Consider the following 904862-nt stretch of genomic DNA (forward strand, 5'->3'; position numbering starts at 1 on the left):
ACCACCACCTGGAAGATGCTCAGCCCGGACCACGGCGACTTCGTCGAGTCTTTGCGGATGCGTACGGCGGGTGACTGGGACAACGGCGCCCGCAAGGCCGCGTGCCCCGACGGGCTTCGGCTGGTCGGCCTCAGCCACACCGGCAACCGCGGCCTCTGCCGCTCGGGCGGACCCATCTGGTCTGGTGCATATGAGGTCGTTCACGATGAGAGCCATGTCTCGCCCGATTGGGCTTCGGGCTACACGAAGTACCAGTGCGCGCCGAGCTTCTACCTGATCGGCTACAGCGTGCGCGGCGCTCGCGTCTCGTCCGCTCTGTGTGCCGGTACGTCGCAGTCGTTGAGCTCGACCGGCCGCACAGTCTGGTTCGACCGCGGCGACAACCGGGGCGGCGGTGGCGGCGACTTCGCAAGCGGGAACTACAAGGGCCAATGCGCCGACGACGAGTACGCCGCCGGCATCGCCTTCACGACTCGCGTCGGTTCCAGTGGTACCCCGGACGCCCTGTATTGCCGCAGACTCGTCCCATGATCCCTGCACCCGCGCAGCTCACGTCCACCGACGGAACCTTCACTCTCACCGCGTCCTCCGGAGTCGCCGCACCTCCTGAACTCGCCGGCCCCGTTGCCCGCTTCGTCGAGGATCTGCAACTCGACTGCGGTCTCGCGCTGGCCGGCGACTCGGGTATCACCGTGGAGCTCGGCGCCGTGGACGACGTACCGCCGGCTGCTGGTGTGCGCGCTGACGGCTCACCTGTCGACGAGCGCCATGGCGTGGAGGTGACTGCCGAGGGCGTCCGCATCTGGGGTCCGACGCCGGAGGCGGTCCATCGAGGCCTGACGTCGCTTCGCCAGCTCATTTCCGCCCATCTCCAGGACGGTACGGCGGTCTTGCCTGCGACGAGGATCGTCGATGGGCCGCGGTTCGCGTGGCGTGGGTTGTCGCTGGACGTGGTTCGGACGTTCCACGCGCCTGCCGAGGTACGGCGGATCATCGACATGCTCGCGCTGTACAAGCTCAATGTGCTGCATCTTCATCTCACGGACGACCAGGGCTGGCGGGTCGAAGTACCGTCGCGGCCCGCGTTGACCGAGGTGGGTGCGATTGGTGCGATCGGGGATCGTCCCGGCGGGTTCTACAGCCTGGCGGAGCTGGCCGAGCTCGTCGCGTATGCGGCCGACCGGTACGTGACCGTCGTACCCGAGATCGACATGCCCGGGCACACCGCCGCGGTGTTCAAGGCGTACCCGGAGCTCGGGCCCGCGGAGGTTCAGACGATCGAGGTCGGGAACGGCGACAAGCTTCACCTCGGCACGCTCGATCCCGGCCGGGACGAGACGTGGGTGTTCGTCGAGGACGTGCTGGATGCGGTCATCCCGCAGTTCCCGCGGAGTGCGTACGTGCACATCGGCGGTGACGAGACCTGGGGCATGGCCGACGAAGACCACGCGGCGTTCGTCGAGAAGGCGGCTGCGCTCGTCCGGGAGCGCGGGAAGAAGGTCGTCGGCTGGCAGGAGATCGCCCGCGCGAAGCTCGACTCCGAGGACGTCGTGCAGTACTGGCTGGATCTCGACATCGACAAGATGGGCGAGAACCCAAACGCGCCGACGCCGCCCGAGGAGCTGCTGCCGGTGCTGGTCGAGGCGCTGCGTAAAGCGAAGTACGACGCCCCGAAGGCCCTCGAGCAGGGCACCAAGCTGATCGTCTCGCCGGTGACCTGGCTGTACTTCGACCGCCCGCACGCCGACATGTCCGCGGACCCCGAACAGGAGAAGGCCCGCGAACGCCTGGGCCTCGAGTTCTACGGCGCCGTCTCCATCGAACACGGCATCTCCTGGGACCCAGCCGACATCGTCGACCCCGACCAGATCGCCGGTGTCGAAGCCGCGATCTGGTGCGAGACGATCACCAGTTCCGACGACCTGGAACTCCTGCTGCTCCCCCGCATCCCCGGCCTCGCGGAGAAGGCCTGGTCCCACCAGACCGCCACCAACTGGCCGGAGTACGCCGCCCGCCTGGGCCAACAATCCCCCACCTGGCGCAACCGCCAGTGGACCTGGCTGCAGTCAACCGAGGTGGATTGGAACTGACCACCCACTTTGAGCACGCACCAACCAAAATCCAGCTCGGGAAACGGTTGAGTGGTGCTCAAAGTGGGGTTGGCGATCAGCAGGTTGCGGTGGGGGCTGCCCAGTCGGCGCGGTCGTTGTAGCCGCCGTCGCCGGCGTCGCCGACGAGGAGGTCGAGGACGCGTACGCCGGTCAGGTCGACGTCGAACTGCTTCGGCGTGAAGCGGTCGACGGTGCCGCTGTCGAACAGGACCTTGCCGTCGCCGACGACCTGGAACGTCGACGTACCGCCGTCCGGACCGACATTGCCGACCACGTCATCGATGCCGACGGTGCCGGTCAGCCGCGAGCACGACTTGCCGAGGTAGTACCGGATCAGTGACGGGGACGCGACACCGATCCCGGTGGAGTACGTCGTACCGGTGAGCTTGATCGGGTTGCCGCCGCCGACGCTCTCGTCGATCGTCGGCGACATCCAGCCGCTGGTCGCCGTGATCCACTGGTGATGCGACAACGGCACGGTCCCGCTCGGCGGCACCGGCGCGACCACTACCGGCGCCACGGTCGTCTGCCGCTGCCCGCCGTACCAAACAACTTGGTACGTCGTCGTAGCGGTCAGGCTCGCCGATCCGGGTGGGGCCGTCGGCGGGAGCGTGAGCGTGAAGGTGAACGTCGCCTGCTTACCGCCATCGATCAGAGCAGGTGCCTTGGACAACGGCGTCACCGTCCATCCGGTACCACCGGCTATCGTGACTGCCGGCTGGAACACCGGCTGCAGACCGTCGTTCCGCACGGTCACCTGGACCGTCAGCTCGTCGCCACCGGCGGCAACCGGAGCAGTTCCCTCCGGCTGGGCGTCCGTACCGACCTTCGTCACCTGAGGGATGCCCGCCGTCACATGCGGAATCCCCGGAACACCACTGGCCCGTTCGACGCGGAACAGCGCCGTACCGTGGGCCGGCACCGCCGCGCTGATCACGCCGGCGCTTTCGGTCACCTTGTTCGTCCAGGCGTTCTTCAGCGTGAACCGCGAGCCGCTCAGACCCACCGCATTGGCCGTCGTCGTCAGAGTCTTCGCACTGTCGCCCCGGTTAAGCAGTACGACGGCTCGGCTGCCGTCGGCGAGCCGCTTGACCCACGTCTCCGTCGTACCGGCCGCGCCGACCCGGACTGCCTGTACGGCGGCCTTGTCCTGGTTGATCGCGAGCACGTCCGGATCGGTCAGCATCCCGATCGTGGTCGCGCTGAGCTTACGGACGTCGCTGCCGACGACGAGCGGCGCCGCGGCCACGGCCCACAGCGTGAGCTGCGTGCGGAACTCCTCGTCGCTCATCCCGAGCTCCGGCGCCAGGTAGTCCGGGTCGCTGAACGCGCCCGGCTTCACGACCTCCGGGTGCCGCGCGTTCGCGTCGTAGTTCCGCAGTACGTCCTTGAACTTGATGTCGCCCTGGAACCCGACGTCGGTGTACGTACGCCACGACTGCGCGATCCCCGGCGCGTACGACCACGAGTTGATCGACTGCTGGGACTCCGGGTAGTTGCCCCAGTCCGGCGACGTCACCGGGTTGCACAGGTTGAAGATCATCGGCCGGTGGCTGGCGTTGTTGCGCAGCGCCTGCGCGAACTCGGTGAAGACCGTCTTCGGGTCCAGGTTCGCCGCGATCCCGCACAAGTAGTCGACCTTGACCGCGTCGAAGCCCCAGGCGGCGAACTGGTCCGCGTCGCGCTGGTAGTACCCGCCGCTGCCGAGACCGCACTTGCCCGGGATGTACGGACCGGCGTCGGTGTAGATGCCCGCCTTCAGGCCCTTGCCGTGGATGTAGTCGACCAGCGGCTTGAGTCCGTTCGGGAACTTGGCCGGGTTCGGCACCAGGTCGCCGGCGTCGCTGCGGGACTGATCGGCCTGCCAGCCGCCGTCCAGCCAGACGATGTCGTAGCCGGCCTTCGCGAGGCCGCGGCTCACCAGAGAGTCCGCGACCGACTTGATCGTGTCCTCGGTGAAGTCGCCACCGAGTCCGTAGTACGTGTTCCAGCCCTGGTACGGCGTCGGGCTGAGGACCGGAGCTGTGGCCTGAGCCGCCACAGCTCCGGTCGTGGTGGTCACCAACCCGACGGCTACGAGAGCCGCCGCGATCACCCCACCAAGTAGTCGCGAATACACCCCACCAAAACTTCTTTTCATCTTTGTCTTCCCTTGCTGCCGATTGAGCGGAACGGTCAGTCGAGATGCTCGACGACCAGGCAGTGCGAGTCGGCGGGCCCCTCGAACGGGATCCCGACCTGCAGCAGGTAGCTGCCCGGGTAGGTCTCGTTGCCCACCCGGTAGTTCTTCGCCGGATCCAGCCCGGCCAGCGGCACCCGCCGCGGCCGGGTCGGCAGCGTGCCGCGCACGTTGCCGTCGCCGGTCTCCCACAGGAACACCACGGACCGCGGCGCGCCGACGTACTGCACGCCGGTCGTCAGCCGATAGACCAAGCTAGAGGCAATCAGTTCTCGAAAGCCCTTGTACTGCTCGATATGACGGGCTGCTGTCTTCAGCTGGTCGTCTGTCCAGCGCGAGAGGTCCGCGCCGATCCCGAGTACGCCGGCCATCGCGACGTGGAACCGGAAGTCGAGCGACCGCTCGCGACCGTCATGCGTACCCTCGGCATCGGTCACCCAGGAGCTCATCAGATGCGGCGCGAACCCGGTGCGGAACCCTTCCTGAATCCTGAGCCGATCCAGCGGAGCCGTGTTGTCACTCGGCCACAACGTGTCGACCAGCGAGGCCATCGCCAGATCGACGCGAGCCCCGCCACCCGCACAGCCTTCGACGGAGACCTTCGGGTGCCGGTCCCTGAGCTTCTCGAGGATCTGGTAGAGGTTGGCGACCACGCGACCATCGAGGTCCCGGCGTTGGTCGCCACTGTCCAACCGCGGCCGATTGGCATCCCACTTCAGGTACGTGATGTCGTACGTCGACAGCAGCCGATCCAGCGTGCTCCAGATGAACTCCGCTACGTCGTCCCGGCTCAGATCGAGCAGGAGCTGATTGCGGATCAGGATCGGATCGCGCCCCGGCGTACGCAGGATCCACTCCGGATGATCCTTGGCCAGCTGCGATGTCGGGCTGACCGACTCCGGCTCGACCCACAACCCGAAGTCGAGCCCGAGGTCCTTCAACTGCCCGATGAATGCGTCCAGCCCGCCGGGGAACTTGGCCGGATCGACCTCCCAGTCCCCCAGCCCGCCGGTGTCGTCCGATCGCCCGACGAACCACCCGTCGTCCACGACGAACGTCTCGACTCCGATCCCCGCCGCCCGCCGCGCCAGTTCGAGCTGATGCTCGGCGCGGATGTCGAACTCGGTCGCGAACCAGGAGTTGTACAACACCTTCGGAATACGTTTTCGCGACGCGGCCCGCTCGTACTCGTGGAACACTCGCGCCAACCCGTCGGTGCCCTCAGCACTGCACGCACCGACGGCCTTCGGCGATACCCAGGTCTCGCCCGGCTTCAGGGTGATCCCGAGACTCGACGACGTCCGGCCCGCCTGGATCCGCACCAGGCCTGTCGTGTCCACGTCCGCCGACATCTCCCACGACCCGGACCACGCAAGCTGTACGCCGTACGCCACATCGCCATCGACGACCAGGTACGGCGAGTACGAATGCCCGGTGATCCCCTGCGCACTCCCGATTGTGAACCGCCCGCGCGGCAACGTCACCGAGGCCTGCTGGAACTCGCTGTTCCACTCGCCCCACAAGTACTTGACGGTGTTCCCACCCGGTACGACGAACCCCGCCGAGTCGTGCCGATGCAACACAACCTCATTAGGCCCGTCGTTCCGCAGGGACACCCACCGCTCCACCGCATCCCCGACCATCCGGTAATGCAGGACGATCCGGACAACGTCCGCGAACTCGAGCTCCAGCCCGTCAGCCTCACGCGCCTCGACGAACACCGGCCGGAACTCGTCGGAGCCATCCGATCCGCTGACCACCAGGTCGACCGGAGACGTGTAGCGGACCCCGCGAACGGCGTACTCCATCGGCTCCACGTCCGCGCGCGGGACGAAGTGCTCCGTGCCGACAACAGCAACTGGTGCAAGACCGTCATGCGGGCCCCAGGCAACCAACTCGGCCCACCGCCCGTGATCCGGTACGCCGACGACGTACGAGGTCGTCGTACCGCGCAAGGTCCACGTCCTCACTTGACCGCTCCGATCGCCAGCCCGCCGACAAAGTGCTTCTGGAACCTGAGGAACACCGCGACCGTCGGAACCGCCGCGATCACCGTGCCGGCCGCGATCACGTTCCACGACGACACGAACAGGCCTTGGAGACCGAGCAGCGCCGGCGTGACCGGCATCTTCTCGCCGGAGCGGATCACCGTGATCGACCACAGCAAGTCGTTGAAGATCCAGGTGAACGACAGCGCCCCTAGCGCTGCTAGCGCCGGACGGGTCAGCGGCAGGATCACCGCCGAGTAGATCTTCCCCGGCCCGGCCCCGTCGATCGTCGCGGCCTCCTGGATCTCCCGCGGCAGATCCCGCATGAACCCGTGCAGCACGAACGTGTAGAACCCCAGCCCGAAGCCGACATGGACCGCGATGAGCGCGATCAGCGTGTCGTAGTACCCGATCAACTCCACGAACCGGGAGATCGGGATCAGCAGGATCTGCGGCGGCAGCAGGTTCCCCATCAACATCAGCAACAGGATCGTCCGCCGGAACGGGATCGAGTACCGCGCCAGCCCGTACGCCGCCACCGACGCGAGCCCGAGACTCAGCAGGACGGCCGGGATCGTCACCAGCAGGCTGTTGATCAGCGCCCGGAACTCGTCCGCGTCCTCCCACGCCGACTTGTACGTCGAGAACGTGAAGGAATGCGGCAGCGAGCCCAACCCGTTCGCGGCGACGTCGTCGAAGCTGCGGAACGAGATCACGATCACCCACAGGATCGGCGCCACCCACAGGAACGAAACCAGTCCCATCGCGACGTGGTACCCCACACGTCTGATCATGTTTCCTCCCGGAACGCGCGGATCAGGTAGCCGAGGATGACGGCCAGGGCGAGCACGAAGATCACCACGGCCAGCGCGGACGCGTACCCGAGCTGGGTGGACTGGAACGCGGTCGAGTACATGTACGTGCTGAGCAGCTCGGACGAGTGGTACGGCCCGCCCTTCGTCATCGACCAGACGATGTCGAAGGACCGCAGCGAGTCGATCACGATCACCGACAGTACGACGGAGTTGACGCCCTTGAGCTGCGGGATGGTGACGTACCGCGTGCGCTGCCAGGCGGACGCGCCGTCGACCTTCGCGGCCTCGTAAAGCGCGGGGTCGACCGCCTTCAGGCCGGCCAGGTACAGCACCATCACGTACCCGATCTGGCGCCACAGGGCCGGCACGATCACGGCGTACAGCGCGGTGTCCGGGTCGGCCAGCCACGGCCGGATGAAGTTGCCCAGGCCCACGGTTCGGAACACCGTGTCGACAAGTCCATCTGGCTGGTAGAACACGCGCCAGATCAGCGCGGTGACGACCAGCGAGAACACGACCGGGGTGAACAGGGCCGCTCGGTAGATCCCGACGCCGCGGCGCTCCCGCTGCAACAGGAGCGCCATCCCGAACCCGCCGATCACGCTAAGCCCGCCGAACAGCACGAGCCAGATCGCGGTGTTCTTCAACGCGGTCCGGAAGATCGGATCCGACACCATGTCGGAGAAGTTCCCGAACCCGACGAACCGAGGCGCCGACAACCCGTCCCAGCTGGTCAACGCCAACCAGAACCCCTGCAGAGCAGGCCAGAACACCCAAACAGCCTCGACAACAAACGGCACCAACACGAACGCGAGGATCAAGGGTGAGACCCGCCTCGGGCCGTTCCGCTTCGTCCGGCGCGGACCGGCCGCGGGATCACGGCCGGTCGCGCTCTGCGGTTCCACAGCTGTAGCGGTCACGCCTTGAAGACCTTCTCGGCGGCGGCCTGCCAGTCCTTCAGGATCTTGTCGATCTGGTCGGGCTTGTCGAGAAACTTGGTGAGGGCGGCGTCGGCGGTCGGCTGGAGGGCGTCGCTTGAGTCGCGGTTGAAGAACTGGGTGATCTCGGCGGCCCCCTCGATCATCGCCTTGCCCTTCTGCACCAGCGGGGTATCGGCCGACTTCCCGTCCGGGTTCGCCGGAATCGCCGTACCGGACGAGTTCTGCACATAGATCTCCTGCGCCTCGGCCGTCGCCAGCCAGCTCAGGAACTTCTTCACCCCGTCGACGTCCTGCACCTTCTTCGAGGCGAAGTACCCGTCCGTCGGCGCCTCCTCCGCCACCGGTACGGCGGGATCGATGATCGGGAACTGGAAGAAGTCGATGTCGTCCAGCGCGTCCTTCGGCGCCGAATCCGCGAAGAACGTCCCGATCAGGAACATCCCGGTCTTGCCCGCGAGCAGCGCCGACGTCGCCTCCTGGAACGGGAACGACTTCCCCTTCGGGTCGAAGTACGGCAGCACCTCACGCCACTTGGTGAAGACCGCCTTCACCTTCGGATCGGTGAAGTTCCCCTGGCCGGCCAGCAGCTGCCGGTGGAACGGAGCGCCGTTGATCCGGATGTTCAGGTAGTCGAACCACGCCGACGCGACCCACGGGGTGTCGCCGAGCCCGATCCCGATCGGCGGGATGCCCTTGCCCTGAATGGTCTTGCACACGGCGACGAACTCGTCCCAGGTCTTCGGCGGGGTCACGCCCCACTTGGCGAAGTTCGACTTCCGGTAGAACATGCCCCACCAGTAGTAGCTGGTCGGCACGAAGATCTTCTGCCCGGCGCTGCTCGTGGACAGCGTCTGCATCGCCTTCGAGTAGTTGCCCATCGAGTCCCAGACGCTCGAGACGTCGAGCAGCAGGTCCTTCTTCGCGTACGAGTCCGCGACCGAGCCGGCGTACCAGGTGTAGACGTCCGGCGGGTTCGCCGAGGTCAGGTACGTCGGGAGCTGGGTCCGGAAGATCTCCGACGCGACCGTGTTCAGCTTGACCTGCGAGCCGCCGGTCTTGTTGTACGCGGCAACGAGTTTCTCCATCGCGGCCTTCGCCTGCTCGCTGGAGAGGTTCGACTGCAGCGCCACCTGACCGGTGGGCGCGCTGCCGCTGCCGGGACTCTTCGACGACGTCGCGCACCCGGGCACCAGGGTCGCCGCCCCGAGCACTCCGAGTCCCTTGAGGAAAGTCCGCCGATCCGAAAGTGGCATTGCCAGACCCGTCATGCACAACTCCTGAGATCTACCCGCCGGCGATGCCAGTCGGGTGGGTGGTGTGTTCCGGACGATCTTGCGGCGGCCCGTCGCAAGTGTCAATATTAATTCGTAAATTACGAGCAAATCGCTTGACCGGACAACACCTGTCACGGTCAACTGGTGCCTCGTTCATCGTTGGAAGCGGCCTGCCTCCGTGCTTGGGTAGGAGCAGATCGAAGGAGGCGCGGGTGCGGCTGGCTGGACGGGTGATCGTGGTGACCGGGGCTGCGTCGGGGATCGGTGCGGCCTGCGCCGAACGGGCGCTGACCGAGGGCGCGCAGGTCGTGCAGGTCGACGTACATCCCTGCAAGGACGTGCCGGGCAGGGCGATCAGCGTCGTCGGCGACGTGTCGTCGCAGGACACCTGGGCGGAGGTCCGGTCCCGCGGCCGTGACGAGCTCGGCCCGATCGATGGCCTGGTCAGCAACGCGGTCGTCGTCGACGTGAAGCCGGCTCACGAGCTGTCGCCGCCGTCCTGGCAACGCCAGCTCGACGTCAACCTGACCGCAGCCTTCCTCGGTTTCCAGGCCGTGTACGACGACCTCGTCGCGAACGCCGGCTCCGTCGTACTCGTCTCCTCGGTCCACGCGATCGCAGGCCTCCCGGGACATCCGGCGTACGCCGCGACGAAGGGCGCACTGATCTCGCTCGGGCGCCAACTGGCCGTCGAGTACGGTCGCTCGATCCGGGTGAACACCGTCCTTCCAGGGCCGATCGTGACCGCGATGTGGGACCGCGTCGACGCCGAAGGTCGCGAGCGCAGCGCACAGGCGACCGCGCTCGGGCGGCTCGGGCAGCCGGACGAGGTGGCGCAGGCGGTCGCATTCCTGTTGTCCCACGAGGCGTCGTACGTGACTGCCACCAGCCTGGTGGTCGATGGTGGATGGTCCGCAACGAAGGACTCGGCGTGAGGGAGAGCGGTGTGACGGGGATTCAGCGCGGGGTGTCGCGGGGGCTGCACGGGCAGATCGTGGAGGTGATGGCGGAGCGCATCCTGTCCGGTCAGATCCCGGAGGGGGCGACCATCAACGTGACCGAACTGCAGGCAGACCTCGGGGTCAGCCTGACCGCGGTCCGGGAGGCGTTGAAGGTACTGACCGCGAAGGGCCTCGTCGACGCGCGGCAGAAGCGCGGCACGTTCGTCAGGCCGCGCTCCGACTGGAACCTGCTCGACGCGGACATGATCCGCTGGCATTTCAAGGACGCCGACGCCCGGCCCGAACTGCTCGAGGAACTGCACGAGGTACGCGGGATCGTCGAGCCGGCCGCGGCTCGGCTGGCTGCGCTGCGATCCGACGATGCGGACCTCGCGGCACTCGACGAGGCGCTCGCGGCGATGGAGTCTGCGGGTGACAACGTCGCAGCGGCGGCCGCGGACCTCGCGTTCCACCGTGCGTTGCTCGCGGCCACGGGCAACGAACTGCTGACCAAGATGGAAGTGATCATGGAAACCGGGCTCGCCGACCGCGACCGGCTGGTGCATACGGTGAAGCCGTCGGACGATCCGATCCCGAGCCACCGCCTGGTCGTGGACGCGGTCCGCGGGCACGACCCCGAGGGCGCCGAGCTCGCGATGCGGGAACTACTCGCGAAGGCCGCCGAAGACCTCACCGAGGTGCGCGGATCGACCCGGCGGCGGCGCCGGTGAAGATCGAGAGGATCGAGACGTTCCTGGTTCCGCCGCGCTGGTTGTTCTGCCGCATCGAGACGAGCGACGGTGTGGTCGGGTGGGGCGAGCCGGTCGTCGAAGGGCGCGCCGAGGTCGTCCGGGCCGCGATCGACGTACTGTCGGAGTACCTGATCGGCCAGGATCCGCTGCAGATCGAGCGGCACTGGCAGGTGCTCACCAAGGGCGGGTTCTACCGCGGCGGGCCGGTGCTCAGCAGCGCGGTCGCCGGACTCGACCATGCCTTGTGGGACATCGCCGGCAAGGTGTACGGCGCTCCGGTCGCCGCGCTGCTCGGCGGGCGGGTCCGGGATCGGGTCCGCGTCTACGCCTGGGTCGGCGGGGACGAACCGTCCGCGATTGGTGAGTCCGTCGCAGAGCAGGTCGCGGCCGGGATGACGGCCGTGAAGATGAACGCCAGCGGGCAGATCCAGGCCTCACCGTCCGTTGCTGAGGTCAACGACATCGTCAACCGGCTCGCGGCCGCCCGTGCAATCCTGGGGGATTCCAGGGACGTCGCGATCGACCTGCACGGACGGGTCGGCGTGGCCGCGGCGCGGCGGATCCTGCACGCGGTCGAGGACCTGCAGCCGATGTTCGTCGAGGAGCCGGTGTTGCCGGAGCAGATGGCCCACCTGTCCGAGGTGGTCACGACGTCGACTGTGCCGGTTGCGCTCGGCGAGCGGCTGTACCACCGGTCCGACTTCATGGCGCCGTTGAACGCCGGGGTCGCGGTCGTGCAGCCCGACGTCTCGCACGCCGGCGGGATCTCCGAGCTACGACGCATCGCCGTACTCGCGGATGCTCATGGTGCAATGCTCGCGCCGCACTGCCCCCTCGGGCCGATCTCGTTGGCGGCTTCGTTGCAGGTGTCGTTCGCGACGCCGAACTTCCTGATCCAGGAGCAGAGCCGAGGCATCCACTACAACGTGACGAGCGACCTCACGTCGTACGTCGTGGATCCGGCGCCGTTCGCGTGGGTCAACGGTCACGCGGAGTGGAATCCCCTGCCCGGCTTGGGAATCACGGTCGACGAGGAGGCCGTCCGCGCCGCGGACCGAACCGGCCACGCCTGGCGCAATCCGCTGTGGACCCACGAAGACGGATCGTTCGCCGAATGGTGATCATCGACCCTGCCGACGGTGGCCGCTGGTCCTCTCTGCAGCTCGGCGGCCGCGAATGGCTCTGGGCCGGGCCTGGCCTGGTCACCGGTCCCCGCACCGGCCTCGCCACTTTCATCGACGCGGGCGGCCTCGACGAATGCTTCCCCACCGTCCGCGGGTTCCCTGACCACGGTGGTCTGTGGAATCAGCAGTGGGACGGGACGGTCGCGTACGACGGCGCGATCCTGACGCGGGCGTTCACCGCCGGCACGGACACCGTCAGCGTCGACTACCACCTGGAGGCTCCGGTCGGCTACCGCTTCATCTGGGCTGCCCACGCGCTCCTCGACTGCGTGCCCGGCGCGACCATTTCCGCCCAACCTGGAACCGAGTGCCGCCTGTATCCCGAGGCCGCTCCATGGTTGCCGTGGACCTGGCCGGGCGACGCCCATTGGGTGACCGCCGTCTGGCCGACCCCTCTCGAACTCGGAACCTTCGGTCCCACGGACGGCACTGCTGCAGGTGCGGTGCTGGTGGACTGCCCGTCGGTCTCGGTCCGCGACCGCGGCGCCGAGCTGACCATGACCTTGAGTTGCCCGGGGCAACCAGTGTCGACCGCGCTGTGGCGTAACCAGGGCGGCTTCCCGGACGATGCGCCGTACCGGAGTCTTGGGGTCGAGCCGATGCTGGGCCGTGTCTTCGACCTGGCGACCGCCGGTTCGGGCGACGCCGCAGTGGTGCCGGAGAGCGGTGAACTGACCTGGCGGTTGACGCTGTCCGCCAGGCCAGTGTGATGTCACCCGAGCGGCAGATCGAGTACGGCGTTGGGCACCGACGTGCTGTTCGCGGTGCGGATGCTGTTGAGCTCGGTCGCGGTCAGGGCACGTTTGTAGATCCGGACCTCGTCCATCGAGCCGTCGAAGTGATGCGCGCCGTCCAGGCGTTGCCCGACGTACATCTTGAAGGGTCGGCCGGGGCTGACCGAACCGGCCGGGGCCGTGACGCTCGCGGCCTGGGCGCCGTCGACCCAGATCGAGAGCGTGCCGGCCTTGCGTTGCAGGGCGACGTGGTGCCAGGCGTTGTCGTTATAGGCCTTCGTCGTCTGGACGGCCGCCGTGTTGCCGCCGGTGGTGATCAGGCCGCGGATACGACTGTCCGCGGGCTCGGCGCGGAGCCAGAACTGCGAGAACTCGTTGATGTTGTAGCCCCAGAAGATCGCCTGGGGTGCGGTGCTGGCGCCGTACTTGATCCAAGCCATCGCGGTGAAGTCACCGGCGCCGACCGCGAGCGATTCGGCGAACGGGAGCTGGATCGCGTCATCGACGCCGTCGAGGTCTCTCGCTTGGCCGAACTTGCCAGTCACAGCCGTGGTGCCGCCGCGCAGGTAGCTGTCGTTGTCGAGGCCGGAGACGTCTGGGGTCATGGGGCCGCCGAGTGGCGCGTCCGGGTGGCCGATGTCGTTCTCGGTGAACCGGGCGAAGCGGATCTGGTCGCGGGCGTCGACCGTGCCGCCTTCGTACAGCAGGCCGATCTCGCCGGTGTCGAGGATCGCCAGGTCGGAGTACCCGGACCAGTCGCCGGTGATTCTGGTGCCCTCGGCAACGGTCTGCCACGTCTTGCCCTCGTCGAAGCTGGACCGGATAGTCATATAGCGCCGCCGATCGGGATCCGCCGGCGCCGCGAACAGGAGGCGGTTGTACTTGTCGCCCTGATCGACCGCCCTGAGGCGTTGCAGCGAACCTTGGACGACGGGCGTTGTCAGTCCGGCGATGGTCGCGAACGGCGCGGAAAACGTTTGACCGCCGTCGTTGCTCACCGCCGCCATCCGGCTCGCGCCCGACGTACCGGCGTTGTTGCGCGCACCGGCGTACACGCCGCCGTCGACCTTCTCGACGACGCTGATCTCCTGCGGGGTGGCGTCCGAGCGCAGGTCGGCCGCGCCCTTGTGCCACGTCTCGCCGTGGTCGTCGCTGTAGACGAGCTGGCCCGCGTTCTGGCCGGCGCCGTTGTCGTAGTTGGTGCCCGCGACCAGGCGGCCGGCGTGGGCGCCGCGCGTGAGCTGGATGCCGTGCACGGGCCCGGTCGCGTACCAGCCCCAGGCCGGGTCGTCGATCTGGTCGCCGATGTTCTTCGCCTTGCTCCACGTCTTCCCGTCGTCATCACTGACCTGGACGTACGGCGTGCGCGGTCGGCTCGTCGTACCGGGGTCCATCGTGCTCAGCAGCACGATCCGGCCGGTCTCGTAGTCGACGATCGGCGCCGGGTTGCCGCGGGTGGCGACCGCGTTCGGGTCGGTGTCGGTGCCGGAGAGGACTGTTTGGGTCGGCGCCCAGGTGCGGCCGTCGTCCTCGGAACGGCGCATCACGAGGTCGATTTCCTGGGAGTCCGCGCACCACGCGCGGCGGGCCTCGGCGAACGCGAGCAGCGTGCCGGCCTTGGTCTTCACGATCGCGGGGATGCGGTAGCAGCCGAAACCGGCGTCCCCTTTGTTGAACAGCACGGTCTGGGTGACGGCGGCTTGGGCCGACGGCACTGGGATGGTCGTCGCGGCCAGCGCCAGCGCTATCAGCAGGGCTTTGAGCTTAGGCATGAGCGGATGCCTCCTGAAAGTAAACAACGGGGCGGTTGTTCATTTCGAAATTTAGCCACACATTCGGCGTCCACGCCAGATCTCATCGGACGTCCTATGTCTTCGTTCATCACATAGGTTGGGGATTATGGATCTGCTTGCCGAACTCCGGAGCCGGAAACTGCTCGCGATCATCCGCGCCGACGGGGCGGACACCGCCTTCGCCTGCGTGCAGACCCTCGTCGAGGCCGGCATCACGGCGCTCGAGGTCTCGCTCACCACGCCGGGCGGCGTCGAGGCGATCGCCAAGGCGCGTGCGCAGTACGACCCGAACATCCTGATCGGTGCCGGCACTGTCGTCACCGCCCTCCAGGCCGACGAGGTCGCCGCCGCCAACGCCGACTTCGCCGTCACGCCTGCGATCACGCGCGGTGCCTACCGCTCCGTCGAGCTCGGCCTGCCGCTGCTATGCGGCGCCCTCACGCCCACCGAGGTCGTGGCCGCTCTGGATCTCGGCGCCACCGCCGTCAAGATCTTCCCCGCCAAGCTTCACGGCCCCGGCTACCTCTCCGAACTCCGCGCGCCGCTCCCCGACGCCCCGCTGATCGCCGTCGGCGGCATCGACGCGGTGTCCGCCCCGAAGTACCTCGCCGCCGGAGCTCTCGCGGTCGGCGTCGGCTCTCCCCTCCTAGGCGACGCCGGCACCGGCGGCTCCCTATCCGAACTCGCCATCCGCGCCAGCACCTTCCGCACAGCCCTCGACATCTAACGACAACCTTGACCGGCATCCGCAGCAGAAGCCCGCTCCCGCCGAATTTGCCTGGCTCACCCACCAAATTGGCTGGTCCACCAGTCAAATCTGGGGTTCCGGACCCTCCATAACGGTCAGGAACCCCGCATTTGGTGGGTGGACCAGGCAAATGAGGGCTCGGCAAGGGCCGGAGGAAGGCCTAGGTGAGAGGACGATCCGATGGGTCGGCCTCGTTCTCGGAGTACTGAATGGAGTACTGACATGACGGATCTGCTGACGCTGGGCGAGACGATGGTCTCGGTGCGGACCGCCCGCCCGATGCGGCTCGGCGGGGACGCGCATCTCTCGATCGCCGGCTCCGAGAGCAACGTGGCGATCGGGGTCGCGCGACTCGGGCACGACGTCACCTGGCTGAGTGCCGTCGGCAACGACGAACCGGGCCGGCTGATCGAGCGAACCCTCCGCGCCGAGAACGTCGGCACCCGGATCCGGTTCTCCGACGACGCGTTCACCGGGTTCATCGCGTTCGACCAGCCGTCGCACGACATCACCCGCGTGAGCTACCACCGCCGCGGATCGGCCGCCTCCACCCTCACGCCAGACGAGACCACGGCTGCTGTCATCGCCACAGGTCCGACACTGCTCCACGTCACCGGCATCACCCCGGCGCTCTCCGACACGGCACGTGCCGCGACGCTGGCCGCCGTACGCACGGCCTTCGCAGCAGGCACCCAGGTCTCGCTCGATGTGAACTACCGCGCCCGCCTCTGGACCCGCCCCGAAGCAGCCGCCGCGCTACGCGAGCTCCTCCCCCACGTCCACACCGTTTTCGCGTCCGACGACGAACTCGACCTCCTCACCGAAGCCGAAGACCCGGTCGCCGACCTGCTGAGTACCGTCGACACCGTCGTCGTGACGGCCGGCGGCAAAGGCGCATGGGCACACTCGGCCGACGGAACCATCCACAGCGCCGCGCTCCCCGTCACCGTCGTCGACAGCATCGGCGCCGGCGACGCCTTCGTCTCCGGCTACCTCTCCGCCACCCTCGACAACCTCGCCCCCGACGCCCGCCTGACCCGCGCCACCACCTCAGGCGCCTTCTGCGTAACGGCGTACGGCGACTGGGAGTCCCTCCCCACCCGCCAGGACCTGACCCTCCTGACCCACACCCAAGGCACCGCCCTCCGCTAGCGCTGCCGGACCGAGTAGGTCAGGTGCGTCACCTTTGGGGAATGTTCTGCGTGGATCTGCTCCAGGGCGACGCGGCTCGCGTCGATGCCCTCGAAGAGGCGGACTCCGGTGCCGAACAGGACGGGAGACAGGGCGATCGTGAACTCGTCGATCAGGCCGGCGTTCACGTACTCCAGGATCGTTTCGCCGCCGCCCGCGATGCGTACGTCGCGTTCGCCGGCAGCCTCGCGGGCCTGGTCGAGCGCGGCCTCGATGCCGTCGTTGACGAAGTGGAACGTGGTCCCGCCCGGGCGTTCCCAGGGGTCGCGCTTCTCGTGGGTCACGACGAAGACCGGCGTATGGAACGGCGCCTCCTCGGGCCACGCCAGCTCGCCGCCGTCGAACATGCGCTTGCCCATCACGCTCGCGCCGGTGCGCTCGTACGTCGCCCGGACGATGTCGTTGTCGAGTCCTTCCTCGCCGCCCTCGCCGAGCTTCAGATTCTCCCGGAAGAATCGCAGCGGGAACACCCACGCCTGCAGCTCCGACCACTTCGCCATCCAGCGCTGGACCCTCGGGTCGCTCTGACCCTCGGGCGAGAAGACGTCCTCGACGGGCACGGCCTCCGGCGCCACGAAACCGTCCAGCGACATGGACACGCTGAAGAACACCTTTCCAGCCATCAGTCCTCCACTCCCTTCCGAACGATCTCGGTGACGTAGACGGCCAGGTTGTTCAGGGTCTGTTGGCCGCCCTCGATTGCGTGGTACTTCTCGACCGCCTCGTCGCGCAGTTCCTTGGTGGGGAACACCGTGTACATCTCGATCCGGGTCGCCGCACCGTCGGGCTCGAACGTCAGGACCGACTCGAAGGCGTTCGGATCGCCGCGGGATTCACCGTGCAGCAACGCGATCCGCTCAGGTACGGCGATCTCGGTCCAGGTGATCCACTCGGCGTAATCCGTCCCGTCCGGTCCGTGCATCACGAAGTCCCACTCCCCGCCGACGCGGAACTCGAACGACTGCGTGGTCGTGCTGAACCCCTCCGGTCCCCACCACCGCGACAGGTGCCGGACCTTGGTGAACACCTCGAACACCAGCTCTCGTGGGGCGTCGATGATCCGGGAGATCACGATCTCCCGATCGGCCGTCTCCGCCTGCGTTCCTTGCCTTGCCCCTGGCATCGGTCATTCCTCCAGCCGTGTCTGCTTCAGGTCCTGTACGTACGCATCCAGTCGGTCGAAGCTCTCGTTCCAGAACTGCTCGAACCCGCCGGCCCACTCGTGGACCGGTCGCAGCCCGCGGGCATCCAGTCCGTACAGCCGCTGCTTGCCCGCCTTTCGGTCCCGCACCAGCCCCACCTCCCGCAGCACCCGCAGGTGTTTGGACGCCCCCGGCTGAGTCATCCCGAGCTCCTGAGCCAACTCGGTCACCGGCCGCTCACCCGCCCGCAGCAACACCAGGATCTCCCGGCGCTGCGGCTCGGCGATCGCGTTGAAGACGTCCGACGTCGTCGCTGCTCGTGCCATACTCGCCATCATATGCCCATATCGGAATGCGTCAAGCGGGTGTCACGCCGGCGTTCCCACGATCCAGACCTGACTACATCCATGCTGTCCCACTTTGTGCACCAGACCCGCAGGCTCAGCGCCCGTCGACACGGATCCGGTGCACAAAGTGACTCGGGTGGAGGGTCAGCCGCCTTCGGTTGGGAAGAGGATCGGGCTGAGGAGGTAGCGGGAGCGGTCCGGGGGTTGCCTCGTTCGACAGGACCGGCGTGATCGACGCTTGCTCCTGCCGCAACCGGAAGCGTCGCGGCAGTCGTCGCCGCTATCGTCGACTGGTTGCCTTAAGCAAGTAGCGCCGGGTCGGACTCCAGCTCGCGTTCCGGATTCAGGGGCAGGACGATCTTGAAGACGGTGCGGCCCGGCTCGGACTCGACGCGCAGGTCGCCGTGGTGCTTCTTCACCACGATGCGCCAGGAGATGTCGAGGCCCAGGCCGGTGCCTTCGCCGATCGGCTTGGTGGTGAAGAACGGCTCGAAGATGCGGCGCCGGATCTCGTCGGGGATGCCCGGTCCGGTGTCGCCGATCTCGACGACCGCGTAGGCGCCGTCGCGGCGGGTGCGGATCGTCAGTGTCCCGGATCCGCCCATCGCGCTCACCGCGTTGTCGATGATGTTCGTCCACACCTGGTTGAGTTCCGCGGCGTACGCCGGGATCGCGGGCAGCTCGGGATCGAAGTCCTTGACGATCTCGTACCCCTGCAGCTTCCCCGACATCATCACCAGCGTCGACTTCAGCAGCTCCCGCAGATCAACGGTCTGGTACGGCGCCCGGTCGATCTGCGAGTACTGCTTCGCGGCGCCGACGAGGGTCGAGATCCGGGTCACGGAGTCGTCGATCTCGTTCATCAGCGACTCGGTGTCGATGGTGTACATCAACCACCGCACGGCGCCCTCGAGGTACGTCGGGCCGACCGCCGCCAGCACGTTCTCCATCCACGGCACGTCCAGGCCCGCGGCGGCGAGCACCGGCGCCACGTCCCAGCTCGCCTGGACGTCGTGGTCGTCGAGCCAGTCCGTCAGCGTGTCCTCGCGATCGGACAACTCCATCGGCGGGAGGTCCTTGTCCTTGTTCTTCTCCAGCCGCTCGACCGCGTCGTCCTGTAACGCGACGATCTGGTGCAGCTTGGTCGCGTCGAGGGTGCCGTCGGCGAGCATCGCGAGCTTCGACCGCATCCCGGACACGCGCTGCCGCAGGGTCGCCGCCGCCCGGACCGCGGCGGCGGCCGGGTTGTTCAACTCGTGGGTCAGACCCGCGGACAAGGAGCCGAGGGCAAGCAACCGCTCACGCTCGCCGAGCGTCTCGTTGGTCCGCCGCATGCCCATCACGAAGCCCTCGATCAGGTGCACTGCCATCGGGAACCAGGTGTTCATCATCGTCGCCATCGTCTCGGCGCTGATCACGAAGAACTCCGACGGCCCGGTCACCTGCATCGTCGCGGTGTAGGACTTGTGGTCGTTGGCGCCGAAGAACGCGTTGAACGCACCGGAGTACACCCCGCGCTGGCCGGTCCGGTTGATCTCCACGAGCTCGCCGTGCGACAGCTTGCAGAGCCGGATCTCACCCGAGAGCAGGACGTAGCAGCAGGTCGCCTCGTCGCCTTCGTTGAATACGGTCCCGTCGTGCACGTCCTCGACGTGCCCGACTTGGGACAGCCACTGGAGCTGCTCGTCGGTGAGGCTCTCGAAGAGGAACAGCGTGCGCAGCTCGTCGGGCGTCAGCCGCTTCACAGCTTGGTCAGTCATCAGAGCATCTCCAGGTATCGGTGCACCAGTGTCACGGCCATCGCTCCGTCGCCGACCGCGGAGGCGACCCGCTTCACCGACTCGGCCCGTACGTCGCCGGCGGCGAACACGCCCGGCATGCTCGTCTCCAGGTGGTACGGCTCCCGCTCCAGCGGCCAGCCCGGCGGTCTGCCGTGCAGGTCGGGTCCGGTGAGCACGAAGCCTCGGTCGTCGCGGAGCAGGTCACCGGGCAGCCAGTCCGTCCGCGGGGCCGCGCCGATGAACACGAACATCCATTCCGTGTCCACCTCACGCTTCTCCCCGGTCTCGCTGTTCAGCAAGGTGAGGTGTTCCAGGTGCTCCGAGCCGATACAGGAAACGACCTGCGTGCAGGTGTGCACCTCGATGTTGTCGATCCCGTCGATCTGGTCGATGAGGTACGACGACATCGTCGCGGTGAGCGATGGTCCTCTCACCAGCATATGCACGCGTTTCGCATGCCTCGAGAAATAGACCGCCGCCTGACCGGCCGAGTTGGCCCCGCCGATGATGTACACCTCGGCGCCGGCGCACGCCGGACCCTCGGTGGTCGCCGAGCCGTAGTAGATGCCACGGCCGCACAGATCGTCGACACCGGGCGCCTGAAGCGTCCGGTACGAGACGCCGGTCGCCAGGATCACCGAATGCGCCGAGATCTCGCTCCCGTCCGCGAACCGCAACTGGCGCGCGTTGCCGAGCGTCTCGAGCCCGACGACCTGCCTGGTCGTCAGCAGCTCGGCCCCGAACCGGACCGCCTGTCGCCGGGCCCGGTCCGTCAACTGCGCGCCGGACACCCCGTCCGGGAAGCCCAGGTAGTTCTCGATCCGGCTCGACTGCCCGGCCTGACCACCGGTCGCCACCTGCTCGACCAGCACGGTCCGCAGGCCCTCGCTGGCGCCGTACACCGCTGCGCCGAGCCCTGCCGGGCCGCCGCCGACCACGACCAGGTCGTAGAAGTCCTTCGCCGGCGCCGTGGACAGACCGACCTTCTGCGCCAGTTCGGCCTCGGACGGAGCGATCATCACCGTGGCGTCGGGCGTGATCACGACCGGCAGCGTCGTACCGTCCACGTCGGCGGCGTCGAGTAGCCGCCTGGCCTCGTCGTCGTCGACGTTCAGCCAGCGGTACGGCACCGCGTTGCGGGCGAGGAAGTCGCGGGCCGCGAACGACGGCGCCGACCAGCGGTGACCGATCACCCGGGTCTCGTCGCCGGACGGCTCCGGGGTCGACCGCCACAGGTCGAGCATCGCGTCGACCACCGGATACAGCTTCTCCTCCGGCGGATTCCACGGCTTCAGCAGGTAGTGGTCGAGGTCGACCACGTTGATCGCCTGGATCGCGGCATCGGTGTCGGCGTACGCCGTCAGCAGCACCCGGCGGGCCAGCGGGAACAGATCCATCGCGGCCTCGAGGAACTCGATCCCGGACATCTGGGGCATCCGGTAGTCGGCCAGCAGCAGCGCGACCGGCTCACCACGGAGCTTCAGCTCCTTCAGCGCGTCCAGCGCCTGCACCGGGTTCTCCGCCCGGACGATGCGGTTCTCCTCGCCGTACCGACGGCGGAGGTCACGGGCGATCGACCGGGAAACGCCGGGATCGTCGTCGACGGTGAGGATCACCGAGCGGGTCGTTGACGCTGTCATGCCTCCTTCATACCAGCGCCGACCCACAAACAGGGATCGGTAATCCACAGGCCCTCGTCCGGTTCGCGACGGGCTGATCGCGAACCGGACGAGAGGGGCGGCCTACGGGAGGGCGTCGAGGTACGGCGCGTGGCTGTTCTGGAACTCCCAGTCGTAGTAGTGGTCCCAGTTGATCGACCACGTCATCAGCCCGCGGAAGCCCGGCGAAGTACCGCCGCGGAGGCTGTAGCCGCCGCAGTTCTGGCCCTTCACCAAGCAGTCGAGCGCTTCGTGCACGGCTGCCGGGGCGGTGTAGCCGTTGCCTGCGCTGACCGCTGCCGGGAGCCCGAAACCGATCTGGTCGTCGCGCAGTCCCGGAAACGTCTGACCGGTGTTCGCCACCGGGAAGCCGGCCTTGACCATGTCGGTCATCGCGATGTGGAAATCCGCGCCGCCCATGGTGTGGTACTGGTTGTCCAGGCCCATCACCGGACCGGAGTTGTAGTCCTGGACGTGCAGCACTGTCAGCGAGTCCCGCATCGCGTGGATGACCGGCAGGTACGAACCGGTCCGGTTGTCGCCGCCGCTTGAGCCGCCGTAGAACTGGTAGCCGACCTGCACGAAGAACGTCTCCGGCGCCATCGACAGCACGAAGTTCTCGCCGTACTTCGCCTTCAGGGTCTTCAGCGCCGAGATCAGATTGACGATCACGGCCGTCGTCGGGTTGCGGAAGTCGGTGTCGCCCGCGTCCAGATAGAGCGAATGCCCCTCGAAGTCGATGTCGAGCCCGTCCAGGCCGTAGCGGTGGATGATCGCGCTCACCGAACTGACGAACGCGTCCCGGGCCGCGGTGGTGGTCAGCTGCACCTGCCCATTCGCGCCGCCGATGGAGATCAGCACCTTCTTACCCGCAGCCTGCTTGGCCTTGATGGCCGCTGCGAAGTCCGCGTCACTCTCCACGTTCGGACACTCGCTGGCCGGACACCTGTTGAACCTGATGTCACCGGACGTCACCGACGTCGGCTCACCGAACGCCAGGTTGATGATGTCCCATTCCGCCGGTACGTCGGCCATCCGCACGTAACCGGACCCATTGGCGAAGCTGGCATGCAGGTACCCGATCAACGCATGCTTCGCCAGCTCGGCAGACGTCGCCTGAGCCGGAACCGTCACACCGGTCAGCAGAACCCCGAGAACCCCGAGAACCACAGCAAGCCATCGCATGGTTATTTAGTAGAGACGTTCCATAACTCATGGTCAATGCATCGGAACGGCGGGTACCCGACGCTGTCGGGAACCGGCCTAGGGTGGATGCCGTGAGTGACATCGACTGGGGCAAGGGCAGCTACGAACCGACCGCGGCGGACCTACTGCCCGCAGCTCGGGAGCTGGTGACGGCGGCGAACGTCCGACCCGGTGAGCACGTGGTCGACGTCGGCGCGGGCACCGGCAACGTCGCCCTCCTCGCCGCCGACCTCGGCGCCCGCGTCACCGCGGTCGAGCCGGCCGCCCGGCTCCGCGAGGTGATCGCCGAGACCGCCCTGGACCGCGACCTGACAGTCGTCGACGGCAGGGCCGCGTCGATCCCCCTGCCGGACTCGTCCGCCGACGTGATCCTGTCCAACTTCGCCGTCATCTTCGCCCCCGACCCCGCCGCGGCCTTCACCGAACTCGCCCGCGTCGCAAAGCCGACCGGCCGCATCCTGCTGACCACGTGGCAACCGGGCGTCCTCAGCAAGCTCGTCGGCGTCCTCATCGCCGCGCTCCGCGAAGTCACCGGCGGCGACATGGGCACCCCGTTCAACTGGCACGACCCGAACGCCCTGTCCGAGCTGCTCGCTCCCCACGGCTTCGCCGTCTCCGGCAGAACCCTCGACCTCGACATCGTGACAGCCTCCGCCGCCGAGTACTGGGACACCCGCATCGCCACCCACCCCCTAGGCATAGAAACGCTGCCCATCCTTAAGAAGGCAGGTCGCCTCGAAGAGGTCCGCAACCGCGTCCTGGGCATGATCGACGAGGACTGGACCACCTCAACCGGCCAGGTGCGCCTGAAGGCGCAGTACCTCCTGGCAACGGCGGTGCGCTGACTGGCAGGTTTTCGCCAGCGGCTAGTTGAAGCCAAAACCGTGTGGTCGGAGCGGTGGATTGGCAGGCTCTTCGGCGTCCGAGCTCGGGGGCGGGCGGCCGGGGCTACAGCCACGGCCAGGACAACATGCCGTGGAGGCATCACGTGAACCATCCGAACCTGCGTCGGCGCGTCGCACTGCTTGCAGGCGCCGCGCTGATCACCACCGCCTTGGTGGCTCCACCAGGCTCCGCTGCACCAGGAATAGATGCGCCGTCCAGCAGCCGTTTCACCTTCGCACCCGGGCGGTACGTCGTAACGCTGGCCGACAAGCCGCTCGCGACGTACCAGGGTGGCGTGACTGGGCTCAAGGCCACCAAGCCGGCAGCTGGTCGCAAGGTCGAGGTCAACAGCACCAGCGGGAAGGCGTACCGCGCCTACCTGACCGGCAAGCACGCACAGGTCGCTGCGAAGGTCGGAGCCCACGTCGACCACGACTACTCGACCACACTGAACGGCTTCGCCGCTTCGCTCACCTCGAAGCAGGTCAACGAGCTCACCAAGACCCCTGGTGTGATGGCCGTCGTACCCGACCAACTGCACGTCCTCCTGGACGACCGCAACCCGACCGACTTCCTGAAGCTGTCCGGCCAGACCGGCGTGTGGAACAAGCTCGGCGGTACGGCGACCGCGGGCCAGGGTGTCGTCGTAGGTGTGGTCGACACCGGCATCTGGCCCGAGAGCGCATCGCTGTCCGGTCCCAAGCTCGGCACCGAGCCGCCGACGGATGCGGACCCCTACCGTCCGTACCTGTCCGGCTCGACGACTGTGATGCAGAAGGCCGACGGCAGCACGTTCACCGGCAGCTGCGAGGCCGGTCAGGACTTCACCGCCGACCTGTGCAACACCAAGCTGATCAGTGCGAAGTACTTCGGCGACGGGTGGCTCAGCCTGGTCCCGCCGGACCGGCGTGCCGACTACGAGTCGCCGCGCGACGGCGAGGGCCACGGGACGCACACCGCGACCACCGCGGCCGGCCGAGCTGACGTGGACGTCGTACTGGGTGGCCGTGACCTCGGTACCGTCACTGGCGTCGCACCGGCCGCCAAGATCGCCGTCTACAAGGCGCTCTGGTCCGGCAAGGCGACCCAAGACTCAGGTGGTCTCACGTCCGACATCGTCGCTGCTATCGACCAGGCAGTCGCAGACGGCGTCGATGTCATCAACTACTCGGTCGGCTCGATCTTCGAGTCCCCAGCCACGGACCCGATCCAGCTGGCGTTCCTGTCCGCTGCGTCAGCAGGTGTCTTCGTCTCCGCAGCCGGTGGCAACTCCGGCCCGGACGCGTCGACGCTCGACAACACCTCTCCCTGGGTGACCACGGTCGGCGCCACCACGGTCGCGCCGTGGTCCGGGACTGTTGTGCTGGGCAACGGCCAGAAGTACTCCGGTGTGAGCACGACGGTGACGTCGCCGACGGGCAGCAAGCCGCTCGTCAACGGAGCTGCAGTCAAGAAGGAGGGCGTGAGCGACGCAGACGCGCTCATCTGCCTGGCGAACACCCTCGACCCGGGCAAGACGGCCGGCAAGATCGTCGCGTGCGACCGCGGTATCAGTGCCCGTGTCGACAAGTCCGCCGAGGTACAGCGCGCCGGTGGCGTCGGAATGGTGCTGCTGAACCTCTTCGACCAGGACGTGGTCGGCGACTCCCACGTCGTACCGACTGTGCACCTGAACGCCCCGGGCTCGCTGTCGGTGAAGTCCTACGCGTCGCAGGCAGATGCAACGGCTGAACTCGTACCGGGCAACCAGACCAGCTCCACTACGCCGTACCCGCAGATGGCCGACTTCTCGTCGCGTGGCCCGTCCCTGTCGAGCAACGGCAACCTGTTGAAGCCTGACCTCGCTGCACCAGGTGTGAACGTGCTGGCCGCTGTCGCGCCGCCTACCAACGGCGGACAGAACTACGCGTTCCTGTCGGGTACGTCGATGGCTGCACCGCACGTGGCGGGTCTGGCAGCGCTCTACCTGTCGAAGCACCCGGACTGGTCGCCGATGGCAGTCAAGTCAGCGCTGATGACCACTGCCGGCAACGTGCTGACCTCTACTGGAGCGGTCAACACCAACCCGTTCGACGCCGGCGCCGGTGAGGTGCAGCCGTCGAAGATGCTGGACCCGGGCCTCGTCTACGACTCGAGTGACACGGACTGGCTGGGCTACTTGGAGGGCACTGGCGTCAAGACCGGTACCGGCGTACCCGCCATCAACCCGAGTGACTACAACGCTCCGTCGATCGCCGTCGGCCAGTTGCTGGGCACGCAGACGATCACCCGGCGAGTGACCGCTGTGACTCCGGGCCTGTACCGGGCGACGGCTTCGGTGCCAGGCATGAAGGCCGTGGTCACGCCGTCGATCCTGTCCTTTAGCAAGGCCGGTCAGACCAAGACGTTCACAGTGAAGCTCACTCTGGACACGGCTGACTCCGGTACCACCACCAACGGCTGGCTGACGTGGCAGGGCGCCGACAAGACGGTCCGCAGCCCGATTGTCGTCGTACCGACGTCTGTGCTCGCTCCGACCGCGGTAACCGGCACCGGCGCTTCCGGCTCCACGTCGTTCACCGCAACCGTCGGCAAGGCCGGCGTACCGATCCGGTCGTACGGCGTCGTGTCCGCTCCTCTGGTGCCCGGTGCAGTACCGGCGGGTGCTGCGGACGCGGACCTGCCCGCGTACCCGGTGACGGTGACTGCCCAGACCAAGGCGGTGCAGTGGAACATCAAGACCGTCGACCCGGCCGGCAGCATCTGGCTGGTGCTCTACAAGGTCGTGAACGGTCAGATGCAGTTCCTGTCGTTCGTCGGTGACGGCTCGAACCAGGCGTCAGCCAGCCTGGCTGGACCGACTCCTGGCGTCTGGGGCGTACTCGCGATCACCCTGTCGAACCCGCCGGGCGCGAGCACAACGGAATACACGATGCAGACGAATGTCGTGACCTCCTCGACCGGCAGCTCGCTCAAGGTCACGCCGTCGGTGGCACCCGCCGCGTTCAAGCCGTTCCCGGTGACGGCCTCGTGGTCCGGGCTGGCGACCGGTCAGCGCTCGACCGGCTTCGTCGAGTTCCCGAACCGGGCCGGGACGGTGGTAACGATCAACTAGATCCAGCGGCGGCGGGCGGCCTGAACGCCCGCCTGGAACCGGGTCTGCGCGCCGAGGGCATCCATCAGCGCGCGGACCCGGCGCTGGGTCGTCCGGGGACTGATCCGCAGCCGTCGGCTGATCATGTCGTCCGTGGCTCCACCGGCCAGCAGCATCAGGATGTCGCGGTCCGGCGCCCGCAACTCCGCCACGTCGCCGTTGGCCTCCAGTTCCGGCATCGGTACGGCCAGTCCCCACAACATCTCGAACATCGCGATCAGCCCGTCGAGCAGACCGGACGACCTGATCAGCAGGTTGGACTCGGCGGGCGCCCGCTTCGTCAGCGCAACCAGCGCCGTGCTGTCGTCTCCGAGCACCATCTTCATCGGCATCTGCGGCAGCACCCGGCTCACCTCACCCGCCGCCCGCAGCTCCGGCAGCACCGCCATGACCTCCGCGGACTCGAACACCTCGAACCCGTAGATCGCCCGGTACACCAGCCCGTCGGCCAGCCGGTCCAGCTCGAGCTTCTGCTGCGACGCGGGCGGCGTCGAGTACGGCGGCCGATCCAGCGCCCGGACCTGCACCTTGCAACTGCGCTGCATCTCCTCGTACGTCCGCAGCAGCGTCGGCCCGTCCTCGATCAGCTCGACCTGGTTGCCCTCCAGAACCGGCTTCCCCCGAGCCTCCCGCAACTCGTCCGCCACCACTCGCAGCCGAGCCACCTGAGCATCCAGTTCGTCCAGCGGATCCACCACCGCACCGTCCGCCACCAGCATCACCCCTCACCAACCCGACCCAAACCCCCTCACACTAAACCGCGTCAAGTAATTCCTGACACCGATGTCTCACGCACAGCTAGGGACCGCAGTCGAGGCAGGGCCACGGGCGGCCGCAGCGTGAGCAGAGGCCGTCAGGAGCCGGCGCCGGCAGCCAGACCGTCTTCTCCTGCGTCTCGGGAGGTGGTGCGGCCGGCCGGACCGGCGGCGGGTCGAGCCAGTGCAGCCGGGTGTCGCCGTCGGCGGCGTGAACCGCCAGCAGCGACTCGATACCGTCCCAGGTCGAGGTGCTCGACCAGCGGCCGAGCCACCTGAGCGCGACGGCACCATCGGACCACTCCGCGCCTTCCGCGAGCATCCGGGAACCAGGGGCGGTGATGGGCCGGACCAGACGGAAGAGGCGAGCCTGTCGCTTCAGCGTGTTCACCTGCTCAGGGTGGCCCAGAACGCAGTGCGCACAACAGGTGTGGGCTGTGGGCTGTGGGAACAGCCCACAGCCCACATGCCCTTGTTTTCCACGGTTTTTGTCGGCGAGGGCTTGTAGCTTGGCCGGCACGCACCACATGAGCTCGAAGCGCGAACGGGGTGGTCCTGTGACCGAGACATCGATTGGGACAGCGTTTGGTCCGTTGCTGCGGCAGTGCAGGCAGGCGGTCGGGCTGAGCCTGCGCCAGCTCGCAGCACGGGTCGGGTACGACCACAGCTATCTGTCGCAGGTGGAGCGCGGGCAGCGGCCCGGCTCTGCGGACTTGGCCCGGCTCTGCGACCGGGAGCTCGGCACTGACGGGCAACTGGCTGCCACCTTCGAGCGAAGGCCCGCCCGTGCAGGTCAGCTCCGGCCGGAGGCCGACCCGCTGGAGACAGCGTGGCGAGGGCTGGTCGCGACACTCGATGCCGGCGGACCGCTGCCTGACGACTTCCGCAGTGTTCCACCGGCCCCGCTGCTACCGGAGCTGGTGAGGCAGCTGCACGGCGCTGACGGAGTGGAAGCAGCCGAGCTGAGCATGCTGATCGCCGAGACCCTCGCCAGGCTGGGTGAGCGAAGCACTGCAAGACGCTGGTGGTGGGCCGCACGCGCGGCCGCGGACGGCGTCGGCGAGGGCCCGCTGCCGGCGCTGGTGCGGGCCAGGGAAGCAATCACCGGTTTGGCCGAGCGACGTCCGTTGGCAGAGCTGCTGGAGCTCGCGAACGCATCGGTCGCGCTGGACCTGCAGGTGCCGGGCGCAGCAGGCTGCGTGCCGCGGACAGCGCAGGCACTCGTCCTTGCCGAGCTCGGCCGCACTCAGGACGCGCACCGTGCATTGCAGGAGCTGATCGGTATCGGCGACGAGCTCCTGCGCTCCACCCCACAGGCACAGCCGTATCAGTTGCACTGGGCCGAGGGACGGGTCTGCACCCTGCTGGGGTACGGCGTGGCGGGCTGCGTCCTGCTAGAGCGTGCCAGGGAGCTCTGCCCGGAGAGCTGGATCGGAGAGCGCGCACGACTCGACCTGTCCCTGGCCGAGTGCCTGGTGGTCGCGGGCGAGGTCGCAGCCGGCGTGGCCACGGCACTCCGGGTCCTGGTCGAGCTGCCGGACGAGTGGCACGACTCCTTGGTGTACGACGCTGCCGATCGGGTGCTGCACGTCGTACAGGGAGAGCCCGGTGCAGCCGAGCTACGGCAGCTGCTGGCGCGGTCGGCGTACCGGAGTGGTCGGAGTGTGGGCGGCGGGTCGAGCTGGAGGTGAGAGCAGGGGTAGCGTGCGGCGAGTGACAGGTGAACAGCGGGCAACGGTAGTGACAGACGCGTGGGACTTCGCGGTCGAGCTGCGCAGCGATCCGGCCAGCACGGAGGCCCGGGCGGCCGTCCTTGCGGATCCGGCGTTCGGACAGTCGTTCACAGACCACATGGTCGTTGCGAACTGGTCGGTGGACCGCGGCTGGCACGACTCGAAGGTCACGGCGTACGCGCCGCTCTCACTCAGCCCGGCGGCAGCTGTCTTCCACTACTCGCAGGAGATCTTCGAAGGCCTGAAGGCGTACCGGCACGCCGACGGGTCGGTGTGGGCCTTCCGGCCGGACCGGAACGCTGCCCGCTTCACTGCCAGTGCGGAGCGACTCGCGCTGCCGCAGGTCCCGGAGGACGAGTTCGTCGCGGCCCTGCGCGCGCTGGTGACCGTTGACGAAGCCTGGGTGCCGTCAGCCGAGGACGGCGAGACCAGCCTGTACCTGAGGCCGTACATGATCGCCACCGAGGCCGCACTGAGCGTCCGGCCCGCGCATGAGGTGCTGTTCGGCGTCATCGCCTCCCCCGCCGGCCCGTACTTCGACACCGGCCCTAAGCCGGTGTCCATCTGGCTGACGACCTCGACCATCCGGGCGACGCCGGGCGGGACCGGCGCAGCCAAGTGCGGCGGCAACTACGCGTCCAGCCTCGCCGGCCTGGCCGAGGCGGTCGCGAACGGCTGCGAGCAGGTCGCGTTCGTCGATGCGGTCGAGCACAAGTGGCTCGAGGAAATCGGCAGCATGAACATGTTCTTCGTGTTTGCCGACGGTCGGATCGCGACGCCCGAGCTGAACGGCTCGATCCTCGAAGGCGTCACGCGCGCGTCCGTGCTCGAGCTTGCCGCCGACCTCGGCTACCCGGTCGAAGAGCGCCGCATCTCGGCCGACGAATGGCGCGACGGCGTCCGCTCCGGCGAGATCACCGAGGTCTTCGCCTCCGGCACCGCCGCCGTCATCACCCCGATCGGCCGCCTCGCCTGGCCCGACGGCGACCTCACCATCGGCGACCACTCCGTCAAGCACGGCGTCGGCCCGGTCACCACCAAGATCCGCAGCACCCTCCTCGACCTCCAGTACGGCCGCACCCCCGACACCCGCGGCTGGCTCACCCGCCTGGCCTGATGCCGTTTGTCCCCAGCGCCGGTTAGGTTGGCGTCATGGCCCAGTCCAAGTCGAAGTCTCCGGCGATCGAGCTGGAGGTGGGTGAGCGGACCGTTCGGATCTCCAATCCGGATCGGGTGTACTTTCCCGCGCGCGGGGAGACCAAGCTGGATCTGGTGAAGTACTACCTGTCCGTCGGGGACGGGATCGTCAACGCGCTGCGGGAGCGGCCGTGCATGTTGCACCGGTTCCCCGAGGGTGTCGCGGGCGAGAAGGTGCATCAGAAGCGGCTGCCGCACGGAGCGCCGCCGTGGATGGAGACGGTCCGGGTCAAGTTCCCGCGGTACAACCGGACCGCCGACGAGCTGTGCGTCACCGAGATCGCCCACGTCGCCTGGGCGGTGCAGATGTCGACGGTCGAGTTCCACCCGTGGAACTCCCGTCGCGCCGACACCGAGACACCGGACGAGTGGCGCATCGACCTCGACCCGATGCCCGACTGCCCGTTCGATCGGGTACGGCGGGTCGCGCACACCGTTCACGATGTACTCGACGAGCTCGGCGCGGTCGGCTACCCGAAGACCTCCGGCGGCTCGGGCATCCACATCTACGTCCGCGTGGAGCCGGCGTACGGCTTCTCCGACGTACGGCGGGCCGCACTCGCGTTCGCGCGTGAGGTGGAGCGGCGGGCTCCGGACGACGTGACAACCACGTGGTGGCGCAAGGATCGCGACCCACGACTGGTCTTCGTGGACTTCAATCAGAATGCCCGCGACCACACGATCGCGGCCGCGTACTCCGTCCGCGGCAACCCCGAAGGCACCGTGTCGACCCCGATCCACTGGGACGAGATCGACGACGTGAACCCAAAGGACTTCACGATCGCCACCGTGCCGCAACGCTTCGCCGAGCTAGGCGACCTCCACGCCACGATCGACGAGAACGTCTACTCACTCGACACCCTGATGGAGTGGGCCGAACGCGACGAACGCGAAGGCGCCGAAGCCCCACCCGAGGACTGAGCGCGGACCTGCGCCACTCATCAACTGCTCCTCCCGAGCCTCGGCGAGGCATGCCCCAGCGTGACCGCAGCCACCTGACCCGGCTTGGTGAGTGGCTCAGGTCCGCATCTCCAGGCCATCACAATTGCATCGGGCGGCCCGCTCCACGCCGCACGAGGGTCTCGACGGCTCGATTGTGATGGCCTGGGCGTCGGCCTCTACCCCGCCAGCCCGTGGTGCAGGAGGTTGGTGAGGGTGTCGATGGCGTTCTCGTCGGAGATTGTCTGGCCGTTGGACGGGTTGACGACGAGCCAGGTGTAGGCGAAGCCCTCCATCAGCGCGTTCATCGCGGAGATCGTTACCAGCGGATCGGCAGGCGGGTTCGGCAGGTATGCGAAGTGCTCGACCATGTGCTGGTCGTCGTCGGCCATGATCTGCTGCAGCCGCCGCCCCAGCTCCGGGTCCACCATCGCGGCCTGTTTCACCGCGATCATCTCCGGCAGATGCGCATGGTAGAACCGCCAGAACACCGCCACATGCCAACGGATCGCTGACCGTTGACTGAAGTCGGCATCGTGCCCGGCGTCGTCGACGACCGCCTCGTCCGCTGCCGCGAGCATGTCGCGAAGCAGCGCCTCGAGCAGCTCTTCCTTGCTCGCGAAGTGGTTGTAGAACGACCCCGTCGCTCGGCCCGCGGCCGCGGTGATGTCGGTGATCTTCGTGTTCAGGTACCCGCGCTCGGCGAAGACGTCGCGCGCGGCCTGCTTCAGCGCCACCTCGGTCCCGGCCGCCCGCTGCCGGCGGCTCACCGTGTCTGTCACGAAGTACCTCCTTGACAGCGAACCCTAGTCGCGTACAAACTGAATCCGAATTCAGTGAATCATAATTCATCCAAGGAGACCACCGTGAACGTCCTGATCGCAGGTGCCGGACCGACCGGCTTGACCCTCGCTATCGAGCTGGCCCGGCGCGGCATCGCGGTCCGGGTGATCGACAAGGCGACCGAGTTCTTCAACGGATCGCGCGGCGACGGCCTGCAGCCGCGGACCCTGGAGGTGTTCGAGGACCTCGAGGTCCTGGACGAGGTCCTCCGGCAGAGCCGCACGATGCCGCCGATCAAGGTCCACGTCGGCGGCCGGTTCGTCGACGAGCGGCGGATGGCCGAGCCGGTCGAACCGACGCCGGACGTCCCATACCCGAACGGAGCGATGCTCAGCCAGTCCCGCACCGAGCAACTCCTTCGCGACAAGCTCTCGCAGTACGGCGTGAGCGTCGAACTCCGCACCGCGATCACCGGATTCACGCAGACCGCGGATGTGGTGACCGCGGAACTGTCCACCGGTGAGACGCTGACCGCCGACTACCTGGTCGGAGCGGACGGCGGCAAGAGTTTCGTCCGCAAGCACCTCGGGATCGCCTTCGAAGGGACGACCGACGACTCGATCCGGATGCTCCTCGGCGACGTCGCGGCCGATGGGCTCGACCACGAGTTCGGCCACTGGTTCGGCGCCGCGGACAACCCGATGTCCGGGATCGTCCTGACCCCGCTGTCCGGAGGCGACCAGTTCCAGTTCGGCGCGCCGCTCGACGGCGACGACGCCGACACCTCGCTCGAAGGTCTGCAGGAACTGGTCGACAAGTTCGCCGGCACGGGTACGGCGAAGCTTCGCGACCTCACCTGGTCGACAGTGTGGCGCCCGAACGTGCGGCTCGCCGCGAAGTTCCGCGTCGGTCGCGTTTTCATCGCGGGCGATGCCGCCCACGTGCACCCGCCGACCGGAGGTCAGGGTCTGAACACCGGCATCCAGGACGCGTACAACCTCGGCTGGAAGCTGGCCGACGGACGTGAAGAGGTGCTGGCGACGTACGAGACCGAACGCCGGACGAACGCCGAGCGGGTACTCGGTATCAGTCAGGACCTGATGCAGAGGCACGTCGACGGCGACGAGTCGGCAATGGAGCGCGGCGAGAACACCCGCCAGCTGGACATCTCGTACCGCGACCGGTCGGACACCCGCCCTCTGGTCTCCGGCGACCGTGCGCCCGATGCACCGGTGACAGATGCCGAGGGCAACAAGACGCGCCTGTTCGAGCTGTTCCGCGGCCCGCACGAAACCCTGCTGCAGTTCGCCCCGACGACCCCGTCGACCCACCCGCACGCGGTCGACATCACCTCACCCGAGGCGTTCGCGATCTACCACGCCCAGCCGGGCGACGAGATCCTGATCCGCCCGGACGGCTACCTCGCTTAGGATCCTCGAGTGCAGACCCTGGATTCAGCCGCCGCCTACGAGCGTGCAGTCGCGCTGGCGACACAAGGGCGGCGGCAGATCCTGGGGATCACCGGGGCGCCGGCGGCGGGCAAGTCGACGTACGCCGAGCAACTCGCCGCGAAGCTGACCGCCGACGGACATCAGGTCGCGCTCGTGCCGATGGACGGCTACCACCTCGCACAGTTGGTGCTGGAGGCCGAAGGACTCGCGGACGTGAAAGGTGCGCCGCACACCTTCGACGGCTACGGCTTCGTCGCGCTCCTCAAGCGGTTGAAGGAATCACCCGACGAGCAGATCTGGGCGCCGCGCTTCGACCGCAGCATCGAGGACTCGATCGCCGCGAGCATCGGAATCGCCCCCGAGGTCACGCTGGTACTGACCGAGGGCAACTACCTGCTGCTCGACGAGACGCCTTGGTCGACCGTCCGCAGCCTGCTCGATCAGTGCTGGTACGTCGAGGTGCCCGAAGAGCTCCGTCACGCGCGCCTCGAAGCCAGGCACCGGGCGTTCGGTAGATCACCCGAGGAAGCACACGAACGCACGTACGGATCCGACGAACGCAACGCCCACCTGATCGCGGCGACAGCACCGGCGGCCGACGCGATCATCCAACCCGGTCAATGAACGCAGCGACCCCGTCCAGGTAGAGCTGCAGGCCGAAGTCGAAGTCGGCCTCGTTGTCCTCCTCGAAGCTCCCCACCTCGTCGAACACCCCGGCCTCGACCGTGCGCGCCACCGCCGGGTAGACCCGCGGATCCGCGACCTGGCGGAGCGTCGAGCCGAACCGCTGGAAGGCATCCGGGTTCTCCGCGTAGCCGGCCGCCAGGTCGAACGCCATCCGGATCTCTCCCTGCACGTACGTGATGAGGCCCATCACCACGCCGACCTTCGCCTCCTCGGGCAGGCCGGTGTCCTTCAGCGCGCCGAGCGCGGAATCGAACCAGGCGAGGTTGTTCGGACCGGCCGGCGGACCGGAGATCGGCACCTTGGAGTACCACGGGTGCCGACGGATCGCGGTCAGCACGCCGTCCGCCCAGAACGTCAGCCCGGTCCGCCAGTCGACACCCTCGGGCATCGGCTCCGGACGCTCGATCGCGGCGTCGGACATGATCACCAGCAGGTCGTCTTTGCTCTTCAGGTGCCGGTACAGCGCCATCGTCGAGTTGCCGAGCCGCTCGGCGACCCGAGCCATCGAAACGGCGGCGAGGCCTTCGGCATCGGCGATCGCGATCGCCGCCGCGACGATGTCGTCGAGCGTCAGCGACGGTTTCGGCCCACGCCGCGGCTTCTCCCGCAACCGCCACATCAGCGCGACGTCGGCCGGCAGCTCGTTGTTCTCCACCGGCTCAGTTTAGGGCTTGCCGACCCATATTGCGTACCTGCTACGCTATTTAGCGTATTCGATACGCAGTAAGGAGGGGACGATGATCGTCGAGGCGACCGGCTTGAGGAAGTCGTACGGCGCGACCGACGTACTGAACGGGGTCGACCTGAGCGTCGCGGAGGGATCGGTGCTCGCGTTGCTGGGCCCGAACGGCGCCGGCAAGACCACCACGGTGCGGATCCTGACCACGCTGACCCGCCCGGATTCCGGTACGGCGACCATCGCGGGGTACGACGTACTCCGCGAACCGGCCCGGGTCCGTGGCGTGATCAGCCTGACCGGGCAGTACGCCGCGGTCGACGAGAACCAGACCGGGCGGGAGAACCTGGTGATGGTCGGCCGGCTGATGCACCTCGGCCGGCGTACTGCACAACGGCGTACGACGGAGCTGCTGGAACAGTTCGGGCTCACCGACGCGATGGACCGGCGCGTGAGGACGTACTCCGGGGGCATGCGGCGGAAGCTCGACCTGGCGATGAGTCTGATCGCGCGCCCGCAGGTGATCTTCCTGGACGAGCCGACGACCGGCCTCGATCCGGCCAGCCGGTTCGCGATGTGGGACGCGATCGCGGAGCTGGTCCGCGACGGTACGACGATCCTGCTCACCACGCAGTACCTGGAGGAAGCGGACCGGCTCGCCGACCGGATCGTGCTGCTCGACGAGGGGCGCATCGTTGCCAGTGGTACTGCGGACGCCCTGAAGACCCAGATCGGTGGTGAGCGGATCGAGCTGCGGTTCTCCGACGAGGTGCAGCTACTGAAAGCTGCCGGCGTACTGAGCGGTGTGGTCGACCAGCTGGTGCTGAACGTGCCGTCGGACGGTACGGCGGCACACCTGCACCAGGTCCTCGACGTACTGCGTGACAACGGGCTGACGCCGGAGCGGGTGTCGTCGCACCGTCCCACGCTCGATGACGTGTTCCTCGCACTGACCGCTTGAGAGGTTGCTGATGTCACACCAGGGAGTCCTCGCCGCCTGCTCGGACGCGGTGACCATGATCGACCGCAGTGTGCGGCTGGCGCGGCGCAACGTCGACACGTTGTTCGTGTCGCTCCTGCTGCCGTTGCTGATGATGGCGTTGTTCGTCTACGTGTTCGGCGGCGCGATCAATACGGGGACGGAGTACGTGAACTACGTCGTACCGGGGATCCTGTTGCTCACCACCGGGTACGGCGCCTCGTCGACGGCGATGGTGGTCGCCGACGACATGCACGGCGGGATGATCGACCGCCTACGCTCGCTGCCCATCCACAGCTTCGCCGTACTGACCGGACACGTGGTCGCAAGCGTCGCGCGCAACGCGACGTCGACGGCGATCGTCATCCTGGCCTCACTCGCCATGGGGTTCCGTCCCGAGGGAGGGGTGTTGGACTGGCTGGCGGCGATCAGTCTGCTCTTGCTGTACGTCGTGGCGCTGTCCTGGCTCGCGGCGGGACTCGGTGTGATCGCCAAGTCGGTGGAGTCGGCCAGCACGCTCAGCTTCTTCATGCTGTTCCTGCCGTACCTGAGCAGCGCGTTCGTGCAGCCGGAGTCGATGCCGTCGTGGTTGCGGCCGATCAGCGAGCACCAACCGATCACGCCGGTGATCGAGACCGTCCGCAGCCTGCTGATCGGAACGCCGATGCAGAACAACGGCCGGGTCGCACTTGCGTGGTGTTGTGGTCTACTCCTGTTCTCTGTCCTACTGGCGACTTCGCTGTATCGGAGACGCTCGAACCGCTGAACGCGCTTCTGATGCCGCTCGGCGAAAACTGCTGAGCGTGACCCCTTCGTCGGGTTAACGTCAAGGTCCCCCCCAACGTGTGGTGGTCCCACTCCCCCCGGGACCCACACGGACGAGCGCCCCGATCATCGATCGGGGCGCTTTGTTTTCCCGATTTTTCTTTTCGAGGACGTGTCGAATCCGGCCCCTCTGGTCCGACGTATCAGTAAGAGCGACCAAAGGAGAGGGTCAGAATGAACATCACCACCGACATCCGGAACATGATCGTCACCATGCTGGCCGAGGGGAGCCCGGTCTGGTACGTGGCAGGCATGGTCAACATGCGCAGCCACGACGTGTACGTGATCGGCTGCGAAGCCGGTTACCCCGACAAGGCCAAACTGCGCCGAGCCGTCTGGGCCGCGCGCAACCGCGTACCCCAAGCCGCCTGACCCACCCGGTTCCAGGCCGCTCCAGCCGCCGCCTTGCCCCGTCATCGGGGCAGACGGCGGCTTTCGCTTGCTTAAGGTACTTCTTGTGGACGACGTCAGCGTTGTGGACTATCACACGGCCGGAGAGCCCTTCCGGATCGTGACCTCGGTCGAGATCCCCGGAGCATCCGTGGCCGACCGCCGGGTCGTGGCGCAGTCGTCCGAGGCGATCGACGCCGTACGGCGGTTGCTGGTGAACGAGCCGCGTGGTCATGCGGACATGTACGGCGGGTTCGTCGTACCGGGCGATGACGACGGCGCCGACTTCGGCGTGGTGTTCTGGCACAAGGACGGGTACTCGACCGCGTGCGGGCACGGGACGATCGCACTTGCGACGTGGGCAGTCGAGACCGGTCTGGTCCAGGTGGCTGCTGATGGCGAGACCGACGTCGTCATCGACGTACCTTCGGGGCGGGTGGCCGCGCGGGTCAGTTGCGCTGGTGGTTCGGTGTTGAGCGTTGCCTTCCGCAACGTTCCGTCGTACGTGCTGAGCCGTGGCGTACAGGTGCCGACGTCACGCGGGGAGGTGCTGGCGGACATCAGCTATGGCGGCGCGTTCTACGCGTCGGTCCTCGCCTCGTCGGTCGGTTTGTCGGTGACGCCGGCGTGCTACGCGGACCTGATCGCGATCGGTCGCGAGATCAAGTGGGCCTTGGACGCGGTCGCCGTACATCCGACTGATCCGCGACTGAGCGGTCTCTACGGCACGATCCTGTACGACGACCTCGGGACCGCGCACCAGCGAAACCTTGCGGTGTTCGCCGACGGGGAGGCCGACCGCTCCCCTTGCGGCTCCGGTACGTCGGCACGCCTGGCTCTCCTGCACGACGAAGGTCGTCTGCGCACGGGAGAAGTGCTGCGCCACGACTCGATCGTCGGTACGACGTTCCTCGGTCGTGTCGTCGAGGAGACCCCGGACGGCGTCATCACCGAAGTCACCGGGACTGCCTACCGCACCGGAACCGCGACGTTCAGCCTGGACCCACGCGACGCCCTGGGTACCGGGTTCACCCTTCGCTGATCTCAGATTGCGACCGCCACCGCTGCGGTGGCCGCTAGGTTTGTCCTCATGATCTTCATCACCGCGAAGTTCCGCGTGAAGCCCGAGCACGCCGACGACTGGCCGACCATCACCGCCGACTTCACCACCGCAACCCGCGCCGAACCCGGCTGCCTGTGGTTCGACTGGTCCCGCTCCGTCGACGATGCGAACGAGTACGTGCTCGTAGAAGCCTTCGCCGACGACGACGCCGCCACCCACCACGTCACCTCCGACCACTTCAAGGCCGCCCAACAACACCTCCCACCCCACCTGGTCGAAACGCCCCGCATCGTCAACTTCAAACTCCCCCAAGACAACTGGTCCGAACTCGGCGAACTAGCCGTCAATTGACCCGCCTGACAGTCGCCTCCCTCAACACCCGGGGAGTCCCGCTCTTCAGCTCCAACCTGCGCTCCCGTTACATCGCGATCGCCGAGGCGTTCGAGACGTCCGACGCAGACGTGGTCAACCTGCAGGAGGTGCTCACCTACTACCACCTGCAGCTGCTGCGCCGGTCCATGCCGTCGTACCGCGCCAGCTTCCGCCCCTCGGCGGCCGGCCCAGCCGGCGGCCTGGTGACGTTCTCTCGCCACCCGGTCACGGCCGCCACCTACAGACGTTTCCCGAGCCCCTCTGTCAGTGCATTGCCACGCATTACCCGCCTCACCGCATCACTCAAGGGCGTACTGACCACCACCCTCCCGGGCCTCGCAATCCTCAACGCCCACCTGTCCGCCAACCACGACGGCGACTGGTCCCTCACCAGCCGCTACCACCGGCTCCACCAGGCCCAGCTGACGACGCTGGCGCAGTACGTCGGAACTGTTGAAGAGCCGGCCGTCCTCACCGGCGACTTCAACATCGCCCGCGACAGCTCCCTGTACCGCGACTTCCTCGGCAACTCCCGCCTGGCCGACGCATTCGGCGACGACTGCCCACCGACGTTCCACCAGGCCTATCTCCCTCCGGACAGGTCCCCGCACTGCATCGACTTCGTCCTACTCTCCGGCCCGACGTTGACGGTCGAATCCACGCACCTCGAGGACAGCTACCCCAGTGACCACCTCGGCCTAATCGTTCGTCTGCTGGTCTAAGAGGCACGGCAAAGACTCGGGGACGTCCTCGCCGGCCGCTGAGACTGCCTTCTCTGGTTCGCACCGTCTCAGGATGAGACCGGCACCGTCGGCCTGCGGTGTGAGCATTCGAGGTGTGCCGGTGCGCACGCTTGGTACCGACTGGCCAACGAGATGGGGAGTACCGATGAAGGCGCTCGTTTACCACGGACCTGGCAAGAAGGCTTGGGAAGACGTCCCGAATCCAGCGATCAAGGACCCGACCGACGCGATCGTGAAGGTCGAGGTCACCACCATCTGCGGCACCGACCTGCACATCCTCAAAGGCGACGTACCTGCCGTCACCGACGGCCGGATCCTCGGCCACGAAGGCGTCGGTGTAGTCACCGAGGTCGGCTCCGACTGCAAGAGCGTGAAGGTCGGAGACCGGGTCATCATCTCCTGCATCAGCAAGTGCGGGACGTGTGACTACTGCAAGGCCGGCCTGCCCTCGCACTGCAAGACCCTCGGCGGCATCGGCTGGATCTTCGGGCACCTCATCGACGGAACCCAGGCGGAGTACGTGCGCGTCCCGTACGCCGACAACGGCCTGATCCCGCTCCCCGAAGGAGTCTCCGCCGAACAGGGCACCATGCTGAGCGACATCCTCCCCACCGGCTACGAGATCGGCGTACTCAACGGCGCCGTCAAGAACGGGGACGTCGTCGCCGTCATCGGTGCCGGACCCGTCGGACTCGCCGCGATCATGACCGCCCGCACAGCCGGCGCCGCGAAGATCATCGCCGTTGACGGCAACAAGTTCCGGCTCGACCAGTCCCGCGATTTCGGGGCGACCGAGACGATCGAGGCCGGCGAGAACGTCGTACAGGCCCTGCGAGAACTCAGTCACGACGGCCTGGGCGTCGACGTCGCCATCGAAGCGGTGGGCCTCCCCGCAACCTTCGGCACCGCCCTCGAGTCCGTCCGGCCCGGCGGCCACGTCGCCAACATCGGCGTACACGGCGAGAGTGTCGAGTTCCCGATCGAGCGGCACTGGATCAACAACCTCACCATCACCACCGGTCTGGTCAACGCCATCACCGCACCAGAACTCCTCGAAGACATCAAGGAGGGCGCCATCGCCCCCGAGAAGTTCGTGACACACCAGTTCCCCTTCGGACAGTTCGAAGAGGCCTACGACACCTTCGCCAACGCCGCCGAACAAGAAGCCCTCAAGGTAGTCATCACAAACCTCCAGTAGAGGTCCGACGCCGGAGAGGGTTTGACACGGCGGGTAGCAGCTGCCACCTTGTTGCGGTGCGGGAAGGGTAACTATTCAGAGCAGTGGCTGTTCCGCTCGCCGCGGGTGCTCGCGGTCGTCGAGCTGGCTCGGGCGTTTCCAGCCTGGTTTGCCTTGCTGCTCGGGTGCATCGTCCTCACCGCCATCTGGCCGGCGATCTTCGCAGCACTGGTCGCACACCTGATCACAATCCTCCCGGTTGCGGCCCGGTCATCTGCCGCAGTCCTTTCGACCCTCGCCGGGATCGCTCTTGTACTGGCGGCGCAAGAGGTGACGCGCGCCGCCTACGAGGTGGTGCGCTGGTCGCTGTACCGGCGGTACGAGGAACACTTGATCGGTCGCGTGATCCGCGCCGCTCTCGGCGCAAGCACCTTGGATATCTTCGAGCGACCCAACCTGGCCGCCAAGACTGACCGTGCCGTGCGCATCGCGGGTCTCGAGCCCGGGGACCTGGTCGACGGCTTGAGCATGAAGTGGCCCCTGCAAGCCCAGGGTGTCGCGGCCGCTGTGCTGGTGGCCACCGTCTCCGCTCCGGCCGCCGCAATCCTGTTCCTGGTCTGGATCCTGGTCGGCAACAGGCTGCAGGCGAGCATGCGCCGCTCAGACCAGTTCACCTGGGAAGACGCCGTACATGCCGCGAGCTACACGCACCGGATCGGCTTGCGCCAGGAGTGGGCCAAAGAGGTTCGTATCTTTGGCCTCAGCGACTGGTTGTCGGATCGCTACGGGCGCCAAACGGCTCGCATACTCGCGGAGTTGGCCAAGTCCCGCAAGGTCGGACAACGCCCGCTGGCCGTGCTCCTCGCCCTCGTCGTCGTGGCCAACGCGTCCGTTGTCGCGCTGGCGACACGGTCAGACCTCAGCGTCGGCGCTGTCGTCTTGCTGCTCCAAGGCATGCTCGGCATGAGCCTTCTCGCCGATCAGGCCGGTGACGATCTCATCGAGTACGGCGCCAGTCGTGTCCCGGTCGTTCTTGAGCTGGAACACCTCGTTTCCCACCACGCCACCACACACTCCGGCACTGCCAGTGCGTCAGGACGTCCGACGGAATCGATCGTGTTCGAGGAGGTGACCTTCGGATATCCCGGATCCGGCAAAGTCATCTTCGATCGGCTGAGCCTCGAGATCCGGGCGGGTACGTCGCTTGGCATCGTCGGCCTGAACGGCGCAGGCAAGACCACGTTGATCAAGCTGCTCACCGGGCTCGAAGTACCGCAGAGTGGCCGCATCCTCATCGACGGAACCGATCTTCGCGAGATCGATCAGGAATCGTGGCGAAAGTCCGTGGCGGCGATCTTCCAGGACTTCATTCACTACGGGATGTCCGCGCGGGACAACATCGGTCTCGGAGCAGTTGAGCAGTTGAGCCAGCCAGTTATCGACCAGGAGATCGAGCGCTCCGCCGTACGAGCCGGCGCGGACGCCATCCTCGGCAGGCTCCCGCATGGCCTTGATACGACGCTCTCTCCGCGGCTCGAGAGTGGAGTCGACCTGTCGGGTGGACAGTGGCAGCGGATAGCCCTCGCCAGATCACTCATGGCGGTTCAAGGCGGCGCGCGCGTTCTCGTTCTCGACGAACCAACCGCGCAACTCGACGTACGCGCCGAGGCAGACATCTACAACAGGTTCCTCGATCTCACGTCCGGCTTGACCAGCGTCCTGATCAGCCATCGGTTCTCCACGATCCGTCGCTCCAGCCGGATCATCGTGCTCGACGGCGGACAGGTCACCGAAGACGGCAGTCATGAACAGCTCCTCGCGGCCGAGGGAATCTACGCCCGCATGTTCCGCAAGCAAGCGATGCGGTTCAGCGCCAACGCCGAGGAGGACATCGATGGCTGAGAACGCCCGCTTGCGCGTCATCAGAACGATGCTGCGCCTAGCCTGGCAGGCGGATCGCACAGCAGCAGTGCTTGCGTTCGTACTGGCCGGCCTGCTGGCGATCACGCAGTCCTCCTACGGTCTGTGGCTGAAGTTCATCGTTGACGGCATCCACACCGGCAACCCATCTCGCCTAGGCGTCGGCGCTGTCGGAGGCGTCATCTCAATCGCCGCCACTCTCGCGATCGCCTACGGCGGACAACGTGCCCAGTCTCGGCTTCGCGATCACACCCGGTACCTGATGAACGCGCAGATTCTCAACCTGGTCAGCGCCGCGCCAACACTGGAACTCCACGAGAGCCCCCAACATCTGAACGAACTGTCTGCGTTCCAGCGAGAGGGCTATCAGCTCAGTCAGGTTCTGCCGAGGATGGTCGAACTCTGCGCCGTCGCCGTGCAGATCGTCACGACTGCGGTCCTCATGGTTCTTGTCGATCCGCTCCTCCTCGCTTTGCCGTTGTTCGCGGCGCCGTCGCTGCTCGTCAGCTTCAAGACAAGCCGCATCTTCCGCGACAGTGGCCGGCGCGCAGCCGAACCCGCCCGGCTTGCTGAGCATCTCGTAGAGCTGACGGCCACCCCGGGTGGCGCGAAGGAGGTGCGCCTCTTCAGGTTGCAAGCGGAGATGCTGCGCAGGTTTCAGCAGGCGCACCACCAGATCCGACGCTTCAACGGACAAGCCCAACTTCAGGCCGCCGGCTGGAGTCTCGCCGGACGACTGGTCTTCATCGCCGGATACGTAGCTTCCATCGCCTTTGTGGTGCGGCAAGTCACCATCGGCGAGGCAACCATCGGCGAAGCCGCGCTGATCGCGGTCCTCGCCGGTCAAGTGCTCGGGCTAGTCAGCGGCTCCAGTGAGGTCCTACAGCTCACGATCCGAAGTCTGGTAGCGGCCGACCGTTTCGTCCGCCTGCAAGACCTCTTCGGCCACGCGACTCAACGGGGCCACCGCCCTGTGCCGCAGCGGCTTGAGCACGGCATCTCGCTGCGCAACGTTTCCTACCAGTACGACGGCGCAGCACGGCCTGCCCTCGCGAACATCGACGTGGACCTGCCCGCCGGCTTGACGATCGCCATCGTTGGCGAGAACGGCGCCGGCAAGTCGACTCTGGTCAAACTCCTTGCCGGCCTCTACAGCCCGACCAACGGCACCATCACCATCGACGGGGTGGATCTCGCCTCGGTCGACCTCACACGATGGCAAGACAGGGTCTCTGCCGCGTTCCAGGATCACGCCCGGTTCGAGCTGCTGGTGCGCGAGACCGTGGCGCTCGGAGACCTCGAAAACGCTGATACCGATCTGAAGGTTCTTGGCGCGCTCGAGCGCGCCGCCGCCACCGACGTACTGTCCGCCCTGCCCCGCGGGCTCGATACGCAACTCGGCTCGGGCCGGCCGGCCGGTGTGGACCTGTCCGGAGGCCAGTGGCAGAAGCTTGCGATCGCCAGAGCAATGATGCGCCCCGGTCCTGCCTTGCTACTTCTCGACGAACCCTCAGCAGCCCTGGACCCTGAAACCGAGCATCGCCTCTTCGAAGCCTGGACCCAGGTCGCACACGATCTTCGAGAACGTGTCGGCTCCATCACAGTCCTGGTCTCGCACAGATTCTCCACAGTGCGCATGGCCAACAGCATCATCGTGCTCCAGCACGGGACGATCGCAGAACACGGCTCACACGAAGACCTACTCCACAAGAACGGCCTGTACGCCGAACTCTTCAACCTCCAAGCCTCTGCCTACCGCTGAGGCAACCAAACCCGCAGGCCAGGCACAACAAAACGAAGGCCCGGACCTGTTGGTCCGGGCCTTCTTCCGTAGCGGGGGCAGGATTTGAACCTGCGACCTCTGGGTTATGAGCCCAGCGAGCTACCGAGCTGCTCCACCCCGCGTCGTTGTGTCTTTAGTTTAGAGGATCTGGGCCGAGCAACCAAATCGGTTCCCGGCGCGGCCCCGGACCAGCGAAAACCCGTGTCTGCCGGGGGCGCGGCGGCGTACCGTCCGAGTATGTCCCGACACGTCATTCGCCCGTTCGAGGAGGCGGATCTGCCGGCCGCGGCGGGCCTGCTCGCCGAGCGGCATCAGGTGCACCGCAAGCGTCACCCGCTGCTTCCCGCCGACTACGAGGACGAGCAGCTCGCGCTGGTCGAGGTGACGGCTGCCTGGGAGACCGAGGGCGCGTCCGGCGCGGTGCTGGTCGAAGGCGGCGAGATCACCGGTTATCTGCTGGCCGCTCCGAAGCAGTCCCCGGTCTGGGGTCCGAACATCTGGGTCGAGGCCGCCGGTCACGCCGTACGTGAGCCAGAACACATCCGCGACCTGTACGGCGCTGCCGCCGCGAAGTGGGTCGATGACGGCCGCATCGCGCACTACGTCCTGGTGCCTGACGACCCCGCGCTGATCGACGCCTGGTTCCGGCTGGCGTTCGGTTCGCAGCATGCGCACGCCGTGCGTCCTGTCCCTGACTCTCCTCCCCAGCCACCGGCGGACCTCGTCGTACGCCGTGCCGTGCGTGCGGACATCCCTGTACTCGCGGAGCTCGACCTCGAACTGCCCCGGCATCAGGGGTTGTCGCCGGTGTTCTCGTCTGGGGACCTGCCGACTCTCGAGGAAGCGGTGGCGGACTGGGAGGAATCGATCGACGATCAGGACTACGCGACCTTCGTTGCCTCGTACAACGGGGAGGTCATCGGCTCGTCGGTCGGCTGTTCGCTGGACAAGTCGAGTGCGCACAGTGGGCTCGCGAAACCGGACAACGCGGGGTTCCTCGGGTTCGCGGCCGTCCTGCCGTCGGCTCGTGGACTCGGCGCCGGGCGCGCGCTGGGCGAGGCCGTGCTGCAGTGGTCGGCGGAGACCGGGTACACGTCGGTCGTGACCGACTGGCGGGTGACGAACCTGTTGTCGTCGCGGGCGTGGCCGCGGCTCGGGTTCCGGCAGACGTTCCACCGGTTGCATCGGCTGATCGGGCACTGATCGCGAGGTTGTCCACAGATCCGAACTCGTCGGTTCACGCGAGGGACGATCACTGCACCTTCTTGGTCACGAAGGGCGTCCCGCAGCAGGCGGGCGCCGCCGTTTCCAGGAGGCAGCCATGTCGCGTTCATCGCTTCGTCCCCGAGCCGTGCCGTCCGTCCGCCGTATCGTGACCGGAGGCGCGGTCGTCCTGGCCGCGCTCGGGCTCTCGACGACAGTCCCTGCCTCAGCAACAGAGTTCACACCGTCGTCGACGTACTCCGCGGATCATCCATCGACCGAGCAAAGGGCTGGCACCTTGGACGGCTTCGTGATCGAGAACCTTCCCGACGGCCTCGGCACGCCGAGCGACTTCGAGTACGAGTGGGAGGACGTGTCCTTCCACAGCCGGGTCTGGGAGACCGGGCCCGATCCGGAGGGTGCGTTCAAGGTCGACCTGACCGTGAAGACCCTCCGCGGCGAGAAGCTCACCGATCTCGAAGCCGTGAAGGACTTCCTGGTCGAGTACGAGGAGAAGGAGCCAGGCGACTGGCAGCTCGAACCGGTCAAGGTCGGCGGGTACGACGCTCTGTTCGCCGGCAACGAGGTGTTCTACTTCATCGAACCTGGCGTCGCGGCCGAGGTGACGATCGACCACGAGCGGTTCACCGACGAGGACGTGCTCGATACGGCGGCCGGGTTCCACCCGGAGCCGACGACCTGATGCCGTAGGCAACCACCCCGGCGCGCCAACGGGCAAACGAACGGGGCGGCGACGCCGACTGGTGTCGGTGTCGCCGCCCCGGGGCCACCGTGCGGCTCAGCCTGTTGGTGAGGGCGTCGGTGTTGTTGCCTCCGGTGGGTTCGACGGATTCGGGGACGGCGTCGCCGATGGCGACGGAGTTGGAGTCGCTGCCGCGCCAGCCGCGGCCCTGTCGAGCGCAGCCTTCATCTGGTTGAGGTTGGTCTGGTAGCCGGCCAGGTCGCCGTTCTTGAGGGCTGCTTGTGCCCGGGTCCACGCGGCCTGCGCGTCGGCGATGGCCTGCTTGACCGTCTGGTTCGGCTCCTGCGTAGTCGGCGGTTTCTGGGTTCCTGGAGGCAGCTCACCGGTGTCGACGCTGGTCTTGAAGACCTTGGTGAGGGCTTCCTGCAACGTCGAGCCGTAGGCGACACCGTCGCCGAAGGAGACCAGGACGTATCGCAGGACGGGATAACTACCCTGCCCGCTGGTCCGCACCGAGTACACCGGCTGCACGTAGAGGAGACCGCCGCCGAGCGGCAGCGTCAGCAGGTTACCGTACTGCGCTCTTGCTCCGCTGTTCGGTTGGTTGATCGGCAGCAACGCCTGTCTGATGCCTTCATCCGTCTGGAACTTGTTGTAGACCTGCCCCGGACCAGGTATCTGCAGGTTCCCCGGCAATCGCAGGACCCGGAACTTGCCGTAGTCCGGCGAGGTGGCCTCGGCATCGACAGCCACGAACGCAGTCAGGTTCTCCCGTTCACCGTTCGGCACGTACACCGACGTCAGCGAGAACTTCGGCTCGGACTGATCGGGCATCCGCAACGAGAGATAGAAGGGAGGCTGGCTGATATGCGTCGCCGAGTCACCACCGGAGGAGACCGCGGTCGGGTCGTCCGGCACTCGCCACAGGTCGCTGTTCTGGTACCAGGTGCCGGCGTCCTGGACGTGGTACTTCGCGAGCAGGTCGCGCTGCACCTTGAACATGTCTTCCGGGTAGCGCAGATGCGACATCAGGTCCGGCGAAATGTCCGAGCGCGGCTTGACCGTGCCCGGGAACGCCTTCATCCAGGTCTTCAGCACCGGGTCCTTGTCGTCCCAGGCGTACAGCTCGACCGAGCCGTCGTAGGCGTTGACGACAGCCTTGACCGAGTTGCGGATGTAGTTGATCTTCTCGCTCGGTTGCTGAGCGATCGTCCCGCGGCCGGTCGTGGTGTCCCGGGTGCTGACGTCGAGGTCGACCTTCTCGGAATACGGGTAGTTGTCCGAGGTGGTGTAGCCGTCGACGATCCAGACCACCTGGCCGTCGACGATCGCCGGGTACGGGTCACCGTCCGGCGTCAGCCACGGGGCCGCCTTCTCGACCCGCTCGCGCGGAGTGCGGTCGTAGAGGATCTTCGAGGCGGAGTTCACGCGGCTGGACAGCAGGATGTTCGCATCCCGGAATTTTGTTGCGTAGAGCAACCGGTTGGCGAACGAGCCGACCGGGACGCCGCCCTTGCCCTCGTAGGTGTTCAGCGTCGGGTCACCGCCCTTCTGTCCTTCGGGCGTGTCGAGCTCGACCTTCTGGCCGCCCTCGGGGGCACCGACGATCGAGTAGTCCGGCGACTGCTCGCCGAAGTAGATCCGCGGTTCGTAGTCACCGAGATCGCCGGTCGGCGGCAGGTCCTTCTCGGTGAACACCGGAGTACCGCCCTGCGACTGGTTCCCGTTGGCGGCGACGACCCCGTAGCCATGGGTGTAGACGGTGTGGTCGTTGTTCCAGTTGCGCTGACCGGCCGGCAACCGGTCGACCTGGACTTCGCGGACCGCGATGACCGTGTCGTTGACCTTGCCCTTGATCTTGTACCGGTCGACGTCGAGATCCGTCGGGAACGAGTAGAAGCCACGGACCTGCTGGAGCTGCTCGAAGGTCGGTCCGATCACCGTCGGGTCGATCAGCCGGATACCCGGCAGAACTTCGGCATCCGCCGTCAGGTCCTCCGGCTTCGCCGTACTCTTCGCCTTGTATTCGGTGACGGCGGTGTCCTCGAGTCCGTACGCCTGGCGCGTGGCCTCGATGTTCTTGGTGATGTACGGCGCCTCCTTCACCGGCTCGCTCGGTCGCACCCGCAACTGCTGCAGCGCGGCCGGCCAGAGCGCACCGAGGAGGATCGCCGACAGGATCAGCACGACCGTGCCCACGCCGGGAAGCAGCCAGGTCCGTCGGACCACATTGGCGAAGAACAAGATCGCACACAGAACCGCGATGACGGCCAGGATCTCCTTGCTCGGCAGGACGGCGTGGTCGCCGGTGTAGGAGACACCGGTGAAGAGCTTGGCGTCCGAGGTCGTGAGGCCGAACCGGTCCAGCCAGTAGCTGAAGGCCTTGAGGAGGACAAGCAGACCGAGCAACACCGAGAACTGCACCTGCGCCGCGCCGGAGGCCTTCTGGCCCTTGGCGGACGGACGGAAGCCGCCGTACAGGTAGTGCGTGATGATCGCGGCGACCAGCGACAGCAGGACGATCGAGTAGCCGAAGCCGAGCAGCACACGCAGCCACGGGTAGTCGAAGACGAAGAACGCGATGTCCTTGTTGAAGTGCTTGTCGGTGACACCGAACGGCGTCCGGTTCCGCCAGGCCAGGAAGACCTTCCACTCCCCCGACGCTGCCGAGCCGCCGAAGACCAGCATCAGGGTCGCGACGACGCCGATCGCGACCTTCCCGTGCTGTTGCAGCAGATCGCCGTACCGCTCGAAACCGGGGCTGGGCGACGGGGCGAGCGCTACCCGGGGACGGGCGCGGAAGGCGACGATGACGTTCGCGACGACCGCGGCCGCCATCAGCAGACCGACGATCACGAACAGCAGCACGCGGGTGCCGAGCACAGTGCTGAACACCGAACCGAGGTCGACCGATCGGTACCAGAGACGCTGGGTCCAGACGTCGGTGAAGACGCTGAAGAGGATCAGCAGGACGATCAGCGTGGCGATCGTCGGCAGCAGAGCGCGCGGGCGTCCGCCTGTTCGCCGGGTCCTGCGGGCCGGCGGCTCTTCCGGCATGTCATAGACGCCGTCGCTCATGGTCGCTTCTCCTCGTCGTCGCTCATGCCGTCGACCCCAGGACCCTCGCCCGACCGGATGCCGGCCGAAGGTTCGAATGTCAAAGACAGTACTTCGCACAGCGTGGGGACCAAGTCGACACCGGTGAGCACTGCGCTGTCCTGGTCGTGGGCGCGCAACCGGACGGCTCCGAACCGGGTTCCTTCCCGGAGCACTGCCGCGACCATCCGGACCTCGTGGCGGCGCGGATCGCTACCGGCCAGCCGGGCCAGTTCGGCGTCCGACTCGACGCTGGACAGGCCGGACTCGGCGGCCGGCGGCAGCACGATCCGCTCGATCGCCAGTGCGCATCCCGCGACGCCGTCCGGCCATTCGATCCGGCCCAGCGTGTCGGCGAGGCGGTCGTCCTCGACACCGCCGGGAAGTTCGCCCTGGGCAACCGGGGTCAGCGGCTGCGATGCGTCCTCGGCGCCGAGTTCGGCGGCGAGATTCGGTTCGGCGCGGAGCAGGTCCGCCGTCGGAACCAGCGCGAACAACTGCGCGGGCTGGTCCCAGCCCGCGCTGCTCACGTGCTTCTCGATCTCGACCACGGCGCGGCTGAGCGCGTCCGGTGGCAGCGTGCCTACGGAATCCATGCCGGCAGATCTCCCCTTGGGCTCACCAGTACGTATCTGTCGCTCATTGACTGCACGACGGGACATCTCCCTTACCGTCGGCGATCGCCTGCAGGCCGCTGATGGCGTCGGTCAGCGTGCTGATCTTCACCAGCTGGATGCCCTTCACGCCCGCGTGCAGTGCAGCCGCGCAGTTCGGCGCCGGGACCAGGAACACCGTCGCGCCGTCGTTCCTGGCGCCGGCGATCTTCTGCTGGATACCGCCGATCGCGCCGACCTGGCCAAGCGCGTCGATCGTCCCGGTTCCCGCGACGTGCTTCCCGTTCAGCAGCGCGCCCGGGGTCAGCTTGTCGTAGATGGCCAGCGCGAACGCGGTGCCCGCACTGGGCCCACCGATGTCCTGCCCGAGGTTGACCGTCACCTTCACCTGCGAGTCGACGCCGATCGTGATCCCGACCATCGGCCGGGTCTCCTCACCGGGCGTCGCGGCGGTCTTCAGTTGGACGGTCTGCTCGGCGGTGCCGCGGCGGATCAGGAACACGACGTTCTCGCCGACCTTGTGCTTTCGGACGAACTCGCCGACCTGCGGGACCTGCGTCACCGTCTGACCGTCGACGGCGAGCACGATGTCGCCCGGCTTCAGCTTGCCCTGCGCCGGCGACTTGTCCGCGACCGTCGACACCTTCGTGTGGAACGGAACCTTCGCCGCCTGCAGCGCGGCCGCGACCGCGCTGTCCTGCGAGCCGGTCATCTCCGCGGTGTTCTGCTGCTCGACCTCGTCGGCGCTCTGGTCCGGCGGATAGATGATTTCGCGCGGGAACAGGTCGTGGTGCGGGTCGAGCCAGTTCCGCATCGCCTGCGGCAGGGTCAGCTGCCGGTCCGGCGAGGTCACGGACACGGTGGTCAGGTCGAGCTGGCCCGTGGTCGGGAACGTCTCGTGGCCGGTGATCTCGACGACCGGCTTGTTCTTCGCCGATCCCAGGGTGTCCTTGACCGGCCCGGGGCTGAACGAGACGAACGGCACCGGGAACGCGGTGACAAGCCCCAGCGAAACGACAAGCACAACGATCGAGGTGACCAATGTGGCGGTACGACGTGTCACGAACCCTGCCCTGCGATCTTGGAGCCGGAGCTACGGATCTCGGAAGAGACCGGCTGATGGTTACGACGACCCAGGCCGCGGCGACGTTCCGGAGTGGCCCGTGGGCCTGGCGCGGCGAGCGCGGCGCTGAAGCGGCGGAAGTCCTCGACCGAGGCGAAGGCTCCGCCGGACCGGCGGCGCTCACGGCTGCGCCACCCGCGCCATGCCGCCCAGCACATTGCCAGCAGCGTGGCGACCAGCGGGAACGCCAGCCACGCCAAAACCTTCATCCGGCCACCTTCATGCGCCCAGCGTACGTGTCAGTGAGCGCCGACCCACTCGCTGCCACCGTCGGTGAAGCGCTGGTTTTTCCAAATCGGAACCTCGGCCTTGAGGTCGTCGATCAGCTGCCGACAGGCGATGAACGCCACTTCGCGGTGCGATGCCGCCACCGCCACGATCACCGCGGCGTCGCCGATCACCAGATCCCCGGTCCGGTGCACGGCGGCCAGCGCGGTCACGCCGGGATCGTCACAAATACGCTGCGCAACCTTTCGCAGGTGCTCCAGCGCGTCCGGGTGCGCCTCGTAGCTCAGGCGGTCGACCGGCTTCTCCTGGTCGTGGTTGCGCACAGTGCCGATAAAAAGCGCAGTTCCGCCCGCCGTCGGGTCCGCGACAGCGGCCAGCACCTCGTCGCTGGACAACGCACTGTCGCGAATGTCCAGCAGTCTGATCGCGTCGCTCATCCGTTCCTCATTCCGGCCAGGTCCCCACGCTCACACCACACCATTCCATCCCCCGCATCGCAATTCTCCCTCCCACTGTCTATTTCCAGGACATCCCCTCCCGTTCCGCCTCCCGGCGTACGGCGCTGCGGTGCGTGGTGCGGCGTACACGGGAGAGACTGTTGCCTTCCTCACCTACCTGCCGGACCGGGGTTCAGGCTCTGCCTGCGGCGAACAGGGACGGTTGTGCGTTCACCGGGCGAGGAACTGATGGACCGAACCAGTACGTTGGAGTTGTACGCCCCACCCGCACAGGAAGGCCCTCCGATGAGCGACGAACCGGACAACCCGGACAACCCGTTCAAGGGAACGCCGTTCGAGGCCATGTTCCAGCAGTTCTCCGGTGCGGCCGGCGCGGGCGGCACCCCGGACCTGAACGCGATCTTCGCCCAGGTCCAGCAGATGCTGAGCGGGTCGACCGACGGCAAGCCCGTGAACTGGGACCTGGCCAAGGACATTGCCCGCAAGACCGTCTCCACCGCCGGCGACCGGTCGATGACGTCCACCGACAGCGATCGGGTCGCGGACGCGGTCCGCCTCGCCGAGCACTGGCTGGACGACGCGACCACCCTGCCCGAGGTGTCCGCGACCTCCGCGGCCTGGAGCCGTGCCGAGTGGGTCGAGAACACGCTCCCGGTCTGGCAGACGATCGTCGATCCGGTCGCGGAGCACGTCGCGGGCGCGATGGGCAACGCGCTGCCGGCCGAGGCACAGCAGTTCGCCGGTCCGATGGCGGGGATGCTGCGGCAGTTGGGCGGTTCCGTCTTCGGTGCGCAGGTCGGCCAGGGTCTCGGCGAGCTCGCCGGCGAGGTCGTCAGCTCGTCCGACATCGGGCTTCCGCTGGGGCCGACCGGCCAGGCGATCCTGCTGCCGGACAACGTGGCGAAGTTCGCCGATGGCCTCGGGTTGACCGACGAGGACGTCAGGTTGTACCTCGCGCTGCGTGAAGTCGCGCACCAGCGGCTGTACGCCGGAGTGCCGTGGCTGCGCCAGCATCTGCTGGCCGCGGTCGCCGACTACGCGGCCGGGATCGAGGTCGACACCGGCAAGATCGAGCGGGCGATGGCCGACATCGACCCGCAGAACCCGGAAGCTATGCAGGAAGCGCTCGCCGGCGGCTTGTTCGAGCCTGAGGACTCGGCGCAGCAGAAGGCGGCGCTCGTCCGGCTCGAGACCACGCTGGCCTTGGTCGAGGGCTGGGTCGACGACGTCGTACGGCAGGCGACCAAGGAGCGGATGCCCGCTGCGGTACAGCTGGCCGAGACGGTACGGCGTCGCCGCGCCGCCGGTGGTCCGGCCGAGCAGACGTTCGCGACCCTCGTCGGTCTCCAGTTGCGGCCGCGCCGCCTGCGTGACGCCGCGAACCTGTGGGCGGCCGTCCGCGACGCGCGCGGTGTCGACGGCCGGGACAACCTCTGGTCCCACCCGGATCTGATGCCGAGCACCAGCGACCTGGACGACCCGATCGGCTTCGCTCAGCACGCCGGCGAACTCTCGGACATCGACATCAGCGACTTCCTCAACGAAGAGACGTCCGAGAAGCCCCAGGACGACGACGGCGACAACCCCACCAAGTAGCGGTCGCCGGACCCCGCCTGAGAATGTTCGGGCGGGGATGGGGAGACTTGCGGAATGCTTCATGGGGATGCGGTTGAGGTCTTGAAGCGGTGGCGTGCGCCCGATGCGGAGCAGGAGGAGCTGCGGGCGCACTACCTGCGGCACCTGGCGATGCATCCGGACGGAATGTGGCGCAGCTGCCGACCGGAGCATGTAACGGCCAGCGCGCTGGTGGTCGACGGCACGGGTCAGAACACGCTGCTGACCCTGCACAAGACAGTCGGCCGATGGCTCCAACTCGGCGGCCACTGCGAGCCCGGCGACACCACGCTCAGCGGCGCGGCCCTACGGGAAGCAACTGAGGAGTCCGGGCTCCCGGGTCTGACTGTGAGCCACGAACCGCTCCAGCTCTCCCGCCACCTCCTGCGCGCCGGCGGTTGCGCGGGCGCGTACCACCTCGATGTGCAGTTCCTGGTTACCGCGACAACGACGGAGTACGTCGTCAGCGACGAGTCGGACGACCTGGCATGGTTCCCACTGAACGAACTCCCGGCCGACACCGACACCAGCGTCCAAGCCCTCGCAACCCGAGCCCACCACCAAATCCCCCAGCGCTGACCCACCCCGCTGAGCCGAGGGAACACAGGCGTGTGGGCCGACTCAAATCAGCCGGCCCACCTCCCCACAGCAGGGCACTCCCCACCTCAGCCCCGCAACAACCACCCTCGTACATCCCCGTCGTACTGTCCCCGTGCTGTGATCACCTGCTGGTACAGCGGTTCCAGGTGCCCCCGTGTCTTTCCCTGGTTGTGCTGCGGTCCCCGTTGCGGAGCGTCGTGTGGCGCTCCGTGTGGTGCGTCCCCGTGATCCCCGTTGATACAGCGTTCCCCGTGTCCCCGTGATACAGCGTCCCCGTGGTGCTGCCGATGTGCGCAGTCCCCCGACTGCGGCACGCCGTTGTGGTGCGATCCCCGTTGTATGGCAGGCCCGAGCCGCATCCCCCCGGTGCGGTCGGGTTGTCGTCGGGTGCCGCCCCTGAACGGCATCGGCGATCAGTTGGGGCTTCCCCATGTTCCCCGTTGCATGGTGAACGAGCGGGTGGGGAGAAGGTGACGGGTCAGGAGTGACGAAGTATGGATCTTGTGGCGTCCCAGCCTTCGAGGCCGGGATCCAGTCGCGCTAGGTCAGCGTTCGATCGCAGACGGTGCCATCCGGGCCCGATCGCGACCGCGTGGCGGCGGGGTTTGCGGGCCTCGAGGAGGTCGAGTGGGGTGTCGAAGGTCGGGGCGAGTTCGACGAGCCAGTCGGCGACGGGGAGCTTCACACCGACGGCCGCCAGTGAGCCGTCCTCGGCGGGCGTGACGGCGACGTCGGCGTTGCTCAGCGCACGGAACAGTTTGCCGATGAGCAGCCCGGGAAGGTCGGGTACGTCGTGCGACACCGCGACCACCGCTGCGGCGGGGCCGGCGAGTTCCACCGCATGCAGGACGGGCCGATCGGGATCGACGGCGTACGTCGGGGTGCCGGGCCAGGTCAGTGCTCGCATCTCGGCCACAGCGTTCTCGTCGCCGGCGACCGCGACCGCGACATCGACGCGGTCGAGCGCGGCGATCACTTCGTACGTGTCCTCGGCCATCGCCAACCGCCACGCCTCCGAGTCCCTCCCCGGCGGAGCCCAGGTCCCAGCGTCCGGCACAACAACCACCACAACCCGACGGTCGGAGTTGTTCGAGGTGGTCATGCTGGGGTGCTCGCGGTGTCGTAGGTGGTGCGGGCGGCGGCTACCTCGGGCATGTGAGATTCGGCCCAGGACTTGATGGCGGAGATGAGTGGCATCAGGGTGCGACCCAGTGGCGTGAGGTCGTAGTCGACGCGGACGGGGACGGACGGGGTGACCGAGCGGGTCAGGAGGCCGTCGCGTTCGAGGGAGCGGAGAGTCTGGGTCAGCATCTTCTGGCTGACGCCGGCGATGCGGCGGGACAGATCCGAGTAGCGCTGCGGGCCGTCCGCGAGCGCGGTCAGTACCAGTGTCACCCACTTGTCGCTGATGCGGTCGAGGAGTTGCCGCGCAGGACAGGTCGCCAGGAACGCGTCGTACTCGCGCGCTGCCTCTTCGCGGAGCTGGGCTGCGGTGCGGGTTGGCATGGCTCTCCTCGACGTACGGAACGCACTCCGAAGTGCGTACTTCCCAATAGAGAGTAGCTCTCCGAGAGTGGTGCAGATTCCAGACACCACGAGGAGAGAACGATATGCGCGCACTGGTAGCCCGCCGTCTCGACGGGCCGGAGGCGATCGAGCTGATCGAGACCGACGTACCTGAGCCGGCGGCGGGGCAGGTCCGCATCAAGGTGGCAGCCGCCGCGGTCAACCCGGTGGATGTGGCGGTGAGTACCGGCGTGCTGGTCGAGTTCGGCCTGACGGCGCCGCGGGAGCAGTTCGGTCTCGGCTGGGACGTGGCGGGCACCGTTGACGCGGTCGGGCCCGGCACCCAGGCACGGACCAAAGACGCCGTGATTGGGGTCGCGGACCTCCTCGCCCAGACGCTCAAGACGCACGCGGAGTACGTCGTACTGGACGCCGACGCAGTCGTGCGCGCGCCGGAAGGCCTGGACCTGACCAGAGCGTCCACCTTCGGGCTCAACGGGCTGACTGCTCTGCAGGCCGTCAAGGCACTGCCAGGAGAGACCGTGCTCGTGACCGGGGCTGCTGGCGGTGTCGGCGGGTACGCCGTGGAGCTCGCCAAGCACGCCGGTCAGACGGTGATCGCCAGCGCAGCGGCACGTGACGAGGAGCTGGTACGACGGCTCGGCGCGGACCACTTCATCGACCGGAACGAGGACCTGGCCGCAGCGGTACGACGGATCACGCCGGCCGGTGTGGATGGCGTCGTGGACGCCGCTGTGGTGGGAATCGCTGCCCAGGAGGCAGTGCGCAACGGCGGCCGTCACGTCCACCTGCAGGGAGGTCCACGCCCACCGCAGCTCCGTGGCATCACTGTGGAGCAGCTGTTCGTCCACACCAACCGCGACGACCTGGAAGAGCTCAAGAGACTGGTCGAAGCCGGCGTTATCTCAACGCGAGTTGCCGAGACCTACCACCTGGACGAAGCCGCGAACGCCTACAAGCGCCTTGCCGCGGGAGGGGTCCGTGGCCGCCTCGTTCTGGTGCCGTAAAAGATCAGCCGACGGCGGAGTGGAGCCGGAGAGCCACCTGGACGTCCAGGGCGCGGTCTGGGGACTGCCAGCCGTCGCCTAGCAAGGCGGTGATGCGGTCGAGGCGCTGTTGCACCGTGTTGGGGTGGATGTGGAGTGAGGTGGCGGCCCGGGTCGGGCTCTGGCCGGCGGCGAAGTACGCCTGCAGTGTGCCAATCAGGTCGGTGCCTCGCTGGGTGTCGTAGTCGAGGACCTTGCCGAGCACATGGTGCACGTGGGTGCGTACGTCGACCTCCGAGGCACCGACCAGGCCTGCCACGCCCAGGTCGTCAGGCGTCGCGGATTCGCTGGTGCGACCCAGGCGGAGCATGGTGGTGACCAGGCGAGACGCCTGTCGGTGTGCCTCGACCAAGGGCTCTCCCCAGGTCGCGGGGCCGGTGACAGCGACTGTCACGCCGGTGCGCTTAGCCAGCTCGGACAGGTCGCGTGCGGTAGCGGCAGCGCTGGTACGTGCAAACAGCAACACCAGGTCCCCGCCGTACGGACCAGACAGCACCATTCTGTCTTCCAGTGGTGCGGACAGCCGAGCACGTACGGCGGTGTGGTCGCCACGGCACACTGCGACGACCAGGCGATCGTGCCGATGGTTGGGAGCGAGCAACCGAAGTCGATCGGTCAGAGCGCGCGGATCGGCGCTGCCACTCAGTACGTCGGCCAACAGGTCTGCCTGTGCTCGTTGGGATTGCTCAGCGGCCTGTCGACGGAACAGAAGGACCAGTGCCGTGACAACGGCTGCTCGCTCGACGATGCGCTGGTCAGCACCGGACAGGTCGTCAGCACCGCCAATGACCAGTGCGCCGAGCCGTTCGCGCTTCGCGGTCGCGGCTACGACCCAGCAGTCACCGATGCGAGTCAATCGACCGGACTCGGACTCCTGCCACGGCACCGGCGTACCAGGGACGCTTCCGGCCACTGCCAGCTCGTTGCCGCTGGCATCGACCAGTACGACCCACATGTCGAGCAGCTCGGCCAATGCCGCAGCGATGGCGTCCACATCCCCACCGGACAACACGATCTCTGCAAAGCGGTCATGCGCAGCGGCTGCATGCTCGACGCCGGCGTGTGCAGCAGACAGCTGGTCTAACGCCGCAGCGGTCTCCGCCGCCGCACGTACTTGGACCAGGGTCACCGCAGCCAGTGTGGCCAGTGAACCGAGCAGGGACACCTCATCACGACTGAACGGACGTCGTGTCCGGTTGGACGCGAACAACACACCGACGAACGCTCCGTCGACCACCAACGGCGTACCGCAGATCGCTACCAGCCCTTCCTCGCCGACCGCGTCGTCGATCGGAGTGGTGTGTCGAAATCGCCGGTCCGACGGGTAGTCCGCGGTCCAGTACGGCTTGTACGTCTCCGCGACCAGCCCGCCGAGTCCTGCACCGAGCGGGAGCCGCAACTGCTGGAACGCGGCAGAGACGGAGCCGTCGGTGGCCCGCATGTACGTGTCGCCACGTGTCTCGTCGTACAGAGTCAGGTAAGCGACGTCCGTGCCTACGAGTGTGCGGGCGCGGTGGACGATGGTCTGCAGTACGCCGCCAGGATCGCGGGCGGATGCCAGCTCGCGCGCCACGTCGACCAGTGCGGACAGCTCGGCCTCACGCTTCTTGCTGGCGTCCATGCCCGCCCGGATCCGCAGGGCGAGGTCGCGTGCCACCGCGTCCTCGCCCGCCGCCCGGGCCAGCTCGCTCCCGGGCGCATCCTCGGCCAGCAGCCGCAGAAGCTCTTCCATGGTTCTACAGCGTAGTGAGGTCCCGACGACGTGTTTCGGAGTACGACGTCACCGCGACGATAGAGATGACCGCGCAGGCCGCGACGTACACAGCGATCGCGTAGCCGGAGTCGTACGCCTTCAGCAGCGCCACCGCGATGAACGGCGCCAAACCGCCCGCGATGATCGATGCGAGCTGATAGCCGACCGAGACGCCGGAGTACCGCACCCGCGTCCCGAACAGCTCGGTGAAGAACGACGCCTGCGGTCCGTACATCGCACCGTGCAGCACCAGACCGACCGTCACAGCCAGCGTCGCGAGGGCGAAGTTGCGAGTATCCACCAGTGCGATGAACAGGAACGCCCAGATGCCGACACCGACCGCGCCGATGAGGTACACGGGCTTCCGGCCGATGCGATCCGACAGCGCGCCCCAGAGCGGAATGGCGAAGAAGTGCACGGCCGCGGCGATCAGTACGGCGTTCAGCGCGAACGACTTGCCCATGCCGAGGTGTTCCTTCGCGTACGTCGCGATCACGATGGTGAAGATGTAGTAGCTGACGTTCTCCGCCATCCGTGCACCCATCGCGGTCAGCACCTCACGTGGGTACCGCGTGATCACCTCGAGGATCGGCAGCCTCTCCGCCGGCTCGTCCTGCGCCTTAGCACGCGCCTCCTGGAACACAGGTGACTCCTCGACGCGCAGCCGCACCCACAGCCCCACCAGCACGAGTACTGCAGACAAGAGGAACGGAATGCGCCAACCCCACGAGTCGAAGGCCGCATCCGTCTGGAACGCAGCCAGACCTGCCAGTACGCCGTTTGCGATCAGCTGGCCCGCCGGCGCGCCAGCCTGCGGCCAGGACGCCCAGAAACCACGCCGTGCCGGATCACCATGCTCCGACACGATCAGCACCGCACCTCCCCATTCACCACCCAGCGCGAACCCCTGGATGAGTCGCAGCACTGTCAGCAGGATGGGAGCGAGCGCACCGACCTGTGCGTACGTCGGCAGCAGACCGATCGCAAACGTGGCAACACCCATCATGAGCAGCGACAGCACCAGCAACTGCTTGCGGCCCAGCCGGTCACCGAAGTGCCCGAACACCACGCCACCGATCGGACGTGCGAAGAAGCCGACTGCGAACGTCGCGAAGCTCAGCAGCGTTCCGGTGAGCTCCTCACCTTTCGGGAAGAACAGGTCGCCGAACACCACCGATGCGGCGACCCCGTACAGGAAGAAGTCGTACCACTCGACCGTCGTACCGACGAGACTCGCGCCGACCACCCGGACGATCGACGAACGGGTGCGCACTGGTTCTGTTGCTGTCATGGGCGGACTCCTCAGTTAGTGGGCGGTCCAGCCGCCGTCGAGTACGAACGAGCTCCCCGTGATGGAGGCGGACGCGGGGCCGCACAGCATGGCCACCAGCTCCGCCACTTCGGCCGGCTCGATCAGCCGCTTCACCGCGACCGGCTCGAGCAGGACCTTGTCCAGCACCTCTGACTCGGACAGGCCGTGTGTCGCGGCCTGGTCGGCCAGCTGCGCAGTGACCAGCGGCGTCCGGACGTACGCCGGGTTCACGCAGTTGCTGGTCACCCCGTGCGCAGCACCTTCCAGAGCGACGACCTTGCTGAGTCCTTCCAGTCCGTGCTTCGCAGAGACGTACGCCGCCTTGAACGGGCTGGCGCGGAGCCCGTGGACCGAGCTGATGTTCACCACCCGGCCCCAGCCGGCGCCGTACATGTGTGGAAGCGTCTGCCGGATCAGCCGGAACGGCGCCTCCAGCATCAGCCGCAGGATGTAGCTGAACCGCTCCGGCGGGAACTGCTCGACCGGTGCGACCTGCTGGACCCCGGCGTTGTTCACCAGGATGTCCACGTCCGTCGGGAGGTCGGACAGCCGCTCGAGGTCGGACAGGTCGGCCACGACCGTCTCAACACCGTCCAGCGTGTCCAGACCGGCTTGGTCGAAGTCGACGGCCACCACGTGGACGCCGTCCGCTGCCAGGCGCTGGGCGCACGCGGCGCCGATACCGGACGCGGCGCCGGTGACGAGGGCTCGACGGGTCTCCATGGCCGATGACTGTAGAAATCCTGCCCCCGGCACACTATGGGATGCGGCCACACAACCCGACGCGGAGGCATGGCCCGACGAGCCACTGATCCACAACTGCGGCTATCAAAGCAGCGCGTCACGATAGCTGGACCTATTGTTGAAACATGGTCGATATCGAACAGCCGAAGCAGAAGGCCGCCGGCGTGCCCGCCGTGCTGTCGTCGTTCAAGTTCGGTCTCCGCGAGATGGGGCCGGTGCGTACCGGCCGCGCCTTCCTGAAGATGAACCAGGATCGCGGGTTCGACTGCCCCTCCTGCGCGTGGCCGGACCCGGAGCACAAGCACGCCGCCGAGTTCTGTGAGAACGGCGCGAAGGCGGTGGCCTGGGAGGCGACCCGCAAGCGGGTGCCGCGGGCGTTCTTCGCCGAGAACTCGGTCGCGGACATCGACCGGATCTCCGAGTTCGATCTCGGCAAGCTCGGCCGGATCACCGAGCCGATGCTGCTGCGGGCCGGCGCCACGCACTACGAACCGATCGGCTGGGACGAGGCGTTCCAGGTCGTCGCCCGGCACCTGAAGGCCCTCGTCGACCCCAACGACGCCGTCTTCTACACTTCCGGCCGGACCAGCAACGAGGCCGCGTTCCTCTACCAGCTGTTCGTCCGCGCCTACGGCACCAACAACCTCCCCGACTGCTCGAACATGTGCCACGAGTCGTCCGGTACGGCGCTGCTCCGGGTGGTCGGCAGCGGCAAGGGCGCGGTCACGCTGAAGATGCTCGAGGAGTCCGAGCTGATCGTGGTCGTCGGGCAGAACCCGGGCACGAACGCGCCGCGGATGCTCAGCCACCTCGAGGTCGCCAAGCGCAACGGCGCCTCGATCGTCGCGGTGAACCCGCTGCCCGAGCCCGGCCTGATGCGGTTCATGAACCCGCAGAAGCCGCGCGGCCTGGTGGGCAAGGGCACGCAGCTCGCCGACCAGCACCTGCGGATCCGGATCGGCGGCGACCAGGCCCTGTTCCTTGCCCTCGGCCACCTTCTGCTCGAGGCCGAGGCCGCGAACCCGGGCGCCGTGCTGGACAAGTCGTTCGTCGAGTCACACACCAGCGGGTTCGAGCTGTACGCCAAACACAACGCCGAGCTCGATTGGCCCGCAGTCGAGCAGGCCACCGGGCTGCGGCGGGCCGAGATCGAGGAGCTGGCGCAGCGTTTCATCCGATCCAAGGCGACCGTGGTGTGCTGGGCGATGGGGCTGACACAGCACCGCGAGGCGGTCGCGACGATCACCGAGATCGTCAACGTGCTTCTCCTGCAGGGCAACATCGGCAAGCCGGGCGCGGGCCCGTGCCCGGTGCGCGGGCACTCGAACGTCCAGGGCGACCGCAGCATGGGGATCTGGGAGAGGATGCCGGACGCCTTCCTGGACCGGCTCGATCACGAGTTCGCGTTCACCTCTCCGCGCGCGCACGGTATCGACGCCGCGGAGACCGTGAAGCGGCTGCGCGACGGCGACGTACGGGTGTTCTTCGCGATGGGTGGCAACTTCGCGTCCGCGACTCCGGACACCGAGGTCGTGCATCGCGGGCTGCGCCAGTGCGACCTGACCGTGCACGTGTCCACCAAGCTGAACCGGTCGCACACCATCACGGGCCGCGAGGCGCTGATCCTGCCGACGCTCGGCCGGACCGATCACGACCACACCGCAGCGGGTCCGCAATCGGTGTCGGTCGAGGACTCGCAGGGCGCCGTACACCTGTCGAAGGGCAACCTCATCCCGCCGGCGCCGGAGCTGAAGTCCGAGATCGGGATCGTGTGCGGGCTGGCGCAGGCCGTCGTACCGGACGTCGGGCAGATTCCGTGGGCCGACTTCGCCGACGACTACAGCCTGATCCGGCAGCGGATCGGGCGGGTCGCGGACGGTTACGAGAACTACGAGGAGCGGCTGCGGGACGGTGACGGCGGCTTCCTGCTGGCGCACGCGGCGCGGGACAAGCGGGAGTTCAAGACGTCCGACGCGCGAGCGCAGTTCACGGCCAACGAGCTGACCTGGTTGCCGACGGAGACTGGCCGGCTGCTGCTGCAGACGATGCGCAGCCACGACCAGTTCAACACCACGATCTACGGCCTCGAGGACCGGTACCGCGGCATCCACGGGACCCGCGAGGTCGTCTTCGTGCACCCGGACGACCTGGCCGAGCTCGGCCTGCAGGACGGCGGGTACGTCGACATTGTGAGCGAGTTCCAGGGCGTCGAAAGGCGGGCCTCGCGCTTCCGGCTCGTCTCATACCCGACGGCCCGCGGCTGCGTGGCGGCGTACTACCCCGAGACCAACGTCCTGATGTCGGCCGACGACCTCGCAAAGGGCAGCAACACCCCAGTAGCCAAGGGCCTCACAGTCAGGCTGGAGCCAGTCGCTTCCTGAACCACGGCTGGAGTGCAGCGAGCACGAGGGCAGCTCCGGCGGTCGTGAGCCAGAGGCCCGCTGGGCCTGCGGTCTTGAGGAGTTGGGTGACGGTGATCGGCGCGATCGTGGTCGCGATGCCCCAGCTCAGGCCGAAGACCGCGAGGTAGCGGCCGCGGGCCTCGTCGGGCGCGAGGCCGGAGGCCTGGGTGAGGTAGCGGGTCAGCAGGAACAGTTCGCCGAGGCTCCACAGGACCGACGCGAGCAGGAACACGCTGAGGTTGTGGGCGACCGCGGCGACCACCAGACCGGCAGCGACGAGTAGGTAGCCGATCGCGATCGCCCGGAAGTCGTCGAGATGCTGCACGCGGAGCACGCGTTGAGCGACGATCAGGGTGATCGCGGACACCGCGAGGATGATGCCGGTGCCCGACTTCGGGAGTCCTTGTTCGAGCAGCGTGAGCGGTACGCCGATGATCAGCTGCATGTAGATCGTGGCGAAGACCGTGCCGCCCGCGAGGAGCAGTAGGAGTCGCTTATCTCGCCAGACTGCTGCGGGGCGATCGGTCGGGCGTTCCCGGCGTACGTCGGCCGGCAGCGCAACCGCGACCAGTGCGGCGCAGGACAGACAGGTGATCGCGTCGGCGACGAAGAGCCAGCGGAGGTCCCAGTGGCTGATCGCGGCCGCGAGCAGACCCGCCAGGACGCCGGCCGCCGCAAGGGCCGCGCTGTACAAGCCGTAGGCAGCGGGGCGATCCTCGGGTTCCGTGACGTCGGCGATCATCGCCTGGCTGGGCGGCTCGTAGATCTCGAACGCGAGGCCGAGCAGGATCGTCGCGAGTACGGCGGACCAGAGGTCGCGGCTGAGCGCGATCCACAACTGGGCGACCGCACACCCGGCCAGACCGAGAACGATCGTACGGCGGCGACCGAGACGATCGGCCAGCTGACCGCCGAGCAGCCGGGACGGGATCGTCGCGGCACCGAACACCGCGAGGATCAGACCGACCTGGCTGAGCGAAGCCTTGAACTCGACCGCGAGCACCACACCCAGGAACGGAAGTGTGAACGCGCCAATCCGGTTCACCGCCCGGGCGATGACCAGGATCCAGACGGTTCGCGAGAGCCCGCGCGCCGTCCGTGCGGAAACAGCACTCATCCTGACACTCCATGACTGTCTAATTGGCTATGATCGGTCACGCAGCCCTGAGCCTACGGAGGTATCGCGTGACTGGTCAAGTGTCTTTTGATAGTCATGCCCGCAATGTGCTGGCCGCGTCGGTCGAGTACGTGAACCGGCTGACCCCTGGGTACGCCGGTGGCGTCGAGCACACCGCGCCGTCCGACGAACCCGAGGCTGTCGCGGAGGCGCTGACCGCGATCGGCCATCCGCCGAAGTCGGTCCCGCTGGACGATGCCCGGCGACTCGTACGCCTGGCGGGGCGGATGCGGATCGTGTTCGAGGCTGCGAACACCGGCGACCTCGACACCGCCGCAGCAGAGATCAACGCGTTGCTGGTCGATACCAACGCGCGTCCACAGCTCGACCGCGGCAAGGATCGCCCGTGGAGCCTGCACTTCCACGGCCCCGACGAGCAGCTCGCGAACGGCTGGGCCGCCGGATGCGCCGCCGGCCTGGCACTCGCCGTCGGCAGCGACCTGGCCGGCCGGCTAGGCGTCTGCGCAGCGCCGCAGTGCGACCGGGTCTTCGTCGACGTGTCGAAGAACGGTCAACGCCGCTTCTGCTCCCCCCAATGCCAAAGCCGCGTCAAGGCCGCGGCGCATCGAGCGCGCCAAGCTGCCACCTGACCCGAACTGGGGATAGGAAATGGTTACCCGGGACACCCCATTACCTGTCCCCGGTCCCCGGCGGCTATCCCGAGTCCGAGGCGAGTCCGCGGCGGGTGACGGTCGGGTTGGACGGGTCCTCGTTGTTCACGACCAGTTGCGCGCGTTCGGCGGGGCGGACCTGGTCGACGTACATCTGCTCTCCAGGGATGTACCTGGTGCGGTAGCGCTCCTCGGCGGCCGCCAGCGAGTCCATCCAGGCCGCATCACGGGCGGCACCGCGGCGGAGCACCGTCTCGAAGCTGACGTCGACGTAGATGCGCAGATCCCAATAACCATCCAGCTCCGGGCGCTGCAGAAACGCACCGTCAGCCACCAGGATCGCGTCCGGCGCGGCAGTTCGAACAGGTAAGTCGAGAGCGATCCGGGCGTTGGACTCACGAAGACCGGCCGTGTACCGCAGGTCCCCACCCGGACCAAGCGGACCCAAGAGCCGCTCGCAGATCGCGTCGTAGTCGTACATCTCGAAGTAGTAGCTCTCCGCCGAACCAATCGGATACCCCGTCCGCAACTCAGGCGCCCGCTTGAAGTAATCGAGCCCGGCCCGAACAACCTCCCGCCCACTCCGCCCCCGCAACACCTCCGCCAACTCATCAGCCAGCGACGTCTTCCCAGCCGCCGAACACCCATCCACCCCCACCCGCAAGGGATGAGCCCGCCCGACCGCCAACACAACGTCGGCCAACTCCCCCAGAACCGCCGCCCGCTCTCCCATGGCAGTCATTCTCCACAACTCCGCAGCGCGCCGGCGAAAGGTTTCCGCCGAGCGTTTGCGTCAAGTTTGTTGACCCTCCGCGATTACTGGACCCGGTCAGAGGATCGCCGTACCGTTCACTCACAGTAGGGGGGAAACACAAATGCACAGATGTTCTTCTTGTGGTGCCGGAAATCTGACCGGCGCCACGTACTGCGGCACGTGCGGACAGCAACTGCCGCCGATCGAAGCAGATACCGAACCGTCCGGGGACGCACCGCCGTCGGATGCCACTCGTTATCTGTGCGCGGCCGTTCAGTTGAACAGCCGGCTCGCCGACGAGGTCGTTCGCGACATTCTGGACGAAGAATTCAAGGCACCGCCGGCGTCTCCGGACGTCGATCTGGTCCCGGTGATCCTGCACGCGATCGCGGCCAGGAAACGACATCTCGTCCGCGATGTCCTGCTGACGTTCCTGCTCATCAGCGCATTCTGGGGTGCCTACAGCGCACGGTACGTCGTCGTGCTGCTGGCGCTCGCACTGTGCTGGGTGGTGGTCGTCGGCGAGACCTTGGTGGCGACGTACGGCGTCGTGGCCCACGACCTGCGCCCGGAACGGTTCAAGCCGGACGCCTTGTCATCGGACGATCCCGCAATCAGGGATCGGCTCAGGCAAGTCGCCACAGCCGCTCGGGGCAATGTCAGCGTCTACAGCGGCTACCGGCCGTTCGTCGGATGCGGAGTGCCCTTCGACGCCTGGTCCTTCGCGCTCGACATCGACCGGGCGGCGGAGGGGAAGGTGGCCGAGTCCTTCACCGCGCTGTCGATCCACGACTTCGTGAAACAGCGCTTGGGTGACCTGCGGACCGGCGAGGTGGCGCTGGCCGACCGCGTCTTCGTCGACGGTCGCGACATCCGCGAGGACCGCCGGTTCCTTCCGGATCGGTTCGCGGTGCCGAGGCCGAAGGTGGATCGCTCGATGGTGCGGAGCCTGACGGTCGAGCCCGAAGACCGGGCACGCCCGTACCTGACCGTCCAGATCAGTGGCTGGCGCGGGCAGTTGGTCGTCTCGACCTTCCTGCGGTTCGTCGTCACGCCGCACGAACTGGTCGTCGAGGTCACGCACTGCCTGCTCGGGCCGGTGCGGGACGAGTTCCAGGAGGTGGACAGCCTGTTGCCGGAGCCGACCGCGCGCCAGGCGATCCGGATCGGCGGGCGAGCTCTGCGGAGGACGCCGGGGCATCTGCTCCGGGCCCCGATCGCGATCGCGAAGCACCTTCTCGGACCGGTGACGACGGCCCATCACCGGGCCAGGCAACGGCGGGAGATCGTCCGCTCGCTCCGGTTCGACTACGGCGCCGCCAGAAGCCCGCGCGAGACGGTCAGCGACGACCGGTACCAACGGTACTTCCAGAAGCTCGACAGCGCCTTGTACACCAAGGTGATCGAGAAGCGGATGCTCCAAGCGGTGGAGCAGTTCCTCGAATCCAAGGGGATCGACACCCTCGAGCTGACGCAACGACAGGCAATGATGCAGAACAACGGCGTGTACGTCGCCCCGGGTGCGACCGTCACCGCCGGCAGCATCGCTGCCGGGACCGGAGCCCGCGCGAGGTCCGTGATTCGGAGGGCCGCCAACGTGGCCAGGCAAAGCGTCACCGATGCAGCCGGAAGGAACTGACACCCATGGAGAAGAACGACGGAATCCGGATCTCGGGCGGACACGTCTCGGTCGGCGCGATGGCAGCCGGCCAAGGCGCCACGGCCACGAACACGAACATCTCGGCAGTTTCGGCAGGTTCGCTCGCCGACGCGCGAGCCGGGATGGCGCAGCTCCTCGAACTGCTGCACACGCACTCGGAGCGGTTGGAGCGGCCGGACGAAGCCATCGCGGTGGCCGAGCTGGCCGATCGCGAACTGTCCAAGGAGGAACCCGACAAAACGTCGGTACTGCGGCTGCTGGAGCTGGTCGCATCCGGAGCCAAGTCGATCGCCTCGATCGGCGGCGCGGTGACGGCTGTCCAGCAGGCGGTCTCTGCGATCTTCTGAGCGTCTGGGGGGACGAACTCGATGTCTGTCTATTGCACGATCTGTGGCACTCGCCGGCCGGAGGGGGCCAAGTACTGCTCGCATTGCGAGGCCGCGTTCAAGGACGAGGCTGCCGACTCGCGGACCACTCAAGGCCCGCCCGGATACGGAACGGGCTGGTTCGTCGGAGCCACCGTGGTTCTCGCCGCGATCGTCACCGGCGTGATCCTCGGCGGCGACGCGCTGATCGCGCGCTCCGTGGCTGCCCCTGACCTGACCGCTTACAACCAGCGCATCACGCCTGACGGCAGGATCACGTACGGCCCGGTCGAGCCAGTGGAGACACCCGCTGAAGAATGGACACCGTCGCCGACGGAGGACGAGACCAGCGACATCCCGCCGGTGTCGACCGAGCCGGCTGAGTCGGTCGCGCCGTCGGTGCCCGCAGTGGGCAACGAACTGATCACCGTTACCCCGGAGGCGGCGCAAGACCCTGCCGCGGCCGACGTCGTACAGCTGCTGACCGCTTACTTCACAGCCATCAACAACCACGACTACGACGCCCATCAAGCACAGCTGACCCGCGCGGCGCGGGCAGCCATGACCCGCAAGGAGTTCACATCCGGCTTTCGCTCCACCGTGGACTCCGAGATCACGCTGGCCGGGCTCAGCATTGCGCGCGACGGGCGGATGGTGGCTGAAGTGTCTTTCGTCAGCCGGCAGAACGCGGAGGACGGACCCGAACGCCAGACCTGCACCCGCTGGACCGTCGGCAAGTTCTTCGAGGGCCAGGGCACGAGCCTTCGGATCGGCAAGGCGCTTTCGGGCAGCGCCAGATACGAAGCCTGCTGATTCCAGTACGACGCCCCACCCGGACAGGCCGGGTGGGGCGTCGTGCCAGCCAACTGTCAGCCGACCGGGGTTAGTTCGCGTTCTTCTTCCGGTGCCGGCGGGGTTGGGGTGGCGTGTTTGGCGGTGTTGCCGCGGAGCCACTTGGGGGCCCACCAGTTGGCGTCGCCCAGGAGGGTCATGATGCTGGGGAGTACGACGGCGCGGATGATCGTTGCGTCGATCAGGATTGCGACCGCGAGGCCGACGCCCAGCTGCTTCATGTCCAGCGTGCTCAGGGTTGCGAAGACCGCGAACACGCCGATCATCACCGCCGCCGCGCTGGTCACCACGCCGGCCGAGCCGGTGATGCCTTCGGCGACTGCCTGCTTCGTCGGTACGCCGCGCAGTACTGCCTCGCGGATCCGGCTGACCACGAACACGTGGTAGTCCATCGACAGCCCGAACAGCACCACGAAGAGGAACAGCGGCAGCCAGCTGACCACGGCGCCGTTCGACCGGAAGTCCAGCAATCCTTCGGCCCAGGTGTTCTGGAAGACCGCGGTGACGACGCCGTACGCCGCACCCGCGCTCAGCAGGTTGAGCCCGATCGCCGTGATCGCGACCACCACCGATCGGAACGTCACCATCATCACGATCATGGTCAGCAGCAGCACGAACCCGATGACCAGCGGCAGCTTGTCCCGCGTGTGCGCCGCGTAGTCGACGTCCGCGGCCACGAACCCACCAACCGCGTACTCGACTCCCGGCACCTTGCCGACCGTCTCCGGCATCAGTTCCTTGCGCAGCTTGGTCAGCGAGTCCCGTGCCTGGTCGCTACCGCCCTCGTACGGCGTGGCAACCTCGAGCGTCGCGACCGTACCGTCCTTGGAGAACCGCGGCTCCTCGAGACCGTCCGACGCGAACAGGCTGTCGCCCTTGGTCTTCTGCATCAGTTCGGCCAGCGCGGCCTTCACCGCAGGCTGCTGGTTCGCAGGCGCCCGTACGGCGACCTCGTGGCTGGTACCCGTACTCGGGAAGGCCGCGGTCAGCCGGTCATACGCCTTCATCACCGCGGTGTCACGCGGCAGATCCTCGGTGCCCGGGAACTTCAGCGTCATCCCCAGCGCCGGCGATGCGACCGCGAGCAAAGCGGTGACGGAGACCAGCAGAGTGGCGGTCGGGTGCTTCAGGGCCGGCTTGAGCATCGTCGGCCAGAACCGCGGCTGCTTGTTGCCGGCCGTCAGCCGCCAGACGAGCGGGATCCGCGGCTTGTCCACCCAGCGCCCGAGCTTCGCCAGTACGGCCGGCAGAACGGTCAGCGAACCAACGACGGCCACCGCGACGACCAGGATCGAACCGACCGCGAAGGACGAGAACACTGCGTCGCGGGCCAGGAACAGGCCGGCCATCGAGATGATGACCGCCGTACCCGAGACGACGACCGCGTGGCCCGAGGTCGCGGCGGCGATCTCGACCGCGTCGACGTGACCGCGGCCCTTGGCGCGTTCCTCACGTTCGCGGCGCAGGTAGAAGAGCGAGTAGTCGACGCCGACCGCCATACCGATCAGCAGGATCACGCTGTTGACCGCATCCACAGCCGGCACCAGCTGCGAAGCCGCAGCCGACAGGCCGATCGCGGCGGCCACCGCGGACAGCGCGAGCACCAGCGGGACGGACGCGGCGATGAGCGCACCGAAGGCGATCAAGAGGATCGCGAGCGTCACCGGCAGGCTGAACATCTCCGCCCGCTTGAAGTCCTTGCCCAGCGTCTCGTTGAGCGCCTTGCCGATCGACAGTCCACCGACCTCTTCGATCCGCAGGTCCGGGTACTGCTGCTGGACCTTGGCGGTTGTGTCGAGCAGCGGTTGAACCCGTGCGTCGTCATCCGAACCCTCCGGTACGTCCTTCATCGTCACCCGGACGATCACCGCGTCGTTCTTCGGCGACGGCATCGGCTGACCGACCTCCGCGACCCCACCGAGGGCGCGCATCTGCTGGATCACCACCGCTGCGGCCTTGTTCGCCGCGGTGTGGTCGAGCTGTCCTGACGGAGCCGTGATCAGCACGCTCTCGACGTCCGGGTCGTCGAAGTTGCCGGACTTGACGATGTTGTCCGCCCGGGTCACCTCACCGATGTCACCCTCGTTCTTCGACTCCTTGGTCCCGGTCACCTGCCCGAGCGCGAAACAGGCGATCACGACGACAATCCACATCGCGATCGCCCGCCACGGATGGGTCGCGCTCCAGCGCGCTGCCCGGACCGTGATCTGTCCCCTGGCCATACGTTCCCTGCCCCTCTGCGCACCCACCGGCGCCCCACCCAGCGCTCCCTGGCGTTGCGCTGGCTACGGGTAGAAGCCTGGCTGCCGCACCCCGGTCACGACCATGCAGGAAGCCCCCCAGGTCACCCTGAGGGAAACCCCACCCCACCCTTTTCCGTACGCCGTACGCACCCCGGGACATCGCCCCTCACCCGCCCGCGCCACCCCCCTCGACCTTGGGCCCGCATCAACCGTTTCCGGCGCGCTCAAACGGTTGGTGGGGGCCCAAAGTTGCGCGGCAGACGTCGGCGCGGCGCGGGGCGGGTGGCGGAGGTTAGAAGTCTTCGAGGTCGAGGGAGGATGCGGCGGAGACGCCCTCTAGGTAGCCCTCGGCGCGTTCGGCTTTTGGGTAGCGGTGGACCAGGGCCCAGAAGGTGGCGTTGTGGGTCGGCTCGATCAGGTGGGCGAGTTCGTGGACCAGGACGTAGTCGACGACCCAGGCCGGCATCGACTGCAAACGGGTCGACAACCGGATCGATCTGTCCGCCGGAGTGCACGATCCCCACCGTCTGTTTTGGTTCGAAACCCACCTCACCGACGCAAGTTCGGGCACTTCCGGGAGGTGGCGACACGCGAGTTCGTGTGCTCTGGCCAACAATTTTTCGTCCGACACGCGCGATCGGCTGCGCTGCTTCTCGAGTCGCGCCAGCATGGTCTCGACCCAGCGCGCCTCCTCGGCGGCGGACAGCCGGTCGGGCATCAGCACGATCACCCGGTCGCCGTCCCGGTAGGCGCTGACCGTGCGCTTGCGGCGCTTGCTGCGGCGGATGTCCACGTGAGGCGGGATCGGGCGCAGCGGAGAGTCGGCCATGGCTCAAAAATGTACCCCCCGAATCCGACAACTTTCTTCGGTCCACATCCTGTGCATCGACGTTTCCGCAGGTCAGACGCCAGATCTTGAACCTGCCGACCCAGGTTGTTCACACCCTGTTCCCCCGCCCGTCCACAGTGTCCGGCGGCGCGTCCCACAGGTTGCTCACAGAGTTATCCACAGGGGTGGACAACGCGGGCTTGCCACCGCCGCCGGTACCTCCTAGCGTCATCGGCAACAGGCTCCCGGACCGCTACCGGGGCCGCTCGGAGGGGAAGCCGAGTGGTCGCGGAGGCGGATCACCGGGAGCCTGTTCCGCGTCGGCGAAAGTTTCGGTAAGGGCTTTCCTCGGGGGAATCACGCGGCACGCGGACCAGCAGGTGCGCTTGAGCCTGCGCCAGGAGGCCGTAGGGTGAATCCCGACTGGGCCGAACGGCCTACGGCAGGACGGTCTGCCGTTAGCATCCAACGACTGCCCGGGCGAGACCCCGGGCTGGAATTCAGAGCAAGGAGAGGGCCCTCATGGCAGAGACCTGGAGCGGCGAGTTTTACTGCGTCAAGTGCAAGGCCAAGCGCACCGCCGACGGCGAGGTCAAGGTCAACGACAAGGGCACGCGCATGGCGAAGGCCAAGTGCCCCGAGTGCGGTACGAACCTGAACCGGATCCTCGGCAAGGCCTGACGCACCAGCACCACGTCGTAGAGGCGGTGTCCGGCACGTTGCGCGTGCCGGACACCGCCTCTCGTCGTACCCGGACCCGCGACACACAGCCCCCACCGCCGCCGGGGCTTGGGTGACCGGACAGAATGGGAACGTGTCGGACCTTCCTCGTAAGGCGCTGAGCCGGACCGCGAGACTTGCCAGCCTGCCGCTCGGTGCCGCCGGGCGGGCGACGGTCGGCCTGGGCAAGCGCATCGGCGGCGCGCCCGCGGAGGCCGTGTACGCCGAGTTCCAACGCCGTACTGCGGACCAGTTGTTCGCCGTCCTGGGTGAGCTCAAGGGCGGCGCGATGAAGTTCGGGCAGATGCTCAGCATGATGGAGTCCGCGATGCCGGAGGAGCTCGCGGCGCCGTACCGGGCGACCCTGACCAAGCTGCAGGACTCCGCCCCGCCGATGCCGGCCACGACCGTGGACACGATCCTCAGCCGTGAGCTCGGCAAGCGCTGGCGGGACCGGTTCGAGGAGTTCGGCGACGTGCCCGCGGCTGCGGCGTCGATCGGCCAGGTGCACCGCGGACGACTGAAGGACGGCCGTGAGGTCGCGGTCAAGCTGCAGTACCCGGGGGCCGCGGAGGCCCTGCGTGCCGATCTGCGTCAGCTCGGCCGGTTCGGCCGGACGATCGGCTCCCTGATCCCCGGGCTGGACGTGAAGCCGCTCATCGCCGAGCTCCAGGAGCGGATCGGCGAGGAGCTCGACTACGACCGCGAGGCGCAGGCCCAGCAGCAGTACGCCGACGCGTTCAAGGATCATCCGGAGTTCGTGGTCCCGCGGGTCGTCAAGCACTCCCCCGCGGTGATCGTGTCCGAGTGGATCGAGGGCCGGCCGCTGTCGTCGTACATCACCGACGGCACCCGGGAGGAGCGGGACGCGATCGGGCTGAAGTACGTCCGGTTCATGTTCAGCGGGCCGAAGTACGCCGGTCTGCTGCACTCCGACCCGCACCCGGGCAACTTCCGGGTGATGCCGGACGGGCGGCTCGGCGTGGTCGACTTCGGCCTCTGCGCGCGGCTCCCGGACGGCCTGCCGCCGGCGATCGGGCGGCTGCTGCGGATCTCGCTGAAGGGCGACGGCGTGGCGGTCCGGGACGGGCTCAAGGCCGAGGGCTTCATCAAGCCGCGGATGGAGATCGACCCGGATCAGCTGATGGACTACCTCGCGCCGTTCGCGGAGCCGGCCCGCGAGGAGAGCTTCCAGTTCAGCCGGGAGTGGATGCGCGCGCAGGCGAACCGGACCGGCGACTTCCGGTCCCCCAACGCGTCCCTCGCCCTCCGCCTCAACATGCCCCCGTCGTACCTGCTGATCCACCGCGTCTGGATCGGCGGCATGGCCGTCCTCTCGCAGCTCGAGGCCCAGGCCCCGTTCCGCTCGGTCCTGGAGGAGCTCCTGCCCGGGTTCAGCGACGACTGAGCACGGGCAGCGCGCGCAGGGTGACCGCCAGCAGGATTGCCATCGCGGTCAGGGCGACCGCGGTGATCCCGGCAGCCACGTGGAGTCCGGACGTGAAGGCGTCGCGGGCCTGATCGAGTACGTCGGCTGACGCGCCCTGACTGACCGCCTCACCCAGCGAGTTGCCGCTACGACCGTCCGTCCGGCTGCGGTAGACCGCCGTGACCACGCTGCCGAGGACGGCGATGCCGAGGGAGTACCCGAACTCGTTGCCGGTCTGGGTCAGCGCACCGGCCGAGCCGGCCTTCTCCGGCGGGACCGAGCCGATGACCAGATTCGTCCCGAGAATGACCAGCGCGCCAGGCCCGAGGCACTGCACCGCGAAGGCGATTACCAGCACCGTGGTCGAGGTCGTCAGGCTGACCACGGCCATACCGACCACAGCGCAGGCGACACCGGCCGGGATCAGGATGCCCGGGCGGATCCGCTGCGCCAGCCGCGGCGCGAGCTGGAAGCCGATCGTCGACGTGATCATGCCCGGGACCAGCGCCAGACCGGCGTCGAGCGGGCTCATCCCCTTGACCAGCTGGAAGTACTGCGCGACGAAGACCATCACGCCGCCGGACAGCATCGAGTACGCCGTCATGCTGCCGAGCGTCACGCTGAAGGTCCGCCGCGCGAACAGCCGCACGTCCACCAGCGGGTCGTCCAGCCGCCGCTGACGCCGTACGAAGATCCAGCCGAACGTGCCGCCGATCAGCAAGGCCCCGATGGACTGGACGCCGGCGCCGTGCGAGGCGAGGTGCTTCAGGCCGTGGATCGCCGGCAGGATCGCGGCCAACGACAGTAGAACACTCGGTACGTCGATCCGCCCGGCCTTCTCGTTCCGGTACTCCGGGAGGATGAACGGCCCGACCGCCAGCAGAACCACCATCGCCGGGACGCCGATCAGGAAGGCGGAGCCCCACCAGAAGTGGTTGAGCAGCACGCCGCCCGCGATCGGTCCGACGATTGCACCGACGGTGAAGCAGCCGCCCCAGACTCCGAGCGCGGTGGCCCGCTGCCGCTCGTTCGGGAACAGCGTCGAGATCAGCGACAAGGTGCACGGCGCGATCGCTGCTCCGGCGATGCCCAGCACCGCGCGGGCGCCGATCAGCATGCCGGGGTTGACCGAGTACGCCGCCACGATCGAGGCGACTCCGAACACGGCAGCGGCGATCAGCAGCAGCCGGCGGCGGCCGAGGCGGTCGCCCAGGCTGCCCATCGTGATCATCAGGCCGGCCACCATGAACCCGTACACGTCCAGGATCCACAGCTGCTGGCTGCTGGTGGCTCCGAGCGCGTCGGTGACCGCCGGCACGGCCAGCAGCATCACGAACAGGTCCAGGGACACGAGTAGCGAGGCGAGGCACAGCACGCTCAGCGCAATCCACTGCCGCTTACCGGTGGCCACGGGGTCCGCCACGAGGCTGAGGGTCATGATTCGGTCCTTCCGCAGGAGTCTTGTCACTCACTGCGTCGGACGGCACATTGCAAGATCGACAGTGGGTACAGAACTTTCCAGGAGGTCGTGATGACAACGATGGACAATCTGCCCGAGGTCGTGTCGCCGGAAGAGTGGCTCACGGCGCGTCTGGAGCTGCTGAGGCTGGAGAAGGAGGTGACGCGAGCGCGCGACCGCCTGAACGCGGAGCGCCGGCGGCTGCCGATGGTCCGGATGGACAAGCCCTATGTGTTCGAAAGCCCAGACGGTGAGGTCGGGCTGCTGGACCTGTTCGACGGGCGGGACCAGCTGGTCATGCACCACTTCATGTTCGGCCCGGACTGGGACGAGGGGTGTCCGAGTTGCTCGTCTGCCGCCGACGAGATCGGCAACCTCCGCCAGTTGTACGTGCGCAACACGTCACTGGTCGCCGTGTCGCGGGCGCCGTACTCGAAGATCGCCGCGTTCAAGGAGCGGCTGGGGTGGACGTTTCCCTGGTACTCGTCGTACGGGAGCGACTTCAACTACGACTTCCACGCGACGCTGGACGACCGGGTCGCGCCGGTGCTGTTGCATTTCCGCACGCAGGAGCAATTGGCGAACGAGAAGGGGACGCCGTGGTCGGACGGACCGTGGACCGCTGAGATGAACGGCGAGGAACTGCCTGGTATCAGCGCGTTCGTCCGGGTCGGCGACGACGTGTTCCACACGTACTCGACCTTCGGCCGGGGCATCGAGGACTTCCACAACTGCTACCGGTACCTCGACCTCACCGTCCTCGGCCGGCAGGAGGTGTGGGAGGAGCCGAAGGGGCGCGCCGAGCCGCTCGGGCTGCACGTCGGCGGTCCCGCGATGCGCGTCCCGGACAGGTACGACGTATGACTCACCAGTAGACCGAGTCGAGCTTTCCCTCGATACTGCGGACGTTCTCCCGGGCACACCGGTCGCAGTACAGCAGCTTGCGGCCGTCCTCGATCGAGGTCATCCAGGTCAGCGGCACGTCCTCAGACGCCGCCTGCTGACCACACAACGCACAGGTAGCCCTAGTCACGCGCATCAGTGTTGCACCACTGGTCCCCAGGAAGCGCCGCACCTCCGTGTTGAACGCTTCAGGTGCCTCAAGGTTCGCTTCATGGCCCACTCCGCCGAGCACCACGAGTTCGGCAGTGGGGATTGCCGACCGCAGCGCCTCCCCGACCGTCCGGAGCGGGGAGCGCTGGTCGTGTTCACCCCAAAGCAGCAGCGTGGGGACCCCGATCGTGGGCAAGACCGCGTTCAGATCTGCCTCGGCGAACGCGGTCAGCATCGGCAGCATCCCGGTCGGACGGCTCTCCGCCATCATCGTCCGGACCAGTTCCAACGACCCGGCCGGCGCCGAGCCGGCGAAAAAGCCGGGTAGGTAGTCTTCCATCCACTCCGCCGGCGGTCGCTCGACCTCGGACCGGACCCGCCGTACCCGGGCCTCGACCTCCTCGGGCGGCAAGGATCCCTTCCAGCCGGCGTACGCCCCCACAAGGATCAGCGAGCGGACCAACTCGGGGTGGCGTTGCCACACAGCGAGAGCGAGGCCGCCGCCCCAGGACAGGCCGCACAGATGGGCTTCCCCGATGCCCAGTTCGGTCACCAGAGCGGCCAGGTCATCGGCGTAGTCGGACATCGTCATCTCACCGGCAGGATCATCGGAGCCTCCACAGCCGGGCGCGTCCCAGGCGATCACGTCGAAACGATCGGCCAGGCCGTCCAGCTGGGGGCGCCAGGCACGGCCGTCGCTCCACCCGCCGTGCAGCAACACCAGCGCGGGTCCGGCACCGGCGCGGTGGTAAGCCATCGTCCGGCCGCCGACGTCGACCAGCTTCATCACCCGAGCCCCCTCCGGCCTATGCTCACCAGCATGCGCTGGGTGATCCACGGTGAGGAAGAGGCCTGGTCCAATCCGTGGCTGAGCGTACGGCGGTTGGACGTCGAGCAGCCTGATGGTGAGCGGTTCGACTATCACGCGGTGCGGCTGAAGGACATCGCCGCCGCGGTCGTCACCCGGGACGAGTGCGTGCTGCTGATGTGGCGGCACCGGTTCCTCACCGACACTTGGGCGTGGGAGATCCCGATGGGGATCATCGAGGCCGGCGAGAGTCCGGAGGCTGCCGCGGCGCGGGAGCTCGAGGAGGAGACCGGGTGGCGGGCCGACGGGCTCACCGAGCTCATCCGCTCGGAGCCGGCGGCCGGGATCATGGACTCGCGGCATTTCGTGTACCGGGCGACGAGTGTGCAGTACGCCGGACCGCCGACCGAGCGGAACGAGTCGGACCGGATCGAGTGGATCCCGCTCGCCGACATCCCCGGAATGATCGCCCGGCACGAGATCGTCAGCGGCATCACGCTGGTCGGTCTGCAGCAGTTCCTGCTGTCCGAACGTGGCTGAAGGGCGGCACCCCCTTTGGGTGCCGCCCCTCAGTGATTCAGCTGGTCAGGCTGTGATTCTGGTGGATCAGACGAGGCGGGCGAGTGCGAGGCGCGCGCGTGCGCTGGCCCTCTCAGCTCGCCGGCCGGCCCGCTCGGCCTGCTTCTGCGCCTTCTCGATCTGGTGAGCGAGGCGGAAGCGCCGGTTCTGCTCTGCGTCCTTCAGCAAGCTACGACAATGAGCACGGGCGAGATCTTCATGAAGTAAATGCATTTCGGTGCTCCTGGTGAAAGTCTGAGTGGTCACGTTGGACTCGTTTCGGATGGGTTGAAGGTCGTCAGGCGGCGGTTACGGTGTCACTCTTGCGGGGACGCCCACGGGGCCGCTTGCGCGGAACCACCACACCTTGGACGAACAGCTGGCCACCCCACACTCCCCACGGCTCGGAACGCTCGAGCGCTCCGGCCAGGCACTCGGCCTGTAGTGGGCAGGTCGTGCAGAGAGACTTCGCGTACTCGACGTCCGCCGGCGATTCGGCGAAGAAGAGTTCTGGCGCGTAGGACCGACAGGGCAGGTCCTGCGACGTTGCGACCTCGGTGAAGACATCGAGGAAGCTCACGCTCATTCCGGTCACCTCCCAGTGACTTTGGTTCTGATCTCTTGTCGTCGGTGACGGCTGCCGGATGACGGCCGCCAAATCTTGGGGACAAACAAAAGGGCCGCGGGACCCTTGGTGGGTTCCGCGGCCTGGAGGTGCCGGCTCTGACGTCTGTCAGACCGGTGGACTCCATGCTCGAGAACCCGAACCGCCGTACTTCACATCGCCGACAGCTCCGCCCGTGATCGGGGCAGCGCCAGAGGCCATGAGCACAACGGTCGCGACGTGCAGGCGCGGCGAGGCACCCTGAATCGGGGCGCACGGCAGCGCGGCTGCGTCGCTGAACGGCTTCTTGACCGTGTTGGTGATCATTTCCAGGGCACCTCCTCTCGTTGTGGCGAAGCGGGCGGTTAGCTCGATCGCTATGGTGGTTTGAAGTTTTCGGCCAGGCTTCGACCGCAGAAAGAACAGTACGCCGTCCGCGCCGGAGCCCGCAAACTATTTATCGCCAGTTCGCGAAGTTGGCCGGAAGTTGCCGCTCCGGCGGCAAGATCTCACTGCCGGCGCAGGCTTCGTACATACTTCCGGCACGCTCCGGGACGCCATCCGCACGCTCCGGGATCGTTGCCTCTGTCACCTAACTGCCACGTCTGCCAGGAGCAGAACGCGGCACGTCCTCCAGGATGCGCCGCGGATCTCGTGCCTGGCAACAGGTTTGCCCGAAAGGGCAGCCGTCAGCGCGTGCAGAGGTTGAGGATGTGCTCGCCGTACTTGGTCAGCTTGGTGTGACCGATGCCCGGGATCTGCCGGAGCGCCTGGGCGTCGCCGGGCTTGGTCTCGGCGATCGCGGTGAGGGTCGCGTCGGTGAGGATCACGAACGCCGGCATTTTCTCGGACTCCGCCTGCTCGGTGCGCCACTCGATCAATGCGTCGTACAGCTTCTGGTCGATCGAGGACGGGCAGTCCTCGCAGCGGCCGAGCTTACGGGCGCCCGGTTCGGTCAGGCCGCGGCCGCAGACCCGGCACTTGGGGATCGGCCGGCCGGACTTCTCGGAGCGTTCGGAGCGGGACGGGCGCTCCCAGCCGACGGCCGACGACGGGGTCCACTCGGAACGCGCCGTACGGACACCGATCGGGTCCAGGAAGCGGGTCGGCCCCCGCGTACCGCGGCCGCCCGGTGAGCGGGAGGTGGACCAGCTGATGAACAGCTGCTGCTTGGCCCGCGTCACGCCGACATAGAACAGCCGCCGCTCCTCCTCCACCTGCGCCGGCGTCTGGGCGTAGGTGATCGGCAGCGTCCCCTCGTGCGCCCCGACGATGAAGACAGACTCCCACTCCAGGCCCTTGGCCGCGTGCAGCGTCGCCAGCGTGACGCCCTCCGCGAGCGGCGCATGCTGGATCGTCGCCCGACGGTCCAGCTCTGCCATCAGCTCAGGCAGCCGCGCGTCGGGATTCGCCGCGGCGAAGTCGGACGTCATCGTCACCAGCGCGCTCAGCGACTCCCAGCGGTCCCGCACCGCACCGGTCCCGGTCGGCGGGTCCTGCGTCCAGCCAGCCCCGCCCAGCACCCCGGTCACCGTGGTCACCAGGTCGTCCCCGGCTTGCCCGGCCTTGGCCTGTCCGCGCAGCAGTACGGCGGCCTGCCGGATCTCCGCACGCTCGAAGAACCGCTCCGCGCCCTTCAGCACGGTCGGGATCTTCCGCTCGGCCAGCGCCTGCTCGAAGTTCTCCGACTGCGCGTTGGTCCGGAACAGTACGGCGATGTCCCGCAGCGCCACGCCCTCGTCCTTGAGCCGTACGACGGCCCGCGCCACCGCGTCCGCCTCCGCGACCTCGTCGGAGTACTCGCGGTAGACCGGAACCGGACCGGCCTCCTTCTGCGACCGCAGCGTGACCCGCCCCGGCAGCCCGGTCGGACCGGCCGCGTCCAGGATCTTGTTCGCCACGTCGACGATCTGCGGCGTCGACCGGTAGTCGCGGACCAGCTTGATCACGGTCGCCGACGGGTGCCGGGACGCGAAACGCACCAGGTTCTCCGGGTCGGCGCCTGCCCACGAGTAGATCGTCTGCGCCGGGTCGCCGACCACACAGACGTCCTCGCGGCCGCCGAGCCACAGGTCGAGCAGGCTCTGCTGCAGCGGCGAGACGTCCTGGTACTCGTCCACGACGAACGTGCGGTACTGCCGCCGGATCTCCGCCGCCACCCGCTCGTCCTCCGCGAGCAGCGCGACCGTGCAGAGCAGCACGTCCTCCAGGTCGATCCGCCCGCGCTCCAGCTTCACATCCTCGTACGCCGCGAAGATCCGGGCGATCGTCGCCGGGTCGAAGGCCGCCAGCGCCCGCGCCGACTTGGGCGCCAGCCGCGCGTAGTCGTCCGGCCGGACGTTGCTCACCTTGGCCCACTCGACCTCACCTGCCAGGTCGCGCAGCGCGGGCGTGTCCACCCGGACCCGGCAGCGGGACGCAGCCTCGGTCAGCAGCGGGAACTTGCGGTCCGCGATCGGCGGCAGCTCCCCGCCGTACACCTTCGGCCAGAAGAACCGGGCCTGCCGGAGGGCGGCGGAGTGGAAGGTGCGGGCCTGAACGCCCTGGACGCCGAGCTGCGCGAGCCGGCCGCGCATCTCCCCCGCGGCCCGCTGGGTGAACGTCACCGCGAGCACGCGGACCGGGTCGAACGTCCCGGTGCGCACGCCGTACGCGATCCGGTGGGTGATTGCCCGCGTCTTCCCGGTCCCCGCCCCGGCCATCACCGCGACGGCGCCGTGCAACGTGGTCGCGACTGCCCGCTGCTCCGGGTCGAGAGCCTCCAAGAGGTCGTCGGCGGATGCAGATCGTGTGAAGTCGCTCACGGGCTGGGACATGCGGGAACAGCACCACCTGCATCATGGTTCGGATACGTCGAAGGCAACCCTAGACGGGCGGCCCGACAGAAACCCCTCCCACTCCCTCAGGAGTCTGCCGATGTCCAAGTTCACGATGTACTCGACCCCGTGGTGCGGCTACTGCCACCGCCTCAAGGGCCAGCTCAAGCGGGCCGGTATCGAGTTCACCGAGATCGACATCGAGCAGGTCCCGGAGGCCGCCAAGATCGTCGAGAAGGTCAACAACGGCAACCAGACGGTGCCGACCGTGGTCTTCCCCGACGGCACCGCGATGACGAACCCGTCGCTCGCCCAGGTCGCGGAGAAGCTCGTCGCGTAACACCGGCTCAGGTCATATCGCCTGAGTTATGGACTTTACGGTCATGACCGTTATACCTTGCGGTGAACTACGCCGCAGGGAGTCCGCCCATGTTCTCGCGCCGTCAATTCCGCCATGCCGTCATCACGTTCGCCGCAGCGCTCGGTCTGCTGGCGACGGGTGGTCTGCACGCCACCGCCGCCCCGCCAGGCGACCTGCCTGACCCGTTCCCGTCGGAGAACTGGCCGCTCGGCACGCCGACGCGGCCGATCGCGCCGTCGGCCGACGTCGTCAAGGACCTCGGCTCACCGGTTAGCTCACTCACGATCATGGAAGGCGCGATCGGCCATACCCCGGACGGCCGCGACGTCGTGTACGCCGTACCAGCAGGCGAAAACGCACGTTTGAACGTCGTCGATCTGCACAGCCGGCAGCTGATCAGAACCGTGCCGCTGCCCGGAGCTGCCGGCGGCTGGGCGATCGTCGTGACGCCGAACGGTGACGTGTACCTCGGCACCTACGCGAACGCGCACCTGTACCGCTACAGCCCGGCCACGGGTGAGGTGACCGACCTGGGGCAGCCCATCCCCGGCGAGTCCCAGATCTACGGCCTCACCTCCGACCAGGCCGGCAATGTGTACGCCGGGACGTACCCGACCGCCCACGCGTTCAAGTACGACGCGACGACGGGAGAGGTCACCGACTACGGCTCACTCGACCCGGTGCAGCAGTACGCGCGGTCCACGGTCTACGACCCCGACCACAACAAGCTGTTCGTGGGCGTCTCCACTCCGAACGCCAGGCTGCTCCGCATCGACGTGGACACCAAGGCGGTCGAGGACATCACTCCCCCGGGTACGACGGCGAAGGACTTCATCGACCTGGACTACGCCGGCGGCAAGGTGTTCGCGAACGCCAGCAGCCGCCTGGTAGTGGTCGACGCAGTGACCGGCGAGCAGGTCAAGTACACCGACAGCACCACAGGCCAGCTGGTGATGGACTACCCGATCGCTGCGCGCGGTGTCTCCGCAGCCGGGCCAGGTGGCGTCTACTTCACCAACAACACCCTGTCCCTCACGCACTACGACCTGGACACCAACACGGTCGGTCCGGTCTCACCGCCGCGCACACTGACCCGTGGCGCGTCCATCGGCTACGGCTGGGTGACTGAGAACGGCGTACCGGTGCTGTACGGCCTGGCCGGTAACTACTCCGGTGGAACGTTCCGCTACAACCCGGCGGACGGGACGCTCGCGCAGTGGAGCTCACCGTTCCAGTACGTGCCGTCGCCGCTCATGCACACACTGGCCGATCCCAGCACCGGCAAGGTGTTCGTCAACGTCTACCTGAACGGCGCGACGTCTATCTACGACCCAGCGACCGGCAAGTCCACGGTCACCACCCGGCAGGGACAGGTAGAGGGCTGGGCCTGGGACGGCACGGGCAAGATGTACGTCGGCATCTACCCGTACGGCCGCCTCTCGCTCTGGGACCCGACCGCACCGGAGAGCCCGACCAACCCGAAGGAACTGTTCAGCCTCGTCGACAGCGACCACCAGAACAGGCCCGTCGCAGTGGTCCCCGCCGGCAACCGCGTGTACGTCGGCACCACACCGGCGTACGGCGAGTACGGCGGCGCGCTGACCGTGTACGAGGTACCGACCGGAAGCCACACGGTCTACCGCAACCTGGTGACCGACCAGACGATCTCCTCCATCGTGCAGTCCGGTGCTGACGTCTGGGTCGGCTCAAGCATCGAGGGCGGTCAGGGCACCGACCCGAGGGCCAGCGAGGCGCACCTGGTCAAGGTGAACCCGGCCACGGGGCAGGTGCTCACCGACATCGTTCCGGTGTCCGGTGCGGCCAGCATCAACGAACTGACCACCGGACCGGACGGCAACATCTGGGGTCTGGCCGACGGCATCGTGTTCGCCGTCAACCCGTCAACCGGTGAGGTGCAGCGCCTGCTGCCCGTGTTCAGCGGAGCCACCGGCTCACAGGACGGCGCACTGTCCTGGCGCGACGGCTACCTGTACGGCGTGACCGGTGGCCGCCTGTTCGTTCTGGACATCCTGAGCGGCAACACGACCGTACTGCGCGACCACGGCCTCAACCGGCTCACCCAGACGCCGGACGGCACCTACTACACGCTGCTGCGTCCGGACGGCTACATCAACCCGACCAACCTGGCCTCGTACACGCCACCGGTCGACCCGTGTCCGCAGTCCGACGTGCGGTCGACGGTCTGGACCGGGAACATCGACAGCCACGTCCAGAACCGCTTCCTGACCTACGGCTGCACGTTGACCGACGTACTACCGGACGCGGAAGCGGACTGGCCGAGCCACACCGCCTACGTGAGTGCAGTGCAGCAGAAGGTCAGGCAGCTCGAGTCCGACGGCTCCGTCGAGCGCTGGGAAGGTGTACTGATCCGGATCGCCGCTGCCCAGTCCGACGTGGGCCGGTGATCACCAGCTCCCGGTGAGGCTCTCGCCGTACCAGCCTTCGATCAGGCGGCGGGAGATCGAGATCGCCCCCGGGAGGGCCATCGTGCCGGCTTCGACCAGCGCGCGGAGGTCCTCCCGGGTGAACCACTTCGCCTCGGCGATCTCGTCCTGGTCCACGTCGATGTCGAAGTTCGTCGCCTTCGCGTAGAACCCCAGCATCAGGCTCGCGGGCAGCGGCCACGGCTGGCTGCCCGCGTACTCGACCTCCGGCCCGACGATCACACCGGTCTCCTCGAGGACCTCCCGCCGTACGGCGGCCTCCAGCGACTCACCGGGCTCCACGAAGCCGGCCAGCGTGGAGTACCGGCCGGCGGGCCAGGCCTCGTTGCGGCCGAGCAGTGCGCGGTCCTGGTCGTCGGTGACCAGCACGATGATGGCCGGGTCGCTGCGCGGGAAGTGGGACAGCCCGCACGCCGGGCAGCGCCGTACGTGTCCGGCCTCCACCACCTCGGTGTGCTCGCCGCAGTTCGCGCAGTGCGTGTGGACGCGGTGCCAGTTGGACAGCCCGATCAAGTGCACGGCAAGGCCGGCCTCGCGGTCGTTCAGCAGCGCACCGAGCTCGCGTAGTCCGCCGTACGACTCGTCGCCCTCATCGCCGACCAGTACGCCGAACACCGCGCGGCCCTCCGCGGTCATCCCGGCCCCGGACTCGCGGTCGATGCCGAGGAAGACCCGGATGCCTTCCGGCGCCTCGGACGGCGGCACGAACCGCAGTGCGGAGCGGTCGTCGACCACCTGGATCTTGTCACCGGCCACGACGGCCACCTGCGTTTCGGGCGCGGCCCAGGCCTTCTCCAGCCAGTCGTCGTCACGGCGGCGGTCGGCGGCGCGGTCCAGTACGGACCGGGACAGGGCTAGCGAACCAGGTGCGATGGAGTAGGCCACATGCCTCAACATATCCCGCGCCCGTGAGAGCATCCCCGCATGAGTATTCACATCGCCGCCGAGAAGGGGCAGATCGCACCCCGGGTGCTGTTTCCGGGCGACCCGCTGCGGGCCAAGTGGATCGCGGAGACCTACCTGTCCGACGTGATCTGCTACACCGAGATCCGCAACATGTTCGGGTTCACCGGCACCTACAAAGGTGAGCGCATCTCCGTGCAGGGCTCCGGTATGGGCCAGGCGTCCGCCTCCATCTACGCGAACGAGCTGTTCGAGGAGTACGACGTACAGACCCTGATCCGGGTCGGCACCTGTGGCGCGCTCACCGAGGCGGTCCGGGTCCGCGACGTGATCGTGGCGATGTCCGCGAGCACCGACTCGCAGATGAACCGGCTGCGCTTCCACGGCATCGACTACGCGCCGACCGCGGACTACAAGCTGCTCCGCGCGGCAGTGGACTCCGCCGAGGCGGCCGGGCTGAACGTGCACGTCGGCCAGGTGTTCTCCGGCGACCTGTTCTACAACGACCGCCCGGACCTGGTCTCGCGGACCGCGGAGTACGGCGTGCTCGGCATCGAGATGGAGGCCGCTGCGCTCTACACGCTGGCAGCGAAGTTCGGCCGCCGCGCGCTCGGCATCATGACCGTGTCGGACCACCTGATCACGCATGAGGTGACGTCCGCCGAGGAGCGTCAGACGACGTTCTCCGAGATGATCACGATCGCCCTCGACGCGGCGATCGAGGTGCCGGTCTGAACCGCCGGTACGGCGCTGCCGTCCTGGCGTGCGCCGCACTCGTCGTAGGGACTACGTCCTGCTCCGGCGACAAGAGCGACAAGCCGGAGTCGGACGGGAGCCCGAGCACGACTACGAGCACCTCTAGCACGCCGGCCGCCAGCAACAGCTCGGCAGGACCTGAGGAGACGCTGCCGGATCTCACGACCGCACAGGTCGTGGCTGCGTTCACCGGTAAGCAGTACAAGTGCAGCACCGACGAGGCGTACGACACCTGCAGCAGCGGCCTGCGGTCGATCCAGGTGCTGATCGGCACACACCCACGCCCGCCGGTGATCTCGCTGCAGGCGGCCGGGCCGGCGACCGAGTCGACGACGAGGCTGGTCGAGTTCGCACCGGAGGCGCTGGAGCTGGCGCACGTGAACCCACGGGGTCAGATCGTCGACTGGCTGAAGCAGCAGTCAGGCAAGGCGTCCGCGCAGACGACGTTCGGCGACTGGAACGTCGAGCTCTCGACCGAGTCCGACTCCGAAGCACCGGGCGCGATCCTCACGCTCACCGACAAGCTCTGCAAAGCGAACTGCGGGGCCGAGTAGTACTGGCTACGCCGCGACCAGCTTGGGCAGGACTTGCAGGAGCCGGCCGGTCAGCAGGTCCGGGGCCTTTTCCGGGTTCGCGGCGTAGCCCACCACGGCCTGCTCGAACAGGCCGTCGACGAGCGCGTATGCCGTCGGCGCGTCCACGGCCGGTGTGGTGCCGGTGAGATCGGCGTACCGGGACAGGATCCGCCAGATCATCTCTTCGAGCAGCTGGTCGATCGCCTCGACGTCCGGGCGCAGCTGCTCCTCGAACATGCTCTGCGCCCGCAGGTCGTACCAGAGCTTGTGCATCGGGGTCTCCTCGACCAGCGTCTGGGTCATCTTGCCCAGGAAGCCGGTCGCGAGCTCGTCCGCGGACGTCGCGGTCTCGATCACTTCGTCGTACCGCCGGGCGCACTTGGTCTTGTAGTAGCGCACGCAGTAGCTGATCAGGTCGATCTTGTCGCGGAAGTAGTAGTGCACGACGCCGTGCGTGAACTCGGAGTTGTTCGCGATCTCACGCAGGCTGGTGCGCGCGTACCCGAGCTCTCCGAGCGTCTTCAGCGCCGACTCCGCCAGCGCGACCCGGCGGCGTTCGATCTTGTCGATCCCGGAGACACGGGCAGGCCGCTCCTCAGCAGCGGACGCCACGGCAATCACCCACTCTCCAGCTCGGCCCTGGTCGAGCCTGGCGGACTCGATGCGTCAGAGTACCCCGCCCCGGGCCAGGCGCGTCCCGGAGCGGGGAGATTTCTTGACAAGTGTCAAACAAAGTCTTGACGACTGTCAAAAGCCTGGCCAGAGTGTGAAACACCCGAGCGAGCAGAAGGAGCTTCAGATGGGTTCACTCGATCTCTCCGGCCGCAAGGCCCTGGTCACCGGCGGCGCGCAGGGACTCGGCGAGGGGATGGCGAAAGCCCTCGCGGCAGCCGGCGCCAAGGTCGTGATCAGCGATATCCAGAAGGACCTGGGCGAAGCGGTCGCCGACGCGCTCGACCAGGAGTACGGCGCGGGCAACGGGTTCGTCGCCCACGACATCACCGACGACGGCGACTGGGAGAACGCGGTGGTTGCCGCCAACGACATCCTCGGCGGCCTGGACATCCTGGTGAACAACGCGGGAGTGGAGATCACCAGCCTGCTCACCGAGGTCACCGCGGACCAGATCCGCAAGATGCTCGAGGTCAACGTCCTCGGCACCACGCTCGGTATCAAGTGGGGCCTGAGGACGATGCGTCCCGAAGGCCTGGCCGGCCAGGGCGGCGCGATCATCAACGTCGCGTCGGTCGCCGCCACCATCGCGTTCCCCGGCATCGCCGTGTACTCCGCGACCAAGTCCGCCGTCGACCGGCTCACCCGGGTCGCCGCGATGGAGTCCGGCAAGCTCGGGTACGGCGTCCGCGTCAACTGCATCTACCCGGGCCTGGTCCCGACCGCGATGGGCGCCGGTCTGGCGAACGACGTGGCCCAGCTCGGACTGTTCGAGTCGCCGGACGCCGCGGTCGCCGCGGTGATCGGACTGACACCGGCCGGCCGGCTCGGCGAGGTCGCGGACATGGCCGACGCGGTCGTGTTCCTCGCGTCCGACGAGTCCCGGTTCATCACCGGCATCGGCCTGCCGGTCGACGGCGGAATGGGGATGTGATGGCGAAGCCTGTTGTTGTCTACGGTGCCTCCGGCTACACCGGCCGGCTGGTCTGCGAGTACCTGCGCCAGTACCACGTCCCCTTTGTCGCGGCGGGACGTGACGAGGCGAAGCTCAAGGCTTCTATGGACGCACATGTCCCTGGCATCGAGACAGCGGACTACGAGGTCGCAGCAGTCGACCACGACGTCGCTGCACTCACCGATCTGTTCAAAGGCGCTTCCGTCGTACTGAACACGGTGGGACCGTTCAGTGAGCTCGGTCCGGCGGCTGTGGAAGCAGCACTCGCCGCAGGTGCGCACTACACCGACACGACCGGTGAGCAGGACTGGCTGATGACCTGCGACGAGCAGTACGGTCCGCAGTTCGCTGAGGCCAACCTGGTGCTGGCCCCGGGTATCGCGCAGATGTACACCACCAGCGAGATCGCTGCGCAGCTGTGCCTCGAGCAACCCGGTCTGGACACGTTGGACGTCGCCGTGTTCTGGGGCGGCAGCCCGACCATCGCCTCGACCCGCACGATTCTGGTGAACGCTGCGACGTCGAAGGCGCACTACCTGGAGAACAACCAGTACGCCGAGTTCCCCGAGCAGGGTCTGGTGCCGTTGGTGGTTCCCGGACAGCACGAGCTCGCGCTGTCGCTGCCCTGGGGTGGCATGTCGCACCCGGTGTGGTTCAAGCGCGATCCGCGGGTGGCGAACTGCAAGGCGCAGGGCGGTGTGTTCAACGCCGCGCTGATGAACGGGGTCCCGCAGATCGTTGCCGCGGCTCTTGAAGCGACGAAGGACATGTCGCCCGAGGACCGCAACACCGCACTGACCGAGACTGCTCGCCAGGTGATGAACGAGATGCCGCCCAGAGAGAACCCACGCGTCAACAAGACGCTGGACTCGGTGCACGCCTCCGGACCGCTCGGACGGGCGCACTGTGTCATCCACGGCAACAGCAACTACCAGCAGACCGGTCTGCTCCAGGCGTTCGCGGCGTACTCGCTGCTGCAGACGCCGCCGAAGCGGGTCGGTTTCGCGAGTGGCTGCCAGGCATTCGGTCACCGTGAGCTGCTCGGCGTACTGCGGAGCTTCGGGCTGGTGTCCGAGCCGCAGCTGACGGTGCACTAGAGGAGTTGCTGTGCGGCTGGTCGACTACCTGGACAAGGGCGCATCGCTGGCGCCGGACGCCTCCTGCCTGACCACGGACGGCGAGACGCTGACGTACGCCGACGTACAGCAGCTCTCGTACCGGATCGCGGGCGCGCTGGCGGCAACCGGCGTACGGCCGGGCGGCAAGGTGGCGATCCTGTCCGCGAACGACCCGGTGGCCTTCAGTTGCGTGTTCGGGATCAGCCGGGCCGGTGCGGTCTGGTGCCCGATCAACCCGCGCAACGAGGCCGCCGAGAACCGTGAACTGCTCGACCAGTTCGACTGCGAAGTACTGATCTACCAGTCGGCGTTCGCGCCGCTGGTCGACCGCATTCGGGACTCACTGCCGAAGGTGCACACGTTCGTCTGCCTCGACGGGGAGCCCTCCAACTCCGGCCCAACCCCCCACCCCAGCGGCCGGAGAACTGTCGGCTGGGACGCGTTCTGCGGGGGCGCGTCCCAGCCGGCACCCGATCTGACCGACCCCGGCGATCTGGCGATGATCGTCGGGACAGGCGGCACGACCGGGCGCCCGAAAGGAGTCATGCTCGGTAACAGCAACCTGGAGACGATGACCGCGCTCACGCTGATCGGGTACCCGTTCGGCGAGCGACCGGTCTACCTGGCGTTGGCACCGCTGACACACGCAGCAGGTGTGCTGTGCTTCCCCGTGCTCGCGTCCGGCGGCGAGATCGTGATCATGCGAGCTCCCGACGTACATGCGTTCCTGGAGCTGATACCGCGACACGGGGTGACGCACACGTTCTTGCCGCCGACGCTGATCTACATGGTGCTGGCAGCACCGGAGCTCGACTCCACGGACCTCTCGTCGCTGCGGTGCTTCTGGTACGGCGCTGCGCCGATGTCGGTCGCCCGGCTCGAGGAGGCACTGCAGCGGATCGGTCCGGTGATGGCCCAGCTGTTCGGGCAGACCGAGGCTCCGATGATGATCTCGATGCTGCCACCCGCTGAACATTTCGACGCCGCAGGCCATATTGCGCGGGGACGGCTGTCATCCGCGGGACGGCCGTCCCCGCTGGTCACGGTGGCGATCATGGGCGCCGACGGCACGCTGCTCCCGCACGGTGAGCGCGGTGAGATCGTGGTGCGTGGGTCGCTGGTGATGCAGGGGTACTACCGGAACGCCGAGGCCACCGCAGCGGCTTCGGCGTACGGCTGGCACCACACCGGCGACATCGGGTACCTGGACGACGACAACTACCTCTACATCGTCGACCGCGCGAAGGACATGATCATCACCGGCGGCTTCAATGTGTACTCCACCGAGGTCGAGCAGGTGCTGATGACGCACGCCGACGTACAGGACTGCGCGGTGATCGGCCTACCGGACGAGAAGTGGGGCGAGCGGGTGGTGGCCGTCGTACAGCTCCAGCCGGGCAGTGCGGTCGAGCCGGACGAGCTGATCGCGTTCGCGAAGGCACGGATCGGCAGTGTGAAGGCACCGAAGGAGGTGCTCGTCTGGCCCGACCTGCCACGCTCCAAGGTCGGCAAGGTGGTCAAGCCGGACATCAAGGCGCGACTAGCTGCTACCTGATGCTCCTGCGGTGGACGCCACCACGATGGCTGCTGTGACGGCGGCCTGCATCTCGGTGACTGCCTTCTTCACCGCGTCGGCTGCCCAGTCCGAGTCGGCGATCTCTTTCGCCCGCTGCTTCAGCGCCTTCTTGTCGACCGCATCCGTGACGACCTTCGGTACGACGTTCAGCGCGCTGAGGAGGGCGATCAACGCAGCGGTGCGCTGGTCCGGCGCCGTACCGACCTTCAGCACGCTCTCCAGCCGGGCGCGAACGTCCTGCTCGTGCCGCGCGTCCTTGGCGGGCCAACGCGTCACCGGGAACAGTCCGAGCACCCTGCCCTGGTCCTCCTCCAGCACACCCCGCTCCGCGAGCCGCGCCAGCAACTGGTTGCGCAGCCGCTTCGAGAGCGCACCGATCTGGTCCTTCGGCTTCTTCCCCGGCTTGTTGACCACGTACGCCAGACGCTCGTCCAGGATCGGGTCCCCGGTCGGCGCGCCGTCCAGCACCTGCAGACGGCCCGCCTTGCCGTCGATGGTGATGTCGAGCTTCCGGTTCAGCGTCAGCTCGATCAGCACCGCGCCGGCCAGCGCGTAGTCGAGGCCTGGCGACCCGGCGACAGGCTTGCCGGTCTCGTCGTCGTACAGCAGCAACAAGAGGTCTTCGGCGATCAACATGCCTCCAAGGTAGGCCTGCCCGCAGTTGCGGCACATCAGCCGCGCGGCGGACTTGCCGCATCCACCTACTCGCCGATCTTCTTGGAGCGCAAGATGATCTTGGTGTCGGTCGCGGCGCGGGTGCCGCCCTGGGGCTCCTGGGTGACTACGACCCAGTTGCGGTCGTTGATCAGCAGCCGGCCTTGCCCGGTGGCGTCCTCCTCGGTCAGATAGTAGAAGCCCGCCGCCTGCATCGTGTCCTGGGCCAGCTGGTGGTTCAGGCCGACCACATTCGGCACCACCCCTGCTTGAGCAGGCGAGGTCGGAGCAGGCGGCGTACTGCTCGGAGGGGCGCTCACGGAAGGACTCGGCGTTCCAGAGCTGCCACAGGCCGCCAGGAGAAACAGCAGCCCGCCGAGCGAACCGACTGCGAACCATCTTCGAGCTGCCATCTGCTCCCCCGTCCGAGGTCGTCCTACCAGTGTGGACGACTGAGGGCGCCGCCGGGATACAGCCCGGTTTCGATGCGTGATCAGCAATCAAGTAAGGTAAGCCTTAGCTAATCAGGTACGCCCACCTCGAAAGCAGACCGCCATGACCAGAGCACTGCCCGAGCCGACGTACCGGCGCTTCGTCGCCGGCCTCGGCACCTTCAGCCTCCGGCCGTTCGACCTCGCCGAGGACGTGACCACGCTGCACAGTTGGGTCACCCAGCCGTACGCGCGGTACTGGGGCCTGCTGACCGCGTCGGTCGCCGACGTGCACGCGGAGTACCTCCGGATCGCGGAGAGCGAGCACCACCAGGCGTTCCTCGGCGAGCACGACGGGCGGCCGGCGTTCCTGATGGAGCGCTACGAACCGGCGTACGACGCGGTCGGCCGGACGTACGACGTGGCACCGGGCGACATCGGCATGCATGTCCTGGTCGGTCCGCCGACTGCGCCGATTCCAGGGTTCACCGGGGCCGTGTTCGAGACGATCATGGACAGCCTGTTCAGCGATCCGCTGGTCGATCGGGTCGTGGTCGAACCCGACGTACGGAACGTGAAGATCCAGGCGCTGAACGCGCGGATGGGGTTCCGCAAGCACAGCGTCGTACGGCTTCCCGACAAGCAGGCGTGGTTGAGCTTCTGCACGCGCGACCAGTACGCCGATGCGCATCGAATGAACGAGGCAGGCTGATGGATCACTGGACTGTAGTCAACGAGGCGTTGGTCCGGAAGGCCTTGTCCGAGTTCACGCATGAGCGCATTCTCGAACCTGTTGCTGTAGGCAATGAGTACGCCGTCGGCCGGTACCGCTTCACGGCGCGGCATTATCCTTTGAATCATTGGGATATCTCTTCAGTTGTCCGCGACGACGGTTCGGCGGTCGACGCCTTGGAGTTCATCACCGAGTTCCACGAGCAGCTCGGGATCGGGCGCGAGATGCTGCCGGTGTACCTGGAGGAGATCAGCAGCACGCTGGCGTCGGCGGCGTACAAGCTGTCGAAGCCGGACCTGACGGCGGCGGACCTGGTTACCGCGGACTTCCAGACCATCGAGGCCGCGATGACCGAGGGGCATCCGTGTTTCGTCGCGAACAACGGGCGGCTCGGGTTCGGCCTCACGGACTATCTGGCCTATGCGCCGGAGACCGGCGCGGGCGTGCAGCTGACCTGGATCGCGACCCGGCGCGACCGGACCACGGTTTCTTGTAGTTCTTCCTTGGCGTTCGACGAGTTGATGCGGTCCGAATTGGGGGACGACGTACTCGCGCGGTTCGCCGTTGTCGCTGATCCGGCGGAGTACGTGTATCTGCCGGTGCATCCTTGGCAGTGGGACAACAAAACCTCGATCACGTTCGCCGCCGACATCGCTCAGCGGCACATCGTCCACCTCGGGTCGACGGACGACGTGTACCAGCCGCAGCAGTCGATCCGGACGTTCTTCAACCGGTCCGAACCATCCCGGTGCTACGTGAAGACGGCGTTGTCGGTGCTCAACATGGGGTTCATGCGCGGGCTGTCGCCGTCGTACATGGCCGCGACGCCGGCGATCAACGACTGGGTACACTCGGTCGTCTCGAACGACGTTGTCCTGAAACGCTACGGCTTCACCGTGTTGCGCGAGATCGCGGCGGCCGGGTACCACAACCGGTACTACGAGAACGCGACCGACAAGACCTCGCCGTACCGGAAGATGTTGTCGGCGCTCTGGCGGGAGAGCCCGGAGCCGTCACTGGAGCCCGGTGAGCGGCTGGCGACGATGGCGTCGCTGCTGCACGTCGACCGGCACGGCGCATCGGTGGCCGCGGCGCTCGTACGGGCGTCCGGGCTGGCGCCGGCGGACTGGCTGCGCGCATACGTCGATGCTTATCTGATCCCGTTGCTGCACAGCTTCTACGCGTACGAGCTGGTGTTCATGCCGCACGGCGAGAACCTGATCCTCGTACTGCGGGACGCGATTCCGATCCGGGTGATCATGAAGGACATCGCGGAGGAGATCGCCGTACTGCATCCCTCGACTCCGCTGCCGGCCGAGGCGGAGCGGGTGCGGGCCGACGTACCGGACGACGAGAAGCTGCTGTCGATCTTCACAGATGTGTTCGACTGCATCTTCCGGTTCCTGTCCCCGCTGCTGGATCGGGAAGGCCTGCTGACGCCGTCCGAGTTCTGGTCGGTGGTGGCCTCGTCCATCCGCGACTACCAGGCATCGACGCCGGAGCTGGCGGAAGCGTTCGCGAAGTACGACATCTTCGCACCGGAGTTCGCCCTCTCCTGCCTGAACCGCCTCCAACTCCGCAACAACCAGCAAATGGTCGACCTCACGGATGTGGCGGGCTCGTTGCAGTTCGCCGGCACCCTGGAGAACCCACTGCCCTGTGGATAACTTCGGCGCGGGTACGGCGGAATTTGTCACGCTGGTGTGGTGCGTACAGCAGAAGCCACCCGGGACGGCCGCCTCTACTGGCAGTTGAGGTCCTCTCCCCCACCACCCGAACCACCGACGTAGTCCTCAAACGAGCCCTGTACGAGCAGCACGGCGTCCCGTCCTACTGGCTCCTGGACCCCACCAACCAAGAACTAACAATCCTCGAACTAACCCCAACCGGCTACCAGTGCCAGGCCGTAGTCCAAGCCGAGGAAACCTTCGACGCGACCCACCCTTTCCCCCTCACCCTCACCCCCACCTCCCTCACGAGCTGATCTGGGGAGGTTTGCCCTCCCTCGTTGGGCAGTAGAACGCCCCAATCTGGTCGCGGCTAGCTGGCCGGCGCGTTTGAGGACGTCCGATCTGTTCAAGAAATCGGGTGGGGGTGATGCCTACCGTCGCTCTTGGAGCGATGGGAGGAATGGATCATGAGGGTCGGGATCGGGCTGCCGGCGGCGGTGCCTGGGGTGGATGCGCGGCGGTTGGGCGAGTGGGCCGCTGCGGCCGAAGACGCAGGGTTTGATGCGGTCGGCGTGATCGACCGGTTGGTCTACGACAATCTGGAGCCGTTGACCGCGTTGGCTGCTGCGGCGGCGCGGACTTCGCGGGTGGAGCTCCTCACGACCGTGCTCAACATCGGCTGGCGGAACAACGCCGTACTGCTGGCCAAACAGCTCGCGTCGGTCGATCAACTGTCCGGCGGCAGGCTCACCGCCGGTGTCGGTCTGGGTGGTTGGCCGGACGACTTCACGGCCAGTGGAGCCGCGCAGCATGGATTCGGCGAGCTGTGGGAAACGTCGTTGGAGACCTGGCGGCAGATGTGGGCGGGGAAGCTTGAAGGCATGTCCCATCTCCCCGACGGCCGCCCCGAGCTTCTGTTCGGCGGATTGGTTCCAGCCGCCTACCGTCGCGCCGCTGTTCACGGGCAGGGTTGGGTGGCTCCGCTGTTCGGTACGGCGACGCTCGAGCAAGGTGCGAGCGCCGTACGGACGGCTTGGAAAGACGCCGGTCGAAGTGGCGAGCCTCGCGTCGTCACCGGGCGGTATTTCGCTCTCGGGCCTGAGGCTGACGCGGTCGCCGACGAGTACATCCGTCACTACTACGGTGATGCGTACTTCGAGTTCGCGCGAGCCGATACCCTGACGACTCCAGCGGCACTACGCGATCACTTGGCCGGCCTTCGTGCGGCCGGCGCGACCGACGTCATCTTCTACCCGGCTTCCCCTGACCACGACCAGGTCTCCCTGCTCGCCGAGGCGCTGATGCGCTAGAGGTCAGCCGTTCAGAAGTTGGATGAGTTGTTGTTTGCCGGGGAGGTTGTCCGGGCGGATTATGTCGGCGGTGCGGACGTAGTAGAAGGCCGCTGTTACCTGGTTGAGGGGGATGTTCATGAGTTCGGACCAGGCGACTCGGTAGATGGCCAGTTGGAGGGGGTCGGCGGTTTCGCCTCGGGTGGTTTTCCAGTCGATGACGTCGTATCCGCGGGAGCCGTCCGGGCGGACGACCTGGTAGACGGCGTCGATGCGCCCGCGGACAACCCGGCCGTCCAGGGCTAGGGCGAACGGGGCCTCGATCTCGTACGGCGTGGTGTCGCCGAACGGGCCGTCGCGGAACGCGTCCATCAGGTCGGTGAGGTCGGTGTCGTCGACGATGTGCTCGTCCGCGGCGCCGGGGAGATCGTCCGGGTCGAGCAGCAGTTGCTGGCCGAAGTAGCTCTCCACCCACGCGTGGAACCGGGTCCCGAAACGCGCGGCCCGGTTGGGTTTGCGCGGCATCGGGCGGGCCAGTTCGGCGGCCAGGCCGTCCGGGTCCTTCGCCAGCCGCATCATCTGCGTCGCGGACAGCGCGGCCGGCAGCGCCACGTCGTACGCCTTCCGGCTCCGGCTTTCCCTTGCCTCGGACAACAATCGCTCGAGCTCCGAGTCCCAGCGCGCGACCGTTGCCTGCTCGTCGAGCAGCAGCGACTCCTCGGCCTCGATCGACGGACCTTCCGTGCGCGACAACTGCACCAGAGCAGCCGACTCCAGCCGTCGCTGGAACGAGTCCACGTCGTACGGCGTCGGCCACGGCGCCTGCGTCTGCTCGGCCAACTCGGGGTTCTCCGCGGTCAGCTCCGGCTGCTCGGCCCACTCGATCACGCGCTCTCCGGCGTGCTTCTTCAGCACCGAGAGGTACGACGACGGGCCGCGCGGACGCTTCTGCGTCGGACCCCACCAATGCCCGGTCGCCACCAGCAGTTCCTTCGCTCGCGTGAACGCGACGTACCCGAGACGCCGTTCCTCCAGTGCGTTCACGTCCTTGCACTCATCCGCGAACGCCTTCAGCCCGGCGTTCGACAAGTCATGGATGTCAGGCAGCGTGTCGGCGTCACCGCGCAACGGCCACGGAAGCACCTTCGCGTTCGTCGTCCACTTGTCGCGCCCGCGGTCCGACGGAAACACCTTCGACACCAGCGTCGGCACGAACACGACCGGCCACTCCAGCCCCTTCGACCGGTGCGTGGTGAGCAGCTTCACCGAGTCGGCTTCACTCGGTACGGCGAGGTCGAGGCCGGCGGCGTACTCCTCCTCGGCCGCGAGGTACGCGAGCAGACCGTCCAGCGATCCGTCCGACTCGGTCGACACGAAGTTGCCCACGGCATCCAGGAACGCGGCGAGGTGATCGCGGCGCCCGGCGTCGACGTGATCGGGGGTCGCGGTCAGCTCGACGTCCAGGCCGATCGTGCTGATCACCCGGCGGACCAGATCGAGCAGCGGCTCGCCCGCATGCGCGCGCAGCTCGCGAAGCTCGACCGACAACTCCTTGAAACGGATCAGGGCCTCCGGCGCGTACGCCGACAGACCCGGATCGTCGACCGCCTCGGCGAGCGAGATGACCTCGGTCGAATCCATCCCGGCGACAGCCGCGTCGAGCGCGGCGACCAGGTCGTCCGCGGCCGGGCGTTCACCTGCGTCAGCCAAAGCGCGGGCGCGGTTGGCCAGTAGCGCGAGGTCGCGGTGACCGATCCGGTAGCGCGGGCCGGTGAGGATCCGGAGCATCGCCGCGTTCGCGGTCAGGTCGTTGACGGCCTGCAGTGTCGCGACCACGTCGACGACCTCGGGGAGCGCGAGCAGACCGCCGAGGCCGACGACCTCGACCGGGACCTTGCGCGCGATCAGCGCCTCGTGCACCGCGCTGAGGTCGACGTTCGTCCGCATCAGGATGCCGATGTCCTTCCAGCGGCGGTTCCGGGTGCGGTGCGCGGCGACGATCGCGTCGGCGACCCACTCGATCTCCTGCGAGCGAGTCTCGAACAACCCGACTGTGATCGCGCCTTCCGGCGCGTTCTCCGGAGCCTCGAGCGGGATGACGCCGGGGTGCTGCTCGTAGAGCTCGGCCGCATGCTGGTTCGCGGCCGCGAGAATGCGACTGCCGCAGCGGCGGTTGACGCTCAGCACATACCGCTGAGCCGGCGACCCATCGGCCTGGGGGAAGTGCGCGGGGAACTCGTCCAGGTTCGCGACGGAAGCACCGCGCCAGCCGTAGATCGCCTGGCACGGGTCGCCGACCGCGGTGACCGGATGGCCGCGCCCGTCGCCCGCGGCGAACAGCGCGGTCAGCATCCGGCGCTGCGAAACGGACGTGTCCTGGTACTCGTCGAGCAGCACGACCTTGTACCGCGACCGCTCGACGGCGGCCACCTCCGGACACTCCTCGGCAAGCCGCGCGCCGAGCGCCATCTGATCGGCGAAGTCGACGACGCCGCGTTCCCCCTTGTACGCCTGGTACTCCTCGACGAGCTGCAGAATCTCCCCACGCTTCAACGCGGTCTCGGCGAGCTTGCGAACCTCCACCGTCTGCTTGCGGGCCGCCGCGACCTCCTGCCGTACGGCGTCGTCGTGGTCGCGGATGTCGTCGGGACGCAGCAGGTGATCCGCGAGTTCGCCGTCGAGCGCGAGCAGGCTGTTGACGAGGGTCGGCACGTGATGCGAGGCGAAGCGGATCGGCCCCGCGGACCGCCGTACGACGCGACCTGCCAACTGGAATCGGGTGGCGTCGGCGAGCACGCGGGAGTCCGGCTCGAGGCCGATTCGGAGGCCGTGCTCCGCGATCAACGTGCCGGCGAACGCGTGGTACGTCGAGACGACAGGCTCGCCCGGCTCCTCGGGCTCCCAGTTGGGGATGTTGCTGCGCAGGTGCGCGGCCAGAATCGGGTGCTGGTCCTTCGGCAAGGTCGATCCGAGGACGCCGGCCTTCGTCAGGTCGTCGCGGATTCGGACGTCGAGCTCGTTCGCCGCCTTCTTGGTGAACGTCAACCCGAGCACTTCCTCCGGTTTCACCTGCCCCGTGCAGATCAACCACACCACCCGGGCCGCCATCGCCGTCGTCTTCCCCGACCCGGCCCCCGCCACAATCACCCCCGGCGCCAAGGGAGCAGTAATAGCCGCCAACTGCTGCTCCGAAAACGGAATCCCCAACAAATCGCACAACTCGGCCGTCGACCGCAGCTGAACCATCAGACGATCTCCCGGCCTTCGGGCTGGATGGGGCAGAGGGCGCGGGCTTCGCAGCGGTTGCAGCCGTCGTTGCGTTGGGCCGTGAACTCCTCCGAGCGGATCATCGACTCGGCGCCGTCGACCGCTTCGTCGAGCCACGTCCGGCCGTCGTCGTCGGTTTCCAACGGAGCCTGCGGCTGGATCTTCGGGAAGCCGCCGTTGTCGTCGTGGCGGAGCTGGACGAGCTCGGCTCCACCGGCGACCGGCTCCTCGCCGAGCTTCTTCATCTGCCGCGAGTTGATCGCGCGCTGGTAGATCGCCAGCTGCACGTGCCGCTCCAGCGCCGGCTTGGTCGGAACGTTCCGTCCGGTCTTCAGGTCGACCACCCGGACCGTACCTTCAGAGTCCGTTTCGACGCGGTCCATCCGGCCCTTCACCCGAACCGCCGGGTGCTCCTCGTCCGGCAGCAGTACGTCGAAGTCCACCTCCGTCCCCACCAACGTCCGGTCCGGCCGCCCCTGGTGCCATGCGACGAACCGCCGCAACGCCTGCTCCGCCTCGACCCGCTCCCGGTCCGAGATCCACGCGGACTCGAACTCGAGCTGCGTCCACACCTTGTCCAGCCACCCGTTCAGCTCGTCGACCGACGGCGGCAGTGTCCCGGTCGCGACCGCATCGGCCAGCGTGTGCAACACCATCCCGAACCCGATCGCCGACGTACTCGGCGTCTCCCCACCGGCCCGCCTGGTCAGGAACCATCGCAACGGACAGTCCACGATCGTCGTCAGCGCACTCCCCGACAACGGGACTGGTTGCGCGGGGTCCGCGATCGGCCGCACCGACTCAGTCCGCTCCCGCACACCCCACCACCGCGACGGGTCAGCCGTCGGAACCAGAGCCTGCTCGCGGTCGTCGATCGCATCGGCCAACTGGGCCAACCGGTCCGCCGCCACCCGCTTCAACGCCGGCGACGACGCCGGATCCGCCAATACGCAACGCAAGTCCGCCACCAGACCCGGCAACGACAACGGCCGTCGCGGTCGCCCGGCGACCAGTTTCAAAGGAATGTCCAGCTCGGCAAGGAATCGGGACGGTTGATCACCGTCGGCCTCAGGCGCCTGTACGGCGGTTACGATCAACCGCTCCCGCGCACGCGTGATCGCGACGTAGAACAACCGTCTTTCCTCAGCCAGCAACGCGCCCGCCGACAACGGATCGATCAACCCGTCCGTCCCCAACCGGTCCGGTTCCAGCAACGACCCGCGCCGCCGCAGATCCGGCCACTGCCCTTCCTGCACGGAAGCGACCACGACAAACCGCCACTGCAGACCCTTCGACCGGTGCGCCGTCATCAGCTGTACGCCGGCTTCGCGGTACGTCCCGTCGAACCGGTTGTCGCCCGCGATGTCCAGCGACTCCAACTCCGACAGGAACGCCGAAACACCCTTGAACCCGACCTGCTCCTCCGCCCGGCCGGCCGCATCGAACAACGCGCACAACGAATCCAGATCCCGGTTCGCGGTCCGCGCGGTCTCGCCACCCGACGTCGCCTGCCCGCGCAGCCGGCGCAACCACGGCGACTCCGCCCACAGCGACCACATCACCTCGTCCGGCGCTGCGCCCGCGGTCACGATGTTCCTTGCCTTGAGCAACCGCTCGCCGAGCGCCCCGAACCGCGCCTCGGCCGGTGACGCCTCCTCGTCGAGCAGCAACGGGTTCAGCATCGCTTCCCTCAACAGCTCGTCGGACGACCGTGGCAACCGCAGCCCGCCCGCCGCGTCCCGATCGCGTCGCCGCAGCACCCGTGCCAACCGCCGCAGCTGCCCCGCGTCCATAGCGCCCAGCGGCGACAGTGCCAACGCCCGTACGACATCGACGGTCAACGTCTCCGGGTCAGCCACCGCGCGCAACGCCAGCAACATCGGCCGTACGGCGGGCTCACGCGACAGCGGCAGCTCGTCGCCCGCAACGTCCACCGGAATGCCGGCCGCCGCCAACGCCCGTCGCAACGGTGGAATCGAACGGCTCCCGGACCGAACGAGCACCGCCATCTCGCTCCACCCGATCCCGTCCTGGACGTGCGCGCGCCGCAGCAGGTCCGCGATGTGCTCGAGCTCCGCGCCGCTCGTCGAGTACAGGTTCGCCTCGACCTTTCCCGGGCCGAAGACACACGACGAGGCATCCGGGTTCCGGAACCGCTCGAACGTGTCCCGGTCCAGCGATCCCGGTACGCCGAGCCGGTTGACGACGTTGCGCGACACGCGTTGCAGGGTCGTCCCGAAGCGTCGCGTCGTACCCAAAGCGATCTGGGCTGCTTCCGCGCCGTCGCGCGACCGGAACTCGTCGGTGAACCGCAGCAGTCCGCGCACGTCCGCGCCGCGGAACGTGTAGATCGACTGGTCCGGATCGCCCACCACGACCAGGTCGCGGCCGTCGCCCGCGATCGCCTGCAGCAGCTTCGTCTGACCAGGATCCGTGTCCTGGTACTCGTCCACGAACACCGCTTTGAACTCGGTCCGCAGCTTCGCCTGAACCTGCGGCTGCTGCGCCAGGATCACCGCGCGGTGGATGAGCTCGGAGTAGTCCAGGACCTGTTCGTGGTCAAGGATCTGCAGGTACTCCTCGAAGAAGTCGCCGACCGCGACCCACTCGGACCGCTCCGCCGATCGCCCGATCGCGGACAGGTCCTCCGGGTCGAGACCCAGCTGCCGTGCCTTGCCGATCACCGCCTGCACCTCGTCGGTGAATCCGCGCGTCTTCAGCGCCGGATGCAGACTGCCCGGCCAGTGCACCGCACCGACCTCACGACTTCCCGACAACGCCTCGCTCAACCGCAGCGACTGCTCCGGCCCGGACGGAAGTCGCAGCGGTACGTCGAACGCGTCGGCCGGCGTGAACCGGCGCAGCAACGCGTAGCAGAAGGAATGGAACGTCATCGACGGCATCACTCGTGTCGTCCGCCCGAGGCGACCGGTGATGCGATCCCGCAGCTCGGTCGCCGCCTTCCGGCCGAACGTCAGCACGAGCACCTCGTCCGGGCTCAGCCCGCGATTTCGAACGCGGTCGACGACGGCCTCGACCAACGTCGTCGTCTTCCCGGTGCCAGGCCCCGCAAGCACCAGCAGAGGTCCGCCCGGGTGATCCACCACGGCTTGCTGGTCGGGATCGAGGACAGGGGCCTCCGCGCTCCGGCGCTCCTCCCGGACCAACCGGTACCGGGACCTCTGTCTGCTGACCACCGCCCTATCTCAACAGACCCCACCGACAAGTTCTGACGGGCACCCCGCACTGCCTACAGATCGTCGAAAACCGGACAGAAACACGCCGCGTCGCCGGTGTCAGTCCTCGGGGTCCCAGCGGGCTTCGCGCAGGTTGACGCGGCCGTTGCTGACCCGGACGCCGTCCGAGCGCAGCAGGTGCAGTTGCTCGTCGCCGACCTCGTCGGCCGGTACGCCGGACGCGCGGATCACCCGCCACCACGGCACACTCGCGCCGTACTCGCGCATGATCGCCCCGACCTGCCGCGGTCCGCCCTGCCCGACGTACTCCGCGATGTCGCCGTACGTCGCGACGCTGCCCTCCGGGATCGACTCCACGGCCCGCAGCACGGCCTCGACGTACTCCTCCCTGTCCACGGGCCCCAATCTAGGCGAGTGGAGCGAGCGCCTTCGCGAGCGGCTCCAGGACGGACGGCGGCGCGTCCAGCGGGAGGTTCATGATCACCAGGTCGACGCCTGCCTCGCCGTACGCCGCGGCCTCGGCAACCGCCTTGTCGAGCGGGCTGTCGGGGTCGATGCGGACGTTCACCGAGCAGGTGATCTCGTTGACGTCGCGACCGACTTCCTCGCACCGCTGGACGAGGACGTCCTTGAGCGGCTTCCACTCCTGCGGGTTCGGGACGATGACGTTCCACTGCTGCGCCCACTTGGCGACCGCGCGGAGCGTCCGTTTCGGGCCTCTGCCGCCGATGGTGATCGGCGGGTGCGGCGTCTGCACCGGCTTCGGGTTGCAGTACGCGTCGGTGAGCTTGATGTACTTGCCGTCGAAGTTCGCGACCTTCTCGGTGAGCAGCGCGATCATCGCCTGCGTGCCCTCGTCGAACCGGTCGAAGCGCTCCTTCAGCCCGTACAGCTCGATGCCGTACGCCGCGGTCTCCATCTCGTTCCACCCGGCGCCGATGCCGAGCTCGAGGCGGCCGTTGCTGATGATGTCCGTGGTCGCCGCCATGTTCGCGAGCACGGCGGGATGCCGGTAGATCATCCCGGTCACCTGGCAGCCGAGCCGGATCCGGGACGTCGCCTGCGCGAGCGCGGCCAGCGTCGTCCAGGCCTCCAGGTTCGGGCCCTGCATGTCCCCGCTGAGCGGGTAGAAGTGATCCCAGTGCCACGCGGACTCGAAGATCTCGAACTGATCCGCCGCGACCCACACGTCCCGCATCTGCTGCCAGGTGGTGTGCTCCGGCCTGGTCTTGATCGCGAACCGCATCCGCGCCTCCCTCAAGGCAACAACAAGGGCAACCGTTTCCCGAAGGGAGACATTACTCCGCGCGAACGGTGAGAGGTCCTCAGACGCCCTCTCAGTCGAGGCCGAGGCGGGCGCGGACTTCGGGACGGCGGAGGGGTGGGACCGTTTGGGGTGGGTTGCGGCGGGCCGGCATCTCCTCGAGGAGTTGCTCGGTGATGCGGGCGACCTCGGTGGCCGCGCGCTCGATCGGGGCGCGGGTGGTGGCGCTCAGCGAGCCGACTCCCGTCACCTTTCGGACGTACTGCAACGCAGCCGCGTAGATCTCCTCGGAGGTCGCGGACGGCTCGAGTCCCCGGAGCACTGTGATGTTTCTGCACATGCCCAAAACAGTACGCGGGACCGGGGACAACCTACGAGGTATTGACATCCCTAACGCCATTAGGTTTTCCTCATGACATGAGCACTACTGCGCCGGACCGCCGTACCCGCCGTCGTCAGCAGACGATCGGGGAGATCCTCGATGTCGCCATCGAACTGATGGAGGCCGAGGGGGTCGCGGCCCTGAGCCTGTCCGCGGTGGCCCGGCGGCTCGGCATGCAGCCGCCGTCGCTGTACCAGTACTTCCCGTCGAAAATGGCGATCTACGACGCCCTGTTCCAGCGGGGCGCCGAGCTGTTCCTGGCCGCCCAGCGGGACGCGATCGCGGCCGCGACGACGGAAGACGTGGTCGAGCTGCACCTGATCGGGGCCACGGCGTTCAGTCGGTGGGCGATGCAGAACCCGATCTATTCACAGCTGCTGTTCTGGCGGACGATCCCCGGGTTCGAGCCGAGCGCGGAGGCGTTCGCGCCGGCTCAGGAAGCGCTCGCCGACATCCGCCGGCATCTGCAGGCAGGGGTGGACGCGGGCCGCCTGCATCCGGACGCGGCGACCGAGGAGGGGCTCGCGGTGTTCACGTCGGTGACCGCCGGCGTGCTGTCGCAGCAAATGGCGAACGAGCCGGACGTGTCGTTCGACGAAGGACGGTTCAGCCGGCTGCTGCCCGTCGTACTCGAGATGTTCTATCAGCACTACGCACCTGGCAGGGGGAAGAAATGACCGCAGTACTCGCGGAGCAGATCGGGCGGGCCGACCGTCCGCAGTGCCGGATCCACCGGGACTCCGAGCTCCAGACATGGCATGAGCTGCTCGCGTCGATCGAGGGGGACGAGTGGCAGCGCCGTACGGTCTGCGACGCATGGGACGTCGCGGACATCGCCGGCCACCTGATCGGGCAGGCGGAGGACGTGATCAAGCCGACCTCGTTCCCGCGGCGGTGGCTCAAGAACAAGCGGGTGTACCCCGGCGTGCCCCGGTTCGACGCGCACATGATGGTGCAGGCCGACGAACACCGTGGTACGTCGCCGGCTGAGCTCCGGGAGCTGTTCGACCAGGTGTGGGCGAAGGCGACCCGAAAGATCTCGAGCGCTCCGGAGTTGTTCCGGCGGGTATCGATGCAGGTGGATCCGGCGCCCCGGATGTCATTCGGCTATGTACAGGACATCCTGCTGGCTCGGGACCTGTGGATGCACCGCGACGACGTGTGCCAGGCGCTCGGACGGCCGTTCGACCCGGGGCCGTACGCCGAGGAGCTGATCGCCCAGGTCGTCTACGACCTGCAGGCCAGCGGGCCGTTCTGGGGCGACCGGCCGGCCGTCGTGCTCGAACTCACCGGGCCGGGAGGTGGGGCCTACTTGCTCGGGAGGGGTGAGCCGGTGGGTCGCGCCGCCGTGGACGCGGTCGGCTACATGCGGACGGTGTCCGGGCGTGACGACGCCCCGGCGGTTTCGGGTGATCCCGTCGCCGCCGAGGCGATCACGTCCTGCCGAATGCCGTTCTAGTAGGAGGGCTGACTCGGGTCGATCTGGTCGACCCAGGCGACCACGCCTCCGCCGACGTGCACCGCGTCGGAGAAGCCCGCGCCCTTGGCGATCGCGAGCACCTCGGCGGAGCGGACGCCGGACTTGCAGTGGAAGACCAGCTGCTTGTCCTGCGGCAGCTTCTCCAGCGCGACACCGGTCTGGAAGTCCGCCTTCGGGATCAGCACCGAGCCCGGGATCTTGTTGATCTCGTACTCGTTCGGCTCCCGGACGTCGATCAGCACGAAGTCCTTCTCGCCGTTGTCCTTGAGCTTGATCCACTCGCTGAGCTGCTTCACCGAGATGGTCGAGCCGACGGCCGCGTCGGCCGCCTCCTCGGTGATCGCGCCGCAGAAGCTCTCGTAGTCGATCAGCTCGGTGACGGTCGGGTTCTCGCCGCAGATCGCGCAGTTCGGGTCCTTGCGGACCTTCAGCGCACGCCAGTTCAGGTCGAGCGCCTCGTAGATGTTCAGCCGGCCGAGCGACGGGTCGCCGATACCGGTGAGCAGCTTGATCGCCTCGGTGACCTGCGCAGCGCCGACCGACGCACAGAGCACGCCGAGGACACCACCCTCGGCGCAGGACGGGACCATGCCGGGCGGCGGGGGCTCCGGGTACAGGCAGCGGTAGCACGGCCCGTGCTCGGCCCAGAACACGCTGACCTGGCCGTCGAAGCGGAAGATCGAGCCCCAGACGTACGGCTTGCCGAGCAGCACCGCGGCATCGTTGACCAGGTAGCGGGTGGCGAAGTTGTCGGTGCCGTCGACGATCAGGTCGTACTGCTCGAAGATCTCGAACACGTTGTCGTTGTCGAGGCGCACCTCGTGCAGGACGACGTTGGTGTTCGGGTTGGTCTCCAGGATCGACTCGCGGGCCGACTGCGCCTTCGACTTCCCCACGTCGGACTGGCCGTGGATGATCTGGCGCTGCAGGTTGGACTCGTCGACGGTGTCGAACTCGACGATGCCGAGCGTGCCGACCCCGGCGGCGGCCAGGTAGAGCAGTGCGGGGCTGCCGAGACCGCCGGCGCCGATCACCAGCACCTTGGCGTTCTTCAGCCGCTTCTGCCCGGCCATCCCGACCTCGGGGATGATCAGGTGCCGCGAATACCGCCGCACCTCGTCAATCGTCAGCTCGTCGGCCGGTTCGACCAGCGGTGGCAGTGACACGTGTCGGCTCCTCAGGAAGACGTCGGACGGGATCTCCGGTTTTCAACCATCTGTCCCTCCCCCATGTTCCCGCACTATCCCAACTGCCCCCGCCGGAGTCCACATCCCGGTCCTCGCGTCTCACCCCCCACTTCTTTGAGCACCCACCAACCATTTCGACGGGTGAGTTTTGGTTGGTGGGTGCTCAAAGACGCTTCGGAGGGGTCAGTCGTTGTCGGTGATGGTGGCGGTGAGGGTCGTGGGGATCTTGAGGGTGGCGCCGTCGATCTGGTTGATCACCGCGGTAAAGGTCTCGGTCGGCTCCTTGACCTTGTCGTCGAGGATCTTGACCTGGAGCTCACCGGTGGTCTTGCCGGGTTCGACGGACCCCTCGACGGTCCGGTCGGCCGTGCCGGTGCCGTCGTCGCTGACGCTGCGGTAGTCCTTGCGGATCACCGCCGTACCGTCCTTCAGGACGCCGGAGAAGCTGATGTACTTGTCGCTCGGCGCGGACAGCTTGACCGGGAAGCTCACGACGCCGGCCTTCTCCGTCGCCTTCAGGTTTCCGAGCGTCAGCGTCGGAGTCGGGTCGTCGTCGACGACGAGACCGTGGCCGAACGACTCGTTCAGCAGCCCGTCATGCGGTGCCGAGAGCACCAGGCTGAACGGCAGGTCATAGCTGTCCCGGGTGTTCGCCGTGATCGGCACGGTCACCTTCTGCCGCACCTGGCCCGGTTTGAACACCAGGTGCCGCGCAACGTCCCCGACGGACTCGCCGAGGTCGCCGTTCGTCTCGACGTACACGCTGACCGGGCGAATGCTCGGCCGCGACATGCGCACCCAGAAGTCCACTGTGTGCGTGCCCTTGTCCCCCTCCTTCACGGTGACGCTGGACGCGGACAGCTTCGGCAGCAGGACCGCAGGTGCCGAGAGCCCGAGCCCGGGCGACGAGAAGCCCAGATCACTCACGTACGCCGACCCACTTGCGACCCTGTCCGTCCGCAGCTCCACAGCACGCACGTCGCGCAGGTTCACACCTTTCAGCGACGACACCGCGATGCGGACCGTCCGCAGCAGGTTCTTCGGAAGACCGACCTCGTTGTTGCCGGGCATCCGCACCAGTGCATCGCTGACCGCAGACACCGGTACCGCTGCCGCCCGGCCATGCCCGTCGACGACCCGGACACTCAGGTCGGTCTTGGGCGCGCCAGCCGGATCCGGTGCGGCGCGGAACGTCAGCGCCGCAAACCGCCGTACGTCGCGCTTCCCAGCAGGTACGTCGACGCGCACTATCCCGTTCGTACCCGTCCACCTCAGCTTGGTGACCGCTGTGGTCGGCGTCCTCGCGGCGAACCACGCTGTACCCCAGTGCGGCGCGTTGCCCCAGTCCTCGGTCTCCATGCACGTCGGCGTACCCGTCCGCCTAGTCGGAGCGGCCACGCCCGCGCACACGGTCGCAGACAGCTTGCCGGTGACCGCACCGGTCGACAGCGCCTTGTCGAAGTGGTTCAGGTCGCGCCGCGACCCCAGCGGTGCCTGAGACACCACCCGTACGACGGCCTTCCCAGCGGACGCCGCCCGCGAGTCCGATCCGTCGAACTGCGCCAGGAACTGCGTCTCGTGGCCCAACTGCAGCCGGAAGAACCCAGCGACGTACGCCGTACCGACGGCCTGCTGCTGTTTCGCTGTCAACCGCCCCGCGTACTTCGCTCCGCACGGCGACGCCTTCTCGTCACCGAACCAGTCGTCGTTCGACGGAGCCACCGACTGACCAGGGGTCCATTCGGTGTTGAAGAAGTTGTGGTTGGCGCCCAGCACTGTGACGGTGGACCGCGGCGCGGTGTCACCGCCAACGGAGTACCTGGTGTCGTCGTAGAACTTCTGGCCCTGCAGATCGGACACGTCACCGTCGCAGTACGGCAGTACGACGCTCATCGCCACACCGGGCACCGTGACTCGCGCGAAATCAGTGGGAGCCAGCGGAAGCACCGCGCGGATGCCGTACTGACCACCGCGGTCAGCGTTGAGCACAGCGGCCCGGGCGACGCCCTCGCCGCCACGTGAGTGCCCCATCAGGCCCACGTTCTGCAGGTTGACCTTGCCGACGAAGCGGGTACCGAACGGACCGCCGCCGATCGTCGACCACTTCCGCCACAGTGCGAGGTGGTCAAGGATCAGTTCGGCCCGCGCCTGTGCGCCGGCGTCGTACGCGTCACTGTCCCAGCCGTTGATCGCGTTGGCGCTGATCGAGACGACCTGATACCCGTTGCTGGCCAGTGCGGTCGCCGGTCCGTCGTACCCGCGGTAGCTGGGGATGGGCTTCATGCCCGGCGGACACGGCCACGGCTTCTCGTTGTCGGACGGGTGGGTGGGCTCGCCGTAGCAGACCTCGTGGCGGCCATGCAGGAAGACGACCAGCGGCCGCGGACCTACAGCGCCACGTGGCGAGTACACCTTTCCGCGAAGCTCGGAGCGGTGCGCGAGACCTGGTAGGTTCACGGCCTCGTCACCGAGGTTGTACTCCGCGGTGTCGACCTTGTACTTGCCCAGCGCACCGGGATCCGACGGCAGCAGCGGTCCACGCCGCGCCTTCAGCCAGTCGGCATCGGTCGGTCCGGCGGAGCCGACGCTCCGGCTTTTGCCGGCCTCCTTGCCGAGGTCCCCGGACCAGACCAGGCGGACGTCGCGCGCTTTCAGCACAGCCGGATCGGTACTGATCAGTGTCAGCGTCCTCCGGTCCGGCGACTGCTTCGCAACACCGAGCGGCGTGCCGTCGACCTCCAGCAGCGGCAGCGATGCGCGCATCGGTGCGGGTGCGTCGAGGTGCAGGGTCAGTTGATATCCGCTGGCAACAGGCTGGACGTCCCATTGGTTGCTCTGAGCAACAACCGGTGGCGAGGCGGTCGCAGTCAGCGGCCCCACACCAAGGAGTACGGCGATTCCCAACGACAGATTTCGGGCGGTTCTGCCAATCACGCGCCCAAGTTGACCTGACGCTCCGCTCAGTCGTGTCTCAGCCGGGCGTCGGATTCGACTCGATCAACCGACCAGGTGACGGAACGCCCGCGCCACCTGATCCGGGTGCTCCATCTGCGCGACATGTCCCGACTGCGGCAGGTAGAGGAGGCGGGCGTTCGGGAAGGTGCGCTGAGCCTTGGTGCGGATCCGTGCGTCGACCAACCGGTCCTTGCCGCCGTAGATCAACAGCACCGGGCACTCGACCCTTGCGGCGTCGGCCCAGAGTGATCTGCGCGGTCTGGCCAGCGAAGAACGCAGGATGCTGCGTGCGGCCTCCACGGTGGCCTGCCGGACCCACGGGTCGGTGTCACGCCGGTGCAGCTCCTCCTCGTACGCCGCGCGCACCTCAGGCGCCAGCGACTGCGGGTCCCCGAAGACCATCGCCAACGACGCCTGGAACCGCTGGTCGAACGGCAACCGCTGCGTTCGCTCCAGTACGGCGGGACCGAGCCGAGGCGTCGCCAGCGCGGTGAACCACAGCGCACTCGCCGACACCCGTGGATGCGGCAGTGCGGGCGACACGAGCGTCAGCGACGCCACCAGGTCGGGACGCTGCGCTGCGAGCGCCACTGACGACGCCCCGCCCATCGAGTTCCCGAACACGTGCACCGGCTGGTCGTACTCGCGTTCCAGCAGCTGGATCAGTACGTCGGCCTGCTCCGAGATCCCGGTCACACCAGACAGCGGCGTACGACCGAACCCCGGCAGGTCGGGCGCAATGCCCTGGATCGTGTCGTTGAGCATCAGGCCGAGAGCGGTCCAGTTCAGCGACGACCCGCCCAGGCCATGGACGAACAGAGCAGGCGGCAGGTCCGGTGCCGCATCCGGCACATCTCTGACCAGCAGCTCCACCCCTGCGACCGGCACCCGCCGCTCCGGCCACTTCTTCAGCTCCACGGGTACGGCGTCCCCGGTTACTGGCCCGTAACTATCCACAGGACCATGTTAGGACGCAGGCGAGGTGGAGACTGGGATGCATGGCGGGAGCGCAGCAGCAGCTGACGACCGAGGTGGATGGGCAGACCATGAAGCTCACCAACCTCAGCAAGGTCCTGTATCCACAGACCGGGTTCACCAAGGCCGAGGTCATCGACTACTACCACCAGGTGGCCGCGTTGCTGCTGCCGCACCTGTCCGACCGGCCCTTGACCCGCAAACGGTGGCCGGACGGCACTGCAGCGGCGTTCTTCTTCGAGAAGAACGCTCCGCGCGGTACGCCGGCCTGGGTACGGACCGAGACGCTGCCTACCCCCGGTAGCTCGACGGGCCGCGACGAGATGAGTTTCGTGGTCTGTGACGACGTACAGACCGTGGTGTGGCTGGCCAACCTGGCTGCGCTCGAGCTGCACGTCCCGCAGTGGCGGATCGGGCTGTCCGACCAGGGCCAGGACCCGCAGGCGGACCTGATCGTGTTCGACCTGGACCCGGGGCCGGGAGCGAGCATCGTCGAGTGCTGTGACGTTGCTCTCGCGCTGCGGCAACTGCTTGGCCACTACGGCATGGAGGGCTGGCCGAAGACGTCCGGGAACAAGGGGATGCACCTGTACGTGCCGATCGAACCTGCGTCGTCCAGGCAGACCAGCGCGTTCGCCAAGCAGCTGGCGGAACAACTGGCCGAGGCATTGCCGGAGAACGTGACCGCCAACATGACCAAGGCGCTGCGGCCCGGCAAGGTGTTCATCGACTGGAGCCAGAACGCCAGCGCGAAGACCACGCTGGCGCCGTACTCGCTCCGCGGCTCCGACGAACCCCGGGTGTCCACACCGATCGACTGGGACGAGGTGGCATCCGCCACGTCACCGGAGGACCTCAGGTTCCTGCCGCACGACGTACTCGCCCGGATCGAGGAGTACGGCGACGTACTGGAAGGGCTGTACGACGACCCACAGCCGCTACCTACCAAGGAGGCGACATGACTGAGACCGATTTCGAGGGCCCGGACTACGACCCGGCCTTCGACGCCGAGCACGACACGGACCAGGACACCGACCAGGACGAGTCGGAGGTGGACGTGCCCGCCGAGGCGGACCCGGCGGACGTGGAGGAGCAGCGCCGCGAGGTGGGCGACTCCGACGAGGACGATTACCGCTGACAGCGGCCCCTGACGGCTACCACGATGGAACGCTCTTCGGCGGGGAAGCTACTGGTGAGGAGGACTGCTGGGTAGGATTCGGGGAACGACCTGGCGACGGACGCAGACCGCCGCCGGAGCGCACCCTCGAAGGAGCCCGACCGTGTCGACGACACCGGAGACCGCACCCAAGCGTGGCAGCCGCCTGCCCCGGCTGGCCCGTCGCGCGCAACTGCTCGAGGCTGCCCAGGAAGTCTTCGTCGCGAACGGGTACCACGCCGCCGCGATGGACGACATCGCAGACCGGGCCGGCGTGTCCAAGCCCGTCCTCTACCAGCACTTCCCCGGGAAGCTGGAGCTGTACCTGGCGCTGCTGGACACCTCCTGCGACGCGATCGTCGCCTCCGTGCAGGACGCACTCAAGTCGACCGAGGACAACAAGCTCCGGGTCGCGGCGACGATGCACGCGTTCTACGACTACGTGGCGAACGCCCAAGGCGCCTTCCGCCTGGTGTTCGAGTCGGACCTGACCAACGAGCCCGCCGTCCGGGAGCGCGTCGACCGGGTCACCCACGCCTGCGCCGAGGCCGTTTCCGAGGTGATCAGCGCCGACGCCGGCCTCAGCCGCGAGCAGTCGATGGTGCTGGCCGTCAGCCTGGTCGGCATGGCCCAGGTCAGCGCCCGCTACTGGCTCGGCGCCGGCGACCCGTCGTTCCCGCAGCAGCAGGCCGCCGACCTGGTCGCCTCGCTGGCCTGGCGCGGCATCCGCGGCTTCCCGCGCACCGACAACTGAGGTTCTGCCGATACCTGAGGTTCTGCTTTGGGCGGACGGGTGAGGGCTGGGGTTCGGTAGCGGATAGGCTCGAAGCGTCACCGGCGAGAGTCGCCGGTCGGAGCGTGCCCGGAGGGTTTCGTGGAGGTCAAGATCGGCGTGCAACACGCCAATCGTGAATTGGTTCTGGAGAGCGAGCAGACTCCGGAAGAGGTCCAGGAACTGGTGGCGGCGGCGCTCACCGGCAAGTCCGGTCTGCTGGAGCTGACCGACGAGAAGGGCCGCAAGGTGCTGATCCCGGCCGACCGGCTCGCGTACGTCGAGATCGGCGAGGTGTCCACCCGCAAGGTCGGATTCGGCGCGATCTGATCGCGTTCCGGACACAGTCGCGCGTGTCCCGGTTGCGGAGCGCCACTCACAGGGCACGATTGCGGTGAGACCTGCGCCTAACTGGTCTGGTTGTCACGGGGCACCGGGCCGGCGCAGGTTCACCATCCCTCACAAGGAGGAACCGTGTACTGGGTCTGGATGATTATCGTCAGCCTCATCGCGGGCATCATCTTCGGGCCGTTGGCCCGGGCGGTGCTCCCCGGCAAGCAGAACATCAGCCTCGGCTGGACCATCCTCGGAGGCGGCATCGGCGCCTTCATCGGTGGTCTGATCGCCAAACTCCTCGGTGTCAAGGACACGTCGGGCCCGGACTGGATCCAGTACCTGATCCAGATCATCTGCGCCGCGATCGTCGTCGCGATCATCTCCGCACGCAACAGCAAGACCAAAGCCGCCTGATCCAGGCAGCACCAAACGGCCGCCACCCCCACCCGGGGGCAGGCGGCCGTTGCCCTTTCCCTGGCTGACCCACGAATTTGCCTGGCAGACCCAGGAAGTGCGGGGTTACCCACCCTGGTTCAGGGTCAATAACCCCGTATTTGGTGGGTTAGCCAGGCAAATTGGGCGTCAGGCCTGGAGGCCGAGGGCGGTCATTCGGGCGGTGTGGGCCTCGGTCAGACGGGTGAGCATGCGGCCGATGGCGGCCAGGTCCAGGCCGGGGCGGTCCACGCTGCCGGCCAGCAGAGCGGCCAGGGAGTCGCGGTCGGCGGCGATCCGCTGGGCCTGGCTGAGCGCCTCGCCCACCAGGCGACGACCCCACAGCGCGAGCCGGCCACCGAGCTTCGGGTCATCGTCGATCGCGGCCCGGACCCGGTCGACCACGAACTCGGCCTGTCCGGAGTCGGCGAACACCTCGAGCACCAGGGCCCGGGTCTCCGCGTCCACGAACGACGCGATCTCGCGGTAGAAGTCGTTCGCCAGGCCGTCCCCGACGTACGCCTTGACCAGGCCCTCCAGCCAGTCCGACGGCGCGGTGTGGTCGTGGAAGGCGTCCAGCGGGGTGACGAACGGCGTCATCGCCTCCATCGGGTCCACCCCGAGCGCGACCAGCCGGTCCCGCAGTTGGACGAAGTGCCCGAACTCGGTGGTCGCCAGCGCGGCGAGCTCCGCCTTGTCGTTCAGCGTCGGCGCCAGTTTGGCGTCCTCCGCCATCCGTTCGAACGCGGTCAGCTCGCCGTACGCGAGCACTCCCAGCAGATCCACCGCCGCGGCCCGGTAGGCGGGATCATCAAAGGCCGTCTGCTCCATGCCCGGCACCCTATCGGGCCGCGCCGAACAGTGGCGCATGCCACACGAAGCGGCGTTGACAGCCGCTGCGGTTACACTGGTGAGCGATTCGCCGGTGACGCGCCCAGATGGGCAAGCTGGTGCGAGGTGCTTGCACAGTGTCCCCGCGCCTCACGATCGGGGCTTTCATGCCCCAGGCGCCCGGCCACTGAAGCATCTGTCCGCACAAGCATGTGAGAGGCGATCAGCCTGACCACCTTCCGAGAGCTCGGGGTGCTCCCCGAGATCTGTGACGCGCTCGACCGCGTCAACATCATCGAACCCTTCCCGATCCAGGAGATGACTCTCCCGGTAGCCCTGATGGGCACCGATCTGATCGGGCAGGCCCGCACCGGCACCGGCAAGACGCTCGGTTTCGGTATCCCGCTGCTGCAGCGCACGATCGCGCCGCACGAGGCGGACTACGACGAACTGGTCGCGCCGGGCAAGCCCCAGGCACTGGTCGTCACCCCGACCCGGGAACTGACCATCCAGGTCGCCAAGGACCTCGAGACCGCCTCCACCGTCCGCACCGTGCGGATCCTCAAGGTGTACGGCGGCGTTGCGTACGAACCGCAACTGGACGCGCTGAAGACCGGCGTCGACGTCGTCGTCGGTACACCGGGACGCCTGCTGGACCTGGCGAACCGGGGCGTTCTCGACCTCGGCCACATCAAGGTTCTGGTCCTCGACGAGGCCGACGAGATGCTCGACCTCGGCTTCCTGCCCGACGTCGAGCGGATCCTGCGCAAGACGCCGGAGCTGCGCCAGACCATGTTGTTCTCGGCAACCATGCCGTCGGCCGTGATCGCGCTGGCCCGCACCCACATGCGGCACCCGCTGAACATCCGGGCGGAGTCGCACGAGGCCACCCAGATGGTGCCGACCACGGCACAGTTCGTCTACCGGGCGCACGATCTGGACAAGCCCGAGGTGGTGGCGCGGATCCTGCAGGCCGAGGACCGCGGCCGGGTGATGATCTTCTGCCGCACCAAGCGCGAGGCGTCCCGGCTCACCGACGACCTCGCCGACCGCGGGTTCAAGGCGGCCGCGATCCACGGCGACCTGAACCAGCAGGCCCGCGAGCGGGCGCTGACCCGGTTCCGCGGCGACAAGATCGACGTACTGATCTGCACCGACGTCGCGGCCCGCGGCATCGACGTCGAGGGCGTCACGCACGTCATCAACAACACCTGCCCCGAGGACGAGAAGGCCTACATCCACCGGATCGGCCGGACCGGGCGCGCGGGGGCGAGCGGCATCGCCGTCACCTTCGTCGACTGGCCCGACCTGACGCGGTGGAAGGTGATCAACAAGGCGCTCGACCTGCCGTACGACGAGCCGCAGGAGATCTACTCCACCTCGCCGGAGCTGTTCCATGACCTCGGCATCCCGTCGGACGCGAAGGGCCGGATCCGTGCGGCGCGCGATTCGAAGGAGAGCCGCGAGCCCCGTGAGTCGCGGGATTCGCGGGAGCCTCGTGAGTCGCGGAACTCGCGGAGCTCGAAGGACTCGCGGGACCGTCGCGACGACGGACCGTCCGAGGGCGAGCGGTCGGCCGCCAAGAAGCGCAACCGGACCCGGAAGCGCACGCGGGCCGGTCAGCCGGTCGAGGAACTCGCCGACGTCACCACGAAGACCGAAGTACCGGCCGTGACCGAGGCTCCGGAGGAGGCTGCGGCGCCGAAGGCCCGCAAGCGCACCCGCACCCGGAAGACCGCGGAAGCCGTGGAGACTGCGGCCGTGGAGACTGCGGCGGTCGAGGCTCCGGCCGAGGCAGCTGTCGAGGCTCCGGAGGAGAAGAAGCCGGTCAAGCGCACTCGAACCCGCAAGACCGCCGAGGCGGCACCGCCCGCGACGGAGGCCGCCGAGGCTCCGGTCGAGGCTGCTGAGGAGAAGAAGCCGGTCAAGCGCACTCGAACCCGCAAGACGGCCGAGGCCAAGGCACCGGCCGAGGAAGCTCAGTCGGCTGCGGCGGACGAGAAGCCGGTGAAGCGGGCGCGGAAGGCGGCTGCGACGGCCGAGCCGGGCAAAGCGCCGACGACGACGCCGATCTTCAGCGCGCCGGAGTGAACGTCACCTAATGGTGATCTGAAGCTGCAACACCCAGCCCCACGTGGGCCGTCCTAGGGCGGTAAACCACGAGAGAGGGGCTGGGTGATGAGGCGGATCAGAGCAGTAACAGCCGTGGTGGCTGTCGTGGGGGTCATGGTGCTGGCCGGTTGTGGTGCCAGCGGCAACGACAGCACGAGCGGCGACGCCGCGCAGGCGCCGGCCGCGAAGCAGGGCTCCGGCGAGGCCGAGAGCAACGCGAAACCGCAGGCACCGACAGAGGGCAAGTCGGAGGCGGCCGGGGGCGGCGGCAAGGAAGAGCCGGCGATCACGCGGGCGATCATCAAGAGCGGCTCGCTGGCCGTCGAAGGCGAGGACGTCTCCGCCATGCGGCAGAAGGCCGTCGCCGCGATCGGCAGCCTCGAAGGTCAGGTGGCCTCCGAGGACACCGGCAGCGACTCCGACGGCAAGATCACGCGGTCGAACCTGGTGCTCAAGGTCCCGACCAAGTCGTTCGAGACCGCGATCCAGCGGCTCTCGGACCTCGGCAAGCGTCTGCAGATCAAGCAGGAGTCGACCGACGTCACCGAGCAGGTCGTCGACGTGGCCAGCCGGATCGAGTCCCAGCGCGCCAGCCTGGACCGGATGCGCGCGCTGATGGCGAAGGCGAACACGATCGGCGAGATCGTCTCGGTCGAGAGCGAGCTCACCCGCCGTGAGGCCGACCTGGAATCCCTGCTGGCCAAGCAGAAGAACCTGTCCCTGCAGACCGATCTCGCGACGCTCACGCTGACGCTGACCGAGAAGGGCAAGCCGCCGGTGGTCACCGAACCGAAGGAAGACAAGGGCTTCCTGGCCGGCCTGAAGAGCGGCTGGAACGCGTTCACCGCGGCGTTCACCTCGATCGCGACCGCAGTCGGCGCGCTGCTGCCGTTCCTGGTGCTGCTGGCGATCATCCTCGTACCGCTGTGGCGCTTCCGGAGCAAGCTGCGTCGGCAGCCGGCGGCTCTGCCGCCACCGGCGCCCAACAGCGGTCAGTGAAGCAGCGGTCAGGTAAGTAGGGCGCCGGCCAACGCCCGGTAGGCCTTCGCACCGGGCGAGGCCGGCGCCGTGCTGAGCACGGTCTCGCCGATCGCGGGCGCCTCCGCGAACCGGATCGACTTCGGGATCGCCGGCTGCAGGACGTCCAGCGAGTACGTGTCAGCGATTGTCTCCAGGACGGTACGAGCGTGCGTGGTGCGTCCGTCGTACAGGGTGGGAAGGACGCCGAGCACTCGCAGGCTCGGGTTGGTCAGCCGCTGTACGTCGTGCACGGTGTCGAGTAGTTGCCCTACGCCACGATGCGCCAACGTCTCGCACTGCAGGGGAATCAGGACGTCGGACGCCGCGGACAGCGCGTTCACGGTGAGCAGACCGAGCGTCGGCGGGCAGTCCACGATGATCCAGTCGTACGACGTCCGCAGCGGGCGCAGTGCGGTGCGCAGTACCTGCTCCGGACCGCTTTCCCGGGCCAGCTGTACGTCGGCGGTCGCCAGCGCGATCGTCGCGGGCAGCAGGTCCGGGGCGTCGTCCAGCTCCATCAGCACGTCGCGGGCGCGCACACCGCCGAGCAGGACGTGGTGGATCGACTTGTCCAGGTCCTCGGGGTCGATGCCGACCGAGAACGTCAGGCAGGCCTGCGGATCCAGGTCGACCAGCAGCACCCGTTGGCCGAGCTCGACCAGGGCTGCGCCGAGGGTGGCGACGGTGGTCGTCTTGGCGACGCCGCCCTTCTGATTGGCGACCGCGAGAGTGCGAGGCACCCGGCCATTGTGCCGTACCGCGGAACACCTGTGGTCCAGTGGAGCGGTTACCCTCTTTACTTGTGAGTACGCCGCGTACGTTGACGCTGCCCGACGGGGTGCGCCCCGAGACACTCGAGACCGACCGTGGTGCGTTCGCCACGCTGACCGCCGTACCGGAGATCGGTACGCCGCTCGGCACGGTCCTGCTCGTGCCGGGGTGGACGGGGAGCAAGGAGGACTTCACTCCCCTGGTCGACCACCTGTGCCGGTACGGGTGGCGAGCGGTCGCTGTCGACCAACGCGGTCAGTACGAGACCACAGGTCCGTCCGACAAGTCGGCGTACTCGCTGGCGGAGCTGGGCGCGGACGTGGTGGCGATGAGCAAGGCGCTGGGCGGGTACAGCCAACTGGTCGGGCACTCGTTCGGCGGGCTCGTTGCGCGTGAGGCGGTGCTGACCGACCAGTCGGTGTTCTCCACGATCAGCCTGCTCTGCTCGGGGCCGGCCGCGTTCGTCGACGAGGCGACACTGCAGAGCCTGCAGATGCTCGCGTTCGGGCTGGAGAACCTGCCGATCGAGCAGGTGTACGACATGAAGCTCGACCACGACAGCAAGGCCCCCGGGTACGTCGCTCCGCCGGAGGACGTCGCCGCGTTCCTGCGGAAGCGGTTCACCGGCAACGTGCCGATCAGCCTGGCCGAGATCACTCGCCGGCTGACGGACGCGGAGGACAAGACCGATCAGCTCGCGAAGTCCGGCGTACGCACACAGGTCCTGTACGGAGAGACCGACGACGGCTGGCCGCATTCGGTGCAGCAGGCGATGGCAGCAGCGCTTGGAGTGGAGGCGGCGGTCATTCCCGACGCCGGTCACTCACCAGCCATCGACGAGCCCGCAGCGACCGCCCGCCTCCTCGTGGACTTCTTCCACAACTATCCGAGCCTGACGACTACCTGACCGGTCGCACCTGCGGCGAGAACTGGATCAGGTCCAGACCAACCGGGGTGAACGCGGCCTTCACCTCCGGGGTGTAGGCCACGAGCGAGACGGATGCGCCACCGCCGTAGATCCCGGACCCGCCGGCGCCGTAAATGCCGAGCGCCTTGTTCTTGCTCATCAGGTCGCCGATCGCGTTGCTGATGCGCTCGTTGTCGGACCGGCTGAGCAGGACGGGGACGACGCAGTAGTTCCCCTGGTACACCTTCTCGAAGGCCTCCCGGAACACTGACGCGTCACCGTGCGCGATACCGATCAGGATCACCACGGGCGCGCCGCGGCTGGTGCCGTTCGGGTACCGGAAGATCGGGCCGTCGATCTGGGCGGCGTGCGCGGCGAGGAACTTGGTCACCGCGGTCGAGGAGATGTTGCTCTGCTTCGACGTCCAGCCGCCGGGCGGGACCGGGCACTGCAGCTCATTCTGTGCCGGGTAGGGCAGTTGCTTCTCGGCCGACTGCTCTTCGACGTCGATCGCGCCGCCACGCCAGATGCCGGTGACCGCCGCGGCGCCGACTCGGACGCCCTTGACCGTTTTGATCCCCGGGACCTTGTCCAGGTCCAGGCCGTTGAGCTTGACCGCGAATTCGTCGGGGCAGCTCGGGGCCGGCTCCTTGCCGGGCGGGTAGCCGATGGCGGGGACGGCCAGCGGCGGGCAGAAGACGGGAGTCTTGCCCGGGGCGGCGACGATCTGGCCGCTCACCTGCACCTTGTCGCCGGGCTTCACCAGGAACTCGTCGTTGCCTTGGGCAAAGGTCTGCGGGGTCCCGGCGTTCGGCGTGCCGCCGGCGGGAGCACTGGCGGCGGGACTGGCCGGGGCGTTGGCCGTCGGGGACTGCGGGTTCGGGAGCACGGTGATGACACCGGCCGCGACCACCGCAACACTCGCCGCCGCCAGGGCCGGCACCCAGCGACGGTGCTTGCGGCCGCCGCTCAGCATGTACTCGAGATCAGGCTCTGGCGGCGCCTCCTGATCAGCCCGCCAGCGAGCCCCAGCGCGGGTCAACAGGTCGTCGACTTCATCGGTCTGCTTCATTCGGTCACCTCCAGGAGGGTGCGGAGTCGGTTGCGTGCGTCCGAGAGGGTCGATTTCACGGTGCCTTCGGAGCAACCCATGACGGCGGCGGTATCGGCGATCGACAGGTCGGCGAAGTAGTAGCAGTCGACCGCGAGCCGCTGCCGCGCCGAGAGCGACATGATCGCGTGGTCGACATCCATCCGGGCGTCGAGATCCGGTCGCGACACCGGCCCGCCGGTGACCTCGTCGATCAGCGACAAGGACGCTCCGCCCGGGCGCATCCGGCGTACTGCTTTCCGGGCCTGATCGGCCGTGATCGCGAGCAGCCAGGCAGACGGCGTACCGCGATTGGCGTCGTACTGCGACCGCTTGGCCCAGGCCCGCGCGAGCGCCTCCTGCACGATGTCGTCCCGATCCGCCCCCACCGCAAGCCGGCCCGCCAACCGCGACATGGCCACCAGATGCGGCCGCACCCACGCGACGAACCCAGGCCCGTCCCCCGGCGGCCCCTGCACCCCCACCACCGGCTCACCCGTCATCGTCGGCATACCTTCTCTACCCCCGATCAGCCCACCCGGTTGGGTCCTACCCGCAATTCAACGACCCCACCACCCCAAGGTCACCACCCCCACCCATTCCGTAACCCACCCGAGTTATCCACAGATCCCAAAACCCACCCCACAGCCCCCTCCCAACTCCCTACGGTCGAAGAACAGCCCAACCGAGTGAGGGGAGCCAGACGCGCATGGGTATGAACAACCTGCCAGAACCGGCGGATCTGCACGCCTGGCTGTCCGAGCGGCGTCCGCTCGACTGGGGGGATCCGATCCCGACCAAGGCGGAGATCGCCGCCAAGTACGGCGAAGGTACGGCCGCACGGAGTCTGCAGATGCTGACCAAGGCCGCCGCGGTGGAGCCTCGCATCACCAACTCCATGATCTCGGCGATCGGAGCGGAGGCAACGCCGTACCACCTCGAGAACCGGCTGAAGTCGCCACAGTCGCTCGCCCGCAAGCTGGTCAAGTTCGAGGACTACTACCGTCGATCGAACCAGGTTCCGGAGGACGTACTTCGGTACACGGCAGCCGTCAAGCACCCCGACGAGCTCACTCAGGCCGCGATCAGAACGATCGATCGCCTCAACGACAACGAGTGGCAGACGGAGTCCGCACACCACTCCTACGTCGACGGCAGCCGCTACAAGGGTCTGCATGCCTTCCTGCGCGCTCAGGGAGAGAAGGTCGAACTGCAGGTGCACTCGGGCGAGTCGATCGAGGTCAAGGAACGCACCACGCCCCTCTACCAGATCGAGCGGGATCGCGATCAACCCCCGGCCGCACGGGATGCCGCCCGGAGGGAATGCATCGCCTTGTCGGATCAGATGACCCAACCCGCCGGCATCGAGGACCTCAAGGAACTCGGAGGCGTGTCGGTGGACGCCATTAGCTACGGTAAGAAGCGCCAGCAGCACCGCTCCGAGCCAGGGACGGTCCGCGAGAGCGAGCCGGACCGTACACCGGAGCAGACCCACCAGCAGTTTCGGAATCGACAGAACGGGACTTCACGATGACGCGGTTGTTCTTGGTCAAGGATGGGGCGACGGAGCTGTGGGTGGCGGCGTTGGTCGAGGAGGATGTTTGGACGTACGTCGGGAACACCGGGAAGTTCCACTACAACGAGGGTGCCCGGCATGACTACTACTTCCTCAACGGGCTGCAGTACGTCGATATCGGTATCGCGGAGGCCAAGCGCCTGATCCAGGCCGGCGTCGGCACGGTCGACGAGGACGAACTCCCGGACTCCGTCCGCCGCTGGCGTGAGGACCCCAAGGGCATGGACCCCGAAGTCGTGTTCGCCTCGATGGCCGCGGACCTCGCCTAGCAGAGGCGGTGGGTTGGGGAGGTTTCCTGCCCGATTCGGGTAGGCGATCCTCCCCAAATGGTCGAGCTGTCGGGACCCTTGGGGCTGTAGTTTTGCGGGGTGGAGATGATTTCGGGGCGGTGTTTTCCTACGCCTGATGTTGTGAAGACGGGGAACAATCCGGCTGCTTGGGATCAGTTGGGTGGGTTTGCGGCGGTGCAGGCTGCGGAGGCCAATGCTGCGTTGGGGGTGTTGGCGCAGCGGTTGGAGGGGGCGGGCTCGCAGGCGGAGCGGGTTGCGGCGTTCGAGGCGGCGTACCGGCATGTGGCGGAGTGGCGGTACCAGGTTGCCGTGGAGGGGCAGTGGACCCGGCCGAATGCGGATGCGGACGATGTTCGGGCGACGATCGGCGAGGACGGGTACATGCGGTACCGGTTGTCGCCAGGTACGGGCAATCGGGAGCCGGGGTCGCCTGCGTGGAAGTTGCTGTCCGAGCTGGAACAGGTTGCCCTGGAGCGGATGGGCAGGGATCCTCACTTTCAGAACGTCGTGACGTTGCGCGACGGGACCACGGTGAACGGGAACCAGTTGCACTACGTGCCAGCGCCCCGGAACCCGGCGACGGGTGGTCCCTATCTGGGGAATCCGGACCAGGTGGTGACGCAGACCGCGGCGTACGCGGACCGGGAGGTACTGCGGCGGGCGTCGTTCGAGGCGCTGGCCGAGTTGGAGGGGGCGCGGGCTGCGGGTACGGCGGATGTGCGGGATCCTGCGCAACGGCAGGCGTTCGTGGATGCGGCGTACTTCTTGGTGCAGGGGCCGGAGTTCAAGCGCGGGAGTGATGCGATCATGCGCACTTTCCTGGCGACGGCGCACACCCGGGTGTTCGACGCGGCGCCGGTGTTGCCGCAGGCAATCGATCTGGACGGGATGGTGCGCGGCCAGGAAGGCTTCAACCGGGTGATGCACGAACAACTCCGCCTCGCCCCATCGCCAACCAGCAACGAGCCAACCGCCGCCACGACGACCGAGCGCGCAACGCCCACAAGAACCCGCCCAGGCGGCCTCGCCCGGTGAGTCTGATTAGGCGGAGTTGTAGAGCTGGGTGATGACGGATTCGATGGTGGGTTCGGAGACCGACAGGTCTACGAGCGGGTAGTTGGCGGCGATCTCTGCCAGCAAAGGCGCCGCGCTGGTGCTGGTCGGGAACGTGAGGTGCTGCCGCGGCCCGTTGACCTTCACGACGGTGGCTCCGGTGACCTCGATGGGTGGCAGGGAGGCGGCCAGGTCCACGACCAGCGTGCGCGGCGCCGACTGGCTGGACTTCAATCCGTCGAGGGTGCCGTCGAAGATCTGGTGGCCGTGGTCGATGACCATCACGCGGGTACAGAGCGCCTCGATGTCGTCGAGGTCGTGAGTGGTGAGAATGATCGTCGTACGGCGTTCCGCGTTGACCTGCGCCAGGAACTCGCGGAGCCGCGCCTTGCTGATCACGTCCAGCCCGATCGTCGGCTCGTCGAGGTAGACGATCTCTGGGTCGTGCAGCAGCGCCGCCGCGATGTCGCCGCGCATCCGCTGACCCAGCGACAACTGCCGTACGGGCACGTCCAGCAGATCGCCCAGATCGAGTAGCTCCACAAAGGTCGCCAGGTTCTCCCGGTGACGGGCGAGCGGTACGCCGTACATCTTCTGCAGCACCGCGAACGAGTCTTTCAGCGGAAGGTCCCACCACAAGGTGGTTCGTTGGCCGAAGACGACGCCGATGCGACGAGCGAGCTTCAGCCGATGCCGCGACGGGTCCACACCGGCGACCCTGATCGACCCGCCGGACGGCACCAGGATGCCGGTCAGCATCTTGATCGTGGTGGACTTCCCGGCACCGTTCGGTCCGATGTAGCCCATCACTTCCCCCGGTTCGACGGTGAACGACATCCCGTCGACCGCCCGCACCTCCCGGCGAGTACGGCGCAATCCGGATCGCGACGTGACGGTGAACGCCCGCGACACGTCCTCCAACTCGATAACAGGCATGATTTTCAGCTTCCTGTACTGCGATAGCGACGAAGACCGCCCCGCCACGCCAGCGAGGCCAGCACGACCATCAGCACCGCGACCAGCGGCGACAGCAGCCCGATCCAGGACGGCAACCCGAGCGGCGCCGGCTTCCCCAGTACGTACAGCACCGGGTAGTAGTTGACGAAGGCAATCGGTACGACGAACGTGACGGCCCGCACGATCTGCTGACCGAAGATCGCCAGCGGGTACTGGGTCATCGCCTGGCCGCCGTACGTGAACGAGTTCGACAGCTCCGCCGAGTCCGTGGACACGAACTGGAACGCCGCGCCGAGCACGAAGATCGCGCCGAAGATCACCGCCCCGGCGATCATCGACACCACCAGCATGATGCCGCGGGCAACGGTCCAGTCGACGTGCAGCCGGCCGAGCGCGAAGACCAGCACGATCGCAGCCTGCACCGGCCGGCCGATCCGCCGCAAGGCGAATCCGTCCGCCGCGGCCTGCAGGAACGAGGGCACCGGCCGGATCAGGTACGCGTCGAAGGCGCCGGTCCGGATCCGCTCCCCGACCCGCTCGATCGACCCGGTGAACAGGTCCGCGATCCCGAGCGTCATCGAGGCCGTTGCATAGAGCAACGCCATCTCCGACAGCGAGAACCCGCCGAACGACGAGATGTGGCTGAACATCAGCACGATCGCGAGGAAGTCCATCAAGGTCAGCACCATCGAGCCGAACAGCATCAACACGAACGACAACGGGTACGCCATCGACGACCGGATCCACATTGTGATCAGCATCCAGTACTGCGCCGGCACCCGGAGCAGACGCGACCTAACCACCTTGGATCACCACCTTGCGGGTGGCTACGGACGTGACGAGTTGGGCGCCGAGGAGCAGGACCACGATCCAGCCGAGCTGGAACAGCAGCGCCGAACCGGCACCGCCCGGGTTCCGGCCGAGCCAGATGTCGATCGGCACCTGCATCGTCGCGGCCCACGGCGTCGCGCGGGCGACCTCACCGATCCAGCCCGGGAACACGACCAGCGGCAGGACCATCCCCGAGAAGAACGTCGACAGCACCAGCGCCAACTGCTCCGTGCCCCGGGTGTCGGTGATCCAGAACCCGGACAGCGCGACCAGGTACCGAATGCCGAAGCTGACCAGGATCGCCAGGAAAACACCGGCTGCGACCGCGAGCCAGGCCGGCAGCGACGAAGGGAACTTCAGGTCGAACACCAGCATCCCGGCGAGTAGCGGCACTCCGCCACGCACCAGCAACTGGAACGCCGCCCGCCCGAGGTCGACCGACAGCCACCACAGCAGCAGGTGCGTCGGACGGTACAGGTCCACCGCGATCTCACCGCTCCGGACCCGCTCCCCCAGCTCCCCCGTCGTCGTGGCGCCCCAGATCCCGACGGGCATCAGCAACCCCTGCTGCAACCACACGAACGTCAACGCGTCCGAGGCGTCGTACCCGCCCAGGCCGGGCCGCTCGTGCCACAGCGTCAGGTAGATGCCGCACATGATGAACCCGAACACCGAGTTCGTGAACGCACCGGACGCCGTCGCGATCCGGTACGTCGAGAACCGCCGGAACGACCGTACGGCGATCGCCCAGTAGACCCCCACCTGCAACCTCCTCTCGAACCGGGTGATGTCCAAGAGCCACAGCGGCACGCAGAACCGCCCCGAATCTGGAAGACCCGGGGGTTCGGACACCACTGTGACGGCATGGCTGAACCACGCCGATTGTCAAAGGCAGAAGAGGGAGGCTACGCCGGGCCGCCGAGCGCGTCAATACAAATAACCGGTCCGGACGTGGGACCCCTCAGACCCACGCCCGGACCGGTGCCCGGAAGGTACAGGAACCTACAGGGTGTCGCTCTTCAGCAGATGAGCGAGGTGGGTGGCGAACGGACCCGGGTGGCTGGCGTACCCGCCGTGCCCGCCCGGGAACATCACCACCGGCCAGCCGAGGTGGTCCGCGATGACCTCGATCGGCCGCCCCGGAAGGTGCATGTACGACTCCAGTCCCGCCGCCGGTACGACGCGATCGGCGACCCGCTTCAACGCGTCCAGATCCGGCTCGTACCGGGTGAACGGCAACAACTTGTGCTCGTAGAAGTTGGCTGCGTTCGCCTGCATCCGCTCCGCGAGCTCGCGGTACTCCGGCAGCAGATCCTCCATCGGCGGCATCGCGTCGTCGTCCATGCCGGTGCCCATCATGAACACCACGTCGGCCGCGGTCAGCCCGTCCTCGCGGTACGTGTCGTACACGTCGGCGAAGAACGCCCGCGCGTCGTCCGCGTCGGAGTCCGGGAGCAGCTCGGTGCACGGCGGCTCGTGCGCGACCAGCATCCGCACCCGCTCGGGGTGGCGGGTGATCAGCTCGAGACCGGTGATCGCACCGGAGCTGCTGCCGAAGACGTACGCCGGTTCGCTGCCGGCGACCGCGTCGATCAGGGCCAGTGCGTCCGCGGCCGATTGCACCAGGGTCTCGTCGGTCGCCTCCCCGACGTACTCGCTGCGCGAGTTGCCGCGCGGATCGTAGGTCACCACCGTGTACTCGGCGGCGAGCTGCCCGACCATCCCGCAGAACACCCCGGCGTCGGTCCCGCCGCCCGCGATCAGCAACAACACCGGCCCCGAGCCGGCGACCTCGTAGTGCAGCGTCGCCCCCGGCACCGCCAATTTGTTCACAGTCTTCGCACCCATCAGGCGAGCCCCTTTCTTTCCCCCTCAGGCTCCACCCACCCGCTGGCACCCCACGCACACGGCGCTGGCACCGACGTCAGCCGGCGTCTTCCAGCGGGACCGATGCCGGCTCGTCGAGACCTGCCCACGGGTCGCGGGTCGGGGCTTCGCGGCGGCCTTGGGGGCAGATTTTGGCGAAGTCGCACCAGCCGCACAGCGGGGACGGCTCCGGTGGGAAGGCCTCGTCGGCCTCCGCGGGGGTCAGGCCCTCCGCCCACTTCGCTTCGGCGGCGGCTGCGTCGTCGGCCATCGACTCGGCGCGTTTCTGGTGCCGTCCGAGCGACGCCTCGTCGTGATCCGCCGCGGCGACGGTGTTGGTCGGCAGGTGGTGGAGCTCGACGCGAGTGCACGGCTTGTGCAGGACGCGGCGCGCGCCGAGGACGTACAAGGCCATCGCCAACGAGGACCGGGCGTCGACAGCGGTCAGCGGGCGGCGACCGGTCTTGTAGTCGACGATCGCGAGCTCGGTCCCGCCGCTCCCATCACGCGCCGGGCGCTCGTCGATCCGGTCGACGCGTCCGCGCAGCGAGGCCCGCTCGGTGGTGAACGCAACGGTGCGCTCCACTCCGCGAGGTTCGTAGTACGGATCGGAATCCCGCAGGTACCCGAGCACCATCTCGGTCGACCGGTCCCGCCAGTCCAGCGACTGCTGCTCGTCGCGGAACCCCTCGCTACGCCAGCTCGACCGCATCTTCGCGACGACCTCGTCCGGCGTACGGCGGGACGCAGGCCAGCGCCCGAAGAAGTCGGCGAGCACCTCGTGGACGATCGCGCCGACCGTGTTGTGCGCCCACGGCGGACCCTTGGGCGGCCGCGGCGTCTCGAGGTACGTGTACCGGTACTTCCGCTTGCAGTCCGCGAACGTCAGCAGCTTCGTCGGCGTCGCGACGAACAACCGCTTCGGCATTCCAGGAAGCACGTCACCCCGCCTTGATGAAGTCGGTGACCGCGTCAGCGACCAGCTGTACGGCGATGGCGCTCAGCAGCAGACCGGCGATCCGGGTGACGAGCAGTACGCCGTTCTCCCCGAGGATCCGCATGATGATGCCGGAGAACCGCAGCGTCAGCCACATCACCAGATGGATCGCGATGATGCCGACCGAGATCGCGACCACGTCCGGCAGCGAGCCGTTCGCCCGCTGCACGAACACCATCGTGGCCACGATCGCACCCGGCCCGGCGAGCAACGGCGTACCGAGCGGAACGAACGCGATGTTCACGTTCTTGGTCTGCACCGGGTCCTCGGCGGTGTCGGTCAGCAGCTGCAGCGCGATCAGCAGGAGCAGCAGACCGCCGGCGCACTGCAGCGCGGGCAGCGTGATACCGAGGCGGTGCAGGATCTGTTGCCCGAACGCCGCAAACACCACGATCACGCCGAACGCGACCAGCACGGCCTGCCACGCCGCCTTCTTCCGGACCGCGCGGGACTGGCCGGCGGTCAGTGAGATGAACAACGGCACAGTGCCCGGCGGGTCCATGATCACGAACAGCGTGACGAAGACCGAGCTGAACAGGCCGAGGTTGATGACGCTGTTCACGGCAGGTAGGCCTCGGGAACAACGGAGTCGGAGGCGGCGGCGTTGGTCTTGGCAACGTCCAGCAGGCGCTCGAACTGATCGGGCTCGGTGGAGTTCACGCCCAGGTCGTGGTCGATCTTGCCCACACCGTGGTGGTCGCTGGAACCGGTGTAGATGATGCCGAGGTTCGTTGCGATGGCCCGCAGCGCCTCCCGCGACTCCGGCGAATGGTCCTGGTGATCCACCTCGATACCGGCGAGGCCGTGGTCTGCGACCAAGCCGGCCAGGTTCTCCTCGGTCATCACCTTGTAGCTCGACCGGCCCCACGGGTGCGCGATCACCGGCACACCGCCGGCCTCACGAACCAGGTCGATCGCATGGCCCGGCTCGAGCGCGTAGTGCGGGACGTGCCCGGCGCGGCCGTCGGCGAGGAACCGGTCGAATGCCTCGCTGCGGTTGGCGACCGTCCCGTTCGCGACCAGCGCGTCAGCAACGTGCGGCCGGCCGACCGACGGCGTACCCGTCGCCTGCGCCAGCACCTCGTCGACGGTGAGCGGTACGCCGATGCTGTTCAGCCGGGCCACGATCGTCGGAATCCGGTCGGTGCGGCCGTCGCGAATCACCTGCAGGTCCTTGGCGAGCGGTGCGTACGTCGGGTCCGGGAGGTAGCCGAGCAGGTGAACGCTGATCCCGTTGAGCTTGCAGGAGATCTCCAGCCCCGGGATGAACCCGATGCCGAGCTCCTCGGCGGCCCGCCGGCCGTCCACCCAGCCGTCGGCGGTGTCATGGTCGGTGAGCGCGATCACATCGAGCCCGGCCTGCTGCGCGTGCCTCATCAGGACGTCCACCGTGTCGGTGCCGTCCGAACGGTTCGAGTGGGTGTGCAGGTCGATGCGCACGATGCGGTCCGCGTCCCTTCGCCGGGGGTCAACTGTCACCGCTGATGCTAGCCGCGTTCACCGCCGCGCCCTGGCACTTGTGCACAGAAGCCCTATCCTCGGGGTGCATGGAGCGCGTGGACTGCGTAGGTGCCCTGGTGTACGACGAGCAGCGCCGGCTGCTCGTGGTGCGGAGGGCGAACGAGCCCGGCCGGGGACTGTGGTCTATTCCGGGCGGCCGGGTCGAGTCCGGTGAGGACGATCCGACCGCGGTCGCACGGGAGGTCGTGGAGGAGACTGGGCTGACTGTGGAGGTCGGCGATCTCGTGGGCGAGGTCGAACGGCCCGGTCCGCGCGGGCAGCTGTACGTGATCCGCGACTACGCGGCGACTGCCGTGGGCGGCACGCTCACAGCAGGTGACGACGCGACGGACGCGCGCTTCGTGACGCGCTCCGAGTTCGCGGCACTCCCCACGACGACACTGCTCATTTCCACGTTGGAGCAGTGGAACGCCCTGCCTGGCTAGGAGCTGCGGCCAAAAACATCAAGACGCACCGCACCCTGTTCAGCAAGACTCAGCAGATGGACGACGCTGATGTGGTGCGGGCGATCGAGGGCAATGCAGCTGAGTTGCTGATGGCGATGGGCGCTGCGGGCGGTGGGTCGCAGCGGGTCGACGACCGCGCGGAGTGGACGATCGGTGGTTCGCCGATCGACTATCACAACGCGGTGGTACGGGCGGCTTCGGTGGAGGTGGCTGCTGAATCCCTGGTGGAGTTGAGGAAACACGGCGTACCAGGGACCTGGCATGTCGGGCCGTCCATGCAGATCGACAGCGCGGCCCTGACCGCGGCAGGGTTCGTCTCGGGCGGCAGCGAGCCCGGGATGGCGGTGCGGATCTCGGAGTTGGTCGCGCCTCGCGTCGTACCAGGGTTGTCGTTGACGCGGGTGCAGGACGACGAGGCGTTGGCGGTGTGGGAGGCGACGCTCGGTCAGGGTTTCGGCGAGGGTGAGCGCGAGGCGCGGTGGGTCGCGTCGGTGTACCGGAAGCTCGGGTACGACGACCCGTGGCAGCACTACCTCGGGTGGCTCGACGGCGCCCCGGTCGCGACGGCGACGGTGTACCTCGGGGCGGGCGTCGCCGGGCTGTACTTCGTGATGACAGTGCCGGAAGCGCGCCGGCGCGGGATCGGGGCAGCAATCACGTACGGCGCACTGCGTGCAGCAAGCACGGAGTACGCCGTACTGGAATCCTCTTCCGCCGGCCGGCCCGTGTACGAGGCCCTCGGCTTCCGCGAGTACTGCACGATTGAGCTCTACGAGTGGGCCGGCTGAACGGTCTCACCGGTCTGTGCGGTGTCGTCGGCGGTGCGGCGTTCGCGGAGCAGTAGGACCGCGTCGAAGAGGACGACGACTGCTGTGAGCCCGTGAATCCCGAGCGCCGTGGCTGCGGAGCCGTCGTGCGTGAAGACGGTGATCATGTCAATGATCGGGACGAGCGTGGTGATCGCCAGTACGACGCCCGTCGCGCGCCGCTGGCCGAGCGCGAACAGGGCCAGAATGCTGAGCCCGAGGGCGATGTCGCGGACGCCCTTCACCGCGAAGTACCCGGCGGCGGTGCCGGTCGGCCACGGATCGATCCCGAAGTTCGCGGCGGCGCCGTGGCCGTCGAACAGCCCGTTGAACAGGAACTGGGATCCGAACGTCAGCGGAAAGATGCCGAGCAGGATCGTCAGGACAGTGGTGAAGCGGCGCATCGCAGTTCTCCCTCACATCGCAGAATGGTCGAATCTAGCAGCGCTAGATTTCCTAGCGATGCTAACTCTGTCATTGCTAGATTGTCTAGCAGTGCTAGAATTCAGGACATGCCGACTCAGTCACGCCGTGAACGGGCCCGCGCCGAGCGTCACGAGCTGATCCTCCGCACCGCCCGCGAGCTCGCCGAGTCCATCGGCTGGGGCGCTGTCACCACTCGCCGCCTGGCCGAGGCCATCGACTACAGCCAACCGGTCCTCTACGGCCACTTCGAGAACATGAACGCGATCGCCGACGCCGTCGCGATCCAGGGCATCGAAGAGCTGATCGCCGTACTGCGCTTCGCCCGCACGAGCGCACCGGACCCCGCGGACGGACTGCACGCACTGGCCAAGGCCTACCTCGAGTACGCGTCCAACCATCCGGCCGTCTACGAGGCGATCTTCGTCCGCCCGACCGACCTGGAATTCGCTAGCGCTGATAGCCCGCTGCTCCTGAAGACCGCCTTCGCCGAGTTCCAGGCCGCGATCGAACCCTTCGCCGCCGGCGACGACCCCGAGACCCTCACCGAGGTCCTCTGGAGCGCCCTCCACGGCCAAGCCACCCTCGCCCACGCCTCCCGCCTCCGCCCGGAGCACTCCCGCGCCCGCGCAGACCTGCTCGTCAAAGTAATCACGTCCTGACATCCACAGGAGACGGATTCGCCGGCTCCTGACCCATCCGCGGGTGCTCCACCCCCGGTCTGCGCGGGGCTGGCGGGTTGTTGTGCGGCTGGCGGGTTGTAGCGGGTCAGCGGTGAAACAAGCCGCTAGCGGGCAGCACCGCGCGGGCGCGTCGAGTCGTGGCGTTTGGTTGGTGAGCGAAAGCGCGAGTCGTGGATTGAGGCTGTGTTCGGCCGCCGGAATCCACGACTCGAAGGAAACGCTGCCGCGGTCAGGCACGGCAGGTCGCAGGAGGAGGTCAGCTGTTCCAGCGCAGCACCGCGGGGGAGCCGCGTTCCCAGCCGAGGGTGGAGAGGGTGGCGGTATTGAGGACGAAGTGGCGGCCTTCGGTGACGTCCAGTTCCAGCCAGCGGGCGGTGAGGCCGCGGAGGGCGTGGGAGTGGCCGAAGACGAGGACGTCTCCGGGTACGGCGGCCAGGCGGGCGTTGACGCGGTCGAGGCGGGCGGCGACCTCGGCGGCTGTTTCGCCGTGGGGTACCGGGTCGTCCCAGACTGTCCAGCCGGGGACGGCCTCGCGGATCTGGGCGGTGGTGATGCCCTCGTAGTCGCCGTAGTTCCACTCGACCAGGTCGTCGTCGACCTCCGCGTCGGGGAAGCCCGCGAGTTCCGCCGTACGCCGGGCGCGCTGCCGCGGTGACGTCAGCACCAGGTCGAAGGACTCCTCCGCCAGCCGCTCCCGCAAACTCGCGGCGACGCGCTCGCCCTCGGGTGTCAGCGGGAGGTCGGTGACGGACGTGTGTTTGCCCGACCTGCTCCACTCGGTTTCCCCGTGCCGGACCAGGAAGACCCGGTCCTTTCGCTCCTGTGTGGTCACGCCTGCATCCTCGCAGACCGCAGATCCACCGGCGCCGAACCCTTGACCGGTCGATCGATACAAGGCAGGGTAACGAAACTGTAAGCGCTTCCACTTTGCCCCGAGGAGCGGACCCAGTGCCTTCCGGACCCACCGGCCGGCCGGCGACGATCTACGACGTCGCGGCCCGCGCGAAGCTGTCGATCGCGACGGTTTCGCGTGTCCTGCAAGGGACCGGGCCGGTGTCGGCGAAGGCGCGGGAGCGGGTGGACCAGGCGGCGCAGGAGCTGAACTACGTACCGCTGCGGGCCGCGCGGAGTCTCGCCGTACAGCGCCACGAGGCGCACGGGCTGGTGCTACCGGATCTCGCCGGTCCGTTCTACGGCGACCTGCTGATGGGGTACGAGCGCTGGGCCGGGGAACAAGGTCAGAGCGTCGTCATCACCGTCACGCACGGCAACCCGGATCCGCGGCGCACCGTGATGGACCTGGCCGGGCGGGTCGACGGGATCGTTGTCCACGGCAACGCTCTCGATCTGCCGACGGTGCAGGGGTTGCGCAAGGCCGGCGTACCGGTCGTGCTGATCGCGCATCCGCCTGTCACCGGATGCGACTCGGTCCGGAGCGAGAGCGCGGCGAGTGCCGAACAGCTCACCACCCGACTGCTCGATCACGGACGCGACAGTCTTCTCTTCGTCGGAGACCCGGCCAGCTCGTACGACGTTTCCGAGCGGTACGCCGGGTATGCGAAGGCGCACGAGCTTCGCGGGTTGCAGGTGCCCAAGCCGGTCCGGGTCCCGCTGACCGAGGACGCCGGGCGGACGGTCGCCGAGAAGATGCTCCAGGCAACCACCCGTTCGCCCCGCGGTGCGCGCGGGGCGAGCGGGCGGCCGGACGGGTTGGTTTGCGCCAACGATGAGCTTGCGTTGGCCGCGTTGACTGCGTTCGCCGCGGGTGGCGTCGGAGTGCCTGGGGAGATTGTCGTGACTGGGTGGGACGACGTGATGGCTGCTCGGTATGTGTCGCCGGGGTTGACGACCGTGCGGCAGCCGATGGCCGAGTTGGGGCGGGTGGCCGCGGAACGGCTGCACGAGCGGGTGACCGGGGTTCGGACCCGGGCGCGCAACGACGTACTGGCAACAGAACTGGTGCTGCGGGACAGCTGCGGCACGAGCCCGGGGGATGCACAGCAGTAACTCCGCAGTAATACGTGAGGAGACAACACATGTTCACCCACAGCATCCGCCGCCGGCTGGTGATCGGCAGCGCTGCACTGACCGCGACAGCGCTCGCCTTGGCCGGGTGTGGACGGTCCGAGGACACGCCGAGCGGCGGATCGCAACCGACCACCACCGTCAGCGAGGGACCCGCGACCGGCAACCTGACCGTCTGGGCGATGGGCACCGAGGGCGAGAACCTGCCCAAGCTGATGGAGCAGTTCAAGCAGGCCAACCCGGGCGTCAACGTGACCGTCACCCCGATCCCGTGGGACGCGGCGCACAACAAGTTCACCACCGCGATCACCGCGAACACGCTGCCCGACGCGGCCATGGTCGGCACCACGTGGATGGGTGAGTTCGCCGACCTCGGCGCGCTCGACCCGACACCGCAGGGCTTCGACAACTCCGGCTTCTACGAGGGTGCGCTCGACACCACGAAGGTCGGCGGAACGCAGTACGGCGTTCCCTGGTACGTCGAGACGCGGCTGGTGTTCTACCGCAAGGATCTCGCCGCGAAGGCCGGCTTCAGCACTCCCCCGACGGACTGGGACGGGCTGAAGGCGATGGCCAAGGCGATGAAGGAGAAGGCCGGCGCGAAGTACGGGATCAACCTGCAGCCGGGCGGCGACGGCTCCTGGCAGACGGTGATGCCGTTCGCCTGGTCGGCCGGCGCGAACATCACCGGGGACGACCAGAAGGAGTTCACCTTCGACTCCCCGGAGATGCAGGAAGGGCTGAAGTACTACCAGAGCTTCTTCACCGAGAAGCTGGCCGGCACCGACCTGCCGCCGAACCAGACCGAGGCCCAGTTCGTGAACGGTCAGGTGCCGATGTTCATCTCCGGTCCGTGGATGGCGGGCTCGGTGGCGAAGGCCGGCGGCGACGCGATCAAGCCGAACATCGGCGTGTTCCAGATCCCGAAGAACAAGTCGGCGACCTCGTTCGTCGGCGGCTCGGACTTCGTCGTGTTCAAGGCGTCGAAGAACAAGGACAGCGCCTGGAAGCTGGTCAAGTTCCTGTCCGACGCGAAGACGCAGGCGTCGTGGTTCAAGATGTCGTCCGACCTGCCCGCGGTGAAGAGCGCGTGGGAGGACCCGAGTATCGCGTCCGACCCGCTGCTGCCGGTGTTCGGCAAGCAGCTCGAGGACGCCAAGGCGCCGCCGGCGATCGTGAACTGGGAGCAGGTCGCGAAGGCGTTCGACACCGAGGTCGAGAAGATGGCCAAGTCCGGCCAGTCCCCCGCCGACACCGCCAAGGCGATCCAGACCAAAGCGTCCGCCATCGGCCCGGGCGGTAGCTGAGCACGATGACAGTCGTCACCGATAAGCAGTCCCACGCGGTACGGCGTAAGTCGCCGCCTGGGCGCCCGCGGCGACGGGTCACTCGCGAGGCCGCGGCGGCCTGGATTCTCGTGCTGCCGTTCGTGGTGTTGTTCCTGGCGTTTACCGCGGGGCCGGTGCTCGGGTCCTTCGGGATGAGTTTCACCGACATCAAGCAGCGGGATCTGCGGACGCCGTTCTCGGTGAACGGGGTCGGGTTCGGCAACTACGTGAAGGCGTTGTCGGACGAGACGTTCCGCAAGGCGGCTTTCAACACGGCGTACTTCGTGATTGTCGGCGTCCCGCTGACGCTGGTGGTGGCGCTGGGCGCGGCGGTGTTGCTGGATCGTGGGATCAAGCGGTTCCAGGCGCTGTTCAAGGTCGCCTACTACCTGCCCGTGGTGACGTCGATCGTCGCGATCGCGGTGATCTGGCGGTTCGTGCTGTCACCGGACAACGGTCTGCTGAACACCGCGCTCGGCTGGGTCGGCATCGACGGCCCGAACTGGCTGGCGTCCAAGACCTGGGCGATGCCGTCGCTGATCGCGATGGCGGTCTGGCGGAACTTCGGCTCCGCGATGATCATCTTCCTGGCCGGTCTGCAGGGCATTCCGCAGTCCGTCGAGGAGGCCGGCCAGATTGACGGTGCGGGCCCCTGGCAACGATTCCGGTACCTGATCCTGCCGTTGCTGCGGCTGACGATCCTGTTCAACTGCGTGACCATGGGCATCGGCTACCTGCAGTTCTTCGAGGAGCCGTTCGTGATGACGAAGGGCGGTCCGCTGGACAGCACGCTGTCGGTGTCGATGTACACCTACAACCAGTTCGGCTTCGGCAACTACGGGCTCGCGACGTCGATGGCGTACATCCTGTTCGTCGTCATCGCGGTCGTCACGTTCATCCAGTTCCGGCTGCTGAGGGAGAAGTGATGCGCCGTACCTGGTGGATCTACCTGATCGGAGTGCTCGGTCTGGTCGCCGTCGCGGCGCCGTTCCTGTGGATGGTGCTCGGCAGCTTCAAGACCCAGGGCGAGCTGCTCCGGGTCCCGCCGACGTGGTGGCCGGACCAGCCGACGTCGCAGAACTACGACGACCTGTTCAACAAGGCGAACTTCCCGCGCTACTTCCTCAACTCGATGCTGGTCGCGCTGGCCGTCACGGCCGGCAACCTGACCTTCTGCTCGATGATCGGGTACGCGCTGGCGAAGCTGCGGTTCAAGGGCCGCAACGCGTTGTTCGTGCTGGTGATGGCCACGCTGATGATCCCGGGCATGGTCACGTTCGTCCCGCTGTTCGTCCTCGTCACCAACGCCGGGCTCGCGAACTCGTACCCCGGCCTGATCCTGCCGTTCCTGGTCTCGCCGTTCGGCGTGTTCCTGATGCGGCAGTTCTTCCTGGGGCTGCCCGACGACCTGATCGACGCCGGCCGCGTCGACGGCACCACCGAGCTGGGCATCTTCGCCCGGATCATGCTGCCGCTGACGCGGCCCGCGCTGGCCACGCTCGGCATCCTCACCTTCCTCGGATCCTGGAACAACTTCCTCTGGCCGCTGGTGATCGCCCAGACCGAGGACAAGTACACGCTTCCCGTCGCCCTGGCGCTGTACTCGACCGGACAGAACGCGCAGAACTACGGCCTGTTGATGGCCGGCGCGGTCGTGGTCGTCGTACCGGTGCTGGTGATGTTCCTGGCCTTCCAGCGTCACGTCACCCGCGGCATAGCGATTACCGGACTCAAATAGGAGACATCAGATGACCGCCATCATCAGTCGCCGCACAGTATTGGCCGCGGGCACCGCGGCAACCCTGATCGGAACCGCACCTCCCGCCTTCGGAGGAACGCCTTCACCGGCGGAGCTCTTGAAGGGCAGCTGGACACCGAGCCGCGAAGACAAAGCCACCGTAGGCCGGTGGGCTCGTGACACCTGGCGCAGCATCGTCGCGATGACCGACGAGCACACCGGGTTGCCCGCCGACAACATCGGCGAGTCGGTCACGAACCCGGTGCGCAGCAGCTACACCTCCCCCACCAACATCGGCGGCTACCTCTGGAGCACGGTCGTCGCCAAGCACCTCGGCATCATCTCGCCGCACGAGTCGCTGCGCCGCATCACGCAAACGCTGACGACGATGAAGAACGTCGTACACCACGAGCCGAGCGGCATGTACTTCAACTGGTACGACGAGGCCACCGGCGAAGTACTGCGTGTCGACCCGGACGGCACCAAGGCGATCACGCCGTTCGTCTCGAGCGTCGACAACGGCTGGTTCGCGTGCGCGTTGATGGTCGTCCGCAACGCCGAGCCGGGCGCCCGTGCCCTCGCGGATTCCCTGCTGAACAAGATGAACTTCGCGTTCTACTACAACCCCGCGGCTCGCCCGGGCGGTCTGATGCGGGGCGGATTCTTCGAGACCCCGCCGCCGGACGAGGAGACGGACAAGGGCAACCACGCCGGCGTCGGCCCGGACGTGTACTACCGCAAGTTCCACTACGACACCTGCAACACCGAGGCCCGGATCGCCGGGTACGTCGGGTTCGCCCTCAACCAGGTCCCGCACACGCAGTACTTCGCGACGTACCGCACCTTCCCGGACAGCTGCGACTGGTCGTGGGTGGAGCAGAAGCCGAAGGGCGTGCACCGGACCTACCTCGGCCTCGACGTCTTCGAAGGCACCTACTCGTACCGCGGCATGCGGCTCGTCCCGTCCTGGGGCGGCGACATGTTCGAGTCCCTGATGCCCGACCTGTTCGTCCCCGAGTCGACCTGGGCGCCGCGCAGCTGGGGCCTCAACCACCCGCTGACGGTCCGCGCGCATATCGAGCACGGCCTGGACGACGCGAAGTACGGCTACTGGGGTTTCTCGCCGGCCTCGAATCCCAAGGGCGGGTACTCCGTCTACGGCGTCGACGCGATCGGGATGGACCCCGGTGGTTACCCGTCCGACCTGGAGGCGACGAACTACGACGCCGGCTTCGAGGGTTGCCGCGAAGGCACCAACCCGAACCCGACGTACGGCGACGGCGTCGTCACCCCGCATGCGGCGTTCCTGGCGATGGCGTACGCGCCGCGGCAGGCGATCGACAACCTGAGCAAGATCGAGAAGACCCTGCACGCGTACGGCGGTGGCGGGTTCTACGACTCGGTCGCCGTCAAGTCCGGGCTGATCGCCCGCCGGTACCTGTCGCTCGACCAGGCGATGGTGATGGGTGCCATCGGCAACGTGTTCGGCGAGAACCTGATCCGGCGCAGCTTCGCGAGCCGGACGGTGGAGAGCCGGATCCGGCCGCTGATCGCGATGGAGCAGTTCGGCTCCGGCCTCGAGTAACGGGAGACAGTCCAGATGCAGCATGACGCCAAGACCGACTGGGACGAGCGGATCGCGGTCCGCAGCGACGAGGACCGCGCGTTCGCCTTTCCCGAGCTCGATCCGCCGAAGGAGGTCACGGCGGTCGGCGGCGTCGGCCAGGTGACGATCGACTGGTCGCCGGTGGACGGTGCGGTCGGCTACCTGATCTTCAGGGGAACCGGCGAGCGCGGTCCGCTGGAGCCGGTCGATCATCACAGCGGCGACGTGCTGTCGGTCCCGGCGCCGCCGTACGTGGACACCACCTGCACCCCGGGTACGCCGTACCGCTACGCCGTTGCGAGCGTGCCCGAGGTGACGGCCCACGGGCGTCCGAGTCATACCATCGGCGCCGTACCGCTGGTTGCCGACGACACGGTTCCGAACGTGTCGGTGACCGTCGATACGGTTGCTGAGGGCACCGAGCTGCAGCGGCCGTGGGAGCCGATGGTCGGCAGCGAGCGGCTGAGTCAGCTGCTCTGCAAGGACCTGACCGGCGGGCACGAGATCGGCAGCGAACTCGAGGAAGCGTTGCGCAAGATGCATGACGAGATCGGCGTACGCACGGTCCGCGCGCACGCGATCTTCCACGACGACACCCACGTGATCGACGGTGATTCGTACGACTTCTCCGTGGTGGACGCGATCTACGACAAGCTGCTCGCGCTCGGGCTGCGTCCGGTGGTCGAGCTCGGGTTCATGCCGCGGGAGCTGGCGAGCGACCCGACGAAGACGGTCTTCGAGTACGGCGCGATCATCTCGCCGCCGGCGTCGTACCAGCGCTGGCACGACCTGGTCCGCGCGCTCGTGCAGCACCTGATCGACCGGTACGGCCTCGACGAGGTGCTGACCTGGGACTTCGAGGTCTGGAACGAGGCCAACCTCGAGGTCTTCTGGTCCGGCACCAAGGCCGAATGGCTCCAGCTGTACGACGTGTCCGCTGCCGCCGTGAAATCCGTCGACCCACGCCTCGCGGTCGGCGGCCCGTCCTCCGCCGCGGCCGGCTGGGTGGACGACCTCCTCGTCCACGCCAAACGGTTCGGTACGCCGGTCGACTTCGTGTCCACGCACACGTACGGGTCGCCGCCGCTCGACGTACGGGCGTCGCTGGAGCGGCACGGGTACGGCGATGCGCGCATCCTCTGGACCGAGTGGGGCGTGACGCCGACGCACTTCAATCCGATCAACGACTCGGTGTTCTCCGGGGTGTTCCTGCTCCGCGGCATGCGGTCCGCGGCCGGGCGGATCGACGCGCTCTCGTACTGGGTCGCGTCCGACCACTTCGAGGAGCTCGGCCGGCCGCCGCGGTTCCTGCACGGGGGCTTCGGGCTGCAAACCGTTGGTGGGCTGGCGAAACCGCGCTACCACGCGATGACGCTGCTCAGCCGCCTCGGGCCGGTCGAGCTGCCGGTGACGTACGACGGTGACGGTGGCGGGAGCCTGGTGGAGGCCTGGGCCTCCCGGGACCGCGACCGGATCGCCGTACTGCTGTGGAATCTGACCCTCGATCAGACCAAGTCGTCGGGGGCGCCGGAGCTGACCAGGACCGTCCAGGTCCAGCTGCCCGGCGTGGACCCGTCCTGGGAAGCGAAGGCCACCACGCTGGCCATTGGTGCAGGTGACATCGCCACAGCCGCAGCGGGCCTCGGCGACTGGCCGACCGACGAGGAGCTGGCCGACCTGGCCGAGCGCAGCCGGATGGTCAGTACCCCACTCGAGTGGAACGGTTCAGCCGTGGAGGTGACGCTGCCGATGCCGGCCGCGGTGCTGCTGGAGCTCCGTCCACGTCGAGCTTGACCGCCTCGTTGAGCCAGCGTTCGACGCCCGCGATGTGCACGGTCGCCCAGGCCTGGGCGACCTCGGGCTCGCGGGCGGCGATCGCCTCCAGGATCGAGCGGTGCTCCGCGACCGAGCGGCTCACCGCGCCGGTCTGGGTGAGGCCGCGCCAGATCCGGGCCCGGTAGGTCGGCTGCCGCAGGCTCTCGATGATCGAGGCCAGCGTCCGGTTCCCGCTGCCGATCGCGAGCAGCCGGTGGAACTCGACGTCGCAGGCAAGCTGGTCGTCGGCCGACGGGTCGGCCCCGAGGTCGTCCAGCAGCGCGCGCATCGCGGTGATCTCGGCGTCCGGCATCCGCAACGCGGCCCGGGCCGCGGCGGCCGGCTCGAGAATCCGCCGTACCTCGAAGAACTCCAGGACCGAGGCGTCCTGGTGCAGGTCCAGGACGAAGCCCATCGTCTCCATCAGCAGTGCCGGATCGAGGCTGGTCACGTAGGTGCCGTCGCCCTGCCGCACCTCGAGCACCCGGATCAGCGCCAGCGCCTTGACCGCCTCGCGCAGGGAGTTCCGGGACAGCCCGAGCCGCGCGGCCAGGTCGGCCTCGCGCGGCAGCCGGTCGCCGGGCTGCAGCTCGCCGGCCACGATCATCTGCTTGATCCGGTCGATCGCCACATCCGTCACCGCCATGCAAGCCCTCCCTTCGGCCCCCAAACCTCCGATGTCTTCGGACCATACATCGGAGGTCTAGGCCTTGCGCTAGGCGTGGGAAGTTCATCTTTCTCCTGAAATAAGCCCACGAGCTGTTGACTCTCCTCAAGATCCCGACATATTGATCGGATGACTCACAGTTCTCCTTGGAGGTCAGGATGAGAGGAACACCAGCTCGGGCACGCCGCTGGCTCACCGCCACGTGTGCGGTGCTGGCCCTGACCGCCGTTTCCGCGTGTGGGGGCGGCAACGACGGCAGCAGCGGTAGCTCCGGCTCAGCAGACAAGGCCGATCTGACCTGGTCTTTCTGGATCGCCGGCGCCGAGGACCAGGCCGCCTGGCAGAAGGTCGCCGACCAGGCTCATACCGATCACGCCGGGATCACCGTCAAGCTCCAGGGCGCCCCGTGGGACAGCTACTGGTCGAAGATCGGGACCACGCTGGCCGGCGGCAAGGCGCCCTGCATCATCGGCATGCAGAGTCTGCGGATGGCGTCGTACGCCGGCGCGATGCTGCCGTTGGACGACCTGATGAAGAAGTACGGCCTGAAGGCCGAGGACTTCGACAAGCCGATCATGGAGGGCCTGAAGGCGGACGGGAAGCAGATCGCGATCCCGTACGACTCCGGTCCGATGGTGATCTTCTACAACAAGGACCTGTTCAAGGCCGCCGGCGTACCCGACCCGAAGCCGGGCTGGACGATCGACGAGTTCAAGGCTGCCGCGAAGAAGCTGACCGCCGCTGGGAAGACCGGCCTGGTGACGACCCCCGGCGACCTGGGCACCATGTCCTGGGTGCGGACCATGACCGGCGCCGAGCCGCTGGCCGACGGCAAGCTCAACTTCACCGACTCGAAGTTCGAGCAGGGCTTTTCGCAGTACGCCGACTTCGTCAAGACCGACAAGATCGCACCGCAGGTGCCGGGTGGCAACCCGGACTTCGAGACCCAGCAGTTCACCGGCGGCAAGGCCGCGATGCAGCTGAACGGGCCGTGGTCACTGATCGACACGAAGGGCAAGGTGAAGTTCAACCTCGGCATCGCGCCGATCCCGGCCGGTCCGGACGGCTCGAAGACCTACACCGCCGGCTCGGGCTTCGGCATCTCGCGGTCCTGCAAGACGCCGGACGCCGCCTTCCAGGCGATCATGTCGATGACCAGTGAGAAGCCGCTGACCACGCTGGCCCAGGCCGGCCGCGCGTACCCGGCTCGCACCGTCGCGCACCCGGCGTGGTTCACCGCCGCGAACATCGACGGCGCGAAGGAGACCATCGACTACGCCTCCGAGCACTCGGTACCGCTGGTCACTTCGAAGAACTGGGTCCAGGTCGCCGACCTGCTCAACCGGTTCGGTACGCAGGCGCTGAACGGTGAGATCCCACCGGACCAGGCCCTGAAGACCATCCAGGACCAGGCAGGCGCTGGGTCGTAATGGCAACCGACACGACAACCGTCGCTCCCCCGGGCGCACCTGAGGGTGCGCCCCGGGCGGGGCGTCGGCCCGCGTTGCGCCGGGACGGCCGGTACGCGTCGGTTTTCCTGGCACCGAGCCTCGGCGGACTGGCGCTGTTCACGTTGTTCCCGACCGCGATGGCGCTGGGCATCAGCCTGTTCGACTGGCCGGTGTTCGGCACGCGCTCCTTCCTCGGCTTCGGCAACTACTCGCACCTGCTGCACGACCCGGTGTTCCGCCGGGTGGTGCTGAACACCGTGCTGTTCGTGGTGCTGTACGTCCCGCTGAACGTGGTCGTCTCGCTCGGGCTCGCGGTCTGGCTGGGCCCGCAGATCAGGGGCCGGCAGGTGTTCCGGGTGCTGTTCTTCATCCCGGTGATGACGCCGATGGTGGCCAACGTGATGGTCTGGCGGCTGCTGTTCCAGCCCGGCGGGCTGATCGACGGCGGCCTGCAGAGCTGGTTCGGCATCGACGCGCCGAACTTCCTGGGCTCGTCGAGCTGGGCGATGCCGGCGATCGTGGCGATGTCGATCTGGCAGGGCTTCGGGTACAACTTCCTGGTCTTCTCGGCCGCGATCGACCAGGTTCCGCAGTCGCAACTGGAGTCCGCGCAGATCGACGGCGCCGGGCCGCTGCAGCGGTTCCGCTACATCACCTGGCCGATGATCACCCCGTCGATGTTCTTCGCCACCACGATGACGCTGATCACCTCGTTCCAGGTGTTCGCGCAGCCGTTCATCCTGACCCAGGGCGGCCCGGGCGTGGCCACCCAGACCATCGTCATGTACGTCTACAACCAGGGCTGGCAGTTCCTCACGATGGGGTTGGCGTCGGCGGCCGGATGGGTGCTGTTCGTGATCATCATGGGCATCACCGCGATCCAGTTCCTAGGGCAGAAGCGGTGGGTGAACTATGACGTCTGAGACCAACAGCGCCGCCCGCAAGGTCCGCAGCGGCGTCTCGCACACGCTCCTGGTCCTCGTCGCGATCGCCTTCCTCGGCCCCTTGGTGTACGCCGTTTCGACGTCGCTGAAACCCGCCGACGAGGTGTTCACCCCGACACCGCACCTGTTCGGCTCCGAGATCCGCTGGAAGAACTACGCGGACGCGTTCACGTTCGCTCCGTTCGATCGCTACTTCCTGAACAGCCTGCTGGTCGCGGTGGCGGGCACCCTGGTGGTGGTCGCTGCCTCGAGCATGTCGGCGTACGCCTTCGCCCGGCTGAAGTTCAGGGGCCGGGAGCAACTGTTCGTCCTGTTCCTGGGGACGTTGATGGTGCCGCAGGAAGTGCTGATCGTGCCGATGTACTGGCTGATGCAGGCGCTCGGCTGGGTGGACAGCTACTGGGCACTGATCCTGCCGTGGGCGTTCACCGCGTTCGGCACGTTCCTGCTGCGGCAGTTCTTCCTGACCATCCCGGCCGAACTGGAGGAGGCGGCCCGGGTGGACGGGTGCGGTCCGTTCGGCACGTTCCTGCGGATCATGTTGCCGCTCGCGCGGCCGGCCATCGCCGTACTCACCGTCTTCACCTTCATCAGTTTCTGGGGCAGCTTCCTGTGGCCGTTGATCATCATCAACAGCGTCGAGGACAAGGGCACCGTGCCGCTCGGCCTGGCGCAGTTCGTCGGTCAGCAGGGCACGCAGTGGAACCTGATGATGGCCGCGTCGGTGATGGCGATGATCCCGACCGTGCTGCTCGTCGTCCTCTTGCAGAAACACCTCGTCCGCGGCCTGCTCGTCACAGGTCTTGGCGGCCGCTAATTCCTAAGGAGAATTGACATGACCGACGCGCCTCCCGCGCATTCTGTCGAGAAGTTCCGCGACTGGCGGTTCGGCCTGTTCGTCCACTGGGGCCTGTACGCGCTGCCGGCCCGGCACGAGTGGGTGAAGAACCGCGAACAGCTGACCGACGAGGACTACCAGCCGTACTTCGACCACTTCGAGCCGGACCTGTACGACCCGGCCAAGTGGGCCCGCGCGGCGCGTGAGGCCGGCATGAAGTACGCCGTACTCACGACCAAGCACCACGAGGGTTTCTGCCTGTGGGACTCCGAGGTGTCCGACTACACCGTGGCGAAGACCGCCTGGGGCAAGGACCTGGTCGGGCCGTTCGTCGAGGCGTGCCGGGCCGAGGGACTCGGGGTCGGGTTCTACCACTCGCTGATCGACTGGCACCACCCCGAGTTCCCGATCGACCTCGTGCACCCGCAGCGCGACGACGAGGAGGCGATCGCGAAGGCGGCCGGGCGGGACATCCAGGTGTACGCCGACTACCTGCACGCGCAGACCCGTGAGCTGCTGACCAGCTACGGGCCGATCGACATCATGTGGTTCGATTTCTCCTACCCGGGCCGGAAGTACCCGGACGGGCGGGACGGTCACGGCAAGGGCCGGGACGACTGGCGCTCGGTCGAGTTGATGGCGATGGTCCGGGAGTTGCAGCCGGACATCCTGATCAACGACCGGCTGGACATCCCGGGCGACTTCGTGACACCGGAGCAGTACCAGCCGGACGGGCCGATGCAGCGCGACGGCGTACCGGTGCTGTGGGAGGCATGCCAGACGCTGAACGGCAGCTGGGGCTACGACCGGGACAACCTGGACTGGAAGTCACCCGAGCTGCTGGTGAAGATGCTGATCGACTCGGTCTCCAAGGACGGCAACCTGCTGCTGAACGTGGGGCCGACGGGTCGAGGTGAGTTCGACCCGCGGGCGCTGGCGACGCTGGCCGACATCGGTGAGTGGATGCGACTGCACGAGCGGTCGATCCGCGGCGCGCGCCCGAGTGAGTTGACCCCGCCGGTGGACGCCCGCTACACGCAGAAGGGCAACCGGCTGTATCTGCACCTGTTCTCCTGGCCGATGGGCCACGTGCATCTGGCCGGCCTCGGCGGGAAGGTGAAGTACGCACAGCTCCTGAACGACGCCTCGGAGATCAAGCGCATCGAGAACGACCCGCACCGCACGGCTCAGAACACCACGATGGGTGGCGTATCGGCCGACGTACTCACGCTGAAGCTCCCGATCCAGAAGCCGAACGTCCTAGTCCCAGTGATCGAGCTGTTCCTCAGCTGAACTCATTTGATGGGTTGACCCACCTGGTTCCGGGTTCCTTACCCTGATTCTGGGTGGGGGACCCCTCATCTGGTGGGTCAGCCAGGCAAATTGGTGGGTCAGCCAGGCAAATGCGGAGGGCCGGAGGGCGGCTACTCGGCCGGGGTGGGGCGGCCAGGTTGTTCTCCGCCCCGGCTCTCCAGGTAGTTGTTCTTCGGGACCATGACCTTGCGGCGGAACAGGCAGACGACGGTGCCGTCCTGCTTGTAGCCCTTGGTCTCGACGTAGACGACGCCGCGGTCGTCCTTGGACTTGGACTCCCACTTGTCCAGGACGAGCGTTTCGCCGTACACGGTGTCGCCGTGGAAGGTGGGGGCGACATGCCGCAGGGACTCGATCTCCAGGTTGGCGATCGCCTTGCCGCTCACGTCCGGGACCGACATCCCGAGCAGGATCGAGTAGATGTAGTTGCCGACCACAACGTTCTTCCCGAACTGGGTCGACCCCTCCGCGTAGTGCGTGTCCAGGTGCAGCGGATGGTGGTTCATGGTGAGCAGGCAGAACAGGTGGTCGTCGTACTCCGTCACCGTCTTACCTGGCCAGTGCTTGTAGACCGCACCGACCTCGAACTCCTCGTAGCTGCGCCCGAACTGCATCTCGGTTCCTCCTCGGCTCCTGGATTCCCCATGCTGCCGGTCCGGGCGCATCCGGGCCGTGGTCTGGCTCTCACCGGCAGGAGAGATAGGTCACCTCAGTCGATCGGCCGCTGCGAGGTCTGCTGGGCCTGGTGATCCGGCAGCACCGGGTGCACCTCGCCCTTCAGCGCCAGCTTGGCGAGGTGGTTGCGCGCCTCTTCAGCGAACTTGAAGTCGCAGAGCACGTCGTACGTCGTGGCCACCACAGCGGTCCGCGACGTGAAGTCCCGCCGGCCGGCCGACTGTGCATAGCCGAGGCCGCCGAACACCAGCCCGAAGAAGGCACCCAGCACGACGCCGGTCAGCACCGCCGCGATCCAGTTGTTGGTGGTGAAGAGTCCCAGCAGCAGGCCGACGAACAGCCCGAACCAGGCGCCACTGGCCAGACCGGCGGTCAGCGCCCGGCCCCAGGTGAGCCGGCCGGTGATCTTCTCGACCTGACGGAGGTTGTTGCCGACGATGGTCGTGTGCTCGACCGGGAACTTCTCGTCCGAGAGATAGTCGACAGCTCGCTGTGCCTCCCGGTAGGTGTCGTACGTCCCGATCGTCAGGCCGGTCGGCCTGGGGTCCATCGAGGGCATGCCCTGCGTGGTCATCGTCGTTCCTCTCCACGTGCTTCCACCCCCATCATTGCTGACGGCTGGTTACCGCGTCTTGATAGCCTCGCCGGTGATGACCGGGCGACGATGGGACATGGGCGCGACACGCCGTGTAGGACGGGTCTTCGCCCGGCGCGGCGGCGGTGCCGGACGCCCACCGGACGACGTGGTCACCGGCAAGCTCGAGGGCGCCCTGGTCGACTGGGGGCTGTACCGCGACGGTGTCCGCGACACCCGGGTCAACTCCTACACCGAGGCGCTCGACCGGGCGCAGCGCGGGCAGGGGTTCGTGTGGATCGGCCTGTTCCAGCCGACCGACCACCAGCTCGCCATCATCGGCGCGGAGTTCGGTCTGCACCCGCTGGCGCTGGAGGACGCGTACGAGGCGCACCAGCGCCCCAAACTGGAGCGGTACGGCGAGACGCTGTTCGCAGTGTTCAAAACGGTCACGTATGTCCCGCACGACGACCTGACCGCCACCAGCGAGGTGGTCGCGACCGGTGAGGTCATGGTGTTCTGCGGACCCGGCTTCGTGGTCACGGTCCGGCACGGTGAACACAGTGAGCTGGCCGGGCTACGACAGGAGCTGGAGCGGGAGCCGCAACGGCTCGCCACCGGTCCGGGCGCCGTACTGCATGCCATCGCGGACCACGTCGTCGACCGGTACCTGGAGGTCTCGGACGCCGTACAGGCCGATATCGACCTGATCGAGACGTCCATGTTCACGCCGCGTGGCTGGCGGAACATCGACCGGGTCTACCAGCTGAAGCGTGAGGTGCTGGAGCTCAAGCGGGCCGTGGCGCCGCTGACCGGCCCGATGCGGGCGCTGGCCACGCTGCGGCACCCGCTGATCGCCGACGAGACGAAGAACTACTTCCGCGACGTCGACGACCACCTGCAACGAGTGAAGGAGCAGGTGATCTCGTTCGACGAGCTGCTCAGCTCGATCCTGCAGGCCGGGCTGGCCCAGGTCCAGGTGGCCGAGAACGAGGACATGCGCCGGATCTCGGCGTGGGTGGCGATCCTCGCGGTGCCGACCATGATCGCCGGAATCTACGGCATGAATTTCGATTACATGCCGGAACTGCGGCTGAAGTACGCGTACTTCGTCGTACTCGGAGTGATGGTGACCGCGTGCACCGTGCTTTACCGGTTGTTCAAGCGGAACCACTGGCTCTGAGCCCGGAATTCGCTCCGCGCGGTCGGGTGAGTTGGCAACCTTTTGCCATGGCCAGGACTACTCCCGGATTGGAATGTTCAAATGGTTGTCCCGCGATCTCCTCCCTTGATTGAATTCCGGAATCGCATTCGGTCAGGAATTGATTACTTTCCGCGACCGATGCGGACCGGGGGACGACCAGGGACGGGAGGGGATCGCGGTGCTTCGTATTCATTTCACGCCGCGCGACCTGACCCGGGTCACGGTCGCCACCACGCCGGCGCCGCTCTGGGAGGTGCTGCTGAGCCTGCACATGCTGCAGCACTCGGAAGGCCGGCTGATCTTCGAGGACTGGCGGCGCCATGTGCGGGCCACGGTCGCACCGGACCAGATGCGGCTGCTGCTCGAGCTGACCCCGCCGAAGGGCTACTCCCCCGACTTCCTCACCCCGGCGGAGCCCGCACCGGACTTCGACACCGCCCTGGAGCAGGCGCTGGCGACACCGCGGCAGCAGATCCGCAGCCAGCTCGACCTGCTCGCGCAGTACCGGCCCGCCTCCCCATGGACACGGGAGCTGGCCCAAGGTGGCCGTACGTCGATGCAGAAGCTCGGACGGGCCATCCGGACGTATCACGACGCCGCGATCGCGCCGTACTGGAAATCGATCGGGACGCACGTGTCCGCCGACCATGCCCATCGAGGGGAGGCGTTGGCCCGGCACGGTGTGGACCGATTGCTGTCGTCGCTGCATCCGCGGGTCCGGTGGGTCGCACCGGTGCTGCAGGTGCTGGACATGAACGACCGAGATCTGTATCTCGATGGCAGGGGAATCGAGTTGCAGCCTTCGGCGTTCTGCTGGCAGGTACCGACCAAGCTGCGGGACCCGGACCTCAAACCGATCCTGGTGTACCCGATCCAGCATGCGCCCGGGATCCTGCGGCAGACGCCGATGGAGCACCCGCCGTCGAGTGATCCGCTGGGTTCCCTGCTCGGGTCGACCCGGGCCGCCGCGCTGGAGGCGACCGTCAGCGGCTGTACGACGACGGAGCTGGCGAAACGCTGCGGGATCTCCCCGGCCGCCGCGAGTCACCAGGCGACGGTACTGCGGGAGGCCGGCCTGATCACCACCCGCCGGGCCGGCGCCTCGGTGCGCCACGAGATCACCCAGCTGGGCATCTGGCTGCTCTCCGGCCACGGCTCCGGCAACACCCGACAAGTCCCGACCCGCAGCACGGCCTAGACCCTGCCCCGCCGTGCGCTGGGCCGACCGGCACCGCCCCGCCTGTCGACCCAGCGCACGGTCAGAGTTTGTAGTCCTCGAGCAGGCGGCGGCCGATGATCATCCGCTGGATGTCGGCCGTTCCTTCGCCGATCAGGAGCATCGGGGCCTCGCGGTAGAGGCGTTCGATCTCGTACTCCTTCGAGAAGCCGTAGCCGCCGTGGATGCGGAACGAGTCCTCGACGACCTGTGAGCAGTACTCGCTGGCCAGGTACTTCGCGACGCCGGCCTCGAAGTCGTTGCGGGAGCCGCTGTCCTTCTTGCGGGCCGCCTTCACCATCAGCTCGTGCGCGGCCTCCACCTTGACGGCCATGTCGGCGAGCCGGAACAGCACCGCCTGGTGCTCGGCGATCTTCTTGCCGAACGTCTCGCGCTGCTGCGCGTACGAGATCCCGAGCTCGAACGCCCGCCGCGCCACACCGCAGCCGCGGGCGGCCACGTTCACACGACCGACCTCGACGCCGTCCATCATCTGGTAGAAGCCCTTACCCGGTACGCCACCGAGGATCTGGCCCGCGTCGATCCGGTACCCGTCGAACACCAGCTCCGTGGTGTCGACGCCCTTGTAGCCCATCTTCTCGATCTTGCCGGGGATCGTGAGGCCCTTGTCGACCTCGCCGAACCCGGGCTCCTTCTCGACCAGGAACGTGGTCATGTTCTTGTAGACCGAGTCCTGCCCCTCGTCGGTCTTCACGAGTACGGCGACCAGGTTCGAGGAACCGCCGTTGGTCAGCCACATCTTCTGACCGTTGACGACGTAGCCGTCACCCTCGCGAGTGGCCTTCGTCTTGATCGCGGCGACGTCGGACCCACAGCCCGGCTCGGACATCGAGAACGCGCCGCGGACCTCACCGGTCGCCATGCGCGGCAGGTACCTCTGCTTCTGCTCGTCGGTTCCGTGCTGGAGCAGCATGTACGCGACGATGAAGTGCGTGTTGATGATCCCGGACACGCTCATCCAGCCGCGGGCGATCTCCTCGACGCACAGCGCGTAGGTGAGCAGCGATTCGCCGAGGCCGCCGTACTCCTCGGGGATCATCAGTCCGAACAGTCCGAGTTCCTTGAGGCCCTCGACAATCTCGGTCGGGTACTCGTCGCGGTGCTCGAGCTCGGTCGCGACCGGGAGGATCTCGGCTTCCACGAAGGCCCGGACCGTCTTCAGGATCTCTTCCTGGATGTCGGTCAGCCCGTCGGTCTGCTGCAACCTGCTCATCGCTCGGCTCCTTCGATCGGGTGCTTACCCGCGAGTATCGCGGTTATCAGCATCCCGGCACGAGGGGGACACCCGCTGTGACACCGGCCACCTGTCGGAGGTCGCGTGCCTCACTCGTTGTCGTCGTGCTCCGGACGCGGGAGTGACTGGCTGATGACCCCGAAGAGCGCGGCGATCTGGGGAGTCGCCTGCCAGCGGTGGCGTTGCTCTGCCTCGATCAGTCGCTGCCGCGCCTCGTAGAAGTGCTTCGCGGCGGACTCGGTGTCGCCGTGGTCGACGGCCTGGGCAGCCTGGTCCAGGTCGTTCGCAGCCTCCCGTGGCGCCCTGCTACGGCTGTCCTGCTGCGTCGCGCGTACCTGTGCGGCCAGAGAGCGCAGCCGCTGCACCAGGACCGCCTGCGGGTTCTGCGTCTGCTTCTGCGTCGGCTTCTTCGTCGGAGTCGTCTGGGTCTTGGTGGGAGTGGGGGTCGGCTTGGGCTTCGGTGTGGTCTTGGGGGCCGTTGTGGCCTTCTGCACCGGAGCAGACGGCGTGCCGCCGGCCTGTGCGGGCGGATCGCTCGACACACCTGCCCGCAACAGGAGCGCCGCCACCACACCCGCTACCACCACGGCAGCAGCCACACCCACCTTTGCCAACGGGAAGCCACTGCGGGCCGCCCGATGCGCCGGCTCGTCCGGGTCCTCCTCCCACTTGCCCACACCGATCACATCGGTGTCTGCAGGTGGTGTGAAGGCCAGCACCTGGGTCTGGTTCGCCGGTGCGAGCAGTGCGGCCACCTCTTGCTCGGACGACGGGCGGTCCGCCGGATCCTTGGCCAGGAGGTGCGTCACGAGGTTCGACAGCTCAGCCGGTACGTCGGCACGCGTGACAGGCGGAGGCGGTACGTCGAGATGCTGCCGCATGACCACGTCGACGGTCGGCCCGGTGAACGGCGGCGTACCCGTCAGGAGCTCGTGCAGGACGCAGCCGAACGAGTACCAGTCGCTGGCCGCGGTGGCCGGCTCGCCACGGACCTGCTCCGGCGACACGTACGACGCCGTACCGAGCAGGACGCCCAGTCCGGTCGTCTCGTTGCCCGCACTCTTGGCGATACCGAAGTCGGTCATCTTCAGGGTGCCGTCCGTAGCCAGCATCAGGTTGCCCGGCTTCACGTCACGGTGCACGATCCCGGCCGCGTGCGCCGCGTCCAGCGCGCGGGCGCCCTGCAGTGCGATGTCCTCGACCAGAGTGGCGTCCGGGAGTCCCGACGTACGCATCAGTTGGGCCAGATCGGGGCCTTGCACGAGTTCCATCACCAGGAACACGTGGTCGCCCTCGGTGCCGACGTCGTACGTCGCGACGACGTTGGGATGTGTCAATCGAGCGGCTGATTGAGCCTCGGCGCGAAACCTCTGGACCGCGTCCATGGGGTCGCCTTCGAGGCTGCGCAGCAGCTTCACCGCGACCTGGCGGGCGAGGAGCGTGTCCTCCGCCTGCCACACCTCACCTGCACCGCCCCTGCCCAGCAGGGTCAGCAAGCGGTACCGACCTGCCAGTACCTCGCCGTTCACACAAACACACCTTCCGCAGCGGACCGGATCACCTTAGGCGGGAAGTGCCGGATGTTCGAGTCCGCGGCCAATTCCTTGAACAACCTCTGCAGAGAGCAAGCGAGGTACTACGGTGTGGTGATGAAGCGATCACTCACCGCCCTGATCGCGGCCGTTCTGGTCGCGATGACGCTGACCACGACGACCGCCTCCGCAGCCCCCGTCTCGAAGCCCGTGGCCAAATGCGCGTTCACGCCGACGCCCGAGAACCCGGCCGCCAAGCCCGTCCGGATCCCGTCCCCGGTTGCCCGTGCGAAGGGCACGGTCGACGTGTACTTCGTGACGAACTACGGACCGTTCGTTGTTCGGATGGACCGCGCGAACGCGCCGTGCGGCGTGCACAACTTCGTGCACCTGGTGAAGAGCCGGTTCTACGACGCGACGCAGTGCTTCCGGCTGACGAACTCGACCCGGCTGGGGGTCCTGCAGTGCGGTGACATCTACCGCCAGGAGGAAGGCGGGCCCGGGTACAAGTTCCCCGACGAGGTCACCGGCCAGGAGACGTACCCGCGCGGCACCGTTGCCTACGGCAACCAAGGCCCCGGCACCAACGGCTCGGAGTTCTTCGTCGTGCACTCGTTCGCGAACATCGCCCCGAACTACACGGTCCTCGGCCATGTGATCGCCGGCATGTCCACCTTCGACCGCATGGTCGCGGCAGGCATCGCCGACCCCGACCAGGACGGCCCGCCGGTCAAGCCGATCCGCATCTACAAGGTCTGGACCCGCTGATCACTTCGACCGGCGGATGCTTTTGAACATCCGCATGAAGACGATGTTGACCAGGGTGATCCCCAACCACATGGCGAACACCGCGCCCGATTCGGCATGCGCGCCGGCCGTCAGCCAGACCGAGCCGATGACCCCGAGGAGCAGGGAGAAGACCGGAACGGCCAGATGCGAGTTGTCGGGCTGCGACTGCTTCTGAACCGGCGCATGCTCCGCCAGCCGGGCGTCCACCTGCTGATTGATGGACTGCGTGGCATTGGCGACGAAGGATTCCAGTACTGCGCTCTCGTACTCGGGCCCCAGTTCCTTGCGGACCTCGTACGCCGCGGCGGCGTTATCGCGGAAGTCGGAAGTCACCATGCTCACACTCCAGGCCGACCGGCGGTGTACGGCGTACACCCTGGTACGTTGAAGGTAGGGTGTACGCCGTACACCTGTCAAGAGGTCGCCCGCGTGCGAGAGGAGCCGAAGACATCACCACGCAGACCGAACCTGCCGCGCAGTCGCGGACGCCGTTGAGCAAGGAACGGATCCTGGGCGCCGCCGTCGACCTGGCCGACGAGGGCGGCGTCGACGCCGTCAGCATGCGCAAGATCTCGCAGGCGCTCGGCGTCGTGCCGATGGCGCTCTACAAGCACGTGCGCAACAAGGACGAACTGCTGGACGGCATGGTCGACGCGATCGTCGGTCAGATCGACCCGCCGGCCGAGGACACCGACTGGAAGTCGACCGTCCGGCAGCGGATCCTGTCAGCCCGCCAGGTACTCCTGGCTCATCCCTGGGCGCCCCGGGTCATCGAGGAACGGACCAGGGCGCGGACCGACCCGACCCCAGCGGTGATGGACTACATGGAGTCGATGATCGGGACCTTCCGGGCCGGGGGCCTGTCTATCGACCTGACCCATCACGCGCTGCACGCTCTGGGCAGCCGCCTGCTGGGGTTCTCGCAGGAACTGTTCGAGGACACCGCCGGCACCGGTCCGGATCCGGCGCCACCGCCACCGGAGATGGCCGAGCGGTTTCCCCACATCACCGAACTGGTCACGGCGATCACCCACGAGCAGGACTCCGTCGTCGGTCCGGGTTGCGACGACCAGTTCGAGTTCGAGTTCGCCCTGGACCTCCTACTGAGCGGCCTCGAACGCCTGTCGGGGGAGGGTAATTCGGGCAGTACGCCGCTAGCTTGAGGGTGTGGGCACACGTGGACGGCCCCGGCACCCCGACGTACTGACGCCCGCCGAGTGGCAGGTGGTGCACGCGGTGCGGCACGGGATGTCGAACCGGGAGATCGCGCGGCGACGCGAAGTCAGCGTCGACGCGGTCAAGTTCCACGTCGCCAACGCGCTGATGAAGCTCGGCCTGGACCGCCGGGCCGAGCTCCGCACCTGGCGCGGCGTGCCCGCGGACAGTGCTCTTCGAGGACAAGGAGGCGCGGAGATGGTGCAGCTAGGTGCGATCGGGCAGATCGCCCGCCCGGTGACTGATATCGAGCAGGCCGTCGACTTCTACGGCGGCGTACTAGGGCTCCTCCACCTCTACACGTTCGGCGACCTGGCGTTCTTCGACTGTGGTGGAACACGCCTGTTCCTGAGCGCCAACGAAGGACCCGCGGACCCTTCGGTCCTGTACTTCCGCGTCGACGACATCCAGGCGGCATACGACGAACTCCAGGCCCGCGGCGTCGAGTTCGAACAGGCGCCACACCTGATCCACAAACACGACAACGGCGTCGAGGAATGGATGGCCTTCTTCCCCGACCCCGACGGCCACCTACTCGCGATCATGGCCCAGACCGAACCCTGAACCCGGCATGATCACCCCCCGACCGAGCACGACGAGAGCCCGCATACGAGGGGATATCCGACGGCGTTGTGCCTTCTCCGTTGGTATGCGAAGGGAGAAGCCACAACGCCAGGGGATATCCGGCTGTCCTGCGGGATGTGTGGGTGTTGCGTTGCCCACTGGCAGGTTATCTGCCCGGTAGCGGGAAGTAGCAGGCCAGCGGTGACATAACCCGCCCGTGGTGACCTGCCGACGGGTAGTACACCGGCGAGACGCTGTACGCGCGGACACGTTCACGCTCAGGTGCACTACCCGGCCACCCGACACATCCTGTCGAGCTGCAGATCCAACCACCCGGAACTAGTCGGCCGGCGGAACCCAGACGTCGGTGCGGGTGAGGCCGGCGGCGCGGCCCTTGGCGGAGATGACGAGGGCCATCTTGCGGCTGGCCTCGTCGATCATCTCGTCGCCGAGCATCACCGCGCCGCGGCCGCCGCCGGCTGCGGAGGTGTAGTGGTCGTAGGCGTCGAGGATGTTCTCGGCGTGGTCGTAGTCGTCCTGGCGCGGTGAGTAGACCTCGTTCGCGGCGGCGATCTGGTCCGGGTGCAGGACCCACTTGCCGTCGAAGCCGAGGGCGGCCGAGCGGCCCGCGACGCGGCGGAAACCGTCGACGTCCTTGATCTGCAGGTACGGGCCGTCGATCGCCTGCTTACCGTGCGCCCGCGCGGCCATCAGGATCTGCATCAGGATGTAGTGGTAGGCGTCGCCGACGTCGTACCCGGGCGGCTGCTCGCCGACCACCAGCGACTTCATGTTGATCGACGCCATGAAGTCCGCCGGACCGAAGATGATCGTCTCCACCCGCGGCGACGCGGTCGCGATCGCGTTCACGTTGGTCAGGCCGAGCGCGTTCTCGATCTGCGCCTCGATCCCGATCCGGCCCGGCTCGTACCCGTGCACCTTCTCCAGCTGGGTGAGCAGCAGGTCGAGCGCGACCACCTGCTCGGCGGTCTGCACCTTCGGCAGCATGATGCAGTCGAGGTTCGCGCCGGCGCCGCCGACGACCTCGATCACGTCGGCGTACGTCCACTCGGTGGTCCAGTCGTTCACCCGGACGACGCGCAGCTTGGTGCCCCAGCCGCCCTCGTTGAGCGCGGCGACGATGTTCTTGCGGGCATCAGGCTTGGCGATCGGCGCGACCGAGTCCTCGAGATCCAGGAACACCTGGTCCGCGTCCAGCCCCTTCGCCTTGGTCAGGAACCGCGGGTTCGACCCGGGCGTGGCCAAGCAGGACCGCCTGCTCCGCAAAACCTGTTCCGTCATCGCCGACCTCCACTCGGTTACCCACCGGTCACCGGCAGCGTACGCGTCACCGTCTACCGCTCCGGTGACCCGGCTCACTTCCCTCCGGAGTGTGTCCCGATTCACGACTTTGAGAAGCCACCAACCATTTCGGCGCCGGAAAAATGATCGGTGGCTTCTCAAAGTTGGGGTTCTGGCGGGGTGCGCTCAAGCTGCGATCGAGGGGCGGTGATGTGACACGCTGGGCCTGTGAGCACTGAGGAGATTGCCGGCGTGATGAAGAAGGCCGGACTCGTTTGGCTGGCGTGGGACGGCCGGCGACCGGTGCCGGCGTGGTTCGCGACGGTCGAGGGGCAGTACGTCGTTCTGGCGGACTCAGCTGATGGTGCGGAGCAGCCGCTGCCCGGACTCGCAGCAGCACCCGCGGTCGAGGTCGTCGTACCGGCCAAGCCCGCCACGAACCGCCTGGCGAGCTGGAAGGCGACGGTACGGCGGCTGGAGCCGGGAAGCGACGAATGGACAGCAGCCGCACAGGTACTGCGTAGCGAGCGGCTCAACGCAGCCGAGCTGGACACGCAACTGGAACGGTGGGGCACGGAGGCGGACATTCTCGTGCTGGAGCCCACCGGTGAGATCAGCGAGTCGGCCGGGCGGTACGACGCGACACCGCGGACCGAGGCCCCGATACCGACCCGAGCCACGACCCGCGGCAAGCCGCCGAACACACTGCATCGCCCAGTGCGCCGCCGCCCGAAGCTGAGCTAGCCCAAAGTTCCACCGAGACTCAGGTTGGACGGGTTAGCCTTCGATCATGAGTGGATCACCGTCGCGGGTCTATGTCGCCCGGTTGGCGGGTCTGCCGGTGTACGACCCGAACGGGGACCAGGTCGGCAAGGTGCGGGACGTGGTCGCCATGATGCGTCAGGGCGACCAGCCGCCCCGCGTGCTCGGCCTGGTCGTCGAGGTGTTCACCCGGCGGCGCATCTTCCTGCCGATGACGCGAGTCACGTCGGTCGACGTCGGCCACGTCATCACGACCGGTCTGCTCAACATGCGGCGTTTCGAGCAGCGCACGACCGAGGTGCTTGTCCTGGGCGAGCTGCTCGACCGGACCGTCACCATTGCCGACGGCGCCACCGCGGTGGTGTTCGACATGGCGATGGAGCAGTGGCGGACCCGGGACTGGTTGCTGACCAAGGTGGCGGTCCGGGAGGGCTCCAAACGGTTCCGGAGCCGCGGACAGACCCACGTGCTCGACTGGAGCGACGTCAGTGGGTTCACCCAGGTCGAGGAGGGCCAGGGCGCGACGCACATCCTCGCCGCCTTCGAGTCGATGCGTGCCGCGGACCTGGCCGGCGTACTGCATGACCTGTCGGCCAAGCGGCGCAACGAGATCGCTGTCGCGTTGAACGACGAGCGGCTCGCCGACGTACTCGAGGAGCTGCCTGAGGACATCCAGGTCGAGATCCTCGCCGGTCTGGACACCGAACGGGCTGCAGACGTGCTGGAGGAGATGTCCCCGGATGACGCCGCAGACCTGATCGCTGAGCTGCCCACCGAGACAGCCGAGCGCCTGCTGACGCTGATGGAACCTGAGGAAGCAGAAGACGTACGGCGACTGCTGACCTACGAGGAGCGCACCGCTGGTGGCCTGATGACGTCGGAGCCGGTCATCCTGCCCGTGGACGCCACAGTGGCCGAGGCACTCGCCCGCGTACGCAACGCGGACCTGAGCCCTGCACTGGCCGCGATGATCTACGTGTGCCGGCCGCCGCTGGAAACGCCGACCGGGCGGTTCATCGGGATCGGCCACATCCAGCGGCTGCTGCGCGAGCCGCCGTCCGAGCTGGTGTCCGCCGTACTGGACACCGACCTGGACGGGCTGCGCCCGGACGACAGCCTGCAGACCGTCAGCAAGTACCTGGCGACGTACAACCTGGTCGCCGCGCCGGTGCTCGACGACGAGGGCCGGCTGATCGGAGCGGTGACGGTGGACGACGTCCTCGACCACCTGCTCCCGGACGACTGGCGAGAACACGACCACGCCGAGCAGGAGGGGGACCACGATGCCTCGTGACGACCGCCTGTCCACGGACGAGCGCCGGCTCTTCCGCGGTACGACGACGCGGCTCGACGTACCGCGCGACTGGAGACGGACCTTCGTACCGCGGCCGACGTACGACGCGGACGCGTTCGGCCGGCTGTCCGAACGGATCGCGCGCTTCCTCGGCACCGGGCGGTTCCTGGTCTACATGACCGCGACGATCCTGTTCTGGGTCGCCTGGAACATCTTCGCGCCGGAGAGCGTGCGCTTCGACCAGTACCCGTTCATCTTCCTCACGCTGGCGCTCAGCCTGCAGGCGTCGTACGCCGCTCCGCTCATCCTGCTCGCCCAGAACCGGCAGGAGGCCCGCGACCGGGTGCAGTACGAGCGCGACCGCGACGTCGACACCCGGACCCGGGCCGACATGGAGTTCCTGGCCCGCGAGGTGGCGGCGCTACGGATGGCCGTCGGCGAGGTCGCCACCCGTGACTTCCTGCGTTCCGAGCTCCGTTCCCTGCTCGCCGACCTCGACACTCGCGAGGAAGACCGGGTTTGACTGCGAGCTACTCTCGCTAGCAGGTGAGGAAGGACGTGGGATGAAGACTCGATTCGCGCCTGATCGCGGGCTGTCCAGCCGGATGGTGGTCACGAGTTTCCTGCTCGGGCTGCTGTACGTCGGCTTCGTGGCGCTGCTGATCGCGCTGACCAAGAGCGCGGTGCTGGCCGTGCTGATCGCCGGCGGCATGCTCTTCGTGCAGTACTGGTTCTCCGACCGGATCGCGCTGTTCGCGATGCACGGCAAGATCGTCACGCCCGAGGAGGCGCCGCAGCTGCACGGCGCGATCGACCGCCTGTGCGCGCTGGCCGACATGCCGAAGCCGCGGGTCGCGATCGCGGACGTCGACCTGCCGAACGCGTTCGCCACCGGCCGCAACCCGAAGAACGCCGTCGTCTGCGTGACCACCGGCATCATGCGCCGCCTGGACGCCGACGAACTGGAGGGCGTGCTGGCGCACGAGCTCTCACACGTCGCGCACCGGGACGTCGCGGTGATGACGATCGCGTCGTTCCTCGGCGTACTCGCCGGCCTGATCACCCGCTTCGGCCTGTACGGCGGCCTCGGCCGGGGGAACCGGGATCAGAACGCGGCGGTGATCATGCTGACGATCATCGGGGTCTCCATCGCTGTGTACGCCATCTCGTTCGTGCTCACCCGGGCGCTGTCGCGGTACCGCGAACTGGCCGCGGACCGGGCCGGGGCGATGCTGACCGGCAGACCCTCGACGCTGGCGTCCGCACTGACCAAGATCAGCGGGGACATCGCGCAGATACCGTCGCGCGACCTGCGCCAGGCGCAGGCGTTCAACGCGTTCTTCTTCGCGCCGGCCATCTCCGGCAAGAGCGTCTCGTCGCTGTTCTCGACCCACCCGTCGCTCGAGACACGCCTCGACCGCCTCGGTACGCTCTCCCGCGAGCTGGGCGAGCAAGCTTAGACACATGGGCCTTCTCGATATCTTGCTCGGCCGGAGTAAAGCCGTCCCGCCGAACCTCGACCAGCTGTTCTCGCTTCCGTCGGCCGCGATCACCCTGGAGACCGCGGCCGGCTTCCGTCCGACGGGCAGCGGCTCGGTCTGCTTCAAGGCGGCCGAGGGCGGTGGGTTCACCACGCTCCGCGAGGAGGTCGACAACCTGCTCGCGTTGGACAACGGCAAGTTCACCAGTACGACGGACTCGTACGGCTTCACCTGGCTGGTCCGGCAGACGGCCCCCGACGACCTGGAGACCCTGGTCACCGACCTGCACGCCGTCAACACGTCCCTCGTCGACGCCGGCTTCGGCAACGCGCTGCTCTGCACCCTGGTCGCCTTCACCAACGGCACCCAGTCCGTCGGACTCGTCTACCTCTACAAACGCGGCTCCTGGTACCCGTTCGTCCCCGTCGGCACCGACCGCCGCGACAACGCCCAGGAACTCCAGATCAAGTCCGTCGTCGGCGCAGACCTGAACTTCGAATCGGACCTCTCCCGCTGGTTCCCGATCTACGGCGCACCGGGCCTCTAGAAAGTAAGGCTTGCCTTCCCGGGCCTACGTCACATGGACCGTGGTCGGGTCGATGTGGGTGAGCACGTAGCCTGGGGGCATGGCTCCCACTGCTGATCAGGTGACCACGGCGCTCGGTGGCGTAATGGATCCGGAGATCAAGAAGCCGATCACGGATCTGGGGATGGTCGAGACCGTCGCCGTCCGCGAGGACGGCGTGGTCGCCGTACGCATCCTGCTGACCGTCGCCGGCTGTCCGATGAAGGACACGCTGCGCCGGGACATCACTGCCGCGGTGAACAAACTGGACGGTGTCACCGGGGTCGAGATCGACCTGGGTGTGATGTCGGCCGAGCAGCGGGCGGCCCTGCAGACGCAGCTGCGCGGTGGTGTGGCCGAGAAGGAGATCCCGTTCTCCCGGCCGGACTCGCTGACCAAGGTGTTCGCGATCGCGTCCGGCAAGGGTGGCGTCGGCAAGTCGTCGGTGACCGTGAACCTGGCGGTCGCGATGGCCCGCCAGGGCCTGTCGGTCGGCGTCCTGGACGCGGACATCTATGGACACTCGGTGCCGGCGATGATGGGGGTCGCCGACGAGCGGCCGACCGCGGTGGACGACATGATCATGCCGGTGCCCGCGCACGGCGTGAAGGTGATCTCGATCGGCATGCTGAAGCCGAAGCGCGACCAGGTAGTCGCATGGCGCGGGCCGATCCTCGACCGCGCGCTGGTCCAGATGCTCGCGGACGTGTACTGGGGCGACCTCGACGTACTGCTCCTCGACCTGCCGCCCGGCACCGGTGACATCGCGATCTCCGTCGGCCAGCGGCTGACCAGCGCCGAGGTGATCGTCGTGACGACCCCGCAGGAGGCGGCCGCGGAGGTGGCCGAGCGGGCCGGCACGATGGCGCAGATGGTGCACCAGCGGGTGGCCGGCGTGGTCGAGAACATGTCGTTCCTGCCCTGCCCGCACTGCGGTCCCGAGCACCGCATCGAGATCTTCGGCACCGGCGGCGGTACGCGCGTCGCGGAGACCCTGTCCGCGCGCCTCGGCTACAACATCCCGCTGCTCGGCGAGATCCCGCTCGACGAGCGCCTCCGCGCCGGCGGCGACCTCGGCCAGCCGCTCGTGGCCGCCGACCCCGACACCGCCGCCGCACAGGTCCTCGACAAGATCGCCTCGACGCTGGGCGGCAAGCCCCGCGGCCTCCTCGGCCGCCAACTCGGCCTCTCCCCCGCGGGCCGCTGACAGTGGACCACCCCGTCCTCGACACGGCGCGTCTGCGGTTGCGGAAGTGGCGGGAGGACGAGGCGGTACGGATCTCCGCGGCTCGCACCAACCAGGCGACCGCGCATTTCCTGCCGTTCATCCCGCAGCCGTTCACGGTGGAGGACGCGCGGTTCTGGCTGAAGGACCTGGCCGAGCAGGCAGCGGCCGGCAAACGGTTCAACTGGTGCGTGGCGGACGCCGGGACCGATCAGGGACTGGGCAACATCACGCTGTTCGGAATCCATGCCCGCGGCGCGGTCCGCGACGCCGAGGTGGGCTACTGGATGCATCCCGAGGCGCAGGGCGGCGGGGTGATGACCGAGGCGATCCAGCGGGTCGCCCAGTGGTACTTCGCTCCGCCGAACGCCGGCGGCTTCGGCGGCCGGCGGATCTTCATCCGTACGGCGGCCACCAACACGGCAGCCCGCCGTACCGCGGAGAAGGCCGGCTTCCGCCACGTCGGCACCGAGCGCGCCGCCTTCGAGATCGGCAGCCACGTCGACGACAAGGTCACCTACGACCTACTGATCACCGACTGACCAGATCGGGCCGGATCAGGTCGACTCGGGGTCGTACGGCGGCTTGGCGCCGGCCGGGAGGCGTTGCGGGGTGCTGTCGGCGAAGTCGGCGACGGGCTTGTCGTCGTCGTCCATCGGCTCGAGCAGGTGCTTGCGGACGAAGTTCTTCGGGTTCAGGTCCTGCAGCTCGAGGTCGGCGTACTCCGGGCCGAGCTCGTTGCGCAGGTCGTTCTGCGCGTTGGTCACCATCTGACGGACCTGCCGCAGCAGGCGTCCCGCCGTACGGGCGAACTCCGGCAGCCGGTCCGGTCCGAAAACGAGTACGGCGACGATCGCGATCACGACCAGTTCGAGTGGCCCGATGCCGAACATGTCCCCACCTCACTTCTGTACATCGCCTCAGACGCCGACCAGGGTATCCCGAGTCCGGTCATGCAGTGTCAGCCGATCTGCTGGGCGAGAGTGAGCGTAACCGTTCGGGACCGCCCGCTGCGCTCGAACGCGAGCCGCACGGCCTCCCCCGGCTGGTGGGTGCGGATCGCGACGATCAGCACCTCGGCGCTGTCCACCGGATCGCTGTTGATCGAGGTGATCACGTCACCGACCCGCAGACCGGCCTTCGCGGCCGGCGAGTTGGCGTTCACCATGCTCACCCGGGCACCACCCTCGAACTGCATGTCCACCTGCGCCCCGATCACCGGGTACGACGCCCTGCCGGTGGCGATCAACTGCTGGGCGGTCCGCCGGGCCTGGTCGATCGGGATCGCGAACCCGAGCCCGATGCTCCCGCTCTGGCCCTCCGCGGAACCGCGGACGGTGGCGATCGCGGAGTTCACCCCGATCACCTTCGCGTTCATGTCGACCAGCGGCCCGCCGGAGTTGCCCGGGTTGATCGCCGCGTCGGTCTGCAGCGCGCTGATGTACGACGCGGCCTCCGCGGGATCGTCGCCGGTCGTCACCGGGCGGTTCTTCGCCGAGATGATGCCCGAGGTGACCGTGCCGGCCAGCCCGAGCGGCGAGCCGATCGCGACCACGTCCTGCCCGACGACTGCCTGGTCCGACCGGCCGAACTGCACCGAAGGCGCGGTCAGGCCGGCCACCTGCACGACGGCCAGGTCGTACGCCGGGGAGCGGCCGACGAGCCGTGCGGTTGCGGTCTTGTTGTCGTTCGTGACGACCTGGATCGAGCCACCCTTGGCCGCGGCCGCGACGACGTGGTTGTTGGTCAGGATGTGCCCGGCGTTGTCGATCACGAAGCCGGACCCAGTGGCGTCGGAGTTGTCCGAGCCCTCGACCTTCAGCTGCACAACGCTCGGCAGCAGGGTCGCAGCGACCGCGGACACCGAGCCGGTGCGGATCTTCGGGTCCGCGCCGGTGCCGACCGGCGGCTCCGGCTGCTGCGCGACCGGGGTGTTGTTGCCGCTGAGCGCGACGACGGCCGTGGCCGCACCGGCGCCCGCCAGGACACCGATGACCAGCGCAACCAGAGCGGCGATGGTGACGACCCGGTTGAGCTTCTGCGGCTCCGACGCGTACGAGCGGGCCTGCTGCTGGTGCCAGTCGGCCGGTGGCGGCGGCACGTACGCAGGCCGGTACTGCGGTTGCTCGGTCGGCCAGGCCTGTCCCTGGTACACCGGGCGGAAGGTCTGCTGCTGCGGCTCCGGACGCCCGAAGCTGCGCTGAGAGGTGGACCGGCCACCGTTCGTCTGCCGGTATGCCGCATCCGAGCCGGGGGTCTGCAGCGGCATCGCGCCCGCTCCGGGAGCAGGCGGGGTCAACCCGGTCAGGGCCGCGGTCGGTTCCGCGTTCGCCGGGTTCGGAACTGTCGGCTCGGCGTCGTCGCTCGTCACGGTGCCCGCCTCACGTCGTCGTCGTGGTCGTCGATGGAGCCCTCCGGAGGTAACCGGGAGAGACTTCCATCTTTGATTATCCCAGCTTCGGCGACAGTGCACCCATCGGAGTGAGCCAGGTCGCGATTTTGGCCAGCCCGGTGCCCAGTCGCTGGATCGCGCTCAGCTCGACGGGCAGCTCGTGCGGGAAGGATCTGACCACCTGTCCGAGCTGGTCAGGGGGCAGGTCCCCGATCAGCGTGTAGACGATTCCACCGGACGACCAGACGACGTACGACGGCATGCCGTACCGAACGTACACGCCCGGGCTGTCCGTACTGCTGAAGCCTTCTACCGCGGCTGGGTCCAGCGTGCCGCGTTGCTCGAACAGCGAGACGTTGAACAGCCCGTCGGAGTACGAGAACTGCAGAGAGCCGTTGCTGGTGTCCTGGTGGACGTCGTACAGCTTGAGCGACGCAGGCAGCTCCGGCGCGCAGACCCAACCCTCGGAACGCAGGTTGTCGACCTTGCCCATGCCGAGCGCTTCGACGCCGCTGGGCACCGTCGGCGGCAGGTGGCCGAGGAACTCGGAGCCCTCGATCTCCAGCTCGGTGAATACGGTGGCGCGCACCATCGTCTTGCCGTCCGCACTGAACAGCTGACGCTGCAGCAGCAGTCCGGTCGCCTTGTCGATCCAGAACTTCGCCGCCAGCGTCTGGTCGTCCCGCAACGCCTCCACGAGCACAGCGGTCCGGCCGATCAGGTCGGTGCAGCACTTGTCAACCAGCTGGTACGTCGCCCGCAGCAACGCCAGCGGTCCGCCGTCAATGGCGGCGTCCGTGGTGGTGGCGCGCTGCACGAACGCCTTCGCACCGGGCGCGGACGAACCGAGCACGCTGATCTCAGAGCCCTGTGACGCCGCGTGCAGGATGTCCAGCATCGCGGAACTGGAGCCCTGCGGTCCCCAGGCGGTGATGATCTGCGTGCCGTGGTACGAGATCTGGTTCGGCGCGACGGCCGCCCGCTGAAGCCAGCTGACCGCCGTCGGTGAGTCCGCCTTCGACAGCGCCGGCTCCAGCGTCGGCAACAGGGCCGGGACCGCAGCGGCGGACGTGGGCAGGCCGAAGCCGATCAGGGCGGTGCCGACCAGGACGGCGAGCCGGGAGAGGCTCACCGGTCAGCGTCCTGTCAGGGCCACCGGGCGCAGCGTCGGGTTCAACCCGGCGTACCCCGCACCGTTGTAGGAGTTCAGCAGCGCGACCGGGTCAGCGAACGGCGCTCCGCCGCTGGTGCTCGCGTGGTCGGACGAGAAGCTCGCCACCGGCGGCTGCAGCGTCGGCGGCTGCTCCGAGCGGGACGGGTCGCCGACGACGAACGCCGTACCGAGCAGGGAGGCGACCGCGGCAGCTGAGCCCGCTGCGCCCAGGACACCGCTGCGACGGCGGGAGCGGGTGCCGCGGGCGGCTCCTGGTCGGGTGCCACCTGTGCGCCCGGCCGGGAACGCGGACCGCTGCGGGAACAGGTTGACCGGCGTGACGACCGGGCGGACCTCTTCCCTTGGCTCGGTCGAGAACGACGAGACGCCCATCAGGCGCTGCATCAGGTCGGTCGACGGATCCGGCGACTCCAGCGCGGCGATCCGCGCCTTCAGCCGCCGCTGCGCGTCCACCTCGGACCGGCAGGTGTCGCAGCCGACCAGGTGGCTCAGGACCTTGTCACGGGAGTCGTGGTCGAGCTGGCCGTCGACCACGGCACTCAGCTTGTCCAGCGGGTGCGTCATGCGAGGTCACCTCCGTCGCCGAAGAGGCCGCCGTCGACCGGCGGGCCGCCGACCCGGGTCTGGCCGGACCGCGGGGCCCGGTGCTCCAGGTGCTTACGCAGCATCGACCGGCCGCGGTGGATGCGGCTGCGGACGGTGCCGAGCTTCACGTCCAGGACGTCCGCGATCTCGTCGTACGTCATGCCCTCGATGTCGCACAGCACCACCGCCGCGCGGAAGTCCTCGGGCAGCGCGTCGAGCGCGTCCTGTACGTCGTGGTCGAACAGGTCGGAGTCGAGCTTCTCGGCCGGGCCCTCGCCCTTGGCCGGGAGCCGGTCGTGCGCGTCCTCGGGCAGGCCGTCGAAGCGGATCCGCTGCTTGCGGCGGGCGCCGTCCAGGAACAGGTTCGTGGTGATCCGGTAGAGCCAGCCCTCGAACGTCCCCGGCGTGTAGGACGACAGCGAGCGGAAGACCCGGACGAAAACTTCCTGGGTCAGGTCCTCGGCGTCGTGCTTGTTACCGGTCAGCCGATAGGCCAGCCGGTAGACGCGGGCGGAGTGCGTGCGGACGATCTCGTCCCACGACGGCAGTGCGTCCGGCACCTGCTGGGGTGCGGGGACCGTCGACGTGTCGAACGGCTTCACCGCAACGCCTCCCTGGGTCCTCTCGGCAATAAGCGTGAAGGCCATGGTGCCGCGGTCACCGTCCTCTGCGCACGTCGGGAGAACCCGGGTTCGACCCTGAGTTCCTCGTACGACGGCTCAACGCGGCGCTCCGGCCGGAAGTTCCCGGCCGGTGCCTTCATTACACAAGACGCGTGAGAGGTCATTTCGGTTGAGCTACTTCTCCTCGATGACGGCGATCGGGTCGCCGTCGCGGACGACCTCACCCTCGACGACCTTCAGTTCGGTGATGGTGCCGGCCACCTCGGCCAGCACCGGGATCTCCATCTTCATCGACTCCAGGATGACAAGCGTGTCGTCCGGGCCCACCGTGTCTCCGGCCTTGGCGGTGACCTTCAGCACGTTGGCCACCAGCTCGGCCAGCACGGTGTGACTCAACTCGCGCTCCTCCCATTCCCGGAATCCCCACCCCGATCCTAGGCGTGGCAGGCCAGGACTGAGCTACTGGGCGTCGGCCGGGTGCTGCCGGGCCCGGTACGACGCGACGCGCGTCCGGCTCGAGCACCGCGGTGTGCAGAACCTCCGCGGCCGCTTCTCCGCCGCATTGGCGAACACCCGCTCGCAGTCCACTGCCGCACAGACCCCGAGGGCCTCGAACCCGTGACCGGCCGCGAACGTCGCCAGCCCGAGCGCAGTCGTTGCCGCCAGCCAATCGGCCCAGGTGGCTCCCGGCTTCGCCACATGCAGGTGCCACGGCGACCCGTCGTGGTCGGACAGATACGGGCGTACGGCGTACTCCTCGAGCAACTCGTTGAGCATCCGGGCCGCTGCGCGCGGGTCGGCATGGAAGACCTCACGGACCCGCGCCCGGACCTCACGGACCGCGACCAGGTCGTCCTCGTCCAGCGTGATCGGATCCGACTCACCATGCTCGAGGAGGAACGCGCGTATGTCGGCCGGCGCTGTCAACTGCTCCGGCTCGCGGGTGCGCGTGTTGACGAGGTCGACCGCGAGCCGCACCCGTCGGTCCGGCGTCAGAATATCCACTGGACTCCTTCCGTAACGCCTTTATTATCGTAACGCGTAACAGCTATCTTTGCGTTACAGGAGGTTCGGGCGTGGCGAGCTACTACTTGGCGGCGACACTGGCCCGGCTTGCCGACGAGATGGTCGCGTTCACGCTGGTCTTGCTGGTGCTGGAGCGAACGGACAGTCCAGCGCTCGCGGGGATCACCGGGGCTGCTTATGCGCTCCCGGCGGTCGCAACCGGGCCTCTGCTCGGTGCATGGCTGGACAGGACGCCGTACCGGCGAAGTGCGCTCGCACTCAACCAGGCTGTGCTCGGCGTGGTCATGCTCAGCCTGCTGGCCGTAGTCGGCCACAGCGCGCACTGGATCACACCGGCGCTCGCAGCAGTCGCCGGCGCAACGCTGCCGATGGTCAGCGGCGGATTCACCAGCATGCTGCCGAGCCTGGTCCCATCAGAGCGACTGGCCCGCGCCAACTCGTTCGAGGCCGCGAGCTTCGGTGCCGCAACCATCACCGGCCCCGCGACCGCTGCCACGATCGCAGCCACCCTGTCGGTGGAAGTCGCGGTCGTAGTGATCGCCGTGGCGGCAGCCCTCAGCATCTGCGCCATCAGCCGCCTGCCTGCCCTGCCATCGTTGCAGACCGCTGGAGAACCCTTCCTGCCCGCTGTCCTGGCCGGTCTGACGCACCTGGTCCGCACACCGCGGCTGCGTGCCTCCACTGTGACCACGACCCTGCTGATGGGGGCCACTGGCATCCTGCTGATCGCCCTGCCGCTGCACATGGCTTCACTCGGCATGCCCAAGTCAGCGGCTGGCTATCTGTGGACGGCGATCGAACTCGGCAGCGTCACCACCGCGCTCCTGCTGACTCGCCTCCAAAACCGCTGGCGCCCTGAGCAGGTCGTCATCGTGTCGGTCGCGGTCTACGGCGTCGCCCTGACCACCTGGCCACTGGCGACCAGCTTCGCCGTCCTCCTGGTCGTGGCCTTTGTCAGTGGTCTCCTGGAAGGCCCCACCCTCCCTGCCATGTTCGCCGCCCGCCAGCAGTACAGCCCGGAGTCCTTGCAAGGCCGAGTCAGCACCACAGCGGCCAGCCTCCGAGTCGGCGCCGCCGCGATCGGCCAAGCCACCGGCGGCCTTCTGGTCCCGGCTATCGGCACCCACCAGGCCCTGCTGGTCGTCGCCGTCGCCCTGCTCGCAGCCGCCGGCCTCGGCGCAGCCACCTCGAGAAAGGCACCGCTGCATGTCTCTTGACGCCTGGGTCCACGGCTGGACCATCTCCCGCAGTACTGCGCCACCAGTGAAGCTCGGGAGTGGTTACCGAATCGACGTGGGCCTGCCCGGTCACCAGGTCCGCTACGTCTTACCGAAGTACGACGTTGGTCTGGTCGACGGGCTCGGGGAGCCGGACACCTGGCTCAAGATCTGCGGACAGGTCTCGCTGGGCGCGCCGTGGCAGGTCCAGCCAGCCGAGTACCTGATGACGAGTCGGCTGAGCAGCACAGACTCGAGTTTGGCCGCGTCGTACGAGTTAGAGAGTGTGCGGCGGGGCAGCCTGGTCGACGTTGTCGTGCACGCCGCCGACGGCTCGGTGGCAGCGCGCGGGAAGGCGGCGCTCACGGGAGAGGCTGCTGTCTTCGACCAGATCGAGACGTCTCCGCAGCACCGGCGGCGCGGGCTCGGCCGCAGTGTCATGGCTGCTCTGTCCGCCGCAACACAGTACGCCGGTGCGACCACCGGCGTACTGGTTGCGACTGAAGAGGGGCGAGCGCTCTACACCGCGCTGGGGTGGACGCTCGAGTCCCCGATGACTGCTGCGGTCAGTCGAGGATGACGGAGCGGGAGAGGCTGCGCGGCTGGTCGGGGTTGAGGCCCAGAGCCAGGGACTTGGCGACTGCGACCCGCTGGGCGACGACGAGGGACGCCATCGGGTCGAGGTCGGCGTGGTGGACGATGGTCGCGCCGGTGGCCTTGACGTCGTCCAGCAGGCCCGCCGGCGGCTCGCCGAAGACCCAGACGCCGCGGCCGGGCTGCGCGATCGCGATCGGGCCGTGCCGGTAGTCCATCGCCGGGTACGCCTCGGTCCACGCCGATGCGGCCTCACGCTGCTTGAGTCCGGCCTCGTGCGCCAGGCCAACGGTCCACCGGGTGCCGAGGTACGTGACCTGCTCGAGCTTGGCCAGGTCGTCGACGTCGATGGTCAGTGCGGTCTGAGCGTCCGCAGCGGCCTTCGAGAGGTCCTCACCGAGCGACGCGCGCAGCAGCGCCAGTGTGGTGGTCGCGAACCGGGTCTGCACCACGGACTGCTCGTCGGCGAAGTCGAGCAGGATGGTCTTGTCAGCCAGCTCGACGATCGGCGAGTCCGGGGTCGCGGTGATCGCCACGGTCGGTACGTCGGTCGCGCGGATCAGGTCGAGCACCTCGGTCGTCGTACCGGAGCGGCTGATCACCACGACGGCGTCGTACGAACGACCCGCCGGGAACTCGGATCCGGCGAACGCGTCGGTCTCGCCCTGGCCGAGGTCCTCGCGCAGCGCGGCGTACGCCATCGCCATGAACCAGGAGGTGCCGCAGCCGACCGCCGCGACCCGCTGACCGGCCTGCGGAAGTGCACCGCCGTACTGCGCGAAACCGTCCGAGACCTGCCGCCAAAGGTCCGGCTGAGTGGCGATCTCAGTGCTCACAAATGGCTGCTGCGTCATGTCGTCTCCGCACTTGTCATGGTCGAAACTGCTCGAACGTGATCGAATGGTGCCAACCAGCCGCCACCGGGCTGACCGATTGTGTGAAGGAGGAGCCCCGGGTGAAGCGTTATGAACGCCTCAACACCTTGCTCGAGTCGCTCGCCGAAAAAGGCGCCATCGACGTCGACGAGCTCGCCGAGCAGTTGCATGTGTCCGCGGCCACGATCAGGCGTGACCTGGACCATCTCGGCAAGCAGCAGCTCCTCACCCGGACCCGCGGCGGCGCGGTCGCCAACGCGGTGTCGTACGACCTGCCGCTGCGCTACAAGACTGCGCGTTTCGCGTCCGAGAAGCAGCGAATCGCGCAAGCGGCGGCCACGCTGGTGCGTCGCGGCATGGTGATCGGGATGAACGGCGGGACCACCATCTCCGAGGTGGCGCGGACGCTGGCGACCCGGCCGGAGCTGTCCGCGGAGCACGGTGAGCCGGCGTTCACACTCGTCACCAACGCGCTGAACATCGCCAACGAGCTGATCGTCCGGCCGCACGTGAAGATGGTGCTGACCGGCGGCGTCGCGCGGCCGCAGTCCTACGAGATGATCGGCCCGCTGTCGCACCGGATCCTGTCCGACCTGTCGCTGGACATCGCCTTCATCGGTGTCGACGGGATCGACGAGACCGGCGCCACCGCTCATCACGAGGGCGAGGCGAACATCAACCAGCTGATCGTCAGCCGGGCCGCGAAGGTGGTCGTGGTGGCCGACTCCTCCAAGCTCGGGCAGCGGGCCTTCGCCCGGATCTGCGAGCTGAGCGAGATCGACACGCTCGTCACCGACGCCCAGGCCGACGAGTCGCAGCTCGCCGTCTTCAAAGAAGCCGGCATCGACGTCATCCGCGCCTGATCCCACTCCACACACCTCCCTCAACAGGTGAGTCACGTCTCCAAGCAACGATCATATCTGATCACCGCAAGGTTGTTATGAGCAAGAGTGCGCAACCTCCGCGCGTGCATCACGGAAAGCGGACCTCCAGCCGCTAGGCTTCGGTTCAGCATGGGTACCGCAGCCGCACACCACTCCGCCGACCACTCGGCCGATCATTGGGAGGACGCCATCGCCACCGGCATCGACCCGACGTCCTGGGCGTACGCCGAGGACTACACCGGTGAGGACGAGGTCGTCACCGGTGCGCGGGCGAGCGCCGCGGACAGCGGTGTCGCCCCGATCGGCCCCGGCGCGGCCGCCGCACTGAGCCTGCTCGCCGCCGGCGTGGGCGCGAAGGCGGTCGTCGAGATCGGCACCGGGACCGGCGTCTCCGGGCTCGCGCTGCTGCGCGGCATGCGCGCCGACGGCACGCTCACCACGGTCGACATCGACGCGGAGAACCAGCGGCTCGCGCGCAAGACGTTCCTGGACGCCGGCGTCGCGTCGAACCGGTTCCGCCTGATCGCCGGCGCCGGGCTGGACGTCGTCACCCGGCTCACCGACGGTCACTACGACCTGGTCTTCTGCGACGCGGACCGCCGCGAGAACACGGCGTACCTGCACGAGGCACTCCGCCTGCTCCGCCCCGGCGGCATCGTCGCCTTCGCCGGCATCCTCACCGCCGGCCGAGTAGCCGACCCGGCCCGCCGCGACCCCGACACCATGGCCCTCCGAGACCTGATCCGCGCCGTCCGAGATGACGACAACCTGGTCTCAGCCCTCCTCCCCACCTCCGAAGGCCTCCTAACCGCCGCCAAACGCCTGAAGTAGCCGCTAGCTGGTCAGGCGGGTTAGTTCGGTGGTTACTTCGTGCCAGGGGTCGGTTTGGGGATCGATCAGTTCGTAGTGGCCGCTGTGGGGGACGCGGTGGAAGTGGGCGGTGGGGTGGGCGGTGAAGTAGGACTCGGTGATGGTGATGGGGACGACTGTGTCGTGGGTGCCGTGGATGAGGGTTACCGGGGCTATAGAGGCCGGGAGGTGGGCCGGGTCCAGGTCGTTGCGGACGCCGCCGCCGATGAAGTCCTGTACGGCGCCCTCGCCTATGTGCTCGCGGTCAGCCTTCAGGAGGTCGGCTACGGGGGCCAGGGCGACCACACCGCGCAGCCTGACCGGGTTGAGCGTCGACGCGGCCCACAGCGCGAGCTGGCCACCGGCGGAGTGCCCCATGAGCACGTAGCCCGCGTGCACGTCCACCAGGTCGGGTAGCGCGTCCAGCGCCGTACGGATGTCACTGGTCGTCGCGTCGGGGTTGCCGGGCTCGCGGCGGTACTCCAGGGACAGGACCGGCCAGCCGAGGTCGGACAGCGCTGCGCCGAGCGAGCGGGCGTGCACCCGGTCGTACTGCGGCCGCCAGAACCCGCCGTGCAGGAACACCACGAGCGGCCGGTAGTCCTTCGCGTGCCAGTAGTCGATCACCTGGTCCGCGTGGTCGCCGTACCGCAACTCCTCGTCCGGCTCGGGCGCCTTACGCGACAGTACTGATCGGTCCTCACTCATTCAGACCTCCCGAGGTAGCGCAGGGCATTCAGAGTCAGCAGTTTGTGCTGCTGCTCCGCGGTCAGGAAGCCGGCCTTCCGCACCACCTCCCCGACCGGCCGCTCGCCCAGTGGATAGGGATAGTCACTGCCGACCAGAACGCGGTCTTCCCCCAAGGTATCGACAAGTAGCCGCAAAGGCGCTGATTCGAACACGACCGTGTCGACCAGGATCCGGTCCAGGTACGTCGACGGTGGGTGCTCGGAGCAACCACGGACGATGTCCCCGCGCCGGTGCCACGCGTTCTCCAGCCGCCCGAGCCAGAACGCGAAACTCCCGCCTCCGTGGGCGAAACAGATCCTCAAGGCAGGCGGCAACCGGTCGAACGCCCCGCCCAGGATCATCGCCAGCAACGACAGATGCGTCTCGGCCGGCATCCCGGTCAGCCAGCGCGCCATCCAGCGATCCAGCCGCGGCCCGCCCGGCATGTCCCACGGATGCACCAGCACCGGAGTACCGGTCTCCGCGCAATGGTTGAGGAAGGCAACAATTCCGGCGTCGTCGAGGTCCTTGTCACCGACATGGTTTCCGATCTCGACACCGACATGTCCGGCCGCGCGGCAACGGTCCAGTTCGGCGCAGGCCAGGTCCGGATCCTGCAGCGGCACCTGGCAGAACGGCACGAACCGGTCGTCACCGGCCAGCGTCTCCAAGGTCAGGTCGTTGAAGATCTCCGCCAGCTTGACGGCCTGCGCCGCCGGGCGTTCGTACCCGAAGAACACCGGGGTCGGCGACACCACCTGGAGATCGATGCCGTCGGCATCCATATCGGCACGCCGTACGGCGGGATCCCAAGCCTGCGGTCCGACCGGGCGGAACTCGGTCTCGCCGATCATGATCATCGCGGCTCGTTCGGAGTCGACCCGCAACCACGGCCAGCCGTCGCCGCCGCACGCGGCCGAAAGATCCGGCCACCCGTGCGGGACCAGATGAGTGTGGACGTCTACGGTCATTTACCCGGGTGCACCGTGCCGCATTCCGGGCAGGTCCGGGCGTCCTCGCTCTCGTAGAACGCTTTGAAGACGGGCGGCAGATCGGCGACGATGTCGGTCACCTGCAGCTCGACCTCGTGCACGATCGCGTTGCAGTTGGCGCAGTACCAGCGGAACTTCTCCAGTACGCCGGGTTCCCGGACTCGCTCGATCACCAGGCCGATCGAGTTCGGGCCGCGCTGCGGGGAGTGCGGCATGTTCCGGGGCAGCACCCACATCTCACCGGCGTTGACCGCGACCGTGGCCGGGCCGTCGTCGGTCATGACGTTGACCTTGAGCTCACCGGAGATCTGGTAGAAGAACTCCTCGTACGGGTCGACGTGGAAATCGGTGCGCTGATTCGGGCCGCCGACCACCATCGTGATGAAGTCGTCCCCGGTCGGGAATATCTGCTTGTTGCCGACCGGCGGCTTCAGCAGGTGCTTGTTCTCCTCGATCCACTGCGGAAAGTTGGTCGACTCCAAGTTCGCCATACCTACTCCTCCCTCGAATGTTGCGGGATCGCCGCAACAGCCTGGATTTCGATCAGCAGCTGGGGATGCGGCAGCTGATGTACTGCGACGGTCGTGCGCGAAGGCCCCGACTCGTCGAAGAACTCACCATAGATCTCGTTGTACCCCCCGAAGTCGTTCATCGACACCAGGTACGTCGTCACACTGACGAGGTCCTCCAACCCGGCCCCCACCGCCCCGAGCACATCCCGGATGTTCTCCAGCACCGCCCGCGTCTGCACCCGGATATCCAGCGCGACAGTCCCCATCGAGTCCACCGAGGCACCCGCGATCGAGTTGTCCGGCCGCCGGCTGGACGTCCCCGAAACGAACGCGAACCCACCCGCAACCTTCACATGCGGAAACCGCCCCCGCGGCGTCGCCTTCCCCGGTACGACGGTCATGAAAGCTCCACGCAGACGTTGGTGGTTTCGGTGTAGAAGTCCACCGAGTGCCGTCCACCTTCCCGGCCGACGCCCGACAACTTCACCCCGCCGAAGGGCGTGCGGAGATCGCGGAGGAACCAGGTGTTGACCCAGCACAACCCCACATCAAGCGCTGCACCGGCCCGGTGCGCCCGGCCGACGTCGCGGGTCCAGACGGTTGCCGCCAGCCCGTAGTCGGAGGAGTTGGCGAGGGCGTAGGCCTCTTCCTCGGTGTCGAAGGGCGCGATGTGGCAGATCGGCCCGAAGATCTCCTCGCGGTTGGTGCGAGCGTCGGCGCCAAGTCCGGTGACGACGGTGGGTTGCACGTAGCAACCGCCGTCTCGGGCATCGCCGAACGTCGGTACGCCGCCACCGGCCAGCACCTCGGCGCCTTCGGCCCGCGCGAGATCGTAGTACGACAGCACCTTGTCGCGGTGCTGTTTGGAGATCAGCGGCATGTTCATCGTGGCCTCGTCGGCGGGCCAGCCGTACGTCAAATCGTTCGCCCGCGCGGCGAGGCGCTCAGTGAACTCGTCGTACACGGATCGCTGCACATACAGGCGTTCCGTGCACAAGCAGACCTGCCCGCCGTTCGTGAAGACCGAGCGCACCGATCCCTCGACTGCGTCGTCCAACGAGCAGTCGGCGAAGATCAGGCCCGCGTTCTTCCCGCCGAGCTCGAAGGACACCGCCTTGACCCGATCCGCCGCCACCTTCGCGATCGCCGTACCGGTCGCCGACTCGCCTGTGAACGTGATCGAGTCCACGCCTGGGTGCCGAGTGAGGTACTCCCCCGCCGACGACGGGCCGAACCCGTGCACCAGATTGAAAACACCATCAGGTACGCCGGCCTCCGCCATCACCTCGGCGAGAACGGTCGCCGACGACGGCGTCTCCTCGGACGGTTTCACCACGACCGCGTTGCCGCAGGCAAGCGCCGGCGCGACCTTCCACGTGAGCAGCAACAACGGAAGATTCCACGGTACGACGATCGCGACCACACCGACCGGTTTCCGTACGGCGTAGTTCAACGCCCGCCGCCCGTCCGGGAGCACGGTCGTGTACGACTCGGTCGGCACCGTCGTCGCGAAATCCGCGAACGCACGGAAGTTCGCCGCACCGCGCGGGATGTCCAGCGTGCGCGCCTGGCTGATCGACTTCCCGGTGTCGCCGACCTCCGCCGCCACCAGATCCTCGAACCGCCGCTCCAGTTCGTCCGCGACCCGCCGCAGTACGACGGCCCGCTCCTGCTCACTCATCCGCCCCCACGGGCCACTCAACGCCTGCCGAGCAGCACCGACCGCGGCGTCCACAGTCGCCTCGTCGGCCTCACAGACATCGAAGATCTGCTCCCCTGTCACCGGCGAGATCTTCGCGAACCGCGAAGCGCTCTCCACAAAGGAACCGCCCACGAAATGCCGCAACAACCCCACTGAGCTGGGCTGTCCGGTCAGCAGCGAAGGCGACCACAGGCTCACCGCCGTCGCCTCCGAACAAGGCCGAGCAGGACCCCGGCCGACGCAACCGCTGCGGCGCCGAGCAACTGGTGCTGGCGGTGCACTCGGTGTTGGACCTCGGCGTACGGCGTGGTGGAGAAGGAGACGAGTTCGTAGCGGGAGACGTACGTGCCGGGGAGCAGTCGTTCCAGCAGATGCTCGACACGTTTCTGGAGGCGGAAGACCGGGGAGGCGACCTTGTCGCGCATCTCGACGAAATTGGCCAGCGCCATCTCGGCGATCGCCTCGGTGTTCTCGCGCCGTCGGGTCTCGAACAACGGCAGCGCCCGCGCCCACGAGCCGCCTGTGTCGTCCAGGCAGCGGTCCAGTTCGACCACGTCCTCGAAGGCGCAGTTCGCGCCCTGCCCGTAGAACGGCACGATCGCGTGCGCCGCGTCGCCGAGCAACGCCGTACGTCCGTGGGCCTGCCACGGCAGCGTGTGCACGGTCCCGAGGACGCCGACCGGGTTGTTGAGGTAGTCGTCGACCAGATCCGGTGCCAGCGGCAACAGATCGGGATAGTTCACCCGGAAGTGCTCCTCGATGGCGGTCGTCGACGTGAGCGCGTCGAACGACCCGGCCGGCCAGAAGAGCGTGCAGGTGAACGAGCGGTCCGGGTTCGGCAGGGCGATCATCATCGACGTACCGCGTGGCCAGATGTGCAGCGCGCCGGGATCGAGCGCGAACTCACCAGCAGCCGCCGGGATCGACAATTCCTTGTACCCGTAGTCGAGGAAATCCACGTCCTCCGCGACGACGCCCTCGGCAAGCAGTTGCTCACGCACCGCGGATCCGGCGCCGTCGGCCCCCAGCACCACGTCAGCCGCGACCGAAACCTTCCCGGACGGCGTCGCGAACACCATCTGCCCGGCGGCCGAATCCAGCTCCACGAGCCGGTGCTCGAATTCCACAGACACGCCAGGAGCCGCCGACGCCGCCGACAGCAACGCGTTGTTCAGAGCACCACGGCTGATCGAGTTGATCGCCCGGTCCCCGGAAGCCGAGTACGCCTGGAAGTCCAGCGGCCCCGACACGGGATGGATCATCCGGCCCTTCATCGGCAATGCGTCCGCCATCACCTCGTCGACCAGGCCGATCCGCCGCAGCGCGTCCAGCCCGCGTTCGGAGATCGCCAGGTTGATCGACCGGCCGCGTTCTTCCTGCGCGACCCGAGGATCCGGACGCCGCTCGTACAGCGTCACCGTCAGCCCGCGGCGCGCGAGAAAACATGCGAGCAGTGAACCGGTCAGTCCTGCGCCGACGATCGCGACCTTCATGCGATCACCTCGGCCAACGCCGCCCCGGCCCGCCAGCAGTCGTGGTACGTCGAGTACAACGGCACCGGCGCGAACCGCAGTACGTCGGGCTCCCGCGAGTCCGCGATCACGCCGTACTCGAACCGCAATCGCCGCGACAGCTCCCCGGCCCCGGGCACCCGCACGGACAACTGCGCACCACGTCGCGCCGGATCGGTCGGTGTGATGACCTCGAAACCGTCCAGCAGGTTCGATAGGTACGCCGTCAACCGCACACTCCGCTCCCGTAGTACCTCGATGCCGATCTTGTCGAAGATCTCCAGCGACGTCCGCACCGGGCTCATCGAGAAGATCGGCGGGTTCGACACCTGCCACGCGTCCGCGGTCGCCGGCGGACGGGACTCGGGCGTCATCTCGAACCGCGTCTTCGCGTCGGTGCTCCACCAGCCCTCGAACCGCGGCAGGTCCGCGCCGAGATGCCGTTCGTGCACGAACGCACCGGCGATCGCGCCCGGCCCGGAGTTCAGGTACTTGTACGAGCACCAGGCGGCGAAGTCCACGTCCCAGTCGTGCAACGCGAGCGGCACGTTCCCGGCCGCGTGCGCGAGGTCCCACCCGACGATCGCACCGGCCGTGTGACCGGCCTTCGTGATCGTGGGGATGTCCATCAGCTCACCGGTCAGGTAGTTCACGCCACCCAGCAGTACGAGCGCCACGTCGCCACCGAACTGCTCGACGACATCCGCCGTACGCAGACTGTGCTCCCCCGGTCGCGGCCGCAGCCGGATCACCGCGTCCTCCGCGTCGTACCCGTGGAACTCGACCTGCGACCGTACGGCATAACTGTCCGAGGGGAACGCCGAGTCCTCGATGACGATCCGGTGCCGGGACCGCGTCGGCCGGTAGAACGACACCATCAACAGGTGCAGGTTGACGGTGAGCGTGTTCATCACGACCGTCTCGCTCGGCAACGCGCCGACGAGCCGCGCCGCGGGACCGGTCAGCAGCTCGTGGTACGGCAACCAGGGCCGGCCGGCGTCCAGATGCCCTTCGACCCCGAGCGCCGCCCACGAATCCAGGTCCTCGAGCAGCTCGGACCGGGTCGCCTTCGGGCGCAGGCCGAGCGAGTTCCCGGCGAAGTACGCCACCTCCGGGTAGTCGCCACCCTGTGCCGGCGGTACGTCGAACAGCTCCCGGTGCCCCGGATCGTTGGCATCGAGCTCGCGCGCCGCAGCCTCCGTGATCACGCCTCGGCAACCTCGTCGGCGGCGCCCTTCGGTGCCTCGATCACTTGCCCCTTGCCGAGCACCGTCACGCCGCCCTTGGACACCGTGAACCCGCGTTCCCGGTCGTAGTCCTGGTCGACGCCGATCTCGGTGCCGTCCGGGACCACGATGTTCTTGTCCAGGATCACGTTCTTCAGGACGACGTCCTTGCCGATCTTGCAGTTGTCCATGATCACGGAGTACTGGATGTCGGCGCCGGCGCTGACGATCACGTTCGACCCGAGCACCGAGTGGTCCACGTGCGCGCCGGACACGATCGAGCCCTGGCAGACGATCGACTCGCCGACCGTCGCGTCGTCGGTGAACTTCGCGCCCGGCAGCTGCGGGTGTGAGGTGAAGATCGGCCAGTCGTTGTTGTAGAGGTTGAACACCGGCTGGATCGACACGAGGTCCATGTGCGCCTCGTGGTACGAGTCCAGCGACCCGACGTCCCGCCAGTACGAGTGGTCCCGGTCGAGCGCACCCGGTACGTCGTTGTCCTTGAAGTCGTAGACGCCCGCCTTGCCCTCGGCAACCATCATCGGGACGATGTCGCCGCCCATGTCGTGCCGCGACGCCGGGTTGGCCGCGTCCCTGCGCAGCGCCTCGACCAGAACATCGGCGCTGAACACGTAGTTGCCCATCGAGGCGAAGGTCTCGTCCGGTGAGTCCGGCAGGCCCGGCGGGTCGGCCGGCTTCTCCAGGAACTCCTCGATGGAGTGCCCGTCCGCGCCGGTCTTGATCACGCCGAACTCCGACGCCTCGGCCCGCGGCACCCGGATCCCGGCCACGGTGGCGCCGTTGCCGCGCTCGATGTGCGCGGCGACCATCTGCGAGGCGTCCATCCGGTAGACGTGGTCGGCGCCGAACACCACGATGATGTCGGGCTGGAAGTCGTCGATCAGGTTCATCGACTGGTAGATCGCGTCGGCGCTGCCCTGGTACCACTGCGGTCCGAGCCGTTGCTGAGCCGGGACGCAGCTGACGAAGTTGCCCAGCAGGGTGGACATCCGCCAGGTGACGGTCACATGCCGGTCCAGCGAGTGGGATTTGTACTGCGTCAGCACGAACAGGTTGCGGATCCCCGCATTGACCAAGTTCGACAGCACGAAATCGATGAGGCGATAACTGCCGCCGAACGGCACGGCCGGTTTGGCCCGGTCCGCCGTCAGCGGCATCAACCGCTTCCCCTCACCACCGGCCAGCACGATTCCGAGAACTCTGGGCGCCTTTGCCATGTCCGCACCTTAGCTCCGACGACCCGCGGACATAAGCGTTTGCGCGCGTCGCAACACTGGAAGGATGCCGATCCTCGTCGTACCGACCACTGCCGTTCACCGATCGTTTCTCGCGGCCTGGGACGAGCTCGGTCCGGATCATGAGCGGTGGATGGGTGCGCGGTCGATCGCCGGCGCCGAGGAGGAGTGGACCCGTGGGCAGGCGGCGGATCCCGCCGAGTTCGCCCGTCTGGTGGACGCGATCAGGACGGAGGCCGAGCCGGAGACCGAACTGGCGGCCGGCCTCGTGCACCAGACCGTGCTGTGGTTCGTGGACGGCGTCGAGTTCCTCGGCCGGCTCTCGATCCGCCACGACCTGACGCCGGCGCTCATCGAGGTCGGCGGGCACATCGGGTACTGCGTCCGCCCGTCGGCCCGGCGGCGCGGGTACGCGACCCAGATGCTCACCCAGTCGCTCCCGATCGCCGGTGTTCTCGGCATCGAGCCGGCCCTGGTCACCTGCGACGTCGACAATGCCGGATCGCGCAAGGTGATCGAGGCAGCTGGTGGCGAACTGGAAGACGAACGACACGGAAAGCTGCGCTTCTGGGTGCCGACACACGTCAGTTGATGACCTATCGTCGGGCGGTATGAAGGTCGCCATCCTGACGCGTGAGTTTCCTCCGGACGTGTACGGCGGGGCCGGTGTGCACGTGGACTTCCTGGTCCGCGAACTGCGCCGGCTGATCGACGTCGACGTACAGTGCATGGGCGAGCCCCGGAAGGGCGCGACCGCGCATTCCGAGGACGACCCGCGGATCCCGAACGCGAACGCGGCGCTGCGCATCCTCTCCACCGACCTGACCATGACCGCGGCGGTCGGCGAGGCGGACCTGGTGCACTCGCACACCTGGTACGCGAACATGGCGGGGCATTGGGCCAAGCTGCTGTACGACGTACCGCATGTGGTGACCGCACACTCGCTGGAGCCGCGCCGCCCGTGGAAGGCCGAGCAGCTCGGCGGTGGGTACCGGCTGTCGAGCTGGGCCGAGCGGACCTCGTACGAGGCGGCCGATGCGGTCGTCGCGGTGAGCCGCGGTATGCGGACCGACGTACTCGACTGCTACCCGTCGATCGACCCGGCCAAGGTGCACGTGATCTCGAACGGGATCGACGCGGACTTCTACCGGCCGGATCCGTCGACGCATGTGCTCGAGCGGCTCGGCGTCGACCTGAACCGTCCGTACGTCACGTTCGTCGGCCGGATCACGCGGCAGAAGGGCGTGCCGCACCTGCTCCGCGCGGGGCTGCGTCTGGATCCGTCCGTGCAGCTCGTCCTGCTGGCCGGCGCCGCCGACACAGTGGAGCTGAAGGCCGAGACCGACGCGCTGATCGACGACCTGAAGCTGGCCCGCGACGGCGTGTTCGTGGTCTCCGAGATGCTGCCGCGTGAGGAAGTCCGGCAGGTGCTGACGCACGCGCTGGCGTTCTGCTGCCCGTCGATCTACGAGCCGCTCGGCATCGTCAACCTGGAGGCGATGGCCTGTGAGACCGCGGTCGTCGCCAGCGCGGTCGGCGGCATCCCCGAGGTCGTCGACGACGGCGTGACCGGCACCCTGGTCCCGTACGACGAGAACGACCCGGACACCTTCGAGCGCGGTCTCGCGGACGGGATCAACGCGCTGGTCAACGATCCTTCTCGAGCTGACGCGATGGGGAAGGCAGGACGAGACCGCGCGGTCTCCGAGTTCGGCTGGGACGCCGTCGCGCAACGCACCGTCGAGCTGTACAACAGCCTGCTCGCGTAGCCGACCCGGAGGTTGTCCGACCAGCCGTTGATCAGCTCGACGATGCTCGCCGGCGGCTGCTCGATCCGAGCTCGCGGTCTGGTCGCCGACCGCTCGCGTTCTCCATGACGTCCACGGTAGACCGGGCACGCCGGCGCAGCCTGGGTCCTGTCACTCCCAGGAACAGCGAGGTACTCCCTGTTCCGCGCGCGCCGACGAACAGTGGAGACATGACGAACTCAACCATCACCCTCGCCGAGGACCTGACCATCACCCGGATGGGGTACGGCGCGATGCAACTCGCCGGCCAGGCGTCTTCGGACCGCCCAAGGACCGCGACCAGGCGATCGCCGTACTGCGGGAGGCCGTCGCACTCGGCGTCACCCACATCGACACCAGCGACTTCTACGGGCCGACCGTGGTCAACGAAATCATCAAGGAGGCGCTGCACCCGTACCCGGCGGACCTGGTCCTGGTCACCAAGGTCGGCGCCCGGCGCGGCGACGACGCCAGCTGGATCCCGGACCTCTCACCGAACGCGCTGCGAGCCCAGGTCCACGACAACCTCGAGCACCTCGGCCTCGAGGTCCTCGACGTGGTCAATCTCCGCAGCATGGCGCACGAAGGCCACAGCGAGGAGTCGATCGCGGAGTCGTTCACCGCGCTGGCCGAGCTCCAGCAGCAGGGCCTCATCAAGCACCTCGGCCTGAGCAGCGTGACGATCCCGCAGATCCGTGAGGCGCAGGCGATCGCGCCGATCGTGACCATCCAGAACCTGTACAACCTGGTGAACCGCGATGACGACGACGTGGTCGAGTACGCCGCGGAGAACAACATCGCGTTCGCGTCCTTCTTCCCGCTCGGCGGATTCACCCCGCTCCAGTCCGAAACGCTGGCGAAGGTCGCGGCCCGTCTGGACGCCACCCCGCAGCAGGTCGCCCTCGCCTGGCTCCTCCAGCGCTCCGCGACCAGCGTCGTCATCCCCGGTACGTCGTCACTGGCCCATCTGCGCGAGAACATCGCCGCACGCGACCTCGTCCTCCCCGCCGACGCCGTCACCGAACTCGACTCGATCGGCGCCTAGCCGAGTTCGCGCTGGAGCATGTGGATGAGGGCGTCGACGTCGGACTCGACCATGGGTTCGCCGGTCATGCCCATGCGGTGCAGCAGCGTGCCGATAACGACGTCGATGAAGAACAGGACGCGCTGCTCGGACAGACCGAGCGACTCGGTGAGCACCTGGCGGTACGGGTCCTGGAGCTGCGTGGAAAGGATCTCGCGCAGGCCAGGATCGCCGATCGCGTCGGTGAACACCCCGGCGAACGCCGCCGCGACGCCAGGCTCCGCGATCCGCCGCGCACCGAAGCGGACCGCGGCGGTCACGTCCTCCTCGCGAGCACTGCCGGCCAGCGGGAGCGGGCCGAAGGCGTCCACCAGGCAGGCGGTGACGAGCGCGCCCTTGGACGGCCAGCGCCGGTAGATCGTCGTCTTCGCGATCCCGGCCGCCGCGGCGATCCGATCGACCGTGGCCCGGGTGTACCCGAGCTCGTGAACCGTCCGCAGCGTCGCCGCGAACACCTCGGCGTCGACGCTGGAACGGGGCCGGCCGGGCGGTCGCGTCGTGGAAGCCATCGGCACAGCATAGCGAGTTATGCTACCGTCGGTATCGATACTAATCGTAGCGAAACCCGCAACGTCAGGACGATGCCCGATGCTCAAGACCGCCACCACCGCCACCGCGCACCAGCCTCCGCTCGGCATCCGGCTGGTGTACTCCCTGCGCAAGGAGCCCGACTACCTGGCGATGTCGCCCGCGGACCTCGTGAAGTTCGGCGAGACCCAGAGCCGCATCGTCAACTCCCGCTTCGCCCGCCTCATCACCGGCCGCCCGCACGCAGGCGTCACGATCGACTGGCAACAGGTCCCGCTCGCGGACCGTACGATCCGCGTCCGGGTGCACCGACCGAAGCACGCAGGAGCACGCAAGCTTCCGCTGGTGCTTCACGTCCACGGCGGCGGTTACACCGGGACCGCAGTGCAGTGCGACTGGATCAACAGCCATATCGCCGCGCGTACGTCGGCGGTGGTCGTGTCCGTCGAGCATCGGCTGATGAACCACGAGACCCCACTCGCGGCGATCGTCGACGACGGTTGGGACGTCCTACGGCACGTCTTCCAGCACGCCACCGAATGGGGAATCGACCCGTCCCGGGTGGCTCTCGCCGGCGAGAGCGCAGGCTCGATGGTGGCGACTCTCTCCGCACTGCGAGCCCGGGACACGGGCCTGTCGCTACGGGCCCAGGTGCTCATCAACCCGTGCGTCGACGTGACCTCGACTGCGCTCGACTACGAGTCCGCGACCCAGTACGCCGACACGCCGACGCTCACCCGAGCCGGAATCGGGTTCTTCCGGCATCTCGCCGTACCGAAAGGAACCGATCCGCGGGCGTTGTCACCGCGGTACGCCGACTTGAGCGGGCTGCCACCGACGCTCGTGGTGATCCCGGTCCTCGACCCGGTCGCAGACCACGGCCGGGTGTACGCCGAGGAACTCCGAGCCGCTGGCACCGCGGTCCAGGTGAGCGAGTACTCCAAGGCCGGTCACGCGTTCATCAGCCTGCCCGGCCTCGTACCGCAGGCCAAACCAGCCCGCGACCGCATAGTGGACTTCCTCTGCGCCCAGTTCCGTTAGTGGGTCCACCCACCAGATGCAGGGTTGGCGTCCGAGATCCCGAACGCAAACCCAGCACCTCGGACGCCAACCCACCAAATGCGGGAGAGCGCCGGAGCACGGTCGGTTCGGCGGCCGGCGTCGGGATCAGCTGGCGAGCGGCGTACGGCGCGCGCGGGCGAACGCCTGCCGGATGCGCATCGCCGTACGGGCCGGATGATCGAGGTCTGCCCAGGTGATCCGGACGATCTCCAGCCCCAAGGCGCGGAGGCGGTCTTCGCGCAACTTCTCGCGAATGAGCGCCTCACGTGTCCCCTCGCCGTACTTCGCCAGGCCGTCGAACTCGACAACCGTGTTGTGCTCGGGGAAATAGAAGTCCACGCGTCCGATGAAGCGGTCGGCATCCACGAACTCCGCCTGCAGGACCGGCACCGGCAGACCCTCGTTGTGGAAGAGGACCCGCAGCCGGGTCTCGCCGACGGACTCGGCATGAGGATCGGCGAAGTCGAGCACCGCACGAATCCCGGGGCCGCCCGGCCAGTTATGCGTGACCTCGCGCAGCCGGAGCAGGTCGTCCGCACTCACCTCCGGCCGTCGGAACGCCGCGTCGGCGCTGACAACCGCCGCCTCGAACGACGACGTACCGGCGACCTCGACCACTGCCCGGGTCAGCGCGGTCACGGCGAGCCCGGCGACGACTGTCACGTCCGAACCGCCGAGCCTCGACCGGTGGTGACGCACACCGGTCTTCGGTCCGCTCCGCATGCCGGCTGTACGCGTCAACTGGACCTCGGACAGGTCAGCCCGCCAGACCGGTACGTCGTGCATGACAAGTGCGGAGTGGTGACTCACGACCGCGGACCCCGGACACATGGAGTTCACCGCGGCGTGGACCAGGCGCCGATGACGGAGGAGGTCGCATTCCCAGGGTGGCAGGTCGTGCAGGTCCGTGCGCTCGGCGTACTGCCCGTACCGAATCCGCTCCCAGCGTCCGTCACCCAGCCGTCGATTGATCTGCTCCCGGGTGTAACCGGCGCTCATCGCCTGGGCTCTGCTGACCACACCGCCCTGCCCGGCCGCGATCGTCTTCAGTCGAGGATTCACCCCACCAGCATCGGGCCCCGGCCCACTCCCCCGCTGCCCATCACCGCAACCTGTGGATATCCCTCTCGTGGGTCCACCCATCAGATGCCGGGTTTGCGTCCGAGATCTGGGGCGCAAACCCTGCATCTCGGACGCCAACCCACGAAAGCGCGGAGAGGCCGGCAGTTGGTGCGAGCGCGGTCAGCGGATGCCGGACGTCGGCGTGTCGGACGCCAGCCAGGTGCTCAGTAGACGGGCGCCGGCGCCGGTCGCGCCGACGGAGTACTCGAACCGGTCGGCCGGGGACTCCGCGATCGACGACAGGTCGAGGTGCGCCCACGGAAGGTCGCCCGCGAATGCCTTCAGGAACAGGGCCGCGGTGATCGAGCCCGGGCCCTTCGAGCTGTTCACCGAGTCGGCGATCGGCGTCGAGATCAGGTCCTCGTACTCGGCCGGCAGCGGCATCCGCCACAGCTCCTCGCCGGACATCCGGCCGGCGTCCGCGAGGTTGTCCGCCAGTGCGTCGTCGGTTGCGAACATCCCGCCGTACAGCATCGCGCCGAGCGACACCTTGATCGCGCCGGTCAGCGTGGCGATGTCGACGAGTACGTCGGGCTTCAGCTCCTGCACCGCGTACGCGAGCCCGTCGGCGAGGACCAGACGGCCCTCGGCGTCGGTGTTCTTCACCTCGGTGGTGCGGCCGCCGAAGTGCCGGATCACGTCGTCCGGGCGGTACGCCGTACCGGACGGCATGTTCTCCGCGGCGCAGACCAGGCCGGTCACCCGGACGTTCGCGCCGAGGTCACGCAGCGCCGACAGCGTCGCGATCACCGAGCCGCCGCCGGTCATGTCGCGCTTCATCGACACCATGCCCTCGCGCGGCTTCAGCGACAGGCCGCCGGTGTCGTAGGTGATGCCCTTGCCGACAAGCACGACGTACGGCGTCTTCTTGGTCGCGCCCTTGGGCACGTAGTCGAGGCGGATCAGCCGCGGCGGACGGGTCGAACCCTGGCCGACCGCGAGGATGCCGCCGAACCCGTCGGCGGCGAGCTTCTTCTCGTCCCAGACCGTCACCTCGAGACCGGTCGCGGCGGCCACCTCGGTCGCGCGCGCGGCCAGCCAGGCCGGGTCCTTCTCGTTCGACGGGGTGATCGCGAGCTGCCGGGCCAGCCAGCCGGTGCGCCCGATCACGACACCGCGGTCGATCGCCGGCTGCCGCGTGTCCGCCGATCCGTCGGTCAGCGTGACGGTGCCGACGGCAGGCTTGCCCGCGTCGACCGTCTTCTGCGTGTACGAGAACGAGCCGAGCACGACACCCTCGGCGAACGCCTGCAGCGCCGCGTCATTGATGCCTTCGGCAACGACAGTGGTGAGCTCGTCCTTGCCGCGCCCGAACCGCGCGATCGCCGCACCGGCGTGTCGCAGCTCCTTGGCGGTCCCGGCACCGGCCCCGACCAGCAGGATCTCGGTCACCTCACCGGTGAGCAGCGGGTACGCCGCGGTCGCACCGGCGGTCGGGGTGAACCCGGTCGCGCGCTGCACCTCGAGCAGCCGGTCGAGGTCGACGCCGAGCCGCCCCCCGGCCTCCTTCGCGGCGGCCGGCAAACCGTCCTCGTCACCGACCACGACAACCCACGTCGACGACCCGTGCACCGGCAGACCCGGCTGCCAGGCAACAACCGGAAGACTGGGAAAAGGAGACGAACTGCTGCGGCGAGCCACTGGGTCGAACCTCACTGTTTGATCAGATAGAAGCTGCATAACCGTAACGACCCCGGCCGGTGCCGCAAAGAGGGTGTCTCGGGACTCTGCGCCGTAGCGAGCAGGTGCTCGGCGGAGTGCCTCGGTGCGCTGGAGCGGAGGGTTCGATGTGGTTTCATCGTTCCCTTCGCTCCAGTGCAGCGAGGTGCCCGCCGAGTGCCGCGCAGTAGGCGGAGAGTCCCGAGGCACCCTCTACGGCACCCACCGGGGTCGGAGTGATAGGCAGAGGGCGACCAGACCCTCTGGAGGATGTGATCAGCCGACGACGGCCTTCAGTGCGTTGCCGAGCTCGGTCGCTTCGTCGGCGTTGAGCTCGACGACGAGCCGACCGCCGCCCTCGAGCGGAACCCGCATCACGATCCCGCGGCCCTCCTTGGTGACCTCGAGCGGACCATCGCCCGTCCGCGGCTTCATCGCCGCCATGCGCGCACCCCTTCCCAGTGTCGGTGTTGAGCGACGACACCGCGCGGGGGACCGTCGCCGGCGCCGTTGCGGTGATGCGCCGTCGGCGCGTATCGCAGTGTGTATCGGACCCCATTATTCCCGATCCCAGGCCAGAGCCGTGCACCATACGGCAGACTCGAGTCTTGTGCACGCCCGTTCAGCCCTCTTCGACCTGTACGGCGACCACCTGCGCGCGCGAGGTGCGCAGGCTCCGGTCGCGGCTCTCGTCCGGCTGCTCGCACCGCTCGGGGTCCACCCGCCCGCGGTCCGGACCGCCGTCTCCCGGATGGTCCGGCAGGGCTGGCTGGAGCCGGCCCGGATCGACGGCCAGCCCGGATACGCGCTGACGTCCCGGGCGCGTCGCCGCCTCGACGACGCCGCCGTACGGATCTACCGGACCGCGCCGGACGGCACGCCCGTGGCGACCGGTTCCGAGGGACCGGGCGACTGGGACCGGCACTGGCACCTGGGCATTCTCCGCGAGGTCCCGAACGCCCGGCGCCGCGAGCAGCTGGCGAGCCAACTCTCCTTTCTGGGTTGGGCTCCGCTGTCCGACGGCGCCTGGGTCGGGCTGCGCAACGACGCCGAGGTGGACCAGATCCTCGGCGTGGAGGGCATCGCCGCGGACCGGTTCCGCGCGCCGGTCGACGCCGGCGCGGTCGAGTTCGCCCGGCGGGTCTGGAAACTCGACGAGCTCGGCGCGTCGTACGACGCCTGGCTGATCGAGGCGAAGGCCCTCGTGGACGCTGCCGGCACGGAGACGAGCGACGAACAGGCGTTCGCCGTACGGTCGGAACTGGTGCACGAGTGGCGCAAGTTCCTGTTCCTGGATCCGGGGCTTCCGGACGAGCTGCTACCGGCCGACTGGGCCGGAACGAAGGCGGCCGCGTTCTTCGATTTCCATGCGGAACGATTGGGCCCCGCGGCCGGGCGTTTCGTCGACGACTGCCTGACACAGCACTGAAAATTTCACTGACAGTCAAGGAGCTGACCACGATGAGTGATTCCGTCACGTACGCCGTTTCCGAGGGTGTCGCGACCATCACGCTCAACCGGCCGGAGGCGATGAACGCGCTCGACACGCCGACCAAGGTACTGCTCCGCGACACGGTCCTGGCCGCCGCCGACGATCCGGCCGTGCGGGTCGTCGTACTGACCGGGACCGGCCGGGCGTTCTGCGTCGGGCAGGACCTGAAGGAGCACATCGGGCTGCTGCAGGCGAACGACCAAGCCGCGCTGTGGAGCACGGTGCCGGACCACTTCGCGCCGATCGCCCTCGCGCTCGCCGAGATGCCGAAGCCGGTGATCGCGGCGGTCAACGGCGTGGCGGCCGGGGCCGGCGCGTCGATGGCATTCGCGTGCGACTTCCGGGTCGTCGCCGACACCGCGGGCTTCAACCTCGCCTTCACCGGCATCGCGCTGTCCTGCGACACCGGAATCTCCTGGACCCTCCCCCGCCTGATCGGCCACGCGAAGGCGCTCGAACTGCTCTACTTCCCCCGCACCGTCCCCGCCGCCGAATCCCTCGACCTCGGCCTGGCCACGTCAGTCGTCCCCGCCGCCGACCTGGAAACCGCGGTCGCCGACCTAGCCACCAAACTCGCAGCCGGCCCCACAGTCGCGTACGGCGCCGTCCGCCAGTCCCTCAGCTACTCGGCAAGCCACACCCTCGCCGAGGCCCTGGTCTTCGAGGCGGGGAAAATGCAGCTCACCGGCTCCACCGAAGACCACCACAACGCAGTCACCTCCTTCGTAGCCAAACAAAAACCCACCTTCACCGGCCGCTGACTCGCAGGCTCTTGTAATCGTTTACGTAAGCGATTACAACCTGACGTGTGAGGAAACTGCTGCTGCCTGTCCTGACTGTTGCCACGCTCGTCGGGAGTCTCGTCGTACCTGGATCCGCCGCCGCGCCGACTGCCGAGCCGGGTGTCATCAAGCCCGCCGCCGTGCGGTCGGCGACGCTCGGTGAGGACATCAACTACAACGTCTACCTCCCGGCCGGGTACGACGCGTCGGACCGGCGCTACCCGGTCATCTACCTGCTGCACGGGCGCGGGGACTCGATGAGCGCCTGGACGCAGGTGAAGAGCCGCCTGGACGAGCTGATCGGCAACGGCGAGATCCCACCGACGATCGCGATCATGCCGGATGCGCCGTGGAGCAGCCGCGCCAGCTGGTACGTCGACTCCGCGTACCAAGGCACCGACCCGGGACGACCCGTCGAGACCGCGTTCCTCAAGGATCTCGTGCCGCAGATCGACGCGACGTACCGCACGATCGCGGACCGCACCGGCCGGGCGATCGCGGGCTACTCGATGGGCGGCGCCGGCGCGCTCCGGTACTCCCTCGCACACCCGGACGTGTTCGGTGCGGCGATCGCCCTGAGCCCAGCCGTGTACTTCCCGTTGCCGCCGAGCGATTCGAGCACCCGCGATTTCGGCGCCTTCGGCAAGGGTAAGGATCCGTTCGTCGAGTCGACTTACCTGAAGCTGAACTGGCCCGCCACGCTGAAGTCGTTCGCGGCGACCGGGCTGCAGTCGCATCTGTTCCTCGCGGTCGGCGACGACGAGTACAAGAACCCGAAGGCGATCGACGCCACCCACGACCTCGACTTCGAGACGCACGTGGTGTTCAACCAGGCGGCGCGGGTGCCGACCCTCACCTCGGAGTTCCGGGTCGTCGACGGCGGGCACGACTGGGACGTCTGGGGGCCGACGTTCGCCGAAGGCGCGAAGTACATCTTCCAGTACCTCGGGAAGCCGCCGGCCACGCCGATGCAGGCCGCGATCACGGGTACCGCGGGCGAGGATCGCGCCGGCGGCATCGCAACAGATGCCTCAGGCAACGTGTACCAGGCGGTCGCGGCAGCGGGTGCGCTGGACGGGCAGCCGTACGCCGGCGGCACCGATGTCGCGCTGATCAAGTATCGCGCCGACGGGTCGCGCGACTGGACGCGATCGCTCGGGACCGCTGGGACGGAACGCGCGTACGGCGTTGCTGTCGACGCGGACGGGCGGGTCGTGGTGACCGGTTACACCAACGGGGATCTGGACGGCGCGCATGCGGGGAACGCCACGGACGATGCGTTCGCCGCGCAGTACGACGCCGACGGGAATCGCCGGTGGCTCACGCAGTTCGGCGTACCGGGGGTGGCGGATCGGAGCTACTCGGTGGCGGTCGACGGGACCGCGGTGTACGTCGGTGGCTACACGAAGGGCGCTCTGGGCGGGGCGAACCAGGGCGACAAGGACGTGTTCGTCGGGCGGCTCGATGCGGACGGGCAGCAGGTGTGGTTGCGGCAGACCGGCAGCGCGGGCGAGGACAAGGGCATGTCCGTCGCGGTCTCGGGCGGCGCGGTCTACCTGGCCGGGATGACGGCCGGCGAACTCGGTACGTCGGCCGGCGGCATCGACAGTCTCCTTGCGCGTTACTCGCCCAACGGCGATCCGGTGTGGACGAAACAGTTCGGCACCGCCGCCTCCGACGAGGTGTGGGGCATCGCGCCGGATCCTGCGGGCGGGGTCTATCTGACCGGCTACACCGCGGGCGATTTCGCGGGCACGTTGATCGGCGACAAGGACATCCTGGTCGCTCGCGCCGACGCAGACGGCGTACTGACGTGGCGGGATCAGTTCGGCACGACCGGCAACGACAAGGGCGCCGCGGTGGTTGTAGATGCGGGCGGTGCGCTGTACGTCGGCGGCCTCACGGACGGATCGTTGGAGACCCCACTCGGCAAGTTCGACGGCGTACTGACGAAGTACTCACCCGACCACGCGCGCAACTGGACGCGACAGTTCGGTACGGCGGACGACGACGCGGCAGATGCTTACGCTGAAGCGAATCTGTACCTCACCACGACGTCCGCCGGCACCCAACTGTCCGGTCTGACCGGAACCGATGTCTTCCGGACTGCCTTCTCCACAGACGGTGTAAATAAACGTCCGTAGAACGTTTGGTGGGCTCCACGACCGCGTTCCGGCCGGGCGAGTCACGGCCGGACAACCACCTGACAGTCGGGGAGCCCGCTGAACACCACATCACGTTCAGTGCCCGAAGCACAACTCGTTCAGGCGTTTGTCTTTTGTTTCCGCCAAAGTTCCTTTTGCATCTGCAAAAGGCTTCTGCACGTGCACGCGGATTACCGGGCTATACAGGTCTTCAAGTGGTCGTTCACGATGCCGGTGGCCTGCATCAACGCGTACGCCGTGGTGGGTCCGACGAAGACGAAACCCTTCTTCTTCAAGGCCTTCGACATCGCCACGGACTCCGGTGTCGTGGCCGGTACGTCGGCCGGCGTCTTCGGGGCCGCGTGCTTCGCGGGCCGGAACGACCAGAGCAGGTCGGTGAACTCGCCTTCGGCCAGGTCGAGCAGCGCGCGGGCGTTGGAGATCGTCGCGTTGATCTTCAACCGGTTGCGGACGATCCCCGGATCGGCCATCAGGCGCTCGAAATCCGCGTCGTCGTACTTCGCGATCGTCTCCGGATCGAACTGCGCGAACGCGGCCCGGAAGTTCTCCCGTTTGCGCAGGATCGTGATCCACGACAGGCCCGACTGGAACCCCTCGAGGGTCATCCGCTCGAACAGCGCGACATCGGTGCGGATCTCCTTGCCCCACTCGGTGTCGTGATACTCGACGTACTCCGGTGCGGACGTCGCCCATCCGCAGCGCGGCTGCCCGTCCGGTCCGACGACCGTCATGCGTTGGCCTCCTTGACCAGCCGGCGCAGCGAGATCCGCATCATCGCCTCGAACACCGGGCGCACCATCGGCCAGGCGAACGCACCCAAGCGACCGAGCGGCGGTACGACGTCCTCGGACCAGGTGAACGTGCTGCCGAAGACCGACGTCTCGCGGTCGACGCCGCAGAACACCAGCGGCTCGATGGCGAACGTCCCGGTGCCGCGGACGAGCTTGCCGAGATGCTTCACCGTGCACTCGCGCGGTGGATCCCAGTGTGTGATGACCATGTCGTCAGTGAACCCGATGCCACCGACAGAAGTCCGCGCCGCGACTCCCCCACCGACGCCGACGCCGTCGTTCTCGGTCCCCCAGACGCGGGTGAAGAGCATCCAGCGGGACTGGCGCTCCCAGTCCATCGCCACGTCCCAGGCGACCTCAGGCGCCAGCAGCAACTCGATCGACGCCTCCGCGTGACAGCTCCTCTTCGCGTCCATCAGCTGGGGCGCTGATACGCCCCTTCACCCTGCTGATCCGCAGGCGGCCAGAACCGCCATCCCTCGTTCCCGTCTCCGTCCCCGGCATCCCCATTAGCCTCCGCCTGCGGCGGCTCCGGCGTCTGCTGCTGAGCCTGCTCCTGGGCCTGCTCCTGCCTCTGCGGCTGAGCCTGCTCCTGGGTCTGAGGCTGGGTCTGCTCCTGGGCCTCCTGCGGCGGCTGCTGCGTCCAGTGCGTGGCAGGCGGCTCGACGGGAGGTTCTGCGGGAGCTGCGTCCGGCTGCTCCTGCTGCTCCTGCTGTTGGTCCTGCTGGGGCTGCTGAGCGGGGGCTGGCTGATGCGGAGCCGGCTTGCGGCGTGAGATCACCGGTTGGGACTGAGCTTCCAGTACGGCGCGGGCCTCGGCCTGCAGGCGCTCGTACTCGTCGGCGGCCACCTGGCTCGCCCGCGGCAGCTCAGTCGTCTCCGGCTCGTCGTCCTCCTCCTCGACACCCGCCGAAGAAGCAGCTGAGCCGGCCGGCTCAGCGGACTGGGTGGAGTCGGTGGACTCCTCTGTGCTGGTGGCGTCCGCGGGGGTGGTTCGGGCGACAGGGTCGGGGCCGCCGACCAGGATGGGTGGCTGCGTTCCGGTGTCCTCGAACTCGGCCGGGTCGTACGGACGGGAGCTGAACCCGTGCCCGTCCGGCGCCTCGACGATCGGGGCCACGGCGCGCTCGAGGTCGGCGATCCGGCGGTCGCGTTCGGCGACCTCCTTCGCGACCCGTTCGAGCAGCGTGTCGACCTCGTCCATCCGGTAGCCACGCACCCCGACAGCGAACCGCGCCGACTCGATATCGGTCGACGTGAGCGCCTGCCGCGCCGGCACGGTCATGTCGGGCCGGTCGTCGTACGCCGTGCTCATGGCACCCCAACGACCCGAGGCCACTACCGCGACAGCCCCGATCAACAGCACCACGATCAGCCCGAAGAACCACATCACGGGACCGATCGTGCCATGCCGGGCGAGTCAACCGCGAAAACCCCCAGGATTTCAGCTCCCGTCCGAGCCCAGGCGCTGTGCTCGCCGGGCCGGATCGTTCGCGGCGTCGACCTCGCGTGCGGCCTCCTCGGCGGCTTCCTCAGCTGCCTCGTCGGCGAGTTCGCCGGACTTGACGATGTAGCTGATCGCCTCGTCGACGTCGTCGGTGACGACGAACATCTCCAGGTCGGCGGCCGAGATCTTCCCGTCCTCGAGCATCGTCGTACGCAGCCAGTCGACCAGCCCGCCCCAGTACGACGTACCGAACAGCACGACCGGGAACGACGTGACCTTCCGGGTCTGCGCCAGCGTGAGCGCCTCGAACATCTCGTCCAGCGTGCCGAACCCGCCCGGCATCACCACGAAGCCCTGGGCGTACTTCACGAACATCGTCTTCCGGGTGAAGAAGTACCGGAAGTTCATCCCGATGTCGACCCACTCGTTCAGGCCGTTCTCGAAGGGCAGCTCGATCCCGAGCCCGACCGACACCCCGCCGGCCTCGGACGCGCCCTTGTTCGCAGCCTCCATCACGCCCGGCCCGCCGCCGGTGATCACGGCGTACCCGGCCTCGACCAGCTTCCGCCCGAACTCCTCCGCGGCGGCATACATCGGGTCGTCCACCTTGGTCCGCGCCGACCCGAACACGCTGATCGCCGCGCCCAGCTCCGCCAGCATGCCGAAGCCCTCGATGAACTCCGACTGGATCCGCAGCACCCGCCACGGGTCGGTGTGCACCCAGTCCGACGGCCCGCGACTGTCCAGCAGCCGCTGCTCGGACGTGGACTGCTGCACCTGGTTGCGCCGCATCGTGACCGGCCCGCGCTGCTGCTGGCCGACCGGACGGTCGGGATGGATCGATGGTTCTGACATGCTTCCAGGTTATTGCCTCGCCGGTAACCGGGCGCGTTCAGGCGCGGTCTGTCAACCAACTCCTCAGCCGCTGTTCACACAGCTCGATATCGGCCTCGGGCACGAACTCGTCCTGCTTGTGCGCGTACAGCGGGTCCCCCGGCCCGTAGTTCACCGCCGGTACGCCGAGCAGCGTGAACCGCGCCACGTCGGTCCACCCGAACTTCGGCTGCGACTCCCCGCCCACCACCTGCAGGAACGCCGCCGCGGCCGGTCGCTCGAGCCCCGGGAGTCCACCCGGCGCAGAGTCCGTCACAGTCACGTCGTACCCCTCGAAGACCTCACGCAGGTGCGCCTCGGCCTCCGCTTCGGACCGGTTCGGCGCGAAGCGGTAGTTGATCGTCACAGTGCACAGATCCGGTACGACGTTGCCCGCGACACCGCCCGTGATCGCGACCGCGTTCAGCCCCTCGCGGTACTCGAGCCCGTCGATCGGGACCCGCCGAGGCTCGTACGCCGCCAGTCGCGCGAGCACCCCGCCCGCGGTGTGGATCGCGTTGCTGCCCATCCAGGAGCGGGCCGAGTGCGCCCGCTCGCCGCGGGTGGTGACCTCGATCCGCATCGTGCCCTGGCAGCCGGCCTCGACGACCGCGTTCGACGGCTCCATCACGACCGCGAACACGCCTTCGAGCAGCTCGGGGTTGGAGCGGGTCAGCTTGAACAGACCGTTCCGGTCGGCCTCGATCTCCTCGCAGTCGTAGAACACGTACGTGACGTCCCGGTTCGGCTCGTCGAGGGTCGCGGCGAGGCGCAGCCCGACCGCGACGCCGCCCTTCATGTCACACGCGCCGAGGCCGTGGATCAGGCCGTCGGCGCGGCGGGCCGGAAGGTTGTCGTTGAGCGGCACGGTGTCGAGGTGACCGGCGAGGACGACCCGCTCGGCGCGGCCGAGGTCAGTGCGGGCGACGACGGTGTTGCCGTGCCGGAACACCTTCAGATGCGGGTACGCCGAGAGCGCCGCCTCGACCTTGTCCGCGAGCGTCTCCTCCGTCCCGCTGACCGAGGAGACGTTCACCAACGCCTCGGTCAGATCCGGCCCGGATACGGTCAGGTCGAGCTTGGTCATGGCGAGTCCTCGTTCGGGGGCAGGAAGACGCAGAATTCGTTGCCTTCGGGGTCGGCGCAGACGTGCCAGCCGATCTCGTCGTCCTTGGGCCGCAGCAGTGTCGCACCCGCGTCGAGGACCGGCTGCAGGGCGGGTGCGGTGACGTCCCAATGCACGCGATTCTTGACCGTCTTCGGCTCCGGGACCGGGTTGAAGACCCAGTACCTGAACGGCAGACCGGGCACGTTCTCGAGCCAGTAGTACGGCCGGCCGGGGCGGCTCGAGAACTCGCCGCCGACCACGTCCGCCCACCACCGGGCCTGCGCCTCCGGGTCGGCCGAGTCGACGATCAGTTCCATCAGCCGGTACGCCGGGACCGTCTCGCGGACGAACCCGCAGAACTCACCGCCCTCCGGGTCCGCCATCACCGTCCACTGCTGCGCCGCGGTCTCCGGCGACAGGACGGTCGCTCCGGAGCGTTCGAGGTCCGCGATCTCGCCGGCGATCACGTCGAAGTGCACGCGGTTCTTCACCGTCTTCGGCTCCGGGACCTTGCACATCCAGATGGTCTTCTCCGGGACGTCACCGAGGAGCACGTTCGGGTTGTCGGCCGGCGCGGTCAGCCCGATCGTCCGTCCCCAGAAGGCGGCCATCCCACTCGGGCTCGCCACGTCCACACACAGGTCCTTGAACCGCGCGACGCTCATACCGCACAGATTATCCGGAGGTCCGTTTCCGGTAGTGGCGATTCACCCGCTCCCGATTCCCGCAGGCCGGCGAGCACCACGTCTGCCGCGGGTCGTCCTGCAGGAAGTACTTCACACACCGCGCCGCCGGGCAGGCGCGCAGCCGCGCGCGATCCGGGCTCGCCAGGAAGTCGATCGCCGACCGCCCGACCGCGCCGACCAGCAACGCGATCGGATCCTCGGTCCGGTACGCCCATCGCACGCTCGGCTCGTCCACCCATTCCAAGTGCGTCGTACCCAACCCGTCCGCCGCCTCGTTCACGATCCGCAGCGCATCCTCGACGTTCATCAACCGCCCAACATCCGCCGCGCTGGGTTCCCCAGGCGCAACCGCCCGAGCAAACAACGCCCGCACCGCCCCCCGAATCCGCACCACTTCCTTCCACAGTTTGGGGAGGGTTTCTGGCCGATTCGGGTGCACAAACCTCCCCAAGTCGGACTCGGACCCCAACACCTGCGCGACCAACTGGTCGTGCTCGGTCAGCCAGGCGGCTGCCTCGTCCGGGGTGGAGAGCAGATCCGCGACACCGCCGTGACCGTCGTGCTTGATGGTGGCGGCTAAAGCGAAGGCGAGCGTGGTCATCTGATGATACTAATGGGATGTTCAATTGATGGCATGTGAATGAAGGAGCTGCTGTGGCCCTGAACGAAGTACGTGCGATCGCCGACCAACTGCTCGCCGTGACGGCAGACCTCGACGACGCGACCGCACGCGCCGACTCCGCCCTGCCGGGGTGGTCGCGCGGTCATGTGATCACTCACATCGCGAACTTCTCCGAGGCGATGACGCGTCAGGTCGACCAGGCGCTGCAGGGTCGCCTCGTCGAGGTGTACGACGGTGGGCGCCCGGCACGCGATGCCGCGATCGAGGCCGGCGCCGACCGCCCCGCCGCCGAACTCAGGTCCCACGTGTCGCAGGCCGTCACCACCTTGCTCGCCTCCTGGGACAAGGTCGGCCCCACCGACTGGCCGCTCCCGATCCTGCACCGCAACAGCAACCTCTCCGCGGGCCTGCAGGCGACGTGGCGCGAACTCACCATCCACACCACAGACCTCGACCTCGGCATCACCCCCACCACCTGGTCCGACGACTTCTGCCTGCACCTACTGGACTTTCTCCGAGCCCGCACCCCCGACAACACCCACCTGATCCTCAAGTCCCCCACCCACACCTGGGACAACGGCACCGGCACAGACATCACCCTCGAAGGAACCTTCACCGACCTAACCGCCTGGTACGCCGGCCGCCCAACCCCAGGCCCCATCACAGGCCCAACACCAGACCTCCTTCCTTGGCCGTGACCTTTCCGGAAAGAAATCGGCGGTGGGTGACGGATTCTTTCCGGAAAGGCGGGTTAGTTGACGGTGAAGTCGTCTAGCTGGATCCAGGTGTCTTTGTTGGGGGCGTTGAAGCCGGCGTAGACGGTGAGTTCGTGGACGTTGGATGGGACCTTCACCGTGACCTCGTGGTGGACGTAGCCGGTGCCGGCGCCGAAAGTGGTGCTTGCGAGGTCGGTCGTGCCGGCGCGGACGCCGAAGCGGCCCTGGTCGGCGGGGAGGTTCGCCGATGCGTTGACCCAGGATCCGAACGTGTACGTCGTACCAGGGACAACAGGGACGTTCTGGTAGAGCGCACTCCAACCCGTACACGTGCAGCGGATCCACCCGTTGTTGGCGCCGGAGTGCGCGAAGCCGAGGCCGCGGTCTACGCCGTTGGCCGCTGTACCTTCGAAGAGCCACGCCGGCTTGCCGCTGCCGGTGCCCTCGAATCCGCCGTCGGCGAGCTGCGACACGTAGCGAACAGCCACCTCGGAAGCAGTCGAGTACGAACGCGTCCCACCGGGCAGACCGATCACCCGGACCCAGTCCGTCTCCTGCACCGGGAAGGTGATCGTGTACGTCGTGTTCGCGCCGGCCGACGCATCACCCGGATACGTCGGGGACACGGTCTGCGACCCGACCTCGACCCACTGCCCGCCCTGGCGTACCTGGACCCGCGGGCGCCCGGTGAAGTACCCGCCCTCGGCCGACACCGCTCCGGACGTGAACTCCACGTTGTTCACCTTGTGCCGCGCGGGCCACTCGTACCCCCACCACGACGCGCCCTTCACCTCGTCGTCGAAATCGGACTCGCTGCCCGTCTTCGCGCCGTCGTTCGGCAACGCGAGACTGCCCGACTGCGTCGACTTCGAGATCGCGACCGCACCGGTCGCAGCAGCGAGGTTGTCCGATCCCGGGAGGTTCGATGCCGGAGTGTCAACGGACGGCGTCAGAACGAGCTTGCGCAGGTTGAAGTTGTAGACCGACGTACCGATCCCGCCTCCGCCACACGGGCACACGTTCGCCTGCAGATACATCGTCTTGCCGTCCGGCTGCACGAACTTCGACGGGATCGTCACGCCGTACCCGCCGTACTTCGAGGTCGACCACGGATACCCGCCGAAGTCCTTGGACATGAAGTGTTTCCACGGCCCCCAAGGCGTCGGCGACTCGTAGAACTCGAAGGTGTACTCCGTCCACGACGTGTACACATACCGCTTCTGCTGGGCCAGATAAGTCACGCCGCCCTGACTGATCACGCTCAGGTTGGACGCGTTCGTCCCGTACGTCTGCGCGTATAACCGCCGCTGGTCGTTGAGCACCGGCTTGCGATCGGCGATCCTCGAGGACCACCCGGACCCGGTGTAGAACTTCCACGCACCCCGGTCCTGCACGTCACGCTTGGGCACCCGCGCCAGGAACACGCTCTGCGGATCGGGGACCGTGTCGTCGAACGAGTCCCGCCAGTTCCCGTCCAGCCCGTACGCGTACACATATCCGTCGGGCGCCGCGGCGCCGCCCTTGCCGAAGTCCGCGAACCAGATCGTCGTGAACACGTGGTCCGAGAACATCGGCTTCGACTTGTCCCACGTCCAGGTCCGCCCGTGGTCGGTCGACTTCAGGATCGTCGCCGCCGGTACGTCGTTGAAGTCGAGCGCGAGGTCCTGTACGGCGAGGTACATCGTGTCACCGACGCACACCATCCCGGTCGGCTTCCGGTTGTACCCGGCGCCGCTCCAGACGGACCCGACCTGGTCTCCGCGAGAGATCGTTGCCCCGGACAAGTTTCCCGGCGTACCGGTGATCTCGCTGACCGCGATGTCGGCGAAGTCGCCGTCGACGCTGAACCCCTTGCCGTCGCCGTTGGCGGCGTACAGCTTGTCGTTGCCGGCCCAGCACGACGGCCAAAGGTCACCGTCACTCTTGCTGGGCGTGCCCTTCGATTCCACTTGGGCGGTGCCGATCGCGTTCACGGTCGCGGCCTCCTGCGGGTTCGAGGACTGGGTCAGGAGTGTCGCCGTTCCGAAGACCAGCGGCAGAACAGCGAGCAAGGCCCCACGCTTCATAGCAGTTCCTTCACTTCTCTCGAACGGTCGAGCGGCATGCTTCGAGGGGCAATCGATTTCTCGCAAATCTACGAGTGAGGACCACGACGGTCAAGGGGCGATGGTGTGGCCATCTGACCGACTCGGGCAATTCCCGCGTATACACAAGGGTTTCGACCTGGGCGCAGCCGTTGACACCACCCGACCCCGCTGCCTAATCTGCGGAAATCGATTTCTGAGCTGAGAGGCGCTGGGATGCCAGTTGTGCCGAACCGTGCGTCCGCCCACCGCACGGCCGACGAGCTGTCCAGGGATCTGGTGGCACGGGGACTGCAGGCGGCGCGGGACGCCATCGAGACCGAGGCCGCGGCCGTGTCGGCGCTCGCCGACCGCCTGGACGGGGTCTTCCTGGACGTGCTGGTCGCGGTCGCCCGCTGCGAAGGTCACCTCGTGGTCACCGGCCTCGGCAAGTCCGGCCTGGTCGGACGGAAGATCGCCGCGACGCTCGCGAGCACAGGTACGCCGGCCACCTTCATCCACTCCGGCGACGCGTTGCACGGGGACTCCGGCGCCGTGACATCCCGCGATCTCGTCCTGGCACTGTCCGCATCCGGAGAGACGGCCGAGGTGTGCGCGTTCGCCCGGATGTTGCGGGACCGCCAGATCCCCGTGATCGCGATGACCGGTCGCGAAGAGTCGACGCTGGCCCAACTGGCGACGTACACGCTGGACACGATGGTTCTCCGCGAGGCGGATCCGCTGAACCTGGCGCCGACCGCGTCGACGACCGCCTCACTGGCGATGGGCGACGCGCTGGCCTGCGCACTCGTCGTACTGCGGGAGTTCAGTCATCACGACTTCGCACAGTTCCATCCGTCCGGTGCCCTGGGCAAACGCCTAGCGGAGGACCAGGCATGAACGATGTCTGTGTGCTCGGATCGTTCATGAAGGACCTGGTCGCGTCGGCGGAGCGGCGGCCGTTGCCGGGTGAGACGCTGCACGGCACGGGGTTCGCGGAGTTCCTCGGCGGCAAGGGCGTGAACCAGGCGATCGCAGCGGCCCGGATGGGTGCACGGACGGCGATCATCGGGACGATCGGCGAGGACCGGTACGGCGAGGAGTTCCTGGAACTGTTGTCGGCGAACGGGGTCGACACCTCGTGGGTCGTACGGCACCCGTCGCTCGGCACCGGGGTCGGACTGCCGCTGGTGCTGCCGGACGGCGGGAACTCGATCATCATCGTGTCCCGCGCGAACGCGGCGATCACCGCGCTGGACGTCGAGGCCGCGACCGACGTACTGACCGCGAGCAAGGTGCTGAGCGTGCAACTCGAGCTCCCGGTCGAGGCGAGCCACACCGCCCTCCGGCTCGCCTCGACCGCGGGCGTCACGACGATCCTCACACCGGCCCCGGTCGGGCCGGTCGACCCGACACTGGCGTCGTACGTCGACATTCTGGTGCCGAACGAGGTGGAGGCGGCCGCGCTCACCGGCCTGAACTGCGACGACGAGTCGCAGGTGCCGATGATCGCGCGCAAACTCGCCGAGGACTGGGACCTCCGGGCCTGTGTGGTGACGCTCGGCGCTCGGGGTGCCTATGTCCTGGATCGGGTCGGCGGGTTCGAGGAGCGGATCAGCGCGCACGAGGTGGACACCGTCGACACGGTCGGCGCCGGCGACGCGTTCTGCGGTTCACTGGCCGCGTCACTCGCACACGGGGCCGACCTGGTGGACGCCGTACGACTGGCGAACGCGGCGGGCGCCCTGTCCACCACGGTCAACGGCGCCGCCGACTCCGCCCCTTCACAGGCCGCGGCGCTGGCACTACTGGACGGAGTGCGATCGGCACCATGAGATCCTTTGGCTCGGATCGGAGTTAGAGTGCGATTCAGACGACCATCGGATCTCCAGCGGGGAGCGGGTATGACGACGATCTACGACGTAGCGCGTAGGTCGGGGGTGTCACCGGCCACGGTGTCACGCGTGCTGAGCGGCCGGCGGAACGTCGACCCCGAGCTGTCCGAGAAGGTCCGGGCCGCGGTCGCGGAGCTCGGGTACCGGCCGAACGGGGTCGCGCGGAACCTGCGCAAGTCTTCGACGAACCTTTGGGCGGTCGTCATCTCGGACATCGAGAACCCGTTCTTCACCTCGCTCGTCCGCGGGCTCGAGGACGTCGCGCAGACCGAGGGGTACCACGTCGTCCTCTGCAACTCCGACGAGGACTCCGCGAAGGAAGCGGCGTACGCGTCGGCGGTCCTGACCGACCAGATGGCCGGTGTGGTGATCTCCCCGACGTCGACGGCCGAGGGCGTCCACCTGCTCGCGAATGCGAAGATCCCGCTCGTGATGATCGACCGGAGGGTCGAGGGCGTCGAGGCCGACACCGTACTGGTCGACAACGAGCACGGCGCCTTCGAGGGCGTCAAACACCTGATCGACGGCGGGTACCGGCGGATCGCCTGCATCACCGGCCCGCGCAAGGTGTCGACGGCGATGGACCGCCTGGCCGGGTACCGGTCGGCGCTCCGGGCGGGCGGGATCCGGTACGACAAGGACCTGGTCCGGCACGCCGACTTCCGCGAGGCCGGCGGGTACGCCGCGATGGAAAGCCTGCTCGAACTCCCCGACCCGCCCGAGGCGCTGTTCGCCACCAACAACCTGATGACCGTCGGCGCCCTGGAATGCCTCGCTCGCAAGGGCCTGCGCACACCGGACGACATCGCGATCGTGGGCTTCGACGACATCCCCTGGGCCGACCTCGTCGTACCCAGCCTGACGACCGTCGCCCAGCCGACCTACGAACTAGGCCGCACCGCCGGCCTCCTCCTCAAAGACCGAACCGCCTCCCCCGGCCGCCCACCCTCCACAGTCACCCTCCGCACCGAACTCCACATCCGAGCCACCTCCGCCCCCAAGAAGTAGCCCGCCGCGTCGAGTCGTGGCGCGTCAGTGGAGAAGTTCTAGTTGGGCGAGGGTTGTTGGGGTGGGGGTGGTCAAGCGGTAGTGCTGGTATTCGCCGGGGGTCTTGATGGTGAAGGGGCGGGTTTGGCGGGGCCAGCGGAAGGTTTGGTTGGTGCGTTCGTCGAGGACGGTCCAGGTGGTGCCGTCGGTGGACGCCTCCAGTTGCCACGTGCTGGGGGCGACTGCCGAGCCCGACGTCAGGGTGTAGAGGGTCGGGGTTGCTGGGGCGGGCAGGGACCAGACGGCTCGCTCGACCGTGGTTTCGGTGGTGGAGGTGTCGTCGAAGAGGGGTTTGGTCGGGTCGACCGGGATCAGGTCGACGAGGGGCTTGGCGACGGCGTCGTCGGGCGTGAGCGCCGGTGGGAGTTGCAGGGTCGCCCAGTCGGACGGTTCGGCGCCGAGGGTGAAGTGGAGTTGGTCGGCGGCGGTCAGGTCCGCGTGGGTGATTGATGCTACGGACAACTGTTTGCCGTCTACCTGGAGCTCTTGTACATAAGGATGTTCGGGGTTGGTCGCAGTGATCGTCAGGGGCTTCCCACCGAGCGGCTCGAGTGTGACGCGGGGAAACAGCGGCGAGCCGATCGCGTACTCGGGGGCGCCGACCCGGAGCGGGTAGAGGCCCAGCGCCGCGAACAGGTACCACGCGGACATCTCGCCGTTGTCCTCGTCGCCCGGGTACCCCTGCCCGATCTGCTCACCGACGTACAGGCGGTCGAGGACCTCGCGGGCCATCGCCTGGGTCTTGGCAGGCGTACCGGTGTAGTTGTACATCCAGGCGATGTGGTGCGCGGGCTGGTTCGAGAAGCCGAACTGGCCCATCCGGACGGCCTGGGCCTCGAGCATCTCGTGGATGACGATCGAGTACGTGCCCTTCTTCACCGCGAGTTCGGGGGTCGCGAAGAACGCGTCGAGTTTCGCCTCGAGACCGCGAGGTCCGCCGTACAGGTTGGCCAGGCCGCGCGGGTCGTGGGCGACGTGGAACGCGAAGTTCCACCCGTCGGTCTCGGTGAAGTCGCCGCCCCACTCCTCGGGGTCGAAGTCAGCGGCAGCCTTGGCGAACGACCCGTCCGGACGACGACCCTGGAAGAAGTTGATGTCGTTGTCGAACAGCAGCACGTAGTTCAGCGACCTGCGCCGCAGGTACTCCGCTTCCTCCAGCAGCTGATCACGACGCTCGGGATAGACGTCGGCCAGGCGAGTGGCCATCTCCGCCAGCGCGAAGTCGTTCAGGTACGCCTCGAGCGACCACGACACGCTCTCCTCGGTATCGGTGCTCACGTACCCGGCGAAGAACCCGGTCTCGACGCCCTTCCGCCCGACCTCGGTCGCCTCCGGCGCGACGGTCGCGTTCCGCAGCCCGGCGTCGTACGTCGCCAACGGGTCGGGCAACGCCACGCCCTTGAGGTACGCGTCCGCGAACGATACGTCCGAGCTCGTCCCGGTCATGCAGTCCGCGTACCCGGGCGAGGACCAGCGCGCGATCCAGCCGCCGTCGCGATACTGCTGCACGAACCCGTCGACCAGTTCCGCGGTCAGTGCCGGGTAGAAGAAGGCGTACGCCGGCCACGCGGTCCGGTACGTGTCCCAGAACCCGCTGTTCACATACATCTTGCCGGGCTTCACGACCGCATTGGTCTCGCGCGCGGTCGGCGTACCGTTCGTCGGCAGGACCGGGCTGGCGTAGCGGTACTCCGGTGCGTCCGGCGTACCCGCGTTCTCGAAGTGTGAGTTCGGGTAGAGGTTGAGCCGGTACAGGTTGCCGTATACGGTCCGCAGCTGCGGCGGCGTCGCGCCCTCCGGCCGGATGACCTGCAGGCGCTCGTTCCACACCGCGTTGGCGGCGGCCTGGATCTCCTCGAAGGACCGCCCTTCGAGCTCGAGCTCCAGGTTGTGGCGGGCCTGGTCGACGCCGATGAACGAGGTCGCGATCCGCAGCGTCACTTCAGGTACGTCGAACGTCGCGGCGCGGGCGTTGTCGCGACCACCGTGCGCTTCGCCGAATGCGGTGGGGGCCGTGGAGAACTCGCCGTAGCAGTACATGCGCGTGCGGCCGGTTTCCGAGCCGTTCTCGACCCAGCCGGTGACCGCGTTCCCGTCGTACTCGAAGGCGCCGTTCTCGTCGATCGTGTCGAAGATCAGGTGCCGTCCGGGCGCGTCCTTGGGGAACGTGAAGCGGAAGATCGCGCCGTGGTCGGTCGGGGTGAGCTCCGCGCGGACACCGTTCGCAAGGTCGACCGCGTACAGGTCGGGGCGGGCGGTCTCGTCGTCGTGGCTGAACGCGGCGGCGCGCTCGGCGGGATCGCCCAGCGGCTCGGAGGCGGCGACCGGCATGATCGTCAGCTGATCGCGGTCGCCCATCCATGGGCTCGGCTGGTGGGAGAACGTGAGGCCCTGCAGCTCGGGGCGGTTGTCCGCGTTGTTGGCGCGGTGGTACTCGTACGGCCAACGGTGCGTCGAGGCGTTCGTGACCGGCGTGAGGAAGTTGAACCCGTTGGGCCAGGCGGTGATCGGCAGCGTGTTGCCTCGGGAGAAGTCGTGACTGGCGTTGGTACCGCGGCGTGTGTCGACGTACGCCGCCAGGTCCGACCCATCCGGCTCCGCCGGCGCCGGACCGATCTCGACGTCGTCGATCCAACCCGCAAACTCGTGGCCCACCTCGGGCGCATCCACGACGAGCACGATCTGCGCGACCGTCTTCCCCGCGGCCGCGGTCAGATCGATCTGTACGTCGTTCCACTGGTCGGCGTACAGGATCTTCGCGGCCCCCTGCCCCGCGGCGTCAGCAGCCTTCCCGTACTGATCCCGCGCCCCGTCCAGCCGCGTCCCGTCCGCAAACACCACCTCGACGGCCACGTACGTCGCCGAGTAGCTCAGCTCCGCGTCAAGCTCCGGATAGACCTTGTACCGCAACTGATCCCCCGCCGAGACCAATCCCCCGGCGCCCAGCAGCTCAACCTCCTGCCGTCCACCACTGGTCCCGGAGTACCGCGTCCCGTCCACCGCACTGAACCCCGCCCGCGAGCTCGTCGGTCCACCCGGCCCACCACCTGCCTCGATGATCACGCAGCAATCCTACGAACCGCCACCTCCCGTGATTTCAGGGCGGGCCGAACCGCCACGCAGGCATTAGTGCCCAAAACGACCGCAACACCCCCGAAAAGCCGACTTGTGCCTGCACGCAGGTACAAGTCGGCGTCGGGGTCAGTGCGGCGGGTCGGGCGGGGTGTTGCCGTCGAGGACCCAGCTCACGTAGTCGCGGGCGATCTGCTGGTCGGGTCGCAGGTGCAGGCCGACGGACAGGGCTCGGCTGTTGTCGAGTTGGAAGGTGCCGTCGTTGGTGCCGTTGTGAGGTAGGTGGAAGCGGTCTTCGGGCGGGAACCAGTTGATGGGGTGGGGGTTGGGTACGGCGGTGCGCCAGGCGTCGGCCAGTTGGGACATCGTGTGGGTGGGGCCAACTGCGTTGAACGGGCCGGGGATGTGGTTGGCCGTGAGGTGGAGGAGGAAGGCGGCGAGGTCGCGGGCGTCGATGTACTGGATGGGCTGGTCGGGGCGGGCGGCGCACTCCATCGGGAGGTTGTGGGCCAGGGCCCAGCCCCAGTTGCCGAAGTCGGGGTTGTAGGGGCCGACGACGAAGCCGGAGCGTACGGCGGCGGTGCGGTCACCGAAGGTGGCGGTGAGCAACGATTCGTTGCGGACCTTCGACGGTCCGTAGAGGTCCATCGTGAAGTGGTCCTCGGGGGCATCAGCCGGCCAGGGCAGCAGCGGCGCGGACTCCGTCATACCGGGCGTGGTCTTGCTCGCGTACACGGCGATCGAGGACATGTACGTGTAGTGACCGCAGCGGTCGCGGAGTACGGACGCACTGAGCGAGACGTCCCGGACCAGGAAGCCGGACATGTCGATCACGCCGTCCCATTCGCCGGCGGCGAGGGCGTCGGGCGCGGCGCGGTCGCCGACGATCCGGCGTACGGACGGGAAGAGCCCTGGATTCGTCTGCCCGCGGTTGAACAGCGTCACCTCATGACCGTCCGCCAGCGCCGCCTCGACGACGTGCCGCCCGAGGTTCTTGGTGCCACCGAGCACGAGCAGCCTCATGCCAGCGCTCCGACGACATCCTCAAGTTCGCTCAGCAGCCCGTCGATCCAGCCCGCGGACTCAGGGATCGTCCGCAGTCCTTCCTCGACGATGAATCGCAGCGCCACCAGGTAGAAACAGCCACCACCGACGAGCATCTGCCGCTCGACCAGCGCCGGATTCCCGCCGGCCGCCTCGAGGTAGTGGGCAACGATCGGCGCGCGGTCGTGGCCGAGGGCAACGGCATCGCGAACCAGGGTGTAGAGATCGCTCAGATGCGGCGCCGTATAGGCCCCGGGCCAGTCGATCGCCGTCCACCGCGTTCCGTCGGTGACCAGGTTCTTCGGCACGTAGTCGCCGTGCACGACCGCCGTCGGTGCGTCCCGATGAAGCCCGGCCAGCGCCTCGGTGAGCGGCCCGAGGTCGAACCCGATCCGTCCGATCCGGTCCGCCAGCTCCTTGACCCGCTCCGGCGGGAACTCGCTCGGCCCGTCCACCGGCCGTTCCCGGATCGTCGCGAGCAACTCCGCGGCCGCGAGGAACCCTCCGGCAGTCGGCTCCTGCTCCAAGGTCACCCGCCCGACGTCAGCCAGCACCAGCACTCCAGCCTCGGCCGATCGATACCGATGGATCAATGAAGGTGCCGGCAGCTCCAGCGGTACGACGAACCGCTCGTACGCCGCTGCCTCGTCGGCCTGCCCGTCGGTGCCCCGCTTGACGATCACGCTGTTCAGCCCGAACGACAACCGCCACACCTCGGAGGATCCCCACCGCCGAAGCAACTCCCCGTGCAACTCCGCGACGGCAGGCGCCTTGGTGACTTCCAGAACCGGATCGGACACGACATCGAGCCAGGCGGGAAGCATCCGAAAAGTAGACCATGGTCCGGCCAGCCCGCGCCGCCGAATTAGGGTGGGGGCCATGACCGAGAACGCCACGCACGCCTGGGGCTTCGGCCTCGCCACCGTTACGACCGCTGGGGACGTCCTGGATGTCTGGTACCCGGCGCCCGAGCTCGGCACGCAGCCGGACGACTCGAAGGCCCCGGCCGAGCTGGTCGCGGCTGAGGGCAACGATGCGCTCCGGCAGGTACGGCGTGAGGTCGTGGCGACCGAGATCGCGCTGGACGCGGCCCCGAGCGGTACGGCGGATGCGTACCTCCGGCTGCACCTCCTGAGCCACCGTCTGGTCCGCCCGCACGGCGTGAACCTGGACGGCATCTTCGGCGCCCTCCCGAACAACGCATGGACCTCGCACGGCCCGGTCCCGGTCGAGGAGATCGAGAGCGTGCGGCTCCGGGCGCGCGCGGCGGGTCAGCACCTGAGCGTGACGAGCGTGGACAAGTTCCCGCGGATGACGGACTACGTCGTACCGTCCGGGGTCCGGATCGGCGACGCGGACCGCGTCCGTCTGGGCGCGCATCTCGCGGAAGGTACGACGGTCATGCACGAAGGGTTCGTGAACTTCAACGCCGGCACGCTCGGGACGTCGATGGTCGAGGGACGGATCGTCGCCGGCGTCGTGGTCGACGACGGCAGCGACATCGGCGCGGGCGCGTCGATCATGGGCACGCTGTCCGGCGGCGGCAAGCAGGTCGTCTCGATCGGCAAGCGCTGCCTGCTCGGCGCGAATGGCGGCACCGGGATCTCGCTCGGCGACGACTGCGTGGTCGAGGCGGGGCTGTACGTGACCGCCGGCACCAAGGTCACCCTCCCGGACGGCAGCGTGGTCAAGGCCCGCGACCTGTCCGGACAGCCCGGACTGCTCTTCCTCCGCAACTCGGTCACCGGCGCGGTGGAGGCCCGCCCGCGCAAGGGCGAAGGCATCACGCTCAACGAGGCACTGCACGCCAACGCCTGATCGTCCGAAAGGATGACTTTGCGAACCGACGTGAGGCTCGGCACGTCAACCTGTTCGTGAGGCAGGAACCTGTCGCCCGCCCTCAGACGTTGGGAGCGGTATGCCGATAAAGCGTGGTGCCCTCGTGGCCGTGGGGGGCATCGGCGTGCTCAGCCTGGCGGTCGGGGTCGGCATCGCCTGGCTCGGCGGGAAGCACGTCGGGAACCTCCTGCCGCCGACCGAGCAATGTACGGCGTCGGTCGGCGGGCAGATGGTCGTGCTCGACCTCGAGCAGGCCGAGTCGGCGGCGATCATCGCGGGCGTCGCCGTACGGCGGGGTCTGCCGGCCCGCGCGGCGACGATCGCGCTCGCCACGGCGTACCAGGAATCCGGCCTGCGGAACCTGGCGCACGGTGACCGGGACTCGCTCGGACTGTTCCAGCAGCGGCCATCACAGGGCTGGGGTACGGCGGCTCAGGTGCGGGACCCGCACTACGCGGCCGGGAAGTTCTATGACGCGCTCGTGAAGATCAAGAACTACCAGAAGCTCGCGATCACGGTCGCGGCCGACAGGGTGCAGCGCAGCGCGTTCCCGAACGCGTACGCCGACCACGAGGCGGACGCCCGCGTGCTGGCGTCGGCGCTGACTGGGCAGTCGCAGAGCGTCTTCAGCTGCACCGTGAACACCGACCCCGTGCAGCAGGAGGCGATGGGCAGCAACGGGCTGACGCCGCGCGCGGACGCCGTACGGAAGGACCTGATCCGGACGTTCGGGAAGGTCTCGACCGGCGGGTACGCCGTGGGCGGGGTGAACTCCGGGCACATGGAGGGGTCGGCGCACTACGACGGGCGGGCGGTCGACGTGTTCGTCCGGCCGATCTCGACGGCCAACACCACGAAGGGCTGGGCGATGGCGCAGTACCTGGTCGCCCGGGCGGACCTGCTGAAGATCAAGACGGTCATCTTCAGCGACAAGATCTGGACCGCCGGCGGCCGGTCGGACTCGGGCTGGCGGGACTACACCCCGCCCGAACGGTCCGGAGACCCCAAGATCCTCCGCCACCTCGACCACGTCCACGTGGACGTCCTCGACCAGTAAATGACAATGGGACGCCACTCAGGGCGTCCCATTGTGATCGTCTAGTTACTCGTCGTGTTCCTGCGGCGGGAGTGCCGCGATGAACGGGTGGTCCTTGTCGATCTTGCCGAGCTTGGACGCACCGCCCGGCGAGCCGAGGTCGTTGAAGAAGTCGACGTTCGCGGTGTAGTAGTCCTTCCACTGCTCCGGGGTGTCGTCCTCGTAATAGATCGCCTCTACCGGGCAGACCGGCTCGCAGGCTCCGCAGTCGACGCATTCGTCGGGGTGGATGTACAGCATCCGGTTGCCCTCGTAGATGCAGTCGACGGGGCACTCCTCGACACAGGCGAGGTCCTTCAGGTCAACACACGGCTGCGCGATGACGTAGGTCACTGCTACTCCTCCTATGGCAGGCAAGCGCAGCGGGGATTCCGGGGTGCTGCGATGCGGTGGTGCTCGGTGTCTCTAGTATCACGGTAGTCCTAAGACCACTCTGCCAGGAGTCCGGATCGTGTCAGGCTTGGGTGCCCGTGATATCGGCCACCGTGTCGTCGTCCGCCACCGGATTCCGGGCGGTCTGACCGACATCATCGGCGTTCTGCAGTCCTGGGCCCCTGAGGGTCTTGTCGTGCGCCACGCTGACTCCAGTCTGCACCCAATACGTGTCGGTGACGTGACGGCGGCGAAAACGATCCCCGAGATGCCGCTCCGCCCGGTGGACGTCGACCAGCTCTTCCTCACCACCGCGCTGGGCCGCCCGGCCGTCGAGACGGCGTACGTCGGCCACTGGTTGCTGCGGGCATCGTCCGGCTGGACGGGCCGCGGCAACTCGCTCCTGCCCGCGGGCGACCCGGGGATGCCAGTTGGGGACGCGCTCCAGCAGGCGATCGCGTTCTACGACCAGCACGGTCTTCCCGCACAGGCTCTGGTCCGCGTCGGCAGCCCGTACGACGAGGAGATTCGCGCCTGCGGCTGGGTCGACGCCCGCCCGGAGCAGTCCGACGTACTCGTCATGCACACCACGCTGGACCACGTGAACGGCCTGGCTGAGTACGACGTACAGCTGGCCGAGGCGCCGAACGACGCGTGGTACGGAACTGCCTTCGACGGTCCGGTGCCGGATGTCGCACCGAAAGTCCTCGAAGGCGCCCCGAAGACGGCGTTTGCGTCGATCGTGCTGGACGACGCCGTGGTCGCGGTGGGGCGTGGGTCCATGACTGGCCACTGGCTCGGTGTGGACGCGATCCGCGTGGCGGACGGCTACCGCCGCCGGGGACTCGGTACGGCGATCTTGCAGGGGCTGGCGCGCTGGGCGGGACCGCACGGCGGCCGCCGTACCTATCTGGAGGTGCTCGTCGAGAACACCGCCGCAATGGCGGCGTACACCCGTCTCGGCTACCGCGAGGCCTATCGCTACCGCTACCTGACCAGTCGGTGAGCCGCACGCGCGCCGATGAGCGTCAGCACGATGAATCCCGCTAGTACAAACCCCAACGCACGACTGGGGTCGTCAGCCAGCGCAGCGTAGGTAGAACCGGCTATCGCGACACCCAACGCTCCAGCCAGCTGCACGTTCGTGGCGAGGACTCCGGACAGGTCAGCGACGTACTGCGACGACATGCTGGACGTGACGGCGCCGATGAGGGTGTTGGAGGTGATTCCGAGCCCCAGCCCGCCGATGCCGAGTAGCGCGAACAGGAGCGGCCCAGCGCTGCCGCCAAGCAGCAGGTACAGCAGTACAGACAGGTACCCGACCGCCAGGACCAGGCAGCCGATGAGAGGCATCCACCGCACTCCCCGTCGCAGTCGGGGCAGGATCGGTCCGGCCAGACCGAACGTGGCGACCCAAATGACCATCGCGAAGCCGGAGTACGCCGGGCCCTTGTGCAGACCGCCCTGGAGGTAGAGGGCGAGCACGAAGAGTAGGGCGAAGTACGTGCCCGAAGTACAGCCGTGGGCGAGGAGACCGGCGCGGACAGACGGATTGCGGAGGACCGGACGTGCGATCAGCGGGCGACCACCCCGGCCGGCTGCGCGACGTTCGCCGTACTCGAAGAGGGCCAGTGCTGGGACGCTGAGCAGGAGGCACAGCCAGGACCAGGTCGGCCAGCCGCGTTCGGAGCCGAGCAGGAGCGGGACGATGACGAGCAGAACCGTTGTGGACAAGGCGATTACGCCGCCAAGGTCCAGGCGATCGCGACGTCCGGGCGGGTCGGCGGGCAGCAGGCGACGGCCGGCCATGACGAGGACGATGCCGATCGGCACGTTGACGAGGAAGATCGGGCGCCAGCCGGTGCCGAAGAGATCTGCGGCGATGAGGACGCCGCCGAGCAGTTGGCCGGCCACCGCGCCGCCGGACAGCGCGATCGAGAAGTAGCCGAGCGCCTTGAGACGGTCGCGACCCTCGAAGTGCATCTGGATGCCGCTGAGTACTTGAGGGACCATCAGCGCAGCGCCGGCGCCCTGGATGAAGCGGGCCACGACCAAGGTGGCGGTTCCGGGGGCGAGGCCACAGGCGAGAGAGGCCGCGGTGAAGACGGTCAGGCCGAGCAGAAACGTCCGCCGGTATCCGAACGAGGAGCCGAGGCGGGCGCCGGTGATCAGCAGTACGGCGAACGCGACGACATACCCGGACACGACCAGGCCGACGGCGCCCTCGGAGGCGTGCAGATCGGCACCGATCGACGGACCCGCGATGTTGGCGACCGCGGTATCGATATTGGCCATGAACTGACCGGTGAGCAGGACGGCCAGGATCGCGCCGCGATGGTCGGTTCTTGTCTGCGGGGTGAGCACGCCAGTGGAACGGTGTGAGGTGGCCGAGATGTGAGGGCGTTAGGCTCGGGCGGCATGGCGGATCATGTGGTCGAGCGGCCGGAGTACGCGGGGGACTTCGAGGGCACGGTGCGGGTGGAGTACACGCCGCACCCGGACGACGGGGTCGCGGATCCCGGCGAGATCGTCTGGACCTGGGTGCCGTTCGAGGAGGATTTCAGCCGCGGTAAGGACCGCCCGGTGCTGGTCGTCGGCTGGGACGAGCCGTTCCTGCTGGCGCTGATCCTCACCAGCAAGGACCACGACCGCGACGCCGCCGACGAGGCGCGCTGGGGGCGGGTCTGGCTGGACATCGGCAGCGGGTCCTGGGACAAGGACGCCCGGCCCAGCGAGGTTCGCCTGGACCGCGTCCTCCGCATCGACCCGCACCAGGTCCGCCGCGAGGGCGCCGTGATCGAGGAAGCGATCTTCGATCAGGTGGCAGCCGGCCTGCACAACCTCAACCGCGGCTGAAGGATCAGCTCGGCGGACGGGTCGTCGTGATGACGCCCGGCTTCCGGCCGGGTGGGGTGGTGATCCCGCCCGGCGGCGGCGTCACGGTGGTACCCGGCTTCGGTCCGCAGCGGATGTCGTCGGCCGCGTTGTACTTCGTGGTGAACGACTCGGTCTTCTGCCGTACGCCGTTCTTCGCGAAGTACCGGTAGACGGTGATGTCGAAGCCCGGGGTCGGCGCCTGCGGCTCGCACTTCGCGGCCGTGTTGTAGACGATGCCCGGCTGGCGGACGTTCGTCTTCGCCGACTGCCCGGCGGTGATGTCCACGAACTTGGTGCCCCAGATGATCACCCGGATGCTGCCCTTGCTGCCCGGGGTCGACGGCTTGAAGATCGTCTGCACCAGCAGGCCGTGCCCGGAGTCGTTCAGGAACTTGAGGTCGACCGACCCCCAGGCAACGGTCGCCTCCCGCCCGACCGGGTAGCGGCTGATGTAGACGCTGTGCGCCTTGTGCTCGACGATCTTCAGCCCGGCGAAGAACGCCGCGTTGAAGGTGGTGGTCGCCGACTGCGAGACGCCGCCGCCGAAGTCCTTCTCGAACTTGCCGCCGCTGATGATGTACCCCTCGGCGAACCCGTTCTCCTTGGTCCGCTCACCGACGATCTTGTTCAGGCTGAACTCTTCGTTCGGCTTCAGCAGCGTGCCGTTGATCTTGGCCGCCGCCGTCCCGATGTTGGTGTTGCGGTACGGCGCGTGCGGGAACTCGGTCTTGAAGTCGCCGATGTTCTGCGTGATCCCGAGCGCGGTCGCCTGCGCGGTGGTGAACTTCGCCGGGGTCGGCGTCAGCGGTACGGCGGCCCGCCGCTCACCGGTCGGCTTCGGCAGGATCGCCAGGATCGCCGCACCGACCTTCGCCCGGTCGACGACCATGCCGTTGACCGCCGGGACCACCTTCGGGCCGGCGCCGACGATCTGCACCGTCGCGTCCTTCGGCAGCGTCTCCAGCGACTTGAACCGCTGCAGGAACAGCGGCTCCAGCGCCTTGGTGTTCAGCGCCGGGATGACCTTGCCCTCCTGCACGCTGACCGCCAGCGCCGGTGCGAGCTCGGCCGGCTCCAGCTCGACCGACTTCGTTCCAACCGTCAGCCGGATCGGACCCGACATCGCGGGCTGGGCGAACTCCGTCAGCGCCTTGTCGATCGCCTCGGTCGCGGCCTGCGGCTTGGTCACGCCGGCCGGCAGCTCCTTCGGGGTCCCGTCCGACGGGTACGCCGCGTACACCGCGTCGACCGCCTTCGCGGTGTCCAGCTGCAGGCCGTCGGCCGGGTCGTGCTTCACCGGCTGCGTGCCCTTGAAGGTGATCGTGCCCTCGGTCGCCTTGCGGTTCACCTGGCCGGCCAGCTTGTCGACGGCGGTCTTCAGCTTCGCGTCGTCCTTGGTGACGACCGGCTTGACCGCGTCCCCGCCGGTCAGCGCGTGCCAGATCCGGCCGGGGGCCAGGCTGCGGCCCGCGCCCGCGGAGGCGACGGTCTTGTCCACGTCCACCGAGAGGCCTGCGTCGGCCGGCAGCACCTGGAACTTGGAGTCGCCCGCCTTCAGCGCGATCGGCGCGGCCACGCGGTCCTTGAGGCCCGCGGTCAGCTTGGTCTTCGCGGCGTCCTCGGACAGGCCGCCGATCGGGATGCCGAGCACGGTCGTGTCCGTCGGGATCTTGGCTCCGGCGAACGCGAACGCCGCGCCGTACCCCACGACGACAACACCGAGCCCCGCGGCGGCGATGATCCCCGCGAGCTGCTTTCTCCCCACCGGACAGAGTCCTCCCGCTCGAGCGCTTGGTCAGGGCACAAGCGCACATCTTACGGGACAGGACAGGCCTCACCGACCGTCGGGGCTGCCCCGTCATGCCCCGGCAGTAACGATCAGTTTCCGGGCAGTTCCCGGTAGTGACTGGAATGGTAGATCAATGCGCTCGGGTCGTTCGGATCGCCCGTCCCGAGGCTGAGCACCTCGCCCACCACGATCGTGTGGTCTCCCCCGTCGTACGTCGCCCAGGTCCGGCACTCGAGCCACGACAGGGCGCCGTCGACGGTCGGGCAGCCGGTTTTCGGGCCGGCCGTCGTACCGATGCCGTCGAACTGGCTGTACAGGTCCCGCCCGGACCGCGCGAACCGCTCCGCGATCGCCCGCTGCGCGCCGGACAGCACCGACACGGCCCAGTAGCCGCAGTCCAGTACGGCGGAGTGCATCCGGACGCCCTTGTCGACGCAGACCAGCACCAGCGGCGGATCGAGCGAGACCGACGTGAACGCGTTCGCGGTCATCGCGTGCGCGACGCCGTCCTGCAGCGTGCTCATGATCGTGATCCCCGACGCGAACTGGCCGAGCGCAGCGCGGAACTCCGCAGGTGGGACGCTCCCACTCGACTCGGTTGAGGACACCTCAGCAGGTTATGCCCGCTGACAGGTTGATGCCTCAACCGAGCGTGTGGGAACGGTCACCTCACACGTTGCCCAGCTGATTCGTCTAGAGGCCCGCGAACAGGTCGTGCTCCAAGCCGTCCGGGCCGGGGGCAGGAGTGCCCTTGACCAGGCGATACGGCTCGGAGGCCCAGATCTGGTTGCCGTTGTTGTTGGACAGCGCGAAGAACGGTCCGTCGACGGTGATCTGGGTGGCGTGCGCCTTCATCGCGTTCATCTTCCGGTCGATGAACCCCTCACCGTCGATCACGCAGTCGATCAGCCGGTCGGGCGTGATCATCGGCGGCATCGGGCCGTCCGGGTCCATCCCCTCGAAGGTGGTGGTGTCACCGGAGTCGCGGAGCGCCCGGAGCTGCTCGCGCATCCGGGACTCGGCCATCGCGGTCCAGTAGATCTTCGGGATGTCCCAGGCCGGGCCGAGGTCCTCCCGGTACGACCGGGCGGCGGCCAGCGCAGCGGCGTACGTCGCGACGCGGTGTGCCTTGATGTGATCGGGGTGCCCGTAGTTGCCCCACTCGTCGTAGGTCACCAGGACCTGCGGGCGGAGCTCCCGGATCACCGGGACCAGGTCGTTCGCCGCGACGACCAGGTCGGCCTGCCAGAAGCTGTCCTTACGGGTCTGCGGCGGGACGTCCGCGTTGCCCTCGTCGTTGTAGATCATCCCGGTGTCGCGGTACTTGCCCGCGCCGCCGAGGAACCGGTGATCGGTGACACCGAGCTCGGCCATCGCGTTCGCGAGCTCACCGATCCGGTGCTCGCCGAGGCCGTCGTCCTGGTCGGCGGCCAGATGGGACAGCTCGGGGACAAGGACCTCGCCCTCCTCACCGAGGGTGCAGGTGATCAGGGTGACGTGGGCGCCCTCGGCGACGTAGCGCGCCATCGTCACACCGTTGTTGATGGTTTCGTCGTCCGGGTGGGCGTGCACCAGCAGCAGCCGGCGCTCAGCAAGCTCAACCATGCCGAAAGCCTACGTCGGCCCGCCGACAGTTCGTCTGGCAGTTCTCCCGGCAGCGGGTCAGCCGAAGCGGCGGACCAGCAGGCAGCCGGCCTGGAACCGTGACCTGGCGCCGAGACCGGCGATCAGCGCACTGATCTCGGAGCGCACGGTCCGCAGCGACAGTCCGAGGTCGCGCGCGATCGCGGCGTCCTTCGCACCGGTCGACATCATCCGGCCGATCGTCACCTGGCGGCTGGTCAGCTCCCTGACCGCGGCGGGAGTCCGCCGGTGCGATCCGAGCTCGTAGACCTCACAGACGACCTCTGGCGCGCCATCTTGGTCCTGAATGGCCTCGAGCCGCACCGCCTCAACTGCCGGATACACCGACATGCGCACTCCTCCCCAAGAGTTCAGGAAAGGATTCTCGTCCCCGGGTCGGACCACGTGCCAGGTACAACCCGTACAAACCACCCATACAGTTGCTGTGCGTGAACAGCGAGAAGGGCGGCGCCGTCAGGCACCGCCCTTCTCAGAAGTGTGCTGCGATCAGCTCACTTTCTTCACACCGATCTGGGTCAGGTCGGGGAACCCACCGGTGTTCGGGTCGCCCACCACGTTGTCGAGGTTCGAGCCCACGACGTACACGTTGAGGTCCTGAACGGTCGGCACCAGCGGCGCCGTCTTCATGATCTCGACGTACAGGTCGGACAGACCGGACTCGATCTTCGTCTTGTCGGTCTCCTTCGACAGCTCGGCCATCTTGTCCCAGCCGGCCTGGCTGCGTGCGTAGTTGTTCTGCGCGGCCTTGTTCGGCGCGGTCGTGTCCGGACCGAACACGGACGGCACGATCGTCGTCAGGCTCGCCCAGTCGTAGCACCAGCCGGCGGTGATCAGGTCGGTCGCCGCGGAGTCCTGCTGCTGCGTCGAGTAGTAGTTGTCACCTGGGATCTTCTGGATCTCGACGTTGACCCCGATCGCCTTCCAGGACGCCTGAGCAGCCTCGGCTGCCTTGACGGCCAGACCGGAGTCCGCCGTACCCAGGACGAGCTTCTCGCCCTTGTAGCCGGCCTCGGTCAGCAGCTGCTTGGCCTTCGCCGGGTCGCCCTGATCCGGAACCTTGAAGGTCTCGTCCTTCTTGTAGCCCTCCATGTCCTGCGGAATGATCGAGTCGACCACCTTGGCAAGACGCTCGCCACCACGGCCGTCGCGGTAGCTCGCCCGGTCCAGACCGTAGTACAGCGCCTCGCGCATCTTCTGGTTCTTCAGCAGCGGGTTCTTCTGCTGGTTGAACGCGATGTACCGGCGGCAGATGTCGGTGGACTCGACCACGCGGTCCTTCACGCTCGCCTGGTTCGTCTTGGCGATGTTCTCCGGCTGCACACCGGTGAAGCTCAGCGAGCTCTGGTCGGCCGCGCCGTTCGCGATCAGCCGCTGGTCGACCGTCGCCTCGGCGTCACCGAACTTGAAGATGAACTTGTCCGGCCGGGCGTCACGCAGCGGGTCGGTCTTCTGGTCCCAGTTGGTGTTGCGGACCAGCACCAGTTGCTTCTTCCGGGTGTACGACTCGATCTTGTACGGGCCGCTCGCCACCGGGTGGTTGTCGTACTGCGTCTTGGTGTCCTTCGCCTTCGGAACCGGCGAGAAGACCTTCATGCTCGCCGTACCGTCGAACGAGGCGACCGGGCGATTCAGCTTGAAGACGATCGTCTTCTCGTCCGGGACCTCGATCGCGGTGCAGCCCTTGCCACCGTTGTTGTCCGCGACGTACGGGCCCTTGTAGCCCTTGCAGTCGAGGTACTCGTGCGCGTACGGCGCACCCTCGGCCATGTCCGCGGCGAACGAGCGCTCGGCGTTGTACTTGATGTCGGCGGCGACGATCGGCGTGCCGTCCTCGTACTTCAGCCCGTCCTTCAGCTTGAAGGTCCAGGTCTTGAAGTCCGGGCTGGACTCGTAGCTCTCCGCGAGGTCCTTCTCCAGGACGATCTTCTTCGCCTTGGCGTCATAGCGGTAGTCCGTCAGCGAACGGGTGATCAGCTTGCCGATCATTCCGGAGTCGGTGACGAAGTTCCGCGCCGGGTCGAGGTGCTCGACGTCGGTGACGGAGTAGACGGTGACGGTGCCCCCCTTGGCACCGGCCGAAGCCTGCCCGCTCGGCGTATCGCTGTTTCCCCCGCCGCAGGCAACCGCGGTCAGGCTCAGTCCGAACCCCACGGCGATTGCCACTCCGGTTCGTTTGAGGTGATCCATGGCCAGTGTTTCCTTCCTTGTGTTGACACTTGTCGCCGGGTCGCGGCGGCTTTGAAGAAAGTGATCTACGTCATTTGGCGGTCATCAACTCACGTGTTCACAAACTGCGCAATGCGCTTTTGGCCGCTTGACCGGATCGTGATCCCTTCAATGCCGTCGGTACACCAGACCAACGCTCTGTGTAGTCGTCAGACCACGTCCCGTTCCTCAGGGAAGTGGCAGGCCGATAGATGGCCCGGGGCCCCGATCTGCAGCAGCGGCGGCTCCTCCGCAGCGCAGATCTCCTGTGCCTTCCAGCACCTGGTCCGGAAGCGGCACCCCGAGGGCGGGTTCAATGGGCTCGGCACGTCGCCCGTCAGCCGGATGCGCTCGCGCGCTTCCTCGGCGTCAGGGTCGGCCTCCGGCACCGCGGACAGCAGCGCGTGCGTGTACGGGTGCCGGGCGTGGTTGTAGAGCTCGTCGCGGTCGGCCGTCTCGACCACCTTGCCGAGGTACATCACCGCGACCCGGTCGGAGATGTGCCGGATCACCGACAGGTCGTGCGCGATGAACAGGTAGGCGAGCCCGAACTCCTCCTGCAGGTCCTCGAGCAGGTTCACGATCTGCGCCTGGATCGACACGTCGAGTGCCGACACCGGCTCGTCGCAGACGATCAGCTTCGGCCGCAGCGCCAACGCTCGGGCGACCCCGATCCGCTGCCGCTGGCCGCCGGAGAACTCGTGCGGATACCGGTTGTAGTGCTCGGGATTCAGCCCGACCCGTTCCATCAGGGTCTGGACCGACTTCTTCGTCCCGCTCTCGCTCTTCACCTTCTGGATCTCGAACGGCGCCGCGATGATGGTGCCGACCGTCTGCCGTGGATTCAGCGACGAGAACGGATCCTGGAAGATCATCTGGATCTCCCGCCGGAACGGACGCATCCGGGCGCGGCTCAGATGGCTGATATCCGAACCCATGAACGAGATCGAGCCCGCTGTCGGCTCGTCCAGCCGCGTCACCAGCCGGCCGGTGGTGGTCTTCCCGCAGCCGGACTCACCGACCACGCCGAGCGTCTCGCCGGCGTGCAGGGTGAGGTCGATGCCGTCGACCGCCTTCACCGCACCGGTCTGCCGCTGAAAGATGATCCCCTGCGTCACCGGGAAATAGCGTTGGAGCCCTCGGGTCTCGAGCAGCAGTTCGCCGCCCGCGGCCTGCTTGCCGGTCGTCTGCTCGGCAGATGTCGTCGTACTCACCAGCGTTCCCCCGCCATCAGAGGCTCGGCTTGATCTGCTCGGTGAACAGCTGCCTGCGCTTCTCGGACTGTATGTGGCACCGCACCATGTGCTTCTCCTGACCGATCTGCAGCAGCTCAGGCAGTTCGGTGGCGCAGTTCGCCCCCTCGACGTGTTCCTGGTAGTCGCAACGCGGCTGGAACGGACATCCCTTGGGCAGGTTGATCAGCGACGGCGGCGTACCCCGGATCGACTTGAGCCGCCCGTCACCGGAGCGGTTCACCCGCGGGATCGAGCCGAGCAGACCCCACGTGTACGGCATCTCGGGCCGGTAGAAGATGTCCCGGACGTTGCCTGCCTCGACCACGCGGCCGCCGTACATCACAACCACGTTCTCGGTCATCTTGGCGACCACACCGAGGTCGTGGGTGATCAGGATGATCGCGGAGTTGAACTCCTTCTGCAGGTCCTTCATCAGGTCCAGGATCTGGGCCTGGACGGTGACGTCGAGCGCGGTGGTCGGCTCGTCGGCGATCAGCAGCGCGGGGTCGCACATCAGCGCCATCGCGATCATCGCGCGCTGCCGCATACCGCCGGAGAACTGGTGCGGGTAGTCGAAGAACCGCTTGTCGGGCGACGGGATGCCGACCCGGTCGAGCAGCTCGATCGCGCGCTTCTTGGCGACCGCCTTCGGCGCGTCGTTGTGCACCAGGAAGGCCTCGGTGAGCTGGTCACCGACGCGGAAGAACGGGTGCATCGCCGACAGCGGGTCCTGGAAGATCATCGCGACCTGCTGGCCGCGCAGTGCCCGCATCTCGGGCACGGACATCGCCACCAGCTCGGCGCCGTCCAGCCAGATCTCGCCGGCCACCTTCGCCTTGCTGCCCTTGTGCAGGCCCATGATGGCCAGGCTGGACACGCTCTTCCCGGAGCCGGACTCGCCGACGATGCCGAGCGTCTTGCCGCGCTCGAGGGTGAAGTTCAGGCCGTTGACGGCCTTCACCAGCCCGTCGTCGGTCGGGAAGTGCACCTGCAGGTCCTTGACCTCCAGGAACGGCTTTCCGGCGCGGGTGTCCGCCGGCGGCGCACTGGTCACGGATTCGGTCATCTCACCTCACCTCAAGCCAGCCGCACGCGCGGGTCGATGACGGCGTACAGGACGTCGACGACGATGTTCGCGAGCACCACGAAGATCGCCGCGAACAGCACCACGCCCATGATCGCGGGCAGGTCGTTGCTGAGCACGGAGTCGATGGAGAACTTGCCGAGGCCGGTGATGCTGAAGATCTGTTCGGTGATCACCGCGCCGCCGAGCAGGCCGCCGACATCCAGGCCGAAGATGGTCACGATCGGGGTCAGCGCGGACCTCAGCCCGTGCTTGAAGACCACGGTCCGTTCGTCCAGGCCCTTGGCCCGGGCCGTTCGGATGTAGTCCTCGTTCATGGTGTCGATCATGTTGGCCCTGGTGATCCGGGTGTAGAGCGCCGCGAACACCAGCGCGAGCGTGATCCAGGGCAGGATGTAGAACTGCAGCCACTTCACCGGACCGACCGAGAACAAGGCTGCGTTCGCCGTGTCGGGGAACGGGATCCACTTCAGTTTGACGATGAACAGGAACAGCAGCAGATAGCCGAACACGATCGTCGGGAAGGACACCCCGAACAGAGCCAGGCCGACGCTCAGCTTGTCGACGAACTTGCCCTTGCGGAGCGCGGCTATCAGGCCGAGCAGTACGCCGGACAACAGCCAGAGGACCGCGGCCCCGAGGGCCAGCCACAGTGTCGACGGGAACGCGTCCTTGATCGAGTTCCAGACCGGGATGCCGTTCTGGTACGACTCACCGAAGCACGGCCACGGGCAGTTGCGTTCGTTGCCCTCGGAGCCGATCGTCCGCCCGCCCGGGCTCACCAGGCCCTGCATGTAGTGGCCGTACTGCACGACCAGAGGCTTGTCGAAGCCGTACGTCGCGTTGACCTGTGCGACCGTCTCCGCGTTGCAGTTCTTGCCGCAGATGAGCAACGCGGGGTTCGCCGGCGTGGCCCAGAAGAGGAAGAACGTGATCGCGCTGATCACGATCAGGACGAACACCGCCTGGATCAGGCGGCGGATGAGATAGCGGCCCACCGGGTCAGCTCCTTCCGGCGCGTGGATCGAGGGCGTCCCGGACCGAGTCGCCGAGCAGGTTGAACGCAAGCACGGTGATGAACAGCGCCATCCCCGGGAAGAACAGGTACAACGGGTTGCTCTCGATCCAGGCCGACGCGTCGGAGATCATCCGGCCCCACGAGGCAGTCGGCTCCTTGATGCCGACGCCCAGGAAGGACAGCGCCGCCTCGGCGGTGATGTTGGTCGGGAGCAGCAGCGTCGTGTACACCAGCAGCGTCGGCAGCAGGTTCGGCAGGATCTGCCGGAAGAGCACGTAGTTCGGGCCGGCGCCGAGCGACCTGGCCGCCTCGACGAACTCGCGCTCACGCAGCGAAAGCGTTTGACCACGGACGATCCGGGCCAGGTAGGCCCAGCCGAAGAAGCCGAGCACGAACATCAGCACGCCCATTCGCAGCGTGTTGTTGTCGGGGATGCCGAACAGGTCCTGGGCGCGCGAGGCGACCACCGGTGTCAGCGCCATCACGAACAGCAGCGACGGGAAGCTCAGCATGATGTCCATGAGCCGGCTGAGCAGCGTGTCGACCCAGCCGCCGAAGTACCCGGACACCATCCCGATCACGGTGCCGAGCACGACCGCGATGACAGTGCCGCCGAGCGCCACCAGCAGCGAGACCCGGGTGCCGTAGACCAGCCGCGAGAAGATGTCGCGGCCGTTCTGCGGCTCGATGCCGAGCCAGTGCTCGGAACTCGTGCCGCTGCCCCACAGCCCGCCGATCGGGATGCCGCCGTCGCGCGTGTTCAGCAACGGGTCCCCGTTCGCGTTGAGTTTGTTGAACTGATCGGGCGGGAACCCGTTCAGCTTCACGATCAGCGGCGCGAGCAGCGCCACCGCGATGATCAGCAGGATCACGATCGCGCTGATGATCGCGATCTTGTCCTTCCGCAGCCGTGCCCACGCGATCTCGCCCGGCGAGCGGCCCTCGATCTCCTTCGCTTCGGCAGTCTCGACCAGAGCATCTGTCGGCAGCCCCTCATCGGGAGACTGCGTCTCCGATACCCCCAGCGTCATCGCCCGTCACCCGTCCTTCATGGTGATGCACCCCGCACCTTTTGACCCGAGCTCGCCGGGTTGCCGGGAACCCTACGTATCTCGCAGTGTGGACGCCATGGGAAGCCGACGCTAGTCACCGAATCGTGACCGGTGTGACTTCCGCCACTACCGGTCGGTTCGGAGCGCCCGGACGAACGGCCGATCGGGTACCAGCCAGTCACTCTCGTCGAGGTCGTCCGGCGCGAACCACCGGAGCTCCGAGTGCTCACGCAGTACCGGATCACCCGCGACGATCACCGCCCGGTAGACGTGCAGCCGGTACGCCTCCGAGATGTCCACGCCGGGCCCCAGCGACTCGCCGACCTTGATCTCCAGATCGAGCTCCTCGCGGAGCTCCCGGACCGCGGCCTGCTCGTCGGTCTCCCCCGGCTCGACCTTGCCGCCCGGGAACTCCCAGCCACCGTCCGGCCCCGGCCGGTACGCCGCCAGCACCAAGCCGTCCCGTACCACCGCAACACCCACCACGATCTGCACGTCGCGACTCTGCCAGAAACTGTCCGCCGCGTCCGCCATGATGCCGGTATGCCGTTGCAGAACAGGGTTCTGCCCACCCAGGAGATCGTCGCCGACCCCGGCCGCGGTCTGCTGATGGGCAATCGCGGCAGCCTGCACGGCCCCGACCGGCGCCTCGGCACGACCCGCTGGCGCTCGAAGGCGTGGATCTGCTGTGTCCTCGACTGGAAAGGGATCCGCCGCGATCCGATGCCGCCGGGCCGCTGGACCGCGCTGTTCTTCTTCGACGAAGCGGTCGCGCTCGCCGCCGGCCATCGGCCCTGTCATTACTGCCGGCGCAGGGATTTCCTGCTGTACGCCGGTGCGTGGGCGAGCGGCCGCGGCCTGTCCGAACGCCCCCGGGCCGCCGAGCTGGACGCCGTACTGCACCATGAGCGGGTCGAATCGCGCACCCGGCGGCAACGAACGACCGTCCAGGACTTCTTCGGACTACCGGACGGCGCCATGGTGCGGTTTGACGGCAGACCCGCGCTGGTGCTCGATCAGCAGGTGCTGCCGTGGTCGTGGGAGGGGTACGGCGAAGGGCTGCGGCCACCTGGTCTGCGCGAGGTCGAAGTTCTCACGCCGCCCGCGAATCTCGTTGTCCTACAAGCCGGATTCGCCCCATTACTCCACCCGTCGGCGCACTCGCAACTGAGGTAAGCCTAACTGGAAACACGCCGTACCGAGGGGTCTTCCGTTGGGCGCTCGGCAGGGGCAAAGTGTGCCCATACTGACAGCTACATAACCATCACTGGAGTCGGCATGAGTGCTGAGTTGAACTCGGGGGCAAACAGCGGCCAGCGCAACATCGCCGCAGTCGTCCGCGCGCTCGAAGGGCTGCATGCGGCGGTGGGCAATCTCAGCCAGGAGTACGGTGACACCCTCGGCATCCGCCGCCTGGTGTCCGATGTGGCCCGGCTGAGCGACGATCTCGCAGAGCTCGGCCCGCCCGACCCCAGGCACAGGCCCGGACCCGTTCCGGAGGAACTCGAGGAGATTCCCGACGTGGAGTATGACGCGTCCATGTGGACCGACGCGGAACACGAAGGCTTCGGCGCGCCTGACAGGCACGCTCCCTGATGGCGACGGGAGTAAACGCGCCGGGCCGCGCTCAAGTAGGCCTCAAGACTGCAAGATCGGATCGATGGTGGCTCGCGCCGTTGCGCATCGGCGTGATCCTGGGCTTCTTCATCGTCTACGCGACGATCCGGATCTTCATGAACAAGTGGTACTGGGTCGACGCGTACCACTACCTCACGCCGCTGTACTCGCCGTGTGTGACCAGCAGCTGTGTCGAGGGTTCCAGCCATCTCGGCACCTGGTTCGGGAACTTCCCGCGGTTCCTGCCGTTCAGCCTGATCACGTTCGTGGTCCTGGCCGGCTTCCGCGGCACCTGCTACTACTACCGCAAGGCGGGCTACCGGTCGCTGTTCTTCGCGCCGGCCGCCTGCGCGGTGCCCGAGCCGCACAAGAACTACACCGGTGAGCGGAAGTTCCCGCTGATCGCGCTGAACCTGCACCGCTACTTCTTCTACGGTGCGCTGGTCTTCGGTGTGCTGAACATCTACGACGGCGTCCAGGCCTTCCACGGTGACGGCGGCGGCTTCGGGATCGGTCTCGGCACGGTGATCATCTGGATCAACCTGGTGATGCTGTGGCTGTACACGCTGTCCTGCCACGCCTGCCGGCACATCGTCGGCGGCCGGCTGAAGAACTTCTCCAAGCACCCGATGCGCTACCGGTACTGGACCTTCGTGTCCAAGCTGAACCCGAAGCACGGCACCTTCGCGATGACGTCGCTGTTCACCGTGATCCTGACCGACTTCTACATCATGGCGGTCTCCGCCGGGTGGTTCTCCGACCTGCGCATCATCAATTGAGGATTTCATGACTGAGCTGGAACGACACTCGTACGACGTCGTCGTGATCGGGGCCGGCGGCGCCGGCCTGCGCGCGGCGATCGAGGCCCGCGAGCAGGGCAAGAAGACCGCGATCATCTGCAAGTCCCTGTTCGGCAAGGCGCACACCGTGATGGCCGAGGGTGGCTGCGCGGCCGCGATGGGCAACGCGAACTCCAACGACAACTGGCAGGTCCACTACCGCGACACGATGCGCGGCGGGAAGTTCCTGAACAACTGGCGGATGGCCGAACTGCACGCGCAGGAGGCCCCCGACCGGGTCTGGGAGCTGGAGACGTACGGCGCGCTCTTCGACCGCACGCCCGACGGCCGGATCAGCCAGCGCAACTTCGGCGGTCACACCTACCCGCGGCTCGCGCACGTCGGTGACCGCACCGGCCTGGAGCTGATCCGCACCCTGCAGCAGAAGATCGTCTCGCTGCAGCAGGAGGACTTCGAGGCCACCGGCGACTACGAGGCGAACCTCAAGGTGTACGCCGAGTGCACGGTCACCGAGCTGCTCAAGGACGGCGACGCGATCTCCGGCGCCTTCGGGTACTGGCGTGAGTCCGGCCGGTTCATCCTGTTCGAGGCGCCGGCCGTCGTACTCGCGACCGGTGGCGTCGGCAAGTCCTTCAAGGTCACCTCGAACTCCTGGGAGTACACCGGTGACGGGCACGCGCTGGCGATGCGGGCCGGCGCGACGCTGATCAACATGGAGTTCATCCAGTTCCACCCGACCGGCATGGTCTGGCCGCCGTCGGTGAAGGGGATCCTGGTCACGGAATCGGTCCGCGGCGACGGCGGCGTACTGAAGAACTCCGAGGGCAAGCGGTTCATGTTCGAGTACGTGCCGGACGTGTTCCGGGCGCAGTACGCCGAGTCCGAGGACGAGGCGGACCGCTGGTACAAGGACCCGGACAACAACCGGCGCCCACCGGAGCTCCTGCCGCGCGACGAGGTCGCCCGCGCGATCAACTCCGAGGTGAAGGCCGGCCGCGGTACGCCGCACGGCGGTGTCTTCCTGGACGTGTCGTCGCGACTCCCGGCCGAGGAGATCACCCGGCGGCTGCCGTCGATGCACCACCAGTTCAAGGAGCTGGCGGACGTCGACATCACCGCGGAGCCGATGGAGGTCGGTCCGACCTGCCACTACGTGATGGGTGGCGTCGAGGTCGACCCGGACACCGCGTCGTCCGTCGTACCTGGCCTGTTCGCCGCGGGTGAAGTTGCCGGCGGCATGCACGGCTCGAACCGGCTCGGCGGCAACTCGCTGTCCGACCTGCTCGTCTTCGGGCGGCGCGCCGGTATGGGTGCCGCGATGTACGTCGACGGTCTCGGAGCGGCTCGGCCGAAGATCGACGAGGCCGACGTCGATGCGGCGGCCGAAGACGCGTTGGCGCCGTTCGAGCTCGAGGGCGGCGAGAACCCGTACACGATCCACCAGGAACTGCAGCAGTCGATGAACGACCTGGTCGGCATCATCCGCAAGGAAGAGGAGATGGAGCAGGCGCTCGGTCGCCTGTCCGAGTTCCGCAGCCGGATCGCGAAGATGACGGTGGAGGGTCACCGGCAGTTCAACCCGGGCTGGCACCTCGCGCTCGACCTGCGCAACATGCTGACCGTGTCGGAGTGTGTGGCCGGAGCGGCGCTGATGCGGCAGGAGTCGCGCGGTGGGCACACGCGCGACGACTTCCCGGGGATGAACCCCGAGTGGCGCAAGAAGCTGCTGGTGTGCGCTCTCGACGCCGACGGCGTCGTCAACGTCTCCGAGGAGCAGCAGATCCCGATGCGCGAGGATCTGCTGGAGCTGTTCGAACTCGACGAGCTGAAGAAGTACCTGACGGATGAGGAGCTGCCGGCCAAATGAGTTACAAGGGCAAATTCCGCGTCTGGCGCGGGGACTCCGAGGGCGGAGAGCTCAAGGACTACGAGGTCGAGGTGAACGAGGGCGAGGTCGTCCTCGACGTCATCCACCGGTTGCAGGCCACCCAGACCCCCGACATGGCGGTCCGGTGGAACTGCAAGGCCGGCAAGTGCGGCTCGTGCAGCGCCGAGATCAACGGCATGCCGAAGCTGATGTGCATGTGCCGGATGAACACGTTCGCCGAGGACGAGGTCGTCACGGTCACGCCGATGCGCACCTTCCCGGTGATCCGGGACCTCGTCACCGACGTCTCGTTCAACTACCAGAAGGCGCGCGAGGTGCCGGCCTTCAAGCCGCCGGCGGACCTGAAGCCGGGTGAGTACCGGATGCAGCAGGTCGACGTCGAGCGCTCGCAGGAGTTCCGCAAGTGCATCGAGTGCTTCCTGTGCCAGGACACCTGCCACGTGATCCGTGACCACGAGGAGAACAAGGAGTCGTTCTCCGGTCCGCGGTTCCTGATGCGCGTCGCCGAGCTGGACATGCACCCGCTCGACGCCGCCGACCGGCAGCACGCCGCGCAGGAGCAGCACGGTCTGGGCTTCTGCAACATCACCAAGTGCTGCACCGAGGTGTGCCCCGAGCACATCAAGATCACCGACAACGCGCTGATCCCGATGAAGGAACGCGTCGTCGACCGCAAGTACGACCCGATCGTCTGGCTGGGCAACAAGATCCGCCGCCGCCCCGCCTGACCACCCGCACCACGACGAGCCCCCTGGCCCCACCCGGAGCCAGGGGACTCGCTCTTTCCAACCTTGAGCACCCACCAACCGTTTTCGCCGGCCCGAAACGGTTGGTGGGTGCTCAAGGTTGGGGGCTCAGGGTTGGGTCACTCGCGTGGGTGAGTCGGTGGGGGCGGTTGGGCGCTTAGGGTTCCGGACATGGACGTCGTTGTGCTGCGGCTGGTCAATCTGGTCATTTTCATGATGATCTTCGTGCCGATCTCGCAGCGGTTGCTCGGGGTGCGGTTCGGGCTCGGGCGGCTCGCGGTCGGTGCGTTGATCACGCTGAGCATCTCCGGGCCGCTGGCGATCGCGATGATCGGTACGCCGCCGTGGACCGGATCGAACGGTGCCGCGATCGCGTTCATGGCGCTGATCGTGCTCTGCTCGATGCTCGCGGGCCTGGTGTTCCTGGTGCTGGCGGAGGCGCTGGTGCCGACCGGGTCGTTGCCGCGAGCCCGTGATCTGCGCCGGGACCTGAGTGGACGGATCGCGCGCACCCGGCGGTACCTGCAGATTCTGCGGATCGCGATCAAGCACGGCCTCGGCCCGTACCTGCGCGGCCGCCGCCGTCCCGGCCGCGAGAACGCCGCGGGCCAGGCCGAACTGGCCAGGTCACTGCGGCTCGCGCTCGACGAAGCCGGCGTCACTTTCGTCAAGCTCGGCCAGGTGCTGTCCACGCGCAGCGACATCATCCCCCAGTCGGTCGCCACCGAACTCAGCCGCCTCCAGGACCAGGTCACCCCGGCGCCCTGGCCGCAGATCGAGGAGATCCTCACCGAAGAACTCGGCGCCCCACTGTCCCAGCTGTACGCCGCCTTCGACACCGAGCCGCTCGCAGCCGCCTCCGTCGCCCAGGTCTACACCGCCCGCCTCACGAACGGCACCGACGTGGTGGTGAAGGTTCAGCGACCTGGGATTGCCGGGCTTGTTGACCGGGACCTCGACATCGTCCGGCGGCTCGCCAGGCTGCTCGACCGGAACACCGACTGGGGGCGATCGATGGGGGTGCGGGCGCTCGCCGACGGGTTCGCGGACGCGATGCGTGAGGAACTCGACTTCACCGTCGAGGCCGGCAACATGACCACGGTGGCGGCAGGCCAGTCCGTTGCCGCCAGCAATGACATCGTCGTACCGCGGCTGTATCCGGAGCGCTGCACCCGCCGCGTCCTCACCATGGAACGGCTCGACGGTATCGGTCTCGGCAACGCCGGCGAGGCGATCGCCGACCGCGGCCTCGACCCGGTCCGCCTCGGTCGCGCGTTGTTCGAGTGCTTGCTCGGCCAGGTGGCGATCGACGGGGTCTTCCACGCCGACCCGCACCCGGGCAACTTCCTGCTGCTGACCGACGGCCGGATCGGCATGCTCGACCTCGGCTCAGTCGGCCGCCTCGACTCGGCGACCCGCGAGGCTCTGCAACGCTTCCTGCTCGCCATCGACCACGGCGACCCGGTGTCGGCCACTGATGCCCTGCTCGAGATCGTCTATCGCCCGGACGTCATCGACGAACGCGCACTGGAGCGTTCCGTCGGCCAGTTCATGACCAGACACCTCGCGGCCGGTGTGACGCTCGGCCCGGCGATGTTCAACGACCTGTTCAAGATCATCACGTCGCACGAACTCGGCGTACCACCCGAGGTCGCCGCCGTGTTCCGCGCGCTCGCCACGGTCGAAGGCACAATCTCCCGTATCTCCCCCAGCTTCGACCTGGTCGCGGCGTCCCGCCAGTTCGCCAGTGCGCACGTCACCGACCGCCTCGCGCCCGATGCACTCCGCCGTACGGCGACCGAGGAACTCGCCACGCTCCTTCCGATGTTGCGCCGACTGCCGCGCCGGATCGACCGGATCGCGGCCGCGGCGGAGAGCGGCCGACTCGGCGTGAACGTCCGTCTGTTCGCGGACGAACGCGACCGTCGGCACTTCACCGGACTGCTCCACCAGGCGCTGCTGGCAGTGCTAGGTGCGACCGCGGGCATCATGGCCGTCCTGCTGCTCGGTACGCCGGGCGGCCCGAAGGTCACCGACTCGATGACCTTGTTCCAGCTGTTCGGCTACAACCTGCTGGTGATCTGCGCGGTGCTGGTGCTCCGCGTCCTGGTCCTGATCTTCCGGCTGCCCGGCCACCGCGCGACTTGACTTCAACTTAACTTGAACTTCAACGATAGCGGGCATGACCATTGTTGAGGCCCGCCCCAAGCTGTTCACCGGACAGCACCTGCCACTGGTGCTCGGGGTGATCGGCCTCGTCACGCTCGGCGCGTTCGAGAACCGCGCGGTCGGTACGGCGTTGCCCACGATGGTCCGCGAGTTCGACGCGCTCGGCAGCTTCGGTCTCGCGAACGCGGCGCCGAACGCGAGCTACCTGATCTCGCTCGCGATCGCCGGCCTGTGGTCGGACCGCCGCGGCCCGATCCCGACCCTGCGCGCGGGCGCGATCTCGTTCACCCTCGCACAACTCCTGGTCGGTACGGCGACTGCGATGCCGATGGTGATCGCGGGACGGCTGCTCAGCGGCCTTGCCGAGGGCCTGCTCGACGTGTCGTTGATGGTGCTCGTCGCCCGCGCGCTGCCCGCCGTACTGCGGCCGCGGATGTTCTCGCTGTTCGCCGCGATGTGGATCCTGCCGTCGGTCCTCGGACCGGTGCTGACCGGGGTGGTGACGGAGCAGTTCGGCTGGCGCTGGGTCTTCCTCGGCGCGCTCGTCCTGCTGGTGCCGAGCTGGCTGCTGCTCCGCCCGGCGATGCGTCAATCGGCCGACGCCGCGGCGCGGGAGCGCACCGCCGAGGACGCGGCCGAGCTCGCGGCGTGGCGCGCCGCACTCCCCTGGGCGCTCGCCGCATCCGTCGCCCTGTTCTCGATGACGCTGGCCGGTGACCATCTGGAAGCGCATCCGTTCCTCGGCGGTACGGCGGTTGTCGTGGCGCTAGCAGTGCTAGGACGGGCCGCCGTACGCGTGATGCCGGCCGGCACGTTCAGCGCACGACGCGGCTTCCCCGCGGTGGTCGCCGTCCGCGGACTCGGTGGGGCCGCGTTCGCCGGAGTCGGCGCATACCTCCCGCTGCTGCTCACGCTGCAGCACGACTTCAGCCCGTCGCGGGCAGGCGTGACACTGTCGATCACCGGCGTCTGCTGGGCGTTCGGATCGTGGCTGCAAGGTCGTGAGCACGGGATCGAGCGGGTCACCGTACTGCGGACCGGGCTGGCGTTCATGACGCTCGGACTGGCCGTGACGTCGCTGCTCGCTTGGACGGACGCGACCACCTGGATCGGTCTGATCGGCTGGGGGTTCGCGGGCATCGGCATGGGGCTCAGCTCCTCGAGCCTGTCCGTGCTCACTCTGGACCTTTCCGACCAGAGCAACTCCGGCCGCAACACCAGCGCCGGTCAGATGGCCGCGACGATGAGCATCGCCACGGCGCTGGCGATCAGCGGCACCCTGCTGGCGTTCAACGCCGACGACCCGCAGCCGTGGGTCTTCGGCGCGATCGTCACCGCGGGATCGGTACTGGCGCTTCTCGGATTCCTCGCTGCACCGCGCGCCCGTCGCTCCCAGTAACCCCTGTCCAACGCCTTGACGAGACAATCGACTCGCTTTACGGTGAGGACCGTAATTCCGGCGAGAGGACCACGCTCGTGAGGAAAATCGGCTCGTTGCTGACGGCAATCACCTTGACCATCGGTCTAGTCCAGGTGGGCGCGGCACAGGCTGCCGCACCCGCCGGCGTGTTCCAGGACTTCGAGGCCGACGGCGACCTGCAAGGGGCGACCGTCACCCTCCCGCAGGTCGACAAGATCGAGCGCACCGCCGACCCGACGCACGGCAGCTCCGGCCTGAAGTTCACCATTGGCCCCTCCAACACTCCGGGAGCCAGCGCGTCGTCCGCCATCAACCTGTACGCCGGAACGCCGAGCCTCCCGGTGTCGGACTGGTCCGGCCACACCGTGCTGGGCTTCGACTTCTTCACCGAGCAGGACTACACGACCGTCGGCCGGATCACCGTCCGGGACCAGTCGAACAAGGCGTGGGGCATGGACTACCCGATCCGAGCTCGCGACTGGACCCCGATCACGCTGCGCATGAGCACGATCGCGGCCGCCGGTGTCGACATCACTCGGATCGCCTACCTCAGCTTCTCGATGCCGCGGTCCAAGGCACCCGTCATCGGTCACTACGACGCCTTCCGGCTCGTCGACAGCTACCCGTACGACCAAACGCCGTACGGCGACCTGGCAGCCACCCAACTGCTGCGACTGGTCGACTTCAACGGCGTACTGACGAAGCTTGCGGACCAGATCGAGGGACTCGATCGGTCGCTGGGGCATGAGGCAGCGGACGAGCGGCTGCGGGCTCAGGTGCGGGACGCGGAGGCGCAGTCCGCGGACCTGCGCGGGAAGCTCGCCGGGGGCCCAATGACATATGCGCAGTACCAGCCGTTCAACGCGGGCGTCACCGCGTTGCAGCGGACCGTGCCGCGGTTGTCGAACACCATCCAGGCGCGAGCGCACGACCGCGGCGCCGACTTCGGTGTGGAGTCCGCCGACTCGATGGCGCTGGCGTACCCGAAGGACCTGCCGTTCACCTCGACCGGTGCGGCGCCGACGGTGTCGCTGACCCGTGGCGAGTACGAGAACGTGCAGGCCGTCGTACTGCCATTCGCCGAGCCGCTGACCGGCGTACAGGCCCGAGTGACGTCGGTGTCCGGCAAGGGCGCTCTGCAGGCCACGGTCGCTCCGGTCGGCTCGCTCAACGTGACGCCAACGAACGTGTACCACCGGCCCACGTACGCCGGTTGGACGCCCGACCCGATCCGTGACGACCTGACGTCGGTCGACGTACCCGCCGACACGTTCCAGCCGTACTGGATCCGGCTGAAGGCAGCGGCAACAGCCGCCCCTGGCACGTACCACGTGACGATCGCGTTCTCCGCTGCGGGCAAGCGAACCCGGACGATGACCGTGGCCGCCAAGATCTGGCCCGTAACGGTGCCCGACGCCCCCAAGCTCAACACCTCGTTCCAGTTCACGCCTGCAATCGTGAACGACCTCTACGGGATCACCGACCCGGCGGCGCAGGAGGCGGCCAAGCACCAGTACTGGTCCTTCCTGCACGACTACAAGATCGAGCCGGACCAGCTCTACACCTGCGCCTGCATCCCCTCGAACGCGAACCCGGTGATCGTGCCGACGCCGGTCGAGGACGTGCTCTACATCCGGGACCACTACGGACTGCGTGACTTCAACGCGTTCTACCTGTGGGCCGGCCTGCTCAACCCGTCCAAGCCGGAGACCTGGCAGGCACAGATCGACACGTGGATCGCCCAGTTGCGGACCGCGATGGACAGCTACCGCGCGGCAGGTGTCGACAAATATGCATATGTGTACGGCTTCGACGAGGCGAACGGTCCGCTGCTGCAGGCAGCGAAGCAGACCTTCGCCGCGGTGAAGCAGGCGTTCCCGGACCTGCCGATCCTCACCACGCTGCGCGACAACTCGATGGGCGTCGACACCGGATTGGCCGGCCTTGTCGACATCTGGTCGCCGCAGCAGGACCTGTACGACCAAGCGGTCGCCGAGCGAACCCGTGCCCGCGGCGACCAGGCCTGGTGGTACCCGGACATCGCCACCGGCTCGCCGTTGCCGAACTGGTTCAACGGCTACCCGCCGATCGACGCCCGTACGTTGGTCGGGCCAATGTCCTACAAGGCCGGTGTGGAAGGCGTTCTGTACTACGCGACCAACCGCTGGCTCCGCTCCGACCACGCCAACCAACTGCTGGTGAACGACGGGATCCTGTCCGCGTGGAAGGCGGCAACGTTCAACGGTACGGCGGGTGACGGCTCGATGTTCTACCCGGGACCGAACGGCCCGATGGCGTCGATCCGGCTGGAGAACTTCCGCGACGGGATGGAGGACTACAACCTCCTCTGGCTGCTGCAGAACGACCTGCAGAGCAACCCGAACCTCCCAGCGCCACTGAAGGCCCACGCCGCCAAACTGCTCGCGGCGGACGCCGTGGTGACCAACCAGCGCACGTTCACCGAGGACCCGGCGCGCTACCGCGCCTGGCGCACGGACGTCATCGCCACTCTCACGACCATTGGGGGTCTAGAGTGAGCGCATGAGTGAGCTCTTGACCGACGACCAGATCGACCTTGCATTGCGCGACCACCTCCCGGAGTGGAAGGTCGTGGACAACGAGCTGGTCCGAAGCATCAAGAGGGACACGTTCCTGGACGGCATCCGGCTGGTGGCGACCGTCGGGCAACTGGCGGAGTCGATGAACCACCACCCGGACATGGACATCCGCTACACCACCATCACGTTCCGGGTCAGCAGCCACGAGGCCGGCGGGATCACCGACGACGACCTCGTGCTCGCGCGGCACATCGACACGGCTGCAGGCTAGGCGCCGGCTGACCTGTTCTCGTCATGGCGCTTGTCGGCCACGGCAAGCGCTGGTTCGGCGTACCTGGAATCCCTTACACCTAAGGGATGACCGCCCTCGGAACTGCCCTGACCGTCCTTCTCGCGCTGACTTCTCCGTACGCCGGTGCCGCGGACCCCGGCTGGTTCTGGAACGACCCGCACTGCGACACCGTGTACGGCGACGGCTCGGTGACGATCACCGAGTCCGACGGCGAGACCCTCGCGCCCACGACCGGCAAGCTGCGCGCCGTCACGTACGCGAAGGTCGCCGCGCTGCCGGAACCGAACACGCTCGTCAGCATCGGCCAGCAGACGATCCAGCGCTCGAGTGACGCGGGCTGCAGCTGGCAGTTGCTCGACAAGACACCGGACGACTTGAGCACGTACGACGTACAGCCAGGTCCGGGCGACTCGGCGTACGTCTATAGCGTCAACGACCAGCCCATCCATCGCGTGCACGGCTCGCAGATGACCACGGTCCTCGGGCCGGTCGCCGGCGGCGGACTGGCTGCGCTGCACGCACAGCCCGGACGGCTGCGGGTCGTGGCCGGCGACGGGCAGCTCTACGACTCCTCGAACGACGGCGAGACCTGGCAGCGCGTCGGCGTACCGCCTGCTCGTGATCTCTTCCTGTACGACGCCGTGGTGGATCCGCGGAACCCGGATCACGTGGTGGCCGGCGTGATGTCGGACGGCGTGTACGTGACGTTCGACGGCGGGCGGACCTGGACCCGGTCGCGGCCGGTCGAGCGGGTGAACGCGTTCAGTCTGGCGATGTCGCCGGCCGACCCGTCGAAGGTCTGGATGGAGGGGTACGACCGGGACCGGGCGACCCGGTTCATCTGGGAGTCGACCGACGGCGGGCAGAAGTTCCGCGAGGTGCTGGACCAGAGCCGCGCCGACCTGATCAACGGCAACAAGATGTGGGCGTCACCCGTCGACCCGGACCTGCTCTACTTCAGCTACGGCACGTCCTTCATGAACTTCGGCGCCGATCTCTACCGCTTCGTCCCCTCCACCGGCGCCCTCACCAAACATCACAACAAGAACGACGGCATCCCGTCCCTCGCCTTCAACCCCGCGAACCCGAAGATCCTCTACCTGGGCCTGGCCGAAGAACGCTGACGCAAGCCGACCAGGACTCCCTCGGTGTCGCGGACGTAGCTCAGTCTTCCGACGCCGGGAAGTTCCTGGATCTCGCCGACCGGAGTGCCGCCTGCCGCTCGGGCAGCTGCCAGTGTCGCTTCGAGGTTGTCGACCTCGATCCAGGCGATCGTCGGCTGCGACTGGTACCGGCTGCTCATGATCGCGCCGTCGATCCCCTCCCCCGGCCCGGTCGCCGCGAGCAGGTACCCGTCCGGAACCGGCGCCGGCGTCACCTCCCAGGAGAACACCTCGCGGTAGAACTTCGCGGCCCGATCGTGGTCCTCGGCAACTATCTCGACATGGATGATTCGTCCCATGCGGTCATCCTCATGCGTCGTCCGAGGGTTCGTCTTGGACGGATCTTCCATGCATGAGCGCAGCGATCCCGTTCTGTACGGCGAGGAACTGCGTCGCGCTCACGCCCGTGTATCGCCTGAAGTCCCGCGCCGCGTGCGCCTGGTCGTAGTACCCGTGCAACGCGGACAAGGTCGCGGCGGCGTCGGCCGGGCCACCGAGCAGCCCGCCGACGAAGTGGTAGTACCGGATGATCTCGGCGTGCTGCTTCGGCCCGATCCCGACGCTCCGCCTGAACAACCGATACAAGGTGCTGTACGACGTCCCGCACCGCCGTACCACCTCCGCCACGGCGACCTGCCCCCGCAGTTCGTCGATCGCGTGCACCGCCTCGACCACCACCGGTTGAACGGCCGCCGTCGTCAACCGAGCCGCAAGGAAACCCGCCAGCCGCTCCGCACGTCCCGGTCCGAAGGGTTCCGCCTGCAACTCCGTCGTCAACCCGGCCACGGCATCCGCGCCGACCCAGTCCCCCAACTGCTGCACCTCGTCCACCAACGCGGAGAGACCGAAAGCACCAAGCCCCCACGGCGTGAACTCGACGCCCGCGTAACTCGACGTACCCACCTGCCCGAGCACGTGCGGCCGAGTCATCACCCCGAACACCGAGGCCGCATTCGGCCACTCGACCTGAGTTACCGGATCGTGCCGCGTCCCCGGCTCGCCGAGCGCCACGGCCAGCCCAGGCCGTCCGTTCGGAATCAGGATCTCCTGCCGCAACTGCGGCAACGGCGCGGACTCGACCAGCCAGACATGGTCAACCACGTTCCGCAACCGCTCGGGAGGTGAGAAGCGCTGGTAGGTCACGCCTGAGATCGTAAGTCCCTGGCTCGTTTACATCGGTTACCGTTGATGAGTGACGAGTGTTGAGGAATATCGCCTGCTCGGGTTCGCCGATGTCGACCGGGAGGCGGCCGAGGCGTTCACGCCGGATCAGACGGCGGTGAAGGAGCTCGCGGACCAGATCCGCGGCGCGATCGGGAAGCTCGGCAGTGAGCCGGAGTTCACGATGCCGGAGGACCCGCGGAACTCGGTCCAGGCGTTCCTGGACACCGTGCCGGACATCCGCCGGTTCCACACGGAGCGAGGCATTCCGGACGACATCAGCTGGGCGTCGCTGGCCGATCTGGGACAGCAGCTCAAGGTGAGTCGTCGTACGCACGGCGAGTACAGCCTGGAGACGCACTGGTGGCTGACGATCGCCTGGACCGGGCAGCTCTACGCGCTCGGCCGGCTGCAGTACCTGCTGCACCAGGTCCCCGAGGACAAGCCTGTCCCAGGCACCGAGCCGGGTGAGTGGATCATCGGCGTGCACATCCCGGAGACCGGTCCGCTGACGCCGGAGCTGGTCGACGACAGCATCCAGCAGGCCCGCGAGTTCTTCCCGCGGTACTTCCCGGAGTACCCGGTGCGGACGGCGAATCTGTGGTCCTGGCTGATCGACCCGTACCTGCTCGACAACCTCCCGCAGGACTCGAACATGGTGAAGTTCGGGCGCCGCTTCACGCCGTACGGGACGCCGAACGACAGCCAGGACAGCGCGATCTTCTTCACGTTCCGCACCCACGGCCTGGAGCACCTCGACGAGCTCCCGCAGGACACCCGCCTACAGCGGCTCGTCGTCGGCCGGATCAAGGACGGCGGCACCTGGCAGAGCGCGTACGGCTACACTCGGCTATGACGGGCGATTCTGACCGCTAGGTACGCCGTACCTCCCGAGCCAGCTCGCCAACTCCATGTTGGACACGCACCGTACGTCGGGCTGCTTGCACGTCTCCGTCACGAAGGCGGTCAGCGCGTCGGAGTAGACGCTGTTGTTCCAGCGGTTGAAGTGGTTGCCGAGGAACAGCGGTGGGTTGCCACTCGCGCGCGACGTCGCGAGCGCCTGACGGTAGGTCGCGAGGACCTGTGCCTTCAGAGCGGGCGCCTGGGCGATCGGCGCCTTGCGCGCCTGGGTCTGCGCGAACCACAGGTTGTAGTCCATCGTCAGCGTCTTCTTGGCGGTGCCGGCCAGCGTCACCGATTCCAGCGGGAAGTTCCACAGGCCGTCGGCCTTCTTCGGCCAGGCGATGTACCCGGGCGCGGAGGCGTCGTACAGCATGCCGCGCTGCGCCATCGCGAGCCGGTACGCGGCGCGGTTGCCCTCCAGGCACGGTGTCCGCATGCCCTTCACGGTGGCCGGGTCGAACGGCGGCTCGACGGTCTTGCCGGTTGCCAGTGACGGGCCGGTCCGCACCATCTGGTCGAACGCGCCGAGTTCGGCGGTCCACTGCGCGGTCGTCCAGCGGCCGATGCCGGTCGCGCCGCAGAAGTGCCCGTTCGCGTGGGTGCCGATCTCGTGGCCCTCGGCGATCGCCTCCCGCAGTACCTTCGTGCGGCCGAGGATGTTGGCCGTGTCGCCCCAGCCGATGTCGGAGGCGCCAGGTTTCTTGTACGGCGGTTTGTAGTCGGTGCGGTGGTCGCCCGGGTACAGGTACGGGCCGGAGAGGAAGAACGTCATCCTCGCGTTGACCTGCTTCGCGACAGCACGCCAGCGGGCCCAGAGCGCGAGATCGCCCGCGCCGTCGAAGGAGACGACGACGAACAGCGGCGGTTTGCCGTTGGGCAGGCGTCCTGGGAAGGACCGCAGTACCGGAGCCGCCGCCGGTAGCTTCCCCGACGGAGCTGTAGTTGGCAGAGGTGTCGACGGCTTCGGGGTGCTGGGTTTGGACGTCGGCTTGCCGGTGGGTTTGGGAGCGGTGGATTTGCTGGGGCTGGGAGCGCCTTCCAGCGGTACGTCGGCACATCCGGCCAGCACCGTCGCCATGACGAACGCGACGGCCGCGAGGTTCGCCCCAGGCCTCACCACGGGTCTACTGACGCACGGGAGCCTGCAAAGGTTGGCGCGGGACACGCGTCCGCGCGGATACCGGGGCGGGGATCGTTAAGCGGCCGTGACCTTCGCCGCGCGGCGCTTCACGACGATCCGGCGGGACGTCTCGACAACGAGACCGATCACCGCGGCCAGGCTCAGGCTGAACGCGAGCCCCTTCAACTGGTCGTGCGCGAACGCGTCGCCGCCGAGGTACCCGAGCAGGGCGACGTACGTGTAGGCGACCGTCACACCGGCGAAGGTGAAGACGATGAACTTCTTGAACGAGTACCGCGTCGCGCCCGCCGTCAGCGTCGCGACCATCCGGGCTCCCGGGATGTAGCGAACGGTCATCAGGATGAGTCCGCCGCGGGAGTGCAGCGCGGCGGAGACCTTCTCGTAGAGCCGCTGGCGGCGCTCCTGGCGCTTCATCCAGCGGTGCAGTGCCGGTCCGGAGCCGCGGCCCAGGAAGTAGCAGACGGATTCGCCGATGACGGAGCCGACCATCGCGACCGTGATGACGAGCAGCAGGTTCTGGTGACCGGCGGCCGCGGCCATGCCGGCGGTGATCACCATGCCTTCGCTGGGCACCACCGGGAACACCGCGTCGATCGCCGCGGCAGCGAACAGGATGAGCAGCAGCCAATGCGAGGCCATCGCAATGCCGAGCAGGTGTCGCGCGACCTCCATCAACTCCGTCACCCCGAAAGGATGTCATTCATTGTCAAGCGAGCCGCAATCCCATCGCTGTGATTCAGGCGTGGTTCACCCGATGTTCAGCCGATGCCACTGGCTGAGGTCAGAGCAGCACACGGAGTTCGCGGATCGCGTTCATCAGCAGGCTCGGGTGCCGCGGCGGGTCCTGCTCGGGTATGGCGAGCCGCAGCTGCGGGAACCGCTCGAACAACAGGCCGAGCGCGATCCGGCCCTCCAGCCGCGCGAGCGGGGCGCCGAGGCAGTGGTGGATGCCGTGCCCGAACGCGAGGTGCGCGGTGTCGGTCCGCGTGATGTCCAGCTCGTCCGCACGCTCGACCTTCCGTACGTCGCGGTTCGCCGGGAGCAGCGCGAACACGATCACTTCGCCGGCCTCGATCCGGCTCCCGGCGATGTTGATCGGCGCACGGGCGACGTACGGGATCGCGGCCTGCAGCGGACCGTCGTACCGAAGGATCTCCTCGACGGCCGTGGGCAGGCGCTCCGGCTCGCGCTTCAGCAGCTCGAGCTGGTCGGGATGCCTGAGCAGAGCGTGTACTCCGTTGGTGATCAGGCTGACCGTCGTCTCGTGGCCGGCCGCGAGCAGCAGGAAGACCATCGAGGTGAGCTCGTCCTCGCTGAGGCGATCGCTGCCATCACGCGTCGCGATGAGCGCGGACAGGAGGTCGTCGGTCGGCGCCTGCTGCTTCTGCACGATCAGCTCGTGCACGAAGGCGAGCATCGAGGTCGTCGCTTCGATGTACTCCTCGGCGGTGTACACAGCCGCGTTCACGAACACCGACGACCAACGGCGGAAGTCGTCTCGCCGTACCGCCGGGATGCCGATCAGCTCGCAGATGACCGTGATCGGGAGCGGGTAGCTGTAGGCGTTCACGAGATCGACCGGCTCGTCCGCGGTGGCCATCTCGTCGAGCAGGCCGATGGCGATTTCCCGGATCCGCGGTTCGAGCGCCTCGATCCGGCGTCGGGTGAACGCGGCCGCCACGAGTTTGCGCAGCCGCGTGTGGTCCGGCGGGTTCGCGCCCAGCATGTGCTGCTCGGTGCGCGCGATCAGGTCGTCCATGACGCTGTCGCGGTGCGGCCCGTCCAGCGGCGAGCGCACCACGTCGGGATGGGCGAGCAGCTCGCGCGTCTCGGCGTACCCGGTGACGAGCTGGACGGGTACGCCGGTGAACAGCGTGAGGCGTTGCACCGGGCCGGTGGACGCGAGGTCCTCGAAGCCCCAGTGCCGGGCGATTCCGCTGACTTCAGTGAACGGCTGCCTCATTCAGCCAGCCTACGTTCCGAGGTGCTCAGCCAGTTCGGTCCGTGAATGGATGCCGAGCTTCGCGTAGACCTTGCGCAGGTGGTATTCGACGGTCTTCGGGCTCAGGAACAGTCTGGCCGCGGCCTCACGGATGCTGTTCCCGTCTGCGAGCAGTACGGCGATCTGTCGCTCCTGTGGCGTCAGCTCGTCCGCTGTGCTCGGCACACGACGCCGTGCGGTCTCACCGGTCGCCTTGAGCTCCGCCGCTGCCTGGTCTGCCCACCCAAGTGCACCGAGCGCGTCGAAACCCTCCACAGCGAGCCGCAGCTGCGTACGCGCGTCCACGCGCCGCCGTGCCCGTCGCAACCAAGCGCCGTACGCCAGCCGCGTCCGGGCCAGCTCAAACGCATCTAGCGTCTCCTCGTGCCAGCCAAGCGCCAGGGCGAAGTCCGACTCGCTCTCACCGGCCGCACCCCGCGCGCGTGCTGCCCGCGCCAGCGACCACGGCTGTCCTTTCGCCTCTGCCAAGGAGGAGTGTTCGCGCACTACCCGCTGCGCATCGTCCGACCGCCCCAGCCGCAGGTAGACCTCGACCAGCTCCGGTGCCGGCGACAGATCCGGATCCTTCAGCCCGTACTCAGCCAGTACGTCGACCAACCGCTCGTACTGCGGTAACGCCGCCGCCGGGTCGCCCCGCCCCAGCTCGAGGTCCCCCAGCGCGAACAGGGACCACACTGTGCCGAGGCGGATCTCATGCTCCGCACAGATCCGCAGACACTCGACAGCAAGCTCCTGGCACTCCGGTCTGCCCTGGTGGGACATCAGCCATGCCAGTCCGGCCAGGTTCATCGCCAGTTCAGTCGTTTGACCGGTCTCCCGCGACAGCCGGATCCCCTCGTCGTAAGACGTCTCCGCATCCGGCCACCGATCGGTTGTCGCATCGTCGCGGGCCAGCACGAACAGAAGACCCGGCAGCGTCCCAAGAGCGACCTGCTCACGTCGCTCGAGCATCGCCTGCTGCAGGAGGGCCCGGCCGGTACCTGTCTCCCTGAGGAACAACGCAGCCAGCACCATCCACACCTGGCGACGGCGGTCCCGGTCCAGTTCGTCAGAGGGCGCCAGTGCGATCGCTGCACGGATCTGGTCCGTCCCACCGCTCCCGGCGAGCACCTTGGCGACGCCGCTCGCCAGCATGCCGATGATGCGCGGTCCGGGCCGATCGACCGCCGGCAGCAGGCTGTCGAGGTCGTACGCGACCTTCAGCGCGGCCTCGGCGTCGCACAGCCGGAAACACGCCGCGACCGCATCCGCGAGCAGACCGGTGGCGATGGCCGGGTCCGTGGACTCCGCTGCGGCCGCGACCAGGATGTCGCGGGCGCGGCGCGGCGACCCGCACTTCACCTCGATGTCCCCGCGAATCTCCTGCGCGCGGATCCGCACCGGCAGCGGTGGCTGCAGCATCAGCGCATGACCCAGCAACGCCTCTGCTCGCTCCGCCAGCCCGGCCGACCACGCCGCTTCACCCGCCTGGACCAGTCTGACCGCACGGTCCGGCAGCCCCGGGCTCAGCCGCCCAGCCCGCTCGTACGCCGTTGCTGCGACGGCATGTGCTCCACGAGCCGCAGCATGCTCCGCCGCAAGGACGAGTCCGGCCGCCACCTCGTCGTCAGCTCCGAGGACTGCCTCCGACAGGTGCCACGCCCGCCGGTCCCGGTCCGGTGTGGCAAGAGCCACCGCCCGATGCGCCGTACGACGTGCTGCCGGGTCGGCGCTGGTGTAGATCGCTGAACGGACCAGTGGATGTCGCCACTGCACCTCACCGTCGCGAATGGCGACCAGGCCGGCTGCCTCTGCCTCCTCCAGTGCAGCGACGTTTACCCCGAGCTCTGCACACACCCGGGACACCGTCCCGAGCTCACCGTCTAGAGCCGCGACAAGCAGTGCGGTGCGCGCATCCGGGCTCAGCCGGTTCGCCCTGCTGGCAAAGGCTTCTGCGAGCATCGCGGGGACTGGGAACGGTACGCCCGGCGGCATCCGGTGCAAACGGGCCGGATCATCAGCCAGCTCCAGCAACGCCAGCGGGTTACCTGCCACGGTCTGGTGCAGCTGCTCGACCAGGTCGCTCGGGAGGTGCTGCACGACCTGTCGTGCAGCCTCCAGCGTGATGCCCTCCAACTGGAGCCGTGGCAGGTCGGCCTCGAACGGATGCGGTTCGTCAACACGCGCCGCGATCAGCATGACGATCGGGTCGGCCACCAGGCGCCGGGCTGCGAACAACAGTGCCTCTGCGGACGGGCGGTCCAGCAGGTGTGCATCGTCGATGATCAGTGCGAGTGGCGTGTTCTCGGCGTACCGGCAGATCAGGCTGAGTGTTGCGGCGCCGACGGCGAAGCGGTCCGCCGGGCTGGCCGCCTCGGGTCCCGATCCGAGCGCGAGTGCCGATGCGAGCGCTGTCCGTTGCGGTCCGGGGATGCGGTCGAGGCCAGCGAGCACAGGTCGCAGGAGTTGGAGCAGGGCCGCGAACGGCAGCTCGCGTTCGGCGTCGGTACCGCGTGCTCTCAGGACCTGCATTCCGCCGGCCAGTGCAGCGGCCTCATCCAGCAGGGTGGTCTTGCCGATGCCAGGCTCGCCGGTGATGAGCAGCACGCCTGCGGCTCCGACCCGCGCCCCCGCGATCAGTTGCTCGATCACCTGGCGCTCCGCCTCCCGCCCGATGAGCATGTCTCGCAGTGTGCACCAGGTGACCCACCTGATGCGATGGTCCGGCGCTGCTGCCTAGGTTCGCCGTACCACATCGCAAGGGGGAGAAAGCGAATGACTGTTGCAATCGACAGCGACAAACTGATGGGCTTCGTCTTCAAGGCGGTCGACGAGGTGGGGGCGACGCTGAACGCGGCGCTGGTCGTGATGGGCGACCGGCTCGGGTTCTACCAGGCACTTGCCGACCACGGCCCGACCACACCGGACGAGCTCGCCGAGCGGACCAACACCGATCAGCACTACACGCGGGAGTGGCTGAACGCGCAGGCCGCGGGGGGATTCGTCGAGTACGACGCGAGTACCGGCCGCTACACGTTGCCGCCGGAGCAGACCGTGGCGATGACCGATCCGAACAGCCCGGCGTACCTGCCCGGCTTCTTCCAGATCGCGCTCGGCACGATTCAGCACACGACCGAGACGATCGAAGCCGCGCGGAGCGGTGCCGGGGTCGGGTGGCACGAGCACACGTCCGACGTGCATGTCGGCTGCGAGCGGTTCTTCCGGCCGTCGTACAACGCGAACCTGCTGCCGAGCTGGCTGCCCGCGCTGGACGGCGTCGTCGCCAAACTGGAGCGTGGCGCGAAGGTGGCCGACATCGGCTGCGGGCACGGCGCGTCCACGGTCCTGATGGCCGAGGCGTTCCCGAACTCCCGGTTCACCGGCTCGGACTACCACCAGGCGTCGATCGAGACCGCCCGGCAGCGGGCCGCGGGCCTCGGCGACCGGGTGACCTTCGAGGTCGCGGCGGCCGACAAGTTCAGCGGGTCCGGGTACGACCTCGTGACGACCTTCGACGCGCTGCACGACATGGGTGATCCGGTCGGCGCAGCCCGGCACGTGCGCGAGGCGCTCGCTCCGGACGGCACCTGGATGCTGGTCGAGCCGATGGCCGGCGACCACGTCGAGGACAACCTCAACCCGGTCGGCCGCGCGTACTACGGCTTCTCAACACTGCTGTGCACGCCGGCCTCGCTGTCCCAACCGGTGGGTCTCGCTCTTGGTACCCAGGCCGGCCCGGCCCGGATCCAGGACGTCACCACGGCGGCCGGGTTCAGCAGGTTCCGCACGGTCGCGCAGACGCCGTTCAACCTGGTGTTCGAGGTCCGCCCTTGACACAACAGTTCACCAACTGGTGAAGTATCTCGTGTGCTGACTGGGTTGCCGAAGACCTTCGGAGCGCTCGCAGACCCGACTCGGCTGGCTGTTGTCGGCCGGCTGAGTCGGGGCGACGCGACGATGGGCGAGCTGGCCGAGCCGCACCGGATCACGCCACCGGCGATGACCAAGCACGTCAGGGTGCTGGTCGACGCCGGTCTCGTGAGCCGGCAGCGGGTCGGCCGCACCGTCGTGTGCTCGCTCCGGCCGGAGGCGTTCTCCGAGGTTGAGCAGTGGCTCGGCGACCTCACGGCGTACTGGAACGGCACCGTGGACCGGTTGGAAGAACTCCTGCGAGGGGACGGCGATGGACACTGAGATCCGGATCGAAAGGGTGCTCCCGGCAACGATCGGGCGGGTGTACGACGCCTGGACGCGGGCCGACCTCCTGGTCCAGTGGTACTGCCCGAACCCCAAGCTCGAACTGAAGGTGCAGGCCGACGTCCGCACCGGTGGTTCGTACGTCGTGGAGATGGGGCCGCACGTGGTGCGCGGCACCTACCTGGAAGTGGACCCGCCGAACCGGCTGGTGTTCAGCTGGAAGTGGGACGGCACCGAGGACGAGCCGACGCGGGTCGAGGTCGAGCTGTCCGAGACTCTCGACGGGACCCGGATGCTGCTCAGCCACACCGGCTTCGCGAACGCCGAGGACGCCGCGAACCACCGGATGGGCTGGGATCCCGAGGTACTCCGCCTCGTCGAACTGCTCAACGTTCGCCAGCCCAAAACTGTGATGCCCTAGGGGCGGAGGCTGGCTGTCCCGCGGAGGAAAAGGTCGAGCCCCGGGCGGCAACCCGGGGCTCATGCGGATGGATGGAACAGTTTGGCGGAACTCAGCTGCCGGACTTGCGCCGGAACTGGCGCTTCTGCTTGTCGTTGTGCGCGTCGCCGACGCCCTGCCCCCGCACTCCGGATCCCGGATGCGAGTGCTTCCCGGCGTTCTTCTTCTCGAGCGCTTCCCGAAACTTCTTCTGCAGATCGTCCGCCGGCTCGCTGGACTTGTCGCTCATACCGTCTCCTTCACAAACCGTAGGCGTACGGACCCCACGCTAACCGAGGGTGAGTGCTACCCGCGAGTGGATTCCAGCTCGCGGATATCCCCGGCGGTCGATCGGGCGCCGCTGTTAGGTTCGACGTACGTCGAGGGAGGGACACGGAATGCTGGTCAGCAACGAGGCACTGCTCGGGATCGCGCTGGTCGAGCTGGGCCTGGTGATCGTGCCGGGACCGAACATGATCTACCTGATCTCCCGCTCGATCGCCCAGGGCCGCCGCGCGGGCCTGATCTCGCTGGCAGGCGTCGGGCTCGGCTTCCTCACGTACTTGCTCGCGGCAAGCGCCGGCCTCGCGACCCTCTTCGCGCTGGTCCCTGAGATCTACGTCGCACTGAAACTGGCCGGCGCGGCGTACCTGCTCTGGCTCGCCTGGAACGCATTCCGTCCCGGCGGTACGTCGGTCTTCGCCACCCAGGAACTCGAGCCGGACCGCCCGCGCAAGCTGTTCGGCATGGGCCTGCTCACCTGCCTGCTGAACCCGAAGATCGCGATCCTCTACATCTCGCTGCTCCCCCAGTTCCTCGATCCTTCCCGCGGTCACCTCGGCCTGCAGAGCCTGATCCTCGGCCTCACCCAGCTCGCGGTCGGTGTCGCCATGAACGCCGTCTTCGTGATCACCGCCGGCTCGGTCGCCGTGTTCCTCGCCCGCCGCCCGACCTGGATGCGCATCCACCGCTACCTCACCGGCACCGCCCTGGCGGTCTTCGCGATCCGCCTCGCCACCGACCGCGCCCGCCCCCTCGCAACCCACTGAGAACTGTCCGACCCGCCGACTAGCCTCGTCCGGGATGAACGACTTCGTTGTCGCGTCCGTCCATCGGCTCGTCGCCGCCTGGAGCACCGCGCCGGTCGCCACCCTCGTCCGCGACCGCGGCCTGCCCGCGATCACCCGCGAGTACCTGCTCGACACGTTCGCCTGGCAAGACGCGGAGGATGCCACGCGTGCGCTGACCAAGCACTTCGCCGGCGCCCGCTTCGCCGACGAAGTCGAGTACGGCGTACTCCTCGTCCCGGATCCCTCGAAGCTCGATACCCGCGGCCCGTTGCTGGATGAGGTCCGCCCGACGCCGTCACCCGATGTGTTCGACGAACGTCTGCCCGCCGGGGTCGCGCTGCCGGGCGATCGCCCGTGGCAGCTCGTGGTGACCGTGATCGGGTCGTACGGACCGTCGCTCGGCAGCTACAACGACGTGATCGCCTCGGACGACTTCATCGTCGACGGACAGGACACCCGGCAGTGGATGACCCGTCAGGTCTGGGGTGCGCGAGTGCTGCAATGCGGGGCGACCCCTCCGGACTGCGAGGACAACGAGCGGTGGACGTTCACGCTGTTCCCCGGTGAGGAACTCGTCGACGGGCAGGCCGAGTCCGGGACAGTGCTGAAGGGCAAGGTCCGGTTCCGGCTGGGCAAGCCGGACCGCGGTATCGGGTCGGCGCGGGTCGCCCCTGCAGTGCTCGTCTAAATCGTGTGCGGCGCTATTGGCGCTCCCGGATACTTCTGGGCGTGATGCATGAGGGGCAACTGGATGTGACGGTCGAGCTGGTCGAAGGGCTCGTCAAGGAGCAGTTCCGGGAGTGGAGCGGGCTCGCTGTTCGCGCCGTACCGTCGCACGGAACCGTCAACGCGTTGTTCCGGATCGGCGATGAACTGGTCGCCCGGTTCCCGATCCTGCCGGGTGATGCAGCGACGGTGCAGCAGGAGCTCGAGGACGAGGCGGATGCCGCGCAACAGTTGCACGCGATGTCGCCGTACCCGACTCCGGAGCCGATCGCGATCGGTGCGCCAGGCTCGGGTTATCCGCTGCCGTGGGCGGTGCAGACCTGGGTGAACGGGACGATCGCGTACGACGCCGACGTCGCCGGGTCGACCGGCTTCGCCGAGGATCTCGCGCGGTTCGTGCTGGCGCTGCGGGCGCAGCCGACCGAGGGGCGGGTGTTCACGGGCTCGTGGCGTGGCGGGGTGCTGACCTCGCAGGACGAGTACGTCGCGGACGGGCTGGAGCGCAGCCGCGGGATGATCGACGTGGACGAGCTCGCCCGGTTGTGGGCCGACCTGCGGACGACACCGCGCACCGAACCGGACGCTTGGACGCATCGCGATCTGATGCCGGGCAACCTGCTCGCGAAGGACGGCCGCCTGGCCGGCGTCATCGACGTCGGCACCTTCACGGTCTCGGACCCCGCGATGGACCTACAGCCCGCGTGGAACCTCCTCGATCCCACCGCCCGCTCGGCCTTCCGCGTTGCGCTCGGCAGTGACGAGGCCGAGTGGCGCCGCGGCATGGGCTGGTCGTTCGCCCAGGCCATCGGATGCCTCTGGTACTACGTCGAGACCAACCCGGTCATGTCCCGCACCGCGCACCACACCCTGACCGCACTGCTCAAATCGCCCTAGCGACGAACACCCATTCTTTCCCGGGCCGATCCGGCGCCTCCCGTACGTCGTCGACCACGAACCCGGCCGCGACCAGCGACTCCTCGACCTCGTCCCGCTCGCGGAACCGCAGGGTGGACTGCGATGTGAGTACGGCGCCGTCCGACGAGAACACGTACGTGCCCTGGAAGGAAACGAACGGCAGCTCCACCGAGAGCAGATCGCCCCACGCCTCGACCGTCTCGCCGCCCGCAACCTCCCGCACCTGATGGGTACGCTCGCGCGTCCACTCCTCCCACTGGCGCCGCGCCGGATCCCGCGTCTCGAACACGAACCTCCCCCGTGGTTCCAACGCGGCCCGCACCCCACGCACCGTCGCCGCCCACTCCTCGTCCGTCAGGAACACCTGCGCCACGTTCCCCGTCATCAGCGCAAGGTCCACCTGCAACGGCGGCAACGACGTGGCATCCCCATGGATCCACCGCACCCGGTCCGCAAACTCCTTGCCCCGAGCAACCTCCAGCGAAGCCCCCGCCGGATCCACCCCGACGACATCCACCCCGCTACTGGCGAGCAGACAGGCCAACTCGCCCGTCCCGCACCCCACATCCAGCACCTTTGCCGCGCCGAACTCCCCGACGATCGCCGCGTAGTGCTCCAGATCCCCCCGATCCGGATCCAGCGCGTCATAAACCGCCGCCAACCGAGGCTCCCCGAACAAAGCGTCAACCATGCCCGCGACCGTAACCCGCTGCCCTCGGTCCATCCACTGTTTTTGTACCTAAGAACAGGAAGTACATGTCTACGTATAGCCGCCGCCACGCCTGACCGGACGCCGCGGCGCCCTCGAATCGGGCACACCTCCTGTCCTTAGCGCACACCCTCACGAGGTCGCTCCGGTGTACCGCCGCAACCCCGCGCGCCAAGCTAGCGCCGCTAGCGCGGCTGCGCCGGCTGCCGCCCCGACGGCGGCGAGTAGCACGCCGAGCTGTGGTCCGCGGAGTAGTGCGGTTGACGGGACGCTTGCGATGAGCGCCATCGGGAAGACGTAGGTGAGGAGGATGCGAAGCGGGCGGGCGAAGACGTCCGTCGGGTAGCGGCCGAGTTGCCAGGCCGAGTGGTAGAAGACGTCCAACTGCAGCTTCGGCGCCCAGAACGCCAAGCAGGCCAGCAGCACGCTCAACGCCCAGGTCACCACCGTCCCCGCCATGACCAGCACCAACCAACTCATCACCCCGGCAGCACCCGGCGATCGATCAGCGACCCCGATCCCCCAGGCCAGCACGCCGACCCCAAGGACAACCTGGATCAGTTGCAGCGGCGACGACAACGACAGGCTGGACAGGAACAAACTCGGAGCCGGCTGCAACAAGTAGCCGTCCAGCTTCCCCTCGCGGATCCCGGTCTCGGGGAACCACGACAGGTTCGGGTCGATGAACGTCGTCCGCAGGCCGGTGATCAGCTGATACGTGCCGATCAGGACCAGGAACTCCGCCTTTGACCAGCCCGCCAGCGTGTCGGCCCGGGTGAACACGATCAGCACGGCTGCAATCGCCGTACCCAGACCTGTGAACGCGAGCAGCACGTCGAAGACGAGGTTGACGCGGAAGGCCACGCTCCGGCGCAGGGACATCGAGAAGCCGGCCGCCAGCAAACGAAGAAGCTTCACGAGCCCACCGCCGTGTACCGACGGATGCCAACTCTCCACAGGACCATGACCACGCCAACCAGCCCGACAATCCACATCAGCTGATAGACGAGCAATCCACCGCCCCGCGTCCCGGCGGCGATCTCGGCCGGCAAACCGCTCATCCCGTAGAACGGCAGCACCTCCGCAACCCGCCGCAACCCGTCCGGCAGCAACCCGATCGGCGCCGCCGTACCGCCGAACAGGAACACCAACTGGCTCCCGAACCCCACCACCGCATGCACCCGATCCGTCCAGAACGCCGTCAACGACAGCAGGAACGTCCACAGGAAAACGAGCACCGCGGCCAGCACGAGGTACGGCGTACTCCGCACCACCGCCCACCAGTCGAACCCGACCTGCAACGCGATCCCGGTGAGCAGCACGATCGGTGCCCCGAGCAACGTCAACCAGGCCCGGATCGCGAGATTCATGCCGATCACGCCGACCACCACCGGCTGCGGGCGGAGCAGTTCGTGGCTGAGCGTCCCGTTGTAGATCCGTTCGGAAAACGTGTGCTGCTCGAACGACTCGGTCATCAGCGTCACCAGGATGACCGCGACGTAGTACCGCGCGATCGCCGGATCGTCCGGATAGACCGCGGACCACACGAACAACCCGATCAGCGGTGCGACCACGGCCTGCACCACGAGCGTCAGCAGGAACCACCACGCGCCGGACCACTCCAGCACCTCCTGACGGAGCCGGAATCCCAGCAGTACTGCGGTTCTCATCGCAGCCCCTCGCGGTACGCCTGGTCGATGACCTTCTCCAGCGGCGGCTCCTCCACCGCGAGGTCCACGACCTCCAACGCCTGCAGCAAACGGCCCGTCGTACCTGCGACCTCGTCCCGCGGCACCCGGAGAACCCATCGCCCGTCCGCCTTGTCGACCACCTCACCAAACGACGAAGGGTCGCCTTGCGTCGAGATCCGGATCAGCTTGTACGGCGACAGGCGCGCGGACAGTTCCGCGAGCGGACCGTCGTACTGGACCTTGCCCTTGTCGATCAGGATCAGGCGCGGGCACAGGGACGCGACGTCGGCCATGTAGTGGCTGGTCAGGAGTACGGTCGCGCCGGTCTGCTCGACGTACTCCTGCACGAACTCGCGGATCTGGCTCGCGGCAGTGACGTCGAGGCCGATCGTTGGCTCGTCGAGGAACAGCACCTCGGGGTGGTAGATCAGCGCCATCGCCAGCCCGACCCGCATCCGCTCGCCGAGGCTGAGTGCGCGGAGTTGCCGCTCGAGCAGCGGTTCGAGCTCGAGGAGCGCTTCGAGGTCGGCCAGGGTACGGCGGAATGTGGTGCGCGGGACGTCGTACAGCAGGCGCTGGTACTCAAGGGAGTCCATCACGGTCAGCTCCTGTGAACCGCCGACCGGTTGGCTGCCGCGAACGAACGCGATCCGCTTGAGAAAGGCGGAGCGGCGTTGCCAGGGGACTGTGCCGAGGACCTGGACCGCGCCGCTGGTCGGGTGGAGGATCCCGGAGAGGATCTTCATCGTCGTGGTCTTGCCGGCGCCGTTCGGGCCGATGAACCCCGCGACCTCACCCGGGGCGATCGTGAACGACACCTCGTCGAGGGCCTGGACGGTTTTGTACTCGCGGCGTACCAGCGAACCGAACGCCGCCCGCAGCCCGCCTTTGCGAACCGGAGCCTTGTAGGACATCGAGAGGTTTTCCACCTCGACTGCAGTCATGGTGACGACCGTTGCAGGAAAAGACGCCAGCTTCTGGCTTGTTTTCCTGAGATAGTCGGAGGATGCGTGCCGAACGGCTCCTCCGACTGCTGCTGCACCTGCAGACCCGCGGTCAGTCGACGGTCGCGCAACTGTCTGCCGCCCTCGATGTCTCGCCGCGCACGATCCAGCGCGACCTGGACGCATTGAGCCTTGCCGGCGTCCCGGTGTACTCAATCCGCGGGCGAGCCGGTGGGTGGACGCTGCTGCCGGACTACCGCAGCCGGCTGACCGGGCTGACGCCGTCGGAGGTCATGTCGGTGTTCGTCGGCGCGACCGCCCACGTGCTCGCCGACCTCGGCCTCGACGCCTCCAGCGAACTCGCCGTCACCAAGCTGATCGCATCACTTCCCGAAGGCACGCGCCGCGAGGCCGAGTACGCCCGCCAACGCCTCCTGATCGACCACGCCGGCTGGGACGACCGCCGCGAAACCCCGCGCTGGCTGGACCTCTGCCGCCAAGCCCTCTGGGAAGAACGCCGCCTCGAAATCACGTACGGCGAAGCCACCGACGGAGATCGGCGTGGGACGTTCGCGATCTCGCCTCTCGGGCTGGTCGCCAAGGCGCGCACCTGGTACCTGGTCGCCGCCCGCACCGACGGTCGCCTCCGCACCTACCGCCTGTCCCGCCTGACCTCGGCCGAGCTCACCAACGACATCTTCACCCGACCCGCCGACTTCGACCTGGCCGACTACTGGGCCCAGTCCCAGCGCGAGTTCCAGGCCTCGCGCCCGTCGTACCCGATCGTCCTGAAAGTCCGCGACCACGCCATCCGCCGCTTCCGCCCGACCGCCCCGATGCTCCCCGCCGACGACAACTGGTGGATCATCCACACCGACCTCGAAAACCCCCACGAAGCCCAAGCCGCCGTCCTGGCCCAGGCCGGCGCCGCCCAAGTCATAGCCCCACCCGAACTAATCACCCTCGTCCACAACGCCGCCCACGAAATCGCAAACGCCCACTAATGCACCTTCGGGAGGGTGAGGATTTCAGGGCCGTTGTCGGTGATGGCGATGGTGTGTTCGGTGTGGGCGGTGCGGCAGCCGGTGATGCTGCGGAGGGTCCAGCCGTCGTCGTCGGTGACGAGTTCGGCGGTGTCCTGCATGACCCACGGTTCGAGGGCGAGCAGCAGGCCGGGGCGGAGTTTGTAGCCGCGGCCGGGGCGGCCCGTGTTCGAGACGTGCGGGTCCTGGTGCATCGTCGAGCCGATGCCGTGACCGCCGAACTCGGTGTTGATCGGGTACCCGGCCGCGCCGAGCACGGTCCCGATCGCCCGCGAGATGTCGCCGATTCGGGCCCCGGGAACAGCGGCCGCGATCCCCTCGGCCAGTGCACGTTCGGTCGTGCTGATCATCGCGACGTCCTCGGGGGCCTTGGATTCGCCCACGATGAAGCTGATCGCCGCGTCTGCCGCGATCCCTCCCAGGGAGACGGCGAGATCAAGCGTCAGCAGGTCACCGTCGGCGAGTTGGTAGTCGGACGGCTTTCCGTGCAGTACGGCGTCGTTGACCGCCGTACAGATGTAGTGACCGAACGGCCCACGTCCGAACGACGCCTCGTAATCGACGTAGCAGGACTGCCCTCCGGCCTCGGCGATCAAGCCCTTCGTCCACTGGTTGATGTCCAGCAGGTTCGTGCCGACCGAGGTCCGGCTCTTCAGCGTCTGCAGAATCCCACCGACCAGGGCGCCCGATTCTTTCGCTTGGGCCAGTTGGCGGGGGTCCAGGATCTCGATCATGCGCGGCCTCTCGTGTCCATCCAATAACTATACCGGCCATATTATCCCGGTACTATCATCGGATCATGGTCCGGCTGCCGCTCACCCCCGCGGAGGTCGAGCGCGGCGAGCGCCTCGGCACCCTACTTCGCCGCGCCCGGGGCGATCGCTCGATGCTCCAGACCGCCCTCGACGCCGGCGTCTCCCCCGAGACCCTCCGCAAGATCGAGTCCGGCCGCGTAGCCACCCCGGCCTTCCCCACCATCGCCGCCATAGCCGACGTCCTCGGCCTCTCCCTCGACACCTTGTGGACCGAGGTCAACCAGACCGAACCGAAGAGACTGGTCTCCTAGACCGTCAATCTTCGCGGATCACGACGGCGAAGAAGCCGCTGCACCAGAAAGCGAAGAAGTCCTCTCCCTCCGCCACGCGGTAGCTGATGTTCTCCAACTGGTCCGCAGCGACGTCCCTGACGGAGATCACATCCAAATGCGCGGGAACGAAGGGGGGCCAGGACACCTGGAGGTCGACCACCTCCAAGAACGTCACCTCCAGCCGTGACCAGCCGTCCACCGACTCGGTGGTCAGGCGCACCGTCTGCCCGGACTGCTCGTGGCGGACCACGAAGCTCCGCAGGATCGGTATATCGATCGTCCGTAGGCGCGACCAGCCCACGGCGTCGTTGGTCACCGTCTCCATCATCCGAGGAACCTCCGAACGAACACCACCGGGCCTACCAGGGCTTTCCTTCTGTCACGAGGGCTGGGTTGGGGCGAGTGTCGTAGTACCGGAGCCAGTTTGGGACGACGCGGATGATCGAGAAACCGTCGGCGAGGGCGCGCGATCCCGGGAATTGGGCGAGATAGATCTGCCCGAAGGCATCCCGGTCGGGTCCTGACAGGATCTCTGCCGATCCTTCGACCTGAACGGACACACCGTCGTCCCAGCCGACCACCAGGGCGGCGCGTGCGCTGGCACGGAGGTTGTCGACCTTGCGCGTCGCGGTGTACGAGTCGAACAGCACGTCGCCCTCGTCTGTGACGGCGAGGCCGACCAGCGCGGCTTCCGGGTTGCCGCCGCCGTCGACAGTCGCGACAACACCCTGCCGCGCCATGCGCACGAACGCGACGAACTCTTCACGCCTCATCGGGTCCGTTCCTCCATGCCGTCAGACTCCCACCTGGCGATCAATTCTGCCTCCAGAACCGGATCGTCCGTCCATCGATCTCGACCGAGACCACAACCTGGTCCGTCATACGGTTCTGTCCACGAACGAGGACAGAGCGTCGGACAGCAGGTGGCCGAGCGCTCCTGACTTCGGTCACGTGGGCTAGTTCCTGAGCCAGGCAGCTCCGGCCCGACCGCGGACCGCCAGCACTGACCAAGCCGCTGTCCGGAACGTCCGTCGCGCTGAATCGAGCGTCGGCCGAATGTCCAGAGCCCGGTTGGTCAGTGGCGCAGGTCCGGCGTACCGACCAACGGGTAGTAGTTCCCAACTGTCGGCCAACGACTGCGTCGGCACGCGGCGCGGATCACCGCTGGACGAACCACTACCCGTCCATCGGTACACCCCGGCGCTGCCGGACGCCCAGGCCATCACAATCGGCCGGCATCCGTGGTCCAAGGCGTGCAACACGGTGGAAGGATTCAGCTGTGATGGGCTGGCGGTCCGCCGTGACTGACGGGGTGCGCGAACCAGCCTGCTGCGCCGGAGGCGCCAGATGGCAGTCGTCGCCGGAGGCGGTGTCCTTTAGACGTTGAAGCGGAATTCCACTACGTCGCCGTCTTGCATGGTGTAGTCCTTGCCCTCCATGCGGACCTTGCCGGCGGAGCGGGCGGCGTTCATGGAGCCGGCTTCGATGAGGTCGTCGAAGGAGACGATCTCGGCCTTGATGAAGCCGCGCTGGAAGTCGGTGTGGATGACACCGGCGGCCTCGGGGGCGGTGGCGCCGCGCTTGATGGTCCAGGCGCGGGACTCCTTGGGACCGGCGGTCAGGTACGTCTGCAACCCGAGCGTGTCGAACCCGACGCGCGCCAGTACGTCGAGACCGGGCTGGTCGATGCCCATCTCGGCGAGCATCTCGCGGGCCTCGTCCTCGTCGCCGAGCTCGACCAGTTCGGCCTCGAACTTCGCGTCGAGGAAGATCGCCTCGGCCGGCGCGACCAGGTCCCGCATCTTCTGCTTGAGGTCCTCGTCGGCGAGCTCGTCGGAGTCGCAGTTGAAGACGTACAGGTACGGCTTGGCGGTCATCAGCATCAGCTCGCGGATCGCGTCCCGGTCCACGCCGGTGGCGATGATCGGCGTACCCGCCTCGAGGTGCTTCTGCGCCTCGCGCACCGCCTCCAGGACGACCGCCGACTCCTTCTTCAGCCGGGCTTCCTTCTCCAGCCGCGGGATCGCCTTCTCGACGGTCTGCAGGTCGGCGAGGATCAGCTCGGTCTGGATCGTGGAGATGTCGTCGGCCGGCGAGACCTTGCCGTCGACGTGCGTGACGTCGTCGTCGCGGAACACCCGGGTGACCTGGCAGATCGCGTCCGACTCGCGGATGTGGCTGAGGAACTTGTTGCCCAGGCCCTCACCCTCCGACGCGCCGCGCACGATGCCGGCGATGTCGACGAACTGCACGGTGGCGGGAATCACCTTCTGCGAGCTGAACAGCTCGGCGAGCTTCCCCAGCCGCGGGTCCGGGACACCGACCACTCCGACATTCGGCTCGATGGTCGCGAACGGGTAGTTCGCGGCGAGTACGTCGTTCTTGGTCAGCGCATTGAACAGGGTGGACTTGCCCGCGTTCGGGAGCCCGACGATTCCGATGGTGAGTGCCACGGGAGGCAAGGTTACGCGGGTACCCCCGCCGTACCCCAATCCGTCAGATCAGGAAGGCGTCGAGTTCGGCGCCGTACCAGCGGGCGGTGCGGCCGATCGGGCGCATGCCGAGGCGGTTGCAGACGGCCAGCGACGCGACGTTGTCCGGGCGGACGACCGCGTAGATCTGCCCGATCCCGGCCTTGAACCCGCGCTCGATCGCCCCCCGCGCCGACTCGGTCGCCAGGCCCCGGCCCCACGCGTCGGGATGGAAATGCCAGCCGACCTCGACCTCGCCGCGGCCCGCGGTACCGTCCGTCGGGTCGGGCAGCGGGGCCAGGAGTACGGTGCCCGCGATCGTCCCGGTGGCACGTTCCTCCACGGCCCAGACGCCGTACGGCGCCTCGCGGCTCCGCTCGTTCCACCGCATGATCGCCTTCGACGCCGCACCGCGATCGGTCATCACCCGGGGCTCCGCGCCCAGCCAGCGGGACACCTCCCAGCGCCGGTAGATGTCGAAGACGCGGTCGCCATCCGGGTCCGCCCAGTCACGCACCACGAGCCGGTCGGTCTCGAAAACCACCATGCTCCCCACCTCCCAAGGCTGTTCCTAAATGTCCGAACCAGGCGATCGCAAGCAACGTCTCCATCCTGTGACCACTTGGACGGATCGGATCGGGATTCCCTCACGCTTCGTGTTCGGATGCCTGCAATTCCTGCGTTTCGGGTGGCTGGAGGTGGTGTCGTGCCTGTTCCCGGGGTTCCTGTTCGCGGGTCTGGCGATCTCGAAGTACGTCCACCTGCCGATCGCGCGGTACGACGCCCTGCTGATCTACTGCCTCGGCCTGACGCTGCTGTTCTGGGTGGTGCGGCTGGAGACCTGGCGTGAGGTCGCGGTGATCTTCGGGTTCCACCTGGTCGGGCTCGGGCTGGAACTGTTCAAGGTCCGGGTCGGTTCGTGGCAGTACCCGGGCGACGCGGTGACGAAGTTCGCCGGGGTGCCGCTGTTCGCCGGGTTCATGTACGCCGCGGTCGGCAGCTACCTGTGTCAGGCCTGGCGCCGGTTCGACCTCCGGGTGAGCAACTACCGGCCGATCCTGACCACGGTCTTCGCGATGCTGATCTACGCGAACTTCTTCACCCATCAGTGGATCCCCGACCTGCGGATCCCGATCGCGCTCGGTCTGCTCGTCGTGTTGCGCCGTACCTGGGTCTTCTTCACGGTCGGCGTACGGCGCTACCGGATGCCGCTGACGTTGTCGTTCGCGTTGATCGGATTCTTCCTGTGGATCGCGGAGAACTTCGGCACGTTCCTCGACGCGTGGAACTATCCGGACCAGGTGAGTGTGTGGCGGCTCGTGCATCCGGCGAAGTTCGGCGCGTGGTCGTTGCTGGTGAGCATGAGTTTCGTGCTGGTCGCGAGCGTGAAGTCGCTGGAGGGCCGGCTGTACCACCGCGGCGGAACCGCAACAGTCGAGACATCACCGCAACACGGCAAGGCCAACCAAGCTGAGAGGTAAGGCGTCTTCAGAAGTGTGAGGGCGCCTGAGGGGGCGCTGGGGAACCGCCTTAGCTGCAAGGGGAAAGTCATGTCCCGAAAGTTCGCCGCGTTCGTCGCGACCGGGGTGGCGCTGGCCGTCGTCGTCGGTTCGTTGCTGGTCCTGGCGCTCGGGCACGAACGGCAACCACGACCGGCCGCCGCCACCACGCAGAGCACGACGACACCGGCACCGACGCCCACCGAGACACCGACGCTGAACGCACCGCCGTCGACGCCGCGCAAGCCGGCGCCGAACCCGACCGCAGAATTTGCCTCCGGCAACAAAAAGGTGCTGTTCCTCAGTTTCGACGACGGGCCGGACCCGGTCTGGACACCGAAGGTCCTGCAGATCCTGAAGAAGTACGGTGCGCACGCGACGTTCTTCGAGCTCGGCTCGATGCAGACCGCGCACCCCGGGCTGCGCGAGCAGGTGCTTGCCGCCGGCCACACGATCGGCAGCCACTCGATCACGCACCCGCAGCTGACCGCGGTCTCACCGGCGAAGCGGCACCACGAGATCTTCGACGGACCCGAGTCGACCTGCTTCCGGCCGCCGTACGGCGCCTCGAACCCGAAGGTCCGCGCCGACATCAAGGCAGCCGGCATGGTCCAGGTGCTGTGGGACGTCGACCCGCGCGACTGGGCCCGCCCGGGCACGAACGCGATCGTGCACAACATCCTCACCCACGCGCACAACCACAACATCATCCTGATGCACGACGGCGGCGGCAACCGTGCCCAGACCGTCGCCGCCCTCGACAAGGTCCTCCCGCTCCTGAAGGCCCAGGGCTACACCTTCCCCGCGATGAACTGCTGACGCCAGGCGCTCCAGGCAGCACACTGAGCCATGGATGCTTCCCGGGAGCTGCACCGCCTGACCAGTGGGTACCAGGTTTCTCAAGCGGTGCATGTCGCCGCCAGGCTCGGCATCAGCGACGTACTCGCCGAAGGCCCGAAGAGTCTCGCCCAGCTCGCCGATTCCACCGGAACGGACGCCGGGGCGTTGGCGCGCCTCATGCACGCGCTGGCCGCGCTCGGGCTGTACGCCGCCGACAACGGCGAGTACACCAACACCGAGCTCGGTGCGGCCTTGCGGACCGACGTACCGCGCTCGGTCGCGGGCTGGGCCCGCTTCATCGGCACGGGTTCCCACTGGCAGGCGTACGCCGGTTTGGAGGACAGCATCCGGACAGGTGAGACGGCGTTCCCGGCAGTCCACGGCGAGGCGGTGTGGGAGTACCGCGCCAAGCATCCAGCGGAGCAAGCGGCCTTCGACGCGGCCATGACCTCCATGTCGGAGACGGTGGCCGACGCGGTCGTCGACGCCTACGACTTCAGCCGGTTCGGGACGCTGGTCGACGTCGGGGGCGGGCGTGGCCGCCTGCTGATCGGCATCTTGTCGCGGTATCCATCGGTTCGCGGCGTGCTGTTCGACCAGCCTGACGTGGTCGCGGGCGCACACGACCAACTCTCCGCAGCGGGCCTGTCGGACCGTTGTCTCGTGGTCGGCGGCAACTTCTTCGACGCTGTGCCCGAAGGTGACGCGCACCTGCTGAAGGCGGTGATCCACGACTGGGCGGACGCCGAGTCGATCGAGATCCTGCGCACGTGCCGGAGGTCGATGCCTGACCACGGCCGTCTCCTGCTGGTGGAGCAATTGCTGGACGAGTCGCCGGATCCCGTGCGTACGGCGTTCTCGGACCTCAACATGCTCGTGATGACCGGCGGCCGCGAGCGGACGACGGACGAGTATCGCGCTCTGCTCGCCGCAGCCGATCTCGACCTCGTGGCCACGGTTCCCACCGCCGGCCCGACGTTCGTCCTCGAGGCGGCACCCCGGACCTAGGCGTGGTTCGCAGAAACTGTCGGTGGGGTTCGGCACTATCTGTGACATGACCGGTACGACGGTGTTGCTGATCCTGCTCTTCCTCGTGGTGGGGCTGTTGCTGGGGGCTGTGTTCGGCGTGCTGTGGGTGCGCGGACGGGACGGTGCTGCGTTGGCGCGGATCACGGCCGAGCGGGATGCGGCCGAGGATCGGGTGGTCGAGCTGACGCAGGAGCGGACGAGCGTCGGCCAGCAGATGGGCGGGCAGGCTGTCGTCAAGGAAGCGCTGGATCGCCTGCACGCGCAGCTGAATCAGCTCGAGCAGGGCCGCGCGGCGTGGCAGAGCCAGCTGCATCAGCAGGTGAACGAGGTGCGGATGAGCGGCGAGGCGTTGCGCCGCGAGACTGCCTCGTTGTCGACCGCGTTGCGCAAGCCGCAGGTGCGTGGCCGGTGGGGCGAGCTGCATCTGCGTCGCACCGTCGAGCTCGCCGGAATGGTTGCCCACTGCGACTTCACCGAGCAGACGACGACCGTTGCCGAGGACGGCATCCTGCGGCCGGACCTCGTGGTGAGGCTTGCCGAGGGCAAGAATATCGTCGTCGACTCGAAGGTGCCGCTGGCCGCGTTCCTCGATGCAAGCGAGTCCGACGACGCGGAGGTCCGCGAGGACCGGTTGCGGGCGCACGCGCGGCACCTGCGGACCCATGTGGATCAGTTGGCGGCGAAGGCGTACTGGACGCGGCTGTCGCCGTCGCCCGAGTTCGTCATCCTCTTCGTGCCGGGCGAGTCGTTCCTGTCGGCTGCGCTCGACGTCGAGCCTTCCCTGCTCGAGTACGCCGCTGAACGCCGGGTGATCCTCGCGACGCCGACCACGCTGATCGCTACGTTGCGCGCAGCGGCGTACGCGTGGAATCAGTCGGCGTTGACCGAGTCCGCGCAACAGGTCTTCGAGCTCGGCCGGGAGCTGTACGAGCGACTCGGCACGATGGGCGATCACCTCGGCCGCGTCGGGCGCTCGCTCACGTCGGCGGTCGAGGCCTACAACGGGACGGTCGGGTCGTTCGAGCGCCGGGTCTTCATCACAGCACGCAAGCTCCGCGACCTCCATGTCACCGAGTCCGAACTGACCGCGATGGAGTCGATCGAAGCGTCCGTGCGTCCGCTCACGGCACCCGAGTTCGTCGCCCTGGACGAGTCCCCGACCACGAGGCGCTGGCCCCCGTCACAGGCCGGCTGAATGTTCCGGAAGGTGATCGTCCGGAACCCTCGCTACTGTCCTTGCCATGGACAACGCACCACTCACCGAACCGCCGGTCGCCGGGCCCGAGGCCGACACGTTGCTGGGGGCGCTCGAGCGCAACCGGCGGACCTTCGCCTGGAAGTGCGCCGGCCTGGACTCGGCCGGCCTGAACAAGCAGCACCCGCCGTCGACCGTGACGCTCGGCGGGCTGCTCAAGCACCTGGCGCTGGTCGAGGACGAGTACTTCACCCGCCGGCTCCTTGGCAAGGAGCTCGGCGCGCCCTGGGACGCGGTCGACTGGGACGCGGACCCCGACTGGGAGTGGCACAGCGCGGCGGACGATTCGCCCGAGGAACTGATGCAGCTGTGGCAGGCAGCCGTCGAGCGCTCGCGCGCTACGGTCGCCGAGGTGCTCGCTAACGGCGGCGTGGACCAACTAGCGCAATGGAAGAGCCGTGCCGGCCAGTCCCCCAACCTGCGCCACATCCTCGTCGACCTGATCGAGGAATACGCCCGCCACACCGGCCATGCCGACCTCATCCGCGAATCCATCGACGGTCTCACCGGCGAAGACGCACCGCGGTAGCTGTCGGAAAGCCGACAGTAGTGAGGTGTTGACAGTCGGTGTCCTTCTCGCGAAACGATGAGAGCGCTCTCTCAGGCGTACGTGAGGAGAAATGATGCGATTCAGAACCAGAGTGCTGGGTGTCGTCGCGGCTGCGGTGGCTGTGGCCGGCGTGCTGTCGGCGGCCCCGGAGCGGTCGGCCGACGCAGCCGTACCGGCGACGATTCCGCTGACGATCACGAACAACTCGGGTCGTGGCGACCCGGTCTACATCTACAACCTGGGCACGAACCTGGCCACCGGGCAGCAGGGCTGGGCCGACGCCTCGGGCACGTTCCACGCCTGGCCGGCCGGCGGCAACCCGCCGACCCCGGCGCCTGACGCGTCTATTGCCGGACCCGCCAACGGGCAGTCCGTCACGATCCAGATGCCGAAGTTCTCCGGCCGCGTCTACTTCTCCTACGGCCAGAAGCTCGTCTTCAAGCTCACCACGGGCGGCCTCGTGCAACCCGCCGTACAGAACCCGAGCGATCCGAACCGGAACATCCTGTTCCACTGGTCGGAGTACACGCTCAACGACAGCGGCCTGTGGATCAACAGCACGCAGGTCGACATGGTCTCGGCGCCGTACGCCGTGAGCGTGAAGGCCGGGGACGGTTCCACGAAGACCACCGGCCACCTCAAGCCCGGCGGCTACAACGCCGTGTATGACGGTCTCCGCAACGCTCCCCGGGGTTGGGGCGGCCTGATCCAGACGGCGCCCGACGGCTCGGTCCTGCGCGCGCTCTCCCCGCTGTTCGGCGTCGAGACCGGGGCGATCCCGGCGAGCGTGATGGACGACTACATCAACCGCGTGTGGTCGAAGTACAGCTCGGAGACCCTGACGGTCACGCCGTTCGGCGACCAGCCGGACACCAAGTACTTCGGCCGCGTGTCCGGCGGCGTCATGAACTTCACGAACAGCTCCGGTGCGGTCGTCACGTCGTTCCAGAAGCCCGACTCGGCCAGCGTGTTCGGCTGCTTCAAGTTGCTCGACGCACCGAACGACCAGGTCCGCGGGCCGATCTCCCGCACCCTCTGCGCCGGCTACAACCGCTCCACGCTACTGACGAACCCCAACCAGCCGGACGCGAACGACGCGAACTTCTACCAGGACGCGGTCACCAACCAGTACTCGAAGATCATCCACTCCCAGATGGCCGACGGCCACGCGTACGGGTTCGCCTTCGACGACGTCGGCAACCACGAGGCGCTCGTCCACGACGGGAACCCGCAGCAGGCCGGACTGATCCTCGATCCGTTCAACTGACCCTTGACTCCTGAGTCCGTTAGTGGCAACTTACCGTTCGTGGGAACTTACGGATCACTCGAAGCTGCCGGACCGGTGCTGGACGCGCTCGGCGACCCGACGCGCCGGGTGATCCTCGAGACGCTGCGTACTGGCGGGCCGTGCTCGGTCGGTGTACTGGCCGAGCGCGTGCCCGTCAGCCGGCCCGCGATCTCGCAGCACCTGAAGGTGCTCGGCGCGGTCGGTCTGGTGCAGCACGAGTCGCGCGGGACCCGGAACATCTACCGGGTCCATCAGGCGGGTCTCGGCGAGCTGCGCAGCTGGCTCGACCAGTTCTGGGGCGACGCGTTGCAGGCGTACGCCGACCACGTCCGGCGGACCGAGGAGGAACGGAAATGACTGTGGAACAAGACATCTCGCCGTTGGTGAAGACCGTCGTCGTACCTGTCGGGGTCGACCGGGCGTTCGAGGCGTTCACCGCGGAGACGTCGGCGTGGTGGCCGCTGTTCAGCCACTCGGTCGGCGCGGCGGCGGCGAACGCGGTCCGGCTGGAGGGCGCCGTCGGCGGACGCATTGTCGAGTACGGCGCGGACGGCGAGATCGCCACCTGGGGCACCCTGTCGGACTGGGATCCGCCGAAGTCGCTGAGCTTCAGCTGGCACCCCGGCCAGGATCCGTCGGAAGCCGGGCAGGTCACGGTGACGTTCGACGCCACGGACGGTGGCACACAGGTCCAGCTCGTGCACTCCGGCTGGGAGAACCGCGGCGACGGCGGCCGGGCCCGCCTCAGCTACGACACGGGTTGGGACTACGTGCTGGGCAAGTACGTCGAACACGCCCGATAGTTGGTGAATGGCGAATCCTCCTGTTGACGCGCGTGCCCTGGAAGCATCGCTGCGGCCGCATGGTGAATCGGTCATGCTGCCGCGGGCGGCGTACGTCGATCCGGAGGTGCTCGCCTGGGAGCGCCGGCACTTCTTCGCCGGCACCTGGACGTGCCTCGGCCGCGTCGACGAACTGTCGGACGGTACGACGTACCGCGAGGTGACCGTCGGCGACATCGCGACCGTCATCACGTTCGGCGACGTACCGCGGGCGTTCGCGAACACGTGCCGGCATCGCGGTCACGAGCTGCTCCGGCGGGACGAGACGAGCGACCGGCGAGCCGTGGTGTGCCCGTACCACGGGTGGTCGTACGAGCTCGACGGGTCGGTAAAGGCGGCCCCGCGGATGGGCGAGTCCTTCGACACGTCGCCGTACGGGCTCGTCGAACTGCCGGTCGAGGTGTGGCACGGCTGGCTGTTCGTGAATGCGACCGGTACGGCGGCGTCGTTCGAGGAGCATGTCGGCGGGATCACCGACCTCGTCGCGCCGTACGCGCCGGAGACCCTTGTGCTGAAGGCGCGGCATGCGTACGACGTGGCGGCGAACTGGAAAACGATCGTGGAGAACTACCACGAGTGCTACCACTGCCCGCTGATCCATCCCGAGCTGTGCAAGGTGTCACCGCCGACCTCGGGCGACAACTGGAACCTGCCCGGCGCGTGGGTCGGCGGGCTGATGGACCTGCGACCGGACGCCGAGACGATGTCGCTCGACGGCCGGTCGCTCGGGGTCCCGATCGCTGGCGTCGACCCGCGGCAGGTCAACTACCTCGGCCTGTTTCCGAACCTGCTGATCTCGCTGCACCCCGACTACGTGATGACCCATCGCCTCGAGCCGCGCGCACCGGGCCTGACTGCGATCGAGTGCTCCTGGTACTTCCGGCCCGAGGTGACGGACCCGTCGTACGCCGTGGAGTTCTGGGACATCACGAACCGCGAGGACTGGGCCGCCTGCGAGTCGGTCCAACGCGGCGCCGAGTCCCCGCACTTCCGCCCCGGCCCACTGGCGCCCGCCGAGGACGCCGTCTACCAGTGGGTGACCATGCTCGCCCGCGGCTACCTCGGCAAATCCCTCAGTAGCCCAGCGTGAAGCGGCGGCCGTTGTGGGCGGGGGTTTCCGCCTCGTTGATCAGGGCTACCGCGTAGTCCTCGGCGGAGATGTGGTCGCCGACGGGCTCGTCCTGGCCCAGGCGGAAGACGCCGGTGCGCTCGCCGGGGGCGATCACGAAGGCCGGGGACAGCATCGTCCAGGTCACGTCGCTCGCGCGCAGGTTCTCGAGCGCCTGCGAGACGGTCAGCGACTCGTTCTTGTACTCGGCCGGGAACTCCGGGCCGTCCACCACCCGGTTGCCGTTGACAACCAGGCTGCCGGCGCCGCCGACCACGAACAGCCGGGTCGCCGTCCCCCGCACCGCGGAGATCAGGTTGTCGACCGCGTCCAGGTACTCCTGGTGGTCGCCGCCGGTCCGGCTCGGCCCGATCGCCGCGACCAGCACGTCCGAGTCCGCCGCCAGCTCCTTGGCCGCCGCGACGTCGTTCGCGCTCCCCTGCACCGCGCGGACGCCGTCCGGCAGCTGACCGCCGGAGCGCGTCACGCCGGCCACCTCATGCCCGCGACTCACCGCCTCGGCCACCACCCGGCTGCCGACCATCCCACTCGCGCCGAACACCGCGATCTTCATCTCTGCTCCTTGTCTGTTGACCTGACCTCGACGGTATCCATTGGTAACTGGCTACTTCAACGTGCTATAAGTACCTTGTGGTAACCAAAGGCAACGCCTTCGACCCGAACTGCCCGACCCGCACGATCCTGGACCGGATCGGCGACAAGTGGACGGTGCTCGTCGTGCTGAGCCTGCGCAGCGGCCCGCTCCGCTTCACCGAGCTCCGCGACGGCATCGGCCGGGTCGCACCCAAGGTCCTCACCCAGACCCTGCGCCGGATGGAGCGCGACGGCCTGATCACCCGCGAGATCTTCCCGGAGATCCCACCGCGGGTCGTCTACACCCTGACCCCGATGGGCGGGTCCCTGATCGAGCCGATCAGCGTGATCACCGACTGGGCCGAAACCCACGTGCCCGCAATCACCAAAGCCCAGGCGGCGTACGACGAATTCGCCTGAGATCATCCTGCTCACCGCGCTCAACCTTTCCAGCGGGTCACGCCATCTCAAGGCTGACCGAGGTGAGCGAGATGGGGGTTTGGAATGGATCCAGGACGCGACCACGAATTCGCCGAATTCGTGGACGGGCGGTTCACCGCGCTGCAGAGGTTCGGCTACCTGCTGACCGGTGAATGGCACCTGGCCGAGGACCTGGTGCAAACCGCACTGACGAAGGTGTGGTTCCACCGGAACTCGTTGCGCAGCAGCAGCGCGCTGGAGAGCTATACGCGGACCGTGATGGTGAACACCAGCACGCAGTGGTGGCGCCGGAAGTGGCGTGGGGAAACGCCGACCGAGCAGTTGCCGGAGCCGCCGGCACGCGAGCAGTACGGCTCGGTCGACGACCGTGACCTGTTGCTGCGGGCACTCGCCGGACTCCCCCGCAGGACGCGCGCGACGCTGGTCCTGCGGTACTTCGAGGACCTTCCGGAGGCCGAGATCGCGCAGATCATGGGCTGCTCGGTCGGCACCGTGAAGTCGAACGTCTCACGCGGACTGGCCAAACTCCGCGAGCACCACCTGGTCACGACCGTTTCCGCTCCGGCCCAGAAGGAGGGCTGACCCATGACCGATGATCTCAAGCAGCAGTTCGAGCGCCTCGTCGCGGACCCGCCGCCGCCCAGTGCGGTGCCGAGTGAGTCCGTGTTCGCCCGGGTCAGGACGGCCCGGCGCCGTCGTACCGCCGGCGCACTGACCCTGGCCGCGGCCGCGGTGGTCGCCGTCGCCGTTGCCGCGGGCAACCTCACTGACATCAACAGCAGCCCGCCCGTCACCAACACCCCGAGTGCACCGGTGACGATCGTCACCGGTCCGCCGACCAGTAGTACGTCGACGACGCCACCGACCTCGACCGGCGCGACCAGCACCACGACCGGGACGACGACCGGCACGACGACAACGGGAGGCACCAAGACCACGCCTCCGCCGGTTCGGCCGATTGCGGTCGACGTCGTACTCAAGCCGACCGTCACCGGCCGCACGGTCTCGGTAAAGGTGACGCTCTCCGGCACCGTCATCGTTCCCACGGTCGACGGACGGAACCTGCCCGCCGACACCTCGTTCCTCAACCTCTCCGGAGGAACCAACTACTACTGGGGCGACGGCGCGCAGGGCGGTTCGGACGGCGGTTCGCCAGGGTGTGGAGGCACGACGCGGAAGACCGGTCGCGAGACGTACTCGATCGAGACGCACACCTACGCGCAGCCGGGCACGTACGCACTGCGCTACGAAGTGCGGTACTGCAACGCCAAGAACAGCGCGTTCACGATCACCAAGACCGCGAAGGTGACGGTCAGATAGTCCAGGCGTGGTCGGAGGTGCCGGTGGTGGGGAGGCCGGCGGCCTTCAGGTCGGTGCGGAGGTCGCGGGGGAGGGCGAACGTCAGGCTCTCCTCCGCGGTCGTGACTTCCTGTACGTCGCCGTACCCGCGCTCGGCCAGGAAGCGCAGGACGTCGCGGACCAGCACCTCCGGCACGCTCGCGCCGCTACTGACACCGACCGAGCCGACGCCGTCCAGCCAGGCCTCGTCGATCTCGTCGGCGTAGTCGACCAGGTAACCGGCCTTCGCGCCGTGCTCGACCGCGACCTCGACCAGGCGCACCGAGTTCGACGAGTTCCGGGAACCGACCACGATCATCAGGTCGGCCTCCGGGGCCAGCTTCTTGACCGCGGCCTGGCGGTTCTGGGTGGCGTAGCAGATGTCGTCGCTCGGCGGGTCCTGCAGGTGCGGGAACCGCTCGCGCAGGCGCCGTACCGTCTCCATCGTCTCGTCGACCGACAGCGTGGTCTGGGACAGCCAGACGACCTTCTCGGGATCACGGACAGTGACGTTCGGTACGTCGTCCGGACCGTCGACGAGCGTCACGTGCTCCGGGGCCTCGCCGGAGGTTCCGATGACCTCCTCGTGGCCCTCGTGGCCGATCAGCAGGATGTCGTAGTCGGTCGCGGCGAACCGCTTCGCCTCGTGGTGCACCTTGGTGACCAGCGGGCAGGTCGCGTCGATGGTCTTCAACTGCCGCGCGGCCGCCTCCTCGTGCACCACCGGGGCGACACCGTGCGCGGAGAAGATGACCGTCTCACCCTCGGGCACCTCGTCGGTCTCGTCGACGAAGATCGCACCACGCTTCTGCAGCGTCTGTACGACGTACTTGTTGTGCACGATCTCCTTGCGCACGTAGACCGGCGGCCCGTACAGGTCGAGCGCCTTCTCCACCGCCACCACGGCCCGGTCGACACCCGCGCAGTACCCACGGGGCGCCGCAAGCAGCACCCGCTTCGTCTTCGTCGCGGTCGTCGCACCGGTGTCGTCAGGCTGAGAAGTCACATCACCCATGGTACGGGCCGTGATTTGTGAGCAGGGTCACTGGGGAGCCGTCCGCCCTATCCGGACGGCTCCTCCGCGGGAGGTGTACCTGCTGTTCAAGAATCGCCTGGAAACTCTTTGTGTGCAAAGGGTTTTCGGACCCACTCCCGCAGTACGCCGAAATGCCGATCGGTCAGGCCGACCCGCGCGTCGACCGGAAGGATCAATGCCTCCGGGAAGCGGTCTCGCTCGATCTCCCCCACCTCGTCGTCAACCCACGCGAACGGACGATCGCCGACCCAGTCCGCGACGTACGGCGCCTTCCAGGAACCCCGGCGTACCGGCGTGCGATCGGGCCAGAGGATCGTCGGCAGCTCAGGCAGACCGAGTAATGGCCCGAGCAGGCGATTGGCGCCGTGCTCCCAACTACTGGCCCACACCAGGTCGAAACTGTCCGCGAGCGCGTTGAGCTCCGCCCCGTGCAGCGGATTGAGCAGAACCCGCCAGGTCTTCGCACCTTCAGTGATCTCGCGCCGCTCGTACCCCGGCGGGACCCCCTCGGCCTGATGCGGGTTGAGCGGACCGTCGAAATCCAGCAGCAGGAGTGGGCGCATTACTCAACGTTAGGGAATGTCGGTGTGGGGTCGTAGGGTCTGGGGGTGGCTTTGGAGACCTCGCCGGAAGCGCCTGCGGCCGTGCGGACGATCGCGAACGGGATCGCGAGCTGGATCAATCAGCTCGGTGCCGTGTGGGTCGAGGGGCAGCTGACGGACGTCTCGATCGGGCGCGGTACGACGACGGTCTTCGGCACGCTGCGCGACACCGACGCGGACATCTCGTTGCGGTTCACCTGCAACCGGCGGGTGTTCGAGGCGGTCGAGGTCCGCGACGGCTCGCGGGTGCTGGTGCACGCCAAGCCGAACTTCTTCGCCCGCCGCGGCACGCTCGCGCTCGCAGTCAACGAGATCCGCCACGTCGGGATCGGTGAGCTGCTGGCCCGGATCGAGCGGCTCAAGCAACTGCTCGCGGCCGAGGGCCTGTTCGAGCCGTACCGGAAGAAGAAGCTGCCGTTCCTTCCGCACACGATCGGGCTGATCTGCGGGCGGGACTCGGCGGCCGAGCGCGACGTACTGGAGAACGCGAAGCGGCGCTGGCCGGCGGTCGCGTTCCGGATCGAGTACGCGTCGGTGCAGGGCCCGTCGGCGGCCGGCGAGGTGATGACCGCGCTGCGGAAGTTGGACGCGGACGACTCGGTCGAGGTGATCGTGATCGCACGCGGCGGCGGGTCGCTGGAGGATCTGCTGCCGTTCTCCGACGAGGGCCTGATCCGGGCGGTGTCGAAGACGGGTACGCCGGTGGTGAGCGCGATCGGGCACGAGCCGGACTCGCCGCTGCTCGACCTGGTCGCGGACCTCCGGGCGTCGACACCGACCGACGCGGCGAAGCGGATCGTGCCGGACGTCCGCGAAGAACTCGACGGCGTGCGGCAGTTGCGCGAGCGCGGCCTCCGGGCGATCCGGTCCTGGCTGGATCGCGAGGCGCACGCGCTGGCGGCGATCCGCTCGCGGCCGGCACTCGCGGCGCCGGTGTCAGACTTGCAGCGGCGGTCCGACGAGATCAACGCGCTGGTCGAGCGCAATCGGCGGACGCTCACGCATCGACTCGACCGGGCGAGCGACGACCTCGCGCACCGGTTGGCGAGCGTGCGCGCGTTGTCCCCGAAGGCGACGCTGGAGCGCGGGTACTCCGTGCTGCAGTTGGCCGACGGCACCGCCGTACGGGAAGTGGCGCAGGTGGCGCCGGGTGACCTGCTGCAGGCGCGGGTCAGTGACGGCCGCTTCGCGGTCGAAGTCAAGTCCGAGGAGGACAAGTGAGCGGCGACCGACCGGAGATGACCTACGAGCAGGCCCGCGAGGAGCTCGTCGACGTGGTCCGCAAACTCGAAGCCGGCGGCACCAGCCTCGAGGAATCCCTCGCACTGTGGGAACGCGGCGAAGAACTCGCCGGCACCTGCCAACGCTGGCTGGACGGCGCCCGCGAACGCCTCACCAAGGCCCAGGCTGCCCACGAAGAGAAGACCGACTGACCACCGCCGAACCGATGTCCGTCCCGACTCGGCCGGCGCGCCCGGAGGATCTGCTCGGCGCCGCCGAAGCTCGCGTAGCCAGCTGGCGAGCGGCGTTCACGGGCCTCGTCCCCCAGGACTTCCTGGACGCGATGGATCCGGCCTCGATCGCGACCTCCTGGGCGGACAGCATCGCGGCCGGACGGTCACGGCTGTACGTCGCAGTCGCGGGCGAGCAGGTGATCGGGTACGCCGGTGTCGGGCCGGAGCGTGATGAGGCTGCCCCACCGAACACAGGCGAGCTGTACGCGCTCTTCGTCCACCCCGACCACTGGGGAACCGGCGCCGGCCGCGCCCTGACCGACGCCGCCTGCACCGACCTTCGCGATGCCGGCTGCACCACAGTCTGCCTATGGGTGCTCGAGGCAAACATCCGCGCGCGCCGCTTCTACACCCGCTACGGCTTCACAGAAACGCCCGACCGCACCTACTCCTCGCTCGGCAACCTCCCCGAGATCAGGCTGACCACAGCCCTGGTGTGAAGGTTCCGCAAAGCCGGAACGATTCCTCCGATGGTGACCTGATCCATCACTACGGTGAACCACTTTCCTAGATCTGGTTCATCATGTGGAGGTTTTACCAACAATGATCGCGCTCATCGTGATCGGCGTACTCGTCCTCGGGCTCGCCGGTTTCGTCTTCTGGTTCCTGAAGATCCGCGATCCGCTGAAGGGCGAGGACTTCTACAAGTTCCACGCCGAGCAGAAGTGGGCGTGGGAGCTCACGCTGACGCCGGAGCAGGAGAAGGCGTTCATGGCCGGCCTCGAGGCGTACGACGACGAGCGCGGCTGCTACCCGATGCGCGAGGAGGGCATCCTGCGGGTGTACGGCCCGATGATGCTGATCTCGCTGTTCTGGATGACCGAGCGGTTCGCCGCGATGGGGCCGGCCGCCGTACAGGATCCGGCAGGCGCCGTACAGCAGTTGATGACGGACGCCGCCGACGGCGAGACCGACGGCATCCTCTACTACGACGACGAGTGGATGGGCGAGGGCGTCGAGCAGGTCGACGGCATGGACAAGTACGCCTTCACCGACGCGATCATGTCCGCGACGCACGCGCAGGGTGTGGACCACGAGTTCGCCGGCGGGTACGCGGACGAGGACAAGGGCTTCGTGACGATGGGCGTCCTTGCCAAGAGCCCTGAGCATGTGGCCCAGATGTACGAGGACGCGTACGCCGTCTCCGGCCCGCAGGCCGAGCTGAACAACCGGCTGGACGTCATGCGCGAGGTCATGAAGCCGGAGAACCCGGAGTACGTCGCGGCGCACGACCGGGCCGAGGCGGAGAAGAGCAAGTACATCAACACGTTGATCTTCTGCTTCGACCGCGTCGTGAAGCACTACAACGACGCGCGGCCGGAGATGCAGTACGCCGAACCACGCGACGTACTGTCCGTCGTGATGGCGCAGATGCTGGAGGACGGGCGCTCCGGGTACACGTGGACACGGCCGCCGACGCAGGAGCAGCACGAGCTCGCGCTGGCGATCCTGGGCAACCGGGGCTAGTTGGGTGCACAAAGATCGTGAGGACGCCGCGGCCGCCGTACTGACCGACCTGGCCGAGTTGATCGCCGGCGCCGCCCCGCGGGGGTGGAGGCGCGCCGAACTACACGGGTATGCGCTCGGGGAAGGTTCGTCCGGGCATCGTGGTTTCCGCTTCCTGCCGGACGACCTGAACGAGTACGGCGCGAACGACATCGACGTCCACCCGAGTCTGTGCGCCCTGCATACGTTGCTGGGGGCAACGGAGCACCTCACGATCGATCTTGAACTGGAAGCCCGCGGCCGTTTTCGCGCGATTCTGAGCGAGCGGCTCGATCGCACGGACGGCCGCGGCTTCCGGTATCTCCTAGACCCGCAGTCCGAGCCGCCTGAGGTTGGTGTGCCGGCTTCTACCGCTGGCGAGGTCGGGGATCCCGCCGAAGCGGTTGCCCTGCTCAACGAATACCAACAACGCCTACATGCGGTGCTGGAGCTGCCTGACAAGCCGGATCTTCCACCGCCGCTGGAGGAGTGGGATCTCGACTTCACTCTGCCGAACGACCTCAGTGCGTTGTACGCCGTTGCCGACGGCGGCGGCGGGCATGTGCAGTTCCACGGCTTCGCGTGGTTCGGCCTGGAGATGCTGGAGGAGCTGAGCTCGGACCACTGGTGGGTGACCCGCGGGTGGCGGCGCTTTGTCCACAACTCGTTCGTGACCGAGTTCGGGCCGCCGGCGGCGATCCGACGGGTGGGCGATCATCGGGGCTGGATTCCGTTCGCCACCGACACGTTTGGCGACTACCTCGCCGTTGACATGGCGCCCGGGCCGAACGGGCGGCCCGGTCAGGTGATCCTGATCGGACGCCACCAGGACGCGGGTCCGATCTACGTCGCGGAGTCGGTGACCGAACTGATCCGCTCCCACGCGGACGCGCTGCGCTCCGACCGGATCGAGCACGACGAGGACGGCCAACTGTGGATCAACTCAGGCGATGCCTACCACCACCAGCGCCGGTACGACGACGTTTGCCGACTTACTGTCAGTGGTCGGGATGCGGGACCGGTCCGCGGGCTGACCGCGGAGACGCGTGAGTTGCTGGTGCACGACGCGCCTTGGGTCGATCTCGGAGCGGTACGTGAGGCGCCGGCGCTGGTGAAGTTCTCGATCCACAACTGCGCGGGGCTCGACCTCTCACCGCTGCAGGAGACGTCGGTCGAGGTGTTGTCGCTCGCGACCGACACGATTGACCTGTCCGGTCTGCATGGGCATCCGACCATCGGCCGGGTTGTCCTGCGCAGCGCGAAGCCGGTTGATCTGCGACCGCTCGCGTCCTGTCCGAACCTGCACACCCTCGACCTGACCGACGCGCCTGCCGCCGATGTGTCCGCGTTGGGTCAGCTGACCAACCTGCGCTACCTGCGAATGCTGCGCCCACAGTGGCAAGAGTTCCTGGCCGCCCAGCCGCTGCCCGCGTCACTGGCAGTCGCCGAACTCGCCGAGGAGCCACCGCGAGAACGAAAGTTCTACTGGTCCTTCGACAAGGCCTACGAGAAGACCCGCCGCCCAACGATGGCCGACGCCCTCGAATGGGCAGAGAACCTGACCGGCCAGGCAAGCGACATCCTCACAATCAAAGGCAAATTCAAGCCGTAGGTGTGCATAAGAACAGGAGGTACCAGAGCCTCCCCTAGTGCACCTGAGCGTGGCGGGGTCCACGCGTACGGCGTCTCACCGGTGCACTACCTGTCCTTGTGCACACCGGACAGCAGGCTTGTTGCTGTTGCTTGGAGGCCAGCCTTCATTCGGGTGAGGTTGTAGCCCTGCTCTCGGAGGGCGTTGTGTAGGTCGGCTGCTAGCGGTGCTAGCAACACGTGGGCTGTGTAGTCGGCGTCCAGTTCGGGGCGTGTGGCTTCGATCAGGTGGGACAGGTGGCGGTGCCAGAGGTGGTACGAGCCGATGCGGTAGCGCGCGCCGTCCGAGGCGTTCTCGCTGTCCATGAACAGGGCGACGTGCCGATCGAGTAGGTCGAGGTACGCGTCGAGGAACGCCAGCACCCGTACGACGGGTGGCGCTCCCGGCCCCAGAGGCGGCGGCCCGCTGATGATCTTCGCCTGCAGTTCCTGCTCGCGCTCGTCGAGCAGCGCGACCGCGAGGCCGGCGCGATCACCGAATCGGCGGAACACGGTCCCCTTCCCCACGCCCGCCTCCGCGGCGATCGCATCCAGCGAGACGTTCTTCACGCCCCGCTCGGTGAACAGCCGCTCGGCGGCCTCCAGAACACGTAGCCGATTGCGTCGCGCATCCGCCCGCTCCGGCCGCGGCTCCCCCACGACCGGCAGACTCCGTTGTAAAGCGGACCGCGGTCCGGTACTGTCGTTCATAAGACGGACTGTAGTCCGCTAAAGACTCTGGAGGAAGCAGACATGAGCAACGCTCGGATCGCGATCGCCTACCACTCGGGCTACGGGCACACCGCGAAGCAGGCCGAAGCGGTGGCCGCGGGCGCCGCGTCGGTACCGGGGACCACGACCGATCTGGTGCCGCTGGACGAGCTCACCGAGGACGTGTGGGAGCGGCTGACAGCTGCCGACGCGATCATCTTCGGCGCACCGACGTACATGGGGAGCCCGAGTTGGGTGTTCAAGAAATTCGCTGAGGAGAGCGTGCGGATCTGGGCGGCCGATCTCGGCTGGCGGGACAAGATCGCGGCCGGGTTCACCAACTCGAAGGCGATGTCCGGCGACAAGCTGAACAGCCTGGTCGACCTGGCTGTGTTCGCCGCGCAGCACGGGATGATCTGGGTCGGCCTGGACATCTACCCGGGCTGGGCGGACAGCACCGCGAGCATCGAGGACCTCAACCGGCTCGGCAGCTGGCTCGGCGCGATGGCGCAGTCCGACGCGGACCTGTCCGCGGAGAAGGCGCCGCCGGCCACCGACCTGCGCACCGCGGCCGCGCTCGGCGCGCGGGTCGCGACCGTCACGCACCGGCATCTGAGAGGAGCACTGGCGGCCTGATGGCATGGCTCATCCTGCTCGCCGCGGCGGCGTTCGAGATCGCGTTCGCGCTCAGCCTGAAACCGAGCGAGGGCTTCAGCCGGCTGTGGCCGACGCTCGGCGTCCTCGTGTTCGGCGTGATCTCGGTCGCCCTGCTCGCGAAGACACTCGATCGCCTCCCGGTCGGTACGGCGTACGCGATCTGGACCGGCATCGGCTCGGTCGGCGTGGTCATCCTCGGCATCGTCCTGTTCCACGAGCCGATCACCCCGACCCGCCTCGCCTGCATCGCCCTGATCGTCACCGGCGTAGTAGGCCTCCGCCTGGCCGGCGCCGACTGACCCACTGCATCTCGTCGCGTCCCCCACGTCCCCTCACACACCTCATTTGCTGGGTAAGCCAGCGAAATGCTGGGTTCCACACCCTGATAGCCGGTCACAAACCCCCAATTTGCCTGGCTCACCCACGAAATTGGCTGGTCAACCCAGCAAGTGCGGAAGCTGGAGGGGGTCAGCTGGTGGTGCGGCGTCGGCGGCGGGTGCGGGGGCCGGTGGGGAGGTGGGTGTCCAGGGGGAGGTCGTTGGTGAGGGTGGGTCCGCCGGCCAGGAGTTGGTGGTAGGCGGACCAGGTGGTGGCCCGGGGCGGGATGTTGCCGATGGCATCTACTCGGGTGACGGGGTGGGCGCCTTCGTGGATCGGGTCCCAGAGGTCGGCGTCGCTGCGGAGACCCCGCAGTTCGCCGAAGAGCTCCCGGCCGAACCAGCACGGGTAGCTCTCGCCGTCGTCGTACCGGCTGACGCCGATCGGCGTGGAAGCCTCGGCGACGAGCGACCAGACGGTGGCCGACGTGATCCCGGGCTGATCACCGAGCAGTACGACGATCCCGTCGGCACGCCGGTCGACCGCGTCCAGGGCCGGCACGATCGACGAACTACCGGTGTCGGAATGCGGTGACTCGACCACCCGCACCCCGTCGAGATTGATCCGGTCGTGGACCTGCTCCGACGCGCTGCCGAGCGTCACGACCAACTGGTCGAACGAGCATTCCCGCGCGCTCTCCAGGGCAGCGCCGAGCAATGTGCCGCCCTGATAGGCCAGCAACTGCCAGGGAGATCCGAGATGCGGTGAGCTGTCTGCGCCCAGCAAAAGCCCCGTGATGAACATTTGCGGGTCAACTCCCTGCCCGGGACGGCGCGACCATTCGACGACCCTTCTGCTGGTCCCCGAGCGTACGCAAGCCGAGCCTCGATCGAACCCCTTGCCGAGGGCACGTGTCAACGACCGTCCGGAAAGTGGTCGGAATTGACCGGAAAATGGGCAGTCCGCTGGTTACCGCAGGTCAGCGCAAATATCAGCGCAGTACCGAAGCGAACGCTTCAAGCGCCGGATATCCGGCATTTCCGGCGACGATCGTCGTCACTCCGGAACCCACCAGGAGCAAGGCGTTCTCGTTCTTCCGGTCGAGCAGCACCTTGCGTTGCCAGGTCACGCCGCCGACCGACGCCGTACCGTCGTCGGACGTCCGGCCGAGCTTGTCGGCGACGTATTTTCCGCCGCTGACATTCGACTGCTCGAGGCCGACGTATTTCTTCTCGTTCGTCACGACCCCGAGATGCCAGGTGATCGGCTCCTGCTGCGGAGTGCGGAATTCCACGCTGGTCGCGGTCCACCCGGACGGCATCGGCTCCGGCCCGCGGACCCAGGCGGCGGCCTTCCGGGCGTCCTCCAACTGGGCGGTGTACTCGACCGGGTTGGGCGCCGCCTCCTTCTTCGGCCGCCACGTGACGGTGATCAGGAACGCGACCACGGCGAGACAGATCACCAGCGCGAACACCATGTTCCCGACGGTCTGCGACTTCCGCTTGTCCCGCCGGTACGCCTGGCGGTACTCGTTCGCCTCCGCCTGAACCTGCGCCCGCTCCCGCGCCTTCACGTCAGCCTTCGCATCAGCCTTCACGTCAGCCTTCTCCTGGGCTGCAGCCTCGTCGGAAGCGTCCTGACCTGTCGAACTCATGACGACAGTGTCTCGCGAGGTGCAATCCGCCCGAACAGCGGCCACAGGCGTTGGCTACGATCCGTTGGCATGAGCGAGCGCAGCGAGCGAACAAAAGCAGAGCCGACCTTGTCGCTCATGCTGGAGCCGAGCGCCAGCGAGGCGGAAGCATGAGCGACCCGACCACGCCACCTGCCCACTTGGAGGTCGATGCGCACGCGCCCGACCGGAACCTCGCCCTCGAACTGGTCCGGGTCACCGAGGCCGCGGCGATGGCGGCGGGCCGCTGGGTCGGCCGCGGCGACAAGAACGGTGCCGACGGCGCGGCGGTGAACGCGATGCGTACGCTGATCGGCACTGTCGGTATGGACGGCGTGGTGGTGATCGGGGAGGGCGAGAAGGACAACGCCCCGATGCTGTACAACGGCGAGCAGGTCGGCTCCGGCGAGGGCCCGGAGTGTGACGTCGCGGTCGACCCGGTCGACGGTACGACGCTGGTCGCGAAAGGCATGAACAACGGCATCGCGGTGATGGCCGTCTCCGCGCGGAACTCGATGTACGACCCGTCCGCGGTCTTCTACATGGAGAAGCTCGTCGTCGGCCCGGAGGCAGCCGAGGTGGTCGACATCCGGCTCCCGGTCGCGGAGAACATCCGCCGGGTCGCGAAGGCGAAGGGCAGCTCGGTCGACGACGTCACCGTCGTACTGCTCGACCGGCCGCGGCACGACGAGCTCGCCACCCAGATCCGGGCCACCGGCGCGCGGATCAAGTTCATCTCCGACGGCGACGTGGCGGGCGCGGTCGAGGCGGCCCGCCCGGACACCGGTCTGGACATGTTGCTCGGCATCGGCGGTACGCCGGAAGGCATCATCGCCGCCTGCGCGATGAAGTGCCTGGGCGGGAAGATCCAGGGCAAGCTCTGGCCGCGGGACGAGGCGGAGCGGCAGAAGGCGCTCGACGCCGGGCACGACCTGGGCCAGGTGCTCGACACCGACGACCTGGTGAGCGGCGACGACTGCTTCTTCGTCGCGACCGGCATCACCGACGGCGAACTGCTCCGCGGGGTCCGCTACGGCCGCTCCACGGCCCGCACCCACTCGCTCGTCATGCGCTCCCGCAGCGGCACGATCCGCTCCATCGAGAGCGTCCACCAACTGGAGAAGCTCCGCGCCTACTCCGCCATCGACTTCGAGCACGCCCGATGAGTACACCTGTCCTCGTCATCGGCGAGGCTCTCGTGGACATCGTCGCTCCGGCGGCGAAGACCACCCGCAACGGCAACGGCAAGTCCAAGGCGATCCCGGGCGGGTTCGCCGCCAACGTCGCGGTCGGCCTGGCTCGGATGGGTGTGCCGACCGAGCTGGTAGCCCGCTTCGGCACCGATCCGTACGGCGATCTGCTCGGCTCGCACCTGTTCGGGAACGGCGTCCAGCTCGCGCCCGGCACGGTGGACCCCGGGTCCCGGACCAGCACCGCCACCGCGACCCTGGATTCCGACGGGGTGGCGACGTACAAGTTCGACATGACCTGGGATCCGCCGGAACTGTCCCTGACCCGGGGCTGCCCGGCGATCCACACCGGGTCGATCGCGATGATGCTCGAGCCCGGGGCGACCGCGATCCGCGAGTTCCTGAAGTCGGTAGCCGATCAGCCGGTGACGGTCACGCTCGACCCGAATGCGCGGCCGGCGATCACCCCCGATCCGGTGGTGGCATGGTCCGCCGTTCGGGAGCTCGCCGCCCTGTCGGACCTGGTGAAGTTGAGCGACGAGGACTGCGAGTTCTTCCGGCCCGGAGTGTCGCTCGACGACATCGCGGAGGAGCTGCTGACCGCCGACCGGACGCAGTGCGTGGTGATCACGCGCGGCGGCCACGGCGCGCTCGGCGTCGGCCGGGACGTCCGGGTAGAGGTTCCGGCGCCGGTGATCGAGGTGGTCGACACCGTGGGGGCCGGCGACTCGCTGATGGCGGCGCTGATCACGGGCCTGCTGGCGCGCGGGTTGCTCGGCGAGCGGCGGCTGGCCGGATTGACCTCCGAGGACCTGCGGGACGTCGTGGACTACGCGGTGAAGGCGGCGGCGATCACCTGCACCCGCCACGGCGCCGACCCGCCGACCGCGGCCGAGCACACGGAGAAATGGGGTTCCTGAGGGTGTCTGCCGAAACCTGGACCTCCGAACTGGAGTCCAACGGCAGCGTGGACTTCCGGCCGCGCCGCAGCAGGCTCGCGGTGCGGCTGGCCGGATTCGGCTTGCTGATGGTGCTGTCGGCCTGGACGAACGTCGAGCATCTGCGCGCGGACGGGGTGTCGGGCGCACTCGGCGTACTGCGGCTGACAGCCCTGGCGGCGTTCGTCTACGGCACCGGCTGGACCGCGTGGCAGCTGATCACGAACCGCCCGGTCATCACGGTGGACGCCGAGGGCGTCACCCGGGGCCGCAGCCTGCAGTGGTCGGGCATCACCAGTATCGACGAGCCCGCCGGCTGGCCGCTGGCTCGTGCGGTACAGATCAACCCGGCGGACCGCCGTACGCGGCCGATCTCGATTCCGCAGGATCATGTCGGGGACCTGGAAGCGCTCGCGCCCTGGCTGCGCTCACTCCACGAGCAGCACCGGGGCTAGTTCACCAAGCTGCGTACTGCGCTGAGGTGCTCACGGGAGCGGGCCGCGGCCAGCTCCGGGTCCTTGGCGCGGATGGCGTCCGCGATCGCCTCGTGGGCGGCCTGGTCGTGGCGATGCCGGTGCTCCTCGTCGAGCTTGAGCATGTCCATCATCGCCCGCCGGATCCGCGGCACGAACGTGTCGAACAGTTCCGTGAGTACGGCGTTGTGCGCGGCCGTCACCACCGCGCGATGGAACGCGAGATCGGCCTCGATGTACCAGTCGTCGGGCGCGTTCACGGCAGCCCGTTGACGGTCCGAGAGCGTGTAGCGGAAGTTCTTCAGGTCCGCCGGCGTACGACGGGTCGCCGCGAGCCGCGCGCCCTCGGTCTCGATCGCCAGCCGGCCTTCCAGTACGTCGGTGATGTCCGCCTTCCGCAGCACCTTGTCCCAGTCCTCGGCGGCCTGTAGCGCGATCACGAACACGCCCGCGCCCTGGCGACTCTCCAGCACCCGCCGGCCGGCCAGTTCCCGCACGGCCTCGCGGATCGTGGACCGGCCGACGCCGAGCTGCGCGGCCAGCGTGGTCTCACCGGGGAGCTTGGCGCCGAGGACCCATTCACCGCTCCCGATCCGGCGCAGCAACTCCTCGGCTGCCTGCTCGGCGAGCGGATGACGGCGAATCATGACGGACATTCTAGAGGTGATCAGGTTGTCAGCTTGTCTGAGGAGTTGATACGGTGCTCGGCATGCGCTTGCTCCCGGGTCTCCTCCTTCTTGGCCGCCACGGCGGGAGCTGATTCGACCGGCGCTCCCTCCGTGGAGTGCAGTCGTCCGCCGGTCCTCCCCGCTCCTCGGAAGGACCACCCGTCATGAATCGTCAGCAGCCGTCCCCCATGCCCAGCCATCGCTACCGCGACATCTTCGACAGGGTCCCGGTCGCACCCGTCGACCGCACCTGGCCGGACCGCCGGATCTCGCAGGCGCCGCTCTGGGTGCCGGTCGACCTCCGGGACGGCAACCAGGCGCTGGCCGACCCGATGGACCCCGAACGTAAGCGCCGGTTCTTCGAGCTGATGGTTGCCATCGGCTACAAAGAGATCGAGGTCGGCTACCCGTCCGCGTCCCAGACCGACTTCGACTTCGTGCGACTCCTCGCCACGTCTGATCTGGTCCCGGACGACGTCACGATCGTGGTGTTCACGCCGGCCCGCCCCGACCTGATCGAGCGGACCGTGGAGTCGGTCGCCGGCATGCGGGGCGACGTGGTGATCCACATGTACGCCGCGACCGCGCCGGTATGGCGGGACGTCGTACTGCGTCGTACCCGGGACGAACTCGCGGAGATGATCTACGCCGGCTCCGAGGAGATCCTGCGGCTGGCCGGGGACTCGGTGCGGTTCCAGTTCTCGCCCGAGGTCTACAACCTGACCGAGCCGGACTACGTGCTCGAGCTGGCGGATCGCCTCACCAAGCAGTGGGACGCGACGCCGGAGCGACCGGTGATCCTGAACCTGCCCGCGACGATCGAGGCGGCGACACCGAACGTGTACGCCGACCAGATCGAGTACATGCACCAGAACCTGCCGCGCCGCGACGGCGTCATCCTGTCGGTGCATCCGCACAACGACCGCGGTACAGGGATCGCCTGCGCGGAGCTAGCAGTGCTAGCGGGAGCGCAGCGCGTCGAGGGCTGCGTCTTCGGCAACGGCGAACGCACCGGCAACGTCGACATCGCCACTCTCGCGCTCAACCTGCACGCGCAGGGCGTCGACCCGATGATCGACTTCTCGGACATCGACGGGATCCGCGAAGTGGTCGAGTACTGCACGCGGATGCCGATCCATCCACGGCATCCGTACGTCGGGGAGCTCGTCTACACCGCCTTCTCGGGGACCCATCAGGACGCGATCCGGAAGGGGTTCGCCGTACAGGGTCCTGGTGTCTGGGAAGTGCCTTATCTGCCGATCGATCCGGCGGATGTGGGGCGTGGGTACGAGGCCGTCGTACGGGTGAACAGCCAGTCCGGTAAGGGCGGGATCGCGCATGTGCTGGAGTCTGTGTACGGCATTCGGCTTTCTCCGGAACAGGAGCGGGAGTTCGCGGGGCACGTGCAACGGCGTACCGACGCGACCGGGCGGGAAGCGAGTGCGGAGGAGTTGAAGGCGTTGTACGAGGAGGTTTACGGGTGCTCGAACTGAAGGACGTCGACTTCGTCCGGGACGGCAAGGCGTTGCTGTCCGGGGTGTCGCTGACCGCGGGCGGGGGTGAGCGGTGGGCGCTGCTCGGGCCGAACGGCGCTGGGAAGAGCACGCTGCTCGGGTTGTGCGGCGCGGTCACGCATCCGACCCGCGGTACGGTCGAGATCCTCGGACGCCGGCTCGGTACGGTCGACATTCGCACCCTGCGTGAGTCCATCGGGCACGTGAATCCGCGCCACCCGCTGCGGTCGCCGCTGAGCATCCGGGACGTCGTACTGACCGGTCTCACCGGGACGATCGAGCGCATGCCGCGCTGGGAACCGACAGCCGACCAGGTACGGCGTGCTGCTGAGCTGATCGAGCTGCTCGGGATCGGCGGGCTGGCCGGCGCGCACTGGACCACGCTGTCCCAGGGCGAACGTGGTCGGGCGCTGATCGCGCGGGCGCTGATCTCGGACCCGCAGCTCCTTCTGCTGGACGAGCCGTCGACCGGTCTGGACGTGGCGGCACGCGAGCAATTGTTGGAGACGCTCGACCAGATCCACCTGAGCCACCCGCACCTGGCATGGGTCCTCGTCACCCATCACTTGGAGGAGCTCCCCACCTGCACCACTCACGCCGCCCTCCTCCGCGAGGGACGCGTGCTGTCCGCAGGCCCGGTCGACGACGTGGTCACCACCGAACTGATCTCGGCGACCTTCGACCATCCGATCGAGATCAACCGCCACGCCGGCCGCTGGACCGCAACCGCCCAACGAGGTACCCAGCACCGCTGAGCAGCCCGAGTACGGCGCAGATCCCGGCGAGCCAGAGCCAGAACCCTCGGTCGTCCCGCGCCGACTCGACTGCCCAAACCGCACGACCCTTCGCGGGCTCGGCGATCACGTACTCGACGGGTACGACGTCGCCGAGCCTGAAGAAGTGCTCGCCGGGGTCCCGATCGGTCTCGAACGTGTGGTCGACACCGCCGACGGAGTAGCGGATGTCCACCGTGCCGGAGCTCTTGTCCAGCAACCCGGGCTCATGGATGACGACCACAGTCCCATGGGTGATCGCGGTCGGCTCGTCCGCCGGCCGCGCCACACTCCGTGCGTGCAGACCCAAGGCCCCGAACGGGATCGCGATCAGCAGGAAGAACGCCACCAGGCTGCCCGGCACCAGCGGTGCTCCGCGCCGCCGCCATCCGGAGGCATGGGCAGCGTGCCGCCCGGTCGGCCCCTCACCGGTCGCGGTCTCCACCGGGCTGACGCCCCGGACCCAGAGAACAGCCACGACAACCACCATCAGCACCAGCCACGCCACCACCACACCGAGCCCGATCATCCCGCCGACGAACGCCGAGTCGCCGACCGAACTGTGCGCCACGAGGCCGACCAGAGCGCCGACTCCAGCCCCGAGCGCACCGACAAGGAGCATGACCACGATGGCCCCGATGCCGAACAGGGACGAGCCGGAGTCGGCCAGCTCGTACGCCGCCGCCGGACCACGTACGAACGCCCAGCTGAGCACCCCGCGAAGCCGACCCATGTGCCAAGTGTCGTCTACAGTGAGTCCTGCTCCGGGGGTGGAGTCGTGAGGGCTGGGGGCGACATGACTGTGATGGGCGAGCGACTGCCCGAGGCCTGGATGGTCGAGTGGCATCGCAACGGCCGCGTCGAGTTCCCGCTCCGCCGCTGGTCGTTCATGCAGTTTCCGATGCTGCTCGTGCTACCCGTAGCAGTCATGGGCGCGAGCGGCGTCCCGGACATGCTCGACAGCGGATGGCGCGTCCTCGCCTACCTGCTGATCACGATGTACGCCGCTCTCGTGGTCGGGCTCATCTGGCAGCTCGTCACCCAGCGCCCGATCCTCGTCATCGACCACCGAGGCATCCACCAAGGCCGCCGCCGCCTCATGCCCTGGGACGAGATCGGCTCCATCGGCCCCGTCTCCGGGTCCAAAATGGCCGGCCAGCTCCCCGTCCACCCGAAGAACGTCTGGGCCAAGAACCTCGTCCTCACCCAGCAACACGTCAACGACCTACAAACCCTGCAAGCCTGGCTAACCGAACTCCTGACAACCCACCGCGAAACCACCACCACCTAGGCAGCAGGCGTGGTCTCGTCGAAGCGCACCACGAGCTGGGCATGGAACGCATGGGCGATGCGCTCCAAGAGCGCGAGGGTAGGCACGGTCCCGCCGGCCTCGAAACGCGCCAGCGCGGACTGCGTCATCCCAGCAGCCTCAGCCAACCTCGTCTGCGTCCAGCCACGCTGCTCACGCATCGTCCGAACGGTCGCCCCCAGTTCGAACGCACGGCGTGTGGCGTCGTACGCGTCCAACGCGCCAGGCTCGGCCATCCGGCGCTCCCGCAAACCATCCCATCCAGTCCGGCCAGTCACCTCAGTCCTCCTCCGTCGCTGAGACCACGTGCGCTTCCCGTACACATTTTCGGTACGCCCGCACCGCCCTGTCGATCTCCCGAACCTCCCGCATCCGGCTCTTCCTGAACACGGTCAGCAGAACGATCCGCCGGTCGGTCGCGATCCAGTACGTAACCCGCATCGCATCCTGGTCGAGCCAGAAGCGCAACTCGCGGAGCTTTCCCTCGATCTGTTTGGTGTACGGCTCCCCCAGCAGCGGACCGCGGTCAGCAAGGAGATCCACGTAGAAGGCGACGCGTGCGAACAGATCGGTCGGTAGAGCTTCGAGCCAGGTACGCACCTCGGCTTCGAGTTCAACGGTACCCCAGGACATAGCAAGGATGCTATAACGATCTCGCTACTGTCGGTTACAGCGGTGGGTCAGGTGAGGCCGAGGCGTTTGGAGAGGCGGGGGCCTCGTTTGATTTTGATTTCGCCGAGGATGGCGGTGCCGCGGATGTGGAAGCGTTTGGGGGTGGCGGGCTGGGCGTTCGGGTCGGGGACGGCCTTGAGGCCGGCTTCCTGTTCGGAGACGGAGCCGAGGATGGGGTTGCTGTCGAGGAGGACGATCGCGTTCTGCGGGACCCGAATCTTCACGTCCGCGAGGATCGACTTCACGTCGATCGTGATCTCGTCGAACGGGATCTGCGCCTCGGTGTAGTCGAGCGTGACGTCGCCGAGGACCGCGTTCACCTCCTGGCGCTGCGGGACCAGCCAGCTCCCCATCCGCTTGGACTCGGACATGAACACGTTGATCACCGGGCCGGTCTCCACCAGCGCGCCGCCGTACTGCGGAGTGGTCGACGGCACGCTCTGCGCCCGCGGGCCGGTCGGCAGGTCGGCGGTCAGCTCGACCAGTTCGCCGTACGTCTTGGAGGAGTACAGCGTCTCGAGCCGGTCCTCGAGCTCGGTGTACGACAGCCGGCCCTCGCCCGCGGCGTCGCGGAGGATGTCGGCGACCTCCTCCCGCTCGAGATCGGACACCCGGCGCCGCAGCGCCGGATCGTCACCGCCCTGCGCGGGCACGACATCCTGCGGGCGGTTCTCCTGGGGAACGTCATCCTGAGCCACCCCAAAACCATACGCGCGCCCAGCGGCCACTGCCGCCAGGATTCTCCCCCGATTCACCCCTGACCCAATCCCTGACCACGCCTCATACTGACGACCATGAACTGGGGCAGGGTGCGAAGGGCGAGGGTTGTCGCGGCGGTGTACTTGATCGCGTTCGTGAGTCTGTACGGCGGGGTCGCATGCGTGCTGCTCGCGCAGTTCACCGGGCAGGAGCGCCTGGCACTCGGCGGACTCCCGTTTGTCGTGAGCGTGGTCGCGTTATTCGTTCTGGCCTGGCTGCTCCGTGAGCAGCTCTCCGAGCCGGCGAGTCGATGGACGGCGCGGATGAGCAACCATCAGCGCGCATACCAGCGACTCGCGTCGGGGGTCGAGCTGCGGCGGGCGTGGCAGGTGCTACGGGGGTGAGGGTCGCCTGACCGTCGGGTGAGACGGAGGTCGCGTCGGCGGGCGGGGTGGGGAGAACTAGGCTTTGGGTGTTCAGTCCAGTCTGTGTGGAGGTATGCCCGGTGTCTGCCGACTTCAACTACTCCGATCTGTTGCCGTTGGGTGCCGACGAGACGGAGTACCGGCTGCTGACGACGGAGGGTGTCAGCACGTTCACCGCGGGCGATCGGACGTTCCTGCAGATCCAGCCGGACGTGCTGCAGGCGCTCACCGCGGAGGCGATGCACGACATCTCGCACTACCTGCGGACCGCGCACCTCGAACAGCTGCGGCGGATCATCGACGACCCGGCGGCGTCCGGGAACGACCGGTTCGTCGCGCTCGACCTGCTGAAGAACGCGAACATCTCGGCCGGCGGCGTACTCCCGATGTGCCAGGACACCGGCACCGCGATCGTGATGGGCAAGAAGTCCGAGGGCGTACTCACCGGCGCGGTCGACGAGGAGTGGATCAGCCGTGGCGTGTACGACGCCTACACCAAGCTGAACCTGCGCTACTCGCAGATGGCCCCGCTGAACATGTGGGACGAGAAGAACACCGGCTCCAACCTCCCGGCGCAGATCGAGCTGTACTCGACCCCGGCCGGCTCGGGCGACCCGGCGTACAAGTTCCTGTTCATGGCCAAGGGCGGCGGCTCGGCGAACAAGTCCTTCCTCTACCAGGAGACGAAGGCGGTCCTGAACCCGTCACGGATGATGGAGTTCCTGGACGAGAAGATCAGGTCGTTGGGTACGGCGGCGTGCCCGCCGTACCACCTTGCGGTCGTGGTCGGCGGCACGTCGGCCGAGTTCGCGCTGAAGACCGCGAAGTACGCCTCCGCGCACTACCTCGACACGCTGCCGACCGCGGGATCGCCGGTGGGGCACGGGTTCCGGGACGTGGAGCTGGAGGAAGAGGTCTTCAAGCTCACGCAGGAGTTCGGGATCGGGGCGCAGTTCGGCGGGAAGTACTTCTGCCACGACGTCCGCGTGATCCGGCTGCCGCGGCACGGCGCGTCCTGCCCGGTCGCGATCGCGGTGTCCTGCTCGGCGGACCGGCAGGCGCTGGCGAAGATCACGCCGGAGGGTGTGTTCCTCGAGCAGCTCGAGCGCGACCCGGCGCGGTTCCTGCCGGACACCACCGACGAGCACCTGTCCGACGACACCGAGGTCGTGCGGATCGACCTGAACCGGCCGATGAGCGAGGTCCGCGAGGAGCTGTCCAAGCTGCCGGTGAAGACGCGGCTCTCGCTGAGCGGTCCGCTGGTTGTGGCGCGCGACATCGCGCACGCGAAGATCAAGGAGCGGCTGGACGCCGGCGAGCCGATGCCCTCGTACCTGCGGGACCACGCGGTGTACTACGCGGGTCCGGCGAAGACGCCCGAGGGTTACGCGTCCGGGTCGTTCGGGCCGACGACGGCGGGGCGGATGGATGCGTACGTCGATCAGTTCCAGGCGGCCGGTGGGTCGTTCGTGATGCTTGCCAAGGGCAACCGGTCGGCGAAGGTGACGGCGGCGTGCAAGGAGCACGGCGGGTTCTACCTCGGGTCGATCGGCGGGCCGGCGGCGCGGCTGGCGCAGGACTGCATCAAGTCCGTCGACGTGATCGAGTACCCGGAGCTCGGCATGGAGGCGATCTGGAAGATCCAGGTCGAGGACTTCCCGGCCTTCATCGTCGTCGACGACAAAGGCAACGACTTCTTCACTGACACCCGCAAGCCCGTCCCCCTCACGGTGCGTCCACGCAGTTGACGTGGTGGGGGGATCGTCGGACCCTCGGAGGTGGGGGTGGTGGCGATGGGCCGGCGGATGTTGCGGGCGGGGAACCGGATCGGCGTGTGGATGTACAAGACGCTGGACGGGCGGTGGGCGAGTGGGAGCAAGGACGTTCACGTCCTGATGCTCACCACCCCCGGCCGCCGGACCGGCGTACCGCGGTCGACGTGTGTGCGGTACGTCGATACGCCCGACGGACTGCTCGTCTGGGGCACCGGATCGGGCTCCCGCCGGGACCCGGACTGGTTCCGCAACCTCCGCGCGGCGCAGACCACCGACGTACAGATCGGCGCTGTGCACACGACCATGCGTGCACAGGAACTGACCGATCCCGAGCGGCACACGGTGTGGACCGACGTCATCCTCCGCGAGGACCCGCGGATCGGCCGGTACGCGACGAAGGCGCAGCGGACGATCCCCGTCGCCGTACTGAAACCGGCCTGACTCTCAGCCGGCCTTGGTGTCGGCGACTTCAGGCAGTTTGAGCATGAGTTTCTTCGCGGCCTGGACGAGATCGGCTTCGTTGTGGCCGAAGGCCTGGAGGTAGCTCCTGAGGGCGGATCGCAGTAGCTGGAGCTCCTCTGCTTGCAAATCGATGGTGTACATATCTCCAAGCTAAGTCCAAACCGGGAAGTTGGACCCCCTCGTGACCCACCTGTGTTGTCAGGCGCTGTGGAGCTCCTCCGCGATCAGGTCGGGCTGGTGGGTCGTCGGCGCGACGGGCAGTCGCCAGGCCGGCGGCGCGGACCAGGACTGCCAGTCGTCGGAGAACGGCGACGTCCAGGCCTCGATGTCGCGGATCGCCGCGTGCGCATCGGCGACGATCTGCTCCGCCTCAGCCGCAGTGAAACGCCCGGCGATGACGGCGCCCTCCAACTCGTCCTCGTCCTTCCACTCGATGCTGCGGTCCGGGTTGATCCAGAGATCGAGCACATGATCGACAGTGCTGGTACGGCGGGAAGCCCAGTCGCGCACATGCTCACGCTCGAGGTTCACGTACCACCCGCGGAAGGTCCCGTCCGCGTCCCAGAAGCACCAGACCGACCACGGCTTCCCGAGCGGTGACACCTTCAGGATCCCGGTCCCGCGCCAGACGTCGAGCTTCAGCACCCGGTCCGCGGTGAACATCGCGACCGGTCCGGCGTGCCGCGTCTCGCGTCCGTCGGTCAGGACCGGTTTGAGCAGCGGCGTACCCGGCGCGAGCCAGGCGACCAGCCCGTCCGCGTCGTCACGCACGACCGTCATCGGCCGCACGTTCGGCTTGTCCGCATGCCGTCCGGTGCCTTCGTAAACCCACTCGATCGTCGTACCTGGCTCCCAGTACTGCATCAGTCCATCGGTCACGACTGGGCCGGCCGGGTCATGGACAGTACGTCGAGGGCCGCGTCCAGCTGTTCCTCGGTCAGGTCTCCCTTCTCGACGTGACCGTTCTCGATCACGACCTCGCGGATCGTTTTCCCTTGTTTCAAAGCACTCTTGGCGACGGCAGCGGCGTTCTCGTACCCGATGTAGCGGTTCAGCGGGGTCACGATCGACGGCGACGACTCGGCCAGCGCGCGGGCGTGGTCGACGTTCGCCGTGATGCCGTCGACGCAGCGGTCGGCGAGCAGACGCGAGCTGTTCGCCAGCAGGCTGATGGATTCGAGCAGGTTGCGCGCGATCACCGGCAGCATCACGTTCAGCTCGAAGTTGCCTCCGGCACCGGCCACGGTGATCGTGGTGTCGTTGCCGATCACCTGGGCGGCGACCATCAGCGTCGCTTCGCAGATCACCGGGTTCACCTTGCCCGGCATGATGCTCGACCCGGGTTGCAGGTCCGGCAGCGCGATCTCGCCGAGCCCGGCGCGCGGCCCGGATCCCATCCAGCGCAGGTCGTTGCAGATCTTCGTCAGACTGACCGCGATCGTCTTCAGCTGCCCGGACAGCTCGACCAGCCCGTCGCGAGCGCCCTGCGCCTCGAAGTGGTCCTCGGCCTCGGTCAGCTCCAGCCCGGTGCGGCGGTTCAGCTCGGTGATCACCGCGGCCGCGAAACCGGGTGGCGTGTTGATCCCGGTCCCGACCGCGGTCCCGCCCAGCGGCAGCTCGGCGACCCTCGGGAGCGTCGCCCGTACCCGCGCGGCGCCGCGACTGATCTGCTGCGCGTAGCCGTTGAACTCCTGGCCGAGCGTCACCGGGGTCGCGTCCATCAGGTGCGTCCGCCCGGACTTCACCACCTCGGCGAACTCGGATCCCTTACGGGACAGGGAATCCGCGAGATGCTCGAGCGCGGGCAGCAGCTCCTGCACGACGCCGGCCGTCGCCGCGACGTGGATCGCCGAGGGGAAGGTGTCGTTGCTGGACTGCGACGCGTTGACGTGATCGTTCGGGTGCACGTCCGCGCCGAGCGAGCGGGTGGCGAGGGTGGCCAGGACCTCGTTGGCGTTCATGTTCGTCGACGTACCCGAACCGGTCTGGAAGACGTCGATCGGGAACTCCGCGTCGAACTCCCCCGCGGCTACCTGGTCCGCGGCGGCCACGATCGCGGCCGACCGGTCCGCGTCGAGCACCCCGAGCGAGGCGTTCACGACCGCGGCCGAGGCCTTGATCTGCGCGAGCGCGTGCACGAGCGCCGGTGCCAGCGGCCGCCCGGAGATCGGGAAGTTCTCCACCGCACGCTGCGTCTGCGCCCGCCACAACGCGTCGCGAGGCACCTTGACCTCGCCCATCGTGTCGTGCTCGATCCTGAACTCCGCGTCATCACCCATACCAAAAAGAGTACGTCGCTGAGCGTTGCCGGATCATGCCGATCGTCTACCTGTGGACAACGCCACAGCCCTGATAGACGAAGTACGTCTCGGCCCGGCCCTGGAGCTCGACGGGCACCGGTTTGACGACACAGGCACCGAACACCGAGGTGACGGCGGACTCGAGCGCCTCCGAGGACGACGAGGACCAGACGGTCAGTACGCCGTCGGCGCGGAGCTTGGTGCGGCAGGTGGTGAGGAAGTCGGACGAGTAGATGGCTGAGTTCTCGTTGTAGACAAGGAAGTCCGGGCCGTTGTCGACGTCCAGCAGGATCGCGTCGACCGATCCGTCGGGGAGGTCCGTGACGACAGCCCGCACGTCACCGATCACCACACCGACGCGTGGGTCGTCCAGGATCGACGGGACCAGGCCGGAGCGCATCCAGGACACCACGTCCGGCTCGATCTCCGCGACGATCACCTGCCCGAGGCGGGAATCGGCCAGCAGCGCCCGGACCGTGTACCCGAGCCCGAGTCCACCGACGAGCACCCGATCCGGATGCCGCACCGCCTCCAGCGCAGCCGAAGCCAGCAGTTCCTCGCTCGACGTCTCCTGGTCGTCCATCACGAAGACCCCGTTGACCCGCAACTCCAGCGCCCCGTCGTCGCGTCGCCGCAGTACCAGCTCGCCCCGCGGGCTGAGCGCTCGTGCCAGCTCCACCGTCACACCAGCCCTGCGTCGTGGGCCAGCAGCGCGAGCTGCACGCGGTTGGTGAGTTGCAGCTTCGCGAGCGAGTTCGTCAGATGCGTCTTCACCGTGGCGACCCCGACCTCCAGTGCAGCAGCCGCTTCCGCATTGCTCTTGCCCTGAGCCACGGTCAGTACGACGTCCCGCTCCCGCTCCGTCAACTGCGCCAGCGCCGCGAGAGCCGTCGTACGGCGGCTGTCCTGGTCGACCGCACCCACGTGGTCCATCAGCAGTCGGGTGGACTGTGGTGAGAGCACGGACTCGCCAGCTGCCACCTTCACCACAGCGGCAACGATCTCAGCCGGCGCAGCGTCCTTGAGCAGATAACCTGACGCACCAGCCCGCAGTGCGCGCAGCAGAGCCTGATCCGACCCGAACGTGGTCAGCATGACCACCTCCGGAGCACCAGCTCGCCTGCGGATCGCAGCAGTCGCAGCAACCCCGTCCAGCACCGGCATCCCGATGTCCATCAGTACCACATCCGGCCGCAGATCACGCGCCGCATCGACCGCCTGCTGCCCGTCGGTGGCCTCACCGACCAGCACCAGCTCCGGGGCACCGGCCAGCATGCTGGAAAGCCCTACCCGGACGAGTGGGTCGTCATCGACCAACAGCAGCCGGACCGGTTCACTCACGCCCGTCATCGTAGGCCACCCACGGCAACCAGCACGTCAGCCGGAACTCGCCATCTGCTGTCGGCCCGTGCTCGAACCGCCCGCCAGCCAGGGAGGCCCGCTCTGCCAACCCGATCAGCCCCACGCGCGAACCCGGACCAGCCGCGCCTGGCTCCAGCCGGTTCGACACCTCCACCGACAGGCCGGCACCTGCCGCACCGCTCACCGCCACCCGAACCGCCTGATGAGGTGCGTGTTTCCGCGCATTCGTAAGCCCTTCCTGGATGATCCGGTACGCGTGCCGCCCGATCGAGTCCGGCACCGCACCGAGCTCAGCCGCTACTTCCAGCTCGATCTGCATCCCAGCAGCCCGTGACTCGACCACCAGCTCGTCCAGCTCGGCTATGCCCCGTCGTGGCCCGTCAGCGGTGTGCTGAGACCGCAGTACGCCGACAATCTCGCGTAGGTCGTCCACGCAGTCGCGTGCGCTGGACCGGATCACACCAGCGGCACGTGACAGCTCAGCGGACGGCATGTCCGGTCGGAACTCCAGCGCACCCGCGTGCATGCTCAGCAACGACAAGCGATGCCCGAGCGCGTCATGCATCTCCCGGGCAATCCGCTCCCGCTCCAGCCGCTGCCCCTGCTCAACACGCAACTGCTGCACCGACTCGGCCCGGACCGCACGCTCGGTCAGTGACGCCATCAGCTGCCGCCTGGTCCGGATCACGATCCCCCACGCGACCAGCACCAGACAGGCCAGCGCTGTGAGCGTCACAGCGATCCAGTAGCCATTGGGGACGTCAGCAACCGGATAGAGCCAGAACTGCACCATGCAGGATGCCATCGCCACCGCACCCAGTGAGAGGCTCACAGCGGGGCGACGGTGCACAGCAACGTTGAACAGCGCCAGACCGCCCGCTGCACCCACTGACGGCACCAGGGTGGACGCCAGAATCATCAGCACAGCCAGACCGGTCGGCCAGCGCCGGCGGAGCAATAGCGACAACGCACCGGCGAGGCACAGCGACACGTCCAGCCAGTGCGGCAGCGGACCGACCCGGGGCGGCGGCTCCACATCCCCCACCGCCAGCAGCCCGAGCAGGAACGCGATCAGCACACAGGCGACGTCCACTACCCGGTCCCGCGGGGTCAGCCGTCCGTAGCCCGGCGCAGCACGCGATCCGGGCGCGATCAGCGCTGCGAAGATCCCCGTGTCCACCGGACCGACGGTAGCGCCTGGACAGCCCAGCGCGAGACTTTCGGTGGAGGCGGCGGTCCGCCGGATGATGATCACGACGTACCGCGGACTGATCCGCAGAGTCGCCGTACGACGGCAGGATTGCAGCATGATCCTTGCCAAAAGCATCTTCCGCAGGATCGGCAAGGTCCTCCTGCGGTTCGCCCTGGTGGTCGTCGTCCTGGCGCTGATCTTCGCCGGCGGCTCCGCGGTCTGGACGTGGCAGGACGACCGCAAGGCCGAGATGACCACCGACGGGCCGTACGAGGCCACGGTGGAGTCGCTGAACAAGCATCCGCTGCCGAAGTGGTTCGCCGACGCGAAGTTCGGGATCATGATCCACTGGGGCCTCTACTCGGTGCCGGGCTTCGCACCGAAGGGCACCACGTTCAGCAAGCTGCTCGAGACGCAGTACGGGCACGCGATGACGCACAACCCGTACGGCGAGGACTACGCGAACGCGATGAAGGACCCGAAGTCGCCGACCGCGAGCTATCACCGCGAGCACTACGGCAACGCGCCGTACAGCGACTTCACCAAGCAGTTCGACGCCGGTCTGGCCAACTGGAACCCGGACCGGTGGGCCGCGCAGTTCAAGGCGGCCGGAGCGTCGTACATCGTGGTGACGGCCAAGTACGCCGACGGGTACTCGCTGTGGCCCACAGAGGTCCGGAACCCGCACGCACCGGACTTCCACGCCCAACGGGACCTGATGGGTGAGCTGGCCGCGGCCGTCCGCAAACAGGGCCTGAAGTTCGGCGTCTACTACTCCGGTGGGGTCGACTGGACGTTCCAACGCAAGACCGTGAAGACGCTGGGCGACTACGCCTACCTGCACTACGGCGAGGACTACCGCGAGTACGCCGTGGCGCAGGTGCGCGAGCTGATCACGCGGTACAAGCCGGACATCCTGTGGAACGACATCGCCTGGCCGACCGGCTCCAAGCGGCTCTACTCGGTGCTGGCGGACTACTACAACACCGTCCCGGAGGGGGTCGTGGACGACCGCTGGAGTACGGCGTCGTTCGGCCGGCAGGTGATGAGCCCGAAGCCGATGCGCTGGGGCTTCGACCAGTTCATGAAGGGCCTGTTCAAGCTGCCTGGTGCGGCGGACAGCATCAACACCCAGAAGCCTGCTCCGCACAGTGACTTCCGAACGCCGGAGTACACGGACTTCGACACCGTCCAGGAAAAGTTCTGGCAGCAGGACCGCGGTATCGGCGGCTCCTTCGGCTACAACCGCGAGGAGAACGACCAGGACTACGCCAAGTCGACCGATCTGATCGCTTCACTCGCCAAGGCGGCGGCCAACAACGGTGCGCTGCTGCTGAACGTCGGACCGAGCGGTGGCGAGGGTGCGATCGTCCCCGAGCAGCTGAGCAGGCTCACCGACATCGGAGCCTGGCTGAGGGTCAACCGGGAGGCGCTGGACGGCACCCGACCGTGGACGCGCTCGTCGGCGACCACCACCGCCGGAGACCAGGTGATGTTCACCCAGAAGGGCAAGACGCTGTACGCCGTCGTACTGGGTCGGCCGAAGGGGGAGATCGTCATCAAGGACGTCCACCTGAGCGGTCGGGCAGCACGTCTGGGCGGGAACTCGATCACGCTGACAGCAACCAGTCAGGGCACCCTGCTGAAGGGGGCCGGCGATGGGAGCTACGGTCCGGTGTTCCGCGTCGGGTGAAGCGTCAGTACCAGCCCTTGGCTTGGGAGTGGCCCCAGGCGGAGCAGGGCGAGCCGTAGGTGGCCTCGATGTAGTCCAGGCCCCACTTGATCTGGGTGACCGGGTTGGTCCGCCAGTCCTTGCCGTACGCCGCCATGCGGTTACCGGGGAGCGCCTGCGGGATGCCGTACGCCGTCGACGTCGGGTTGTCGGCGCTGACCTTCCAGCGGGACTCCTTGTTCCAGAGCTTCTCCAGGCAGCTGAACTGGCTCTGGCCCCAGCCGTGGTCGGGGAGGAGGTTCATCGCGACCTCCTTCGGCGTGCCCTCGTACTTCTTCCGCTCGGCGTCCCGGCTGGCCCGCTCCTCGCTCGACGAGCGCTGGGCCTCCCGAAGTGCCTGATAGCGCAGCAAAGCGGCGTTCTTGGCCTTCATCTTCACCGCGGCCGCGTCCTGCAGGGCGGTGCGCTGCTGCTCGATGGCCTCGACCTGGTTCCGCATGCGGACGGCCTCGGCGGCGATCTCGGCGGCCGACTGCGGCTTGGCCGACGGTGTGGTCGCGGAAGGGATCGCCTTCCCACTGTTCAGCACGGCCATCTCGGCCCGCCCGGACACCTTCTCCGACGCACTGCTGCTCCCAGGAGAGCTGAAGAGGTCGATACCGGCGACAACGGAAACCACGGCGATTCCGGTCACTGCGAGAATCGCGACGGAGCGCTTCGCTTTCATCTGTCCTTCCGAGAAAACCCGACCCCCGTCGGCTGCAACGAGAACATACTCTGGCGTAAACCGTCCGTCATCACAAGCAGGTCACGAACGAACGGTGCGGTCGCCGCGTGGCGACCGCACCGTTCTTACCTCTGCTTTACAGACGCTTATTACCTAACTGTCCGAACGCTCCTTACAACTGCAGGTCATCGAGCATCTCGGTGACCAGCGCCGCGATCGGCGACCGCTCCGAGCGGGTCAGCGTGACGTGCGCGAACAGCGGGTGTCCCTTCAACTGCTCGACCACGGCGACCACGCCGTCGTGCCGGCCGACCCGCAGGTTGTCCCGCTGCGCCACGTCGTGGGTGAGCACCACCCGCGAGTTGGCACCGACCCGAGACAGCACCGTGAGCAGTACGTTCCGCTCCAGCGACTGCGCCTCGTCCACGATCACGAAGGCGTCGTGCAGCGACCGCCCGCGGATGTGGGTCAGCGGCAGGACTTCGAGCATGCCCCGGTCGATCACCTCGTCGATCACGTCACTGCTGGTCAGCGCGCCGAGCGTGTCGTAGACGGCCTGCGCCCACGGCCCCATCTTCTCCGCCTCGCTGCCGGGCAGATAGCCCAGCTCCTGCCCGCCGACCGCGAACAGCGGCCGGAAGACGATCACCTTCTTGTGCTGGCGGCGTTCCATGACCGACTCCAGGCCGGCGCACAGCGCGAGCGCGGACTTACCCGTACCGGCCCGGCCGCCGAGCGAGATGATCCCGACGTCAGGGTCCAGCAGCAGATCGAGCGCGACCCGCTGCTCCGCGGAACGACCGCGGATCCCGAACGCCTCCCGGTCGCCGCGGACCAGCCTGATCCGCTTGTCCGGCATCACTCGGCCGAGCGCGCTGCCCCGGTCCGACAGCATCACCAGCCCGGTGTGGGTCGGGAACTCACCGGCCGCCGTCAGCTCGACGGCGCCGTTCTCGTACAGGTCGTCGACGACGTGCGTCTCGACCTCGAGCTCCGCCATACCGGTCCAACCGGACTCGAGCGTCAGCTCGGCGCGGTACTCCTCGGCGACCAGACCGCACGCCGACGCCTTGACCCGCATCGGCAGGTCCTTCGAGACCAGCGTGACGTCCTTGCCCTCGGCCATGAAGTTGCAGGCCACGGCCAGGATCCGGCTGTCGTTGTCACCGAGCCGGAAACCGGCCGGCAAGGTCTCCGGGTCGGTGTGGTTCAGCTCGACCCGAAGAGTTCCACCCTTCTCCCCCACTGGCAGGGGCGCGTCCAGTCGTCCGTGCAGTATCCGGAGCTCGTCGAGCAGGCGAAGCGCCGTACGCGCGAAATAGCCGAGTTCCGGGTGATGCCGTTTGGCCTCCAATTCGGTGACGACGACCACCGGAACGACCACCTCGTGCTCGTCGAACCGCAGTAACGCGTGCGGGTCGGAGAGGAGCACCGAGGTGTCCAGCACGAAGGTGCGCTGGTCCGGTGTTGATGAGGTACTTGACGCCTTGGCGTGGATGGCCATGTCGCACGTCCTCTTCTAGGCCGTGACGTACACCCTCGCCCCGGCCCGCCAGTGGTTAGGTGATGGGTCGGGTGCCGCCCTCAGGGTCCGGTGTTGACCCCGTCCGCGCCGCCGCATGAGCGGCAACGGCGATCAGTGAGCTCGAGACCTGAGGTCTCGGGTACTCCGTTCGGCCCCTCATGGGGCAACCGGCTGGATCGAGATTCTCAAACTGATCGGGCCTCCCGTGACAGCCGGCTTCCCCTCCGACCGTCAATGTCAGGGTAGGAGGCTCCCGCAAACTGCGCAGCCCGACACGCCCGGCCACGGGGTTAACACGGTGTTACGCCTTCCCCCCACCCGAGGGAGCCGGGTCACTCCGCCGGGTGATCCGGTACGCCGGGTGACCGGGCGAGGCTCGATTCATGACGAAGAACTGGCCGACGTGGCTCGGGTACGTCACCGCGCTCTGGTCCCTCGTGTACGGCGTACTCGGCCTCTACTGGACCCTCGGCGGCGCCGGATACCCGTTCGCGCGGGTCGTCGACGATCAGGCCTCGGCATCGATCCTCGAAGGTACGCCGGTGCACGTGGTCGGTCCCGTGATGGCGGCGATCGGGCTCGGCGGCGCCGTACTCGCACTCGTCATGACCCGGATGCGACCGCGCGGAACGATCCTGCAGGCGATCGCCGCCGTACTCGCGGTCGGCCTCGCCCTCGTCATCCCCGACTACACGCTGGTCGCGGTGGTCGCCATGGCCCCGGCGCTGATCGTGTTCACGTTCACCGGCGTACCGGGGCCGCAGGACGGCGTCGGCGACATCCTGTACTGGCACCGCGTGAACCTGATCATCCTGTTCGTCGGCGGCCTGCTCTGGGCGGCCACGGCGCTCGCCTACCACCGGCGCAGCCGCAACGCCTGCGTCTCGTGCGGCCGGGGCTCCCACGATCCGGCCTGGACGCGACCGGAGGCCGCGCTCCGCTGGGGCAGGTGGGCGGTCGCGGTCGCCGTGGTGGCGAACCTGCCGTACGAATTCACCCGGATCGCCTGGTACCTGGGCTGGCCGGTCGGCATCACCGACGAGTTCCACCAGATGATGGCCGACACGCCCGGAATGCTCGAGATGGGTCTCGGCCTGGCCGTGATGGGCCTGGGCGGAGGCGTTCTCACGCATGGCCTGGTGCACCGCTGGGGCGAGGTCTACCCCCGCTGGATCTGGTTCAAGGCCGGCCGGCGCGTGCCACCGCTGCTCGCGATCATCCCGGCCTCGATCGTCGCCGTCGTACTGATCCCAGCCGGCCTGATGAACACCCAGGCCCCACTCGGCGGCGACATGTGGGCAACCAACGGCCCCGGCATCCTCTGGATCCTGTGGGGTACGGCGCTGGGCGTGGCGACGTACGCGTACTACCTCAGGCGCCGCACCACCTGCACACGCTGCGGCCGAGGCGCCCCGTCGGCCGAGCTCACGTACCGAAGCGGCGCTCGCGCTGGGCGTAGCTTCGGATGGCGCGGAGGAAGTCGACGTGGCGGAAGTCCGGCCAGAGCGCCTCGCAGAAGTAGAACTCGCTCAGTGCGCTCTGCCAGAGCAGGAAGCCGCCCAGGCGCTGCTCACCCGACGTCCGGATGACCAGGTCGGGGTCGGGCTGGCCCTTGGTGTAGAGGTGCCGCGCGATGTGCTCCACATCGACACGGTCGGCCAGCTCCTCGATCGAGATGCCTTTCGCGGCCTCCTCGAGGAGCAGCGAGCGGACCGCGTCGGCGAGCTCGCGACGTCCGCCGTACCCGACGGCGACGTTGACCAGCATCCCCTCGACGTCGTGGGTGGCTGTCTCCGCCGCCTTGAGCGCCTCGGCGGTGGTCCCGGGCAGCAGGTCGAGAGCGCCGACCGGATGGATCCGGTAGCGGCCGATCGCGGTCAGCTCCTCGACCGTCTGCTCGATGATCCGCAGCAACGGCTCCAGCTCGTCGGCCGGACGGGTCAGGTTGTCGGTGGACAGCATCCACACCGTGACCACCTTGACGCCGACACCGTCGCACCAGTTCAGGAACTCGGAGATTTTGTTCGCCCCGGCCTCGTGGCCGCGCGACACCGGGTCGCCGACCTGGCGGGCCCAGCGCCGGTTACCGTCGATGATGACCCCGATGTGCCGCGGGATCCGGTCCGGCGACAGCGATCGGGCCAGCCGGCGCTCGTACAGTCCGTAGACCGCGTCGCGCAGCTTCTGCTTGCCAGGTGTCCGCATGGGCAGGGTGCTCTCCTCGAAGACTCTCGGTCACGAGGCTAGCCCAGAAACGCCCGGCACGAGAGGCCCTGGAGTGGCTCACAGAAAGCTGCCGGAAAGGTCGAACTTTCTGCGAAGTTCGTGCATCGTAAACGTTGGGCGTGCTGCATCACCCGGGTGACTTCGCCTACATTTCATTCTTCCGACCGATGCAACCTACGGTTCCGTAGGTTACGGTTGCGTAGGTATGGACCGCCCGGAGAACCCCGAAAGGACGGCGATGACCGTTTCCAGTGCACAGCCCCAGGAACTCGGTCACCGGCTCTCCGGGCGACTCGGCGCAGTCAAGCCCAAACTCCGTGGATGGTTGCACGCCGGCACGTTCCCGTTCGCCACCGCCGCCGGCATCGTGCTGATCTGCCTGGCACCGCACGCGAACGCGCGCTGGGCGGCCGCGGTCTATACCGCCGGGTCGATGCTGCTGTTCGGCATCTCCGCGCTGTACCACCGGTTCTACTGGGGCCCGACCGGCGAGGCGATCCTGCGCCGGCTCGACCACAGCAACATCTTCCTGCTGATCGCCGGCACCTACACCCCGCTCGGCATGGTGCTGCTGCACGGCAACGACCGACTGCTGATGCTCGGCCTGGCCTGGGGCGGCGCGGTGCTCGGCATCCTGTTCCGGATCTTCTGGCTCAGTGCGCCACGCTGGATCTACACCCCGCTCTACCTGGCGCTGGGCTGGGTCGCGATCTTCTGGATGGGTGACATCTACCACGCCGGCGGCGCGGCAGTCGTCACCCTGATCGCCGTCGGCGGCGGCCTGTACTCGATCGGCGCCGTCGTCTACGCCACCAAGCGCCCGAACCCGTCCCCCCGCTGGTTCGGCTTCCACGAAATCTTCCACGCCTTCACCGTCGCCGCCTTCATCTGCCACTACATAGCCGTAAGCATCGCGACCTACCGCGCCGGCTGACCACCACCTACGCGCCACCCACCGGGGACACCCGGCGGCGACCGGGAACAGGCAATTGCTTGTCCCCCGACCCCATCGCCTATCCCCAGTGCGATCCAGTCCGGTACTGCGTCCTACGGGTCGCCGCCTAGTTCGTGGAGGGTTTGGCGGAGGTGGGTGTAGCGGGTGGGGCCTAGTTGGGTGGACCAGGATTGTTCTACTCGGGCTATGGCGGCTCGGCTGAAGGCGACTGCTTCGTCGCCCAGCGGCGTACGGCGGACCAGGCGGACTCGGCGGTCGGTGGGGAGGCGGGCGGACTCGGTGTAGCCGAGTTTCTGCAGGTAGTCGACGTGCTGGCCGAGGCCCTGTTTCGTCATCGTCGCGACCTCCGCCAGGTCGGTGATCCGGGCGCCGTCGGGCGGGATCAGTTCGAGCAGGCGGTAGTGCGAGACCCGGAGCCCGGGGTACTGCTCCTCGGACGTGGCCAGGATCTCCGACCGGATCCGTCGCAGCGCCAGCCCGAGCAGTGCGGCGATGTGATCGGTCCCGACCCGGGGATCGTCGTTGACGGAAGTCATAAAGCAACTTTACTATCACAACAGTAAGGTGACTTTACTTCCGTGGGGGGAACATGATCACCGGACTGGAACCGTTGGGCCGGGACGCGTTGGGGGAGGAGGGCCTGACCGCGCTCGTGCGGACGATCACCGGGGATCCGGCGGCCGTCGCGGGCGCGGTCCGGGTCGAACCTGTCGACTACCCGATCGGTACGCCGAGCACCGAGTCGCTGCACCGCGTCTTCGGTACGACGCTCGACGGCGCCGACTGGTCGTGCTTCGTGAAGAAACTCCAGTCCGTGCGGCACTCTCCGATCATCGAGTTCGTGCCCGTGGAGTACCGGCAGAGCTTCATCGACTACATGCCCTGGCAGTTGGAGATCGCCGTTCACCAGAGCGGCGTCGGCGACCTGATGCCGCCGGGCCTGCGACTGGCGCGGGCCTACCGCATCGACGTGTACGACGACGACCGCGCGACCCTGTGGATGGAGAACGTCATCCAGGAGTGGGGCCCATGGCCGATGGACCGCTTCGAGAGGGCGGCGTACCTGCTCGGCCGCTTGTCCGCTCGCCGGCAACCTCATCTCGTCGCGCCCCTGCTCGACCGGGTCGTCTCCAGCACACCTGGTACGGCGCTGCGGTACTACGCCAACGGCCGGGTCATGACGGCTGCGCTACCGGTGCTGACCGATCCGGAGACCTGGCGGCACCCACTGCTGAGCGCAGCGATCTGTCACCTGGGTGACCACCGTCTACGGGACGACCTGGTCGCACTGGGCGAGCGCGTCCCCGCCGTACTCGATGCGCTCGAGTCGTTGCCGCAGTGCTACCAGCACGGGGATGCGAGCCCGCAGAACCTGCTGGTGCCGCATGACAGCCCGGACGAGTTCGTGGCGATCGACTGGGGTTTCGACTGCCCGCAGGCGGTCGGGTTCGATCTGGGGCAGTTGCTGATCGGACTGGCGCACGCGGGCGAGCTGGCGCCGGAGGCGTTGCCCGCAGTACACAAGGTGATCCTGAAGGGGTTCCGGGAGGGCCTTGCGGAGGACGGCATGCAGGTGGCCGAGGAGGAGGTCCTCTACGGGTACCTGGGGTCGCTGTTGATCCGGGCCGCGTTCACCGCGCTGCCGCTGGAGATGTTCGGCACGGCCAACGCTTCACTGGAGCTGTTCGAGCAGCGGGTCCAGCTGACTCGTGCGCTGGTCGACCTGGTGTCCCCTGTCGTTTGACGCGATCACATTTCAGTCGTGTCACAGCTGCAACGAACGGCGTCCTTACGGGTATCCATGATGCGTGAGGAACCTGAGCAGATACGCAGCGGCAACCGTCATCGCAGGCTTCGTGCTGACCGGATGCGGAAGCGAATCCGGCACCGGAAGCCCAAGCACGCCGTCGCCCAGTGCGCCGACCCTGCCGACAGCGTCGGTGACGCAGTCGACGCCGGTGGGCACCGGCCTACCGCTCACCGTGTCCAGGACCGGTGGGTTCGCCGGCTTCGACGACCAGGTGCAGATCGGCACCGACGGCGTCGCGACCGTGAGCAAGCGCGGCAAGGAGACCATCCGGTGCAAGCTCGACCTGAGCCTGCTGACGACCATCACCACGGCCGCTCAGCAGGTCGACTGGGCGAGCATGGCCGCGACCAAGCCGGCCACGAAGCACCCCGACGACATGATCGTCGCGGTCTCGGCGAACGGCCGGACGGCACGGATCGAGGACCCGAAGGTGAAGCCGCTGGCGGCCCCGGTGACGCAACTGCTCACCGAAGCCGCCATCCCACCGGGCAAGCTCTGCAAGCAGCTTTAGCTCGCGGTCAGGGCTACGTCGTCGATCACGAAGCTGGTCTGCAGGGAGGAATCCTCCTGGCCGACGAACTTCACCGTGACCGTCTTTCCCTTGTACTGCGTGACATCCAGCGTTTTCTGCACGTACGACGTGCTCTTGTTCAGGTTCGAGTACGTCGCCAGCGTGGTCGCGGTCGACCCGTCGACGATCTGCACCTTGACCGTGTCGTACACCGTGGAGCCCGTGGTCTCCGCGGTGTCGATCCGGATCCACAACGACAACGAGGCCGCTGTGGCCGTGGCCGGGATCGCGACCGACTGCCCGAGGTTCTCGGTGCTGCTGCGGCCGTTCCCCTGCAGCCACGCCTTGTACGAACCGGTGTGCGCCGGGCGTGAGGTGCTGTTCGTGATCACGCCGGTGTTCCCGGTCCAGTTCGCCGTACCGGACTCGAAGCCCGGGTTCTGCAGCAGGTTGTCGCCGGCCGGGGGCGGGCCGCCGGTGTAGTCCTTCTGCGCGTACGTCCAGATCATGTGGCCGATGGCATCGATCTGGCGGTCAAGCGAGGTCAGGTCCAGGTTGGTGATGGTGTCGCAGGACCGGTGGTAGCACGGGTCGAACGCCTGGCCCGCCGTACCTCCCCACTTCGACGCCTGGGCGGATGTCTTGGTACCCTCGGCACCGGAGAACGTACCAGCCGTTGGGATCCCCAACGAACGGAACGCCGCATGGTCGGAGCGGCCCTGGACGTCGATGAACTCGGTCTGCACACTCTTGCCGGTGAAGTACGCCACCAGGTCGTCACGGGCGCCGTTGCCGGCCGGGTTGTCGTCGTACACGAAGTACCCCGGGTTCGGCGACGCGATCATGTCGAAGTTCAGGTACAGCTCGACCTTGTCCCGCTCGGCGGCGGGCAGGTTGTTCACGTAATACTTCGAACCGAGCAGCCCCAGCTCCTCGGCACCCCAGAACCCGAACCGCAAGCGATTCTTGGGGGTCTGACCACTGGCAGCGTAAGCGAGGGCGGTTTCGAGTACGCCGGCGCTACCAGAGCCGTTGTCGTTGATCCCCGGACCGGAACTGACGCTGTCCAGGTGTGAGCCGGCCATCACCACGTGGTTCGCGTCGCCGTGCGGCCATTCCGCGATCACGTTGTACGACGTACCCGCCGAGGTGCTGAACGACTGAAGGGTCGTGGTGTACCCGGCCGCGTCCAGCTTGGCCTTCACGTAGTCGGCCGAAGCCTTGTACCCGGCGCGGCCGGTGTACCGGTTACCGCCGTTGCTGGTGGCAATGGACTGCAACTGGTCCAGATGGGCCTTCGCGTTGGTGACTGAGATATCGGGTGAATCAGCAGCGACAGCACTGTTGCCAGTAGCAAGCAGTGCGGCAGCGACGAGCACTACGCCGAGTCCTGGGACAAGAGACTTGCGCATGTGGACCTCCTTCGGGCAAAGGAAATCCGGGGCGTGCGGGCCTGGGCGGAAGGCCTCGCACGCCCCGGACGATTCACCGTGAGCTCAGCTCGCGGTCAGGGAGGTGTCGTCGATGACGAAGCTGGTCTGCAGGGAGGAGTCCTCCTGGCCGACGAACTTCACGGTGACGGTCTTTCCCTTGTACTGCGTCACGTTGAGCGTCTTCTGGACGTACGACGTGTTCTTGTTCAGGTTCGAGTACGTCGCCAGCGTGGTCGTGGTCGACCCGTCGACGACCTGTACCTTCGCCGTGTCGTACACCGTCGAGGCAGTCGTCTCGGCGGTGTCGATCCGGATCCAGAACGACAGGGTGGCGGCGGTCGCCGAGGCCGGGATCGCGACCGACTGGCCGACGTTCTCGGTGGTGGCGCGACCGTTGCCCTGCAGCCACAGCTTCCAGGTGCCGGTCCGCGCCGGGCGACCGGTGTTGTTGGTGATCGGGCCCGAGGTGCCGGTCCAGTTCACCGCGCCGGACTCGAAGCCCGGGTTCAGCAGCAGGTTGTCACCCGTCGGCGGCTCCGGGTCGGTGCCGCCGCCACAGGCAGCCGCGCCGGCCGGGACCGAGATGCCGCTGAACGCGGCCTCGATGCCCTTGCACTGCGCCGAGTCCGCGCCGTACAGCTCCTTCGCGGAGTTGATCGCACCCTCACGGGCGTCCTTGTAGGTGCTGCCCGAGCTCAGCTTGGTGCTCAGCGTGCGGTACCAGACCTTGGCGGCCACGTCGCGGCCGACGCCGGTGATGGTGGCGCCGTTGCAAGCGGTGCTGCTGTGCGTCACGCCGCCGATGACCTTGCTCCCGGTGCCTTCGGAAGCCAGGTAGAACCAGTGGTTCAGCGGGCCGGACGAGTAGTGCGGGTCCAGGCCGCCGGTGCTGGTCGACCAGCAGTCCACGCTGCGGCCGTCCTTCGAGGGCTTGTCCATGTAGCGCAGCGGCGTGCCGTTGCCGTTGATGTTGATCTTTTCGCCGATCAGGTAGTCACCCGGGTCGGACGAGTTGTTGGCGGAGAACTCCACCGCCGTACCGAAGATGTCGGACGTCGCCTCGTTCAGGCCGCCCGCGTCACCGGAGTAGTCCAGGTTCGCGGTCGCCTCGGTGACACCGTGGCTCATCTCGTGACCGGCCACGTCGATCGACGTCAGCGGGTGCGTGTTGCTGCTGCCGTCGCCGTACGTCATCTGGGTGCCGTCCCAGAACGCGTTCACGTAGGCGTTGCCGTAGTGCGTCCGCGAGCGGGCGCCCTGGCCGTTGTTGAAGATGCCGTTCCGGCCGTGGACGTTCTTGTAGTAGTCCCAGGTCAGCTGGGCTCCGTAGTGCGCGTCCACACCGGCGGTCTGGCGGTTCGACGCGGCGCCGGTACCCCAGGTGTCGTCGGCGTCGGTGAACGTCGTGCCGTTACCGGAGGTCGAGCCGTTCAGGTCCGTGGTGTAGTTGCCGCCGCGGGACGGGTCCGTCATCGTGAAGCTGCCCGACGTACCGATGCTGACGGTGCCGGAGTACATCGAGTTGCCGGTACCGGTCTTGACCTCGTCGTCCTGCGCGAGCACCGCACCGGACTTGGCGTCGACGAACGAGTGCAGCACCGACGGGGTCTGGTCGGGCTTCACACCGGTGGTGACCACCTCGTACGCGAGGACGGGCTTGGAAGGCGTCACGAAGACGACCAACGTGCCCTTGTTGCCGGTGGCCTTGAACTTGGCCGCCTGTGCGCCCTTGGTGAGCGCCGCCGACTGGGACAGAGTCGGCTTGGTGGCGACGCGGACCGACTTGGCGCCGCGGTTGTACGAGACCTGTCCGATCGACTCGCCCTTGCGCTTGACGATCAGGTCACCTCCGACGACCTTGAGGCCGTTGAAGGTACGGTCGTAGCGGACGTACTCCGTACCGTCCGAGTCCTTGACCACGTCGCGGACCTTGAGCTGCTCGCCGGTGCCGAGACCGAGAGCGGCGGCCGTCTGCGCGGTCAGCGCCTGTTCGGCCTGGACGGCGGCCGGCTGGTTGAAGCCGGATGCCGGGAGCGGAGCCGTCCGGTCGGCGGCACCCGCGTTCGAAGCGGTGAACGTCGTGGCAAGACCCGCTGCCGCGACGATGGCCACCGCCCCTGCTGATGTCAGTCGTTTCAAGACAACATCTCCTCACGGTGTGGTCGCTGTTTGGGCGCAGCGACCGAATTCAGTTGGGGACGCCGGAGGTGACGCAACAGTGCCACTGCCTCATTTGTGACACTTCGTGTCGGAACATGCGAGTTCTGTTACATCCAGCTGAGGACAGACTGTTGCCTCCAGCTCGCCGCGCGTCAAGGGATTTGGGCGAAACCGCAGGGAAAACCCGCACCCGGAACGGCCTCAGTCCGTGGGGTGCAACTCCCGGCGAAGGTGTTCCGGCAACCTCACGGGCAGCCGGCAGGTGAATTTCTGACACACATATGCCGCGGGCAACCCACCGACGAGGTCCCGTCCCGCCATCAGCGGTACGGCGGAACCGGGCGCGCCGGACGCGATCGGCGTACCCCAGGGGGCGTCGGCGAACGCGACCCGCAGGAGCTCTGGCGCATTGCCGGCGATCGCAATCTCGAGTGGACCGCCGGCGATCGTCTCGGCGACCGCGAGGGCGCGGCCGGCGAAGCGGGGCGCGCGGTGGGCGATGGCGGACGAGGCCTGCAACGCCTGCTGGGCCGCGGTCTCATACCGGTCTGATCCGGTCAGGCTCGCGAGCGTGGCGAAGGCCTCGGCTGCGAGGCTGACTCCCGACGGGGTCGCATTGTCCGTCGCGTCCTGCGGCCGCCACACCAACTGCTCGGCATCCGCGGCCGTGTCGAAGTAGGAGCCATCAGCAACAAACTGCTCCAGAACCCTGTCCAGCAAGGCCTCCGCGACCTGGTACCACTCGACGTTGCCGGTTGCACCCAGCAAGGTCAAGCATCCTTGGGCGACCGCGGCATAGTCCTCGAGTACGCCGTCCGCACTCCCCCGCACGCCGTCCCGCGAGGTCCGGTACAACCGTGCACCGTCGAGATGCACGTCCCGGATCAAGCGGGCTGCTGCCTCCGCGGCCTCGACGTACTGCGGCTTCTCGAGCACGATCCCGGCGCGAGTGAGTGCCGTGATCGCCAGACCGTTCCACGCGGCCACCACCTTGTCGTCGCGCCCCGGGTAGGTACGACTGCTCCGCGCCTGCTTGAGCGTTTCGCGGACCCGGTTCCACCGGTCCACGTCGTCCGGGTCCTGCCGAAGCTGGAGGACCGACGTACCGTGCTCGAAGGTTCCGGTCACGTCGCAGAGGTCGATGACCCAGTCGGCGTCGTCCCCGACGGCTTCGCGGAGTTGCTCCGTCGTCCAGGCGTAGTACTTGCCTTCATCGCCGTCGGTGTCCGCATCGAGGGCGGACGCGAAGCCGCCTTCGGGCGTCCGGAGCTCGGCGAGCAGGAAGCCGGCGGTCTCCTCGGCGATGCGCTTCGCGAGTGGATCGCCGCTGATCGTCCACCAGTGCGTATAGACGTCGAGGAGCAGCGCGTTGTCGTACAGCATCTTCTCGAAGTGCGGGACGATCCACTGGCCGTCGACGGAGTACCGCGCGAAGCCGCCGGCGAGCTGGTCGTACATCCCGCCGCGGGCCATCCGGTCGCAGGTGTGGGCGACCATCGCGAGCGCGTCGTCGTCGCCGGTACGGCGGTGGTGCCGGAGCAGGAAGTCGAGCACCATCGACGGCGGGAACTTCGGGGCCCGCCCGAAGCCGGCGTCGACCGGGTCGAAATCGACCTTCAGCAACTGGACCGCTTGCGCCAGGTCGAACGCCTCCTGGCCCGCGGGTTGCTGCGCGCCGAGCTGCTCGACGACCCGCTTCCCGATCCCGTCGAGCTGCTCACGCCGGTTCTGCCACGCGTCGGTGATTGCCTCCAGCACCTGCCGGAACGACGCCATCCCGCCACGGGCGTCCTTCGGGAAGTACGTCCCGCAGAAGAACGGCTCCCCCGCCGGCGTCAGGAACACCGACATCGGCCAGCCGCCCTGCCCGGTCATCGCCACCGTCGCCGCCATGTAGATGGCGTCGACGTCCGGCCGCTCCTCCCGGTCCACCTTCACGCTCACGAAACGCTCAGCCAGGTACGCCGCCGTCTCGGCGTCCTCGAACGACTCGTGCGCCATCACATGACACCAGTGGCAAGCGGAGTACCCCACCGACAGGAAGATCGGCACGTCCCGCTCACGGGCCTCGGCGAACGCACGCTCGGACCACTCCCGCCACTTCACCGGATTGCCCGCGTGCTGCCGCAGGTACGGACTGGTCGACTGTCCGAGCTCGTTCGCCATGCCCCAACCGTATGCGTCCCGCGGAATGACGCCGCGCGGGTGGCAGTTGAATGGGAGCATGCCCGTCCATCCACTGCTCGCCAGCCGCTTCAGTCCGCTGTTGTTCGACCCGGACTGGACCGTCACGGAGGAGGACGTCGAACTGCTCCTGGATGCGGCTCGCTGGGCGCCGTCCGCGGGCAACTCGCAGCCCTGGGCGTACTTCGTCGCCCGCCGCGACGAGCCCGACCACAAACGCATCGTCCGGCACCTCGCCCGCAGCTCCGCCCGCTGGGCACCGAGCGCCTCACTGCTGATCGTGACGATGGCCCACCGGTACGTCGAGGACACCGACTGGGCCTACTCCGACTTCGCGGACTACGACCTCGGGCAATCGGTCGCGCACCTCACCCTGCAGGCCCACGCCATGGACCTGGCCTGCCGCCAGTTCCGCGCCTTCGACCTCGAAACCCTCACCACCGATCTGAACCCCAGCCCCGGCTGGCACATCGTCTCCATGATCGCCGCAGGCCACCCCGCCGAACCACCCCCACCAGCCCGCAACCGCCGCACCACCACCAACCTCCGAACAGCCCCCTGGGACTAGGTGGTCTGGGAGAGGGCTACTGAGAGGCCGAGGGTTAGGGCCATGATCAGGAGTTCGACGCCTACGACGCGCCAGAACGGGCGGGCTGAGTCGAGTAGGTCGGTGTTGGAGCGGCTGCGGTGGACTGCGGCGAGGACGACCAGGAGCAGGAACGCGGCCACCTTCACGAGCACGAGGACGCCGTACCCGTCCTCGGTGACGGCGTCGACGATCGAGCCCCAGCCGCCGTTCCTGGCGGCCAGTCGGCCGGCGGCGCTGAGCAGGCCGCTGATCAGGACGGCGATCGACGAGATGAACGCGACCTGGCCGTACCGTTCCAGCACGATCGGCAGACCGGTCCGGCTCGCCCGCCCGTAGCGGACCAGGCCCGCGAGCCCGCCGACCCAGGTCGTCGCCGCGATCACGTGGATCACCAGGGCCGCTCCGGCGAGGACGACGTACGACTCGTTCCTCGGGTACGCCGTGACCGCGGTCGGGACCAGTGCGGCGATGGCGACCAGTACGCCGAGTGCTGCCGCTGAGGACGTCTGGACTCGGCGGATGCCGATCGCCAGCGCGAGGACGAGGATGCCGGTGATCAGCAGTGCCTTCACCTCGGGTACGCCGAGCGCGTCGTCGAGCCGTAGCCGCAGCAGCCGCACCGGCGTGTTCAGCAGGAGCGCCGCCGTCACGATCGAGCCCGCGAACGCGCACACCGCCCAGATGATCGCCGAGTTGCTCGCGTCCCGGACTGCGCGCCGGCCCTGCACTCCGAGCGGTCCGCCCTCGATCCGCAGCAGCACGACCGCCGCCAGCAGCGCACCCGCACAGCCGACCGTGGCCAGCGTGGAGATCAGCCGGAGCAGCGGCAGCAGCCAGGATATGAAGGCGCCCGGCCCGCCGATTCCACCGGCATCATGAGGCTCGCTGTCGGCGGCGTACAAGGCCACCACCAGCGCCGCCGACGCGATGAGGACAGCACCGACCCCACCCGCGACCAGGCGTCCGGGCATGCGGTGCCTGGCGGCGCGGGTTGCGGTCACCGGAGGGACAGGTCGTGGGCACCATTCAGCACGCGGCTCACTATAGGGTCAGCCGAAGGTGGGCTGCCCAGTCCGACACCATCTCGTGACCAGGGTGTTTCCGAGTTCCCAGGAATCGGTGACAGCACTGACATGGAGTCAGTGCTCAGAGTGTTCCTTCGGATCATTCGGCGTCTGGGTCGGCGCCGAAGTCGTCGGCGCTGCATCGGTAACCGGGGACGGCGAGTGGTCCTGACTCGCTGGGGCGTCGGACGGTGCTGGGTCGTCCGCACCATCGCGATCGAAGTCGATCCGCTTCAGCTGCTTGCCCATGTTGCGCACCAGCAGCACCGTGGCGGCACCGAGAGCGAGCACGATGAGCAGCGCGACCCATCCCGGCTTCACGACGTTGGGGTCGATCTCGGCCGTCTGAAGGGAGATCATCGCTGTCACGCCACCATTCTCTCATTGTCCGCAGCCCCCGTCAGTGCAGCCCCGCGAACAGATCGTTCTCGGGCAGCTCGGACTCGACCAGACTCCGCGCCAACTCGTAGTCCTCGGTCGGCCAGGCCGCCTGATGCACCTCCAGCGGTACGGCGAACCACGCACCGTCCGGGTCGATCTGCGTGGCGTGCGCGAGCAGCGCCTTGTCCCGCACCTCGAAGTACTGCGCGCACTCGACCCGGGTGGTGATGCGGCGCTCGTTCTCCGGGTCGGGCTTCCAGTCCTTCAGGCGGTCGGCGTACGGCGACTCCAGGCCGCGCGCGAGCATGCCGTCGTGCAGCGCCTTCATCCGCTCGTAGTGGAACGTGTGGTGGTAGTACAGCTTGAGCGGCTGCCACGGCTCGCCGAGCTCCGGATAGGCGTCCTTGTCCCCCGCCGCCTCGAACGCGGCGACGGTGATCGTGTGGCACATGACGTGGTCCGGGTGCGGGTAGCCGCCGTTCTCGTCGTACGTCGTGACGACCTGCGGGCGGAACTCGCGGATCAGCTTCACCAGCGGGGCGGCGGCGTCCTCGACCTTCTGCGCCGCGAAGCAGCCCTCCGGGAGCGGCGGCAGCGGATCGCCCTCCGGGAAACCGGAGTCCACCCAGCCCAGCCACTCCTGCCGGATCCCGAGGATCTCGCGGGCCGCGTCCATCTCCTTGCGGCGGATCTCGGTGATGTTCTCCAGCACCTCCGGGCGGTCCATCTTCGGATTCAGGATCGATCCGCGTTCCCCACCGGTACACGTGGCGACCATCACCTCCACGCCGTCAGCGACGTACCGGGCGGTCGACGCGGCGCCCTTGCTCGACTCGTCGTCCGGGTGGGCGTGCACATGCAACAACCGAAGATCTCCACTCACAAGACACAATGGTCCTCCAACGCCTGCGAAAACCCACGACCGACCCCCTGGACACCCTTGTGACCGAGTCTCCTGCCGAGTCTTCTGCCGCCACTCCGACCTCCGATCTGAACGCCCGCTACGGCCGCGGCGGGCGGTCCCGGCGGCCGCTGCTGATCGGCGTCGTGGGAGTGGTCGTCCTGGCCGGCCTGACCTGGCTGGTCTGGGCGGCCTGGGTGCAGTCGAACCCGCCGGTGACCTCGCAACTCCAGGGCTTCGAGATCGTCTCCGCGACCAGCGCGAAGGCGACTCTCACAGTGGACCGCAGCAAGTCGGTGGAAGCGAACTGCCGCCTGCAGGCGAAGTCCGCGGACTTCTCGATCGTCGGCGAGGTGACGGTCACGGTCCAGGCAGACGCACCCCGTCACCAGGTCCTTCCAGTAACCCTGACAACGCAACGCTCAGCAACCTCAGTCGTCCTGGTCGGCTGTACGACGGCAGACCAGCACCGCCCCCGCTAGGCCGGGCCGTCGTACTTCTTGAGCGCCGCAACCAGAGCGGTCTCACTCAGCTTCAGGTGCTTACGCAGTACCTGCTCCCGAACTGCGGGGGCGTCCGGTCCGCGCGCCAGATCGGCGTACAGCGAGTTGACTGCAGCCTGCCCGTACCTGGTCACCAGGTACTCGACAATGATCCAGCTGACGCCGTAGCTGTCCTCGTCGTAGTCGCCGTGGAAGACGCCGTCGATCGGGAGCACCACCAGCGCCGGGATCTTCTCGCGTAGCAACGTACGGCGCTCATCGGCGAGCTCCCGCTCGTACCCGCTCTGTGCGGCGAGCCGGTTCTCGACGTACCTCGCGAATCCTTCGACGAGCCAGATCGGCGCACGGTTGCCCAGCGGCTCCATCGCCGCATGGGTGAACTCGTGCGCGAGCAGGAGCCGTCCGGCCCGGGTGCGCTGGTCGGGGTTGATCACCACCCGGCTCCCGGTGACCTTGAACTCACTCGCCTCCGGATTCGCCGGAGAGTAGTTCTGCGCGGCGACGGCGGCTGCCGGATGACCACCGGTTCGCCACTCGGGATCCATCGAGCGGCGGTCGGCCATCGCGACCACCAGAATCCCCGCCTGGACCCGCCGGGTGATGGAGCGCACCATCGGGATCGCCGATTGCGACTCTCGCGCCAGCCGTTCACCGTTGCGTCGTTCGCCCGCGGGGACGACGACGAGGACGCCTGGCCGGCGCGCCACCTCGATCGCGCCGAGGTCCCACGGTTCGCGGTACGCCTTGAGGTCCGCCTCGGCCGCGAGATCGTCGTCGTCGACCAGCAGCCAGCGACCGCCGCGCTCGGCAAACGTGTAGCCGAGCGCGGTCGCGCGCGGAGTCGAGTCGATGCCTGCGACCTGCACCAGCATGAGAACGCGGACCGCGCGTGCACTCGGTCCGTGCTGCGCTTGCACCTCCGGGGCCCAGTTGGCATCTACCTGATAGCTCAACCGGGAGAGGCCGAGCTCGCGCAGGTTGGCGAACACCAACTGATCGCGTTGCCGGAGCTTCTGGTTCGCCGGGTCGACGTGCTGGAGGTACTGCGACAACTGCCCGGACAGCACGGCCGACGCTCGGGTCTTCAGGATGGCGCCGGCACCGGCCAGCATCCGCTCCTCGACCGACGGTTCGGACGCTACCTGCGTGGGAGTGGCCGCTGATGGACTGGACGGATCCCCTCGTCCAGCGACAGTCCAGGTCGCGGCAGCCGCTGCGATCGCGAGTACGACGGCGCCCGCGATCCACAGCCGCATGCGCCGGCCGCGAGTCGCACGCTCGCCATCCGTTGTCACATCCACCACGTCCCCCCAAGCCCCCAGGCATCGGTCTCCGGGAGCGTAGGAAAGTCCAGGTCAGCGGTCAATCGGGGACTCGGTGGCAACCGGTTGCCGGGAATCTGCTCAGAGCGGACGAAAAGCCGGACAGCAAACGTTTTCCAAGCGTTTGGGACCGCCGAGAGCCCCTGCGTATTCGGCGGTCTCTTGCTACGCTCGTTTGATTGGTCGCCGTCGACGACGGCGGCCAGCAGTATTTTCCTGCCCATCCCAACCGACACAAGGAGCAGCCCGTGACGCAGAAGATCGACGAGGACAGCGTTGTCTGGCTGACGCAGGACGGTTATGACCAGCTGAAGTCCGAGCTCGAGCACCTCAAGGGCCCTGCCCGTGCCGAGATCACCCAGCGGATCAGCGAGGCCAGGGACGAGGGCGACCTCAAGGAGAACGGCGGCTACCACGCCGCCAAGGACGAGCAGGGCAAGATCGAGGCGCGGATCCGGCAGCTGGAGGACATGCTCCGCCGGGCCCGGGTCGGCGAGACCCCGAAGGCCGGCGGCAAGATCGAGCCCGGCATGAAGGTGTCCATCAAGTTCGCCGGTGACGACGACGTCGAGACGTTCCTGCTCGGCTCCCGCGAACTGCTCGCCCTGGACGCGTCGGTCGACATCGACGTCTACTCGCCGCAGTCTCCGCTGGGCGCCGCGATCCTCGGCAAGAAGAAGGGCGACAAGGCCAAGTACGAGGCCCCGAACGGCAAGGACGTGACCGTCGAGATCGTCGCCGCGGAACCCTTCACCGGCTGACCCACCAAGCTTCCGAAGCGCCCCGGTGGACAGTCCACCGGGGCGCTTCGTCGCTTCAGTGCGCGGCGGGAGCGAAGAGCTCGAGCTGGATGTTGTCCTGGTCGCGGAACACCAGGACCGACGCGTACGGCTCGTCGGCGATCGGCGACTGGGTGAGCGGCTTGTCGGCGGCGTCGGCACGGATCACGCCGTGCGCCTCCAGATGGTCCTGCCACTGTTCGAGGTCGGCACGCGAGCCGACCGCGAAGCCGGCATGGTCGAGCCCGGTGACGGTCTCGTTGGACAAGGCACCGTCGTTGGTCTCGTGGCGGTGCAGCGCGATCATCAGCTGATGGTCCGCGTCGGCGAGGATCCGTCCGACACCGCCAGGATGCGGTACGTCGATCACCGGGTGGACTCCGAAGACTTCGCCGTACCACTGGACGCTCGACTCCAGGTCGGTCACGGTCAGGGCCAGATGGTGAAGCTTGAGCTGGGTGACTGCGGTCATGATTCCCCCTTGCTGTGCGTGGACTCCCCGCCCGCGTACTGGGCGAGGAACATCCGGGTCACGTCCTCGACGAGCTGCGTCCACCGGTCGCCGTCCGGGTCGTTGGAGATCTGCTGGCCGACCAGGCCGACGGTGATGGCGGTCCAGATGTCGAGGTGCCGTGGATCGCGCACGCCGTTGCGTGCGAGGAGCTCACGCGTCACCGCCAGGGCGCTGACCGCGAGCTCGTACGACTCGGGCGACGGCGTGAAGCCGGGCACCGAGTGCTGGAAGAGCAGCTGGTACCGCGGGACGTCGGACACGCAGAACGTGACGAACGCCCGGGCTTCGGTCAGCAGATCCTCTTGTGGGTCGTCCGTCGCCGGCAGTGACGCCTTCAGCTCGACGAACGACTGTGCGGCCTGCGCGAACATCGCGTCCAGGATGGCGTTCTTGGACTCGAAGTACGCGTACAGGGTCGGCGTGGTGATGCCCGCCCGGCGAGCCAGCTCGCGCAAGGACAGGGCGGCCAACCCGTCCTCGCGCACCAGCTCCCACGCGGCGGTGAGCACGTTCGCCCGCGCACTCTCCCGTCGCGCCTCACGCCAGTTGCCGGCCGGTTTCTTTAACACAGTTCGAATTATTTGCACGCCGTATAAATCTTGTCAATGGGCCGTGGCGCTCCGGTACTTGCGGACCGCCAGCGGCGCGAAGACGGCGATGATCGCCACGCACCAGATCAGCGACAGCCAGACCGGGTGCTGGGCCGGGAAGCCGTCGGGACTGGCGAACGGGGACGGGTTGCCGAACAGGTGCCGGCAGGCCGCGACGATCGACGAGATCGGGTTCCACTCGGCGACCGGTTGCAGCGCGCTCGGCAGTTGCGGGGTCGGTACGAACGCGTTCGAGAGGAACGTCAGCGGGAACAGCCAGATCAAGCCCGCCGACGAGGCCACTTCGGGTCCGCCCACGGACAGCCCGATCAGCGCGCCGACCCACAGCATCGCGAACGCGAACAGCAGCAGGATCGCGAATGCCGCCAGCGCCTGACCGAACCCGTTGTGCCATCGCCAGCCGACGAGGAATCCGCAGAGCACCATGATCAGCATCACGAACGCGTTGAACACCAGGTCACCGACCACCCGGCCGGCGATCACCCCCGACCTTGCCATCGGCAACGACCGGAACCGGTCGATGAGGCCCTTCGACATGTCGTCGGCCAGCCCGACGCTCGCCGACGCGACCGCGAACGCCATCGTCTGCGCGAAGATCCCGGACATCAGGAACTCCCGGTACGCCCGCGCCCCGGGGAAGCCCGGGATCGGGATCGCGTTCCCGAACACGTACGCGAACAGCAGCACGAACATGATCGGCTGGATGGTCGCGTAGATCAGCATGTCCGGGGTCCGCGGGATCCGTTTCAGGCTCCGCCACGCGAGCACCCCCGCGTCCGACAACGCCCGGCCGATCGGGTTCACCCGGGCCGGCAGGTCCACACTCACAGCGACTCCTTCTGTTCGGCCTCGTGCCCGGTCAGGGTGAGGAACACGTCGTCCAGCGTCGGGCGCCGCAGCCCGATGTCGGCGATCCGGATCTCGGCGGAGTCGAGCGTCCGGATCACGTCGACCAGCGCACTCGAGCCGCCCGGCGCCGGCACGGTGATTCGCCGGGTGTGCTCCTCGAGCGTCGTCGACTCCGGATCCTTGATCCCGAGCGCGCCGGTCAGCAGCTCCAGCGCCCGCACGGTGTCACCCGGATCGTGGACGACGACCTCGATCCGCTCGCCGCCGACCTTCGCCTTGAGCTCGTCCGCCGTACCGCGAGCGATCACCGAGCCGTGGTCGACGACCGCGATGCTGTCGGCCAGCTCGTCGGCCTCTTCCAGGTACTGCGTGGTGAGCAGGATCGTGACGCCCTCGCGGACCCGGTCGCGGATGATCTGCCACAGGTCGAGCCGCGAGCGCGGGTCGAGACCCGTGGTCGGCTCGTCGAGGAACAGCACCTTCGGGTGCGCGATCAGCGATCCGGCGAGGTCCAGCCGGCGCCGCATGCCACCGGAGTACGTCTTCAGGATCCGGTCCGCCGCCTCGGTCAGGTCGAACGTCGCGAGCAGTTCCTCCGCCCGCTGCTTGGCCTGCTGACTGCTCAGCCGGTACAGCCGGCCGAACATCCACAGGTTCTCCCGTCCGGTGAGCAGTTCGTCGACCGCGGCGTACTGCCCGGAGAGGCCGACGAGCCCGCGGACCGTGTCCGCCTCTTTCACCACGTCGTGGCCGAGCACGCGGGCGGTGCCGGCGTCCGGCTCCATCAGCGTGGTGAGCACCCGGACCGTGGTGGTCTTGCCCGCCCCGTTCGGCCCGAGGAGGCCGAGGACGGTCCCGTCCGGCACGTCGAGATCGATCCCGTCGAGCGCCTTGACCGTGGTTTTCCTGCCCTTGAACGTCTTGACGAGGCCGGTTGCCTCGATTGCAGCCATCCGAACGTCCCCCTTCTGGATGTGACGCGGGCCACCATCCTGCCCGAGAACGCCGACAATTTCACTCCCAAATTATATTGAGTCGGATAGGCTCAACTTTCTTGACAGTTGAGTCGACAGGGCTCAAGTTTGGTTCTACGGTCGCGGAATGGGCATCCTCCGCCACCCCGATTTCCGCCGGCTGTGGGCCGCCGACCTGCTCAGTCAGCTCGGGTCCCGCCTGAGCATGGGCGCGATCCCGCTGCTCGCCGTACTCACCCTCAACGCGTCGACGCTCCAGGTGTCGCTGCTCCGGACCTGCGAGACCGCCGCATGGCTTGTCCTCGGTCTGTTCGCGGGCGCCTGGGCCGACCGGATCCGCTGCCGCCCGGTCCTCGTGTACGCCGACCTGCTCCGGGCGCTCCTCTTCGCGTCGATCCCGATCGCCTGGTGGTTCGACGTACTCACGCTCACGCAGGTGTACGTCGTTCTCGTGCCGGCCGGGATCCTCACGGTCCTGTTCGACGTCGCGCACACGTCGTACCTGCCGAGGCTCCTCGAGCGGGACCGTCTCCTGCCGGGCAACGCCAAACTGGCCGCGAACCACTCGATCGCCGCGGTCATCGGCGCCGGCGCGAGCGGACTGCTCGTCCAATGGCTCGGCGCGGCGCTGACCATCGGCCTGGACGCGCTCAGCTTCCTGTGGTCAGCGCTCTGGCTCCGCTCCATCCGGACACCCGAGGCGGAGCCGGCCAAGCCCGAGTTGCCCAACCTGCGCCGCGAGATCGGCGAGGGCATGCGCTACGTCTTCCAGCATCCGCTGCTGCGGCCGCTCGCGTTCAACACGATGACGACCATGCTCTTCCAGGCCGCTGCCGGCGCGATCATGGTCGTCTACCTGGTGCGCGGCGTGCATCTGCAACCGGCCACCATCGGCGTACTCAGCATGATCGGCCTCCTCGGCGCGATCGTCGCCTCTGCCGTCACCGAGAAGCTCAGCACCCAGTACGGCGATGCGCGCACGCTGCTGCTGTCGTCGACGGGTATCGGCGTCGCGTTCACGGTGCAGGCGCTGACCGCACCGGGCTGGATGGTGAGCTGGTTCGTCGTCGGCACGCTGCTGGCCGGCTTCTGCATCATCGTCAGCTACATCCTGCAGGTCAGCACGCAGCAACGGCTCTGCCCGCCGGACCTGCAGGGCCGGATGAGCGCCACCATGAGCTTCGTCAGCTGGGGCGCCGCACCCGTCGGCAGCCTCTTGGGCGGCGCACTGGGTACGGCGTTCGGCCTGCACACCACCTTGTGGATAGCAGGCCTCGGCACATTGGCCGGAAACGCCTTCCTCTACCTCTCCCCCATCCGCACGCTGCGCACGGTCCCCGCGGAGGAGGTCACTCCGAGGTGATCTGGGCGGTGCCGACGAGGACCTCGACGTCGAGGGCGGCGCGGCCGCGGCCGATCTCGACATCCTTGGACTGGCCGGAGACGGCGCCGCTCCAGGTGACACGGCCGAGCTGGGACTCGGTGTGGACGTGGACGTCGGAGCCGCGGCGGAGCGAGACCTGCGCCGTACCGGACTCGACGCGGACGCGGGAGCGGCCCTTGGTGATCTGGGCGTCGAGGCTGGCGGAACCGGCCTGGACGAGGACGTCGATCGGGCCGTCGACGTCGGCGACCTTCGCCGTACCGGCGGTGACGCGGACCCGGGTCAGGCCGGGCAGCCGCTCGGCGTTCACGCTGCCGCCGGTGACCTCGACCTCGACCTGGAGGTTCGGGTTGACGCGGATCGACAGCTCCTTGGCGAGACCGTTGACGTGAGCCTTCAGGTCGGTCGGGTTGCGCAGCATGCTGAAGCCGTCGATCGAGACGCCCATGTCGCCTTCGCTGCTGATCGCGAGGGTGTCGCCGTCACGCTTGATCACGTGCGGACCGTCGACTGCGACACCGTTCACGGCCGGCTCACCGATCAGCCGGACCCGCCGCCCGATCGCCCGCACGGTCACCCGCTGCACCCCGGACGGAATCGGCACGTTGCTGTGCTCCTCCTCGACCGGCTCCTCCTCCACGTCAGCCTCGACGACATCCGCGGGCACGGTGTCGGGCGCGGTGTCCTGCACAGACTCGGCAGCAGCAGCCGCTGTAGGCGAGTCGACGGCATCCGCCCACACGCTGGTGGACGGTACGTCGTCACCCGACGGCCAGGGCCACGGCGGCTTACCCTCGGACGCCTCGTCAGCACCCGGAGCTTCGGCGGCCGGCTCGGAAGGGTCGGTCTTGAGGGCGGCGATCAGGGTGGTGGCCTCTTCGGTCGAGAGGTGCCCCTTGGCGACGCGGTCCAGGATGTCCTTGACCTTCTCGTCGTAGCTCTGGTTGCTCATGCCACCAGTCCAGCACCCCGCCGGGTCGAAACCAATCGGGGATCGCCCCGAACCCTGCGGGACCGCACCCTGAGCCCGGCGGACGCCGACTGCCCCCAGCGCGACCGCAGCGCCGCCTCCGACACCCGGAATTCTCTCACCAATTGCCCGCGAAATAGCTGTCGCTGTGAGCTTGACGCGGCAACATCCATATCATTCCGTGGTCAAACAATCACAATTGCTTGCACTCCCCGGCGACCAATGAATACATTCACTTCAAGCGAAGCATTGAATGGCCACCATGCTTCGCCGCTACATATTTGCGGCCGGTCAACGGCGACCGGCGGCCGGCTTTCGGGGTCAGAACGACGACGTGTCTGGCATGCCCGCTGCGCGGCCAATTCTTTCCACCGTACCCGTCCCACCCTCCCGGGACGAACACCACACTCCCGCAAGGAGATCGACATGCCCAACCTCAGGTCCCGCCTGATCACCGTCCCACTGGCGAGCGTCGCACTGGCCCTCGGCGGCGCCGCACTGGCGGCCACCACGGCGTCGGCACACGAGCACCCGACCCCGGTCGGGAACGTCGGCGACGCGGTGCAGTACACCACCCACCAGCTCCAGATGCACGTGGACGACGAGGCCCTGGGCCTCTATCCGGCGCTGGAGAACCCGCTCGGCTACACGACCAGCCACGTCGTGCCGGTCGGCGTGAACGTCGTGTCGCTGACCCTCAGCGGGCACACGTCCGTCGACGACGGCACGGGTCACGAGCACTGAGGTACCGAGCCTCGCGGCGGTCCGACTGACCGCCGTACCGGCACTGGCACCACGATCACCCGTGGCCGCGGAGACCGATCCGCGACCACGGGTGATCCGCATCTGGGGCGTTTCGCCCGGCACCCCGCAAATCCTCACAACGTCAATTTACCGGTGTGAGGTTTCGGCAATATTTCCCGCGCCACCGAATTTGTTACGAGCCAATAACCACAACGCATATCCAGGTGCCGCCGATATTCCAGCGGGTTTGCGCGAATCCATTTAACGCCGATATTTCCGACAGGAGGATCCGGATGTTGAAGCCCTCGTCGACGTCCTGGCTCCGCACGCTGCGGCGGAGCTGTCCACCGATCCTGGCCACCCTCGCCATCACCTCCGCCCTCACCGTCGCGCCGGCCGTCCGCGCGAGCGCACACACCAAGCTCACCGCCAGCACGCCGGCCAACGGCGCCCGGCTGTCCGCCAGCCCGGCGCACGTCAGTTTCAGCTTCGACCAGTCCCTTCAACCGGTCCAGGCGTGGGACGCGGTCCTCGTCACGGGCCCGGACGGGTTCCATCACCCGGCGATGTCGCTCCGTGTCACCGGTGACACGGTCCACGCCAACTGCGACCGGCTCGGCAAGGCCGGTACCTACCGGATCAGCTACCGCGTCGTCTCCGGCGACGGTCACCCGATCGTCGGCCACATCACCGTCACGCTCGACCGACAGGACATCGGCGCGCCGGTCGCCGCGACCATGGGCCTGCCCGCCGTCGGCGTACCTGCCTGGGCCTGGATCCTCGAGCTCGCTATCGCTGCCTTCCTCCTGCACGGCTACCGGCGCTGGCGGTCCGAACAGGGCAGCGCACCGGTCCTCGTCCAGAGCGTCACGAGGGACTAGCGATGGACTTCGTCATCCCAGCCGTCAAGGCACGACGTCCGGTCGTCGTCGCGGTCATCGGCACGCTGAGCGTGACCACTCTGGTCTGGGCGATCGTCGTCACCCGCCCAGCACCCGAGCCGGCCTTGAGCACGACCAGCCCCGGCATCCTCTACACCACTCCACTCGCTCGCTTCGTCACCAACGGAGCCGGGATCCTCGCAGCCGGCGCCGTCCTGCTGCTCCTCCTGCTCGGCCGCACCGGCAGGGACAGGTACGACGCCATTGCGGAACGCGCTCGGATCGTCGGGATCGCGACCGGCCTCGCCTGGGTCACCGCCACCACGACGACGTGGTGGCTCCAGGCTGCGGCGATCTCGCGGTCCGGCTCGAAGATGCCGTTCGCCGACCTGGCATCGTACGCGGTCGATGTGTCCTCCGGATCGGCGCTCGCGCTGACCGTTCTCGCCGCGATCGGCTACACAATCGCAGCGGTCAGACGCATGCCGGCGCGGGGTCTTGGGTTCGCGCTGGCCGGACTCGCCGCCGTACCTGCCACCGGTCATGCGTCGCAGAGTGAGGCTCCTTGGCTCACCACGCCCGCGATCACCGCACACATATGCGCGGTGAGCCTGTGGGTCGGTGGTCTCGCACTGATCACAGTGCTTGTCGCTGGCAACCGTTCTGCGTTGGCTCTGGTCCTGCCGCGGTTCTCGACCGTTGCTGGTGGAGCGATCGCCACGGTCGCGGTCACCGGCGTCCTGCTCGCGGGACCACGTCTGACGAAGGACCTCACCCCACACCTGTCCGTACTACTTCACGCGTTACTCGAGACCCCTGCAGGCTGGCTGGTGCTCGGCAAGCTCGCAGCTCTGATGATCCTGGCCGCGACCGGCGGTGCGATCCGTCAGATCCTCTTGCCGGCCGTACGCCGTGAAGAGACGTCCGCTCTCGCCACACTGGCGACTGTCGAGCTCACGGTGATGGCCGTAGCCATCGCACTCGCCACGGTGCTGGCCAGACCGCTGTGAACACAGCAGTGCGGGCCCAGGAGAGTAGACCTGGCCCCGCACTGCGTTCTCTATAACCGCACAGCCTGGGAGGGCTGGTTGTTGTCAGGCGGCCGGCGTCATCTCCTCCGCCGCCAGCTCGTCCTGTACGGCGGCCAACTCGGCAGCCTCTGCTTCTTCGGCGGCCCGACGGGCCCGGAGGCCGCGGAGACCGGTCAGTGCGATGACCAGGCCGAGAGCCGCGATCCCCGTCACGACACCGAGGCCCGACTTGTACGCCGACAGCACGCCGCTGGATGCGGTGACGCCGACGGTCTGGCCGCTGATCACAGCAGTCACGATCGCGAGGACCACCGCGCCGCCCACCTGGTTGGAGGTGTTGAACAGGCCGGAGGCCAGTCCCTGCTCGTGGTCCGGGACCCCGGACACGGCCTGGATGTTCAGCGACGGGAACCCGATCGCGAACCCGAGACCGAGCAGCATGATGGTCGGGAACACGGTCGAGAAGTACGCCGACTCCGGGCCGATCCGCAACGACAGCGCGTACCCGGCGACGAACAGCGCCATCGCGACGATGATCATCTTCTCGGTGCCCACCCGGTCGACGATCTTGCCGACGTTCGGGGACAGCGTGGCGACCAGCAGTCCGGCCGGGAGGAACCCGAGCGCGGTCTCGAACGACGACCAGCCCAGCAGGTTCTGCAGATACATGGTGCCGATCAGCTGGAAGGCGACGTACGAACCGAAGACGGTCAGGATGGCCAGGTTCGCCCGCCGCAGCGACGCGTTGCGCAGGATGCCGAGCCGGACCAGCGGGTGCTTGGTGCGCAGCTCGATCGCGACGAAGCCGGCCAGCAGGACGGCTGCGAGCACGAACAGGCCGATCGTCTGCACCGAGGCCCAGCCGGCGTGCTCGGCGCCGACGACCGCGTAGACCAGGGACAGCATGCCGGCGGTGACGGTGACCGCACCCGGTACGTCGTACCCGCCGGTGGACTCCTCCCGCGGGCTGCTCGGGATCAGCTTGATGGCGAACAGCAGCACGATCAGGGCGACCGGGCCGGGCATCAGGAAGGTCCAGCGCCAGCCGACCTCGGTCAGCGCGCCGCCGAGGATCAGGCCCATCGAGAAGCCGCTGGCGGCGCAGGTGGTGAAGATGCTGAGGGCGCGGTTGCGATCCGGGCCCTCGTGGAAGGTGGTGGTGATGATCGAGAGCGCGGCCGGGGCGGTGAACGCCGCGGCGATGCCCTTCACGAACCGCGCAGCGATGAGCAGTTCGGGGTTGCTCGCCAGTGAGCTCAGCATCGAGACCAGGGCGAAGACGGCGAGGGCGATCAGGAAGACCCGGCGCCGGCCGAGCAGGTCGGCGGTACGTCCGCCGAGCAGCAGCAGGCCGCCGTACCCGAGCACGTAGCCGGTCACAACCCACTGGAGAGAGGCAAGGGAGACGCCGAGGTCGGCGCCGATGGACGGCAGGGACATGCCGACCATGGACACGTCGAGGCCGTCGAGGAAGATCACGCCGCAGACCACCAGGAGCGCTCCCCAGAGGCGCGCGTCCCAAGTCATGCGAGCTGGCGATGTGGTTTGCGTAGTCACGAGGAGAGACTATTGCATGCGTGTGCATCTAATGTCTAGGCATTAAATGCGTTTGCATTGAATGCGCGTGCATGCTATGGTCACCGACATGACCGTGACGAAGGTCAGCGCTGGACCTGGTGAGACCAGCGCCGATGTGCGCGAATGGCGCGAGCTGCTGGCTCGCCACGCGGACCTGACGTGTGCCCTCGACCGGGCGCTGCAGGCCGGTCATGCACTCGGGATGAGTGAGTACGAGGTGCTCGAGCGGCTCGCGGAGCTGCCTGAGCAGTCTGCGAAGGTGGCGACGATCGCCAAGTCCGTGCACCTTAGCCAGAGCGCTCTGTCCCGCGTGATCGGCCGCCTGGAGGTCGCCGGCTTGGTCGAGCGACACATGTGCCCCGAGGACCGTCGCGCCGTGAACGTCCGGCTGACCGACGAAGGCCTGCGCCGCCAGACCGAGGCCCAGCCGACCCAACGCCAGGTGCTGTCCCAGCGCCTGCACGCGCCGCTGGTGAAGACCTGCGAACCGCCTGAGTAATCAGGTTGCACGGGTACATACGCTCAGCAGGTGAAGGTAACGGCTGTTGTAGTGCGTCCGTCCGACCAGGCGGTGCTGATGCTGCCGTCGGGGCTCCCCGAGGTCGAGCGATCGGACGACTCCTGGTTCCCGGATGTCGAATCGGTACTGCGACCGCTGCGGGATCAGCACGGCATCGAGGCCGTCGTACTCGACTGTCTTTCCGAGGATCCGCTCACCTACCTGATGCTCCCTAGCAGCGAGCCGCCGGCCGATGCGCGCTGGGTCCACGACCACCCCGTCAGCTCATCCGACCTGCCCGCGTGGACACGTCCGGAGTGGTACGGCGAAGCGCCGCAGTGGATCGCTGAGCGTCTGAAGGCGACCGGCCCGTGGACGCAGGTGAAGTCGTGGGGCCTGTCGAACGTCCTGCGCATCCCGACCGCCGACGGCGACGTGTACTTCAAGGCAGTCTCACAGGCGTCGCCCGAACCGGACGCGTTGCCCTTCCTGTTTGCAAACGAGCCGCTGTTCCTGCAGCGCGCCTCCACCGACCGTCCTGGCGCGGTGCCGGCGCCGTTGGCGATCGACGAGCAGCGGGCGTGGATGCTGCTGCCCGACCTCGGTACGCCGTTGGCGGGCGAGAGCGACGTCGCGGTGTGGATCGATGCCGTGCGCAACCATGCTCGGTTGCAGCGCAGCTATGTCACGGAACCCGAACGGCTACTGGAGTACAGCTGCGCCGACCGGCGGCTCGCCGTCCTCGACACGGAGCTGGCCCGCCTGCTCGAAGCAAACTCGCTGACGGCACAGCTCGAGCCGACGGAGCAGTCCCGGTTGCCGGAGCGCGCGAAACAGTTGCGCGAGGCAATCGTCGAGCTGGCGGACATCGGCGTACCGGAGACGTTGCTGCACGGCGATCTGCACCCAGGGAACCTGGCAGTGCGCGACGGTCAGGTGCTCGCCTTCGACTGGACCGACGCGGCGCTCGCGCACCCGTTCCTGGACCTGGTGACCTTCGTGCAGAAGAGTTCGCCGCTGTCGAGCGACCCACGCGTGCTGGACGCGTATCTGCACGAGTGGCAGGAGTACGCCGCCCCGTCCGACCTGCGCCGTGCGCTGACGCTCGCCGAAGAACTCGGCACGCTCTACCAGACGATCACCTACCTGCACCTCGTCGATCACCTGACCGGGCCGAGCAAGAACTCAATGTTCCGCGGCGGCACGTTCTGGCTGAAGAAGCTGCTCACACCATAACGATCTGGCGCGATCACGAAGCGGCCCAGGTCCCCGATCACTCCTTGCACAGGGTCATCTTTGTGCACCCACCAACCGTCTCGGCGGCTCGAAGATGGTTGGTGGGTGCACAAAGATGACCAGAGCTGGATCGGCGGGTGGCGAGAGACCACACGACATCACGAACTACGGCTGCAGTACTAGGCGGAGCCCGCCGTGGGATCGGTCAAGTGGTACGAAACCCCGAGAACTCTCCAACAATTCGAGGCGGGCGTTGGATCGGAGCCCAACGGGCCTGCGTAGCACGCGTGGGCTTTCCACAGTCCGTTTCACCACCCATGACCGACTAGCGGTGCAGGATCGCTAGTTGGTTGTGGAGGCCTCGGCGGACGGGTGGGTCGAGGTAGCGGTCCCATTCCGGGTGCCGCTCGCCGCGGAGCTTCGCGTAGTGCGCGAGGGCTTCGGCCAGCGCGCCCTCGCGGAGGTACCCGCGCGCCAGCGGCTGCTTGCCGCGTCCGTTCGGCCGGGGCCGGCGCTCGTACGCCGCATTCGCGGTGAAGATCCCGAGTCCGTAGAAGACCGTGATCAGGTCGGTGAGCGGCTCGTGGTCGGGCCGGCGCGCGAGCGAGATCCGGCCGCTGCCGAGCAGCAGCTCGTGGCCGGCCTCATGGGCGTAGATCGCGATCAGCGCGACCGGATCGGCCGTCAGCGCCGGCGCGAGCTGGATCTGGTTGCCGCCGTTCCCGCGGATCCAGCGCCCGGACTGTTCCTTCACGACCATGCTGTTCACCGAACGTCGTACGCCGTTCAGCTCGAAGCTCAGCCCGCACTGGCCAGGCCGGAGATCCATCCGGTTGTCGACCCGGCCGCACAACTCGGTCGCGGCGGCCAGGCTTCCGTCGTACCCGTCCGGGATCAGGTCGGCCGGCACCGCGATCGGCCGCAGCAGGACGTCTCGGCCGAACTCGGTCACCAGCCAGTCCATCGACGTACGGATCCAGCGCCGGCTGCCGCCCGGCAACCGTTCGCGGGGCGCCTTCAGCTGGGAGCGCAGCTGCTGACTTCGGCGGATCATTCCGATCGGATTCCTCACCCGCCGGATCATGCCTGTCCGACGCCGCGGCAAACCTCACGGTTCCGCAGCGTCACCGGACATTGACATCAGGTCAGCGGTGCGCCTTCCTGGATCGACGCGATCTCGGCGTCCTTCACCAGCGACGCGAGCCGGGCGAAGGTCCGGATCCGGACCGCCCGATCGACCTCGGTCGGCATCACCGGGAGGATCGATTCCGGAAACAGCAGGTGCCGGCGGAAGCAGTACGCCGCCAGCGCGTCGGAGGCACCGCGCTCGCCCAGGTACCCGAGCGTCTGCAGTGCCGAACGCCGTCCGGGGACCCGCTCGACCGCCTGATTGGCGAGGAAGATCCCGAACCCGTGGAACACCGCGAACAGGTCGGTCAGCGCCTCGGCGTCCGGGCGGCTCCGGTCGATCAGGTGATACCCCCAGAGCACCTCGTGCCCGAGTTCATGGGCGGTGGCGGTGACCACAGCGGCCGGGTCGGCCAGAGTGGTTGCCGACAGCATCACCGCGCTCCCCTCGAGGCCGCCGGTCCGCAGGTCCAGCCAGGCCGCCCGTGATCCACTACCGGCCGGCGTCGACCAGATCGCCTGTGCGCGCTGGCACAGCTCAGCCCGGCGGTTCAGGTCGGTCTCCTGGAGGATCGCCGTACAGCGTTTCACCTCGGCCTGCAGCTCGCGCTCGGCGAGCACGCCGATCTCGGGCGCGAACCCGGCAGCGGCCAGCGCGTCCACCTCGGCCGCCGTCATCGTTGCCTGCAGCCCCGAGATCGCGATCAGGTCGCTGCCCTTCTCGGTGTTCAGCCGGTGAACGGCCGCGCTGCGCGCGGCGGCGCGGACCTGTTCCATCCGGAAGCTGAACCGGATCCGGTCGTCGGGTACCTCCATCCACGCACAGACCTGCAGACAGAGTTCGCGTGCCGCGCACTCGGAGCCGTCGTACCCGACGGGCACGAACTCGCTGGGCAGCACCGGCCGCCGGCGAAGCGGCTCGACCCCGAACCGGCCGATCAGCCAGTCCAGCGAGTCCTCGATCCACTGCTCCGGCCCGCCGGGCAGCAGGACCTTCGGTCCGTACAGCAGCTCTCGATGTCGTTGCCGGCGGCGCCAAGCACCGATCAGATTCATACCCGAACTGACGCTGTCGCCCGAACCCCCGTTCCATCAGGAATGTTGCAGCTGGATCACCACCCCAACACGGTCGGCGGACCGCCGGCCAGGTCGTCGAGGCGGGCCACGAAACGGGCCCGCGGCTCCGGATCGAGAGCCTGATGCCACTCCGGCAGAAGCGGCCCATCACGGATGAGGCGGTGCTGCCGGAAGCGGTACACAGCAAGGGCTTCGGCGACGGCTCGTTCGCCGAGGTAGCCGAAGGTTTCCACGGTCGGTGTGCCGAGCGTTGTCTCGTCGAGCGCGGCGTTGGCGTGCGCGATCCCGAATCCGTGCAGTACGGCGTACAGGTCGGTCAGCGGCTCGCGGAGCGGACCGGCGCCGCCGGGCATCTCGGAGGACAGGAGGACCTGGTGGCCGAGTTCGTGCGACGCTGCCGCGATCAGCACGGTCGGGTCGGTGAGGAGGTCGGAGCCGAGCATCACCGCGGTGTATCCGGGGAGCAACTCGACACCCGGCAGGCAGTAGGTCAGGTCCGTCCAGCGCCCGGCCGCCGACGCCTCGCTTCCGGCAGTCCCAGGGTCCGGACGATCCGGCTGTTGCTCGAGCTCGGCCTGCCGCGCGGGGTCCGGCTCGGCCGCGATCTCCCGGCAGCGAACCAGCTCGGTGAGAAAGTCGAGGAAGGCGAACCGCTGGATCTCGGGCAGCAGCCCGTCGTCCTCCAGTAGTTCCTCGATCCGGTCGTCGGACGTTGCGCCGAGCAATCGCGAGTACTTCCGTACGGCGGCGATGTCCTCCGGTGCCGCGCCGCGGAGCGCGGGATGGGTCTGCGCGACGTACGCGTCGACGATCGTGGCGCCGAGCAACTGACCGGCCTCGACGACCTTTTCCAGCTGGAAGCTGAACCGGATCCGCTCGGACGGGATGCCCATCCGCTCGCTCACCTTCAGGCACACGTCGCGGGCAGCCGCCTCCGAACCGTCGTACCCGGCCGGCACGAACTCCCCCGGTACGACGGCCGGCTGCCGCAGCGAGCCGGTTCCGAAATGACCGATGAGCAGCCGCAACGACTCTTCGACCCACCGCGCCGACCCACCGGGCAACTCAACTTTCGGCGCCCGCACGAGATCGCGGAAGGACATGTCCATGCCAGCTCCGACGGGTCCGCAGGGCAGTGTGGTTCCGCCTACTTCAGGAGGAGTTTGCCGAGGCGGCGGGAGGCGACGTACATGCCGAGGGTGCCCATGGCGGCCAGGTAGAGGGCGTGGATCACGAGGAACCAGCTGACGTTGCCGGTGCTGAAGGCACGTTCGAGTACGACGCCCTGGTAGAGCGGCGTGATCTCGACCAGCCAGCGAATCGCGCCGGGATAGGTCTCGACCGGATAGAACGTGGCCGAGAACAGGAACATCGGCATGATCGCCAGTTGTACGAACTCGAAGTCCTGCCAGCTCCGCATGAACGTGGTCAGCGCCATCCCGGCGCCCGCGAACGCGAACCCGATCAGCACCGCGGCCGGCAGCGCGAGCAACGCCCACCACGACGAGATCAGCCCCATGATCAGCATCACCACGATGAACATCGCCGAGTAGATGCCCCCGCGCAGCAGTGCCCAGGTGATCTCGCCGGTGGCAACGTCCCACGGCCGCAGCGGCGTCGCGAGCATCGAGTCGTAGAGCTTGGCGTACTTCATCCGGAAGAAGATGTTGTACGTCGAGTCGAAGATCGCACCGTTCATCGCGGAGCTGGCGAGCATCGCCGGCGCGACGAACGCGGCGTACGCGATCTTCGTGCCGTCGGACAGGGTGAAGTCGCCGACCAGGTGGGCGACGCCGATGCCGATCGAGAGCAGGTAGAACACCGGCTCGAAGAAGCCGGAGAGGAACACCACCCACGACCGCCGGTAGAGCAGGAAGTTCCGCTCGACGATGTGCCGCCCGCCACCGAGCCGCACCGGAACCGGAACGACCCGGGCCGCGATAGTCGCCATCAGCCGATCAGCTTCTTCGTGAAGCCGCGGACGGCGAGGCGGGTGCCGACGAGGAACCAGGCCAGCAGGTAGAGGAGGTTGCCGAGGGCCAGCAACGGGTTCACCGTGCCGAGGCTGAGGTTGCGGGACAGGTCGACCGCGTGCCACAGCGGACTCACGTACGCCAGCCACTCGATCCAGTCCGGCAGCTGCGAGACCGGGAAGAACGCCCCGGAGAACAGGAACGCCGGCACCACACCGAACCGGAACACCATCGCGAAACCGGAGTCGTTGTCCAGGATCGTCGCGTACGCCGCGATCGGGCCGGCGACTGCCATCCCGACGAGCAGCGCGACCGGCAACCCGAGCACGCCGAGCGGTGACTTCAGTCCGCCGAACAACGCGATGATCACCAGGAACACCGCGCACGAGGTGAACACGCGGAATGCGATGAACGCCAGCTGCCCGTAGACCACGTCCGCCGGCCGCAGCGGCGTCGCGATCATCGAGTGGTAGAACTTCTGCCACTTCAGCCCACTCATCACCGGGTACGTCGCCTCGCCGACCGCGATCTGCATCGCGGTGGACGCCAGCAGACCCGGTGCGATGAACTGCAGATAACTGACACCGCCGAGTGCACCGGTCCCGTTGCTGTCCACGAACGACCCGAGCCCGATCCCCATCGCGGCCAGGTAGAGCATCGGCAGCAGGAAGCTGCTGATCATCGTGCCCTTCCAGGTCCGCTTGTAGACGGTCAGCCAGTAGTCGAACATCCGGCGACCGTTCTCGACTGCGAGCGCCATGTCAGTCCACCAACGTCCGGCCGGTCAATCTCAAGAACACGTCTTCGAGAGTGGAGCGGCGTACCAGGACGGCGGCCGGTTCCAGGCCGCGCTCGTGGACGGCGGCGACCGCGCGCTCGCCGTCGTCGGTGTAGAGCAGCAGCCGGTCCGGCAGTACTTCGATGCGCTGGGCGAGGTCCTCGACCTTGCCGGCCAGGGCGTCGTGGTCGGCGAGCATCACGTCCGGCCCGAACCGCAGCTCGGTCACCTCACGTGTCGAGTAGTCGCGGATCAGGTCGGCCGGGGATCCCTCGGCCGCGATCAAGCCGCCGTCCATCACCACGAGCCGGTCGCACAACTGCTCGGCCTCGTCCATGTAGTGCGTGGTGATGATCAGCGTGACGCCGGCCTGTTTGAGCCGGAACAGCTTGTCCCACAACAGATGCCGGGCCTGCGGGTCGAGTCCGGTGGTCGGCTCGTCCAGCAGCAACAGGTCGGGCTTGCTGACCAGCGAGCGCGCGATCGTCAGCCGGCGCTTCATCCCGCCGGACAGCTCGTCGACCTTGACCTTCGCCTTCTCGGTCAGCGCGACGAACTCGAGCAGCTCGTCCGCGCGCTCGCGGCACTCGGCCCGGCTGAGACCGAAGTACCGCCCGTAGATCGTCAGGTTCTCCCGGACGGTGAGCTCGGTGTCGAGGGTGTCGTCCTGCGGGCAGACGCCGAGCCGCGCACGGATCGACGGCCCGTCGGCAGCCGGGTCCAGGCCGAGGATCTTGAGCGTGCCGCCGCTGATCGGTGAGACCGCGCCGATCATCCGCATCGTCGACGACTTGCCCGCACCGTTCGGCCCGAGGAACCCGAAGGCCTCACCCCGCCACACGTCCAGGTCGATGCCGCGAACCGCCTCGAAGTCGCCGTACGACTTACGCAGCCCACGAACATGAACCAAAGACTCCCGCTGCTCACTCACCTGCCCGACACTAGACGCACCGTCAGACACTTTCCTCCGCGTTTCTCGTCAGCCTCTTCCTACGTACGGCATGCCGGCGGCCATGACTGTCAGGGTCGGGACTGCGACGGAGGTCGGTAGTTCCGCGATCTGCACCACGAAGTCGGCCACGATCTTCGGGTCGAATGTCGGCTCGACCGCGATCGAACCGTCCGGCTGGAGGACGCCCTGTTTCATCCGGGCGGTCATCGGGGTCGATGCGTTGCCGATGTCGATCTGGCAGGCGGTGATGCCGTGCGCGCGCCCCTCGAGTTCGAGGCCCTTCGTCAGCCCACTGATCGCGTGCTTCGAAGCGGTGTACGCGATCCCCTGCGGCCGCGGTACGTGCGCCGAGATCGACCCGTTGTTGATGATCCGCCCGCCCTTCGGGTCCTGCCGCAGCATCACGTCGTACGCCGCCTGCGCGCAGAGGAACGACCCGGTCAGGTTGGTGTCCACCACCTGCCGCCAGTCCTCCTCACGCACGTCCTGTACCGCCGCGGCCGGGGACCCGGTGCCCGCGTTGTTCACGAGTACGTCGACCCGCTCGAGCCCCCCGAAGAACCGCCGTACCGCCTCCCCGTCAGCCACATCCAGTACGGCGAGATCGACCCGGCCATCGCCGAGCGCGACCGTCTCGCGCAGCTTGTCCTCCGTCCGCCCGGTCACCCACACCTGGAACCCGGCCCTCGCCAACGCCAGAGCCATCTCCCGCCCCAGCCCTGACCCACCACCGGTAACCACCGCAACCCGCGTCATGCCGCCACCCTTCTATCTCGCCGGACTGCCGTCCAGGATGGCAGCAACGCCGCAGCGACCGCAGTGAGGACCAGGAACTCCAGCCAGACCCCCTGGCCGAGCGGAGGAACCAGCTCCTCCGTGAGGTTCCACGCCGCGTGCAGCAGGATCGCCGCCGGCACGCCTCCCCGCAGGCGTTCGCTAACGAACAGCATCACGAAGGTCAGCGGGAAGAGCTCCAGGAAGAACGTCAGCCCCTCCTGTGTGAACAGCCCGTCGTCGTGCTGACCTGTCGCGTTCAGGAAATACAGGGGCAGATGCCACACGCCCCAGGCCGCTCCCAGCACCACGGTCGTCCCGAGCGGCCCGAAGTACTCACGTAGTCGCGGCTGCACGTACCCACGCCACCCGAACTCCTCCGACACCGGACCAGCCAGGAACGTGTACGCCGCAGCGCCGAGCACTCCCCCAGCACCAGAGATGACCGACGCGGCGTGATCGGGCAACGCCGGCAAGTCCCCCATCAACGCCGACGCCACGAGCGGCGGCAGCGCACCGAGTACGACGGCAGCGACCGGCCACACCAGCGACCACCGGACGACGCGCCGGCGCTCCCGGTACCGCAGCCACATCACCAACGCGGCCAGCGACGGCCCCGACGCCGCCAGCGCGAACACGAGACTGCCTGCGCCCTCATCCGGATTCACACCGAGTACGCCGAGCACTCCCCAGGGCACCCAGGTCAGGACGAGACAGATGACACCGAACTCCAGCAGCCGCCGCTTGATCACCGCCCAGCCTCCTGGCCGGACCAGCGGACCGGCGAGGGTACTGGACCGACCCTTCGGCGTGGTGCCAGCACCACCTCGCACCGATCCGCGTCACAAAACGCCGCCGCCGGCCGTCGAATTACTGTCCGCACCTTCCGTCCACTGCGGACAGTGATCATCCGGCGACCGAGAGCAAATGAGTGGCGACTCACTGGAAGACCTTGGAAAGTCATTTGCGTGTATCACGCAAGCATGTATATGCTTGCAGCATGCAAGTAAACGACGCGTACACCCCACAGACCCCCATCGAGGGCGTCATGCACGCGTTCACCCGGATCGGGCGCCGCCTGAAGGCCAAGCAGCCCGGCGACACACTCGACCACAGCGCGCACGTCGTGCTGTTCGCGCTGCGGTGCAACGGCGCCCTGCGGCTGTCCGACCTGGCCGGAAAGCTCGAGCTCGACGCCTCCACCGCGAGCCGCCACGTGCGGTCCCTGGAGCAGCTCGGACTGATCCGCCGCTCCCCCGACCCGGACGACGGACGCGCGTTCCGCGTCGAGCTCACCGAGCAGGGCATCGAGCAGTGGGAGGCCAGTGCCCGGCACCGGATGGAGCTGCTCAACGCCGCCATGGAGGGCTGGTCCGAGGAGGACGTGCAGACCTTCGAGCGGCTGATGACCCGCTTCGCGGACGGCGTCGCCGCCCGCACCGAGGCCCCCAGCAGCGCCGCCTGGGCCGACAAGGGCTGGGCCGCGGTCGCCCCGCGACTGCAGTCCGCCGCGGCAGAGCGCCGTACCGAACAAGACTCCGCGACCGGCAGCGATCCTGCCGCCCGCGAGAACAACGACAACAACCTGGAGAGCACCAGATGAGCACCACAGAACCCGCCACCGCCGGCGGGGCTGCACCAACCGACGGTGGTCCCAACTACCTGTCCCACAAGCAGATCCTGGTCGTCCTCGGTGGACTGATGGCCGGCATGTTCCTCGCCGCCCTCGACCAGAGCATCGTGGGTACGGCGCTGCCGCGGATCGTCAGTGACTTCAACAGCCTGGACAAGCTGTCCTGGGTGGTCACGGCGTACCTGCTGACGTCGACCGCCTCCACGCCGCTGTGGGGCAAGGTCTCCGACCTCTACGGCCGGCGGCCGCTGTTCATCGCGGCGATCGTCACCTTCCTGGCCGGCTCGGTGCTGGCCGCGCTGTCGCAGAACATCGAGATGCTGATCGGCTTCCGGGCCGTCCAGGGACTGGGTGCCGGCGGCCTGATGTCGCTCGCGTTCGCCACCATCGGCGACGTGATCCCGCCGCGCGAGCGCGGTAAGTACATGGGGTACTTCGGTGCCGTCTTCGGTCTGTCCTCGGTGGCCGGCCCGCTGCTCGGCGGTCTGCTCACCGACGGTCCCGGCTGGCGCTGGATCTTCTGGATCAACCTGCCGATCGGCCTGGTTGCCCTGGGCGTCGTCGGCGCGGTCCTGAAGCTGCCGCACGTGAAGCGCTCGCACAAGATCGACTACCTCGGCGCCTCCACGGTCGCCGCTGCCGTCACCTCGCTGCTGCTGGCCGTCTCCTGGAGCGGCCCGACCAACGGCTGGGGTACCACCACCACGATCGCTCTGCTGGTCGCGTCCGTCGTACTGGCCGTCGCGTTCGTGCTGATCGAGCTGCGGGTGGCCGAGCCGATCATCCCGATGGACCTGTTCAAGGGCCGGATCTTCTCCGGGTACGCCGGATTCGCGTTCCTGCTCGGCTTCGCGATGTTCGGTGCGCTGATCTTCCTGCCGCTGTACCTGCAGGCGGTCAAGGACATGTCCCCGACCCGCTCCGGCCTGGCGCTGCTGCCGATGATCGTCGGTATCTTCTCCGCCTCGATCCCGAGTGGTCAGCTGATGAGCAAGACCGGCCGGTACAAGATCTACCCGATCATCTCCGCGGTCATGGTCGGCGCCGCGATGGTGCTGCTGTCCACGCTGAGCATGAACACGCCGTACTGGCAGCTCGCGATCTACATGTTCGTGATGGGCGCCGGCCTGGGCCTGTCGATGCAGATCACCGTCACCGCGGCGCAGAACAGCGTGCCCCGGCAGCACATGGGCACCGCGACCTCGTCGATGACCTTCTTCCGCTCCATGGGTGGCGCGATCGGTACGGCGGTCTACGGCGCCGTGCTGACCACCCGGCTGAAGGACCACCTGACCGACATCGTCCCGAACGCCGCGCAGGGCATGGTCGACGGACTGGCCAAGGCGGCGAACAGCGTCCAGGCGCTGCACGCCCTGAAGCCGCCGATGAAGGGCTGGGCCCTCCAGGGTCTGGTCGACGCGATGGGCGACGTGTTCCTGGTCTCCCTGCCGTTCCTGGCGATCGCTCTGATCCTCGCGGTCATCACGCCGGAGCAGCGGCTGGCCGGCCGCGACGACGGCCCGAAGGCCGAGGGCGAGGAGTCGCTGGAGTCCTCCGCCGCCGCGGCAATGCACTAGGCGCGTCACCGAACTGAGACCGAACGACGGTTGACCTACCCGACAGCCGCCCTGGGAAGCTTCCCAGGGCGGCTGTTCTTTGTGCCGTCCACGAGCATGACGTCCGCCTGACCCCTCCGGGGACTTAGTTTCGACACGTACCGCAACGACAGGGACTGCCGCACGGATGAAGACACTTGACCGGCCGCTGGACGACGACGACCGCGCGATGGCCGACATCGCCGAGGTCCGCGACTGGCGGCGCCTTGCCGGCCCGCAGGCGGGCGAGACCGGGCCGCTCCCGGTCCGCCGCCTGATTCGTCGCGTGAAGTCGGGGACGAACTGGAAGCCGTGGCCGATCAACCGCCGTACGGTGATCGACGACCAGCTCGACGGCTGGGGCTTCCTGACCCGCCGCAACACCGAGCTCGCGGTGTACGACGACCAGGTGCTGCCGCACAGCCCGTTCAGCGGCTGGGTCGCGTTCGCGATCGAGCCCGCGGACGTCGGCGACGCGGCCGCCGGGCTCGACGAGCACTGGCCCGTGAAATTCGACCTCGCCTGCCGGCACTGGGGACAGCCGTCGTACGTCGGACTTGAGAGCAAGACCGGTTTCGAGGACGACTGGGCCCCCGGCGCCGGTACCGACCGCCGCCATCTGGCGGTCTGGACGCCCCCGGGCGCCGAGATCCACCTGTACAGCAACAAGCCGACGGCGAAACCGCTGTCGGTGTCGGTCGGAATCAACTACACCGTCTACCTCAACGAGGAGGGGACATGAGGACAGCAGAGAACCGGGCCCGCGAAGGCCAGCGCGACGTCATGTTCACGAACGGGTCGGACCCCGCCCCCACCGGCAGTGTCTCGGAGGCGAGGCTCACCGGGCTCAAGCACGAACGCCTCGCAGCCGCGGGCGGGCGAGCGGGCCTGTCCCCGGACCTGACCAGGAGCGTCCAGGCGGCAAGGCTTCCGCCGGTCGGCCCGGGCCAGGCACGCTCCGGCGACACTTCCGGCGTACGCCACGAATCCAGCCGGTTCGAGCGCGGCACCGGCACCGGGACCGGCAAGAACTCCACGCCCGAACGCTAGACCAGAACACCCGAATCAGCAGGTCAGGAGACTGACCTCGTCGCGCCCTACGGTGGCCGACGAAGGCTTGAGCACTGACGGAAGGAACAAGCCCGGAAATGAAAACCATGGACAGGCCACTCGACGAGGACGAGGCGGCGTTCGCCGACTTCGCCGAGGTCCCCGACTGGCGTGCCATCGCGGGCCCGAACAACGACGCCAGCGGACCGGATGTCGTCCGGGCGATCGTGCAGCGGGTCACCGCGGCCACCGACTGGAAGCCCTGGCCGCTCGCGGCGGGCGAGCAGATCGACCCGGTGCTGGCGTCGTGGGGGTTCACCACCAAGCGCGGCAGCACGATCGTCGTGTTCCCCGGCATGGCGTACGCCGATGCGCTCAACAGCGGATGGTGCGCGTACCAGCTCGGCCCGGACGACACGGCGGAGGCCGAGGCCGGGCTCGACGCGCATTGGCCGGACCACGTGGCGCTGGCCCGCAAGTACTTCGGCGAGCCGGACTACGTCAGTGACGACAGCAACCCGAACTTCCTCGACGAGTGGGGCCCGGGAGCCGGCGCGGACAAGCGCCACCTCGCCACCTGGCTCCTCAACGGCGCCCATCTGCGGCTGTTCAGCACCAAGCCGAGCCGGGACCCACTGACCCCCGCGGTCGGTGTCAGCTACGCGATCTACATCGACTAGGAGACGCCATGACGACACCATCGGAAGGCCGCCCCGGCTGGGAGCAGGGCAGCTGGGGCCAGTCCATGGACTGGCTGAGCAATCTGTCCGAACAGCAGCAGGAGAACCTCCGGACATTCGTGGGAATGACGCCGGATCAGCGGCAGGCTGCGACTGCGTTCGTGAACCTCGACGACCGCCAGCAGGCGAACCTGATGCGAGCGGCGAACTCGGACCCGCTGAAGGACCGCGTGTCCAACGCGATCCGCGGCGCGGTCGCACGGGTCCACCTGACGTACGACCGGACCCAGACGAGGCTGAGCGAGATGGCCACGTCCCTGGCCAGTCAGGGCCGGCAGTACCGCGACGCCGCTGTCACCGGCGTCCGTGACGCTCGGGACACCGTCGTACAAGGTGCACGGGATGCGCGGGACACCGTCGTACAGGGTGCACGGGACGCTCGCGACACCGTCGTACAAGGCGCCCGGGACACGCGGGACACGGTTGTGCAGGGCGCGCGCGGCGCCCGGGACCGGGTCGAGGAGCTCGGCCAGCAGGCCGTCGGCGCCTACGAGACCGGCCGGGACCGGGTTGTGGACGCGGCCCAGCGCGGGCAGGTCCGGCTCGACCAGGCCTGGCAGAGTGGCGCCGACCGTGTCGGCGAGATGCGGGACTCGGTTGTCCAGGGTGCCCGGGGCGCGCGGGACACGGTTGTGCAGGGCGCGCGCGACGGCCGCGACGCGGTCGTCGGCGCCGGGCGGGACGCGATGGCCGCCGGCCGGAACGCTGCCGCCAAGGCGGGCCGTTGGTTCGAGGGCAAGTTCAACAACGCCATGGTGAAGGCCGAGAGCTCGCTGGCCAGCTACAACGCCGGCCGGCACGACCCGGAACTCGGCGCGAACACGATCAGCGCGAAGGACCGTACGGAGATGGCGCAGAAGTTCAGCGCCGCCATGTCCGCTCCGACTCTGGAAGAGCGCAACCAGATCATCCAGGGCATGGCCCAGTCGTCGCAGGCCCAGATGGACGCGCAGAACTCCGCGCTCCGCGCCCTGGGTGGCGTGGCCCCGGCCGCAGGCGCCATCCCCCAGGGGGCCACGCAGACGCAGCAGCCGACGGAGCAGGCCGCCACCACCAACCTGCAGAAGAACAACGACAACAAGGGCATCGGCGGTCGCTGACCTCGATCACCCGAAGCACCACGGCAGACGCCGCCGAGCCTGGCTCGGCGGCGTCTGCCGTTGTGTACCCGGGGTAGTCAGTCGGTATGGGCGGCCTGGGCGGTGGTGTCCTCCACTTGCTGATGGCGGCGTCTGGGGAGGGGTCTTGGAGGTTCGGGGTCTACGTCGTGGCCGGCCAGGTGGTTGACGATGGCGTTCAGGACGGCGGCAGTCGGGACCGCTACCAGGGCGCCGACGATGCCGGCGATGACCACGCCGGTGGCGATCGCGAGGATGATCGCCAGCGGGTGGACGCTGACCGCGCGGCCGAGCAGGAACGGCTGCAGGACGTGCGCTTCCAGTTGCTGTACGCCGATCACGACGGCGAGCATGATGATCGCGATGAGGGGGCCCTTGGCAACCAACGCGACGAGGACCGCGACCACGCCGCTGATCAGGGCGCCGACGACCGGGATGAACGCGCCGACGAAGACCAGGATGCCGATCGCGCTCACCAGCGGCAGGCCGAGGATCGCGGCGCCGAGCGAGATCCCGACCGCGTCGACCGCGGCGACGATCACCGTGGCGCGGACGAACGCGGTCAGCGAGACCCACGCCTTCCGGCCCGACGAGTCGGCCTTGTCGCGGGCCCGGCGCGGGAACAGCCGGACCAGCCACGACCAGATCTGCTCGCCCTGGTACAGGAAGAAGAACAGGCAGAACAGCGAGATGAACAGGCCGGCCACCGCGTGCGTCGCCGTCGTACCGACCGCCGCGGCCTGTTGACCGAGCGCGCCGCCAGACGTGATCTGGTCCTGCAACTGCTTGAACAGGTTGGTGATGTCCGCGTCGGTGAGGCCGAAGTTGATCCGGCCCAGGTCGCGCAGCTTCTGCACACCCTCACCGACCTGGTCGGACAGGTCCTCGAACTGTCCGGCGATCTGCGTCCCGACCACGGTCAGCAGTCCGGCGACCACCACGATCGTCGCGAGCACAGTGATGCCGGCCGCGGCGCCGCGCGGCAGGCGGAGCTTCTGCAGGCCGGTGGTGACGGGGATCAGGAGGGCGGTGAGGAGTACGCCGACGGTCACCGGTACGACGACCTCGGACAGGTACCGCATCCCGTAGCCGATCACGCCGACGGCCGCGACGATCACCAGGAACCGCCAGGCCCACGCACTGGCGATCTCCATCGCCGGCGTCACACCGTGATCCACCTTCGCCGTCGACCGCGTTGCCACCGGCACCTCGGCCGCCGACTCGCTGGACGACTCCAGCACGTCGTTGTCCGCAACCGGACTCGGCTGGTCCTGTGCCTCGGTCTCGTCCCGCCCCGACTCGCTCATCCCACCTCCGCAAGCTGATGTGCTGATGAGACTAGTGCCCGGTGCGGCTCGTTCCATGAATGTGGGCGGCCAGGCCTTCGGCGGCCTTCGGGGCGTCGTCCGCGAGCAAGCCGACCGCGGCGAGCACGTAGTCCGCATCGACGCACACCTCGGCGTGCTGCGGAACGAGCCAGCCCTCCTCCTGCGCGTTGGTCCCGATCGAACCGAGGATCCGCGCCGCGACGTCCGGCGGGTTGTGCCGCAGCACTCCCCCGGACCCGACCAGCAGATCGACCTCGCGCAGATCCTTCCCGGAGCGCTCGATCACCCGCCCACCGGGCCCGAACACGATCCGCTGCCGCCCCGCGTGCCGCCGCAGTGCGACCGTCGCGGCAACGCTCGCCAAAGTCTCGTCGTACGACGCCTCACGTCCACTGTCCGGAAGGTACGACGGGTCCGCGCGCCGGCGTTCGGCCGCCGCGTGCACCTCGTCCACGTCCGCGATCAGCCCCGCCTCGGCGCCGGCCGCAACGACAGGTACGGCGCTCCAGCGCATCCCGAGATCGCCCTCGACGGTCCGGGTCACGGGATGGGGCGCGACCACCTCGCGGCCGAGGTTCGCGTCCTCGGGGTCGAGCTCGATCACCGAGTGCACGTCGGTGGTGGCGCCGCCGATGTCCACGACCGCCACGTCACCGTGCAGCGCGGCGAGTACCTCGACACCCCGCAGTACGACGTCCGGTGTCGCGGCGCGGACCATCCGCGTGAAGGACGGGTCCCGCGACAGGTTCTTCCCGCCGATCACGTGCTCCAGGAACATCTCCCGGATCGCGGCCCGGGCACTGTCCGGCGCGAACACGCCGATCTCAGGTACGACGTTTTCCGCCAGCACATGCGGTACGTCCGCTGCGGTCAGTGTTTCCGTGATTTCCGTCCGCGCATCGATGTTGCCCGCGACAACGACCGGTTTCCGCCACTTGTACTTCGCCAGCGTCTCGGCGGCCTTCAGCAGTACAGCCGAGTTGCCACCGTCGGTGCCGCCGAGCAGCAGGACGACATCCGGGCGGTCCTTGCGCAGCTCCTTCTGGCTCGTCGCGCTCAGCCCACCGCTGACGACCGCTACGACGCGCCCGCCGCTGGACAAGGCGACCCGCTTCCCCGCCTCAGCGGTCACGAGCTCTTCGTTGCCAACGACACCGATCCGCAGACCGCCGCCCGCACTCGAACAGGCCAGCACCTCGGCATTCCGCACACCGCGGTCGGCCGCTTCGAGTACGACGCGACAGGCCTGCCACCCGTCCATGACGTCGGTCTCGATCGTCGTACGGTGCTCGGCCCGGGCCACGAGCTCGCCCGAGCCGGAATCCACCGCAACCGCCTTCGTGAAGGTCGACCCGAAGTCGACCGCCACTACAATGCTCATCCACGTCCTCGCTGCGCTCCGGGCGCGGATGAGGCACGGAGGGCGCTGTGCTTGATGGTGAGCTCGCTGCGCTCGCTCACGCCATTGCGCGATCGAGGTCGAGCAAGAGGTCGTCGATCGTCTCGATGCCGACGCTCAACCGGATCAGGTCCGCCGGGACCTCGAGCGGGGTGCCGGCGACCGAAGCGTGCGTCATCTTGCCGGGGTGCTCGATGAGGGACTCGACACCGCCGAGCGACTCCCCGAGCGTGAAGACCTCGGCCTTGTTGCAGATGTCCAGTGCCTGCGCCTCGCCGCCGGTGACGCGGAAGCTGACGATCCCGCCGAACCGCTTCATCTGCTTGGCGGCGGTCTCGTGACCCGGATGCCCGTCGACGCCCGGGTACAGCACCTGGCTGACGGACTGGTGCCGCTGCAGGAACTCGACGACCTTCTCGGCGTTGTCGCTGTGCCGGTCCATCCGGACGCCGAGCGTCTTGATGCCGCGCAGCACCAACCACGAGTCGAACGGCCCGGCGACGGCGCCGATCGCGTTCTGGTGGAAAGCGATCTTCTCGGCCAGCTCGGCGTCCCGCACGATCAGCGCGCCGCCGACCACGTCGGAGTGCCCGCCCATGTACTTCGTCGTCGAGTGCACGACCACGTCCGCGCCGAGCTCCAGCGGCTGCTGCAGGTACGGCGAGGCGAAGGTGTTGTCGACCACCAGCAGGGCGCCGGCGTCGTGCGCGATCTGGGCGACGATGGCGATGTCCGCGACGTTCAGCAGCGGGTTGGTCGGGGTCTCCAGCCAGACGACCTTCGTCTTCCCCGGCTGGATCGCGGCCCGGATCGCGTCCGGGTGCGTGACCGCGGCCGGCGTCATCTCGACACCCCAGGTGCCGAGAACGCGGGCGAACAGGCGGAACGTGCCGCCGTACGCGTCGTCGGGGAACACGACGTGGTCACCCGGCACGCACAGCGAGCGGATCAGGGTGTCCTCGGCGGCGAGACCGCTGGCGAACGCGAAGCCGCGGGTGCCGGCCTCGATCGCGGCCAGACACTCCTCCAGCGCCGTCCGGGTCGGGTTCGCCGAGCGGGAGTACTCGTACCCGTTGCGCAGCCCGCCGACGCCGTCCTGCTTGTAGGTGCTGGTCGCGTAGATCGGCGGCACGACCGAGCCGGTCGTCGGGTCGGGCTCGTTCCCGGCGTGGATCGCGAGCGTTTCGAAGCCGTAATGGTGTTCCGTGTTCACCGGACCAGCGTACGGCCTGGTCTGCTCGGGTCCTGCAGCACGTCCGGTGCTGAGATGATGCGGCGGATCCCAGTTGTCCACAGGTGCGTCGTACTGGCTGGCGAATGACCCATTGGGCCGCCTACGGTTGCGCACAGAGGGTCATCTAGAGGGTTGCGGTCATGGAACCTGGCAAGGAAGGACGACGGCGCCGGATGAAGACGCAGGACAGGCCGCTCGACCAGGACGACCTGGCGATGGCGGATCTCGCCGAGATTCCGGACTGGACCGTGATCGCGGGACCGGACGGGGACGAGGCCGGGCCGGAGGTGGTGCGCGCTCTGGTGAACCGGGTGATGGGTCAGACCTCGTGGCAGCCGTGGCCGCTGCAGGCCGGCGAGGTGATCGGCGCCGACATGGTCTCGTGGGGGTTCACCACGCAGCGCGGCACCACGATGATCGTGTTCGACGGCCTGGCGTTCCCGGACTGCCCGGACAGCGGCTGGTCGGCGTACGAGATCGGTCCGGACGACATCGCCGCCGCCGAGTCCGGGCTGGACACGCACTGGCCCGACCACCTCGCGCTCGCGACAAGGCACTGGGGCCGGCCCGACTACGTCGGTGACGAGAGCAGTCCGACGTTCGCCGACGAGTGGGAGCCCGGCGCCGGGACCGGCCGCCGGCACCTGGCCGTCTGGCTGCGTCCAGGCGCCCAGATCCACCTGTACAGCACGAAGCCGAGCAAGGACCCGCTGACCGCGTCTGTCGGGGTCAACTACGCCGTGTACATCGACTAGGAGACCCGATGAGTGAGCCCTCTCAGGAAGGCACTGGCGTCCGTGCCCGGTACTCCCGCCATCGGGCCAGGGTGCGGGGTCGCAAGACGCTGAAGGCGGCGTACGCGCAGGCGGCCCGCGACGTGAAGCGCATGGACCCTGCGGTCCGCGAGCGGATCGGTCGCGCCAACATCACGCAGGCCGACCTGCAGCAGCTGGCGAGCCTCCACGTCGACGCACAGTTGCGGCCGGATCGGTACGCCGATGTCTCACAGCGGCTCGGCCAGGAGGCGGGCAGCCGGCTGGAGCGGGGAGGCCCCGAGCCCAGGCAGCCCCGGCAGACCAGGAACCCACTGCGCCAGGTCGTCAACCGGTACTCGCGCTGGGGGCGGAACGAACGGCAGGGCACGAAGCTGCTCAAGGCCGCGCTGACGCAGGCGGCGAAGGATGTGAAACGCACAGATCCGTCGGTGCTGCAGGCGATCGGTCGATCGAGGCTGAACAGCTCGGACCTTGCGGCGCTGGCCTCGGGCCGGATGGATCAGGTGTTCCGGCCGGAGGGCCGGTTCCAGGGAGTGCCGGGGCAGCAGAACGGCGCTGGGCGGCAAGGGCAGGGCATCCAGTCCCGGGACGCGGTCCGGCAGGCGCCGTCGCCGCAACAGTCCGAGCAGATGGCCCAGCGGACCGCGGCGCTGCAGCAGTCGATCCTGGAGAGCCAGCAGCAGGCCCTCACGCTGATGCAGGAGAACAACCGCCTCCAGGCGGAGATGCGTCAGCTGCTCGAGGCGCGCGTCCAGCAACTCCAGCAGGAAAACGCCAACCCTGCCCTCGAACCGGGCCAGGACCAGGAACGGGAAGGCGCCAACCAGCTCGAGGCAGGCAACGACCAGGAACCAGGCGAACGCACCGAAGGCGAAGCCGAGGCCCGCACAGACGACGAGCCCCGCACGACGGGCGAAGCCGAGGTCGCCGAGCCCCGCGCTGAGGGTGAGCCCGAGGCCGGGAACGACAACGGGCCGGAGGCCGGCGAGGGTGGAGAACCGCAGACGCCCCAGGCCGGCTCGGAGGTCGAGGGTCCGCAGGCGCCGAATCCCGCCGAGGACTGGACCGTCTCGTCCGAAACCCAGGGCGAGTCCGTCAGGTCCGGCGAGGCCCAAGATGGCCGCCAGCCCACCGGCGAACTGAACGCACCCGCACCCAACGCTCAGGGCCCGCAGGAGCCGGCTGCCGGGGAGAAGTCGCCGGCGGAGCGCGACACCGTGGATGCACTCAGGTTCGTAAGGGAAGGCCACGACCCACTGACGAGCGTGTCGTCTCAGCAGACCGGAGAGGCCGTCAGGGCCGGCGGCGGTGACGACCCCAACAGGCGGCAGCAACGTAACGGCCAGGCGCCGACGACCAAGAAGGGCCCCGGCGGGCGAGAGGGTGGCTGACCCCACAACCTGACGTACCAGGGTTAGAAGTCGACGAGATCCAGTTGGGTATCGACTGGGGTGCCGTCGAGCAGGCCTTCGGCGGTTCGGACCGGCTTCTTGACCGGGAGGACGTACGTGCCGGTCTTGGTCGGGAAGACAGAGGTTTGCCACGTGCTGCCGCCGACCGTGACCGAGACCCGTACCGACCCGAAGCCCTTCCGCCGCCCCTCGGTCAGGTCCGTGATCTCGTCGCTGACATCCTCCGGCACCGTGACGAAATACCAGCTGCCTTCACCCGGGTACTGCCACAGCGGCGCCGTGAATCGGTACCCGGTCACTCGTCCACCGGAGTCCCACGGCGAGCAAGAACCGCGGTAGCAGCGTCCAGCAGCACCGCGCGGATCTCCGCATCGCCGGCCTGGAGATCGAGCTCGATGGACATCGCGGCCCCGACCGCCTCGACCGCGGCCGCGGCCCGCAGCCGGTCGGCGGCCGTCGGGTCGGGGCCGGCCAGCCACAGCTGGAACCGGCGGCTCTGCGCGATCAGCTCGTCTAGGTCGTCCCCGAAGGCCGCGAGTACGGCGGCGATGTCGCGAAGAAGCGTCGGCCCGGTCGCCCGGTGCGCGATGATCACGTCGACGTACGCACCGAGGACCTCGCGCTCCGTCTCCGGCGACCACGGCAGCGTCTCCGAGAGCCGCAGTACCTGGAAGATGTCGTCCAGGAACGTGCCGACGATCGCGCGCAGCAGCTGCTGCTTCGACGAGTAGTGGTAGTACAGCGACGCCTTGGTGATCCCGACCTGCTCGGCGATCTCGCGCAGGCTCGTCTTGTCGTACCCCTGGGTCGAGAACAGGTTGACCGCGGCGCGATGGATCTCCGCCTTGGTGTCCCGGGAACTCGTCGCGTGCTGCACGTCACCACTCTCTCATCTTCACTCGCCTACCGGTCGGCAGGTAGTCTACCTACCGACCGGCAGGTAGACAGTGTTCCAACCCTCAGGGAGGGGTCTCGGGGTGTTCACCAAACTCGGACGTTTCGTCGTCCACAACCCGTGGAAGGTGATCGCCGCGTGGGTGGTCGCGGCGGTCGCCGTGATCGCGTTCGCGCCGACACTCGCGGACGTCACGACCAAGGACCAGGCGGCGCTGCTGCCCGACAAGTACGAGTCGGTGCAGGCGCAGAAACTGGCTGCCGACGCGTTCGGGCAGACCAACGACGCGACCGCCAGCATCGTCGTCAAGCGGAACGCGGGCGGCGAACTGACTGCGGCCGACCAGGCCAAGGTCACCGAAGTGGCCGCCAAGATCACCGCGGCGAAGATCGATCGGGTCACCGCCGCGATCACGGGCCCGCAGGCGGTCTCGCCGAACAAGCAGGTCCAGATCATCAGCGTCGGCCTCAAGGGCGCGCCGGACGAGCAGGCGGTGCTGGACGCCGTACAGAAGATCCGTGACGTGACCGGCTCCACGCTCACCGGCGCCGATCTCGAGTACGGCGTGACCGGCGACGCCGCGCTGATGCTCGACAACCAGGACGCGTTCGACAACGCCTTCATCGTGGTCGGAATCGCGACCGTCGTGCTGATCATCGGCCTGCTGCTGGTGATCTACCGCAGCCCGGTCGCCGCGTTCCTGCCGATCCTGACCGTCGGTCTGGTGTCGGCGATCGCGCCCGGCCTGATCGCGCTCGTCGCGAAGGCGACCGATCTGCAGGTCACGCAGGACCTGCAGACGATCCTGACCGTCGTGCTGTACGGCGTCGGCACCGACTACATCCTGTTCTTGTTGTTCCGGTTCCGCGAACGCCTGCGCGCCGGCGAGGCGCCGAAGGAAGCGCTGGTGAACGCGGTCGCCCGGGTCGCCGAGGTGATCGTGTCGGCGGCGGGCGCGATCGTCGTCGCGTTCAGCGCCCTGCTGCTCGCGGTGTTCGGCGGGTTCAAGAGCCTCGGCCCGGGTCTCGCGATCGCGGTCGCAGTGATGGCGTTTGCGGCCATCACCCTGGTCCCGGCGGTCGTCTCGCTGCTCGGCCCGAAGGTGTTCTGGCCGTCGAAGTCGTGGCAGAAGACGCCGAAGGGCGCGATGTTCAAGCGGCTCGGCATGTTCACCGCGCGGCGTCCGGCGGTGGTCGCGGCGATCTCCGGCGGCGTGATGGTCGTGCTCGCGCTCGGCTCGCTCGGGATGAAGGTCGACTACGACGCGTTCAGCCAGCTGCCGGACGGCACCGAGTCGTCCCGCGCCATCAAGGACCTGCAGGCGGGCTTCCCGGCCGGCGCGTTGAACCCGACCACGGTCTACGTCAAGAGCAATGACGGTACGCCGCTGGACCCGGCCGAGCTCACGGCGTACGCCGGAAAGCTGGCAAAAGTCGACGGTGTCGGCGGAGTGCTTCCGGCCGGCGCGGACGGCAGCATGGCGTTGCTGAACAAGGACAAGACCGTTGCCCAGCTCAACGTCGTACTCAAGGATGCGCCGTACGCCACCGCGTCGCTGGATCTGGTCGACGGGAAGCTCCGGGAGGCCGCGCACGCCGAGGCGCCGGCCGGGACGACCACGCTGCTCGGTGGCGTGACGGCCAGCTACACCGACATCCGGGACGCCAACAGCAGGGACCTCTCGGTGATCTTCCCGGTCGCGGGCGGGCTGATCGCGGTCATCCTCGCGCTGCTGCTGCGGTCGCTGATCGCGCCGCTGGTGCTGATGTTCGCGGTGGTGCTGAGCTTCTTCAGCTCGATCGGTGCGACGGTGTTCGTGTTCCAGGGCGCCGCCGGTCATGCGGGCGTGACGTTCTCGCTGCCGATCATGCTGTACCTGTTCGTCGTTGCCATCGGCACCGACTACAACATCCTGATGATCGCCCGGTTGCGTGAGGAGGCCGAACGCGGGACGGATCCACGCACCGCGGCCGACCGCGCGATCGAGCACGGCGGCCCGTCGGTGGCTGCGGCCGGGCTGATCCTGGCCGGCACGTTCTCGTCACTGATGCTGGCCGGTATGGCGCTGCTCACCGAGATGGGGTTCTCGGTTGCGGCCGGCATCGTGATCTCGGCGTTCGTGATGTCGAGCTTCCTGGTGCCGAGTGTGATCGCCTTGCTCGGCCGCCGCGCCTGGTGGCCGCGCCGGATGAAGGTCAGCTCAGCTGTCCCCGACGAACGTGAGCTCGAACCGGTCGGCTGACTTGACCGGCTGACCACGTTGGTCTGCGAGAAAGGACGGGGTCCCGGACCGCTACCGGTCTGGGACCCCGTCTACGCGCGCTTCAGGCGGACGGGTGAAGATCGGTAGCAGGATGTGGACGAGCGGGCCGATCGAGAGTGCGTAGACGACGGTGCCGACGCCGATCGAGCCGCCGAGCAGGAAGCCGGTGGCGAGGACGGTCAGCTCGAGCGACGTCCGGACGAGGCGGACGCTCAGACCGGTACGGCGTACCAGGCCGGTCATCAGGCCGTCGCGGGGACCGGGGCCGAACTGGGCGCCGATGTAGAGGGCGCCGGCCAGCGCGTTGAGGACGACACCGGACAGCATGAACACGATCCGCAGCCAGAGCGCGTCCGGGCGGTCGACCGTGGCCAGGGTCAGGTCGGTGACCAGGCCGATCACGATCGCGTTGCTGATCGTGCCGAGGCCGGGCCACTGGCGCAGCGGGATCCAGGCGAGCAGTACGACGAAGCTCATCGCGATCACCACGGTCCCGAAGCTGAGCGGGAGGTGCTTGGTGATGCCGGAGTGCAACACGTCCCACGGGTCGAGGCCGAGGTTGCCCTGGATCATCAGGCCCATCGAGGCGCCGTACAGGGTCAGGCCGACGTACAGCTGCACCAGGCGGCGCGGGAGGTGGCCTGCCTTCAGCTGCTCGATCGGGTTGAGGAGCGCGAGCTGACGTGGCGGGGCATCGGAGGTGGCGGTCACGAGATCCAGTGTCCGGGGTAAGTGGCCTGGCATTCGATAGCCAGTTGCGCGATAGTGGACTGCATGCGAGCCCGTTATCTTCCCGCCAGTACGTTAAGCGGCCTGCTCGGCGAGTGGGCCAACGGGACCGGTCCGGCGTACCGGCTCCTGGCCGAGCGGCTCCGGCTGCTGATCGCGGACGGGCGGATCATGCCCGGGTCGCGGCTGCCGAGCGAGCGCGAACTGACCGAGGCGCTCGGGGTCAGTCGTACGACGGTGGCCTCCGCCTATCGCTCGTTGCGTGACAGTGGGTACCTGACGAGCCGGCGTGGTTCGGGGAGCGTCACCGCGCTGCCGTCGAAGGTCGAGCCGGAGCTCGGGCGGCACCACGCGCCTGGTATCGACACCGACGGGCTGTACGACTTCACCTGCGCGGCGCCGGCCGCGGTGCCGGGGATCAGTACGGCGGTGGCGTCGGCGGCCGATGAGCTGCCGATGCACCTCGCCACACCCGGGTACCACCCGCAGGGCCTGCCGGTACTGCGTTCCGAGATCGCGGCGGCGTACTGCGAACGCGGGTTGCCGACGTCGGCGGATCAGATCATCGTCACCGCCGGGGCGCTCGCCGCGACGTCGATTGCGGTACGGGCGATCACGCAGATCGGCGACCGGGTCCTCACCGAGAGCCCGACGCATCCGAACTCGGTGGACGCGATCCGCCGCAGCGGTTGCCGCGTGGTCGCCGTACCGATGTCGCCCGGTGGCTGGGACCTGCCTTTGCTGGAGGCAACGATCCGGCAGACGGCGCCGCGGGCAGCGTGGATGGTGGTGGACTTCCAGAATCCGACCGGTTTCCTGATGTCTGCGGCGGATCGGCAGCGGCTGGCGCGGGCGTTCGCGCGGTCGCGGACAACGGCGATTGTGGACGAGACGCTGTTCGAGCTGTCGCTGGACGGGCAGGAGATGCCGCCGCCGTTCGCGTCGTACGACCCGGACGGGGTGATCACGGTCGGGTCGGTGAGCAAGTCGTTCTGGGGCGGGTTGCGGATCGGGTGGATGCGGGTGCCGGAGGCGATGGTCGCGCGCGTGCTGGATGCGCGGGCGTCGATGGATCTCGGTGCGCCGGTGCTGGAGCAGTTGGTGGTCGCGGACCTTCTACGGAGCCGCGCCAGTCTGCTGCCGGAGCGGCGGGCGTCTCTGGCGCAGCGGCGGGATGCTTTGGCCGCCGCGGTGTCCGCCGAGCTGCCCTCGTGGAGGTTCCGGGTGCCGTCGGGCGGGTTGTCGCTCTGGTGCGAGCTCCCGGAACCGGTCGGCTCCAGCCTCGTCGGTGTCTCCCAGCGCAACGGCGCGCTCCTGGTCGCCGGGTCCCGCTTCTCCCCCGACGGCGGCCTCGAGTCCTTCATCCGCCTCCCGTTCACCCTGGACGTGGACTCGTTACGCGAGGGCGTCACGCGCCTTGCCGCGTCGTACGCCTCCCTGACCACCGGCGCCGCCCCCACCCGCCGCCCCGGCGCGATGATCGCCTAGAGCGGACGCGCAGGCCATCACAATTGGCCCCGTCTGCGGCGCGCACGCGGCGGGCCGCTCGGGTCGCGCGATTGTGATGGCCTGGCGGTCCGCACGTCATCGCGCCGTAAGGGGTACGGGGAAGGTTCGCCTGGTCAGGGGCGTTGAGGGACTATGAGAGTCACACTGCGAGAGGCGTGAGAATGTCGTTCTTCACCCGCAACACCGCCATGGTCGAGCCGCAGGCCGCACTGCCCGGCCGGCCCACCCCCGGCTTCGCCGTACCGGACGAGAACATCGTCCTGCACACGCCGCAGACCGCTGCCGCGCCCGAGGGCTTCGAGGAGGTCTGGTTCGGCACCGGATGCTTCTGGGGCACCGAGGAGATCTTCTGGCAGCAGCCGGGCGTGTACACCACGGCCGTCGGGTACGCGGGCGGTTACAGCCCGAACCCGTCGTACGAGGAAGTCTGCACCGGGCGCACCGGTCACGCCGAGGCCGTCCGGGTCGTGTACGACCCGACCAAGACCACCTTCACCGACCTGCTGAAGGTCTTCTGGGAGACCCATGACCCGACCCAGGGCATGCGGCAGGGCAACGACCTCGGTTCGCAGTACCGCTCGGCGATCTACTACACCACCGACGCCCAGCGCGCCGAGGCCGAACGCACCCGCGACCTCTACGGCCCCGTCATCAAGCCCCTCGGCTACGACGACATCACCACCGAAATAGCCCCCGCCACCACGTTCTACTACGCAGAGGCCCACCACCAGCAGTACCTCCACAAGAACCCCAACGGCTACAGGTGCCACAGCAACACCGGGGCGCCGTTCCCCGGCTGACGTCTGACGGATCCACCGCGATGCCCCTGGACTCTCTGAGTTCAGGGGCATCAGGCATCTATGGCACTCCCGACTCGATCCGGCTGCGCCTCGGTCGGGCCGCGTGCACTGTCCCGGGCTCGCCGACGCGCAACCACCAGGACGACGGCTCCGGGCAGGGTTGCGACCAGCGCGAGTACGCCGTACACGACCGCGACGGTGACGCCCAGCGCCGCGCCCAGCCCGACCGAACTGAACGCCCAGGCGGCCGCGCCCTCGCGCGGGCCCCAGCCTGCGATGTTCGTCGGCATCGCCGAGGCTGTCAGCACGACCAGTGCCAGAGGCAACAGCCGCGCCAGCGACACGTCCGCCCCGGTCGCCCGCACTGCGATCAGGAACACAGCTGCGTGGCCGAGCACGGCGACGGTGGACGCGAGCAGGATGCCTGGCCAAGCCCGCGGTGCGAGGACGGCGTCGCGGAGGTCGCTGGTGAAAGCGCGTCCGATCCGCGAGGAGAGGCGACGTCGGTTCAGGCAGAGGGGTACGGCGATGAGCGCCACGCAGGCGACGACCACGACCGTCACGGCGACCGAGGGAACAAAGGAGCCGGCGGGCCAGGACAGCAGGAACAGCACTCCAACCGTCAGCACGATCTGTACCGCAAATCCCGATGCCCGCTCCCACGCGACGGACCGCAGGCTCCGGCCCAGGTCGCCGACCTCGCGCCCGTGGCGCAGGGCGCGGTGTACGTCGCCCATCACCCCGCCGGGCAGCGTGGCGTTGAGGAACTGGGACCGGTAGTACGCAGCCACCGCGGTCCTCAGCGGCATCTCGACGCCGAGCCCGCCGGCGACGAGCCTCCACCGCCATGCGCAGCACAACGTGGTCAGCGACGTGATTGCGAGGGCGCCGGCGAGCGACCAACCGGTCGTCAGTCGGAGCCCGTCGACAATTGGGCCCGTACCCACCCGCCACACGAGAACGGCGAGGATCGCGGCGCCGCCCGCCACGCGTGCCCAGGTCCAGATGCTTCGGCTGATGGCGATTCCGATCTCCTAGTCAGCGTCAGGCACCTTCTCCCGTCGGGATGAACCGGTGCGACGCTGTTCTCGTATGACTGTCGTACCTGCAGATACGGAGGCATTGTGCGTCTGGTTCAGCGTCGAGTGCGCAGCCGCAACCTGATCGGCCCGCTCGCCGGCTTCGCTTGTCTGCTCGTGCTCCTCGGTGTCCTCGCGGCAACCACTGGCCTCGACGTCGCCGGCTGGGCGACCGGTGTCGCCTGCGGAGCCGGCCTTGCCGCGCTGACCGCCCGCTCTATGGCGCATCACCGTCGTGACGGGCTGGGGCCCGCGGACAGAGTGACACTGGCTCGCGCGGTCCTCGCCTGCGGGGTCGCGGCGCTCACGGCGGACTCGTTCGGCGGCCAGACGCCGGTGGCGATTTTCGTGGCGCTCTCGACGATCGCGCTGATCCTCGACGGGGTGGACGGTCGGATCGCTCGGCGTACCGGCAGTGCTTCGGCGTTCGGGGCGCGCTTCGACATGGAGGTCGACTCGTTCCTCGTTCAGGTCCTGAGCGTGTACGTCGCACAGACGATGGGCTGGTGGGTGCTCGCATTCGGTGCAGCTCGCTACGTGTTCGTGGCTGCCGGCTGGGCGCTGCCGTGGCTGCGCGGCTCGCTCCCGCCCCGCTACTGGGCCAAGGTCGTCGCCGCGATCGTGGGCATCACGCTGACTCTCGCGGCGGCGAGCATCCTGCCCGATGCCGTGACCACGGTGGTGCTGCTGATCGCGCTGGGACTGCTGGCCGAGTCGTTCGGCCGCCACACCTGGGGGCTCTGGCGCCAAGCCGGAAGCCCGCCGGTCACTCGTGCCACCGTGACGTCGGGGCTGGCGGTGCTCCTGGTCTGGGTTGCGCTGCTCATGCCGGACCACACCGGCGACCTGTCACCGGCCGCCTTTGTCCGGATCCCGCTCGAGGGCCTGGTGTTCATCGTCCTCGTCTGCGTACTGCCGTCGAGACTCGCACGGATCCTCGCCCTGATCGGCGGTTTCCTCGCCGGGGTGCTGATGATCACGCGGCTGCTCGACAGAGGCTTCTACTTCGCCTTCGACCGCCCCTTTCACCCGGTCTACGACGCGGCGTACGCGGGCTCTGCGCTGGCCCTGCTCGGCGACTCGATCGGCCGTGTCGGAGCCCTCGCAGTCTTCATCGGAGCAGGAATCCTCTGCGTGGCCATGCTCGCCCTGCTGCCGCTGTCGGCAGTGCGGGTCACCCGGCTCGTGGCGAGACACCGACGGCCAACGATCCGGATCGTTGCCGTCCTGGCCGCGATCTCGATCGTGCCCGCGCTGACCGGCGCCGGGCCAGAGCCCGTACGACAGCTCGCCTCGACCTCCGCAGTTCGCCTCGCCACGCAGGTCCAAGACGACCTCCGTGACCAGCGGGAGTTCGTACGGGCGCTCGAGCAGGATCCCTTCCGCGACACCCCGGGCAACGACTTGCTGACCGGCCTGAGGGGCAAGGACGTGCTCCTGGTCTTCGTCGAGAGCTACGGACGCACGGCACTCGACTCTCCAGTAGTTGGGTCGGCGCTCGAGGCCGGGGACCGGCGGCTGCAGCAGGCCGGCTTCTCCTCGCGCAGCGGCTTCCTCACCTCACCGACCTTCGGCGGCATCAGCTGGCTGGCGCACTCCACCCTGCAGTCCGGGCTGTGGGTGAACAACCAGGCGCGGTACGACCACCTCGTCACCCTCGACCGGCTCACGCTCACCGACGCGTTCGGTCGCGCCGGCTGGCGGACAATCGCCGACGTACCGTCCAACGACAAGGACTGGCCGGTGGCGAAGACGTACTACCACTACGACACGGTCTACGACCGCCGGAACGTCGGGTACGCCGGGCCATCGTTCAGCTATGCCTCGATGCCTGACCAGTACACCCTGGCCGCGCTCCAGCGGCTGGAGTTGGAGAAGCCGAACCGCGCTCCCGTCATGGCCGAGGTCGACCTGGTCTCCAGCCACACGCCCTGGGCACCGCTCCCCCGGCTCGTCGACTGGAGCCGGGTGGGTGACGGCTCAGTCTTCGACCCGATGCCGGCCGAGGGCGACTCGCCGGAAGACGTATGGCGGCAGCCGGACCGTGTGAAGGCCGCCTACGCACAGTCCATCGCCTACTCGCTCGACGCCCTGAGCTCTTTCGTACAGCAGCTCCACGACCCCAACCTGGTGCTCGTCGTCCTCGGCGACCATCAGCCGGCCAGCATCGTCTCGGGCAATGGGGCGAGCCACGACGTGCCGGTGAGTATCATCGCCGCCGACCCAGCCGTGACGGACCGGGTAGCAGACTGGGGCTGGGCGGACGGGCTGCGGCCGAACGCCGACGCACCGGTCTGGCCGATGGACACCTTCCGGGACCGCTTCCTCACCGCCTACGGCCGCTAGCTCCGCCCAACCCCAGCGGGTAAAGGGTTTGCGCGGGAAACTCGCGCGCCGACACGCTAGGACGATGCTGAATGCCGCATCGCTGACAGAGCCCGCCGCCAGGCAAATCGTGGGAGCAGGGCCATCGGACGACCTGCGAGTCACGTTCTTGCGCCCGGAGAACCACACTTGGCGCATCGCGACAGCGGATTCGGTGCGATACCTAAAAGCACATACGAAACCCTGGTACGGCGGTGATCCCGATGCAGCAGGTCGTGTCGTCCAGCACGAGGCCACGGCTCATCGGCTGCTAGCTGAAGCCGGACTGCCGACACCGACTGTCGAGACGGCCTCGCCGACCCGCGACAACCCGCTGGGCTGGCCCTATCTGCTCACGTCTGAGCTCGCTGGTACGTCGCTTGTCGATCTGCTGCCGACGCTGACTCGCTCCGAGGCCGACGAGGCTCTGCGGCAGGTCGGGCGGCACCTGGCTGACATGCATGCGCTGCGCTATGAACATGCCGGCTACCTCGTCGACGGTCCACCGGCCCAAGCTCCAACGGACGGGTTCCAGCATCCGAGCTGGCGCTTCGAGAGCTTCCTCACTGCCGCGATGCGCACCTGGGCGAACGACAGCACCGAAGTCGCCGCGACTGTCATGGATCGCCTGGCCAACCTTCTCGCCGACTCCGTCGACGAGGCCCGCCGTTCATTCGAGCCGCCCCGATTCATCCACGGGGACTGCCACGCCAATGGGTTCTTCCTCGACCGAGCAACGTCGGGTTGGACTGTGACCGGCGTACTGGACTTGGAAGTCTCCTCCGCCGGCTGCCCGCTCTTCGACTTCACAAAGCTCTTCATCGAACTGACGGGCCACCTCACGGGCAGTGGCTACCGCTGGTGGGAACCCTTGTACGACGGCTATGGCCGCGAGCCTGATCTCCAGGTAGTGCGCCTGATCCTGGCCGGCAGCAGCCACATCAACTACACCTGCCTCGGCGACCACGCTTGGCCAGGCGACCGGCAGACCATCCTCAACCACATCGTGACTGCCACGAGGTGGGAAACCTTGTTCAACCCGACCGCCGAAGCATCCGCAGTCTAAGAGCTGGTTGAGCCGCGCACCCTTCTATCGCCCTGCCCAGCGGGTGGTGCCCTCTTCAGTTTGTGCGGCCGGGCGCAGGGTACCTGCGGAGTGGCTGGGGGCCTGGTATGTGGTCGTGAAGTACATGATCAGGATCAGGAGGCAGGGACATGGCGGGAACAGGCGTCGCGGGCAAACTGGTGAAGGCCTGGGGGACCGGGGTCAAGGACTTACCACGAAACACGTCCTGGCTGCTGTCGAAGGCGTTGACGCCGCTGGAGGCTACGAAGGACGCGGCCGGCAGCGCGACGCACGGGGCGGGGAGCGGACTGGTGGACATCGCTCGCCACGCAGGAGCTTCTGTTCTGGATGCGCTGCCCGTCGGCGACTCGATCGAGCTCAGGCTTCAGCGCGCCAGAGCCGCGGCGGACGAGGCCCAGCAGGCGGAGGAGAAGGCAGTACGCGAGGCCGAGGAGGCGAAGGCGCGCAGCGACGAGGCGCGCCAGGTCGCCGAGCGATGCCGGGCGTACGTGCGCGACGTCGAACGGGAGCAGGCGCAGGAGGTCAGCGACAAGGTCTCCGAGGCTCGCCGTGAGGCCGATGCGCGGGTCGAGCGGGCTCGTGCTTCGGCGCAGGCGGACGCCGACCGCGTGGTGGAACGGGCGAAGGCGGAGGCGGACGACCGGGTCGCGAAGGCTCGCGAGGAGGCCGAGGCCGCGCAGTCGAAGGCCAAGCAGACGATGGCCGACGCGACGGCCAGCCTTGCGGAGGCCAGGCGGCTGGCCGACGAGGCCACCGAAGCGACGAAGGCGGCTGCCGAGGAGGCACACCGACAGGCCGCGCAGCTGGCCGCGAACGCCGATCGCGAGGCCAAGAGCGCCGACGAACGGGTCCGCGAGGCCGAGCGGGTCCGGTCTCGCGCCAGTGCACGGCGCAAGCGCAACGGACGAACTGAAAGCGCCGCCGACCTCAACGAGATGACCAAGACGGACCTGCTGAACCTTGCGACGACCGAGGACGTCAAGGGCAGGTCGGCGATGAGCAAGACCGAGCTGGTGACCGCCCTCAAACGCTCGACCGGAACGAAGCGGAACTAGTCAGGAGTGGAGACGACCATGGGACTGTTTCACAGGAAGAGCCGGTGGGAGCGGATTGTCGATCCGATCGCGACCGGCGCGACGAAAGCGATGCGCCGTGGTGCCGTGCGCAACAGCGTGGCCGCCGCCGCTGCCGCGATCGGCATGAGTGCTGCCAGCGCGGTGGTCTCCTCACGGCGGCAGAAGGACAAGCGATGAAGCTGCGCAGTCTCGTGGTGTTCGGCGTGGGGTACGTGCTCGGGGCCAAGGCGGGACGTGAACGCTATGTACAGATGGTCGAAGCGGTCAAGACGGCGTCACAGCGATTCGACGAGGCCCGTCGTCAACGTGAGAAGCCTTCCCGAGCTGGGAGCGACGGGCTCGACAGCTATCTGGACGAGACCAGCCGGAACTAGCACCCTGGCCGGCGGCGCCGTCGTACACACCTCGCTGGTCGCGCGACTGCTCGGACTCCGGCTCCTGACGGTGGAGGGCACGGTTCTGCTGGCACCGGTCTCGTACGGCGACCCACCGCCGGACACCCTGCACAGGCCTGCCCCACTGGACGCCACGATCGTGCCCAAGGGAATAGGAGCAAGGCTCGGCCCGTCGGCGCGATTGCTCGACGAAAGCATCGACGATCTGCGAGCACTGGACCGCTGAACAGGTCGGGTGCTCTTGGTCAGTGGCGGCGGGCGAGGTGGGCGGTGATCTGGGCGTCGATCTCCACGGTTTCGGGGAGGACCTCGAGGGTTCGGCGGAAGACCTCGTCCCGATCGGCGGGCGGCAGCATCACGTACGCCGAGACCGTCGACAGTTGTCCGATGTAGTCGTCGGCGCTCATCGTCAGACGCCGTTCGATCACCGCCTGCCGGACGTCGGTGAACCACTCGGACTGCTCGAGCTCCGTGCCGGGCCATTGCATCGGGCGATCCTCGGGTGTGCCGTCGGGCGACGGGACGCCGTCGTACCCCAGGTACGGCGCACGTGCCGCGCGCACGGCCTCCTTGAGAGCCGGGTCGGAGAGCTGGATCGGTACACCGAACGAGGTGAACACGCCACCCGGTCGGACGAGTGCGGCCATGCGCGCCCAACGGCCTTCAGGGTTGGTCCAATGGAGCGCGGCTGCCGAATACACCAGGTCGTACGACGAATCCAGCGGCAGGTCCTCGAATGCGGCTTGCACGGTTGTGACGTTGGCCGGCAGGTGTTTGCGCAGCTCTGCGAGCATGGCTGCGTCCGGCTCTGTCGCCGTGACGGCGATCCCGCCCTGTGCGAACAGGCGCGTTGCCTTGCCCGTCCCGGCGCCGATCTCGAGGGCGGTCCGGATCGGCCCACCGGCGTACGCCGTCACCAACTCGAGGAGTTCCACGGGATACCCAGGCCGGAACCGTTCGTAGGCCTCCGCCACCGACCCGAAGCTCAACGCGCGCTCAACCATGCCGGCATCCTGGCACCTTCCACGCCCCACTGCCTGGCATTTTCGGGATACCGTCCGCGCGATGTCAGCGGACGCCGGTCCAGATGGTTCGATCGGCGAACGCTCCTCGCTCGCCGGCCTTCGCGGCTCGGATTGTTTCCAGGGCATCCTTGGACGTTCCCAGGTCGGCTGCGAGGGCATGGACCACCTCGAGGATGTCGGCGAGTTCCTCGACGGCGCTCGAGTCGTCGGCCTCGAGAAACTTGTCAACCTCCTCCAGGAGTTTCTCGCGCAACCGGCGACGGTACTCGGCAGGATCGGCCTGGTACGTCACCGGCTCAGCCCCGCTCGCACGGATGATCTCCGGAATCCGATCCCTCACCAACTTGCCATCAGCACTCACACATTCCTCCATCACCCCGAAACCCAACCGCCAAATCCTAGTTCAGACCGTCGGGGAAGCCGGTCCAACGGAGGTCGGCGGGTAGGTGTTGCATGTCGTTGTAGACGAGCATCGAAGCTGGGCGGCCGGGTGCGTAGCGGATGACTGTCAGGGCGGCGTTGCAGTGGTTGAGGCTGAGCCAGCGCCAGTTCGGCGCGCCCATGGCATGTCCGACTAGCCAGCCGATCAGGAAGTTGTGGGTCACCACCAGCTCGCGCTGTTCATCCTCGCCGTCCACCGGGCCGGCAAAGCGCTCAAGAGCCAGGCGGGCGAGCTCAGGTCCGCGCTTGAGCTCCTCAGGTGTGGCCTGCTGGAGGAAGCGGAGCAGGTCGTCAGCCGACTCGGCGGGCAACTCGTCCCTCTCCGGCACATACGGGACGTAGTCTCCCGCCACTTCCGAAACCTCGAGCGGGACTTCCAACTCCAACTGCTCCCGGACCAGACGCGCAGTCTGCTCCGCCCGCGGAAGAGGCCCGTGATGAACGGTGGAGAAGGCAACGTTCCGCATCCGCCGACCGAGAAGAACAGCCTGACGCCGACCCCCTTCGGTCAAGCCGCCCCCATCCCCCAGCGCCTCACCATGCCTGACCAGGTACAGGTAACGGGTACTCCCCAATGACTCGCTCATCCTCTGATGGACGCCGCCGACTCTGCTGCGGTTCGCTGTGTCAGGATCGCGTTTGTGGACGCGTTCGACCTAACCCCTGAACAGGCGAGCCGCGGTCGAGCCGTTCCCGACGCGGACCTGCCCATGCTCGCGGCTCACTGGCTGGTTGAGGGATACGACTCCCCGCTGCTACGCGAGCTGGCCGGACTCACCCGCCGTCAGTCGACCGAGGCGCGGCAGATGTTCGATGCGGTGCTCGCTGAGCTCGGACATCCCGTACGGGTAATCACCAGCCCGTACGACGAACTTCCTTGGCGCGGCCCTGCGAGACATCCAACGTGGTTCGGCGTACGAACCCGTCCTGACGCTGGATATCCGACCGAGGGCGCATCACCGAAGCGCGGCAAAGCGACTCAGGCTCGCACGACCGCATCGATCAGATGCCAGCAAGTCGAGCGGCTTGAGGTTTGTACCTTGCGAACGCCTCAGAGCACGTAGCTCGCAATCATGTGACCGAGTTGCCGGATGTCAGAGGCTCCCTTGAACTCGAGTCGAACTTTGCCGAGGCCGCTGAACCATAGGTCTAGCTCTGCATCGAGGTCGAAGGTACCCGCCGTCTCAACCGAGAAAGCCTGGATCTTGCTGTACGGCAGCGAGGTAAAGTCACGCTTCTTGCCCGTCATCCCCTGCACGTTCACCGCTATCAATCGTTTGTCGGTGAAAACGACGAAATCGCGGACCGCCTTGAAGCAGGCAACAACCTGCTCTCCAGGGATCATTAAGGGAGCCACGAGTGGCCCCAGATCGTTCGAGGCCGCGGGGCTGAGCTTGAAGACGGAGCCGTTGGAGAAGTCGATCACGCAGCCACGTAACCACAGATACCGATCCACCGCACCGGCCGAGCAAGCTCGTGTGCTGTTCACAGCTGAGAGCCGATCGCTTTCCTCGCCGTGCCGGGGAAGAAGTTGTCGGGGACAATAGGCCGGTGTCGATCACCGCAAGCCATGAACTGACTCCCGAAACGGACATCGGCCGCCCAGGTCGGCTGATTCTGCTCAACGGTACGTCGAGTTCCGGGAAGTCGAGTATCGCGACCGAGCTGCTCGGATCGCTGGACGGTACCTGGTTTCATCTGGGGATCGACCAGTTCCATCGGATCCGCGCCAGGCGGGAGATGTCGGACGAGGCTTTCCTGTCCGTGTTCCAGCGAACGGTGCTCGGATTCCACCGGGCCGTTGCCGGGATGGCGTCGGCGGGGAACGACGTGGTGGTGGATCACATCGTTGGTGAGCACTGGCGGCTCGCGGATTGCCTGGCCGTGTTCGACGGGCTGCAGGTCCTGTTCGTCGGCGTTCGTTGCTCGCTGCCCGAACTCGAGCGGCGCGAACGCGAACGCAGCAACCGCACGATCGGCAGGGCGGCGGCGCAGTTCCCGATCGTCCACGAGCACGGTGTGTACGACGTGGAGGTCGAGTCGGATCGGCAAACGCCGGTGGAATGCGCTGCGATAATCCGCGACCGCCTCGAAGCAGGTCCGCCAACGGCCTTCGACCAGCTCCGGGCGATGTGAGAAAGGGCGCCTCCAGAGTATGGAGACGCCCCTTCGGGTCAGCCGGCGCGGTAGAGCGAGCCGCCGGCGGAGATGGCTATGGCGGTGGCTTTGCCGCCGACCTTGAGCGACACGATGAAGGTTGTGCCTGACCAGTACGTCTTGTAGGTCACGGTTCCCGAGGCGCGGACCGGGACGACGAACGACAGGATCGAGGCTGACTTGCCGGAGCGGGCCAGCATCAGGGTCGGGGCGGACTTGCGGACGAAGCTGCTCGGGTACTGCCAGCCCTGGATCGGGTTGGTCTGGGCCTGCTTGACCAGGATCGCGCCGGCCGGCAGAGCTTGTTTGAACGGGACCTGGAACAGGATCGTCTTCGTCGTGTCCCCTGGCGCCATCGCGACCGCGGTGGTCCGCGAGTACACGCTCGCCCGCTGGTCGGCCGGCAGGTGCCACAACGTCTGGAACGCCTGCGCAGTCGTCGCCGAGGCAGTGTCCCAGGTGACCATCATGTCCGGGTCCTTCAGCATCAGGACCCGCCGTACCCGGCTGATCCCCGAGCCCGGTGCGTCGGCGAACACGTACGACTCCGCGTTCGACTTGACCGACAACGCGGTCAGCCGAGTCACCGGATTCAGGTACGTCGACATCGGCGTCGTCATCACACTGTGAGCGCTCGGACCGACGGACCACGTGCGGTACGCGCCGGCGTTGTACGCGGCGTACCCGCCGTCGACGATGATGTCCCGGCCACGTGACGTGTACGTGATGCTGGTGTGGTCGAGATGCCCGTGGAACGCGCGCCCCGTGCCGTACCTGATGCTGTACGCCGACTCGCCCGTGAAGCCCCTGGTGGGATCAGTTCCCCATCCGGTGCGACCGAAGATGTAACCGGCCGAGTAGGCCCCGACCCGCCACAGCGGCGCGGTGCCCGACGTACCCTTCGTACCGGCGTACTCCAACGACGTGCCCGGCCACGGGTACATCCCCCGTATCTCGGTGTCACCGATCTGGTGGAGATTGCCCATCGAGTTCGTTGCCAGGGTCAAGAACTTGGCCAGCAACGCGCGCCGGCCGGCGATCGTCGTACCGGGGTTGACGCCGCAGTTCTGCATCACGGTGATCGCGCGGCCCCAGAGGGTGTAGTTGAAGGATGCGTAGCCGGTGGACTGTTCGTTGGTCCCGCCCTGGGCGTCGATCGAGGTCGTGATACCGGCCGCGAATCGTTGCTGTGCGAGGTTCTTGTAGTCGGTCCGGCCGAGGACGCAGCCGACGCCGAACAGCGCGATGCTCTCATCGGTGCCGTGGTTCCAGGCACCGCTCCAGTTGTATGTCAGGAATCGCGCGTGACTCAGCACCGCTGCGTCCACCCACGCGTACCGGGCCGGCACCGTGGTCACGTGCAACCCGGTCAGGATCGCCTGGCGCAAGCAGATCAGCACGTTGGTCCGGTGCATGGTCGACTCCCACGCGCCGACGTTCGCCTTCCACGAGTACGGGTTGTCGCGGTACCAGTCGTACGCGATCGTGTTGACCCGGGTCATCGCGGTCAGATCGCCATTGCCTGCGGCAACGATCCCCTGGCCGAGCCAGCGCAGTGAGTGGAACCACATGTACCAGCTGGCGTTCTTGTAGGGATTCGACGCCCAGTTGATGTTGCCGGCACCGCTGCCGACCTTGTACGCCGCGTACGGACCCCACTGGAATTTGTCGGCGTACAGGTTCGTCAGCGGGTTCGTCTTCTCGATCCCGCTGAACCCCGGGCACGCGTAGAAAGGTGCCGCGAGCGCTTGGATCTTGTTCGTGGTCGTACCGACGTCCGTCGCCGGCGCGGCCGTCGGCGGTACGACGTTGCTCGCGCCCGGCACGAATTGGGACTCGCCCGGATCCTCCGGCCCCGGGACGATCAAGATGCCCGGTTCCTCCCCCGATGTACGAGTTTCTCCTGCAGCTGTTCCCGTCCCCAGAACCAGAACAGCGATTCCCACGGCCATACAGGCCGTTCCCCTGAACCGCATGAAGTTGTACCTCTCCCCCACCGTCTCCGGACACCGGCGACGGTCTCCTGAGCAGACTGGCGTACCGGCGTGCGGTACGCCGTACCATCGGTCAGCCCAAGTGGAGGCGGTCAACTCACCGAGGTTTAGTTCCCCTTACTACCCATGATGCAGCGACACCCCGAAAAGTTTTCGTGATCTGGAGACAGCAGAGCGCCAGGACCCCGGAAGGAGTCCTGGCGCTCGGTTTATTGGTTCAGCCCATGGTTTTCTGGCCGTCGATCGTTTCCCGGATGATGTCGGCGTGACCGGCGTGCTGGGCGGTCTCGGCTGTGATGTGCAGGAAGACCCGGCGGACGGTCCAGAACACACCCGGCGGCTGCCAGGGCGCGGCCGGGAGCTCGTAGCTGGTGTCCAGGTCGAGGGTGCGGACGAGCTCGTCCGTGGCGGCGGCGACCTTCTCGTACTCCGCGAGGACGCCGGCCAGCGTCTCGCCCTCGGTGAGACGGAACTGGTCCTGCCAGGCGGCGATGACCTCCGGGGTGTACTCCACCTCCGCCGGGCTGCTCTCGCCCTTGCCCTGAGCGAACTCGGCCCAGTGCTGCTCGGTGGCACTCACATGCTTGATCAGGCCGCCGACCGTCAGCTCGCTGATCGTGCTGCGAGTGGCGGCCTGCTCGTCGGTCAGCCCCTCCGCGGTGTGCCGCAGGAAGTACCGGTGCTTGCCGAGGAAGTCCAGGATGTCGGCCCGCTCACCGGTCAAGCTCTGCTCGTTTGTCGTCATGCCAGGAACTCTAGAAGGCATAGCGGTCAGGTACTGACCTCTATCGCCAGGTTCGTGGTCGGTTCGTGGTTCGTGCGTGGTTCAGCCGTAGTTGGCTGAGATAGGGCTTCTTCCGGCAGGTGCCGGCGGCTAGCGTGTCGCGGGGGGCGGCACCAAGGCCGAGCCCCGTTGCGGACCGAGGGGGTTCACATGGGAACGATCACGACCAGCGACGGTACGGAGATCTTCTACAAGGACTGGGGTACGGGCCAGCCGATCGTCTTCAGCCACGGATGGCCGCTGTCGGCCGACGACTGGGACAACCAGCTGCTGTTCTTCCTGTCGAAGGGGTACCGCGTCGTCGCGCACGACCGCCGCGGACACGGCCGGTCGACGCAGACCGGCGACGGACACGACATGGACCACTACGCAGACGACCTGAAGGCAGTCGTCGACCACCTCGATCTGCGCGACTGCATCCACGTCGGCCACTCGACCGGCGGCGGCGAGGTCACGCACTACCTGGCCCGGCACGGCGAGGACCGGGCCGCCAAGGCCGCGCTGCTCTGCGCGGTCCCGCCGCTGATGGTGCAGACCGACGCGAACCCCGAGGGCCTGCCGAAGGCGGTCTTCGACGACCTCCAGGCGCAGCTCGCGGCGAACCGGTCGGCCTTCTACCGCGCACTCCCGGAAGGGCCGTTCTACGGCTTCAACCGTCCGGGCGCCGTGCCCAGCGAAGCGGTCATCGCGAACTGGTGGCGCCAGGGCATGATGGGCGGCGCGAAGGCGCACTACGACGGCATCGTCGCGTTCTCCCAGACCGACTTCACCGAGGACCTGCGGTCGATCACCATCCCGGTCCTGGTCGTGCACAGCGAGGACGACCAGATCGTCCCGTACGCCGATTCCGGCCCGAAGTCGGCCGCGCTGCTCAAGAACGGGGTCCTGAAGACCTACAAGGACCTCCCGCACGGCCTGCCCACGACGCACGCTGACGTGGTCAACGCCGATCTGCTCGAATTCTTCCGGTCGTAGCTCACTGTTCGGCTTCGTCACGCATCAGCGCGCCCTCCCGGCGACAGTCGCCTGACGAAAGGCACCATCGATGCACCACCACAGAACACGTTTTCTGGCGGCCCTCGGCGCCGTCGTCGGCGTCCTGCTCGCGGCCGTGACGCCCGCCGCAGCGTCGTACCAGAACGGACCGCGGCCGACCGTCGTGCTGGTTCACGGCGCGTGGGCCGACGGATCCAGCTGGGCGAAGGTCACCAACCGGCTGCTCGACGACGCGTATCAGGTCCGCGTACCGCCGAACCCGTTGCGCAGCCTCCCCACCGACGCCGCGACCATCCGCAACTTCCTCTCCACCCTGTCCGGGCCGATCGTCCTGGTCGGGCATTCGTACGGCGGCGCGGTGATCACCAACGCCGCCACCGGGAACCCGAACGTCAAGGCCCTCGTGTACGTCGACGCGTTCGCGCCGGCTGAAGGCGAGGCCGTCTTCCCGTTGGCGGGTGCGGAGTCCGCTCTCGCCGTACCGCCGGAAACCGTTTTCGACTTCGTTCCGTATCCCGGAGCGCCCGCCGACGACGTCGACCTCTACCTGAAGCACGACACGTTCGTGCAGTCGTTCGCGTCCGGGGTACCGCCCTCGCAGGCCGAGCGTCTGTACCCGGCGCAGCGTCCGCTCACCCTGGGCGCCGGCTTCAGTCCGTCCGGGCCGCCGGCCTGGGCGACGATCCCGTCCTGGTACGTCCTCGGCACGAAGGATCTGATCATCACCCCGACCGCCCAGGAGTTCATGGCCACCCGGGCCCACTCCACCATCACCCGCATCCCGACCGGCCACCTCGGCCTCATCACCGCACCTGATCCGATCACGTCGGTGATCGAGAAGGCGATCCGCGCCACCAGGTGAGCTCCGTGACGGCTTGCGTACGACGGTACGCAAGCCGTCACGACCTGGTGCGAGGTGTTGTGCGGGCCCGGGCGCAGGTGTAGGTCGGAGACGTCCAGGCGGGCCGGGAAACGGTCCCGGACCGATGGGCGTCCCCTGGGGAGGGATCATGGGCAAACCGCGCCTCATCATCGCTTCCGTCGCTGCGTTCGCAGCTGCCCTCTGTGGAGCCGCCGTCGCCGCCTATGCCGCACCGGCCACGCAGGTGACGGTCGGCAGCCCACCGACGCCGTTCTCGCAGAACAAGCAGAACGAGCCCGCCGTCGCGATCGACGCGCACGATCCGGCGGTGATGGTCGCGGGAGCGAACGAGGAGATCGACATGGAGTCGTGCGCGGCGGGTGACCCGAGTACGTGCCCGTTCACCGACGGCGTCGGCGTCTCCGGCGTGTACTTCTCGTTCAACAGCGGGCAGAGCTGGACCCAGCCGACGTATACCGGCTGGACCGCCAGGCACTGCCTCGGGCCTGCGGTCTGCGTTCCGCGGGTGGGCCCGATCGGCACGCTGCCGAACTACTACGAGGCCGGGCTGGTCTCCGACGGTGACCCGGCCGTCGCGTTCGGACCACGACCGGGTCCGAACGGCACGTTCTCCTGGGCCAACGGCTCCCGGTTGTACTACGCCAACCTGACGTCGAACTTCTCCGCCGACAGGAAGCTCGAGACGTTCCGCGGGTTCGAGGCGATCGCGGTGTCGACCACCGACGACGTTCGTGCGGCGGCGGCCGGGAGCGCTTCGGCCTGGACCGCTCCCGTCATCATCTCGAGGCAGTCGTCGACGACCTTCTCCGACAAGGAGCAGATCTACGCCGACAACGCGTCGAGCAGCCGGTTCTTCGGTCACGTGTACACGTGCTGGGCCAGCTTCCGCAGCAACAGCCGCGGACAGGCCTTCCCAGTACCGCTGACCGTGGCGCGATCGGCCGACGGCGGCCGCACCTGGATCACCAAACAGGTCGGACCGGCCACGAGCAACGGCATCAACCAGCAGCCCGACGGTTGTGTCGTGCGTACTGACAGCACCGGCAACGTCTACGTCTTCGGCGTCGGTGCCCGCGGCGGTGTGAACCTGCAACTGATGTACAAGTCGACCGACGGCGGAGCGCACTGGGTCGGTCCGACAGCCGTCGCGCCCGTGGTCGAGCCCGGTGTGTTCGACCCGGTCGCGGGTCGCCCGGTGATGGACGGCATCGCCGGCGCGCGCGTCGACCTGGCCGGCGGACCGAACGTCGACATCGCGAACGGCCGGCCCACCGGCGCGGGCGCGACCAACGAGATCTTCATGACCTGGTCCGACGGCCGGGCCGGTCTGAACAACGAACAGTTGATGCTGACCTGGTCGCGTGACGGCGGCGCATCCTGGGTCACGCCGGCTCCGCTCGCACTGACGGCCGGCGACCGCCCGGTCTACACCGCGCCCGCGGTGTCCCCGGACGGCACCGATCTCTACATCGTGCACAACTCGTTCACCACGCCGTACCGCAGCAACACGACGGACCCGCGTGGCCTGGTCGGCGAGGTCCGGCACGCGAACGTGGCAGGCGGCGTACCGTCCGGCTGGACCACGCTCGAACGAACTCCGGGCGGTGACCCACGGGGCAGCAGCGCGAACGCGCTGATCTCGGAGTTCCTCGGCGACTACGTGTACGCCGCCGCGACGAACGACCGCGCCGTCGCGGTCTGGAACGACGCCGGCAACGCGGGCGTCTGCCCGGCGATCAACACCTACCGGGCGTCGCTCTACACCGCGACTCCCGGCGCACCGCCCAACGTCCTGGCCGCCTGCCCGGCGACCTTCGGCAACACCGACATCCTCGGAGGCACTTACGCGGATCCGACTCCGTGACGATCCGGCCGTTGGGGGTGCCGTCCTGTGACGGCGCCCCCGCGGCGCTGCTGTTCAGCCAGCAACTGGGGTAGCGTCGATGACGTGCGCGCCATCCAGTACTCCGTGACCGGTGAGCCCGACGTCCTGACCCTCGTGGACAGGCCGCTGACCGAGGTAGGTGCCGGAGAAGTGCGGGTGCGGATCCACCGGTCGGGCGTCAATCCGACCGACTGGAAGTCGCGCCGCGGCAGCGAGGCCGGTACGCCGGTGCACCCGGCGCAGGTGCCGAACCAGGACGGATCCGGTGTCGTGGACGCCGTCGGCCAGGGCGTCGACGCGGCCCTCACCGGTCGCCGGGTCTGGCTCTGGGAGGCCGCGTACCAACGGCCTTCGGGAGGTACGGCGCAGGAGTACGCCGTGGTCCCGGTGCGTCATGTGGTGCCGCTGCCCGACGACGCGTCGTACGACCTCGGCGCCGCGCTCGGCGTACCGTTCCTGACCGCACATCGATGCCTGACGGTGACCGAGGACGGCCCTGATCGCCTCGGACCAGGCAAGCTCGCCGGCCGCACCGTGCTGGTGGCCGGCGGCGCCGGAGCGGTCGGCAACGCGGCGATCCAGCTGGCCCGGTGGTCCGACGCGACCGTGATCACCACCGTGAGCAGCCCGGAGAAGGGCAAGCTGGCTGCGCTGGCCGGCGCCGACCACGTGATCGACTACAAGCAGCAGGACGTGGTCGCGGAGGTACGGGCGATCGCACCGCACGGCGTGCACACGATCGTCGAGGTGTCGCCGGCGGCGAACGCGGCCATCGACGCCGCGGTGATCGCGCCGCACGGCTCGGTGTCGGTGTACGCGACCGACGGAGGCGCGACGATGGAACTCCCGGTGCGCGCCTCGATGGTGCCCAACGCCCGCTGGCAGTTCGTCCTGCTCTACACGGCTCCCGAGTCCTGGCGCCCGCGCGGCCTGGCCGACGTCTCGGCCGCGGTCGAGGCCGGCGCGGTCCGCATCGGCCCCGACGCCGGCCTCCCACTGCACCACTACCCACTCGGCCAGGCCGCGGACGCTCACGCCGCCGTCGAGGAAGCCGTCGTCGGCAAGGTCCTCATCGACGTCATTCCAGACTGAGGACGGCCCTACTCGGCGAGGGCGGCCAAGCGCTGTTGCAGGGCTGCGGCGCAGCGGCAGGTCGGGTCGTCGGTGCAGAGGAGGGCGGCGGGGTCGGCTTCGACGAACTGCCGGGTCGCTGCCAGTACTGCCTGTTTGGGGATTCGGCGGATGCGGGCGTTTCCGATCTGGATTTCCTTGGTCGCAGAGCGCAGTACCGGCTCGATCATGCCGAAGTGGTGGCTTTCGCCGGGGACGTTGGGGAGCTCGGCCCACAGGCCGTCGGCTGACTTCGCGTACCTGTAGAAGCGCGAGCGGCCGAGATACTGCTCGGCGAGGTGGATCGTGGTGTTCGAGGTGTGGGTGACGCCGAGCAGCAGCACGTCGCCGTCGAGGGCCTCGATCGGGCCGAGCGGCCAGTCGGGGCGCTGCGCTTCCAGGAGCCGTTCAGCCGCGGGGCCGGCGGCCTGGTAGGAAAACAGCGGATGCTCGGTGCGGAACGGCGAGCAGGTCAGGCGGAAAGTTTCCGGAATCGTTCCGAGCCAGCGGTCGATCGGGAGCTCGGCACGGAAACTGGTTGCCTGTGACAACCGAGCGTCGAAGTCCGGCCAGTCGTTCGCGTTCCAGTAGGCGTTGTGCGGCCGAACCAGTCCGGGTGGTGCCGGGATCCCGGTGAGATCCCACGTGCCGGCAGGCATCAGCACGGTCCCGCACACCTCGGTCAGCGCCGAGCAAACCGCCTCCGCGCCACCGTCGACGTACCCGAAGGAACTCAGCGACGAGTGCACGATCACCTCGGACGCCCGCCCCAGCCCGAGCTGCCGCAGGCCGTCGACGAGGTCCGCTCCGGTCACGACATCCGTTGCGCGCATCTCGGAAATATCCCATCCGCAGGCTGATTCCGCCTGGCATTTTCACCGGTTCTTGCGCAGAACGGCGGTAAGGGGGACCGTCGGAGCCGGGGGTGGGTCTGATGATTCTGGTCGTTGGTGGGACCGGGGAGTTGGGTGGGCGGGTTGTCCGCCTGCTGCTGGAGCGGGATCTCGGTGTGCGGTGCCTGGTACGGCCCGCAAGTGATGCGACGGGGCTCGAGAGTGCTGGTGCGGAGGTCGTGCGGGGCGACCTGACGGATGCCGCGAGTCTGCGGGCGGCTTGTGATGAGGCGGACACCGTTGTCTCGACCGCGACAGCGATCGCGCGGCGGCTGAGCGGCGCACGCAGGCCCACGATCCACGAGACCGACAAGCTCGGGACAGCGGCGCTCGTCGACGCGGCCGAGGAGGCCGGCGTACGGCGGTTCGTCTACGTCTCGTACGCCGGGATCAGCTCGATGCTCGGGACACCGCTGGAGCACGCCAAGCTGGCGATCGAGGACAAGCTGGGGCAATCGGCGATGCGCAGTGTGATCGTGCGGCCGGACGCGTTCCAGGAGATTCACCTTGCGCCGTTGGGCAGGTTCGATGTTGCCAAGGGCAAGATTTCGCTGATCGGGAGCGGCGACGCGAAGGTTCGCTGGGTGAGCACGGACGACGTCGCGGCCCTGCTCGCCGCCGTCGCGGTGGAGCCCGATCCGCCCGCGATGATCGAGGTCGGCGGCCCGGAGGAGCTCAGCCGGAAGGAGGCGGTCGTGGTCGCCGAGGACCTCACTCGTCGTCAGATGAAGGTGCAGCGGATGCCGGCGCCGGTCGCCCGCCTGGCGATCCGCCTGCTGAAGCGGCGCAACGACGCACTCGCGTCGGTCTTCGGCGCCGGACTGCTCCAGTCCGGACCGGACGCCACCTGGACCGACGAGCCGCTCCGCAGCCGCGGCATCACGCCCCGCTCCGCCACCGACTACCTCCGCGACCAGGTGAACCACCTACCTCGATAGGCGATCGCAGGACCCGGGCACATTCCCGGCCCCGCTACACGAGGTCAAAGGGCCTGGAACAAGCCGGTTTCCCGGAACACGTCGTGCAGTCGCAGGACGACCTCGGTCGGCGGATGCATCGGTCCAGGTGGAGCCGCGAAGAATCCGGCCTCGAGGACTTCGTCCTCGCCAGGTCGCAGCGTGCCGGTCCAGCGGCGCGCCTCGAAGCAGAGCGCGAAGCATTGCACGAGATCGCCGTTCGGGTAGGTCAGCGTGTGTACGTCGGCGCGCGACAGGCTCGCGAACGGGACCAGGTCCTCCTCCGCAACAGTCAGCCCGGTCTCCTCGGAGAACTCGCGGGCCGCCGTACGACGGAAGCTGTCGCCTGGTTCTGCTCCGCCGGCGGGCAGCTCCCACAGACCGGAGTCGCGACTTCTCTGGAACAGGATGCGATCGTCCGCATCGATCGCGAGGACCTGCGCACCGGGCAGCAACAGCAGGCGGGAGCCGACGTCGCGGCGGAGCTGGGCGAGGTAGGGGTCCACGAATGAGAGGGTAGAGCCGTGGACTGGGTGAGGCGGCGGGCGGGATCCCTGCTGGGGTTGGGTTTGATCGGCGGGCTGGTGTGGACGACGGTCGTCACCTTGTCGATGCCCGGCTGGTACGCGCCGGGTGAGGACTGCGCGCGCAAGGTCGGCGCGGTGGACGCGGTCGCGCGCACCAGTTGGTTCCCGCCGTGATCGCCGCCGCGCAATGGTCGCGCGCCGAACGCCCTGCCGACCTGGCTACGGAATGAACAGTCCGACCAGGTCGGCGCTGACCGCCCAGAGGTGTGCCGCGACCGATTCCTCGTAGCTCCGTGGGGATGATCGCGCGGACTTGCTCCTGACGAAGTACTGGCCGGTCGTCCGATCGAGGCCGGGCGCGGACGCCAGGTGGATCGAGGTGGCGGCACCGCCGGCCGGGGACTTCATGAACGGGCGCAGGACGGGCACGAACAGTCGCTGCACACGACCCGGGTCGTCGGCTCCGAACGCGGTACTCACCAAGCCCGGATGTACCGCGTTGGCGGTGACCGCCGTGGCCCGCAGCTTTCTGGCCAGTTCGTAGCTGAACAAAACGTTGGCGAGCTTGGACTGGTTGTACGCGCGGGATCCGGAGTAGGACCGGGTGCCCTGGAGGTCGTCGAAGTCGATGCGCCCGAACGTATGCGCGTTGGACGCGACCGTGACCACGCGAGCCGCAGCGCCCTGCTCAAGGCGCTCGAGGAGCAGATGGGTGAGCAGGTACGGCGCGAGGTGGTTGACGGCAAAGGTGTGCTCGAGGCCGTCCGCGGTGACATGCCTACTGTTCCAGTAGCCGCCGACGTTGTTGATCAGTACGTCGATCCGTGGCTCCTGCCGAAGCACTTCGTCGGCCAGTCGGCGGACCTCCGACTGCACGGACATATCCGCCACGAACACCTCGGCGGTCCCACCGGCCACCCGGATCTCCCGCGCCGTGTCGTCGGTGCGCCTGGTGTCGCGCCCGGTGACCAGCACCCGGGCGCCCATTGCCGCCAGGCCCAGCGCGGTTGCTTTGCCGATACCCGACGTACCCCCTGTGATCAGAACTGTCCTGCCGATCATGTGCCGACCACTGATCGAGTCCATCCGAGCCCCCGGCACGGACGCCACCTTGTCGCGACCCTGTCGGTCGCCCGGTGCAAGACCCGGCCGCACTGCTCTCAGCATCCGCTCCCCGCACGGTTCTGTCCATTGCCGCTCAGTTCAACGTTGACAGGGACGATTCGGCCGGGGACCCTGAGCGACAGGGGGCTGGTATTCATGTCAGGTTCTGTTGCGTACCCGGTGCATGTGAACGCGGTGCTGGATCCGGGGACGTCCAGGTGGTTGTGGCTGGTGAAGTGGATCCTGGCGATCCCACACTGGGTCGTACTGCTGTTCCTCTGGATCGGTTTCCTGGTCTGCTCCGTGATCGCGTTCTTCGCGATCCTCTTCACCGAGCGCTACCCGCGCGCCCTCTTCGACTACAACGTCGGCGTGCTGCGGTGGTCGTGGCGTGTGAACTACTACGCCTACGGTGCGCTCGGCACCGACCAGTACCCGCCGTTCACGCTCGGCGAGGTCGAGAGCTACCCGGCGCAGCTGTCGGTGGACTATCCCGAGCGCCTGTCCCGTGGCCTGGTCCTGGTGAAGTGGTGGCTGTTGGCGATCCCGCACTACATCATCGTCGGCATCTTCACCGGCGGCGGCGCCTGGGCCGCCAACCGGTCCGACGACTGGGAGTGGAGCCTCGGCGGCGGCCTGGTCGGCGTACTCGTCCTCTTCGCCGCGATCGCGCTCGCCTTCACGGGGGCGTACCCGCGATCGCTCTACGACCTGATCCTCGGGCTGAACCGCTGGGCCTTGAGGGTCTCCGGGTACGCCGCCTTGATGACCGATGTCTATCCGCCGTTCCGCCTCGACCTCGGCGGCACCGATCCTGTCGTCGAGGTCCCGACGCCTGACTAACAGGGCCAGCCGGGCTCGATGTTCTGGTTCAGATGGAAGACGTTCTCAGGGTCGTACTGGCACTTCACGCGCGCCAGCCGCTGGTAGTTCTCCTCGCCGAACCCCGCGATCACCCGGTTCTGGCCTTCGTTGCCGATGAAGTTCAGGTACACGTACCCGGTGGCCCACTCGGCCAGGTCCGAGCACACGTCCCGCGCCCACCGGATCCCGCGCGCATCGTCGGCCGGATCGGACCACAGCCCGAACGGGTGCACGACCCACGCCGCCTGGCGATGCGGCTGCGGCCACTTGTCCGCACCCCGTTGTACGGCGCCACCCCACGGCAGGATCGCCTGTTGCGACGGTGACGGCGAGATCATGTCCGCCGACCGGCCGGCGAACGCCTCGACCGCGGGATCGGGGAACGACGCCAGATGTTCCCCGGACCAGTAGTTCCGGAACCCCGGCGGATCGTCGAGCGCCGATTGAATATCGGCGTACGGCATCTCCGCGACCAACTCGGCCTCCGGCTCCAGCGCGAACAGCGGCGCGAACACATCACGCATTTCCGCCTCGCTCCCGGCGTAGACCGCCGCCGCACCCACGATCAGCTGCCCCTGCAGGTGCGCGGGCACGAACTCTTCGGGCGGCCCGGTCAAATAGATCACGCCGCCACCGAGCTCTTCGGGCGCACCCGACTCGATGAGGTCCCGGTACGCACGCAGTACCGTCGGACCGTCCGACGCCGGCCACATCAGCAACGCCAACGTTGTCGAGGGCAACTGCTGGAGATGGAACGTCAGCGACGTCGCGACCCCGAAGTTCCCACCGCCGCCGTGCAGCGCCCAGAACAGCTCGGTGTTCTTCGTCTCGTCCGCGATCAGCAGCCGTCCGTCCGCGGTGACGAGCTCCACCGAGATCAGCGCGTCACACGCGAGCCCGTACTTGCGTTCCAGCCAACCGGACCCGCCGCCGAGCGTCAGGCCCGCGATCCCGGTCGTCGACGCCCGTCCACCGGTCGTCGCCAGCAGGTACTTCTGGCAGGCCCGATCGAGATCACCCCAGGTCGCGCCCCCGCCGACCCGCGCGATCCGGGCGAACGGATCGATCTGAACGCTGTTCATCCGCCGCAGATCGACGACCAGGCCGCCGTCGGTGACCGCGGTCCCCGCCACCCCGTGCCCGCCACCGCGAACCGCGATCTCCAGCTCCTGATCGGCGCCGTACCGCAGTGCCGCCTGGACGTCGCCCACCGATTCGCACTGGGCGATCATCGCGGGCCGCTTGTCGATCATCCCGTTGAAGACCGTGCGTGCGTCGTCGTACGCCGCGTCGGTGTCGCGCAGCAGCACTCCGCCGAAACCCGGTGGCCGCAGCTGTTCGATGAGTTCGGACATGGTGGATCCCCCTTGCTCACTCCCCCAGGCGATCCATCGATCGTCCATCGCGGCACCCGCCGGGTCAACGCCAGGCCGATTACCGCGTCATCACACGATCGGCTGTCCACCAAGGGCTTTCGCGCGATCACGCCCCGAGACGATCTGGGCTCACCCGCCGTACGTCGGTAGTGTTCGAGGTGTGACTGATGCGGCGGTGATCGGTGGTGTGGGTCAGGTCCTGACCGAGGACGAGGTGACGGCGTTCGTCGGCGGTGTCCTGGCCGGCGCGGGCCTGGAGGGACGCAGCGTCTGCGTGATCGTCCCGGACGCGACCCGCAGCTGCCCGCTTCCCTTGCTCATAAAGGCGGTCACCGAGGCCCTGAAGGACAGTCAGGTCACGATCCTGGTTGCCCTGGGCACTCATGCGGAGATGACGCCGGACCAGCTCCGCGAGCACCTGGGCGGCGACTACCCGAACGTGATCAACCACGAGTGGTGGAAACCCGACACGTTCGCCGACCTCGGCACGATCGGCCCCGACCGGATCGGCGAGATCTCGGACGAGATGCTCCGCGACGAGGTTCCGGTCCGCCTGAACCGCGCCGTCGTCGAGCACGACGTGGCCCTGGTCGTCGGGCCGGTGTTCCCGCACGAGGTGGTCGGTTTCTCCGGCGGCAACAAGTACTTCTTCCCGGGGGTCGCGGGGCAGGAGGTCATCGACTTCTCGCACTGGCTCGGCGCCCTGATCACCAGCGCGAACATCATCGGTACGCCGGGACTCACCCCGGTCCGGGCCCTGATCGACGAGGCCGCCGCGCTCATCCCGGCCGAGAAGCTCGCCCTGTCGGTGGTCGCCCAGTCCGGGACGGACGCGCTGCACGCGGTCGCGTTCGGGGACACGATCTCGTCCTGGTGCGCGGCCGCCGAGATCTCCGCGCAGACCCACGTCCGCTACCTGGAGCATCCAGTCCGGCGGGTCGTCTCTGTGATGCCACCGAAGTACGCCGATATCTGGACCGCGGCCAAGGGCTTCTACAAGGTCGAGCCGATCGTCGCGGACGGCGGCGAGGTGATCCTCTACGCGCCGCACGTCACCCAGCTGGCCGCGATGCACCCCGAGATCGAGGAGATCGGCTACCACTGCCGCGACTACTTCGTCGGCCAGTGGGACAAGTTCCGCGACCTGCACTGGGGCGTCCTCGCGCACTCCACGCACCTGCGCGGCGCGGGCACCTGGGACCCGGCCAACGGCGAGCACCTCCGCGTCCGGGTCACGCTCGCCACCGGCATCCCCGAGGACGTCGTACGGCGGGCCAACCTCGGCTACCTCGACCCGGCGACGGTCGACCTGGCCGCGTACGAGTCCGACCCGGAGACCTTCGTCGTACCGAACGCCGGCGAGACCCTCTACCGGCTTCAGTGACTCGCCGGTAACCTCAGGCGGTATGGCTGAGGTCGTCATCATCGGGTCCGGGTTCGCCGGGCTGTGCATGGGCATCAAACTGCAGCAGGCAGGGTGTGAGGACTTCGTCATCCTCGAGAAGGCGGACGACCTCGGCGGCACCTGGCGGGACAACACGTATCCCGGCTGCGCCTGCGACATCCCGTCGTACCTCTACTCGTTCTCGTTCGAGCAGAACCCGCGCTGGACGCGGATGTTCGCGCCCTGGGACGAGATCCTGGCGTACCTGCGGCACTGCGCGGACAAGTACGGCATCGCGGACAAGATCCGGTACGGCGCCGAGGTCACCGAAGCCGTCTTCGACGAGGCGACCGGCCGCTGGACCGTCACGGTCAACGGCGACGAGACGATCGAGACCCAGTCCCTCGTGGCCGGCGTCGGCAGCCTGCACCGGCCGAAGCTCCCGGACCTCCCGGGCCTCGACTCGTTCGCCGGTACGACGTTCCACTCGGCCGTCTGGGATCACTCGGCCGACCTGCGCGGCCGGAACGTGGCGGTGATCGGGACCGGCGCGTCAGCGATCCAATTCGTGCCGCAGATCGCTCCGCAGGTGGCCCAGCTGGACGTGTATCAGCGGACGCCACCGTGGGTGACGCCGAAGCCGGACCGCTCGATCGGCGGCTGGGAGCGCGCGCTGCACAAACGGTTCCCGGCCGGCCAGCGGGCGATCCGCAACGTCATCTACTGGGGTCTCGAGGGTCGCGGCGCGGGCTTCGCCGGGAACCCGAAGTTGATGAAAGGCCTCGAAATACAGGCGAAACGGCACCTGCACAAGCAGGTCACCGATCCTGAGCTACGGGCGAAACTGACCCCGGACTACCAGATCGGCTGCAAGCGGATCCTGATCTCGAACGACTACTACCCCGCGCTCACCCGGCCGAACGTCGACCTCGTCAGCACGCCGATCACCCGGGTCACCCCGACCGGCGTCGTCACCGCCGACGGCACCGAACGGGCCTGCGACACGATCGTGCTCGGCACCGGGTTCGACGTCTCGGCGAACCTGACCCGGATGCCGATCCTCGGCAAGGACGGCGTCGACCTCGCCGACCACTGGAAACGCAACGGCATCGGCGCACACCTCGGCATCACGGTCGCCGGCTACCCGAACCTGTTCCTGCTGGTCGGCCCGAACACGCTCCTCGGCCACTCCTCGATGGTGTTCATGATCGAGGCCCAGGTCCGGTACGTCATGCAGGCCCTCCACCTGCTCCGGCGGCGCAACGCGTCGTACGTCGAGGTCCGCGAGGAGGTCCAGGAACGGTTCGTCGACACCGTCCAGGGCGAGCTCGGCTCCACGGTCTGGCAGTCCGGCTGCACGAGCTGGTACCTGGACGCGGCCGGGCGGAACTCCACGATCTGGCCGGAGTGGACGATGTCGTACTGGCGCCGCACCCGGCGGCTCGATCCGGCGGACTTCGCAGTAGTCCACTAGGGGATGACCCGGACTCCTTCAGTAGGAGTCCGGGTGCCCCGGCGTACGACCTTGGGATGAAGGAAAGACCGATCCGGAGGCCGATGTTTCGCGGGCGCCGTTGAAGGACTCTTGAGACATGGAAATCCTTCAGATCGCCGGAGCGGCAGTCATCGTGATCGGCATCGTGATCACGGCGCTGATCGCCATCATCCCGTCAGTTGTCGACCGATAACGTCAGTCGGCGGACAAGTGGACCAGTAGGTCCTGCCGGGTCAGTACGCCCACCGGCTTGCCGTCGTCCAGAACCATCAGGGCGTCCCCACCCTCGAGCAACTCGACCGCCTTCGTGACCGGTTCGCCGGCGCCCAGGGACGGGAGCGCCGCGTCCATGTGCTGCTCGACCATGTCGGCCAGCCGCGCCTTGCCGGAGTACAGGGCGTCCATCAACGTCCGCTCCGACACCGCGCCGGCCACCTCGGCCGCCATCACCGGCGGCTCCGCACGGACGACGGGCATCTGGGAGACGCCGTACTCACGGAGGATCGCGACCGCCTCGGCGATCGTCTCGTGCGGGTGGGTGTGCACCAGCGGCGGCAGGCTGCCGTCCTTGCCGGCCAGCACGTCACCGAGCGTCGTGCCCTGCTTGGTGTGCGCGAGGAACCCGTACTGCGCCAGCCAGTCGTCGTTGAACACCTTGGTCAGGTAGCCGCGGCCGCCGTCCGGCAGCAGGACCACGATGACGGCTTCGGGGTCGTCGAGCTCCTTCGCCAGCTTGATGGCCGCCGCGGCGGCCATCCCGGCGGAGCCGCCGACCAGCATCGCCTCCTCGCGGGCGAGCCGCCGGGTGAGCGCGAACGAGTCCGCGTCCGACACCTCGATGATCCGGTCGCAGATGTTGCGGTCGTACGTCTCCGGCCAGAAGTCCTCGCCGACACCCTCGACCAGGTACGGCCGGCCGGTACCGCCGGAGTAGACCGAGCCCTCCGGGTCGGCGCCGACGATCTGGACCCGCCCGCCGGAGACCTCCTTCAGGTACCTGCCGGTGCCGGTGACCGTGCCGCCGGTGCCGACGCCCGCAACGAAGTGCGTGATCTTGCCGTCGGTCTGCTCCCAGAGCTCCGGACCGGTGGTCTCGTAGTGCGAGCGGGGGTTGTTCTGGTTCGCGTACTGGTTCGGCTTCCAGGCACCCTCGATCTCGCGGACGAGACGGTCGGAGACGTTGTAGTACGAGTCCGGGTGCTCAGGGGCGACCGCGGTCGGGCAGACCACGACGTCGGCGCCGTACGCCTTGAGCACGTTGCGCTTGTCCTCGCTGACCTTGTCCGGGCAGACGAAGACGCACTTGTAGCCCTTCTGCTGGGCGACCATCGCGAGCCCGACGCCGGTGTTGCCGGACGTCGGCTCGACGATCGTGCCGCCGGGCTTGAGCTCGCCGGAGGCCTCGGCGGCCTCGATCATCCGGACCGCGATCCGGTCCTTCACCGAGCCGCCCGGGTTGAAGTACTCGACCTTGGCGAGCACCAGCGGCTTGGCGCCGTCTGTCGTTTTCGTCAGCCGCACCAGCGGGGTGTTGCCGACCAGGTCCAGGAGTGATTCTGCGTAGCGCACGATCTTTACTGTAGTGATGTGCGCGTCGTTCCCCTATTTTCACTTGCGTCGGCGTAACTGCGTGTAATCCTTGTACTCATGAGTAGAGCCAGGGCAGCCAAGAAGCTGGCCCAGGCCGCAGCCTTCGGGGGCGGGGGACTCGGACTCATCGGTGCCACGTTGTACGGCGTACTGACCGCTGAGGCCGAGTACGCGAAGCGCGTGATCGGACCGATGCGTTACTACCCGACTCCGGGCAACGGTCTGTACGGCCGGTATCCAGGACATCCGATCACGTTCGCCATGCTCGGCGACTCGAGTGCCGCGGGCTACGGCACCGACTCGCCGGACGAGACCCCCGGGGTGCTGCTCGCCTCCGGGCTCGCCGAGCTGGCCGAGCGATCGGTCCGGCTGGTCGACGTCTCCAAGACCGGGGCGAAGTCGACCGATCTCGCAGCGCAGGTGGACGCCGCGCTGCAGGCCGGGCCGCATGTCGCGGTGATCCTGATCGGGGCGAACGATGTGAAGGCGAAGATGCCTCCGTCGACATCGGTCCGCTTGCTGTCCACCGCCGTACGCCGGTTGCGCGCCGCGAACTGTGAGGTGGTGGTGGGTACCTGCCCCGACCTCGGAGTGATCCGGACGATCCAGCCGCCGTTGCGATGGGTCGCCCGGTCCTGGAGCCACCGGCTGGCCGCCGCTCAGACCATCGCAGTCGTCGAAGCAGGCGGCCGCTCCGTGTCACTCGGCACGCTGCTCGGCGAGGTGTTCCGCACCAACCCGTCGATGTGGGGCCGGGACAACTTCCACCCGTCGGCCACCGGGTACGCCGCCGCGTCGGCCGCGCTGCTGCCGTCGATGGCAGCCGCGATGGGCGTCGGGACCGAGTCGTTCGTGCACCCGGAGCAGTTCCGCGGCGAGGCGATCCTGCCGATCGCGGAGGCCGCCGTACTGGCTGCTCGCCAGGCCGGCACTGAGGTCGCCGCCACCGAGGTCGCTGGGCGGGAACGCGGCCCGCGGGGTCGGTGGGCCGCCCTGCGGCACCGGCGCCGGCACCCGAAGGCGGAGGTCGAGAAGGTCGAGGACGGCGTCGACCCGGTACCGGTCGGTCAATAGTTGTTGGACTTGTGCGTCCGCTGAGCGGGGACTTTCATGTCGGGAGTCTTGCCTCCGGGCGGCCACGTGGTGCACAGTCGATAACTACGCGGTACCCCGATAACGGGAGGCGAAGATGGGCTTGAACCACTCCGAGGAGACGCATCAGCGTTTGGTGGAGGCCGTGCCCAGATGCACCGGACGCGCAATGACCGAGTGGTTCCAGCTGATGAACGACGGACCGTCGTTCCTGCGCTTCGACGACAGAGTGAGATGGCTAGCCGGCGAGTACGCACTCGCGCACGGGCACGCTACCGCCATCGTCCATGAGTTTGATCTGGTCAAGGCGCATCGGCGAATGGGCTGAGCCGCAAAGGAGACGACTCGAAGGCCTGCCCTTTCAGGTGGAGGGGCAGGTCTTTCACGTTCTTTCAGGTCCGATGACCACCTCGTTGCCCTCCGGATCGGCAACCAGGTAAGGCTTCTCGTCCAGCAGCCGCCCACCTGCGGCCACCGCGGCCTCGACCCGCTGAGCCGCCTGATCCTCCGGTACGGCGAGCTCGAAGTGGATCCGGTTTCGCTGCGGCCGAGGCTCCTCCAGCTGCTGGAAAAACAGCACCGGGTTCAAGCGCCGCGGGTCGTAGATGTCCGAGAGGTGCGGCCGGTCGTCCTCCGCGTAGCCCAGCAGCGCCACCCAGAACGCCCGGACCGCCGGTACGTCGACCGCGTCGATCCCGAACTGCACGAACCGCAACCCCGCCGGGTCCGCTCGCAACCCGAGGTCCTTCGCCGCGGCCTCGATCTGCGTGGCCAGCGCGACGAACTTCGGGTCCGCGCCGTCGCCGTCCTCCCACTGGTCCTTCCCGCTGTCGATCACGACGCCTTCCGGCCGTACGTCGATCATCAGCGGAATGCCCGCGGCATCGGCGAGCGCGGCCACCTTGCTCGCCAACTGCGCCGGCGCGGAGGTCGGGTAGAACGTCATCGCGGCGAACAACGCCAGCCAGTCGGTCGTCCCCGGCAGCGGGTCCCCTGGCACCAGGTCGACCTCGTTCCCCTCGTCGTCGGGCAGCATCACGCCGTACGCCCCGGACGGCTCCCGACCCGTCACCGCGCGCGCCTCGTCCACCGCCGCCGACGGCCGGACCACGTCGACGTGGATCCGGTTCCGCAACGGTCGCGACTCCGCGAGCCGCCGTACGGTGAACGCCGGGTCCCGCCGCAGCAGATCCGGGCCGAGGACGGCATGCCAGAACGGCTGCACCGCGGCCGGATCTGCGGCCTCGATCACGACGTCGAGGGTCTGGACACCCGCTGGGTTCGCGATCAGGCCGAGCTCCTCGGCTGCGATCTGGGTGTCTTCAGTGGACCGCACACGGACGCCGGTCGAACGGATGTCGACGTCCGGCATCCCGTGCTGCGCGAGGCGTTCGGCGAGTGCGGCGCCGGCGGCATGCGAAGGAGCGTCGTACCAGGTTGTGGTCATGGGACCACCGTAGAGCCGGAACCGGACGACCTGCGTCCGGAAAAGCGGAAGGGCCGGCCCACCTGGACCGGCCCTTCCGTGGTCGTGCGGTTCTAGGTGCTGCTGGGATCAGTCGCCGCCGCGAAGGATGGCGAGGATCCGCAGGATGTTCCAGTACAGCCAGACCAGGGTGACGGTCAGGCCGAACGCGGCCCGCCAGGCCTCGTTCTGCGGGGCGCCCTGGCGGACACCCTGCTCGATCATGTCGAAGTCGAGGATCAGGTTGAACACCGCGAGACCGGCGCCGAGCGCGGCGAACAGCAGACCCATCGGGCCCATACCGCTGATGCCGGTGCTGATCCCGAAGAGGCTCAGGACCAGGTTGACCAGCAGCACGCCGGCGAAGCCCGCCGTACCGATGATCACCATCTTGGTGAACTTGGGCGTCACCTTGATCGCGAAGTACTTGTACGTCGCCAGTGTCAGGCCGGCCGTCACCATCGTGGCCAGCACGGCCTGCACGATGATCGCGGAGTCACCGACCCAGGCGGCGATGAACTTGCTGCCGATCCCGAGGAACACGCCCTCGGCGACGGCGTACAGCATCACCAGGGCCGGGTTCACCTTGCGCGAGAACGACAGCACCATGGCGAGCGCGAACCCGACCAGTGCACCGGCAAGGAACGCCGGCTTGACGAGCTCGACCGGGACCATCCACCAGGCCACGGCGGCAGCCGCCACGACCACGCCCAGGGTGATCGCGGTCTTGACGATCACGTCGTCCAACGTCATGGGGCGGCTCGAGGCCGGAGCCCCCGGGTACTGCTGCTGCGGCGGCATACCCGATCCGCCACCGTATGGGCTCTGCTGACCGTACGGAGCGGCCCCCGGATAGGCCTGGCCGTGGCCAGGCGCGAACGCACTCGACCGGTTCAGCACCGGGTTACTGCTCTGCATCTCTTCCTCCTGATGACCCACATCCGGGGCCGTATCGAGATACTACGGTCCCACCCTTAACAACGTCTGAGAATCCATCAACCATTCCGCACCGAAAACGGGCGAATATCCATCGCTTCCCGATGTATTTGCCTGCAATACAAGGATCAGACGTGCGGGCGGACGGGTTCCTGGGTGGTGAGGGCGGCGCCGACCTGGTCGGCGAGGGCGACGGCTACCAGGCGTTGTTCCAGGTCGGGGCGGGCGATCCGGCTGGCGGCGGTGAGGAGGAAGCGGCCGCGGGGTTCGCCGGCGTGCTGGACGGTCAGTTCGATCTCGGCGTTCGTCGGCAGGCCGTCGCGTTCGACCTTCAGGACGTGCGATCCGCGGGTCACGGAGCCGTCCGGGTTCAGCCGCGGCGCCTGGGTCTGTTTGCTGCTGGCAACGAACTTGGCGCCGTCGATTCCCAGTACGGCGGTGAGTTCGGCGCGCACCTGCTCGATCAGGTCGTCGGTCGACCCGCCGGCCGCGACCGCCTGCGAGGTGGTGATCACGCCGTCCAGGTACCCGGCGCGCCGGGACGCCTTGGCTTGTTGCCCTCGGCCCCAGATCGCGATCTGCGTGACCGCGATCCCGATCACCAGCAGCAGTACGGCCTGTTCGACGTCGTTGGTGCTGTTGATGGTGAAGCTGTCGTACGGCATGGTCAGGAAGAAGTCGAACCACACCGCGCTCGACACCGCCGCGATCACCCCGGCGAGCCGGATCCCGAACACGGCGACCGCCACGATCACGACCACCAGCAGCAACGCCGCGTTCGCGTTGTCGAAGTGCTCCCGGAACGGCGTCAGCAGCGCACACACCGCCGGGGGCGCCAGCACCGAGGCTGTCAGGACCGGGGTCCGATAGTTCTCCACCTCTCTATTGATGCGCACCACCCCCACCGGATCAACAGTTCTCACAAAGGTCTGTCATCCGTACCGCGGTTCGCATGCCCGAGGTGGAGCGGTGTGTGGGTGGCTGAGGTCTGCCGAGGGAACGGGCGACGCGTGCATTTTCGACAGGAGGTGTCGGGTGGCTGGGTAGTGCACCTGAGCGTGATTGTGATCGTGCGTACGGTGTCTCGCTGGTGCTCTACCTGTCGAGCTTGCACACCACCGGCCGGCTGGTGGGATCCGTGCGCCAACTTCCCACCCACATCAGTCAGGCGAGCCGAATAACCAGTGGCTGCTCGGATACTCGCCTGCGTAAGTTGCCTCGCATGTATCGACTCCGACTGGCTACGGACGCGGACATCACGTTCCTGGCCGACGTGACGCTGGCCGCCACCGGCGCGCAGGGCCGCCTGCCTGCCGACTTCGACGAGCCTGCCTGGCGGGCGCGATTCGCTGAGTGGAGTCGCGAGTCGATCGAGGATCCCGCCACCGATCTGTACGTCGTCGAGATCGACGACGTACGCGCCGGTCGCCTGAGGGTCAGCCGCACGCCGGAAGTCGTCGAAGTGAACGGCATCCAACTCCATCCTGACGTCCAGAACCGTGGCGTCGGTACGGCGATCCTCACCGCGTTGCAGTCCGAGGCCGCGGGGTACCGCGTACCGCTGAAGCTGAACGTCGAGCGGGACAATCCGGACGCGCGCCGGCTGTACGAGCGCCTCGGCTTCGCCAAGACCGGCGAGGACGGGGCCGAGGATGTGCTGCAGTGGTCGAAGGCCGCGGAGCAGAACCGGTTGTGGAACGCGGACGTCGCGGAGCGGTACGACACGCCCGGCGACGGGATGTTCTCGGCGGACGTTCTCAGGCCGACCGTGCAACGGCTGGCTGGACTCGCCGACGGTGGGCGGGCGCTCGAGTTCGCGATCGGCACCGGGCGGGTCGCCGTACCACTCTCGGAGTACGGCGTGCCGGTGAGCGGGATCGAACTGTCGGACGCGATGCTCGAACGGCTGCGGACGAAGGCCGACGCGGAGACGATCCCGGTCGTCGCGGGCGACATGGCGACGGCGCGCGTACCGGGCGAGTTCACCCTCGTTTACCTGGTCTACAACACGATCGCGAACCTGCTCACCCAGGAGGAGCAGGTCGAGTGCTTCCGCAACGCCGCCCGCCACCTCTCCCCCGGCGGCCGCTTCGTGATCGAACTCTGGGTCCCCGAACTACGACGTCTCCCACCCGGTGTCCCCGCCACCGTCGGCACCGCCGATCCCGGTTACATCCTGCTGGACACGTACGACGTACTGAAGCAGCACGTCGTCTCACACCACTTCCACTTCGGCGAAGGCACCGAGGCACGCCTGGGCCGCACCCCACACCGCTACATCTGGCCGGCCGAACTCGACCTGATGGCCCAACTAGCCGGCTTCACCCTCGAATCCCGCCACGCCGACTGGACCAACACCGAGTTCACCGCCGACTCCCCCTCCCACGTTTCGGTCTACCGCCTGCCGACCGCATAGAGGCACTCAGGCGTCGGTCCTCGGGTGGCCGCCTAGTTGTTCGAGGACGTCCAGCCAGTCCATCACGACGTCGGATTCGACCATCACGCCGTCTGCGAACCTGTCCAGGGACATGCCTCTGAAGGTGACCCGCTGACCGGTCGCTGGAACTCCGAGCCACTCGCCCCGGTGCGTACCTTGGTAGTCGAAGCGGACCGCCAGCCGGTCGCCTTGGACGACGCGCGCCGCTTCGGTGCACGCGTAGTCCGGGAAGGCCTCGCGGATTTCCCCGATGCCTTTCTTGAAGTCGGCTGCCAGCTCAGGACTCATCAGCGCGTCGAGTGCCCCCAGGTCACCCGCGCCGATCGCATCGGTGATCGCCTCGTCGATGCGCACCATCTCGTCGCGGTCCATGACCGTCCCCTTCCCCTTGCTGCGACGCTAGGACTCCGCCGACGGCCCGGCAAGGGCTGGCTTGCGGTTGTGTGTCAGGGCTGGTGGGTACCGCCCGAGGGACCGACCATGAGGGGATGAGGGCTCCCTCAGATGGGGGATGTTCGGTGGGTGAGATCACTCCCAGAAGGGTTTGTGAAATCTTTCACGAGCGTTTAGCGTTGAAGCGAACATGAAGTCTGAGAACCACTCAGGGAGAGTGAACCGCATGACAACCCAGGTGCCGCACATCCTCGTCGTCGGAGGCGGTTACGTCGGGATGTACACCGCGTACGGCCTGCGCCGCGCCGCCCGTAAGGGCCGGATCCGGGTGACCGTGGTCGACCCGCGGTCGGTAATGACCTACCAGCCGTTCCTGCCGGAAGCCGCGGCCGGTTCGGTGGAGCCGCGGCACGTCGTGGTGCCGCTGCGCAAGACCCTCAAGGGCTGCCGGGTGGTGACCGGCCGCGTGACGGGGATCGATCACGCGCACAAGGTCGCCAAGGTGATGCCCGAGGAGGGCCCGGAGTACGAGCTCGCCTACGACCAGGTCGTGGTCGCGCTCGGCTCGATCGCCCGCACGCTGCCCATCCCCGGCCTGGCCGAGGAAGCGACCGGCTTCAAGAACGTCGAAGAGGCCATCGCACTGCGCAACAAGGTCCTGGACCGGCTCGACGTCGCGTCGTCGCAGCCCGACCCGGTGCTGCGCAAGTCCGCGCTCACGTTCGTCTTCGTCGGCGGCGGGTACGCCGGTGTGGAGGCGTTCGCCGAGCTCGAGGACATGGCCCGCTACGCCACTCGCTACTACGACAACATCAAGCCCGAGGACATGCGCTGGGTCCTGGTCGAGGCCACCAACCGGATCCTTCCCGAGGTCGGCCCTGATCTCGGCCAGTACACCGTGGACCAGCTCCGCAAGCGGAACATGGACATCCGCCTGGAGACCCGGCTGGAGTCCTGCGAGAAGGGCCACGTGATCCTCAGTGACGGCGAGGAGTTCGACGCCGACACGATCGTCTGGACGGCCGGCGTGAAGGCGAACCCGGCGCTCGCCGCGACGGACTTCCCGCTGGACGAGAAGGGCCGGGTCAAGACGCTGCCGAACCTGCGGATCGAGGGTGTCGACGACGCGTGGACCGCCGGCGACAACGCCGCCGTACCGGACCTGACCAGCGAGACCGGTGCGTACTGCGCCCCGAACGCGCAGCACGCCGTACGGCAGGCCAACCGGCTCGCCGCGAACATCCTGCGGGTCGTCGACGGTCAGCCGCCGCAGGACTACAAGCACAAGTACGTCGGCTCGGTCGCGAGCCTCGGCCTGCACAAGGGCGTCGCGCAGCTGTACGGCGTCAAGGTGAAGGGCTGGCTGGCCTGGTTCCTGCACCGGACCTACCACGTGTCCCGCGTGCCTACCCTGAACCGGAAGGCCCGCGTCATCCTGGACTGGACCCTGGCGCTGTTCTTCCGCCGCGAGGTCACCAGCCTCGGCAGCCTGCAGACGCCGAACGAAGAGTTCCGCCGCGCGACCCAGTCGTAACTCGGCACCTGATCGGCCGGGCCTCCAACTCGCCGGGGGCCCGGCCTTCTTTTCGCGGTCCCGCTCTGCGACGCTGTGCGCGAGTGTCTGGAGGGGGACATGAGTAAAGCGATGCTGCCGCCGCGCTGGTTCATCCGCGGGGCTTGGAAGGTCCACCGAGGTCTCTACAACGTCAGCAAGGGCCGCAAAGGTCTCTCACGACCGCGGGGCAAGAAGTACGGCCTGTTGCGGCTCACAGTGACCGGCCGGCGGACCGGGGAACCGCGGAGCGTGATTCTCGGGTACGTCGAGGACGGGCCGAACCTGGTCACCCTCGCGATGAACGGGTGGGGCGCACCGGAACCCGCCTGGTGGCTGAACCTGCTGGCCCACCCGGATGCCGACGCGGTGCTCACCGACGGGGAACGACCGGTCCGCGGACGCGCCGCCGAAGGCTCGGAACGCACACGGCTGTGGGCCCGCTGGCAGGACCTCGACAAGAACCTCGACGAGTACGCCGATCGCCGCCCGAGAACGACCGCGGTAGTGGTGCTCGAACCGCGCTAGTCGTGCAAGAGCCCGGCGTCGTGGACGAGGAGGGCGATCTGGACGCGGTTGTTCAGGTCGAGTTTCGTGAGGATGCGGGAGACGTGCGTCTTCACGGTCGGGACGCTGAGGTAGAGGGTCGCGCTGATCTCGGCGTTCGACTTCCCCTCGCCGACGGCGACGGCGATCTCGCGTTCACGGTCGTTCAGGTCCGCGAGGCGGGCGGCGGCCTTGGTCTTGCGGTCGTTCTGCCCGGAGTCGGCGACGCGGGTGATCAGGCGTTTGGTGACGGCCGGTGAGAGGACGGGATGCCCGGCGGCGATCCGGCGTACCGACTCGACGATCTCGGCGGGCGGGGTGTCCTTCAGGATGAACCCGGCGGCGCCGGCGCGGAGGGCGCGCAGGACGTGCTCGTCGGCGTCGAAGGTGGTGAGGATGACCACCTCAGGTGCGCCCGAACGACGGCGTACCGCTTCCGTCGCGGTGAGGCCGTCGGTGCCGGGCATCCGGATGTCCATCAGGATCACGTCCGGTGCGAGCCGGTCGATCAGACCCTGTACGCCGGACCCGTCCCCGGCCTCCCCGACCACGCGGATGTCCTCGGCTCCGCCGAGCATCAACTTCAACCCGGCCCGCAACAACGGATCATCGTCGACGATCAGCACCCGAATGGTCATGCGGGCCACGGTAGCCAGGCGTACAGGCGGAAGTCGCCTTCGGGGGTGCGGCCGTGTTCGACGCGGCCTTCGACCAGGGCAGCGCGCTCGCTGAGGCCCTTCAAACCTTGGCCGTCTCCGCGCCGGCGGTTCGGTGCTGGGTTGCGCAGTTCGACGGATAGTCCGTTGCCTGGGGCACCGGTCACGCTGATCGTCACGGGCTCGCCCGGCGCATGCTTGACCGCGTTCGTCAGCCCTTCCTGCACGATCCGGTACGCCGTACGCCCGACGTGCTCCGGCAACGCGCCCGGCGCATCGAGCGTGAGATCGACCGGGATGCCCGCCTCCCGCGAGCCCTCCACGAGCGCGGGCAGGTCGGCGAACGCGGGCTGCGGAAGCTCGCCTACTGGAGCCCGCAGTACGCCGATCACCTCGCGGAGATCCTGCAGCGCCTGGTGCGCGCTCGCCCGGATGATCTCGGCGGCGCCGGCGACCTCGGCGGTGGACGCGTCCGGGCGGTACGCCAGCGCGCCGGCATGAACGCTGAGCAACGACAGCCGATGACCGAGCACGTCGTGCATCTCGCGAGCGATCTCCTCGCGCGCCCGGAGCTGGGCCTGCTCGGCCTGCAGCGTCGCCACGGTCTCGGCCCGATCCGCCCGGTCCCGCAGCGTCTGCAGGAGTTGCCGCCGGGACCGGATGTAGAACCCCCAGCCGGCCATGGCCAGGTACAGGGTCATGCCGATGACGAGCTGCGTCTTCCAATCCTCCTTGTGCCGCACCTGGAGGTAGGTGAGCGTGGCAACGAAGTTCACCGCGAAGACCCAGATCGAGGTCCGCCACGGCTTGTGGACGGCGACGGTCATGATCAGGACCAGCGTCGGCCCGGCCGCGGCGTCGGAGTACACCGAGACCGCAGCCGCGAGAACTGCCAACGGGACAGCCCAGCGGCGCCGGAACCACAGGGTCAGGCACAGCACCATCCCCGACCAGAAGTCGACCGCGAGCAGCATCCGCGGCACGGGGTCGCCCTCACCCTCGTTGTAGGCGAGAAGCCCGATCAGAACTGCCAGCACGAACGACACGCTGTCCACGACCCAGTTCACGGCCGTACGTCGACGTACGCGCTCACTCATGTCTTGAATGTAGCGGTGGGTAAGCGATCTCCGGGGCGGGTGCGGGTGTCCGGATACCGAAGTCGGTGCGATCAGGTACTTAGGTCGGCGGTAGGTTGCCGGGCATGAGTCAGCTCGCTGTCACCGTCATCGGCCCGGACCGCCCGGGGATCATCGCCGACGTCACCGAGGCCCTGGTCGGTACCGGGGTCAACCTCGAGGACTCGACCATGACGCTGCTGCGCGGCCATTTCGCGATGATGATCGTCTGCGCCGGGCCGTTCGACGAGGTGAAGTCGGCGCTCGAGCCATTGCGCGGCGAGCTGGTCATCACGGTCCGCAAGATGGGCCCTGAGCACGAGCACGCGCCGATCGGTGCGCCGTACATGCTGAGCGTCCACGGCGCGGACCGGCCGGGGATCGTCGCGGCGGTGACGCGGATGATCGCGGCCGCCGGAGGCACGATCACGGACCTGGCGACGCGGCTCAGCGGCGGGCTGTATGTGCTGACCGCCGAGGTCGAGCTGCCGCCGACGGCGGAGCTGGAGATGCTGGACCGGGCGCTCGAGATCACCGCCGAGGAACTCGGAGTGGGCGTCACGCTGCGCCCGGCCGAGAGCGACGAACTGTGATCACGGACTGGTCCCCTGCACGTCTGGATGTCCAGGGTGCTGTTCTCGAGGTCGTCCGCGCGCCGCACCCGGTGCTCGCGACGGAGAGCGCGGAGGTGGACCCGCTCGACCCGGAGATGATCCAGCTCGCCGCGGACCTCGTGGCGACCATGCGGGTCTCCCCCGGGTGCGTCGGTCTCGCGGCGCCGCAGGTGGGTGTGGCGGCGCAGATGTTCTCGCTCGACGTGACCAATCACCCGAAGACGCGTACCTGCCACGGCGTCTTCGTGCTGTGCAACGCGGTCGTCGTCGAGGCCTCGCGCAACGAGAAGGCTCGCGAAGGGTGCATGTCGGTGCCGGACTTCACCGGCGACGTCAAACGCGCGACCCGGTTGACCGTCACCGGCGTCCTCCCCGGTACGAAGGACGAGGTCACGATCACCACAGACGCGTTCGAGGCCCGCGCCCTCCAGCACGAGATCGACCACTGCAACGGCAAGCTGTTCCTGGACCGGGTAGCCGGCGCCCACGCCGTGTACCCCCGAAAGACCTACCAGTAACGAGTACTCTCATCCCCGAGCCTCCAGCCCGGGTGGCGGAACGGCAGACGCAGCGAGCTTAAACCTCGCGGCCCTAACAGGCATACGGGTTCGAATCCCGTCCCGGGCACACCTGTTGGATCCCACGCGTCCTACGCGACCGCTTCCTTCGTCGCTCCGCTCCTCACCGCCACCACAGGGTGGGACGCCTGCCCGGCACGGCACGCGTCATGGGCGCCTGCGGCGTCCATCCGGGAGGTCTGCCCGCGGCCTTGACACGTAATCGTCACCTCTGGCTGGTGAGGCGCAGTTAAAGGCCTACGGGTCTGCCGGAGTCCTTGGCTAGGCACTAACTCGCCCACCCTTGGGGTCGGTGGCGCAGAGTCTCGCTGGCCACGGGAACTCCAGCGGTTCGGAGCTCGCACCCCACTGTTCACCCAGTTCGCGCAGAACCGTGGTAGCACGCTCGATGTCTTCGTCCAGGTACGGACAGGGATCCTGGGAAATGACTCCCCAACTCTCGCGGACCGCGGCATACGGCGTTGCCTGCCGTTTCTCGACGGCTTCATGGATGACTGCCGCGATCGCCTCACTGATGCCGACGCCCTTGGCAGCCTTCAGAATACGGGCACTGCGGACCTTGGCGTCGTGGCGCTTCTTGCCCTCGATCTGGGTCATGGTGGCGAACACCGCGCCTGCCGCGATCACGCCGAAGATTCCGTCGGCGATGCCGAGCTCGCGTTCGGTGACCGCGTGCGAGAGGTCGTGCGGTACGCGCCACTTGTGTGTGTACGACGACAGCGTGAATACTGCGCCGTCCGCCCTCCGGATCAGCGTGAGACTCTCGCCGCGCGGATCATGCTGGAAGGTGAGATGCATGTCGTCCAGAGTGACCCCTTGCTCACCCGCGCACCACTAGTTTTCCGCCGTTGGCACGCCCTCCACTCCGGCTTTGCCTGCGCTCCAGGCGCGGTCCTTGGCTTGGCGCGCACGTGACAACGGGTGCCTCCGGAGACAACGAGATCTCGTCATCAACGAACGACACCCGCGGTGTCGAGTGGCCGGCTAGCGAGGCCGGTGGTTCGCGCCGTCTGCCGACGGGCCGATGGGTTGGGGCTCCGCATCGCACCGACAGCAATCATGGGAAGTGCGGTCTGGTCCGACACGCGCCAAGGGCGCCTCCGGCGTCGCAAGCGTGGGGCACGCCCGCAAGAGACCCGGTCGTCGTCTGGCCGCCACGCGAGACTGTCCGACGGAGGTCAGTGTTCCTGCGTGAGATTGTTGTCGCCGGCGCGGTAGATGATCGGGACATGGCAGGGCACTCCGCAGATGCGATCCTGTACCGGAGCGGAGACAGGATGGCCACAGGCGAAGCCGTCGGCGTTGGCATCTATGGCGTGCCAGAAATCAGCGTCGTACCCCTGGTCGATGAGGTCACTCACAGACAGCAGCAGGGAGCCCGAGGGGCACCCTGTCTCCATGGGTGTGCCAGCAACCGCTGAAGTAGCGCTGAGCGCCACAAGTCCAGTGGCCATCAGGGTGCCCGCAGCACCAAGCGCTGCGATCCGGTGTAGTCGTCGAAGCATGATGAACCCCCACGGTCATAGCCGCCATACAGGGGCGCAGACTGCGCAAGTGTTGGCGTGTTTCGGGATCGAGGTCTCGCGCCTGGCATCTCTCCCCTCAAAGTGCGCGCCCTCTCCTTAGGCGCTACAGGGGACATGACCGCCTGTCAAGAGAGAGGCCTGAGCAGTTTCCAACGAGGCGACGCCCGGTAACTGACTCGCCCGACAAGGACATGTCAACCAGCGCTGGCGCAACAGCCGATCCTCGGCTGATCCGTGCAACCGCCCGTTGGGTGGGCTGCGCGTAATAATCGTGCGGTGACGCGGACCTCCTTGCCTTCGGTGATCTTTCTCAACGGCGCCTCGTCTTCCGGGAAGACGACGCTGGGTAGGGCGCTGCAGGACTGTTTGGATGAGCCGTATTTGTTGATGGGGTTGGACACGTGCTTCGCGATGGTTCCCGCTCAGTGGGCTGGTGGTGCAATGGGAGCTCATCGGGAGCAGGGATTCCAGTACGTCGACCTGCCGGACGAGAACGGCAAGCCGGTTTCTGGGATCTCGTACGGGCCGGTCGGGCTGCGCATGTTGCAGGGGTTTCATCGGGCTGTTCGCGAGTTCGTTCTGGCGGGGAACCCGGTCATCGTCGACGAGATGATGCTGGGGCCCGAGGTGCGGGATCACTGGTTCGCGACTCTGGCGGGGCTCGACGTCGTCTCGGTGGGGGTTCGCTGTGATCTAGATGAACTCGAGCGTCGAGAGTGTGCGCGAAAGGGACGGGCGGGGCTCGCTCGATGGTCTGAGGAGCGGGTGCACGAGGGGATGGCCTACGACCTCTGGGTGGACACGACCGGCCAGGCCGCGGATGCATGCGCACATCAAGTCATGGCAGCCGCACGCTGAGTCCAACGAACCTGTGTCAGCCGGTCAGGCTGACTACCAGGTGGTCGATTACCTTCGCCGCCGCGAGCGGGTCATCCGCCAGCTCACCCAGCGCGTCGTACGTCGGGAACGACGTCACCGCGACGACTCCTGCGAGCAGGGCCGGACGGTCGAACCGCTTGACGGTCGGCGCCTCCTCGACCAGCCTGTCGATGAGGCGCTGCAACTGGTCGCGCCGCCACTGCTCGCGTTCCGCAAGCATCCCCGCCACCTCCCGATCGATGGCAGCCAGGCCGAAGAGCGGGCGCAGAACGTCGCGCTCGACGTGCCAGAAGCGACACGTCTGTTCGACGATCGCCTGGCGGGCTGCCGCGGCGTCCAGTTCGCTCGTGTTGGTGAGCAGCTGGTCCATGCCGGCGCGTTCGCTGAGTTCGGTGAGTACCGCGTCCAGGAGTCCGTACTTCGACTGCACCTGGTTGTAGACCGTCACCCGGGTCACGCCGGCGCTGGTGGCCACAGCCTCCAAGGTGAAGTTCCGCCACTCGCGCGTCGCCAGCAGGTCGCGCCCGGCCTCGATGATTGCGCGCCGGGTGGCGGCAGTCGACGCCGCCCGCCTGCCGTCAGTCTTCATGCGAGTCCCCTTCGCTTGACACGATGTAAAACGAGTCGGTATACATGCTGTCAACCGAAACACTAGGTGGTCATCATGCGCAAGGGAACACTGATCGAGTTCGGCGGCCTCCCGGGGACCGGCAAGTCGACGCTGGCCAGGCACCTCGCCGATCGCACCGACGCGATCTGGCTTCGCATCGACGAGATCGAGGGCGCCATGCGCCGCAATGGCCTGACGGCCGAACAGACCGGCATCACGGCATACAGCGTTGCCCACGACATCGCGGGCGGTCACCTGCGCCGGGGGCTGACCGTGATCGCCGACGCGGTGAACCCGGTTACCGAGGCCCGCGACGGCTGGCACCACCTCGCCGATGCCAACGATGCCCGGCATGTGGTGATCGAGACGGCCTGTCCCGATACCGAGGAACACCGTCGGCGTGTGCTCAGCAGGGCGAGCGACCTGCCCGGGTGGACATATCCGGACTGGGAGCAGGTGGGGCAGTCAGCAGGCGACTACCAGCCGCGCACCGACGTCCGCCTCGTGGTGGACACCACCCGGCCTATCGAGGACTGCGACCGCGAGATTGCGGAGTACCTCGCGCACTGGGAGCCCAGCAGGCCAGGATCACAGTAGGACGAGATCGGCCGATGGCTAGGTGCCGCGTACCAAGGCGCCGACGATCGAGAAGCCGAGGAGGCCTACGTTGATCAGGATTGCGAGCCAGGCGAGGGCTCGGCCGGGGCGGTTGTTGCGGAGGACCGAGATTGCCAGATAGATCGAGACCGGCGAGCAGATGAAGGCGGTGAGCACGGCGCCGACCGCCTGCCCGCTGACGCCGCGGCGCTGGGGCTGGTACGTCGAGGTTGTGTAGGAGTCGCGGTACGGCGGGGCGACGTACGAATCGCGGTAGGGCGGATCGGCGTACGGCGATTCGGTGTACGGGTCCTGATATGGCTGCTCGTACCGCGGTGGGGTCGAGGTGGGGGCGGGGCCGGAAGACCAGGCGAAGGGGTCCGCTGCGGGCTCTTCGGGTTCGGGTTCGGGTGTTGGGCGGACGAAGTCTTGGGGGCGTTCCTTGCGCTGCAGCAGGAGTGCGTAATCGGCGCGCCGGGTCGGGTCGGACAGGATCTCGTAGGCGCGGTTCAGCCTGACCTGCTGCGTGGAGTCACCGCCCACGTCGGCGTGGTGGCTTCGCGACAGGCGGCGGTAGCTGCGTTTGATCTCCTCGGCGCCGGCCGACCGGCCGACCCCGAGCAGCTTCCAGGGATCGGCTCCGTCGAGGTCCCGGAAGTCCCGGCTCGAACTCATCGAGCGACGTCCGCCTGGTAGCAGGTCAGTCGCCAGGAGGCGTGCTGCGGGTCCACACCGTTGGGCACAGTGCGGTGCCCGGTTGCGAACGTGACGGTCTTGTCGCCCGCGAGGTAGCACCACAGGTCGAGCTCTTCGTCGTTCCCGTAGTAGTACGACCGGTAGTGCGTGACGGCCTGCGCCCCTAGGAACGGTGTCTGCAGACGTTGCTGCGCCTCCAGCGGCAGGTTGCCGAGGACGCCGCGCATCTCCTGCGTGAGGTTCAGTTGCGGCGGGACCGACAGCTGGGACTGCTCGTCCCGGCCGCGCGACACGAGCGAGCGCAGACCGCCGCGCGGCTTCGTGGCCTGTTGCTGTACGACGGCGTGTTTGATGCTCGACGGTACGAATTGATCGATCCGCACGCTCTGCGTCTTCTGACCCTGTTTGTTGACCCGTGGCGTCGTCACCGCGAGCCCGTTCGGCCCGAGCACGACGGCGTACGGCCGGTCTCGCTCCCGCTCGTGCAGGTCGGCCCACCACTCGATGGACGGTCCTACCTTGCGCTCGAGGTACGTCTTGACGTCGTCGTGGAGCTCGCCCCACCAGTGGAACCGGTCCGGGCTGGGGACGAACCCCAGCGGCGCGGCCTCGTGCGCAGCAGGCATCGACGGCGCGGCCGGTGCGCGCTCCACGCCACCACTTGCGGGCCGTTGCGCGGCCGGACGTCCCCGAGATTGCTCGGGCAGGTTGTCACGAGTCATGTGGGCAGCGGCGTGGGGCGGCATGCATAGTCGGCAGCTTCTATCAGGTCGCCTACCCAGGTCAACTCTGGTTTTCCGGAGCTGTGGACAGGTTCTTCGCGCGGGTGAGTACGGCGTCGAGCATCTGCTCGGTGAGCTTGCCGGTGAAGGTGTTCTGCTGACTGGGGTGGAAACAGCCGAGGACGGTGACCTCGCCGTACGGGGTCGGGATCCGGTACTCGACCGCGTGGCCGAACTTCGGGCGCGGTCGCGGTACGTCGGCCCCGAGCGCGATCAGCGCTGCGAGCAGAGCGTCGTACGCGAACTTGCCGAGGCAGACGATCGACCTGGTGCTGGGGAGGGTGAGTTCGAGCTCGCGGCGGTACCAAGGGGCGCAGGTGTCGCGCTCCTCCGGGGTGGGTTTGTTCGCGGGCGGGGCGCAGCGGACGGCGGCGATCATCCGGGTGCCGATCAGGTGCAGGCCGTCGCCGGCGTGTTCGCTGGTGGGCTGGTTGGCGAGGCCGACGCGGTGCAGGCTCGCGAACAGCCAGTCGCCGGAGCGGTCGCCGGTGAACACGCGCCCGGTGCGGTTCCCGCCGTTCGCCGCCGGCGCCAGCCCGACGATCAGGATCCGCGGCTCGGCAACACCCCAGCCCGCGATCGGCCGTCCCCAGTACGGCTGATCCGCGAAGGACTTTCGCTTGCCGACAGCAACGTCTTCGCGCCATTCGACGAGCCGCGAACACGCTCGACACACGGAGACGCGCGCTTCCAGCTCCGCCAGCTCATCAGTTGCCGCAAGCCGCACCACCTCGGCCGCATCTCGCGCCACCGGAGTACGCCGTACCGCCGGGTCCTCCGGCCACCCGGCCCCCGGCGGCACCGGACTCTCGAACAACTCCCCGGTCAACGGATGCGGAAGCTTCACCCACCCAGCCTAAACGGGAGGTTAGGCGGCGAGTTGCTCCTCGGCCGGTTGGGTGATGGGAGATACCGGCGTACGACGTGGTCCTGGGATGGCCAGGGCGAGTACGACGGCTGCGGCGGCGAAGGCGGAGAGGAGGAGGAAGGTGTTGGTGAAGCCGGCCTCCGCGGGGAGGCCTGAGGGCTGGACGTGGCCGGTGATGATGGAGCTCGCCAGGGCGGTGCCGATGGAGCCGCCGATGGTGCGGATGTTAGCGTTCATGCCGGTGGCCGCACCGGTTTGTTCGCGAGGGACGTTCTGCACGATCAGGCTCGTCATGGCCGCGTAGGCGAGGCCGAGCCCGACACCGAACAGGGCCGTCGAGAGCGCCACCTGCCACTGCGCGTCGTGGAACTCGGCGAACATCAGCGCCGCGACCAGGCTCAACGCCGACCCGGAAACGACCTGCGCCTTGGCGCCGAACCGCGGCGCGAGCGGGCCGCTCAACGACCCGACGACCGCCATCGTCACCAGCATCGGGAGCATCAGCAGCCCGGCCTTCGTGACGCTCGCACCGAACCCGAACCCGGCAGCCTTCGGGATCTGCAGGAACTGCGGGACGAACGCGTACACCGCAAACATCGCCGCCCCGAACAGCAGCGCCACGAGGTTCGTCGTCCACACCGCCGGGCGGCGCATCATCCGCATGTCGATCAGCGGGTTCCGCGAGCGCAGTTCGACCGTGATCCAGCCGGCGAACAGTACGACGGCCAGCCCGAAGAGTCCCGTCGTACGCAACGAGCCCCAGCCCCACGACCGGCCCGTGCTCAGCGGGAGCAGCAGCGCGATCAGCCAGCCGGACAGGAATGCGGCGGCCAGCCAGTCGATCCGGCCGGGGACGCGGTTCGGGGACTCCGGGACGTAGCGCCGTACCATCAACGTCGACAGCGCGACGACCGCCATCGGGATCCAGAACAGCCAGCGCCAGCCGAGCCACTCCACGATCGGGCCGGCCAGCACGATCCCCAGGCCGCCGCCGGCCGCGATGATGGCCGACACCACGCCGACCACGGAAGGCACGCGCTCGGCCGGGAACTCGTCCCGGATGATCCCGAACGCCAACGGGAACACGGCTCCGCCGACACCCTGGAAGATGCGGGCGGCAATGAGTACGCCGATGTTCGGCGCGAGCGCGGCGATGAGGCAGCCGACGGCCAGGGCGCCCAGCGCGATGAACAGCGTGCGTTCCTTGCCGACCATGTCGCCGATCCGGCCGAGCAGCGGGGTCGCGACCGACACCGAGAGCAGCAGTGCGGTGAACACCCAGGTGACCGTGCCGGGGGTGGTGTGCAGGTCGTGCTGGATGACAGGCAGCGCCGGGCTGACCAGCGACTGCAACATAGAGAATGAGGCGACGACCGTGGCGAGAACCGCCAGGGTCACGCGAGGGTTTCCAGACCTGATGACAGGCATGCAGAAGTCCTTCGAAAGGAGTGTGAACGCGCCAGAGCTTGGGCGCGAGATCCCCGGCCTGGTAAAGTCGAGGTATGCCTCCACTATAGCGGAGGGTCTCCTCCGCTATCAACTGGCTAAGGTGAGCGAATGGTGACCGGTGAGAGCAGGCCCGCGTTGCGGGTCGACGTACGGCGGCCGCAGCGGGCGGACGCGCGGCGGAACTTCGACGCCCTGCTCGGCGCGGCCCGGGATGCGTTCGCGAGCAAAGGGGTCGACGCCTCGCTGGAGGACATCGCGCGCCAGGCCGGCGTCGGGATCGGCACGCTGTACCGGAACTTCCCGCACCGCCAGGACCTGCTGAACGCGGTCTACTTCGGCGAGATCGAGGAGCTGTGCATCGCCGCGGAGGAGGCGGCCGACCTGCCACCGTGGGAGGCACTGACCACGTGGCTGCACCGCTTCGTCGGGTACGCCGCGACCAAGCGTGCGATCTGGGAGTCCCTGAACCGGGAGGCCGACAGCTTCAAGGCGGCCCGCGAGGCGATGTACGCCGCCGGTACGCCGCTGTTCGAACGCGCACAGGCCGCGGGTGAGGCACGTAAGGACGTGTCCTTCGACGACCTGCTCCGCATGGTCAGCGGCCTCACCGCCGCCGGCTTCGTCGACCAGGCCCAACGCGACCGGGTCCTCACCATCGCCCTCGACGGCGTCCGCGCGCACTAACCCAGGAAGAGGGCGACTCCGTCGAGGATGTCGTGTTCGGAGACCGTCAGTTCGGTGACGGGTAGGCGGTCGTAGAGGCGTTGCAGGATGAGGGCGCCGGCTCCGATTACGTCTACACGGCCGGGGTGGATCGACCGTACGGCGGAGCGCTCTGCGCGGGTGGTGGTTGTCAGCCAGGTCGTGGCGGTGCGCAACTGCTCGGTGGTGAGGCGGGCGTGGTGGACGGCGGTGCGGTCGTACTCGGCGAGGTTCAGCGCCACCGCGGCCACGGTGGTGCAGGTGCCGGCTACTCCGATGAACGCGCGGGCCTCGTCGAGTGGGACGGTGGTGGCATCCAGGAGAGCGTCGATGTCCTTGGCGATCGCGGCTAGTTCCGTCTCGGACGTGGGGTCAGTCGTGACGTGGCGTTCGGTGAGGCGGACGGAGCCGATGTCGAGAGACTCGGCCGCAATCACGCCGGTTGCGTCGCCGAGGACCAGCTCGGTGGAGCCGCCGCCGATGTCGGCCACCAGGTACGGCGCCGGCAGGTCGAGTGACGTGGTGGCACCGCGGAAGCTGAGCTCGGCTTCTTCCGCACCGGAGATGATTTCTGGTTGTACGCCGAGACGCTCCTCGACGCCCGTGAAGAACGCGTCCCGGTTGCTGACGTCGCGGGCGGCGGAGGTGGCGACGAAGCGGAGCCTGGTGACGTCGCTCGACTGGATGACGGAGGCGAAGTCCTCACAGGCGGTGAAGACGCGGGCGAGGGCCTCGGGAGCGAAGGCGCCAGTGGCGTCCACGCCCTGGCCGAGGCGGACGATGGTCATCCGGCGATCGATCTCGACAAGCTGACCGTCCACAAGATCGGCGATCAGCAGGCGGATCGAGTTGGTCCCACAGTCGATTGCGGCGACCCGATCAGACACACGGACCTCTGCGGCCCCAGTCTTCGAGTGCTTCCAGGGTCTCGTCGCCCAGTGGGTTCACGCCGGGGCCGGCGGCCAAGGAGTGGCCGGCCAGGACGTGCAGGCATTTGACCCGGGTGGGCATGCCGCCGGCGGTGATCCCGGCGATCTCCTCGACGTGCTCGATCGACTCGCGGTGCTCGAGGTACGACTCGTGGGCGGCGCGATACCGAGCAGCCAGGTCCTCGTCGTCGGCCAGGCGGTCGGTCATCTCTTTCATCATGCCGGAGGCCTCGAGGGTGCCGATCGCGGACGCGAGCCGCGGACACGTCACGTAGTACGTCGTGGGAAACGGCGTACCGTCCGGCAGTCGCGGCTCGGTCTCGACCACGTCGGGGAGGCCGCAGCTGCAACGGTGCGCGATCGACCGGATGCCGCGGGCCGTCCGGCCGAGTTGTTTGCTGACTGCTTCTTGGTCGGAAGGGCTGACGCTCACCTGGTCACCTTAGGTGACGGCGTGAGGATCGTCTTCGGGGCGGTTTTGGCGGGGGTCGGCGTCGTGGCCGGCGCCGGCGGCGTGCCAGCACCCTCGACGCTCCCCCACAGCTTCGTGTACCAGGTCGGCTTCTGCGTGTCCGCCGTACCGTCCGTCGGCGCCGACGGCTCCGGCGGGGCGCCCAGCGGCTTCCCGTCCGCGCCGATCACGCGGTACCCGACCTCACCAGGCATCACCCAGCCGAGCCGCTGCCGGGCCTGTGCCTTCACGTACGCGTCGTCGTCCCAGCGGGTGATCTCGTCGTTCAGCTCCCCGACCCGCTTCTCCCGGTCTCGGATCTCCTGCTGCAGCGCGCTGACCTGCTGGTGCTGGTCGAACCAGACCCGCAGGCTCTGCGCATACGAGACGATCAGCGCCCCCAGCACCAGCAGTACGACGGCCGCCCGCCCGGTCAGGTTGCGGGACCCGCGGGTCCGCGCCGGGTCCGCCTGGGTTCCCGTCGTACGCCGTTTCGGCTGATCGCCCCGCCGGGCCGGTGGACGCGACTGGGTCCGGCTCGACGGACGCGAGCCGGGTCGTGCACCGGAATCCCGACGGGACGGCATGCATTGACCTCCTGGATCAGACCAGCGTCAGCCCTGGAAGCGCGGGAAGGCCGAGCGACCGGCGTACGTCGCCGCGTCGTCGAGCTCCTCCTCGATCCGGAGCAGCTGGTTGTACTTGGCGGTGCGGTCGGACCGGGCCGGGGCGCCGGACTTGATCTGGCCGCAGTTGGTCGCGACCGCGAGGTCGGCGATCGTGGTGTCCTCGGTCTCGCCGGAGCGGTGGCTCATCATGCAGGTGAAGCCGCTGCGGTGCGCCAGGTCGACGGCGTCCAGGGTCTCGGTCAGCGAGCCGATCTGGTTCACCTTGACCAGCAGGCTGTTCGCCGACTTCTCGTCGATGCCGCGCTGCAGCCGCTCGACGTTGGTGACGAACAGGTCGTCGCCGACCAGCTGGATCTTGCTGCCGAGCTCACCGGTGATGGCCTTCCAGCCGTCCCAGTCCTCCTCGTTCAGCGGGTCCTCGATCGACACGATCGGGTACGACGCCACCAGGTCGGCGTAGTAGGCGATCATCTCGTCGGCCGACTTCTTGCCGCCCTCGAACGCGTACACGCCGTCGGTGAAGAACTCGCTCGCGGCCACGTCCATCGCCAGCGCGATGTCCTTGCCGAGCTGCAGGCCGGCCTTCTCGACCGCGACCGCGATCAGGTCCAGGGCGGCCCGGTTGCTGTCGAGGCTCGGCGCGAAGCCGCCCTCGTCGCCGAGGCCGGTGGACAGGCCGCGCTCCTTCAGCACCGCCTTCAGGGCGTGGTAGACGCCCGCACCCTGCATGACGGCCTCGGCGTACGTCGCCGCGCCGATCGGGGCGATCATGAACTCCTGGACGTCGACGTTGCTGTCCGCGTGCGCGCCGCCGTTCAGGATGTTCATCATCGGCACCGGCAGGACGTGCGCGTTCGGGCCGCCGACGTACCGGAACAGCGGCAGGCCGGAGCTCTCCGCCGCCGCCTTCGCGACCGCGAGGCTGACGCCGAGGATGGCGTTCGCGCCCAGCTTGGCCTTGTTCGGGGTGCCGTCCAGGTCGAGGAGCGCGTGGTCGATCAGGCGCTGCTCGTGGACGTCGTACCCGACGATCTCCTTGTCGATGTCCTCGAGGATCGCGGTGACGGCCTTCAGCACGCCCTTGCCGCCGTACCGGTCCTTGTCGCCGTCACGCAGCTCGACGGCCTCGAACTGGCCGGTGGAGGCACCAGACGGGACGGCCGCGCGGGCGATGGTGTCGTCGTCGAGCAGAACCTCGACCTCGACAGTGGGGTTGCCGCGCGAGTCGAGGATCTCGCGCGCGCCGACGGCCTCGATGGTGGCCACATTGACTCCCAAGTTCTCGATGACGAATCGCTGCTGAGCCTAGTCCCCAGACCAGCAGGCTCAGTGGACCGCGTCGACCCTAACGATCGCATCCGCAGGTACCTCTCGCGTCAATAACACTCCGTTGGGCGCTCGATACACGGCCAAATCAGCGCAATCCACACCCAGCAAGACTTCTACGGCAGTACGGCGACCCACGTGGCTGTCCTTCCCCGGCGCCAGATGGACATGCGTACGCCGTCCCGCACGCAGACCTTCCCGTTGAATCGCAGGCAGCGCCGCGTGATTCGTCCCGTGCCACAGCAGATCGTCGGGGTACACGCGTTCCCAACTGTTCTCCAACGCTTCACGTGTCACAGGCATCCCCTTGAGCGAATGCCCCTGACAGGCCCGGATCCGCTCCCCGGCGACCTGGAGCCGCTGCTTGTCGTTCTCTAGCACCGCGACGTCCAGCCGCTCACGGGACAGCCCGAGAACCCGCAGTACGTCGGTGATTGCCGCCCAGCCGTCTGCACTCATCGTGAGGCCGCGTTCACCCGCCGTATGGCGCAGCAGCTTGGAGATCGTCCTGCTGTCGCGGCTCACGTCAGCGCCCTCCTCAACCCATCCACCCGGTCGTCGCGACCCGTTCGCGTGACGACGTAGTACCGCACCGGCGGCAGGTCCTTGACCGGGATCTTCCGTACGGCGCTCGTCGTCCGGACCGAACCGTTGACGACCGCCGGCCCGATACCGAGACGCACGAAGTGGACCAGCAGTTCCCATCCTTCCGCTTCCACCGCGACGGACCACCGGAGGCCCTGGTCGAGCATGCTCCGCTCCAGCTGCTGCCGATGCGGCCGATCCTTCGGCGGTACGACGAGCGCCTCGTCCTGCAGATCCTTCAGCCGGACGGTACGACGTCCCGCGAGGCGGTGATCGCTGCGCACGATGAGCGTTTGCGGGAACTGTGCGAGGAGTTGGCAGTCGAGGTCGTCGGGTGGGATGCCCAGTGCGGTCACGCCGAGGTCCGCCGTACCGCCCCGGACGGCACTCAGGGTCTCGGCCGCGTCGCCGGTGAGCAGGCGGAGTTCGCGGCCGCGGGTGAGGTAGCGGCGGAGCGGGTCGGCCAACAGGTACAGGTACGAACCGGAGCCGGCGATCAGCACGAGCGGTCGCGGCGGGGCGGCAACCAGCGTGCGGAGGAAGTCAGCAGTGCGGTCCCGGGCGTCGTTGGCGAAGGCAGCCAGCCGTTCGCCCGCGTCGGTCAGATGCAGTTGTCGTCCGTGCTTGACGTAGAGCTGCGTTCCGAGGCGGGCCGTCAGTTTGCGGATGCGTGCGTGGAGGGCGGGCTGACTGACATGCAGCTCCTCGGCGGCACGCGTGAAGTTGCGGTGCCTCGCGAACACCGCAAACGCCTGCAGATCCTCCGCCACGAGATCCATCAGCAGAAACTATAGCTATGTCGATAAGAACTAGTTCTGCTGGATAGCTGATCGTGTCGACGATGAAGGCATGAACAGATTGGGAATCGATATCGGACGCGTGATCATCGCCGGAGGGTCCGGCCCGGGCGACACGTCCTTCTTCTCCGGCGACACCACAGCCATGCTGCGAACTCCCGCCGTACCAGGCGCTTTCGAGGCGATCGCACGGTTGGCGCCGTTGTTCGGGGAGGCGTGGTTGGTGTCGAAGTGTGGGCCGCGGGTGCAGCAGCGGTCGCTGGAATGGTTGTGGCATCACCGCTTCTTCGAGCGGACCGGGATACCCGCGGGGAACGTGCGCTTCTGCCTTCGGCGCCCGGAGAAGGCGATCCACTGTGCCGAGCTCGGGGTCACGCACTTCGTCGATGACAAGGCGGACGTGATCGCCGCGATCACGCCGGTCGTGCCGTACCGGTACCTCTTCAAGGACTGGGGGACGACGGAGGCCGCCGTACTGCGTGACCTACAGGCCGAAGGAGCGGCGGGCGTCGGTTAGGCCCTTCAGGTTCTCAGCAGGGGTGGAGATGCCGGTCAGGATGTTGTTGGTGATTCGCCAGGCGAAGTAGCCGGCCTGGACGGCGTAGCGCACTCGCAAGAACGTGGGCAGGCCGCGCTCGAGTTCGTCGGCCAGCTCGGGTCGGCGACGCAGGTACGCCGGAACCACCGGGGCGCCGTTGTACATGACGGCGGATGCGACGTCGTACAGCAGTGGCCCTCGCATCGCACTCCCCCAGTCGATCAGCGCGACGCTGTCGTCAGCCTGCCGGAGGAACGCTTCCGCGGCCGGATCCCCGTGCAACCAGGCCCAGGACACCGACCCGAGCGCGACTGCGTCGGCGACGGCGCCCTCGACCGCCGGGCGGATCCAGGGCTCGAGGTCCAGGCAATCCTCGAACGGCAACAGGAACTGCAACCAATCGGCCAGCTCACCGGCCTCGAGCGCAGCGGCCGAGTGCACGCGCCCGAGCAAATCCCCGATCGCTGCCTGATCCGCAGGACTCAACTCGACGCCGTCGACGTACTCGAGCACGGCAACCTGCCGCCCGTCGACGCGTTCAACGACGCGGCCGTGCTTGCTGGGACGCGGACGACCGGTGCGGATGCCGGCGTCGTCGAGCCGAGCCGCCAACTCCAGGCCGGGCTCGAACGCCGTGTCTACCGGCCCCACCGCCTTGACGACAACCCGCCACTCGTCCGTGGACGCCAACCAGGCCGCCGAGTTCATCCCGCCCGTCAGCACCTCCAGCTCCAACGGCTTCAGATCCCACCGCTCCCGCAGCACCTCAGCAACATCCACCCACCCACCTTCTCAGCCACCCATCACCCCAAGCAGCCGATTTTCTGACGTACCGAAGTAGCGTCAGGGCTTCTCGGTGGCGCGGATTTCGGTGGTGAGGTGCTGGACGGCGACGCGGAGGGCCTGTTCGGCGTCGATGCCGAGGGTGCGGGACTCGCGGACAATCGCCAGGAGTTGGTGGCCGATTCGGTCGAGGTCCGAGTCGCTTGCGGGCGGGAGTTCGGCGGGCAGGACCTTTGCAGCCCGGCCGAGGACCTTGTCGGCCAGGGCGAGGGCAGGCAGGGCGACCGGGATGCCTTCGAGCACCGAGGAGCGCTGCTTCTCGGTGGCCTTGATCGCTTCCCAGTTGGCCTCGACCGCGGCCGCGTCGGCCGCGTCGACCGTCCCGAAGACGTGCGGATGCCGCCGGATCAGCTTCTCGACGATGCCGCCGGCAACGTCGTCGATCGAGAATCCTTCGTCGGCGTCGTCCTCCGCGATCCGGGAGTGGAACGCGACCTGCAGCAGCAGATCGCCGAGCTCCTCGCGCAGATGCTCTTGATCACCGGTGTCGATCGCCTCGAGGGTCTCGTACGTCTCCTCGAGCAGGTACTTCGCCAGGCTCTCGTGCGTCTGCTCCTGGTCCCACGGGCAGTTCCGCCGCAGCCGGTCCATCACCCGGACCAGATCGATCAGCCTGGCCCCGGGTACGTCGTACGCCCCGTGCAGGATCTCCACGCCGTACGCCGCCTGCGGGTCCCGGGTCCGCTCGTCCGCGACGACCCGCAGCAGCCCCGGATCGCCGTCGTCGCCGGTCAGCCATACAACCTGACGGCCGGCCTCGGCCGCGGACGAGAGCCATGACCAGGCTGCCTCGACACCGGCGTCGACCTGCGTGACGACCAGGCCGGAACCGATCACGGCCTGTACGTCGGGGCGGTCCGGACCTCCGGCCGCGCCGATCTCGTCGGCGGCCTCGAGAGCCTGCCAGGTGGCGCGGGTGAGGAGCCCGGGGGCGACACGAGGACTCGTGAGGACGACCTTGATGCCAGCCGCGGACTCGTCAGGCATTCGCCGTCAGCCCTGGCCCTGCTGCTTGGCGGCGTCCTCGGCTGCCTTGCGCTTGGCCGCGGTCTGGTCGGACTCCTTGGACAGCGACCCGGAGATCGCCGTGTCGAGGCGGCCGTCGCTCCACTGACCGAAGCGCGGCGCGACCGTGACCTTGATGTCCTTGGAGGCGGCATTCAGGGCCTGCAGGCCCTCCTGCGCCTTCTGCTGACCGTCCGTGTCGTGGATGCCCTTGCCGCCGGCGAGCTTGATCGTGACGATCAGCGTCGCGGCGAGGTTGTCCAGGAAGGCGCGGGACGCCGGATCGGCCTGCAGCTTCTGGTACGCCTCGGGGCTCGGCGCTACGGCGTTCTTGGCCGCGTCGGCGATCTCCGCGTCACTGACCGGGATCGCCTTCTGCCGCCCGACCTGCGCCGCGAGTTCGTTGCTGACCATCCCGTTCAGCGCGGCCTGGTCCGGGTAGGACTCACCGAGCGCCGCGCCGACGGCACGCGAGGTCTTGTCGACGTCGCCGATGCTGATCTCGGTGTCACCGATCATCGCTGCCGCGCCCGGGTGGGTGCCCGCCGCACAGCCGGCGGTCAGCAGCACCGTCGCCACCACCACACCGAGAGCCCGAAGCCGTGTGCTCACCGAATCTCCTCGCAAGTTCCTGTCAGAATCACGCCGGCACCACAATAGGTTCGGCGATCACGTCGTCGATCAACCGGGTGCACCATTGCAGCAACTCCTGGTCGCGGAGCGGCTGACCGCCGACCGGCCTGGTGGCAGGTCTCGGCACCAGAATGGTATGCAGTTGCGGCTTCACCAGACTCTTCGGGTACAGCCTGTTGAGCCGGAGCACCTTCGAATCGGGCAGTTCGACCGGCCCGAAGCGGATCATGTTCCCCTGCAGCGTGACGTCGTGCAGCCCCGCCACGCGGGCGTGGTTGCGGAACTTCGCCACCTCGATCAGGTTCAGCACCGCCTGCGGAATGTCGCCGTACCGGTCGTGCAGCTCTTCCACCAGTTCGGCGATTCCATCGGCATCCCGTACGGCGGCCAGCCGCTGGTACATCTCCAGCCGCAACCGCTGTGACGGGATGTAGTCGTGCGGCAGGTGCGCGTCGATCGGCAGCTCGATCTTGACCTCGGGCTCCTCGGCCTGGGTATCGCCGCGGTACTCCGCGACCGCCTCGCCGACGAGCCGGACGTACAGGTCGAAGCCGACGTCCGCGATGTGCCCGGACTGCTCGCCGCCGAGCAGGTTGCCGGCGCCGCGGATCTCCAGGTCCTTCATCGCGACCGCCATACCGCCGCCGAGGTCGGCGTGCTGCGCGATCGTGGCGAGCCGGTCGTGCGCCGTCTCGGTGAGCGGTTTCTCGGGCGGGAAGAAGAAGTACGCGTATGCGCGCTCCCGGCCACGACCGACCCGGCCACGGAGCTGGTGCAGCTGGGACAGGCCGAGCAGGTCGGAGCGCTCGATGATCATCGTGTTCGCGTTCGAGATGTCGATCCCGGACTCGACGATCGTCGTACACACGATCACGTCGGACTGCTTCTCCCAGAAGCCCTGGATCACGTTCTCGAGCGTGTGTTCGTTCATCTGGCCGTGCGCGACCGACACCCGCGCCTCGGGCACCAGCTGCCGGATCCGGGCGGCCGCCTTCTCGATCGTGTTCACCCGGTTGTGGACGACGAAGACCTGGCCCTCGCGGAGCAGTTCGCGCCGGATCGCGGCGGTCACCTGGTGCTCGTCGTACGCGCCGACGAAGGTCAGCACCGGGTGCCGCTCCTCCGGCGGGGTGGCGATCGTGGACATCTCGCGGATGCCGGTGATCGACATCTCCAGCGTCCGCGGGATCGGGGTCGCGGACATCGTCAGTACGTCGACCGCGGTCCGCAGCCGCTTCAGCTGCTCCTTGTGCTCGACGCCGAATCGCTGCTCCTCATCGACGATCACCAGGCCGAGGTCCTTGAACGCCACCTCGCCGCTGAACAGCCGGTGCGTCCCGATCACCACGTCGACCGACCCGTCGGCGAGACCGTCGATCGTCGCCTTGGCCTCCTTGTCGGTCTGGAACCGCGACAGCGGGGCGACGTTGACCGGGAAGGCGGCGTACCGCTCGGCGAAGGTCGCGTAGTGCTGCTGGACGAGCAGCGTCGTCGGCACGAGTACGGCGACCTGCTTGCCGTCCTGCACCGCCTTGAAGGCCGCCCGTACGGCGATCTCCGTCTTGCCGTAGCCGACGTCTCCGCAGACGATCCGGTCCATCGGCATGACGCGTTCCATGTCGTGCTTCACGTCGTCGATGGTGGCGAGCTGGTCGGGCGTCTCCACGAACGGGAACGCGTCCTCCAGCTCCCGCTGCCACGGAGTGTCCTTGGCGAACGCGTGGCCCTTGGTCGCCTGGCGCGCGGCGTACAGCTTGATCAGCTCGCCGGCGATCTGCCGGACCGCCTTGCGGGCGCGGCCCTTGCGCTTGGCCCAGTCGCCGCCGCCCATCTTGTCCAGGCTCGGCTGCTCGCCGCCGACGTACCGGGTGACCTGGTCGAGCTGGTCGGTCGGCACGTACAGGCGGTCGCCCGGTTGCCCGCGCTTGCTCGGTGCGAACTCGATCACGACGTACTCGCGGGTGGCCTTCTGGGACCCCGAGCCGACGGTCCGCTGCATCATCTCGACGTACCTGCCGACGCCGTGCTGCTCGTGCACGACGTAGTCGCCGGGCTGCAGCTCGAGGGGGTCGATCGTCTTCTTGCGGCGCGACGGCATCCGTTGCTGGGAACGGCGTTCGGCCGCCGACCGCTGGCCGGCCAGGTCGTTCTCGGTGAGCACCGCGAACTTGATGCCGTCGGCAATGAACCCGTGCTCGAGCTGGCCCTGCGAGATCAGTACGACGCCGGGCTCGGGGATCTCCTCGATCCCTTCGACCGCCCGGGCCGGCAGCTCGGCCTCGGAGAACACCTCGACGAGTCGCTGTGCGGGACCGTGGCCTTCGGTGACACAGACGACCCGCCAGCCGTCCCGCAGCCAGGCGCGGATGTCCTCGGCGGCCGCGCCGGTCTCACCGCGGTACGGGACGACCTCGTGGACGGCGAGGATCTTGCTGGTGACCGCACCGACCTCGGTGTCGATGTCGAACGCGACCCGCGCTCCCATCGAGTCCCGCAGCTCGGGCTCGTCGGTCGGAGCGGCCGCGAACGGCGACAGGCTCCACCAGGCCAGGCCCCTGCCCAGAGCCTGCGACCGAACGTCGCCGAGCGACATGTACGCCGCCGCGCCCAGGTCGATCGGGGCCTCGCCACCACCAGCGGCCGCGGCCCAGGACGCCTCCAGGAACTCCTGGCTGGTCGCCACCAGGTCGTGTGCCCGGGCGCGGACCCGCTCGGGGTCGCTCACAACTACGTGCGTACCGGCCGGCATCAGGTCGACCAGCAGCTCCATCTCGTCGACGAGCACCGGCGCCAGTGACTCCATGCCCTCGACGGCGTGCCCTTCGGCGAGCTTCTCGAACAGCTCGGCCAGTTCGGGGTGTTCCTTCGCCAGTACGGCGGCCCGCGCGCGGACCTCGTCGGTCAGCAGCAGCTCGCGGCACGGAGGGGCCCACAGACCGTGCTCGGCGATCTCCAGCGAACGCTGATCGGCGACCGCGAAGTACCGGATCTCCTCGACGTCGTCGCCGAAGAAGTCCACCCGCATCGGGTGCTCCTCGGTCGGCGGGAAGACGTCGATGATGCCGCCGCGGACCGCGAACTCACCGCGCCGCTCGACCAGGTCCACCCGGTGGTACGCCGCGGCAGCGAGCCGCTCGACGACGTCCTCGAGCTCGACCGTGTCGCCGACGTGCAGCTGCACCGGCCTGAGATCCGCGAGCCCGGCGACCTGCGGCTGCAGCACGGACCGCACCGGCGCGACCAGGATCCGGATCGGACCGGTCGTCTCGTCGGACGGATCCGGGTGCACGAGCCGACGCAGTACGGCGAGCCGACGGCCGACCGTGTCGGAGCGGGGCGACAGGCGCTCGTGCGGGAGCGTCTCCCAGGCCGGGTAGTAGGCGACGGTGCCGGGCTCCTCGACGAGGCACTGGAGGGCCTCGGTGAGCTCCTCGGCCTCGCGGAAGGTGGCGGTGACGGCGAGCACCGGGCGGGCGGCGCCGTTCTGGGCCGCGGCCAGCGCGGCGAGCAGGACCGGGCGCACCGGCGTCGGCGCGCTCAGGTCGAGGGTCGTGACGCTGTCACCGCGGGCGTCACGAACGGCCTCGGCCACCACCGGATCGGTGATCAGGGTGTCGACCAGACCGCTGAGTTTCACGAGTTGTACTTCCCTTGAGTCGCCTCGAGGCCGTCGGTGAGCAGGGATTCGACCGCGTCCGCGGTCCGGTCGACGGCGAACGGAAGATCCTTGCGTTCGGTCGAGGAGAACTCGTTGAGGACGAAGTCGGCGGGCGCCTGCCGGCCCGGCGGACGACCCACACCGAACCGGACTCGATAGTACTCACCGGTGCCAAGCGATTTGCGCAGCGATTTCAGCCCGTTGTGGCCGTTGTCGCCGCCGCCGAACTTGCACCGCAGGACACCGAAGTCGATGTCCAGCTCGTCGTGCAGCACGACCAGGTTGGCCGGGTCCAGCTTGAAGAACTTCAGCAACCCGGAGACCGGCCCGCCGGACTCGTTCATGTACGAGCGGGGCTTGGCCAGGACCGTCCGCAGGCCGCTGATCCGGGTCTCGATCACCTCGGCCTTGGCCTGCTTGCTCTGCTTCCACTTCGCACCGGTCCGGGCCGCCAGCTCGTCGGCGACCAGGTGCCCGATGTTGTGCCGGGTGCGGGCATACGAAGGGCCGGGATTCCCCAGTCCGACGACCAACCACACGTCGTCCGCCACGGATCCCGGCCCTCCCGAAGATGTCTGGTGCTGCGGCAGCAGGCTACTCGGCCGCGGCGGCCACCGGCTCCTCGGCCGCGGTCGGCTCGTCGCGCTCGATGCCGGCTTCGGCCTCGGCCTCGGCCAGCTCGGCCTCGGCCTGCTCGGCGGTCTGCTGGGCCGTGATGTTCACGACCAGGGTGTCCGGCTCGATGGCCAGCGTCGTACCGGCCGGCAGCTGCAGATCGGACGCGTGGATCTGGGCGCCGACCTCCAGGCCCTCGATCGAGACGGTGACGCCGTCCGGGATGTGCGTCGCCTCGGCCTCGACCAGGATGCTCTGCGCCTCCAGCACGACCAGGGCGTCGCTGACGGCCTCGCCCTCGAGGTGCACCGCGATGTCGACCTGAACCTTCTCGCCGCGGCGGACGATGACCAGGTCGACGTGCTCGATGAAGCCCTTGATCGGGTCGCGCTGGACCTGCTTCGGCAGCGCCAGGTGGGACTCGCCGTCCTCGACCTCGATCAGCAGCAGGGCGTTGGCGGTCTTCAGGGCCAGCATGGTGTCGTGACCGGGCAGCGTGATGTGCACCGGGTCACTGCCGTGGCCGTAGAGGACGGCGGGAACCTTGTTGTCCCGGCGGATTCGGCGGGCAGCTCCCTTGCCGAACTCCGTACGCGATTCGGCGTGGATCTTGACCTCGGCCACGAGATGAACTCCTCAAAAGCGTTGCGGTGATCAGTTGTCTGGATGGAACTCGGCTGCGGCCTCAGCGGGCGCCTGCTGACCCCGAGAAGGCGTCAGGCAACGAACCACCGCGTCGATCACGGAGCCGCGCCCAACAGTTCACGGGGGGCGTCCCTCGCCGAGGCAACCAAAACAGTCTACCCACGAGCGCGGCCAGACGGGAAATCCGTCCCGCCGAGGCACTTTGCTCCAGGTACGACGGGCTTCCGGTGAGCGCTTTTCCGGACCCTGGATTCGGTACGTTGCCCGGGTGATCTCGCCGTACGCCGTGCTCAGCCTGCTGTTCCCGATCGTCCTGATCGGTGGCGTAGGCGGGCTGATCGTCTGGCATGTGCGACGCCGGCAGGAGCTGCTGAGGCGGCGCGCCGCGCAGGTGGCGTCGGTCGGGTGGTACCCGGTCCCGCCGAACCCGTGGCTGCAGCAGGTCGCCGCGAACCTGTTCCGGGAGGGCGAGCCGGGTGAGACGTACGCCGGCGTGTACCAGGGTCGCGGCCTGTGCGTCCTCGACTACACGTACGTCACCAGCAACGGCAAGACCACGCAGACGCACACCGTCAACCTGGTCGCGCTGACCCTCCCGGTCGCGCTGCCACCGCTCACGGTGCGACACGAATCGGGCCTGCGGCGGATTCTCCGCGGGCGCGATCTCGAACTGGAGAACCAGCAGTTCAACGACCAGTTCCGGGTGGAGTGCCTCGACGACCGGTACGCGTCGGCCGTCATGCACCCCCGGATGATGGAGTGCGTGCTGTTCAACCCGGGCCTGGAGTGGCAGATCGCCGGGAGCGCGTTCGTGTCCTGGTCGGTCGACGGGTTCGTCGTACCGGATGTGCTGGCCCGGCTGGACGCGATGACGCGGCTGATCGACCTGATCCCGCCGTTCGTACTGCGCGACTACGGGCAGCCGACGTTCAGCTGAGTCTGGTCCAGACCTGACGGAGGGCTCGGGCCGCGTCGCCTTCGAGTCCTGCGGCGTCCAAGGTCTCGGCCAGTTCGTCGAACTCCGGGCCCCAGCGCCAGGCGACGCTGCGGAGCTGGTCCGGGAGACCCGGGTCCTTCAGCGAGCCGCCGTCCGCGCGGGTCTGCTGGGCGATCAGCGCTTCGGTCACACCGTGCTTCTCGGCCAGCTGGAAAGCGAGCACGGCCAGCGCCGCCTTGCCCTTGTTGTAAAGGGCGTACGACGATTTCGCCGCGCTGGCCGCACCTGGTTCGGAGCCGACCACCATCGGGGTGACCGCCGTACCGGCCCACAACGTGGCGACCTGGTCGGCCGCCGTACCGGACAGCATCAGATGCGTCGGGCTAGGGCCACCAGTCGGCGGCGGCCCGACCACGCCGGCGTCGACGAACGTCGCATCGGGTACGGCGGACTGGGCCTCACGGAGTGACGCCGGGGACAGCGGGTTCGCCTCGACGTACAAGCCGGCGAAGCCCGCCGCGCCGACCTGCTTGGCGATGTCGACGGCACCCTGCGGTGCACACGAACACAGCACTGCCTCGGCGCCACCGACCGCGTCGTCAAACGACGCACCGATCAGTCCGGCCTCGTCGGCCCGCGCCTTGGAAGCGGCACTGCGACCGTCCGGCACCCAGCGCACCTCATGGCCGGCCGCGACCAGTTGCGCCGCGAGCTTCGAGCCCATCGCACCGGGATGGAAGACAGCGATTCGCATGGCGCCAGTCCTTCGGGAGAGCGGTCAGTGCCCTCCAAGATAGGCGAGGACCGCGAGCACCCGGCGGTGCTGTTCGTCGTTGGTGAGCAGGCCGAGCTTCGCCAGGATGCTGCCGACGTGCGTCTCGACGGTCCGCTCGGTCAGGAACAGCCGCCGGCCGATGCCGACGTTCGTGCAGCCCTCGGCCATCAGCGCGAGTACTTCGCGCTCGCGCGGCGTCAGCGGCGCCAGGCGGTCGTCGGCCTGCCGCCGGCCGATCAAGCGGCTGACGACTTCCGGATCGAGGGCCGACCCACCGGCCGCGACCCGATTCAGGGCATCGAGGAACTCGTCGACCGCCAGCACGCGGTCCTTGAGCAGGTAGCCGAAGCGACCGGTCGCGACCAGCTCGACGGAGTGCCGGGTCTCGACATGTTGGGAGAGCAGCACGATCCCGAGTTCGGGGTGCAGCACTCGAAGCCGGCGGGCGGCCCGGGCACCGTCGTCGGTCCCGTCGGGCGGCATCCGCACGTCGATCACAGCTAGGTCCGGCCGGGCTTCCTCGACCACCGTCAGCAGGCTCGTGGCGTCCGCGGCGAGGCCGGCGATCTCGTGCCCCGCATCGGCCAGGAGACGCGCCAGCCCTTCCCGGAACAGCGCCGAGTCCTCGCCGATCACGATTCGCACGGCAGCACCGCCTCCACCGTCGTACCGCGGCCCGCCGGGCTCCGCAGCTCCAGCGCACCGCCGACCGCCGCGACCCGGTCGAGCAGTCCGCTCAGCCCCGAGCCGGGACGCGGTACGGCTCCCCCGCACCCGTCGTCCTCGATCTGGACCCGCATCGCATCGGCCGACCGCGCCACCCGGACCACGATCGAGGTGGCGTTCGCGTATTTCGCCGCGTTCGTCACCGCCTCGGCGGCCACGAAGTACGCCGTTGTCGCGAGCTCCTCGGGCAGATCGGCCGGGATCTGCAGCCGGACCGGTATCGGCAGCGACTGGGTGATCGCGCTCAACGCGGCATGCAATCCGTCGTCCAGGCTGGTCGGGCGCAGTCCGTGGGCGATCTGCCGCAACTCGGCGACCGCGGTCCCGAGCTCGGCGACGCCCTGATCGAGCAGTCCGTTCACGTCGACTGTCCCGTCGTCCAAGTGCCGCTGAGCCAGCCGCATCGCCATCCCCAACGCGACCAACCGCTGCTGCGCGCCATCGTGCAGATCCCGCTCCAGCCGCCGCCGCTCCTCATCACCCGCCTGCACCAGCCGCGCGCGGCTCGCAGCCACCTCGCGTAAGGCTCCGGCGAGCTCCGCCCGCAGCCGCGTCACCTCCACCAGACTGGCCGCGGCGGCCGCCACAGCCTTCAGTACGGCGGGAGACGTCACGCCGGATGCGAGTACGCCGATCTGCTCACCGCCCAACAGCACCGGGATCAGCCGGGGCTCGGCCACCGGCGCTCCTGCGGCGTCGACGAAGCGGGATGCTCCCGGGATCAGCAGGCCGACGCGAAGGGCCGGATCGCGGAGCGCGCTGCGCAGCGCGGACTCGAGGTCCTCGGGCTGGGCATGCTCGGTGTGGATCCGATGCTGCAGATCCTCGATCGCCAGCAGCGCGGCACGTCGCGGTGGATAGAGCCGCCGGTCGACGGCACGTTGCAGTCGGGTTCGCAACGGCGCCAGGATCAACGCACACACGGCCGTTGCGGCCGCCGCGACAACAGCCGAGTCGCGGCCCAGCACTAGTCCGAGTGAGACGGCTGCGACGGCGTACGTGCCCAGCAGGACGACCATCACGATGCTGTAGCTGACGGTGTCGGCCAGGACTCGGTCGACGTCGTACAGGTCGTGCCGGAGCATCGCCACCGCGACGGAGGTCGGGAGGGACACCAGCGTGACGATCCCGAAGACGGTCGCCACGATGCCGCTGTGACCAGTGACGAGGATTTCGGCCAGGCACACGAGCGGGTAGACGACGGCGGCCAGGCCTGCGAGTAGCAGCCACTTCAGCTGCGCACGGACTGTGCCGGTCGAACCGCGGTACCGGATCGCCACCGGAACGACCGCGGTCAGACAGAGCGCCAGGAACCCGAAGAACACGACCTCGCTCAGCACACCAAGGACTCCGGACAGCGGCAGGTACGGCCGAGGCAGGTCCTGGAGCGGCGACAGGAACGGTTCCGAGGCGAACGCACCAAAGGCCTGCTGGCCTATGCCGAGCACCAGCAACGCCAGGGGAACCGGGCGCCACCGAGGACTCACGAGCTGACCTGTCGGGAAGTAGAGCAGCAGGAAGGCGACCGCGGCCAGCAGCCACCAGCCGCTCTCGCCGAGCCAGGCGACTACTCGACTATCCAGCGGCAAGCGCCCCGGATCGTGTACGACGGCGTTGTAGTAGACGTCGCGTGCGGTCAGGAACACGGCGATCGCGCCGATCCAGCCGAGGATCGCCCCGACCGGGTTGGCCGGCTGCCGGCGGACGATCGCGAGTCCGAGTGCTGCGATCGCGGTTCCGATCGCTGCCAGGCCGATGAAGTTCCGCAGCGTGTGCGGGCCGGTGCGGTACGCGACCAACAGCCAGGAGCTTCCCGCCACGAGCGTCAGAACGAGCAGGAAGGTACCGAGCGCGACCCACCGCGGCCACCGCATGTCGTCAGAGTAAGGCCGGTTCCGGCCGGATGACTCCGAGCCAGCACGGAGAACCGGGTCCGTGCTCCCTGCGATGTGCCGACCGGCCATGCGGACGTTCGCTGGAACTGTCCGAATTACTCGCGGGAGGGGTCCCGATGTCCACCACAACTGTCCGGCCGAACGTCGTACCGGCCGATCCTGTCACCCGCCGGCGCATCGGCGCGCTCGGCCTCGTACTCACCATCAGCAATGTCATCGCGACGCCCGGCGGAGTGCTCTGGCCCGAACCGTCCGGCGGCGGCGAGACCTACTCGTACGCCGACATCCAGCCACTGCGGGACCGCTGGTGGGGCCTGCTGGTCGTCCTGAGCATCAGCGCGCTCCTCGGCGTACCGGCTCAGGCCTTCCTCACCACCTACCTCGTCCGCCAGCGCGGTGCGGCGTGGGCCACGACCGGCGGGTTCCTGATCTGGATCGGGATCGCGGTCCAGGCGGTCGGTGTCGGCCTGCTCGCAGCGACGTACTACGTCGCCACCGGGGTCGATGCCACAACGGGTGGAGCGGTGATCGACAAAGCGAACGACGACCTGCTGCACCTGTTCGGCCCGCTGCTCGCCGGCGCGCTGGTGGTCGCCCTCGGAACGGTGATCCAGGCGGTCGGATTGTGGCGGTCGCACGCCGTACCGCGCTGGGTTCCGCTCCTCGTACTGTTCGTCGTGGTCAGTTTCGTGGTGCCCGGCAACGGGTGGATCGGGCTGGCCGTCCAGATCCCGATGGCGGCCGGCGGGATCGCCATCGCGTACTACGCGTGGCGCCGGGCCGCCGTCGGCACCCTCTAGGCGCGGCCGTCGAACAGACTGGTCACCGAGCCGTCCTCGAAGACCTCGCGGATGGCTCGGCTGATCAGCGGCGCGATCGACAGCTCGGTGAGCTTGTCGAAGCGGCGCTCCTCGGCAATCGGCAGCGTGTTGGTGACGATCACCTCGCTGGCCTGGCAGTTCTTCAGCCGGTCCACCGCGGGGCCGGACAGGATCGCGTGCGTCGCGGCGATGACGACGCCCGCGGCGCCCTCGGCGTACAGGGCGTCGGCCGCCTTGGTGATGGTGCCGGCGGTGTCGATCATGTCGTCGACCAGGATGCAGACCCGGCCCTTGACCTCACCGACGACCCGGTTCGCGACCGTCTCGTTCGGGCGGTCGATGTCACGGGTCTTGTGGATGAAGGCCAGCGGCGCGTTGTTCAGCCGCGCCGACCACTGCTCGGCCACCTTGATCCGGCCGGCGTCCGGGGAGACCACGGCCAGCTGCTGGTCGCCGTACTTCTGCCGCACGTAGTCGCTCAGGATCGGCAGCGCCATCAGGTGGTCCACCGGGCCGTCGAAGAAGCCCTGGATCTGCGAGGTGTGCAGGTCCACGCAGATCAGCCGGTTGGCGCCCGCGGTCTTGAACAGGTCGGCCATCAGCCGGGCCGAGATCGGCTCCCGGCCGCGGTGCTTCTTGTCCTGTCGCGCGTACCCGTAGAACGGGAGCACCACGGTGATCCGCTTGGCCGACGCCCGCTTCAGCGCGTCGACCATGATCAACTGCTCCATGATCCACTCGTTGATCGGCGAGGTGTGGCTCTGGATCACGAACGCATCGCTGCCCCGGACCGACTCCTCGAACCGGACGTAGATCTCGCCGTTGGCGAAGTCGTACGCCTGGGTCGGGACCAGGCCGGACCCGAGCTCCGTGGCCACCTCCTCGGCGAGACCGGGATGCGCCCGGCCGGAGAAAACCATCAGGTTCTTCTCGGTGGTTCGTTTCATCCCGCTCATCGCGCGCGCCTCCCGTTGATTCTGTACCGCTCAGGCCTGCTCGTCCGGCTGGTCGGCGAGTGCCGCCTCGGCCGCCGCGGCGGTCTTGGTACCGGGACGCTTGCGGGCGACCCAGCCCTTGATGTTGCGTTGCCGGCCGCGTGCGACCGCGATCTCGCCCGGGCCGACGTCCTCGGTGAGCGCCGTACCGGCGGCCAGGTAGGCGCCGTCCGCGATCGTCCGCGGAGCGACGATCACCGAGTTACTGCCGATGAACGAGTGCTTGCCGACGTGCGTCGGGTGCTTCGCGACACCGTCGTAGTTCGCGAAGATCGTGCCGGCGCCGATGTTCGCGCCCTCGCCGATCGTCGCGTCGCCGGCGTACGTCAGGTGCGGGACCTTGGCGCCGTCGCCGATGGTGGAGTTCTTGGTCTCCACGAAGGTGCCGATCTTGCCCTTCACGCCGAGCCTGGTGCCCGGGCGCAGGTACGCGAACGGGCCGACCGACGCGCCGTCGCCGATCACCGCCAGCGTCCCGTGGGTGCGGATGATCGTCGCGTTCTCGCCGATCTCCAGGTCCGTCAGGGTGGTGTCCGGGCCGATCGTCGTACCGCTGCCGACCGTGGTGGCGCCGTGCAACTGGGTGTTCGGAAGCAGGGTGACGTCGCGGGCGAGCTGGACGGTCTGGTCGACCCAGGTCGTGTTCGGGTCGACGATCGTGACGCCCTCGCGCATCAGGCGGGTGAGGGTACGGCGGTTCAGCTCGGCGCGGAGCGTGGCGAGCTGGAGCCGGTCGTTGACGCCCTCGGTCTGCATCTCGTCGCCGGTGACGTGCGAACCGACCCGCTTGCCGTCGGTCCGGGCGATGGCGATCACGTCGGTCAGGTAGAGCTCGCCCTGGGCGTTGTCGGTGGTGAGCCGGCTGAGACCGTCCCGCAGGGTGGCCGCGTCGAAGACGTAGATCCCGGCGTTGATCTCGTCGATCGCCCGCTGCTCCGCGGTGGCGTCCTTGTGCTCGACGATCGCGGCGACAGTGCCGTCCGCGCCCTGCACGATCCGCCCGTACCCGGTCGGGTCGGGGACCCGCGCGGTCAGGACGGTGACCGCGTTGCCGTGCTTGTCGTGCTCGGCGATCAGGTCGTGGAGCGTCTCCGCCTCGAGCAGCGGGACGTCGCCGGAGGTGACGATCACCGAGCCGTCGAAGTCGGCCGGTACGGCGGTCAGCCCGGCGCGGACCGCGTCGCCGGTGCCCAGCTGCTGCTCCTGGACGGCGGTGCGGGCCTCCGGGTCGACGACCTTGAGATGCTCCTCGACCAGTTCGCGGCCGTTGCCGACCACGACCACGAGGTGTTCGGGGCTGAGCGCCCGGGCGGTCAGCACGGCATGCCCGACGAGACTGCGCCCGCCGATCTCGTGCAACACCTTCGGGGTCGCCGATTTCATCCGGGTGCCCAGACCGGCGGCCATGATGACAACCGCCGCGGGGCGATGGGAAGTCACGCGGTCTTCTCCTCGAGTTCCCTGCGAGTTCTTTCGACAAGTATCAGCATGGGCACCCGAAACAGCGCCCGCGCAAGCCTACTTGCTTCCCGGATACCCGCTCGCACGGGGACGGCGAGACCGATGTCACCCCCACAGGAACAGCCGTCGACCCGACCGGTGACTCTCAGTGATCATCGGGCGGAGTGGGACTCCCGAAACCGGGTCCGGGCGCAGGGGTGGGGAACCCAGCGCACCTGGATTGTCCAGCAGGAATCCCCAGCCACACCCCGCCGTCGTCTGCGACGCGTTACATCCGGTTTTCTGCAAACCTGGAAGGCATGGCCCTCACACTCGGAGCAGTCATCCTGAACGTCCCGGACACCGGCCCTGCCGCCGAGTTCTGGCGCCAGGCCCTCGACCTCACCCCCGACCCGCACAACGGAGATTTCCTCGCTCCACCACCCGGTACCCCGGCCACCAGAGTCCACCTGGACAGCACCGACCGCACCCACCTGGACCTCTGGGTAGACAAAGAAACCTCAACCCTGGAAGCCGAAGTAGACCGCCTCATCACCCTCGGCGCAGAACGCGTAAAAGACTGGACCTACCCACCCAACGCCGACTTCGTAGTCCTGAAAGCCCCCGACGGCACAATCTTCTGCATCATCGGCTGAGCAGCACGGCGACCTGTGCGCTGTTGAAGAGGTTTGCGGTGAGGGGGACGTGGGTGTCGCGGTTGTAGGGGTCTTGGTCGTGGGCGTTGGCGATGATCAGGGAGTAGGCGCAGCGGTAGGTGAGGAGGTGGTCGGGGTCGTAGCCGAGGCGGGCGGCGAACTCTGTGTCGAAGGCTGCTTCGACCTCGCGTGCCCGGGGTGACCAGAGGTCGATGACGGTTGCGGTGGCGGCTGCTTCGAAGACCGGGTCGCCGGGCATGGTCAAGAGACCGAAGTCGAGGAGCGTTACGGGGCGGAGGTCCTCGTCTACGAGGATGTTGCCGGCCGTGACGTCCCCGTGGACCAGGCGCGTCTCCGGTTCCTTGAGGTCGGACAGCAGCACGAAGAGGTTCTCGACCTTCGTCTCGAAGTTGTCGATCACCGGGCTCAGTTGATCGCCGAAGCGCGCCACCCGTCGACGGACGAGACCCGACAGCGCGTCGATCCACGAAACGCCCTCCGACCGGAACGGATCCGGTTCGTCGAGCACCGTCGTACGGCGAAGGACGGCCGGCGCCTCGACCTGCGCGACGGCCTCGACCACCTCGACGACGCAGTCCCGCATCCGCTCCCAGCCCGCATCGCCGAACTGCGGCGCCACGGTGTGCAGCGGGACTCCGGGCAGCTCTTCCTCGATCGTCACCCAGTAGGGCCCTGGGCGGTGCAGGTCCAGCAAGCGCGGCGTGCGATAGGGCAGACGGCCGTCGAGCGCGGCGTACAACTCCCCCAGCGTTCGCAGCTCACTCTCGCCCGCGTGGAACCAGATCTTCGCGACCTTCTCCCCACCGAGCCGAAACACCGCCCCCTGCATCCCGATCGCAACCTGCGCCACCTCCCGGTACCCCAGACCGTGAAGCTGTTCCTGCAGAAAAGCGTCCGACAACGACATGCCGAGAGACCCTAGCCGCACTCCACACAAGGTGTCTGTCGATTTTGGCCGGGCTCAGTCGTACGAGCGTTCGGTGAAGCTGAGGCCGCCGCGTTCGGGGTGGGTCAGGTACTGGGACTTGCTGTGGACGGGTGGGGTGCGGACGTACTGCGTGAAGCCAGGAGCCCGGAGGCGGAGGTCGAAGTTGTGGCCCTCGATGTGCCACAGCGGGTCCGGGCGGTCGTCGGGTGGGTCGAGCCGGTGCAGGTCGGCGATCTCGAGCAGGTCGTTCATCGGCTCGAGCCCGCCCGAGACGTCCCACGCCTCGTCGAACACCAGCGTCGCCGGGGCGATCCAGAAGGTGAAGTGCCGCCGCGCGAACGCCGGGTCGACCCACCGGACGATGTAGTCGAGATCGAGCAGTACGCGCTGCCAGGGAAACCCGTCCTCACGTACGCCGATGCTCACCGCGTGCACGCGGCAGTCGTGCCAGCCCATCACCTCGAAGTCAGCCGCCGTCCAGGTCGCCTTCTCCAGTTCCGTCATCGCATCAGTATTGTCGGAAGGACCTGGAATCCTTGCGGCATGGGTGATTCGCTGGTGGATGTCGGAGACGTCACGCTGTTCGTCCGGGAGCTCGGGCGGCGGAGTGATCGGCCTTCTGTGGTGGTGATACACGGCGGGCCGGATGTCGGGCACGGGTACCTGGTGCCTGGGTTCGAGCCGTTGGCCCGGGATCACCACGTGGTGCTGTTCGACTTCCGCGGGTGCGGGCGGAGCAGTCGGGGGTTGCCTGACGACGACCTGCAGCCGGAGTACGTCGTACAGGACACGCATCGGCTGATCGAGAGACTCGGGCTCGGGGCGGTCGACCTGGTCGGGTTCTCGACGGGCGGGCGGGCGGCGATGGAGTTCGTGCACCAGTATCCGGAGCAGGTACGGCGGTTGGTGCTCGCGTCGACGTCGGCGTACTCGTTAGCGGAGGGTGCGGTCTACCTCGCGGACTGGGACGAATACCAGCGCCGCCAGCGGGTCGAGGACGAGGCGAACGGTGCCCTGCGCAACTCGACCATCTTCGTGTGGGACCTCGCCCGCGCACCGGCGTACCTGCAACTGCTCGAATCCCTGGACACCGACCTCGGCGACTGGTCCGAGGAACGCGCGATCAACGGCCTGATGCATCCCTGGATCACCGCCGATCCCGACCAGATCCTCCGTGACTTCGCGAAACCCATCCTCATCCTGCACGGCGAGAAGGACATGGGCTTCCCCGTCCAACTGGCCCACCGCCTCCACGAAGCCGTCCCCAGCCAGCTAGCCGTCATCCCCAACACCGCCCACATGTGCCACTTCGAACAACCCGAAGTCTGGGCCCAACACATCCGAGAATTCCTGGACACGCCACATCCCGACACACTGGTCAGATGACAGTCGCCAAAGTCTCAGGATGGGTCTGGTCGGCCAACCTCCGCACCGCCCTGAAGCACATCTCCTGGTCCGTCGGCTACGCGTTCGACGACTGGGACTGGGAGGCAATGGAAACTGCACTGCCCCAGACGAGCTGGGATCCGCCGGAGCATTGGTACGACTACCCGATCATCGGCGACCAGACCCTCACCGTGCACCTGGCGCACAACAGCGGCGACGACCCCGTCGGCATCCGCGTCGAAGGCGACCTCGACGAGATCCTCGCTGCCAGAATCGAAACAATCATCGATCTCCTCTCCGACATCACCGTGGCCGAGGAGTGAGCCTGCACGAAACTCGCGTGCCTGGCAGCGACGACTGCATGTAGCGTTCCCTCCGAGTGTCAGGGCGAGGAGGAGGTGGTTGCTGTGCGCGTTTCCTGCGCGGTGCCGCCTCGGATCTTCTGGCGGCTCTGACTCTCACCGGGGCCACCGCATCCGACCTCATGCGAGGGAGCCCCAGATGCATCTCGAAGTATTGAACGCTGTACGGGCGTTGTTCGCCGACTACCCCGGCCGCTACTGGATCGCCGGCGGGTGGGCGCTCGACCTGTTCGCCGATCGGGTACGGCGACCGCACACCGACGTCGACGTACTCGTCCTGGCCCGCGACCTCGACCTGGTCGCCGCCACGTTCACCGACCCGCCGCCGACGGTCGAGAACCCGAACACCGGCGACCAACGCCCCTGGGAACCAGGCGAGACGTTGACGCCAGGTCCCGACGTACTGGCCTTCCCCGACGACCTGCTCCCAGCCCCGGTCCGCATCATCCTCGCGGCATCCGACGGCGACGACTGGGTCTATCACCGGGGCCGCGGCACTCTCCGCAAACCGCTCGACGAGATCACGCTCATGACCGCCGACGGCCTCCCGTACCTCGCCCCGGAGCTCGTGCTCCTGTTCAAGTCCCGCAGCGACCGCCCGAAGGACACCGAGGACTTCAACGACGTCGCCGCCGACCTCGATCCAGCCCGCCGCGCGTGGCTGCACGCCCGCATCGCCCCGCGCTACCCCGACCACCCTTGGCTCCCCGCCTTGACCTGACGCCAGCGGGGCACTGGGGACACCCGCTGGGGGCGGTGAACAAGGTATTGCCTGTGCCCAGACCTCATTGGGTGTTCCCAGCCCCCACGTCGGACGATTGCGTAGGATCCGGTGTTGTGCAGGGGACGCGGCTCGACATGGATCGGATTCGGGCGGCGTACGAGGTCATCGATCCGGTGTTTCTCGACAGTCCGTTGTATCGCTGCGAAGCGTTGGAACCGCTGCTCGGCTGTGCGATCAGCATCAAGCTCGAGACGGCGAACCCGGTCCGCAGCTTCAAAGGCCGAGGCACCGAGGTCGTCGCCAGTCAACTCGCTCGCAGCGACTCGAAAGCCGTGGTGTGCGCGAGCGCGGGCAACCTCGGCCAGGCCCTCGCCTGGTCCAGTCGCGATCGCGGCCTCGACGTCACAGTCGTTGCCTCGCGGTTCGCCACCGCGACCAAGCTCGACCGGATCCGCGCACTCGGCGCCAAGCTCGAGCTCGTCGACGGCGACCACGAACTCGCCCGCGAACGGGCTGCCGCAATCGCGCAGTACGACGGGATTCGGCTGCTCGAGGACAGCCTGGACCTCGAGACATGCGAGGGCGCGGCAACCATCGGACTCGAACTGGTGCCGCGGATCGACCAGTCGAGCGATCGCCCCGCGGTCCTCATCGCGCTCGGCGGCGGTGCACTGGCGACAGGGGTGGGATACGTGCTGAAGACGCTCGCGCCCGCGGTCGAGGTGATCTGCGTTCAGCCGCTCGGCGCACCGGCGTTGACGCGCTCCTGGCATCAGCGCCGCGTCGTCACCACCGACGCGACCAACACGATCGCCGACGGCGTCGCCGGTCGCATCCCCATCCGGGAGGTCCTCGACGACCTCCTCGTCGTTACCGACGACGCCGTACTCGTCCAGGAATCCTCGATCGTCACCGGCCTGCGCATGCTGCTCGACCACGCCGGTCTCGTCGTCGAACCATCGGCCGCGCTCGGCATCGCCGCGATCCTCGAAGACCGCGACCGGTTCGCCGGACGGCAGGTCTTCACGATCGTGTGCGGCAGCAACGTCGACCAGGACAAGTACCGGCGCTGGGTCGGCCTCTGATGGCGAGGCTTGCGGTGAAACTCCTGCTGCTGGATGAGGACGACCGCGTACTCCTCATCCACGCAAAGGATCCGAAGACCCAAGCCGAGTGCTGGTATCCAGTCGGCGGCGGTATCGAAGGGGACGAGTCCCTGCAGGCCGCCGCTGCGCGCGAGGCGTACGAGGAGACCGGTCTACGCGATCTGCCGACGGGGACCCACGTGTGGACCCGGGATCACACCTACGAGTTCAACGGCGAGACGGTCGACGTACACGAGGAATGGCTCCTGCACCGCGTCGAACACTTCACGCCGGCACCGGCACAGCTGAGCGAGTACGAAACCACCACGATCCTCGGCTTCCGTTGGTGGACCGCGCAGGAGCTGACCAAGACCACCGAAACAGTCTTCCCACCACAACTCAGCGACTTGCTCACCCAGGGGGATATCCGGCTCTTGTGATGGATGTGGGGATGGGTTGGGCTGATCCGGCGACCCCACGACTACCCGTCGCGCGACCCGGGATCGGGCTGATCACCACCCGCACATCGGGCAGGAGAGCCGGATATCCGCTCGCTAGTCCGGCGGATCCGAACGAGACTCGGTGTCATGGATGTGCGGTACGTCGAGTACGGGCCCGGGGACTTGCCTCCGTTGCTGAAGGCCCAGGTCCTGTCATTCCTGCGGATCGTCTGGCCGGAAGGATTCACCGGGGACCTCAGGTATCGCGACTGGATCACCAACCCGGCGTACGAACCGCAGCATCTGCTGTACGTCGCCGGTGACCTGGTCGTCAGCCACCTCGAGATCGTCCACGTCAACCTGACCCACGAAGGCACGACGTACAAGGTCGCCGCTCCGACCAGCGTCCTGACCTTCCCGCAGTTCCGCACTGAAGGATGGGCCGGGCGACTGGTCGCGGCCGCCTGTCGCCGGATCGAGTCCGGTGACGCCGACCTGGGCCTGATCTGCTGCGAACCGCACAACCAGTCGTTCTACGCCAAAGCCTCTGGCTGGCCATCCTTGCCCGAGGCAACAGTAATCGCCGACGGCACCTCCACGGGCCAAGCAATCCTGATGCGCCTCCTCACTCCCAAGGCCCAGCAACAGCAGGACGACTTCCGCCGCTCCCCCATCCGCCTCGAAAACGAGCTGTGACCTGCAGGAGAATGAGTTTGTGTCTGATCCATCGGTCGTCATCCGTCCAGCTCGTCTCGAGGACGGCGAGCACGTGTGGCCGCTCGCGCGGGCCTTCGCCACGTCGTTCACTCCCGAACGGTCCGCGTTCGACGCGACCTGGAAGCAACTGGTCGACGTACCCGACACTCTGCTGCTGGTCGCCGAGACCGCTGACGGCGGAATCGTCGGCTACCTCCTCGGCAACAGCCATCTCACCTTCCTCGCCAACGGCCCCGTCGCCTGGGTCGAGGAGGTCATGGTCGACGAAAACCAGCGGCAGTCCGGAATCGGCCGCCTGCTGATGGAACGCGCCGAGCGATGGGCCGAGTCAACAGGCGCCGCGTACCTCGCCCTCGCCAGCCGCCGAGCAGGACCGTTCTACCTGGCCCTGGGCTACGAAGACTCCGCCGTCTTCTTCAAGAAAACACTGACCTGATCCACGGTCAGGCCGGCCGCCGACTTCCCCATTCACGGTGGAAGTAGCGGGCGTCTTCGCTGGTGACGCGAAGGATCGCGTCAGGCTCTGCCGGGGCAGGCCACAGTTGCAGCAGGTACGCGTCGAACAGGCCGTCCGCGAACTCCCGGTCCCGCGCGATGTCTCGTCCGCGCTCGCTCACCCGCAACCGGTAACTCCCCGGCGCCACCCCCTCGAGCTTGCCGCCGCTCTCACCGGCCCAAGACGTGTACCCGACATCTGCCGACCGTACGTCGATCGACACCTCGACAACGTCCTCCCACGACTCCTCGGGTACGCCGGGCGCCACGTCAAGCAGCACGATCCGAACCGGCGAGCCACCGGATCGCCGAGCGAAGTGCACGTACACACCGTCCCCGTGCGCGGCCCCCGCCAGCCCATTCACCTGCCCGGCAAAGAACCGATCCGCATCCCCGTCGAACCCGAACTCTCCATCCCACACCAGATCGAACTGCCCGTAATCGGTCTGAACCACGTCATCGAACAACACCCGCTCCACACCAGCACGCTAACGCCCACCAGGCCGACCGAGCGGCACAACTTCGATGATCCGCCACTCGTACATGCGGTTGTCCCGATGCATCTCGATGAGGGAGACGGCGTTGACGGTGAGATCTGCGGGCGCGGGCACGACCCGGATCACCGCAGCTAGGGCAGCGCGGGCGGGCTGCGGCGTGTTCGCGTACGCAAGGCTGATGTGCGGGCGATATCCCTCGGCGCCCTCGGGTACGCCGTCTGCGCCGAAAACGTCCGCGATTGCAGCGCGTACGGCGTACCGGATCGTCTGCGGGGGTTCGAGCGGGTCCGACGGGAGAAGGATCGCCTCGCGCGCGACGACGGGGCGGTGGAGGCGTACTTTCGCCGGCTCCAACTCCCTTAGTCGCGCACGAGCCGCGCCGAGCAGCGCATCCACCCGCGCGGGCGGCACGTCCTCGACGAACCCGACGCCCTGCATGGTCAGGTGCAACCACTCCAGCGGAATCAGGTCGAGCCCAGGCACCGTCGAGAGCTCCGCTTGGTACTGCGTGACAAGCCGGTGGAGAGGTGCCGGGTCCTCGAACGTGTTGATGTGCCACGCATAGAACCGCATACCGATACCCGGCCCGGCGGCGGTCAGGTGTCGTATTCGAGGCCGTCCCACGGTTCGTAGTAGGCGATGAAGTCGCCTGGTTCGATGTGGATCGAGTAGATGCCTTCGAACTCGGCACCCACCCAGCCAACGCAACCACCAACCAGACCGCGAGCACCCCGCACCACAGCCCCCTCACCCGCCCCGTGCCGCACAATCTAGCCACCGCTGCCGGGTTATGTGACCGCTGCCGGGCAACAACACGCCAGCGATAAAACAACCCGCCAGTCCGTTGGTCTGCACACTGGGGTCGTGGGGACCGTTCCGTTGGTGCTTGGGCTCGTGGTCGCGGTGGTGATCAGCGCGCAGATCGTGCTGCTGATGGGCGGCCGTCGTCCGCTCGACAAGCGGCTACGCGACCTCGGTACGGGTGGCGACGCGTTCGCACTGCTGTGGGCGGCGGTGCTGACGATGGGCGCGGTGGGCGCCGTCATCGGGAGCCTTCTCGACGTACCGGGAGCCGGTGGTGCGGTCGGCGTCGTACTGGCGCTCCTGACCTGGACGGCCGCTGTCGTCTGGGCCCACCGCCGGCCACAACCACCCGCACGACACCAGTCATCCCAGGACAAGTAGACGTCGGATCTCGCGCTGGGTGGAGACAACTGACACAGTGAGCGGATGTTGACGCAGGTGGCTGATGGGGTGTGGGTGCGGCAGAGCGAGTGGGTCTGGAGCAATGCCGTTGTGGTGCGTGGGGAGGGCGGGTTGGTCCTGGTCGATCCCGGGATCGACGGGGCCGATCTGAATGAGCTCGCCGATGATGTGGATCGGCTGGGGCTTCCGGTGGTTGCCGGGTTCTCGACTCACCCGCACTGGGACCATCTGCTCTGGCATTCCCGGTACGGCGACGTGCCGCGGTACGCCACCCTCGGCTGCGCGACGGTTGCCGGTGAAGTCCGAGAGCGGGCCCAGGCGATGGCGGCGGAGAGCGCGGAGGGCGTCCCGCTCGAGCTGATCGGGCTGCTCAGCCCGCTGCCCGCGGACGGGGGACCCATACCGGGCGAGATCGTCGAGCATCAGGCGCACGCCATCGGGCACGCCGCCGTACTCCTCGCCGACCGTGGCGTCCTGATCGCCGGCGACATGCTCTCCGACGTCCTGATCCCGCTCCTCGACGCCCGCCGCCCCGACCAGGTGTGCGCCTACGAAACAGCACTCGACCGACTCAGCGAGGCCGCCCGCGACGTCAACGTCCTCATCCCCGGCCACGGCGCAGTCGCCGAGGGCCCCGAGGTAGCAGCCCGCCTAACCGCCGACCGCGCGTACATCGATGCCCTACGCCAAGGAGAAGACCCAGCCGACCCCCGCCTGTCCCAAGACTGGCTCGCCGGCCCACACCAATCGAACCTGAAGCAAGCCCGACCCAGTTAGCTCCCCCGCCAGGTTTCGATCCTGGTCTTCGAGATTCAAAGTCTCGCGGGCTGCCGATTACCCCACGGGGGATCGTGGTTGCCGGGACAGTTTGCCATGAGTGGGGTGGATGACACGCTCAGGGGTTCCTACCTACGGTCCCGTAGGTTACGGTAGCGTAGGTAAGGACACGCTGAGCTGAGGGATTAACAGATATGACTCCACCCGCCGTTGCCACTCCGGATGCGCCTACCCGTACTGCGCCGGTCGACGAGGACGTAGACACCGGAACGCTCGGCGGCGAGCAGAAGAAGCTCTGGGAGCAGGTCGCGCTGGCGCTGTTCATCGGCATCCCGTTCCTGGCGGTGCTGGCGGCGGTGCCGATCGCGTGGGGCGGGTTCCTGGGCTGGCGGGACGTCGTACTCGCGGTGGTCTTCTACACGGTCGCCGGTCACGGGATCTCGATCGGTTTCCACCGGCTGTTCACGCACAAGTCCTTCAAGCCGAACCGCCCGATGAAGTACGCCCTCGCCATCGCCGGCTCGCTGGCGATCGAGGGCCCGGTGATCCGCTGGGTGGCCGATCACCGCAAGCACCACAAGTTCTCCGACCGCGACGGCGATCCGCACAGCCCGTGGAAGTACGGCAACACGCTGGGCGCGCTCACCAAGGGCTTCTTCCACGCGCACGTCGGTTGGCTGTTCGACACGGAGCAGACCCCGCAGCGGCAGTACGCGCCGGATCTGCTGAAGGACAAGGACGTCGTCAAGGTGTCCCGGATGTTCCCCGTGCTGGTGGCCGTAAGCCTCCTCGCGCCGGCGGTCATCGGCGGTCTCTGGTCCTGGTCGTGGACCGGCGCGCTGACCGCGTTCTTCTGGGCCAGCCTGGTCCGGATCGCGCTGCTGCACCACGTCACCTGGTCGATCAACTCGATCTGCCACACGATCGGCGACCGGCCGTTCAAGAGCCGCGACAAGTCCGGCAACGTGTGGTGGCTGGCGATCCTGAGCCAGGGCGAGTCGTGGCACAACCTGCACCACTCCGACCCCACCTGCGCGCGGCACGGCGTACTCAAGGGACAGCTCGACACGTCCGCCCGCTGCATCTGGTTCTTCGAGCAGTTCGGCTGGGTATCCGACGTCCGCTGGCCGGTCAAGGAGCGGCTGGAGGCCCGACGTGTGGACTCTTCGCCCCGTACGATCAAGGCTGCCTGACGTTAAAACTCCCACCGGCAATACCCGAAGTGCGGCATGATGCTGACGTGATCACGACGTGACGGAACCCAAACCGCGGCGGTCCGGCCGGATCCGGATGACCAGTGCCGAACGTCGCGAGCAACTCATCACCATCGCCCGCGGGCTGTTCGCCCAGAAGGGCTACGAGGCGACCTCGGTCGAGGAAATCGCACACCGTTCCGAGGTCTCCAAGCCGGTCGTCTACGAACACTTCGGCGGCAAGGAAGGCCTGTACGCCGTTGTTGTCGACCGCGAGGTACGGGCGTTGCTCGACGGCGTCACCGGCGCGCTGACGGCCGGCCGCGCACACGAGCTCGTCGAGCAGGCGGCGCTCGCGCTGCTCGACTACATCGAGAACAACTCCGACGGGTTCCGGATCCTGGTCCGCGACTCGCCGGTCGGGTCGTCGACCGGCTCGTTCATCTCGATCCTCAGCGACGTCGCGACCCGCGTCGAGCACATCCTGGCCGAGGAGTTCAAGCGCCGCGGGCTGGAGCCGAAGAACGCCCCGATGTACGCCCAGATGCTGGTCGGCATGGTCGCGCTCACCGGCCAGTGGTGGCTGGACGCCCGCAAACCGAAGAAGCAGGACGTCGCCGCGCACCTCGTCAACCTCGCCTGGAACGGCCTCTCGGGGCTCGAGGTCAAGCCCGTTCTCGCGACCCGGCCGCACAAGTAACAGCCTCTGGTCGTACGCCGACATCCGACCGTGGAATGACCCCCGCCAAGGCCGGGCCCCGTACCCTGGCCAGCATGACGGGGATGTTGACCGCGCGGCCGCTGCCTGCCCGGAGCAGGGCGTTCGACCTGTTCCTGGCCGGTGGTCTCTGCATGATGTTCGGCTTCCTGTCGCTGGCCCAGGCGCACTGGAGCGGCATCCTCGCGTTCGGCATGCTCGTCCCGTTGATCTGGCGCCGCACCCACCCCGAACTGGTCTTCTTCGTCGTCTGTTCGGTCGCCGCCCTGCAGTGGCTCGCCGCCATCGAACTGATGCCCGGCAACGTCGGCCTGCTCGTCGCGTTGTACGCCATCTCCGTGTACGGCGACGTACGGCTGAGCCGGATCGCGCTGGGCATCGGCGGTCTCGGCGTCCTGATGGCGACCTCGCGGTACTGGTCGAACTCGGACTGGAAGCAGCAGGTCACGATGATGGTCGCGCTCGGCGCGCTCGTCTTCGGCGTCTGGGCCTTCGGCGAGCGCCGCCGTACCCGCGGCCTGTACGTCGCTCAGCTCGAGGAGCGGGCCGCCCAACTCGAACGGGACCGCGACCGCGAGGCGAAACTGGCCGTGAGCAACGAGCGGACCCGGATCGCCCGCGAGATCCACGACGTGGTGGCACACGGTCTGTCGATCATGATCGTCCAGGCCGACGGCGGGCTGTACGCCGCGGACCAGTCCCCCGAGGCGGCGAAGAAGGCCCTCGCCACGATCGGCGACACCGGCCGCGGCAGCCTGACCGAGATGCGCAAGATGCTCGGATTGCTCAAGCAGGACGAACAGAACGAGCTCGACCCCAACCAGCCCCGCCCGCAGCCCGGCGTCTCCAGCCTGCCCGAGCTGATCGAGAACGTCCGGGACGCCGGGCTCAGCGTCAGCTACGAGGTGACCGGGGAACCCCGCGACCTCCCGGCGCTGCTCGGACTGACGGCGTACCGGATCGTGCAGGAGGGTCTGACGAACACGCTGAAACACGCCGGGCCGGGGGCACGCACCTCCGTCAGCCTGGACTTCGGGCGCGAGATGCTGACCGTGGTGGTCACCGACGACGGCCGCGGCGCCGGCGTCGCGCCGAGCTCGGACCCGGGTCACGGCCTGGTCGGGATGCGGCAACGCGCCTCGGTCTCGGGCGGTACGGTGAGCGCCGGACCGAAGGCGGGCGGTGGTTACGAGGTGATCGCCAGACTGCCGTACAACCTGCCGACTGGAGAGTAATGGACGACGACGTGATCCGGGTGTTCCTCGTGGACGATCAGGAACTCGTCAGAGCGGGCTTCACGATGCTGGTGGACTCGCAGGCCGACATGCGCGTGGTCGGCCAGGCGGGCGACGGCGGCGAGGCGATCGAGAAGATCCAGGTGACCGCCTGCGACGTGGTCCTGATGGACGTCCGGATGCCGCGGCTGGACGGCGTCGAGGCCACCCGCCGCTTGCAGTCGTTGCCCGAGGCACCGAGGGTGATCGTGCTGACCACGTTCGATCTCGACGAGTACGCGTTCGCCGCGATCAAGGCCGGCGCGGCCGGCTTCCTGCTCAAGAACACCCCGCCGGCCGACCTGCTGAGCGCGATCCGCCAAGTGCACTCCGGGGACGCCGTCGTCTCCCCGAGTACGACGAGACGTCTGCTGGAGCACTTCGCCGGCTCCCTTCCCGACGAGCAGACCGAGCGACCGGACCTGGCCGACCTGACCGCCCGCGAGCGCGAGGTGCTGGTCGAGGTCGCCCGCGGCCTGTCGAACACCGAGATCGCCAAGCTCTTCACGTTGTCCGAGGCAACGGTCAAGACGCATATCGGCCGGATCCTGGCCAAGACCGGTCTCCGGGACCGGGTCGCCCTCGTCGTCCTGGGGTACGAGACCGGGCTCGTCCGACCCACCAAGTAATACCCAGGTAGGACCTGCGGTCCCCACCCTGGTCCGACGAAACCCGGGCGCGGGATCACTAACTTCTTGGACAACATCACGTTGATCCAAGGAGTGACATGAGCTTGCAGACCGGGGAGCTTGCGGCCGGGCGGTTGCCGCAGGACGGGGAGCCGCAGACCGCGATCCGGGCGCACGAACTGCGCAAGGTGTACGGACAGGGCGACACCGCGGTCGCCGCGCTCGACGGGGTCTCGGTCGACTTCGGGGTCGGCCAGTTCACCGCGATCATGGGCCCGTCGGGGTCCGGCAAGTCGACGCTGATGCACTGCCTGGCCGGGCTCGACACCCCGACCGAGGGTCAGGTGCTGCTCGGCGAGACCGAGCTGACCCGGCTGCCGGACGCGGAGCTGACCAAGATCCGCCGGGACCGGGTCGGCTTCGTGTTCCAGTCGTTCAACCTGCTCCCGATGCTGACGGCCAACGACAACATCCTGCTCCCGCTCGAGCTCGGCAACCGCAAGCCCGACCAGGAGTGGCTGAGCACACTGATCGAGGTACTCGGGCTCGGCGACCGGCTCACGCACCGCCCGTCGGAGCTGTCCGGTGGCCAGCAGCAGCGGGTCGCGGTGGCGCGGGCCCTGGTCGGCCGCCCGGAGGTCGTGTTCGCCGACGAGCCGACCGGCAACCTGGACTCGCGGTCCGGCGCCGAGGTGCTGGGCTTCCTGCGCCGCTCGGTCCGCGAGTTCGGCCAGACCGTGGTGATGGTGACGCACGACCCGCTGGCGGCGTCGTACGCCGACCGCGTCGTGATGCTTGCCGACGGCAAGCTGGCCGGCGAGCTGCGGCAGCCGACCCCGGAGAGCGTTCTCGACGCGCTGCGCCGGCTGGGGGCCTGACGTGCGACGTTCGCTCCTCTCCTCGCTGCGCGCCCACATGGGCCGCTTGGTCGCCGCCTGTCTGGCGATCGTGCTCGGGGTCGGTTTCGGCTCGCTCGCGATGATCGTGCACGCGTCCGCGTCGCACGGCGTCGACGAGACGATCGGCGCGCAGTACAAGGGCGTTGACGCCGTCGTCTACCCGGACCAGGCGACCATCTCCCCCGCCGACATCGCCAAGGTGCAGAAGCTGCCGCAGGCCGCAGCAGTCGTCACGCTGACGACGGCGTACATGGAGTTCGCGTTCCCCGATCTGGTCCGCGGGACCACGGTTCCGATCGACGCGCTCTACAGCACGCCGCAGATCACCGGCCCCGGCACCTCGTCCGGACGGTTGCCAACCGCAACGAACGAGATCGCCCTCCCGGCCCGCACCGCGACCAAGCACAAGATCGGCGTCGGGCAGACGCTGCGGATCACGTCGTACGACGACAAGTCGTGGACCGTCACCGTCGTCGGGCTGCTGGACGACTCGAAGTACGTCGGAAGCGCCGCCGCGGTCGCGACTCCGGCCGCGGTGAAGATCTTCGATCCGGGCGCGTTCACCCGCGGGATCGCACTGGCTGCGAAGCCCGGCGTCACCCAGCAGCAACTGGCCGACGCCGCGCAGGCCGTGGTGGCGAGCGGACTGACCGCCTTCACCGGCGAGGCCTTCATCGAGCACGAGGTGAAGGGTCTGACCAACGGTATCGACGTCCTCGGCGGTGTGTTCGGGATGTTCGCCGTGATCGCGTTGTTCGTGGCCTGCCTGGTGATCGGCAACACCTTCACGATCGTGATCGCCCAGCGCACCCGTGAGATGGCGCTGCTGCGCTGCGTCGGTGCGTCCCGCCGGCAGGTGTTCTCCTCGGTCCTCGCGGAGGCCAGCGTGGTCGGCGTGATCGCGTCGGCGATCGGTGTGGTCTTCGGCGTCGCAGTCTCCGCGCTGGGCCTGGCGCTGTCCCGCGAGTTCGACTGGGGCATTCCGCCCGTACCACTGCACCTGGACCTGGTGTCGCTGTTCCTGCCGCTGGTCATCGGTGTCGCGGTCACGCTACTGGCAGCCGTCGTACCCGCTCGGCGGGCAACCAAGGTGGCGCCACTGGCAGCGCTCCGTCCCGAGGCGGCTCCGACGGCCGCGACGAAGGCCGGCGTACTGCGGTTGGTCCTGGGCTTCCTGCTCCTCGCGGGTGGCGGCGTACTGCTGGCGGTCGGAGCGAAGCAGCACGAGGTACTGATCGGCGTCGCGGGCGGCGCGATCTCGTTCCTCGGCATCCTCGCGATCGGTGCGCTGCTCGTCCCGGCCCTGATCCGCGTGATCGGCGCGCTCCCTGCCCGCAGCGGCGTACCCGCCCGGATCGCCGTCGCGAACGCGGTCCGCAACCCCCGGCGTACGGCGGCCACCACGTCGGCGTTGCTCATCGGCGTGACGCTGATCAGCCTCACCTGCGTCGGGATCGCCTCGGTACGGAAAACGTTTGATGTATCGATGGACGGCCAGTACCCGGTCGATCTGATGGTGACGACGTACAAGGAGAAGATGCCGGCGAGCGCCGAGCAGCAGCTCCGCGACATCAAGGGCATCACCCAGGTTGTCCCGATCAGCAAGCTGATGGTGAAGTCCGGCGGTCAGGAGCTCGAGGTCACGGGCATCGACGCGGCTGCGGCCGGATCAGTGATCCACAACCCGTCGCTGGCCGCGGAGGTCAAGCCCGGTACGGCGTTGCTCGACTACCCGACGATGCGGATGCTGAAGGTCGAGAACGGCAGTCCCGTGACGATCGTGTCGGGGCAGCACAAGCTGACACTGACCGCCCAGCGCGGGAACGGACTCGACCCGTTCACGGTCACCTCAGCCGACCTCGCGAAGCTGGCGCCGAGCTCGCCGGTGACCGGGTTCTGGCTGGCGTCGGACCCGAAGGCGGACGGCGGGGACGTGATCGACGCCGTGGAGCAGTCGATCCCGACCGTCAAGGATCTTTCGGTGCAAGGCGGATTGGCCGAGCGGACCAGCTACACGAAGATCTTCGACGTACTGCTGATCGTCGGTATCGGTCTGCTCGGGGTCTCGGTGCTGATCGCGCTGGTCGGCGTCGGGAACACGCTCAGCCTGTCGGTGCTGGAGCGGACGCGGGAGAACGCGCTGCTCCGGGCGATGGGCCTGTCCCGCGGTCAGTTGCGCCGGATGCTCGCGGTCGAGTCGTTGCTGATGGCACTGGTCGCGGCCGGTCTCGGGATCGTCCTCGGTCTGATCTACGGCTGGACCGGGACGAGCGCGCTGATGGGCGGTCAGACGGTCGAGGGCGGCGTGGAGTACGCCGTACCCGGGACCCTGCTGATCGCGATCGGCGCGGTCGCCGCGGTCGCGGGCCTGCTCGCCTCGGTGCTACCCGCCCGCCGCGCGGCCAAGGTCGCACCGGCCGGCGCACTGGCGACCGAATGAGCCAGCGGCTCGCCCGGCTTGAGGGGGCCGGGCGAGCCGCTTCCGGGGGACTGGAGACACGCCCTGGAGGGCTGGCACCCGACATGCACTGTTCCCACTCACCATCTCCTGTCCCCACTCCCCATCTCCTGGTTCCGGTCGCCCCGTCACCCCACACCCGCCAGGCCCGTCCCCGGCGCAGGCGACCCGGGACGACGTTCACTGCCTTGCCTCGGGCTGGCCGACCTGGCGGCGACTGGGTCGGTTGGTGGACAGTTGTTCAGGACGTCGGTGGAGGATTTCTGGCGCTATAGCAGGAAAACCCTCCTACCTGCCACTGTCACCATCCCCGTCAGGCGGCGGAGCACGACGTGCCAGTGGCTGTGCCGGGAGGTGACGGACGTGGGTGAGGGCTCGGGCAGGTGCAGTCTGCTGTCAGTGGTTCCTGTTAGCGGGGAACAAAGTTGAAGATTTCGACGATGTCTTTCCCCGCGACAGCTCACGCGGGCTGACGCGACAGCTCACCGTCGGGTACCGCCGAAACCCACCACTCGACGGACACCGGTACCTGCGTCACATGAGCGGATAACCCTTCGCCTACGGGGTTCTCCCCTCGTGTATCAGTAGAGAACCCTGCACACGAAGGGATATCCGCTCGTGTTCTGCTCGTCGTGCGGTTTCGTAGGCTGTGGGAGATCGGGCTCTGGACGGTCAGACGATCTCGATGCGGTTTCCGTGGCCGTCGGTGGTGTGGAAGCGCCGGCGGCCCGGGATCGTTTCGTTGTCCCAGGTCACCGGGAAACCCAGATCCGCCAACCGGGAAGCCAACGCGTCCAGGTCGTCGACGGCCAACGCGGGATGAGCCTTCTTCGCCGGTGTGAAGTCCTGCTCCACGCCGATGTGGATCTCCGCCGCCCCGGCCTTGAACCAGCACCCGCCGCGCGCCTTCAGCAGCTCCGGCTTCTCCACCTCGGTCATCCCGAGCGCATCGCGGTAGAACGCCCGCGCCACATCCTCACCACCCGGTGGACACGACACCTGCACATGATCGAGCCGCATCGTCATCCTTTCTTCTGCGCAACCGCGAAGATCCGGCGGAACGGCAGCAGCGTCCCGTAGTCCCGCTGCGGATACGCCTCCGCCAGCCGAGCGCCGTACTCCGCCTCGAACTTCGGCCGTACGTCGTCCGGCAGCGATTGCAGCACCGGCCGCGCGCCGGTCCCCTTCACCCACTCCAGTACGGCGTTGTCGCCGGACAGAAGGTGGAAGTACGTCGTCTCCCACGCATCCACCACGCAACCTTCCGCACTGAGCGCGTCGACGTACTCGGCCGGACCAGGTACGTCGGGACGCAACGACGTGTCCTTCGCGTACTCGGCGTACGGCTCGGTGGCAGCCAGCTCTCGCAGGATCGCGTGCGACGGAGCATCGCCGTTGCCCGGGATCTGGATCGCCAGCCACCCACCCGGCCGCAGCGCCCTGACGAACCCGGGCAGCAGGTCGAGCTGCTCCGGCACCCACTGCAGCGTCGCGTTCGTGACGATCACATCCAGCGAACCGGGCTCGACGCTCCACTCGCGGACGTCACCGAGCTCGAAGCTCAGGTGGTCGTCGGCGTACTGCGCGGCCGCCTCGAGCATCTGCGGCGAGCTGTCGACCCCGCGGATCACGGCCTCCGGCCAGACCTGACGCAAAGTCGCGGTCAACGCGCCGGGCCCGCAGCCCAGGTCGACCACGGTCAGTACGTCGGTCGCCCGGACCCGCTCGACCAGGTCCCGGAACGGCCGGGCGCGCTCGTCGGCGTACGTGCCGTACTGCTCTGGACTCCACACCGGTGACGTGCGCATCGGACTGCCCCTCTCAGATCATTTTATCTTGACGTCGAGATACTCTAGACCTGTGACTTGTCTTGATGTCAAGAGTCTTGATGGGTACTCTCGACCGCATGGAGGACGAGGTCGATCGGCTGATCGAGGCGTGGCGCCGCGAGCGCCCCGACCTCGACGTGGCGCCGATGGAGGTGCTGTCCCGGGTCAGCCGGCTGGCGCGGCATCTCGATCGCGCCCGCAGCCAGGCCTTCGGCACCCACGCTCTGGAGTCCTGGGAGTTCGACGTCCTCGCAGCCCTTCGCCGAGCGGGTACGCCGTACCAACTGTCCCCCGGCAAGCTGCTCAAGGAAACCCTGGTCACGTCCGGCACGATGACGAACCGGGTCGACCGGCTGGCCGCACGCGGTCTGGTCGAGCGGCTCCCGGATCCGCATGACCGGCGCGGCGTACTCGTCCAACTGACGCCCGCAGGCCGGGACAAGGTCGACGCCGCGATGGCCGACCTGCTCAGCCATGAGCGCGCGCTGCTCGGCGGCCTCAGCGACGGCGACCAGCAGAGGATCGCCCGAGCGTTGCGGGAGCTTGTCCGCCCGTTCGACCTGGAAAAGCACTGACCGAAAAACACTCGGTTTGCGTGGCCGACAAAGCGCCTTGTTCGTACGGACAAAGCGCGGCCGAAATAACCCCGGAATTATCCGAAAAGACGACCCGTCACTTCCGCCCCGGTCCGATCGTTGCTAGTTGCAACGAGATCGAGAGACTGCTGTAGCCGACGACTATCGACACCGGCTGGGCCCACTACTAGGGTCGTCACCGTCGGTGGCTGATCGACTACAAAATGTCAGAACACGGTGACTTCGGCGGCAAGAGGTGGTCCGCCGAAAGCGGTCGCGCGGTGTCCGGGGCTCGGGGCCCGAACAACGCCGGCCGGCACGGGGCCCGCTCACCCAGGAGCTCGGCGCACCCCTCCGAATGACAGGGGATCGGAGGGGGCGCCGTGGCTCGAACCCCTGCTACTCCGCGCGTTCCGCCGCTTCGAACCAGGCTGTTTCCAGCTCACCGCGCTCGTCGGCCAGCTTGCGGAGCTCGGCGTCCAGCTCGGAGAGCCGTTCGTAGTCGCTCGCACTCGCGGCCAGCTGGTCGTGCAGTTTCGTCTCCGCCTCGGTGATCTTCGCGAGCTGCCGCTCGATCCGGTTCAGCTCTTTCTTCGCCGCCCTGGCCGCTGCCGCGTCAGCCATCGGACGTTCAACCACCTGGCCATTTTCCGCCGTTGACAAATCGGTGGACACCACCGATGCCGGCGTCAACGCATTCGACGCCGTCCGCCGCGGAATTCCCGCCTCGAGTTCGTCGAGATACTGATCGACACCGCGCGGCAGATGCCGGACCCGGGCGTCACCCATGATCGCGTAAACCATGTCGCTGACCCGCTCCAGGAAGTACCGGTCGTGGGTGACGGTGACGACGACGCCGGGCCAGCTGTCCAGGAAATCCTCGAGCACGGTCAGGGTCTCGACGTCCAGGTCGTTGGTCGGCTCGTCGAGGATCAGCACGTTCGGCTCGTCGAGCAGGATGCGCAGCACCTGCAGGCGGCGCCGTTCACCACCGGACAGGTCCGAGATCCGCGTCGTCAGCTTGTCGCCGGTGAACCCGAACCGCTCGAGCAGTTGCGACGACGTCAGCTCACCGCCTCGCCCGGCGAGGGCCGCCGTACGACGGATCGCGGTGATGTGGTCGAGGACCGTGACCGTGTCGTCGATCTCCTCGAGGGTCTGCGACAGGTTGGCGATCCGGACCGTCTTGCCCTGCTTGACCAGGCCGCGGTCCGGAGCGAGCTGCCCGGTGAGGACCTTGAGGAACGTGGTCTTGCCGGCGCCGTTCGGGCCGAGCAGCCCGATCCGGTCGGCCGGACCGAGCCGGAACGTGACGTGGTCGAGCATCTTCCGGTCGCCGAAGCTCAGGCTGACGTCCTCGACGTCGAACACGTCCTTGCCGAGCCGCGCGGTCGCCAGCTGCGACAGCGCGAGCTTGTCCCGCGGCGGCGGCACGTCCTCGATCAGCGCGTTGGCCGCCTCGATCCGGAACTTCGGCTTGGTGCTGCGGGCCGGTGCGCCCCGGCGCAGCCAGGCGAGCTCCTTCTGCAGGAGGTTCTGCCGCTTGGCCTCGGTGACCTGCGCGGAGCGGGCCCGCTCGGCCTTGGCGAGGACGTACGCCGCGTACCCGCCGTCGTACGACGTGACGCGGCCGCCCTGCACCTCCCACGTGTCCGTGCAGACCTCGTCCAGGAACCAGCGGTCGTGGGTCACGACGATCAGCGCGCCGGCGTGGTCGACGACGTGCTCCGCGAGCCAGCTGACGGCCTCGATGTCGAGGTGGTTGGTGGGCTCGTCGAGAATCAGCAGATCGACCTCGGTGAGCAGGAGCCTGGCCAGGGAGGCCCGGCGACGCTCGCCACCGCTCAGGCTGCCGACCATCGCCTGGTGGTCGACTTCGCCGAGCAGGTGCTCCATCACCGAGCGCGCCCGCGGATCGGCCGCCCAGGTGTAGGTCTCGGCATCGCCGAGTACCGCGTGCAGCACAGTCTGGTCCGGGTCGAGGTCGTCGCTCTGACCGAGGTACCCGAGCCGTAGGTCGCGATTGTGGGTGATCCGGCCGCTGTCGGGCTCCTCACGCCGGGCCAGGACCTGCAGGAGCGTCGACTTGCCGTCGCCGTTACGCCCGACCACGCCGATGCGCTCACCACGGCCTACGCCGAGACTGACCGAGTCGAGCAGTGTGCGGGTCCCGAAGCCCTTAGAAACAGCTTCCAGATTGACCAAGTTAGCTACCGCCATAACGCGCCCAAGGGTAGCTGACGCGGACACGGTTCCCCCGATCGTGCCAGGATCGTCCAGGTGTTGACTCCCGCCTGGCTCGAAGGACTGTCCCTCGGCGACGCGATCGCCGCCGATCCGCTGGAAGGCGGCTACGCCAGCAAGACGTTCCGCGTGCGGACGACGCTCGGCGAATCGGTGGTCGTGAAGACGCAGGACGACCTGCCACCGGACCTGTACGCGTTGGAGGCCGACGGTCTCGACGCGCTGCGTGCACCCGGTGGATTCGCCGTACCAGAGGTCCTTCGGGTGACACCGGCGTTCATCGTTCTGACCGACCTCGGTACGCCGGAACCGTCGCCGACGTACTGGGAGGACGCCGGACGGGCGCTGGCGCTGCAGCACCAGCAGACCGCGGACAAGTTCGGGTACCACCAGGACAACTACCTGGGCACCCTCCCGCAGCGGAACCCGTGGACGAGCGACGGGCACGCCTTCTTCGCCGAGCACCGCCTGCTCCGCTACCTGGAGGAGCCGAACTGCCACAACCAGCTCCCGGAAGCCGACCGCCGCCGCCTCGAACGCGTCGCCGGCCGGCTCCCCGAGCTGATCCCACCGCAACCCCCGTCCCTCCTCCACGGCGACCTGTGGCACGGAAACCTCCTCCCGGCCCCGGACGGCGGCCCGGCCATGATCGACCCCGCCGTCCACTACGGCTGGCCCGAGGCCGAGCTGGCGACTCTCCTCATCTACAACCAGCTGTCGGAGACCTTCTTCGACGCCTACGAGGAACTCCACCCGCTCGCCCCGGGTTGGCGTGACCGCCTCCCCCTCCTCCACCTCCGAGAGCTGCTCTGCATCACCGCCCACTGGCCCGACCGCGCCGAGACTGTCACCGAGATCAGCACAATCCTCAAACAACTCGACTGAGGTTCAGGACGTACTGCTTCTCGTTGAGGGGGTTGCCGTCCGTGCGGGCTCGGCTGGGGGCTGGACCTGGGACGAGGCTGTAGCTGTCGAAGCTGGTAGCGAGGAGTGCCTCGCCTCGGCCGAGGGTGGGGAGCATCAACTCGAAGAGGTGCGTGGTGGCGGCCGGGATGGTGCCTTCGATGTGGGCCTGGGTCTCGGTGAGCGTGGTTTGGGTGACGATGCCGCGGTGTTCGGCGACGTGAGCGAGGAGCCGCGAGACCGTGTCAGACGGAACGTCCAGCTCGAAGTAGTTCACCGGCTCCAGGACCGTCGTACCGGCCTCGGCGACCGCCTGCAGGAGGACGAGCGGCACCAACCGGCGGAAGTCGGCGGCCACGGTGACCGGGCTCCAGTACGCCGTGTGCGTCAGATCCACCCGGATGTCCGGGATCTCCCACCCGAACAGCCCTTGGTGCAGCGTCTGCCGGACCGTCTCCTCGATCGCCGTGTGGAACGCCCGCGGCAACGCGCCGAGCTCCACCTCCAGGTTGTACTCGATGCCCTCGGCAACCGGTGAGACCCGGAAGCCGACGCCCGCCGCCCACGGACCCTCCGTGATCTCGCGGGTCGAGGCACCGGTGCCGATCAACCGCTCGACATGGATCGGCGTCGTCTCGCTGAAGGTGACGTCGACGCCGTACTCCGACTCGAGGAGCGACGCGATCACCTCCTTCTGCACCTCGCCGTACAGGCTCACGGTGATCTCGTCGGCCTTCCGGACCCGGATCAGCGGATCCTGCTCGGCGAGCTGCGTCAACGCCTGGAACAGCTTCACCCGGTCGCGCGCACTCACCACGGTCTCCAGCGTCGGCGGCGCGAACAGCCGACCGACCTGCGCCGTCCGTAGGCCGAGCTGGTCGCCGATCCGGATGCTCTTCAGTCCCCGCAACGCCACGATCTGACCCGCCTCGGCCCGATCCACCGCGTGCCGGCCGCCGTCGCCGAAGACGTCGATCCCGCTCGGCCGCACCTGGTACGCCGGACCATCCACGGGATGCACCGGGACCGACGTACGCGCGGCCAGCGTCCCGCTGACGATCCGTGCGGACGCGATCTTCTGCCCGGCCGCACCCCGCTCGACCTTGAACACCCGCGCCCGCAGCTCGTCCTCCGGCGCGGCGATTGCCCGCGGCAACCACGTGCGGATCCCCTCGATCACCTCGGCGATCCCGACGCCGGTCATCGCGGATCCGAAGTACACCGGATACATCTCGGCCTTCGCGACCTGACGCCGCAGCTCTGCCGCATTGTCGGCCTCTGCGCCTTCGAGGTACAGCTCCAGGAACGAATCATTGCGCTCGGCAAGCATCTCGCCGACTTCGCCGCGTTGCACCGGCAGTGGTACGACGGACGCCGTACGCAGACCGAGATCCGCCACCGACTCCATCGGTACGGCGGCCGGCGTCAGCAACCGCCGGATGTCGGCGAGCAACTCGTCGTACCGCGCGCCCACCCGGTCGATCTTGTTCACGAACAGCAGCGTCGGGATCCGCAGCCGGTCGAGCGTGCGCATCAGCAACCGCGTCTGCGGCTGCACGCCCTCGACCGCGGAGATCACCAGCACCGCGCCGTCCAGTACGGACAGCGCGCGCTCGACCTCGGCGATGAAGTCGGAGTGCCCGGGGGTGTCGATCAGGTTGACCGGCAGGTCGCCGAGCGCGAACGACACCACCGCCGAGCGGATCGTGATGCCGCGTTTCCGCTCGAGGTCCATCGAGTCGGTTTGCGTGTTCCCGTCGTCGACCCGGCCGACCCGGTCGATGACGCCGGCGGCGTACAGCAGCCGCTCGGTCAGGCTGGTCTTACCGGCGTCGACATGCGCCACAATGCCCATCGTCAGAGAGTTCAAGAGTCCTCGCGAATGCGTCGAAGCGATCAGTACCCATGGGGTGGATCGATCCGCGGCGCATCCCGGTCTCCTGTCTGAGTCGATGGGGTCTCTGCTCGGACGGTAACACCACCAGAGCCCGAGGACGAGCGATTTTCCTAGCGGCTGACGATCGCCGGGAGGATCCGGGCGCCCGGGACGGGGCCTTCGGCCTGGCGGACCATGCGGCAGCGGCCGGATTCGGCGAGCTCCACGGCCAGGTCGACGGCGCTGCGGCTGTCAGCGGCGAGGAAGAGGCAGGTGGGGCCGGAACCGGAGATCTGCGCGGCCAGAGCACCCTGGTCGAGGCCGAACTGGAGCGTCTCGCCCAGCTCGGGACGCAGCGACAACGCCGCGGCCTGCAGGTCGTTGCTGAGCGCAACGGCGAGTGCGCCGGGCTGCCCGGACAGCAGGGCGGACATCAGCTCCGGACGAACCTGCGGCGCCTCGACGCGGCGCAACGGACGCATCCGGTCCAGCTCGTGGTAGACGTCCGGCGTCGACAACCCGCCGTCAGCGATCGCGAACACCCAGTGGAACGTCCCGCGGGACATCACCTCGGTGACCTGCTCGCCCCGTCCCTGACCGAGCGCGGTGTGGCCGACCAGGCAGAACGGCACGTCGCTACCGAGCTCGGCCGCATGGTGCTGCAGCTCGGTCTGGGTCAACTGCAGGCCCCACAGCCGGTTGCACGCCACCAGGGTCGCTGCCGCGTCAGTCGATCCGCCGGCCATCCCGCCGGCCACCGGAATCGTCTTGCGGATCGTCAGGTCGACGCCCTCGTCGACGTCGTACTCCGCCTGCAGCAGCTGCGCGGCCCGCACCGCGAGGTTGGTCTCGTCGGTCGGTACGTCGTCCGCGAAGTCGCCGGAGATCTCGACCGAGACCTCGCCGTCGTCGTCCCGCAGTACCGCGGTCACGTCGTCGTACAGGGCAACGGCCTGATACACCGTCGCGACCGGGTGGAAGCCGTCCGGACGCGGCGGACCGACCGACAGACCGAGATTGATCTTGGCCGGCGCCCGCACCGTGACCTCAGCAGAAGGTGGCACGTCGCACAGGTTAGTGCCTTACACAGTCCGACCTGCACCTGCGAGTGCGGCGAATTCCGTGATCCCGAGCATCTCCCCGCGCACTCGCGGGTCGATCCCTGCGGCGCTGAGCACCTCGTCGAGCCGTGCACGGTCGGGCATCCAGCGGGCCAGCGCGGACCGGATCGTCTTACGGCGCTGCGAGAACGCGGCCTCGATCACCGCGAACACCTCCTCGCGGCTCGCCTCCGTCGCGGGGGGCTCGCGGCGCTCGAACGCGACCAGCCCGGAGTCCACATTCGGCGCCGGCCAGAAGACGTTCCGTCCGATCGGTCCGGCGCGCCGTACGTCGGCGTACCACGCGGCCTTTGCGGACGGTACGCCGTACGTCCGCGAACCCGGTCCGGCCGCCAGGCGGTCCGCGACCTCGGACTGCACCATCACCAGGCCGTGCCGCAGCGAGTCCGAGACCCGGAGCAGGTGCAGCAGCACGGGTACGGCGACGTTGTACGGCAGGTTCGCCACGCAAGCGGTCGGCTCGCCGATCTCCGCCGGCGTTACGTCCATCGCGTCCGCCTCGACCACGGTCAACCTGTCGGCCTGGTTCGGCGCATACGCCGCGACGGTCGACGGCAGCGCCTGCGCGAGCAGCGGGTCGATCTCGACCGCGGTGACCCGGTGCCCGTCCGCGAGCAGCGCGAGCGTCAGCGACCCGAGGCCCGGGCCGATCTCGAGGACCGTCTCGCTCTCCGTCAGCTCGGCGGCCCGAACGATCCGGCGCACCGTGTTCGGGTCGATGACGAAGTTCTGGCCGCGCTGCTTGGTCGGGCGGACCCCGAGGGACGCGGCCAGCGAACGCACGTCCGCCGGACCGAGAAGTCTCGGTCCGGCGGACGTGGATGAATCAGACGAGGTCACCTCGTCAGTTTGTCACTAGGCGCGCTGGCCGCAGACAGGCCATGCGCCGTAGCCACCGCGGTCGGCCTTGACCTTCTCCGCGATCGCGATCTGCTGCGCCTTCGACGCACCGTTCGCGTTGTAGGCGTACGCCGTACCGCCGTAGGCAGCCCAGGTGCCGTGGTCGAACTGCAGACCGCCGTAGTACCCGTTGCCGCTGTTGATCGACCAGTTGCCGCCCGACTCGCACTCGGCGATCCGGTCCCACGCACCGACGTTGCTGCTCGTCGGCGTGTCGGTCTCGGTGGTCGTGGTGGTCGGCTCCTCCGGCTTCGGCTTGGTGCCGATCACGACCTGCTCGTCGACCGCCTTGGCCACCAGCTTCGACCCGACCACCTTCGTGGCCGACAGCTTGCCGTCCAGGTAGGTGTACAGGTACGTGACGGCCTTGGAGCCGTTGGTGCCCTTGGTCGTGGTCTTCTTGGTGCCCACTTCCAGCGTCGCCGACTTGGTCTCGTCGGTGCCGTGCGCGATCGCCTCGGTCTTCGTGACGGTCTTCTGCAGGACCTGCACGAAACCGATCTTGTTCACGCCGAGCTTCAGCGGGGTCGCGGCGGCCGGGGTGATCCGGTCGTCGGAGTCCCAGCGGACCTTCGCCTCGGTCAGGGCCTGACCGACGGTGCCGGCCAGCGACTTGATCGTCACGGTCTTGCCGAGGTGCACGATCTGCACGGTCTTCGGCGTCGTGACGGTCAGCTCCAGGCCCTGGCGGCCGAGCGGCGCACTCCGGCTGGTGGACAGCTGGGCGCCGTCGTAGCGGAGACCCAGATCGGCCAGCGCCTCGTTCACGCTGTCGGCGGTGGTCCAGTAGGCCTTCTTGGCGCCGTCCGCGTTGACAGTCAGCGGCCGCCCGTACTGCACGGCGATCTCCTGGCCGTCCTGCAGCTTCGAGTCCACGCCGGGCGCGACGACGTCGTGCTCACCGACCTGAACTTTCTCGGCCTTCAGGGCGTCTGCCACGGTGGAGCCGAAGGTGTGCACCTTCCGCACCTGGCCGTCGACGGAGACAGTGACCGTCTTGCTCTTCGCGGCATACGCCACGGAGCCGCCTGCGACGGCGAACGCAGCCGTCGCACCGACGGCCACGATGATGGACTTACGCACTAACGCTCCCAGGTAGGGCTACCCGGGCACGGGGTGGGCCAGCACAGGCACCGGCCGAAAGCGCCAGGCTGGAGGCCTGGAGCCTGTGGTCGACGCCGAGGGGCGTGCTGTGCCCGGAACCTTCCCCGATCCCGGCCAACATCACGGGACCATAACGAAGAAGTCGCGGAAGTGCCAATCCCCTGGTCGGCGAGTCGTAAAAAGGTGTAACGGAGTCCTTACACCGTGTGATTGCCCCACTGCCCCCGATGCACCACTTCGGCGGTCGTCCGGCGCCCCCGTTTCAGCGACGGCGAGCGCTTGTCCGGGGCCCGGTGACCGACCGACAGCACCCCGACGAGATCGAACCCCTCGGGTACGCCGAACTCCTTCAGCAATCGACCCACCTTGTCCGCAGGAGGCCCGAAAAAGCAGGCTCCCAGGCCTTCGTCGACGACCGTCTGCAACATCAGCAGGACCGCCATCCCGGTGTCGACGTACCAGTACGGCGCGGTCCAGCGACCCTCGTCGCGATCGGTCCAGCCCTTGTCCGCCTCGGTGTACCGATCGAGGTACGCGTCCTTGTGCGCGAAGGCCAGAATCAGCAACGGCGCCCGGCGCAGCCCTGTGATCCATTCAACATATTTCGGATCCGGATCCTCGGCCGCGATCCGCCAGTACCGCTCCCGCTCGTCGCCCTCCAACGTCAGGAACGCCCACCCCTGACTGAACCCACCCGAAGGCGCCCGCAACCCGTTCCCCAGAATGCGCTCGCGAACGTCGTCCGGCACCGCCCGATCCGGGTCGTAGTTCCGCACCATCCGCCGCCGCCGCACAACCTCACTGAACTCCATGACGCTTGTCTACCAGGAGCCTCCGAAGGCGCGGTTGGCGTTGTCGTTGAGGGCGGTGCAGAGTTCGGGGACGGAGATGTTGAGGACGTCGGCCATTTTGCGGACGGTGTGCGGGATGAGGTACGACGCGTTCGGTTTGCCGCGGTACGGCGACGGGGTCAGGTACGGGGCGTCGGTTTCGACGAGGATGCGGTCGAGGGGGGTGACGGCCAGGGCGTCGCGGAGGGACTGGGCGTTCTTGAAGGTGACTACGCCGGCGAAGCTCAGGTACGCGCCGCGGTTCGCGCATTCGCGGGCGAACTCGGTGTCGCCGGAGAAGCAGTGCATCACCACCCGGTCCGGTACGCCTTCGCGATCCAGGATCCGCAGGATGTCGTCGTGCGCGTCGCGGTCGTGGATCATCAGCGTCTTGCCCAGCCGCTTCGCCAGCTCGATGTGCGCGGCGAACGACTCGTGCTGCGCGGCCTGCCCGTCCTCACCGGTACGGAAGTAGTCGAGCCCGGTCTCACCGATCACCCGGACCTTGTCGCTGCTCGCCGCGAGCCGCTCGATCTCGGCCAGTGCACTCTCCAGTTCACCGGCTGCTTTCAGCTTCGGCGCCTCGTTCGGGTGCAGGGCGACGCCGGCGATCAGGTTCGGGTACGTCGTGGCGGCCTCGACCGCCCACACCGCGCCCGGCAGATCGCAACCCACCTGGACGATCCGGGTCACACCGACCGACTTGGCCAGCCGGATCGCCTCCGCCGGACTCAGCCAGTCCCCGTCCTCCCCGTCGGCGATATCAAGATGACAATGCGCATCAACCACACTCATCGGCAACGGATCAGGAACCGCCGGCCGGCTCCGATCCCGCGACCGCCCGTCCTCCCCCACCGCAGCCCGCTCCCGAGTCGGCCGACCCACCTCCACACCATCACCCATAAGCCCCAGATTACTGAGTCGCTACCGGGTTGTTTCACCGCTGGCGGGTTGCAGCACGTCAGCCGACAAACAACCCGGCAGCGGGAGTTGTCCACAGGCGCGAAAGTCGGGTGAGGTGAGGGAGGCGGTTCGCGGCATGTTCTTAGGCATGAATCTCAGGTTGGAAGTGGCGGCTGCGGGGCGTGGTGGGTGGTTCTCGCGGCGGGACGCGATTGTTGCCGGGTACTCCGATGCTGATCTCCGCAGGCACGTCGGGTCCGGGCGGTGGGTGCGGATAACGCGCGGTGCCTACGCGGAACGTGGACCTGCTGTCGAGGCGATGCCGCTGTGGGAGCAGGCTGTCTGGCTTCATGTGCGTACGGCGCGGGCGGTCTACCACCGCCTGCACGCTCGCGCGGTCGTGAGCCATCAGTCGGCGTTGCTGCTGCACGGCGTACGGGTGTCGGAGCTGGATCTGCGCCGAGTACATGTGACCAGGTTGCTCGGTGCCGGTCGGTCCGATGGTGCGGTCTGCCAGCACGCTGCCCGGCCGGCGGTCGACGTGGTGTGCGAGATGGACGGCGTACGGACGACGCACGCCGCGCGAGCCGTGGTCGAGACCGTGCGAGCAACCAGCTACCCGGTGGCGGTCTCAGTCGTGGACCAGGCGCTGCGGTTGCGGGTTGCCACGCCCGCGCAGTTGACGGATGCACTCGAACCGTTCGCCAGACGCAGCGGTATCCGCACAGCCGGCCGTGCGGTCGAGTTCGGCGACGGCCGGGCAGAGTCGGTCGGAGAGTCGTGGCTACGAGTAGCCCTGGCGGGCTTCGGCCTGCCCGCTCCCCTACCTCAGGCGGAGATCCGCGACGAGTACGGCGTACTCGTCGCACGCGTCGACTTTCTGTTCGAGCAGTACGGCGTGATCGTCGAGTTCGACGGAGCCGTGAAGTACGGCGACGGCGGCCGGGATGCCCTGGTCGCGGAGAAGTTCCGCGAGGACCGCCTCCGCGACCTCGGCTACCAAGTAGTCCGCGTCACCTGGCCCGACCTGGCAGACCCCGCCGCCCTCCTCGCCCGACTCCGCCGGGCCATCGCTCGCTCCGGTCCGGTGGCGGGTTATGTGACCGCTGGCGCGCTGTAACCCGTCAGCGGTCAAACAACCCGCTATTCGGAGGATTCGGCGGCGGACTTGACCTTCGTCACCAGTTGTTCCCACATGTCTTGGGAGTGTTTGGCTTCGTCTTCGGAAGCGTTGTTGTCTTGTTCTAGTTTTAGGTGGGTGTTGGCGGTGAGGGTGTAGGTGAGGGTGTGGTAGTTCTCCGGTACGTCGGGTTGGCCCGTGAGGGGACTGAAGTGGGTGAACTTCAGTAACCGGCCGGGTTCTACGGCTAGGACTTCGCCCTTGTCCTGGTAGGGCTTGCCTTCCCATTCGCCGGTCCAGGTGATCGGACTGCCTACCTTCCAGTCGGTCTCCACCTCGGCGCCGAACCACAGCTGTTTCAGCTGGTCCGGGCTCGTCAGTATGTTCCACACTCGCGCGGTCGGCGCGTCGATGTCGATCTCGGCCACGGCCAGATACCCAGTCATTGTGAAACTCCCTTCTGCCCCCGACAGTACGGTTCCCCTCCGCCATGCGCTTGTAGAAAAGCGTCAGCCGGATCGTGCAGGAAGTCAGCATTCGAGGCCATGTCCTCCGGCGTACGGCGGCCAGTACGTTGCACCGAGGTTCCGCCTGACCGACAGGAGCAGCCGATGTCCCGGATCAGCTCAGTTCTCGCCCTTCTCGGCCTGGTGGTGGGAACCACCGCGCTACCGGCCGACGCCGCCGCACCGATCCCGGTGCAGATCCTCAGCCTGACCGACCTGCACGGCTACCTGTCCGAGACCGAGAACCTGACCATCGCAGGCCCGTCCGGCACGCAGCAGGTCGGCGGCGCCGGGTACCTGAAGGCACATCTCGACCGGCTCCGGAAGCCGAACAGCTTCCTGATCGGCTCGGGTGACCAGTTCAGCGGCTGGCCCGACTACACCCAGGCGTTCGCGAACGAGCCGACCATCGAGGTGCTCAACGCGTTCGGCATGGACTTCGATGTCGCGGGCAACCACGAGTTCGACCGCGAGTTCCCGTTCCTGCACCGGATGACCACCGGCGCCTGCTACGGCAAGCCCGGTTTCGACAGCTGCTTCAAGGACTCGAAGGGCCAGAATTTCCACGGCACCGACTACGCGTATCACGCGGCGAACATCGTCGACCCGCGGACGAAGCGCCCGGTGCTCCCGCCGTACTGGATCGCGCAGGCCGGCTCGCAGCGGATCGGGTTCATCGGGCTCGGCTTCCCGGGGACGCCGACCGAGACGCTGTCGATCGAGGGGTCGGGGTTCGAGTTCCAGGGCCTCGTCGACGCGGCGAACCGGGCCGCGGCCGAACTGAAGGCCCAAGGCGTGAACGCGATCGTGGTCAGCATGCACGAGGGCGGTCAGCAGGGTGGCCTGTACGACGAGTGCAAGAACCCGACCGGTCCGATCTTCGACGCCGCCCGGGCGATGTCCCCCGATATCGACGTGATCCTCGGCGGCCACTGGCACACCGCGTTCAACTGCATGATCCCGGACCCGAACGGCGTACCGCGGCCGGTGCTCGAGGCGAGCAACCACGGGCGCGTACTCGGCGAGGTGAACCTGGAACTCGATCCGGGGACCGGTGACGTGATCCGCTCGAAGACCACGGCCACCAACCACGCGGTCACCAAGGACGTCACGCCGGACCCGGGGATCCAGAACATCGTGAAGTACTGGATGGACAAGTGGACGGCCCGGCAGCAGGAGCCGCTCACCAAGCTCGATCGAGACCTCGACTTCGCGCGGACCGCGGAGAGCCGCACCGGCAACCTGGTCGCGGACCTCTACAAGGCCGAGGCCGACGGCGACTTCGCGCTGGTACCGGCCGATCTCGGCATCGACGTGATCGCCGCCGGTCTGGAAGCCGGCACGGTGACGTACGGCGAGGCGTGGCCGGTCGCCGGGATCTCGCCGATTACCACGCTGTCGATGAAGGGCTCGACGGTCGAGGCCGTCCTGGAGCAACAGTGGATCCCGCCGGCGTACGGCTGCAGCAGACTGTCCGCGCTCGCGACTTCAGCCAACTTCCGCTACACCTACGACCTCGGGCGGCCGGTCGGTGACCGCGTCGATCCGGCCAAGGTCCTGATCAACGGCAAGCCAATGCAGCTCGACGAGACCTACCGGGTCACGACGAGTGCGGCGATGCCCTTGCACGGAACGCAGTACGGCTATCCGGGCTTCCAGCAGTACGCCGCTCTCGACCGGGCGCCGCGAATGGGCCAGGAGGTCTTCCTCAACTATCTGCGGACCCATCCGTTGCTCACGGCACCGAATCTCGGACGGGTGACCGCGATCCCGGGTACGCCGCCACCGGCCGACGGACCGTTCGGTCCGCTGACTCTGCTACCGCAGAACGAGATGACGGCGACCGCCACGAGCCAGGGATCGTCCGCGTACAGCGCGTCCGCCGCGATCGACGGCAGCTGCACAACCATGTGGCACTCGAACTGGAGTCCACATGCCCCACTCCCGCAGTACATCACCCTCGACCTGCAGACGCCCCGCGCGATCGAAGCGCTCGTCTACACGCCGCGCCAGGACGCCGACGTACCGAACGGCCGCATCTCGTCGTACGACGTCCAGACGAGCACGGACGGCACTACGTTCACGTCGGTGGCGAAGGGATCCTGGGACGGCACGGTCGACGCGAAGATCGCCCGGTTCCCGGCGGGTACGACGGCACGCTACGTGCGACTCGTGGGACTGGCCGGCGGGGCCGACTACGCGGCGGCGACCGAGCTCAATATAGCTCTAGCTCCGGCTTCCTGACCGCGGCGCGATGGGCCGTCGGGGACAGGCCGTACCGACGGCCGAACTGGCGGCTCAGGTAGTGCGGAGAGTCGAATCCGACCGCCGCCGCGATCTGCGCAACGGACATGTCGGTGGCACCGAGCAGCTCGGCCGCGCGCTGCAGCCGGAGCGCGAGTACGACGTTCATGATCGAGTCACCGACCTGCTCCTTGAACAGGTGCGCGAGGCGGGACACGGATACCTGCGCGAGCCCGGCCAGTGACGTCAGGGTGTGCGGCCGGGCCGGGTCGGCGGTGATTGCCTCGAGCACCAGGTGCACGCGAGCGTCCAGGTGTTGCGTCTCCCGGCGCAGGCTCGCGACCGCGGTCAGCAGCACCTCCTCGATGCCGTTCATCGTCAGCTCGGTGGCGACACTCTTCTCCAGCAGGTGCAGCTCGGTGTCGCCGGTCGGGGACAGCCCGGCGCGTTGCGCGTCGCGATGCAGCCGATCGAACGCGGACACCACACGGTCCGTCTCCGAGGATCTGGTCAACCGCACGTAGGACAGTCCGGGCATTGCCTGTGGCAACGACAACCACGAGTGCCACTCGCGCCGCGGCTGGAAGTGCGCCCACCAGGACTCCCAGTACGTCCCGACGGTCCCGTAGTCGTGCGGCGTCCCAGGACTGACCAGTACGACGTCCCCGTGCCGCAGCATCAGCTTGTTCTGGCCGATCATGTACCGCCCCGCGCCGGACGCCGTGTAGAGCAGGTACCAACTACCCACCCCGTCCGGCCGTACGACGCGATAGTCGCCGCCGCTGTGGAAGTGGCCGGTCACCAACTTGCTCGGCGGCGGGATCTCGCTGTACAGCTCGATGAGCACCTGGGTAGCAAGATCGTGCTCGAAGTCAGCAGGCTCCGTCATGGTGAATCTCCTCGTAGGCACCCCAAGATTAGCGGAACGTCAGCAAGATCCTGCACCCTAGGGAAACGAGGGATCCGTGCCTTTCAGCCCCGTCGCCGAGCTCGAGTACGACGCCTCCACGCTGGTCTTCGAGCACGGGTGGCAGTCGTGGAGCCCGAGCGGCTGGTACCGGCTCGACGCGCGTCCACCGCGTCCGACGGCGCCGAATCATCACGTGATGGCGTACCGCCCCGGCGTCGACGCCGGCCGCTTCCAGGGCGAGGGTCTGCTCGCGGTCGCGACGGCCGGCGAGGTCACGATCATCGCGGCAACCGGTCCCGACGAGGTGCCGTCGATCCGCGCCGACCTCCGCGGCGACCGGCTGGTCATCTCGGCCGATGGCGCCGTACAGCAAACAACGTCGACGCAGGCCAACCCCAATCAGGCGCTCGCCGATTGGGCCGACACCTTCGCGGCCGGTGCGCCGCCGGTGCGCGTGTTCGGACCGTCCTGGTGCAGTTGGTACGCGTATTGGGGCAAGGTCACCGAACGCGACGTGATGACCGACGTACGCCAGTTCGACGTACATGACCTGAGCGTCGACCTCGTCCTTCTCGACGAGGGGTACCAGTCCGCGATCGGCGACTGGCTGACGCCGCGTGACGACTTCGGGTCGACCGTTAGGCTCGCCGCCGACATCCGCTCGAGCGGTCGTCGCGCAGGTATCTGGGTCGCCCCGTTCCTGGTCGCGAGCGACAGCGAGACGGCGCGCAGGCACCCGGAGTGGCTGGTCCCCGGCATCAGCGCAGGCACCAACTGGGGCCAGGAGCAACTGGTTCTGGACGTGACGCACCCGGGCGCCGCGCACCACATCCAGGACGTCTTCACCGAGCTCTGCCGCCAGGGCTACGACCACTTCAAGCTCGACTTCGTGTACGCCGGGGCAATCGACGGACCGCGCCACGAGCAGGTCGACGGCGTCGCGGCGTACCGGCACGGAATGCGGCTGCTGCGCGAAGCCGTCGGACCCAACCGGATCCTGCACGGCTGCGGCGCTCCGATCCTCCCGAGCCTCGGACTCGTCGACTGCATGCGGATCTCGCCCGACACGGATCCGATGGTCGACCCACCGTCCGGCGACATCAGCCAGCCCGGCCAGCGGGGCGCGCGGTCCACCTCGGTGGCGCGCGAGTTCCTGCACGGCCGCTGGTGGGCGAACGACTCGGACTGCCTGATCGTGCGCCCCGACGTCCAGGAGCGCGAGCTCTGGGCACAACACATCTCTCAAGGTCCAGGTTTGCGGATGTCGAGCGACCCGATCGGCGAGCTCGACCGGTGGGGGCTCGATCGCACCCGCGAACTCCTCGTCCCGAGCTCGCCGCGCCCGCATCCGCTGAAGGATCCCGATGCTTAGGCGAGCGCCCCGGCGTACCCACCGGATCGGACGCGGGCGACAGACGGCCGTGGCATACGCGCTGCTGGCGCCGAGCCTGGTCGGCGTCCTCGGCTTCCTGCTGGCGCCGGTCGCGATCGTGCTGGTGCTCAGCCTGTTCGACTGGAAGTTGCTCTCGACTCCTGAGTTCGTGGGGCTGGCCAACTACCAGAAGCTCTTCACCGACTCCGACGTCTGGCACTCGCTGCTGGTCACCGTGTACTACGTGGTGATCTGCGTGCCCGGTACGACGATCCTCTCGCTACTGCTCGCACTCCTGGTCGACCGCAAACTGCGCGGGATGAAGTACTTCCGGGCGCTCCTGGTGATCCCGTGGATGGCGACGCCGGTCGCGCTCGGCCTGGTCTGGAGCTGGATCTTCGACCCGGGCCGCGGCGCGCTGAACCAGTTCCTGGGCGTGTTCGGGATCGACGGTCCGGCGTGGCTGTCGTCGCCGGTGCTGGCGATGCCGAGCGTCGCCGCGGTCCACATCTGGCAGTTCGCCGGGTACAACATGCTGTTCTTCCTGGCCGGTCTCCAGAACATCCCGCGGTCGTTGCGCGAGGCCTCGTCGCTGGACGGCGCATCCCCGGTCGCGCACTTCTTCACGATCACGCTGCCACTGCTGCGGCCGACGATGCTGTTCGTCCTGATCACCAACGTGATCGGATCGTTCCAGGCGTTCGACACGATCTTCGTGATGACCGAGGGCGGCCCCGGTGACAGCACCGAAGTCGCGACGTACCTGATCTACGACGAGGCGTTCCGCAAGTTCGACTTCGGCTACGCCTCGACGATCTCGGTGCTGCTGTTCGCGGTGGTGCTGATCGCGACGATCTCCCAGTTCGTCTACTTCGAACGCCGTACGACCTATGAGGTGTCCGGATGAGACTGCGCATCTTCACGTACGCCGTCCTGGTGGCCGGCTGCCTGTTCGCGATCTTCCCGTACTTCCTGACCGTGCTCACCGCCTTCAAGGGCCCCGGGCAACTGTCGGAGACGATGCCGTGGGAGCCCGGTCTGCCACCGAGTACGGCGGCCTTCGAGCGACTGTTCAACTCGGGCTTCGGCGGCTACCTGGTCAACACCGCGCTGGTCACGGCCGGGATCACCCTCGGGCAGGTGGTGTTCGCGATCCTGGCGGCGTACGCCTTCGCACGCCTCTCGTTCCCGGGACGGGACGCATTGTTCTGGGTGTATTTGTCGACACTGATGGTGCCGCCGGTGGTCACGATGATCCCGCTGTACCTCATGATGCAGAAGCTCGGGCTGGTCGACACCTGGGCCGGGTTGATGCTGCCGACGATGCTCGGTACGCCGTACGCGATCTTCCTGCTCCGCCAGTTCTTCCGCGGCATCCCCGCGGATCTCGAGGACGCGGCCCGGATCGACGGCGCCGGGCGGGTCCGGACGCTGGTGTCGATCGTGCTGCCGTTGTCGAAACCGATCCTGGTCACCGTCACCACCCTCGCCGTGGTGGCGAACTGGAACAGCTTCCTGTGGCCGCTGATCGTCACCAGCAGCGAGGACAAGCGGCTGCTCTCGGTCGGGATCGCCTTGTTCAAGGGGGAGATCGGCGTCGACTACAACGCCGTGATGGCCGGCAGCCTGATCGCGCTGGCGCCGCTGCTCGTGCTGTTCATCGTCTTCCAGCGCTTCATCGTCCGCTCGGTCGCGGTCACCGGGCTCAAGTAATTCGGAGGATCTCATGTCTCGAAGCGTTTCCCGGCGGACGTTCCTGATCGGCGCCGGCAGTGTGCTCGCTCTGGCCGGCTGCGGGTCGTCCGACGACAAGGCGAGCAGTGGCGGCGGCAAGGTCGAGCTCGTGTACCGCCTGTGGGACGAGCAGCAGGAGGTCGGCTACAAGGCGGTGTTCGCGGAGTTCACCAAGCAGAACCCAGACATCACCGTCCGGATGGAGGTGCTGCCGTGGGACCAGTACTGGACCAAGCTGACCACTGAACTCGCCAGCGGCAAGGCCCCGGACGTGTTCTGGCTGACCGTCGACTACTTCCCGGACTTCGCGAGCAAGGGCGTCCTCGCGCCGCTCGACGACCTGATCTCGAAAGCCGGACTCAAACTCGACTCGTACCACCCGAACGTCGTGCAGTCGTACAAGTTCGAGGACAAGCAGCTGGGGATGCCGAAGGACATGGGCATCGTCGGACTGCTCTACAACAAGGACCTGGTCACGAAGGCCGGGGTCACGATGCCGGCCGAGCTGACCTGGGCGCCGGACGGTTCGGGCAGCTTCCTCGAGGTGGCCCGCAAGCTGACCGTCGGCAGCAAGCAGTGGGGTTTCTGCTCCTGGAACCACAGCCAGACCCAGTGGCTGAACTGGATCGCGTCGAACGGCGGCCACGCGATGGACAAGCCGTACGGCGCCTTCGACTTCGCGAGCCAGAAATCGGTCGAGGCCCTGCAGTTCGCGCGGGACCTGGTGTTCAAGTGGAAGGTGTCGCCGGACGGCACCCGGACCAACCCGCCGACCGGGCAGGCGACCGAGATGTTCTACCGCGGCGAGGTCGCGATGTTCCCGGCGAACAACGCGCTGCTGCCGTTCGCACTGCCCGAGGTGAAGTTCCCGATCGGGGTCGCCGCTATGCCGGCCGGCCCGGCCGGGCGGACCGTGGTGATCAACGGGCTCTCCGAGGCGATGTTCGCGAAGACGAAACACCCCGACGAGGCCGGCAAGTTGGTCGCGTTCCTCGGTTCGGAGAAGGCACAGCGGCTGATGGGCGACGCGGGCTACATCATCCCGGCCCTCAACAACGCGGGCGCCGGCTACAAAGCGTTCTGGAAGCAGAAGGGCATCGACGTCCAGCCGTTCCTCGACTCCGCCGCCGGCAGCACCGTCAACCTCCCGATCGCCGAAGGCTGGACCGCCAAGTCCCCCGAGATCAACAAGACCGTCAACGACCTGTACCTCGACAAGGTCGGCGTACCCGACATCGCGACCGCCATGGACAAGATCGGAAACGACAAGTGAAAGAACTGACGGACTCGTACGACGACTTCCAGGATGCCGGCGTACTGCGATCTCGCCTCGCGAGCGATGGTTACTTGTTCTTCCGGGGGCTATTGCCTCGCGAAGTGGTGGCGGACGTTCACGAGCAGTTGGCTCGGATCCTTTACGACAGTGACTGGTTGGCGCGGGATGCTGATCCGCGGGAACTGGTCGCGTCGGGGCGGGCCGTGGAGGAAGGGTCGGCGGGGTTCTTCGGGGCCTATACGGCGATTCAGAGCACCGAGGCGTTTCATCGGTTGGCCGTGAGACCGGAGTTGCTGGAGCTCGCCGGCCGGTTGCTGGGCGAGGAGGCGTTCGCGCACCCGGCGCACATCTGCCGGATCGCGCCGCCGTCGCCGGGGGCGAATCCGACGCCGATCCATCAGGACTACCGGTTCATCCAAGGGTCGGTCGACACGCTCACGACCTGGCTGCCGTTGAGTGCGGCACCGCCGGAGATCGGCGGGTTGCGGGTGCTGGCCGGTTCGCCGCGGCTCGGCGTACTGCCGGTGAAGGCGTCCGACGGGCCGGGGATGATGCGGGCCGAGGCGGACGAGAACCATCCGGAGTGGCGTACGACGTCGTACCAGCCGGGCGATGTGCTGCTGTTCGGGAGTCTGACCGTGCACGGCGCGATGCCGAACCGGACGAAGCAGCTGCGGTTGTCGGCCGACGTCCGGTACCAGGCGTTGAGCGCGCCGATGGCCCGCGACCTGCTCGGCACCGGGAAGCCGCACTACCACCCGGACGTGCCGGACTTCTCGACCCTCACCCGCGGCTGGACCTCGACGGACTGCGTCGAGGTCCCGGCCGGGGTGCGGTTCGTGGATCGCTGGGATCCGCGCGTGGACGACGTACCGACGCCGCCGTCCCGGTTCGCTTATGCCTAAGGCTGGATGACGATCTTGCCGCGGGCGTGGCCGGACTCGCTCAGTTCCTGGGCCTTGGCCGCGTCCGCGAGCTCGAAGGTCTGGGCGATCCGGGGCCGCAGCGTGCCGTCGGCCGCCGCCTGCAGGTGCGCCTCCAGGCCGGACCGGATGGACTCGGTAGTCCCGCCGCCGCCGGACATCGTGACGCCAAGCTCGCCCGCCGCCGCGTAGTCAGCGATCGTGACGATCCGCTCGGTGCCGCCGCGCAGCTCGACCGACTCCTTCAGGCCACCCAACCCGGCTGTGTCGAACACCGCGTCCACACCCACCGGAGCCGCCGCCCGCACCCGCTCCAGCAGGCCATCGCCGTACTCGACCGGGACCGCGCCGAGCGACTGCAGGTACTCGTGGTTTGCGGGCGACGCCGTACCGACAACGGTCAGACCGGCCGCCTTGGCGAGCTGTACGGCGACCGAACCGACGGCACCTGCCGCACCGTGGATGAGGATCGTCTCGCCGGACTTCACGCCGAGCAGATCGAGCACGCGCTGCGCGGTCTCACCGGCCACCGGTACAGCGACTGCCTGCTCCCAGCTCACGCCCGCGGGCTTGCGCGCCACGTTCCCGCCGATCGCGTACTCGGCGTACGAGCCGCCGTCGGACCAGCCGACCACCTCGTCGCCGACCGCGAACTCGGCGCCGTCACCGGCCTCGTCGACCACGCCGGCCACCTCGAGCCCCGGAACGGCCGGGAACACCGGGTCGATGAACCCCTTCGTCCAGCCACGGCGCACCTTGAAGTCGATCGGGTTCACCCCGGCCGCGCGCACCTTGATCCGCACCTGCCCGGGACCCGCGTGCGGCTCCTCGACGTCCTGCACCTTCAGTACCTCGGGACCGCCGAACTCCTCGAACACGACCGCTCGCATAGCACTGCCTCCATGAATTGGTTGTCGCTTCAATAAAGGTTGCGGGACGCCGCCGCATTCCCGACTGGCCGTTCGGACAGTTGTCCACCGTCCGAAAGACGGGCCCGGGTGGATGCGTCAACCGACGTACTCTGAACGGCATGGAGGCGGCGGAGGTACTGGCGGCGGCGGCCCAGGTCATCGACGGGCCGACCGAGGAGCTGCTCCAGCGGCTGTCCCTCGTGACCGCGGACCTGATCCCGCACCGCGCGGTGGCCCAGCTCGCTTCGCAGTGCGCGTCCACACCGGTCACGGCGTACGGCGATCCAGCCGTGAGCGGCGCGATCACGGGAGCGGATCTGGCAGGCCTCCTGGGTACGGTGACCGCCGGGCAACCGTGGCAGGGCGTCATCCCGATCGCCGGTGCGCAGCATCCCGTCCTCGCGGTCTCGAGCGACCGGGCGCCGCGTGGTTCGGTGGTGGTCTTCATCCGCACGTCGGACGCCCCGACGACCGCTGACCGGACGTTGCAGGCGTTGTGGGACGTCGTCACGGCCCACATGTACCGCTTGACCCTCGAACGCGAGCCCGGCGCGTTGGCCCAGAATCGCGCGATCGCGGAAGCGCGGAACGATCTCGCGGCCGAGCTCGGGGAAGCTCATGCGGCAACCCTCGCGACGATCCTCGGCGTACTGCGGAACCAGCGGATCGACGACGCCGCGGCGCGGACGATGGCCGTCGAGATGGCGCTCAACGGCCTCGCCGAGCTGCGGACCGACACCCAGCGGGACCGGGTGTGCAGCGGCGAGGAGCCGGCGGGCCGCGCCTTCGACCGGCTCGCGGACTCGCTGCGGGCGCTGCTCCGGCACGGCCCGGTCGAGCTCGAACTGGATGCCCCGGGCAACGATCAGCTGATCCCGGCGGCCGTCGCGCACGCCGCCCGGGTCGCGGTCCGGTCGGTCGTGCTGGCGATGCTGACCCAGGACGACGTACGCCGGATCCGCGTGGCCTGGCGCTGGGACGGCAAGGAGTTGCTGTCCACGATCCGTGACGACGGTCCCGGGCGGTTGGCGAACGTACTCGATCTAGGGCAGTTGTCCGAGCGGCTCCGCCTGCACGAGGGCGACCTGGACCTCGACGCCGTACCCGGCTGGGGCTTGACGGCCCGGGTCACCCTCCGCACCTCACAAGCCCCACTCACCGTCGCGTCCGACCCCCTGGCCGCCCTAGGCGCCCGCGAACTAGAAGTCCTCGAACGCCTGTCGCAGGGTCAGCGCAACCGCTCAATCGCCGACGACCTCCACATCAGCGAGTCAACGGTCAAATTCCACGTAGCCAACATCCTCACCAAACTGGCCGTCAGCACCCGAACCCAAGCCGCCGCCCTCTACCACGCAACAGCGGTCTAGGACTCTTCGAGGCGGGGGAACAGCGGGTCGCCCTTGGTGAGGGTGGCGCCGGCGGGGAGTTGGCCCCAGGTGCCGGTGTCCTGGACTCGTTGGTCGGTCAGGGCGCCTAGTTTTTCTTCGGCGCCGAGGAGTTCCCACAGCTTTGCGGCGGCCTTGGGCATCGTCGGGTTGTGGAGTACGGCGACGGCGCGCAGGACCTCGGCGGCGGAGTAGAGGATTGTTGCCAGGCGGGCTCGCTGGGACTCGTCCTTGGCGACCTTCCACGGCTCCTGCTCGGTGACGTACCCGTTCACGGCGCCGACCAGCTCGTTGATCGCGGCCAGGGCGTCCTGGAACGCGAGGGTGTCCAGGGCCTTGTCCGCGGTCGCGACGGTCTGCGCGAGCTTGTCCGCCAGCGCCTGCTCGGCCGGTCCGTGGTCGGTCGGCTCCGGCAGCGCGCCGTCGAAGTACTTGCCGACCATGGCCGCGATCCGGCTGGCCAGGTTGCCCAGGCCGTTGGCGAGCTCGGACGTGTAGACCGCGCTCAGGTGCTCCCACGAGAACGAGCCGTCCGACCCGAACTGGATCGTGCGCAGGAAGTAGTACCGGAACGCGTCCGAGCCGAAGTGGTCGGTGATCTCGTGCGGCGCGATAGCGGTCAGCTTCGACTTGCTCATCTTCTCGCCGCCGACCAGCAGCCACCCATGGGCGAACACCTGGCGCGGTACGGCGACCTCGGCGGCCATCAGCATCGCCGGCCAGATCACCGCATGGAACCGGAGGATGTCCTTACCCACCAGGTGTACGTCGACCGGCCACAGCTCCTCGAACCGCTCCGGGTCGGTGCCGTAGCCCGCGGCCGTCACGTAGTTCAGCAGTGCGTCGATCCACACGTAGAGGACGTGGTCCTCGTCCCACGGGACCGGGATGCCCCAGTCGAACGTCGACCGGGTGATCGACAGGTCCTGCAGGCCCTGCTTGACGAACGCGATCACCTCATTGCGTGCACTCGCGGGCGCGACGAAGTCCGGCTGCGACTCGTACAGCTCCAGGAGCTTGTCGCCGTACGCCGAGAGCCGGAAGAAGTAGTTGGTCTCGGAGACCGTCTCCAGCTCGGTGCCGTGGATGATGCACCGCTGCGTGCCGTCCTCGTCGGTGCGGATGTCCGCGGGGAGCTTGAACTCTTCGCAGCCGACGCAGTACAGGCCCTCGTACTCGCCCTTGTAGACGTCGCCCTTGTCGTAGAGCTTCTGCCAGAACTCGCGGACCCGCTCGGTGTGCCGCTGCTCGGTGGTCCGGATGAAGTCGTCGTACGCGATGTCGACATCCGCCCACGCCGGCTTCCAGGCCTCCTCGACCAACTTGTCCGTCCACGCCTGCGGCGACATGCCCTGTGCCTCGGCGCTGCGCATCACCTTCTCGCCGTGCTCGTCGGTACCGGTGAGGTACCACTTGCGCTCGCCGCGCTGCGCGTGCCAGCGCGTCAGGACGTCCCCGGCCACCGTCGTGTAGGCGCTGCCGATGTGCGGCGGGGCCGTGACGTAGTAGATCGGGGTGGTGACGTAATAGGCCTTCTCGGACATGTAATTAAGGGTAGTGCCGGGCGCCAGTGTTATTTACCAGGGTCCCGAGCAGCGAGTACGGCGTCGTACACGGTCCGTTTCGGGACGTTGAAGCGCTTCGCGACGTCGGAGATCGCCTGTTTGCGCGGCGTACCCGCCTCCTCGTCCTTGGCCACCTCCCGCGCCAGGTCCTCCGGCGTCATGACCTTGTGCGGGTCCGCGCCGGCCACCACCAGGGTGATCTCGCCCCGGACGCCCTCCTTCGACCAGGTCACGAGCTCGTCCAGCGGGCCGCGTTTCACCTCTTCGTACGTCTTCGTGAGCTCCCGGCACACCGCCGTACGCCGGTCAGCGCCGAACGCCTCGGCCATCGCCTCCAAGGACTGCGTGAGCCGGTGCGGCGCCTCGAAGAACACCATCGTCCGCGGCTCGTCCTTGAGCTCGCCGAGCCGTCGCGCCCGCTCGCCCGGCTTGCGCGGCAGGAACCCCTCGAACGTGAACCGGTCCACCGGCAGCCCGCTCAACGCGAGCGCCGTCAGCACCGCCGACGGCCCCGGTACGGCGGTCACGATGACGTCGGCCTCGATCGCTGCCGCGACCAGCCGGTACCCCGGATCCGACACGCTCGGCATCCCCGCGTCCGTCACCACGACCACGGTCTGCCCGTCCAGGAGCGCCTGCAGCAACTCCGGCGTACGCTCCCGCTCGTTCCCCTCGAAGTAGCTGACCACCCGCCCACTCAGCTGGATCGCCAGCCCGGACGTCAGCCGCCGCAACCGCCGCGTATCCTCCGCGGCCACCACGTCCGCCTCCGCCAGCACCCGCCCCAACCGCGGCGAAGCATCCGACACGTCCCCAATAGGACTCCCAGCCAACACCAGCCGCCCGCTCATCCGGTCATCATCCCAGCCGCTCGCACCGACGCGGGGAGGCGGTGGTACCGGGGCGTCCGTACGATGGCGGGCGTGGCTGCTGTGATCGAGGACGGAACGGTACGGCGGAGTGACGCCGGCGCGGAGCGGGAGACGCTCGGGCGGGACGTGCTCGGGAGACGGCTCCCGCCGCTCAAGGAGCGGTTGTACCCGGCGATGCCGCGGGACTTCGACGGCGGCTGGATCGCCACGCTGGTGATCACCGTGCTGGCCGGCGTACTGCGGTTCTGGCACCTCAGCACCCCGGTGAAGTTCGTCTTCGACGAGACGTACTACGCCAAGGACGCGTACAGCCTGCTCAAGTTCGGCTACGCACGGCAGTTCATCGACCAGCCGGAGGGCGCCGCGGACAAGGCGATCCTGGCCGGCAACCTGGACGTCTTCAAGGACACCCCGAGCCTGACCGTGCACCCCGAGGTCGGCAAGTGGATGATCGCCGCCGGTGAGCAGCTGTTCGGGATGACCCCGTTCGGCTGGCGGTTCATGCCGGCGCTGTTCGGCACGCTGACCGTGCTGCTGCTGATCCGGACGGTACGCCGGATGACCCGGTCGACCCTGATCGGCTGCATCGCGGGCCTGCTGCTCGCGGTCGACGGCCTGCACTTCGTGATGTCCCGGGTCGCGCTGCTCGACATCTTCCTCGCGTTCTGGCTGGTCGCGGCGGTCTCCTGCCTGGTCGCCGACCGCGACTGGACCCGCCGCCGGCACGCCGACACCCTCGACAAGCCAGTCACCGACGGCGAGCGCCGTACGATCGGCCGCTGGCTGCTGATCCGGCCGTGGCGGATCGCCGCGGGTATCTGCTTCGGCCTCGCGCTCGGCACCAAGTGGTCGGCGGTCTGGGTGCTCGCCGCGTTCGGCGTGATGGCGTTCGCCTGGGACTTCGGGGCCCGGCGTGCGCTCGGCGTACGGTTCGCGTTCGTGAAGTCGGCCCTGGTCGACGGCATCCCGGCGTTCGTCAGCCTGGTGCTGGTCGCGGTCGTCACGTACGTCGCGACCTGGACCGGCTGGCTGCTGCACGACAACGCCTACGACCACAACTGGGCCGCGAGCAACCCGGCGCACGGCGTGATGAAGGTCGTGCCGGACGACTTCCGGTCGCTGCTGGCGTACCACAAGGAAGTCCTCGCCTTCCACACCGGCGACTACATCAAGCACGCCACCCACCCGTACGCCTCGAACCCGGCCGGCTGGCCGATCATCGCCCGCCCGATCGGTTTCGACGCGGTCAACGACATCAAGCCCGGTACGCCGGGCTGCAACGCACCCACCGGGACCAACTGTCTGCAGGTGATCTCTGCCCTCGGTACGCCGCTGTTGTGGTGGGGAGGTGCGCTCGCACTGATCGCGGCGCTGGTGCTGTGGATAGGCACGCGCGATTGGCGGCTCGGCATACCGATCGTCGGGTTCGTGACGTGCTGGGTGCCGTGGTTCGCGTTCGACGACCGGCCGATCTTCTTCTTCTACGCCGTCACGATGATCCCGTTCACGGTGATGGCCCTGGCGCTGATCCTCGGCAAGGTCCTCGGCCCGGCTCGAGAAGCGATGAGTACGGCGACTCCGCGCCGGTTGATCGGCACTGCGGTGGTCGGCGCGTTCGTCGTCCTCGTCGTGCTGAACTTCGCCTACATCTGGCCGATCCTGACCGACGAGGTGCTCCCGCACCCGGACTGGCTCAGCCGCATGTGGTTCAAGACCTGGATCTAGCTAGTGGAGCTCGTGGTGGCCTTTGCCTTTGAGTTTCTTGCCGTGGCGTTTGGCTGAGGACTGGCCGCCGACGCCGCCGAACAGGGCAAGGCCCTTGACCACGACGACCGGCGCGTTCGGGTCCGGGTCGTCGCTGCCGCGGGCGCCGAAGCCGCCGAAGATGCCGACGCCCTCGTTGCGGACCGTCACGCCTTCCGGGACGGTGATGTCGATGCCGCCGAACACCGCGAACGCCCAGATCGTCACCTCGCGGCCCTCGAAGACCGCGTTGGTCATGTCCAGATCGTGCCCGCCGAACACCGCGAACGCATTCGTACGGCGCTTCACCCGCCAGCGGCCCTTCCGCTCGCCGCCGCCGAAGATCGCCACCATCGTGTCGAAGCTCTGCTCCGGGTCGGCCGGCTCCTCGATCGGCACCAGGCTGGTCGACGCGGCCGCGGCAGGCTGCGCCACTGGCGTCGGCTGACCGGGTACGACGAGGTCGCGGGTGATCGGCTCGAGCTCGCCGAGGGTCTTCGCCTCCAGGGTCTGCTCGAGACGCTCGGAGTGCTCCTCCTGCGTCAACCGGCCCGACATCAGGGCATCCCGCAGTACGTCGACCACCTGGTCACGATCGATGTCGGACGCCCGCAGATGTGCGTGCGGGTGCGGGCGGTCGGGCAGGTTCTCCATAAAACGGAACGATATATCGTAACGGGCTCCGTGAGGACCCCGATTAATCCCGGAACCGACCCTGATGAATGGCGTCCTTGAGCACCCACCAACCGTTTTCGGGCGGCTCAAATGGTTGATGGGTGCTCAAGGACGCGGCTCACTCCGGCGCTGGACTTCGAGTGCGCAGATGACTGCGGTCAGCGTGATCGCGGCGAAGGTGATCGCCGTACCGGGGTAGCCGCCCAGGCCCAGGCCGAGGCCGCCGATCGCGGCGCCGAGGAACGTGCCGAGGCTCATGCCGGCCGCGTTGACGCTGAGCGCGGAGCCACGGAGATCACCGCTGCGACGGACCAGCAGGGTGGTGACACAGGCCGCGACCGTTGCGTGGCTGACGCCCATCAGAGCGGTGAGGAGCAGGGTGAGTGGGAGCGTCGGCGAGAAGTAGAACGCGGAGACCGCGAGCAGGGCGACAGTGATGCCGCCGACAAGCAGCCGCTCGGGGGTGATCCACGGACGATCGGTGGCGAGGTACCGGCCGGAGATGAGGTTGCCGAGGAAGAACGACGCGCCGCTGAGCGACCAGACCAGCGCGAACCAGCCCGGCGCGAGGTCGAACTTCTCGTCGTAGAACGCCGCGAGGTAAGCGAGGTAGCCCATGAAGGCCGCGGTCCGCAGCATCGCGATGGCCAGCAGTGGGAGCGCGCCAGGGATCCGAGCGAGCTCGCGGTACGTCGCCAGGTAGCTCATCCGCTCCCTGTTGGTGATCGGTGCTTTGCGCCCGCGCCCGCGCCAGAAGAAGGCCGCCGCCAGGACGAGCGAGATCGCTGCCGCCGCCAGCAGGTTGCCCCGCCAGCCCCAGATCAGGCCCGGCCCGGCGAGCACCGGCGCCGCCAGCATCGCCATCGCCGACGTCGTCGCGGACACCAGCGTCGCCGCACGGCCCGCCGCGGCCGGCGACCTGAACCGGTCTGCGGCCGCGGCCCCGATCGAGGGCGCCAGGATCGACGTCGACGCCCCGATCAGCAGGCAGAACGCGGCCAGCGCAAACACGTTGCCCACAGCCCCCAATGCGGCCGAGACGCCGAGCAGCGCGAGCCCGCCCGCGGCGACCAACTCCCGCGGCGCGCGGTCCATCAACGGCGCCAGCACCACACCGACCGCTAGCGCTGCTAGCCCACCGAGCCCTCGCAGTCCACCGATCTCCGCGACGCTCCCGCCGGCCGCCTCGGAGATCGGCACCAGATACATCCCGAACACCGTGAACGGGATCAGGCTCACCGTCGACGCCAGCAGGAACGGCCACAGCCGCCGGGCCATCCGAAGATCGCCCGGGACTGCTGCCGGGAGTGCGGTGAGGTTCTGCTGCGTGCTCATGTATCCGTCCTGTAGCGATAGAGGCTGCTCGGGCGGGAGCTGAACTGGGAAAAGGGAAAGGGTTCCGCGGACAGCGCGGTGACGCCGGCGCCGAGGAACGCGCGGGCCACGGCACTACCGGTCTGAGCGTAGACGGCGAGCGGCTTCGATTGCTCACGGCAACGAGTCAGGAGTACGTCGAAGCTGCCGTTGGACAGTGTCATACCGGTGGCGACAATCGCGTCGGCTGCGTCGACCACCTCGATCATGTCGCGGGACACGGGAAGGCCGGAGGCGGTCTCGCGGAGGTTGAGGTCGCACGGGAGACAGACACCGCCGCGCGCGGCGATCGCGTCGACGAGCGGGTTCACGACGCCGATCAGCGCGACTTTGGTGCCTTCGGCAACATAGAGCAGTCCGGCGACGGCTGCGTCACGGGCGCGGGCACGATCGTCCGGCGTACCGGCAGGAAGGACGACTTCCTCGGCGTACGGCGCGGTGTGGTGCGGCTCGACCGCGGCCAGGTAGGCGTCCAGCGCGGCGATGCGGACAGGGAGCGGGTCGTTGGAGGAGAGTACGTCGGCGAGCGTGCGGCCGGAGGTGTCGGCGCAGTACGCCGGGTCGAGCTCGCCCGACTCGAAGGAGCAGGCGCCGAACACCTCTCCTACTCGCAACAGCACGTAGTAGTTCCGGTAGGTGACGTCGGCGCCGGGCAGGCGTGTCGTGTGGTGCAGCCAGAACGCACTGGTGATGTCGAGGTCCGCCGGGGACGGACCACGCGATCCGGCGAGTACCTCTGCGGTCAGATCAGCCACGGAAGCGGTCATGGGAGATCAGCCAGCCTTTCGGGGTTGTCGTGCCTCACATTAATGCGACGGAGTCGCAGATGGAAACTCCTCGCGCCGGGCCTGCGTGGATTCCCGGCGGTCCCACGACATCGCCGACCAGGGCACCGCGAGCTCGTCCAGCGAGTCGATCTCCCGCGGCCGCATCGACGCCATCGGCCGCGCCTCGGCGTGCCGGGCGAACGCGGATTCGACGTACCGCGTCCCGGTGTCCGCGGCCAGGAAAACGTGTTTCCGTCCGCGGTCGCAGTTGTGCTCCCACAACGCCGACAGGTACGCCGCCCCGGCGGACAGTCCCGCGAACACGCCGGACGTGCGGAGCAGATCCACCGCAGCCGACATCGCGTAGTCGAATGAGACCCAGTGCAACCGGTCGTACAGCTCGTGGCGCACGTTCCGGAACTCGATCGAGCTGCCGATCCCTGCGATGATCATCTCCGGGTCCTGCGTGTGCCCGGCCCCGAACGTGACGCTCCCGAACGGCTGCACGCCGACCAGGTTGACGTCCCGGCCGCGCTCCCGCAGGTACGCCGCGATCGCGCCAGTCGACGCGCCCGTACCGACACCGCCGACCAGACACAGCGGACCGGTCGGCACCAACTCCGCCACAAGATCGGCGATCGCGCCGTACCCGAGGTAGTGGATGTCGTCGTGGTACTGCTGCATCCAGTGGTATGTCGGGTTGTCGCGGAGGATCTCGCCGATCCGGCGGACCCGGAGGTTCTGGTCGAGCTGCAGGTTGTTCGACGACGGCACCTGCTCGATGGTCGCGCCGAGGATCTCGAGCTGGATCTTGAGCGTCCGGTCGACCGTGGTCGAGCCGACGATGTGGCACTTCATCCCGTACCGGTGGCAGGCGAGCGCGAGCGCGTGCGCGTAGATCCCGCTCGAGCTGTCGATCAGCGTGTCACCGGGCCGGACCTGCCCGGTCTCCAGGAGCCGGCGGACGGCGCCGAGCGCGGAGTACACCTTCATGGTTTCGAACCGCAGGCAGATCAAGTCGTCCCCGGACCCGGAACTGACGCGGATCGGGTCCGGGTCCTTGATGGCCTCCGCCAGGTGGTCGTGCAGTCGCGTCATCGGCGCGGTTCGCTCCTTGGGTCGAGTGTCAGCACGGGCGGAGTATGGGGGTCGTCGCCGATCCGGGTGGCTGCGACCAGCCGCCGGGTCAGCTCGTGGTGCGGCTCGGTCGTGATCGTCGCGGGCGGGCCTTGCTCGACCACCCGGCCGGCGTCGAGGACCAAGACCCGGTCCGCGACGGCTGCGACCAGGCGCAGGTCGTGGCCGATCCAGATCAGCGCCGTACCGCGGTCCTTGAGCTCGGTCAGGAGGTCGAGGACGAGCGCCGTACCGTGATCGTCGAGGGCGGTGGTGATCTCGTCGCAGATCAGTACGTCGGGTTTTGCTAGCACTGCTCGCGCGAGGGCGGCGCGTTGCAGCTCACCGCCGGACAGGCGGCTCGGCGGGCGCGCGGCGGTGATCGCGGCGACCCCGAGACGGGCCAGCGTGGCGACGGCCTCGGCGTGGGCCTGGTCCGGCGCGAGTCCGCGGAGGCGTTGCGCCGTACGGGCGACCTGCTGATCGACGGGTCGCCGTTCGTCGAATGAGCCGCGGACCTCCTGCCAGACGTACTGGACGCGGCGGTGTTGGTCGGGGGTGCGCTTCCGGAGGACCGGGAGCGGTTCGTCGTCGAGCAGGATGGTGCCGGTGTAGCGCTCGTGCAGGCCAGCCAGGCAGCGGGCCAAGGTGGTCTTGCCGCTGCCGGAGCGACCGACGACCCCGAGACAGGCACCGGCGCGGACGGCGAGGTCAGCCTCGTGCAGGACGACATCGCGCCCGCGGGGACGCAGCGAGGCAGACAGGTTCATTGCCGTTAGCAACGGTTGCCCGGCGGCGGAGGTTCCCCTGACCTCCAGGTCCGGCGCAGGTGGGAGTACGTCGGTGGCGATCACCTGACCGGCATCGAGGACTACGACGCGCGACGCGAGGGCGCGGACCAGGTCGAGATCGTGACTGAGCAGCAAGATGCCGAGTCCGGTGGCGGCGAGATCTCTGAGTTCGTGGACGAGTTGCAGCCGGGTGATCGAGTCGAGACCGGTGCTCGGCTCGTCGAGCACGAGTACCTGCGGCCGGCAGGTGAGCGTCTGCGCGAGCGCCACTCGTTGCCGCTGGCCACCGGAGAACTGATACGGAAAACGTTTGAGGGTTGCGCGATCCTGTGGCAGTTGGGCCGCACGGACGGCTTCGCGGGCGTCGCCGTCGTGCAAGTTCGCCAGCTCCTGCAGCGTCGTACCGATCCGTCGGGCCGGGTTCAGCGCACTGCCGGGATGCTGCGGCATGTAGGCGACGACGCGGCCGCGTACCGACGGCGCCGCGGCAGTCACACCATTGCTGTCGACAACCAGTTGCCCGTCGACCTCGACGTGTCCGGCCAGTCGTACGCCGTCACCGTGTTCGCCTAGCAGTGCTAGCGCCGAGGTGGTCTTCCCCGACCCGGAGGCGCCAACCAGAGCGGTCACGTCCCCCGCCACGACCTCGAACGAAACCCCATCGACCAGCACCGCGTCCCCGGCGGTCGCGGACAGCCCGGTCACACGCACCACCGGCGTCATCGCGCACTGTCCACGAGACGGCGTGACCGGTGCACGAGGCGGTCGGCGAGGAGGTTGAAGCCCAACGTGAACGACACGAGAAGGAGCGCCGGCGCGAGCACCGACCAGGGTTGGAGGAGCAGACCCTCGCGGTTGCGGGACACGCTGACCGCCCAGTCCGGCGCGGTCGGGCTCAGTCCGAGACCGAGAAAGTTGACCGAGGCGACGAGGAACACCGCGAGCGTGATCCGCGTGCCGAGATCCGCCGCGACCGGGCCGAGAACCGAGCGTCCGACGTACCCGAGCTGGATCGTGCACCACGACTCCCGTTGCATCCGGAGCGCCTCGACCACCGGTCCGCTGGCCGCATCCAAGGCCGCGGCTCGGACGAGTCGCGCGACGGTCGGGACATTCACCATCGCTACGGCCACGGTGATTGCGAGCGCGGACGCGCGCCAGCCGACAGCGACCACGCTGATGACCAGGAGGGACGGGAGCGGGAGCAGTACGTCGAGCGGGCGCATCATGCCTTCGTCCAACCATCGATGCCGGGTCGACGCAGCCGTCAGCCCGATCAGCCCGCCCACGACGTACGCCAGTACCACCGCCCCGATCGCCATTCCCAACGCCGACCGACCGCCCACCAGCAACAGCCCTAGAACATCCCGACCCAATCCATCCGTGCCCAACGCGCCCTCGGACGAGTAGGGCAGGCCGGGCCGGGCGTCGTACGGCAGCAAGGGCCCAAGAACCGCAACGACCAAAGGCACCATCACCAAGGCCGCCGCGAACCAACCACGGACCGAACGCGGGCTCATCGGAGGAGGGCCGTTCGGGGGACCAACCGGTTGCAGACGAGGTCTGCGCCGAGGTTGATGAGGAGGGCCGCGATGGCCAGCACGAGCGTCAGGCCTTGGACAGTCGGGATGTCTCGGGTTTCCACGCCGTCCACAAGGGCCGTGGCGAAGCCGGGGATGGCGAAGATGGCTTCGACGACCAGGACGCCGCCCAGGAGCGTGTCGCCGGTGCGGGCCAGTTCTTGTACGCCGGGAACCGCCGCGTTCGGGAGGACGTGACGCAGCAGGAGTTGGCGGCGCGGGATGCCGAGCCGTCGGGCCTGCGTCACGTACTCGGCGTTCAGAGCAGCAACCGTCCCGGCGCGGACCTGACGCGACAGCAGGCAGACGGTCCGGCCGAAGAGTACGGCGATGGGGAGGATCAACAGGGCCGGCGAGGACAGGAGGTTGCCGCCGATCCAGGTCGCCGGCAACCAGCCGAGTTTGAGCGAGAACACGGCCACCAGGACGACTGCGATCACGAAGTCCGGGATCGCCGACAGGGCCAGCGTGATCGACGTGATCGTCCGGTCGACGCGCCCGTTCTCACGGGTTCCCATCACGATGCCCAGGGCAACGGCCAGCGGTACGACGATCGCTAGCGTTGCTAGCGTGAGTACGAGCGTCGCGCCGATCGAGTGCCGCACGATGTCGACCACAGGTCCCCCGCTGATCAACGACGTACCCAGATCGCCCGTCAAGACATTGCCCAGCCAGTGCACGAACCGCTCGACAGGCGGCTGGTCGAGACCAAGCTCACCCCGCAGCGCAGCGACCTGCGACGGCGTCAGCGTCTCGGTGAACCGCAAATCCGCCGCGTCTCCCGGCAGCAACGACGTCAGAACGAACACCAGCACCGAGAGCACAGCAAGCTGAACGACCGCGAGCCCCGCCCGTTGGGCGGCGTACGACCGCATTCAGGCCAGCCACACCTTGTCGAACCGGCCCTGGTCCAAGGTGTTCGGCGGCACCGCCTGCACCCCCTGCACCTTCGACGACACCGCGATCAGATAGTCCGGCAGACCCCACGCGAGGATCCCGCCCTCGTCCCGCACGGTCTTCTGCAGTACGCCGTACTGCCTGGAACGCTCGGTTTCGTCCGTCACCGCCCGCGCTGCCGCGAACGCGGTGTCGAACGCCGGCCGCCGCCAATGCGTCACGTTGAACGGCGAATGCGACAGCAACCGATCGGTGACGTACTGCGGAATCGGCATCGCCCCCGACCGATGGTTGCCAATGGCCCCCTTCGTGAGCAGGTCCTTCGCGTATGTCTGCGGGCTCCCGGTCGTCACCTTCAACCGGACCCCCGCCTCCGCGACCTGCTCCGCGAACAACGTCGCCGCCTCGACGAACCCGGCCGATGCGTCCGCGGTGAAGATCTCCACCTCTTTGCCCGCCAGCCCCGCCTTCTTCAGCAAGCTCTTCGCCTGCTCGACATCGCGCTCCCGCGCAGGCAGATCGGCCGGGTAGTACTGGTATCCCTTGCCGAACAGGTCGTTCCCCACCTCACCCCGTCCGGCGAGGACGACATCCACCAGCCGCTGCCGGTCCGCCACCAGCTTGAACGCGCGCCGTACGTCGGGATTGTCGAACGGCGGCCGGTCGACCTTCATCACGAACGCCTGCATCGTGCTGGCCTTCGCCGCCACGATGCGCACCGTCTTCCCGGCCTCCGCGGTCCGCGCGAACGTCGCGGTCATGTCGTTGGCGTACTCCGCCTGACCACCCTGTACGGCATTCGCCCGCGCCTCGGAGTCGGCCGACAGCAGGTGCAGCTCCTCGATCCGCGCGGGCTCGTCCCAGTAGTCGTCGTACCGCGAAGCGACCATCGAGCGGCCGGCCTCGAACGACAGGTACCGGAACGCGCCGGTGCCGATGGGTTTGGACGGATCCTTGAACCCGTTGCGCACGATCTGCGTGCCGATTCCGGCCAGCAATGCGGGGAACTCGGCGTTGGGCTGGGTCAGCACCAGCTCGACCGTCGCGGGGCCGATCGCCTTGCTGCGCTTGAGATCCAGCGTCGCGAGCGACGACTGCGCGACCCGCTCCGGTACGGCGGGATCCACGATCCGGGCGATGCTGTACAGCACGTCCTCGGCGACCAGTTTCGCGCCGTCGTGGAAGGTCGCGGCGCGCAGGCTGAACCGCCAGGTGGTCGCGGTCCCGTCGTGTTCCCACTTCGACGCGAGCCGCGGCACCGGCTTCAGATCCGGGCCGAGTTCGACCAGTTTCTCGTAGATCGCCTTGTGCCGTGCGATGTCCACGAACAGGCTCTGCACGTGCGGGTCGAGCACCTCCTTCGCCCCGCCACCGGCGTACACGGCACGCAGCCGCCCGCCCTGCTTGGGTTGCGCGGCCGCACCCCCGTCCGCCCCGCATCCGGTGATCGCCGCCAGCCCGGCAACCCCGGCCATCCCCAGGAACCCACGCCTACCCAAAGCCTCGGACACGCGCCACATCCTCACCTTTAGTGAAAACGATTGTCAAATCCAGCGCGCATCCGAACCCGACGCGATCATTCTTTCGGTCCCACTCCCCCCACCGCCCGCCGTAACGGCGTGTCACCACCGACTACCACCGAGTACCGGGAGTGACCCCGAGCCGACGGGTTCTCCCCGGCACGCGAAGACCACCCGAAACCTGCGGGGTTGGGGAGGATTTCGTACCGAAATCGGGGGGTAATCCGCCCCATACCGCTTGAGGTCACGCGAAGTGCGAGAAGGGGCCGGGCTACAGGTCGCAGTCTGGGGTGGTGCAGGTGGTGGGGAGGTTGGCGGCTATGCGGTTGAGGAGGGTGGTGAGTTGGGTCTGCTCGTCCGCGGTCAGGTGGTCGAAGAAGTACGTGCGGACCGCGGCGACATGGTCGGGGGCGGCGGACTCGATCGCCTTGCGGCCGAGTGCGGTGAGGCGGATCATCGAGCCGCGCGCGTCGGAGGTGCATTCCTCGCGGGTGACCAGGCCGCGCTTCTCCATCCGGCTGACCTGGTGCGACAGGCGGCTGCGTTCCCAGCCGACCGAGCGGCCGAGATCGCGGGTGCGGAGCAGGCCGTCCTCGGCCTCGGACAGCGGATGCAGGAGCGCGTAGTCAGCGCCGGACAGGCCCGAGTTCGTGATCATCCGCGCCTCGAGCGCACGCATCAGTTCGCGATGCGTGTCACGGTACGACTGCCAGAGCCCCGCCTCCTGCGCCCCGAGCCACTCCGGTTCCTTCATCCATCCATTGTACGGACGGACGTTGACATGTCACCGACTCACGTCAGGGGGTGCGCGAGAGGGCAACCGCGAGCCCGATGGTGCCGGCCATCACCGCGAGTTCTAGCACTGCTAGCTGCCGGAACGCCCCCGGGTCGCCGGTCGCCACGCGCGGGATCGTGCTCCGCCGATGCAGCCACCCGATGAAGACCAGGAGCGCGAACGCGAGCGTCTTCCCGAGCACAAGAACGCCATACCCGGAAGTCACCCATTGCGTGATCAGCCCCCAGCCGTCCTCGCGACCGCCGAGGTGGATCTCGGCCGTGAGCAGTCCGGTGATGCCCATCGTCACGGCGCACACGAAGGCGAGCGTGCTGAACAACTCGACGGCCTCGCGGGAGCGGGTGTAGCGCAGTACCGCGCCCAGCCCGCCGATCCACGCGGTCGCGGCGACGACGTGAACGACGAGGGAGGCGGTGGCGAGGACCGACCACAGGCTGGTGCGGTCGATCGCGCCGTGACCGGTGAGGAGCGGGCCGATCAGGGCCGCGATCGTGAGTACGGCGGCTAGTCGGGCGGCTCGCAACGTGTTGGTACCGCTGAGGATCACGGCGAGTACGGCGGTGAGCACGACAGCCACTGCCAGCGCGCGGACCTGGCTCAGCTGGCCGGCCGCATCGGCGTGCTCGGCGAGGTGGGACAGCGGGATGCCGAGGATCACGGTGGCGGTCGCGATCAGGCCGCCGATGCTCGCGACTGCCCAGATGCCCGCGGCCAAAGCGGCATCCTGACAGGCGCGGATCGCTTTGTTTCCGAGCTTTCCGTTCTTCGCGGGCAGGAACAGCACGACCGCCAGCACCGCTCCACCGGTTGCCACCGCCGCCGCATCCGCGAGAATCCGCAGTACCGGAACTGCCCAGGAAACAGCGGGTCCGGCGCCGAGCAGGCCGTCCGCCGCCCGCTTCGGCGCACCACCGGCGGCGAACAGCGCCACCACCATCATAACGATGCCGGCAGCAACTATCCCCACCGGGACGAAAGCACGTTTCATGAGGCCGGGCGGCGGCGGACGATCACCACGGCCAACGCCACCACGACGAGCATTACCAGGCACATCGCGACGATCGTCACTGTGTTGGAGTTGCCCTCGGGCTGTACCGGCGCATCGGCCGGTTGAGTGGCGGGATGGCCGGCGTGCGTGACGGTGAAGGTGCCGCTGACGGTGATCGGGTGGCCGTCGGCCGAGACCACGCGGGCCTCGACCGTGTACTTGCCGGCCTCGATCATCGCGCCGACCGGCTGGGTGACCGTGTTGTCGACCACCTGGACGTCACCGTTCGCGACGTTCGTACCGTTCGGCGACTTCACCTGCACCTGCGTCCCGTTGGACCCGACCGGCTCGTTGAAGGTCAGCACCACCTTCGTCGGCGGCGCGGCCATCGACGAACCGTCGGTCGGCGTCATCGACTCGAGCTTGGCGTGCGCCGCTGCCACGCCGGCGGAAGCCACCAGCGTGAACAGCGACGCGACCAGAACAGCGATCAATCGGCGCACGATTACTGCTTCTCAACAGCGCGACGAGGCCGCAGCCCGAAAGCCAGGCCCAGCAGGCCCACCACCAGACCACCGCCGCCGAGCCAGCGCGCCAACGTGTCCGAAGAATCGGTGGACGCCGCGACTGGCGTGATCGCAGCCGCCAGCTTCAAAGTCGGCGCGGGATGTTCGGCCTCAGCACCGTCCTTCGCGACGTCGGCCCACTTCACCACCTCACCGTCGCTGTACGTCTGATCCGCCGGGAAGCTCAACGCATCCACGCCCTCGGGCAACTTCCCGACCGACAGCGAGAACTCGTCGAAGTCGTTCGGCGGGATCCCGGCCGCGGTCGCGGTCCAGGTGACCGTGGTGATCGCCTTGGTCAGCGTGACGTCACCGACCTTCACCGCGGCCGGCAGCTTCTCTTCCTTCTTCTCCACCTTCCATCCGTCCTTCACCTGCGCCCCCACGTGCGCGAACGGATGGTCCTTGGGCAACGAGACAACGAGTTTCGTGGTGCTGGTGTTGTCCGACTCGGTCGGCACCCGGAACACCAGCTTGGCGTACCCACCGGGCTTGGCGTCCGGCGACGACACCGTGACATGCGCCGACGCCGAGCTCGCGGCGCCGATCACGACGAGCGCGGACGCCGCGACGATCGCGCCTGCGCGCAGGGCGAATCTCTTGGGCATGAGAGAACCTTTCAAGGCATACGAGTAGTCTGGCGCGATCGGCCGGCTCAGAAAGCTGCAATTACTCGTAGGCCGGGAGGACCGCGCCCGGAGACGCTTGTGCCGAGTCGGGAACCGGCCGGGGTCCACGACGTGAAGACGCCGAGTGCTGCGGGGACGAGCAGCACGGGACGCAGTACCGGCAGCTCCGGAAGCAGTTGCGCGAAAACCCGCCGTACCCGATGGACCCAACGGTGCGCCTGGCCGATCGCGAGGACGCCCGCCAGCAACGCACCGAGGTGAGTCGCTGTCATCATCAGGCTGCTCGCGATCGACATCCCGTGATGCATGGTCACCGAGTCCAGCGCGACATGCACAAACAGCTGCACCCCGGCCAGCACCAGCCCCGTCAGCAACAGCTCCCCCGCCAGGTACTCACCGAGCAACCAGCAGACACCGGCCAACGCCACCAGCGGAGGTACGACGCCCAGCGGCACGCCGCCACCCCCGACGAGCTCATGACCGACCACCGCCACCGCGACGCTCAGCGCCGCGACCACGGACGTCGTCCTGCTCTCGGTCACGGGAAAAGTCTGCCGTAGTCGTGCAACCATTCATGCGGCCCACCACGTTTGACTCGGCATGACTGGGGAGCGCCGCGGGTGAGAGCGGAGACGGAGCAGGACTACGTCGAGTTCGTGACGCACCACGCCAACTCTCTGTGCCGGACCGCTTACCTTCTGTGCGGGGATTGGCGGCGTGCCGAGGATGCGACGCAGGAAGCCCTGATCCGGCTGTACCGGGTCTGGGGCCGGATCCAGCGCAAGGGCGCGGTCGGCGCGTACGCGCGGAAGGTCGTCGTCTCCACCACTCTCGACGCGCTGCGCCGGAAGTCCAGCCAGGAGGTCGTCGGCGGAGACGAGTACTTCGCCAACGAGGCCGACGCCGACGCGTTGGGCATCGTCGAGAACCGGATGGTGATCACCAAGGCCCTCGCCGAGTTGCCGCCCCGCCAGCGTGCGTGCGTCGTACTGCGGTATTTCGACGAACTGTCCGTCGAAGAGACTGCGAACGCCCTCGACTGCCGCCCCGGAACCGTGAAGAGCCAGACGATGCGCGCCCTGGACAAACTGCGCGCCCATCCGTCCCTGGCCGAGCTCTCCGACCTGGTGGGAATGAAATGACGGGCGAACTGAAGACCCTGATGGACCAGGCCACCGAGCGCGGTACGTCGTTCGCGCCCGACGTGACCGAACTCGTAGCGGCCGGCCGGCACCGGACCCGCCGCCGGCGCGCGCTGGTGAGCGCAGCCACGGCCGTCGGCACCGCAACTGCTGTGGTCGCCGTACTGCTGATGGGCCGAATCGGAGACCCCAGGCCGGAGCCGCAGCCCGCGGCGGTCCCCCAGCCTGCCGCGATCACCGACCTGTGCGCGAAGTCCGACGACTTCTTCCGGACCGCAAACGACGACGCCTGGCGACGGCAGGTGGTCGCCAACTGGACCGACAAGGTCGTCGAGGTGAGCGATGCCGACGGCGCGATGACGGTGCGCCGGTCGGCCGATGGATCGCAGTACGCGTACTGCGTGGCGGGGGTACCGATCCAGAAGCAACCGCTGGGCGGGTTCGGCTCGGCGCTGCTCAACGTCGGCATCGTCAAACGCGAGTACCAGATCCAGCGCTACTGGAGCATGGGGTGCGGCAACGAACCGGTGGAAAGGATTCTCCAGCAACCCAGCTGCCGGGGTGTGCGGTACAGCTACGCGGGCCGGGTGCCGGAGGGGGTCACCCGGATCGCGTTCACCGGCCTCGGGCAGCACGCCGACGCCACCGTCAAGGACGGCTACTGGGTGAACCGCGTCTACACGGACGACATCAGGAAGGGGAATACCGACCCGATCTACATCACGATGTACAACGACTCCGGACAGCAGGTCTTCAAGGAGCGGTACTGACGTCCTGCGATGATGTGCGGATGGACGTAGCTGTGCTGGAGATCGGGGGAAGCCACGTCACGGCGGCCGTGGTGGCGCCCGGCACGTGGGACGTGACCGAGGTGGACCGGGCGAAGCTCGAGTCGCAGCAGGCGGCCGAGGTGGTGGTCGAGCAGCTCGCGGAGACGGCCCGGAAGTTGCCGCTGGCAAACGGTCTGGCGGTCGCGCTGCCCGGTCCGTTCGACTTCGCCACCGGGGTCGCGTGGTACCGCGGGCAGGGCAAGTTCGACCAGCTGTACGGGTTCAACCTCGGCGCCGCGCTGAGCAGCGAACTCGGGATCGACCGGTTGCTGTTCATGAACGACGCGGAGGCGTTCGCGGTCGGCGAGTGGACCGCCGGCGAGGTCCGCGGCGTCGAGCGCTGCGTCGGCGTCACGATCGGCACCGGCATCGGTACGGCGTTCCTCGCCGACGGCCGCGTGGTCCGCGAGGGCAGCAGCGTCCCGCCGGGCGGTGAGCTCTACAAGACGACGTACGCCGGGAAGCCCCTGGAGGACTCGATCTCCGCGCGCGCGATCCTCCGCCGGTACGCCGAGAGCACCGGAGCCGAAGCGCCCGGCGTCAAGGAGATCGCCGACCAGGCCCGCACCGGCGACACCGCCGCCTGCGAGGTCCTGACGGCATGCTTCACCGACCTGGCCGCTGCCCTGAAGCCCTGGCTGGAACGCTTCGGCGTAACGAAAACCGTCCTCGGCGGCTCGATCTCAGGAGCCTTCGACCTGGTCGAATCGGCCCTCGACTTCCCCGCCTCCGCGACGCACGACACCGAGCAGTCCGCCTTGATCGGCGCCGCCGCCCACTACCTCCGCTCCTCGTGAACTGTCGGCGACCCCCGCTACGGTCGGGTGCGTGAAGATCGCCGGTCCCCGCCTGCGGGCGCAGCTCGAGTCCACCCTGCCCGACGAGATCGAGGACGAGGAGCGGTTGCTCGATCTGGGGCTGGAGGACGTGGACCTGAGTGATCTGGAGGCCGAGCACGTCGAGATCAGTGGTTGCCGGTTCACCCGGAGCAAGCTGGCCGGGTCCGATCTGGAGAAGCTGATCCTCGTCGACACCGAGCTCGCCCAGTGCGACCTGGCGAACTCCCGCTGGTCCGACGCGGCCCTGACCCGGGTCGCGATCACCGGCTCCCGCATGATCGGGTTCGCCGGACCGGGCGCGAACCTCCAGCACGTGACGATCCAGGACACCGTGCTCGACTTCGCGTCCTTCCGGTTCGCCAAGTTCTTCAAGGTCGAGCTGACCGACTGCCGCCTGCAGAGCGCCGACTTCGTCTCGGCCGACCTGACCGGCGCCGTGTTCCGGCGCTGCGACCTGTCCGGCGTGGAGTTCTCCCAGGTCAAGGCGGCCAAAGCGGTGTTCGTGGACTGCACCTGGGACGGCGCCAAGGGCCTCGCCTCGCTCTCCGGCGCGACCGTGGCAGCCTCCTCCCCCATCGACACGCTGGCGTTCACCAGCGCGGTCACCGTCGCGAGCGGCATCACCTTGGCACATCCCGACGACCTCGACTGAGCGTGATCCGGCCCACGTAGGAGTACGACGTACGCCGGATAAGGTGGGCCCGTGACTGACTCGACGATCATCTACACCCACACCGACGAGGCTCCGGCGCTCGCCACGTACTCGTTCCTCCCTGTCGTCCAGGCGTACGCCGGCCAGGCCGGTGTCGGCGTGGAGACCCGGGACATCTCACTGGCCGGCCGGATCCTGGCGCTCTTCCCGGAGTACCTCAAGGACGACCAGCGGATCGCGGACGCGCTCGGCGAGCTCGGCGAGCTGGCCAAGACGCCCGCGGCGAACATCATCAAGCTGCCGAACGTCTCGGCCTCGGTCCCGCAGCTGAAGGCCGCGATCGCCGAGCTGCAGTCCCAGGGCTACGCGCTGCCGGAGTACCCGGACGAGCCGAAGACCGACGAGGAGCGGGAGATCCAGTCTCGCTACGACAAGGTCAAGGGCTCCGCGGTGAACCCGGTGCTGCGCGAGGGCAACTCGGACCGCCGCGCCCCGGCCTCGGTGAAGAACTACGCCAAGACCCACCCGCACCGGATGGGCGCCTGGTCCGCCGACTCCAAGACCAACGTCGCAACGATGGACAACGACGACTTCCGCGAGACGGAGAAGTCAGCCGTGATCGAGACCGCGGGCTCGCTGCGGATCGAGCTGGCCGGTGACGACGGCACCACGACGGTGCTGCGCGAGTCGATCCCGGTCCTGGCGGGCGAGGTCGTCGACGCGTCCGTCCTGCACGTTGCGGCGCTGCGCGAGTTCCTGACCGCCCAGGTCGCCCGGGCGAAGGCCGAGGACGTGCTGTTCTCGGTGCACCTGAAGGCCACCATGATGAAGGTGTCGGACCCGATCATCTTCGGTCACGTCGTCCGCACCTTCTTCCCGAAGACGTTCGCGCAGTACGGCGACGTGCTCGCGAAGGCCGGCCTGACCCCGAACGACGGCCTGGGCGGGATCCTGCACGGGATCGCGAGCCTGCCGGAGGGCGCCGAGATCAAGGCCTCCTTCGACGCCGAGCTGGCCGAGGGCCCGAAGCTCGCGATGGTCGACTCCGACAAGGGAATCACCAACCTGCACGTCCCGTCCGACGTCATCGTCGACGCGTCGATGCCGGCCATGGTCCGTACGTCGGGGCACATGTGGGGCCCGGACGGCGAGGAGCACGACACCCTCGCCGTACTGCCGGACCACAGCTACTCCGGCATCTACCAGGTCGTCCTCGACGACTGCCGCGCGAACGGCGCGTTCGACCCGGCCACCATGGGCTCGGTGCCGAACGTCGGCCTGATGGCGCAGAAGGCCGAGGAGTACGGCTCGCACGACAAGACCTTCGAGATTCAGACGACCGGCACCGTCCGCTTGGTGAACCAGGCCGGCGACGTCGTGCTCGAGCAGGCGGTCTCGGCCGGTGACATCTTCCGCGCCTGCCAGACCAAGGACGCCCCGATCCAGGACTGGGTCAAGCTGGCCGTCAACCGGGCCCGCGCCACCGGCGACCCGGCGGTGTTCTGGCTGGACGAGGCCCGTGCGCACGACGCTCAGATCATCACGAAGGTCCAGAAGTACCTGTTCGACCACGACACCGAGGGTCTGGACATCCGGATCCTGGCGCCCGTCGACGCGATCAAGCTGTCGCTGGAGCGGATCCGCCGCGGCGAGAACACCATCTCGGTGACCGGCAACGTGCTGCGTGACTACCTGACCGACCTGTTCCCGATCCTCGAGCTGGGCACCAGCGCGAAGATGCTGTCGGTCGTCCCGCTGATGGCGGGCGGCGGCCTGTTCGAGACCGGCGCGGGCGGTTCGGCGCCGAAGCACGTGCAGCAGCTGGTCAAGGAGAACTACTTGCGCTGGGACAGCCTGGGCGAGTTCTTCGCGCTGGCCGCGAGCTTCGAGCACCTGGCGCAGGCGACCGGGAACGCGCGGGCGCAGGTCCTGGCCGACACGCTCGACCGGGCGACCGCGACGTTCCTGAACGAGGACAAGTCGCCGACCCGTCGCGTCGGCGGGATCGACAATCGGGGCAGCCACTTCTACCTGTCGCTGTACTGGGCGCAGGAGCTGGCCGGCCAGGCCGACGACGCGGACCTGGCCAAGGCCTTCGCCCCGCTCGCCGAGACCCTGGCCGCGAACGAGCAGACCATCGTCGACGAGCTGATCGCGGTCCAGGGCAGCCCGACCGACCTCGGCGGCTACTACCAGCCGGACCCGGCCAAGGCAGCAGCCATCATGCGTCCGTCGAAGACCTGGAACGACGCCCTCGCCACGCTCTGAACCTAAGTGACAAGCCGCTGGCGCATCTTGACGGTCGCCAGCGGCTTGTTGGTTGCTCAGGCCTTGCTGGTGTCATGCGCCGAAAGTTCGCGTCGTAAGTCCGGCCCGGTGCGATCGCGGCTCCCCGCGCCCAGTCCGCCAGTCCGCCCAGTCCGCTCAGGCCCTCGATGAGCCTCCCCAAACCGGTTTGGGGAGGCTCTTGCCTCCGACCGGGGAGCGCTACTGCCCGATTCGGGCAGGTAGGTCTCCCCAAACCGGTTTGGGGGCCCGGAGCCAGCGGCTGGCGTGGTCACGTCCGTCCGACTCCGGACTTAGCGCACGAACTTCGGGCGCGGGACACTAGCTGGAAATGCGTGGCCGTGCCTACGATCTCGTTCCTACACTGGCGGGCATGACAGCAACCCGATCCGTGCTTGCCGCGCAGGCGACGGACTTTCCGCGATGGTTCCAGGATGTGATTGCCAAGGCCGAGCTCGCTGACAACGGGCCGGTGCGGGGGACCATGGTGGTGCGACCGTACGGGTACGGGATCTGGGAACTGTTGCAGGAGGCAATGAACCGGCGAATCAAGGCGACCGGGGCGCAGAACGCGTACTTTCCGCTGCTGATTCCGGAGAGCTACCTGCAGCGCGAGGCCGAGCACGTCGAGGGATTCAGCCCGGAGCTCGCGGTCGTGACGCATGCCGGTGGCAAGCAACTCGAGGAACCCGCGATCGTCCGGCCGACGTCGGAAACCGTTGTCGGCGAGTATCTGTCCAAGTGGATCCAGAGCTACCGGGACCTCCCGCTGCTGCTCAACCAGTGGGCGAACGTCGTCCGCTGGGAGCTCCGTCCGCGGCTGTTCCTGCGCACCACCGAATTCCTTTGGCAGGAAGGCCACACGGCACACGTTTCCGCCGAGGACGCCCGCGCCTACGCGACGAAGATCCTGTACGACGTCTACCGCGAGGTCATGCTCGACGTCCTGGCGATCCCGGTCGTCGTCGGCCGCAAGACGCGGCGTGAGCGGTTCGCGGGCGCGGTGAACACGATGACGCTCGAAGCGATGACGGGCGACGGCAAGGCCCTGCAGATGGGTACGTCGCACGAGTTCGGGCAGAACTTCTCGCATGCGTTCGACATCGGATACCTGTCGAGCGAGGGACGCCGTGAGCTCGCGTGGACCACGTCCTGGGGCAGCAGCACCCGGATGATCGGCGGCTTGATCATGGTGCACGGCGACGACGCGGGCCTCCGGGTCCCGCCGGCGGTCGCTCCGGTGCAGGTCGTCGTACTCGCCGTGAAAGAGGAGGCGATCGCAGCGGCCCGCGGAATCGCCGACGAGCTGACAGCGGCCGGTCTGCGCGTCACCGTTGACGACCGCGCCGACCAGCCGTTCGGACGCCGCGCGGTGAACTGGGAGCTCAAGGGCGTCCCGATCCGCATCGAGGTCGGCCCCCGCGACCTCGCCGCCGGCAACGCAACCGTCGTACGCCGATTGCGCGACTCCGCCAAGACCGCCGTCAACCTGACCGAACTCACCACACACGTCGTCGCCGGCATCGAAGCGGACCAGGCACACCTGCTGGCCGAGGCAACCGCTCGCCAGACCTCCCGCATCACCGCCACATCCACCGTCGACGAGGCGATCGAGGCCGCCGCGTCCGGCTGGGCGCGAATCCCGTACGACGCCGTCGGCGAACAGGGCGAGGACCGCCTGGCCGAGTCAGGCATCACAGTCCGCTGCCTACAACGCCCAGACGGCTCACTCCCGGTGGCCGACGACGAACCGGATCTGGTCGCCTACGTGGCCCGCTCGTACTAGCGGGCCAGGTATCTGCGGACGTCGTCGGCTACCTGGGAGCGGTAGCGGAAGGCGTATTTGCGGAGGATCGCGCTGAGGTGGGTCTTGACGGTGTTGAGGCTGACGCCGAGCTCAGCCGCCAGTTGGTCGTTGTCGAGACCGTCGGTCAGCAGGACGGCGACGGCCTGCTGGGCCTTCGTCAGGCTGGTGAACCGGCGCTCGGGGCCCTCGTCGGTCTCCATCAGCATCTCGATCAGCTCGGACTGGATGTGCTCGGCGGCATCGACGATCCGCTCCAGATGCGTGTGTACGGCGGTACTCACGTCCGGCTCGTCCAGCGCCTCGGCCGCGATCTCCCGGATCGACGCGATCCGGTGCGTCAGGTACTCCATCACGTGGTCGGACGTCAGCAGGTTCGGGCCGACGTCCCCCGCTGGCAGCCGGCGCAACGACTCCCGGTCCTCGCCCTCACGGGTCAGTACCCGCTCGACCACCTCGCACAGCCACTCGAACGCCCGCACCGCGATGTCGTCGTACGACCTGGGCTCGTAGCTCTGCATCGAGAGCATCCCGAACAACTGACCGGGACCGTCCTTGGTCGGCCGGAAGATCGGCACCGTCACCGCGTCCTCGGACCGTCGCTTCAGGTCCCCCACCGGTACGCCGGCGTGCAGGGTGGAACCGTCGTCGTAGGCGAACCGGTACGTGTGCCGGTGCTTGATCAGCCAGGCCGTCTGCCCGTTCGGCCCGAAGATGTGGGTGTCCGGGTTCACGTACTCGCCGTCGTCGTACCCGTACGGGAACCGCACCCGGCTACCGCCCTGCAAGAACCCGACGTAGAAGGCGTCGACGCGCGCGATCTTCCCGGCGACCACCCGGACGTAGTCATACAGACCGTAGTGGTCGGACCGGAACAACGCCTCGATCTTGTGGTATGCCTCGCGCAGGATGATCGCGGTCTCCGCGTCCACCCTCAGCGGGGCGACCTTGTCTGCCTCCACAACGTCGGCTCCCCACACACACCTCGGCTGTATCGATCACTCGACTATCGCGCCGTACCAGCGACTTGCCAAGTGATGCAGCCGAACATGTGCGTGAAAACCGCGGTCGCGGGTGGTGCCTGCGGGTTCCCGAGTCGCCCTCCCAAGCCTCGGCCGAACCCTGCACCACCCGCGATCACGGTAGGACACCAGTGACTGTTGAGCCCCCGCGTCGATCGGTCCCGCCCCCGGCGCGACCCCGACCCCCCTACGGATGGTTCGGTGCCCTTCCTCCCCCTGTTGGCTACACCGTGCCACCGATCGCCCAGCGTGACCATCGCCCGGCGCATGATCTTGCCGGGCCCTCGATCTCATTCCGGGGATGAGACGTTGTAGTCGATTACAGCCAGCTGGTGTCGAGCGGCTTGCCCTCGGCGTACCCGGCGGCCGTCTGCAGGCCGACGACGGCGCGCTCGTGGTACTCGGTCAGGTTGGCTGCGCCGACGTACGTGCAGGAGCTGCGGATGCCGGAGACGATCGAGTCCAGCAGGTCCTCGACGCTCGGGTTCTCCGGGTCCAGGTACATCCGGGCGGTCGAGATGCCCTCCTCGAAGATGCTCTTCCGGGCCCGCTGGAACGGCGAGTCCTCGGCGGTCCGGGATCGGACGGCGCGAGCCGACGCCATCCCGAAGCTCTCCTTGTAGATCCGGCCCTGACTGTCCCGGTGCGGGTCGCCGGGCGACTCGTACGTACCGGCGAACCAGGACCCGATCATCACGCCCGACGCCCCTGCGGCCAGCGCGAGCGCGACATCACGCGGATGCCGTACGCCGCCGTCCGCCCAGACGTGCTTGCCGAGCTCACGCGCCCTGGTCGCACACTCCAGTACGGCGGAGAACTGCGGCCGCCCGACGGCCGTCTGCATCCGGGTCGTGCACATCGCGCCCGGGCCCACGCCGACCTTCACGATGTCCGCACCGGCGTTCACCAGGTCCGTGACACCTTCGGCGGTGACGACGTTCCCGGCCACGATCGGCACCTGCGGGCCTAGAGCGCGAACCCGTTCGACCACCTCGAGCATCCGCTCCTGGTGACCGTGCGCGGTGTCGATGACGAGGACGTCCACGCCGACGTCCAGCAACGCCTTCGCCTTCTGCTCGGCGTCGCCGTTGATCCCGATCGCGGCGGCGACGCGGAGCTTGCCACCGGCATCGAGGGCCGGTTCGTACAGCGTGGCGCGGAGGGCGCGCTGGCGGGTCAGAATGCCGACGATCCGGCCGTCCGTGTCGACGACCGGCGCGAGGCGGTGCCGGCCGTCGTGCAGCTGGTCGAACGCCGTCTCGGGGTCGATGCCCTGGGGAACCGTCAGCAGCTCGCGGGACATGATCGCATCCAGCTGGGTGAACCGGTCGACGCCGGAGCAGTCGGCCTCGGTCACCACACCGACCGGCCGCCCCTGGTCGACAACGATCACCGCGCCGTGGTTGCGCTTCGGCAGCAGATTCAGCGCCTCGCCGACGGTCCCGGTCGGCGGCAGCGTGAGAGCGGTGTCGTGGACGGGATCCCGTTCCTTGATCCAGGCAACCACCTCGGCGACCACATCAACCGGGATGTCCTGCGGAATCACCGCGAGACCACCGCAACGCGCGATCGTCTCGGCCATCCGCCGCCCAGACACTGCAGTCATATTCGCCGCAACCACCGGAATCGATGCCCCGGTCCCGTCCGAAGTCGCCAGATCCACATCCAGCCGCGACGTCACCCGCGACCGGTTGGGCACCAGAAACACGTCGCTGAAGGTCAAGTCCCCCGCTGGCTCCCGATCATGATGAAACCGCATGTCAGACCCCTTCCGCCCGAGTACAAACCCAACCAGCCTGCCACGAAAGGAATCTGAAAGCACGGCCCGACGTACTGCGGTGGACAAGCAACGTCTACCGACTGGGACGAAATGACTCGGGGCAGCCGTCGGACTGGTCGCGAGCGCACTGGCCGTCGCCGCACCCACACAAGCAGCTACGACCCCTCCCCTTTTGTGCGTACGGCGGCTCAGGTCTCCCGATCGGCTTCCTTTCCTGTAGTTCGCACAGCCTTGGAAGCTGCTGGTTGTACAGGAGCCTGCTGAGCCGCATCGACCGGCGAGACCACGCCGCTTGTAGCCGTCTGCACCGCATGGGCCGTCTGCAGGCGAGGATGCGAACCTCGTGCGTGCTCGGGAACTACTTCGTTCAACGTGTGAGCGAACCCTTCAAGATCCAACCGCGACGCCATGACGTCGATAAGTTCAGGCATCGTGCGCGGCTCCCGGCGATTGCGCGCGACCATCGAGTCCAGCGCGGCGATCACCCGGTCCGGGGACCGCTTGAGCAGGCGGTTCAGGAACTCCGAGGTTCGCTCGACCTTGATGGCATCGCGTCCCGCCGACGAAGGCCAGAAGTCCTTGGTGTTCTCGGTGACCAGCACGGTCGCCCTGGAGTGGATTGCAGCGGCGAGAACATGTTTGTCCTTCTCGTCCGCCTGCATCTCTGGCACCAAAGCTTCGTACTCGGACGTCATCGCCGCCGGGAACACCTGGTTCATGCGCGCGAAGCGGGCATCGATCCGCTCCGCGGGCAGACCCTCCGGACGATTGCGCTTAACTTCCTCCAGCACCTGGGCAGACCATTTCGGCGTAAGCAGACGCGCATGCGCCAGCGTGAGGATCACATCAGTGGTCAGCTGCCCATGCAGCACACAGGCGTCGAGAAACGCGCGAGGCCGGTCCGCCATCCTGCCAGTTCACCGTCTCGGGCCGGCGTCGTCGTCCCACGGCTCCTCGGCTGCCAGCTCCTGCAGCGCTTGCGCGCGTTCGGCATCGACGCGAGAACTCAATGCGAGAACGTCAGCGAGCTGGACCCAGTCGACGTACTGGCTCGTCCGGAACGGAATGTCACCGCGGCTCGCGTAGAGCCGTAGCTCCTCGCGGTCCATCTCGACCGCGTCGGCCGCGTCGTCGATCGGCAGCTCGGTCCGCAACGGGGTGATCTGAACCGCGTACCCTTGCCGCAGCGCCGCCTCCACGAACCGCAACACCTCGTAGGCCTGGGGAGGCACCTCACGCCGATCCCCACCGGCTCCGACCAAGGCCGGTCCGCCGGACGCGACCGTCCGCTCACCTTCTCCGAGCAAGAACACCTCGGGCCGTCCCGGCATCACATCCATACCGCGAGTCTAGGGCGACGCCACCCCACAAATCCGAGTTATCCACAGCGCCAGACCTCGCTCGATGCCACAACCAGATCCCGAGCGGTCGATTCCAGCGGTAAGTACATCCGACAGGTTCACCGACCTCGACGCCGTACTGATCCCCCTCCGATCTGGGGAGGATTTTCTACCCGAATCGGGCAGAAATGCTCCCCAACTCGAGGCCAAACGGGCGAACCGGCTCCCCCAGGAGAGGGGGAGCCGGTTCGGTTGGTTGGGGTTAGTGGTGGAGGTCGAAGCGGTCGAGTTCCATGACCTTGTGCCAGGCGGCGACGAACTCGTTGACGAACTTGTGCTTGGCGTCGTCGCTGGCGTAGACCTCGGCGAGGGCGCGGAGTTCGGAGTTCGAGCCGAAGACCAGGTCGGCGCGGGTGCCGGTCCACTTGACCTCACCGTTGACGGTGGCCTCGAACGTCTCCTCGCTCCCGTCGGCGGCGTGCCACTCGGTGCCGAGGTCGAGCAGGTTCACGAAGAAGTCGTTCGTGAGCGTGCCGGGGTTGTCGGTGAGTACGCCGTACTTCGAACCGTCGTAGTTCGCACCGAGAACGCGGAGACCGCCGACCAGGACCGTCAGCTCCGGAGCGCTCAGCTTGAGCAGGTTCGCGCGATCGAGCAGCAGGTACTCGGCCGGGAGTCGGTTGCCCTTGCCGTAGTAGTTGCGGAACCCGTCCGCGACCGGCTCGAGCGCGGCGAACGAGTCGGCGTCGGTCTGCTCCGCGGACGCGTCCACCCGACCAGGCGTGAACGGTACGACGACGTCGTACCCGGCGTTCTTCGCCGCGATCTCCACACCGACACCGCCGGCGAGGACGATCACGTCGGCCAGCGAGACAGGCTTGCCGAACGACTGCTGGATGCTCTCGAGCGTCCGCAGTACCTGCGCGAGGTCGTCGGGGTTGTTGACCTCCCAGCCGCTCTGCGGCTGCAGGCGGATGCGGGCACCGTTGGCGCCACCGCGCTTGTCACTGCCACGGAACGTCGAAGCCGACGCCCACGCGGTCGAGACCAGCTGCGCCACCGACAGTCCGGACGCTGCGATCGCGGCCTTCAGTGCGGTCACGTCGTCGGCGGTGATCAGCTCATGGTCCACGGCCGGCAGCGGGTCCTGCCAGATCAGCACCTCGCTCGGGACCTCGGAGCCGAGGTACCGGACGCGCGGACCCATATCGCGGTGGGTCAGCTTGTACCAAGCGCGCGCGAACGCGTCCGCAAACGCGTCCGGGTCCTCCTTGAACCGTCGCGAGATCGGCTCGTAGATCGGGTCGAACCGCAGCGACAGGTCGGTGGTCAGCATCGTCGGCAGCTTCTTCGGGCCGTCGTACGCGTCCGGGATGATCGCCTCGGCGTCCTTCGCGACCCACTGGTTGGCGCCGGCCGGGCTCTGCGACAGCTCCCACTCGTAGCCGAACAGGATGTCGAAGAAGTCGCTCGACCACTGCGTCGGCTTCGTGGTCCAGGTGACCTCGAGGCCGCTGGTGATCGCGTCCTTGCCCTTGCCGGTGTTGTACGTGCTCTTCCAGCCCAGGCCCTGCTGCTCGATCGACGCGCCCTCGGGCTCGGCGCCGACGTTCTCCGCCGGGCCGGCGCCGTGCGTCTTGCCGAACGTGTGACCGCCGGCGATCAGCGCGACGGTCTCCTCGTCGTTCATCGCCATCCGGCCGAACGTCTCGCGGATGTCGCGGGCCGCCGCGACCGGGTCCGGGTTGCCGTTCGGGCCTTCCGGGTTCACGTAGATGAGGCCCATCTGGACCGCACCGAGCGGACGCTCGAGGTCGCGGTCACCGGAGTACCGCTTGTCCTCCAGCCAGGTGGTCTCCGGACCCCAGTACACGTCGGTCTCCGGCTCCCACACGTCCTCGCGACCGCCGGCGTACCCGAAGGTCTTGAAGCCCATGGTCTCCAGCGCGACGTTGCCGGTGAGGATCAGCAGGTCGGCCCAGGAGATCTTCTGGCCGTACTTCTTCTTCACCGGCCACAGCAGCCGGCGGGCCTTGTCCAGGTTGCCGTTGTCCGGCCAGCTGTTCAGCGGCGCGAACCGCTGCTGCCCGGCGCCCGCACCGCCGCGGCCGTCGTGGATCCGGTACGTGCCGGCGCTGTGCCAGGCCATCCGGATCATCAGCGGGCCGTAGTTCCCGAAGTCGGCCGGCCACCAGTCCTGCGAGGTGGTCAGTACCTCGGCGATGTCCGCCTTCACGGCGGCCAGGTCCAGGGTCTGGAACTCCGCGGCGTAGTCGAACTCCTCCCCGAGCGGGTTCGCGACGGCCGGGTTCTTGGCCAGGATCTTCAGGTTCAGCTGGTTCGGCCACCACTCACGGTTGGCGTTCCCGCTGGTCGGGTGCACGCCCTGACCGTGGTTCACCGGGCAGCCACCGGTCTCGGACTCGGCGCCGCGGCTCTCCGCGGTTGCCTCGCCGGGCAGGGGCTCATGGTTCTCGGACATCAGATTCCTTCCAGACTGGACGTTTTCACAGGAAGTCAGGTACGTCGTGCGCAGTCCGCGCACAGGCCCCAATAGATGACCTCGGCCTCGTCGATGACGAACCCGTGGTCCTCGGACGCGGTCAGGCAGGGCGCATGCCCGACCGCACAGTCGACGTCGGCGATGGCGCCGCACGACCGGCAGACAGCGTGGTGATGGTTGTCACCGACGCGCGATTCGTATCGCGCCACCGACCCCAACGGCTGGATCCGCCGTACCAGGCCCGCCGCCGTCAAGGTGTGCAGCGAGTCGTACACCGCCTGGTGCGACGCCTGGGGCAATTCGTTGCGCACGGCACCGATAATCGAATCGGTATCCGCATGCGGATGCCCGTACACCGCGGCCAGCACCGCCAGCCGCGGCCGAGTCACCCGCAGCGAAGCCCCACGCAACAACCCCTGAAGCTCCTCCACCGTCGGCACGTCCCAGAGTCTTCCGCGTTTTCTGGAATGAGTCAAGATTAGCTGATGTCTCATATTTAGACGGTCAGGGCTGGAGGTTCTCCAGGTCCTCGAGCAGGCTTGGGTACTGGGGGTGCCAGTTGAGCGCCTCGCGGGTGTGGGCGCTGGACGACGGCTGGTCGGTTGCGAAGATCGGGCCGAGCGGACCGTACGTCGCCTCCGGGACAGCCTCGACCGGCAAGCCGAGGCGCCGGCCGATGACCGTTGCGATGTCGCGTACGGCGTCGCCCTCGTCATCCACCGCATGCCAGGCAGTTCCAGCCGGCGCGTTCTCGAGCACCAGCCGGAACAGGACCGCTGCATCAAGGGCGTGTACGGCGGGCCAGCGCTGCGTACCGTCACCTGGATACCCGGACACACCGCTCTGGCGCGCGATCTGAGTGAGCAGGCCGGCGAATCCACCGTCGCCCTGATTGTGAACAGTGCGCGGCATGCGGACGGCCGCACTCCGGACACCGCGCGAAGCCAACTCCAGCGTCGCCATGACGGAGCGGCCGCGACCGCCGACCGGTCCGTCGATCGGCAGCGAGTCCGCTTCCGTAGACGTCCGGCCGGGCACCCACGGCGTACCCGACACCGTGACGAGCGGACGATCACTGCCCACCAACTCATCCCCCAACGTCTGCAGCGCGGCACCCTCCTCGGCGATCCCCGCCGCGAGCGCCTCCGGACTGCTGAAGTCGTTGCTGAAGGCAAGGTGAATCACACCGTCGGACTTGGCCGCACCGGTACGCAGCACATCCAGGTCAGCGAGGCCGCCGCGAACGGTCGCCGCACCCACCTCCCGGAGAGCCGCCTCGGACGAGTCGGAACGGGCAAGCCCGAGCACCGAGTGCCCGTTGTCGAGCAGCTCGCGAACGACGGCCGAGCCGATCAGCCCGGTACCGCCAGTGATGAAGACCTGCATGAAACGCTCCTCAATGTCATGGGACCTTTATCCCATCACCGTAGCACCCGACGGGACAAAGGTCCCATCACCTAGAATGACCCCATGGCTAGATGGCAACCCGGCGCACGCGATCGACTGGTCCTGGCCGCGGTCGACCTGTTCGCCGACCAGGGGTACGACGCCACGACCGTCGCGCAGATCGCCGAACGCGCCGGCGTCACCAAGAGCACGTTCTTCCGCCACTTCCCCGACAAGCGAGAACTCCTGGTAGCAGGCCAAGAAACCCTGAGCCGCCTACTGGTCGAAGGCATCACCACAGCCCCCGAGCACGCCACCCCCCTCGAGGCAGTAGCAGCCGGCCTGGAACGAGCCTCAAACGCCATGGGACCCATGAACCGAGACCTGGCGCCCCGCCTGAAAGCAGCCATAGCCACCAGCACAGAACTCCAGGAACGCGACGCCCTAAAAACCGTAGGCCTAGCCAAAGCCATGACAGACGCCCTAAAAACAAGAGGCGTCCCAGACCCCATCGCCCACCTAGCAGCCGAGCTAGGAGTCCTAGCCTTCAAACAGGGCTACGCCACCTGGACAGCCCTAGAACAAGACGAAGCAGGCCTAGCCCCCCACACCGCAGCAGCCCTAAAAGACCTAAAAGCAGCAACCACAGCACTCAGCCAACCGCCAAACCCAGCCACAACAGGCGAGCTAGCTGCCCAACCCGACCCAGGAGCCGAGCGAAGCGAAGGCGCAGGGGGGGTGCGGGTGGCGGAGCCCCCGCTCGCGGCAAGCGAAGCGCTGCCGCACAAATGACGAAGGCGACCCGGTCCCCGCTCTCTGGGGACACGAGTCGCCTATCGGCTTCGTGGAGCTGAGGGGATTCGAACCCCTGGCCTCTTCGTTGCGAACGAAGCGCGCTACCAACTGCGCCACAGCCCCAAAGCTGGTCGCCTGGTTTCCCTGGCGACCGCGAAACTCTAACACGTAGAGGCCCGCAGACTAAAACCGGTTATCAGTCGCCGACGGCCCGCTTCACATCGACCTCTTCGGCCTGCTGGGGGGCCGGAGCTTCGGCTGCGGCGGGCCTCTCGGACGGGTCCGTCGTACGGGCGCTGGAGAAGACTTCGTCGTCGGTGAGGGAGATCGTCCGGACCGTGCGGTCGGGCGCCTTTTCCTTCATGACGTACGTCGGAAGCGTGACCGGCACCGGGTCCCACAGACCCTCAGCGGCCGGCTTCTCCTTCGCCGCTGCAGGCTTCGGATCGGGCTCGGCGGGGAGCTTGACCTCGATGGTCATCTCCTCGTCGGGCGACGGCGCCGGCTTGCCGGCCGGGCCGCGGTCGTGGCGAGCTTGCGCGCGGGCACGACGTTCGGCGGCGGTCTGCGTCCGCGTGCGAGCCTGCCGGCGCAGCTGCACTCGGGTGAGTACGACGAAGCCGGCGATCAACGTGCCCGGGATCGCCACCGTCCACCACGGCAGCATCGCGAGACCTGCGAGCGCCACGACGGACAGCAGTGAAAGGGTCAGGATCGACAGCACCCGCCGGCGGCGCATGGCGGCCACCCGGCGGGCTCGGTTGGGGACGTACCGCTTGGGTGGCGACGAGTCGTCGGCGACGGTGGTTCCGGGCGGGCGTACGACGTACCGCGTCCGCGACGAGTCGCGGGACAGTACGCGCGCCTCGTCGGACGACGGCACGACCGGACGGCGCCGCGCCTCTTCGCCCCGCTTCAGCAACATCGGGACGAGGTAGGCGGCCCACGCGGCGACGATCGCCACATAGATCAGCCCTGTCGTCCCCATGCGACGACGCTAAGGTGCGGATAGGGCCAGATGAGGTACGTGGGACGGTGTGTCGCAAGAAGACTCGTGTGACTGATGTGAATAGCACGCAGGGTAGTCAACGCAATCGCGCTACGAGACCGGGCCCGACCTCTTCGACATTGAGCGCGAAGATGCGGTGATCGCGCCAGTCGCCGTCGATGTGCAGGAACCGCGGCCGCTCGCCTTCGAACCGGAAGCCGAGCTTCTCGACCACACGCAGACTTGCCTTGTTCTCCGGGCGGATCGCCACTTCGATCCTATGCAGGCCAAGGGTGAACCAGCAGTGATCGGCGGCCATCGCGACTGCCGTCGGCACGATGCCGCGACCCGCGTACTGCTCGTCGACCCAGTAGCCGAGGTTCGCCCAGCGCGCCGATCCGTAGGTGATTCCGGACACGGTGAGCTGCCCGACCAGCGGCCATTTCGCTCGCGCGCCGGCGCCCGCTGCACCGCCGTACGTGATGACGAACGGCAGCATCCGTCCGTACCGCGCTTGCCGGTTCCAGTCGCGTGCCATCGCGCGGAACGTCCGCGCGCCGTCGTCCGCACCGGGTGGCTGGGTCGCGTCCCAGGGTCGCAGCCAACTAACGTTTCGCTGGCGCGCGGCGGCCCACTCGCTTCCGTCGCCGGCCCGCAGTGGCCGCAGCCCGACCTGCCCGTGCTTCAGCTCCACAGGCCACTGCACGACTGCCATCAGTCGACGTCCGTCCGCACGTGGTCCCCACCGTGCACTTGCTCGACCGCATGTCGTAGCAGCGGCTCCAGTACGGCGAGACCGTCCTTCACACCGCCCCGCGAACCAGGCAGGTTGACGATGACCGTCGTACCCGCGACGCCGGCCAGCCCGCGTGACAAAGCAGCCGTCGGTACGCCGTTCGCCACGCCATACGCCCGGATGGCTTCAGCAATCCCCGGCACAACCTTCGACAGCACAGCGGCCGTCTGCTCGGGTGTCTCGTCAGTCGGCGAGATCCCGGTACCACCTGTCGTCAGCACTACGTCGTACGACGCCTCGACCGCCGCACGTAGCGCCTCCCCCACCGGTGCACCGTCCGGGACCACCTGAGGTCCTGAGACGTCAAAGCCCCAAGAGGCCAGCCGCTCCGCGATCAGCGGACCTGTGGTGTCGGTGTAGACGCCAGCGGCTGCACGGTTGGAGACGCTGACGACGAGAGCCCTCACGGTCGCTCCCAGTGCCCGGTCTTACCGCCTTCTTTCAGCTCCACCCGTACGTCGGTCAGTACGGCAGCCGGATCCAGCGCCTTCACCATGTCGATCACGGCCAGCCCGGCGACGGCGACCGCGGTCAACGCCTCCATCTCGACACCGGTCCGGTCGGTGGTCTTCACCTGAGCCTGGATCAGTACAGCGTCGTCCGCGACCTCCAGGTCGACCTTGGCCCCGGTGATCGCGATGGGATGGCACAGGGGAATCAGGTCCGGCGTCCGCTTCGCGCCCATGATCCCGGCGATCCGGGCGACGCCGAGCGCGTCCCCCTTCGGTACGCCGTCACCGCGCAGCGCCGCGACCACCTCGGCCGAGACGAGAACCTTGCCGCTGGCAACAGCTCGCCGGACCGTGGTGTCCTTCGCGGACACGTCCACCATCCGCGCGGCCCCGGTCTCGTCGACGTGCGTCAGCCCACCGGGTCCCGGCGTACCGGAGCCGGTGGTCGTCGCGGCCGGGTCCTGCGTCATCCCGTCTCCTTGTCCAGCAGCATCAGCTCGATCTGATCGCCGGCCCGGACCGAGGTCACGTCCTCGGGCACGACGATCAGTGCGTTCGCCCGGCTCAACCCGCCGAGCAGGTGCGAGCCGTGCCCGCCGACTGTACTGGCCATCCAGCCCTCGTCGCCGGACGTGGCCGCAGCGCGGACGAACTGCCGCCGCCCCGCAGGCGAGCTGAACCCGTCCAGCGTCACGCCGGGCACCAGGGCCCGCCGGTACGGCATCTGCCCCATCATCTTGCGCAGCGCCGGCCGCACGAAGACCTCGAACGAGATGTACGCCGAGACCGGGTTGCCGGGCAGCGTGAAGATCGGCACCTCGTCCTCACCGATCACGCCGAACCCCTGCGGCTTGCCCGGCTGCATCGCGACCTGCGGGAAGTCCACCGTGCCGAGCTTCGAAAGCTCCTCCTTCACGATGTCGTACGCGCCCATGCTGACGCCTCCGGTGGTGATGACCAGGTCGGCACGCACCAACTGGTCGGACAGCGTGTCCATGATCCGCTTCGGGTCGTCGTCGACGATGCCGACGCGGTACGCCACCGCCCCGGCGTCCCGCGCGCACGCCGCGAGGGTGTAGCTGTTCGAGTCGTAGATCTGCCCGTCACCCAGCCGGCTCCCCGGCTCCCGCAGCTCGGCCCCGGTCGAGATCACCACGACCCGTGGTCGCGGACGCGCCTTCACCCGGGCCCGCCCGACCGCGGCGAGAACGGCGATCTGCCGCGGACCGAGGACGGTGTCGCGGGCGAGCACCTGCGCCCCGGCCGTCACGTCCTCACCCGCGCGCCGCACCGAGGCACCGAGCGGTGGCTGCTGCGTGATCCGCACGGTGACTGTCCCGCCGTCGGTCCACTCGACCGGCACGACACTGTCCGCCCCACGCGGCATCGGCGCACCGGTCATGATCCGCACACAGGTCCCGGGGGTCACCACGATCGGCTCACTGCGCCCGGCCCGGAACTCCCCGACGACCGGCAGGCCGATCGGGTTCTCGTCCGAGGCCCCGGCCAGGTCACCCGCCTGAACGGCGTACCCGTCCATGGCGGAGTTGTCGAACCCCGGCAGGCTCACCCCCGAGACGATGTCCTCGCAGAGCACCAACCCGACCGCGTCCATCAACGGCTGGTCGAACGCCGGCAGGGCCGCCACCCGTCCGAGTACGACGTCTAGATGCTCATCCACACTCCGTCTCACGAGCTCGACCCTAATCCACGGCTCGCACGTTTCGACGCCAAGTTCCGGACGGGTGCGCGAAGAAGTCCGGTTGAGTTCTAGGCAGGGTCCGATTCGGGGTGATTGCCCCAGACCATGCGGACGTCCGGGGCACGTTCCTCGTTCGCCGAGCCGTCGGTACGGCGTACCTCACGGAAGTCGTGCCGCAGGTAGAAGGCCTGCGCGCGCGTGTTGGTCTGGAACGTCCACAACGCCAGACCGCCGGGGCGAAGATCCTTGGCGAGGTCGACGAGGGCCGAGCCGATGCCCTGGCCGACCGCATCCGGGGCGACGTACAACTGGTCGAGGTCGTCACCGTCGAGGGTGAGGACCGCGACGATCCGGCCGTCGTCGAGGGCGACCCAGGTCTGCGCGTCCGGGAGCAGTACGTCGGTGAACCACGTGGCGACCTGCTCCGCGGTGTGGATCGCGGGCGGCAGCTGGGAGTCCTCTGTGTGCCGTGAGCGCCACCAGACCGCAGCGGCCTCGTCGGTGTCGTAGGGCTCCAGCGGCCGGACGAGCAGGTCGCCCACGCTCAACGCAGTTCGGTCCCGTCCGGGATCACCCGGCGCTCACCGTCCGGCGCGGTCACCTCGACGTCCCCGACCACCACCACATCCTTGCCGAAGGCAACATCGCCGTGCACCTCCAGCCGGTCGGCCCGGACCAGGGACGGCGACCCGGCGGGGAACCGGGCGTCGAAGTCGGCGAGGATCTTGAAGTACTCCGGGTCCAGGTCGACGTACGGCTCGTCGCCCTCGTGCGTCGTGGTCAGGTCGCCGGTCTCGTCGAGCTCGTACACGTCCGAGCGCAGCACCAGCAGGTCGTTCGTCGTCTTCACCGGCTTGAACCGGCTGCGGTCCACGATCACCGCCTGGGACCCGTGGAAGGTCTCGATCGCGGTCCCCATCCCGGTCTCCAGCTGGATCACCTTCGGCGAGGACGGGTCGGCCGGGTCGACGGTCTTGCGGTTCACGAGGATCGGCAGCCCCAGGATCCCGTCGTGCCCGTCCATCAGCTCGGCGAGCCGGTCCAGGTCGATCCACAGGTTGTTCGTGTTGAACATCCGGTGCCGGGTGACGTCCTGGAAGTACTGCGTGTCCTCGTCGGCCACCTGCGCGCTGTCCCGCAGGATCAGCCGTCCGTCGGACTTCCGCACCGCGACGTGCCCGCCTTTGCGGTCGGACCGCGTCCGCCGGCAGACCTCCATCCCGAACGGTACGTCGTGCTCCGCCATCCAGGCCGCGATCCGCGGGTCCGCGGTGGCGCCGAGATTGTCCGCGTTGGAGATGAACGCGTGCCGGAAACCGTGATCCCGCAGCGCGTCGAGGGTGCCCGAGGCAACCAACGCGGTGAACAGGTCACCGTGCCCGGGCGGGCACCAGGCGAGCTCCGGGTCCGGCTCCCACTCGGCCGGCGTCAGATCGTCGGCGAGCAGCTTCGGCTCCATGTTCTGCAGGAAGTCGAGCGGCAGGCCGTCCACCGCGAGTCCGTCGTACTCGCTGAGGATCTGCAGCGACTCGGTCTTGGTGCGGAACGAGTTCATCAGCACCAGCGGCAGCGGTACGTCGTACGCGCGCCGGGTGCTCAGGATCTGGCGGGCGATGATGTCGAGGAAGCTCAGCCCGTCCTTGACCGGTAGTGCGGACTTCGGGCCGGTGACGCCCATCGACGTACCGAGACCGCCGTTGAGCTTGATGACCACAGTCTCGGCCAGCGCGGCGCGGAGCGCCTCCGGGTCGGTGTCCAGGTGCTCCAGGTGCGGCAGATCGCCCACCGGCTCGATGTCGTCCTCGCGGATCTTTCCCTGTTGTCCGGACTCGAGCAGCCGGTAGTAGTGCGTGAAGACACGTATCGCGACGTCGGCAGCACCGGCCGCGCGCATCTTCTCCTGCGCTTGTCTGAGACCCACCTCACCCATGCACCAACCCTAGGGGACGGCAGGCAATCCCAGTGTTGCGCGCGTCACGCTCATACGATCAGAACGTGTTCCGGACGAAGGCCGCGGCGCGGCAGCATTTCCTGGAGGCGCGAAGGCTGCGGCCGCACGCGGCAGGACTGCTGGCGAGCGCCCAACAGGTGCTGCCCGAGGTGTACCGCGTCGCTCTCTACGTGTCCATGGGACCTGAGCCGCAGACCGGTGCCCTGATCGACTGGCTGCTCGCGACGAACCGCGAGGTGCTGTTACCGATCCTGTACGCCGACAACGACCTGGGCTGGGGCATTGCACCCGGCGCAGCCGACCTGGTGCCTGGCCGGCTCGGTCTGTCCGAGCCGCCGACCGACCTGGGCTCCGACGCGATCGCTACCGCCGATCTGGTCATCTGCCCAGCCGTAGCGGTTACCCATGACGGCGTACGCCTCGGCCGCGGCGGAGGCTCGTACGACCGTGCGCTCGCCCGCGTCCGCCCTGGTACGCCGGTCTGGGCCGCCGTGTACGACACGGAGATCGTCGACGCCCTGCCGTCCGACCCACACGACAGGCCGGTGGACGCCGCGCTGACGCCAAATCGCTTGATCCCGCTGCGAGGATCGGGGGATGACTGAGACCGCGGTCCAAGCCGCAGCCACAGCCGCACGCACCCTCGGCCTCACGGTCACCGACCCGACTGTCCTCTACGAGGCGTTCTCGACAGTCGTGCACCTGCTGCCATCCCCAGTGGTCGCACGGGTGCCGATGAACCTCCCAGGCGGCCTACAGGAACCAGAGCCCGCCGTACGGCGCCAGCAGCGCGAGCTGGACGTAGTGGCGTGGCTGGCGGGACAGGGGTTCCCCGTAGTGCCGCCGAGTCCACTGGTGCCGCTGGAGCCGAAGGAGCAGGACGGACTGTCCATGACCTTCTGGACGTACGTCGAGGTGGACAAGGCAGCTGAACCGGACTACGTCGGGGCGACCGCCCGCGTAGCCGAACTGCACGCCCAGCTCGCGAAGTACCCGGGAGAGTTGCCGTGGATGACTCCCCTGCGGCTGATCGGCCCGGGCCTGGCAGCGGCCGAGGCAGTGCCGGGTCTGCTCGAGCAGGAGGACGTGGACCGGGCAAGAGCCGAGTGGAAGGTGCTGGAGCCGATCCTGACCAGCAGGGCCGGGTTCGAGGCGGCCTTCCCGTCCGCGACCGTGCAGCCGCTGCACGGCGACGCACCGTCGTGGAACCTGATCACCGCCGTCGACGGCCCGCTGTGGGCCGACTTCGAGGACGTGACGATCGGTCCGCTCGAGTGGGACCTCGCGGGCTTCGGCCCCGACCTGTGCCGCGCGTACGACGAGGGCGCACGCTCCCGCGGTCTCCCGACGCTGGACCCGCAGGTCCAGCAGATGATGGACCTGGCTCGCGCACTGCAGGTCCTGGTCTGCACTCCCCTGGTCCCGCAGTTCCCGGCCCTGGCCGACGGCATCCGCATGTTCGCCGCCCAGTGGCGAGACATGCCGTTCGCAGGTGGCCGTTAGCGCTCCGGCTTGGTGAAGGTCAGGGAGTGTTTGCGGGTCGCCTCCACGGCGCCCTTGGTGTAGGCCCACTGGAGGGTTTCGCCCTTGACCCACAGGTCGGTCTGGTCGGTGTAGTTCGACGAGAACGCGTGGCCGGACACACCGGTCAGGTTGACCCAGCGGGACTTGTCGAAGTCCGACAGGTCCACGACCATCCGCATCGACGGGGTCGCGGTCACGTCGTACCCCTCGGCGGCGTCCCAGGCGGTGGCGTCGACGATCGACGTACCGCCGCCCAGCTCGTACGGGCCGCGGTTGAAGATCTTCTCGACCGGTCCGATCCCGGACTTGCCCAGGGTCTGGTTGGTCAGCGTCAGCTTGTGCAGCCGGCCCCACTGCCAGTTGGCCGGCTCCCGCGCCATCTTCTGGGTGATCTCGGTCCGCGCGTTGATCAGGGCCTCGCGGAGGATGTCGTCCCGGCTCTCCCGCTGCGGCGTCCCGATGTTGTCCCACCAGCCGCTGTTCTGCTGCCCGATCAGATTGTGGATCACCTCGAACCAGCGTGAGCCGCCGTCCGGCCAGGTGCCTTCGGGGAGCTGGTCGTGGAAGGTCAGCGCGAGCAGGTTGCGCCAGACCACGTTGAAGTACGCCGCGGCCGCCGAGTCCGGCGGCTGGGTGAAGTCCCAGTTCTTCAGGACGTCCTGGCCCTGCTTGTCGAACGTGTCGTCGATGCTGATCCGGAGCAGGTACGGCACCAGCATCTCGGCGGCCTTGCTCTTGGTGTCCAGCTGGATCGACGCCATCGCGTTCGCGTCCAGCTTCCCGGCCGCCTTGATCCGGTCGAGGATCTGCTGCGAGCGGTAGCCGTAGTCCCAGGAGTTGGTCAGGTAGTACGTGTACGTGTTCGGTACGACGGCCTGGTTCGCGGTGACGATGATGCCGTCCGGTGGGTCGAACTCGCTCGGCAACGCGTCGAACGGGACGTACCCCTTCCACGCGTACTTCGGATCCCATCCCGGGACCGGCCAGTCACCGCGGCCGGTGGTGCGGATCGGGATCAGTCCGGGCGCCTGGTAGCCGATGTGGCCGTCGGTGTCGGCGTACACCAGGTTCTGCGAGGGCACCTGGAACTGCTGCGCGGCGGCGCGGAACTGGCTCCAGTTCTGCGCGGTGTTGATCGCGAACAGCGCGTCAGCGGTCCGCCCCGGGTTCAGTGCCGTCCACTGCAGCGCGACGCCGTACGCCGTCGGGTACTTCGCCTGCGCCGCAGCCGACTCGCCGATCTTGCGCTCGTCCTCGTCGACGTCCGAGATGAGCGGACCGTGCCGGGTCTCGCGGACGGTGATCTTCACCGGCTCGTCCTGGCCGGCCACCTTGAACGTCTCCTCGCGGGAGGCCATCGCCCGCCACTTGTTGTTGTAGAGGACGTTGTTGCCCTCGATCCGCTCCAGGTACAGGTCCTGGACGTCCGGGTCGAGGTTGGTGAAGCCCCAGGAGATCGCGTTGTTGTGGCCGATCACCACACCGGGCAGGCCGGAGAAGCTGAAGCCGGAGACGTCGAACGGACACGCCTTGCCGACGTTGTTGCAGTGCAGGCCGACCTGCGTCCAGATCCCCGGCATGGTCGCGCCGAGGTGCGGGTCGTTGGCCAGCAGCGGCTTGCCGGTAGTGGTGTGGTCACCCGAGACCACCCAGGAGTTCGATCCGACGCCGTCACCCTGGCCGAGCAGCTCGGGCAGGCCCTTGGCGACCTTCTGCACCGAGTCCAGCGACTTGAGCAGGTCCTGGGTGAGCATGCTCCGCCGTACCTCGGTGCTGACCGGAGCGGTGGTGAACTTGCCGTCCTTGCCGATCGAGCCGGCAGACATGATCGGCTGGTTCCGGTCGTACGGGTACTGCGGGTAGAGGCTCTCGACGTTGCGCGCCGGCATCGCGGCGAGCAGCTTCGTCCGGGTGACCTCCTCGTCCAGGTTGCCGCCCAGGTCCCACGCCATCGCCTTCAGCCAGGACAACGAGTCGGCCGCGGTCCACGGCTCCGGCGTGTAGTTCTTCGGCCCGCCGGGCTGGAGGGACAGTACGCCGTACTCGAGGCTGAGACCGGAGCCGCTGTGCGTGGAGAGGTACGCGTTGACGCCACGGGCGTAGTCGTCGAGGTACTGCCGGGTGGTCGGGCTGAGCAGCGGCAACTCTTTCTCCGCCACCCGCCGCCAGCCGAGCGTCCGGACGAACTTGTCGGTCTCGAGCGCGGTCTTGCCGAACAGCTCGCTCAACCGGCCGGACGTGACGTGCCGGCGGAAGTCCATCTCGAAGAACCGGTCCTGCGCGTGCACGTACCCCTGCGCCGCGAACAGGTCGGCGGGGGTGTCGGCGTAGATCTGCGGGATTCCGTTGGTGTCCCGGACCACGCTGACCTCGGCGTCCAGGCCGTTCAGCTCGATGGTTCCGTCGTACGTCGGGAACGAGTGGCGGACGACGAAGACGACGGTACCGGCGATCACCAGGAGGACCGTGGCGAGGGCGATTCCGCTGATGACGACGACTCGAAGCAGGCGTGGCACGGACCAACCGTAGAGAATCCCCCCGCCCTCCCCAAATGGGGTCCCTCACAACTTTGCGTTGCTCTGCGTCCTCTGGACAGGGACGCAGAGTTGAGGTAGGCGAGGGCGGGTTTGGAATACTTCGGTCGGCTGGCGCATTATTAGCAGTCGGGTAGTAGGAGTGCCAGCGGCTTGAAGGGAACCGACCGTGCCGACGTACCAGTACCAGTGCACCGACTGTGGTGAAGCGCTCGAGGTGCGCCAGAGCTTCACGGACGATGCTCTGACCGTGTGCCCGAACTGCCAGGGGAACCTGCGCAAGGTCTTCAACGCCGTGGGCGTCGTGTTCAAGGGTTCCGGTTTCTACCGGAACGACAGCCGGTCGTCCGGCAAGAGCTCGGTGCCGGCGAAGGCCGAGTCGTCGTCCTCGTCGGGGTCCTCGTCCTCCGACTCGTCGTCCAAGGGTTCCTCCGGGTCGTCGAATGGTTCGTCGTCCTCCGGTTCCTCGTCTTCGGGTTCGTCCTCGAGCAGCTCGTCCTCGGGCACCAGCGCGGCCTGACCGCGCACCCTGTGGATAACTGAAGGGCGGCTGCCGGCGAAACTCGTATCTTCTCCGGCATGAAAATCCCTTCCCTGCTTCGTGACCTGTTGCGTGCCGCCCGGTGGCACCGCCGGCTCCTCGCCGGCGTCGCCGCCGCGGCCGCCGTGTACTTCGGACTTCTCGCCCTCTCCCCCGCGCCGCCACCGACGGTCGCGGTGCTGGCCGCCGCGCGCGACCTCACCGGCGGCGTCGCCCCGACGCGCGACGACCTGCGGACCGTCGACCTGCCACCCGGCTCCGTGCCCGCCGGTGCACTCAGACCCGGCAGTGAACTGACCACCCGCGTGCTCAGCGGACCGGTCAGAGCCGGCGAACCACTCACCGACGCCAGATTCTTGGCACCACCCGCCGTGCCGCCCGGCTCACTCGCCTATCCGTTCCGCGTCGACGACGCGGACATCACCGCGCTCCTCCGGGTCGGCGACCGCATCAATCTGTACGCCGCCGACAGCGCGACCGCAGGCGCCGCGAGCCAGCTCGCCCGCGCCGTGCCCGTGATCGCTCTGCCGACGCCTCGATCGACCACGTCCGGCGCGCTGATCGTGGTCGCGACCACCCCGGAAGTCGCCACCCGGTTGGCCCAGGCCAGTTCGAACTCACGTATCACCGTGGCCCTGACGCCGGACACGAGCTGATCACTCTTCGGGATTGCGTCGGCACGATGTGTCGCGTTCCGGCGCGGTCGCTCGCCCTGACGGAAGTGCACCCCTACGTTGTCCGGGTACAACCACCCGCTTCGTGGAGGCACCACATGCTCAAGGGCTTCAAGGAATTCATCATGCGCGGCAACGTCGTCGACCTTGCGGTCGCCGTCGTCATCGGCGCAGCGTTCACCAAGATCATCGGCGCGATCGTCGACGGGCTGATCAACCCGCTGATCGCCGCGATCTTCGGCAAGGCGGACCTCACCGGTGTCTGGAACTTCAAGATCAACGGCGCTCAGTTCTCGATCGGCCTGATCCTGGACGCGGCGTTGGGCTTCCTGTTCGTCGCCGCAGCCGTCTACTTCTTCATCGTGATGCCGCTGAACAAGCTGGCCGAGCGCCGCAAGCGCGGCCAGGAGCCCGAGCCGGACCCGCTCACCACCGAACAGGAGCTGCTGACCGAGATCCGGGACCTGCTGCGCACCCGCCAGTCATAACCCCAGCAGGTGGGCGCAAATCCTCAGCCCCTGAGCTCGCCGGCGCCCACCTGCTCACCGGCATAACGCATCCAGCGGTACGGGACCGGCTGCCCGTCGTTCCACTCCTCCATCAAGGCGGCAGGGACGTCGACGAAGCCACTGCCGTGGTAAGCCCGGATCGCCGGGGCGTTCTCCGGACGGACCCTCACGAACACCTCCGAGTACCCGGCCTCCAGAGCCGGCCCGAGCAGTGCCCGCACGAGTTCACCGCCGACCCCACGACCACGGACCTCCGGGTCCACGATGATCCGGGCGAGTTCGACCTCGTCCTCCTCGTCGTCGAGCCAGACCTCGCCGTACCCGACCGGCCGATCGCCGTCGAACAGCAGATAGGAGTGGATGTCCGAGTCGACCGTCCGCCAGCTCGTCCGCAGTTCCTCCGGGAACGGATAGACCACCCGCCCGGACAGCAACGCCACTTCTTTCGCGTTCGCGGCCCAGTCCGCGACCTGCACGCCGTACCCGTCGGCGAACCCCCGAAGCTCCACGCTCATCCCCTCAGTTGACGAACTCCACGATCGTTCGCAGCAGCTGATCCAGGTACGGCGGGTCGTTCCTCGTACGGAAGGCGGGCGTCGGCGGTTCGGGACACCCAGCCAGCTCACGACTCCCCCGGATCGACCGCAGCAAGGCGTCGACCGTCTTCCGCTGATGCGATGGATTCTCCGGTACCGAAGGCAGCACCGCCACCCGAATTCGTGTCAGCGAAGCCAGCTCTGCATCCGATACGCCCCGCAGGATGCCGCCCGCGAGCAGTTCGTCCGCGGCCGCCGGCGGGCACCCACGGTTCACCATCCCGGCGTGCGCGCGCTCATTCGCGGCGGCGTCGTCGCCGGTCGCGGGCCACGCCAGGAGGAGGCGATCGACCAGCTCCGGAAACCTCAACGCCAGCAGGACCGCAACGGTACATCCATTGGAGGCCCCAACGATTCTTACCGGTCCGGAACGTTTCGCCAGCTGTTCACCCAGTGCCGCGACCTCGACGTCCCACGCACTGGCTCGCTGCGGCCGGTCGGGCGCCAGTAGCTCCATGCCCTCCGGCGCGAGCGCCGCGGACAGTCCGTCAATGATTCCCGTCGTACCCCAGAACGCTTCGGCGTCCATGGCGTCCCAGAGGCCGCCATGGACGAGGAACACCGACGCTGTCATCCGTGGTGCGGGGGGACCTCGTTCAGAATGCGCTCGTCGTCGTCGCTGCCGTGGTCGTTGTCACCCCAGGTCCGCGGGTCGTCGTCCCGCGTCTGCTCCGGCAGCAGCGGCTCGTCGTCTTCGTACGGGCTCGTCATGCCTCCAGATTACCGAGTCACCGGAGCTCTCCGGGAGTGCTGCGCGGTGACCTGGGGGTAGGTGACCAGTGCGCGCACGTTACAGCTGTGCCACGGTTGGGGCTCGATCCCGCGGCGTGACCGGAAAGACGCGCCGCCGTGATGTTCCGGCACGCGCGGTGTGACCCCGTTCCACCATCATGGTGGACCTTGCCAACCCGGAAGGACCGAGTCGTGAGTGCACAACGGACACGGGGCCTGATCGGTGCGACGCTTGTCGTGGTTGTGCTCGGAGTTGCCGCCGCCTGCGGCACCGAGGACGCCTCGTCCCCGCCCGCCGCCCAGCCCACCCAAACGGTGACCAGCACGCCGCCCACCCCGTCAGCCAGCCCCAGCGGTACGCCGAGCACGGACTGCCCCGAGACGATCACAGCCGTCCGCACTGCCACCGACAAGGTGGTGTGGGGACAGGGCGCGGCCACGTCGAAGTTCAACCCCGTCAGCGTGACGATCTGCCAGTACGACGCACAGGCGACCGGGCAGAACTACGCGACGATCACCACCAAGCGCATGGGCAAGCAGGCGACCGACCTGTTCGCCCTGGTCAACGCGGCGAAACCCGTCGCGAAGAAGCCGAGCATGTGCACCAAGGAACTCGGCCCCACGTACGTGCTGCGGTTCACCGACAACGATCGCGGCGTCCTGTCGTTCACCGCTGAATCCTTCGGCTGCCACCGTCTGGTGGCGACCTCGCTGGAAGGTCAGGGCAAGCCCGGCACACTGCCGGCGCCGCGCCAGGTGACCGCCGAGCTGACGAAGTCGCTCGGCCTGCGCTGACCCCGCGCCGGACGCGCACCCCGAAGCCGTCCGAAGTGGGGTCTACCCGCGCCTGCCTTGCGGGTCCCTTTCGAGGTCGACCCGCGAGGCAGGTTGCGGCGGACGCCGCGTGTGCCGCACCCTCGCACTGAGGGAGGGCGCATGCGAACGATCCGGCTGCTGTGCGCGCTCGCCCTCGCCTGCACCGCCTGCTCGGCTCCGGCAGCCGACGAGAACACACCCTGTACGCCGGGCTTCACCTGCACCACGCTGCACGTCCCGCTCGATCGACAACGCCCGGACGGCCCGTCGCTCGACCTCGCCGTCATCGCCGCCGACAACGTCGACGCGTCCCGCGGCGTCCTCCTGCTGCTCACGGGCGGCCCGGGGCAACCCGGCGTACCGCTCCTCCCCAACCTGCGACGCAACGTGCACCCTGACGTGCTGCGCGAGTACCGACTCGTGAGGTTCGACCAGCGCGGCACAGGTCGCGACGGCATCAATTGCCCTTCTCTGCAAGAGACTGTGGGCGGTTCGGACTTCCTGACTCCACCGGCCACGGCTGTCGACGAGTGCGCCGAGCACATCGGGTCCGGCGCCGGGTACTACGGAACGCCTGACACCGTCGACGACATCGAGCAGCTCCGCCAGGTCCTCAAGGTGGATCGGCTCACGATCGACGGGACGTCGTACGGCAGCTTCACCGCGGCGCAGTACGGCCTGAAGTACCCGGGCCACGTGCAGGCGCTCGTGCTGGACTCCGTCGTACCGCACAAGGGATTCGACCCGATGGGTGCGGATCTCATGGCTGCGAGCACTGGTGTCCTCAAGGCCACCTGCGACCAGGATCCCGCGTGCAAGACGGACCCGGTGGCGGACCTGGCGTGGCTGGTGCAGCACGGCGTCAGCGGCACGGACCTGATGGAGTCGCTGGCCGTCGCGAGCCTCAACTCGGTCAACCCGTCTCTCAAGGGAATCCCGGCCGTCCTCCACTCCGCACGCAGCGGCAACGACGTCGGTTTGAAGAACCTGTTCCAGCGGACCACCAGCAAGGGCCTGTCCTTCGACACGCTGTCCGCAGGCCTCCACATGGCCACCCTCTGCTCGGACCTGCGCTTTCCCTGGTCCGGCAAGCCCGACCGCAAGACCGCCCTCGACGACGCGGTACGTCGCCTGGACCCGAAGCAGCTGTACCCGTACGACGTGGCGACCGCACGCGACCAGCTGATGATCCAGGGCTGCCTACGCTGGCCGGCTGACCGCGTGTCGACGTACCCGGCCGGGAAGGAGTTGACGCCGCGCACGCTGATCCTGCACGGGAACAACGACCTGTTCTGCCCGCTCGACTGGGCCAGATGGGAGAAGGCGCACGCACGGGACGCCGAGTTGGTCGTCGTACCGGGAAGCGGTCACAGCGTGCAGCGGGACCCGCGCGGGAAGGCGGCGGTGCGGGAGTTCCTGCTCCACTAGAGATCGAACTGTGCGCGAACGGTTGCAGCACGTGGGCGGCTCGATGCGTCTAATAGGTGTGAGGAGTTGTACGCCCAGCCAGGGAGTGGCGAGTGGAGTTCGAGGAGTACGTGTCCGCCCGTGGACAGGAACTGGTGCGGCTCGGGTTCACGGTCTCCGGCGACTACCAGCGTGCGGAGGACCTGGCGCAGATCGCGCTGATGCAGGCGTTCCGCTCGTGGCGGAAGGTGCGCAACGCGGACGATCCGCATCACTACGTCCGGCGGATCCTGGTGAACGAGTACTTGTCGATGACGCGCCGGCGCTCGTTCACCGAGGCGCCGACGGCCGACCTCGACCCGCAGCGCACCGTGCCCGACCACGCCACGAGTGTCGCCAACTCCGACGACCTGTGGCGCGCTCTGGCGACGCTGTCCGCCCGGGAACGGGTCGTTTTGGTCCTGCGCTACTACCAGGACCTGGACGACCAGACGATCGCCGACGTGCTCGGCATCAAACCGTCCTCCGTGCGTGCGACCGCGAGCCGAGCGCTCGCGTCGCTCCGGCGGCGGCCGGCCTATTCAGGGGCCAGCGAGTCCAACCGTGTTGATGAGAGGTTGTCGTGAGCAACACCGATCTCGAGGATGACCTGCGAGGTACCTTCGAACGCGCCGCGGCCTCAGTGCCGCAGGCCGTGGACCTGACCGAGCGCGCCACCACGGGCGCCCGTCGCGCGCAGCGGCGTACCTGGGTCGTCTCCGGCGCTGCCGCCGTCGCGGTGGCTGCGATCGCGGTCGCCGGGTTCGGGCTGGCCGGGTCGCGGAACCAGCCGACGCAGCCGCCGGTCGCCGGCGGGCAGGCACCGGCGTCGGCGAGTGCGACACCACAGGTGGTCTCGGCCCAGACCGTGGCCGGCACTTGGCGACCAGTGCAGATGGTCGGCGCCAAGACGCTCAAGGCCGCCCGGCCGGAGGACCCGGTGCTGGTGTTCAAGCCGGACGGCACATGGACGGGCTCCGACGGCTGCAACGGGCTGCAGGGGACGTTCAGCATCGGTCAGCGTGGCGCGTTCAGCGCGACTTCCGGTCCGCAGCACCTCGTCGGGTGCGAGAACGTGCCGCACACCGGCGTACTGCACGCCGCCAAGCGGATCGCGATCAGCGCCGACACGCTGCAGTTCTTTGGTGCCGACGGGCGTCAACTTGCGAGTTACGCTCGCGCACGGTAGTCGAATCTGTTCGCGGACGGTGATCAGGTCTTGACGGAACGGAGTTCTTGAACGGACCATCTAGTGGTTTGGTCCACCGATCTGGGGAGCTTTGTGCGACTCTCTGTAACCGTCCCGCTGGTCACACTCGGCTCCATCTCACTCTTCGCAGTCGCCCTCACGACACCCTCCTCGGGCGCGGTGACGGGTGCTGCGGCGTGCTCCCACGCGCAACCGAGTGTGAGCTCGACCGAGGCGACGCGGCTGGCGCAGCCGACGTCCGCGTCCGATGCGCGACCGCTCGGTGAGTCGCTCGGTGACGGCATCTCCGCCGGGGTCCGTTCCCTCGAACCGCTGGACGCGACCGGCCGCCCGACGTCCGGTCTGCCGTACGGGCTGAGCCAGGGCGTCATCGGCGTGGTCGGCTCGGCCACGACCGGCTACAAGGTGGTGGTGGACTCCGCGAAGCTGGATTCAAAGAAGTACGAGTCCGCGATGACCCGCAACCTGCCCGCGGCCGGCAAGCCGTTGGTGAAGGTGGAGCGCAGCTGTCGTTCGGCCCAGTCGATCGCCGACGCCTGGAACGCGGTCGGCGACCGGTCATGGTCCTCCGACGCGTCGCGTACGACGTACGCCGCCGACCTCGACCCGGTGAGTGAGAACGTCGTCGTCGAGTACGACCAGGCGACGACCTCTCCCGCTTCGCTGGCCGGGCTCCGCGACCTGTCCGGCGTACAACTCGTCGCCGGCTCGCTCGCACGCACGTCCCGGCTGAGCGACACCCCGAAGGGCGGCCACTGGGGCGGTGCCCGGATCACGTCCGCACTAAAGAACTGCACCGCCGGATTCTCCGTCGTACGGCGCTCCAACGGCCAGCGCGGCTCCGTCACCGCAGGGCATTGCGGCGGCCCTGGCACGGTCTGGAAGTCGGGCACCAATTACTACGGCACCACGACAGTGCGCACCAACTACCCGGACTACGACCAGTCCCTGGTCACCGGCAGCGCGTACGGCGCCAAGATCTGGACCGACGGTCCCGGCGACACCGCCAACACGCGCACCGTCACCGGCGGTGGCGACCCCGGCGTCGGCACGGTGATCTGCCAGTCCGGCAGCTTCAGTACGTCGCTCTGCAATCTCACGGTCCGCTCGACGTCGGCGAAGTACTGCGACACCGACGGCTGCACGACGTACGTCATCCGCGCCACCCGCGGCGGTCTGGTCGCGATCGTCGGCGGCGACTCCGGTGGGCCCGTCTACTCCCGGCGCGGCACCAGCTCCGCCACCATCCGCGGCATCGCCTTCGCCGGCGCCGGCTGCGCCGCCTCCCGCTGCACCACCCTCTACGCCGAGCGCTACAACTCCATCACCGGCCACCTCGGCGTCACCGCCCTCACCGGCTGACCCACCCCCCAACTCCGCTAAGCTGTCCCCGCGTGCGCCCCCGTAGCTCAGGGGATAGAGCGTCGGTTTCCTAAACCGTGCGTCGCAGGTTCGAATCCTGCCGGGGGCACCCAAGGCTGTCGGGCAGAATTGGTGTGTGACGAAGTCTGAGGCGGAGCCTGTTGTTGCGCGGAATCGGAAGGCTGCGCATGACTATCACCTGGGTGAGGCCTGGGAGGCGGGGATTGTGTTGCAGGGGCCTGAGGTGAAGGCGCTTCGGGCTGGGCGGGCTTCGCTGGTTGGTGGGTTCGCCATTGTCGAGGAGCGGGAGATCTGGTTGCACGGGGTGCACATCCCGCAGTACTCGCAGTCTCGCTGGTTCAACGGCGGATCGCGTCGTAAGCGGAAGTTGCTGTTGCATCGGGCTCAGATCGACAAGATCGAGCGCAAGGTCAACGAGGGTGGGCTGACGATCGTCCCGGTGAGCCTGTATTTCAAGGACGGTCGCGCGAAGGTGGAGATCGTCCTGGCGCGGGGCAAGAAGACCTGGGACAAGCGGCATACGCTCGCCGAACGCGAGGCGGCCCGGGAGGTCGAGCGTGCGGTGAGCCGTCGACTGAAGGGCCGTAGGGACTAGGCCTTCAGGTAGAGGTCGACCTCAGGCAGTACGTCGGACAGTGGGCGGTGCATGTCCAACAGGAGGTAGTTGTCCGCGGGACGTTGGACGCGGTCCAACCACTCGCGAAACCCCGTCTCCCCGTCATCCGGCTGGTCGCCGAGGTCGACCGGCGGAATGCTCACGCCGCGACGCTGGCTCCGCAGCCGCGGCCGAGCGCTGAGGCGCTCGTCGACGACCTTCAGATCATGAACCTGGCATTCGATGTAGCGGTACGTCGCATCGTGTGCCCGGGCGATTTCCATGCCCTCGTTGAGGATCCGCGGCCAGAAACACGGGCTGTCGACGACCACAGAGCGCCCCTGGCCGAGCACGCTGCGCGTCACCGCGTACAGGACTTCGTACGCCGCCTTGGAACGACCGGCAACGTCGACGCCTCCGTCGAGAACAGCGGTCAGAATCACGTCGTAGTCGATGGCAACCGCATCGAAGGTGTCGACGACGTGCGCTGCGACGGTGGACTTCCCAGACCCTGGAACGCCCGACATCTGAAGCAGGAACATCCTTTCCAAGCCTCCACCCATTGCTAGTGCGGATAGACTGGCAGCATTCCGGAGCGATGGCATACCAGGCGGCGTGTCGGGAACCCGCGGGCCCTATGAGGCGATGCCGATGTCTAGGCCAACTTCCCTCCTTGCCGATGTCGGCCGCCGCTCGGTTGTGAACGACGACCTCTCGCACCTGTTCGCGGAGGTCGTGTCCGCCCGCGCCGCCGAGCGCCTGGCGCGCGGTCCACGACGTCAGGGCGAGAACACCCGCAGCGACGCCGGACGTCTGGCGATGTCGCTGCGTGCCTACGCGAGGGCCCTGGAGAAGTACCGGCTGCCCGTGCCGCCCGTGATCCGTGACGAGCTTCGCCTGCGCAGCGGGATCCCGTCGTAAACGACCCGACGCCCCCGGGATACTGAGGGTTTCGTCGAGTCAAAGGGGTAAGGCGTGCAGGTTGTCGTCGGAGCTGGGGCCGTGGGGAGCGTGGTCGCCCGGCTGTTGGTGGCACGGGGTGAGCAGGTCCGAGTGATCACGAGGTCCGGAGGCGGGCCGGACGGGGCGGAGCGGGTCACCGCGGACGCCAAGAACGGGCTGACGGACTACGTCGCGGGCGCGACAGCGATCTACTCGTGCGCAGGCCCGCCGTACAACAAGTGGGCTAGCGAGTGGCCGCGGCTCGGTGCGGCTCTGGTCGCGGCAGCCGAGGCGTCGGGAGCGGTGCTGGTGAGCACCGGGAATCTCTACGGGTACGGCGCGGTGGACGGGCCGATGAGCGAAGACCTGCCGTTGCTGCCGAACACCGTGAAGGGGCAGGTGCGGGCGAAGGTCTGGGCCGCCGCCCTGGCCGCGCATCAGGCGGGGCGGATCCGGACCGCGGAGGTGCGCGGGTCCGACTACCTGGGTGCGGGCGCGGTCTCACCGTTCAGCGTGACGATGTTGCCGAAGGTGATCGCCGGGAAACGCGGGATGATGCCGGGCGATCTCGACGTACCGCACAGCTGGACGTACGTCGGTGATGTCGCGCGGCTGCTGATCGCGGTCGCCGACGACGAGAGCGCGTGGGGACGGGCCTGGCATGTTCCGACGCCGGAGCCGCTGTCGGTGCGCGAGCTGGCGACCAGCGCCGCCGAACTGGCGGGTGCGCCGCCGGCGAAGGTTGCGTCGATGCCTACCTTGGTACTGCGGCTTGCGGGACTCGTCGACCCGGCCGCGCGGGAGATGGTGGAGATGCTGTACCAGTGGCAGCGGCCGTTCGTCGTCGACTCGACCGCCGCGACTGTTGCCTTCGGCATCAAGCCCACACCGACCGCCGACGCGCTCCGGGAAATGATCGGAAAGGGCAGGAATGAGCTCTAGGAGACCGCGCCGGTGGTTGCGCCGCCTTGTCGTCACGCTGGTGGTGCTGGCGGTTCTGGCGATCGTCGTCGACCGCGTCGCCGCGTACGTGGCGGAGAACCAGCTCGCGTCGATGGCGGAGAAGGAGGCCAAGCAGTACGACGTACGCTCGGCCGGCACCTCGGTGAAGATCGGCGGCTTCGGGTTCCTGCCGCAGCTGATCAACGAGGACTTCTCCAAGGTCACGCTGACGATGGAGAAACCGACCTTCTCCGGCGTACCTGGTGAGGATCTGAAGGTCGAGCTGCAGAACGTGCACGTGCCGCGATCGCTGCTGACGCAGCAGTCCGGTGCGGTGACCGTCGACGCGACCGATCTGCGGCTGCAGTTGTCGCCGCGGGAGCTGGCTCGGCTCGCGGTGCGCAGTACCGGGCTCGAGGGGCTGTCGATGTCGGTCGTCAGCGGTCAGCTGCAGGCGAAGGCGACGGTGCGCGGCATCAGCATCGACGTACCGATCACGCCGCAGGTCAAGGACGGTCGGGTCGCACTGACGCTCGGGCAGTTGTCCGATTCGATCCCGTCGTACGTGCAGAGCGCGATCCGCAGCCAGCTCGCCAGCGGCATCACGATCCCCGAACTGCCGTTCGGCGCCCAGCTCACCGGGATCAGCGTCGTGGACAACTCCGTCGTCCTGACCGCCGAGGTGAAGGACCTGAAGTTCAACGCGTGAGTCTCTTGGGTTGCGATCGTTCGCGATATATCGTCGAACTATCGCAATCACTTTCGTGAGGGACGGGTGGTCCAGATGACCGGATCGGCGTACGCCGCGGGCTGGCCTTGGGCGCAGTTCGCGCGGCACTGTTCAACCTTCGACGACATCAAGGACGAGTTGCGCGCGGCGATGAGCGGCCGCCGCGGGCACCAGGGACACAGTCACCAGCAGCACTTCGGGCCGCCGTGGGGCATGTTCGGCGGCGGGCAGATGTTCGGGCCGCCGTGGGGACCGCCGCCGCGCTGGCGGGGCCCGAAGGCGCGGCGCGGCGACGTACGGGCGGCGATCCTCGCCGTACTCGCCGAGCAGCCGATGAACGGCTACGGCATCATCCAGGAGATCGCGGAGCGCAGCGGCGGCATGTGGAAGCCGAGCCCGGGCTCGATCTACCCGACGCTGCAGCAGCTCGAGGACGAGGGTCTGGTGACGGCTGACGCGGAGGTCGGGCGGCGGACGTTCCGGCTGACCGACGAGGGACGTGCGTACGTCGCCGAGCACCAGGACGAGGTGTCCGCGCCGTGGGCCGCGATGAGCGCGCCGGCGGACGGTGACGACGAGAACGGGTTCAAGCCACTGTTCGGGCAGGTCGCGACGGCGATGTGGCAGATCTTGGCGAGCGGTACGCCGGAGCAGCAGGCGAAGGCGCGCGACGCGGTCGCCGACCTGCGCCGGAAGCTGTACGGCATCCTCGCCGAGGAAGACGACGGCACGGACCAGCAGGACCGTTCATGAGCCCCGCCGACCGGGACCGCCGACGCGGAGGCGGTCCCGGCAGGCGGCAAGGCTGGAACGGCCCGGGCTGGAGTGGTCCGGGCTGGTACGACGAGTCAGCCGGTGACTGGCGCGGTCGCGCGTGGAACCAGGCCGGCTGGGATCAGCCACAGGAGGCCGCGCGGGCCGACGTGCCTCGGAAGCGGGTGCGGATCGGTGACGCCGAACGGGACCAGGCCGTTTCGTTGCTGAGCGACCACTTCGTGGCCGGCCGGTTGACGCAGGTCGAGTTCGAGGAGCGGAGCGAGGTGGTGACGCGGGCACGGTACGCCGATGATCTCGAGCCGTTGTTCGACGATCTGCCGAGCTCGACGGAACTGCGGGTCGTGCCGGGCCCCGCGAACCTCCGTCGCCGGCCCGGTCCGCCGCCGCCGTTCCTGATGATCGCGCCGTTCCTGATGATCGGTCTGGTGATCACCTCGGTCGCACTCACCGCTCCGTGGCTGCTCTGGGGCATGTTCTGGATCGTCATGATCAGCGGCATGTCCCGCCGCCACTGGCATCACCACCGCTGAGCTACCGCCGCTCACGAGCCCGCGGGATCTCCTCCGCGAACTCGACGACGAACCCGTCCGGGTCGGCGACGTGGACCGTCCGGTGTCCCCACGGACGGTCTGCCGGCCCGCTCAGCACCGGTACGCCGGCCGCACGCAGCCGCTCGGCGTACGCATCCACGTCCGCCACCATCACCACCACTTCCCCACCGGCGCCCGGCGTCACCGCCCGCCCGGTCAACCACTCCGCCCGCCGCCGCTCGTACAACGCGAACCGCACCCCACCCGCGTCGAACTCCGCATACCCCGCATCCGTGAACTTGTACGCAAGCCCCACCACATCCCGGTAGAACCCCACCGACGTCGCCAGATCCCCGACGTACAAGATGACGTACCCGATCTCCATACCGCAATTGTCGGTGCCGCCGCGTACGGTCGCTTGCGTGTATGACGGTGTGTTGATTCTTGAGAGTTTGAAGGTTGGGACCGTGTTGGACGGGGTCCCGTTGACGGTGACGAAGGTCAGTCGGGTGGCGGTTGAGGGTACGTCGACCGATCAGCCGGCCGTGTGGTCGTTGCTCGAGTTTTCGGTGGAGCGTGGGGAGGAGTTGGCCGACGTACTGGCGGGGGGTCTCGACGGTCCTGGGTGGTACGCCGACTTTCATGACGAGCACGAGATCTTCGTGATCTTCCCGGGGCGCGTGTTCCGGTACCGGCGGGGCGACGACGCGGCGCGCGAAGAGGCGAAGGAGTTCGGGCGCGGTCTGGCGATCCCGGAGGCGCAGCTGGACTGGACGCGATGATTGGATGAGCAGATGGTGACCGTTCTCCGCTACGCGGCTTTCACGTCCGATCCGGCCGGGGGCAATCCGGCCGGGGTGGTGCTCGACGCCCGCGGGCTCGACGACGCAACGATGCAGGCGATCGCGGCCGAGGTCGGGTATTCCGAGACCGCGTTCACCGACGAACCAGATACGAGCGGCGTGCGCCCGGTGCGGTACTTCTCCCCCAAGGCCGAGGTCCCGTTCTGCGGTCACGCCACCGTCGCGACCGCCGTCGCCCTGGCAGAGCGCGACGGCCCGGGCGAGATCGTCTTCGGAACGCAGGCCGGCCACGTCCCGGTCACGGTCGACGGCGCCCTGCGCGCGACCCTCACCAGCGTCGAGCCTTCCGTAGAAGAAGCCGGCGACCTGACTGACGTACTCGACATCCTCAGATGGTCACCCGACGACCTCAATCCCGCATTGCCGCCGAGGATCGCGTACGCCGGGGCGCGGCATCTCGTCCTCAGTACGGCGACCCGGCAACGACTCGCCGCGCTCGACTACGACTTCGACCGCCTGCTCGCGTACATGCTCGAGCGCGACCTCACCACGCTCCAGCTCGTCTGGCAGGAATCGCCGACCGTCTTCCACGTTCGCGACCCGTTCCCGGTCGGCGGTGTGGTCGAGGACCCGGCAACAGGTGCCGCAGCGGCCGCGTTCGGCGCATATCTCCGGGAAATCGGCGAGGCGCAACCCACGATCACCCTGCATCAAGGCGACGACCTCGGACGGCCCAGCCTCATCACGGTCGAGCTCCGCCCGGACGACAACCGCGTCCGGGTCAGCGGCAACGCCGTCCCGATCACGGCACCCGCGTGAGCCACTCCTCGGTGCCGAACTTCGCCGCGACCCGCTCCTCGGCCAGCGCGACGGTGTCCGGCGAGATCGCGCCCGCGGACAGGCCGTAGCGGTTCCGGAACGTGCCGGCCATCCGCTCGATCACGTCCGCGCGGTCGAGACCGGTCTGGCTGCGCAACGGGTCGACACGCTTGTTCGCGCTCTTCGTACCCTTGTCGGACAGCTTCTCCCGGCCGATCCGCAGTACCTCGACCATCTTGCCGGCGTCCATGTCGTAGGCCATCGTCACGTGATGGAGGACGGCGCCGCCGGCGAACCGCTTCTGCGCGGCGCCCGCGATCTTGCCGGCCGGTGACGTGATGTCGTTGATCGGCTGGTACGTCGCCGCGATGCCGAGATCGTTGAGCGCACCAATGACCCAGTCGTCGAGGAACGCGTACGACTCGATGAACGACAATCCGGAAACGAGCGATTCCGGCACGTACAGCGAGTACGTGATCGTGTTGCCCGGCTCGACGAACATCGCGCCGCCGCCGCTGATCCGCCGTACGACGGTGACGTCGTGACGGGCCGCGCCGTCCAGGTCGACCTCGTTCCGCAGCGACTGGAAGCTGCCGATGATGACCGCGTTGGACGCCCACTCCCAGACCCGCAGCGTCGGCGGGCGCTCCCCCGATCCGACCTGCTCGGTCAGCACCTCGTCGAGCGCCATCTGCAGCGCCGGCTCACGCGGTACGTCGTGCACGAACTCCCACTCGTGGTCACGCCAACCGGTCGCGCCGGTCAACGCACGCCGTACGGCGACAGCGACCGCCTCGGGCGAGAACCCGAGCATCTCGACGCCGTCGCCGAGCGCACCTCGCACCCGCGCGGCGATCTGAGCCGCGGAAGTGGCCACCTGCAGCCCCGCCAAGGCCCCATTGATCCGCTCCAGCGCGTCGTCCGGTTCGAGGAAGAAGTCGCCGGAGATCTGCGCGTTCCGGACGTGCGCGTCGACCACGTCGAGGTCGGCCACGACGAGCTTTCCGCCCGGGACCTTGTACTCACCATGCATATTCGTCATCAACTTGCTCTGGTCAACGGTTGTTCCCGGACGCATACTCCCGGCCATGGGGGAAATGAGCATGAACAAGGCGATCCATGCCGCCGTTCGACGGGACCTGGGTCGATTCCTGAATGCACTGGAGCGGTTCCCGGACGGGGATCGCACGCGCGCGGCGCAGTTGGGCGCGGCCTGGCAGAACTTCGACAGCCAGCTCACCCGGCACCACGAGGGTGAGCACGAGATCGCGTGGCCGGCGTTGCAGAAGCTCGGCGTGAGCCCGGAGCTGTTGGCGCAGCTGGATGCCGAGCACGACACGATGGCAGCCGCGCTCGCTGCGTCGCGGACGGCGCTGGGAGCGTTGCAGAACTCCGCCGGCGCGGCTGACGCGGCGACCGCACGCGCTGCGATCCAGGAGCTGCAACGGGTCACCGTCGACCACCTCGAACACGAGGAAGCGGAGATCGAACCCGTCTACCAGGCCAACGTCGGCTCGCCCGAAATGAAGGCGATGGGCCGCGAGTTCGCCAAGGTCGGCCCGGTCCAGGGCGGCACGTTCTTCGCCTGGGCCCTCGACGGTGCCGCACCCGCGGAGTCCGCGGCGATCACCAGCACCGTCCCCAAACCCGTCCTCACTGTGATCCTCGGGCTCTTCGGCCGCTCCTACCGCAGTTCGATAGCCCCCACCTGGCGCAGCTGATTACGCAGCCGGCTTGAGTTGTACGGCGACCTGCCAGACGCGGGTGCGGACCGTGTCGATGTCGGAGGAGGCGTCGACCTCGTGGTGGATGCCGCGGCCGGAGTAGAAGTGGATCAGCGGCGCGGTCTGCTCGTGGTAGACCTCGAAGCGGCGGCGGATGACTTCCTCGGTGTCGTCCGAGCGGTGCTCGATCACGGCGCGCCGGAGCAGCCGGTCGACGAGGGCGTCGGCCTCGACCTGCAGGACCAGGGCCGCGTCCAGCCCACGCCCTTGCGCACCGAGGATCTCGTCCAGGACGCCGGCCTGGTCGAGGGTGCGCGGGTACCCGTCCAGGACGAATCCCGGACGGGTGTCGGCGTCCGCGAGGCGGTCGCGGACCATCGCGTTGGTGACCTCGTCGGGCACGTACTCGCCCGCGTCCAGGTAGCCCTGCGCCGTCTTGCCGAGCTCGGTACCGTCCGCGATGTTGCGGCGGAACAGGTCACCGGTGGAGATGACGGGCACACCGAGGTGAGCTGCCAGGTGGCCCGCGTGCGTACCCTTACCGGCCCCAGGAGGGCCCATCAGCAAGACAGTGGTCACGGGCACGCTCCTGACTCTCGGTAAGTCCCACAGAATAAGGGAGCCACCGCTCCGGCGGTACGGCGTACGTCACTCCGGATCCCCGGTTGGGTCACACTCGCTCGTTACTGTCCGGAATCGCCCTCAGAACTCCATTTCCGGGCGGAGCTCGATGACGTCGCCGGGGCCGGCGAACTTGTCGGCGAGCTCCTCGGCCCGGGCGCGGGTGGCGCAGTCGAGGACGAAGAACCCGGCGAGCTGCTCCTTGGACTCGGCGTACGGCCCGTCGGTGCTGACCGGGCGCTTGCCCTCCCAGCGGTAGGTCCGGGCGGTTGATGGTGCGTCCAACGCCAGGCCGCTGACCAGTTCGCCGGACGCGGACAGCTCGGCGAGCAGCTCGTCGAACTCCTTGCCCATCGCGGCCCGCTCGTCCGCCGGGATCGCGCGGCCGACCTCGGTGAAGTCGATCGTCGGGTGACCCCACGGCTGCATGTTGGAGTGGATCAGGACCACGTACTTCATGAGAGAACCTCCTGTGTCGTGCCGGTACGCCGTACTGCGCCCGTGCACCCCGGACGTCGGAGGCGCGGACAGGCCCTCGACATTTTGCCTGGATGTATTCCAGCTCACATTCGGTCACACTCACCCACCCGGGTTCCGTCAGCGCTGCAGAGACCATGACGAGAACGGAGAAATTCGATGAGCACGATCCTGGTGACAGGCGGTACGGGAACGATCGGCCGTCAGGTGGTCCCGCTGCTCCAGGCGGCCGGCAGCAAGGTCCGTGTCCTCAGCCGGCACGCGGGCGATCGGGGCGACGGCGTCGAGTACCTGGCCGTCGACCTCCTGAACGGCGACGGCCTGGACCGGGCCGTGGACGGCGTCGACGTGATCCTGCACCTGGCCGGCGGTCCGAAGGGTGACGACCTCGGCACCCGCAACCTGGTCAAGGCGGCCGATCAGGCGAAGGTCGGTCATCTGGTGCACATCTCGGTGACCGCCGTCGACCAGCTGCCGCTGACGTACTTCAAGTCGAAGCTCGGCGCCGAGCAGGCCGTTCGCGGGTCGTCGGTGCCGTGGACGGTACTGCGGGTCGCCCAGCTCCACGACTTCGCCTGGAGGACGGTGCAGGCGATGGCGAAACTGCCCGTCCTGCCGATGCCGGGCGGCCTCCGGATGCAGCCCGTCGACGGCCGGGACGTGGCCGAACGGCTCGCCGAACTCGCACTCGGTGAACCGCAAGGCCTCGTCCCCGACCTGGTCGGACCTAAGGTTTACAGCCTGTCGGAGCTGGCTCGCGACTACCTACGGGCCACCGGCAAGCACCGGTTGTCGCTGCCGATCCGTGTTCCCGGCAAGGCGGGCAAGGTGTACCGCGCAGGCGGCAACCTCACCCGCACCGGCGCCGACGTCGGCACTCACACCTGGGACGAGTTCGTCGCCGCACAGGTGTAGGGCTCCAACAGTTCGACCAAGTCCGGCGTACGACGGCGCGCGATGCCGGCCAGGAAATCGGCTACCTGCACCCGCGGATCGTGCTTGGAGTCGACCTGTACGAACGACCGCAACGGCGCCGGCTCCACGCGAGAAGCGAGGAACTCGCCCAGCCGTGCCACCCGGCCCGGTGTCAACGCACTCTGCTCGTCGTGCACCACGGCGACCGAACGACCGCCGGCGCTCCAGTACAGCACCGTCTCGGCGAGCGCCGGCACCAGCGGCTCCAACGGCGGCGGAAGCTCCGGATCCTCGTCGATCAGCCGCTGCATCACCTCTTCGACCCGAGCCCGGGTCACCGCACGCAGCGCAGGTATGTCGGCCGGCATTGTCGCGAAGAACCGGTCCACCGCCACGTGGTCCATCAGCCGCACGCGCTTCGTCCGAGCCAGGTCCACGAACGCCGCGAGGAAGCCGGTCCGGTGCCGCAGTGCCGCGGACATCTCCGCGTGGTCCGTGCCGAGGCTGGTGCCGGCGCCGTACGACGGCTCCTCGGTGAACAGCTCGAACACCCGCGCGGCGACGTACGCGGTCTTGTCGATGGTGAGGACGTGCGCATGCCCACGCAGCGTGGTGAGCAACCATTCGAGCGCGGGCCGCTGCTCGGGTCGCAGCAACTGGTTGGACTTGTACTCCGTCCGGCGGCGCAGACGGTCTCGCAGTACGTCGATCACCTCGGCGGCCGCTGGTACGGCGAGATCGACACTGGCATGGGTGATGACGGGTGAGGTGGGGTCGAGCAGGTTGGTTCCGGAGAACCCCGACTCGTCACACGCGACCTCGACCCAAGGCGACTGAGAAGTCATGGGAAGGCTGGCTCCAAGGCTGAAGGACTGCACGCTACGGGGCCCGTCCTCGGGACGGGCTTGATCGGACGCGCCAGGAGTCATCGGGGCGCGGTGACGATCAGTAAGCGGCAGCAGCCTGAGCAGACATGCGACCCATCATGGTCCGGCTGATCGCCGGACACCAGTGAATTCCTACGGCTTGCGGGCGAGGGCGACCAGGAGGAGCTGACCGGCGCCGGTCAGGTTGAGCTTCTGCTCGTCCTCCGGCCACCAGGACGTCAGGTCGACGAGCTCGGGCGCGACCAGCTCGAGCCCGGCGACGAGCTCCGCGATCTCGTCCCGGGTCCGGAACCGCATGTGCGGGAACGCGTCCTGCAGCTTCTCCTCGATCGCGGTCGCGAACCCGGCCAGCCGGCCGCCGTCCCGCGGGTTGAGCGGATGCGTGAGCGCCAGGTAGGAGCCGGACGGTACGGCGGCCAGGTAGTCCGCGACGACCGGCACCGGGTCCGGCGTCGAGTGCAGGACCAGGCCGAGCAGGATCCCGACCGGGCGGCTCAGGTCGAGCGCCCCGGTCACGGACGGATGGGCGAGTACGGCGGCCGGGTCGTTGAGGTCCGCGTCGGCGAAGAAGCTGCGCTGCTCGTCGGCGAGCAGCGCCTGGCCGTGGGAGATCGCGGTCAGATCGTTGTCGACGTACACGACGGTCGCGGCCGGGTTGGCCCGGAGGGCGACGTCATGGGTGTTCTGCGCGGTGGGCAGCCCGGCGCCGAGGTCGAGGAACTGGTCGATCCGGCCCTCGGTGGTCATCCGGCCGATCGCGTCGGCCATCCAGCGGCGGTTCTGCCGGGTCAGCTCGGAGATCTCGGGCGCGATCTTCAGCAGTTCCTGGACGAACTGCCGGTCCACCTCGAAGTTGTTCTTGCCGCCGAGCAGCAGGTCGTACACCCGCGCCTGCGAGGCCCGTTCGAGATCGATGGTGGCCGGCTCGTCGGCACGCAGCGACCGGTGCGTGTCGTCGTACTCCGGCATCGCCGTACCTCGCTCCGTGATCCGATTCCGCCATGCGAAAAGCTGGATTGCCGGAAAGGTTATCCAGGTGAGCGCGGGAGCGGCGCACCGGGGCCGTGTCGTGGCGTGATGTGGACGCGCAGGCAGGCAGAAGTCCCGAGATCGGCGCATCCGGCCGCGCTAATCGGGGGTTTGCATGCGCGCACGTCCACCGATGAGTTTTCTCCGGCTCATTCGTCTCAACAGGTACCTACCAAGCAGGAGGCCCCCATGGCGAAGGTGCTGTACTCGGTGACGCTGTCGGTGGACGGCTTCATCACCGGCCCGGACGGCGACATGCAGTGGATGCGCCCGTATCTCGGCCCCAATCCGGAGGTCGACGACCTGCTCCCCCGGATCGGGTCGCTGCTGATCGGCCGCCGGTCGCACGACGGCGACGACCCGCACAAGGGCGAGGCCGGAGAGGGAGAGGCGTTCGGGGGCGGCTGGAGCGGACCGGCGTACGTCGTCACGCACCGGCCGCCGTCCGACCCGGAGGCCGGGGTCACGTACGTCGACGACTTCGCGAAGGCCCTCGCCCAGGCCAAGGAGGCGGCCGGCGACAAGTACGTGAACGTGATCGGCGCGAACATCGCCAAGCAGTGCATCGAGGTCGGCGAACTGGACGAGGTGCTGCTCTTCTATGCCCCGGTCATGCTGGGCGACGGCACCCGCCTGTTCGCCCAGTCCGGCGGACGAACCATCCGCCTCGAACGAACAAGCGTCACCGAAACCCCGCTGGCCACCAGTCTCTGGTTCAAGGTCGTCTAGAAGTCGACGGCGGCGGGATGCATGACCGCGCGGATCTCGACCGACCGCCCGGCGGCTCGCGCGTCCGGTAGCAGGCGCGCGAGCTCGACGGCCCGGTCACGGTTCTCCACGTCGATCACGTAGTACCCGTCGATCTTGGTCGGCTCGCGGTCGGGCAGCCGGACGGACAGTTGGGCATCCGCGAGCAGCTCGCCGCCGACCAGTTCACCGGCGTCGTGGGCGACTCGCTCGAACTCGTCGCGCTGCAGGCGTGCCTCACCGTCACCCTGCAGGATCAGTAGAAACTTCATCGGCGCTCTCCTCTCACAGGTACGACGGAGTCGAACGCGCAGTCTTGACATGATGTCCAGATGTTCGCCCGCACCGACCGGCTGATCCTGCGCCGTTTCAAGCCCACGGACGCCGAGCGGTTCGCCGCGTACCGCTCGGATCCGCAGGTTGCCCGCTTCCAGTCCTGGGATGCGCCGGTGCCGCTCGCCGAGGCGCAGCGGACGGTCGAACGGTTCGCACAAGGCGATCCGGAGGCGCCCGACTGGTTCCAGTACGCGGTCGACCTGGACGGTGTACTGATCGGCGATCTCGGCCTGAATCTGAACGAGAACCTGATGCAGGCCGACCTCGGGTTCACTCTCGCGTCGGAGTACCAGGGCCACGGGTACGCATCCGAGGCCGTACGCGGACTGCTCCACCACTTGTTCGTCGACCGCGAGTTGCACCGGGTCTCTGCCGAGTGCGACGCCCGCAACACCGCGTCGGCCCGGCTGCTCGAACGCGTCGGCTTCACCCGCGAAGGCGAGCGGCCGGCTAACACCTGGTTCAAGGGTGAGTGGACCGACGACTGGCTGTACGGGCTACTCCGGGACGACTACCTCAGCCGGCAGCCGCCCACGCCCGCGCAGTGAGGCTGATCGACCCGTCAACAGAGATCGGCAGGCGCGACCGTACGGCGTCCCGCAGCGCTTCCTGATCCGCCGGATCCAGACTGCGCAGGTACGCCGGCGCCACGCCCTGCCCGCCCAGGAACGGCTGCCAGTAGTCGTCGAACGACGCGAACTCCGTCGGTACGACGATCTCGCGCGTCCGCACCTCGGTGAACCCGGCCTCGCGGAACAGCCCCTCGAGGCCTTCCGGCGTACAGAACGGGAACCGGCGGCCCTCGTCGTGGTCCCGGTCCTGCGGGCGTACGTCGGCCATCGCGTCGAAGAAGTACCGCATCAGCTGCATGCCGCCGGCGTAGTCCCAGACGTAGACCGCGACCGTCGTGCTGATCTCGCGCATCCGGCGCAGCGCCTCGACCCGCTCGGGGATGAAGTTGAGCACCAGCCCGGCGACGACCACGTCGTACGGTCCGTCCGGGAGCTCGACCGCGGACCGGACCTCGAAGGCTGCCCGCGGATCGTTGACAGCCTGTTGCGCATAGCCGATGAAGCCCTCCGACGGGTCGACGCCGAGCACGGACGCCGGATCCGCCGCACCAAGGATCGTGCTGGTCAAGGCGCCCGTACCGCAGCCGACGTCGAGCCAGCGCAGTCCGCCCGGCTGCTGCAGCCAGCCGATGAACTCCGGCGCGACGAGGCGGCTCCAGCGGCCCACATACGACTCGTAGATTCCACCACTCGACCACTCGCTCACTTTCGCAGGATAGACGGCAGCGAGACCCCCGTCAGTCCTTCTGAGACCGTCCACAGCCGGGCGCTGGTCTCGGCATCGAGGGCAGCCTTGGGCGGCTTGGCCAAGGCGGTGGGGCCGACGAGGCCGAATCGTCCGGACGGGCCGTAGTACGCACCGTGCTCGGCCGCGGGGTCGGCCGCGGCGAACAACAGTGGCTCGGTGCCGGTCTCGACGCCCTGCGAAGGGAGCGGGGCGAGGCGGAACAGCAGTCGCGAGGCCAGCGGCATCCGGTCGCGGCCGAGGCTCGGTCCGGTGGTCTGCAGGTTGGTGTTCGTGAAGCCGGGATGGGCCGCGACGCTGCGCAGGCCCCAGCCGTGCTCGGTCGACAGCCGGGCGAGCTGGTTGCTCAGCATCAGGTCGGCGAGCTTCGACTGCGAGTACGCCGCCGTCGACCGGTAGCGGCGCTCCCACTGGAGGTCGTCGAAGTGGATCCGGCCGAAGTTCGCCGCACCGCTGGCCATCGTCGCGACCCGCGGGGCCGGGGCCGCCAGGATCAGCGGCAGCAGCCGGACGGTGAGCGCGAACGGGCCGAGGTAGTTCGAGCCGAACTGCAGCTCGAAGCCGTCCTTGGTGACCATGCGATCCGGCGGGTTCATCACGCCGGCGTTGTTCACCAGCAGGTCCAGGTGCGGCACGTCGGCGGTCAACTGGTCGGCGAACTCCTGGACCGAGGCGAGGTCGGCGAGGTCGATCCGCCGTACCTCGAGCTGGGCGCCCGGGTGCGCGGCGAGGATCTCGGCCTTCGCCGCCTCGCCCTTGGCGGGGGTCCGAACCGCCAGCACGACCCGCGCACCCGCGGCCGCGAGCCGCTTGGCGGCCTCCTTGCCGGTCCCGCTGTTGGCGCCGGTGACGACGGCGAGCTTGCCGGTCTGGTCGGGGACGTCGTACATGTTCCACACTCCATAAAAGACTGGTGGTCTCTTATGAGCGACATTATCAGACCGATGGTCCGATAACAACAGACCGATGGTCTGTAGACTGTGGGCATGACTTTTCAGCGCGCGCGCAGACCGGAGCAGCGGGCCGAGCGGCGCCGGGCGATCCTCGCGACCGCGGCCGCGATGCTGACCGAGATGCCGGTCGCGGACGTCAGCTTGAACGAGCTGAGTCGTCGCGTCGGCCTGGCGAAGTCGAACGTGCTGAACTACTTCGACTCCCGCGAGGCCGTCCTGCTCGAACTGTCGAGCAGCGAACTGTCGGCCTGGGTGCAGGACCTGGCGTCTGCTCTGCCGCACAAGGCACCCGAGGCTGAGGCGATCGACGAGCGGGCCGACCGGCTCGTCGCGACGATCGTCGGCGCGCTGGCGAAACGGCCGGTGCTCTGTGACCTGATCAGTACGCAGGCTGCGGTGCTGGAGCGGAACATCACGACCGAAACGGCGCTCACGTTCAAACGCGCGGCCTTGGTCGCGTACGAAGAGCTGATCACCGTGGTCGTCGGCGTACTGCCGGAGCTCGGCCCGGAGGGAGCGGGCCGGTTCATCGCCGCCGCGAGTTTGCTCGCGGGCGCGATCTGGACCCACTCCCATCCGGTGCCGGCGATCCTGGCCGCCTACGAGACCGACCCGGCGCTCAGCGCGATCCGGATGGAGTTCGAGCCGGCCATGACCGACGCCCTGCGGGCCTTGCTGTACGGCGCTCTACCCAGGGATCAGGGCAGGTAGTAGTTCGGGTTCGGGAGCTTGAAGGTGCGGTCGGCGAAACCACCCTTGAGGTCGGAGAACTGGTCGCCGAAGTTCGCGACGATCTCGTAGCCGAGCGACTCGATGTGCGCGCGGGTCGCCGACTTGTAGTGGATCGTCGTACAGGATCCGTTCGGGTCGCCGGCGCAGGCCTGCTTGAGGTAGTCCGGATAGTTGGCGACGGCCGGCTTGGTGAACAGGCCGTCCTCGCCGTTGCTCAGCGCGGTCGGCTTCGGGAACCCGGCGTCGACGCCGACACCGTCCGCGGTCAAGTTGCCCAGCGTCGCCTGCTCCTGCGCGGCGCCGCGGCCGGTCAGGAAGAAGATCGCGTATCCCTCACGCTCGGCCGTCTTCACCAGGTCGACCATGCCGGGAACGGCCGGGAACTTCTGGTTCAGCACGTACTCCGCGTTGGTGGCCGGGTTGTACGCCCAGTTGCTGGCGATCTCGTAGTTCCAGGTGGCCAGCGAGGTGTCGTCGACGTCCAGCAGGATCGCCTTCGTCTTGGTGGTGTGGTGGGGCAGCGAGATCCAGCGGGTCCCCGCGGCGGCGGCCTTCTGCGCTTCCTTCGCGTAGTTGCTGTCCGCCGCGAAGTTGCCGGTGCCGAGCGGGTCGCCGTAGTAGTTGCGCAACTGCTGACGCAGTACGTCGATGTTGGTGACCTGCTTCTCGCTGTGCGGTGTCGACGTCTGGATCGCCGGCTGCTGCGTCGCGGCACCGGCCGAGTACGCAACCCCGCCGACGACCGACGTCATCGCGACCGCGGCGACGCTGGTCAGAACCATGCGGCGGGACGGCCGGCGCCAGGAACGGAATGCCATGATGACCCCTCCAAGAACTGGAATTGCTTGCGAAGGCACGCTAACTCCATTCGGACCCGATGTACCTGCTGCACGCCGCAACTTCAGGGGAATCCTGCGTCCGCTCAAACCTGCTTCAGGTACCGGTGGCACGGGACCGGCAACGTTCCGCGTTCGACCGAGGCCGGATAGTCGAAGGGACCGCCGTCGGTCCAGCCGCTGCGTTCGTAGAACCGGCGCGCCCGCGTGTTGCCAGTGACCACGGCCAGCCAAGCTTCCTGGTGACCTCCTGCCTTCACCTGCCGCTCGGCTTCGGTGAGCAGCGTCCTGGCGACGCCCGATCCCCGATGGTCGCGTGCGACGTACACCTGCTCGACCTCGGCGCCGACCACCATGACGAACCCGGCGATCTCGTCATCGACGACGAGAACCGTGGTGTCCGCGACCCGTTGCGCGGCACGGGTCCAGAACGACTCCTTGGTCCGCAGCGCGACCAGTTCGTCGGGCACGTGTCCCAGGTGGCCGTCCTGCCAACCGGCGTACCAGATCGCAGCCACCGCATCGGCATCGTCAGCAACAGCAGGTCTCACAGTCATGCGGCCAGGGTAAGTGAACCCGGGACGCCCCTACGCTTGCTGCGTTCCGCTTCCCTCACGAAGGAGAACACGCCGTGGCCCCTGGTCTGATCCACGCCGACGATCCGTGCTTCTCCTGGACGGATTCGGTCGTCGAAGCCGTCAGCGAGACCACCAATCGCCTCGTCCGCTGGCGCGGCATCGACATCGTCCAGAAGCCGACGGGATGGACGCCGCGAGATCCCAAGGAGGATCTGCGGCAGCTGAGCAGTCCGCTGTTCCTGCCGGAAGAACACGCCGAGACGATCCGCGACGCACACGCCCGCAGCCAGGCCGGGCTCCCAGCGCGGGACTGGCCGAACCTGGTGCGGGCAACCGCGCACATGACTTCCCAGGCCGCCGGATTGAGCAGCCCGGAGCCCGACAACATCGGCGGAATCTGGGAGGCTGAGGCCTACCTGGACACCGGTCTGGCCGACGTCTGGACCCAGGAACGGCTGGCCAAGGTCTGGCCGAAGACCGAATCCGGGAAGTTCCTCCCCGCCGCAGACCTGCCGGACTTCACCTTCGCCGGCCGGGATCCGGCGGCTGCGTCTGCCGCCCGTGCGCTGCTGACCGAAGTCGTCCGGCAGCAGGGTGGTACGCCGGCAAGCTCGGAGGACTTCGCCGCGCTCTCGGACTGGATGCTCTCGGTGAAACCCGACCAGCGCTGGGAGGAGGTGATCGCGCTGCTTCCGGGAACCGACGAGCTGTCGGAGGGCGAGCGCTGGCGAGCGGTCGGCGCTCTCCGCCGCGACTTCTCCGCGGCGGTCGAGCAGGGCAAGCCGGAGCTCGCCGCCGACTCGGTACGGACGGTGGCCGAGAAGGTCGATCCCCTGCTCAGGAGGCTCACGCAGGATCCGGCCCTGGTCCCACTTACGCCGGGTCGTACGCAAGATTCGGGCGGAGCCAGCGTTCGACCTCAGCGACCGGGAGATTCCGCCGTACGGCGTAGTCCTCGATCTGATCGCGACCGAGGCGGCCGACGCTGAAGTAGCGCGACGCCGGGTGCGCGAAGATCAGACCGCTCACTGCCGCGGCCGGCGTCATCGCGAACGACTCGGTCAGCCCGAGGCCGATCTTGTCCGCCGCGAGCAGCTCGAACAGCTCCTGCTTCTCGCTGTGGTCCGGGCTCGCCGGGTACCCGAGGGCCGGCCGGATGCCGCGGAACCGCTCCGCGTGCAGGTCCTCCAGCACCGGCTGTGCGTCGGGCTCGAACCACGCCCGCCGCGCCTCCAGGTGGATCCACTCCGCGAACGCCTCCGCGAGCCGGTCGGCCAGCGCCTTCACCATGATCGCCCGGTAGTCGTCGTTGCGTTCCTCGTACGACTTCGCCAGCGCCTCCGCGCCGTGGATCGCGACCCCGAACCCGCCGAGGTGATCACCGGACGGCGCGATGTAGTCGGCGAGGCAGCGGTTGTCCCGCCCGGCCGGCTTCACGGTCTGCTGCCGCAGCATCGGGAACGACCGGTCCAGCCCGTCCAGGACGATGTCGTCGCCCTCGCTGTGCGCCGGCCAGAACCCGTACACGCCGTCGGCGGTGAAGGATCCGTTCGCGATGATCTCGTCCAGCAACGTGTTCGCGTCGTCGAACAGCTCGCGCGCGACCGGCTGGTCCAGGATCGCCGGGTACTTCCCCTTCAATTCCCAGGCCAGGAACAGGAACTGCCAGTCGATCATCTCGCGCAGCGTCTCGATCGACGGCGACACGTACCGCAGCCCGGTGAACTCCGGCACCGGAATCTCGCCGTACTCGACCGTCTCCTTGTTCGCCTGCGCTTCGGCCAGCGTCAGCATCGGTGCGCGCTGCTTGTTCGCGTGCTGCTCGCGCAACCGCTCCTGCTCAATACTGTTGCTCTTGGCAAGCGCTACGGCGCGGTCGGCGTCGAGCAGATCGGACACCACACCGACGACCCGCGACGCGTCCAGCACGTGCACAGTGGTGTTCTCGTACGCCGGTGCGATCCGGACGGCGGTGTGCTGCTTGGAGGTCGTCGCGCCACCGATCAGCAACGGGAGCTTCAGCCCGCGCCGCTGCATCTCGCCGGCCACCGACACCATCTCGTCCAGCGACGGCGTGATCAGCCCGGACAGGCCGACCGCGTCCGCGCCCTCGGCCACCGCGGTGTCGAGGATCCTTGCCGCCGGCACCATCACGCCGAGGTCGATCACCTCGTAGTTGTTGCAGCCGAGCACCACGCCGACGATGTTCTTGCCGATGTCGTGGACGTCGCCCTTCACGGTCGCGAGCACCACCTTGCCCTGCCCGCGGACGGCCTCGGCGCGGCCCTCGAGCCGGGCCTGCTCCTTCTCCGCCTCCATGAACGGCTCCAGGTAGGCGACCGAGCGCTTCATCACGCGCGCGCTCTTCACCACCTGCGGCAGGAACATCTTGCCGGCGCCGAACAGGTCGCCGACGACCTTCATGCCGTCCATCAACGGACCTTCGATCACTTCCAGCGGCCGCGGCAGCTTCTGCCGGGCCTCCTCGGTGTCGTCCTCGATGAAGTCGACGATGCCGTGCACGAGCGCGTGCGACAGTCGCTCCTCGACCGTGCCCTCACGCCAGGTCAGGTCGACCTCGCGCTGTTTGCCCTTTCCCTTCACGTTCTCGGCGAAGGCGACCAGGCGGTCGGTGGCGTCGTCGCGGCGGTTGAAGATGACGTCCTCGACCAGTTCCAGCAGGTCCTTCGGGATGTCCTCGTAGACCGCGAGCTGGCCGGCGTTGACGATTCCCATGTCCAGGCCGACCTGGCCGGCGTGGTACAGGAACGCGGAGTGCATCGCCTCGCGGACGATGTCGTTGCCGCGGAACGAGAACGACAGGTTCGAGATGCCGCCGCTGATGTGGACGCCCGGACAGCGCTCCTTGATCAGCGGCAGGGCGTCGATGAAGTTCTTGGCGTAGCCGTTGTGCTCGGACATGCCGGTCGCGACCGCGAGCACGTTCGGGTCGAAGATGATGTCCTCGGCCGGGAAACCGATGCCGGTCAGCAGGTCGTAGGCGCGTCCGCAGATCGCCACCTTGCGCTCGACCGTGTCGGCCTGGCCCTGCTCGTCGAAAGCCATCACGACCGCGCCGGCACCGTAGCTCATGATCCGGCGGGCTCGGTCGAGGAACTCCTCCTCGCCCTCCTTGAGGCTGATCGAGTTGACCACACCCTTGCCCTGCACGCATTTCAGGCCGGCCTCGAGCACGGTCCACTTCGAGCTGTCGACCATGATCGGGATCCGGGCCACCTCGGGCTCGGTCGCGATCAGGTTCAGGAACGTCGTCATCGCCTGCTCGCTGTCGAGCAGGTCGGCGTCCATGTTCACGTCCAGCAGGTTCGCGCCGCCGCGCACCTGCTCCAGCGCCACGTCGACCGCGGCCTGGTGGTTGTCGCCCTCGATCAGCCGCCGGAACTTCGCCGACCCGGTGACGTTCGTCCGCTCACCGATCATCACGAACCCGGTGTCGGCACCGATCTTGAACGGCTCGAGCCCGGAGAACCGGGTGGTGTGATCGGCCGGTACGACGGCGCGCGGCTGCAGAGGCTCTACGGCGGCCGCGATCTGCTTGATGTGGGCAGGCGTCGTACCGCAACAGCCGCCGACGATGTTGACGAGACCGGACTGCGCGAACTCCTCCAGCATGCCGGCGGTCTCGTCGGGCGTCTCGTCGTACCCACCGAAGGCGTTCGGGAGGCCGGCGTTCGGGTGCGAGGCGACGTACGTGTCGGCGAACCGGGCGAGGTCCGCGACGTGTGGTCGCATCTCGGCGGCGCCGAGCGAACAGTTCACGCCGACGACGAGCGGCTTGGCATGCTCGACCGAGCTCCAGAACGCCTCGACGGTCTGCCCCGACAGCGTCCGGCCACTCAGGTCGACGATCGTCACCGAGATCCACAGCGGCAGGTGCGGCGCGACCTCGCGGGCCGCGGCGACGGCGGCCTTGGCGTTCAGCGTGTCGAAGATCGTCTCGATCAGCAGCAGGTCGACGCCGCCCTCGGCGAGCGCCGCGATCTGCTCGGCGTACGCGTCCTTCACCTGCTGGAAGGACACAGCGCGGTACGACGGGTCCTCGACGCGCGGGCTCAGCGACAGGGTCACGTTCAGCGGGCCGATCGAACCGGCGACGAACCTGCCACCGAACTCGTCGGCCGCCTGGCGGGCCAGACGCGCGCCGGCGACGTTCATCTCGCGGACGTACTCCTGCAGGCCGTAGTCGGCCTGGCCGATGCTCGTCGCGGTGAACGTGTTCGTGGTGGTGATGTCCGCACCGGCCGCCAGATACTGCCGGTGGACGTCGAGGATCAGGTCCGGCCGGGTCAGGTTCAGCACGTCCGGGTCGCCGGTCACGTCGTGCGTATGGCTCCCGAAGCGATCGCCCTGAAAGTCGGCGGTCTGTAGCTTGGCGCCCTGCAGCATCGTGCCCCAGGCACCGTCAAGGACCGCGATCCGCTGATTCAGCAGCTCCCGCAGCGCGGCTTCACTCATCTGCCAACCCCTCCAGAAGAACTCTCCGGAGGCGCCCTTGCATCAGTGCTCCAGGTCGAGCGTGGCGGACCCGGGTCCGTTGCAGCGCCTCTCGGCCTGGATGCTCCATGTTAATGGCGTCACACTCAGCGCCAAGCGCATTGTCCACATTCTAGGACGGGCGTTCAATCAGTGGATAAGTTGCTGGATCGCCGGGGCGTAGAGCCCGGCGACGGTCTCCAGGTCGGCGGTGGCGATCGGGCCGGTCTTGTCGATCGCGATCGCGGCGCCGAGGCCGAGCAACTGCGCGGTGATCAGGCCCGCCCGGAGCTCGGCGTCCGGTCCGGTCAGCCGGGCGGCGAAGGCGCGGGTGACCTGGTCGCGGAAGTGCTCGCGGATCTGCGCCCGCTCGTCGGCCTTGCCGGCCGCGAACACGACCCGGACGAGCAGGTCCTGATCGTTCTCCCGGCGGTACTCGACGAGCGTGCGGACGGCGTGCTCACCAAGCCGCTCGTTCGGTGCGGCGAGCAGCAGCTGGGCCGCCTCGGTGAAGTCGGCGACCCGCTCGAACAGCGCTTCTTTGCCGCCGAAGTACTTGACGATCAGGGCGGCGCTGACACCGGCGTCCGCAGCGACCCCGCGCAGCGTGACCGCGTCGTACGACTCCCGTGCGAACGCCTTGCGCGCCGCGCGGAGGATCGTGGTCCGCCCCGGGTCGGTCACGTCCCTGTCACCTCACACTCACCTCGACCGGCACCGGCCGCCGCGCCGGGATGAACATCACCAGGCCCGCCGCGACCAGGGCCGAGATGCCGGCGACGACGAACACGATCAGGTACGCCGACAGCGCGGGCGCGACCCGGCCGCCCGAGGAGATCGTGACGCCGGCGAGCACGCTCGCGACGATCGTGCTGCAGATCGCCTGCCCGATCGTGCGCATCAGCGTGTTGAGGCCGTTCGCCGCGGCTGTTTCGGTCACCGGCACAGCATGCATGATCAACGCCGGAAGCGCCGAGTACGCAACGGCGGTTCCGGCGCTGACGACCGTTGCGCCGATCACGATCCCGGCGACGTTGCTGCTGGTGAAGAGGCGGACGACGTACCCGGCGGCCATCAGCACCGACGCGATCGCGAGCGTGAACCGCGGGCCGCGTGCGCTCGAGATCCGGGCCGACACCGGTGAGAGCAGCACCATCGCGACACCGCCCGGAAGCAGGCACAGGCCACTGACCACGATGGATTCGCCGAGACCGTAGCCGGTCCACGTCGGCTCCTGGACGAGCTGGGCGGTCGACAGCGAGTTGGCATAGAACGCGAATCCGATCAGCAGGGCGCCGAGGTTCGTGAAGAGAACGGCTGGGCGGGCGGACACGCGGAGGTCGACGAGCGGGCTCTTCGTACGCAGCTCGTACCAGCCCCACAGCGGGACCAGCAGGATCGCGGCGGCGGACAGGCCCACGATCGACGTCGTACTCCAGGCACTGCTCTTGGAGACCGCGAGCAGCAGGCAGACCAGGAACGCGCTCAGTCCGATGGCGCCGAGGATGTCGAACCGGCCGCTGGTGCGGATCGCGGACTCCGGCACGATCAGCAGCACCAGGACGATGTCGAGCACGCCGAGTCCGAGGTTGATCCAGAACATCGTGTGCCAGTTCGCGTACTCGACGACGAGCGTCGCGGCCGGGATGCCGAACGCGGCGCCGATGCCCAGGGTCGAGCTCATGATGGCGATTGACGGGATCACGCGGCGCGGCGGCAGCTCGTCGCGCAGGATGCTGATCCCGAGCGGCACTACCGCGACCGCGGCGCCCTGGAACGCACGGCCGACGATCAGCACGGTCAGGTCCGAGCTGCTCGCGCAGAGCAGTGAGCCAATCACCATCGACGACAGGGCGATCAGGAGGACGCGGCGCTTGCCGTACATGTCGCCGGCGCGGCCGAGCAGCGGCGTGAACACCGCGCCGGTCAGCAGCGTGACCGTGATCAGCCAGCTGACGTCGGCCGCCGGGCTGTGCGTGATCGCGGGGAGTTCGGGGAGGAGTGGTACGACGATGGTCTGGCTGATCGAGACCAGCACGCCGCAGAACGCTAGCGCTGCTAGGACCAGGCGTGGACGGGCAGCAGGACGGACGGTCACGCAGAGTCCTCACAGAGGTGAACGGTTGTTTACCCGGGCATCGTAAACGCTTGTTCACCCCGGTTGGAAGTGGACCGGGAAACCGCTCACCAATTGGCCCAGCGCGGTCGGCACTCAGTTGCCTACGGTGGCCACCATGAGGATCTTCATCGCCGGCGCCACCGGCGCAATCGGCCGCCGCCTCGTCCCCCTCCTACTCGCCGAGGGCCACCAGGTAACGGCGCTCACCCGCGGATCGAGTGGGACGGTGGGTGCTGGGGTGACGGCTGTTGTCGGGGATGTGTACGACGCTGCACGGCTCCGGGAGGTGGTTGCGGGGGCTCGGCCGGATGTGGTCATGCATCAGTTGACTGATCTGGCGTCGCGGGACTTCGCCGCGAACAGCCGGATCCGCCGCGAGGGCACGCGCAATCTGGTCGACGCAGCCCTGGCCGCCGGCGTACGGCGGGTTGTGTCGCAGAGCATCGCGTGGGCGTACGAGCCCGGCACGACACTCGCAACCGAATCCACTCCGCTCGACCTGCACTCCCCGGACGCCACCCGCCGCGCCACGGTCGAGGCGGTCGCCACCCTCGAGGCGATCACCGCCCAAGCACCCGGGTGGGTCGTACTCCGCTACGGCATGCTCTACGGCCCCGACACCTGGTACACCAAGGGCGCCCTGATGGCCGACCTCGCCACCACCGGCAACCTCCCCACCGGCCCCGACATCACCAGCTTCCTCCACATCGACGACGCCGCCACAGCCGCAGCAGCCGCCCTCACCTGGCCCACCGGCCCCGTCAACATCGTCGACAACACCCCCGCCCCCGCCTCAACCTGGTCCCCCGCGTTCGCCCAGTCCATCGGCATCTCCCCCGACGTACCCACTGAGGCGAGCGCCGCGCGTACGCCGTGGGCTCGTGGGGCGTCCAACGCGTACGCGCATTCGCTCGGCTGGGTGCCCACTCACCCGACCTGGCGTACCGGCTTCGGGTCCTGAGTCGAGGACAAAGAGATCGGGCCCGGCGCTCCGAGGGGGAGGGGGAGCGTCGGGCCCGATCTGGGCGGTCCGCCGGCAGCGGGGGGTGGCGCTGAGGTCAGCGGACCGGGCCTGTGATGAGTTCGATGGTTGCCTTGTGGGTCTGGCCGGACTGGTCGGTCCAGCCGACCTCGACCTTGTCGCCCGGGTGCTGCTTGTTGAGCAGCTCGGACAGGGTGTCGGGCGAGGCGACGGTGTGTCCGGCGAAGGAGGTGATCACGTCACCGGCCTCCAGACCGGCCTCGTCCGCGTGACCGTCCGCGACCACGTCGCCGACGACCGCTCCACTGGTACCGGTGCTGGTCACGACCGAGACTCCGAGCATCGCCGAATCGCCGATGTGTACGTCGGCCGACGCCTTCCCGTCCTCGATCTGCTCGGCGATGTCGAGCGCCTGGTTGATCGGGATCGCATACCCCTCGGTCGTCGTCCCGGACCCGTTCCCCTGTCCCGACCCGTCACCAGACCCGTTCCCGGATCCATCACCCGAGCCGTCCCCGTAGCCGTTCCCAGAGCCGTCGCCCGAGCCGTTCCCGTCGCCATTGCCGGAGCCGTTGCCGAACGGGAAGCCGCCGGTCCCGTTCCCGTCGCCGTAGCCGTTGCCGGTGTTGTTGCCGTCGCCCCAGGCGGCGAGCGTGGCGGTGGCCGCCTGCGCGGTGGACGCTGAGGTCTGTCCCGGACGGCCCTGGCCGCCGTTGTTGCCGCCGTTGCCGGCCACGTCGACGCCGATCACCTCGCCGTTCGCGTTCACCAGCGGGCCGCCGGAGTCGCCGGCCTGGATGTTCGCGTCGGTCTGGATCAGGTCCTCCAGGTTCTCCGGGTCCTGTCCGTTCTCGTCGGTCGCGGTGATCGACTGGTTCAGCCCGGTCACCTTCCCGGCCGCGTAGCTCGGCTCACCGCCGTCGCCGCCCGCATTCCCGACCCCGACCACCTGGTCGCCGAGCTTCACCTGGTCGGAGTTCCCGGTCTTGGCGGTCTCCAGCCCGGATGCGTCCTTCAGCTTCAGTACGGCGATGTCATGCTCCTCGTCGTACCCGACGACACTCGCGCTGTACGTCTTCCCGTTGCCGACGTCCGTCACGCTGATCGACGTCGCGCCCTCGATCACGTGGTGATTGGTGAGGACCTCGCCGTCGGAGGTGAGCACGATCCCGGTGCCGGCCGCTCGCGCGTTCTCGTACCCGAGGACGGTGTTCACGTCGACCAGGCCCGGCGACACCTTCGCTGCCACGGCCGCCGGGTCGAACGCCTGCTGCGACAGCTGCGAGCTGTTCGCGCCGGTGCGCTGGTCGATGCCCCAGGCAACCGACCCGGCGACCAGCACCGCGGCCAGCCCGAGCGCCCCGGCGCCTAGCAGTCGCCGCCCGCGCTTCTTCGGCGGCTGCGGCGGAGGACCGAACGGATACGGCGCCCCGAACTGCGGCCCGTACTGCGGCGGCCCGTACTGCGGCACCTGCTGGTACTGCGAATACTGCTGCTGCCCGTACTGCGGCCCGTACGACTGACCCTGCTGCTGCCCGCCTTGCGGCGCCTGTCCGCCGTTGTACGGTCCCGGTCCAGCGCTCTCGTTCATCTGGTGTCGCCCTCCTCGGCAAGTTCCCTCTGCCTTCGAGTAGAGCTCGCCAGACTGAGAACTCCATCGGGCCTGCCAATGAATCAGCTGAGAATCCGCTCCACCGCCATCACGACGGCCGTCCGCCGGAGCAACCGGTCGGGCAGCTCCGCGCCGTACTCCGGGTTCATCGACGACCAGCTCGTCGCGATCGCCTGGATCAGCGACAGCAGACTGACCGGGGTGAACCGGCGCGACACCACCCGGCGCCGTATCCCCCGCTGAATCTCGTCCAGCCGGCGCTGATTGACCGCGACGATCGCCTCCAACGGCTGACCGTCCGGCCGCTCGAGCCGGTACCAGACCGACAGCCGGAGCCGGTCCGGATGCTCCTCGAAGTAGTCGAACACCCGGCCTGCGTACGACGGCAGGTCGTCGACGTCGAATCCGACCTCGTCCAGGTACTTCTCCACCGACGCACTGAACACCGCGTCGAACAGGTCGTCCTTGTTCCCGAAGTAGGCGTACAGCATCGCCTTGTTGCACTCGGCCACCTCGGCGATCCGGCTCACCCGCGCACCGCCGATCCCGCGCGCGGCGAACTCCTCGGTGGCCGCCTCCAGGATGCGGGCCCGGGTCCGGTCTGCATTCCGTTGCTGCATACGGCGACCTTACCAACCAACCGGTTGGTTGATTTCCAACCAACTGGTTGGTTAGATAGATCGCGTATCCAACCAAACGGTTAGTTAGGAATGGCAATGAGCAAGATCTGGCTGGTCACCGGCAGCTCGCGCGGCCTGGGTCGCGCGCTGACCGAGGCGGTGCTGGCGGCCGGCGACCGCGTCGTCGGCACGGCCCGCAAACCCGAGCAACTCGACGACCTGGTGACGAAGTACGGCGACCAACTGCGGGCGGTCGCCCTCGATGTGACGGACGCCGACGCCGCGCGCGCCGCCGTACGGACCGCGGTGCAGGAGTTCGGCGGGCTGGACGTGGTGGCGAACAACGCCGGTTACGCGAACAGCGCGTCGATCGAGGAGATGGCCGACGACGACTTCCGGGCGCAGGTCGAGACCAACCTGTTCGGTGTGGTCAACGTGACGAAGGCCGCCCTGCCGGTGTTCCGGGAGCAGCGCAGCGGGCACTTCCTGCAGTTCTCGTCGATCGGTGGACGGGCCGGTGGGACGCCCGGCATGGGTGCGTACCAGACCGCGAAGTTCGCCGTCGAAGGTTTCTCCGAGGTGCTGAACAACGAGGTGCGCCCGTTCGGTGTGAAGGTGACGATCGTCGAGCCGGGCGGTTTCCGGACCGACTGGGGCGGCTCGTCGATGCAGCTCGCCGAGGTGCACCCGGACTACGAGTCCACCGTCGGCGAGATGCATCGGCGCCGCCTGGAGACCGACGGCAAGCAGCCCGGCGACCCGGCCAAGGCCGCGCAGGCGATCCTCGAGATCGTCGGCCTCGACAACCCGCCGCTCCGGCTGCTGCTCGGCAGCGACGCCCTCAAGCTCGCCGAGACCGCGTCGACCTCCCGAGCCGCCGAAGCCACCGCCTGGGCCCACCTCACCACCTCAACCGACTTCGACTGACGCGAATGCCCCCGGCGATCACCACCCGCCAACTGGTGGGTGGGCGTCCGGGAAGGTGGGTTTACGTCCGAGATCCGGTGCGCAAACCCTGCATCTCGGACGTCAACCCAGCAAATGCAACAGCAGGCCGGGAGCGGCGCTATCCGCGCAGGTCGTGGAAGAACTCGCGGACGTCACTCACCAGCAGGTCCGGCTCTTCCAGGGCTGCGAAGTGGCCGCCGTGGTCGACCTCGGTCCAGCGAGTGATCGTGTTCGAGGTCTCGCAGTACCGGCGGATCGCGACGTCGTGCGCCATCGCGAGGACGGCCGTCGGGACGCCGGAGTTCGGCCGCGGCGACCAGTCGCGCGGCTGCGCGTACCCGATGTAGGCCGCCGACCCGCCGGTCCCGGTCAGCCAGTACATCATCACGTTCGTCAGCAGCCGGTCCTTGCTGATGGTTGCCTCCGGCAAGGTCTCGGCCGGGTACGTCCAGGACTTGAACTTGTCCATGATCCAGGCCAGTTGCGCGACCGGCGAGTCGACCAGGCCGTAGCCCAGCGTCTGCGGCCGGGTCGACTGGATCGAGATGTAGCCGAACTCGTCCTTCATGAACTGCCCGATCCGCGCCATCTTGTCCTGCTCCAGCGGCGTCAGCGTCTGCAGTTCCTCCTCGGACATCTGCAACGGCGGCAGGTTCGTCCCGCCGTTCGTGTGGACGCCGACCACATGCTCCGGAGCGGCCCGCCCGACCTCGGGTGACACCGATCCACCCAGATCCCCACCCTGTACGCCGTACCGCTCGTAACCGAGCTCCCTCATCAGCGCTGCCCACACCCGTCCGATCCGCGGGAAGGTCCAGTTGTCGTCCGCCGTCGGCCCGGAGAACCCGAACCCGGGCAGCGCCGGGATCACCACATGGAACGCATCCGAAGCCTGCCCACCAAAGGCGACCGGATCGGTCAGCGGCCCGATCAGGTCGAGGAACTCGACGATCGACCCCGGCCAGCCGTGCGTCAGCATCAGCGGCAGCGCATCCGGCTCCGCGGACCTGACATGGATGAAGTGGATCCGCTGACCCTCGATCTCGGTCGTGAACTGCGGGTACGAATTCAGCTCCTTCTCGGCGGCGCGCCAGTCGTACGACGTACGCCAGTAGTCGACCAGCGACGAAAGCCAGGAGACCGGTACGCCGGTGTTCCAGTCGTCGCCGGGAAGCGGTGCGGGGAGCCGGGTGCTCGCCAGCTTGGCGGCGAGTTCGTCGAGCGTGCTCTGCGGGATGTCGATGCTGAACGGCTTGATCATGTCCCCAACTCTGTCACCCACCTAGGACAGCTTCAGTCCTAAGAAGGTGACAGAATTCAAATCATGATCGAGACCTCGGCACGACTGCTGAAGCTCCTCTCCCTGTTGCAGCAGCCCAAGGAGTGGAGTGGCACCGCTCTGGCCGGCGAGCTCGGCGTCGGGGTTCGGACAGTACGGCGGGACGTCGACAAGCTCCGCAACCTCGGCTATCCCGTCGACGCGATCCCCGGTGTCGCCGGCTACCGCCTCGGCGCCGGCGCCGCACTCCCCCCGCTGCTGCTCGACGACGAGGAAGCGATCGCGGTCGCCATCGGACTGCGTGCCGCGGCGAGCGGGACCGTGGCGGGCACCGAGGAGTCGTCGGTCCGCGCGCTGACGAAGCTCGAACAGGTCCTGCCGTCGCGGCTCCGTCATCGGATCGAGCTCCTCCAGCAGATCGCCGTGACGCCCTCGGGCGGTCCGTCCGTGCAACCCGACGTACTGCTTGCGGTCGCGGCCGCGTGCCGGGACCATCAGCGGCTGCGGTTCGACTACAGCAACCACGACGGTACGGCGACCACGCGGACGACCGAGCCGCATCGGCTCGTGCACACCGGGCGGCGGTGGTACCTGGTCGCATGGGATCTCGACCGCGACGACTGGCGGACCTTCCGCGTCGACCGGGTCGAGCCGCGCATCCCGACCGGCCCGCGGTTCACCCCGCGCGAGGTACCTGATCTCACGACCACGAACCGCGGCGTCGCGTACGGCGGCTACCGCTACCAGACACGACTGCTCGTCCACGCCCCGGTCGAGCAGGTCGCGGACAAGTTCGGGCCGAACGTCGCCACGGTGACGTCTGTCGACGCGACGACGACGCTGGTCGAGACCGGGGCCAACTCGCTCGAGCAACTCGCGCTGCACCTCGGCCTGCTCGGCTACCCGCTCGAGATCCAGTCGCCGCCGGAGTTGATCGACCACATCCGCGAGCTCACGACGCGCCTGGCAGCGGCGATTCCGGCGTCCTGACCGGTACCGTTCAAGGATGCAGGATCGGTACGTCGAGACCGTGCTGGGTCGGATCCGCTTGCGTGTCGACGGGTCGGGGCCCGCGATGCTGTTCTGGCCGAGTCTCTTGATGGACGGCACACTGTGGTCCGCCCAGGCCGCGCATTTCGCGGACCGCTTCCAGGTGATCCTGGTCGATCCGCCCGGGCACGGCGGCAGCGATCCGCTGACCGGGCCGTTCACGTTCGAGCAGTGCGCCGAGGTGATCCTGGCGATCATCGACGACCTGCAGGTCGAAAAGGTGCACCTGATCGGCAACAGCTGGGGCGGGATGATCGGCGGCACCTTCGCGGCGTTGCATCCGGACCGGATCGGCATCGCCGTACTGATGAACGCCACCGCGTCACCGGCCGGCCGACGACAGAAGGTCGAGTACGGCGTCCTGATCCGTGCGGCGCAGCTCCTCGGCGGGATGCGGGGGCCGCTCACCGGGCCGGTGCGCGACGCCTTCCTCGGCCCGACCGCGAAACGCGAGAAGCCCGAGGTCGTTGCCACGGTCAACGAACTCGCACGCAAGGTGGACATCTCGTCCGGGCGGCACGCCGTCATCAGCGTGGTGCCGCACCGTCCCGATCAGCGCGCGCTGCTCGGAAGGATCCGGACGCCGGTTCTGGTGGTCGCAGGTGCGGAGGACGCCACCTTCCCGGTCGCCGAGACCGAGGAGATGGCGGATTCCATCCCCGGCGCGAGGTTCGTCGTACTCGAGCAGTCCGCCCACCTGGCGGCCCTCGAGTCCCCGAAAGAGGTCAACGCCCTGATCGACGATTTCCTCGCCGATCAGAGCGCGACCTCCTCCTAAAATCAGCTGACGACGGCCCCGGTCTTCGGGTCCAGGATCAGCTTCTGCTTGCTCGGCCGCCAGAAGTCGAACAGGCCGGTCAGGCTGCCGGCCCGCTGGTCGAACGAGTGGTCGCCGATCCGGCCGGTCCGCCAGTTGTCCTCGATGAACTTCAGGACCGAGGTCTGGTCGGTCAGCGAGTGATCGACGTAGTTGGTCTTCGCGTACGGCGAGACCACCAGCAGCGGCAGGCGCGGGCCGTAGCCACAGCGGTCGGCGTAACCACCTGCCACCGAGGTGTGCCCACACAGTGCCGACTGGTCCAGCGCGGCGTCCTGAGACCCGTTCACCACCGGGGGTTTCACGTGGTCGTACCAGCCGTCGGAGTCGTCGTACGCGATCACGACCGCGGTCGACGACCATTCCTTCGACTTCTGCAACTGGTTGAGCTCCTTGACGACGAACGCCTGCTCGTCCAGCGGGTCGGAGTACCCGGCGTGGCCGTCCTGATACTCGCCGGCCTTCAGGAAGCTGACCGCCGGCAGGTTGTTCGCCGCCAGGGCCGCGTCGAAGTCCGACGTGTCGTACTGGTGGTTGGCCTGGTCGGTGTGACCGATGGCGGCCACCGACGTCGGCGGCAGGTGCTTCGGATTCGCCGTCGACTTGTAGTACTGGAACGGCTCGTGGTGCGGGCTGTAGTCGTTCACCGCGTTACCGCCGACGTTCGTGTGCTGCGCGCCGCAGACCGCCTTGCCGTTAGCAGTTCCGGTCGGCTTGAAGCCGCCCTGGAACCAGCCCCAGCTGACGTTGCGCTGGTTGAGCAGGTCGCCGATGTTCTGCCCATGCATCCCGGCGAGATTGTTGGTGGACTTGCCGTTGTTGTTGGAGCAATCGTCGTAGATCGGGTCGGGGTCGTTGGTGATCGTCCCGATGCCGTTCGCGTCCGGCGACTGTACGGCGTACGCGTCGGTGGTCGGCTGCCCCGTCTTCGGGTCGTACGCCTGGCCGCCGTGGGTCTGCCCGGAGATCAGGTTCAGCGCGCCCGGGGTCGACGGTCCGTAGACCGTGTCGAACGAGTTGTCGCTCATCGCGTAGTGCTGGGCGTAGTTCCACAACCCGGTGACGGTGTTGCCGTCGTAGTAGTCCATCACCAGGCCCGGCTCGCCGAACAGCACCGGCTGACCGGTGCACTTGTCGGTCTCGGTGTTCTCGACGAACTTGTCCAGTTTGCCGCCGTTGACGGCCTTCTGCTCCGGCCCGTAGCCGTGGTTCTGGTCGCAGGTCAGCGCCTGGGACGGCGCCAGCCGCTTCGGGTTGTAGGCGTTCGGGTTGTCCGTCAGCAGCTTCTTGGACAGACCGTTCACCTTGGGCGTGTGCCGGGCCGCCGTGAACGACGTACCGTCCGCGTTGGTCGCGTTCGGGTACGTCCCGAAGTAGTGGTCGAACGAGATGTTCTCGCCGAAGATCACCACCACGTGCTGGATCGGCGTGGTCGTTCGAGCCGGGTGGTACGAAGCGGCGTCGGCCGCCGTGAACGCCGCACCGGCGTTGGTCACCTGATGGGTAGCGCCGGGGGCGCCACAGGCGGCCAGCAACAAGCCCGTCGCAGCCGCAACGGCTGTAGCAGCGACAGGAAGTCTTGCGCGCATGCCTTCTCCTCCTGAATAACTCATCCGAGCAACGACCGCGCGAAGTGGTCGTTGCCGTCCCGAACACCGGGAAGCACGAAGAAATAGCCGCCGCCGACCGGCCGGATGTAGTCGACGAGAGGCTCGTCGGCCAGCCTGGTCTGCACGGCCTCGAACTGCCGGGCGATGTCCTGCTGGTACGCGCAGAACAGCAGCCCCATGTCCAGGTCACCGACCGCGTCGGTGCCCTTGTCGTAGCTGTAGCCGCGGCGCAGGAACTGGCTGGCCGCGGTGTCCGCGGTCCGCGGGTTCGCCCTGCGGATGTGGCTGGTCAGCGGAATCGCTCCGCCGGTCGGATCGGCCGGATAGTTCGGCAGGTCGGTCTCGCTGCTGCCGTCCAGCGGCGCGCCGGAGTCCCGGCGCCGGCCGAACATGTTCTCCTGCTCGCCGACCGACACCCGGTCCCAGAACTCGACCAGCATCCGGATCTGGCGCAGCACTTGGTAGCTGCCGCCCTCGGTCCAGGCCGGCTCGCCGTTCCCCTTGCCTACCCACACGAGCTTGTCGTGGTCGGCCGATGCCGGCTTGACAATGCCGTCCTTGAAACCCATCAGGTTGCGCGGGGCACCGGCGGGCCGCGGCGGGCTCTGGAAGCCGTCCACCCGCCAGCGCAGTTGCATCGCGCCTCGAGTGTGCCGAGCGACGTCCCGCAGCGCGTGCAGGACGGTGTCGGTCTCCGACGCGCACAACTGCAGGCTCAGATCCCCGTTACACAGGCTGTCGTCCAGACTGTCGTTCGGGAACTCCTTCATCGCCGTCAACTTCGCCGGCTTGCGATCCTTCAGGCCGTACCGGTCGTCGAACAGGGACGCCCCGACGCCGACGGTGACCGTCAGATCGTCGCCCGGCATGTCTGGTCCGAGTACGCCGGAATCGGCCGGCGGGGCCGTGATCCCCAACGGCGGCAGCGCACCGCCCGCGGTCAGCAGCCGCGCCCGGTCGGTCAACGTTCTTAACAGGTCGGTCAGCTCTGTTTGGTTCGCCGCGATCACGTCGAACGACGCGAAGATCGCCTGCCTCTGCTGATCGGTGACGATGCCGGCCTGATGTACGCCGTGGAAGGGCACGGACGTTGACTTCGCCGCGTCGGCGGACACCGTCAGCCCGGTCGCTGCCGCAGCACCGGCTCCCGCGAGTGCTCCGCGCAGGAAGGATCGGCGGCCGACCTCACTCATGAGGCCCTCCGCACTTCACAGATCGCGGCGACCGGAGCGAGCTTCTCCAGCAACTCCCCCACCGCACCGTTGAGCTGCTCCCGCGTGGTCCGATCCAACTGGTCGACCGGCGTGTTCCGATGCGCGGTCAGCAACGTGCGCACCCGTCCCTCCCACTTCAGAACCTCGGGCAGGTCGGGGTAGCGCGGCTTGAGCACCGGATCCAAGATGGCCAGCACCTTCGCCATACCGTTCAAGTTCGCCAGCGCGGTGTTCAGCGACGTACCGCTGCCTTGATCGTTCTCTCCGGTCAGCTCGAACTGAAGCGCGTTCTCCATGATCTCGTGGGCGCGCAGCCCGAGATCGTTCGGATCCACCTGCTCATTGGGCAGATCCTTCTGCAGGCCGTGGACGTCGGCCGCCAACTGGTCCGCGATCGGCTTCAGCCCAGAGCCCTTGTGCCACAAGCCTTTCTCCAACAAATGAAACCCGTTGGCGGACCCATCGATCTTGTCCGCGAAGTCCCCGAACGCGTCGTACGCCGCGCCGAGCGAGTTGTACGCCAGGTGCGCAGACAGCCAGTCGGTCCGGGCCGCGTCCAAGTTGCCGGCGTCCACATCAGCACGCAACTTGTCCGTCTTGACGGCCAGATCCGCGACGCCACGAGCGACCCCGGCCTGGTACTTCTTCACCAGCGGCAGCAGGTCGTTCTTGGTGACCGGTATGACGGCAGGACCGCCCTGCGCATCACCCGTCAGCGTGACTGTCGGACCGGTGATCGCGTCGGCGTCCTCGATCAGGCAGCGGATCGCGTACTGCCCGGCGCCGAGTTGCACGTCCATCGACGCGCTCGTGTTCGGACCCAGACCCTCAACCTCGCCGTACACCTTGTTGCTGCGGACCTCCACGAGGTCGACCTCCGCGGCCGCGTCGCCGGTGTTGTGGACGACGAGCGTCTGCCGGCCGGTCTTCGCGTCCGTCCAGCCCTGACCACACTGGCTGCGGGACACGCTGATCCCGGACGGGCGGCCGGTCGCGTCGGCGGAATCTTCCCAGGGCCGCCAGACCGTCACCCCCACCGCCGCGCTCAGTACGACCAATGCGACAGCCGCCGGCACCGGACGGGGTGTGCGCACGACAGGTCGCTCCTGAGCATCGGCAAATTTATATTCGCCGGTAATGCTAATCCTCGGAAAGCCTGGAACTGCACGGGTTCGGCCTTGTTTGCCGGTCCGTTAACGCACTGTTCGTCCGCTACGCCTACCGCTTCGGCTAGCGGCGAGCCGGAACTGAGAGCCGGCTGAGATCGGAGGCGACCACGATCTCGCCGGAGAACTCCGCCGCGGCTTCCTCGTGGAAGCGCTCCGGTTCCAGGTAGCGCTGGGAGAAGTGCGTGAGGACGAGCTTGCGGACGCCGCATTCGGCCGCGACCCGAGCGGCCTGGCGGGCGGTCAGGTGACCGAAACGGCGGGCCAGTTCGGACTCGGACGACAGGTACGTCGACTCGATGACGAGCAGGTCGGCGCCGTCCGCGAGGCGCAGGACGTTCTCGCACAGGCGGGTGTCCATGATGAACGCGAACCGCTGCCCCGGTCGCAGCTCGCTCACGTCCTCCACATGAACAATGCGATCGCCGAGGTCGAGCGATCCGGCTCGTTGCAGCCGGCCGACGTCGGGCCCGGTCACGCCGTACGCCGCGAGCTTGTCCGGGAGCATCCGGCGTCCGTCGGGCTCGATCAACTGGTAGCCGAACGACTCGATCGGGTGCTCCAGGCGGCGCGCCCACAACTGGCCGAACGACCCGACCGACAGCAGCCCGTCCTCCTCCACCGGCTCCTCAAGCAGCTCGGCCCGCTCGAAGAACGACGCGGCGTACCGCAACCGCGTGAAGTACGTCTGCCCCGACGCCGGGTAGTGCGCCCGCACCGGATGCGGCACGTCGTCCAGCGACAACCGCTGCACCACACCTGGCACCCCGAGACAGTGATCGCCGTGGAAGTGCGTCACGCACAACCGCGTGATCGCCCGGGCCGGAAGCCCGGCGTAGATCATCTGCCGCTGCGTGCCCTCGCCGGGATCGAACAGAAACCCCTCGTCGTCCCAGCGCAGGAAGTACCCGTTCTGCGTGCGTTCCCGGGACGGCACCTGACTGCCGGTCCCGAGTACGACGAGCTCACGCAAGCGCCGACACCAACGTGGAGGACGACATGTTGCCGCCGCAGGACACCACCGCGACACGCTTCCCGGCCAATTCGGTACGTCGTGCGCTCGCAGCCGCGAACGCCAGCGCCGCCGAGCCTTCGATCAGCTGGTGCTCGGTGTCGATCACCGTCCGGAGCGCGTCGCGAATCGCATCCTCCTCGACCAGCACCCAGTCGTCGACCAGTTCACGGCACAGGGCGAAGGTGATACTCCCCGGCTCGACGCTGCCCGCCGTACCGTCCGACAACGTCTGCCCGGCGTCGACCTGCACGATCTCGCCGGCCCGTACCGAGGCCGCCATCGCATCGTCGACGGCCGGCTGCGCGCCGTACACGCGGATCCCGGGCAAGTGCTTCTTGAGCACCGAAGCGACCCCGCTGATCAGCCCGCCGCCACCGACCGCCACCACGACCGCATCGAGCGGCTCACCGGCCAACTGCTCGACGATCTCCACGCCGACCGTCCCCTGCCCGGCAATGATGTCCGGATCGTTGTACGGCGGGACGTACGCCAGCCCGTGCTCCGCGGCGTACGCCCGGGCCTTGATCTCGAGGACGCCGGTGTCGTTGCCCTCGGCCCGTAGTTCGAGACCTAGCCGGCGCAGTGCCGCGACCTTGCCGGGCGCGGCGTTCTCGGGCAGGTAGACGATGCCATGGCCCCCGAGCGTCGCGAGCGCGTTACCGACGCCGAGCCCGTGATTCCCGGTCGACGCCGTGATCACGCCTGCCGCACGCTCTGCCTCGGTCAGCGTGAGGATCTTCGCCAGCGCGCCGCGGGCCTTGAACGATCCCGTCCGCTGCTGGTGCTCGCACTTCACGAGCACCTCGGCGCCGAGCTCCTCGCTGAACGCGCCGTACCGGACAAACGGTGTCGGCGGCAGATGCTCCCGCAGGGCCGGCGCGACGCGCTCGGCCCGTGCCGCAGCTTCTGCGGGGGTCATCACTCTGCAGGGTTGAGGCTCGTGCCGAGGGCTTGCCAGTCGAGGACCGGTGCGGCGAGCTTGCTGATTGTTGCCAGCAGCCCCAACCGCGCGGCGCGGATCTCCGGTTCCTTCGCCATCACGAGGATCTCGTCGAAGAACGCGTTCACCGGCTCGACCAGGACCGACGCGGTGGAGACGAAGTCACCGAGCCCGGTCGGTGCCTGCCCGATCTTCTGGACCGCCTCGTGCAGCACGACCTCGGCAGGCTCCGTGAGCTTGCCGGCGTCGTACTCCGCCGCGGTGCCTTCCGGAACGATCCGGCGGACCCGCTGCAGTACGGCGACCAGATCGGCGAAGTCGCTGTTGCCGACCAGGCCTTGCAGGGTCTTCAGCGTCTCGTCCGCGACCACTGGAGCAGTTGCCAACGGCAACACCGCGGCGACCTGGAGGTGGTCGTCGCCACGGTCGAGCAGCTGCTGCTCATACCGCCGTACGGTGAAGTCGGCGACCTCGTCGAGCGAGTCCGCCGGTACGTCGATGCCTTGCGCACCGATCTCGTCCGCGGCCGCCTTCAGGCCCACCGGCAACGTGATCGCCCGCAGTTCCGGGTGCTCGCGGAGGATCGCGACGACACCGGCCGCGGCCCGGCGCAGCGCGAACGGGTCGGAGCTTCCGGTCGGCTTCGCGCCGATCCCGAACAGACCGGCCAACAGATCGAACCGGTCGGCGAGCGCGAGCAGCGCGCCCGGAGTCGTGGACGGGACGGGGTCACCGGCCGACCGCGGCAGTTCCATGTCGTACAGGGCCTGCGCGACGGCCTCGGTCTCACCGGCGCGCTTGGCGTACTCGCGCGCCATCGTGCCGGCCAGGCTGGTCAGCTCGACCACCATCTGCGAACCCAGGTCGAACTTGGCCAGCTCGGCGGCCCGCTTCAACGTCGTCAGGTCGTCGCCATCGATCTCGACGGTGGCCGCCAATGCCAAGGCGATCCGCCCGATCCGGGCGGCGCGGTCGGCCATCGAGCCGAGCCGCTCCTCGAAGGCCAGCTTCTCCAGCTCGCTTTTCATCTCCTCCAGCGGCGTCTCCAGGTCGGCCCGCCAGAAGAACGCGGCGTCCTCGTAGCGCGCTCGCAGTACGCCCTCGTTGCCGGCCCGGACCAGGTCCTCGTCGACCGAACCGTTGGCCACGGCAACGAAGTGCGGCAGCAGCTTGCCGTCACCGTCGCGGACCGGCAGGTAGCGCTGGTGCTTGCGCATGACGGTCGTGAGGATCTCGCTCGGCAGGTCCAGGTAGTCGGCCGCGAACCCGCCCAGGATCGGCGTCGGCTCCTCGATCAGGTTGACGATCTGGTCGAGCAGCGCGGACTCACCCTCGACGTCGACCGTGCCGCCGACAACCTTCGACAGCTCCGCCGCGGCCTCGACGATCTGCGCCCGCCGCCGGGCCGGGTCGGCCTCGATACCGTGGATCCGGAGCAGGTCCAGGTAGCCCTCGGCCGACGCGATCTCGACCTTCGGCTGCGCCGCGGTCCGGTGTACCCGCGTCGTCCGTCCGGCCGCGAGGCTCGAGACAGAGACCGGGACGATCTCGTCGCCGAGCAGCGCGACCAGCCAGCGGATCGGGCGGGTGAACGACAGCTTGGCGTCGTTCCACCGCATGTTCTTGTCCGAACGGAGACCGGCGACGATCTCGCTCAGCACGCCGCTCAGCACCTCGGCCGCACCGCGACCCGGGTCCGGCTTGGTCACCGCGACGTACTCGATGCCGTCGACATCCAGGTCGTGCAGCTCGGTCGGCTCCACCTTCTGGCCGCGGGCGAACCCGGCGGCGGCCTTGGTGAGGTTGCCGTCGGCGTCGTACGCGGCCGCCTTCTTCGGACCACGGACCACACGCTCGGCGTCCGGCTCACCGGCCTGGACGGAAGCGACGAAGGCGACCACGCGGCGCGGGGTCGCGTACGTCGTGATCGCGCCGTGCTCGAGCCGCGTCGCGGCCAGCTTCTCCTCCAGCGCGGCCTGCACCGCCGCGGCGGTCTTCGTGACCTCGGACGGCGGCATCTCCTCCGTGCCGATCTCGAAGGTCAGCTGCCGGGTCCCGGTGATCGCCGGGAACTCGGTCGGCTCCTCCGCGGCCGGCGGCAGCTCGGCCAGACCCAACGGGTGCTTCAGCTCCTCGCGGCGCTCAGCCCACAGCCGCGAGACCTCGCGGGCCAGGGTCCGCATCCGGCCGAACGCCTTGGCGCGTTCCGTCGTACTGACGGCGCCGCGGGCGTCGAGGACGTTGAACGTGTGCGAGCACCGCAGTACCTGGATGTGCGCCGGCACCGGGAGGCGGTCGTCGATCATCCGGCGGGCCTCGTTCGCGTACTCCTCGAACAGCCGCTTCTGCGACTCCACGTCCGCGTCGTCCAGGTAGTACCGGCTCATCTCGTACTCCGCCTGGCCGAACGCCTCGCCGTACGAGATGCCCGGCGCGTAGGCGATGTCCTTGAAGTGCGAGACGCCCTGCAGCGCCATCATGATCCGCTCGATGCCGTAGGTGATCTCCACCGACACCGGGTCCAGCGTCATCCCGCCGGCCTGCTGGAAGTACGTGAACTGGGTGATCTCCAGACCGTCCAGCCAGACCTCCCAGCCCAGGCCCCAGGACCCAGTCGCCGGGTTCGCCCAGTTGTCCTCGACGAACCGTACGTCGTGCGCGTCGATGTCGATCCCGAGCGCGGACAGGCTGTCCAGGAACAGCTCCTGCGGGTTGCCCGGGTCCGGCTTGAGCACCACCTGGAACTGGGTGTGCGTCTGCAGCCGGTTCGGGTTCTCGCCGTAGCGGCTGTCGTCCGGCCGCACACTCGGCTCGACGTACGCCACCCGCCACGGCTCCGGACCGAGCACCCGCAGGATGGTGGCCGGGTTCAGCGTTCCGGCACCGACCTCGGTGTTGAACGGCTGCACGATCATGCAGCCCCGGTCGGTCCAGTACTTCGTGAGCGCGAGCAGCGCTTCCTGCATGGTGAGCACAGCAAACCTCAAGCCATCTTTCGGGGGGTTTCCGCAGCGAAGTCTATTAGGCCGACGCCGGTGCTATGCCCCGGATTGCCAGGGTGAGCAAACGGTCGGCCTGAGCGGTGTCCTCGGCGCTGGCCAGCGAGATGCCGTTGACCAGCTTCAGCAGGTCCTCGATCCGGACTTCCGCGGGTACGGCGCCGGCGTCCTGAGCGCGCTCCAGCAGCTTCCGGCCGGCCGAGATCACCCGCGCGTGCGTGTCTGAACCACAGTCCCCACTCATCACCAGCGCCGTCGCGAGACCGCGGCTGCTGGTCGCGTGCCGGACCATCGCGCGCAGCCAGTTCGTCAACGCCTGCAGGGGATCCGGCTCGTCGAGCAGCTCCGTCGCCTGCGCACAGACCTCGTCGACACTGCTCCGGAACACCTCCTCCAGCAACCTGATCCGGCCGCCGAAATGCCGGTGCAGCGTCGCCGACCCGACACCCGCGCGGCGAGCGATCTCCTCCAGCGACGCGTCCGCGCCTTGCTCGGACACCACCTCGGCCGCGACCGCGACCATGCGGTCCCGGTTCCGCTGGGCGTCAGCGCGCATCATGCCGTCCCTTGACGTAAGTGGGGTGGTCCCCCATATCGTAGCCGAAGATAATCGGGGGGCCACCCCGTTTAGATCGAGGAGACATGAGATGCGCATTGGGATGGCGTTCGGCGACGTCCGTGGACGGGCCCCGCTCACCGAGATCACCCGGCAGATCCAGGAGGCGGCCGCGGCCGGGGCCGCCTCTGCCTGGGTGACGCACGGCATGGGCTGGGACGCCCTCACCACGCTGGCGGTCGCCGGCCCCGCGGCTCCCGGTATCGAGCTCGGCACCGCGGTCGTACCGTTCCCGCAGCGGCACCCGCTCGTGCTCGCGAAGCAGGCATTGACCGTGCAGGCGGCGGTCGGCAACCGGCTCACACTCGGCATCGGCGCCGGCATCGCCCGGATGGTCAGCACGATGTACGGGTTACCCACCGATCGGCCGGCTCGACGGATGCGCGAGTACCTGGAAGTGCTGCGGCCACTGCTCCGGGGCGAGACGGTCGACCATCACGGCGAGACCTACACGGCCGTCGGTGCGATCGACCTTCCCGGGGCCGAGGCTCCGTCAGTGCTGCTCGCCGCGCTCGGGCCCGCGATGCTGAAGGTGGCGGGCGAGCTCGCCGACGGCACGATCACCTGGATGACCGGACCCCAGACACTCACCAACCACGTCGTACCGACCATCACTCGAGCGTCCGGGAGCCGCACCCCGCGCATCGTGGCGGGCCTTGGTGTGTGTCTCACGTCCGCCGAGGACGCCGTACGGGCGCGGTTCGCCGAGCAGTTCGCGCTGGCCGGACAGGTCCCGGAGTACCGCGCGATGCTCGACCGGGAAAGCGCCGACGGTCCGGCCGACGTACTGATCGTCGGCGACGAGGACTCGATCGCGAAGCAGCTCGCCCGGATCGGCGACACCGGCGCGACCGACCTGATGCTGGCGCCGATCGGCACCGCGGAGGAGCAGGACCGGACGACCGCGTTCCTGTCTACAGTGGTGCGGTGACCTCGCCCAGACATGCGGCGGTAGTTCTCTAGTTCCGTCGTCCGCTCCCCGGCGCCGATCCGGCGTTCGGGTGAGCCGTGCTGCCCATCTTCGCTTCGCACCGGCAGGGACGACTCTTGCACCAGGTCATCACGATCGACGACTCCATCTCCGCGGATCGGGCGCTGCGCCTGATCAGACGCGGCTCGACACTTCACTGGGAGGGTGATTTCCAGAACGCCAAGCAGCTCCTCACCGCCCTCGGCCGCCGGCTTCCGGCGCCGAGCGGCGGCACGTTCTACGACCAGCGCCGGCACCAGGCAAAACGAGTCCGCGTCCTGAACTCGTTGCTGGTTCCGCTGATCGACCACCGCATCACATTGCGCCGCGCACCCGACGTACGGACGGCCTGTCACGAGGCCTACGGACCGCCCGACGGCGAGCGGTGGGTGCCGCTGCGGGAGTTGCTGGGCGTGATCGGCGCACACCAACTCCGGCTCCGCGGCGTCTATGTACCGGCCCTCCGCCAGCGCATCCACCCGCACTACAGCGTCTTCGCCCCCACCAGATCGGAGTACGCCGACCTGGTCGCCGACTGCCCATTGCCGGAAACAGCCACCGCGTTCGACATCGGCACCGGGACTGGACTGCTCGCCGCGATCCTGTCCAGGCGGGGCGTTCGCCAGGTAGTTGCTACAGACAACAACGCGCGAGCGATCGCGTGCGCCCGCGAGAACCTCCAACGGTTACAGGTGAACGCCACGCTCGTCGAGACCGATCTGTTCCCGCCGGGGCGGGCGGATCTGATCGTCTGCAACCCGCCGTGGATCCCCGCGGCGCCGGCGACTCTCCTCGACCAGGCCGTGTACGACGAGGACGGGCGAATGCTGCGCGCATTCCTGGGGACTGTCCGGGAGCACCTCGCACCGGGCGGGGAGGTGTGGTTGGTCCTGTCCGATCTGGCCGAGCGGCTCGGGCTGCGGGAGCGGGGTGAGCTGTTGAGCATGTTCCGTTCCGGTGGACTGCAGGTCGCCGGGCGCGCCGACGCCGTACCTCGGCATCGTCGGGCGCGGGAGGGCGAGACGACCTCCTTATGGCGACTGCGGTCCAGCGCATTCGTGTCTACTATCGGCGGGTGACGGTTACGGATGCGCACGGGGCGGTCGACGCGGTCTGGAGGATCGAGTCGGCGCGGATCATCGCGGGCGTCGCACGGATCGTGCGGGACGTCGGACTCGCGGAAGAGCTGGCGCAGGACGCGCTGGTGGCTGCGCTGGAGCAGTGGCCCGAGTCCGGCGTACCGAACAATCCCGGCGCCTGGCTGATGGCGATCGCCAAGCGGCGGGCGATCGACCTGATCCGGCGCAAGGACACGTACCAGCGGAAGCTCGCCGAGATGGGCCACGAGCTGGAGATCGACGGTGACAGCGTCGAGGACGACGTGGAGGCGATCCTCGAGGACCACATCGAGGACGACCTGCTCCGACTGGTGTTCACTGCTTGTCACCCGGTGCTCACCATGGACGCCCGGGTGACGCTGACGCTCAAGCTGCTCGGCGGGCTGAAGACCGACGAGATCGCCCGCGCGTTCCTCGCCCCGGAGGCGACAATCGCGCAGCGCATCGTGCGTGCCAAGCGGAACCTGGCCAAGGCCGGCGTCGAGTTCGAGGTGCCGTCCGGGCCGGAACTCTTCGAGCGGACGTCGTCGGTGCTCGAGGTCATCTACCTGATCTACAACGAGGGGTACTCCGCGACGGCGGGCGACGACTGGATGCGGCCGGCCCTGTGCAACGAGGCGATGCGCCTGGGCCGGCTGATCGTCGAGCTGATGCCGACGGAGCCCGAAGTACTCGGTCTGCTGGCGTTGATGGAGCTGCAGTCGTCCCGCGCGAACGCCCGCGTCGGGAGTGACGGCGAGCCGGTGCTTCTCCTCGACCAGGACCGCCGCCGCTGGGACCGGCTACTGATTCGCCGCGGCCTCGAAGGCATCGAGCGCGCCTGGGCAATGGAGAAGCCACCCGGCCCGTACCTCCTGCAGGCCGCGATCGCCGCCTGCCACGCCCGCGCAGCCGACCCCGAGGACACCGACTGGGCCAGGATCGCCGGCCTGTACGCCGTACTTGCGCAAGTGACCCCGTCACCCGTCATCGAGCTGAACCAGGCCGTCGCGATCTCGATGGCGTTCGGCCCGGAACGTGGACTGGCAGCGGTCGACCTCCTGGCGGACGACCCGTCGCTGAAGGACTACCACCTGCCGAGCGTCCGAGGCGACCTGCTGTTCAAGCTCGGCCGCCTGGACGAGGCCCGCGCCGAGTTCGAGAAGGCCGCCGCACTGACCCGCAACGAACGCGAACGCAAACTCCTCCTGGAGCGGGCCGCCGCCTGCTGACCAGCTGTTCTACTTGTGCCGGCGTGCCAGCCAGGCCATGGCGCCGGCGCCGAGTACCACGGCTCCACCGACGGCGGCTGCGGCCTTCGGGTGGCGCCTGGTCGTCTCGGGCAGTTCCTTCATCGCGCCCGGTACCTGCTTCATCTTCTGACCCGTCTGTCCGGCAGCGCCCGACACCCGATGGCCCGCGCTTGACGCGGTCTCCTTCATCCGGTGCGGAACGTTCAGCCGGCGGGTGAGTTCCTGAACGGTGTCGGCGAGGTGCTGCCTGGTGTGGTCGAGATCCTCGCGCAGCGTCTCGCTGTCCGTCATCGGCTCGCGATGTGCGGCGTTCTTCGTGGTGGTCATGCGATGTTCTTCCCTTCCGGCTGGTGTCCCTTGAGCGCTTCGAGGTCCTCGTGCACGCCGTCGACGGCACGTTGCGGAACGGGCGGAGTGGCACGGGTGACGTGCCGCTTGCCGAGCAGAGCGGCGACGGCCGCGATCGCGAACAGGACCGCGGCGACGATCAGGGCCGACAGCCAGGCCGGCAACGCGGTCGCGAGCCCGAGGATCGCCGCGGCGATCAGGACGCCCAGGCCGTACAGCGCGAGCGTTCCGGCCCCGCCGAACAACCCGGCACCGACGCCGGCCTCCTTGCCCTTCTCCTTCAGCTCGGCCTTGGCGAGCTGAATCTCGTCACGTACCAACTGGCTCAGGTCGCTCGTCACGTCGCTCACGAGGTGACCGATGTTCGCGTTCTGACCGTTGAGTCCAGCCTCACGCCGGACCATCTCCGGACGTGTCGTCATGACCGCCTCCCGTGCTCGGTTGCCCGTCCGGTACCCAGATGGGCCGACAACCACGCGACGGAGCGTCGCCAAAGTGATCTGCGTCACACAGTGTCGCGTGGTCGGCCGCCGTTCGACGCAGTGGTGAGATCGTCACCCACCAGGAGGAATCCACCATGAACACCGTCGTATCGAAGGACGGCACCACCATCACCTACGACCGCCGCGGCAACGGGCCGGCGCTCGTTCTCGTCGACGGCGCGCTCTGCTCCCGTGCACAGGGTCCGATGCCCGACCTCGCCGAGGCGCTCGCGGACCGCTTCACCGTCTACAACTACGACCGGCGCGGGCGCGGTGACTCCGGTGACGCGGGCGAGTACGCGGTCGAGCGTGAGATCGAGGATCTGGCCGCGGTGATCGAGGCGGCCGGCGGATCGGCGTACGTCTACGGCTCATCGTCCGGCGCGGCACTGTCGCTGCGGGCGGCCGCGGCCGGATTGCCGATCGAGAAGCTGGTCGCGTTCGAGCCGCCGTACGTCGTCGACAACAGCCGCAAGCAGATCCCGCGGAGCTGGGTCGCCGACCTGCAGGCACTCGAGCCGGGCGACGCGATCAAGTACTTCTTCACGAAGGGGATCGGACTGCCCGGGATCTTCGTCACGATGATGAAGCTGATGCCGGCCTGGAAGCCGATGAAGGCGATCGCGCACACCCTGCCGTACGACGCCCAGGTGCTCGGCGGGAACTGCTTCGGCGACCCGATGGATACCGAGCAGTGGGCGCCGATCGAGCAGCCGGTGCTCGTGGTGAACGGCGGGAAGAGCCCGGGGTGGATGAAGAACTCGACGCGGGCGCTCGCGGCAGCGGTGCCGGGCGCCGAGCACACCGAAGTACCGGGTCAGAACCACATGATCAAGACCGCGGCGATCGCCCCGGTGATCGCGGACTTCTGTGCCTGACAGCGCGAAGGGCGTCCGGCCGGAGCCGGACGCCCTTCGTCGTACTTCGGGGTGGATCAGGCGCCGGTGATCAGGGCGCCGGCGCCGGAGCGGGCGGCGTCGAAGCGCGCCTGGGCGTCGGCCCAGTTCACGACGTTCCACCACGCCTTGACGTAGTCGGGCTTCACGTTCTTGTACTGCAGATAGAACGCGTGCTCCCACATGTCCAGCATCGCGATCGGGATCTGGCCGGCCGGCAGGTTGCCCTGCTGGTCGTAGAGCTGGTGGATCAGCAGCTGACCGCCCAGCGCGTCCCAGCCGAGGATCGCCCAGCCGGAGCCCTGGATCGTGGTCGCGCTCGCGGTGAAGTTGGCCTGGAACGAGTCGAACGAGCCGAAGTACTCGTCGATCGCCGCACCCAGCTCGCCGTCCGGCTTGTCGCCACCGTCCGGCGAGAGGTTCTTCCAGAAGATCGAGTGGTTCACGTGCCCACCGAGGTTGAAGGCGAGCGTCTTCTCCAGCCCGACGATCGCGCCGAAGTCACCCTTGTCGCGGGCCTCGGCCAGCTTGTCCAGGGTGTCGTTCAGACCCTTCACGTAGGTCGCGTGGTGCTTGTCGTGGTGCAGCTCCATGATCTCGCCCGCGATGCTCGGCGCGAGCGCGCTGTAGTCGTAGGGGAGGTCGGGAAGCGTGTACGTGGTCAACTCTGCTCCTTCGTCAGGGCCCCGCGAGGGCCGATATCTCCGATGTCCTGTGTCAGCGGCACCAGCTTGAAACTTCAACCACGGTTGAGGTCAAGACGCCACGCTGGCGAACGCGGTATCTGCGACCGGTGCCCGATGAGATCGCATTGACACCCCTGCGCACCCACCGAACACCTCCCAGCTTCACATACTCCACCTGACGACCCACGGGCGAGTCTCACCTCCGCGGCTGGGCGGCTCCGAGCAGGGCGCGCAGAGCCTCGGCGAAGGGCTCGGTCTGGTCGACGAAGCCGGTGTGGTCGCCCGGGAAGCGGGTCGGCTCGATGCCGAGGCGGTCAGCGAGAGCGGTGGAGGTCCGGTCGCAGAGTTGACCGGTGGATTCCTCGCCGATTCCGACCACGATGTCGACGCCGCGCAGCTTGTCGACGTCCGGGAGCCAAGTGATGGACTCGCGCATCTCGTGGCCGAACCAGAACCGCTCCGTCGCCTCCTGCTCGGGGTCGCGCTCGCCGCCGAACATCATCTCGACGACCTCGTCGGGCAGGTGGATGTTCGCGAGCGCGAAGAACTGCTTCCAGGCGCCGGTCACGTCACCGGCGAGATAGTCGGCCATCAGCTTCTCCGACTTCGCGAGCACCTCGTCCGCGTCCGGGATCAGCCGGTCGAGCGGCGGCTCGTGCGCGATGACAGTCCGGACGACGTCCGGGTGGTCCTGCGCCAGCGCGAGCGCGCTCACCGCTCCCCCGCTAGAGCCGAGTACGACGGCCGGCCCGGCGTCGACGTACCGGATCAGCGCGGCCAGGTCGTCGGCCCGCTGCTCGGGTCGCGACGTACCGCCCGGGTCGAGCTTGCTCCGCTTCACCCCGCGCGGGTCCAGAGTCAGGACCGTGTAGTCGGGTGCCAGCAGGTCGGCCAGCGGCGCGAACGCGTCCGCATCCATCGGGGCGCCGACCAGGACCAGCAGCGGTCCTGATCCGCGCACCTCGTAGTACAGCTCTGCGTCGGAAACCTTCAGTGTGTTGTTCATGCCATCTCCACGAACGGAGGTGGCACGAATGGACATCACTGTCCGGGCAGGGGGCGTCAGGCGGTTGCGTACTGCGGGCGGCCGGCCGGTCGGTAACCCTGGAGCGTTATGCCCTTCGGGAAGGCTCGCGACTCCACCAGGTCGAGCGCCAGGTCCGGACCGCTGTCGGGGAACAGCCGTGTGCCCTGGCCGACGACCACCGGGAAGATGAGCAGAATGATCTCGTCCACGAGATCGTTCTCCAGCAGCCAACGAACCAGGGCACCGCTGCCGTGCACCTGCAACTCGCCTCCCGGCCTGGTCTTCAGCTCGCCGATGGCCGCCGCGAGGTCACCGGACAAGACGGTCGTCTCCGACCACGTCGCCTCGGTGAGGGTGTTCGACGCGACGTACTTCGGCTTGGTGTTGAAGGCGTCCGCGATCGGACCGCTGCCCGGAGCCAGCGCACCCCAGTAGGGGGCGAAGATCTCGTAGGTCCGCCGGCCGAACAGGAACCCACCGGCGCGCTCGCAGAATTGCTCGACGAACGCCATGGCCTCATTGTCGAACGGCGCCATGGCCCAGCCGTCGCGCTCGAAGCCCTGCTTGCGGTCGGTCTCCGACGGGCCGTTTCCCTGCATCACTCCGTCGACGGAGACCTGCGTGATGGTCGTCAGTTTCATGATCGCCTCAACTCTCGAACGCGTCGGAGTCCGGGCCGAAATCGGCTTCCTCGACAACCCGGCGTACCTCGACCTCGGAGCCGAGGGCCTCGGCCAGCCGCGCGGCCCACTCGATCGCCTCGTCGCGGCTGCGGACCTCGACGACGATCACGCCGCCGACCAGCTCCTTGGTCTCGGCGAACGGGCCGTCGGTGACGGTGCGCTTGCCCGCGTCGACCTTCACCCGCGCGCCGAGCGAACTGCGGTGCACACCCTCGGCGAACAGCAGTACGCCGGCCTTCGACAGGTCCTCGACGACCCGTCCGACACCTTCGGCCACCTCCTGCGGCGGCAAGTTCCCGGCCTCACTGTCCGCGTCGGCCTTGTTGATGATCATGTAGCGCATCGCTGATGCTCCCTCGTCGTGTCGGTCGATCACTTACTCTCACGTCGAGCGGGCCACCACCAGATCGACACCCTGACTTCAGATCATTTCCCTCGTCAGCTCGTACAGCCCGCGCGCGTTCTGCGGGTCGAAGGTCGCGAGCGCCGGGTCGACGGGTTTGCCGACCGCGCGGAGGATCAGCCGCTCGTCCGGCTGTGCGTCCATCACCGCGAGCGTGTCCTTCACACTCTCCGCAGGGGACTTGGCAAACAGCCCCGCGCTCACCTTGGCGACTGTCCGCAGGGGTTGGGGGAGGTGGTTGGTCCTTCGTGTACGGCGGTTGCACGCCGAGGTACTTCGTCCGCCCGTCCAGGTGGTTCTGGCGGTAGTGCACCGCGAGCAGGTCGTTCCCGCGGCCGCCGCTGAGGATCGCCTGGACCGGTTCGCCCGGGACGGGTACGACGGAACGAGCGTCCGGGATGTGGCCGGCGACGTGGGCGTCGACCCGGCGCTCGTGTTCCGGTACTTCGGGTCCAAGTCCGGGCTGTTCACCGAGGCGATGGCGGGCTCGTCTGCCCCCGTCGTGCTGCCGGACGGGCCGGTCGAGGAGCTGCCCGCGAAGCTGTTGCGGCAGTTGGTCTTCGAGGACTGGACGGAATACGCCGGTGAGCATCCGCTGATCGCGATGCTCCGCTCGTCAGGTCACGAGGACACCAAGGACCGTCTCCGGCAACAGGTGTGCGAGGGCTACCTCGACGTACTGTCCCAGCTCGCCGATGGCAACGAGGACAAGAACCTCCGCACCGAACTCTTCGCCGCGTGGCTCCTCGGCATCGGCATCCTCCGCACCGCCGTCGGCACCCCCACCCTCACGAAGGCCACCGAGGAAGAGATCCTCCCCCACCTCGCCGCGGTCGCCGAGGCGTTGTTCGGTCGGCCCGTCCCGACGGAGTAGTGGACGTCCCTGCAGGCAGAACCCACGGTTTCGGGCGTGAACACCCCGTCGCGGCCGGGTTTTGCATGCATGGCGGTCCGTGCCGACTAGCTGGGCTGGTCTCCTGCGGGGTTGTACGCGCAGGCGTCGGCGAGGTTCTGGGTCGGGCCGGGGGGCGCGGTGGTGGTTGTGGTGGTGGGCTTGCGGGTGGTGCCGGGGGTGGTCGGCGTGGTGGCGGGCGTCGGGGTTGGGGCGGGCGCTGATTCGAGGGCGTTCTCGACGGTGTCGCGGAGGGCCTGGTAGTCGGGGTGCAGGTACTTCAGGCGCAGCTTGTCGGAGTCGAGGGTGACGTTCGAGACCGTCGCCGACTTCACCTTCAGCGCGAGCTGCACCATCGCGGGCAGCAGCTCCTGCGGGATGTCGGTCCGCAGCAGGTGCTGGCCGGCGCGGGCGATCGCCTTGTACTTCGTGACCAGCGTCTGCGGATCCGCCGCGTCGACGATGCTCTTGATCACGCACCGCTGACGCACCTGCCGCTGGTCGTCGTCGGCGCCGTACCGCCCGCGGGCGAACCACAGCGCGTGCCGGCCGTCGAGGTGCTGGTTCGCTCCCGGCTCGATCCACTCCTTCGGCGGGATGTGCGAGCTGCTCACGCCACCCATCGCGACCCGCTCGTTCACGTTCACCCGGATCCCGCCGAGCGCGTCGACGATCTCCGGGAAGCTCTGCAGATTGACCTGCAGGTAGTAGTCCAGCTTCAGGCCGATCGCCTCGCCGACGGACTGTTTCAGCACGTCCGCGCCCTCGTTGTCGGACGGTCCGAGGATGCCGGGATGCGCGTCCGGGACGTTCTGGTACATCGCGGTCAGCATCCACTCCAGCCGCCCGTCGAGGCTGAGCCCTTCCTTGCCGAAGCCGTCCGGGTAGTACCTGCGCAGCGGCGAGTCCGCCGGGAACGGCATGAACGTCAGGTTCCGCGGCAGCGACACCAGCGCCGTGTTCCCGGTCTTGGTGTCGATGCTCGCGACGATCACCGTGTCGGTCCGCACGCCCTCGCGGCTCGGCGCATCGTCCCCGCCGAGCAGCAGCAGGTTCAGCCGCTGCTTGTCCTCCCACGGGTCCTTGACGTTGACCGTCGACGGCCGGGTCGCACTCTTGCTCTCCCCCTGCGACTGGAACACGTCCTGCACCAGCGACCGCTGCGCGAGCACACTCTGTACGCCGACCGCCGCCGGCGCCGCGATCGCGAAACACAGCAGCCCGACGAACGTCGCACCGAAGGCCCGCCCGCCGGCGCCACCCGTTGCCGGGCGCAACGACCGGTGCGAGGCCACGATCACCACGATCCAGCAGAACGCGACCGCGCCGATCACCACCGACGTCATCAGCAGCCGGCTCGGTACGACGGCGGCCGCGAGGACCTCGTCGCGCCGGGTGAGACCGACGTACACCCCGAGCCCGACCAGGCCGAGGAAGAGCGTGAGCACGAAGGCACCGAGCCGCCGGCGCCCGCCGACGATCAGCCCGAGTCCTGGAATCAGTGCGCCCAACAGCGTGAACCCCAGCAACTTCGGCATCGACCGCGGCCGCCTCGCCGTCGCGCGCGCACTCCCCATCGGCACCCCTGTCGCCCACGTCCCAACCTGACTCAAGTGTGCGTCAAGTACCCGCGCCCTTACCTCTTCAGACGTGTTACAGGGTCAATCGGTTGTCAAACGGTCAGATGAGTGCCGTTGAAACCTTCGAGCTCGACGAGCGTGCGGACCACGGCGGCGATCCGTTCCGGCGGGGTCCACTTGCTCGTGTCGGCCTTCGGCATCGCGGTGCGGTTCGCCGGGGTGTCGATGGTGCCGGGCAGGATGGTGTTCACCCGGATGCCGTCGCGCGCGTACTCGGCGTGCAGTGCGTCGGCGAACGCGATCACCCCTGCCTTCGCGGTGATGTACCCGGCCGCCCCGGAGAACGGGCGGAGCGCGGCGCCGCTCGACGTACAAACGATCGCTCCACCACCGCCTGCGAGCAGATGCGGCAGGACCCCCTGGGTGATCAGGTACGTCGGACGCAGGTTGAGCCGGAGCTGCTTCTCGAAGTCCTCGATCGGCGTCTCGTGCACCCGGGAACCGGACGCGAAGCCGCCGACAAGGTTGACCAGGGCCGTGAGCGGAGCGTTCTCGTCCGAGGTAGCGAGCGCCACGACATCCGTCGTACCGGCCGGGTCGAAGGGGTCGGCGATCACCGGGTTGAGCGCCGGGTCGGCGCCGAGCCGCGCGAGGGATTCCTCGGACCGCCCGGGTACGACGACCCGCCAGCCGGCCCGCAGGAACTCGGCGGTCACCGCGACCCCGAGCGCGCCGGTGCCACCGGCAACCACCACCGTGTTCGTCATATTCGCGAGCCTAATCGGATCGTGACGGCTAAGTTCATCGGTTGTGCGGATTCTGATGCTGGGCGGGAACGGGTTTGTCGGGCGCGCGATCGTGGACGACGCGTTGGCGCAGGGATACGAGGTCACGTCGTTCAGTCGCGGGAAGAGTGGCTCGCCGCTCCCCGCGGCCGTGACGCAGCTGATCGGGGATCGGGAGGCGGGCGACTATTCGGCGCTGCGGACCGGTGAATGGGACGCGGTCGTCGACACGAGCGGCTTCCGGACCCGGGACGTCGATCAGGCGATGGACGTGCTCGGGGACCGCGTCGGGCGGTACGTGTTCATCTCGAGCCACGCCGTCTACGTGCGGGATCTGCCGGCCGGGACCGACGAGACCGCACCACGCCGCGAGCCGCTGCGCGATGCCGACGTACTCACGAACGACACGTACGGCCCCTGCAAGGTCGCGTGCGAGGACGACGTCGTCGAGCGGTACGGCGATCGCGCGACGCTCGTCCGCCCCGGTCGAGTCACAGGCCCCGGCGACTCGTCCGGTACGGCGCTCTACTGGATCCGGCGCGGCGCCCGTGGTGGACGAGTTGCGCTCCCGACCAAGCCCGAGGCGCCGCTCCAACTGGTGGACAGCCGCGACGTCGCCAGCCTGATCACGCGACTCGTCGCGGACGAGCGACCCGGCGCCTACAACGCGACCGGCCCCGACTCCACCATCGCCGAACTGATCCGGACCGCGGCCGAGCTGTCCGGCAGCACCGTCGACATCATCCCTGTCCCGTTCGACGCCGTACCGCGCCGTTTCCCCCTCATGGACCCCGAGTCCGAATGGGGTGAACGCCGCCGCAACCCAGCCAAGGCTCGCGCGGCAGGCATGCCCGTCACACCCCTCCGCAAGACCGTCGAAGACGTCCTCCACTGGGACCACGACCGAGGTGCCCCACCCCTCACCATCGGCCTCACCCCCGACGCCGAATCCGCCCTCCTCACCTCACACAATTTGCCTGGCTGACCCACCAATTTGCCTGGCTGACCCAGCAAATCCGGGGTTCTGCACCGTGGTTCCGGGTGCAGAACCCCTCATTTCGCTGGCCCACCCACCAAATGTGGTCGGAGCGGGCTACTCCGGTAGGGCCAACGTTCGGCCCGCGTCTCGGGCGGCGTTGATGGAGCGGGTGAGGGTGTCCTTCAGGGCGCTGGCCTCGTCGGTGAAGCCCTGAACGACGGACATGTCGCCGACGGGTTCGGTGCGGGCGAGGAGCTCGATGTAGCGGTCGCCGTCGTCGAGCGCCGCCTCGGCGCGAAGAGCGGCGTCGGCGGAGCGGACGCGGTCGGCGTACCGGTCCAGCAGATCCACCTTGCGCTTGATCGCGTCCACCGAGAGCGCGAGGGCACGACGTTGCGGTCCGAGTACGGCGTCGAGCTCGGCGGTCGCCATTCCGCGCGCGACATCCTGCTGCCTGGCCCGCAGTACCGTCTGCTCGCGGAGCACCTGCGCGATGTCCCACAACTGCTCCGGCAGCACGAGCTCGTTCTGTACGTCGTCCAGCAGGCCACGCCGGGTGACTGTTGCCTCAAGCACCGTTTTCACGGCCCGCTGCGCCCGCCCGAGCAACCGCGCGGCCGGCTCGTCGAAGTCCTCCGGCAGCAGGTACTTCCCGTGCTGGATCCGGACCGCCTTGTGCCCACGGTCCTCGACCGCCGACTTCACCAGGATCCCGCCGGTCGCGAGCGCCGCGACGCCGGCGAGTCCGACCGCGCCCCACGCCGCCACCGCGGTCGGCAGCGTCGCCGCCATGATGATCAGCGCCAGGATCCACCCGCCGACGCACACCGCGATCCACACCAGCAACGTCCCGAACGTGTTGCCCGGCGCGACCGACCACGACGTCTGCCGCTTCGGCCGCGGCGCGTCGGCCGCCACGAACAACTCCGGCCGGTGCTCGTACAACCGCCGCACGCCAACAGGCACACCCGGCGCGAACACAGGCTCCATCGGCACCTCCGGAGAAGTCGTCAGCACTCAGCGTAGCCGTGCGGACAGACCATCGAGGAAGACCCCGAGCCCGAATTCGAACAACTGGTCCAGGTCGTACTCGTAGTCGAAGCCGTCGGCCAGCAACTCCTGGAACGCCGTCAGGTTCCCGGCCGCGATCATCGCCGCCAACTGGTCGCCCTGCCGGGTGGCCCACTCGTCCGCGGTGACCCCGGTGTCCTGCTCGGCCTGCGCCTCGGACTCCATCACCAACGCGATCCCCCGCACGTACGCGAACAGGCTGATCGTCGTCGACAACGCCGCATCCTTCTCGAACCCGCGCAACGCTCGCAGCACCGCGTCCGTGTGCGGCAGCAACCGCGGCACCAGCTGCGGCCGGCTCAGACTGATCGCACTCGCCAGCCAGAGATGACGCCGGTACGCCGCCCAGTGCACCCGCGCGACCGCCGTCACCGCATCCCGCCAGTACGCCGGAATCTCCCCGAGCGGAAACTCTCCGAGCGCCGCATCCACCATCTGCACGACCAGGGGGTCCTTGCCCCCGACGTACCGGTAGAGCGCCATCGTCGACACCCCGAGCTCGGCCGCGATCCGCCGCATCGACAACGCCGCCAGCCCCTCGGCGTCCGCGATCGCGATCCCCATCCGCACAACCTCGTCGCGATTGAGGTCCGGCACTCCATCGGGAGCAACCGCCGTACGCCGGGAACGCGGCGGCGGACCCACCACGGTCCCGACCCCCGGCGCGGGATGCACCAGCTGGTCGGCCTGCAGCACCTGCAACGCCTTCGTCGCGGTCGCCATCGCCACCCCGAAGTCGCGGACCAACGCCCGCGTCGACGGCACCCGGTCCCCTGGCAGCAGCTCCCCGGCCTCGATCCGCCGCCGCAACTCGGCCGCGATCGCCTGGTACGGCGCCTCACCCATGGCTTCCCCTCGACTAGTGCACGTACATCGTACGCGCACTATGCCAGATCGAGACCCTGGCTGACAGGTCAGCTAAGGTAAGGCTATCCTCATCGCCATGCAGGAATCGGTGGGGCTGACAGGCGACGACCTGCGGCTCGGGTATCACGGCCGCCAGGTGGTCGACGGCGCCTCGCTGCACATCGAGGCCGCGAGCGTGACCGCGCTCGTCGGGCCGAACGGCAGCGGGAAGTCGACGCTGTTGCGCGCCCTCGCCCGCCTGCACCACCCGGACGCCGGGAGCATCACCTTCCCCGGCGGCGGCAACGCGCTCGACCTGTCGGCGAAGGAGTTCGCCCGCAAGGTGACGTTGCTGTCGCAGTCCCGGCCGACGCCGAACGGCGTCAGCGTCCGCGACGTCGTCGGGTACGGGCGGCATCCGTACCGCAGCCGCTGGCGCAACGACGACGCGGACGGTCCGCGGGCGATCGAGCACGCCATGAGCGTCACCGGGGTCACGGCGATGGCCGAGCGCGGCGTCGACGAACTCTCCGGCGGCGAGCTGCAGCGGGTCTGGCTGGCCACGTGCCTCGCGCAGAACACCGGCGTACTCCTGCTCGACGAACCGACCACGTTCCTCGACCTGCGCTACCAGATCGAGATCCTCGACCTGATGCGCGAGCTCGCCGACGAGCACGGGGTCGCGGTCGGCGTCGTACTGCACGACCTGAACCAGGCCGCCGCGGTGGCGGACCGGATCGCGCTGCTCGATCAGGGGCGAGTACGCGCGACCGGGACGCCGGAAGAGGTACTGCGGGCCGACGCGCTCACCGAGACGTACGGCATCACCATCGAGGTCGGCACCGATCCGGCCACCGGGCTGGTCAGCACCCGCCCGATCGGCAAACACCTGACCCGCGTCACAACTATCTGAGGTCATCCTGATGAGACGAACCGCCATCGCCCTGATCGCTGCTGCCCTGTTCGGCCTGACGGCCTGCGGTACCAGTGAGCCCGCCGCGACCGACGACGCCAGCAACGCAGCCGCGCAGCCGGTGTCGCTGACCGACGGCCGGAACAAGAAGCTCGATCTGAAGGCACCGGCCACCAAGGTGGTCGCGCTCGAATGGGGTGCGGCCGAGAACCTGGTCTCGCTCGGCGTGATGCCGGTCGGGGTCGCGGACACCAAGGGCTACACGAACTGGGTCACCGCGGCCAAGCTCGACCCGTCCGTGAAGGACGTCGGGACCCGCGGCGAGGCCAGCGTCGACGCGATCGTTGCCCTCAACCCCGATCTGGTGATCACCACCACCGACGAGGCGGCCAACACGATCGCGCAGATCGAGAAGGCCACGCCGGTGCTGGTGATCCGCGGCGCGGACGCCACGAACGCGATCCCGCAGATGAAGACCAACCTGGACCTGATCGGGCAGGCGGTCGGGAAGTCCGAGCAGGCCGAGCAGCTGACCACCGACTTCGACAAGGCGGTTGCCGACGGCAAGCAGAAGATCGCGGACGCCGGTAAGGCGGGCACCGGCTTCACGATGGCGGACGGGTACAAGCAGGGCAGCACGATCTCGATCCGGATGTACACGACCGGCTCGCTGCTCGGCGCGGTCACGACCGAGCTGGGCCTGAAGAACGGCTGGACCGGCGCCGGCGACAAGGACTACGGCCTCGCGCCGACCGACCTCGAGGGCCTGACCAAGCTGCCCGACGGCGCCTTCCTCTACATCGCCAACAAGAACGACGGCGGCGACGTGTTCGGCAGTGACCTGGCCGGCAACGCGATCTGGAAGAACCTTCCGTTCGTGAAGTCCAACCAGGTCCACCGCCTCCCCGACGGCATCTGGATGTTCGGCGGCCCGAAGTCCACCGAGCAGTTCATCGACGCCGCAGTCCAGGCAGTCACCTCTTGACCCAGTTGACGGCGCCGGCGCCGGAGGTCGAAAGCCTCCGGCAGCCGGTACGCAGGATTCGCGTCGCGAGCGTCTTCGTGCTCGCGTGCGTCGCCATCGTGGTACTTGCCGCCGTACATCTGACACAGGGGACCTCATCGGTCGGCGCGAGCGACCTGGTGCGGCTGGTGTTCGGGCAAGGGACCGACAACGCGGCAAACGTACTGGTGGCCTCTCGGCTGCCTCGCTTGCTGGCCGGGGTGCTCGTCGGTGTGGCGTTGGGTGTGGCGGGAGCCGGGCTGCAGTCGTTGGCCCGGAATCCGCTCGCCTCGCCGGACACGTTGGGGGTGAACGCCGGCGCCTACCTGGCAGTCGTGGTGGTCGCGGCGTTCGGGGTGTCGTTGCCGGTCCTGCCGGCCGGCGGGGTCGCGTTCGTCGGCGGGCTCGCGGCCGCTGGTCTGGTACTGGCGTTGTCCGCCGGCGGATCGACCGGGCCGACGCGGCTGATCCTGGCGGGATCTGCGGTCGCGATGGCGTTGGGCGGAGCGACGACGCTGATGCTGCTGCTCTTCCGCGAGGAGACCGTCGGCACCTTCGCCTGGGGAGCCGGCACGCTCGTCCAGACCGACCTGCGCGCGGTCACGCAGATGGCCCCGGTCGTTGCCGTCGGCATCGTCGGCGCGTTCCTCCTGGCCGCGAACCTCGACATCCTCACCCTCGGCGACGACACGGCCGCGGTCCTCGGCGTCAACGTACGCCGGACGCGCGTACTCACCACCCTTGTCACCGTCCTGCTCTCCGCAGCAGCCGTCACGGTCGCGGGACCGGTCGGTTTCGTCGGCCTGGTCGCTCCGGTACTGGTCCGACTCCTGGCCCCACTCATCCCCGGCCTGCTCCGGCACCGCGTCCTGCTCCCGCTCTCCGGTCTCGCCGGCGTTCTCGTCGTACTGACGTCTGACGTCGTACTGCGCGCTGCCTTCGGCGGCCAGGCCGGCGTGGAGATCCCGACCGGCATCATGACGATGGTGGTCGGTGCGGTCGTCCTGATCTGGCTGGCCCGCCGGCACCGCGACTCCGGCCCGAGCCGCTCCCCCGCGGGAACGGGCAGCGGGCTCCGCAGCCGCCGGACCTTCCTGCTCGTGGCCGCGGGACTGGTCGTTCTCCTCATCGCCGCCGTGCTGACCGCGATGCTCACCGGCGACGCGTTCCTGCGCACCGGCGACCTGGTGAACTGGATCAACGGCCGCTCCGGACGAGCGATCACCTACGTCCTCGACCAGCGTTTCCCCCGCGTCGTCTCCGCCGTACTGTGCGGTGCCGCCCTCGCGATCGCCGGTACGACGGTGCAGGCCGTGTGCCGCAACCCGCTCGCCGAACCCGGCATCCTCGGGATCACCGGCGGCGCCGGGGTAGGCGCGATCGCCACACTCATCCTGTTGCCATCAGCAAGCATCTGGCTGCTGTCCGGGGTCGCCGCGGCGGCTGCGGTGATCACGTTCGGACTCGTCTACCTGATCTCCTGGCGCGGCGGGCTCAGCTCCGACCGGCTGGTGCTGATCGGCGTCGGCGTCTCGTCGGCCGCGACCGCGATCATCACGCTACTGATCGTGGCCACCGACCCGTGGAACCTGAGTCTCGCGATGACGTGGCTCTCCGGCAGCACCTACGGCCGGACGCTCCCGCAAGTCGCCCCCGTCGCGCTAGCACTGCTAGCAATCACTCCGTTCATCGTGCACGTACGGCGTGAGCTCGATCTGCTCGCGCTGGACGACGACGTACCGCGCATCCTCGGCGTGCGACTCGAGCGGACCCGTTTGCTAGCACTGCTAGCGTCCGCGCTCCTGACAGCAGCGGCCGTGTCCGCGATCGGCGTGGTCGGCTTCGTCGGCCTGGTCGCTCCGCACGCCGCCCGCGCGCTGGTCGGCGGACGGCACGCCCGGATCCTCCCGGTCGCCGCGCTCCTCGGCGCGATCCTGGTCAGCCTCGCGGACAGCCTCGGCCGCACCGTTCTCGCCCCTGCCCAGATCCCGGCCGGCCTCCTGACCGCCCTGATCGGAGCGCCGTACTTCGTCTACCTGCTCTGGCGAACGCGGGTGCCGGTGCGCTGACCTCCGTGTCAAGATGGGGCGCATGCTGCGCGAACTGCACCTCACCGGCAATCCGGACGCCGACAAGTTGCTCAACGACGACCCGTTCGCCTTGCTGGTCGGCATGCTCCTCGACCAGCAGTACCCGATGGAGCACGCCTTCTCCGGTCCGCTGAAGATCGCGAACCGGATGGACGGTTTCGACCTGCACAAGATCGCCGCGACCGACCTGGAGACGTTCGTCGAACTCTCCGTCACCCCGCCGGCGATCCACCGGTACGGCGGTTCGATGGCCCGCCGCGTGCACGCCCTCGCGCAGGAGATCATCGAGAAGTACGACGGCGAGACCGCGAACATCTGGCTCTCCGGCCGCCCGAAGCCCGACGGCGCCGAGGTGCTGAAGCGGTTGAGGGCGCTGCCCGGATTCGGCGAGCAGAAGGCGAAGATCTTCCTGGCCTTGCTCGGCAAGCAGCGCGGCGTGGCCCCGAAGGGCTGGCGTGAGGCTGCGGGCAGCTACGGCGATCGCGGCTCCCGTCGCTCCATCGCCGACGTCACCGACGCTGCGTCCCTCGCCGAAGTCCGCTCCTTCAAGAAGGCCGCGAAAGCAGCCGTAAAGGCCTGATCTGCCGCGACAGTCGGGCCCGGTCTGTTGCAGGCCGGGCGCGGAAGTCAACGTGGTGGTTCCTTGTACTCCAGGCGATTCCCTGCGAAGTCCGCCGTACGGACATATGCTCCTTAAGGCGATGGGAGGAGCGCGGATGGATATCCGGGATCTGGATCGCAGGGCCGGTGCGGTGCTCGGGGAAGTCGTGATGCAGGTACGGCCCGAGCACCTGTGGTTTCCCACCCCGTGCCCCGACTGGACGGTGCGGGGACTGATGCGCCATCTGGTCAGCCAGAACGAGGGCCTCGCCGCGGCCGCGCTGAACGGCTCCGCCTCCGTCCACGTCTGGACCGGCGGCCGCCTCGGCGACAACCCCGCCGGTGCCTACCGGCGCTCCAACGTCCGGGTCGCGGACGCGTTCGCCGACGGCGGCGCGCTGGACCGGCTGGTGGAGGTCCGCGAGTTCGGCTCGTTCCCGCGCCGGATCGCCCTGACCTTCCACCAGCTCGACTGCATCGTGCACGCCTGGGACCTGGCCCGCGCGATCGACGTCCCGTACAACCCGCCGCCGGACATGGTCGAGCTGACGCTCACCCTGGCCCGCCGGATCCCCGACACCGAGGCGAACCGCGGCGCCGGCTACGCGTTCGAACGCAGCGTCAAGGTCTCCGGCACCGCCCCCGACCTCGACCAGCTACTCGGCCTCCTCGGCCGCAACCCGGAGTGGGTGTCCCCGCTCGACTGAGTAGTCCGGCAGGTCGATCGCGTCCGGTTTCGCCACGGCCGACTTCGCCAGTACGCCGGCCAGCAGCCGCGACGTCATCACCCGCAGCACGAAGTCCCGGTAGGCGATCCCGAACGCGCTCATCGGCATCGCCATCTTGATCCCGCCGGGTGGCAGCTCCATCCGCTGCTCGACGTACGCCTGCATCCGGGCCTGGTACGCCGGGAACGCGCGGACATGATCGCCCTGCGCAGCGGCCAACTCGCCCGCCAGCACGTACGCGCCGACGAGTGAAAGCGCCGTACCGTGGCCGGCCATCGGCGAACCGCAGTACCCGGCGTCACCGACCAGCGCGACCCGGCCGCGGGACCACTCCGGCACCTCGACCCGGCTGATGGTGTCGAAGTAGAAGTCGTCGGCCGCGTCCAACCCGTTCAGGATGTGCGGGGTGTGCCAGCCGAGGCCCTCGAAGCGCGACCGCACCAGCCGCTTCTGCGCCTCGACATCACGCCGGTCGTAGGTGAGCACCGGCGACCGGAAGCTCAGCAGCGCCTTCGCGAACCGCGGATCGCGATCCGGCCGCAGGCCGACCCAGCGCCCGCCCGGCGCGGTGTGGAGCTTCATCCAGTGCTCGAGGTTCTCCGGCGCCTCGATCGTGAAGTACGACGTGTAGCCGCCGAGGTGGTGCACGAACTGCTCCTCCGGCCCGAACGCGAGCCGCCGTACCCGGGAGTGCACCCCGTCCGCGCCGATCACGAGATCAAACCGCCGCCGCGTCCCGCTCGCGAACGTCACGTCGACGCCGCTCGGATCCTGCGTCAGTTCGGTGACCGAGTCGCCGTACAGGTACTCCACCTCGCTCGTCGCGTCGGCCAGGATCTCCGCGAGATCGCCCCGCAGGATCTCGATCTCCGCGACCGGCCCGGCGCCGTCGAGCAGTTCCGCGGGCATCGCCGCGGCCTGCCGCCCGTCGGCCTTCACGTACGCGAGCCCGCGCTCGTGCAGCTGCCGCTCGCCGACGGCCGGCATCAGCCCCATCCGCTCGGCCACCACCCGCGACACCCCGCGCAGGTCCACGGTCTGCCCACCCGGCCGCGGCGCCGACGCGATCTCGACCACCGTCGGCGCGAACCCGAACCGCCGCAGCCAGAACGCCAGCGCCGGCCCCGCAATCCCACCACCGGAAATCAGCACAGTCTTCATATCCCGCTCCCATTCACTAGTGCGCGTACGCCGTACACGGTGCACTAGGTGGAGGGGTTGACACCAGCGCGCACTAGGGCACCGGGCTTAGGTGCACTAGGCGTACCTGCATGCAGGCAGAACCCCCGGATTGGCGCCCTTCGACCCCGGATCGGAGGGGTTCTGCCTGCGCAGCGGTCCACTCAGAGGGTGAGAGCCAGCCGCGTCGCCTGCTCGATGGCTCGTTTGGCGTCGAGTTCGGTGGCTACGTCCGCTCCGCCGATCAGGTGGACGGGACGACCGGTGGTCTGGAGCGCTTCGGCGAGGTCGCGGACCGGTTCCTGGCCGGCGCAGACGACGACCGTGTCGACGGCCAGCACGCGCGCCTTCTCGCGTTTCGGGCCGAACGTGACGTGCAGACCTTCGTCGTCGATGCGTTCGTAGTTCACGCCACGCAACTGCTCGACCTGCTTGTTCTTCAACGCCGCCCGATGCACCCACCCGGTCGTCTTCCCGAGCCCGGCGCCGATCTTCCCGGCCTTGCGCTGCAGGAGATACACCTTGCGCAGCGACGGTTCCGGCTGCGGTACGGCGAGCGCGCCCGGCAGCAGCGTCGGATCGCCGACACCCCACTCCGCCTTCCATGCAGCGAGATCCGGCGACGTGGTGGTCAGGAACTCGCTGACATCCACCCCGATCCCGCCGGCCCCGATCACCGCGACCGTGTCCCCGACCGGTTTGTGTTCGCGGACAACCTCGACGTACGAGAGCACCTTGGGGTGATCGATACCGGGGATCGCGGGCACCCGCGGTACGACGCCGGTCGCGAGCACGATCTCGTCGAACCCGGCCAGGTCGTCGGCGCCGGCGCGGCGGCCGAGGTGCAGCTTGACGCCGGTCAGCTCGAGCCGCCGCCGGTAGTACCTGATCGTCTCGGCGAACTCCTCCTTGCCCGGGATCTGCTGCGCGATCCCGAACTGCCCGCCGATCTCCGCATCCGCCTCGAACAACTCGACGTGATGCCCGCGCTCGGCCGCCGTCACCGCCGCCGCCAGACCAGCCGGTCCGGCCCCGACGACAGCGATGGTCTTGGTACGCCGGGTCGGCAGCAACTGCAGTTCGGTCTCGCGAGCGGCCCGCGGATTGACCATGCAGCTCGCCTTCTTCTTCGCGAACACATGATCCAGACACGCCTGGTTGCAGGCGATGCAGACGTTGATCTCGTCGGCCCGGTCGGTCGTTGCCTTCAGCACCCACTCCGGATCGGCCAGGAACGGGCGGGCCATGCTGACCAGGTCTGCGTCGCCGCGGGCCAGAACTTCCTCGGCTACTTGCGGCAGGTTGATCCGGTTCGACGTGACGACCGGGATCTTCACGTGCGGCTTGAACGCCGCGGTCACGCTGGTGAACGCGGCTCGGGGCACGGACGTGACGATCGTCGGGACCCGCGCCTCGTGCCATCCGATCCCGGTGTTGATGATCGACGCCCCGGCCGCCTCGATCTCCTTGCCCAGCGCAACCACGTCGTCCCAGGTCTGCCCGCCCTCGACCAGGTCGGCCATCGACAACCGGTAGATGATCAGGAAATCGTCGCCGACCCGTTCCCGGGTCCGCCGCACGATCTCCACCGCGAGCCGGCGGCGGTTCTCCGGGCTGCCACCCCAGCGATCGGTCCGCTTGTTCGTGCGCTCGGACAGGAACTGGTTGATGAAATACCCCTCGGACCCCATGATCTCGACGCCGTCGTACCCGGCCTCGCGGGCGAGCGCCGCACAGTCGACGTACGCCTTGATCTGCTTGCGGACGCCGCGATCGGACAGGGCGCGCGGCTTGAAGGGGTTGATCGGGGCCTTCAGGGCGGAGGCCGAGACGCTGAACGGGTGGTACGAGTACCGGCCGGCGTGCAGGATCTGGAGCGCGATCCGGCCGCCCTCGGCGTGCACCGCATCGGTGAGCAGGCGATGCTTCCGGGCCTGCCGACGGTTGATGAGGGTCGATCCGAAGGGCGTCAGCCAGCCGGTGCGGTTCGGCGCGTAGCCGCCGGTCACCATCAGGCCGACGCCGCCACGAGCACGCTCGGCGAAGTACGCCGCCAGCTTGGGCAGATCGCTCAACCGGTCCTCGAGCCCGGTGTGCATCGACCCCATGATCACCCGGTTCGGCAAGACCACATGGCCGAGATCGAGCGGCTCCAGCAGGTGCGGGTACGAACTCATCGGTTGTCCTTCCGGAGGGCTTCGATCACTTCGTCGCACCAGGCGACGAAGGACTCTTCGGCGCGGACGCCGCCGCGCAGTACGAGGTATTGGTGCAGCTCGCGGCCTCGCAGGCCGGACGGCTTCGGGAAGTCGCGTCGCTGGATCCCGCGGTACACCTCGAGTCGCGTCGCGTGTTCGGCCCGGTGCCGCTCGATCTCCTTCAGCACGAGTTCGACCGATCCGAGCGAGGCGCCGCGGAGCTTCACACCCAGGCCGTCCCGCAGTACGGCGGGATCCTCCGGCTCGGCCAGCCAGCGCGACAACTCCGCACGCCCGGCCGCCGCGACCCGGTACACCTTCTTGTCCGGGCGGCCGTCCTGGGCGATCTCGGTGTGCTTCACCCAACCCGCCTCGTCCATCCGCCTCAGCACCCGGTAGATCTGCTGATGCGTGGCCGGCCAGAAGTACCCGATCGACCGGTCGAACCGCCGGGCCAACTCGTACCCGGACCCGGCCCGCTCGGTCAGCGAAACCAGAATCGCGTGCTCCAGCGCCATGACCCGAGGCTACCTATGCAACCAGTTGCAGTGCACCTGATTGCATCTCAGGTCACACCACTTGTCCGAACAAGCTTGCCGGCGTTTGAGAGAATGGTTGCAGACGCCATCTATCCCGGAGCGGAGCATCATGAACCACCCGACCAAGACGACGTTGCCCGGCATCGGTGTGCGGTACGACCTGGTCACCGACGGCGGTAAGCACGTGTCGGTGGTGGTGCACAACGACGGCCGGCGGTTCCTCGGCTTCCACAACCCTGAGGACGACGACGAGTGCCAGGCCAGCGTCCCGTTAGGTCAGGGCGAGGCGGCCGCGCTCGCGCAGTTGCTGATCCCGGAGCAGCTCGACCCGGTCCGCGGCGAGATCGAGATCGACCTGGTCACGGAGCACATCCCGATCACCGCCAAGTCGCCGTACTCCGGCCGGACGCTCGGCGACACCCAGGCCCGCAGCCGGACCGGAGCATCGATCGTCGCGGTACTGCGGCGTACCGGAGCGACCCCGTCGCCGACGCCGGACTTCCGGTTCGCGATCGGCGACACCCTGGTCGTGGTCGGCACCCGTGAGGGCGTCGACGCCGTGGCCGATCTGATCGCGGGGGGCTGAGCATGCACGAGAACATCACCGCCCTGCTGATCGAGCTGGGCGCGGTCATCCTTGCCCTGGGCATCCTCGGCCGGATCGCCGGCCGCCTCGGCTTCTCGCCGATTCCCCTTTATCTGCTGGCCGGTCTGGCGTTCGGGCACGGCGGGTTGTTGCCCTTGGCGGCGAGCGAGGAGTTCGTCGCCACCGGCGCCGAGATCGGCGTGATCCTGCTGCTGTTGCTGCTCGGGCTCGAGTACACGGCCTCTGATCTCGTCAGCACGCTGAAGACGCAGTACATCTCCGGAGTGGTCGACTTCCTGCTGAACGCGTTGCCCGGCGCGGCCGTCGCGTTGCTGCTCGGCTGGGGTCCGGTCGGAGCGGTCGCACTGGCCGGCGTCACCTGGATCTCGTCGTCCGGCGTGATCGCGAAGGTCGTCGGGGATCTCGGCCGGCTGGGCAATCGGGAGACGCCGGTGATCCTGGGGATCCTGGTGCTCGAGGACCTGTCGATGGCGGTCTACCTGCCGATCCTCACCGCGCTGCTGGCCGGCGTCGGGCTGGCCGGCGGGAGCATCACGCTGCTGATCTCGCTCGGGACGGTGAGCGTGGTGCTGTTCATCGCGCTCCGGTACGGGCGTGTCATCAGCCGGGCCGTTTCCTCCGACAACCCGGAGATGCTGCTGCTCGTCGTCCTCGGCCTCACGCTGCTCGTCGCGGGAATCGCGCAGCAGTTGCAGGTGTCGGCGGCGGTCGGCGCGTTCCTGGTCGGCATCGCGTTGTCCGGCGAGGTCGCCCACGGTGCGCGCAATCTACTCAGCCCATTGCGCGACCTGTTTGCCGCGGTGTTCTTCGTGTTCTTCGGCCTGAGCACCGATCCGGCGAAGATCCCGCCGGTACTGGCGATCGCGTTCGGGCTGGCGGTCCTCACCACCTTCACCAAGATCCTCACTGGTTGGTACGCCGCTCGGCGGGCCGGCATCTCGACCGCGGGTCGGTGGCGGGCCGGCGGGACGCTGGTCGCGCGCGGCGAGTTCTCGATCGTCATCGCCGGTCTCGCGGTCGGTGTCGAACCGAAGCTCGGTCCGCTGGCCACGGCGTACGTGCTGATCCTGGTCATCCTCGGCCCGGTCGCCGCCCGCTACACCGAGCCGCTCGCGCGCCGTCTCACCCGCAAACCTGCCAAACCGACCGAGCCGACCGAGGCCCCGGCCGCCGAACGCCTCGACGACACCGCCCACACCGCCGGCTGACCCGTCACCGCACCCGGCTGCCGGTGGCGGCCTTTTCGACGGTCTCGGCGATCCGGCGCTCGCGCGTCTCCGCGCGCTTGGCGAGGGTGATCCATTCGAGGATCGTCCGGCGGGCCGACGGCGGGAAGGCCCGGAAGTTCTCGTCCGCCCGCGGGTCGGCTGCCAGCGCGTCCCGCAGGTCGGGCGGGACGATCAGGTTCTGCGCATCGGCGAGCAGATCCCACGTCCCGGAGGTCCGGGCGTGCGCCACGAGTTCCTCGCCCGCCGGCATCATCAACCCCGCTGCGGTCAGTCGCTCGACCCGCTCACGGTTCACCTTGCTCCAGGTGCTCCGCGGGTTCCGCGGCGTGAAGCACTGGTACGTCGTCCGCTCGTCGCGCCGGACCGTCTTACTGTCGATCCACCCGAAGCACAGCGCGTGCTCGACCGCGGCCGCGAGATTCAGGCCGGATGTCTCGCGATGCACGACGAGCCAGACGGACCGCTCACTCCGGCCGTTGGCGGTCAGCCAGTCGCGCCACTCGTCGACATCCGCACACTTCAGGGCCTCGTTGTCGTTCATGAGACCAGCATGCGCCGGATAAGTGCTCATCCAGTGAGCAGTTTTTCTCCGCGTTCGTGATCGAGCAGCGCCTGCTTGCGTTCGATACCGCCGCCGTACCCGGTCAGGTTGCCGGTCGAGCCGACCAGCCGGTGGCACGGGACGATGATGCTGACCGGGTTCTTCCCGTTCGCCAGACCGACCGCCCGAGCGGATCCCGGCTTGAGGCCGAGCGTTTCTGCGAGACCGCCGTACGTCGTGGTCGTGCCGTACGGGATGTCCTGGAGGGCGACCCAGACATCACGCTGGAACGGCGTACCGACGAGGTGCAGCGGTACGTCGAAGGTCGTGCGGCCGTGGTGGAAGTACTCGTCCAACTGCTCGGCCACCGCGCGGAAGGCCGTGTCGTCGCAATCACCGAAGCCCGCCTGCTCCGGGCGGTAGCGCTGCCGGTCCATGTACAGACCGGTCAACTCGCCCGCATCGGTGCCCACCAGCGTGAGCGGACCCAGCGGGCTGTCGACGACGGCGTACGTCACCGGGTGGACTCCCACTGCGCGCGATCGATCCGGTAGAGCACGTGCCGCTGCAGCCGGTGGCCGTCCGCAAGGCGCGGATGGTCGAAGTCGCCGGGCTCGTCGTGCACCATGCCGATCCGCTGCATGACGCGCTGCGACGGCAGGTTCGGGGTCGCGGTGAACGACACGATCTCGTCCAGCCCGCCCGGCCCGAACCCGTGAACGAGCGCCGCCCGCGCCGCCTCGGTCGCGTAGCCGTTGCCCCAAGCACGTTTCGCGAGCCGCCAGCCGATCTCCACGGTCGGCATGCTGCTGTCGACTGAGATAAAGGGCGCCTCGAAGCTCGGCACCGACAGCCCGGTGAACCCGATGAACTCACCGGTGTCCCGCACCTCCACCGCCCACAGCCCCCAGCCGCGCTCGTCGATCATCGGAATGCTCCGGTCGATCAGCGCGTCGCTCTGCTCACGTGTCTGCGGGGCCGGGAAGTGCTCCATCACGGCCGGATCCGCGTTCAGCGCGGCGAACGGCTCCCGGTCGGAGTCGCGCCAATTGCGCAGCAGCAGCCGGTCGGTGGTGAGTTCGGTCATTCGTCACTCCGTGGGGATCTTGTTGATCGCATGGTCGCCGGTGGCCCACAGGTACTGCACGGCGTACGCACGCCAAGGCCGCCACGCGCGGGCGTGGTCGGTCAGGAGTTTGGGGGCCTCGGACAAGCCTAGGTCACGCGCGGCGTACCGGATGCCCAGATCGCTGGCCACGAAGGCATCCGGGTCACCGAGCGCGCGCATCGCGATCGACTCCACCGTCCACGGCCCGATCCCGGGCAACGCGGCCAGTTGCTCCCGCGCGCGATCCCAGTCGGCGCCGGCGCCCAGGTCGATCTCACCGCGCGCGAGCGTCGCGATCAGCGTGGTGAGCGTCGTACGGCGGGACTTCGGGAACGCCAGCGATTCCGGGTCGAGCTCCGCGAGCGCCTGCATCGTCGGGAACAGATGCGTGAGCCCGCCGGCCGCGTCCTCGATCGGCTCGCCGTGCTGCAGGACCAGGCGGTGCGCGTGCGTCCGTGCCGCCGCCGTCGACACCTGCTGGCCGAGCACCGCGCGTACGGCGAACTCCTCGCCGTCGACCGTGTGCGGCACCCGGCGGCCGGGCGCCTTCACGATCAGCGGAGCGAGCACCGGATCGGTGCCGAGCAGGTCGTCGACCGCGACCGGGTCCGCGTCGAGGTCGAGCATCCGGCGGCAACGGCTGATCGCGATCGCGAGATCGCGCTGGTCGGTGAGCGACAGCTGGCAGGCGATGTGGTCAGGCATCGGCCGCAGGGCGACGACACCGTGGCCGTGCGGGAGCCGCAGCGTGCGGCGGTAGTGACCGTCGCGCCACTCCTCGACCCCCGGTACGCCGGTCGCGATCAGGTGACCGAACAGGTTATCTGGCGTCAACGGTGCGCGGAACGGGAGCCGGAGCGAGATCGTGCCGGGCGCGGTGGACGTCGTACCCCGGCGGGCTCTGCGGCGCAGCTCCGTCGGCGCGAGCGCGAAGACCTCCTGCACGGTTTCGTTGAAGGTCCGCACGCTGGAGAAGCCGGCGGCGAACGCGACGTCCGCCATCTGCAGCTCACTCGTCTCGATCAGCAGCCGCGCGGTCTGTGCACGTTGCGCCCGGGCGAGCGCGAGCGGGCCGGCGCCGAGCTCGGCCTGGAGCTGGCGTTGCACCTGGCGAACGCTGTACCCGAGCTGACCGGCCAGACCTGGTACGCCGTCGCGGTCGACGACGCCGTCCGCGATCAGGCGCATCGCCCGGGCGACCAGGTCGGCGCGGTCGTTCCACTCGGGTGAGCCCGGGCTCGCGTCGGGACGGCACCGCTTGCAGGCGCGGAACCCGGCCTGCTGGGCGGCCGCGGCGCTCGGGTAGAACCGCATGTTCTCGACCTTCGGCGGCACCACCGGGCAACTCGGCCGGCAGTAGATCTTGGTGGTCAGCACCGCCGTGAAGAACCACCCGTCGAACCGCGCGTCCTTGGACTGCACCGCCCGGATGCATCGCTCCCTACACTCGTACACGCCCTCCAGCATCCCTGCCGCCACCGACAGTTCCTAGCGGTTTTGCGACATGGAGGTACGGCGGTCGCGGTTTTGCGACGCGAGGATCCGGTGGCCGATTCTCGCCAGCTTCGCCGTCGTCGCGCCGCTGAACTTGAAGGCATGAACGAACTACTTGGCAAGAAGGCACTGGTCACCGGCGGCAGCCGCGGGATCGGCGCGGCGACCGCCGTCGCGCTGGCGGAGCGTGGCGCGGACGTCGCGATCACCTACAACTCGTCGGCGGACGCCGCGGCTTCGGTGGTGAAGGAGATCGAGGCACTCGGGCGGCGCGGGTTCGCCTATGCGGTCGACTCGGGTGATGCGGTGGCGGTCGGTGACGGCGTACGGCGGGCCGCGGAATCCCTTGGTGGGTTGGACATCCTGGTCAACAACGCCGGCGTCGGCGCGATCGCCCCGATCACCGACCTCTCGTTGGAGGACGTCGATCGGGTGCTCGCGGTCAACGTCCGTGGTGCGTACGCCGCTGCGCAGGCCGCCGTACCGCAGCTGTCCGACGGCGGCCGGATGATCCACCTCGGCAGCTGCGTGACGGGGCGGGTCCCCGGGCCGGGGATGACGCTGTACGCGATGAGCAAGTCCGCGATGACCGGCCTGAGCAAGAGCCTCGCCCGCGAACTCGGACCGCGCGGCATCACGTCCAACGTCGTCCACCCCGGTCCGATCGACACCGACATGAACCCGGCCGACGGCCCCTTCGCCGCCGCCCAACTGACCAACCTCGCCCTCCCCCGCTTCGGCGCCGCCACCGAGGTAGCAGCCGCCATCACCTACCTGGCCGGCCCCAACGCCACCTACATCACCGGCACCGCCCTAACCATCGACGGCGGCCACACCGCCTGACCCAGGCCAACACAATGGGATATCCCTCCGCGTTATGGGTTCTCTGCTCGTATAGGAGTGGAGAACCCCCAACAGGAGGGGTTCTCCCCTCGGCGGCGCGGGCGGCGCGGACGGTTGTCGGTGGGTGGGGTTAGCGTCGGGTGGGTGAAGTTTTCGGTGACGGTTGGGGCGGTGGGGGTGGGGCGAGATCCGCGCGGGCTGGCGGAGCTCGCGGAGGTTGTGGAGGGGGCGGGGTGGGACGGGTTGTTTCTGGAGGACTATCTGGTCTACCAGGGGGACGCGTCCGAGCCGACATACGATCCGTGGGTTTGCTTGGCGGCGATGGCGATGGCCACCGAGCGGATTCGGATCGGGACTACTGTCACGCCGTTGCCTCGGCGGCGGCCGTGGAAGGTGGCGGCGGAGGCGGTGGCGTTGGATCATCTGTCCGGCGGGCGGATGATCCTCGGCGTCGGCATCGGGGACCCGGGTGATCCATTCATGGAGAGCAACAGTCCGCGGGTGCTCGCGGAGATGCTCGACGAAGGACTCACGGTCATCGACCAGTTGTGGACCGGTCAACCGGTGAGCTTCAGCGGGAAGCACTACACGCTGAACGACGCGCAACTGACGGCGCGGCCGGTGCAGGAGCCGAGGATCCCGATCTGGGTAGGAGGCAACTATCTCGTGCCCGCCGTACGGCGGCGGATCCTCCGCTGGGACGGCTCCTGCGCGTACAAAGGCAGCACCGACGCACCCCAGCAAATCACTCCGGACGACGTCCGCGCGCTACGAGCTGAGAGCGGCCGGGATCTCGACGTGAAGGTGAGCGGCGGGGACCCGGCCGCGTTCGCGGAAGCCGGCGCGACGTGGTGGGGACGATGGATCCCGCCGCTGTCCGTCGCCGACACGGAGGCCATCGTTCGTCAGGGACCGCCGACACTCTGAACCGTTGACAGCGCGACGGCTCCGGGAGAGACTGCGGATTGTTTTTAACGTTCAAAACGTCCGTGGGAGGTCGCTGTGGCTACTTTGAAGCAGGTCGCCGCCCACGCCGAGGTCTCGGTGCAGACGGTGTCGAACGCGTTGAACGCCCCGCACCGCCTGCGCGCGGACACGCTCGAACGGGTCAACCGCTCGATCGAACTGCTCAACTACCGGCCCAATCGTAACGCCCGCAGTCTCCGCACCAGCGCGGTCGAGCTGATCGGGTACTGCGTCCCGAGCTGGCCGAACCAGACGCACCTGGTGATGGACCAGTTCCTGCACGCCCTCTGCGCCGCCGCGGAACGCACCGGCCGGCACATCCTGCTCTTCACCGCACCGGGCGGCGTCGACGGTATGCCGACGTACGACGACCTGCACGCGCGCCGGATGGTCGACGGGTTCGTCCTGTCGCAGACCGAGACGCACGACCCGCGGCACGGCTGGCTGAAGGAACAGGACATCCCGTTCGTCAGCTTCGGCCGGGTGTGGAAGGAAACCACGCAGCCCGGTCCGTGGGTGGACGTCGACGGCGCCGCCGGCTCCGCGATGGCGGTCCGGCACCTGTACGAGAGCGGCCGTCGCCGGATCGCCTTCCTGGGCTGGCCGAAGTCGTCCGGGCTTGGTGAGGACCGGGTCGGCGGCTGGCGCGACGCCTGCAAGGACCTCGGTCTGCCGACCTCCGGGCTGACCGTCCGGTGCCGCGAGGACAGCATCGAGGAGGGCGCCCGCGCCACCGCGCGGCTGCTCGACAGCGGCCGTACCGTCGACGGGATCGTTGCCCTGAGCGACATTCTCGCGCTCGGCGCGCTCCGCGAGCTCACCCGCCGCGGCCTCACCCCCGGCCACGACGTCGGTGTCACCGGCTTCGACGACTCGCCGCTCGCCGAGGTCGTCTCCCCCGGCCTGACCAGCCTCCGGCAACCGATGGACCAGATCGCCGAAGAGCTGATCACGATCCTGACCGGCTCGAGCAACGGGAGCCCGGTCGAACGCTTGCTGCGGCCAGAACTGGTGATCAGGGGCAGCTCGGCCCCTGGCTGATTTTCGGCGCTTCTCCCCGGGCGCCGCGAGAAGGAGGAACCGCCATGACTCCCTATCCGACCAACCGAACCCGACCTCGCCGGAAACCGGTGCGCAAGGTGACCGGTGTCGCCCTGCTTGCCACAGCCGTCGTGCTGGCCGGCAACGCGTCGGCCACCGCCGGCCCTTCCGGCAGCACTGCAACCCAAGCGACGGCACCGTCCGAGCTCTCCGAGACCAGCCGCCTGACCGACCGCCGTTCGCTCGTCGTCGGCGACCGCGCCTACGCGATGGGCGACGAGTCCGGTCTCTACCCCGCCGCCGGGTGGCACATCCGCGGTGAGATGGGCGGCTTCTGGTCGCAGCCGATCAAGCTTCTCGACGGCATCTGGTTCGGGCTCGACGGGAACTGGCTCGGCAAGCAGGTGCCCGCCGCGAAGTACACCAGCGGCCACGGCTACAGCCGGATCGACTACTCCGGTGCCGTGAACGTACGCCGTACCGACTTCGTCCCCGACGGCATCCGCGCGACGCTCGTCGGACTCACGCTCAGCTCGAGTACGGCGAAGACGGTCAAGCTCGACGTCGACGCGCACTCCGAGCTGCTGCAGCCGTACCCGTGGGGCTGGACCAAACCGAGCGCCGCGGACGCGAACCTGCCCGACACCGGCGACTTCAGCAACGGCGCGCTCCGCTTCCGCGAGCAGGGCACCCCGTCGTACCCGAACGCGACCGCGCACGACTACGCCGCGTTCGTCGGATCGTCCCTGCGTCCGACGAGCCACCAGCTCGGCGTAGACCACCGCGGACCGCAGAGCCCGGCGGTGACGTGTCCGGCCGACGGTACGACGCCTGCGCGATGTGACGACTCGCTCGTCGGGAAGGGCACCGGCGGCCGGCTCACGTACGACGTACCGCTGGCGGCGGGTCAGCAGAAGACGATCTGGTTCGCTGTGGCCGGATCGGATCAGGGCAGCCCGGCCGCGGAACGTGAGTACGGCAAGGCCCTGAGCGACCCGGACAAGTTGCTGCGGGCAAAGACCTCCGCGCGGCAGCAGATCGACGCGCAGTCCGCAGTGGACCTTCCTGGTGACCGTCTCCTGCAGCAGAGCGTCGAGTGGAGCAAGCAGAACCTCGCGGACTCGGTCCAGGAGGCGCGCAACCTGCAGATCCGGGACGTGAACGAAGGCAAGGACTACCCGGCACCGGTCGGGACAGTGCCGACCGCCCGCTGGTTCGGCGCCGGCTTCCCGGACTATCCGTGGCTGTTCGCGACCGATGGTGAGTACACCGCGTTCGCCGCTGTCGCCGCAGGTCAGTTCGACACCGTGAAGGAGCACCTGCGGGCGCTCCGTGATGTCAGCGACCTTCTGAACAACCGCAGCGGCAAGGTCGCGCACGAGGTGACGCCGACCGGCGACGTGTACTTCGGCTCGAACCAGAGCGCGGGTAACACCGACGAGACAGTGAAGTTCCCGAGTACGGTCGCACTGCTGTGGCGCTGGACCGGTGACAACAAGTTCCGCGACGAGATGTACGACTTCAGCGTGCGGAACCTGCAGTACATCTACAAGACCCTCGACAAGGACAGCGACGGCTGGCCCGAGGGCCTGGCTAACGTCGAACGCGCGGGCATGGGCGTCGAGAAGCTCGACAGCACCGTGTACCTCGCCCGCGGTCTGCGGGACCTGGCCGATCTCGCCGCGTCCAAGCACGACACGACGGTGCAGCAGTGGGCGACCGGCCGCGCCAACGACCTCGAGTCCAAGTTCGAGGCGCAATGGTGGGTGCCGGCGGCGAAAGGGTACGCCGACTCGGTCGACGACCCGACCAACCCGGCGAACGACAACACCCCGATCTTCCATCGGCACTGGATCGGTGTCACGCCGATGGAAGCGGTACTGACTCGTCCGGGCCAGACGTCGCCGCTGGCATCGACCGAGAACGCGAAGACCGCGCTCGACCAGCGCGAAACGCCTTGCTACACAGGGGAATTCGGTCTCTTCCACACCGGCAGCGGCCCGACGTCCGCCGAGGGCGGAAACCGCGGTGACTCGTGTGACCCGATCGTTTCCCAGGTCCAGAGCGAGCGCACCATGTTCGGTCTGAACACATCGATCATGGCCGTTGCGGAGGGCAACTTCGGCCGTCTGGGCACGAAGCAGCAGCAGCGGTACACCACCGGCAACGCCCGGATCCAGCTCGATCCGTCGGTCTGGGAGACGCCCGGCGCGATGCCGGAGATCGCTCCGTCGCCGGACTCGCCGGCGAACATCGGCCGGCCGTTCTACGACCGCTCGATGACGCTGCAGGCCTGGGGCGCGTACGGCATCCTCTGGCCGGTGGTCCACCAGCAGCTCGGCGTCGATCCCGATCTGGGACACGGGCGGATCGCCGTCGTACCGCAACTCCCGGAAGGCCAGCAGAAGGTGGCCGGTAGCAACATCCGGGTCGGTCGCGGGGCGCTCGATGTGTCGGCACGCCTTACAGGTAAGGCGTTGTCGACCGACGTGACCGCAAAAGACGTCGACGCGGCGCTCACGGTCGGCGCCGTACTGCCGACCGGCGCGCAGGTGCAGAGCGTGACGGTCGACGGTCACGCAGCGCAGTACAAGCTCGTCACGACCAGCCGCGGGACGGAGGTTCAGGTGCTGGCGCGCGGTGCGCACACGGCACTGACGATCACTCTGAAGTGAGCTGACGAAACCCCCGGCCGGTGCGCAACCGTTCTGCGCGCCGGCCGGCTTTGTCATGCCCGGTATCCGGTACTGCGGAGTCTTGGAGAAGACAAGAAGGCGGGCCCCTCCGAGTATGAGTCGGAGGGGCCCGCACAGCTGAAGGAAGGTGACGTCTCCAGCTTCCCGATACGGGTCCGTGGAGGCCGGCAGACCCCGTCACCGGTCTACCTCGGTGGGGATCCCCACCGCGAGGGCCCTCGGTTTCCGTTCGACCCGCCGCTCCGATCGAAGCAGCGTGTCGACCTTTCTACCGCTGTCGGCAGGCCCGGCACAACCCTTTCCAGGCAACAGTTTCGGTCGTCCACAGTGAGACCGCAACCATCCACAGAAACCGTCCGGGTTATACACACCCCCTGTGCATAACCCCCTCAGCCCTTGGGCGGTTTGACTGCCATCGGGTGCAGGAGCCGGTACCCGCCGTACACGCCGAGCACGCTGACCACGAGAACGGACGGTACGGCGACGGCGAGTGGTGGACGGTCGTACCCGATGTTGTTCAGCACGTCCGCGAGCCACTGGGCGACGAGCAGGAACTCGGCCGAGGCCGCGGGCACGAGAGCGAGCGGCAGCAGCAGGATGCCGCGCCAGAATCCGAACCGGACGAACGTGATGCCGAGCAGCCAGCCCGTCACCTCGTGGGCGACGATCATCAGGAAGAACTCGGCGAACACCAGGCCGACCTGCGACGTACTCGTGAACAGGTGCGGGTTGGTCAGTTTGTCGGTCCAGCCCTGCGACGCGTACAGAACGTGTTCCACCTGGTAGACCAGCACCCACAGCAGCGCGGTGGCCGCCGCGGCACCGGTGAGATAGATGCCTGCGGCAACTGAAAACATCCGGCGGGTGATGCCCTGAGAGATCAGCAAGGCGAAGTACGCCGGGGTGACGGTGATGCCGACCGCCATCGAGAAGTACTTCGGCGACTGGGTTCCGTAGTCCCACGCGCTGCTGGTCACGCCGCTGGACAGAATCTGGAAGATGACCCCGATGACGAACAACGCGACGACCATCACCGCCCAGTAGCCGAGCAGCATCGGCCGCAGACCGACCGCCAGCGCCCGCAGCACGTGCTTGAGCCGATGCCAGTCGGTGACGCTACGCGGCAACCCCGCCCTGGTCTGGACCGCCGTACTCATGACTTGACCCCCGTGAGGTGGACGAAGAGATCCTGCAGGCCGACCTGGCCGATCTCCAGGCCGGCGGCGGTCGCCTGTGCGAGCAGCGCCGGGTCAAGGTCGCCGAGGACCGTGGTCGACTTGGTGCCGCCGAGCCGCTCCTCCGCGAGCACGGTGAAGCCGGCGGTGAACTCGTCGACGGCCGCGGCCGGACCGACGATCGAGGCGCCGCGCCCGCGGAGCGCGTCCACCGGCGACTGGGTGACGAGGCGGCCCTGGTCGAGGATCACGACCTCCTCGAGCATCGCGCTCACCTCGCTGACCAGGTGGGTGGAGAGCACGATCGTGCGCGGCACCTCGGCGTAGTCGGCGAGCAGCATGTCGTAGAAGAGATTCCGGGACGGGACGTCCATGCCCAGGTAGCTCTCGTCGAAGATCGTCAGCGGGGCGCGACTGGCGAGGCCGAGGACGACACCGAGCGCGGACTTCTTACCGCGGGAGAGCTTCTGGATCTTCTTGTTCAGCGGGACCTCGAAGCGGTCCAGGAGCTCGCCGGCGAGGTCGGCATCCCAGTACGGGCGCAGCGCCGCCGCGAGGCCGACCGCGTGCTTGACGGGTACGGCTTCCGGACGGTCACCGGACTCGCGGATCAGGCACACCCGGCTCGTCACGACCGCGTTCTCGTACGGCTCCTGCGCCGCGCCGAGGTCGCCGCCCTCGATCAGCACCCGCCCCTCGTCGGGCCGCCGGAAACCGGCCAGCGTCGCGGCGAGCGTGCTCTTGCCGGACCCGTTCCGGCCGAGCAGCCCGTGGATCTTCCCCGGCGCAAGACGCAGATCGAGCCGGTCCAGCGCGGGCACACCGGCGAATCGAACCGAGACATCCTCGGTCCTGACAGTCAGGGCGGCGGTCATCAGGCTTCTCCGTAGCTGCGGATGTGCTGGAGGATGTCTTTGAGGGGGATGCCGATCGCTTTGGCCTCGCGGATCATCGGGTCGACGACGTCGGCGAAGAACGAGTCGCGGCGGCCGGTGCGGAGCAGGTCGCGGGCGTTCGGCGCCACGAACATGCCGATCCCGCGCTTCTTGTAGAGCACGCCGTCGTCGACCAGCTGGGCGAACCCCTTGGCCGCGGTGGCCGGGTTGATCCGGTAGAAGGCGGCGTACTGGTTGGTCGACATCACCTGCTCGTCCTCGGCCAGCGCGCCGGTCACGATGTCGTTCTTGATCTGCTCGGCGATCTGCAGATAGATCGGACTCCGGTCGTCGAACACCATCCCACCCCCTTCCTCGGTTCGTTACCTGAGTAACGAACCATAGCACCGCCGGAGGGTCGGCCTCCCGCACAGGTGTGCACGCTCGACAGGACATGTCCCGCGATCGAGCGGGATTCCCGGTCGGCCTAGGCGGGGAGGGGCCGGCAGCGGACGTAGATGTCCTGTCGAGCTTGCCGCTATGGCAGGCGAGCGGCCAGGGACTCGAGGTGGGATTGCCAGAGGGCGGAGTGGGAGTTGGGGAGGGGGTCGATGGCGGAAGGGCCCCAGGCGTGGATGGGGCGGATGCCGTGCAGGGCGTTGACGAGCCAGACCTCGGTGGTGTTCTGCAGGGCGTCGGGGGTGATCGAGTGCTCGGCAACCTCGACGCCCTGGTTGGCGGCGATCCGGCGGAGCAGTTGGGCCGTGACCGAAGGGAGCAGCGGGCGGTCCGGCTCCGGGAAGCAGAGGGTGTCGTCCTCCCACCAGGCGACGGCCGAGTACGCCGCCTCGAGGACCGTCCCGTCGGTGTCCAGCAGCAGGATCTCGTCGGCGCGGTCGGCCGCGGACTCCTTCAGCTTGCCGAGCAGCTCCAGGTCCGGCCCCTTCACCCGCGGCGCGGTCCGGGGATCCGGTCCTTCGTGTACGGCGACCCGCACCCGACCGCCGATCGGTGGCGCCGGCCGCAGCTGCACCGCCAACTCCCCCGGCGCCTTCAGCTCGAACCGCGGGAACCACCGCCCGAACCCGGGCAACCGCCCGATCTGCTCGTCCCAGAACCGCTCCGCGGCGACCCCGGCCGCGGCGCACGACCGGACGAACCGGTCCCGGTGCAGTTCCAGTCCCCGGACTTTGCCATTGGCAACCAGAAACGAATCCGCCACCAACAGTTCTGTCATTCTCCCCCACCTTGTCCGCCGACGGCAGCCGTTGCCTTCAGCACCATTTCGTCGTACTCCGCGACCGGGTCGGAGTCAAGCACGATCGCACCTCCGGCGCCGATCACGGTCTCGTCCGCGGTCAGCACCGCCGTCCGGATCACCACACTCAGGTCCGCCCGCCCGTCCACGGTCAGGTAGCCGAGCGCACCGGAGTACACCCCCCGCGCACTCCACTCCAACGAGTCGATGATCTCCATCGTGCGGATCTTCGGCGCGCCCGTCATCGACCCCGGCGGGAAGCACGCGCGGACGGCGTCCACCGCGGTCACGCCGTCGCGCAGCCGGCCGCGGACGGTCGTCACCAGTTGGTGCACGGTGCGGTAGCTCTCGACCTGCATCAGCTGCGGCACATTCACGGTCCCCGGCACGCTGACCCGGCCGAGGTCGTTGCGGATCAGGTCGACGATCATCAGGTTCTCGGCGCGGGTCTTGTCGTCCTCCGCCAGCGCCTTCGCGGCGAGCTGGTCCTGCGCCGGGTCGAGGTCCCGCGGCGCAGTCCCCTTGATCGGCCGGCACTCGGCCCAGCCGTCCGCGTCCACGGTCAGGAACCGCTCCGGCGACGAGCTCGCCACCGCGAGATCGCCGTACCGGAGAAAGGCGGCGTACGGCGCGGGGTTCGCGGACCGCTGCCAGCGGAAGAACTCGAACGGATCCTGGACCGCGGGCAGCCGGACCCGGTTCGTCAGATTGACCTCGTACGTCTGGCCCGCCTCGAGCTCAGCCAGGACCCGTGCGATTCCGGCCAGGTACGTCGCGCGGTCCTGCTCCAGGTGCGCCTCGAGATCCAGCCGGGCGATCGCGGGTACGTCGACGCTGCCCATCCACCAGTTCGACGCGGCCTCCTCGGCCTTGTCCAACCACTCCTCGCCGTCGAGCGCCACCAGATAAGTGACGTCACGGTCGTGGTCGATGACGACGAACCGGTTCGCCCAGATCCACAGCGCGTCCGGCGTGTGGGCCTCGTGCGCAGCCACTCCCCCTGTCAGCGCCTTGAGCTCGTAGCCGAAGTACCCGACGTACCCACCGCAGAACAGGCCGTCCAGCTCGGGTGGCGGCTCCGCGGCTCGTGCTGCCAGCAGCTCGTTCAGTTCGGTGAAGATGTCGCCGTCAGTTACGTCCCGGGTGATGACGTCGTCTGTCGTCGTACCGAGGATTGAGACACGATGCGGTGCGCGGTCCGTCAGGCTGCCGTCGAGCCAGTAGGCGACCGGCTCGGCGGCCAGCAGCTCGCGGTAGAGAGTCTCACCGTCGAGCGCCCGGTCGAGCGTCCGGATAGACCAACGCAGCGCACTCACAGGCACACGGTACCGAGCCCGTGCCGATTCGTGGGCGCGGATCAGGACGTGGTCAGCGCCACCTTGGTCCGCATCGCGGTGATCCGGCGGATCGGGATCGCGACCTCGAGCCCGTCCTTGGACTCGGCGCGATCCGCGAGCCAGGCCGCCGCGGTGTCCCGGCGGACGTCCGGCGTACCCGGGAGGTAGAGCGCGTTCACCAGCCGCATCGCGTCGTCGCGGCTGTGGATCATGTACACGTACCGCTCGCGCTGGCTCTCCATCACGTCGAACCCGGCGTGCTTCAGCTGATCCTTCAGCTCGGTGATCTCACCACCGGCCGGGAACTGCGGAGTCGACCGCAGCCGCGTGGTCAGACCGCTCAGCGTGCGGATGTCGCCGCGCCGCAGCGGCCGTACGGCGGGCACGATCGCGGCCAGTACGCCGCCCCGCCGCAGTACCCGTGCCGCCTCGGCGAGCACGTCTGCCAGCGGCTGGAGGACCATCAGGCCCATCGAGCACGTGACGACGTCGAAGACCTCGTTGGCGAATGGCAGCTGCAGCGCGTCCGCCCGCACCTTCGGGCCGGGCGCACCGGTGAGCTGGGCCTCGTTGTTGTCGACCCCGACGACCCACCGCCCGTAGAGCTCCCGCGCCACCGGCCCGTTGCCGCAGGCCAGGTCGAGCACCCTGCGCGCCTCACCCGAGACAGCACGGACAAGCCAGCGGTACGGCGTGTGATCGCCGGCCACCGCGCGGGACAACAGGGCTTCGGTACTGCCCGGAGCCGCGGTGTGGAACTCCCGCAGGTACTCCGGCCAGTTGATCGCATTCTCAGACATGGCGGCCCGAACCTACCGGCTGGCGACCCGGCGTGCCTCGCCGGGTGCTCAGCGTTAACGCAGAGTTGACCGAGTTCAGACTCGGCTGACGAAGATGTGACCGGCGGTTTCGTCGGTGATCACGCCGCCGGCCTCGCGGCTCCCGACCAGGACGCCCTCGGCGTCGAGGGTGGAGTCGACCTCACGGCCGGGCAGTGCCCCGGCCCGGCGCAGGACCGCCATCGCGAAGTCGTCGGTCTGCACCGGCTCGGCGATCCGCCGTACCAGCACCCGCACGCTCTCCCCGGTGGCTGCGTCGAGGACCTGGTCCAGCGGCTCGACACCGACCCGGAAGTCCCCGATGTCGCTCACCTGGTGGTCCTTCTGCAGCTCCTCCAGGCCCGGGATCGGGTTGCCGTACGGCGATTCGGTCGGGTTGCCGAGGAGCTGGAGCAGCCGCAGTTCGACCGCGTCGCTCATCACGTGCTCCCAACGGCAGGCCTCGGCGTGCACGTCCTCCCACTCGAGCCCGATCACGTCGACCAGCAGCCGCTCGGCCAGGCGGTGCTTGCGCATCACCCGGACCGCCTGCTTGCGGCCGACGTCGGTGAGCTCCAGGTGGCGGTCGCCCTCCACCTTGATCAACCCGTCGCGTTCCATCCGTGCGACCGTCTGGCTGACCGTCGGACCGGACTGGTGCAGCCGCTCGGCGATCCGCGCGCGCAGCGGCAGGATGCCCTCTTCTTCCAGTTCGTAGACGGTCCGCAGGTACATCTCGGTGGTATCGATCAGCTCGCTCACGACAACCATTCTCACCTATTGAGGCAAGCCTTACCCAATTCGGCTGGGTACCGGAGCACGATGAGCACGGTGACGGCAGTGATGTGGTTCCGGCGGGACCCTCGGTTGAGCGACAACCCGGCGATCGCGGACGAGGTCGGTGCGGTGAGCGTGCACGTGAGCGCGGACTACGCGCCGTACGGACAGCAACGGGATGAAGAGGTTGAAGCCTCATTGAAGTGTCCGTTGGTGCGGACCGGGTTCGTCGGCGCGGGGATGCGGCAGCTGGCCGCGACCGGGTTCATGCACAACCGCGTCCGGATGGTCGTCGCCTCGTTCCTGGTCAAGGATCTTCATGTGCACTGGAGGTTCGGCGCGCGCTGGTTCATGCGCTCGCTCCGCGACCTCGACGGCCGGACCGCTCACGAGCCGTGGAGCGAGGCGTTCCGGAGGTACGACGCCATCCGCTCTTGACGCCCGCTTGTCCCATACACCTATAGTGCTAGTTACATAGATGAATGGGGTTATCGATGATCGAGTTCCATCTGGACGGCCGGTCGGGGGTCTCGCCGTACCAGCAGATCGTTCAGCAGGTCCGGAACGCGTTGCGTCTCGGACTGCTGCGGGAGGGGGACCAGCTGCCGACCGTGAAGGACGTGGTGTCGGCGCTGGCGATCAACCCGAACACCGTGCTCAAGGCGTACCGCGAACTCGAGCACGAAGGCCTGGTCCAGGCCCGGCCCGGGCGCGGCACGTTCGTCACCCGCACCCTCACCGACAACACGCTCGCCGCCCACGGCCCGCTCCGCCAGGACCTCCGCCGCTGGCTGGCCAAGGCCCGCAAAGCAGGGCTCGACGACGAGAGCATCGAGGCGTTGTTCCTCACCACCTTTCGGTCCGCCTCTCAGGAGGAGCACATAGCATGACGAGCGTTCTGGAAGCCCATGGGCTGGGGAAGAAGTATGGGCGGCGCTGGGCGCTGACCGATTGTGAATTGGAAGTTCCGGCTGGGCACGTGGTTGGGCTCGTGGGGCCCAACGGGGCCGGTAAAAGCACGTTGCTGAATCTGGCGGTCGGGATGATTACGCCGTCCGCGGGATCCGTCGAGGTGCTCGGAGGGCCGCCGGGGGCACAGCAGGCCAAGGTCGGGTACGTCGCACAGGACACGCCGACGTACGCACGGTTGAGCGTTGCGGACCATCTGCGGCTCGGGGCGCGGCTCAACCCGGCTTGGGACGATTCCCTTGCACAACAACGGATTCAGCGGTTGAGGTTTGATCCGAAGCAACGAGCGGGCAGGCTGTCCGGTGGTCAGCGCGCGCAGCTCGCGCTCACGCTCGGGCTGGCCAAGCGCCCCGACCTGCTGATCCTCGACGAGCCGGTGGCGGCGCTCGATCCGCTCGCCCGGCGCGAGTTCCTCCAGGACCTGATGGAGGCGGTCGCCGAGCAGGAGCTGAGCGTCGTACTGTCCTCGCACCTCGTCTCCGACGTGGAGCGGGCCTGCGACTTCCTGATCGTGCTGGTCGAGTCACGGGTGCAGGTCAGCGGCGAGATCGACACGTTGCTGGCGACGCACTTCCGGCTGACCGGTCCGCGTCGGGACCAGAAGGACCTTCCGGGCGATCAGCATGTCGTCACGGCGAGCCATACCGACCGGCAGTCGACGTACCTGATCCGGACCGACAAGCCGATCCTGGATCCGGCCTGGACGGTCTCCCAACTCACGCTCGAGGACCTGGTGCTGGCCTACATGGGCCGCGACGTCCAGCCCGAGCGACCGGTCCTGGAGGTGCAGCGATGATCTGGCTGACCTGGCGACAGTTCCGCGTCCAGTTCCTGGTGGTCGCGTCGGTGATCCTGGCGGCCGCGATCATCCTGGTGGTGACCGGCCCGGGCCTGCTCGACAGCTACCACCGGCTGACCGACAGTTTCCTGCAGAGCCTCGGCTACGAGCGACTCAACCCGTTGCTGTACATCGTCGGCCAGGTCCTGCTGTACGCCGTTCCGCCGGTGATCGGGGCGTTCTGGGGCGCACCCCTGATCTCTCGCGAACTCGAGACCGGGACCCACCGACTGGTGTGGAGCCAAAGCGTCTCCCGCCAGCGCTGGCTCGCCACCAAGCTCGGCCTCACCGGGCTGGCAGCCATCGCGATCACCGGCGTACTGAGCCTCGCGGTGACCTGGTGGTCCGACCCGATCGACGACGCCGTGAATGCCGGGCAGGAGTCGAACACCTACCTGCCCCGGATGTTCCCGGCCGTCTTCAGCGCCCGCGGTCTGGTCCCGATCGGGTACGCCGCGTTCGCGTTCGCGCTCGGTGTCGCGGTCGGACTCGTCATCCGTCGCACCCTGGTCGCACTCGCGGTCACGCTCGCCGCAGTCATCCTGATCCAGGTCCTCACGCCGACGTTGATCCGGCCGAATCTGATGGCACCGACGGAGTCCTACCTCACCGTGAGCCTGGACAACCTCCGTGGCTTCATGCTGAGCGGAGACACCAAACCTCCACAGGTGAAGGCGATCGAGGTCGCCAGCGGTTCCGTCGCGGCGTGGAAGCTGTCCGACCAGACCGTGGACGAGAACGGCAACAAGGTGAGCACGCTGCCGAGCTGGATGATCGACTGCGAGCCCGGACCTCCGAACTCAACCCTGCGCGAGGTGCCGGCGAAGGTCACCGCGTGCTTCCAGCGGCTGGCCGACGAAGGCTACCGGCAGCACATCAAGTACTTCGCGGCCGACAAGTTCTGGGCGTTGCAGTGGCGCGAGTTCGGGTTCTTCCTGGCCTTGGCGTTGCTGCTGAGCGGGTTCAGCTTCTGGCGGATCCGGCGCGACCTGTCGTAAAGCGCCGTACCAGCAGGGCTGCGGCCAGGACGGCCGCGGCGACGACCGCCGACGTCCACGGGAGGGTGACCGCGAGGACGACGCACCCGGTCAGGCCGATCACGTTGACGGCGCGCGGCCAGCGACGCTGATCGGCCGGCTGGGTGAAGGCGGACGCGTTCGCGATCGCGTAGTACAGCAGGACTCCGAAGGACGAGAAGCCGATCACGCCGCGCAGATCGGTGGTGAGCACCAGGATCCCGACCACCGCGGCGAGCGCGAGCTCGGCGTGGTGCGGGACCTGGTAGCGGGGATGTACGGCGGCCAGCCAGGTGGGCAGGTCGCGATTGCGGGCCATGGCGAGCGTGGTGCGGCCGATGCCGGCGATCAGGGCGAGCAGGGCGCCGAGGCTGGCGAGTGCGGCACCGATCCGGACGACCGGGACCGCCCAGACCGCACCGACCCCGTCGACCGCGGCCGCGAGGGGCGCCGTGGTCGACGCGGGGTCGCCGGTCCGCAGCAGTGCCAGTGCGACGGCGAGGTAGATGCCGATGGCAATGACCAGCGCGACGAGGATCGCTCGCGGAATGGTCTTCGCCGGCTCCCGAACCTCCTCCCCCATGGTGGCGATCCGCGCGTAGCCGGCGAACGCGAAGAACAACAGGCCCGCCGACTGCAGAACGCCGTACGCCGAGGTGCTGGTCGTCTCGTGATGCTGCGGAGTACCCGTGAACAGGACGACGAGCACGAGGGCCAGTACGACGAGGGTGCAGGTCACGAGGATCCTGGTGAGCCGTGCCGTCCTCGTCACGCCCCGGTAGTTGACGGCCGCCAGCGCGAGGACCGCGGCGAGGGCGATCAAGCGTCGCAACCACCCGATGTCGGTGACGTAGGTTCCGAAGGTGAGCGCCATCGCGGCACACGATGCGGTCTTGCCGATCACGAAGCACCAGCCCGCGGCGAACCCCCACCACTCCCCCAGCCGCTCACGCCCGTAGACGTATGTGCCACCCGACACCGGGTAGATGGCCGCCAGTTGGGCCGACGACACCGCGTTGCAGTAGGCAACGATCGCGGCGAGGACGAGGCCGAGCAGCAGACCGGATCCGGCGGCCTGCGCAGCCGGCGCCCAGACCGCGAAGACCCCGGCCCCGACCATCGACCCGAGCCCGATCACCACCGCGTCGCCGACCCCCAGGCGCCGCGCCAGCCCCGGCCCGGCCTGCGGTGCCGTCATCTCAGTGGTCCGCCGCCATCGCCGCCGCGATCTTGGCTTCGGCATCGGCAACGTCCTCCTTGGGGGCTTCGGGCAGCAGGTCCGCCCACAGCGGCAGCATCTCCCGGCGCGCCTCGAGCATGCCGAGCGGACGCGGGAAGAACCAGACGTGGAAGTGGGCCGAACCGTCGCCCCAACGATAGACGTGCACCCGCGCGATGTCGCCGAGCGCGAGGATCGCCCGCTCGATGCGCGCGACGACCGGGCCGTAGCTCTGCGCGACCTTGTCCGGCAGGTCGGAGAACGAGTCGTGGTGACCGCGGCTGGCCAGCCACACCACGCCCGGGATGGTGACGCCGGTGGCGCGGCACAGCGCCCAGTCGTCGTCGTACCAGAGCGGCGGTTCGTGCTCCGAGTTCTGGAAGTCGGCGAGCCAGTCGCACAGGCCGCAGTGCGGGCCGCCGGGCTCGCCGACGCGGGGCGGTTCGGGGATCACCCGGGGCTGCGGCTCGAGGCGGACCAGCGGTTCGGCGTACGGAAGTGTCATGGCGGTCTCCAGTGCTCAGGAGGTGATGATGACACCTAGTGAAACATGCTCGTTGCAGGAAATGCAACAGCCATGTTTCATGCTTCGATGACGCCGCGGAGGACCAGGTCGAGGGTCAGCCGCCGGGCCCGGGACCGCGACCAGTGGTGCCGGCCGCGCATGTGCACGTAGGTGAAGGCGGCCGAGACCATCAGCACCTCGGCGACGTCGCTGACCCGGCCGTGCGGATGCAGCGTCCCGTCCGTCTCACCCTCGCGGAGGAACCGCTCGAACGGGTCCAGGAACGAGACCGGCCCGTTGCGCGCCTGCTCCTGATGGAAGACCAGATCGGACGACAGCATCAGCGGCAGATGCCGGTCGATCACGTCGAAAAGCGCCTCCAGCGTCCGGATGAGGCCCTCACGACCGGAGCCCGTGCCCGCGAGCACCGGCCACAGCGTGTCCCGGTAGTCCTCGGCCAGCGCGTCGAGGAGCGAATCCAGCAGCATCTCGACGGTGAATCCCTGCCGCCAGAGCGTGACCCGCGACCGCCCGACCTTCTCCGCGACCCGCTCCAGGGTCACGCCGGACCAGCCGTGCTCGCCCAGTACGGCGATGGTCGCCGTCCGGAGCGTCTCGTCCACCGCCACCGTCATCCGCGGGCCCCTCACTCTTGTGCAACGAGGTTGTTGCACTGCACCATGACTGTATCAACCACCGAGGGAGGACGGCGTGGAGACCAGGACCGAGATCCAGGTGCGGTTCACCGACCAGGAGCGGGACGGACTGACCGCGCTCGCGGCCGGTCTGCGGGGAGTGGCCGAGTCCGACCTCACCGAGGAGGACGCGCTGGTCGCGGCGCTGGAGCTCGCCCTCACCCGTCTCATCGACGACTTCGAGGTCCCCGACCCGGCCGCCCGCGAACAGGTCCAACGCGCCCGCGACAACCTCCGAGCCAACTGGATCCGCGGCAGCGCGACCCTCTAGACCGCGTTCAGGACGGCGAGCAGGCGGGCGACCTCGGCGGCGACTGCATCCCGGGCCGGGCCGAGGTACTTGCGGGTGTCGACCAGTTTCGGGTTGTCGGCGAGGACCTGGCGGACCTTGTCGGTGAAGACGTTGTTGAGGTGGGTCGCGATGTTGACCTTGGTCATGCCGGCCTCGACCGCACGGGTGAGGTCGGGGTCCGCGACGCCGGACGAGCCATGCAGGACCAGCGGTACGGCGACGGCCTCGTGCAGGCGGGTGATGAGGTCGAAGTCGAGCGTCGCCGTACGCTCAGTCATCGCATGCGAGGAACCAACCGCGACGGCGAGTGCGTCCACACCGGTCGCTTCGGCGAACGCGACGGCCTCGTCCGGACGGGTGCGGGCGCCGGGCGCGTGGACCCCGTCCTTCCCGCCGACCTCGCCGATCTCCGCCTCGACGAAGACACCGTGATCGTGGCAGAAGGCCGTCACCTCGGTGGTCGCCGCGACGTTGTCGGCGTACTCGAGCTTGGACGCGTCGTACATCACCGACGTGAACCCAAGGGTGACGGCCTCGGTGACCAGGTCCCGGTCCATCGCGTGGTCCAGGTGTACGACGACCGGCACCGTGGCGGCGGCCGCCGCGGCCAGTGTCGCGACGCCGATCGGCTTGAGCGCGCCGTGGTACTTCACCGCGTTCTCGCTGATCTGGAGGATCACCGGCGCACCGACCTGCTCGGCACCCGCGATCAGCGCGACCGCGTGCTCCAACTGGATCACGTTGAACGCGCCGACCCCACGACCGGCCTTGGCCGCAGCCAACACAACCTCGGCACCGGATACCAACGGCATGGGAACTCCTTCTAATTAACGGTGACTTGAGGCTGCCAGCGCCGATACGCGGCGAGATCGATGTCTCCAGCAACAGGTGTCAGCACAGCGGCAGCAGAAGCCGCGACAGCGGACTTGAGTACGACGGACCAGTCCGGCTCCGGCGACTCCGCGATCGCCGCGGCAACGACCGCCGTACACGCGTCGCCCGCACCGGTCGGATTGCCGCGTACCGTCTCGACCGGCAACGCCCGCCAGACGCCCTTCTTGCTAGCAGCAACCATTCCGCGGGGCCCGTCGGTGATCACGGCCGCGGTCGCACCGAGCGCGACCAGCTCCGACGCGCCCTCCTCGACCTCCACATCGCCAACAGCAGCACGCAGTTCGGCAGCGTTGGCGCGCACCACCGCGCCAGCCCGCGCAGCAGCGTTCAGAGCATCGCCACCCGCATCGATCACCGTCAGTACGTCGTGGTGCCGGGCGCGGACCGCGATCTCGGCGTACGCGTCGGCCGGCAATCCCGGCGGCAGGCTGCCCGAGCAGGCGAGCACTCCGAGCCGTCCCCACGGCATCCGGTCGCCGAACGCGCGCCACTCGTCCGCGGTCACCGTCGGGCCGGCCTCGTTGAAGATCGTGGCGTCCCCGTCCACATCGTTGACGATGGCAACGGTACGGCGGGTCTCGCCGACGATCGGGGTGAGCAACGCGGTCAGCCCGGCGTCGAACAGCTCCTCGGCGACCAGCTCACCGGTGACCCCACCGACGAATCCGAGCACCAGCACCTGATGCCCGAGCGTCGCCGCCACCCGCGCGACGTTCACGCCCTTGCCGCCCGCGCGCCGCCGGATCCGGTCGACGCGATGGCTCCCGCCGACCCGCAGTTCGTCGACCTCGTACGTGACGTCCAGTGCCAGGTTGAGCGTGACGGTGCCGATCAGTCCAGCCACGAACCCGCCCGCATGACCTTCTGGACGGCGTACTCGTCGTCGAGCAGCACCAGGTCCGCCCGCTTCCCGGTCTCGATCGAGCCCACGTCGTACCAGCCGAACGCCTGCGCCGGCGTCGTCGACGCCATCCGGGACGCGTCCACCAGCGAGGTCCCGGCCTGTACCGCGTTCCGGAACGCGACGTCCATGGTGAGCGTGCTGCCGGCGATCGAATGAGTGCCGTGGGCGAGCGTCACCAGGCCGTCCTTGACGTCGACCTCGAGGCCGCCGATCTTGTACCGGCCTTCCGGCATCCCGGTGGCCTCCATCGCGTCGGTGATCAGCGCGATCCGGTTCACCCCGGCCGCCGCGAGCGCGACCCGGACCACCTGCGGGTCCAGGTGCATGCCGTCGTTGATCACCTCGAGCAGCAGCCGCTCGTCGTTCAGCGCAGCGCCGACCGGGCCCGGGTCGCGGTGGTGGAACGGCCGCATCCCGTTGAACAGGTGCGTCGCCACGGTCGCGCCGGCGTCGGCTCCCGCGACCATCTGCTCGTACGTCGCGTCCGTGTGCCCGAGCGCCGCGATCGCGCCCGCGTCGACGACCTGGCGAATCGCATCCAGCCCGTTCTCCAGCTCCGGCGCGATCGTGACCATCTTGACCGCGTCGCTCAGCACCTTCGCGACATCGTCCTTGAGCGGCGGCCGCAGCAGCGACGGCTCGTGCGCGCCGCACCGCGCCTCGGACAGGAACGGTCCTTCGAGGTGCACGCCCGCGACAACACCGTCAGCGATCAGCTCCGCCAGGCACGCCGTCTGCTCGACGAGGTCGTCGAGCGGCGCCGTCACCAGGCTGGCCAGTGTGGTCGTCGTACCGTGCTTGGCATGGAAGGCCGCGACCTTCCGCGCCTCCTCCGGATCGGTGGTCGAGTACGTCGACCCGCCGCCGCCGTGCGTGTGGATGTCGACGAACCCCGGGACGACGGTCACGTCGCCGAGGTCCTCGGGCCGCTTGCCGTCCGCCGGCATCCCCTCGGAGCGCCGCCCGAACGCGCGGATGTCCTCGCCCTCCACCTGGATCCAGGCGTTCTCCAGCACGTCGTCCGGCGTCACCACGCGACCCACGCGGTACGTCGTCATACCGTCTCCTCCTCGTCGGCGCCTGCGCGGTCCCAGGCCATCTGGGCGGCGCCGAGCATGCCGGCTTCCTCGCCCAGGACGGCAGCCACGATCTCCGGTTCGCGCTGGAACGTCAGTCGCGCATGTACACCTTCGCGCAGCGGCTGCAGCAGTGTCTCGCCGGCGCCCACCAGACCGCCGCCGATCGCGATCCGGGTCGGGGCGACCAGGGTCGTGTAGAGCACCAGCGCGTCGACCAGGGCGGCCAGAGCGTCGTGCCAGACGTGCTCAGCGTCCGGGTCCCCGGCCGCGAGCAGTTCCATCACCTCGCGGGCGCCGTCGACGGTCCGTCCGGTGCGGGCGGCGTACCGCCTCGCGAGCGCGGCCGCGGACGCGACCGTCTCGAGGCAGCCCCACTGACCGCAAGCGCAGAGTTCGGCGGCGTCGCCGTGGATGAACTTGGAGTGGCCGAGCTCACCGGCGTACCCGTCGCCGCTGACCAGGGAGCCGTCGACGATCATCGCGGCCGCGATCCCGGTGCCGAGCGGGAGGAACATCGAGTTCGTGGTGCCGGCCAGCGCGCCGTGCCGCAGTTCGGCGTACCCACCGGCGCGGACGTCGTGCGCGAGCACGATCGGCTCCCCGTCGCCCGCCGCGGCCTTCAGCTCGGCGAGGACCGGCGTACCGACCCATTCGAGGTTCTCGGCGCCGACCGTGCCGTGTTCGGCGTCGATGACACCGGGGACGACGACACCGATGGCGCGCACGCGATGACCCTCCGCGGTCGCCTTCTGGCTGAGCTCGACGACGGTCTCCAGCAGGGCGTCGAGCACGGCACGGCCACCGTCTCGTGCGTCGGCCCGGGGCGTCGGCCTGGTCTCACGGTGCAGCACGGCACCGTCGGCGGCGACCAGGCCGCACTTCATCCGGGTTCCACCGAGGTCGACGGCAACCACGACTTCACAGGGGTCCACGGAGCGCCATTATGCAGCGTTACCTGGCAGTCCGAACATCCATGAGCAGAATCCGGACAAACTCACACGGACCAGTGCGCAATCTGGTCCTAGAACTGACTGGGAACCGTGGGCAGGGAATCCACGGTTTCCAGGTGTCAGGAACGCAGGCCGTGGTCGAACGCGGCCACCAGGAAGGTGACCAGGTTCTCGGCCAGCTTGCCCGGGTCCTCTGGGCCGGCGGCACCCGGCGTCGGGGACAGTGCCTGCGACTGATGAAGCGCGAGCAGACCGAGCATGTTCATGTACCCGAACGCGACCGCGTCCGGTGACGCCTGCGGCAGCGCCTGCTGCAGCGCCGCCAGGTACCTGCTCTCGATCGGCTCCGACTCGACCGCGTACAGCTCACGGATCCGCCGGCTCGGATCGAACGCGATCCGGCCGATGAACCGTGCGATCAGGGCACCACGCTCACCACGGCGCAGCACCAGTTCCAGTCCTGGCTCGACGAAGGCCCGGATCAGGGCCTCCGGTGTCGGCGGAGCGCCCGCCTCCAACTGGTCCAGCCGGCGCCGCCGTTCGGTATTGACCGGCGCCATCGCCCGCGCCACCGCAGCGCGCAGCAGGGCTTCTTTCGAGCCGAAGTGATAGTTGACCGCCGCGATGTTCGCCGCCGCCGCGACCGTGATGGCGCGTAGCGACGTTCCCTCGTAACCCCCTTCACCGAATCGTTGCTCGGCGACGTTGAGCAACCTCTCCCGGGTCGTTTCGACCGGTGTCTCCACAGAGTTCTCCTTCCCCCCAGCTACCGCTCGCGCAGGCACCCCACCTGCTCACGCGCAGTAGCCTGCAGTCAGCATAGTTCAAACGGTCGTTTGAACTGGAGGGCTCAGCTCACTTGTTCCGAGAATTCCTCAGATTTCTCTGAAACCCATTTCTTCCCAGCACCCTCGTCCTTCACACCTCCACCACAGCCCGTACACAAACGAGTGATTCCCGTTAGTGCATTAGGGTCCTGGGCCATGAGTTTTGTGCGGGTCGAGCGGCGATTCCAGGGGCCGGAGCGGTCGGGGAACGGCGGGTACGTCGCCGGTCTGGTCGGGACCGCACTGGCAGCCGGCCTCGGGCCGGAGTCGGTGCCGAAGGTGACGCTGCGGATGCCGCCGCCGCTGGAGAAGGACCTCGAACTGGGCGCCGGCCGGTTGACGGACGGTGACGCCTTGGTGGCAGAAGCGGTGCCGGTCGACAGTGAGTTCCTCACTGACGCGACGATCGATCCGGTGCTGCCCGAAGAGGCTCGCGCGGCCGAGGCGTCGTACCGCGGTCTGCAGGACCACCCGTTCCCGACCTGCTTCGTCTGCGGGCCGGCGAACCAGAACGGTCTCCGCCTGAAGCCCGGCCCGATCGGCGACGGCCGTACGGCGTGCACCTGGACGCCCACCGCGGACCTCGCGACCGACGGCCTGGTCGACGAGGTGTTCCTGTGGGCGGCGCTCGACTGCCCCGGCGGCTGGACGATCGACCTCGAAGGACGCCCGTCGGTGCTCGGCCAGCTGACCGCGTGCATCGATGCGCGCCCGGAGGCCGGCGAGGAATGCGTCGCGCTCGGCCGCTACCTCGGCGAGGACGGCCGCAAGACGTTCACCGCCAGCACCCTGTACGACGCCGACGGCCGCGTCCTCGCCCGCGCCAAGCACACCTGGATCACGGTCGACCCAGCCGCCTTCAACTAGTTTGGTCCTGCAGGCAGGCAGAACCCGCCCAAATGGCCGCGAAACCCGGCCCCGCGGCGGGTTATGTCTGCGTAGCGGTCCGCGCGGCGTGGGCGCGGACTTTGGCGCGGTTGCCGCAGGTTGCCATCGAGCACCAGCGGCGGCGGCCGCGGGCATCGAGGAACAGCCAGCCGCACGACGGGCAGGTCCGCACGTGCTCGCGAGACGAGCCGGTCAGTAGCTCGCCCGCGAGCAACGCGAGATTGTGCAGCGGGAGCTCCAGATCCTCCGGCAACTCCCAGACCGTCCCGCCCTCCGAGCGCACGAGTTGCCGCCGCCCGGAAGCCTTCTCGATCAGCCGGGCCGCCGCCTCGAAGGCGTCATCGGTCGCCTGCCCGGTGAGTACGTCGTACAGCTCGATCCGGAAATCGAGCGTGGTCTGCAGTCGCCGTCCCACTTCGGTCGGACTGCTCCCGGCTCGCTCGATCAGCCGGAACACGGTCGCCGGCGGCAGCAGGCCGACGTACGAGTTCCAGATCAGGAAAGCCTCGTACGACGTCAGCCACTCGGTCCGGGCGGCGCCACGGGTGGTCCACTCGGACCGGGTGTTGACGAAGTCGAGCACCGGGTGCGCGCCGACCGGCTTGGGCAGGACGACGCCCTGCACAAGCTCGAGGTGGGACGGCAGCGCGCTCATCGGACTACCTGGCCGGCGTCGTGGGCTGGGTCGTCGGCTGCTGGTTGGTCGTGGACGGCACCGGGATGCTGACGTTGCCGTTCTGCGGGATGACCATGAACTGGATCTTGCCCGATTCGATCGCGGTCTTCAGCAGGTAGCCCTGCGCCCCGAGCATCGCGACCTGCTGCTTGACCGACTGCAGCTCGACGTTCACCTGCTGGTTCTTCTGCTCCTGCGTGGCCTTCGCGAGCTCGGCGCGCTGCTTGGCCTCCAGGCCGTCGATGATGCCCTTGTCCAGCGGCATCGGCTTCTGGACCGTGAAGGACAGCTCACCGCAGTCGTTGCTGCCGTTGTAGCCCGGGCCGCAGAAGTAGTCGCCGCCGACCGCGGCCGGCAGCAGCCGGGTGAACTCCTTGGCCGCCGCGGACTGGAACGCCGACTTCATCTTCTCGTTGTTGTAGAGCTCCGCCCAGCCGTAGTTGGTCGCAACCGCGGACAGGGCCCGGTCGATCTGCGGGCGGAAGTAGCTCTGCAGCATGTCGTTCCAGCCGCTTTCCTCGTACGCCTCGGTCTTCAGACCGATCCGCTCGTGGAACGACTTCAGCACGTCCTTGCTGCGGTTCAGCGTGAAGTACACCTGGACGCGGACGCCCAGCCGGACGTTGTCCTTGCTGACCACGGTGACCTCGTCGGCCGCATCCGTGTCGGCGCCGTCGCCGCCGATGATGTACGAGCGCTGGTCGATCGGGTACGTGTACAACGTGTCGCCCGGGCCGATCAGCTTGTTCGTCGAGCCGGGCGGGACCACCGACTTGAACTTCTTGTCCTCGATCACGCCGCCGCCGTAGTGCAGGCCGATCCGGTTGGCGTCGGTGTTGGCGAAGTTGAAGATGTTGAACAAGATGATGATCACGAGCACGATCAGGACCAGCACCCCGATCACCTTCGCCTTGCCGCCGCCCCCCTTGGGCTTGATCGCCGACGCGGCGTTCCCCAGCTTTACCATCAGTCGCCTAGCTCCTTGTGTTCTTCCACCAGTCGCCGGACGTCGGCGAGGGTCAGGTCGGCGGTGACCGCGACGTCCCGCGGCACCGACGGATGCGAGCTGAGCGTACGCAGACCCTGCTCCGCAGCCGCGACTGCCCGCTCCAGTGCCCTGACCTCCTGCAGCAGCGCCCGATGTTCGGCGTTCAGCGTGGCCAGTGCCTGCTCCGCGTTCACGGCCCGCCGGTACGAGGACCACGCGAACCAAGCGGCGCCGATCAGCAACACGATCGCCGGCAGTCCGAGTCTGATCATGCCGTCGATTGTGGTTCATCCCAGGGCGAAATTGTGTTGAAGGGTCAAGCGGGTGGCAGTAAGTTCGCAGTACACGCGAAGGGAGGTGGTCCAACGCATGAATTGCTATCGGACTCGTGAGGTGGCGGCGGGCTAACCGCCAACCACAGTTAAGTGGGCAAGTGGTCGGCCGAAACCAACGCCAGCCACCGGGCCTGCGGGCAGTCAGGTAGTCCGCCTGACCCTGAGTTCGGCCACCCGGTCGTGTCTCTGGAAGCGCCCGCAGGCTTCTTTATTCCGGGGCCGGGCAGTCGAGGCCGAGCGCCCCGCCGATCTCGAAGAGCTGCGCCTCGAAGTACGCCGCGGCATCCGGCAGCACCCAGTGGAGCTGGCCGAAGACCTCCATGCAGATCAGGCCGTAGAGCCGGGTCCAGTAATTCAGCGACAGGTAGATCGCGCCGGGCGGCATCCCGTGGAAGTGCTCCGACTCGGCCGTGAGCTGCTCGACCAGCACGGTCCCGAGCTCGTCGTCGGCCGGGTGCGGGAACGGCTTCTGGTGCCAGATCTGCGCCACCAGCTCCTTGAACAGCGCCCCGAACCGCATCGCCGCCTGATGCCCCGGAGTCTCCTCGTGCCCGTCGCCGTCCGGTTCCGGTACGGCGGTCCCGAAGAGCAGACCGAACTCGGCCGGATGGGCCAGCGCCCAGTCCCGCAGCCCGTTCGCGAGCAGGTAGAGCCGAGCGCCGAGATCAACGTCCTCCTCGACGCACTGCAGGTCCATCAACGCGGCGGTCAGCTCGTCGTACAGGTCCGCGATCAGGGCGCTGATCAGCGCCTCGTGACTCGGGAAGTACCGGTACAGCGCGGGCGGGGTGAGGCCGAGCTCGCGCGCCACCGCGCGCAGGCCGACAGCCGCGACCCCGCCGCCGACCAGCAGCCGGCGGGCGGCCGCCTTGATCTCCGCCAGCGTCGCGGCCCGCCGTCGATCCCGGCTCCCACCGAACTCCACCCGAAAACACTCCTTGACATCGACATGGGGCAGACGCCTACAGTGAACACTGTTAACTGTTAACGGTGTTCACTCAACGCCCTGTCGTTCAATCTACGCCCTGGGAGACAGTTTCGTGTTCGAGACGCTCGGCCGTTTCGCCTACCGCCGGCGCCGTCTGGTGCTCGCCCTGACCGGTGTCTTCGTCGCCCTCGGCGTCGTCTGGGGCACCGGTGTGTTCGGCTCGCTGGCGAACGGCGGCTTCGACGCGCCGGACACCGAGGCCGCGAACGCGGTCAAGACCATCGAGCAGAATGTCGGCCGCACCGGCACCGACGTGATCGTGCTCTACCGCAACCCGTCCGGGACCGTGGCCGATCCGGCGTTCCGGCAATCCGTCGAGAGCGACCTGGCCGAGTTGCCGACCGCCGACGTGACCGCGGTGTCGACGTACTGGAGCACCAAGTCGCCGGTGTTCGTGTCGAAGGACCAGCACAGCACGTACGCCGTCCTCACGCTGGCCGGCGCCGATCAGGAGGCCCGGCTCGAGACGTTCCACAAGATCGCTGATCAGGTGCGATCGGGGCCGGCAGGGCTGGAAACCAAGGTCGGCGGCGAGGTCGCGGTCTTCGACGAGGTGAACACCCAGACCGAGCACGACATCGTGAAGGCCGAGACGATCTCGACGCCGATCGTCCTCGTGCTGCTGGTGGTCGTGTTCGGCGGACTGGTCGCCGCGTCGCTCCCGCTGTTCGTCGGTGCGCTCGCCATCCTGGGCTCGTTCGTTCTGCTGCGCGGTTTGTCGGCGATCACCGATGTGTCGATCTTCTCGATCAACATCGTCACGATGATCGGCCTCGGGCTGGCCATCGACTACGCGCTGTTCATCGTCACCCGATTCCGCGAAGAACTTGCTCGTGGCAATGATGTCGAGACGGCGCTGACCGCGACGATGGCGACGGCCGGGCGGACGGTGGCGTTCTCCGGCGTGACGGTCGGCGTGGCGATCAGCAGTCTGGTCCTCTTCCCGGTGATGTTCCTGAAGTCGATGGCGTACGGCGGGGCCGCTGCAGTGGCGATCGCGATGATCGCGGCGCTGACCGCGTTGCCGGCGTTGCTCGCGGTCCTCGGGCATCGGGTGAACAACCTGCGGATCTTCAAGGCCCGCAAGGCTTCCAGCGATCACGGCGCCTGGTACCGCCTGGCGCACAGTGTGATGCGACGCCCGGTGCGGTACGTCGTCGTGCTCGTCCCGGTGCTGCTCGTGCTCGGGATTCCCTTCCTGGGCGCGCAACTCGGCGGGGTCGATCACCGGTCGTTGCCGTCCGGTGCCACCTCGCGGACGGTGACCGAGACGCTGCAGCGCGACTTCCCGGGAGCGGGCGGGTCGGACATCTACGCGGCGGTGCGGTTCGACTCCGCTCCGGGCGACCCGGCTGCGGCGTTGGCGCCGTACATCGCTGGGTTGAAGCAGGTGCGGGACGTGGAGAACGTGCGGCTCGGTGGGTACGAGCACGGTGTCGCGTCGGTTGTCGTGCACACTCGCTTCACCGGGCAGGAGTTGCCGGCGCGGGACGTCGTCCACGGAGTGCGCGCGGTGCCGGCGCCGTCGGGGACCGACGTACAGGTCGGTGGTGAGACGGCGGCGGTGATCGACCTGCTCGACGTGCTGAAGGAGCGGGCGCCGTACATGGCCGGATTCATCGTGGTGGTGACGTTCCTGCTGCTGTTCGTTGCCTTCGGCTCGTTCGTGCTGCCGGCGAAGGCGCTGCTGATGAACGTGTTGTCGCTGTCGGCGGCGTTCGGCGCGATGGTGTGGATCTTCCAGGACGGGCATCTGTCCGGGTTCCTCGACTTCACACCGGCCGGGTTCCTCGACGCGACCAACCCGGTGCTGCTGTTCGCCGTCCTGTTCGGGCTGTCGATGGACTACGAGGTGTTCCTGCTCAGCCGGATCCGGGAGGAGTACGACAAGACCGGCGACAACACCCAGGCGGTCGCGCTCGGGCTGCAGCGGACCGGCGGCATCATCACCAGCGCGGCGCTGCTGCTGATCATCGTGGTCGCGGCGTTCTCGACGTCGGGCATCGTGTTCGTGAAGATGATCGGCGTCGGGCTGGTGATCGCGATCGCGCTGGACGCGACGATCGTGCGGGCGTTGCTGGTGCCGGCGACGATGCGGCTCCTGGGACGGGCGAACTGGTGGGCTCCGGCGCCGCTGGTGCGCTGGTGGAAGTCGCACGGCTTCCGGGAAGAGCCTCAAGGCTGGAGCCGCGACAGCTCCCAGTCGCCGCCGGAGCTGGTCCGGCGGTAGGCCAGGCGGTCGTGCAAACGGCCGGTGCGGCCCTGCCAGAACTCGAACGCCTCCGGGGCCACCAGGTAGCCGCCCCAGAAGTACGGCGTGGAGATCTCGGTGCCCTCCGGCCACTGCCGCTCGTACGACTCGTACTGCAGGTCGAGCTCCTCACGGGACTGCACCGGCTGGCTCTGCTGGGACGCCCACGCACCGAGCTGTGACTCGCGCGGGCGACTGGCGAAGTACTCGTCGACCTCGTCGCCGGGCAGCTTCGTGACGGTGCCTTCGATGCGGACCTGCCGCTCCATCGCGTGCCACGGGAACACCAGGGCGCAGTGCGGATTCGCAGCGAGGTCGTCTGCCTTGCGGGACTGCTGGTTGGTGTAGAAGACGAACCCGCGCTCGTCCACACGCTTCAGCAGCACGGTCCGCGCTGACGGGCGCCCGTCCTGGTCGGCGGTCGCGAGCACCATGGCGTTGGGCTCGGCCAGGCCGACTTGCCTGGCCTGTTCCAGCCAGGTCTGGAACTGCACGACCGGGTCAGCAGCCACCTGGCTCTCCAGCAACTCACCGAGTCCGTACGTACGCCGCATCTCCGCAAGGTCCACGCTTCGAGCCTACTTACGTCCGAACCTGCTCCGTCGATAGGCCCGCCACAACTTGGTACGCCCGATCGCGCGGACCACAGGACTGCGACGCGGCTTGGCGGTTGGTGGCTTAGAGACTGGTTGCTGTTGAGGTTTGGGAGCCGGGGCGCTCGGTAGGTGGCGGTTGACCTCGTCGAGGTGCTGATCGAAGGTGGCTCGCCAAAGCGCCTGACGGAGCGTCGCTTCACCTGTGGCCGAGCTGGCGCCGGCTACGGAGGCGGCCCACAGGGTGTCGAGGGACTCGAACCCTTCGACGTTATGGAGGAGCTGCTCGATCAGGTCGCGGTCGGCGGCGTCAGCGAGACAGCGGACCTTCGCCGGGCTCCTGCGCGTGCTGACCGTCGGGCTGGGTTTGAAGAACGGTACGTCGGCCCACGCGGGCACCAGGCGCCGGATCAGCTCGCGGTGTAGTGCGTTGTCGACGCGTTGCGCGGGGTCGAGCGCGAAGGCCGACCGGACGAACGAGGGGATCAGGAGGGGCGAGACGACGCCGGTGCGCTCCCCCGTCGTACCCCAGCGGCGGAGGCGTTCGACGACGTAGAAGTAGTCGAGCATCGTCGCGTTCTCGATACCGCCGTGGACCGCGGTCCGCAGTACACGCTCGACCTGCTCGGCGACGGCGGCGCGGGCCTCGTCCGCGGGGCCTGCAGCCGGGACCAGACGGGCCTGGAGGTGCTTGCTGAAGGCATTCAGCTTGCTTGGCAACGGCAGTGCGTCGAGTTGCAGCACATCGCGTGGGTAGAAGTGGCCGTGCGCCACCTCGCCGCCGGCGCCACCGATCGCAAGGTGCGCGACGCCCGCGAGCGTTGCGGGCGGCGTGTGGAAGAGGTAGCTGGCCGGGCGCAAACCTTCGGCGTACCTGTGCCAGCGTAGCGCTCGGTTGACCATCTCCAGCGGCTGTGGCTTGACGATCGGTTTGGCAGCGACCGGCTTACCTGGGGTGTTCCGACTCACCACGTGTTCGACTGGCTGCTCTAAGAGCCGCACGAGCGACTCCGCGACCTCCAGCTCACCAGGGATCGCGTCGTAGCTGTTGAGCTTCAGATCGACACCTGCGGCCAGGAAAGCACCTGCAACCACACGTGAGTCGCGGCCGCCACTCAGGTCGACAGTCGGCTGTCCCGGCCACAGGCGGCCCACCGAACGCGCCACATCCTGCAGTGCGGCAGCCGTCTCCTCAGCTGTGTCCGGATTGTCCGTAGACCACACACTGGTGGTCTCGATCCGGCTGACGGTCCGCTGCTGACGGTAGCCATCGGCAACGATATGTGTCGCACCGGGCACAGTCAGCACACCGTCGTACGGCGTGCTGTCGTCCATGAACCATCCGCAGGCCGCGGCGAACCTCCAGCCACGCGGCGCTGCCACAGCGCGAACGCCCGCGAAGAGCAGGGCGGCAGCGGGCCGATTGGTCCAAACCCACCCGTCCGGCAGCCGCAGCTGGAACAGCCGTCCGACACCGATCGAGTCGGTGAACAGGTCCAGGCGTTCCTCGCTCGGGTCCAGGACCACCATCGTGAACGGTGGCGCCAGCTTGAGGAAGCTTGCCGGAGTACGCCGTACCGCCTTGGCCAGTTGGGCTGGGGCGTCGTACGGCTGGATGTCGCCGATCACCCGTTGGTAGCCGAGTGGAGCGTGCACGCTGGCCACGCGGACGTCACCGGTGTCGTGCCAGGACGGCCAGAGACACGTGCCGTCGTGGCGATCCCACATGTGCAGTCCGACCGTGAGGCCGTCGTACCCCTGGTGTTTGGCCTCGTGCTTCCAGAGATCGCCGTAGTACGCCTCCACACGGGCGCGACCGGCGGCGGCCCGCGCGGCGCTGTTGTGCGCGAAGGTGTAGGCGATCAGCGTCTCCATGCAGAGCCTGATGCAGGCTCCGCCGGGAAAGTTATTGCTGCTGGCCCGGGTACTGCGGTGGCTGGCCGGGGCGCGGCTGGTCCTGCGGCTGGCTGTGTGGCTGGCTGTGTGGCTGGCTGTGCGGCTGCGGCTGCTGGTACGGCTGCTGGCCCGGGTAGCCACCCCACTGCTGGGTCTGCTGCGGGTAGGTGGACTGGTAGCCACCGCTGTTCTGCGCCAGCCCAGGTGGCGTCGGAGTCCTGGCCAGCTTGGACTCCTGCGTCCAGCGCCGGATACCGACCAGCAACAGCGGTATGCCCAGCAAGACGACGGACCCGTCGTACAGCAGCAAGGACGAGCCGAGACGCGATCCGGGGAACTCGAAGAGCTTCATCATGTCGATCGTCTGCCGCAGCGGCAGCAGCATCGCGGCCAGACCGACCACGGTGAGCAGCAAACCGGCCCCGGTCGTCACGCCCGCACCGATGGCCGGCGCCATCATGAGCAGGCCGAGCACGACCGCGATCACGACCAGCAGCGCGAGCCAGGGCAGCGAATCGCCGAGGTCGTCGCGGAACATTTGCAGGCGCCGCATCAACCGGGGCGTCGCGTAGGACGAGGTACCCACGGCGACGTAGGTGGCGATGACGCCGATCACGAGCCCGAGGGCGGGGAGGGGCTTTGTCATGAACCGAGACTAGACCTCTGTGCGGTCCACCCCCGGAACCTCCGAACCCGTCACAAAGCTGTCCGCGCGTCGGCGCGGAGAACTATGCTGCCTGAGCGCCCAGGGTGCGCGGGCTCTCCTGGTGGGCCTGCGTCCTGACACGAGGACGAGGGAGTCGCATGTCTGATCCGAGGACCGAGGTGCAGCACGGGCTGGAGGGCGTGGTCGCGTTCGACACGCAGATCGCCGAGCCGGACAAGGAAGGTTCGGCGCTCCGGTACCGCGGCGTGGACATCGAGGACCTGGTCGGCCGAGTGCCGTTCGAGAACGTCTGGGGCCTGCTCGTCGACGGCGCGTTCACGCCGGGTCTGCCGCCTGCGGAGCCGTTCCCGCTGCCCGTGCACACCGGCGACGTGCGGGTCGACGTACAGTCCGCGCTGGCGATGCTCGCACCCGCCTGGGGTCTGCGGCCGCTGTACGACATCGACGACGTGCAGGCCCGTGAGGATCTGTCCCGGGCGGCCGTGATGGCGCTGTCGTACGTCGCGCAGGCGGCGCGCGGGATCGGGCAGCCGATGGTGCCGCAACGCGAGGTGGACAAGGCGACCACGATCACCGAGCGGTTCATGATCCGCTGGCGCGGCGAGCCGGACCCGAAGCACGTGCGGGCGGTCGACGCGTACTGGACGTCCGCGGCCGAGCACGGCATGAACGCGTCGACGTTCACCGCGCGGGTGATCGCATCGACCGGGGCGGATGTCGCCGCCGCGCTGTCCGGTGCGGTCGGTGCGATGTCCGGGCCACTGCACGGCGGCGCGCCGGCGCGGGTGCTGACGATGCTCGAGGGCGTCGAGCGCAGCGGTGACGCACGCTCGTACGTGAAGGGCCTGCTGGACGCCGGCGAGCGGCTGATGGGCTTCGGGCACCGCGTGTACCGGGCCGAGGACCCGCGCGCTCGGGTGCTTCGTCGTACGGCGCGTGAACTGGCCGCCCCGCGGTACGAGGTCGCCGAGGCGCTGGAGCAGGCCGCGCTGGCGGAGCTGCGCGAGAGGCGTCCGGACCGGGTGCTGGAGACGAACGTGGAGTTCTGGGCGGCGATCGTCCTGGACTTCGCAGAGGTGCCGCCGCCGATGTTCACGTCGATGTTCACCTGCGCGCGGACCGCCGGCTGGAGCGCCCACGTCCTGGAGCAGAAACGCACCGGCCGCCTGATCCGCCCGTCGGCGATCTACTCCGGCCCGGCGTCACGCCCCGCCGACGCGGTCGAGGGCTGGAACCCCAACTGGGCTTGACGATCCTGGCTTGGGGTGCGGCCGGTGCGTTGTTTGTACTGGCGGCTGAAGTACGGGACATCGGTGTAGCCGAGGGCGGCGGCCGTTTCGGTGACGGTCATGCCGCTCTCGGTCAGCAGTTGGTGCGCGCGGTCGATCCGCGCCTGGATCAGGTACTGCGCGGGTGACATCCCGAACTGCGCGACGAAGCGGCGGGTGAACTGGGCCCTGCTGAGCGACGCGCCGCGTGCCATCTCCGCGACGGTCCAGTCGCGGCCCGGGTCCTGCCGGAGCTGCCTGGCGAGGTCGTCGACCGCGGTGTCGGTGACGCTGCGGCCCGGGTGGTGGACGGCGTCCCAGATCAGCGCGACCAGTTGCTCGAGGCACAGTTCGGCCTGATGCCGGCCGAGGGCGTCACCGCGGCGGTACGACGCGTCGCTGGTCCGCGCGAGGACGCCGAGCAGCTCGCGGTCGAGCACCTCGCCCCAGCGCGGATCGGGCGCGGCGGTCGTCGTGGTTTCGAAGTGCATGCCGAAGACCAGGAGCCTGCGGTGCGGATCGTGGGTGGCCCGTGGGGCGTCGCCGGGTTGGAAGACCGCGCAGACGCCCGGGCGCAGTTCCTGGCGGTTCCCGTCAAGTTCGAGGGCGCCCCGACCGTCGACGACGCACCAGAGCAGGTGGTCCTGCAGTGGGCGCGACGTCCAGGACCAGCTGGGTTCGCAGCGCCAGAAGGTCGGGGCGGACATCCGCTCGAGCCGGAGTCGGTGCAACAAAAGTTCAAGTCCTCGCGTGAATCGTCCGTGGTCCCGTGCGGTGCAGCCGCAGGAAAATGGGGTTCACCGGAAGACTAGGACAGATTCGCGGGAGCCGTGCATGAGCGTTTCATCCAACGTTGTCGACGTACATCAGGAAGAGTTCGAGCGCACCGGGTACACGTTGGTGCGGGGTCTGTTCTCCACTGACGAGGCTGAGCGGCTGCGGGACCACTACATGGACGTACGGCGCCGCGGGCCGCAGGCGCACGACTTCGCGGGGCACACGGCGACCGACCGGGACCCGCTCAAGCGGTACCCGCGGATGGCGCAGATGCACCGGTGGGACGACACATCGCTGCAGTGGCTGGTCGACCCGCGCATCGATCAGGTGATGACGGCGCTGCTCGGCAGGTCGCCGTACGCGGTGCAGACGATGCTCTACTTCAAGCCGCCGGGCTCCCGCGGGCAGGCGCTGCACCAGGACAACTTCTATCTGAAGGCCGATCCGGGGACCTGCGTCGCGGCGTGGATGGCGCTCGACCGGGTCGACGAGGCGAACGGGTGCCTCGAGGTCGTCCCCGGGTCGCACCGCTGGCCGATCCTGTGCACGGAGAAGGCCGACACCACGGTCAGCTTCACCGACGTCACGGTCCCGCTCCCGTCGACGGGCGCCGCCGTACCCGTCGAGATGGAGGCGGGTGACGTGCTGTTCTTCCACGGCGCACTGGTCCACGGCAGCAACCCGAACATCACGACCGACCGCTTCCGGCGGGCGCTCATCGGCCACTACATCGAGGGCGAGGCCGAGCGGGTCGCGCAGTACTACCACCCGGCGCTGCGGATGGACGGGACCGAACTCACCCTCGAGGTAGCCGAGGGCGGCGGCGCCTGCGGCGAGTGGACCGACACTCCCGACGGCCCGGTAGCCCTCCTCACCGGCACCGAGCGCACCACCCGCAAGCACGAGTAACTCTTCTTCGTGGACCCCGGGTGGTTGGTTGGGCCGGGTGTGCGAAGATGGAGCGCGCTGACAGCGTCGTCGGCCTTCTTGTTGCAGACGACGAAGGGGACACGCTGGTGACCAGCGAAATCAAGATTCCTGAAGAGCTCAAGCCTGCCGACGGCCGCTTCGGGGCCGGGCCGTCGAAGGTTCGCCCGGAAGCCGTCGCCGCTCTGGCGACCGAGGGCGCGAAGCTGCTCGGCACCTCCCACCGGCAGGCGCCGGTGAAGAACCTGGTGAAGCGGGTCCAGGAAGGCGTCGCGGAGCTCTTCCAGCTGCCGGACGGGTACCAGGTGGTGCTCGGCAACGGCGGCTCGACCGCGTTCTGGGACGTCGCGACGTTCGGGCTGATCCGGGAGAAGAGCCAGCACCTGAGCTTCGGTGAGTTCTCCTCGAAGTTCGCTAAGGCTTCGCAGCTGGCACCGCACCTCGGCGACCCGTCGATCGTGAAGGCCGAGCCCGGCACCCGCTCGGTCGCGGTCGCGGAGGCCGGCGTCGACCTGTACGCGTGGCCGCACAACGAGACCTCCACCGGTGTGATGGCGCCGGTCAAGCGGGTCGAGGGCGCCGACGAGGGCGCGCTGGTCGCGATCGACGCCACCTCGGGCGCGGCCGGCCTGCCCGTCGACCTCAACGAGGCCGACGTCTACTACTTCGCTCCGCAGAAGGGCTTCGCCTCCGACGGCGGCCTGTGGATCGCGCTGATGAGCCCGGCCGCGCTCGCGCGGGTCGAGGAGATCGCCGCCTCCGGCCGGTGGATCCCGGCGTTCCTGGACCTGGCGACGGCGGTCGACAACTCCAGCAAGAACCAGACGTACAACACGCCGTCGCTCGCCACGCTCTTCCTGATGGCGGAGCAGACCGACTGGATCAACAACCAGGGCGGTCTGGACTGGAGCGTCGCCCGTACGACGGACTCGAGCACCCGCCTGTACACGTGGGCCGAGAAGTCCGAGTACGCCACGCCGTACGTCACCGACCCCGACGCCCGCTCGCTCGTCGTCGGCACCATCGACCTCGACGACTCGATCGACGCCACCGCGGTCGCCAAGACGCTGCGCGCGAACGGCATCGTCGACACCGAGCCCTACCGCAAACTCGGCCGCAACCAGCTCCGCGTAGCCATGTTCCCCGCGGTGGACCCCGACGACGTCGAAAAACTGACCCAGTCCATCGACTACGTAGTCGAAAACCTCAAGTAACCCCCACCCCCACAGCCGCCGACCCCACCCGGGCCGGCGGCTGTTCCCTTTCCTCACCCCCAAGCAACCCTGCTCACGCACCGCACACCGCACGCACCGGCCGGACCCGACCGAGCACGACGAGGTTCCCGCTGGCGGCTTATGTGTCCGATGGCGGGAGGCAGGAGGCCAGTAGCGACATAACCCGCCAGTGGCGGACCGGCTCTGACGACGGGTTGACCTTTGGCATACCCCACCAGCGGATCTTCACCACTCACTAACCGCGCCTACCAGCCGGTTCACGCCGCCCGCTGAGCGTAAGGCGCACCGACGCCGGCCAGTTGGTGAGTGGTGGCGATCCGCCCAACCCCAGATCACCGCAGCACAGGCAGCCGCGACAGGTGCGGGCTCGGCGAGTGCGGTCGCCGCGGGTGGGGCGCGGCGGGTGGGGCGCGGCGGGGGGCGGGTGCCGCGGGGGGTCAGGAGTGTTGGCGGCGGTGGGGGGTGGGTGGGGATTGGCCTGTCAGGCGGGCGTTTTCGGCTTGGCGGTCTTGGCGCTCGCGGCGGCCGGGCGGGAACGTGATGACGGTGATGATGAGGGCGAAGAGGGCGGCGCCGATGATGATCCAGCGGAGGTTGTGGCTCTTGCCGGAGTCGGAGTTGTTGCTGTCAGGGGTGGTTGCCGGCTTGGGGGTGGCGCTGGCCGCGGGGGGCGTGGAGGCGGCTGCCTTGGCGGGCACCTGGACCTGGTAGACGCCCGAGTTAGCGCCTTCGCTGCCGACCAGCACGGTTCCGTCGGTGGGGCCGACGGCGACGGTCTCGCCCTGGCCCAGCGGCGCGGCGCCGCGGGCGATGGCGTTGGGGGTCTCGCCCCAGGCAACCGTCGTCACGTCGGCGTACGTGCGCAGCACGACCCGTTGACCGTCCGGCAGGAACGTCCCGTCGGTGATCACCCCGGACGGCGCCGCGGCGAGCTTGGTGAGGTCGTTGATGCCCTCTCGGGACGGAGCGGGCGGCGCCGCGTAGATCGCGCTGGTGCCCTTCAGCGCCTTCGTCACGATGTAGAGCTGGCTGGTCCCCGGCTCGATCAGCAGGGTCTCCGCGTCGTGCGCACCGTCCGGGTACTTGAAGTCGTACCGGTGGTACTTGACGTTCGACTGGTCCTCGAGCGTTTCCGGCTCCGGGATCGTGTAGATCTCGATCTGGTCCCGGTTCGCCTTGTTGTCGCCGATGTCCGCGATGTAGAGCGTGCCGTCGCGGTCCACCCCGAGCGCCTCGACGTCGGTGACCTTCGCGCCGAACCGCAGGACGGCTTCCACCTTGCCGGTGGCGTCCAACGCGAACACCCGACCGGTGTCGCCGGAGTCGTTCACGGTCCAGTAGGTCCCCGGGTGCTTGACGCTCTTCGCCAGCCCGGACGACTCCTGGATCCGCTCGTCCCGGATCGTGAACAGCTTCTTCGGCGCCGGCGTCGTCGGCCCCGCCTCCGAACCTGCCCCGCTCGCCGCGGCCGTCGACGCGGGCAGCGCGACACCCGCCAGCGTGCACAGCGTCGCCCCCAGCAGAGCGAGCGCGGCCCGGACCTGTCTCACGACACCACCTCGGTGACCGGGGCTTGCTCGGGTGGCGGGAGGAGGAGTTCGGCCAGCCGCGGCGTCACCTGCCATTCGGTGACCATCGACCGGTACTCGGCCTGCAGGTCCGCGGTCGGCTTGGCACCGGTCCGCGCAGCGCGGAGCAACAGATTGCGCGGCGTGTGCTGACTGTCCACGAACTGCACGACCTCCACCCGATAACCGACCTGTCGGAGCACCGCCGCCCGCAGGGAGTCCGTCAGGACGTCGGCGAACCGCTCACGAACGATGCCATATCTCGTCATCAGCGCATAAGGCGCCGGTGGTGTGACGCTCTTCAGCTGCTTTTGGATGTCGTGATGACAACATGGAGCCGCGAGAACCAGTGACGCCTCCCAGCCGACGGCTCGCGCGAGCGCGTCGTCGGTCGCGGTGTCGCAGGCGTGCAGCGCCAGGACGACGTCGGGCCGGACGTCCAGCTCCGCACCCTCGATGGTCGCGTCCAGGAACCGCAGATGCTCCTGCCAGCCGAGCGCCTCGACCACCCGCGTGTTCCGCTTCCGCGCGGCCGGGTTGTGGTCGATACCGGTCATCCGGACGTCGTGACCGGCCGCAGTGAGCAGGTGGTACGCCGCCAGCGTGAGGTACGCGTTCCCGCAGCCGAGGTCGACCACCTGCAGCGGCCGTCCCGCAGCGATCCGCCCCGCCGAAACCGCGTCGTCGAGCGCCGGCGCGAGCAGCTTGCAGAACTCGTCGATCTGCTTGTACTTCGCCTGCCGGGACGGCTTCACCCGTCCCTGGTGGTCGCTGATCCCGAGCTCGATCAGGAACGGCGCCGCGGGGTCGAGCACCCGGCGCTTCACCCGGTCGTGGCCGGTCTCCTGCTCCCGGCGGTCCTCCTGCCGGTGCAGCAGCTCCTTGCCCTTCTTGGTGTACCGCAGCCGCAGCGTCTCGCTCGTCGTCTCGATGTGCCACGACCCGTACGGCAGGTCGAGGAGCTCGTCGACCGCCTTCTCCAGGTCCGCACCCGCCACGTTCCGCGTGTGCGCCTGGCGCTCGTCGAACTCGGTGATCTGCAGGTGCCGCTGACCCTTCAGATCGACGTACCGCAGCTCCGCCCGGAGGTACGACGGCGGCTCCAGGCCACGCCGCCGGCCCGAGGCCAGACCGCGCACCAAACCACTCTGATCGAGCAGGGCAGCACGGACCACCGCCCGCGCTCCGGACTCCTCCGGCAGCGCCGACTCGTCCGACCGCACCTCTGGCTGCACCGCGCCATTGTCCCCGACCCGTCGGGTCGATCACAAAAGGGTCTCGTCCACCCACCGTCGCAACCGGTGAACCCGCCGCAGTCACCCCCAGCCGGCTCATGCGAGTTGCTGGTCGTCGGCGAGCAGCCCCAGCCCTCTGAGACGGGTGATGATGCCGCCTTCCTGGCGGCCCAGGGCGTCGATGAGCTGCTCGAGGGTCGCGCTGTTGTTGTACATCTCGATCAGGGTGTGCTCATCCTCGGGACTCCACTGGCGGAACGCGTTCGGGTGGGTCTTGCGGGCGCGCTTGATCTTGTGGGTCATCGAGCGCGGGTTCAGCGGCTCGAGCGACCGGATCCGGGCCTGCCGGTGGCGGCCGACCTCCTCGCCCTCCCGCCAGAACACCACTGCCCCGTCGTCGAACGTCATCAGGTCGGCCGGCACGTCGCAGTAGTCGGCGTCCTCGAGCATCACGCGCATCATCGCTGGTTCTCTCCGTTTCCTGGGTGGATGCGTGGTCGACAGAGAAGATGCCGCGATCCCACCGCCCCCGGCGCACCGATTCGCAACCTGTGGACAACCAAACCGCACAATCTCTTTGCAAAATCTCTTTGCAAAGAGTCTTTGCAGTCCTATGCTCGGACCCATGAGCGACGAGAACCACAGCGTGGAGCCCGCACGGACGGTCCAGCTGGACCGCCATCTCGTGCGCGCCCTGGCACACCCGATGCGGAACCGGATCCTGGGCCTCCTCCGGGTCTACGGCCCGCAGACCGCCACGACCCTGGCCGGACGGCTGGGTGTGAACACCGGCGCGACCAGCTACCACCTCCGCCAGCTCGCGGACGCCGGTCTGGTCGTCGAGGACGACAGCCGCGGCAACGCCCGCGACCGCTGGTGGAAGTCGGCGCACCAGGGCACCGAGTTCAACGCGGCCGAACTGCTGGACCAGGAGCCCGAGCTGGCCCTGGGTTTCCTGCACGGTGTCGGCCAGACGTACGCCGAGAACATCTTCGGCTTCATCGACGCGATGCAGACGATGCCGGACGACTGGCGCGACGCCAGCGTGCTCTCGGACTACTTCTTCCACCTCCGAGCCGACCAGCTGGACGCGATGATGCGCGAGGTCATGGCGGTCCTGGAGAAGTACAAGACGCCTGACCTCACCGCACCGCTCCCGGAAGGCGCCGAGCAGGTCACCGTCCAGATCCAGGCGTTCCCACGCGAGACGCGCTAGCGGCACAGGGGGTGAGGCGAACCATGAGCAGCGAGGGCAATCGGGCGCCGTTGGCGGCGTTCCTGGTGGCGAACGTGGTGTCGATCTGCGGCACTCGGGTGAGCGCGATCGCGATCCCGTGGTTCGTCCTGATCACCACGGGGTCCCCGGTCAAGACCGGCCTGGTGGCGCTGGCAGAGATGGCGCCCCTGGTCGTGGTGAAGGCCATCGGCGGCCCGCTGATCGACAAGGTCGGGGCACGCCGAATCAGCATCGTGGCAGACACCGCCAGTACGGCGGTGGTCGCGCTGATCCCCCTCCTGCACGAGCTGGGCCTCCTGCACTTCCCGACCCTGCTGGTGCTGGTAGCGATTGCCGGCGCGCTCCGTGGACCAGGCGACGCCGCCAAGTCGACACTGATCCCGGACATCGCCAGGGTGGCCAAGGTCCCGCTCGAGCGAGTGACAGGCCTGGAGAGTACGACGGAACGCCTGGCGGGCTTCTTCGCGTTCGCGCTCGCCGGCGGCCTCATCACCCTGGTCGGAGCAGTCAACGCCCTCTGGATCGACGCGGTGTCGTTCGGCATCTGCGCCGTACTGATCGCCCGCTGGATTCCCAAGTACACGACGCCCGCACCAACGGAGGAGCACAGCTACGGCCGCCGACTGGCGGAGGGCTGGACCTTCCTGCGTACTGACAAGCTCCTGCTGCCGCTGGTCGTCATGATCGCGGTGACCAACCTGCTCGACGCCGCGACGAGCACGGTATTACTGCCCGTCTGGATCAAGGACCACGGCTACGGTCCCGGCCACACCAGCCTGATCCTCACGTCGTTCGGAGTGACGGCGACACTGTTCGCCTTGCTGGCGTCGGCCATCGGTGACCGCATCCCACGCAAGCTCGTCTTCACGGTCGCGTTCCTGATCGCCGGAGCACCGCGCTTCGTGGCGATGGCCACTGATGCGCCGATCTGGACCCTGATGGCGGTGTACGCCGTCGGCGGCATCGGAGCCGGCTTCATCAACCCCGTGCTCGGCGCGATCCAGCTCGAACGGATCCCCAGCCACCTGCGCGGACGGGTCAACTCACTGTCCAACGCTGTCTGCTGGACCGGCGTACCCCTTGGTGGTCTCGTAGCCGGTGGGGCCGTCGCCGCCATAGGTCTGGCACCTGCTCTGCTCGCAGGTGGTGCGATCTACCTGATCGCGACCATGTCGCCGGTGCTGATCGGCCGGCACGAGCAGTGGAGAGCTACCCAGCGAGCTACACAGGGTCCGACGGATCCTCCGGGAACGGCGGCAGATCCAGATCGGGTGGCAGTCGGAGTGCCTTAGCCTTCGTGGCGCTGTCCAGCTCGCGCCGCATCCGCTCTCGCTCTGCTCGCAGCAGCCCGAGCATCACCAGGTCCAGCAGCATCCCACCGGCGGCCGCGAACTGCGTGGCGGCGAACTGGAAGACCTGTGTCATCAGCAACGACACCAGCACCGCCAGCTCGAACAGCCGGACCGCCCGGGCGCGATTGCGCCTCCGCAACGCCAGGGCGCCACGCACCGTGAACGTTGCCGACAGCAAGCTCCCTGCCGTCACGCCGAGCACTGGAAGTTGGTTGAGGCCCTCACCCAGCACGGCGGCGATGACCAGCGCGGCGACGAACTGGACCGCCAGTGCGGCGACAGCGATGGGCGGTGCCTTCGGGTGGGTGGCGAGCCGCTCGAACCCGCGTTGCAGCGCCCGCCAGGCCGCGTCCACCGGAGCGGCCAGCTCGACCTCGTCAGGCGGACATGCGGCGAGCAGCTCGGACGTCTCCCGACGACCCTCGATCTGCAGGGGTACGGCGCGCAGCAGCTCCGCCGCCTCGGCACGGCGCCGCCGGGACAGACCGCCCGCGACACCTTCGACGGTGTGGTCGATGACGTTCGCCAGCTCCTCGCGCGGATCGATCGGCCGTCGCGTGGCGAGGAAGCGTGACCCGAGCACGATCAGCACGAAGACGATGTACACGATCGCGGCTGTCGGCTTGTAGAAGTAGTTGTTGTCCGAGGTGACGAACTTCCCCACCTCGTCGATGAACAGCCCGAACCCGATCCCGCCGACCGTCGCGGCGGCCGGCCGCACCACGGGCCCGACGTACCCGAGCAGCAGGGAGATCGCGACCAGCATCAGCAGCCCGCCGGGCAGCACGTGGGCGATGTGCAGGCCCTTGCCGCCGATCTGCGGGTACCCGCTGAGGCTGAGGATCAGCCGGGTGATCAGCACCGTCGCGACTCCGGACACCACGAACGTGGTCAGGTGCTCCCCCGAACGCACGTTCCGGACCAACCCTGCCCGCATCAGGTACGACGAACGCTCACCGGTGGCGGTCATGGGGCCACACGTTAGCGCCCCGCCCGGCCGCTCTCGGCTTCCGCCTATGGGGGCCGGTCCGTCTCAGAGGATGAATACGAATGCAGACAGGAGTGAATACGAATGCACTGCGGTATTGCGCATCCTCCAGCGGCGTCCTACTCTCTCGCCTAGTGGAACACCACTTCCGCCAAGTGGTATGTCCTGGTGGCACCGACTGCCCACGAGACCGGCCGAAGCCCTTCCGTCCGAAGGCTTCGGCCCATTTTCCAGCGAGTTTCTACATCGGTGAAGAAGGCCCTGAGAGGAGGCCACCATGAGCACGAGTACCGAGATCTCCGCTCCGGCAGGCCGCGAACCGACAGCTGACGGTCCTGACCGCAGCACCCCCGCGACACGGCCCAAACCCGGCAGCCGACGTGACCGCGTCGCCTATCTGTTCCTGGCGCCCTGGTTCGTGGGACTGCTGCTGCTCACGGCCGGCCCGCTGCTCGGGTCCCTGTACCTGTCGTTCACCAAGTTCAACCTGCTGCAGCCACCTGCCTGGACCGGCTTCGGCAACTACCTGAAGATGTTCACCGACGACCCGCGCTACCTGCAGTCGTTGAAGGTCACCTTCATCTACGTCGTCCTGACGGTCCCCCTGCAACTGGGATTCGCGCTGGCGGTCGCCGTCATGCTGAACCGGCCGCTGCGGGGGATGGCGTGGTACCGCTCGATCTACTACATCCCCTCGCTGCTCGGCGGCAGCGTCGCGATCGCGGTGATCTGGGGGCAACTGTTCGACGACGACGGCGTCCTGAACAGCTTCCTCGCGTTCTTCGGCGTCGCCGGCCGCAGTTGGATCTCCAGCCCTGACACGGCCCTCTACACGCTGGTGCTGCTGAACATCTGGCAGTTCGGGTCGCCGATGGTGATCTTCCTGGCCGGACTCAAACAGATACCGCAGGAGTTGTACGACGCGGCGTCCGTGGACGGCGCGAGCTCCTGGCGGAGGTTCCGATCGGTCACGGTGCCGCTGCTGACACCGATCATCTTCTTCAACGTGGTGCTGCAGATCATCCAGGCGTTCCAGGCCTTCACGCCGGCCTACGTCGTGAGCGGCGGCAGCGGCGGGCCGTCGGACTCCACGTTGTTCTACACGCTCTACCTGTACCAGCAGGGATTCACGAATCTGAACATGGGCTACGCCTCCGCGATGGCGTGGGTGCTGCTGCTGATCATCGCCACCTTCACGCTGATCAATTTCGGACTCGCCCGGCGCTGGGTCTACTACGAGGACCGCTGATGACGACGCTCCAGCACACTCCCACAGACCGTCGGCGCGCACGCAGGTGGTTGACCCACCTCGCGTTGATCGCCGGAACCCTGGTGATGGTCTACCCGCTGCTCTGGATGGCCGGCGGATCCTTCAAGGACGAGAAGGACATCTTCTCCCAGCTGAACCCGTTCCCCAGCTCGCTCGACCCGCGTAACTACATCGCGGGCTGGACCGCGACCGATCCCACCTTCACCCGGTTCTACATCAACTCGCTGCTGATCGCGGTACTCGCCGTAGCCGGCAACGTGATCGCCTGCACGCTCACGGCGTACGCGTTCGCCCGGCTGGAGTTCCGCGGCAAGAAGGTGTTCTTCGGCATCATGCTCGGTTCGATCATGTTGCCGGCGCACGCGCTGCTGATCCCGCAGTACGTGCTGTTCTTCAACCTCGGCTGGGTGAACACCTATCTCCCGCTGGTGGTGCCGAACTTCCTGGCCACGGACGCGTTCTTCATCTTCTTGATGGTCCAGTTCATCCGCACGATCCCGCGCACGCTGGACGAGGCCGCGATGATCGACGGCTGCGGCAAGGTCCGCATCTTCAGCCGGATCATCCTGCCGCTGACCGGCCCGGTGCTGATCACCACGATGATCTTCACCTTCATCTGGACGTACAACGACTTCTTCGCCCAGCTGATCTACCTGTCCTACCCCAGCAGCGAGACCGTTCCGGTCGCTCTGCGGCGGTTCGTCGACGCGACCGGCGACTCGTCGTACGGGCAACTGCTGGCCATGTCGGTGCTGTCGCTGGTGCCGACCTTCATCGTCTTCCTCCTCGCCCAGCGCCGGATCGTCGAGGGCATCGCCACGACCGGCCTCAAGGGCTAGCCCGAAAGGAATCAGTCATGACCACACCGATCGGCCGGCGACACTTCCTGCAGGCCGGACTCACGGCCGGCATCCTCGCCCCGCTGCTGTCGGCCTGCAACCTCGACCCCGCGGCCAAGGAGGCGAAGGAATCCGTCCGGTTCAGCAGCTACGGCGACCCGACCAAACTCGGCCTGCGCGGCAAACTCGCGGGACTGTACACCTCGAGCCATCCGGACGTGAAGATCGTTTTCGAGGGCACGGCGACCGCGGAGTACTGGGACAAGCTCGCCACCCAGATGGCCGGCGGCAACGCCCCGGACGTGATCAACATCGACGCCCCGCGGATCGGCCAGTACGGCGCGGCCGGGGCGCTGCAGACCTTGCAGAAGTACATCCCGGACACCATCGACACCAAGCCGATCGACCACAACCTGCTCGTCCAGGGCCAGCTGAAGGGCGAGCAGTTCGGCATCCCGGTCGCGATGAGCACCTACAGCATGGGGTACGACGTGACCGTGCTCGACCAGCTCGGCCTGGAACACCCGAAGGAGGCGTGGACCTGGACCGAGTTCGCGGCCCTGGCCAACGAGATCCGGCAGAAGTCCGGCAAGAAGATCTACGGTGCGGAGGACCCCAGCGGGGACACGGCGTCGTTGCAGATCTTCCTGCGTGGCAAGGGCGAGGACCTGTACAAGGACGGCACGCTCGCCTTCGCCGACTCGTCGCTGACCGAGTGGTTCGAGTACTGGGCCGCGCTGCGGGCCACCGGCGGCACCATTCCCGCCGACATCGCGGCGCAGGCGAAGTACGGCGATTGGCCGACCGGGCCGCTGGTCAAGAAGCAGGCGGCCCTCGCGCACATCCAGACGCCCAATCTCAAGGGCGGTTTCCAGGACCTGACCGAGCACACCATCGACATCACCCTGCCGCCGCGGAACACGAAGGACGGCAAGTGCGGGACGTTCCCGGCGCCGAGCAGCTTCCTGTCGCTGAACGCACGGAGCAAGCGTGCGGACGACGGCGCCGCGTTCATGAACTGGTTCGCCAACGGCGAGGAGGCCGCGAAGACCTTGCGGCTGATCAGCGGACCGCCCGCATCCGCCGCCGGCCGCGACGTGCTGCTCAAGGGGAGCGATCTGTCGGCCAGCGAGAAGCAGGTGCTGGCCTACACCGACCTGGCGCTGAAGAACTCGTCCGCCCCGCCGCAGGCCAGCCCGGCCGCCTCGACGGCCGTCGCCGACCTGTTGCTGAAGACCAGTCAGGACGTCGCGTTCAAGAAGATCTCGATCAAGCAGGGCGTCCAGAAGTTCGTCGCCGACGCCCGCAAGACCCTCGACGGCAAGTGATTGGAGCCCTATGTCCGAGTTCGTGACCCGGAACGAGCAGAATCCCGTCACCACCGGCCGGATCGCCAGCTGGGCGGCCGAGCAACTGGTGGAAGCCCTGGCAACGAAGGGGGTCACCGCAGAGATCCGGCTGGCCACCCCCGACGAGGTTCCCGCCGCGGACCTTGCCGCCGTACCCGAGGCATACGCCGTCCTCCGGCACGACAACGAGATCGTTGTTGTCGGCAACGACGAGACCGGCCTCCGCTGTGGGCTGCTCGAGCTCGCCGACCGGGTCGCCGCCGGCGCCGACCTCGGCGCCACGTTGCCCTTCGCCGAGCAGCCGGCCGTTCCCGTCCGGGGTGTGGTGCGGTCGTTCTCCAGCGTGGACGAGGACCTGTCCTGGTACCACGACAAGCAGTTCTGGACCGAGTACCTGACCTGGCTGGCAGCGTCCCGGTTCAACCGGTTCCACCTCGCGCTCGGCATGCAGTACAACTACGGCGCCGATCGGCACGGCGCCACCGACAACTACCTGTGCTTCGCCTATCCGTTCCTGTTCGACGTTGACGGCTACGAGGTCCGGGCCGAGGGGGTCGGCGCGGACGAACAGAAGCGCAACCTGGAGATGCTGCGCTTCATCGCCGCCGAGAGCAGGCGCCGCGGGCTGAAGTTCCAGCTCGGTCTGTGGAACCACGCGTACGACTACGGCCGGGACTCGGTGCACCGGTACCCGATCACCGGCATCGGTCCGGATAACCACGCGGCGTACTGCGGGGCCGCCATCGCCCAGCTGCTCACCGAGTGTCCCGATATCGACGGGCTCACGTTCCGGGTGCACTACGAAGGCGGCATCCACGACGACGGGCACGAGGTCTTCTGGCGGGCGGTGTTCGAAGGAGCGAACTCGGTCGGCCGGCCGCTCGAGATCGACATGCACGCCAAAGGTGTCGATCAGGCCCTGCTCGATGCCGTCGACCTGCCGAACCTGTCCGCGGTGCTGTCCGCGAAGTACTGGGCCGAGCACGTCGGACTGCCGTACCACCAGGCCTCGATCCGGGCACGGGAGGCGGCCAAACCGATCCCGGCCGGCCACGAGATGAAAGGCATCACCGAGTTCTCCCGGCGGTTCACCCGCTACGGGTACGGCGACTTCCTGCGCGAGGACCGGACCGTGGACCTCATGTTCAGGGTCTGGCCGGGCACCCAGAAACTCCTCGCCTGGGGCGATCCCGCGATCGCGGCCGGATACGGGCGGCTGTCGACGTTCGGCGGCTCCCGCGGTGTCGACCTGTGTGAACCCCTGTTCTTCAAAGGGCGCAAGGGCAGCGGCGAACCGGGGGCCCGCGACCCGTACATCCGCGAGGACCTCCGGCTGCCCGGGAACCGGGAGTGGACCAAGTACCGCTACGGCTACCTGCTGTGGGGGCGGCTGCTCTACAACCCGGAGTCCGAGCCCGAGACGTGGCGTCGCCATCTTCGGACGACGTACGGCGAGGCCGCGGCGGGCGTGGAGGACGCGCTGAGCCCGCTCAGCCGGATCCTCCCGTTGGTGACCGTGGTCCACGGCGTCGGCGGATCGAACAACGGCTACTGGCCGGAGGTGTACCTCAACCTCCCGATCTCGTCGCGGGTGCACTCGGATCACTACGCCGGCGACACCGACGCCCCGGCGAACTGGGGTGGCGTCAGCCCGTTCGACCCGACGACCTTCTACGGCATCGACGAGTACGTCGCGGCGCTGGCCGGGGACGAACTCTCGGCCAAGTACACGCCGCTGGAGGTGGCCTCCTGGATCGAGCGGCTGGTCGCCGACGGGCAGCAGGCGCTCGACCGCGCCCAGCAGGTCGCCGACCGGTCGGACCCGCAGGTTCGCAGGGTCCTGATCGACCTGGAAGTCCTGGTCAGGCTAGGCAGGTTCTTCGCCGGCAAGTTCCGGGCCGCGGTCGACTACTCGACGTACCGGGCGACCGGGGCGGTCGGTTCGCTGGAGTCGGCGCTGCGCCGCTACCGGACCGCGCGGGACGTGTACGCCGAGATCCCGGCCATCGTCGACGGCGTCTATCAGCGAGACCTGCGGTTCGGGATCGAGGCGTCCGAGCACGGTCACTGGGCGGATCGAGTCCCGGACATGGACACCGACCTGGCAGCCCTCGCCGAGGAACTGCGCGAAGCGGCAGGGACCGCCCGATCAGGAGCCGCTCTGCCCGCAGCACCGACTCGGCCGCCCACGCCAGGCGTGGAACACACGGTTCCGGACAGCTTCGAACGGGGCAAACCAGCAACCCTCTCGCTGGAGGTGGTGAATCCGGACGTGGTCGGCGCGACGCTGCACTACCGGCACGTGGACCAGTCCGAGTCCTGGCAGCAGGTCCCGATGGAGTTGTCCGGCCGGACCATCTCAGCCACGATCGACGGCGAGTACACAGCCTCGACGTACCCGCTGATGTACTTCTTCAGCGTCCGGCACCGTGACGGTGGGCAAGCCCTTTACCCCGGCCTGGCCGCCGACCTGTCCAACCAGCCGTACGTCGTCCTGGGGTCGGCGACCGTCAGCGGATGAGGGCCGCGATCACCACGATCGCGACGAGCGCTATCAAGACGACAGTGGTGACGAGTCGACGGGTCCGGGGGTCCACTGGTTCAGGCTAGTGGACCCCCGCCCGCGCGGCGACCAGCGGCTCCGGGCGGTGTACGCCGCGGGGGCGGTAGCCGAGTGCGTCGGACAGGCCGAGGTAGTCGGACAGCAGCCAGATGATGGCCAGCCACATCTCCGTGCCTTGCAGGCCCGGAATGGCGCGGTCGTCGGTGCCGTCCGGGGCGAACGCGAAGCCGGCGCCGTCGACCCAGCGGGTCAGGATCGCGCGCAGCTGCGCCTCGGCCCAGCGACGGCCCTCCTGCTCGCCGTACGTCGTCTGCTTGCGCGCCAGCCACAGCGGGTGGATGACGTCGAGCACGTTGCACGCGTTGTAGTTGTCGCCGGTGAACATGCGTCGGTCGTTGCTGTGGGCAAGAACCGTGGTGACGGCCTGCTCGGGATACGGCAGCGGGAGCCCGAACTGGGCGTAGGTGCCGCGGGTGAGGCGGTAGAAACCGTTCACGACCTGCAGCAGTCCGTCGTCGGGATGCGGCGAACCCCAGGTCCCGGAAGCCGGGTCGACCCGCGTGAGCAGCCATCCCATCAGCTGCTCCAGTGCGCCGGATTCCTTGTAATCGTGGAGGTTTCGGGCGAACGCCGTACCGAGTGCGTCGATGCCGGAGCCGGCCGACCATGCTCTCCTTGCCCAGGGCAAGTTGTCGAGATCGTCGAGGGTGAAGTCCGTGGTGATCGGGTGCTCGAAGCTGCTGCCGAGGACCTGCAGAGCGTAGCCGACGCACAGGACGTGGTAGCTCGCGGGCCCTTCCAGAACTGAGAGTTCGGCGTCCGACGGCTTGCCGAGACCGTCGTCGGAGAGGTCTCCGGGTGATACCAGTCCGGTGGCCGGATCCTGGCGTGCGCGGAGTCGCCGGACGAGATCGTCACGGGTGTGGCCGGCCGGCGTCCGACGTACCAGCAGGTCCGCGATCTCGACGGCGTCGCACCAGGGGCGGATCTCGGGTTCACGGTCGATCCCGGGACGGTCGACGAAGCGGGAGCCGTCCCAGCAGCGCGCGAGTACGTCGTCGGTCTGCTCGCGAGCCTTCGCGGCGAACGATTTCAGCAAGGTCGGTAGATCACCTGACATGGATGCTCCTGTCCGCGAGCGGAGGATTCGGGCGGGGTTGCCGGCCGCGACCGAGTCGGCCGGGATGTCCTTGGTGACGACCGCGCCGGCGCCGATGATGGTGTGCGGGCCGACTGTGACGCCGTCCAGGATCGTCACATTGGAGCCGATCCAGACGTCGTCGCCGATCGTGATGCCGACGGCGGTGTGCGGCTGCTTGAAGATCGGCTCGCCGGGCGCGGTGCCGTGGTTGAAGGCGAGCAGCGACGTGTGCGCACCGATCCGGACGCCGTCGCCGATCGTCACCACACCGCGCACCGCGGCGAACGGGTTGATCGTCGAATCGGCGCCGAGCGCGATCCGGCCGGTGACGTAGGCGTGCGCGGCGATGTACGAACGGTCCCCCATCCGGAGTTCGTCGCAGTACACCGCGGCCGACTCCGCGACGTACACGTCCGGGGCGAGCTCGAGCGACCCGCCGAGCCGCGCCTGTCGTTCGGCCTGCCGGTCACGCTCGGCCTCGGAGGCCTTCCGGGCGTACTCCCAGGGCAGGAAATCCAGTCGCAACGGCTCGTTCGGCACCATGGGAAAACGCTATCCAATTCTCGGGATGCAGACCAGCCCCGAGAACCCGCTGCTAACCTCCCGTCTGACATGAACACTTTTCCGTCTGTGCGAGGGGCGGCCGGGCGATGACCACGAGCGGACCCGTTACGGACGGCGACGACGGCAGTGACGGCACGAGTGACGGCGGCGGTGACGGTACGGCGGGTAGCACCCGCCGGAGCCACCGGGTCACGATCAGCGACCTCGCACGTCGATTGCACATCTCGAAGGCGTCCGTCTCGTACGCGCTGAACGGCCGCGCCGGAGTCAGCGACGAGACGCGCCAGCGAGTGCTCGACCTGGCCGAGGAGCTGGGATTCCACCCGAACTCCGCCGCGGTCGCACTCTCGGCGAGCCGCACCCGGACGATCGGGATCGTGATCGCCAGAGACCCCGCGCTGATCTCGACCGAAGCGTTCTACATGCGCACGCTGGTCGGCATCGAGCAGTACCTCAACGAGGTCGACTCGTCGCTGCTGCTCCGGCTCACGGGCGAGCACGGCGAGGACCTCGACGTACTGCGTCGGTGGTCGCGGCAGGGGCGCGTGGACGGGTTCATCCTGTTCGACGAGCACGACGACGACCCGCGGATCCCCGTACTCAAGGATCTCGGGGTGCCGTGCGTGGTGGTGAGTTCGAACGCACCGGACGACGAGGTCGGACGGCTGATCAGCTCGCCCGACGAGACCGTCACACTGCTGCTCGATCACCTCGCCGAGCTTGGGCACACGAACGTCGCGCACATCAGCGGGCCGTTCACGTTCATCCACGAGCGGCTCCGCGTCCAGACGCTGCAGGAGCACGCCGCGCGGCACGGGATCACGGTGCGGCACATCGAGGGCAGCTACCGGTACGACGACGGCGCGGAACTCACGCGCCAACTGCTGACCGGCCCCAATCCGCCGACCGCGATCGTGCTCGGGAACGACCTGATGGCGGTCGCGGCGCTGCGGGTCGCGATGGATCTGGGTACGGCGGTGCCCGGCGAGGTCTCGATCGTCGCCTGGGACGACTCGCCGCTGTGCGAACTCGCGCGGCCCGGGATCACCGCGGTCGACCAGAAGACCATGGAACGCGGCCGCGCCGCCGCCGACCTCCTACTCCGGATCGTCACCGGCGACCACGCCCTCCAGGAGGAGGCCCCGGCCGGCGAACTCCGTCACCGTGAGTCCTCCGGACCTGCACGCTCCTGAACCTTCCGCGCAGTTTGAAGACTGTGTGAAATCGGGCTCTCGCAGAGAGTGTTGGATTGCGCTTGCCGGGCACCGGGTGAAGATTGGCCGGGTCACGAGGTCGTAACGAACACGCCTCTACTGAACCGGTTAGGGTTACGGAACTTAACCGGTTAGGCCAGTATGGGGCCGATCCGCCTCCGCAGGTCTTGCGGGGGCTCGAGACGGGACGAGGGAGTCCGACGTGAGACTGCGTTCGCTTGTAGCCGCGGTTGCGGCGACCGCCATGGGAATCAGCCTCGCCGCCTGTGGTGGCGGCGACAAGGACGATTCCTCCGGCGGCAGCACCGGTGACCAGACGCTGACCTACTGGGCCAGCAACCAGGGCACCAGCCTCGACAACGACAAGGAGGTCCTGACCCCGGTCCTGCAGAAGTTCACCCAGGAGACCGGGATCAAGGTGAACCTCGAGGTGATCGGCTGGAACGACCTGCAGACCCGGATCCAGACCGCGATCACCTCGGGTCAGGCGCCGGACGTGGTCAACATCGGCAACACCTGGGCGGCCTCGCTGCAGGCCACCGACGCGTTCCTGCCGTTCGACGGCGACGCGATGACCGCGATCGGGGGCAAGGACAAGTTCGTGCCGACGGCTCTGGCGACCGGCGGCAAGGAAGGCACCGACCCGACCTCGGTCCCGCTCTACGGTCTGGCCTACGGCCTGTACTACAACAAGGCGATGTTCGCCGCGGCCGGCCTGCAGCCGCCGAAGACCTGGGAAGACATGGTCGCCGCGGCCAAGAAGCTGACCAACCCGGCGAAGAACCAGTGGGGTATGGCGCTGGCCGCCGGCAGCTACACCGAGAACGTGCACTTCGCGTTCATCAACGCCGCGCAGAACAAGGCCGACTGGTTCAACAGCGACGGCAAGCCGACCTTCACCGGTGACGGCAACGTGCAGGGCGTGCTGCGGTACCTCGACCTGATGCAGAAGGACAAGGTCGCGAACCCGTCGAACGCGCAGTACGACAACGGCACCAAGTCGGTGAACGACTTCGCCACCAAGAAGGTCGCGATGGTCATCAACCAGAACAACGCGGACTCCTCGATCGTTGCCAACGGCATGAAGGCCGGCGAGTACGGCGTCGTACCGTTCCCGGCTCCGGTCGGCGGCGAGCAGGTGGCCAGCCACGTGGCGGGCATCAACCTGTCGGTCTTCAAGAACACCAAGCACAAGGACGCGGCGCTGAAGTTCGTGAAGTACATGACGGACGCGAACACCCAGACCACGCTGGGCAAGCCGTTCTCCTCGCTGCCCGTGCTGAAGGACGCCAAGCCGGTCTTCACCACCGACGCGGCCGAGGCGGCCACCTTCCAGGACGTCTACAACACCAAGTCCAAGCCGCTGCCGCTGGTGCCGGCCGAGGACCAGTTCGAGAGCACTGTCGGCAAGGCGATGAACGCGATGTTCGCCAAGATCGCGACCGGCGGGACGGTGACCGCCGAGGACGTGAAGGCGGCGCTGAAGACCGCCGAGGACCAGGTAGCCGCCAGTAGCTGACGTACGGGCGCTTGCGTCCGAAGAACCGGCCTCCGGCTCTTCGGACGCGACGCACGTGTCAGCCGATCCGAGAGACAGGAGGGCGACCACCCGGATGTCTGTCGCCACAGAAACCGCCGCTCCGGCACCGGCTCCGACGAAGAAGAAGCGGAGCCGCCTCGAGCACCGGCCCGGCCTGAACCGGTGGCTGCCGTACGCGCTGCTGGCCCCGGCAGTGTTGCTGGAACTGTTCATCCACATCATCCCGATGCTGGTCGGGATCTGGATGAGCTTCGTCAAACTGACCAAGTTCTTCATCGCGAACTGGTCCTCCGCGCCCGGCGCCGGGCTCGGCAACTACAAGGTCGCGCTCGACTTCAACAACGCGGTCGGGCAAGGACTGCTGAAGTCCTTCGGCGTCACGGTCGTCTTCTCGCTCGTCACGGTCGCGTTCTCGTGGGTGCTCGGGATGGCCGCCGCGGTCGCCCTGCAGCCCGAGTTCCGCGGCCGGGGCATCATCCGCACCCTGTTCCTGGTGCCGTACGCGCTCCCGGCGTACGCCGGAATCCTGACCTGGAACTTCATGCTCCAGCGCGACACCGGCGCGGTGAACCATGTGCTGAACCAGCTGCACCTGACCGACGGGAAACCGTTCTGGCTGATCGGCAGCAACGCGCTGATCTCGCTGATCACGGTCGCCGGCTGGAAGCTGTGGACATTCGCGTTCCTCACCCTGATGGCCGGTATGCAGAGCATCCCGCGGGACCTCTACGAGGCCGCGTCGGTGGACGGCGCCGGCAACATCCGGCAGTGGCGCAACATCACGCTCCCCTCGCTGCGGCCGGTGAACCTGGTGCTCGTGCTCGTGCTGTTCCTGTGGACGTTCAGCGACTTCAACACGCCGTACGTGCTGTTCGGTACGGCGCAGCCGCCGGCCGGTGACCTGATCACGTTCCACATCTACAACGCGTCGTTCCTGACCTGGAACTTCGGCACCGGTGCGGCGATGTCCGTGCTGCTGCTGATCTTCCTGATGATCGTCACCGGCGCGTATCTGCTCGTCACCGGAAGGAGGTCGCGTCGTGCGTGAGACCAGAGGGTTCAAGATCTACCGCGGTGTCACCCTCACAGTGCTCGGACTGTTCGTCCTGGTGCCGCTGTACGTGATGATCACGTCGTCGCTGAAGCCGCTGAAGGACGTTCAGGGCGCGTTCACCTGGTGGCCGTCGAACCTGACGCTGGCACCGTTCTTCGACATGTGGAAGACGGTGCCGCTGGCGAAGTACTTCGTGAACTCGACGATCGTGTCGGTGGCGGCGACGGCGTTCTCGGTGGCGATCGCGATCCTGGCCGCCTTCGCAGTGTCGCGGTTCAAGTTCCGTGGGCGGACGGTGTTCACCACCACGGTGCTGTCGACGCAGATGTTCCCGGGTGTGCTGTTCCTGCTGCCGTTGTTCCTGATCTTCGTGAACATCAACAACTCGTTCGGGCTGCAGCTGGTCGGGACGCGGCTCGGGCTGATCATCACGTACCTGACGTTCAGCCTGCCGTTCTCGATCTGGATGCTGGCCGGGTACTTCGACAGCATCCCGCGCGAGCTGGACGAGGCCGCGCTGGTGGACGGCTGCGGTCCGATGGGCGCGCTCTGGCGGGTCGTCCTGCCCGCGGCGCGACCTGGTGTGATCGCGGTCGCGATCTACTCGTTCATGACCGCGTGGGGCGAGGTCCTGTTCGCGTCGGTGATGACGACGGAGGCCAACCGGACGTTGTCCGTCGGCCTCCGCCAGTACTCGACCCAGACCAACATCTACTGGAACCAGATCATGGCCGCCGCCCTGGTCGTCAGCGTCCCCGTCGTCATCGGCTTCCTCCTGGCCCAACGCCACTTCGTCGCCGGTGTAACCGCCGGCGCGGTGAAGTAGGCGGACCTGCAGCACTCATCAATTGCGTCTCGGCGGACCGGCTGAGCGTGGCAACCGGCCGTGAGGCGCAATTGATGAGTGCTGGCGGTCCGGAGTGGTTCAGGCGAAGAGTTTTTCGCCCCAGTACCCGCCGGGGGTTACTCCGGCGGGGCAGGCGAAGATGCCGGAGCCTACGTGGTGGATGTATTCGTTCATCGTGTCGCTCTTGGCCAGTTGGTTCTGGACGGGGATGAACTGTTTGCGCGGGTCGCGTTGGTAGGCGAGGAAGAACAGGCCGGCGTCGAGGCGGCCGAGGCCGTCCGAGCCGTCGACGAAGTTGTAGCCGCGGCGGAGTAGTTCGGCGCCGTTGTTGAACTGCGGGTGCGCGAGCCGCACGTGCGAGTCCATCGGTATCCGCGGGTCGCCGTCGGAGTTCTTCGCGGTGAAGTCGATCGCGTCGAACTCGTCCGCCTTGCCCAGCGGGGCGCCGGTGCCCTTCCCGCGGCCGATGATCGTCTCCTGCTCGCCGAGCGACGTACGGTCCCAGATCTCGATGTTCATCCGGATCCGCCGCGACACCAGGTACGCGCCGCCGACCATCCACTCCGGGCCGTCCTCGGGCTGCACCCAGAGCTGTTGCTCGAGCTTGTCGGCTTCCTCGAGCTTGAGATTGTTCGTCCCGTCCTTGAACCCGAACAGGTTCCGCGGCGTCGCCTGCGCCCGCGACGTCGACGACGTACGGCCGAATCCGAGCTGCGAGTACCGTACGGCGACCCGTCCGAACCCGATCCGCGCCAGGTTCCGGATCGCGTGTACGGCGACCTGCGGGTCATCGGAACATGCCTGTACGGCGATGTCGCCGCCGGAGCGCGCCGGGTCGAGGTCGTCGCCGATGAAGTGCGGCAGATCGACGAGCGCCTTGGGACGCTTGGCCGCGAGCCCGAACCGCTTGTCGAACAACGACGGCCCGAACCCGACGGTGATCGTCAGCCGCGCCGGCGGCAGGCCGACCGCCTCACCGGTGTCCTCCGGCGGCGCCTCGCCCGGCCCGTTCACGGCGCCGTACTGACCGATGTCGCGGCCGGCCGTGAGCAGCGCCGCCGCCGCGGTCCACTCCTTCAGCAGGGCAATCAGATCGTCCCGCTTCGTCGTGGTCACGTCGAAGGCGGCGAAGTGCAGCCGGTCCTGGACCGGCGTGGTGATCCCGGCCTGGTGCGGGCCGTGGAACTCGACCGGCCCGTTGTTGTCCGCGGCGTGCGACTCCTCACCGGACAGCGCCGAGTGAGCGGCGTACCCGGCGACCCCGGTGGCGACGGCCGCGCCCGCGGCTCCGAAGAGACCGCGGCGCGAGATTCCCTTACGGTCAATCATTTCTTCGCCAGCACCCCGGCGACCTTGCTGACCGGCTCGGCCAGCCCGTCGACGACCGCGCCGAGTGCCTTCTTCTCGGCCTCGGTCGCGGTGTACGGCTTGAAGCCGTCACCGTCGCGGTACTTGTCCAGCGACGCGAACACGGCTTTGAACTGAGTGTCGAGCTGGGTGACGAGCGCCGCGTCCCGCTTCTGCAAGGCCGGGCGGAGCGCCTGGATCGCGGCCTGCGAGCCCTCGACGTTCGCCTCGAAGTCCCACAGGTCGGTGTGCGAGTAGCGGTCCTCCTCGCCGGTGACCTTGCCGGTCGCGACCTCGTCGAGCAGTTCCTTGGCGCCGTTGGCCAGCTGCAGCGGGGTGAGCTTGACGACCTTCGCCTTCGCGACCACGGTCTTCACATCGGTCAGCAGCAGGTCGGCGTACTTCTCCATACCCTTGGTGGAGTTGGAGACCCAGAGCGCCTGCTCGATCCGGTGGTACCCGGTCCACTCGGTGCCCGGCTCGACGTCGTTGACGCGGGCGTCGATCTTCGGGTCGAGGTCGCCGAACGACTCGGCGACCGGCTCGATCCGCTCCCAGTAGGTCCGCGAGACCGGGAACAGCTCCTTCGCCTTCGCGACGTCGCCGGCCTTCACCGCGGTCACGAACTCGGTGGTCTTCTGCTCGAGCGCGACCGCCTGCGAGTTCACGTACCGCTGGTAGCTCTCGGTCGCCTGCTTCAGCGCGGTGTCGGTGTCGATCTGCGCGGGCGCGTCGCCGGTGACGTTGAGGTCGCCGCGGATCCCGTCGCCGACCATGCCGGGCTTGCAGACCGCCTGGTACTTGCCGGTCGGCAGCTCGACGATCAGGTCCCGCTTCAGGCCCGGGCCGATGTTCTCGACCTCACCCATCACCCGGTCGCCGTCGGCGTACACGTAGAACTCGGTGACCTTGCTGCCGCCGTTCGTCACCGAGAACGTGCTGGTGCCGGACTTCACGTCGCGGCGGCTCAGGTCGCATCCCGCGTCGGACGCCTTCACCGACACCGGGCCGGTGCCGTCGTCCTTCGCAGCAGGCTCGTCCTTCGCACACGCCGTGAGCGCGGCGATGCCGATGACGACACCGAGGATGGAGGCCCGACGGGCTGTGCCAAAAAAGACGGGGGTGGCGGACATGGTTCTCCTGGGGGGATTCAGGCCGCTTTGTGAGCGGTCGTCGCAGGTACGGCGGGCGGTGTGGAGCTCTTCACCGGAAGGAAATAGAGCACCATCACCGGGACGAGATAGACGACCCACGCGATCGCCTCCAGCACGGACGGTGCCGGATTGAAGTTGAAGATGCCCTTCAGCAGTACGCCGTACCAGCTGTCCGGCGGGATCACGTGGGAGATGTCGAAGGCCAGCGTGTGCAGGCCGGGCAGGATGTTCGCCTCCTGCAGGTCGTGGAACCCGTACGCGAAGATGCCGGCCGCGACCAGGATCAGCACCGCGCCGGTCCACTTGAAGAACACGGCCAGGTTGATCTTCACGGCGCCCTTGTAGATCGCGACGCCGAGCAGCACCGACGTCGCGAGCCCGAGCAGGACGCCGACGAACGGTACGGCGGTGGTCGCGGTGGCGGCCGACGCGTACACGATGAACGCGGTCTCGATGCTCTCCCGGAACACCGCCAGGAACGCGAGAATGACCACCGCGCGCGGCCCCACCTCGAGCGCTTGCCCCATCCGCTCGCGCAGTTCCTTGGCGATGCTGCGGGACGCCTTGCGCATCCAGAAGATCATCCAGGTGACGAAGCCGACCGCGAGGATCGACATCACCCCGCCGACGGTCTCCTGGGTGGTGAACGACTTCGCGGTCAGCGCGGTGACGAACTGGAGCAGACCCCAGGCGGCGACCGCCACGGCAAGCGCCGTGGCGACACCGATCCAGACCAGTTTGAGTCGATCGCGATGCCCCGACTTGACCAGGAAGGTGGCGAGGATGCTGACGACCAGCGAGGCCTCGAGTCCTTCACGAAGTCCGATCAGGTAGTTCGCGAGCATGGCGGGACTCTTTCAGTGCAACAAATGGGCATTAGGTACGGCTAACCTTCCTGAGGTTAACCTAAGAAGTCCCATTCGCCTACCGTGATGTACGCCGCACTGTGGCCCGGTCCTTCGCCCAACCGGGACTCGATCAGCTGCAGACTGCCTGCGGTCCAGACCGGACCGTTGTAGGTGTCGAAAACCCTGACCCACTTGGTAACGTCGATCGGTCGCCGCAACCGCGCCAGTGTCAGATGCGGGGTGAATTTCCTTCCCTCCACGGTCACTCCGGCGCGACTCGCTGCCGCCCGCGTGGTCATCGCCAGGTGCTTGAGCGACTCGGTCTCGTCGCGCACCCCGGCGTACAGCACCCGCGCGTCCGGCACGCCGGGGAAGGCGCCCGCTCCGGCCAACTGCAGCTCGAACGGCTTCTGCCGCTTGGCGGCGAGCTCCAGCCGCTCCTCGAGTTCCTCGGTCTTCCAGTCCGGCACCTCGCCGAGGAACGCCAGGGTGAGATGCCAGTGCTGGTCCGCCGCCCACCGGATGTCGTCGTCCGGATGGTCCCGTCGCGGCTCGACGAACTCGCTCAGATCCTCCACTACCTCTTGAGGTGGCACTACTGCCACGAACAATCGCATCCGAAAATGCTATCGGTGGTGGAAACTGCTTTTGTGTCCGAGTTCAAGCTGCCCTCGCCTTGTGTGGTGATCCTGGTGGGTCCGGGGGCGTCCGGGAAGTCGACCTGGGCGGCGGAGCACTTCGGGGCTGAGCTGGTGGTGTCGAGTGATCGGCTGCGGGCGTTGGTGGGGGCCGGTGAGGACGACATCGCGGCGAGCGCCGATGCGTTCGCGTTGCTGGAAGAGGTGGTGCGGCAACGGATCGGGCGGCGGTTGACGACAGTCGTCGACACCTTGGGACTGGATCGCGAGAAGCGGGTGCGCTGGCTCAGCCTGGCTCGTGAGGCCGGGATGGCCTGTGTGGCGGTGGGTTTCGATACGCCAGGTGAGGAGTGCCGCCGGCGGAATCGGGAGCGTACGGCGAAGCGGATCCCGGCCGACGTACTGACGTCGCAGCTGCGGACCTGGGCTTCGGTGAAGGAAGAGCTGCCGACGGAGGGGTACGACGACGTACTGCAGCCGACTGCCGTGCGGGTGGTGCCGAACGCATTCGTGGAGTCGACCGCGGCGCATGCGCGGCAATCCGAGGCTCCGGTGGGGTTGCGGTTCGGATTGCAACTCAGCAGATACCCAGGCGGTCGGGAAGGCCTGGCGTCGTGGGTTCGTGAGGTGGCGGAGCGGGCCGAGGCGGTCGGGTTCGACGCGATCTACGTGATGGATCACTTCCGGCAGATCCCGCAGATGGGGCGGGCATGGGAGGACTTCCTGGAGAGCTGGACGACGCTCGGGTACCTGGCCGCGTGTACGACCCGCCTTCGGCTGGGGACGTTGGTTTCGGGCATCACGTACCGGAACGTCGCCCACCTCGGAAAGATCGCGGCGACGCTCGATGTGTTGAGTGGTGGGCGGGCCGTGTGTGGGGTCGGGCTCGCGTGGTTCGAGGCGGAGCACAAGGCGTACGGCTGGCCGTTTCCCCCAGTGGGTGAACGCTATGCGCTGCTTGAGGACGCGTTGCAGGTGTTGCCGGTTTTATGGGGACCTGGCAACAAACCGTTCCACGGCAAGGTTCTCGACGTACCGGACACCACGTGTTATCCGCGCCCATTGCAGGAACACCTGCCGGTGCTCGTCGGCGGGAGTGGGCCGCGGACGCTGCGCTTGGCCGGGCGGTACGCGGACGCGGTGAATGTGTTCGGGGATGTCGCCGCGGTCCGGAAGGCCGCCGGCTACCTGGGCGATCGACCGGTTGAGCTCACGCATCTGTCGACAACCCTGGTGGGCAAGAACTCTCAGCAGTTGGACGAACTCGTACGGCGGTTGCGACCGCGGAACATGAACCCAGCGAAGTTCGCCGCCTCCGTGAACGCCGGCACCGTCGACGATCAGATCGGGCGGTTCCGCGAGCTGTCCGAGGCCGGGGTCGCCGAGGTGATGATCAGCCTCCCCGACCTCACCACCCTCGACACGGTCGCCGACGTGATCTCAGCGTTCCGGGTGTAGATCGAGCTTCAGCAGGGCGTTCTCGATCAGCTCGGGCATCGCCGGGTGGATCCAGTACTGGCCGCGCGCCATCGTGTACGCGTCCAGCCCGAAGCTCATCGCCTGGATCACCGGCTGGATCACGGTCGGCGCCTGCGGGCCGATCACGTGGCAGCCGATGATCTGCCCGCTCGTCGGGTCGGCGAGCACCTTCGCGAACCCTGTGGTGTCCTCCATCGCCCAGCCGTATGCGATGTCGGCGTACGACTGAACCGCTTTCACATAAGGGATTCCGCGTTCCTGCGCCTGCTCCTCGGTGAGGCCGACGGACGCGATCTGCGGCGCGCTGAACACCGCGTGCGGGACGAAGCGGTGGTCGGCCTCGATCCGGTCGTCCGGGTTGAGCAGGTTGTGCTTCACCACCCGCGCCTCGTGGTTCGCGACGTGCTTCAGCTGGAGCGGACTCGTCACGTCGCCGAGCGCGTAGATGCCGTCGACGCTGGTCTGCTGGTACGCGTCCACGACCACGCGACCCTCGCGGTCCACGTCGACCCCGGTGGCGTCCAGGTTCAGCAGGTCCGAGTTCGGCTCCCGGCCGACCGCGACCAGGAGCTCGTCGACGATCAGTTCGTCGGCGCCGTCCGGGTTCAGCATCCCGAGCAGGATCGAGCCGTCGTCGCGTCGCTCGACCCGCACGGTCTCATGGTTGAGCCGTACGTCGTACTTGTCCCGCGCGACCTCGGTGTAGCGCGCGGCGATCTCGCCGTCCTCGAGCCGGAGCAGCTCGTTCGAGCGGGCGACGATCGTCACCTCGACCCCGAACGACGCGAACACGTGCGCGAACTCGGCCGCGACGAACCCGCCGCCGATGATCGCCAGCCGGCGGGGCAGCTCCTCGAGCCGCATGATCGTGTTCGACGTGTGGTACCCGGTCTCCTCGAGGCCCGGGATCGGCGGCACGATCGGCCGGCTGCCGCTGGCGATCACGAACTGGTCGGCGCTGAACACGCTCGTTGACCCGTCCTTGCCGTCGACGGTCAGCTCCTTGAACCCGGTGAACCGGCCGGTCCCGTCGTACACGTGGACGTTCGCGTTGTCCGGGTTGTGGTGCCGGTACTCCGAGCCGCCTTCCGCGATCGGATCGATCCGGCCGAAGATCCGGTCCCGGACGTCGGTCCAGCGGACGTCGAGCAGCTGCTCGTCGACGCCGTACGCCGAACTCACCGACGGGGTCGCGGCCACGTCGGCGGCGTGCACGAACATCTTGGTCGGGATGCACCCGACGTTCAGGCAGGTGCCGCCGAACGTACCGCGCTCGACGATCGCCACCTTCTGGTCGGCGAACCGCCGATTGACGATGGTGTTACCGGAGCCGGTCCCGATGATGACGAGGTCGTAATGGGTCACGCCCCATTCTGACCCTTACGGCCAAGACCTGCGCTGGACCCGCTCACGAGGAAAGATGGGACGGGTGACAGGTGGTGAGGTGACGAGCACGTACGGCACGGTCGTCTGGGATGGCATCGGCACCCTGCGGATCCGGTACGGCGGGACGCTCATACGGACTCGCCTGGGTGAGCGGATCGTGCCCATCGAGGCGCTGCGCGCTGTGGAGGTCACCGACGCGGGACTCCGGCTCCTACTCCGTGACGGCGCCGACCCGCTGCAGTCGGTGACGCAGCCGATCGAGCTCTACGACTTCCCGGGCGTCGATCACGACGCAGCCGAAGGGATCGCTCGTGACATCGGCCAGGCCCTCGTACGTCGCGACGTACCGGAGACGGCCGCCACCGCGTGGCTGGTCGCGCCGCCGCCCGCGCCGGACCGGATCGAGGGGCGGGACGCGACGCTCGCGGTGGCGAGCGGGCAGCTCACGTTCAAGTACCACCGGTCCGCGGGCCGTAAGAAGAAGGCACTCGGTGACCCGTGGTCGGTGCCACTGGGAGACATCGTCGATGTGGAGTGGGCGCCGGCGGTCGGCCTCGGTGCGCGGGGATTCCTCCGGATCACCACGACCGCGACTCCCGACGTACGCCCGAAGCCCAAGCACGACCCCGCGGCGATGCTCACCCGGCGCGCAACCGAAGCCGATGCGCTGTTCTTCGCGGCTCGTTTGCTGACGCGGATCCGGCCGTAGACGCAGGCAGAACCCCGGTCACGACGGCGTCCCGGGTACGCACACGCGGGTTGTGCATGCACCCAGGTCCGCTCACGCGACCTGCGGCTTCTTCGGCGGCAGGTCGGGCGCGGCGTCGACGACTGCTTTCTCGCCGAGTAGTTCGGTCTGGGGCAGGACCTCGAGGTGGGGGCGCGGGAGCAACCGCGGACGGATCGCGAGACCGCGCCGGCGGGAGAAGTACAGCACCGAGCCGACCGTGCCGAGCACGGTGAGCCCACCGCCGACGATCAGCGACCAGCGGGCACCCATCACCTGCCCGATCCAGCCGATGAACGGCGACCCGATCGGCGTACCGCCCATCAGAACCGTCATGTACAGCGCCATCACCCGGCCGCGCATAGTCGGCTCGATGCTCAGCTGCATGGTCGCGTTCGCCGAGGTCAGCATGGTGAGCGAGGTCAATCCGACCAACGGCAGAACGAGTGCGAAGGTCAGGTACGTCGGCATCAGCGCACTCACGATCTCGAGCAGACCGAACGCCACCGCCGCACCGATCACCAGCCGCGCGCGGATCCGGACCCGCCGGGCCGCGAGCAGCGCGCCGGACAGCGAGCCGATCGCCAGGATCGAGCCGAGGATGCCGTACTCCCCCGCGCCCTTGTGGAACGCGCTCGTGGCCATCAGCGCCGAGGTCATCTGGAAGTTCAGCCCGAAGGTGCCGGCGAAGAAGACCGCGACCAGCACCATCATCAGGTCGGGCCGCCGCCACAGGTAGCGCATGCCGTCGCGGATCATGCCCTTGTCCCGCGCCGCGGGCTTCGGCGTGTGCAGTTCACCGGTGCGCATCAGCCGCAGCGACACGATCACCGCGGCGTACGTGAACCCGTTGATCATGATCACCGGGCCGGTGCCGATCCAGTTGATCAGCAGACCGGCCAGCGCCGGGCCGAGGAGGCGGGCCGCATTGAAGGAGGCCGAGTTCAGCCCGACCGCGTTCGAGAGTTCGTCGCGACCGACCATCTCGACCACGAAGGCCTGCCGGGTCGGGGCGTCGAACGCCGTACCCACACCGAACAGGAGGGCCAGCATAAACACGTGCCACGTCTGCACGACGCCGGCGATCGTCAGACCACCGAGGGTCAGGGCGACGGTGGCCATCGCGATCTGGGTCAGCGTCAGCACGGTCCGCTTCGGGAAGCGGTCGGCGACCAGACCGGCGTACGGGCCGAGCAGGAGCGCGGGCAGGAACTGGAGGCCGGTGACGATGCCGAGCGCCGTACCCGAATGGGTCAGCTCCAGGACCAGCCAGTCCTGGGCGACACGCTGCATCCAGGTGCCGACGTTGGAGATGATCGCGCCCGAGGCGTAGAGCCGGAAGTTCCGGACCTTGAACGCGCGGAAGGTGGGGCTCATCGAGCCGCCAGTCGTTCGAGAACAGGTGCTGCCTTGCGCAGGATGTCGCGCTCCTCAGGGGTCAGTTGCTTCAGCTTCTTCTGCAGCCACTCGTCGCGGCGCTTGCGGTTCGCCTGGATCAGCTCGTCGGCGCGGTCGGTCAGCTCGACGACGATCTGCCGTTTGTCGGTCGGATGCGGGCGGCGGACCACCAGGCCCGCCTCCTCCATGTTCGTCACGATCCGCGTCATCGAGGGCGGCTTCACCTGCTCGTGGGCGGCCAGCTCGCCGATCGTCATCGCCTCGTGCTTGGCCAGCGCGCCGAGCACGCTGAGCTGGTTCGCGGTGAGGTCGTGACCGGGCTCGCGCTGCCGGCGGATCTGCCGGGACAGCCGGAGGGTCGACGACCGCAGGGCACTCGCCAGCCCGACGTCACTCTTCACCTGCTGCGCTACGACTTCGGGCATGTCTTTACCTTAACTCATTACCTTTGCTAACTAAAAACGTTGGACCGCCAGCTGGTATTCCCGAGGTCCGGGCGGCCGATAGAGTTCCCCGTCATGGGGACGACGGCCGAGCTGGAGCGGTACGAGCAGAGGTTCCGGCGGGCGGGACTGCCGCTGTTCATCGAGGACTTCTCGCCGACGCACGACATCTTCACGCGGGCGGCGCCGCTGCTGGTGCTGGTGTTCCTGGCCGAGATGCTCGGCGCCACCTCGCTCGAATGGGACTGGTGGCAGAACCTGCTGGCCGCGATCGGCGGTCTGGTGGCGCTGGTCGCCGGGTTCGGCCTGCTCAACGGGCTGCGCGGGCGACCGTTCAGGTCGTTGCCGACCCGCTTCGGGACTCCGGAGCTGGCGGTATTCGTCTTCCTGCCGGCGTTGCTCCCGGTAGTCACGCAAGGACAGGTCAAGCAGTTCTTCGGCGTCGCCTTCGGCAACTTGCTGCTGGTCGGACTGGTGTACGTCGTGGTCGGCTACGGCTTCATCGCAACCGTCGTCTGGGGAATGCGCCAGCTGGCCCGCGAGCTGGCCAACTCGGTCGCCAGCTTCGTCCGGGCGTTGCCGCTCCTGCTGGTCTTCTCGCTGGTGCTGTTCATGACCGCGGACATGTGGCAGGTGTTCGCCTGGATGCCTGCCGCTTTCCTCGTCTTCTCCGTGATCGCCTTCGCCCTGCTGAGCACGGTGTTCCTGCTGATCCGGTTGCCGCTGGAGGTGGACGCGATCGAGCGCACGGCCGGCTCCGGCCCGCCGCTGAGCCGGAGCCAGCGCTTCAACGTCAGCGTCAGCCTGGTGATCCGCCAATGGATGCAGGTACTCGTCGTGAGCGCCGGCGTCGGCCTCTTCTTCGTTGCCTTCGGCATGCTCGCGATCAGCGAACACATCTACCAGCAATGGGGCGTCGACGCCGGCTCGTGGTCGTACCACGTCAAGCTGCTCAACCATCCGCTCGTCCTCAGCGCCTCCCTGATCAAGGTCGCCGTCGGCATCGCGAACTTCACCGGGCTCTACTACTCGATCGCGTTGCTCACGGACTCGACGTACCGCACGGAGTTCCTCGACCACGTCAGCAACGAGCTCCGCGAACTCTTCACCGCCCGCGCCGAGTACCTCGAACTTCGGCGTACCGCTTAGACGTTCGCGCCGAACAGCTCGTCGATGCGTTTGGCCCACTCCGGGTACTGATCCATCTTGCGGGCAGCCACGCCGTACACCGCCTTGCCGATCTCCGGATCGCCGTCGTCGCTGAAGCGGACGGCGCTCATCTTCTCGAGCTTGTCGAGGATCAGGTCGTCGCCGCCGAGGTGGACCGGGTCGTGCATGTACCGCTCGAGCGCGTCGAGATCCGGGATCGCCGCCAGGTACGAGTGCGTGAAGCCGTCCGCGGGATTGCCGAAGTCCTTGCCGACGGCACCGAACGCGACCGTGTCCAGCGACGCGGTCCGCCGCATCACCGCCAGCACCTCCTCCTGCTCCGCGACACTCACGCCGTCCTTGAACCGGATCCGCAACAGGTTGACGATCATCTGCTCTCCTTAGAACTGCACCGGTCAGTGCATTCTACTGTACGTCGAAGTTCAGCAAGCTACCCTGACCAGGTGACAACCACCCGCGGACGTATCGACAAGCGCCAGGCGATCCTGGACGCGGCCTTCACGGTCTTCGCCCGGGACGGGTACCGGCCCGCGAGCGTGGACACGGTCGCCGCCACCGCCGGGGTCGCGAAGCACACCATTTACAACCACTTCGGCGACAAGCAGTCGCTGTTCCGGGCAGCCGTCAGCGCGCTCGCAGACGATGCGCTGACCCGCAACCTGGCGGCGGTCGAGTCGCTGCGCCCGGACCGCGATCCGGCGGAGGCGCTGACCGAGGTAGGCCGGAAGCTCGCCGAGTGCTACTGCGACGAGAAGTCGTGGGCGCTCCGCCGGCTGCTGCACGCCGAGCTCGCGAGCATGCTGGAGCTCCAGGACATCGTGCGGGAGCGGGCGACGGACAAGGTCAACGACGCCCTCGCCGACAGGCTGGCGCGGCTCGCGCTGGCAGGGCACCTTCGCATCACGGACCCGGCCGTCGCGGCCGAACAGTTCGGCGCGCTACTGACCGCGCCCTTCGACGCCCGGTCCCGCCTCGGTACGCGGAAGATCCCGGCGAAGGAACTCGCCGAGGTCACGCAGAACGCCGTACAGACGTTTCTGCGTGCCTTCGGCAATCAATGACTCAGGTCAGCCAGTCGCTCAGCGGGCCAATCGCGAAGTAGACGACGAACAGCGCCGCGACGACCCACATCAGTGGGTGGACCTGGCGGGCCTTGCCGCGGACGGTCTTGAGGATCACGTACGAGACGAAACCGGCGCCGATACCGGCCGAGATCGAGTACGTGAACGGCATCAGGACGATCGTCAGGAACGCCGGGAACGCGACCTCGAGGTCGTTGAAGTCGATGCCCTTCACCTGCGTCATCATCAGGAACCCGACCAAGATCAGCGCCGGCGTCGCCGCCTCGTACGGGACCAGCGTGACCAGCGGCGCTACCACCATCGAGATCAGGAAGCAGATCCCGGTCACCACACTCGCCAGCCCGGTCCGAGCACCTTCACCGACTCCCGAGGCAGATTCGATGTACGACGTGTTGCTCGAGACGGACGCGGCGCCACCGGCGGCGGCCGCGAGACTGTCCACGACCAGGATCCGCTGCGAGTTCGGCGGGATGCCGTCCTTGTCGTTCAGGCCCGCCTCGGCGCCGATCGCGGTCATCGTGCCCATCGTGTCGAAGAAGTCGGCGAGCATCAGCGTGAAGATCAGCAGCAGCGCCGACACCACCCCGACCTTGTCGAACGAGCCGAACAGGTTGAACTCGCCGACCGTGTCCAGGTTCGGTTTCGTGAACCACTGGTCCGGCAGCTTCGGCACGCTCAGCCCCCAGCCGCCTGGGTTCTTGTCGGTGCGGGCGCCGATGTTCGCGATCGACTCGATGACGATCGCCAGGACGGTCGCGGCCAGGATGCCGATCAGGATCGCGCCCTTCACCTTCCGGGCGTACAGCGTGACGATCAGGATCAGGCCGACCACGAACACCAGTACCGGCCAGCCGCGGAGGTTGCCGCCGACACCGAGTTCGACGGGCGGGCCGCTGAGCGCCGCAGGTCGCCGTACGAAGCCCGCGTCGACGACGCCGATGAACGCGATGAACAGGCCGATGCCGACGCTGATCGCGATCTTCAGCTGCAGCGGTACGGCCTCGAACACCGCTTTCCGGAAGCCGGTGAGCACCAGGACCAGGATGATCAGGCCCTCGAGGACCACCAGACCCATCGCGTCCGCCCAGGTCATCTTGGTCGCGATCGAGAACGCGATGAACGCGTTCAGGCCGAGGCCGGTGGCGAGCGCGAGCGGGAAGTTCGCGAACAGGCCCATCAGGATCGTCACCACGCCGGCAACCAGCGCGGTCGCGACCGCGATCTTCGCGATCGCCGCCGCCGGGTCGGTGCCGCCGCCGACGAACTGGCCGGTGCCATCCTTGACGGTGCCGATGATCAGCGGGTTCAGGACGACGATGTACGCCATCGTGAAGAACGTGACCAGCCCGCCGCGGACCTCCCGGCCGAGCGTGGATCCGCGCTGACTGATCTTGAAGAACGAGTCCAGAGGACCGGAACCGGAGCGGGCCGTCGCGGCCTGGGGCGAGCTCATGACGGCATCGTGCCAGTTCCTACCGGGGAGTTGCGAGTACTAATCGCAAACGAAGCTAAGGTAGTGATGTGACGGAGGAGCAGGAGCCGGCCAAGGAGCGCACGGACAAGAAGCGCACCGACCCGACCAGCCAACTCGCCCGCGGCGAACTGGTGCACGCCGAGGTCAAGCCGCTCGACCTGTCCGGCATCCCCAGCGTGATCACCGGTATCGCGATCTGGGCCGTCTCGTTCGTCGTACTCTTCATCTTCCGCGGCCGCCTCGAGGACGACGGCCTCGACTGGTGGCTCTGGGTCCCGGTCGCCGGCTTCGGCCTCGGCCTCATCGGCCTCTGGTACTGCAAACACCGCTGGACCGCCATCCAAGCCGGCCACCGCCCCGCCACCGAAGACTGACCCGCACTGGGTCCTGAGCACCCCCCACCGTCCGCCCACCACCCGGCGAGCAGACGACCGGTTATCCCGCTCTCCTGTCCGATGTGTGGGTGGTGATCACCCGATCCGGGGTCGTGCAACAGGCACTGGTGGGTCGGCACCTGGTGCCACCACCGCCTATCCCCACACCCCCCGACAGTGGCGCCCGTCTCCACCCACCGCGTCCCGGGGGCAGGGCTCCCCAGTACGGGTTTGTGATCCTCCCCAAACCAGTTTGAGGAGGATCACCTGCCGTTTCCGGGGTGCACGGCTCCCCAATCCCGGACGAAATGGCCCCCAAACCGGTTTGGGGACCAACGGCAGCGAGGGGTTTTCGGGTGGTGGTCAGCTTGACGGGTAGAGCACCGTCGAGACGCCATGCGCGCGACCACAGTCACGCTCAGGTGCACTACCCAGCCACCCGAACCTCCTGTCCGAAAGCACGTGCGCCTCACCGCACCACCGCAACCACCCACACATCAGTCACAAGAGCGGTTATCCCCGCGGGTTATGGGTTCTCTACTGCTACGCGAGGGGAGAACCCTGCACGCGACGGGATAACCCCAGCCCTCCCTGACGGTGCTCATCACACTCCGATGCGCAGAACGCCCACGACTCGACGGGGCGGGACGCGCCGACTGGCGCGCGGAACGAACTCTTTGTCCGGGATCACGCCGAGTCGTGGAGTTTGGTTGGACCCGCGGAACCGCGAGTCGTGGATCGAGGTTGCCTTTGGCCACCGACATCCACGACTCGGGAACAGCGGCGACCGTTCGCAGCCCACCGCGCGGTGTTCACAGCCACGACTTGTGGCCGGCAGTCAGTCCTCAGGTTGGGTTAGTTCGAGGGTGTCGTAGCCGGTGGTGTCGAAGGCGTGGTCGGGGGTGGGGGGTTCGGCCAGGTCGATGGTGGAGTCGGAGTGGGCGCCGCAGCCGTAGTCGTAGGCGACGACGCGGGCCTCGCCGGGGGCCATTTCGTTGGCGCAGACGCCGAAGGCCTGGCCGAGGCTGTCGGCGAGGCGGATCCAGTAGCCGCACGAGAAGCACTTGTACGGGACGGCCTGTGCGATCGGGGACGTCGGGCCGAACTCCCCGCCGTACCAGCGCTCGGCGGCGTCTTCACGCCCGTACGGCGAGAGCACGCGCTCGCGACCGAGGCCGAGCTCCTCGACCACCGTGAGCACGTCCTCCGGCGCGTCGGCGGTGTCGGTGAACCCGGGCTCGAGGCGCGGGTCGTCGGCGTGGGTCGGGAACAGGTCGCCGGGCCGGAGATCGCCGGGCTGGACACGTTCCGACCACGGGACCCACTCGGGTGCCACGACGGCCTCGCCGCCGGGCAGCATCACGACCTCGTTGACCGTGACGGTCTTGGCACGCGACGCACGGGTCACCGTGACGGCCCAGCGCCAGCCGCGGTACCCGGGGTGGGTGGACGCGAAGTAATGGGTGACGAGGCGCTCGCCCTCGACCAGGTGACCGAGGTGCTCCCCGACCTGCGCGGCGCCGGCCTCGACGATCGCGGCCTCGCGGGCCGGTTCAATCGCCGCGACGCAGACGGCGTCGGGCTTCGCGCGTACCGCTTCCGGGCTTTTGACGGGAGTCACAATCGCCCATTCTCGCACGCCGGTCGCCGTACGCCGAACCGCCGTCACCTACCCGCGATCCGGTGCCGTTACGCGCGGTGCCTGCCGTCTGTCCCCGGTACGAGGCAGGATGGTTTCATGCAACCCCGCGACCCGAACGCCTCCGGCGGCAAACGCGACGGCGACCCCGCCGTCGGAGGGCCGCGCTCGGACGCCGGGCCCGGCGCCACGCCCACCGGCAACGGCACGACGGGTGCCGGCCCAGGGAAAGCGGACGGGAAGTCTGCGGGCGAGCGGTTCAGCGATGCCCGGGACCGGATGGGGACTGCCGGCAAGAAGGTCGGCCACGCCTCGAAGGTCGGCGCCGAAGGGGTTGCTTCGGCCTCCAAGAAGGCAGCTGAGGTCAGCGGCAAGGTCGGGCGCGCGACCGGGCGCCGGATCCGCGGCCTGACCAGCGCTCAAGGCGCCGGCGAATCAGGTCTGTCCCGGCTGATCGAGCTGGGTGCGGTGAACGCGGCAGGTGACACGGCGTTCGCGGTCTCGCTGGCAGGCACGGTGTTCTTCACCGTGCCGAGCGACCAGGCCCGCGACCGAGTAGCACTGTTCCTCCTGCTGACAATGGCGCCGTTCGCCTTGATGGCGCCGCTGATCGGCCCGATCCTTGACCGGTTCCGGCACGGTCGCCGCTGGGCGATCGGCGCGACCCTCGGCGTCCGCGCGTTCCTGGTCTGGAGCCTGGCGTCGTCGATCTCCGGCCAGGGCTCCGCCTGGCTGTACCCGGCCGCCCTCGGCTGCCTCGTCGCATCCAAGGCGTACGGCGTGACGCGCGCCTCCGCCGTACCGCGGCTGCTCCCCAAACAGATCTCGCTCGTCACGGCCAACTCCCGGATCTCGCTCGCAGGTGTCGCCGGTGCGACCATCGGCGCCGGTATCGCCGCCGCGTTCGCCGCAATCGGCCCGCAGTGGTCGCTGCGCTGGGCCGCACTGGTGTACATCATCGGCCTGGTCCTCGCGATACGCCTGCCCTCAGCGGTCGACTCCCCCGCCGACGAAGAAGTGACGGGTACGGCGGGACGGGACGCACGCCGCCGCGCGATCACCGCCGCGGTCGCTCGCGGGATCCGGTGCAACCTGGGACTGCGGTTCGTGTCCGGGTTCCTGACCATGTATCTGGCGTTCCTGCTCCGCGACCAGCCGATCAGCGGGGTCAAGGGCGCCGTCGCGGCCGGCGCGGTGATCGCCGCGGCCGGGATCGGGAACAGTCTCGGCACCCTCCTCGGATCGTTGCTCAGGGCACGAAAACCGGAAGCGGTCGTGCTCGTCGTACTGCTCGCTGACGCGACCGTCGCGGTCGCCGTCGCGATCCTGTACGGCCTGCCGATCCTGATAGCACTCGGCCTGGTCGCGGGCCTGTGCAGCTCGCTCGGCAAGCTGTCGCTGGACGCGATGATCCAGCGCGACGTCCCGGAGTCCGTGCGTACGTCGGTGTTCGCGCGATCGGAGACGGTGCTGCAACTCGCGTGGGTGCTCGGCGGTGGCTGCGGGATCGTGCTGCCGCTGATCCCGCGACTCGGGTTCGGGTTCCTCGCGGGCGTGCTGCTGATCGTCGTGTTCCTGGTACTGCGGATGCGCCCGACCAACCGCCCGACCCAAGGCCCTCTGCGCCCGGGCGGCCTCGGCGGGCCCCGCACCGACCATGGACCCCATGCGCATCCGACGGAGCACCGGCATCCGGCGAGTGACGAGCACCCGGACAGCACCACCCGGACGATCCTCAGCGTCGCCGAGCAGCGGGCGAACCGCCAGCGCCGTTCGACCTCGCACGACGAGCCGACCGTCGAGTGGCGCTCCGCGGATCAGAAGCCGCCGCCCGAGCAACCCATGGGTCGCTGGTGGAGCGGTCAGACCGACGAGGACGAGAACACCGGCGAGAACACAGCTCCCTGGTCCGAAGAACCAACCGTCGAGCGCGACCGGAACCACCCCTTCAAACGCCGCCCCGGCGGCGAGGCCCCGCGCCACCCACCCCGCTGACAGGACACAGCAAAGCGGCGGCAGAGTGAGGTTCCCTCGGCCGCCGCTTGTTGTGTAACTCAGGCTGCGGGGACCAAGTCAGCCTCCTCGGCGGGAGCGGCGGTGTGGGTGGTGCCGCGGAGGGTGAGGGTGGCGGCTACCGCGGTGGCGAGCAGGAGGATGGCACCGACGAGGGCGACGACGTTCATGCTGTGGGTGAAGGCGTGGCGGGCGGTAACCAAGACGGTGTCGGCCAACTGCGCGGGCAGGTGGGCGGCTGCGGCAGTCGCCGCGGGCAGACCTTCGCGGACAGGAGCTGCAACGCCAGCCGGCAGGTTGGACGGAACGTCGGCGCGGTAGACCGCAGTACCGATCGATCCCAGGACCGCGATTCCGAGGGCCCCGCCGAACTCCGCGCAGGTCTCCATCACCGCGGACGCCGAGCCGGCGCGCTCCGGAGCGACCGAACCGACGACCGCCTCGGTCACCAGAGTCATCACCATCACCAGACCGGCGGCCAGCAGACCGGCACCGGCCAGCGGCACCGCCAGCGACGAGTCGACGTGCACCTGGGTGAGTACGCCGTACCCCGACGCTGCGAGGACGAACGCTCCACCGATCACGTACGCGCGGTCCATCTTCCCGGCGAGCGCGGTGGCCAACGGAGCCGCGGCACCGACCAGCACCGACGGCGCCAGCGACCACAGCGCCGCCTTCAGCGGGCTCAGACCGTGCACCAACTGCAGGTACTGAGTCAGGAACACCGCGTTGCCCACCAGCGCCAGGGTCCCGATGGTGTTCGCCGCCAGCGATCCGCTGAACGCGCGGTTCCGGAACATCGACAGGTCGACCATCGGGTGCGCCGCGGTCCGCTGCCGCTGGACGAACAGCACCCCGAACACCAGCCCGGCCACGATCGCCACCACCGGCATGACCGCCGCACCATGAGCCGCCAGCTCCTTGATCCCCCAGATCACCGGCAGTACGGCGGCCAGCGACAGCACCGAACCCAGCAGGTCGAACCGACCGCGCACCGGGGCCTTGAACTCGGGCAGCAGCACCGGCGCGAGGACGAGCAGCAGAACCATCGCCGGGGTGTTGATCAGGAACACCGAACCCCACCAGAAGTGCTCCAGCAGGAACCCGCCGAGCACCGGACCGAGGGTGATCCCGCCCATCATCACCGCGCTCCAGAACGCGATCGCCTTCGACCGCTGCTTCGGGTCGTGGAACATGTTCCGGATCAGCGCCAGGGTCGACGGCATCAGGGTCGCGCCGCCGATCCCGAGCAGGGCGCGGGCCGCGATCAGCTGCTCCGGGTTCTGCGCGTACGCCGCCGCGACCGAGGCGACCCCGAACCCGATCGCGCCGAACAGCAGCAGCCGGCGGCGGCCGATCCGGTCGCCGAGCGAGCCCATGGTGATCAGCAGGCCGGCCAGCACGAAGCCGTAGATGTCGAAGATCCACAGCTGCTCGGTCGCGTTCACGCCGAGGTCCGCGCTGATGAACGGAACCGCGAAGTACAGCACCGACACGTCCATCGAGACCAGCAGCAGCGGCAGCGCGAGCACCCCGAGCGCGATCCACTCCTTGCGTCCCGCCCGTTCTGTCGAACCCATGACACCCCTCCGAAGTTATCTGTCTACGCCGCACACTGTGTGCGCCATACACAGACCATACACAAGACTGTCTATGCTGTAAACAGATAGGATGGTGACCATGGACGAGAACGAACTGCCGCGGGTGCTGCAGCAGCTCTGGGGAATCGAGGGGCGGAGCCGCCCGGGGCCGAAGCCGGCGTTCCACATCAGCGACATCGCGCGGGCCGCGATCAAGCTGGCCGACGCGGGCGGGCTGGCCGCGGTCTCGATGAGCAAGGTGGCGGCCGAGCTCGGCTTCACCACGATGTCGCTCTACCGGTACGTCGACGCCAAGGACGACCTGTACGTCGTGATGCTCGAGCATGCCTTCGCCGAGCCGCCGGTCCTGGACCCGGAGCTCGACTGGCGCGGCCGGATCACCGCCTGGGCCGAGGCGTTCCGCGACGGGCTGCGGCGGCACCCGTGGATCCTGCAGATCCCGATCCAGGAGCCCCCGCTGTCACCGAACCAGCTGGCCTGGATGGAGTCGGGGCTGGACGCGTTCGACGGTACGCCGCTCACGCCGCAGGACCGGCTGTCCGCGATGCTGCTGGTGAACATCTACGTCCGCGGTACGGCGCAACTGACCGCGAACATGCTCACCGAACCGGACGAGGTCCGCGTGGCCGACCGGCTCTACACGGAGCGCCTGACGATGCTCGCGACCCCGGACCGTTTCCCCGGGATCGCGGCCACCCTCGAGCAGCCCCTCGACGAGGGCTACGCCGGCGACTTCGACGCAGCCGAGTTCGGCTTCGGCCTGAACACCGTCCTCGACGGCATCCACACCCGCATCACCCGCGCGACGCGCTGACCGGGTGGGTCAGACGTCGAGTTTGTCGGCGACGCCGCGGAGGACGGTGGCGACCTGGCGGGCGGACTTGCTGTCGGGCTGGCGGCCGCGGCGGTAGCCCTCGCCGAGGCGGTCGAGGAGTTTGATCAGGTCCTCGATGACGACCTGCATGTCCTCGGGCTTCGGCCGCATCGCCTTCGCCACCGACGGCGGCGGGTCGATCAGCCGGACCTGGAGAGCCTGCTCACCCTTGCGTCCCTCGACGACACCGAACTCGACCTTCTGGCCCGGCTTCAGGTTGGTGACACCCGACGGCAAGGCCTCGGCGCGGACGTAGACGTCCCCGCCCTCCTCCTTGCTGAGGAATCCGAACCCCTTCTCGGAGTCATACCACTTCACCTTGCCAACGGGCACGGGAGACCTCTCTTTAAAACAAGCGCAGTAGTCGTCAATCGTTCGGAAGCAATCGAGCGCGAAGCGCGACTGAAAACCCAGCGTACGTGAACCGGCGCGGCGGCGCCTCCGGGAAACTACCTGATCAAGCAGACTTCCCGCACCCCTTACAAGTTCCGGTACTTTTCCGGCTCCGGCAGCCGTTCGTTCATCGATCCGGACCGGAACCCGCGCGGGTCCACCCGCGCCGCCGGGAACCCTTCGGCCATGACCGCATTCACCAGCGACTGCTGGTCCACCTGATCCAGCAGCGCGGCGTCGATCTCGATGGAGGCGCTCTCTCCGAGGTCCCGGACCCGCACGTTCTGGACGCCGTACGACGCCAGCCGCGAACGGACCGCTTGCTCGGCGCGATCGACGCGCACGAGCAGGTTCGGGGTGATGCGGATGCCGTACGCGATCCGGCTCGACAGGCACGCCGCGGCTGGCTTGTCGGACGTCTCGAGACCCCAACTGCGCGACGCCGTACGGATCTGCGCCTTGGTCAGCCGCGCGTCCTTCAGCGGCGTCAGCGCGCCGCGCTCGAAGGCGGCCCGGATCCCCGGCCGGAAGCCGGCGATCGCGTCGTCCGCGTTCGTCCCGGTCGCGATCGCGGTGATCCCGAACTCGTCCGCGATCGGCTGCAGCGTCTCGACCAGCTCCGCCTTGCAGAAGTAGCACCGGGCGCCCGAGTTCGCTTGGTACCCCTCGCGCTCCATCTCGTGCGTGTGCGGCGTGACGTGGCGGACGCCGAGAGTATCCGCGAACCGCGCCGCCGGCTCGAGCTCCGCGGCCGGAAGCGAAGGAGACACTGCCGTCGCCGCGACGACGTTCGCCGGGCCGATCGCCCGCGCCGCTGCCGCGAGAAGGAAGGCCGAGTCGGCGCCGCCGCTGAACGCGACCACCATCTTGTCGTACGACGACAGCCGCCGCATGAGCGCTTCGAGCCGCTGCTCGAGCACGTACTCGTCGAGCCAGGCCGGGAACTCGGTCAGGTCGTTCAGCACGACGTCGGCGCCGTACGCGCGCAGCTCGTCCGCGGTGAACGGGCCGGTCGCGACCGACACCGCGACCGCACCGGCCGCGTGCGCGCCGTCGATGTCAGCAGTGTGGTCGCCGACGTAGATCGTGGCCTCGTGCTCGCGCAGCGCCGTACCTTTCTCGGCGCCGTGCAGGTCGCCGACCGGCTCGTCGACGTCCAGGCCGAGGTGCTCGAGGTGCAGCCGGACTGACGGGGTGTACTTCGCCGAGACGACCATCGTCCGCCCGCGCAACGCCCGGATCGCGGCCAGCGACTCGGCCACGCCCGGCAGTGGCAGGCTGCCCGTGATCGCGTGCGACGGGTAGTGCTCGCGGTACCGCGCGACCATCGCGTCGACCTGCTCGGGCGGGAACCAATTCGCCATCTCCCAGGTCAGCGGCGGCCCGAGCCGGCTCACCACCAGGTCGGTGTCGATCGGCACGCCGGTCTCCGCGGCCAGCAGGTCCCAGACGGCCTGGATCCCGGGCCGGGAGTCGATCAGCGTCATGTCCAGGTCGAATCCGACGACCAACTCCGGAACGTCAGCGGTATCGGCGGAAGGCTGGATCTCGGCGGTTGACACGTCCCCAACCCTACGTGCTTCCCCCGCCTGCCGGATCTCGCATCCCGAAACGACCGCTATGTCTACTAAATCAGTCGGATTATAGATGTTAACCAACCGTGAGGGAGCACCCATGACCACGCAACTGGAAGCACCGGAGATCACCGTCGCCAAGGCCGGCGGGGCGATCGGCGCGGTGATCGGCAACGTCGAGCTCGGCGGCGACCTGGCGCCGGAGACCGTCGCCGCGATCCGGCAGGCCCTGCTCGACCAGAAGGTGATCTTCTTCCGCGACCAGCACCACCTCGACGACGCCGGCCAGCTCGCGTTCGCGAAGCTGCTCGGTACGCCGACACTCGCGCACCCGACCTCGAAGAGCCTCGACGGCGCCGCGAACGTGCTGCCGATCGACTCCGACTACAGCAAGGCGAACAGCTGGCATACCGACGTCACGTTCATCGACCGGATCCCCGCGATCAGTCTGCTCCGCGCTGTCACGCTCCCGGCGTACGGCGGGAACACCACCTGGGCCAACACGGTCACGGCGTACGCGAATCTGCCGCAGTCGCTGCAGGCGCTCGTCGATCGCCTGTGGGCGGTGCACAGCAACAAGTACGACTACGCCGGACATGCCGATGAGGGGCGCATCGGCGGCGTGGACGTGAAGGTCGAGGAGCACCGCAAACAGTTCGAGTCGAAGGTGTTCGAGACCGAGCACCCGGTGGTCCGCATCCACCCCGAGACCGGCGAGCGCGCGCTCGTGCTCGGTCATTTCGTACGCCGGTTCGTCGGGCTGAGCAGCACCGAGACGACCGCGCTGTTCCAGCTCCTGCAGAACCGGGTCACGAACCTCGACAACACCGTCCGCTGGCAGTGGCAGCCGGGCGACCTGGCGATCTGGGACAACCGCGCAACGCAGCACTACGGCGTCGCGGACTACGACGACCTGCCCCGTCGGCTGCACCGGATCACGCTCGCCGGCGACGTACCGGTGAGCGTGGACGGCGTCCGCAGTACGCCGCGAACGGGCGACGCATCGCACTTCTCCGTACTTGACAACTAGAGACACGACGTCCGAACACTTGACATCTGATGCTGTTTTGTAAACCCTCGTCCGCATGGACTCGTTTGCCGATCGAACCAAACGCCGGCTGCGTGACGAGTTGCTGGACGCTGCGCAGGACGCCATCGAAACAGGTGGGTACGACGGGCTTCGGATGGCCGAAGTGGCTCGTCGTACCGGGGTGTCCCGGCAGACCGTCTACAACGAGTTCGGCGACAAGTGGGGCGTACTGGAGGCCGTCGCGGCACGCGAGACCGAACGGTTCCTGCTGGATGTCAACGGAGCGCTCGCCGAGCAGTCCGATCCGATCGACGGCCTCCGGGCCGCGGTCGAGCGGGCGCTCACGCTGGCTGGGGAGAACCCGCTGGTGAAGGCGGCGCTCGGCCAGCCGGGATCGGACCAGGCCAGTCAGCTGCTGACGACACGGGGGCAGCAGGTGCTGGAGCTGGCACACCTTCGGCTGGATGCCCATGTCAGAGAGCACTGGCCGGAGGTTCCCGCGGAGGACGCGACCAGCTGCGTCGACGTCGCCTTGCGCGTCGTCATCAGCCACATCGTCACCCCGGGCCCTCCCCCGGCGGTGGTGGCGGCGCAGCTGGCTCGCGTCCTCTCGCCCTTCTTAGCCGAGTCGCGGAGGTTGCACGTATGAACGAGCTGCACAGACAGGGCTTCACCTCGCTCCGGGCCGGTGGGCTGAACTGGGACGCGTTGCCACTTCGGCTGTTCGACAAGGGCAACCGCAAGTTCTGGAACCCGCGCGACATCGACTTCAGTCAGGACGCCAAGGACTGGCAGGAGCTGGGCGACAACGACAAGGACAACGCGTTGATGCTCTGCTCGCAGTTCATCGCGGGTGAGGAAGCAGTCACCGAGGACCTGCAGCCGTTCCTGCAGGCGATGGCCGCCGAGGGGCGGTTCGGCGACGAGATGTACCTGACCCAGTTCTGCTTCGAGGAGGCCAAGCACACCGCGGTCTTCCGGCTCTGGCTGGACGCCGTCGGCGTCACCGAGGACCTGCATCGGTACGTCGAGAACAACCCGGGCTACCGCGCGATCTTCTACGAGGCGCTGCCCGTCGCGCTCAAGTCGCTCGCCGACGACCCCTCGCCGGCCAACCAGGTTCGCGCGTCGGTGACCTACAACCACGTGGTGGAAGGAACTCTGGCGCTCACCGGGTACCACGCCTGGAACCTGCTCTGTACGGCGCGCGGCGTCCTGCCCGGGATGCAGGAGCTGATCCGCCGGATCGGCGACGACGAGCGCCGGCACATGGCCTGGGGCACGTTCACCTGCCGCCGGCACGTCGCCGGGGACGCGTCGAACTGGAAGGTCGTCACCGACACGATGGAGGAACTCCTCCCGCACGCGCTGACCCAGATCCAGTGGGCGATGGACAACTCCCCCGAGCTCCCGCCCGAGATCAACCCGACCGCGTTGATGACGTACGCCGGCGATCGCGCCACCCGCCGGCTCGGCGCGATCGAGTCGGCCGTCGGCGCGGACGTGGCCGGGATCGACCTCGACTACTCCCCGGAGAAGCTCGAGGACGACTTCGGCGACGAGGACTCAGCCGCGCTGGCGGCGGTTCGCTAGGAGAACAACGAGCGCCGCGGTCGCGAGGATCGCGGGAAGCCAGGTGACCGTCGTCGTACCGAGATGGTCGGCGACCTGGCCGCCGGTGAAGGCGCCCAGTGCGATCGATCCGTTGTAAATGCCCACCAGCACAGCGGACGATGATTCGGGGGCACTGGGCGCCGCCGCGTGTCCCCACGCTTGCGTGCTGACGCTTGTTCCGCCGTACGCGAGGCCCCAGATCACCAGCAGTACAAGGGATCCGGCGAGGGTGGTGCCGAGGACGGGCATGGCCAGCGCTGTCAGGGCGATGCCGCCTGCGATGACGGCGAGAGCGCGGGTCGGGCGGAGGGCGCCGGTGAGGAAGTTGCCGATGACACCGGCCACGCCGTACGCGAGGAGCAGGGTTCCGATCAGCGCCGGGCCGGTGTGCGGCTCGAGGAGCGGGCGGATGTAGGTGTACGCCGCGAAGTGGCCGGTCACGATCAGCGCAACGAGGACCAGGCCGACGCGAACCTGCTTGATCTGCAGTACTTCCCGTACGTCTGCGAGCCGGACCGCGCACTCCGGGGGCAGGTTGGGCAAGAAGATGCTTAGAGCAACAGTCAGTCCGAGTGCGATCAGGCCCACGCCGGCGAAGGCCCAGCGCCAGCCGACGAGTTCACCGACGTACGCACCGGCCGGAATCCCTAGCACGGAGGCGATTCCGATGCCGCTGAAGATGAGTGAGGTGGCCGGTCCGGCGGCGTGTTCGGGTACGACGCGGCGCGCGAGGCTGACGGTGAAGAGCCAGACGCCGCCGATCGAGACGCCCATCAGGACGCGGGCTGCGAGGAAGATCGGGTAGACCGGGGCCGCTGCGGCGATGAACGCGGCGGCGGCGAGCAGGACCATCAGACCGCTGAGGACTGTCCTGCGGTCGAGCTTGCCGAGCAGCAACGGGAGGACAGGTGAGGCGACCGCGGACACGATGCCGGTGACGGTGAGGCTCAGGCCGGCGGTGCCTTCGGTGATGTGCAGCGTGTCGCTCATCGGGGTGAGCAGGCCGACCGGGAGCATCTCGGCGGTGACCACGGTGAAGACTGTGGCGGCCATGGTCACGGACGCGGCCCACGCCCGCGCGTCGGTGGCCGGCTGGTCGACGCAGATCGTTGTCATACAACCAGTGAGCGTCCGCGAGGTGGTGCGGAACAACGGCGATGTGGTCATGCTTGTATTAGCTGAGCTAATCGATGATCGTGGAGTTATGGCTGTCGAGATCCGCGAACTGGAGTGCTTCCTGGTGTTGTCCGAGGAGCTGCACTTCGGGCGTACCGCGGAGCGGCTCTATCTCTCGCAGAGCCGGGTCAGCCAGCAACTGCAGTCGCTGGAGCGGCGGATCGGCGGGCCGTTGTTCGAGCGGACCAGCCGTCGGGTCGCGCTGACGCCGCTGGGCAAGGAGTTCCTGACGTCACTGCGGCCGGCGTACGCCGCTTTGGAGCGGGTGGTCGAAAACGCCCGCGAGTACGCCGCCTGCGTGAAGGGCAAGCTGCGGATCGGGTTCCAGGGTGCCGCGAACGACGAGATTCTCCGGGCGGTGTCGGCGTTCCAGGCGCGTAACCCGAACTGCCTGATCGACGTCTGCGAACTCCCGCTGAACGATCCGTTCGGGGCGCTCCGTCGCGGCACCGTCGACGCCGCCGTCGTACTGCTGCCGGTCGCCGAGGACGACCTGGTCGTCGGCCCGGTCTTCTCGCGTCACCCGCAGACGCTCGCGGTCTGCAAACGGCACCGGCTCGCCGACCGACCCTCGGTCGACGCCGAGGACCTGGCCGGCGAGACCCTGATCGCCTTCTCCGGCCCGGCGCCCGGCTACTGGCGCCAGGCGCAAGCACCCACCCAGACGCCCAGCGGCGCGCTCATCCACCGCGGCCCCGACGTCGCCACCTTGCAGGAAGGCCTCTCACTGATCGCCGCCAACCGTGGCGCGATGCTCATCTGCCAACCCACCGCCGCCCTCAACGGACGGGCAGGTATCGCCACCGTCCCCCTGACCGGCCTCCCCGACTCCGCCCTCGCCCTCGTCTGGCGCCGCGGCGAACAGACCCCCTCGGTCAAGGCCTTCGCGGAACACCTGAAGACCTAACTGTCAGCCGATGATCGCGAGGATCTTGTCGCAGAAGTTCTCGTCGGTCGCGTTGCCTTCCTGACCGACGACCTTGACGTCTCCCAACGAGTCGATGAACTCGTCGTCGAACGGGTTTGTGGGAGTGCCGCCGTTGTCGACCAGGATGTCGAACCACACGGCCCCGCTGTCCTGAAGGACCAGTCGGCCGCTGGAGTCGAACCATCTGTCACCGGCCGTCTCACGAATCCTGATCGTCAGGGTGCCGTCCCCGTTGTCGGTCACCTGGGTGTCCTTGTGAACAAGATCAAGCACATGAGTCACGACCTTGTCGTTGGACAGGTTCGTCAGGGTGTTGGTCAGGTGCGCGTTCTCCCGGAAGTAGGGCAGTCCGCCCCTCGGGTTCGTGCGGTACTGGAACGATCCCCAGTTCGTGAAGTCGAAGTGCACGTCGTCCCCGCTGCCGCAGAAGTCCTCGATCACGCCGTTGCCGGCATCCTCGAAGTGCCCTCGCTCGATCGGCGCGGCCGCCGCCGGGACCGCGGCTGTCATCGCCAGCAGCGCAGCTCCGCAGGCCATGGTTGTTCGATGGCGCAGTTTCATGGGTGTTCCCCTCGTCAGTGTGCAGCTCCCCCACGAACGCCCCCCGTCCGCGACACGTGACTTCCACCCACCCTTCCAGGCCCGGGCAGGCCCGTACAGGTCACAGCCCCAGGAGTTCGACCGACTTCTCGCGCATCTCGACCTTGCGGATCTTCCCGGTGACGGTCATCGGGAAGTCGTCGACGAGCAGGACGTAGCGCGGGATCTTGAAGTGGGCGAGTTTGCCGCTGGCGAACGTTCTGATCGCTTCCGCGTCGAGCGGATCCGCGCCGGGCTTGAGTTTGATCCAGGCGCAGAGTTCCTCGCCGTACTTCTCGTCGGGGACACCAATGACCTGGACGTCGGCGATCGACGGGTGGGTGTAGAGGAACTCCTCGATCTCCCGCGGGTACACGTTCTCGCCGCCGCGGATGACCATGTCCTTGATCCGGCCGACGATGTTCACATATCCGTCCTCGCGCATCGTCGCGAGATCCCCGGTGTGCATCCAGCGCGCCTCGTCGATCGCCTCCGCAGTCTTCTCCGGCTCGTCCCAGTACCCGAGCATCACGGAGTACCCGCGGGTGCACAGCTCGCCGGGCTCACCTCTTTCGACGACGAGACCGGTCGCCGGGTCGACGAGCTTCACCTCGACATGCGGCATCACGCGGCCGACGGTCGACGTACGGCGGTCCAGGTCGTCGTCCCGCCTCGTCTGCGTGGACACCGGCGACGTCTCGGTCATGCCGTAGCAGATCGCGACCTCGGCCATGTGCATGTCCGCGACGCAGCGCTTCATCACCTCGATCGGGCACGGCGATCCGGCCATCACGCCGGTCCGCAACGACGTCAGGTCGTAGTCCGCGAAGTCCGGTAGCCCGAGTTCGGCGATGAACATCGTCGGTACGCCGTACAGCCCGGTGCATCGTTCGTCCTGAACGGCTTTGAGCGTTGCGGCCGGGTCGAACGCCGGCCCCGGGATCACCATGCACGCGCCGTGCGTGGTGCAGCCGAGGTTGCCCATCACCATGCCGAAGCAGTGGTAGAACGGCACCGGGATACACAGCCGGTCCTCGGCGGTGAACGCGATCGTCTCGGTGACGAAGAAGCCGTTGTTCAGGATGTTGTGGTGGCTGAGGGTCGCGCCCTTCGGGAATCCCGTCGTACCGCTGGTGTACTGGATGTTGATCGGGTCGTCGAAGGACAGCTCCGCCTCGCGGGCGTGCAGCTCGTCGACCGGGATCCGTTCGGCGTCGTCGCGCAGGGCGTCCCAGTCGCCGGTGCCGAGGTAGATCGTCTCCTCCAGCGTGGCGAGGTTGGGCTTCACTTCCTCGACCATCGACCGGTAATCGCTTGTTTTGAAGGCGGTTGCGGAGACGAGCAGCCGGACACCGGACTGGTTCAGCGCGTAGGCCAGCTCGTGCGTGCGGTACGCCGGGTTGATGTTCACCAGGATCGCGCCCATCAGCGCGGTGGCGTACTGCGTGATCGTCCATTCGGCCTGGTTCGGGGCCCAGATGCCGACCCGATCACCCTTCGCGATCCCCCGGGCCATCAGGCCGCGCGCGACCAGTTCGACCTCGGCGCCGAACTCGTCGTACGTCCAGCGTCGTCCGGTCTGCACCTCCACGAGCGCCTCGCGGTCGCCGCACGTGCCGATCGTGCGTCTCAGGTTCGCGCCGATCGTCTCGCCCAGCAACGGAACCTCGGACACCCCGGACGCATACGACGGCTGGCTCATGGTTGCCATGTTCACGCCGGTCAGATGGGTCTGCAAGTGCACGCGCGGCAGGAAACAGGGGGTGGACGGCAAGCAATGTCCTTGCCAACTCTCTGTCATCTTCGGTCGCGGAGCGTGGTCGGCCCGTTACCGTGGAGTGGAGAGGTGTGAGGCGATGGGCCGATCGGTGGAAGGTCACGCCCGCAGCGACCGTCCGCCTGGGCGTACTGCCGAAGCGGCGCAACGTACCGCTGCGGTGCAGGAACGCGTCCAGGTTCTGAACGGCATCCTGGCCGACGCGCTGGCCGTCGATGTCCACGGCACCGATCTGCAGAGCCTGAAACGGGCACCGCGACGGGCGCCGCCGACCGTGTCACCGGCCGATCTCGAGGCGCATCCCGGACCTGTCTGGGGTGCGTTCGTGCCCCACCCGCCGGGCCGGTTCCGCTGGTGGGGCGCCGAGCGCAGGTTCGCGCGTCGACTCGCCGACGCGGAGGACCGGTTCGCGGAGGCGATCGAACGGCACCGGGCGTACGAGGAGGCCCGCCGGGAGCGGACCGCGCGCGCAGTACGGGAGCAGGCCGAGCACCAGCGTCGGCTCGACGAGGCGACCGCGGAACAGCACGCGCGGATCGACGCGTACGAACGCGCGGTGCAGAACCACGACCGAGCCGCCGTGACGCGCTACTTCACGAAGGCACTGGACCGGGTGCCCGAGCCGCTGGACTTTCCACGCCGGCGCAAGGTTGGATACGTCCCCGAGTCGACGCTGCTCGCGGTGGAGTGGGATCTACCCGACGTCAGCGTCGTACCAGCTGAGGCGTCGTACCGCTATGACCGTTCGCTGGATGCAGTGCTCGCCGTACCGCGGGAGCAGGTGGAGCTGCGGCGGCTCTATCAGCAACTGGTGGCGCAGTTGGCATTGCGGGCGCTGCATCTGGTCTTCGGGAGTGACAGGTACGGCGTGGTCGAGACGGTCGTGTTCAACGGGATGGTGGAGTCAGTTGACCTCACTACCGGGCATACCGTGCGGCCGTGCCTCGTCACGTTGCGGGCGACGCGGGAGCAGTACCAGGCGCTGGTGCTGGACCAACTCGACCCGGTGGCGTGTGTACGGCACTACTTCGCTGCGGAGGTGTCACAGCACCCGGAGGAGCTGCAGCCGGTGGAGCCGGTGCTGGAGTTCGACCTGACCGATCCGCGCACTGTCGAGGCAGTGGATGTGATCAGCGAGATCGACGCCCGCCCGAACCTGCTGGAGCTCAGCCCCGAGTCCTTCGAGCACCTGGTCCACAACCTGCTCACACGGATGGGCCTGGAGACCAGGTTGTTCCGGCGCGGCACGGACGGCGGGATCGACTGCGTGGCCTACGACCCCCGGCCGATCACCGGCGGCAAGTTCGTCGTCCAGGCGAAGCTCTGGACCCGCACCGTCCCACCGTCCGCCGTCCGCGACCTCTTCGGCACCGTCCTCGACGCCGGCGCCACCAAAGGCATCCTCATCACCACCTCCGGCTTCGGCCCCACCAGCTACCAGTTCGCAGGAGGCAAACCCCTCCAACTAATAGACGGCACCGCCCTCCTCTCCCTCTGCCACCACCACAACATCTCCGCCCGAATAATCCGCCGGGCTAGCTGATGCGAACCGCCAGGCCATCACAATGGGCGGCCGACAGGAGCGTTCACGCCTGAGCGTCGTTCCGGGTGGCGATTGTGATGGCCTGCACGTCCGACCCCCACCTACTTGAGTGGGGTTTCGTAGATCTGGAGTTCGGTGCCGCCTAGGTTTTCGCCGTCGTCGGGGGCTGTGTACAGGCGGAGTTTGGTGGGGGTGGTTTCCAGGGCTACTGGGTTGCGGGTGGCGTTGTGGTTCGTGGTGGGGGAGAAGTAGGGGAAGGGGATTTCGTGGAGGATGCGGTTGGTGTGGAGGTCGAGGAGGGCTAGGCCGCCTAGGTCGTACGTCGTGTTGTTGGGGCCGGGCAGTGTGGTGACTCCGCCGCACAGTTGCTTGCCGCGGGCCGCGTAGTCGCAGTCCTGGTAGTCGAGGAGGTGGGACTCGTTGGCGACCTTCTCAAGCTGCTTGCCGGCAGGGGTCCAGTCGTAGAGGGTGCGGGAGCCCCAGCTCACCCCGTGTACCTGGCCGGTCGTCCGGTCACGTACTACTCCCCCGACGTGGTCCTTCACCCGGAAACGCTCGGTGACCCGGTACGTCTTCGGGTCGACCGTGTAGACGATCGCCCGCGAGTTCGGCCGGTACTCCGCAGCCGGCACCCACAGGTCCTTCCCGTCGAAGTCCAGCCCGCCCGGGTGGTACGCCGTACCCTCGCCGAGCCGGATGTCCTTCTTCAGGTTGCCTTGCCGGTCCAGCACGAACAGGTGCCCGATGCCCTTGCCGGGTGTCCGGTCGTACCCGTCCACCGGCACCGGGTACTTCACCGGCGCCTCCAGCACCTCAACACTGCTCAGAAAGATCAGGTCCCCGACAAGCGCGAAGCCCTGCGGGTGGTACGTCGGGAACTTCAGCGGCACCCGCTCCACCAGCGACCACGCCGTACTGCGGTCTGCGGCCTGGAAGGCACGGGTGACGTCAGAGTCTCGCCCGGAGGCCTGGGCGGTGGTCAGGCCGGTGAGCAACACACCGGCCAGGGCGGCAACGGTCAGCAGTCGTCTGCGCATTGACGGTCTCCTCAGCTCGAAAGTCGATGCTGCAGTGTGAGATGCCCAGATGACTTGTAGGTGATGCCAGACTGGCCGTTATGGACACAGGGGTGAGTGTTGTCGGGTCAGGGCAGGTCAGTGGTACGCCGGACATTCTGCGCGTCACGTTCGGCGTCGAGCAGGTCGCAGCGGATGTCGCGGCCGCTGTGGCGACGGTCGGCGAGCGTACGGACGCGGTGATCGCGGCGCTGCGGGCGCAGGGGGTCGAGGAGTCGCAGCTGGGCACGAGCTCGGTGAACGTGTTCCAGGAGTACCGGGAGCCTGGCACGGACCCGGCGTACCGGGCGTCGCACACGGTCCTGGTGGAGACGAAGGACCTGACCGGCTTCGGCGCGCTGCTGAACGCGGCCGTGGATGCTATCGGCAACAGTCTCGCGCTGCACGGGCTGCAGTTCGACATCGAGGACAAGTCCGAGCTGCTGGTCCAGGCCCGGGAGCTGGCGTTCCAGCAGGCCAAGACGAAGGCCGCGCACCTGGCCGGTCTGGCCGGGTTCTCCCTGGGCTCGGTGACCGCGATCTCCGAGGACCACGGCCACACGCCGCTCGGGCCGGAGATGCGGCTGTCCGCGTCCAAGGCGTACGACTCGGCGATCAACATCGTGCCCGACGACCAGAACGTCGTGGTCTCTCTCAAGGTGCACTTCGCCTGGGCGTAACGCGCGTCTCAAATCGAGCACAGGGGTTGCGTTGTCGGCGGCGTCGTACAGACTGCTCTCATGTATGCACCGGCGCCGCTGCGGCGGCAACTGAGTCGGTCCGGGCTGTTACTGCTCGGACCGGCGTTCGTCGCTGCCGTCGCGTACGTCGACCCGGGCAACTTCGCCACCAACATCGCCGCCGGCGCGACTTACGGCTACCTGCTGTGCTGGGTGGTCGTCGGCGCCAACCTGATGGCCGTCCTGGTGCAGTATTTGGCCGCCAAAGCGAGCATCGCGACCGGGCGGACCCTGCCCCAACTCTGCCGTGACCACTTCCGCCGATCCACCTCGACGGGGCTGTGGGCGCAGGCCGAGGTAGTCGCGATCGCGACCGATCTGGCCGAGGTCGTCGGCGGCGCGATCGCGCTGAACCTGCTGTTCGGCATCCCGCTCCTGGTCGGCGGCGTGATCACCGGCATCGTCTCGTTCGCGCTGCTCATCTATCAGTCGAAGCGCGGCCAACGACCGTTCGAGGCCGCGATCATCGGCCTGCTCGCCGTCGTACTGGTCGGCTTCGTCGTGTCGACGGTCAAGTCGGACCCGTCCGCGAGCGGTGTGGTCGGCGGCCTCGTGCCGCGGCTGGACGGCACCGATTCACTGGTGCTCGCGGCCGGAATGCTCGGCGCGACCGTGATGCCGCATGCGATCTGGCTGCACGGCGCACTGGTCACCGACCGGCACTGGAAGACGATCCGTTCCGAGAGCGGCAAGTCGCGCGTACTGCGTGCCACTCGGGTGGACGTGGCGGTGGCGATGGCGCTGGCCGGAGCGGTCAACCTGGCCATGGTCGTTGTGGCCGCGGCCGCGCTGAAGGGCTCCGGCGCCGACTCCCTCGACGCCGCCCACCTCGCGATCGGCGACCGGCTCGGTCAGCTACCGGCCCTGCTGTTCGCGCTCGCCCTGCTGGCCAGCGGCTTCGCCTCCTCGTCCGTCGGGACGTACGCCGGCTCGGTCATCCTCGACGGCTTCTGGAAACGGCACGTCCCGCTGCCGGTCCGGCGCCTGATCACCCTGATCCCCGCCCTGCTGATCCTTGCGATCGGCATCGACCCGAGCCGCGCGCTCGTGGTTTCACAGGTGGTGCTGAGCTTCGGCATCCCCTGCGCACTGTGGCCGTTGGTGAGATTGACCGCTTCCCGGCGCGTCATGGGCGACCTCGTCAACCGGAAGGCGACTACTCTCGCCGCATGCCTGGTAGCCACCGCCGTCACGGCCCTCAACGTCGTACTGATCGTGCTGACTGTGCGGGGATGACGTGACGCGGGTGTACGCCGTGAGCGACATCCACGGCCACCTGGAGAAACTGACTGCCGCACTGCACGCCGCCGGCCTCACCGATGCCGACGGCAACTGGACCGGCATCGGTGAGACCGGTGAGGACACCCGGCTGTGGTTCCTCGGCGACTTCTTCGACCGCGGCCCGGACGGCATCGGAGTCCTGCGGTACGTCCGCGGCCTGATCGAGCAGGCACCGGACGGCGCGATCCGGATGCTGCTCGGCAACCACGAGATCCTCGCGCTCGGGATGTACAAGTTCGGCGACAGGTCCGTCCCGCACGACGGCATCACGCTGCGCAGCTTCGAGCGTTCCTGGGCCCTGAACGGCGGCCAGGACCGCGACCAGGAGCTGCTCACCGACGACGACGTCGCCTGGCTGCTCGACCGGCCGCTGCTCGGACTGGATGCCGACCAGTTGCTGATGCACTCCGACACCGCCGAGTACGTCGAGTGGGGCGACACGATCGACCAGATCAACGCCACGGCCGGGGCCGAGCTGCACTCCGACGACATCGAGGTGTGGTGGGAGATCTGGCGCCGGACGACGTCGCGGTACGCGTTCCGCGGCCCGAGCGGTCCGGAGGTGGCCCGGATCCTGCTCCAGCACCTCGGCGGCCGCCGGATCGTGCACGGCCACAGCATCGTCGCCGACCAGCTCGGCATCGACCCGCAGTTCCTGACCGGCCCGCACCTGTACGCCGACGGCCTCGCCCTGGGCATCGACGGCGGCGCCTTCGACGGCGGCCCGTGCCTAGTTGTCGAGCTCACCGCGGAGTGACTCGACCACCGCATCCAGGCAGGACCGGAACGTTCGCTTCCCGCCGCCGTCGATCCACCGGCTGAAAGCGTTCTGAAGCACCGCTGAGCCGACCTGCGCCATCAGCGCGGCGTTCTCCGGCGGCAGCCCTCGTTCCTCCAGCCCGTCGCGGAGCGCAGCGGTGACGGACGCGAGCTTGGTCCGCTCGCGCTCCTGCAGCTCGGGGCTCGCGGCGATGACGGCCCGGCGTACGTCGGTGTCCTCGGCCACGTCCGCGAGCAGCTCACCGATTGCCACGGCGGTCTGCAGTACGGCGGGCCAGGGCGCGACGGAGGGGTCGACGGCGCGGATCGCCTCGGTCACGGCCGCGGGCAGGCGTTCCGAACCGGCGAACAGGACCTCGCGCTTGTCCGGGAAGTAGCGGAAGTACGAGCGGCGGGTCAGGCCCGCGTGCTCCGCGATCTGGTTGACGGTCACCGCGTCGTACCCATGCTCGGCGTACAGCTCGAGGGCGGCCTTGCGCAGCCGCTGCTCGGCCCCGGGGTCCCATCGCGCCATGCCCGGAGTCTAGCAAGAGTGATGTCTCAGAGTGTTATCGTGGGTGATGACACTCTGAGACATCACTCCCCAGGAGGCTCGACATGATCTGGATTCTTGGCGCGACCGGGCGAACCGGGCGCGAGATCGCGGCCCAGGTCGCAGCGCGCGGCGGTACGCCGGTACTGGTTGGACGCAACGCCGAACGGCTCCACAAGACCGCCGCCGAACTGGGGCTCGCCGATGTCGAGGTGATCGAGACCGACCAACCCGCCGCCGAGATCGCGCGCCGACGGCCGGCCGTTGTGGTGAACACGATCGGCGGATACGCCGAGACCGCCGTACCGATCGCGCGGGCGTGCCTACTTGGCGGGCATTACGTTGACCTGGCCAACGATCTGGTCGCGATGCCACGGCTGCTGACGTTGCACGACGAGGCGGTCGCTGGAGGCAGCACGTTCGTCACCGGCGCTGGATTCGGCGTACTGGGGACCGAGGCGGTGGTCGCTGCGTTGTGCGCGGACCGGCCGACGCCGACACACGTCCGCGTCGACTCGATGGCTTCGGTGGCGATCGACGGCGGGCAGCTCGGCGAGGCGTTGGCGCAGTCGATCGTCTCGGGGCTGACCACCGGTGGACGCCGGTACGAGAACGGTCGGATGGTCCCGACGCGGCTGGCAGCCGATCCACGCGAGCACGCGTTGCCGGACGGCCAGACGGCGAAGTCCGCAGGTGGTCCGACGGGCGAACTGCTCGCGGCGCACCTGGCCAGCGGCGCACCGGACGTCGTGGCGACGTCAGGGTTGATGCCGACGGCACCCGTCGTACGGGCGTTGCTGCCGTTGGCTGGTGCGCTGCTGAAGATCCCGGTGCTGCGACGCTTCGCCGTACGTCGGATGGCGGCGATCGAGTTGAAGCCGACGCCGCGACCGCGTGAGCACTCGTGGGGGCACGCGGTGGTGACTTGGGCGGACGGGACCGTGCGCGAGGGATGGCTGCGGGCCGGGGAGGCGATGGAGTTCACCTCGAGCGCCGCCGCGGAAGTCGCCGTACGCCTGGACCGCGGCGAGGGCCGGCCCGGCGCCTACACGCCGGCCCGTGCCCTCGGACCCGAAGTCGCGGAGGCCGCCGGTGGAACTACTTATCAGCCGTGAGCGTGCCGCCGACGGCCCAGCTCTCCGGCGGGGTCTCCTGGATCCAGACTTGGACGCTCGCGGCCGGGACGCCGAGGCTGTCGACGAACGCGTCGGTGACCTTCTGGACCAGGTCGCGCTTGAGTTCCGGGGTCCGCGGGCCCTGCAGGACGGTGACGATGGGCATCAGATTTCCCTTTCGTTGTTGGGTTCTGAGCCCATTCCAGCCCTCCCGGGCGCCGGGAACGAGGCGCAGATCCGATGTCCTCCCATCACTCGAACTGATCGGACGCCCGCCGGCATGCTTCGAGCAGTACGGCGAGGTCGCCGCCGACTGTCGTCCCGGCCGGGACCACGAGGCTCGTGGTCAGCGCGAGCCGCGGATCTGGCCGTCGGAACACCACCCGTCCTTCGCGGAGCAGGCGGGCGTGTGACTCGTAGATGACCGTCCAGCTCGGGCTGCCGGCGCCGATCGCGGCGTGCGTGTCCTGCAGGCTGCTGGAGCGCGGGCCGAGCACCGGCTCGAACCCTGCGGCCGCGCAGGCGGACATCACCAGGTCTACGAGTGGCGGGTTCGTACGGCGTTCTGTGATCCGGAGCGGCAGCTCGCGGAGGTCCTTCAATGGGATCTCGTGGTCCGGGGCGACGGACCTGGGGAGGGCGATCAGGAGTGCGTCTTCCCAGACCGGGACGAACTCCAGGCCGGCTGCCTCGTCGAGTCCTCGGACGAAGGCTGCGTCCAGCTGGCCACTACGGACGCGATCCAGGCGGGCGCGGGTCGAGGTGCTGATCAGCTCGACGTGGAGCCCTTCGGCGGAGAGCTCGGCGACAACCGTCTCGAGCCGTTCGCCCAGTCCGGTGCTGGTTCCCAGGCGGAGGGTGCGACCGGGGTTGCCTGTGGCGGCGGTACGGGCGGCTTCGACGGAGGCGAGTACGGCGCGGGCGGCGGGAAGGAACCGTTGACCCGCTTCGGTGAGGCGGATGGCGCGGGCCGAGCGGTCGAAGAGGAGGACGTCCAGCTCGCGCTCCAGGCGGGCGATCTGCTGACTCACGCCCGGCTGGCCGATGCCGAGCTGCTCGGCGGCGCGGCCGAAGTTGAGTACCTCGGCGACGGTGACGAAGTACTGGATCTGCCGTAACTCCATCTGATGATCATCGCGGATCCGGGAATGGGGCGAGGCCGTGCCGGGTTGTCAGCGGTTATGGCGGACAAGACTGTGAAGATTCCTGGACCGGACCACCCGATCACCGTAGGAAAGAACCCGGACCGGGTGGTCGTGAAGGTCGGCGACCAGGTCATCGCGGACACTCGGGACGCGCTGTCGCTGCAGGAGGCGAACTACCCGGCGGTGCAGTACATCCCGCGGGATGACGTCGACCTCACGCTGCTCGAGCGCACCGAGCACCAGACCTACTGCCCGTACAAGGGCGACGCGTCGTACTACAGCCTCCTCCCCGCCGGGGCGGACGGCGTGAACGCGGTCTGGACGTACGAGCAGCCGTACGATGCGGTCGCCGACATCCGCGACCACGTCGCCTTCTACCCCGACAAGGTGTCGATCGAGATCATCGCCTGAATGACCGGGGCGAGCAGCTCCGGCGGTACGACGTGATGCTGGTCGGGTAGTTCTTTGAGTGTCGCGTTCGGCAGGATCGAGACGATGCGGTGTGCGGCGTCGAGCATGAACGGCGCGGTCGCCGTCCCGGCGATGACGAGGGTCGGCGGTTTGATCGCCCGGAGCGTTTCGATCGGGGTGGTGCCTTCATGGCCCATGACGGCGAAGTCGTAGGCGAGCGTCGGCGCCAGCTCGGCGACGCCCGGAGCGGCAGCCACCTGCAACGCCTCGGGTTTGGGCATGCCCGTCATCAGCAGGAACAGTTCGACCGCCTCCCGGTTCTGGCCGTCCCGGATCAGTTCGAGCACCTGCTCGCCGTCGTCCGACGGGTCCACATCGTCCGGTCCGTACGGCGGTTCGTGCAGCACGACCCTGGTGAACGGCAGCCTGCTCGCTGCGATCGCCGCCAGTCCCGCACCGGACGAGTGCCCGTAGACAGCCGCCGTACCACCGACAGCTGTCAGTAGCGCGGCGATGTCGTCCACCTCGCGCAGGACGTCGTACGACGTGTTGTCACCGGAGTCACCGCGGCCGCGACGGTCGTACGTCACCACGTCGAAGTGGTTCGCCAGCTCGTCGGCCAGCGGCCGGAGCGCGTGCCGATCGCACAGTGCTCCCCCGACCAGGATCAGCGGGTGTCCACTGCCCAGGCGGTCGTAGGCGATCGTCGTACCGTCCGCGGACGTCACTTTCTCCATCTGCTGCTCCTCCGTCGTCGTTGCTGACGTAGGGGACGTCGGAGCCGTTCGGGACGCTTCGACATATCTGGTGGCGCGTGGACTTTCTGGGTGGTTCACTGCTTCGCGATGATCACCAGAGTCGATGACTACTTGCACAGGGTCCCGTTGTCCGGCTCGGTTGCCGAACAGGTCGGACCGTTCACCTTGTTCCGCAGTACGACGGTTTGGCCGTACTACGCGCGCCCGGTGCCCGGCTCCGGGGTGACGATCGAGCCGGCGGACGTTGAGCTGGTGCGCGCGCGGTGCGCCGAGTTGGAGATCCCGCTGAGCTTCGAGTGGGTCGTGCAGACCTGTCCCTCGTTAGGCGACGCTGCGGCTGCAGCTGGCCTCAACGTGGTCCAGCACCCGTTGCTGGTGCTGGAGCGCGCTGACTTCCGCCCTGCCACGGCTGATGCTCGCTGCGAGATCCTCCCCGCTGACGAGGAGATGGTCCGGCAGGCGCGTGCGGTTGCCGGCCTCGCCTTCAGCGAGCCAGGCACGGGCATCGACAAGGCTGGACCGACCGAGAGAGATTCAGCGGCCGCCGAGATGTCGGTCGACACGGTCTTAGCGCTGCAGAGCAGGGCTCTCCGCGGCGTGGCAGTAACTGCCGGTGCGTTCACTGATGACGGCATGGTGGCCAGCGGGACTCACCAGGCGGTCGACGCCACCACGGAGATCGTCGGCGTCGGCACACTGCCTTCCATGCGTCGCCGTGGTCTTGCTGCCGCCGTGACCTCGGCACTGGTCGAGCACGCGCTCGACAACGGCGTGGACCTGGTGCTGCTGTCCGCAGAGTCGGACGCGGTCGCAGCGGTCTACGAACGCGTCGGCTTCCACCGGATCGGACACGCCGGAGCAGCTGAGTGACCGGGAGTCCTGGTACCCGCCTCGTCGTACTGCGCGGGAACTCGGGCTCCGGCAAGTCCACCACGGCCCGGACGCTGCGTGAACGTCTGGGCCGCGGTACGGCGTGGGTCGAGCAGGACCACCTCCGCAGGATCCTGCTCCGCGAGCGCGACGTCCCGGGCGGCGTGAACATCGGACTGATCGATACGAACGTCCGCTACGCCCTCGACCACGGGTACGACGTGGTGCTCGAGGGCATCATGGACGCCGGCCGGTACGGCGACATGCTGCGGCGGCTCACGTTCGACCACCGCGGGACGACGCTGCACTACTACTTCGACATCCCGTTCGCGGAGACCGTCGTACGGCACGGCACCCGGGACATGCCCGGCGTGGGGCCGGACCTGATGCAGGACTGGTACCGGGAGCACGACGTACTCGACGGGATCGAGCAGACCATCATCGGTCCGGACTGTGCACTGGACGAGACCGTCGCGAAGATCCTGACCGACCTTGGCGAGGATCCCGTACCGTTGGAGGGATGAGCACGACCGAGCCGACCCGCCCCCGTACCCTCGCTGAGGCGTTGCGGGGCTGGGGTGACGCCGCGCTCGGTGAATTGCTGCGGCGGCGACCTGACCTGGCCCTGCCGATTCCTGCGGACACCGGGCAGCTTGCTGCGCGTGTGACGAGCAACGCGTCGGCCGCGCGGGCGATCAACCGGCTGGACGAGTTCGGTGTGGACCTGTTGGAGTCGCTGTCCGCGCTGCCGGAGCCGGTGGACGTGGAATTGCTGGCGCAGGGTGTCGGCCAGCCGGAAGAGGTAGTCCGGCCGCGCGTGGCTGAACTGCTGGAGCTCGCTCTGGTCTGGGGTACCGAGGACGACCTGCGGCCGATCCGTGCGGTGCACGAGCTACTTGGACCAACACCGGCCGGGCTCGGTCCGATTACGACGCGGCACTTCGGTGATCTGGACCACTTGATCGACGACGCCGGCCCGGACGCGCGCGCCGTACTCGACAAACTCACCTGGGGTCCGCCGACCGGTTCAGTCGAGAAGGCCGACCGGCCGGTGACGATCGCGTCGGCGCGGACGCCGGTGGAGCGGTTGCTGGCGCGCGGTCTCGTCGTACCCAAGGATGCGAACACGGTCGTGCTGCCGCGGCAGATCGGGCTGCACCTGCGGGGCGGGCGTGTGCTGGCGTCGACACGTCCGGCGCCACCGCCGCTGGCCGGTAAGAAGGTGTCGGCCGCTATCGCTGACCGGGCTGCGGCTGGTGCTGCGCTCGACTTGGTGCGGCTGGTTGACCGAGCCCTGGAGCAGCTGGGGACCGAGCCGCCACCGGTACTGCGCACAGGTGGCATCGGTGTCCGTGAGGTGCGCAGTCTGGCCGGAAAGATCGGTGCGGAAGAGCAGACCGCTGCAGCGGTGCTGGAGATGGCGTACGCCGCTGGGCTCGTTGCTGCGGTGGAGGTCGGGACCAGTGAGCTGTGGCTGCCGACCAGTGCGTATGACGACTGGCTGGAGCTGGACCTGGCGCATCGGTGGGCTCAGCTCGTCATGGCGTGGTTCTCCGGCCTCAGGGCGATCGGACTGATCGGGCGGCGGGACAGCACGGGCAGTACTGCGGCTGCGCGGGAGCGGCTGATCAACGCGTTGGCACCGGACCTGGAGCGGTTGCTGGCACCGGAGATCCGGGTCCTGGCGTTGCAGGCGCTGGCCGAGGCTGGCGCGGGTACCGCGCCGGCTCCGGAGACTGTGGTCATATGGGTGGCTTGGCATCGTCCACGCCGCGGCGGGCAGTTCCGGGACGACCTGGTCGAGTGGAGCGTGTCAGAGGCCGCACTGCTCGGGCTGACGGGGTTGGGCGCGATGGCGGCACATGCGAAGCCGTTGCTGGGACCTGAGCCGACTGCTGACGAGTTGGCCGAGGCGATCAGTCCACTGATGCCAGCGCCGGTGTCTGAGGTGCTGCTGCAGGCTGACCTCACTGCTGTGGCTCCTGGGCCTTTGGTGCGGACCGTGCAGGACGAACTGTCGGCGATGGCAGACGTCGAGTCCGACGGTGGTGCGGGCGTCTACCGGTTCAGTGAGAGCTCGGTACGGCGTGCTTTCGACCTCGGGCGTACTGCGGAGCAGTTGCACGCGTGGTTGGCGGAGCATTCACGTACGCCGGTGCCTCAGCCGTTGGCGTACCTGGTCGACGACGTTGCCCGACGGCACGGCGTACTGCGTCTGGGGACTGCGTCGACGTACCTGCGGTGTGACGACGAGAACGTGCTGACCCAGCTGCTCAACTCGAACCTGCCTGGTGTGCGGTTCCGTCGGTTGGCGCCGACCGTGGTGGTATCACCGTCACCGCCGGACATGGTGCTGAGTCGGCTGCGGGACGCCGGGTTGGCGCCTTTGGCGGAGACGTTCGACGGTGCGTTGCACGTGACCGGTGCGCCGCGACGTGGCGAGGCACCGCGTCGACGTACCAGCCGGGACTTCAACGAGAGCGCGTTCGACCTGACCGACGACCAGGTGAAGGCGGTCATCGAGAAGGTCCGCGCCGGCGACCGGATCGCCGCCGAACGCCCCGGAGACGACGGCCTGATCGAACCAGCCGCCCCCGCCGAAACCATCGCCGTCCTCACCAACGCCGCCGAGGCCCACACCCGCACCTGGATCGCCTACGTCGACCACAACGGCCACTCCTCCGAACTCATCGTAGAACCCGTCCGAGTAGCCGACGGCTGGCTCACCGCCTACGACAACACCACAGAAACCCCCCGCACCTACGCCCTCCACCGAATCTCCACAGCCCGCCCAGTGGACTGAGCCGCGGTTGGTTGTTGATTGGTTCAGGCACAATGGAGGGTCGGGGCGAAGATAGGAGTTGCGGGTGACGGACGGTCCTTTGATCGTGCAGTCGGACAAGACCTTGTTGCTGGAGACGGCGCATGCGGATGCCACCGAGTGCCGGAAGGCTATTGCGCCGTTCGCGGAGTTGGAGCGGGCGCCGGAGCATGTGCACACCTACCGGCTGACACCGCTGGGCCTGTGGAACGCGCGGGCCGCGGGGCATGACGCCGAGCAGGTGATCGACGTACTGCTGCGCTACAGCCGGTACCCGGTCCCCCACTCGCTGCTGGTCGACATCGCGGAGACGCTGGACCGGTACGGGCGGCTGCGGCTGGAGAAGCACCCGCAGCACGGTCTGGTGCTGATAACCACCGACCGGCCGGTGCTGGAAGAGGTACTGCGCAGCAACAAGGTGAAGCCCATGCTGGGCGCCCGGCTCGACGACGACACCGTCCTGGTGCACCCGTCGGAGCGCGGTCACCTCAAGCAGACCCTGCTGAAGCTCGGCTGGCCCGCTGAGGACCTGGCCGGGTACGTCGACGGTGAGGCGCACCAGATCGACCTGGTGACGGACGGTTGGGAGCTGCGCCCGTACCAGGAGCAGGCGACCGACTCGTTCTGGCACGGCGGCTCCGGTGTCGTCGTACTCCCCTGTGGCGCCGGCAAGACGATCGTCGGCGCGGCCGCGATGGCACAGGCGTCCGCGACCACACTGATCCTCGTCACCAACACCGTGTCCGCACGGCAGTGGAAGGACGAGCTTCTGAAGCGCACCACCCTCACCGAGGAGGAGATCGGCGAGTACTCCGGTGCGCGCAAGGAGATCCGCCCGGTCACGATCGCGACGTACCAGGTCATGACGACGCGCCGGAAGGGCGTCTACACGCACCTGGAGCTGTTCGACGCGCGCGACTGGGGTCTGATCGTGTACGACGAGGTGCACCTGCTGCCCGCGCCGATCTTCCGGATGACCGCCGACCTGCAGACCCGGCGCCGGCTCGGACTGACCGCGACGCTGGTCCGCGAGGACGGCCGCGAGGGCGACGTGTTCTCGCTGATCGGCCCGAAGCGGTACGACGCTCCGTGGAAGGACATCGAGTCGCAGGGCTGGATCGCGCCGGCGGACTGCATCGAGGTGCGCGTGGATCTCGAGCAGACCGAGCGGTTCGTGTACGCGACCGCGGAGCCCGAGGACCGCTACCGCCTGGCCGCCTCCACCCCGGCGAAGTCGAAGCTGGTACGGCGGATCGCCGAGCACCACGCCGACGAGCCGCTGCTCGTCATCGGTCAGTACATCGACCAGCTGGACGAGCTGGGTGAACGCCTCGAGTGCCCGGTGATCAAGGGCGAGACAACGGTGAAGGAACGGCAGCGCCTGTTCCAGGCGTTCCGCACCGGCGAGATCAAACGGCTGGTGGTCAGCAAGGTCGCCAACTTCTCCATCGACCTCCCCGAGGCGTCGGTCGCCATCCAGGTCTCCGGCACCTTCGGCTCCCGCCAGGAAGAAGCCCAGCGCCTGGGCCGAGTCCTCCGCCCCAAGGGCGACGGCCGCACCGCCCGCTTCTACTCCATCGTCGCGAGAGACACGATCGACGCCGAATTCGCTGCCCACCGCCAACGCTTCCTAGCCGAACAGGGCTACGCCTACACCATCGTGGACGCCGAAAACCTGTTTGCTTGATCTGCAGCTCGACAGGAGGTGTCGGCTCGGTCGGCCGATCGCCACGCTCAGCCGACCGAGCATTTCGCCACAGTGGACGTATACGTACTGTCGAGCTGCAGAGCTATTCGCCGAGGCGGGTGTGGATTCCGTTGAAGTGGCGTTTCATGGAGTGGGCGTAGGTGTCGGGGTTGGCGGATTCCAGGGCGTTGAGGAGGTCTCGGTGCCAGGCGGCGGCGTCGGCGGGGGTGTAGCGGGCGCCGGGGAGGCGGGCGTCTACCTGGGCGAAGGTTCGCCAGAAAACTGACAGCAGGTCGATGACCAGGGCGTTGCCCAACGGTTCGTAGAGGGCTTGGTGGAAGGCCCAGTCCTCGTCGGGGAAGTAGTTGCCTTCGGCGGCCTTGGCTTCCATGCGTTCGACGATGGGTTCCAGCGCGTCGTAGCCGTGCTCCTTGAAGTGGCCGACCACGTCGTCGGCCAGGCCGACCTCGATGGCCTGGCGGACCTCCAGGACGTTCTGGACGTCGCGGAGGTCGCCGGCCATCGACTGGGACATGCGGAACGCGAGGCCGTCCTCGAGGGACTGCAGGTTCACCTCGCCGACATACGTCCCGTACCCGTGCCGGATCTCGATGATGCCGACCGCCTGCAGCGCCTTCATCGCCTCGCGCAGCGGGTGCCGGCCGACGCCCAGCTGCGCCATCAGGTCCTGCTCGTTCGGCAGCGGGTCACCCGCCTTCAGACCGCGTTCCAGGATGTACGACTTCATCGCGTCCCGGATAAAAGACTGATTCCCTGCCGCACCACGTGCCCGGCTGAGCCCACCCGTTGTCACTGCCGGCCTCCCTTTAGCTAAGACCGCTCAGTGTAATCCGGCCCGGTCCAGCAGCGGCCGGACCGCGGCGATCTCCGTGTCGCTCAAGGGGATAGAGGGGTACGCCGTGGCCGGGCAGTCGATCACGCCCAGCAAGAACAGCCCGGCCTTGAACGCACCCAACGCCGCCGAACTCGCCCCCATCCGCGACCGGTCCGCCACGTTGATGATGTCGAACAACCGGAACAACCGGTCCTGCTCATCCCGCGCCGCCGCAGCATCACCACCCACCGCAGCCTTGAACAACCGCGCATACCCGGCCGGATCCACGTTCCCCAGACCAGGTACGACGCCGTCCACCCCGAACGCCAGCGCCGAGTCAACCGTCACCTCGGACCCAGTCATGATCACAAAGTCGTCGAGTGCCTTCTCCCGACGGGACAGCACCAGCTCTCGCAGCGAAGTCTCCTGCCCGGACGAGTCCTTCACACCTGCAATGACCCCCTGCTCGCCAAGAGACATGACGAGAGCGGCCGGAAGCTTGGTGCCTGCCCGCGGCGGGATGTCGTACGCATACAGAGGCGTGTCACCCGCAAGCGACGCCAGCCGCACGAAGTGGCGCTCGATCTCAGCAGGGTGAGTGGCCGCGTAGAACGGAGCCGTGGCGACAATCCCGTCCGCACCGGCCTTCAACGCGGCAGAAACATGCGCAGCGACCCGGTTGGTAGACGTATCGATCACGCCGACCAGTACCGGTACCTGTCCGGCCACCTCCGCGACACTCGTCTCCAGCACGACCTGTCGCTGCTCGTCGGTCAGAAACGTGCCCTCGCCGGAGGTGCCGAGCACGAAAACCCCGTCCACACCCCCGGTCAGCTGGTACTGGATCAGCCGGGCCAGCGATGCAGTATCGACGTCGTACGACGGGGTGAGGGGAGTAACCAGCGGAGGTACGACACCGGTCAGATGGGCGGATGCGGTCAAGGGGTCTCCCAACCTCAAAGGGCGAATGTGGCGAAGCGCAAGGTCGCGAACGAGGACGTCTCACCGGCCTCGTAGAAGATCCCGATCGAGCCGTCGGGCAGCAGCACCAGATCGGAGTACCCGGCCATGCCCTCGTGCACGACCAGCTCCGGTTTCCACGACGTACCGAAATCTGCACTGACGAAAACGGTCAGTTCCCGGCGCGACGTGGGATTCACCGGTGTGGACAACAGCAAGCGTCCGTCCGGCAGGCAGAGCACGCTGCCCTGGATACCCGGTGCGGTGATCTCGGGAATCCCGGCGTACGGCGCATCGAGGGTCTGACCGCCGTCGGACGACCAGGCGTGTACGCGGGCCGGTCCGGTGCCCTGGTGGTTGCGGGCGTTGAAGTACAGCCGCCCGTCGGGCAGCTCGGCGACGGCGGTCTCGTTCGCGTTGATCTCCGCGCCGTCGTTGCGGTCCACGAAACCGACCGACCAGGAAGCACCGCCGTCGTCGCTGTAGATGCAGTGCCCGCCGTTCAGCCGGATCAGGTCGTCCACCGGCTCGGACGGCACGAAAGAATGATTGGCCGGTACGACGAGGCGCCCGGAGCGCAGCGTGATGCCGTGGCACGGACCCGTCGCGTACCAGCCCCAGTCGCCCGGCTTCACCTCCGCCGTGATCTCGCGCGTCGGACTCCAGGTCGCACCGTCGTCAGCGGACCGCTGCACGAACACACGGCGGCCGGACTCAGGATCGGTGCCCCGGGCAAGCGACATCTCGACCGCATCGGCGCCATTCTCCACCGTCACCAGCACGATGTCCCCCGACGTGGGGTCGACCAACGGCACCGGGTTTCCACAGGTCTTGCCCGGCACTGCCGACACGACCTGCAGCGGCAGCCAGGTCCGGCCCCCGTCGAGCGAACGACGCAGTACGACCTCGATCTCACCCGCGTCACCGGCCCCGTGCAGCCGGCCCTCGCAGAAGGCGAGCACCAGCGAGCCATGCGCCAGCACCGACGGGATGCGGAACGTGTGATAGCCGCTCCCCGCCGGATCGAAGATTTCCAGAGCGCCGACTCTTGAAGACATAGGACGTACTATGTCATGGTGTGGCCCTCCGATGGAAGTGAGGCCTCATGCCGGTCAGCAGAAGAACATTCCTCGGCGGTGGTCTGGCCGCCGCCGCTGTCGCGGTCACGGGTACGCCGCTGCTGGCGGGGTGCGCGTCCGACAAGAAGAACACCGCCGCGGCGAACGCGGCCGTCAAACTGCCGACGTACACGAAGTACGGCGAGATCAAGCCGGACCTGCCCGGCACCGACGTGGTGCTGGACGGCTTCCTGAAGTACCCGGCGAACCCGGTGAAGGCGATCGCCGAGGCTCCTGGTGACGGCAAGCCGATCACGTTCATGACGAACATCCCCGGCGCCATCCCGCCCGCCGCGGACAAGAACCAGTTCTGGCAGGAGCTCAACAAGCGCCTCGGCTCCGAGCTGCAGATCAGCATGGCGTCGAACGACGAGTACAAGGACAAGTTCGCGACCCGGATCGCGGGCGGCGACCTGCCGGACATCCTGAACATTCCGCCGGACACGCCGCAGATCCCGGGCCTGGTGAAGTCCAAGTGCATGGACCTGACCGAGCACCTGTCCGGCGACGCGATCAGCAAGTACCCGTTCCTGGCGAACATCCCGACCGAGTTCTGGAAGGGCTGCGTCTTCAACGGCGCCATCTACGGCGTCCCGGTGCCGCGCGGCATGTCCCGTACGTCGCTCGCGCTGTACCGCGAGGACCTGCTCGCCGCGAAGGGCATCAAGGACCCGGCGCCGAAGAACTTCCAGGAGTTCTTCGACCTGGCCAAGGAGATGACCGCGGCCAAGCAGAACAAGTGGGCCTGGACCCGGGTGCCGCTGTCGACGATCCGGCAGATGCTGGGGATCGCGAACGTCTGGAAACAGGACGGCGGCAAGTTCACCTCCATGTTCGAGGACGAGGCCCAGCTCGAGGCGCTCGAGGCCGGCCGCAAGATGGTCGCCGCCGGGGTGATCAACCCGGACGCCTTCAACGACAAGGCCAGCGCCCGCAAGCAGTGGTTCAACGGCGGCATCGCCGCGTTCGACTACGACGGCTTCGTCGCGTGGAACCAGTACTACTCCGACAACACCGCCGGCGACGCGTTCGCGGTGAACATGCTCGACGTACCCGGCTTCGACGGCGGCGAGGGCAAGCCGTGGATGGGTTCGGCGCTGAACAACGTCACGTCGTTCAGCAAGAGCAGCACGCACTCGGCCGAGACGTTGCTGAAGGTCGCGAACTGGATGGCGGCGCCGTTCGGCACCGAGGAGTACATGTTCCGCAAGTACGGCGTCGCGGGCCGGCACTACACGCTGCAGGGCACCGACCCAGTGCCGACGAAGGTCGGCGTGGTGGAGACGGGTATCGGCCTGCAGTACATCAGCGACTCGGCGCTGGCGCTGTACTGGGCCGGCAAGCCGGACGTCCCGCAGAAGCAGCACGCGATCCAGGAGAAGGTCGCGAAGCGGCTGGCGTACGACGCGTCGTACGGGCTGTACTCCGACACCCAGTCGAAGAAGCAGACCCAGCTCGCCAAGACGATGACAGACCTCGAGGGCCAGATCGTGCAGGGCAAGAAGCCGGTGTCGGACTGGACCGCCGCGGTGCAGACCTGGAAGTCCTCCGGCGGCGACAAGATGCGCTCCGAGCTCGAGCAGGCCCTCTCGGACACGGCAGGGAAGTAGATGCTGCAACGATCCAAGACGCGCCCGCAGCAGCAGCTGAGCCTCGGCCGGCGGCTGCTGCGGGACCGCGTGCTGCTGCTGTTCGCACTTCCCGGCGTCGCGCTGATCATCGCGTTCCACTACGTGCCGCTGCTGGGCAACGTGATCGCGTTCAAGGACTACCAGCCGTTCCTCGGGATCAACGCGAGCGACTGGTCGGGCTGGGAGAACTTCAGCGTGATCTTCAACGGCGACCCGGCGTTCCTGCGGGCGTTGAAGAACACGCTGATCCTCACCAGCCTGCAGTCGATCTTCGTGTTCCCGGCGCCGATCCTGCTCGCCCTGCTGCTGAACTCGCTGTTCTCCGAGCGGATCAAGCGGATCGCGCAGAGCATCCTGTACCTGCCGCACTTCATGTCCTGGGTGATCGTGGTCGCGCTGTTCCAGCAGATGCTCGGCGGCAGCGGCCTGCTGAACAACTACCTGCGATCACACGACCTGTCGACGATCAACATCATCGGGAACTCCGAGCTGTTCCACGTGCTGCTGACGTCGCAGATCATCTGGAAGGACACTGGCTGGGCGACGATCCTGTTCCTGGCGGCGCTGTCCCAGATCGACTCGCAGCTGTACGAGGCAGCGAGTGTGGACGGTGCGAGCCGGATGAAGCAGCTCTGGCACGTCACCCTGCCCGGTCTGCGCGGGATCATCATCCTGCTGTTCATCCTGCGGCTCGGTGACTCGCTGACCGTCGGTTTCGAGCAGATCATCCTGCAGCAACAGGCGGTCGGCCGGGATGTCAGCGAAGTACTGGACACGTACGTCTACAACAACGGCGTACTCGGTGGCGCCTGGGGTGTCGCGGCGGCGGTCGGCCTGGTCAAGGGCATCGTCGGCGTCATCCTCGTGCTGACCGCGAACAAGGTGGCGCACATCTTCGGCGAGCAAGGGGTGTACCAGCGATGAGTACCAGGATCGTCCAGGGCGTGCCGATGCCCGGCTGGCCGATGCGGATCTTCAAGGGTCTCGTGCTGCTGGTCTTCTGCGCGGTCGTGATCGTCCCGTTCGTCGGCGTGATCTCGACCAGCGTGGCGCCGAACAAGCAGATCAACGAGTCCGGCGGGCTGGTGCTGCTGCCCAAATCGATCAGCTTCGCAGCGTACGAGTCGTTGTTCGCCGGCGGCGTGGTGACGCGGGCGCTGTTCGTCAGCATCTTCGTCACGGTCGTCGGCACGCTGCTCAGCCTGATCGTGTCGTGCCTGCTGGCCTACGCGTTGTCGCGGCCGAGTTTCGTCGGCGGGCGGCCGATCCTGCTGGTCGTGCTGTTCAGCATGCTGTTCTCCCCCGGCATCATCCCGCTGTACCTGACGGTCAAGGGCGTCGGGCTGCTGGACAGCCTCTGGGCCCTGATCGTGCCGACGATGATCAGCGCGTTCAATGTCGTCGTACTGCGGGCGTTCTTCATGAACCTGCCCAACGAGCTCACCGAGAGCGCACGGATCGACGGTGCGGGTGAGCTGAAGACGTTCACCAACATCGTGCTGCCGCTGTCGAAGGCGGTGCTGTCGGTGATCGGCCTGTTCTACGCGGTGGCGTACTGGAACGCGTTCTTCTCCGCGCTGCTGTACCTGAACGACTCGAAGCTCTGGCCGTTGCAGCTCGTACTGCGGACGTACGTCATCAACGACACCCAACTCGGCAGCGCCGAGCTCGGCACCGAACTGCTCCCGCCGCAGGCGTCGATCCAGATGGCGATCCTGGTCGTCTCGATCGTGCCGATCCTGGTGATCTACCCGTTCCTGCAGCGGCACTTCGCCAAGGGCGTCCTCACCGGCGCTGTGAAGGGCTGAGTACCGTCGAACGGTATGGGGATAGCTGCTGTCGAACGGGTGGGGGAAGGCCGGGCACAGGTCTTCTGGAGGGTGGTAAGGGAAGCAGTCCTGCTGGCGACACTGTTCCTGGTCTACAGCGCGGGCCGGCAGATCGCGGCCCGGCACACCGGTTCGGCGTTCGACCATGCGCACGAGGTGCTGTCGCTGCAGAACTGGCTGCACCTGCCGAACGAGGCGTCGATCCAGCACTGGGTCCTGCAGTTCCCGCCGCTGGTCAAGGGCGCGAACCTGTTCTACGCCAGCGTGCACGCCCCACTGACTGCCGTCGTACTGCTCTGGCTGAGCATCTGGCGGCCGAAGGCGTACTCGCACGTCCGTTGGACGATGGTGTCGCTCACGGGACTGGCGCTGATCGGTCACATCGCGTTCCCGCTGGCGCCGCCGCGGATGATGCCGGGCTTCGTGGACACCGGCCTACGCTTCGGCCAGTCCGTGTACGGACCGGACCACACCGGCGGCGCGGTGAACCAGTTCGCCGCGATGCCGAGCCTGCACGTCGGCTGGGCCACCCTGATCGCGCTGTCGATGATCCTGATCACCCGGTCGCGCTGGCGGTGGCTGTGGCTGCTGCACCCGATCATCACGTTCAGCGTCGTCGTGGTGACCGCCAATCACTACTGGCTGGACGGCATCGTCGCTCTAGCGCTGCTGGCGATCAGCCTGCCCCTCCTGCTCCGGCCCGGTCTGCACGCCGACAGGCCACGGACCCGTAATTCAGTGTCGCCACGACAGGTGCTCAAGTAACGTGGCTGGGCTCCCCCACTGCTCGCCGGAGGTTTCAGCATGCCCTCAGATACGTCCGACACTCTCCAGGCCGAGAAGGACTACCTGAAGACCTCCCGGACGGCGCTGGCGCTGATGCGGGAGAAGACCGGAGCACTGGAGATCCACAGCGCGGACCGGGTCAACCAGGAGTATCTGCAGGCCGCGATCTTCCGGCGGATGAAGGAACTGGAGGACGACCCGGACGTGCCGCTGTTCTTCGGGCGGCTGGACTACCTCGAGCCGACCGACGAGACCTTCCACATCGGTCGCCGGCACGTGAACGACGCGCTGGGCGAGCCGCTGGTGGTGGACTGGCGTGCGGACATCTCGGTGCCGTTCTACCGGGCCAGCAAGACCGAGCCGATGGGTGTCGGCGTACGTCGGCGGTTCGGCTTCACGCACGGCGAGATGACCGCGTTCGAGGACGAGGACCTCACCGCGACCGGTCAGGACGAACAGCACAGCGACATCCTGGACGCTGAGATCGAGCGTCCACGTTCCGGCCCGATGCGTGACATCGTCGCCACCATCCAGCCGGAGCAGGACGTGATCGTCCGGGCCGGCGTCGACGACACCATCTGCGTGCAGGGAGCGCCTGGTACCGGTAAGACCGCGGTCGGGCTGCACAGGGCGGCGTACCTGCTCTACGCGTACCGCGACCAGCTCAGCCGGGCCGGTGTGCTCGTAGTGGGCCCGAACGCGAGCTTCCTGCGGTACATCGGAGACGTCCTGCCCGCACTGGGTGAGATCGAGGCGAAGCAGACCACCGTCGAGGAGCTGGTCGCCCGCGTGAAGGTGGCCGGTCCGGGGCCGGCGCTGGTCGACGTACTCAAGGGCGACGCCCGCATGGCCGAAGTACTGCACCGGGCAGTCTGGTCGCACGTCAAACTGCCCGAAGAGTCGCTGGTAGTGCCACGCGGAGCGCATCGCTGGCGAGTGGCGGCGTACCAGGCCGAGGAGCTCGTCACCGAGCTGCGGAGCCGTGGCATCCGGTACGGCGCCGGCCGCGCGATGCTGCCGCAGCGCCTGGCCCACGCCGTGCTCCTGCGCATGGAGGCAGCCGGTGACTCCCCCGACGACCGCGTGCAGGACTCGGTCGCACGCAGCCGTCCGGTCAAGCAGTACGCCGACGCGCTCTGGCCGGCTCTGGACCCAGCGAAGCTGCTCTTCCGTCTCTTCACCGACCCGAAGCTCCTCGCCGAGTACGCCGACGGCATCCTCACCGAGGAGGAGCAGGCACTGCTGCTCTGGGACAAGGTGCCGCGGTCACCCGGTGCGGCGAAGTGGTCCGTTGCCGACGCCACTCTGATCGACGAGATCGCCGACCTGGTCGACCGTACGCCGTCACTCGGGCACGTGGTGCTAGACGAGGCACAGGACCTCTCCGCGATGCAGCTGCGTGCGGTCGGCCGACGCTGCTCGACCGGCTCGATGACTGTGCTCGGTGACATCGCGCAGGGCACCACACCGTGGGCCACACCATCGTGGGACGAGGCGCTGAAGCACCTGGGCAAGACCAGCGCGCACACCGAGGAGCTGACCGCCGGCTTCCGCGTCCCGGGACAGGTGATCGAGTACGCCGCCCGCCTCCTCCCGACGATCGCTCCGCACCTCAAACCACCGACAGCGGTACGACGAGCGCGCGGTGAGCTGACCATCACTCGCGTACCGGACAGCCTGGCTGCTGCGGTGACAGCGGTCCACGAGGTGTCAGAGCGCCTCGGCTCGATCGGTCTGATCGTCCCGGACGCGCTGGTCCCCGCAACCCGGAAAGCCTTGCAGGGCATCGCTTTCTCGGTCCTTGGCGACGAAGACGACGTGGACGCACACCTGGACGTCGTACCGGCCTCTCTCGCCAAGGGACTCGAGTTCGACCACGTGGTGCTGGTGGAGCCGGCCGGCATCGTCTCTGGTGAAGCCGACGAGCGGACCGGACTCCGACGCCTCTACGTCTGTCTGACTCGTGCCGTCACGTCACTGGTCGTTTTGCACAGTGAAGATCTACCTGTGGTTCTAGAAGCCCCGTGACCCGCCGGACCGGCGCGACGAGCGCCGGGACGACCCACCACCGCTGGAGCGCGTCCGCGACGAATAGGACCTGCGGCGGCTCGAGCCGCTGTACCAGCTGCTCCCGTCGTCGTCGGAACCGCTGCTCGACGAGGTCGCCCAGTCACCGACGGAGCTGCCGACGTTCGACCTGAACCGGCCGAAGCGCGCACCTGGTCGACGGGACCGCCAACGCGACCGCATCTCCTCGCCGCGGCGCCGGAAGTCGGAGTCCGGGAACCACCACGCGCGACCGTCGCCCTGCGACCAGTACCCGTCGACGTACGCCGCGAGGTCCTCAGCGTGCTCCCAGTACGGCCGCTCGATCTGCCAGCCCTTCACCATCCGGATCTCGGGTTTCTCGCCGGCTTCGTCGCGCTGCTTGCACGCCGCGCAGACGTCCACGTTGCGCGCAGCGCCGTCCTCGGGCTTCCACTGCACCTGGTCCACGCTCGGACCGTGCCGCGGGTCGAAGAAGCAGGGCGCGGTCGGCTCCGGGATCGGCTCACCCGCACGCACTGCGTCCAGGCAGCGAAGACCGTAGCGGGCCGAGCCGAGCAGCGTCGTCACTGCCTGAATGTCCTTGTCACCCTTCGCCTGGTCGAGCCGATGGCGAGCCTTCTCGACGGTGTCGAGCACGTCCTTGGACAGCTTCGACTGCTGCGGGTCAGAGACCGTCGGCAGCGCGGAGACCTGCTGCGAGAGCGCGATGATCTCCTCGTTGAGCAGCGGCTGCGCGACCTTCAGGTGGGCCTTCTCGTCCTGCCGCCTGGCCCGCCGGGCACCCAGCCCGGTCATGGTGACCCAGAGCCCGATGATCCCGGCCACGCCACCGGCGTACGGCGCGGCGTCGACGTAGAACGGCTTGTTCACGACCTGTGCGCGCTGGATGAACCTCTCGAGCATCGACTCGTAGTCCGGCGCACAGCAGTCGACCGCCTGGTCCACCGCATCGCCCACGAAGTACGTCGGCCCGTGGTCGGCACGCTGTACGGCGTGCAGCCCGCGGCCGTTGGACTGCGACGACGCATCGACCAGCACGGCGTACACGCCCTCGACGCCGACGCGGTCGTACAGCTGATCCGCGATCTCCTCGCCTTCCCAGGCGGGCCGCGAGTAGTACTTGCTCTGCGACTTGTTGATCTTCTCCGCGGGGATCACCGCGATCCGGATCGGTGCGCCGGCGCTCTTCGCGGCCGCGTCGAGCTGAGCGGTCTCGCTCGGGCTCAGCTCCGACACGTCCGGGTCGACCCAGACACCAGCGTCGCCGAGGTGACCGGCCACGGTGTTCATGTACGCGCTGGGGTCGCCGGCCGCGTGCGCCAGTGGCGCGGGCAGGACCCACAGAGTGATGACGGCGAGCGCGCCGAACAGACGTTTCATCGTGCTCCTCCCGAGAGCCGCTCACGGCAGGCATTGCAGACCGGGACTTCCCGGGGCCGCCCGCCAGGTGGCGTGTACATCCAGTCCGTCACGGAGGTGCCGTGGCCGGGGTCGAAGAAGCAGGTGGCACGGCGAGCAGGTGCGGGCGTTCCGGCGACCTTCGCCTGTGCACAGGCCAGCCGCCACCGCCCGTACTCGACCGTGGAGCGCACTTCGCGCAGCTTGTCGTCGTCGGGTTCCCCATCGACCACGCGGCCCGCATCGGCGTACGCATCCATCGCCGCCTGCACGTCCGCTGTCGTATCCATGCCGTCCAGACGCACGTCCGCGGCATCCAGTTCCTCACCGAACCGCGTGACGTCCTCCCGCGCGGTCGCGCGCCGCTCGTCCAGCGAGTCGACCTCGTCCGGCAAGACGTCGTACGACGGCCTGTAGAGCGCGGGACCTTCGTCCTTGCGCGATCGTGTCCTCCACCACCAGAAGGCGAGGCCACCGGCAATCAGCACGACCAGGGCGATCAGCAACGGCCACAGCCAACCAGGTGTGCCGTTGGAGGCCTTCTGTACGCCGAGTTGGTCCAGCACCCCGTTGAGCATGCCGACCGGGTCGGAGCGGCTGTGCTTGTCCAGCTCGCTGGTGAGGATGTCCGCGATCGGTGTGTCGACCCCGACCGCGCTCCCCCAGGCGATCGCGCCACCGAACACGACGAGATAGATGCCGTCGGCCTGCTGCCGATCCACGAGTTGGTCGACGTACGTGTGTGCGGCCGCGCTCTTGTCACCGGTGGTGAGTACGGCAGCGGGCACGACCGCGATGCGAATCGCCGGGTCGTGCCCGCTCACTCGTTCAGCCAGCTCAGCGGCGTCCTTGTCCGGTACCAGTGATCGCTGCGTCGGCTCGACGTACACAGGTGACGTCTTCCACCCGTCGACCACCGCGGTGGGGTCGTTGGACCCCGTCAGGGTGGTGGCGAGCAACAGCACACCGGCAAGCAGACGCATGGGCAGAAGAGTGCCCTACTGCAGGTTCTCCTCAGTCAGCGGTTGCTGTGACGTAGATGTCCTCGTCCCGCTCGAGCTCCTCTACCTGCTGCAGGGAGGAGTCCCTCCAGAGCGCATAGAGGAGGCCCAGCACGACCAGCGACAGGGCGGAGGCCAGCACCGGGAGGTAGCCGACGCCGAGCGTCTGGATGACCAGTCCGCCGACCACAGCGGACAGTCCGGCGCCCAGGTAGATCGCAGACGCGTTGAGGGAGATGAGCAGTCCGCCGCCGAGCTCCAGCAGCAGGTTCTGGATCGGTGGGTTGAAGGCCCAGGTCAGCATGCCCCACACCACCAGAGCGGCTCCGGCGCCGACCTCGGTCGTCAGCGTCAGGTCGAGTGTGGCGAGGACGGCGGTGATGCCGGTCATCAGGACGACCAGGGTGCGGAGGCTGCCGAAGCGGTCGGTGATCCGGCCGCCGAGGAAGTTGCCTATGACCGCACCCACGCCGTACAGGAGCAGGAGGAGGCCGGTGACGTTGCCGGTGAGGCCGGCCGTGTGCTTGAGCAGCGGGACGATGTAGATGTACACGCTGAACGCGGCGAGCACGGCAAGGACAGTCATCGCCAGGATGATCTGCACGCGTCGGTCCGCCACACCGGCGAAGCGCTCGCGCAGGCTGACCACAGGAGGTGCGTCGACCTTCGGGAGCGCGGCGCGCTCGACGATGGCGACCAGTACGGCGACAGCGGTGATGAGTGCGAACACGCCCTTGTAGCCGAGTGTCGGGCCCAGCAGCGTGCCTGCGGGTACGCCGAGCACCAGTGCGAACGTGAGACCGCCGAACACGATCGCCACTGCTCTACCGCGTTCCTCGGGTGGCAGCAGGCTGGTGGCGAACAGTGTGGCGGCCGGTGTGTAGACGGCGGCGCCGAACGCCGCCACGACGCGGCCGACGATCAGGATCGGGTAGTTGACCGCCAGCGCGGCGATCAGGTTGCCGAGCGCAGCCAGCACCAGTGCGGCGATCAGGAGGGTACGGCGCTCCCACCGGCCGGTCAGCGTGGACAGGATCGGCGCACCGATCGCGTACGACAGCGAGAACGCGGTGGCGAGTTGGCCGGCTGCGGTCAGCGAGACGTGCAGCTCCGAGCTGACGTCGGGCAGTACACCGGACACGACGTACGCGCTGGTGCCGACCGCGAACGCACCGGCGCCGAGCAGGTAGATCCGTGCGGACATCGAAGACCTTCCGGTCGAGGTTCAGTAGTTCGATCGTCATCGTACTACGATCATCGTCGAACTTCGACAGGCGTCGTACTATGGACACATGGCCACTAAGGTTCTCCCGCAGCCGGAGCGGGACGAGATCCGCGTCGAGGCGGTTCTCCAGGCGCTGGGCGAGCCGGTCCGGCTGACGATCGTCCGCGCGCTCGCCGACAACCCGGCCGGCGTGTGCTGCGGCGAGATCGAGCTGCCGGTGACGGCGTCCACGCGCGCCCACCACCTCAAGACCCTGCGCGAGGCGGGCGTCCTGTCCACGCACACCGACGGCACCCGCCGGATCAGCATGCTGCGCCGCGAAGACCTCGAAGCCCTCTACCCGGGCCTGCTCACGGGCATCCTGTCGGCGAAGCAGTAGCCAACCGCAAGGTTGCGGTGGGGTGATCGTGGGGTGGTTGTAGAAGTGCGGCTGGCAGACTGAAGCGGTGGAGCTCCGGGCGCGATGGGACGACCTGGTGCCCGGGTCTGCCTCGCTCGCGGACGAGCTGGTCGCGCGGTACGTCGAACGCACCCGGCGCGCGTACCGCGACCACTACCTCGGCATCGTCCTGACCGCGCTGGACTCGTTCATCCAGCTCTCCACGGACCCCACCAGCGTCCGGCTCGCCGCCTGGTTCCACCGCGCCGTGCACGAGCCGGGCGGCACCCCGTCCGAGGACGCCGAGGCCTCGGCCCGGCTCGCCGAGCGCCTCCTCCCGCAGTACGGCGTACCGCCGATCCGCATCGCCGAGGTGGTCCGGCTGATCCGTCTGACCGGCGACCTCGCCGCTCCACCTCCGGACGCCTACGCGCCACCCCGGCGCGATGCGAACGGCGACGTACTGCTGGACGCGGTCAACGCCATCCTCGCCTCCGATCCCAGCCGGTACGCCGTCCACACAGCCGAAGTGCGACGTGACGCCGGCGACCGCAAGACCGCACTCGAGAACCGGTACGACGAAGTCCGCGAACTGCTCGACGGACACCTCTACCGCACGCAACTGGCGCGGCAACGCCTGGGCCCGGTCGCCCGGGTCAACCTGGAGGCAGAGCTCGCCGGACTGGACAGTGAACTCCCAGCCCCGTGGCGCGGTTGGCAACAAGCCGCACTAACTGCCACAGCTACCTTCACTGCCATCGCGGCCGCGGTGGTCGCGATCGCCGCGTCCGGTGCGTCCTGGCAGACACCAGCAGCACAAGACGAGGCCGGCTGGCCGACAGTCGCGCTGGCCATCTTCTCCTTCTTCAGCGCACCTGTCCTGTTCCGGTGCGCCCGTAGCGCCAGCCAGCGCGCCCGCCTCATCGCAGGCGCCGTACTGGCGATTGCCGTGACGGGACTGCTCATCGCCTGGGCCCAAGCGCCGAGAACGAACGTGGCTGTCGGCGTGGGCCTCCGCGTCCCGTTGCTGATCTCCGCACTGGTCCTGCTGCTGGTTGCTGGAGCAGCAGCCCTCGTGGCCTCACTCCTCCGCACGCGGACGGCCCGCTTCCTCCCGGCGCGCAACCTCGGTCAGCAACTCGCCTGGCTCGCCGTACCGGGAGCAGTCGCCCTCATCCTGCTGCTGATCGTCCAGCCCTTGTCCCGCAGCTACGTACTCAGCTCCAACGAGCGGGTCGAGGGAACGCCGCGTGACGCAGGCAAGGCCAGCCCGTCGGTCCTCGACGGCAGCGTCGCGTGGGTCAGCGATTCCGTCGCCGGCACTGGTGCGGAAGAAGCGATCGGCACCAGGTACGGCGTCGCGGTGCCCCGCCCGAGCGGTGTGGTCGAAATGCTCGACGCGGCCACCGGCGCGCTGCGCTGGCGCTACAGCCGCTCCGACTCCGACGAGAAGCCCGTGATCGCGGCAACCGGCAACGGCGACTACGTACTGGCGCAGTTCGCCGACGTCGGCTACCTGCTGCTCGACGCGAACACAGGTCGCCGCGAGGCCGCGTGGCCCGGCGGTACGCGAGACCGCTTCATCCTGCAGACCCAGCCCCTCCTGACCGGCGAACGCTCCGGCAAGCTGCACGGCGTCGATCCAGGCGGTCACGAGCGCTGGACCTACGACTCCGGCGACTGCACCGAGCTCGGCGCCATCGCCACCGCCGAGACCGTGCTCACCTTCGTCAGCCACACCTGCGACGACCGTCCGGACGAGATGACCGCACTGGACGTCCAGTCGGGCAAGAAGCTGTGGACCCGGACCTCGGCGGACACCTACCGCCGCCCGGTCGTGGTGGCCGGTCTGGTGGTCGTGGCCGAGCCCGGCGGCGACTCCGACGTACCTGCCGCTCTGACCGCGATCGAGCCGCGCACCGGCGACGTCCGCTGGCGCTGGGACGTGCCGAAGTCCTGGGCCTGCCGCACGCTGCTGAATGCCGCCGGTAAGTACCTGATCGTCGTCGACTGCCCTGGGCCGAGCAGCCAGGAGAACCGTCGGAGCGTCGTCACCGCGATCGACGCGAACACCGGCCTGACCGCCTGGCAGACCTTCGCCCCGGTGAGCCCACGGACCAAGGTCACCGTGACCGCCGACGGTCGGGTCATCTCGCTGGGCCGCGGCGCAGGAGGCTGCGTCGCGAACGTGGTCAGCCGCGCCGGATTCCGGCAGGTCAGGCTCCCCACCGGCATCACCTGCAGCCGGGACCCGCGGGCCGTCGGCAACCTGGTCCTCACCTCAGGCCCGAACACCGTCATCGCCCTGCGCTAGTAACTCCGCGTAGCGAACCTCTCCCGAAGGTCCTCCGACACACGCCGGAGTGTGACGTAGGCCGCAATTCCACGGCTGCAATTCGTTGCGGAGCGCACCTGTCGGAGCGGTCAGGTGACGAGCCGATATCGCTTTGGCCACGGACCGATCCGGGAACCCCGGATCGGTCGGCCCAGGCTCCCTACCGGTGCCAGACTCCTTAGCCATGGACCTGCGCGACCGGTGGAATCGCCTGCTGCCGCACGCGCAGCCGTTGGGCGACGATCTGCTGGCTCGTTACGCAGAGCAACGTCGCCATTATCACGACCAGCAACACCTGACCGAGGTCCTGCAGACGGTCGACGAGCTGGCCGAATACGCCGACGACCCGGACACGGTCCGGCTGGCTGCCTGGTTCCACGATGCGATCTACGACCCGCAGGCCGACCCCGGCGAGAACGAAGAGGTCTCGGCCCAGCTGGCCGAGCTCGAGCTGGCGGCGTACGGCGTCGAGGCCGAGCGGGTCGAGGAGATCGGCCGCCTGGTCCGGCTGACCGCGAAGCACGACTGCGCCGAGGACGACCGCAACGGTGCGGTGCTCTGCGACGCCGACCTGCGGATCCTGAGCCTGCCGGCAGCGCGGTACGACGAGTACGCCGCCGGGATCCGGCAGGAGTACGCGCACGTCGCCGAACGGGATTTCGCCCGCGGTCGGATGTCGTTCCTGAAGAGCCTGAGCGAGACGCGGTTGTATGCGACCCCTCGTGGCCATGAGGAGTGGGAACGACCGGCCAGGGAGAACCTGACCCGGGAGGTCGGGTCGCTGGGCCCTAGGGCGGCCCGGCCGATCGGCGGGCTGGTCCCGGTCATCTACTTCGGTGCCGCTCTCGGCGCGGTCGTCGCCTCCTCGGTCCTGCTGGGCCGCGGTCTCGGAGCTGCCGCCAAGTGGCCGGCCGACCCGTCCGACATCGGCGGCTTCCCGGTCTGGGCACCGATCGCCGGTACCGCTGCGGCTGCCGCACTGGCCTGTGCGTGGTTCCGGCGATCCCAGCAGCGTCTCGTGGCCGTTCCGGCGATCGTCTTCGCCGCAGTCGGCCTGATCGCGATCGGCGTGTGCTGGTGGCGCTGGCCGGTCGCCCAGCCCGGTGCGGCCATGTCGGAGCGCTGGCCGTACCTGCTGATCGCCTCTGTGGCCCTGGTCCTGGCCGGCGCGTTGCTGGCACTGGCACGACGGTTGCGGCTCGCACCGCCGTACGCACAGGCTCCTCCGCGCTGGCTCGGGGTCGGTGCGACGGCTGTGTGTGGTGCGCTGCTGGCGTGGATCGTGGTGTCGGCTGGTGAGCCTTTCGTACAGGCCCGGCTGGAGACCGCCAACACGGTCAGCACGACCACGACAGCCCAGCCGACGCAGCTGCCGGTGCAGCTCGACGGGACGCTGGCCTGGAGCCGTGAGGTGCCAGCGACCGGTGCCATCACCGGTACGGCGGGTGGAGTCGCGGAACTGCGATCGGACGGCGTGGTCATGTCCGACGCGGCCACGGGGCAGATCCGCTGGCGCTACGCGCGCGCCGACGTACAGGACGCCGCGTCCAGTGGCGCCAAGGGACTAGTGGTGTCCGCGGACGGCCGGACCATCGTCGCGCATCTCCCCCGCTCCGAGTACCGCGCACCCGCGGGCATCAAGCTCCCGACGTACGCCGTACTCAACGCTGTGAGCGGTGAGGTGCTGACCGAGGTCGACACCGACGGGACCGCGCTGGCCGTCAACTCCGACCAGCTGCTCGTGGCTGAAGGCAACTACGTGGTCGCGCACGGCGTGAGCAACCCGACGCACTGGCGCGCACAGGTGCGCTGCAACGTGACGCAGGGCGAGCTGGTCGGCGACCAGGCGGTCGTCGTGGACGCCTGCGCCGGGAACAGTGCCGTCGTACGCGGTCTGGACATCAAGACCGGTGCACAGCGGTGGGAGGTCGACCTGGGTGCGCGGATCGACCTGAGCGCGGAGCTGGACCCGTCGACGTGGGTCGGCGAGCTGGTCGCCGTACCTGACACCCGTGAGATCTCCGGGCTGGTCTGGACGGCCGCAGCCGGCGGAACGCTCTACCAGTGGTCCGTGGACATCGGCGAAGGCCACCTGATCTGGACAACCCCCGTGCCGGGCACGCCACGGCCACGGCTCGGGTCCTCGTCCTGCGACGCACAACTGGCCGCCACGCGCGCGTCACTGGTGCTGATCACCTGCCGGACCGGAAACGACCCTGGACAGCCGCAGACGTACGACGTGTCGTCGTCGAGCCCTGCTGACGGGACACCGCAATGGCATCACCTGCTGCAGGTGCCGCCGCGGCTGCAGCAACCGGAGTACCCGCGGAACGGGTTCGGACTGCTGCCGGACGGACGTGTGGTCACGCTGATGCCGCAGCCGAACGGCAGCTGTTCTCCCGTGATGATCGGCACCACCGGCATCCAGTCGCGACCGATCCTGCCCAGCCCGAACACGCAGTCGGTGGCCAAGTCCGAGGAAGTCACCTGCAACAAGCCGGCCGTCACCGTGGCCGCCGCCCGCCCGATCTTTTCCGACGGCACCCGTCTCTTCGCCCTCAACTGAGCCCCGGGAATTTCCGTTGCTGTAGGCAGCGTTGACATCTACCGTGATCAGCATGTTCCGCGTGGTTCTCGAGTTCGACCTGTCAGGCACCGGCCTGACGGGCGCTCCCACGTGGGCAGCGTCAGTCGATTCAGCAGCCTTCACCGGCGCGCGAATCCGACCCTCCTCCTGCTGAGCAGGACCCGCGGAGGAGGGTGGTCGCTCACCGGCCCCCTCCGTGCGGGTGACAGCCGCGGAGGGCTAGCCCGGAGGGTCCTGGCTTCCTAGCGAATCTTCTGACATACAAAGGAATTCTCATGGCCAAGAGCCAGTTCGTGCGGACCAAGCCGCACCTCAACATCGGGACGATGGGTCACGTCGACCACGGCAAGACCACGCTGACCGCCGCGATCACCAAGGTGCTCGCGGAGCGCGACCCGAGTGTCAACCGCTTCGTCGCCTTCGACGGCATCGACCGTGCGCCGGAGGAGATGCAGCGCGGGATCACGATCAACATCTCGCACGTCGAGTACGAGACCGCGACCCGGCACTACGCGCACGTGGACATGCCCGGGCACGCCGACTATGTGAAGAACATGATCACCGGCGCCGCCCAGGTGGACGCCGCGATCCTGGTCGTCTCCGCCCAGGACGGCGCCATGCCGCAGACGCGGGAGCACGTGCTGCTCGCGCGCCGGGTGGGCGTGCCGTACCTGGTGGTCGCGCTGAACAAGGCGGACACCGTCGACGACCCGGAGCTGCTCGACCTGGTCGAGCTGGAGGTCCGTGAGCTCCTCACGGAGTACGACTTCCCCGGCGACGACGTACCGGTCGTTCGCGTGTCCGGACTGAAGGCGCTGGAGGGCGACCCGCAGTGGACCGCCGCGATCGGTGAGCTGCTGGACGCGGTCGACAACTACGTGCCGGTGCCGGACCGTGAGCTGGGCGAGCCGTTCCTGATGCCGATCGAGAACGTGCTCACCATCAGCGGCCGCGGCACAGTGGTCACGGGTGCGGTCGAGCGCGGTTCGCTGAAGCTCGGCGACGCGGTCGAGGTCGTAGGCCTCGGCCCGACGGTCACCAGCACGGCGATCGGTATGGAGACGTTCGGCAAGTCGCTGGAGTCCGCGGACGCGGGCGACAACGCGGCGGTGCTGCTGCGTGGCGTGAAGCGCGACGAGGTCCGTCGCGGCCAGGTGGTGGCCTTGCCGGGCAGTGTGCAGCCGCACCGGAAGTTCCGGGCGAACCTGCACGCGCTGTCCACGGCCGAGGGCGGCCGGCACACGCCGTTCGCCGCGGACTACCGGCCGCAGTTCTACTTCCGGACCACGGACGTGTCCGGCGGGATCGACCTGGGTGAGATCGCCCTGGTAATGCCCGGCGACACGATCGAGCTCGGAGTGGAGCTGGAGAAGCCGATCGCGATGGACGTCGGACTCGGCTTCGCCGTCCGCGAAGGCGGCCACACGGTCGCCGCCGGCACAGTGACCGAACTGCTCGACTGAACAAGAACGGCCCTCGACCTCAACCGGTCGGGGGCCGTTTTCGGTGTCGCAGACCCGCAGCGATCAGTCGCTGCACGAGCTCGCGGCTGGTGACCGGTACGGCGCCGGCTGCGATCAGGTCGTCGTAGCGGTCACTGGGTACGTCGTAGTGGTCGCGGTCGAAGCCGCGGGCCGGAACGCCGGCTGCCTTCGCGAAGGCGTGGAGCTCCTCGTAGGACTCGTCACTGACCAGGTGCGACCAGACACGGTTCCAGGCCGGCCAGGCGGGCGGATCGATCAGGATCATTCGCGCGCGTCCTGGGCGTCGAGCAGGTTGCGCCAGGAGCGGACGAAACGGGAGTTCACGTACGCCTTCGTCCACGAGCCGTCCTGGCGGACCGACGTACCGACGTGGAAACGACGTACGCCGCTCTGGTACAGCCAGGGCACGTGTTCGGGCTGCAGACCGCCACCTGCCATCATCACGCCGGCTACCGCGGGATCCTCCTTGGCCAGCTTGCACAGGTCGTCCAGACCGTGGCTGACACCAATAGACGAGCCGGCCGTCAGTACGCAGTCCAGTCCGGGCAGGGTGCGCAGGGCACGCCAGGCAGCTTGCTGGTCGAGTACTGCGTCAATAGCGCGGTGGAACGTCCACGGCGTACCGGCGAACGTGCTGACCAGTGCGGACACCGACTCGACGTCCACCTGGTTGTCCTGGGTCAGGAACCCGAGCACGAAGCCGTCCGCACCTGCGGACAGGAACGACTGTGCCGTCGCGGTCAGGCGGTTCAGGTCGGCGCCGTTCGCGGTGAACGAGTTCTCCAGCCGCAGCATCACGCGCAACGGCAGGTCGGTGACCCGCCGGATCGCGCTGACCGTCGACACCGACGGGCACAACCCGTCCGCCTCCATCGAGGCGCACAGCTCCAGCCGGTCCGCCCCACCCTCCTGTGCCGCCTCCGCATCCGCCGGATGCAGCGCGATGATCTCCAGCAACGAACCCATGCGCGCCATCATCTCCCATATTGCTGTTGCACTCCTCCAAGGTCTTCTGTATCGTTTTTCTAGAACGATTTAGAAGAACGATACAGATTGAGGTGATCGAGATGCCGGGCGTGACGCTGAAGACCGTGGCGAAGGCCGTGGGTGTGTCGCCGTCGACCGTCTCGAACGCCTACAACAAGCCCGACCAGCTCTCCACCGCGCTGCGCGAGCGAATCCTGGCCACCGCCCGGGAGCTCGGGTACGCCGGACCGGACGCCTCGGCGCGCGCCCTGCGCAGCGGGAAGGCCGGTGCGGTCGGGGTGCTGTTCACGGACAAACTGGCCTACGCCTTCTCGGACCCGTACGCGGTCGGCTTCCTGGCCGGGCTCGCGGAGGTCGCCGAGGAGTTCGCCACCAGCCTGCTGCTGATGCCGCTCAGTTCCACGGACATCGCCGGCGGCAGCACCGCCGTACAGCAGGCCGCGATCGACGCGGCGGCGATCTTCTGCGTGCCGGGCGGTCATCCGGCACTCGACATCCTCGCCAACCGCGGGATTCCCGCGGTGTCGACCGATCGGGGCGATCACCCGGACCTGTCCTGGGTCGCGATCGACGAGGTCGAGGCGGCCGCGCAACTGGGCGAGCACCTGGCCCGGCTCGGTCACCGTGAGGTCGTCGTACTGGTCGACAACGCGCAGGCGGCCGGCGGCCGGCCGGTGGAACTGACGCTCGACGAGGTCGGGTACACCGACTGCGAGCTGCGAATCCGGGGCCTGCAGAAGGCAATGCCGGACGCGCGGCTGCGGATCGTCTCCGGCGGCCACAACGCGATCGCCTCCGGGCTGCGAGGAGCGGAGTTCGTGCTCGACTCGCAGAACCGGCCGACGGCGATCGTCGGACTGAGCGACATCCTGGCGCTCGGTGCACTGGAGGCGATGAAGGTCCGGGGGCTGACCCCGGGTCGCGATCTGAGCCTGGCCGGATTCGACGACATCCCCGCCGCGTCGGCGGCCGGGCTGACGACGGTCCGGCAGCCGATCAAGGACAAAGGACGCGCGGTCGGCCGGATCCTGCTCGACCCGGCCAGCACCGAACGCCAGTTACTGATGCCGACGCAGCTGATCGTCCGCTCCAGCAGCGGACCGGCGCCCAAGCACTGACAACTCCACACACCTCCCTGGGACCACTCGGTTCCCGGGTCGATCGATCACGCTCTCAGGAGGGAGCAGAACCATGACGTACTTCATTGCCGGCAACACCGCCGTCGAGAACGCCCTCAGCCTCGCCCATTCGGCCCTCCCGAACGCTCCCCAGCAGCCGCACGACGAGCCCGCGCCGCGGCGCACGTTGGCGGTCCGCGTCCGGATCGGCGCCGTACTGCGCGCCGCCGCCGAACGCGAGGTCCGCCTCGCCAACCGCATCGACCCCACCTGCTCGGTCAGCTGACCCACTTTGAGCCCCCACCAACCAAATCCGCGACGGAAATCTGATTGGTGGGGGCTCAAAGAGGTTGCCGCGTGGATTTGTCGGAGCGGTCTGGCACTCTGAAGGGCGATGAACGAGCCAGGGGTGTTGCTGAGTGCGCGGGCGATGGTGCTTCATGACCTTGCCGCGCGCGGCTTCGACGACGCGGTGATGGTGTCCTTGCTCGAGGACGCCGTCGCCGGACGTCAGTGGTGGCTGGACCAGTGGCCGGACGGTGCCGAACACATCGCCGGCCTGGTCGCGCAGGACGTCCAGGACCGCCTGGTCGACTCCGGGGTCCGCTGGCCGCGCTGCACCGCCTGCGACGACCTGCACGACCACGAACTCCGCATCGAGCCGGAGCTCGGCCCTGACCCGCAGTGGGTCTGCGAACGCGCCGGCATCTCCGTCGCACCCCTGGGGCACCTCACCTGACCCCTCCGGGTAATACCTGATTGCTCTACATGTAGCCAGACTACTATTGTCTGTCTACATGAAGGTCCTGAACGTGCTCCGGGCGACGGCCGGGGTCCATGCGCTGGCGATCTGCCTGCAGCCGGTGCTCGCGGGCGTCTACCTCGACGGCTCCCCCGCCGGCCTGCGGATGCACGAACCGATCGGGCTGGCCCTGGCCTTCCTCGGACTCGCGCAGTTGCTACTGGCAACGGTCTGGTGGCGGACCGGCGGCCGCTGGGCCGCACCCGCGGCGAGTCTGCTGATCATGGCGGGCGAGGTCGTCCAGATCGCGATGGGTTACAGCCGCCAGCTGGCGATCCACGTCCCGCTGGGCATCGCGCTGGTCGCGGCCACGGTCGCCTTCGCGTTCTGGGTCAACAAGCGCCAGGTGGTCGCCGCATGATCGCCCTCGAACCGCAGCCGGCGGCCAAGGTACGTCGGCCGCGTGTCAGCCTGCACGTCTTGCGGATCACGCTGGTGCTGCACGCCGCGTTCGTGATCGCACAGCCGATCGCGGCGGGCTACTTCCTGTCCGGCAACGTCGACGCGATGACCAACGTTCACACCACGGTCGGCGGCACCATCTGGATGATCGCGCTCCTCCAAACCGTCGCGGCCGCCTGCTACACACTCGCCGGCCGCGGCCGGATCTGGCCGGCGCTGGTCTCGCCGCTCCTGGTCGTCGCCGAGTTCGTCCAGCTCACCTTCGGCTACCTGCAGAACTTCGCCGTACACGTCCCGCTCGGGACCGCGATCGTCGGCACCGTCTGCTGGATGACGGTCTGGTCGTTCCGCCCCAAAGCACGTCTGAACCGCCGGGAGGCGAAGCGATGAAGATGTCCCGCCGCGGGTTCATAGGTGTCGCCGGCGCCGCCCTGACCCTCAGCAGCTGCGGCCAAGAGGCCAAGCCTTCACAGGCCGGAGAACTCCTGCGCAGCAAGGCGAAACTGCCCACACCGTTCCAGGTCCCGCTGCCGATCCCACCGGTCAAGAAGCCGACCCGCTCCGACGCAAAGGCCGACTACTACCAGGTCGTACAGCGCAAGGCGAGCCTGGAGATCCTCCCCGGCCTCAAGACCGAGGTGATGGGGTACGACGGCCTACTGCCCGGCCCCACGTTCGACGTACGCAGCGGACGCACCACCGTGGTCGAGCAGGTCAACGAGCTCGACGTGTCGACCGTGGTCCACCTGCACGGCGGCCACACGCCCGCTCCGAGTGACGGCTGGCCGCTCGACCTCATCATGCCTGCGAACGGACAGCACGCCGGCCACCACATGTCCGGCGGCGACATGACGATGGGCAAGCGCACCTACACGTACCCGAACACGCAACGCGCGGCGACCCTCTGGTACCACGACCACACGATGGACTACACCGCACCACAGGTCTACCGCGGCCTGTTCGGACTGCACATCATCCGGGACGACGAAGAGGAGAACCTCCCACTGCCGAAGGGCGATCGGGAGATCCCGCTGGTGATCGCGGACCGTGCGTTCGATGCGGACGGGTCGTTCTTGTACCCGGCCGCGAAGGACGGTCCCGGCGTCGAGTCGGCGTACATGGAAGGTGTCGTCGCCGACGTCACGCTGGTGAACGGCGCGCCGTGGCCGGTGCACGAGGTGGACGCGGTCCGGTACCGCTTCCGCATTCTCAACGCCAGCAACGCCCGCCGGTACGAGCTCGCCTTCGACAAGGGTCCCGCGAAGTTCGTGCAGATCGGCAGTGACGGCGGGCTCCTCGACAAGCCGGTCGAGCACAAGACGCTGGTGATCGCGCCGGCCGAGCGGTTCGACGTAGTCGTGGACTTCTCGCAGTACCAGCCCGGCGACGAGGTCACGGTCGTCAACAAGCTCGACGGCAATTCCGGCGTACTGCGCTTCAAGGTCGCCCGCAAGGCCGCCGACGACACGAGCATCCCGGCGACGCTCTCGTCGTACGCCGTGACACCCCGGCCGGCTGGTGTCGTACGGCGGGAGTGGCGGTTCCGGCGCGGTGACGCCGGGGGCCACCGGGGCTGGACGATCAACGGGAAGGCGTTCGATCCCGCGGTGATGCAGGCGCAGGTGAAGCTGGACCAGTACGAGATCTGGTCGTTCGTCACCGACGTACACCACCCGGTGCACGTCCACCTCGCGCCGTTCCAGGTCCTCACTCGCGGCGGGAGCAGCAAGCTGTCGGCGTACGACCACGGCTGGAAGGACACCGTCGACATCCGGCCCGCCGAGGTCGTCGAGGTGCTCGTCAAGTTCAGCGCCCACAGGGGCAAGTACCTGATCCACTGCCACAACCTCGAACACGAGGACATGGCCATGATGGCGGCCTTCGAGACGATCTGACCGCTTGACGGGTGCAGTCGGCCATGCCTATAGTCAACGTATCGGTTGATCAAGGGAATGGTTGATAAAGATGATAGTTGACGATGATCAGCTGGACCGGTCGTTCGCGGCACTGGCCGACCCGGTCCGGCGAGCGATGATCGCGCGACTGTCGCGCGGCCCGGCCACCGTGAACGAACTGGCCGACCCGTTCCCGATCACCAAGCAGGCGGTGTCGCGGCACATCCAGGTGCTCGAGACCGCCGGGCTGATCACCAGGACCCGGGACGGCCAGCGCCGCCCGTGCCACCTGGTGCCGACCGCCCTCGAAGCACTGACGAGCTGGATCGACGAGTACCGGCTCGAAACCGAACGCCGCTTCCGCCGGATGGAAGCACTATTGAAGGAGCAGGAATCATGAGCGGCACAACCATCAACACCCCTGCCGGCACCCCGTTCGTCGAGGTGACGCGCGAGTTCGCCGCCACGCCGGCGCAGCTCTTCCGGGTCATGACCGACCGCGACCTGGTGAGCGAGTGGCTCGGCCCGCGCGACCTCGACGCGACGGTCGAGGAGTACGACGTACGGACCGGTGGGAAGTACCGCTACATCCACCGCGACAACTCCGGTGAGTACGCGTTCCGCGGCGTCTTCCACGCCGTGGAGCAGGACAAGCTGATCATCCAGACGTTCGAGTGGGAAGGCGCCCCGGCCGAGGTCTGCATCGAGAAGATGACGCTCGAGCCGACCGAGAAGGGCGTCCGGCTGCACCAGCAGTCGGTGTTCCCGTCCGTCGAGGCCCGCGACCAGTCGATCGAGTACGGCATGGAGAACGGCATCAACGACTCGATGGACCGTCTGGCCGAACTACTCGCAAAGGAGAGCTGATCATGAGCCAGGTCGTCGTCGACATCTCGGTATCACTGGACGGCTACGTCACCGGGCCCAACGCCGGCATCGACAACGGGCTCGGCGACGGCGGAGAGGCCGTGCACGACTGGGTCTTCCACGGCACCGACGCGGACCGCGCCGTTCTGGACGCCGCCTTCGAATCGACCGGTGCGGTCATCCAGGGCCGGAACCTGTTCGACGTGATCGACGCCCCGGGCGGGTGGAGCGACGAGATGGGGTACGGCGCGAAGCCGACCGGTGAGGTCAATCCACCGGTCTTCGTCGTCACCCACACGCCGCCGGCCAAGCCTCGTCTGGGCGATCGGTTCCGCTTCGTGGGCAGTCCGGCGGAGGCGATCGCACAGGCCAAGGAGGTTGCCAGCGGCAAGGACGTCTACGTGATGGGCGGCGGACAGATCTGCCACGCGGTGCTCGCCGAAGGGCTGGCCGACGTACTGCGGTTGCACCTGGCGCCCGTCGTACTCGGGGGCGGGACCCGGTTGTTCCCCGCCGAGGCCGCGCCGGCGTACGCGCTCGAGCTGATCGAGGCCGTCTCGACTCCGGCGGCCCAGCACCTCACGTACCAGGTGGTGAAGTAGCCATGGGCAACGTCATCGCGTCTGCCGTCGTTTCGCTGGACGGCTTCGTCGCAACCACCGAGGACGAGGTCGGGCCGCTGTTCGACTGGTACAACAACGGCCCGGTCGAGCTGTACGGGACCGATCCGGGCCGCCCGTTCCACGTCAGCCAGGCGAGCGCGGACTACATCAACACGGCCTGGGGCAAGGTCGGTGTGGTGCTGTGCGGCCGGAACCTGTTCGACATCACCAACGGATGGGAAGGTGTCCCGCCGTTCGGCGAGCACGTCGTTGTCGTCACGCACCGGCCGCCGACCGACTGGCCGTTCCCCGATGCGCCGTTCGCCTTCGTCAGCGGCATCGAGCAGGCCGTCGCGAAGGCCCAGGAGCTCGCCGGCGACCGCGACATCTCGCTGGCCGCAGGGAACCTGACCGGCCAGGCCTTGCGGGCCGGTCTGGTCGACGAACTCTCGTACAACCTCGTCCCGGTGATCTTCGGAACCGGCAAGCCCTTCTTCGGCGACTACGCCGGCGAGCAGCTGCTGCTGGACGACCCGAAGGTGGTCGAGGGCGACCGAGTCACCCACCTGCACTACCGCGTCAGCAAAGGATGATCCGCTATCACCGTGCGGGATCCCGGGGCTACCTCGGTGAAACCGGCGTCCTGCACCACTGGGAGACGCGTGGCCAGCAGTTCCTGCCACTGGGCGCGGCCGGCGGTCCGCACCGCCAGCGCGAAGTCGGCCGCTGCCCACTCCTTCCTCCCCGCTGACGACAAGGCCCACCACGCGAGCTGCGCCGCATGCCCACACTGCGCCATCGCCTTGCCACTGGACATCTCCAGGGTGGGGTTGAGCCACAGGACCGGTACGCCGGGCTCGAGGGGCGGAAGGTCGCCGGTGTCCTCGAAGTCGGTACCTGTCACCTGGAGCTTGAACAACTCGGCCGGTACGTCGTCCACCCCAGTAGGCGGAAACACCCGAACCTCCGCCGTACCTCCGTGCATCGTGATGCCCGGCAGCGCCTCGGCCCGGCGCCACTCCGCTCCGCGGGCACGCTTCGTGATCTTGCGGATGCGGTTGTCCTGCCAGGCCGCCATCGCCGACGCCCACTCGCCCTCGCCGTACGACCGCTCGTCGGCCAGGATCGCGAGCACCGCCCGCGCCGCCGTCTCCAGCGCGTCGGTCTGCGTCGGCCGCGCGTTCTTCTCGACCCGCACCACAAGCGTCAGCGCGTACTCGTCCACCCCGCGAGTCTCGCATGTTGACTTGCCGCAACAAGTTGTAGGTTGGCGGCATGCAGCAGTACCTGGATCTTCTTCGGCATGTGCTGGACAACGGGGCGGAGAAGGGCGACCGGACCGGGACCGGCACGTTGAGCGTGTTCGGGTACCAGTCGCGGTACGACCTGCGGGACGGCTTCCCGGCCGTGACGACGAAGAAGCTGCATCTGCGGTCGGTGATCGGGGAGCTGATCTGGTTCCTCAGCGGCTCGACGAACGTCAAGTGGCTGCACGAGAACAACATCTCGATCTGGGACGAGTGGGCCGACGCCGACGGCGAGCTCGGCCCGGTGTACGGCTATCAGTGGCGGTCCTGGCCGACGCCCGACGGGCGGCACGTGGACCAGATCGCCAACCTGATCACCTCGATCAAGAAGAACCCGGACTCCCGCCGGCACATCGTGAACGCGTGGAACGTGGCCGACGTGGACGACATGGCGTTGCCGCCGTGTCACACCATGTTCCAGTTCTACGTCGCGGACGGCCGGCTGTCCTGCCAGCTGTACCAGCGGTCGGCCGACATCTTCCTGGGCGTGCCGTTCAACATCGCGTCGTACGCGCTGCTCACCCACATGGTCGCGCAGCAGACCGGGCTCGAGGTCGGTGACTTCGTGCACACGCTCGGCGACGCGCACCTCTACCTGAACCACCTGGACCAGGCCCGCCTGCAGCTCACCCGCGAGCCGCGGCCGCTGCCGACCCTCCAACTCGCGAAGCGCGACTCGATCGACGGCTACGAGATCGCCGACGTCGAGCTGGTCGGCTACGACCCGCACCCCGGGATCAAGGCCCCCATCGCGGTATGAGCATCATCCTGATCGCCGCGGTCGGACGGAACGGCGTGATCGGGCGGGACAACGACCTGCCCTGGCGGATCCGCGAGGACCTGCAACGGTTCAAGCAGCTCACCCTCGGCCACACCCTCGTGATGGGCCGCAAGACCTACGACTCGATCGGCCGCCCGCTCCCGGGCCGCCGTACCGTCGTCGTCACCCGGCAACCCGACTGGTCCGCGGACGGCGTCGAGATCACGCACTCCCTCGAATCGGCCTTGAAGTACGACGGCACGCTGTACGTCGCCGGCGGCGGCGAGATCTACCGCCAGGCCCTCCCGTCCGCCGAGGCCCTCGAACTCACCGAGGTCGACCAGTCCCCCGACGGCAACGTGACCTTCCCGGAACTCGACCCGACCACCTGGACCGAGACCGCCCGCGACCCCCACGACGGCTTCTCCTTCGTTAGCTATCGCAGAAGCTAACAACGAGTAGGCAACGAGGTGACCAGGAAGACCTGGAACCGCGTAGATTGTGTGCGCGTCACGGAGGTATCCAGGCGCGCCTCTCGGAGGGGAACACGATGACTGAAGCCGACAACACCGCTGCTCAGCCCGCTGCCGCGCAGCCCGCTGCGGCACCGCTGCAGCCGCCGACGGCCACCGCGCCGGGACTGATACTGACCGCACCGCCGCCGTCACAGCCGGTGGCCGAGACCGCAGCCCCGAGTATGGCTCCGGCTGTCGACCCGGCCGCGCTGCCAGGGCTCGACACGAAGGTGGACACCTTCCTGACCGCGCTGATGGCGGCCGAGCCCCGCTCCCCGGAGTTCGCGTCGAAGGCCGGCGACGTGCGCAGCATGGGCGACGTCGACATCCGCGCCGCAGCCGAGAGTTCGAACCGGCTGCTCCAGTCGCCGGTGCGGGCGCTGCAGGAAGGCGGCCTCTCGGAGGGTTCGACCGTCGGCAAGACGCTGCTCGAGCTGCGCCGTACGGTCGAGGACCTGGACCCGAAGGAAGCCACCGGGGTGAAGAAGCTCCTCGGGATGATCCCGTTCGGGGACAAGATCGAGGACTACTTCCGCAAGTACCAGACCGCGCAGAGCCACCTCGAGGGCATCCTGCACAGCCTGCGCAACGGCCAGGACGAGCTCGGCAAGGACAACGCCGCGCTGAACCTGGAGAAGCAGAACCTGTGGGACGCGATGACGCGTCTCAACCAGTACGTGTACGTCGCCGAGCGCCTCGACGCGCGCCTGTCCGCGGCGATCGCGGAGCTGCAGACGACCAACCCGGAGAAGGCGAAGGCGTTCCGCGAGGACGTGCTGTTCTACGTCCGGCAGAAACACCAGGACCTGCTCACCCAGCTCGCCGTGTCGATCCAGAACTACCTGGCCATCGACATCGTGATCAAGAACAACATCGAGCTGATCAAGGGCGTCGACCGGGCGTCCACGACCACGGTCTCGGCGCTGCGTACGGCGGTCATCGTCGCGCAGGCACTCGGTAACCAGAAGCTCGTGCTGGACCAGATCACCGCACTGAACACGACCACCAGCGGGATGATCGAGCGCACCTCGGAGATGCTGCGCGACAACTCGGTGGCGATCCAGCAGCAGGCCGCGTCCGCGACGATCGGGCTGCCGCAACTGCAGGCCGCGTTCGCGAACATCTACGCGACCATGGACGCGATCGACACGTTCAAGGGCGAGGCGCTGGACAACATGGCCGCGACGATCGGCACGCTGGAGAACGAGGTGACCAAGTCGCGTTCGTACCTGGAACGGGTCGCCCAGCAGAACCAGCAGGTCGTCCACGGCAGCCTCGACCTCAACCTCGATCGCTGATCCACACCACCACCTGGAGACGGGGGACTGCATGGCGCTCGGCGACTTCTTTGCGCGGCTGACCGGTCGCAAGGAGGAGCCCGAGCCTGCCCCGGTGCCCCGGCCGCCGACGACCGACGACCTGCTGGCGGCGCTGGTCCGCGTCGAGCAGCTGGTCGCGGGCGGCGCCGTACCGGCCGTCGTCGCGTCGCGGGTCGGCCGCGTGGTTCGCGTCGTCCGGGAGACCATCCCGCGGCTCGGCAACCTGGGCGGCAGCGTGCAGGCGTACTCCGTGATGGCGACTGCGACCGACTACCTGCCGGAGGCGATCGGCGGGTACCTGCGGCTGCCGCGGCAGTGGGCCGACACGCGTCCGGTGGACCGTGGCAAGACGTCGCTGATGATCCTGATCGACCAGTTGGACCTCTTGGCCGCGACGATGGACAAGGTCTTCGACGCGGTGAACCGCGCCGACGCGGCGGCGCTGATCGCCCACGGCAGGTTCCTGCAGGAGAAGTTCGGCACCGGCTCCACCGGCGGAGGCTTGGCCCTCGGCCCGACCGGGTCGACCCCGCCGCCCGACCTGGGACCGGCGGGACCACTGGCACCACCACCTGGACGAGGAGGGTCATGAGCGGCGCGGGGGGAAAGTCTCTGCAGCAGGCGTTGTCCGAGCTGCTCGTGGTCGCCGGCCGCGCCGGTGTGGCCGACGATCGAGCCCGGTCGGAGGCGCTGGCGCTGGCCGCCGCACTGGCCGAGTCGGCACCCGGTGCACCCGCCGACTGGGGCAAGGCGTTCGAGGGCGCGACGACGCAGGACTTCTTCGACTCCGCCGTCCGCGGACGGCGTTGGCGCGGCGCCCCGACAGCTGTCCTGACCGAGCTGATCGCGAGTGGTTCGGCCGAGAAGGCGGCGTACGCCGAAGCTCTGGCGGAGGTCGCATCCGCGGCCTGCACGTTGGGTGAGCCCACGATGCGGGTCATCGGCAACGCGTCGGTGGCCGCCGCAGCCCAGCTGCAAGCTGCTGGTGCTCGTCCGCTGCAGGTTGCTTCAACCCCGCAACCGAAGACCCAGGAAGCACCGCGAGAAGAAGCAGAAGCAGCAGCAGTAGTAGAGGAAGAGCCGGCCAAGACGGTTGAGGAGCTGCTGGCTGAGCTGGATGCGCTGACCGGGCTGGCTCGGGTCAAGCGCGAGGTGCATCGGCAGGTCGCCGTACTGAGGGTTGAGAAGCTGCGGACCGAGGCGGGTCTGAAGAGCCCGACAATCACGCGGCACCTGGTGTTCGTGGGGAATCCGGGCACCGGGAAGACGACCGTCGCGCGGCTGGTCAGCGGGATCTACAAGGCGCTCGGCCTGCTGTCGAAGGGGCAACTGGTCGAGGTCGACCGGTCCGAGCTCGTCGCCGGGTATCTCGGACAGACTGCGACGAAGACCGCCGAGGTGGTCGCGTCCGCGGCGGGCGGCGTGCTGTTCATCGACGAGGCGTACAGCCTGACCGCGGGTGACCTGGGCGCCGACCAGTACGGGCGGGAAGCCGTCGACACGCTGGTCAAGGAGATGGAGGACCGGCGCGACGACCTGGTCGTGATCGTCGCCGGGTACCCCGAGCCGATGGAAGTGTTCATCGCCGCGAACCCCGGGCTGGCCAGCCGGTTCCGGACCACGATCGAGTTCGAGAACTACAGCGACGACGAGCTCACCGACATTCTCACCGGGCTCGCCGAGGCCGCCGACTACGAGCTGGTCCCGGAGGCGGTGGACAAGTTCCACGAGGTGCTCGCGGCGACCGCGCGGAACAGCTCGTTCGGCAACGGACGGTTCGCGCGCAACGTGCTGGAGGCCGCGATCGGGCGGCACGCCTGGCGGCTCCGCGACGTACCGGCACCCACGACGACCCAGCTGCGTCAGATCCTCGCCGAGGACCTCACCGAGCAGCCCGCCGACGCCGTTGAGCCCGAAGTACCGGCGACCTCCGGTACTTCGGACGTCACGGAGATCGAACAAGGAGAAGAGGCGTGACCCAGACGCAGAGTGCGCCGCCCGCGACCGTGCCGACGGCCCCGCCGCCGGGCACGACGCTGCAGGCGCCGAACGCCAGGACCGCCGGTCCACGCGGTGCCGTCGCGCAGTGGTTCGCGGGTACGCCGGGCCGGATGCGCGCGTTCCTGATCCTGGCCGCCGCGATGAGCGTCGTGTTCGGCCTCGCCGCCGCGCAGGGCTTCAGCCAGTCCGACGGCGCCCTCGACCGGGCGCAGGCGAACACCGCGCAACTGGTCCGCATCCAGGCGATCCACACCAACCTGGTCAGCGCGAACGCCGACGCCACCAACGCGTTCCTGGTCGGCGGTCTCGAGCCGCCCGAGCAGCGTGCGCACTTCGTCAACTCGCTGGCCGCGGCCGCCGGGCTGATCGCCGAGGCAGCGACCGCGCAGCCCGCGGACCGCGACGTGCTCGGCGCGCTGAACAAGACGCTGATCACGTACGGCGGCCTGATCGAGCAGGCCCGCGCCAACAACCGTCAGGGTCTCCCGATCGGTTCGCAGTACCTGAAGGACGCGAACTCGGTGCTGCAGGACGACTCGCTGCCGCTGGTGAAGGCGCTGGTCGAGGCGAATGAGAAGCGCGTCGACACCGAGTTCGACGGGATCAGCCAGGGCACCATCTGGGTGCTCGTCGGCGGCCTGCTGAGCCTGGTGGTCTTCGCGATCACGCTCCGCTGGCTGGCCCGCCGTACGCACCGCTACCTGAACGTCCCGATCGCGGCCGGCGCGGCTCTCGTCCTGCTGACCACCGTCGTCGGCGGGGTGTCACTCGCCAGCGCGTCGAACTCCGCGAAGGACACCCGGAGTGCCGAGTACGACCGGACCTTGGCGCTGTCCCGCGCCCGAATCGCGGCGTACGACGCTCGCTCGAACGAGAGCCTGACCTTGATCGCACGTGGCTCCGGCGACGCCTTCGACAAGGCGTACACCGCGGCGGCCGCCCAGGTGGACGAGCAGTTGGGCAAGGTCGGCGGCAACGGCGGCAACCTGAAGCAACTGTGGGGTGCCTACACGACGATCCACACCAAGGTGCGGAAGACCGACGCCACGGACGGCAACTGGGACGGCGCCGTCGCGATGGCCGTCGGCAAGGACAAGACCAACAGCTCGGTCGACACGTTCGGCGCCTTCGACAACTCGTCCAACCAGCAGCTGACCCGGACGAGTACCGCGGTGCAGAGCGAGCTGAAGGATGCGCGGGACGGCCTCCCGCCGATCGGCTGGCTCGGCGTACCGATCGGCATCCTGGCCGCATTGCTGGTCGCCTGGGGCATGTCGCAGCGTCTGGAGGAGTACCGATGAAGAAACTGATCCCGATCGCCGTCGCCACCGCCCTCCTCCTCACCGCCTGCGGCAACGGCAACTACGCCGCCACCCAGATCCCGGAAGCACCCAAGCCCGCGCCGACTTCGGCCGCACCCCCGGCAGCGGCGGCGTGCGACAAGACGACCGAACTGCAGTCCTACGCGCCCGAGGGTGCGCTGCCGGCACCGATGCAGATGCCGGACGGTACGACGATGGGGAAGATCCAGGCGCGCGGGAGGCTGATCGCCGGTGTCTCGGCGGACAGCCTGCACCTCGGCTCCCGGAACCCGATCAGCGGGCAGATCGAGGGCTTCGACATCGACATGATCAACGCGGTCGCGGACGCGATCTTCGGCAAGCCCGCGGACGGCCAGCCGCACAAGGTAGAACTGCGGGTGATCTCCAGCCCGCAGCGCATCCCATCGCTGGAGAACAAGAGCGTCGACATCGTCGCTCGGAACATGACGATCAACTGCGAGCGCTGGAAGCGGATCGCGTTCTCGGCGGAGTACTACCGCTCCGGCCAGAAGACGCTGGTGCAGCGGGACTCGACCGCCAAGAGCCTGCAGGATCTGTCCGGTCAGACGATCTGCGCTCCGGCCGGCTCGACCAGTCTGGACAACCTGAAGAAGGCGAACCCGAAGATCAAGCCCGTCACTGCCGACACCGATACCGGCTGTCTGGTGCTGTTCCAGCAAGGCAAGGCGGACGGGATCAGCGGTGACGACACGGTCCTCGCCGGCGACGCTGCGCAAGACCCGTACGCGAAGGTGCTGACCGAGCGGATCAGCGATGAGCCTTACGGCCTGGGGATCAACAAGGGCAACATCGACTTCGTCCGGTTCGTCAACGGCGTTCTCGCCCAGATGAAGACGCCTCCAGCCGCTGGAGGTCCGAGCGAGTGGATGAAGTCCTACAACACGTGGCTCGGCACGGACCTGGGCAAGTTGACGGCCCCGCCGACAGCCGCCTACGGCCGATGACCGTTCGTACGCCGATTGTCTCGGCGCCTCCGCCGCCGGGGAGGATGGGGAGCAGCGTTCCTGCTACGGAGCTGCTCTCTTACCTCGGTGTGCTCGGGGAGTGGCGGGATCGGCGGAAGGCGGAGCTGGACGAGCTGGATCAGGCCGCCCTGCACTCGCCCGACGGGGACGCTCTCAGCGCCGACATCGTGCTCAGCATGACGGTCTGGAAGGCGGTCTCGGACCGGTACGAGTTGATCCTCGTCACCTGGGACTCCGGCCGGGTCGGGCAGCAGGAGACCGAGCGGATCTCCACGCTGATCTGGGGCGGCCTGGACGCCGGCGGCGCCGGTGGTTCGCTCGCCGTTTCGTTGCCCGAGGCCTGCAAGCTGTCGGACGCGCTGGCGTCCAGCCTGCGGGCGAAACTCATGCTCCAGCCCGGCGACGCCGACCTCGCCGCTCGGCTTAGGCAGCTGCGTGCGCAGGTGGAGCGGATCAGCGACCTGGTCAAGCAGGAGCCGGCGAACGTCCGCAACGACGCCCTCGCCAAGCATCACGACCTCGACCGCCGGCTGACGGATCTTGCCGAACGCAACAAACGCGGCGCCGACATCGGCGGGCTGATCGGCCCGCTGGACATGGACGCGGCGCGCACGGAGCGAGATCTGATCGTCGGCGCCGCCACTCGTAAGGAACGCGCCGCCGACGTTGCCCGGGCCCGCACCGTACGCAGCGAGCTGGAAGCTCAGGGCAAGGCTGTGCGCGCGTTGGCGGACAAGGCTGTCGCGACGGTCAGTCCGGCGCCGCGTCTCGCCGTACCGGATGTGACCGCGCTCGGGCCGGTGCCGAACACCCCAGCCGAGCTGGAGAAGTACCTGACCCGGTTGGACGCCGTACGGCGGGCGCTCGGTCAGGCGCAGGCGGCGTATGGCACTGCCCTGCAACGACGTGACGAGCTGGCCCAACTGCTGGACGCCTATCAGGTGAAGGCGGCAAGTGTTGCTCCGGGCAACGAAGATCTCGCCGAGCTGTACCGGCGCGGCCGAGCGGTGATCGAGACCGAGCCGGTGGAACTGGCTCGCCTCGGCGCACTGGTAGCGGCCTACCAGGCCTACCTGGAAGGGACGAAATGACGACCACCACCGCCTGCACCCAGCCGGGCTGTACCGGCTCCATCGTGGACGGGTACTGCGACGTCTGCGGCTCCCCCGCGGCGGCGTCGAGTGCACCTGCTCCGACCACCGCCCCCGCGACCGGCGCGTGCACGCAGCCGGGCTGCACGGGGACCTATGTCGACGGGTACTGCGACGTGTGCGGCTCGCCCGCGCCGGACGGCGGTACGGCGGCCAGCGGCGAACCGGACGCGCTGAGCACGGTGTCGACCGTCTCCCGCGCCTCCAACCGGCTGGCCTCCACGCCACTCGGCTCGGCCCGGGCGGCACAGGCCGGCTCGAAGCTGACCCGCAAGCTCGGTACGTCGTCCACCCGGCTGCGCGGCGCGCGGCTCGGCGCCGGGCTGACCCACGTGCCGACGATCCCGGCGATCGACGCGAGCAAGGCGATCCTGGCCAACCCGATGGTCCCGGAGGACCGTCGGAACTGCCCGAGCTGCGGCCACGAGGTCGGCCGCTCCCGCAACGGCCAGCCGGGCCGGACCGAGGGGTTCTGCCCGAACTGCCGCAACCGGTTCTCGTTCTCGCCGAAGCTGCAGCCGGGCGACCTGGTCAACGACCAGTACGAGGTGGCCGGCTGCCTGGCACACGGTGGCTTCGGCTGGATCTACATGGCCAAGGACAAGAACGTGTCCGACCGCTGGGTCGTCCTCAAGGGCCTGCTGAACTCGGAGGATCCGGACGCCGTCGCGTCGGCGATCGCGGAGCAGACCTTCCTGGCCCGCGTCGAGCATCCGTTGATCGTCGAGATCTACAACTTCGTCACCCACGACGGCGCCGGCTACATCGTCATGGAGTACGTCGGCGGCACTTCGCTGAAGACCCTGCTCAAGCAGCGGATGGCCGCCAACAACGGTCAGTACGACGCGCTGCCGATCGACCAGGCGATCGCGTACCTGCTGGAGATCCTGCCGGCGTTCTCGTACCTGCACGACCTCGGCCTGGTGTACTGCGACTTCAAGCCGGACAACATCATCCAGGTCGGTGACGCGGTCAAGCTGATCGACCTCGGCGGTGTCCGGCGGGTCGACGACCTCGACTCGGCGATCTACGGCACGGTCGGCTTCCAGGCGCCCGAGGTCGCCGAGGTCGGACCGTCGGTCGCCTCCGACATCTACACGCTCGGCCGGACGCTGTGCGTGCTCGCGATGGAGTTCCGCGGCTACCAGAGCCGGTTCATCGACACGCTGCCGCCAGTGGCCGACGTACCGCTCTTCCAGAAGTACGACTCGGTGTACCGCCTGCTGGCCAAGGCGTGCGCGAAGGACCCCGCGGACCGGTTCCAGTCCGCGGACGAGTTCCGCGTACAGCTGCTCGGCGTACTGCGGGAGGTCGTGGCGGACAAGCAGGGCGTCAAGGCGGCCCAGCACTCGGCGTCGTCGCTCCTGTTCGGTACACCGGGCGACAAGTCCGCCGGACTGGGTGAGGCAGCCCAGCCGTGGCAGCAGCTGCCGTCGCTGGCACCGGACGACAGCGACAAGATGGCCAGCTGGCTGAAGACGGTCAGCGTGCCGGACCCGGCCAAGAGGCTGGAACTGCTGGTCGATGCACCGGAGCAGTCGGCGCAGACACTGCTGGAGGTCGCGGAGGCCGCCCTGGAGGTCGGACCGGAGCGTTACGACATGGTCGACACCGCGGTGAACGACCTGCTCAGCGAGGACCCGTGGGAGTGGCGTGCGGTCTGGATGGCCGGACTGGTCGCCCTGGCCCGTGGCGACTCGAAGGCCGCACAGTCCGCGTTCAATGCCGTCTACGGCCAGGTACCGGGTGAGCTGGGGCCGAAACTGGCGCTCGCGATCTCGTGTGAGCACAGCGGCGAGTTCGACGTTGCCGAGGGCCTCTACCTCACCTGTGCGCGCACCGACGCCAACTACATCGCACCCTCGGCCTTCGGTCTGGCCAACATCCGGACCTCGCGGAACGACGTGGACGGTGCGCTCAACGCACTGGACCTTGTCCCCCGGACCAGCGGTGCGTATGTGCGGGCCCGTCGCCAGCGAGCCGGTCTGCTGGCAGGATCAGGGCGTGGCCTTCCCGCGCTCGCCCAGGCGATGGACAGCATCGCGACGCTGACCATCGACCCGGTCGACCGGGCCAACCTGGCCGCGGACGTGTTCCGGACCGCGCTCACCGAGGTCCAGCAGTCCGGTCCGCAGGAAGCTCTGCGGATCGACGGACGGGCAGCCACCGAGACCTCCCTGCGGGACGGGCTCGAGGCCACCTACCGGCTGCTGGCCGACCAGGCGCAGACCCGGCCGGAACGGATCGCCCTGGTCGACCAGGCCAACGAGGTTCGAGGATGGACGTTGCGATGACGAGTACGACCGACACGGTCTGCCCCAGCTGCGGCGGGGCAGTGTCCGAGGCGGACCTGTTCTGCGAGGCCTGCGGAGCCGAGCTGAAGCCAGGGACCGCCCCGACCTCGCCGGCGCTGGACACCGACACCGAGCCGACCGTGGAGATCGGCGCGGTGGCCGGTGCGGAGGCTGCGGCCGCCGCCGGGCCGTGCCGGTCGTGCGGCGGCACCGTCGGCGCGGAGGGGTACTGCGAGACCTGTGGCACCAAGGCGGCCAAGCCGCGCGACCACTTCGAAGAGCAGCCCACCCCGTGGGTGGCCGGGGTGTGCGACCGCGGCATCCGGCACAGCCGGAACGAGGACGCGATGGCCATCGCCGCGGACGCCGAGCCGGGCAGCCGGGCGCTGCTGGTGGTGTGCGACGGCGTCAGCTCGTCACTCGACTCCGACGTCGCCTCGCTCGCGGCCGCCCGGGCAGCGCGTGAGGTGCTCGAGGCCGGCCACGCGCAGGGCCTCGGCACCGAATCGTCGCGGGCGAGCGCGATCGCGGCCCGGCTCAAGGCGGCGGCCGACGCGGCGAGCGACGCCGTACTCGATAACACCAGTCCGGACAGCCCGAACCCGGCCTCCTGCACGTTCGTCGCGGCAGTCCTGGAGAACGGGCTGCTGGTGGCGGGCAGTGTCGGCGACAGTCGCGCGTACTGGTTCCCGGATGCCGCCGAGCCGGTCGCACTGACGGTCGACGACTCGTGGGCGGCCGAGCTGATCGCCACCGGGGTCTCCCGCGAGGAGGCCGAGTCCGGTCCGCACGCGCACGCGATCACCCGCTGGCTCGGCAAGGACGCACCCGACCACACGCCACGGACCACGACCCAGCAGGTGAGCGGTCCGGGCTGGCTGATGGTCTGCTCGGACGGCCTCTGGAACTACTGCTCGGAGGCGGCACCGCTGGCCGAGCTCGTACGTCAGACAGCTGCGGACAAGGGCGGCGAGCCGTTGGCCACCGCGTCCGCCCTGGTTGACTGGGCCAACGCCCAGGGCGGTCAGGACAACATCACCGTCACCCTCGCTCGCATCTAAGGAAAGGTTGACCGAGATGGCCGACTTCACCGCCTCCGTTTACCAGAACGAGTTCCTGCCGGACGGCGGGACCGACGTGCACGCGATCGTCACGGTGAACTGCACCGGTGCCGGCGCCGCTGGGCAGTCCGGCAGCGGCGACGCGGGCGAGATCATCATCGTCGACACCTCCGGCTCGATGGGCCGCGACGGTGTCCAGGCAGCTGCGTACGCCGCGCAGACCGCCCTCGACCAGATCCTCGACGGTGTCTGGTTCGCGGTGATCTCCGGCAACGACCGCGCGCAGCTGGCGTTCCCGCCGTCCGCGGAGCCGGTGATGGTCAAGATGGACCCGTACACCCGGCAGGCCGCCAAGGACGCCGTGTCCCGGTTCTACGCCGACGGCGGGACCGCGATGGGCACGTGGCTGCGGCTGGCGTCGCGGGTGTTCTCCACCGTGCCGTCGCTGACGCAGAAGCACGCCATCCTGCTGACCGACGGCGAGAACCAGCACGAGACGCCGGAGGCGCTGACCCAGACGATCCAGGCGGTGACCGGCCAGTTCCAGTGCGACACCCGCGGTGTCGGCGTGGCCTGGCAGGTGGACGAGGTACGCCGGATCGCGCAGGCCCTGCTCGGTACCGTCGACATCATCCCGGCGCCGGACCAGCTGGCCGCCGAGTTCTCCAAGCTGATCCAGAACGCGATGGGCCGTGGCGTCGCGCAGGCCGATCTGCGCGTCTGGGCGCCGCAGGGTGCCGAGGTGCTGTTCGTCCGGCAGGTTGCGCCGACAGTCGAGGACCTGACGTCCCGGCGTACGTCGATCAACCCGTTGACGGGCTCGTACCCGACTGGGTCGTGGGGTGACGAGTCCCGCGACTACCACGTGGCGATCCGGCTGGCCGCGAAGGCGGTCGGGCAGGAGCAGCTCGCCGCCCGCGTGCAGCTGGTGCTGGGTAACGACACCGTCGCGCAAGGCCTGGTGAAGGCGCTGTGGTCCTCGGACGAGGCGCTCACCACCCGGATCAACCCGGAGGTCGCGCACTACACCGGACAGACCGAGCTGGCGCAGGCGATCCAGGACGGTCTGGCCGCGAAGGCGGTCGGCGACACGGCCACGGCGACCACCAAGCTCGGTCGCGCGGTGCAGCTGGCCGCTCAGACCGGCAACGAAGAGGCGACGACGCGGCTGCGGAAGGTTGTCGAGATCGACGACCAGGATACGGGTACGGTGCGGCTGAAGCGGACGGTCGAGAAAGCCGATGAGATGGCTCTCGACACGGCCTCCACCAAGACCACCCGGGTGCGGAAATGACCGTGAACTGTCCCAGCGGACACCCCTCCACCTCCACCGACTACTGCGACGTCTGCGGTCTCCCGATGGGGGAGGCCGCGGCCAGCACACCGGAGGCAGCGCCTGCGCCTGACGCGGCGGCTGCCCCTCCGGCTGCCCCTGCTGGGCAGGCGTGTCCGAACTGTTCGGAGGCGGCCGCCCCCGACGCGTTGTTCTGCGAGAGCTGCGGCTACGACTTCACCACCGGCACCATGCCGCGGCCGGCCTCGTCGCTCGACCTGTCCTCCGGTCCGGCTCCGGCGACGCCACCGGCGACCCCGTCGGCACCGGCCGCGCTGGCCGAGTGGGTCGTCGAGCGCTGGGTCGACCCAGACTGGTACGCCGTACAGCAGAGTGACGACCCGTGTCCGTCGCCGGGACTGCCGACCGTGATCCCGCTGACCGAGAAGAGCCTGCTGATCGGCCGGCCGTCCCGTAGCCGCGGTATCTCGCCGGAGATCGACTGTGGCGACGACACCGGCGTCAGCCGCCGGCAGGCCCAGCTGACCACCGACGGCCAGCGCTGGTGGGTGGAGGACCTGCAGTCCTCCAACGGCACGTACGTCGCCTCTGCCGCCGGACCGCTCCCCGAGACCCCGATCATCCCGGGCCAGCGCCAGGAGCTGCATCCGGACGACCGCGTGTACGTCGGCGCCTGGACCCGCCTCGTGGTCCGCAAGGCAACCCCGGAAGAGCAGGCCGGGCAGGCCTAGGCCGCTGCGCCGGGTTGGGCCGGTTCGGTCCAGCCCGGCAACGGGTTGAAGCACAGCCACTCGATCACGGCCGAACCGAGCACGATCGGGAGCGCCCACGCCCACCACTGGTGCGGCAGGGAGACGACCGCGATCGCGGTCCACAGCGCTATCCAGCCACCGCCGTACCCACGCAGGACGCCGCGGTACCAGAGCCCGCCTGGCGCCTCGGCCGCGCGCTGGCCGATGTACACGAACAGGTACGACGCGATCGTGATCGGCCAGAAGTACCAGAGCCGACCCCAGTCGTACGGGACCATCACCAGCGCGGTCAGGCAGACCAGCGCGAGCGCCCAGTGATAGACCTCGCCGGCCCAGTTCAGCCCGCGGCGGCGCAGCGTGAGCACGATCGCCAACGGGCCGAACACGACCGCGAGGACACCGGCCAAGACATGCAGGATCAGAGCGATGTCGCGCATCGCCCCGCTCCCCCGAAACTCTCTGACATGTCAGGGAGCATAGGGATTCGGGGCGCGCGCGTCTCTACCTCGCGCTCAGTTACTCGGGAAGGCCAGCACCCGACGGACTGCGAACTTCCGGTACCCCTGGCGCTCGAAACTCTTCGCCATCGGGACGTTGCCGAAGTCCGTGTCGGCCCGGATGTCTTCGGCGCCGGTCTCCGCGAGCTGGTGCGTGATCTCGGCCAGCAGGTCGTCGCTCAGCCCGCGCCCGCGGTGCTCCGGCACGACCCCGAGGTACCCGACGACCGGCCCGCCCGCGTTCGCCGACGGGATCTCGAACCCGACCAGCTCGCCGTCACCGTCGTACGCGAGCCGCCACCAGTCGCGGTCACCGGGCATCGACTTGTAGATCGCCAGCTCTTCACGCGCCGCACCCTCGGCGCCGAGTCGCGCGATCTCCCGCGCGGTCCCGGAGTCCAGGCTGCCCTGGCTGACCCGCACGAACACGTCGACGAACGCCTCATCGTCGGCCGGCTCGAACTTCAGCCGGGTGGACCGCTCCGGCAGCCCGTACTCCGGCTTCCACTCGTAGCGCAGTCGGTCGGTGATCCCGGTCATCCCGACCGCGGCTGCCGCCTCGCTCCGGGCCTGCAGCGCGGTGACGACGTCCGGCTTGTCCTGCCAGTCGGCGTCCAGGAAGAAGTGGTACTCCGGCGGCTCGGCGTCGGCCGGACGGGACGCGACGGCGTACGTCAGCAGCTCGGTCCACACGGGGACCGGGTCGCCTTCACCGGCGTAGTAGAGGCCGTCGATGCTGAACGGGTGGGTCTCGCCCGGGACGCCCCACCAGATCGAGAGGGCCTGGATCGTGCCGTTCTCCTCGACGACCCAGGTCCAGTCGTGCTTGTAGTAGCCGCGGGCAACGTAATCGCGGTACCGCTCGACGGTGACGGTGTTCACGGACTTCTGCTCGATCAGAGCAAGGATGGTGTCGAGGTCTGCCTCGACGGTGTTGCGGATGGTCACAGATCCTCCAGCAGGAGGCGCGCTAGTCCGCTCAGTGCGAGCTGTGCGAGCGGATCGGGCACGCCGGGAAACAAGTCAGTGTGTTCATCGGTGGCTCCTTCCGCTCCGGGATCTCTCTCGCCGGGCCAGACTTTAGGGGTACGGCGGGGTCATAGTCCAGCTGTTATTCACAGCTGGGATGTACCGGCGTCGTTCCGGGCGGGAAGCCTCCGGGCATGAGAACCCTCATCGCCGCCGTGACCCTGGCTGCCACCGCAGCCCTGGGCCCCACGGCCTACGCCGCCCCAGCTCCCGCCCCGACCACCACCGTCACGTCCGTCGTCACCGCGCCGGCCGCGATCGACACCTGCGCACTCAGCTCGCTGCCTCCTGAGGCGTCGGACACCCTCGACCTCGTCCACTCCGGCGGACCGTTCCCGTACGACCAGGACGGCACCGTCTTCTCCAACCGGGAGGGCATCCTCCCGGACGAGTCGAGCGGGTACTACCACGAGTACACCGTGATCACACCCGGCTCACCCGACCGCGGCGCGCGCCGGCTGGTCGGCGGCGGCGCGATGACCACACCCGAACACGTCTACTACACCGGCGACCACTACGCCTCGTTCTGCGAGGTCGACGAGAACAGCTGAGCTGCCGAAGAGTAATGTCGTCGGCACGTTGAGTGATCAGGAGGATCCTTCACGATGCCGACTTCGCGTCCGGTAGTTGCCTTCCTTTTGCTGACCGCCGCGCTGCTCGTCTTCGGCCGGCCCGAGTCCGGGCTGGCCGAAGCGACCGGCGACCCGTTGAAGCTCACCACCGGGATCTACGTCGACCCGGCCTCGCCCGCGGCTGCTTATGTACGGCGGCATCCGGAGGACACCGAGCTCGCGTCGAAGATCGCCGCGCAGGCGTCGGCGCGGTGGGTCGGCGCCTGGAGCGGGGACGTGAAGGCAGGCGTCACGGCGTACACGACGGCAGCGGACACGGCGGGCAAGCTGCCGGTGCTGGTGACGGACAATCTCCCGGGCCGGCAGTGCGGGATCGGTGGCGGGGCCGCGTCGGATGCGGCGTACCGGACGTGGATCGCGGCGGTGTCGGCCGGGATCGGGACTCGGCCGGCGGTGGTGGTTCTCGAGCCGGACGCGCTGGCGCGGCTCGACTGCTACCCGACGTCGGAGTGGGACGGGCGGATCGCGCTGCTCAAGTACGCCGTGGGGGTGTTCGCGGCGAAGAACCCGAACACGTGGACGTACCTCGACGCGGGGAACGTGACGTCCGGTGACGCGAAGGAGATGGCGCGCCGGCTGCGGCTCGTGGATATCGGCAAGATCCGCGGGTTCGTCCTGAACACCGCGAACTACTTCACCACCGAGCAGTCGGTCACCCGCGGCACCGAGATCCTGCAGGCCCTCGGCGGCGGCAGCCACTACGTCATCGACACCAGCCGCAACGGCAACGGTTCCGACGGCAGCTCGTGCAACCCACCCGCCCGCAAACTCGGCACTCCCCCGGCGCGGACCCCCGCCCCCGTGGACCTCCACCTCTGGCTCCGCACACCAGGCGAATCCGACGGCCCCTGCGGCCTGACCCCGGACCTCCCCGTGCGCACGTTCTCCCCGATCCTGGCCCACCACCTGATCACCGGCACCTGAGCCCGCTCTGACAAACGCAGAAGGTCCCGGGCCGGGGCCCGGGACCTTCTGGTGTACTGCGTGTGCTGTCGGACTACTGGATCAGAAGTCCATGCCGCCCATGTCGGGCGCGCCGCCCGGAGCGGCTGCTGCCTTCTCCGGCTTGTCGGCGATGACGGCCTCGGTGGTGAGGAACAGGGCCGCGATGGACGCCGCGTTCTGCAGCGCCGAGCGCGTCACCTTGGCCGGGTCGATGATGCCGGTCTTGATCAGGTCCATGTACTCACCGGTCGCGGCGTTGAGGCCCCAGCCCGGCTCGAGGTTGCGAACCTTCTCCACCACGACGCCGCCCTCGAGGCCGGCGTTCACGGCGATCTGCTTCAGCGGCGCCTCGACGGCCTTGCGGACGATCTCCGCACCGGTCGCCTCGTCACCCTCGAGGTCCAGCTTCTCGAACGCGATCACCGACGCCTGCAGCAGCGCCACGCCGCCACCGGCGACGATGCCCTCCTCGACGGCCGCCTTCGCGTTGCGAACGGCGTCCTCGATGCGGTGCTTGCGCTCCTTCAGCTCGACCTCGGTGGCCGCGCCGACCTTGATCACCGCAACGCCACCGGCCAGCTTGGCCAGCCGCTCCTGCAGCTTCTCGCGGTCGTAGTCGGAGTCCGACTTCTCGATCTCGGCGCGGATCTGGTTCACCCGGCCGGTGATCTGGTCCGCGTCGCCCGAGCCCTCGACGATGGTCGTCTCGTCCTTGGTGACGACGATCTTGCGGGCCTGGCCGAGCAGCTCCAGGTCGACGGTGTCGAGCTTGAGGCCGACCTCCTCGGAGATCACCTCGCCGCCGGTGAGGACGGCGATGTCGACCAGCATGGCCTTGCGGCGGTCACCGAAGCCCGGCGCCTTGACGGCGACGGCCTTGAAGGTGCCCTTGATCTTGTTGACGACCAGGGTCGCCAGGGCTTCGCCCTCGACGTCCTCGGCGATGATCGCGAGCGGCTTGCCGGTCTGCATGACCTTCTCCAGCACCGGGACCAGGTCCTTGATGCTGCCGATCTTGCTGTTCACGACCAGGATGTACGGGTCGTCGAGGACGGCCTCCATCCGGTCCGTGTCGGTCACGAAGTACGGCGAGATGTAGCCCTTGTCGAAGCGCATACCCTCGGTGAGCTCGAGCTCGAGGCCGAAGGTGTTGCTCTCCTCGACGGTGATGACACCTTCCTTGCCGACCTTGTCCATCGCCTCGGCGATGATCGAGCCGACCTGGGTGTCCGCGGCCGAGATGGACGCGGTCGCCGCGATCTGCTCGCGGGTCTCGACCGGCTTGGCCAGCGCCAGCAGCTGCTCGCTGACGGCCTCGGTCGCCTTCTCGATGCCCTTCTTCAGGCCCATCGGGTTGGCGCCGGCGGCGACGTTGCGCAGCCCCTCGCGGACGAGGGCCTGAGCCAGCACGGTGGCGGTGGTCGTACCGTCACCAGCGACGTCGTCGGTCTTCTTGGCAACTTCCTTGACGAGCTCGGCCCCGATCTTCTCGTACGGGTCCTCGAGCTCGATCTCCTTGGCGATGGAGACGCCGTCGTTCGTGATCGTGGGGGCGCCCCACTTCTTCTCCAGAACGACGTTGCGGCCCTTCGGGCCGAGCGTCACCTTGACGGCGTCGGCGAGGATGTTCATTCCCCGCTCGAGGCCGCGGCGCGCCTCTTCATCGAAAGCAATCAGCTTGGGCATTCTCCGCGAGTCCTCCCGCGTCGAGTCTTTGTGGTCCAGCCGGCCCGATGCCCGCGACGGACGGCACCGGCCCGCGACGCTCATGTCCCGCCGCGCTCCAGCACCTCATCGAAGCCGTCTTTGTTGCACACTCCACCGGGCGCGAACACTTATCACTCTCACCCATGGAGTGCTAACCAAGTATTAGCACTCGACCCAACCGAGTGCAAGCCAGCCCCCGGGCTACGGTGCTCCTATGGTGCACGTACGCCCGGCCGGACCGGATTCCTGGCCCGACGTCGCGACCGTCATGGGCGAGCGCGGCGACCCGTCCCGCTGCTTCTGCCAGTACTTCCGTCTCCGCGGCAAGGCGTGGTCCGGCAGCAGCCCGGAGAACAACCGCGAGGCTCTTAGGAGTCAGGTCTGCGACGGCGAGCGACCGCCCGGCGTTCTCGCGTACGACGGGAGCGCTCCGGTCGGCTGGTGCGCTGTCGGACCGCGTACGTCGTACCCGCGGGTGCTCGCCTCGCCCAACTGGCGCGCGGACCACCCTGACGGCTGGGTGATCACCTGCTTCGTCGTACCGGTCGACCACCGCCGACAGGGCGTCGCCGGGGAACTCGTCCACGGCGCCGTCGACCTGGCCGGCTCGTACGGCGCCCCCACCGTCGAGGCCTGCGCGGTGGATACCGCGGCGGCCGGCCGCATTCCGTCCGCCGACCTGTACCGCGGCCCCCTGTCGATCTACCTCGACGCCGGCTTCACCGAAATCAGCCGCACCAGCCCGCAGTGGGTCCTGGTGCGCTCAGCTGCCTAGTTGGGCGATCAGGTACTTCGGGGCGGTGAGGCGCCAGGCTTCTGTGACCAGTTCGCGGAGCTCGTCCTCGTCGGCGAGGTCCACCTGGATCAGGATCCAGGCGAAGCGGCCGCCCTCCCAGGACGGCGTGTAGACGTCCGGGTTCTCCGCGACGAGGGCCTCCTGCTCCTCGCGGAGCGCCTTGAGGTGCAGCCGGGTCTGGTCCTCGGACAGGTACGCGAAGCTCTTGTTGCGGACCTTGAAGACCGGCTGCCCCGCCCACCCCTCCTGCTCCTCGGTGCCCGGCAACCCCGCCATCACCTTCACCACCGCCTGCACATCCATACCGGGCACGCTAGGCGGCCCCACCGACACTTTCCTCAGCCCGCAACCGTCACCGTCACGGTCGAGCCGACGGGCAGCAGCGTCCCGACAGCGGGCGAGACGCCCAGAATCGTGCCGTCCGGGTAGCTGGGCGATTTCACCCGCTTGTACTGCACCTCGAGTCCCGCGGCCGCCAGCAACGGCGCGTAGCTGCGTGCGAGCGGCCCCGTCGGCGCGCCGCCGAGAGACGAGTAGCTGGGGACGCCGGACCGGTCCCGCACGATCTGGATCCGGTCGAGGATCCGATCGACCTCCTCGGGGCTCGTGGACGACTCCGCGTAGAACCACACCTTGAGCGACGGAATGCCTACGGCACCGATGCACACCCTGGTGCCCTGCCAGCCGCCCGTGCACCTCGTTCGCTGACGCTCGGCCTGCACTCCGTCGATCAGGACCGTCTCGTCGGCGCGGTAGGCGAGGCTCGGCGGCACACCGGTCAGCTGCACGCTCTCGACACCCTTCGGCCGGTTCGACTGACAGAGGTGCACTGCGCTGGGATCGTCGATCTGAACGGTGTCCTGTTGCGGCGTGCCGCAGCTGCTCTTGTTGGTCGGCCAGGCGGCCGGGATGGCAATGGCTGCGTGGCCGAAGCCGACCAGGCGCATCGCCGGCGGTGGCGGGACTGGGGTCGGTGAGGTGACCGGAGCGGTCTGCGTACGCGAGGTCAGCAGGTTCGAGCCGGCGATCACAGCACCCACAGCTACCACGGTCACCGCGGTGACTCCCGCCGTACGACGTCTGCGTCGGCGGGCGGCTCCGGCTCGGACGGCAGCCAGTGGCGGTGGGCCGACCGGGGTGTGGTCGGCGGTGTCTTCCAGCAACTCGGTCAGCTTGTTCTCGATCATCGGGGTTCTCGCAGTTCTGCCAGGTGTGGGTCCTGTGCCAGGGCCTTCACCGCTCGGGACAGTCGGCTCTTGACCGTGCCGGCGGCGACGCCCAGTACGGACGCCATCTGCTGCTCGCTCAGGTGCGCGTAGTACCGCAGTACGACGGCTGTGCGCTGGTCGCCCGGCAAGCGGTCGAGTGCGCGCATCACGGCGTCCGTGTCGTCGACACCTGCCATCTGGTCACCACCCGGAGACTCCGGGAGGGACGCGGACGGCAGCTCACCGTGCCAGCGACGTCTGCGGGAGGAGCAGAAGCAGTTGACCAGTACGCGGTGCACGTACGCGTCACGGTCCTCCGCTACCCGTACCCGGTTCCACTTGAGCAGGCAGCGCTCCAGCGCGGACTGGACGAGATCCTCGGCTTCGGACGGCGTACAGCCGAGCAGAACCGCGGAGCGGACCAGCGTGGGCCAGCGCGCGGTGACGTACTCGGTGAACTCGTCCATACCCCTCCTCACCCTTAGAGACAGGGTGGTGGGTGGCAAAGGTTCCGACCAGTTCTACTTGATCACTGTCAAGGTGACCGTGTCTCCGGGACGGAGCAGGGTCCCGGGAGACGGCGAGATGCTGACAACACGCCCCGGCTTGTAGACGAGCGACGTCCTGGTGCGGAACTCGGCCCTGAGACCCAGTTGCTGGAGGAGCTTCGCGTACGCCGTACCGCTCCGGCTCTCGTCCAACGACCGGAAGCTCGGTACGCCGACCTGGTTGCGCACGATCGCGATCCGGGCGAGGATCCGGTCCACCTCGTCGGCACTCGTGGACGACGAGGCTCGGAACCAGACCTGCAACGTCGGGAGGCCCACCCCGCCCCAGCAGACGCCGTCGCTCGCACAGGTGGTCCGCCGACGCTCGGCCCGGACTCCGTCGACCGTGAAGGTCTCGTCGACCTGGAAACCGACCGGCGGCGCGGCGGCGAGCTCCACGCTGTCGACGTCGGGAGGGCGCGGCAGATCGCAGTACGACACCGCTCCCGGGTCGTCGATGAGCACGGTGTCCCGGCGCGGCGTGCCGCAGCGGCTGACGTCCGTGCCCCAGACCTTCGGCACCGCGATCGCGCCGTGGCCGAAGCCGACCAGCCGCATCGGTACCGGGTCCGGCTCAGGGCCGGGCAGGGGGCCTGTCCCTGACCCGCCGGGCGCTGTCAGCACGTTGGTCACACCGATCACAGCCACGACGGTTGCCGCTGCCGCTGCGGTGACCAGACGGTCGCGGAGACGACGAGGCGTACCTGCGCCGCCTGTGCGGTCGAGGAGCTTCGGTTCGTTCATCGCGTCCCTCGCACTTCGTCGGCACCTCCAGTCTGAGGGCTACCGGCGCGGGCAGCCACCTGATGCCCCACGAAAGTCGTCAGGGGTCGCTCAGGGGTCGGTCGGTACCGATCCTGATGTGCCGTGGGGTGCGGAAACGGGACAGTAGAGCCATGACGAACTCCAACGCACCGTTCCAGAACCTGTCCGGCAAGGTCCTCCGTCGTTCCGCCAACCAGCGGATGCTCTCCGGCGTGTCCGGCGGCATCGCCGACTACCTGAACGTCGACGTGACCCTGGTCCGCCTCGGCTGGGTCGGCGCCACGCTGATCACCGGCGGCGCCGCACTGATCGGCTACGCGGTCGCCTGGATCGTGATCCCCGAGTCCGACGGCAAGGCGGTCTGGCAGAACGTCCAGCAGTCGGTCAACCAGGACCAGAACCAGGACACGACCGAGAACGACATCGCCTCCCGCCTCTACGACGACACCAACAACAAGCCCCCGGCAGCGTGATCCCCACTGCGCCCCACCGCGGCGCAGCTCCCCCGGACCCAGCGGCGGGGTGACGACAACTCGCCACCCCGCCGCCGCACTGCAACACTTCCGTCGTGCAGCGCGCCGAAGAGATCACCAACTGCCCCGAATGCGGGCACCAGATCCGGATCGACCCTCGGCACGTCACCTGGTGTGACAAGTGCGACTGGAACGTCGACCCGACTCCTCGCGAGGACCACACTCCACCGTGGCGTCTCCGGCTGGAGCACCGCCTCGCCGAGTCGCTCTACCGGGAACTGGAGACCGGGAGCGTCCACCGCCCTGGCTGGGACGCGGCCAGGATCGGCGCGCACGTATTGTCCGCTCTGATCCTGCTGCTGCCGCTGATCGCGTTCCTGGCCGGCGTCGCTCTGCTCGTCTTCTATCGACCACTCTGGCTCAGCGGGATGCTCGCGCTGCTTGCCTTCGGGGTGGCGTTTCTCTTCCACCCACGCGCCGCGCAACTGCCGGACGACGTGCAACTGGTGCCACGCGACCAGGCACCCACCCTGTATGCCGTACTCGACGAGCTGGCCGACGCCATCGGCACGAGGCGGGTGACGACCGTCGTCATCAGCACAGAGGCGAACGTCTGGTACCAGCAGATCGGGTGGCGGTTTCGACCGGTGGTCGGCATCGGGCTGCCGCTCTGGGCGGGTCTACGACCGCAGGAGCGGATCGCCATCCTGGCGCACGAGTTGGGTCATGGCCGGCACGGCGATGCCAGGAGCAGCTGGCTGGTCGGCGCCGCCTGGTCGGTTCTGTATGAACTGAAGGAGACCTTCACCGAGCAGCACGGCGACCGGATCAGGCGTGAGCTCGGCTACGGCGAACCGACCGGTGCGACTTTGATCAGCCGGATGCTCAACGCGAGTATCGGCGTCCTGGTGCGTGGGATCGCCTGGCTGCTGGAGCGCCTGGAACTGCGAGGCAACCAGCGGGCGGAGTACCTCGCCGATCGCAAAGCCGGCGAGATGGCCGGCTCCGAGGCGACCGCACACGCGTTGGAACGGCTGGTCCTCGCCGGGGCGTCGTACCGAGCGCTGGAGCGAGCCCTCCGCTTCCCGACCGGCATCGACCCGCTGGAGGCGGTCCGGCGGGAGGTGACCGAGGTCCCGGCGCGGGAGATCGAGCGCCGGCTGCGAGTCAGTCGCCTCCGCGAGGCCCGGACCGACGCGACGCACCCGCCGACGTACCTGCGAACCAGGCTCATCCGCACCCGCCCCGCCACGACAGCCCGCCTCGTCCTGGGAATCGACCGTAGCCGCACGATCGACCAGGAACTCCACCCGACAGCCACGAAGGCACTGGCCGAACTACGCGCAGGGCTCTAACTCGACCCAAGCGGCTTGCTAGACGTTTAGGGCTGGTTTGTGGAGGGCGGCGACTGCTTGGTCTGGGTGGTCGGCGAAGATGCCCTGGAGGCCCAGGGCGGCGAAGCGGGCCAGTTCGGTGGGGAAGTCGGTCCCGGTGGGTAGGAAGCGGCGCTCGGCGCGGAACGTCCAGACCTGGACCCCCAGGCCGGCGCGGTGGGCGTGGTCGACCAGGCGGGTGGGTTCCCCGAGACAGCCGTCCACGCTGCGCGGCAGGACCAGGTTCTTGGACGGCGCCAGCACCTGCGCGTACGTCGCGATCTCCCGGAGCCCCCGAGGCTCGATCAGGTCGGCGTACGTGCGCCCGTCACCGGTCCGCAGGAAATCGTTCGGCGCGCTCTCGGAGTCGATCAGCTGCACCAGCGGCACCCGCGTCATCACCGACAGCCGTCGCAGGCTCGTCGGCTCGAACGACTGGATCATGATCTCGTCCGGACGCAGCCGGAGCGCCAGGATCCGCTCAGTGAGCAGCTCCTCCAGCGGCAGGCCGAGCCGCCGGAAGTACGTCGGGTGCTTGATCTCCGGCACCACCCCGATCGGCCGTCCCAGCCGCGCCGACTCCCGGCGCGCCAGCGCGACCACCTCGTCGAAGGTGGGGATCTCCTCCAGCCCGTCGTACGCCGTGTTGCCCGCCCGGAGCGCGGGCATCCGCTCCCGGGCCCGCAGCGTCCGCAGCTCGGCGAACGTGAAGTCCTCGACGAACCAGCCGGTGACCGCGGTCCCGTCGACGATCTTGGTGATCCTCCGGTCGGCGAACACCGGGTGCTCCGCGACGTCCGTCGTACCGGAGATCTCGTTCTCGTGCCGGCAGACCAGGACGCCGTCGAGGGTGGCGACCAGGTCGGGTTCCAGGTAGTCGGCGCCCTGGGCCGCGGCCAGCCGGTAGGCCGCCGGTGTGTGTTCCGGGCGGTAGCCACTCGCTCCCCGATGCGCGATCACGAACATGGATCCAGGACAGGGGCCGGACATGACCCGGTGGGAACCCGTCGCCCAACGCAAGGTGAAGGTCTACCGACCGTCACCGTCACCGCGTGTGCTTGGCCCGGGTTAATTCGCATGCGGCTGTCGGGGGCGGCACCTAGCCTGAGAAGGCTATGAGACAACTGCCGCTCGCCGATCCTGGCGTCCCGAATCATCGCTCGCCGGCCCGCTACCTGTGGTGGGTCGCGGGCGGTCAGACACGCACGCTGGCCGGCGGGATGGTGTTCGGCATCCTGTGGCTGTCCGCGCAGGCCTTCGTCCCGGCGATCCTCGGGCGGGCGATCGACGAGGGCATCGCGGCGCGCGACGGCGAGCGGCTGCTGCGCTGGACGGCGCTGCTGTTCGCGGTCGGCATGGTGCAGGCGTCGGCGGGCATCATGCGGCACCGGTTCGCGGTCACCAACTGGCTGACCGCGGCGTACCGGACGGTCCAGGTGGTGACGCGGAAATCGGCCGACCTCGGCGCGACGCTGCCCAAGCAACTGGCCACCGGCGAGGTGGTCAGCGTCGGCGCGGGCGACCTCGCGTACATCGGGAACCTGATGGAGGTCACGGCCCGGTTCGCCGGCGCGATCGTCGCTTTCGTGGTGGTCGCGGTGATCCTGCTCTCGTCGTCGACCGTGCTCGGCCTCGTCGTGCTCATCGGCGTACCGGTGATGGTGTTCTGCCTGGGTCCGATGCTGCGGCCACTGCACAAGCGGCAGTCCGCGCAGCGCGACGCCGTCGGCGAGCTGAACTCGCTGGGCTCGGACATCGTGGCCGGGCTGCGGGTGCTGCGCGGCATCGGCGGCGAGGAGTCGTTCTCGCGACGTTACCGGAGCGAATCGCAGCAGGTGCGGAAGGCCGGCGTGCGGGTGGCCGGCATCCAATCAGTGCTGGACGCGGCGCAGGTCCTGTTGCCTGGCATCTTCGTCGTGCTGGTGGTCGGCCTGGGTGCGCACTTCGCCCTGCGCGGTGACCTCAGTGCCGGCTCGCTGGTCGCGTTCTACGGCTATGCGACGTTCCTGGTCATGCCACTGCGTACGGCGACCGAGTTCGCCAACCAGCTGATGCGTGGGCTGGTCGCAGCAGGCAGGGTCATCCGGGTGCTGAAGCTGGAGACCGACATCACCGACCCGGAGACACCGGTGCGGCTGCCGGACCACGGCGACCTGGTCGATCCGGTCTCGGGCGTCCGCGCCCGCGACGGACTGCTCACCGCGGTCGTCTCCGCGGAGCCGGACAGCAACGACAAGCTCGCAGACCGCCTGGGTCGGTACGACGACGCCAGCGAGGTCAGGTACGGCGGTGTGACGCTGGCCAGTGCTACGCGGGCAGACATCCGGGAGCGGATCCTGGTGAGTGACACGGGCTCCCAACTGTTCACCGGTCTGTTGCGCACGGAGCTGGACCCATCAGGTCGCCGTACTGACGAAGAACTGATGGCCGCGCTGCGTACGGCGTCCGCCGAGGACGTGCTCGTCGCGCTGCCGGACGGGCTCGACTCCGAGGTCGAGGAGAAGGGCCGCTCCTTCTCCGGTGGACAGCGCCAGCGACTGGTCCTCGTCCGCGCGCTGCTCGCCGACCCGTCCGTGCTGGTCCTGGTCGAGCCGACCTCGGCCGTGGATGCGCACACCGAGGCGCGGATCGCGGACCGGCTGCGCGACCACCGGTCCGGCCGCAGCACCGTCGTACTGACTGCGAGCCCGCTGCTGCTGGATCGCGTCGACGAGGTGATCTTCGTCGCCGCCGGCCGCGTCGTTGCCACCGGCAAGCACCGCGAGCTGCTCGAGAGCACACCGCAGTACCGCACGACCGTCACCCGCCAGTCCGAAGAAGAGGAGGCCCTCCGATGAGGCAGATCCTGCCCGTGGCCGGGCCGGCCGAGATTCGGCGGCATGCCCGGCGACTGGCCCGGCGGCACCCGCGCAGTCTGACGATCGCGCTGGTGCTGCACGGGCTCGCGGCGGTCAGCGGGCTCGCGGCGCCACGGCTGATCGGCAATCTGGTGGAGGGCGTTCAGAACGGCACGACCGCCGCCAAGGTCAACCTGGTGATCATCGTGATCGCCGGGTTCATCGTCGCGCAGTCGCTGCTGACCCGTTGGGCGCGGTACCGGTCGTTCGCGCTGGGCGAGCAGGTGCTGGCCGAGCTGCGTGAGGAGTTCGTCGACAACGCGCTCGCGCTGCCGATCGGCACGGTCGAGCGGGCCGGCACCGGCGACCTGCTGTCGCGGACGTCGCGGGACGTCGACACACTGTCCCGGACCGTGCGATTCGCCGTACCCGAGACGATCATCGCGTTCGTGACCGTGATCTTCACCGTGGTCGCCACGCTGCTGGTCGGCGTCTGGGTGCTGGTGCCGATGGTCGCGATGGTCCCGCTGCTCTGGCTGAGCACGAAGTGGTACCTGCGCCGCGCCAAGGACGGGTACCTCCGCGAGAACGCGGCGTACGCGCAGATGACCAGCTCGCTCGCGGAGACGGTCGAAGGCGCGCGGACGGTCGAGGCCTTGCGCCGGTACGACGATCGCGTACGGCGCGGTGACGCGGACATCCGCGGAAGCTATTTGGCCGAGCGCTACACGCTGTTCCTGCGCACCATGTACTTCCCGGCCGCCGAGCTCGGGTACTTCGTGCCGCTCGTGGTAACGCTGCTGTTCGGCGGCTGGATGCACCTCAACGGTCACGCCTCGCTCGGCGCCGTGACAGCCGCCGTGCTGTACGTGAACCAGCTGCTCGATCCAGTCGACCGGTTGCTGTCCTGGCTGGACGAGCTCCAGTCCGGCGGTGCCGCGTTCGCGCGACTGCTCGGGATCAGCGACGTACCTGACGACCGCACGCCCTCGGGGCGCGAGCCGGACAGCGAACTGGTCGAAGCGCGTGACGTGAGGTTCTCGTACGTCGAGGGCCGCGACGTACTGCACGGCATCGACCTGACGATCCAGCCGGGCGAGCGGATCGCGATGGTCGGGCCGTCCGGTGCGGGCAAGTCGACGCTGGGGCGGTTGGTCGCGGGCATCCATCCGCCGCGGACCGGTTCGGTGACGGTCGGCGGTGTGGGGATGACGGAGCTGCCGCTGGACGAGCTGCGCAAGCAGGTCGCGCTGGTCACGCAGGAGCACCACGTCTTCGTCGGAACGCTACGGGACAACCTCTCGATGGCGCGTCCGTCCGCAACGGACGCGGAGCTGCTCGACGCACTCGGCGCGGTGGACGCACGAGAGTGGGCCGTGGCGCTGCCGGACGGGCTCGACACCCGTGTCGGTTCCGGACAGCTGGCGTTGACACCGGCGCAGGCGCAGCAGTTGGCGCTGGCGCGACTGGTGCTGGCCGACCCGCACACGCTGGTGCTCGACGAGGCGACCTCGCTGATCGACCCGCGGGCCGCGCGGCACATGGAGCGCTCGCTGGCCGCCGTACTGGAAGGCAGGACGGTCATCGCGATCGCCCACCGTCTCTACACCGCCCACGACGCCGACCGCGTCGCAGTGGTGGAGGACGGCCGCATATCGGAGCTGGGCAGTCACGACGAACTGGTCGCCCGCCAAGGTTCGTACGCCGCCTTGTGGAACTCCTGGCACGGCTGACAGCAAACCACCTACGAGGTCACCTCTGACCTCGTAGGGGGTTGCGCTCCCTCTAGCGTTTGCGCAGTACCAGGACTGCTGAGTCGACATGCGGCGGTGGGGTAAAGGCCTTGCGGGGAAGGCGAAGTCCGAGCGACGGGTCGTAGTGGCGGAACCACCGGTTCGCCCCGGGCGCGTCACCGCGAACCCACCGATTCGCCAGCTGCCGCTGCAGCACCAGATCCGCCGACACCAGACGTGAACCCGGCGACAGCAAGCGCTTCAGCAACAGCGTGGAGATGTTGTACGGCGGACTCGACACCACCCGGAACGGCCGCGACGGCAGTCGCAGATCACCGGCATCGGCCCGGACGACCGTCACCGGCGCGTCCGCGAACCGCCGGCGCAACCGATCGGCACGACCGGGATGGAGTTCGACAGCGACCACCCGGGCGCCGGCCCGGACCAGCGGCGCGGTCAGCGCGCCGAGTCCGGCCCCGACGTCGAGGACGAGCTCGCCGGGTTTGATCCCGGCCGCGTCCACAACCCGTTGGGCCCAACGACTATCGAGCGGATGCCATCCCCAGGCACCCCTCGCCTGCCCGGAGGCGGGCACGACGGACCATCACGAAGTACGTAATCATGAGCCCGACCCTAGACCGCCGCGATGCCTTGACTCAAAGCATTTTCGGCGTCGCGCCCAGTGCCGTCACAGTTTCCGTCGTACGGCGCTGCGCCAGCTCGAGGCGACTACGCCGGGCTGTGTCTTTCGCGAGCTCCCGGCGAACATCCAGGACTCGTACCGGCAGGTCGTCGGTCATCAAGAGCGGCGCGTACTCGGCCGCCGTCGTCCAGCGGTCGCCGCTGCGGGTGAACGTGAAGCGGGCCAGCAGACCTTCGGCCTTGGTGCTGTTCGGTTCGCGATGCGCGGCGACCAGGTTGCCGAGTCCGTACGCGACCCACTTGCCGTCGATCTCCTCCATCGGTTGCACGACGTGCGCGTGATGGCCGATCACCAGATCGATGTTGCTGTCGGCAAGCAACTGCGGGCCGACCTCGCGCTGCTGGTCGTTGAGCTTGTTCGAGTACTCCGTGCCCCAGTGGCAGCTGACCAGCACGAGGTCGGCGCCGCGGTCACGAGCCTCCTGGGCCTTCAGCTTGATGGCCTTCGCGCTGATCGTGCCGGCCCGCCAGGTCTCGCCGTTCGGGTACGGCAACCCGTTGAACCCGAAGGTGAAACTGAGCGACGCGACCTTCACTCCGCCGACGTCGACGATCGTGATCTGCTCGGCCTCGGCCCGCGATCGCGCCGTACCGGCATGCTTCAGCCCGACCTTGTCGAGCGTGTCGAGGGTCCGGTCGATGCCGGCCGCGCCGCCGTCGAAGCTGTGGTTGCTCGCGGTCGTGCAGAGGTCGTAGCCGGTCTGCTTGAGCGCCGTGGCGATCTGCGGCGGACCCTGGAAGAGCGGGTAGCCGTGGTACGGGCCGCCTTCACGTGCCAGCGGTGTTTCCAGGTGCGCGATCGCGAGATCCGCCTTCTGGACAAGGGGTTTCACGCTGCTCATCAGTGGCGCGAAGTCCCACCGGCCGTTGTCGCCGTCGCGTTTCGCGGTGGTCCAGAGGCGTTCGTGGAGCAGTACGTCGCCGGTCGCGACGACCGTGACCTGGTCGGCTTGCTTGCTCTGTTTCGGTTCAGCCGTCTTCGGAGGCTGATCACCTGTGTTCGCGTACGTGTCCGCGATGCATCCACTGGTCGCCATCGCCGCGGCTCCAGCGAGCATTCCCCCGAGCACCGCGCGTCGTCGTACCGTCATTTCCCGCCCCCAGACCCTAGTTGTCGTTGAAGACGCTGCGCAGGGCCTGTTAGTTGGGGGTGTGGTAGAAGTGCCGGTATAACTATCCCGGAGGAATCATGGTCGAGTTGAAGACGCCGGCGCAGATCGAGCAGATGCGCGCGGCCGGGCGGGTCGTCGGCACGGCGCTCGCAACGGTGAAGAAGGAGGCCGCGGTCGGCGTCTCCTTGCGTGAACTCGACGAGGTGGCCCGCGACGTACTGCGTTCCGCCGGGGCGGTGTCGTTGTTCGACGGGTACCAGCCCGGGTTCGCGACGTCGCCGTTCAGCGGTGTGATCTGTACGTCGGTGAACGACGCCGTACTGCACGGGCTGCCGTCCGACCAGCGTCTGGCCGACGGAGACCTGCTCAACGTGGACTGCGGTGCCTCCATCGACGGGTGGTGCGCGGACTCGGCGATCAGCTTCTGCGTCGGTACGCCGCGAGCCGAGGACCTGGAGTTGATCGCGACGACCGAAGAGGCCCTTGCCGCGGGGATCGCGGCCGCTGTCGAGGGCAACCGGATCGGCGACATCGGCGCCGCCATCGGCGAGGTCGGGGACCGGGCCGGCGTCGGCACCAACCTGGACTTCGGCGGCCACGGCGTCGGCCGCCGTATGCACGAGGAGCCGCACATCCCCAACGGCGGCCGGCCCGGCCGGGGCCTCAAACTCCGCGCCGGCCATGTCTTCGCGATCGAGCCCTGGTTCTGGTCCGGCCCCGGATCCACCTACAGCATCGACGAAGACGGCTGGACCCTCCGCTCCGCCGACCGAACCCGCGGCGCCCACGCCGAACACACCGTAGCCATCACCCCCGAAGGCCCCCAGATCCTCACCGTCCCCTGAGAATTACCGGCCGATACCGCTGTGATACCGCCGTGCGAGACAACAGAGTGTGGGGAGGCACGGGTCAAACAGCTGTACGACGTCCTGCCGGCGCGCCGTCGTCGCGATGGCGGGCACAGCGGGCGTCTGCATCTCGCTCGGGGCCACTGCCGGCGCCGCGTCCGCGAACTTCCTGCCAGGTCCGGCCCCGGCCCTGATGTGGATGGACGCCACGACTGGGGCTGGGCCACCGAACTATCCGGAGTACGAGCCTGGCTACGGGACGGATCCGGACGCTTCAGACGGCGCAGCACTCCAGTGGTTGCCGGCCGGCGCAGCCGCCGCCATCGGGGTTGCCAGTGGCGTCCTCTGGCTTCACCGCCGCCACCTCGCCGTCAACTGACGCGTGGATTCAGAAGAGGCGTTCTTGGGTCGATGGCTTCGGGCCCAGAGTCTCGACTGTGCCGCTGTGCATGCCGTCGATCGGCTCGGAGCGGTGGCGCGACCGCCGGCCGAAGCCGTGCTTGTCGAGCAGCGGGCGGGCCTTTTCCTCGAAGGCCTTGCGGTAGCTCGGGGAAGCGTAGGAGCCGTGGGCGTACAGGGACTCGTAGCGGCCGACCAGGTTGGGGTGGTCATGGGCCAGCCATTGCATGAACCAGTCCTTCACACCCGGGCGTAGATGGAGGACCAGTGGCGTGACGCCGGTGGCGCCGGCCTCGGACAGCTGCGCGAGCAGCTGGTCCAACTGGTCGGTGGAGTCGGTGAGCCAGGGCAGGACCGGGGCCACCATGACGCTGCAGGGCAGGCCGGCGTCGCGGATCGCGCGGATCAGGTCGAGGCGGCCGCGGACCGACGGTACGCCGGGCTCCAGGCGGCGTCGCAATTCCTCGTCGCCCAGGGCCAGGGAGACGGCGATGCCTACGGAGACCTCGGCGGACGCCGCGGACAGCAGACCGAGGTCACGCCGGAGCAAGGTCCCCTTGGTGAGGACGGACAGCGGCGTGCCCGACGAAGCGAGGGCATCGATGATGCCGGGCATCAGGCGGTAGCGGCCCTCGGCGCGCTGGTACGGGTCCGTGTTGGTGCCCAGGGCAACTGGTTCGCGGGACCACGACGGACGGGCGAGCTCCCGGCGCAGGACGTCGGCCACGTTCGTCTTCACGACGATCTGCCGATCGAAGTCCAGTCCGGTGTCGAGCTCGAGGTACTTGTGTGTGGGCCGGGCGAAGCAGTACCGGCAGGCGTGCGAACACCCGCGGTACGGATTGACGGTCCAGTTGAACGGCAGCGCCGTACCGGGCACGGAGTTCAGCGCCGACCGCGCCAGCACCTCGTGGAACGTGATCCCCTGGAACTCCGGCGTCGTCACCGACCGGACCAGCCCCGCGATCAACCCGAGCCCCGGCAACGTCCCCGGCGTCTCGGCATCAATCCGCTGACCAGCCCACCTCATGCCTTACATTCAAACACATGTTCCCTTAGCCGTCACGGGTGTCGAGGATGCCGCTGACGTAGAGCAGGCCGCCCATGCGCAATTCATCGGCCTCGAGGGGCAGGAGGTCGTTGGCGGCGAGCAGGTCCCGGGTGCTGGCCAGGGCCAGCGTCCAGCCGCGATCTGCGAGGTAGGGAGCCGCTTCGTTGCGCTCGCCGAAATAGCGCAGCCGTGCGTGGTCGAGGTCGAAGCCGCGCGCACGCCAGAGTTCGGAGATGCGATCGAGGCCTGCCTTCGTCCTGCGCTCGTCGCCCGGCCGTGGGTTGGGCCTGCTCTCGGTCGCCACGCGGCTTCCCGGTGCGCTGAGCTCGGTGATGGTGTCCAGCAGGCGGTCCTGCGCCTCGGGCGGCAGGTATCCCAGCAGGCCTTCGGCACACCATGCGGTCGGCCGGGCCGCGTCGAATCCGGCCGCGCGAAGTGCGGCAGGCCAGTCCTCGCGCAGATCGACCGCGACCGCCCTACGGTCAGCGGTGGGTGCAGCGCCCAACTCGGCAAGTGTTCGGGTCTTGAACTCGATGACGTCGGGCTGGTCGAGCTCGAACACCACAGTCCCGGACGGCCAGGGCAGTCGGTACGCGCGGGAATCCAGCCCCGACGCCAGGATCACGGCCTGCGTGACGCCTGCGTTCGTCGCTTCGAGGAAGAAGTCGTCGTAGAACTTGCCCCGCACCTTGGCTCCGTCGATCGTGACCCGATCGACCAACTCGCCGGGAGGCTCTTCACCGGACGCCAGCCGGGCGAGGAGGTCGACACCGACCGCTCGGACGAGCAGTTCGGCGAACGGGTCGTCGATGAGCCGAGGGCCCGCGCGGGTCGCGATCGCCCGGGCCGTCGCAGCCAGGGTGGCGGTCGCGCCGACACTCGATACCAGGTCCCAGGTGTCTCGGTCGTGCCTGGTGGAGTTCATGTTCCGCCTTCCGCGAGGGTTCGGAACAACACCTTTGCACCCGTCGCCGACAACCCAGGAGCGTCAGCCGGCGGCGCGGGCGGCCTCCTCGACGCGTTCGCGGTAGTTCGCCCACCAGGCGGCGTCCTGCTCGGGGAGGTTCGAGTTGGTCGGACTCATGCCGGCCGCGCCGTCCAGTTGTTCGCGGAGGATGTCGGCGTGGCCGGCGTGCCGGTTGGTTTCGGCGAGTACGTGGACGAGGATGCCGTGCAGCGTCACCGACGGCTTGCGCCACCACGGCACCTCACCCAGCGCGTCCAGGTCGAGCGCCTCGATCGTCGCGTCAGCGTGCGCACACGCCCGCTGATACCGGTCGACGATCTCGGCGCGCGTCTCGTCCGCGGTCGCCCACATCTCGACGTTCGGCTCGGCGTCGTCGTCCCACCACGGCAACTCCTCGGCGAACGGCCGGTCGAAGGTCTTCCCGAAGTACCAGGCCTCGACGATCGACAGGTGCTTGACCAGGCCGAGGAGGTTGGTCCCGCTGGGCGTCAGCGGCCGGCGGATGTCGTACTCGCCGAGCCCGTCGAGCTTCCAGACCATCGACTCGCGGGCCGTACGGAGGTAGTCGTGCAAGGTTTCTTTCACAACCGCGAATCATGCCTCAGTCGAAGACCGCCGCGTTGGCCCGTGCCCATTCGCGGTACGTCGTACCCGGCCGGCCGGTGAGGTCGAACACCGCCGGCTCCGGCTTCATCGGGTGTTCGGCCATCATCCGGAAACCGTCGAGCAGCCACTGCGCCGTCTCGCGTCCGATCACCGGCGCCAGCCCCTCGACGTACTCGTCCGGCGTCAACTCCTCGAACCGCACCTCCCGCCCGATCGCTTCCGAGATCCACGCGACCTGCTCCGGCGGCGTGATCCCCTCCGGTCCGCTCATGGTGATCTTCCGCCCGCCGTACCCCTCGGACAGCAGCACCACCCGCGCCACCGCCGCGATGTCGGCGAGGTCGATCGGCGTCTGCACCGCGCCGGCGTACGGCGCCCGCACGACCCCGTCGGCCTTGATCGACGGAGCCCAGTCGAGCGTGTTGTTCATGAACTGCCCCGGCCGCAGGAACGTCCAGTCGAAGCCGCCCTCCTCGATCGCCCGCTCGATCCGGTAGTAGTGCCACGTCGACGGATCCCCTTGCGCCTCGTAATCCGCAGGCTCTCCCGACAGTACGACGACCCGCCGCACGCCGGCGTCCCGCGCGCAGCGGACGAAGTGGTCGACGTACGCCGGAAGCGGCGCGAGGTACACGGTGTCGACGCCGGCGAGCGCCGCGGGCAGCGTCTCCGGATTGCCGAGATACCCGCGCGCGACCTCCACGCCCTCCGGCAGCGCGGCGCGGGCCGGCTTGTTGGTCAACGCCCGCACCGGCGCACCCGCGGCCACCAACTCGTCGACCAGCAGCCGGCCGACACTCGCGGTCGCACCCGTCACCAGGATCGTCATCCCCATCTCCTCTCACTGATGAATTTCCGTAGGGTATACGAGAATTCAACCAAGCGCCTATCGTTGGCCCGTGAGCGAGCGGCGGAGTGGCGAGGGGCAGCCGGACAAGACGCTGGCGTTGCTGTGGCGCAACCACCGCCAGCCGGCCGCTGACGAACCCGTCGACGGGGTGGCGAGAAAGCGCGGCGCCGGCCGGCGGCCGTCGCTGAACCTTGACCACGTCGTCCAAGCAGGCATCCAGCTCGCTGACGACCAGGGGCTGGCGGCGGCGTCGATGGGCGGGCTCGCGAAGGAGCTCGGCGTCGGCACGATGACGCTGTACACGTACGTGCCGTCGAAGGAAGAGCTGCTCGACCTGATGGTGGACCAGGTGCTCGGCGAGCGCGAGCTCCCCGGCCCGGGCGAGCCGCGGCCGGAGGACTGGCGGGAGCAGGTGGAGCTCTACTCCCAGCAGACCCGTGCGATGTTCCAGCGGCACCTGTGGTTGTCACAGGTCTCGACGATCCGCCCGCCGGTCGGACCAGGCATGCTGGCGGGTCGCGAGTACCTCCTGTCCGCGTTGCTCGGTCTCGGACTCGGAGCGCTCGAGACGAACACAGCTGCGCTTGCAATCACGACGTACGTCGACTCTGCGGCAAGCCTCGAAGCGGAGAGTCAACTGGTCGAGCGCGCGACCGGTCAGACCAACGACGCCTGGTGGTACGAGCGCAACGACCTGTGGGAGACGTACTTCGACGTCGACCGGCACCCCGCGATGACCACGATCTGGAACGCCGACGGGTACCAGTCGACCACCCGCGAAGCGGCCGCGGACTCCTACCGCTACGGCCTCGACCGCCTCCTCGACGGCATCCAGCCCTAGCTCCGGGCGCCGGTGAGTACGTCGGCGCCGATCGGGTTGAGCATGTGGCGGACCGAGCTGCCGATGCGGTGTGTGGTGACCAGGCCGGTGTTGTGCAGGATTCGGGCGTGTTCGCTGGCCGAGGCCAGTGAGATCCCGGCCCGGGCCGCCAGTTCGCTGGTCGAGCATGCACCGCTCGAGATGCTCTTCAGCACCCGCGCCCTGGTCTTCCCGAGCAGGTCGGCCACGGCGCGATCGCGGTCCGCATGACGTACGACGGCCTCGGGCCGGCCGGCGTGCCGCACCGGGTAGACCAGCACCGGTGGCAGTGCGGGATCGAGCAGCATCATCGGGTACTTCCAGCAGAAGAACGACGGCACCAGTCGCAGCCCGCGGCCGTTCAGGTGCAGGTCCCGGTCGATGTGCGGCATGTCGACCGACAGCACCGGCGCTTCCCAGCGCAGCGTCGGGTGCAGCCGCGGGATGAGCGACTCGAACCCGTCATTGGCGACGGTGTCGTTGTGCTTGGCAACGGTCGACTCGATCGCCGGCCTGATCACCGGCATCTGCGGCGCGATCTTGGTCCGGTGGAACGACCGCAGCCCCTGCACGAGCCGGGTCATCACGCCGTTCTCGCCGGCCGCGAGCCGTCGGCTCCAGGCCGGCAGCCGCACACTGTCCGACAACCTGCCCAACTCGGATCTCAGCTGACCGGGCGGTGTGGCGCCGACCGCCGCCAGTCCCGCCTCGAGTCCTTCACCCGCAGCGGTCGGTGTCAGGAAATCCGGTGAATACCCCACCGGCGGCGCGAGCGCGAGCAGCTCCTGCTCCAGCGCGCTCAGCCGGGCTCTCGCCCGCTCCCGCCAGGTGCCGAACGTCTCCGGCTCGTCATCGGTCTGCAGGACGTGGAGACCCAGCAGGACCTCCCACAACGGATCGGGCTCCTGCGCGATCGTCGTCCTCGCCAGATCCGCACACTCGAAATGAACGCGGAACACCACGGTCTCCTCCCCCGAGGAAAGTCACCCGCCGTGGTCAACGGGCAACACAACGACCGTAACAGCCGGTAGGGTCACCCACCGTGACGTAGTACTACTCCCACTCGATGGTGCCCGGGGGCTTGCTGGTGACGTCGAGGGTGACGCGGTTGATCTCGTCGACCTCGTTGGTGATGCGGGTCGAGATGCGCTCGATCACGTCGTACGGCAGGCGGGCCCAGTCGGCCGTCATCGCGTCCTCGCTGGTGACGGGGCGCAGTACGACGGGGTGGCCGTACGTCCGGCCGTCGCCCTGGACGCCGACCGACCGTACGTCGGCCAGCAGGACCACCGGGAACTGCCAGATGTCGCGGTCGAGACCGGCCGCGGTGAGCTCGGTGCGGGCGATCAGGTCCGCGGCGCGCAGGATGTCCAGCCGCTCGCGGGTGACCTCGCCGATGATCCGGATGCTCAGGCCGGGGCCCGGGAACGGGTGCCGGTAGACCATCGTCTCCGGCAGGCCGAGCGCCAGCCCGAGCTCGCGGACCTCGTCCTTGAACAGCGTCCGCAGCGGCTCGATCAGGCTGAACTGCAGGTCGTCGGGCAGCCCGCCGACGTTGTGGTGCGACTTGATGTTCGCGGCGCCGGCACCGCCGCCGGACTCGACCACGTCCGGGTACAGCGTGCCCTGGACCAGGAACTCGATGTGCCGCTCGGCGTCCACCTTGCGCGCGGTCGCCTCGAAGGTCCGGATGAACTCGCGGCCGACGATCTTCCGCTTCTGCTCCGGGTCGATCACCCCGGCCAGCGCGGTCAGGAACTGCTCCTCGGCGTCGATCGCCTCGAGCCGGATCCCGATCGCGGCGACGAAGTCCTTCTCGATCTGCTCCGACTCACCGGCCCGCTGCAGACCATGGTCGACGTACACGCAGGTCAACTGGTCGCCGATCGCCTTGTGCACCAGGGCCGCCGCGACCGCGGAGTCGACACCGCCGGACAGCGCGCACAGCACCTGCTTGTCGCCGACCTGCTCGCGGATCAGCTCGACCTGCTCGTCGACGACGTTGCTCGTCGTCCAGTCGCCCTTGCAGCCGGCGATCTCGTACAGGAAGTGCTCCAGCACAGCCTGCCCGGCCTGCGAGTGCAGGACCTCCGGGTGCCACTGCACGCCGGCCAGCCGCCGGTCCAGGTCCTCGAACGCCGCGACCGGCGCGCCCTCGGACCCCGCGAGTACGGCGAACCCCGCGGGCGGCGCGTGCACCGCGTCACCGTGGGACATCCACACGTTCAGGTCCTCGGGGATGTCGGCCAGCAGCGTCCCGGGCTCGCTCACCGTGACCGGCGTACGGCCGAACTCGCGGAGTCCGGTACGCCGGACCTCGCCGCCGAGCGTCTGCGCCATCGCCTGGAAGCCGTAGCAGATCCCGAACGCCGGTACGCCGGCCTCGAACAGCCCGGAGTCGACCCGCGGCGCGCCCTCGGCGTACACCGACTGCGGGCCGCCCGACAGGATGATCGCCTTCGGCCCCTTCGCCAGCATCTCCTCGACCGGCATCGAGTGCGGCACGATCTCGGAGTACACCTTCGCCTCGCGCACGCGGCGCGCGATCAGCTGCGCGTACTGCGCCCCGAAATCCACAACCAGGACCAACTCATGCTCTGCCACGCGCAAAGCCTATCGGTGCAGGTCAGCACGGCTGTAATCCGCCGCTCGACCGGTCACCGACAAGCGCTCGTTGGTGACCTCCAGCCCCGGAAACCGCCGCCGCATCGCAGCCTCGTACCGAGCCGCACCAGCCTGATCACCGATGTAGTCAGAAATCAGATGCGGCCCGAACCACAACCGCACACGACACCGCGTCGGAAAGCTCACAACACGGACGCTAGCGACGCTAGTTGTCCGCCGTGTTACCGCTAGTTACGACCCGAAGACGAGCTCCGCAGACATGCTGAGAGCCCGTCGGCGTAGACCGACGGGCCCTCAGGTGTTCATGTAACGGAGAGACCCGCCTCCGCCTTCATCAAGAAGCTTAGTCGCCGGCGCCGTCCGGGCTGGGGAGCGTCGCGCACCCGAACCGACCAGCAAGAGTCCCCAAGTCCCAGATCCCGACCCTCGGACCCGGCATCCCAGCGATCAGGCGCCGACGGCCTGGCACGCGATCCCGGAGGCCCCCATCGATGACGGGCTGCGTCTCCGATGACCGGTTACATCCCACCAGTCGGCACACGACCCGTCAGTCGACACATAAGCCGTCAGCGGATCGCCAGCGACCAACACATCGAGCAGGAGACCCCCGCAAATCAAACCGCCTTGTGACCCGACGACGTCACTACCAACTGCGCCGGAGCGCGGAACGAGAGCAAGTCGATCATCGGTGGGGGCTCGGCCAGGCGCACGCTGCTCAGCAAGTCACGTGCACAGTCCAGCGCGACCTGGGTTTCCATTCGGGCTAGGGCGGCGCCGAGGCAGCGGTGGATGCCGATGCCGAATGCTAGGTCGGCGGGGCCGCCGTGGCCGGTCAGGCCGAGGAGGACGGGGGCGCCTACCGGTAGGTCCACGTCGCCCAAGGTCGTTGGTTCGGCGGTGATGCGGCGCCAGGTGGGAACCGAGGACGCCTCTTGGAGAACCTGTTCCACTGTGGTGCCGGGATCGTCGAGACAGCGCTGGAAGGCGGTGGAGATGAGTTGGGTCGTGGTCTCCTGGCCGGCGATCAGCAGGAAGTAGCCGACCGCGCACACCTCTTCATCGGTCAGCCCTAGTGCGACCAGCACACCGAACAGATCGTCACCCGGCGCCTTCCTGGCGGCCGTCGTCCGCGCGCGCAGCCAGGCGTAGAACTCGGCCGCACTGTGCGCCAACTCCAGCTGCCGGTCCTCATCGGGCCAGCCCCAGAACAGTTCCAGCGAGTCCAGGCTCCAGGCCTTCAGCGCAGGTACGTCGACATCCGTCAGGCCGAGCAGGTGCAGTACGACGAGGGCCGGCGGCTCCGCGGCGATCGCCTGCACCAGGTCGACCTGTTGACAGTCAGCAAGGGCTCTAAGCGCAGCCGTGACTCGTGCGGTGTTGAGCTCCCGGGTCAGCGGTTCGGCGGCGGCCACTCGGGCAGGGCTGAAGAAGCGGGCAACGGCGGCACGAATCGGGCGGTGTGACTCCCCCGCGTTGTTCGCCAGCGTCGGCGGCAGTGCGAAGCCGACGCCCGACAGGACGCGGAGCGCCTTCACGGACAGCGGCGTGTGGGCGAGTACGGCGTTGTCCGGGCGGAACGTCTGCGGGTCTAGCAGCACCTCACGCGCCAGCGCCGGGTCGTCGACGACCCAGTACCCGAGCGCCTCGTCGTACCGAGCCGGGCAGCCGGTCACCGTCGACCCGTCGCCGGAAGCGGAGCTCCGCGTCACTCGAACCATCCCGGTGCGGCGGCCCGGAACTCCTCTCGACTCCAGGCACCGGCCCCGGCCGGGATCCGCCCGATCACTGGGACGCCGGTCGTGGCCGGGAGATCCTCCAGGTTGCAGCTCTCGGCGAGATCCGGCTCGGCCGGCCACGACCCGATCACGAGGCCCGCGACCGGCAGCTCCCGCGACCGCAGAGCCTCGACGGTCAGCCCGGCGTGGTTCAGCGTGCCGAGCCCGGCACGTGTCACCACCACGAACCGGAACGGCGAGGTCAGATGCTCGGCCAGATCCGCCAGGTTGTTGCCGTCAGCATCGAGTCCGACGAGCAGTCCGCCGGCGCCCTCGACCAGCACGGTGTCGTATTCGCCGGCGAGGTCGTCGATGGATGCGGCGTACTCCTCGACCGACGGCAGCGGAACCCCGGCGCGCCGGGCGGCGGTGGTGGGCGCGAGCGGCTCGGGCAACCGGACACCTTCATGCAGTGCGGTCACGCCGCTGAGCCGGCCGACGACAGCGAGGTCGCCCGGCTCGTCGGGCCCCACACCGCTCTGGGTGGGCTTGACCACCGCAACCGAGTCCCCGGCGAGTACGGCGAGCGCGGCCGTGACGATCGTCTTGCCGATCTCAGTATCGGTCCCGGTGACGAAGGTGATCATGAGGCCGCCCCGATCGCGTCGACGATGACAGCACACGCCCGATCGAGATCGGCGGCAGACAACCCGGCGTGCGCGGTGAGCCGGAGCCGGGAGATGCCGTCGGGGACGGACGGCGGCCGGAAACTCCCCACGCGTACGCCGTTCTGCAGGCACAGCTCGGCCGCGCGGACAGTCTCGCGCGGTCCCGGCATCGGGACGGAAACGACCGCACCACGCGACGGAGGCACCTCACACGCAGCCGCCAGCCGCGCCGCGGCCGCATGAATCGCCGCCGGACGGTCGGGCTCGGTCTGCAGAACCTCAAGCGCAGCAAGGGCTGCTGCACAGGCGGCCGGGTTCAGACCGGTGTCGTAGATGAACGGACGCGCCCGGTTGACGAGGTGCTCGCGTAGCACCGACGGCCCAAGAACGACACCGCCCTGGGAGGCCAGAGACTTGGACAGCGTCATGGTGACGACGACATGCTCCAGCCCGGCGAGACCCGCCGCGTGCACGGAGCCATGACCGTTGCCGCTGACCCCCAACCCGTGGGCCTCGTCGACCAGCAGTACGGCGTTGTGCGCGCTGGCGACCGCGGCCAGTTCGAGCAGCGGCGCCTCGTCACTGAGCACGCTGAACACCGACTCGGTCATCACCACCGCATGTGGTTCGTTGCGCTCGGCAAGCATCTTCTCGACGGCGTCGACGTCGTTGTGCGGGACGACCTCGACCCGGGACCGCGCCAGGCGGCATGCATCCACCAGCGAGGCGTGCACGTGTTCGTCGGAGACCAGCAAGGTTCCCGGTCCGCCGAGCGCGGTGACGACACCGAGGTTGGCCAGGTATCCGGACGAGAACACGAGCGCGGACTGCTGCCCGGCGTACGCCGCCAGCGCGGATTCGAGCTGCTCGTGAAGTTCCGTCGTACCGGTGACCAGACGGGACGCGGTGGAGCCTGTGCCCCAGGTGCGTACGGCGTCGGCGGCGGCCGTCACCACCCGCGGATCACGAGCGAGACCGAGGTAGTCGTTGCCCGCGAGGTCGATCAGGTCGGCGTCCCTGGCCCGCGCACTGAGCCGTCGGGTCAGGCCCCGGGCCTCCAGCGCGGCGGCCTTCGGGGCTAGCCAATCCTCCAGCATCAGCCGGCCTCCTCGACCGCACCCGTGATCGCCGCCCCGATGGTGGCGATGTCCTCGTCAGTGCAGATGTACGGCGGCATCGTGTAGACGAGATCGCGGAACGGCCGGACCCAGACCCCACGACGCAACGCAGCTTCGGTCAGCCGCGGCAGATCCACCGGCCCACCGAGCTGTACGACGCCGACCGCGCCCAGCACCCGCACGTCCTTCACCGCAGGCAGTTCGGCCGCCGGAGCAAGCCCCGCCGAAAGCCCCGCGGAAATCGCAGCCACCCGAGAAGCCCAGTCCTGGGAGAGCAGCAGATCGATCGACGCGAGGGCGACCGAACACGCGAGCGGGTTCGCCATGAATGTGGGCCCGTGCATCAACGCACCACCCGGTCCGTTGGAGACCGTGTGCGCGACGTCCGTCGTACACAGCATCGCGGCCAGCGACAGGTAGCCGCCGGTCAGCGCCTTGCCGACGCACAGGATGTCGGGGTCGACACCCGCATGCTCGGACGCGAACAGCGTGCCGGTGCGGCCGAACCCGGTGGCGATCTCGTCGAAGATCAGCAGGAAGCCGTGCCGGTCGGCCAGCTCGCGGAGAATGCGCAGGCAGGCAGGGCTGTACGGGTACATCCCACCGGCACCCTGCAGAACTGGCTCGACGATGATGCCCGCGATCTCACCCGCATGTTGCTCGGCCAGTACGGCCAGCTCGTCGGCCCAGGACTGCAGCTCCGGATCGGTCTCGGGCCGGTCGAAGCCGGCCGGCGGTTGCGGCCCGAACACCTGCTCCTTGAGGGCGCCGGTGAACAGCGAATGCATTCCGTTGACCGGGTCGCACACGCTCATCGGCGCGAACGTGTCGCCGTGATACCCGCCGCGGACCGTCAGCATCCGCGTGCGCCCATGGTTGCCGCGCGCAACCTGGTACTGCAGCGCGATCTTGATCGCCACCTCGACCGAGACCGATCCCGAGTCGCAGAAGAACACGTGCCGCAGCGGCTCCGGCGTGATCTCCACGAGCCGCTCGCCCAGCCGGACCGCCGGTTCGTGGGTCAGCCCACCGAACATCACGTGACTGAACTCGTCCACCTGGCGCTTCAGCGCGGCGTCCAGCACCGGGTTCCGGTAGCCGTGGATCATGCACCACCAGGACGCCATCGCGTCGATCGCCTCGACAGTCCCGCCCGTACCGTCGTCCAGCTGCAGCCGTACGCCGTCCGCACCGCGAACCAGCCGCACCGGCGAGGGCTCGGTCAGCGACGAGTACGGATGCCAGAGCAACTCCGCGTCCTGCTGTAGCCGCGCATTGACCGACTGTGACACCGCGCTCCTCCATCCTGAGGATTCACAACGGTAATCGGTCCGATCGCCGGCCGCCGCCGCAGGTAGGCACGATGTGACAAGCGCCTCTAGAACGCCGTGCCGGCCTTGGCAATGTGGAGGGTGACTGCTACTGGGTCGAGTCGCGGTTTCGCCAGTGCCATCAGGGCTCTGGCGCCGTCGATGCCCTCGTCCCGGATCCACTGCACCGGCGCGGCCAGCCCGAATCGCTCGACCGCGCTGGTTGCGTCGAGGAAGTCGCGGGACTCGGCCACCGTCCAGGTCCGTTCGCGTTCCCAGGTGATCGCGTCCGCGGTGCGGGCCGGCTGCCGCCAGTCGTCGTCGCGCTGGTTGCCGTAGATCAGCTGCCCGTCCGGTCGCAGTACGCCGACGCGGTCCACCCAGTCGCCTTCGTCGATCAGCTGGGCGGCCCGCAGCACACCGGCGTACCCGACGTCGTGCTGCCTGGCCATCCGGCCGAAGCCATAGGCCTCCAGCCCGCGGATGTGCCGCTGCAGTACACCGAGGCGGCTGAAGGCCTCGTGGACGGCGAGGAGCGCGACCTCCACCTGGTACTCGGCCGCCTTGAACGCGCGGGCCGACGCCGCGAGCGCGTCCGGATCGGCCAGCTCGGTCTCGATGATCACGTCGTACCGCTGCTGGGCGACCAGTTCCTCGGCGCGGGCCAGCCAGCGGAGGCCGTCGGCCTCGACGTACCGGTCGAACGTCGAGGGTTCGTCGGTGATGGGCTCGTTGAGTCGCGGGTGGTAGGCCTCGAGGGCGAAGCTGCTCAGTACGACGGGATCGGCGCGGCGGGACAGTGCGGCCTTCGCCAAGGCGGTGATCGAGGCCTTGCCGTCGCCGGGCTGGCCGGCGACGAAGACGACCACCGGGTGGTCCTGCGGGGTACCGATGAGCCGGCTGGGGGCGATGCGCTCGCGGAAGATCCGCTCGTTCTCAGCGTCGCTCAGCAGGAACCGGTCGTCCTGCTCAGTCACCTCGGCCATCCTGCTCGCTCAGCTCGTCGCCACTGTCCTTGTCGCCGCTGTCCTCGTCGCCATCCGCGCCCTCGTCCTCGTCGCTGAGGAGCAGGTCGGCCTCCTTGCGGATGCGGCCGGCGGCGCCGGTGTCGAGCGGATCGAGCGCCCGGCCGCGGGCCGCCCAGGCCGCCTGGTCGGCGCACAACGTCGCGATCGCGGCCGCATCGGGCTCGTCGGCTGCTTCCGCCGCGGCGATCCGCTGGGCATAGAACCCGATCGCCTGCCGGATCCCTTCGAGGGCGATCTCGTACCCGAAGATCTGCGCGGGTGTCCACTTCGCCTTACCCAGCTCAGGGAGCACTGACAGGTCGGCAAGGTTAGCCACACATGGACGATATCCGACGCCTCGGGTCAGCCCGACAGCGGCTGCGGACTCCAATCAGCGCAGCGATCCGCGCCGGCGCGAGGACTTGGCCGAGCGGTGCGGCTTGGAGGCGATGGAGCGGGGACCGGCTGCGGGTTCCGGAGCGGCTTCCAGTGCCTTCTTGACCTGGGTGAACGCATCGGACGCGTTGCGGACCGACCGTACGCCGGTGAGTTTGGGGATGGCCGAGCGTTGGCGGCGCGTGTGGGTCTGGATGCGTTCGACGACTCGGGTGCGGACCTCGTCGAGGTCGGTGCCGGTCAGGTTCTCCACCGGTTTGCCGCGGTCCAGGGCGACGTCGAACCATTCGGTGTAGCCGTGCGTGTGGACGACCTGGTTCGGCGACTTCTGGCCGAGGCGGCGGTAGTGCGTCAGTACGTCGTACCGCTCGTCGAGTCCGAGGACCTCGTCGCGGAGCCCGAGCTCGACCTGGCGGTCGTAGGTCGCGGCGACCCGCTGGTCGATCTCGGCGGCCGGGCGGTCGACGGAGAGGACGACCTGCCGGGCGGCGGGCGTGACGGCTCGCTCCGGATCGTTGCCCATGGCCCGTGCCAGCGCGTTCACGATCGCGTCGTAGTTGTTCTCGTGGATCTTCCCGGCGGCCTTCGGGTCGAGCCGGGTGAGTACGGCGTACGCGTCCTCGGCCATGCTGCGCGGGAAGTCGCGGCGGACGGCGTTCCGCGACTCGGCGACGGCGTCCACCTCCCAGCCCTCCAGCAGCGAGCGGACATAGACGCTCGTCCCGCCCACGATCACCGGGACCCCGCCGGACGCCCAGCAGTCCTCCATGTGCCGCCGGGCTTCGGCGACGAACGTCTCCAGTTCCAGCTTCCGCAGCGGCTCGGTGACGTCGATCATCGTGTGCGGGACGCCACGCATCTCCTCCGGCGTCGTCTTGCTGGTGCCGATGTCCATGGACCGGTAAACCTGCCGCGAGTCCGCCGACACGACCATCGGCGGCAGCCCCAGCTCATCCCGGATCCGCAGACACAGATCAACCGACACCGCAGTCTTACCCGCCGACGTCGGCCCATACAGAGCGACCAGGAGGCGCGGCGGGGCATCGGGCATGGATCAACCCTACTGCCCTACAACGGGCTGCTGAGTGAGCCGTGGACGGAGCAGCGAGCCGTCCAGCCCATCGGGTGGACCTGGACGATCATTCGGCGGTGGCAGGTGGCGCAGTATCTCGGTGGTTCGAGGGTCAGTGCGCGGCGGCAGTTCTCGTGGGTGCCGTCGGTGAGTTCGCGGCCGCAGTGGCCGCAGTACGTCTCGGTCACAGTGTCTTCTGGAGTTCCTTCACCGGCATCTTCAGCTCCGCGAGCAGATCCAGGTCGGCGGTCGCCGGGCGGCCAAGGGTGGTCAGGTAGTTGCCGACGATCACCGCGTTGATGCCGCCGAGCAGGCCCTCGCGGGTACCCAGGTCGCCGAGGGTCAGCTCGCGACCGCCGGCGTACCGCAGGACCGTCCGCGGCATCGCGAGCCGGAACGCGGCGATGGTGCGCAGCGCGTCCTTGCCGTCCATGATCTCCAGTTCGCCGAACGGCGTACCCGGCCGCGGGTTGAGGAAGTTCAGCGGGACCTCGTGCGGGTCGAGTTCGGCGAGCTGCGCGGCCAGCTCGGCGCGCTGCTCGAGCGACTCACCCATCCCGACCAGGCCGCCGCAGCACAGTTCCATCCCGGACTCGCGCACCATCAAGCAGGTCTCCCAGCGCTCCTCGAAGGAGTGCGTGGTGACGACGTCACCGAAGTACGACCGGGCCGACTCGAGGTTGTGGTTGTAGCGGTGCACGCCCCACGACTTCAGCTCGTCGACTTGGTCCTGCGTCAGCATGCCCAGCGAGCAGGCGATGTTGATGTCGACCTCGGCGTTGATCGCCTCGATGCCGGCCTTCACCTGGCTCATCAGCCGCGGGTCGGGCCCGCGGACCGCGGCCACGATGCAGAACTCGGTGGCGCCGGTCTTCGCGGTCTCCTTGGCGGCCTCGACGAGTTCGGGGATGTTCAGCCAGACCGCGCGCACCGGCGAGGTGAACTGGCCGGACTGGGAGCAGAAGTGGCAGTCCTCGGGGCAGCCGCCGGTCTTCAGCGAGATGATCCCCTCGACCTCGACCTCCTCGCCGCACCACTTCACCCGGACGTCGTGCGCGAGCGCGAGCAGTTCCGGCAGCCGGTCGTCGGGCACGCTGAGAACCTCGACCAATTGCTCCTGGCTCAACCCGGTGCCCTGCTCCAGAACCTGCTCACGTGCCACGTCCAGGATCTCGCTCATGGTTCTCCTGCCTCATCAGAACGGTCGGCTCACAGTAAGACAGGTCGGTACGGCGGGGCTGCGGCGGGCGTCACGTGGAACATCCGCGGCCGAAGTGCCTCACCGCCACTCTCCGCACTCCCCGGGAAAAGTTTTTGGACTTTTCCAGGGAACCTCGTAACCCCCTGTAGATGGGCTCGTTGATGTGTACGAAGGCGGTTACCGCAAGGAAGACCGCCACCCGGTTACCAGGAGCTACAAATGCTGATCATTACGATCAGCACGCAGAGTGGTCACAAGCCCTGAAGCCCCTGGAAATCGGATGTAAGGTAGTAACCAAGAGCTCGGGTCGCCAGCCATGGTTGGCGATCCGATCCCAAAGCGCCGGGCGCCTCACCCCGGCTTGAGTGGGTCCCTCGGGAAACGATTTGGGCGGAAACGTTCCCGAGGGACCTGCTCCCTTTTCTGAACCTTTTAGGGAAAGCCTCAGCAACTTACTGCTGAGGCTTTTTCATTTGCGTAATTCTTCGCTGTTCTGTTACGAATCCGTCACAGCCTGCTTCGGGAAGATCGGGAGCCGCAACGCGCCGGGGGCGTCCGTCGGGACGACCGGGTGCTCGGGCTTCACCGGCTGGATCCGCTGGTACGCCGCACCGACCGCCGGACGCGGGTCCGCGGCGCCTTTGTTCGGCCAGAACGAGAGCGCCCGCTCGGCCTGGGCGGTGATCGTCAAGGACGGGTTGACGCCGAGATTCGCGGAGATGGTCGAGCCGTCGACGATGTGCAAGCCGTCGTACCCGTAGACCCGGTGGTACGGATCCACCACCCCCGACGAAGGTGAGTCGCCGATCGCGCAGCCGCCGATGAAGTGCGCGGTCATCGGCACGTTGAACGGCTCCCCGATCGTGCCGCCCGGCGTACCGTTCATCAGCTTCGCCATCCGCCGGACCACCTGGTTCGCGACCGGGATCCAGGACGGGTTCGGGGCGCCGTGCCCCTGCTTCGACGTGAGCTTCCACCGGCCCAGCCGGTCGCGCTTGCCGAACGTCGTGATCGAGTTGTCCGCGGTCTGCATCACCAGCGCGATCACGGTCCGCTCGGACCAGTGCTTCAGGTCGTACAGCTTGCGGATGTTCTTCCGCTGGACGCCGAGCTCGCGCAACCACGTCCGCCAGCGCGGCCTGTCCCCGTCGCCGTCGGTCAGCACGGTCTGCAGCAGCGACATCACGTTGCTGCCCTTCCCGTACCGCACCGGCTCGATGTGGGTGATGTCGTCGGGGTGGAACGAGGACGTGATCGCGACACCACGCGTGTAGTCGACATCCGTGTCGCGGGAGATCGCGCCGAGCAGCGACTCCGAGTTGGTCCGGGTCAGCACGCCGAGCCGGTCCGACAGCCGCGGCAGCTTGCCCTCGTCGCGCAGCCGGTGCAGCAACTTCGCCGTACCGAGAGCCGACGCGGCGAAAACCACCTGACCCGCGGTGAACCGGCGGGTGGCCTTCTTGTTCGACGTACGACGGGTGTCGATCGCGTACCCGCCGCCTGTCTCCTCAGCGAGCGGCTCGACCGAGGTGACCGTGGTCAGCGAGTAGACCTCCGCGCCGGCCTTCTCGGCCAGGTAGAGGTAGTTCTTCGTCAGGGTGTTCTTCGCGTTGTGCCGGCAGCCCGTCATGCACTCGCCACAGTCGATACAGCCGGTACGGCGCGGGCCTGCGCCACCGAAGTACGGGTCGTCGACCTCGACACCCGGCTCACCGAAGAAGACACCGACCGGTGTCGGGTGGAACGTCTCCCCCACACCCATGTCCTCGGCGACCTGCTTCATCACCTTGTCGGCCGGCGTGAACCCCGGGTACGTCGTGACGCCGAGCATCCGCTTCGCCTGGTCGTAGTACGGCGCCAGCTCGGACTGCCAGTCGGTGATGTGCGCCCACGCGCGATCGGTGTAGAACGCGGGCAGCGGTTCGTACAGCGTGTTCGCGTAGACCAGGCTGCCACCGCCGACCCCGGCGCCGGACAGGATGATCACGTCGCGCAGCGCGCTGATCCGCTGGATGCCGTACATCCCGAGCTTCGGCGCGAACAGGAACCGCTTGGTGTCCCACGAGTTCTTCGCGAACCCCGCGTCGTCGAACCGCGCACCGGCCTCCAGTACGGCGACCCGGTAGCCCTTCTCGGTCAGCCGCAGCGCACTGACAGACCCACCGAAGCCCGAGCCGATGACGACGACGTCGTAGTCGAACGTCATGGACGGCCGATCTTCTTCAGGATCCGTAGAGCGCCGGTCATCAGCTCCGCGAACTTCTCGTCGGAGAGTCCGTGCGAGGCGGCGATCGGGATCAGCCGCTGGGTGGCGATCGCCTGCGGTTCGACGTACCGGCGGATGCCCTCGACACCCTGCCGCCGGCCGAGACCGGACGACCGCATGCCGCCCATCGGTGTGTCGATCGAGCCGAACGTCGCGCCGTACCCCTCGTTGACGTTGACCGTGCCGGCCATCAGCTGCGCGGCGACCGCGCGGCCGCGGCGGCCGTCTCGGGTCCAGACGCTGGCGTTCAGGCCGTACTCGCCCTCGTTCGCGCGCTGGATCGCCTCGGCCTCGTCGGAGAACCGGTAGATCGAGACGACCGGCCCGAAGGTCTCGTTGTCGAAGCACTCCATCGCCGGGGTGACACCGGACAGGACGGTCGGCTCGTAGAAGAGCGGGCCGATGTCCGGGCGGGCCTTGCCGCCGGCAAGCACCGTGGCGCCCTGTTCACGGGCATCCTCGACGTGGCGGGTCACCGTCTCCAGCTGCGCCTTCGAGATCAGCGAGCCCATGTCGACGTCCCAGCCGGTGCCGGCCGAGAGGCGGAGCTTCTTCACCCGGTCCACGAACGCCGTGACGAAGGCGTCGTACACCTGGTCGGCGACGTACAGCCGCTCCATCGAGACGCACAGCTGGCCGGCGTTCGCGAAACACGCCCGTACGGCGCCCTCCGCGGCTCGGTTGATGTCGGCGTCCCGCAGTACCAGCATCGGGTTCTTGCCGCCGAGCTCGAGGCTGCAGCCGATCAACCGCTCACCGGCCTGCCTCGCCACCAGCCGGCCGGTCTTGGTCGAGCCGGTGAAGCAGATGTAGTCGGCGTTCTGGATGAGCGCGCCGCCGACGGTCGGGCCGTCGCCGTTCACCGCGAGCCAGGCCTCCCGCGGCAGGCCGGCCTCGTACAGCAGCTCGATGCCGCGCAGCGCGGTCAGTGGGGTCTGGCTGTCGGGTTTGTGGACGACGGTGTTGCCGGCCAGGATCGCGGGCAGGCCGTCGGAGATCGCCATCGTCAGCGGGTAGTTCCACGGCGAGATGATGCCGACGACACCCTTCGGGACGAACCGCTCCTCGGCGCGGGTGAGCAGCGGGAAGATCCCGAGCTTGCGCTGCGGCTCGAGCAGTTCGAAGGCCTTGCGGCCGTAGTACCGCGCCGTCAGCGCGACGTGCGCGAGCTCCTCGAACGCCTGCTTCCGCGCCTTGCCGGATTCGCGGATGATCAGGTCGACCAGCTCGTGCCGGTGATCGAGGACCAGGTCGTGGTACCGCAGCAGGATCGCCGCGCGCTCCGCGAGCGGCACTCGCCGCCAGGTCTGCTGAGTCCTCCGGGCGGCCCGGACGGCCGCGACCACGTCGTCCTCACTCGACACCGGCAGGTCCGCGATCGGCTGCCCGGTGGCCGGCGCGTACGACGTACGGGTGCCGGCCGTCGCGCGCAGCAGCCCCGACAACCGGCGGATGACCGACTGATCGGTCGCGTACGACGCGGTCGGGTCGAGCTCCGGATCCGCGGGAATCGACGTCTGCTCGCTCATACACGAAGGCTACCTGCCGGTAATAGCGGCTGTCAGTATCAAGAGACCGTTAAGCTGATCCGCTGAACCTGCGAAGGGGTGGAACGTCAAGATGGTGGACAGCGGGGGGCTCTGGACGCCTCCTGAGGACGAGCTCGGTGAGGCGCTGCAGACAGCCCAGGTGCTGATCGAGGAAGGCCGCGCCGACGAGGCAGGGCCGTACCAGCAGCGGGTCATCGAGCTGGCCAGGGAGCGGGCCGAAGGGCACCCGAACCACTACGAGGCCAAGCATCTGATGGCCGCGACCCAGTACGAGCTGGCGGGATCGCTGAACGCGTCCGGCCGGCACGAGGAGGCACTCGCCGCGCTGCACGAGGCGCAACTCGGGTATACCGAGCTCCAGGACGCCGGCGTGCTCGACGCGACCTGCTTCCTGGCCGACGTCCGCGCCCGGCGCGCGATGACCCAGGCGCACAGGGGTCACGGCGCCACCGCCGTACTGGAGATGGACGGCGCGGTGATCGCGTACGGCCAGCTCGTCGGCGGCGAGGACGGTCTCAAGCACCAGCCGGACTTCGCCCGGGTGCTCGCGATGAACGCGCTGATCCTGCGGCGGTACGGCGACCCCGCGCTGGCGGTCGCGTCCGCGGACGCGGCGACCCAGCTGTTCCTGCAGCTCGCGGACCAGATCAACGAGAGCCCGCAGTCGCTGTCGTACGCCCGCTACCTCTGTACGGCGACCGCGGTTTCGGCGGACGTCCACGCTGCCGAAGGGCGGCTGGACCTTGCGCTCGAGGCGGACGAGATCGGGCTGACCACGGCCGACACACTCGCCGACTCCGACTCGGCGACCGACATGCGCACGCTGGTCGCCGCCCTGGTCAGGAAGGGCAAGCACCTCGGCATCGTCGGCCGTCTGGAGGGCGAGGCCTGCCTGCGGACGGCGTACGACACCGACGCCGAGACGGCGGCCCGCGTGGTCGAGGAGCTGGACCGTGGGTTGCCGCTGACGCTGGTCGCGGCGCTGGAGAACGCGGAGATCAAACTCGGGCCGTTCGAGCAGTACCACCGGCTGGTGGCGCTGAGCGAACCCGCGCCCGGGATGACGCTGGCGACCGTGTCGGGACGGACGGACCCGGAGTCGGCGGCGCAACGCGCGACCGAGCTCGCGGAGCTGGTGAAGCCGCTGCTCTCGCAGGACGGAAACGCCGCGCTGACGCTGGGGCTGGAGGCGCACTACCTGTTCGCGATCTCGTCCGAGCGGGAGTCACACCGGATGCGGTTCCAGACGGCGACGTACGTGCCGATCTGGGCGCAGCTGCTGCTCGACATCTCCGAGGCGTACTTCCAGGCCGGGCGGATGGACATCGCGCTCGACCTGGGCGGCTGGTGCGCGGAGGTCGCGACCGCGCTGATCCCGTACGCCGACGACAACGAGCTGATGAAGGACCTGGCCGGGGCCTGCTACCGGCACCACGGCAACCTCCTGGCCGCCACCGGCGACCTGGCCGCGTCCCACCACGCCCACGAGGCCGCGGAGCAACTCCAGCTCGGACGTTGACGCGCCTGCCCCCTCCGGCGGACGCTGACGCTGGGAGGGGGAGTTGTTATGGACGTTGTAGACCTGCACAATCGCACGGTCGCGAACTTCGCGGACCTGGTCTCGGAGGTGCCGGCCGATCGATGGTCGGCGCCGACGCCCTGCTCGGACTGGGACGTCCGGGCGCTGGTCAACCATGTCGTCGGCGAGGAGCGCTGGACCGTGCCGCTGATGGCGGGCAAGACGATCGCCGAGGTCGGGGACACCCTCGACGGTGACCTGCTCGAGGACGATCCGGCCGCCGCGGCGTCGTACGCGGCCCGCGAGGCGGAGGTCGCGGCGACCTGGCCGATCGACAAGGTGCATCTGTCGTACGGCGACGAGGATCCGCAGGAGTACCTGCGGCAGCTCGCGGCGGATCACCTGATCCACGGCTGGGATCTGGCCGTCGCGATCGACGCACTGCCGCGGATGGACCGCGAACTCGTCGACGACGTCGGCGCCTGGTTCGCGGACCGGGAGGAGCTGTACCGGTCGGCCGGGATGGTCGGCAAGCATCTGGAGGGCTTCACCGATCCGGCCGAGGCCCTGCTCGCGGCGTTCGGGCGGGATGCGCGGTGGACGCCGGCGACCCCGGTGCTCGAGCGGTTCGGGGCCGCCTTCGACGAGGGCGACCTGGAGACGGCGATGTCGCTGGTCACCGACGACATCGTGTTCGAGTCCACGTCGCCGACGCCGGACGGCGGGCGCTTCGAGGGCGCGGACGCGGTCCGGGCGGTGTGGGCGACGTTGTTCGCGGACACCGTCGACCCGCACTTCGAGACCGAGGAGACCGTGCTGCTCGGCGACCGGGCCGTCGTGCGGTGGCGGTACTCCTGGCGTGAGCCGTCCGGCAACCGCGGCCACGTCCGCGGCGTCGACGTACTGCGACTACGCGACGGCAAGATCGCGGAGAAGATGTCCTACGTCAAGGGCTGACTAGTCCTGCAGTTCGGCGCGGAGGGCGCCGACGAACAGGCCGGCTTCGGTTTCGGTCATGCCGGTCTCGGAGACGACCAGGGCGGTCGCCTGATGGAGTTCGCCCGCGGCCTTGAGGGCGCGGGTGCGCTCGGCCAGGTTGGTGCCCGGGCGGCGGACCAACGGCGTACCGGTCGTCGGCGGCACGTACCGCCCGAGGCGGATGTCGTCGACCAGTTCCTTGGACTGCTTGAGGTCGAGGCCGGTGCGGTCACGGATCAGCTTGACCGCGTGCACCGCCTTCTTCGTGGTGATCAGGAATCGCACCTGATCCACATCGTCCGGGGACAGCTGTCCTCGCGCCGCGGCGAGGGCAACATTGTCCGTGTCCTGGCTGCTGCTCCGACGGCTGAACAATCCCATGCGGCAATCCTTCCAGAACCCGTCAAACCGGGTGAACTCGAAGCAAGTCGGATCAATCCGCGAGCAACCGCAGGATCTCGGACCAGGCGCGCGCACCCAACTCACGGTCGGCGGCGTCGGTCCCGCCGCGCGCCATCCGCTGCCCCGCGGTCTTCGGCTCCTCGCCCGGCAGCACCGCACGATGCCCGGCCGCCGCCACCGTCACGGTCCGCGTCGGACGGTCGCCGCGACGCCGCTCGATCTCCTCCGCGAACTCGACCGACGGCCACACCTTGTCGTCGCCACCGGCCACCAGCAGGACCTCGCCCCGGATCCGCTCCACCGGGATCCGCGACTGCTCCGGAGCACGCAGCAGACTCTGGCGATACATGCCGGTGTAGCTCGGCGGATCGTCCTCGGACTTCCAGTCCTGGTCGAACGGTACGAACGGGAGCGGCTCCCCCTGCCAGGTCCAGGCCGACCGTTGGCTGCCGTCCTCCAGAACCCGGCCCCACACGTAGGCGCTCGGGGCGAACCCGACCACCGAGTCCACCCGCTCGTCGAGCACACCGAGCAGCAACGCCGCCTCGGCACCCCAGGAGCTGCCCATCACGACCAGCCGATCGTTGCCCGCCAGCTCAGCCAGCGGGAACGACTCCAGCGGAACCTCATGTGTCACCGGCCAGCGCGGCGCGAGTACGTCGTACCCCTCGGCCTCGAGCAGACGGGCCCGATCCAGGTCCGGCGCACCGCTCGAACCATGCAGGAGCAGGACGCCCGTGGTCATGGGGCCTCCCGGTCTGGACTGAGGAGCGGAGGGAGCGAAGCGACCGGAGCGACGAGGGAAGACCGGGAGTTACAGCCCCATGACCCGGCGCGACGGAGTCGCGCCATCAGTACCGTCAACCTACGACGACCTCTACCCGCTGGAACTCCTTGAGTTCCGTGTAGCCGGTGGTGGCCATCGCGCGCTTGAGCGCGCCGACCAGGTTCATCGTGCCGTCCGGGACCCAGGACGGGCCGAACAGGATCTGCTCCATCGTGCCGGTGACGCCGACCTCGACCCGCTCGCCGCGGGGCAGGTCCTGGTGCCAGGCCTCGGCGCCCCAGTGGTACCCGCCGCCCGGAGCGTCGCTCGCGCGGGCCAGCGGCGAACCGACCATCACGGCGTCCGCGCCGCAGGCGATCGCCTTCGCCACGTCACCGGACCGCCCGACCGAGCCGTCCGCGATGACGTGCACATACCGGCCGCCGGATTCGTCCATGTAGTCCCGCCGCGCCGCCGCCACGTCGGCCACCGCGCTTGCCATCGGCACCGCGACCCCGAGCACCTTCCGCGTGGTGTGCGCCGCGCCGCCGCCGAAGCCGACGAGTACGCCGGCCGCGCCGGTCCGCATCAGGTGCAACGCCGCCTGGTGCGTCGCGCAGCCGCCGACGATCACCGGTACGTCGAGGTCGTAGATGAACTGCTTCAGGTTCAGCGGCTCCGCCTGCCCGGACACGTGCTCGGCGGACACCGTCGTACCGCGGATGACGAACAGGTCGACCCCCGCGTCCACGACGTGCTTGGCGAACTGCTTGGTGCGCTGCGGCGACAGCGCGCCGGCCACCGTCACACCGGAGTCGCGGATCTCCTGCACCCGCTGGGAGAGCAACTCGGGCTTGATCGGCGCCGCGTAGATCTCCTGCAGCCGGTGCGTGGCCTGCTGCGTCTCGAGGCTGGTGATCTCCTCGAGCAGGCTGGTCGGATCCTCGTACCGGGTCCAGAGACCTTCGAGGTTGAGGACGCCGAGACCGCCGGCCTTGCCGATCGCGATCGCGGTGGCCGGCGACATCACCGAGTCCATCGGCGCGGCCAGGATCGGCAGCTCGAACCGGTACGCGTCGATCTGCCAGGCGACCGAGACCTCCTCGGGGTCCCGCGTGCGGCGCGACGGCACGATCGCGATGTCGTCGAACGCGTACGCCTGCCGGCCCCGCTTCGCGCGGCCGATCTCGATCTCGGTCATCTGGTGTCCTTACAGGTAGCAGGCGGGTCAGCGGCCCGAGTAGTTCGGGGCTTCGACCGTCATCTGGATGTCGTGCGGGTGGGACTCCTGCAGGCCGGCGGAGGTGATCCGGACGAAGCGGCCCTTCTCCTGCAGCTCCGGCACGGTCCGGGCACCCGTGTACCACATCGACTGCCGCAGGCCGCCGATCAGCTGGTGCGCGACCGCCGACAGCGGGCCCCGATACGGCACCTGACCCTCGACGCCCTCGGCGATCAGCTTCTCGTCGGAGCCGCCGTCGTGCTGGAAGTAGCGGTCCTTGGAGTACGACTTGCGCAGGCCGCCTCCCGACGACATCGCGCCCAGCGAACCCATCCCGCGGTACGCCTTGAACTGCTTGCCGTTGATGAACACCAGGTCGCCCGGCGACTCCTCGCACCCGGCGAGCAGCGAGCCCAGCATGACCGTGTCCGCACCCGCGACGAGCGCCTTGGCGATGTCACCGGAGTACTGCAGGCCGCCGTCGCCGATCACCGGGACACCGGCCGGCTTGCAGGCCAGCGACGCCTCGTAGATCGCGGTCACCTGCGGCACGCCGACGCCGGACACGACCCGCGTCGTACAGATCGAACCGGGGCCGACACCGACCTTGACGCCGTCCGCGCCCGCCTCGACCAGCGCCTGCGCGCCCGCGCGGGTGCCGACGTTACCGCCGACGACGTCCACGCCGCGGGTGGCCGGGTCGGCCTTGAGCCTGCGGATGATCTCGATCTGGGCCCGGGAGTGACCGTGCGCGGTGTCCACCACGAGCACGTCGACCCCGGCCTCGACCAGCGTCATGGCCCGCTTGTAGGCCTCGCCGAAGAAGCCGATCGCCGCGCCGACCATCAGCCGGCCGGAGCCGTCCTTGGTGGACAGCGGGAACTTGTCGCGCTTGACGAAGTCCTTCAGCGTGATCAGGCCGGTGAGCTTGCCGGCCTCGTCGACCAGCGGCAGCTTCTCGACCTTGTGCTTGCTCAGCAGCGCCATCGCGTCGTCGGCGGCGATGCCCTGCCTGCCGGTGATCAGCGGCTGCTTGGTCATCACCTCGCGGACCGGCCGGGACAGGTCGGTCTCGAAGCGCATGTCGCGGTTGGTGACGATGCCGACCAGGACACCCGCGTCGTCCACCACCGGGACGCCGGAGATCCGGTACTGCGCGCAGAGCGCGTCGGCCTCGCCGATGGAGGCGTCCGGGCCGATCGTGATCGGCTGCGCGATCATGCCGGACTCGGAGCGCTTGACCAGGTCGACCTGCTGGGCCTGGTCCTCGAGCGAGAGGTTGCGGTGCAGGACGCCGAGGCCGCCCTGGCGGGCCATCGCGATCGCCATCCGGGCCTCGGTGACGGTGTCCATCGCGCTGGACACCAGCGGGATGTTCACCTCGACATTGCGGCTCAACCGGGACCGGGTGACGGCCTCGGACGGGATGACGTCGGACTCGTTCGGCTGCAGCAGTACGTCGTCGAAGGTGAGGCCGAGGACGGCGAACTTGTCGGGAACTCCAGCTGGGGTGATGTCCATGGGGAAAACGAGCACCTTTTGTACGGCGACAACGGAACCCCATCCTATCCGCGCCGCCACCAGGCCCCGAATCCGCCGTCCACAGGCCACCACAAGCGACCGCCCGCACGGTTCGCGGCGGGCGGTCGGTGGTCGAACGGTTACTTGATGGGCGCGTTCACGACGTCCAGGATCTGCAGCAGGCTGGCGTCGGTGGTCGAGCCGTACGTCCGGGCGATGGCGGCGTGCTTGCCCTCGGCGTACGTGCCGCTGGAGTGCTTGCCCTTCGGGTAGACCTTGCGGACCGAGCCCGTGCTGACCTTCCCGCTCGCGTGCTTCCCCGCCGCCTTCTTCGCCTTGCTTGTCGTGACGGACTGCGCCGTCGCGTCGGGCGTGCCGAAGAACCGCTCGGTGGTCTCGTTCGCGACCGGCTCACCGCTCGGAGTCGGCAGGACCGGCGCCACGATCGTCTCGACCAGTTCCTTGACCTCGGCCGGGATCTGCGTGACGTCGCTGCCGGGCGTCTCGCCGGAGCCGGAGGTGTCCGTGCCGCTGGTGTCCGAGCCGCCGGTGCCGCCGGTGTCACCGGCGGGCGTGGTGGTGTCCGAACCCGGTGTCGTGTCTCCGTCGCTCGTCTGACCCTCGCCGGAGCCGGCGCTCGGCGTGGCCGTCGAATCGCCGGTCGACGTGTTGCTGTCGCCCGTACCGGTGTCGACGTTCGTCGGCGGCGTCGTGGTGGTCGTCTCCGTCGGCGTCGGAGTCGGCGTCGGCGTCGTGGTGTCGGTCGGCTCGTCCGTCGGCGTCGTCGTCGGGGTGTCCGGCGGCGTCTCCGTCGTCGTCGTGTCCGTCGGCTCGGTGGTCTTGGTGTCGGTCGGCTCCGTCGTCTTCGTGTCGGTCGGCGTCGGCGTCACCTCGGTCGTCGGCTTGACCGGATCCTGCGTCGGCTCCGGCTTGACCGGCAACGCGTCCTTCTCGCGGATCGCCAGCGGCTTGTCGTCCGCCGGCAGTCCGAGGGCCTCCGGCTTCTCGGTGCCGTCCTGCGACAGCTCGCCGTCGCCGGCCACGCCGGTCTTGCCGGCGTTCTCGGCGGCGTGCTCGGCCTTCGCCTTCTCCTTGAAGTCCTTGCCGACCTTGACGATCTTGCTCCGGTCCACGACCGGCAGTCCGTCGAGGTCCTCCTTCGGGAAGCTGGTCTGCGGGCGGACCGCGTCGACCATCTTCTCGATGACCTTCTCGTACGGCGACAACGGGTCACCGGTGACCGCCGCGGCCACCCCGGAGACCGACAGCGCGGCCACCGCGGCGACACCGAACGCCAGACCGCGGGTCGCCATCTTGCGGGCGAACGGGTCGGTGATCGGGTTGAGCGCGGCGCAACGCGCCAGGAAGCTCTCCGGATCGTCGATGGTCTCTACCGGGAGCTCGTCCTCGACCTCCACGGCGAGCCGCAGATCGGCCAGCAGTTGGACGGCCGGGTCGTGTTCGCCCGCCGCACGGGCGGACTCCCCACCGGTAGCGAGCAGATCGAGCAGCGCGTCATCGGCCTCGATCGCGTCCAGGTCGAAACGGTCAGCCATGATGCCCCTCCCCCGCTCTTCCTCGTTCCAGCTGTGCTTCATGCCCCACAAACCCCCTGAGCGTGTTCAACGCCCGATGCTGTGCGACCCTCACCGCCCCCGGTGTCATTCCCAGTGCCCGGCCGGTCTCCTCGGCTGACAACCCCGCAACGACGCGCAGGCGAAGGATCTCTCGCAGTTTCTCCGGCAACTTGTCCAGCAGGCCCATGATGTGCTGGACCTCTGAATGCCGAACTGCGCGCTCCTCCGGCGTCGGTGACTCGTCCGCGCCGTCCGGCAGGTCCGGCGTCGAGACGTCGGCGACCGCGAACGCACGCTGGGCATCGGCGACCTTGCGGGCCGCGATGCCGTAGACGAAAGCCTCGAAAGGCCTCCCCTCGTCACGATACCGGCCCAGCGCGCCGAACACCGCGACACAAACTTCTTGTGCGACGTCGTCGACCATGTCGGCGCCGCCGGGATAGGTCCACAAACGGGACCGTACGTAACGGTGCGCGACTGCGCGCACCCTGGTGAGCAGGTCGTTGAGAGCTGTGCGGTCCCCGTCGCCGGCCAGCGCGGCAAGATCCCTGAGCTCGACCCGGTCGTGGGTGTCAGGTACTCGGACCTCTGTCACCCCTCGCCCCCTCGTGTTCGGACCGGTTCAGCCTCAGAGATCGTACGGCGCTCAACTCTTCTTGCCTAGTGGCAATTCGTGTTCGCGCCGCCGTTTTGATCACAATCTGTCACTACCGGCCAGTTCGATCTACGGCGCCACGAAGCGGACCAGCTCGGAGGCGTGGTCGCCGCCCCAGTCGATCGGCGTACGACCGGCCTCGCGCCAGCCGGCCCGTCGATAGAGGTGTACGGCGGCGCCGCGGTTGTCGACCACCTCGAGCGAGAGCTTCCGCCCGAACTCGGCAGCCGTCTTGACGCAATGGTCGAGCAACTGCCGCCCGATCCCCTGCCGAGTCGCCTGCGGGTCCACGAACAACCGTTCCACCTCGGCAGCATCACCCACAGCCGTCAGCACCACATGCCCGACAACCCCCGCGTCACCCACCGCGACCCAGCACCCCAGCCGGTTCTCCGGCGTCAGCCAGACACGCGGGTCAGCAGGCCAGTTGATCGGGTACGCCGCCTGCTCATGCACAGCCCGCAACAACTCAACGCAAACACCCAGATCCTCGTCCCGCCGCACCCGTATCAACACCCACCCATCCCACCAGACCCCCCCGACCCCACCCGCCGTACGGGGGTGGATAACCGCTCTTGTGTTGGAGTGGGGCCGAGGGTGGCCAGGCCCACATGCCCGCCGTACAACAGCACCGCCCGGCAAGGATCTGCCGGGCGGTGCTTTGGTGCTGAGGGGTCAGTGGCCGTGGCCGTGGCCGTGACCGGCTGCGGCGGGCTCTTCTTCCTCGGGCTTGTCGACCACCAGGGTTTCGGTGGTCAGCAGCAGCGCGGCGATCGAGCCGGCGTTGGCGAGCGCGGACCGGGTCACCTTGACCGGGTCCAAGACACCCTGCGCCAGCAGGTCGCCGTACTCACCGGTGGCGGCGTTGAAGCCGCTGCCGGACTCGAGCTCGGCAACCTTCGACGTCACGACGTAGCCCTCGTAGCCGCCGTTCTCGGCGATCCAGCGCAGCGGCTCGACGACCGCCTTGCGGACGATCCGAACGCCGGTGGCCTCGTCACCGTCGAGCTCGAGGTCCTTGTCCAGCACGCTGGACGCGTGCACGAGTGCGGAACCGCCACCCGCGACGATGCCCTCCTCGATCGCGGCCCGGGTCGCGGACACCGCGTCCTCGATCCGGTGCTTCTTCTCCTTGAGCTCGACCTCGGTGGCCGCGCCGACCTTGATGACGCAGACGCCGCCGGCCAGCTTGGCCAGCCGCTCCTGCAGCTTCTCGCGGTCCCAGTCGGAGTCGGTGCGCTCGATCTCGGACTTGATCTGGCTGACCCGGCCCTCGATGTCCTCGGCCTTGCCGGAACCCTCGACGACGGTCGTGTTGTCCTTCGAGACCACGATCCGGCGCGCCGAACCGAGCACCTCGAGGCCGACCTGGTCGATCTTCAGCCCGACCTCGGGGGCGACGACCTGCGCGCCGGTGAGCGCGGCCAGGTCCTCCAGCATCGCCTTGCGGCGGTCACCGAAGCCCGGCGCCTTGACGGCGACGGAGGTGAAGTTGCCGCGGATCTTGTTCACCACCAGGGTGGACAGCGCCTCGGCCTCGACGTCCTCGGCGATGATCAGCAGCGTCTTGCCGGACTGCACGACCTTCTCCAGCAGCGGCAGCAGGTCCGCGATCGCGGAGATCTTGCCCTGGTGGATCAGGATGTACGGGTCCTCCAGCACCGCTTCGCCGGCCTCGGCGTCGGTGATGAAGTACGGCGAGATGTAGCCCTTGTCGAACTGCATACCCTCGGTGAACTCGAGCTCGGTTCCGAAGGTGTTCGACTCCTCGACGGTGATCACACCGTCCTTGCCGACCTTGTCGAACGCGTCCGCGATCAGGGTGCCGATCTCGGCGTCCCGGGCGGAGATGGTCGCGACGTGGGCCATGTCGCCCTTGTCGTTGACCGCGCGGGCGGTCTCGACCAGCTTGGCCGACACGGCCTCGACGGCCGCCTCGATACCGCGCTTGAGGCCCATCGGGTTGGCGCCGGCGGCGACCGCCCGGAGGCCCTCGTGCACCAGAGCCTGCGCCAGCACCGTCGCGGTGGTGGTGCCGTCACCGGCGATGTCGTTGGTCTTGGTGGCGACCTCCTTGGCGAGCTGCGCACCAAGGTTCTCGAACGGGTCGTCCAGCTCGACCTCACGGGCGACGGTCACACCGTCGTTGGTGATGGTCGGGGCGCCCCACTTCTTGTCCAGGACGACGTAGCGGCCCTTCGGGCCCAGCGTCACCTTCACCGTGTTCGCGAGCTTGTCGACGCCACGCTCCAGCGCGCGCCGCGCGTTCTCGTCGAACTCGAGGATCTTCGGCATGAAGAAAACCAGTCCTTTTCGTATGTCTCGTTGCAGGAGCGAGCGCTGTGTCCAACTGCCCCGCCCCACCACCCCGGTCGGGTGCCGGACCCACTCCGCCCCGGCGCCAGAGGCCCCGGGGCGGTGTCAGTCAGGAACGGCGGGCGTTCGTCACTTGCTGACGACTGCGAGGATGTCGCGGGCGCCCAGGATCAGGTAGTCCTGACCGTCGTACTTGACCTCGGTGCCGCCGTACTTGGAGTAGATGACCTTGTCGCCGACGGCGACGTCCAGCGGGACGCGGTTGCCGTTGTCGTCGATCCGGCCCGGGCCGACGGCGAGGATCTCGCCCTCCTGCGGCTTCTCCTTGGCGGTGTCCGGGATCACCAGGCCGGACTTCGTGGTCTGCTCGGCTTCGAGCGGCGCGACGAGGACACGGTCCTCGAGCGGCTTGATCGTGACCGACACTTGCTGACCTCCACGGTCGATTTGCTGTTTGCGGTTCATGGTGGTCGCGCTCCCCTGCCGTCGCGGGGGTCAAGGGCCGGACCGCTGGCATTCTCGCATCGAGAGTGCCAACACCGAATCTAGGCCGCGATTAGCACTCGGTCAACTCGAGTGCCAAAGGATTCTCAGCGTGAGACGTCTAATGTTGCCGGGTGAGTGTCACCGCGCTGCTCGACGGACCGGGCGCTGAGGTACTGGCTGCCGCCTGCGCCGAGTACCTCCCCGGCAAGGAGCTCCAACTCGTCGAGAAGCTCAGACGCCGGTACGACGCAACGCTTGTCACGACTGCAGTCACCCAAGCCGCACTGCGCCACCGCGCCGTCGCCAAGTTCGGACCGGACGCAGAACGCATGTACTTCACACCAGACGGCCTGGAGCAAGCCACCCGCACCACGGTGAGCACCCACCGAGCCGCACGCGTGGCGCTCTCCCAGATCGACACGATGGTCGACCTGGGATGCGGCATCGGCGGCGACCTCATCGTCATGGCCCGTGCGGGAATGCTGGTCACCGGTGTCGAACGGGACCCCGAGACCGCAGCCGTCGCCCGCGCGAACCTGGCTGCGTTCGACCTGCCCGGCGACGTCCTCGTCGGCGATGCGGAGACGACGGATCTCACGCCGTACGACATGGTGTTCGCCGACCCCGCGCGCCGGGCCGATGGTCGGCGGGTGTTCGACCACAACGCCTACTCGCCACCGTGGTCCTTCGTCATTCAACTCCTGCAGGGGACTGCGTGCGTGAAGGTGGCGCCCGGCATCCCGCACGACGCGATCCCCGAAGGTGTGGAGGCGGAGTGGATCAGCGACTCCGGTGAGGTCAAGGAGGCCGCGCTCTGGTCGGGTGAGCTGTACGGCGGCACACCAAGGCGGGCCACGCTGCTCCCTGGCGGTGCGAGCGTTGCCGACGCACCAGCGGCCGACAGCGGTCCGGTCGGCAAGTACATCTACGAGCCCGACGGAGCAGTCGTCCGCGCCGGTCTGGTCACCGCGGCCGCCGCAGCGGTCGACGGTTGGTTGCTGGACCCTCGCATCGCCTACGTCACCGCGTCGACGTACATCCCGACAGCGCTGGCCTCGGCGTACGAAGTGGTGGAAGAGCTGCCCTACAAGGAGAAGGCGTTGCGCTCCTGGGTCCGCACCCAGGGCATCGGGACCCTGGAGATCAAGAAGCGCGGCGTCGACCTCGATCCGGCCCAGCTGCGCAAGAAGCTCGCACCGAAGGGCTCGGTGGCGGCGACCCTGATCATCACGCGTATCGGCCGCGACGCCGTCGCCTACTCCTGCCGCAGGGTGACGACCAGCTTCCCGGTCGCCTGATCGTCCTCCATGTACCGGTGCGCCGCGACGATCTCGTCCAGCTCGAAGACACGATCGACGTTCGGCCGGTAGACGCCGCTCTCGACCTCGCTCACGATCCGCTGCAGCACGTCCGCGCGACCCTTCATCGTCTCGCTGTGGAACGCCGTCAGTCGGGTCCCGGACGGGATCATCGCGATCGGCTCGAAGTCCTGGATCAACCACCCGCTGAGCGATCCCGCGACGCACACCGTGCCGCCGCGACGGACGAGCCGTAGCGAGTCCACCGCCGTACGTGCACCGATCAGGTCCAGGACGTACTCCGGTCCGTTCGGCCAGATGTCCCGCAGCGATCCGCCGTCGTCGACCACGACATGGTCCGCGCTCAGCGCGTCGACCTTGCTCGCCTGCCGCGTCGTCACCGCGGTCTCGATCCCGTACCCGGCCGCGATCGCCGCAGCCGCCATCCCCACCGACGACGTACCGCCGCGAATCAGCAGCCGGCCGCCGCGCTCGATCCCCAACGCGTCCAACGCCCCCTGCGCCGTCAGGTACGTCTCGGGCAGCGCGGCCAGCACGTCCCACGGCAGCGTCGTGGCAACCGGCATCAACGTGGCGTTCGGCAACAATGCGTACTCCGCATAGCCGCCGTCGAACGCCCGCCCCATCTCCCCCATCACAGCCGCGACCGTCGTCCCTTCCGGTACGGCGGGATTGGTCGAGGCAGCCACGACGCCGACACATTCGATCCCGAGGACCCGCGGGAACCGCACCGTCGGCGAATGCCCCTGCCGGGTCCGCAACTCCGACCGGTTCAGACCGGCCCCCTCCACACGCACCAGACTCCAGCCGTCCCGAACCGCCGGCACCGGCAGCTCGCGAAGCTCCAGTACTTCGGGGCCACCCGCCCGGACACAGACCGCGGCACGCATCGTTGCACTCATGCCTTCACTCTGGCCGCAGACCGGCATGGCCGACCACCGATAGAATGCCAAGCTATGCCCGTTGGCCGCCAACCTCTCCGCTCGGAACTGTTCCCGTCCGCCGGCGCCCACCACTGGGCCTCAGGCGGCATCAGCTCGGTGCAGACCCACGAAGAGGGACACCTCGTGTACGCCGCCCGCGGTGTCCTGGCCGTGCACACCGATCGGGGTACGTCGATCGTTCCCGCCAACCGGATCGCCTGGACGCCGGCCGGGTTCACCCACCAGCACCGCGCCCACGGCGAGACCGACATGCGGATCGTCTTCCTCTCCGCAGAACTGGCCCAAAGCATCCCGAACCGCCCGGCCGTGTTCCTGGCCTCCAGCCTCGCCCGCGAGGTCGTACTCGCCCTCACAAGCCGCCAACTCGAGCCCGCCGCCCGCACCCGCCTCCAACACGTTCTCGTCGACGAACTCCACGAGGCGTCGGAGCAGCCACTGCAACTACCGGAACCGCAAGACGACCGCTTGCGCAACATCGCGCAGCTCCTCCGCGAGAACCCCGCGGACAACACCCCACTCGCCGAACTGGGACGCAAGGCGGGCGCCGGCGCCCGCACCCTGAGCCGCCTGATCCGCAGCGAACTCGGCATGACGTACTACGAATGGCGCACGCAGCTCCGGATCTACCACGCCCTCGTCCTGCTCGCGGACGGCCACGACACCACGTACGTCGCACACGCCTGCGGCTGGGCGAACCCGAGCGGTTTCATCGCAGCCTTCGCCGCTGTCGTCGGCACCACACCCGGCCGCCATCGCCAAGAACAACCAGGACAATCCGGACTTGCACTCGACGGACATTCGAACATATGATCGATCTTGCGAGCGGGTCTCCGGGGTGACTAGCCGGCGGGCGAGGTGCTGCGTCCGCTGCCGCGACTCCCCCGGAGACCCGCCACTAACGTGTCCGGAACCGTTCCTTCACGGCCATCCGGAATCGAGCCATCGCGATCTCGCCGACCGCCGACGCCACCTGACCGCGCACCGTCGGCAGGTGCTCGTCACCACCACCGGCAGGGATCCCCGCGACGAACTCGGCCACCAGCCGGTTCCAGTCCTTCGCTCGCCGCAGCATCGCGTGTCCTTCGCCGGCGAGCGAATACGTCGTCACCGCTGTCCCGGCCGCACGCAGCCTCTTCGCGTACGCCGTCGTGCCCTCGGGAGAGGTGATCGTGTCGTCGGTCCCGTGCACGAACGTGACGGGTGGGCGAAGCGCGACGAGCGGCTCGTCGCGCGGCAGCCACGGCGCCAGCGCAAGCACGCCTGCCACCCGCGGATGATCGCCGGCGGCAACTGTCGCCCGCCCGCCCATCGAATGCCCGATCAGCAACACGCGCGAGATCGCCGGCGGCAGCTCGTCCAGAACGGTCCGCAGATCGATAGCCGCGTCACCGACGTCGTTCCAGCCCCGGAAGCGATACCGGAGGAACCCGATCGCGACGTTCGGCGCGACGGACCGCGCGGCCTGCGCGAACGGCCACATCCGCAGCGCCGCAGGGCGCCACAGGTGCGGGTCGGCGCGCGAGTGTTCCTCGCCGCCGTGCGCAAGCAGCACCAGCTCGGTCGCGCCCGCCGGGTGCCGGACGAGATCGACACCCGGACGCCTCACGGCTGCGCGTACAACTCGGCCGGTTCCTTGCGGATCGCCATCATCCGTCCGGTCGGCGTTTCGCTGAAACCGTACGACCGGTAGAGCTCGTGCGCGTCGGCGGTCGCCAGCAGGATCTGCCGCAGGCCCTTCAACTCCGGATGCTCGAGCAAGGTCGACACGACGAAACGCCCGAGACCGTGCCCACGGTGCGATTCCAGTACGAACACGTCGGCCAGCCAGGCGAACGTGGCCCGGTCCGTCACCATCCGCGCGTACGCGACCATCGCACCGTCCGCGCCGTACACCCCGAGGTTCAGCGAACCGGCGACCGCGCGGTCCACCACCTCACGCGGGATCCCCTCGGCCCAGTACGACGTACTCAGGAAGCCCTGCACCACGTCGCGGTCGATCCGCTCGGCGTTGTCGTCCGCCTCGAAGCCGTCCGGCCCGGTCCACTTCATTTGTTGAGTACCTCCGTGATCGGCATCGACGAGTCGGCGGGAAGATCGAGTGGCGACGGCGCCTTCCCGGACCGGACCAGCTCCGAGCCGAGCGCGGCGACCATCGCGCCGTTGTCGGTGCACAGACCGGGCCGCGGCACCCGTACGGCGATACCTGCCGCGGACGCACGCTCCTCGGCCATCGCCCGGAGCCGCGAGTTCGCCGCGACGCCGCCACCGATCAGCAGGTGCTCGAAACCGCGGTCCTTGCACGCGTCGATCGCCTTGCGGGTCAGTACGTCGCAGACCGCTTCCTGGAAGGCCGCGGCGACATGGTTCACCGGCACGTCCTCGCCATCGCGCCGTTTCGCCTCGACCCAGCGCGCGACCGCGGTCTTCAACCCGGAGAACGAGAAGTCGAACCGGTGCCGCTCGAGGTCCCGCTGCGACGTCAGCCCGCGCGGGAACGTCACGTACAGCCGGTCCCCGCCGTCACGCGCCGCCTTGTCGATCCACGGCCCGCCCGGGAACGGCAGCCCGAGCACCCGCGCTACCTTGTCGAACGCCTCACCGGCCGCGTCGTCGATGGTGCTTCCCATCGGTACGACGCCTTCGGTGATGTCCTCGACTGCGAGCAGCGACGAGTGCCCACCGGACACCAGCATCGCGACGCAGCCCTTCGGCAGATCACCATGTTCCAGGGTGTCCACCGCGACATGCGCCGCCAGGTGGTTCACGCCGTAGATCGGCTTGTCCAGCGACAACGCCAGGCCCTTGGCCGCGGCGACACCGACGAGCAACGCGCCGGCCAGGCCGGGCCCGCTGGTCACCGCGACCGCGTCGACATCGGTCGGCTTGATCCCGGCCGTCTCGCAGGCCCGCCGGATCGTCGGCACCATCGCCTCGAGGTGCGCGCGACTGGCCACCTCGGGAACGACCCCGCCGAACCGGGCGTGCTCCTCGACACTGGACGCGATCGCATCGGCGAGCAGCGTCTGCCCGCGCACGATCCCGACCCCGGTCTCGTCGCACGACGTCTCGATCCCCAGAATCAGGGGCTCCTGCTTCACAGTTCCTCCCGCCACCGCATGATCACAGCATCCTCGCCGCCGCCGTAGTACCCGCTCCGCCGGCTGATCTCCTCGAAGCCGAAGCCCCGGTACAACCCGATCGCCGATTCGTTGCTCGCAGCAACTTCCAGCAACACCGTCCGCCCGGCGCACCGGTCCAGCGCCGCCGTCAGCAACTGCCCGCCGACCCCGGTACGGCGCTCTGCCGGGGTCACCGCGATCCGCAGCACCTCGACCACATCAAGCGCGACAGGAGGCAGCAGCAGTACGACGTACCCGACGAGCGCACCCTCGTCGGCGACCAGGACCACCCGGTCCTCGCTCAGCCGGTCGAACTCGTCAGCCCAGGCGCCCGTGCTCCAGGCAGCCGACTTGAAGCACAGCTCGTCCAACGCGACCAGCTCAGCCTGATCGTCCGAACGCGCCGCTCTGATGGCAGGTCTCACAGGACGCTCTTCGGCCCGCTGGACATGGTCACGTCCGGCCGGCGCAGGTACAGCGGATCCGGCGCGACAACCTCAAGTGTCCCGGTCGCCACGCCCGTCGCCAGTACGTCGGCCGACGGGTACTCCGGGACCTCGACAGCGGACACGCCCAGAGCGTCGGCGTACAGGACCGCGCCGCGGCCGATCACGGGCAGCCCGGACAGTACGTGAGCGACCTCGGCCGGCTTGTCGACCGCAGGTCCCTCGAGCCGTCGACGGCTGCCGTCAGCGGCGGGACCGTCGTACAGCGCCCAGTAGATCTCCTTGCGCCGCGCGTCCGTCGCGACCGCGACGGGCAACGTCAGCGTCGACTGCCGGGCGAGGATGTCGAGGCTGCAGACGCCGGAGACCTCGATCCCCAGCACCTCGCCCATCGTCCGAGCCGTCACGAGTCCGACCCGCAGTCCGGTGAACGGACCGGGGCCGACGCCGACCGCGATCCCGGTCAGGTCGCGCGGCGTAACCCCTGCTGTCTCCAGCGCAGCTGCGATCGCAGGCGCGAGGAGTTCCCCATGGCGCAACGCGTCGACGGTCGTCGACGAGGCGACGATCTCGCCGGCCGGCGAGGCCAACGCGACGGTGACAGCGGCACTCGAGGTGTCGAAGGCAAGCAACATGTCAGTTCTTCTCCAGTACGGACACATGGACGCCGGAGCCGGCCCACCGCGGACCCACCGGAGTGATCCGCAGTGACCGCGTCTCGTCGGTGTCGTCGTCGCCACGGGTCACCACGATGTCCAGCCGATCGGGCGCGAGTGCCTCGGCCAGCCCATGACCCCATTCGACCACCGTGACCGCGTCCTCCAGGCTCGCGTCCAGGTCGAGATCGTCGAGCTCCGCGAACCCGCCGATCCGGTACGCGTCGACATGCACCAACGCAGGACCACCGGCCAACGACGGGTGCACCCGCGAGATCACGAACGTCGGCGACGTGATCGCGCCGCGAACCTTCAGTCCGACGCCGAGTCCTTGCGTGAACGTCGTCTTGCCGGCGCCCAGATCACCGGACAGCACCAGTACGTCGCCCGCACGCAGCTGACCGGCCAACTCCTCGCCGATCGCCTGCATCTCGTCGGCGGTCGGCACCGTCAACTCGACCGGCATCGCCTTGGCGAAGGTCAGGTTGTGCGCCTGCTGGTCGACGACGGAGTACCCACGCCGCCTCCAGAACTCCACGGTGTCCGGCAGCTCGACCCGGGCGATCAGGCTCACCCGGCGGAGCCCCCGGCGTACCGCGACCTCCTCCGCGCAACCGACCATCGCCGAGGCCACGCCGCGGGCCTGGTACCGGGGGTCGACCGACACGCGGCGCAGGTTCAGGACATCACCGACCTGCTCGAACAGCACCGCCCCGAGCGGAACGCCGTCGCTCAGGACCAGCAGCCCACCGTGCTCGGCGATCGCCGCCGCTACCGTCGTCGCGTTCTCGGACAATGCCGTCGACGGAGGATCGAGAACTCGCCGCGAGGAGAAGGCATGGTGGATCACGTTGACGATGTCGTCGACGTGATCCTGGCTGGCGTCGACGACGTGCAAATCAGTCATCAGGAAGGTCCTAGGGATTGTTCGGCTCGTTCGATCATCCCAAGGAGGGCTGCGGTGAATTCACGGTGGTGCTCGACCAGGCCCAGATGGCCGCAGTTCTGCACCTCGACCAGCTCGGCGCCGGGGACCCGCCGGACGATCTCCTCGGCGTGTTCGAACGGCGTCAGGTGGTCCTTGTCGCCACCGATCACCACACACTCGACCTTCTGCAACGGCTCCAGGGCGTCGTACTTGTCGTGCAGCGCGAAAATCGGGTAGAACTCCGCGATCACCTCGATCGGCGTCGCCGCGATCATCTCGTTGACGAACTCGGTGAACGCCGACGGCACCTCGGAACCGAACGAGTACTTCCGGGTCAGCAGGTAGCTGATGTCCGTACCGGCCTTCCGGCTGCGCTCGACGACGTCCGGGATCCGGGCCAGCGCGGCGACCGTCGGCGTGGCGAGCGCCCGCGCGAGCATGCCGACCTTGCCGGGGAACACGATCGGCACCTGGTCCAGCCCGCCGGCGCTGGTCGAGCACAGGCCGACGCCGATCACCCGGTCGCCGAACAACTCGGGATGCTGCTCGGCCAGGGCCATGATCGTCATGCCGCCCATCGAGTGCCCGATCAGGATGACCGGTCCGGTCGGCGCGAACCGCTCGACGATCCCGTACAGGTCCTCGCCGAGCTGGTCGATGCTGACGTTCTCCTTCGGGGACCGCCCGGAGCGTCCGTGCGAGCGCTGGTCGTAGAACACCATCGTGCCGATGCCGGCCAGGTCGCGGCGCTCGAAGTGCCACAGGTCCATGTTCAGCCCGTAGCCGTGGGCGAAGATCACCGTCAGGTCCTCGGGCGGCACCGGGAGCTTCCGGCCGAGCCTGCGCTTCGGCGGCGGAGCGGGGCGCCGCGAGCGCTTCAGCTCGTCCACCTCGACGTACAGCTCGACTCCGTCGTCGGCTGTGAAGATGTACGGCGTACCGCGCAGCGACCCGAACGGCTCGGCCTCCAGTTGCTTGCGCTGACCCGACCGCCGGCCGATCACCTGACGCTCGACCGCGACCCCGGCCGCAGCTCCTGCGGCGAGCACTCCGACCGCGGCCCCGATCAGACCAGCAGTCCGCCCTGCTTTGGACATGCCGGTCTACCTTTCGCTGTCGATGTACCTGCGTGGGATCCGGGCGCCCAGGCGAGTGACGATCTCGTAGTTGATGGTCCCGGCCGCGTCGGCCCAGTCGTCCGCGGTCGGCTCGCCCGACGTACCCGGGCCGAACAGCACGACCTCGTCGCCCGCCGCGGCCTGGTCGTCACCGAGGTCGACGACGCACTGGTCCATGCAGATCCGGCCGACGATCGCGCGCCGCGCGCCGTACGCCTGGACCGGTCCGCCGTTCGAGGCGTGCCGCGGCAGCCCGTCGCCGTACCCGAGCGGGATCAGGCCGAGCGTCGACGGCCGCGGCGCGGTCCAGGTCAGCCCGTACGAGACGCCCGCGCCGGCCGGCACCCGCTTCACCATCGCCAGCCGCGCCTTCAGCGTCATCGCCGGCCGCAGCCCGAGCTCGGCCGACGGCAGTGCATGCCCGAACGGCGACAATCCGTACGTCGCGACGCCCGGACGGACCAGGTTGAAATGGGTCTCCGGCAGCGCCAGCGTGGCACCCGAGTTCGCCAGGTGCTTGAACTCGGCGTCGATCCCGAACGACTCGGCGACCTCGATTGCCTCGGTGAAGGTCGCCAGCTGGGACTCGTTCACCGGGCTCTTCGGCTCGTCCGAGGACGCCAGATGCGACCAGATGCCCTTGATCTCGATCTGCCCGGTCGCCTGCGCGCGGACAGCTGCGCGGATCAGCGCCGGCCACTCCTCCGGTACGGCGCCGCCGCGGGACATCCCGGTGTCGATCTTCAGGTGCACCCGCGCCGGGCGGTCCTGCACCCCGGCGACGAGCTCGTCGATCTCCCAGGGCGCGCCCGCGGACAGATCGATCCCGGCCTCGATCGCGTCGGCCAGCGGCTCGCCCGGCGTGGTCAGCCAGCAGAAGATCGGCCCGGTGTCACCGGCCTCGCGCAGCGCGAGCGCCTCCTCGAGGACCGCGGCGCCGATCCAGTCCGCACCGGCCTCGCGGGCAGCCCGGGCGACCGGGACCATCCCGTGCCCGTACCCGTCGGCCTTGACCACAGCCATCAGCTGCGCACCCTCAGCGCGGGCACGCAGCGCGCTCACATTGTGACGGATCGCAGCCAGATCGACCACGGCCTCAGCACGGACCGGACGTGACTCAGGAGTAGACATGGTCGTTCCAGTGTCTCAGGTGGCGTCGATCAGGTCGGCGAGGGCGGTCATGTTGTGGAAAACCGTGTTCGCATCGGAAAGTTTCGCGGGGTCGGTCATGCCGGCGTACCCGAAGACCTTCATGCCGGCGGCGACCGCTGCGGCGACGCCGAGCGGGCTGTCCTCGATCACCAGGCAGTCGACCGGTTTCACGCCCATCGAGGCGGCCGCGTGCAGGAAGAGGTCAGGGGCGGGCTTTCCGTGCGCGACGTCCTCGGCGCTGAAGATCCGGCCCTCGAACCGGGGCAGGAAACCGACCGTGGTCAACGCCGTACGGATCCGTCGATGGGTGCCCGAGGATGCGAGGCAGTACGTGACGCCGCGCTCGTCCAGGTGGTCGAGGACAGCCTCGACCCCCTCGATCGCCTGCAGGTTCGCGAAGCCCTCGAACAGCCGCTGGTGGTACCGGTCCTCGAGATCAGCCGGCAACGGCCTGCCGAGCTGAGCCTCCGCCTTCTGGCGCATCGACGCCATGGACCCGCCCATGAAGTCCCGCACCGTCTCCTCGAAGGTGTAGTGCAGCCCAGCCTCCGTGAGCAGCTCGGCCAAGATCGTGTTGGCCAACCGCTCGGAGTCCACCAGCACACCGTCGTTGTCGAAGATCACAAGTCCAGTCACACCGGGAACCCTAAGCGGCCACCGCATCGAGTGCGGTGGCCGCCGGGGTTTGCGAGAGCGAGCTGGGGTTAGGACGAGGTGAGCGAGTAGTCGTCCAGCCGGAAGGTCTGCGGACCGTTCGTGGAGGAGATCTCCACGCCGTACTCGATCGCGCTGACCTTGTCCGTGCCGGACAGCCAGCCCTTCGAGACCAGCCAGTCGAAGACCGCCTTCAGGTCGACGGTGCTGGCAGCCTTCTGCTGGGTCATCGCGAGCGCGATGTACCGGCTGCCGACGCTGCCGCGCTTCCAGGCGACGTACTGCGTGCCGCCGATGGTCGCGGTCGCCTTGTCCGCTGCGTCACCAGGCGGCAACGAGCCGGGGTACCGGTAGTTCGTCCAGATCATCAGCTCTTCGTTGCCGAGCCCGTTCAGCCAGATGTCGTACGACCAGTTGTACTCGCCGGACGACGGCGCGGACTGGGAGTTCGCGTACGTGCTCTTGATGCTGCTGAACGAGCTGATGGCCTTGTCGGGGTAGTTCTTCTGGGTGTCCGGGTAGGTCTTGACCGACCCCGGGTTGCTCGCCAGCTCCTTCTGGTCCGAGGTCACGTACCAGCTGTTGAACCCGCAGGCGTGGATGGTCTGCGGTCCGGCCTCGCCGTCGTTCCACTTGTTGTTGTTGACCAGGTAGCCGCTGGTGTTCCAGGACGCGAAGGCGTCCGAGGACGACCAGACCGGGCTCTTGCAGGTCCCGGCCGCCGGCGGGGCGGTTGTCGTCGGCGCCGTGGTCGTCGGGGCGGACGTCGGCGGCGTCGTCGTGGTCGGAGGCTTGGTGCTGGTCGTCGTGCTGGTCGGTGTCGGCGACGGCTTCGGGGTGCTTGTCGTCGGCGCGCTGGTCGGGGCGGTGGTCGGGGCCGGGGTCGTCGGCTGACCCGCCACGGCGGCGAAGTCGTAGTGGACGGTGTAGGTCACCTTGGTGCCGGCCTGGTACCTCTGGCCGTCGTAGCGGAGCACGCGCAGCCGGTAACTCTGATCGGTGGTGCGGCGCGGGTCGACCGACACCATCGCGGGTCCGGACGCGGTCGCGGTGATCGCGACCGGCTTCTGTCCGAAGCCGTGCAGGACGGTGCAGCCGGAATAGGCATCAAGGACGCAGGTCTCCACGCGTCCAACGTTGGGCAGGGCTGTCACCGTGCTGTCCGCGGCGTTCGCGGTCGCGACCGGCGAGTCCTTGGACGCGTGTACGACGATCGGTAGGGCTACCAGACCGGCGACAGCGACGAGGGCCGCAGGCAGAATCGCGCGACTCCGGGCAGTTCGGGTGGGGGGCATGCGAAAAGTTCCTTAGTGTGCTCGACGGGTCGCACTGCTGCCCCAGAACTCCAGTGCGGCCCTCAACTGATCGATTGGACGGATCCCCAGAAGGGCCAGTTCGACTGGCCTTGTCGTGCTGTTCGCTCTCGCGTACGGCGGTGACGTTATCGAACCGTGATCAGATCTGCCAACCCCGGGGCCTGAATTAACGAACCCTTCACCTGCAACGGTAGCAACCCGGGCGGCGTCCTCTGGTTGTGAACAAACGGATGATCGCGCTCGCCGCGACGGCTCTACTGGCCCTCACTGCCTGCGGCAACGAGTCCGCGGCCCAGCCCGACTCCGGCGCGTCGCTGACCGGGCGGACGTTCCTGTCCACAGCGATCACCGAGAACGGGAAGCCGCGACCACTCGCCGCGAAGACGCAGGTCCGGCTGCAGTTCACCACGAACGGCCGGATCTCGTGGAACGCCGGCTGCAACTCGTCGGACACCACGGTGTCGACGTCCGACGGCCGGCTGAGCCTCGGCAAGGAGATCGCGTCGACGGCGATGGGCTGCATGGGATCTCTGCAGGGTCAGGACGCCTGGATCGCCGGCGTTCTCTCGGCGAAGCCCACCTGGAAGCTGGACGGCGACAAACTCGTGCTCAGCACCGAGAGCACGACGATCTCGCTGCTCGACAAGGAGACCGCGGAGCCAGATCTCGCTCTCGACAGCACGAAGTGGAAGCTGACCACGGTCGTCACCGGCGAGTCCGCGTCGCACCAGGCCGGCTTCGAGAAGGTCTGGCTGACACTGAACGGCGAACGCGTCACCGGGTCGACCGGTTGCAACGAGTTCCAGGGCGTGGTTGCACGCGCCACCGGCAAGGTCACCTTCGGCGAACTGGCCACCACGCGCCGGGCCTGTGCCGGCGAGGCCGCGACGGTGGAATCCCTTGTTCTGAAGGCATTGAAGGGCGAGCTGACCTACCAGATCGACGGCTCGACGCTACAACTGCGCTCCGCCGACGGCGGCCTGGACTTCACCGCACCGACTAGGTGATCCGGATGTCGAAGGCCTGGACCTCGTTCGTGGTTGTCTCGTAGGAAATGAGCAGGTGGCCGCGGTCCTTCAGTTGCTGCCGTTGGGCCGCGGTCAACGGGATCGTCCAGTGCTGCACACCCCGGGTGGCCTGCTGGGTGGCCTGCGTGACCAGATGACCGCTCATGTTCGGTGACCACGGCGGCGTCGCGCCGTCGGTGATCGCACACGGGGTGAACCCGTAGTCCGGCGGCGGGTCGGTCGTGCACGAGGTCGTCCACACCGGGATCGCGCCGAGCTCACCACTGGTCAGGAAAGCGCGAGCAGTGCCGTTTCCTTCCGACGACGTGACGAGCTGCACCGCGTCGCCGCGGACAGCGGAGGACAGGATCCTGAGGTCGTCGGTCGGCACCCGGCCGGAGATCGGTACGCCGTTGCGCGCGGATTGCGCAATCGTTTGCGGCGACAGGGCTCCGTTGAGGTTCGGGTTCGACACGTCGGGCGGCGCCGGCGTGGTCGGGCGGTCCGCCGGCGGTGTGTACCCGGGCAGCGTGGCGAGCCCCCAGCGGTACGGGTCGGACTGCACGGAGCCGAGCGCCGACCACCCGAGTCGCGTACTCATGTCGATGTGCCGCAACGTCGTCGTACCGGCTGCCGAGGTGTCGTCGTTGTCGTACGGCGTGATGTTCAGCCCGAGCCGTGCCGGGTCGACGGCGGACGGGAGGTCGGCGAGCGGGATCTTCACCTCGAGGTCATAGCCTCCGCCGGCGTACGCGTGCGGGACCGTCGTCTCGTTGCTGCCGACCCACTGCGCGGTCGACGCGACCTGCACGCCGGGCGCGTTGCCGGTGTCGAGGGCGCCGCTCGAGTAGCCCTGGTGGTTGTCCGCGTCGCGCTCCCAGCACGGGCCGCCGCTCTGGCTGAACGGGAAGATGCCGAGCTTGAACGTGTTCGCCGTGTCTTTCAGGTCCTGGGACGCGGTGCCACGCGGGTCGAGCAGGATCTCGACCGAGTCGGCCTGCCAGTGACCGACGCATTCCTCCGGCGTCACGGCGTACGACTGGTAGTCGTCGCGGACGTGGATGAAGAAGTACAGCGCATCGTCGGACCAGCTGACCTTGGCCGTATTGCCTTCTCCTGTTGACGAAACGCCGCAGTCGTCGACGCCGGCGCAGGTGCTCGCGCCCTGCCAGATCCGGCCGAGGTCGAGCGTCGGGCCCGGGTACTCACCCGGGTTGGCCTTGCCGTCGACGACCGGCGCCGCCTGCGGGATCACGGTCGTCGGGACGAGCGTGAGGGTGAGAGTCTCGCTGCCTGTGGCGGTGCGGATCGGGATCGACACGTTCTGCTGGGCGGGCAGTGTGGTGTCGGTGTTGGTGAGCTTGAACGTGACGGTGGCGTCCGCGCCTGGTGCGAGGTCGTACGGCTTGGCCTGAGCGTCGACGGTGAAGTTGGGCGGGAGGTCGAGGGACACGGCGCCGGTCTGCTGCTCGGCGGACCAGTTGTGGACGACGACGGGTACGTCGATGGTCTGGCCGATACCCATCGACTGGATCGCCTGCGAGCGGCCGAGGCGGTTCGCCTGCGGCGCGGTGTTCTGCAGCCACTCGTCGTACTCCTGCCAGTTCCCCCAACGCTGGAAGCGTCCTTCGGCCGCGGAAACGATCCGTACGACGTTTTCCGTGTAGCCGGTCGCGTGGTCTGTGGTGGTGTAGAGCGCGGAAACCTTCGCGTTCTGGTCGACGGTCGCGGTAGCCGCGGGCGTGACGGTGAAGGTGATGTCGGCGCTCGATCCCTTGCGGACCGGCTTCGGGCCGTCGGTCGACCAACCCGCCGGCACCGTCAGCGCCACGTTGCCTTCGGCAAGCTTTCCGCGGAGGTGCAGCGTGGCCTGGAAGGGTTCACCGGCGACGTTGTAGAACCTGTCGAAGGTCAGGTATTCGAGCGTTCCGAGCGGCAGTCCGCCCGGGTCGGGTTTGGTCGCGCCGAACAGGATCGCGTCGTCACGGCCGGCCGCCGCGTTGCTGTTCGGCTGGAACGGTACGAACGACTCGGTCATGCCGAACCGCGGACAGGCGGGAACCGACGTGCCCTTGTACATCACGCGGCTCTGGGTCGGGTATGCCGCGCGGCCCTCGTCCGCGACCTGCTGCCAGATCTTCGGCGTACCAGCGGCCTGCCCCTGCGTGTTTCCGGCCGGCCAGGTGTACGGCGAGTTGTAGCCGGTCCACACGCCCGCGACGGTGTCGAGACCGGTCGGGGTGAATCCGGTGGTGCAGTTCGCCGCGGTCGTCGTACCGCCGGTGCCTGCGGTGGCTCCGCCGGAGAAGACCTTCTTCACCTGCCAGGTGCTGAGGGCGTGCGGGCCCGTCAATTGCTCAGGGAACATGTTCGGGTCCGCGGCCGCGAGCACGCCTTCCCAGATCAGCCGGCCGGCCTGCTGATGGTTGCCGTGGCCGGCCGCAAGGGTCGGGGTGAAGCCTATGTAGACCTCCGGCTGCGTCTCGCGGATCACCCGCGTGACCCTCCGGAGCGTCTCCTGCTCGTCCCAGAAGTACTGCGTCAACGGCGCGCTCTGGTTGTAGAAGAAGTCGATCCGGTCGAGGTTGAAGATGTCGACCGTCCCGGAGCGGTAGTGCGCCACGCGATCCTCGTTCTCGCGCCGCAGACCGAGCTCGGGACCGAGTTCGGGGCCGGTCGCGTTACCGCCGCCCTCACCTCGGGTCACCATGATCACGCCGCACTTGACGCCGTACTGCTGATGCCAGACACCACACGGCCCGATGATGCTGGTGTCGTCGTCCGGATGGGCCCACTCCCCCATCACGTCGATCTTCGTCTGACGATCAGCCACGTACGGCTGGGTCGTCCGGGATGTGGCCACGGCCGGCACCGGCAGCACGGCGAGCAGGACAAGAATCACGAACCCGGCGAATCGCTTCACGTGCACACTCCAAAGGCGGCGGAGGCAACGCTCCAGTCCTACGTCCGCACACAGACCCGCGCAACCGCTTACCGCGCGTCCTCCGGGTGTGGGCCACGATCGCTCGTGCTGCCCCTTCGGTTCAGCTCAGGAGGCGGCGGGTTGCTTCGGGGAGGGCTTGGGCGACGGTGATGGCGGTGATGGGTCCGCCGTCGGATGCGAGGTTGGCTGCGGCGGCGTGCAGGTACGCGCCGACGCTCGCCGAGTCGAGGGGAGTCAGACCGCCGGCGAGAAGGGCGCCGCAAAGGCCGGCGAGCACATCGCCGGCGCCCGCTGTCGCGAGCCATGGAGTGGCGTTCGTGTTCACCCGGACCTCACCGTCCGGACTGGCGATCACGGTGGTGGAGCCCTTGAGCAGGACAGTCACGTCGAAGGTCTCGGCCGCGAGCCGCGCGTACTTCAGCCGCTCGGCCTCGACGGTCGCGCGATCGACACCGAGCAGACGAGAGAGCTCGCCGGCATGCGGTGTGATCAGTACGTCGACGTGGTCGCCGGAGTCGTCCAGCGCCTTCAGACCGTCCGCGTCCAGGACGACGGGCTCCTCGGCGTCGAGCAGTTCGCGGATCCGGGGGATGTCGAGCTCGTCGCCGAGCCCGGAGCCGATGGTCCACGCCTGCACCCGGCCGTCGCCGACGACCTCCGGGTGGGCTTCCCGTACGGCGCTCGCCACCGCATCCGGGCCGACGTACCGAACCATGCCGACGGGGCCGGCGAGGGCGCCCGCGGTGGCGATCACCGCGGCGCCTGGGTATTGGGTGGAGCCGACCATCAGGCCGAGGACGCCGCGGGAGTACTTGTCGGACTCGCCGTGCGGGATGGGATAGAGCGCTTTGATGTCTGCGGCTTGGAGCGCCTGCACTTCCGCATGCGGGAGGTCGAGTCCGATGTCGACGAAGTGGACCGGACCGCAGGCGGTGGCGGCGGGGTCGACGAAATGGCAGATCTTGTGGGTGCCGAACGTGACGGTGAGCGCGGCGTTCACGTGCGGCTCGGGCGTCTCCCCGGTGTCCACGTCGACACCGGACGGCGTGTCGACAGCCACAATCGGTACGCCGTACCGCTCGGCAACCTGCATCACAGCAAGCGCCTCAGGCCGAAGCCCCGGCCGCCCACCGATCCCCACAATCCCATCCACCACAACATCAGCCCCGGCAACCGCACTCTCGGCGGACGTGGTGGGGATGGCTCGACCGCCAGCTGTTTTGAGGGCGGCGAGGCCGGCTGCGTGCGTCTTGTCCGACAGCAGGACGGCGGTGACCTGCGCGCCGCGGCGGGCGAGTTGAGCGCCGGCGTACAGGGCGTCGCCGCCGTTGTCACCGGAGCCGATCAGCAAGACCACGCGGGCGCCGTACGTGCCGCCGAGGAAGTTGCTGATGGCAACCGCCAGCCCGGTCGCCGCACGCTGCATCAACGAGCCCTCCGGGAGCCGCGCCATCAGCTCCGCCTCAGCCGCCCGAACCTGCTCGACCGTGTGCGCACGACGCATGCTCAACCCTCCAGGACGACCACGGCGGAGGCGATGCCGGCGTCGTGGCTCAACGACAGGTGCAGGCTCTGTACGCCGAGTTTGGCCGCCTGCGCAGCGACGGTCCCGGTGATCTCCAGCCACGGCCGCCCCGTCTCGTCGGTCTGCACCTCGGCGTCGTGCCAGTGCATGCCCGCAGGCGCCCCGAGCGCCTTCGCCAACGCCTCCTTGGCCGCGAACCGAGCCGCCAGCGACGCCGGCGGCTTCACCGCCTCCACGGCAGTAAACACCCGATCCCGCAACCCCGGCGTACGCTCCAGCGTCCGCATGAACCGATCCACGTCGACCACATCAATACCCACGCCGACGATCATGCAGCCCACCCTAACCGCGCTGTGGACTGGCGGATCCGCAGGTCGACCGCCAGGTCCAGGCGGAGGGCGGTGGGGGTGCGGCCCCGGGAGAGATCGAGTACGACGCGGGTCGCGAGCTCAGCCATCTGCTGCAGGGGTTGATGGACCGTGGTGAGGGTCGGAGTCACCCATTGCGCCACCGGAAGGTCGTCGTACCCAACCACCGAGAGGTCCCGCGGGACCTCCAGCCCCAGTTCACGGGCGGCCTGGTAGACGCCCAGTGCCTGCATGTCGCTACCGGCAAAGATCGCAGTTGGTCGGTCAGTCAGGCGGAGTAGGGCGAGCGCCTCGCGATGAGCGCCAGCGACCTCGAAGTCCGCCCAGCGGATCAGCTCCGGATCGATCTCAACGCCGGTCGAACGCAGCGCATCGGTGTAGCCGTCGACGCGTTGCCGCGAGCACAGCGTCTCGATCGGACCGCCGATCATCCCGATCCGGGTATGTCCGAGCGTCCGCAGGTGCGTCGTCGCCAGCCGGCCGCCGTTCCAGTTCGCGGAGCCGATCGACGGTACGTCGTCCCCCACGTCGCCGACCGGATCGACGACCACGAACGGGATCCGCCGCGCCTCCAACTGCGCGCGCTGATCGGCGTCCAGGTCCGAGAACACCATGATCACGCCGAGCGGCCGCCGGTTCAGCACCGACTCGATCCACTCCTGCCGCGGCCGGAGCGCCCCGCCGCACTCGGACAGCACCAGTTCGACGCCCTCGGCGCGGACGACCTCCTCGACGCCGCGGATCAGCTCCATCGCCCACTCGCCGCCGAGCTGGTTGAACACCAGGTCGATCATCGGGCCGGCCGCCGTACTCGAGCTCCGCCGCCGATACCCGTGCTCCTGGATCAGGCTCTCGATCCGCGCCCGGGTCGCCGCCGCCACGTCCGCGCGCCCGTTCAGCACCTTGGAGACGGTCGGCACCGACACCCCGGCCTGCTCCGCAATTTTCGCGATGGTCGGCCGCTCGGCCACGACACCTCCCGATCCGAAACTTTCGAACCAGCCTAGCGATGAATCGTGCGGCTGTGGGCATCCGCTACGCCGGAAAGCCGGTAGAAGAACGTGTTGACCTGGTCGCGCCACTCGCGGGCGTTCGACAGGTGGGTCTCGAAGCGGGCGGTGATGTTCGTGCGGATGGCCGGCTCGAAGCGCTCGGCGATCACCCGCCAGCGCGCGACCATCGCCTCAACCTCGGCGTACCCCTGGAAATGCGTGTCGTAGATGTGCTGCAGCACGGTGCTCCCGCTCTGCAGCACGTGGTCGTAGGGCACGTGGTGGAAGAACAGCAGCAGCTCGTCGGGACAGGTGTATACGTCCTCGTACAGACTCGCGAGCGGCTCCGGATACTGCCCGGTGAACCCCGATCCCGTCTTCACGGTCCGGTCGACGCCGACGCCGTACCGATCCGCGAAGTGGTACGTCCCCGCGCCCGAGAACTCGTACCCGTTCACGCTCGGCCCGTAGTGCGTTCCCGGCGTCACCATGAACCCGACCCCGAGTGGTGCGGTGTACCGCTCGTACGTCTGCCACGAGCCGGACAGAATCGTCACCAGCTCGCTCCGGGTCCGGTCGTCCATCGCGAACGTCGCGGCCGCCCACTCGTGCAGCAGGCTGACCGGGTCCGCGCTGGGGTCCCATGCCAGCCGCCCGAACGCGTAGAGGTTGCTCTGCGCAAGCTTGTGCCCGGTCCAGTTCAGGTCGTCGCCGACGTTGGACACGGCAACGATCGCACCGATGCGGTCGGCAACGGTCACGCCGCCGCCACCGGTCGTGTCGAACTGCAGGATCTCCCGCCACCAGGGCCCCAGGTAGCACAGGTCCTGCTGCTGACCGGAGTACTCCTGCGTGACCTGCAACTCGACACCGAAAACGGTTTCCTGGAATTCCCCGAGCAGCGGCGCGACGGGCTCCCGGACCTGGAAGTCCAGCGGTCCGTGTTTGACCTGCAAGACAACGTTTTCCTCGAACCGCCCGTCCAGCGGGATGAACGCGTCGTACGCCGCCCGCGCCCGATCCGCCCGCCGATCCCGCCAGTCCTGTTCGGGTTCCGCGCCGGAACATCGCCAGAAAACGCTGCCGCCGTACGGCGTCACTGCCCGCGCCAGCAGATTCGCACCCTCGGGATCACGGGCCGTCCGTACGACGAGGCCGCCGAGGTCCGGTACGACGTCGTACACCCGGGCGATCGTGGCGGCCCACCAGCGCGCGACCCGCTCGTCGCGCGGGTCGTCGATGAAGTCGACCGCGAGGCTCATCGCGATCCCGTACTCGCGGAAAACGCCGGCCAATCGCGCCACATCGGGCAGCTCGGCAGTGGCGAGTGCGACTGCGTTGATCCCGATCGACGCCAGCAACCGCGCGTACGCCCGGACCCGGCTGAGGTCGGGCACCACCTCGCCGTCACGGAAAAAGATCGATTTTCCCGAGTATCCGCGCCGTACGACACCAGACAGTTCGTCCCAGTGGTCCAGCATCCGGATCGGTACGGCGGGCTGCTCGACGACGGTGAAGTCGCCGCTCATCCACTCGAAGTACCGCAGCACGTAGAAATACCCGTACAGCAAGCCGTGCCCGCCCTCGGCCGCGACGACCAGATCGTTGCCCCGTCGCACCACCACGAACCCCTCGACGCCCAGCCCGTGCTCAGGCACGGCGGCCTCGACCTCCTGCCAGAGAGCGGTCTCCCGGACCCGGGTCAGCGTGCAGACCGCGATCTGTACGTCGGTGCGGAAACGGCGCGTCTGCCGAACCTCAGCCCGGATCGTCTGCGCGAGCACGCCCGACGCGTGCACAGTCACCTCGGGCAGGCGTTGCGTACCAAGCCAGGCGGAGTCGCCGGTCATGGGGCCTCCCGGTCTGGACTGAGGAGCGGAGGGAGCGAAGCGACCGTAGCGACGAGGGAAGACCGGGAGTTGAAGCCCCAGGACCCGCCGCGCCGGAGGCGTGGCCTCAATACCGTCATCGAGCGCTGATACTTACACACCAGACGGTCACCACCTGGTGACCGAAAGTTTCGAGACCGTACCGTAGCTGAGACACTCCGAGACACTCTGAGACCAAGGCCACGCCCGCCCGATGTGGGTGCATCGCACACCGATGGGAAGAATGGGCCACATGCTGCAGCCGTCGCGGGAGGTGACTCCCTATACCGAGCTCGATCGGGCCACCTGGGCGCAACTGGCCGAGACCACCATCTCCCCGCTGACGGCGGACGAGGTCGAGCGGTTACGCGGTCTGGGTGACGAGATCGACATGGACGAGGTCCGTGAGGTCTACCTCCCGCTGTCCCGGATCCTCTCGCTCTACGTCCGGCACGCCCGCGCGCTGCACGCCGACACCGAGAGCTTCCTCGGCAAACCGGCCGAGACCCGCACCCCGTTCGTGATCGGGATCGGCGGATCAGTTGCCGTCGGCAAGTCCACGACCGCGCGACTGCTGCGCGAGCTGCTGGCCCGCTGGCCCGAGCACCCGCGCGTCGCGCTCGTCACCACCGACGGGTTCCTCTGGCCGAACGCCGAACTCGAGCGCCGCAACCTCATGCAGCGCAAGGGCTTCCCGGAGTCGTACGACCGCAAGGCGCTGCTGCGCTTCGTGGTCGAGGTGAAGTCCGGGATCGACACGGTCGAGGCGCCGGTCTACTCCCACCTGCACTACGACCGGATGGACGGCGTACGGACGACCGTCGAGCAACCCGACATCCTGCTCCTCGAGGGCCTGAACGTCCTCCAGCCGGCGCCCCGGCACGCGGACGGCAAGAGCGGCCTCGCGGTCAGCGACTTCTTCGACTTCTCGGTGTACGTCGACGCGGCCGCCGACGACGTCCGCTCCTGGTACGTCGCCCGCTTCCTCAAACTCTGGGAAACGGCGTTCCGCAATCCCGAGTCATACTTCGTCCGGTACGGCGAACTCAGCCGCGAGGAAGCGATCAAGAAGGCCGAGTCCCTCTGGGACGGCATCAACGGCCCGAACCTCCGCGAGAACATCCTCCCCACCCGCTCCCGCGCCACCCTGGTCCTCCGCAAAGGCGCCGACCACGCCGTCCGCTGGATCAGGCTACGGAAGCTCTGACTGCGGGTACGACGGCCAGCGCGACGACTGCGGCTGTCAGGGCGAACGCCACCGGGTAGCCGGTGCCGCCGACGATTGCGCCGAAGGCCAGTGCGCCGAGTCCCCAACCTCCGTCGTACGCGAGGTTCCAGAGAGCGCTGACCTGGCCGTAGCGGGAGCGGTCGACGCGGTTGTACATCAGCGTCAGCGTCAGATTCTGCGCGGCGCCGAAGCCGGCCCCGAAGCAGGTGGAGCCGATCAGGATCGCGATCGGGCTGGGCAGGAAGATCAGCGATCCGGCCCCGACAGCGGCGAGCAGGAGCGCCGGCGCGAGCAACTTCGCAGGCCCGACACGATCGGCATACCGCCCAGCCAACCAACGCGCGGCCGGCGCCGCGATCGCCTGCAACAGAAGGGCCGACGCGATCATCGACTGCCTGTCCCCAGCAACAGCCAGCGGCAGGAACGTGACGCTGATCCCAGCCGCCACAGTCACCGCAGCGAACACGAGAGTCGGCATCAACAACCCACTCCGCCGTACGCCGCCCAGCACCTTCACGTGCTGCTCTTCGACAGCGATCCGCGCCGGCAGACCGACCAGCATGACGAGCCCGGCCAACGACGAGACAGCCGCCAGCACGAACAACGCACCGAACCCGATGACATCGATCAGGTAAACCCCGAGCGGCAGCCCGATCACCGCAGGCACCCCAACCGCCACGCCGTACACCCCAAGCGCTTCACCCCGACGAGCCGGCGGGGTGATGTCAGCAACCAGCGCCACAGCCCCCACAACCAAAATCGCCAACCCCGCACCACGCACGATGCACACGGCCAGCACGACCGGCAGCGAAGCCGACGCCAACAGAACCAGCGAAGGCGCCCCAAGCAGAACCAGCCCCAACCCCAGCACAACCTGGTACCCCCACCGCGCCAACATCCGCGGCACCACCAACTCAACCCCCACCGCAGCAAACATCATCGCCGCGGTAGACAGCCCAGCCCCCACACCCCCAGCCCCATTGGCCGCCAAATACATCGGCACCACGGAGGTCAGCAGATACATGCTGAGGCCCGACCCAAACACCATCACCAACAACCGCACCAACTGGCTGCTCATGAGCGGGCTGACGCTGACTGTCGGGATCTCGCACGCGGTGGTCATACCTAGAAGTTAGAGAAATACCGGTACGCCCTACAGATCCAGTTCCCCACCACCAGAGAGGACCAGTTACCACATCACTTTGTCGACATGGCGCTCAGATACCCTCCTCTCGTGGGACGTCCCGTCCAGGTATGGCTGGCACCGGCCGGTGCCGAGCCGCGGCCGGCGGCCCACGATCTCCTGCTCGAGCTCGCCGGCACGCTCGTCGACCGGCCAAGGCTGAGCCACGACAAGAGCGGTCGACCACACATCCCCGGGTTGGCGGTGAGTGTCTCCTACTCGCAGCAGCTGGTTGCTGTTGCTGCGGCGTACGGCGGGCCGGTTGGGGTTGATCTCGAGGAAGTCCGAGGGCGGGATGTCGCGGGGCTTGCGGAGCGGTGGTTTGGGGCGCGGGAGTTGGAATGGATGGGGCGGCAGGAAGATGAGCTGGTCGCGTTTCTTCGGTTGTGGACGAGTAAGGAGGCGGTGGGGAAGGCGCTGGGGCTCGGGCTTGGGGAGGCGGGGTTGCGGCGGGAGATGCCGTTGGGGGGTGGTGCGGTTGAGTCTGTGCCTGGGTTGGTCGTGACGCACGTGCCCTGGCCGGGGGCTGTGCTCACTGTGGCGGCGCCGACCAGCCGCGTGGAGGTCAGCCGGCGGTCACCGACTCTTGACCCATCGTGCGCGCGTGGGTAACTTTCGCGTCGCGGGGGAGTATCTGTAATTCACTTACTTTGGCGTTCGCCCCTGCCCGCCCGGACTGAGTTGGTGACACCGATGGAACTGACCCGACGCCAGACTCTCGGACTAGCGGCGGCTACCGTCGCGGGATCGACGGTCGCCGCCACCACGACAGCAAGCGCGAACACCAATCGCTGGGTCCGCGACACCCTGCACCGGATGACGCTGGAGCAGAAGGTCGGCCAGCTGTTCGTCTGCTACGCGTACGGCCCCGCCGCCGACACCGCCGACGCCCGCAACACCAGCCTGTACGGCGTGGCCACGCCGGCCGAGGTGGTCGCCAAGTTCAACCTCGGCGGCGTCATCTACTTCACCTGGACCGACTCGACAAAAGACCCGCAGCAGATCGCAGGCCTGTCGAACGGCCTGCAAAAGGCATCGATCACCAACACCGGCATCCCGCTGCAGATCAGCACCGACCAGGAGTACGGCTCGGTCGTCCGCGTCGGACCGCCCGCGACCCAGTTCCCCGGCGGTATGGCGCTCGGCGCGACCCGCTCGGCCGCCTTCGCGCGCGAAGCGGGCGCGATCGCCGGTCGCGAACTGAAGGCCCTCGGCATCACCACCGACTTCGCCCCGGACGCGGACGTCAACGTGAACCCGCTGAACCCGGTGATCGGCGTCCGCTCGGCCTCGTCCGACCCGGCGCTGGCCGCGGAGATCGTCGCCGCCCAGGTGAAGGGCTACCAGCGCGACGGCCGGATCGTCTCGACCGCGAAGCACTTCCCGGGCCACGGCGACACCGAGACCGACAGCCATGTCGGGATCCCGGAGATCCACCACACCCGCGAGGAATGGACCACGATCGACCTGCCGCCGTTCCAGGCCGCGATCCGGGCCGGCATCAAGTCGATCATGACCGCGCACATCGTCGTGAAGTCGCTCGACCCGTCCGGCGACCCGGCGACGTTGAGCCGGCCGATCCTGACCGGGATCCTGCGGCAGCAGCTGCGGTTCGACGGCGTGGTGATCACCGACTCGCTGGGGATGAAGGGCGTCCGGGACAAGTACGGCGACGCGGAGATCCCGCTCCGGGCGATCGAGGCAGGCGTCGACCAACTGCTGATGCCGGTCGATCCCGGTCTGGCGTACAACTCGGTCCTCGACGCCGTCCGCAGCGGCCGCATCTCCGAGGCCCGCATCGACGAGAGCGTCACCCGCATCCTCGCGCTCAAGCACGAGGGCGGTCTCGTCGACAACCCGTACGTCGACCTGTCCAGCATCGCCAAGATCGTCGGTACGCCGGCCAACTATGCCGAGGCCCAGCGCATCGCGGACCGCAGTACGACGCTCCTGCGCAACGACGCCGACCTACTCCCGCTCTCCCCCGCGCCGCGCAAGATCGTCGTCACCGGGTACAGCCCCACCAACCTGGCGACCGCCCTGCAGAAGCGGGGCGCGACGACGACCGTGAAGGACACCGGCTCCACGCCGACCGACGCGAAGATCGCCGACGCCCTGGCAGCCTCGGCCACCGCGGACCTGACCATCGTGCTGACCAACAAGGCCTGGGACACCGAGGTCACCGACAAGCTGGCCAAGCAGCAGAGGCTCGTCAACGGCCTGCTCGCCACCGGCCGCCCGGTGATCGTCGTCCCGGTCCGCGACCCGTACGACGTCGCGTACTTCGAGCCAGTGTCGACGGCGTTGGTCACGTATGGCAGCACCGTGGTGTCGATGGAGGCACTCGCCAAGGTGCTGTACGGCGAGATCGCGCCGACGGGCAAGCTGCCGGTGGAGATTCCCGCCAAGCCGGACCCGAACAGCTCGGCGACGGTCCTACACCCGTTCGGTCACGGGCTCACGTTCGACCCGCGGGTGACCCGGCTGACTGTTGCCTCGTACAACATTCATGCCGGCGCCGGCGAGGACAACGTTTTCGACCTCGACCGGACCGCACAGGCCATCAAAGCTTTGAACGCGGACATCGTCGGGCTGCAAGAGGTCGACGTTCATTGGGGCGACCGCAGCCAGTGGCTGGACACGATCGCCGAACTGGCCGCCAAGCTCGGGATGTACCCGGCGTTCGCGCCGATCTACGACCTCGACCCGGCCACGGCCGGACAGCCAAGGCGCCAGTACGGCGTGGGCGTGCTGTCCCGCTTCCCGTTGGTGCGGACGGAGAATCACCCGATCACGCGGCTGTCGACACAGGACCCGAACCCGGTGCCCGCTCCGGCGCCGGGATTCCTCGAGGTCGAGGTCGATGTCCGTGGGCGGCGGGTGCACGTCTACTCGACCCATCTGGACTACCGCGGCGATCCGACCGTGCGGACGATGCAGGTCGCCGACACCGTCAAGATCCTGGCGCAGGACCGCCGGCAGGATCTGCAGATCCTGGTCGGCGACTTCAACGCTGAGGCCAGCGCGCCGGAGCTCGCCGGGCTCTGGACGCGGCTGACAGACTCGTGGACCGCCGCCCGTGAGACCACCGGCGGACCGAATACCTACCCGGCGGTCGCCGCGAACAAGCGGATCGACTTCGTCACCGTCGGCAAGGGCCTGACTGTGCGGAGCGCCGAGGTACCCGCCGAGGTCCCGGTCGCCGAGGCCGCCAGTGACCACCGTCCGATGATCGCCGACCTCTCGTTCCGTTCCTGAGGAGACCTCTCATGAAGCGACGCAGTTTGCTCGCCGGCGCCGGTGCAGTCGCCGCCGCCCCACTGATCGACGTACCCCAGGCACACGCTGGGCAGGCCGTTTCCAGCCGCAAGGTGATGACCGGCGCCGAGGTGCTCGCGAAGGACGACTGGCGCGCGTTGTCCGGCCAGAAGGTCGGCGTGATCAGCAACCCGACCGGGATCCTGCCGGACTTCACGCACGTCGTGGACACCATGCACGCGTCCGGCAAGGTGAACATCGTCGCGGTGTTCGGTCCAGAACACGGTTTCCGCGGTAGCGCGCAGGCCGGTGGTTCGGAAGGCGATCACGTCGATCCGCGCACCGGGATCATGGTGTACGACGCGTACGGTGCGAACGCCGACAAGTTGGTGAAGCTCTACACCCAGTCCGGCGTGGAAACCGTTGTCTTCGACATCCAGGACGTCGGCGCCCGGTTCTACACCTACATCTGGACGATGTTCGAGGCGATGCTCGCCGCCGTCCGCACCGGCGCCCGCTTCGTCGTCCTCGACCGCCCGAACCCGGTCGGCGGGTACGCGCGCGGCCCGATGCTGAAACCCGGCTACACCTCGGGCGTCGGCAAGAAGGAGATCCTCCAGCAGCACGGCATGACCGTCGGCGAGCTGGCCCGGATGTTCGACGCCGAGTACCTGCCACTGGAACCGAACGGCGGCCGGCTCAAAGAGCTCAAGGTCATCGAGGTGTCGAACTGGAAGCGCGACCAGCTGTACGACGACACCGGCCTGACCTGGGTGATGCCGAGCCCGAACATGCCCACCCCGGACACCGCGCTGCTGTACCCGGGCCTGTGCCTGTTCGAGGCGACCAACATGTCCGAGGGCCGCGGTACGACGCGACCGTTCGAGCTGATCGGCGCGCCGTACGTCGACTACAAGTGGGCGCAGGCGCTGCAGACCAAGAACATCCCGGGCGTCGCGTTCCGCGAGGCGTACTTCACGCCGACGATCAGCAAGAACGCCAACGTACTCTGCGGCGGCGTCCAGGTGCAGATCACCGACCCGCACCGCGTCGAGGCGATCACCGCGGCGACGCACATGATCGTCGAGGCCCGTAAGCTCTACCCCGAGTTCACCTGGCGGGCGGAGACCCCACCCGGCCGGTGGATCGATCTGCTCACCGGGTCCGATCGGTTCCGCACCATGCTGCTGGCCGATGCGAGCGCGGACGAGATCGTCGCCGCCTGGAGGTCCGAGACCGACGCCTGGACGGCTCGGCGGGCGAAGTACCTTCTCTACAAGGGAGCACACCGGTGAAACGGTGGGCTTGCCTCAAAATCGGTACGGTCACGACGATTTCTGCGGTGATACTCACGATGGCTTCCCCTGCTGTTGCTGGCGGCAACAACTCCGGCCGGTTCGACCAGCCGTACGACGGCTACGCGCCGAAGACCACGCTGCTGCGCGACGCGACCCCGGCGAAGGCCGGCCTGGACCCCGCGCCGATCGACGCCGCGCTGGCCCAGGTCGCCGCCTGGACCCAGCCGAGCGGCGCGACGAAACCGTTGTACGCCGGCGCCGTCACGTTGCTCGGCCATGACGGTCAGATCGTCACCCGGACGGCGACCGGCCTGGCACTGAAGTACGCCGACGGGCAGGGCACCGAGCTGCCGCCGGACCAGCAGATTCCGATGCGCACCGACACGATCTTCGACATGGCCTCGGTGTCCAAGCTGTTCACGTCGATCGTCGTGCTGCAGCTGGTCGAGAAGGGCAAGGTCGACCTGGACGCGCCGATCGCGACCTACATCCCGGAGTTCGCGGAAAACGGCAAGGAAACCGTTTCCGTCCGGCAAGCGCTCACGCACACCAGTGGATTTCCGTCCTGGCTCCCGCTGTGGAGCGCCCAGCCGGATCCCGAGTCCAGACTGCACATGGCGCTGACCGCGAAACTGCAGAACCCGCCCGGTTCGACGTACCTCTACAGCGACCTGAACCTCATCGCGCTCGGCGAGCTCGCCCACCGGGTGACCGGGAAAACGCTGGACAAGCTGGTCGCCGACGGGATCACCAAACCGCTGCAGATGCGCGACACCGGCTACAACCCGGACCCGAAGAAGAAGCCGCGGATCGCCGCCACGGAGTACCAGGCCTCGCCGCCGCGCGGCATGGTGTGGGGCGAGGTGCACGACGAGAACGCCTGGTCCCTCGGCGGTGTCGCCGGCCACGCGGGCGTGTTCAGCACGGCCGACGACATGGCCGTGCTGGCGCAGACGTTCCTGAACGGCGGCAGCTACCGCGGCGCCCGGATCCTCAAGGAATCCTCGGTGACCGCGATGATCACGAACTTCAACCAGGGCTTCCCCGGCAACGACCACGGCCTCGGCTTCGAGCTGAACCAGCGCTGGTACATGGGCGGCCTGTCCGGACCGCGCACGGCCGGCCACACCGGCTACACCGGTACGTCGCTGGTGATCGACTTCGACTCCCGCTCGTTCGCGATCCTGCTCAGCAACCGCGTGCACCCGAGCCGCAACTGGGGCAGCAACAACCCGGCCCGCCGCGCGGTCGCCCAGGGCCTCGCACTCGCCCTCGGCGTCGGCCCGCGGCACGGCAAGGACGCCTGGTTCTCCGGTACGACGGACAACGCGACCAGCACGCTCGACGCGAAGGTCGCCGTACCGGCCGAAGGTGCGAAGCTCGCGTTCGACCTGTTCGTCGACACCGAGGTCTCCGACCTGCTGTATCTCGAGACCTCCACCGACGGAACGACCTGGACGAAGGTTCCGTTCTCGGTGCGCGACCGGGGCTCGGTGATCGACACCGACGGCTCGATCAGCGGCTCCGGCGACCGGCACTGGCACCAGGTCACCGCAGACCTCACAGCGGGCGAGCAGACCATTCGCTGGCGGTATACCTCCGACCCGCTCCACCAGGGCCGCGGGGTGTACGTCGACGGTGTGAAGATCACGAGCGGGACTGGTCTTCTTCTCGACGGTGAACGAATGCCTGAATCATTTACCGCAACAGGTTGGAGACTTTCGCGTCGGTGACCCCATCTCGTGCATAGTCGCCGTACCGTGGCTGCCATGAATTCAACAACCTCTCCAGAACCCACGGGGCCGCTGCTGGTCCGGGTCCGCGCGGTCATGCCCGCGCTGGCGCCGGCCGAGCAGCGGGTGGCGAACGCGGTCCTCGCGGACCCGGGCGGAGTGGCGGCGATGACGATCTCCGAACTGGCCGAGGTGGCGTCCACCTCGGAGACCACGGTCATCCGGTTCTGCAAGCAGATCGGCGTCCCCGGCTATCCGCAGCTCCGCCTGCAACTGGCGGCCCAGTCGGCGCAGGAGAGCATGCGGCCGGAGGTGGGCGGCGACATCGAGCCCGGTGACTCGCTGGCCGACGTGGTCCGCAAGGTCGCTTTCGCCGACGAGCGGGCGGTCCGCGAGACCGCGCAGCAGGTTGACGTCGACGCGCTCGCCAAGGTTGTCGACGCGGTCGTGAACGCGTCGCGAGTGGACCTGTACGGGTTCGCCGCCAGCGCGTTCGTCGCGCAGGACCTGCAGCAGAAGCTGCACCGGATCCGCCGCGTCTCGTTCGCCTGGTCGGACGTGCACATCGCGCTGACCAGTGCCGCGTTGCTCGGCGAGGGCGACGTCGCGATCGGCATCTCGCACACCGGCACGACGGTCGAGGTCGTCGAGGCGCTCGAGGAGGCGGCCAAGCACGGCGCCACCACGGTCGCGGTGACAAACTTCCCGCGCTCGCCGCTGGCCCGTACGGCGGACCTGGTCCTCACCACGGCGGCGCGCGAGACGACGTACCGCTCGGGCGCGATGGCCAGCCGGATCGCGCAACTGACGGTGATCGACTGCCTGTTCATCGGCGTCGCGCAGCAGGTGCTGCCGGACGCCCGGAAGGCCCTCGAGGAGACCGCCAGCGCGGTCCGCGGGCACCGGCTCAAGGGATCCGACTGAGGACAATCGTTCCGTCAACGATGAACGGAATTGAAAATCCTTCAGTAGAAAACTAACATCGATCCTGTGACCTCACCGACCGAGCAGCGCAACCCGAGGACGCTGGCCATCGATGCGGTGGGCACGTCCGAGATCCTCCAGTTGCTGAACAACGAGGACGCCCTGGTCGCCGGGGCCGTCAGCGCGGTGATCCCGGAGCTGACCAAGGCCGTGGACGCCGCCGTCGAGGCGGTCCGTGGCGGCGGCCGCGTGCACTACTTCGGCGCCGGTACGTCGGGACGCCTGGCGACCCTGGACGCCGCCGAACTGCTGCCCACCTTCCACGTCCCGGACGGACTGGTGGTCGCCCACCACGCCGGTGGCACGGAGGCGCTGCTCCGCGCGGTCGAGAACGTCGAGGACTCCGAGGAGGGCGGCGCCCGGGACGCGGCCGCCGTCACCGGTCAGGACCTCGTCGTCGGCCTCGCTGCTTCCGGGAGCACGCCGTACGTCGCCGGCGCCCTGAAGGCCGCCCGCGCGGCCGGGGCGACCACCGTGCTGGTCACGTCCAACCCGGACGCCCCGCTGGCGCCGTTGGCCGACGTCGTGGTGGCCGCGGACACCGGCCCCGAGGTCATCGCCGGCTCCACCCGGCTGAAGGCCGGCACCGCGCAGAAGATGATCCTCAACGCGTTCTCGACGACGCTGATGATCAAGCTGGGCCGCACCTGGTCCAACCTGATGGTCGACCTGGTCGCCACCAACAAGAAGCTCCGCGGCCGGATGCTCCGTATTCTCGCCGAAGCCACCGGCGCCGACGATGCCGCCTGCGAAGCCGCCCTGGCCGAGTCCAACGGCGAGCTCAAACCCGCCCTCGTCCACCTCCTGACCGGCACGCCCATCCCCGCCGCCCGAGCCGCCCTGGAAGCAGCTCACGGCCGGGTGGCCACCGCCCTCGCCGAACTAGGCTGACCGCTCCACCGGTGGTCGCAGGACCAGCGTGACCACGGTCAACGCCATGAAGAGCGCGGTGAGCGCGAACGGGACCGGGATCAGCGGGTCGAGCAGAACGAGTACGGCGGCCACTGGTACGACGATGTTGACCAGGCGGTCGGCGTTGTCGCGGAGGGCGATCCACCAGATGCCGAGGACGAAGATCGCGATCGGGATCGTCACCGTGTAGGACGCGGCGAGCTCGCTCAGCTCGGTGTGGTGGGTGATGCTGTCGATCTCCACCTCGATCCCGGCCGAGAACGCGCCGGCCGCGGCGAACACGAAGTAGTGCACGTACCCGTAGCGGATCGAGCGGCCGAACGACGTGATCGCGGTGTGGTGCGGCGGCCAGAAATAGATCCACCAGAGCGCGGCGGTGACCACCAGCATCAGCACCGACAGCGCGATCAGCTCGCCGAGATGCTCGTGCTCATGGAGGGCGTCGAAGATCGCGTTCGCCGAGGCGAGCAGGCTCTCGCCGAGCAGGATGAGCGTGAACAAGCCGTACCGCTCGGTGATGTGGTGCGGGTGCCAGGGAGTCGTCCAGCGCCGCTCCGCCACCACCGGTACGGCCAGCTCGGCGAGCACGAACACGCACCAGGCGATGACAACGATCGTCTCGGACATCACCAGCGTGGTCAGCCACAGCACCTGCACGATCGCGATCCCGCCGGCGTAGCGCAGCGTCACCTGCCGGCTCTCCCCGGCCGAGCGCGAGGCCCGCAGCCATTGGGCGATCATCGCGACCCGCATCACGACGTACCCGAACACCACCACGGTGAAGTCGCGGTCGGCGAACACCCGCTCGATCCCGGCGGCGAGCACCAGGACCCCGCTCATCTGCACGATCGTGAGGACCCGGTACAGCCAGTCGTCGGTCGCGAAGGACGTGGCGAACCAGGTGAAGTTCATCCACGCCCACCAGATCGCGAAGAACACCATCCCGTAGGACATCAGGCCCTCGGCGATGTGTTTCTCGGACAGCGCGTGGTGGAGCTGGGCCGCGGCGACACTCACCGCGACCACGAACACCAGATCGAAGAACAGCTCCAGCGACGACGCGGTCCGTCCAGGCTCGTGCGGGTCTCGCGGGCGCATCGGAACCAGCCGCAACCGCGTCGAAGGAGACGTCATGGCGGACAGATTAGACGGAGATGTCCACGGATGGGCGGAGTTCGGCGGCAGCGGCCAGGGCGTCGTGGGCGGGGTTGTCGAGGAAGCCCTTGATCAGGGCCGGGTCGGCGGGCTGGTCGAGGTGCGGGAGGGCGATCTGTTCGTACGCCGCCTGGAAACGCGGGCCCCAGCGGCGGGTGCCGAGGCGGGCGGTGCGGGAGCAATTGTCGACCATGTAGGCGACGTCGCGGGCATGCATGTACGGGAGGAGTGAGTCGACGGCCTCGATGACCGACTCGTTGACGATCTCGGACCACGCGTGACCGCGGGCAGCGAACTCGTCCACCTGCGCCATCATCGTCGCCACGAACAGCCCCGCGGTCAGTGGATCGATGCGGGCCGGCGCGGTGCCTCGGCGGGCGTGTACCTCGGCGCTGTGCGACCACATCGGGCTGCCGCCGATCTCGGTCATCGGCCGCGTGGCGAGCCGGCGTTCGGCCAGGATCACGCTCCGCAGTTCGGTGCCGTCGGCAACCTCGTCGTACACCTCCGCGACCAGGTCACGGGCCGGGCCGTACGCCGCGGAGTACGCCCGGTCGAACAGCTGCTCGTCACCGCTCGCCGCCCGCACCGCCGCGAGACCGTCGGTCGAGATGGTCCGCGCGATCGGCCCGGTGATCGCCTCGGTGGATCGCTCGTACGCCGTCACCGGGTCCGCGCCCTCGATCCGGAAGTGCCGGTACAGCGCCTCCACCAGACCGTGCACCGCTCCGAGCAGGATCGCCCGCTCACCGGCGATGTCCGACAGGTACTCGGACCGCAACGTGGTCGCGAACGTGTACGGCGACCCGAGCCCGATCGACCACGCGAGCGCCCGGTCCCACGCGTGCCCGTCCGGATCCGTGTGTACGGCGATACTCGCGTTGATCCCGGCCCCGTTGACGGTCGCGCCCTGCTTGTACAGGCGCCGTACCGAGTCCCCCATGCCCTTTGGGCACACCGCGATCACCGGATGACCGGCGGGGAAGGCACTGCCGATCGAGGTCAGGTGGCCCAGCAGGAAACCGTGGGACAGGCCAATGGTCGTGCCGGGCTTCAGGACCGCGAAGATCTCCTCGTGATGCGCCGCCAGTGCCGCGTCCGCGATCAGCAGGATCACCAGGTCCGAGGCCGCGGCGACCTCGAGCCAGTCCCCCAGCGTCCCGTCTTTCTCACTGAATCCTTGCGCGCGAGCGTCCTCGACGGAGCGGGACTCCGGGCGCAACCCCACCGCCACGGTGATACCCGTCCCTTCGAGCGAGTCCCGCAGATTCAGCGCCTGCGCGCGTCCTTGCGGCCCCCAGCCCAGGACGCCGATCCGCTCCACACCGTGCAACGCCGAAGGCAGCAGACCGAACAGGTCCCGCCCACCCCGCACGATGTCCTCGGACCCGCCCGGCACATCCATCTGCTCAACCCGAAACACCGAACTCTTCATGCCCACCAGTCAAAGGGCGGCACGTCCATTGCAGCAAGCGCAATGTCCGCACCGCCCCGTTGCAGGAACTGAAATATCAGGGTTCCAGGCCGACTGCCTTCAGCGGATTGGGCCAGGCCTTGAGTGCCGCGTGCAGGGCTGGATCCTGCGTGGATGCCAGGGCCTCGGTGTGGGCGGCGGTGATGACGTCAGCGATCTGGACGGGTACGCCGGTGTTCGCCGAGCGTACGGCGGCCTCGACCATGGCGATGCTGACGACGTTGGAGTGCACCTCGGACTGCGGGATCGTCGACCTGCGGACCGCGTCGACGAACTCGACCAGCGAGCCGGCGATCTCCTGCGGTTCGTCGGCCATCGTCGCGGGCAGGTCCTCGCCGGACGCCAACGAGGCGATCGGGGCGTTGTCCCCGTCCCAAGTCGCCGTACCGCCGGGTGTGCTCGCACGCCAGCGGCCGTTCCACGACGTCTCCAGTCCCGGCGCGCACCAGCTGCCGGTGAAGGTGAAGCGGGTGCCGTCGGCGTACGTGAAGATCGCGGACGCGGCCGCGTTGCCCTCGAACCAGCTCCAGGACGGGTTGTACGAGTCGCAGTACACCGACACCGGCTCCGACCCGATCAGCTTGCGGGACAGGTCGAACTGGTGGATCGCCATGTCGACCAGAAGCGGTTCGGCCATCCGCTCCCGGAACCCGCCGAAGTGCGGAGCCTTGTAGAACTCGCACGACAGCGTCCCGATCGGGCCGAGCTCGGCGAGCTGACGCTCGAACGCCGCGATGGCCCGGAAGTACCGGCGGGACTGCGAGACCATCAGCAGTTTGCCGCTCACCTCCGACGCAGCGACCATCTGCAGACACTCGCGCACCGTCTCGGCCAGCGGCTTCTCGCAGAGCACCGGAAGACCGTGCAGCAAGGCGTCCACGCTCACCGTCGGATGCGCGAGCGGAACTGTCACGTCGATGACCGCATCCGCCCGATCAGCCAGTTCGTCGAGCGAGGCGGCCACCGGTACGTCGCCGAACCCGTGCTCGTCGGCCGCGGTCCGGGCCACGTCGACGTCGAGGTCGACGAGCCCCGCGAGGACGACGTCCGGGTTGGCGGCGATGGTGCGCAGCCAGGCGCGTCCCATCCCGCCGGCTCCGACCTGCAGCAGTCGCAAGGGTTCAGGCATCCGCAGGCTCCTCGATGGGTCCGGTGTACCCATGTCCGTTGAAGAAGTCGCCGGTCTCGTAGCGCAACAGCGTCGGCACCGCACGCTCGGGCCGGTCGGAACGGGCCCAGGCGACGCCGTTCGCAATGACCTTACGCACGTCCTTGTGGTGATAAACCGGGTAGTCCTGATCGCCCGGCGAGAAGTAGAAGATCTTCCCGTGCCCGCGGCGGAACGTGCAGCCCGAGCGGAACACCTCGCCGCCGGAGAACGACGACACGAAGACCAGTTCGTCCGGGACCGGGATGTCGAAGTACTCGCCGTACATCTCCTGCTGCTCGATCACGATCGGATGCGGGACACCCTGCGCGATCGGGTGCGTCGGAGCGACCGTCCACACCAACTCACGGTCCCGCTCACTGCGCCAGCGCAGCGTGCACGTCGTACCCATCAGCTTGCCGAAGATCTTCGACCAGTGCCCCGAATGCAGCACGATCAGGCCCATCCCGGCCAGCACGTGCTGGTACACGCGGTCGACGACCTTGTCCTCGACCTCGCCGTGCGCGGCATGGCCCCACCAGACCAGTACGTCGGTTTCCGCCAGCACCTCCTCGGTCAGACCGTGCTCGGGCTCGTCGAGGGTGGTCGTGGTGACCGTCGCCTCGAGGTTCTCGCGGATCCCGGCGGCGATGGTCTCGTGCATGCCGTCCGGGTAGATCTCCCGGACATGCGGCTCCACCTGCTCGTGCCGGTTCTCGCCCCAGACGAGTACGCGAATCGTCATAGTTCTTCCTTGTGTGTAAGGGGTTATTTGACGGCTCCGCCGATGGCACCGGCGGCGATGTATTTCTGCGCGGCGATCAGCAGCACGATGGCCGGGACCGCCGAGAGGACCGCGGTGGCCATCACCGCGTTCCAGTTCTGCACCTGCGTGCCGAGGTATTGGTAGATCCCCAGCGTCACCGGCCGGACGCCGCCCTTCGTGGTCAGCGTCAGCGCGAACAGGAAATCGCTCCAGGAAAACAGGAAACTGAACAACCCTGCGGTGATCAGCGAGTTCTTGCTGATCGGCAGCACGATCGCGACGAACGCCCGGAACAACCCGGCGCCGTCCACCCGCGCCGCCTCGACCAGCGACGGCGGCACCGAGAGCATGAACGACCGCAGGATGAGGATCGCGAACGGGATCGCGTTGCTGCAGTTGGCGACGATCAGCCCCGGGATCGAGTTGAGCAGCCCGATCCGTTCGTACGCCGTGTAGAGCGCGTTCGCGATCACGATCCCCGGAATCATCTGCGAGATCAGGATCGCCAGCAGCCCGACCGACACCCAGCGGGACCGGAACTGCGACAACGCGTACGCGCACGGGGTCGCGATCGCCAGACTCAGGACCACGGTCCCGGCCGCGATGATCATGCTCGTGACGAGGTTTCCGCCCTGCTCGTCGAGAGCGCGTTTGTAGCCGGAAAACGTCGGATGCAATGGCAGGAAACCAGCAGTCAGGGTGTTTCCGGACGGCTGCAGCGAGGCGTTCAGCATCCAGTAGACGGGGAACAGCATCACGCACAGGATCAGTACACCGATCACGGTGTACGCCGTACGTCGCATCATGCCCTTCCCCCTACTCGTCGACAGCACGGCGGGTGCCGCGCAGGTAGAAGATCGCGAACACGAACGAGATCGCGATCAGGATGTTGGACAGCGCCGCGCCCTGGCCGAACCGGAAGTCCACGAAGGACTTCTCGTACGACTGGGTCGCCAGTGTCTGCGTCGCGTTGGCCGGTCCACCGCCGGTGAGGCCGAGGATGATGTCCAGGACCTTGATCGTGTAGACGACGCCGAGCATCAGCAGCACGCTCGCGACCGCCCGCAGATTCGGCCAGGTGATGTACCAGAACGAGCGCCACCCGGTTGCACCGTCCAGCTGGCCGGCCTCGTAGAGCTCGTCGGGGATCTCCGCAAGACCGGAGTACAGCAGGGTCACGTTGAACGGGATACCGATCCAGATGTTCACGCCGATCACCGCGATCAGCGCGACCGACGGCGAGTTCAGCCACGGCACCGGATCGTTGATCAGGTGCAGCCCCATCAGCGACCGGTTGAGGATGCCACTGTCCTGCTCGAGGATCGACCGCCAGGTCGCACTCGACACGATCAGCGGCAGCAGCCACGGCAGCAGGAGCAGCGAACGCAGCAGACCGCTCAACGGGAACTTCTTGTGGAAGAACAGCGCCAGCCCTAGCCCGATCGCGAACTGGAAGGCGATCGACCCGACGGTGAACAGCGCGGTGTTCACCATCGCGTCCGAGAACAGCTTGTCCGTCACGACCGTGCTGTAGTTCTTCAGCCCGACCCACGGCGCGACCCCGGTGAAGAACGTCTTCAGCCCGTAGTCCTGCAGGCTCATCAACAGGTTCTTCACCACCGGGTAGCCGAACAGCGCCACCATCGCCACCACGGCCGGCAGGACGAACAGGATCTTGGTGAGGGTCTCACCCCGGTGGCGCCGGCCGCGCGACTTCGCGCGGCCGGCCACCGTCGTACGTGTGAGCGTCACCATGCCGTCAGCCGCCGGAGGCCTGCTTGAAGGCATCTTGCGCCGAGGCCTTACCGGTCAGCGCCAGCTGGATCGCCTGGTAGATCACCTTCGCGGCGTCCGGCCACTTGTCACCGAGCTTGCCGGTCCGGGCGCGGGCCGTCTTCACCTGCTCGGCGAACGCCTTCATCGACGGCACCTCCGTGGCGTACTGGTCGAGCAGCGCGGTCTTGGTCGGAAGGGTGAACCGGGCCTTCGCCCAGGCCAGCTCGTTCTCGTCCGAGTTCAGGCACTTCACGAAGTCGGCGGCCTTCTGCTGCTTGGCCTGGTCCTTGTTCAGCGGGACCGTCCAGGCCTCACCACCGAGCGGCGCGACCGGCGTCTGATCCGGCTTGTTCAGCGGGAACGTGACCACGTCCCACTTGACGTTCGGGGTCTTCTCCAGCGCCGGGATCTGCCACGGGCCGTTCACCATCATCGCGGCCTTGCCGGCCGCGAACTGGTCCTTCGCGTCGCCCTGCGTCCAGTTGATGACGCTCTTCGACGCCGATCCCGACTTCACCAGATCCACCCACAGCTGCAGGGCTTCCGCAACCTGCGGGCTGGTCAGGTCCGTCTCGTCGCCGCCGTTGGTCCACATCGCCGGCAGGAACTGCCAGGAGCCTTCGTACGTCGCGTTGGCGTTGAACGCGATCCCGTACCGGCCGGGCTTGGTGAGCTTCTTCGATGCGGCCTTCAGCTCGTCCCAGGTCTTCGGCGGCTGGACGCCGGCCTCGGCGAGCATGTCCTTGTTGTAGAACAGCGCGATGGTGTTCGTCACCGGCGCGAGTCCGTAGAGCTTGCCCTCGTACGACGTCGCGTCGACCATGCCCTGAATGACTCCGTCGCTGTTCAGGCCCATGTCGTTCAAGGGCGCGAGCGCACCGGTCGCGGCGATCTGCTGTACGTCGGGATTGTCGAGCATGAGCACGTCGGGCAGCGTCTTGGACGAAGCCTGCTGCAGCACCTTCTGGATCAAGGTGTCACCAGGCACCGTCTCCCGTTGAATCGTGATGCCGAGCTTCGACGCGCAGGAGTCAAGTCCCTTTTGCACAAGGGACTTGTCCGGGTCGTTGTTGTAGTAGTCCAGGATCGTGAGGCTCTTGACGCTGTCGCCGGACGAGGCGGGCGACTGGCCGCCGTTGTCACCGCAGGCGACCAGCAGGAGCGACACCGTCGTCGCACCCGCCAGCGCGGCGGCGATCCGCTTGCTGATCATGACATCGGACTCCTTCAAAGCGTTTAACCGAGGAACGTGGGGACTGCTGTGAAGCTTGTGGATTGTGCGGTAAACCGCTTAACTGAGGCGTTGAAGGACTATGTTCCGTACGTCACACCGCTGTCAAGAGTTCAGAGGGGGTCGATCGATGGTCACGATGAAAGACGTCGCTCAGCGGGCCGGGGTCTCGATCGCGACCGTCTCGTTCCTGCTGAACGACACCAAACCGGTGACGGCGGCGACCCGGGCGCGGATCGAGCAGGCGATGCTCGATCTCGGGTACCGCCGCAACATGGTCGCTCGCGCGCTGGCCAGCCGGCGGACCCACATCGTCGCGATGGCCTACCCGGCGCTCGAACACCGGTTCGGGATGTCGACCTCGGAGTTCTTCACCAGCGCGGCCGAGGCGGCACGCAAGGAGGACTACCACCTGGTGCTGTGGCCGGTCGGCAACGACGGCGTGGAGCTACGCGAGCTGCTGGGGCAGGGCCTGGTGGACGGCGTCGTACTGATGGAAGTCCAGCTGGTCGACCCGCGGGTCGACGTACTGCGCCAGTCCGGTACGCCGTTCTCGCTGATCGGGCGTACGACGGAGCTCGCAGGGCTGTCGCACGTGGACATCGACTTCGACACCACGGTCGAGGACGCGGTCAAGCACCTGCGCGAGCACGGGCATCACGAGCTCGTGCTGATCTCCGGCGACCTGGACGATCCGCGGTTCCACGACTACGGCCCGTGGGTACGCACCGAGGAGGCGTACCGCCGCGTCGTCGCGTCGTACGACCTGCCGATGAGGATCATCCCCTGCTCCGACACCACCCAGGCCGGCAAGGCCGCCGCCGCGCAAGTGCTGACCGAGTACCCCGAGACCACGGCGATCCTGGTCCTCAACGAGTACGCCGCCCTGGGCGTCGTCGCCGGCCTCAAGCACACCGGTCACGACATCCCCGGCGACATCTCCGTCCTGTCCTTGCTGACGGTCCCCGAGACCGCGGCGATGGCGGACCCCGAACTCACCATGATGCGCACCCCCGGCCCTGAGCTCGGCCAACTGGGCACGCAGGCCCTCCTCCGTCAGCTCGAAGGCGACGACCTGCTCCCGCCGCAACTCGTCCCCGCCAAGCTCTACCCCGGCGCTACGGTCGCAGGTCCCAGAGCGCCGCGACCAAAGGCCGGTGCAGGTCGGCGCGCCGCGCGCAAAGCCCGATCGTGAGAGGTTCCAGGTCAGCCGGCAGCTCGACGAGCTGATCGCGTACGGCGGACGACTCGAGCACCAGCCTCGGAACCACTCCGGTCCCGCAACCCAACGCCACCAGGGCGAGCAGCGCCTCGTGCCCGTCCGGTTCGGCAGCAATTGCCGGCTTCACGCCAGTCTTCCGGAACCAGCGGAACGCGGCTTCGCGGACGAGCCCTCGGGCGGGTACGACGTACGGTCCGTCGGACGAACCCTCGCGGGCTTTCACCAGGACGAGGTCAGTGACTGCGACAGGCCGGCTCACCAGGGTTTGCGGGAGCCGCTTGGGAATGCCCGCAACGGCCGCGTCCACCTCGCCTTCGTCCAGGCGAGCCAGGGCAGCGGCCGCATCGCCGGTGCGGATGTCGAGGCGGATCTGCGGATGTTCCGCACGCAGCGGAGCCAGCAAATCCGGCAGCAGAGTCTGGCAGGCGGTAACGGTCGCGAAGATCCGCAGTTCGCCACTGAGGCCGGCCGTTTCCGCGGAGCCGGATCGATAATCCGCCCACAGTTCCAGCGCTTGTTCGGCGTACGTCGTGAACCGCCGCCCCTCCGCCGTCAGCACAACGCCCCGCGGCCCACGATCGAGGAGCTGCGCCCCGACCCGGGTCTCCAACCGCTGAATCGTCCGCGTCAGCGTGGCCGCACTGACATGACATTCCAGACTGGTCCGCCCATAGTTGAGCGTCCGCGCCAAATGCAGGAAGAGTTCGAGCTCACGGTGCTCCAAGGTCACCGCCATGTGCGGGCTTCGCGGTCGACTGGGCGAGGCGGATCGTCGGTTTCGGGACCTGGTAGGTCGTGACCTCGCCGCCCTGCATGACCGCGAGGATCGCCTCGCCGACGATCGTGCCGAGACCGTGGACGTCGACCGTCACGACACTCAACGGCGGATGCGCCAGCCGGGCGACCGCTGTGTCGTCCCACGCGATCACGGACAACTGATCGGGGATGCTGACGCCCAGGTCCCTGGCCGCGGCGAGACCGCCGATCGCCATCAGGTCGTTGTCGTACACAACGGCCGTCGGGACCTGGCTGCCGGTCAGCAACCGCCGGGTCGCCTCCCGGCCCGCGTCCTCGGAGTAGTCGCCCTCGATGACCCGGCCTTGCACGTCCTGCTCCGCGCACGTCTCCATGAACGCGTCGTCACGGGCCTGACAGTGCAGCATGTCCCGCGGACCGCTCACCCGCGCGATGTCGCGATGCCCGAGATCCGCGAGCGCGCGAACGGCGGCCCGGGCGCCCTCGGCGTTGTCGACGAGCACGTTCGTGATCGGCGCCTGCAGCTCCGGCCCGCCGAGCAGCACCGCCGGCACTCCCAGCCGCTCGAGCTCGGCGAGCCGCGGGTCCTTCGCCCGGAGGTCGACCATCACGATGCCGTCGACGTGGTCGTTCGCCACCCAGCGCTGCCAGATCGCGATCTCGTCGGCGATGTCGGCCGCGAACTCGACCAGCAGGCTCACCCGGCGTCCGTCGAAGACCTCCTCTATCCCCTGGACGACGTCGGCCATGAACGGCTCCATCCCGAGCAACCGCCCGGGACGCGCCAGCACCAGCCCGGCGATCCGCTCCCGCGTCACGTCCTGCATAGACTCCCCTCCAAGGCCACCGAAGCCACTATATTCACAGACCTAACAAACTCGGCAGAGAGCGGATGTCCCGATGCAGCAGGTCAGCGACGCGTCGCGATCACCGGGTTACGACCCGGCACCGACGAACAGCCGCGCCCTCATTGTGGACAGCATCCGCTCCGCCGGCACGGTCAGCCGGGTGGAACTCACCCAGATCACCGGACTCACCGCCCCGTCGGTCACCACGCTGGTTCGGCGGCTGATCGACGACGGGCTCGTCGACGAGGCCGGTCGCGGCTCGTCCACCGGTGGCAAGCCTCGCACGATGCTGCGGATCAGGGCAGCAGCCCGGTACGTCGTCGGCGTACATCTGAGCGCCGGCAGCCTGACGTACGTGCTGGTCGACTACGCCGGCGCGGTCGTGGCCCGCTGGCGGCGCGCCGGGCCGGGCGACGACAGCGATCCGGAGCAGGTCGTGGAGCGGATCGCGGCCGAGACCACCGAGCTGATCGACCGCTCGGGGATCGACTCGTCGCTCGTCCTCGGACTCGGCTTCGTGTGTCCCGGGCCGCTGATCCGCAACCGCGGCGTCACGTCCGCGCCGCCGTCGATGACGCACTGGGTCGGCTTCCCGATCCATCGCCGGCTGGAGGAACGGCTCGGCCTGCCCGCGCTGCTGGAGAACGACGCGACCGCGGCCGCCGCGGGCACCCGGCTCACCACCAGCCACGACGTCTCGGTGATGGCCGCGCTGTTCATGAGCGAGGGCATCGGGTCCGGTCTGCGGCTGAACGGCAACGTTTACCAGGGCGCCCACGGCAACGCCGGCGAGGTCGGGCACATCTGCGTCCAGATCGGCGGTCCGCAGTGCTGGTGCGGGAGCACCGGCTGCCTGGAGGCGATCGCGGGTCCGGCCACGGTCGTCGCCAAGGCGCGCGCGGCGGGGCTCGATCTCGGATCACCACGGCGTACCGGGGTCGCGGCCTTCGCCGCCATCGCCCGGCTGGCGCTGACCGGTGATTCCCGGGCCGACGCGATTCTGCGGGACTCCGCGTCCTGGCTCGCGCTCGGCGCGCAGACGATCACCAACATGTACGACGTCCAGCTGCTGGTGCTGACCGGGCCGGCGTTCGCCGTCGCCGGGACGATCTACCTGCCGATCATCCAGGAGCGGATCCTGAGCTCCGCGTTCGGGCGCGCCGTGAACACCGAAGTGGTGCTCGACGAGCGCGGTCACGACGCCGCCGCGATCGGCGCGGCGCTGATGATGCTCCGCTCGGAGCGCGCGATCTCCGCCTAGGTCCTGGCTGGACAGGCACCCTTCGCTGTCGAACCGTTACTGGTCTGACCCTTGCGCCTTGTTTATTAGGCGAACTAAGTTACGGCCAGCTTCCCTGGCGGGTGCCGGGTGACGCGTTCGACGACCGCGTTGGAAAGGAATCGATCAATGCTCCGGAACCCGACGAACCGCCCACGGGTGCGGCGCCTGGTGAGCGCCGCAGCCGCCGCGACCGCCACCGCCCTCCTGCTCGCCGCCTGTGAAGGCGCCGCGGCGGGCAACCAGACCGCCAACAAGGACGCCTCCATCACCGTCGCCGCCGGCGACATCACCACCGAGAACTTCAACCCGTTCAGCAGCACCGCGCTGCAGCCGACGCTGGGTGTCATCTACGAGCCGCTGTACTGGTACAACTTCGCGAAGCAGTCCGACCCGACGCCGGTGCTCGCCTCGGGCTTCTCGTGGAACCCCGCCGGGACCGAGCTCACCATCAAGCTCCGGCACGACGTGAAGTGGAACGACGGCCAGCCGTTCACCGCGAAGGATGTCGCTTTCACGTTCAACCTGGTCTCGAAGACGCCGGCGCTGAACCCGTCCGGCCTCGCCGCGACCGCGAAGGCCACGTCGGACGACACCGCCGTACTGACCTTCAAGTCGAAGTCCCTGATGCAGGAGCCGGCTGTGCTCGCCAACCAGGCGATCGTGCCCGAGCACATCTGGAAGGACATCAAGGACCCGACGACGAACCTCAACAAGAACCCGGTCGGCACCGGCCCGTTCAAGGTGAAGTCGTACACGCCGCAGAGCTTCGTACTGACGAAGAACGAGCAGTACTGGGAGGCGGGCAAGCCCACCATCAAGGAGGTGCGCTACCTGCCGGTGGCGTCCGCGGACGCCGCCAGCGCCGCCCTGGTCGCAGGCAAGGTCGACTGGGCCAGCGCCTACCTGCCCGGCATCGACAACATCATGAAGTCCGGCAAGAACCTGACCTACGTGAACACGCCCGTGATGACGACCGTCGTCGTGACGTGTTCCAACGCCGCCCTCGGGTGCGCCGGGCCGCAGACCGACCCGGCCGTGCGCAAGGCGATCTACCTGGCGATGAACCGCGAACAGCTCGCGAAGCTGGCCGGCGGTGGCGTCGCGGGCGTCGGCTCGCCGACGATGCTGCTCCCGGGCCGCGACGACAACTGGATCGCGGACGCCGGTACGGCGAAGCTCCCGCAGAGCGCGAACGCCGACGAGGCCGGCAAGCTCCTCGACGCGGCCGGGTGGACGAAGGGCAGTGACGGCGTACGGACGAAGGACGGCAAGCGGCTGTCGCTGACCGTCCAGACCGTCACCGGGTGGAGCGACTACATCCTGATCAACGACACCCTCAAGCAGCAGCTGGCCGCGGTCGGCATCGAGCTCAAGCCGAGTCAGGTGTCCTGGAACGAGTGGAACGCCGCCCAGACCAACGGCAAGTTCCAGCTGTCGCTCGACTCTGTCGGCCTCGGCGCGTCCACGAACCCGTACTTCACCTACGACAGCAAGCTCGCCACGACGAACACCGCACCGGTCGGCAAGTCCGCGTCGGCCGGCAACCAGTCCCGGTTCTCGAACCCGGCCGTGGACGCTGCTCTCAAGACGGCCGCCGGTACGACGGACCAGGCCGCGCAGAAGGCGGAGTACGCGAAGATCCAGTCGATCATCGCTGACCAGCTGCCCTACATCCCGGTCTACGTGAACTCGATGCTCACCGAGTTCAACACCTCGCGCGCGACCGGCTGGCCGACCAAGGACAACATGTACGTCCTGCCCGCGGCCTGGAAGGCCTGGGACGCCGGCATCGTCCTCAAGACGATCAAGCCCGCCAGCTGAGCGCGGGCCGGCTGTGCGCTATCTGCTACGGAAACTCGCCTTCTACGTCGTCGCACTCTGGGCGGCCCTGACGCTGAACTTCCTGGTTCCCCGGCTGATGCCGGGGAACCCGGTCGACCTGATGCTGTCCAAGCTCGCGACCAAGGGACCGGTCACACCGACCACCCGGAACGCGATCGAGGCACTGCTCGGCACGGACACTCACTCGTCGCTGTGGAACCAGTACTGGACCTACCTGCATCACCTGGTCACCGGCGACCTGGGTACGTCGATCGCGTACTTCCCGGCGCCGGTGTCCCAGGTCATCGGCCAGACACTGCCCTGGACCGTCGGCCTGATCGGTCTCGCGACGTTGATCTCGTTCGCGATCGGAATCCTGCTGGGACGCGCCGCCGGCTGGCGGCGCGGTTCCTGGGTCGACAACCTGATCCCGGTCACCACGATGCTGCAGTCGGTGCCGTACTTCTGGCTCGCACTGCTGCTGCTCTTCCTGCTCGGCAGCACCTGGCCGGTCTTCCCACTGAGCGGCGGGTACGACGTGTACTCCGTGACGCCGGGCTGGAGTCTGCCGTTCGCGCAGTCCGTCCTGTACCACGGAGCCCTGCCGGCGTTGACGATCGTCATCTCGTCGGTCGGCGGCTGGATGCTCGGGATGCGCAACATGATGGTCTCGACGATGTCCGAGGACTTCGTCGTGACCGCCGAGGCGAAAGGTCTGACCCCACGACGGATCCGGTCCCGGTACGTCGCCCGGAACGCGGTCCTGCCGTCCATCTCCGGGTTCGCGATCTCGCTCGGCTTCGTGGTCGCCGGGTCGATCGTCACCGAGGCGGTGTTCTCGTACCCGGGGATCGGCTCGGCGCTGCTGCTTGCCGTCGGCAACAACGACTACGCGCTGATGCAGGGCGTCTTCCTGATCATCACGCTCGCCGTCCTCGGCGCCAACCTGCTCGTCGACCTCCTGTACGGCGTCATCGACCCACGCACCCGTGCGCGGTCCTAGAGAGGGGTGAACATGACAGCAACCACTGAAGGCGCAGTCGCCGTGGCGGCCCCGATCCGCCGCCGGACCTTACCGCCGATGACCGTCAAGCTCGCCGTCGGCCTGGGCATCGCCGGCCTGATCATCCTGTTCGGGGTGCTCGGTCCGCTGCTGGTCGGCAACCCGTCCACGGTCCGGGACGTCGGCCTGACCGGACCGGGGAACGGTTTCCTCCTCGGCACCACGCAGAGCGGTCAGGACGTGTTCGCCCAGCTCGCGTACGCGACCCGCGGCTCGCTCATCATCGGCGTCGTGGTCGGTGCGATCACGCTGCTGCTCTCGTCGTTCTTCGGCATCGTCGGCGCGTTCGTCGGCGGCTGGACCGACGAGGCGTTCTCGCTGTTCACCAACATCATGCTGGTGATTCCCGGTCTGCCGCTGGTGATCGTGATCTCCAGCTACGTGCCGAACAAGTCGATCTGGCTGGTGGCCGCGGTCCTCGCGATCACCAGCTGGGCCGGGTCCGCGCGCGTGCTGCGCGGGTTCACGCTCAGCGTGCGCAGCCGCGACTACGTGCTCGCGGCCCGGATCGGCGGCGAGAAACGCTGGCGGATCCTGCTCGTCGAGATCCTGCCGAACCTGATCCCGCTGCTCGCGTCACAGGTGGTGTTCGCGGTGATCTTCGCGATCCTCGGCGAAGCCGGCCTGTCGTTCCTGGGGCTCGGCGCGTCCGGATCGTTCACCTGGGGCACGATGCTCTTCTACGCACAGAACGGGCTCGCGCTCCGGCTCGGCGCCTGGTGGTGGTTCGCGCCACCCGGCCTGGCGATCGCGCTCTTCGGCGCGGCGCTGTCGCTGATCAACTTCTCGATCGACGAGATCATCAACCCGAAGCTGCGCTCGCAGACCCGCGCCGAACGCAACAAGTGGAGCGTGAAGGCATGAGTGTCTTGACTATCGAGAACCTGAGCATCGACTACCGCGCCGAGACGACCGTGCACGCCGTACGCGAGGTCTCACTCACTCTGGAACGCGGCGAGATCCTCGGGCTCGCGGGTGAGAGCGGCTGCGGGAAGTCGACGCTGGCGTACGCGATCACCCGCCTGCTCAAGCCGCCGGCGACGATCACCGGCGGACGCGTCGTGTTCTCGTCCCGCGAGGGGTACGACGTCGACCTGTCGAGCCTGGCCGGCGACGACCTGCGCGCGTTCCGCTGGGACAAGATCGCGATGGTCTTCCAGGGCGCGATGAACTCGCTCAATCCGGTACTGCGGATCTCCGAACAGCTCGAAGACGTGTTCATCACGCACCGGCCCGAGCTGAGCAAGGCAGAGCGGCGCATCCGCTGCGGCGAGCTGCTCGAACTCGTCGGCGTCGACCGGAACCGGCTTCGCGCCTATCCGCACGAGCTGTCCGGCGGGATGCGGCAGCGGGTGATGATCGCGATGGCACTGGCCCTCGATCCGCAGGTGCTGATCATGGACGAGCCGACCACCGCGCTCGACGTGGTCGTGCAGCGGGAGATCCTCCGGGAGATCACGCGCCTCCGGTCGGAGCTGGGGTTCGCGGTCATCTTCATCACCCACGACCTGCCGCTGCTGCTCGAGATCAGCGACCGGATCGCGGTGATGCGGGCCGGTCTGATCGTCGAACTGGACGATGCGCTGACGCTCTACACCAAGCCCAAACACCCGTACACGAAGCGATTGCTGTCGTCCTTCCCCAGCCTGACCGGTGAACGCGGCGGCTTCGTACGGTCCGGCGAGCTGACCGATGACATCGCGTTGGACGAGACAGATCAGACCGTGGAGGCCGGATGAGCGTGCTGGAGATGCGCGAGGTCGTCAAGGAGTACCGGCTGCGCAACGGTCTGCGGACCACGCGGCTGCGCGCCGTCGACAAGGTGAGCTTCGAGCTGACGCCGGGCCGGACGATCGCGCTGGTCGGACAGTCCGGCTCGGGCAAGTCGACGATCGCCAAGTTGCTGATGCAGCTCGAACGGCCGACGTCCGGAGCGATCCTGGTGGACGGCGAGCCGATGCGGTACCACGGTGCGTCTGCCGCGGCGTACCGGAAGGCCGTGCAGATGGTGTTCCAGGACCCGTTCGCGTCGCTGAATCCGTATCACACGATCAGCCATCACCTGGAGCGGCCGGTGAAGCTCCATCACCCGGACTTCACCCGCGAGCAGGTCGACGAGCGGGTGCTGGAGCTGCTCCGCCGGGTCCGGCTGGACGAGGACTTCGCGCACCGGAAGCCGCACGAGTTGTCCGGTGGTCAGCGGCAGCGCATCGCGATCGCCCGGGCGCTCGCCCCCGAACCGGCGATCCTCGTCGCGGACGAGCCGGTGTCGATGCTCGACGTGTCGATCCGCCTCGGCGTACTCAACCTGCTCGCGACCCTGCAACGCGAGGAGAACCTCGGCGTCCTCTACATCACCCACGACCTCGCCACCGCACGGCACTTCAGCGACGAAATCATGGTGCTGTACGGCGGTGTCGTGGTCGAACGCGGCCCGGCGGACGACGTGATCCTGAACCCGCAACACGAGTACACCCAACTCCTCGCCGAAGCCGCCCCAGCCCCAGAACGCCGCCTGACCCAACTACGCCCGTAAACAACAAGTACGCCGGAGGGCCAGGCGGCTCTCCGGCGTACCGTGCTGCTTTTAGAGCTTCAGGGAGGAAGCGACCACGTCTGCGAGGGAGTGGGCGATCTCGTCGGCTGTGTCCGAGGACTCGGCTTCGACCATCACGCGGACGAGTGGCTCGGTGCCGGACGGGCGGAGCAAGACTCGGCCGGTGTCGCCCAGGCGCGTGGTGGCCTCGGCGACCGCGGACTGCACCGCGGGGTCGGTGCCCGCGCGAGACTTGTCCACGTTCTTCACGTTGACCAGGACCTGCGGGAGGCGGGTCATCGCACCGGCCAGATCGGCCAGGCTCTTGCCCGTCTGAGCCACCCGGGCGAGCAGCATGACCGCGGTCAGCGTGCCGTCGCCGGTGGTCGCGTGGTCGGACAGGATCACGTGCCCGGACTGCTCACCGCCGAGCTTGTGGCCGCCGGCCTTCATCGCCTCGAGCACGTACCGGTCGCCGACTTTCGTCTGCTCGACCGCGATCCGCTCCCGGACCATCGCCTGGACGAAGCCCAGGTTGCTCATCACGGTCGCGACCACGGTGTCGTTCGACAGCTTGCCGCTGTCCCGCATCGCCAGCGCCAGGATCGCGAGGATCTGGTCGCCGTCGACGAGCTCGCCGTTCGCGTCCACCGCCAGGCAGCGGTCCGCGTCACCGTCGAGCGCGATCCCGACATCGGCCCGGTGCCCGACGACCTCACGCTGCAGACCATCGATATGCGTGGAGCCGCAGTTCAGGTTGATGTTCAGCCCGTCCGGGGCGGCGCCGACCGTGATCACCTCGGCGCCGAGCCGGCGCAGTGCCTCCGGCGCGGTCTGCGAGGCCGCGCCGTTGGCGCAGTCGATCACGACCTTGAGCCCGTCGAACCGGTTCGGTGACGAGCGGACCAGGTGCGAGACATACGTCTCGAAACCCTGCCCGTCGTCGGTCACCCGGCCGACGGACGCACCGGTCGGGCGCTGCCACTCCTCGCCCATCCGGGCCTCGATGGCGTCCTCGATCACGTCGTCGAGCTTGATCCCGCCGCGAGCCAGGAACTTGATGCCGTTGTCCGGCATCGGGTTGTGGCTGGCGGACAGCATCACGCCGAGATCGGCGCCGGTCGAACCGGTCAGGTGCGCAACGGCCGGGGTCGGCAGCACGCCGAGCCGGACCACGTCGACGCCGGCGCTGGCCAGACCGGCCACCACGGCGGCTTCCAGGAACTCACCACTGGCACGCGGATCCCGGCCCACAACGGCGCGTGGCCGGTGCCCTTCGAAGGCACCGGCCTCGCCGAGTACGTGAGCTGCCGCGACCGAGAGGTCGAGCGCCAGCTCCGCGGTCAGGTCCACGTTCGCCAGGCCACGGACTCCGTCCGTGCCGAACAAACGCCCCATCAGGTGATCAGCGCTTGCTGTACTGAGGCGCCTTACGGGCCTTCTTGAGACCGGCCTTCTTACGCTCCTTGATCCGCGAGTCGCGGGTGAGCAGACCAGCCTTCTTCAGGCCCGGGCGGTTGGCCTCGAGGTCCGCCGCGTTCAGGCAGCGGGCCACACCCAGCTGCAGCGCACCGGCCTGGCCGGTGATGCCGCCGCCGTTGATCCGGGCGATCACGTCGTACGAGCCCTCGAGGCCCGCGACGACGAACGGCTCGTTCACGTGCTGCTGGTGGACCTTGTTCGGGAAGTAGACGTCGAGGTCCTTCCCGTTGACCTTCCACTTGCCGGTCCCCGGGACGATCCGCACCCGGGCGATCGCCTCCTTGCGGCGACCAGTGGCGCCGGCCGGGTTGATGACCGCCACCCGACCCGTCTCGGCGCGCTGCTCCGGAGCCGGGTTCGTCTCGGAGGTGTAGGCGACCGGGCCCTCGGTGTCGATGGGCACCTCGGTCTCGAGCTCTTCGGTCTCGGTGGTGATGTCGCTCACGCTGTGAATCCTCGTTTACCTGGTTCGTCGATCGCTTACTGGGCGATCTGGGTGATCTCGAACGGCTTCGGCTGCTGCGCCGTGTGCGGGTGCTCCGGACCGGCGTACACCTTCAGCTTGGTCAGCAGCTTCCGGCTCAGGCGGTTCTTCGGGAGCATGCCCCAGACGGCTTTCTCGACGGCCTTCCGGGGGTCCTTGTCGAGGATCTCGCCGATCGGCGTCGCCGTCAGACCACCCGGGTGACCCGAGTGGCGGTACGCCAGCTTGTCGGTCCGCTTGGTGCCGGACAGGGCCACCTTGGAAGCGTTGACGACCACGACGAAGTCGCCGCCGTCCACGTGCGGAGCGAACGTCGGCTTGTGCTTGCCGCGCAGCAGGGTGGCGATCTGGACGGCGAGCCGACCGAGCGTGACGTCGGTGGCGTCGATCACGAGCCACTCACGAGTGACGTCAGCAGGCTTCGGGCTGTACGTGCGCACGGTCGTTGACCTTCGTTTCTCAGAGGTTGAACAAAACTGGACGTCGGCGAGCGGTCAGCCGACAAGAACAGTGTCTGTACCGGACCTGGAACGCACAACAGCAGCCCAGAATACCGGCGTGGCCATGTCCGGGTCAAAGTGAGCCCACACGCCGAGGGGCCCCCGGCTTGGAAGCAGCTGAGGACAGCACTAGTTTAGCGGTGAAGATTGCAGTCCGAATCGCGTCCCGCCGGCTGATCTACCCTCATTCATCCAGGCGATGACGCCAGCTTCCGAAGAGGGCATTGTGACCGAACAGTCGCTCACCGTCCGGGACAACCGGACCGGCAAGGACTTCGACCTTGCCATCACCGATGGCACCATCCGTGCCGCAGACCTCAAGCAGATCAGCGCATCCGACGGCGACGGTGGCCTGGCCACCTACGACCCCGGCTTCGTCAACACCGCGTCCTGCCGTTCCTCCGTCACCTTCATCGACGGCGACAAGGGCATCCTGGAGTACCGCGGGTACCCGATCGAGCAGCTCGCCGAGCAGTCGAACTACCTCGAGGTGGCCTACCTGCTGGTGAACGGCAAGCTGCCGAACAAGGCGGAGTACGAGGCCTGGGCGCACGACGTGACGTATCACACGTTCGTGCACGAGAACCTGAAGACCTTCATGCAGGGCTTCCGGTACGACGCGCACCCGATGGGCATGCTGCTGGCCTCGGTCGGCGCGCTGTCCACGTTCTACCCGGAGTCGCGCAACATCTTCGACGAGGAGTCCCGGGCGCTGCAGATCCGGCGGCTGATCGCGAAGATGCCGACGCTCGGCGCGTTCGCGTTCCGGCACGCCCAGGGCAAGCCGTACGTGTACCCGGACAACGAGCTCAGCTACACGGCGAACTTCCTGTCGATGCTGTTCAAGATGAGCGAGCCGAAGTACGCCGCCGACGACCGCCTGGTGCGGGCGCTGGAGATCCTGTTCATCCTGCACGCCGACCACGAGCAGAACGCCTCCACGAACGCGGTCCGCGCGATCGGCTCGACCCAGGTCGACCCGTACACCGCGGTGGCCGGCGGGATCGGCGCGCTCTACGGCCCGCTGCACGGCGGCGCCAACGAGGCCGTGCTGAAGATGCTCCGCCGGATCGGCTCGGTCGACAACGTGCCGTCGTTCATCGAGGGCGTGAAGAACGGCGAAGAGCGGCTGATGGGCTTCGGCCACCGGGTCTACAAGAACTACGACCCGCGGGCCAAGATCATCAAGAAGGCCGCCGACGACGTCTTCGAGGTCACCGGCATCAACCCGCTGCTGAAGATCGCCGTCGAGCTGGAGAAGATCGCGCTGGAGGACGAGTACTTCGTCTCCCGCAAGCTCTACCCGAACGTCGACTTCTACTCCGGCCTGATCTACGAGGCGCTGGAGTTCCCGCCGGACATGTTCACCGTGCTGTTCGCGATCCCGCGGACCTCCGGCTGGCTGGCCCAGTGGCTGGAGATGCTCGGCGACGGCGACCAGAAGATCGCCCGCCCGAAACAGATCTACACCGGCGCCCGAGGCGTCCAGTACGTCCCGATGGGCGACCGCTAACCCCGGAAGATCTCGACCAGCCGCCGCGAAACGAACCCTCGTTTCGCGGCGGCTGTCTTGTGTCGTGGCGCGCACACGGCCCGAGGTACTGGCGCCGAGAACTGCACGACACCACGGTCAGCATCGCGGCATCAGCACGGCACCCGCGCGTGGCTGCGCCCCGTCCCCCGGACTGGGAACAGGCGCTGGGGTGTCGAGACAGGCTATTTCCTGTCCACCGCCCCCACAGGGTGTCCCCAGTCCCACCAGCCATCCAAGACAGCCGCCGCGAAGCGGTGTCCTTGGGGATTGGAAACGGCCCCGGGCGGACAGTTCTGTCGCGGTCCGGGGCCGTTCGGCGCCTCTGGGGACTAGGACGCGGCCGGTGCCTCGGCCGGTTCCTTCAGGTGTGCGACGAGTTGGTCGACCTGGCCGCGGGCGCGGATCATCGACAGGTGGTCGATGAAGTCCCGGGACTCCACGATCAGCCCGTCCCGCACCCGCAGTACGAAGATCGCCGGCACCCGGAACGGCTCGCCGGTGGCCACGATCGTGCCGTCGTACTCGAACTCGGCCACGATCACCTCGGGGTCGGTGGTTTCGTGCACCCGGATGTTGTCCGGCTGGAAGCGCACCACCTCGGTGACCCGCGGGCCGACCCCGCCGAAGTGCTCACGGAGCGCGTCCCGGCTGAGCAGCGGGTGGTCGCCGTACGGGTTCATCGGGTGCCGGACGTCGGTCTGCTCGGCGTACAGGTCCGGCAGGACGGCGAAGTCGCGGTCGGCGACGCCGTGCACGAGCTTCAGGAAGACCTCTTCAGGAGTCATCGGATTCCTCACAGGGTATAAACGGAGTGATGACTTCGAATATATGGAGTCTCGACTTCGTTTACAACCCTGGTGGCGTTCGCGGCGTCTTCTAGGCTGAGGTGCGACGGAGGGGAGCTGGGGTGCGAGCAGACGCACGGGACAATCGGGCCAGGATCATGACGGCCGCAGACGACGTCTTCGGGCGGTCGCCGGGGGCGTCGACCGACGATGTGGCGAGGCTGGCCGGGGTCGGGATCGCGACGGTGTTCCGGCACTTCGCGACCAAGACCGAGTTGCTCGAGGCGGTGCTGACGCTGCGCCTGGAGCGGATCCGGGACCGGGCTCTGGAGCTGGCCGGCAGCGACGACCCGGGTACGGCGTTCTTCGAGTTCTTCACGCAGGTCGTGTCGGAGTCCGCGTCGAAGCTCGCGATCGCCGAAGCGCTGACCGCGGCGGGGGCGGCGGCCGGCGAGGAGGCACGGGAGGCCGGTCGCGGGATGCGGGAGGCGTTCAGCGGGTTGCTGACCGCGGCACAGAAGGCCGGCGCGGTCCGGGCGGACGCGGAGATGCCCGAGGTGTACGCGTTGCTGATCGGCGCGTCCCGCGGCGCGACCGCGGCCAAGCTCGATCCGGAGACCCGCGACCGGATGCTCGCGCTGATCTACGACGGCCTGAAGCCTCGCGGGTGAAGCGCGTCCTCAAGATCGTCGTTGTCCTGCTACTCCTTCTGATCGTTCCGCTCGGCGCCTACGCGATCTCGCTGCGCGTGCAGTACGCCGGCGACCCGACGGCCCGGACCCGCAACCAGGACGCGCTCTGGCTTGGTCACGCCTGGGTCGACGGCCGGAAGACCGCCGCCGACGTGACCGCGCTGGCGCAGCGGCTGCAGGGCACCGGCATCCGCGACCTCTACGTGCACACCGGTCCGTTGGAGCACGACGGCTCGTTGCCATTGGCAAAGGTTTCGCCGAAGGCACGCTGGTTCGTCGATGCGGTGCATGCCGCGGCTCCCGCCATACGCGTGCAGGCCTGGCTCGGTGACGTCGTACAGCCGGGCAAGGATCCCGGTATGAACCTCGATGACTCGGCCGTCCGCCAGCGGGTGGTCGACTCGGCGTCTGCCGTTCTGCAGCAGGGGTTTCAGGGCATCCACTACGACTTCGAGCCGGTACGGTCCGGGTCGAAGGGCTACCTGGCCGTGCTGGACGAGACCCGTGCGCTGGGTACGACGCTGTCGGTTGCGGCGGCGCAGATCGACCCGCTCTGGTACCTGCACAAGCTCCCCGTCGACAAGTGGTGGTCGCAGGACTACTTCCGCCAGGTCGCGGAACGGGTCAACCAGGTCGCCGTCATGTCCTACGACACCGCACTGCCGATGGAGTCGTTGTACGGCGGGTACGTCGCCAAGCAGACCAAGCTGGCGCTGGAGGTCACCCCACCGGCCACGGACCTCCTCATGGGACTCCCGGCGTACTGGGAGAACAACCCGGCCCATTGGGGCAACGCGGAGACCGTCAGCGCAGCGGTCCGCGGCGCACGCCTCGGTCTTGGCGACTCACCGCGACAGAACTTCGGTCTGGCCCTGTACGTCGACTTCGCGGCCACCGACGAGCACTGGGCGGCGTACCGCGACGGCTGGTGTGTAGCGACCTAGAACGGGTTCCAGCGGGTCAGCACCAGGATGAGGACGCAGACCGCCACGTAGACAGCGTTGATCAGCAGAACCGGCGAGGGCCTGCGGGCGACGGGCTCGTCCGGCAGGCCGGTGCGCGAACGCAGCCGGAGCGTCTCGAACACGGCAGCGACGTTGGCCAGCTCCTTGTCCGCGATACCGCCGACGACGTGCCAGTCGTCAACTGCCTCCAGGCTGAGCCCTTCCTCCTCGACCTCGACCGACTCCACGAACCGCCACGACAGGCGCCGCTCGAGCCAGCCGGTGCGGATCCACAGGTCAGTCGCGGTGGCGGTCACTCGGTAGAGCGCACGTGAACCGAGTGAATGCACCAGCTGTGCACCGATGACGGTCGCCATGACGGCGGCGTACCAATCGCCCCAGCTCGCAAAGGTCCCGACTGCGACCGGCGCAACTACCAGTACGGCGATGAACGCCGGCAGATTCCACCACGCCCGCGTCTGCAGTGGGACCTCCCACGGCAGCGTCGGCACCTCCCGCGCTGGATCCACCGTCGACTCGGACGGCTTGCTGGTGTCTGAGTGCTGCTCGGACAAGCCTTGCGTGGACTCGGCGCGCCACGGCATCCGCCGCGGCGCCCGGAACGGGCTGACTGGTCGAAGAACGTGATCGCCGAGCACGAGCGTCGGCCAACTGCCCTCAGCCAGGTCGCCTACCAGCAGTGCGTCGCCGCGGTACCGCTTGAGCGTTTCGGCCCACTCCCGCTTGAGCTTGGCCGGTGCGGCCTCTTCGTCCTTGTCGAGCGCCGTGAAGGCGTCGAACAACCGCAGGTCGCTCTCCTCGTCGTCCAGGTCGGTCTCGAGAAAGCCCAGCAGGACCGCGCCGTCCGCCGACCGGACCGCGAACGCAGCGGAGGCGTCTGGCTCGATTCGGACCGGCAGAGCCTGTCCGTTCCAGAACCTGCGCGGGCGAGCCCTGCGGAGCTGGATGTCGCGTAGCAGGAACAGGACGGCCAGCGCCCAAGCACCACCGGCCACCGTGTACCAGAACGTGTAGTCGGCGAGCTCTGCACGCAGCCGGAGCCAGTCCGGGTCGGCAGGGTCGACGAGGACCGGGACCTGCGCGCCGGTTTCGTAGTCGTCAACCACGGTCACGGTGTGACTGCGGCCGTCGGGCAGCTGCAGAACGAGGTCCCCGTCGTCGTTCGTGCCCTTCACGACAGCTGTCTGCTCGACAGCACGTCGTACGTGTGTTTCCTCGCGCTGGTCCTGCCAGTGCATCAGACCGAGCGCGGCGGCGCCCACCAGCACCAGACCAGCCGCCACGAGGAGTCGGCTGGTCACACCGATCGGTGCGGCCGCCGGCACCTGCACCTGCTGTCGCGGCATCCGCGCGGCCAGGGACTGTTGCCTACGGCGGCTCGTGACGATCCAGATCAGCAGTACGGCACACAGGACGCCGTACACGGTCCAGCCGATCCGCGCTGAGGTGACGTTGTCGTACCGGAGGTCGAGGACCATGAACAGCACGCCGGAGGCCGCGGCGACGATCGGCCGCCACCACAGCAGGACGAGCGACGCGAAGCAGGCGATCATCACCAGCGAGAACGTCCGGTCCGGACCGCAGACCGTGGGGTCCTCGATCGAGCAACGGCCGGTGTCACCGGCGACCGACGCCACGATCGCCCCGAGCCAGACAACCGGCAGGAGCCAGCGGTAGAGCCAGCTCGGGACCACGCTGCCGGCCCAGCGGGCGGCCAGATCGCCTCTCATCGCAGTTCCCCCTCCAAGTGTGGGAGAACTCTAAGGTCAGCGGGCCCTTTCTACGCGGCCTTCGTCCCAGACCGGCTCGTCGGGTTCGTAGACCGAGCCGTCGGCGCCGAAGACCAGGTAGCGGTCGAAGCCCCGGGCGAACCAGCGGTCGTGGGTCACTGCGAGGACCGTACCGTCGAACGAGTCGAGGCCCTCCTCCAGCGCCTCGGCCGACTCGACGTCCAGGTTGTCGGTGGGCTCGTCGAGGAGCAGCAGGGTCGCACCGGACAGCTCCAGGAGGAGGATCTGGAAACGGGCCTGCTGACCTCCTGAGAGGCTGTCGAAGGTCTGCTCGGCCGCGTGCGCCAGCTCGTACCGGTCCAGCTTCCGCGACGCCAGCTCGCGCCCCATGCCGTCACGGTGGTCGTCACCACGGTGCAGGATCTCCAGCAGCGTCCGACCGACCAGCTCCGGGTGCTCGTGGGTCTGGGCGAACCAGCCGGGCCGCACGCGCGCACCAAGCTTGGCGTTGCCGGTGTGCGCCACGGACGGGATCTGTACGTCGCCAACAGGCTCATGCTCCACATCCGGATCTGAACCACCGTTGGCGAGCAGCCGCAGGAAGTGCGACTTCCCGGACCCGTTGGACCCCAGTACGGCGACACGTTCGCCGTACCAGACCTCGAGGTCGAAGGGCTTCATCAGCCCGGTCAGCTCGAGTGCAGTGCACACCACGGCCCGCTTGCCGGTGCGGCCGCCGGTCAGGCGCATGCTGACCTTCTGCTCGCGTGGCAAGGCCTGCGGCGGACCAGCCTCCTCGAACTTGCGCAGCCGCGTCTGCGACGCCCGGTAGCGCGACGCCATGTCGGAGTTGTACGCCGCCTTCTGCTTGTACATGAGCATCTGTGCGCGCAGCTTGGCGTGCTCCTCGTCCCAGCGCTTGCGTAGCTCCTCGAAACGCTCGAACCGGTGCCGCCGCGCCTCGTGGTACGTCGCGAACCCGCCGCCGTGCGTCCACGCGTTGTTGCCCGCCGCACCGAGCTCTACGGTGACGATCCGGGTAGCGGTGTTGGCCAGCAGCTCCCGGTCGTGGCTGATGTACAGCACGGTCTTGTCGGAGCTACGCAGCTGCTCCTCCAGCCACCGCTTCCCTGGTACGTCGAGGTAGTTGTCCGGCTCGTCCAGCATCAGTACTTCGTCCGGCCCGCGCAGTAGCGCCTCCAGCACCAGCCGCTTCTGCTCACCGCCGGACAGCGTCTTCACCTCACGCCAGCGACAGCGGTCGAACGGTACGCCGAGTGCGGCCGTCGTACAGACGTCCCAGAGGACCTCCGCGTCGTACCCACCGACCTCGCCCCAGTCCGCCACAGCCTGCGCGTACCGGAGCTGGGTCTTCTCGTCGTCCGCGTCCATCATCTTCTGCTCGGCCTTGTCCAGCTTGTCCGCGGCCTGCTGGATCGCCTCAGGCGCCACGCCGAGCAGCAGGTCGCGCACGGTCGACGAGTCGCGCACCGAGCCGACGAACTGCCGCATCACGCCCAGCCCACCGGACCGGGAGATGCTGCCACTGTGCGGCTTCAGGTCGCCCGCGATGATCCTGGTGAGGGTCGTCTTGCCCGAACCGTTCGCCCCGACCAGCGCCACCTTCGCGCCGTCCCCGACCCGGAACGTGACGTCGTCCAGCAACACCCGCCCATCAGGCAGCTCGAACCCCACACCGGCAACATCCACGTGACCCATCCCCCCAGTCTGACGGCCCCGGCAACCCCCACGCGACCAGTTATCGTGACGCCCGTGACGACACCGCTGGGTCCGGAGATCCTGCCCGGCACCCGCGAGTACCAGTGGGTGGCGAGCATCGTAGAGGCGGTAGAACGGCGAACCGGCCGCCCCTCCTCCTGGAACCGCCGGCTGTACGAAGAGCTCGGCAAGACCACCGGTACGGCGCAGATCGACGGACGGATGACGATCCGCCGAGACGTCCTCGACTCGGTGATGCACGCGTACGACGCGACCGAGCCGTTGAGCCTCGAGGAAACCGGCGCTGCCCGGCTCGGCGCGATGCACGTGGTCCACGAGACCGATCACCACCAGAACTCGGTCGGCGACGAGAACGCACCCGACGCCGTCGCCTACACCTCGCCGGAGGGCGTGGCCGTGACCGAAGGGCTCGCAGAAATCAACCGGGCCCGGATCGTCGACCAGGTCATCCGGGACATCGGCATGGACAAGGCGGTTCCGCGGATCAACGACCTGACTGCCAGGACGTTCTACGCGGGGTACGAGACCGGCGTACAGGGTGTGCTGGACGGCCTGCAGCAGATCAGCGACCGGTCGCCGGAGGAGGTTCTGACGGCTGTCGACCGGGCGCCGTTCGCGCAGCGCTACAACGCAATGGCCGATCTGGTCATCGACTCGCGCCTGGACGGTCTGATGCCGCCGGAGCACCGGTCACAGATCCGCCTCCGGCTGACGGGGCCCCTGCGCGAGGAGCTTGCAAAGCTCGCGGGCTACGACCCGGACAGCGACCTCCCGAACGAGCTGGCGGACCAGGCCCGCGGTACTGCCGCTACAGCTGTGCAACGTCTGGACAGCGAACTGGCCGACATCGAACGGCACTACCGACAGTACGGCGACAATCCGCCGCGGATGCCGATGTCTGCGGCGGACAGGTCGCTGGTCGAGCGCATCGAGACGTACTACGGCCGATCCACCGCCGACCTGGAAACCGCACACCTGCGGCAGTTCCTGGACACCGGCACCCGGGTCGGCCTCGGCGGTGGCGCCGCAGCAGGTGCCGGCGGTGGAGCAGCAGGCGGCGCGGCAGCGGGCGGAGCTGCGGCGGCGGGACCTGCTGGGGCGTGGGTCGCACACCGGTTCGGTAGTCGACCCTTTGGAAAGGAATGATCGGCACGGATGGACGCTTATCGTGAAGCACAGCGGCTGTACGCCGAAGTCATGATGTCGACTGCCTCCGGGCCGGAATTGGTCGCCGAGCTCGAGCGGGCGATCCAGCGGATCGGTGAACTGCTGCCACAAGCGGCGCCGGACCAGCGTTCCGCCGTACTGCTGATGAACAGCTCGATCGCGCAACGGCTGGCCGGGCTGCCGGAGGAGAGCCGATGAACGAGCGCGGTCCGGAGATCCTCCCTGGCACCTGGGAGCACGACTGGGTCTCGTCGGTCGTCGCCAAGGCCGAGGAGTACGCCGGCCGGCCCTCCCGCTGGAACGGGAAGCTGTACGAGCAGCCCGGCCCGGTCGCCGGCGTCTGCCTTCCCGACGGCAGCATGACGATCAGCCGGGAGCACGTCCTCGACCCTGCCCGCCCCGCTTACACCCCGGGCCGAACGCTGACCAGCGACGAACGGCACGCGGCGGCCAGCGCTACCACGATGGCGGTGTTCAACGCACGGCTCTCGATGTCCGAGGTCGGAGACGACAGCATGCCCGGCGCGACACCGATCGAGTCGCTCGAGGACATCGCCCTCGAGAACGCACGGTGCGACCAGTTCAGCCGGGAGTACAGCGGCCGGATCGCTGAGAGTATGACCGACCAGTCGCTTGACCTGGGCTTTCAGGCTCCGACGTTCCCGGCGTACTCGGCGGCCACGGACCGACTGCTGTACACGCTGGGCGGCGCCACGGGGATGAGCCACAGCCAGCTCGGCGACCTCATCGACAGCACCGCGCGGACGCAGCGGTTCAACGCGATCGCCGACCGGGCGCTCGACCATCAGGTGGGCGAGCTGATCCCCGAGTCGCACCGCGCCCAGCTCCGCGAGGACCTGACCGGACCGCTGCGCCGCGGACTCGGCGGCCTCACGATGACGGAGATGAGCGAACTCACGCATCCCGGGTCAAAGCACAAGTGGGGCTGGGACTCGGCAGAGTGGACCGAGGTCGAGTTCACCACCAACCTCGGCGACATCAAGGAGCATTACGAGTCCTGGAACGCGGAGCACCCGGGGGTCGAGCCGCCGGAACTGCCGGACTCGCTGCGTGAGAGGTTCCTCGACCGCGAGGAGGAGATCCAGCAGGTCTGGGCCAGCAAGGGCTGGCCGGCGCAGCAACCGGTCGCGGGGCGCGAAAAGGAGTACTACGAGCGGCTGCCCGAACAGGTGTACCCGAACGCGCGCGAGCAGGAGATCGCCAAGCTGCAGCAGTTCCTGTGGTCGCACACGGCACCGAGCCAGCGCCAGGATTCGGCAGTCGACACCGGCGGACGCCCGGACAACGTCCGGCAGATCGGCTCGGCCCGTAAGCCCGACCGCGGGGTCGAGTGAGCTACCAGTCCTTGAGCGCGCTCAGGTAGGTGCCGCCGGACGGGCGGACCGAGCCCGTCATGAACAGCTTGAGCGGTGCGGAGTACAGCCCGTAGACGTGAGTGCCGGTGAAGAAGCCGGCCGACGTACACCCGTCGTACACGACCCAGATCTCCTTGGTCCCGGCTGCGGTGGTGAAGCGGAGCGTGATCGCCTCGGACGGCTTGGCGACCTGCGGGGCGCACTTGAACACCGGCAGGTCCGGGTTCCGCTCCGGGAGCACCTTGATCGCGTCAACCACCTGCTGCGCCACAGCAGCGTCGAACTCCTGCTGTCCGAGCAGGCCGCCCTGGCCCGTGCTGTAACGGCACGCGCGCAGACCGGTCACCTGGGTGTTCAGGTCGAGCCCTGTCCCTGTCGGTACGTCGTTCGGCGCAGCTGCCTGCTGGATCGGGTGCTGGACCGGACAGCCCGCCTTGTCGCGCTCCGAGTTCGGCGCTACGCCCTGTGAGGGCTGCTCCGGTGCGGCAGCCTTGCCCTCGGAGGCAGAGTCACTGTGGCTGGTGGCAACTGGTGACCCATCACCCACTAGACCCCACACGCCACCGACGGCCGCAACCACCAGGACTGCACCAGCAGCCATCGACATCGTCTGCCGACGGCGGTGCACCCGGCGACGTGCTTCACGAGCCAGACCGGTGTTCTGCATCCCCTGGGCGCCCGCGTGGTCCTGGAACGCAGAGGTGATCTTGGGGCCGAGCTCCTGCTCAGGGTCGTGCTGCTCAGGCATCCTCGGCTCCTTCCGTGCTCAGTGTGGTCTTCAACGCTGCCAGTGCTCTGTGTACGTGCGACCGCGCCGTCGCCTCTGCGCAGTGCAGCAGCTGGGCGATCTCGGCGTACGACAGCTCCTCGTAGAACCGCAGTACGACGGCAGCTCGCTGCTTGTCCGGGAGGGTCGCGCACAGGTCCCAGATCGCATCCGCCTCCGCGCGAGCCGCCGTACCATCCGAAACGGCGCGCGCTGTGCGCACCGGGTCGTCGACCGGCGACTCCCGCCGGCGGAACCGCCGCCACCAGGAGATGTGCGCGTTCACCACCATCCGCTTCACGTACGCCTCGGGGTCGTCGGCACGGCTCACCCGGCCCCACCGAGCGCACGCCGTCGTCAGAGCGTCCTGTACGGCGTCCTCGGCCAGGGTCGCGTCACCGGTGAGGACATACGCGAACCGCAGCAGGGCATCCGCCTTCTCGGTGACCCACACCTCGAAGTCGAGCGGCCCCGTCCGAACCTCAGCTGCCGCCAAGACTGCCTCCATACCCCTCAGGACGGTGCCGGACCTGCATTCGTTGCACGCAGTACCCGGAAGCCTTTCGCGCTGCCGACCCGCTCACACGGGTAGCCCTGGTCCGTCATCCAGCGCTGGAGGGAGTCGCCGCCCAGGTTCTTGCCAACGACAAACCATCCCACGCCGCCGGGTGCAAGGCGTTCCAGCCAGCGCAGCAGCATCTTGTGGAGCTCGGGTTTGCCGATGTGGATCGCCGGGTTCGACCAGATCTCGTCGAACCGCACGTCCTCGGGTACGTCGTCCGGCAGCACCGCACGCACCCGCTCCGCGACCCCCGCGGCCTTGGCGTTCTCCGCCGTCAGTTCGAGCGCGCGCGTGTTCACGTCGACCGCCCACACCGTTGCCTCCGGCACCTCCACCGCGAGGGCACACGCGATCGGCCCGTAGCCGGTGCCCAGGTCGAGGAACGTCCCGGCCTGCCGCGGCGGCTCCACCTCCCGCAGGAACACCGACGTACCGATGTCCAGCCGGTCCCGCGAGAACACGCCGGTCGCGGTGGTGAACGTGTACTCGCGTCCCCAGATCCGGGCCTCGACGGTACGTCGTACGTCCGCAGAACCAGGCTCCGCCGAGAAGTAGTGGTCAGCCACGCTGGTGCACCTCTCCCCTGACCTGACGGGCCTGCAACGCCCGCGCGGCCAGCTCGTCGTCCGCCGGGTAGCGCACTTCTTCCAGTGTCAGCCCGTGCGCCGGCAGGACCGACACAGCCGAGTCCCGCACCTTCCCAGCCAGTACTGCGGCCGGCCACTCGACGTCCCGACGTCCGTCGCCCACAGGGATCATCGACCCCACCAGCGCCCGCACCATCGAGTGACAGAAGGCATCTGCGATCACAGTGCCCTCCAGTTGCCCTACGCCGGTCCGCTGCCACGAGAACTCCAGCAGCGCCCGCACTGTGCTGGCGCCTTCCCGCTTCTTGCAGAACGCCGCGAAGTCGTGCTCTCCGAGCAGACCGGTCGCGGCAGCGTTCATACGATCCACATCCATCGGCCGCCCCACCCGCAGGACATGTCCCCGAGTAAGCGGGTCCCAGCCGGACGGGTCGTCGCACAGTCGGTACACGTACCGTCGCGCCAGGGCAGAGAACCGGGCGTCAAAGCCCTCAGGAGCCGCTGTGACGGCCGTGACAGCCACATCCGCGGGCAGGACGCCGTTCAACCCCCTCAAGAGCCTCAGCGGGTCCACAGCGCCTTCGACGTCGACGTGGGTGACCTGTCCCCGGGCATGGACGCCCGTGTCGGTCCGGCCGGCACAGGTCACGGTCACGGACTCCGGCAGCCGCAGTACGACGCGAACCGCCTCTTCGAGCTCCCCCTGCACAGTACGGAGACCATCCTGACGGGCCCACCCGTGAAAGGCCGCTCCGTCGTACCTCAGGTCAATCCGCCAACGCACACGCCAATCTAACGCAACGAGGCCCCCACACCGTGCGGTGCGGGGGCCTCGTCAGCGTCTTACTTACTTGTCGTCGTCCTCGGTCTCGCCGGCCTTGGCGAAGCCCGCGGCCTCGGCGTCCGCCTCGGTCTTGAACCAGACCTCGGCGACCGTCTGGTCGTACCACGGCGACTCGGTGGTGTGGTACTTCATCGAGTTCTCGTTGCCCTTGATGGTGAAGCCCTCGGGCGCAGAGCCGTCCTCGAGCGGGGCAGCGGACTTGTCGAACTTGCCGGTCACGACGTCCTGAACCGGCGCGTCCTCGACCTTGTCCTCGACCTTGGTCTCAGCCGCGGCAGCCTTCTTCGCCGGCGCCTTCTTGGCAGCGGTCTTCTTCGCCTTCGGCGAGTCCGACAGCGCCTCGACCAGCTCGATCTTCACCATCGGGGCGTTGTCGCCCTTGCGCGGGCCGAGCTTGGTGATCCGGGTGTAGCCACCCGGACGGTCGGCGTACCGCTCGCCGATCTCGGTGAAGAGCACGTGTACGACGCTCTTGTCCTTGATCCGCTTCATCACCTGGCGGCGCGAGTTGAGGTCACCACGCTTCGCCTTGGTGATCATCTGCTCCGCCAGCGGCTGCAGGCGCTTGGCCTTGGCCGCGGTGGTGGTGATGGCGCCGTGCTCGAACAGCGACGTCGCGAGGTTGCTGAGGATCAGCTTCTCGTGCGCCGGGCTGCCGCCCAGCCGGGAACCCTTGGTGGGGGTAGGCATCTCATACTCCAGGAATTCTCAGGCCCGTCGGGCCGAAGGGATTAGGGCCCGACGGGCCTTGGTCAGCTCAGTACTGCTCGGTCTCGGCGAAGCTCTCGTCCTCGTCGTCCGCCTCGTTGCCGTAGGCACCGGACGCGGCGCGCAGGTCGAACCCGGGCGGGGAGTCCTTCAGCGACAGGCCCATCTCGGCCAGCTTCAGCTTGACCTCGTCGATCGACTTGGAGCCGAAGTTCCGGATGTCCAGCAGGTCCTGCTCGCTGCGCGAGATCAGCTCACCCACGGTGTGGATGCCCTCGCGCTTCAGGCAGTTGTACGACCGGACGGTCAGCTGCAGGTCCTCGACCGGCAGCGCCAGGTCGGCGGCCATCTGCTCGTCCACCGGCGACGGGCCGATGTCGATGCCCTCGGCCTCGACGTTCAGCTCGCGGGCCAGACCGAACAGCTCGACCAGCGTCTTACCGGCCGACGCGACGGCGTCGCGGGGCAGCATCGACGGCTTGGTCTCGACGTCGACCACCAGGCGGTCGAAGTCGGTGCGCTGCTCGACACGGGTCGCCTCGACCTTGTAGGTGACCTTGAGGACCGGCGAGTAGATCGAGTCGACCGGCATCCGGCCGATCTCGGCGTCCGCGGACTTGTTCTGTACGGCGGACACGTAGCCGCGGCCCCGCTCGACGACCAGCTCCATCTCGAGCCGGCCCTTCTCGTTCAGGGTGGCGATCTTCAGGTCCGGGTTGTGCACCTCGACACCGGCCGGCGGCGCGATGTCGGCGGCGGTGACGTCACCGGGGCCCTGCTTGCGCAGGTACATGGTGACCGGCTCGTCGTGCTCGGAGGAGACGACCAGGTCCTTGAGGTTCAGGATCAGCTGGGTGGCGTCTTCCTTCACCCCGGCAACGGTCGAGAACTCGTGCAGGACACCGTCGATCTTGATGCTGGTGACTGCGGCCCCCGGGATGGAGGACAGCAGGGTCCGGCGGATCGAGTTACCGAGGGTGTAACCGAAGCCCGGCTCCAGCGGCTCGATCACGAACCGCGAGCGGTACTCGTCGACGACCTCTTCGGTCAGGGTTGGGCGCTGTGCGATAAGCACTTCTGTCTTCTTTCTGTTCCGCGACGACCACTATTTGAGGTCGCGAAGGAAGAACGCACCGATCCGGCCGGCGGCCCGGAGGCCGCCGGCCGGAACCGGGTCAGTTCTTCGAGTAGAGCTCGACGATCAGGTGCTCGGCGACCTGGGTGTCGATCTGCTGCCGGGTCGGCAGCTGGTGGACGAGGATCCGCAGCCTTTCGGGCATCACCTCGAGCCATGCCGGTACGACGCGCTCGCTGTGCGCCTCCCGGGCGATGATGAACGGCGTCGTCTCCACCGACTTCGGCTTGACATCGATGATGTCGTGGGCCGAGACGCGGTACGACGGGATGTTCACCTTGATGCCGTTCACGGTGAAGTGACCGTGGACGACGAGCTGACGGGCCTGCCGACGCGTCCGGGCCAGGCCGGAGCGGTAGACCACGTTGTCCAGGCGGGACTCGAGGATCTGCAGCAGGTTGTCACCGGTCTTGCCGGAGCGCCGCGAGGCCTCCTCGTAGTACCGGCGGAACTGCTTCTCGAGAACGCCGTACGAGTAACGCGCCTTCTGCTTCTCGCGCAGCTGGAGCAGGTACTCGCTCTCCTTCGGGCGGCCGCGGCCGTGCATACCCGGCGGGTACGGACGACGCTCGAACGCCTTGTCGCCACCGACGAGGTCGACCCCGAGACGGCGCGACTTCTTGGTCATAGGTCCGGTGTAACGGGCCATGGTTCGCTACCTTCCTCTCTCTGGGGTCAGACCCGGCGCCGCTTGGGCGGGCGGCATCCGTTGTGGGCGACTGGGGTGACGTCCTGGATGGTGCCGACCTCGAGGCCGACCGCACCCAGCGAACGGATCGCGGTCTCACGGCCGGAGCCGGGACCCTTGACGAACACGTCGATCTTGCGCATGCCGTGCTCCATCGCCCGGCGCCCGGCGGCCTCGGCGGCCATCTGCGCGGCGAACGGGGTCGACTTACGCGAACCCTTGAAGCCGACGGTGCCCGCGGAAGCCCACGAGATGACCGCGCCGGTCGGGTCGGTGATCGTCACGATCGTGTTGTTGAACGTGCTCTTGATGTGAGCGTGGCCCGCGGCCACGTTCTTCTTCTCCTTGCGGCGCACCTTCTTCGCGCCGGCCGCGCTGCGGCTCTTGGGAGGCATTCAGTTGCTCCTGGGGTGGTCGAAAGTCATCCGGGTCACTTCTTCTTCTTGCCGGCGATCGCCTTACGGCGGCCCTTGCGGCTACGGGCGTTGGTCCGCGTGCGCTGACCGCGCACCGGAAGCCCGCTGCGGTGCCGGCGACCCTGGTACGACCCGATCTCGATCTTGCGGCGGATGTCCGCGGTCACCTCGCGACGGAGGTCACCTTCGATCTTGTAGTTGCCTTCGATGAAGTCCCGGAGCTTGACCAGTTCTTCGTCACCCAGTTCGTGGACGCGCTTGTCACCGGAGATCCCGGTGGCTTCGAGCGTCTTCAGGGCGCGAGTACGACCTACACCGAAGATGTAGGTGAGAGCGACCTCGATGCGCTTGTCGCGCGGAAGGTCGACTCCTACGAGGCGTGCCATGTGGCGGTGTTCCTTTCGTCAGCAGAGGTGTGGTGGCGCGCTGCGTCCTTGCCCGCCTCGGTGACTCGTTGTGCTTCACCGGCAAGGCCCCGGCCTCTGTTCCAGGGGCGACGCCCGGGACGGATCCCGGACGAGCATGCGCGCTGTGGTGCGAAAGTGCTGTGCTACTGCGTGAAGGCTTTGTCAGCCCTGCCGCTGCTTGTGCCGCGGGTTCTCGCAGATCACCATGACCCGGCCGTGACGCCGGATCACCTTGCACTTGTCGCAGATCTTCTTGACGCTCGGATTGACCTTCATCGAGCTACTTTCTTCGACAGGTGTTGGTGGGTCTTACTTGTACCGATAGACGATGCGACCCCGGGTGAGGTCGTACGGCGACAGCTCGACGACGACCCGATCCTCGGGGAGGATCCGGATGTAGTGCTGTCTCATCTTGCCGCTGATGTGCGCGAGCACCTTGTGCCCGTTGGACAGCTCAACACGGAACATCGCGTTCGGCAGCGCCTCGACGATGGTGCCCTCGAGTTCGATGACTCCCTCTTTTTTGGGCATGTCCTCGCACTTCTGTAGACGTGACTGACTATGGCTACAAACAGCCAAGAGATGAGTGTACGCCAGTCACCCAGGCGAAACCCAATCGAGACCCGGTCAGCGCACTCGCGAGGCCTCGAGCTCGGTCAGATGATCCGATCCCCAGGTGTCCAACGGTATCAGCGCTTCGTTGAGTGACCGTCCGAGTTCGGTCAGTGAGTACTCCACCTTCGGCGGCACCTGGTGGAACACCTCCCGATGCACGATGTCCCGCGACTCCAGTTCCCGCAACTGCTGGATCAGCATCTTCTCGGTGACCCCGGTGATCTCCCGCCGCAGCTCCCCGAACCGCATCGGCCCGTGGTGCAACGCCCACAGGATCCGCGGCTTCCACTTCCCGCCGATCACGTCGGCGGCCGCATCCAGACCGCAGGTGTAGGCGCGCATACTTACCTTTCCGTCAGTACCTGACTATTTAGTTGGTACTTGTCCATCCTAAAGCTACAGCTCCAGGGTGGACCCCATGAAGACACCTGTCACCGTCCTGGGGCTCGGGGCGATGGGGACCGCTCTCGCCCGGGCCTTCCTGGCCGCCGGCCATCCGACCACCGTCTGGAACCGCACGCCCGGCCGCTCCCCCGAACTCGACGCGGTGCGCGCCGCCACCGCCGGCGAGGCGATCGCGGCCAGTCCGCTCGTCATCGTCTGCCTGCTCGTCGACGGCACCGTCCGCAGCACGCTCGACGGCATCGACCTCACCGGCAAGACGATCGTCAACCTCACCAACAGCACACCCGACCAGGCACGGGCCACCGCGGAGCGAGTCACGACCGCAGGGGCGCAGTACGTCGACGGCGGCATCATGGCCGTCCCCGCGATGATCGGCGGCCCCGCGGCCTTCATCTTCTACAGCGGCGTACCGGAAGCCTTCGACAAGCATCGCGCCGACCTGTCTGTGCTGGCACGTCCCGAGTACGTCGGCGCCGACCCGGGACTCGCCGCGCTCTACGACATCGCCCTGCTGAGCGCGATGTACGGGATGTTCGGCGGCGCCCAGCACGCGCTGGCACTGATCGGCTCCGAGAACGTCCCCGCCGAACCGTTCACGGAACGCTTCCTGCTCCCGTGGCTGACCGCGATGCTCGGCTCCCTGCCTCGCATCGCCAAGGATCTCGACAACGGGCCGGCCGACACAGCCGGCTCGAACCTCGCGATGCAAGCAGCCGCCTACGACAACCTGACCGACACATCCACTGCACAAGGTGTCGACCCGATGTTGCTGGAGCCGATGGGCAGGCTGCTCCGCAAGGCTGTTGCCGCTGAGCAAGGCGATGCGGACCTCGCAGCGCTCGTCGGCTTGCTCAGGACTCCTGCTGGGTAGCGGCCCACTGTTCGCCCTCGCGCCAGATCTGTTCGGGCATCAGGTCCAGCAGGTCGCAGGCCGCGTCCAGTTGCGCGAGGGCGGTGGTCGCATCGCGGTACGCCGGGAGGATCGCGACGAACCGCCTGCCCTCGCAGCTGAAACCGAACGCCGGTACGCCGGCCAGCGTCTCGACTGCCCGCGGATGCAGGACTGCCATCGCGTGGTCCTCGCGCCCGTTGAACAAGCGGTACTGCGCCGGAAGCCCGTCGACCGCCAACGGCAACGGCAGGTAGCTCGCTGCCGCGACCGGCGCCAGCCCCGAAGGCAGCACCTGCAACGGCGGCAAGGGCCGATCCACGTGCAGATCAAGGAAGTCGAAGCCGAGTTCACGTCGCCGTACCTTGTGCCGGAACCGCCCGGTCCAGAACTCCCGGCCGCGATGGCTGCCGGACGTCACGTCGACGACCTCGGCCTTCGGGTCCGCGTCGAACGGTGGGAACGGCCAACGATCCAGCAATTCCGTCCCGGACGCGCTGATCCGCCAGCCGAGCTGCCCGGCGGCCTCGGCCCACGCGCGCCGCCGCCGGCCGTCACGGATTCGCAGCAGCACCGTGAACCCGATCAGCACCAGGAACCAGGCCAGCACCATCCAGCCCACCCAGCGCGGCTCCAGCAGCAGCCCCAAGATCGCCAGCGGTACGGCGACGGCGAACCAGATCACGTAGACGATCGCGGCCCCTTGGTGCAGCTGCCACGCCAGATCCGGCCGCAGCCGGGGACCGACGACGCGGCGACTCACCTGGGCCGCCGTCAACGGCGCCGGCCCAGGCCGCCGAGGGCGATGATCGCCCACGGGATCAGCAGCCAGACCGGCCAGAAGTGCGGCCAGTGCCCGCCGTTGCCGAGCCCGATCACGAACCAGATCACCACGTTGATCAGCACGACACCGGTGAAACCACCGACCGCTCCGCCGCGACCGTGATGCGGGTGGTTGGCCTTCTTCCGCTCCGGGAAGTTGCCCGGCGCCGGCGCCGGCTTGCTGTCCTGCACCACCTTGGGCGTCTCGTACGTCCGGATCGCCGGCAGATCACGCACCAGCGGCTCGAGCTCGCCGTACGTCTGCACGGTGTAGAGCTGATCGAGACGGGACGAGAACTCGGGCTGGTCCAGCCGGCCGTCCGCGAACGCGTCCCGCAACCGCCCGGCGATCTTGTCCCGGTCAGCTTCGGTGAAACGCTGGTGCGGCTGGTACTGAGGCATGTCCCAAGTGTGCCTCAGCCCCGGTCCCCTCCGCGTCCCCCAACGGGTGGACGCGCAGGGCGTGGGACCGGGAGCCACGCCCTGGTCGGTCAGTCGGCCAGGGCGCCGAACTTGATGCCGAGGTCGGCGAGCTGGGATTCGCCGCCGTCGAGCGCGGTCAGCACCCACGGGCCGGTCGGGGTCAGCGTGAAGGTGTGCTCGGTGTGGGCGGCGTACCGGCCGTCGTCGGTGACGACCGTCCAGTCGTCCTCGAGCGTGTGGTTGTCCTGCTTGCCGAGCGTGAGCATCGGCTCGACGGCCAGTGCCATGCCCTCGACCAGCTTCGGGCCGCGACCGGGACGGCCGAAGTTCGGCACGTTCGGCGGCTGGTGCATCGCCGAACCGATCCCGTGCCCGACGAAGTCCTCGACGATCCCGTACGACGAGTTCGCGCGGACATGCGCCTCGACCGCGGCCGAGATGTCGGACAGCCGCCCGCCGAGCCGCGCCGCGGCGAACCCGCGCCACATCGACTCCTCGCAGATCCGGGCGAGGTCCAGCAGCTCCGCGTCCACGTCGCCGACCGGCACGGTGATCGCGGCGTCGCCGTGCCACCCGTCCACGATCGCACCGCAGTCGATCGAGATCAGGTCGCCGTCGGCGAGCACCCGGTCACCCGGGATGCCGTGCACGATCTCGTCGTTCACCGACGCGCAGATCGAGCCGGTGAACCCGTGGTACCCCTTGAACGACGGCGTCGCGCCGGAGGACCGGATGTTGTCCTCCGCGATCGCGTCCAGCTCGCCCGTGGTGATTCCGGCCCGGACCGCACCGCGGAGCAGCTCCAGCGTGCGGCCGACCACCAGGCCGGCCTTACGCATGGCGAGAATCTGTTCGCGGGTCTTGATCTCGATACCGCGGTCCCTAAACATCGCAGCACATCATCGGGCTAGTCGGTGACCGTCTTGAGCGCGGCGAGCACCCGCTCGCTCACTTCGTCGATCTCGCCGACGCCGTCGACCTCGACCAGCAGGCCGCGCTCGGCGTACACCTGCAGCAGCGGCTTGGTCTCGGCCGTGTAGACGTCCTGCCGGTGCCGGACGACCTCTTCGGAATCGTCCGTCCGGCCCTCGATGTGCGCCCGCTTCGTCATCCGCTCGACGAGTACGTCGATGTCGGCGACCAGCGCGACCACGGCATCCAGCTTGTGGCCGTGGTCGGCCAGGATCTCGTCCAGCGTGCCGACCTGGGCCAGCGTCCGCGGGTACCCGTCGAGCAGGAAGCCCTCGCCCGCGTCGGCCTCGGACAGCCGGTCGCGCACCATCGAGTTCGTGACCTCGTCCGGGACGTAGTCGCCGGCGTCCATGTACCGCTTGGCCTCGACACCCAGCGGCGTCTCGTCCTTCACGTTCGCACGGAAGATGTCGCCGGTGGACACGGCCGGGATCTTCAGGCGTTCCGCAAGCACCTTTGCCTGCGTGCCCTTGCCCGCCCCGGGCGGACCCATCAGCAACATTCTCATCAGCGCAGGAACCCTTCGTAGTTTCGCTGCTGCAGCTGACTCTCGATCTGCTTCACCGTATCGAGCCCGACGCCGACCATGATCAGGATCGACGTACCGCCGAACGGGAAGTTCTGGCTCGCGTTCAGCAGGACGAGAGCGACCAGCGGGATCATCGAGATCGCCGCGAGGTAGATCGCGCCGGGCAGCGTGATGCGGTCCAACACGTACTTCAGGTATTCCTCGGTCGGCCGACCCGCTCGGATGCCCGGGATGAAGCCGCCGTACTTCTTCATGTTGTCGGCGACCTCCTTCGGGTTGAAGGTGATCGAGACGTAGAAGTACGTGAAGAAGATGATCAGAGCGACGTACGTCGCCATGTAGATCGGGTGGTCGCCCTTGACCAAGTTCCCCTGGATCCAGTTCGACCAGCCCTTGCCCTGCTGGAACTGACTGACCAGAACGGGGAGATACAGCAGGCTTGAGGCGAAGATGACCGGGATGACGCCGGCCTGGTTGACCTTCAGCGGGATGTACGTCGAGGTGCCGCCGAACATCTTGCGGCCCACCATGCGCTTGGCGTACTGCACCGGGATCCGGCGCTGAGCCTGCTCGATGAAGATGACCGCGGCCATGATGACCAGACCGATCACGATCACCACGACGAAGGTGGTGACGCCCTTCTGCTTGCGGATGCTCCACAGCTGGGTCGGGAAGGTGGCGACGATCTGGGTGAAGATCAGGATCGACATACCGTTACCGACACCACGGTCGGTGATCAGCTCGCCGAGCCACATGATCATGCCGGTGCCGGCGGTCATGGTCAGCACCATCACCATGATGGTGAACCAGTCGTCCTTGTAGAGCAGGGGCTCACTGCAGCCCTGGAACAGCCGTCCCGGCGTCCGGGCCAGCGCGACGAACGCGGTGGACTGCAGGATCGCCAGACCGACGGTCAGGAACCGGGTGTACTGCGTGATCTTCCCCTGGCCCGCCTGGCCTTCCTTCTTCAGCGACTCCAGCCGCGGGATCACCACGGTCAGCAGCTGCAGAATGATGCTGGCGGTGATGTACGGCATGATGCCGAGCGCGAAGATCGCGAGCTGCAGCAGTGCGCCGCCGGAGAACAGGTTGATCAAGTTGTACAGGTTGGCGTTCTGGCCACCCTGCGAGATCTTGATACACGTGTGCAGCGACTGCACGTTCACACCGGGAGCCGGAACGACGGAGCCGATCCGGAAGATCACGACGATGAAGAGCACGAACAAGATCTTCCGGCGCAGGTCCGGAGTCTTGAACGCGTTGGCAAAGGCGCCTAACACCCTGTCCTCCCACAAGTTTCCCTACCGCGGGCACGGCAGGGGCCTAGCTAAGCCGCTGGGCAAGAGACGAACCAGGGCCCGTCCGACCGGCGCAGGATATCAAGCACCGGGCGTTACGAGCCCTGGACCTCGTGTCACACCTCGGTCGTGGTTCCCCCAGCCGCCTGGATCTTGTCCGTGGCGGACTTGGAGAACTTGTTGGCCGAGACCTGCAGTGCCACGGTCAGTTCGCCGTCACCCAGTACCTTGACCGGCTGACCGCTACGGACCGCGCCCTTGGCGACCAGGTCGGCAATGCCGACCTCGCCACCGTCGGGGAACAGTTGTCCGAGCTTGTCCAGGTTAACGACCTGGAACTCCACCCGGTTCCTGCTCTTGAAGCCCTTCAGCTTCGGGAGCCGCATGTGCAGCGGCATCTGGCCACCCTCGAACCACTCGGGGATGTTGTTACGCGCCTTGCTGCCCTTGGTACCGCGGCCGGCGGTCTTGCCCTTGCTGCCCTCACCACGACCCACGCGGGTCTTGGCGGTCTTGGCACCGGGCGCCGGACGCAGGTGATGAACCTTGAGCGCCATGTCAGTCGACCTCCTCGACGGTGATGAGGTGGCGAACCGCACGGACCATTCCGCGAACCTCGGGCTTGTCCTCGTGGACGGCGCTGTCGCCGATCCGCTTGACGCCCAGGGTGCGCAGCGTGTCGCGCTGGTTCTGCTTGCCACCGATGCCCGAACGGGTCTGGGTCACCTTCAAGCGTGCCATCAGGAAGCCGCCTCCGCCCGCGCCTTCAGCAGCGCCGCCGGAGCGACGTCCTCGACCGGCAGGCCACGGCGCGCGGCCACGGCTTCCGGGGTCTCCAGGCTGCGCAACGCCGCAACGGTGGCGTGCACCACGTTGATGGAGTTGGACGAGCCCAGCGACTTGCTGAGGATGTCGTGGATCCCCGCGCACTCCAGTACGGCGCGCGCCGAGCCACCCGCGATCACACCGGTACCGGGAGCGGCCGGACGCAGCATGACAACGCCTGCGGCCTTCTCGCCCTGGACCGGGTGCGGGATGGTGCCCTGGATGCGCGGCACCTTGAAGAATGCCTTCTTGGCCTCCTCGACGCCCTTGGCGATCGCCGCGGGCACCTCCTTGGCCTTGCCGTAACCCACACCGACGGTGCCGTCGCCGTCGCCGACGACCACGAGGGCGGTGAAGCTGAAGCGACGACCACCCTTCACGACCTTGGCGACACGGTTGATGGCTACCACACGCTCGATGTAGGCGGTCTTGTCCGCCTGCTGCCCGCGACCACCGTCGCGGCCACGGCGCTCACCACCGGCGCCGCCTCCGCGACGCTGCTGGCCTCCGCTCATTTCGAACTACCTTCTTCCCTTGTCGCCATCAGAAGCCGAGCCCACCCTCGCGGGCGGCGTCGGCCAGGGCCGCGATGCGGCCGTGGTACTTGTTTCCGGCCCGGTCGAAGACGACCGAGTCGATGCCGGCGGCCTTGGCCCGGTCGGCGATCAGGCCGCCGACGGTCTTGGCCTTGTCGGTCTTGTTCGCCTCCGCGCCACGCAGGTCGGCCTCCATGGTGGAAGCCGAGACCAGCGTCTTGCCGGCGACGTCGTCGATGACCTGCGCGAACAGGTGCTTCGACGACTTCGAGACCACCAGGCGCGGCCGGTCGGCCGTGCCGTTGATCTTCTTCCGGACCCGGATCTGCCGACGCAGCCGGGAGGCCGTCTTCTTGGCGGAGTGCTTGTGCGGACGCAGTCCGATCGCCATGGTTACTTACCAGCCTTTCCGACCTTGCGGCGCACCTGCTCGCCCGCGTACCGCACACCCTTGCCCTTGTACGGCTCGGGCTTGCGCAGCTTGCGGATGTTGGCGGCGACCTCACCGACGGACTGCTTGTCGATGCCGATGACCGAGAAGCGGGTCGGCGCCTCCACGTTGAAGGTGATGCCGTCGGGGGCATCGACCGTGATCGTGTGGCTGTACCCGAGCGAGAACTCCAGCTGGGTCGGTCCCTTGGACAGGACGCGGTACCCGACGCCGACGATCTCGAGCTTCTTCTCGTAGCCGTCCGTCACGCCGGTCACCAGGTTGGCGATCAGGGTGCGGGACAGGCCGTGCAGTTCCTTGCTCTTGCGCTGGTCGTCGGGGCGAGTCACGGCGATAGCGCCGTCGTCGTCCCGGTCGACCGCGATGGGCTCAGCGACGACGTGCGACAGCTGACCCTTGGGACCCTTGACAGTGACCGTCTGGCCGTCGATCGTGACGTCGACGCCGGACGGGACCGTGACCGGGAGCTTACCGATGCGAGACATTTCTGTGGTCCTCCTTCCGGTTCTTCGTCACCAGACGTAGGCGAGGACTTCCCCGCCAACGCCCTTGTTCTTGGCCTGACGGTCGGTCAGCAGTCCCTGGGACGTCGAGATGATCGCGACGCCCAGGCCACCGAGGACCTTGGGCAGGCTGGTCGACTTCGCGTAGACCCGCAGGCCCGGCTTGCTGATCCGGCGGACGCCCGCGATGGAGCGCTCCCGGCTCGGGCCGAACTTCAGGTCAACGGTCAGAGTCTTGCCGACGGCCCCTTCCTTGGGGTCCTCCACCTGGTAGGAGGCGATGTAGCCCTCCTGCTGGAGGATGTCGGCGATGCCCTGCTTGATCTTGCTGTACGGCATCGTGGTCGACTCGTGGTACGCCTGGTTGGCGTTCCGCAGACGCGTCAACATGTCTGCGATCGGGTCGGTCATCGTCATGGCCTGGGGCCTCTTTCCCGCCGTGGTTTCGCCGTCCGGCGACCTACGGTGACTAGATGGTGGTGAATAGGGAGAAGTTCGGGGGTGGAGACGGTCACCAGCTGGACTTGGTCACGCCGGGCAGCTCGCCCCGGTGCGCCATCTCCCGCAGGCAGATCCGGCACAGGCCGAACTTGCGGAAGACCGCCTTCGGCCGGCCGCAGCGCTGGCAGCGCGTGTAGCCACGCACCGCGAACTTCGGCTTCCGGGCCTGCTTGACCTTGAGTGCTGTCTTCGCCACGTCAGTTCTCCTTGAACGGGAAGCCGAGCGCCCGCAGCAGGGCCCGACCCTCGTCGTCGTTCTTCGCGGTGGTCACCACGGTGATGTCCATGCCCCGGACCCGATCGATCCGGTCCTGGTTGATCTCGTGGAACATCACCTGCTCGGTCAGACCGAAGGTGTAGTTCCCGGTGCCGTCGAACTGCTTCGCGGACAGGCCGCGGAAGTCGCGGATCCGGGGCAGCGCGAGCGCCAGCAGCCGGTCCAGGAACTCCCACATCCGGTCGCCGCGCAACGTCACGTGGGCGCCGATCGGCATCCCCTCACGCAGCTTGAACTGCGCGATCGACTTGCGGGCCTTGGTGACCTGCGCCTTCTGGCCGGTGATCGCGGCCAGGTCCTTCACGGCGCCCTCGATCAGCTTCGAGTCGCGAGCCGCCTCGCCGACGCCCATGTTCACCACGATCTTGGTGAGCCCGGGCACCTGCATGACGTTCTCGAACTTGAACTGCTCGTGCAGCTGGCCGACGATCTCCTCGCGGTACTTCGTCTTCAGCCGCGGCTGGACCTTGGTCTCGGTAACTGCGGTGGTCATCAGATCTCCTCGCCGGTACGCCGGGCGATCCGGACGCTCCGGAAACCCGTGTACGTCGAACCGTCGGGACGGCGCTTCTGCACCTCGACACGGTTGTAGCCGACGCGCGTGGTCACCTTCTCCTTCTTGCCGTCCTTCTCGACCTCGACAAGAAGCGCCACGTTCGAGACGTGGATCGGGGCTTCCTGGGTGACGATGCCACCGGTGGTGCCGCCGCGCTGGGCCTGCTGCACCTTGGTGTGCTTCTTCACCCGGTTGACGCCCTCGACGATGACCTTCTCGTCGTCCGGGAAGACCTGGATGATCTTGCCCTCGAGGCCCTTGGACCTACCGGCGATCACACGAACCTGATCGCCCTTCTTCACGTTCAGCTTCTTCTGCTGGGCCATCTCAGAGCACCTCCGGCGCGAGCGAGATGATCTTCATGAAGCGCTTCTCGCGCAGCTCCCGGCCGACCGGCCCGAAGATACGGGTGCCGCGCGGCTCGCCGTCGGCCTTCAGGATCACCGCGGCGTTCTCGTCGAAGCGGATGTAGGAGCCGTCCGGACGCCGGCGCTCCTTCACGGTACGCACGACGACCGCCTTGACGACGTCACCCTTCTTCACACCGCCGCCGGGGATCGCGTCCTTGACGGTGGCGACGATCGTGTCCCCGACACCGGCGTAGCGCCGACCGGAGCCACCGAGAACGCGGATGCACAAGATCTCCTTGGCACCCGTGTTGTCGGCGACCTTCAGTCGCGACTCCTGCTGGATCATCTGTTGATCTCCTGGTTGTCTCGCTGGTTCTCACTCACGTGAGCCTTGCGGAACGAATAATTTCGAATGGTTGCCGATCGCATGCGACCGAACAGCTACTTGGCCTTCTCGAGGATCTCGACGACGCGCCAGCGCTTGGTCGCCGACAGCGGCCGGGTCTCCATCAGGAGGACGCGGTCGCCGATACCGGCGGCGTTCTGCTCGTCGTGTGCCTTGAGCTTGCTGGTACGCCGGATGACCTTGCCGTACAGCTTGTGCTTGACCCGGTCCTCGACCTCGACGGTGACGGTCTTGTCCATCTTGTCGCTCAGCACCAGGCCCACCCTGGTCTTGCGGTGGGCTCGCGCCTCGGGGGTCGTGCTCACGGTCTCGTCCTTCACGTTCTCGGTCATGCGTTGGCCTTCTCACTGTCGTCCGCAGCTTCGTCGGTGACGACCTCGGCCTCGACCGGGGCGTCGACCTCCTCGGTGATTCCGAGCGCACGCTCGGACAGCACCGTGTAGATGCGGGCGATGTCCTTACGGACGGCACGCAGCCGGCCGTGGGACTCCAGCTGGCCCGTGGCAGCCTGGAACCGGAGGTTGAACAGCTCCTCCTTGGCTTCGCCGAGCTTCGTCATCAGCTCGTCACGACCCAGGTTCCGCAGCTCAGCGGCGGTCAGGGTAGCCATCAGTTCTCACCTGCCTCTCGGGTGATGAAGCGGCACTTCATCGGCAACTTGTGGATCGCGCGGCGCATGGCCTCGCGAGCGATGTCCTCCGGCACACCGGAGAGCTCGAACATCACGCGACCGGCCTTCACGTTGGCGATCCACCACTCCGGCGAACCCTTACCGGAACCCATCCGGGTCTCGGCCGGCTTCTTGGTCAGCGGGCGGTCCGGGTAGATGTTGATCCACACCTTGCCGCCGCGCTTGATGTGCCGGGTCATCGCGATACGCGCGGCCTCGATCTGCCGGTTGGTGACGTAGTGGCTCTCCAGCGCCTGGATGCCGAAGTCACCGAAGGCGAGCGTCGTACCGCCCTTGGCCGCGCCGGAGCGCGTCGGGTGGTGCTGCTTGCGGTGCTTGACCTTGCGGGGGATGAGCATTGGTCAGCTCTCCGTTCCGGTCGTCTCGGCAGCCTTCTCGGCAGCCGGCGCGGACGCCTCGGCGGCAGGAGCCGCGTTGTTGTCACGACGGTTGTCACGGCGGTCGTCACGACGGCCGCCACGGTCACCACCGCGACCGCCACGGTCACCGCGGTCGCCACCGTCACGGCGGGCCGGACGGCCACGCTGCTGGGTGGCGGCGCGAGCAGCAGCCTGCGCCTCGCGCTCGGCGCGGGTGCCGGCGACGTCGCCCTTGTAGATCCAGACCTTCACGCCGATCCGGCCGAAGGTCGTCCGGGCCTCGTAGAAGCCGTAGTCGATGTCGGCCCGCAGCGTGTGCAGCGGGACACGGCCCTCGCGGTAGAACTCCGACCGCGACATCTCCGCGCCACCGAGCCGGCCGGAGCACTGGATCCGGATGCCCAGGGCGCCGCCACGCATGGTGGTCTGCATCGCCTTGCGCATCGCGCGGCGGAACGCCACGCGGCCGGACAGCTGCTCGGCCACACCCTGTGCGACCAGCTGGGCGTCGACCTCGGCGTTCTTCACCTCGAGGATGTTCAGCTGCACCTGCTTGCCGGTGAGCTCCTCCAGGCTGCCCCGGATCCGGTCCGCCTCGGCGCCACGGCGACCGATGACGATGCCCGGACGAGCAGTGTGGATGTCGACCCGGACCCGGTCACGGGTGCGCTCGATCTCCACGCGGGAGATGCCGGCGCGCTCCATGCCCTTGCTCAGCAGGCGGCGGATCTTGACGTCCTCGCCCACGTAGTCCTTGTACAGCTTGTCGGCATACCAACGGCTCTTGTGGTCGGTGCTGATGCCGAGACGGAACCCGTGCGGGTTAACCTTCTGTCCCACGTCAGGACTCCTTCTTCTCAGCGGTGGCCTTCTTGGCGGCCGACTTCTTGGCGGTCGCCTTCTTGGCCGGCTTCTCGGCGGCCTCGGCCGGCTTGTCGGCAGCCTTCTTGGCAGCCTTCTTCGCCGGTGCCTTCTTCGCCGTGTCAGCGGTATCCGCGGACTTCTTCGCGGCGGCCTTCTTGACCGGTGCCTTCTCGACCGGCTCGGCCTCGACGCGCGGCGCGACGACCACGGTGATGTGGCTCGTCCGCTTGTCGATCCGGGTGGCCCGGCCCTGTGCACGCGGGCGGTGACGCTTCAGCGTCGGACCCTCGTCCACGTAGGCCTTCGCCACGACCAGGTCGGCGCGGCTCAGGTGTTCGGTGCCCTCGGCGTTCGCCGCGGCGCTGTCGACGACCTTGTACACGGTCGCGGCAGCGGCCTGCGGGGCGAACTTCAGAGTGGCGAGTGCGTCGTCGACGCCCAGACCGCGCACCAGATCGACCACGCGGCGCGCCTTCATCGGCGTCACGCGGACGAAGCGCGCGACCGCGAAGGCCCCGGGCTGCTCGCCCAGCAGGCTCTCGCGACGGGCGCTGATCGCCCTACGCTCTTGAACGCTCATGATGTTCGAATCTCTCCGTAGATTGCTTTCGCTTCGTCACTGTCCTTGCGGATCAGCGACGCCGTGACTTCCGGTCGTCCTTCTCGTGACCCTTGAACGTCCGGGTCGGGGCGAACTCGCCGAGCTTGTGCCCGACCATCGAGTCCGTCACGAACACCGGCACGTGCTTGCGGCCGTCGTGCACCGCAATCGTGTGGCCGATCATGTCCGGCACGATCATCGATCGGCGAGACCAGGTCTTGATGACGTTCTTGGTGCCCTTCTCGTTCTGCACCTCCACCTTCTTTGCCAGGTGGTGGTCGACGAACGGGCCCTTCTTCAAGCTGCGTGGCATGTGGCCGGCTCCCTATCAGCGCTTCTTGCCGGCCTTGCGGCGCCGGACGATCATTCGGTCGCTTTCCTTGCGGGTGCGGGTCCGGCCTTCCGGCTGGCCCCACGGGGACACCGGGTGGCGACCACCCGAGGTCTTACCCTCACCACCACCGTGCGGGTGGTCGACCGGGTTCATCGCGACACCACGGACGGTCGGGCGCTTGCCCTTCCAGCGCATCCGGCCCGCCTTGCCCCAGTTGATGTTCGACTGCTCGCCGTTGCCGACCTCACCGAGGGTGGCGCGGCAGCGCACGTCGACCATCCGGACCTCGCCGGACGGCATCCGCAGGGTGGCCATCCGACCCTCCTTCGCGACCAGCTGAATGCTGGTACCGGCGGAGCGACCCATCTTGGCGCCACCACCCGGACGCAGCTCGACGGCGTGGATCGTGGAGCCGACCGGGATGTTGCGCAGCGGCAGGTTGTTGCCGATCTTGATGTCCGCGGCCGGGCCGTTCTCGACGACCGTGCCCTGCTTCAGGTTGGTCGGGGCGAGGATGTAGCGCTTCTCGCCGTCGACGTAGTGCAGCAGCGCGATCCGCGCGGTCCGGTTCGGGTCGTACTCGATGTGCGCGACCTTCGCCGGCACGCCGTCCTTGTCGTACCGCTTGAAGTCGATCAGCCGGTACGCCCGCTTGTGACCGCCACCGTGGTGCCGGGTGGTGATCTTGCCGGAGTTGTTCCGGCCGCCCTTCTTGGGCAGCGGACGCAGCAGCGACTTCTCAGGGGTCGAACGGGTGAGCTCGACGAAGTCGGCCACGCTCGAGCCACGGCGGCCCGGCGTTGTCGGCTTGTACTTGCGGATTCCCATTACGACTGGCCTCCGAAGATGTCGATGCGGTCGTCGCCCTTGAGGGTCACGATCGCCCGCTTGGTGTCCGGGCGCTTACCGAAGCCGGACCGGGTCCGGCGCCGCTTGCCCTTGCGGTTAAGAGTGTTGACGTCGCTGACCTTGACCTTGAAGACCTTCTCGACCGCGAGCTTGATCTCGGTCTTGTTGGCGTCCGGTGCGACCTCGAACGTGTACTTCTGCTCGTCCAGCAGGCCGTAGCTCTTCTCGCTCACGACCGGCCGGAGCAGCACGTCACGCGGGTCCTTGTTGACTCCGTGGCTCATGCCTCTACCTCCTCGGCCTCAGTCGACGTTGCGACGGCCTTGACGGACTTGCCCTTGGGCGCGCCGGCGACGAACGAGTCGAGCGCGCTCTTGGTGAACACGACCGCGTCGCTGACCAGAACGTCGTACGCGTTCAGCTGGTCGGCGGCGATCAGGTGCACGTGTTGCACGTTGCGCAGGCTCAGCCAGGTGAGCTCGTCGGCGCGGTCGACGACGACCAGCGCCTTACCCGGCTCGGTCACCTCGCCCAGCACCTTCAGGGCCGACTTGGTGGAGGGCTTGTCGCCGTCCACGAAGCTCTCGACCACGAACACCTGGCCGTCACGGGCCCGGTCGGACAGCGCACCGCGAAGCGCGGCGGCGATCATCTTCTTCGGGGTCCGCTGGCTGTAGTCACGCGGCGTGGGGCCGTGGACGACGCCACCGCCGGTGAACTGCGGCGCGCGGGTCGAGCCCTGGCGGGCGCGACCGGTGCCCTTCTGGCGGTACGGCTTGGCGCCACCGCCGGACACCTCGCCCCGGGACTTGGTGCTGTGCGTGCCCTGGCGGGCCGCGGCCAGCTGGGCCACCACGACCTGGTGGATCAGCGGCACGTTGACCTGGACGTCGAACAGCTCGGCCGGAAGCTCGGCGGAACCCTTCTTGCTGACCTTGTCGCCCTTGACGACGACGACGTCGACGGTGCTCACTTCGACGCTCCCTTCGCGGCGTTGCGGATCAGCACGAGGCCGCCCTTGGGGCCGGGGACGGCGCCCTTGATCAGGATCAGGCCGCGCTCGACATCGATCGCGTGCACCGACACGTTCTGGGTGGTGACCTGCTCGTGGCCCATCCGGCCCGCCATCTTCAGGCCCTTGAAGACCCGGCCCGGGGTGGCGCAGCCGCCGATGGAACCCGGCGAGCGGTGCTTCTTGTGCACACCGTGGGTGGCGCGCAGACCGTGGAAGCCGTGCCGCTTCATGACACCGGCGAAACCCTTGCCCTTGCTGGTCGCGGAAACGTCGACCCGCTCGCCGGCCTCGAATGCCTCGGCCTTGATCTCCTGGCCCAGGGTGTACTCGCTGGCGTCAGCGGTCCGCAGCTCGAGCAGGTGACGGCGCGGGGTCACGCCGGCCTTCTCGAAGTGGCCGCGCATCGGCGAGTTCACCTTGCGGGGGTCGATGTCGCCGAAGGCGATCTGGACGCCGTCGTACCCGTGGCTGGCCGAGGTGCGAACCTCGGTCACCACGCACGGGCCGGCCTGGACCACGGTCACGGGGACGACGCGGTTGTTCTCGTCCCAGGTCTGGGTCATGCCGAGCTTGGTGCCCAGCAGACCGCGCGTGTTCTTTAGCTTGCTCATTGGCTGTTCGCGTCCCTCAGAGCTTGATCTCGATGTCGACACCAGCCGGCAGGTCGAGACGCATCAGCGAGTCGACGGTCTTCGGCGTGGGGTCGATGATGTCGATGAGCCGCTTGTGGGTGCGCATCTCGAAGTGCTCGCGGCTGTCCTTGTACTTGTGCGGCGAGCGGATGACGCAGAACACGTTCTTTTCCGTCGGCAACGGCACCGGGCCAGCAACCTTCGCACCAGTACGCGTCACCGTGTCGACAATCTTGCGTGCCGAGCTGTCGATGACCTCGTGGTCGTAGGCCTTCAGCCGGATGCGGATCTTCTGTCCCGCCATCGCTTCGCTTCGTCCTTCTCTATCGTCTTCGCCTTCGTTGCTCCGACCCCCGCGGTCGGGTGTGTCGTGTGCGCGGAACGCACGTGACCCACCGCTTCGTCGACCTGGATTGGAGATCGGGGCCCGGTCTCGGACCGGAACCTCGGCATGGTCTCCGGTCCAGCGCACCAGCCAGATCAAGAAGATCTGGGGCGCACCCCGGCGGCCTCGCCTGAGCAACCTGAATATTGTGCCATCGATCGGAGTCGAAACGCCAATCGGCGGCTTTCACGCCTGATCCGGAACCACGTGAGCGCCGGATCAGGCGCAAAGCAGAGGTCCGCGAAGGCTCACTTCTCGAGCCCTCGCGGACCTCATGAGATCACTTGAGGATCTTGGTGACCCGGCCGGCGCCGACGGTGCGGCCACCTTCACGGATCGCGAACTTCAGACCGTCCTCCATGGCGATCGGCTGGATCAGCTCGACCGACATGTCGGTGTTGTCGCCCGGCATGACCATCTCGGTGCCCTCGGGCAGCGTGACGACACCGGTGACGTCGGTGGTGCGGAAGTAGAACTGCGGGCGGTAGTTCTGGAAGAACGGCGTGTGACGGCCGCCCTCCTCCTTCGAGAGGATGTAGACCGACGCCTCGAAGTTCGTGTGCGGGGTCGTGGTGCCCGGCTTGATGACGACCATGCCGCGCTCGACGTCCTCGCGCTTCGTACCACGAAGCAGCAGACCGACGTTCTCACCGGCCTGGCCCTCGTCGAGCAGCTTCCGGAACATCTCGATACCGGTGACCGTGGTGGTCTGCTTCTCCGGACGGATGCCGACGATGTCGACGGTCTCGTTGATCTTGACGACACCGCGCTCGATCCGGCCGGTGATGACCGTGCCGCGACCGGTGATGGTGAAGACGTCCTCCACCGGCATCAGGAACGGCTTGTCGATCTCACGGGTCGGCTGCGGGATGTACTCGTCGACCGCGTTCATCAGCTCGAGGATCGACTCGCCCCACTTGGCGTCGCCCTGCAGCGCCGGGTGAGCGGCGACGCGGACGATCGGCGCGTTGTCGCCGTCGAACTCCTGCTCCGAGAGCAGCTCGCGGACCTCGAGCTCGACGAGCTCCAGGATCTCCTCGTCGTCGACCATGTCGCACTTGTTCAGGGCGACGACCATCGCCGGCACGCCGACCTGACGGGCGAGCAGCACGTGCTCACGCGTCTGCGGCATCGGGCCGTCGGTGGCGGCGACGACCAGGATCGCGCCGTCCATCTGAGCCGCACCGGTGATCATGTTCTTGATGTAGTCCGCGTGCCCCGGGCAGTCGACGTGGGCGTAGTGCCGGGCCTCGGTCTGGTACTCGACGTGCGCGATCGAGATGGTGATACCGCGCTGGCGCTCTTCCGGCGCCTTGTCGATCTGATCGAACGCCGACGCCTCGTTCAGGTCCGGGTACTTGTCGTGCAGCACCTTGGTGATCGCCGCGGTAAGAGTGGTCTTACCGTGGTCGATGTGACCGATGGTGCCGATGTTGACGTGCGGCTTAGTCCGCTCGAACTTCGCCTTCGCCACTGGGGCCCTCCTAGATAAATTGACTACGCCGTACGCCGACGCGCTTGGGGTGTGGTGGTCAGGAGCGAGAGATTACTCGCCCCGGGCCTTCTTGATGATCTCTTCCGCCACGTTCTTCGGAACCTCGGCGTAGGAATCGAACTGCATCGAGTAGGACGCGCGGCCCTGGGTCTTCGACCGCAGGTCACCGACATACCCGAACATCTCCGACAGCGGCACCAGGGCCTTGACGACCCGGCTGCCACCAGGACCTTCGTCCATCGACTGGATCTGGCCACGGCGGGAGTTGAGGTCGCCGATCACTTCACCCATGTAGTCCTCGGGCGTGGTGACCTCGACCGCGAACATCGGCTCCAGGATGACGGGATTCGCCCGGCGGGCGGCATCCTTGAAGGCCATCGAACCGGCGATCTTGAAGGCGAGCTCGGACGAGTCGACGTCGTGGTACGCGCCATCGGTCAGCGTGACCTTGACGTCCACCATCGGGTAGCCGGCCAGTACGCCGAACTCCATCGCCTCCTGGGCGCCCTCGTCCACCGACGGGATGTACTCCCGGGGGATGCGGCCACCGGTGACGGAGTTGACGAACTCGTAGCCGCCTTCGCCGCCGGCCTCGACCGAGGTCGGCTCGACGTTGATGATCACGCGCGCGAACTGACCCGAACCACCGGTCTGCTTCTTGTGCGTGTAGTCGACCTTCTCGACCTTCTTCTTGATGGTCTCGCGGTAGGCGACCTGCGGCTTGCCGACGTTCGCCTCGACGCGGAACTCGCGCTTCATCCGGTCGACCAGCACCTCGAGGTGCAGCTCGCCCATACCGGCGATGATCGTCTGGCCGGTGTCCTCGTCGGTCCGGACCTGGAAGGTCGGGTCCTCCTCGGCGAGCCGCTGGATCGCGACGCCCAGCTTCTCCTGGTCGGCCTTCGACTTGGGCTCGATGGCGACCGAGATGACCGGGGCCGGGAACTGCATCGACTCCAGCACGACCGGCTTCGCCGGGTCGCACAGGGTCTCACCGGTGGTGGTGTCCTTCAGGCCCATCACGGCGACGATGTGGCCGGCGCCGATCGACGCGATCTCCTCACGCTTGTTCGCGTGCATCCGGTAGATCTTGCCGATCCGCTCCTTGCGGCCCTTCGTCGGGTTCAGCACCTGGGTGCCGGTCTCGAGCTTGCCCGAGTACACCCGGATGAAGGTCAGCTTGCCCAGGTGCGGGTCGGCCGCGATCTTGAACGCCAGCGCCGAGAACGGCTCGCTGTCGTCCGGCTTGCGCAGCACGACCTGCTCGCCGTCCTTGACGTCGTGGCCCTCGATGGCCGGGACGTCGATCGGGCTCGGCAGGTAGGCGTTGATCGCGTCCAGCAGCGGCTGGACGCCCTTGTTCTTGAACGCCGTACCGGTCAGGACCGGGGTCAGCTTGCTCGCGATGGTCGCCCGCCGGATGGCCGCGACGATCTGCTCCTGGGTGGGCTCGTCGCCCTCCAGGTACTGCTCCATGATCTCGTCGTCGGCCTCGGCCAGCGTCTCGATCAGCTTGTCGCGCCACTCGGCGGCGATCTCGGTGTGGGTCGCCGGGATCTCCTCGACGGTGTAGTCCTCACCCATCGTGGTCTCGCCGCGCCAGGTCAGCGCGCGCATCCCGATCAGGTCGACGACGCCGATGAAGTCGGCCTCGGACCCGATCGGCAGCTGCAGCACCAGCGGCACCGCGGCCAGCCGGTCGACGATCATGTCGACGCAGCGCATGAACTCCGCGCCGGTCCGGTCCAGCTTGTTCACGAAGCAGATGCGGGGTACGCCGTACCGGTCGGCCTGACGCCAGACCGTCTCCGACTGCGGCTCCACGCCGGCGACACCGTCGAAGACAGCGACGGCACCGTCGAGGACGCGCAGCGAGCGCTCCACCTCGACGGTGAAGTCGACGTGGCCCGGGGTGTCGATGATGTTGATGGTGTGGTCTTTCCAGGTGCAGGTCGTCGCGGCGGACGTGATCGTGATGCCGCGCTCCTGCTCCTGCTCCATCCAGTCCATCGTGGCGGCGCCGTCGTGGACCTCACCGATCTTGTAAGTGATACCGGTGTAGAAGAGGATCCGCTCGGTCGTCGTCGTCTTGCCGGCGTCGATGTGGGCCATGATCCCGATGTTGCGGACCTTGGCCAGGTCGGTGGTGATTTGTACGGCCACCTCGGTGGTCTACCTCTCGATTCTGTACTGCGTCAAAGGGGTGAATGCTGGAGTCCGGATCGGACCCCGGATCACCAGCGGTAGTGGGCGAAAGCCTTGTTGGCTTCGGCCATCTTGTGCGTGTCCTCGCGGCGCTTCACCGACGCACCGAGACCGTTGGACGCGTCCAGGATCTCGTTCATCAGGCGCTCGGACATGGTCTTCTCGCGACGCGCACGGGAGTACGACGTCAGCCAGCGCAGGGCGAGCGTGGTCGAGCGACCCGGCTTGACCTCGATCGGCACCTGGTACGTGGCTCCACCGACGCGGCGGCTCTTCACCTCGATGCTCGGCTTCACGTTGTCCAGCGCACGCTTCAGCGTGATCACCGGGTCGGTGCCGGTCTTGGTGCGAGTGCCCTCGAGAGCGTTGTACACGATGCTCTGCGCGATCTGCTTCTTGCCGTCGACCAGGATCTTCGAGATCAACTGGGTGACGAGCGGCGAACTGTAGACCGGGTCGATGATGACCGGGCGCTTCGGGGCGGGGCCCTTGCGCGGCATTAGCTCTTCTCCTTCTTCGCGCCGTAGAGGCTGCGAGCCTGCTTCCGGTTCTTCACACCCTGGGTGTCGAGCGAACCGCGGATGATCTTGTACCGGACACCCGGGAGGTCCTTCACACGACCGCCACGCACGAGCACGATCGAGTGCTCCTGCAGGTTGTGGCCGACGCCGGGAATGTAGGCGGTGACCTCGATACCGCTGGTCAGGCGGACACGCGCAACCTTGCGAAGCGCGGAGTTCGGCTTCTTCGGCGTGGTCGTGTAGACGCGCGTGCACACACCACGACGCTGAGGGGAACCCTTCAGGGCGGGCGTCTTGTTCTTGGACACCTTGTCCTGGCGGCCCTTGCGGACCAGCTGGTTAATGGTGGGCACCGCGTGGGTCTCTTTCTGTCGTCCGGCTGGGTTTGTAACTTTTGCCTGACCCCCGCGGTCGGGTGTGTCGCGTGCGCACGAGCAGACCGAAGCCGTAATCTTCCAGACTGTCGGCAGGAGTCCCGTGCCACGCGGCCCGATCCGTTGGACGAGGGGCACGCATGACGGCCCAGGAAAGACCCCGGGCACGATCGTTAAGACTAGCGGGTGCCTCAAGTGCGGTCAAAATGAGTAACTGACCACGGTAGAGAGCCTTCCGCGCTTTCAGTCTACAGGCTCTACGCGGTGGCCCTCCCACCCAGGAAATCCGCCGCCACCGCAGCGTCTCCCCCGACCGTCAGAACCCGTCCCGGCAAACGCTTCCACAAGCACAGGTCGAGCTCGGAGGTAGTCCCCGAAAGCACCGCTTCACCGACCGCCTTTCCTCGCTCGACGAGCGGCCGATCGCCTTGTGACACAGGCGTCAGCGTCCACTCGTGCCCGGTGTCGGTGGCCCGAACGCCGACCTGCCGGGTCACCGCCGGCGCGAACCCGCGGGCCAGCATCCGGGGCAGGAACACCTCGAACACCTCGTCCACCCCGTCGGCCGCGACCGCCGCAGGTACGACGGCCAGACCAGTGTCGACCTGCTCCCCCGCCGCAACCCCGGCCTGAATCAGGTCCACAAGGTGGATAACCGTCTCATGCAGACGACGGCGGGCCCAGAAGCCGGCCCGCTGATCCACCGGGGCGAAGTTCCAGCACGGTTCGTCCGGGTCGACCGCACGGATCGCGGCCAGCAACGCGCCGGTCGTTCCGGCGTACCAGTCCGACCAGGAGATCGTCGTCCGCAGCACCTCCGGCACCTTCTGGGCAGTGCCGGAGAGCAGGATCGACGCGGCCCAGCGCTGACCTGACCCCAGGTGCAGGGCCAGGTCGGCGACGGTCCAGCCAGGACAGGCGGGCACGGCCGCGCCGGGATCGACCCATCCGAGGGCCGCCGCGAAGTCCTCGGCCGCGCGCTCGAACTCGGTGAGGTGGTCGATCGGATCAGGCACGGAATTCGACGTCGGTTATCAAGCCGTCGGCGACGCGGTAGAGGGCCAGTTGCGGGGTGGATTCGCCGTCGTCGTAGGTAACGACGTGCTCGACCACCCACTCCGCCAGCATCAGCCGCTGGACGACCTCGGTCTTGCAGCGGCCGGCGGCGAAGCGCGGGCGGTAGAACTCGCGCAGGAACCGGCGCCCCTTGAGCTCGGAGCCGTCCGCGAGAAGGATCCGGGCGGTCGGCGAGTACATGGCCAGGAAGGCCTCGAGGTCGTGTGCGTCGTACGCCGCGTGCTCACGGCCGATCACCCGCGCAGCCGGGGTGTCAGCGGTGACAGCCGCGACCGTCGCGGCTCCCAGGCCCGCCAGCGGGGGCTGAGCCGCAGCGGGGACAACAGGTGCAGGGGTGATGGGTGCGGGGGCGGCAGGCGGCTGAGTGGCGGGTTCAGCCGGAGCCGGGGTTTCCTGCACCGCGACGGCCGCCTTGGCTGCAGGCGTCGTACGGCGGGTTGAAGTGGTCTTCTTCTTGGCCGGGGGTGGGACGAGGAGCTTGCCGTCCGCGCCAGGCTCTTCGCCGAGGTGGGCGATCGCCCAGTCGAGAGCCTTGGTCACGGCGGCGCGTGATTCTTCGGTGTGGTCGAGCATGTCGAACCCGTGGTGCCCTTTCGGTACGTCGATGATGTCCAGCGCGGCGCCGCCCGCGGAGACGAACTCCGCTACCGGACCGGCGAGCTCCTCACGCTCGAGTCCAGCTCTTGTCAGCAGCACCGGCAGGTCCTTGTGTTTGCCGATCACTTCGGCGGCGGTTACCAAATCGTCGACACCGGGCGGGGTGGCGAGCAGGGGGTAGGTCAGGGCGACGAAGCGCAGCCAGTCGGGGCGGCTGTCCAGCCACTCCCCGGCCAGCAGGCCGGCGCCGGAGAAGAACCACAGTCCGACCCGATCGGGGTCGACCCGTGGGTCGGAACGCAGTACGCCGACCGCTGCCTCCACCTCGTCCGCGGCCGCGACCAGTCGTTCGAGGCCGTGGATCAGGCTGTGGTCGACCACCGCGGCCACCAGGCCCCGCCTGGCGGCAGCCGTCGCGTAGCCCTTGTAGACCGGCCAGTCCCGAGGCATCACCTCGAGGCCGGCAGGCCCAGGTCCCCCGTGCACAAAGAGAATTGCGCCGCCTCGGGCGGTACCGGGCGGGCGGTACAGGTCGATCTCCCCCAGGCGATCGACGCGTACGTCAGAACCTTCCAGAACCCCCAAGACGAAAGGCCGCAGGTAGGCCGGCAGATCCGTCATGCACCAATCTTGGCGCATACCGAGCACCTTTACAGCCGCCACCCCGAGTGTCTTTCCCAAACCGCCCCACGAGCTCCGCAAGGAGCAGGGAATCGCACCACCACCAACCCCCAAAAGCACCCCCTCCCCACCCAAACCAACCCCACGCGCCACAAGATCCCCTCCCCACCAAACCCCACGAGCCACACGACCACCCCACCCCTCCCTCTCCCCCGCCAGCCGAACGCCTCCCCGCCCACCCCCGGTGGATGAACTCCCCAAACCGGTTCGGGGGCGAGATCCATCCAGACCGGGGAGGATCACCCACCCGGATCGGGCAGCTCGCGTCCCCGAACCGGTTTGGGCGACGGGGGGTGCCACGAGGGCTTGGGGGTGGAAGGGGGTGGTGGCTTGCGTCGGATTTGCACAGGCGGCGAATGGTCGGGCGGGACGGGTGGTCGGCGGTGCATCTTCTCTGGCAGCGGATCCGCGGGCGATCTGTCGAGAGGAGTTGCCATGCGATGCGTCGAAGCGGTGCGGGACGACGATTCACCTGACGAGTCGGCCGACAGCCTCACCCGATTGTTCAATGAACTGCGTCACCGGCAGGCGGGCGCCTTCAGCAGACATCAGGCGATCATGCACGGGATCACGGACAAGGTTCTTTCGCGGCGGTGCCGTGCGCGGCAGATCCAGCAGGTCCACGGCGGTGTGTACGTCGACTTCACGGGGCCGCTGCCCTGGGAGACCAGGGTCTGGGCCGCCTGGCTCGCCTACGGCCCGGATGCCGCCCTCACCGGGCCCACGGCGCTGCGCTGGTACGGCGTCGACGGAGTTCGAGGAGACGATCGCATTCACCTCGCGGTACCGCATGCGCGCAGGGTCAACCAGCGGGCCGGGGTTCTCGTCAGCCGTCATCGCGGTTTCTCAGCGCAACTGCACGGCTCCCGGACACCGCCGATCGTGCGGCTCGAAGTCGCAGCTCTGACGACGGCGAGTTCAGACCCCAACACGTCTCGACAGGCGGCTCTGCTACTCGATGTCTGCCGCCAGCGCGCCAGTACTCCCGAGCGTCTGCTCGCCGAACTCGACTCGCTCACCAGACTGCCCGCTCGCCAGATGCTTCGCCGGATCGTGCTGGACGCGGCGGACGGTGTGCAGTCGTTCCTGGAGCAGGTCTACCTGCGCCGGGTCGAGCGGGCGCATGCCCTGCCGACGGCTGAACGGCAGGTCCGGGTCGAGTCGACGGACGGGTCTGGCCGAAGAGTCCGTTATCGCGATGTCCTGTACTCCCCCTACGGACTCGTCATCGAGCTCGACGGGCACGCCGGTCACTCGGACTCCGAGTCGCGGTGGCGCGACATGCGCCGGGACAATTCCACGGCGATGAGCGGCCAGCTGACCTTGCGATTCGGCTACCGACTGGTCGACGAGCCATGTCTGGCAGCCGCCCAGGTGGCTAGTGCCCTCCGCCTTCGAGGCTGGACCGGCACCGCACGCGCCTGCTCTACCGGTTGTGCCGCCGCTCGCAACGTCGCCTAGCCAGTTCGGGGAGATTGTTCCCCCCGAAACGGGCGGTGGTGCTCCCCAAATCGGTTTGGGGCGGCCAGTGCGCAGGGGGTTGGAGATGGCGCGAGGGCGGCACCTCCCGGATGGGAAGCGCCGCCCTCGGCGGGGTGACTGCGCTCAGTTCTGGTAGGAACCGAGGTCGAAGTCGTCGAGCGGGACCGACTGTCCGCTGGACGGGCCGAAGTCGTAGTCGTACGACTCGTAGCCGACCATCGAGTACATCGCGGCCTTCGCCTCCTCGGTGGGCTCCACCCGGATGTTGCGGTACCGGTCCATGCCCGTACCGGCCGGGATCAGCTTGCCGATGATGACGTTCTCCTTCAGACCGACCAGCGAGTCGGACTTGCCGTGGATCGCGGCCTCGGTGAGGACGCGGGTCGTCTCCTGGAAGGAGGCGGCCGACAGCCACGACTCGGTCGCCAGCGAGGCCTTGGTGATACCCATCAGCACCGGACGACCCGAGGCCGGCGTACCGCCCTCGGCCACGACGCGACGGTTCTCCGCCTCGAACATGATCCGGTCCGCCAGCTCACCCGGCAGCAGGTTCGCCTCGCCGGACTCGATCACCGTGACCCGGCGCAGCATCTGCCGGACGATGATCTCGATGTGCTTGTCGTGGATGGCCACACCCTGCGACCGGTACACCTCCTGGACCTCGTCCACCAGGTGCTCCTGCGCCTTGCGGACACCCAGGATCCGCAGAACCTCCTGCGGGTCCGGCGTACCCTGCGTGAGCTGCTGACCGACCTCGACGTGCTGACCGTCCTCGATCAGCAGGCGGCCACGCTTCGACACCGGGTAGGCGACCTCCTCGGAACCGTCGTCCGGGGTGAGCACCAGCTTCCGGGTCTTGTCGGTGTCCTCGATCGCGATCCGGCCCGCGGCCTCCGAGATCGGCGCCTTGCCCTTGGGCTGACGCGCCTCGAACAGCTCGACCACACGCGGCAGACCGTGGGTGATGTCATCACCCGCGACGCCACCGGTGTGGAAGGTCCGCATCGTCAGCTGCGTACCCGGCTCACCGATGGACTGGGCCGCGATGATGCCGACCGCCTCGCCGATGTCGACCGGCTTGCCGGTCGCCAGCGAACGGCCGTAGCACTTCGCGCAGGTACCGGTCTTGGCGTCACAGGTGAGCACCGACCGGACCTTGACCTCCTCGAGCCCGGCCGCGACCAGCTTCGCGATCGACACGTCGCCCAGGTCGGCGCCGCCGGCGAGCACGACGTTGCCGTCGGCGTCCAGGGCGTCGGTGGCCAGGGTCCGCGCGTACGCGCTGGTCTCCACGTTCTCGGCGTGCACGACCTTGCCGGACGGGTCCTTCTCGCCGATCTGCTTCGGCAGGCCCCGCTCGGTGCCGCAGTCCTCCTCGCGGATGATCACGTCCTGCGACACGTCCACCAGACGACGGGTCAGGTACCCCGAGTCGGCGGTCCGCAGCGCGGTGTCGGCCAGACCCTTCCGCGCACCGTGGGTGGCGATGAAGTACTCGACCACCGACAGGCCCTCACGGAAGTTGGACTTGATCGGCCGGGCGATGATCTCGCCCTTCGGGTTGGCCACCAGGCCACGCATACCGGAGATCTGCCGGATCTGCATCATGTTGCCTCGGGCTCCCGAGTGCACCATCATCCAGATCGGGTTGTCCTTGGCGAAGTTCTCCTCCATCGCCTTACCGACCTCGGCGTTGGCGCCGGTCCAGATCTCGATCAGCTCCTGGCGCCGCTCGGACGAGGTGATCAGACCCCGCTCGAACTGCTTCTGGACCTTCTCGGCCTGCGACTCGTACCGCGCCATGATCTCCGGCTTGGACGGCGGCGTGCTGAAGTCGTCGATCGACACCGTCACGCCGGAACGCGTGGACCAGTAGTAACCGAGGTCCTTCAACGCGTCCAGGGCGTGCGCGACCTCGACCTTGGTGTACCGCTCGGCCAGGTCGTTGACGATCCCACCGAGCTGCTTCTTGCCCACCTCGGTGTCGACGAACGGGTAGTCCGCCGGCAGCGCCTCGTTGAACAGCGCCCGGCCCAGCGTCGTCTCCAGCGCGAACCCGCCATTGTCCAGCACGAGCGCGTCCTGCGGAGCGGCCGAACCGCTCAGCCGGATCGTGATCTTGGCCTGCAGCGCCAACTCGTTGCGGTCGAAGGCCATCATCGCCTCGGCCACCGAGCTGAACGCCCGGCCCTCGCCCTTGGCGCCTTCCTTCAGCATGGTCAGGAAGTAGATGCCGATGATCATGTCCTGGGTCGGCATGGTGACGGGACGACCGTCGGCCGGCTTCAGGATGTTGTTCGTCGACAGCATCAGGATCCGGGCCTCGGCCTGCGCCTCGGCCGACAGCGGCAGGTGCACCGCCATCTGGTCACCGTCGAAGTCCGCGTTGAACGCGGAGCAGACGAGCGGGTGGATCTGGATCGCCTTGCCCTCGATCAGCTGCGGCTCGAACGCCTGGATGCCCAGCCGGTGCAGGGTTGGTGCACGGTTGAGCAGGACCGGGTGCTCGGTGATGACCTCTTCCAGCACGTCCCAGACCTGGGCGCGCTGACGCTCGACCATCCGCTTGGCGGACTTGATGTTCTGCGCGTGGTTGAGGTCGACCAGCCGCTTCATCACGAACGGCTTGAACAGCTCCAGCGCCATCGCCTTCGGCAGACCGCACTGGTGCAGCTTCAGCTGCGGGCCGACCACGATGACCGAACGGCCGGAGTAGTCGACGCGCTTGCCGAGCAGGTTCTGACGGAAGCGGCCCTGCTTGCCCTTGAGCATGTCGGACAGCGACTTCAGCGGCCGGTTGCCCGGACCGGTGACCGGACGGCCACGGCGGCCGTTGTCGAACAGCGCGTCGACGGCCTCCTGCAGCATCCGCTTCTCGTTGTTGACGATGATCTCCGGCGCGCCCAGGTCGAGCAGTCGCTTGAGCCGGTTGTTCCGGTTGATCACCCGGCGGTACAGGTCGTTCAGGTCGGAGGTGGCGAACCGGCCACCGTCGAGCTGGACCATCGGCCGCAGGTCCGGCGGGATCACCGGGACGCAGTCGAGCACCATGCCCATCGGGCTGTTGTTGGTGGCCAGGAACGCGGTGACGACCTTCAGCCGCTTCAGGGCGCGGGTCTTGCGCTGGCCCTTACCGGTCTTGATGGTCTCGCGCAGGTTGCCCGCCTCGGCCTTCAGGTCGAAGGTCTCCAGCCGGCGCTGGATCGCGGCGGCGCCCATGGCGCCCTCGAAGTACTTGCCGAACCGCTCCTTCATGGCGCGGTAGAGGATCTCGTCGCCCTCGAGGTCCTGGACCTTCAGGTTCTTGAACCGGGTCCAGACCTCGTCGAGGCGGTCGATCTCGCGCTGCGAGCGGTCGCGCAGCTGCTTGACCTCACGCTCGGCGCCTTCCTTGACCTTGCGGCGTACGTCGGCCTTGGCGCCCTCGGCCTCGAGCTGCGCCAGGTCCTCCTCGAGCTTCTTCATCCGCGTCTCGATGTCGTTGTCACGACGGTTCTCGAGCTGCTTGCGCTCCACGTCCACGCGACCCTCGAGCGAGGACAGGTCGCGGTGCCGCGACTCCTCGTCGACGTCGGTGATCATGTACGCCGCGAAGTAGATGACCTTCTCCAGGTCCTTCGGGGCGAGGTCGAGCAGGTAGCCGAGCCGCGACGGGACACCCTTGAAGTACCAGATGTGGGTGACCGGCGCGGCCAGCTCGATGTGGCCCATCCGCTCGCGGCGCACCTTGGAGCGGGTGACCTCGACGCCACACCGCTCGCAGATGATGCCCTTGAAGCGAACGCGCTTGTACTTTCCGCAGTAGCACTCCCAGTCCCGGGTGGGACCGAAGATCTTCTCGCAGAACAGACCGTCACGCTCGGGCTTGAGCGTCCGGTAGTTGATCGTCTCGGGCTTCTTGACCTCGCCGTGCGACCACTGGCGGATCTCATCCGCGGTCGCAAGGCCGATCCGAAGCTCGTCGAAGAAGTTCACGTCGAGCACGATGTGTTATCTCCCGTTGCTAAAAATGGTCTGAGTGAGTTGGTTGTTGATCTCAAGCGGCAACCCGCTCAGACCTCCTCGACGCTGTTCGGCTCGCGCCGAGACAGGTCGATGCCCAGTTCCTCCGCTGCACGGAAGACGTCCTCCTCGCTGTCGCGCATCTCGACCCGGCTTCCGTCGGACGAGAGCACTTCCACGTTCAGACACAGGGACTGCATTTCCTTGACCAGAACCTTGAAGGACTCCGGGATACCCGGCTCCGGAATGTTCTCGCCCTTGACGATCGCCTCGTACACCTTGACCCGCCCGACGACGTCGTCGGACTTGATGGTCAGCAGTTCCTGCAGCGCGAAGGCGGCACCGTAGGCCTCCAGGGCCCACACCTCCATCTCGCCGAACCGCTGGCCACCGAACTGGGCCTTACCGCCCAGCGGCTGCTGCGTGATCATCGAGTACGGACCGGTCGAACGCGCGTGGATCTTGTCGTCGACCAGGTGGTGCAGCTTCAGGATGTACATGTAACCGACGCCGATCGGGTCCGGGAACGGCTCACCCGAACGACCGTCGAACAGCTTCGCCTTGCCCTGCCCGTTGACCATCCGGACGCCATCCCGGTTCGGCAGCGTCGAGGAGAGCAGGCCGGTGACCTCTTCCTCGGTGGCGCCGTCGAAGACCGGGGTGGCGACGTTCGTCATCGGCTCGGCCGCACCGGCGCCGATCTTGATCAGCCGCTGCGCCCACTCTTCTTCGTTCTCCGGGTCGACCTCCCAGCCGCGGCTGGCGATCCAGCCGAGGTGGGTCTCCAGGACCTGGCCGACGTTCATCCGGCCGGGCACGCCCAGCGGGTTCAGGATGACGTCGACGTGGGTGCCGTCCTCGAGGAACGGCATGTCCTCGACCGGCAGGATCTTCGAGATGACGCCCTTGTTACCGTGCCGGCCGGCCAGCTTGTCACCGACCGAGATCTTCCGCTTCTGGGCGACGTACACCCGGACCAGCTGGTTGACGCCCGGCGGCAGTTCGTCGCCGTTGTCCCGGTCGAAGACCCGGACGCCGATGACGGTGCCCTCCTCGCCGTGCGGGACCTTCAGCGACGTGTCGCGGACCTCGCGCGCCTTCTCACCGAAGATCGCGCGCAGCAGCCGCTCCTCCGGGGTCAGCTCGGTCTCGCCCTTCGGCGTGACCTTGCCGACCAGGATGTCACCGGTGGTGACCTCGGCGCCGATCCGGATGATGCCGCGCTCGTCCAGGTCGGACAGCATCTCGTCGGAGACGTTCGGGATGTCCCGAGTGATCTCCTCCGGGCCCAGCTTGGTGTCGCGGGCGTCGACCTCGTGCTCCTCGATGTGGATCGAGGTCAGCAGGTCCTGCTGTACGACGCGCTGGCTGAGGATGATCGCGTCCTCGTAGTTGTAGCCCTCCCACGTCATGAACGCGACCAGCATGTTGCGGCCGAGAGCCATCTCGCCCTCGTCGGTGCACGGACCGTCGGCCAGCGGCGTACCGATCTCGACCCGCTGACCGGCGTCCACCAGCGGGCGCTGGTTGATGCAGGTGCCCTGGTTCGAGCGGCGGAACTTCGCCATCCGGTAGGTCTGGTACGTGCCGTCGTCGGCGGCGATCTCGATCAGGTCGGCCGAGACCTCCTTGACCACACCGGGCTTGTCGGACACGACCACGTCTCCGGCGTCGACCGCACCGCGGAACTCCATGCCGGTACCGACCAGCGGGGCGTCCGAGGTGATCAGCGGCACCGCCTGGCGCTGCATGTTCGAACCCATCAGCGCGCGGTTGGCGTCGTCGTGCTCGAGGAACGGGATCAGCGCGGTCGCCACCGACACCATCTGGCGCGGCGAGACGTCCATGTAGTCCACGTCGTCGACGGGCACGAGCTCGACCTCGCCGTGCCGGCGACGGACCAGCACGCGCTCCTCGGCGAACCGGTTGTCGTCGTTCAGCGCCGCGTTGGCCTGGGCGATGACGAACCGGTCCTCCTCGTCGGCGGTCAGGTAGTCCACCTGGTCGGTGACCTTGCCGTCGACGACCTTGCGGTACGGCGTCTCGACGAAGCCGAACGCGTTCACCCGGCCGTACGACGCGAGCGAGCCGATCAGACCGATGTTCGGGCCTTCCGGGGTCTCGATCGGGCACATCCGGCCGTAGTGCGACGGGTGCACGTCACGGACCTCGAACCCGGCCCGCTCACGGCTCAGACCACCCGGGCCGAGCGCGTTCAGCCGGCGCTTGTGGGTCAGGCCCGCGACCGGGTTGGTCTGGTCCATGAACTGCGACAGCTGGGAGGTGCCGAAGAACTCCTTCAGCGCCGCCACCACCGGACGGATGTTGATCAGGGTCTGCGGCGTGATCGCCTCGACGTCCTGGGTCGTCATCCGCTCCCGGACCACGCGCTCCATCCGGGCCAGACCGGTGCGCAGCTGGTTCTGGATCAGCTCGCCGACGGTCCGCAGCCGGCGGTTGCCGAAGTGGTCGATGTCGTCTTCCTCGACCACGATCTCGCCGGTCGGCGCAGGCAGCTCGGTCTTGCCTTCGTGCAGCGCGACCAGGTACTTGATCGTGGCGACGATGTCGTCGACGGTCAGCACCGCCATGTCGTGCGCCTCGTCACGGCCGAGCTTCTTGTTGATCTTGTAGCGGCCGACCTTGGCCAGGTCGTAGCGCTTGCCGTTGAAGTAGTAGTTCTCCAGCAGCGCCTGCGCGGCCTCGCGGGTCGGCGGCTCACCCGGACGCAGCTTGCGGTAGATGTCGAGCAGCGCGTCGTCCTGGCCGGACGTGTGGTCCTTCTCCAGGGTCAGCCGGATCGACTCGTAGTCGCCGAACTCTTCCAGGATCTGCGCGTCGGTCCAGCCGAGCGCCTTGAGCAGCACGGTGACGTTCTGCTTGCGCTTACGGTCGAGGCGGACGCCGACCATGTCGCGCTTGTCCACCTCGAACTCCAGCCACGCGCCGCGCGACGGGATGATCTTGGCGGTGAAGATGTCCTTGTCGGACGTCTTGTCCGGGGTGCGCTCGAAGTACACACCGGGCGAGCGGACGAGCTGGGACACGACGACCCGCTCGGTGCCGTTGATGACGAACGTGCCCTTGCGCGTCATCAGCGGGAAGTCGCCCATGAAGACGGTCTGGCTCTTGATCTCACCGGTTTCGTTGTTCATGAACTCGGCGGTGACGAACAGCGGCGCGGAGTAGGTGACGTCCCGCTCCTTGCATTCGTCCACCGTGTTCTTCGGAGGCTCGAAGCGGTGGTCGCGGAACGACAGCGACATGGTGCCGCTGAAGTCCTCGATCGGGGAGATCTCCTCGAAAATCTCTTCCAGGCCGCTGGGGCCGGACAGGTCCGACCGCCCCTCGGCCTCGGCGGCGGCCACGCGGGCCTGCCACGTTTCGTTACCGACCAGCCAGTCGAAACTGTCCACCTGAAGCGCAAGCAGATCCGGAACCTGGAGAGGCTCGGAGATCTTTGCGAAGGAGATGCGGCGGGGGCCGGTGACGTTGGAAATACTGTCGGACTGGGGGTTGCGCGAGGCGACCAAGGGGCGTCCTTCCACGGGCTCGCAAAATCACATCGGTGCTGGGAGCGCACGCCAAGCCGCCCCAGTCAAGTCGGAGACCCGAGCAGAGGCGAGAGAAAGGCAGCGCAAAGGAATAGGTTACCTGATCCAGGCAAGCCTGTCCAATGGGGTCCAATAGTCTGCCGTCGGACCACCCTCTCCGTCAAGGACCGACCCGGAGTCTCCAGCGGGTAGATCACCCACGAGACAACCGGCGCCCCTCTGGTGCGGAGTTACCTAGAGATTACAGTCCGGCGATCTCCTGGACCAGCCATCGGTCGCCGTTTCGGACCATCGTGAACCGGGTCCGGTTCAGGTCCACCCGGGGACTACCCTTCGTGATCGTGCTGGTGGTCGTCTGGTTGACGAAGATGATCAGCGTGACCCGGTCGGCGTCGCCGTCGCGGACCCCGACCTCGCGGACGTCGGCCTTCACCGTGGCCTTGGTCTTGGTGGCCAGAACGCCTGCCACCTTCGCGGTCTCGTCGAACTTCGCGGCGAACTCCGGAGTCATCGTCGCCCGCGCGGCAGCGAAGCTTTTGTCCAGGTCACGGTAGTCGTAGCTGAGCGCCGTCTCGGCCGCTTTCCGGCCCGCGGCGGAGGCCTGGTTGCGGGCGTCCTCGGCCTGTTCGCCGTGCCAGGCCTTGATCCCGAGCACCGCGGCGACGGTCAGGGTGAGTACGACGACGACGCCGAGCGCGGCCGTCAGCGCGGTCCCGAGACCTCGTTTCTGCTCACTCTCCGTAGAGATTTCGGCGACCGGCGACTTCTCGGAAACGGCCTCCGAGGCCTCTTCTGTGGCCGGGGTCACATCCTCCGCACGGGTCTCCTCGACCAGTTCGGGCGGCTGGTCCGGTTTCGCCGTACGGCGCTGGCCGGCGATCCGTGGGCGGCTGCGGCGGTCCGACATCAGCCCACCACCTGCAGGTCGGCGGTCAGCCAGCGGTCCTTCTCGCGGACCATGTCCAGCTTGATCCGGTACCGGCGCTGGACGCCCTCGGCCGAGGCCGTGTTCGTCACCACCGCGTTCACGATCACCAGCACCTGGGCGGAGTCCTTGTCGTTCGAGACGACGGCGGCTTCCTTGACGTCGCCCTTGGAGGTCGCCTTGTTCGTCACCACGTCGGTCTTCACCGCGTCGATCCCCTGCTGGAACTCCTGCTTGAACTGCCCGGTGGAGTCGTCGATGACCCGCTTCGAGTCCGCGTCCCAGGTCTGGTAGTCGTACGTCGTGAAGTCCAGCGCCAACTGCCGCGCCGCCTTCATCGCGCCGTCGCGTTGCGAATCGTCGGCCCGCTGCTTGCTCAGGGCGACCACCGACAGCGTGAGGCCGGCGATCGCCACCAGGAGCAGCACGCTGAGAGCCCAGGCCAGCACCAGCCGGCCGTTCCGTGCGATCACTTGCCGGTCACCGGTCCAAGGATGAGTGCCTTCCAGGAATCGCTGCCGAGCAGGTCCTGCTGTCCGCCGGTGGAGCCAAGCGTCATGCCCGGCATCCCATCGGCTCCGCCCGCGGCGCCCGTCGCCGGGTCGTACCCGAGCCCGTAGCCGGACCGGTTCAGGTCCTCGCGCGACGACGGCGACGGCTTGTTCTGCGAGCCGCGCACGTTGATCCCGCTCTTCGGGTCCGCCGTACAACCGGCCTTGGTGTTCGCCGGGGTGTCCTTCAGGTCCTGCGGGACCCGCTTGTTCGTCCCGCCGTACCCGGGCCGGCAGGCCGGCGGCTGGAGCCCGACGACCAGGCCGAAGTGCGCGTCGTAGTGCCCCTCGGCGTTCTTGGCCGGTACGACGTATCCACCCATCGACACCGCCGGGTACACCACGAACAGCTGCTCGACGGCGTCCAGCCGGACCGCGGTCAGTTCGCTCACCGTCAGCAGGTTACCGAGCAGCACCGCGACGGACGCGCTGTTGTCCTGGATCAGGCCGGTGATCTGGGTGGACGCGAGCGAGCCCTGGTCGATCACCTTGCGCAGGTTGCTGTCCGAGCTGACCAGGGTGTCGGACAGCAGCGCCAGGTTCTTCGCCCAGGTCTTGATCGCGTCGCCGCTGGCCACCTGGGTGGCGAGCACGGTGTCGCCGTCGTTGATCAGCTTGATCGTCTGCAGCACGTTCGCGTCGGCGTCGTCGATCAGCTTGCCGGAGCTGTCGATGATCTTCTGCAGGTCGGTGCCCTTGCCCTTCAGCGCGGCCCCGAGCTCGCGCACCGTGGTCCGCAGGCTCTCCTTGTCGACCGAGTTCACCAGCTGGTCCAGGTTCAGCAGCAGCTCGGTGGTGTCGATCGGGATCGCGGTGTCCTTGCGGTCGATCTTCGAGTTGTCCTGCAGGTACGGCGCTCCGTCGCGGCGCGGCTGCAGGTCGACGTACTGCTCGCCGATCGCCGACCGGTTCGCGACCACCGCGAGCAGGTCGTTCGGGATCTTGACCTTCTTCTCGATGTCCATGTCCACCTGGACGCCGTCGTCGAGCAGCTTCAGCTGCCCAACCCGGCCGACCGGCTGGCCGCGATACGTCACCTCGGCGCCCGCGAAGATGCCGCCGGACTCGACGAAGCTGGCGCTGACGGTGTAGTCGGTGTCGACGATCAGCTTGTCGATCTGGGCGTACTTCGCGCCGACGAAGGCGACGCCGACGACGGTGATCAGCAGGAACACCATCAGCTGGATCCGGACCGCTCTGGTGATCATCCGACCACCCCCGGCATCAGCGCCTTGGCGAGGTCGGGATCGAACCCGGACCGGTTCAGCTTCGGCGAGCAAACCGGCAGGCCGAGCACCGTGATGCAGGTCGTCGCGGTCCCGGTCGGGACCGGCAGCGACGGCAGCACACTGCCCTGCGCCGGACTGGTCGGCAGGTGCACCGGGAGGCTGATCCGGCCGGTCGGCAGCGCGGTCGGGCCGACCGTCGGCAGCTGGATCCCGAGCAGGGTGTCGAGCGCCTTCTTGGTGTTCACGTCCACCGTGATCCCGAGGTTGGTGTAGTCACCCTTCGCGGCCTTGGCGGCATTGTCGGGGAACGGATAGGTGAACAGCAGCTCCAGCGACTTCGGCAGGTTCTCCCCCGCCTCAGCCAGCTTGGTGAGGATCGGGTACAGCGACTGCAGGTTGGCCACCAGGTCCTTCTGTGCGGACGTGATCACCCGGGTCGCGGTGTTGCCCAGCGTGGCCAGCGCCTGCAGCGTCTTGACCAGCGCGGCGCGCTGCTTGTCCAGGGTCGCGATCGACGTCGGCAGCGAGTCGATCGCGGTCGCCAGCGTCGCCTTCTGCGCGTTCAGCTTCTTGGCGAGCGCGTCCACCGACTTGATCGCGGTGACGATCCGCGCCTTGTTCTGGTCCAGGGTGCCGACGAACGTGTTCAGCTGGGTCAGCACGCTGCGGATGGCCGGCTCGTTGCCGGTCAGCGCCTTGTTCAGCTCCTGCGTGATGATCTGCAACTGCGCGACACCGCCGCCGTTCAGCAGCAGCGAGAGAGCGGAGAGAACTTCCTCCACCTCGACGTTGCTGGTGGTCCTGGACAGCGGGATCAGCTCGCCGTTGTCGAGCTTGCCGCGCGCCTTCTCGGACCCGGTCGGCCGGGCCAGCGACACGAACTTCTCGCCCAGCAGGCTGGTCTGGCGGATCGTGGCGTGCGTGTTGTCCGGCAGCGCGAGGCTCTTCGGAAGCTTGATCCGCACCTTCGCGACGTACCCGTCCAGCCAGACCTTCTCGACCGTGCCGACGGTGACGTCGTCGACCTTCACCGACGACTTCGGCACCAGGTCCAGGACGTCGGCGAACTCGACGGTGACCGTGTACGACGCCCCCTTGATCTTCGCGCCGCCCGGCAGCGGGAGCGAGTAGACGGAGAAGTCACAGCCGCTCAGCAGCATCGCGAGCGCGGCGACTCCGGCGACGATCGACGTACGGCGTCTCACTTGACCAACCCCCCGAGCGTCGGGTCCACGGGGTCGGGACTGTTCAGCGGGGCCTTCGGCGTCGGCGCCCACGGCGTACCGGCAGGACCGCCGCTGACCGGTGCGGTGCCGGTCAGCGATTCGATCAGCGGCAGCTTGGCCAGGGCGTCGAGGACCGGCTTCAGCGTCGAGCACATCGACATCGGCTGGTTCGCCTGCAGCAGCAGCGAGCAGACGAACGTCGCCGGGTCGTCGAGCTGTCCCGGGTTGATGCGCTGGTCCAGCGTGCCGAACTGCGGGTTGTAGATCCGGGCCAGGTTGCCGAGGCCGAGCGGGGCGGTGTCAAGCACCTCGGCCAGCGCGGCCTTCTCGTTCACCAGGATCTGCGACAGCTTGGTGGCCCCGGTGACGGTGTTCTTCACCAGCGTCCGGTTCTCCTTGACGAACGTCGCGACCTCGCCGAGCGCGGTGGCGAGCAGCGACAGCGACGCGCCGAGGTCCTTGCGCTCGCCCGCCAGGGTGGTCGAGACAGCGGCGAAGTTCGTGTTGAACTGCTTGACCAGTTGGTCGTTCGCGGCCAGCGCGGACACGAACGTCTGCAGCTGCCGGATCGTGTTGAACAGCGCCGACGAGTTGCCCGACAACGTGCTGGTCAGCTTCGAGACGTCGGTGATGGTCTGGTTCAGCTTGGCGCCCTGGCCGTTCAGGTTCTTCGCCGAGACGTCCAGCAGCCGGGCCAGCGCGCCCTGGTCGTTCGCGCCCTTCGGCCCGAGCGCCACGGACAGGTCGTTGAGGCTCTGGTAGATCTGGTCGAGCTCCAGCGGTACGGCGGTCCGGTCGAGAGGGATCTGCGCACCGTCGGCCATCACAGCGCCCTTGGAGTACGCCGGGGTGAGCTGCACGTACCGGTCCGCGACGATCGACGGCGAGGCGATCACCGCCTTCGCCTCGGCCGGCACCTTGTGCTTGGCCTCCCACCAGAACTTCACCCGCACGCTACGGCCGGCCGGCGTGACGCTCTCCACCTCGCCGACCTTGATGCCGAGAATCCGGACGTCCGATCCCGGGTACACCGAGACCGCCCGCGGGAAGTACGCCGTCGCCGTCACCCGCTCGGGCTTCGGCCACAGGGACACGGCGCCGACCACGATGATCACCAGGACCACTGCCATCGCGATCAGCCGCGAAATCGCGTTCACCCGCATCAGCCGCCACCTCCCAGGATCGGGGGGATCCCGGTGGGTAGCACCTTGGGCAGCGGGATCTCGGGCACCGGCACCAGGTTCTGCAGGTAGGTGTCGAACCACGGCCCGGTGCCGAGGGTGTTCGTGAAGACCCGGACGAACGGCGCGAGGCCCTTGATGCTCGCGTCCAGGGAGGTCTGGTTCTGCAGCAGTACGGCGAGCACCGCGTTCACCTTCTGCAGCGTCGGCCCGAGATCCTTGCGGTTCTCCCGGACCAGCGCGGTGATCTGCGCGGACAGCTTCTGCGTCGACACCAGCAACTGGTGGATCAGCGCCCGCCGGGCCTGCACGGCCTGGAAGACCTTGTTGCCGTCCTTCATCAACTTGATCAGCTGCTGGTTGCGGTCGGCAAGAACCTTGGTAACCACGTTCGAGTGCTGCAGCAGCAGCTTGAGCTGCTCGTCGCGCTTGGCCACGTTCCGGGACAGCCGGGACAGGCCGGTCAGCGACGCCTGCACCTCTTCGGGCGTGTTCTTGAACGTCGCCGACAACGTGTCCAGGGCCTTCGCCAGCTGGGCGGTGTTGATCCGCTCGGTGGTGTTGGCCAGGTCGGTGAAGGCGTCCACGACGTCGTACGCCGAGATCGTCCGGGCCAGCGGGATCTCGGAGCCCGGCTTGAGCTCGCCGGGGCCGGCCGGGTTGAGTTTCAGGTACTTCTGGCCGAGCAGGGTCTTGATCTTCATCTCGGCGCCGGTCTGCTCGCCGAGCTTCACGCCCTTGTCGACCACGAAGTCGACCCGGACGTGGGTGCCTTCGAGTTCGACGTCGCGGACCTTGCCGACGCGGACTCCGGCCACCCGGATCTCGTCGTTCGGCTTCAGGCCGCCGGCCTCGGAGAACTGCGCGGAGTACTTCGTCCCGCCGCCGATCAGCGGCAGGTCCTGCGCCTTGAACGCGGCCAGCATGATCAGCCCGATGACCGTCAGGCCGACCACGCCGATGGTGACCTGGTTCTGTTCCCGGAAAGGCTTCACTTCTTGCACCTCGCCGAGTTGAGGTCGTAGGCGACCGGGACGCGGGTACCGGTGGGCAGCGTGACGTTGCCGTCGAAGTTGCACAGGTAGAAGTTGAACCAGGAGCCGTACGACGCGGTGCGAGTCATCGTGTTCAGCTTCTCCGGCATGAACTGCAGCGTCTTCACCCAGATCGCCTGGGTGTCGTCCAGCGTGCTGGCGACCGCGCGGAGCTTGTCCAGGTCGGCCTTGATCGGCACCCGGGTCTGCTGCAGCAGGCCGGCGGTCTTGGTGTTCAGCGAGTTGATCGAGGTCAGCGAACTGAGGATCGGGTTGATGTCCTGACTCAGACCGGTGATGAACTGCTGCAGGTTGACCAGCAGCTGGGAGAAGTTCGCCTGCCGCTGCGAGACGATCTGCAGCGTCGAGGTCAGGTTCGTGATCAGGTCGCCGATCACCTGGTCGGCGTCGGCCAGCGTGGTGGTCAGCGACGCCGTCTTGGCCAGCAGCGACTCGATCGTGCCGCCCTCGCCCTGCAGCACCTTGATCACCTCGAACGCGAACTGGTTCACGTCCGCCGGGGTGAGCGCGGTGAACAGCGGCTTGAAGCCGTTGAACAGCACCGACAGGTCGAGCGCCGGCGTCGTGCGTTCCTTCGGGATGACGCCGTTCTTCTTCAGCCGGTCGCCGCCGCCGATGCCGTCGGTGAGCGCGACGTACCGGTTGCCGACCAGGTTGCGGTAGCGCAGCGTCGCATGCGTCGAGGTGTCGATCACCTGGTCGGAGTCGACGCTGAACGTGACCATCGCCAACGTGTTGTCGTAGAGGGCGATCTTGTCGACCTGCCCGACCTTCACCCCGGCGATCCGGACGTCGTCGCCCTGGTTCAGCCCGACCGCGTCGGTGAAGACGGCTTTGTACTTCGTCGTCGGGTTGAAGCTGATGTTCCCGATCGTCACCGCCAGCAGCGCGGTCGCGACGGTCGTGACCACCACGAAGATCCCGAGCCGGACGGTGTCGAACGTGGTCTTCCTATCGAAGAAGCTCATTTGAGATTCACCTGCCCTCCACGGAGGAGAGGGCCGACCATCAGGGTCGTCAGATCCGGTACGTCGTTCGCCGCAACGCCCATCTCCGGGCCGACGACCGAGTCGATCACCTTCTGCTCGGCCGGCGATCCGACGCCCTGGGTGTCCATCGCGAACCCGGGCATCGCCCGGTTCAGCTTGAGGTCGAGCGGGAAGCGCTGGTTCTTGTTGTGGTCGCCGATCACGCCGTCGTCACCGGTGATGTACGGCGCCGGGTTCTCCTGGGTGTACGGACCCGGCTTCGAACCCGGGTGGCTGTAGTTCTTGCCCACACAGGTCGGCCCACGGTGGTCCTTGTACACCGGCAACTCGTTCGGCTCGTACGGCGTCGGCTGGTTGGTGATCAACTCGAGGTTGATGTTCAGCCGACCGTCGCGGAACGTGTCGTTCAGGATCGGGGCGGTCTCGGTCATCACCTGGAGGAAGCACGGCACCTCGGGCGAGTACCGCTCCAGCAGGTCGAGGACGGGACGCGTGACCTGGCCAAGCCGGATCACCCGGTCCTCGTTGGCCTTCAGGAACGTGTCCCCGGTCGTGGACAGGTTCTGCACGTCGACGAAGAACTGCTGCAGCTGCTTCTGCTTCTCGACGACCGTGTTGCCGGTGATCGTCAGGTTCCGCAGCGCGCGGACCAGGTCCGGCGTCGCGTCGCCGTACAGATCGGCGACCTGGGTGAGCTTGGCGAGCGCGTCCATCAGCTTCGGGACGTGCGGGTTCAGCTTCTTCAGGTACCCGTCGAGCTGGGTCAGGGTGCCGGCGATCTCGGCGCCGCGGCCCTCGAGCGCGGTCGCGAGTGTGTTCAGTGTGGCGTTCAGGTCGGCCGGATCGACCGCCTGGAGCAGCGGCAGCGCGTCGTTCAGCACCTTCTCGATCTCGATGCCGACCGCGGTCTTGTCCCGGCTGATCACGTCGCCGGCCTTGATGTGCGGGCCTGCACCGTCAGAGGCGCTCGGCGGCACCAGCGCGACGTACTTCTCGCCGAACAGCGTCTTCGGCAGGATCCGGGCGCTGACCGCGGCGGAGATCTCGTCCACCTGGTCCGGCTTGAGCGCCAGGTCGACGGTCGCCTCGTCGCCGTCGGTGGAGACCCCGCGGACCTCGCCGACGATGATGCCGCGCAGCTTCACGTCGGCGTGCTCGTTGAGCTGCAGGCCGATGTGGCTGGTCTTCAGCTCGACGTTCACCGTCTTGGTGAAGACCTTGGAGTAGAACGCGTACGTCAGCCACAGCAGGAACACCAGTACGCCGATGAACGCGACGCCCAGCACCTTGTGCGAGATGAGTCTGGTCATGTCACCCCGCCAGCCTGACGGTGGTCGTCGTACCCCAGATGGCCATCGACAGCAGCAGGTCGACGACGTTGATCACGACGATGGACGTCCGTACGGCGCGACCGACGGCGACGCCCACACCAGCGGGGCCGCCACTCGCGTGGTAGCCGTGGTAGCAGTGCACCAGGATCACCAGGACCGAGAACACCAGCACCTTGCCGAACGACCAGAGCACGTCTCCGGGTGGCAGGAACAGGTGGAAGTAATGGTCGTACGTGCCCGTACTCTGCCCGTAGAACGTGGTGACGGTGAGTCTGGTCGCGAGGTACGACGACAGCAGACCGACGACGTACAACGGGATCACCGCGATCAGGCCGGCGATGATCCGGGTGGTGACCAGGAACGGCAGCGACGGGATCGCCATCACCTCGAGGGCGTCGATCTCCTCGCTGATCCGCATCGCGCCGAGCTGCGCGGTGAAACCGCAGCCGACGGTCGCGGCGAGCGCGATACCGGCGATCAGCGGGCCGATCTCGCGGGTGTTGATGTACGCCGACACGAAGCCGGCGAAGGCCGACGTACCGATCTGGTTCAGCGCCGAGTAGCCCTGCAGGCCGACCTCGGTGCCGGTGAAGAACGCCAGGAACGTGATCACGCCGACGGTGCCGCCGATCACGGCCAGCGCGCCGGAGCCGAGCGTCACCTCGGCGAGCAGCCGGAGGATCTCCTTGCGGTACCGCGTGACGGACTTGCCGGACCAGGCGAGCGCCTTGATGTAGAAGGCAAGCTGCTCACCGAGGTGGTCGAGCGAGTTCAGGGGTTTCTTGACCAGCACGTCCATCAGGGCCGACACGTCAGGCCCCCTTCGGCGGAACGAGCTGGAAGTAGATCGCGGTCATCGAGAAGTTCGCGACGAACAGCAGCATGAACGTGATGACGACCGACTGGTTCACCGCGTCGCCGACGCCCTTCGGGCCGCCGCCCGCGTTACAGCCCTTGTACGACGCGACGACCGCGGCGATGAACCCGAAGACCAGCGCCTTCGCCTGCCCCTGCCACAGGTCGGGAAGATGTGCGAGCGCGGTGAAGCTCGCGATGTAGCTACCGGGGGTGCCGTCCTGGAGGACGACGTTGAAGACGTAGCCGCCCATCACGCCGACCACGCTGACGAAACCGTTCAGGAAGAACGCGACCAGCATCGTCGCCAGCACCCGCGGTACGACGAGGCGCTGGATCGGGTCGATACCGAGCACCATCATCGCGTCCAGCTCTTCACGGATCTTCCGCGAGCCGAGGTCCGCGCAGATCGCCGAGCCACCAGCCCCGGCGATCAGCAGCGCGGTCGCGATCGGCGACGCCTCCCGTACGACGGCCAGCACCGCGGCGGAACCGGTGAAGGCCTGCGCGCCGAACTGCTTGATCAGGCCGCCGACCTGCAGTGCGATCACCGCACCGAACGGGATCGCGACCAGCGCGGTCGGGATGATCGTCACGCTCGCCACGAACCAGGCCTGCTGGAGGAACTCCTTCACCTGGAACGGCCGGCGGAACGTGGCCCGGCCGGTGTCGAGAGCAAAGGCGAACAGCGAACCAGCCTGCTTCAGCGGGGCGGTCGCGGAAACGGTCACCGGGCCCCCACTGTCGATGTGGCGAACGAGCCCGGCGGCGGGGTGACGCCGTGCTCTCGGCACCATGCGCCTGGCTCCCGCTGGGTGGGCCGGAGCATGCCGCTGCTGGGCAGCTGCTGGATCGGGATCGGCGGCAGCGGCGGCAGTTCCTGACCGGCCTCGGCGGCCAGCTCGTCGGCGTCCTTCTCCTCGGACATGCCGATCGGGCCGACCATCTGCGCGTTCAGGAACTGGCGGACCACCGGCTCCTCGCTGGACAGCAGCATCTCCCGCGGGCCGAACATGGCCAGGTGCCGGTGGTACAGCATGCCGATGTTGTCCGGCACGGTGCGCGCGGTGTTGACGTCGTGGGTGACGATCAGGAACGTCGGGCTGAACGCCTCGTTCAGGTCGATCATCACCTGGTTCAGGAACGACGTACGGACCGGGTCCAGGCCGGAGTCGGGCTCGTCGACCAGGAGGATCTGCGGGTCCAGCACCAGCGCGCGGGCCAGGCCGGCGCGTTTGCGCATACCGCCGGAGATCTCGCCGGGCAGCTTCTTCTCCGCGCCCACCAGGCCGACCATCTCCATCTTCTCCATCACGATGGAGCGGATGTCGGACTCGGACTTCTTTGTGTGCTCGCGGAGCGGGAACGCGACGTTGTCGTACAGGTTCATCGAGCCGAACATCGCGCCGTCCTGGAACAGCACGCCGAACAGCCGCCGTACGTCGTACAGCTCGCGCTCGCTGCAGGTGGCGATGTCGGTGCCCTCGATGTACACGTGGCCCTTGTCGGGCTTGAGCAGACCGATCAGCGTCTTCAGGAACACGGACTTGCCGGTGCCGGACGGGCCGAGCATCACGCAGATCTCACCGGCCGGCAGCGTCAGGGACACATCGCCCCAGATCAGCTGGCTACCGAAGGATTTGGTGAGACCTTCGACGCGGACTTCTACGCCCACCGGCCCTCCTCACGGGAATGTCTGCTGGCCCCCGACCGACGACGTTCTGCCGTCCCAACGACGGGGCAGTGGCCTAGGTTACGCACGAGTACGGTTTTGCGTAACCCCTGAAAGTCAAGCGGATGAGATCCTAGCGATCCGAAATGCCAGAAGGGCGGCCCCCTTGCGGGGACCGCCCTTCTCTACACATTCGTTACGTCCCGCAGCGGAACGTAATCGAAGTCACTTCAGCGTGACGGTGGCGCCGGCGCCCTCGAGGGCCTCCTTGGCCTTCTCCGCGGCAGCCTTGTCGACCTTCTCCAGGATCGGCTTCGGGGCCGACTCGACGAGGTCCTTGGCCTCCTTCAGGCCGAGGCTCGTGAGACCGCGCACCTCCTTGATGACCTGGATCTTCTTGTCGCCGGCCGCCTCGAGGACGACGTCGAACTCGTCCTGCTCCGCAGCCTCTTCGGCAGCGGCAGCCGGGGCGCCCGGAGCAGCGGCAACGGCAACCGGGGCGGCGGCGGTGACGCCGAACTCCTCCTCGAAAGCCTTAACGAACTCCGACAGCTCCAGCAGGGTCAGTTCCTTGAACTGGCCGAGGAGCTCTTCGGTGCTGAGCTTCGCCATGGTGGCGGTCCTTCCTAACAATGGTGCTTGGTGATCACTGATGGGGGTGTTGCGTGAGCTGCCTCAGCTGTCCGCTGCGGCAGTCTCCTCGGTGCTCGCCTCGGCAGGTGCCTCGACCGTGTCCTGGACGGTGTCCTGGACGGTGTCCTGGACGTCCGCCACTGCGTCCTGCACAGGGGCGGCGGGCAACTTGTCCTGCAGCGCCGCGAACAGGCGCGCGGCCTGCGACAGCGGAGCAGCGAACAACGACACCGCTTGCTGCGGGGCCGCCTTCATCGCACCTGCGAGCTTCGCGAGGAGAACCTCACGCGACTCCAGGTCAGCGAGCTTGCTGATCTCGTCAGAGCCGAGTGCCTTACCGTCCAGCACTCCACCCTTGATGACGAGCAGGGGGTTCGCCTTGGCGAAGTCACGCAGACCCTTGGCCGCAACCACCGGGTCGCCCTTGATGAAGGCGATTGCCGAGGGGCCTTCGAGCAGCGAGTCGAACGAGTCGACTCCCGCATCCTTGGCCGCGATCTTGGTCAGCGTGTTCTTCACCACGGCGTAGTTCACGTCGTCACCGAGCGAAACTCGCAATTGCTTGAGCTGCGCAACGGTGAGACCGCGGTACTCGGTCAGCACGGCGCCGTTGGAGCTACGGAACTCGTCCGTCAGCTCCGCGACAGCGGCTGCCTTGTCCGGCCTCGCCATGGGGGTCTCCTTCTTTCGGCTTCCTTGCCGGGGACCCTGGAAATGAAATACGCCCCTGCGCAGGCGCAAGGGCGTGAACATACTGATGTCACTATCCAAGTCACCTGCGCGGGCCGCCCACCTGAGTGGGACTTTCAGCTACCTAGGGCAGCAACCAGCGGTCTTCGGCTCGATAACAGTATCAACGTCTAGCTTGGCGACCAAATCGGTTGTTCACGCAGGTTGTTCTGTTCTCGGATGCGGTGGGATCCAGCGGTGCATCGCCGTGGCTGCGGCCCAGCCGGTTCCGGCCATGATCATGATCGCCGGTGCCAGTCCGAGGGCTGCCGTTGCGCCTGCGAGTAGCAGGGGACCGGCGCCGTTGCCGGTGTCGGCGAAGAGGCGGAAGGCGCCGAGGAACTGGGCACGTCCGACCGGCGGCGAGGCGTCCGCGCCGAGCGTCATGATGACCCCGGCGCCCAGGCCGTTCCCGATCCCCATCAGCAGTGCGACCGCGGTCAGTGTGACCGTGGAGTGCGTCAACGGGAGCAGGAGATGCGCCAGCCCCAGCACGATCATCGACGGTACGGCGACCCACTTGCGACCGAGCCGGTCCATCACCGAACCGGCCGGATAGAACAGCAACATGTCCACCGCGCCGGACAGCCCGAAGATGATGCTGGTCGTCTGCGCGTCCAGTCCAATGTGCAGCGCCCACAGCGGGATGACCACCTGCCGCGACGCCCGCACCGCCCCGACGAGCAACGCTCCGACACCGAGAGTCCGCAGTACCGGGAAGTGGTCGCGGATGACACCCCAGGTCGACTGTGCCGCGATCGGTCCCCTGCCGCGTCTGTTGGCGACGTCCGGCAGGCTCACCAGGACTCCACAGGCGAGTACTGCGGCCACCAGGTGCACCCAGTACGCGCCGTCCGTACCGAGGAACTTCATCGCGCCCGCACCGAGGAACGGACCGATGAACGAGCCGATGCGTTGGACGCCGCCCAGTGTGGACAGTGCGCGGGCCCGTAGCGTGATCGGTACGGCCTCACTCAGGTAGGCCTGTCGGGCGAGGCCCCAGACCGCACCGGCCAGTCCGGTGCAGCCGATGGCGATGGCCAGACCCCAGACCGTTGGGACGACCAGACAGGCTGCCAGTGCAAGCGCTACGAGGACGGTGGCGGACAGCATCGCGCTGCGCTCACCAATGCGGTTCGTGAGGGCACCAGCCGGGATGTCGCCGATCACCTGGCCCAGTCCGGCAGCAGCAACGACCAGACCGGCTACAGCAACCGAGGCGCCCCGGTGCGTGGCCGACAGCGCTACGACGGGTGCGATCGCGCCCTGACCGATGCCGTACAGCAGAGCGGGCAGATAGACCGCAGGTGCGATTTTCCAGAGGCTCCGGGCCTGTGACATCACCGGCCGCCGGCCAGCGCCGTACTACGGTCCCGGGCGACCGGGGTGGCCCCCAGCAACTCCGACACCGACCAGGCACCTTCGGCGACCCTCATCCCGAACTCCTCCATCCGCTCGACCGGCATCCGCATCTCGGGGCCGGAGACACTCAGACAGCCGGCGACCTCAGCGGAGTAGCCGAACACCGGCGCCGCGACGCTGCAGATCCCTGGCGTCCGCTCGGTCCGCGACATCGCGTACCCGCGCCGGCGGATCGCCGCGAACTGCTCCGCGAGCACCTCCGGGTCGGTGATCGTCGCAGGCAGCACCTGTTCGAGCGGGCCTTTCAAGACCTCCTGCTGCCGCTCGAACGGCAGGAACGCCAGCAGCACCTTCCCCGGCGCACCTAGTGGCAGCGCGACCGGCAGACCGAACTCCGTGTAGGTACGGCGCAACTGGTGATGGCTCTCGACCTGGTCGAGTACGACGCGCTGCCCTGACGGGAGCAACTCGTGCACGGCCGCGGTTTCCCCTGTGTCATCGCGGAGTGCACGCAGCACCGGCAGGGCAGCGTCGCGCAGGCCGGCCGGAATCCCGCCGCTGTGCGCGAGCTGCACGACCAGCGGGCCGATCGCGTACCGCCGGTGGGCGGTCTGCCGGACGAGCCCGTTCTCCTGCATGGCGAGCAGCAGCCGGTGCACGGTGCTCGTGGACAGGCCGGTCGCCCGTGCCAGGTCGCTGATCCCGAGGTCCGGTGTCCGCGCGTCGAAGCAGCGGAGGATCGCCACAGCGCGGTCGATCGACTGCACAGAACCGCGCGCTTCCTGCATGGTGAAACCATATCCCGCGATACGGGAAAGCTGTCGAGGTAGTGTCCAGCCGGTGAGCATCACCGCCTCCTGGAGCCGGCTCGACGAATGGCTGGCGCAGCACGCTCCAACGACGTACGCCGTACTCGCACCGTCGGCCACCGATGCGGAGCTGGAAGCGGCTCAGCGCGTGTTGGAGCTGCCCCCCGAGCTGATCGAGTCGCTCAGGTGCCACAACGGCCTGACGTCCTGGGCGAACCTCCTACCGGAGGCGCCGCCGTCGAGCGCAGCCCAGATCGCCGAGAACTGGCAGCTGCGGATGGACCTCGCCGCGGACCTCGACGGTTTCGCGGTTCATCCGCCGGAGCCGGAGCACTACTGGCATCCGGCCTGGATCCCGTGGGCCGACAGTGACGGCGATCTTCACGTCATCGACCTACGTCCCGGCCCCGCGCGCGGGCGACTGGGCATCGCGGCTCACGACGGGACCGGTGACTTCGACACCACCTGGCCGGACCTCGCGTCGTACCTCTCAGAGGTGGTGCACTCCCTGCACCACGGCACCGGCGTCAACGGCTGGTACCCGTACCTCACTACCCACCAGGAGATCTGGTGGGACCTCGGCCCGGACCAGCAGACCGTCAACGACGAGCCACTGATCCGGGTACCGGTCAAGAGCTAGCTGAGGACAGCAAGTGCATCGATCTCGACCAGCATGTCCGGCAGCGGCAGGCCGGTGAAGACGGTGGTCCGCGACGGCAGGACGCCGCTCGGCGTACGGGTCGACACGAACTCGGCGTACGCCTCGTTCATCGCGGCGAAGTCCTCGCGCTGGGTGAGGTAGACGCGCAGCATCACCACGTCGTCGATGCTCCCGCCACCGGCCTTCAGGATCGCCTCGATGTTCTGCAGCACCCGGGTGGTCTGGCCCTTCACGTCACCGGTGAACACGAAGTCGCCGCTGGCCGGGTCGACCGAGCCCTGGCCGGACACCTGCAGGATGTTGCCCTTGCGGACGCCCTGCGAGAACACCGGCATCGGCGGCGGCGCGTCGGTGGTGGAGACTGCGGTCTTGTCGGACATCAGGTCTGACACCTCTCAGTTGTAGTCGGCACTGATCGCGTTGGCGGTGGCGAGCAACTCGGGTAGCAGCTCGAGCACCTGGTCATAGTTCAGCAGTACGTCGGGCACCGACAACGACACGGCCCCGACAACGCGCCCGGTGCTGTCACTCAACGGCGCACCGATGCAGTTGATGAACGACTCGTGCTCTGCCTTGTCCTGCGCCCAGCCACGCTCTTTGGTCAGCTGCAGCTCGTCCCGCAACCGGTCCGCGTCGGTGATGGTGTTCGGCGTGTACACCTTGTAGTCCAGCGTCGCCAGCAGCGCCTCCCGCTGCCGCTTCGGCTGCGCGGCCAGCAGCACCTTGCCGACCGCAGTGCAGTGCAGAGCCGCCGGTACGCCGACCTGCGAGTACATGCGCACCGAACGCACGCTGTCGAGCTTGTCGACGTAGATGACCTCACCGTTCTCCCAGGCGGCCAGGTGAACCGTCTGACCGGTCTTCTGGTTCAGCTCGCGCAGATGCGGTGCAGCAACCTGCCGTACGACGTGTTGCTCGCGCGCCACGTCCGCGAGCGCGAACAGCTGCGAGCCCAGGCGGTAGCGGTGCGCCGAGTCACGGCGTACGAACCGCTCTGCCTCCATGGTGCGTAGGAGACGCAGCACTGTCGTCTTGTGCACGCCCAGCTCGGCCGCGAGCTGGTCCAGCGAGCGCTCCCCCTCGCCGAGGCTCTTGAGGATCTGCAACGCCCTGCCGAGGCTCTGACTCATGTCGGCCCGATCTTCGTCGCTGCCCACTCCTCGTCGGTGCAGGTCAGCAGTCGCTCACGCACCTCTCGCGCCGGGGGCGGTGCGTGGTCCTCTGGCACTGTCAAAACAGCTGCCGCAGTCAAATGCCCCAACCGCAACCGCTGCACCATCGGAAGCTGTTGCAACGTGCCAGTGAGGAATCCCGCCGCAAACGCATCCCCCGCTCCGACGGTCTCCACGACATCTACAGACAGCGCGGGGACCTCGGTACGGCCGTTCTGCTCGAGCACCATCGCAGTGTGCGCGTCATCCTTCACCACCAGAGTCCGCGCCCCGATGCGCTCGTACAGCTCGTCCGGGTCGCCTGTGCCTGCGAAGACCTGAGCCTCGTCAGCACCGATCAGCACGATGTCGGCCGCCTTCAGCAACCGCCACAACGGCTCAGGGTCCCTGTCCCGCCACAATGCCGGCCGCCAGTTCAGGTCCACGCTGAGCAGGTACTCACGCGGCTCAGTCGCCAGCCGCTCCAGCATCTCCGCACTGGTCGTTGAGATCGCCGCAGTGATTCCGGTCGTGTGCACAAGCTTGGCCTGCTTGAGTCGCTCGCTGACCTCAGGCCGGTTCAGGAACTCCGGGTTCATGGCAGCAGCCGCGGAGCCGGTCCGGTAGTAATGCATCCGGGAGCGCCCGTCCTCCGACTCCTTCACGTAGAGCGCGGTCGGCCGGACCGGGTCCAGCTCGACACCTCCGACGTCGACACCACGCGCCTGCAGATCCCGCAGTACGTGCTGGCCGAAGCCGTCGTCACCGAGCCGCGAGATCCACCCGGTCGGTACGCCGAGCGCCGCCAGCCCACCGGCCACGTTGCACTCCGCCCCGCCGACCGACCGCCGGAACGTCTCCACGTCCTTGAGGGGTCCCGGCCCGCCCGCGAGCATGATCATCGCCTCACCCACGCAGATCGCGGCCGTCTCAGGGAGCGGTTCGGGCATCGGCACTCCTTGGCGGCGGGGTGATGGGATAGGGCTGCGTTGGATAGGCGCGCGTTGACGCGACTTCGGGCGCGATGCTACAACCGACGAGTCAGAATGCGCAATGAGCGTTGCGTATTCTGCAATCCCAATCCCAGGGGGTCAGATGCCTGCTTACGATGCCGACACCGTCGCCGCTCTCGCCGATCAGCAGGTGAGCTGGCAGGACAAGGCCCTGCCGCCCGCCTTCTGGGGCCGCACCGTCGCGGAGGTGCTGGCCGACCGACCCCGGCTCTCCCAGCTCCCCACTCCGCTGATGACGCTGTCGGCCCCCGGCCTGCGACACAACGTCGACACCCTCGCCACCTGGTGCACCCGGCACGGTGTGGAGCTCGCGCCGCACGGCAAGACCACGATGTCACCCGCCCTCTGGGCGATGCAGCTGGACGCCGGCGCCTGGGCCATCACGCTGGCCAACGGGTTCCAGCTCGGTGTCGCCCGCGCGTACGGCGTACAGCGCGTGCTCATCGCAAACGCGGTGATCTCGCCCCTGCAGCTGCGCTGGATCGCCGACGAGCTCGCGGCCGACCCGGCGTTCGAGGTGATGGTGTGGGCCGACTCGGTCCGCACCGTCGAGCAGATGGAGGCGGCACGCTCGGCGTACGTCGGTGCCGACGCGCGACCGCTCGACGTACTGGTCGAGGTGGGCGGCATCGGCGGCCGGACCGGCGCCCGGGATCTCGAGACCGCACTGGCCGTCGGCGACGCGATCGCCGACGCGTCGACGCTGCGGCTCGTCGGCGTGGCCGGGTACGAGGGCGCGATCGGGCACGGAGTCGACGAGGCCAACCTCGAGGAGGTCCGTGCGTACCTGCGGGAGCTCGCGACCGTTCACCACCGGCTGCGGCCCTTGTACGACGAGGACGTTGTACCGGTGGTCAGTGCGGGCGGGAGCCAGTACTTCGAGCAGGTCGCGAAGGTGCTCGCCTCCGAGGCGGGCGAAGGCGCCCGGGTCGTACTGCGTTCCGGCGCGTACATCTCCCACGATGACGGGCTCTACCGGCGGCTGTCGCCGCTCGGCGAGCACCCGCGGACGGACGGCGAGCAGCTGGTTCCGGCGATGCACGGGTGGATGCGCATCACGTCGCAGCCCGAGCCGGGGCTGGCGATCTTCGACGGCGGACGCCGTGACTTCCCGTTCGACCAGGATTATCCCGAGCCGCAGCTGATCCGGCCGCGGTCGGAGGGCTCGCCGATCCTGTCGGCCGCCGGGATGAAGGTGACGAACCTCAACGACCAGCACGGCTACCTGCAGTTCGGCGACGACCAGGACGTGGTGATCGGCGACGAGCTCCGCGTCGGCCTGTCGCACCCCTGCACAGCCTTCGACAAGTGGGGTCTGATCCCGGTGATCGACGACCCGGACGCGGCGGATCCCGTCATCGTCGACCTTGTCCGGACGTTCTTCTGACATGAGAGATCTGCTGATCACGGGGGCGTTGGTCGTCGACGGTTCCGGCGCGCCCGGGTACCACGCCGACGTCGCGGTCGACGCCGGGCGGATCGTGGCCATCGGCAACGACCTCCCGGCCGCGCACCGGACGATCGACGCGGACGGGCTGGTGCTGTCGCCCGGGTTCATCGACATGCACTCGCACTCGGACCTGCAGATCCTGGTCAACCCCGACCACACCGCCAAGATCAGCCAGGGCGTCACGCTCGAGGTCCTCGGTCAGGACGGCCTGTCCTTCGCCCCGATCGACGATCCGACGCGGGCCGTCGTACGCCGCCAGATCGCCGGCTGGAACGGGGAACCCGACGACTTCGACTTCTCCTGGTCGACGGTCGCCGGGTACCTCGACCGCCTCGACCAGGGGATCGCCTGCAACGCGGCGTACCTGATCCCGCAGGGCACGCTGCGCCTGATGGTCGTTGGCACCTCCAACCGTCCGGCGACCGTCGACGAGCTCGCACGGATGAAGCAGCTGCTCGCCGACGGACTGCGTGAGGGCGCGGTCGGGATGAGCAGCGGGCTCACGTACACACCCGGCATGTTCGCCGGTACCGATGAGCTGGTCGAGCTGTGCGAGGTCGTCGCGTCGTACGGCGGCTACTACGCACCGCATCAGCGCTCGTACGGCAAGGGCGCTCTCGATGCGTACGCCGAGATGGTCGACGTGGCGCGCCGCTCCGAGTGTGCGTTGCACCTGACCCACGCGGTGATGAACTTCGCGCCGAACGCCGGCCGGGGCTCCGAGCTGGTCGAGATGATCGACAAAGCACTCGCATCCGGTGTGGACGTCACCACCGACACCTATCCGTACCTGCCGGGCGCCACCACCCTGGCGGCGATCCTGCCGAGCTGGACCGCCGAGGGTGGACCGGACGCGCTGCTCGCCCGGCTCCGCGACCCGTCCGCGCGGGAACGCATCAGCTACGAGCTGGAGCAGGTCGGGTCCGACGGCTGCCACGGCTGCGTGGTGGAGTGGGACACGATCGAGATCGGGGGCGTCCGCAACCCGGCCCTGTCCGACGCGGTCGGCAGCACCGTCGCGGCCCTCGCGGCACGCACCGGCAAGCCAGCCTCGGAAGTGTTCTTCGAGATCCTGCTGGCCGACGACCTCGCCACGTCGATCCTGCAGCACGTCGGCCACGAGGAGAACGTGCGCGCGATCATGCAGCACCCGTCGCACACGGGCGGCTCGGACGGGATCCTGGTCGGCGGGAAGCCGCATCCGCGGTCGTGGGGCACCTTCCCGCGGTACCTCGCCCGCTACGTCCGCGAGCTCGGCGTACTCGACCTCGCCGACTGCATCCACCACCTCACCGGCCGCCCCGCCCGCCGCCTCCGGCTCCCCGATCGCGGGCTGGTCCGCGAGGGGTACGCCGCCGATCTGGTCCTCTTCGACCCCGCGACCGTCCAGGACACCGCCACGTTTCCCGAACCCCGCCGGCAAGCTGCAGGCATCCCGTACGTCTTCGTCAACGGCACACCTGTCATCGACGACTCGCAGCGAACGCCCACCCGCCCCGGCCGCGCCATTCGCCGTACCTCAGCTGAAAGGAACCTGTTGTGAACACCCTGGAGCTGCTCCGAGCCGATCGGGTTCTGACCGTCGTCCGCGCCCCGGAGATCTCGGACGCCCGCGACCTCTGCGCCGCGTTGGTTGCCGGCGGCATCCACGTCGTCGAGCTCACCTACACCACCCCGGACCTCCCCCGGCACCTGGAGCGCGCCGCTTCCACCGCGGCCGAGACCGGCGCGGTCGTCGGCGCCGGCACGGTCCAGACCGGCGACCAGGCCACGCAGGCGATCAACGCGGGCGCCCAGTTCCTCGTCACCCCCGGGCAGGGTCCTGAGGCTGGGGCGATCGCCGAAGCAGCGCGGACCGCCGGCATCCCCGTCGTACTCGGCGCCTTCACGCCGTCCGAGGTGATGACCGCGCTCGCCCTCGGCTCGGCCGCGGTGAAGATCTTCCCCGCCCACCAGCTGGGCCCGAAGTACTTCAAGGACCTCAACGGCCCGTTCCCCGGCGTCCCGCTGATCCCGTCCGGCGGCGTCAACGCCACCAACGCCCCCGACTTCCTGGCCGCCGGCGCCCTGGCCGTCAGCGCCGGCACTGACGTCGTCTCCCCGGCCGACGTAGCCTCCGCCAACTGGGAGTCCATCACCGCGAAGGCCAAGAACTTCTGCGCCGCTATTGAACGGTGATGCTGCCGTAGCTGGTTCGTAGGTAGAGGCGGTTCGAGGAACTGGGGTCGTTCGGTACGTCGACCTGGGTGGACCCTTGGGCCGCGAGCGCGTCGATCGCGTACGTCGCCGTACGTGGGAGCTGCACCATAAGAGATCCGTCGCTGGCGGTGGCGGTGACCTGAACCGGCGCGCTGTCGAAGAGCATGTCGATGGAACCGTGCACCGCGTCCACCGAAACCCGCGGGCTCCGCACGCGGGTCAGGGTGACCGAGGCATCGGTGGCTTCCACCGTCAGCGGCGAAGCAACGCCGGTCGCGGTCATCGACGTACCGTCGGCCTTCGCGTGCACGGCGGCCGCGCTCGGCACCTCCACCGTCAGCTCGACATCGCAGTGCACATCGGGGCAGGTGGTCTCGACGTCCAGCACCCTGCCAACCATCGCCACCTTTACGGCGGGCTGCGCGACGGCGTATGTCCCGTCGACCGTCACATGTACCTTTCCGTCGGCGCTCGCGAGCAACTGCAGCGGCACGCCCGACACCACCTTCACGCCTTGCGGTCCGGGTGTGAACGAGGTCGAGTATTCGTACGGCAGCTTCCCCCGGATCAACGACACGGTGACCGCTGCACCGGTGATCACGAGCACCAGCACCGGCACCAGTCCGATGATCAGCATTCTGCGCTGCGCGGTCGTCATCACGTGTCCAGGTACTTGAGCACGGCGAGCACCCGGCGATGCTCGCCCTCGGTCGGCGACAGTCGCAGCTTCAGGAAGATGTTGCTGATGTGCTTCTCCACGGCGCCTTCACCGACGACGAGCGCCTGGGCGATCCCGGCGTTCGACTTGCCTTCCGCCATCGCCCGGAGAACGTCCTGTTCCCGCGGACTCAGGACCGCGAGCGGATCCTCCTTCCGCGATCGCACCAGCAGTTGCGAGATCACCTCCGGATCCAGCGCCGCGCCACCGCCCGCGACCCGGCGCAGCCCGTCGATGAACTGATCGACATCCGCCACGCGATCCTTGAGCAGGTACCCGACACCACCCGGGTTCCCACCGATCAGTTCACTCGCGTAGCGCTCCTCGACGTACTGCGACAGCACGAGTACGCCGACCTCGGCGTACTGCTCGCGGATCACCAATGCCGCCCGCAACCCCTCGTCGGTGAAGGTCGGCGGCATCCGTACGTCGACCACGCACACGTCCGGCCGATGCGCCTCGACCGCCTTCAGCAGCGCGTCACCGTCCCCGACTGCCGCCACCACTGCGCAATCCTGCTCCTCCAGCAGCCGCACGATGCCCTCACGCAACAGCACCGAGTCCTCGGCGATCACCACCCGCATATGCTCAATCTCCTGAACCACAGGGAACCTCCGCGGTCAGCGTGGTCCCGCCACCCGGTGGACTCTCCACCGTGAGCCATCCGTCGACTCCGGCCACCCGATCGGTCAGCCCGCGCAACCCGGTGCCCTTGGACGGATCGGCACCGCCTTGCCCGTCGTCCCGCACCTCGACCCGCAGTACGTCGCCCCTCCGCACCACCGAGACCTCCACGTGCGCCGCCTCAGCATGTTTGGCCACGTTGGTCAGCGCCTCCGTCACCACGAAGTACGCGATCGACTCGATCGTCAGCGACGGCCGTTGATGTATGCCGATCCGCACGCGCATCGGCACCGGTGACCGGACCGCCAACGCCGACAGCGCCGCATCCAGACCACGATCGGTCAGCACTGGCGGGTGCAGTCCGCGCGTCAGGTCGCGGAGCTCGACGATCGCCTGCATCGCGTCCGAATGCGCAGCCTCGATCAACGCGCGCACCGCGGGCTCCTTGCTCCCCAGGCGATTCTTGGCACGGCCGAGCGTCATCGCCAGCGAGACGAGCCGCTGCTGCGCGCCGTCGTGCAGGTCGCGCTCCATCCGCCGTCGCTCGGCCTCGACGGAGTCGACCACCTGCTGCCGGCTCGTCACCAGCTGCGTGACGCGCTCCGCCAGGGCACCGCTCTCGGACCGGCCGAGCAACCTCCGCGCGAGCTCCGCGTCCAGAGTTGATGCCAGCCGAATCAGCACCGGCGACACCACCAGCAGGAACACGGCCGCGACGATCGCCACCATCGAAGCCATCTTGACCGAGTCGATCACGAACGGTCCGAGCTGCGCCTGCGCGGCGGCGAACCGGTTGTAGTAGAGCGGCAACGCGATCAGCACCGGGGGCACCGACCACGCGGTCAGGATCAGCACCAGCCAAACGATTGCCAGCGGCAACAGCAGTAGGTAGTACAGGAACTGCTGCCACATGCCGCGGTCGGTCACCGCGAGCCTCGCGTCGGCGACCCGTGATCCGGCGGGCTGCGGTGGGATCAACGGCGGGATGACCTGCCCGCGAGTGATCCGTGCCCGCGCTCGCTCCCATCCGGCCACCCGGTACACCAACCGGTTCGCGCCGGCGCTCAGCGGAATCCCGACGTACCCGAGGGGCCAAGCCAGCAAGGCGACCAGGACCGCGGCCAGCACGAGCAGTCCGGAGGTGAGCACCACTACGGCGTCGCCGAGGATGTGGATGGTTGCCAACCACAAGTACGGCGAGCGCCAGAGTCGCCAGGGCGTCCGGGGAACCGGATTCGCAGCAACCGTCATCCGGACCACCTCCCCGTGTCAGCGCCTGCTTGCCGTCACAACTTACGTCGTCGTCGCGAGCGGGCGACATGAGGACAGCCCACGGACCGGGCCGGGGGTTATCCCTACCCCTGTTCGTGGGCTGGCCGGACTGTGCCGAGCGGCCGTCGCCGGGATGCTCGAAAGCATGACGACGACAGCGATCGGCAGCACCGGTGGGATCGGCCGGGCCGTGGACGGGAAGCTCGGTGACGCGATCGACGACCGCGTGGCCGACGCGCTCGAGGACTACATCGCCGAAGGCCGGCTGGACGGCAAGATCCGCGCCCGCCGCTCCCCCGGAGGGCTGGCCGCGCTGGTCGCCGCCGGGGTCGCGGCAGTGCTGCTTCCGTGGTGCCTGATCCTCGCGGCCACGCTGCCGAGCACCTACCAGGCGGGCCACTGGAAGCTCACCTGGATCGGCCTCGACTGCGGCACTGCGATCGCCGCCGGTCTCACGGCGTACCTGCTGCACACACGCAACAGGTACGCCGCTCTGACCGCGATGGCCGCCGGGACGCTGCTGACGGCCGACGCCTGGTTCGACGTGAGTACGGCGGCGGCCGGGTTCGACCGCACCCTCTCGGTGACCGAGGCGCTCCTCCTGGAGCTGCCGCTGGCTGTGTGCGCCTTCGTGGTCGCCGCCCGCGAACTCCGGCGGGTCTAGCCGATGAGTTCGAGCACAGGACCCTCATGAAGCGCGCGGTAGACCTTGTCGCGCAAGGCATTCGCCTCCGCGTCGGTGAGCGTGCGGTCCACCGGCCGCAGGACCAGCCTGACCAGGAGATTCCGTTGACCGGGAATCATCTGGAGACGCTCACGGGCCCCCGTCGGCAAGTCGTCGTACGACGTTTCGCCCAGCACCTCCAGCGACTCCGCGGCATCGGCATCCGGGCCGAGCGCGGCGCGTACCTTGTCACCGAGTACCTCCGCCGACACGTCCGCCGACTCGTCGACCACGACGGACAGGTCGCGACGGACCGGCGGCATCGACGAGACCGCCTTGTACAGCGCGAGATCCAGCATCTGACCCGCCACCCGCGGATCCGTCGAGCGGAGCAGGCGGATGTCACGGATCCCCTTGCGGAGCATCATCAGCCGGTCCAGGCCGGGGCCCATCGCGAGGCCGGTCCAGCTCTCGTCCAGGCCGGCCATGCGGAGGACGTGCGGCGCCGCCACCCCGCATTCACCGATCTCGATCCACTGATCGTCCAGCAGGACATCGATCTGCCGACCGTGGATCGTGTACGGGTGGACCGCCGGCACGGTGCGATAGGTCTGCCCGGGAAGGACAGTGTCGACCAGACGGGCGATCATGTCCTCCAGCTCCGGTTCGCCCAGCGTCACGTTGCGGCTGACCCGCCACAGGTCGAGCTGATGCGGCGTACCGGTGTGCTGCCAGTCGACCGAGTCCCGGCGGTAACAGATGCCGGCACAGATCATCAGCACGTCGGACGACTCCGACTCCGCGAGCTCACGGAGCGCAGGCGGAATCATCGCCGACGTGTGACTCCGCAACACCTCGGTCTCGGACACATAGCGCGTGTAGCGAGCCTCGCGAGTCACCGCGCCGGCGGCGTACCCGAGGTTGTCGTAGTTGTCGGCCATCGGTACGACGGGATGGTCGCGACGGGTCCAGATCTCGGTGTACGGCCAGGCGGCACCAAGCGCCGTACGGATCGCATCGACGACGAGCTGGACGGCGTGCGGGCCCTGGGCCGGGTCGGTGAGGTCGCGCAGCGCCAGGGCAGAGTGCAGTTCTTCAACAGTGAGGACAGACATGAGTTTCTCTCCAGGATGACGGTCTCGACGGGGGTCCACCCCGGTCGGCCGCGGTCACCTCAGGAGAGAGCGCAGCAGCAGCTCACCCCGTCGGCACCGTCGTGCCGGCCGGGGCGCAGAAATCGCCGCCCGTACTGCGTCATGTCGTCCACTGTACCGTCCGGCCACCACCCTCCGCCGCGCAATTCGGTCCGCTGCGGAACCACCGGGTGCGACGATGGGCCGCATGCGATGGATCGACACCCTGGAAGGCGCGGCCGCCGAGAAGCTGCCGGAGGCCGTGCACCGCTACTTCCGGCAGGGCTCGGCCGGCGGGGTCAGCGTCGCCGAGGCGACCTCGGCCTGGTCGGCGTACCGGTTCCGTCCGCACGTGCTGAACGACGTGTCAGCAGTCGACCTGAGTACGACGGTGCTCGGCACACCTGTGGACGCGCCGATCCTGGTCGCGCCGTCGACGATGCAGCGGATGGCCGACCCGGACGGCGAGCTCGCGATGGCGCGCGGCGTCGGCGCGGCGAAGTCAGTCCTCGGTGTCTCCAGCAACGCCGGTACGACGTTCGCCGAGCTCGGGACGACCGGCGTTCCGTGGTGGCTGCAGATCTACGTCGTGCGGAACCGGGAGATCACCGTCCGGATGCTCGACGCCGCCGTCGAGGCCGGGGCGCGGGCGGTCGTGCTCACCGTCGACACCCCGGTGGTCGGCCGGAAGGAAGACGACGGCGAGACGGTCTGGGACGTGGCGCAACCCGGGCAGTTCCTGGCCAACCTGCCCGTCGGCGACTGGACCGACGACGACCTCGCGAAGGCCGACGACCTGAACCCCGACGTGATCGGCTGGCTCGCGGAACGCACCGGCCTACCGGTGGTGGTGAAGGGCGTCCTCCGCGGCGACGACGCCAAGCGCTGCGCCGACGCGGGCGCCGCCGGCATCATCGTCTCGAACCACGGCGGCCGTCAGCTCGACGGCTCGATCCCCACCGCGCAGGCGCTGCCCGAGGTCGCCGAAGCCGTCGCCGGAAGCAACCTCGAGGTGTACGTCGACGGCGGCATCCGCCGCGGCGAACATGTGCTCGCCGCACTGGCCCTCGGCGCCCGCGCGGTGTTCGTCGGCCGGCCCGCCCTGTGGGCCCTGACCGTCGGCTCGTCCGAAGGCGTCACCCGGCTACTGACCGACCTCGGCACCGAACTCGACCACACCCTGCGGCTGGTCGGCGTCTCTACACCGTCCTCACTGACCCCCGACCTGGTCACGACCCGCTCGGCGGGCTGAGCGTATGGCCTCGCGGCCACCGCTCGTACCTTGCCTGCCGTCCCAGGCGCGGCGCCAGTGCTCCGCCCGCGATGTCAGGCCAGGTCGTCCGTGAAATCCGCGGTGTTCCAATGGGTGGGCTTCATGACGTAGACGAGATCGGTTTCAGCGGAGCCGGCCGCTTCCCATTCCTTGGCGTACGACCTTCCGCGCTGTTCACCCAGATAGCGGATCGCCAGCGGGAGAAGGTCCTTCTCCGTGTCGGTGGCGCGGATCTCGGTCACGGGACCCTCGACGGTGACATAACGATACGGAATGGTCTCGGACTGGACCACGAGGACGAAGCGCCGGGCGGTCTCGATCGCGGTGCCCTTGCGGGACCGGCCGTTCATGATCACCCAGACGCCGGCTTCAGGGGTGTAGCCGTACCAGACCGGAGCACTGACAGGAGCTCGGTCGGGCTGATCCGAGTCGACGGAGAGGACGCCGATCCGAACGTCGGACAAGAACGCCTCGCGCTCCGTGCGGGACAAACGCTGTGACATGAAGATCCTCCGAGTACTTTCTAGGTCAGTGACCAATAATAGGTCATCGACCTAGAGCGTCGTAGACTGGCCCGATCATGGTCAACTCGTTGAGCACGCGCGGGCGCGCGCGGCGGGACGTCGTACTGGCGATCGCGCGCGAGTTGCTGATCGAGGAGGGGTTCGACCAGTTCGTCCTGCGGCGGATCGCGGCCAGGACCGAGATGACCCTGGGGAATCTGCAGTACTACTTCGCGACCCGTGACGATCTGCTCGAGGCAGTGATCCGGGCCGAGTTCGACCACGATCTCGCGGCCGTGCGACAGGCCGCCACGATCGAGGGGCTCGGGGATGCCTCCCGAGCGCTGGTACGGAACTGGACGACCGGAGCGGGCAGCATCTTCGGGACGATGTCGCTGCTGGCGTACCATCACGAGCGGTTCCGCCGACTGAACCACGAGATCTACGAGACGTTCTACGGCGAGCTCGAGGTCTTGATCCGGCGGGTGTCGACCGGATCGAGCGATACCGACGTGAGCATGCGGGCGCGGTTGATCACGTCGGTGCTGGACGGCGTCGCACTGCAGATCCACGCCGGCACCGGCGGTCGGCGCGAGCTCACCACACACGCCGCCGCTCTTGTCGTCGCGATCGCAACCGGCATTCAGCCACTGCCTACCGACTGAGCGCAAACAGAAATGCCCCCGGGAGATCCCGGGGGCATCTGCTGACGAAGCGGTGGAGGCTCAGGCCTCGACCGACTCCTCGGTGAGGTTGCGGCTCAGGTTGGGGTCAACCTGGACGCCCGGCCCCATCGTGGTCGAGAAGACCGTCTTCTTGATGTAGCGGCCCTTCGAGCTGGCCGGCTTCAACCGGAGGATCTCCTCGAGCGCGGCGCTGTAGTTCTCCACCAGCTGGGCCTCGTCGAACGAGACCTTGCCGATGATGAAGTGCAGGTTCGCGTGCCGGTCGACCCGGAACTCGATCTTGCCGCCCTTGATGTCGTTCACGGCCTTGACCACGTCCGGGGTCACGGTGCCGGTCTTCGGGTTCGGCATCAGACCACGCGGGCCGAGCACGCGACCGAGGCGGCCGACCTTGCCCATCAGGTCAGGAGTCGCGACGACGGCGTCGAAGTCGAGCCAGCCGTCGGTCACCTTCTTGATCATGTCGTCGTCGCCGACGAAGTCGGCGCCGGCGGCCTTCGCGGCCTCGGCCTTCTCACCGGTGGCGAAGACGAGGACCCGTGCCGTCTTGCCGGTACCGTGCGGAAGGTTGACGGTGCCGCGCACCATCTGGTCGGCCTTGCGGGGGTCGACCCCGAGGCGCATTGCGACGTCGATCGTGGAGTTGAACTTCTTGCCCGTCGCGCCCTGCTTGGCCAGCTTGATGGCCTCGAGCGGGGTGTACAGGTGGTCGAAGTCGATCTGCTCCGCGATGGCGCGATATGCCTTACTGCGCTGTGCCATGACTGGTTCCTCTCTGGGGTGTGGTCTCCGGGCGGCGCTTCGCCCTGCCACGACTACGTGTGAAGTGGTACTGATCAGCCGTCGACGGTGACGCCCATGGAGCGCGCCGTACCCTCGATGATCTTCATCGCCGCGTCGATGTCGCGGGCGTTCAGATCCGGCATCTTGGTGGTGGCGATCTCGCGGACCTGGTCCTTGGTGATCTTGCCGACCTTGTCGCGCTGCGGGACGGCCGAGCCCTTCTGCAGGCCGGCGGCCTTCTTGATCATCTCCGGCGCCGGCGGCGTCTTGGTGATGAAGGTGAAGGAACGGTCCTCGTAGATCGTGATCTCGACCGGCACCACGTTGCCACGCATGGATTCCGTCTGGGCGTTGTACGCCTTGCAGAACTCCATGATGTTGACGCCGTGCGGGCCGAGCGCGGTACCGACCGGCGGGGCCGGCGTCGCGGCACCGGCCTGGAGCTGCACCTTGACCAGGGCAGCGATCTTCTTACTCTTGGGAGGCATTCTGTCGGGTCCTTAGACTTTCTGGATCTGGTTGAAGCTGAGTTCCACCGGGGTCTCCCGGCCGAAGATCTCCACCAGGGCCTTGATCCGCTGGGCCTCGGCATTGATCTCCGTGACTGTGGCGTGCAGGGTCGCGAACGGCCCGTCGACCACCATGACCGAGTCACCGACACCGAAGTCGGCAACCTCGACCTTCTTCTTCGCCGCGGTCTTGGCGGGTGCGGCGCCGGCTTCGGCTGCCGCCGCCTCGGCTGCCGCCACGACAGCCGGAGCGAGCATCTTCTCGACCTCTTCGAGGCTGAGCGGGACCGGCTTCTGGCTGTTCCCGACGAAGCCCGTCACCGACGGCGTGTGCCGCACGGTCGACCAGGACTCGTCGGTCAGGTCCATCCGGACCAGCACGTAGCCGGGGAGGACGGTGCGCTTGACCATCCGGCGCTGACCGTTCTTGATCTCGGCGACCTCTTCGGTCGGCACGATGATCTCGAAGATGTAGTCCTCCATGTTCAGGGAGTTGATCCGGTTCTCCAGGTTGCCCTTGACCCGGTTCTCCATCCCTGAGTACGTGTGCACGACGTACCAGTCGCCGATCTGCGAACGCAGCCGGCTGCGCAGCTCCTCGAGCGGGTCGCCCGGCTCTTCGGGCTCCGCCTCCGCTACCTCCGCGTCGTCCTCGTCGTCGTCCGTCGCGGCGGCGGCCGCGGCCAGCGCGTCCACGTCAGCGTCGTCGTCGGCGTCGTCGGACTCGTCGTCACCGGACTCGTCGTCACCGCTGGAGAAGACCACCTCGTCGGCCGCGGCAGGCGCCTCGGCGGTGGTCAGCGGAGCGGTCTCGGCGGTCTCGTCGGCCAGCTCCTCGGCGGCGTCCTCGACGTCGTCCTCGGTCACGACCTCGGCGGCCTCGGCCTCGTCGGCCGCCGGCACCACCACGACCGGCTCGTCGTCGGACGTGTCGGCGTCCGCCCGGGGCGTCTCCGCCTCGTCGTCCGCGGAGTACTCGTCGTCGTCCACATCGTCCTCGTCCTCGCCGGCGGCGGCGTCGTCGTCGAGGCCCGCGAACGGGTCGTCGTCGTCATCGTCGTCGTCAGCGAACAGATCGTCATCGGTGGCGTTCTCGTCGAAGTCGAGATCGAGGTCGGCGTCGGATACGTCGAACTCGTCCTCGTGGTCGAGGACCTCGTCGTCGCGCTCGGACACGTCGTACTCCGTCATCTGTGGATCGGGGTCTTGTTCTGCTTCGGGTCGGGTCAGGAGCCCGGGACCTACGGTGGGATCGTGGTGGGCGGCCTCAGCCGAAGATCTTGAACATCGCCCAGCCGAAGGCGAGGTCGAGGACCGAGACGATCGCGATGACGAACACCACGAAGGTCAGGACGACCACGAAGTAGGTGGAGAGCTGCTTGCGGGTCGGCCAGACGACCTTGCGGAGCTCGGCGACCACCTGGCGGTAGAAACGCAGCAGGCCCCTGCCCTGCTTGCCTTCCGCAGGCTTGCCGGCGCCGGACGGTGCCGGGGTGCGCGTCTCCGTCACGACCTACCTCTTTCGCTAGCGGCGGCCTGACCGGCCCTGCGCCGGTCAGGATTTGCAGGGCACGAGGGACTTGAACCCCCAACCTTCGGTTTTGGAGACCGATGCTCTGCCAGTTGAGCTAGTGCCCTCTGCAATCCATCCGGACGCCGCGTCGGACCTGATCTCGGGCATGCCGGATCAGGGCCACCAACGCCCGGACCTAGAGAAGTGTACGGGGTTCGAGCCACCTGGTCGAACTCAGCCTCTCGGCGTCAGTCCGGCCTGACCCTGCCCGCACGACCCCTGGTTGGGCGCCGCACCGCGGACAGAACCATACAACCTCCAGATGGTCCCAACGGACAGTCCCCCCGGCGCGTTCCCCGCCCGCCCCGTGAAACCCGGAAGCAGCGCCGTACGGCGTGGTGCCAGGATGGGCCGTATGGGTTCCAGGATCTCGGCGCGGATCGGCGCCATCAGTGAATCGGCGACGCTGGCGGTCGACGCCAAGGCGAAAGCGCTCAAAGCGGCCGGGCGCCCGGTGATCGGGTTCGGCGCGGGCGAGCCGGACTTCCCGACGCCGGACTACATCGTCGAGGCGGCGGTCGCGGCGGCGCGGGATCCGAAGAACCACCGCTACAGCCCCGCGGGCGGCCTGCCGGAGCTCAAGCAGGCGATCGCGGCCAAGACCAAGCGGGACTCCGGCTACGAGATCGAGGCGTCCCAGGTCCTGGTCACGAACGGCGGCAAGCACGCGGTATACAACGCGTTCGCGACGCTGCTCGACCCGGGGGACGAGGTGCTGCTGCCGGCGCCGTACTGGACGACGTACCCGGAGACGATCCGGCTGGCCGGCGGCGTGCCGGTCGAGGTGCTCGCCGACGAGTCGCAGAACTACTGCGTCACCGTGGAGCAGCTCGAGGCGGCCCGGACCTCGAAGACCAAGGCTCTCCTGTTCTGCTCACCGTCGAACCCGACCGGCGCGGTCGACAGCCCGGAGGCGATCGAGGCGATCGGCCGGTGGGCGCTCGAGCACGACCTGTGGGTGATCACGGACGAGATCTACGAGCACCTGACATACGGCGACGTACGGGCGACCTCGATCCCGGTCGCCGTACCGGAGCTCGCCGACAAGACCGTCGTACTGAACGGTGTCGCCAAGACGTACGCGATGACCGGCTGGCGGGTCGGCTGGATGATCGGGCCGAAGGACGTCATCAAGGCCGCGACGAACCTGCAGTCGCACCAGACCTCGAACGTCTGCAACATCGCCCAGCGGGCCGCGCTCGCCGCGGTATCCGGCGACCTGAGCGCGGTCGACGAGATGAAGGTCGCGTTCGACCGGCGCCGCCGGACCATGGTCCGGATGCTCAACGAGATCCCCGGTGTCGAATGCCCCGAGCCGACCGGCGCGTTCTACGCGTACCCGTCGGTCAAGGGCGTGTTCGGCAAGGAGATCAACGGGCGTACGCCGACCACGTCCGCCGAGCTGGCCGATCTGATCCTCGACGAGGTCGAGGTGGCGGTCGTGCCGGGTGAGGCGTTCGGCGCGCCCGGGTACCTGCGGCTGTCGTACGCGCTGGGCGACGACGACCTGGCCGAGGGCCTCGGCCGGATCGCCAAATTGCTGAGCTGATTTCGCGGGGCGGGTAGGGGATCGGTAACCTTCGGTAATGACGCAGCGGGATCTGCGGGTGCTGCCGAAAACACACCTGCATCTGCACTTCTCCGGGTCGATGCGGCACCTGACGCTGGTCGAGCTGGCGGACAAGCACGGCGTACGGCTGCCGGACGCGCTGCGGACCGATTGGCCGCCGGAGCTGTCGGCGGCGGACGAGCGCGGCTGGTTCCGGTTCCAGCGGCTGTACGACATCGCGCGCTCGGTGCTGCGGACGGAGGACGACGTACGGCGTCTGGTCCGCGAGGCGGCCGAGGACGACCGGGCAGACGGCTCGCGCTGGCTGGAGATCCAGGTGGACCCGTCCGGGTACGCGAGCCGCTTCCACGGGATCACCGAGTTCACCGACCTGGTGCTGGACGCCGCCCGCGACGCGTCGGCGTCGACGGGAATCGCCGTCCAGGTCATCATCGCCGCCAACCGGACCCGGCATCCGCTCGACGCCCGCACACTGGCGCGGCTGGCATCGCAGTACGTCGGACGTGGCGTGGTCGGGTTCGGCCTGTCGAACGACGAGCGGCGCGGTACGACGTCCGAGTTCGAACCGGCCTTCCGGATCGCCCGCCACGCCGGGCTGCTCGCGGCGCCGCACGGTGGTGAGCTGTGCGGTCCGGCGACTGTACGCACCTGTCTGGACGAACTGGGCGCCGGCCGCATCGGCCACGGCGTCCGCTCCGTCGAGGACCCTGACCTCCTGAAGCGCATCGTCGACGCGCAGATCGCGTTGGAGGTCTGCCCCGCGTCCAACGTCTCTCTAGGCGTCTACCGGCGCCCCGAGGACGTCCCCCTCCGCAAGCTCTACGAGGCAGGCGCTCGGATCGCCCTCGGCGCCGACGATCCCCTGCTCTTCGGCTCCCGCCTGGCCGAACAGTACGAAACCGCTCGCGCCGTCCACGGCTTCACAGACTCCGAGCTCGCCGACCTTGCCCGCAGCTCGGTCCTGGCCTCCACCGCCCCACCCGAGGTCCAGAAGACCCTCCTCACCGAAATCGACGAATGGCTGGGAACTCCCGTCACAGTCCCGGCCTGACCTACCTCGCCCGGCACGGCCAAACCGAATGGAACGTCGCGGGCCGCCGGCAAGGCCGTCTCGACTCGCCACTCACTCCACTCGGCCTCGAACAGGCCCACCGGAATGCTCACTTGCTGACCGGCCAAGGCATCGACGCGATCTTCGCCAGCCCACTCGAGCGAGCACGACGTACGGCCTCGATCATCGCTTCTGGGCTCGGACTGACCATCCAGGTTGTCGACGACCTGGCCGAGATCGACCACGGGTTGTGGTCGGGGCTCGGGTCGGGAGAGATCGACGCGCGGTGGCCGGGGCAGCGGGACGTGCGGGAGCGGGAGAAGTACACCTATCGGTTTCCGGAGGGTGAGAGCTACGCGGACGGCGAGGTGCGCGCCGGACGGGTGCTGGAGGAGATCGGGCGGAGCGGCGTACGGCGGCCTTTGCTGGTGTCGCACGAGATGATCGGGCGGATGCTGCTGCGACGGCTCGGCGTACCGGATGCGCTCGGTACGCGGCAGCCGTCCGACGTCGTCTACCGCGTGCGCGCCGGTGGGGTGCTGGAGGGGTTGTCGAGTTCCGGATAAGTGCTGGTTGCGTTCCGGTTCAGGTCATTGTCCGGGGGTCGGGCGCGGGCCTAACTTTGCGTGCATGACGCCGACGAAGATCCTGCTGCCAGAGGAAGAGCTGCCGACCCGTTGGTACAACGTGCTGCACGACCTGCCGACGCCGCCGCCGCCGGTGCTCCATCCGGGCACAGGGCAACCGATCGGGCCGGACGATCTCACGCCGCTGTTCCCGATGGACCTGATCCTGCAGGAGGTCTCTCAGGAGCAGTACGTCGACATTCCGGGCGAGGTGCTCGACGTCTACCGGCTGTGGCGGCCCAGCCCGTTGTATCGCGCGCATCGGCTGGAGAAGGCGCTCGATACGCCGGCCCGGATCTACTACAAGTACGAAGGCGTCTCGCCGGCGGGATCACACAAGCCGAACACCGCAGTCGCCCAGGCGTACTACAACGCGAAGTCCGGCGTCCGGAAGCTCACCACCGAGACCGGCGCCGGGCAGTGGGGTACGGCGCTCGCGTTCGCCTGCGCGCAGTACGGATTGGAGTGCGAGGTCTGGCAGGTGCGGGCGTCGTACGACCAGAAGCCGTACCGGCGGACGATGATGGAGGTGTTCGGGGCGACCGTGCACCCGAGCCCGTCCGACCTGACCGAGGCCGGGCGGAAGATCCTTGCCGGTGACCCCGACTCCACCGGTTCACTCGGGATCGCGATCAGCGAGGCAGTCGAGGCCGCCCTGCAGGATCCCGAGGTGCACTATGCGCTCGGCTCGGTGCTCAACCACGTGCTGATGCACCAGACCATCATCGGCGAGGAGACGCTGATGCAGCTCGCGATGGTGGGCGAGACTCCCGACCTGATCGTCGGCTGCACCGGCGGCGGGTCGAACTTCGGCGGCCTGGCGTTCCCGTTCCTGCGGGAGAAATGGGCCGGCCGGATGTCACCGATCGTGCGCGCGGTCGAGCCGGCCGCGTGCCCGTCACTCACCCAGGGCACGTACGCGTACGACTTCGGCGACACCATCGGGATGACGCCGTTGATGAAGATGCACACGCTGGGCCACGACTTCATCCCCGACCCGATCCACGCCGGCGGCCTGCGGTACCACGGGATGAGCCCGCTGATCAGCCACCTCTACGAGACCGGCGAGATCGAGGCGGTCGCCAAACCACAGTCCGAGTGCTTCGCCGCCGGAGTCCAGTTCGCGCGGACCGAGGGCATCGTCCCCGCGCCCGAGCCCACCCACGCGTTGGCCGCCGCCGTCGAGGAAGCCCAACGCTGCAAGGAGTCCGGCGAGGAGAAGGTCATCCTCACCGCTCTCTGCGGCCACGGTCACCTCGACCTCGCCGCGTACGACGCCTACCTGTCCAACGCCATCGTCGATCGCACCTGGGAGGACGCCGACATCCAGTCAGCCGTAGCCGAAGCCCTGACCCACCTGCCCGCGATCGGCTGACAGGTCAGCGCCCACCGCGCTTCCACCACGGCTTGGGCTGCTTCGCCACCGCGGTGAGCCAGTCCTCCGGGATGGCCCAACCGCGGGAGGTCAACGCGTCGAAGTACTGCACCTTCAGGCTGTCCGGCAGCCAGTACGTCGCCTTGTGGCCGCCGGACACCTCGAAGTACGTCGTCCGTTGGCGACGGCTCCACACCGTCGCCTGGTTCGAGCTGTAGGCGAGGCGCACGTAGTCCCAGCGCGCCTGCTCGTCGTCCATGTCGAAGGGGCGCTCGAGGACGCGCGCCTTGCCCTGTGGCTCCTGCTCGATCTCGTCGATCAGCTTCTGCACGACGAGGCGATCGTCGGTGAGCTCCGTCGGCAGCTGTAGTCCCACCGGATCCAGCACCACCGCACCCAGCTGCGGTCGCGCCACCTCCAGGAACACCTCAAGCAGCGCGAACCCTTCCTCCACCCGTCCGAACCGCTCCAGCTCAGCGTGCAACGTCGTCACGGCTTCCTCGGGCATCCCACAACTTTAGAGCGCCAACGGTGAGGGGCTGCCCCTATCTGCCCCGGGATGCCCCGGCGTCCTCACGCTCAGCAACCGTCTTTCCACGCCGAAATCACCGCCGATTCGCCGCCGCAGTCCATCCACGGCAGCCGAGAACCCCTTTTTCCACAGGGATTCGGGGCAGATCGGGGCACTGTGGGGCAGATCGTCCACAGGGCCCGATTTCGCCGTCGCAGAGGGTGTTCAGCGTCTTACAGTTACCGCCATGTCAGGGCCGAACGAGTTTCTCCGCGAGGCGCGGGAGCGCACCCCATCACGGCGCGCGCCGGGTGAACACATGTCCCGGAGCGAGCTGGCCGACACCATCTGCGCGTGGCTCTGGGACACGACCGAGATCAAGTACGAGCTCGACGGCCACTACATCGCCAAGCTGGAACGCGGCGCGGTCCGCTGGCCCGGCGCGGCGTACCGCTCCGGGCTGCGCCACGTGCTCGGCGTTGCCTCCGACAACGACCTCGGCTTCTTCCCGCCCTCCGGCGTCTCCCTGACCGAGCCGGAGCTGGCGCCGCCCGCGTCGATGGCAGGCCACGACGACGACCTGGTGAACGCGGGCGACGAGTCCATCGGGTTGCTGTCGTTCGCCGAGGAGTCGAACGTCGGCGAGCTCACCGTCGAACAGCTGCACGCCGACATCGAGCGGATCGCGCAGTCGTACCTGCGGACGCCGATCAGGCCGTTGTTCGCGAAGAGCCGTGCGATCCGGGACCGCGCGTTCGGACTGCTGGCCGGCAACCAGTCGCCGCGCCAGTCCCGTGACCTGTACGCGGCCGCCGGCTGGGCGATCACCCTGCTCGCCTGGATGTCGGTCGACCTCGGCCGGCCGGACATCGCCGAGGGTCATACCCGTACAGCCTGGGCCTGCGCCGAGGCCGCGGATCACGACGTACTGCGGGGCTGGATCCGCGCGACCCAGCACACCGCCGCGTTCTGGCAGGAGGACTTCGCCCGCGCGGCGTCGTACGCCGAGGACGGTCTTCGGTACAACGCCGGCACGGCAAGGCTCTTCCTCGCCAGCGCGGCCTCCGTCGACCTCGCCCGCGCCGGACGCACGGACAAGGCCCGTGATCTCCTCGACGTCGCCCGAACCCTCGCCGTCCGTCCGGCCGATTCCGAACCAGGCGGAGTCCTGCTCTGTACGCCGGAACGCGCCGAAGGACTGTGGGCGGACACGCACCTGGCGTTCGGCGACGCACAACGGACCGCGGATCACGCCGACCACAGCATCGCCCTGTTCGAGGCCGTCCCGTACGCACTCCGGAACGCGGGCTCCGAACGGATGGCACGTCTCCAGCAGGCGAAGGCGCGGCTGCTCCTCGGACATCTCGACGGTGCGATCGAGGCGGTCGACCCGGTTCTGGAGCTCCAGCCGGAGTACCGCGTTCGCCCGTTGATCCAGCGCCTCGCGGAGGTCGCGGCCCTGACAGCGCCGTACGCGCGCAGTCCGAAGGGCCGGATGCTGCGGGACCGGATCGCCGAGTTCACGCAGCAACCGGGACTACCGGCCCGCCTGACGACCCCGAACCGACGACGCGTGATCGAGGAGCACACATGATCAGGGAAGTCCGCGATCACTGGTACTGGCGCCCGAACTGGCGTCCCGGGCGATCGTTCTACACGTGGCACGTCGTCTTCCCGAACGACGCCGTGCTGACCGACGTGCACTCGGCGTACCGGCGGCTGGTCGGTGCGCTGCCCGGGATCACGCCGGTGCCGGTCCAATGGCTGCACCTCACGCTGCAGGGCATCGGGTTCGCCGACAAGGTCCCGCAGTCGGACCTCGACCCGATCATCGAGGCGGCGCAACGGCGGCTCGAGTACTTCCGCCCGTTCGAGATCAAGCTCGGCCCCGCGGTCGTCGACGCCGAGAGCCTGCAGCTCCCGGTCTCCCCCGTCGACCGTCTGCGCCGTCTGCGCGCCCAGCTCCGTGCGGCGATCACCGACGTCTGGGGCAGTGACTCCGTCCCCGCACTGCCCGAACTCGACCCACACGTCTCACTCGGCTACTGGAATCAGCCCGCCCCCGCCGAACCGCTCCGCCAACGCGTCAACGCCCTGGCCGGCGGCGTCGCCAGAACCGAGATCAGCCGCGTAAGCCTGATCAACCTGAACCGCGATCACAACCAGTACGAGTGGACCACCTACGCGAGCCTCCAGCTCGGGGCACGGCCTACTGGAGGGAGCTCATGAGCACCGTCAGCCCTTTGGCCGGCGACGCGGCGTCGCTGATCATCCGCGCGCTCCTGGACTTCAGGAGCCTCTGGACCACCCACGACCTAGTGACGACCACCGGCGTTCCCGCGCAGACCATTCGCCGGGTGGTCAACCGGCTCGAGCGCGAAGAACTCGTGGAGCGTCAGGCACCCGGAGTCGTCGCCGTACCGAGCTGGCTCACCCTGCTCCGCCGCTGGAACGAGGAGGTCCGCTTCAGCCGTGACGTCCGTCTGACGTACTGGCGCAGCAAACACGGCGCCCAGCCGCTCCTGGACCGTGTCGCGACCACACCTGTTCGTCACGCAGTCAGCGGCGCGCGTGCGGCACAGATGTGGGCGGCAGAGACACCGGCCGGCCCGACCGTGATCTACACCCCGGACGCGCGGGCTGCTGCCACGGTGTGGGAGCTCGTGCCGGCCAGGGGCAGGTCCATCATCCTGGCTGAGCCTTCCGGGGATGTCGTCTACACCCGTTCCCGGAAGACCGACAGCGGCCTCCGGCTCGCTGCACCCGCGCAGGTCCTCGCAGACCTACTGACGGGTGCAGCGTCGGCCGGCGCTGCTGAACCTCTGACGCTCTGGATGCTGCAGCACGAACTCGAGTGGCGTTACTGAGCCGACGCGTAGGCGCGGATGGAGACCACATGGGCTCGTGGTGCGCCGTTGGTGCGCCTTGTCGTGAGGCGGAGGTGGGTGGCTCGGGTCTGCACGTGGTGGTGCTGGGTGCGGTGGTGGTTGTCGGTGACCTGGGCGACCACCTGCCACGGACTGTCGCCGTTGCGGACCTCCACGTCGTAAGCGGCTACGAGAGTGGGCAGGGACTCGAACGGCGTCCGGTGATGGTGGAGGTTGATGAGGTCCTCCTGGACGTCCGCATCCAGGACGACGACGATCTCGGAGAGTTCGACCGGCTCGGGCCAGGTGAGTTCGAGCCAAGGTTCGGGGTCCCAGGCCAGGTCTTCGGACGACCAGAGGTTCGGGCCGCCGTACGGGCGGGAGTAGCCGCCGATCACCTTCTCAGGCGCGTACGCCGCGGTCTCGCCGAGGCGGATGCACAAGCCGCCGCGGGGCAGGATGTGTTTCCAGGCGCGGAACTGCTCCGTCCACTGCTCGTCGGGCGCCGGGTCGCGATGGGCGAAGTGAACCGTGCCGGGGAGAGCCGTCGCAGCGGTGTGCACGGAGATGTCCGGTGTGCTGCGCAGTACGACGAACGCGTTGGACGGAGCGGACGGACGCCAGGCCAACGGGACGTGGATCCAGCGCTTCTCGCCGGCCGGCACCTCGACTGTGCAGGAGTCGACGAGCTTGGCCGGGAGGTAGTTCTGGGCCTTCACCGGGTCGTGGAGCTCGACGGTCAGCGAACCGCCGGTCGAGTCGACGAGTAGCTCGAAACCGTCGAGCGCGGGGTCGACCGGGATGACCATTCCGAGGTCGGTGGTGAGCGGCAGCGGTCCGGACGAGACCTCGAGCGCCGGCCGGGTCAGGGTGGAGGATGCGGTGACGGTCGCCGACAATGCAACGTTTTCCGGATCGTCGTCGACGACGCCGAGGACCGACGAGTCGGCGCGGGTCAGCGCGTGCTTCATCAGGCCGAACCGGTCGTGCGCCAGCTCCCGTGGCGTCAATCCGTTGCGCAGGGCAACAGAAGCGCCGACCCCGGCCGCTTCACCGAGCAGCGCACAGGTCGCCATCACCCGCGTCGTACCGAACGCGACGTGGCTCGCGCTGATGTTCCGCCCGGCCATCCACAGATTCCGGACGTTCCGTGAGTACAGGGAACGCAGCGGAATGTGGTAGTTGCCGTCCGGATGCCAGTGCTTCGATCCGCGCTCGGCCGCGTACACGCCACCGGGCGGGTGCAGGTCGATCGACCAGCCGCCGAAGGCCACGCGGTCGTCGAAGTCCGTCTGGTCGAGCACGTCGTGCTGGGTCAGCACGTGGTCGCCGAGGAAACGCCGGTACTCACGTTTTCCGGGCACCGACCCGATCCACTCCAGGGTCAGGTTGTCCGCGTCGAACTGCCCGGAGTTCTTGATGTGGTCCCAGATCCCGTACACCACGGCCTGCAGCTCGTCGCGGATCGCCTCGTTGTCGTCGACGACGTCCAGCTCACCGCCCCATTCGATCCACCAGAACGCGCACCCGTTCATATCGGTCCGGATCACGCGTCGTTCCGGAATCGCGGTTTCCGTGACGTCCCGCGCGAAGGACGGCGGCACGAACCGCACCGGCTCCCCGGCGTCCTTGCTGTAGAAGAGGATCGTGCTGCCGAGCGTGTTCGAGTCCGGTACGTCGGGCGCCCACGACTCGTCGTACTCCGAACGCGGCTCCCGCCCGGTCCGGTATTCCGCACCCGCGATGACCCCGACCAGGCCGTCGCCCGAGCAGTCCACGAACACCGGGCTGACGAACCGGATCTCCTTCTCGGACCCCATCTGCCACCCGGTCACCGACCGAATCTCGCCGTCTGCGGCCTCCACCGACCGGACGTCGGTGTTCAGGTACAGCGTTATCCGCGGCTCGGCGCGGACCGCCTCCAGCAGCACGAGATCCCAGTAGTACGGGTTTCCGAGCGGATTCCGGAACTGGTTCTCGACGAACAGCTCACCCATGATGCCGGTCTCGCGGGCGAAGCTCTGGGCGCCGTGCGCGGTCGCCCCGCACACCCACACCCGCACCTCACTGGACGAGTTGCCGCCGAGCACCGGCCGGTTCTGCACCAGCGCCACAGTGCTGCCCTGCCGCGCGGCGCCGATCGCCGCACAGATCCCGGCGAGCCCGCCGCCGACGACGGTCAGATCGGACTGGACCTCGAGCTGCTGCATGCACAAACCCTTCAGGTATCTCGCTGTACGACGGGCTGCCCCGGCCCGTTCGGATGATGTGCGGTCAGGTGATCGGGCACCCGCTGTGCGACCAGGACGAACAGCAGGCCGGCGGTCAGTACGTCGCTCGCGCGGCCGGCGAAGAACTCGGTCCAGTTCGCGCCGTTCGGCGTACCGGTGTCGAGGGTGACGTCGGCGAGCCGGCCGATCGGCGCGTCCGGCATCCCGGTGATCGCGACGGTGAGCGCGCCCTGCTCACGGGCGCGCTTGATGAACTCGAGCGTGGTCGGATCGGTACCGGACCGCGTGACGGTCAGCGCGACGTCACCCTCGCCGAGCAGGCCGGCGCCGATCTGCGAGGACTGCGGACCGTCGAAGAACCCCACCGGAATCCCGATCCGCAGCAGCCGGATGTACAGCTCGCGGGCCGGGATCGCGTCGCCCCACTCGCCGTAGATGTGGGTCCGCCGGGCGCCGGCGATCGCGTCCGCGACCCGGGTGGCCGCGGTGAGATCGATCGCGGCCAACGCGTTCCGCAGCGCGTTCGCCTGCGTCGACGCGAGCACGTTGAGCACCTGCTCGGGCGGATCCGCCGGGCCGATCGCCATGCCGATGTCGCTCGCCCAGCCGGCCTCCAGACCGCGGCCGACCTCCATCGCCAGCGCGGCCCGCAGCGCGGGATACCCGGCGTACCCGAGGTGGGTCGACAGCCGGGTGACCGTCGCGGCCGAGGTCTGCGCGGCTTCGGCCAGTTTGGTGATCGAACCGCGCGCGACCTCGTCCGGGTTCGCCAGGATGTGTTCGGCGACCCGTTGCATCGCACCGTTCAGCTCGGGCACGGCCCGCTTGACCTGCTGCAACGGACTCGGACTGCCGGCTCGTTCCATCGAGGAATCCATTCCGTGATCATCACGTATAGACGAACTGGGCACTCGCGACGCCGTCCGCGTCACTCACCACCCGTACCCAGTGCGCACTGAACCCGGGCGGGAAAACGTGTGACCGGATCTGCCCCGGCTCGACCGTCAACGCCTCCACGGCGCCGAACCGGCCGTGCCCGTGAAAGTCGATCTCGACCGTGATCGTCAGCGGATTGTCCGAGAAGTTCTCCAGGTGCAGACACTTTCCGTCGAAGCCCGTCATCAGGTACGGATCGGACGGAACGCCGGCGGAAACCGGTGTTTCCCACCACGGCCCGCCCCACCCTGCCGGCTTGCCGAAACTCCACAGGTCGTCGGTCTTCCCGAACCACAACCCGGATTGCGGCTCGGCGGTCGTCGGATTGAGCCCGTGACTCGGTGAAGCATTGTCCGCACCGGCCACGAGCATCCCGCGCCACGAGCAGAAGTCACCCAGGACCCACAGGTGCGTCGAGATCGGGCGGACACCCCAGATCCGGCCGCCGTACGCCCACGGCGACACCTCGTAGAACATCCCGTGGTGGTCCATCAGCAGTCGCTCGTGCTCGACCTCGCGGATCCGCGGCCACTCGGTCTGCCACTTGTGGTCGAAACAGTGCGAAGCCTTCGGCAGCCGGTACCGCGTCCACTGCTGGTCGGCCTCGGTGAACACCTCGAGGATCGCCGACGCCCGGTCCCACCCGGTCGCGAAGATCGTCCCGCCGAACTCGTGCCGCCCGCCGATCGCCGTGAACGGATCGTCCCGCAGGATCTTCCACGACGTACCGTCGTACTCGGCCAACCGGCCGCGCGACCGCTCGCCGGCCCACTCCGGCTCGGCGTACTCGTTGGAACACACCACGAGCCGGCCGAAACTCGTGTAGCAGTCCTTGTAGTGCACCTTCATCTCGCCGTCGGTCCCGAGCTCGTCGTTGAGGTCGAAGAGCTGCGTGCACTCGTACGTCGTGACGTCGAGCTCGAACAGCTCGCCCTCCATCACGAGCACGTAGACGTGCGTGTCCGGTTTCGTCAGGTGCCGCGACGTACCGCAGACCCGGAGCGGCTCGAGCTCCGGGATCGTCACGATCTTGTGGTCCGCGGAAATCACGTGCGGCCCGAGGACCAGCTTCGAGGTCGGAAAATGCACGAAACGGTTGGTGTACGTTCCGTCCACGCCGAGAGTTTCCGGAACGATTTCCATCGACAGGTCGGCGTCGACCCGGCGCAGGCTGACGCCCGCCCCGGACGGCGCCTTGTGGGAGTTGTAGTTCTGGACGTAGAGCTTCCCGTTCCACGGCATCAGCGAACCGATACCGAGCTCGCTGCGCGGCGGCCCGAAGTCGCCGATCTGCGCGAGATGCGGAAAGACACCTGACACGTTCTGCATCATTTGATCCCTGTATGAGTCATGGCGGCGATGAAGCGGCGTTGCAGGACGACGAACACGATCAGCACCGGCACGATCGAGATCACCGAGGCGGCCATCGTCAGACCGGGCGCGATCTGGCCCTGTTCGTCGACGAAGTTGGTCAGGCTGAGCGGCAGCGTGTACCGGTCCGGGTTGCTGATCAGCACCAGCGGTGTCTCGTAGTCGTTCCAGGACCAGACGAACGCGAGGATGCCGAGTGCGCTCATCACCGGTGTTGCCAACGGCAAGTAGATCCGGGTGAACACCCGCCACTCGTTGGCGCCGTCCATCCGGGCCGCCTCGGCGAACTCGGCGGGCTGGCTGACGAAGAACTGGCGCATCAGGAACGTTCCGAGCACGGTGAACATCCCCGGCAGGATCAGCGCCCAGAGCGTGTCGTACAGCCCGAGTTTCTGGAAGTAGATGAACCGCGGAACGAGCAGCAGCTGGGCCGGAATGATCGCCGTCGCCAGGTACAGCAGGAACAACTTGTCCCGGCCCTTGAACGACATCCGGGCGAACGCGTAGCCGGCCATCGTCGCGGTGATCAGCTCCCCCGCGACCCGCAGCAGCGCCACGAACACCGAGCGGCCGAACGCCGGAAGAACCGAGGTCGCCCCGCTCAGGACAGTGCTGAAGTTGTCCCACTGGAACGGGTTCGGGATCCACTGCATCGGGATCTTGTAGGCGTCCACGTCCGGTTTCAGTGCGGTCGAGATCATCCACGCGAACGGCGCGAGGAAAGCGATGGCGAGGGTCCACAGCGGGACGCCCCAGATCCACTTGCTGTACTTCTTAGTCATTG

At 68.2% G+C, this 904862-nt stretch carries 923 protein-coding genes, 6 tRNA genes, 1 pseudogene and 1 riboswitch (2 of these 931 only partly in view); of the genes and pseudogenes, 410 read left to right on the forward strand and 520 right to left on the reverse strand.

Annotation, left to right across the window (positions count from 1 at the left end; genetic code table 11):
- Together EV649_RS14000 and EV649_RS14005 are read left to right on the forward strand one after the other, a co-directional pair.
- On the forward strand, positions 1–531 hold the end of the coding sequence (locus EV649_RS14000; RefSeq protein ID WP_198682499.1) for a cellulase family glycosylhydrolase. 1347 nt of this gene lie to the left of the window's left edge; 531 of the gene's 1878 nt are visible here — the last part of the coding sequence; its start codon lies off the left edge, out of view; it ends in the stop codon at positions 529–531.
- Positions 528–2090 carry a family 20 glycosylhydrolase gene (locus EV649_RS14005; RefSeq protein WP_198682500.1) on the forward strand — a complete coding sequence of 521 codons (1563 nt, stop codon included), beginning with the start codon at positions 528–530 and terminating at the stop codon, positions 2088–2090. The genes EV649_RS14000 and EV649_RS14005 overlap by 4 nt, the downstream gene beginning before the upstream one ends.
- 76 nt (positions 2091–2166) lie before the next feature.
- Here the strand turns inward: EV649_RS14005 and EV649_RS14010 are convergent, their stop codons facing one another.
- The 5 genes from EV649_RS14010 to EV649_RS14030 are packed head-to-tail and all read right to left on the reverse strand — an operon-like array spanning position 2167 to position 9302.
- Entirely contained in the window at positions 2167–4251 is a 2085-nt protein-coding gene (locus EV649_RS14010) for an NPCBM/NEW2 domain-containing protein (protein ID WP_130383886.1), read from the reverse strand.
- A gap of 35 nt (positions 4252–4286) precedes the next feature.
- Positions 4287–6260 (reverse strand): alpha-galactosidase, encoded by a 1974-nt coding sequence (locus EV649_RS14015; protein WP_130383887.1) that lies wholly within the window; start codon positions 6258–6260, stop codon positions 4287–4289.
- Complete coding sequence (locus EV649_RS14020) at positions 6257–7072, reverse strand: carbohydrate ABC transporter permease (protein WP_130383888.1); 816 nt, start codon at positions 7070–7072, stop codon at positions 6257–6259. Before EV649_RS14020 ends, EV649_RS14015 begins: the two co-directional genes overlap by 4 nt.
- Entirely contained in the window at positions 7069–8013 is a 945-nt protein-coding gene (locus tag EV649_RS14025; RefSeq protein ID WP_241998178.1) for a sugar ABC transporter permease, read from the reverse strand. Before EV649_RS14025 ends, EV649_RS14020 begins: the two co-directional genes overlap by 4 nt.
- On the reverse strand, positions 8010–9302 hold the full coding sequence (locus EV649_RS14030; protein WP_130383889.1) for a substrate-binding domain-containing protein: 1293 nt from the start codon (positions 9300–9302) through the stop codon (positions 8010–8012). The genes EV649_RS14025 and EV649_RS14030 overlap by 4 nt, the downstream gene beginning before the upstream one ends.
- A 218-nt stretch (positions 9303–9520) precedes the next feature.
- On the opposite strand from EV649_RS14030, the gene EV649_RS14035 reads away from it, so the two are divergent.
- Genes EV649_RS14035 through EV649_RS14050 form a run of 4 tightly spaced genes read left to right on the forward strand, consistent with a single transcriptional unit; the run spans position 9521 to position 12895 of the window.
- Entirely contained in the window at positions 9521–10243 is a 723-nt protein-coding gene (locus EV649_RS14035; RefSeq protein ID WP_130383890.1) for an SDR family NAD(P)-dependent oxidoreductase, read from the forward strand.
- Positions 10244–10254: 11 nt separating this feature from the next.
- The gene (locus EV649_RS14040) at positions 10255–10980 is read left to right on the forward strand and encodes an FCD domain-containing protein (protein ID WP_241998180.1); all 726 of its coding nucleotides are present in this window, start codon (positions 10255–10257) and stop codon (positions 10978–10980) included.
- Positions 10977–12122 carry a galactonate dehydratase gene (gene dgoD, locus EV649_RS14045; protein ID WP_130383892.1) on the forward strand — a complete coding sequence of 382 codons (1146 nt, stop codon included), beginning with the start codon at positions 10977–10979 and terminating at the stop codon, positions 12120–12122. Before EV649_RS14040 ends, dgoD begins: the two co-directional genes overlap by 4 nt.
- Positions 12116–12895 (forward strand): hypothetical protein, encoded by a 780-nt coding sequence (locus EV649_RS14050; protein WP_130383893.1) that lies wholly within the window; start codon positions 12116–12118, stop codon positions 12893–12895. Before dgoD ends, EV649_RS14050 begins: the two co-directional genes overlap by 7 nt.
- Before the next feature lie 2 nt (positions 12896–12897).
- Here EV649_RS14050 and EV649_RS14055 read toward each other — a convergent pair whose 3' ends face one another.
- Positions 12898–14691: a sialidase family protein gene (locus EV649_RS14055; RefSeq protein WP_130383894.1), complete on the reverse strand. Its 1794-nt coding sequence runs from the start codon at positions 14689–14691 to the stop codon at positions 12898–12900.
- 127 nt (positions 14692–14818) lie between these two features.
- Between EV649_RS14055 and EV649_RS14060 the strand changes: the two genes are divergently transcribed.
- Complete coding sequence (locus tag EV649_RS14060; RefSeq protein WP_130383895.1) at positions 14819–15439, forward strand: bifunctional 4-hydroxy-2-oxoglutarate aldolase/2-dehydro-3-deoxy-phosphogluconate aldolase; 621 nt, start codon at positions 14819–14821, stop codon at positions 15437–15439.
- A gap of 243 nt (positions 15440–15682) precedes the next feature.
- A complete protein-coding gene (locus EV649_RS14065; RefSeq protein ID WP_130383896.1) occupies positions 15683–16612 on the forward strand; it encodes a sugar kinase in 930 nt (309 codons plus the stop codon).
- Here the strand turns inward: EV649_RS14065 and EV649_RS14070 are convergent.
- The 6 genes from EV649_RS14070 to EV649_RS14095 all read right to left on the reverse strand — a co-directional run bounded on the left by EV649_RS14070 (position 16609) and on the right by EV649_RS14095 (position 22764).
- A complete protein-coding gene (locus EV649_RS14070; RefSeq protein ID WP_130383897.1) occupies positions 16609–17274 on the reverse strand; it encodes a dihydrofolate reductase family protein in 666 nt (221 codons plus the stop codon). The two genes, EV649_RS14065 and EV649_RS14070, sit on opposite strands and share 4 nt — an antisense overlap.
- Positions 17274–17774, reverse strand: coding sequence for an SRPBCC family protein (locus EV649_RS14075; RefSeq protein WP_130383898.1), 501 nt, complete (start codon positions 17772–17774; stop codon positions 17274–17276). Before EV649_RS14075 ends, EV649_RS14070 begins: the two co-directional genes overlap by 1 nt.
- A 3-nt stretch (positions 17775–17777) precedes the next feature.
- Positions 17778–18119, reverse strand: coding sequence for a metalloregulator ArsR/SmtB family transcription factor (locus EV649_RS14080; protein WP_130383899.1), 342 nt, complete (start codon positions 18117–18119; stop codon positions 17778–17780).
- 320 nt (positions 18120–18439) lie between these two features.
- Positions 18440–19900 carry an ATP-binding protein gene (locus EV649_RS42010; RefSeq protein WP_130383900.1) on the reverse strand — a complete coding sequence of 487 codons (1461 nt, stop codon included), beginning with the start codon at positions 19898–19900 and terminating at the stop codon, positions 18440–18442.
- Positions 19900–21561, reverse strand: a complete 1662-nt coding sequence (locus EV649_RS14090) for an FAD-dependent oxidoreductase (RefSeq protein ID WP_130383901.1) — start codon at positions 21559–21561, stop codon at positions 19900–19902. The genes EV649_RS42010 and EV649_RS14090 overlap by 1 nt, the downstream gene beginning before the upstream one ends.
- Positions 21562–21663: 102 nt before the next feature.
- Positions 21664–22764 carry a chitinase gene (locus EV649_RS14095; RefSeq protein WP_241998181.1) on the reverse strand — a complete coding sequence of 367 codons (1101 nt, stop codon included), beginning with the start codon at positions 22762–22764 and terminating at the stop codon, positions 21664–21666.
- A gap of 92 nt (positions 22765–22856) precedes the next feature.
- Between EV649_RS14095 and EV649_RS14100 the strand changes: the two genes are divergently transcribed.
- Positions 22857–23630, forward strand: coding sequence for a class I SAM-dependent methyltransferase (locus EV649_RS14100; RefSeq protein WP_157996238.1), 774 nt, complete (start codon positions 22857–22859; stop codon positions 23628–23630).
- A gap of 143 nt (positions 23631–23773) precedes the next feature.
- Positions 23774–26764 carry a S8 family peptidase gene (locus EV649_RS14105; protein WP_198682501.1) on the forward strand — a complete coding sequence of 997 codons (2991 nt, stop codon included), beginning with the start codon at positions 23774–23776 and terminating at the stop codon, positions 26762–26764.
- Here EV649_RS14105 and EV649_RS14110 read toward each other — a convergent pair.
- Complete coding sequence (locus EV649_RS14110) at positions 26761–27516, reverse strand: transcriptional regulator (protein WP_130383903.1); 756 nt, start codon at positions 27514–27516, stop codon at positions 26761–26763. The two genes, EV649_RS14105 and EV649_RS14110, sit on opposite strands and share 4 nt — an antisense overlap.
- A gap of 85 nt (positions 27517–27601) precedes the next feature.
- Positions 27602–27949, reverse strand: a complete 348-nt coding sequence (locus EV649_RS14115; protein WP_130383904.1) for a hypothetical protein — start codon at positions 27947–27949, stop codon at positions 27602–27604.
- Positions 27950–28115: 166 nt separating this feature from the next.
- Between EV649_RS14115 and EV649_RS42015 the strand changes: the two genes are divergently transcribed.
- Genes EV649_RS42015 through ligD (EV649_RS14130) form a run of 3 tightly spaced genes read left to right on the forward strand, consistent with a single transcriptional unit; the run spans position 28116 to position 31409 of the window.
- Positions 28116–29249 carry a helix-turn-helix transcriptional regulator gene (locus tag EV649_RS42015; protein WP_277875657.1) on the forward strand — a complete coding sequence of 378 codons (1134 nt, stop codon included), beginning with the start codon at positions 28116–28118 and terminating at the stop codon, positions 29247–29249.
- Between the two features lie 13 nt (positions 29250–29262).
- Positions 29263–30408 carry a branched-chain amino acid aminotransferase gene (locus tag EV649_RS14125; RefSeq protein WP_130383906.1) on the forward strand — a complete coding sequence of 382 codons (1146 nt, stop codon included), beginning with the start codon at positions 29263–29265 and terminating at the stop codon, positions 30406–30408.
- Between the two features lie 35 nt (positions 30409–30443).
- Complete coding sequence (gene ligD / locus EV649_RS14130) at positions 30444–31409, forward strand: non-homologous end-joining DNA ligase (RefSeq protein ID WP_130383907.1); 966 nt, start codon at positions 30444–30446, stop codon at positions 31407–31409.
- Between the two features lie 197 nt (positions 31410–31606).
- Here ligD (EV649_RS14130) and EV649_RS14135 read toward each other — a convergent pair whose 3' ends face one another.
- Entirely contained in the window at positions 31607–32209 is a 603-nt protein-coding gene (locus EV649_RS14135) for a TetR/AcrR family transcriptional regulator (protein ID WP_198682502.1), read from the reverse strand.
- Positions 32210–32293: 84 nt separating this feature from the next.
- Here EV649_RS14135 and EV649_RS14140 point away from each other — a divergent pair, with 84 nt between their 5' ends.
- Together EV649_RS14140 and EV649_RS14145 are read left to right on the forward strand one after the other, a co-directional pair.
- Positions 32294–33640, forward strand: a complete 1347-nt coding sequence (locus tag EV649_RS14140) for an FAD-dependent monooxygenase (RefSeq protein ID WP_130383908.1) — start codon at positions 32294–32296, stop codon at positions 33638–33640.
- Positions 33641–33649: 9 nt separating this feature from the next.
- Positions 33650–34285 carry a nucleoside/nucleotide kinase family protein gene (locus EV649_RS14145; RefSeq protein WP_130383909.1) on the forward strand — a complete coding sequence of 212 codons (636 nt, stop codon included), beginning with the start codon at positions 33650–33652 and terminating at the stop codon, positions 34283–34285.
- Here EV649_RS14145 and EV649_RS14150 read toward each other — a convergent pair.
- Entirely contained in the window at positions 34266–35003 is a 738-nt protein-coding gene (locus EV649_RS14150; RefSeq protein ID WP_241998183.1) for a TetR/AcrR family transcriptional regulator, read from the reverse strand. The genes EV649_RS14145 and EV649_RS14150 overlap by 20 nt on opposite strands.
- Positions 35004–35085: 82 nt before the next feature.
- Here EV649_RS14150 and EV649_RS14155 point away from each other — a divergent pair, with 82 nt between their 5' ends.
- The 9 genes from EV649_RS14155 (at position 35086) to EV649_RS14195 (ending at position 44255) form a co-directional block, all read left to right on the forward strand.
- Positions 35086–35985 carry an ATP-binding cassette domain-containing protein gene (locus EV649_RS14155; RefSeq protein WP_130383910.1) on the forward strand — a complete coding sequence of 300 codons (900 nt, stop codon included), beginning with the start codon at positions 35086–35088 and terminating at the stop codon, positions 35983–35985.
- A gap of 10 nt (positions 35986–35995) precedes the next feature.
- Positions 35996–36769, forward strand: coding sequence for an ABC transporter permease (locus tag EV649_RS14160; RefSeq protein WP_130383911.1), 774 nt, complete (start codon positions 35996–35998; stop codon positions 36767–36769).
- Between the two features lie 233 nt (positions 36770–37002).
- Positions 37003–37200, forward strand: a complete 198-nt coding sequence (locus EV649_RS14165; RefSeq protein ID WP_130383912.1) for a hypothetical protein — start codon at positions 37003–37005, stop codon at positions 37198–37200.
- Between the two features lie 85 nt (positions 37201–37285).
- Positions 37286–38260: a proline racemase family protein gene (locus tag EV649_RS14170; RefSeq protein WP_130383913.1), complete on the forward strand. Its 975-nt coding sequence runs from the start codon at positions 37286–37288 to the stop codon at positions 38258–38260.
- 48 nt (positions 38261–38308) lie between these two features.
- Complete coding sequence (locus EV649_RS14175; protein ID WP_130383914.1) at positions 38309–38632, forward strand: putative quinol monooxygenase; 324 nt, start codon at positions 38309–38311, stop codon at positions 38630–38632.
- Entirely contained in the window at positions 38629–39375 is a 747-nt protein-coding gene (locus EV649_RS14180) for an endonuclease/exonuclease/phosphatase family protein (RefSeq protein WP_157996239.1), read from the forward strand. The genes EV649_RS14175 and EV649_RS14180 overlap by 4 nt, the downstream gene beginning before the upstream one ends.
- Before the next feature lie 166 nt (positions 39376–39541).
- Positions 39542–40594, forward strand: coding sequence for a zinc-dependent alcohol dehydrogenase family protein (locus tag EV649_RS14185; RefSeq protein WP_130383916.1), 1053 nt, complete (start codon positions 39542–39544; stop codon positions 40592–40594).
- A gap of 21 nt (positions 40595–40615) precedes the next feature.
- The gene (locus EV649_RS14190; protein ID WP_241998185.1) at positions 40616–42475 is read left to right on the forward strand and encodes an ABC transporter ATP-binding protein; all 1860 of its coding nucleotides are present in this window, start codon (positions 40616–40618) and stop codon (positions 42473–42475) included.
- Positions 42468–44255, forward strand: a complete 1788-nt coding sequence (locus EV649_RS14195; RefSeq protein WP_130383917.1) for an ABC transporter ATP-binding protein — start codon at positions 42468–42470, stop codon at positions 44253–44255. Before EV649_RS14190 ends, EV649_RS14195 begins: the two co-directional genes overlap by 8 nt.
- 69 nt (positions 44256–44324) lie before the next feature.
- Here the strand turns inward: EV649_RS14195 and EV649_RS14200 are convergent.
- Positions 44325–44398 (reverse strand) — tRNA-Met (locus tag EV649_RS14200).
- 115 nt (positions 44399–44513) lie between these two features.
- Between EV649_RS14200 and EV649_RS14205 the strand changes: the two genes are divergently transcribed.
- Positions 44514–45479, forward strand: a complete 966-nt coding sequence (locus EV649_RS14205; RefSeq protein ID WP_241998187.1) for a GNAT family N-acetyltransferase — start codon at positions 44514–44516, stop codon at positions 45477–45479.
- Positions 45480–45597: 118 nt separating this feature from the next.
- Positions 45598–46182 carry a hypothetical protein gene (locus tag EV649_RS14210; RefSeq protein WP_130383918.1) on the forward strand — a complete coding sequence of 195 codons (585 nt, stop codon included), beginning with the start codon at positions 45598–45600 and terminating at the stop codon, positions 46180–46182.
- A gap of 96 nt (positions 46183–46278) precedes the next feature.
- Here EV649_RS14210 and EV649_RS14215 read toward each other — a convergent pair whose 3' ends face one another.
- From EV649_RS14215 to EV649_RS14235, 5 genes are read right to left on the reverse strand one after another with little or no spacing between them, the layout of a single operon-like run.
- The gene (locus tag EV649_RS14215) at positions 46279–49260 is read right to left on the reverse strand and encodes a UPF0182 family protein (RefSeq protein WP_130383919.1); all 2982 of its coding nucleotides are present in this window, start codon (positions 49258–49260) and stop codon (positions 46279–46281) included.
- A complete protein-coding gene (locus EV649_RS14220) occupies positions 49257–49874 on the reverse strand; it encodes a PPA1309 family protein (RefSeq protein ID WP_198682503.1) in 618 nt (205 codons plus the stop codon). The genes EV649_RS14215 and EV649_RS14220 overlap by 4 nt, the downstream gene beginning before the upstream one ends.
- Positions 49875–49917: 43 nt before the next feature.
- Positions 49918–50955 carry a PDZ domain-containing protein gene (locus EV649_RS14225; RefSeq protein ID WP_130383920.1) on the reverse strand — a complete coding sequence of 346 codons (1038 nt, stop codon included), beginning with the start codon at positions 50953–50955 and terminating at the stop codon, positions 49918–49920.
- Positions 50952–51224 (reverse strand): hypothetical protein, encoded by a 273-nt coding sequence (locus EV649_RS14230; RefSeq protein ID WP_241998189.1) that lies wholly within the window; start codon positions 51222–51224, stop codon positions 50952–50954. The genes EV649_RS14225 and EV649_RS14230 overlap by 4 nt, the downstream gene beginning before the upstream one ends.
- A 30-nt stretch (positions 51225–51254) precedes the next feature.
- The gene (locus EV649_RS14235; protein ID WP_130383921.1) at positions 51255–51680 is read right to left on the reverse strand and encodes a molybdenum cofactor biosynthesis protein MoaE; all 426 of its coding nucleotides are present in this window, start codon (positions 51678–51680) and stop codon (positions 51255–51257) included.
- A gap of 306 nt (positions 51681–51986) precedes the next feature.
- On the opposite strand from EV649_RS14235, the gene EV649_RS14240 reads away from it, so the two are divergent.
- The gene (locus EV649_RS14240) at positions 51987–53297 is read left to right on the forward strand and encodes a zinc-dependent metalloprotease (protein WP_130383922.1); all 1311 of its coding nucleotides are present in this window, start codon (positions 51987–51989) and stop codon (positions 53295–53297) included.
- A gap of 81 nt (positions 53298–53378) precedes the next feature.
- Positions 53379–53894 (forward strand): NUDIX domain-containing protein, encoded by a 516-nt coding sequence (locus EV649_RS14245; RefSeq protein WP_241998191.1) that lies wholly within the window; start codon positions 53379–53381, stop codon positions 53892–53894.
- Positions 53895–54393: 499 nt separating this feature from the next.
- On the opposite strand, the gene EV649_RS14250 is transcribed toward EV649_RS14245, so the two are convergent.
- Together EV649_RS14250 and EV649_RS14255 are read right to left on the reverse strand one after the other, a co-directional pair.
- A complete protein-coding gene (locus EV649_RS14250; RefSeq protein ID WP_130383924.1) occupies positions 54394–55017 on the reverse strand; it encodes a DUF2064 domain-containing protein in 624 nt (207 codons plus the stop codon).
- Complete coding sequence (locus EV649_RS14255; RefSeq protein WP_130383925.1) at positions 55014–55421, reverse strand: helix-turn-helix domain-containing protein; 408 nt, start codon at positions 55419–55421, stop codon at positions 55014–55016. Before EV649_RS14255 ends, EV649_RS14250 begins: the two co-directional genes overlap by 4 nt.
- Before the next feature lie 104 nt (positions 55422–55525).
- Here EV649_RS14255 and EV649_RS14260 point away from each other — a divergent pair, with 104 nt between their 5' ends.
- Complete coding sequence (locus tag EV649_RS14260; protein WP_130383926.1) at positions 55526–56449, forward strand: NADP-dependent oxidoreductase; 924 nt, start codon at positions 55526–55528, stop codon at positions 56447–56449.
- A gap of 4 nt (positions 56450–56453) precedes the next feature.
- Here EV649_RS14260 and EV649_RS14265 read toward each other — a convergent pair whose 3' ends face one another.
- The 3 genes from EV649_RS14265 to EV649_RS14275 are packed head-to-tail and all read right to left on the reverse strand — an operon-like array spanning position 56454 to position 60276.
- On the reverse strand, positions 56454–58220 hold the full coding sequence (locus EV649_RS14265; protein WP_130383927.1) for a helix-turn-helix domain-containing protein: 1767 nt from the start codon (positions 58218–58220) through the stop codon (positions 56454–56456).
- A 4-nt stretch (positions 58221–58224) separates the two neighbouring features.
- Positions 58225–59532, reverse strand: coding sequence for an MFS transporter (locus tag EV649_RS14270; protein WP_130383928.1), 1308 nt, complete (start codon positions 59530–59532; stop codon positions 58225–58227).
- Positions 59533–59547: 15 nt separating this feature from the next.
- Positions 59548–60276: a 3-hydroxybutyrate dehydrogenase gene (locus EV649_RS14275; protein ID WP_130383929.1), complete on the reverse strand. Its 729-nt coding sequence runs from the start codon at positions 60274–60276 to the stop codon at positions 59548–59550.
- A 146-nt stretch (positions 60277–60422) separates the two neighbouring features.
- On the opposite strand from EV649_RS14275, the gene EV649_RS14280 reads away from it, so the two are divergent.
- On the forward strand, positions 60423–62678 hold the full coding sequence (locus EV649_RS14280) for an FdhF/YdeP family oxidoreductase (RefSeq protein ID WP_130383930.1): 2256 nt from the start codon (positions 60423–60425) through the stop codon (positions 62676–62678).
- On the opposite strand, the gene EV649_RS14285 is transcribed toward EV649_RS14280, so the two are convergent.
- Positions 62653–63816 (reverse strand): MFS transporter, encoded by a 1164-nt coding sequence (locus EV649_RS14285; RefSeq protein ID WP_130383931.1) that lies wholly within the window; start codon positions 63814–63816, stop codon positions 62653–62655. The two genes, EV649_RS14280 and EV649_RS14285, sit on opposite strands and share 26 nt — an antisense overlap.
- 68 nt (positions 63817–63884) lie before the next feature.
- Here EV649_RS14285 and EV649_RS14290 point away from each other — a divergent pair, with 68 nt between their 5' ends.
- Complete coding sequence (locus tag EV649_RS14290; protein ID WP_130383932.1) at positions 63885–64466, forward strand: CGNR zinc finger domain-containing protein; 582 nt, start codon at positions 63885–63887, stop codon at positions 64464–64466.
- 64 nt (positions 64467–64530) lie between these two features.
- On the opposite strand, the gene EV649_RS14295 is transcribed toward EV649_RS14290, so the two are convergent.
- Positions 64531–65229: a hypothetical protein gene (locus tag EV649_RS14295; protein WP_157996240.1), complete on the reverse strand. Its 699-nt coding sequence runs from the start codon at positions 65227–65229 to the stop codon at positions 64531–64533.
- Between the two features lie 133 nt (positions 65230–65362).
- Here EV649_RS14295 and EV649_RS14300 point away from each other — a divergent pair, with 133 nt between their 5' ends.
- From EV649_RS14300 to EV649_RS14310, 3 genes are all read left to right on the forward strand, one after another.
- Positions 65363–66880 (forward strand): zinc ribbon domain-containing protein, encoded by a 1518-nt coding sequence (locus tag EV649_RS14300; protein WP_130383934.1) that lies wholly within the window; start codon positions 65363–65365, stop codon positions 66878–66880.
- Positions 66881–66885: 5 nt separating this feature from the next.
- Entirely contained in the window at positions 66886–67248 is a 363-nt protein-coding gene (locus EV649_RS14305) for a hypothetical protein (RefSeq protein WP_130383935.1), read from the forward strand.
- Positions 67249–67422: 174 nt separating this feature from the next.
- Positions 67423–68079, forward strand: coding sequence for a hypothetical protein (locus EV649_RS14310; RefSeq protein WP_130383936.1), 657 nt, complete (start codon positions 67423–67425; stop codon positions 68077–68079).
- A 56-nt stretch (positions 68080–68135) separates the two neighbouring features.
- Here EV649_RS14310 and EV649_RS14315 read toward each other — a convergent pair whose 3' ends face one another.
- A complete protein-coding gene (locus EV649_RS14315; RefSeq protein ID WP_130383937.1) occupies positions 68136–70340 on the reverse strand; it encodes an MMPL family transporter in 2205 nt (734 codons plus the stop codon).
- Between the two features lie 313 nt (positions 70341–70653).
- The gene (locus EV649_RS14320; RefSeq protein ID WP_130383938.1) at positions 70654–71190 is read right to left on the reverse strand and encodes a M48 family metallopeptidase; all 537 of its coding nucleotides are present in this window, start codon (positions 71188–71190) and stop codon (positions 70654–70656) included.
- A gap of 522 nt (positions 71191–71712) precedes the next feature.
- Between EV649_RS14320 and EV649_RS41135 the strand changes: the two genes are divergently transcribed.
- Both EV649_RS41135 and EV649_RS14325 read left to right on the forward strand, forming a co-directional pair.
- Positions 71713–71871, forward strand: coding sequence for a DUF5679 domain-containing protein (locus EV649_RS41135; protein WP_012922897.1), 159 nt, complete (start codon positions 71713–71715; stop codon positions 71869–71871).
- Positions 71872–72004: 133 nt separating this feature from the next.
- Complete coding sequence (locus EV649_RS14325) at positions 72005–73318, forward strand: AarF/ABC1/UbiB kinase family protein (protein ID WP_130383939.1); 1314 nt, start codon at positions 72005–72007, stop codon at positions 73316–73318.
- Here the strand turns inward: EV649_RS14325 and EV649_RS14330 are convergent.
- Positions 73305–74777 (reverse strand): MFS transporter, encoded by a 1473-nt coding sequence (locus tag EV649_RS14330; RefSeq protein WP_130383940.1) that lies wholly within the window; start codon positions 74775–74777, stop codon positions 73305–73307. The genes EV649_RS14325 and EV649_RS14330 overlap by 14 nt on opposite strands.
- 93 nt (positions 74778–74870) lie before the next feature.
- Here EV649_RS14330 and EV649_RS14335 point away from each other — a divergent pair, with 93 nt between their 5' ends.
- On the forward strand, positions 74871–75662 hold the full coding sequence (locus EV649_RS14335) for a DUF899 domain-containing protein (protein WP_130383941.1): 792 nt from the start codon (positions 74871–74873) through the stop codon (positions 75660–75662).
- A gap of 1 nt (position 75663) precedes the next feature.
- Here the strand turns inward: EV649_RS14335 and EV649_RS14340 are convergent, their stop codons facing one another.
- Positions 75664–76638 (reverse strand): alpha/beta hydrolase, encoded by a 975-nt coding sequence (locus EV649_RS14340; RefSeq protein ID WP_130385020.1) that lies wholly within the window; start codon positions 76636–76638, stop codon positions 75664–75666.
- A gap of 33 nt (positions 76639–76671) precedes the next feature.
- On the opposite strand from EV649_RS14340, the gene EV649_RS14345 reads away from it, so the two are divergent.
- On the forward strand, positions 76672–77199 hold the full coding sequence (locus EV649_RS14345) for an NUDIX domain-containing protein (protein ID WP_130383942.1): 528 nt from the start codon (positions 76672–76674) through the stop codon (positions 77197–77199).
- Positions 77200–77265: 66 nt separating this feature from the next.
- Here the strand turns inward: EV649_RS14345 and EV649_RS14350 are convergent, their stop codons facing one another.
- From EV649_RS14350 to EV649_RS14365, 4 genes are all read right to left on the reverse strand, one after another.
- Positions 77266–77406, reverse strand: coding sequence for a hypothetical protein (locus tag EV649_RS14350; RefSeq protein WP_238150791.1), 141 nt, complete (start codon positions 77404–77406; stop codon positions 77266–77268).
- 109 nt (positions 77407–77515) lie between these two features.
- Positions 77516–77803, reverse strand: coding sequence for a WhiB family transcriptional regulator (locus tag EV649_RS14355; protein WP_130383944.1), 288 nt, complete (start codon positions 77801–77803; stop codon positions 77516–77518).
- A 147-nt stretch (positions 77804–77950) separates the two neighbouring features.
- Positions 77951–78148, reverse strand: a complete 198-nt coding sequence (locus tag EV649_RS14360) for a hypothetical protein (RefSeq protein ID WP_130383945.1) — start codon at positions 78146–78148, stop codon at positions 77951–77953.
- A 362-nt stretch (positions 78149–78510) separates the two neighbouring features.
- Entirely contained in the window at positions 78511–80637 is a 2127-nt protein-coding gene (locus EV649_RS14365) for an ATP-dependent DNA helicase UvrD2 (RefSeq protein ID WP_130383946.1), read from the reverse strand.
- A 100-nt stretch (positions 80638–80737) separates the two neighbouring features.
- Here EV649_RS14365 and EV649_RS14370 point away from each other — a divergent pair, with 100 nt between their 5' ends.
- The gene (locus EV649_RS14370; protein ID WP_130383947.1) at positions 80738–80977 is read left to right on the forward strand and encodes a mycoredoxin; all 240 of its coding nucleotides are present in this window, start codon (positions 80738–80740) and stop codon (positions 80975–80977) included.
- 89 nt (positions 80978–81066) lie between these two features.
- Positions 81067–83424: a hypothetical protein gene (locus EV649_RS14375; RefSeq protein WP_241998193.1), complete on the forward strand. Its 2358-nt coding sequence runs from the start codon at positions 81067–81069 to the stop codon at positions 83422–83424.
- Here the strand turns inward: EV649_RS14375 and nudC are convergent, their stop codons facing one another.
- Positions 83425–84348: an NAD(+) diphosphatase gene (gene nudC, locus EV649_RS14380; protein WP_241998194.1), complete on the reverse strand. Its 924-nt coding sequence runs from the start codon at positions 84346–84348 to the stop codon at positions 83425–83427.
- Between the two features lie 39 nt (positions 84349–84387).
- Here nudC and deoD point away from each other — a divergent pair, with 39 nt between their 5' ends.
- Complete coding sequence (gene deoD / locus EV649_RS14385) at positions 84388–85101, forward strand: purine-nucleoside phosphorylase (RefSeq protein WP_130383949.1); 714 nt, start codon at positions 84388–84390, stop codon at positions 85099–85101.
- A 197-nt stretch (positions 85102–85298) separates the two neighbouring features.
- Positions 85299–85676, forward strand: a complete 378-nt coding sequence (locus EV649_RS14390) for a hypothetical protein (protein ID WP_241998196.1) — start codon at positions 85299–85301, stop codon at positions 85674–85676.
- Positions 85677–85682: 6 nt separating this feature from the next.
- Here EV649_RS14390 and EV649_RS14395 read toward each other — a convergent pair whose 3' ends face one another.
- Positions 85683–86309 (reverse strand): TetR/AcrR family transcriptional regulator, encoded by a 627-nt coding sequence (locus EV649_RS14395; protein ID WP_198682504.1) that lies wholly within the window; start codon positions 86307–86309, stop codon positions 85683–85685.
- Positions 86310–86496: 187 nt separating this feature from the next.
- On the opposite strand from EV649_RS14395, the gene EV649_RS14400 reads away from it, so the two are divergent.
- From EV649_RS14400 to EV649_RS14410, 3 genes are read left to right on the forward strand one after another with little or no spacing between them, the layout of a single operon-like run.
- Entirely contained in the window at positions 86497–87303 is an 807-nt protein-coding gene (locus tag EV649_RS14400; protein WP_130383951.1) for an SDR family oxidoreductase, read from the forward strand.
- Positions 87303–88421 carry a DUF5938 domain-containing protein gene (locus EV649_RS14405; protein WP_130383952.1) on the forward strand — a complete coding sequence of 373 codons (1119 nt, stop codon included), beginning with the start codon at positions 87303–87305 and terminating at the stop codon, positions 88419–88421. Before EV649_RS14400 ends, EV649_RS14405 begins: the two co-directional genes overlap by 1 nt.
- Before the next feature lie 10 nt (positions 88422–88431).
- Entirely contained in the window at positions 88432–89997 is a 1566-nt protein-coding gene (locus EV649_RS14410; RefSeq protein WP_130383953.1) for an AMP-binding protein, read from the forward strand.
- Here the strand turns inward: EV649_RS14410 and EV649_RS14415 are convergent.
- Entirely contained in the window at positions 89983–90654 is a 672-nt protein-coding gene (locus EV649_RS14415) for a GPP34 family phosphoprotein (protein WP_130383954.1), read from the reverse strand. The two genes, EV649_RS14410 and EV649_RS14415, sit on opposite strands and share 15 nt — an antisense overlap.
- 65 nt (positions 90655–90719) lie before the next feature.
- Positions 90720–90932: a PASTA domain-containing protein gene (locus EV649_RS14420; RefSeq protein WP_241998198.1), complete on the reverse strand. Its 213-nt coding sequence runs from the start codon at positions 90930–90932 to the stop codon at positions 90720–90722.
- Positions 90933–91227: 295 nt separating this feature from the next.
- Here EV649_RS14420 and EV649_RS14425 point away from each other — a divergent pair, with 295 nt between their 5' ends.
- The 4 genes from EV649_RS14425 to EV649_RS14440 all read left to right on the forward strand — a co-directional run bounded on the left by EV649_RS14425 (position 91228) and on the right by EV649_RS14440 (position 94816).
- The gene (locus tag EV649_RS14425; protein WP_130383955.1) at positions 91228–91815 is read left to right on the forward strand and encodes a GNAT family N-acetyltransferase; all 588 of its coding nucleotides are present in this window, start codon (positions 91228–91230) and stop codon (positions 91813–91815) included.
- Entirely contained in the window at positions 91815–93503 is a 1689-nt protein-coding gene (locus EV649_RS14430; RefSeq protein WP_130383956.1) for an IucA/IucC family siderophore biosynthesis protein, read from the forward strand. Before EV649_RS14425 ends, EV649_RS14430 begins: the two co-directional genes overlap by 1 nt.
- A 23-nt stretch (positions 93504–93526) precedes the next feature.
- Positions 93527–93820 (forward strand): Uma2 family endonuclease, encoded by a 294-nt coding sequence (locus tag EV649_RS14435; protein WP_241998200.1) that lies wholly within the window; start codon positions 93527–93529, stop codon positions 93818–93820.
- A gap of 153 nt (positions 93821–93973) precedes the next feature.
- On the forward strand, positions 93974–94816 hold the full coding sequence (locus tag EV649_RS14440) for an LLM class flavin-dependent oxidoreductase (protein WP_130383957.1): 843 nt from the start codon (positions 93974–93976) through the stop codon (positions 94814–94816).
- A 3-nt stretch (positions 94817–94819) separates the two neighbouring features.
- On the opposite strand, the gene EV649_RS14445 is transcribed toward EV649_RS14440, so the two are convergent.
- The 5 genes from EV649_RS14445 to EV649_RS14465 form a co-directional block, all read right to left on the reverse strand.
- The gene (locus EV649_RS14445) at positions 94820–98041 is read right to left on the reverse strand and encodes an ATP-dependent DNA helicase (protein ID WP_130383958.1); all 3222 of its coding nucleotides are present in this window, start codon (positions 98039–98041) and stop codon (positions 94820–94822) included.
- Positions 98041–101259, reverse strand: a complete 3219-nt coding sequence (locus EV649_RS14450) for an ATP-dependent DNA helicase (protein WP_130383959.1) — start codon at positions 101257–101259, stop codon at positions 98041–98043. Before EV649_RS14450 ends, EV649_RS14445 begins: the two co-directional genes overlap by 1 nt.
- A gap of 99 nt (positions 101260–101358) precedes the next feature.
- Complete coding sequence (locus tag EV649_RS14455; protein WP_130383960.1) at positions 101359–101655, reverse strand: MGMT family protein; 297 nt, start codon at positions 101653–101655, stop codon at positions 101359–101361.
- Between the two features lie 10 nt (positions 101656–101665).
- Positions 101666–102505, reverse strand: a complete 840-nt coding sequence (locus EV649_RS14460) for a TIGR03560 family F420-dependent LLM class oxidoreductase (RefSeq protein ID WP_130383961.1) — start codon at positions 102503–102505, stop codon at positions 101666–101668.
- 91 nt (positions 102506–102596) lie between these two features.
- Positions 102597–102863 carry a DUF2277 domain-containing protein gene (locus EV649_RS14465; protein ID WP_130383962.1) on the reverse strand — a complete coding sequence of 89 codons (267 nt, stop codon included), beginning with the start codon at positions 102861–102863 and terminating at the stop codon, positions 102597–102599.
- 77 nt (positions 102864–102940) lie between these two features.
- Between EV649_RS14465 and EV649_RS14470 the strand changes: the two genes are divergently transcribed.
- A complete protein-coding gene (locus EV649_RS14470; RefSeq protein WP_130383963.1) occupies positions 102941–103582 on the forward strand; it encodes a TetR/AcrR family transcriptional regulator in 642 nt (213 codons plus the stop codon).
- Entirely contained in the window at positions 103579–104364 is a 786-nt protein-coding gene (locus tag EV649_RS14475) for a maleylpyruvate isomerase family mycothiol-dependent enzyme (protein ID WP_130383964.1), read from the forward strand. The genes EV649_RS14470 and EV649_RS14475 overlap by 4 nt, the downstream gene beginning before the upstream one ends.
- Here EV649_RS14475 and moeZ read toward each other — a convergent pair.
- The 3 genes from moeZ to EV649_RS14490 all read right to left on the reverse strand — a co-directional run bounded on the left by moeZ (position 104361) and on the right by EV649_RS14490 (position 109484).
- The gene (moeZ, locus tag EV649_RS14480) at positions 104361–105551 is read right to left on the reverse strand and encodes an adenylyltransferase/sulfurtransferase MoeZ (RefSeq protein WP_130383965.1); all 1191 of its coding nucleotides are present in this window, start codon (positions 105549–105551) and stop codon (positions 104361–104363) included. The two genes, EV649_RS14475 and moeZ, sit on opposite strands and share 4 nt — an antisense overlap.
- A 204-nt stretch (positions 105552–105755) precedes the next feature.
- Positions 105756–108506: a Calx-beta domain-containing protein gene (locus tag EV649_RS14485; RefSeq protein ID WP_241998204.1), complete on the reverse strand. Its 2751-nt coding sequence runs from the start codon at positions 108504–108506 to the stop codon at positions 105756–105758.
- 63 nt (positions 108507–108569) lie between these two features.
- Positions 108570–109484: an alpha/beta hydrolase gene (locus EV649_RS14490; protein WP_130383966.1), complete on the reverse strand. Its 915-nt coding sequence runs from the start codon at positions 109482–109484 to the stop codon at positions 108570–108572.
- Between the two features lie 41 nt (positions 109485–109525).
- Here EV649_RS14490 and ligD (EV649_RS14495) point away from each other — a divergent pair, with 41 nt between their 5' ends.
- From ligD (EV649_RS14495) to EV649_RS14515, 5 genes are all read left to right on the forward strand, one after another.
- Complete coding sequence (ligD, locus tag EV649_RS14495) at positions 109526–110464, forward strand: non-homologous end-joining DNA ligase (protein WP_130383967.1); 939 nt, start codon at positions 109526–109528, stop codon at positions 110462–110464.
- Positions 110461–110640, forward strand: coding sequence for a hypothetical protein (locus EV649_RS14500; protein WP_130383968.1), 180 nt, complete (start codon positions 110461–110463; stop codon positions 110638–110640). The genes ligD (EV649_RS14495) and EV649_RS14500 overlap by 4 nt, the downstream gene beginning before the upstream one ends.
- A 142-nt stretch (positions 110641–110782) precedes the next feature.
- Positions 110783–111412: a TetR/AcrR family transcriptional regulator gene (locus EV649_RS14505; RefSeq protein WP_130383969.1), complete on the forward strand. Its 630-nt coding sequence runs from the start codon at positions 110783–110785 to the stop codon at positions 111410–111412.
- Positions 111413–111532: 120 nt separating this feature from the next.
- Positions 111533–111760 carry a DUF3107 domain-containing protein gene (locus EV649_RS14510; protein ID WP_130383970.1) on the forward strand — a complete coding sequence of 76 codons (228 nt, stop codon included), beginning with the start codon at positions 111533–111535 and terminating at the stop codon, positions 111758–111760.
- Between the two features lie 144 nt (positions 111761–111904).
- Positions 111905–112180, forward strand: a complete 276-nt coding sequence (locus EV649_RS14515; protein ID WP_130383971.1) for a GlsB/YeaQ/YmgE family stress response membrane protein — start codon at positions 111905–111907, stop codon at positions 112178–112180.
- Between the two features lie 168 nt (positions 112181–112348).
- Here EV649_RS14515 and EV649_RS14520 read toward each other — a convergent pair whose 3' ends face one another.
- Positions 112349–113029: a ferritin-like fold-containing protein gene (locus EV649_RS14520; protein ID WP_198682505.1), complete on the reverse strand. Its 681-nt coding sequence runs from the start codon at positions 113027–113029 to the stop codon at positions 112349–112351.
- Positions 113030–113281: 252 nt separating this feature from the next.
- On the opposite strand from EV649_RS14520, the gene EV649_RS14525 reads away from it, so the two are divergent.
- Together EV649_RS14525 and EV649_RS14530 are read left to right on the forward strand one after the other, a co-directional pair.
- Positions 113282–115120, forward strand: coding sequence for a DEAD/DEAH box helicase (locus tag EV649_RS14525; RefSeq protein WP_241998205.1), 1839 nt, complete (start codon positions 113282–113284; stop codon positions 115118–115120).
- Between the two features lie 87 nt (positions 115121–115207).
- Complete coding sequence (locus tag EV649_RS14530; protein WP_130383973.1) at positions 115208–116140, forward strand: DUF4349 domain-containing protein; 933 nt, start codon at positions 115208–115210, stop codon at positions 116138–116140.
- 8 nt (positions 116141–116148) lie between these two features.
- Here EV649_RS14530 and EV649_RS14535 read toward each other — a convergent pair whose 3' ends face one another.
- On the reverse strand, positions 116149–116901 hold the full coding sequence (locus EV649_RS14535) for a ParA family protein (RefSeq protein WP_130383974.1): 753 nt from the start codon (positions 116899–116901) through the stop codon (positions 116149–116151).
- Between the two features lie 62 nt (positions 116902–116963).
- Here EV649_RS14535 and EV649_RS14540 point away from each other — a divergent pair, with 62 nt between their 5' ends.
- Entirely contained in the window at positions 116964–117839 is an 876-nt protein-coding gene (locus EV649_RS14540; RefSeq protein WP_130383975.1) for an alpha/beta hydrolase, read from the forward strand.
- On the opposite strand, the gene EV649_RS14545 is transcribed toward EV649_RS14540, so the two are convergent.
- Positions 117832–118911, reverse strand: coding sequence for a hypothetical protein (locus tag EV649_RS14545; RefSeq protein ID WP_130383976.1), 1080 nt, complete (start codon positions 118909–118911; stop codon positions 117832–117834). The two genes, EV649_RS14540 and EV649_RS14545, sit on opposite strands and share 8 nt — an antisense overlap.
- The gene (locus EV649_RS14550) at positions 118908–119441 is read right to left on the reverse strand and encodes an RNA polymerase sigma factor (protein ID WP_130383977.1); all 534 of its coding nucleotides are present in this window, start codon (positions 119439–119441) and stop codon (positions 118908–118910) included. Before EV649_RS14550 ends, EV649_RS14545 begins: the two co-directional genes overlap by 4 nt.
- A 197-nt stretch (positions 119442–119638) precedes the next feature.
- Between EV649_RS14550 and EV649_RS14555 the strand changes: the two genes are divergently transcribed.
- The 3 genes from EV649_RS14555 (at position 119639) to EV649_RS14565 (ending at position 121830) form a co-directional block, all read left to right on the forward strand.
- Positions 119639–120463 (forward strand): hypothetical protein, encoded by an 825-nt coding sequence (locus EV649_RS14555; RefSeq protein WP_130383978.1) that lies wholly within the window; start codon positions 119639–119641, stop codon positions 120461–120463.
- A complete protein-coding gene (locus EV649_RS14560; protein WP_130383979.1) occupies positions 120460–120774 on the forward strand; it encodes a hypothetical protein in 315 nt (104 codons plus the stop codon). Before EV649_RS14555 ends, EV649_RS14560 begins: the two co-directional genes overlap by 4 nt.
- A gap of 141 nt (positions 120775–120915) precedes the next feature.
- Positions 120916–121830, forward strand: a complete 915-nt coding sequence (locus tag EV649_RS14565; protein WP_198682506.1) for a hypothetical protein — start codon at positions 120916–120918, stop codon at positions 121828–121830.
- 6 nt (positions 121831–121836) lie between these two features.
- Here the strand turns inward: EV649_RS14565 and EV649_RS14570 are convergent, their stop codons facing one another.
- The 7 genes from EV649_RS14570 to EV649_RS14600 form a co-directional block, all read right to left on the reverse strand.
- A complete protein-coding gene (locus EV649_RS14570; protein WP_130383981.1) occupies positions 121837–122784 on the reverse strand; it encodes an ATP-binding cassette domain-containing protein in 948 nt (315 codons plus the stop codon).
- Positions 122785–122789: 5 nt separating this feature from the next.
- Positions 122790–123608: an ABC transporter permease gene (locus tag EV649_RS14575; protein ID WP_241998208.1), complete on the reverse strand. Its 819-nt coding sequence runs from the start codon at positions 123606–123608 to the stop codon at positions 122790–122792.
- Positions 123601–124398 (reverse strand): ABC-2 family transporter protein, encoded by a 798-nt coding sequence (locus EV649_RS14580; RefSeq protein ID WP_130383982.1) that lies wholly within the window; start codon positions 124396–124398, stop codon positions 123601–123603. The genes EV649_RS14575 and EV649_RS14580 overlap by 8 nt, the downstream gene beginning before the upstream one ends.
- Before the next feature lie 240 nt (positions 124399–124638).
- Positions 124639–125484, reverse strand: a complete 846-nt coding sequence (locus EV649_RS14585; RefSeq protein ID WP_130383983.1) for an alpha/beta hydrolase — start codon at positions 125482–125484, stop codon at positions 124639–124641.
- A gap of 76 nt (positions 125485–125560) precedes the next feature.
- Complete coding sequence (locus EV649_RS14590; protein WP_206751584.1) at positions 125561–126442, reverse strand: PD-(D/E)XK nuclease family protein; 882 nt, start codon at positions 126440–126442, stop codon at positions 125561–125563.
- 1 nt (position 126443) lies between these two features.
- Positions 126444–127061 carry a MarC family protein gene (locus EV649_RS14595; protein WP_130383984.1) on the reverse strand — a complete coding sequence of 206 codons (618 nt, stop codon included), beginning with the start codon at positions 127059–127061 and terminating at the stop codon, positions 126444–126446.
- Positions 127058–127939 (reverse strand): phosphatase, encoded by an 882-nt coding sequence (locus EV649_RS14600; protein ID WP_130385028.1) that lies wholly within the window; start codon positions 127937–127939, stop codon positions 127058–127060. The genes EV649_RS14595 and EV649_RS14600 overlap by 4 nt, the downstream gene beginning before the upstream one ends.
- A 107-nt stretch (positions 127940–128046) precedes the next feature.
- Here EV649_RS14600 and EV649_RS14605 point away from each other — a divergent pair, with 107 nt between their 5' ends.
- Positions 128047–128445: an NUDIX domain-containing protein gene (locus EV649_RS14605; RefSeq protein WP_130383985.1), complete on the forward strand. Its 399-nt coding sequence runs from the start codon at positions 128047–128049 to the stop codon at positions 128443–128445.
- A gap of 56 nt (positions 128446–128501) precedes the next feature.
- Positions 128502–129254 (forward strand): GNAT family N-acetyltransferase, encoded by a 753-nt coding sequence (locus tag EV649_RS14610; protein ID WP_130383986.1) that lies wholly within the window; start codon positions 128502–128504, stop codon positions 129252–129254.
- Here EV649_RS14610 and EV649_RS14615 read toward each other — a convergent pair.
- Positions 129236–129676 carry a DUF4267 domain-containing protein gene (locus EV649_RS14615; RefSeq protein WP_130383987.1) on the reverse strand — a complete coding sequence of 147 codons (441 nt, stop codon included), beginning with the start codon at positions 129674–129676 and terminating at the stop codon, positions 129236–129238. The genes EV649_RS14610 and EV649_RS14615 overlap by 19 nt on opposite strands.
- Positions 129677–129784: 108 nt before the next feature.
- Here EV649_RS14615 and EV649_RS14620 point away from each other — a divergent pair, with 108 nt between their 5' ends.
- On the forward strand, positions 129785–130357 hold the full coding sequence (locus tag EV649_RS14620; RefSeq protein ID WP_130383988.1) for a TetR/AcrR family transcriptional regulator: 573 nt from the start codon (positions 129785–129787) through the stop codon (positions 130355–130357).
- A 277-nt stretch (positions 130358–130634) separates the two neighbouring features.
- Here the strand turns inward: EV649_RS14620 and EV649_RS14625 are convergent, their stop codons facing one another.
- Complete coding sequence (locus EV649_RS14625; protein WP_130383989.1) at positions 130635–131210, reverse strand: histidine phosphatase family protein; 576 nt, start codon at positions 131208–131210, stop codon at positions 130635–130637.
- Between the two features lie 116 nt (positions 131211–131326).
- Between EV649_RS14625 and EV649_RS14630 the strand changes: the two genes are divergently transcribed.
- Genes EV649_RS14630 through EV649_RS14655 form a run of 6 tightly spaced genes read left to right on the forward strand, consistent with a single transcriptional unit; the run spans position 131327 to position 138869 of the window.
- Entirely contained in the window at positions 131327–132385 is a 1059-nt protein-coding gene (locus EV649_RS14630) for a LacI family DNA-binding transcriptional regulator (RefSeq protein WP_130383990.1), read from the forward strand.
- A gap of 29 nt (positions 132386–132414) precedes the next feature.
- A complete protein-coding gene (locus EV649_RS14635; RefSeq protein ID WP_130383991.1) occupies positions 132415–133710 on the forward strand; it encodes a sugar ABC transporter substrate-binding protein in 1296 nt (431 codons plus the stop codon).
- Between the two features lie 5 nt (positions 133711–133715).
- Positions 133716–134657 (forward strand): sugar ABC transporter permease, encoded by a 942-nt coding sequence (locus EV649_RS14640; RefSeq protein ID WP_130383992.1) that lies wholly within the window; start codon positions 133716–133718, stop codon positions 134655–134657.
- On the forward strand, positions 134657–135469 hold the full coding sequence (locus EV649_RS14645) for a carbohydrate ABC transporter permease (RefSeq protein WP_130383993.1): 813 nt from the start codon (positions 134657–134659) through the stop codon (positions 135467–135469). Before EV649_RS14640 ends, EV649_RS14645 begins: the two co-directional genes overlap by 1 nt.
- A 10-nt stretch (positions 135470–135479) precedes the next feature.
- The gene (locus tag EV649_RS14650; RefSeq protein WP_130383994.1) at positions 135480–137054 is read left to right on the forward strand and encodes a glucoamylase family protein; all 1575 of its coding nucleotides are present in this window, start codon (positions 135480–135482) and stop codon (positions 137052–137054) included.
- Between the two features lie 15 nt (positions 137055–137069).
- A complete protein-coding gene (locus EV649_RS14655; protein ID WP_130383995.1) occupies positions 137070–138869 on the forward strand; it encodes a xylan 1,4-beta-xylosidase in 1800 nt (599 codons plus the stop codon).
- Here EV649_RS14655 and EV649_RS14660 read toward each other — a convergent pair.
- Positions 138775–139536, reverse strand: a complete 762-nt coding sequence (locus EV649_RS14660) for a FadR/GntR family transcriptional regulator (RefSeq protein ID WP_130383996.1) — start codon at positions 139534–139536, stop codon at positions 138775–138777. The two genes, EV649_RS14655 and EV649_RS14660, sit on opposite strands and share 95 nt — an antisense overlap.
- A gap of 179 nt (positions 139537–139715) precedes the next feature.
- Between EV649_RS14660 and EV649_RS14665 the strand changes: the two genes are divergently transcribed.
- From EV649_RS14665 to EV649_RS14680, 4 genes are read left to right on the forward strand one after another with little or no spacing between them, the layout of a single operon-like run.
- Positions 139716–140987: a sugar ABC transporter substrate-binding protein gene (locus tag EV649_RS14665; RefSeq protein WP_130383997.1), complete on the forward strand. Its 1272-nt coding sequence runs from the start codon at positions 139716–139718 to the stop codon at positions 140985–140987.
- Positions 140987–141931, forward strand: coding sequence for a sugar ABC transporter permease (locus EV649_RS14670; protein ID WP_130383998.1), 945 nt, complete (start codon positions 140987–140989; stop codon positions 141929–141931). Before EV649_RS14665 ends, EV649_RS14670 begins: the two co-directional genes overlap by 1 nt.
- Positions 141921–142769 (forward strand): carbohydrate ABC transporter permease, encoded by an 849-nt coding sequence (locus tag EV649_RS14675; protein ID WP_130383999.1) that lies wholly within the window; start codon positions 141921–141923, stop codon positions 142767–142769. Before EV649_RS14670 ends, EV649_RS14675 begins: the two co-directional genes overlap by 11 nt.
- An 18-nt stretch (positions 142770–142787) precedes the next feature.
- Positions 142788–144083, forward strand: a complete 1296-nt coding sequence (locus tag EV649_RS14680) for an alpha-L-fucosidase (RefSeq protein WP_130384000.1) — start codon at positions 142788–142790, stop codon at positions 144081–144083.
- 131 nt (positions 144084–144214) lie between these two features.
- On the opposite strand, the gene EV649_RS14685 is transcribed toward EV649_RS14680, so the two are convergent.
- The gene (locus EV649_RS14685) at positions 144215–144718 is read right to left on the reverse strand and encodes a MaoC family dehydratase (RefSeq protein WP_130384001.1); all 504 of its coding nucleotides are present in this window, start codon (positions 144716–144718) and stop codon (positions 144215–144217) included.
- Between the two features lie 95 nt (positions 144719–144813).
- Entirely contained in the window at positions 144814–145353 is a 540-nt protein-coding gene (locus tag EV649_RS14690; protein WP_130384002.1) for a general stress protein, read from the reverse strand.
- 76 nt (positions 145354–145429) lie between these two features.
- Between EV649_RS14690 and EV649_RS14695 the strand changes: the two genes are divergently transcribed.
- Entirely contained in the window at positions 145430–146536 is a 1107-nt protein-coding gene (locus EV649_RS14695) for a magnesium and cobalt transport protein CorA (protein ID WP_241998210.1), read from the forward strand.
- A 199-nt stretch (positions 146537–146735) separates the two neighbouring features.
- The gene (locus tag EV649_RS14700; RefSeq protein WP_130384003.1) at positions 146736–147755 is read left to right on the forward strand and encodes a winged helix-turn-helix domain-containing protein; all 1020 of its coding nucleotides are present in this window, start codon (positions 146736–146738) and stop codon (positions 147753–147755) included.
- 61 nt (positions 147756–147816) lie between these two features.
- Here the strand turns inward: EV649_RS14700 and EV649_RS14705 are convergent, their stop codons facing one another.
- Together EV649_RS14705 and EV649_RS14710 are read right to left on the reverse strand one after the other, a co-directional pair.
- Positions 147817–149007, reverse strand: a complete 1191-nt coding sequence (locus EV649_RS14705) for an acyl-CoA dehydrogenase family protein (protein ID WP_130384004.1) — start codon at positions 149005–149007, stop codon at positions 147817–147819.
- A gap of 110 nt (positions 149008–149117) precedes the next feature.
- Entirely contained in the window at positions 149118–150557 is a 1440-nt protein-coding gene (locus EV649_RS14710) for a serine/threonine-protein kinase (RefSeq protein WP_130384005.1), read from the reverse strand.
- Positions 150558–150677: 120 nt separating this feature from the next.
- Between EV649_RS14710 and EV649_RS14715 the strand changes: the two genes are divergently transcribed.
- Positions 150678–151328, forward strand: coding sequence for a peptidylprolyl isomerase (locus EV649_RS14715; RefSeq protein WP_130384006.1), 651 nt, complete (start codon positions 150678–150680; stop codon positions 151326–151328).
- Here the strand turns inward: EV649_RS14715 and EV649_RS14720 are convergent, their stop codons facing one another.
- Entirely contained in the window at positions 151329–151685 is a 357-nt protein-coding gene (locus EV649_RS14720) for a hypothetical protein (RefSeq protein ID WP_130384007.1), read from the reverse strand.
- 155 nt (positions 151686–151840) lie between these two features.
- Between EV649_RS14720 and EV649_RS14725 the strand changes: the two genes are divergently transcribed.
- Both EV649_RS14725 and EV649_RS14730 read left to right on the forward strand, forming a co-directional pair.
- Positions 151841–152512 (forward strand): TetR/AcrR family transcriptional regulator C-terminal domain-containing protein, encoded by a 672-nt coding sequence (locus tag EV649_RS14725; protein ID WP_198682507.1) that lies wholly within the window; start codon positions 151841–151843, stop codon positions 152510–152512.
- Positions 152513–152516: 4 nt separating this feature from the next.
- Positions 152517–153128 carry a VOC family protein gene (locus EV649_RS14730; RefSeq protein ID WP_130384008.1) on the forward strand — a complete coding sequence of 204 codons (612 nt, stop codon included), beginning with the start codon at positions 152517–152519 and terminating at the stop codon, positions 153126–153128.
- A gap of 339 nt (positions 153129–153467) precedes the next feature.
- On the opposite strand, the gene EV649_RS14735 is transcribed toward EV649_RS14730, so the two are convergent.
- The gene (locus tag EV649_RS14735) at positions 153468–154430 is read right to left on the reverse strand and encodes a CoA ester lyase (RefSeq protein ID WP_130384009.1); all 963 of its coding nucleotides are present in this window, start codon (positions 154428–154430) and stop codon (positions 153468–153470) included.
- 228 nt (positions 154431–154658) lie between these two features.
- On the opposite strand from EV649_RS14735, the gene EV649_RS14740 reads away from it, so the two are divergent.
- The 7 genes from EV649_RS14740 (at position 154659) to EV649_RS14770 (ending at position 160299) form a co-directional block, all read left to right on the forward strand.
- On the forward strand, positions 154659–155174 hold the full coding sequence (locus tag EV649_RS14740) for a hypothetical protein (RefSeq protein ID WP_130384010.1): 516 nt from the start codon (positions 154659–154661) through the stop codon (positions 155172–155174).
- Positions 155175–155220: 46 nt separating this feature from the next.
- On the forward strand, positions 155221–156486 hold the full coding sequence (locus EV649_RS14745; protein WP_130384011.1) for a CBS domain-containing protein: 1266 nt from the start codon (positions 155221–155223) through the stop codon (positions 156484–156486).
- The gene (locus tag EV649_RS14750; RefSeq protein ID WP_130384012.1) at positions 156476–157009 is read left to right on the forward strand and encodes a DUF1003 domain-containing protein; all 534 of its coding nucleotides are present in this window, start codon (positions 156476–156478) and stop codon (positions 157007–157009) included. Before EV649_RS14745 ends, EV649_RS14750 begins: the two co-directional genes overlap by 11 nt.
- Positions 157010–157049: 40 nt before the next feature.
- Entirely contained in the window at positions 157050–157946 is an 897-nt protein-coding gene (htpX, locus tag EV649_RS14755) for a zinc metalloprotease HtpX (protein WP_130384013.1), read from the forward strand.
- 4 nt (positions 157947–157950) lie between these two features.
- Positions 157951–158514, forward strand: a complete 564-nt coding sequence (locus EV649_RS14760) for a hypothetical protein (protein WP_130384014.1) — start codon at positions 157951–157953, stop codon at positions 158512–158514.
- Positions 158515–158593: 79 nt separating this feature from the next.
- Entirely contained in the window at positions 158594–159739 is a 1146-nt protein-coding gene (locus EV649_RS14765; RefSeq protein ID WP_130384015.1) for an Mrp/NBP35 family ATP-binding protein, read from the forward strand.
- A gap of 2 nt (positions 159740–159741) precedes the next feature.
- Positions 159742–160299, forward strand: a complete 558-nt coding sequence (locus EV649_RS14770; RefSeq protein WP_241998212.1) for a GNAT family N-acetyltransferase — start codon at positions 159742–159744, stop codon at positions 160297–160299.
- A 15-nt stretch (positions 160300–160314) separates the two neighbouring features.
- Here the strand turns inward: EV649_RS14770 and EV649_RS14775 are convergent, their stop codons facing one another.
- The 7 genes from EV649_RS14775 to EV649_RS14805 form a co-directional block, all read right to left on the reverse strand.
- Positions 160315–160650: a sec-independent translocase gene (locus EV649_RS14775; RefSeq protein WP_130384017.1), complete on the reverse strand. Its 336-nt coding sequence runs from the start codon at positions 160648–160650 to the stop codon at positions 160315–160317.
- A gap of 68 nt (positions 160651–160718) precedes the next feature.
- Complete coding sequence (locus EV649_RS14780) at positions 160719–162128, reverse strand: trypsin-like peptidase domain-containing protein (RefSeq protein WP_241998214.1); 1410 nt, start codon at positions 162126–162128, stop codon at positions 160719–160721.
- A 76-nt stretch (positions 162129–162204) separates the two neighbouring features.
- Entirely contained in the window at positions 162205–163281 is a 1077-nt protein-coding gene (locus EV649_RS14785; RefSeq protein ID WP_130384018.1) for a sigma-E factor regulatory protein RseB domain-containing protein, read from the reverse strand.
- 3 nt (positions 163282–163284) lie between these two features.
- The gene (locus tag EV649_RS14790; protein WP_130384019.1) at positions 163285–163887 is read right to left on the reverse strand and encodes a zf-HC2 domain-containing protein; all 603 of its coding nucleotides are present in this window, start codon (positions 163885–163887) and stop codon (positions 163285–163287) included.
- Entirely contained in the window at positions 163884–164555 is a 672-nt protein-coding gene (sigE, locus tag EV649_RS14795; RefSeq protein ID WP_130384020.1) for an RNA polymerase sigma factor SigE, read from the reverse strand. The genes EV649_RS14790 and sigE overlap by 4 nt, the downstream gene beginning before the upstream one ends.
- 150 nt (positions 164556–164705) lie before the next feature.
- On the reverse strand, positions 164706–164927 hold the full coding sequence (locus tag EV649_RS14800; protein WP_130384021.1) for a biotin/lipoyl-binding carrier protein: 222 nt from the start codon (positions 164925–164927) through the stop codon (positions 164706–164708).
- A 63-nt stretch (positions 164928–164990) separates the two neighbouring features.
- Positions 164991–165536 (reverse strand): CGNR zinc finger domain-containing protein, encoded by a 546-nt coding sequence (locus tag EV649_RS14805; protein ID WP_130384022.1) that lies wholly within the window; start codon positions 165534–165536, stop codon positions 164991–164993.
- 71 nt (positions 165537–165607) lie between these two features.
- On the opposite strand from EV649_RS14805, the gene EV649_RS14810 reads away from it, so the two are divergent.
- Together EV649_RS14810 and EV649_RS14815 are read left to right on the forward strand one after the other, a co-directional pair.
- The gene (locus EV649_RS14810; protein ID WP_241998215.1) at positions 165608–166774 is read left to right on the forward strand and encodes an MFS transporter; all 1167 of its coding nucleotides are present in this window, start codon (positions 165608–165610) and stop codon (positions 166772–166774) included.
- Positions 166764–167354: a GNAT family N-acetyltransferase gene (locus tag EV649_RS14815; RefSeq protein WP_130384023.1), complete on the forward strand. Its 591-nt coding sequence runs from the start codon at positions 166764–166766 to the stop codon at positions 167352–167354. Before EV649_RS14810 ends, EV649_RS14815 begins: the two co-directional genes overlap by 11 nt.
- On the opposite strand, the gene EV649_RS14820 is transcribed toward EV649_RS14815, so the two are convergent.
- Positions 167341–168204, reverse strand: a complete 864-nt coding sequence (locus tag EV649_RS14820; protein WP_241998217.1) for an SIS domain-containing protein — start codon at positions 168202–168204, stop codon at positions 167341–167343. The genes EV649_RS14815 and EV649_RS14820 overlap by 14 nt on opposite strands.
- A 119-nt stretch (positions 168205–168323) precedes the next feature.
- On the opposite strand from EV649_RS14820, the gene EV649_RS14825 reads away from it, so the two are divergent.
- Positions 168324–169106 carry a DeoR/GlpR family DNA-binding transcription regulator gene (locus tag EV649_RS14825; RefSeq protein ID WP_130384025.1) on the forward strand — a complete coding sequence of 261 codons (783 nt, stop codon included), beginning with the start codon at positions 168324–168326 and terminating at the stop codon, positions 169104–169106.
- Between the two features lie 150 nt (positions 169107–169256).
- Complete coding sequence (locus EV649_RS14830; protein ID WP_130384026.1) at positions 169257–169958, forward strand: O-methyltransferase; 702 nt, start codon at positions 169257–169259, stop codon at positions 169956–169958.
- 3 nt (positions 169959–169961) lie between these two features.
- Here the strand turns inward: EV649_RS14830 and EV649_RS14835 are convergent, their stop codons facing one another.
- From EV649_RS14835 to glgC, 8 genes are read right to left on the reverse strand one after another with little or no spacing between them, the layout of a single operon-like run.
- Positions 169962–170684, reverse strand: a complete 723-nt coding sequence (locus tag EV649_RS14835; RefSeq protein ID WP_130384027.1) for an alpha/beta hydrolase — start codon at positions 170682–170684, stop codon at positions 169962–169964.
- Positions 170681–171676 carry an amidohydrolase family protein gene (locus EV649_RS14840; RefSeq protein ID WP_130384028.1) on the reverse strand — a complete coding sequence of 332 codons (996 nt, stop codon included), beginning with the start codon at positions 171674–171676 and terminating at the stop codon, positions 170681–170683. Before EV649_RS14840 ends, EV649_RS14835 begins: the two co-directional genes overlap by 4 nt.
- Positions 171673–172188: a 3-hydroxyanthranilate 3,4-dioxygenase gene (locus EV649_RS14845; RefSeq protein ID WP_130384029.1), complete on the reverse strand. Its 516-nt coding sequence runs from the start codon at positions 172186–172188 to the stop codon at positions 171673–171675. The genes EV649_RS14840 and EV649_RS14845 overlap by 4 nt, the downstream gene beginning before the upstream one ends.
- Before the next feature lie 2 nt (positions 172189–172190).
- A complete protein-coding gene (locus EV649_RS14850) occupies positions 172191–172610 on the reverse strand; it encodes a RidA family protein (protein ID WP_130384030.1) in 420 nt (139 codons plus the stop codon).
- A complete protein-coding gene (locus EV649_RS14855) occupies positions 172607–174109 on the reverse strand; it encodes a 2-hydroxymuconic semialdehyde dehydrogenase (RefSeq protein ID WP_130384031.1) in 1503 nt (500 codons plus the stop codon). Before EV649_RS14855 ends, EV649_RS14850 begins: the two co-directional genes overlap by 4 nt.
- Positions 174106–175404 carry an NAD(P)/FAD-dependent oxidoreductase gene (locus EV649_RS14860; protein ID WP_130384032.1) on the reverse strand — a complete coding sequence of 433 codons (1299 nt, stop codon included), beginning with the start codon at positions 175402–175404 and terminating at the stop codon, positions 174106–174108. Before EV649_RS14860 ends, EV649_RS14855 begins: the two co-directional genes overlap by 4 nt.
- Positions 175401–176630, reverse strand: coding sequence for a kynureninase (kynU, locus tag EV649_RS14865; RefSeq protein WP_130384033.1), 1230 nt, complete (start codon positions 176628–176630; stop codon positions 175401–175403). The genes EV649_RS14860 and kynU overlap by 4 nt, the downstream gene beginning before the upstream one ends.
- Positions 176627–177886 (reverse strand): glucose-1-phosphate adenylyltransferase, encoded by a 1260-nt coding sequence (gene glgC / locus EV649_RS14870; protein WP_130384034.1) that lies wholly within the window; start codon positions 177884–177886, stop codon positions 176627–176629. The genes kynU and glgC overlap by 4 nt, the downstream gene beginning before the upstream one ends.
- A gap of 64 nt (positions 177887–177950) precedes the next feature.
- On the opposite strand from glgC, the gene EV649_RS14875 reads away from it, so the two are divergent.
- From EV649_RS14875 to EV649_RS14885, 3 genes are all read left to right on the forward strand, one after another.
- Entirely contained in the window at positions 177951–178496 is a 546-nt protein-coding gene (locus tag EV649_RS14875; RefSeq protein ID WP_130384035.1) for a GNAT family N-acetyltransferase, read from the forward strand.
- Between the two features lie 19 nt (positions 178497–178515).
- On the forward strand, positions 178516–179673 hold the full coding sequence (glgA, locus tag EV649_RS14880) for a glycogen synthase (protein ID WP_130384036.1): 1158 nt from the start codon (positions 178516–178518) through the stop codon (positions 179671–179673).
- A gap of 334 nt (positions 179674–180007) precedes the next feature.
- A complete protein-coding gene (locus tag EV649_RS14885; protein WP_277875686.1) occupies positions 180008–180736 on the forward strand; it encodes an oxidoreductase in 729 nt (242 codons plus the stop codon).
- Here EV649_RS14885 and EV649_RS14890 read toward each other — a convergent pair.
- Positions 180733–181284 carry a TetR/AcrR family transcriptional regulator gene (locus tag EV649_RS14890; protein WP_130384037.1) on the reverse strand — a complete coding sequence of 184 codons (552 nt, stop codon included), beginning with the start codon at positions 181282–181284 and terminating at the stop codon, positions 180733–180735. The two genes, EV649_RS14885 and EV649_RS14890, sit on opposite strands and share 4 nt — an antisense overlap.
- Positions 181285–181363: 79 nt before the next feature.
- Here EV649_RS14890 and EV649_RS14895 point away from each other — a divergent pair, with 79 nt between their 5' ends.
- The gene (locus tag EV649_RS14895) at positions 181364–182344 is read left to right on the forward strand and encodes an alpha/beta hydrolase (RefSeq protein WP_130384038.1); all 981 of its coding nucleotides are present in this window, start codon (positions 181364–181366) and stop codon (positions 182342–182344) included.
- 126 nt (positions 182345–182470) lie between these two features.
- Here the strand turns inward: EV649_RS14895 and EV649_RS14900 are convergent, their stop codons facing one another.
- The 3 genes from EV649_RS14900 to EV649_RS14910 all read right to left on the reverse strand — a co-directional run bounded on the left by EV649_RS14900 (position 182471) and on the right by EV649_RS14910 (position 185590).
- Complete coding sequence (locus EV649_RS14900; protein WP_157996241.1) at positions 182471–183427, reverse strand: type IV toxin-antitoxin system AbiEi family antitoxin domain-containing protein; 957 nt, start codon at positions 183425–183427, stop codon at positions 182471–182473.
- A 180-nt stretch (positions 183428–183607) separates the two neighbouring features.
- A complete protein-coding gene (locus EV649_RS14905; protein ID WP_130384040.1) occupies positions 183608–185128 on the reverse strand; it encodes a leucyl aminopeptidase family protein in 1521 nt (506 codons plus the stop codon).
- A 294-nt stretch (positions 185129–185422) separates the two neighbouring features.
- Positions 185423–185590 carry a DUF3117 domain-containing protein gene (locus EV649_RS14910; protein ID WP_012923066.1) on the reverse strand — a complete coding sequence of 56 codons (168 nt, stop codon included), beginning with the start codon at positions 185588–185590 and terminating at the stop codon, positions 185423–185425.
- Positions 185591–185756: 166 nt separating this feature from the next.
- Between EV649_RS14910 and EV649_RS14915 the strand changes: the two genes are divergently transcribed.
- Genes EV649_RS14915 through EV649_RS14925 form a run of 3 tightly spaced genes read left to right on the forward strand, consistent with a single transcriptional unit; the run spans position 185757 to position 189564 of the window.
- Positions 185757–186575 carry a PaaX family transcriptional regulator C-terminal domain-containing protein gene (locus EV649_RS14915; protein ID WP_130384041.1) on the forward strand — a complete coding sequence of 273 codons (819 nt, stop codon included), beginning with the start codon at positions 185757–185759 and terminating at the stop codon, positions 186573–186575.
- A gap of 32 nt (positions 186576–186607) precedes the next feature.
- On the forward strand, positions 186608–187399 hold the full coding sequence (locus EV649_RS14920) for an enoyl-CoA hydratase-related protein (RefSeq protein WP_130384042.1): 792 nt from the start codon (positions 186608–186610) through the stop codon (positions 187397–187399).
- A 47-nt stretch (positions 187400–187446) separates the two neighbouring features.
- Positions 187447–189564, forward strand: coding sequence for an alpha/beta hydrolase-fold protein (locus EV649_RS14925; RefSeq protein WP_130384043.1), 2118 nt, complete (start codon positions 187447–187449; stop codon positions 189562–189564).
- Between the two features lie 191 nt (positions 189565–189755).
- Here the strand turns inward: EV649_RS14925 and EV649_RS14930 are convergent, their stop codons facing one another.
- Genes EV649_RS14930 through EV649_RS14960 form a run of 7 tightly spaced genes read right to left on the reverse strand, consistent with a single transcriptional unit; the run spans position 189756 to position 195091 of the window.
- On the reverse strand, positions 189756–190316 hold the full coding sequence (locus EV649_RS14930) for a DNA-3-methyladenine glycosylase I (RefSeq protein ID WP_130384044.1): 561 nt from the start codon (positions 190314–190316) through the stop codon (positions 189756–189758).
- Positions 190313–190792, reverse strand: a complete 480-nt coding sequence (locus tag EV649_RS14935; protein ID WP_130384045.1) for an SRPBCC family protein — start codon at positions 190790–190792, stop codon at positions 190313–190315. Before EV649_RS14935 ends, EV649_RS14930 begins: the two co-directional genes overlap by 4 nt.
- Complete coding sequence (locus EV649_RS14940; RefSeq protein WP_277875687.1) at positions 190792–191766, reverse strand: DivIVA domain-containing protein; 975 nt, start codon at positions 191764–191766, stop codon at positions 190792–190794. Before EV649_RS14940 ends, EV649_RS14935 begins: the two co-directional genes overlap by 1 nt.
- Before the next feature lie 54 nt (positions 191767–191820).
- On the reverse strand, positions 191821–192678 hold the full coding sequence (locus tag EV649_RS14945; RefSeq protein WP_130384047.1) for a TIGR00730 family Rossman fold protein: 858 nt from the start codon (positions 192676–192678) through the stop codon (positions 191821–191823).
- A gap of 37 nt (positions 192679–192715) precedes the next feature.
- Positions 192716–193783: a succinyl-diaminopimelate desuccinylase gene (gene dapE / locus EV649_RS14950; protein WP_130384048.1), complete on the reverse strand. Its 1068-nt coding sequence runs from the start codon at positions 193781–193783 to the stop codon at positions 192716–192718.
- Positions 193780–194469, reverse strand: coding sequence for a VOC family protein (locus EV649_RS14955; RefSeq protein WP_130384049.1), 690 nt, complete (start codon positions 194467–194469; stop codon positions 193780–193782). Before EV649_RS14955 ends, dapE begins: the two co-directional genes overlap by 4 nt.
- Before the next feature lie 10 nt (positions 194470–194479).
- Positions 194480–195091, reverse strand: a complete 612-nt coding sequence (locus EV649_RS14960) for an ABATE domain-containing protein (protein ID WP_130384050.1) — start codon at positions 195089–195091, stop codon at positions 194480–194482.
- 53 nt (positions 195092–195144) lie between these two features.
- Here EV649_RS14960 and EV649_RS14965 point away from each other — a divergent pair, with 53 nt between their 5' ends.
- Entirely contained in the window at positions 195145–195810 is a 666-nt protein-coding gene (locus EV649_RS14965; RefSeq protein WP_198682508.1) for a maleylpyruvate isomerase family mycothiol-dependent enzyme, read from the forward strand.
- A 53-nt stretch (positions 195811–195863) separates the two neighbouring features.
- Here the strand turns inward: EV649_RS14965 and EV649_RS14970 are convergent, their stop codons facing one another.
- Positions 195864–197894 (reverse strand): DUF4185 domain-containing protein, encoded by a 2031-nt coding sequence (locus EV649_RS14970; RefSeq protein ID WP_130384052.1) that lies wholly within the window; start codon positions 197892–197894, stop codon positions 195864–195866.
- A gap of 234 nt (positions 197895–198128) precedes the next feature.
- Between EV649_RS14970 and EV649_RS14975 the strand changes: the two genes are divergently transcribed.
- From EV649_RS14975 to EV649_RS14985, 3 genes are all read left to right on the forward strand, one after another.
- The gene (locus tag EV649_RS14975; protein WP_241998222.1) at positions 198129–198791 is read left to right on the forward strand and encodes an SIS domain-containing protein; all 663 of its coding nucleotides are present in this window, start codon (positions 198129–198131) and stop codon (positions 198789–198791) included.
- Complete coding sequence (locus EV649_RS14980) at positions 198788–199726, forward strand: ribokinase (protein WP_130384053.1); 939 nt, start codon at positions 198788–198790, stop codon at positions 199724–199726. The genes EV649_RS14975 and EV649_RS14980 overlap by 4 nt, the downstream gene beginning before the upstream one ends.
- 69 nt (positions 199727–199795) lie before the next feature.
- A complete protein-coding gene (locus tag EV649_RS14985) occupies positions 199796–200794 on the forward strand; it encodes a LacI family DNA-binding transcriptional regulator (protein WP_130384054.1) in 999 nt (332 codons plus the stop codon).
- A gap of 24 nt (positions 200795–200818) precedes the next feature.
- On the opposite strand, the gene EV649_RS14990 is transcribed toward EV649_RS14985, so the two are convergent.
- The 3 genes from EV649_RS14990 to EV649_RS15000 all read right to left on the reverse strand — a co-directional run bounded on the left by EV649_RS14990 (position 200819) and on the right by EV649_RS15000 (position 205773).
- Positions 200819–203896: a GH92 family glycosyl hydrolase gene (locus EV649_RS14990; protein WP_130384055.1), complete on the reverse strand. Its 3078-nt coding sequence runs from the start codon at positions 203894–203896 to the stop codon at positions 200819–200821.
- Positions 203897–204034: 138 nt separating this feature from the next.
- Positions 204035–204928, reverse strand: a complete 894-nt coding sequence (locus EV649_RS14995) for an NAD-dependent dehydratase (RefSeq protein WP_130384056.1) — start codon at positions 204926–204928, stop codon at positions 204035–204037.
- On the reverse strand, positions 204925–205773 hold the full coding sequence (locus tag EV649_RS15000) for a phosphotransferase (RefSeq protein ID WP_130384057.1): 849 nt from the start codon (positions 205771–205773) through the stop codon (positions 204925–204927). Before EV649_RS15000 ends, EV649_RS14995 begins: the two co-directional genes overlap by 4 nt.
- A 55-nt stretch (positions 205774–205828) precedes the next feature.
- Between EV649_RS15000 and dapD the strand changes: the two genes are divergently transcribed.
- Both dapD and EV649_RS15010 read left to right on the forward strand, forming a co-directional pair.
- Positions 205829–206767, forward strand: coding sequence for a 2,3,4,5-tetrahydropyridine-2,6-dicarboxylate N-succinyltransferase (dapD, locus tag EV649_RS15005; RefSeq protein ID WP_130384058.1), 939 nt, complete (start codon positions 205829–205831; stop codon positions 206765–206767).
- Positions 206768–206867: 100 nt separating this feature from the next.
- Positions 206868–207845, forward strand: a complete 978-nt coding sequence (locus EV649_RS15010) for a hypothetical protein (RefSeq protein WP_130384059.1) — start codon at positions 206868–206870, stop codon at positions 207843–207845.
- A 45-nt stretch (positions 207846–207890) separates the two neighbouring features.
- Here EV649_RS15010 and fdxA read toward each other — a convergent pair whose 3' ends face one another.
- Positions 207891–208217, reverse strand: coding sequence for a ferredoxin (fdxA, locus tag EV649_RS15015; RefSeq protein WP_012923087.1), 327 nt, complete (start codon positions 208215–208217; stop codon positions 207891–207893).
- 121 nt (positions 208218–208338) lie between these two features.
- Positions 208339–208461 carry a hypothetical protein gene (locus EV649_RS42020; protein WP_277875660.1) on the reverse strand — a complete coding sequence of 41 codons (123 nt, stop codon included), beginning with the start codon at positions 208459–208461 and terminating at the stop codon, positions 208339–208341.
- A 36-nt stretch (positions 208462–208497) separates the two neighbouring features.
- Here EV649_RS42020 and EV649_RS15020 point away from each other — a divergent pair, with 36 nt between their 5' ends.
- Positions 208498–209262 (forward strand): GNAT family N-acetyltransferase, encoded by a 765-nt coding sequence (locus tag EV649_RS15020; protein ID WP_241998223.1) that lies wholly within the window; start codon positions 208498–208500, stop codon positions 209260–209262.
- On the opposite strand, the gene EV649_RS15025 is transcribed toward EV649_RS15020, so the two are convergent.
- Positions 209244–210620 (reverse strand): MFS transporter, encoded by a 1377-nt coding sequence (locus tag EV649_RS15025; protein WP_241998225.1) that lies wholly within the window; start codon positions 210618–210620, stop codon positions 209244–209246. The two genes, EV649_RS15020 and EV649_RS15025, sit on opposite strands and share 19 nt — an antisense overlap.
- A 54-nt stretch (positions 210621–210674) precedes the next feature.
- Here EV649_RS15025 and EV649_RS15030 point away from each other — a divergent pair, with 54 nt between their 5' ends.
- A complete protein-coding gene (locus tag EV649_RS15030) occupies positions 210675–211112 on the forward strand; it encodes a type II toxin-antitoxin system PemK/MazF family toxin (protein WP_130384061.1) in 438 nt (145 codons plus the stop codon).
- A 4-nt stretch (positions 211113–211116) separates the two neighbouring features.
- Here the strand turns inward: EV649_RS15030 and EV649_RS15035 are convergent, their stop codons facing one another.
- From EV649_RS15035 to EV649_RS15080, 10 genes are all read right to left on the reverse strand, one after another.
- Positions 211117–212898 (reverse strand): VanW family protein, encoded by a 1782-nt coding sequence (locus EV649_RS15035; RefSeq protein WP_130384062.1) that lies wholly within the window; start codon positions 212896–212898, stop codon positions 211117–211119.
- Positions 212899–213011: 113 nt separating this feature from the next.
- Positions 213012–213530 carry a flavin reductase family protein gene (locus EV649_RS15040; RefSeq protein ID WP_130384063.1) on the reverse strand — a complete coding sequence of 173 codons (519 nt, stop codon included), beginning with the start codon at positions 213528–213530 and terminating at the stop codon, positions 213012–213014.
- 85 nt (positions 213531–213615) lie between these two features.
- Positions 213616–214527 carry an N-acetyl-1-D-myo-inositol-2-amino-2-deoxy-alpha-D-glucopyranoside deacetylase gene (gene mshB / locus EV649_RS15045; RefSeq protein ID WP_130384064.1) on the reverse strand — a complete coding sequence of 304 codons (912 nt, stop codon included), beginning with the start codon at positions 214525–214527 and terminating at the stop codon, positions 213616–213618.
- 57 nt (positions 214528–214584) lie between these two features.
- Complete coding sequence (locus EV649_RS15050) at positions 214585–214896, reverse strand: LuxR C-terminal-related transcriptional regulator (protein WP_130384065.1); 312 nt, start codon at positions 214894–214896, stop codon at positions 214585–214587.
- Positions 214897–215052: 156 nt separating this feature from the next.
- On the reverse strand, positions 215053–216729 hold the full coding sequence (locus tag EV649_RS15055) for an ABC transporter substrate-binding protein (RefSeq protein WP_157996242.1): 1677 nt from the start codon (positions 216727–216729) through the stop codon (positions 215053–215055).
- A gap of 212 nt (positions 216730–216941) precedes the next feature.
- Complete coding sequence (locus tag EV649_RS15060) at positions 216942–217985, reverse strand: dipeptide ABC transporter ATP-binding protein (protein WP_130384067.1); 1044 nt, start codon at positions 217983–217985, stop codon at positions 216942–216944.
- A 16-nt stretch (positions 217986–218001) separates the two neighbouring features.
- A complete protein-coding gene (locus EV649_RS15065; RefSeq protein WP_130384068.1) occupies positions 218002–219072 on the reverse strand; it encodes an ABC transporter ATP-binding protein in 1071 nt (356 codons plus the stop codon).
- Between the two features lie 11 nt (positions 219073–219083).
- The gene (locus EV649_RS15070; RefSeq protein ID WP_130384069.1) at positions 219084–220088 is read right to left on the reverse strand and encodes an ABC transporter permease; all 1005 of its coding nucleotides are present in this window, start codon (positions 220086–220088) and stop codon (positions 219084–219086) included.
- 4 nt (positions 220089–220092) lie between these two features.
- Positions 220093–221139, reverse strand: coding sequence for an ABC transporter permease (locus EV649_RS15075; RefSeq protein ID WP_130384070.1), 1047 nt, complete (start codon positions 221137–221139; stop codon positions 220093–220095).
- 147 nt (positions 221140–221286) lie between these two features.
- Positions 221287–221694: a (deoxy)nucleoside triphosphate pyrophosphohydrolase gene (locus EV649_RS15080; protein ID WP_130384071.1), complete on the reverse strand. Its 408-nt coding sequence runs from the start codon at positions 221692–221694 to the stop codon at positions 221287–221289.
- Positions 221695–221703: 9 nt separating this feature from the next.
- Between EV649_RS15080 and EV649_RS15085 the strand changes: the two genes are divergently transcribed.
- The 10 genes from EV649_RS15085 to EV649_RS15130 all read left to right on the forward strand — a co-directional run bounded on the left by EV649_RS15085 (position 221704) and on the right by EV649_RS15130 (position 233774).
- Positions 221704–222336 carry a hypothetical protein gene (locus EV649_RS15085; RefSeq protein WP_130384072.1) on the forward strand — a complete coding sequence of 211 codons (633 nt, stop codon included), beginning with the start codon at positions 221704–221706 and terminating at the stop codon, positions 222334–222336.
- Positions 222337–222438: 102 nt separating this feature from the next.
- Positions 222439–222756, forward strand: coding sequence for a hypothetical protein (locus EV649_RS15090; RefSeq protein ID WP_130384073.1), 318 nt, complete (start codon positions 222439–222441; stop codon positions 222754–222756).
- A complete protein-coding gene (locus EV649_RS15095; RefSeq protein WP_130384074.1) occupies positions 222756–223556 on the forward strand; it encodes a hypothetical protein in 801 nt (266 codons plus the stop codon). The genes EV649_RS15090 and EV649_RS15095 overlap by 1 nt, the downstream gene beginning before the upstream one ends.
- A gap of 7 nt (positions 223557–223563) precedes the next feature.
- The gene (locus tag EV649_RS15100; protein ID WP_130384075.1) at positions 223564–225444 is read left to right on the forward strand and encodes a fumarate reductase/succinate dehydrogenase flavoprotein subunit; all 1881 of its coding nucleotides are present in this window, start codon (positions 223564–223566) and stop codon (positions 225442–225444) included.
- Positions 225441–226193 (forward strand): succinate dehydrogenase/fumarate reductase iron-sulfur subunit, encoded by a 753-nt coding sequence (locus EV649_RS15105; RefSeq protein WP_130384076.1) that lies wholly within the window; start codon positions 225441–225443, stop codon positions 226191–226193. Before EV649_RS15100 ends, EV649_RS15105 begins: the two co-directional genes overlap by 4 nt.
- 189 nt (positions 226194–226382) lie before the next feature.
- Positions 226383–228359 (forward strand): AarF/UbiB family protein, encoded by a 1977-nt coding sequence (locus tag EV649_RS15110; RefSeq protein WP_130384077.1) that lies wholly within the window; start codon positions 226383–226385, stop codon positions 228357–228359.
- A gap of 34 nt (positions 228360–228393) precedes the next feature.
- On the forward strand, positions 228394–229779 hold the full coding sequence (locus EV649_RS15115) for an MFS transporter (RefSeq protein WP_130384078.1): 1386 nt from the start codon (positions 228394–228396) through the stop codon (positions 229777–229779).
- Positions 229780–229856: 77 nt separating this feature from the next.
- Entirely contained in the window at positions 229857–232337 is a 2481-nt protein-coding gene (locus EV649_RS15120; protein ID WP_130384079.1) for a DUF4091 domain-containing protein, read from the forward strand.
- Positions 232338–232341: 4 nt separating this feature from the next.
- Entirely contained in the window at positions 232342–232629 is a 288-nt protein-coding gene (locus EV649_RS15125; RefSeq protein ID WP_130384080.1) for a 4a-hydroxytetrahydrobiopterin dehydratase, read from the forward strand.
- An 86-nt stretch (positions 232630–232715) separates the two neighbouring features.
- Positions 232716–233774 (forward strand): hypothetical protein, encoded by a 1059-nt coding sequence (locus EV649_RS15130; RefSeq protein WP_130384081.1) that lies wholly within the window; start codon positions 232716–232718, stop codon positions 233772–233774.
- Here EV649_RS15130 and EV649_RS15135 read toward each other — a convergent pair.
- On the reverse strand, positions 233747–234112 hold the full coding sequence (locus tag EV649_RS15135; RefSeq protein WP_130384082.1) for a VOC family protein: 366 nt from the start codon (positions 234110–234112) through the stop codon (positions 233747–233749). The two genes, EV649_RS15130 and EV649_RS15135, sit on opposite strands and share 28 nt — an antisense overlap.
- A gap of 10 nt (positions 234113–234122) precedes the next feature.
- A complete protein-coding gene (locus EV649_RS15140; protein WP_130384083.1) occupies positions 234123–234956 on the reverse strand; it encodes an AraC family transcriptional regulator in 834 nt (277 codons plus the stop codon).
- A gap of 49 nt (positions 234957–235005) precedes the next feature.
- Between EV649_RS15140 and EV649_RS15145 the strand changes: the two genes are divergently transcribed.
- Positions 235006–235830, forward strand: a complete 825-nt coding sequence (locus EV649_RS15145; RefSeq protein WP_130384084.1) for an acyltransferase domain-containing protein — start codon at positions 235006–235008, stop codon at positions 235828–235830.
- Here the strand turns inward: EV649_RS15145 and EV649_RS15150 are convergent.
- The 4 genes from EV649_RS15150 to EV649_RS15165 all read right to left on the reverse strand — a co-directional run bounded on the left by EV649_RS15150 (position 235825) and on the right by EV649_RS15165 (position 241681).
- Complete coding sequence (locus tag EV649_RS15150) at positions 235825–236997, reverse strand: hypothetical protein (protein WP_130384085.1); 1173 nt, start codon at positions 236995–236997, stop codon at positions 235825–235827. The genes EV649_RS15145 and EV649_RS15150 overlap by 6 nt on opposite strands.
- A 75-nt stretch (positions 236998–237072) precedes the next feature.
- The gene (locus EV649_RS15155) at positions 237073–237702 is read right to left on the reverse strand and encodes a DedA family protein (protein ID WP_130384086.1); all 630 of its coding nucleotides are present in this window, start codon (positions 237700–237702) and stop codon (positions 237073–237075) included.
- A 97-nt stretch (positions 237703–237799) separates the two neighbouring features.
- The gene (locus EV649_RS15160) at positions 237800–238981 is read right to left on the reverse strand and encodes a cytochrome P450 (protein WP_130384087.1); all 1182 of its coding nucleotides are present in this window, start codon (positions 238979–238981) and stop codon (positions 237800–237802) included.
- 9 nt (positions 238982–238990) lie between these two features.
- Complete coding sequence (locus EV649_RS15165) at positions 238991–241681, reverse strand: helix-turn-helix transcriptional regulator (RefSeq protein WP_130384088.1); 2691 nt, start codon at positions 241679–241681, stop codon at positions 238991–238993.
- Between the two features lie 93 nt (positions 241682–241774).
- Here EV649_RS15165 and EV649_RS15170 point away from each other — a divergent pair, with 93 nt between their 5' ends.
- Genes EV649_RS15170 through EV649_RS15180 form a run of 3 tightly spaced genes read left to right on the forward strand, consistent with a single transcriptional unit; the run spans position 241775 to position 243617 of the window.
- Complete coding sequence (locus tag EV649_RS15170) at positions 241775–242833, forward strand: class I SAM-dependent methyltransferase (protein ID WP_130384089.1); 1059 nt, start codon at positions 241775–241777, stop codon at positions 242831–242833.
- A gap of 33 nt (positions 242834–242866) precedes the next feature.
- Entirely contained in the window at positions 242867–243193 is a 327-nt protein-coding gene (locus EV649_RS15175) for a metalloregulator ArsR/SmtB family transcription factor (protein ID WP_241998227.1), read from the forward strand.
- Complete coding sequence (locus EV649_RS15180) at positions 243183–243617, forward strand: SRPBCC domain-containing protein (protein ID WP_130384090.1); 435 nt, start codon at positions 243183–243185, stop codon at positions 243615–243617. The genes EV649_RS15175 and EV649_RS15180 overlap by 11 nt, the downstream gene beginning before the upstream one ends.
- Before the next feature lie 91 nt (positions 243618–243708).
- Here EV649_RS15180 and EV649_RS40785 read toward each other — a convergent pair whose 3' ends face one another.
- On the reverse strand, positions 243709–243885 hold the full coding sequence (locus tag EV649_RS40785; protein ID WP_157996243.1) for a DUF5302 domain-containing protein: 177 nt from the start codon (positions 243883–243885) through the stop codon (positions 243709–243711).
- Positions 243886–244033: 148 nt separating this feature from the next.
- Between EV649_RS40785 and EV649_RS15185 the strand changes: the two genes are divergently transcribed.
- From EV649_RS15185 to EV649_RS15195, 3 genes are read left to right on the forward strand one after another with little or no spacing between them, the layout of a single operon-like run.
- Entirely contained in the window at positions 244034–244684 is a 651-nt protein-coding gene (locus tag EV649_RS15185; RefSeq protein ID WP_198682509.1) for a LysE family translocator, read from the forward strand.
- Between the two features lie 34 nt (positions 244685–244718).
- Complete coding sequence (locus tag EV649_RS15190) at positions 244719–245393, forward strand: hypothetical protein (protein WP_130384091.1); 675 nt, start codon at positions 244719–244721, stop codon at positions 245391–245393.
- A 44-nt stretch (positions 245394–245437) separates the two neighbouring features.
- On the forward strand, positions 245438–246325 hold the full coding sequence (locus EV649_RS15195; protein ID WP_130385037.1) for an aminoglycoside phosphotransferase family protein: 888 nt from the start codon (positions 245438–245440) through the stop codon (positions 246323–246325).
- On the opposite strand, the gene EV649_RS15200 is transcribed toward EV649_RS15195, so the two are convergent.
- The 4 genes from EV649_RS15200 to EV649_RS15215 all read right to left on the reverse strand — a co-directional run bounded on the left by EV649_RS15200 (position 246312) and on the right by EV649_RS15215 (position 249690).
- The gene (locus EV649_RS15200; protein WP_130384092.1) at positions 246312–247037 is read right to left on the reverse strand and encodes a class I SAM-dependent methyltransferase; all 726 of its coding nucleotides are present in this window, start codon (positions 247035–247037) and stop codon (positions 246312–246314) included. The genes EV649_RS15195 and EV649_RS15200 overlap by 14 nt on opposite strands.
- A 150-nt stretch (positions 247038–247187) precedes the next feature.
- Positions 247188–247973 (reverse strand): ABC-2 family transporter protein, encoded by a 786-nt coding sequence (locus EV649_RS15205; RefSeq protein ID WP_241998229.1) that lies wholly within the window; start codon positions 247971–247973, stop codon positions 247188–247190.
- The gene (locus EV649_RS15210; RefSeq protein ID WP_130384093.1) at positions 247970–248725 is read right to left on the reverse strand and encodes an ABC-2 family transporter protein; all 756 of its coding nucleotides are present in this window, start codon (positions 248723–248725) and stop codon (positions 247970–247972) included. The genes EV649_RS15205 and EV649_RS15210 overlap by 4 nt, the downstream gene beginning before the upstream one ends.
- A complete protein-coding gene (locus EV649_RS15215; protein WP_241998230.1) occupies positions 248722–249690 on the reverse strand; it encodes an ATP-binding cassette domain-containing protein in 969 nt (322 codons plus the stop codon). The genes EV649_RS15210 and EV649_RS15215 overlap by 4 nt, the downstream gene beginning before the upstream one ends.
- A gap of 62 nt (positions 249691–249752) precedes the next feature.
- Between EV649_RS15215 and EV649_RS15220 the strand changes: the two genes are divergently transcribed.
- Positions 249753–250694 carry a WYL domain-containing protein gene (locus EV649_RS15220; RefSeq protein ID WP_130384094.1) on the forward strand — a complete coding sequence of 314 codons (942 nt, stop codon included), beginning with the start codon at positions 249753–249755 and terminating at the stop codon, positions 250692–250694.
- On the opposite strand, the gene map (EV649_RS15225) is transcribed toward EV649_RS15220, so the two are convergent.
- A complete protein-coding gene (gene map, locus EV649_RS15225) occupies positions 250691–251467 on the reverse strand; it encodes a type I methionyl aminopeptidase (RefSeq protein WP_130384095.1) in 777 nt (258 codons plus the stop codon). The genes EV649_RS15220 and map (EV649_RS15225) overlap by 4 nt on opposite strands.
- A gap of 65 nt (positions 251468–251532) precedes the next feature.
- Here map (EV649_RS15225) and EV649_RS15230 point away from each other — a divergent pair, with 65 nt between their 5' ends.
- Positions 251533–251799, forward strand: a complete 267-nt coding sequence (locus tag EV649_RS15230) for a helix-turn-helix transcriptional regulator (RefSeq protein WP_130384096.1) — start codon at positions 251533–251535, stop codon at positions 251797–251799.
- A 4-nt stretch (positions 251800–251803) separates the two neighbouring features.
- Here EV649_RS15230 and EV649_RS15235 read toward each other — a convergent pair whose 3' ends face one another.
- From EV649_RS15235 to EV649_RS15250, 4 genes are all read right to left on the reverse strand, one after another.
- Complete coding sequence (locus EV649_RS15235) at positions 251804–252148, reverse strand: hypothetical protein (RefSeq protein WP_130384097.1); 345 nt, start codon at positions 252146–252148, stop codon at positions 251804–251806.
- A 31-nt stretch (positions 252149–252179) separates the two neighbouring features.
- A complete protein-coding gene (locus EV649_RS15240; RefSeq protein WP_130384098.1) occupies positions 252180–252593 on the reverse strand; it encodes a pyridoxamine 5'-phosphate oxidase family protein in 414 nt (137 codons plus the stop codon).
- Positions 252594–253196: 603 nt separating this feature from the next.
- On the reverse strand, positions 253197–254273 hold the full coding sequence (ychF, locus tag EV649_RS15245) for a redox-regulated ATPase YchF (protein ID WP_130384099.1): 1077 nt from the start codon (positions 254271–254273) through the stop codon (positions 253197–253199).
- Positions 254274–254316: 43 nt separating this feature from the next.
- Positions 254317–254838 carry a GNAT family N-acetyltransferase gene (locus EV649_RS15250; RefSeq protein ID WP_130384100.1) on the reverse strand — a complete coding sequence of 174 codons (522 nt, stop codon included), beginning with the start codon at positions 254836–254838 and terminating at the stop codon, positions 254317–254319.
- A 67-nt stretch (positions 254839–254905) separates the two neighbouring features.
- Between EV649_RS15250 and EV649_RS15255 the strand changes: the two genes are divergently transcribed.
- The 9 genes from EV649_RS15255 (at position 254906) to EV649_RS15295 (ending at position 262684) form a co-directional block, all read left to right on the forward strand.
- Positions 254906–255772, forward strand: coding sequence for a DUF817 domain-containing protein (locus EV649_RS15255; RefSeq protein ID WP_241998232.1), 867 nt, complete (start codon positions 254906–254908; stop codon positions 255770–255772).
- 69 nt (positions 255773–255841) lie between these two features.
- Positions 255842–256609, forward strand: a complete 768-nt coding sequence (locus EV649_RS15260) for a polysaccharide deacetylase family protein (protein ID WP_130384101.1) — start codon at positions 255842–255844, stop codon at positions 256607–256609.
- Between the two features lie 30 nt (positions 256610–256639).
- Positions 256640–257638, forward strand: coding sequence for a methyltransferase (locus EV649_RS15265; protein ID WP_130384102.1), 999 nt, complete (start codon positions 256640–256642; stop codon positions 257636–257638).
- 46 nt (positions 257639–257684) lie between these two features.
- Positions 257685–258854, forward strand: coding sequence for a DNA recombination protein RmuC (locus tag EV649_RS15270; RefSeq protein WP_130384103.1), 1170 nt, complete (start codon positions 257685–257687; stop codon positions 258852–258854).
- A 46-nt stretch (positions 258855–258900) separates the two neighbouring features.
- Positions 258901–259443 carry a DinB family protein gene (locus EV649_RS15275; RefSeq protein ID WP_130384104.1) on the forward strand — a complete coding sequence of 181 codons (543 nt, stop codon included), beginning with the start codon at positions 258901–258903 and terminating at the stop codon, positions 259441–259443.
- 91 nt (positions 259444–259534) lie between these two features.
- Entirely contained in the window at positions 259535–260731 is a 1197-nt protein-coding gene (locus EV649_RS15280) for a glycoside hydrolase family 64 protein (RefSeq protein ID WP_241998234.1), read from the forward strand.
- Positions 260732–260770: 39 nt separating this feature from the next.
- The gene (locus EV649_RS15285) at positions 260771–261109 is read left to right on the forward strand and encodes a metalloregulator ArsR/SmtB family transcription factor (RefSeq protein ID WP_198682511.1); all 339 of its coding nucleotides are present in this window, start codon (positions 260771–260773) and stop codon (positions 261107–261109) included.
- On the forward strand, positions 261106–261555 hold the full coding sequence (locus EV649_RS15290) for an SRPBCC domain-containing protein (RefSeq protein WP_130384107.1): 450 nt from the start codon (positions 261106–261108) through the stop codon (positions 261553–261555). The genes EV649_RS15285 and EV649_RS15290 overlap by 4 nt, the downstream gene beginning before the upstream one ends.
- A 7-nt stretch (positions 261556–261562) precedes the next feature.
- Complete coding sequence (locus tag EV649_RS15295) at positions 261563–262684, forward strand: aromatic ring-hydroxylating dioxygenase subunit alpha (protein ID WP_130384108.1); 1122 nt, start codon at positions 261563–261565, stop codon at positions 262682–262684.
- On the opposite strand, the gene EV649_RS15300 is transcribed toward EV649_RS15295, so the two are convergent.
- Positions 262668–263276: an NAD(P)H-binding protein gene (locus EV649_RS15300; RefSeq protein WP_130384109.1), complete on the reverse strand. Its 609-nt coding sequence runs from the start codon at positions 263274–263276 to the stop codon at positions 262668–262670. The genes EV649_RS15295 and EV649_RS15300 overlap by 17 nt on opposite strands.
- Positions 263277–263353: 77 nt before the next feature.
- Between EV649_RS15300 and EV649_RS15305 the strand changes: the two genes are divergently transcribed.
- From EV649_RS15305 to EV649_RS15315, 3 genes are all read left to right on the forward strand, one after another.
- Positions 263354–263716, forward strand: coding sequence for a helix-turn-helix domain-containing protein (locus EV649_RS15305; protein ID WP_130384110.1), 363 nt, complete (start codon positions 263354–263356; stop codon positions 263714–263716).
- Between the two features lie 84 nt (positions 263717–263800).
- Positions 263801–264319 (forward strand): SigE family RNA polymerase sigma factor, encoded by a 519-nt coding sequence (locus EV649_RS15310; RefSeq protein WP_130384111.1) that lies wholly within the window; start codon positions 263801–263803, stop codon positions 264317–264319.
- Positions 264320–264322: 3 nt separating this feature from the next.
- A complete protein-coding gene (locus EV649_RS15315; RefSeq protein WP_130384112.1) occupies positions 264323–265057 on the forward strand; it encodes a hypothetical protein in 735 nt (244 codons plus the stop codon).
- On the opposite strand, the gene EV649_RS15320 is transcribed toward EV649_RS15315, so the two are convergent.
- Both EV649_RS15320 and EV649_RS15325 read right to left on the reverse strand, forming a co-directional pair.
- A complete protein-coding gene (locus EV649_RS15320) occupies positions 265050–266090 on the reverse strand; it encodes a 4-hydroxy-3-methylbut-2-enyl diphosphate reductase (RefSeq protein ID WP_130384113.1) in 1041 nt (346 codons plus the stop codon). The two genes, EV649_RS15315 and EV649_RS15320, sit on opposite strands and share 8 nt — an antisense overlap.
- Before the next feature lie 86 nt (positions 266091–266176).
- Positions 266177–266674, reverse strand: a complete 498-nt coding sequence (locus EV649_RS15325) for an HAD domain-containing protein (RefSeq protein WP_130384114.1) — start codon at positions 266672–266674, stop codon at positions 266177–266179.
- Between the two features lie 45 nt (positions 266675–266719).
- Here EV649_RS15325 and xseA point away from each other — a divergent pair, with 45 nt between their 5' ends.
- The 5 genes from xseA to EV649_RS15350 all read left to right on the forward strand — a co-directional run bounded on the left by xseA (position 266720) and on the right by EV649_RS15350 (position 271324).
- Positions 266720–267934, forward strand: coding sequence for an exodeoxyribonuclease VII large subunit (gene xseA, locus EV649_RS15330; protein ID WP_130384115.1), 1215 nt, complete (start codon positions 266720–266722; stop codon positions 267932–267934).
- Between the two features lie 17 nt (positions 267935–267951).
- Complete coding sequence (locus EV649_RS15335) at positions 267952–268146, forward strand: exodeoxyribonuclease VII small subunit (RefSeq protein WP_130385041.1); 195 nt, start codon at positions 267952–267954, stop codon at positions 268144–268146.
- 14 nt (positions 268147–268160) lie between these two features.
- A complete protein-coding gene (locus EV649_RS15340) occupies positions 268161–268667 on the forward strand; it encodes a GNAT family N-acetyltransferase (protein WP_130384116.1) in 507 nt (168 codons plus the stop codon).
- A 103-nt stretch (positions 268668–268770) separates the two neighbouring features.
- Positions 268771–269694, forward strand: coding sequence for a hypothetical protein (locus EV649_RS15345; protein WP_130384117.1), 924 nt, complete (start codon positions 268771–268773; stop codon positions 269692–269694).
- 4 nt (positions 269695–269698) lie between these two features.
- On the forward strand, positions 269699–271324 hold the full coding sequence (locus tag EV649_RS15350) for an SMI1/KNR4 family protein (protein ID WP_130384118.1): 1626 nt from the start codon (positions 269699–269701) through the stop codon (positions 271322–271324).
- 86 nt (positions 271325–271410) lie between these two features.
- Here the strand turns inward: EV649_RS15350 and EV649_RS15355 are convergent, their stop codons facing one another.
- Positions 271411–272001, reverse strand: a complete 591-nt coding sequence (locus tag EV649_RS15355; protein WP_241998236.1) for a TetR/AcrR family transcriptional regulator — start codon at positions 271999–272001, stop codon at positions 271411–271413.
- 93 nt (positions 272002–272094) lie between these two features.
- Between EV649_RS15355 and EV649_RS15360 the strand changes: the two genes are divergently transcribed.
- Together EV649_RS15360 and EV649_RS15365 are read left to right on the forward strand one after the other, a co-directional pair.
- Positions 272095–272688, forward strand: a complete 594-nt coding sequence (locus EV649_RS15360) for a flavodoxin domain-containing protein (RefSeq protein ID WP_130384120.1) — start codon at positions 272095–272097, stop codon at positions 272686–272688.
- A complete protein-coding gene (locus tag EV649_RS15365) occupies positions 272688–273008 on the forward strand; it encodes a multidrug efflux SMR transporter (RefSeq protein WP_130384121.1) in 321 nt (106 codons plus the stop codon). Before EV649_RS15360 ends, EV649_RS15365 begins: the two co-directional genes overlap by 1 nt.
- Positions 273009–273177: 169 nt before the next feature.
- Here EV649_RS15365 and EV649_RS15370 read toward each other — a convergent pair whose 3' ends face one another.
- Both EV649_RS15370 and EV649_RS15375 read right to left on the reverse strand, forming a co-directional pair.
- Positions 273178–273831, reverse strand: a complete 654-nt coding sequence (locus tag EV649_RS15370) for an NTP transferase domain-containing protein (protein ID WP_130384122.1) — start codon at positions 273829–273831, stop codon at positions 273178–273180.
- A 187-nt stretch (positions 273832–274018) separates the two neighbouring features.
- Positions 274019–274681, reverse strand: coding sequence for a DUF4245 domain-containing protein (locus EV649_RS15375; protein ID WP_130384123.1), 663 nt, complete (start codon positions 274679–274681; stop codon positions 274019–274021).
- Between the two features lie 149 nt (positions 274682–274830).
- Here EV649_RS15375 and glpX point away from each other — a divergent pair, with 149 nt between their 5' ends.
- Genes glpX through EV649_RS15390 form a run of 3 tightly spaced genes read left to right on the forward strand, consistent with a single transcriptional unit; the run spans position 274831 to position 277282 of the window.
- Positions 274831–275865 (forward strand): class II fructose-bisphosphatase, encoded by a 1035-nt coding sequence (gene glpX / locus EV649_RS15380; RefSeq protein WP_130384124.1) that lies wholly within the window; start codon positions 274831–274833, stop codon positions 275863–275865.
- Positions 275862–276809, forward strand: coding sequence for a carbohydrate kinase (locus EV649_RS15385; RefSeq protein WP_130384125.1), 948 nt, complete (start codon positions 275862–275864; stop codon positions 276807–276809). Before glpX ends, EV649_RS15385 begins: the two co-directional genes overlap by 4 nt.
- Before the next feature lie 2 nt (positions 276810–276811).
- A complete protein-coding gene (locus EV649_RS15390; RefSeq protein WP_130384126.1) occupies positions 276812–277282 on the forward strand; it encodes a hypothetical protein in 471 nt (156 codons plus the stop codon).
- On the opposite strand, the gene EV649_RS15395 is transcribed toward EV649_RS15390, so the two are convergent.
- Positions 277279–277947 (reverse strand): FadR/GntR family transcriptional regulator, encoded by a 669-nt coding sequence (locus EV649_RS15395; protein ID WP_241998238.1) that lies wholly within the window; start codon positions 277945–277947, stop codon positions 277279–277281. The genes EV649_RS15390 and EV649_RS15395 overlap by 4 nt on opposite strands.
- A 185-nt stretch (positions 277948–278132) precedes the next feature.
- On the opposite strand from EV649_RS15395, the gene EV649_RS15400 reads away from it, so the two are divergent.
- Complete coding sequence (locus EV649_RS15400; protein WP_241998240.1) at positions 278133–279461, forward strand: 2-isopropylmalate synthase; 1329 nt, start codon at positions 278133–278135, stop codon at positions 279459–279461.
- Positions 279449–280237, forward strand: a complete 789-nt coding sequence (locus EV649_RS15405) for an ATP-binding cassette domain-containing protein (protein ID WP_130384128.1) — start codon at positions 279449–279451, stop codon at positions 280235–280237. Before EV649_RS15400 ends, EV649_RS15405 begins: the two co-directional genes overlap by 13 nt.
- Here the strand turns inward: EV649_RS15405 and EV649_RS15410 are convergent.
- Positions 280179–280988, reverse strand: coding sequence for a hypothetical protein (locus EV649_RS15410; RefSeq protein ID WP_130384129.1), 810 nt, complete (start codon positions 280986–280988; stop codon positions 280179–280181). The genes EV649_RS15405 and EV649_RS15410 overlap by 59 nt on opposite strands.
- A 63-nt stretch (positions 280989–281051) precedes the next feature.
- Between EV649_RS15410 and EV649_RS15415 the strand changes: the two genes are divergently transcribed.
- A complete protein-coding gene (locus tag EV649_RS15415; protein WP_130384130.1) occupies positions 281052–281546 on the forward strand; it encodes a hypothetical protein in 495 nt (164 codons plus the stop codon).
- On the opposite strand, the gene EV649_RS15420 is transcribed toward EV649_RS15415, so the two are convergent.
- Genes EV649_RS15420 through EV649_RS15430 form a run of 3 tightly spaced genes read right to left on the reverse strand, consistent with a single transcriptional unit; the run spans position 281543 to position 282934 of the window.
- The gene (locus EV649_RS15420; protein ID WP_130384131.1) at positions 281543–281800 is read right to left on the reverse strand and encodes a helix-turn-helix transcriptional regulator; all 258 of its coding nucleotides are present in this window, start codon (positions 281798–281800) and stop codon (positions 281543–281545) included. The genes EV649_RS15415 and EV649_RS15420 overlap by 4 nt on opposite strands.
- Positions 281801–281843: 43 nt before the next feature.
- The gene (locus EV649_RS15425; protein WP_130384132.1) at positions 281844–282197 is read right to left on the reverse strand and encodes a type II toxin-antitoxin system RelE/ParE family toxin; all 354 of its coding nucleotides are present in this window, start codon (positions 282195–282197) and stop codon (positions 281844–281846) included.
- 47 nt (positions 282198–282244) lie between these two features.
- Complete coding sequence (locus EV649_RS15430) at positions 282245–282934, reverse strand: DUF1707 domain-containing protein (RefSeq protein ID WP_130384133.1); 690 nt, start codon at positions 282932–282934, stop codon at positions 282245–282247.
- A 96-nt stretch (positions 282935–283030) separates the two neighbouring features.
- Here EV649_RS15430 and EV649_RS15435 point away from each other — a divergent pair, with 96 nt between their 5' ends.
- The 3 genes from EV649_RS15435 (at position 283031) to EV649_RS15445 (ending at position 285576) form a co-directional block, all read left to right on the forward strand.
- Complete coding sequence (locus EV649_RS15435; RefSeq protein ID WP_130384134.1) at positions 283031–283339, forward strand: hypothetical protein; 309 nt, start codon at positions 283031–283033, stop codon at positions 283337–283339.
- A gap of 101 nt (positions 283340–283440) precedes the next feature.
- Positions 283441–285108: a fumarate hydratase gene (locus tag EV649_RS15440; RefSeq protein ID WP_130384135.1), complete on the forward strand. Its 1668-nt coding sequence runs from the start codon at positions 283441–283443 to the stop codon at positions 285106–285108.
- A 45-nt stretch (positions 285109–285153) separates the two neighbouring features.
- Positions 285154–285576 (forward strand): nitroreductase/quinone reductase family protein, encoded by a 423-nt coding sequence (locus EV649_RS15445; protein WP_241998426.1) that lies wholly within the window; start codon positions 285154–285156, stop codon positions 285574–285576.
- Between the two features lie 3 nt (positions 285577–285579).
- Here EV649_RS15445 and EV649_RS40790 read toward each other — a convergent pair whose 3' ends face one another.
- The 6 genes from EV649_RS40790 to EV649_RS15470 are packed head-to-tail and all read right to left on the reverse strand — an operon-like array spanning position 285580 to position 290586.
- Entirely contained in the window at positions 285580–285738 is a 159-nt protein-coding gene (locus tag EV649_RS40790; RefSeq protein ID WP_157996245.1) for a hypothetical protein, read from the reverse strand.
- A 57-nt stretch (positions 285739–285795) separates the two neighbouring features.
- A complete protein-coding gene (locus EV649_RS15450) occupies positions 285796–286476 on the reverse strand; it encodes a DUF402 domain-containing protein (RefSeq protein ID WP_241998242.1) in 681 nt (226 codons plus the stop codon).
- Positions 286473–287876, reverse strand: a complete 1404-nt coding sequence (locus tag EV649_RS15455; protein WP_130384137.1) for a class II fumarate hydratase — start codon at positions 287874–287876, stop codon at positions 286473–286475. The genes EV649_RS15450 and EV649_RS15455 overlap by 4 nt, the downstream gene beginning before the upstream one ends.
- A gap of 46 nt (positions 287877–287922) precedes the next feature.
- The gene (locus tag EV649_RS15460) at positions 287923–288576 is read right to left on the reverse strand and encodes a hypothetical protein (protein ID WP_241998244.1); all 654 of its coding nucleotides are present in this window, start codon (positions 288574–288576) and stop codon (positions 287923–287925) included.
- Between the two features lie 2 nt (positions 288577–288578).
- Positions 288579–289247 (reverse strand): response regulator transcription factor, encoded by a 669-nt coding sequence (locus EV649_RS15465; RefSeq protein WP_130384139.1) that lies wholly within the window; start codon positions 289245–289247, stop codon positions 288579–288581.
- Positions 289231–290586, reverse strand: coding sequence for a histidine kinase (locus EV649_RS15470; protein WP_157996246.1), 1356 nt, complete (start codon positions 290584–290586; stop codon positions 289231–289233). Before EV649_RS15470 ends, EV649_RS15465 begins: the two co-directional genes overlap by 17 nt.
- Between EV649_RS15470 and EV649_RS15475 the strand changes: the two genes are divergently transcribed.
- Positions 290567–292144, forward strand: coding sequence for an alpha-L-fucosidase (locus EV649_RS15475; protein WP_157996247.1), 1578 nt, complete (start codon positions 290567–290569; stop codon positions 292142–292144). The two genes, EV649_RS15470 and EV649_RS15475, sit on opposite strands and share 20 nt — an antisense overlap.
- Positions 292145–292148: 4 nt before the next feature.
- On the opposite strand, the gene EV649_RS15480 is transcribed toward EV649_RS15475, so the two are convergent.
- From EV649_RS15480 to EV649_RS15495, 3 genes are all read right to left on the reverse strand, one after another.
- On the reverse strand, positions 292149–292850 hold the full coding sequence (locus EV649_RS15480; RefSeq protein ID WP_130384142.1) for a hypothetical protein: 702 nt from the start codon (positions 292848–292850) through the stop codon (positions 292149–292151).
- Positions 292851–293022: 172 nt separating this feature from the next.
- Complete coding sequence (locus EV649_RS15485; protein ID WP_130384143.1) at positions 293023–294354, reverse strand: PhoH family protein; 1332 nt, start codon at positions 294352–294354, stop codon at positions 293023–293025.
- Positions 294355–295800: 1446 nt separating this feature from the next.
- Positions 295801–296580: an isoprenyl transferase gene (locus EV649_RS15495; RefSeq protein WP_130384144.1), complete on the reverse strand. Its 780-nt coding sequence runs from the start codon at positions 296578–296580 to the stop codon at positions 295801–295803.
- 259 nt (positions 296581–296839) lie between these two features.
- Here EV649_RS15495 and EV649_RS15500 point away from each other — a divergent pair, with 259 nt between their 5' ends.
- Entirely contained in the window at positions 296840–297535 is a 696-nt protein-coding gene (locus tag EV649_RS15500) for a hemolysin III family protein (protein ID WP_130384145.1), read from the forward strand.
- Positions 297536–297648: 113 nt separating this feature from the next.
- Here the strand turns inward: EV649_RS15500 and EV649_RS15505 are convergent, their stop codons facing one another.
- The gene (locus tag EV649_RS15505; protein ID WP_130384146.1) at positions 297649–298092 is read right to left on the reverse strand and encodes a MarR family winged helix-turn-helix transcriptional regulator; all 444 of its coding nucleotides are present in this window, start codon (positions 298090–298092) and stop codon (positions 297649–297651) included.
- A 53-nt stretch (positions 298093–298145) separates the two neighbouring features.
- On the opposite strand from EV649_RS15505, the gene EV649_RS15510 reads away from it, so the two are divergent.
- Positions 298146–299300, forward strand: a complete 1155-nt coding sequence (locus tag EV649_RS15510) for a phosphotransferase (RefSeq protein ID WP_130384147.1) — start codon at positions 298146–298148, stop codon at positions 299298–299300.
- 64 nt (positions 299301–299364) lie between these two features.
- Complete coding sequence (locus EV649_RS15515) at positions 299365–299877, forward strand: hypothetical protein (protein ID WP_241998245.1); 513 nt, start codon at positions 299365–299367, stop codon at positions 299875–299877.
- Here EV649_RS15515 and EV649_RS15520 read toward each other — a convergent pair.
- The 3 genes from EV649_RS15520 to EV649_RS15530 all read right to left on the reverse strand — a co-directional run bounded on the left by EV649_RS15520 (position 299874) and on the right by EV649_RS15530 (position 305636).
- Positions 299874–301289, reverse strand: a complete 1416-nt coding sequence (locus EV649_RS15520; protein WP_130384148.1) for a M28 family metallopeptidase — start codon at positions 301287–301289, stop codon at positions 299874–299876. The two genes, EV649_RS15515 and EV649_RS15520, sit on opposite strands and share 4 nt — an antisense overlap.
- A gap of 84 nt (positions 301290–301373) precedes the next feature.
- Positions 301374–303422, reverse strand: a complete 2049-nt coding sequence (locus tag EV649_RS15525; RefSeq protein WP_130384149.1) for a M4 family metallopeptidase — start codon at positions 303420–303422, stop codon at positions 301374–301376.
- Positions 303423–303671: 249 nt separating this feature from the next.
- Positions 303672–305636 carry a thioredoxin domain-containing protein gene (locus EV649_RS15530; RefSeq protein WP_130384150.1) on the reverse strand — a complete coding sequence of 655 codons (1965 nt, stop codon included), beginning with the start codon at positions 305634–305636 and terminating at the stop codon, positions 303672–303674.
- Positions 305637–305694: 58 nt separating this feature from the next.
- Between EV649_RS15530 and EV649_RS15535 the strand changes: the two genes are divergently transcribed.
- Positions 305695–306222, forward strand: coding sequence for a nitroreductase family protein (locus EV649_RS15535; protein ID WP_130384151.1), 528 nt, complete (start codon positions 305695–305697; stop codon positions 306220–306222).
- Here the strand turns inward: EV649_RS15535 and EV649_RS15540 are convergent.
- The 3 genes from EV649_RS15540 to mca all read right to left on the reverse strand — a co-directional run bounded on the left by EV649_RS15540 (position 306219) and on the right by mca (position 308571).
- Entirely contained in the window at positions 306219–307244 is a 1026-nt protein-coding gene (locus tag EV649_RS15540; protein ID WP_130384152.1) for a CopD family protein, read from the reverse strand. The genes EV649_RS15535 and EV649_RS15540 overlap by 4 nt on opposite strands.
- A gap of 138 nt (positions 307245–307382) precedes the next feature.
- On the reverse strand, positions 307383–307676 hold the full coding sequence (locus EV649_RS15545; protein ID WP_130384153.1) for a hypothetical protein: 294 nt from the start codon (positions 307674–307676) through the stop codon (positions 307383–307385).
- Positions 307677–307707: 31 nt separating this feature from the next.
- Positions 307708–308571, reverse strand: coding sequence for a mycothiol conjugate amidase Mca (gene mca, locus EV649_RS15550; RefSeq protein WP_130384154.1), 864 nt, complete (start codon positions 308569–308571; stop codon positions 307708–307710).
- A gap of 59 nt (positions 308572–308630) precedes the next feature.
- Here mca and EV649_RS15555 point away from each other — a divergent pair, with 59 nt between their 5' ends.
- Positions 308631–309071: a DUF4307 domain-containing protein gene (locus tag EV649_RS15555; RefSeq protein ID WP_241998247.1), complete on the forward strand. Its 441-nt coding sequence runs from the start codon at positions 308631–308633 to the stop codon at positions 309069–309071.
- Here EV649_RS15555 and EV649_RS15560 read toward each other — a convergent pair.
- Positions 309068–310387: a hypothetical protein gene (locus tag EV649_RS15560; RefSeq protein WP_241998249.1), complete on the reverse strand. Its 1320-nt coding sequence runs from the start codon at positions 310385–310387 to the stop codon at positions 309068–309070. The genes EV649_RS15555 and EV649_RS15560 overlap by 4 nt on opposite strands.
- A gap of 275 nt (positions 310388–310662) precedes the next feature.
- Here EV649_RS15560 and greA point away from each other — a divergent pair, with 275 nt between their 5' ends.
- Positions 310663–311175 (forward strand): transcription elongation factor GreA, encoded by a 513-nt coding sequence (gene greA, locus EV649_RS15565; RefSeq protein ID WP_130384156.1) that lies wholly within the window; start codon positions 310663–310665, stop codon positions 311173–311175.
- Positions 311176–311230: 55 nt separating this feature from the next.
- Here the strand turns inward: greA and EV649_RS15570 are convergent, their stop codons facing one another.
- From EV649_RS15570 to EV649_RS15585, 4 genes are read right to left on the reverse strand one after another with little or no spacing between them, the layout of a single operon-like run.
- A complete protein-coding gene (locus tag EV649_RS15570) occupies positions 311231–311665 on the reverse strand; it encodes a VOC family protein (protein ID WP_130384157.1) in 435 nt (144 codons plus the stop codon).
- Complete coding sequence (locus EV649_RS15575) at positions 311662–312276, reverse strand: TetR/AcrR family transcriptional regulator (protein WP_241998250.1); 615 nt, start codon at positions 312274–312276, stop codon at positions 311662–311664. Before EV649_RS15575 ends, EV649_RS15570 begins: the two co-directional genes overlap by 4 nt.
- 33 nt (positions 312277–312309) lie before the next feature.
- On the reverse strand, positions 312310–313146 hold the full coding sequence (locus EV649_RS15580; protein ID WP_130384158.1) for an ABC transporter permease: 837 nt from the start codon (positions 313144–313146) through the stop codon (positions 312310–312312).
- Entirely contained in the window at positions 313143–314120 is a 978-nt protein-coding gene (locus tag EV649_RS15585; RefSeq protein ID WP_130384159.1) for an ATP-binding cassette domain-containing protein, read from the reverse strand. The genes EV649_RS15580 and EV649_RS15585 overlap by 4 nt, the downstream gene beginning before the upstream one ends.
- Before the next feature lie 148 nt (positions 314121–314268).
- Between EV649_RS15585 and EV649_RS15590 the strand changes: the two genes are divergently transcribed.
- On the forward strand, positions 314269–315504 hold the full coding sequence (locus tag EV649_RS15590; RefSeq protein WP_130384160.1) for an MFS transporter: 1236 nt from the start codon (positions 314269–314271) through the stop codon (positions 315502–315504).
- Here EV649_RS15590 and EV649_RS15595 read toward each other — a convergent pair.
- Positions 315491–316477 carry a hypothetical protein gene (locus tag EV649_RS15595; RefSeq protein ID WP_130384161.1) on the reverse strand — a complete coding sequence of 329 codons (987 nt, stop codon included), beginning with the start codon at positions 316475–316477 and terminating at the stop codon, positions 315491–315493. The genes EV649_RS15590 and EV649_RS15595 overlap by 14 nt on opposite strands.
- A gap of 444 nt (positions 316478–316921) precedes the next feature.
- Here EV649_RS15595 and EV649_RS15600 point away from each other — a divergent pair, with 444 nt between their 5' ends.
- The 3 genes from EV649_RS15600 (at position 316922) to EV649_RS15610 (ending at position 319130) form a co-directional block, all read left to right on the forward strand.
- Positions 316922–317239, forward strand: coding sequence for a hypothetical protein (locus tag EV649_RS15600; protein WP_130384162.1), 318 nt, complete (start codon positions 316922–316924; stop codon positions 317237–317239).
- 293 nt (positions 317240–317532) lie between these two features.
- The gene (locus EV649_RS15605) at positions 317533–318120 is read left to right on the forward strand and encodes a copper resistance CopC family protein (RefSeq protein WP_130384163.1); all 588 of its coding nucleotides are present in this window, start codon (positions 317533–317535) and stop codon (positions 318118–318120) included.
- A gap of 2 nt (positions 318121–318122) precedes the next feature.
- Complete coding sequence (locus EV649_RS15610; RefSeq protein WP_130384164.1) at positions 318123–319130, forward strand: CopD family protein; 1008 nt, start codon at positions 318123–318125, stop codon at positions 319128–319130.
- Positions 319131–319214: 84 nt separating this feature from the next.
- On the opposite strand, the gene EV649_RS15615 is transcribed toward EV649_RS15610, so the two are convergent.
- Positions 319215–320678: an MFS transporter gene (locus tag EV649_RS15615; RefSeq protein ID WP_130384165.1), complete on the reverse strand. Its 1464-nt coding sequence runs from the start codon at positions 320676–320678 to the stop codon at positions 319215–319217.
- Between the two features lie 118 nt (positions 320679–320796).
- Here EV649_RS15615 and EV649_RS15620 point away from each other — a divergent pair, with 118 nt between their 5' ends.
- Both EV649_RS15620 and EV649_RS15625 read left to right on the forward strand, forming a co-directional pair.
- Entirely contained in the window at positions 320797–321228 is a 432-nt protein-coding gene (locus EV649_RS15620; RefSeq protein WP_130384166.1) for a MarR family transcriptional regulator, read from the forward strand.
- 30 nt (positions 321229–321258) lie between these two features.
- Entirely contained in the window at positions 321259–322464 is a 1206-nt protein-coding gene (locus EV649_RS15625; RefSeq protein ID WP_130384167.1) for an aminoglycoside phosphotransferase family protein, read from the forward strand.
- Positions 322465–322789: 325 nt separating this feature from the next.
- On the opposite strand, the gene EV649_RS15630 is transcribed toward EV649_RS15625, so the two are convergent.
- From EV649_RS15630 to EV649_RS15665, 8 genes are all read right to left on the reverse strand, one after another.
- Complete coding sequence (locus EV649_RS15630; protein WP_130384168.1) at positions 322790–323536, reverse strand: hypothetical protein; 747 nt, start codon at positions 323534–323536, stop codon at positions 322790–322792.
- A 68-nt stretch (positions 323537–323604) separates the two neighbouring features.
- Positions 323605–324648, reverse strand: a complete 1044-nt coding sequence (locus EV649_RS15635) for a hypothetical protein (RefSeq protein ID WP_130384169.1) — start codon at positions 324646–324648, stop codon at positions 323605–323607.
- 56 nt (positions 324649–324704) lie between these two features.
- Positions 324705–325778 carry a hypothetical protein gene (locus EV649_RS15640; RefSeq protein WP_130384170.1) on the reverse strand — a complete coding sequence of 358 codons (1074 nt, stop codon included), beginning with the start codon at positions 325776–325778 and terminating at the stop codon, positions 324705–324707.
- Between the two features lie 38 nt (positions 325779–325816).
- The gene (locus EV649_RS15645) at positions 325817–326620 is read right to left on the reverse strand and encodes an ABC transporter permease (protein WP_130384171.1); all 804 of its coding nucleotides are present in this window, start codon (positions 326618–326620) and stop codon (positions 325817–325819) included.
- Entirely contained in the window at positions 326620–327402 is a 783-nt protein-coding gene (locus tag EV649_RS15650) for an ABC transporter permease (RefSeq protein ID WP_130384172.1), read from the reverse strand. The genes EV649_RS15645 and EV649_RS15650 overlap by 1 nt, the downstream gene beginning before the upstream one ends.
- Before the next feature lies 1 nt (position 327403).
- Complete coding sequence (locus EV649_RS15655) at positions 327404–328351, reverse strand: ATP-binding cassette domain-containing protein (protein WP_130384173.1); 948 nt, start codon at positions 328349–328351, stop codon at positions 327404–327406.
- Between the two features lie 48 nt (positions 328352–328399).
- Positions 328400–329128 (reverse strand): SDR family oxidoreductase, encoded by a 729-nt coding sequence (locus tag EV649_RS15660; protein WP_130384174.1) that lies wholly within the window; start codon positions 329126–329128, stop codon positions 328400–328402.
- Entirely contained in the window at positions 329125–329898 is a 774-nt protein-coding gene (locus tag EV649_RS15665; protein ID WP_130384175.1) for a type II CAAX endopeptidase family protein, read from the reverse strand. The genes EV649_RS15660 and EV649_RS15665 overlap by 4 nt, the downstream gene beginning before the upstream one ends.
- Positions 329899–330146: 248 nt before the next feature.
- On the opposite strand from EV649_RS15665, the gene EV649_RS15670 reads away from it, so the two are divergent.
- The 6 genes from EV649_RS15670 to EV649_RS15695 all read left to right on the forward strand — a co-directional run bounded on the left by EV649_RS15670 (position 330147) and on the right by EV649_RS15695 (position 335264).
- Positions 330147–330749 (forward strand): MarR family transcriptional regulator, encoded by a 603-nt coding sequence (locus EV649_RS15670; protein WP_130384176.1) that lies wholly within the window; start codon positions 330147–330149, stop codon positions 330747–330749.
- A complete protein-coding gene (locus EV649_RS15675; RefSeq protein WP_130384177.1) occupies positions 330746–332356 on the forward strand; it encodes an MDR family MFS transporter in 1611 nt (536 codons plus the stop codon). Before EV649_RS15670 ends, EV649_RS15675 begins: the two co-directional genes overlap by 4 nt.
- Positions 332357–332522: 166 nt before the next feature.
- Positions 332523–333116 carry a hypothetical protein gene (locus EV649_RS15680; protein WP_130384178.1) on the forward strand — a complete coding sequence of 198 codons (594 nt, stop codon included), beginning with the start codon at positions 332523–332525 and terminating at the stop codon, positions 333114–333116.
- Positions 333113–333424 (forward strand): hypothetical protein, encoded by a 312-nt coding sequence (locus tag EV649_RS15685; protein ID WP_130384179.1) that lies wholly within the window; start codon positions 333113–333115, stop codon positions 333422–333424. Before EV649_RS15680 ends, EV649_RS15685 begins: the two co-directional genes overlap by 4 nt.
- A 98-nt stretch (positions 333425–333522) precedes the next feature.
- A complete protein-coding gene (locus tag EV649_RS15690) occupies positions 333523–334104 on the forward strand; it encodes a hypothetical protein (protein WP_130384180.1) in 582 nt (193 codons plus the stop codon).
- Positions 334105–334112: 8 nt separating this feature from the next.
- Positions 334113–335264, forward strand: coding sequence for a hypothetical protein (locus EV649_RS15695; protein WP_130384181.1), 1152 nt, complete (start codon positions 334113–334115; stop codon positions 335262–335264).
- Positions 335265–335341: 77 nt separating this feature from the next.
- Here EV649_RS15695 and EV649_RS15700 read toward each other — a convergent pair whose 3' ends face one another.
- The 3 genes from EV649_RS15700 to EV649_RS15710 all read right to left on the reverse strand — a co-directional run bounded on the left by EV649_RS15700 (position 335342) and on the right by EV649_RS15710 (position 339222).
- The gene (locus EV649_RS15700; protein WP_130384182.1) at positions 335342–336589 is read right to left on the reverse strand and encodes an AI-2E family transporter; all 1248 of its coding nucleotides are present in this window, start codon (positions 336587–336589) and stop codon (positions 335342–335344) included.
- 31 nt (positions 336590–336620) lie between these two features.
- Complete coding sequence (locus EV649_RS15705; protein WP_130384183.1) at positions 336621–337991, reverse strand: glutamate mutase L; 1371 nt, start codon at positions 337989–337991, stop codon at positions 336621–336623.
- A gap of 76 nt (positions 337992–338067) precedes the next feature.
- On the reverse strand, positions 338068–339222 hold the full coding sequence (locus EV649_RS15710; RefSeq protein WP_130384184.1) for a cystathionine gamma-synthase: 1155 nt from the start codon (positions 339220–339222) through the stop codon (positions 338068–338070).
- Positions 339223–339383: 161 nt separating this feature from the next.
- Between EV649_RS15710 and EV649_RS15715 the strand changes: the two genes are divergently transcribed.
- The gene (locus EV649_RS15715; RefSeq protein ID WP_241998252.1) at positions 339384–339998 is read left to right on the forward strand and encodes a hypothetical protein; all 615 of its coding nucleotides are present in this window, start codon (positions 339384–339386) and stop codon (positions 339996–339998) included.
- A gap of 8 nt (positions 339999–340006) precedes the next feature.
- Positions 340007–341410, forward strand: a complete 1404-nt coding sequence (locus EV649_RS15720; protein ID WP_130384185.1) for a hypothetical protein — start codon at positions 340007–340009, stop codon at positions 341408–341410.
- 23 nt (positions 341411–341433) lie between these two features.
- Here EV649_RS15720 and EV649_RS15725 read toward each other — a convergent pair whose 3' ends face one another.
- On the reverse strand, positions 341434–341730 hold the full coding sequence (locus EV649_RS15725) for a DUF1905 domain-containing protein (protein WP_198682514.1): 297 nt from the start codon (positions 341728–341730) through the stop codon (positions 341434–341436).
- A complete protein-coding gene (locus EV649_RS15730) occupies positions 341727–342308 on the reverse strand; it encodes a TetR/AcrR family transcriptional regulator (protein WP_130384186.1) in 582 nt (193 codons plus the stop codon). Before EV649_RS15730 ends, EV649_RS15725 begins: the two co-directional genes overlap by 4 nt.
- Before the next feature lie 100 nt (positions 342309–342408).
- Here EV649_RS15730 and EV649_RS15735 point away from each other — a divergent pair, with 100 nt between their 5' ends.
- Positions 342409–344568, forward strand: coding sequence for an MMPL family transporter (locus tag EV649_RS15735; RefSeq protein WP_130384187.1), 2160 nt, complete (start codon positions 342409–342411; stop codon positions 344566–344568).
- Between the two features lie 51 nt (positions 344569–344619).
- On the opposite strand, the gene EV649_RS15740 is transcribed toward EV649_RS15735, so the two are convergent.
- On the reverse strand, positions 344620–345300 hold the full coding sequence (locus EV649_RS15740) for a hypothetical protein (protein ID WP_130384188.1): 681 nt from the start codon (positions 345298–345300) through the stop codon (positions 344620–344622).
- Between the two features lie 63 nt (positions 345301–345363).
- Here EV649_RS15740 and EV649_RS15745 point away from each other — a divergent pair, with 63 nt between their 5' ends.
- A complete protein-coding gene (locus EV649_RS15745) occupies positions 345364–346806 on the forward strand; it encodes a PLP-dependent aminotransferase family protein (RefSeq protein ID WP_130384189.1) in 1443 nt (480 codons plus the stop codon).
- 182 nt (positions 346807–346988) lie between these two features.
- Entirely contained in the window at positions 346989–347627 is a 639-nt protein-coding gene (gene msrA, locus EV649_RS15750; RefSeq protein ID WP_130384190.1) for a peptide-methionine (S)-S-oxide reductase MsrA, read from the forward strand.
- Positions 347628–347677: 50 nt separating this feature from the next.
- Here the strand turns inward: msrA and EV649_RS15755 are convergent, their stop codons facing one another.
- The gene (locus EV649_RS15755; protein WP_198682515.1) at positions 347678–348616 is read right to left on the reverse strand and encodes a lysylphosphatidylglycerol synthase transmembrane domain-containing protein; all 939 of its coding nucleotides are present in this window, start codon (positions 348614–348616) and stop codon (positions 347678–347680) included.
- Between the two features lie 135 nt (positions 348617–348751).
- Here EV649_RS15755 and EV649_RS15760 point away from each other — a divergent pair, with 135 nt between their 5' ends.
- From EV649_RS15760 to EV649_RS40795, 6 genes are all read left to right on the forward strand, one after another.
- Positions 348752–351052: a CDP-alcohol phosphatidyltransferase family protein gene (locus EV649_RS15760; protein WP_198682516.1), complete on the forward strand. Its 2301-nt coding sequence runs from the start codon at positions 348752–348754 to the stop codon at positions 351050–351052.
- 64 nt (positions 351053–351116) lie between these two features.
- Positions 351117–352136 (forward strand): aminoglycoside phosphotransferase family protein, encoded by a 1020-nt coding sequence (locus tag EV649_RS15765; RefSeq protein ID WP_130384192.1) that lies wholly within the window; start codon positions 351117–351119, stop codon positions 352134–352136.
- A 149-nt stretch (positions 352137–352285) separates the two neighbouring features.
- The gene (locus tag EV649_RS15770; RefSeq protein WP_130384193.1) at positions 352286–353212 is read left to right on the forward strand and encodes a hypothetical protein; all 927 of its coding nucleotides are present in this window, start codon (positions 352286–352288) and stop codon (positions 353210–353212) included.
- 18 nt (positions 353213–353230) lie between these two features.
- Complete coding sequence (locus EV649_RS15775) at positions 353231–353410, forward strand: hypothetical protein (RefSeq protein WP_130384194.1); 180 nt, start codon at positions 353231–353233, stop codon at positions 353408–353410.
- The gene (locus EV649_RS15780; RefSeq protein WP_198682517.1) at positions 353407–353607 is read left to right on the forward strand and encodes a hypothetical protein; all 201 of its coding nucleotides are present in this window, start codon (positions 353407–353409) and stop codon (positions 353605–353607) included. The genes EV649_RS15775 and EV649_RS15780 overlap by 4 nt, the downstream gene beginning before the upstream one ends.
- A 70-nt stretch (positions 353608–353677) precedes the next feature.
- Positions 353678–353854 carry a hypothetical protein gene (locus EV649_RS40795; RefSeq protein WP_157996248.1) on the forward strand — a complete coding sequence of 59 codons (177 nt, stop codon included), beginning with the start codon at positions 353678–353680 and terminating at the stop codon, positions 353852–353854.
- A 19-nt stretch (positions 353855–353873) separates the two neighbouring features.
- Here the strand turns inward: EV649_RS40795 and EV649_RS15785 are convergent, their stop codons facing one another.
- The 5 genes from EV649_RS15785 to EV649_RS15800 form a co-directional block, all read right to left on the reverse strand.
- A complete protein-coding gene (locus EV649_RS15785; RefSeq protein ID WP_130384195.1) occupies positions 353874–354632 on the reverse strand; it encodes a class I SAM-dependent methyltransferase in 759 nt (252 codons plus the stop codon).
- Between the two features lie 64 nt (positions 354633–354696).
- Complete coding sequence (locus EV649_RS15790) at positions 354697–355014, reverse strand: nucleoside triphosphate pyrophosphohydrolase (protein ID WP_198682518.1); 318 nt, start codon at positions 355012–355014, stop codon at positions 354697–354699.
- Between the two features lie 37 nt (positions 355015–355051).
- Positions 355052–355681, reverse strand: coding sequence for a histidine phosphatase family protein (locus tag EV649_RS15795; protein WP_130384196.1), 630 nt, complete (start codon positions 355679–355681; stop codon positions 355052–355054).
- 168 nt (positions 355682–355849) lie between these two features.
- Complete coding sequence (locus tag EV649_RS40800) at positions 355850–355993, reverse strand: hypothetical protein (RefSeq protein ID WP_157996249.1); 144 nt, start codon at positions 355991–355993, stop codon at positions 355850–355852.
- Between the two features lie 152 nt (positions 355994–356145).
- Entirely contained in the window at positions 356146–356520 is a 375-nt protein-coding gene (locus EV649_RS15800; protein WP_130384197.1) for a PH domain-containing protein, read from the reverse strand.
- Positions 356521–356645: 125 nt separating this feature from the next.
- Here EV649_RS15800 and EV649_RS15805 point away from each other — a divergent pair, with 125 nt between their 5' ends.
- Positions 356646–357230, forward strand: coding sequence for an AAA family ATPase (locus EV649_RS15805; RefSeq protein ID WP_241998256.1), 585 nt, complete (start codon positions 356646–356648; stop codon positions 357228–357230).
- Between the two features lie 38 nt (positions 357231–357268).
- Here EV649_RS15805 and EV649_RS15810 read toward each other — a convergent pair whose 3' ends face one another.
- The gene (locus tag EV649_RS15810; protein WP_241998258.1) at positions 357269–359119 is read right to left on the reverse strand and encodes a heparinase II/III family protein; all 1851 of its coding nucleotides are present in this window, start codon (positions 359117–359119) and stop codon (positions 357269–357271) included.
- 343 nt (positions 359120–359462) lie between these two features.
- The gene (locus tag EV649_RS15815) at positions 359463–359990 is read right to left on the reverse strand and encodes a DinB family protein (protein ID WP_130384199.1); all 528 of its coding nucleotides are present in this window, start codon (positions 359988–359990) and stop codon (positions 359463–359465) included.
- A 189-nt stretch (positions 359991–360179) separates the two neighbouring features.
- On the opposite strand from EV649_RS15815, the gene EV649_RS15820 reads away from it, so the two are divergent.
- The 4 genes from EV649_RS15820 to EV649_RS15835 all read left to right on the forward strand — a co-directional run bounded on the left by EV649_RS15820 (position 360180) and on the right by EV649_RS15835 (position 364885).
- Positions 360180–361004 (forward strand): alpha/beta hydrolase, encoded by an 825-nt coding sequence (locus EV649_RS15820; RefSeq protein ID WP_130384200.1) that lies wholly within the window; start codon positions 360180–360182, stop codon positions 361002–361004.
- A gap of 70 nt (positions 361005–361074) precedes the next feature.
- Entirely contained in the window at positions 361075–361887 is an 813-nt protein-coding gene (locus EV649_RS15825; protein ID WP_130384201.1) for an alpha/beta hydrolase, read from the forward strand.
- Positions 361888–362035: 148 nt separating this feature from the next.
- Entirely contained in the window at positions 362036–363772 is a 1737-nt protein-coding gene (locus EV649_RS15830; RefSeq protein WP_130384202.1) for a sialidase family protein, read from the forward strand.
- A gap of 84 nt (positions 363773–363856) precedes the next feature.
- Positions 363857–364885, forward strand: a complete 1029-nt coding sequence (locus tag EV649_RS15835; protein ID WP_130384203.1) for an NADPH:quinone reductase — start codon at positions 363857–363859, stop codon at positions 364883–364885.
- Between the two features lie 8 nt (positions 364886–364893).
- Here the strand turns inward: EV649_RS15835 and EV649_RS15840 are convergent, their stop codons facing one another.
- Positions 364894–365736, reverse strand: coding sequence for an AAC(3) family N-acetyltransferase (locus tag EV649_RS15840; protein WP_130384204.1), 843 nt, complete (start codon positions 365734–365736; stop codon positions 364894–364896).
- A gap of 101 nt (positions 365737–365837) precedes the next feature.
- On the opposite strand from EV649_RS15840, the gene EV649_RS15845 reads away from it, so the two are divergent.
- Positions 365838–366734, forward strand: a complete 897-nt coding sequence (locus tag EV649_RS15845; RefSeq protein WP_130384205.1) for an NAD(P)H-binding protein — start codon at positions 365838–365840, stop codon at positions 366732–366734.
- A gap of 44 nt (positions 366735–366778) precedes the next feature.
- Here EV649_RS15845 and EV649_RS15850 read toward each other — a convergent pair whose 3' ends face one another.
- Positions 366779–367258: an NUDIX domain-containing protein gene (locus tag EV649_RS15850; RefSeq protein ID WP_130384206.1), complete on the reverse strand. Its 480-nt coding sequence runs from the start codon at positions 367256–367258 to the stop codon at positions 366779–366781.
- 18 nt (positions 367259–367276) lie between these two features.
- Here EV649_RS15850 and EV649_RS40805 point away from each other — a divergent pair, with 18 nt between their 5' ends.
- On the forward strand, positions 367277–367453 hold the full coding sequence (locus EV649_RS40805; protein ID WP_157996250.1) for a hypothetical protein: 177 nt from the start codon (positions 367277–367279) through the stop codon (positions 367451–367453).
- A 45-nt stretch (positions 367454–367498) separates the two neighbouring features.
- Here EV649_RS40805 and EV649_RS15855 read toward each other — a convergent pair whose 3' ends face one another.
- Positions 367499–368380, reverse strand: a complete 882-nt coding sequence (locus EV649_RS15855) for an SDR family oxidoreductase (RefSeq protein ID WP_198682519.1) — start codon at positions 368378–368380, stop codon at positions 367499–367501.
- Between the two features lie 159 nt (positions 368381–368539).
- Here EV649_RS15855 and EV649_RS15860 point away from each other — a divergent pair, with 159 nt between their 5' ends.
- Complete coding sequence (locus EV649_RS15860; protein WP_130384207.1) at positions 368540–369226, forward strand: DUF4389 domain-containing protein; 687 nt, start codon at positions 368540–368542, stop codon at positions 369224–369226.
- On the opposite strand, the gene EV649_RS15865 is transcribed toward EV649_RS15860, so the two are convergent.
- Positions 369223–370602: an FAD-binding oxidoreductase gene (locus EV649_RS15865; protein ID WP_130384208.1), complete on the reverse strand. Its 1380-nt coding sequence runs from the start codon at positions 370600–370602 to the stop codon at positions 369223–369225. The genes EV649_RS15860 and EV649_RS15865 overlap by 4 nt on opposite strands.
- Before the next feature lie 181 nt (positions 370603–370783).
- Between EV649_RS15865 and EV649_RS15870 the strand changes: the two genes are divergently transcribed.
- Positions 370784–372007 (forward strand): lactate racemase domain-containing protein, encoded by a 1224-nt coding sequence (locus EV649_RS15870; protein WP_241998259.1) that lies wholly within the window; start codon positions 370784–370786, stop codon positions 372005–372007.
- Positions 372008–372029: 22 nt separating this feature from the next.
- Positions 372030–373481: an NAD(P)/FAD-dependent oxidoreductase gene (locus EV649_RS15875; RefSeq protein ID WP_130384210.1), complete on the forward strand. Its 1452-nt coding sequence runs from the start codon at positions 372030–372032 to the stop codon at positions 373479–373481.
- Between the two features lie 216 nt (positions 373482–373697).
- On the opposite strand, the gene EV649_RS15880 is transcribed toward EV649_RS15875, so the two are convergent.
- Positions 373698–375071 carry a cystathionine beta-synthase gene (locus EV649_RS15880; protein ID WP_130384211.1) on the reverse strand — a complete coding sequence of 458 codons (1374 nt, stop codon included), beginning with the start codon at positions 375069–375071 and terminating at the stop codon, positions 373698–373700.
- A gap of 78 nt (positions 375072–375149) precedes the next feature.
- On the opposite strand from EV649_RS15880, the gene EV649_RS15885 reads away from it, so the two are divergent.
- Positions 375150–376166, forward strand: coding sequence for an SGNH/GDSL hydrolase family protein (locus tag EV649_RS15885; RefSeq protein WP_130384212.1), 1017 nt, complete (start codon positions 375150–375152; stop codon positions 376164–376166).
- A gap of 115 nt (positions 376167–376281) precedes the next feature.
- Entirely contained in the window at positions 376282–376512 is a 231-nt protein-coding gene (locus EV649_RS15890; RefSeq protein ID WP_130384213.1) for a DUF4287 domain-containing protein, read from the forward strand.
- A gap of 54 nt (positions 376513–376566) precedes the next feature.
- Here EV649_RS15890 and EV649_RS15895 read toward each other — a convergent pair whose 3' ends face one another.
- The 3 genes from EV649_RS15895 to EV649_RS15905 form a co-directional block, all read right to left on the reverse strand.
- Positions 376567–377631 carry a VOC family protein gene (locus EV649_RS15895; protein WP_130384214.1) on the reverse strand — a complete coding sequence of 355 codons (1065 nt, stop codon included), beginning with the start codon at positions 377629–377631 and terminating at the stop codon, positions 376567–376569.
- A gap of 108 nt (positions 377632–377739) precedes the next feature.
- Positions 377740–378567 (reverse strand): Bax inhibitor-1/YccA family protein, encoded by an 828-nt coding sequence (locus EV649_RS15900; protein WP_130384215.1) that lies wholly within the window; start codon positions 378565–378567, stop codon positions 377740–377742.
- Between the two features lie 146 nt (positions 378568–378713).
- Positions 378714–379463 (reverse strand): DUF4118 domain-containing protein, encoded by a 750-nt coding sequence (locus tag EV649_RS15905; protein WP_130384216.1) that lies wholly within the window; start codon positions 379461–379463, stop codon positions 378714–378716.
- Between the two features lie 344 nt (positions 379464–379807).
- On the opposite strand from EV649_RS15905, the gene EV649_RS15910 reads away from it, so the two are divergent.
- Complete coding sequence (locus tag EV649_RS15910; protein ID WP_130384217.1) at positions 379808–381001, forward strand: GNAT family N-acetyltransferase; 1194 nt, start codon at positions 379808–379810, stop codon at positions 380999–381001.
- A gap of 6 nt (positions 381002–381007) precedes the next feature.
- Here EV649_RS15910 and EV649_RS15915 read toward each other — a convergent pair whose 3' ends face one another.
- Positions 381008–381394 (reverse strand): ester cyclase, encoded by a 387-nt coding sequence (locus tag EV649_RS15915; RefSeq protein ID WP_130384218.1) that lies wholly within the window; start codon positions 381392–381394, stop codon positions 381008–381010.
- Between the two features lie 247 nt (positions 381395–381641).
- On the opposite strand from EV649_RS15915, the gene EV649_RS15920 reads away from it, so the two are divergent.
- Together EV649_RS15920 and EV649_RS15925 are read left to right on the forward strand one after the other, a co-directional pair.
- The gene (locus EV649_RS15920) at positions 381642–382949 is read left to right on the forward strand and encodes an NAD(P)/FAD-dependent oxidoreductase (RefSeq protein WP_130384219.1); all 1308 of its coding nucleotides are present in this window, start codon (positions 381642–381644) and stop codon (positions 382947–382949) included.
- A gap of 99 nt (positions 382950–383048) precedes the next feature.
- Positions 383049–383495, forward strand: coding sequence for a nitroreductase/quinone reductase family protein (locus EV649_RS15925; protein WP_130384220.1), 447 nt, complete (start codon positions 383049–383051; stop codon positions 383493–383495).
- Here the strand turns inward: EV649_RS15925 and EV649_RS15930 are convergent.
- A complete protein-coding gene (locus tag EV649_RS15930; RefSeq protein WP_130384221.1) occupies positions 383492–384151 on the reverse strand; it encodes a response regulator transcription factor in 660 nt (219 codons plus the stop codon). The genes EV649_RS15925 and EV649_RS15930 overlap by 4 nt on opposite strands.
- A complete protein-coding gene (locus EV649_RS15935; RefSeq protein WP_130384222.1) occupies positions 384148–385266 on the reverse strand; it encodes a histidine kinase in 1119 nt (372 codons plus the stop codon). Before EV649_RS15935 ends, EV649_RS15930 begins: the two co-directional genes overlap by 4 nt.
- A 104-nt stretch (positions 385267–385370) precedes the next feature.
- Here EV649_RS15935 and EV649_RS15940 point away from each other — a divergent pair, with 104 nt between their 5' ends.
- The 3 genes from EV649_RS15940 to EV649_RS15950 all read left to right on the forward strand — a co-directional run bounded on the left by EV649_RS15940 (position 385371) and on the right by EV649_RS15950 (position 386525).
- Positions 385371–385877: an ACT domain-containing protein gene (locus tag EV649_RS15940; RefSeq protein ID WP_130384223.1), complete on the forward strand. Its 507-nt coding sequence runs from the start codon at positions 385371–385373 to the stop codon at positions 385875–385877.
- The gene (def, locus tag EV649_RS15945; protein WP_130384224.1) at positions 385874–386416 is read left to right on the forward strand and encodes a peptide deformylase; all 543 of its coding nucleotides are present in this window, start codon (positions 385874–385876) and stop codon (positions 386414–386416) included. Before EV649_RS15940 ends, def begins: the two co-directional genes overlap by 4 nt.
- A 26-nt stretch (positions 386417–386442) precedes the next feature.
- Positions 386443–386525: transfer RNA gene (locus tag EV649_RS15950), tRNA-Leu, on the forward strand.
- Between the two features lie 212 nt (positions 386526–386737).
- On the opposite strand, the gene EV649_RS15955 is transcribed toward EV649_RS15950, so the two are convergent.
- Positions 386738–387274, reverse strand: coding sequence for a hypothetical protein (locus EV649_RS15955; protein ID WP_130384225.1), 537 nt, complete (start codon positions 387272–387274; stop codon positions 386738–386740).
- A 380-nt stretch (positions 387275–387654) separates the two neighbouring features.
- Positions 387655–387837 (reverse strand): hypothetical protein, encoded by a 183-nt coding sequence (locus tag EV649_RS15960; protein WP_130384226.1) that lies wholly within the window; start codon positions 387835–387837, stop codon positions 387655–387657.
- A gap of 441 nt (positions 387838–388278) precedes the next feature.
- On the opposite strand from EV649_RS15960, the gene EV649_RS15965 reads away from it, so the two are divergent.
- Positions 388279–388860 carry an AAA family ATPase gene (locus EV649_RS15965; protein WP_157996251.1) on the forward strand — a complete coding sequence of 194 codons (582 nt, stop codon included), beginning with the start codon at positions 388279–388281 and terminating at the stop codon, positions 388858–388860.
- Between the two features lie 16 nt (positions 388861–388876).
- Here the strand turns inward: EV649_RS15965 and EV649_RS15970 are convergent, their stop codons facing one another.
- On the reverse strand, positions 388877–389470 hold the full coding sequence (locus tag EV649_RS15970) for a TetR/AcrR family transcriptional regulator (protein ID WP_130384228.1): 594 nt from the start codon (positions 389468–389470) through the stop codon (positions 388877–388879).
- A gap of 75 nt (positions 389471–389545) precedes the next feature.
- On the opposite strand from EV649_RS15970, the gene EV649_RS15975 reads away from it, so the two are divergent.
- Entirely contained in the window at positions 389546–390088 is a 543-nt protein-coding gene (locus EV649_RS15975) for an AAA family ATPase (protein ID WP_130384229.1), read from the forward strand.
- An 18-nt stretch (positions 390089–390106) separates the two neighbouring features.
- Here the strand turns inward: EV649_RS15975 and EV649_RS15980 are convergent, their stop codons facing one another.
- The 4 genes from EV649_RS15980 to EV649_RS15995 all read right to left on the reverse strand — a co-directional run bounded on the left by EV649_RS15980 (position 390107) and on the right by EV649_RS15995 (position 393862).
- Positions 390107–390763 (reverse strand): DnaJ domain-containing protein, encoded by a 657-nt coding sequence (locus EV649_RS15980; RefSeq protein ID WP_130384230.1) that lies wholly within the window; start codon positions 390761–390763, stop codon positions 390107–390109.
- Positions 390760–391437 (reverse strand): hypothetical protein, encoded by a 678-nt coding sequence (locus EV649_RS15985; RefSeq protein WP_130384231.1) that lies wholly within the window; start codon positions 391435–391437, stop codon positions 390760–390762. Before EV649_RS15985 ends, EV649_RS15980 begins: the two co-directional genes overlap by 4 nt.
- A 130-nt stretch (positions 391438–391567) precedes the next feature.
- On the reverse strand, positions 391568–392413 hold the full coding sequence (locus EV649_RS15990) for a uracil-DNA glycosylase (RefSeq protein ID WP_130384232.1): 846 nt from the start codon (positions 392411–392413) through the stop codon (positions 391568–391570).
- Positions 392414–392434: 21 nt separating this feature from the next.
- Positions 392435–393862, reverse strand: a complete 1428-nt coding sequence (locus tag EV649_RS15995; protein WP_130384233.1) for an MFS transporter — start codon at positions 393860–393862, stop codon at positions 392435–392437.
- A gap of 129 nt (positions 393863–393991) precedes the next feature.
- On the opposite strand from EV649_RS15995, the gene EV649_RS16000 reads away from it, so the two are divergent.
- Complete coding sequence (locus EV649_RS16000; RefSeq protein WP_130384234.1) at positions 393992–394567, forward strand: TetR/AcrR family transcriptional regulator; 576 nt, start codon at positions 393992–393994, stop codon at positions 394565–394567.
- Here the strand turns inward: EV649_RS16000 and EV649_RS16005 are convergent.
- Genes EV649_RS16005 through EV649_RS16030 form a run of 6 tightly spaced genes read right to left on the reverse strand, consistent with a single transcriptional unit; the run spans position 394564 to position 399284 of the window.
- A complete protein-coding gene (locus EV649_RS16005) occupies positions 394564–395472 on the reverse strand; it encodes a Ppx/GppA phosphatase family protein (RefSeq protein ID WP_130384235.1) in 909 nt (302 codons plus the stop codon). The two genes, EV649_RS16000 and EV649_RS16005, sit on opposite strands and share 4 nt — an antisense overlap.
- A complete protein-coding gene (locus tag EV649_RS16010) occupies positions 395465–395947 on the reverse strand; it encodes a DUF501 domain-containing protein (protein ID WP_130384236.1) in 483 nt (160 codons plus the stop codon). Before EV649_RS16010 ends, EV649_RS16005 begins: the two co-directional genes overlap by 8 nt.
- Complete coding sequence (locus EV649_RS16015; protein WP_130384237.1) at positions 395944–396552, reverse strand: septum formation initiator family protein; 609 nt, start codon at positions 396550–396552, stop codon at positions 395944–395946. The genes EV649_RS16010 and EV649_RS16015 overlap by 4 nt, the downstream gene beginning before the upstream one ends.
- 27 nt (positions 396553–396579) lie before the next feature.
- Complete coding sequence (eno, locus tag EV649_RS16020) at positions 396580–397860, reverse strand: phosphopyruvate hydratase (RefSeq protein ID WP_130384238.1); 1281 nt, start codon at positions 397858–397860, stop codon at positions 396580–396582.
- A gap of 60 nt (positions 397861–397920) precedes the next feature.
- Positions 397921–398445: a tRNA 2'-phosphotransferase gene (locus tag EV649_RS16025; protein ID WP_130384239.1), complete on the reverse strand. Its 525-nt coding sequence runs from the start codon at positions 398443–398445 to the stop codon at positions 397921–397923.
- Positions 398442–399284 (reverse strand): LysR family transcriptional regulator, encoded by an 843-nt coding sequence (locus tag EV649_RS16030; RefSeq protein WP_130384240.1) that lies wholly within the window; start codon positions 399282–399284, stop codon positions 398442–398444. The genes EV649_RS16025 and EV649_RS16030 overlap by 4 nt, the downstream gene beginning before the upstream one ends.
- Positions 399285–399354: 70 nt before the next feature.
- Here EV649_RS16030 and EV649_RS16035 point away from each other — a divergent pair, with 70 nt between their 5' ends.
- Positions 399355–399819: a hypothetical protein gene (locus EV649_RS16035; protein WP_198682521.1), complete on the forward strand. Its 465-nt coding sequence runs from the start codon at positions 399355–399357 to the stop codon at positions 399817–399819.
- On the opposite strand, the gene EV649_RS16040 is transcribed toward EV649_RS16035, so the two are convergent.
- From EV649_RS16040 to EV649_RS16065, 6 genes are all read right to left on the reverse strand, one after another.
- Positions 399787–400620, reverse strand: coding sequence for a phosphotransferase (locus tag EV649_RS16040; RefSeq protein WP_130384241.1), 834 nt, complete (start codon positions 400618–400620; stop codon positions 399787–399789). The two genes, EV649_RS16035 and EV649_RS16040, sit on opposite strands and share 33 nt — an antisense overlap.
- Before the next feature lie 63 nt (positions 400621–400683).
- Positions 400684–401670 carry a MazG family protein gene (locus EV649_RS16045; protein ID WP_130384242.1) on the reverse strand — a complete coding sequence of 329 codons (987 nt, stop codon included), beginning with the start codon at positions 401668–401670 and terminating at the stop codon, positions 400684–400686.
- 6 nt (positions 401671–401676) lie between these two features.
- Complete coding sequence (locus EV649_RS16050) at positions 401677–402300, reverse strand: hypothetical protein (RefSeq protein ID WP_130384243.1); 624 nt, start codon at positions 402298–402300, stop codon at positions 401677–401679.
- 28 nt (positions 402301–402328) lie between these two features.
- On the reverse strand, positions 402329–405958 hold the full coding sequence (mfd, locus tag EV649_RS16055; protein ID WP_130384244.1) for a transcription-repair coupling factor: 3630 nt from the start codon (positions 405956–405958) through the stop codon (positions 402329–402331).
- A complete protein-coding gene (pth, locus tag EV649_RS16060; protein ID WP_130384245.1) occupies positions 405955–406530 on the reverse strand; it encodes an aminoacyl-tRNA hydrolase in 576 nt (191 codons plus the stop codon). The genes mfd and pth overlap by 4 nt, the downstream gene beginning before the upstream one ends.
- Before the next feature lie 43 nt (positions 406531–406573).
- The gene (locus EV649_RS16065; RefSeq protein WP_130384246.1) at positions 406574–407218 is read right to left on the reverse strand and encodes a 50S ribosomal protein L25/general stress protein Ctc; all 645 of its coding nucleotides are present in this window, start codon (positions 407216–407218) and stop codon (positions 406574–406576) included.
- Between the two features lie 289 nt (positions 407219–407507).
- Between EV649_RS16065 and EV649_RS16070 the strand changes: the two genes are divergently transcribed.
- Positions 407508–408176 carry a hypothetical protein gene (locus EV649_RS16070; RefSeq protein ID WP_130384247.1) on the forward strand — a complete coding sequence of 223 codons (669 nt, stop codon included), beginning with the start codon at positions 407508–407510 and terminating at the stop codon, positions 408174–408176.
- Here EV649_RS16070 and EV649_RS16075 read toward each other — a convergent pair.
- Genes EV649_RS16075 through EV649_RS16085 form a run of 3 tightly spaced genes read right to left on the reverse strand, consistent with a single transcriptional unit; the run spans position 408169 to position 411551 of the window.
- Positions 408169–408930 (reverse strand): DUF1932 domain-containing protein, encoded by a 762-nt coding sequence (locus EV649_RS16075; protein WP_130384248.1) that lies wholly within the window; start codon positions 408928–408930, stop codon positions 408169–408171. The genes EV649_RS16070 and EV649_RS16075 overlap by 8 nt on opposite strands.
- 24 nt (positions 408931–408954) lie before the next feature.
- The gene (locus tag EV649_RS16080) at positions 408955–409596 is read right to left on the reverse strand and encodes a response regulator transcription factor (RefSeq protein WP_130384249.1); all 642 of its coding nucleotides are present in this window, start codon (positions 409594–409596) and stop codon (positions 408955–408957) included.
- Positions 409584–411551: a histidine kinase gene (locus EV649_RS16085; RefSeq protein WP_157996252.1), complete on the reverse strand. Its 1968-nt coding sequence runs from the start codon at positions 411549–411551 to the stop codon at positions 409584–409586. The genes EV649_RS16080 and EV649_RS16085 overlap by 13 nt, the downstream gene beginning before the upstream one ends.
- A 137-nt stretch (positions 411552–411688) precedes the next feature.
- On the opposite strand from EV649_RS16085, the gene EV649_RS16090 reads away from it, so the two are divergent.
- Positions 411689–412372 (forward strand): hypothetical protein, encoded by a 684-nt coding sequence (locus EV649_RS16090; protein WP_130384251.1) that lies wholly within the window; start codon positions 411689–411691, stop codon positions 412370–412372.
- On the opposite strand, the gene EV649_RS16095 is transcribed toward EV649_RS16090, so the two are convergent.
- Both EV649_RS16095 and glmU read right to left on the reverse strand, forming a co-directional pair.
- Positions 412369–413349 (reverse strand): ribose-phosphate diphosphokinase, encoded by a 981-nt coding sequence (locus EV649_RS16095; RefSeq protein WP_130384252.1) that lies wholly within the window; start codon positions 413347–413349, stop codon positions 412369–412371. The genes EV649_RS16090 and EV649_RS16095 overlap by 4 nt on opposite strands.
- Positions 413350–413379: 30 nt before the next feature.
- Positions 413380–414828 (reverse strand): bifunctional UDP-N-acetylglucosamine diphosphorylase/glucosamine-1-phosphate N-acetyltransferase GlmU, encoded by a 1449-nt coding sequence (gene glmU, locus EV649_RS16100; protein WP_130384253.1) that lies wholly within the window; start codon positions 414826–414828, stop codon positions 413380–413382.
- A 320-nt stretch (positions 414829–415148) separates the two neighbouring features.
- Here glmU and EV649_RS16105 point away from each other — a divergent pair, with 320 nt between their 5' ends.
- The gene (locus EV649_RS16105; RefSeq protein ID WP_130384254.1) at positions 415149–415484 is read left to right on the forward strand and encodes a VOC family protein; all 336 of its coding nucleotides are present in this window, start codon (positions 415149–415151) and stop codon (positions 415482–415484) included.
- On the opposite strand, the gene EV649_RS16110 is transcribed toward EV649_RS16105, so the two are convergent.
- Together EV649_RS16110 and EV649_RS16115 are read right to left on the reverse strand one after the other, a co-directional pair.
- Complete coding sequence (locus EV649_RS16110; RefSeq protein WP_157996253.1) at positions 415474–416412, reverse strand: phosphotransferase; 939 nt, start codon at positions 416410–416412, stop codon at positions 415474–415476. The two genes, EV649_RS16105 and EV649_RS16110, sit on opposite strands and share 11 nt — an antisense overlap.
- Before the next feature lie 54 nt (positions 416413–416466).
- The gene (locus tag EV649_RS16115) at positions 416467–416937 is read right to left on the reverse strand and encodes a hypothetical protein (protein WP_130384255.1); all 471 of its coding nucleotides are present in this window, start codon (positions 416935–416937) and stop codon (positions 416467–416469) included.
- Between the two features lie 39 nt (positions 416938–416976).
- On the opposite strand from EV649_RS16115, the gene EV649_RS16120 reads away from it, so the two are divergent.
- From EV649_RS16120 to EV649_RS16150, 7 genes are all read left to right on the forward strand, one after another.
- Complete coding sequence (locus EV649_RS16120) at positions 416977–417819, forward strand: alpha/beta hydrolase (RefSeq protein ID WP_130384256.1); 843 nt, start codon at positions 416977–416979, stop codon at positions 417817–417819.
- The gene (locus tag EV649_RS16125) at positions 417816–418142 is read left to right on the forward strand and encodes a hypothetical protein (protein ID WP_130384257.1); all 327 of its coding nucleotides are present in this window, start codon (positions 417816–417818) and stop codon (positions 418140–418142) included. The genes EV649_RS16120 and EV649_RS16125 overlap by 4 nt, the downstream gene beginning before the upstream one ends.
- Before the next feature lie 178 nt (positions 418143–418320).
- Positions 418321–418902: an amino acid transporter gene (locus EV649_RS16130; protein ID WP_130384258.1), complete on the forward strand. Its 582-nt coding sequence runs from the start codon at positions 418321–418323 to the stop codon at positions 418900–418902.
- A gap of 137 nt (positions 418903–419039) precedes the next feature.
- Positions 419040–419990, forward strand: a complete 951-nt coding sequence (locus tag EV649_RS16135) for a pyridoxal-phosphate dependent enzyme (protein ID WP_198682522.1) — start codon at positions 419040–419042, stop codon at positions 419988–419990.
- Positions 419990–420430, forward strand: coding sequence for an NUDIX domain-containing protein (locus tag EV649_RS16140; protein WP_130384260.1), 441 nt, complete (start codon positions 419990–419992; stop codon positions 420428–420430). The genes EV649_RS16135 and EV649_RS16140 overlap by 1 nt, the downstream gene beginning before the upstream one ends.
- Positions 420431–420577: 147 nt before the next feature.
- A complete protein-coding gene (locus EV649_RS16145; RefSeq protein ID WP_130384261.1) occupies positions 420578–421126 on the forward strand; it encodes a GNAT family N-acetyltransferase in 549 nt (182 codons plus the stop codon).
- Between the two features lie 19 nt (positions 421127–421145).
- Positions 421146–421583, forward strand: a complete 438-nt coding sequence (locus EV649_RS16150) for a GNAT family N-acetyltransferase (protein WP_130384262.1) — start codon at positions 421146–421148, stop codon at positions 421581–421583.
- 7 nt (positions 421584–421590) lie between these two features.
- Here EV649_RS16150 and EV649_RS16155 read toward each other — a convergent pair whose 3' ends face one another.
- Both EV649_RS16155 and EV649_RS16160 read right to left on the reverse strand, forming a co-directional pair.
- Positions 421591–422121: a hypothetical protein gene (locus EV649_RS16155; RefSeq protein WP_130384263.1), complete on the reverse strand. Its 531-nt coding sequence runs from the start codon at positions 422119–422121 to the stop codon at positions 421591–421593.
- Between the two features lie 9 nt (positions 422122–422130).
- Entirely contained in the window at positions 422131–422712 is a 582-nt protein-coding gene (locus EV649_RS16160; RefSeq protein ID WP_130384264.1) for a 2'-5' RNA ligase family protein, read from the reverse strand.
- Between the two features lie 291 nt (positions 422713–423003).
- Here EV649_RS16160 and EV649_RS16165 point away from each other — a divergent pair, with 291 nt between their 5' ends.
- Positions 423004–423324 carry a hypothetical protein gene (locus EV649_RS16165; RefSeq protein ID WP_130384265.1) on the forward strand — a complete coding sequence of 107 codons (321 nt, stop codon included), beginning with the start codon at positions 423004–423006 and terminating at the stop codon, positions 423322–423324.
- Between the two features lie 45 nt (positions 423325–423369).
- A complete protein-coding gene (locus EV649_RS16170) occupies positions 423370–424122 on the forward strand; it encodes an MBL fold metallo-hydrolase (RefSeq protein WP_130384266.1) in 753 nt (250 codons plus the stop codon).
- On the opposite strand, the gene EV649_RS40810 is transcribed toward EV649_RS16170, so the two are convergent.
- Positions 424123–424194 (reverse strand) — tRNA-Gln (locus tag EV649_RS40810).
- Between the two features lie 122 nt (positions 424195–424316).
- Here EV649_RS40810 and EV649_RS16175 point away from each other — a divergent pair.
- From EV649_RS16175 to EV649_RS16200, 6 genes are all read left to right on the forward strand, one after another.
- The gene (locus EV649_RS16175; protein WP_130384267.1) at positions 424317–425315 is read left to right on the forward strand and encodes an acyl-CoA desaturase; all 999 of its coding nucleotides are present in this window, start codon (positions 424317–424319) and stop codon (positions 425313–425315) included.
- A gap of 58 nt (positions 425316–425373) precedes the next feature.
- On the forward strand, positions 425374–426015 hold the full coding sequence (locus EV649_RS16180; protein ID WP_130384268.1) for a TetR/AcrR family transcriptional regulator: 642 nt from the start codon (positions 425374–425376) through the stop codon (positions 426013–426015).
- Between the two features lie 74 nt (positions 426016–426089).
- On the forward strand, positions 426090–427268 hold the full coding sequence (locus EV649_RS16185) for a sensor histidine kinase (RefSeq protein ID WP_241998262.1): 1179 nt from the start codon (positions 426090–426092) through the stop codon (positions 427266–427268).
- Complete coding sequence (locus tag EV649_RS16190) at positions 427268–427936, forward strand: response regulator transcription factor (RefSeq protein ID WP_130384270.1); 669 nt, start codon at positions 427268–427270, stop codon at positions 427934–427936. The genes EV649_RS16185 and EV649_RS16190 overlap by 1 nt, the downstream gene beginning before the upstream one ends.
- A gap of 98 nt (positions 427937–428034) precedes the next feature.
- Complete coding sequence (locus EV649_RS16195; RefSeq protein WP_130384271.1) at positions 428035–428814, forward strand: ABC transporter ATP-binding protein; 780 nt, start codon at positions 428035–428037, stop codon at positions 428812–428814.
- Between the two features lies 1 nt (position 428815).
- On the forward strand, positions 428816–431275 hold the full coding sequence (locus EV649_RS16200; RefSeq protein WP_130384272.1) for an ABC transporter permease: 2460 nt from the start codon (positions 428816–428818) through the stop codon (positions 431273–431275).
- 690 nt (positions 431276–431965) lie between these two features.
- On the opposite strand, the gene EV649_RS16205 is transcribed toward EV649_RS16200, so the two are convergent.
- Both EV649_RS16205 and EV649_RS16210 read right to left on the reverse strand, forming a co-directional pair.
- Positions 431966–432313, reverse strand: coding sequence for a VOC family protein (locus EV649_RS16205; RefSeq protein WP_198682523.1), 348 nt, complete (start codon positions 432311–432313; stop codon positions 431966–431968).
- Positions 432314–432315: 2 nt separating this feature from the next.
- The gene (locus tag EV649_RS16210; protein ID WP_130384274.1) at positions 432316–433101 is read right to left on the reverse strand and encodes a methyltransferase domain-containing protein; all 786 of its coding nucleotides are present in this window, start codon (positions 433099–433101) and stop codon (positions 432316–432318) included.
- Positions 433102–433199: 98 nt separating this feature from the next.
- On the opposite strand from EV649_RS16210, the gene EV649_RS16215 reads away from it, so the two are divergent.
- Positions 433200–433697: a MarR family transcriptional regulator gene (locus tag EV649_RS16215; protein WP_130384275.1), complete on the forward strand. Its 498-nt coding sequence runs from the start codon at positions 433200–433202 to the stop codon at positions 433695–433697.
- 399 nt (positions 433698–434096) lie between these two features.
- On the opposite strand, the gene EV649_RS16220 is transcribed toward EV649_RS16215, so the two are convergent.
- A complete protein-coding gene (locus EV649_RS16220; RefSeq protein WP_130384276.1) occupies positions 434097–435917 on the reverse strand; it encodes an ABC-F family ATP-binding cassette domain-containing protein in 1821 nt (606 codons plus the stop codon).
- 60 nt (positions 435918–435977) lie between these two features.
- On the opposite strand from EV649_RS16220, the gene EV649_RS16225 reads away from it, so the two are divergent.
- Positions 435978–436826 (forward strand): fructosamine kinase family protein, encoded by an 849-nt coding sequence (locus tag EV649_RS16225; protein WP_198682524.1) that lies wholly within the window; start codon positions 435978–435980, stop codon positions 436824–436826.
- Here the strand turns inward: EV649_RS16225 and EV649_RS16230 are convergent.
- The 6 genes from EV649_RS16230 to EV649_RS16255 all read right to left on the reverse strand — a co-directional run bounded on the left by EV649_RS16230 (position 436810) and on the right by EV649_RS16255 (position 443578).
- A complete protein-coding gene (locus tag EV649_RS16230) occupies positions 436810–438699 on the reverse strand; it encodes a TetM/TetW/TetO/TetS family tetracycline resistance ribosomal protection protein (RefSeq protein ID WP_198682525.1) in 1890 nt (629 codons plus the stop codon). The genes EV649_RS16225 and EV649_RS16230 overlap by 17 nt on opposite strands.
- A 152-nt stretch (positions 438700–438851) precedes the next feature.
- The gene (locus tag EV649_RS16235) at positions 438852–439784 is read right to left on the reverse strand and encodes a 4-(cytidine 5'-diphospho)-2-C-methyl-D-erythritol kinase (protein WP_130384278.1); all 933 of its coding nucleotides are present in this window, start codon (positions 439782–439784) and stop codon (positions 438852–438854) included.
- An 18-nt stretch (positions 439785–439802) separates the two neighbouring features.
- Positions 439803–440681 carry a 16S rRNA (adenine(1518)-N(6)/adenine(1519)-N(6))-dimethyltransferase RsmA gene (gene rsmA, locus EV649_RS16240; protein ID WP_130384279.1) on the reverse strand — a complete coding sequence of 293 codons (879 nt, stop codon included), beginning with the start codon at positions 440679–440681 and terminating at the stop codon, positions 439803–439805.
- A 15-nt stretch (positions 440682–440696) separates the two neighbouring features.
- Positions 440697–441824, reverse strand: coding sequence for a resuscitation-promoting factor (locus EV649_RS42025; protein WP_130384280.1), 1128 nt, complete (start codon positions 441822–441824; stop codon positions 440697–440699).
- Positions 441825–442042: 218 nt separating this feature from the next.
- Positions 442043–442657, reverse strand: coding sequence for a nitroreductase family protein (locus tag EV649_RS16250; protein WP_130384281.1), 615 nt, complete (start codon positions 442655–442657; stop codon positions 442043–442045).
- 9 nt (positions 442658–442666) lie between these two features.
- Positions 442667–443578: a TatD family hydrolase gene (locus EV649_RS16255; RefSeq protein ID WP_130384282.1), complete on the reverse strand. Its 912-nt coding sequence runs from the start codon at positions 443576–443578 to the stop codon at positions 442667–442669.
- A gap of 148 nt (positions 443579–443726) precedes the next feature.
- On the opposite strand from EV649_RS16255, the gene EV649_RS16260 reads away from it, so the two are divergent.
- Positions 443727–444698, forward strand: a complete 972-nt coding sequence (locus tag EV649_RS16260) for a type IV toxin-antitoxin system AbiEi family antitoxin domain-containing protein (RefSeq protein ID WP_130384283.1) — start codon at positions 443727–443729, stop codon at positions 444696–444698.
- Between the two features lie 23 nt (positions 444699–444721).
- Here EV649_RS16260 and EV649_RS16265 read toward each other — a convergent pair whose 3' ends face one another.
- Positions 444722–445144, reverse strand: a complete 423-nt coding sequence (locus tag EV649_RS16265; protein WP_130384284.1) for an SRPBCC domain-containing protein — start codon at positions 445142–445144, stop codon at positions 444722–444724.
- A gap of 165 nt (positions 445145–445309) precedes the next feature.
- Here EV649_RS16265 and EV649_RS16270 point away from each other — a divergent pair, with 165 nt between their 5' ends.
- On the forward strand, positions 445310–447448 hold the full coding sequence (locus tag EV649_RS16270; protein WP_198682526.1) for a discoidin domain-containing protein: 2139 nt from the start codon (positions 445310–445312) through the stop codon (positions 447446–447448).
- Here the strand turns inward: EV649_RS16270 and EV649_RS16275 are convergent.
- The gene (locus tag EV649_RS16275; RefSeq protein WP_130384286.1) at positions 447420–448337 is read right to left on the reverse strand and encodes a helix-turn-helix domain-containing protein; all 918 of its coding nucleotides are present in this window, start codon (positions 448335–448337) and stop codon (positions 447420–447422) included. The genes EV649_RS16270 and EV649_RS16275 overlap by 29 nt on opposite strands.
- A gap of 76 nt (positions 448338–448413) precedes the next feature.
- Here EV649_RS16275 and EV649_RS16280 point away from each other — a divergent pair, with 76 nt between their 5' ends.
- From EV649_RS16280 to EV649_RS16300, 5 genes are read left to right on the forward strand one after another with little or no spacing between them, the layout of a single operon-like run.
- The gene (locus tag EV649_RS16280; protein ID WP_130384287.1) at positions 448414–449730 is read left to right on the forward strand and encodes a glycoside hydrolase family 36 protein; all 1317 of its coding nucleotides are present in this window, start codon (positions 448414–448416) and stop codon (positions 449728–449730) included.
- Entirely contained in the window at positions 449723–450637 is a 915-nt protein-coding gene (locus EV649_RS16285; RefSeq protein WP_241998264.1) for a sugar ABC transporter permease, read from the forward strand. The genes EV649_RS16280 and EV649_RS16285 overlap by 8 nt, the downstream gene beginning before the upstream one ends.
- Entirely contained in the window at positions 450634–451443 is an 810-nt protein-coding gene (locus tag EV649_RS16290; protein WP_130384288.1) for a carbohydrate ABC transporter permease, read from the forward strand. Before EV649_RS16285 ends, EV649_RS16290 begins: the two co-directional genes overlap by 4 nt.
- Positions 451444–451456: 13 nt before the next feature.
- Entirely contained in the window at positions 451457–452737 is a 1281-nt protein-coding gene (locus tag EV649_RS16295) for a sugar ABC transporter substrate-binding protein (RefSeq protein ID WP_130384289.1), read from the forward strand.
- On the forward strand, positions 452734–453645 hold the full coding sequence (locus tag EV649_RS16300) for a phytanoyl-CoA dioxygenase family protein (RefSeq protein ID WP_130384290.1): 912 nt from the start codon (positions 452734–452736) through the stop codon (positions 453643–453645). Before EV649_RS16295 ends, EV649_RS16300 begins: the two co-directional genes overlap by 4 nt.
- On the opposite strand, the gene EV649_RS16305 is transcribed toward EV649_RS16300, so the two are convergent.
- Positions 453642–454553 (reverse strand): NADP-dependent oxidoreductase, encoded by a 912-nt coding sequence (locus tag EV649_RS16305; RefSeq protein WP_130384291.1) that lies wholly within the window; start codon positions 454551–454553, stop codon positions 453642–453644. The two genes, EV649_RS16300 and EV649_RS16305, sit on opposite strands and share 4 nt — an antisense overlap.
- 140 nt (positions 454554–454693) lie before the next feature.
- Here EV649_RS16305 and EV649_RS41380 point away from each other — a divergent pair, with 140 nt between their 5' ends.
- Positions 454694–455941: a helix-turn-helix transcriptional regulator gene (locus tag EV649_RS41380; RefSeq protein ID WP_130384292.1), complete on the forward strand. Its 1248-nt coding sequence runs from the start codon at positions 454694–454696 to the stop codon at positions 455939–455941.
- Here EV649_RS41380 and metG read toward each other — a convergent pair.
- On the reverse strand, positions 455938–457503 hold the full coding sequence (metG, locus tag EV649_RS16315; protein ID WP_130384293.1) for a methionine--tRNA ligase: 1566 nt from the start codon (positions 457501–457503) through the stop codon (positions 455938–455940). The genes EV649_RS41380 and metG overlap by 4 nt on opposite strands.
- A 29-nt stretch (positions 457504–457532) precedes the next feature.
- Positions 457533–458375: a 16S rRNA (cytidine(1402)-2'-O)-methyltransferase gene (rsmI, locus tag EV649_RS16320; RefSeq protein WP_130384294.1), complete on the reverse strand. Its 843-nt coding sequence runs from the start codon at positions 458373–458375 to the stop codon at positions 457533–457535.
- Positions 458376–458438: 63 nt separating this feature from the next.
- Here rsmI and EV649_RS16325 point away from each other — a divergent pair, with 63 nt between their 5' ends.
- Positions 458439–460121, forward strand: coding sequence for a phospholipid carrier-dependent glycosyltransferase (locus tag EV649_RS16325; protein ID WP_130384295.1), 1683 nt, complete (start codon positions 458439–458441; stop codon positions 460119–460121).
- Here the strand turns inward: EV649_RS16325 and EV649_RS16330 are convergent, their stop codons facing one another.
- The 13 genes from EV649_RS16330 to EV649_RS16390 all read right to left on the reverse strand — a co-directional run bounded on the left by EV649_RS16330 (position 460122) and on the right by EV649_RS16390 (position 472380).
- On the reverse strand, positions 460122–460793 hold the full coding sequence (locus tag EV649_RS16330; RefSeq protein ID WP_130384296.1) for a DUF1707 domain-containing protein: 672 nt from the start codon (positions 460791–460793) through the stop codon (positions 460122–460124).
- Between the two features lie 126 nt (positions 460794–460919).
- The gene (locus EV649_RS16335) at positions 460920–462149 is read right to left on the reverse strand and encodes an MFS transporter (protein WP_241998266.1); all 1230 of its coding nucleotides are present in this window, start codon (positions 462147–462149) and stop codon (positions 460920–460922) included.
- A complete protein-coding gene (locus EV649_RS16340; protein WP_130384297.1) occupies positions 462146–462955 on the reverse strand; it encodes a DUF364 domain-containing protein in 810 nt (269 codons plus the stop codon). The genes EV649_RS16335 and EV649_RS16340 overlap by 4 nt, the downstream gene beginning before the upstream one ends.
- A gap of 39 nt (positions 462956–462994) precedes the next feature.
- Positions 462995–464053, reverse strand: coding sequence for a pyridoxal-phosphate dependent enzyme (locus EV649_RS16345; RefSeq protein ID WP_198682527.1), 1059 nt, complete (start codon positions 464051–464053; stop codon positions 462995–462997).
- Positions 464050–465585, reverse strand: coding sequence for an ATP-binding cassette domain-containing protein (locus EV649_RS16350; protein ID WP_130384298.1), 1536 nt, complete (start codon positions 465583–465585; stop codon positions 464050–464052). Before EV649_RS16350 ends, EV649_RS16345 begins: the two co-directional genes overlap by 4 nt.
- Positions 465582–466382: an ABC transporter permease subunit gene (locus EV649_RS16355; RefSeq protein WP_130384299.1), complete on the reverse strand. Its 801-nt coding sequence runs from the start codon at positions 466380–466382 to the stop codon at positions 465582–465584. The genes EV649_RS16350 and EV649_RS16355 overlap by 4 nt, the downstream gene beginning before the upstream one ends.
- Complete coding sequence (locus EV649_RS16360) at positions 466379–467317, reverse strand: ABC transporter permease (protein WP_130384300.1); 939 nt, start codon at positions 467315–467317, stop codon at positions 466379–466381. The genes EV649_RS16355 and EV649_RS16360 overlap by 4 nt, the downstream gene beginning before the upstream one ends.
- The gene (locus tag EV649_RS16365; protein WP_198682528.1) at positions 467318–468850 is read right to left on the reverse strand and encodes an ABC transporter substrate-binding protein; all 1533 of its coding nucleotides are present in this window, start codon (positions 468848–468850) and stop codon (positions 467318–467320) included.
- Between the two features lie 280 nt (positions 468851–469130).
- Positions 469131–469613: a MarR family winged helix-turn-helix transcriptional regulator gene (locus EV649_RS16370; protein WP_130384301.1), complete on the reverse strand. Its 483-nt coding sequence runs from the start codon at positions 469611–469613 to the stop codon at positions 469131–469133.
- 43 nt (positions 469614–469656) lie between these two features.
- Positions 469657–470592: a CopD family protein gene (locus EV649_RS16375; RefSeq protein WP_241998429.1), complete on the reverse strand. Its 936-nt coding sequence runs from the start codon at positions 470590–470592 to the stop codon at positions 469657–469659.
- Positions 470593–470639: 47 nt separating this feature from the next.
- Positions 470640–471146, reverse strand: a complete 507-nt coding sequence (locus EV649_RS16380) for a copper resistance CopC family protein (RefSeq protein ID WP_130384303.1) — start codon at positions 471144–471146, stop codon at positions 470640–470642.
- Between the two features lie 2 nt (positions 471147–471148).
- Positions 471149–471817 (reverse strand): YcnI family protein, encoded by a 669-nt coding sequence (locus tag EV649_RS16385; RefSeq protein ID WP_130384304.1) that lies wholly within the window; start codon positions 471815–471817, stop codon positions 471149–471151.
- Positions 471818–471864: 47 nt separating this feature from the next.
- Positions 471865–472380, reverse strand: a complete 516-nt coding sequence (locus tag EV649_RS16390) for a hypothetical protein (RefSeq protein ID WP_130384305.1) — start codon at positions 472378–472380, stop codon at positions 471865–471867.
- A 78-nt stretch (positions 472381–472458) separates the two neighbouring features.
- On the opposite strand from EV649_RS16390, the gene EV649_RS16395 reads away from it, so the two are divergent.
- From EV649_RS16395 to proS, 6 genes are all read left to right on the forward strand, one after another.
- Positions 472459–472980: a SigE family RNA polymerase sigma factor gene (locus EV649_RS16395; RefSeq protein WP_130384306.1), complete on the forward strand. Its 522-nt coding sequence runs from the start codon at positions 472459–472461 to the stop codon at positions 472978–472980.
- Positions 472977–473750 carry a hypothetical protein gene (locus tag EV649_RS16400; RefSeq protein ID WP_130384307.1) on the forward strand — a complete coding sequence of 258 codons (774 nt, stop codon included), beginning with the start codon at positions 472977–472979 and terminating at the stop codon, positions 473748–473750. The genes EV649_RS16395 and EV649_RS16400 overlap by 4 nt, the downstream gene beginning before the upstream one ends.
- A 20-nt stretch (positions 473751–473770) precedes the next feature.
- Positions 473771–474607, forward strand: coding sequence for an ROK family protein (locus tag EV649_RS16405; protein WP_130384308.1), 837 nt, complete (start codon positions 473771–473773; stop codon positions 474605–474607).
- A gap of 31 nt (positions 474608–474638) precedes the next feature.
- Positions 474639–475301 (forward strand): pentapeptide repeat-containing protein, encoded by a 663-nt coding sequence (locus EV649_RS16410; protein ID WP_241998268.1) that lies wholly within the window; start codon positions 474639–474641, stop codon positions 475299–475301.
- 51 nt (positions 475302–475352) lie between these two features.
- Positions 475353–477569, forward strand: coding sequence for an NADP-dependent isocitrate dehydrogenase (locus tag EV649_RS16415; RefSeq protein WP_130384309.1), 2217 nt, complete (start codon positions 475353–475355; stop codon positions 477567–477569).
- 391 nt (positions 477570–477960) lie between these two features.
- Positions 477961–479373, forward strand: a complete 1413-nt coding sequence (gene proS, locus EV649_RS16420) for a proline--tRNA ligase (protein WP_130384310.1) — start codon at positions 477961–477963, stop codon at positions 479371–479373.
- Here proS and EV649_RS16425 read toward each other — a convergent pair.
- The 7 genes from EV649_RS16425 to EV649_RS16455 form a co-directional block, all read right to left on the reverse strand.
- Entirely contained in the window at positions 479370–480353 is a 984-nt protein-coding gene (locus EV649_RS16425; RefSeq protein WP_130384311.1) for a LuxR C-terminal-related transcriptional regulator, read from the reverse strand. The two genes, proS and EV649_RS16425, sit on opposite strands and share 4 nt — an antisense overlap.
- Positions 480354–480732: 379 nt before the next feature.
- Positions 480733–482172: a GuaB1 family IMP dehydrogenase-related protein gene (locus tag EV649_RS16430; protein WP_130384312.1), complete on the reverse strand. Its 1440-nt coding sequence runs from the start codon at positions 482170–482172 to the stop codon at positions 480733–480735.
- Between the two features lie 209 nt (positions 482173–482381).
- Positions 482382–483101 (reverse strand): PIN domain-containing protein, encoded by a 720-nt coding sequence (locus tag EV649_RS16435; protein WP_130384313.1) that lies wholly within the window; start codon positions 483099–483101, stop codon positions 482382–482384.
- A gap of 9 nt (positions 483102–483110) precedes the next feature.
- A complete protein-coding gene (locus EV649_RS16440; RefSeq protein WP_130384314.1) occupies positions 483111–483533 on the reverse strand; it encodes a hypothetical protein in 423 nt (140 codons plus the stop codon).
- Positions 483534–483795: 262 nt separating this feature from the next.
- On the reverse strand, positions 483796–486015 hold the full coding sequence (gene katG / locus EV649_RS16445) for a catalase/peroxidase HPI (RefSeq protein ID WP_130384315.1): 2220 nt from the start codon (positions 486013–486015) through the stop codon (positions 483796–483798).
- Between the two features lie 35 nt (positions 486016–486050).
- Complete coding sequence (locus tag EV649_RS16450) at positions 486051–486476, reverse strand: Fur family transcriptional regulator (protein ID WP_241998270.1); 426 nt, start codon at positions 486474–486476, stop codon at positions 486051–486053.
- 64 nt (positions 486477–486540) lie between these two features.
- Positions 486541–487422: an SDR family oxidoreductase gene (locus EV649_RS16455; protein ID WP_130384317.1), complete on the reverse strand. Its 882-nt coding sequence runs from the start codon at positions 487420–487422 to the stop codon at positions 486541–486543.
- Positions 487423–487506: 84 nt separating this feature from the next.
- Between EV649_RS16455 and EV649_RS16460 the strand changes: the two genes are divergently transcribed.
- Positions 487507–488214, forward strand: coding sequence for a TetR/AcrR family transcriptional regulator (locus tag EV649_RS16460; protein WP_130384318.1), 708 nt, complete (start codon positions 487507–487509; stop codon positions 488212–488214).
- Positions 488215–488267: 53 nt separating this feature from the next.
- Here EV649_RS16460 and EV649_RS16465 read toward each other — a convergent pair.
- From EV649_RS16465 to EV649_RS16500, 8 genes are all read right to left on the reverse strand, one after another.
- A tRNA-Ala gene (locus EV649_RS16465) sits at positions 488268–488340 on the reverse strand.
- A gap of 73 nt (positions 488341–488413) precedes the next feature.
- Positions 488414–489205, reverse strand: coding sequence for a hypothetical protein (locus EV649_RS16470; RefSeq protein ID WP_130384319.1), 792 nt, complete (start codon positions 489203–489205; stop codon positions 488414–488416).
- A 97-nt stretch (positions 489206–489302) separates the two neighbouring features.
- A complete protein-coding gene (locus EV649_RS16475; RefSeq protein WP_130384320.1) occupies positions 489303–489920 on the reverse strand; it encodes a GNAT family protein in 618 nt (205 codons plus the stop codon).
- Entirely contained in the window at positions 489920–490408 is a 489-nt protein-coding gene (locus EV649_RS16480) for a MogA/MoaB family molybdenum cofactor biosynthesis protein (RefSeq protein WP_198682529.1), read from the reverse strand. The genes EV649_RS16475 and EV649_RS16480 overlap by 1 nt, the downstream gene beginning before the upstream one ends.
- Positions 490405–490923 (reverse strand): cyclic pyranopterin monophosphate synthase MoaC, encoded by a 519-nt coding sequence (gene moaC, locus EV649_RS16485; protein ID WP_130384322.1) that lies wholly within the window; start codon positions 490921–490923, stop codon positions 490405–490407. The genes EV649_RS16480 and moaC overlap by 4 nt, the downstream gene beginning before the upstream one ends.
- A complete protein-coding gene (gene glp / locus EV649_RS16490; protein ID WP_198682530.1) occupies positions 490920–492146 on the reverse strand; it encodes a gephyrin-like molybdotransferase Glp in 1227 nt (408 codons plus the stop codon). Before glp ends, moaC begins: the two co-directional genes overlap by 4 nt.
- A gap of 77 nt (positions 492147–492223) precedes the next feature.
- Entirely contained in the window at positions 492224–492697 is a 474-nt protein-coding gene (locus tag EV649_RS16495; protein WP_130385062.1) for a GNAT family N-acetyltransferase, read from the reverse strand.
- Positions 492698–492699: 2 nt separating this feature from the next.
- Positions 492700–494085: a UTP--glucose-1-phosphate uridylyltransferase gene (locus EV649_RS16500; protein ID WP_130384323.1), complete on the reverse strand. Its 1386-nt coding sequence runs from the start codon at positions 494083–494085 to the stop codon at positions 492700–492702.
- A 65-nt stretch (positions 494086–494150) separates the two neighbouring features.
- Between EV649_RS16500 and EV649_RS16505 the strand changes: the two genes are divergently transcribed.
- The gene (locus EV649_RS16505) at positions 494151–494711 is read left to right on the forward strand and encodes a 5-formyltetrahydrofolate cyclo-ligase (RefSeq protein WP_130384324.1); all 561 of its coding nucleotides are present in this window, start codon (positions 494151–494153) and stop codon (positions 494709–494711) included.
- Entirely contained in the window at positions 494704–495609 is a 906-nt protein-coding gene (locus EV649_RS16510; RefSeq protein ID WP_130384325.1) for a phosphotransferase, read from the forward strand. The genes EV649_RS16505 and EV649_RS16510 overlap by 8 nt, the downstream gene beginning before the upstream one ends.
- Here EV649_RS16510 and EV649_RS16515 read toward each other — a convergent pair.
- Entirely contained in the window at positions 495606–498146 is a 2541-nt protein-coding gene (locus EV649_RS16515) for a penicillin acylase family protein (protein ID WP_130384326.1), read from the reverse strand. The genes EV649_RS16510 and EV649_RS16515 overlap by 4 nt on opposite strands.
- A 187-nt stretch (positions 498147–498333) precedes the next feature.
- Between EV649_RS16515 and EV649_RS16520 the strand changes: the two genes are divergently transcribed.
- The 3 genes from EV649_RS16520 (at position 498334) to mscL (ending at position 499867) form a co-directional block, all read left to right on the forward strand.
- Positions 498334–498684, forward strand: a complete 351-nt coding sequence (locus EV649_RS16520) for an FmdB family zinc ribbon protein (RefSeq protein WP_130384327.1) — start codon at positions 498334–498336, stop codon at positions 498682–498684.
- 59 nt (positions 498685–498743) lie between these two features.
- Positions 498744–499361: an SAF domain-containing protein gene (locus tag EV649_RS16525; RefSeq protein ID WP_241998272.1), complete on the forward strand. Its 618-nt coding sequence runs from the start codon at positions 498744–498746 to the stop codon at positions 499359–499361.
- A gap of 116 nt (positions 499362–499477) precedes the next feature.
- Positions 499478–499867: a large conductance mechanosensitive channel protein MscL gene (mscL, locus tag EV649_RS16530; protein ID WP_130384328.1), complete on the forward strand. Its 390-nt coding sequence runs from the start codon at positions 499478–499480 to the stop codon at positions 499865–499867.
- Between the two features lie 23 nt (positions 499868–499890).
- Here mscL and EV649_RS16535 read toward each other — a convergent pair whose 3' ends face one another.
- From EV649_RS16535 to EV649_RS41145, 3 genes are read right to left on the reverse strand one after another with little or no spacing between them, the layout of a single operon-like run.
- Positions 499891–500403, reverse strand: coding sequence for a GNAT family N-acetyltransferase (locus EV649_RS16535; protein ID WP_241998274.1), 513 nt, complete (start codon positions 500401–500403; stop codon positions 499891–499893).
- Between the two features lie 4 nt (positions 500404–500407).
- Positions 500408–501058: an alpha/beta hydrolase gene (locus EV649_RS16540; protein ID WP_130384329.1), complete on the reverse strand. Its 651-nt coding sequence runs from the start codon at positions 501056–501058 to the stop codon at positions 500408–500410.
- On the reverse strand, positions 501055–501195 hold the full coding sequence (locus EV649_RS41145; protein WP_198682531.1) for a hypothetical protein: 141 nt from the start codon (positions 501193–501195) through the stop codon (positions 501055–501057). The genes EV649_RS16540 and EV649_RS41145 overlap by 4 nt, the downstream gene beginning before the upstream one ends.
- 213 nt (positions 501196–501408) lie before the next feature.
- On the opposite strand from EV649_RS41145, the gene EV649_RS16545 reads away from it, so the two are divergent.
- The 7 genes from EV649_RS16545 to smpB all read left to right on the forward strand — a co-directional run bounded on the left by EV649_RS16545 (position 501409) and on the right by smpB (position 506666).
- Positions 501409–502011, forward strand: coding sequence for a hypothetical protein (locus EV649_RS16545; RefSeq protein ID WP_241998276.1), 603 nt, complete (start codon positions 501409–501411; stop codon positions 502009–502011).
- 141 nt (positions 502012–502152) lie between these two features.
- Positions 502153–503460: an alpha/beta hydrolase gene (locus EV649_RS16550; protein ID WP_130384330.1), complete on the forward strand. Its 1308-nt coding sequence runs from the start codon at positions 502153–502155 to the stop codon at positions 503458–503460.
- 92 nt (positions 503461–503552) lie between these two features.
- The gene (locus tag EV649_RS16555) at positions 503553–504065 is read left to right on the forward strand and encodes a SigE family RNA polymerase sigma factor (RefSeq protein WP_130384331.1); all 513 of its coding nucleotides are present in this window, start codon (positions 503553–503555) and stop codon (positions 504063–504065) included.
- Complete coding sequence (locus EV649_RS16560; RefSeq protein WP_130384332.1) at positions 504062–504667, forward strand: META domain-containing protein; 606 nt, start codon at positions 504062–504064, stop codon at positions 504665–504667. The genes EV649_RS16555 and EV649_RS16560 overlap by 4 nt, the downstream gene beginning before the upstream one ends.
- Before the next feature lie 93 nt (positions 504668–504760).
- Positions 504761–506050, forward strand: a complete 1290-nt coding sequence (locus EV649_RS16565; protein WP_241998278.1) for a S1 family peptidase — start codon at positions 504761–504763, stop codon at positions 506048–506050.
- A gap of 36 nt (positions 506051–506086) precedes the next feature.
- Positions 506087–506159: transfer RNA gene (locus EV649_RS16570), tRNA-Arg, on the forward strand.
- A 27-nt stretch (positions 506160–506186) separates the two neighbouring features.
- Positions 506187–506666: an SsrA-binding protein SmpB gene (gene smpB / locus EV649_RS16575; RefSeq protein ID WP_130384333.1), complete on the forward strand. Its 480-nt coding sequence runs from the start codon at positions 506187–506189 to the stop codon at positions 506664–506666.
- Here the strand turns inward: smpB and EV649_RS16580 are convergent.
- A complete protein-coding gene (locus EV649_RS16580) occupies positions 506663–507271 on the reverse strand; it encodes an ATP-binding protein (protein ID WP_130384334.1) in 609 nt (202 codons plus the stop codon). The two genes, smpB and EV649_RS16580, sit on opposite strands and share 4 nt — an antisense overlap.
- Before the next feature lie 46 nt (positions 507272–507317).
- Between EV649_RS16580 and EV649_RS16585 the strand changes: the two genes are divergently transcribed.
- From EV649_RS16585 to EV649_RS16605, 5 genes are all read left to right on the forward strand, one after another.
- Entirely contained in the window at positions 507318–507587 is a 270-nt protein-coding gene (locus EV649_RS16585; RefSeq protein WP_130384335.1) for a hypothetical protein, read from the forward strand.
- Between the two features lie 54 nt (positions 507588–507641).
- Positions 507642–508550 (forward strand): NAD-dependent epimerase/dehydratase family protein, encoded by a 909-nt coding sequence (locus EV649_RS16590; RefSeq protein WP_130384336.1) that lies wholly within the window; start codon positions 507642–507644, stop codon positions 508548–508550.
- Positions 508551–508566: 16 nt separating this feature from the next.
- A complete protein-coding gene (locus tag EV649_RS16595; RefSeq protein ID WP_206751585.1) occupies positions 508567–509259 on the forward strand; it encodes a DUF2993 domain-containing protein in 693 nt (230 codons plus the stop codon).
- A 75-nt stretch (positions 509260–509334) separates the two neighbouring features.
- Positions 509335–510033 (forward strand): PadR family transcriptional regulator, encoded by a 699-nt coding sequence (locus EV649_RS16600; protein WP_130384338.1) that lies wholly within the window; start codon positions 509335–509337, stop codon positions 510031–510033.
- On the forward strand, positions 510030–510587 hold the full coding sequence (locus tag EV649_RS16605; protein ID WP_130384339.1) for a DUF1707 domain-containing protein: 558 nt from the start codon (positions 510030–510032) through the stop codon (positions 510585–510587). Before EV649_RS16600 ends, EV649_RS16605 begins: the two co-directional genes overlap by 4 nt.
- A 1-nt stretch (position 510588) precedes the next feature.
- On the opposite strand, the gene EV649_RS16610 is transcribed toward EV649_RS16605, so the two are convergent.
- Complete coding sequence (locus EV649_RS16610; protein ID WP_130384340.1) at positions 510589–510972, reverse strand: VOC family protein; 384 nt, start codon at positions 510970–510972, stop codon at positions 510589–510591.
- Between the two features lie 82 nt (positions 510973–511054).
- Here EV649_RS16610 and EV649_RS16615 point away from each other — a divergent pair, with 82 nt between their 5' ends.
- Positions 511055–511369: a hypothetical protein gene (locus tag EV649_RS16615; protein WP_241998280.1), complete on the forward strand. Its 315-nt coding sequence runs from the start codon at positions 511055–511057 to the stop codon at positions 511367–511369.
- Positions 511370–511381: 12 nt separating this feature from the next.
- A complete protein-coding gene (locus tag EV649_RS16620) occupies positions 511382–512209 on the forward strand; it encodes a PhzF family phenazine biosynthesis isomerase (protein ID WP_130384342.1) in 828 nt (275 codons plus the stop codon).
- Here EV649_RS16620 and EV649_RS16625 read toward each other — a convergent pair.
- Positions 512193–513251, reverse strand: a complete 1059-nt coding sequence (locus EV649_RS16625) for a biotin/lipoate A/B protein ligase family protein (RefSeq protein WP_347233133.1) — start codon at positions 513249–513251, stop codon at positions 512193–512195. The genes EV649_RS16620 and EV649_RS16625 overlap by 17 nt on opposite strands.
- Positions 513252–513297: 46 nt before the next feature.
- On the opposite strand from EV649_RS16625, the gene EV649_RS16630 reads away from it, so the two are divergent.
- A complete protein-coding gene (locus EV649_RS16630) occupies positions 513298–513930 on the forward strand; it encodes a hemerythrin domain-containing protein (RefSeq protein WP_130384343.1) in 633 nt (210 codons plus the stop codon).
- On the opposite strand, the gene EV649_RS16635 is transcribed toward EV649_RS16630, so the two are convergent.
- Both EV649_RS16635 and EV649_RS16640 read right to left on the reverse strand, forming a co-directional pair.
- Positions 513931–514512 (reverse strand): adenylate kinase, encoded by a 582-nt coding sequence (locus EV649_RS16635; protein ID WP_130384344.1) that lies wholly within the window; start codon positions 514510–514512, stop codon positions 513931–513933.
- A 123-nt stretch (positions 514513–514635) separates the two neighbouring features.
- Entirely contained in the window at positions 514636–515013 is a 378-nt protein-coding gene (locus EV649_RS16640; protein WP_130384345.1) for a YciI family protein, read from the reverse strand.
- Positions 515014–515190: 177 nt separating this feature from the next.
- Between EV649_RS16640 and EV649_RS16645 the strand changes: the two genes are divergently transcribed.
- On the forward strand, positions 515191–515946 hold the full coding sequence (locus tag EV649_RS16645; protein WP_130384346.1) for an NAD(P)H-binding protein: 756 nt from the start codon (positions 515191–515193) through the stop codon (positions 515944–515946).
- Here EV649_RS16645 and EV649_RS16650 read toward each other — a convergent pair.
- Positions 515910–516791, reverse strand: a complete 882-nt coding sequence (locus EV649_RS16650) for a DUF3800 domain-containing protein (protein WP_130384347.1) — start codon at positions 516789–516791, stop codon at positions 515910–515912. The genes EV649_RS16645 and EV649_RS16650 overlap by 37 nt on opposite strands.
- Before the next feature lie 174 nt (positions 516792–516965).
- A complete protein-coding gene (locus EV649_RS16655; protein WP_130384348.1) occupies positions 516966–517802 on the reverse strand; it encodes an SAM-dependent methyltransferase in 837 nt (278 codons plus the stop codon).
- Positions 517803–518051: 249 nt separating this feature from the next.
- On the opposite strand from EV649_RS16655, the gene EV649_RS16660 reads away from it, so the two are divergent.
- Positions 518052–518591 (forward strand): dihydrofolate reductase family protein, encoded by a 540-nt coding sequence (locus EV649_RS16660; protein ID WP_130384349.1) that lies wholly within the window; start codon positions 518052–518054, stop codon positions 518589–518591.
- Here the strand turns inward: EV649_RS16660 and EV649_RS16665 are convergent.
- Positions 518588–518881, reverse strand: coding sequence for a hypothetical protein (locus EV649_RS16665; RefSeq protein ID WP_130384350.1), 294 nt, complete (start codon positions 518879–518881; stop codon positions 518588–518590). The two genes, EV649_RS16660 and EV649_RS16665, sit on opposite strands and share 4 nt — an antisense overlap.
- Positions 518882–518941: 60 nt before the next feature.
- On the opposite strand from EV649_RS16665, the gene EV649_RS16670 reads away from it, so the two are divergent.
- The gene (locus EV649_RS16670; RefSeq protein WP_130384351.1) at positions 518942–519493 is read left to right on the forward strand and encodes a GNAT family N-acetyltransferase; all 552 of its coding nucleotides are present in this window, start codon (positions 518942–518944) and stop codon (positions 519491–519493) included.
- Here the strand turns inward: EV649_RS16670 and EV649_RS16675 are convergent.
- Together EV649_RS16675 and EV649_RS16680 are read right to left on the reverse strand one after the other, a co-directional pair.
- Entirely contained in the window at positions 519462–520223 is a 762-nt protein-coding gene (locus EV649_RS16675) for a class I SAM-dependent methyltransferase (RefSeq protein WP_130384352.1), read from the reverse strand. The genes EV649_RS16670 and EV649_RS16675 overlap by 32 nt on opposite strands.
- Positions 520220–521152 (reverse strand): SDR family oxidoreductase, encoded by a 933-nt coding sequence (locus EV649_RS16680; RefSeq protein WP_130384353.1) that lies wholly within the window; start codon positions 521150–521152, stop codon positions 520220–520222. The genes EV649_RS16675 and EV649_RS16680 overlap by 4 nt, the downstream gene beginning before the upstream one ends.
- 96 nt (positions 521153–521248) lie before the next feature.
- Here EV649_RS16680 and EV649_RS16685 point away from each other — a divergent pair, with 96 nt between their 5' ends.
- On the forward strand, positions 521249–521926 hold the full coding sequence (locus EV649_RS16685; RefSeq protein ID WP_130384354.1) for a TetR/AcrR family transcriptional regulator: 678 nt from the start codon (positions 521249–521251) through the stop codon (positions 521924–521926).
- Here EV649_RS16685 and EV649_RS16690 read toward each other — a convergent pair.
- Both EV649_RS16690 and EV649_RS16695 read right to left on the reverse strand, forming a co-directional pair.
- Positions 521914–522765, reverse strand: coding sequence for an HAD family acid phosphatase (locus tag EV649_RS16690; RefSeq protein WP_130384355.1), 852 nt, complete (start codon positions 522763–522765; stop codon positions 521914–521916). The two genes, EV649_RS16685 and EV649_RS16690, sit on opposite strands and share 13 nt — an antisense overlap.
- Before the next feature lie 104 nt (positions 522766–522869).
- Positions 522870–523340, reverse strand: coding sequence for a GNAT family N-acetyltransferase (locus EV649_RS16695; RefSeq protein ID WP_130384356.1), 471 nt, complete (start codon positions 523338–523340; stop codon positions 522870–522872).
- A 74-nt stretch (positions 523341–523414) separates the two neighbouring features.
- Between EV649_RS16695 and EV649_RS16700 the strand changes: the two genes are divergently transcribed.
- Entirely contained in the window at positions 523415–524350 is a 936-nt protein-coding gene (locus EV649_RS16700; RefSeq protein ID WP_130384357.1) for a hypothetical protein, read from the forward strand.
- On the opposite strand, the gene metH is transcribed toward EV649_RS16700, so the two are convergent.
- The 3 genes from metH to EV649_RS16715 all read right to left on the reverse strand — a co-directional run bounded on the left by metH (position 524235) and on the right by EV649_RS16715 (position 529953).
- Positions 524235–527837 carry a methionine synthase gene (gene metH, locus EV649_RS16705; RefSeq protein ID WP_130384358.1) on the reverse strand — a complete coding sequence of 1201 codons (3603 nt, stop codon included), beginning with the start codon at positions 527835–527837 and terminating at the stop codon, positions 524235–524237. The two genes, EV649_RS16700 and metH, sit on opposite strands and share 116 nt — an antisense overlap.
- Positions 527838–527859: 22 nt before the next feature.
- A riboswitch (S-adenosyl-L-homocysteine riboswitch) is annotated at positions 527860–527936 on the reverse strand.
- A gap of 69 nt (positions 527937–528005) precedes the next feature.
- Positions 528006–528539, reverse strand: a complete 534-nt coding sequence (locus EV649_RS16710; RefSeq protein WP_130384359.1) for a TetR family transcriptional regulator — start codon at positions 528537–528539, stop codon at positions 528006–528008.
- Positions 528540–528546: 7 nt separating this feature from the next.
- A complete protein-coding gene (locus tag EV649_RS16715; RefSeq protein ID WP_130384360.1) occupies positions 528547–529953 on the reverse strand; it encodes an MFS transporter in 1407 nt (468 codons plus the stop codon).
- Between the two features lie 136 nt (positions 529954–530089).
- Between EV649_RS16715 and EV649_RS16720 the strand changes: the two genes are divergently transcribed.
- Positions 530090–530935, forward strand: a complete 846-nt coding sequence (locus EV649_RS16720) for an NAD(P)-dependent oxidoreductase (protein ID WP_130384361.1) — start codon at positions 530090–530092, stop codon at positions 530933–530935.
- 97 nt (positions 530936–531032) lie between these two features.
- On the opposite strand, the gene EV649_RS16725 is transcribed toward EV649_RS16720, so the two are convergent.
- Positions 531033–532547, reverse strand: a complete 1515-nt coding sequence (locus EV649_RS16725) for a trypsin-like peptidase domain-containing protein (RefSeq protein ID WP_130384362.1) — start codon at positions 532545–532547, stop codon at positions 531033–531035.
- A gap of 83 nt (positions 532548–532630) precedes the next feature.
- Positions 532631–533188, reverse strand: coding sequence for a TetR family transcriptional regulator (locus EV649_RS16730; RefSeq protein ID WP_130384363.1), 558 nt, complete (start codon positions 533186–533188; stop codon positions 532631–532633).
- Between the two features lie 96 nt (positions 533189–533284).
- On the opposite strand from EV649_RS16730, the gene EV649_RS16735 reads away from it, so the two are divergent.
- Positions 533285–534115 (forward strand): oxidoreductase, encoded by an 831-nt coding sequence (locus EV649_RS16735; protein ID WP_130384364.1) that lies wholly within the window; start codon positions 533285–533287, stop codon positions 534113–534115.
- 139 nt (positions 534116–534254) lie between these two features.
- Here EV649_RS16735 and EV649_RS16740 read toward each other — a convergent pair whose 3' ends face one another.
- Positions 534255–535397 (reverse strand): epoxide hydrolase family protein, encoded by a 1143-nt coding sequence (locus EV649_RS16740; protein WP_130384365.1) that lies wholly within the window; start codon positions 535395–535397, stop codon positions 534255–534257.
- A gap of 63 nt (positions 535398–535460) precedes the next feature.
- Between EV649_RS16740 and EV649_RS16745 the strand changes: the two genes are divergently transcribed.
- Both EV649_RS16745 and EV649_RS16750 read left to right on the forward strand, forming a co-directional pair.
- Positions 535461–536405, forward strand: a complete 945-nt coding sequence (locus tag EV649_RS16745; RefSeq protein ID WP_130384366.1) for a YafY family protein — start codon at positions 535461–535463, stop codon at positions 536403–536405.
- 16 nt (positions 536406–536421) lie between these two features.
- Complete coding sequence (locus EV649_RS16750; RefSeq protein ID WP_130384367.1) at positions 536422–537243, forward strand: alpha/beta hydrolase; 822 nt, start codon at positions 536422–536424, stop codon at positions 537241–537243.
- Between the two features lie 2 nt (positions 537244–537245).
- Here the strand turns inward: EV649_RS16750 and EV649_RS16755 are convergent, their stop codons facing one another.
- From EV649_RS16755 to EV649_RS16785, 7 genes are all read right to left on the reverse strand, one after another.
- Positions 537246–538871: an alkaline phosphatase family protein gene (locus EV649_RS16755; protein ID WP_130384368.1), complete on the reverse strand. Its 1626-nt coding sequence runs from the start codon at positions 538869–538871 to the stop codon at positions 537246–537248.
- A gap of 20 nt (positions 538872–538891) precedes the next feature.
- Positions 538892–540085 carry an iron uptake transporter deferrochelatase/peroxidase subunit gene (efeB, locus tag EV649_RS16760; protein ID WP_130384369.1) on the reverse strand — a complete coding sequence of 398 codons (1194 nt, stop codon included), beginning with the start codon at positions 540083–540085 and terminating at the stop codon, positions 538892–538894.
- The gene (locus EV649_RS16765; RefSeq protein ID WP_198682532.1) at positions 540082–541200 is read right to left on the reverse strand and encodes an EfeM/EfeO family lipoprotein; all 1119 of its coding nucleotides are present in this window, start codon (positions 541198–541200) and stop codon (positions 540082–540084) included. The genes efeB (EV649_RS16760) and EV649_RS16765 overlap by 4 nt, the downstream gene beginning before the upstream one ends.
- Positions 541201–541336: 136 nt before the next feature.
- The gene (locus tag EV649_RS16770; protein WP_130384370.1) at positions 541337–542245 is read right to left on the reverse strand and encodes a ribonuclease Z; all 909 of its coding nucleotides are present in this window, start codon (positions 542243–542245) and stop codon (positions 541337–541339) included.
- The gene (locus EV649_RS16775) at positions 542238–543206 is read right to left on the reverse strand and encodes a pyridoxal-phosphate dependent enzyme (protein ID WP_130384371.1); all 969 of its coding nucleotides are present in this window, start codon (positions 543204–543206) and stop codon (positions 542238–542240) included. The genes EV649_RS16770 and EV649_RS16775 overlap by 8 nt, the downstream gene beginning before the upstream one ends.
- Positions 543206–546193 (reverse strand): glycine--tRNA ligase, encoded by a 2988-nt coding sequence (locus EV649_RS16780; protein ID WP_241998431.1) that lies wholly within the window; start codon positions 546191–546193, stop codon positions 543206–543208. Before EV649_RS16780 ends, EV649_RS16775 begins: the two co-directional genes overlap by 1 nt.
- Before the next feature lie 55 nt (positions 546194–546248).
- Positions 546249–546782 carry a TetR/AcrR family transcriptional regulator gene (locus tag EV649_RS16785; protein ID WP_130384373.1) on the reverse strand — a complete coding sequence of 178 codons (534 nt, stop codon included), beginning with the start codon at positions 546780–546782 and terminating at the stop codon, positions 546249–546251.
- Between the two features lie 91 nt (positions 546783–546873).
- Here EV649_RS16785 and EV649_RS16790 point away from each other — a divergent pair, with 91 nt between their 5' ends.
- The 3 genes from EV649_RS16790 (at position 546874) to EV649_RS16800 (ending at position 550141) form a co-directional block, all read left to right on the forward strand.
- The gene (locus tag EV649_RS16790; protein WP_130384374.1) at positions 546874–547773 is read left to right on the forward strand and encodes a TIGR03564 family F420-dependent LLM class oxidoreductase; all 900 of its coding nucleotides are present in this window, start codon (positions 546874–546876) and stop codon (positions 547771–547773) included.
- Positions 547774–547889: 116 nt separating this feature from the next.
- Positions 547890–548891: a class I SAM-dependent methyltransferase gene (locus tag EV649_RS16795; protein WP_198682533.1), complete on the forward strand. Its 1002-nt coding sequence runs from the start codon at positions 547890–547892 to the stop codon at positions 548889–548891.
- Positions 548888–550141, forward strand: coding sequence for an RNA polymerase sigma factor (locus EV649_RS16800; protein ID WP_241998282.1), 1254 nt, complete (start codon positions 548888–548890; stop codon positions 550139–550141). The genes EV649_RS16795 and EV649_RS16800 overlap by 4 nt, the downstream gene beginning before the upstream one ends.
- Positions 550142–550150: 9 nt before the next feature.
- Here the strand turns inward: EV649_RS16800 and EV649_RS16805 are convergent, their stop codons facing one another.
- Positions 550151–550489 carry a DUF3618 domain-containing protein gene (locus EV649_RS16805; protein WP_130384377.1) on the reverse strand — a complete coding sequence of 113 codons (339 nt, stop codon included), beginning with the start codon at positions 550487–550489 and terminating at the stop codon, positions 550151–550153.
- The gene (locus tag EV649_RS16810; protein WP_198682534.1) at positions 550486–550932 is read right to left on the reverse strand and encodes a phage holin family protein; all 447 of its coding nucleotides are present in this window, start codon (positions 550930–550932) and stop codon (positions 550486–550488) included. Before EV649_RS16810 ends, EV649_RS16805 begins: the two co-directional genes overlap by 4 nt.
- A 155-nt stretch (positions 550933–551087) precedes the next feature.
- Between EV649_RS16810 and EV649_RS16815 the strand changes: the two genes are divergently transcribed.
- Positions 551088–551870, forward strand: coding sequence for an alpha/beta hydrolase (locus tag EV649_RS16815; protein WP_130384378.1), 783 nt, complete (start codon positions 551088–551090; stop codon positions 551868–551870).
- Between the two features lie 56 nt (positions 551871–551926).
- Here the strand turns inward: EV649_RS16815 and EV649_RS16820 are convergent, their stop codons facing one another.
- From EV649_RS16820 to EV649_RS16840, 5 genes are all read right to left on the reverse strand, one after another.
- On the reverse strand, positions 551927–552553 hold the full coding sequence (locus tag EV649_RS16820; RefSeq protein WP_130384379.1) for a superoxide dismutase: 627 nt from the start codon (positions 552551–552553) through the stop codon (positions 551927–551929).
- Positions 552554–552770: 217 nt separating this feature from the next.
- Positions 552771–553580: an alpha/beta hydrolase gene (locus tag EV649_RS16825; RefSeq protein ID WP_130384380.1), complete on the reverse strand. Its 810-nt coding sequence runs from the start codon at positions 553578–553580 to the stop codon at positions 552771–552773.
- A 56-nt stretch (positions 553581–553636) separates the two neighbouring features.
- Complete coding sequence (locus tag EV649_RS16830; protein WP_130384381.1) at positions 553637–554242, reverse strand: dihydrofolate reductase family protein; 606 nt, start codon at positions 554240–554242, stop codon at positions 553637–553639.
- 7 nt (positions 554243–554249) lie between these two features.
- Positions 554250–554627 carry a YciI family protein gene (locus tag EV649_RS16835; protein ID WP_130384382.1) on the reverse strand — a complete coding sequence of 126 codons (378 nt, stop codon included), beginning with the start codon at positions 554625–554627 and terminating at the stop codon, positions 554250–554252.
- A gap of 78 nt (positions 554628–554705) precedes the next feature.
- A complete protein-coding gene (locus tag EV649_RS16840) occupies positions 554706–554891 on the reverse strand; it encodes a hypothetical protein (RefSeq protein ID WP_130384383.1) in 186 nt (61 codons plus the stop codon).
- Between the two features lie 34 nt (positions 554892–554925).
- Between EV649_RS16840 and EV649_RS16845 the strand changes: the two genes are divergently transcribed.
- Entirely contained in the window at positions 554926–555561 is a 636-nt protein-coding gene (locus EV649_RS16845) for a TetR family transcriptional regulator (protein ID WP_241998283.1), read from the forward strand.
- 86 nt (positions 555562–555647) lie between these two features.
- Here the strand turns inward: EV649_RS16845 and EV649_RS16850 are convergent, their stop codons facing one another.
- A complete protein-coding gene (locus EV649_RS16850; protein ID WP_241998285.1) occupies positions 555648–557117 on the reverse strand; it encodes an LCP family protein in 1470 nt (489 codons plus the stop codon).
- A gap of 134 nt (positions 557118–557251) precedes the next feature.
- On the reverse strand, positions 557252–557926 hold the full coding sequence (locus tag EV649_RS16855) for an SDR family NAD(P)-dependent oxidoreductase (protein ID WP_130384384.1): 675 nt from the start codon (positions 557924–557926) through the stop codon (positions 557252–557254).
- Between the two features lie 43 nt (positions 557927–557969).
- Here EV649_RS16855 and EV649_RS16860 point away from each other — a divergent pair, with 43 nt between their 5' ends.
- The gene (locus EV649_RS16860) at positions 557970–558929 is read left to right on the forward strand and encodes an NAD-dependent epimerase/dehydratase family protein (protein WP_130384385.1); all 960 of its coding nucleotides are present in this window, start codon (positions 557970–557972) and stop codon (positions 558927–558929) included.
- 108 nt (positions 558930–559037) lie between these two features.
- Here the strand turns inward: EV649_RS16860 and EV649_RS16865 are convergent, their stop codons facing one another.
- Both EV649_RS16865 and EV649_RS16870 read right to left on the reverse strand, forming a co-directional pair.
- Positions 559038–559913, reverse strand: a complete 876-nt coding sequence (locus EV649_RS16865; RefSeq protein ID WP_241998287.1) for a hypothetical protein — start codon at positions 559911–559913, stop codon at positions 559038–559040.
- Positions 559914–559940: 27 nt separating this feature from the next.
- Positions 559941–560840 (reverse strand): GntR family transcriptional regulator, encoded by a 900-nt coding sequence (locus EV649_RS16870; protein WP_130384386.1) that lies wholly within the window; start codon positions 560838–560840, stop codon positions 559941–559943.
- A gap of 97 nt (positions 560841–560937) precedes the next feature.
- On the opposite strand from EV649_RS16870, the gene EV649_RS16875 reads away from it, so the two are divergent.
- From EV649_RS16875 to EV649_RS16895, 5 genes are all read left to right on the forward strand, one after another.
- Positions 560938–561753 (forward strand): ABC transporter ATP-binding protein, encoded by an 816-nt coding sequence (locus tag EV649_RS16875; RefSeq protein WP_130384387.1) that lies wholly within the window; start codon positions 560938–560940, stop codon positions 561751–561753.
- A gap of 10 nt (positions 561754–561763) precedes the next feature.
- The gene (locus tag EV649_RS16880; protein WP_130384388.1) at positions 561764–562738 is read left to right on the forward strand and encodes an iron-siderophore ABC transporter substrate-binding protein; all 975 of its coding nucleotides are present in this window, start codon (positions 561764–561766) and stop codon (positions 562736–562738) included.
- Entirely contained in the window at positions 562735–564825 is a 2091-nt protein-coding gene (locus EV649_RS16885; RefSeq protein WP_130384389.1) for an iron ABC transporter permease, read from the forward strand. The genes EV649_RS16880 and EV649_RS16885 overlap by 4 nt, the downstream gene beginning before the upstream one ends.
- Positions 564826–564847: 22 nt before the next feature.
- On the forward strand, positions 564848–565426 hold the full coding sequence (locus EV649_RS16890; protein ID WP_130384390.1) for an HhH-GPD-type base excision DNA repair protein: 579 nt from the start codon (positions 564848–564850) through the stop codon (positions 565424–565426).
- A gap of 136 nt (positions 565427–565562) precedes the next feature.
- On the forward strand, positions 565563–566153 hold the full coding sequence (locus tag EV649_RS16895; protein ID WP_130384391.1) for a TIGR03086 family metal-binding protein: 591 nt from the start codon (positions 565563–565565) through the stop codon (positions 566151–566153).
- Here the strand turns inward: EV649_RS16895 and EV649_RS16900 are convergent.
- The 3 genes from EV649_RS16900 to EV649_RS16910 all read right to left on the reverse strand — a co-directional run bounded on the left by EV649_RS16900 (position 566103) and on the right by EV649_RS16910 (position 570069).
- Positions 566103–567335: an FAD-dependent monooxygenase gene (locus tag EV649_RS16900; protein ID WP_130384392.1), complete on the reverse strand. Its 1233-nt coding sequence runs from the start codon at positions 567333–567335 to the stop codon at positions 566103–566105. The two genes, EV649_RS16895 and EV649_RS16900, sit on opposite strands and share 51 nt — an antisense overlap.
- A gap of 182 nt (positions 567336–567517) precedes the next feature.
- The gene (locus EV649_RS16905; RefSeq protein ID WP_130384393.1) at positions 567518–569530 is read right to left on the reverse strand and encodes an NADPH-dependent 2,4-dienoyl-CoA reductase; all 2013 of its coding nucleotides are present in this window, start codon (positions 569528–569530) and stop codon (positions 567518–567520) included.
- Positions 569527–570069 carry a PadR family transcriptional regulator gene (locus EV649_RS16910; RefSeq protein WP_130384394.1) on the reverse strand — a complete coding sequence of 181 codons (543 nt, stop codon included), beginning with the start codon at positions 570067–570069 and terminating at the stop codon, positions 569527–569529. The genes EV649_RS16905 and EV649_RS16910 overlap by 4 nt, the downstream gene beginning before the upstream one ends.
- Before the next feature lie 130 nt (positions 570070–570199).
- On the opposite strand from EV649_RS16910, the gene EV649_RS16915 reads away from it, so the two are divergent.
- On the forward strand, positions 570200–570676 hold the full coding sequence (locus EV649_RS16915; RefSeq protein ID WP_130384395.1) for a TrkA C-terminal domain-containing protein: 477 nt from the start codon (positions 570200–570202) through the stop codon (positions 570674–570676).
- A gap of 2 nt (positions 570677–570678) precedes the next feature.
- Entirely contained in the window at positions 570679–571905 is a 1227-nt protein-coding gene (locus tag EV649_RS16920; RefSeq protein ID WP_130384396.1) for a cation:proton antiporter, read from the forward strand.
- Between the two features lie 4 nt (positions 571906–571909).
- Here EV649_RS16920 and EV649_RS16925 read toward each other — a convergent pair whose 3' ends face one another.
- Genes EV649_RS16925 through EV649_RS16940 form a run of 4 tightly spaced genes read right to left on the reverse strand, consistent with a single transcriptional unit; the run spans position 571910 to position 575030 of the window.
- Entirely contained in the window at positions 571910–572467 is a 558-nt protein-coding gene (locus tag EV649_RS16925; protein WP_130384397.1) for a YdeI/OmpD-associated family protein, read from the reverse strand.
- Between the two features lie 26 nt (positions 572468–572493).
- Positions 572494–572985 carry a methylated-DNA--[protein]-cysteine S-methyltransferase gene (locus EV649_RS16930; protein WP_130384398.1) on the reverse strand — a complete coding sequence of 164 codons (492 nt, stop codon included), beginning with the start codon at positions 572983–572985 and terminating at the stop codon, positions 572494–572496.
- Complete coding sequence (locus EV649_RS16935; RefSeq protein ID WP_130384399.1) at positions 572982–573554, reverse strand: GNAT family N-acetyltransferase; 573 nt, start codon at positions 573552–573554, stop codon at positions 572982–572984. Before EV649_RS16935 ends, EV649_RS16930 begins: the two co-directional genes overlap by 4 nt.
- Positions 573555–573557: 3 nt before the next feature.
- A complete protein-coding gene (locus EV649_RS16940) occupies positions 573558–575030 on the reverse strand; it encodes an AlkA N-terminal domain-containing protein (protein WP_130384400.1) in 1473 nt (490 codons plus the stop codon).
- 141 nt (positions 575031–575171) lie between these two features.
- Here EV649_RS16940 and EV649_RS16945 point away from each other — a divergent pair, with 141 nt between their 5' ends.
- From EV649_RS16945 to EV649_RS16960, 4 genes are all read left to right on the forward strand, one after another.
- Positions 575172–575912, forward strand: coding sequence for an SDR family oxidoreductase (locus EV649_RS16945; RefSeq protein WP_130384401.1), 741 nt, complete (start codon positions 575172–575174; stop codon positions 575910–575912).
- Between the two features lie 144 nt (positions 575913–576056).
- Positions 576057–576839, forward strand: coding sequence for an LLM class flavin-dependent oxidoreductase (locus EV649_RS16950; protein ID WP_130384402.1), 783 nt, complete (start codon positions 576057–576059; stop codon positions 576837–576839).
- 75 nt (positions 576840–576914) lie between these two features.
- On the forward strand, positions 576915–577919 hold the full coding sequence (locus tag EV649_RS16955) for a LacI family DNA-binding transcriptional regulator (protein WP_130384403.1): 1005 nt from the start codon (positions 576915–576917) through the stop codon (positions 577917–577919).
- Positions 577920–577963: 44 nt separating this feature from the next.
- Positions 577964–580594 (forward strand): glycogen debranching protein, encoded by a 2631-nt coding sequence (locus EV649_RS16960; protein WP_241998288.1) that lies wholly within the window; start codon positions 577964–577966, stop codon positions 580592–580594.
- Between the two features lie 410 nt (positions 580595–581004).
- Here EV649_RS16960 and EV649_RS16965 read toward each other — a convergent pair whose 3' ends face one another.
- From EV649_RS16965 to EV649_RS16995, 7 genes are all read right to left on the reverse strand, one after another.
- Positions 581005–581772 (reverse strand): hypothetical protein, encoded by a 768-nt coding sequence (locus EV649_RS16965; protein ID WP_130384404.1) that lies wholly within the window; start codon positions 581770–581772, stop codon positions 581005–581007.
- Entirely contained in the window at positions 581769–582665 is an 897-nt protein-coding gene (locus EV649_RS16970; RefSeq protein WP_130384405.1) for an ABC transporter ATP-binding protein, read from the reverse strand. The genes EV649_RS16965 and EV649_RS16970 overlap by 4 nt, the downstream gene beginning before the upstream one ends.
- Positions 582665–583027: a GntR family transcriptional regulator gene (locus tag EV649_RS16975; RefSeq protein WP_241998291.1), complete on the reverse strand. Its 363-nt coding sequence runs from the start codon at positions 583025–583027 to the stop codon at positions 582665–582667. The genes EV649_RS16970 and EV649_RS16975 overlap by 1 nt, the downstream gene beginning before the upstream one ends.
- Positions 583028–583203: 176 nt before the next feature.
- Positions 583204–583902 carry an aminotransferase class IV gene (locus tag EV649_RS16980; RefSeq protein WP_130384406.1) on the reverse strand — a complete coding sequence of 233 codons (699 nt, stop codon included), beginning with the start codon at positions 583900–583902 and terminating at the stop codon, positions 583204–583206.
- On the reverse strand, positions 583899–585239 hold the full coding sequence (pabB, locus tag EV649_RS16985) for an aminodeoxychorismate synthase component I (RefSeq protein WP_130384407.1): 1341 nt from the start codon (positions 585237–585239) through the stop codon (positions 583899–583901). Before pabB ends, EV649_RS16980 begins: the two co-directional genes overlap by 4 nt.
- A 41-nt stretch (positions 585240–585280) precedes the next feature.
- Entirely contained in the window at positions 585281–586060 is a 780-nt protein-coding gene (locus tag EV649_RS16990) for a class I SAM-dependent methyltransferase (protein ID WP_130384408.1), read from the reverse strand.
- Between the two features lie 75 nt (positions 586061–586135).
- The gene (locus EV649_RS16995) at positions 586136–586840 is read right to left on the reverse strand and encodes a metal-dependent transcriptional regulator (RefSeq protein WP_241998293.1); all 705 of its coding nucleotides are present in this window, start codon (positions 586838–586840) and stop codon (positions 586136–586138) included.
- A gap of 60 nt (positions 586841–586900) precedes the next feature.
- On the opposite strand from EV649_RS16995, the gene EV649_RS42140 reads away from it, so the two are divergent.
- The 4 genes from EV649_RS42140 to EV649_RS17015 are packed head-to-tail and all read left to right on the forward strand — an operon-like array spanning position 586901 to position 589660.
- Entirely contained in the window at positions 586901–587293 is a 393-nt protein-coding gene (locus tag EV649_RS42140) for a deoxyribodipyrimidine photo-lyase (protein ID WP_241998295.1), read from the forward strand.
- A gap of 56 nt (positions 587294–587349) precedes the next feature.
- A complete protein-coding gene (locus EV649_RS17005; RefSeq protein WP_198682536.1) occupies positions 587350–587745 on the forward strand; it encodes a GntR family transcriptional regulator in 396 nt (131 codons plus the stop codon).
- Entirely contained in the window at positions 587742–588620 is an 879-nt protein-coding gene (locus EV649_RS17010) for an ABC transporter ATP-binding protein (RefSeq protein ID WP_130384410.1), read from the forward strand. Before EV649_RS17005 ends, EV649_RS17010 begins: the two co-directional genes overlap by 4 nt.
- Positions 588617–589660, forward strand: a complete 1044-nt coding sequence (locus EV649_RS17015; protein WP_130384411.1) for an ABC transporter permease subunit — start codon at positions 588617–588619, stop codon at positions 589658–589660. Before EV649_RS17010 ends, EV649_RS17015 begins: the two co-directional genes overlap by 4 nt.
- On the opposite strand, the gene EV649_RS17020 is transcribed toward EV649_RS17015, so the two are convergent.
- The 3 genes from EV649_RS17020 to EV649_RS17030 form a co-directional block, all read right to left on the reverse strand.
- Positions 589626–590876 (reverse strand): APC family permease, encoded by a 1251-nt coding sequence (locus EV649_RS17020; RefSeq protein WP_130384412.1) that lies wholly within the window; start codon positions 590874–590876, stop codon positions 589626–589628. The two genes, EV649_RS17015 and EV649_RS17020, sit on opposite strands and share 35 nt — an antisense overlap.
- Position 590877: 1 nt before the next feature.
- Complete coding sequence (locus EV649_RS17025; protein WP_130384413.1) at positions 590878–591402, reverse strand: hypothetical protein; 525 nt, start codon at positions 591400–591402, stop codon at positions 590878–590880.
- A gap of 77 nt (positions 591403–591479) precedes the next feature.
- Complete coding sequence (locus EV649_RS17030) at positions 591480–592037, reverse strand: hypothetical protein (protein ID WP_130384414.1); 558 nt, start codon at positions 592035–592037, stop codon at positions 591480–591482.
- A gap of 76 nt (positions 592038–592113) precedes the next feature.
- Here EV649_RS17030 and EV649_RS17035 point away from each other — a divergent pair, with 76 nt between their 5' ends.
- The gene (locus EV649_RS17035) at positions 592114–592368 is read left to right on the forward strand and encodes a hypothetical protein (RefSeq protein WP_130384415.1); all 255 of its coding nucleotides are present in this window, start codon (positions 592114–592116) and stop codon (positions 592366–592368) included.
- On the opposite strand, the gene EV649_RS17040 is transcribed toward EV649_RS17035, so the two are convergent.
- The 5 genes from EV649_RS17040 to EV649_RS17060 form a co-directional block, all read right to left on the reverse strand.
- Positions 592365–593201, reverse strand: coding sequence for a class II fructose-bisphosphate aldolase (locus EV649_RS17040; RefSeq protein WP_130384416.1), 837 nt, complete (start codon positions 593199–593201; stop codon positions 592365–592367). The genes EV649_RS17035 and EV649_RS17040 overlap by 4 nt on opposite strands.
- An 11-nt stretch (positions 593202–593212) precedes the next feature.
- On the reverse strand, positions 593213–594127 hold the full coding sequence (locus EV649_RS17045; RefSeq protein WP_198682537.1) for a hexose kinase: 915 nt from the start codon (positions 594125–594127) through the stop codon (positions 593213–593215).
- Positions 594115–595245 (reverse strand): N-acetylglucosamine-6-phosphate deacetylase, encoded by a 1131-nt coding sequence (nagA, locus tag EV649_RS17050; protein WP_130384417.1) that lies wholly within the window; start codon positions 595243–595245, stop codon positions 594115–594117. The genes EV649_RS17045 and nagA overlap by 13 nt, the downstream gene beginning before the upstream one ends.
- Positions 595242–596198 carry an ROK family protein gene (locus EV649_RS17055; protein ID WP_241998297.1) on the reverse strand — a complete coding sequence of 319 codons (957 nt, stop codon included), beginning with the start codon at positions 596196–596198 and terminating at the stop codon, positions 595242–595244. Before EV649_RS17055 ends, nagA begins: the two co-directional genes overlap by 4 nt.
- 137 nt (positions 596199–596335) lie before the next feature.
- A complete protein-coding gene (locus EV649_RS17060; RefSeq protein WP_130384418.1) occupies positions 596336–596962 on the reverse strand; it encodes a TetR family transcriptional regulator in 627 nt (208 codons plus the stop codon).
- A 237-nt stretch (positions 596963–597199) separates the two neighbouring features.
- Here EV649_RS17060 and EV649_RS17065 point away from each other — a divergent pair, with 237 nt between their 5' ends.
- A complete protein-coding gene (locus EV649_RS17065) occupies positions 597200–597910 on the forward strand; it encodes a hypothetical protein (RefSeq protein WP_130384419.1) in 711 nt (236 codons plus the stop codon).
- Positions 597911–597971: 61 nt separating this feature from the next.
- Here the strand turns inward: EV649_RS17065 and EV649_RS17070 are convergent, their stop codons facing one another.
- From EV649_RS17070 to EV649_RS17085, 4 genes are all read right to left on the reverse strand, one after another.
- Positions 597972–598586 (reverse strand): CGNR zinc finger domain-containing protein, encoded by a 615-nt coding sequence (locus EV649_RS17070; RefSeq protein ID WP_130384420.1) that lies wholly within the window; start codon positions 598584–598586, stop codon positions 597972–597974.
- Between the two features lie 4 nt (positions 598587–598590).
- Complete coding sequence (locus EV649_RS17075) at positions 598591–599574, reverse strand: SPFH domain-containing protein (RefSeq protein ID WP_130384421.1); 984 nt, start codon at positions 599572–599574, stop codon at positions 598591–598593.
- On the reverse strand, positions 599574–599867 hold the full coding sequence (locus EV649_RS17080) for a hypothetical protein (protein ID WP_241998298.1): 294 nt from the start codon (positions 599865–599867) through the stop codon (positions 599574–599576). Before EV649_RS17080 ends, EV649_RS17075 begins: the two co-directional genes overlap by 1 nt.
- Positions 599868–600138: 271 nt before the next feature.
- Positions 600139–600855 carry a TetR/AcrR family transcriptional regulator gene (locus EV649_RS17085; protein WP_130384423.1) on the reverse strand — a complete coding sequence of 239 codons (717 nt, stop codon included), beginning with the start codon at positions 600853–600855 and terminating at the stop codon, positions 600139–600141.
- 115 nt (positions 600856–600970) lie between these two features.
- Here EV649_RS17085 and EV649_RS17090 point away from each other — a divergent pair, with 115 nt between their 5' ends.
- Positions 600971–603148: an MMPL family transporter gene (locus EV649_RS17090; RefSeq protein WP_130384424.1), complete on the forward strand. Its 2178-nt coding sequence runs from the start codon at positions 600971–600973 to the stop codon at positions 603146–603148.
- On the opposite strand, the gene pdxH is transcribed toward EV649_RS17090, so the two are convergent.
- Genes pdxH through EV649_RS40815 form a run of 3 tightly spaced genes read right to left on the reverse strand, consistent with a single transcriptional unit; the run spans position 603094 to position 606304 of the window.
- Positions 603094–603738: a pyridoxamine 5'-phosphate oxidase gene (gene pdxH / locus EV649_RS17095; RefSeq protein WP_241998300.1), complete on the reverse strand. Its 645-nt coding sequence runs from the start codon at positions 603736–603738 to the stop codon at positions 603094–603096. The genes EV649_RS17090 and pdxH overlap by 55 nt on opposite strands.
- A gap of 9 nt (positions 603739–603747) precedes the next feature.
- On the reverse strand, positions 603748–605637 hold the full coding sequence (locus EV649_RS17100) for a hypothetical protein (RefSeq protein ID WP_130384425.1): 1890 nt from the start codon (positions 605635–605637) through the stop codon (positions 603748–603750).
- Positions 605638–605668: 31 nt separating this feature from the next.
- Entirely contained in the window at positions 605669–606304 is a 636-nt protein-coding gene (locus tag EV649_RS40815; protein WP_157996255.1) for a hypothetical protein, read from the reverse strand.
- A gap of 158 nt (positions 606305–606462) precedes the next feature.
- Between EV649_RS40815 and EV649_RS17110 the strand changes: the two genes are divergently transcribed.
- On the forward strand, positions 606463–607575 hold the full coding sequence (locus EV649_RS17110) for a citrate synthase 2 (protein ID WP_130384427.1): 1113 nt from the start codon (positions 606463–606465) through the stop codon (positions 607573–607575).
- Here EV649_RS17110 and EV649_RS17115 read toward each other — a convergent pair.
- On the reverse strand, positions 607512–608300 hold the full coding sequence (locus EV649_RS17115) for an AraC family transcriptional regulator (protein WP_130384428.1): 789 nt from the start codon (positions 608298–608300) through the stop codon (positions 607512–607514). The two genes, EV649_RS17110 and EV649_RS17115, sit on opposite strands and share 64 nt — an antisense overlap.
- A gap of 127 nt (positions 608301–608427) precedes the next feature.
- On the opposite strand from EV649_RS17115, the gene EV649_RS17120 reads away from it, so the two are divergent.
- Both EV649_RS17120 and serC read left to right on the forward strand, forming a co-directional pair.
- Positions 608428–609279, forward strand: coding sequence for a phytanoyl-CoA dioxygenase family protein (locus EV649_RS17120; RefSeq protein WP_130384429.1), 852 nt, complete (start codon positions 608428–608430; stop codon positions 609277–609279).
- A gap of 47 nt (positions 609280–609326) precedes the next feature.
- Positions 609327–610511: a phosphoserine transaminase gene (gene serC / locus EV649_RS17125; protein WP_347233134.1), complete on the forward strand. Its 1185-nt coding sequence runs from the start codon at positions 609327–609329 to the stop codon at positions 610509–610511.
- Between the two features lie 458 nt (positions 610512–610969).
- Here the strand turns inward: serC and EV649_RS17130 are convergent, their stop codons facing one another.
- From EV649_RS17130 to EV649_RS17140, 3 genes are all read right to left on the reverse strand, one after another.
- On the reverse strand, positions 610970–612082 hold the full coding sequence (locus tag EV649_RS17130; protein WP_130384430.1) for a hypothetical protein: 1113 nt from the start codon (positions 612080–612082) through the stop codon (positions 610970–610972).
- Entirely contained in the window at positions 612079–613335 is a 1257-nt protein-coding gene (locus tag EV649_RS17135; protein ID WP_241998303.1) for an SAM-dependent methyltransferase, read from the reverse strand. The genes EV649_RS17130 and EV649_RS17135 overlap by 4 nt, the downstream gene beginning before the upstream one ends.
- A gap of 96 nt (positions 613336–613431) precedes the next feature.
- The gene (locus EV649_RS17140; RefSeq protein ID WP_130384431.1) at positions 613432–613797 is read right to left on the reverse strand and encodes a hypothetical protein; all 366 of its coding nucleotides are present in this window, start codon (positions 613795–613797) and stop codon (positions 613432–613434) included.
- 163 nt (positions 613798–613960) lie between these two features.
- Here EV649_RS17140 and EV649_RS41150 point away from each other — a divergent pair, with 163 nt between their 5' ends.
- Entirely contained in the window at positions 613961–614551 is a 591-nt protein-coding gene (locus tag EV649_RS41150; RefSeq protein ID WP_198682538.1) for a helix-turn-helix domain-containing protein, read from the forward strand.
- Between the two features lie 23 nt (positions 614552–614574).
- Positions 614575–615864 (forward strand): MFS transporter, encoded by a 1290-nt coding sequence (locus EV649_RS17150; protein ID WP_130384432.1) that lies wholly within the window; start codon positions 614575–614577, stop codon positions 615862–615864.
- Here EV649_RS17150 and EV649_RS17155 read toward each other — a convergent pair.
- Positions 615794–616894, reverse strand: a complete 1101-nt coding sequence (locus EV649_RS17155) for a hypothetical protein (RefSeq protein WP_241998305.1) — start codon at positions 616892–616894, stop codon at positions 615794–615796. The two genes, EV649_RS17150 and EV649_RS17155, sit on opposite strands and share 71 nt — an antisense overlap.
- Positions 616895–617189: 295 nt before the next feature.
- Between EV649_RS17155 and EV649_RS17160 the strand changes: the two genes are divergently transcribed.
- The 4 genes from EV649_RS17160 to EV649_RS17175 are packed head-to-tail and all read left to right on the forward strand — an operon-like array spanning position 617190 to position 622891.
- On the forward strand, positions 617190–618161 hold the full coding sequence (locus tag EV649_RS17160) for a sugar ABC transporter permease (RefSeq protein WP_130384433.1): 972 nt from the start codon (positions 617190–617192) through the stop codon (positions 618159–618161).
- Entirely contained in the window at positions 618161–619021 is an 861-nt protein-coding gene (locus EV649_RS17165; protein ID WP_130384434.1) for a carbohydrate ABC transporter permease, read from the forward strand. The genes EV649_RS17160 and EV649_RS17165 overlap by 1 nt, the downstream gene beginning before the upstream one ends.
- 17 nt (positions 619022–619038) lie before the next feature.
- The gene (locus EV649_RS17170; RefSeq protein WP_130384435.1) at positions 619039–620349 is read left to right on the forward strand and encodes an extracellular solute-binding protein; all 1311 of its coding nucleotides are present in this window, start codon (positions 619039–619041) and stop codon (positions 620347–620349) included.
- 10 nt (positions 620350–620359) lie between these two features.
- A complete protein-coding gene (locus EV649_RS17175) occupies positions 620360–622891 on the forward strand; it encodes a hypothetical protein (RefSeq protein WP_130384436.1) in 2532 nt (843 codons plus the stop codon).
- An 85-nt stretch (positions 622892–622976) separates the two neighbouring features.
- Here EV649_RS17175 and EV649_RS17180 read toward each other — a convergent pair whose 3' ends face one another.
- Positions 622977–624617 carry an acyltransferase gene (locus tag EV649_RS17180; protein WP_130384437.1) on the reverse strand — a complete coding sequence of 547 codons (1641 nt, stop codon included), beginning with the start codon at positions 624615–624617 and terminating at the stop codon, positions 622977–622979.
- Positions 624618–624724: 107 nt separating this feature from the next.
- Between EV649_RS17180 and EV649_RS17185 the strand changes: the two genes are divergently transcribed.
- From EV649_RS17185 to EV649_RS17200, 4 genes are all read left to right on the forward strand, one after another.
- Entirely contained in the window at positions 624725–625831 is a 1107-nt protein-coding gene (locus EV649_RS17185) for a LacI family DNA-binding transcriptional regulator (protein WP_130384438.1), read from the forward strand.
- 223 nt (positions 625832–626054) lie between these two features.
- Complete coding sequence (locus tag EV649_RS17190; protein ID WP_198682539.1) at positions 626055–627371, forward strand: sugar ABC transporter substrate-binding protein; 1317 nt, start codon at positions 626055–626057, stop codon at positions 627369–627371.
- Between the two features lie 94 nt (positions 627372–627465).
- Entirely contained in the window at positions 627466–628440 is a 975-nt protein-coding gene (locus EV649_RS17195; RefSeq protein ID WP_130384439.1) for a sugar ABC transporter permease, read from the forward strand.
- Positions 628433–629272: a carbohydrate ABC transporter permease gene (locus EV649_RS17200; RefSeq protein WP_130384440.1), complete on the forward strand. Its 840-nt coding sequence runs from the start codon at positions 628433–628435 to the stop codon at positions 629270–629272. The genes EV649_RS17195 and EV649_RS17200 overlap by 8 nt, the downstream gene beginning before the upstream one ends.
- 99 nt (positions 629273–629371) lie before the next feature.
- Here the strand turns inward: EV649_RS17200 and efeB (EV649_RS17205) are convergent, their stop codons facing one another.
- From efeB (EV649_RS17205) to thpR, 4 genes are read right to left on the reverse strand one after another with little or no spacing between them, the layout of a single operon-like run.
- Complete coding sequence (gene efeB / locus EV649_RS17205) at positions 629372–630622, reverse strand: iron uptake transporter deferrochelatase/peroxidase subunit (protein WP_130384441.1); 1251 nt, start codon at positions 630620–630622, stop codon at positions 629372–629374.
- On the reverse strand, positions 630619–631773 hold the full coding sequence (efeO, locus tag EV649_RS17210) for an iron uptake system protein EfeO (protein ID WP_130384442.1): 1155 nt from the start codon (positions 631771–631773) through the stop codon (positions 630619–630621). The genes efeB (EV649_RS17205) and efeO overlap by 4 nt, the downstream gene beginning before the upstream one ends.
- A 17-nt stretch (positions 631774–631790) precedes the next feature.
- Complete coding sequence (efeU, locus tag EV649_RS17215) at positions 631791–632639, reverse strand: iron uptake transporter permease EfeU (RefSeq protein WP_130384443.1); 849 nt, start codon at positions 632637–632639, stop codon at positions 631791–631793.
- Positions 632640–632695: 56 nt separating this feature from the next.
- Complete coding sequence (gene thpR, locus EV649_RS17220) at positions 632696–633259, reverse strand: RNA 2',3'-cyclic phosphodiesterase (protein ID WP_130384444.1); 564 nt, start codon at positions 633257–633259, stop codon at positions 632696–632698.
- 33 nt (positions 633260–633292) lie between these two features.
- On the opposite strand from thpR, the gene EV649_RS17225 reads away from it, so the two are divergent.
- Positions 633293–634738, forward strand: coding sequence for an LLM class flavin-dependent oxidoreductase (locus EV649_RS17225; protein WP_241998306.1), 1446 nt, complete (start codon positions 633293–633295; stop codon positions 634736–634738).
- On the opposite strand, the gene EV649_RS17230 is transcribed toward EV649_RS17225, so the two are convergent.
- Positions 634721–636124, reverse strand: a complete 1404-nt coding sequence (locus EV649_RS17230; RefSeq protein ID WP_130384446.1) for a mycothione reductase — start codon at positions 636122–636124, stop codon at positions 634721–634723. The two genes, EV649_RS17225 and EV649_RS17230, sit on opposite strands and share 18 nt — an antisense overlap.
- A gap of 55 nt (positions 636125–636179) precedes the next feature.
- Here EV649_RS17230 and EV649_RS17235 point away from each other — a divergent pair, with 55 nt between their 5' ends.
- Positions 636180–636854, forward strand: coding sequence for a DUF4429 domain-containing protein (locus tag EV649_RS17235; RefSeq protein WP_130384447.1), 675 nt, complete (start codon positions 636180–636182; stop codon positions 636852–636854).
- A gap of 72 nt (positions 636855–636926) precedes the next feature.
- Here the strand turns inward: EV649_RS17235 and EV649_RS17240 are convergent, their stop codons facing one another.
- The gene (locus EV649_RS17240) at positions 636927–638249 is read right to left on the reverse strand and encodes an MFS transporter (protein ID WP_130384448.1); all 1323 of its coding nucleotides are present in this window, start codon (positions 638247–638249) and stop codon (positions 636927–636929) included.
- Entirely contained in the window at positions 638246–638695 is a 450-nt protein-coding gene (locus EV649_RS17245; protein ID WP_130384449.1) for a MarR family transcriptional regulator, read from the reverse strand. Before EV649_RS17245 ends, EV649_RS17240 begins: the two co-directional genes overlap by 4 nt.
- A gap of 93 nt (positions 638696–638788) precedes the next feature.
- Between EV649_RS17245 and EV649_RS17250 the strand changes: the two genes are divergently transcribed.
- The gene (locus EV649_RS17250; protein WP_130384450.1) at positions 638789–639862 is read left to right on the forward strand and encodes a hypothetical protein; all 1074 of its coding nucleotides are present in this window, start codon (positions 638789–638791) and stop codon (positions 639860–639862) included.
- On the opposite strand, the gene EV649_RS17255 is transcribed toward EV649_RS17250, so the two are convergent.
- The gene (locus EV649_RS17255; RefSeq protein WP_130384451.1) at positions 639859–640254 is read right to left on the reverse strand and encodes a Dabb family protein; all 396 of its coding nucleotides are present in this window, start codon (positions 640252–640254) and stop codon (positions 639859–639861) included. The two genes, EV649_RS17250 and EV649_RS17255, sit on opposite strands and share 4 nt — an antisense overlap.
- Before the next feature lie 72 nt (positions 640255–640326).
- Here EV649_RS17255 and EV649_RS17260 point away from each other — a divergent pair, with 72 nt between their 5' ends.
- Complete coding sequence (locus EV649_RS17260) at positions 640327–640944, forward strand: TetR/AcrR family transcriptional regulator (RefSeq protein ID WP_130384452.1); 618 nt, start codon at positions 640327–640329, stop codon at positions 640942–640944.
- Position 640945: 1 nt separating this feature from the next.
- Here EV649_RS17260 and EV649_RS17265 read toward each other — a convergent pair whose 3' ends face one another.
- The gene (locus EV649_RS17265) at positions 640946–642418 is read right to left on the reverse strand and encodes an NCS2 family permease (RefSeq protein WP_130384453.1); all 1473 of its coding nucleotides are present in this window, start codon (positions 642416–642418) and stop codon (positions 640946–640948) included.
- A 68-nt stretch (positions 642419–642486) separates the two neighbouring features.
- Here EV649_RS17265 and EV649_RS17270 point away from each other — a divergent pair, with 68 nt between their 5' ends.
- A complete protein-coding gene (locus EV649_RS17270) occupies positions 642487–642813 on the forward strand; it encodes a DUF2530 domain-containing protein (RefSeq protein WP_130384454.1) in 327 nt (108 codons plus the stop codon).
- An 838-nt stretch (positions 642814–643651) separates the two neighbouring features.
- Here the strand turns inward: EV649_RS17270 and EV649_RS17275 are convergent.
- A complete protein-coding gene (locus EV649_RS17275) occupies positions 643652–644434 on the reverse strand; it encodes a DUF3027 domain-containing protein (RefSeq protein WP_130384455.1) in 783 nt (260 codons plus the stop codon).
- Between the two features lie 117 nt (positions 644435–644551).
- Here EV649_RS17275 and EV649_RS17280 point away from each other — a divergent pair, with 117 nt between their 5' ends.
- Entirely contained in the window at positions 644552–646447 is a 1896-nt protein-coding gene (locus EV649_RS17280; RefSeq protein WP_130384456.1) for an MFS transporter, read from the forward strand.
- 59 nt (positions 646448–646506) lie between these two features.
- On the opposite strand, the gene EV649_RS17285 is transcribed toward EV649_RS17280, so the two are convergent.
- On the reverse strand, positions 646507–648045 hold the full coding sequence (locus EV649_RS17285) for an MFS transporter (RefSeq protein ID WP_130384457.1): 1539 nt from the start codon (positions 648043–648045) through the stop codon (positions 646507–646509).
- Positions 648046–648145: 100 nt separating this feature from the next.
- Between EV649_RS17285 and EV649_RS17290 the strand changes: the two genes are divergently transcribed.
- Positions 648146–648880 (forward strand): TetR/AcrR family transcriptional regulator, encoded by a 735-nt coding sequence (locus EV649_RS17290; protein WP_198682540.1) that lies wholly within the window; start codon positions 648146–648148, stop codon positions 648878–648880.
- A gap of 9 nt (positions 648881–648889) precedes the next feature.
- Here the strand turns inward: EV649_RS17290 and EV649_RS17295 are convergent, their stop codons facing one another.
- Both EV649_RS17295 and larE read right to left on the reverse strand, forming a co-directional pair.
- Positions 648890–649273: a cold-shock protein gene (locus EV649_RS17295; RefSeq protein WP_130384459.1), complete on the reverse strand. Its 384-nt coding sequence runs from the start codon at positions 649271–649273 to the stop codon at positions 648890–648892.
- A 146-nt stretch (positions 649274–649419) separates the two neighbouring features.
- A complete protein-coding gene (gene larE / locus EV649_RS17300) occupies positions 649420–650895 on the reverse strand; it encodes an ATP-dependent sacrificial sulfur transferase LarE (protein WP_130384460.1) in 1476 nt (491 codons plus the stop codon).
- Between the two features lie 112 nt (positions 650896–651007).
- Here larE and EV649_RS17305 point away from each other — a divergent pair, with 112 nt between their 5' ends.
- Genes EV649_RS17305 through EV649_RS17315 form a run of 3 tightly spaced genes read left to right on the forward strand, consistent with a single transcriptional unit; the run spans position 651008 to position 653530 of the window.
- Entirely contained in the window at positions 651008–651937 is a 930-nt protein-coding gene (locus tag EV649_RS17305) for a TauD/TfdA family dioxygenase (protein ID WP_130384461.1), read from the forward strand.
- A gap of 55 nt (positions 651938–651992) precedes the next feature.
- A complete protein-coding gene (locus tag EV649_RS17310; protein ID WP_130384462.1) occupies positions 651993–652586 on the forward strand; it encodes a TetR family transcriptional regulator in 594 nt (197 codons plus the stop codon).
- The gene (locus EV649_RS17315) at positions 652583–653530 is read left to right on the forward strand and encodes a R2-like ligand-binding oxidase (RefSeq protein WP_130384463.1); all 948 of its coding nucleotides are present in this window, start codon (positions 652583–652585) and stop codon (positions 653528–653530) included. The genes EV649_RS17310 and EV649_RS17315 overlap by 4 nt, the downstream gene beginning before the upstream one ends.
- On the opposite strand, the gene EV649_RS17320 is transcribed toward EV649_RS17315, so the two are convergent.
- Positions 653504–654667: an MFS transporter gene (locus EV649_RS17320; RefSeq protein ID WP_130384464.1), complete on the reverse strand. Its 1164-nt coding sequence runs from the start codon at positions 654665–654667 to the stop codon at positions 653504–653506. The genes EV649_RS17315 and EV649_RS17320 overlap by 27 nt on opposite strands.
- 88 nt (positions 654668–654755) lie before the next feature.
- Between EV649_RS17320 and EV649_RS17325 the strand changes: the two genes are divergently transcribed.
- Entirely contained in the window at positions 654756–655634 is an 879-nt protein-coding gene (locus tag EV649_RS17325) for a LysR family transcriptional regulator (RefSeq protein ID WP_198682541.1), read from the forward strand.
- A 3-nt stretch (positions 655635–655637) separates the two neighbouring features.
- Here the strand turns inward: EV649_RS17325 and EV649_RS17330 are convergent, their stop codons facing one another.
- Together EV649_RS17330 and EV649_RS17335 are read right to left on the reverse strand one after the other, a co-directional pair.
- Positions 655638–656216: a hypothetical protein gene (locus EV649_RS17330; RefSeq protein ID WP_130384465.1), complete on the reverse strand. Its 579-nt coding sequence runs from the start codon at positions 656214–656216 to the stop codon at positions 655638–655640.
- A gap of 100 nt (positions 656217–656316) precedes the next feature.
- Positions 656317–657945, reverse strand: coding sequence for an AMP-binding protein (locus EV649_RS17335; RefSeq protein ID WP_130385083.1), 1629 nt, complete (start codon positions 657943–657945; stop codon positions 656317–656319).
- Between the two features lie 145 nt (positions 657946–658090).
- On the opposite strand from EV649_RS17335, the gene EV649_RS17340 reads away from it, so the two are divergent.
- Positions 658091–659554 carry a restriction endonuclease gene (locus EV649_RS17340; RefSeq protein WP_130384466.1) on the forward strand — a complete coding sequence of 488 codons (1464 nt, stop codon included), beginning with the start codon at positions 658091–658093 and terminating at the stop codon, positions 659552–659554.
- A 101-nt stretch (positions 659555–659655) separates the two neighbouring features.
- Here EV649_RS17340 and EV649_RS17345 read toward each other — a convergent pair whose 3' ends face one another.
- Positions 659656–660591: a DUF6454 family protein gene (locus EV649_RS17345; RefSeq protein ID WP_130384467.1), complete on the reverse strand. Its 936-nt coding sequence runs from the start codon at positions 660589–660591 to the stop codon at positions 659656–659658.
- Between the two features lie 92 nt (positions 660592–660683).
- Here EV649_RS17345 and EV649_RS17350 point away from each other — a divergent pair, with 92 nt between their 5' ends.
- From EV649_RS17350 to EV649_RS17360, 3 genes are read left to right on the forward strand one after another with little or no spacing between them, the layout of a single operon-like run.
- The gene (locus tag EV649_RS17350) at positions 660684–661289 is read left to right on the forward strand and encodes an SIMPL domain-containing protein (protein WP_241998308.1); all 606 of its coding nucleotides are present in this window, start codon (positions 660684–660686) and stop codon (positions 661287–661289) included.
- A 60-nt stretch (positions 661290–661349) separates the two neighbouring features.
- The gene (locus EV649_RS17355) at positions 661350–662585 is read left to right on the forward strand and encodes an Nramp family divalent metal transporter (protein ID WP_130384469.1); all 1236 of its coding nucleotides are present in this window, start codon (positions 661350–661352) and stop codon (positions 662583–662585) included.
- 19 nt (positions 662586–662604) lie between these two features.
- Positions 662605–663387: a metallophosphoesterase gene (locus EV649_RS17360; protein ID WP_241998310.1), complete on the forward strand. Its 783-nt coding sequence runs from the start codon at positions 662605–662607 to the stop codon at positions 663385–663387.
- On the opposite strand, the gene EV649_RS17365 is transcribed toward EV649_RS17360, so the two are convergent.
- Complete coding sequence (locus tag EV649_RS17365) at positions 663361–663924, reverse strand: TetR/AcrR family transcriptional regulator (protein WP_130384471.1); 564 nt, start codon at positions 663922–663924, stop codon at positions 663361–663363. The two genes, EV649_RS17360 and EV649_RS17365, sit on opposite strands and share 27 nt — an antisense overlap.
- Before the next feature lie 83 nt (positions 663925–664007).
- On the opposite strand from EV649_RS17365, the gene EV649_RS17370 reads away from it, so the two are divergent.
- Complete coding sequence (locus EV649_RS17370; protein ID WP_130384472.1) at positions 664008–665057, forward strand: saccharopine dehydrogenase NADP-binding domain-containing protein; 1050 nt, start codon at positions 664008–664010, stop codon at positions 665055–665057.
- On the opposite strand, the gene EV649_RS17375 is transcribed toward EV649_RS17370, so the two are convergent.
- A complete protein-coding gene (locus tag EV649_RS17375; RefSeq protein ID WP_347233138.1) occupies positions 665041–665322 on the reverse strand; it encodes a 4-oxalocrotonate tautomerase family protein in 282 nt (93 codons plus the stop codon). The genes EV649_RS17370 and EV649_RS17375 overlap by 17 nt on opposite strands.
- Entirely contained in the window at positions 665309–666181 is an 873-nt protein-coding gene (locus EV649_RS17380) for a LysR family transcriptional regulator (RefSeq protein WP_130384474.1), read from the reverse strand. Before EV649_RS17380 ends, EV649_RS17375 begins: the two co-directional genes overlap by 14 nt.
- A 72-nt stretch (positions 666182–666253) precedes the next feature.
- Here EV649_RS17380 and EV649_RS17385 point away from each other — a divergent pair, with 72 nt between their 5' ends.
- The gene (locus EV649_RS17385; protein ID WP_241998312.1) at positions 666254–666613 is read left to right on the forward strand and encodes a DUF427 domain-containing protein; all 360 of its coding nucleotides are present in this window, start codon (positions 666254–666256) and stop codon (positions 666611–666613) included.
- Here EV649_RS17385 and EV649_RS17390 read toward each other — a convergent pair.
- Positions 666577–667350 carry an alpha/beta hydrolase gene (locus EV649_RS17390; RefSeq protein WP_130384476.1) on the reverse strand — a complete coding sequence of 258 codons (774 nt, stop codon included), beginning with the start codon at positions 667348–667350 and terminating at the stop codon, positions 666577–666579. The two genes, EV649_RS17385 and EV649_RS17390, sit on opposite strands and share 37 nt — an antisense overlap.
- 108 nt (positions 667351–667458) lie before the next feature.
- Here EV649_RS17390 and EV649_RS17395 point away from each other — a divergent pair, with 108 nt between their 5' ends.
- The 4 genes from EV649_RS17395 (at position 667459) to EV649_RS17410 (ending at position 672749) form a co-directional block, all read left to right on the forward strand.
- Positions 667459–668241, forward strand: a complete 783-nt coding sequence (locus tag EV649_RS17395) for a GNAT family N-acetyltransferase (RefSeq protein ID WP_130384477.1) — start codon at positions 667459–667461, stop codon at positions 668239–668241.
- Complete coding sequence (locus EV649_RS17400; RefSeq protein WP_130384478.1) at positions 668238–668765, forward strand: kinase; 528 nt, start codon at positions 668238–668240, stop codon at positions 668763–668765. The genes EV649_RS17395 and EV649_RS17400 overlap by 4 nt, the downstream gene beginning before the upstream one ends.
- Positions 668762–671044: a helicase-associated domain-containing protein gene (locus EV649_RS17405; RefSeq protein ID WP_130384479.1), complete on the forward strand. Its 2283-nt coding sequence runs from the start codon at positions 668762–668764 to the stop codon at positions 671042–671044. The genes EV649_RS17400 and EV649_RS17405 overlap by 4 nt, the downstream gene beginning before the upstream one ends.
- Before the next feature lie 64 nt (positions 671045–671108).
- Complete coding sequence (locus EV649_RS17410; RefSeq protein ID WP_130384480.1) at positions 671109–672749, forward strand: DNA repair helicase XPB; 1641 nt, start codon at positions 671109–671111, stop codon at positions 672747–672749.
- Between the two features lie 103 nt (positions 672750–672852).
- Here the strand turns inward: EV649_RS17410 and EV649_RS17415 are convergent, their stop codons facing one another.
- Genes EV649_RS17415 through EV649_RS17425 form a run of 3 tightly spaced genes read right to left on the reverse strand, consistent with a single transcriptional unit; the run spans position 672853 to position 675602 of the window.
- Positions 672853–673563, reverse strand: a complete 711-nt coding sequence (locus EV649_RS17415; RefSeq protein ID WP_130384481.1) for an FCD domain-containing protein — start codon at positions 673561–673563, stop codon at positions 672853–672855.
- Positions 673564–673590: 27 nt separating this feature from the next.
- A complete protein-coding gene (locus tag EV649_RS17420; protein ID WP_130384482.1) occupies positions 673591–674526 on the reverse strand; it encodes a dihydrodipicolinate synthase family protein in 936 nt (311 codons plus the stop codon).
- Positions 674527–674540: 14 nt separating this feature from the next.
- Positions 674541–675602, reverse strand: a complete 1062-nt coding sequence (locus tag EV649_RS17425; protein ID WP_130384483.1) for a sialidase family protein — start codon at positions 675600–675602, stop codon at positions 674541–674543.
- A 47-nt stretch (positions 675603–675649) separates the two neighbouring features.
- Between EV649_RS17425 and EV649_RS17430 the strand changes: the two genes are divergently transcribed.
- Genes EV649_RS17430 through EV649_RS17450 form a run of 5 tightly spaced genes read left to right on the forward strand, consistent with a single transcriptional unit; the run spans position 675650 to position 681936 of the window.
- Positions 675650–677272 (forward strand): extracellular solute-binding protein, encoded by a 1623-nt coding sequence (locus EV649_RS17430; RefSeq protein ID WP_130384484.1) that lies wholly within the window; start codon positions 675650–675652, stop codon positions 677270–677272.
- Positions 677273–678217 carry an ABC transporter permease subunit gene (locus EV649_RS17435; protein WP_130384485.1) on the forward strand — a complete coding sequence of 315 codons (945 nt, stop codon included), beginning with the start codon at positions 677273–677275 and terminating at the stop codon, positions 678215–678217.
- Positions 678214–679101, forward strand: a complete 888-nt coding sequence (locus EV649_RS17440; protein ID WP_130384486.1) for a carbohydrate ABC transporter permease — start codon at positions 678214–678216, stop codon at positions 679099–679101. Before EV649_RS17435 ends, EV649_RS17440 begins: the two co-directional genes overlap by 4 nt.
- Before the next feature lie 15 nt (positions 679102–679116).
- Entirely contained in the window at positions 679117–679887 is a 771-nt protein-coding gene (locus tag EV649_RS17445; protein WP_130384487.1) for a phosphatase PAP2 family protein, read from the forward strand.
- Between the two features lie 39 nt (positions 679888–679926).
- Positions 679927–681936, forward strand: a complete 2010-nt coding sequence (locus tag EV649_RS17450; RefSeq protein WP_130384488.1) for an AAA family ATPase — start codon at positions 679927–679929, stop codon at positions 681934–681936.
- Here EV649_RS17450 and EV649_RS17455 read toward each other — a convergent pair.
- The 3 genes from EV649_RS17455 to EV649_RS17465 are packed head-to-tail and all read right to left on the reverse strand — an operon-like array spanning position 681922 to position 685560.
- A complete protein-coding gene (locus EV649_RS17455) occupies positions 681922–683337 on the reverse strand; it encodes a hypothetical protein (protein ID WP_130384489.1) in 1416 nt (471 codons plus the stop codon). The two genes, EV649_RS17450 and EV649_RS17455, sit on opposite strands and share 15 nt — an antisense overlap.
- Positions 683334–684338, reverse strand: a complete 1005-nt coding sequence (locus EV649_RS17460) for a hypothetical protein (RefSeq protein ID WP_130384490.1) — start codon at positions 684336–684338, stop codon at positions 683334–683336. Before EV649_RS17460 ends, EV649_RS17455 begins: the two co-directional genes overlap by 4 nt.
- Before the next feature lie 31 nt (positions 684339–684369).
- On the reverse strand, positions 684370–685560 hold the full coding sequence (locus EV649_RS17465) for an MFS transporter (protein WP_130384491.1): 1191 nt from the start codon (positions 685558–685560) through the stop codon (positions 684370–684372).
- An 88-nt stretch (positions 685561–685648) separates the two neighbouring features.
- On the opposite strand from EV649_RS17465, the gene EV649_RS17470 reads away from it, so the two are divergent.
- The 4 genes from EV649_RS17470 to tuf (EV649_RS17485) all read left to right on the forward strand — a co-directional run bounded on the left by EV649_RS17470 (position 685649) and on the right by tuf (EV649_RS17485) (position 692345).
- Entirely contained in the window at positions 685649–685960 is a 312-nt protein-coding gene (locus tag EV649_RS17470; RefSeq protein WP_130384492.1) for an ArsR family transcriptional regulator, read from the forward strand.
- A 67-nt stretch (positions 685961–686027) separates the two neighbouring features.
- Complete coding sequence (locus EV649_RS17475) at positions 686028–688274, forward strand: PQQ-binding-like beta-propeller repeat protein (protein ID WP_130384493.1); 2247 nt, start codon at positions 686028–686030, stop codon at positions 688272–688274.
- Between the two features lie 205 nt (positions 688275–688479).
- Complete coding sequence (locus EV649_RS17480; protein WP_130384494.1) at positions 688480–690861, forward strand: PQQ-binding-like beta-propeller repeat protein; 2382 nt, start codon at positions 688480–688482, stop codon at positions 690859–690861.
- A 296-nt stretch (positions 690862–691157) separates the two neighbouring features.
- Positions 691158–692345, forward strand: coding sequence for an elongation factor Tu (tuf, locus tag EV649_RS17485; protein ID WP_130384495.1), 1188 nt, complete (start codon positions 691158–691160; stop codon positions 692343–692345).
- A gap of 19 nt (positions 692346–692364) precedes the next feature.
- On the opposite strand, the gene EV649_RS17490 is transcribed toward tuf (EV649_RS17485), so the two are convergent.
- Positions 692365–692631, reverse strand: a complete 267-nt coding sequence (locus EV649_RS17490) for a DUF4031 domain-containing protein (protein WP_130384496.1) — start codon at positions 692629–692631, stop codon at positions 692365–692367.
- The gene (locus EV649_RS17495; RefSeq protein WP_130384497.1) at positions 692628–693332 is read right to left on the reverse strand and encodes a copper homeostasis protein CutC; all 705 of its coding nucleotides are present in this window, start codon (positions 693330–693332) and stop codon (positions 692628–692630) included. The genes EV649_RS17490 and EV649_RS17495 overlap by 4 nt, the downstream gene beginning before the upstream one ends.
- Before the next feature lie 101 nt (positions 693333–693433).
- Between EV649_RS17495 and EV649_RS17500 the strand changes: the two genes are divergently transcribed.
- The 10 genes from EV649_RS17500 to EV649_RS17545 all read left to right on the forward strand — a co-directional run bounded on the left by EV649_RS17500 (position 693434) and on the right by EV649_RS17545 (position 699632).
- Positions 693434–694471, forward strand: a complete 1038-nt coding sequence (locus EV649_RS17500) for a LacI family DNA-binding transcriptional regulator (RefSeq protein WP_130384498.1) — start codon at positions 693434–693436, stop codon at positions 694469–694471.
- A 73-nt stretch (positions 694472–694544) separates the two neighbouring features.
- Positions 694545–694757 carry a hypothetical protein gene (locus EV649_RS17505; protein ID WP_130384499.1) on the forward strand — a complete coding sequence of 71 codons (213 nt, stop codon included), beginning with the start codon at positions 694545–694547 and terminating at the stop codon, positions 694755–694757.
- A gap of 108 nt (positions 694758–694865) precedes the next feature.
- Positions 694866–695210 carry a hypothetical protein gene (locus EV649_RS17510; protein WP_130384500.1) on the forward strand — a complete coding sequence of 115 codons (345 nt, stop codon included), beginning with the start codon at positions 694866–694868 and terminating at the stop codon, positions 695208–695210.
- A gap of 58 nt (positions 695211–695268) precedes the next feature.
- Positions 695269–695634 carry a hypothetical protein gene (locus tag EV649_RS17515; RefSeq protein WP_130384501.1) on the forward strand — a complete coding sequence of 122 codons (366 nt, stop codon included), beginning with the start codon at positions 695269–695271 and terminating at the stop codon, positions 695632–695634.
- Positions 695631–696065 (forward strand): hypothetical protein, encoded by a 435-nt coding sequence (locus EV649_RS17520; protein WP_130384502.1) that lies wholly within the window; start codon positions 695631–695633, stop codon positions 696063–696065. The genes EV649_RS17515 and EV649_RS17520 overlap by 4 nt, the downstream gene beginning before the upstream one ends.
- Positions 696062–697570, forward strand: coding sequence for a multicopper oxidase domain-containing protein (locus tag EV649_RS17525; protein WP_130384503.1), 1509 nt, complete (start codon positions 696062–696064; stop codon positions 697568–697570). Before EV649_RS17520 ends, EV649_RS17525 begins: the two co-directional genes overlap by 4 nt.
- A 70-nt stretch (positions 697571–697640) precedes the next feature.
- The gene (locus EV649_RS17530) at positions 697641–697970 is read left to right on the forward strand and encodes a metalloregulator ArsR/SmtB family transcription factor (protein ID WP_130384504.1); all 330 of its coding nucleotides are present in this window, start codon (positions 697641–697643) and stop codon (positions 697968–697970) included.
- Positions 697967–698437 (forward strand): SRPBCC domain-containing protein, encoded by a 471-nt coding sequence (locus EV649_RS17535; RefSeq protein ID WP_130384505.1) that lies wholly within the window; start codon positions 697967–697969, stop codon positions 698435–698437. The genes EV649_RS17530 and EV649_RS17535 overlap by 4 nt, the downstream gene beginning before the upstream one ends.
- A gap of 2 nt (positions 698438–698439) precedes the next feature.
- Positions 698440–699039: a dihydrofolate reductase family protein gene (locus EV649_RS17540; RefSeq protein WP_130384506.1), complete on the forward strand. Its 600-nt coding sequence runs from the start codon at positions 698440–698442 to the stop codon at positions 699037–699039.
- A gap of 2 nt (positions 699040–699041) precedes the next feature.
- Positions 699042–699632, forward strand: coding sequence for a dihydrofolate reductase family protein (locus EV649_RS17545; RefSeq protein ID WP_130384507.1), 591 nt, complete (start codon positions 699042–699044; stop codon positions 699630–699632).
- On the opposite strand, the gene EV649_RS17550 is transcribed toward EV649_RS17545, so the two are convergent.
- Complete coding sequence (locus EV649_RS17550; RefSeq protein ID WP_130384508.1) at positions 699611–700264, reverse strand: aminoacyl-tRNA hydrolase; 654 nt, start codon at positions 700262–700264, stop codon at positions 699611–699613. The genes EV649_RS17545 and EV649_RS17550 overlap by 22 nt on opposite strands.
- A 50-nt stretch (positions 700265–700314) precedes the next feature.
- Between EV649_RS17550 and EV649_RS17555 the strand changes: the two genes are divergently transcribed.
- The 12 genes from EV649_RS17555 to EV649_RS17610 all read left to right on the forward strand — a co-directional run bounded on the left by EV649_RS17555 (position 700315) and on the right by EV649_RS17610 (position 713780).
- Positions 700315–701106 (forward strand): thymidylate synthase, encoded by a 792-nt coding sequence (locus tag EV649_RS17555; protein ID WP_130384509.1) that lies wholly within the window; start codon positions 700315–700317, stop codon positions 701104–701106.
- Positions 701103–701558, forward strand: a complete 456-nt coding sequence (locus EV649_RS17560; RefSeq protein WP_130384510.1) for a dihydrofolate reductase — start codon at positions 701103–701105, stop codon at positions 701556–701558. Before EV649_RS17555 ends, EV649_RS17560 begins: the two co-directional genes overlap by 4 nt.
- A 98-nt stretch (positions 701559–701656) precedes the next feature.
- On the forward strand, positions 701657–702919 hold the full coding sequence (locus EV649_RS17565) for a toxic anion resistance protein (RefSeq protein WP_130384511.1): 1263 nt from the start codon (positions 701657–701659) through the stop codon (positions 702917–702919).
- A 31-nt stretch (positions 702920–702950) separates the two neighbouring features.
- A complete protein-coding gene (locus EV649_RS17570; protein ID WP_130384512.1) occupies positions 702951–703532 on the forward strand; it encodes a hypothetical protein in 582 nt (193 codons plus the stop codon).
- Positions 703529–704917 carry an AAA family ATPase gene (locus tag EV649_RS17575; protein ID WP_130384513.1) on the forward strand — a complete coding sequence of 463 codons (1389 nt, stop codon included), beginning with the start codon at positions 703529–703531 and terminating at the stop codon, positions 704915–704917. Before EV649_RS17570 ends, EV649_RS17575 begins: the two co-directional genes overlap by 4 nt.
- A complete protein-coding gene (locus EV649_RS17580; RefSeq protein ID WP_130384514.1) occupies positions 704914–706242 on the forward strand; it encodes a hypothetical protein in 1329 nt (442 codons plus the stop codon). Before EV649_RS17575 ends, EV649_RS17580 begins: the two co-directional genes overlap by 4 nt.
- Positions 706239–707228 (forward strand): glutamate ABC transporter substrate-binding protein, encoded by a 990-nt coding sequence (locus tag EV649_RS17585; protein WP_130384515.1) that lies wholly within the window; start codon positions 706239–706241, stop codon positions 707226–707228. The genes EV649_RS17580 and EV649_RS17585 overlap by 4 nt, the downstream gene beginning before the upstream one ends.
- A gap of 44 nt (positions 707229–707272) precedes the next feature.
- Positions 707273–708340, forward strand: a complete 1068-nt coding sequence (locus tag EV649_RS17590; RefSeq protein ID WP_241998314.1) for a hypothetical protein — start codon at positions 707273–707275, stop codon at positions 708338–708340.
- Positions 708337–710694 (forward strand): serine/threonine-protein kinase, encoded by a 2358-nt coding sequence (locus EV649_RS17595; protein WP_130384517.1) that lies wholly within the window; start codon positions 708337–708339, stop codon positions 710692–710694. Before EV649_RS17590 ends, EV649_RS17595 begins: the two co-directional genes overlap by 4 nt.
- Complete coding sequence (locus EV649_RS17600; protein WP_130384518.1) at positions 710679–711755, forward strand: PP2C family serine/threonine-protein phosphatase; 1077 nt, start codon at positions 710679–710681, stop codon at positions 711753–711755. Before EV649_RS17595 ends, EV649_RS17600 begins: the two co-directional genes overlap by 16 nt.
- A gap of 16 nt (positions 711756–711771) precedes the next feature.
- Entirely contained in the window at positions 711772–713049 is a 1278-nt protein-coding gene (locus tag EV649_RS17605) for a VWA domain-containing protein (RefSeq protein WP_130384519.1), read from the forward strand.
- A complete protein-coding gene (locus EV649_RS17610; protein ID WP_130384520.1) occupies positions 713046–713780 on the forward strand; it encodes an FHA domain-containing protein in 735 nt (244 codons plus the stop codon). Before EV649_RS17605 ends, EV649_RS17610 begins: the two co-directional genes overlap by 4 nt.
- On the opposite strand, the gene EV649_RS17615 is transcribed toward EV649_RS17610, so the two are convergent.
- Positions 713777–714238, reverse strand: coding sequence for a hypothetical protein (locus tag EV649_RS17615; protein ID WP_130384521.1), 462 nt, complete (start codon positions 714236–714238; stop codon positions 713777–713779). The two genes, EV649_RS17610 and EV649_RS17615, sit on opposite strands and share 4 nt — an antisense overlap.
- A gap of 75 nt (positions 714239–714313) precedes the next feature.
- The gene (locus EV649_RS17620) at positions 714314–715246 is read right to left on the reverse strand and encodes a GNAT family N-acetyltransferase (protein WP_130384522.1); all 933 of its coding nucleotides are present in this window, start codon (positions 715244–715246) and stop codon (positions 714314–714316) included.
- A 215-nt stretch (positions 715247–715461) separates the two neighbouring features.
- On the opposite strand from EV649_RS17620, the gene EV649_RS17625 reads away from it, so the two are divergent.
- Both EV649_RS17625 and EV649_RS17630 read left to right on the forward strand, forming a co-directional pair.
- On the forward strand, positions 715462–715878 hold the full coding sequence (locus EV649_RS17625; RefSeq protein ID WP_130384523.1) for a ribonuclease domain-containing protein: 417 nt from the start codon (positions 715462–715464) through the stop codon (positions 715876–715878).
- A 54-nt stretch (positions 715879–715932) separates the two neighbouring features.
- A complete protein-coding gene (locus EV649_RS17630) occupies positions 715933–716883 on the forward strand; it encodes a glycoside hydrolase family 6 protein (protein ID WP_130384524.1) in 951 nt (316 codons plus the stop codon).
- 81 nt (positions 716884–716964) lie between these two features.
- On the opposite strand, the gene groL (EV649_RS17635) is transcribed toward EV649_RS17630, so the two are convergent.
- Complete coding sequence (gene groL / locus EV649_RS17635) at positions 716965–718590, reverse strand: chaperonin GroEL (protein ID WP_130384525.1); 1626 nt, start codon at positions 718588–718590, stop codon at positions 716965–716967.
- Between the two features lie 235 nt (positions 718591–718825).
- Here groL (EV649_RS17635) and EV649_RS17640 point away from each other — a divergent pair, with 235 nt between their 5' ends.
- Complete coding sequence (locus tag EV649_RS17640; protein ID WP_130384526.1) at positions 718826–719386, forward strand: GNAT family N-acetyltransferase; 561 nt, start codon at positions 718826–718828, stop codon at positions 719384–719386.
- On the opposite strand, the gene EV649_RS17645 is transcribed toward EV649_RS17640, so the two are convergent.
- From EV649_RS17645 to EV649_RS17660, 4 genes are read right to left on the reverse strand one after another with little or no spacing between them, the layout of a single operon-like run.
- Positions 719375–719710 carry an MmcQ/YjbR family DNA-binding protein gene (locus EV649_RS17645; RefSeq protein WP_130384527.1) on the reverse strand — a complete coding sequence of 112 codons (336 nt, stop codon included), beginning with the start codon at positions 719708–719710 and terminating at the stop codon, positions 719375–719377. The two genes, EV649_RS17640 and EV649_RS17645, sit on opposite strands and share 12 nt — an antisense overlap.
- 35 nt (positions 719711–719745) lie before the next feature.
- Positions 719746–720594 (reverse strand): PASTA domain-containing protein, encoded by an 849-nt coding sequence (locus EV649_RS17650; RefSeq protein ID WP_130384528.1) that lies wholly within the window; start codon positions 720592–720594, stop codon positions 719746–719748.
- Entirely contained in the window at positions 720591–721082 is a 492-nt protein-coding gene (locus EV649_RS17655; RefSeq protein WP_130384529.1) for a SigE family RNA polymerase sigma factor, read from the reverse strand. Before EV649_RS17655 ends, EV649_RS17650 begins: the two co-directional genes overlap by 4 nt.
- 54 nt (positions 721083–721136) lie before the next feature.
- Positions 721137–721907 carry a PASTA domain-containing protein gene (locus tag EV649_RS17660; RefSeq protein WP_130384530.1) on the reverse strand — a complete coding sequence of 257 codons (771 nt, stop codon included), beginning with the start codon at positions 721905–721907 and terminating at the stop codon, positions 721137–721139.
- A 152-nt stretch (positions 721908–722059) separates the two neighbouring features.
- Between EV649_RS17660 and EV649_RS17665 the strand changes: the two genes are divergently transcribed.
- Both EV649_RS17665 and EV649_RS17670 read left to right on the forward strand, forming a co-directional pair.
- Positions 722060–722401 carry a PspC domain-containing protein gene (locus EV649_RS17665; protein ID WP_130384531.1) on the forward strand — a complete coding sequence of 114 codons (342 nt, stop codon included), beginning with the start codon at positions 722060–722062 and terminating at the stop codon, positions 722399–722401.
- Between the two features lie 95 nt (positions 722402–722496).
- Entirely contained in the window at positions 722497–723756 is a 1260-nt protein-coding gene (locus EV649_RS17670; protein WP_130384532.1) for a M48 family metallopeptidase, read from the forward strand.
- Positions 723757–723774: 18 nt separating this feature from the next.
- Here EV649_RS17670 and EV649_RS17675 read toward each other — a convergent pair whose 3' ends face one another.
- Positions 723775–724740, reverse strand: a complete 966-nt coding sequence (locus tag EV649_RS17675; protein ID WP_130384533.1) for a glycerophosphodiester phosphodiesterase — start codon at positions 724738–724740, stop codon at positions 723775–723777.
- Between the two features lie 149 nt (positions 724741–724889).
- Here EV649_RS17675 and EV649_RS17680 point away from each other — a divergent pair, with 149 nt between their 5' ends.
- Positions 724890–726611, forward strand: a complete 1722-nt coding sequence (locus EV649_RS17680) for an ABC transporter ATP-binding protein (protein ID WP_130384534.1) — start codon at positions 724890–724892, stop codon at positions 726609–726611.
- The gene (locus EV649_RS17685) at positions 726608–728344 is read left to right on the forward strand and encodes an ABC transporter ATP-binding protein (protein WP_130384535.1); all 1737 of its coding nucleotides are present in this window, start codon (positions 726608–726610) and stop codon (positions 728342–728344) included. The genes EV649_RS17680 and EV649_RS17685 overlap by 4 nt, the downstream gene beginning before the upstream one ends.
- A gap of 52 nt (positions 728345–728396) precedes the next feature.
- On the opposite strand, the gene EV649_RS17690 is transcribed toward EV649_RS17685, so the two are convergent.
- Complete coding sequence (locus EV649_RS17690; protein ID WP_130384536.1) at positions 728397–728939, reverse strand: rRNA adenine N-6-methyltransferase family protein; 543 nt, start codon at positions 728937–728939, stop codon at positions 728397–728399.
- Positions 728940–729000: 61 nt separating this feature from the next.
- Complete coding sequence (locus tag EV649_RS17695; protein WP_130384537.1) at positions 729001–730137, reverse strand: CapA family protein; 1137 nt, start codon at positions 730135–730137, stop codon at positions 729001–729003.
- Between the two features lie 98 nt (positions 730138–730235).
- On the opposite strand from EV649_RS17695, the gene map (EV649_RS17700) reads away from it, so the two are divergent.
- Together map (EV649_RS17700) and EV649_RS17705 are read left to right on the forward strand one after the other, a co-directional pair.
- The gene (gene map / locus EV649_RS17700) at positions 730236–731003 is read left to right on the forward strand and encodes a type I methionyl aminopeptidase (protein ID WP_130384538.1); all 768 of its coding nucleotides are present in this window, start codon (positions 730236–730238) and stop codon (positions 731001–731003) included.
- A gap of 106 nt (positions 731004–731109) precedes the next feature.
- Positions 731110–731385 carry a hypothetical protein gene (locus EV649_RS17705; RefSeq protein ID WP_130384539.1) on the forward strand — a complete coding sequence of 92 codons (276 nt, stop codon included), beginning with the start codon at positions 731110–731112 and terminating at the stop codon, positions 731383–731385.
- Between the two features lie 9 nt (positions 731386–731394).
- Here EV649_RS17705 and EV649_RS17710 read toward each other — a convergent pair whose 3' ends face one another.
- The 4 genes from EV649_RS17710 to EV649_RS17725 all read right to left on the reverse strand — a co-directional run bounded on the left by EV649_RS17710 (position 731395) and on the right by EV649_RS17725 (position 734858).
- Complete coding sequence (locus EV649_RS17710) at positions 731395–732435, reverse strand: Rv2578c family radical SAM protein (protein WP_130384540.1); 1041 nt, start codon at positions 732433–732435, stop codon at positions 731395–731397.
- Positions 732436–732460: 25 nt separating this feature from the next.
- Complete coding sequence (locus tag EV649_RS17715) at positions 732461–733381, reverse strand: SAM-dependent methyltransferase (protein WP_130384541.1); 921 nt, start codon at positions 733379–733381, stop codon at positions 732461–732463.
- Positions 733382–733444: 63 nt separating this feature from the next.
- Positions 733445–734008 carry a DinB family protein gene (locus tag EV649_RS17720; RefSeq protein WP_241998316.1) on the reverse strand — a complete coding sequence of 188 codons (564 nt, stop codon included), beginning with the start codon at positions 734006–734008 and terminating at the stop codon, positions 733445–733447.
- A gap of 16 nt (positions 734009–734024) precedes the next feature.
- On the reverse strand, positions 734025–734858 hold the full coding sequence (locus tag EV649_RS17725; RefSeq protein ID WP_130384542.1) for an NAD(P)H-binding protein: 834 nt from the start codon (positions 734856–734858) through the stop codon (positions 734025–734027).
- A gap of 70 nt (positions 734859–734928) precedes the next feature.
- Between EV649_RS17725 and EV649_RS17730 the strand changes: the two genes are divergently transcribed.
- Positions 734929–735720, forward strand: coding sequence for a TetR/AcrR family transcriptional regulator (locus EV649_RS17730; protein WP_130384543.1), 792 nt, complete (start codon positions 734929–734931; stop codon positions 735718–735720).
- On the opposite strand, the gene EV649_RS17735 is transcribed toward EV649_RS17730, so the two are convergent.
- From EV649_RS17735 to EV649_RS17800, 13 genes are all read right to left on the reverse strand, one after another.
- Entirely contained in the window at positions 735717–736697 is a 981-nt protein-coding gene (locus EV649_RS17735; protein WP_130384544.1) for an ArsR family transcriptional regulator, read from the reverse strand. The two genes, EV649_RS17730 and EV649_RS17735, sit on opposite strands and share 4 nt — an antisense overlap.
- A gap of 94 nt (positions 736698–736791) precedes the next feature.
- Positions 736792–738342, reverse strand: coding sequence for a glutamine-hydrolyzing GMP synthase (guaA, locus tag EV649_RS17740; RefSeq protein ID WP_130384545.1), 1551 nt, complete (start codon positions 738340–738342; stop codon positions 736792–736794).
- 635 nt (positions 738343–738977) lie between these two features.
- Positions 738978–740072 (reverse strand): cytochrome P450, encoded by a 1095-nt coding sequence (locus EV649_RS17750; protein ID WP_198682543.1) that lies wholly within the window; start codon positions 740070–740072, stop codon positions 738978–738980.
- On the reverse strand, positions 740069–740725 hold the full coding sequence (gene bioD / locus EV649_RS17755; protein WP_130384547.1) for a dethiobiotin synthase: 657 nt from the start codon (positions 740723–740725) through the stop codon (positions 740069–740071). Before bioD ends, EV649_RS17750 begins: the two co-directional genes overlap by 4 nt.
- Positions 740722–741843, reverse strand: coding sequence for an 8-amino-7-oxononanoate synthase (locus tag EV649_RS17760; RefSeq protein ID WP_130384548.1), 1122 nt, complete (start codon positions 741841–741843; stop codon positions 740722–740724). Before EV649_RS17760 ends, bioD begins: the two co-directional genes overlap by 4 nt.
- Positions 741843–743156: an adenosylmethionine--8-amino-7-oxononanoate transaminase gene (locus EV649_RS17765; protein ID WP_130384549.1), complete on the reverse strand. Its 1314-nt coding sequence runs from the start codon at positions 743154–743156 to the stop codon at positions 741843–741845. Before EV649_RS17765 ends, EV649_RS17760 begins: the two co-directional genes overlap by 1 nt.
- An 86-nt stretch (positions 743157–743242) precedes the next feature.
- Complete coding sequence (locus EV649_RS17770) at positions 743243–744151, reverse strand: zeta toxin family protein (RefSeq protein WP_157996256.1); 909 nt, start codon at positions 744149–744151, stop codon at positions 743243–743245.
- Positions 744144–744518: a hypothetical protein gene (locus EV649_RS17775; protein ID WP_130384551.1), complete on the reverse strand. Its 375-nt coding sequence runs from the start codon at positions 744516–744518 to the stop codon at positions 744144–744146. Before EV649_RS17775 ends, EV649_RS17770 begins: the two co-directional genes overlap by 8 nt.
- Before the next feature lie 54 nt (positions 744519–744572).
- Positions 744573–745628, reverse strand: coding sequence for an isopentenyl transferase family protein (locus EV649_RS17780; protein ID WP_130384552.1), 1056 nt, complete (start codon positions 745626–745628; stop codon positions 744573–744575).
- 17 nt (positions 745629–745645) lie between these two features.
- Positions 745646–745837, reverse strand: coding sequence for a hypothetical protein (locus EV649_RS17785; RefSeq protein ID WP_130384553.1), 192 nt, complete (start codon positions 745835–745837; stop codon positions 745646–745648).
- The gene (gene bioB / locus EV649_RS17790) at positions 745834–746829 is read right to left on the reverse strand and encodes a biotin synthase BioB (RefSeq protein ID WP_130384554.1); all 996 of its coding nucleotides are present in this window, start codon (positions 746827–746829) and stop codon (positions 745834–745836) included. Before bioB ends, EV649_RS17785 begins: the two co-directional genes overlap by 4 nt.
- A gap of 517 nt (positions 746830–747346) precedes the next feature.
- Positions 747347–749056: a GMC family oxidoreductase gene (locus tag EV649_RS17795; protein ID WP_130384555.1), complete on the reverse strand. Its 1710-nt coding sequence runs from the start codon at positions 749054–749056 to the stop codon at positions 747347–747349.
- Entirely contained in the window at positions 749053–750645 is a 1593-nt protein-coding gene (locus EV649_RS17800) for a succinic semialdehyde dehydrogenase (RefSeq protein ID WP_130384556.1), read from the reverse strand. The genes EV649_RS17795 and EV649_RS17800 overlap by 4 nt, the downstream gene beginning before the upstream one ends.
- 91 nt (positions 750646–750736) lie before the next feature.
- Between EV649_RS17800 and EV649_RS17805 the strand changes: the two genes are divergently transcribed.
- Entirely contained in the window at positions 750737–752185 is a 1449-nt protein-coding gene (locus tag EV649_RS17805) for a hypothetical protein (protein ID WP_130384557.1), read from the forward strand.
- Positions 752186–752233: 48 nt separating this feature from the next.
- On the forward strand, positions 752234–753142 hold the full coding sequence (locus tag EV649_RS17810; protein WP_130384558.1) for a TIGR03086 family metal-binding protein: 909 nt from the start codon (positions 752234–752236) through the stop codon (positions 753140–753142).
- Here the strand turns inward: EV649_RS17810 and EV649_RS17815 are convergent, their stop codons facing one another.
- From EV649_RS17815 to groES, 9 genes are all read right to left on the reverse strand, one after another.
- On the reverse strand, positions 753143–753544 hold the full coding sequence (locus EV649_RS17815) for a hypothetical protein (RefSeq protein WP_130384559.1): 402 nt from the start codon (positions 753542–753544) through the stop codon (positions 753143–753145).
- Positions 753545–753596: 52 nt separating this feature from the next.
- The gene (locus EV649_RS17820) at positions 753597–754310 is read right to left on the reverse strand and encodes an acyl-CoA thioester hydrolase/BAAT C-terminal domain-containing protein (RefSeq protein WP_130384560.1); all 714 of its coding nucleotides are present in this window, start codon (positions 754308–754310) and stop codon (positions 753597–753599) included.
- Positions 754311–754425: 115 nt separating this feature from the next.
- Positions 754426–755532 (reverse strand): GuaB3 family IMP dehydrogenase-related protein, encoded by a 1107-nt coding sequence (locus EV649_RS17825; RefSeq protein ID WP_130384561.1) that lies wholly within the window; start codon positions 755530–755532, stop codon positions 754426–754428.
- A gap of 27 nt (positions 755533–755559) precedes the next feature.
- A complete protein-coding gene (gene guaB / locus EV649_RS17830; RefSeq protein WP_130384562.1) occupies positions 755560–757074 on the reverse strand; it encodes an IMP dehydrogenase in 1515 nt (504 codons plus the stop codon).
- Positions 757075–757214: 140 nt separating this feature from the next.
- Positions 757215–758630 (reverse strand): hypothetical protein, encoded by a 1416-nt coding sequence (locus EV649_RS17835; RefSeq protein ID WP_130384563.1) that lies wholly within the window; start codon positions 758628–758630, stop codon positions 757215–757217.
- Positions 758623–759246 (reverse strand): RNA polymerase sigma factor ShbA, encoded by a 624-nt coding sequence (gene shbA / locus EV649_RS17840; RefSeq protein ID WP_130384564.1) that lies wholly within the window; start codon positions 759244–759246, stop codon positions 758623–758625. The genes EV649_RS17835 and shbA overlap by 8 nt, the downstream gene beginning before the upstream one ends.
- A 129-nt stretch (positions 759247–759375) precedes the next feature.
- Positions 759376–759762: a GNAT family N-acetyltransferase gene (locus tag EV649_RS17845; RefSeq protein ID WP_241998435.1), complete on the reverse strand. Its 387-nt coding sequence runs from the start codon at positions 759760–759762 to the stop codon at positions 759376–759378.
- Between the two features lie 219 nt (positions 759763–759981).
- Complete coding sequence (groL, locus tag EV649_RS17850; RefSeq protein ID WP_130384565.1) at positions 759982–761601, reverse strand: chaperonin GroEL; 1620 nt, start codon at positions 761599–761601, stop codon at positions 759982–759984.
- Positions 761602–761751: 150 nt separating this feature from the next.
- Positions 761752–762048, reverse strand: a complete 297-nt coding sequence (groES, locus tag EV649_RS17855; protein ID WP_130384566.1) for a co-chaperone GroES — start codon at positions 762046–762048, stop codon at positions 761752–761754.
- Between the two features lie 191 nt (positions 762049–762239).
- On the opposite strand from groES, the gene EV649_RS17860 reads away from it, so the two are divergent.
- Complete coding sequence (locus tag EV649_RS17860) at positions 762240–763406, forward strand: class I SAM-dependent methyltransferase (RefSeq protein WP_130384567.1); 1167 nt, start codon at positions 762240–762242, stop codon at positions 763404–763406.
- Here the strand turns inward: EV649_RS17860 and EV649_RS17865 are convergent.
- Positions 763364–764329, reverse strand: a complete 966-nt coding sequence (locus EV649_RS17865; protein ID WP_130384568.1) for a zinc-binding dehydrogenase — start codon at positions 764327–764329, stop codon at positions 763364–763366. The genes EV649_RS17860 and EV649_RS17865 overlap by 43 nt on opposite strands.
- 54 nt (positions 764330–764383) lie before the next feature.
- Between EV649_RS17865 and EV649_RS17870 the strand changes: the two genes are divergently transcribed.
- Entirely contained in the window at positions 764384–765181 is a 798-nt protein-coding gene (locus tag EV649_RS17870) for a helix-turn-helix transcriptional regulator (RefSeq protein WP_130384569.1), read from the forward strand.
- A gap of 85 nt (positions 765182–765266) precedes the next feature.
- Here the strand turns inward: EV649_RS17870 and EV649_RS17875 are convergent, their stop codons facing one another.
- From EV649_RS17875 to EV649_RS40820, 10 genes are all read right to left on the reverse strand, one after another.
- Positions 765267–765977 (reverse strand): alpha/beta fold hydrolase, encoded by a 711-nt coding sequence (locus EV649_RS17875; protein WP_130384570.1) that lies wholly within the window; start codon positions 765975–765977, stop codon positions 765267–765269.
- Positions 765974–766420 (reverse strand): GNAT family N-acetyltransferase, encoded by a 447-nt coding sequence (locus EV649_RS17880; protein WP_130384571.1) that lies wholly within the window; start codon positions 766418–766420, stop codon positions 765974–765976. The genes EV649_RS17875 and EV649_RS17880 overlap by 4 nt, the downstream gene beginning before the upstream one ends.
- Positions 766417–767469 (reverse strand): tRNA (adenosine(37)-N6)-threonylcarbamoyltransferase complex transferase subunit TsaD, encoded by a 1053-nt coding sequence (gene tsaD, locus EV649_RS17885; RefSeq protein WP_130384572.1) that lies wholly within the window; start codon positions 767467–767469, stop codon positions 766417–766419. The genes EV649_RS17880 and tsaD overlap by 4 nt, the downstream gene beginning before the upstream one ends.
- Entirely contained in the window at positions 767466–767915 is a 450-nt protein-coding gene (locus EV649_RS17890) for a GNAT family N-acetyltransferase (protein WP_130384573.1), read from the reverse strand. Before EV649_RS17890 ends, tsaD begins: the two co-directional genes overlap by 4 nt.
- Positions 767912–768571, reverse strand: coding sequence for a tRNA (adenosine(37)-N6)-threonylcarbamoyltransferase complex dimerization subunit type 1 TsaB (gene tsaB, locus EV649_RS17895; protein WP_130384574.1), 660 nt, complete (start codon positions 768569–768571; stop codon positions 767912–767914). The genes EV649_RS17890 and tsaB overlap by 4 nt, the downstream gene beginning before the upstream one ends.
- 1 nt (position 768572) lies before the next feature.
- The gene (tsaE, locus tag EV649_RS17900) at positions 768573–769499 is read right to left on the reverse strand and encodes a tRNA (adenosine(37)-N6)-threonylcarbamoyltransferase complex ATPase subunit type 1 TsaE (protein WP_130384575.1); all 927 of its coding nucleotides are present in this window, start codon (positions 769497–769499) and stop codon (positions 768573–768575) included.
- Positions 769499–770617, reverse strand: coding sequence for an alpha/beta hydrolase (locus EV649_RS17905; RefSeq protein ID WP_130384576.1), 1119 nt, complete (start codon positions 770615–770617; stop codon positions 769499–769501). Before EV649_RS17905 ends, tsaE begins: the two co-directional genes overlap by 1 nt.
- 6 nt (positions 770618–770623) lie before the next feature.
- On the reverse strand, positions 770624–771769 hold the full coding sequence (gene alr, locus EV649_RS17910) for an alanine racemase (RefSeq protein WP_130384577.1): 1146 nt from the start codon (positions 771767–771769) through the stop codon (positions 770624–770626).
- Between the two features lie 15 nt (positions 771770–771784).
- A complete protein-coding gene (locus tag EV649_RS17915; protein WP_241998317.1) occupies positions 771785–772426 on the reverse strand; it encodes an HAD-IA family hydrolase in 642 nt (213 codons plus the stop codon).
- A 68-nt stretch (positions 772427–772494) separates the two neighbouring features.
- The gene (locus EV649_RS40820) at positions 772495–773739 is read right to left on the reverse strand and encodes a hypothetical protein (RefSeq protein WP_157996257.1); all 1245 of its coding nucleotides are present in this window, start codon (positions 773737–773739) and stop codon (positions 772495–772497) included.
- Positions 773740–773978: 239 nt separating this feature from the next.
- Here EV649_RS40820 and EV649_RS17925 point away from each other — a divergent pair, with 239 nt between their 5' ends.
- A complete protein-coding gene (locus tag EV649_RS17925) occupies positions 773979–774767 on the forward strand; it encodes an META domain-containing protein (RefSeq protein WP_241998318.1) in 789 nt (262 codons plus the stop codon).
- Here the strand turns inward: EV649_RS17925 and EV649_RS17930 are convergent.
- The 5 genes from EV649_RS17930 to EV649_RS17950 all read right to left on the reverse strand — a co-directional run bounded on the left by EV649_RS17930 (position 774760) and on the right by EV649_RS17950 (position 782446).
- Positions 774760–777690, reverse strand: a complete 2931-nt coding sequence (locus EV649_RS17930) for a PIG-L family deacetylase (protein WP_130384579.1) — start codon at positions 777688–777690, stop codon at positions 774760–774762. The genes EV649_RS17925 and EV649_RS17930 overlap by 8 nt on opposite strands.
- 121 nt (positions 777691–777811) lie before the next feature.
- Entirely contained in the window at positions 777812–779215 is a 1404-nt protein-coding gene (locus tag EV649_RS17935; protein ID WP_130384580.1) for an NAD(P)H-hydrate dehydratase, read from the reverse strand.
- A gap of 2 nt (positions 779216–779217) precedes the next feature.
- A complete protein-coding gene (locus EV649_RS17940; RefSeq protein WP_130384581.1) occupies positions 779218–779568 on the reverse strand; it encodes a holo-ACP synthase in 351 nt (116 codons plus the stop codon).
- Positions 779565–780575: a LacI family DNA-binding transcriptional regulator gene (locus tag EV649_RS17945; protein WP_130384582.1), complete on the reverse strand. Its 1011-nt coding sequence runs from the start codon at positions 780573–780575 to the stop codon at positions 779565–779567. Before EV649_RS17945 ends, EV649_RS17940 begins: the two co-directional genes overlap by 4 nt.
- Before the next feature lie 32 nt (positions 780576–780607).
- Positions 780608–782446, reverse strand: coding sequence for an alpha-glucuronidase (locus EV649_RS17950; protein ID WP_130384583.1), 1839 nt, complete (start codon positions 782444–782446; stop codon positions 780608–780610).
- 271 nt (positions 782447–782717) lie between these two features.
- On the opposite strand from EV649_RS17950, the gene coaA reads away from it, so the two are divergent.
- The gene (coaA, locus tag EV649_RS17955; RefSeq protein WP_198682544.1) at positions 782718–783671 is read left to right on the forward strand and encodes a type I pantothenate kinase; all 954 of its coding nucleotides are present in this window, start codon (positions 782718–782720) and stop codon (positions 783669–783671) included.
- Here the strand turns inward: coaA and EV649_RS17960 are convergent.
- Positions 783652–784815 (reverse strand): MFS transporter, encoded by a 1164-nt coding sequence (locus tag EV649_RS17960; protein WP_198682545.1) that lies wholly within the window; start codon positions 784813–784815, stop codon positions 783652–783654. The genes coaA and EV649_RS17960 overlap by 20 nt on opposite strands.
- A 111-nt stretch (positions 784816–784926) precedes the next feature.
- Between EV649_RS17960 and EV649_RS17965 the strand changes: the two genes are divergently transcribed.
- The 6 genes from EV649_RS17965 (at position 784927) to murQ (ending at position 793039) form a co-directional block, all read left to right on the forward strand.
- Positions 784927–785487 carry a 4'-phosphopantetheinyl transferase superfamily protein gene (locus EV649_RS17965; protein ID WP_198682546.1) on the forward strand — a complete coding sequence of 187 codons (561 nt, stop codon included), beginning with the start codon at positions 784927–784929 and terminating at the stop codon, positions 785485–785487.
- Positions 785488–785568: 81 nt separating this feature from the next.
- Positions 785569–788133, forward strand: a complete 2565-nt coding sequence (locus EV649_RS17970; protein ID WP_157996258.1) for a glycoside hydrolase family 3 N-terminal domain-containing protein — start codon at positions 785569–785571, stop codon at positions 788131–788133.
- An 11-nt stretch (positions 788134–788144) separates the two neighbouring features.
- A complete protein-coding gene (locus EV649_RS17975) occupies positions 788145–789428 on the forward strand; it encodes a DUF1343 domain-containing protein (protein ID WP_130384585.1) in 1284 nt (427 codons plus the stop codon).
- Between the two features lie 59 nt (positions 789429–789487).
- On the forward strand, positions 789488–791164 hold the full coding sequence (locus EV649_RS17980) for a serine hydrolase domain-containing protein (RefSeq protein ID WP_130384586.1): 1677 nt from the start codon (positions 789488–789490) through the stop codon (positions 791162–791164).
- A gap of 36 nt (positions 791165–791200) precedes the next feature.
- Positions 791201–792088 (forward strand): MurR/RpiR family transcriptional regulator, encoded by an 888-nt coding sequence (locus EV649_RS17985; RefSeq protein ID WP_130384587.1) that lies wholly within the window; start codon positions 791201–791203, stop codon positions 792086–792088.
- Positions 792089–792154: 66 nt separating this feature from the next.
- Positions 792155–793039: an N-acetylmuramic acid 6-phosphate etherase gene (gene murQ / locus EV649_RS17990; RefSeq protein ID WP_130384588.1), complete on the forward strand. Its 885-nt coding sequence runs from the start codon at positions 792155–792157 to the stop codon at positions 793037–793039.
- On the opposite strand, the gene EV649_RS17995 is transcribed toward murQ, so the two are convergent.
- The 7 genes from EV649_RS17995 to EV649_RS18025 form a co-directional block, all read right to left on the reverse strand.
- The gene (locus EV649_RS17995; RefSeq protein WP_198682547.1) at positions 793031–794194 is read right to left on the reverse strand and encodes a low temperature requirement protein A; all 1164 of its coding nucleotides are present in this window, start codon (positions 794192–794194) and stop codon (positions 793031–793033) included. The two genes, murQ and EV649_RS17995, sit on opposite strands and share 9 nt — an antisense overlap.
- A 10-nt stretch (positions 794195–794204) precedes the next feature.
- On the reverse strand, positions 794205–795650 hold the full coding sequence (locus tag EV649_RS18000; RefSeq protein WP_130384589.1) for a ketol-acid reductoisomerase: 1446 nt from the start codon (positions 795648–795650) through the stop codon (positions 794205–794207).
- 76 nt (positions 795651–795726) lie between these two features.
- Positions 795727–796818 carry a Gfo/Idh/MocA family oxidoreductase gene (locus EV649_RS18005; RefSeq protein WP_130384590.1) on the reverse strand — a complete coding sequence of 364 codons (1092 nt, stop codon included), beginning with the start codon at positions 796816–796818 and terminating at the stop codon, positions 795727–795729.
- On the reverse strand, positions 796811–797581 hold the full coding sequence (locus tag EV649_RS18010) for a ThuA domain-containing protein (RefSeq protein ID WP_130384591.1): 771 nt from the start codon (positions 797579–797581) through the stop codon (positions 796811–796813). Before EV649_RS18010 ends, EV649_RS18005 begins: the two co-directional genes overlap by 8 nt.
- A gap of 23 nt (positions 797582–797604) precedes the next feature.
- Positions 797605–798408: a carbohydrate ABC transporter permease gene (locus EV649_RS18015; protein WP_130384592.1), complete on the reverse strand. Its 804-nt coding sequence runs from the start codon at positions 798406–798408 to the stop codon at positions 797605–797607.
- A gap of 10 nt (positions 798409–798418) precedes the next feature.
- A complete protein-coding gene (locus tag EV649_RS18020; protein WP_198682548.1) occupies positions 798419–799357 on the reverse strand; it encodes a sugar ABC transporter permease in 939 nt (312 codons plus the stop codon).
- A 4-nt stretch (positions 799358–799361) separates the two neighbouring features.
- The gene (locus tag EV649_RS18025; protein ID WP_130384594.1) at positions 799362–800591 is read right to left on the reverse strand and encodes an ABC transporter substrate-binding protein; all 1230 of its coding nucleotides are present in this window, start codon (positions 800589–800591) and stop codon (positions 799362–799364) included.
- Between the two features lie 148 nt (positions 800592–800739).
- Here EV649_RS18025 and EV649_RS18030 point away from each other — a divergent pair, with 148 nt between their 5' ends.
- Positions 800740–801804 carry a LacI family DNA-binding transcriptional regulator gene (locus tag EV649_RS18030; RefSeq protein WP_130384595.1) on the forward strand — a complete coding sequence of 355 codons (1065 nt, stop codon included), beginning with the start codon at positions 800740–800742 and terminating at the stop codon, positions 801802–801804.
- On the opposite strand, the gene ilvY is transcribed toward EV649_RS18030, so the two are convergent.
- Together ilvY and EV649_RS18040 are read right to left on the reverse strand one after the other, a co-directional pair.
- The gene (gene ilvY, locus EV649_RS18035; RefSeq protein WP_198682549.1) at positions 801728–802567 is read right to left on the reverse strand and encodes an HTH-type transcriptional activator IlvY; all 840 of its coding nucleotides are present in this window, start codon (positions 802565–802567) and stop codon (positions 801728–801730) included. The genes EV649_RS18030 and ilvY overlap by 77 nt on opposite strands.
- The gene (locus EV649_RS18040) at positions 802542–803414 is read right to left on the reverse strand and encodes a substrate-binding domain-containing protein (RefSeq protein ID WP_130384596.1); all 873 of its coding nucleotides are present in this window, start codon (positions 803412–803414) and stop codon (positions 802542–802544) included. The genes ilvY and EV649_RS18040 overlap by 26 nt, the downstream gene beginning before the upstream one ends.
- Positions 803415–803487: 73 nt before the next feature.
- Between EV649_RS18040 and EV649_RS18045 the strand changes: the two genes are divergently transcribed.
- The 6 genes from EV649_RS18045 to EV649_RS18070 all read left to right on the forward strand — a co-directional run bounded on the left by EV649_RS18045 (position 803488) and on the right by EV649_RS18070 (position 810137).
- Complete coding sequence (locus EV649_RS18045; protein ID WP_130384597.1) at positions 803488–804696, forward strand: ROK family transcriptional regulator; 1209 nt, start codon at positions 803488–803490, stop codon at positions 804694–804696.
- A 147-nt stretch (positions 804697–804843) separates the two neighbouring features.
- Positions 804844–806538 carry an ABC transporter substrate-binding protein gene (locus EV649_RS18050; protein WP_130384598.1) on the forward strand — a complete coding sequence of 565 codons (1695 nt, stop codon included), beginning with the start codon at positions 804844–804846 and terminating at the stop codon, positions 806536–806538.
- Between the two features lie 13 nt (positions 806539–806551).
- A complete protein-coding gene (locus EV649_RS18055) occupies positions 806552–807541 on the forward strand; it encodes an ABC transporter permease (RefSeq protein ID WP_130384599.1) in 990 nt (329 codons plus the stop codon).
- Between the two features lie 12 nt (positions 807542–807553).
- On the forward strand, positions 807554–808465 hold the full coding sequence (locus EV649_RS18060; RefSeq protein ID WP_130384600.1) for an ABC transporter permease: 912 nt from the start codon (positions 807554–807556) through the stop codon (positions 808463–808465).
- Entirely contained in the window at positions 808462–809340 is an 879-nt protein-coding gene (locus EV649_RS18065) for an ABC transporter ATP-binding protein (protein WP_130384601.1), read from the forward strand. Before EV649_RS18060 ends, EV649_RS18065 begins: the two co-directional genes overlap by 4 nt.
- A complete protein-coding gene (locus tag EV649_RS18070) occupies positions 809337–810137 on the forward strand; it encodes an ATP-binding cassette domain-containing protein (RefSeq protein WP_130384602.1) in 801 nt (266 codons plus the stop codon). The genes EV649_RS18065 and EV649_RS18070 overlap by 4 nt, the downstream gene beginning before the upstream one ends.
- Before the next feature lie 51 nt (positions 810138–810188).
- Here the strand turns inward: EV649_RS18070 and glmM are convergent, their stop codons facing one another.
- The 3 genes from glmM to rplM are packed head-to-tail and all read right to left on the reverse strand — an operon-like array spanning position 810189 to position 812543.
- Positions 810189–811535: a phosphoglucosamine mutase gene (gene glmM / locus EV649_RS18075; protein ID WP_130384603.1), complete on the reverse strand. Its 1347-nt coding sequence runs from the start codon at positions 811533–811535 to the stop codon at positions 810189–810191.
- Between the two features lie 7 nt (positions 811536–811542).
- Entirely contained in the window at positions 811543–812064 is a 522-nt protein-coding gene (gene rpsI / locus EV649_RS18080) for a 30S ribosomal protein S9 (RefSeq protein ID WP_130384604.1), read from the reverse strand.
- Positions 812065–812099: 35 nt separating this feature from the next.
- Positions 812100–812543 (reverse strand): 50S ribosomal protein L13, encoded by a 444-nt coding sequence (rplM, locus tag EV649_RS18085; protein ID WP_130384605.1) that lies wholly within the window; start codon positions 812541–812543, stop codon positions 812100–812102.
- Between the two features lie 286 nt (positions 812544–812829).
- Here rplM and EV649_RS18090 point away from each other — a divergent pair, with 286 nt between their 5' ends.
- Entirely contained in the window at positions 812830–814116 is a 1287-nt protein-coding gene (locus EV649_RS18090; RefSeq protein WP_241998319.1) for a citrate synthase, read from the forward strand.
- Positions 814117–814466: 350 nt separating this feature from the next.
- Here the strand turns inward: EV649_RS18090 and EV649_RS18095 are convergent, their stop codons facing one another.
- Positions 814467–814922: a nuclear transport factor 2 family protein gene (locus EV649_RS18095; protein WP_130384607.1), complete on the reverse strand. Its 456-nt coding sequence runs from the start codon at positions 814920–814922 to the stop codon at positions 814467–814469.
- A gap of 158 nt (positions 814923–815080) precedes the next feature.
- Here EV649_RS18095 and EV649_RS18100 point away from each other — a divergent pair, with 158 nt between their 5' ends.
- Positions 815081–815593, forward strand: coding sequence for a TetR/AcrR family transcriptional regulator (locus EV649_RS18100; RefSeq protein WP_130384608.1), 513 nt, complete (start codon positions 815081–815083; stop codon positions 815591–815593).
- Positions 815590–816558 carry a hypothetical protein gene (locus EV649_RS18105; protein ID WP_130384609.1) on the forward strand — a complete coding sequence of 323 codons (969 nt, stop codon included), beginning with the start codon at positions 815590–815592 and terminating at the stop codon, positions 816556–816558. Before EV649_RS18100 ends, EV649_RS18105 begins: the two co-directional genes overlap by 4 nt.
- Here EV649_RS18105 and EV649_RS18110 read toward each other — a convergent pair.
- Positions 816555–818309, reverse strand: coding sequence for a hypothetical protein (locus EV649_RS18110; protein ID WP_130384610.1), 1755 nt, complete (start codon positions 818307–818309; stop codon positions 816555–816557). The genes EV649_RS18105 and EV649_RS18110 overlap by 4 nt on opposite strands.
- A 36-nt stretch (positions 818310–818345) precedes the next feature.
- On the reverse strand, positions 818346–820028 hold the full coding sequence (locus tag EV649_RS18115) for an ATP-binding cassette domain-containing protein (protein WP_130384611.1): 1683 nt from the start codon (positions 820026–820028) through the stop codon (positions 818346–818348).
- Positions 820029–820082: 54 nt separating this feature from the next.
- On the opposite strand from EV649_RS18115, the gene EV649_RS18120 reads away from it, so the two are divergent.
- The 3 genes from EV649_RS18120 to EV649_RS18130 are packed head-to-tail and all read left to right on the forward strand — an operon-like array spanning position 820083 to position 822571.
- Entirely contained in the window at positions 820083–821195 is a 1113-nt protein-coding gene (locus EV649_RS18120; RefSeq protein ID WP_130384612.1) for a hypothetical protein, read from the forward strand.
- Positions 821196–821204: 9 nt separating this feature from the next.
- Positions 821205–821414 (forward strand): hypothetical protein, encoded by a 210-nt coding sequence (locus tag EV649_RS18125; protein ID WP_130384613.1) that lies wholly within the window; start codon positions 821205–821207, stop codon positions 821412–821414.
- The gene (locus EV649_RS18130; protein ID WP_130384614.1) at positions 821411–822571 is read left to right on the forward strand and encodes a hypothetical protein; all 1161 of its coding nucleotides are present in this window, start codon (positions 821411–821413) and stop codon (positions 822569–822571) included. The genes EV649_RS18125 and EV649_RS18130 overlap by 4 nt, the downstream gene beginning before the upstream one ends.
- A 1-nt stretch (position 822572) precedes the next feature.
- Here the strand turns inward: EV649_RS18130 and EV649_RS18135 are convergent, their stop codons facing one another.
- The 12 genes from EV649_RS18135 to EV649_RS18190 form a co-directional block, all read right to left on the reverse strand.
- Entirely contained in the window at positions 822573–823340 is a 768-nt protein-coding gene (locus EV649_RS18135) for a hypothetical protein (protein ID WP_130384615.1), read from the reverse strand.
- Positions 823333–823854 carry a SigE family RNA polymerase sigma factor gene (locus tag EV649_RS18140; protein ID WP_241998320.1) on the reverse strand — a complete coding sequence of 174 codons (522 nt, stop codon included), beginning with the start codon at positions 823852–823854 and terminating at the stop codon, positions 823333–823335. Before EV649_RS18140 ends, EV649_RS18135 begins: the two co-directional genes overlap by 8 nt.
- Before the next feature lie 17 nt (positions 823855–823871).
- Positions 823872–824486, reverse strand: coding sequence for a methyltransferase (locus EV649_RS18145; RefSeq protein WP_130384617.1), 615 nt, complete (start codon positions 824484–824486; stop codon positions 823872–823874).
- Positions 824479–825291: a tRNA pseudouridine(38-40) synthase TruA gene (gene truA / locus EV649_RS18150; RefSeq protein WP_130384618.1), complete on the reverse strand. Its 813-nt coding sequence runs from the start codon at positions 825289–825291 to the stop codon at positions 824479–824481. Before truA ends, EV649_RS18145 begins: the two co-directional genes overlap by 8 nt.
- 63 nt (positions 825292–825354) lie before the next feature.
- Positions 825355–826041, reverse strand: coding sequence for a 50S ribosomal protein L17 (gene rplQ / locus EV649_RS18155; RefSeq protein WP_130384619.1), 687 nt, complete (start codon positions 826039–826041; stop codon positions 825355–825357).
- A 67-nt stretch (positions 826042–826108) separates the two neighbouring features.
- Entirely contained in the window at positions 826109–827134 is a 1026-nt protein-coding gene (locus tag EV649_RS18160; RefSeq protein ID WP_130384620.1) for a DNA-directed RNA polymerase subunit alpha, read from the reverse strand.
- A gap of 100 nt (positions 827135–827234) precedes the next feature.
- The gene (gene rpsD, locus EV649_RS18165) at positions 827235–827843 is read right to left on the reverse strand and encodes a 30S ribosomal protein S4 (protein WP_130384621.1); all 609 of its coding nucleotides are present in this window, start codon (positions 827841–827843) and stop codon (positions 827235–827237) included.
- Between the two features lie 26 nt (positions 827844–827869).
- Complete coding sequence (rpsK, locus tag EV649_RS18170; protein WP_130384622.1) at positions 827870–828277, reverse strand: 30S ribosomal protein S11; 408 nt, start codon at positions 828275–828277, stop codon at positions 827870–827872.
- A gap of 35 nt (positions 828278–828312) precedes the next feature.
- Complete coding sequence (gene rpsM, locus EV649_RS18175) at positions 828313–828684, reverse strand: 30S ribosomal protein S13 (RefSeq protein ID WP_020388083.1); 372 nt, start codon at positions 828682–828684, stop codon at positions 828313–828315.
- Between the two features lie 183 nt (positions 828685–828867).
- On the reverse strand, positions 828868–828981 hold the full coding sequence (gene rpmJ / locus EV649_RS18180) for a 50S ribosomal protein L36 (RefSeq protein WP_008361054.1): 114 nt from the start codon (positions 828979–828981) through the stop codon (positions 828868–828870).
- Between the two features lie 33 nt (positions 828982–829014).
- Entirely contained in the window at positions 829015–829236 is a 222-nt protein-coding gene (gene infA, locus EV649_RS18185) for a translation initiation factor IF-1 (RefSeq protein WP_012923661.1), read from the reverse strand.
- A 96-nt stretch (positions 829237–829332) separates the two neighbouring features.
- Positions 829333–829662, reverse strand: coding sequence for a helix-turn-helix domain-containing protein (locus tag EV649_RS18190; protein WP_130384623.1), 330 nt, complete (start codon positions 829660–829662; stop codon positions 829333–829335).
- Between the two features lie 76 nt (positions 829663–829738).
- Here EV649_RS18190 and EV649_RS18195 point away from each other — a divergent pair, with 76 nt between their 5' ends.
- A complete protein-coding gene (locus EV649_RS18195) occupies positions 829739–830596 on the forward strand; it encodes an NAD(P)-binding domain-containing protein (RefSeq protein WP_130384624.1) in 858 nt (285 codons plus the stop codon).
- Here EV649_RS18195 and EV649_RS18200 read toward each other — a convergent pair.
- From EV649_RS18200 to EV649_RS18355, 32 genes and pseudogenes are all read right to left on the reverse strand, one after another.
- The gene (locus tag EV649_RS18200) at positions 830577–831377 is read right to left on the reverse strand and encodes a hypothetical protein (protein WP_241998322.1); all 801 of its coding nucleotides are present in this window, start codon (positions 831375–831377) and stop codon (positions 830577–830579) included. The two genes, EV649_RS18195 and EV649_RS18200, sit on opposite strands and share 20 nt — an antisense overlap.
- Positions 831378–831388: 11 nt before the next feature.
- Positions 831389–831838, reverse strand: a complete 450-nt coding sequence (locus EV649_RS18205; protein ID WP_130384625.1) for a DUF1707 domain-containing protein — start codon at positions 831836–831838, stop codon at positions 831389–831391.
- 89 nt (positions 831839–831927) lie between these two features.
- Positions 831928–832749: a type I methionyl aminopeptidase gene (gene map, locus EV649_RS18210; protein WP_130384626.1), complete on the reverse strand. Its 822-nt coding sequence runs from the start codon at positions 832747–832749 to the stop codon at positions 831928–831930.
- 17 nt (positions 832750–832766) lie between these two features.
- Entirely contained in the window at positions 832767–833339 is a 573-nt protein-coding gene (locus EV649_RS18215) for an adenylate kinase (RefSeq protein ID WP_198682550.1), read from the reverse strand.
- Entirely contained in the window at positions 833339–834640 is a 1302-nt protein-coding gene (secY, locus tag EV649_RS18220; RefSeq protein WP_130384627.1) for a preprotein translocase subunit SecY, read from the reverse strand. Before secY ends, EV649_RS18215 begins: the two co-directional genes overlap by 1 nt.
- A gap of 134 nt (positions 834641–834774) precedes the next feature.
- A complete protein-coding gene (rplO, locus tag EV649_RS18225; protein WP_130384628.1) occupies positions 834775–835215 on the reverse strand; it encodes a 50S ribosomal protein L15 in 441 nt (146 codons plus the stop codon).
- A 1-nt stretch (position 835216) separates the two neighbouring features.
- Complete coding sequence (rpmD, locus tag EV649_RS18230) at positions 835217–835399, reverse strand: 50S ribosomal protein L30 (protein ID WP_130384629.1); 183 nt, start codon at positions 835397–835399, stop codon at positions 835217–835219.
- Positions 835399–835998, reverse strand: a complete 600-nt coding sequence (gene rpsE / locus EV649_RS18235; protein WP_130384630.1) for a 30S ribosomal protein S5 — start codon at positions 835996–835998, stop codon at positions 835399–835401. The genes rpmD and rpsE overlap by 1 nt, the downstream gene beginning before the upstream one ends.
- Positions 835999–836026: 28 nt before the next feature.
- Positions 836027–836410: a 50S ribosomal protein L18 gene (gene rplR / locus EV649_RS18240; protein ID WP_130384631.1), complete on the reverse strand. Its 384-nt coding sequence runs from the start codon at positions 836408–836410 to the stop codon at positions 836027–836029.
- Positions 836411–836412: 2 nt separating this feature from the next.
- Complete coding sequence (gene rplF, locus EV649_RS18245; RefSeq protein WP_130384632.1) at positions 836413–836955, reverse strand: 50S ribosomal protein L6; 543 nt, start codon at positions 836953–836955, stop codon at positions 836413–836415.
- A 27-nt stretch (positions 836956–836982) separates the two neighbouring features.
- The gene (rpsH, locus tag EV649_RS18250; protein ID WP_130384633.1) at positions 836983–837390 is read right to left on the reverse strand and encodes a 30S ribosomal protein S8; all 408 of its coding nucleotides are present in this window, start codon (positions 837388–837390) and stop codon (positions 836983–836985) included.
- A 94-nt stretch (positions 837391–837484) separates the two neighbouring features.
- Positions 837485–837670 (reverse strand): type Z 30S ribosomal protein S14, encoded by a 186-nt coding sequence (locus tag EV649_RS18255; protein WP_012923674.1) that lies wholly within the window; start codon positions 837668–837670, stop codon positions 837485–837487.
- A gap of 1 nt (position 837671) precedes the next feature.
- Entirely contained in the window at positions 837672–838244 is a 573-nt protein-coding gene (gene rplE, locus EV649_RS18260; protein WP_130384634.1) for a 50S ribosomal protein L5, read from the reverse strand.
- Positions 838244–838633, reverse strand: coding sequence for a 50S ribosomal protein L24 (gene rplX, locus EV649_RS18265; protein ID WP_130384635.1), 390 nt, complete (start codon positions 838631–838633; stop codon positions 838244–838246). The genes rplE and rplX overlap by 1 nt, the downstream gene beginning before the upstream one ends.
- 1 nt (position 838634) lies before the next feature.
- A complete protein-coding gene (rplN, locus tag EV649_RS18270; RefSeq protein WP_012923677.1) occupies positions 838635–839003 on the reverse strand; it encodes a 50S ribosomal protein L14 in 369 nt (122 codons plus the stop codon).
- Positions 839004–839098: 95 nt separating this feature from the next.
- Positions 839099–839395: a 30S ribosomal protein S17 gene (rpsQ, locus tag EV649_RS18275; protein WP_130384636.1), complete on the reverse strand. Its 297-nt coding sequence runs from the start codon at positions 839393–839395 to the stop codon at positions 839099–839101.
- Positions 839392–839673: a 50S ribosomal protein L29 gene (rpmC, locus tag EV649_RS18280; RefSeq protein ID WP_130384637.1), complete on the reverse strand. Its 282-nt coding sequence runs from the start codon at positions 839671–839673 to the stop codon at positions 839392–839394. Before rpmC ends, rpsQ begins: the two co-directional genes overlap by 4 nt.
- The gene (rplP, locus tag EV649_RS18285; RefSeq protein WP_130384638.1) at positions 839673–840092 is read right to left on the reverse strand and encodes a 50S ribosomal protein L16; all 420 of its coding nucleotides are present in this window, start codon (positions 840090–840092) and stop codon (positions 839673–839675) included. The genes rpmC and rplP overlap by 1 nt, the downstream gene beginning before the upstream one ends.
- A 3-nt stretch (positions 840093–840095) precedes the next feature.
- Positions 840096–840953: a 30S ribosomal protein S3 gene (gene rpsC / locus EV649_RS18290; protein WP_130384639.1), complete on the reverse strand. Its 858-nt coding sequence runs from the start codon at positions 840951–840953 to the stop codon at positions 840096–840098.
- Positions 840954–841131: 178 nt separating this feature from the next.
- A pseudogene (gene rplV / locus EV649_RS18295) lies at positions 841132–841557 on the reverse strand (50S ribosomal protein L22); the annotation flags it as partial.
- Positions 841558–841609: 52 nt separating this feature from the next.
- The gene (gene rpsS, locus EV649_RS18300; protein ID WP_130384641.1) at positions 841610–841891 is read right to left on the reverse strand and encodes a 30S ribosomal protein S19; all 282 of its coding nucleotides are present in this window, start codon (positions 841889–841891) and stop codon (positions 841610–841612) included.
- 15 nt (positions 841892–841906) lie between these two features.
- Positions 841907–842740 (reverse strand): 50S ribosomal protein L2, encoded by an 834-nt coding sequence (gene rplB / locus EV649_RS18305; RefSeq protein ID WP_130384642.1) that lies wholly within the window; start codon positions 842738–842740, stop codon positions 841907–841909.
- Complete coding sequence (rplW, locus tag EV649_RS18310) at positions 842740–843045, reverse strand: 50S ribosomal protein L23 (RefSeq protein WP_130384643.1); 306 nt, start codon at positions 843043–843045, stop codon at positions 842740–842742. Before rplW ends, rplB begins: the two co-directional genes overlap by 1 nt.
- Complete coding sequence (rplD, locus tag EV649_RS18315; protein WP_130384644.1) at positions 843042–843734, reverse strand: 50S ribosomal protein L4; 693 nt, start codon at positions 843732–843734, stop codon at positions 843042–843044. Before rplD ends, rplW begins: the two co-directional genes overlap by 4 nt.
- Positions 843731–844387, reverse strand: coding sequence for a 50S ribosomal protein L3 (rplC, locus tag EV649_RS18320; protein ID WP_130384645.1), 657 nt, complete (start codon positions 844385–844387; stop codon positions 843731–843733). The genes rplD and rplC overlap by 4 nt, the downstream gene beginning before the upstream one ends.
- A 16-nt stretch (positions 844388–844403) precedes the next feature.
- A complete protein-coding gene (gene rpsJ, locus EV649_RS18325) occupies positions 844404–844712 on the reverse strand; it encodes a 30S ribosomal protein S10 (protein ID WP_012923688.1) in 309 nt (102 codons plus the stop codon).
- A 361-nt stretch (positions 844713–845073) separates the two neighbouring features.
- Complete coding sequence (tuf, locus tag EV649_RS18330; protein ID WP_130384646.1) at positions 845074–846267, reverse strand: elongation factor Tu; 1194 nt, start codon at positions 846265–846267, stop codon at positions 845074–845076.
- Positions 846268–846339: 72 nt separating this feature from the next.
- On the reverse strand, positions 846340–848451 hold the full coding sequence (gene fusA, locus EV649_RS18335) for an elongation factor G (protein WP_130384647.1): 2112 nt from the start codon (positions 848449–848451) through the stop codon (positions 846340–846342).
- Positions 848452–848522: 71 nt separating this feature from the next.
- The gene (gene rpsG / locus EV649_RS18340; RefSeq protein WP_130384648.1) at positions 848523–848993 is read right to left on the reverse strand and encodes a 30S ribosomal protein S7; all 471 of its coding nucleotides are present in this window, start codon (positions 848991–848993) and stop codon (positions 848523–848525) included.
- On the reverse strand, positions 848993–849367 hold the full coding sequence (gene rpsL, locus EV649_RS18345) for a 30S ribosomal protein S12 (protein WP_130384649.1): 375 nt from the start codon (positions 849365–849367) through the stop codon (positions 848993–848995). The genes rpsG and rpsL overlap by 1 nt, the downstream gene beginning before the upstream one ends.
- A 278-nt stretch (positions 849368–849645) precedes the next feature.
- Complete coding sequence (locus EV649_RS18350; RefSeq protein ID WP_130384650.1) at positions 849646–850404, reverse strand: maleylpyruvate isomerase N-terminal domain-containing protein; 759 nt, start codon at positions 850402–850404, stop codon at positions 849646–849648.
- Positions 850397–851683, reverse strand: coding sequence for a nuclear transport factor 2 family protein (locus EV649_RS18355; RefSeq protein WP_130384651.1), 1287 nt, complete (start codon positions 851681–851683; stop codon positions 850397–850399). Before EV649_RS18355 ends, EV649_RS18350 begins: the two co-directional genes overlap by 8 nt.
- Before the next feature lie 495 nt (positions 851684–852178).
- Between EV649_RS18355 and EV649_RS18360 the strand changes: the two genes are divergently transcribed.
- Positions 852179–853204 (forward strand): hypothetical protein, encoded by a 1026-nt coding sequence (locus tag EV649_RS18360; protein WP_130384652.1) that lies wholly within the window; start codon positions 852179–852181, stop codon positions 853202–853204.
- A 144-nt stretch (positions 853205–853348) separates the two neighbouring features.
- Here the strand turns inward: EV649_RS18360 and EV649_RS18365 are convergent, their stop codons facing one another.
- The 17 genes from EV649_RS18365 to EV649_RS18445 form a co-directional block, all read right to left on the reverse strand.
- A complete protein-coding gene (locus tag EV649_RS18365; RefSeq protein ID WP_130384653.1) occupies positions 853349–857209 on the reverse strand; it encodes a DNA-directed RNA polymerase subunit beta' in 3861 nt (1286 codons plus the stop codon).
- A 68-nt stretch (positions 857210–857277) separates the two neighbouring features.
- The gene (gene rpoB / locus EV649_RS18370) at positions 857278–860760 is read right to left on the reverse strand and encodes a DNA-directed RNA polymerase subunit beta (RefSeq protein ID WP_130384654.1); all 3483 of its coding nucleotides are present in this window, start codon (positions 860758–860760) and stop codon (positions 857278–857280) included.
- Positions 860761–861022: 262 nt separating this feature from the next.
- Entirely contained in the window at positions 861023–861688 is a 666-nt protein-coding gene (locus EV649_RS18375; RefSeq protein WP_130384655.1) for a hypothetical protein, read from the reverse strand.
- Positions 861688–862179 (reverse strand): hypothetical protein, encoded by a 492-nt coding sequence (locus EV649_RS18380; RefSeq protein WP_130384656.1) that lies wholly within the window; start codon positions 862177–862179, stop codon positions 861688–861690. Before EV649_RS18380 ends, EV649_RS18375 begins: the two co-directional genes overlap by 1 nt.
- Complete coding sequence (locus EV649_RS18385) at positions 862176–863465, reverse strand: MlaD family protein (RefSeq protein ID WP_130384657.1); 1290 nt, start codon at positions 863463–863465, stop codon at positions 862176–862178. Before EV649_RS18385 ends, EV649_RS18380 begins: the two co-directional genes overlap by 4 nt.
- Positions 863462–864691, reverse strand: coding sequence for an MCE family protein (locus EV649_RS18390; protein ID WP_241998324.1), 1230 nt, complete (start codon positions 864689–864691; stop codon positions 863462–863464). Before EV649_RS18390 ends, EV649_RS18385 begins: the two co-directional genes overlap by 4 nt.
- The gene (locus EV649_RS18395) at positions 864688–865875 is read right to left on the reverse strand and encodes an MCE family protein (protein ID WP_130384658.1); all 1188 of its coding nucleotides are present in this window, start codon (positions 865873–865875) and stop codon (positions 864688–864690) included. Before EV649_RS18395 ends, EV649_RS18390 begins: the two co-directional genes overlap by 4 nt.
- A complete protein-coding gene (locus EV649_RS18400; protein ID WP_130384659.1) occupies positions 865875–866888 on the reverse strand; it encodes an MCE family protein in 1014 nt (337 codons plus the stop codon). Before EV649_RS18400 ends, EV649_RS18395 begins: the two co-directional genes overlap by 1 nt.
- Complete coding sequence (locus EV649_RS18405; protein ID WP_130384660.1) at positions 866885–867916, reverse strand: MCE family protein; 1032 nt, start codon at positions 867914–867916, stop codon at positions 866885–866887. The genes EV649_RS18400 and EV649_RS18405 overlap by 4 nt, the downstream gene beginning before the upstream one ends.
- On the reverse strand, positions 867913–869247 hold the full coding sequence (locus EV649_RS18410; protein ID WP_241998325.1) for an MCE family protein: 1335 nt from the start codon (positions 869245–869247) through the stop codon (positions 867913–867915). Before EV649_RS18410 ends, EV649_RS18405 begins: the two co-directional genes overlap by 4 nt.
- Position 869248: 1 nt before the next feature.
- Positions 869249–870067: an ABC transporter permease gene (locus EV649_RS18415; protein WP_130385096.1), complete on the reverse strand. Its 819-nt coding sequence runs from the start codon at positions 870065–870067 to the stop codon at positions 869249–869251.
- Positions 870068–870080: 13 nt separating this feature from the next.
- A complete protein-coding gene (locus EV649_RS18420) occupies positions 870081–870854 on the reverse strand; it encodes an ABC transporter permease (protein WP_130384661.1) in 774 nt (257 codons plus the stop codon).
- On the reverse strand, positions 870851–871798 hold the full coding sequence (locus EV649_RS18425) for an ABC transporter ATP-binding protein (RefSeq protein WP_130384662.1): 948 nt from the start codon (positions 871796–871798) through the stop codon (positions 870851–870853). The genes EV649_RS18420 and EV649_RS18425 overlap by 4 nt, the downstream gene beginning before the upstream one ends.
- 222 nt (positions 871799–872020) lie before the next feature.
- Positions 872021–872407 carry a 50S ribosomal protein L7/L12 gene (rplL, locus tag EV649_RS18430; protein ID WP_130384663.1) on the reverse strand — a complete coding sequence of 129 codons (387 nt, stop codon included), beginning with the start codon at positions 872405–872407 and terminating at the stop codon, positions 872021–872023.
- Between the two features lie 63 nt (positions 872408–872470).
- A complete protein-coding gene (rplJ, locus tag EV649_RS18435) occupies positions 872471–873100 on the reverse strand; it encodes a 50S ribosomal protein L10 (RefSeq protein ID WP_130384664.1) in 630 nt (209 codons plus the stop codon).
- A gap of 213 nt (positions 873101–873313) precedes the next feature.
- Positions 873314–874498 (reverse strand): MFS transporter, encoded by a 1185-nt coding sequence (locus EV649_RS18440; protein WP_130384665.1) that lies wholly within the window; start codon positions 874496–874498, stop codon positions 873314–873316.
- Positions 874498–875307, reverse strand: a complete 810-nt coding sequence (locus EV649_RS18445; RefSeq protein WP_130384666.1) for an IclR family transcriptional regulator — start codon at positions 875305–875307, stop codon at positions 874498–874500. The genes EV649_RS18440 and EV649_RS18445 overlap by 1 nt, the downstream gene beginning before the upstream one ends.
- Before the next feature lie 52 nt (positions 875308–875359).
- On the opposite strand from EV649_RS18445, the gene EV649_RS18450 reads away from it, so the two are divergent.
- Positions 875360–875968 (forward strand): SMI1/KNR4 family protein, encoded by a 609-nt coding sequence (locus EV649_RS18450; RefSeq protein WP_241998327.1) that lies wholly within the window; start codon positions 875360–875362, stop codon positions 875966–875968.
- Here the strand turns inward: EV649_RS18450 and EV649_RS18455 are convergent.
- Genes EV649_RS18455 through EV649_RS18465 form a run of 3 tightly spaced genes read right to left on the reverse strand, consistent with a single transcriptional unit; the run spans position 875965 to position 878090 of the window.
- Positions 875965–876369, reverse strand: a complete 405-nt coding sequence (locus tag EV649_RS18455) for a RidA family protein (RefSeq protein ID WP_130384668.1) — start codon at positions 876367–876369, stop codon at positions 875965–875967. The genes EV649_RS18450 and EV649_RS18455 overlap by 4 nt on opposite strands.
- A gap of 15 nt (positions 876370–876384) precedes the next feature.
- Positions 876385–877119: an IclR family transcriptional regulator gene (locus EV649_RS18460; protein WP_130384669.1), complete on the reverse strand. Its 735-nt coding sequence runs from the start codon at positions 877117–877119 to the stop codon at positions 876385–876387.
- Complete coding sequence (locus EV649_RS18465; protein WP_130384670.1) at positions 877116–878090, reverse strand: sugar kinase; 975 nt, start codon at positions 878088–878090, stop codon at positions 877116–877118. Before EV649_RS18465 ends, EV649_RS18460 begins: the two co-directional genes overlap by 4 nt.
- Before the next feature lie 145 nt (positions 878091–878235).
- On the opposite strand from EV649_RS18465, the gene EV649_RS18470 reads away from it, so the two are divergent.
- From EV649_RS18470 to EV649_RS18480, 3 genes are read left to right on the forward strand one after another with little or no spacing between them, the layout of a single operon-like run.
- Entirely contained in the window at positions 878236–879540 is a 1305-nt protein-coding gene (locus EV649_RS18470) for an amino acid deaminase (protein WP_130384671.1), read from the forward strand.
- Between the two features lies 1 nt (position 879541).
- Positions 879542–881146 carry a D-aminoacylase gene (locus tag EV649_RS18475; RefSeq protein WP_130384672.1) on the forward strand — a complete coding sequence of 535 codons (1605 nt, stop codon included), beginning with the start codon at positions 879542–879544 and terminating at the stop codon, positions 881144–881146.
- Entirely contained in the window at positions 881143–881781 is a 639-nt protein-coding gene (locus EV649_RS18480; RefSeq protein WP_130384673.1) for a bifunctional 4-hydroxy-2-oxoglutarate aldolase/2-dehydro-3-deoxy-phosphogluconate aldolase, read from the forward strand. Before EV649_RS18475 ends, EV649_RS18480 begins: the two co-directional genes overlap by 4 nt.
- Here the strand turns inward: EV649_RS18480 and EV649_RS18485 are convergent.
- Genes EV649_RS18485 through EV649_RS18495 form a run of 3 tightly spaced genes read right to left on the reverse strand, consistent with a single transcriptional unit; the run spans position 881768 to position 884395 of the window.
- Positions 881768–882460, reverse strand: a complete 693-nt coding sequence (locus EV649_RS18485) for a DUF4097 family beta strand repeat-containing protein (protein ID WP_130384674.1) — start codon at positions 882458–882460, stop codon at positions 881768–881770. The genes EV649_RS18480 and EV649_RS18485 overlap by 14 nt on opposite strands.
- A complete protein-coding gene (locus tag EV649_RS18490) occupies positions 882460–883104 on the reverse strand; it encodes a response regulator transcription factor (protein WP_130384675.1) in 645 nt (214 codons plus the stop codon). The genes EV649_RS18485 and EV649_RS18490 overlap by 1 nt, the downstream gene beginning before the upstream one ends.
- A 4-nt stretch (positions 883105–883108) precedes the next feature.
- Positions 883109–884395, reverse strand: coding sequence for a sensor histidine kinase (locus EV649_RS18495; RefSeq protein ID WP_130384676.1), 1287 nt, complete (start codon positions 884393–884395; stop codon positions 883109–883111).
- Between the two features lie 166 nt (positions 884396–884561).
- Between EV649_RS18495 and EV649_RS18500 the strand changes: the two genes are divergently transcribed.
- Complete coding sequence (locus tag EV649_RS18500) at positions 884562–885080, forward strand: hypothetical protein (RefSeq protein WP_130384677.1); 519 nt, start codon at positions 884562–884564, stop codon at positions 885078–885080.
- Here EV649_RS18500 and EV649_RS18505 read toward each other — a convergent pair.
- Positions 885077–886195, reverse strand: coding sequence for a hypothetical protein (locus tag EV649_RS18505; protein WP_130384678.1), 1119 nt, complete (start codon positions 886193–886195; stop codon positions 885077–885079). The genes EV649_RS18500 and EV649_RS18505 overlap by 4 nt on opposite strands.
- 226 nt (positions 886196–886421) lie before the next feature.
- Here EV649_RS18505 and EV649_RS18510 point away from each other — a divergent pair, with 226 nt between their 5' ends.
- Complete coding sequence (locus tag EV649_RS18510) at positions 886422–887465, forward strand: alpha-hydroxy acid oxidase (protein WP_130384679.1); 1044 nt, start codon at positions 886422–886424, stop codon at positions 887463–887465.
- A 74-nt stretch (positions 887466–887539) separates the two neighbouring features.
- Here EV649_RS18510 and EV649_RS18515 read toward each other — a convergent pair whose 3' ends face one another.
- A complete protein-coding gene (locus EV649_RS18515; RefSeq protein ID WP_130384680.1) occupies positions 887540–887989 on the reverse strand; it encodes a pyridoxamine 5'-phosphate oxidase family protein in 450 nt (149 codons plus the stop codon).
- A 77-nt stretch (positions 887990–888066) separates the two neighbouring features.
- Here EV649_RS18515 and EV649_RS18520 point away from each other — a divergent pair, with 77 nt between their 5' ends.
- Complete coding sequence (locus EV649_RS18520; protein ID WP_130384681.1) at positions 888067–888654, forward strand: TetR/AcrR family transcriptional regulator; 588 nt, start codon at positions 888067–888069, stop codon at positions 888652–888654.
- A gap of 60 nt (positions 888655–888714) precedes the next feature.
- On the opposite strand, the gene rplA is transcribed toward EV649_RS18520, so the two are convergent.
- From rplA to EV649_RS18545, 5 genes are all read right to left on the reverse strand, one after another.
- On the reverse strand, positions 888715–889437 hold the full coding sequence (gene rplA, locus EV649_RS18525) for a 50S ribosomal protein L1 (protein WP_130384682.1): 723 nt from the start codon (positions 889435–889437) through the stop codon (positions 888715–888717).
- Between the two features lie 74 nt (positions 889438–889511).
- Positions 889512–889946, reverse strand: a complete 435-nt coding sequence (gene rplK / locus EV649_RS18530) for a 50S ribosomal protein L11 (RefSeq protein WP_130384683.1) — start codon at positions 889944–889946, stop codon at positions 889512–889514.
- 12 nt (positions 889947–889958) lie between these two features.
- A complete protein-coding gene (gene nusG, locus EV649_RS41650; protein ID WP_241998437.1) occupies positions 889959–890732 on the reverse strand; it encodes a transcription termination/antitermination protein NusG in 774 nt (257 codons plus the stop codon).
- 502 nt (positions 890733–891234) lie between these two features.
- Positions 891235–891477, reverse strand: a complete 243-nt coding sequence (gene secE / locus EV649_RS18540; protein ID WP_130384685.1) for a preprotein translocase subunit SecE — start codon at positions 891475–891477, stop codon at positions 891235–891237.
- Between the two features lie 55 nt (positions 891478–891532).
- Positions 891533–891605 (reverse strand) — tRNA-Trp (locus tag EV649_RS18545).
- 290 nt (positions 891606–891895) lie between these two features.
- Here EV649_RS18545 and EV649_RS18550 point away from each other — a divergent pair.
- The 4 genes from EV649_RS18550 to EV649_RS18565 all read left to right on the forward strand — a co-directional run bounded on the left by EV649_RS18550 (position 891896) and on the right by EV649_RS18565 (position 896162).
- Positions 891896–893089 carry a pyridoxal phosphate-dependent aminotransferase gene (locus EV649_RS18550; RefSeq protein WP_130384686.1) on the forward strand — a complete coding sequence of 398 codons (1194 nt, stop codon included), beginning with the start codon at positions 891896–891898 and terminating at the stop codon, positions 893087–893089.
- A 37-nt stretch (positions 893090–893126) separates the two neighbouring features.
- A complete protein-coding gene (locus EV649_RS18555; RefSeq protein WP_130384687.1) occupies positions 893127–894161 on the forward strand; it encodes an adenosine deaminase in 1035 nt (344 codons plus the stop codon).
- On the forward strand, positions 894128–894727 hold the full coding sequence (locus EV649_RS18560) for a histidine phosphatase family protein (protein ID WP_130384688.1): 600 nt from the start codon (positions 894128–894130) through the stop codon (positions 894725–894727). Before EV649_RS18555 ends, EV649_RS18560 begins: the two co-directional genes overlap by 34 nt.
- 64 nt (positions 894728–894791) lie before the next feature.
- A complete protein-coding gene (locus tag EV649_RS18565) occupies positions 894792–896162 on the forward strand; it encodes a TrpB-like pyridoxal phosphate-dependent enzyme (RefSeq protein WP_130384689.1) in 1371 nt (456 codons plus the stop codon).
- A gap of 4 nt (positions 896163–896166) precedes the next feature.
- Here EV649_RS18565 and EV649_RS18570 read toward each other — a convergent pair whose 3' ends face one another.
- On the reverse strand, positions 896167–896670 hold the full coding sequence (locus tag EV649_RS18570) for a hypothetical protein (RefSeq protein ID WP_130384690.1): 504 nt from the start codon (positions 896668–896670) through the stop codon (positions 896167–896169).
- A 250-nt stretch (positions 896671–896920) separates the two neighbouring features.
- Here EV649_RS18570 and EV649_RS18575 point away from each other — a divergent pair, with 250 nt between their 5' ends.
- From EV649_RS18575 to EV649_RS18585, 3 genes are read left to right on the forward strand one after another with little or no spacing between them, the layout of a single operon-like run.
- Positions 896921–898267 (forward strand): hypothetical protein, encoded by a 1347-nt coding sequence (locus tag EV649_RS18575; RefSeq protein ID WP_130384691.1) that lies wholly within the window; start codon positions 896921–896923, stop codon positions 898265–898267.
- Positions 898264–898902, forward strand: coding sequence for a 2'-5' RNA ligase family protein (locus EV649_RS18580; RefSeq protein WP_130384692.1), 639 nt, complete (start codon positions 898264–898266; stop codon positions 898900–898902). Before EV649_RS18575 ends, EV649_RS18580 begins: the two co-directional genes overlap by 4 nt.
- A complete protein-coding gene (locus EV649_RS18585) occupies positions 898899–899540 on the forward strand; it encodes a helix-turn-helix domain-containing protein (protein ID WP_130384693.1) in 642 nt (213 codons plus the stop codon). The genes EV649_RS18580 and EV649_RS18585 overlap by 4 nt, the downstream gene beginning before the upstream one ends.
- Here the strand turns inward: EV649_RS18585 and EV649_RS18590 are convergent.
- The 5 genes in view from EV649_RS18590 to EV649_RS18610 are tightly spaced (at most 22 nt apart) and all read right to left on the reverse strand, a layout consistent with a single transcriptional unit that may run on beyond the window.
- On the reverse strand, positions 899534–901750 hold the full coding sequence (locus EV649_RS18590; protein ID WP_130384694.1) for an FAD-dependent oxidoreductase: 2217 nt from the start codon (positions 901748–901750) through the stop codon (positions 899534–899536). The two genes, EV649_RS18585 and EV649_RS18590, sit on opposite strands and share 7 nt — an antisense overlap.
- Positions 901751–901761: 11 nt before the next feature.
- Positions 901762–902637: a MurR/RpiR family transcriptional regulator gene (locus EV649_RS18595; protein WP_241998329.1), complete on the reverse strand. Its 876-nt coding sequence runs from the start codon at positions 902635–902637 to the stop codon at positions 901762–901764.
- Between the two features lie 22 nt (positions 902638–902659).
- Positions 902660–904039, reverse strand: coding sequence for a hypothetical protein (locus tag EV649_RS18600; RefSeq protein WP_130384696.1), 1380 nt, complete (start codon positions 904037–904039; stop codon positions 902660–902662).
- Positions 904036–904860, reverse strand: coding sequence for a carbohydrate ABC transporter permease (locus tag EV649_RS18605; RefSeq protein ID WP_130384697.1), 825 nt, complete (start codon positions 904858–904860; stop codon positions 904036–904038). Before EV649_RS18605 ends, EV649_RS18600 begins: the two co-directional genes overlap by 4 nt.
- Positions 904853–904862, reverse strand: partial view of a sugar ABC transporter permease gene (locus EV649_RS18610; RefSeq protein WP_130384698.1) — the 3' portion only. Its footprint extends 923 nt past the window's final position; the window shows 10 of its 933 coding nt (coding positions 924–933); its start codon lies off the right edge, out of view; it ends in the stop codon at positions 904853–904855. Before EV649_RS18610 ends, EV649_RS18605 begins: the two co-directional genes overlap by 8 nt.

This window comes from Kribbella sp. VKM Ac-2569 (genome assembly GCF_004216905.1).
Lineage (GTDB): Bacteria > Actinomycetota > Actinomycetes > Propionibacteriales > Kribbellaceae > Kribbella.

Excerpts from the sequence above, each read along its gene's own strand:
- EV649_RS14005 (WP_198682500.1), top strand. The coding sequence starts at position 528 with ATGATCCCTGCACCCGCGCAGCTCACGTCCACCGACGGAACCTTCACT.
- EV649_RS14010 (WP_130383886.1), bottom strand. The coding sequence starts at position 4,251 with ATGAAAAGAAGTTTTGGTGGGGTGTATTCGCGACTACTTGGTGGGGTG.
- EV649_RS14020 (WP_130383888.1), bottom strand. The coding sequence starts at position 7,072 with ATGATCAGACGTGTGGGGTACCACGTCGCGATGGGACTGGTTTCGTTC.
- EV649_RS14030 (WP_130383889.1), bottom strand. The coding sequence starts at position 9,302 with ATGACGGGTCTGGCAATGCCACTTTCGGATCGGCGGACTTTCCTCAAG.
- EV649_RS14050 (WP_130383893.1), top strand. The coding sequence starts at position 12,116 with ATGGTGATCATCGACCCTGCCGACGGTGGCCGCTGGTCCTCTCTGCAG.
- EV649_RS14055 (WP_130383894.1), bottom strand. The coding sequence starts at position 14,691 with ATGCCTAAGCTCAAAGCCCTGCTGATAGCGCTGGCGCTGGCCGCGACG.
- EV649_RS14060 (WP_130383895.1), top strand. The coding sequence starts at position 14,819 with ATGGATCTGCTTGCCGAACTCCGGAGCCGGAAACTGCTCGCGATCATC.
- EV649_RS14065 (WP_130383896.1), top strand. The coding sequence starts at position 15,683 with ATGACGGATCTGCTGACGCTGGGCGAGACGATGGTCTCGGTGCGGACC.
- EV649_RS14070 (WP_130383897.1), bottom strand. The coding sequence starts at position 17,274 with ATGGCTGGAAAGGTGTTCTTCAGCGTGTCCATGTCGCTGGACGGTTTC.
- EV649_RS14075 (WP_130383898.1), bottom strand. The coding sequence starts at position 17,774 with ATGCCAGGGGCAAGGCAAGGAACGCAGGCGGAGACGGCCGATCGGGAG.
- EV649_RS14080 (WP_130383899.1), bottom strand. The coding sequence starts at position 18,119 with ATGGCACGAGCAGCGACGACGTCGGACGTCTTCAACGCGATCGCCGAG.
- EV649_RS42010 (WP_130383900.1), bottom strand. The coding sequence starts at position 19,900 with ATGACTGACCAAGCTGTGAAGCGGCTGACGCCCGACGAGCTGCGCACG.
- EV649_RS14090 (WP_130383901.1), bottom strand. The coding sequence starts at position 21,561 with ATGACAGCGTCAACGACCCGCTCGGTGATCCTCACCGTCGACGACGAT.
- EV649_RS14095 (WP_241998181.1), bottom strand. The coding sequence starts at position 22,764 with ATGCGATGGCTTGCTGTGGTTCTCGGGGTTCTCGGGGTTCTGCTGACC.
- ligD (WP_130383907.1), top strand. The coding sequence starts at position 30,444 with ATGGCCCAGTCCAAGTCGAAGTCTCCGGCGATCGAGCTGGAGGTGGGT.
- EV649_RS14155 (WP_130383910.1), top strand. The coding sequence starts at position 35,086 with ATGATCGTCGAGGCGACCGGCTTGAGGAAGTCGTACGGCGCGACCGAC.
- EV649_RS14160 (WP_130383911.1), top strand. The coding sequence starts at position 35,996 with ATGTCACACCAGGGAGTCCTCGCCGCCTGCTCGGACGCGGTGACCATG.
- EV649_RS14165 (WP_130383912.1), top strand. The coding sequence starts at position 37,003 with ATGAACATCACCACCGACATCCGGAACATGATCGTCACCATGCTGGCC.
- EV649_RS14175 (WP_130383914.1), top strand. The coding sequence starts at position 38,309 with ATGATCTTCATCACCGCGAAGTTCCGCGTGAAGCCCGAGCACGCCGAC.
- EV649_RS14185 (WP_130383916.1), top strand. The coding sequence starts at position 39,542 with ATGAAGGCGCTCGTTTACCACGGACCTGGCAAGAAGGCTTGGGAAGAC.
- EV649_RS14195 (WP_130383917.1), top strand. The coding sequence starts at position 42,468 with ATGGCTGAGAACGCCCGCTTGCGCGTCATCAGAACGATGCTGCGCCTA.
- EV649_RS14205 (WP_241998187.1), top strand. The coding sequence starts at position 44,514 with ATGTCCCGACACGTCATTCGCCCGTTCGAGGAGGCGGATCTGCCGGCC.
- EV649_RS14210 (WP_130383918.1), top strand. The coding sequence starts at position 45,598 with ATGTCGCGTTCATCGCTTCGTCCCCGAGCCGTGCCGTCCGTCCGCCGT.
- EV649_RS14215 (WP_130383919.1), bottom strand. The coding sequence starts at position 49,260 with ATGAGCGACGGCGTCTATGACATGCCGGAAGAGCCGCCGGCCCGCAGG.
- EV649_RS14220 (WP_198682503.1), bottom strand. The coding sequence starts at position 49,874 with ATGGATTCCGTAGGCACGCTGCCACCGGACGCGCTCAGCCGCGCCGTG.
- EV649_RS14230 (WP_241998189.1), bottom strand. The coding sequence starts at position 51,224 with ATGAAGGTTTTGGCGTGGCTGGCGTTCCCGCTGGTCGCCACGCTGCTG.
- EV649_RS14235 (WP_130383921.1), bottom strand. The coding sequence starts at position 51,680 with ATGAGCGACGCGATCAGACTGCTGGACATTCGCGACAGTGCGTTGTCC.
- EV649_RS14240 (WP_130383922.1), top strand. The coding sequence starts at position 51,987 with ATGAGCGACGAACCGGACAACCCGGACAACCCGTTCAAGGGAACGCCG.
- EV649_RS14250 (WP_130383924.1), bottom strand. The coding sequence starts at position 55,017 with ATGACCACCTCGAACAACTCCGACCGTCGGGTTGTGGTGGTTGTTGTG.
- EV649_RS14255 (WP_130383925.1), bottom strand. The coding sequence starts at position 55,421 with ATGCCAACCCGCACCGCAGCCCAGCTCCGCGAAGAGGCAGCGCGCGAG.
- EV649_RS14260 (WP_130383926.1), top strand. The coding sequence starts at position 55,526 with ATGCGCGCACTGGTAGCCCGCCGTCTCGACGGGCCGGAGGCGATCGAG.
- EV649_RS14265 (WP_130383927.1), bottom strand. The coding sequence starts at position 58,220 with ATGGAAGAGCTTCTGCGGCTGCTGGCCGAGGATGCGCCCGGGAGCGAG.
- EV649_RS14270 (WP_130383928.1), bottom strand. The coding sequence starts at position 59,532 with ATGACAGCAACAGAACCAGTGCGCACCCGTTCGTCGATCGTCCGGGTG.
- EV649_RS14275 (WP_130383929.1), bottom strand. The coding sequence starts at position 60,276 with ATGGAGACCCGTCGAGCCCTCGTCACCGGCGCCGCGTCCGGTATCGGC.
- EV649_RS14280 (WP_130383930.1), top strand. The coding sequence starts at position 60,423 with ATGGTCGATATCGAACAGCCGAAGCAGAAGGCCGCCGGCGTGCCCGCC.
- EV649_RS14285 (WP_130383931.1), bottom strand. The coding sequence starts at position 63,816 with ATGAGTGCTGTTTCCGCACGGACGGCGCGCGGGCTCTCGCGAACCGTC.
- EV649_RS14295 (WP_157996240.1), bottom strand. The coding sequence starts at position 65,229 with ATGACTGCCATGGGAGAGCGGGCGGCGGTTCTGGGGGAGTTGGCCGAC.
- EV649_RS14300 (WP_130383934.1), top strand. The coding sequence starts at position 65,363 with ATGCACAGATGTTCTTCTTGTGGTGCCGGAAATCTGACCGGCGCCACG.
- EV649_RS14305 (WP_130383935.1), top strand. The coding sequence starts at position 66,886 with ATGGAGAAGAACGACGGAATCCGGATCTCGGGCGGACACGTCTCGGTC.
- EV649_RS14315 (WP_130383937.1), bottom strand. The coding sequence starts at position 70,340 with ATGGCCAGGGGACAGATCACGGTCCGGGCAGCGCGCTGGAGCGCGACC.
- EV649_RS14320 (WP_130383938.1), bottom strand. The coding sequence starts at position 71,190 with ATGGCCGACTCTCCGCTGCGCCCGATCCCGCCTCACGTGGACATCCGC.
- EV649_RS41135 (WP_012922897.1), top strand. The coding sequence starts at position 71,713 with ATGGCAGAGACCTGGAGCGGCGAGTTTTACTGCGTCAAGTGCAAGGCC.
- EV649_RS14330 (WP_130383940.1), bottom strand. The coding sequence starts at position 74,777 with ATGACCCTCAGCCTCGTGGCGGACCCCGTGGCCACCGGTAAGCGGCAG.
- EV649_RS14335 (WP_130383941.1), top strand. The coding sequence starts at position 74,871 with ATGACAACGATGGACAATCTGCCCGAGGTCGTGTCGCCGGAAGAGTGG.
- EV649_RS14340 (WP_130385020.1), bottom strand. The coding sequence starts at position 76,638 with ATGAAGCTGGTCGACGTCGGCGGCCGGACGATGGCTTACCACCGCGCC.
- EV649_RS14345 (WP_130383942.1), top strand. The coding sequence starts at position 76,672 with ATGCGCTGGGTGATCCACGGTGAGGAAGAGGCCTGGTCCAATCCGTGG.
- EV649_RS14355 (WP_130383944.1), bottom strand. The coding sequence starts at position 77,803 with ATGAGCGTGAGCTTCCTCGATGTCTTCACCGAGGTCGCAACGTCGCAG.
- EV649_RS14360 (WP_130383945.1), bottom strand. The coding sequence starts at position 78,148 with ATGATCACCAACACGGTCAAGAAGCCGTTCAGCGACGCAGCCGCGCTG.
- EV649_RS14365 (WP_130383946.1), bottom strand. The coding sequence starts at position 80,637 with ATGTCCCAGCCCGTGAGCGACTTCACACGATCTGCATCCGCCGACGAC.
- EV649_RS14370 (WP_130383947.1), top strand. The coding sequence starts at position 80,738 with ATGTCCAAGTTCACGATGTACTCGACCCCGTGGTGCGGCTACTGCCAC.
- EV649_RS14375 (WP_241998193.1), top strand. The coding sequence starts at position 81,067 with ATGTTCTCGCGCCGTCAATTCCGCCATGCCGTCATCACGTTCGCCGCA.
- deoD (WP_130383949.1), top strand. The coding sequence starts at position 84,388 with ATGAGTATTCACATCGCCGCCGAGAAGGGGCAGATCGCACCCCGGGTG.
- EV649_RS14400 (WP_130383951.1), top strand. The coding sequence starts at position 86,497 with ATGGGTTCACTCGATCTCTCCGGCCGCAAGGCCCTGGTCACCGGCGGC.
- EV649_RS14405 (WP_130383952.1), top strand. The coding sequence starts at position 87,303 with ATGGCGAAGCCTGTTGTTGTCTACGGTGCCTCCGGCTACACCGGCCGG.
- EV649_RS14415 (WP_130383954.1), bottom strand. The coding sequence starts at position 90,654 with ATGTTGATCGCCGAAGACCTCTTGTTGCTGCTGTACGACGACGAGACC.
- EV649_RS14425 (WP_130383955.1), top strand. The coding sequence starts at position 91,228 with ATGACCAGAGCACTGCCCGAGCCGACGTACCGGCGCTTCGTCGCCGGC.
- EV649_RS14430 (WP_130383956.1), top strand. The coding sequence starts at position 91,815 with ATGGATCACTGGACTGTAGTCAACGAGGCGTTGGTCCGGAAGGCCTTG.
- EV649_RS14440 (WP_130383957.1), top strand. The coding sequence starts at position 93,974 with ATGAGGGTCGGGATCGGGCTGCCGGCGGCGGTGCCTGGGGTGGATGCG.
- EV649_RS14445 (WP_130383958.1), bottom strand. The coding sequence starts at position 98,041 with ATGGTTCAGCTGCGGTCGACGGCCGAGTTGTGCGATTTGTTGGGGATT.
- EV649_RS14460 (WP_130383961.1), bottom strand. The coding sequence starts at position 102,505 with ATGCGGTTCGCGATCAAGACCAGGCCGGAGCACACCACCTGGCAGCAG.
- EV649_RS14465 (WP_130383962.1), bottom strand. The coding sequence starts at position 102,863 with ATGTGCAGAAACATCACAGTGCTCCGGGGACTCGAGCCGTCCGCGACC.
- EV649_RS14470 (WP_130383963.1), top strand. The coding sequence starts at position 102,941 with ATGAGCACTACTGCGCCGGACCGCCGTACCCGCCGTCGTCAGCAGACG.
- EV649_RS14475 (WP_130383964.1), top strand. The coding sequence starts at position 103,579 with ATGACCGCAGTACTCGCGGAGCAGATCGGGCGGGCCGACCGTCCGCAG.
- ligD (WP_130383967.1), top strand. The coding sequence starts at position 109,526 with ATGGCGGGAGCGCAGCAGCAGCTGACGACCGAGGTGGATGGGCAGACC.
- EV649_RS14500 (WP_130383968.1), top strand. The coding sequence starts at position 110,461 with ATGACTGAGACCGATTTCGAGGGCCCGGACTACGACCCGGCCTTCGAC.
- EV649_RS14520 (WP_198682505.1), bottom strand. The coding sequence starts at position 113,029 with ATGGAGCAGACGGCCTTTGATGATCCCGCCTACCGGGCCGCGGCGGTG.
- EV649_RS14530 (WP_130383973.1), top strand. The coding sequence starts at position 115,208 with ATGAGGCGGATCAGAGCAGTAACAGCCGTGGTGGCTGTCGTGGGGGTC.
- EV649_RS14545 (WP_130383976.1), bottom strand. The coding sequence starts at position 118,911 with ATGAAGCAGACCGATGAAGTCGACGACCTGTTGACCCGCGCTGGGGCT.
- EV649_RS14550 (WP_130383977.1), bottom strand. The coding sequence starts at position 119,441 with ATGCCGACGATGACGGGTGAGCCGGTGGTGGGGGTGCAGGGGCCGCCG.
- EV649_RS14555 (WP_130383978.1), top strand. The coding sequence starts at position 119,639 with ATGGGTATGAACAACCTGCCAGAACCGGCGGATCTGCACGCCTGGCTG.
- EV649_RS14560 (WP_130383979.1), top strand. The coding sequence starts at position 120,460 with ATGACGCGGTTGTTCTTGGTCAAGGATGGGGCGACGGAGCTGTGGGTG.
- EV649_RS14570 (WP_130383981.1), bottom strand. The coding sequence starts at position 122,784 with ATGCCTGTTATCGAGTTGGAGGACGTGTCGCGGGCGTTCACCGTCACG.
- EV649_RS14585 (WP_130383983.1), bottom strand. The coding sequence starts at position 125,484 with ATGGGTGCGAAGACTGTGAACAAATTGGCGGTGCCGGGGGCGACGCTG.
- EV649_RS14605 (WP_130383985.1), top strand. The coding sequence starts at position 128,047 with ATGGAGCGCGTGGACTGCGTAGGTGCCCTGGTGTACGACGAGCAGCGC.
- EV649_RS14610 (WP_130383986.1), top strand. The coding sequence starts at position 128,502 with ATGGACGACGCTGATGTGGTGCGGGCGATCGAGGGCAATGCAGCTGAG.
- EV649_RS14615 (WP_130383987.1), bottom strand. The coding sequence starts at position 129,676 with ATGCGCCGCTTCACCACTGTCCTGACGATCCTGCTCGGCATCTTTCCG.
- EV649_RS14620 (WP_130383988.1), top strand. The coding sequence starts at position 129,785 with ATGCCGACTCAGTCACGCCGTGAACGGGCCCGCGCCGAGCGTCACGAG.
- EV649_RS14635 (WP_130383991.1), top strand. The coding sequence starts at position 132,415 with ATGTTCACCCACAGCATCCGCCGCCGGCTGGTGATCGGCAGCGCTGCA.
- EV649_RS14640 (WP_130383992.1), top strand. The coding sequence starts at position 133,716 with ATGACAGTCGTCACCGATAAGCAGTCCCACGCGGTACGGCGTAAGTCG.
- EV649_RS14645 (WP_130383993.1), top strand. The coding sequence starts at position 134,657 with ATGCGCCGTACCTGGTGGATCTACCTGATCGGAGTGCTCGGTCTGGTC.
- EV649_RS14650 (WP_130383994.1), top strand. The coding sequence starts at position 135,480 with ATGACCGCCATCATCAGTCGCCGCACAGTATTGGCCGCGGGCACCGCG.
- EV649_RS14655 (WP_130383995.1), top strand. The coding sequence starts at position 137,070 with ATGCAGCATGACGCCAAGACCGACTGGGACGAGCGGATCGCGGTCCGC.
- EV649_RS14660 (WP_130383996.1), bottom strand. The coding sequence starts at position 139,536 with ATGGCGGTGACGGATGTGGCGATCGACCGGATCAAGCAGATGATCGTG.
- EV649_RS14665 (WP_130383997.1), top strand. The coding sequence starts at position 139,716 with ATGAGAGGAACACCAGCTCGGGCACGCCGCTGGCTCACCGCCACGTGT.
- EV649_RS14670 (WP_130383998.1), top strand. The coding sequence starts at position 140,987 with ATGGCAACCGACACGACAACCGTCGCTCCCCCGGGCGCACCTGAGGGT.
- EV649_RS14675 (WP_130383999.1), top strand. The coding sequence starts at position 141,921 with ATGACGTCTGAGACCAACAGCGCCGCCCGCAAGGTCCGCAGCGGCGTC.
- EV649_RS14680 (WP_130384000.1), top strand. The coding sequence starts at position 142,788 with ATGACCGACGCGCCTCCCGCGCATTCTGTCGAGAAGTTCCGCGACTGG.
- EV649_RS14685 (WP_130384001.1), bottom strand. The coding sequence starts at position 144,718 with ATGCAGTTCGGGCGCAGCTACGAGGAGTTCGAGGTCGGTGCGGTCTAC.
- EV649_RS14690 (WP_130384002.1), bottom strand. The coding sequence starts at position 145,353 with ATGACCACGCAGGGCATGCCCTCGATGGACCCCAGGCCGACCGGCCTG.
- EV649_RS14695 (WP_241998210.1), top strand. The coding sequence starts at position 145,430 with ATGACCGGGCGACGATGGGACATGGGCGCGACACGCCGTGTAGGACGG.
- EV649_RS14705 (WP_130384004.1), bottom strand. The coding sequence starts at position 149,007 with ATGAGCAGGTTGCAGCAGACCGACGGGCTGACCGACATCCAGGAAGAG.
- EV649_RS14715 (WP_130384006.1), top strand. The coding sequence starts at position 150,678 with ATGAAGCGATCACTCACCGCCCTGATCGCGGCCGTTCTGGTCGCGATG.
- EV649_RS14720 (WP_130384007.1), bottom strand. The coding sequence starts at position 151,685 with ATGGTGACTTCCGACTTCCGCGATAACGCCGCCGCGGCGTACGAGGTC.
- EV649_RS14735 (WP_130384009.1), bottom strand. The coding sequence starts at position 154,430 with ATGACGGAACAGGTTTTGCGGAGCAGGCGGTCCTGCTTGGCCACGCCC.
- EV649_RS14745 (WP_130384011.1), top strand. The coding sequence starts at position 155,221 with ATGAGTGGATCACCGTCGCGGGTCTATGTCGCCCGGTTGGCGGGTCTG.
- EV649_RS14750 (WP_130384012.1), top strand. The coding sequence starts at position 156,476 with ATGCCTCGTGACGACCGCCTGTCCACGGACGAGCGCCGGCTCTTCCGC.
- htpX (WP_130384013.1), top strand. The coding sequence starts at position 157,050 with ATGAAGACTCGATTCGCGCCTGATCGCGGGCTGTCCAGCCGGATGGTG.
- EV649_RS14760 (WP_130384014.1), top strand. The coding sequence starts at position 157,951 with ATGGGCCTTCTCGATATCTTGCTCGGCCGGAGTAAAGCCGTCCCGCCG.
- EV649_RS14765 (WP_130384015.1), top strand. The coding sequence starts at position 158,594 with ATGGCTCCCACTGCTGATCAGGTGACCACGGCGCTCGGTGGCGTAATG.
- EV649_RS14775 (WP_130384017.1), bottom strand. The coding sequence starts at position 160,650 with ATGTTCGGCATCGGGCCACTCGAACTGGTCGTGATCGCGATCGTCGCC.
- EV649_RS14790 (WP_130384019.1), bottom strand. The coding sequence starts at position 163,887 with ATGACGCACCCGCTGGACAAGCTGAGTGCCGTGGTCGACGGCCAGCTC.
- sigE (WP_130384020.1), bottom strand. The coding sequence starts at position 164,555 with ATGGCCTTCACGCTTATTGCCGAGAGGACCCAGGGAGGCGTTGCGGTG.
- EV649_RS14815 (WP_130384023.1), top strand. The coding sequence starts at position 166,764 with ATGTCTCTTGACGCCTGGGTCCACGGCTGGACCATCTCCCGCAGTACT.
- EV649_RS14830 (WP_130384026.1), top strand. The coding sequence starts at position 169,257 with ATGGGTACCGCAGCCGCACACCACTCCGCCGACCACTCGGCCGATCAT.
- EV649_RS14835 (WP_130384027.1), bottom strand. The coding sequence starts at position 170,684 with ATGAGTGAGGACCGATCAGTACTGTCGCGTAAGGCGCCCGAGCCGGAC.
- EV649_RS14840 (WP_130384028.1), bottom strand. The coding sequence starts at position 171,676 with ATGACCGTAGACGTCCACACTCATCTGGTCCCGCACGGGTGGCCGGAT.
- EV649_RS14845 (WP_130384029.1), bottom strand. The coding sequence starts at position 172,188 with ATGGCGAACTTGGAGTCGACCAACTTTCCGCAGTGGATCGAGGAGAAC.
- EV649_RS14850 (WP_130384030.1), bottom strand. The coding sequence starts at position 172,610 with ATGACCGTCGTACCGGGGAAGGCGACGCCGCGGGGGCGGTTTCCGCAT.
- EV649_RS14860 (WP_130384032.1), bottom strand. The coding sequence starts at position 175,404 with ATGAAGGTCGCGATCGTCGGCGCAGGACTGACCGGTTCACTGCTCGCA.
- glgC (WP_130384034.1), bottom strand. The coding sequence starts at position 177,886 with ATGGCAAAGGCGCCCAGAGTTCTCGGAATCGTGCTGGCCGGTGGTGAG.
- EV649_RS14875 (WP_130384035.1), top strand. The coding sequence starts at position 177,951 with ATGCCGATCCTCGTCGTACCGACCACTGCCGTTCACCGATCGTTTCTC.
- glgA (WP_130384036.1), top strand. The coding sequence starts at position 178,516 with ATGAAGGTCGCCATCCTGACGCGTGAGTTTCCTCCGGACGTGTACGGC.
- EV649_RS14890 (WP_130384037.1), bottom strand. The coding sequence starts at position 181,284 with ATGGCTTCCACGACGCGACCGCCCGGCCGGCCCCGTTCCAGCGTCGAC.
- EV649_RS14895 (WP_130384038.1), top strand. The coding sequence starts at position 181,364 with ATGCTCAAGACCGCCACCACCGCCACCGCGCACCAGCCTCCGCTCGGC.
- EV649_RS14910 (WP_012923066.1), bottom strand. The coding sequence starts at position 185,590 with ATGGCGGCGATGAAGCCGCGGACGGGCGATGGTCCGCTCGAGGTCACC.
- EV649_RS14920 (WP_130384042.1), top strand. The coding sequence starts at position 186,608 with ATGAGTGATTCCGTCACGTACGCCGTTTCCGAGGGTGTCGCGACCATC.
- EV649_RS14930 (WP_130384044.1), bottom strand. The coding sequence starts at position 190,316 with ATGACGGTCGTCGGACCGGACGGGCAGCCGCGCTGCGGATGGGCGACG.
- EV649_RS14935 (WP_130384045.1), bottom strand. The coding sequence starts at position 190,792 with ATGGACGCGAAGAGGAGCTGTCACGCGGAGGCGTCGATCGAGTTGCTG.
- EV649_RS14940 (WP_277875687.1), bottom strand. The coding sequence starts at position 191,766 with ATGTGGTTCTTCGGGCTGATCGTGGTGCTGTTGATCGGGGCTGTCGCG.
- EV649_RS14945 (WP_130384047.1), bottom strand. The coding sequence starts at position 192,678 with ATGTCAGAACCATCGATCCATCCCGACCGTCCGGTCGGCCAGCAGCAG.
- dapE (WP_130384048.1), bottom strand. The coding sequence starts at position 193,783 with ATGACCAAGCTCGACCTGACCGTATCCGGGCCGGATCTGACCGAGGCG.
- EV649_RS14955 (WP_130384049.1), bottom strand. The coding sequence starts at position 194,469 with ATGAGCGTCGCGCGGTTCAAGGACCTGTGTGTGGACGTGGCGAGCCCG.
- EV649_RS14960 (WP_130384050.1), bottom strand. The coding sequence starts at position 195,091 with ATGACCACGCTCGCCTTCGCTTTAGCCGCCACCATCAAGCACGACGGT.
- EV649_RS14970 (WP_130384052.1), bottom strand. The coding sequence starts at position 197,894 with ATGAAGCGTGGGGCCTTGCTCGCTGTTCTGCCGCTGGTCTTCGGAACG.
- EV649_RS14975 (WP_241998222.1), top strand. The coding sequence starts at position 198,129 with ATGCCAGTTGTGCCGAACCGTGCGTCCGCCCACCGCACGGCCGACGAG.
- EV649_RS14980 (WP_130384053.1), top strand. The coding sequence starts at position 198,788 with ATGAACGATGTCTGTGTGCTCGGATCGTTCATGAAGGACCTGGTCGCG.
- EV649_RS14985 (WP_130384054.1), top strand. The coding sequence starts at position 199,796 with ATGACGACGATCTACGACGTAGCGCGTAGGTCGGGGGTGTCACCGGCC.
- EV649_RS14995 (WP_130384056.1), bottom strand. The coding sequence starts at position 204,928 with ATGAGGCTGCTCGTGCTCGGTGGCACCAAGAACCTCGGGCGGCACGTC.
- EV649_RS15000 (WP_130384057.1), bottom strand. The coding sequence starts at position 205,773 with ATGCTTCCCGCCTGGCTCGATGTCGTGTCCGATCCGGTTCTGGAAGTC.
- dapD (WP_130384058.1), top strand. The coding sequence starts at position 205,829 with ATGACCGAGAACGCCACGCACGCCTGGGGCTTCGGCCTCGCCACCGTT.
- EV649_RS15010 (WP_130384059.1), top strand. The coding sequence starts at position 206,868 with ATGCCGATAAAGCGTGGTGCCCTCGTGGCCGTGGGGGGCATCGGCGTG.
- EV649_RS15030 (WP_130384061.1), top strand. The coding sequence starts at position 210,675 with ATGGCGGATCATGTGGTCGAGCGGCCGGAGTACGCGGGGGACTTCGAG.
- mshB (WP_130384064.1), bottom strand. The coding sequence starts at position 214,527 with ATGGTTGAGCTTGCTGAGCGCCGGCTGCTGCTGGTGCACGCCCACCCG.
- EV649_RS15050 (WP_130384065.1), bottom strand. The coding sequence starts at position 214,896 with ATGTCGGTGTATCCGGCAGTTGAGGCGGTGCGGCTCGAGGCCATTCAG.
- EV649_RS15065 (WP_130384068.1), bottom strand. The coding sequence starts at position 219,072 with ATGACCGAATCCGTGACCAGTGCGCCGCCGGCGGACACCCGCGCCGGA.
- EV649_RS15075 (WP_130384070.1), bottom strand. The coding sequence starts at position 221,139 with ATGACGCTGGGGGTATCGGAGACGCAGTCTCCCGATGAGGGGCTGCCG.
- EV649_RS15080 (WP_130384071.1), bottom strand. The coding sequence starts at position 221,694 with ATGGCGGACGCGGCGGACAGTTTCTGGCAGAGTCGCGACGTGCAGATC.
- EV649_RS15085 (WP_130384072.1), top strand. The coding sequence starts at position 221,704 with ATGCCGTTGCAGAACAGGGTTCTGCCCACCCAGGAGATCGTCGCCGAC.
- EV649_RS15090 (WP_130384073.1), top strand. The coding sequence starts at position 222,439 with ATGAGTGCTGAGTTGAACTCGGGGGCAAACAGCGGCCAGCGCAACATC.
- EV649_RS15095 (WP_130384074.1), top strand. The coding sequence starts at position 222,756 with ATGGCGACGGGAGTAAACGCGCCGGGCCGCGCTCAAGTAGGCCTCAAG.
- EV649_RS15100 (WP_130384075.1), top strand. The coding sequence starts at position 223,564 with ATGACTGAGCTGGAACGACACTCGTACGACGTCGTCGTGATCGGGGCC.
- EV649_RS15105 (WP_130384076.1), top strand. The coding sequence starts at position 225,441 with ATGAGTTACAAGGGCAAATTCCGCGTCTGGCGCGGGGACTCCGAGGGC.
- EV649_RS15110 (WP_130384077.1), top strand. The coding sequence starts at position 226,383 with ATGGACGTCGTTGTGCTGCGGCTGGTCAATCTGGTCATTTTCATGATG.
- EV649_RS15115 (WP_130384078.1), top strand. The coding sequence starts at position 228,394 with ATGACCATTGTTGAGGCCCGCCCCAAGCTGTTCACCGGACAGCACCTG.
- EV649_RS15125 (WP_130384080.1), top strand. The coding sequence starts at position 232,342 with ATGAGTGAGCTCTTGACCGACGACCAGATCGACCTTGCATTGCGCGAC.
- EV649_RS15130 (WP_130384081.1), top strand. The coding sequence starts at position 232,716 with ATGACCGCCCTCGGAACTGCCCTGACCGTCCTTCTCGCGCTGACTTCT.
- EV649_RS15135 (WP_130384082.1), bottom strand. The coding sequence starts at position 234,112 with ATGGGACGAATCATCCATGTCGAGATAGTTGCCGAGGACCACGATCGG.
- EV649_RS15160 (WP_130384087.1), bottom strand. The coding sequence starts at position 238,981 with ATGAGGCAGCCGTTCACTGAAGTCAGCGGAATCGCCCGGCACTGGGGC.
- EV649_RS15165 (WP_130384088.1), bottom strand. The coding sequence starts at position 241,681 with ATGCTCATCGGGCGGGAGGCGGAGCGCCAGGTGATCGAGCAACTGATC.
- EV649_RS15170 (WP_130384089.1), top strand. The coding sequence starts at position 241,775 with ATGACTGTTGCAATCGACAGCGACAAACTGATGGGCTTCGTCTTCAAG.
- EV649_RS15180 (WP_130384090.1), top strand. The coding sequence starts at position 243,183 with ATGGACACTGAGATCCGGATCGAAAGGGTGCTCCCGGCAACGATCGGG.
- EV649_RS40785 (WP_157996243.1), bottom strand. The coding sequence starts at position 243,885 with ATGAGCGACAAGTCCAGCGAGCCGGCGGACGATCTGCAGAAGAAGTTT.
- EV649_RS15185 (WP_198682509.1), top strand. The coding sequence starts at position 244,034 with ATGCTGGTCAGCAACGAGGCACTGCTCGGGATCGCGCTGGTCGAGCTG.
- EV649_RS15190 (WP_130384091.1), top strand. The coding sequence starts at position 244,719 with ATGAACGACTTCGTTGTCGCGTCCGTCCATCGGCTCGTCGCCGCCTGG.
- EV649_RS15195 (WP_130385037.1), top strand. The coding sequence starts at position 245,438 with ATGCATGAGGGGCAACTGGATGTGACGGTCGAGCTGGTCGAAGGGCTC.
- EV649_RS15200 (WP_130384092.1), bottom strand. The coding sequence starts at position 247,037 with ATGGTTGACGCTTTGTTCGGGGAGCCTCGGTTGGCGGCGGTTTATGAC.
- EV649_RS15210 (WP_130384093.1), bottom strand. The coding sequence starts at position 248,725 with ATGAGAACCGCAGTACTGCTGGGATTCCGGCTCCGTCAGGAGGTGCTG.
- EV649_RS15215 (WP_241998230.1), bottom strand. The coding sequence starts at position 249,690 with ATGACTGCAGTCGAGGTGGAAAACCTCTCGATGTCCTACAAGGCTCCG.
- EV649_RS15220 (WP_130384094.1), top strand. The coding sequence starts at position 249,753 with ATGCGTGCCGAACGGCTCCTCCGACTGCTGCTGCACCTGCAGACCCGC.
- map (WP_130384095.1), bottom strand. The coding sequence starts at position 251,467 with ATGATCGAGATCCTGGACCCCCGCCAACTGGCCCAAGCGAAAGAATCG.
- EV649_RS15230 (WP_130384096.1), top strand. The coding sequence starts at position 251,533 with ATGGTCCGGCTGCCGCTCACCCCCGCGGAGGTCGAGCGCGGCGAGCGC.
- EV649_RS15235 (WP_130384097.1), bottom strand. The coding sequence starts at position 252,148 with ATGATGGAGACGGTGACCAACGACGCCGTGGGCTGGTCGCGCCTACGG.
- EV649_RS15240 (WP_130384098.1), bottom strand. The coding sequence starts at position 252,593 with ATGAGGCGTGAAGAGTTCGTCGCGTTCGTGCGCATGGCGCGGCAGGGT.
- EV649_RS15250 (WP_130384100.1), bottom strand. The coding sequence starts at position 254,838 with ATGGTGGTTTTCGAGACCGACCGGCTCGTGGTGCGTGACTGGGCGGAC.
- EV649_RS15260 (WP_130384101.1), top strand. The coding sequence starts at position 255,842 with ATGTCCCGAAAGTTCGCCGCGTTCGTCGCGACCGGGGTGGCGCTGGCC.
- EV649_RS15265 (WP_130384102.1), top strand. The coding sequence starts at position 256,640 with ATGGATGCTTCCCGGGAGCTGCACCGCCTGACCAGTGGGTACCAGGTT.
- EV649_RS15270 (WP_130384103.1), top strand. The coding sequence starts at position 257,685 with ATGACCGGTACGACGGTGTTGCTGATCCTGCTCTTCCTCGTGGTGGGG.
- EV649_RS15275 (WP_130384104.1), top strand. The coding sequence starts at position 258,901 with ATGGACAACGCACCACTCACCGAACCGCCGGTCGCCGGGCCCGAGGCC.
- EV649_RS15280 (WP_241998234.1), top strand. The coding sequence starts at position 259,535 with ATGATGCGATTCAGAACCAGAGTGCTGGGTGTCGTCGCGGCTGCGGTG.
- EV649_RS15290 (WP_130384107.1), top strand. The coding sequence starts at position 261,106 with ATGACTGTGGAACAAGACATCTCGCCGTTGGTGAAGACCGTCGTCGTA.
- EV649_RS15295 (WP_130384108.1), top strand. The coding sequence starts at position 261,563 with ATGGCGAATCCTCCTGTTGACGCGCGTGCCCTGGAAGCATCGCTGCGG.
- EV649_RS15300 (WP_130384109.1), bottom strand. The coding sequence starts at position 263,276 with ATGAAGATCGCGGTGTTCGGCGCGAGTGGGATGGTCGGCAGCCGGGTG.
- EV649_RS15310 (WP_130384111.1), top strand. The coding sequence starts at position 263,801 with ATGGATCCAGGACGCGACCACGAATTCGCCGAATTCGTGGACGGGCGG.
- EV649_RS15315 (WP_130384112.1), top strand. The coding sequence starts at position 264,323 with ATGACCGATGATCTCAAGCAGCAGTTCGAGCGCCTCGTCGCGGACCCG.
- EV649_RS15320 (WP_130384113.1), bottom strand. The coding sequence starts at position 266,090 with ATGGGTGATGTGACTTCTCAGCCTGACGACACCGGTGCGACGACCGCG.
- EV649_RS15325 (WP_130384114.1), bottom strand. The coding sequence starts at position 266,674 with ATGCGCCCACTCCTGCTGCTGGATTTCGACGGTCCGCTCAACCCGCAT.
- EV649_RS15335 (WP_130385041.1), top strand. The coding sequence starts at position 267,952 with ATGACCTACGAGCAGGCCCGCGAGGAGCTCGTCGACGTGGTCCGCAAA.
- EV649_RS15340 (WP_130384116.1), top strand. The coding sequence starts at position 268,161 with ATGTCCGTCCCGACTCGGCCGGCGCGCCCGGAGGATCTGCTCGGCGCC.
- EV649_RS15345 (WP_130384117.1), top strand. The coding sequence starts at position 268,771 with ATGATCGCGCTCATCGTGATCGGCGTACTCGTCCTCGGGCTCGCCGGT.
- EV649_RS15360 (WP_130384120.1), top strand. The coding sequence starts at position 272,095 with ATGAGCAACGCTCGGATCGCGATCGCCTACCACTCGGGCTACGGGCAC.
- EV649_RS15365 (WP_130384121.1), top strand. The coding sequence starts at position 272,688 with ATGGCATGGCTCATCCTGCTCGCCGCGGCGGCGTTCGAGATCGCGTTC.
- EV649_RS15370 (WP_130384122.1), bottom strand. The coding sequence starts at position 273,831 with ATGTTCATCACGGGGCTTTTGCTGGGCGCAGACAGCTCACCGCATCTC.
- EV649_RS15375 (WP_130384123.1), bottom strand. The coding sequence starts at position 274,681 with ATGAGTTCGACAGGTCAGGACGCTTCCGACGAGGCTGCAGCCCAGGAG.
- glpX (WP_130384124.1), top strand. The coding sequence starts at position 274,831 with ATGAGCGACCCGACCACGCCACCTGCCCACTTGGAGGTCGATGCGCAC.
- EV649_RS15385 (WP_130384125.1), top strand. The coding sequence starts at position 275,862 with ATGAGTACACCTGTCCTCGTCATCGGCGAGGCTCTCGTGGACATCGTC.
- EV649_RS15395 (WP_241998238.1), bottom strand. The coding sequence starts at position 277,947 with ATGATTCGCCGTCATCCGCTCGCCGAGCAGGCAGCCGAGGAGTTGCTG.
- EV649_RS15400 (WP_241998240.1), top strand. The coding sequence starts at position 278,133 with ATGAATCGTCAGCAGCCGTCCCCCATGCCCAGCCATCGCTACCGCGAC.
- EV649_RS15410 (WP_130384129.1), bottom strand. The coding sequence starts at position 280,988 with ATGGGTCGGCTTCGCGGGGTGCTCAGCTGGGCGTTCGTACGTGGTCCG.
- EV649_RS15415 (WP_130384130.1), top strand. The coding sequence starts at position 281,052 with ATGACTGTGATGGGCGAGCGACTGCCCGAGGCCTGGATGGTCGAGTGG.
- EV649_RS15420 (WP_130384131.1), bottom strand. The coding sequence starts at position 281,800 with ATGGCCGAGCCTGGCGCGTTGGACGCGTACGACGCCACACGCCGTGCG.
- EV649_RS15425 (WP_130384132.1), bottom strand. The coding sequence starts at position 282,197 with ATGTCCTGGGGTACCGTTGAACTCGAAGCCGAGGTGCGTACCTGGCTC.
- EV649_RS15435 (WP_130384134.1), top strand. The coding sequence starts at position 283,031 with ATGAACTGGGGCAGGGTGCGAAGGGCGAGGGTTGTCGCGGCGGTGTAC.
- EV649_RS15445 (WP_241998426.1), top strand. The coding sequence starts at position 285,154 with ATGGGCCGGCGGATGTTGCGGGCGGGGAACCGGATCGGCGTGTGGATG.
- EV649_RS40790 (WP_157996245.1), bottom strand. The coding sequence starts at position 285,738 with ATGTACACCATCGATTTGCAAGCAGAGGAGCTCCAGCTACTGCGATCC.
- EV649_RS15455 (WP_130384137.1), bottom strand. The coding sequence starts at position 287,876 with ATGGGTGATGACGCGGAGTTCAGGATCGAGCACGACACGATGGGCGAG.
- EV649_RS15465 (WP_130384139.1), bottom strand. The coding sequence starts at position 289,247 with ATGACGGGCGTGAGTGAACCGGTCCGGCTGCTGTTGGTCGATGACGAC.
- EV649_RS15475 (WP_157996247.1), top strand. The coding sequence starts at position 290,567 with ATGATCCTTGCCAAAAGCATCTTCCGCAGGATCGGCAAGGTCCTCCTG.
- EV649_RS15470 (WP_157996246.1), bottom strand. The coding sequence starts at position 290,586 with ATGCTTTTGGCAAGGATCATGCTGCAATCCTGCCGTCGTACGGCGACT.
- EV649_RS15480 (WP_130384142.1), bottom strand. The coding sequence starts at position 292,850 with ATGAAAGCGAAGCGCTCCGTCGCGATTCTCGCAGTGACCGGAATCGCC.
- EV649_RS15485 (WP_130384143.1), bottom strand. The coding sequence starts at position 294,354 with ATGGCCATCCACGCCAAGGCGTCAAGTACCTCATCAACACCGGACCAG.
- EV649_RS15495 (WP_130384144.1), bottom strand. The coding sequence starts at position 296,580 with ATGCGGACACCTGGCAAGCAGAAGCTGCGCGACGCGGTCTACGGACTG.
- EV649_RS15500 (WP_130384145.1), top strand. The coding sequence starts at position 296,840 with ATGACCGTTTCCAGTGCACAGCCCCAGGAACTCGGTCACCGGCTCTCC.
- EV649_RS15505 (WP_130384146.1), bottom strand. The coding sequence starts at position 298,092 with ATGACTTCCGTCAACGACGATCCCCGGGTCGGGACCGATCACATCGCC.
- EV649_RS15510 (WP_130384147.1), top strand. The coding sequence starts at position 298,146 with ATGATCACCGGACTGGAACCGTTGGGCCGGGACGCGTTGGGGGAGGAG.
- EV649_RS15520 (WP_130384148.1), bottom strand. The coding sequence starts at position 301,289 with ATGCGCAAGTCTCTTGTCCCAGGACTCGGCGTAGTGCTCGTCGCTGCC.
- EV649_RS15530 (WP_130384150.1), bottom strand. The coding sequence starts at position 305,636 with ATGGCGAACGAGCTCGGACAGTCGACCAGTCCGTACCTGCGGCAGCAC.
- EV649_RS15535 (WP_130384151.1), top strand. The coding sequence starts at position 305,695 with ATGCCCGTCCATCCACTGCTCGCCAGCCGCTTCAGTCCGCTGTTGTTC.
- EV649_RS15570 (WP_130384157.1), bottom strand. The coding sequence starts at position 311,665 with ATGACCGCAGTCACCCAGCTCAAGCTTCACCATCTGGCCCTGACCGTG.
- EV649_RS15585 (WP_130384159.1), bottom strand. The coding sequence starts at position 314,120 with ATGGCTGCAATCGAGGCAACCGGCCTCGTCAAGACGTTCAAGGGCAGG.
- EV649_RS15590 (WP_130384160.1), top strand. The coding sequence starts at position 314,269 with ATGGGCATCCTCCGCCACCCCGATTTCCGCCGGCTGTGGGCCGCCGAC.
- EV649_RS15595 (WP_130384161.1), bottom strand. The coding sequence starts at position 316,477 with ATGAGCAACCAGAGCTACGACGAGAAGGTCAAGGACATCCTGGACCGC.
- EV649_RS15600 (WP_130384162.1), top strand. The coding sequence starts at position 316,922 with ATGCCCAACCTCAGGTCCCGCCTGATCACCGTCCCACTGGCGAGCGTC.
- EV649_RS15605 (WP_130384163.1), top strand. The coding sequence starts at position 317,533 with ATGTTGAAGCCCTCGTCGACGTCCTGGCTCCGCACGCTGCGGCGGAGC.
- EV649_RS15610 (WP_130384164.1), top strand. The coding sequence starts at position 318,123 with ATGGACTTCGTCATCCCAGCCGTCAAGGCACGACGTCCGGTCGTCGTC.
- EV649_RS15615 (WP_130384165.1), bottom strand. The coding sequence starts at position 320,678 with ATGACTTGGGACGCGCGCCTCTGGGGAGCGCTCCTGGTGGTCTGCGGC.
- EV649_RS15620 (WP_130384166.1), top strand. The coding sequence starts at position 320,797 with ATGACCGTGACGAAGGTCAGCGCTGGACCTGGTGAGACCAGCGCCGAT.
- EV649_RS15635 (WP_130384169.1), bottom strand. The coding sequence starts at position 324,648 with ATGAATCTGATCGGTGCTTGGCGCCGCCGGCAACGACATCGAGAGCTG.
- EV649_RS15640 (WP_130384170.1), bottom strand. The coding sequence starts at position 325,778 with ATGGACATGTCCTTCCGCGATCTCGTGCGGGCGCCGAAAGTTGAGTTG.
- EV649_RS15645 (WP_130384171.1), bottom strand. The coding sequence starts at position 326,620 with ATGGCGACTATCGCGGCCCGGGTCGTTCCGGTTCCGGTGCGGCTCGGT.
- EV649_RS15650 (WP_130384172.1), bottom strand. The coding sequence starts at position 327,402 with ATGGCGCTCGCAGTCGAGAACGGTCGCCGGATGTTCGACTACTGGCTG.
- EV649_RS15660 (WP_130384174.1), bottom strand. The coding sequence starts at position 329,128 with ATGACGCGGGTTGCGGTGGTTACCGGTGGTGGGTCAGGGCTGGGGCGG.
- EV649_RS15670 (WP_130384176.1), top strand. The coding sequence starts at position 330,147 with ATGCAAGTAAACGACGCGTACACCCCACAGACCCCCATCGAGGGCGTC.
- EV649_RS15675 (WP_130384177.1), top strand. The coding sequence starts at position 330,746 with ATGAGCACCACAGAACCCGCCACCGCCGGCGGGGCTGCACCAACCGAC.
- EV649_RS15680 (WP_130384178.1), top strand. The coding sequence starts at position 332,523 with ATGAAGACACTTGACCGGCCGCTGGACGACGACGACCGCGCGATGGCC.
- EV649_RS15685 (WP_130384179.1), top strand. The coding sequence starts at position 333,113 with ATGAGGACAGCAGAGAACCGGGCCCGCGAAGGCCAGCGCGACGTCATG.
- EV649_RS15690 (WP_130384180.1), top strand. The coding sequence starts at position 333,523 with ATGAAAACCATGGACAGGCCACTCGACGAGGACGAGGCGGCGTTCGCC.
- EV649_RS15695 (WP_130384181.1), top strand. The coding sequence starts at position 334,113 with ATGACGACACCATCGGAAGGCCGCCCCGGCTGGGAGCAGGGCAGCTGG.
- EV649_RS15700 (WP_130384182.1), bottom strand. The coding sequence starts at position 336,589 with ATGAGCGAGTCGGGGCGGGACGAGACCGAGGCACAGGACCAGCCGAGT.
- EV649_RS15705 (WP_130384183.1), bottom strand. The coding sequence starts at position 337,991 with ATGAGCATTGTAGTGGCGGTCGACTTCGGGTCGACCTTCACGAAGGCG.
- EV649_RS15715 (WP_241998252.1), top strand. The coding sequence starts at position 339,384 with ATGGAACCTGGCAAGGAAGGACGACGGCGCCGGATGAAGACGCAGGAC.
- EV649_RS15720 (WP_130384185.1), top strand. The coding sequence starts at position 340,007 with ATGAGTGAGCCCTCTCAGGAAGGCACTGGCGTCCGTGCCCGGTACTCC.
- EV649_RS15745 (WP_130384189.1), top strand. The coding sequence starts at position 345,364 with ATGCGAGCCCGTTATCTTCCCGCCAGTACGTTAAGCGGCCTGCTCGGC.
- msrA (WP_130384190.1), top strand. The coding sequence starts at position 346,989 with ATGTCGTTCTTCACCCGCAACACCGCCATGGTCGAGCCGCAGGCCGCA.
- EV649_RS15765 (WP_130384192.1), top strand. The coding sequence starts at position 351,117 with ATGCTGAATGCCGCATCGCTGACAGAGCCCGCCGCCAGGCAAATCGTG.
- EV649_RS15770 (WP_130384193.1), top strand. The coding sequence starts at position 352,286 with ATGGCGGGAACAGGCGTCGCGGGCAAACTGGTGAAGGCCTGGGGGACC.
- EV649_RS15775 (WP_130384194.1), top strand. The coding sequence starts at position 353,231 with ATGGGACTGTTTCACAGGAAGAGCCGGTGGGAGCGGATTGTCGATCCG.
- EV649_RS15780 (WP_198682517.1), top strand. The coding sequence starts at position 353,407 with ATGAAGCTGCGCAGTCTCGTGGTGTTCGGCGTGGGGTACGTGCTCGGG.
- EV649_RS15785 (WP_130384195.1), bottom strand. The coding sequence starts at position 354,632 with ATGGTTGAGCGCGCGTTGAGCTTCGGGTCGGTGGCGGAGGCCTACGAA.
- EV649_RS15795 (WP_130384196.1), bottom strand. The coding sequence starts at position 355,681 with ATGAGCGAGTCATTGGGGAGTACCCGTTACCTGTACCTGGTCAGGCAT.
- EV649_RS40800 (WP_157996249.1), bottom strand. The coding sequence starts at position 355,993 with ATGTCTCGCAGGGCCGCGCCAAGGAAGTTCGTCGTACGGGCTGGTGAT.
- EV649_RS15815 (WP_130384199.1), bottom strand. The coding sequence starts at position 359,990 with ATGACGACAAACGAGCAGAGCTTGACCGGTGAGCGGGCCGACATCCTG.
- EV649_RS15820 (WP_130384200.1), top strand. The coding sequence starts at position 360,180 with ATGGGAACGATCACGACCAGCGACGGTACGGAGATCTTCTACAAGGAC.
- EV649_RS15825 (WP_130384201.1), top strand. The coding sequence starts at position 361,075 with ATGCACCACCACAGAACACGTTTTCTGGCGGCCCTCGGCGCCGTCGTC.
- EV649_RS15830 (WP_130384202.1), top strand. The coding sequence starts at position 362,036 with ATGGGCAAACCGCGCCTCATCATCGCTTCCGTCGCTGCGTTCGCAGCT.
- EV649_RS15840 (WP_130384204.1), bottom strand. The coding sequence starts at position 365,736 with ATGCGCGCAACGGATGTCGTGACCGGAGCGGACCTCGTCGACGGCCTG.
- EV649_RS15845 (WP_130384205.1), top strand. The coding sequence starts at position 365,838 with ATGATTCTGGTCGTTGGTGGGACCGGGGAGTTGGGTGGGCGGGTTGTC.
- EV649_RS15860 (WP_130384207.1), top strand. The coding sequence starts at position 368,540 with ATGTCAGGTTCTGTTGCGTACCCGGTGCATGTGAACGCGGTGCTGGAT.
- EV649_RS15865 (WP_130384208.1), bottom strand. The coding sequence starts at position 370,602 with ATGTCCGAACTCATCGAACAGCTGCGGCCACCGGGTTTCGGCGGAGTG.
- EV649_RS15875 (WP_130384210.1), top strand. The coding sequence starts at position 372,030 with ATGGCTGAGGTCGTCATCATCGGGTCCGGGTTCGCCGGGCTGTGCATG.
- EV649_RS15885 (WP_130384212.1), top strand. The coding sequence starts at position 375,150 with ATGAGTAGAGCCAGGGCAGCCAAGAAGCTGGCCCAGGCCGCAGCCTTC.
- EV649_RS15890 (WP_130384213.1), top strand. The coding sequence starts at position 376,282 with ATGGGCTTGAACCACTCCGAGGAGACGCATCAGCGTTTGGTGGAGGCC.
- EV649_RS15895 (WP_130384214.1), bottom strand. The coding sequence starts at position 377,631 with ATGACCACAACCTGGTACGACGCTCCTTCGCATGCCGCCGGCGCCGCA.
- EV649_RS15900 (WP_130384215.1), bottom strand. The coding sequence starts at position 378,567 with ATGCAGAGCAGTAACCCGGTGCTGAACCGGTCGAGTGCGTTCGCGCCT.
- EV649_RS15910 (WP_130384217.1), top strand. The coding sequence starts at position 379,808 with ATGTATCGACTCCGACTGGCTACGGACGCGGACATCACGTTCCTGGCC.
- EV649_RS15915 (WP_130384218.1), bottom strand. The coding sequence starts at position 381,394 with ATGGACCGCGACGAGATGGTGCGCATCGACGAGGCGATCACCGATGCG.
- EV649_RS15920 (WP_130384219.1), top strand. The coding sequence starts at position 381,642 with ATGACAACCCAGGTGCCGCACATCCTCGTCGTCGGAGGCGGTTACGTC.
- EV649_RS15925 (WP_130384220.1), top strand. The coding sequence starts at position 383,049 with ATGAGTAAAGCGATGCTGCCGCCGCGCTGGTTCATCCGCGGGGCTTGG.
- EV649_RS15930 (WP_130384221.1), bottom strand. The coding sequence starts at position 384,151 with ATGACCATTCGGGTGCTGATCGTCGACGATGATCCGTTGTTGCGGGCC.
- EV649_RS15935 (WP_130384222.1), bottom strand. The coding sequence starts at position 385,266 with ATGAGTGAGCGCGTACGTCGACGTACGGCCGTGAACTGGGTCGTGGAC.
- EV649_RS15940 (WP_130384223.1), top strand. The coding sequence starts at position 385,371 with ATGAGTCAGCTCGCTGTCACCGTCATCGGCCCGGACCGCCCGGGGATC.
- EV649_RS15955 (WP_130384225.1), bottom strand. The coding sequence starts at position 387,274 with ATGCATCTCACCTTCCAGCATGATCCGCGCGGCGAGAGTCTCACGCTG.
- EV649_RS15970 (WP_130384228.1), bottom strand. The coding sequence starts at position 389,470 with ATGAAGACTGACGGCAGGCGGGCGGCGTCGACTGCCGCCACCCGGCGC.
- EV649_RS15975 (WP_130384229.1), top strand. The coding sequence starts at position 389,546 with ATGCGCAAGGGAACACTGATCGAGTTCGGCGGCCTCCCGGGGACCGGC.
- EV649_RS15980 (WP_130384230.1), bottom strand. The coding sequence starts at position 390,763 with ATGAGTTCGAGCCGGGACTTCCGGGACCTCGACGGAGCCGATCCCTGG.
- EV649_RS15995 (WP_130384233.1), bottom strand. The coding sequence starts at position 393,862 with ATGCCTGTCATCAGGTCTGGAAACCCTCGCGTGACCCTGGCGGTTCTC.
- EV649_RS16000 (WP_130384234.1), top strand. The coding sequence starts at position 393,992 with ATGGTGACCGGTGAGAGCAGGCCCGCGTTGCGGGTCGACGTACGGCGG.
- EV649_RS16015 (WP_130384237.1), bottom strand. The coding sequence starts at position 396,552 with ATGCCGTCCCGTCGGGATTCCGGTGCACGACCCGGCTCGCGTCCGTCG.
- EV649_RS16030 (WP_130384240.1), bottom strand. The coding sequence starts at position 399,284 with ATGGATCTCGTGGCGGAGGATCTGCAGGCGTTTGCGGTGTTCGCGAGG.
- EV649_RS16035 (WP_198682521.1), top strand. The coding sequence starts at position 399,355 with ATGAACAGATTGGGAATCGATATCGGACGCGTGATCATCGCCGGAGGG.
- EV649_RS16045 (WP_130384242.1), bottom strand. The coding sequence starts at position 401,670 with ATGCCTGACGAGTCCGCGGCTGGCATCAAGGTCGTCCTCACGAGTCCT.
- EV649_RS16075 (WP_130384248.1), bottom strand. The coding sequence starts at position 408,930 with ATGCGAATCGCTGTCTTCCATCCCGGTGCGATGGGCTCGAAGCTCGCG.
- EV649_RS16085 (WP_157996252.1), bottom strand. The coding sequence starts at position 411,551 with ATGCGGTGGCCGCGGTGGGTCGCGCTCGGTACCTTCCTGCTCGTTCTG.
- EV649_RS16090 (WP_130384251.1), top strand. The coding sequence starts at position 411,689 with ATGTCCACCACAACTGTCCGGCCGAACGTCGTACCGGCCGATCCTGTC.
- EV649_RS16095 (WP_130384252.1), bottom strand. The coding sequence starts at position 413,349 with ATGAGCGGGATGAAACGAACCACCGAGAAGAACCTGATGGTTTTCTCC.
- EV649_RS16105 (WP_130384254.1), top strand. The coding sequence starts at position 415,149 with ATGGCCCTCACACTCGGAGCAGTCATCCTGAACGTCCCGGACACCGGC.
- EV649_RS16110 (WP_157996253.1), bottom strand. The coding sequence starts at position 416,412 with ATGTCGTTGTCGGACGCTTTTCTGCAGGAACAGCTTCACGGTCTGGGG.
- EV649_RS16115 (WP_130384255.1), bottom strand. The coding sequence starts at position 416,937 with ATGACGGAACTGGAGAAGGCGACCTGGACGGCGGCTGACTTCGAGGTG.
- EV649_RS16120 (WP_130384256.1), top strand. The coding sequence starts at position 416,977 with ATGGGTGATTCGCTGGTGGATGTCGGAGACGTCACGCTGTTCGTCCGG.
- EV649_RS16125 (WP_130384257.1), top strand. The coding sequence starts at position 417,816 with ATGACAGTCGCCAAAGTCTCAGGATGGGTCTGGTCGGCCAACCTCCGC.
- EV649_RS16130 (WP_130384258.1), top strand. The coding sequence starts at position 418,321 with ATGCATCTCGAAGTATTGAACGCTGTACGGGCGTTGTTCGCCGACTAC.
- EV649_RS16135 (WP_198682522.1), top strand. The coding sequence starts at position 419,040 with ATGGATCGGATTCGGGCGGCGTACGAGGTCATCGATCCGGTGTTTCTC.
- EV649_RS16140 (WP_130384260.1), top strand. The coding sequence starts at position 419,990 with ATGGCGAGGCTTGCGGTGAAACTCCTGCTGCTGGATGAGGACGACCGC.
- EV649_RS16145 (WP_130384261.1), top strand. The coding sequence starts at position 420,578 with ATGGATGTGCGGTACGTCGAGTACGGGCCCGGGGACTTGCCTCCGTTG.
- EV649_RS16160 (WP_130384264.1), bottom strand. The coding sequence starts at position 422,712 with ATGCGGTTCTATGCGTGGCACATCAACACGTTCGAGGACCCGGCACCT.
- EV649_RS16170 (WP_130384266.1), top strand. The coding sequence starts at position 423,370 with ATGTTGACGCAGGTGGCTGATGGGGTGTGGGTGCGGCAGAGCGAGTGG.
- EV649_RS16175 (WP_130384267.1), top strand. The coding sequence starts at position 424,317 with ATGACTCCACCCGCCGTTGCCACTCCGGATGCGCCTACCCGTACTGCG.
- EV649_RS16185 (WP_241998262.1), top strand. The coding sequence starts at position 426,090 with ATGACGGGGATGTTGACCGCGCGGCCGCTGCCTGCCCGGAGCAGGGCG.
- EV649_RS16190 (WP_130384270.1), top strand. The coding sequence starts at position 427,268 with ATGGACGACGACGTGATCCGGGTGTTCCTCGTGGACGATCAGGAACTC.
- EV649_RS16195 (WP_130384271.1), top strand. The coding sequence starts at position 428,035 with ATGAGCTTGCAGACCGGGGAGCTTGCGGCCGGGCGGTTGCCGCAGGAC.
- EV649_RS16205 (WP_198682523.1), bottom strand. The coding sequence starts at position 432,313 with ATGCGGCTCGATCATGTGCAGGTGTCGTGTCCACCGGGTGGTGAGGAT.
- EV649_RS16210 (WP_130384274.1), bottom strand. The coding sequence starts at position 433,101 with ATGCGCACGTCACCGGTGTGGAGTCCAGAGCAGTACGGCACGTACGCC.
- EV649_RS16215 (WP_130384275.1), top strand. The coding sequence starts at position 433,200 with ATGGAGGACGAGGTCGATCGGCTGATCGAGGCGTGGCGCCGCGAGCGC.
- EV649_RS16220 (WP_130384276.1), bottom strand. The coding sequence starts at position 435,917 with ATGGCGGTAGCTAACTTGGTCAATCTGGAAGCTGTTTCTAAGGGCTTC.
- EV649_RS16230 (WP_198682525.1), bottom strand. The coding sequence starts at position 438,699 with ATGGGCATTGTGGCGCATGTCGACGCCGGTAAGACCAGCCTGACCGAG.
- EV649_RS16250 (WP_130384281.1), bottom strand. The coding sequence starts at position 442,657 with ATGGAGTTCAGTGAGGTTGTGCGGCGGCGGCGGATGGTGCGGAACTAC.
- EV649_RS16255 (WP_130384282.1), bottom strand. The coding sequence starts at position 443,578 with ATGGGTGATGGTGTGGAGGTGGGTCGGCCGACTCGGGAGCGGGCTGCG.
- EV649_RS16260 (WP_130384283.1), top strand. The coding sequence starts at position 443,727 with ATGAATCTCAGGTTGGAAGTGGCGGCTGCGGGGCGTGGTGGGTGGTTC.
- EV649_RS16265 (WP_130384284.1), bottom strand. The coding sequence starts at position 445,144 with ATGACTGGGTATCTGGCCGTGGCCGAGATCGACATCGACGCGCCGACC.
- EV649_RS16270 (WP_198682526.1), top strand. The coding sequence starts at position 445,310 with ATGTCCCGGATCAGCTCAGTTCTCGCCCTTCTCGGCCTGGTGGTGGGA.
- EV649_RS16275 (WP_130384286.1), bottom strand. The coding sequence starts at position 448,337 with ATGACGGAGCCTGCTGACTTCGAGCACGATCTTGCTACCCAGGTGCTC.
- EV649_RS16285 (WP_241998264.1), top strand. The coding sequence starts at position 449,723 with ATGCTTAGGCGAGCGCCCCGGCGTACCCACCGGATCGGACGCGGGCGA.
- EV649_RS16290 (WP_130384288.1), top strand. The coding sequence starts at position 450,634 with ATGAGACTGCGCATCTTCACGTACGCCGTCCTGGTGGCCGGCTGCCTG.
- EV649_RS16295 (WP_130384289.1), top strand. The coding sequence starts at position 451,457 with ATGTCTCGAAGCGTTTCCCGGCGGACGTTCCTGATCGGCGCCGGCAGT.
- EV649_RS16305 (WP_130384291.1), bottom strand. The coding sequence starts at position 454,553 with ATGCGAGCGGTCGTGTTCGAGGAGTTCGGCGGTCCCGAGGTACTGAAG.
- EV649_RS41380 (WP_130384292.1), top strand. The coding sequence starts at position 454,694 with ATGGAGGCGGCGGAGGTACTGGCGGCGGCGGCCCAGGTCATCGACGGG.
- metG (WP_130384293.1), bottom strand. The coding sequence starts at position 457,503 with ATGTCCGAGAAGGCCTATTACGTCACCACCCCGATCTACTACGTCACG.
- rsmI (WP_130384294.1), bottom strand. The coding sequence starts at position 458,375 with ATGAGCGGGCGGCTGGTGTTGGCTGGGAGTCCTATTGGGGACGTGTCG.
- EV649_RS16325 (WP_130384295.1), top strand. The coding sequence starts at position 458,439 with ATGGCGGGCGTGGCTGCTGTGATCGAGGACGGAACGGTACGGCGGAGT.
- EV649_RS16330 (WP_130384296.1), bottom strand. The coding sequence starts at position 460,793 with ATGGAGAACCTGCCCGACCGCCCGCACCCGCACGCACATCTGCGGGCG.
- EV649_RS16335 (WP_241998266.1), bottom strand. The coding sequence starts at position 462,149 with ATGAGCACGCAGCAGAACCTCACCGCACTCCCGGCAGCAGTCCCGGGC.
- EV649_RS16340 (WP_130384297.1), bottom strand. The coding sequence starts at position 462,955 with ATGACCGCTTCCGTGGCTGATCTGACCGCAGAGGTACTCGCCGGATCG.
- EV649_RS16345 (WP_198682527.1), bottom strand. The coding sequence starts at position 464,053 with ATGACGCGACTGCACGACCACCTGGCGGAGGCCATCAAGGACCCGGAC.
- EV649_RS16350 (WP_130384298.1), bottom strand. The coding sequence starts at position 465,585 with ATGACGCCGGTGGTGCGTGTGACCGGGCTGTCCGCGACCGCCGGGGAC.
- EV649_RS16355 (WP_130384299.1), bottom strand. The coding sequence starts at position 466,382 with ATGAGCCCGCGTTCGGTCCGTGGTTGGTTCGCGGCGGCCTTGGTGATG.
- EV649_RS16360 (WP_130384300.1), bottom strand. The coding sequence starts at position 467,317 with ATGCGGTCGTACGCCGCCCAACGGGCGGGGCTCGCGGTCGTTCAGCTT.
- EV649_RS16370 (WP_130384301.1), bottom strand. The coding sequence starts at position 469,613 with ATGAAGGAACCGGAGTGGCTCGGGGCGCAGGAGGCGGGGCTCTGGCAG.
- EV649_RS16375 (WP_241998429.1), bottom strand. The coding sequence starts at position 470,592 with ATGGTGGTGGCGCTGTTCGCCGCCGGTGGTGCGCCGAAGCGGGCGGCG.
- EV649_RS16385 (WP_130384304.1), bottom strand. The coding sequence starts at position 471,817 with ATGCCCAAGAGATTCGCCCTGCGCGCAGGCGCGATCGTCGCGGCGTCC.
- EV649_RS16400 (WP_130384307.1), top strand. The coding sequence starts at position 472,977 with ATGACGGGCGAACTGAAGACCCTGATGGACCAGGCCACCGAGCGCGGT.
- EV649_RS16405 (WP_130384308.1), top strand. The coding sequence starts at position 473,771 with ATGGACGTAGCTGTGCTGGAGATCGGGGGAAGCCACGTCACGGCGGCC.
- proS (WP_130384310.1), top strand. The coding sequence starts at position 477,961 with ATGACAGCAACCCGATCCGTGCTTGCCGCGCAGGCGACGGACTTTCCG.
- EV649_RS16430 (WP_130384312.1), bottom strand. The coding sequence starts at position 482,172 with ATGCGGTTTCATCATGATCGGGAGCCAGCGGGGGACTTGACCTTCAGC.
- EV649_RS16435 (WP_130384313.1), bottom strand. The coding sequence starts at position 483,101 with ATGGCGGACCGGCCTCGCGCGTTTCTCGACGCCTGTGTGCTGCATGGG.
- EV649_RS16440 (WP_130384314.1), bottom strand. The coding sequence starts at position 483,533 with ATGGATGTGATGCCGGGACGGCCCGAGGTGTTCTTGCTCGGAGAAGGT.
- katG (WP_130384315.1), bottom strand. The coding sequence starts at position 486,015 with ATGTCCGAGAACCATGAGCCCCTGCCCGGCGAGGCAACCGCGGAGAGC.
- EV649_RS16455 (WP_130384317.1), bottom strand. The coding sequence starts at position 487,422 with ATGCAGGTCTTCATCACTGGCGGTACCGGGCTGATCGGCTCGGCCGTC.
- EV649_RS16460 (WP_130384318.1), top strand. The coding sequence starts at position 487,507 with ATGGCTAGATGGCAACCCGGCGCACGCGATCGACTGGTCCTGGCCGCG.
- EV649_RS16470 (WP_130384319.1), bottom strand. The coding sequence starts at position 489,205 with ATGGGGACGACAGGGCTGATCTATGTGGCGATCGTCGCCGCGTGGGCC.
- EV649_RS16475 (WP_130384320.1), bottom strand. The coding sequence starts at position 489,920 with ATGGCAGTCGTGCAGTGGCCTGTGGAGCTGAAGCACGGGCAGGTCGGG.
- moaC (WP_130384322.1), bottom strand. The coding sequence starts at position 490,923 with ATGACGCAGGACCCGGCCGCGACGACCACCGGCTCCGGTACGCCGGGA.
- EV649_RS16500 (WP_130384323.1), bottom strand. The coding sequence starts at position 494,085 with ATGGGTGAGGTGGGTCTCAGACAAGCGCAGGAGAAGATGCGCGCGGCC.
- EV649_RS16510 (WP_130384325.1), top strand. The coding sequence starts at position 494,704 with ATGACTGAGACCGCGGTCCAAGCCGCAGCCACAGCCGCACGCACCCTC.
- EV649_RS16525 (WP_241998272.1), top strand. The coding sequence starts at position 498,744 with ATGAAAATCCCTTCCCTGCTTCGTGACCTGTTGCGTGCCGCCCGGTGG.
- mscL (WP_130384328.1), top strand. The coding sequence starts at position 499,478 with ATGCTCAAGGGCTTCAAGGAATTCATCATGCGCGGCAACGTCGTCGAC.
- EV649_RS16535 (WP_241998274.1), bottom strand. The coding sequence starts at position 500,403 with ATGAGCGTGGAGCTTCGGGGGTTCGCCGACGGGTACGGCGTGCAGGTC.
- EV649_RS16540 (WP_130384329.1), bottom strand. The coding sequence starts at position 501,058 with ATGACAGCGTCGGTGTTCCTCGTCCATGGCGGCCTCTGGGACGCCATG.
- EV649_RS41145 (WP_198682531.1), bottom strand. The coding sequence starts at position 501,195 with ATGACGAGCCCGTACGAAGACGACGAGCCGCTGCTGCCGGAGCAGACG.
- EV649_RS16550 (WP_130384330.1), top strand. The coding sequence starts at position 502,153 with ATGCGAACGATCCGGCTGCTGTGCGCGCTCGCCCTCGCCTGCACCGCC.
- EV649_RS16580 (WP_130384334.1), bottom strand. The coding sequence starts at position 507,271 with ATGCCATCGCTCCGGAATGCTGCCAGTCTATCCGCACTAGCAATGGGT.
- EV649_RS16585 (WP_130384335.1), top strand. The coding sequence starts at position 507,318 with ATGTCTAGGCCAACTTCCCTCCTTGCCGATGTCGGCCGCCGCTCGGTT.
- EV649_RS16600 (WP_130384338.1), top strand. The coding sequence starts at position 509,335 with ATGACCGGATCGGCGTACGCCGCGGGCTGGCCTTGGGCGCAGTTCGCG.
- EV649_RS16605 (WP_130384339.1), top strand. The coding sequence starts at position 510,030 with ATGAGCCCCGCCGACCGGGACCGCCGACGCGGAGGCGGTCCCGGCAGG.
- EV649_RS16610 (WP_130384340.1), bottom strand. The coding sequence starts at position 510,972 with ATGGAGATCGGGTACGTCATCTTGTACGTCGGGGATCTGGCGACGTCG.
- EV649_RS16620 (WP_130384342.1), top strand. The coding sequence starts at position 511,382 with ATGGTGACCGTTCTCCGCTACGCGGCTTTCACGTCCGATCCGGCCGGG.
- EV649_RS16625 (WP_347233133.1), bottom strand. The coding sequence starts at position 513,251 with ATGACGAATATGCATGGTGAGTACAAGGTCCCGGGCGGAAAGCTCGTC.
- EV649_RS16630 (WP_130384343.1), top strand. The coding sequence starts at position 513,298 with ATGGGGGAAATGAGCATGAACAAGGCGATCCATGCCGCCGTTCGACGG.
- EV649_RS16640 (WP_130384345.1), bottom strand. The coding sequence starts at position 515,013 with ATGAAGTACGTGGTCCTGATCCACTCCAACATGCAGCCGTGGGGTCAC.
- EV649_RS16645 (WP_130384346.1), top strand. The coding sequence starts at position 515,191 with ATGAGCACGATCCTGGTGACAGGCGGTACGGGAACGATCGGCCGTCAG.
- EV649_RS16650 (WP_130384347.1), bottom strand. The coding sequence starts at position 516,791 with ATGACTTCTCAGTCGCCTTGGGTCGAGGTCGCGTGTGACGAGTCGGGG.
- EV649_RS16655 (WP_130384348.1), bottom strand. The coding sequence starts at position 517,802 with ATGCCGGAGTACGACGACACGCACCGGTCGCTGCGTGCCGACGAGCCG.
- EV649_RS16660 (WP_130384349.1), top strand. The coding sequence starts at position 518,052 with ATGGCGAAGGTGCTGTACTCGGTGACGCTGTCGGTGGACGGCTTCATC.
- EV649_RS16665 (WP_130384350.1), bottom strand. The coding sequence starts at position 518,881 with ATGAAGTTTCTACTGATCCTGCAGGGTGACGGTGAGGCACGCCTGCAG.
- EV649_RS16670 (WP_130384351.1), top strand. The coding sequence starts at position 518,942 with ATGTTCGCCCGCACCGACCGGCTGATCCTGCGCCGTTTCAAGCCCACG.
- EV649_RS16680 (WP_130384353.1), bottom strand. The coding sequence starts at position 521,152 with ATGTACGACGTCCCCGACCAGACCGGCAAGCTCGCCGTCGTCACCGGC.
- EV649_RS16685 (WP_130384354.1), top strand. The coding sequence starts at position 521,249 with ATGACTTTTCAGCGCGCGCGCAGACCGGAGCAGCGGGCCGAGCGGCGC.
- EV649_RS16690 (WP_130384355.1), bottom strand. The coding sequence starts at position 522,765 with ATGGCATTCCGTTCCTGGCGCCGGCCGTCCCGCCGCATGGTTCTGACC.
- EV649_RS16695 (WP_130384356.1), bottom strand. The coding sequence starts at position 523,340 with ATGACTGTGAGACCTGCTGTTGCTGACGATGCCGATGCGGTGGCTGCG.
- metH (WP_130384358.1), bottom strand. The coding sequence starts at position 527,837 with ATGAGTGAAGCCGCGCTGCGGGAGCTGCTGAATCAGCGGATCGCGGTC.
- EV649_RS16720 (WP_130384361.1), top strand. The coding sequence starts at position 530,090 with ATGAGGATCTTCATCGCCGGCGCCACCGGCGCAATCGGCCGCCGCCTC.
- EV649_RS16725 (WP_130384362.1), bottom strand. The coding sequence starts at position 532,547 with ATGAACGAGAGCGCTGGACCGGGACCGTACAACGGCGGACAGGCGCCG.
- EV649_RS16730 (WP_130384363.1), bottom strand. The coding sequence starts at position 533,188 with ATGCAGCAACGGAATGCAGACCGGACCCGGGCCCGCATCCTGGAGGCG.
- EV649_RS16735 (WP_130384364.1), top strand. The coding sequence starts at position 533,285 with ATGAGCAAGATCTGGCTGGTCACCGGCAGCTCGCGCGGCCTGGGTCGC.
- EV649_RS16740 (WP_130384365.1), bottom strand. The coding sequence starts at position 535,397 with ATGATCAAGCCGTTCAGCATCGACATCCCGCAGAGCACGCTCGACGAA.
- EV649_RS16745 (WP_130384366.1), top strand. The coding sequence starts at position 535,461 with ATGATCGAGACCTCGGCACGACTGCTGAAGCTCCTCTCCCTGTTGCAG.
- EV649_RS16750 (WP_130384367.1), top strand. The coding sequence starts at position 536,422 with ATGCAGGATCGGTACGTCGAGACCGTGCTGGGTCGGATCCGCTTGCGT.
- EV649_RS16755 (WP_130384368.1), bottom strand. The coding sequence starts at position 538,871 with ATGCGCGCAAGACTTCCTGTCGCTGCTACAGCCGTTGCGGCTGCGACG.
- efeB (WP_130384369.1), bottom strand. The coding sequence starts at position 540,085 with ATGAGTGAGGTCGGCCGCCGATCCTTCCTGCGCGGAGCACTCGCGGGA.
- EV649_RS16775 (WP_130384371.1), bottom strand. The coding sequence starts at position 543,206 with ATGACCCCCGCAGAAGCTGCGGCACGGGCCGAGCGCGTCGCGCCGGCC.
- EV649_RS16780 (WP_241998431.1), bottom strand. The coding sequence starts at position 546,193 with ATGCAGGAAGCGCTGCTCGCGCTCACGAAGTACTGGACCGACCGGGGC.
- EV649_RS16785 (WP_130384373.1), bottom strand. The coding sequence starts at position 546,782 with ATGCGCGCTGACGCCCAGCGGAACCGGGACCGCATGGTCGCGGTCGCG.
- EV649_RS16790 (WP_130384374.1), top strand. The coding sequence starts at position 546,874 with ATGCGCATTGGGATGGCGTTCGGCGACGTCCGTGGACGGGCCCCGCTC.
- EV649_RS16805 (WP_130384377.1), bottom strand. The coding sequence starts at position 550,489 with ATGACCACCACGAAGAACGCCGCACATCGCGAGCCGATGACGGACAGC.
- EV649_RS16810 (WP_198682534.1), bottom strand. The coding sequence starts at position 550,932 with ATGACGACACGTCCGGAGATGGTCCGGCGTGAGGCTGGACTCAACGGT.
- EV649_RS16815 (WP_130384378.1), top strand. The coding sequence starts at position 551,088 with ATGAACACCGTCGTATCGAAGGACGGCACCACCATCACCTACGACCGC.
- EV649_RS16825 (WP_130384380.1), bottom strand. The coding sequence starts at position 553,580 with ATGAACAACACACTGAAGGTTTCCGACGCAGAGCTGTACTACGAGGTG.
- EV649_RS16830 (WP_130384381.1), bottom strand. The coding sequence starts at position 554,242 with ATGAAACTGACGACCATCACGCAGGTCTCCGTCGACGGAGTGATGCAG.
- EV649_RS16835 (WP_130384382.1), bottom strand. The coding sequence starts at position 554,627 with ATGCGCTACATGATCATCAACAAGGCCGACGCGGACAGTGAGGCCGGG.
- EV649_RS16850 (WP_241998285.1), bottom strand. The coding sequence starts at position 557,117 with ATGCCGAAGTTGCTGGGGTTCACGCTGTTGGGCGCACTGATTCCAGGA.
- EV649_RS16855 (WP_130384384.1), bottom strand. The coding sequence starts at position 557,926 with ATGACGAACACGGTGGTGGTTGCCGGTGGCACCGGCGCGCTCGGGGTC.
- EV649_RS16865 (WP_241998287.1), bottom strand. The coding sequence starts at position 559,913 with ATGGAGCCTGTGTTCGCGCCGGGTGTGCCTGTTGGCGTGCGGCGGTTG.
- EV649_RS16870 (WP_130384386.1), bottom strand. The coding sequence starts at position 560,840 with ATGGGTGAGGCGCCGTACCAGGCGATCGCGGCCGAGTTGCGGCGGCGG.
- EV649_RS16875 (WP_130384387.1), top strand. The coding sequence starts at position 560,938 with ATGCAGGAATCGGTGGGGCTGACAGGCGACGACCTGCGGCTCGGGTAT.
- EV649_RS16880 (WP_130384388.1), top strand. The coding sequence starts at position 561,764 with ATGAGACGAACCGCCATCGCCCTGATCGCTGCTGCCCTGTTCGGCCTG.
- EV649_RS16890 (WP_130384390.1), top strand. The coding sequence starts at position 564,848 with ATGCTGCGCGAACTGCACCTCACCGGCAATCCGGACGCCGACAAGTTG.
- EV649_RS16895 (WP_130384391.1), top strand. The coding sequence starts at position 565,563 with ATGGATATCCGGGATCTGGATCGCAGGGCCGGTGCGGTGCTCGGGGAA.
- EV649_RS16900 (WP_130384392.1), bottom strand. The coding sequence starts at position 567,335 with ATGAAGACTGTGCTGATTTCCGGTGGTGGGATTGCGGGGCCGGCGCTG.
- EV649_RS16905 (WP_130384393.1), bottom strand. The coding sequence starts at position 569,530 with ATGAGTTCGTACCCGCACCTGCTGGAGCCGCTCGATCTCGGCCATGTG.
- EV649_RS16910 (WP_130384394.1), bottom strand. The coding sequence starts at position 570,069 with ATGGCGCTGGAGCACGCGATTCTGGTTTCGCTGACCGAGCGGGCCGGG.
- EV649_RS16915 (WP_130384395.1), top strand. The coding sequence starts at position 570,200 with ATGAACCACCCGACCAAGACGACGTTGCCCGGCATCGGTGTGCGGTAC.
- EV649_RS16920 (WP_130384396.1), top strand. The coding sequence starts at position 570,679 with ATGCACGAGAACATCACCGCCCTGCTGATCGAGCTGGGCGCGGTCATC.
- EV649_RS16925 (WP_130384397.1), bottom strand. The coding sequence starts at position 572,467 with ATGAACGACAACGAGGCCCTGAAGTGTGCGGATGTCGACGAGTGGCGC.
- EV649_RS16935 (WP_130384399.1), bottom strand. The coding sequence starts at position 573,554 with ATGACCGAACTCACCACCGACCGGCTGCTGCTGCGCAATTGGCGCGAC.
- EV649_RS16945 (WP_130384401.1), top strand. The coding sequence starts at position 575,172 with ATGAACGAACTACTTGGCAAGAAGGCACTGGTCACCGGCGGCAGCCGC.
- EV649_RS16960 (WP_241998288.1), top strand. The coding sequence starts at position 577,964 with ATGACTCCCTATCCGACCAACCGAACCCGACCTCGCCGGAAACCGGTG.
- EV649_RS16965 (WP_130384404.1), bottom strand. The coding sequence starts at position 581,772 with ATGAGTACGGCGGTCCAGACCAGGGCGGGGTTGCCGCGTAGCGTCACC.
- EV649_RS16970 (WP_130384405.1), bottom strand. The coding sequence starts at position 582,665 with ATGACCGCCGCCCTGACTGTCAGGACCGAGGATGTCTCGGTTCGATTC.
- EV649_RS16975 (WP_241998291.1), bottom strand. The coding sequence starts at position 583,027 with ATGGTGTTCGACGACCGGAGTCCGATCTATCTGCAGATCGCCGAGCAG.
- EV649_RS16980 (WP_130384406.1), bottom strand. The coding sequence starts at position 583,902 with ATGACAGAACTGTTGGTGGCGGATTCGTTTCTGGTTGCCAATGGCAAA.
- EV649_RS16990 (WP_130384408.1), bottom strand. The coding sequence starts at position 586,060 with ATGTCTGAGAATGCGATCAACTGGCCGGAGTACCTGCGGGAGTTCCAC.
- EV649_RS42140 (WP_241998295.1), top strand. The coding sequence starts at position 586,901 with ATGAGCACGGTGACGGCAGTGATGTGGTTCCGGCGGGACCCTCGGTTG.
- EV649_RS17005 (WP_198682536.1), top strand. The coding sequence starts at position 587,350 with ATGATCGAGTTCCATCTGGACGGCCGGTCGGGGGTCTCGCCGTACCAG.
- EV649_RS17010 (WP_130384410.1), top strand. The coding sequence starts at position 587,742 with ATGACGAGCGTTCTGGAAGCCCATGGGCTGGGGAAGAAGTATGGGCGG.
- EV649_RS17015 (WP_130384411.1), top strand. The coding sequence starts at position 588,617 with ATGATCTGGCTGACCTGGCGACAGTTCCGCGTCCAGTTCCTGGTGGTC.
- EV649_RS17020 (WP_130384412.1), bottom strand. The coding sequence starts at position 590,876 with ATGACGGCACCGCAGGCCGGGCCGGGGCTGGCGCGGCGCCTGGGGGTC.
- EV649_RS17025 (WP_130384413.1), bottom strand. The coding sequence starts at position 591,402 with ATGACACTTCCGTACGCCGAACCGCTGGTCCGCCTCGAGCCGCAGCCC.
- EV649_RS17030 (WP_130384414.1), bottom strand. The coding sequence starts at position 592,037 with ATGACGGTGGCGGTGGACGAGACGCTCCGGACGGCGACCATCGCCGTA.
- EV649_RS17040 (WP_130384416.1), bottom strand. The coding sequence starts at position 593,201 with ATGCCGTTGGTATCCGGTGCCGAGGTTGTGTTGGCTGCGGCCAAGGCC.
- nagA (WP_130384417.1), bottom strand. The coding sequence starts at position 595,245 with ATGACGACGTACCGCGTGGGTCGCGTGGTGACGCCGGACGACGTGCTG.
- EV649_RS17065 (WP_130384419.1), top strand. The coding sequence starts at position 597,200 with ATGAGTTTTGTGCGGGTCGAGCGGCGATTCCAGGGGCCGGAGCGGTCG.
- EV649_RS17070 (WP_130384420.1), bottom strand. The coding sequence starts at position 598,586 with ATGAGCGCGCTGCCGTCCCACCTCGAGCTTGTGCAGGGCGTCGTCCTG.
- EV649_RS17075 (WP_130384421.1), bottom strand. The coding sequence starts at position 599,574 with ATGGTAAAGCTGGGGAACGCCGCGTCGGCGATCAAGCCCAAGGGGGGC.
- EV649_RS17080 (WP_241998298.1), bottom strand. The coding sequence starts at position 599,867 with ATGATCAGACTCGGACTGCCGGCGATCGTGTTGCTGATCGGCGCCGCT.
- EV649_RS17100 (WP_130384425.1), bottom strand. The coding sequence starts at position 605,637 with ATGGAGACGCTGATCGCCTACACCTTCGCGCACAACAGCGCCGCGCGG.
- EV649_RS40815 (WP_157996255.1), bottom strand. The coding sequence starts at position 606,304 with ATGACAAAGCCCCTCCCCGCCCTCGGGCTCGTGATCGGCGTCATCGCC.
- EV649_RS17110 (WP_130384427.1), top strand. The coding sequence starts at position 606,463 with ATGTCTGATCCGAGGACCGAGGTGCAGCACGGGCTGGAGGGCGTGGTC.
- EV649_RS17115 (WP_130384428.1), bottom strand. The coding sequence starts at position 608,300 with ATGTCCGCCCCGACCTTCTGGCGCTGCGAACCCAGCTGGTCCTGGACG.
- EV649_RS17120 (WP_130384429.1), top strand. The coding sequence starts at position 608,428 with ATGAGCGTTTCATCCAACGTTGTCGACGTACATCAGGAAGAGTTCGAG.
- serC (WP_347233134.1), top strand. The coding sequence starts at position 609,327 with ATGGAGCGCGCTGACAGCGTCGTCGGCCTTCTTGTTGCAGACGACGAA.
- EV649_RS17140 (WP_130384431.1), bottom strand. The coding sequence starts at position 613,797 with ATGATGCGCGTGATGCTCGAGGACGCCGACTACTGCGACGTGCCGGCC.
- EV649_RS41150 (WP_198682538.1), top strand. The coding sequence starts at position 613,961 with ATGAGCGACGAGAACCACAGCGTGGAGCCCGCACGGACGGTCCAGCTG.
- EV649_RS17150 (WP_130384432.1), top strand. The coding sequence starts at position 614,575 with ATGAGCAGCGAGGGCAATCGGGCGCCGTTGGCGGCGTTCCTGGTGGCG.
- EV649_RS17155 (WP_241998305.1), bottom strand. The coding sequence starts at position 616,894 with ATGACCGCCACCGGTGAGCGTTCGTCGTACCTGATGCGGGCAGGGTTG.
- EV649_RS17160 (WP_130384433.1), top strand. The coding sequence starts at position 617,190 with ATGAGCACGAGTACCGAGATCTCCGCTCCGGCAGGCCGCGAACCGACA.
- EV649_RS17165 (WP_130384434.1), top strand. The coding sequence starts at position 618,161 with ATGACGACGCTCCAGCACACTCCCACAGACCGTCGGCGCGCACGCAGG.
- EV649_RS17170 (WP_130384435.1), top strand. The coding sequence starts at position 619,039 with ATGACCACACCGATCGGCCGGCGACACTTCCTGCAGGCCGGACTCACG.
- EV649_RS17175 (WP_130384436.1), top strand. The coding sequence starts at position 620,360 with ATGTCCGAGTTCGTGACCCGGAACGAGCAGAATCCCGTCACCACCGGC.
- EV649_RS17180 (WP_130384437.1), bottom strand. The coding sequence starts at position 624,617 with ATGGTGCCGAACGAGCCGTTGCGACTGGATTTCCTGCCCTGGGAGTAC.
- EV649_RS17185 (WP_130384438.1), top strand. The coding sequence starts at position 624,725 with ATGACCACGAGCGGACCCGTTACGGACGGCGACGACGGCAGTGACGGC.
- EV649_RS17195 (WP_130384439.1), top strand. The coding sequence starts at position 627,466 with ATGTCTGTCGCCACAGAAACCGCCGCTCCGGCACCGGCTCCGACGAAG.
- efeB (WP_130384441.1), bottom strand. The coding sequence starts at position 630,622 with ATGATTGACCGTAAGGGAATCTCGCGCCGCGGTCTCTTCGGAGCCGCG.
- efeO (WP_130384442.1), bottom strand. The coding sequence starts at position 631,773 with ATGTCCGCCACCCCCGTCTTTTTTGGCACAGCCCGTCGGGCCTCCATC.
- efeU (WP_130384443.1), bottom strand. The coding sequence starts at position 632,639 with ATGCTCGCGAACTACCTGATCGGACTTCGTGAAGGACTCGAGGCCTCG.
- thpR (WP_130384444.1), bottom strand. The coding sequence starts at position 633,259 with ATGCGATTGTTCGTGGCAGTAGTGCCACCTCAAGAGGTAGTGGAGGAT.
- EV649_RS17235 (WP_130384447.1), top strand. The coding sequence starts at position 636,180 with ATGGGACGGGTGACAGGTGGTGAGGTGACGAGCACGTACGGCACGGTC.
- EV649_RS17240 (WP_130384448.1), bottom strand. The coding sequence starts at position 638,249 with ATGAGCCCCACCTTCCGCGCGTTCAAGGTCCGGAACTTCCGGCTCTAC.
- EV649_RS17245 (WP_130384449.1), bottom strand. The coding sequence starts at position 638,695 with ATGCCCGAAGTCGTAGCGCAGCAGGTGAAGAGTGACGTCGGGCTGGCG.
- EV649_RS17250 (WP_130384450.1), top strand. The coding sequence starts at position 638,789 with ATGGGGACGACGGCCGAGCTGGAGCGGTACGAGCAGAGGTTCCGGCGG.
- EV649_RS17255 (WP_130384451.1), bottom strand. The coding sequence starts at position 640,254 with ATGATCGTCAACCTGTTGCGGATCCGGTTCAAGGACGGCGTGAGTGTC.
- EV649_RS17265 (WP_130384453.1), bottom strand. The coding sequence starts at position 642,418 with ATGAGCTCGCCCCAGGCCGCGACGGCCCGCTCCGGTTCCGGTCCTCTG.
- EV649_RS17280 (WP_130384456.1), top strand. The coding sequence starts at position 644,552 with ATGCAACCCCGCGACCCGAACGCCTCCGGCGGCAAACGCGACGGCGAC.
- EV649_RS17285 (WP_130384457.1), bottom strand. The coding sequence starts at position 648,045 with ATGGGTTCGACAGAACGGGCGGGACGCAAGGAGTGGATCGCGCTCGGG.
- EV649_RS17290 (WP_198682540.1), top strand. The coding sequence starts at position 648,146 with ATGGACGAGAACGAACTGCCGCGGGTGCTGCAGCAGCTCTGGGGAATC.
- EV649_RS17305 (WP_130384461.1), top strand. The coding sequence starts at position 651,008 with ATGACCACGCAACTGGAAGCACCGGAGATCACCGTCGCCAAGGCCGGC.
- EV649_RS17310 (WP_130384462.1), top strand. The coding sequence starts at position 651,993 with ATGGACTCGTTTGCCGATCGAACCAAACGCCGGCTGCGTGACGAGTTG.
- EV649_RS17315 (WP_130384463.1), top strand. The coding sequence starts at position 652,583 with ATGAACGAGCTGCACAGACAGGGCTTCACCTCGCTCCGGGCCGGTGGG.
- EV649_RS17320 (WP_130384464.1), bottom strand. The coding sequence starts at position 654,667 with ATGACAACGATCTGCGTCGACCAGCCGGCCACCGACGCGCGGGCGTGG.
- EV649_RS17325 (WP_198682541.1), top strand. The coding sequence starts at position 654,756 with ATGGCTGTCGAGATCCGCGAACTGGAGTGCTTCCTGGTGTTGTCCGAG.
- EV649_RS17330 (WP_130384465.1), bottom strand. The coding sequence starts at position 656,216 with ATGAAACTGCGCCATCGAACAACCATGGCCTGCGGAGCTGCGCTGCTG.
- EV649_RS17335 (WP_130385083.1), bottom strand. The coding sequence starts at position 657,945 with ATGGCAACCATGAGCCAGCCGTCGTATGCGTCCGGGGTGTCCGAGGTT.
- EV649_RS17340 (WP_130384466.1), top strand. The coding sequence starts at position 658,091 with ATGGGCCGATCGGTGGAAGGTCACGCCCGCAGCGACCGTCCGCCTGGG.
- EV649_RS17345 (WP_130384467.1), bottom strand. The coding sequence starts at position 660,591 with ATGCGCAGACGACTGCTGACCGTTGCCGCCCTGGCCGGTGTGTTGCTC.
- EV649_RS17355 (WP_130384469.1), top strand. The coding sequence starts at position 661,350 with ATGTATGCACCGGCGCCGCTGCGGCGGCAACTGAGTCGGTCCGGGCTG.
- EV649_RS17365 (WP_130384471.1), bottom strand. The coding sequence starts at position 663,924 with ATGGCGCGATGGGACCCCGGGGCCGAGCAGCGGCTGCGCAAGGCCGCC.
- EV649_RS17370 (WP_130384472.1), top strand. The coding sequence starts at position 664,008 with ATGATCTGGATTCTTGGCGCGACCGGGCGAACCGGGCGCGAGATCGCG.
- EV649_RS17380 (WP_130384474.1), bottom strand. The coding sequence starts at position 666,181 with ATGGAGTTACGGCAGATCCAGTACTTCGTCACCGTCGCCGAGGTACTC.
- EV649_RS17390 (WP_130384476.1), bottom strand. The coding sequence starts at position 667,350 with ATGGAGAAAGTGACGTCCGCGGACGGTACGACGATCGCCTACGACCGC.
- EV649_RS17395 (WP_130384477.1), top strand. The coding sequence starts at position 667,459 with ATGATCACCAGAGTCGATGACTACTTGCACAGGGTCCCGTTGTCCGGC.
- EV649_RS17405 (WP_130384479.1), top strand. The coding sequence starts at position 668,762 with ATGAGCACGACCGAGCCGACCCGCCCCCGTACCCTCGCTGAGGCGTTG.
- EV649_RS17425 (WP_130384483.1), bottom strand. The coding sequence starts at position 675,602 with ATGTCTTCAAGAGTCGGCGCTCTGGAAATCTTCGATCCGGCGGGGAGC.
- EV649_RS17430 (WP_130384484.1), top strand. The coding sequence starts at position 675,650 with ATGCCGGTCAGCAGAAGAACATTCCTCGGCGGTGGTCTGGCCGCCGCC.
- EV649_RS17435 (WP_130384485.1), top strand. The coding sequence starts at position 677,273 with ATGCTGCAACGATCCAAGACGCGCCCGCAGCAGCAGCTGAGCCTCGGC.
- EV649_RS17440 (WP_130384486.1), top strand. The coding sequence starts at position 678,214 with ATGAGTACCAGGATCGTCCAGGGCGTGCCGATGCCCGGCTGGCCGATG.
- EV649_RS17445 (WP_130384487.1), top strand. The coding sequence starts at position 679,117 with ATGGGGATAGCTGCTGTCGAACGGGTGGGGGAAGGCCGGGCACAGGTC.
- EV649_RS17450 (WP_130384488.1), top strand. The coding sequence starts at position 679,927 with ATGCCCTCAGATACGTCCGACACTCTCCAGGCCGAGAAGGACTACCTG.
- EV649_RS17455 (WP_130384489.1), bottom strand. The coding sequence starts at position 683,337 with ATGAAACGTCTGTTCGGCGCGCTCGCCGTCATCACTCTGTGGGTCCTG.
- EV649_RS17460 (WP_130384490.1), bottom strand. The coding sequence starts at position 684,338 with ATGCGTCTGCTTGCCGGTGTGCTGTTGCTCGCCACCACCCTGACGGGG.
- EV649_RS17465 (WP_130384491.1), bottom strand. The coding sequence starts at position 685,560 with ATGTCCGCACGGATCTACCTGCTCGGCGCCGGTGCGTTCGCGGTCGGC.
- EV649_RS17470 (WP_130384492.1), top strand. The coding sequence starts at position 685,649 with ATGGCCACTAAGGTTCTCCCGCAGCCGGAGCGGGACGAGATCCGCGTC.
- EV649_RS17480 (WP_130384494.1), top strand. The coding sequence starts at position 688,480 with ATGGACCTGCGCGACCGGTGGAATCGCCTGCTGCCGCACGCGCAGCCG.
- tuf (WP_130384495.1), top strand. The coding sequence starts at position 691,158 with ATGGCCAAGAGCCAGTTCGTGCGGACCAAGCCGCACCTCAACATCGGG.
- EV649_RS17490 (WP_130384496.1), bottom strand. The coding sequence starts at position 692,631 with ATGATCCTGATCGATCCGCCCGCCTGGCCGGCCTGGAACCGTGTCTGG.
- EV649_RS17495 (WP_130384497.1), bottom strand. The coding sequence starts at position 693,332 with ATGGGTTCGTTGCTGGAGATCATCGCGCTGCATCCGGCGGATGCGGAG.
- EV649_RS17500 (WP_130384498.1), top strand. The coding sequence starts at position 693,434 with ATGCCGGGCGTGACGCTGAAGACCGTGGCGAAGGCCGTGGGTGTGTCG.
- EV649_RS17505 (WP_130384499.1), top strand. The coding sequence starts at position 694,545 with ATGACGTACTTCATTGCCGGCAACACCGCCGTCGAGAACGCCCTCAGC.
- EV649_RS17510 (WP_130384500.1), top strand. The coding sequence starts at position 694,866 with ATGAACGAGCCAGGGGTGTTGCTGAGTGCGCGGGCGATGGTGCTTCAT.
- EV649_RS17515 (WP_130384501.1), top strand. The coding sequence starts at position 695,269 with ATGAAGGTCCTGAACGTGCTCCGGGCGACGGCCGGGGTCCATGCGCTG.
- EV649_RS17520 (WP_130384502.1), top strand. The coding sequence starts at position 695,631 with ATGATCGCCCTCGAACCGCAGCCGGCGGCCAAGGTACGTCGGCCGCGT.
- EV649_RS17525 (WP_130384503.1), top strand. The coding sequence starts at position 696,062 with ATGAAGATGTCCCGCCGCGGGTTCATAGGTGTCGCCGGCGCCGCCCTG.
- EV649_RS17530 (WP_130384504.1), top strand. The coding sequence starts at position 697,641 with ATGATAGTTGACGATGATCAGCTGGACCGGTCGTTCGCGGCACTGGCC.
- EV649_RS17535 (WP_130384505.1), top strand. The coding sequence starts at position 697,967 with ATGAGCGGCACAACCATCAACACCCCTGCCGGCACCCCGTTCGTCGAG.
- EV649_RS17540 (WP_130384506.1), top strand. The coding sequence starts at position 698,440 with ATGAGCCAGGTCGTCGTCGACATCTCGGTATCACTGGACGGCTACGTC.
- EV649_RS17545 (WP_130384507.1), top strand. The coding sequence starts at position 699,042 with ATGGGCAACGTCATCGCGTCTGCCGTCGTTTCGCTGGACGGCTTCGTC.
- EV649_RS17555 (WP_130384509.1), top strand. The coding sequence starts at position 700,315 with ATGCAGCAGTACCTGGATCTTCTTCGGCATGTGCTGGACAACGGGGCG.
- EV649_RS17560 (WP_130384510.1), top strand. The coding sequence starts at position 701,103 with ATGAGCATCATCCTGATCGCCGCGGTCGGACGGAACGGCGTGATCGGG.
- EV649_RS17565 (WP_130384511.1), top strand. The coding sequence starts at position 701,657 with ATGACTGAAGCCGACAACACCGCTGCTCAGCCCGCTGCCGCGCAGCCC.
- EV649_RS17570 (WP_130384512.1), top strand. The coding sequence starts at position 702,951 with ATGGCGCTCGGCGACTTCTTTGCGCGGCTGACCGGTCGCAAGGAGGAG.
- EV649_RS17575 (WP_130384513.1), top strand. The coding sequence starts at position 703,529 with ATGAGCGGCGCGGGGGGAAAGTCTCTGCAGCAGGCGTTGTCCGAGCTG.
- EV649_RS17585 (WP_130384515.1), top strand. The coding sequence starts at position 706,239 with ATGAAGAAACTGATCCCGATCGCCGTCGCCACCGCCCTCCTCCTCACC.
- EV649_RS17590 (WP_241998314.1), top strand. The coding sequence starts at position 707,273 with ATGGGGAGCAGCGTTCCTGCTACGGAGCTGCTCTCTTACCTCGGTGTG.
- EV649_RS17595 (WP_130384517.1), top strand. The coding sequence starts at position 708,337 with ATGACGACCACCACCGCCTGCACCCAGCCGGGCTGTACCGGCTCCATC.
- EV649_RS17600 (WP_130384518.1), top strand. The coding sequence starts at position 710,679 with ATGGACGTTGCGATGACGAGTACGACCGACACGGTCTGCCCCAGCTGC.
- EV649_RS17605 (WP_130384519.1), top strand. The coding sequence starts at position 711,772 with ATGGCCGACTTCACCGCCTCCGTTTACCAGAACGAGTTCCTGCCGGAC.
- EV649_RS17610 (WP_130384520.1), top strand. The coding sequence starts at position 713,046 with ATGACCGTGAACTGTCCCAGCGGACACCCCTCCACCTCCACCGACTAC.
- EV649_RS17615 (WP_130384521.1), bottom strand. The coding sequence starts at position 714,238 with ATGCGCGACATCGCTCTGATCCTGCATGTCTTGGCCGGTGTCCTCGCG.
- EV649_RS17625 (WP_130384523.1), top strand. The coding sequence starts at position 715,462 with ATGAGAACCCTCATCGCCGCCGTGACCCTGGCTGCCACCGCAGCCCTG.
- EV649_RS17630 (WP_130384524.1), top strand. The coding sequence starts at position 715,933 with ATGCCGACTTCGCGTCCGGTAGTTGCCTTCCTTTTGCTGACCGCCGCG.
- groL (WP_130384525.1), bottom strand. The coding sequence starts at position 718,590 with ATGCCCAAGCTGATTGCTTTCGATGAAGAGGCGCGCCGCGGCCTCGAG.
- EV649_RS17640 (WP_130384526.1), top strand. The coding sequence starts at position 718,826 with ATGGTGCACGTACGCCCGGCCGGACCGGATTCCTGGCCCGACGTCGCG.
- EV649_RS17645 (WP_130384527.1), bottom strand. The coding sequence starts at position 719,710 with ATGGATGTGCAGGCGGTGGTGAAGGTGATGGCGGGGTTGCCGGGCACC.
- EV649_RS17650 (WP_130384528.1), bottom strand. The coding sequence starts at position 720,594 with ATGATCGAGAACAAGCTGACCGAGTTGCTGGAAGACACCGCCGACCAC.
- EV649_RS17655 (WP_130384529.1), bottom strand. The coding sequence starts at position 721,082 with ATGGACGAGTTCACCGAGTACGTCACCGCGCGCTGGCCCACGCTGGTC.
- EV649_RS17660 (WP_130384530.1), bottom strand. The coding sequence starts at position 721,907 with ATGAACGAACCGAAGCTCCTCGACCGCACAGGCGGCGCAGGTACGCCT.
- EV649_RS17665 (WP_130384531.1), top strand. The coding sequence starts at position 722,060 with ATGACGAACTCCAACGCACCGTTCCAGAACCTGTCCGGCAAGGTCCTC.
- EV649_RS17675 (WP_130384533.1), bottom strand. The coding sequence starts at position 724,740 with ATGTTCGTGATCGCGCATCGGGGAGCGAGTGGCTACCGCCCGGAACAC.
- EV649_RS17680 (WP_130384534.1), top strand. The coding sequence starts at position 724,890 with ATGAGACAACTGCCGCTCGCCGATCCTGGCGTCCCGAATCATCGCTCG.
- EV649_RS17685 (WP_130384535.1), top strand. The coding sequence starts at position 726,608 with ATGAGGCAGATCCTGCCCGTGGCCGGGCCGGCCGAGATTCGGCGGCAT.
- EV649_RS17695 (WP_130384537.1), bottom strand. The coding sequence starts at position 730,137 with ATGACGGTACGACGACGCGCGGTGCTCGGGGGAATGCTCGCTGGAGCC.
- map (WP_130384538.1), top strand. The coding sequence starts at position 730,236 with ATGGTCGAGTTGAAGACGCCGGCGCAGATCGAGCAGATGCGCGCGGCC.
- EV649_RS17705 (WP_130384539.1), top strand. The coding sequence starts at position 731,110 with ATGGCGGGCACAGCGGGCGTCTGCATCTCGCTCGGGGCCACTGCCGGC.
- EV649_RS17710 (WP_130384540.1), bottom strand. The coding sequence starts at position 732,435 with ATGAGGTGGGCTGGTCAGCGGATTGATGCCGAGACGCCGGGGACGTTG.
- EV649_RS17715 (WP_130384541.1), bottom strand. The coding sequence starts at position 733,381 with ATGAACTCCACCAGGCACGACCGAGACACCTGGGACCTGGTATCGAGT.
- EV649_RS17725 (WP_130384542.1), bottom strand. The coding sequence starts at position 734,858 with ATGACGATCCTGGTGACGGGTGCGACCGCGAGTGTCGGCCGGCTGCTG.
- bioD (WP_130384547.1), bottom strand. The coding sequence starts at position 740,725 with ATGATCACCTTCGTCACCGGGACCGATACTGAGATCGGCAAGACGATC.
- EV649_RS17760 (WP_130384548.1), bottom strand. The coding sequence starts at position 741,843 with ATGCTGGAGGATTGGCTAGCCCCGAAGGCCGCCGCGCTGGAGGCCCGG.
- EV649_RS17780 (WP_130384552.1), bottom strand. The coding sequence starts at position 745,628 with ATGCCCGATGCCCCGCCGCGCCTCCTGGTCGCTCTGTATGGGCCGACG.
- bioB (WP_130384554.1), bottom strand. The coding sequence starts at position 746,829 with ATGAGCGAGATCCTGGACGTGGCACGTGAGCAGGTTCTGGAGCAGGGC.
- EV649_RS17795 (WP_130384555.1), bottom strand. The coding sequence starts at position 749,056 with ATGACGTTCGACTACGACGTCGTCGTCATCGGCTCGGGCTTCGGTGGG.
- EV649_RS17800 (WP_130384556.1), bottom strand. The coding sequence starts at position 750,645 with ATGAGCGAGCAGACGTCGATTCCCGCGGATCCGGAGCTCGACCCGACC.
- EV649_RS17805 (WP_130384557.1), top strand. The coding sequence starts at position 750,737 with ATGGTGGACAGCGGGGGGCTCTGGACGCCTCCTGAGGACGAGCTCGGT.
- EV649_RS17810 (WP_130384558.1), top strand. The coding sequence starts at position 752,234 with ATGGACGTTGTAGACCTGCACAATCGCACGGTCGCGAACTTCGCGGAC.
- EV649_RS17815 (WP_130384559.1), bottom strand. The coding sequence starts at position 753,544 with ATGGGATTGTTCAGCCGTCGGAGCAGCAGCCAGGACACGGACAATGTT.
- EV649_RS17820 (WP_130384560.1), bottom strand. The coding sequence starts at position 754,310 with ATGACCACGGGCGTCCTGCTCCTGCATGGTTCGAGCGGTGCGCCGGAC.
- EV649_RS17825 (WP_130384561.1), bottom strand. The coding sequence starts at position 755,532 with ATGACCGAGATCGAGATCGGCCGCGCGAAGCGGGGCCGGCAGGCGTAC.
- guaB (WP_130384562.1), bottom strand. The coding sequence starts at position 757,074 with ATGGACATCACCCCAGCTGGAGTTCCCGACAAGTTCGCCGTCCTCGGC.
- EV649_RS17835 (WP_130384563.1), bottom strand. The coding sequence starts at position 758,630 with ATGGCTGACCGTTTCGACCTGGACGCGATCGAGGCCGATGACGCGCTG.
- groL (WP_130384565.1), bottom strand. The coding sequence starts at position 761,601 with ATGCCGAAGATCCTCGAGTTCGACGAGAACGCGCGGCGCGCGCTGGAG.
- EV649_RS17865 (WP_130384568.1), bottom strand. The coding sequence starts at position 764,329 with ATGAGTGCAACGATGCGTGCCGCGGTCTGTGTCCGGGCGGGTGGCCCC.
- EV649_RS17870 (WP_130384569.1), top strand. The coding sequence starts at position 764,384 with ATGCCCGTTGGCCGCCAACCTCTCCGCTCGGAACTGTTCCCGTCCGCC.
- EV649_RS17880 (WP_130384571.1), bottom strand. The coding sequence starts at position 766,420 with ATGAAGTGGACCGGGCCGGACGGCTTCGAGGCGGACGACAACGCCGAG.
- tsaB (WP_130384574.1), bottom strand. The coding sequence starts at position 768,571 with ATGTTGCTTGCCTTCGACACCTCGAGTGCCGCTGTCACCGTCGCGTTG.
- tsaE (WP_130384575.1), bottom strand. The coding sequence starts at position 769,499 with ATGACTGATTTGCACGTCGTCGACGCCAGCCAGGATCACGTCGACGAC.
- EV649_RS17905 (WP_130384576.1), bottom strand. The coding sequence starts at position 770,617 with ATGTCCAAAGCAGGGCGGACTGCTGGTCTGATCGGGGCCGCGGTCGGA.
- alr (WP_130384577.1), bottom strand. The coding sequence starts at position 771,769 with ATGTCTACTCCTGAGTCACGTCCGGTCCGTGCTGAGGCCGTGGTCGAT.
- EV649_RS40820 (WP_157996257.1), bottom strand. The coding sequence starts at position 773,739 with ATGCCCCCCACCCGAACTGCCCGGAGTCGCGCGATTCTGCCTGCGGCC.
- EV649_RS17935 (WP_130384580.1), bottom strand. The coding sequence starts at position 779,215 with ATGCGTCGTGCGCACACGGTCGAGCAGGTTCGGGCGGCTGAGGCGGAG.
- EV649_RS17940 (WP_130384581.1), bottom strand. The coding sequence starts at position 779,568 with ATGATCGTCGGCGTGGGTATTGATGTGGTCGACGTGGATCGGTTCATG.
- EV649_RS17950 (WP_130384583.1), bottom strand. The coding sequence starts at position 782,446 with ATGACCGGCGACTCCGCCTGGCTTGGTACGCAACGCCTGCCCGAGGTG.
- coaA (WP_198682544.1), top strand. The coding sequence starts at position 782,718 with ATGCTGCAGCCGTCGCGGGAGGTGACTCCCTATACCGAGCTCGATCGG.
- EV649_RS17960 (WP_198682545.1), bottom strand. The coding sequence starts at position 784,815 with ATGACCACCGCGTGCGAGATCCCGACAGTCAGCGTCAGCCCGCTCATG.
- EV649_RS17970 (WP_157996258.1), top strand. The coding sequence starts at position 785,569 with ATGGAACTGACCCGACGCCAGACTCTCGGACTAGCGGCGGCTACCGTC.
- EV649_RS17975 (WP_130384585.1), top strand. The coding sequence starts at position 788,145 with ATGAAGCGACGCAGTTTGCTCGCCGGCGCCGGTGCAGTCGCCGCCGCC.
- EV649_RS17980 (WP_130384586.1), top strand. The coding sequence starts at position 789,488 with ATGGCTTCCCCTGCTGTTGCTGGCGGCAACAACTCCGGCCGGTTCGAC.
- EV649_RS17985 (WP_130384587.1), top strand. The coding sequence starts at position 791,201 with ATGAATTCAACAACCTCTCCAGAACCCACGGGGCCGCTGCTGGTCCGG.
- EV649_RS17995 (WP_198682547.1), bottom strand. The coding sequence starts at position 794,194 with ATGACGTCTCCTTCGACGCGGTTGCGGCTGGTTCCGATGCGCCCGCGA.
- EV649_RS18000 (WP_130384589.1), bottom strand. The coding sequence starts at position 795,650 with ATGAAGAGTTCGGTGTTTCGGGTTGAGCAGATGGATGTGCCGGGCGGG.
- EV649_RS18005 (WP_130384590.1), bottom strand. The coding sequence starts at position 796,818 with ATGCCTGAACCCTTGCGACTGCTGCAGGTCGGAGCCGGCGGGATGGGA.
- EV649_RS18010 (WP_130384591.1), bottom strand. The coding sequence starts at position 797,581 with ATGACGATTCGCGTACTCGTCTGGGGCGAGAACCGGCACGAGCAGGTG.
- EV649_RS18015 (WP_130384592.1), bottom strand. The coding sequence starts at position 798,408 with ATGATGCGACGTACGGCGTACACCGTGATCGGTGTACTGATCCTGTGC.
- EV649_RS18020 (WP_198682548.1), bottom strand. The coding sequence starts at position 799,357 with ATGGTGACGCTCACACGTACGACGGTGGCCGGCCGCGCGAAGTCGCGC.
- EV649_RS18025 (WP_130384594.1), bottom strand. The coding sequence starts at position 800,591 with ATGATCAGCAAGCGGATCGCCGCCGCGCTGGCGGGTGCGACGACGGTG.
- EV649_RS18030 (WP_130384595.1), top strand. The coding sequence starts at position 800,740 with ATGGTCACGATGAAAGACGTCGCTCAGCGGGCCGGGGTCTCGATCGCG.
- ilvY (WP_198682549.1), bottom strand. The coding sequence starts at position 802,567 with ATGGCGGTGACCTTGGAGCACCGTGAGCTCGAACTCTTCCTGCATTTG.
- EV649_RS18040 (WP_130384596.1), bottom strand. The coding sequence starts at position 803,414 with ATGCAGGACGTGACGCGGGAGCGGATCGCCGGGCTGGTGCTGGCGCGT.
- EV649_RS18045 (WP_130384597.1), top strand. The coding sequence starts at position 803,488 with ATGCAGCAGGTCAGCGACGCGTCGCGATCACCGGGTTACGACCCGGCA.
- EV649_RS18050 (WP_130384598.1), top strand. The coding sequence starts at position 804,844 with ATGCTCCGGAACCCGACGAACCGCCCACGGGTGCGGCGCCTGGTGAGC.
- EV649_RS18060 (WP_130384600.1), top strand. The coding sequence starts at position 807,554 with ATGACAGCAACCACTGAAGGCGCAGTCGCCGTGGCGGCCCCGATCCGC.
- EV649_RS18065 (WP_130384601.1), top strand. The coding sequence starts at position 808,462 with ATGAGTGTCTTGACTATCGAGAACCTGAGCATCGACTACCGCGCCGAG.
- EV649_RS18070 (WP_130384602.1), top strand. The coding sequence starts at position 809,337 with ATGAGCGTGCTGGAGATGCGCGAGGTCGTCAAGGAGTACCGGCTGCGC.
- glmM (WP_130384603.1), bottom strand. The coding sequence starts at position 811,535 with ATGGGGCGTTTGTTCGGCACGGACGGAGTCCGTGGCCTGGCGAACGTG.
- EV649_RS18095 (WP_130384607.1), bottom strand. The coding sequence starts at position 814,922 with ATGACTCCTGAAGAGGTCTTCCTGAAGCTCGTGCACGGCGTCGCCGAC.
- EV649_RS18100 (WP_130384608.1), top strand. The coding sequence starts at position 815,081 with ATGACGGCCGCAGACGACGTCTTCGGGCGGTCGCCGGGGGCGTCGACC.
- EV649_RS18110 (WP_130384610.1), bottom strand. The coding sequence starts at position 818,309 with ATGAGAGGCGATCTGGCCGCCCGCTGGGCCGGCAGCGTGGTCCCGAGC.
- EV649_RS18115 (WP_130384611.1), bottom strand. The coding sequence starts at position 820,028 with ATGGGTCACGTGGATGTTGCCGGTGTGGGGTTCGAGCTGCCTGATGGG.
- EV649_RS18125 (WP_130384613.1), top strand. The coding sequence starts at position 821,205 with ATGGACGCTTATCGTGAAGCACAGCGGCTGTACGCCGAAGTCATGATG.
- EV649_RS18130 (WP_130384614.1), top strand. The coding sequence starts at position 821,411 with ATGAACGAGCGCGGTCCGGAGATCCTCCCTGGCACCTGGGAGCACGAC.
- EV649_RS18135 (WP_130384615.1), bottom strand. The coding sequence starts at position 823,340 with ATGCCTGAGCAGCACGACCCTGAGCAGGAGCTCGGCCCCAAGATCACC.
- rplQ (WP_130384619.1), bottom strand. The coding sequence starts at position 826,041 with ATGCCTACCCCCACCAAGGGTTCCCGGCTGGGCGGCAGCCCGGCGCAC.
- rpsD (WP_130384621.1), bottom strand. The coding sequence starts at position 827,843 with ATGGCCCGTTACACCGGACCTATGACCAAGAAGTCGCGCCGTCTCGGG.
- rpsK (WP_130384622.1), bottom strand. The coding sequence starts at position 828,277 with ATGCCTCCCAAGAGCCGCAGCGCGGCCGGCGCGAAGAAGGTGCGCCGC.
- rpsM (WP_020388083.1), bottom strand. The coding sequence starts at position 828,684 with ATGGCACGCCTCGTAGGAGTCGACCTTCCGCGCGACAAGCGCATCGAG.
- rpmJ (WP_008361054.1), bottom strand. The coding sequence starts at position 828,981 with ATGAAGGTCAATCCGAGCGTCAAGAAGATCTGCGACAAGTGCAAGGTG.
- infA (WP_012923661.1), bottom strand. The coding sequence starts at position 829,236 with ATGCCCAAAAAAGAGGGAGTCATCGAACTCGAGGGCACCATCGTCGAG.
- EV649_RS18190 (WP_130384623.1), bottom strand. The coding sequence starts at position 829,662 with ATGCGCGCCTACACCTGCGGTCTGGATGCGGCCGCCGACGTGATCGGC.
- EV649_RS18195 (WP_130384624.1), top strand. The coding sequence starts at position 829,739 with ATGAAGACACCTGTCACCGTCCTGGGGCTCGGGGCGATGGGGACCGCT.
- EV649_RS18205 (WP_130384625.1), bottom strand. The coding sequence starts at position 831,838 with ATGCCTCAGTACCAGCCGCACCAGCGTTTCACCGAAGCTGACCGGGAC.
- map (WP_130384626.1), bottom strand. The coding sequence starts at position 832,749 with ATGTTTAGGGACCGCGGTATCGAGATCAAGACCCGCGAACAGATTCTC.
- EV649_RS18215 (WP_198682550.1), bottom strand. The coding sequence starts at position 833,339 with ATGAGAATGTTGCTGATGGGTCCGCCCGGGGCGGGCAAGGGCACGCAG.
- rplO (WP_130384628.1), bottom strand. The coding sequence starts at position 835,215 with ATGGCGCTCAAGGTTCATCACCTGCGTCCGGCGCCCGGTGCCAAGACC.
- rpmD (WP_130384629.1), bottom strand. The coding sequence starts at position 835,399 with ATGGCACGCTTGAAGGTGACCCAGACCCGTTCGGGCATCGGTGGCAAG.
- rpsE (WP_130384630.1), bottom strand. The coding sequence starts at position 835,998 with ATGAGCGGAGGCCAGCAGCGTCGCGGAGGCGGCGCCGGTGGTGAGCGC.
- rplR (WP_130384631.1), bottom strand. The coding sequence starts at position 836,410 with ATGGCGATCGGACTGCGTCCGCACAAGCACTCCGCCAAGAAGACGGCC.
- rplF (WP_130384632.1), bottom strand. The coding sequence starts at position 836,955 with ATGTCTCGCATCGGTAAGCTCCCGGTCACGGTCCCGTCCGGCGTCGAC.
- rpsH (WP_130384633.1), bottom strand. The coding sequence starts at position 837,390 with ATGACGATGACCGACCCGATCGCAGACATGTTGACGCGTCTGCGGAAC.
- rplE (WP_130384634.1), bottom strand. The coding sequence starts at position 838,244 with ATGACCACCGCAGTTACCGAGACCAAGGTCCAGCCGCGGCTGAAGACG.
- rplX (WP_130384635.1), bottom strand. The coding sequence starts at position 838,633 with ATGGCCCAGCAGAAGAAGCTGAACGTGAAGAAGGGCGATCAGGTTCGT.
- rplN (WP_012923677.1), bottom strand. The coding sequence starts at position 839,003 with ATGATCCAGCAGGAGTCGCGACTGAAGGTCGCCGACAACACGGGTGCC.
- rpsQ (WP_130384636.1), bottom strand. The coding sequence starts at position 839,395 with ATGACCGAGAACGTGAAGGACGAGACCGTGAGCACGACCCCCGAGGCG.
- rpmC (WP_130384637.1), bottom strand. The coding sequence starts at position 839,673 with ATGGCTACCCTGACCGCCGCTGAGCTGCGGAACCTGGGTCGTGACGAG.
- rplP (WP_130384638.1), bottom strand. The coding sequence starts at position 840,092 with ATGCTCATCCCCCGCAAGGTCAAGCACCGCAAGCAGCACCACCCGACG.
- rpsS (WP_130384641.1), bottom strand. The coding sequence starts at position 841,891 with ATGCCACGCAGCTTGAAGAAGGGCCCGTTCGTCGACCACCACCTGGCA.
- rplB (WP_130384642.1), bottom strand. The coding sequence starts at position 842,740 with ATGGGAATCCGCAAGTACAAGCCGACAACGCCGGGCCGCCGTGGCTCG.
- rplW (WP_130384643.1), bottom strand. The coding sequence starts at position 843,045 with ATGAGCCACGGAGTCAACAAGGACCCGCGTGACGTGCTGCTCCGGCCG.
- rplC (WP_130384645.1), bottom strand. The coding sequence starts at position 844,387 with ATGAGCAAGCTAAAGAACACGCGCGGTCTGCTGGGCACCAAGCTCGGC.
- rpsJ (WP_012923688.1), bottom strand. The coding sequence starts at position 844,712 with ATGGCGGGACAGAAGATCCGCATCCGGCTGAAGGCCTACGACCACGAG.
- rpsG (WP_130384648.1), bottom strand. The coding sequence starts at position 848,993 with ATGCCGCGCAAGGGCCCCGCCCCGAAGCGCCCGGTCATCATCGACCCG.
- EV649_RS18355 (WP_130384651.1), bottom strand. The coding sequence starts at position 851,683 with ATGACGGATCTGCCGGCCTACCTGCGGCCTTTCGTCTTGGGGGTTCTG.
- EV649_RS18360 (WP_130384652.1), top strand. The coding sequence starts at position 852,179 with ATGCGATGCGTCGAAGCGGTGCGGGACGACGATTCACCTGACGAGTCG.
- EV649_RS18375 (WP_130384655.1), bottom strand. The coding sequence starts at position 861,688 with ATGTCGGACCGCCGCAGCCGCCCACGGATCGCCGGCCAGCGCCGTACG.
- EV649_RS18385 (WP_130384657.1), bottom strand. The coding sequence starts at position 863,465 with ATGATCACCAGAGCGGTCCGGATCCAGCTGATGGTGTTCCTGCTGATC.
- EV649_RS18395 (WP_130384658.1), bottom strand. The coding sequence starts at position 865,875 with ATGCGGGTGAACGCGATTTCGCGGCTGATCGCGATGGCAGTGGTCCTG.
- EV649_RS18405 (WP_130384660.1), bottom strand. The coding sequence starts at position 867,916 with ATGAGCTTCTTCGATAGGAAGACCACGTTCGACACCGTCCGGCTCGGG.
- EV649_RS18410 (WP_241998325.1), bottom strand. The coding sequence starts at position 869,247 with ATGACCAGACTCATCTCGCACAAGGTGCTGGGCGTCGCGTTCATCGGC.
- EV649_RS18415 (WP_130385096.1), bottom strand. The coding sequence starts at position 870,067 with ATGGACGTGCTGGTCAAGAAACCCCTGAACTCGCTCGACCACCTCGGT.
- rplL (WP_130384663.1), bottom strand. The coding sequence starts at position 872,407 with ATGGCGAAGCTCAGCACCGAAGAGCTCCTCGGCCAGTTCAAGGAACTG.
- rplJ (WP_130384664.1), bottom strand. The coding sequence starts at position 873,100 with ATGGCGAGGCCGGACAAGGCAGCCGCTGTCGCGGAGCTGACGGACGAG.
- EV649_RS18440 (WP_130384665.1), bottom strand. The coding sequence starts at position 874,498 with ATGTCACAGGCCCGGAGCCTCTGGAAAATCGCACCTGCGGTCTATCTG.
- EV649_RS18445 (WP_130384666.1), bottom strand. The coding sequence starts at position 875,307 with ATGCAGGAAGCGCGCGGTTCTGTGCAGTCGATCGACCGCGCTGTGGCG.
- EV649_RS18455 (WP_130384668.1), bottom strand. The coding sequence starts at position 876,369 with ATGTCCGACAAGACCGCAGTCTCCACCACCGACGCGCCGCCGCCGATG.
- EV649_RS18460 (WP_130384669.1), bottom strand. The coding sequence starts at position 877,119 with ATGAGTCAGAGCCTCGGCAGGGCGTTGCAGATCCTCAAGAGCCTCGGC.
- EV649_RS18465 (WP_130384670.1), bottom strand. The coding sequence starts at position 878,090 with ATGCCCGAACCGCTCCCTGAGACGGCCGCGATCTGCGTGGGTGAGGCG.
- EV649_RS18470 (WP_130384671.1), top strand. The coding sequence starts at position 878,236 with ATGCCTGCTTACGATGCCGACACCGTCGCCGCTCTCGCCGATCAGCAG.
- EV649_RS18475 (WP_130384672.1), top strand. The coding sequence starts at position 879,542 with ATGAGAGATCTGCTGATCACGGGGGCGTTGGTCGTCGACGGTTCCGGC.
- EV649_RS18485 (WP_130384674.1), bottom strand. The coding sequence starts at position 882,460 with ATGACGACCGCGCAGCGCAGAATGCTGATCATCGGACTGGTGCCGGTG.
- EV649_RS18490 (WP_130384675.1), bottom strand. The coding sequence starts at position 883,104 with ATGCGGGTGGTGATCGCCGAGGACTCGGTGCTGTTGCGTGAGGGCATC.
- EV649_RS18495 (WP_130384676.1), bottom strand. The coding sequence starts at position 884,395 with ATGACGGTTGCTGCGAATCCGGTTCCCCGGACGCCCTGGCGACTCTGG.
- EV649_RS18500 (WP_130384677.1), top strand. The coding sequence starts at position 884,562 with ATGACGACGACAGCGATCGGCAGCACCGGTGGGATCGGCCGGGCCGTG.
- EV649_RS18505 (WP_130384678.1), bottom strand. The coding sequence starts at position 886,195 with ATGTCTGTCCTCACTGTTGAAGAACTGCACTCTGCCCTGGCGCTGCGC.
- EV649_RS18510 (WP_130384679.1), top strand. The coding sequence starts at position 886,422 with ATGCGATGGATCGACACCCTGGAAGGCGCGGCCGCCGAGAAGCTGCCG.
- EV649_RS18515 (WP_130384680.1), bottom strand. The coding sequence starts at position 887,989 with ATGTCACAGCGTTTGTCCCGCACGGAGCGCGAGGCGTTCTTGTCCGAC.
- EV649_RS18520 (WP_130384681.1), top strand. The coding sequence starts at position 888,067 with ATGGTCAACTCGTTGAGCACGCGCGGGCGCGCGCGGCGGGACGTCGTA.
- rplA (WP_130384682.1), bottom strand. The coding sequence starts at position 889,437 with ATGGCACAGCGCAGTAAGGCATATCGCGCCATCGCGGAGCAGATCGAC.
- rplK (WP_130384683.1), bottom strand. The coding sequence starts at position 889,946 with ATGCCTCCCAAGAGTAAGAAGATCGCTGCCCTGGTCAAGGTGCAGCTC.
- EV649_RS18550 (WP_130384686.1), top strand. The coding sequence starts at position 891,896 with ATGGGTTCCAGGATCTCGGCGCGGATCGGCGCCATCAGTGAATCGGCG.
- EV649_RS18555 (WP_130384687.1), top strand. The coding sequence starts at position 893,127 with ATGACGCAGCGGGATCTGCGGGTGCTGCCGAAAACACACCTGCATCTG.
- EV649_RS18560 (WP_130384688.1), top strand. The coding sequence starts at position 894,128 with ATGGCTGGGAACTCCCGTCACAGTCCCGGCCTGACCTACCTCGCCCGG.
- EV649_RS18565 (WP_130384689.1), top strand. The coding sequence starts at position 894,792 with ATGACGCCGACGAAGATCCTGCTGCCAGAGGAAGAGCTGCCGACCCGT.
- EV649_RS18570 (WP_130384690.1), bottom strand. The coding sequence starts at position 896,670 with ATGCCCGAGGAAGCCGTGACGACGTTGCACGCTGAGCTGGAGCGGTTC.
- EV649_RS18575 (WP_130384691.1), top strand. The coding sequence starts at position 896,921 with ATGTCAGGGCCGAACGAGTTTCTCCGCGAGGCGCGGGAGCGCACCCCA.
- EV649_RS18580 (WP_130384692.1), top strand. The coding sequence starts at position 898,264 with ATGATCAGGGAAGTCCGCGATCACTGGTACTGGCGCCCGAACTGGCGT.
- EV649_RS18585 (WP_130384693.1), top strand. The coding sequence starts at position 898,899 with ATGAGCACCGTCAGCCCTTTGGCCGGCGACGCGGCGTCGCTGATCATC.
- EV649_RS18590 (WP_130384694.1), bottom strand. The coding sequence starts at position 901,750 with ATGCAGCAGCTCGAGGTCCAGTCCGATCTGACCGTCGTCGGCGGCGGG.
- EV649_RS18595 (WP_241998329.1), bottom strand. The coding sequence starts at position 902,637 with ATGGAACGAGCCGGCAGTCCGAGTCCGTTGCAGCAGGTCAAGCGGGCC.
- EV649_RS18600 (WP_130384696.1), bottom strand. The coding sequence starts at position 904,039 with ATGATGCAGAACGTGTCAGGTGTCTTTCCGCATCTCGCGCAGATCGGC.
- EV649_RS18605 (WP_130384697.1), bottom strand. The coding sequence starts at position 904,860 with ATGACTAAGAAGTACAGCAAGTGGATCTGGGGCGTCCCGCTGTGGACC.